733 protein-coding genes, 15 tRNA genes, 1 other RNA gene, 4 pseudogenes and 1 riboswitch (1 of these 754 only partly in view) are annotated in these 827,221 nt (G+C 67.4%); of the genes and pseudogenes, 321 read left to right on the top strand and 432 right to left on the bottom strand.

All coding sequences use genetic code 11. The features are described 5' to 3' along the window. The 6 genes from IB228_RS05910 to IB228_RS05885 all read right to left on the bottom strand — a co-directional run. Positions 1 to 574: ShlB/FhaC/HecB family hemolysin secretion/activation protein (locus IB228_RS05910; protein WP_192197819.1), on the bottom strand; the 574-nt coding region annotated here is incomplete at its 3' end. An 11-nt stretch (positions 575 to 585) separates the two neighbouring features. Continuing rightward, positions 586 to 738, bottom strand: coding sequence for a hypothetical protein (locus IB228_RS05905; protein WP_192197818.1), 153 nt, complete (start codon positions 736 to 738; stop codon positions 586 to 588). Positions 739 to 740: 2 nt separating this feature from the next. Further along, entirely contained in the window at positions 741 to 14,309 is a 13,569-nt protein-coding gene (locus IB228_RS05900; protein ID WP_192197817.1) for a filamentous haemagglutinin family protein, read from the bottom strand. 399 nt (positions 14,310 to 14,708) lie between these two features. Further along, positions 14,709 to 15,749: a DUF4880 domain-containing protein gene (locus tag IB228_RS05895; protein WP_192197816.1), complete on the bottom strand. Its 1,041-nt coding sequence runs from the start codon at positions 15,747 to 15,749 to the stop codon at positions 14,709 to 14,711. Next, positions 15,749 to 16,285, bottom strand: coding sequence for an RNA polymerase sigma factor (locus IB228_RS05890; RefSeq protein ID WP_192197815.1), 537 nt, complete (start codon positions 16,283 to 16,285; stop codon positions 15,749 to 15,751). Before IB228_RS05890 ends, IB228_RS05895 begins: the two co-directional genes overlap by 1 nt. Continuing rightward, positions 16,282 to 16,950, bottom strand: a complete 669-nt coding sequence (locus IB228_RS05885) for a secretin and TonB N terminus short domain protein (protein ID WP_192197814.1) — start codon at positions 16,948 to 16,950, stop codon at positions 16,282 to 16,284. The genes IB228_RS05890 and IB228_RS05885 overlap by 4 nt, the downstream gene beginning before the upstream one ends. On the opposite strand from IB228_RS05885, the gene IB228_RS05880 reads away from it, so the two are divergent. Next, positions 16,940 to 17,101 (top strand): hypothetical protein, encoded by a 162-nt coding sequence (locus IB228_RS05880; RefSeq protein WP_192197813.1) that lies wholly within the window; start codon positions 16,940 to 16,942, stop codon positions 17,099 to 17,101. The two genes, IB228_RS05885 and IB228_RS05880, sit on opposite strands and share 11 nt — an antisense overlap. 6 nt (positions 17,102 to 17,107) lie before the next feature. Next, the gene (locus tag IB228_RS05875; protein WP_192197812.1) at positions 17,108 to 17,545 is read left to right on the top strand and encodes a hypothetical protein; all 438 of its coding nucleotides are present in this window, start codon (positions 17,108 to 17,110) and stop codon (positions 17,543 to 17,545) included. 34 nt (positions 17,546 to 17,579) lie between these two features. Here the strand turns inward: IB228_RS05875 and IB228_RS05870 are convergent, their stop codons facing one another. After that, positions 17,580 to 18,119: a hypothetical protein gene (locus IB228_RS05870; protein WP_192197811.1), complete on the bottom strand. Its 540-nt coding sequence runs from the start codon at positions 18,117 to 18,119 to the stop codon at positions 17,580 to 17,582. A gap of 191 nt (positions 18,120 to 18,310) precedes the next feature. Between IB228_RS05870 and IB228_RS05865 the strand changes: the two genes are divergently transcribed. Next, positions 18,311 to 19,963, top strand: coding sequence for a GMC family oxidoreductase (locus IB228_RS05865; protein WP_343227051.1), 1,653 nt, complete (start codon positions 18,311 to 18,313; stop codon positions 19,961 to 19,963). Between the two features lie 15 nt (positions 19,964 to 19,978). On the opposite strand, the gene IB228_RS05860 is transcribed toward IB228_RS05865, so the two are convergent. From IB228_RS05860 to IB228_RS05840, 5 genes are all read right to left on the bottom strand, one after another. Further along, positions 19,979 to 21,343: an acetate kinase gene (locus IB228_RS05860; RefSeq protein WP_192197810.1), complete on the bottom strand. Its 1,365-nt coding sequence runs from the start codon at positions 21,341 to 21,343 to the stop codon at positions 19,979 to 19,981. Positions 21,344 to 21,369: 26 nt separating this feature from the next. Then, complete coding sequence (locus IB228_RS05855; RefSeq protein ID WP_192197809.1) at positions 21,370 to 21,879, bottom strand: hypothetical protein; 510 nt, start codon at positions 21,877 to 21,879, stop codon at positions 21,370 to 21,372. Between the two features lies 1 nt (position 21,880). Beyond that, the gene (locus IB228_RS05850; protein WP_343227050.1) at positions 21,881 to 22,573 is read right to left on the bottom strand and encodes a C39 family peptidase; all 693 of its coding nucleotides are present in this window, start codon (positions 22,571 to 22,573) and stop codon (positions 21,881 to 21,883) included. Then, positions 22,570 to 23,052, bottom strand: a complete 483-nt coding sequence (locus tag IB228_RS19745) for a hypothetical protein (protein WP_225562229.1) — start codon at positions 23,050 to 23,052, stop codon at positions 22,570 to 22,572. Before IB228_RS19745 ends, IB228_RS05850 begins: the two co-directional genes overlap by 4 nt. 135 nt (positions 23,053 to 23,187) lie before the next feature. After that, complete coding sequence (locus IB228_RS05840; protein WP_218533993.1) at positions 23,188 to 24,366, bottom strand: hypothetical protein; 1,179 nt, start codon at positions 24,364 to 24,366, stop codon at positions 23,188 to 23,190. 366 nt (positions 24,367 to 24,732) lie between these two features. Further along, positions 24,733 to 24,798, top strand: a riboswitch (Fluoride riboswitch). A gap of 55 nt (positions 24,799 to 24,853) precedes the next feature. Here IB228_RS05840 and crcB point away from each other — a divergent pair. Beyond that, positions 24,854 to 25,240: a fluoride efflux transporter CrcB gene (gene crcB, locus IB228_RS05835; RefSeq protein ID WP_192197808.1), complete on the top strand. Its 387-nt coding sequence runs from the start codon at positions 24,854 to 24,856 to the stop codon at positions 25,238 to 25,240. A gap of 33 nt (positions 25,241 to 25,273) precedes the next feature. On the opposite strand, the gene IB228_RS05830 is transcribed toward crcB, so the two are convergent. The 3 genes from IB228_RS05830 to IB228_RS05820 form a co-directional block, all read right to left on the bottom strand. Further along, on the bottom strand, positions 25,274 to 26,575 hold the full coding sequence (locus IB228_RS05830) for a replication-associated recombination protein A (protein WP_192197870.1): 1,302 nt from the start codon (positions 26,573 to 26,575) through the stop codon (positions 25,274 to 25,276). A 198-nt stretch (positions 26,576 to 26,773) separates the two neighbouring features. Further along, positions 26,774 to 27,400, bottom strand: a complete 627-nt coding sequence (lolA, locus tag IB228_RS05825) for an outer membrane lipoprotein chaperone LolA (protein ID WP_183641475.1) — start codon at positions 27,398 to 27,400, stop codon at positions 26,774 to 26,776. A gap of 139 nt (positions 27,401 to 27,539) precedes the next feature. Further along, positions 27,540 to 29,906: a DNA translocase FtsK gene (locus tag IB228_RS05820; RefSeq protein ID WP_318289015.1), complete on the bottom strand. Its 2,367-nt coding sequence runs from the start codon at positions 29,904 to 29,906 to the stop codon at positions 27,540 to 27,542. A gap of 321 nt (positions 29,907 to 30,227) precedes the next feature. On the opposite strand from IB228_RS05820, the gene trxB reads away from it, so the two are divergent. From trxB to infA, 5 genes are all read left to right on the top strand, one after another. Then, complete coding sequence (trxB, locus tag IB228_RS05815) at positions 30,228 to 31,181, top strand: thioredoxin-disulfide reductase (protein ID WP_141452944.1); 954 nt, start codon at positions 30,228 to 30,230, stop codon at positions 31,179 to 31,181. Beyond that, a complete protein-coding gene (locus tag IB228_RS05810; protein ID WP_183641485.1) occupies positions 31,181 to 31,600 on the top strand; it encodes a GNAT family N-acetyltransferase in 420 nt (139 codons plus the stop codon). Before trxB ends, IB228_RS05810 begins: the two co-directional genes overlap by 1 nt. A gap of 4 nt (positions 31,601 to 31,604) precedes the next feature. Then, a complete protein-coding gene (locus IB228_RS05805; RefSeq protein WP_192197807.1) occupies positions 31,605 to 32,744 on the top strand; it encodes a GNAT family N-acetyltransferase in 1,140 nt (379 codons plus the stop codon). Between the two features lie 47 nt (positions 32,745 to 32,791). Then, complete coding sequence (gene aat / locus IB228_RS05800) at positions 32,792 to 33,538, top strand: leucyl/phenylalanyl-tRNA--protein transferase (RefSeq protein WP_192197806.1); 747 nt, start codon at positions 32,792 to 32,794, stop codon at positions 33,536 to 33,538. Positions 33,539 to 33,624: 86 nt separating this feature from the next. Continuing rightward, entirely contained in the window at positions 33,625 to 33,843 is a 219-nt protein-coding gene (gene infA / locus IB228_RS05795) for a translation initiation factor IF-1 (RefSeq protein WP_079726088.1), read from the top strand. Positions 33,844 to 34,016: 173 nt separating this feature from the next. Here infA and clpA read toward each other — a convergent pair whose 3' ends face one another. Further along, positions 34,017 to 36,299 carry an ATP-dependent Clp protease ATP-binding subunit ClpA gene (clpA, locus tag IB228_RS05790; protein ID WP_183641491.1) on the bottom strand — a complete coding sequence of 761 codons (2,283 nt, stop codon included), beginning with the start codon at positions 36,297 to 36,299 and terminating at the stop codon, positions 34,017 to 34,019. Positions 36,300 to 36,423: 124 nt separating this feature from the next. Next, positions 36,424 to 36,744 carry an ATP-dependent Clp protease adapter ClpS gene (gene clpS / locus IB228_RS05785; protein WP_141452949.1) on the bottom strand — a complete coding sequence of 107 codons (321 nt, stop codon included), beginning with the start codon at positions 36,742 to 36,744 and terminating at the stop codon, positions 36,424 to 36,426. A gap of 78 nt (positions 36,745 to 36,822) precedes the next feature. Between clpS and IB228_RS05780 the strand changes: the two genes are divergently transcribed. Genes IB228_RS05780 through hflD form a run of 4 tightly spaced genes read left to right on the top strand, consistent with a single transcriptional unit; the run spans position 36,823 to position 39,511 of the window. Beyond that, positions 36,823 to 37,308: a hypothetical protein gene (locus IB228_RS05780; RefSeq protein ID WP_183641493.1), complete on the top strand. Its 486-nt coding sequence runs from the start codon at positions 36,823 to 36,825 to the stop codon at positions 37,306 to 37,308. Positions 37,309 to 37,323: 15 nt separating this feature from the next. Further along, positions 37,324 to 37,788 (top strand): NUDIX hydrolase, encoded by a 465-nt coding sequence (locus tag IB228_RS05775; protein ID WP_183641496.1) that lies wholly within the window; start codon positions 37,324 to 37,326, stop codon positions 37,786 to 37,788. Then, entirely contained in the window at positions 37,785 to 38,903 is a 1,119-nt protein-coding gene (gene mnmA, locus IB228_RS05770; protein WP_192197805.1) for a tRNA 2-thiouridine(34) synthase MnmA, read from the top strand. Before IB228_RS05775 ends, mnmA begins: the two co-directional genes overlap by 4 nt. Continuing rightward, positions 38,900 to 39,511, top strand: coding sequence for a high frequency lysogenization protein HflD (gene hflD, locus IB228_RS05765; RefSeq protein WP_183641499.1), 612 nt, complete (start codon positions 38,900 to 38,902; stop codon positions 39,509 to 39,511). Before mnmA ends, hflD begins: the two co-directional genes overlap by 4 nt. A 29-nt stretch (positions 39,512 to 39,540) precedes the next feature. Here hflD and IB228_RS05760 read toward each other — a convergent pair whose 3' ends face one another. After that, positions 39,541 to 41,049, bottom strand: coding sequence for an MFS transporter (locus tag IB228_RS05760; protein WP_192197804.1), 1,509 nt, complete (start codon positions 41,047 to 41,049; stop codon positions 39,541 to 39,543). A gap of 148 nt (positions 41,050 to 41,197) precedes the next feature. On the opposite strand from IB228_RS05760, the gene IB228_RS05755 reads away from it, so the two are divergent. Next, on the top strand, positions 41,198 to 42,040 hold the full coding sequence (locus IB228_RS05755; RefSeq protein WP_183641503.1) for a LysR family transcriptional regulator: 843 nt from the start codon (positions 41,198 to 41,200) through the stop codon (positions 42,038 to 42,040). 96 nt (positions 42,041 to 42,136) lie between these two features. On the opposite strand, the gene acnB is transcribed toward IB228_RS05755, so the two are convergent. From acnB to IB228_RS05715, 8 genes are all read right to left on the bottom strand, one after another. Beyond that, entirely contained in the window at positions 42,137 to 44,740 is a 2,604-nt protein-coding gene (acnB, locus tag IB228_RS05750; RefSeq protein WP_192197803.1) for a bifunctional aconitate hydratase 2/2-methylisocitrate dehydratase, read from the bottom strand. 46 nt (positions 44,741 to 44,786) lie between these two features. Then, positions 44,787 to 45,191, bottom strand: a complete 405-nt coding sequence (locus tag IB228_RS05745) for a type II toxin-antitoxin system VapC family toxin (protein ID WP_141452957.1) — start codon at positions 45,189 to 45,191, stop codon at positions 44,787 to 44,789. Between the two features lie 10 nt (positions 45,192 to 45,201). After that, positions 45,202 to 45,447 carry an AbrB/MazE/SpoVT family DNA-binding domain-containing protein gene (locus tag IB228_RS05740; RefSeq protein ID WP_183641508.1) on the bottom strand — a complete coding sequence of 82 codons (246 nt, stop codon included), beginning with the start codon at positions 45,445 to 45,447 and terminating at the stop codon, positions 45,202 to 45,204. Between the two features lie 113 nt (positions 45,448 to 45,560). Further along, positions 45,561 to 47,003 (bottom strand): porin, encoded by a 1,443-nt coding sequence (locus IB228_RS05735; protein ID WP_192197802.1) that lies wholly within the window; start codon positions 47,001 to 47,003, stop codon positions 45,561 to 45,563. Positions 47,004 to 47,102: 99 nt separating this feature from the next. Beyond that, the gene (locus IB228_RS05730) at positions 47,103 to 47,876 is read right to left on the bottom strand and encodes an ABC transporter permease (protein ID WP_192197801.1); all 774 of its coding nucleotides are present in this window, start codon (positions 47,874 to 47,876) and stop codon (positions 47,103 to 47,105) included. Then, positions 47,860 to 48,708, bottom strand: coding sequence for an ABC transporter ATP-binding protein (locus tag IB228_RS05725; protein WP_203321704.1), 849 nt, complete (start codon positions 48,706 to 48,708; stop codon positions 47,860 to 47,862). The genes IB228_RS05730 and IB228_RS05725 overlap by 17 nt, the downstream gene beginning before the upstream one ends. Positions 48,709 to 48,733: 25 nt before the next feature. Beyond that, positions 48,734 to 49,783: an ABC transporter substrate-binding protein gene (locus IB228_RS05720; RefSeq protein ID WP_225562228.1), complete on the bottom strand. Its 1,050-nt coding sequence runs from the start codon at positions 49,781 to 49,783 to the stop codon at positions 48,734 to 48,736. A 53-nt stretch (positions 49,784 to 49,836) separates the two neighbouring features. Then, the gene (locus IB228_RS05715) at positions 49,837 to 50,952 is read right to left on the bottom strand and encodes a 4-oxalomesaconate tautomerase (RefSeq protein ID WP_192197800.1); all 1,116 of its coding nucleotides are present in this window, start codon (positions 50,950 to 50,952) and stop codon (positions 49,837 to 49,839) included. A 91-nt stretch (positions 50,953 to 51,043) separates the two neighbouring features. On the opposite strand from IB228_RS05715, the gene IB228_RS05710 reads away from it, so the two are divergent. The 3 genes from IB228_RS05710 to IB228_RS05700 all read left to right on the top strand — a co-directional run bounded on the left by IB228_RS05710 (position 51,044) and on the right by IB228_RS05700 (position 56,052). Further along, positions 51,044 to 51,943: a LysR family transcriptional regulator gene (locus tag IB228_RS05710; protein ID WP_183641518.1), complete on the top strand. Its 900-nt coding sequence runs from the start codon at positions 51,044 to 51,046 to the stop codon at positions 51,941 to 51,943. Between the two features lie 213 nt (positions 51,944 to 52,156). Then, positions 52,157 to 54,916, top strand: coding sequence for an aconitate hydratase AcnA (acnA, locus tag IB228_RS05705; protein ID WP_192197799.1), 2,760 nt, complete (start codon positions 52,157 to 52,159; stop codon positions 54,914 to 54,916). A gap of 695 nt (positions 54,917 to 55,611) precedes the next feature. Then, complete coding sequence (locus tag IB228_RS05700) at positions 55,612 to 56,052, top strand: hypothetical protein (RefSeq protein WP_183641523.1); 441 nt, start codon at positions 55,612 to 55,614, stop codon at positions 56,050 to 56,052. A 10-nt stretch (positions 56,053 to 56,062) separates the two neighbouring features. Here IB228_RS05700 and IB228_RS05695 read toward each other — a convergent pair whose 3' ends face one another. Next, on the bottom strand, positions 56,063 to 56,515 hold the full coding sequence (locus IB228_RS05695) for a nuclear transport factor 2 family protein (RefSeq protein WP_225562227.1): 453 nt from the start codon (positions 56,513 to 56,515) through the stop codon (positions 56,063 to 56,065). A 132-nt stretch (positions 56,516 to 56,647) separates the two neighbouring features. Here IB228_RS05695 and IB228_RS05690 point away from each other — a divergent pair, with 132 nt between their 5' ends. Then, entirely contained in the window at positions 56,648 to 58,339 is a 1,692-nt protein-coding gene (locus IB228_RS05690) for a long-chain fatty acid--CoA ligase (RefSeq protein WP_183641525.1), read from the top strand. A gap of 232 nt (positions 58,340 to 58,571) precedes the next feature. Beyond that, the gene (locus tag IB228_RS05685) at positions 58,572 to 59,438 is read left to right on the top strand and encodes a crotonase/enoyl-CoA hydratase family protein (protein ID WP_183641527.1); all 867 of its coding nucleotides are present in this window, start codon (positions 58,572 to 58,574) and stop codon (positions 59,436 to 59,438) included. A 120-nt stretch (positions 59,439 to 59,558) separates the two neighbouring features. Here the strand turns inward: IB228_RS05685 and IB228_RS05680 are convergent, their stop codons facing one another. From IB228_RS05680 to prfB, 4 genes are all read right to left on the bottom strand, one after another. Then, positions 59,559 to 61,751 carry an ATP-binding protein gene (locus IB228_RS05680; RefSeq protein WP_183641529.1) on the bottom strand — a complete coding sequence of 731 codons (2,193 nt, stop codon included), beginning with the start codon at positions 61,749 to 61,751 and terminating at the stop codon, positions 59,559 to 59,561. A gap of 3 nt (positions 61,752 to 61,754) precedes the next feature. Beyond that, a complete protein-coding gene (locus IB228_RS05675) occupies positions 61,755 to 62,840 on the bottom strand; it encodes a two-component system response regulator (RefSeq protein WP_225562299.1) in 1,086 nt (361 codons plus the stop codon). Between the two features lie 380 nt (positions 62,841 to 63,220). Next, positions 63,221 to 64,744, bottom strand: a complete 1,524-nt coding sequence (gene lysS / locus IB228_RS05670) for a lysine--tRNA ligase (RefSeq protein WP_192197798.1) — start codon at positions 64,742 to 64,744, stop codon at positions 63,221 to 63,223. An 83-nt stretch (positions 64,745 to 64,827) separates the two neighbouring features. Beyond that, a protein-coding gene (gene prfB, locus IB228_RS05665; protein WP_183641536.1) for a peptide chain release factor 2 occupies positions 64,828 to 65,953 on the bottom strand; the annotation gives its coding sequence in 2 pieces (ribosomal slippage) (positions 64,828 to 65,877 and positions 65,879 to 65,953; 1,125 coding nt in all). 158 nt (positions 65,954 to 66,111) lie between these two features. Between prfB and IB228_RS05660 the strand changes: the two genes are divergently transcribed. After that, complete coding sequence (locus IB228_RS05660) at positions 66,112 to 66,747, top strand: hypothetical protein (protein ID WP_183641538.1); 636 nt, start codon at positions 66,112 to 66,114, stop codon at positions 66,745 to 66,747. 102 nt (positions 66,748 to 66,849) lie between these two features. Here the strand turns inward: IB228_RS05660 and IB228_RS05655 are convergent, their stop codons facing one another. Continuing rightward, positions 66,850 to 68,757, bottom strand: coding sequence for a S8 family peptidase (locus IB228_RS05655; RefSeq protein WP_183641540.1), 1,908 nt, complete (start codon positions 68,755 to 68,757; stop codon positions 66,850 to 66,852). 117 nt (positions 68,758 to 68,874) lie between these two features. Further along, positions 68,875 to 73,773 carry an ESPR-type extended signal peptide-containing protein gene (locus IB228_RS05650; protein ID WP_192197797.1) on the bottom strand — a complete coding sequence of 1,633 codons (4,899 nt, stop codon included), beginning with the start codon at positions 73,771 to 73,773 and terminating at the stop codon, positions 68,875 to 68,877. Between the two features lie 293 nt (positions 73,774 to 74,066). On the opposite strand from IB228_RS05650, the gene IB228_RS05645 reads away from it, so the two are divergent. After that, positions 74,067 to 75,470 (top strand): ATP-binding protein, encoded by a 1,404-nt coding sequence (locus IB228_RS05645; protein WP_192197796.1) that lies wholly within the window; start codon positions 74,067 to 74,069, stop codon positions 75,468 to 75,470. Between the two features lie 45 nt (positions 75,471 to 75,515). Here IB228_RS05645 and IB228_RS05640 read toward each other — a convergent pair whose 3' ends face one another. The 23 genes from IB228_RS05640 to hrcA form a co-directional block, all read right to left on the bottom strand. Next, positions 75,516 to 76,211 carry a response regulator transcription factor gene (locus IB228_RS05640; protein WP_225562226.1) on the bottom strand — a complete coding sequence of 232 codons (696 nt, stop codon included), beginning with the start codon at positions 76,209 to 76,211 and terminating at the stop codon, positions 75,516 to 75,518. 242 nt (positions 76,212 to 76,453) lie between these two features. Then, complete coding sequence (locus IB228_RS05635; protein WP_192197795.1) at positions 76,454 to 77,335, bottom strand: LytTR family DNA-binding domain-containing protein; 882 nt, start codon at positions 77,333 to 77,335, stop codon at positions 76,454 to 76,456. A 37-nt stretch (positions 77,336 to 77,372) separates the two neighbouring features. Beyond that, positions 77,373 to 79,097, bottom strand: coding sequence for a single-stranded-DNA-specific exonuclease RecJ (gene recJ, locus IB228_RS05630; protein ID WP_192197794.1), 1,725 nt, complete (start codon positions 79,095 to 79,097; stop codon positions 77,373 to 77,375). Beyond that, on the bottom strand, positions 79,094 to 80,038 hold the full coding sequence (locus tag IB228_RS05625; protein ID WP_183641549.1) for a phosphoglycerate mutase: 945 nt from the start codon (positions 80,036 to 80,038) through the stop codon (positions 79,094 to 79,096). Before IB228_RS05625 ends, recJ begins: the two co-directional genes overlap by 4 nt. Positions 80,039 to 80,046: 8 nt before the next feature. Beyond that, complete coding sequence (gene greA / locus IB228_RS05620) at positions 80,047 to 80,511, bottom strand: transcription elongation factor GreA (protein WP_181444083.1); 465 nt, start codon at positions 80,509 to 80,511, stop codon at positions 80,047 to 80,049. Positions 80,512 to 80,519: 8 nt separating this feature from the next. After that, the gene (gene carB, locus IB228_RS05615; protein ID WP_183641557.1) at positions 80,520 to 83,762 is read right to left on the bottom strand and encodes a carbamoyl-phosphate synthase large subunit; all 3,243 of its coding nucleotides are present in this window, start codon (positions 83,760 to 83,762) and stop codon (positions 80,520 to 80,522) included. Between the two features lie 4 nt (positions 83,763 to 83,766). Continuing rightward, on the bottom strand, positions 83,767 to 84,378 hold the full coding sequence (locus IB228_RS05610) for a hypothetical protein (RefSeq protein WP_183641559.1): 612 nt from the start codon (positions 84,376 to 84,378) through the stop codon (positions 83,767 to 83,769). Next, positions 84,375 to 85,502, bottom strand: coding sequence for a glutamine-hydrolyzing carbamoyl-phosphate synthase small subunit (carA, locus tag IB228_RS05605; protein WP_183641569.1), 1,128 nt, complete (start codon positions 85,500 to 85,502; stop codon positions 84,375 to 84,377). Before carA ends, IB228_RS05610 begins: the two co-directional genes overlap by 4 nt. Positions 85,503 to 85,742: 240 nt before the next feature. Further along, a complete protein-coding gene (locus IB228_RS05600; protein WP_183641571.1) occupies positions 85,743 to 87,596 on the bottom strand; it encodes a carboxypeptidase regulatory-like domain-containing protein in 1,854 nt (617 codons plus the stop codon). Further along, positions 87,593 to 89,740 (bottom strand): DUF4175 domain-containing protein, encoded by a 2,148-nt coding sequence (locus IB228_RS05595; RefSeq protein ID WP_183641573.1) that lies wholly within the window; start codon positions 89,738 to 89,740, stop codon positions 87,593 to 87,595. The genes IB228_RS05600 and IB228_RS05595 overlap by 4 nt, the downstream gene beginning before the upstream one ends. Beyond that, the gene (locus IB228_RS05590; protein ID WP_192197793.1) at positions 89,737 to 90,900 is read right to left on the bottom strand and encodes a BatA domain-containing protein; all 1,164 of its coding nucleotides are present in this window, start codon (positions 90,898 to 90,900) and stop codon (positions 89,737 to 89,739) included. The genes IB228_RS05595 and IB228_RS05590 overlap by 4 nt, the downstream gene beginning before the upstream one ends. After that, the gene (locus IB228_RS05585) at positions 90,897 to 91,793 is read right to left on the bottom strand and encodes a DUF58 domain-containing protein (RefSeq protein ID WP_192197792.1); all 897 of its coding nucleotides are present in this window, start codon (positions 91,791 to 91,793) and stop codon (positions 90,897 to 90,899) included. The genes IB228_RS05590 and IB228_RS05585 overlap by 4 nt, the downstream gene beginning before the upstream one ends. Before the next feature lie 13 nt (positions 91,794 to 91,806). Then, complete coding sequence (locus tag IB228_RS05580) at positions 91,807 to 92,802, bottom strand: MoxR family ATPase (RefSeq protein WP_192197791.1); 996 nt, start codon at positions 92,800 to 92,802, stop codon at positions 91,807 to 91,809. Between the two features lie 61 nt (positions 92,803 to 92,863). Continuing rightward, entirely contained in the window at positions 92,864 to 93,568 is a 705-nt protein-coding gene (locus tag IB228_RS05575; RefSeq protein ID WP_183641581.1) for a DUF4159 domain-containing protein, read from the bottom strand. A gap of 190 nt (positions 93,569 to 93,758) precedes the next feature. Further along, a complete protein-coding gene (locus tag IB228_RS05570) occupies positions 93,759 to 95,093 on the bottom strand; it encodes a TldD/PmbA family protein (protein ID WP_192197790.1) in 1,335 nt (444 codons plus the stop codon). Between the two features lie 97 nt (positions 95,094 to 95,190). Next, positions 95,191 to 96,825 carry a TldD/PmbA family protein gene (locus IB228_RS05565; RefSeq protein WP_183641586.1) on the bottom strand — a complete coding sequence of 545 codons (1,635 nt, stop codon included), beginning with the start codon at positions 96,823 to 96,825 and terminating at the stop codon, positions 95,191 to 95,193. Between the two features lie 374 nt (positions 96,826 to 97,199). Continuing rightward, positions 97,200 to 97,919 carry a 4-hydroxy-tetrahydrodipicolinate reductase gene (gene dapB / locus IB228_RS05560; RefSeq protein WP_192197866.1) on the bottom strand — a complete coding sequence of 240 codons (720 nt, stop codon included), beginning with the start codon at positions 97,917 to 97,919 and terminating at the stop codon, positions 97,200 to 97,202. 146 nt (positions 97,920 to 98,065) lie between these two features. Then, positions 98,066 to 99,259 (bottom strand): PLP-dependent aminotransferase family protein, encoded by a 1,194-nt coding sequence (locus tag IB228_RS05555; RefSeq protein ID WP_192197789.1) that lies wholly within the window; start codon positions 99,257 to 99,259, stop codon positions 98,066 to 98,068. Positions 99,260 to 99,326: 67 nt separating this feature from the next. Further along, positions 99,327 to 100,442 carry a prephenate dehydrogenase gene (locus IB228_RS05550; protein ID WP_192197788.1) on the bottom strand — a complete coding sequence of 372 codons (1,116 nt, stop codon included), beginning with the start codon at positions 100,440 to 100,442 and terminating at the stop codon, positions 99,327 to 99,329. A 52-nt stretch (positions 100,443 to 100,494) separates the two neighbouring features. Beyond that, the gene (dnaJ, locus tag IB228_RS05545; RefSeq protein WP_192197787.1) at positions 100,495 to 101,610 is read right to left on the bottom strand and encodes a molecular chaperone DnaJ; all 1,116 of its coding nucleotides are present in this window, start codon (positions 101,608 to 101,610) and stop codon (positions 100,495 to 100,497) included. 129 nt (positions 101,611 to 101,739) lie between these two features. After that, positions 101,740 to 103,662, bottom strand: coding sequence for a molecular chaperone DnaK (gene dnaK / locus IB228_RS05540; protein ID WP_141452993.1), 1,923 nt, complete (start codon positions 103,660 to 103,662; stop codon positions 101,740 to 101,742). A 108-nt stretch (positions 103,663 to 103,770) separates the two neighbouring features. Further along, positions 103,771 to 104,289, bottom strand: coding sequence for a nucleotide exchange factor GrpE (gene grpE / locus IB228_RS05535; RefSeq protein WP_183641597.1), 519 nt, complete (start codon positions 104,287 to 104,289; stop codon positions 103,771 to 103,773). Between the two features lie 42 nt (positions 104,290 to 104,331). Then, on the bottom strand, positions 104,332 to 105,384 hold the full coding sequence (hrcA, locus tag IB228_RS05530; protein ID WP_183641599.1) for a heat-inducible transcriptional repressor HrcA: 1,053 nt from the start codon (positions 105,382 to 105,384) through the stop codon (positions 104,332 to 104,334). 121 nt (positions 105,385 to 105,505) lie between these two features. Between hrcA and IB228_RS05525 the strand changes: the two genes are divergently transcribed. Together IB228_RS05525 and recN are read left to right on the top strand one after the other, a co-directional pair. Further along, a complete protein-coding gene (locus IB228_RS05525; RefSeq protein ID WP_183641601.1) occupies positions 105,506 to 105,964 on the top strand; it encodes a DUF2269 family protein in 459 nt (152 codons plus the stop codon). Between the two features lie 82 nt (positions 105,965 to 106,046). Continuing rightward, on the top strand, positions 106,047 to 107,717 hold the full coding sequence (gene recN / locus IB228_RS05520; protein ID WP_192197786.1) for a DNA repair protein RecN: 1,671 nt from the start codon (positions 106,047 to 106,049) through the stop codon (positions 107,715 to 107,717). 118 nt (positions 107,718 to 107,835) lie between these two features. Here recN and fur read toward each other — a convergent pair whose 3' ends face one another. Beyond that, positions 107,836 to 108,240 carry a ferric iron uptake transcriptional regulator gene (fur, locus tag IB228_RS05515; protein WP_181444074.1) on the bottom strand — a complete coding sequence of 135 codons (405 nt, stop codon included), beginning with the start codon at positions 108,238 to 108,240 and terminating at the stop codon, positions 107,836 to 107,838. A 105-nt stretch (positions 108,241 to 108,345) separates the two neighbouring features. Between fur and bamE the strand changes: the two genes are divergently transcribed. Next, entirely contained in the window at positions 108,346 to 108,744 is a 399-nt protein-coding gene (gene bamE, locus IB228_RS05510) for an outer membrane protein assembly factor BamE (RefSeq protein ID WP_141452999.1), read from the top strand. A gap of 12 nt (positions 108,745 to 108,756) precedes the next feature. On the opposite strand, the gene IB228_RS05505 is transcribed toward bamE, so the two are convergent. Next, complete coding sequence (locus IB228_RS05505) at positions 108,757 to 109,011, bottom strand: RnfH family protein (RefSeq protein WP_183641605.1); 255 nt, start codon at positions 109,009 to 109,011, stop codon at positions 108,757 to 108,759. Between the two features lies 1 nt (position 109,012). Further along, complete coding sequence (locus IB228_RS05500; protein ID WP_141453001.1) at positions 109,013 to 109,441, bottom strand: type II toxin-antitoxin system RatA family toxin; 429 nt, start codon at positions 109,439 to 109,441, stop codon at positions 109,013 to 109,015. A gap of 40 nt (positions 109,442 to 109,481) precedes the next feature. Here IB228_RS05500 and smpB point away from each other — a divergent pair, with 40 nt between their 5' ends. Together smpB and ssrA are read left to right on the top strand one after the other, a co-directional pair. Beyond that, positions 109,482 to 109,970, top strand: coding sequence for an SsrA-binding protein SmpB (gene smpB, locus IB228_RS05495; protein ID WP_141453002.1), 489 nt, complete (start codon positions 109,482 to 109,484; stop codon positions 109,968 to 109,970). Positions 109,971 to 110,228: 258 nt separating this feature from the next. Then, positions 110,229 to 110,582, top strand: a transfer-messenger RNA (tmRNA) gene (ssrA, locus tag IB228_RS05490). A 54-nt stretch (positions 110,583 to 110,636) separates the two neighbouring features. Here ssrA and IB228_RS05485 read toward each other — a convergent pair. After that, positions 110,637 to 111,053: a low affinity iron permease family protein gene (locus IB228_RS05485; protein WP_192197785.1), complete on the bottom strand. Its 417-nt coding sequence runs from the start codon at positions 111,051 to 111,053 to the stop codon at positions 110,637 to 110,639. A gap of 956 nt (positions 111,054 to 112,009) precedes the next feature. Here IB228_RS05485 and IB228_RS05480 point away from each other — a divergent pair. Continuing rightward, complete coding sequence (locus IB228_RS05480; protein ID WP_192197865.1) at positions 112,010 to 112,672, top strand: DUF6766 family protein; 663 nt, start codon at positions 112,010 to 112,012, stop codon at positions 112,670 to 112,672. Positions 112,673 to 112,725: 53 nt separating this feature from the next. Here the strand turns inward: IB228_RS05480 and IB228_RS05475 are convergent, their stop codons facing one another. From IB228_RS05475 to IB228_RS05450, 6 genes are all read right to left on the bottom strand, one after another. Then, positions 112,726 to 113,349, bottom strand: coding sequence for a BON domain-containing protein (locus tag IB228_RS05475; RefSeq protein WP_192197784.1), 624 nt, complete (start codon positions 113,347 to 113,349; stop codon positions 112,726 to 112,728). Positions 113,350 to 113,449: 100 nt separating this feature from the next. After that, positions 113,450 to 114,448, bottom strand: a complete 999-nt coding sequence (gene cydB / locus IB228_RS05470) for a cytochrome d ubiquinol oxidase subunit II (RefSeq protein ID WP_192197783.1) — start codon at positions 114,446 to 114,448, stop codon at positions 113,450 to 113,452. A gap of 2 nt (positions 114,449 to 114,450) precedes the next feature. Continuing rightward, the gene (locus IB228_RS05465; RefSeq protein ID WP_192197782.1) at positions 114,451 to 115,845 is read right to left on the bottom strand and encodes a cytochrome ubiquinol oxidase subunit I; all 1,395 of its coding nucleotides are present in this window, start codon (positions 115,843 to 115,845) and stop codon (positions 114,451 to 114,453) included. A gap of 22 nt (positions 115,846 to 115,867) precedes the next feature. Beyond that, positions 115,868 to 116,062: a hypothetical protein gene (locus IB228_RS05460; RefSeq protein ID WP_192197781.1), complete on the bottom strand. Its 195-nt coding sequence runs from the start codon at positions 116,060 to 116,062 to the stop codon at positions 115,868 to 115,870. Between the two features lie 97 nt (positions 116,063 to 116,159). After that, positions 116,160 to 116,639, bottom strand: a complete 480-nt coding sequence (locus IB228_RS05455) for a DUF2269 domain-containing protein (protein WP_192197780.1) — start codon at positions 116,637 to 116,639, stop codon at positions 116,160 to 116,162. After that, entirely contained in the window at positions 116,620 to 117,903 is a 1,284-nt protein-coding gene (locus tag IB228_RS05450) for an SDR family oxidoreductase (protein ID WP_192197779.1), read from the bottom strand. The genes IB228_RS05455 and IB228_RS05450 overlap by 20 nt, the downstream gene beginning before the upstream one ends. On the opposite strand from IB228_RS05450, the gene IB228_RS05445 reads away from it, so the two are divergent. Beyond that, on the top strand, positions 117,829 to 118,362 hold the full coding sequence (locus IB228_RS05445) for a hypothetical protein (protein ID WP_192197778.1): 534 nt from the start codon (positions 117,829 to 117,831) through the stop codon (positions 118,360 to 118,362). The genes IB228_RS05450 and IB228_RS05445 overlap by 75 nt on opposite strands. On the opposite strand, the gene IB228_RS05440 is transcribed toward IB228_RS05445, so the two are convergent. The 5 genes from IB228_RS05440 to IB228_RS05415 all read right to left on the bottom strand — a co-directional run bounded on the left by IB228_RS05440 (position 118,359) and on the right by IB228_RS05415 (position 124,836). Then, a complete protein-coding gene (locus tag IB228_RS05440; protein ID WP_192197777.1) occupies positions 118,359 to 118,871 on the bottom strand; it encodes a hypothetical protein in 513 nt (170 codons plus the stop codon). The two genes, IB228_RS05445 and IB228_RS05440, sit on opposite strands and share 4 nt — an antisense overlap. Positions 118,872 to 118,874: 3 nt before the next feature. Further along, positions 118,875 to 120,404, bottom strand: a complete 1,530-nt coding sequence (locus IB228_RS05435) for an FAD-dependent oxidoreductase (protein ID WP_192197776.1) — start codon at positions 120,402 to 120,404, stop codon at positions 118,875 to 118,877. Between the two features lie 428 nt (positions 120,405 to 120,832). Next, the gene (locus IB228_RS20000) at positions 120,833 to 123,220 is read right to left on the bottom strand and encodes a catalase (RefSeq protein ID WP_192197775.1); all 2,388 of its coding nucleotides are present in this window, start codon (positions 123,218 to 123,220) and stop codon (positions 120,833 to 120,835) included. Positions 123,221 to 123,341: 121 nt separating this feature from the next. Further along, entirely contained in the window at positions 123,342 to 124,160 is an 819-nt protein-coding gene (locus IB228_RS05420; RefSeq protein WP_192197774.1) for a nucleotidyltransferase domain-containing protein, read from the bottom strand. 40 nt (positions 124,161 to 124,200) lie between these two features. Further along, positions 124,201 to 124,836 carry a DUF2306 domain-containing protein gene (locus IB228_RS05415; RefSeq protein WP_343227054.1) on the bottom strand — a complete coding sequence of 212 codons (636 nt, stop codon included), beginning with the start codon at positions 124,834 to 124,836 and terminating at the stop codon, positions 124,201 to 124,203. A gap of 220 nt (positions 124,837 to 125,056) precedes the next feature. Here IB228_RS05415 and IB228_RS05410 point away from each other — a divergent pair, with 220 nt between their 5' ends. After that, a complete protein-coding gene (locus IB228_RS05410; RefSeq protein ID WP_192197772.1) occupies positions 125,057 to 125,521 on the top strand; it encodes a hypothetical protein in 465 nt (154 codons plus the stop codon). Positions 125,522 to 125,551: 30 nt separating this feature from the next. Here IB228_RS05410 and IB228_RS05405 read toward each other — a convergent pair whose 3' ends face one another. The 4 genes from IB228_RS05405 to IB228_RS05390 form a co-directional block, all read right to left on the bottom strand. Continuing rightward, entirely contained in the window at positions 125,552 to 125,899 is a 348-nt protein-coding gene (locus IB228_RS05405; protein ID WP_192197771.1) for a hypothetical protein, read from the bottom strand. 240 nt (positions 125,900 to 126,139) lie between these two features. After that, positions 126,140 to 126,415: a chaperone modulator CbpM gene (locus IB228_RS05400; protein ID WP_218533989.1), complete on the bottom strand. Its 276-nt coding sequence runs from the start codon at positions 126,413 to 126,415 to the stop codon at positions 126,140 to 126,142. Continuing rightward, on the bottom strand, positions 126,412 to 127,326 hold the full coding sequence (locus IB228_RS20050) for a DnaJ C-terminal domain-containing protein (RefSeq protein ID WP_183641614.1): 915 nt from the start codon (positions 127,324 to 127,326) through the stop codon (positions 126,412 to 126,414). The genes IB228_RS05400 and IB228_RS20050 overlap by 4 nt, the downstream gene beginning before the upstream one ends. Then, positions 127,323 to 129,629: an FdhF/YdeP family oxidoreductase gene (locus tag IB228_RS05390; RefSeq protein ID WP_183641616.1), complete on the bottom strand. Its 2,307-nt coding sequence runs from the start codon at positions 129,627 to 129,629 to the stop codon at positions 127,323 to 127,325. Before IB228_RS05390 ends, IB228_RS20050 begins: the two co-directional genes overlap by 4 nt. Before the next feature lie 177 nt (positions 129,630 to 129,806). Here IB228_RS05390 and fdhD point away from each other — a divergent pair, with 177 nt between their 5' ends. Both fdhD and IB228_RS05380 read left to right on the top strand, forming a co-directional pair. Further along, a complete protein-coding gene (gene fdhD / locus IB228_RS05385; protein WP_183641619.1) occupies positions 129,807 to 130,646 on the top strand; it encodes a formate dehydrogenase accessory sulfurtransferase FdhD in 840 nt (279 codons plus the stop codon). A gap of 31 nt (positions 130,647 to 130,677) precedes the next feature. Then, entirely contained in the window at positions 130,678 to 131,613 is a 936-nt protein-coding gene (locus tag IB228_RS05380) for a Dyp-type peroxidase (RefSeq protein ID WP_192197770.1), read from the top strand. 15 nt (positions 131,614 to 131,628) lie between these two features. On the opposite strand, the gene IB228_RS05375 is transcribed toward IB228_RS05380, so the two are convergent. After that, positions 131,629 to 132,003, bottom strand: a complete 375-nt coding sequence (locus tag IB228_RS05375) for a cupin domain-containing protein (protein WP_192197769.1) — start codon at positions 132,001 to 132,003, stop codon at positions 131,629 to 131,631. A gap of 78 nt (positions 132,004 to 132,081) precedes the next feature. Here IB228_RS05375 and IB228_RS05370 point away from each other — a divergent pair, with 78 nt between their 5' ends. Beyond that, a complete protein-coding gene (locus IB228_RS05370) occupies positions 132,082 to 132,711 on the top strand; it encodes a TetR/AcrR family transcriptional regulator (protein WP_192197768.1) in 630 nt (209 codons plus the stop codon). 3 nt (positions 132,712 to 132,714) lie between these two features. On the opposite strand, the gene IB228_RS05365 is transcribed toward IB228_RS05370, so the two are convergent. The 8 genes from IB228_RS05365 to IB228_RS05330 form a co-directional block, all read right to left on the bottom strand. Beyond that, the gene (locus tag IB228_RS05365) at positions 132,715 to 133,251 is read right to left on the bottom strand and encodes a DUF4199 domain-containing protein (protein WP_192197767.1); all 537 of its coding nucleotides are present in this window, start codon (positions 133,249 to 133,251) and stop codon (positions 132,715 to 132,717) included. A gap of 119 nt (positions 133,252 to 133,370) precedes the next feature. Further along, complete coding sequence (locus IB228_RS19995; RefSeq protein WP_192197766.1) at positions 133,371 to 133,820, bottom strand: response regulator transcription factor; 450 nt, start codon at positions 133,818 to 133,820, stop codon at positions 133,371 to 133,373. A gap of 50 nt (positions 133,821 to 133,870) precedes the next feature. Beyond that, positions 133,871 to 134,437: an alpha-ketoglutarate-dependent dioxygenase AlkB gene (locus tag IB228_RS05355; RefSeq protein ID WP_183641632.1), complete on the bottom strand. Its 567-nt coding sequence runs from the start codon at positions 134,435 to 134,437 to the stop codon at positions 133,871 to 133,873. A 1-nt stretch (position 134,438) separates the two neighbouring features. Beyond that, the gene (locus IB228_RS05350; protein ID WP_183641634.1) at positions 134,439 to 137,675 is read right to left on the bottom strand and encodes an error-prone DNA polymerase; all 3,237 of its coding nucleotides are present in this window, start codon (positions 137,673 to 137,675) and stop codon (positions 134,439 to 134,441) included. Further along, the gene (locus IB228_RS05345; RefSeq protein ID WP_192197765.1) at positions 137,672 to 139,093 is read right to left on the bottom strand and encodes a DNA polymerase Y family protein; all 1,422 of its coding nucleotides are present in this window, start codon (positions 139,091 to 139,093) and stop codon (positions 137,672 to 137,674) included. Before IB228_RS05345 ends, IB228_RS05350 begins: the two co-directional genes overlap by 4 nt. A gap of 7 nt (positions 139,094 to 139,100) precedes the next feature. Continuing rightward, complete coding sequence (imuA, locus tag IB228_RS05340; RefSeq protein WP_183644668.1) at positions 139,101 to 139,754, bottom strand: translesion DNA synthesis-associated protein ImuA; 654 nt, start codon at positions 139,752 to 139,754, stop codon at positions 139,101 to 139,103. Further along, positions 139,730 to 140,347, bottom strand: coding sequence for a transcriptional repressor LexA (gene lexA, locus IB228_RS05335; RefSeq protein ID WP_192197764.1), 618 nt, complete (start codon positions 140,345 to 140,347; stop codon positions 139,730 to 139,732). The genes imuA and lexA (IB228_RS05335) overlap by 25 nt, the downstream gene beginning before the upstream one ends. Before the next feature lie 69 nt (positions 140,348 to 140,416). After that, entirely contained in the window at positions 140,417 to 141,343 is a 927-nt protein-coding gene (locus IB228_RS05330) for a LysR family transcriptional regulator (RefSeq protein WP_192197763.1), read from the bottom strand. A 104-nt stretch (positions 141,344 to 141,447) separates the two neighbouring features. Here IB228_RS05330 and IB228_RS05325 point away from each other — a divergent pair, with 104 nt between their 5' ends. From IB228_RS05325 to IB228_RS05315, 3 genes are read left to right on the top strand one after another with little or no spacing between them, the layout of a single operon-like run. Beyond that, positions 141,448 to 142,083 carry an NAD(P)H-binding protein gene (locus tag IB228_RS05325; protein WP_192197762.1) on the top strand — a complete coding sequence of 212 codons (636 nt, stop codon included), beginning with the start codon at positions 141,448 to 141,450 and terminating at the stop codon, positions 142,081 to 142,083. 26 nt (positions 142,084 to 142,109) lie between these two features. Continuing rightward, positions 142,110 to 142,517 carry a hypothetical protein gene (locus tag IB228_RS05320; RefSeq protein WP_192197761.1) on the top strand — a complete coding sequence of 136 codons (408 nt, stop codon included), beginning with the start codon at positions 142,110 to 142,112 and terminating at the stop codon, positions 142,515 to 142,517. 29 nt (positions 142,518 to 142,546) lie between these two features. Next, positions 142,547 to 143,485: an MBL fold metallo-hydrolase gene (locus tag IB228_RS05315; protein WP_192197760.1), complete on the top strand. Its 939-nt coding sequence runs from the start codon at positions 142,547 to 142,549 to the stop codon at positions 143,483 to 143,485. A 623-nt stretch (positions 143,486 to 144,108) separates the two neighbouring features. Here the strand turns inward: IB228_RS05315 and IB228_RS05310 are convergent. Next, positions 144,109 to 146,481 carry a Tex family protein gene (locus tag IB228_RS05310; protein WP_192197759.1) on the bottom strand — a complete coding sequence of 791 codons (2,373 nt, stop codon included), beginning with the start codon at positions 146,479 to 146,481 and terminating at the stop codon, positions 144,109 to 144,111. 160 nt (positions 146,482 to 146,641) lie between these two features. Here IB228_RS05310 and pip point away from each other — a divergent pair, with 160 nt between their 5' ends. Then, positions 146,642 to 147,595 carry a prolyl aminopeptidase gene (gene pip / locus IB228_RS05305; protein ID WP_192197758.1) on the top strand — a complete coding sequence of 318 codons (954 nt, stop codon included), beginning with the start codon at positions 146,642 to 146,644 and terminating at the stop codon, positions 147,593 to 147,595. 5 nt (positions 147,596 to 147,600) lie between these two features. Further along, positions 147,601 to 148,086 carry a hypothetical protein gene (locus IB228_RS05300; protein WP_192197757.1) on the top strand — a complete coding sequence of 162 codons (486 nt, stop codon included), beginning with the start codon at positions 147,601 to 147,603 and terminating at the stop codon, positions 148,084 to 148,086. Between the two features lie 96 nt (positions 148,087 to 148,182). Here the strand turns inward: IB228_RS05300 and IB228_RS05295 are convergent, their stop codons facing one another. From IB228_RS05295 to IB228_RS05255, 9 genes are all read right to left on the bottom strand, one after another. Then, on the bottom strand, positions 148,183 to 148,860 hold the full coding sequence (locus IB228_RS05295; RefSeq protein ID WP_183641658.1) for an OmpA family protein: 678 nt from the start codon (positions 148,858 to 148,860) through the stop codon (positions 148,183 to 148,185). Between the two features lie 125 nt (positions 148,861 to 148,985). After that, on the bottom strand, positions 148,986 to 150,464 hold the full coding sequence (locus tag IB228_RS05290; protein WP_192197756.1) for a wax ester/triacylglycerol synthase family O-acyltransferase: 1,479 nt from the start codon (positions 150,462 to 150,464) through the stop codon (positions 148,986 to 148,988). A gap of 59 nt (positions 150,465 to 150,523) precedes the next feature. After that, on the bottom strand, positions 150,524 to 151,954 hold the full coding sequence (locus IB228_RS05285; protein WP_192197755.1) for a deoxyribodipyrimidine photo-lyase: 1,431 nt from the start codon (positions 151,952 to 151,954) through the stop codon (positions 150,524 to 150,526). Positions 151,955 to 151,962: 8 nt separating this feature from the next. After that, a complete protein-coding gene (locus IB228_RS05280) occupies positions 151,963 to 153,360 on the bottom strand; it encodes a replicative DNA helicase (protein ID WP_183641666.1) in 1,398 nt (465 codons plus the stop codon). Positions 153,361 to 153,636: 276 nt separating this feature from the next. Beyond that, positions 153,637 to 154,086 carry a 50S ribosomal protein L9 gene (gene rplI / locus IB228_RS05275; protein ID WP_183641669.1) on the bottom strand — a complete coding sequence of 150 codons (450 nt, stop codon included), beginning with the start codon at positions 154,084 to 154,086 and terminating at the stop codon, positions 153,637 to 153,639. 126 nt (positions 154,087 to 154,212) lie between these two features. Continuing rightward, the gene (rpsR, locus tag IB228_RS05270) at positions 154,213 to 154,443 is read right to left on the bottom strand and encodes a 30S ribosomal protein S18 (protein WP_079726029.1); all 231 of its coding nucleotides are present in this window, start codon (positions 154,441 to 154,443) and stop codon (positions 154,213 to 154,215) included. Positions 154,444 to 154,454: 11 nt separating this feature from the next. Beyond that, positions 154,455 to 154,883, bottom strand: a complete 429-nt coding sequence (rpsF, locus tag IB228_RS05265) for a 30S ribosomal protein S6 (RefSeq protein WP_141453032.1) — start codon at positions 154,881 to 154,883, stop codon at positions 154,455 to 154,457. 343 nt (positions 154,884 to 155,226) lie between these two features. Beyond that, positions 155,227 to 157,035, bottom strand: a complete 1,809-nt coding sequence (locus IB228_RS05260) for a DUF885 domain-containing protein (RefSeq protein WP_192197754.1) — start codon at positions 157,033 to 157,035, stop codon at positions 155,227 to 155,229. Between the two features lie 91 nt (positions 157,036 to 157,126). Then, positions 157,127 to 157,465 carry an iron-sulfur cluster assembly accessory protein gene (locus tag IB228_RS05255; RefSeq protein WP_183641675.1) on the bottom strand — a complete coding sequence of 113 codons (339 nt, stop codon included), beginning with the start codon at positions 157,463 to 157,465 and terminating at the stop codon, positions 157,127 to 157,129. Between the two features lie 111 nt (positions 157,466 to 157,576). Between IB228_RS05255 and asnS the strand changes: the two genes are divergently transcribed. The 16 genes from asnS to IB228_RS05175 all read left to right on the top strand — a co-directional run bounded on the left by asnS (position 157,577) and on the right by IB228_RS05175 (position 171,173). Then, on the top strand, positions 157,577 to 158,977 hold the full coding sequence (asnS, locus tag IB228_RS05250; RefSeq protein ID WP_192197753.1) for an asparagine--tRNA ligase: 1,401 nt from the start codon (positions 157,577 to 157,579) through the stop codon (positions 158,975 to 158,977). A 19-nt stretch (positions 158,978 to 158,996) separates the two neighbouring features. Further along, the gene (locus tag IB228_RS05245; RefSeq protein WP_183641680.1) at positions 158,997 to 159,302 is read left to right on the top strand and encodes a hypothetical protein; all 306 of its coding nucleotides are present in this window, start codon (positions 158,997 to 158,999) and stop codon (positions 159,300 to 159,302) included. Beyond that, the gene (locus IB228_RS05240) at positions 159,299 to 159,607 is read left to right on the top strand and encodes a hypothetical protein (RefSeq protein ID WP_192197752.1); all 309 of its coding nucleotides are present in this window, start codon (positions 159,299 to 159,301) and stop codon (positions 159,605 to 159,607) included. Before IB228_RS05245 ends, IB228_RS05240 begins: the two co-directional genes overlap by 4 nt. Positions 159,608 to 159,617: 10 nt before the next feature. After that, a complete protein-coding gene (locus IB228_RS05235; RefSeq protein WP_192197751.1) occupies positions 159,618 to 160,250 on the top strand; it encodes an FMN-binding negative transcriptional regulator in 633 nt (210 codons plus the stop codon). Positions 160,251 to 160,411: 161 nt separating this feature from the next. Continuing rightward, the gene (locus tag IB228_RS05230) at positions 160,412 to 161,200 is read left to right on the top strand and encodes an SDR family oxidoreductase (protein ID WP_192197750.1); all 789 of its coding nucleotides are present in this window, start codon (positions 160,412 to 160,414) and stop codon (positions 161,198 to 161,200) included. Positions 161,201 to 161,273: 73 nt separating this feature from the next. After that, positions 161,274 to 162,701 carry an aldehyde dehydrogenase gene (locus IB228_RS05225; RefSeq protein WP_192197749.1) on the top strand — a complete coding sequence of 476 codons (1,428 nt, stop codon included), beginning with the start codon at positions 161,274 to 161,276 and terminating at the stop codon, positions 162,699 to 162,701. 120 nt (positions 162,702 to 162,821) lie between these two features. Then, positions 162,822 to 163,496 (top strand): carbonate dehydratase, encoded by a 675-nt coding sequence (gene can / locus IB228_RS05220; RefSeq protein WP_192197748.1) that lies wholly within the window; start codon positions 162,822 to 162,824, stop codon positions 163,494 to 163,496. Next, positions 163,489 to 163,920, top strand: a complete 432-nt coding sequence (locus IB228_RS05215) for a RidA family protein (protein ID WP_183641695.1) — start codon at positions 163,489 to 163,491, stop codon at positions 163,918 to 163,920. The genes can and IB228_RS05215 overlap by 8 nt, the downstream gene beginning before the upstream one ends. A 1-nt stretch (position 163,921) precedes the next feature. Beyond that, complete coding sequence (locus tag IB228_RS05210; RefSeq protein WP_192197747.1) at positions 163,922 to 164,452, top strand: 3-hydroxyanthranilate 3,4-dioxygenase; 531 nt, start codon at positions 163,922 to 163,924, stop codon at positions 164,450 to 164,452. A gap of 7 nt (positions 164,453 to 164,459) precedes the next feature. Continuing rightward, on the top strand, positions 164,460 to 165,470 hold the full coding sequence (locus tag IB228_RS05205; RefSeq protein WP_192197746.1) for an amidohydrolase family protein: 1,011 nt from the start codon (positions 164,460 to 164,462) through the stop codon (positions 165,468 to 165,470). 3 nt (positions 165,471 to 165,473) lie between these two features. Next, positions 165,474 to 165,851, top strand: a complete 378-nt coding sequence (locus IB228_RS05200) for a 5-carboxymethyl-2-hydroxymuconate Delta-isomerase (protein WP_192197745.1) — start codon at positions 165,474 to 165,476, stop codon at positions 165,849 to 165,851. Then, complete coding sequence (kynU, locus tag IB228_RS05195; protein WP_192197744.1) at positions 165,848 to 167,122, top strand: kynureninase; 1,275 nt, start codon at positions 165,848 to 165,850, stop codon at positions 167,120 to 167,122. The genes IB228_RS05200 and kynU overlap by 4 nt, the downstream gene beginning before the upstream one ends. A gap of 13 nt (positions 167,123 to 167,135) precedes the next feature. Continuing rightward, a complete protein-coding gene (locus IB228_RS05190) occupies positions 167,136 to 168,506 on the top strand; it encodes an NAD(P)/FAD-dependent oxidoreductase (protein ID WP_192197743.1) in 1,371 nt (456 codons plus the stop codon). Beyond that, the gene (gene sbcB, locus IB228_RS05185) at positions 168,503 to 169,942 is read left to right on the top strand and encodes an exodeoxyribonuclease I (RefSeq protein ID WP_192197742.1); all 1,440 of its coding nucleotides are present in this window, start codon (positions 168,503 to 168,505) and stop codon (positions 169,940 to 169,942) included. The genes IB228_RS05190 and sbcB overlap by 4 nt, the downstream gene beginning before the upstream one ends. After that, positions 169,939 to 170,625, top strand: coding sequence for a DUF2461 domain-containing protein (locus IB228_RS05180; protein WP_192197741.1), 687 nt, complete (start codon positions 169,939 to 169,941; stop codon positions 170,623 to 170,625). Before sbcB ends, IB228_RS05180 begins: the two co-directional genes overlap by 4 nt. 2 nt (positions 170,626 to 170,627) lie before the next feature. Further along, positions 170,628 to 171,173, top strand: a complete 546-nt coding sequence (locus IB228_RS05175) for a DUF2939 domain-containing protein (RefSeq protein ID WP_183641721.1) — start codon at positions 170,628 to 170,630, stop codon at positions 171,171 to 171,173. Between the two features lie 532 nt (positions 171,174 to 171,705). Here IB228_RS05175 and IB228_RS05170 read toward each other — a convergent pair. The 5 genes from IB228_RS05170 to IB228_RS05150 form a co-directional block, all read right to left on the bottom strand. Then, positions 171,706 to 172,434, bottom strand: a complete 729-nt coding sequence (locus tag IB228_RS05170) for a transferase (RefSeq protein ID WP_343205570.1) — start codon at positions 172,432 to 172,434, stop codon at positions 171,706 to 171,708. After that, positions 172,431 to 173,348: a 5'-nucleotidase gene (locus tag IB228_RS05165; protein WP_183641724.1), complete on the bottom strand. Its 918-nt coding sequence runs from the start codon at positions 173,346 to 173,348 to the stop codon at positions 172,431 to 172,433. Before IB228_RS05165 ends, IB228_RS05170 begins: the two co-directional genes overlap by 4 nt. A gap of 62 nt (positions 173,349 to 173,410) precedes the next feature. Then, entirely contained in the window at positions 173,411 to 173,905 is a 495-nt protein-coding gene (locus IB228_RS05160) for a hypothetical protein (protein WP_183641726.1), read from the bottom strand. Between the two features lie 115 nt (positions 173,906 to 174,020). Beyond that, a complete protein-coding gene (locus tag IB228_RS05155) occupies positions 174,021 to 174,791 on the bottom strand; it encodes an NAD kinase (protein ID WP_192197740.1) in 771 nt (256 codons plus the stop codon). Between the two features lie 138 nt (positions 174,792 to 174,929). Continuing rightward, on the bottom strand, positions 174,930 to 180,056 hold the full coding sequence (locus IB228_RS05150) for an NAD-glutamate dehydrogenase domain-containing protein (RefSeq protein WP_183641730.1): 5,127 nt from the start codon (positions 180,054 to 180,056) through the stop codon (positions 174,930 to 174,932). Between the two features lie 290 nt (positions 180,057 to 180,346). Between IB228_RS05150 and IB228_RS05145 the strand changes: the two genes are divergently transcribed. The 6 genes from IB228_RS05145 (at position 180,347) to IB228_RS05120 (ending at position 190,992) form a co-directional block, all read left to right on the top strand. Further along, positions 180,347 to 181,021, top strand: coding sequence for a TetR/AcrR family transcriptional regulator (locus IB228_RS05145; protein WP_183641732.1), 675 nt, complete (start codon positions 180,347 to 180,349; stop codon positions 181,019 to 181,021). A gap of 15 nt (positions 181,022 to 181,036) precedes the next feature. Next, complete coding sequence (locus IB228_RS05140; RefSeq protein WP_183641734.1) at positions 181,037 to 182,242, top strand: efflux RND transporter periplasmic adaptor subunit; 1,206 nt, start codon at positions 181,037 to 181,039, stop codon at positions 182,240 to 182,242. Positions 182,243 to 182,254: 12 nt separating this feature from the next. Further along, a complete protein-coding gene (locus IB228_RS05135; RefSeq protein WP_192197739.1) occupies positions 182,255 to 185,419 on the top strand; it encodes a multidrug efflux RND transporter permease subunit in 3,165 nt (1,054 codons plus the stop codon). 249 nt (positions 185,420 to 185,668) lie between these two features. Beyond that, positions 185,669 to 186,862 carry an efflux RND transporter periplasmic adaptor subunit gene (locus tag IB228_RS05130; RefSeq protein WP_192197738.1) on the top strand — a complete coding sequence of 398 codons (1,194 nt, stop codon included), beginning with the start codon at positions 185,669 to 185,671 and terminating at the stop codon, positions 186,860 to 186,862. Between the two features lie 13 nt (positions 186,863 to 186,875). Continuing rightward, positions 186,876 to 190,049: an efflux RND transporter permease subunit gene (locus IB228_RS05125; protein WP_183641743.1), complete on the top strand. Its 3,174-nt coding sequence runs from the start codon at positions 186,876 to 186,878 to the stop codon at positions 190,047 to 190,049. A gap of 163 nt (positions 190,050 to 190,212) precedes the next feature. After that, positions 190,213 to 190,992: a hypothetical protein gene (locus IB228_RS05120; protein WP_192197737.1), complete on the top strand. Its 780-nt coding sequence runs from the start codon at positions 190,213 to 190,215 to the stop codon at positions 190,990 to 190,992. Between the two features lie 133 nt (positions 190,993 to 191,125). On the opposite strand, the gene IB228_RS05115 is transcribed toward IB228_RS05120, so the two are convergent. Beyond that, on the bottom strand, positions 191,126 to 192,274 hold the full coding sequence (locus IB228_RS05115) for an acyl-CoA dehydrogenase family protein (RefSeq protein ID WP_192197736.1): 1,149 nt from the start codon (positions 192,272 to 192,274) through the stop codon (positions 191,126 to 191,128). A gap of 139 nt (positions 192,275 to 192,413) precedes the next feature. Between IB228_RS05115 and IB228_RS05110 the strand changes: the two genes are divergently transcribed. From IB228_RS05110 to IB228_RS05085, 6 genes are all read left to right on the top strand, one after another. Then, positions 192,414 to 193,343 carry a metalloregulator ArsR/SmtB family transcription factor gene (locus IB228_RS05110; RefSeq protein ID WP_192197735.1) on the top strand — a complete coding sequence of 310 codons (930 nt, stop codon included), beginning with the start codon at positions 192,414 to 192,416 and terminating at the stop codon, positions 193,341 to 193,343. After that, entirely contained in the window at positions 193,340 to 194,428 is a 1,089-nt protein-coding gene (locus IB228_RS05105) for a homocysteine S-methyltransferase family protein (RefSeq protein WP_192197734.1), read from the top strand. Before IB228_RS05110 ends, IB228_RS05105 begins: the two co-directional genes overlap by 4 nt. Before the next feature lie 8 nt (positions 194,429 to 194,436). Further along, the gene (locus IB228_RS05100; protein WP_192197733.1) at positions 194,437 to 195,036 is read left to right on the top strand and encodes a short chain dehydrogenase; all 600 of its coding nucleotides are present in this window, start codon (positions 194,437 to 194,439) and stop codon (positions 195,034 to 195,036) included. Further along, a complete protein-coding gene (metH, locus tag IB228_RS05095; protein ID WP_192197732.1) occupies positions 195,036 to 197,732 on the top strand; it encodes a methionine synthase in 2,697 nt (898 codons plus the stop codon). The genes IB228_RS05100 and metH overlap by 1 nt, the downstream gene beginning before the upstream one ends. Positions 197,733 to 198,041: 309 nt before the next feature. Beyond that, positions 198,042 to 198,734, top strand: coding sequence for a hypothetical protein (locus tag IB228_RS05090; protein WP_183641764.1), 693 nt, complete (start codon positions 198,042 to 198,044; stop codon positions 198,732 to 198,734). 20 nt (positions 198,735 to 198,754) lie between these two features. After that, positions 198,755 to 199,909, top strand: a complete 1,155-nt coding sequence (locus IB228_RS05085) for an MFS transporter (protein WP_183644677.1) — start codon at positions 198,755 to 198,757, stop codon at positions 199,907 to 199,909. Here IB228_RS05085 and IB228_RS05080 read toward each other — a convergent pair. The 6 genes from IB228_RS05080 to IB228_RS05055 form a co-directional block, all read right to left on the bottom strand. Beyond that, positions 199,906 to 200,613, bottom strand: coding sequence for an alpha/beta hydrolase (locus IB228_RS05080; protein ID WP_192197731.1), 708 nt, complete (start codon positions 200,611 to 200,613; stop codon positions 199,906 to 199,908). The genes IB228_RS05085 and IB228_RS05080 overlap by 4 nt on opposite strands. A gap of 9 nt (positions 200,614 to 200,622) precedes the next feature. Then, the gene (locus tag IB228_RS05075) at positions 200,623 to 201,255 is read right to left on the bottom strand and encodes a DUF2058 family protein (protein ID WP_192197730.1); all 633 of its coding nucleotides are present in this window, start codon (positions 201,253 to 201,255) and stop codon (positions 200,623 to 200,625) included. A 57-nt stretch (positions 201,256 to 201,312) separates the two neighbouring features. Continuing rightward, positions 201,313 to 201,546, bottom strand: a complete 234-nt coding sequence (locus tag IB228_RS05070; protein ID WP_141453069.1) for a SlyX family protein — start codon at positions 201,544 to 201,546, stop codon at positions 201,313 to 201,315. Then, positions 201,536 to 202,888 carry a UDP-glucose/GDP-mannose dehydrogenase family protein gene (locus IB228_RS05065; protein WP_183641773.1) on the bottom strand — a complete coding sequence of 451 codons (1,353 nt, stop codon included), beginning with the start codon at positions 202,886 to 202,888 and terminating at the stop codon, positions 201,536 to 201,538. The genes IB228_RS05070 and IB228_RS05065 overlap by 11 nt, the downstream gene beginning before the upstream one ends. A gap of 31 nt (positions 202,889 to 202,919) precedes the next feature. Then, positions 202,920 to 203,855, bottom strand: a complete 936-nt coding sequence (locus tag IB228_RS05060) for an FKBP-type peptidyl-prolyl cis-trans isomerase (RefSeq protein WP_183641776.1) — start codon at positions 203,853 to 203,855, stop codon at positions 202,920 to 202,922. 79 nt (positions 203,856 to 203,934) lie between these two features. Further along, positions 203,935 to 204,468 (bottom strand): glutathione peroxidase, encoded by a 534-nt coding sequence (locus tag IB228_RS05055; RefSeq protein WP_183644681.1) that lies wholly within the window; start codon positions 204,466 to 204,468, stop codon positions 203,935 to 203,937. A gap of 159 nt (positions 204,469 to 204,627) precedes the next feature. Between IB228_RS05055 and IB228_RS05050 the strand changes: the two genes are divergently transcribed. The 8 genes from IB228_RS05050 (at position 204,628) to IB228_RS05015 (ending at position 210,819) form a co-directional block, all read left to right on the top strand. Next, positions 204,628 to 204,882, top strand: coding sequence for a hypothetical protein (locus tag IB228_RS05050; RefSeq protein WP_192197729.1), 255 nt, complete (start codon positions 204,628 to 204,630; stop codon positions 204,880 to 204,882). Between the two features lie 3 nt (positions 204,883 to 204,885). Continuing rightward, complete coding sequence (locus IB228_RS05045; protein WP_183641782.1) at positions 204,886 to 205,248, top strand: GntR family transcriptional regulator; 363 nt, start codon at positions 204,886 to 204,888, stop codon at positions 205,246 to 205,248. Next, positions 205,248 to 206,123, top strand: coding sequence for an ABC transporter ATP-binding protein (locus IB228_RS05040; protein WP_192197728.1), 876 nt, complete (start codon positions 205,248 to 205,250; stop codon positions 206,121 to 206,123). Before IB228_RS05045 ends, IB228_RS05040 begins: the two co-directional genes overlap by 1 nt. Beyond that, the gene (locus IB228_RS05035; protein WP_192197727.1) at positions 206,120 to 207,115 is read left to right on the top strand and encodes an ABC-2 transporter permease; all 996 of its coding nucleotides are present in this window, start codon (positions 206,120 to 206,122) and stop codon (positions 207,113 to 207,115) included. Before IB228_RS05040 ends, IB228_RS05035 begins: the two co-directional genes overlap by 4 nt. Positions 207,116 to 207,186: 71 nt before the next feature. Beyond that, positions 207,187 to 208,029 (top strand): hypothetical protein, encoded by an 843-nt coding sequence (locus IB228_RS05030; protein ID WP_183641792.1) that lies wholly within the window; start codon positions 207,187 to 207,189, stop codon positions 208,027 to 208,029. Between the two features lie 11 nt (positions 208,030 to 208,040). Continuing rightward, complete coding sequence (locus IB228_RS05025; protein ID WP_192197726.1) at positions 208,041 to 208,580, top strand: DUF2884 family protein; 540 nt, start codon at positions 208,041 to 208,043, stop codon at positions 208,578 to 208,580. 81 nt (positions 208,581 to 208,661) lie between these two features. After that, positions 208,662 to 209,888, top strand: a complete 1,227-nt coding sequence (locus IB228_RS05020) for a serine hydrolase domain-containing protein (protein ID WP_225562224.1) — start codon at positions 208,662 to 208,664, stop codon at positions 209,886 to 209,888. 85 nt (positions 209,889 to 209,973) lie between these two features. Continuing rightward, complete coding sequence (locus IB228_RS05015) at positions 209,974 to 210,819, top strand: DUF2268 domain-containing putative Zn-dependent protease (RefSeq protein ID WP_192197725.1); 846 nt, start codon at positions 209,974 to 209,976, stop codon at positions 210,817 to 210,819. 47 nt (positions 210,820 to 210,866) lie between these two features. Here IB228_RS05015 and IB228_RS05010 read toward each other — a convergent pair whose 3' ends face one another. Next, entirely contained in the window at positions 210,867 to 212,312 is a 1,446-nt protein-coding gene (locus tag IB228_RS05010) for a class II fumarate hydratase (RefSeq protein ID WP_192197724.1), read from the bottom strand. A gap of 139 nt (positions 212,313 to 212,451) precedes the next feature. Here IB228_RS05010 and purB point away from each other — a divergent pair, with 139 nt between their 5' ends. The 12 genes from purB (at position 212,452) to pilH (ending at position 225,698) form a co-directional block, all read left to right on the top strand. After that, positions 212,452 to 213,819, top strand: coding sequence for an adenylosuccinate lyase (gene purB, locus IB228_RS05005; protein WP_192197723.1), 1,368 nt, complete (start codon positions 212,452 to 212,454; stop codon positions 213,817 to 213,819). Positions 213,820 to 213,860: 41 nt separating this feature from the next. Then, positions 213,861 to 214,259: a VOC family protein gene (locus IB228_RS05000; RefSeq protein WP_192197722.1), complete on the top strand. Its 399-nt coding sequence runs from the start codon at positions 213,861 to 213,863 to the stop codon at positions 214,257 to 214,259. After that, positions 214,256 to 215,176, top strand: a complete 921-nt coding sequence (gene bla, locus IB228_RS04995; protein ID WP_192197721.1) for a subclass B3 metallo-beta-lactamase — start codon at positions 214,256 to 214,258, stop codon at positions 215,174 to 215,176. The genes IB228_RS05000 and bla overlap by 4 nt, the downstream gene beginning before the upstream one ends. Further along, positions 215,173 to 216,351 carry a cupin domain-containing protein gene (locus IB228_RS04990; protein ID WP_192197720.1) on the top strand — a complete coding sequence of 393 codons (1,179 nt, stop codon included), beginning with the start codon at positions 215,173 to 215,175 and terminating at the stop codon, positions 216,349 to 216,351. Before bla ends, IB228_RS04990 begins: the two co-directional genes overlap by 4 nt. 38 nt (positions 216,352 to 216,389) lie before the next feature. Beyond that, positions 216,390 to 217,256 carry a GNAT family N-acetyltransferase gene (locus IB228_RS04985; protein ID WP_225562288.1) on the top strand — a complete coding sequence of 289 codons (867 nt, stop codon included), beginning with the start codon at positions 216,390 to 216,392 and terminating at the stop codon, positions 217,254 to 217,256. 222 nt (positions 217,257 to 217,478) lie between these two features. Continuing rightward, positions 217,479 to 220,310 carry a 2-oxoglutarate dehydrogenase E1 component gene (locus IB228_RS04980; protein ID WP_192197719.1) on the top strand — a complete coding sequence of 944 codons (2,832 nt, stop codon included), beginning with the start codon at positions 217,479 to 217,481 and terminating at the stop codon, positions 220,308 to 220,310. Positions 220,311 to 220,370: 60 nt separating this feature from the next. After that, positions 220,371 to 221,591 carry a dihydrolipoyllysine-residue succinyltransferase gene (sucB, locus tag IB228_RS04975; protein ID WP_192197718.1) on the top strand — a complete coding sequence of 407 codons (1,221 nt, stop codon included), beginning with the start codon at positions 220,371 to 220,373 and terminating at the stop codon, positions 221,589 to 221,591. 109 nt (positions 221,592 to 221,700) lie between these two features. Then, positions 221,701 to 223,137: a dihydrolipoyl dehydrogenase gene (gene lpdA / locus IB228_RS04970; protein ID WP_192197717.1), complete on the top strand. Its 1,437-nt coding sequence runs from the start codon at positions 221,701 to 221,703 to the stop codon at positions 223,135 to 223,137. A gap of 135 nt (positions 223,138 to 223,272) precedes the next feature. Further along, positions 223,273 to 223,866 (top strand): TIGR00730 family Rossman fold protein, encoded by a 594-nt coding sequence (locus IB228_RS04965; RefSeq protein WP_183641826.1) that lies wholly within the window; start codon positions 223,273 to 223,275, stop codon positions 223,864 to 223,866. A 72-nt stretch (positions 223,867 to 223,938) separates the two neighbouring features. After that, a complete protein-coding gene (locus tag IB228_RS20045; protein WP_343205571.1) occupies positions 223,939 to 224,082 on the top strand; it encodes a hypothetical protein in 144 nt (47 codons plus the stop codon). A gap of 121 nt (positions 224,083 to 224,203) precedes the next feature. After that, complete coding sequence (locus IB228_RS04960) at positions 224,204 to 225,196, top strand: YhdH/YhfP family quinone oxidoreductase (RefSeq protein ID WP_183641828.1); 993 nt, start codon at positions 224,204 to 224,206, stop codon at positions 225,194 to 225,196. 109 nt (positions 225,197 to 225,305) lie between these two features. Then, positions 225,306 to 225,698: a twitching motility response regulator PilH gene (gene pilH, locus IB228_RS04955; protein WP_141453090.1), complete on the top strand. Its 393-nt coding sequence runs from the start codon at positions 225,306 to 225,308 to the stop codon at positions 225,696 to 225,698. Between the two features lie 164 nt (positions 225,699 to 225,862). Here the strand turns inward: pilH and IB228_RS04950 are convergent, their stop codons facing one another. After that, entirely contained in the window at positions 225,863 to 226,750 is an 888-nt protein-coding gene (locus IB228_RS04950) for a DnaJ C-terminal domain-containing protein (protein WP_192197716.1), read from the bottom strand. Positions 226,751 to 226,991: 241 nt separating this feature from the next. Here IB228_RS04950 and IB228_RS04945 point away from each other — a divergent pair, with 241 nt between their 5' ends. Then, on the top strand, positions 226,992 to 227,468 hold the full coding sequence (locus IB228_RS04945; protein WP_192197715.1) for a peroxiredoxin: 477 nt from the start codon (positions 226,992 to 226,994) through the stop codon (positions 227,466 to 227,468). Between the two features lie 42 nt (positions 227,469 to 227,510). On the opposite strand, the gene pbpC is transcribed toward IB228_RS04945, so the two are convergent. The 10 genes from pbpC to IB228_RS04895 all read right to left on the bottom strand — a co-directional run bounded on the left by pbpC (position 227,511) and on the right by IB228_RS04895 (position 251,024). Then, the gene (pbpC, locus tag IB228_RS04940; protein ID WP_225562223.1) at positions 227,511 to 229,883 is read right to left on the bottom strand and encodes a penicillin-binding protein 1C; all 2,373 of its coding nucleotides are present in this window, start codon (positions 229,881 to 229,883) and stop codon (positions 227,511 to 227,513) included. A gap of 158 nt (positions 229,884 to 230,041) precedes the next feature. Beyond that, on the bottom strand, positions 230,042 to 234,976 hold the full coding sequence (locus tag IB228_RS04935; protein WP_192197713.1) for an alpha-2-macroglobulin: 4,935 nt from the start codon (positions 234,974 to 234,976) through the stop codon (positions 230,042 to 230,044). Positions 234,977 to 235,101: 125 nt separating this feature from the next. After that, positions 235,102 to 237,798, bottom strand: coding sequence for a DNA gyrase subunit A (gyrA, locus tag IB228_RS04930; RefSeq protein WP_192197712.1), 2,697 nt, complete (start codon positions 237,796 to 237,798; stop codon positions 235,102 to 235,104). 276 nt (positions 237,799 to 238,074) lie between these two features. Then, on the bottom strand, positions 238,075 to 239,130 hold the full coding sequence (mtnA, locus tag IB228_RS04925; protein ID WP_183641849.1) for an S-methyl-5-thioribose-1-phosphate isomerase: 1,056 nt from the start codon (positions 239,128 to 239,130) through the stop codon (positions 238,075 to 238,077). A 93-nt stretch (positions 239,131 to 239,223) separates the two neighbouring features. Continuing rightward, on the bottom strand, positions 239,224 to 240,015 hold the full coding sequence (locus IB228_RS04920) for a DUF3011 domain-containing protein (protein WP_225562222.1): 792 nt from the start codon (positions 240,013 to 240,015) through the stop codon (positions 239,224 to 239,226). 111 nt (positions 240,016 to 240,126) lie between these two features. Then, a complete protein-coding gene (gene epmA / locus IB228_RS04915; protein ID WP_192197711.1) occupies positions 240,127 to 241,095 on the bottom strand; it encodes an EF-P lysine aminoacylase EpmA in 969 nt (322 codons plus the stop codon). Beyond that, positions 241,092 to 243,437 (bottom strand): NAD-dependent DNA ligase LigA, encoded by a 2,346-nt coding sequence (gene ligA / locus IB228_RS04910; protein WP_183641855.1) that lies wholly within the window; start codon positions 243,435 to 243,437, stop codon positions 241,092 to 241,094. Before ligA ends, epmA begins: the two co-directional genes overlap by 4 nt. A 220-nt stretch (positions 243,438 to 243,657) precedes the next feature. Next, positions 243,658 to 244,392, bottom strand: coding sequence for a cell division protein ZipA (gene zipA, locus IB228_RS04905; protein ID WP_183641858.1), 735 nt, complete (start codon positions 244,390 to 244,392; stop codon positions 243,658 to 243,660). A 32-nt stretch (positions 244,393 to 244,424) separates the two neighbouring features. Beyond that, on the bottom strand, positions 244,425 to 247,928 hold the full coding sequence (smc, locus tag IB228_RS04900) for a chromosome segregation protein SMC (RefSeq protein ID WP_192197710.1): 3,504 nt from the start codon (positions 247,926 to 247,928) through the stop codon (positions 244,425 to 244,427). Positions 247,929 to 248,102: 174 nt separating this feature from the next. Further along, positions 248,103 to 251,024 carry a DUF748 domain-containing protein gene (locus IB228_RS04895; protein ID WP_192197709.1) on the bottom strand — a complete coding sequence of 974 codons (2,922 nt, stop codon included), beginning with the start codon at positions 251,022 to 251,024 and terminating at the stop codon, positions 248,103 to 248,105. A gap of 220 nt (positions 251,025 to 251,244) precedes the next feature. Between IB228_RS04895 and IB228_RS04890 the strand changes: the two genes are divergently transcribed. Continuing rightward, complete coding sequence (locus tag IB228_RS04890) at positions 251,245 to 252,447, top strand: amino acid aminotransferase (RefSeq protein WP_192197708.1); 1,203 nt, start codon at positions 251,245 to 251,247, stop codon at positions 252,445 to 252,447. A 453-nt stretch (positions 252,448 to 252,900) separates the two neighbouring features. On the opposite strand, the gene IB228_RS04885 is transcribed toward IB228_RS04890, so the two are convergent. Both IB228_RS04885 and ugpC read right to left on the bottom strand, forming a co-directional pair. After that, positions 252,901 to 255,774, bottom strand: a complete 2,874-nt coding sequence (locus IB228_RS04885; RefSeq protein ID WP_192197707.1) for a ThuA domain-containing protein — start codon at positions 255,772 to 255,774, stop codon at positions 252,901 to 252,903. Between the two features lie 162 nt (positions 255,775 to 255,936). Then, positions 255,937 to 257,019: a sn-glycerol-3-phosphate ABC transporter ATP-binding protein UgpC gene (gene ugpC, locus IB228_RS04880; protein WP_183641875.1), complete on the bottom strand. Its 1,083-nt coding sequence runs from the start codon at positions 257,017 to 257,019 to the stop codon at positions 255,937 to 255,939. 210 nt (positions 257,020 to 257,229) lie between these two features. Between ugpC and IB228_RS04875 the strand changes: the two genes are divergently transcribed. The 4 genes from IB228_RS04875 (at position 257,230) to IB228_RS04860 (ending at position 262,530) form a co-directional block, all read left to right on the top strand. Continuing rightward, the gene (locus IB228_RS04875) at positions 257,230 to 258,591 is read left to right on the top strand and encodes a GH1 family beta-glucosidase (protein WP_192197706.1); all 1,362 of its coding nucleotides are present in this window, start codon (positions 257,230 to 257,232) and stop codon (positions 258,589 to 258,591) included. Positions 258,592 to 258,649: 58 nt separating this feature from the next. Continuing rightward, the gene (gene glk / locus IB228_RS04870; RefSeq protein WP_183641878.1) at positions 258,650 to 259,660 is read left to right on the top strand and encodes a glucokinase; all 1,011 of its coding nucleotides are present in this window, start codon (positions 258,650 to 258,652) and stop codon (positions 259,658 to 259,660) included. Positions 259,661 to 259,917: 257 nt separating this feature from the next. Continuing rightward, entirely contained in the window at positions 259,918 to 261,828 is a 1,911-nt protein-coding gene (edd, locus tag IB228_RS04865) for a phosphogluconate dehydratase (RefSeq protein ID WP_183641881.1), read from the top strand. A gap of 45 nt (positions 261,829 to 261,873) precedes the next feature. Next, positions 261,874 to 262,530 (top strand): bifunctional 4-hydroxy-2-oxoglutarate aldolase/2-dehydro-3-deoxy-phosphogluconate aldolase, encoded by a 657-nt coding sequence (locus IB228_RS04860; RefSeq protein WP_192197705.1) that lies wholly within the window; start codon positions 261,874 to 261,876, stop codon positions 262,528 to 262,530. A 125-nt stretch (positions 262,531 to 262,655) separates the two neighbouring features. Here the strand turns inward: IB228_RS04860 and IB228_RS04855 are convergent, their stop codons facing one another. The 12 genes from IB228_RS04855 to IB228_RS04800 all read right to left on the bottom strand — a co-directional run bounded on the left by IB228_RS04855 (position 262,656) and on the right by IB228_RS04800 (position 281,002). Beyond that, the gene (locus tag IB228_RS04855) at positions 262,656 to 263,357 is read right to left on the bottom strand and encodes a hypothetical protein (protein ID WP_192197704.1); all 702 of its coding nucleotides are present in this window, start codon (positions 263,355 to 263,357) and stop codon (positions 262,656 to 262,658) included. A gap of 253 nt (positions 263,358 to 263,610) precedes the next feature. Then, positions 263,611 to 264,462, bottom strand: a complete 852-nt coding sequence (locus IB228_RS04850; RefSeq protein ID WP_183641890.1) for a carbohydrate ABC transporter permease — start codon at positions 264,460 to 264,462, stop codon at positions 263,611 to 263,613. Next, complete coding sequence (locus IB228_RS04845) at positions 264,459 to 265,343, bottom strand: sugar ABC transporter permease (protein ID WP_183641894.1); 885 nt, start codon at positions 265,341 to 265,343, stop codon at positions 264,459 to 264,461. Before IB228_RS04845 ends, IB228_RS04850 begins: the two co-directional genes overlap by 4 nt. Then, a complete protein-coding gene (locus tag IB228_RS04840; RefSeq protein WP_192197703.1) occupies positions 265,340 to 266,683 on the bottom strand; it encodes a sugar ABC transporter substrate-binding protein in 1,344 nt (447 codons plus the stop codon). Before IB228_RS04840 ends, IB228_RS04845 begins: the two co-directional genes overlap by 4 nt. A gap of 13 nt (positions 266,684 to 266,696) precedes the next feature. Continuing rightward, a complete protein-coding gene (locus IB228_RS04835) occupies positions 266,697 to 268,322 on the bottom strand; it encodes a glucoamylase family protein (protein WP_192197863.1) in 1,626 nt (541 codons plus the stop codon). 91 nt (positions 268,323 to 268,413) lie between these two features. Further along, on the bottom strand, positions 268,414 to 269,937 hold the full coding sequence (locus tag IB228_RS04830) for a tryptophan halogenase family protein (protein ID WP_192197702.1): 1,524 nt from the start codon (positions 269,935 to 269,937) through the stop codon (positions 268,414 to 268,416). A gap of 135 nt (positions 269,938 to 270,072) precedes the next feature. After that, positions 270,073 to 273,138 (bottom strand): TonB-dependent receptor, encoded by a 3,066-nt coding sequence (locus tag IB228_RS04825; protein WP_192197701.1) that lies wholly within the window; start codon positions 273,136 to 273,138, stop codon positions 270,073 to 270,075. Between the two features lie 303 nt (positions 273,139 to 273,441). Continuing rightward, positions 273,442 to 276,420, bottom strand: a complete 2,979-nt coding sequence (locus tag IB228_RS04820) for a TonB-dependent receptor (RefSeq protein ID WP_192197700.1) — start codon at positions 276,418 to 276,420, stop codon at positions 273,442 to 273,444. Positions 276,421 to 276,508: 88 nt separating this feature from the next. After that, positions 276,509 to 277,540, bottom strand: a complete 1,032-nt coding sequence (locus tag IB228_RS04815; protein WP_183641919.1) for a LacI family DNA-binding transcriptional regulator — start codon at positions 277,538 to 277,540, stop codon at positions 276,509 to 276,511. A 493-nt stretch (positions 277,541 to 278,033) separates the two neighbouring features. Continuing rightward, the gene (locus IB228_RS04810; protein ID WP_192197699.1) at positions 278,034 to 280,319 is read right to left on the bottom strand and encodes a glycoside hydrolase family 3 N-terminal domain-containing protein; all 2,286 of its coding nucleotides are present in this window, start codon (positions 280,317 to 280,319) and stop codon (positions 278,034 to 278,036) included. Between the two features lie 111 nt (positions 280,320 to 280,430). Beyond that, on the bottom strand, positions 280,431 to 280,706 hold the full coding sequence (locus IB228_RS04805; protein ID WP_192197698.1) for a BolA family protein: 276 nt from the start codon (positions 280,704 to 280,706) through the stop codon (positions 280,431 to 280,433). Continuing rightward, the gene (locus IB228_RS04800; protein ID WP_192197697.1) at positions 280,703 to 281,002 is read right to left on the bottom strand and encodes a YciI family protein; all 300 of its coding nucleotides are present in this window, start codon (positions 281,000 to 281,002) and stop codon (positions 280,703 to 280,705) included. Before IB228_RS04800 ends, IB228_RS04805 begins: the two co-directional genes overlap by 4 nt. Before the next feature lie 385 nt (positions 281,003 to 281,387). Here IB228_RS04800 and IB228_RS04795 point away from each other — a divergent pair, with 385 nt between their 5' ends. The 5 genes and pseudogenes from IB228_RS04795 (at position 281,388) to IB228_RS04775 (ending at position 287,018) form a co-directional block, all read left to right on the top strand. Next, on the top strand, positions 281,388 to 282,293 hold the full coding sequence (locus tag IB228_RS04795; protein WP_141453123.1) for a ScpA family protein: 906 nt from the start codon (positions 281,388 to 281,390) through the stop codon (positions 282,291 to 282,293). Between the two features lie 46 nt (positions 282,294 to 282,339). Further along, a pseudogene (scpB, locus tag IB228_RS04790) lies at positions 282,340 to 283,029 on the top strand (SMC-Scp complex subunit ScpB); the annotation flags it as partial. Positions 283,030 to 283,205: 176 nt separating this feature from the next. Next, entirely contained in the window at positions 283,206 to 284,846 is a 1,641-nt protein-coding gene (locus IB228_RS04785) for a pseudouridine synthase (RefSeq protein WP_192197696.1), read from the top strand. 183 nt (positions 284,847 to 285,029) lie between these two features. Then, on the top strand, positions 285,030 to 286,130 hold the full coding sequence (locus IB228_RS04780; RefSeq protein ID WP_192197695.1) for an NAD(P)/FAD-dependent oxidoreductase: 1,101 nt from the start codon (positions 285,030 to 285,032) through the stop codon (positions 286,128 to 286,130). A 108-nt stretch (positions 286,131 to 286,238) separates the two neighbouring features. Then, positions 286,239 to 287,018, top strand: coding sequence for a ferredoxin--NADP reductase (locus IB228_RS04775; protein ID WP_192197694.1), 780 nt, complete (start codon positions 286,239 to 286,241; stop codon positions 287,016 to 287,018). A gap of 24 nt (positions 287,019 to 287,042) precedes the next feature. Here the strand turns inward: IB228_RS04775 and IB228_RS04770 are convergent, their stop codons facing one another. Beyond that, on the bottom strand, positions 287,043 to 287,441 hold the full coding sequence (locus IB228_RS04770) for a hypothetical protein (RefSeq protein WP_192197693.1): 399 nt from the start codon (positions 287,439 to 287,441) through the stop codon (positions 287,043 to 287,045). Next, a complete protein-coding gene (locus IB228_RS04765; protein ID WP_192197692.1) occupies positions 287,442 to 287,927 on the bottom strand; it encodes a glutathione peroxidase in 486 nt (161 codons plus the stop codon). A gap of 135 nt (positions 287,928 to 288,062) precedes the next feature. Here IB228_RS04765 and IB228_RS04760 point away from each other — a divergent pair, with 135 nt between their 5' ends. The 3 genes from IB228_RS04760 to IB228_RS04750 all read left to right on the top strand — a co-directional run bounded on the left by IB228_RS04760 (position 288,063) and on the right by IB228_RS04750 (position 291,748). Next, positions 288,063 to 288,668, top strand: a complete 606-nt coding sequence (locus IB228_RS04760) for a hypothetical protein (RefSeq protein WP_192197691.1) — start codon at positions 288,063 to 288,065, stop codon at positions 288,666 to 288,668. 105 nt (positions 288,669 to 288,773) lie between these two features. After that, positions 288,774 to 290,936 carry a M3 family metallopeptidase gene (locus tag IB228_RS04755; protein WP_192197690.1) on the top strand — a complete coding sequence of 721 codons (2,163 nt, stop codon included), beginning with the start codon at positions 288,774 to 288,776 and terminating at the stop codon, positions 290,934 to 290,936. Positions 290,937 to 291,493: 557 nt separating this feature from the next. Continuing rightward, positions 291,494 to 291,748, top strand: a complete 255-nt coding sequence (locus tag IB228_RS04750) for a hypothetical protein (protein WP_183641964.1) — start codon at positions 291,494 to 291,496, stop codon at positions 291,746 to 291,748. Positions 291,749 to 291,813: 65 nt separating this feature from the next. Here IB228_RS04750 and IB228_RS04745 read toward each other — a convergent pair whose 3' ends face one another. From IB228_RS04745 to IB228_RS04730, 4 genes are all read right to left on the bottom strand, one after another. After that, positions 291,814 to 292,038 (bottom strand): hypothetical protein, encoded by a 225-nt coding sequence (locus tag IB228_RS04745; RefSeq protein WP_183641969.1) that lies wholly within the window; start codon positions 292,036 to 292,038, stop codon positions 291,814 to 291,816. A gap of 500 nt (positions 292,039 to 292,538) precedes the next feature. Next, positions 292,539 to 293,657 carry a cyclopropane fatty acyl phospholipid synthase gene (cfa, locus tag IB228_RS04740; RefSeq protein WP_183641971.1) on the bottom strand — a complete coding sequence of 373 codons (1,119 nt, stop codon included), beginning with the start codon at positions 293,655 to 293,657 and terminating at the stop codon, positions 292,539 to 292,541. Positions 293,658 to 293,679: 22 nt separating this feature from the next. Then, entirely contained in the window at positions 293,680 to 294,516 is an 837-nt protein-coding gene (locus tag IB228_RS04735; RefSeq protein WP_192197689.1) for a DUF3298 and DUF4163 domain-containing protein, read from the bottom strand. A gap of 112 nt (positions 294,517 to 294,628) precedes the next feature. Then, positions 294,629 to 294,904 (bottom strand): GNAT family N-acetyltransferase, encoded by a 276-nt coding sequence (locus IB228_RS04730; protein WP_183641977.1) that lies wholly within the window; start codon positions 294,902 to 294,904, stop codon positions 294,629 to 294,631. 195 nt (positions 294,905 to 295,099) lie between these two features. Here IB228_RS04730 and IB228_RS04725 point away from each other — a divergent pair, with 195 nt between their 5' ends. Then, positions 295,100 to 295,309 (top strand): hypothetical protein, encoded by a 210-nt coding sequence (locus tag IB228_RS04725; RefSeq protein WP_183641980.1) that lies wholly within the window; start codon positions 295,100 to 295,102, stop codon positions 295,307 to 295,309. A gap of 102 nt (positions 295,310 to 295,411) precedes the next feature. On the opposite strand, the gene IB228_RS04720 is transcribed toward IB228_RS04725, so the two are convergent. The 3 genes from IB228_RS04720 to IB228_RS04710 all read right to left on the bottom strand — a co-directional run bounded on the left by IB228_RS04720 (position 295,412) and on the right by IB228_RS04710 (position 298,462). Then, positions 295,412 to 296,140 (bottom strand): hypothetical protein, encoded by a 729-nt coding sequence (locus tag IB228_RS04720; RefSeq protein WP_183641983.1) that lies wholly within the window; start codon positions 296,138 to 296,140, stop codon positions 295,412 to 295,414. Between the two features lie 75 nt (positions 296,141 to 296,215). After that, on the bottom strand, positions 296,216 to 296,830 hold the full coding sequence (locus IB228_RS04715; RefSeq protein WP_192197688.1) for a rhomboid family intramembrane serine protease: 615 nt from the start codon (positions 296,828 to 296,830) through the stop codon (positions 296,216 to 296,218). A gap of 9 nt (positions 296,831 to 296,839) precedes the next feature. Continuing rightward, entirely contained in the window at positions 296,840 to 298,462 is a 1,623-nt protein-coding gene (locus tag IB228_RS04710) for an oligopeptide:H+ symporter (RefSeq protein WP_192197687.1), read from the bottom strand. Positions 298,463 to 298,593: 131 nt separating this feature from the next. Here IB228_RS04710 and IB228_RS04705 point away from each other — a divergent pair, with 131 nt between their 5' ends. Next, on the top strand, positions 298,594 to 300,369 hold the full coding sequence (locus IB228_RS04705) for a M14 family metallopeptidase (protein ID WP_192197686.1): 1,776 nt from the start codon (positions 298,594 to 298,596) through the stop codon (positions 300,367 to 300,369). Positions 300,370 to 300,546: 177 nt separating this feature from the next. Here IB228_RS04705 and IB228_RS04700 read toward each other — a convergent pair whose 3' ends face one another. From IB228_RS04700 to IB228_RS04690, 3 genes are all read right to left on the bottom strand, one after another. Further along, positions 300,547 to 301,299, bottom strand: a complete 753-nt coding sequence (locus IB228_RS04700; RefSeq protein ID WP_192197685.1) for a glutathione S-transferase family protein — start codon at positions 301,297 to 301,299, stop codon at positions 300,547 to 300,549. Positions 301,300 to 301,357: 58 nt separating this feature from the next. Continuing rightward, on the bottom strand, positions 301,358 to 302,239 hold the full coding sequence (locus IB228_RS04695) for a ZIP family metal transporter (protein ID WP_192197684.1): 882 nt from the start codon (positions 302,237 to 302,239) through the stop codon (positions 301,358 to 301,360). A 148-nt stretch (positions 302,240 to 302,387) separates the two neighbouring features. Next, positions 302,388 to 302,987, bottom strand: a complete 600-nt coding sequence (locus IB228_RS04690; RefSeq protein WP_192197683.1) for a YdeI/OmpD-associated family protein — start codon at positions 302,985 to 302,987, stop codon at positions 302,388 to 302,390. 123 nt (positions 302,988 to 303,110) lie between these two features. On the opposite strand from IB228_RS04690, the gene IB228_RS04685 reads away from it, so the two are divergent. The 4 genes from IB228_RS04685 (at position 303,111) to dbpA (ending at position 306,572) form a co-directional block, all read left to right on the top strand. Then, positions 303,111 to 304,130, top strand: a complete 1,020-nt coding sequence (locus IB228_RS04685) for a YbaY family lipoprotein (RefSeq protein ID WP_192197682.1) — start codon at positions 303,111 to 303,113, stop codon at positions 304,128 to 304,130. Between the two features lie 197 nt (positions 304,131 to 304,327). Further along, the gene (locus tag IB228_RS04680; RefSeq protein ID WP_318289343.1) at positions 304,328 to 304,720 is read left to right on the top strand and encodes a ribonuclease domain-containing protein; all 393 of its coding nucleotides are present in this window, start codon (positions 304,328 to 304,330) and stop codon (positions 304,718 to 304,720) included. Further along, positions 304,717 to 305,163, top strand: coding sequence for a barstar family protein (locus tag IB228_RS04675; RefSeq protein ID WP_192197681.1), 447 nt, complete (start codon positions 304,717 to 304,719; stop codon positions 305,161 to 305,163). Before IB228_RS04680 ends, IB228_RS04675 begins: the two co-directional genes overlap by 4 nt. Positions 305,164 to 305,192: 29 nt before the next feature. After that, positions 305,193 to 306,572, top strand: a complete 1,380-nt coding sequence (gene dbpA / locus IB228_RS04670) for an ATP-dependent RNA helicase DbpA (protein ID WP_192197680.1) — start codon at positions 305,193 to 305,195, stop codon at positions 306,570 to 306,572. A 264-nt stretch (positions 306,573 to 306,836) separates the two neighbouring features. Here the strand turns inward: dbpA and IB228_RS04665 are convergent, their stop codons facing one another. Beyond that, positions 306,837 to 307,046 (bottom strand): cold-shock protein, encoded by a 210-nt coding sequence (locus IB228_RS04665; protein WP_079722614.1) that lies wholly within the window; start codon positions 307,044 to 307,046, stop codon positions 306,837 to 306,839. A gap of 314 nt (positions 307,047 to 307,360) precedes the next feature. On the opposite strand from IB228_RS04665, the gene IB228_RS04660 reads away from it, so the two are divergent. Together IB228_RS04660 and IB228_RS04655 are read left to right on the top strand one after the other, a co-directional pair. Further along, positions 307,361 to 307,918, top strand: coding sequence for a YaeQ family protein (locus IB228_RS04660; RefSeq protein ID WP_183644694.1), 558 nt, complete (start codon positions 307,361 to 307,363; stop codon positions 307,916 to 307,918). 1 nt (position 307,919) lies between these two features. Further along, complete coding sequence (locus tag IB228_RS04655; protein WP_192197679.1) at positions 307,920 to 309,101, top strand: NAD(P)/FAD-dependent oxidoreductase; 1,182 nt, start codon at positions 307,920 to 307,922, stop codon at positions 309,099 to 309,101. Positions 309,102 to 309,234: 133 nt separating this feature from the next. Here IB228_RS04655 and IB228_RS04650 read toward each other — a convergent pair whose 3' ends face one another. The 4 genes from IB228_RS04650 to IB228_RS04635 form a co-directional block, all read right to left on the bottom strand. Further along, entirely contained in the window at positions 309,235 to 310,218 is a 984-nt protein-coding gene (locus IB228_RS04650) for an LLM class flavin-dependent oxidoreductase (protein ID WP_192197678.1), read from the bottom strand. Between the two features lie 195 nt (positions 310,219 to 310,413). Continuing rightward, positions 310,414 to 311,085 (bottom strand): glutathione S-transferase, encoded by a 672-nt coding sequence (locus tag IB228_RS04645; protein WP_183642017.1) that lies wholly within the window; start codon positions 311,083 to 311,085, stop codon positions 310,414 to 310,416. A gap of 58 nt (positions 311,086 to 311,143) precedes the next feature. Continuing rightward, a complete protein-coding gene (locus tag IB228_RS04640; protein ID WP_192197862.1) occupies positions 311,144 to 312,709 on the bottom strand; it encodes a YdiU family protein in 1,566 nt (521 codons plus the stop codon). 5 nt (positions 312,710 to 312,714) lie between these two features. Further along, positions 312,715 to 313,461: a sulfurtransferase gene (locus IB228_RS04635; RefSeq protein ID WP_192197677.1), complete on the bottom strand. Its 747-nt coding sequence runs from the start codon at positions 313,459 to 313,461 to the stop codon at positions 312,715 to 312,717. A gap of 103 nt (positions 313,462 to 313,564) precedes the next feature. Here IB228_RS04635 and IB228_RS04630 point away from each other — a divergent pair, with 103 nt between their 5' ends. The 3 genes from IB228_RS04630 to IB228_RS04620 all read left to right on the top strand — a co-directional run bounded on the left by IB228_RS04630 (position 313,565) and on the right by IB228_RS04620 (position 314,994). Beyond that, positions 313,565 to 313,945: a metalloregulator ArsR/SmtB family transcription factor gene (locus tag IB228_RS04630; protein WP_192197676.1), complete on the top strand. Its 381-nt coding sequence runs from the start codon at positions 313,565 to 313,567 to the stop codon at positions 313,943 to 313,945. After that, the gene (locus IB228_RS04625) at positions 313,942 to 314,379 is read left to right on the top strand and encodes an SRPBCC family protein (RefSeq protein ID WP_192197675.1); all 438 of its coding nucleotides are present in this window, start codon (positions 313,942 to 313,944) and stop codon (positions 314,377 to 314,379) included. Before IB228_RS04630 ends, IB228_RS04625 begins: the two co-directional genes overlap by 4 nt. 63 nt (positions 314,380 to 314,442) lie before the next feature. Then, positions 314,443 to 314,994: an SRPBCC family protein gene (locus tag IB228_RS04620; RefSeq protein WP_192197674.1), complete on the top strand. Its 552-nt coding sequence runs from the start codon at positions 314,443 to 314,445 to the stop codon at positions 314,992 to 314,994. Positions 314,995 to 315,013: 19 nt separating this feature from the next. On the opposite strand, the gene IB228_RS04615 is transcribed toward IB228_RS04620, so the two are convergent. Next, the gene (locus tag IB228_RS04615; protein WP_183642031.1) at positions 315,014 to 315,379 is read right to left on the bottom strand and encodes a DUF6164 family protein; all 366 of its coding nucleotides are present in this window, start codon (positions 315,377 to 315,379) and stop codon (positions 315,014 to 315,016) included. Positions 315,380 to 315,414: 35 nt separating this feature from the next. Between IB228_RS04615 and IB228_RS04610 the strand changes: the two genes are divergently transcribed. After that, entirely contained in the window at positions 315,415 to 316,212 is a 798-nt protein-coding gene (locus IB228_RS04610; RefSeq protein WP_192197673.1) for an SDR family oxidoreductase, read from the top strand. 54 nt (positions 316,213 to 316,266) lie between these two features. After that, positions 316,267 to 316,698 carry an FKBP-type peptidyl-prolyl cis-trans isomerase gene (locus tag IB228_RS04605; RefSeq protein ID WP_183642037.1) on the top strand — a complete coding sequence of 144 codons (432 nt, stop codon included), beginning with the start codon at positions 316,267 to 316,269 and terminating at the stop codon, positions 316,696 to 316,698. 143 nt (positions 316,699 to 316,841) lie between these two features. Here the strand turns inward: IB228_RS04605 and IB228_RS04600 are convergent, their stop codons facing one another. Beyond that, entirely contained in the window at positions 316,842 to 318,446 is a 1,605-nt protein-coding gene (locus IB228_RS04600; protein WP_225562221.1) for a serine hydrolase, read from the bottom strand. 120 nt (positions 318,447 to 318,566) lie between these two features. Between IB228_RS04600 and IB228_RS04595 the strand changes: the two genes are divergently transcribed. Then, a complete protein-coding gene (locus IB228_RS04595; protein WP_192197671.1) occupies positions 318,567 to 319,838 on the top strand; it encodes a TIGR03862 family flavoprotein in 1,272 nt (423 codons plus the stop codon). Positions 319,839 to 320,328: 490 nt separating this feature from the next. Here the strand turns inward: IB228_RS04595 and IB228_RS04590 are convergent, their stop codons facing one another. Both IB228_RS04590 and IB228_RS04585 read right to left on the bottom strand, forming a co-directional pair. Next, positions 320,329 to 321,948, bottom strand: coding sequence for an FMN-binding glutamate synthase family protein (locus IB228_RS04590; protein WP_192197670.1), 1,620 nt, complete (start codon positions 321,946 to 321,948; stop codon positions 320,329 to 320,331). Further along, positions 321,948 to 322,232, bottom strand: coding sequence for a hypothetical protein (locus IB228_RS04585; RefSeq protein ID WP_192197669.1), 285 nt, complete (start codon positions 322,230 to 322,232; stop codon positions 321,948 to 321,950). The genes IB228_RS04590 and IB228_RS04585 overlap by 1 nt, the downstream gene beginning before the upstream one ends. Between IB228_RS04585 and IB228_RS04580 the strand changes: the two genes are divergently transcribed. Further along, complete coding sequence (locus IB228_RS04580; protein WP_192197668.1) at positions 322,219 to 324,843, top strand: TonB-dependent receptor; 2,625 nt, start codon at positions 322,219 to 322,221, stop codon at positions 324,841 to 324,843. The two genes, IB228_RS04585 and IB228_RS04580, sit on opposite strands and share 14 nt — an antisense overlap. Before the next feature lie 64 nt (positions 324,844 to 324,907). On the opposite strand, the gene IB228_RS04575 is transcribed toward IB228_RS04580, so the two are convergent. Continuing rightward, positions 324,908 to 325,819, bottom strand: a complete 912-nt coding sequence (locus IB228_RS04575; protein WP_192197667.1) for a LysR family transcriptional regulator — start codon at positions 325,817 to 325,819, stop codon at positions 324,908 to 324,910. A 176-nt stretch (positions 325,820 to 325,995) separates the two neighbouring features. Here IB228_RS04575 and IB228_RS04570 point away from each other — a divergent pair, with 176 nt between their 5' ends. Next, positions 325,996 to 327,150 carry a serine hydrolase domain-containing protein gene (locus IB228_RS04570; RefSeq protein ID WP_343227049.1) on the top strand — a complete coding sequence of 385 codons (1,155 nt, stop codon included), beginning with the start codon at positions 325,996 to 325,998 and terminating at the stop codon, positions 327,148 to 327,150. Then, entirely contained in the window at positions 327,147 to 328,337 is a 1,191-nt protein-coding gene (locus IB228_RS04565) for an MFS transporter (RefSeq protein ID WP_183642061.1), read from the top strand. The genes IB228_RS04570 and IB228_RS04565 overlap by 4 nt, the downstream gene beginning before the upstream one ends. 188 nt (positions 328,338 to 328,525) lie before the next feature. Here IB228_RS04565 and IB228_RS04560 read toward each other — a convergent pair whose 3' ends face one another. The 14 genes and pseudogenes from IB228_RS04560 to IB228_RS04495 form a co-directional block, all read right to left on the bottom strand. Further along, positions 328,526 to 330,004, bottom strand: a complete 1,479-nt coding sequence (locus IB228_RS04560) for a serine hydrolase domain-containing protein (protein ID WP_183642063.1) — start codon at positions 330,002 to 330,004, stop codon at positions 328,526 to 328,528. Positions 330,005 to 330,551: 547 nt separating this feature from the next. Next, a tRNA-Leu gene (locus IB228_RS04555) sits at positions 330,552 to 330,638 on the bottom strand. Between the two features lie 98 nt (positions 330,639 to 330,736). Beyond that, positions 330,737 to 330,810 (bottom strand) — tRNA-Cys (locus tag IB228_RS04550). 90 nt (positions 330,811 to 330,900) lie between these two features. Continuing rightward, positions 330,901 to 330,976 (bottom strand) — tRNA-Gly (locus IB228_RS04545). Beyond that, complete coding sequence (pgsA, locus tag IB228_RS04540; protein WP_141453166.1) at positions 330,967 to 331,614, bottom strand: CDP-diacylglycerol--glycerol-3-phosphate 3-phosphatidyltransferase; 648 nt, start codon at positions 331,612 to 331,614, stop codon at positions 330,967 to 330,969. The genes IB228_RS04545 and pgsA overlap by 10 nt, the downstream gene beginning before the upstream one ends. Before the next feature lie 7 nt (positions 331,615 to 331,621). After that, on the bottom strand, positions 331,622 to 333,469 hold the full coding sequence (gene uvrC, locus IB228_RS04535; RefSeq protein ID WP_183642065.1) for an excinuclease ABC subunit UvrC: 1,848 nt from the start codon (positions 333,467 to 333,469) through the stop codon (positions 331,622 to 331,624). Beyond that, the gene (locus IB228_RS04530; protein ID WP_183642067.1) at positions 333,466 to 334,887 is read right to left on the bottom strand and encodes a redoxin domain-containing protein; all 1,422 of its coding nucleotides are present in this window, start codon (positions 334,885 to 334,887) and stop codon (positions 333,466 to 333,468) included. Before IB228_RS04530 ends, uvrC begins: the two co-directional genes overlap by 4 nt. Positions 334,888 to 334,912: 25 nt before the next feature. Beyond that, positions 334,913 to 335,377 (bottom strand): low molecular weight protein-tyrosine-phosphatase, encoded by a 465-nt coding sequence (locus IB228_RS04525; protein ID WP_183642070.1) that lies wholly within the window; start codon positions 335,375 to 335,377, stop codon positions 334,913 to 334,915. After that, entirely contained in the window at positions 335,374 to 336,141 is a 768-nt protein-coding gene (kdsB, locus tag IB228_RS04520) for a 3-deoxy-manno-octulosonate cytidylyltransferase (protein WP_183642073.1), read from the bottom strand. Before kdsB ends, IB228_RS04525 begins: the two co-directional genes overlap by 4 nt. After that, the gene (gene lpxK, locus IB228_RS04515; RefSeq protein ID WP_183642076.1) at positions 336,138 to 337,136 is read right to left on the bottom strand and encodes a tetraacyldisaccharide 4'-kinase; all 999 of its coding nucleotides are present in this window, start codon (positions 337,134 to 337,136) and stop codon (positions 336,138 to 336,140) included. Before lpxK ends, kdsB begins: the two co-directional genes overlap by 4 nt. A gap of 5 nt (positions 337,137 to 337,141) precedes the next feature. After that, positions 337,142 to 338,899 (bottom strand): lipid A export permease/ATP-binding protein MsbA, encoded by a 1,758-nt coding sequence (gene msbA, locus IB228_RS04510; protein ID WP_183642079.1) that lies wholly within the window; start codon positions 338,897 to 338,899, stop codon positions 337,142 to 337,144. Then, the gene (locus tag IB228_RS04505) at positions 338,896 to 339,318 is read right to left on the bottom strand and encodes a biopolymer transporter ExbD (RefSeq protein ID WP_183642082.1); all 423 of its coding nucleotides are present in this window, start codon (positions 339,316 to 339,318) and stop codon (positions 338,896 to 338,898) included. The genes msbA and IB228_RS04505 overlap by 4 nt, the downstream gene beginning before the upstream one ends. Positions 339,319 to 339,325: 7 nt before the next feature. Continuing rightward, positions 339,326 to 339,985, bottom strand: coding sequence for a MotA/TolQ/ExbB proton channel family protein (locus IB228_RS04500; protein ID WP_183642085.1), 660 nt, complete (start codon positions 339,983 to 339,985; stop codon positions 339,326 to 339,328). A gap of 67 nt (positions 339,986 to 340,052) precedes the next feature. Next, positions 340,053 to 342,407: pseudogene (locus IB228_RS04495) on the bottom strand (DNA internalization-related competence protein ComEC/Rec2); the annotation flags it as partial. A 470-nt stretch (positions 342,408 to 342,877) separates the two neighbouring features. Here IB228_RS04495 and IB228_RS04490 point away from each other — a divergent pair. Together IB228_RS04490 and IB228_RS04485 are read left to right on the top strand one after the other, a co-directional pair. Then, a complete protein-coding gene (locus IB228_RS04490) occupies positions 342,878 to 344,998 on the top strand; it encodes a phospholipase C, phosphocholine-specific (RefSeq protein WP_183642088.1) in 2,121 nt (706 codons plus the stop codon). A 41-nt stretch (positions 344,999 to 345,039) separates the two neighbouring features. Then, the gene (locus IB228_RS04485) at positions 345,040 to 345,618 is read left to right on the top strand and encodes an HD domain-containing protein (protein WP_192197665.1); all 579 of its coding nucleotides are present in this window, start codon (positions 345,040 to 345,042) and stop codon (positions 345,616 to 345,618) included. A gap of 40 nt (positions 345,619 to 345,658) precedes the next feature. On the opposite strand, the gene lolD is transcribed toward IB228_RS04485, so the two are convergent. From lolD to IB228_RS04435, 10 genes are read right to left on the bottom strand one after another with little or no spacing between them, the layout of a single operon-like run. Further along, positions 345,659 to 346,375, bottom strand: coding sequence for a lipoprotein-releasing ABC transporter ATP-binding protein LolD (gene lolD / locus IB228_RS04480; RefSeq protein WP_183642094.1), 717 nt, complete (start codon positions 346,373 to 346,375; stop codon positions 345,659 to 345,661). Beyond that, the gene (locus IB228_RS04475) at positions 346,368 to 347,615 is read right to left on the bottom strand and encodes a lipoprotein-releasing ABC transporter permease subunit (RefSeq protein WP_141453177.1); all 1,248 of its coding nucleotides are present in this window, start codon (positions 347,613 to 347,615) and stop codon (positions 346,368 to 346,370) included. Before IB228_RS04475 ends, lolD begins: the two co-directional genes overlap by 8 nt. 4 nt (positions 347,616 to 347,619) lie before the next feature. Then, a complete protein-coding gene (locus IB228_RS04470) occupies positions 347,620 to 348,000 on the bottom strand; it encodes a hypothetical protein (protein ID WP_328805139.1) in 381 nt (126 codons plus the stop codon). A 19-nt stretch (positions 348,001 to 348,019) separates the two neighbouring features. Next, positions 348,020 to 348,271: a succinate dehydrogenase assembly factor 2 gene (locus tag IB228_RS04465; RefSeq protein ID WP_192197663.1), complete on the bottom strand. Its 252-nt coding sequence runs from the start codon at positions 348,269 to 348,271 to the stop codon at positions 348,020 to 348,022. Beyond that, positions 348,268 to 348,699: an MAPEG family protein gene (locus IB228_RS04460; protein WP_192197662.1), complete on the bottom strand. Its 432-nt coding sequence runs from the start codon at positions 348,697 to 348,699 to the stop codon at positions 348,268 to 348,270. Before IB228_RS04460 ends, IB228_RS04465 begins: the two co-directional genes overlap by 4 nt. A gap of 4 nt (positions 348,700 to 348,703) precedes the next feature. Continuing rightward, positions 348,704 to 349,486: a succinate dehydrogenase iron-sulfur subunit gene (locus IB228_RS04455; RefSeq protein ID WP_183642103.1), complete on the bottom strand. Its 783-nt coding sequence runs from the start codon at positions 349,484 to 349,486 to the stop codon at positions 348,704 to 348,706. Positions 349,487 to 349,504: 18 nt separating this feature from the next. After that, positions 349,505 to 351,295, bottom strand: coding sequence for a succinate dehydrogenase flavoprotein subunit (sdhA, locus tag IB228_RS04450; protein ID WP_192197661.1), 1,791 nt, complete (start codon positions 351,293 to 351,295; stop codon positions 349,505 to 349,507). Positions 351,296 to 351,299: 4 nt separating this feature from the next. Continuing rightward, the gene (sdhD, locus tag IB228_RS04445; protein WP_183642109.1) at positions 351,300 to 351,683 is read right to left on the bottom strand and encodes a succinate dehydrogenase, hydrophobic membrane anchor protein; all 384 of its coding nucleotides are present in this window, start codon (positions 351,681 to 351,683) and stop codon (positions 351,300 to 351,302) included. Next, the gene (gene sdhC, locus IB228_RS04440) at positions 351,680 to 352,072 is read right to left on the bottom strand and encodes a succinate dehydrogenase, cytochrome b556 subunit (protein ID WP_183642112.1); all 393 of its coding nucleotides are present in this window, start codon (positions 352,070 to 352,072) and stop codon (positions 351,680 to 351,682) included. The genes sdhD and sdhC overlap by 4 nt, the downstream gene beginning before the upstream one ends. 58 nt (positions 352,073 to 352,130) lie before the next feature. Next, a complete protein-coding gene (locus tag IB228_RS04435; protein WP_141453185.1) occupies positions 352,131 to 352,319 on the bottom strand; it encodes a DUF1674 domain-containing protein in 189 nt (62 codons plus the stop codon). A 39-nt stretch (positions 352,320 to 352,358) separates the two neighbouring features. Between IB228_RS04435 and IB228_RS04430 the strand changes: the two genes are divergently transcribed. Both IB228_RS04430 and ubiM read left to right on the top strand, forming a co-directional pair. Then, a complete protein-coding gene (locus IB228_RS04430; RefSeq protein WP_192197660.1) occupies positions 352,359 to 353,207 on the top strand; it encodes a folate-binding protein YgfZ in 849 nt (282 codons plus the stop codon). A gap of 90 nt (positions 353,208 to 353,297) precedes the next feature. Next, positions 353,298 to 354,536 carry a 5-demethoxyubiquinol-8 5-hydroxylase UbiM gene (ubiM, locus tag IB228_RS04425; protein WP_192197659.1) on the top strand — a complete coding sequence of 413 codons (1,239 nt, stop codon included), beginning with the start codon at positions 353,298 to 353,300 and terminating at the stop codon, positions 354,534 to 354,536. A 4-nt stretch (positions 354,537 to 354,540) separates the two neighbouring features. On the opposite strand, the gene IB228_RS04420 is transcribed toward ubiM, so the two are convergent. From IB228_RS04420 to IB228_RS04385, 8 genes are all read right to left on the bottom strand, one after another. Next, positions 354,541 to 355,083, bottom strand: a complete 543-nt coding sequence (locus tag IB228_RS04420) for an NADPH-dependent FMN reductase (RefSeq protein WP_192197658.1) — start codon at positions 355,081 to 355,083, stop codon at positions 354,541 to 354,543. Positions 355,084 to 355,163: 80 nt separating this feature from the next. Then, positions 355,164 to 357,419 carry a thiamine pyrophosphate-dependent enzyme gene (locus IB228_RS04415; RefSeq protein WP_183642125.1) on the bottom strand — a complete coding sequence of 752 codons (2,256 nt, stop codon included), beginning with the start codon at positions 357,417 to 357,419 and terminating at the stop codon, positions 355,164 to 355,166. Positions 357,420 to 357,436: 17 nt separating this feature from the next. Next, the gene (locus IB228_RS04410) at positions 357,437 to 358,087 is read right to left on the bottom strand and encodes a glutathione S-transferase family protein (RefSeq protein ID WP_192197657.1); all 651 of its coding nucleotides are present in this window, start codon (positions 358,085 to 358,087) and stop codon (positions 357,437 to 357,439) included. Beyond that, complete coding sequence (locus tag IB228_RS04405; RefSeq protein ID WP_192197656.1) at positions 358,077 to 358,583, bottom strand: hypothetical protein; 507 nt, start codon at positions 358,581 to 358,583, stop codon at positions 358,077 to 358,079. The genes IB228_RS04410 and IB228_RS04405 overlap by 11 nt, the downstream gene beginning before the upstream one ends. Then, positions 358,580 to 359,131, bottom strand: coding sequence for a GNAT family N-acetyltransferase (locus IB228_RS04400; protein ID WP_192197655.1), 552 nt, complete (start codon positions 359,129 to 359,131; stop codon positions 358,580 to 358,582). The genes IB228_RS04405 and IB228_RS04400 overlap by 4 nt, the downstream gene beginning before the upstream one ends. Continuing rightward, the gene (locus tag IB228_RS04395) at positions 359,128 to 359,679 is read right to left on the bottom strand and encodes a GNAT family N-acetyltransferase (RefSeq protein WP_183642137.1); all 552 of its coding nucleotides are present in this window, start codon (positions 359,677 to 359,679) and stop codon (positions 359,128 to 359,130) included. The genes IB228_RS04400 and IB228_RS04395 overlap by 4 nt, the downstream gene beginning before the upstream one ends. Positions 359,680 to 359,802: 123 nt before the next feature. Next, positions 359,803 to 360,966: an acyl-CoA dehydrogenase family protein gene (locus tag IB228_RS04390; protein ID WP_183642140.1), complete on the bottom strand. Its 1,164-nt coding sequence runs from the start codon at positions 360,964 to 360,966 to the stop codon at positions 359,803 to 359,805. Between the two features lie 139 nt (positions 360,967 to 361,105). Further along, positions 361,106 to 361,927, bottom strand: a complete 822-nt coding sequence (locus tag IB228_RS04385; RefSeq protein WP_192197654.1) for a glycine zipper 2TM domain-containing protein — start codon at positions 361,925 to 361,927, stop codon at positions 361,106 to 361,108. A gap of 173 nt (positions 361,928 to 362,100) precedes the next feature. On the opposite strand from IB228_RS04385, the gene IB228_RS04380 reads away from it, so the two are divergent. Beyond that, positions 362,101 to 362,334 (top strand): DUF6116 family protein, encoded by a 234-nt coding sequence (locus IB228_RS04380; RefSeq protein WP_183642145.1) that lies wholly within the window; start codon positions 362,101 to 362,103, stop codon positions 362,332 to 362,334. A 1-nt stretch (position 362,335) separates the two neighbouring features. Beyond that, on the top strand, positions 362,336 to 363,103 hold the full coding sequence (locus IB228_RS04375; RefSeq protein WP_183642148.1) for a TatD family hydrolase: 768 nt from the start codon (positions 362,336 to 362,338) through the stop codon (positions 363,101 to 363,103). 3 nt (positions 363,104 to 363,106) lie between these two features. On the opposite strand, the gene IB228_RS04370 is transcribed toward IB228_RS04375, so the two are convergent. Then, the gene (locus tag IB228_RS04370) at positions 363,107 to 363,907 is read right to left on the bottom strand and encodes a tRNA threonylcarbamoyladenosine dehydratase (RefSeq protein ID WP_183642151.1); all 801 of its coding nucleotides are present in this window, start codon (positions 363,905 to 363,907) and stop codon (positions 363,107 to 363,109) included. A gap of 76 nt (positions 363,908 to 363,983) precedes the next feature. Here IB228_RS04370 and IB228_RS04365 point away from each other — a divergent pair, with 76 nt between their 5' ends. Next, positions 363,984 to 364,421, top strand: a complete 438-nt coding sequence (locus IB228_RS04365) for a cytochrome c (protein WP_141453198.1) — start codon at positions 363,984 to 363,986, stop codon at positions 364,419 to 364,421. Between the two features lie 161 nt (positions 364,422 to 364,582). Continuing rightward, positions 364,583 to 365,062, top strand: coding sequence for a glycine zipper 2TM domain-containing protein (locus IB228_RS04360; RefSeq protein WP_183642153.1), 480 nt, complete (start codon positions 364,583 to 364,585; stop codon positions 365,060 to 365,062). A gap of 110 nt (positions 365,063 to 365,172) precedes the next feature. Here IB228_RS04360 and IB228_RS04355 read toward each other — a convergent pair whose 3' ends face one another. Next, complete coding sequence (locus IB228_RS04355; RefSeq protein WP_141453200.1) at positions 365,173 to 365,382, bottom strand: cold-shock protein; 210 nt, start codon at positions 365,380 to 365,382, stop codon at positions 365,173 to 365,175. Between the two features lie 234 nt (positions 365,383 to 365,616). Between IB228_RS04355 and IB228_RS04350 the strand changes: the two genes are divergently transcribed. The 4 genes from IB228_RS04350 to IB228_RS04335 all read left to right on the top strand — a co-directional run bounded on the left by IB228_RS04350 (position 365,617) and on the right by IB228_RS04335 (position 368,928). Then, the gene (locus IB228_RS04350; RefSeq protein ID WP_183642156.1) at positions 365,617 to 366,102 is read left to right on the top strand and encodes a DUF456 domain-containing protein; all 486 of its coding nucleotides are present in this window, start codon (positions 365,617 to 365,619) and stop codon (positions 366,100 to 366,102) included. Positions 366,103 to 366,175: 73 nt separating this feature from the next. After that, entirely contained in the window at positions 366,176 to 367,345 is a 1,170-nt protein-coding gene (locus IB228_RS04345) for a phospholipase A (protein WP_183642159.1), read from the top strand. After that, on the top strand, positions 367,345 to 367,770 hold the full coding sequence (gene arsC / locus IB228_RS04340) for an arsenate reductase (glutaredoxin) (RefSeq protein WP_183642162.1): 426 nt from the start codon (positions 367,345 to 367,347) through the stop codon (positions 367,768 to 367,770). The genes IB228_RS04345 and arsC overlap by 1 nt, the downstream gene beginning before the upstream one ends. 48 nt (positions 367,771 to 367,818) lie before the next feature. Then, on the top strand, positions 367,819 to 368,928 hold the full coding sequence (locus IB228_RS04335) for a sterol desaturase family protein (protein ID WP_192197653.1): 1,110 nt from the start codon (positions 367,819 to 367,821) through the stop codon (positions 368,926 to 368,928). Between the two features lie 43 nt (positions 368,929 to 368,971). On the opposite strand, the gene IB228_RS04330 is transcribed toward IB228_RS04335, so the two are convergent. Genes IB228_RS04330 through IB228_RS04320 form a run of 3 tightly spaced genes read right to left on the bottom strand, consistent with a single transcriptional unit; the run spans position 368,972 to position 371,291 of the window. After that, complete coding sequence (locus IB228_RS04330) at positions 368,972 to 369,607, bottom strand: glutathione S-transferase family protein (protein ID WP_192197652.1); 636 nt, start codon at positions 369,605 to 369,607, stop codon at positions 368,972 to 368,974. Further along, positions 369,604 to 369,816 (bottom strand): DUF4260 family protein, encoded by a 213-nt coding sequence (locus tag IB228_RS04325; RefSeq protein WP_192197651.1) that lies wholly within the window; start codon positions 369,814 to 369,816, stop codon positions 369,604 to 369,606. Before IB228_RS04325 ends, IB228_RS04330 begins: the two co-directional genes overlap by 4 nt. Further along, complete coding sequence (locus tag IB228_RS04320; protein WP_192197650.1) at positions 369,774 to 371,291, bottom strand: fumarate hydratase; 1,518 nt, start codon at positions 371,289 to 371,291, stop codon at positions 369,774 to 369,776. Before IB228_RS04320 ends, IB228_RS04325 begins: the two co-directional genes overlap by 43 nt. Before the next feature lie 111 nt (positions 371,292 to 371,402). Here IB228_RS04320 and IB228_RS04315 point away from each other — a divergent pair, with 111 nt between their 5' ends. The 6 genes from IB228_RS04315 (at position 371,403) to IB228_RS20040 (ending at position 376,803) form a co-directional block, all read left to right on the top strand. Further along, on the top strand, positions 371,403 to 372,299 hold the full coding sequence (locus IB228_RS04315) for an RNA polymerase sigma-70 factor (RefSeq protein ID WP_192197649.1): 897 nt from the start codon (positions 371,403 to 371,405) through the stop codon (positions 372,297 to 372,299). A 36-nt stretch (positions 372,300 to 372,335) separates the two neighbouring features. Continuing rightward, complete coding sequence (locus tag IB228_RS04310; RefSeq protein WP_183642180.1) at positions 372,336 to 372,782, top strand: carboxymuconolactone decarboxylase family protein; 447 nt, start codon at positions 372,336 to 372,338, stop codon at positions 372,780 to 372,782. A gap of 81 nt (positions 372,783 to 372,863) precedes the next feature. Further along, a complete protein-coding gene (locus IB228_RS04305) occupies positions 372,864 to 374,759 on the top strand; it encodes an ABC transporter ATP-binding protein (RefSeq protein WP_192197648.1) in 1,896 nt (631 codons plus the stop codon). 24 nt (positions 374,760 to 374,783) lie between these two features. Further along, positions 374,784 to 375,983 (top strand): PQQ-dependent sugar dehydrogenase, encoded by a 1,200-nt coding sequence (locus tag IB228_RS04300; protein WP_192197647.1) that lies wholly within the window; start codon positions 374,784 to 374,786, stop codon positions 375,981 to 375,983. Beyond that, positions 375,980 to 376,360, top strand: coding sequence for a hypothetical protein (locus tag IB228_RS04295; RefSeq protein ID WP_192197646.1), 381 nt, complete (start codon positions 375,980 to 375,982; stop codon positions 376,358 to 376,360). The genes IB228_RS04300 and IB228_RS04295 overlap by 4 nt, the downstream gene beginning before the upstream one ends. Further along, positions 376,357 to 376,803, top strand: a complete 447-nt coding sequence (locus IB228_RS20040) for a PaaI family thioesterase (protein ID WP_192197645.1) — start codon at positions 376,357 to 376,359, stop codon at positions 376,801 to 376,803. Before IB228_RS04295 ends, IB228_RS20040 begins: the two co-directional genes overlap by 4 nt. Positions 376,804 to 376,963: 160 nt before the next feature. Here IB228_RS20040 and IB228_RS04285 read toward each other — a convergent pair whose 3' ends face one another. The 3 genes from IB228_RS04285 to IB228_RS04275 are packed head-to-tail and all read right to left on the bottom strand — an operon-like array spanning position 376,964 to position 379,487. Then, positions 376,964 to 377,518, bottom strand: a complete 555-nt coding sequence (locus IB228_RS04285; RefSeq protein ID WP_225562220.1) for a DUF488 domain-containing protein — start codon at positions 377,516 to 377,518, stop codon at positions 376,964 to 376,966. Then, positions 377,511 to 378,308, bottom strand: coding sequence for an amidohydrolase (locus IB228_RS04280; protein ID WP_192197643.1), 798 nt, complete (start codon positions 378,306 to 378,308; stop codon positions 377,511 to 377,513). Before IB228_RS04280 ends, IB228_RS04285 begins: the two co-directional genes overlap by 8 nt. A gap of 30 nt (positions 378,309 to 378,338) precedes the next feature. Continuing rightward, on the bottom strand, positions 378,339 to 379,487 hold the full coding sequence (locus IB228_RS04275) for a pyridoxal phosphate-dependent aminotransferase (RefSeq protein WP_192197642.1): 1,149 nt from the start codon (positions 379,485 to 379,487) through the stop codon (positions 378,339 to 378,341). 68 nt (positions 379,488 to 379,555) lie between these two features. Here IB228_RS04275 and IB228_RS04270 point away from each other — a divergent pair, with 68 nt between their 5' ends. The 21 genes from IB228_RS04270 (at position 379,556) to IB228_RS04170 (ending at position 397,596) form a co-directional block, all read left to right on the top strand. Beyond that, positions 379,556 to 380,032 carry a DUF3293 domain-containing protein gene (locus IB228_RS04270; protein WP_192197641.1) on the top strand — a complete coding sequence of 159 codons (477 nt, stop codon included), beginning with the start codon at positions 379,556 to 379,558 and terminating at the stop codon, positions 380,030 to 380,032. 94 nt (positions 380,033 to 380,126) lie between these two features. Then, entirely contained in the window at positions 380,127 to 380,771 is a 645-nt protein-coding gene (gene ccmA / locus IB228_RS04265; RefSeq protein WP_192197640.1) for a heme ABC exporter ATP-binding protein CcmA, read from the top strand. Next, on the top strand, positions 380,768 to 381,451 hold the full coding sequence (gene ccmB, locus IB228_RS04260; protein ID WP_183642207.1) for a heme exporter protein CcmB: 684 nt from the start codon (positions 380,768 to 380,770) through the stop codon (positions 381,449 to 381,451). The genes ccmA and ccmB overlap by 4 nt, the downstream gene beginning before the upstream one ends. Positions 381,452 to 381,464: 13 nt before the next feature. Next, positions 381,465 to 382,142, top strand: coding sequence for a TetR/AcrR family transcriptional regulator (locus IB228_RS04255; RefSeq protein ID WP_183642210.1), 678 nt, complete (start codon positions 381,465 to 381,467; stop codon positions 382,140 to 382,142). 201 nt (positions 382,143 to 382,343) lie between these two features. Continuing rightward, a complete protein-coding gene (locus IB228_RS04250) occupies positions 382,344 to 383,378 on the top strand; it encodes a DmsE family decaheme c-type cytochrome (RefSeq protein WP_225562219.1) in 1,035 nt (344 codons plus the stop codon). A gap of 13 nt (positions 383,379 to 383,391) precedes the next feature. Then, positions 383,392 to 385,923 (top strand): MtrB/PioB family outer membrane beta-barrel protein, encoded by a 2,532-nt coding sequence (locus IB228_RS04245; RefSeq protein WP_192197638.1) that lies wholly within the window; start codon positions 383,392 to 383,394, stop codon positions 385,921 to 385,923. Continuing rightward, positions 385,920 to 386,744, top strand: a complete 825-nt coding sequence (locus tag IB228_RS04240) for a c-type cytochrome (RefSeq protein ID WP_183642219.1) — start codon at positions 385,920 to 385,922, stop codon at positions 386,742 to 386,744. Before IB228_RS04245 ends, IB228_RS04240 begins: the two co-directional genes overlap by 4 nt. 36 nt (positions 386,745 to 386,780) lie before the next feature. Continuing rightward, entirely contained in the window at positions 386,781 to 387,239 is a 459-nt protein-coding gene (azu, locus tag IB228_RS04235) for an azurin (RefSeq protein ID WP_183642222.1), read from the top strand. Between the two features lie 140 nt (positions 387,240 to 387,379). Continuing rightward, positions 387,380 to 388,129 carry a heme ABC transporter permease CcmC gene (gene ccmC / locus IB228_RS04230; RefSeq protein ID WP_183642238.1) on the top strand — a complete coding sequence of 250 codons (750 nt, stop codon included), beginning with the start codon at positions 387,380 to 387,382 and terminating at the stop codon, positions 388,127 to 388,129. Continuing rightward, positions 388,126 to 388,296: a heme exporter protein CcmD gene (gene ccmD, locus IB228_RS04225; RefSeq protein WP_183642241.1), complete on the top strand. Its 171-nt coding sequence runs from the start codon at positions 388,126 to 388,128 to the stop codon at positions 388,294 to 388,296. Before ccmC ends, ccmD begins: the two co-directional genes overlap by 4 nt. After that, positions 388,293 to 388,760, top strand: coding sequence for a cytochrome c maturation protein CcmE (gene ccmE / locus IB228_RS04220; protein WP_183642244.1), 468 nt, complete (start codon positions 388,293 to 388,295; stop codon positions 388,758 to 388,760). The genes ccmD and ccmE overlap by 4 nt, the downstream gene beginning before the upstream one ends. Before the next feature lie 107 nt (positions 388,761 to 388,867). Beyond that, positions 388,868 to 390,802: a heme lyase CcmF/NrfE family subunit gene (locus IB228_RS04215; protein WP_192197637.1), complete on the top strand. Its 1,935-nt coding sequence runs from the start codon at positions 388,868 to 388,870 to the stop codon at positions 390,800 to 390,802. Then, a complete protein-coding gene (locus tag IB228_RS04210) occupies positions 390,799 to 391,392 on the top strand; it encodes a DsbE family thiol:disulfide interchange protein (RefSeq protein WP_192197636.1) in 594 nt (197 codons plus the stop codon). The genes IB228_RS04215 and IB228_RS04210 overlap by 4 nt, the downstream gene beginning before the upstream one ends. Continuing rightward, the gene (locus IB228_RS04205; protein ID WP_192197635.1) at positions 391,389 to 391,844 is read left to right on the top strand and encodes a cytochrome c-type biogenesis protein; all 456 of its coding nucleotides are present in this window, start codon (positions 391,389 to 391,391) and stop codon (positions 391,842 to 391,844) included. The genes IB228_RS04210 and IB228_RS04205 overlap by 4 nt, the downstream gene beginning before the upstream one ends. Then, entirely contained in the window at positions 391,844 to 392,869 is a 1,026-nt protein-coding gene (locus IB228_RS04200) for a tetratricopeptide repeat protein (RefSeq protein ID WP_192197634.1), read from the top strand. The genes IB228_RS04205 and IB228_RS04200 overlap by 1 nt, the downstream gene beginning before the upstream one ends. A 43-nt stretch (positions 392,870 to 392,912) precedes the next feature. After that, positions 392,913 to 394,025: a homoserine O-acetyltransferase gene (locus IB228_RS04195; RefSeq protein WP_192197633.1), complete on the top strand. Its 1,113-nt coding sequence runs from the start codon at positions 392,913 to 392,915 to the stop codon at positions 394,023 to 394,025. 74 nt (positions 394,026 to 394,099) lie between these two features. After that, positions 394,100 to 394,690 carry a cysteine dioxygenase family protein gene (locus IB228_RS04190; RefSeq protein WP_192197632.1) on the top strand — a complete coding sequence of 197 codons (591 nt, stop codon included), beginning with the start codon at positions 394,100 to 394,102 and terminating at the stop codon, positions 394,688 to 394,690. Positions 394,691 to 394,734: 44 nt separating this feature from the next. Next, positions 394,735 to 394,820 (top strand) — tRNA-Leu (locus IB228_RS04185). A gap of 299 nt (positions 394,821 to 395,119) precedes the next feature. Next, positions 395,120 to 395,752, top strand: coding sequence for a TetR/AcrR family transcriptional regulator (locus tag IB228_RS04180; RefSeq protein ID WP_183642265.1), 633 nt, complete (start codon positions 395,120 to 395,122; stop codon positions 395,750 to 395,752). A 48-nt stretch (positions 395,753 to 395,800) separates the two neighbouring features. Then, positions 395,801 to 397,018, top strand: coding sequence for an FAD-dependent oxidoreductase (locus tag IB228_RS04175; RefSeq protein WP_192197631.1), 1,218 nt, complete (start codon positions 395,801 to 395,803; stop codon positions 397,016 to 397,018). Positions 397,019 to 397,083: 65 nt separating this feature from the next. Continuing rightward, positions 397,084 to 397,596 carry a HupB gene (locus IB228_RS04170; RefSeq protein WP_183642271.1) on the top strand — a complete coding sequence of 171 codons (513 nt, stop codon included), beginning with the start codon at positions 397,084 to 397,086 and terminating at the stop codon, positions 397,594 to 397,596. 106 nt (positions 397,597 to 397,702) lie between these two features. On the opposite strand, the gene IB228_RS04165 is transcribed toward IB228_RS04170, so the two are convergent. The 7 genes from IB228_RS04165 to IB228_RS04135 form a co-directional block, all read right to left on the bottom strand. Then, complete coding sequence (locus tag IB228_RS04165) at positions 397,703 to 398,119, bottom strand: hypothetical protein (RefSeq protein WP_225562277.1); 417 nt, start codon at positions 398,117 to 398,119, stop codon at positions 397,703 to 397,705. Between the two features lie 50 nt (positions 398,120 to 398,169). After that, positions 398,170 to 398,373 carry a PspC domain-containing protein gene (locus IB228_RS04160; protein ID WP_141453235.1) on the bottom strand — a complete coding sequence of 68 codons (204 nt, stop codon included), beginning with the start codon at positions 398,371 to 398,373 and terminating at the stop codon, positions 398,170 to 398,172. Positions 398,374 to 398,413: 40 nt separating this feature from the next. Then, entirely contained in the window at positions 398,414 to 398,746 is a 333-nt protein-coding gene (locus tag IB228_RS04155) for a DUF5329 domain-containing protein (RefSeq protein WP_183644703.1), read from the bottom strand. 161 nt (positions 398,747 to 398,907) lie between these two features. Beyond that, positions 398,908 to 399,975 carry a class III poly(R)-hydroxyalkanoic acid synthase subunit PhaC gene (locus tag IB228_RS04150; RefSeq protein ID WP_183642277.1) on the bottom strand — a complete coding sequence of 356 codons (1,068 nt, stop codon included), beginning with the start codon at positions 399,973 to 399,975 and terminating at the stop codon, positions 398,908 to 398,910. After that, positions 399,972 to 401,270, bottom strand: a complete 1,299-nt coding sequence (gene phaE, locus IB228_RS04145) for a class III poly(R)-hydroxyalkanoic acid synthase subunit PhaE (protein WP_183642280.1) — start codon at positions 401,268 to 401,270, stop codon at positions 399,972 to 399,974. Before phaE ends, IB228_RS04150 begins: the two co-directional genes overlap by 4 nt. 52 nt (positions 401,271 to 401,322) lie before the next feature. Further along, positions 401,323 to 401,919: a CDP-alcohol phosphatidyltransferase family protein gene (locus IB228_RS04140; RefSeq protein WP_183644706.1), complete on the bottom strand. Its 597-nt coding sequence runs from the start codon at positions 401,917 to 401,919 to the stop codon at positions 401,323 to 401,325. 128 nt (positions 401,920 to 402,047) lie between these two features. Continuing rightward, complete coding sequence (locus tag IB228_RS04135) at positions 402,048 to 403,874, bottom strand: D-(-)-3-hydroxybutyrate oligomer hydrolase (RefSeq protein ID WP_225562218.1); 1,827 nt, start codon at positions 403,872 to 403,874, stop codon at positions 402,048 to 402,050. Between the two features lie 126 nt (positions 403,875 to 404,000). Between IB228_RS04135 and IB228_RS04130 the strand changes: the two genes are divergently transcribed. The 3 genes from IB228_RS04130 (at position 404,001) to IB228_RS04120 (ending at position 406,041) form a co-directional block, all read left to right on the top strand. After that, a complete protein-coding gene (locus tag IB228_RS04130; protein WP_192197630.1) occupies positions 404,001 to 404,765 on the top strand; it encodes a 3-hydroxybutyrate dehydrogenase in 765 nt (254 codons plus the stop codon). 130 nt (positions 404,766 to 404,895) lie between these two features. Next, complete coding sequence (locus IB228_RS04125) at positions 404,896 to 405,561, top strand: response regulator transcription factor (protein WP_183642286.1); 666 nt, start codon at positions 404,896 to 404,898, stop codon at positions 405,559 to 405,561. A 33-nt stretch (positions 405,562 to 405,594) separates the two neighbouring features. Beyond that, the gene (locus IB228_RS04120) at positions 405,595 to 406,041 is read left to right on the top strand and encodes a GNAT family N-acetyltransferase (protein ID WP_183642289.1); all 447 of its coding nucleotides are present in this window, start codon (positions 405,595 to 405,597) and stop codon (positions 406,039 to 406,041) included. A 479-nt stretch (positions 406,042 to 406,520) separates the two neighbouring features. Here IB228_RS04120 and IB228_RS04115 read toward each other — a convergent pair whose 3' ends face one another. The 3 genes from IB228_RS04115 to IB228_RS04105 all read right to left on the bottom strand — a co-directional run bounded on the left by IB228_RS04115 (position 406,521) and on the right by IB228_RS04105 (position 412,843). Continuing rightward, entirely contained in the window at positions 406,521 to 407,009 is a 489-nt protein-coding gene (locus IB228_RS04115; RefSeq protein ID WP_183642292.1) for an 8-oxo-dGTP diphosphatase, read from the bottom strand. Between the two features lie 76 nt (positions 407,010 to 407,085). Next, positions 407,086 to 410,442, bottom strand: coding sequence for a PAS-domain containing protein (locus IB228_RS04110; protein WP_192197629.1), 3,357 nt, complete (start codon positions 410,440 to 410,442; stop codon positions 407,086 to 407,088). Between the two features lie 181 nt (positions 410,443 to 410,623). Continuing rightward, positions 410,624 to 412,843, bottom strand: coding sequence for a TonB-dependent receptor (locus IB228_RS04105; RefSeq protein WP_192197628.1), 2,220 nt, complete (start codon positions 412,841 to 412,843; stop codon positions 410,624 to 410,626). A 192-nt stretch (positions 412,844 to 413,035) separates the two neighbouring features. Between IB228_RS04105 and IB228_RS04100 the strand changes: the two genes are divergently transcribed. The 3 genes from IB228_RS04100 to IB228_RS04090 all read left to right on the top strand — a co-directional run bounded on the left by IB228_RS04100 (position 413,036) and on the right by IB228_RS04090 (position 418,013). After that, positions 413,036 to 414,433 (top strand): GntP family permease, encoded by a 1,398-nt coding sequence (locus IB228_RS04100; protein ID WP_192197627.1) that lies wholly within the window; start codon positions 413,036 to 413,038, stop codon positions 414,431 to 414,433. 376 nt (positions 414,434 to 414,809) lie between these two features. Next, complete coding sequence (locus IB228_RS04095) at positions 414,810 to 416,531, top strand: DUF1800 domain-containing protein (protein ID WP_183642302.1); 1,722 nt, start codon at positions 414,810 to 414,812, stop codon at positions 416,529 to 416,531. A 9-nt stretch (positions 416,532 to 416,540) separates the two neighbouring features. Next, positions 416,541 to 418,013, top strand: a complete 1,473-nt coding sequence (locus IB228_RS04090; RefSeq protein WP_192197860.1) for a DUF1501 domain-containing protein — start codon at positions 416,541 to 416,543, stop codon at positions 418,011 to 418,013. A 109-nt stretch (positions 418,014 to 418,122) separates the two neighbouring features. Here the strand turns inward: IB228_RS04090 and IB228_RS04085 are convergent, their stop codons facing one another. The 26 genes from IB228_RS04085 to tpiA form a co-directional block, all read right to left on the bottom strand. After that, on the bottom strand, positions 418,123 to 419,274 hold the full coding sequence (locus IB228_RS04085) for an NAD-dependent epimerase/dehydratase family protein (RefSeq protein ID WP_192197626.1): 1,152 nt from the start codon (positions 419,272 to 419,274) through the stop codon (positions 418,123 to 418,125). Between the two features lie 223 nt (positions 419,275 to 419,497). After that, positions 419,498 to 421,606, bottom strand: coding sequence for a polyribonucleotide nucleotidyltransferase (gene pnp / locus IB228_RS04080; protein ID WP_183642313.1), 2,109 nt, complete (start codon positions 421,604 to 421,606; stop codon positions 419,498 to 419,500). A 184-nt stretch (positions 421,607 to 421,790) separates the two neighbouring features. Continuing rightward, on the bottom strand, positions 421,791 to 422,051 hold the full coding sequence (gene rpsO, locus IB228_RS04075; RefSeq protein WP_183642316.1) for a 30S ribosomal protein S15: 261 nt from the start codon (positions 422,049 to 422,051) through the stop codon (positions 421,791 to 421,793). Positions 422,052 to 422,198: 147 nt separating this feature from the next. Beyond that, on the bottom strand, positions 422,199 to 423,146 hold the full coding sequence (truB, locus tag IB228_RS04070; RefSeq protein ID WP_192197625.1) for a tRNA pseudouridine(55) synthase TruB: 948 nt from the start codon (positions 423,144 to 423,146) through the stop codon (positions 422,199 to 422,201). 140 nt (positions 423,147 to 423,286) lie between these two features. Continuing rightward, positions 423,287 to 423,658: a 30S ribosome-binding factor RbfA gene (rbfA, locus tag IB228_RS04065; RefSeq protein ID WP_183642322.1), complete on the bottom strand. Its 372-nt coding sequence runs from the start codon at positions 423,656 to 423,658 to the stop codon at positions 423,287 to 423,289. A 117-nt stretch (positions 423,659 to 423,775) separates the two neighbouring features. Then, a complete protein-coding gene (gene infB / locus IB228_RS04060) occupies positions 423,776 to 426,421 on the bottom strand; it encodes a translation initiation factor IF-2 (RefSeq protein ID WP_192197624.1) in 2,646 nt (881 codons plus the stop codon). Positions 426,422 to 426,531: 110 nt separating this feature from the next. Beyond that, positions 426,532 to 428,043, bottom strand: coding sequence for a transcription termination factor NusA (gene nusA / locus IB228_RS04055; protein ID WP_183642328.1), 1,512 nt, complete (start codon positions 428,041 to 428,043; stop codon positions 426,532 to 426,534). A gap of 4 nt (positions 428,044 to 428,047) precedes the next feature. After that, complete coding sequence (rimP, locus tag IB228_RS04050; protein WP_192197623.1) at positions 428,048 to 428,671, bottom strand: ribosome maturation factor RimP; 624 nt, start codon at positions 428,669 to 428,671, stop codon at positions 428,048 to 428,050. Between the two features lie 166 nt (positions 428,672 to 428,837). Then, positions 428,838 to 428,914: transfer RNA gene (locus IB228_RS04045), tRNA-Met, on the bottom strand. Between the two features lie 103 nt (positions 428,915 to 429,017). Next, positions 429,018 to 430,469 (bottom strand): NADH-quinone oxidoreductase subunit NuoN, encoded by a 1,452-nt coding sequence (nuoN, locus tag IB228_RS04040; RefSeq protein ID WP_183642334.1) that lies wholly within the window; start codon positions 430,467 to 430,469, stop codon positions 429,018 to 429,020. Between the two features lie 6 nt (positions 430,470 to 430,475). Further along, complete coding sequence (locus IB228_RS04035; RefSeq protein ID WP_183642337.1) at positions 430,476 to 431,987, bottom strand: NADH-quinone oxidoreductase subunit M; 1,512 nt, start codon at positions 431,985 to 431,987, stop codon at positions 430,476 to 430,478. 32 nt (positions 431,988 to 432,019) lie between these two features. Further along, positions 432,020 to 434,227, bottom strand: a complete 2,208-nt coding sequence (gene nuoL, locus IB228_RS04030) for an NADH-quinone oxidoreductase subunit L (RefSeq protein ID WP_192197859.1) — start codon at positions 434,225 to 434,227, stop codon at positions 432,020 to 432,022. A 16-nt stretch (positions 434,228 to 434,243) separates the two neighbouring features. Then, complete coding sequence (nuoK, locus tag IB228_RS04025; protein WP_141453291.1) at positions 434,244 to 434,549, bottom strand: NADH-quinone oxidoreductase subunit NuoK; 306 nt, start codon at positions 434,547 to 434,549, stop codon at positions 434,244 to 434,246. Further along, positions 434,546 to 435,196 (bottom strand): NADH-quinone oxidoreductase subunit J, encoded by a 651-nt coding sequence (locus IB228_RS04020; protein WP_183642340.1) that lies wholly within the window; start codon positions 435,194 to 435,196, stop codon positions 434,546 to 434,548. Before IB228_RS04020 ends, nuoK begins: the two co-directional genes overlap by 4 nt. A 10-nt stretch (positions 435,197 to 435,206) precedes the next feature. Next, complete coding sequence (gene nuoI, locus IB228_RS04015) at positions 435,207 to 435,695, bottom strand: NADH-quinone oxidoreductase subunit NuoI (RefSeq protein ID WP_183642343.1); 489 nt, start codon at positions 435,693 to 435,695, stop codon at positions 435,207 to 435,209. Positions 435,696 to 435,699: 4 nt separating this feature from the next. Then, positions 435,700 to 436,791 carry an NADH-quinone oxidoreductase subunit NuoH gene (gene nuoH / locus IB228_RS04010; RefSeq protein ID WP_183642346.1) on the bottom strand — a complete coding sequence of 364 codons (1,092 nt, stop codon included), beginning with the start codon at positions 436,789 to 436,791 and terminating at the stop codon, positions 435,700 to 435,702. Continuing rightward, positions 436,788 to 439,022, bottom strand: coding sequence for an NADH-quinone oxidoreductase subunit NuoG (nuoG, locus tag IB228_RS04005; RefSeq protein WP_192197622.1), 2,235 nt, complete (start codon positions 439,020 to 439,022; stop codon positions 436,788 to 436,790). The genes nuoH and nuoG overlap by 4 nt, the downstream gene beginning before the upstream one ends. After that, positions 439,019 to 440,383 (bottom strand): NADH-quinone oxidoreductase subunit NuoF, encoded by a 1,365-nt coding sequence (gene nuoF / locus IB228_RS04000; protein WP_141453296.1) that lies wholly within the window; start codon positions 440,381 to 440,383, stop codon positions 439,019 to 439,021. Before nuoF ends, nuoG begins: the two co-directional genes overlap by 4 nt. A gap of 4 nt (positions 440,384 to 440,387) precedes the next feature. Further along, entirely contained in the window at positions 440,388 to 440,915 is a 528-nt protein-coding gene (gene nuoE / locus IB228_RS03995) for an NADH-quinone oxidoreductase subunit NuoE (RefSeq protein ID WP_183642352.1), read from the bottom strand. Then, the gene (locus tag IB228_RS03990) at positions 440,912 to 442,219 is read right to left on the bottom strand and encodes an NADH-quinone oxidoreductase subunit D (protein WP_183642355.1); all 1,308 of its coding nucleotides are present in this window, start codon (positions 442,217 to 442,219) and stop codon (positions 440,912 to 440,914) included. Before IB228_RS03990 ends, nuoE begins: the two co-directional genes overlap by 4 nt. Next, complete coding sequence (locus IB228_RS03985; RefSeq protein WP_141453299.1) at positions 442,216 to 442,941, bottom strand: NADH-quinone oxidoreductase subunit C; 726 nt, start codon at positions 442,939 to 442,941, stop codon at positions 442,216 to 442,218. The genes IB228_RS03990 and IB228_RS03985 overlap by 4 nt, the downstream gene beginning before the upstream one ends. A 58-nt stretch (positions 442,942 to 442,999) precedes the next feature. After that, positions 443,000 to 443,554: an NADH-quinone oxidoreductase subunit B gene (locus tag IB228_RS03980; RefSeq protein WP_141453300.1), complete on the bottom strand. Its 555-nt coding sequence runs from the start codon at positions 443,552 to 443,554 to the stop codon at positions 443,000 to 443,002. Beyond that, positions 443,545 to 443,901 (bottom strand): NADH-quinone oxidoreductase subunit A, encoded by a 357-nt coding sequence (locus IB228_RS03975; protein WP_183642358.1) that lies wholly within the window; start codon positions 443,899 to 443,901, stop codon positions 443,545 to 443,547. Before IB228_RS03975 ends, IB228_RS03980 begins: the two co-directional genes overlap by 10 nt. Before the next feature lie 391 nt (positions 443,902 to 444,292). Next, positions 444,293 to 444,377 (bottom strand) — tRNA-Leu (locus IB228_RS03970). A 51-nt stretch (positions 444,378 to 444,428) separates the two neighbouring features. Continuing rightward, positions 444,429 to 444,902, bottom strand: a complete 474-nt coding sequence (secG, locus tag IB228_RS03965; RefSeq protein ID WP_225562217.1) for a preprotein translocase subunit SecG — start codon at positions 444,900 to 444,902, stop codon at positions 444,429 to 444,431. Between the two features lie 57 nt (positions 444,903 to 444,959). Then, positions 444,960 to 445,718, bottom strand: coding sequence for a triose-phosphate isomerase (tpiA, locus tag IB228_RS03960; protein ID WP_192197621.1), 759 nt, complete (start codon positions 445,716 to 445,718; stop codon positions 444,960 to 444,962). A 119-nt stretch (positions 445,719 to 445,837) separates the two neighbouring features. Between tpiA and IB228_RS03955 the strand changes: the two genes are divergently transcribed. Then, positions 445,838 to 446,641 (top strand): SDR family oxidoreductase, encoded by an 804-nt coding sequence (locus IB228_RS03955; RefSeq protein WP_192197620.1) that lies wholly within the window; start codon positions 445,838 to 445,840, stop codon positions 446,639 to 446,641. A gap of 167 nt (positions 446,642 to 446,808) precedes the next feature. Here the strand turns inward: IB228_RS03955 and IB228_RS03950 are convergent, their stop codons facing one another. The 6 genes from IB228_RS03950 to trpB form a co-directional block, all read right to left on the bottom strand. Beyond that, positions 446,809 to 447,747: an isopenicillin N synthase family oxygenase gene (locus tag IB228_RS03950; RefSeq protein WP_183642371.1), complete on the bottom strand. Its 939-nt coding sequence runs from the start codon at positions 447,745 to 447,747 to the stop codon at positions 446,809 to 446,811. Between the two features lie 68 nt (positions 447,748 to 447,815). Beyond that, positions 447,816 to 449,159: a phosphoglucosamine mutase gene (gene glmM, locus IB228_RS03945; protein ID WP_183642372.1), complete on the bottom strand. Its 1,344-nt coding sequence runs from the start codon at positions 449,157 to 449,159 to the stop codon at positions 447,816 to 447,818. A 16-nt stretch (positions 449,160 to 449,175) separates the two neighbouring features. Continuing rightward, positions 449,176 to 450,066: an acetyl-CoA carboxylase, carboxyltransferase subunit beta gene (gene accD / locus IB228_RS03940; protein ID WP_141453307.1), complete on the bottom strand. Its 891-nt coding sequence runs from the start codon at positions 450,064 to 450,066 to the stop codon at positions 449,176 to 449,178. Between the two features lie 102 nt (positions 450,067 to 450,168). Beyond that, entirely contained in the window at positions 450,169 to 450,975 is an 807-nt protein-coding gene (gene trpA, locus IB228_RS03935) for a tryptophan synthase subunit alpha (protein ID WP_192197619.1), read from the bottom strand. After that, entirely contained in the window at positions 450,972 to 451,361 is a 390-nt protein-coding gene (locus IB228_RS03930; protein ID WP_192197618.1) for a DUF3144 domain-containing protein, read from the bottom strand. The genes trpA and IB228_RS03930 overlap by 4 nt, the downstream gene beginning before the upstream one ends. Before the next feature lie 9 nt (positions 451,362 to 451,370). Further along, positions 451,371 to 452,588, bottom strand: coding sequence for a tryptophan synthase subunit beta (gene trpB, locus IB228_RS03925; protein ID WP_192197617.1), 1,218 nt, complete (start codon positions 452,586 to 452,588; stop codon positions 451,371 to 451,373). A gap of 101 nt (positions 452,589 to 452,689) precedes the next feature. Here trpB and IB228_RS03920 point away from each other — a divergent pair, with 101 nt between their 5' ends. Then, complete coding sequence (locus IB228_RS03920) at positions 452,690 to 453,583, top strand: LysR family transcriptional regulator (protein WP_192197616.1); 894 nt, start codon at positions 452,690 to 452,692, stop codon at positions 453,581 to 453,583. On the opposite strand, the gene IB228_RS03915 is transcribed toward IB228_RS03920, so the two are convergent. From IB228_RS03915 to prmB, 7 genes are all read right to left on the bottom strand, one after another. Beyond that, entirely contained in the window at positions 453,580 to 454,221 is a 642-nt protein-coding gene (locus IB228_RS03915) for a phosphoribosylanthranilate isomerase (RefSeq protein WP_183642388.1), read from the bottom strand. The two genes, IB228_RS03920 and IB228_RS03915, sit on opposite strands and share 4 nt — an antisense overlap. Positions 454,222 to 454,379: 158 nt before the next feature. Next, entirely contained in the window at positions 454,380 to 455,168 is a 789-nt protein-coding gene (truA, locus tag IB228_RS03910; RefSeq protein ID WP_183642391.1) for a tRNA pseudouridine(38-40) synthase TruA, read from the bottom strand. Between the two features lie 25 nt (positions 455,169 to 455,193). Beyond that, complete coding sequence (locus tag IB228_RS03905) at positions 455,194 to 456,903, bottom strand: FimV/HubP family polar landmark protein (RefSeq protein WP_225562216.1); 1,710 nt, start codon at positions 456,901 to 456,903, stop codon at positions 455,194 to 455,196. Positions 456,904 to 456,944: 41 nt separating this feature from the next. Continuing rightward, entirely contained in the window at positions 456,945 to 457,970 is a 1,026-nt protein-coding gene (locus tag IB228_RS03900; protein WP_183642397.1) for an aspartate-semialdehyde dehydrogenase, read from the bottom strand. Between the two features lie 100 nt (positions 457,971 to 458,070). Further along, complete coding sequence (locus IB228_RS03895) at positions 458,071 to 459,105, bottom strand: D-glycerate dehydrogenase (protein ID WP_192197615.1); 1,035 nt, start codon at positions 459,103 to 459,105, stop codon at positions 458,071 to 458,073. Further along, on the bottom strand, positions 459,098 to 460,201 hold the full coding sequence (aroC, locus tag IB228_RS03890) for a chorismate synthase (RefSeq protein ID WP_192197614.1): 1,104 nt from the start codon (positions 460,199 to 460,201) through the stop codon (positions 459,098 to 459,100). Before aroC ends, IB228_RS03895 begins: the two co-directional genes overlap by 8 nt. 113 nt (positions 460,202 to 460,314) lie before the next feature. After that, positions 460,315 to 461,244, bottom strand: coding sequence for a 50S ribosomal protein L3 N(5)-glutamine methyltransferase (prmB, locus tag IB228_RS03885; RefSeq protein WP_192197613.1), 930 nt, complete (start codon positions 461,242 to 461,244; stop codon positions 460,315 to 460,317). A 126-nt stretch (positions 461,245 to 461,370) separates the two neighbouring features. Here prmB and IB228_RS03880 point away from each other — a divergent pair, with 126 nt between their 5' ends. Then, positions 461,371 to 462,024 carry an SCO family protein gene (locus tag IB228_RS03880; RefSeq protein ID WP_183642411.1) on the top strand — a complete coding sequence of 218 codons (654 nt, stop codon included), beginning with the start codon at positions 461,371 to 461,373 and terminating at the stop codon, positions 462,022 to 462,024. After that, on the top strand, positions 462,021 to 462,863 hold the full coding sequence (gene asd, locus IB228_RS03875) for an archaetidylserine decarboxylase (RefSeq protein ID WP_183642414.1): 843 nt from the start codon (positions 462,021 to 462,023) through the stop codon (positions 462,861 to 462,863). The genes IB228_RS03880 and asd overlap by 4 nt, the downstream gene beginning before the upstream one ends. A 57-nt stretch (positions 462,864 to 462,920) precedes the next feature. Here asd and IB228_RS03870 read toward each other — a convergent pair whose 3' ends face one another. The 3 genes from IB228_RS03870 to IB228_RS03860 all read right to left on the bottom strand — a co-directional run bounded on the left by IB228_RS03870 (position 462,921) and on the right by IB228_RS03860 (position 466,367). After that, positions 462,921 to 463,991, bottom strand: a complete 1,071-nt coding sequence (locus IB228_RS03870) for a M50 family metallopeptidase (protein WP_192197612.1) — start codon at positions 463,989 to 463,991, stop codon at positions 462,921 to 462,923. Between the two features lie 112 nt (positions 463,992 to 464,103). Beyond that, the gene (locus IB228_RS03865) at positions 464,104 to 464,748 is read right to left on the bottom strand and encodes a lysoplasmalogenase (RefSeq protein ID WP_225562215.1); all 645 of its coding nucleotides are present in this window, start codon (positions 464,746 to 464,748) and stop codon (positions 464,104 to 464,106) included. A 47-nt stretch (positions 464,749 to 464,795) separates the two neighbouring features. Continuing rightward, a complete protein-coding gene (locus IB228_RS03860) occupies positions 464,796 to 466,367 on the bottom strand; it encodes a transglycosylase SLT domain-containing protein (RefSeq protein ID WP_183644716.1) in 1,572 nt (523 codons plus the stop codon). A 133-nt stretch (positions 466,368 to 466,500) separates the two neighbouring features. Between IB228_RS03860 and IB228_RS03855 the strand changes: the two genes are divergently transcribed. From IB228_RS03855 to greB, 3 genes are all read left to right on the top strand, one after another. Further along, positions 466,501 to 468,003, top strand: coding sequence for a helicase HerA-like domain-containing protein (locus tag IB228_RS03855; RefSeq protein ID WP_192197610.1), 1,503 nt, complete (start codon positions 466,501 to 466,503; stop codon positions 468,001 to 468,003). A gap of 18 nt (positions 468,004 to 468,021) precedes the next feature. Beyond that, positions 468,022 to 468,513, top strand: a complete 492-nt coding sequence (locus IB228_RS03850; protein ID WP_225562214.1) for a GNAT family N-acetyltransferase — start codon at positions 468,022 to 468,024, stop codon at positions 468,511 to 468,513. A 64-nt stretch (positions 468,514 to 468,577) separates the two neighbouring features. Then, entirely contained in the window at positions 468,578 to 469,081 is a 504-nt protein-coding gene (gene greB / locus IB228_RS03845; RefSeq protein WP_192197609.1) for a transcription elongation factor GreB, read from the top strand. On the opposite strand, the gene IB228_RS03840 is transcribed toward greB, so the two are convergent. Further along, on the bottom strand, positions 469,082 to 469,846 hold the full coding sequence (locus tag IB228_RS03840) for a DUF3025 domain-containing protein (protein ID WP_343227053.1): 765 nt from the start codon (positions 469,844 to 469,846) through the stop codon (positions 469,082 to 469,084). A gap of 62 nt (positions 469,847 to 469,908) precedes the next feature. Continuing rightward, positions 469,909 to 471,270, bottom strand: a complete 1,362-nt coding sequence (rimO, locus tag IB228_RS03835; RefSeq protein WP_183642436.1) for a 30S ribosomal protein S12 methylthiotransferase RimO — start codon at positions 471,268 to 471,270, stop codon at positions 469,909 to 469,911. 162 nt (positions 471,271 to 471,432) lie between these two features. Here rimO and IB228_RS03830 point away from each other — a divergent pair, with 162 nt between their 5' ends. Both IB228_RS03830 and IB228_RS03825 read left to right on the top strand, forming a co-directional pair. Then, a complete protein-coding gene (locus IB228_RS03830; protein ID WP_183642441.1) occupies positions 471,433 to 472,110 on the top strand; it encodes a dienelactone hydrolase family protein in 678 nt (225 codons plus the stop codon). Then, positions 472,107 to 472,517: an HIT family protein gene (locus tag IB228_RS03825; protein WP_192197607.1), complete on the top strand. Its 411-nt coding sequence runs from the start codon at positions 472,107 to 472,109 to the stop codon at positions 472,515 to 472,517. The genes IB228_RS03830 and IB228_RS03825 overlap by 4 nt, the downstream gene beginning before the upstream one ends. 9 nt (positions 472,518 to 472,526) lie before the next feature. Here IB228_RS03825 and IB228_RS03820 read toward each other — a convergent pair whose 3' ends face one another. The 3 genes from IB228_RS03820 to apbC all read right to left on the bottom strand — a co-directional run bounded on the left by IB228_RS03820 (position 472,527) and on the right by apbC (position 474,597). Continuing rightward, entirely contained in the window at positions 472,527 to 473,075 is a 549-nt protein-coding gene (locus tag IB228_RS03820; protein ID WP_192197606.1) for an RDD family protein, read from the bottom strand. Between the two features lie 15 nt (positions 473,076 to 473,090). Beyond that, a complete protein-coding gene (dcd, locus tag IB228_RS03815; RefSeq protein WP_141453330.1) occupies positions 473,091 to 473,657 on the bottom strand; it encodes a dCTP deaminase in 567 nt (188 codons plus the stop codon). Positions 473,658 to 473,748: 91 nt separating this feature from the next. Then, positions 473,749 to 474,597 carry an iron-sulfur cluster carrier protein ApbC gene (apbC, locus tag IB228_RS03810; RefSeq protein WP_183642447.1) on the bottom strand — a complete coding sequence of 283 codons (849 nt, stop codon included), beginning with the start codon at positions 474,595 to 474,597 and terminating at the stop codon, positions 473,749 to 473,751. A 404-nt stretch (positions 474,598 to 475,001) separates the two neighbouring features. Between apbC and IB228_RS03805 the strand changes: the two genes are divergently transcribed. From IB228_RS03805 to rnfB, 5 genes are all read left to right on the top strand, one after another. Further along, positions 475,002 to 477,800 (top strand): TonB-dependent receptor, encoded by a 2,799-nt coding sequence (locus IB228_RS03805; protein WP_183642450.1) that lies wholly within the window; start codon positions 475,002 to 475,004, stop codon positions 477,798 to 477,800. Between the two features lie 235 nt (positions 477,801 to 478,035). Continuing rightward, positions 478,036 to 480,888 carry a TonB-dependent receptor gene (locus tag IB228_RS03800; protein WP_183642451.1) on the top strand — a complete coding sequence of 951 codons (2,853 nt, stop codon included), beginning with the start codon at positions 478,036 to 478,038 and terminating at the stop codon, positions 480,886 to 480,888. Positions 480,889 to 481,098: 210 nt separating this feature from the next. Beyond that, positions 481,099 to 481,542: a DUF2147 domain-containing protein gene (locus tag IB228_RS03795; RefSeq protein WP_141453335.1), complete on the top strand. Its 444-nt coding sequence runs from the start codon at positions 481,099 to 481,101 to the stop codon at positions 481,540 to 481,542. 96 nt (positions 481,543 to 481,638) lie between these two features. Next, entirely contained in the window at positions 481,639 to 483,705 is a 2,067-nt protein-coding gene (metG, locus tag IB228_RS03790) for a methionine--tRNA ligase (protein ID WP_192197605.1), read from the top strand. A gap of 67 nt (positions 483,706 to 483,772) precedes the next feature. Next, the gene (rnfB, locus tag IB228_RS03785) at positions 483,773 to 484,192 is read left to right on the top strand and encodes an Rnf electron transport complex subunit RnfB (protein WP_183642455.1); all 420 of its coding nucleotides are present in this window, start codon (positions 483,773 to 483,775) and stop codon (positions 484,190 to 484,192) included. 54 nt (positions 484,193 to 484,246) lie between these two features. Here rnfB and IB228_RS03780 read toward each other — a convergent pair whose 3' ends face one another. The 6 genes from IB228_RS03780 to IB228_RS03755 all read right to left on the bottom strand — a co-directional run bounded on the left by IB228_RS03780 (position 484,247) and on the right by IB228_RS03755 (position 491,654). Beyond that, positions 484,247 to 485,173, bottom strand: coding sequence for a TraB/GumN family protein (locus IB228_RS03780; RefSeq protein ID WP_192197604.1), 927 nt, complete (start codon positions 485,171 to 485,173; stop codon positions 484,247 to 484,249). A gap of 23 nt (positions 485,174 to 485,196) precedes the next feature. Next, positions 485,197 to 486,165 (bottom strand): DUF1684 domain-containing protein, encoded by a 969-nt coding sequence (locus tag IB228_RS03775; RefSeq protein ID WP_192197603.1) that lies wholly within the window; start codon positions 486,163 to 486,165, stop codon positions 485,197 to 485,199. Further along, the gene (gene mutL, locus IB228_RS03770; RefSeq protein ID WP_192197602.1) at positions 486,165 to 487,904 is read right to left on the bottom strand and encodes a DNA mismatch repair endonuclease MutL; all 1,740 of its coding nucleotides are present in this window, start codon (positions 487,902 to 487,904) and stop codon (positions 486,165 to 486,167) included. The genes IB228_RS03775 and mutL overlap by 1 nt, the downstream gene beginning before the upstream one ends. A gap of 73 nt (positions 487,905 to 487,977) precedes the next feature. Beyond that, complete coding sequence (locus IB228_RS03765; RefSeq protein ID WP_225562213.1) at positions 487,978 to 489,525, bottom strand: N-acetylmuramoyl-L-alanine amidase; 1,548 nt, start codon at positions 489,523 to 489,525, stop codon at positions 487,978 to 487,980. 132 nt (positions 489,526 to 489,657) lie between these two features. After that, positions 489,658 to 490,149: a tRNA (adenosine(37)-N6)-threonylcarbamoyltransferase complex ATPase subunit type 1 TsaE gene (gene tsaE / locus IB228_RS03760; RefSeq protein ID WP_183642467.1), complete on the bottom strand. Its 492-nt coding sequence runs from the start codon at positions 490,147 to 490,149 to the stop codon at positions 489,658 to 489,660. Positions 490,150 to 490,178: 29 nt separating this feature from the next. Beyond that, on the bottom strand, positions 490,179 to 491,654 hold the full coding sequence (locus tag IB228_RS03755; protein WP_192197600.1) for an NAD(P)H-hydrate dehydratase: 1,476 nt from the start codon (positions 491,652 to 491,654) through the stop codon (positions 490,179 to 490,181). A gap of 23 nt (positions 491,655 to 491,677) precedes the next feature. Between IB228_RS03755 and queG the strand changes: the two genes are divergently transcribed. After that, positions 491,678 to 492,754 (top strand): tRNA epoxyqueuosine(34) reductase QueG, encoded by a 1,077-nt coding sequence (gene queG / locus IB228_RS03750; protein ID WP_192197599.1) that lies wholly within the window; start codon positions 491,678 to 491,680, stop codon positions 492,752 to 492,754. A 99-nt stretch (positions 492,755 to 492,853) separates the two neighbouring features. On the opposite strand, the gene pgi is transcribed toward queG, so the two are convergent. The 6 genes and pseudogenes from pgi to pcnB form a co-directional block, all read right to left on the bottom strand. Beyond that, complete coding sequence (gene pgi / locus IB228_RS03745; protein ID WP_192197598.1) at positions 492,854 to 494,371, bottom strand: glucose-6-phosphate isomerase; 1,518 nt, start codon at positions 494,369 to 494,371, stop codon at positions 492,854 to 492,856. Next, a complete protein-coding gene (gene panD / locus IB228_RS03740) occupies positions 494,368 to 494,748 on the bottom strand; it encodes an aspartate 1-decarboxylase (RefSeq protein WP_141453346.1) in 381 nt (126 codons plus the stop codon). Before panD ends, pgi begins: the two co-directional genes overlap by 4 nt. Positions 494,749 to 494,862: 114 nt before the next feature. Further along, positions 494,863 to 495,705 (bottom strand): pantoate--beta-alanine ligase, encoded by an 843-nt coding sequence (panC, locus tag IB228_RS03735; protein ID WP_183642476.1) that lies wholly within the window; start codon positions 495,703 to 495,705, stop codon positions 494,863 to 494,865. Positions 495,706 to 495,750: 45 nt separating this feature from the next. Further along, entirely contained in the window at positions 495,751 to 496,563 is an 813-nt protein-coding gene (panB, locus tag IB228_RS03730; RefSeq protein WP_183642481.1) for a 3-methyl-2-oxobutanoate hydroxymethyltransferase, read from the bottom strand. Positions 496,564 to 496,580: 17 nt separating this feature from the next. Beyond that, positions 496,581 to 497,072 carry a 2-amino-4-hydroxy-6-hydroxymethyldihydropteridine diphosphokinase gene (folK, locus tag IB228_RS03725; protein WP_192197597.1) on the bottom strand — a complete coding sequence of 164 codons (492 nt, stop codon included), beginning with the start codon at positions 497,070 to 497,072 and terminating at the stop codon, positions 496,581 to 496,583. Between the two features lie 10 nt (positions 497,073 to 497,082). After that, positions 497,083 to 498,387, bottom strand: a pseudogene (pcnB, locus tag IB228_RS03720) (polynucleotide adenylyltransferase PcnB); the annotation flags it as partial. Positions 498,388 to 498,505: 118 nt separating this feature from the next. On the opposite strand from pcnB, the gene IB228_RS03715 reads away from it, so the two are divergent. Continuing rightward, positions 498,506 to 498,580 (top strand) — tRNA-Glu (locus IB228_RS03715). Positions 498,581 to 498,666: 86 nt separating this feature from the next. On the opposite strand, the gene IB228_RS03710 is transcribed toward IB228_RS03715, so the two are convergent. The 3 genes from IB228_RS03710 to IB228_RS03700 all read right to left on the bottom strand — a co-directional run bounded on the left by IB228_RS03710 (position 498,667) and on the right by IB228_RS03700 (position 502,750). Further along, positions 498,667 to 500,700, bottom strand: coding sequence for a M3 family metallopeptidase (locus IB228_RS03710; protein ID WP_183642487.1), 2,034 nt, complete (start codon positions 500,698 to 500,700; stop codon positions 498,667 to 498,669). A 102-nt stretch (positions 500,701 to 500,802) separates the two neighbouring features. Then, a complete protein-coding gene (locus IB228_RS03705; protein WP_183642489.1) occupies positions 500,803 to 501,912 on the bottom strand; it encodes a PLP-dependent cysteine synthase family protein in 1,110 nt (369 codons plus the stop codon). A 133-nt stretch (positions 501,913 to 502,045) separates the two neighbouring features. Then, a complete protein-coding gene (locus IB228_RS03700) occupies positions 502,046 to 502,750 on the bottom strand; it encodes a pirin family protein (protein ID WP_183642492.1) in 705 nt (234 codons plus the stop codon). Positions 502,751 to 503,071: 321 nt separating this feature from the next. Between IB228_RS03700 and fdxA the strand changes: the two genes are divergently transcribed. Then, complete coding sequence (gene fdxA, locus IB228_RS03695) at positions 503,072 to 503,395, top strand: ferredoxin FdxA (RefSeq protein WP_141453356.1); 324 nt, start codon at positions 503,072 to 503,074, stop codon at positions 503,393 to 503,395. Between the two features lie 102 nt (positions 503,396 to 503,497). Here the strand turns inward: fdxA and IB228_RS03690 are convergent, their stop codons facing one another. After that, positions 503,498 to 504,022 (bottom strand): hypothetical protein, encoded by a 525-nt coding sequence (locus IB228_RS03690; RefSeq protein ID WP_183642495.1) that lies wholly within the window; start codon positions 504,020 to 504,022, stop codon positions 503,498 to 503,500. Positions 504,023 to 504,037: 15 nt separating this feature from the next. Beyond that, a complete protein-coding gene (gene dapA / locus IB228_RS03685; protein WP_183642497.1) occupies positions 504,038 to 504,946 on the bottom strand; it encodes a 4-hydroxy-tetrahydrodipicolinate synthase in 909 nt (302 codons plus the stop codon). Positions 504,947 to 505,107: 161 nt separating this feature from the next. Here dapA and IB228_RS03680 point away from each other — a divergent pair, with 161 nt between their 5' ends. From IB228_RS03680 to IB228_RS03655, 6 genes are all read left to right on the top strand, one after another. Further along, entirely contained in the window at positions 505,108 to 505,668 is a 561-nt protein-coding gene (locus IB228_RS03680; protein WP_141453362.1) for a glycine cleavage system protein R, read from the top strand. 2 nt (positions 505,669 to 505,670) lie between these two features. After that, complete coding sequence (locus IB228_RS03675; RefSeq protein ID WP_183642500.1) at positions 505,671 to 506,159, top strand: peroxiredoxin; 489 nt, start codon at positions 505,671 to 505,673, stop codon at positions 506,157 to 506,159. Between the two features lie 115 nt (positions 506,160 to 506,274). Then, positions 506,275 to 507,675, top strand: a complete 1,401-nt coding sequence (locus tag IB228_RS03670) for a PhoH family protein (protein WP_183642502.1) — start codon at positions 506,275 to 506,277, stop codon at positions 507,673 to 507,675. A gap of 118 nt (positions 507,676 to 507,793) precedes the next feature. After that, entirely contained in the window at positions 507,794 to 508,471 is a 678-nt protein-coding gene (locus IB228_RS03665) for a YoaK family protein (protein WP_183642505.1), read from the top strand. A gap of 41 nt (positions 508,472 to 508,512) precedes the next feature. Continuing rightward, positions 508,513 to 509,325 carry a bifunctional hydroxymethylpyrimidine kinase/phosphomethylpyrimidine kinase gene (gene thiD / locus IB228_RS03660; RefSeq protein WP_183642507.1) on the top strand — a complete coding sequence of 271 codons (813 nt, stop codon included), beginning with the start codon at positions 508,513 to 508,515 and terminating at the stop codon, positions 509,323 to 509,325. Then, on the top strand, positions 509,322 to 510,173 hold the full coding sequence (locus IB228_RS03655) for an alpha/beta fold hydrolase (protein ID WP_183642510.1): 852 nt from the start codon (positions 509,322 to 509,324) through the stop codon (positions 510,171 to 510,173). The genes thiD and IB228_RS03655 overlap by 4 nt, the downstream gene beginning before the upstream one ends. 3 nt (positions 510,174 to 510,176) lie before the next feature. On the opposite strand, the gene IB228_RS03650 is transcribed toward IB228_RS03655, so the two are convergent. Together IB228_RS03650 and galE are read right to left on the bottom strand one after the other, a co-directional pair. Further along, positions 510,177 to 511,226: a diguanylate cyclase gene (locus IB228_RS03650; protein WP_183642512.1), complete on the bottom strand. Its 1,050-nt coding sequence runs from the start codon at positions 511,224 to 511,226 to the stop codon at positions 510,177 to 510,179. A gap of 102 nt (positions 511,227 to 511,328) precedes the next feature. Further along, the gene (gene galE / locus IB228_RS03645) at positions 511,329 to 512,345 is read right to left on the bottom strand and encodes a UDP-glucose 4-epimerase GalE (protein WP_183642515.1); all 1,017 of its coding nucleotides are present in this window, start codon (positions 512,343 to 512,345) and stop codon (positions 511,329 to 511,331) included. A 201-nt stretch (positions 512,346 to 512,546) separates the two neighbouring features. On the opposite strand from galE, the gene tviB reads away from it, so the two are divergent. The 8 genes from tviB to IB228_RS03605 all read left to right on the top strand — a co-directional run bounded on the left by tviB (position 512,547) and on the right by IB228_RS03605 (position 523,382). Beyond that, entirely contained in the window at positions 512,547 to 513,836 is a 1,290-nt protein-coding gene (gene tviB, locus IB228_RS03640; RefSeq protein ID WP_305076301.1) for a Vi polysaccharide biosynthesis UDP-N-acetylglucosamine C-6 dehydrogenase TviB, read from the top strand. Between the two features lie 52 nt (positions 513,837 to 513,888). Beyond that, entirely contained in the window at positions 513,889 to 514,896 is a 1,008-nt protein-coding gene (locus IB228_RS03635) for an NAD-dependent epimerase (protein WP_183642518.1), read from the top strand. Between the two features lie 73 nt (positions 514,897 to 514,969). Then, a complete protein-coding gene (locus tag IB228_RS03630) occupies positions 514,970 to 515,593 on the top strand; it encodes an XrtA/PEP-CTERM system exopolysaccharide export protein (protein ID WP_141453383.1) in 624 nt (207 codons plus the stop codon). Next, positions 515,593 to 517,188, top strand: a complete 1,596-nt coding sequence (locus IB228_RS03625; RefSeq protein WP_183642521.1) for an XrtA system polysaccharide chain length determinant — start codon at positions 515,593 to 515,595, stop codon at positions 517,186 to 517,188. Before IB228_RS03630 ends, IB228_RS03625 begins: the two co-directional genes overlap by 1 nt. A 10-nt stretch (positions 517,189 to 517,198) precedes the next feature. Beyond that, entirely contained in the window at positions 517,199 to 517,963 is a 765-nt protein-coding gene (locus IB228_RS03620) for a polysaccharide biosynthesis protein (RefSeq protein ID WP_141453386.1), read from the top strand. 18 nt (positions 517,964 to 517,981) lie between these two features. Then, positions 517,982 to 519,289 carry a hypothetical protein gene (locus IB228_RS03615; protein ID WP_192197596.1) on the top strand — a complete coding sequence of 436 codons (1,308 nt, stop codon included), beginning with the start codon at positions 517,982 to 517,984 and terminating at the stop codon, positions 519,287 to 519,289. Between the two features lie 10 nt (positions 519,290 to 519,299). After that, positions 519,300 to 521,174, top strand: coding sequence for a heparinase II/III family protein (locus IB228_RS03610; protein WP_192197595.1), 1,875 nt, complete (start codon positions 519,300 to 519,302; stop codon positions 521,172 to 521,174). A 360-nt stretch (positions 521,175 to 521,534) separates the two neighbouring features. Further along, complete coding sequence (locus IB228_RS03605) at positions 521,535 to 523,382, top strand: heparinase II/III family protein (protein WP_192197594.1); 1,848 nt, start codon at positions 521,535 to 521,537, stop codon at positions 523,380 to 523,382. Positions 523,383 to 523,408: 26 nt separating this feature from the next. On the opposite strand, the gene IB228_RS03600 is transcribed toward IB228_RS03605, so the two are convergent. The 9 genes from IB228_RS03600 to IB228_RS03560 form a co-directional block, all read right to left on the bottom strand. Next, positions 523,409 to 524,299, bottom strand: coding sequence for a glycosyltransferase family A protein (locus IB228_RS03600; protein ID WP_192197593.1), 891 nt, complete (start codon positions 524,297 to 524,299; stop codon positions 523,409 to 523,411). A 7-nt stretch (positions 524,300 to 524,306) separates the two neighbouring features. Then, positions 524,307 to 525,089 carry a glycosyltransferase family 2 protein gene (locus tag IB228_RS03595; protein ID WP_225562269.1) on the bottom strand — a complete coding sequence of 261 codons (783 nt, stop codon included), beginning with the start codon at positions 525,087 to 525,089 and terminating at the stop codon, positions 524,307 to 524,309. A gap of 5 nt (positions 525,090 to 525,094) precedes the next feature. Then, complete coding sequence (locus IB228_RS03590) at positions 525,095 to 526,300, bottom strand: hypothetical protein (RefSeq protein WP_192197591.1); 1,206 nt, start codon at positions 526,298 to 526,300, stop codon at positions 525,095 to 525,097. Positions 526,301 to 526,412: 112 nt separating this feature from the next. Further along, on the bottom strand, positions 526,413 to 527,051 hold the full coding sequence (locus IB228_RS03585) for a polysaccharide deacetylase family protein (RefSeq protein ID WP_183642543.1): 639 nt from the start codon (positions 527,049 to 527,051) through the stop codon (positions 526,413 to 526,415). Positions 527,052 to 527,160: 109 nt separating this feature from the next. Beyond that, complete coding sequence (locus tag IB228_RS03580) at positions 527,161 to 528,315, bottom strand: glycosyltransferase (RefSeq protein WP_225562212.1); 1,155 nt, start codon at positions 528,313 to 528,315, stop codon at positions 527,161 to 527,163. Beyond that, positions 528,312 to 529,652: a phenylacetate--CoA ligase family protein gene (locus IB228_RS03575; RefSeq protein WP_192197590.1), complete on the bottom strand. Its 1,341-nt coding sequence runs from the start codon at positions 529,650 to 529,652 to the stop codon at positions 528,312 to 528,314. The genes IB228_RS03580 and IB228_RS03575 overlap by 4 nt, the downstream gene beginning before the upstream one ends. Beyond that, positions 529,649 to 531,202 (bottom strand): oligosaccharide flippase family protein, encoded by a 1,554-nt coding sequence (locus IB228_RS03570; protein ID WP_183642549.1) that lies wholly within the window; start codon positions 531,200 to 531,202, stop codon positions 529,649 to 529,651. Before IB228_RS03570 ends, IB228_RS03575 begins: the two co-directional genes overlap by 4 nt. Then, entirely contained in the window at positions 531,199 to 532,494 is a 1,296-nt protein-coding gene (locus IB228_RS03565; protein WP_183642552.1) for an O-antigen ligase family protein, read from the bottom strand. Before IB228_RS03565 ends, IB228_RS03570 begins: the two co-directional genes overlap by 4 nt. Before the next feature lie 22 nt (positions 532,495 to 532,516). Then, positions 532,517 to 533,599, bottom strand: a complete 1,083-nt coding sequence (locus IB228_RS03560) for a polysaccharide deacetylase family protein (protein WP_225562211.1) — start codon at positions 533,597 to 533,599, stop codon at positions 532,517 to 532,519. Between the two features lie 168 nt (positions 533,600 to 533,767). On the opposite strand from IB228_RS03560, the gene IB228_RS03555 reads away from it, so the two are divergent. The 6 genes from IB228_RS03555 to IB228_RS03530 all read left to right on the top strand — a co-directional run bounded on the left by IB228_RS03555 (position 533,768) and on the right by IB228_RS03530 (position 540,781). Beyond that, positions 533,768 to 534,529 (top strand): DnaJ domain-containing protein, encoded by a 762-nt coding sequence (locus IB228_RS03555; RefSeq protein WP_192197589.1) that lies wholly within the window; start codon positions 533,768 to 533,770, stop codon positions 534,527 to 534,529. 25 nt (positions 534,530 to 534,554) lie between these two features. After that, positions 534,555 to 535,166: a class I SAM-dependent methyltransferase gene (locus tag IB228_RS03550; RefSeq protein ID WP_183642557.1), complete on the top strand. Its 612-nt coding sequence runs from the start codon at positions 534,555 to 534,557 to the stop codon at positions 535,164 to 535,166. Next, entirely contained in the window at positions 535,159 to 536,346 is a 1,188-nt protein-coding gene (locus IB228_RS03545; RefSeq protein ID WP_192197588.1) for a glycosyltransferase, read from the top strand. The genes IB228_RS03550 and IB228_RS03545 overlap by 8 nt, the downstream gene beginning before the upstream one ends. Positions 536,347 to 536,363: 17 nt before the next feature. Beyond that, complete coding sequence (locus IB228_RS03540) at positions 536,364 to 538,424, top strand: NAD-dependent epimerase/dehydratase family protein (RefSeq protein WP_192197587.1); 2,061 nt, start codon at positions 536,364 to 536,366, stop codon at positions 538,422 to 538,424. 102 nt (positions 538,425 to 538,526) lie between these two features. Further along, positions 538,527 to 539,684: a GNAT family N-acetyltransferase gene (locus tag IB228_RS03535; RefSeq protein ID WP_192197586.1), complete on the top strand. Its 1,158-nt coding sequence runs from the start codon at positions 538,527 to 538,529 to the stop codon at positions 539,682 to 539,684. Continuing rightward, entirely contained in the window at positions 539,681 to 540,781 is a 1,101-nt protein-coding gene (locus tag IB228_RS03530) for a GNAT family N-acetyltransferase (protein ID WP_192197585.1), read from the top strand. The genes IB228_RS03535 and IB228_RS03530 overlap by 4 nt, the downstream gene beginning before the upstream one ends. A gap of 27 nt (positions 540,782 to 540,808) precedes the next feature. Here the strand turns inward: IB228_RS03530 and IB228_RS03525 are convergent, their stop codons facing one another. The 3 genes from IB228_RS03525 to IB228_RS03515 form a co-directional block, all read right to left on the bottom strand. Continuing rightward, positions 540,809 to 541,438 carry a hypothetical protein gene (locus tag IB228_RS03525; RefSeq protein WP_183642571.1) on the bottom strand — a complete coding sequence of 210 codons (630 nt, stop codon included), beginning with the start codon at positions 541,436 to 541,438 and terminating at the stop codon, positions 540,809 to 540,811. A gap of 78 nt (positions 541,439 to 541,516) precedes the next feature. Beyond that, positions 541,517 to 542,989, bottom strand: a complete 1,473-nt coding sequence (locus tag IB228_RS03520; protein WP_192197584.1) for an oligosaccharide flippase family protein — start codon at positions 542,987 to 542,989, stop codon at positions 541,517 to 541,519. A gap of 43 nt (positions 542,990 to 543,032) precedes the next feature. After that, complete coding sequence (locus IB228_RS03515; RefSeq protein ID WP_192197583.1) at positions 543,033 to 544,064, bottom strand: acyltransferase; 1,032 nt, start codon at positions 544,062 to 544,064, stop codon at positions 543,033 to 543,035. A 94-nt stretch (positions 544,065 to 544,158) separates the two neighbouring features. On the opposite strand from IB228_RS03515, the gene IB228_RS03510 reads away from it, so the two are divergent. Genes IB228_RS03510 through IB228_RS03500 form a run of 3 tightly spaced genes read left to right on the top strand, consistent with a single transcriptional unit; the run spans position 544,159 to position 548,352 of the window. Next, positions 544,159 to 545,343 (top strand): glycosyltransferase, encoded by a 1,185-nt coding sequence (locus IB228_RS03510; RefSeq protein ID WP_192197582.1) that lies wholly within the window; start codon positions 544,159 to 544,161, stop codon positions 545,341 to 545,343. Between the two features lie 24 nt (positions 545,344 to 545,367). Continuing rightward, on the top strand, positions 545,368 to 547,362 hold the full coding sequence (asnB, locus tag IB228_RS03505) for an asparagine synthase (glutamine-hydrolyzing) (protein WP_192197581.1): 1,995 nt from the start codon (positions 545,368 to 545,370) through the stop codon (positions 547,360 to 547,362). Between the two features lie 48 nt (positions 547,363 to 547,410). Then, entirely contained in the window at positions 547,411 to 548,352 is a 942-nt protein-coding gene (locus IB228_RS03500; protein WP_225562210.1) for a class I SAM-dependent methyltransferase, read from the top strand. Here the strand turns inward: IB228_RS03500 and IB228_RS03495 are convergent. Then, entirely contained in the window at positions 548,349 to 549,542 is a 1,194-nt protein-coding gene (locus tag IB228_RS03495) for a PQQ-dependent sugar dehydrogenase (protein ID WP_192197580.1), read from the bottom strand. The genes IB228_RS03500 and IB228_RS03495 overlap by 4 nt on opposite strands. Positions 549,543 to 549,681: 139 nt before the next feature. On the opposite strand from IB228_RS03495, the gene IB228_RS03490 reads away from it, so the two are divergent. Genes IB228_RS03490 through IB228_RS03475 form a run of 4 tightly spaced genes read left to right on the top strand, consistent with a single transcriptional unit; the run spans position 549,682 to position 553,479 of the window. Next, on the top strand, positions 549,682 to 549,930 hold the full coding sequence (locus IB228_RS03490) for an acyl carrier protein (protein WP_183642589.1): 249 nt from the start codon (positions 549,682 to 549,684) through the stop codon (positions 549,928 to 549,930). Positions 549,931 to 549,940: 10 nt separating this feature from the next. After that, positions 549,941 to 551,449 (top strand): class I adenylate-forming enzyme family protein, encoded by a 1,509-nt coding sequence (locus tag IB228_RS03485; RefSeq protein WP_192197579.1) that lies wholly within the window; start codon positions 549,941 to 549,943, stop codon positions 551,447 to 551,449. Next, the gene (gene nadE / locus IB228_RS03480) at positions 551,446 to 552,426 is read left to right on the top strand and encodes an NAD(+) synthase (RefSeq protein WP_192197578.1); all 981 of its coding nucleotides are present in this window, start codon (positions 551,446 to 551,448) and stop codon (positions 552,424 to 552,426) included. The genes IB228_RS03485 and nadE overlap by 4 nt, the downstream gene beginning before the upstream one ends. A gap of 3 nt (positions 552,427 to 552,429) precedes the next feature. Then, a complete protein-coding gene (locus IB228_RS03475) occupies positions 552,430 to 553,479 on the top strand; it encodes a GNAT family N-acetyltransferase (protein WP_183642596.1) in 1,050 nt (349 codons plus the stop codon). Positions 553,480 to 553,495: 16 nt separating this feature from the next. Here IB228_RS03475 and IB228_RS03470 read toward each other — a convergent pair whose 3' ends face one another. Continuing rightward, positions 553,496 to 554,518, bottom strand: coding sequence for a polysaccharide deacetylase family protein (locus IB228_RS03470; RefSeq protein ID WP_192197577.1), 1,023 nt, complete (start codon positions 554,516 to 554,518; stop codon positions 553,496 to 553,498). Between IB228_RS03470 and IB228_RS03465 the strand changes: the two genes are divergently transcribed. Then, positions 554,517 to 555,431, top strand: a complete 915-nt coding sequence (locus IB228_RS03465) for a glycosyltransferase (protein ID WP_183642601.1) — start codon at positions 554,517 to 554,519, stop codon at positions 555,429 to 555,431. The two genes, IB228_RS03470 and IB228_RS03465, sit on opposite strands and share 2 nt — an antisense overlap. Before the next feature lie 31 nt (positions 555,432 to 555,462). Here the strand turns inward: IB228_RS03465 and IB228_RS03460 are convergent, their stop codons facing one another. Both IB228_RS03460 and IB228_RS03455 read right to left on the bottom strand, forming a co-directional pair. Continuing rightward, positions 555,463 to 556,860: a TIGR03013 family XrtA/PEP-CTERM system glycosyltransferase gene (locus IB228_RS03460; protein WP_141453441.1), complete on the bottom strand. Its 1,398-nt coding sequence runs from the start codon at positions 556,858 to 556,860 to the stop codon at positions 555,463 to 555,465. Between the two features lie 430 nt (positions 556,861 to 557,290). After that, positions 557,291 to 558,847 (bottom strand): right-handed parallel beta-helix repeat-containing protein, encoded by a 1,557-nt coding sequence (locus IB228_RS03455; RefSeq protein ID WP_192197576.1) that lies wholly within the window; start codon positions 558,845 to 558,847, stop codon positions 557,291 to 557,293. Positions 558,848 to 559,104: 257 nt separating this feature from the next. On the opposite strand from IB228_RS03455, the gene IB228_RS03450 reads away from it, so the two are divergent. Further along, positions 559,105 to 559,181 (top strand) — tRNA-Arg (locus IB228_RS03450). A 157-nt stretch (positions 559,182 to 559,338) separates the two neighbouring features. Here IB228_RS03450 and IB228_RS03445 read toward each other — a convergent pair. The 12 genes from IB228_RS03445 to IB228_RS03390 all read right to left on the bottom strand — a co-directional run bounded on the left by IB228_RS03445 (position 559,339) and on the right by IB228_RS03390 (position 573,216). Then, a complete protein-coding gene (locus IB228_RS03445) occupies positions 559,339 to 559,920 on the bottom strand; it encodes a pilin (RefSeq protein WP_183642610.1) in 582 nt (193 codons plus the stop codon). 147 nt (positions 559,921 to 560,067) lie between these two features. Next, positions 560,068 to 561,759: a M56 family metallopeptidase gene (locus tag IB228_RS03440; RefSeq protein ID WP_192197575.1), complete on the bottom strand. Its 1,692-nt coding sequence runs from the start codon at positions 561,757 to 561,759 to the stop codon at positions 560,068 to 560,070. Positions 561,760 to 561,762: 3 nt separating this feature from the next. Next, complete coding sequence (locus IB228_RS03435; protein ID WP_183642616.1) at positions 561,763 to 562,149, bottom strand: BlaI/MecI/CopY family transcriptional regulator; 387 nt, start codon at positions 562,147 to 562,149, stop codon at positions 561,763 to 561,765. Between the two features lie 349 nt (positions 562,150 to 562,498). Continuing rightward, positions 562,499 to 562,591: transfer RNA gene (locus tag IB228_RS03430), tRNA-Ser, on the bottom strand. Positions 562,592 to 562,662: 71 nt separating this feature from the next. After that, positions 562,663 to 562,872: a carbon storage regulator CsrA gene (csrA, locus tag IB228_RS03425; RefSeq protein ID WP_141453448.1), complete on the bottom strand. Its 210-nt coding sequence runs from the start codon at positions 562,870 to 562,872 to the stop codon at positions 562,663 to 562,665. A 147-nt stretch (positions 562,873 to 563,019) separates the two neighbouring features. Further along, on the bottom strand, positions 563,020 to 565,668 hold the full coding sequence (alaS, locus tag IB228_RS03420; protein ID WP_192197574.1) for an alanine--tRNA ligase: 2,649 nt from the start codon (positions 565,666 to 565,668) through the stop codon (positions 563,020 to 563,022). Between the two features lie 107 nt (positions 565,669 to 565,775). Further along, positions 565,776 to 566,270, bottom strand: coding sequence for a recombination regulator RecX (recX, locus tag IB228_RS03415; protein WP_192197573.1), 495 nt, complete (start codon positions 566,268 to 566,270; stop codon positions 565,776 to 565,778). Between the two features lie 62 nt (positions 566,271 to 566,332). Next, complete coding sequence (gene recA / locus IB228_RS03410) at positions 566,333 to 567,370, bottom strand: recombinase RecA (protein ID WP_183642622.1); 1,038 nt, start codon at positions 567,368 to 567,370, stop codon at positions 566,333 to 566,335. 167 nt (positions 567,371 to 567,537) lie between these two features. Further along, on the bottom strand, positions 567,538 to 568,185 hold the full coding sequence (gene lexA, locus IB228_RS03405; protein WP_192197572.1) for a transcriptional repressor LexA: 648 nt from the start codon (positions 568,183 to 568,185) through the stop codon (positions 567,538 to 567,540). Between the two features lie 100 nt (positions 568,186 to 568,285). Then, on the bottom strand, positions 568,286 to 569,968 hold the full coding sequence (locus IB228_RS03400; protein ID WP_183642625.1) for an AarF/UbiB family protein: 1,683 nt from the start codon (positions 569,966 to 569,968) through the stop codon (positions 568,286 to 568,288). Positions 569,969 to 570,001: 33 nt separating this feature from the next. Next, entirely contained in the window at positions 570,002 to 570,505 is a 504-nt protein-coding gene (locus tag IB228_RS03395) for a CinA family protein (protein WP_181444093.1), read from the bottom strand. A gap of 125 nt (positions 570,506 to 570,630) precedes the next feature. Beyond that, a complete protein-coding gene (locus IB228_RS03390) occupies positions 570,631 to 573,216 on the bottom strand; it encodes a TonB-dependent receptor (RefSeq protein ID WP_192197571.1) in 2,586 nt (861 codons plus the stop codon). 506 nt (positions 573,217 to 573,722) lie between these two features. Here IB228_RS03390 and mutS point away from each other — a divergent pair. The 3 genes from mutS to IB228_RS03375 all read left to right on the top strand — a co-directional run bounded on the left by mutS (position 573,723) and on the right by IB228_RS03375 (position 579,754). Next, on the top strand, positions 573,723 to 576,353 hold the full coding sequence (gene mutS, locus IB228_RS03385; protein ID WP_192197570.1) for a DNA mismatch repair protein MutS: 2,631 nt from the start codon (positions 573,723 to 573,725) through the stop codon (positions 576,351 to 576,353). A 429-nt stretch (positions 576,354 to 576,782) separates the two neighbouring features. Beyond that, the gene (gene katG, locus IB228_RS03380) at positions 576,783 to 578,987 is read left to right on the top strand and encodes a catalase/peroxidase HPI (RefSeq protein WP_192197569.1); all 2,205 of its coding nucleotides are present in this window, start codon (positions 576,783 to 576,785) and stop codon (positions 578,985 to 578,987) included. A gap of 155 nt (positions 578,988 to 579,142) precedes the next feature. Further along, positions 579,143 to 579,754, top strand: coding sequence for a DUF937 domain-containing protein (locus tag IB228_RS03375; protein WP_192197568.1), 612 nt, complete (start codon positions 579,143 to 579,145; stop codon positions 579,752 to 579,754). 210 nt (positions 579,755 to 579,964) lie between these two features. Here the strand turns inward: IB228_RS03375 and IB228_RS03370 are convergent, their stop codons facing one another. The 8 genes from IB228_RS03370 to ffh form a co-directional block, all read right to left on the bottom strand. Continuing rightward, positions 579,965 to 580,375 carry a S4 domain-containing protein gene (locus IB228_RS03370; protein ID WP_183642896.1) on the bottom strand — a complete coding sequence of 137 codons (411 nt, stop codon included), beginning with the start codon at positions 580,373 to 580,375 and terminating at the stop codon, positions 579,965 to 579,967. Positions 580,376 to 580,379: 4 nt separating this feature from the next. After that, positions 580,380 to 580,583: a hypothetical protein gene (locus IB228_RS03365; RefSeq protein ID WP_141453466.1), complete on the bottom strand. Its 204-nt coding sequence runs from the start codon at positions 580,581 to 580,583 to the stop codon at positions 580,380 to 580,382. A 194-nt stretch (positions 580,584 to 580,777) separates the two neighbouring features. Further along, on the bottom strand, positions 580,778 to 581,182 hold the full coding sequence (gene rplS / locus IB228_RS03360) for a 50S ribosomal protein L19 (protein ID WP_141453468.1): 405 nt from the start codon (positions 581,180 to 581,182) through the stop codon (positions 580,778 to 580,780). 146 nt (positions 581,183 to 581,328) lie between these two features. Then, complete coding sequence (trmD, locus tag IB228_RS03355) at positions 581,329 to 582,087, bottom strand: tRNA (guanosine(37)-N1)-methyltransferase TrmD (RefSeq protein WP_192197567.1); 759 nt, start codon at positions 582,085 to 582,087, stop codon at positions 581,329 to 581,331. A 70-nt stretch (positions 582,088 to 582,157) separates the two neighbouring features. Further along, positions 582,158 to 582,685 carry a ribosome maturation factor RimM gene (gene rimM / locus IB228_RS03350; RefSeq protein WP_192197566.1) on the bottom strand — a complete coding sequence of 176 codons (528 nt, stop codon included), beginning with the start codon at positions 582,683 to 582,685 and terminating at the stop codon, positions 582,158 to 582,160. A 37-nt stretch (positions 582,686 to 582,722) separates the two neighbouring features. Continuing rightward, positions 582,723 to 582,974 carry a 30S ribosomal protein S16 gene (gene rpsP, locus IB228_RS03345; protein ID WP_183642906.1) on the bottom strand — a complete coding sequence of 84 codons (252 nt, stop codon included), beginning with the start codon at positions 582,972 to 582,974 and terminating at the stop codon, positions 582,723 to 582,725. 87 nt (positions 582,975 to 583,061) lie between these two features. After that, entirely contained in the window at positions 583,062 to 583,859 is a 798-nt protein-coding gene (locus tag IB228_RS03340) for an aminotransferase class IV family protein (protein ID WP_192197565.1), read from the bottom strand. A gap of 122 nt (positions 583,860 to 583,981) precedes the next feature. Then, the gene (ffh, locus tag IB228_RS03335; protein ID WP_192197564.1) at positions 583,982 to 585,352 is read right to left on the bottom strand and encodes a signal recognition particle protein; all 1,371 of its coding nucleotides are present in this window, start codon (positions 585,350 to 585,352) and stop codon (positions 583,982 to 583,984) included. A 123-nt stretch (positions 585,353 to 585,475) separates the two neighbouring features. On the opposite strand from ffh, the gene ccsA reads away from it, so the two are divergent. Both ccsA and IB228_RS03325 read left to right on the top strand, forming a co-directional pair. Continuing rightward, positions 585,476 to 586,267 (top strand): cytochrome c biogenesis protein CcsA, encoded by a 792-nt coding sequence (ccsA, locus tag IB228_RS03330; protein WP_192197563.1) that lies wholly within the window; start codon positions 585,476 to 585,478, stop codon positions 586,265 to 586,267. Positions 586,268 to 586,467: 200 nt separating this feature from the next. Then, positions 586,468 to 587,712 carry a S41 family peptidase gene (locus IB228_RS03325; RefSeq protein WP_192197562.1) on the top strand — a complete coding sequence of 415 codons (1,245 nt, stop codon included), beginning with the start codon at positions 586,468 to 586,470 and terminating at the stop codon, positions 587,710 to 587,712. Here the strand turns inward: IB228_RS03325 and radA are convergent. After that, entirely contained in the window at positions 587,648 to 589,024 is a 1,377-nt protein-coding gene (gene radA / locus IB228_RS03320; protein WP_192197561.1) for a DNA repair protein RadA, read from the bottom strand. The genes IB228_RS03325 and radA overlap by 65 nt on opposite strands. Positions 589,025 to 589,373: 349 nt before the next feature. On the opposite strand from radA, the gene IB228_RS03315 reads away from it, so the two are divergent. Then, positions 589,374 to 590,231, top strand: a complete 858-nt coding sequence (locus tag IB228_RS03315) for an AraC family transcriptional regulator (RefSeq protein WP_192197560.1) — start codon at positions 589,374 to 589,376, stop codon at positions 590,229 to 590,231. Between the two features lie 48 nt (positions 590,232 to 590,279). Here IB228_RS03315 and IB228_RS03310 read toward each other — a convergent pair whose 3' ends face one another. Continuing rightward, complete coding sequence (locus IB228_RS03310) at positions 590,280 to 592,181, bottom strand: M61 family metallopeptidase (RefSeq protein ID WP_192197559.1); 1,902 nt, start codon at positions 592,179 to 592,181, stop codon at positions 590,280 to 590,282. A gap of 126 nt (positions 592,182 to 592,307) precedes the next feature. On the opposite strand from IB228_RS03310, the gene IB228_RS03305 reads away from it, so the two are divergent. Next, positions 592,308 to 592,631 carry a hypothetical protein gene (locus tag IB228_RS03305; protein WP_192197558.1) on the top strand — a complete coding sequence of 108 codons (324 nt, stop codon included), beginning with the start codon at positions 592,308 to 592,310 and terminating at the stop codon, positions 592,629 to 592,631. A gap of 247 nt (positions 592,632 to 592,878) precedes the next feature. On the opposite strand, the gene IB228_RS03300 is transcribed toward IB228_RS03305, so the two are convergent. From IB228_RS03300 to IB228_RS03285, 4 genes are all read right to left on the bottom strand, one after another. Further along, positions 592,879 to 593,103, bottom strand: coding sequence for a hypothetical protein (locus IB228_RS03300; RefSeq protein WP_141453489.1), 225 nt, complete (start codon positions 593,101 to 593,103; stop codon positions 592,879 to 592,881). Positions 593,104 to 593,498: 395 nt separating this feature from the next. Beyond that, positions 593,499 to 593,741 carry a hypothetical protein gene (locus tag IB228_RS03295; RefSeq protein WP_192197557.1) on the bottom strand — a complete coding sequence of 81 codons (243 nt, stop codon included), beginning with the start codon at positions 593,739 to 593,741 and terminating at the stop codon, positions 593,499 to 593,501. 257 nt (positions 593,742 to 593,998) lie between these two features. Continuing rightward, a tRNA-Thr gene (locus IB228_RS03290) sits at positions 593,999 to 594,074 on the bottom strand. Positions 594,075 to 594,330: 256 nt separating this feature from the next. Further along, positions 594,331 to 595,335, bottom strand: a complete 1,005-nt coding sequence (locus IB228_RS03285; protein ID WP_183644749.1) for a glycoside hydrolase family 16 protein — start codon at positions 595,333 to 595,335, stop codon at positions 594,331 to 594,333. A 751-nt stretch (positions 595,336 to 596,086) separates the two neighbouring features. Here IB228_RS03285 and IB228_RS03280 point away from each other — a divergent pair. Then, the gene (locus tag IB228_RS03280; RefSeq protein WP_343205576.1) at positions 596,087 to 596,497 is read left to right on the top strand and encodes a hypothetical protein; all 411 of its coding nucleotides are present in this window, start codon (positions 596,087 to 596,089) and stop codon (positions 596,495 to 596,497) included. Positions 596,498 to 596,506: 9 nt separating this feature from the next. On the opposite strand, the gene ispH is transcribed toward IB228_RS03280, so the two are convergent. From ispH to murJ, 5 genes are all read right to left on the bottom strand, one after another. Further along, positions 596,507 to 597,457: a 4-hydroxy-3-methylbut-2-enyl diphosphate reductase gene (gene ispH, locus IB228_RS03275; protein WP_183643010.1), complete on the bottom strand. Its 951-nt coding sequence runs from the start codon at positions 597,455 to 597,457 to the stop codon at positions 596,507 to 596,509. An 80-nt stretch (positions 597,458 to 597,537) separates the two neighbouring features. Continuing rightward, positions 597,538 to 598,047 (bottom strand): signal peptidase II, encoded by a 510-nt coding sequence (gene lspA, locus IB228_RS03270; protein WP_192197556.1) that lies wholly within the window; start codon positions 598,045 to 598,047, stop codon positions 597,538 to 597,540. Between the two features lie 290 nt (positions 598,048 to 598,337). After that, positions 598,338 to 601,169, bottom strand: a complete 2,832-nt coding sequence (gene ileS, locus IB228_RS03265; protein WP_183643016.1) for an isoleucine--tRNA ligase — start codon at positions 601,167 to 601,169, stop codon at positions 598,338 to 598,340. Beyond that, a complete protein-coding gene (locus IB228_RS03260; RefSeq protein WP_192197555.1) occupies positions 601,166 to 602,113 on the bottom strand; it encodes a bifunctional riboflavin kinase/FAD synthetase in 948 nt (315 codons plus the stop codon). The genes ileS and IB228_RS03260 overlap by 4 nt, the downstream gene beginning before the upstream one ends. An 82-nt stretch (positions 602,114 to 602,195) precedes the next feature. Continuing rightward, complete coding sequence (gene murJ, locus IB228_RS03255; RefSeq protein WP_192197554.1) at positions 602,196 to 603,806, bottom strand: murein biosynthesis integral membrane protein MurJ; 1,611 nt, start codon at positions 603,804 to 603,806, stop codon at positions 602,196 to 602,198. A 110-nt stretch (positions 603,807 to 603,916) separates the two neighbouring features. Between murJ and rpsT the strand changes: the two genes are divergently transcribed. Continuing rightward, positions 603,917 to 604,186 carry a 30S ribosomal protein S20 gene (gene rpsT / locus IB228_RS03250; RefSeq protein WP_141453506.1) on the top strand — a complete coding sequence of 90 codons (270 nt, stop codon included), beginning with the start codon at positions 603,917 to 603,919 and terminating at the stop codon, positions 604,184 to 604,186. 793 nt (positions 604,187 to 604,979) lie between these two features. Here rpsT and obgE read toward each other — a convergent pair. From obgE to rplU, 3 genes are all read right to left on the bottom strand, one after another. Further along, positions 604,980 to 606,032, bottom strand: coding sequence for a GTPase ObgE (obgE, locus tag IB228_RS03245; protein ID WP_141453507.1), 1,053 nt, complete (start codon positions 606,030 to 606,032; stop codon positions 604,980 to 604,982). A 179-nt stretch (positions 606,033 to 606,211) separates the two neighbouring features. Beyond that, a complete protein-coding gene (gene rpmA, locus IB228_RS03240) occupies positions 606,212 to 606,472 on the bottom strand; it encodes a 50S ribosomal protein L27 (protein WP_183643025.1) in 261 nt (86 codons plus the stop codon). Between the two features lie 12 nt (positions 606,473 to 606,484). Further along, positions 606,485 to 606,793: a 50S ribosomal protein L21 gene (gene rplU, locus IB228_RS03235; RefSeq protein ID WP_141453509.1), complete on the bottom strand. Its 309-nt coding sequence runs from the start codon at positions 606,791 to 606,793 to the stop codon at positions 606,485 to 606,487. A 380-nt stretch (positions 606,794 to 607,173) separates the two neighbouring features. On the opposite strand from rplU, the gene uvrA reads away from it, so the two are divergent. Next, complete coding sequence (uvrA, locus tag IB228_RS03230) at positions 607,174 to 610,098, top strand: excinuclease ABC subunit UvrA (protein ID WP_183643028.1); 2,925 nt, start codon at positions 607,174 to 607,176, stop codon at positions 610,096 to 610,098. Beyond that, positions 610,095 to 610,514 (top strand): thioesterase family protein, encoded by a 420-nt coding sequence (locus IB228_RS03225; RefSeq protein ID WP_183643033.1) that lies wholly within the window; start codon positions 610,095 to 610,097, stop codon positions 610,512 to 610,514. Before uvrA ends, IB228_RS03225 begins: the two co-directional genes overlap by 4 nt. 117 nt (positions 610,515 to 610,631) lie before the next feature. Here IB228_RS03225 and IB228_RS03220 read toward each other — a convergent pair whose 3' ends face one another. Next, positions 610,632 to 611,078 carry a copper chaperone PCu(A)C gene (locus IB228_RS03220; RefSeq protein ID WP_192197553.1) on the bottom strand — a complete coding sequence of 149 codons (447 nt, stop codon included), beginning with the start codon at positions 611,076 to 611,078 and terminating at the stop codon, positions 610,632 to 610,634. A gap of 38 nt (positions 611,079 to 611,116) precedes the next feature. Here IB228_RS03220 and IB228_RS03215 point away from each other — a divergent pair, with 38 nt between their 5' ends. Both IB228_RS03215 and IB228_RS03210 read left to right on the top strand, forming a co-directional pair. Then, positions 611,117 to 611,893, top strand: a complete 777-nt coding sequence (locus tag IB228_RS03215) for an enoyl-CoA hydratase/isomerase family protein (protein ID WP_192197552.1) — start codon at positions 611,117 to 611,119, stop codon at positions 611,891 to 611,893. An 18-nt stretch (positions 611,894 to 611,911) separates the two neighbouring features. Beyond that, positions 611,912 to 612,838, top strand: a complete 927-nt coding sequence (locus IB228_RS03210; protein ID WP_192197551.1) for a restriction endonuclease — start codon at positions 611,912 to 611,914, stop codon at positions 612,836 to 612,838. Between the two features lie 12 nt (positions 612,839 to 612,850). On the opposite strand, the gene IB228_RS03205 is transcribed toward IB228_RS03210, so the two are convergent. From IB228_RS03205 to IB228_RS03190, 4 genes are all read right to left on the bottom strand, one after another. After that, positions 612,851 to 614,188 (bottom strand): substrate-binding domain-containing protein, encoded by a 1,338-nt coding sequence (locus IB228_RS03205; protein ID WP_183643045.1) that lies wholly within the window; start codon positions 614,186 to 614,188, stop codon positions 612,851 to 612,853. Between the two features lie 111 nt (positions 614,189 to 614,299). Continuing rightward, complete coding sequence (locus tag IB228_RS03200; protein WP_183644755.1) at positions 614,300 to 615,154, bottom strand: sulfurtransferase; 855 nt, start codon at positions 615,152 to 615,154, stop codon at positions 614,300 to 614,302. Then, complete coding sequence (locus IB228_RS03195) at positions 615,154 to 615,954, bottom strand: CoA pyrophosphatase (RefSeq protein WP_183643047.1); 801 nt, start codon at positions 615,952 to 615,954, stop codon at positions 615,154 to 615,156. The genes IB228_RS03200 and IB228_RS03195 overlap by 1 nt, the downstream gene beginning before the upstream one ends. 114 nt (positions 615,955 to 616,068) lie before the next feature. Next, a complete protein-coding gene (locus IB228_RS03190; protein WP_183643050.1) occupies positions 616,069 to 616,770 on the bottom strand; it encodes an FKBP-type peptidyl-prolyl cis-trans isomerase N-terminal domain-containing protein in 702 nt (233 codons plus the stop codon). A 171-nt stretch (positions 616,771 to 616,941) separates the two neighbouring features. Here IB228_RS03190 and IB228_RS03185 point away from each other — a divergent pair, with 171 nt between their 5' ends. The 17 genes from IB228_RS03185 to IB228_RS03105 all read left to right on the top strand — a co-directional run bounded on the left by IB228_RS03185 (position 616,942) and on the right by IB228_RS03105 (position 631,436). Next, positions 616,942 to 617,724, top strand: coding sequence for an enoyl-CoA hydratase-related protein (locus IB228_RS03185; RefSeq protein WP_183643053.1), 783 nt, complete (start codon positions 616,942 to 616,944; stop codon positions 617,722 to 617,724). Positions 617,725 to 617,731: 7 nt separating this feature from the next. Next, positions 617,732 to 618,106 carry a hypothetical protein gene (locus IB228_RS20035; RefSeq protein ID WP_183643056.1) on the top strand — a complete coding sequence of 125 codons (375 nt, stop codon included), beginning with the start codon at positions 617,732 to 617,734 and terminating at the stop codon, positions 618,104 to 618,106. A gap of 27 nt (positions 618,107 to 618,133) precedes the next feature. Continuing rightward, the gene (gene nth / locus IB228_RS03175; protein ID WP_183643059.1) at positions 618,134 to 618,805 is read left to right on the top strand and encodes an endonuclease III; all 672 of its coding nucleotides are present in this window, start codon (positions 618,134 to 618,136) and stop codon (positions 618,803 to 618,805) included. Between the two features lie 344 nt (positions 618,806 to 619,149). Next, positions 619,150 to 620,316, top strand: coding sequence for a porin (locus IB228_RS03170; protein ID WP_183643062.1), 1,167 nt, complete (start codon positions 619,150 to 619,152; stop codon positions 620,314 to 620,316). 334 nt (positions 620,317 to 620,650) lie between these two features. After that, complete coding sequence (pstS, locus tag IB228_RS03165; protein ID WP_183643065.1) at positions 620,651 to 621,667, top strand: phosphate ABC transporter substrate-binding protein PstS; 1,017 nt, start codon at positions 620,651 to 620,653, stop codon at positions 621,665 to 621,667. Positions 621,668 to 622,051: 384 nt separating this feature from the next. Further along, a complete protein-coding gene (gene pstS / locus IB228_RS03160) occupies positions 622,052 to 623,149 on the top strand; it encodes a phosphate ABC transporter substrate-binding protein PstS (RefSeq protein WP_225562209.1) in 1,098 nt (365 codons plus the stop codon). Positions 623,150 to 623,225: 76 nt separating this feature from the next. After that, positions 623,226 to 624,197 (top strand): phosphate ABC transporter permease subunit PstC, encoded by a 972-nt coding sequence (pstC, locus tag IB228_RS03155; RefSeq protein WP_192197550.1) that lies wholly within the window; start codon positions 623,226 to 623,228, stop codon positions 624,195 to 624,197. 1 nt (position 624,198) lies between these two features. Then, positions 624,199 to 625,050, top strand: coding sequence for a phosphate ABC transporter permease PstA (gene pstA / locus IB228_RS03150; RefSeq protein ID WP_183643074.1), 852 nt, complete (start codon positions 624,199 to 624,201; stop codon positions 625,048 to 625,050). After that, entirely contained in the window at positions 625,043 to 625,861 is an 819-nt protein-coding gene (pstB, locus tag IB228_RS03145) for a phosphate ABC transporter ATP-binding protein PstB (protein WP_183643077.1), read from the top strand. The genes pstA and pstB overlap by 8 nt, the downstream gene beginning before the upstream one ends. Before the next feature lie 121 nt (positions 625,862 to 625,982). Then, on the top strand, positions 625,983 to 626,693 hold the full coding sequence (gene phoU, locus IB228_RS03140) for a phosphate signaling complex protein PhoU (RefSeq protein ID WP_183643080.1): 711 nt from the start codon (positions 625,983 to 625,985) through the stop codon (positions 626,691 to 626,693). Positions 626,694 to 626,825: 132 nt separating this feature from the next. Then, positions 626,826 to 627,362, top strand: a complete 537-nt coding sequence (locus IB228_RS03135; protein ID WP_192197549.1) for an RNA polymerase sigma factor — start codon at positions 626,826 to 626,828, stop codon at positions 627,360 to 627,362. Between the two features lie 66 nt (positions 627,363 to 627,428). Beyond that, a complete protein-coding gene (locus IB228_RS03130; protein WP_141453531.1) occupies positions 627,429 to 627,875 on the top strand; it encodes a calcium-binding protein in 447 nt (148 codons plus the stop codon). Positions 627,876 to 627,967: 92 nt separating this feature from the next. Then, positions 627,968 to 628,807, top strand: coding sequence for a DUF692 domain-containing protein (locus IB228_RS03125; protein ID WP_192197853.1), 840 nt, complete (start codon positions 627,968 to 627,970; stop codon positions 628,805 to 628,807). After that, complete coding sequence (locus IB228_RS03120) at positions 628,800 to 629,549, top strand: putative DNA-binding domain-containing protein (RefSeq protein WP_183643089.1); 750 nt, start codon at positions 628,800 to 628,802, stop codon at positions 629,547 to 629,549. The genes IB228_RS03125 and IB228_RS03120 overlap by 8 nt, the downstream gene beginning before the upstream one ends. Positions 629,550 to 629,670: 121 nt before the next feature. Continuing rightward, positions 629,671 to 630,294: a ribonuclease T gene (gene rnt, locus IB228_RS03115; protein ID WP_183643092.1), complete on the top strand. Its 624-nt coding sequence runs from the start codon at positions 629,671 to 629,673 to the stop codon at positions 630,292 to 630,294. Between the two features lie 48 nt (positions 630,295 to 630,342). Then, positions 630,343 to 630,924, top strand: coding sequence for an isoprenylcysteine carboxylmethyltransferase family protein (locus IB228_RS03110; RefSeq protein ID WP_183643095.1), 582 nt, complete (start codon positions 630,343 to 630,345; stop codon positions 630,922 to 630,924). Beyond that, positions 630,924 to 631,436: an O-acetyl-ADP-ribose deacetylase gene (locus IB228_RS03105; RefSeq protein ID WP_183643098.1), complete on the top strand. Its 513-nt coding sequence runs from the start codon at positions 630,924 to 630,926 to the stop codon at positions 631,434 to 631,436. The genes IB228_RS03110 and IB228_RS03105 overlap by 1 nt, the downstream gene beginning before the upstream one ends. Positions 631,437 to 631,457: 21 nt before the next feature. Here the strand turns inward: IB228_RS03105 and rhtA are convergent, their stop codons facing one another. After that, positions 631,458 to 632,348, bottom strand: a complete 891-nt coding sequence (gene rhtA, locus IB228_RS03100; RefSeq protein ID WP_183643101.1) for a threonine/homoserine exporter RhtA — start codon at positions 632,346 to 632,348, stop codon at positions 631,458 to 631,460. 116 nt (positions 632,349 to 632,464) lie between these two features. Between rhtA and IB228_RS03095 the strand changes: the two genes are divergently transcribed. Next, complete coding sequence (locus IB228_RS03095; protein ID WP_192197548.1) at positions 632,465 to 633,004, top strand: XRE family transcriptional regulator; 540 nt, start codon at positions 632,465 to 632,467, stop codon at positions 633,002 to 633,004. A 15-nt stretch (positions 633,005 to 633,019) separates the two neighbouring features. Here the strand turns inward: IB228_RS03095 and IB228_RS03090 are convergent, their stop codons facing one another. The 3 genes from IB228_RS03090 to rnr form a co-directional block, all read right to left on the bottom strand. Continuing rightward, positions 633,020 to 634,213: a P1 family peptidase gene (locus IB228_RS03090; RefSeq protein WP_225562208.1), complete on the bottom strand. Its 1,194-nt coding sequence runs from the start codon at positions 634,211 to 634,213 to the stop codon at positions 633,020 to 633,022. A gap of 35 nt (positions 634,214 to 634,248) precedes the next feature. After that, complete coding sequence (rlmB, locus tag IB228_RS03085) at positions 634,249 to 634,995, bottom strand: 23S rRNA (guanosine(2251)-2'-O)-methyltransferase RlmB (RefSeq protein ID WP_183643107.1); 747 nt, start codon at positions 634,993 to 634,995, stop codon at positions 634,249 to 634,251. 102 nt (positions 634,996 to 635,097) lie between these two features. Then, positions 635,098 to 637,527 carry a ribonuclease R gene (gene rnr, locus IB228_RS03080; protein ID WP_192197547.1) on the bottom strand — a complete coding sequence of 810 codons (2,430 nt, stop codon included), beginning with the start codon at positions 637,525 to 637,527 and terminating at the stop codon, positions 635,098 to 635,100. 96 nt (positions 637,528 to 637,623) lie between these two features. Between rnr and IB228_RS03075 the strand changes: the two genes are divergently transcribed. The 4 genes from IB228_RS03075 (at position 637,624) to IB228_RS03060 (ending at position 641,240) form a co-directional block, all read left to right on the top strand. Continuing rightward, a tRNA-Leu gene (locus IB228_RS03075) sits at positions 637,624 to 637,708 on the top strand. A gap of 134 nt (positions 637,709 to 637,842) precedes the next feature. Further along, positions 637,843 to 638,220 carry a carboxypeptidase-like regulatory domain-containing protein gene (locus IB228_RS03070; protein ID WP_183643113.1) on the top strand — a complete coding sequence of 126 codons (378 nt, stop codon included), beginning with the start codon at positions 637,843 to 637,845 and terminating at the stop codon, positions 638,218 to 638,220. Between the two features lie 117 nt (positions 638,221 to 638,337). Next, positions 638,338 to 640,581 (top strand): DNA topoisomerase IV subunit A, encoded by a 2,244-nt coding sequence (gene parC, locus IB228_RS03065; RefSeq protein WP_192197546.1) that lies wholly within the window; start codon positions 638,338 to 638,340, stop codon positions 640,579 to 640,581. Continuing rightward, a complete protein-coding gene (locus IB228_RS03060; RefSeq protein WP_192197545.1) occupies positions 640,581 to 641,240 on the top strand; it encodes a thiopurine S-methyltransferase in 660 nt (219 codons plus the stop codon). The genes parC and IB228_RS03060 overlap by 1 nt, the downstream gene beginning before the upstream one ends. Positions 641,241 to 641,291: 51 nt before the next feature. On the opposite strand, the gene bfr is transcribed toward IB228_RS03060, so the two are convergent. The 7 genes from bfr to map form a co-directional block, all read right to left on the bottom strand. Continuing rightward, positions 641,292 to 641,777, bottom strand: coding sequence for a bacterioferritin (bfr, locus tag IB228_RS03055; RefSeq protein ID WP_192197544.1), 486 nt, complete (start codon positions 641,775 to 641,777; stop codon positions 641,292 to 641,294). A 96-nt stretch (positions 641,778 to 641,873) separates the two neighbouring features. Continuing rightward, a complete protein-coding gene (gene asnB, locus IB228_RS03050) occupies positions 641,874 to 643,547 on the bottom strand; it encodes an asparagine synthase B (protein ID WP_192197543.1) in 1,674 nt (557 codons plus the stop codon). 293 nt (positions 643,548 to 643,840) lie between these two features. After that, positions 643,841 to 644,977 carry a succinyl-diaminopimelate desuccinylase gene (gene dapE, locus IB228_RS03045; RefSeq protein WP_192197542.1) on the bottom strand — a complete coding sequence of 379 codons (1,137 nt, stop codon included), beginning with the start codon at positions 644,975 to 644,977 and terminating at the stop codon, positions 643,841 to 643,843. Continuing rightward, on the bottom strand, positions 644,974 to 645,345 hold the full coding sequence (locus tag IB228_RS03040; protein ID WP_192197541.1) for a Spx/MgsR family RNA polymerase-binding regulatory protein: 372 nt from the start codon (positions 645,343 to 645,345) through the stop codon (positions 644,974 to 644,976). The genes dapE and IB228_RS03040 overlap by 4 nt, the downstream gene beginning before the upstream one ends. Positions 645,346 to 645,448: 103 nt before the next feature. Further along, positions 645,449 to 646,447: a 2,3,4,5-tetrahydropyridine-2,6-dicarboxylate N-succinyltransferase gene (gene dapD, locus IB228_RS03035; RefSeq protein ID WP_318288750.1), complete on the bottom strand. Its 999-nt coding sequence runs from the start codon at positions 646,445 to 646,447 to the stop codon at positions 645,449 to 645,451. Beyond that, positions 646,332 to 649,043: a [protein-PII] uridylyltransferase gene (gene glnD, locus IB228_RS03030; RefSeq protein ID WP_192197540.1), complete on the bottom strand. Its 2,712-nt coding sequence runs from the start codon at positions 649,041 to 649,043 to the stop codon at positions 646,332 to 646,334. The genes dapD and glnD overlap by 116 nt, the downstream gene beginning before the upstream one ends. Next, entirely contained in the window at positions 648,965 to 649,759 is a 795-nt protein-coding gene (gene map, locus IB228_RS03025) for a type I methionyl aminopeptidase (protein ID WP_141453551.1), read from the bottom strand. Before map ends, glnD begins: the two co-directional genes overlap by 79 nt. 319 nt (positions 649,760 to 650,078) lie before the next feature. On the opposite strand from map, the gene rpsB reads away from it, so the two are divergent. The 26 genes and pseudogenes from rpsB (at position 650,079) to IB228_RS02895 (ending at position 677,125) form a co-directional block, all read left to right on the top strand. Then, a complete protein-coding gene (gene rpsB, locus IB228_RS03020) occupies positions 650,079 to 650,882 on the top strand; it encodes a 30S ribosomal protein S2 (protein WP_183643140.1) in 804 nt (267 codons plus the stop codon). A 132-nt stretch (positions 650,883 to 651,014) separates the two neighbouring features. Further along, positions 651,015 to 651,893 (top strand): translation elongation factor Ts, encoded by an 879-nt coding sequence (gene tsf / locus IB228_RS03015; protein WP_183643143.1) that lies wholly within the window; start codon positions 651,015 to 651,017, stop codon positions 651,891 to 651,893. 205 nt (positions 651,894 to 652,098) lie between these two features. Then, complete coding sequence (locus IB228_RS03010) at positions 652,099 to 653,589, top strand: GGDEF domain-containing protein (protein ID WP_192197851.1); 1,491 nt, start codon at positions 652,099 to 652,101, stop codon at positions 653,587 to 653,589. Between the two features lie 110 nt (positions 653,590 to 653,699). Continuing rightward, positions 653,700 to 654,425: a UMP kinase gene (pyrH, locus tag IB228_RS03005; RefSeq protein ID WP_192197539.1), complete on the top strand. Its 726-nt coding sequence runs from the start codon at positions 653,700 to 653,702 to the stop codon at positions 654,423 to 654,425. Between the two features lie 84 nt (positions 654,426 to 654,509). Beyond that, positions 654,510 to 655,427 carry a cation diffusion facilitator family transporter gene (locus IB228_RS03000; RefSeq protein WP_183643150.1) on the top strand — a complete coding sequence of 306 codons (918 nt, stop codon included), beginning with the start codon at positions 654,510 to 654,512 and terminating at the stop codon, positions 655,425 to 655,427. Positions 655,428 to 655,514: 87 nt separating this feature from the next. After that, positions 655,515 to 656,072, top strand: a complete 558-nt coding sequence (gene frr, locus IB228_RS02995; RefSeq protein WP_183643153.1) for a ribosome recycling factor — start codon at positions 655,515 to 655,517, stop codon at positions 656,070 to 656,072. Positions 656,073 to 656,080: 8 nt separating this feature from the next. Next, on the top strand, positions 656,081 to 656,836 hold the full coding sequence (gene uppS / locus IB228_RS02990; protein ID WP_183643156.1) for a polyprenyl diphosphate synthase: 756 nt from the start codon (positions 656,081 to 656,083) through the stop codon (positions 656,834 to 656,836). Beyond that, entirely contained in the window at positions 656,833 to 657,690 is an 858-nt protein-coding gene (locus tag IB228_RS02985) for a phosphatidate cytidylyltransferase (protein WP_192197538.1), read from the top strand. The genes uppS and IB228_RS02985 overlap by 4 nt, the downstream gene beginning before the upstream one ends. Before the next feature lies 1 nt (position 657,691). Then, positions 657,692 to 658,885 (top strand): 1-deoxy-D-xylulose-5-phosphate reductoisomerase, encoded by a 1,194-nt coding sequence (gene dxr / locus IB228_RS02980; protein ID WP_192197537.1) that lies wholly within the window; start codon positions 657,692 to 657,694, stop codon positions 658,883 to 658,885. 30 nt (positions 658,886 to 658,915) lie between these two features. Beyond that, positions 658,916 to 660,277 (top strand): RIP metalloprotease RseP, encoded by a 1,362-nt coding sequence (gene rseP / locus IB228_RS02975; RefSeq protein ID WP_192197536.1) that lies wholly within the window; start codon positions 658,916 to 658,918, stop codon positions 660,275 to 660,277. 107 nt (positions 660,278 to 660,384) lie between these two features. Next, positions 660,385 to 662,862, top strand: coding sequence for an outer membrane protein assembly factor BamA (gene bamA / locus IB228_RS02970; RefSeq protein WP_192197535.1), 2,478 nt, complete (start codon positions 660,385 to 660,387; stop codon positions 662,860 to 662,862). Between the two features lie 113 nt (positions 662,863 to 662,975). Beyond that, positions 662,976 to 663,992 carry a UDP-3-O-(3-hydroxymyristoyl)glucosamine N-acyltransferase gene (gene lpxD / locus IB228_RS02965; RefSeq protein ID WP_192197534.1) on the top strand — a complete coding sequence of 339 codons (1,017 nt, stop codon included), beginning with the start codon at positions 662,976 to 662,978 and terminating at the stop codon, positions 663,990 to 663,992. Positions 663,993 to 663,994: 2 nt separating this feature from the next. Then, entirely contained in the window at positions 663,995 to 664,453 is a 459-nt protein-coding gene (fabZ, locus tag IB228_RS02960) for a 3-hydroxyacyl-ACP dehydratase FabZ (protein ID WP_183643174.1), read from the top strand. Then, positions 664,450 to 665,232, top strand: coding sequence for an acyl-ACP--UDP-N-acetylglucosamine O-acyltransferase (gene lpxA / locus IB228_RS02955; protein WP_192197533.1), 783 nt, complete (start codon positions 664,450 to 664,452; stop codon positions 665,230 to 665,232). The genes fabZ and lpxA overlap by 4 nt, the downstream gene beginning before the upstream one ends. 2 nt (positions 665,233 to 665,234) lie before the next feature. After that, a pseudogene (gene lpxB, locus IB228_RS02950) lies at positions 665,235 to 666,416 on the top strand (lipid-A-disaccharide synthase); the annotation flags it as partial. Positions 666,417 to 666,425: 9 nt separating this feature from the next. After that, on the top strand, positions 666,426 to 667,043 hold the full coding sequence (gene rnhB / locus IB228_RS02945; protein ID WP_192197531.1) for a ribonuclease HII: 618 nt from the start codon (positions 666,426 to 666,428) through the stop codon (positions 667,041 to 667,043). Positions 667,044 to 667,236: 193 nt separating this feature from the next. After that, positions 667,237 to 667,752, top strand: a complete 516-nt coding sequence (locus tag IB228_RS02940) for a hypothetical protein (RefSeq protein WP_183643188.1) — start codon at positions 667,237 to 667,239, stop codon at positions 667,750 to 667,752. A gap of 131 nt (positions 667,753 to 667,883) precedes the next feature. Then, positions 667,884 to 671,447 (top strand): DNA polymerase III subunit alpha, encoded by a 3,564-nt coding sequence (gene dnaE / locus IB228_RS02935; protein WP_192197530.1) that lies wholly within the window; start codon positions 667,884 to 667,886, stop codon positions 671,445 to 671,447. A 93-nt stretch (positions 671,448 to 671,540) separates the two neighbouring features. Further along, positions 671,541 to 672,500: an acetyl-CoA carboxylase carboxyltransferase subunit alpha gene (locus IB228_RS02930; protein WP_141453570.1), complete on the top strand. Its 960-nt coding sequence runs from the start codon at positions 671,541 to 671,543 to the stop codon at positions 672,498 to 672,500. An 11-nt stretch (positions 672,501 to 672,511) separates the two neighbouring features. After that, positions 672,512 to 673,237, top strand: a complete 726-nt coding sequence (locus IB228_RS02925; RefSeq protein ID WP_192197529.1) for a transglycosylase domain-containing protein — start codon at positions 672,512 to 672,514, stop codon at positions 673,235 to 673,237. After that, positions 673,234 to 673,986 carry a tetratricopeptide repeat protein gene (locus IB228_RS02920; protein ID WP_192197528.1) on the top strand — a complete coding sequence of 251 codons (753 nt, stop codon included), beginning with the start codon at positions 673,234 to 673,236 and terminating at the stop codon, positions 673,984 to 673,986. Before IB228_RS02925 ends, IB228_RS02920 begins: the two co-directional genes overlap by 4 nt. A 164-nt stretch (positions 673,987 to 674,150) precedes the next feature. After that, complete coding sequence (locus IB228_RS02915) at positions 674,151 to 674,294, top strand: hypothetical protein (RefSeq protein ID WP_183643198.1); 144 nt, start codon at positions 674,151 to 674,153, stop codon at positions 674,292 to 674,294. Between the two features lie 156 nt (positions 674,295 to 674,450). After that, positions 674,451 to 674,636 carry a hypothetical protein gene (locus IB228_RS02910; RefSeq protein ID WP_183643201.1) on the top strand — a complete coding sequence of 62 codons (186 nt, stop codon included), beginning with the start codon at positions 674,451 to 674,453 and terminating at the stop codon, positions 674,634 to 674,636. A gap of 30 nt (positions 674,637 to 674,666) precedes the next feature. Continuing rightward, the gene (tilS, locus tag IB228_RS02905) at positions 674,667 to 675,950 is read left to right on the top strand and encodes a tRNA lysidine(34) synthetase TilS (protein ID WP_192197527.1); all 1,284 of its coding nucleotides are present in this window, start codon (positions 674,667 to 674,669) and stop codon (positions 675,948 to 675,950) included. 46 nt (positions 675,951 to 675,996) lie between these two features. Further along, positions 675,997 to 676,257: an exodeoxyribonuclease VII small subunit gene (locus tag IB228_RS02900; protein ID WP_183643207.1), complete on the top strand. Its 261-nt coding sequence runs from the start codon at positions 675,997 to 675,999 to the stop codon at positions 676,255 to 676,257. Beyond that, positions 676,247 to 677,125 carry a farnesyl diphosphate synthase gene (locus tag IB228_RS02895; protein WP_192197526.1) on the top strand — a complete coding sequence of 293 codons (879 nt, stop codon included), beginning with the start codon at positions 676,247 to 676,249 and terminating at the stop codon, positions 677,123 to 677,125. The genes IB228_RS02900 and IB228_RS02895 overlap by 11 nt, the downstream gene beginning before the upstream one ends. A gap of 68 nt (positions 677,126 to 677,193) precedes the next feature. On the opposite strand, the gene IB228_RS02890 is transcribed toward IB228_RS02895, so the two are convergent. Together IB228_RS02890 and pmbA are read right to left on the bottom strand one after the other, a co-directional pair. After that, positions 677,194 to 677,622 (bottom strand): DUF4870 domain-containing protein, encoded by a 429-nt coding sequence (locus IB228_RS02890; protein WP_183643213.1) that lies wholly within the window; start codon positions 677,620 to 677,622, stop codon positions 677,194 to 677,196. An 89-nt stretch (positions 677,623 to 677,711) separates the two neighbouring features. Beyond that, complete coding sequence (pmbA, locus tag IB228_RS02885) at positions 677,712 to 679,070, bottom strand: metalloprotease PmbA (RefSeq protein ID WP_225562206.1); 1,359 nt, start codon at positions 679,068 to 679,070, stop codon at positions 677,712 to 677,714. A 109-nt stretch (positions 679,071 to 679,179) separates the two neighbouring features. On the opposite strand from pmbA, the gene yjgA reads away from it, so the two are divergent. Continuing rightward, on the top strand, positions 679,180 to 679,737 hold the full coding sequence (gene yjgA, locus IB228_RS02880; protein WP_192197525.1) for a ribosome biogenesis factor YjgA: 558 nt from the start codon (positions 679,180 to 679,182) through the stop codon (positions 679,735 to 679,737). 44 nt (positions 679,738 to 679,781) lie between these two features. Here yjgA and tldD read toward each other — a convergent pair whose 3' ends face one another. The 4 genes from tldD to IB228_RS02860 all read right to left on the bottom strand — a co-directional run bounded on the left by tldD (position 679,782) and on the right by IB228_RS02860 (position 687,360). Beyond that, a complete protein-coding gene (gene tldD / locus IB228_RS02875) occupies positions 679,782 to 681,224 on the bottom strand; it encodes a metalloprotease TldD (protein ID WP_183643220.1) in 1,443 nt (480 codons plus the stop codon). Positions 681,225 to 681,279: 55 nt separating this feature from the next. Next, positions 681,280 to 685,164, bottom strand: a complete 3,885-nt coding sequence (locus IB228_RS02870; protein ID WP_192197524.1) for a YhdP family protein — start codon at positions 685,162 to 685,164, stop codon at positions 681,280 to 681,282. 75 nt (positions 685,165 to 685,239) lie between these two features. Beyond that, positions 685,240 to 686,727, bottom strand: a complete 1,488-nt coding sequence (gene rng, locus IB228_RS02865) for a ribonuclease G (protein WP_183643226.1) — start codon at positions 686,725 to 686,727, stop codon at positions 685,240 to 685,242. A 63-nt stretch (positions 686,728 to 686,790) separates the two neighbouring features. Continuing rightward, positions 686,791 to 687,360 (bottom strand): Maf family nucleotide pyrophosphatase, encoded by a 570-nt coding sequence (locus IB228_RS02860; RefSeq protein ID WP_192197523.1) that lies wholly within the window; start codon positions 687,358 to 687,360, stop codon positions 686,791 to 686,793. 151 nt (positions 687,361 to 687,511) lie between these two features. Here IB228_RS02860 and IB228_RS02855 point away from each other — a divergent pair, with 151 nt between their 5' ends. Continuing rightward, positions 687,512 to 688,252, top strand: coding sequence for an SIMPL domain-containing protein (locus IB228_RS02855; RefSeq protein ID WP_183643231.1), 741 nt, complete (start codon positions 687,512 to 687,514; stop codon positions 688,250 to 688,252). Between the two features lie 173 nt (positions 688,253 to 688,425). After that, positions 688,426 to 689,124 (top strand): energy transducer TonB, encoded by a 699-nt coding sequence (locus tag IB228_RS02850; RefSeq protein ID WP_225562205.1) that lies wholly within the window; start codon positions 688,426 to 688,428, stop codon positions 689,122 to 689,124. A gap of 159 nt (positions 689,125 to 689,283) precedes the next feature. On the opposite strand, the gene rlmH is transcribed toward IB228_RS02850, so the two are convergent. Further along, entirely contained in the window at positions 689,284 to 689,754 is a 471-nt protein-coding gene (rlmH, locus tag IB228_RS02845; RefSeq protein WP_183643237.1) for a 23S rRNA (pseudouridine(1915)-N(3))-methyltransferase RlmH, read from the bottom strand. 119 nt (positions 689,755 to 689,873) lie between these two features. Between rlmH and IB228_RS02840 the strand changes: the two genes are divergently transcribed. Further along, on the top strand, positions 689,874 to 691,430 hold the full coding sequence (locus tag IB228_RS02840) for an alkaline phosphatase PhoX (protein ID WP_183643240.1): 1,557 nt from the start codon (positions 689,874 to 689,876) through the stop codon (positions 691,428 to 691,430). A gap of 73 nt (positions 691,431 to 691,503) precedes the next feature. On the opposite strand, the gene rsfS is transcribed toward IB228_RS02840, so the two are convergent. From rsfS to leuS, 5 genes are all read right to left on the bottom strand, one after another. Continuing rightward, a complete protein-coding gene (rsfS, locus tag IB228_RS02835; protein WP_183643244.1) occupies positions 691,504 to 691,926 on the bottom strand; it encodes a ribosome silencing factor in 423 nt (140 codons plus the stop codon). Positions 691,927 to 691,956: 30 nt separating this feature from the next. Then, the gene (gene nadD / locus IB228_RS02830) at positions 691,957 to 692,634 is read right to left on the bottom strand and encodes a nicotinate-nucleotide adenylyltransferase (protein ID WP_183643247.1); all 678 of its coding nucleotides are present in this window, start codon (positions 692,632 to 692,634) and stop codon (positions 691,957 to 691,959) included. Between the two features lie 68 nt (positions 692,635 to 692,702). Next, positions 692,703 to 693,734 carry a DNA polymerase III subunit delta gene (holA, locus tag IB228_RS02825; RefSeq protein WP_183643250.1) on the bottom strand — a complete coding sequence of 344 codons (1,032 nt, stop codon included), beginning with the start codon at positions 693,732 to 693,734 and terminating at the stop codon, positions 692,703 to 692,705. Next, complete coding sequence (lptE, locus tag IB228_RS02820) at positions 693,724 to 694,299, bottom strand: LPS assembly lipoprotein LptE (RefSeq protein ID WP_183643253.1); 576 nt, start codon at positions 694,297 to 694,299, stop codon at positions 693,724 to 693,726. Before lptE ends, holA begins: the two co-directional genes overlap by 11 nt. 343 nt (positions 694,300 to 694,642) lie before the next feature. Next, entirely contained in the window at positions 694,643 to 697,273 is a 2,631-nt protein-coding gene (gene leuS, locus IB228_RS02815) for a leucine--tRNA ligase (protein ID WP_192197522.1), read from the bottom strand. Between the two features lie 148 nt (positions 697,274 to 697,421). Between leuS and IB228_RS02810 the strand changes: the two genes are divergently transcribed. Further along, positions 697,422 to 698,711, top strand: coding sequence for an amidohydrolase family protein (locus IB228_RS02810; RefSeq protein WP_192197521.1), 1,290 nt, complete (start codon positions 697,422 to 697,424; stop codon positions 698,709 to 698,711). Between the two features lie 4 nt (positions 698,712 to 698,715). Here the strand turns inward: IB228_RS02810 and IB228_RS02805 are convergent, their stop codons facing one another. The 4 genes from IB228_RS02805 to IB228_RS02790 form a co-directional block, all read right to left on the bottom strand. Then, complete coding sequence (locus IB228_RS02805; RefSeq protein ID WP_192197520.1) at positions 698,716 to 699,324, bottom strand: DUF998 domain-containing protein; 609 nt, start codon at positions 699,322 to 699,324, stop codon at positions 698,716 to 698,718. Beyond that, entirely contained in the window at positions 699,321 to 699,521 is a 201-nt protein-coding gene (locus IB228_RS19725; protein ID WP_218533674.1) for a helix-turn-helix transcriptional regulator, read from the bottom strand. Before IB228_RS19725 ends, IB228_RS02805 begins: the two co-directional genes overlap by 4 nt. Positions 699,522 to 699,532: 11 nt before the next feature. Further along, positions 699,533 to 700,171 carry a hypothetical protein gene (locus IB228_RS02795; protein WP_192197519.1) on the bottom strand — a complete coding sequence of 213 codons (639 nt, stop codon included), beginning with the start codon at positions 700,169 to 700,171 and terminating at the stop codon, positions 699,533 to 699,535. Positions 700,172 to 700,265: 94 nt separating this feature from the next. Then, the gene (locus IB228_RS02790) at positions 700,266 to 700,853 is read right to left on the bottom strand and encodes a hypothetical protein (protein WP_192197518.1); all 588 of its coding nucleotides are present in this window, start codon (positions 700,851 to 700,853) and stop codon (positions 700,266 to 700,268) included. A gap of 116 nt (positions 700,854 to 700,969) precedes the next feature. Between IB228_RS02790 and trxA the strand changes: the two genes are divergently transcribed. Beyond that, positions 700,970 to 701,827, top strand: a complete 858-nt coding sequence (trxA, locus tag IB228_RS02785) for a thioredoxin (protein WP_192197517.1) — start codon at positions 700,970 to 700,972, stop codon at positions 701,825 to 701,827. 59 nt (positions 701,828 to 701,886) lie between these two features. Here the strand turns inward: trxA and IB228_RS02780 are convergent, their stop codons facing one another. From IB228_RS02780 to IB228_RS02770, 3 genes are all read right to left on the bottom strand, one after another. Next, a complete protein-coding gene (locus tag IB228_RS02780; RefSeq protein WP_192197516.1) occupies positions 701,887 to 702,954 on the bottom strand; it encodes an AraC family transcriptional regulator in 1,068 nt (355 codons plus the stop codon). Positions 702,955 to 703,127: 173 nt separating this feature from the next. Beyond that, positions 703,128 to 706,217, bottom strand: a complete 3,090-nt coding sequence (locus IB228_RS02775; protein WP_183643280.1) for a TonB-dependent receptor — start codon at positions 706,215 to 706,217, stop codon at positions 703,128 to 703,130. 515 nt (positions 706,218 to 706,732) lie between these two features. Continuing rightward, complete coding sequence (locus IB228_RS02770; RefSeq protein WP_192197515.1) at positions 706,733 to 708,892, bottom strand: TonB-dependent siderophore receptor; 2,160 nt, start codon at positions 708,890 to 708,892, stop codon at positions 706,733 to 706,735. A gap of 405 nt (positions 708,893 to 709,297) precedes the next feature. Here IB228_RS02770 and IB228_RS02765 point away from each other — a divergent pair, with 405 nt between their 5' ends. Then, positions 709,298 to 709,768 carry a DUF4442 domain-containing protein gene (locus tag IB228_RS02765; RefSeq protein ID WP_183643286.1) on the top strand — a complete coding sequence of 157 codons (471 nt, stop codon included), beginning with the start codon at positions 709,298 to 709,300 and terminating at the stop codon, positions 709,766 to 709,768. 16 nt (positions 709,769 to 709,784) lie between these two features. Here the strand turns inward: IB228_RS02765 and IB228_RS02760 are convergent, their stop codons facing one another. Then, positions 709,785 to 711,140 (bottom strand): hypothetical protein, encoded by a 1,356-nt coding sequence (locus tag IB228_RS02760; RefSeq protein WP_192197514.1) that lies wholly within the window; start codon positions 711,138 to 711,140, stop codon positions 709,785 to 709,787. Between the two features lie 78 nt (positions 711,141 to 711,218). Here IB228_RS02760 and IB228_RS02755 point away from each other — a divergent pair, with 78 nt between their 5' ends. The 3 genes from IB228_RS02755 to IB228_RS02745 all read left to right on the top strand — a co-directional run bounded on the left by IB228_RS02755 (position 711,219) and on the right by IB228_RS02745 (position 713,936). Beyond that, positions 711,219 to 711,887 carry a DUF502 domain-containing protein gene (locus tag IB228_RS02755; RefSeq protein ID WP_141453604.1) on the top strand — a complete coding sequence of 223 codons (669 nt, stop codon included), beginning with the start codon at positions 711,219 to 711,221 and terminating at the stop codon, positions 711,885 to 711,887. A 12-nt stretch (positions 711,888 to 711,899) separates the two neighbouring features. Beyond that, complete coding sequence (locus IB228_RS02750) at positions 711,900 to 712,673, top strand: queuosine precursor transporter (protein WP_183643292.1); 774 nt, start codon at positions 711,900 to 711,902, stop codon at positions 712,671 to 712,673. A gap of 231 nt (positions 712,674 to 712,904) precedes the next feature. Then, complete coding sequence (locus IB228_RS02745; RefSeq protein ID WP_192197850.1) at positions 712,905 to 713,936, top strand: serine hydrolase domain-containing protein; 1,032 nt, start codon at positions 712,905 to 712,907, stop codon at positions 713,934 to 713,936. Between the two features lie 3 nt (positions 713,937 to 713,939). Here the strand turns inward: IB228_RS02745 and IB228_RS02740 are convergent, their stop codons facing one another. After that, entirely contained in the window at positions 713,940 to 715,535 is a 1,596-nt protein-coding gene (locus IB228_RS02740) for an NAD(P)/FAD-dependent oxidoreductase (protein WP_192197513.1), read from the bottom strand. A 117-nt stretch (positions 715,536 to 715,652) separates the two neighbouring features. Here IB228_RS02740 and IB228_RS02735 point away from each other — a divergent pair, with 117 nt between their 5' ends. Together IB228_RS02735 and IB228_RS02730 are read left to right on the top strand one after the other, a co-directional pair. After that, on the top strand, positions 715,653 to 717,308 hold the full coding sequence (locus tag IB228_RS02735) for a FecR domain-containing protein (protein ID WP_192197512.1): 1,656 nt from the start codon (positions 715,653 to 715,655) through the stop codon (positions 717,306 to 717,308). Beyond that, complete coding sequence (locus IB228_RS02730) at positions 717,305 to 718,975, top strand: CHASE2 domain-containing protein (RefSeq protein ID WP_192197511.1); 1,671 nt, start codon at positions 717,305 to 717,307, stop codon at positions 718,973 to 718,975. The genes IB228_RS02735 and IB228_RS02730 overlap by 4 nt, the downstream gene beginning before the upstream one ends. Before the next feature lie 27 nt (positions 718,976 to 719,002). Here IB228_RS02730 and IB228_RS02725 read toward each other — a convergent pair whose 3' ends face one another. Continuing rightward, complete coding sequence (locus IB228_RS02725; protein ID WP_192197510.1) at positions 719,003 to 720,376, bottom strand: MBL fold metallo-hydrolase; 1,374 nt, start codon at positions 720,374 to 720,376, stop codon at positions 719,003 to 719,005. Between the two features lie 204 nt (positions 720,377 to 720,580). Between IB228_RS02725 and IB228_RS02720 the strand changes: the two genes are divergently transcribed. Together IB228_RS02720 and IB228_RS02715 are read left to right on the top strand one after the other, a co-directional pair. Continuing rightward, entirely contained in the window at positions 720,581 to 722,668 is a 2,088-nt protein-coding gene (locus IB228_RS02720; protein ID WP_192197509.1) for a M13-type metalloendopeptidase, read from the top strand. Between the two features lie 148 nt (positions 722,669 to 722,816). Beyond that, positions 722,817 to 724,823 (top strand): M13 family metallopeptidase, encoded by a 2,007-nt coding sequence (locus IB228_RS02715; RefSeq protein WP_192197508.1) that lies wholly within the window; start codon positions 722,817 to 722,819, stop codon positions 724,821 to 724,823. Between the two features lie 99 nt (positions 724,824 to 724,922). On the opposite strand, the gene IB228_RS02710 is transcribed toward IB228_RS02715, so the two are convergent. Then, positions 724,923 to 725,591 (bottom strand): rhomboid family intramembrane serine protease, encoded by a 669-nt coding sequence (locus IB228_RS02710; protein ID WP_192197507.1) that lies wholly within the window; start codon positions 725,589 to 725,591, stop codon positions 724,923 to 724,925. Positions 725,592 to 725,634: 43 nt separating this feature from the next. Continuing rightward, complete coding sequence (locus IB228_RS02705; RefSeq protein ID WP_192197506.1) at positions 725,635 to 725,973, bottom strand: MGMT family protein; 339 nt, start codon at positions 725,971 to 725,973, stop codon at positions 725,635 to 725,637. A 117-nt stretch (positions 725,974 to 726,090) separates the two neighbouring features. Here IB228_RS02705 and IB228_RS02700 point away from each other — a divergent pair, with 117 nt between their 5' ends. Further along, positions 726,091 to 726,501, top strand: a complete 411-nt coding sequence (locus IB228_RS02700) for a hypothetical protein (protein ID WP_192197505.1) — start codon at positions 726,091 to 726,093, stop codon at positions 726,499 to 726,501. Positions 726,502 to 726,674: 173 nt separating this feature from the next. On the opposite strand, the gene IB228_RS02695 is transcribed toward IB228_RS02700, so the two are convergent. Next, a complete protein-coding gene (locus IB228_RS02695; protein ID WP_192197504.1) occupies positions 726,675 to 727,796 on the bottom strand; it encodes an inorganic phosphate transporter in 1,122 nt (373 codons plus the stop codon). Between the two features lie 10 nt (positions 727,797 to 727,806). Further along, positions 727,807 to 728,433 carry a DUF47 family protein gene (locus IB228_RS02690; RefSeq protein ID WP_183643321.1) on the bottom strand — a complete coding sequence of 209 codons (627 nt, stop codon included), beginning with the start codon at positions 728,431 to 728,433 and terminating at the stop codon, positions 727,807 to 727,809. A 253-nt stretch (positions 728,434 to 728,686) separates the two neighbouring features. Here IB228_RS02690 and IB228_RS02685 point away from each other — a divergent pair, with 253 nt between their 5' ends. Both IB228_RS02685 and IB228_RS02680 read left to right on the top strand, forming a co-directional pair. Continuing rightward, on the top strand, positions 728,687 to 729,991 hold the full coding sequence (locus tag IB228_RS02685) for a hemolysin family protein (RefSeq protein ID WP_183643324.1): 1,305 nt from the start codon (positions 728,687 to 728,689) through the stop codon (positions 729,989 to 729,991). Between the two features lie 5 nt (positions 729,992 to 729,996). Then, complete coding sequence (locus IB228_RS02680) at positions 729,997 to 730,629, top strand: exopolysaccharide biosynthesis protein (protein WP_192197503.1); 633 nt, start codon at positions 729,997 to 729,999, stop codon at positions 730,627 to 730,629. 145 nt (positions 730,630 to 730,774) lie between these two features. Here IB228_RS02680 and IB228_RS02675 read toward each other — a convergent pair whose 3' ends face one another. From IB228_RS02675 to IB228_RS02665, 3 genes are all read right to left on the bottom strand, one after another. Continuing rightward, a complete protein-coding gene (locus tag IB228_RS02675; protein ID WP_192197502.1) occupies positions 730,775 to 732,898 on the bottom strand; it encodes an EAL domain-containing protein in 2,124 nt (707 codons plus the stop codon). Next, the gene (locus tag IB228_RS02670; protein ID WP_225562263.1) at positions 732,895 to 733,776 is read right to left on the bottom strand and encodes a phosphate/phosphite/phosphonate ABC transporter substrate-binding protein; all 882 of its coding nucleotides are present in this window, start codon (positions 733,774 to 733,776) and stop codon (positions 732,895 to 732,897) included. Before IB228_RS02670 ends, IB228_RS02675 begins: the two co-directional genes overlap by 4 nt. Positions 733,777 to 733,890: 114 nt before the next feature. Further along, positions 733,891 to 734,664 carry an RNA methyltransferase gene (locus IB228_RS02665; RefSeq protein ID WP_183643333.1) on the bottom strand — a complete coding sequence of 258 codons (774 nt, stop codon included), beginning with the start codon at positions 734,662 to 734,664 and terminating at the stop codon, positions 733,891 to 733,893. 96 nt (positions 734,665 to 734,760) lie between these two features. Here IB228_RS02665 and IB228_RS02660 point away from each other — a divergent pair, with 96 nt between their 5' ends. Continuing rightward, positions 734,761 to 735,591, top strand: a complete 831-nt coding sequence (locus tag IB228_RS02660) for an inositol monophosphatase family protein (protein ID WP_183643337.1) — start codon at positions 734,761 to 734,763, stop codon at positions 735,589 to 735,591. Positions 735,592 to 735,741: 150 nt separating this feature from the next. Here IB228_RS02660 and secF read toward each other — a convergent pair whose 3' ends face one another. The 6 genes from secF to IB228_RS02630 form a co-directional block, all read right to left on the bottom strand. Next, positions 735,742 to 736,707: a protein translocase subunit SecF gene (gene secF, locus IB228_RS02655; protein WP_183643340.1), complete on the bottom strand. Its 966-nt coding sequence runs from the start codon at positions 736,705 to 736,707 to the stop codon at positions 735,742 to 735,744. Between the two features lie 16 nt (positions 736,708 to 736,723). After that, entirely contained in the window at positions 736,724 to 738,628 is a 1,905-nt protein-coding gene (gene secD / locus IB228_RS02650; protein WP_192197501.1) for a protein translocase subunit SecD, read from the bottom strand. A 59-nt stretch (positions 738,629 to 738,687) separates the two neighbouring features. Beyond that, complete coding sequence (yajC, locus tag IB228_RS02645; protein WP_183643346.1) at positions 738,688 to 739,029, bottom strand: preprotein translocase subunit YajC; 342 nt, start codon at positions 739,027 to 739,029, stop codon at positions 738,688 to 738,690. 472 nt (positions 739,030 to 739,501) lie between these two features. Further along, complete coding sequence (gene tgt / locus IB228_RS02640; protein ID WP_192197500.1) at positions 739,502 to 740,623, bottom strand: tRNA guanosine(34) transglycosylase Tgt; 1,122 nt, start codon at positions 740,621 to 740,623, stop codon at positions 739,502 to 739,504. Positions 740,624 to 740,746: 123 nt separating this feature from the next. Beyond that, positions 740,747 to 741,775 (bottom strand): tRNA preQ1(34) S-adenosylmethionine ribosyltransferase-isomerase QueA, encoded by a 1,029-nt coding sequence (gene queA / locus IB228_RS02635; protein ID WP_192197499.1) that lies wholly within the window; start codon positions 741,773 to 741,775, stop codon positions 740,747 to 740,749. A gap of 85 nt (positions 741,776 to 741,860) precedes the next feature. Next, entirely contained in the window at positions 741,861 to 742,292 is a 432-nt protein-coding gene (locus IB228_RS02630) for an Lrp/AsnC family transcriptional regulator (protein ID WP_141453627.1), read from the bottom strand. 118 nt (positions 742,293 to 742,410) lie between these two features. Between IB228_RS02630 and IB228_RS02625 the strand changes: the two genes are divergently transcribed. Beyond that, positions 742,411 to 743,907: an aminotransferase class III-fold pyridoxal phosphate-dependent enzyme gene (locus IB228_RS02625; protein ID WP_192197498.1), complete on the top strand. Its 1,497-nt coding sequence runs from the start codon at positions 742,411 to 742,413 to the stop codon at positions 743,905 to 743,907. Positions 743,908 to 744,039: 132 nt separating this feature from the next. Here IB228_RS02625 and IB228_RS02620 read toward each other — a convergent pair whose 3' ends face one another. After that, complete coding sequence (locus IB228_RS02620; RefSeq protein ID WP_183643361.1) at positions 744,040 to 744,648, bottom strand: inorganic diphosphatase; 609 nt, start codon at positions 744,646 to 744,648, stop codon at positions 744,040 to 744,042. Further along, complete coding sequence (locus IB228_RS02615) at positions 744,645 to 745,775, bottom strand: phytase (protein ID WP_225562204.1); 1,131 nt, start codon at positions 745,773 to 745,775, stop codon at positions 744,645 to 744,647. Before IB228_RS02615 ends, IB228_RS02620 begins: the two co-directional genes overlap by 4 nt. A gap of 172 nt (positions 745,776 to 745,947) precedes the next feature. Between IB228_RS02615 and IB228_RS02610 the strand changes: the two genes are divergently transcribed. Next, positions 745,948 to 748,290, top strand: coding sequence for a TonB-dependent receptor (locus IB228_RS02610; RefSeq protein ID WP_192197497.1), 2,343 nt, complete (start codon positions 745,948 to 745,950; stop codon positions 748,288 to 748,290). Positions 748,291 to 748,398: 108 nt separating this feature from the next. Beyond that, the gene (gene upp, locus IB228_RS02605; protein WP_183643367.1) at positions 748,399 to 749,031 is read left to right on the top strand and encodes a uracil phosphoribosyltransferase; all 633 of its coding nucleotides are present in this window, start codon (positions 748,399 to 748,401) and stop codon (positions 749,029 to 749,031) included. Between the two features lie 257 nt (positions 749,032 to 749,288). Here upp and IB228_RS02600 read toward each other — a convergent pair whose 3' ends face one another. From IB228_RS02600 to rsmD, 7 genes are all read right to left on the bottom strand, one after another. Next, the gene (locus IB228_RS02600) at positions 749,289 to 749,885 is read right to left on the bottom strand and encodes a transposase (protein WP_218533621.1); all 597 of its coding nucleotides are present in this window, start codon (positions 749,883 to 749,885) and stop codon (positions 749,289 to 749,291) included. 41 nt (positions 749,886 to 749,926) lie between these two features. Next, positions 749,927 to 750,817 (bottom strand): MBL fold metallo-hydrolase, encoded by an 891-nt coding sequence (locus IB228_RS02595; RefSeq protein WP_183643370.1) that lies wholly within the window; start codon positions 750,815 to 750,817, stop codon positions 749,927 to 749,929. Between the two features lie 107 nt (positions 750,818 to 750,924). Then, positions 750,925 to 752,634, bottom strand: a complete 1,710-nt coding sequence (gene ggt, locus IB228_RS02590; protein ID WP_225562261.1) for a gamma-glutamyltransferase — start codon at positions 752,632 to 752,634, stop codon at positions 750,925 to 750,927. A gap of 96 nt (positions 752,635 to 752,730) precedes the next feature. Beyond that, complete coding sequence (locus IB228_RS02585) at positions 752,731 to 752,979, bottom strand: YfhL family 4Fe-4S dicluster ferredoxin (RefSeq protein ID WP_141453636.1); 249 nt, start codon at positions 752,977 to 752,979, stop codon at positions 752,731 to 752,733. A gap of 95 nt (positions 752,980 to 753,074) precedes the next feature. Next, complete coding sequence (locus tag IB228_RS02580) at positions 753,075 to 753,569, bottom strand: hypothetical protein (protein WP_183643375.1); 495 nt, start codon at positions 753,567 to 753,569, stop codon at positions 753,075 to 753,077. Positions 753,570 to 753,626: 57 nt separating this feature from the next. Continuing rightward, positions 753,627 to 754,124 carry a pantetheine-phosphate adenylyltransferase gene (gene coaD, locus IB228_RS02575; protein WP_183643378.1) on the bottom strand — a complete coding sequence of 166 codons (498 nt, stop codon included), beginning with the start codon at positions 754,122 to 754,124 and terminating at the stop codon, positions 753,627 to 753,629. Beyond that, the gene (gene rsmD, locus IB228_RS19720) at positions 754,121 to 754,675 is read right to left on the bottom strand and encodes a 16S rRNA (guanine(966)-N(2))-methyltransferase RsmD (protein ID WP_225562260.1); all 555 of its coding nucleotides are present in this window, start codon (positions 754,673 to 754,675) and stop codon (positions 754,121 to 754,123) included. Before rsmD ends, coaD begins: the two co-directional genes overlap by 4 nt. On the opposite strand from rsmD, the gene ftsY reads away from it, so the two are divergent. The 4 genes from ftsY (at position 754,557) to IB228_RS02550 (ending at position 758,626) form a co-directional block, all read left to right on the top strand. Beyond that, a complete protein-coding gene (gene ftsY, locus IB228_RS02565; protein ID WP_225562259.1) occupies positions 754,557 to 755,981 on the top strand; it encodes a signal recognition particle-docking protein FtsY in 1,425 nt (474 codons plus the stop codon). The genes rsmD and ftsY overlap by 119 nt on opposite strands. Continuing rightward, positions 755,978 to 757,228, top strand: a complete 1,251-nt coding sequence (locus IB228_RS02560; RefSeq protein WP_192197494.1) for a hypothetical protein — start codon at positions 755,978 to 755,980, stop codon at positions 757,226 to 757,228. The genes ftsY and IB228_RS02560 overlap by 4 nt, the downstream gene beginning before the upstream one ends. Further along, positions 757,225 to 758,277 (top strand): A/G-specific adenine glycosylase, encoded by a 1,053-nt coding sequence (gene mutY / locus IB228_RS02555; RefSeq protein ID WP_192197493.1) that lies wholly within the window; start codon positions 757,225 to 757,227, stop codon positions 758,275 to 758,277. Before IB228_RS02560 ends, mutY begins: the two co-directional genes overlap by 4 nt. A gap of 79 nt (positions 758,278 to 758,356) precedes the next feature. Further along, positions 758,357 to 758,626, top strand: a complete 270-nt coding sequence (locus tag IB228_RS02550) for an oxidative damage protection protein (RefSeq protein ID WP_192197492.1) — start codon at positions 758,357 to 758,359, stop codon at positions 758,624 to 758,626. A 50-nt stretch (positions 758,627 to 758,676) separates the two neighbouring features. On the opposite strand, the gene IB228_RS02545 is transcribed toward IB228_RS02550, so the two are convergent. Continuing rightward, positions 758,677 to 759,126: a DUF6491 family protein gene (locus IB228_RS02545; RefSeq protein WP_183643396.1), complete on the bottom strand. Its 450-nt coding sequence runs from the start codon at positions 759,124 to 759,126 to the stop codon at positions 758,677 to 758,679. 182 nt (positions 759,127 to 759,308) lie between these two features. On the opposite strand from IB228_RS02545, the gene IB228_RS02540 reads away from it, so the two are divergent. Continuing rightward, positions 759,309 to 759,384 (top strand) — tRNA-Phe (locus IB228_RS02540). Between the two features lie 339 nt (positions 759,385 to 759,723). Here IB228_RS02540 and IB228_RS02535 read toward each other — a convergent pair. The 3 genes from IB228_RS02535 to IB228_RS02525 all read right to left on the bottom strand — a co-directional run bounded on the left by IB228_RS02535 (position 759,724) and on the right by IB228_RS02525 (position 762,040). After that, on the bottom strand, positions 759,724 to 760,080 hold the full coding sequence (locus IB228_RS02535; RefSeq protein ID WP_192197491.1) for a hypothetical protein: 357 nt from the start codon (positions 760,078 to 760,080) through the stop codon (positions 759,724 to 759,726). 180 nt (positions 760,081 to 760,260) lie between these two features. Next, the gene (locus IB228_RS02530) at positions 760,261 to 761,001 is read right to left on the bottom strand and encodes a hypothetical protein (protein WP_192197490.1); all 741 of its coding nucleotides are present in this window, start codon (positions 760,999 to 761,001) and stop codon (positions 760,261 to 760,263) included. Positions 761,002 to 761,371: 370 nt separating this feature from the next. Next, complete coding sequence (locus tag IB228_RS02525) at positions 761,372 to 762,040, bottom strand: hypothetical protein (RefSeq protein WP_192197489.1); 669 nt, start codon at positions 762,038 to 762,040, stop codon at positions 761,372 to 761,374. A 608-nt stretch (positions 762,041 to 762,648) separates the two neighbouring features. Between IB228_RS02525 and IB228_RS02520 the strand changes: the two genes are divergently transcribed. After that, positions 762,649 to 763,653: a serine hydrolase domain-containing protein gene (locus IB228_RS02520; protein ID WP_225562203.1), complete on the top strand. Its 1,005-nt coding sequence runs from the start codon at positions 762,649 to 762,651 to the stop codon at positions 763,651 to 763,653. Between the two features lie 515 nt (positions 763,654 to 764,168). Here IB228_RS02520 and IB228_RS02515 read toward each other — a convergent pair. Next, a complete protein-coding gene (locus IB228_RS02515) occupies positions 764,169 to 768,440 on the bottom strand; it encodes an RHS repeat-associated core domain-containing protein (protein WP_192197487.1) in 4,272 nt (1,423 codons plus the stop codon). 357 nt (positions 768,441 to 768,797) lie between these two features. Between IB228_RS02515 and IB228_RS02510 the strand changes: the two genes are divergently transcribed. The 4 genes from IB228_RS02510 to dxs all read left to right on the top strand — a co-directional run bounded on the left by IB228_RS02510 (position 768,798) and on the right by dxs (position 774,111). Next, positions 768,798 to 769,274 carry an LEA type 2 family protein gene (locus tag IB228_RS02510; protein WP_192197486.1) on the top strand — a complete coding sequence of 159 codons (477 nt, stop codon included), beginning with the start codon at positions 768,798 to 768,800 and terminating at the stop codon, positions 769,272 to 769,274. A 162-nt stretch (positions 769,275 to 769,436) separates the two neighbouring features. Then, positions 769,437 to 771,227, top strand: coding sequence for an acyl-CoA dehydrogenase C-terminal domain-containing protein (locus tag IB228_RS02505; RefSeq protein ID WP_192197485.1), 1,791 nt, complete (start codon positions 769,437 to 769,439; stop codon positions 771,225 to 771,227). A gap of 146 nt (positions 771,228 to 771,373) precedes the next feature. After that, complete coding sequence (locus IB228_RS02500) at positions 771,374 to 772,024, top strand: HNH endonuclease (protein ID WP_141453650.1); 651 nt, start codon at positions 771,374 to 771,376, stop codon at positions 772,022 to 772,024. A 182-nt stretch (positions 772,025 to 772,206) separates the two neighbouring features. Then, positions 772,207 to 774,111 carry a 1-deoxy-D-xylulose-5-phosphate synthase gene (dxs, locus tag IB228_RS02495; protein WP_192197484.1) on the top strand — a complete coding sequence of 635 codons (1,905 nt, stop codon included), beginning with the start codon at positions 772,207 to 772,209 and terminating at the stop codon, positions 774,109 to 774,111. Between the two features lie 109 nt (positions 774,112 to 774,220). On the opposite strand, the gene IB228_RS02490 is transcribed toward dxs, so the two are convergent. The 10 genes from IB228_RS02490 to rpmI form a co-directional block, all read right to left on the bottom strand. After that, the gene (locus IB228_RS02490) at positions 774,221 to 775,741 is read right to left on the bottom strand and encodes a hypothetical protein (RefSeq protein WP_192197483.1); all 1,521 of its coding nucleotides are present in this window, start codon (positions 775,739 to 775,741) and stop codon (positions 774,221 to 774,223) included. 92 nt (positions 775,742 to 775,833) lie between these two features. After that, complete coding sequence (locus IB228_RS02485) at positions 775,834 to 776,841, bottom strand: TraB/GumN family protein (protein WP_225562202.1); 1,008 nt, start codon at positions 776,839 to 776,841, stop codon at positions 775,834 to 775,836. A gap of 101 nt (positions 776,842 to 776,942) precedes the next feature. Continuing rightward, positions 776,943 to 777,413: a cupin domain-containing protein gene (locus tag IB228_RS02480; protein WP_141453654.1), complete on the bottom strand. Its 471-nt coding sequence runs from the start codon at positions 777,411 to 777,413 to the stop codon at positions 776,943 to 776,945. 102 nt (positions 777,414 to 777,515) lie between these two features. After that, positions 777,516 to 777,592 (bottom strand) — tRNA-Pro (locus IB228_RS02475). Between the two features lie 84 nt (positions 777,593 to 777,676). Further along, positions 777,677 to 778,033, bottom strand: coding sequence for a MerR family transcriptional regulator (locus IB228_RS02470; protein WP_079723142.1), 357 nt, complete (start codon positions 778,031 to 778,033; stop codon positions 777,677 to 777,679). Continuing rightward, positions 778,014 to 778,313 (bottom strand): integration host factor subunit alpha, encoded by a 300-nt coding sequence (locus IB228_RS02465; RefSeq protein WP_097121753.1) that lies wholly within the window; start codon positions 778,311 to 778,313, stop codon positions 778,014 to 778,016. The genes IB228_RS02470 and IB228_RS02465 overlap by 20 nt, the downstream gene beginning before the upstream one ends. Before the next feature lie 52 nt (positions 778,314 to 778,365). Then, entirely contained in the window at positions 778,366 to 780,759 is a 2,394-nt protein-coding gene (gene pheT / locus IB228_RS02460) for a phenylalanine--tRNA ligase subunit beta (protein WP_192197481.1), read from the bottom strand. Between the two features lie 112 nt (positions 780,760 to 780,871). Further along, on the bottom strand, positions 780,872 to 781,882 hold the full coding sequence (gene pheS, locus IB228_RS02455) for a phenylalanine--tRNA ligase subunit alpha (RefSeq protein ID WP_192197480.1): 1,011 nt from the start codon (positions 781,880 to 781,882) through the stop codon (positions 780,872 to 780,874). 141 nt (positions 781,883 to 782,023) lie between these two features. Beyond that, positions 782,024 to 782,383: a 50S ribosomal protein L20 gene (gene rplT / locus IB228_RS02450; protein ID WP_183643442.1), complete on the bottom strand. Its 360-nt coding sequence runs from the start codon at positions 782,381 to 782,383 to the stop codon at positions 782,024 to 782,026. A gap of 10 nt (positions 782,384 to 782,393) precedes the next feature. Continuing rightward, on the bottom strand, positions 782,394 to 782,591 hold the full coding sequence (rpmI, locus tag IB228_RS02445; protein ID WP_141453658.1) for a 50S ribosomal protein L35: 198 nt from the start codon (positions 782,589 to 782,591) through the stop codon (positions 782,394 to 782,396). A 276-nt stretch (positions 782,592 to 782,867) separates the two neighbouring features. On the opposite strand from rpmI, the gene lepB reads away from it, so the two are divergent. Continuing rightward, positions 782,868 to 783,491 carry a signal peptidase I gene (gene lepB, locus IB228_RS02440; RefSeq protein ID WP_225562201.1) on the top strand — a complete coding sequence of 208 codons (624 nt, stop codon included), beginning with the start codon at positions 782,868 to 782,870 and terminating at the stop codon, positions 783,489 to 783,491. 125 nt (positions 783,492 to 783,616) lie between these two features. Here the strand turns inward: lepB and infC are convergent, their stop codons facing one another. The 4 genes from infC to uvrB form a co-directional block, all read right to left on the bottom strand. Next, the gene (gene infC / locus IB228_RS02435) at positions 783,617 to 784,165 is read right to left on the bottom strand and encodes a translation initiation factor IF-3 (protein WP_183643448.1); all 549 of its coding nucleotides are present in this window, start codon (positions 784,163 to 784,165) and stop codon (positions 783,617 to 783,619) included. Positions 784,166 to 784,191: 26 nt separating this feature from the next. Further along, positions 784,192 to 786,090 (bottom strand): threonine--tRNA ligase, encoded by a 1,899-nt coding sequence (gene thrS / locus IB228_RS02430; protein WP_192197479.1) that lies wholly within the window; start codon positions 786,088 to 786,090, stop codon positions 784,192 to 784,194. A 276-nt stretch (positions 786,091 to 786,366) separates the two neighbouring features. Beyond that, positions 786,367 to 786,441 (bottom strand) — tRNA-Val (locus IB228_RS02425). A 159-nt stretch (positions 786,442 to 786,600) separates the two neighbouring features. Beyond that, positions 786,601 to 788,616 carry an excinuclease ABC subunit UvrB gene (gene uvrB / locus IB228_RS02420; RefSeq protein ID WP_183643454.1) on the bottom strand — a complete coding sequence of 672 codons (2,016 nt, stop codon included), beginning with the start codon at positions 788,614 to 788,616 and terminating at the stop codon, positions 786,601 to 786,603. Positions 788,617 to 788,768: 152 nt separating this feature from the next. Here uvrB and IB228_RS02415 point away from each other — a divergent pair, with 152 nt between their 5' ends. The 4 genes from IB228_RS02415 (at position 788,769) to IB228_RS02400 (ending at position 791,701) form a co-directional block, all read left to right on the top strand. Continuing rightward, complete coding sequence (locus tag IB228_RS02415) at positions 788,769 to 789,338, top strand: GspH/FimT family pseudopilin (protein WP_192197847.1); 570 nt, start codon at positions 788,769 to 788,771, stop codon at positions 789,336 to 789,338. Positions 789,339 to 789,398: 60 nt separating this feature from the next. Next, positions 789,399 to 789,475 (top strand) — tRNA-Asn (locus IB228_RS02410). A gap of 973 nt (positions 789,476 to 790,448) precedes the next feature. Further along, positions 790,449 to 790,670, top strand: coding sequence for a hypothetical protein (locus IB228_RS02405; protein ID WP_192197478.1), 222 nt, complete (start codon positions 790,449 to 790,451; stop codon positions 790,668 to 790,670). Positions 790,671 to 790,672: 2 nt separating this feature from the next. After that, positions 790,673 to 791,701, top strand: coding sequence for an SOS response-associated peptidase family protein (locus tag IB228_RS02400; RefSeq protein ID WP_192197477.1), 1,029 nt, complete (start codon positions 790,673 to 790,675; stop codon positions 791,699 to 791,701). A 172-nt stretch (positions 791,702 to 791,873) separates the two neighbouring features. On the opposite strand, the gene IB228_RS02395 is transcribed toward IB228_RS02400, so the two are convergent. The 28 genes from IB228_RS02395 to dnaB all read right to left on the bottom strand — a co-directional run bounded on the left by IB228_RS02395 (position 791,874) and on the right by dnaB (position 817,078). Further along, positions 791,874 to 792,575, bottom strand: a complete 702-nt coding sequence (locus IB228_RS02395; RefSeq protein WP_225562200.1) for a hypothetical protein — start codon at positions 792,573 to 792,575, stop codon at positions 791,874 to 791,876. Positions 792,576 to 792,743: 168 nt separating this feature from the next. Further along, on the bottom strand, positions 792,744 to 794,708 hold the full coding sequence (locus IB228_RS02390) for a hypothetical protein (RefSeq protein WP_192197476.1): 1,965 nt from the start codon (positions 794,706 to 794,708) through the stop codon (positions 792,744 to 792,746). A 2-nt stretch (positions 794,709 to 794,710) separates the two neighbouring features. Further along, positions 794,711 to 795,211, bottom strand: coding sequence for a hypothetical protein (locus tag IB228_RS02385; protein ID WP_192197475.1), 501 nt, complete (start codon positions 795,209 to 795,211; stop codon positions 794,711 to 794,713). Positions 795,212 to 795,237: 26 nt separating this feature from the next. Beyond that, positions 795,238 to 798,138 carry a hypothetical protein gene (locus IB228_RS02380; protein ID WP_192197474.1) on the bottom strand — a complete coding sequence of 967 codons (2,901 nt, stop codon included), beginning with the start codon at positions 798,136 to 798,138 and terminating at the stop codon, positions 795,238 to 795,240. A 2-nt stretch (positions 798,139 to 798,140) separates the two neighbouring features. Then, a complete protein-coding gene (locus tag IB228_RS02375) occupies positions 798,141 to 802,052 on the bottom strand; it encodes a phage tail protein (protein ID WP_192197473.1) in 3,912 nt (1,303 codons plus the stop codon). A gap of 40 nt (positions 802,053 to 802,092) precedes the next feature. Then, positions 802,093 to 802,347, bottom strand: a complete 255-nt coding sequence (locus IB228_RS02370; RefSeq protein WP_225562199.1) for a hypothetical protein — start codon at positions 802,345 to 802,347, stop codon at positions 802,093 to 802,095. 38 nt (positions 802,348 to 802,385) lie between these two features. Next, positions 802,386 to 802,769 carry a phage tail assembly chaperone family protein, TAC gene (locus IB228_RS02365; RefSeq protein ID WP_192197472.1) on the bottom strand — a complete coding sequence of 128 codons (384 nt, stop codon included), beginning with the start codon at positions 802,767 to 802,769 and terminating at the stop codon, positions 802,386 to 802,388. A gap of 102 nt (positions 802,770 to 802,871) precedes the next feature. Continuing rightward, on the bottom strand, positions 802,872 to 803,342 hold the full coding sequence (locus IB228_RS02360; RefSeq protein ID WP_192197471.1) for a phage tail tube protein: 471 nt from the start codon (positions 803,340 to 803,342) through the stop codon (positions 802,872 to 802,874). 72 nt (positions 803,343 to 803,414) lie between these two features. Next, entirely contained in the window at positions 803,415 to 803,774 is a 360-nt protein-coding gene (locus tag IB228_RS02355; protein WP_192197470.1) for a DUF3168 domain-containing protein, read from the bottom strand. After that, positions 803,775 to 804,278: an HK97-gp10 family putative phage morphogenesis protein gene (locus IB228_RS02350; protein WP_192197469.1), complete on the bottom strand. Its 504-nt coding sequence runs from the start codon at positions 804,276 to 804,278 to the stop codon at positions 803,775 to 803,777. After that, complete coding sequence (locus tag IB228_RS02345; RefSeq protein WP_343227048.1) at positions 804,268 to 804,621, bottom strand: phage head closure protein; 354 nt, start codon at positions 804,619 to 804,621, stop codon at positions 804,268 to 804,270. Before IB228_RS02345 ends, IB228_RS02350 begins: the two co-directional genes overlap by 11 nt. Beyond that, positions 804,618 to 805,196 (bottom strand): hypothetical protein, encoded by a 579-nt coding sequence (locus IB228_RS02340; protein WP_192197468.1) that lies wholly within the window; start codon positions 805,194 to 805,196, stop codon positions 804,618 to 804,620. The genes IB228_RS02345 and IB228_RS02340 overlap by 4 nt, the downstream gene beginning before the upstream one ends. A 51-nt stretch (positions 805,197 to 805,247) precedes the next feature. Continuing rightward, positions 805,248 to 805,700: a hypothetical protein gene (locus IB228_RS02335; protein WP_192197467.1), complete on the bottom strand. Its 453-nt coding sequence runs from the start codon at positions 805,698 to 805,700 to the stop codon at positions 805,248 to 805,250. Positions 805,701 to 805,770: 70 nt separating this feature from the next. Beyond that, positions 805,771 to 806,988: a phage major capsid protein gene (locus IB228_RS02330; protein ID WP_192197466.1), complete on the bottom strand. Its 1,218-nt coding sequence runs from the start codon at positions 806,986 to 806,988 to the stop codon at positions 805,771 to 805,773. Positions 806,989 to 807,077: 89 nt separating this feature from the next. Then, the gene (locus IB228_RS02325) at positions 807,078 to 807,815 is read right to left on the bottom strand and encodes a head maturation protease, ClpP-related (protein ID WP_225562198.1); all 738 of its coding nucleotides are present in this window, start codon (positions 807,813 to 807,815) and stop codon (positions 807,078 to 807,080) included. Then, entirely contained in the window at positions 807,799 to 809,145 is a 1,347-nt protein-coding gene (locus IB228_RS02320; protein WP_225562197.1) for a phage portal protein, read from the bottom strand. Before IB228_RS02320 ends, IB228_RS02325 begins: the two co-directional genes overlap by 17 nt. Further along, positions 809,145 to 810,896 carry a terminase TerL endonuclease subunit gene (locus IB228_RS02315; protein ID WP_343227047.1) on the bottom strand — a complete coding sequence of 584 codons (1,752 nt, stop codon included), beginning with the start codon at positions 810,894 to 810,896 and terminating at the stop codon, positions 809,145 to 809,147. The genes IB228_RS02320 and IB228_RS02315 overlap by 1 nt, the downstream gene beginning before the upstream one ends. Further along, the gene (locus IB228_RS02310) at positions 810,838 to 811,266 is read right to left on the bottom strand and encodes a P27 family phage terminase small subunit (protein ID WP_192197465.1); all 429 of its coding nucleotides are present in this window, start codon (positions 811,264 to 811,266) and stop codon (positions 810,838 to 810,840) included. The genes IB228_RS02315 and IB228_RS02310 overlap by 59 nt, the downstream gene beginning before the upstream one ends. A gap of 164 nt (positions 811,267 to 811,430) precedes the next feature. Continuing rightward, positions 811,431 to 811,652: a hypothetical protein gene (locus IB228_RS02305; RefSeq protein ID WP_192197464.1), complete on the bottom strand. Its 222-nt coding sequence runs from the start codon at positions 811,650 to 811,652 to the stop codon at positions 811,431 to 811,433. A 306-nt stretch (positions 811,653 to 811,958) separates the two neighbouring features. Further along, positions 811,959 to 812,504: a lysis system i-spanin subunit Rz gene (locus IB228_RS02300; RefSeq protein ID WP_192197463.1), complete on the bottom strand. Its 546-nt coding sequence runs from the start codon at positions 812,502 to 812,504 to the stop codon at positions 811,959 to 811,961. Further along, positions 812,501 to 813,001 carry a lysozyme gene (locus tag IB228_RS02295; RefSeq protein ID WP_343227046.1) on the bottom strand — a complete coding sequence of 167 codons (501 nt, stop codon included), beginning with the start codon at positions 812,999 to 813,001 and terminating at the stop codon, positions 812,501 to 812,503. The genes IB228_RS02300 and IB228_RS02295 overlap by 4 nt, the downstream gene beginning before the upstream one ends. Then, complete coding sequence (locus IB228_RS19715; protein ID WP_225562196.1) at positions 812,998 to 813,180, bottom strand: hypothetical protein; 183 nt, start codon at positions 813,178 to 813,180, stop codon at positions 812,998 to 813,000. Before IB228_RS19715 ends, IB228_RS02295 begins: the two co-directional genes overlap by 4 nt. 312 nt (positions 813,181 to 813,492) lie before the next feature. After that, positions 813,493 to 814,140 carry a hypothetical protein gene (locus tag IB228_RS02290; protein WP_192197461.1) on the bottom strand — a complete coding sequence of 216 codons (648 nt, stop codon included), beginning with the start codon at positions 814,138 to 814,140 and terminating at the stop codon, positions 813,493 to 813,495. 33 nt (positions 814,141 to 814,173) lie between these two features. Next, entirely contained in the window at positions 814,174 to 814,707 is a 534-nt protein-coding gene (locus tag IB228_RS02285; protein ID WP_192197460.1) for a hypothetical protein, read from the bottom strand. Beyond that, entirely contained in the window at positions 814,697 to 814,930 is a 234-nt protein-coding gene (locus IB228_RS02280) for a hypothetical protein (protein WP_192197459.1), read from the bottom strand. Before IB228_RS02280 ends, IB228_RS02285 begins: the two co-directional genes overlap by 11 nt. 12 nt (positions 814,931 to 814,942) lie before the next feature. Then, complete coding sequence (locus IB228_RS02275) at positions 814,943 to 815,353, bottom strand: DUF1064 domain-containing protein (RefSeq protein WP_225562195.1); 411 nt, start codon at positions 815,351 to 815,353, stop codon at positions 814,943 to 814,945. Positions 815,354 to 815,396: 43 nt separating this feature from the next. Next, on the bottom strand, positions 815,397 to 815,633 hold the full coding sequence (locus IB228_RS02270) for a hypothetical protein (RefSeq protein ID WP_192197457.1): 237 nt from the start codon (positions 815,631 to 815,633) through the stop codon (positions 815,397 to 815,399). Between the two features lie 11 nt (positions 815,634 to 815,644). Then, positions 815,645 to 817,078 carry a replicative DNA helicase gene (dnaB, locus tag IB228_RS02265; RefSeq protein ID WP_225562194.1) on the bottom strand — a complete coding sequence of 478 codons (1,434 nt, stop codon included), beginning with the start codon at positions 817,076 to 817,078 and terminating at the stop codon, positions 815,645 to 815,647. Positions 817,079 to 817,152: 74 nt separating this feature from the next. Between dnaB and IB228_RS02260 the strand changes: the two genes are divergently transcribed. After that, positions 817,153 to 817,791 carry a hypothetical protein gene (locus IB228_RS02260; RefSeq protein WP_192197455.1) on the top strand — a complete coding sequence of 213 codons (639 nt, stop codon included), beginning with the start codon at positions 817,153 to 817,155 and terminating at the stop codon, positions 817,789 to 817,791. Positions 817,792 to 817,799: 8 nt separating this feature from the next. On the opposite strand, the gene IB228_RS02255 is transcribed toward IB228_RS02260, so the two are convergent. The 3 genes from IB228_RS02255 to IB228_RS02245 are packed head-to-tail and all read right to left on the bottom strand — an operon-like array spanning position 817,800 to position 819,383. Further along, complete coding sequence (locus tag IB228_RS02255) at positions 817,800 to 818,765, bottom strand: hypothetical protein (protein ID WP_192197454.1); 966 nt, start codon at positions 818,763 to 818,765, stop codon at positions 817,800 to 817,802. Then, the gene (locus IB228_RS02250; RefSeq protein WP_192197453.1) at positions 818,755 to 818,940 is read right to left on the bottom strand and encodes a hypothetical protein; all 186 of its coding nucleotides are present in this window, start codon (positions 818,938 to 818,940) and stop codon (positions 818,755 to 818,757) included. The genes IB228_RS02255 and IB228_RS02250 overlap by 11 nt, the downstream gene beginning before the upstream one ends. Further along, positions 818,937 to 819,383 carry a phage regulatory CII family protein gene (locus IB228_RS02245; protein WP_192197452.1) on the bottom strand — a complete coding sequence of 149 codons (447 nt, stop codon included), beginning with the start codon at positions 819,381 to 819,383 and terminating at the stop codon, positions 818,937 to 818,939. Before IB228_RS02245 ends, IB228_RS02250 begins: the two co-directional genes overlap by 4 nt. Before the next feature lie 149 nt (positions 819,384 to 819,532). Here IB228_RS02245 and IB228_RS02240 point away from each other — a divergent pair, with 149 nt between their 5' ends. Further along, the gene (locus tag IB228_RS02240; protein WP_192197451.1) at positions 819,533 to 819,778 is read left to right on the top strand and encodes a hypothetical protein; all 246 of its coding nucleotides are present in this window, start codon (positions 819,533 to 819,535) and stop codon (positions 819,776 to 819,778) included. 26 nt (positions 819,779 to 819,804) lie between these two features. Here IB228_RS02240 and IB228_RS02235 read toward each other — a convergent pair whose 3' ends face one another. Further along, positions 819,805 to 820,005 carry a hypothetical protein gene (locus IB228_RS02235; protein ID WP_192197450.1) on the bottom strand — a complete coding sequence of 67 codons (201 nt, stop codon included), beginning with the start codon at positions 820,003 to 820,005 and terminating at the stop codon, positions 819,805 to 819,807. Between the two features lie 11 nt (positions 820,006 to 820,016). Here IB228_RS02235 and IB228_RS02230 point away from each other — a divergent pair, with 11 nt between their 5' ends. After that, entirely contained in the window at positions 820,017 to 820,259 is a 243-nt protein-coding gene (locus tag IB228_RS02230; protein WP_192197449.1) for a hypothetical protein, read from the top strand. A gap of 4 nt (positions 820,260 to 820,263) precedes the next feature. Here IB228_RS02230 and IB228_RS02225 read toward each other — a convergent pair whose 3' ends face one another. Beyond that, entirely contained in the window at positions 820,264 to 820,533 is a 270-nt protein-coding gene (locus tag IB228_RS02225; protein WP_192197448.1) for a YdaS family helix-turn-helix protein, read from the bottom strand. Between IB228_RS02225 and IB228_RS02220 the strand changes: the two genes are divergently transcribed. From IB228_RS02220 to IB228_RS02155, 14 genes are all read left to right on the top strand, one after another. After that, complete coding sequence (locus IB228_RS02220) at positions 820,532 to 821,143, top strand: helix-turn-helix transcriptional regulator (protein ID WP_225562193.1); 612 nt, start codon at positions 820,532 to 820,534, stop codon at positions 821,141 to 821,143. The genes IB228_RS02225 and IB228_RS02220 overlap by 2 nt on opposite strands. A gap of 115 nt (positions 821,144 to 821,258) precedes the next feature. Beyond that, the gene (locus tag IB228_RS02215) at positions 821,259 to 821,426 is read left to right on the top strand and encodes a hypothetical protein (RefSeq protein WP_225562192.1); all 168 of its coding nucleotides are present in this window, start codon (positions 821,259 to 821,261) and stop codon (positions 821,424 to 821,426) included. Positions 821,427 to 821,438: 12 nt separating this feature from the next. Continuing rightward, a complete protein-coding gene (locus IB228_RS02210; protein WP_192197447.1) occupies positions 821,439 to 821,927 on the top strand; it encodes an FxLYD domain-containing protein in 489 nt (162 codons plus the stop codon). 125 nt (positions 821,928 to 822,052) lie between these two features. After that, complete coding sequence (locus IB228_RS02205; protein WP_192197446.1) at positions 822,053 to 822,457, top strand: hypothetical protein; 405 nt, start codon at positions 822,053 to 822,055, stop codon at positions 822,455 to 822,457. Beyond that, on the top strand, positions 822,444 to 822,698 hold the full coding sequence (locus tag IB228_RS02200; protein ID WP_192197445.1) for a hypothetical protein: 255 nt from the start codon (positions 822,444 to 822,446) through the stop codon (positions 822,696 to 822,698). Before IB228_RS02205 ends, IB228_RS02200 begins: the two co-directional genes overlap by 14 nt. Before the next feature lies 1 nt (position 822,699). Then, complete coding sequence (locus IB228_RS02195; RefSeq protein ID WP_192197444.1) at positions 822,700 to 823,050, top strand: hypothetical protein; 351 nt, start codon at positions 822,700 to 822,702, stop codon at positions 823,048 to 823,050. 617 nt (positions 823,051 to 823,667) lie between these two features. Next, positions 823,668 to 823,883 carry a hypothetical protein gene (locus IB228_RS02190; protein ID WP_192197443.1) on the top strand — a complete coding sequence of 72 codons (216 nt, stop codon included), beginning with the start codon at positions 823,668 to 823,670 and terminating at the stop codon, positions 823,881 to 823,883. Further along, entirely contained in the window at positions 823,880 to 824,098 is a 219-nt protein-coding gene (locus tag IB228_RS02185) for a hypothetical protein (protein ID WP_192197442.1), read from the top strand. Before IB228_RS02190 ends, IB228_RS02185 begins: the two co-directional genes overlap by 4 nt. Then, positions 824,098 to 824,493, top strand: coding sequence for a hypothetical protein (locus IB228_RS02180; RefSeq protein ID WP_192197441.1), 396 nt, complete (start codon positions 824,098 to 824,100; stop codon positions 824,491 to 824,493). Before IB228_RS02185 ends, IB228_RS02180 begins: the two co-directional genes overlap by 1 nt. Further along, positions 824,493 to 825,347 carry a DUF2303 family protein gene (locus IB228_RS02175; RefSeq protein WP_192197440.1) on the top strand — a complete coding sequence of 285 codons (855 nt, stop codon included), beginning with the start codon at positions 824,493 to 824,495 and terminating at the stop codon, positions 825,345 to 825,347. The genes IB228_RS02180 and IB228_RS02175 overlap by 1 nt, the downstream gene beginning before the upstream one ends. A 301-nt stretch (positions 825,348 to 825,648) precedes the next feature. Continuing rightward, positions 825,649 to 826,059 carry an ASCH domain-containing protein gene (locus IB228_RS02170; RefSeq protein ID WP_192197439.1) on the top strand — a complete coding sequence of 137 codons (411 nt, stop codon included), beginning with the start codon at positions 825,649 to 825,651 and terminating at the stop codon, positions 826,057 to 826,059. A 2-nt stretch (positions 826,060 to 826,061) separates the two neighbouring features. Continuing rightward, a complete protein-coding gene (locus IB228_RS02165) occupies positions 826,062 to 826,238 on the top strand; it encodes a hypothetical protein (protein ID WP_192197438.1) in 177 nt (58 codons plus the stop codon). Further along, on the top strand, positions 826,231 to 826,803 hold the full coding sequence (locus IB228_RS02160) for an MT-A70 family methyltransferase (protein WP_192197437.1): 573 nt from the start codon (positions 826,231 to 826,233) through the stop codon (positions 826,801 to 826,803). Before IB228_RS02165 ends, IB228_RS02160 begins: the two co-directional genes overlap by 8 nt. Beyond that, positions 826,793 to 827,221: the 5' portion of a hypothetical protein gene (locus IB228_RS02155; RefSeq protein WP_192197436.1), read on the top strand. The gene runs 273 nt beyond the window's last position; only the first 429 of its 702 coding nucleotides appear in the window; its start codon is at positions 826,793 to 826,795; its stop codon lies beyond the right edge, outside the window. The genes IB228_RS02160 and IB228_RS02155 overlap by 11 nt, the downstream gene beginning before the upstream one ends.

Here is an 827,221-nt window from a genome sequence, read left to right as displayed (position 1 = left end):
CCACCTTCAGGTCCACGTCCATGGTCCCCTCCGTGGCCCCGGGCTTGACCAGCGGCACCACCTGCCGGCGCGCGGTGCGGTTGAGCGCGGCCAGCTGGTCCTGGGCGCGGCGGAAGTCCGGCACCTGCCCGGTGGCCAGCGCCGGCACCGCCGCGCGCAGCCGTGCCGGGTCGTGGTGCCGGGCCCCGACCACGTTCACCGTCCCCACCCGGGTCTGGGTCACCTGCAGCACCACCACCCCGCCGCTGACCTGCTGCTCGGGCAGGTCCACGTACACGGACTGGTAGCCGCGCTGCTGGTAGGCCGCCTGCAGCGCATCGCGCGCGGCCTCCACGTCGGCCAGCGTCCGCCCCGGGCCCAGGTACGGCATCACCGCCTGCTCAATCTCCCGCGCCGCCAGCACGCTGTTGCCGCGCACCCGGTACTCCTGGATGCTCACCCGCTGCGGCGGCGCGCTCGACGCCTCCGGTGCCTCGGCTGCGGGCGGGGCGTCCTGCGCGAACGTGGATGTGCTCGCGGCCAGCAGGCACAGGGTCAACGGCGCCAGCCTCGGCGCCTTCTTGTCTGGGAACATCGGTCGGGTTCTCAATGCGTAAGGAAGGACAAAAGCGAATCGGCAGCGACCTTCATCCGATGACGCCGCTGCATGGGCGGTGGCGTCATCGAGACCAGCGGCAGCGGGATTTCCGGATTGCGGAGCGTGCGGACGAATCCGATCCCCATCGGGCGTCGTTTCATTCTCAATGCCGTCCTTGACGCGGGTTTGACGGTGCCGGGCGCTTGCGCGGTTCCGCCGCGGGATCGCCCATGCTCACCTGCACCACGCTGTTGGCGTCGTAGCCCTCGCCTTCGCCACCGCGCGGCGCTGCGCCGCTGGCGTCGGCGCCGAAGCCGAGCACCTGCACGCTGATCACCGACGGACGATTCCGCGCGTTCTGCCGCTTGACCACGTCCTGCGCCGCCTGCACCGCGCTGGTGGCGGCGGAACTGGCGTTGGACAGCGCACTGACGTTCACCGCCGCGACCACCGGAATACCCTTGGCCTCGCCCTGCACCTGGATGTTCTCGGCGTTGACCACCCGCAGCGCGGCCAGGTTGACGTTGCCGGAAACACGGATGCCCGCCTCGCCCGCGTCGATGGTGCCCAACGGCGCGATCAGATCCACATCGCCGGGCGGCACTTCCGCGATGGGATTGAGCGTGGCGATGCCCGCGCCGGTGTTCGGCGTGGTCGGCGACAGCGAAACATTGCCGATGGCGTCATAGGCACGACGCTGCGGGGTGTACACGATGGTGGTCTTGCTGCCGCGGCCGGCGTTGATGTCGCCCTCCGCCGACCAGGCCAGGATGTTGCCGCCGAAGGTGGTGAAGATGCGGCTCTGGCCCAGCAGGATGCTGCCCTGCGAGTACATGTTGATGTCGCCATCGCCCTGGGTCAGCACGCCGGAACCTTCCGCCGGGGTGAATCCGCCATCCACGCCGACCAGCGTGCGGCCGCCGGGCACCAGCAGGTTGATGTCGCCGCCGAAGTCGGTATGGATGCCGGCGTCGAGGACCTTGTAGAACGGCACGCCGCCGGGACGGCCGCGCGCGAACCATTCGTCCTCGCGGATGTAGCTCTGGCCCGGCCGGGGGCGTGCGGAGGGCGTCTCGCCGAAGGTCTCGTAGTACAAGGCGCTGCTGAACATCGTCAGGCCACCCTCGTAACGGATGGCGTTGCCGGCACTGTCCTTCGCCGGCAGCAGCGTGGCGATCGCCTCGCGTCCGCGCAGGTAGCTGCCTTCGCGCGGGCCGCCGTCCTGGTTGTACTCGCGGCCGGCCGTCTTCAGTTCGTTGTAGTAGGCATTGCGCAGGAACACGCGCTGCTGTTCCGGCGGCAACGCGGCGAAGAAGGCGCGGGCGTCCATGACGGCGGCGTCGAAGTGCAGGCCCAGGCCGTTGGCGCCGCCGAAACGCGCGGTGAGCCAGTTGACCAGGTGCAGATCGCTCTCGCGCTGGAACTCGCGCGTCAGGTTGCGGTTGCTTGCGCTCTTGCCTGCTGCCAGCGCGGTGTTGCGGACCTGATCCAGCTCGGCCTGCTTTTCGAGCATGAATGTTGTCGCGCCGGCCTCGTCTCCGGTGTAGCCGAACTCGCGCGCCAGCCACTGCGCCAGGGTCAGGCTGCCGTCGTAGATGCGCACCGCCTTGCCGGGCTGATCGCCCAGCGGGCGTTCCGGATCGGCCTGGTTCGCCGGGTCCAGGTAGCGCGCCGCGAAGGCCGCCCAGTCCGCACCGTGCTCGCCTACCCCGGCCATGACGGTGATGCCGGCGCCGCTGCCCCGATCACCCGGAGTAACGTTGTAGACCGGCCCGATGCTGCGCAATTCGGCCTTGTCGGCCATGTACACGTCGCGGCCGGCGGTGAGTTCCAATTCGCCGGGGCCGGCGATGTAGAAGGAGCTGAAGCGGATGTCCCGTCCCGCCTCGACCACCGACACGTCGTCGGCGCTGGTGTGCACGATCAGATTGCCGCGCGAGGTGCCGGTGCCGACGTAATTCGGCTTGTGTGGCGCGGAAAGGTCGAGGGTCGTCGGGACACCGAACCAGCCGAGCGCGCCCGTCTCCTGCCCGTAGTTCTGGCCAAGCGTATCGAACTGGCCTAACTGGGTGCCCGCGTTGACGATGTCGCGGCCGGCGCGGACCGCGACCGCGCCACCGCCGTCGTACCAGGACGGATAGTTGCCGCGCTCCCCGGTATGCAGGCCACGATAGACGATGCCGCCAAGCTGCAGCCCCACCAGATCCCCTTCCACCGCGTAGTAACGCGCGGGCTGGCGACCCGCGTACACATGGCCCGACGCGGTGGGCGGCGTGAACGAGAACAGCGGATAGGCCTGCGAAGTACCGAGCGGCCCGTCGTGACCGAAGGCGAACAGTGCCGACGGTGCCAGCGCATCGGGACTGACGTTGTGCCAGACGCGACGCCCGTACCAGACGTTGTCATCAAAGCCGACGAAACCGGGATTGAAGGGGCTGGGCAAGCGGGTCGGATCCGCACCCGACACCGAGAAGCCATTGCCGCCCGCGTAGATGGAATCGCGCGCCAGCAATTCGAGCTGGCCGGCGCTTTCGACCACGAAACGCCCGTCCACCGGCGAAGGCGCCAGGACCACGCCGTTGGCGAGGCCGTTGATGCCATAGAACAGACTGCCGCTGGCGGCGACCGCACGCACGGTCGAGGGATAGATGAAATTGCCGTCGGTGGCCTGGAAGTCACTGAAGCTGCCGCGATCCAGTTCACCCAGGGTCGGGGTCAGGTTGCCGCCGGCGGCGAACAGGTCGACCGCGGTGGAAGGTGTCCACAGCGAGAACCAGTTCCAGCCGCCACCATCGTGCAGCGTGTCGTTGATCCGGTACGGGGATCCGCCGTGGAACTGCGGCACCCGGCCACCGTCGGCGGCGCCGGTCAGGACCAGATCGCCGCGCGTATCGATGCGCGCGGTGGCGTCGCCCAGCACCAGCAACGGACCGCCACCGGAGGTCGCCGCCGTCGCGGTGTACACGTCGTTGGCGCGTGACTCCTTGGGATCCATGCCGCCATGGCGAAGTTCGACGCCGCCGACCGCTCCGGCTTCCATGCGCAGCGCGCCGCGCAGGTTGGTGAAGCTGCCGTTGAGGTCCAGGCGGTGGACGTTGTTGGCCGGGAAGGTATTGGCTTCCGGAACCAGGTTGCCGACGGGGAAGCTGCGCTCGTACGGATCAGGGTTCAGGCCCCCGCCGATGCGGATATCCAGATCGCCACCGCCGGTCTGTACCAGTTCACCGGACGCGGTCACCCGACCGGTGCTGGCCACCGCCAGGTTCACGCCCTGGCTGCGGGCGATCACGTAGCCCTTGTCGCCGCGTCCCTGAAGCATGCCGGCGTCACCGCCGGTTTCCAGCAGCAGGTTGCCGCCTCCCAGCGTGCCGAAACCGGTGAACGCCATCATTCGTGGCATGCCTTCGAATCCGGACATGCCGTTATCCCGGTTCGACGCGATGTAGGTGCCGAAGTTGATCCACCATGCCGTGGCCACGTTGCCGCCGGCATCGCCGACGCTGCCGCTGCCCTGCCGCCACAGCCAGTTGCCGATCGATGCGCTGCCGGTGAGCGGGCCATTCCGGTAACCGAGCGCATCCGGGCGAATCACGGCCGTTGTTTTGCCGACGCTATCGCCCATGATGTCCCCGCGTGCGCGCAGCAGCAGGTTGCCACCGGCCTCCGGGAACCACGCCTGGTACAGACTTTGGCTGCCGCCGTCGACCAGATGTTCGAACAGGTCGCCGCCACTTGGCCCCAGGATGGTCCCATCCACGACCGCGCCCCGCGGCAGGTTGAACGGCTCGCTGCCATCGGCCGCGGTGATGCGCGCCGACGGCGTGCCGGCGGTGTAGACGCCGTACAGCGACGTGGTCAGGATGTCGTCGCCGGACACCAGCTTCAGATCACCGGTGCCGGTGCGCACCACACTGGCCAGTTGCTCGCGCACCGGCAACGTGTAGTAATCCATGTCCGGCGGCGTGGCAGGCGTGACCAGCGCGGAGAGATCGCCATAACCCCAGAGGTTCAGCTCGCCCGCGTCGACACCGATGATGCCCAGCAGCTGAAGTTCCTCGACTTCCGCGGGCGTAATCACCGCGCCGGCGATGATCGGGAACGAGTAACCGAACATCGACAGCAGGTCGACGAATTCCTGGTGGGGCGCATCGCCCCAGCGATACACCGCTGGAGAACCCGTACCCGGTACCGGCAACTGCTGCATGCCCATGCCGTAATGGTTGTCGGACAGACGCAGACCGCCGGTTCGCTCACGCGCGACCGCCAGGCGATCCGCCGCATCCGGATCGGCGCCACCCACCAGGGTGATGTCCCAGGACTGCGATCCGGCCGCGAGCATCGGCGCCAGTGCCCATTGGAGTCCCTGATGGCCATCCGCGTCCTTGTCGCGCAGGTCGACGGTTTGCACGTCACCCGGCAACTTGACTTCGGTCTCGCTGGGGATGAAAGCCCCCTTGGCCAGCGCCAGATCGGCGGCCAGTGCCACGCCGGAACCGCGCGAAGGCGCCGGCAGCGCGATACCGGCCGGCCAGATCATTTCGCCCAGTCGCGCCGCCGTCGGCAGCCGCAGGCCCGCGCCGAGGAGGGTATTGGCCGGCAACGTGACCGTGTCGGCCAACACCGTGCCCGCCGCGTACAGCAGAGTGCCGCCGGCATCGAACACGGGGCCGCCCAGCACGGTGCCGCGCGGCAGCGTCAACGGCTGCGCCAGCGTCGCTTCCGCTGGCAGTTGGGTGCCCGCGGCCACTTCCATGCCGACGATGCGCACGTCGTAGTTGAGCACCTTGCCGGACGGGAACACGGTGCCGGCCACCAGCGTGACCTTGCCGCCGTGCGGCACGACCACGTCGGCGCCATGCGGCTGCCGCCCCTTGGTCAGGATCCAGCCCTCGTCATCGAAGCCCGCGGTCAGGCGCGAGCCGTCGAAGCCGTCGCTGATGCTGCCGAACACTTCCAGATCGCCGCGCGCGCGGATCACCAGCGCGCCGGCTTCGCCGGAACCGCGCGTGGTGGTCTGCTGCGAATGCGGGTTGACGCTGACGTAGCGATGGCCGGACAGATCCAGATCACCGTCCACATGCAGGTTGCCATCCGGATTGATGGCCGGATCCGTACTGCTGACGATCTGCACGCCCGGGCGCAGATGGAACTGATCGCGATAGCCGCGCAGGCCGCCCAGACGATGCTCCATCAGATCCGCGTTGCCGAGGGCGGCGGTGATGAATGCCGTGTTCTGCCCGTGCAGGCGGTCCAGATAGTCCTGGTCGATGATCTGGTAGCTGCCGCCGTCGGTGGTGGCATCCACGCCGGGCCGGGCGCTGTCGTCGCTGGTGAAAGCGTTGACGGTGATGGTCTTGGCGCCTTCGATGGCGATGTCGCCGCGGGCATCGATGGCGACATCGTCGCCGCCGATGCGCGGCGCGTTGAGCGCCACCGTGCCATAGCCACGATCGGCACCTGCCACCCGCAGATCCATGCGTGCGCCGCTGTCGATCCGCAACAGGCCGGCACCGGAATCCACCTCGATGACCGCGCGGTTGGGCGCCTCGATGACCTGACCGTAGCTGTCCCGGCGCAGCACGTCGGCGCTGGCATCCAGCACCGCGCCGCCGGTCAGGGTGACGCCATCGCGCGCGGCCATGCGGATGCTGCCCGCCTGTTCGCCGCTGGAATCGATGACGCCATCGACCGTGAGATGCCCTTTGTCGAGCGAGACATTGACTTCATGGGCCTTGATCTCGTTGCCCACGACCAGATCACCCTCGCCCAGCCGGAAGCTGCGCGCACCGGTGACGCCATCGGCGGTCAGCCGCGCGTTGAGCCCGCCGAAATCGGCGATGTGCAGGCCATGCACGTCGATGCGACCGGCCATGAACGGCACCTCGGTGCCACCGGCGTCGTAGTGGCCGCTGCTGGCGCCGAGGATGCGACCGGCCAGGTCCACCGTGCCGGCCTGGGCGAACGCGCCCAGCTTGCCGGCGCGATTGAAGCGCGCCGACAGATCGATCTGCGCACCCGCGGACTGGCGGACGTCACCGGTGCGGCTTTCCAGCACCACGTCGCCGCCCCAGCTGTACTTGCTGACATCGAAGAATTCGAGCTTGCGTCCGGCCAGATCAAGCCGTGCGGCATCCCCCAGCACCACGTCGTCCTGCGCGCTCAGGGTGAGCTTGCCGCTCGGCAGCCACGCCAGTCCGTCGAACAGCAGCCGGCCGCCGCGGCTGTCCAGCGCGATCTCGGCGCCGAGCGCATCGCTGGCCACCGCCAGCGCCACGCCACCAGTTCCGGTCACGCGCACATCGCCACCGGCGGTGATCCGGTTGACCGAACCCGCCGCGCCGGTCAACAGCGGCGTGCTAATGTTGAGATCACCGCCGTGATAGGTGAACGCCTTGGCGGCCGGATCCCACGCGCCCTGCGACTGGTACACCGACAGCGTCCCCTTGTGCGAGGCGGTGACCCGTTCACTCGCGTTGAGGTTCACGCCGGCGAAGCCAAGCGTCATCCGGTCGTAGCTGCGCACCGTATCCGGCTGGCTCTTGGTCGCATGGCCGAAGTCGATCACCCGCGCATCGACCGTCAGCTGCCCGCTGCCAGTGCCGGGGCCCTGCGCGACCACGTTGCCACCCGCCAGCCGCGATCCGGTCCAGACCAGGGTGTCGGTATGGATGCGCGCCACGTCGCCGGCATCGCCGTAGCCGTAGATCGCCGGTGCACCGAGGACCAGTTGCTCCAGCGCGGACTTGCCGGTGACCGGATTGAAGGTGGACAGGCTGACCGACCCGTAGAAGTTGATCGATTCGCGCACCGTCAGCGCAAGGTTCTGCAACGCGGGCGCGCCATTGCGGGTATCGCCGAGCAGCAACCGGTCCAGGACCTGCTGGTTGAGGGTCATGCCGGCGGGCAGCGCGCCGCGCGCCGCGGCGTCGGCCAGCGCGGCCTGGCTGCCCACATTGATGCCGCCCACCGCCAGCACCAGGTTGCGGGTCCCGTAGCGCACCTCGTCGCCCAGCACGAAGCGGTTGTCGGTCGCGGTGGCGATCGTGCCTTCGGAATAGAGCCGGGTTTCACCCGCGCAGCTTCCCCCTGCCGCGCACACGCCAATCTCGATCGCGCCGGCGCCGCCGCCGTCCGAATTGGGCGCGTCCGGTGCCAGCAGGTCGAGCGCACCGTTGGAAACCGCCAGCACGGAGTTCTGGCCGGGGGTATACACGTAGCCCTGTTCGGCTCCCAGCGTCGAAGCTCCCTTGCCGAGCGTATTGATGCCGGCGCCCTGCTCCAGCGTGATCGCGCCGTCCACCCGGCTGCTGATCAGGAAGACGTCGGTGCCCTCCAGCACCGCGCCCTCGCGCAGCACGATGTTTGCCGTCGAGTTGCCGAAGATGCCGATCTGGTTGGCCCGCTGCTGGCTGCCGGTGTGATCCCGCTGCGTGCTGGTCAGGCGTCCGCCAATGACCAGGCGCGTGCCACCGAGGGTGTTGAGTTCGCTGGCATGGATCGAAACGCCGGTGAAGCCCTCGGTGGGCGCGGCGCCGTCGGCCAGGACTTCATAGTTCCGCGCGTACCAGAGATTGGTCAGGCTGCCGTGCCCGCCCTGCTCGGGCTTTGCCAGCACGGTGGCGTCAAAGCGCAGCGAGGGTTCGCCGCGCGAACCTTCCTCGCTTCGTTCGATCAGGCGCAGGCTGATGGCCTTGGCATCGCGTTCCAGCAGCGCACGCGGGACTCCGTCGCGCGCGGCGCTGTCGATGGCGAATTGTGCGTAACTGGTCTCGTTGTATTGCGAATAGCTGCGCAGGGTGTCGGCCGAGGTCAGGATGACCTGGGTCGGCAACACGTCGCGCAGGCCGGTATTGGCGGTTCCCAGCTGCGCCGCCGCGCTCCACGAGCCGTTGCGCATCGCGGTGGTGCTGCCGAACGAGGCCGCGGAATTGGCCAGCCCGTTGATCTCGACGCGGAAAGCGCCCGGCAGCAGCGCATAGGTCGAAGGCAGCAGCGTGTAGGTGCCTGGCGGCAGGCCGGGCATGCCAGCACCGATGGTGATCTGGCGACCCAGCGCCGGCGCACCGGCGCCCTGCTCTCCTCCCACCGGGGCCTGTCCCGCCTGCACGCCCGGGACGATCGCATAGACCGGATTGGTCGACAGGCCCGGCAAAGTGAAACCGCTGCCATCGGCGGCCATCTGCACCAACGGATGCAGGCGCGCGTCGGTGGAGCCGCCACGGCCGGACAGGAATGCGGCACCGGCAAGTTCGCCGCCACCGGACAGATCCACCGTTGCCCCGGCCTGTGCGTTCACCGCATGGCTCTGGAACTCGACCTTCGGCTCGTTGCCGAGTCCGCGGAATTCGACGTCGGTGCCTTCGTACTGATAGACCAATCCATCGACGGTGCCGCCGTAGGGCATGATCAGGCCGCGTGCGCTGACCGAGGTGACGCTGCCTGGCAACAGGTTGACCAGACCGGTCTTGCCGTTGCTGTCCGCACTGCCGAGCGTAATGCTGCCCAGCGGTGCCCGCAGCACGCCGCCCTGGTTGACGGTGGCGGCGGCGAAGCTCATCGCGCCGAACACGCTGTACGGCATTGGCGGCAGTTCGCTGCCGACCCGGGCGATGTCGAGACGACTGTCCGGGTCGTAGTACTGCTCCAGATTGTTCCACTGGTTGACACGGCTGCGCAGGCCGACGACGACGTTGCCATTGCCGTAGATCTGGCGGGCTTCCAGCAAGGTGTCGCCGGGCGAGAACAGCTTGGCGCCGCGCAGGCGCAGGTCGCCGCGGCTATGCAGTTGCAGCGCCTCGAACGCGTCGCGCCGGACCTCCAGCGGCGTGCCGCTGTTGTGGATGATCGCGCCATTGGCGCCCATGCCGACTTCGCCGACGATGTCGATCAGATCCGCATCCAGGCGCAGCGCGGAGCCTTCGGCGATGCCGGGCGCGCCCAGGGTGCCGTTTCCGGCGCTGATGTTGCGCGAGCCGAATACCGGATTCGGCATCATCTCGCCATCACCCTGGCGGCGCGTGGAGCCGGACAGTCGCAGGTACGGCGCGGCGAGGGTCACCCGGCTGTCACGGGCGGCATCGGCACCCAGTCCGATGCCGCTGGCAGTGAGATACAGCGCCTGCCGCATGCGCAGGTCGATATCGCCGGCGAAGCTCAGCAGGCCGTTGACGTGCAGCGCGGTGGTGTCGAATCCGCCCGCGCGGATCGCGTCCACGCCATAGCGGGCCTGGCCATAGACCAGACTCTCGTGCATCTGCCCGGCTTCGGCATCGTCGGCCAGTCCGCTGCCGCCGTAGTTCTGCTCCAGCAGCAGCTCGCGCGGCACGCGCACGGCGTCGTCGACGTCATCCCCCAGGTAATCCCAGCGCCCCACTTCGCGGTAAAGCGGGGTTTCCAGATTCAGTGCGAGGGTACCGCCGGCCGCACCGGCACCGCCCGCGGCCGCGCGCAGTTGGCCGTCGATATACAGGCCATTGCTCGCGCTCAGCGCGATCACGCCGCCATGACTGGGAATCAGCGTGCCGCCGAGGCCGGGCAGATCCAGCGTCGCCTGCGCACCGGACGCCTCCAGTCGCGCGCCGCGACGCACCACCAGGAACGCGTCCACAGCGTTGAATTCGCGCGCCTCCAGGTCATGGCGCGCGCCGATTTCGATGGTGCCGCCGTCGAGCACCTGGCCGAAGCGGCGCCCGTTCGCGTCGACGCCGGTGTAGGCGCGTCCGGACACATCCAGGACCGCGTCGTCGCCGATCCAGATCGAGCGTCCGTTCGGCTTCCCGTTCGGCCGGTTCCTGTCGAGGCCCTGCCCCCACGCGCCGGGCAGGATGGAAATGCGCCCGCCATGCGCCCGCAGTTCGCCCTCGATGGTGATCTGGTCGTTGCCGGTCAAGGTGATCGATTGCCCCGGATCCACCTCGATGCGGCTGTCCTTGCCCATCTCCAGCACGCCATTGGCGTAGATCGAACCGGCCGTGAGCGACAGGCTCGCGCCCCGGCGCAGCGTGGTCCGGCCCTGGTCGGGATCGTCGGCCTGCGTCGGCGGCAGCCATACCGACAGCGCTTCCGAGGGGTCCGCGCCGCTCGCGATCCGGCGCGCGGTGTCGCGGTCGTAGTCAAGCAGCGGCATCAGCACCGACAGTTCGGTGCCCGGCTGCACCAAAACACCGTCGCGACCATGGATCGCATAGGCACCAAAACCGGACTGGAACAGCGCCCCGTCCAATGCCAGGAAGGACTGCACTTCGACGGTCTCGGGCCAGGCGGTGCCGGGCGGAATGCGCTGGCCGCGCGGCACCACGATGTCGGTGGCGGCGATGCTGCCGCCCTGGTACGTCGCCGTATACGCGGTGATCGGCAAGCCATCCGGGAACACGTCGCGCGGCACCACGTAGCCCGCTTCCAGTTCGGTGATGGCGTGCAGCACGGTGCCGGCGGGCAGCACGGTGCCGGCGTACTGGTAGGTGCCATTGGCGAGCAGCACCGCGGTCGGCAAGCGCCACTCGGCCTGCAACGTCACCGGATTGGCTTCGCTGATCAGCGGGCGGGTGCGCACCGGCACCGGCTGGTCGCCCAGCACGCGGGTCATGACGACCGAGAAGTCCATCGGGATCGGCTGCCCGGCCGGGATCACGTAGTCGTTTGCCAGGCGCAGCGGCAGATCGCTGGTTTCACCGGCCTGCAACTGCTCGATGATTTGCGGAACGCCGTCACCGATGCTGACCAGGGTGCCGTGCTCGATATCGAGCTTGCCGCCACCGTTGACGCCGTGGCCCCGCAGCGTGCCGTCGAGCGACAGCACGCCGGCGCCGCCCACCAGGCCGGCCGCCAGGCTCACGTTGCCGCCGCGACCGCCATGCAGGCGGTCGTCCGCGCCCAGGGTGGCGCCGGACGAAACGTCGATCAGGCTGTCCTTGCCCAGCACCACGTTGCCGTCGCTGCGCAACGACACGCTGCCGCCATCCACGTACGGCAGGCCGCCGATGGCGAGAGGATCGTGCTGGCGGTTGTTCCACAGGCCGCGTGCGTCCAGGGTGACTCCGTCGGCCAGGTTCGTCTGGCGCGCATAACCGGGCGGCGTGACTTCGCTGATCGCGGTTTCCTGCCAGCTGCCGCCCTCGGCGCTGATGTGGCGGACGACCATGTTGCCCAGGCGGATGCTGCCGCTGCGTGCGGTCAGGTCCGCATTGACGTCCACCTGGCTGGCGTGCAGCGCGATTTCGCCGCCGGGCGATACGGTCAGGGCTTCGTCCACGCGCACGCCACCGCGCGCATACACCTCCAGGCCCCCCAATCCCTGGCGATTCAGCCAGTCCGCGTCCAGCGCGATCCGGCCCGCCTCCGGTTCGGCGCCCGGCACCGCGTCGCCGATCGTCACCGCGCTGACCACCGCGTCGGGCGAATAGCGCAGATCGCCGGTGTTCTTGTCGTACACCGGGCGGTGGCTGCCGATGATCAGGCTGGCGCCGCGTGCGGCGGCGGTCTGCGCCTGCTGATAACCATCCAGCGCCGCATCACGCGTCCGCTGCTGGCGGTCGCCCTGGAAGGTGGTGCCTTCGACATCGCCTTCGAGTACCGCGCCCCGGGTCGCGACCACCAGCTTGCCAGCGTCGCGTCCCACCACGTAGCCGCCTTCCAGGCGCGTCCGCGGTGCGATCAGCGGGTTGTAGTAGTAGGACGTGGTCTGCGAACCCCAGCGCTCGTGCAGATCCTCGAAGCCCTTGTACAGGCCGGTGTAGAGAAGATCACCCGGCGCGTTCGACGCGTTGTAGAGCTTGCCGTCGGCGCCCTTGAGGAAGGTCTGGTTGACGTAGCCGGTCTGCACGTCCAGGGTGCCGCCGGACAGGTTGATGTGCGAACCCTGGCGGGTCACCACCTCGCCGCCGCTGAATTGCACGGTGCCACCCTGCGCCGACCATTCGCCGATGCCGTGGCCGGTGACGCCCAGGTAGCCGCCGACTTCCAGCAGGCCGCCGGCGGTGTACCAGCGATCGGTTTCGTAGCCGTTGGTGCCGGCCGGCACCAGCACCAGATCGCGCCGATCCAGCCAGATGTTGCTGTTGTTGAGGCTCTTGTCGTCGCGGTTGCCGGACGCGTCGCGCTGCTCGTTGCCCTGTACGTTGATCAGGACATTGTTGGCTTCCATCGCGATGCGCACGCCGACCGCGCCGGACACGTCGATGCGCGCGCCATCGGCGACGGTCGACCGGCCCGCCGCGTCCACCAGCACCTGCCCACCGGTGGCCAGGGTCAGTGACTGGCCCTGGAAATCGACGTCGCCACCGGAACTGATCCGGATCAGCGACTGGTCGCGTCGGTGGGTGGCATTGCCGTCCGGCTTGTCGGTGTCCCGCACGAGGGTTTCGCGCTGCACGTCCAGGGCGGTGGTCGCGCTTTCGTCCAGCACCACCGCGGTGGTGCTGTCCTTGTCCAGGACGATGCGGCTGTCTGCGTCGGTGGCATCGCTGGTCAAATGGACCGTGCCGCGGGTGTGCACGGAAGTGGTCGCGATCACCGCGCCCTGCTGGCGGACTTCGTGGCCGACCAGGCTGATGTCGCCGGTGGTGGCCTGGATCAGACCGGTGTTGGTGACCATGCCGGTCGCTGGCGCACTGCCCTCGGTGCCGGTGCCGGAAGTTGCCGGCAGTCGCAGGGTCGAGACCAGATTGCCGCGCGTGGTCGAGGCCTGGTTGCCATCCGTGTCCATGCCCTTGCGGATGACGAACGCGTCGCCCGCGGCCAGCGTGGTCTGGCCGTTGGCGGTGGCGATCTGCCCATGGTTTTGCACCTGCTGGCCCACCAGCAGCACATAGCCGCCGCCTTCGGTCACCGAAGTGGGCACATGCGTGGTGATCCGCGCACCTTGCTCCACGGTGACGGCACCGGTTGCCGCACCATGCTGGAAACTGCTGGCGGTGGAGGTCAGATCGTTGGCGAAGGTGGGAATGAAGTCCTTGCCCTGCGCCTGGCTGTACAGCCCGCTGCGGAACTGCGCATCGGTCATGCCGACCGCGGACGCGGCCAGGTTCTTGACGTTCACCTGGCTGGTGCCGTTGAACACCACGCCATTGCGGTTGATCAGGAACACCGTGCCATCGGCCTTGATCTGGCCCTGGATCTGCGACGGCCGCGCACTTGGATCGTTGATCCGGTTGAGCACCGACCACGCCGCATCCTGCTTGAAATCGACAGTGGTGTTGCGGCCGACGTTGAAGGTCTCCCAGTTGAGGATGGCCTTGTCGGCGGTCTGCTCGATGGTGACGGTGGTCTTGCCGTCCGCCACCTGCTGGGTCGGATCCTTGGCGTTGTGCCAGCCGCGGGTCAGCGCGTCCTGATCAACCTTCAGCCCCCCCTCGCCCAGACCGTCGGGAACGGTGGGCGCGCGCAGGCTGGCGGCGTCGCGCGCCGCCTGCTGCAGCCGCTGCTGCATGGCGATGGCCTGCGCGGCGGTGGCCAGGTTCTCGATCGAGGTCTTGAGCTTGTCGCGCGCCTCGCGGTTCTGTTGTTCCGGCCGCGGCAGGTTGCTCGGCTGCCCGTTGGGCAGGCGCCCGGACTGGGCCGCCGACTGCTGGTTGGCCCCCTTGTTGGCGAACCAGGCCGCGCTGAACGCCTGCTGCGCACTGGCGGTTCCGATCATGCCGCCGGCGACCAGCAACGCGGTGATCGCGTGCGCCAGCGGCTTGATGCCCAAGCCATCGGCCGTGGAAGGAGTGCGCGTTCGCTGCGGCTGATTCACCATTGTTTTCCACCCGTGGAATGTCGTTCGCTGGATGCACTTCCCGCCTTCCCGCGTCCGTCCCCGGATCATCGCGTTGGAATGGGTTGTGCTCGTTACGATGGGTAAGACCGACGGGGCCGGTGACGACTGAACTGCTGAAACAAAAAATTCATGCACGCGAAAATGGGCGGCAACTCGCCGGATGAATTTCATGTTTCTGTCATCTACACCTGCTAACGACTGCATTGGGTAGACGCGCACGATGATCGTCCGCGAAAGATGCATGGCTTCGAATGGGCCCGTGCGGACGAGCGAATCGGCGTGCACGCGAGCGCGCCACGCCCTCGATGCAGGCGCATTCGTGGATTCGAGCGCGAGATTCGAAAGGCGCGGCATCACCGTCGCCCGGCCATGCGATCAGCCCAACAGGGTCACGCCAGCAGGCATCTGCACCACCCGCGCGCCGTAGACGTCCTTGACCAGATCGAGGAAGGTGTCGGCCTGCCGGATCGGAATGCGCGCCTGCACGGTGCGCCGGCCCAGTTCGGCGCGGGTGATGAGGATCCGGCCCGGTCGGTAGCGGTTGATCTCGTCGACCACCCGCGCCAGCGGTTCGTTGTCGAACACCAGGAAACCATGCCGCCATGCGTCCACCCGCGACGTGTCCACCGGCGCCACCGACGCGATCCGGCGTTCCGCCAACCGCGCCTGCCACGAGGGCCCCAGCACCACTGCGCGTCCGCCCTGCTCCACCCGCGCCTGCCCGGACAGGCAGGTGATTCGACGATCCTCGGCGACACAGCGCAGGTTGACGCGCGATCCCGGCGCCAGCGTGACCAGGCCATCGCCAACCCGCACGCGCAGCGGCGAGGCCGGTGATTCGGGCGTGCGGAATTGTGCTTCGCCCTGGACCAGTTCCAGCAGTTCGTTGCCGGCGCCGCCTTCGCGGCTGAGCGCGGTGCGCGCGCCCATCGCCACCTTCACTCCGGCGATGTCGACGTCACGCAATTCGCCCACGGTGGTGCGATAGTCGGCGGCGGCTTCCTCCCAGCCCGGCCACAGGCCAAGCGGCGGACGCGCGATCAACCAGCCCGCCGTGGCCGCCACCGCGCCGCCCAGGAACGCACGCCGGCCCATCCGCATCGCGCGCGGACGCCGGCCATCACGATGCGTGCCGGCGGGCGGCAATGCCGCGACGCCTCCGCTGTTCACTTCGCCTGCCGCGGGCACCGTCATGGCGGTGGTGGCCGCCAATGCCGCGGCCGGCGCCAGCGCGTTCCATAGCCGGCGCGCCTCGGTGAACGCACGCACGTGCGCCGGCTCGGCCTTGCACCATTGGCGGAACGCATCGGCGTCGGCGGCCGTGGCCTGGCCGGACTGGAGGCGCAGCAGCCACGCCTGCGCCTGTTCGCGCAGTTCGCATTCCCGGGAAGCGGATTCGACCGGTTTCATATTCATCACGACTGTTTTCCCGCGCCGGGACCGAACCGCTGCACGACCCGGCGGTCCAGCCGGTCCGCGCAGTGCTGCAACGCCTTCTTCAGATCCTTGCCGACCATGCGCAGGGAAATACCGTGGCGGACGGCGATGGCGTCGAGCGGTTCCTGTTCCACCCGCGCTGCCAGCAGGATCGCCCGCTGGCGGCGCGGCAACTCCTGCAAGGCTTCCGCCAGCGCGGCGATATCGGCCTGGCCCAGCGCGACGATCGCCGGATCCTGCTCGTCGATCACTTCGTCCATCAAGGCGTCGATTTCCAGCCCGGTCAGGATCCGCGACTGCGCCACGCGCTGATCGGCGGCGGCGTTGATCGCCATCCGGAACAGGTAGGCCATGGGATTGCGTTCCGGCTGCGCGGCCTCGCGCATCCGTTCCACCCGCAGCCAGGTTTCCTGCAGGGCATCCAGCGCCAGATCGTCCGAACCCAGCCGCCGTCGCAACCGCCGACGGAATTCCTCGTAGTGATCCAGCAACAGTACCCGCAGGCCGGCACTCATCGTTCCCGCCCCCGGCATGGCGGCGTGGACTGGCCGGTTTCCGGCAACAGGGTCAGGGTGATCGGTTGCGGCAGATCCGGCGGCAGGCCGGTCAACGGAAGATCCGCCAGGCGCGCCAGGATCGCGGCGTCGCGAAGGACATCGCCACTGGATTCGCTGATTTCCGCTTGCCGGATGCGGCCGCTCGCATCGAGCCGGAACCGGATCGCGGCGCGATAGCCGCCGGGCCGGGTCGATTCGTCGCCGCACAGCGCGTCTTCCAGCGAGCGCTGGAGAATGCGCGCGCCACGGCGGCGCGCGGCGGCGTCCTGGTTGTCGGTGGCCGCCGGCGCGATGGTTTCCGGCGCGGGCTCGTCCATCGCGGCGTCGGCACCCGACATCACCAGGGTAAACGCATCGTCGCCGACGAAGCGCGGGGTCAATCCGGTTCCCACCAGCATCCTCCGCAGGGCCTCGTCATCGCGATAGCGGCCAATCACTTCTGCCGAATGCAGATTGGCCAGCAGTCGCGCATCGACCAGCACCGCCAGTCCGGTGATCCGTCCGTAGGTCTGCAAGGCGCGATCCAGCGGCTGCGCCGACAGATTGAAGTCATGCGATGCGTCCGGTTCCCTCGCCGCCACGCCGAACGGTGCCAGCGCGGCGGCCAGCAGCATGGCAAGCATCGGCATTCGCCGCGCGGTCGGCGCGCGCACGCAGGCGGCGATGGGTTCAGCGGTCGTTCCGCAAGTAGCTGTCATCAAACTGCAGGCAGAACGCGCCAGTATCGAAACGCCGAGCACGGCACACTATTCCGCCTTCGTTGCAGTCCGGTGACACGCCATGAATCCGCTCCGGCCCCATCTTTCCCCACATCGCCTGTTGCCATTCGCGGCGGCGCTGCTCGTTTCCTCCGCGCTGGCCGCCGAACCGCAGGCGACGCAGATACCCGCCACGCCACCGGCGACCGACTCCGCATCGACACCGGCGCCCGCCAAATCCACCAAGCCCGCCGACACCCGCTGCGTCGACGTGGAAGTGAATGGCGAGCGCGTGCCCGACTACGCGTGCCTGGGACAACTGATGACCTCGCCCACGCCGCCCGCCTCCCCCGATGCGAACCTCACCGGTTCCGAGCGCATCGTGCGCCAGCCGCCCACCAAGCTAGGCCTGGCCAATCGCGCCGCCACCCAGCAGCGGATGGGCAACACTTTCGGCACGTCGACCCAGCCGCAGCGACCACCGCCGCCGTCGCCCAAGCCGGTGATTCCCGGACGCTGAGCGATTGCGCCAGGCAAGCGACGCGACGGATGCCTCAGAGTGAAGTGCCGCTGGTGCCCGCGTGGGCACCCGGACCCGCCGGCTCCATCGGTTCCGCCGATTCGCGCAGCGACAGGCCCAGCACCAACGGCTGGCGCATGTCGGCGGGCGGTTGCGCCAGCGGCGGCTGCAACAACGATTCGAGCGCGGCGTCCGCTTCCGCGTCGCCCAGCGAGGTGAACTCGCTGCGGATGATTCGGCCATTGGCCGCGATCCACAGCTTCACCACCACCGGATCCTGCCGCTGCGGCAGGCTGGCGGAACGTTCCATCCAGTCGTGCAATTGATTGGCGGGAACGCTGTCCTCGCCCAGCCTGCGTTGCAGTTCGGTGCCGGCTTGCTGCGCATACGCCAGCCAGTGCTGGGGAACCGGATCCTGTGCGGTGGCCCCGACCGTGGCGCCAAGCGTGGTCCAGGCTATGGCCGCACCCAGCAGGCGCCGCAGCCAGCCGCCCGTTCCGTTTCGCGTCGTGTCGGCACCCGCCTGCGGTTGCGGCGTCGGCCGGTCTTTCCTTTCGTCTTGCAGGCCGTTCATCGGCGGATTCCCGTTCCAAACCCGATGACTCTGCCTGCCTTGCATGACAGGGAGATGGCGGCCAGGAATCGACGCGGTGGCCTGCCTTTGCCGCACTTCGCGTAACAGTCCTAGTGTGCCGGCCCTTCCCGGCTGGTCGAGGCGATTCCGATGAGGAAGCCACGCAACCGTCGCAAGCGGAAGGCCCGGGCGTGTTGATCGACTATCGCCACGCCGCGACGCCGGACGACTTCGATGCCCACCTGTGCATCGTGGGTGCCGGACCCGCCGGCATCGCCATCGCGCGCCACTACCTCGACACGGCGGTCCGTGTCTGCCTGCTGGTGGGCGGCGGCATGGCCGGCGATGCCGAGACCCAGGACCTCTACGCGGGCGATTCGATCGGTAATCCGCAACTGGATCCCGCCGCCAGCCGCCTGCGCGCATTCGGTGGCAGTACCAATGCCTGGGGCGGCGGTTGCATCCCGTTGAGCCGGATGGATCTCGCCGCGCGTGATTGGGTGCCGCACAGCGGCTGGCCGATCTCCTATGCCGAACTGGAACCCCATTACGCCCGCGCGCGCGATCTGCTTGCCATCGACGGGCACGACTTCGAGGCGGGCGGTTTCCTGAGCGCACCGGCGCGGCGCCCGCCCAGTTTCAGGGGCGATCGCCTGGTCAACCGCAATTTCGTGCTCAGTCCGGTATTTTTCGGGCAAGCCTATCGCGCCGAACTGGAGCGCGCGCCCAACATCCAGGTGGTACTGCACGCCAACGTGCTGGAACTGCTGTCCGATGCAGGTGGCGAGCACGTGCATGCCGCCCGCATCGGCTCACTGCAAGGAAAGCGCGGCCAAGTGCGCGCGCATCGCTACGTGTTGGCCTGCGGCGGCATCGAGAACGCGCGCCTGCTGCTGTTGTCGAACTCGTCCGTGCCGCATGGGCTGGGCAACGAACAGGACCTGGTCGGACGCTACTTCATGGATCACCCGCGTGGCCGGCTGGGCACGCTGCATGCGCGCGCGGTCACCCCGCTTACCCGTCCCTACGATCGTTCCGGGGGCAAGGGTCCCACGCCGGTATTTCCCGAACTGTGCCTGTCCGAGGGCGCGATGCGTGCCCATCGCATGCTCAGCGGACGCGTGCGGCCGGTGGCGGTGGAAGGCCAGGTGCCGCGCGGCATCCACGCGGCGCGGCGATTGCGTTCGGCGCTGCGCAAACCACGTCCCGACGAGGGAGGTTCGCTGGAAGGCCAGATGTCGCAGGCGCTGCGCTTCGGCAGCGGCAACGAGGCACCGCCGCCTCCTCAGGAGAACCTCGCCCGCCTCGCCCTGCAACTGGCGCCAGGCATGGGCGATCTGGCGCGCGGCATGTTCAACCGGCTGACCGATCGCCCGATCGTTCCGCCCGACCATGTCGATGTCGTCGGCTATTTCGAACAGGCGCCCAATCCCGACAGCCGGGTGCGCCTGGGCGACGATCTGGACCCGCTCGGTCAACGCCGCGTGCGCGTGGACTGGCGGCTGACGCCGCTCGACTGGCACACCTACCGGACCGCCACGCACCTGTTCGGCGAGGAACTGGCGCGGGCTTGCGGCGGACGTTTCCAGGCCGACGCCTGGTTGCACGACGAACGCGCGCCGCAGTTGCAGGGCACCGCCCACCACATGGGCACCACCCGCATGGCCGATGACCCCGCCGATGGCGTGGTCGATCGGAACCTGCGCGTGCATGGCGTGGACAACCTGCACGTCGCCGGCAGTTCGGTGTTTCCGACCGGTGGCTGGGCCTTTCCCACCTTCACCCTGGTCGCGCTCAGCATGCGCCTAGCCGAACACCTGCGCGACTGCCTGTTCCTGCTGTAGCCGTCCGACCCGTACTCAAAAGGTGATCGGCACGCGCGCGGTGAAGCTCACATCCGGCGTGTCCCGGGTCAGTCCGGCGCCCAGCGCGACATTGAGCGAAACCCTGTCGCTGAAGCGATAGGTGCCGCCGAGCAGCAACGTGGCCAGGGTCACCCGCACCGCGCCGGCCACGTCGCGTCCGTTCTGCTGGGTCTTGCCGACCACGTTCATGTCGTAACCGATACTGATGGCGGCCTTCTCGTTGAGCGCCAGGCCCATGCCCAGGTTGAAACCGATGATGTCGCCGGCTTCGATGTCGCCCAGCGGCTCGCGCTGGCCGTCGACGAGCAGGCGCGAGACATTGCGCCGCTTGAAATTGTGCAGGTAGCTCAGGCTGCCGAAGAACACCACCGGGTCCGAGGGATACAGCCAGGTCACGCCCGGCTGCAGCGCTTCGAAACCGCTGCCGGTGGGAAGCTCCAGCGGCAGGCCGGTGCCGGTGGTGTTGCCCACGCAACGGGTCACGCAATCGGTGACCACGTCGAACAGGTCCTTGCCGGTGCGACTCTTGTAGCGCAGCCAGCCGATGTAGAACGCCTTGTCCGGGCCACCGCGGTTGATCTGGTAGCGCGCGGTCAGTTCGGCATCGCCGATGCCATTGCCGCTGGCGTTGAACACGCGGTCCTGCGCCGATCCGGTGAAGATTTCGCGACTGACGGTGTCGCCGTCGAGGTAGACATACGGCAGCTTGGCTTCCAGCTCGAAGCGCCGGTTGAGGCCGTAGCGTCCGGTCAGGGTCGCCACCGCGGTGGTGGTCTTGACCTGGCGCACGTCGATCAGCCCGATCAGGATCGCGGGAATCACGGTGTAACCGACCAGCGCGACGCGATCGTTCGCCGAATAGCCGTACTGCAGGGAGGGTTCCAGCACGAACTTTCCGGGCGGCGTCAGCACGCCGGGCTGGTCGAAGATCTGCGCCACCTCCGGCGGACGCGAATCGGATTCGGGGGCCTGCCCCACCGGCTGCGGGGCGGGCCGCGCGGCCGGGGTGGCCTGCGCCGGCGCGCTCTGCGCGGCGAGCACCGGTGCCTGTCCGAGCACCGGCATCACCGCCGGCGCGGGGGCGCCGCGCGCACGCGCGTTCGCCAGGACCTCCTCGTTGAGCGCCGACTGCAATTGAGCCAGCGCCTGCTGCTGTTGCTCAAGCGCCCGCCGGGTCTGCTCCAGCTGGCGCGTCTGTTCGTTGATCTGGCGTTGCAGGCCATCCAGCCGCTCCTCGCCATCGCCGGGTGGTCGCGCGCCCGTGACGGGGGCCTCCTGCGCCCAGGCCGTACCGCCCGTCAACGCGAGGACCAGGGCGAGAACCAGCGGTTTGCGGCGAGCATTCGACGTCCGTTTCATCGGGTGTCTCCTTGGCGATGGTGGTTTCAGCGCGTACCGGCCGTGCCGTTGAGGGCGTCCTGCAGTGCTCCCCCGGCGTTGATGCCCTGGAAGGCACCCAACACCGGGCTGTCGATCTCCAGGCGGGTGATGGTGGTGATGCGCTGGTCATTCAGGGTGTTCTGGATCACCACGCCACCGGGCAGGCGCATCGGCTCGAAACGGTTGCCGTCGCCGCGCTGGATCACGATGCCCTGGCTGAACTCGCCCAACGCGCGCGCCTCCTCCGCACTGAGCCGCGACAGATCGGCCACCCGCACCGCGGTGCTGGCCGCCAGTTCACCGTTGACGTACACCACCCGCTCGATACCGAACGACAGGGTCGCGCCGGACGGCAACTGAAAGCCGCCGCGCATGCCGTCCAGCCGCGCCGGATCGATTGGTGTCCACTCGGCGCCCAAGCCGTTCCCGTCGTCGCCGCGCGCGCCCAGCGGCGCGGCCGCCGCGGGCAGCAGCACGGCCAGCGCGAGCAGGCTCGAAAACAATGCTCTGTCCATGTCAGATGTCTCCCGGACCGCGTCGTGGCACCGCGACGCCACGCAGGCCATCGCGCTGGATACCGATATCCAGCGGGGCCGGCGGGGCCGTGCGCCAGTCGCGTTCCTGGTTGAAGCGCGCCTGCGCGCGCCGGTTGTGGATGACGAACAGCACGCGGTTGTCCCACAGCGCCTCGAACCGCGACTTGGGCATCGCCCGCGTGCCGCGTGCCGGATCACCCAGCAGCACGCGTCCGTTCTTCAATCCCTTGACCACCACGAAATGGCGATAGCCGCGATCGTTCAACAGCACGATCGCCGGCACGCCTTCCTCCTGCAGTTTCTCCAGCGGCAGTTCGAAGCCGTCCGCCTCGAATCCCTGCGACTGCAGATAGCGGCGCATGTCCAGCAGCGAGAAACCCTCCTTGCGGATGCGCGCCTGGTCGCCGTAGGTGTACATGCGCACGAACACGTCCTGTTCGCTGACCGCATGGCCATACTGGAACGTCAGCAGGGTCGCGGTCGCCGCCGAACCGCAACTGAAATCGAACTGTTGGGGGATGGTGGTGCGGAAGCGGGCTTCCTTCAGGCTGGTCACCCGCACCTGGTACGCACCACCTGGCGCGCGCACGTCCATGTCCGCCGCGGCCGCCGGCACGCCGCCACAAGCCAATGCGGCGATGGCCAGCGCCACGGCGGCCCGGGCGGCGTTCACCGCGCGGGATCCGCGAAATTCACGGTCACCACCATCGCGTTCTGGATGAGCACGTTGGTGCCGGTGTTCTGGATGACCGTGTTGATGCCGTTGGCATTGTCGAAGGCGCCCTGGGTGATGGTGTTTCCACCGCTGTCGATGTGATGCGCGGTGTTGCCGTCGACGGTGCCGTCGACATCGATGACGACCACGCTGCCGTGGTCATCCTCGCCACCGCGCATCCCGGCCAGTCGCGCCACGTCCACCGGTGCGCCGATGTCACTGACCGGACGCGGTTTCACCACCAGCCAACTCGCCGGCGGATCGATGGCCGAGACCGGAATTTCCGGCATCGCCGGGGCGGTTCCGGTTGCAGGGGCGACGGGTTCATCCGCCGCGGCCCTGCCGCTTCCTCCGGCGAAAAGCGCGAACAACACGAACAGCAAGGCGGGTGCGGCGCGCTGGCGCCGCACGAAGCGATATCGGGTCTGCATGGTCATGCTCCCTTGCCATGCGTTCCATCCAGGCACGCCCTTGCCACGCGCCCCCTGTCGATCCCGCCGCGGGGGCGGCGGGATCGTCCTGCGCATGGCACGCGGAGCCGCCGAAGCGGCCCCGGCGCGCCCGGGGAGCGCTTACGGACCTACGGTCAGGTTGGCCTGCACGGTGATGCCCTGCTGGATCAGCGACGCGACGCCGCTGTTCTGCGCAGCCACCATCACACCGGCGGCCGATTGGCCGACGCTGCTCATGGTGTTGGACATGTTGAAGGTGCCCGCGTCGTTGGCGACGGAGCCACCCATGCCGCCGGCACCGCCGGTCGCACCGTTGCCGACGCCGCCGTTGCCGACACCGCCGTTGCCATCGCCGCCCGTGCCGCCTTCGGCACCGACCGCGCCCATCGCGCCGTCGCCGGCGGTGGCGTCGCCATTGCTGGCCGTGGACGAAGCGCTGCCATTGGTGGCGTCGCCGTTGGTGGCCGAGCCGCCCGCACCGCCGTCACCCGCGGTCGCGGTCAGGCTGCCGCCCGCGCCACCGGTCGCGGTGCCGTCGCCGCCGGTACCGGTGGCCGAACCACCCGTACCCGCGCCCGCCGTCGCGCTGCTGGATCCACCCGTCGCGGTCGCACCACCGGAGGTGCCGTCGCCGCCGGTCGCCGTGCTGGTGCCACCCGTGGCCGCACCCGCGCCGCGCTCGCGCACGCGTCCGGCATTGGAGCTGGCATCGCCACCCGCCGCGCCATCGGCCGCGAGCGTGTCGCCGCTGCCGCTGGCGGCATCGCCGCCCCAGCCGCCGCTGGCGCCACCGCCCCAGCCACCGGCCGCACCGGCATCTCCGCCACGGCCGCCGCGGTTGTGATCGGCGCGTCCGCCGTTGCCGCCATTGCCGGCCACCGCGTCACCGACCGACGCGCCGCCGTTGCTGACATCGCCGGCGCTGGCGCTGCCGTTGATGGCATCGCCACCGCTGCCGCCGCTGCCGCCGGCACCGCCGTTGCCGCCGCGTCCGCCGTTGCCTTCACCGCCATAACCGTCACCACCGTAACCGGCGCCACCGCGTCCGCCACTTCCACCGTTGGCATCGCCCCAGTTCTTGGCGACGTTGCCGATGTCATGCACGGTCACCCCGCTGACGGAGCCGATGAGCTTGGTTTCGGCCACCGCCTTGCTGTGGTTGAACGCGTTGGAGAAAGTGGCGGTCGCCGTCCCGCCATTGTTGGCGGCGGCCGTGCCGTAGCCATCGGCATACGCCACGCCGTCGTTGTTGCGATTGTCGCCGTCGTGGGTGCTGCTGTCGGTGGCGTCGAAGTCCACCGCGACGAGCGTATCGGCCCCAGGTCCGTTTTCCGTGTTGGTTGCCTGTGCGAAAGCCTGTCCCGTGAGACCAAGTCCGAGTAGCACTGCAGATGCAATGAGAGTCTTACGCGTGCACATGATTTATCTCCTGAGTCGTTCTGGCGCCCAGGGGAGGCGCTAAAAAACGACGTTGGTCACGCTCACATAGGAAACGTTAGTCAGCCGGGGGGTGTTTGTTAGGGTTTCGTTAACCGTCATGCCGCTCGTCTGCCGCCGAATACGCCCCCTGGCGCGCCGACAATCGGTTGCCGGATCAAGCCGATAGGCGCCGTTCTTGCGTATCGTCCGAAGTCTTCGACGGACCTCGGCGGCGATGCTAGGCTGTGCGCCCCGGGAGATGGCATGCCTCCCCCAACCGCCGGCGCGCCGGCTGATGATGCCTACCGAAACCCGCAATCCGGGGCGGTGGGCATGCGCCATCGCTCCCTTTCTGGAGAAGTCGGCGATGCATTCCTTCCTGGCCGTTGCAGTGGGCGCCGCGCTCGGCGCGTGGGCGCGTTGGGGCCTGAGCGTCTGGCTCAATCCGCAGCATGCGCAGATGCCGCTCGGCACGCTCGCCGCCAACCTGATCGGCGGCTACGCGATCGGCGTGGCGATGGGCTGGCTGGCCCACCATCCGGCGCTGGCGCCGGAATGGCGCCTGTTCGTGATCACCGGCCTGCTCGGTGGGCTGACCACCTTCTCCAGTTTTTCCGCCGAAGCCATGCAGCTGATCCTGCGGCTGCAGTACGGCTGGGCGTTCGCCCTCATCGCCATGCACGTGCTGGGCTCGTTGCTGATGACCGGCCTGGGGTTGGTGACGGTGCGGCTGCTGCGCGGCTTGACGGGTTGATTCCCCACATCCGGACAATGCATTCCCGCCCGCTTACTTGCGGGGTTTGCCCGCCCTCGCCTCGCGCCTGGCCTCGCGCAGGCGATCGAGTTTTTCCTTGAGTTTGATTTCCAGCCCGCGTTCGACCGGTTCGTAGTACACGCGCTCCCCCATCGCATCGGGAAACGCGGTCTGGTCCAGCGCGATGCCGCCTTCGGCATCGTGGTCGTACTGGTAGCCGCCGCCGTAGCCAAGCTGCTTCATCAGTTTGGTCGGGGCGTTGCGCAGGTGCAGCGGCACCTCCTGGGTGCCGTGTTCGCGCACGTCCTGCCTGGCCATCCCGAAGGCCTTGTAGCCGGCATTCGATTTGGCCGTGCTGGCCAGGTAGATCGCCACCTGCGCCAGCGCCAGATCGCCTTCCGGACTGCCCAATCGCTCGTAGGTGTCCCAGGCATCCACCGCCATCTGCAGCGCGCGCGGATCCGCCAGGCCGATGTCCTCCACCGCCATCCGGGTCAACCGCCGCGCCAGATAGACCGGGTCGCAACCACCGTCCAGCATCCGCGCCAGCCAGTACAGCGCGCCATCCGGATTGGAACTGCGGATGGATTTGTGCAACGCCGAGATCTGGTCGTAGAACTGCTCGCCACCCTTGTCGAAACGGCGCGTGCGATCGGCCAGCACCTGCTGCAGGGTCTGCGGGGTGATGGTGTTGTCCTCGCCCGTCGCCAGTTCGGCGGCGATCTCCAGCAGGGTCAGCGCGCGGCGCACGTCACCATCGGCGGCGCCGGCGATTTCACCCAGCGCCTCATCGCTGGCCTGCAGGCCCTGCCCGCCCAGGCCGCGTTCCCCGTCATCCACCGCCCGCCGCAGCGCGTGGCGGATGTCATCGGCCGAGACCGCCTCCATCACGTGCACGCGGCAGCGCGAGAGCAATGCCGAGTTCAGTTCGAAAGACGGGTTCTCGGTGGTCGCGCCGACGAACAGGATGGTGCCGCGTTCGATGTGCGGCAGGAACGCGTCCTGCTGGCCCTTGTTGAAGCGGTGCACCTCGTCCACGAACAGCACGGTGCGCCGTCCTTCGGCGAAACGCTGCGCCGCCTCGGCCAGTACCGCACGCACGTCCGGCAACCCGGACAGCACGGCGGAAATGGCCTGGAATTCGGCATCGGCGTACTGCGCCAGCAGCAGCGCCAGGGTGGTCTTGCCGCAGCCCGGCGGTCCCCACAGGATCATCGAATGCACGCGCCCGGACTCGACCGCGCGGCGCAGCGCGCTGCCGGGCGCGAGCAGCCGGCGCTGCCCCACCATCTCGTCCAGGGTGCGTGGCCGCATGCGTTCGGCCAGCGGCCGCATCGCCGAGCGATCGACGCTCAGCAGATCCGCTTCCTGCGGGAACGGATTTCGTGTTTTCGGGGATCGTGCCACCCGCCGATTCTACCGTCCACGCGGCGCATTCGCGCCGTTGAACCGGCCGGCGAAAATGAAAGGACCGGATTCCCGATGGGAACCCGGTCCTGGATGGTCCGGCGGATGCGTGCTTGCGGTAGCGGCTCAGGAGCCGCCAACGACGTCCACGCCCGGACCCGGCGCGTACTTGAAGGTGCCACCGGGGAACGACGGATTGCGCTTCCAGCCACTGAACTTGATGGTGGTGCGCTGGCCGACCGCGTCGATCACTTCCATCTGCGCCAGGCCCTTCCCATCAAAACCCAGCCGCGCGGACTGGAAGTTGGCGTCGCCTTCGCGCTTGGGGGTCAGGGTCAGCCATTCCAGGCCACCCTGGTTGCCGGTTTCCTTGACGTTGAACTGCTGGTCCAGCTTGCCGGGATCGATCAGCGCCGACAGCGGGCTGTTCTGCTCCTCGATGCCCTGCTCGCGCACGGTGGCCTGCTTCAGATCCGGATCGTAGACCCACACCTGCTTGCCGTCGGCCACGATCAACTGCTCGTAGGGCTTGTTGTATTCCCAGCGGAACAGGCGCGGCGCGGACAGCGCGACGCGGCCATTGGAGGTTTCCTTGAGCTTGCCGCCGCCGTCATGGACCTGCTGGACGAACTGGCCGTCCAGGCCCTTGAGTCCGGTGGTGAAGGCCTTGAGCTGGTCGCGGGCGCCGGCGAAGGCGTTGCCGGCGAACAGCGCGGCGGCGATGAGGACGGCGGGACGGGCGATTCGAATCATGGCGTCTGCAAGGTCTGGGGTTCGGATTCGGCGCCGAGTGTGCCCCGGCGAGTCTGAATGAGGCGCATCGCGTTGGCCCGGATTCCGCACGCCATGAACCGGCGTTCAGGCTGCCGGCGCGCGAAGGTTTCCCGGCGCATCAACGGGGCGGCGGCGGCGCCAGCACCTGGCGATCGCCGTTGTGTTCCGGAGGCGACACCACCCCGGCCGCCTCCATCGCCTCGATCAGGCGGGCGGCGCGGTTGTAACCGATCTTCAGCCGGCGCTGCACGCCGGAGATGGACGCGCGCCGGCTCTCGGTGACGATGCGCACCGCCTCGTCGTAGAGCGGGTCGCTCTCGTCGCCGCCACCGCTGCTGGTTTCCGGCAGGCCGGTCGGTCCGACCACCACGCCATCGCCCATCGTCTGGATCTCCTCCAGCACGCCCTCGATGTAGTCGGCGGTGCCGGTGGCCTTGAGGTGCTCGACGACGCGGTGCACCTCGTCGTCGCTGACGAAGGCGCCGTGGATGCGCTCGGGCATCGCGGTGCCCGGCGGCAGGTACAGCATGTCGCCGTGGCCCAGCAGGGTCTCCGCGCCGGACTGGTCCAGGATGGTGCGCGAGTCGATTTTCGAGCTGACCTGGAACGCGATGCGGGTCGGGATGTTGGCCTTGATCAGGCCGGTGATCACGTCCACCGACGGACGCTGGGTGGCCAGGATCAAGTGGATGCCGGCGGCGCGCGCCTTCTGCGCCAGGCGGGCGATCAGTTCCTCGACCTTCTTGCCGACGATCATCATCATGTCGGCGAATTCGTCGATGAAGATGACGATGAACGGCAGCGGTTCCAGTGGGCGCGGCGCCTCCTCCAGATCCGGATTGGGCTTGAACAGCGGATCCATCAACGGCTGGCCGGCGTCCTGCGCGTCCTTGACCTTCTTGTTGAAGCCAGCCAGGTTGCGCACGCCCACCGCGCTCATCAGCTTGTAGCGGCGCTCCATCTCCGCCACGCACCAGCGCAGGCCGTTGGCGGCCTCCTTCATGTCGGTGACCACCGGCGCCAACAGGTGCGGGATGCCCTGGTAGACGCTGAGTTCCAGCATCTTCGGGTCGATCATCAGCATCCGCAGTTCTTTCGGCGAGGCCTTGTACAGCAGGCTCAGCACCATCGCGTTGACCGCCACCGACTTGCCCGAGCCGGTGGTGCCGGCGACCAGCAGGTGCGGCATGCGCGCCAGGTCGGCCACGGTCGGGCGGCCGGCGATGTCCTTGCCCAGCGCCAGGGTCAGCGCGCTGCCGGACTTGTCGTATTCCTTCGAACGCAGCAGCTCGCTGAGGAAGATCATCTCGCGGCTGGTGTTGGGGATTTCCAGGCCGATCACCGACTTGCCCGGAATCACGTCGACCACGCGTACCGACTTCACGCTCAGGCCGCGAGCGATGTCCTTGTCCAGCGAACTGATCTGGCTGACCTTCACGCCCGGCGCCGGTTCCATCTCGAAGCGGGTGATCACCGGGCCCGGATAGGCGCCGACCACCTGCGCGTCGATGCGGAAGTCCTTGAGCTTGAATTCGATCTGGCGCGACAGGGTTTCCAGGGTTTCCTCGGAATAGCCCTTGGTCTGCGGCTTGGGATCGTCCAGCAGCGACAACGGCGGCAAGCCGGAGGCATCCCCGCCCGTACCATGGAACAACGGGATCTGCTGCTCGCGCTTGGCCCGCTCGCTCTTCTCGATCACCGGTGCCGGCGGCGGTTCGATCTTCACCGGCTCGCGCTTGGCGCGCAGCACCGCGTCGGCGCGGCGCACTTCCTCGCGTTCTTCGCGCATCACCCGGGTCTGCTGCCATTCGGCGGCCTGCTGGCTGCCCTTGCGGAACATGCCCGGCAGCGCCAGCACGCCCTTGCCGATGCGCTCCATCACCGCGAACCAGGACAGGCCGGTGGCCAGGGTCACCGAGACCAGGAACAGCGCCAGCAGAAACAGGTTGCCGCCCAATCCACCGAAGCCGCTGAGCAGCGACTTGCCGACCAGGGTGCCGAGGATGCCGCCCGGCCCGTCGGAGAAATGCTGGGCCGGCACCCCGCGCAGGAACAGCAGGCCGGTGGAGGAAATCAGGAAGCCGACCATGCCGACCAGCCGCAGCGCCGGCCCCAGATCCGCTTCGCCGTCACCATCGGTGTCCATGCCGAACAACGCGATCCAGGCGACCGCGCCGAGGATCACCGGCAGCAGGAACGCGACATAACCGCACAACGACAGTAGCAGCGCCGACAGCCATGCGCCGACCTTGCCGCCCCAGTTCTGGATCGGCGCGGTGACGCTGCCCGCCTGCGACCAGCTGGGATCGTCCGGCGAATACGAGAACAGGCTGGCGAAGAGATAGAGCAGCAGCGGCGCGATCACGATCAACGCGAGATCGCGCCACAGGCGTTGCCGGCGCGGATTCGCCGTCGCGGTTGCCTGCTTGCGCGCGGCCGCGTTGGCGCCCTTGCCCTTGCCGTTTTCGGATGCTGGTTTCGCCACCTTTCGATGAGACCTTAGGAATATGCCATTAGTCTTTGATAATAAACGAAACATTGGCAGATTTCAGCCCTCGGAATCACGCCGTCTCGGCGTCCGGCCCGGGAAAGCCCGCAGAAAAAAAGGCGCTACCGTGGCGCCCTGTCGCTGATCGCCAGCCTGTCGCCGGGCCGTGGCCCGCGTGCCGCTCGCGTGTTGTTGCGCATCACCGCATTCCATCCGCGCGCCTTGATCGAACCTGATCACACCCGCACTCTATGTCGCCTGCGACGGCGTGCCAGCCGTTGCAATCGCAAGGCCAATCCACCTTCTCCGCGAGTATACATGAGCACTTCGAAGCACTGCCGCCTGTTGATCCTGGGCTCCGGCCCGGCCGGCTGGACCGCCGCCGTCTACGCGGCCCGCGCCAACCTCAAGCCCGTCGTCATCACCGGTCTGCAGCAGGGCGGCCAGCTGATGACCACCACCGAGGTGGACAACTGGCCCGGCGACGCCCACGGCCTGATGGGTCCGGACCTGATGGCGCGCATGCAGGCCCACGCCGAGCGCTTCGACACCGAAGTCATCTTCGACCACATCCACACCGCCGACCTGGGCCAGCGTCCGTTCAAGCTCATCGGCGACAACGGCGAATACACCGCCGACGCGCTCATCCTGGCCACCGGCGCCACCGCCAAGTACCTGGGCCTGCCTTCGGAAGAGGCCTTCAAGGGCCGCGGCGTGTCCGCCTGCGCCACCTGCGACGGCTTCTTCTACCGCGACCAGGACGTGGCCGTGGTCGGCGGCGGCAACACCGCCGTCGAGGAAGCCCTGTACCTGGCCAACATCGCCCGCAAGGTCTACCTGGTGCATCGCCGCGACACCCTGCGCGCGGAGAAAATCATGCAGGACAAGCTGTTCGCCAAAATCCAGGCCGGCAAGATTGAGCCGGTCTGGCACCACACCGTGGACGAGGTGCTGGGCAACGAGGCCGGCGTGACCGGCCTGCGGGTCAAGTCGGTGCAGGACGGCAGCACCCGCGACCTGGACGTGCACGGCTTCTTCGTGGCGATCGGCCACACCCCCAACACCAGCCTGTTCGAGGGCCAGTTGGGGATGAACAACGGCTACCTGACCATCAAGTCGGGGCTGGACGGCGGCGCCACCGCCACCACCGTGCCGGGCGTGTTCGCCGCCGGCGACGTGGCCGACCAGCACTACCGCCAGGCGATCACCTCGGCCGGCTTCGGCTGCATGGCCGCGCTGGACGCCGAGCGGTTCCTCGACAAGGACGCCTGATGCTGCGCATCAGCGCGGACCCGGCGGAGCTGGATTTCGAACGGGTCCACGCGTTCCTGCGCGATTCCTACTGGGCGGCGGGCATTCCCGCCGCCACCCTGCGCCGTGCGCTGGATCACTCGATCTGCTATTGCGGTTTCCTCGACGGCTCGCAGATCGCCTTCGCGCGCGCGGTGACCGATCAGGCCACCTTCGCGTACCTCGCCGACGTGTTCGTCGACGAGGCCCATCGCGGCCAGGGTCATGGCCGCGCCATCGTGCGCGCACTGCTGGATGATCCGCGCCTGCAAGGGCTGCGCCGGCTGCACCTGGTCACCCGCGACATGCAGCCGCTGTACGCCGGATTCGGATTCGAGGCGCTGAGCCAGCCGGAGCGGCACATGCAGAAGCACGATCCGGACGTCTACCGCGGCGGCTGAAACCGTGTCCGCCCCTCCCCGTCTCCGCCTGCTCGAGGATCTGTCGGCGATTCCCGCCGCCGCGTGGGACGCGCTGCACGATGGCCGCAATCCGTTCGTCTCGCACGCATTTCTGGCCGGGCTGGAACGGCACGGCTGCGTGCGCGCGGACTGGGGCTGGACGCCACGCCACGCGACGCTGTGGGAAGGCGACACGCTGGTCGCGGCGGCACCGGCGTACCTGAAGGACAATTCGCACGGCGAGTTCGTGTTCGATCATGCCTGGGCACAGGCGTACGCGCGCTATGGACGCGATTACTTCCCAAAGTGGCTGTGCGCGGTGCCCTATTCGCCCGTGACCGGCCCGCGCCTGCTGGCGCCCACCGCCGCCTCGCGCCGGCAATTGATCGACGCACTGGCCGAACGCGCGGACGAGGACGGGCTGTCCTCGGTGCATGTCAATTTCCATCCGCAGGCGGAAGACGCCGCGTTCGACCCGACCTGGCTGTCCCGCACCGACGTGCAGTACCACTGGCGCAACGACGCCGGCTGGACGGATTTCGACGCCTTCCTGGCCGCCTTCGACCACAAGCACCGCAAGAACATCCGCCAGGAGCGCGCGCGGGTCGCGCGTGCCGGCGTGACCTTCCGGACCGTCCATGGCGGCGATGCCAATGACGCCGAGCTGGACGCCATGTTCGGCTTCTACCTGCAGACCTTCCACGACTACGGCAATTCGCCCGCGCTCACCGGCGAGTTCTTCCGCCATCTGGCCCGGGCCCTGCCACGCCAACTGGTGCTGTTCCTGGCCGAACGCGACGGCGAAGCCATCGCCGGTGCGCTGTGCCTGCGCGGCGGCGACACCCTGTACGGGCGCTACTGGGGCTGCCGCCAGAACCTGCCGGGCCTGCATTTCGAGACCTGCTACTACCAGGGCATCGAGTACTGCCTGCGCGAGGGCCTGCGGGTGTTCGAACCCGGCGCACAGGGCGAGCACAAGATCGCGCGCGGCTTCCTGCCGGTGTTCGTGCGCAGCCGCCACCGCATCGCCGATCCCGCGTTCGCCGAGGCGCTGGGCTGCTGGTGCGAGGAGGAAACCCTGGCGGTGCGCCGTTACGCCGCCACCCTGGCCGCGCATTCGCCATTCAAGGCCAGCGCGCGCTGAACCCGATCACGTGGCGACATGCCGCGCCCGATGCCGATAATGTCGCGATGAGCCAGCGTCCCTTCCTGCTCGCGCCCGAACCCGATGCGCCGTTTCCGCCCGCGGAGCTCGCCCTGCGCCAACCCGACGGCCTGCTGGCGGTCGGCGGCGACCTGACTTTGCCGCGGCTGCTCAACGCCTACCGCGGCGGCATCTTTCCCTGGTTCTCGGAGGGCCAGCCGCTGCTGTGGTGGTCGCCGGACCCGCGCATGGTGTTCCGCACCGACCGGCTGCATCTCGCCTCGCGGTTCCGGCGCGGCCTGCGCCGCTCGACCTGGCGGGTCCGCGCCGATACCGCCTTCGAGTCGGTGATCGCCGAGTGCGCCACCCGTCCGCGTCCGGGCCAGGACGGCACCTGGATCACTCCATCCATGCAGGACGCCTACGTGGCCCTGCACCGGGCGGGCCACGCGCATTCCGTCGAGGTGTTCGACGGCGCCCGCCTGGTCGGTGGCCTGTACGGGGTGGCCATCGGCCGGATGTTCTTCGGCGAGAGCATGTTCAGCGCGGACAGCGGCGGCTCCAAGGTCGCCATCGCCGCACTTGCCCATACCCTGCACGGCTGGGGCTGGCCGCTGATCGATGCGCAGGTGGAGAACCCCCACCTGTTGAGCCTGGGCGCCGAGCGTCTCCCGCGCGCCGGGTTCCTGCACCAGGTCCGCGGCCTGGTGGACCAGCCCGAGCCGACGGCGGCCTGGACCACTCGCTTTGGCGAGTTTCCCGCCGCCCGATTGGCGGACGCCACCGGGCATTAACGGTATTTTTGCGCGCGGCGCCTCAGCGGCGTACAATGGCGGACTTTATCGCCCTGGCCGTCTCCGGCCGCACAGCACAGGTCTGCATGTCGAAAGACGACTCCATCGAATTTGAAGGCACCGTTACCGAAACGCTGCCCAACACCATGTTCCGGGTCAAGCTGGAAAACGGGCATGAAATCATCGCCCACATTTCCGGTCGCATGCGCAAGAACTACATCCGCATCCTGACCGGCGACAAGGTCAAGGTCGAAATGACCCCCTATGACCTGACCAAGGGTCGCATCACGTATCGCATGAAGTAATTGCGATAAGCTTTTGATTAAAAAGGGCGCCATTGGCGCCCTTTTTGTTTTTTGTCGTCAGCTGGCGCATCGGCGGCTGCCGGTCCCGCACCCCGCCCCCGGCAACAAAAAAGCCGGAGCGTGGCCGCTCCGGCTTCGAACGAGCCATCCCGTCACCGGGACGGACTCCGGCCTCAGACCGTCACCGGCAACAGCTTCTCCGGTTCGGCCTGGGTTTCCACCACCAGTTCGCCGTCGCGCACGTCGATGCTGACCCGGCCGCCGTTGATCAGCTTGCCGAACAACAGTTCGTCCGCCAGCGGGCGCTTGACCTTGTCCTGGATCAGGCGCGCCATCGGGCGCGCACCCATCAGCGGATCGAAACCGTGCTGGGCCAGCCAGTCGCGCGCCGCCGGCGTCGCCGACAGGCTGACGTGCTTCTCCTGCAGCAACATCTCCAGTTCGATCAGGAACTTGTCCACCACCCGCAGGATGTGGTCGAAGCCCAGCGCCTGGAACTGCACCACCGCGTCGAGGCGGTTGCGGAATTCCGGGGTGAAGCTGCGGCGGATGACCTCCATCGCGTCGGTCGAATGATCCTGCTGGGTGAAGCCGATCGAACGCCGCGAGGCCTGGGTCGCGCCGGCGTTGGTGGTCATCACCAGGATCACGTTCTTGAAGTTGGCCTCGCGGCCGTTGGTGTCGGTGAGCACGCCGCGATCCATCACCTGCAACAGGATGTTGAAGATGTCCGGATGCGCCTTCTCGACCTCGTCCAGCAGCAGCACGCAGTGCGGGGTCTTGACGATCTTCTCGGTCAGCAGGCCGCCCTGGTCGAAACCGACATAACCCGGGGGCGCGCCGATCAGGCGGCTCACCGAATGCGGTTCCATGTACTCGGACATGTCGAAGCGGACCAACTCGATGCCCAGTTGCAGCGCCAGTTGCTTGGTCACCTCGGTCTTGCCCACGCCGGTGGGACCGGAGAACAGGAAATTGCCGATCGGCTTGTCCGGATTGCCCAGCCCCGAACGGGCCAGCTTGATCGCCGACGCCAGGGTCTCGATGGCCGGATCCTGACCGAAGATCACCATCTTCAGGTTGCGCTCCAGGTGCTGCAGCACGTCCTTGTCGGACGAGGTGACCTGCTTGGCCGGAATGCGCGCCATCTTCGCCACGATGGTCTCGATTTCCTCGATGTCGATCAGATCCTTGCGCTGGCCTTCCGGCAGCAGCCGCTGGCGGGCGCCGGCCTCGTCGATCACGTCGATGGCCTTGTCCGGCAGCAGGCGGTCGCCGATGTGCTTGACCGACAGATCCACCGCGGCCTGCAACGCCTCGTCGGCGTAGGTGACGCCATGATGGGCCTCGTAGCGGGGCTTCAGGCCCTGCAGGATCTGGAACGCCTCGCCCACGGTCGGCTCGACGATGTCGATCTTCTGGAAGCGCCGCGCCAATGCGCGATCCTTCTCGAAGATGCCGCGGTATTCCTGGAACGTGGTCGAACCGATGCAGCGCAGTTCGCCCGACGCCAGCGCCGGCTTGATCAGGTTGCTGGCATCCATGGTGCCGCCGCTGGCCGAACCGGCGCCGATGATCGTGTGGATCTCGTCGATGAACAGGATTGCGCCGGGAATCTTGCGGATCGCCGCCAACACACCCTTCAGGCGCTTCTCGAAATCACCGCGGTACTTGGTCCCGGCGACCAGTGCGCCCAGGTCCAGCGAGTAGATGGTGGCGTCCAGCAGGACCTCCGGCACCTCGCCGTCCACGATGCGCTTGGCCAGGCCCTCGGCCAGGGCGGTCTTGCCCACGCCGGCCTCGCCCACGTAGAGCGGATTGTTCTTGCGGCGGCGGCACAGCACCTGGATGGTCCGCTCGATCTCGTCGGCGCGCCCGACCAGCGGATCGATCTTGCCCTGCCGGGCCAGGTCGTTGAGGTTGCTGGCGAACTCGGTCAGGGCATCGCCCTTGCCGTCGCCCTCGCCGGCCTCGGTCTTGCCGCCCTCGCCCTCGTGGGCGCCCTGGGCCTCGCCGTCCTCGCCCTGCTTGGCGATGCCGTGGGACAGGTAATTCACCACGTCCAGGCGGGTGACGTCCTGCTGGTTGAGGAAATAGACCGCGTGCGAGTCCTTCTCGCCGAAGATCGCCACCAGCACGTTGGCGCCGGTGACCTCCTTCTTGCCCGAGGACTGCACGTGGTAGACCGCGCGCTGGAGCACCCGCTGGAAGCCCAGGGTGGGCTGGGTGTCGCGGCCGTCATCCTCGGCCAGACGGGACACCGAGGCCTCGATGGCCTGTTCCAGTTCCTGCTGCAGGCGGCCGGAATCGGCGCCACACGCCTTCAGCACCGCCTGCGCGGACGGGTTCTCCAACAGCGAGAGCAACAGGTGCTCCACCGTCATGAACTCGTGCCGTGCTTCGCGGGCGCGCTTGTAGCACTGGCCGATGGTTTGCTCGAGATCTTTGCTGAACATGGTCGCCTCCGGGGCCGATGCCGACAATATGCGGCCTGAGGGGTGGATTTCCATCACCCATCCGGATTTCAGTGTTCAGGAATCGTTGCCTTGCAAGGGCCGGCGGCGCCCAAACATCAAAACCTCAGGACTTCTCCATCGTGCACAGCAGCGGGTGCTGGTTCACCCGCGAAAATTCGTTGACCTGGGCCACCTTGGATTCTGCCACCTCGCGGGTGTAGACCCCGCAGACGGCGCGGCCCCGGGTGTGGACGTGCAGCATGATCTGGGTGGCCTTTTCCAGGTCCATGCCGAAGAACTGTTGCAGGACCACCACGACGAAATCCATCGGGGTGTAATCATCGTTGAGCAGCACCACCTGGTAGAGCGGCGGCGGCGCCACCTCCGGTTTTCCGGTTTCCACCAGGACGGCGTGGTCGCGTTCGTTTTCATGCTTGCGGGACATGTGGCAATTATACGGATTGGACGCCCAACGAGCTTGCACGCACAATTAACCCCTTTCCCCCCAATGGACTGCCCGCTGATGAAATACGCCGCCCTTGCCCTCGTCCTCGCCGCCGTCGCGGGCCTGCCCGCCGCGCACGCCGCCGATGCCGATCCGGCCATCGCCAAGCAACTCAAGGGGCTCGGCTATGAGTACGAGGTGGACGAGGATGGCGATTACAAGCTGCTGATGGCCACCGGCGACAACGACGAGCGCAGCCAGATCGTCTATATCCGCTCGACGGTGGAGACCTACGGCAAGCACCGGGTCCGCGAGCTGTGGTCGTATGCCTACCAGTCGCCGAGCGAATCGCTGCCGGCGGTGGTCGCCAACCGCCTGCTGGACGCCTCCAACGCGCTGATCCTCGGTTCCTGGGTCAAGCAGGATCGCAGCGCCGTCTACGTGGTCAAGCTGCCGGCCGACGCCAGCACCGAACTGCTGGAAGACGCCATTTCCGCCGCCGCCGTTTCGGCCGACGCGATGGAAGTCGAACTGGCCGAAGATCCGGCTTCCGACGACTATTGATTCCGGGATACGCCCATGAGCTATCGCGAAGGCCGATTCTGGCAACCCGACGTGACCGTCGCCACCATCGTGGTGCGTGACGGCCGCCTGCTCATGGTCGAGGAACGCGCCCAGGGCCGGCTGGTGTTCAACCAGCCCGCCGGCCACCTGGAACCGGACGAGACCCTGCTCGACGCCGCCCTGCGCGAGACCCGCGAGGAAACCGGCTGGGACGTGCGCCTGACCGCTTTCGTCGGCGCCTACCAGTGGAAGGCCACCGAAACCGGCCGCCACTACCTGCGCTTCGCCTTCGCCGCCGAGCCGGTGCGCCACGATCCGGAGCGCGCGCTGGACGAAGGCATCGTCCAGACCCACTGGCTGACCCCGGCCGAGCTGCAACAGGCGCAGGCGCGCCATCGCAGCCCGCTGGTGTGGCAGGCGGTCGAGGATTACCTGGGCGGCCGCCGCTACCCGCTGGACATGCTCCACCACCTGGCATGAGCACGCCGCGCGTCATCGTCGGGGTCTCGGGCGGGGTCGACTCGTCGGTGGCGGCGCTGCGCCTGGTCCAGGCCGGTGAATCCGTGGCCGGACTGTTCATGCAGAACTGGGCCGACGACGGCAGCGGCGAATGCCGGGCCGAGGATGATCGCCGCGACGCGGTGGCCGTGTGCGGCCGGCTCGGGATTCCGTTTCATTTCCGCGATTTCTCCGCCGAGTACTGGCAGGGCGTGTTCGAACATTTCCTCGCCGAATACGCCGCCGGCCGCACGCCCAATCCGGATGTGCTGTGCAACCGCGAGGTCAAGTTCAAGCATTTCCTTGATGCCGCGCGCGAACTGGGCGCCGAGAAGATCGCCACCGGCCACTACGCGCGCATCGGTTTCCATGGCGGACGTTGGCAGTTGCTGCGCGGCATCGACCGCGGCAAGGATCAGAGCTACTTCCTGCACCAGTTGGGCCAGGAACAGTTGTCGGCGACCCTGTTCCCGATCGGGGAAATGCAGAAGCAGGATCTGCGCGCGGTCGCACGCGAGGCCGGCCTGCCGACCCACGACAAGAAGGATTCCACCGGCATCTGCTTCATCGGCGAGCGCGATTTCCGCGAGTTCCTCGGCCGCTACCTGCCCGCCCGCCGCGGCGAGATGCGGGATCCGCAGGGGCAGCGCATCGGCGAGCATCCGGGGGTGTTCTATTTCACCCTCGGCCAGCGCGAGGGCCTGCAGATCGGCGGCGTGCGCGGGCGTCCCGCCGCGCCCTGGTACGTGGTCGGCAAGGACGTGGCCAACAACATCCTGTACGTGGACCAGGACACCCTGAGTCCCTACCTGCAATCGAACCGGCTGTGGTCCGAGCCGGCCCACTGGACCACCGGCAGTGCGCTGTCCACGCGCTTCGAGTGCACCGCGCAGACACGCTACCGCCAGGCCGACGAGCCCTGCTCGGTGACGGTCGCCGACGATGGCCGGCTGGAGGTCGCGTTCGCGCGGCCGCAGCGTGCGGTCACGCCCGGCCAGTCGGTGGTGCTGTATGACGGCGACGTCTGTCTCGGCGGCGCGGTCATCGCCGCCACCGACGCCCCCCTGGAACGAAGAATCGCGGAGCAAGCGGCTTGAGCAACCAGTTTTCCGAACGTGTCCTGGCCCTGGCCGGACTGGCGCAGGCGCTGCACCAGGTCCGCCGCATCGCCGAGACCGGCCATTCCGAAGCCGCCGTGGTGCAGACCGCGCTGGACAGCGTGTTCCGCCTGGACGCCGTCGACACGGCGGGCGTGTTTGGCCGCGCCTCCGAACTGAATCCTGGCCTGCGCCTGCTGCGCGGTTACCTGACCGGCGAGAACAAGGAAGACACCCTGCCCCGCCTGGGCATGGCGGTGCTGCAGCTGGAGCGTCGCTTCATCCGCCGCAACGATCTGATCGATGCGATCGGACAGGGCGTGGAGAAGCTGTCCCCGCAATCCGGCCAGCTCGGCAGCACCCACCCGGAAGTGATCGCCGCGCTCGGCAACCTCTACGCCGAAACCCTCAGCCAGTTGCGCCCGCGGGTGATGGTCCAGGGCAATCCGCATTACCTCGGCCAGCCCGGCGTGGTCGCCGAAATCCGCGCGATCCTGCTGGCGGCGGTGCGCGCGGCGGTGCTGTGGCGGCAACTGGGCGGCAGCTACTGGGACTTCCTGTTCTCGCGCCGCGCGATGGCCGCGGCCGTCGACGGCTGGTTGAACTGAGGGCTGGTTGAACGGGGCAGGCCGCCGGCTCAACCGGCGCAGGTGGCCCGCCGATTCCGTCCCGCGGCCGGCACGCCGAACAGCACCAGGCTGGCGAACGCGAGCAGGCACACGCTCAGCCCGCCATACAGGGTGATCCAGCCGAATCCGTGCGCCAGCGCGGCCGGCGCCGCCGCAATCCCGGCCACGTCACCCGCGGCGATCCGCTCGGCCAGCACGCGCAGGTTCGCCGCCTCGCCCGCGTCAGTGGGCATCCCTCCCAGGCCCGACTGCACGCCGCGCACCAGCAGCAGGCCCATCAGGGCGATGTTGACCGCCAGCGAGATCAGGCGCGCGCTCATGTCCAGGCCCGATGCCATGCCGGCGCGATCCGGCGATACCGAACCGGTGGTGGTGTTGGTGACCGGCGTGTTGGTGATGCCCAGGCCGATGCCGGCGACCAGTGCGCCCGGCAACACACTCCACAGTCCCGGCTCGCTCGCGCCCACGCCCCAGTGCATCAGCAGGAAGCCGGCACCGATGGTGAACAATCCGCCCGGTATCACCAGGCCGGGCCGGTAACGCAGCGACAAGCGCTCGCCCACCGGCGGGAACACCAGCGCGGGCAAGGTATACGCGAGCAGCGCCACGCCCGAGGCCAGTTCGCCCAGGCCGAGCACGCCATGGAAGTACAGCGGCAGGTACACCATCAGCGGCCAGAAACTGAAGTTCATGCCCATCGATCCCAGCAGAGCGCCCGAAAACCCGCGGTTGCGCAGCACCGAGAAGTCGAACATCGGATGCGGCACCCGCCGCTCCACCACGATGAACATCGCCAGGAAGAACACGGTCGCCGCCAGCACGCCCAGCGATGCCGGTCGCGCGAATCCCATCTCGCCGCCCTGGGTCAGGTAGAACGCCAGGCCCAGCACCGCCAGCGACAGCGAAACCATCCCGGCCCAGTCGAGCCGGCGTGCCTGCGGATCCCGCGATTCCTCCACGCTCGTCAGCACCAGCAGCAGGGTCAGCGCGGCGATCGGCCCGTGCACCAGGAACACCCAGGTCCAGTCGGACACGGCCACGATCACGCCACCGATCAGCGGTCCGAAGCCCAGCCCGAAACCGAATACCACGCCCCATGCCGCGAACGCCTTGCCGCGTTCGCGGCCATCACGGAACTGGTGCGAGAGGATCGCCAGCATGCAGATCAGCAGCACGCCGCCGCTCATGCCCTGCAGGGCGCGCGCCACGATCAACGTCGTCACGTCGCCCGCCAGTCCGCACATCACCGAGCTGGCACCGAACAACAGGCCGCTGACCAGGAACACCCGCCGGCGGCCGAACCGATCGGCCAGCGCGCCGGCCGCCATCAGTACCGTCGTGCTGGCGATGGTGTAGGCATTCATCACCCACTGCATCTGGCGGAAATCGCCTCCCAGCACCCGCTCCAGGGTCGGCAGGATGACCGGCACGCTGGAGATTTCCAGGCCGAACATCAGCGAGGCGAGGCAGACGGCGAACAGCGCCGTCCTGTTCCGGGAAGACAGGGAAGCGGACATGGGGGCTCCAGTGGACAGGGCCGCGGGCAGCCTCCACAAAGGGAGGCGGAGCGGCCACTCGGGACGTGGAGCCATTGTCGGAAACCCCATTAAATGAGGGAAATGATTTAATTTATTCCCATCCAGTAATTTTCGTCATTGGTCAGCCATGGACTTCGACCCCTCCCTGCTGCGCGCCTTCATCGCGGTCACCGAGACCGGCGGGTTCACCCGCGCCGCCGAGCGCCTGCACCTGACCCAGTCGGCGATCAGCCACCAGATCCGCCGGCTGGAGGAACAGGTCGGGCGTCCCCTGCTCCACCGCACCACCCGTCGCCTGACCCTGACCGAGGACGGCGAGGAATTCCTCAGCCACGCCCAGCGCATCCTCGATGCGTCCGACGCGCTGACCCGGCGCTTCCATCTCTCGCCGGTGTCCGGCGTGATCCGCTTCGGCGTGGCCGATACCTACCTGGGTTCGCGCCTGCCCACCCTGCTGGGCCAGTTCGCGCGCAGCCATCCGTGCGTGCGGCTGGAGGTGAATGTCTCCTCCAGCCCGGATTTCCGCGCGATGGTCGCCGCCGGCGAACTCGACATGGCGGTGGTGCTGGCCGAACCGGGCCAGGATGAGGATCTGCTGTTGCGCAGCACCCAGTTCGTCTGGAGCGCCGCGGACAACTTCGCGCCGCCCGCCGGCGATTCGTTGCCGCTCGCGTTCGCGCCCTCTCCCTGCCTGCGCCGTCAGATCGGCCTGGCCGCGCTGGAGCGCGCCGCCCAGCCCTGGCATTTCACCTTCACCTCGGCCAGCAACGAGGGCCTGCGCGCGGCGACGCTGGCCGGGCTGGGCGTGGCGGTGATGACGAAAACCGAACTGGTGCCGGGCCTGAAGATCGTCAACGACGAACTGGGCCTGCCGGCATTGCCGAAGGCCGAGTACGTGCTGGTGCGCCGCCCCGGCGAGCAGACCGCGGCGGACGAGGAGTTCGTGCGGCTGCTGCGCGACCATTCGTGATCGCGCATCGATGCGCAGTGGCGGGAGACGCCTTCCCGGCAACGAAAAACCCCGGCTTTCGCCGGGGTTTTCGCATGGCAACCACCACCTGGACGCTTACGCGGCGACGGTGTCCGCCACGTCCTTGTAGTCGGCGATCTGATCGAAGTTCATGTAGCGGTAGATCTGATCGCCGTTGGCGTTGATGACGCCGATGTCGGCCATGTACTCGGCCTTGGTCGGGATGCGGCCCAGGCGCGAGCAGATCGCCGCCAGTTCCGCCGACCCCAGGTAGACGTTCGAGTTCTTGCCCAGGCGGTTGGGGAAGTTGCGGGTGCTGGTGGAGAACACCGTGGCGCCCTCCTTCACCTGCGCCTGGTTGCCCATGCACAGCGAGCAGCCCGGCATTTCCATGCGTGCGCCGGCGGTGCCGAAAGTGCCGTAGTGGCCTTCCTTGGTCAGCTCGGCGGCATCCATCTTGGTCGGCGGCGCGACCCACAGCTTGGTCGGGATGTCGCGCTTGCCTTCCAGCAGCTTGGACGCGGCGCGGAAGTGGCCGATGTTGGTCATGCACGAACCGATGAACACTTCGTCGATGACCGCGCCGGACACTTCCGACAGGGTCTTCACGTCGTCCGGATCGTTCGGGCAGGCCACGATCGGCTCGTGCACGTCGGCCAGGTCGATTTCGATGACCGCCGCGTACTCGGCGTCGGCATCGCCCTTGAGCAGTTGCGGGTCGGCCAGCCAGGCTTCCATCGCCTTGATGCGGCGCTGCAGGCTGCGCGGATCCTGGTAGCCCTCGGCGATCATCCACTTCAGCAGCGTGATGTTGCTGTTGATGTACTCGATGATCGGTTCCTTGTTGAGGTGCACCGTGCAGCCGGCGGCCGAGCGCTCGGCCGAGGCGTCGGACAGTTCGAACGCCTGTTCGACCTTCAGATCCGGCAGGCCTTCGATTTCCAGGATGCGGCCGGAGAAGATGTTCTTCTTGCCCTGCTTGGCGACCGTCAGCAGGCCCTGCTTGATGGCGTACAGCGGAATCGCGTTGACCAGATCGCGCAGGGTCACGCCCGGCTGCATCTGGCCCTTGAAGCGAACCAGCACCGACTCGGGCATGTCCAGCGGCATCACCCCGGTGGCGGCGGCGAAGGCGACCAGGCCGGAGCCAGCCGGGAACGAGATGCCCACCGGGAAGCGGGTGTGCGAGTCGCCGCCGGTGCCGACGGTGTCGGGCAGCAGCATGCGGTTGAGCCAGCTATGGATCACGCCGTCGCCCGGACGCAGCGAGATGCCGCCGCGGTTGCTGATGAAGGCCGGCAGTTCGTGGTGGGTCTTGACGTCGACCGGCTTCGGATAGGCGGCGGTGTGGCAGAACGACTGCATCACCAGATCCGCGGAGAAGCCCAGGCAGGCCAGATCCTTCAGTTCGTCGCGGGTCATCGGGCCGGTGGTGTCCTGCGAACCCACCGAGGTCATCTTCGGCTCGCAATAGGTGCCCGGGCGGATGCCCGGCTGCACGCCGTTGACTTCGGGCAGACCGCAGGCGCGGCCGACCATCTTCTGCGCCAGGGTGTAGCCCTTGCCGGTGTCGGCGGGGTTCTGCGGCAGGCGGAACAGGGTCGATGCCGGCAGGCCCAGCGCCTCGCGCGCCTTGGCGGTCAGGCCGCGGCCGATGATCAGCGGGATGCGGCCACCGGCGCGCACTTCGTCGAACAGCACGTCGCTCTTGACCTGGAACTCGGCGATCACCTCGCCGTTCTTCAGCGCCTTGCCTTCATACGGACGCAGCTCGACCACGTCGCCCATGTCCATCTTCGACACGTCCAGTTCGATCGGCAGCGCGCCGGCGTCTTCCATCGTGTTGTAGAAAATCGGGGCGATCTTGCTGCCCAGGCAGACGCCGCCGAAACGCTTGTTCGGAATGAACGGGATGTCCTCGCCGGTCCACCACAGCACCGAGTTGGTGGCCGACTTGCGGCTGGAGCCGGTGCCGACCACGTCGCCGACGTAGGCGACCGGATGGCCCTTTTCGGTCAGCGACTGGATGAACGCGATCGGGCCGCGCTTGCCATCCTCTTCCGGGGTGAAGGGCGCGCCGTCGCGCTTGTTCTTCAGCATCGCCAGCGCGTGCATCGGGATGTCCGGGCGGGTGGTCGCGTCCGGCGCCGGCGACAGGTCGTCGGTGTTGGTCTCGCCCGGCACCTTGAACACGGTGACGGTCAGCGACTGCGGCACTCCCGGACGGCTGGTGAACCATTCGGCGTCGGCCCAGCTCTGCAGCACCGACTGGGCATTGGCGTTGCCCTTCTGCGCCTTCTCCTGAACGTCGTGGAACGCGTCGAACATCAGCAGGGTGTGCTTGAGCGCGTTGGCGGCGATGGTGCCGACCAAGGCGTCGTCCAGCAGTTCCACCAGCGGATGGATGTTGTAGCCGCCGAGCATGGTGCCCAGCAGTTCGGTGGCGCGCTCGCGGCTGATCAGCGGGCACTGCTCGCTGCCGAAGGCGACCGCGGCCAGGTAGGAAGCCTTGACCTTGGCGGCGTCGTCGACGCCGGCGGGCACGCGATGGGTGATCAGGTCCAGCAGGAAGTCGCCCTCGCCGGCCGGCGGCGCCTTCAGCAGTTCGATGACCTCGGCGGTCTGCTGGGCCGACAGCGGCAGCGGCGGGATGCCCAGCGCGGCGCGCTCGGCTACGTGGTGGCGATAGGCTTCCAACATGGTGACTCCGGAATGCGGTGAGGTGACGGGAAACAACGGGTGGGACTTATTCCGCGGCGGGAACGATCAACTTCAGTCCCTTGAAGTATTCGCGGTAGAACCGATCGTCGCGGGTGATCAGGCCATTGCACTGGAGCAGCGCGTGGGCGCCGATCAGGAAATCGGGCGCGGCACGGTGGCTGGCACCGTCGCGCTGGCGGTGGCGGCGCTGCATCTCGCCGGCGCGCAGCGCCGACTTGGCTTCCAGCGCGCTGAAACGGATGCTCATCTCCTCCAGCACCGCCAGCGCCTCGGAACCATCGCGCAACGCGCTGCACACTTCGGCCAGCGCGACCTCGCAGATCACCACCGGTCCGGCGCTCAGGCATTGCCGCAGGCAGGCCTCGGCGGCGTCGGCCTGCGGACCGTCGGCCAGCAGGTCGATGAGGACGGAGGAATCCAGGGCGATCATCGCGTCGGCCTCACTGTTCCGGCGTCTCGCCGGGCGAGTGGCCGCGCAGGGCGCGCATGGCCGCGTCGGTGCTGTCGAAACCGTCCAGCTTGAACCGGCCGCGGGCGCGCGAGATGGCATCGTCCACGCTCTTGCGCAGGATGATCCGGCTGCCTTCCAGTTCGACCTTGAGCACGCTGCCCTTGGTCAGGCCCAGGGCGTCACGCACGGCCTTGGGCAGGGTGATCTGGCCACGTTCGGCGACGGTCGCTTCCATGGGCGGCTCCGGGAAAGTATGCACGAATTATACATACTTCAGGATGCATACCCAAGCGGACCCAGGCAACGGAAACGGGCCGTGAAGTCCGTCACAAGGCCCTCGCCGCAAGGTCAGAACGCCAGTTGGAACCTCAGATTGACCGTATAGCCCCGATCCAGGCCCGGCCAGGCACCGGAACGGTTGTCGCTGCGCCAGCGCACCGCGTCCAGCATCACCCGGCTCCAGTCGTTCAGATACCAGTTGGTGCCGACGGTCCAGCCACTGCCCTGCCCGCCACGGGGCAGATCCCGGTAGTCGGCCGTCTCGTAACGGGCCTTCAGCTCCCAGGCACCCCCGCCTCCGGCGGTGACCGGATCGGCGACCTTCACCCGCCCCCAGGTGCCCGCCTTGGCCGAGTACGCCGGACCGGCGCCCCGCAGGAACCAGCCCATCGACAACGCGTGGGCGTCGTGATGCCGGTGGTAGTCGCCACTGGCCTCGCGTCCCTTCAGGCTGCGCCGGCCCCATTCGGCATAGGCCCAGAACGGCCCGGAAAAGCCGGCCAGTTCCAGTCCATGGCCGTCGCCGCGCTCTGCCCCCTGCACGCGCCCGCTGCCGATCCGCACCTGATCGTTGAAGGGGCCGGCGATCGCCGCGCTGCGCAACACCCGCGCGGTGCCGCGGATCTCCTCGTGGAAGGCCCAGCCGCCCAGATGAAGGGTGGCGGCGTCCGCGCGCACCGGGTTCCAGTGCGCCCGCAGCGCGTAGGTCAGTCCGTCGTTGCCGTCGCCCGGGTTATCCAGGCTGTTGCCGCTGACCTGCAGCGCGGCATGCCAGTTCGCGCCGTGGATCTTCTGCATCACTCCCAATCCGAACGAACCGCGCTGCGGCATGATCACCGCACCGACCAGATTGCGGCTCTGGAACGGGGTGTTGGCCGTACTGCTGCTGCCATCCAGGCCGCGCTCGTTCAAGCGATGGCCCACGGAAAACTCCGCGTCATGGCCGAACAGGCGATGGTCGAAGGCCGCATACGCCGACTTCCACGCCACCGTGTTGCCGGCGAACTCCCCTTCCACCACGTAGCCCAGCGAGCCATGGCGACCTTCGACGCCCAGGCGCGCGGAGCGGATTTCGGCACCGGACAGATTCCGCCCTGCGTGATCGGAGCCGCCGGTGGAGGAGGCATCGACGAAGAACCGGCCACGCGGGCGAAACCGCGCCTTGCCATCCGCGCTCGCGAATTCGGGAGCGCCCTTGGACCAGCTCACTTTCGGTTGCCGCGCCTGGTCGGCTTCGAGCGTGGCCAGTCGCGCCTCCACGGAACCGGCATCCTGTGCCTGTCCGGCTGGCGTACCCTCGCCCGTCGCGTCTTCAAGCGCGGCCAGTCGCGCTTCCAGCGTCGCGATGCGCTGCGATTGCTGCTCGATCAAGCGGACCAGTCCGGCGTTCGATGCATCGGCGGAACCCGGGTGCCGGGCTGCTTCCTGCGCGCACGCCAGCAATGGCGCTCCACTCAGGGTCAACGTGATCGCGGCCGCCAGCCGGCGGGTATTGCCCACAAGGTTCGTCATGGTCGGTTTCTCCAGGCAAGCCGCCACCCTCGGCATGGCTGCCGCCGGCAACGGTGGGAATGAGGGACCCGCGCCGGGACCGGCACGGGCCGGGAAACGTCAGCGGTTCGCGCCCTGCGCGTCGGGACGCCAGGTGATGAGCCGGTTCTCGGCGACATCGAGGATGCGATCGATCACCAGGACGAACATCGCCAGGATCACAATGCCGGCGAACACGCCGACCGCGTGGAAGTTGCCTTCGGCCTGCGCGATCAGATAACCCAGTCCGGCCGAGGCACCGAGATACTCGCCGATGATCGCGCCCACCACCGCGAAACCCACGGAGGTGCGCAGCGATGACAGGATCCAGCTCGCGGCGGCCGGAAAGTACACATGGCGCAACAGATCACGCCGGCTGGCCCCGAGGATGCGCGCGTTCGCCAGCACCGTGGGATTGACTTCGCGCACGCCCTGCATCGCGTTGAAGAAGGTGATGAAGAACACCAGCGTCACCGCCAGCGCCACCTTCGACCACAGGCCCAGGCCCAGCCACAGCACGAAGATCGGCGCCAGCACCACGCGCGGAATCGCGTTGAAGCTCTTGATGAAGGGATCGAGGATCCGCGCCGCCGTCCGGTTCAATCCCAGCCAGACGCCGCCGACCACGCCCAGCACGGTGCCGATGACATAGCCCAGCGCCGTCTCGGTCAGGGTCACCGACACGTGCTTGTAGAAGCCGGTGTCGCTCAACCATTCGTACATCTGTCCAACGATGTCCCAGGGCGCCGGGAAGAAGAACGGATCGATGACCCGTGTGGCCACGCCGGCCTGCCAGCCCCCGAACACCACCACCACCAGGACGGCCTGGATTAGCCGCTCAGTCCCCGTACGCATAGCTTTTCTCCACTTCGCCCCGCAGGCAGGCCCAGATGTCGCGATACAGATCGGTGAAGCGCGGATCCAGCTTGATCTCGGCCACGTTGCGCGGCCGCTCCAGCGGCACGTGGAAACTCTCCACCACCCGGCTGCCGGGCCCCGACGCCAGCACCACCACCCGATCGCCCAGGGCAATGGCTTCTTCCAGATCATGGGTAATCAGGATCACCGAGCGCCGATCCTCCTGCCACAGGCGCAGCAGTTCGTTCTGCATGAGGTGGCGGGTATGGATGTCCAGCGCCGAGAACGGCTCGTCCATCAGGATCACCTTGGGCTTCACGATCAGCGCCTGCGCCATCTGCACGCGCTTGCGCTGTCCGCCCGAAAGCTGGTGCGGGTAGCGGTTTTCGAAACCGGACAGTCCGACCTTGGCCAGCCAATCGCGCGCGCGCCGGCCCCGTTCGACCGCGGGCACGCCGCGGAAACGCAGGCCCAGTTCGACGTTTTCCAGCGCGGTCTTCCACGGCAGCAGCGCATCCTGCTGGAACAGGTAGCCCACGCTGTCCTGCACGCCGGCCACCGCGCGCCCGTCGATGGCCACGCCGCCGGATGCCGGCGCCAGCAAGCCCGCCACCGCATTGAGGATGGTGCTCTTGCCGCAGCCCGTGGGGCCGACGATGGCCAGGAATTCGCCGTCGCCGACCCGGATGTCGACATCGCGCACGGCCACGAAGTCGCCGAACGCCATCGTCATCCGTTCGATCGCGACCATCGTGCGGGGTGGTTCGGCGACCGCGATGGCCGCCGCTGGCGCGTCCTGGTGCGGACGCGCCGGTGCAATTGCTGTCATGACATTGCCCTCCCAGACAAGATCGTCAGTGTTTCGCCGAGTCCTGCTCGACGAATCGGTTGGTATACGTACGCGCCAGATCGACCTTGGCCGCGGCGACATCGGGATTGAATTCGCTGAGTACGGCCAGTGGCGTGGCCATGTCGGCTTCCGTGAAGCGGCCGTCGACGGAGAAGATGCTGCGGGCCGCTTCCACCGCCTTGGCATAGGTGGCGCGATCGCCGGAGACGTAGCTGTCGGGAAGCGCGGCGACGATGGCGTCGGCGCTGCTTTCGGCGATGAACTTCAGGGCCCGCTGTTCGGCGCGGACGATCTTCCCGATGGCCTCGGGATTCGCATCGATGAAGGATTGCTGCGCGTACAGCACCGAAGTCGGATAGAGGCCGCCGTAGACCTCGCGCGCGCCCGCATCGCTGCGCGCGTCGATGAGGATCCGGCCGATGCCGCGCTCCTGGATCAGGGTCGCCGCCGGGTCGTAATTGACCAGCAGGTCGACCTTGCCCTGCTGCAGCGCGGCCACCGCCGCCGCGCCGGAACCCACGCCGATCAGCGACACTTCCGACACCGGGATGCCGTGCCGTTCCAGGTAATAGCGGACGAAGAAATCCGAGGACGACCCCGGCGCGGTGATGCCCACGCGCGCGCCACGGATGGTGTCCGGCCTGGCCGGATCGAAACGGCTGTCGTTGCCGCCGGCCAGCACCAGTCCGGAATTGCGCGACAGCAATACGAAGGCCGTGACCGACTTGCCCTTGGCCTGCATCTGGATGGTGTGATCGTAGAAACCCACCGCCACGTCGGTGGAACCGGCCACCAGCGCCTGCAGCACCTTGGAGCCGCCCTGGGCGAAGTTCTCGGTGCGCACCTTCAGGCCCTCGTCCTTGAAGTAGCCCTGGGCGTCGGCGATGAAGAACGGCAGGTTGTTGAGGTTGTAGGAACCGACGCTGATGCGCACTTCCTGCTCACCCTGCGCCGGCCTGCCGCCTTCCGCCCCGCCTCCCGGCGCGGATGCGCCACCGCAACCACCCAACAGCAACAGCGCCGTCGCGCCGATACCCAGCATTGTCTTGTACATGTTCCCCTCCCGGAGCGTTGGTGAATCGGAATGTGGCCGCGTCGCGGGCCGGCTCAGGCCGCCTGGCTGCGCCGCGCGTCCCGGCGCGACTCGTTGGCGAACACGCGGCCCTCGAACAGGCGTCGCGCCGTACGCACGACGCTGGCCACGACGGGCGCGTCCGGAGCGTCGCGCTCCAGCGTCACTTCCAGGCATCCGCCCGGATGTTCCAGCAGCAGCGGGCCGACGGTTTCCCTCCGTCCCGCCAGCGCATGCGCGACGGTACCGTCGGTCACGGTAGCGGTCGCGATGCCGACACCACCGGTGATGGCCAATGCGCTGTGGCATTGACGCGGCATGAAATAGCGCACCCGCAGCGCGGCGCCGGAGTCCGAACGCGACAGCAGCACCGGCTTGGGAATCACCCGTTCGCCGGCGTCGGCGATGCCCATCCGCCGACCCGCCTCGATCCGGATGGCTTCCAGGCGGCGCAACAGCGCTGCGTCGGCATTCAACCGCGCCGGCGATTCATCGCCCGACAGGCCAAGGTCCGAGGCCTGCATCAGCACCATCGGAATCGCGCAGTCCACGCAACTGACATCCACGCCGTCGATCCGTTCGCGTGGCGTGCCGGTGGGCAACAGCGCGCCGGTGCGGGTTCCCGCCGCGTCCAGGAACGACAACGTGATCGGCGCGGCCTGCCCCGGCACACCGGCGATGCGGGTGTCGCCGCGATAGGACACCCTGCCCTGCGGGGTCTGCACGGTGGCGCGGATCAGCTTGCCGGTGTTGACGTTGTGGATGCACACCTGGGTCTGGGGATGGCGGGCGGCCACAAGACCGGCTTCAATCGCGAACGGCGCCACCGCCGCGAGCATGTTTCCGCAATTGGGACTGGTATCCACGATCTGGCGGTCATTCACCACCTGGGCGAACAGGTAATCGACGTCGGCATCCCGGCGACTGGCGCGATCGACGATGGCGACCTTGCTGGAGAGCGCGTTGCCGCCGCCGATGCCGTCAATCTGCAGTGGATGCCCGGCCCCCATCACCGCCAGCAGGATGCGGTCGCGCAGCGCCGGTTCCGTGGGCAGATCCGATGCGAGGAAGAACGGCCCCTTCGAGGTGCCGCCGCGCATGAGCACGCAAGGCAGGCTGAGCAGGTCATTCGAATCGACGGCCAGATCCATGCAAAAATCACATTAATTCAAGAACATGATTCGATACTGGCATGGGCACGGCCGATTTGAGAATTGCAAATTTTTCGATTATTGATAGGCCATGAGCATCAATTGCGAAATCCTCGACCTGCGTGCATTCCTGTTGGTGAGCGAAACCCGCAGCTTCCATCGTGCCGCGGAAACCCTGCATCTTTCCCAGCCCGCGCTCAGCCGGCGCATCCAGAAGCTCGAACAGAACGTCGGTGCCCCCTTGCTGGAGCGGACCACCCGCCATGTCGTGCCGACAGCGCTCGGGCAGGACCTGCTGCCGCTGGTGAGGCGACTCATCGAAGAGTTCGACGGCTCGCTGTTTTCATTGCGTGGCAGCGACCAGCATCGTGGCGGGCAGGTCACCATCGCCTGCCTGCCGACCGCGGCGTTCTACTTCCTGCCCAGCGTCATCGCGCGCTTCCAGCAGGACCATCCGCAGGTGCGCTTCCGCATCCTGGATCTTCCCGCCACCGAGGGTCTGCAATCGGTGGAACGCGGTGAAGTCGAGTTCGGCATCAACTTCATGGGGGCTTCGGATCCGGATCTGATTTTCGACACACTGGTGGAGGATCCGTTCGTGCTGGCCTGCCGGCGCGATCATCCGCTCGCCCGCAAGCGCAAGGTGAGCTGGAGCGACCTGGCGCCGCACCGGCTCATCACCGTGCACCGCACCAGCGGCAACCGCACCCTGCTCGATGGCGCGCTGGCGCGCGAGAACCTGCGGCTGAACTGGTTCTACGAGGTCACCCACCTGTCCACCTCGCTCGGGCTGGTCGAAGCCGGCGTCGGCATCTCGGTATTGCCGAAGATGGCCACGCCGCGCGGCGAACATGCCACCCTGGTGACGCGCCCGCTCGCCAATCCGGTGGTTTCGCGGACGATCGGCGTGGTGCGTCGCCGCGGCGCGCAGCTGTCACCGGTGGCCGAGGAGTTCCTGCATACCCTCAAGCGCCTCTGGAAGGGAGGATGAACATCCGGGGCCCCGTTCCGGCCCCGGATCTCGTGGCAAGCCCTTTCCGGCAACACTGCGATCCACCGCCGGCCCTTGCCTGATTCCATCTGCAACACCATTTGGGGGACAATGCCATGTGCCGCCCGCGGTTCCCCACGCCGGCGCCTGCGTCCCGCAAGCATTCGGTCCATGGCCGTTGCCATCGCCAGCATTCGCAAAGGAGCACCCCGCATGAGCGACTCTTTCTCCACCCGCAGCCGTCTCGACGTCAACGGCCAGTCCTATACCTACTTCAGCCTTCCTACGCTGGGCCGGCGCTTCGACATCGCCCGCCTGCCCTACTCCATGAAGATCCTGCTGGAGAACCTGCTGCGCTGCGAGGACGGGGTCAGCGTGACTCCCGAGCACATCGAGGCGGTCGCGAAATGGGATGCCACCCGCGAGCCGGACACCGAAATCGCGTTCATGCCGGCGCGCGTGGTCCTGCAGGACTTCACCGGCGTGCCCTGCGTGGTCGATCTGGCCGCGATGCGTGACGCGGTGGTGAAGCTGGGCGGCAATCCCGACCAGATCAACCCGCTGATCCCCTCCGAACTGGTCATCGACCACTCGGTCCAGGTGGACGTGTTCGGCAAGCCCGACGCGCTGGATCTGAACGGCAAGATCGAATTCGATCGCAACAAGGAACGCTACAGCTTCCTGCGCTGGGGCCAGAAGGCGTTCGACAACTTCAAGGTGGTGCCACCCAACACCGGCATCGTCCACCAGGTGAACCTGGAGAACCTCGCCCGGGTGGTGATGACCGCGCAGAAGGACGGCGAGACCCTCGCCTATCCGGACACCGTGTTCGGCACCGACTCGCACACCACGATGATCAACGGCATCGGCGTGCTGGGCTGGGGCGTCGGCGGCATCGAGGCCGAGGCGGCCATGCTCGGCCAGCCCTCCTCGATGCTGATCCCGCAGGTGGTCGGCTTCAAGCTGACCGGCAAGCTGCCCGAAGGCGCCACCGCCACCGACCTGGTGCTGACCGTCACCCAGATGCTGCGCAAGCTGGGCGTGGTCGGCAAGTTCGTCGAGTTCTACGGCGACGGCCTGCAGCACCTGCCGCTGGCCGACCGCGCCACCATCGGCAACATGGCGCCCGAGTACGGCGCCACCTGCGGCATCTTCCCAATCGACGCCGAGTCGCTGAACTACCTGCGCCTGTCCGGTCGCAGCGAGGCGCAGATCGCGTTGGTCGAGGCCTATGCGAAGGCGCAGGGCCTGTGGCACGACGCCGACAGCCCGCATGCGCAGTACAGCGCGACCCTGCACCTGGACATGGGCGACGTGAAGCCGTCGCTGGCCGGTCCCAAGCGTCCGCAGGATCGCGTGCTGCTGGAAGACGTGAAGCAGAACTTCCGCGACAACCTGCAGCCGTTCGCCGAGGCGCGCGACAAGCGCAGCGAGGCGATCTCCGATTTCGTCGCCGAGGGCGGCGGCTCGGCGGTGGGCAACGAGGCGCTGAGCCGCGGTTACGCCGACATCGAGACCGAAGGCCAGAAGGTCCGGCTGAAGGACGGCGCCGTCGTGATCGCCGCGATCACGTCCTGCACCAACACGTCCAATCCGGCGGTGATGATCGGCGCCGGCCTGCTGGCCCGCAACGCCGCGGCCAAGGGTCTGAACCGCAAGCCGTGGGTCAAGACCTCGTTGGGACCGGGCTCGCGCGTGGTCACCGACTACCTGGAAAAGGCCGGTGTGCTGGATGACCTGGAGAAGCTGGGCTTCTACGTGGTCGGCTACGGCTGCACCACCTGCATCGGCAACTCCGGCCCGTTGCCGGTGGAAGTCAGCGCGGGCATCGCCACCGGCGACCTGGTGGTGACGTCGGTGCTGTCGGGCAACCGCAACTTCGAAGGCCGCGTGCATCCGGAAGTGAAGATGAACTACCTGGCCTCGCCGCCGCTGGTGGTCGCCTACGCCATCGCCGGCACCACCGACATCGACCTGACCACCCAGCCGCTGGGCACCGGCAGCGATGGCCAGCCGGTCTACCTGAAGGACATCTGGCCCAGCAACGGCGAGATCGGCGATTTCATCGCCCGCACCATTGGGCCGGAGATGTTCGCCAAGAACTACGCCGACGTGTTCAAGGGCGATACCCGCTGGAACACCATCGCTTCGCCCGACGGCGATCTGTACGCCTGGGATTCGGATTCGACCTACATCAAGAATCCGCCGTACTTCGAAGGCATGACGATGGCGACCGGCGGCATCGACGACGTGCATGGCGCGCGCGTGCTCGGCCTGTTCGGCGATTCCATCACCACCGACCACATCTCGCCGGCCGGCAACATCAAGAAGGATTCGCCGGCGGGTCGCTTCCTGATCTCGCGCGGCGTGCAGCCGGTGGATTTCAACAGCTACGGCAGCCGCCGCGGCAACGACGACGTGATGGTGCGCGGCACCTTCGCCAACATCCGCATCAAGAACCTGATGTTCGGCGGCGAGGAAGGCGGCAACACCCTGTACCACCCGCCGGGCGGCGGGACGCCGGAAAAGCTGTCGATCTACGACGCGGCGATGAAGTACAAGGCCGATGGCGTACCGCTGGTGGTGCTGGCCGGCAAGGAATACGGCACCGGCTCCTCGCGCGATTGGGCGGCCAAGGGCACCAACCTGCTGGGCGTGAAGGCGGTGTTCGCCGAGAGTTTCGAGCGCATCCACCGCTCCAACCTGGTCGGCATGGGCGTGCTGCCGCTGCAGTTCATCGACGGGCAGAACGCGCAGACCCTGGGACTGGACGGTTCGGAGGTGTTCGATATCGCCGGTTTGCAGGACGGCGCGTCGAAGGTCGCCACCGTCACCGCGCGCCGCGCCGACGGACAGGAGATCCGTTTCCAGGTCAAGGTGCTGCTGCTGACGCCGAAGGAAGTCGAGTACTTCCGCCACGGTGGCCTGCTGCACTACGTGCTCCGCCAGCTGGCGGCGCGCAAGGCGGCGTGAGCGGCGTGATCAGACGCTGAAACAACGGAAGCCCCGCCCCGCGAAGCACGCGGGGCGCTCTCCCGGCGCGCGAGCCATGGCTCGCAAACGCGCCGGTTTCGCCCGCCACGGTGGCCTGTTGCACTACGTGCTACGCCAGCTGGCGGCGCGCAAGGCGGCGGGAACGAAACGGCGCCCGATGCTCCCACGAGCGTCGGGCGCCATTCTCTTCCCTGTAGGAGCGACGTGAGTCGCGACGGGTAAAGGCTGGCGGGTATTCCGGTCGCGACTTACGTCGCTCCTACGGGGGTGGTGTCTCTCTCTGTGGGAGCGACGTGAGTCGCGATGCTTTGCGTGCCGGCTATCGCGACTTACGTCGCTCCTACAAGGTGGGATGCAGCAGTCTGCCTGGGTTTCTATCGTGTCCCGACACATCCGCACAGCGGTTTCTGGTTTCAAGCAAGCGTGACTGGGGCGGACGCCGCTGTCTTCCCTGTAGGAGCGACGTGAGTCGCGACGGGTACGGCTGGATGGGCATCCCGGTCGCGACTGACGTCGCTCCTGCAGCGACAGGATCTTTTCCCGCAAGGCGGGTGACCGCCAGTACTGCGTGAGGATCAACTTACGGAAGATCCGCCCGGCGGTTGCCGGTTCCGGGCGGCTTCGGCGTGGCATCCGTTGACAGGACCGGATTCGCCGGTCCGCCGGGAAACATCATGCGTACCCCATCGTTGGCCGGCTGGTTCCTGCCGCTGGCGCTCGCCTGCATCCCGGCTGTACACGCTGTCGAGATCACCGGCATGAAGGATTTCCCGAACCTGCATGGCCGTTACGCGCCGGGCGGCGATTGCCAACGGCAACCGCGGATCGCCGTCGATGCCAGCGGTATGGTCTTCGAGCTCGAAGGACGCAGCGAACGGGTGGCGCGACTGGAGTACGCGGCCAGCTACGGCGGCAACTTCTACGAAGGCAGCAGCCAGTGGTTCTTTCCGTTCGGCCGCGAGGGCGCCTATCCGGTGCTGATGACCTTCAACGCGGACGAAAAGCCGGGGGTGCTGAGCTTGACGCCGCACGACGAGGGATACGCCGGTGGCCCGCCGCTGTCGCCGCGCAATCGTGCGCTGGTGGCCGGTTCCCCCTACCTGCGCTGCCGCTGACCCGGCAGGTTCACGGGCCCGCCTGCCACTCCGCGTAGTAAAGCCGCCAGTCGTCGCCATTCCGGCGCCAACCGGTGGTGACCCGATACGATTGGGCGCTGTCGGGGAGCCAACGCCCGCGACCGGAACCGGTCAGCAGTGCGTCGAAACGAATCGTCGCGGTGTCGCCCTGCAGGCTGACCTCCAGCGGCCCCGTGGTCACCCCGATACTGTCTCGGGCCAGCAATTGCGCGCGCAGCAGGTTGTGCAACGCAGCACGATCCATGCCCGCCGGGCCGGAGAAATCTTCGGCGACCCCGTCCATCGCCTCGGCCGGCTGGCGCTCTTCGACCGCCTGCTGCAAGGCCGCGAACTGATCACGCAGTTGCTGTTCCGGCGAGCTCCGGCTGCATCCGGCCAGTACCAGCATCACCGCCAGCATCGCGCCGATCCATCCGGGCAACGCAGCGTGCCGCCGCAGCATCGGGATTACGCCCTTCGCACCCTTCGCCTTTTCCATCCGGAACGGTATGCTCCCTGTCGTGGACCCCACGCGGCGCGCAGGCGCCGACACTGCAAACATACCCGAAGCATGGCCCTGGGGAGGGAGTAGAAGATGAGTCAAGACCGTCCGTGGTTCAAGAGCTATCCGGAAGGCGTTCCGCACGAGATTGATCTGGATGAATACCGCTCCATCGTCTCGGTGCTGGAGACGGCCATCGACCGCTACCGCAACCGTCCGGCGTTCTCGAACTTCGGCAAGAGCCTGACCTATGGCGAGATCGACACCCTCAGCAAGCAGTTCGCCGCGTACCTGCTCGGCGAGCTGAAACTGAAGAAGGGTGATCGGGTCGCGATCATGATGCCCAACTGCCTGCAGTACCCGGTCGCCATTTTCGGCGTGCTGCGTGCCGGCCTGACGGTGGTCAACGTCAATCCGATGTACACCCCGCGCGAACTGCGCCACCAGTTGTCCGATTCCGGCGCCAGCGTGCTGCTGGTCGTGGACAATTTCGGCAAGACCGTGCAGGAAGCCATTCCCGGACTGGCCTCGCTCAAGCAGGTAATCACCACCGGCCTGGGCGATCTGCTCGGCTTCCCGAAGGGACCGCTGATCAACTTCGTGCTCAAGTACGTCAAGAAGATGGTGCCCGATTACGACATCGCCGGCACGGTCCGCTTCAAGGACACGCTGACCCTGGGCCGCCTGCATGCCCTGCCCGATATCGACATCGCACCGGAAGACATCGCCTTCCTGCAATACACCGGCGGCACCACCGGCGTGGCCAAGGGCGCGATGCTGACCCATCGCAACATGGTCGCCAACATGCAGCAGGCTTCGGCCTGGATCGGCCGCGACGTCAAGGCCGACGGCGAGCTGATCGTCACCGCGCTGCCGCTTTACCACATCTTCGCGCTCACCGCGAACTGCCTGGTGTTCATGAAATTCGGCGCGGCCAACCACCTGATCACCAACCCGCGCGACATGCCGAACTTCGTCAAGGAGATCAGCAAGATCCAGTTCACCGCGATCACCGGCGTCAACACGCTGTTCAACGGCCTGTTGAACACGCCCGGCTTCGACCAGGTCGATTTCTCGCGCCTGCACCTGACCCTCGGCGGCGGCATGGCGGTGCAGCGCGCCGTGGCCGATCGCTGGAAGAAGGTCACCGGGATCACCCTGGTGGAAGCCTATGGCCTGACCGAAACCGCGCCGGCGGCCTGCATCAACCCGATGGATCTGAAGGACTACAACGGCGCCATCGGCCTGCCCATCCCCTCCACCGACGCCTGCCTCAAGGACGACGACGGCAACCTGGTCGCGCTCGGCGAGGTCGGCGAACTGTGCATCAAGGGGCCGCAGGTGATGCGCGGCTACTGGCAGCGTCCGGAGGAGACCGCCAAGGTCATCGACGCCGAGGGCTGGCTGCATACCGGCGACATGGCCAAGATGGATGCCGAGGGCTTCTTCTATATCGTCGATCGCAAGAAGGACATGATCCTGGTGTCCGGCTTCAACGTGTACCCCAACGAGGTGGAGGACGTCATCGCCGGCCTGGAAGGCGTGCTGGAAGTGGCCGCCATCGGCGTGCCGGACGAACGCTCGGGCGAGGCGGTCAAGGTATTCGTGGTCAAGAAGGACCCGGCCCTGACCGAAGAGAAGATCAAGGCGTACTGCCGGGACAACCTGACCGGGTACAAGCAGCCCCGCTACATCGAATTCCGGACCGAGCTCCCGAAGACCAACGTCGGGAAAATCCTCCGCAAGGAGCTCCGGGAGCCGCCCCAGACCGGGGCCACCCACTGAAATCGGAAGGCCGGCGCAAGCCGGCCTTTCTTTTTGTCCGTCAAAACTTTAGGGTTAAATTTGAGATTTTCATCACATTTATGAACGATGGGAAGGGATAAATGCTGTCCCCGACCGGTCAGTCAGTGTGCGTCGTCTTTTCACTATCCGTTCAGGTGTAGCATCGCGCCGTGCCCAGCACGTCCCCAATACCAATCCCCACACCATCGGCCACAGGCCACCAGGAGTCGTCATGAACAACGTCGAAAAACTTCAGCGCACCCGCAATTTCTCCACCATCCGCGTGGAGTCCGCGCCCGATGGCAACAGCCATTGGATGTACATGCACAACGACGCTGGCAAGGGTTCCCGGCCGTGCTTCCGCAGCGAACTGCTGGATGAAATGTGGAGCTTCACCTCTTCGATCACCCTGCGCGAGAGCGAGCGCCAGTCCGGTCGCCTGCGCCATTTCGTGCTGGCCTCGTCCGCGCCGGCGTTCAACCTCGGCGGCGACCTGGATCTGTTCGCCAAGCTGATCCGCAGCAACGACCGCGAACACCTGCTGTCGTACGCCCGCCGTTGCATCGATGGCGTGTACACCCTGCACACCGGACTGGGCGGCGACGTGCGCACGATCGCGCTGCTGCAGGGCGACGCGCTGGGCGGTGGCCTTGAGATGGCGCTGGCCTGCCACACCATCGTCGCCGAGGAAGGCGTCGAAATGGGCCTGCCGGAAGTCCTGTTCGGACTGTTCCCGGGCATGGGCGCCTATTCGTTCCTGTGCAAGCGCGTCTCGCCGCAACTGGCCGAACGCATCATCCTGGAAGGCAACATGTATTCCAGCGAGGAGTTCCACAAGATGGGCATCGTCGACATCCTGGTGCCGAAGGGCCAGGGCGAAGCCGCCGTGCAGGATCTGATCCGCCAGCAGCAGCGTGCGCCCTACTCCCACCTGGCGATGAACACGGTGCGCGGCCTGGCCCAGCGGGTCAGCTACGACGAGCTGATGAACATCACCGAAGTGTGGGTCGATACCGCGCTGGCGCTGGGCGACAAGTCCCTGCGGATGATGGAGCGCATCGTGCGCGCGCAGGAAAAGCGTGCCATGCAGGCCGCCTGATCGACGATCGAATCGCAGCCAACTACAGGGGGCGGGGACGGCGCGATGCTTCCCCGGATGGCGGGACGGCCGTGGCCGCCCGCCTGAGCCATCCCCTTTCAGCCATCACGCAACCGCCGATCAGTTGCGCTCGTGGCTGCCGTGATCGGGCGAATGGCGTGACCGTTCGCGTGCTTCCAGCGCCGCCCTGCCCTGGGCCAGATAGGAATTCACCGCCGCCAGGCGTTGCCGCCACTCGCGCGCGATCTGCCAGTCGGCCAGGCGCATCAGTTCACTCGCCGCCGCCGCCAGCTTGATCAGGCCCAGGTTGCTGGCCACGCCCTTCAGCGCATGCGCGTGATCGCGCAGGTGTTCGCCCTGGCCATGTTCCATCGCGTGCGCCATCGCGCCGATGCAACCGTCGGCATCGTTGAGGCACTGCGCGATGAATTCGCGCTCGAAGGCTTCGCCCATGCCCAGCGCGCCGAGTTCGTCCAGCACGGTCATGTCGAGGATCTCGTCGCCCGCCCGCATCGCGGTGGTCGGCACCGGCGCCTGCGTCTGTGCCTGCGAAGTGATCGAACCATTGGTGGCGATTTCCGCCAGCGTATCCAGCAGGCGGGTCGCCACCACCGGCTTGGCCAGGAACGCGCGGGCACCCGCGCGTTCGCAGTTGCGGATGGCGTCCGGGGTGACGTCGGCGCTCAGGATCACCACCGGCGTGCGCTGGCCGGAGCCGGCTTCCATCACCCGCAGTTGCTTCAACAGATCCAGGCCGCTGACATCGGGCATGTGCAGATCGCAGATGACCGCATCGTAGTCGAAGGAATCCAGGGCGTTGAGCACGTCCTCGCCGCCATTGACGCAGGTCACCCGGTGACCGGCCTTCTGCAGCAGGCGCTGCACGACCATCCGGTTCGCCTCGTGATCGTCGGCGACCAGGATCTGCATGCTGCGCACCCGCGCGCGATGACGCAGGAACGGATCGGAGAACGCGATGATGTTTTCGGCGCCGGGCTTGGCGTTGGCGTCGTCGAGCCAGTTCGCCGGCACCTGGATGGCCGGGGTGATCTCGCGCGGCTGCACGGCTTCGAACGGCAATTCCACCCAGAACGAGCTGCCACGCTGTTCGCTGCTCTCGAAACCGATGGTGCCGCCCATCGCCTCGGTCAGGCCCTTGGCGATGGTCGTGCCCAGGCCGGTACCACCATAGCGGCGCGCCAGGCTGACGTCGGCCTGCTCGAAGGCCTCGAACAGGCGTTCGCGGACCGAGGCGGGAATGCCGATGCCGGTATCGGTGACGGTGAAGCGCAGCCGGTTCGGACTGCCGGCCAGGGCGACCTGCAGGCGCACTTCGCCCTTGTCGGTGAACTTGACCGCGTTGCCGGCCAGGTTCAGCAGGACCTGGCGCAGGTGTCCGGAATCGCCGCGCAGCACCGCGGGCACGTCGTCGTCGAAGTGCACTTCGTAGTTGAGCTGCTTGCCGCGCGCCTGCGGCAGCAGGATCAGGCCGATGCTCTCGACCAGCTCGCGCGGCGAGAAATCGACCACGTTGAGCTTGAGTTTTCCGGCCTCGATGGCCGAGATGTCGAGCACGTCCTCCACCAGCGCCAGCAGGCTGCGGGTGGAAGCCTGGATGGTCGACAGGCATTCGCGCTGTTCGCTGTCCAGGCGGGTGGTCGCCAGCAGTTCGGACATGCCGGCCAGGCCATTGAGCGGCGTGCGGAATTCATGGCTCATGTTGGCCAGGAAGCGGCTCTTGGCCTCGTTGGCCCGGCGCGCTTCCTCGGTGGCGCGGGTCAGATCGCGCAGCAGGCCGGACAGGTACATCGGGACCGCGATCAGGCCGACCCACAGGCCCAGGCCGAGATTGAGGTTCTGCTGCCAGTACGGGCTGACCATCAGCACGATACCGAAGCTGATACAGGCCGAGGCCACCGCGCCGAGCAGATAGCGGTTGCCGTAGCGCAGGCCGTTGCCGACCGTCACCCACATCAGGATCACGTACAGCCAGGCCAGCGGCTCGCCCTTGAGCACCATCGCCACGGTCATCAGGCCGTAGTCGGTGAGCATGCCGATGACCCGGCGGACGTGCGACTTGCCCGGCTCCAGCAGGATCGCGATGAACAGCATGAGGCCGATCGCGGCACCGACCCCGCTCATGGTCGCGGACCAGCGGTACACGTCCGGCGGCAGCGTGCCATACAGGGCGGCGACGCCCATGTAGACGATCACGCCGGTGAAGATGATCACGCGGATCGCCGTCTGGCCGTGCTCACTGTCCGGCCGGTTGGCCAGACGATGCTTGATCCATGAGACCAGATTGCGTTCCATGACTCATTCCATCCCTGGACGGCTCTGCACCGTCGAGTAGCGCTCGCAGATGTCGTCCAGACGTTCCCGCCCGCGGATGAGCGCATCCACGCAGGAGGGGTCGAACAGGCGGCCGCGCTGGGCGTACAGGTACGCCAGCGCCGCGTCCTTCTCCCAGGCCTTCTTGTAGGGCCGGGGCGAGATCAGCGCGTCGAACACGTCCGCAACCGCCACTATCCTGGCTTCCAACGGAATCTCGTCGCCGACCAGGCCATCAGGATAGCCGCTGCCGTCGTAACGCTCATGGTGGCGCAGCGCGATGATCGCGCCGGTCTGGATGAAACGGTTCTGGCTGCCGGACAGCAACTGGTGGCCGATCTTGGGATGCCGGCGCATGACGTCGGTCTCGTCCTCGGTCAGCGGACCGGGCTTCATCAGCACCGAATCGGGAATGGCGATCTTGCCCATGTCGTGCAGCGGCGCGGCCAGCTCGATGGCGCGGACCTCGTCTTCCGGCAGGCCCAGTTCGTCGGCGATCAGCGCCGCCACGTGGGCCATGCGCTCCAGGTAGGCGCTGGTGCCGCTGTCGCGGTACTCGATGGCGCGGGCCAGCCGCGACAGGGTTTCGCGTTCGCGCTCCTCGACCTCGTGCATGCTCGACAGCAGGCGCTGTTCCAGCGACAGGGCCCGTTGCTTGACGTTCTCGGACTGCTGGCGCAGTTGCAGCAGGTTGCGGCAACGGGCGCGCAGTTCGCGCGGGCGGACCGGCTTGACCAGGAAATCGATGACGCCGGCTTCCAGCGCCGCCTGCCGGATCGGCTCGTCGCCGACCACGGTGATCAGGATGATGGGAATGTCGCGGTGCAGCGGCAGCCGGCGGAAGCGACGGGCGAATTCCAGTCCGTCCATGCCCGGCATGCGGTAGTCCAGCAGCAGCAGATCGGTGCGGTTCTTCTCGCACCATTCGAGCGCGACCTGGGGATCCCCGAAGTCGTGCACGCTCAGTTCCGAGGCAATGTCCTCGATTACATGGCGCAGCATCGTGCGCGCCGAAGTCTGGTCATCGACGATGACGATATTCAAAGCGCTTCCCGCCCCTTGTGGCCACATGAAGTGACTGTCGGGCAAGGATACTCCGGCGATGGCTGCGCTGGCATCTAGCATGGGAACCGTTTCCTGCGTGTATCGCTGACCACTGCTGCGGGGTCCGCGGCCGTTGGCGGGGTCATGAACCCGACGCCGGACCACGGAGCGTGGGATTTTTGACGCAGAAAGCGTGCCAGTGCGGTTCAGGTCGCCGACGGAACCGGAAAATCGGGATAGTAGTCACATAAAACGCCCGCAGGGCGGGCGTTTCGTGGGAAACGGATGGGCGGTTCCGGCGGCCGGAGGGGAGCCGCACGCCAGGTCCGGACATGGCGGGTGACGGGTTCCGGGCAGGCAAATCGCCCCAGCGCGTCACCTGGCCTGTCGCGGCGCGACCGTTCGCGTCAGCCGTGGTGTTCCGGACGCATGTACGGGAACAGCAACACGTCGCGGATCGAATCCGAACCGGTCAGCAGCATCACCAGCCGGTCGATGCCGATGCCCAGCCCACCGGTCGGCGGCAGGCCCACTTCCAGCGCCCGGATGTAGTCGGCGTCGTAGTGCATGGCCTCGTCGTCGCCGCCCTCCTTGGCCGCCACCTGGGCCTGGAACCGGGCCGCCTGGTCTTCCGGATCGTTGAGCTCCGAGAAGCCGTTGGCCAGCTCCTTGCCGTTGATGAACAGTTCGAAGCGATCGGTGTAGCCCGGGTCGCGATCGTTGGCGCGGGCCAGCGGCGAGACCTCGACCGGATGATCGGTGATGAAGGTCGGCTGGATCAGGGTGTGCTCGACGGTCTTCTCGAAGATCTCCAGCAACAGCTTGCCCCAGCCGTAGGACGGCTTGACCGCGATCTTCAGGCGCTGGCAATGGCTCGCCAGCGCTTCGCGATCGGTGCAGTCGGCCAGGCTGATCTCCGGATTGTGGTGGCGAACCGCCTCGTCCATCCGCCAGCGGCGGAACGCCGGCTCCAGATCGATGGCCTGCCCTTCCCAGCTCACCGCACCCGTGCCCAGCACTTCATGGGCGACATCGCGGATCACCGATTCGGTCAGATCCATGATCTCGTTGTACGTGGCATAGGCCTCGTACAGTTCCAGCATGGTGAATTCGGGATTGTGGCGGGTACTGACGCCCTCGTTGCGGAAGTTGCGGTTGATCTCGTAGACGCGTTCCAGGCCGCCGACCACCAGCCGCTTGAGGTACAGCTCCGGCGCCACCCGCAGGTAGAGATCCATGTCCAGCGCGTTGTGATGGGTCACGAACGGCTTGGCCGCGGCGCCACCGGGGATGTAATGCATCATCGGCGTTTCCACTTCCAGGAAGCGGCGCGCGTCCAGCCATTCGCGGATCGCGCGGATGATGCGCGAGCGCTTGATGAAGACGTCGCGCGCCTCCGGGGTGACGATCAGGTCCACGTAGCGCTGGCGATAGCGCTGCTCGACGTCGGAAAGGCCGTGCCACTTGTCCGGCAGCGGGCGCAGCGCCTTGGTCAGCAGGCGCAACTGGTCGGCCTTGACCGACAGCTCGCCGGTCTTGGTGCGGGTCAGCGCGCCCTCGGCGGCGACGATGTCGCCGATGTCCCAGCCCTTGAAGGCGTCGTAGGTGTCACCCAGCGCATTGGCTTGCAGGAACAGCTGCAGGCGGCCGGATTCGTCCTGGATCTGCACGAAGCTGGCCTTGCCCATCACCCGCTTGGCCATCAGCCGGCCGGCGACGCTGACCCGGCGGTTGGCCGCCTCCAGGCTCTCGGCGGTCCACAGCTCGCCATCGGCGTACTGGGCCTGGAGATCGCCGGCGTAATCGGCGCGGCGGAAATCGTTCGGATAGGCGATGCCCTGCCCGCGCAGCGCCGTCAGTTTCGCGCGGCGCTCGGCGATGAGGCTGTTCTCGTCGGCGTGGGGCGTCGGCACGGGGGTCTGTTCGGTCATGGCGGGATAGGGATTGGGATGGGGAAACGTGGTGGATGCGGCCGGGACCGCGGGATCGGGCGGGACGCCGCCCCGCCCGGTGATTATGCGTCGATGCGTTTGGCGCCGGCTTCCAGGCCTGCCTTCAGGCTGGCTTCCAGGAATTCGTCCAGGTCGCCGTCCAGCACCTTCTGGGTGTCGGTGCGCTCGATGCCGGTGCGCAGATCCTTGATCCGGCTCTGGTCGAGCACGTAGTTGCGGATCTGGCTGCCCCAGCCGATGTCGGCCTTGGTCGCTTCCAGCGCGTTCTTCTCGGCGTTGCGCTTCTGGATCTCGATCTCGTACAGCTTGGCCTTCAGCATCTTCATCGCGCGATCGCGGTTGGCGTGCTGGCTGCGCTCGGTCTGGCAAGCCACCACCACGCCGCTGGGCACGTGGGTGATGCGCACGGCCGATTCGGTCTTGTTGACGTGCTGGCCACCGGCGCCCGAGGAGCGGTAGACGTCGGTCTTCAGGTCGGCCGGATTGATCTCGATGTCGATGTTGTCGTCGACTTCCGGCGCCACGAACACCGAGGTGAAGCTGGTGTGGCGGCGGTTGTCCGAATCGAACGGCGACTTGCGCACCAGCCGGTGCACGCCGATCTCGGTCTTCAGCCAGCCGTAGGCGTAGTCGCCCTCGACCCGGAAGGTCGCCGACTTGATGCCGGCCACTTCACCGTCGCTGGCTTCCATCAGTTCGACCTTCCAGCCGCGCGATTCGGCCCAGCGCAGGTACATGCGCAGCAGGATTTCGGCCCAGTCCTGGGCCTCGGTGCCGCCGGCGCCGGCCTGGATGTCGACGAAGGCGTTGGCGCTGTCCATCTCGCCGGAGAACATGCGCTGGAATTCCAGCTTGTCCACCCGGCCGGCGAAGCGCTCCACGTCCTCGACCACCGCCTGCGCGGTTTCCTCGTCGTTCTCGCTCTCGGCCAGTTCCAGCAGTTCGCTGGAGCCGATCAGCCCCTCGTCGATCTCGCGGATGCCGTTGACGGTCTTGTCCAGCAGCGAGCGCTCGCGGCCCAGTTGCTGGGCGTATTCGGGGTTGTTCCAGATATCGGGGCTTTCCAGCTCCCGGTTCACTTCTTCCAGGCGTTCGCGCTTGGAATCGTAGTCAAAGATACCCCCGTAGCGAAACCAGCCGGCTCTGCAGGTCGGCAATGCGCTGGCGGATGGGGTTCAGTTCGATCATGGCGGGAGGTGGGGGGCACACAGAGGAACCGGGGATTGTAACAAGCCGCCGCCGACCCCGCCCGCCCGAAGCGTGGAGCGGCGGCTTCTGGGAGCATTCCTATGGGGCCGGGCCGCCGCCCGACCCAGAATCTCCGCTTTTCCGAATCCCGATCCGTCATGAAATCGAAGTTCCGCCCCATCCTCGCGCCAGCGTTGTTGGCGCTGCTGGCCGCCGGCTGCGCCGGAAACGTGCGCTGGAGGCACCCTGCCCCCGACGAAGCCCTGCTCCGCCAGATGCTGTCGGACATCAACGGTTTCCACGTCACCGGACACGGGGGCCGCGAGGACAATACCCTGCTGTCGCCAGAGCGGGCCGGCGCCATCCTGGCGCGGCAGCAGGTTCCCGACGAGGACACCCCGCCGTTCCAGTTCACCGAAGTCAGCGGCCGTGTCATCACCATCCGCGGCTATGGTCAATTCATTCCCGCGGGTAACCTGTCCCAACCCCGGCGCCGCCACCTGTACCACTATCGCGGAGAACTGACCCACGCCGCCTATGCGCTTCGGCACATGGCCCCAGCGGCATGCGATCTGAGGCTGTATACGAAGCCGCAGGCTCTGGAATTCACCTGGATTGACGGCAGCACCGGTCACGGCGTTACCCAGGCGATGGAGTTCGACGGCGAGCTCAGCGCGAATTGCTATTACGTGGAGACGGAAGGAAACGGCTCGCCGATACGCTACGACATCCTCCAGGGCTACCAGCCCTACGCGCGCAAGCGCGGCCGCGTCCTTTCGATCAAGATGTTCTGAACGACGCTCGCGCCGGTGGCCTCGCCGCATGAGCAAAGCCCCTCGCGACCGGAGATCGGAGTGCGGGCGGATGACGCCGATGCGCCACCCGCCCGCCGGCCATCAATACAGCCCCATCACCGATACGCCTCCGAAGGCGGTTTCGCCGACGACGCGCAGGTAGTAGGTTCCCGGCGCCGGGTTGGTGATCAGTACCGCTTCGCTGTTTCCGGGTTTGACCGACTTGCGGTCGTATAGCGTCGTCGTGGGTACCCGCTCGCGCGCCACGTAGATCGACACATCGCCGCTGCCGCCGTAGCTGCGCAGGTTGAGGCTGGTCCGACCCGCCGGCACCACGATGCGATACAGCAGCGAGTCGCCCGCCGCGCCGGTCTGCGCGGTCAGGGCAACGCGATTGCTGAGCAGTTCACCCTCGTCTTCCGGAATCTCCTGGGTCGCCGCCTGTACCGCGGCGGTGGCGTCGACAATCCCTGGCCCCTGCGGCTTGCTGACCGGCGGCGGCACGGTGAAGGGCTTCACGGTGCCCTTCAGCAATTGCTTGACCTGCTCGGGCGTGAGCGGCGGACGACCGGCGGCGTTCGCCGCGGCCTGCATCAGCGCGACCACGCCGGCCACGTGCGGACTGGCCATCGAGGTACCGATCATGCCCATCAGGCGATCGCCCTCCGGACTCGGCACCGGCGCCTGGGTGCCGGCATTGCCGAGCGACCAGATCCAGCGATCATCCGGATCCGATCCGCTGGTGGCATTGCCGCCCGGCGCGGTGACCGTGACGGAGGCGCCGTAGTTGGAGAACCATGAGCGCGCGCCGTCGATGCCGTTGGCGCCCACGGTGATCACGCCCTTGCAACTGGCCGGCGAATAGAACCCGGCATCGGCGTCGTCGTTGCCGGCGGCCACCACCACGGTGACGCCGCGCGCCACCGCGCCATCGATCGCCTCCTGGGTCGCCGGGTCCTGGCTGCAGGAACCGCTGCCGCCCAGGCTGAGGTTGACCACTTCCGCGGGATCGGAATTGTCGGGCACGCCGTCGACATGGCCGCCGGAGGCCCACACTATGGCGTCGCTGATGTCCGAGGTGTAGCCGCCACCATGGCCCAGCACGCGCACCGGCTGGACCTTGGCACCGAACGCCACGCCCGCCAGGCCCGCGCCATTGTTGGTGGTGGCCGCGACCGTGCCGGCCACGTGGGTGCCATGGAAGGAACTGGGATCGCCGCCGTACCAGTCGCCGGGATCGTGCGCGTCGGGATCGCGGCCGTCGCCATCGCCGCCGACTTCCGGGTCATGCACGAAGTCGTAGCCCGGCACGATGTTGGCATTGAGGTCGGCATGGTCCAGGTAGCCGGTATCGAGCACCGCCACCACCACGCCGTCGCCGTGGCTGAGGTCCCAGGCCGCGGGCATGCCGATGCCGGCGGTGGGATGGGTGTAGTGCCATTGCAGATCGAAGCGCGGGTCATCGGGGATGAAATCCAGCCGGTGCTTGATGTAGTCCGGCTGGGCGTACTTCACCGCCGGATCGGCGCGCAGTTCCGCCAGCAGGGCGTCGGCCTCGCCGCGGCTGAGTTTTCGCGACAACCGGACCACGTCGGCACCACTCGCCATCCGGCGAAGATGCTGTACGTCCAACGCGGCGGCACCTCGCGCCGAAGCGCGCGGGCCGGCCACGCCCGCGCGCCGCGCGGCGGCCTGCACCGCATCGCGCACGGAAGCGCCGCTGAGGACGGCGCGTGCGCCATCACGCTGGCGCACGATGAAGCGATCGAATCCGGATTGCGCGGGCGCCCCGGGCAGCATGCTTTTGCCGCGCGACGCGGTCGACGCCCCGGGGACGGCGGGACCCTGCATGGCGCCGCCGCTGGTCGAAGCGGTCGTGGCCAGCGTGCTGAGGCCCGCAGGTGGCCAGGGCGTGCCACCGGTCAGGTAGCCCGATGCGAATGCCGACAGGGCGGCCACCACCGCGGTGGCCAGGGTGCCGGTGCAGATGATGCGGGTGCTCTTTTTCATTGCGTTCTCCGGAAGGATTCAGGGACCGGGCGCGGCCGGCGGGGCTTGGCCCGCCGGCGACGCGCCGTGACAGGAAACAGGTGATGCGGATGCGGTACGGCGAACGTCGCTGGATGCCTACAGGTCGATACCGAAGCCGATGCCGGCCGACGATTCATCGCTGCTGAAGGCACCGCCGATGCTCAGCGAAGCGCGCTCGCCCAACGGACGCGAGTAGCCCACCGACAGCGCGCTTTCGCCGTCCTGCCAACCGGCACCCACCGCGACGCGTCCGCGCGAGCTGCGGCTGTTGGCCGCGTTGATCGCCATGTTCAACATCGCCGCGCTCATCGCGCCCTGGCGATTGATACGCTCGTCCTGCCGGTTCAGGCGGTGATCGAGTTCGCCACGCAGGCCGCTGAACTCGTCGCTGAGCGCCTTCACCCGGCTGTCGGTGTAGGCGTTGGCCGAGGTCAGGGTCTTGGTCGCGGTCGCGTCGGTGTAGGCGTTGGCGCTGGCGACTGTTTCGGCGTCCGGCGCCGCGCTCACCGGCGGCGCGGCGGCGGCCGGCGGAGATCCGGCGGTGCCTGCCGCCGTTTCAATGGGCCCCGGCGACACGGGCGCGGCCGACGCGGTGGACGCGCCGCCGCCACTGGCGACGCCTACCGTTTCTTCCTGGCCGGGAGACGCCGACGCGACAGCGCCGCCCTCTGGCTTGCCAGGCTCCTTGCCGGGCGAGTTGCCATTGCCGGCGTTGCCGCTGTTACCCGGCTTCTGCTCCAGTTGATCCACCCGGGTGTTGAGCCCGTCGATCGCGCCGTCCAGCGCCCCCAGCGCATCGCCGACGTTGTAGTAGCTCCCGCCCTGGATGCCGTAGACAGGTCCGACCAGGCCGTTCGGGCCCATCGAGGCGCCACCGCCCAGCGCCTGCGCCATGCCATCGCCAACCTGGAACAGTTGGCCTCCGTTGACGGCTTCGCGGCTGCCGGCCGCCAGGCGGCCGTCGGCGACATTGCCGATGACGGTGCCTTCCGCGCCCGCCAGGGTCAGCGAGTCCTTGTCCTCGTCGTCGTACTTCACCGCCGAGGCCAGTTCTTCATCGACTTCGCCCACTGCGGCGTTCAACTGTCCGACATTGACCGCATCGGTGTCGGCACTGCCCGCCCCGACGTGCGTGATCTGGCGCTCGCCGCCCGCCACGCCCACCGAAACGCTGCCGGCGCGATCGGCGATCGAGCCCGCGCCCAATGCCACCGCATTCGCGGCGGTGACCCGGGCACGCGCACCGATCGCGGTGCCATCCTGGGCACTGTCGGCCACCCGCGCGTCGTAGCCCAGCGCGGTGGCGGCCTGCGCGCGTGCCTGCGCATTGGAGCCCACCGCGGTCGCGGTCGCCGCGATCGCCTGGGTATTGGCGCCCAGCGCGGTCGCGTTGGTCGCGGTGGCGCGCGCGTTGTTGCCGAAGGCCGACGCGCTGATCTTTCCCGCCTGGCTGCCAGCGCCCACCGCGGTGGTGCCATTGGCACCCGCCGCCGCCCCTTCGCCCGCGGCCAGCGCGCCCTGGCCATTGACCCGGGCATCGTCGCTGCCATCCCGGTTGCCGCTGGACTTGAAGTAGTGGCTGGCCTGGCTGCCGGCATCCGCCACCGCGTCGAGCTGCGCCTTGTTCACCGCATCGGTGGCTTCGGTGCCGGCCGCCACGTTGGTGATCTGGCGATCGATGGCCGCGTGCACGGTGCCGCCGGCGTCGGTCCAGTCATGCGCCGCGCCGACCGACACGCTGTTGGCGCGATCGGCCAGCGATCCTTCGCCCAACGCGACCGAGTTGGCCGCGTCCGGCGTGGTCCAGGCGTTGGCACCGAGCACCGTGGCGCGATCGGCCTGGGCGAAGCTGTTGAAGCCCAGCGAGGTCGCCGAGCCGCCGATGGCCCAGCTCTCCGCGCCGACGGCCGTGGTGTGGTCGCCCACCAGTTCGCTGTCCCAGTACGAACCGGCGTAGGCACCCGCGCCCAGCGCGGTGCTGTACTTGCCGGTGGCGCCGGCCGAACTGAAGGAGCCTTCGGAGAAGCCGCCCAACGCGGTACTGAACAGACCCGTGGCTGCCGCGTTCTCGCCCACCGCCGTGCCGTTGGTGGAGACATAGACGTTCTCGCCGGTTTCCTCGTCGAATTGCCAGTAGCCGGACGTGGCTCCCGCGCCGATCGCCACGCCACCGCCACCGGCGGTCGCGCCCGCGCCGACGGTGGTCGAGTTCCAACCTTCGGCAAAGGCACCCACGCCCACGGCCGTGGCCTGCCACGCCGACGCGGTCGCGAATGCGCCCAGCGCGGTGGCGAACGGCGCGTCGGCCAGCGAGTTTCCACCCACCGCAGTGGACAGGAAGCCGTTGTTCTGGGCGCCGGCCCCCACCGAGACGCCCATCGCGCCGTTGGAAACCGCACTCGGGCCAACCGCCACCGATCCGCCGCCGTTGGCCTGCGCGCCGTTGCCGGCAGCGAAACTGTCATCGCCCTCGGCCAATGCGTTGCTGCCGATCGCCGCACTGTTGGCACCGTTGGCGATCGCGCCATAACCGGTGGCGGTGCTCTGGTCGCCCACCGCGTTGGCACCGGTACCGAAAGCCGAGGATCCCTGTCCGAGCGCCAGGCTGGAGCCGCCCACGGCAGTCGCGTGATCGCCCACGGCGTTGCTCTGGTAGCCGATCGCGGTGCTTTCCACGCCGCCCGCCACGGCGTTGGCACCCACCGCGGCGGCGTGCTCGGCGTCGGCGATCGCCGCGTCGCTGCCATCGCCCGCGCCCTCGGCCGCCAGGTAGTGGTTGGCATCGCCCACGCTGTCGGCCACCGCATCCAGCTGCGCCTTGTTCACCGCGTCGGTGGCTTCGGTACCCGCCGCCACATTGGTGATCTGGCGATCGATCGCGGCGAAGGTATTGCCGTATTGATCCGTCCACGCCTGCGCCGCACCGACCGATACGGTGTTGGCGCGATCACCGGTGCTGGAACCATGGCCCAGGGCGACGCTGTTGTCCGCGGTCGCCGAGGTGTACGAACCCACCGCGGTGCTGTTGTCCGCCATCGCCCAGGCGTTGGAACCCAGCGCGGCCGCGCCGTTGCCAAAGCCGTAGCTGTTGTAGCCGACCGAAGTGGCTTCCTCGCCGGTGGACCAGCTTTCGCGGCCCAGGGCGACGCCGTTGAGGCCGGTCAGGGTGTTGTTGCCCACCGAAACGCCACCTTCGCCGGCCTTGGCCTGCACGCCGACGCCGGTACCGGCAATGCCGGTGATGGTGCCCTGGCCGACCGCCACGGATACGTCGGCGGCCTGCGCACCGGCGCCGAGCGCGGTGGCGAACAGGCCGTTCGCCCAGCTGCCCGCGCCCAGCGCGGTGGCCTTCCAGCCACTGCCCACGGCGCCGGCGCCGAACGCCGAACTCTCGCGGCCGTCGGCCCAGGCGAACATGCCCGCGGCGGTCGCGAACAGCCCGTTGGCTTCCGATTGCCCCCCCAGCGCCATCGCGCCCAGGCCTTGCGCCAATGCCTGGTTGCCTATCGCCACCCCGCTGCCATGCAATGCGCTGGCGGCATTGCCTATGGCCACCGAGGCGCCACCTTCCGCATTGGCGCCATGACCCTGGGCGACGGCGTCACCGCCATTGGCGACACTGCCGTAGCCGCTGGCCACGCTGTGATCGCCAATGGCATTCGCGCCGGTGCCGAACGCCGAGGAACCCTGGCCCAGCGCCAGGCTGGAGCCACCGGCGGCCGTGCTGTAGTCGCCAGCCGCCTGGCTCTGGTAACCGTAGGCACTGCTCTCGGCGCCGCTGGCCACGCTGTACGCACCGGTGGCGGTGCTCGATTCGCCCGCGGCCATGCTCTGCGCGCCGGTGGCGGTGGCGTTGTTGCCCAGCGCACTGGCGCGATCGCCGATGGCCTGCGCGCCGATGCCGCTGGCACCGGCGGCATTGCCGATGGCGGTGGCGTTCTGGCCTTCGGCGAAAGTGGCCTCGCCGACATCGGGCTCGCCGTCGCCGTCCAGATCCACCCATTCGCTGCCGCCGATGGCGATGGTGCCCTCCCCGGTGGCGGCGGCATTGTTGCCCACCGCCACCGCGCGCGCGCCGTAGGCCAGGCTGTTGCCACCGATGCCGACACTGCCGCCGCCCACCGCGGTGGCGTAGCCGCCGACGGCGACGCCGAAATCGCCGGCCACGGCGCGCGAGTTGGCGCCGAGCGCGACACCCGCTTCGCCATTGGCGCCGGCATTGAAGCCGCCCACCAGGCTGCCGTCGCCATACGCCTGCGCGGCACCGCCGATGGCGGTCGATCCCATGCCGGCCGCGGTGCTCAGCGCGCCAATCGCGGTGGCCGCCTGCTCGGCCGTGGCTTCGGCGCTCGCGCCCACCGCGGTATTGCCGAAACCCGCGGCAAGCGAGCTCTGTCCCAGCGCGGTGCTGGCATCGCCATAGGCGAACGCGCCCTGGCCGAAAGCGCTGGCACCGATGCCGTAGGCGACGCTTTGCCCGCCGACCGCGGTCGCGGCGTTGCTCGCCGCCCAACTGCTGTCGCCCATCGCCATGGTGTAGTCGCCCTCGGCCTTGGCGCCGGATCCCATCGCGATGGCGCTGTAGCCGTTGGCCAGCGCCTGCACCGGTCCCTCGATCTCGGGTGTCCACGGCAGATCCTGTGGTCCGGTGATCTTGAGGAAATAGAGATCGAGGATGGACGGTACCGCGCCGGCCGCAGCCATCGTCGGCGGCGCGGTCTGATCGCATTGCCGCGCATCCGTGCCGCCGTCATTCGCGGAGACCTGGTTTGCGCATTCGTCGGCGCCCACGGCGGACGCCGGCGCATCCGTATCGTCAGCGAACGCGGGGGGCGCGCCGAGCGCGATCAGCAAGGCGGATGTAATCAGCCCGATCCCCGCACCGGATCCGGAGCGGCGGCGCGCATCGCGCTTGCCGCGTGCCGAAGCCAGTTCCGAGGTCACCACCAGCGCCTGCCTGGCATGGCTCCATACACGACAGAAAATCTTGTTCATCTCGATCTCCGCTCCTGCTTTGTCATTTCGATAGGCAAGCCACGCCCGTCGGCCCAGGGCATGCGGAAAATCCGCGTGCGGCCGTCGCATCGCATTGCCGTGTGGATGGGTGGCGCGCCCTGCCCCGGGCTTGCCGCTGGATGGAACTGCGCGTCGTCTGCAACGCCGCCGGGCTGACCGCGAAACTAAGTTGCGCGCGCCGGCGTTGTCACGCTCGCGTTCTCGCCGAATAATCACCGATATCTCACCGGCGACAGCGGATGCTGGTGGCACCCGCCTGCGGGCATGCAGGCATGCAAAGGAGTCCCGTCCTGTCGACCCCCGCCGTTTCGCCCGACACCCTTTGGGGTTCCCTCGCGCACTGGCTGCGCAGCGCGCCGGTCGCCGATGCCGTCGACCGGCGCAATGCGCCGGCCATGCAGTTGCTGCTGATGTTCTACGGCACCGCGTTGCCGGCCAACTGGGCCTGGCATCTTTCGTCGCGGCCGATACCGCCCGGCTGGGCCATCGTCCTGCTGCTGGACTTCGCCACCGCGGCGCTGGCCCTGCTGTGCGTGGGATTGATCCGGCGTGGCCATTTCCGTCCCGCCATCACCCTGTTCCTCGGCGCGCTGCTGTTCTCGCTGGCGTTGGCTTTCCACAAACTGGGCGCGCAGGCGCAGCTCATCGATCAGACCGCGGTGATCCTGTGCCTGGTGATTTCCGGCCTGGTGCTGGGCCGGCGCGCGCTCTGGACCGTATTCGCGCTGTTGCTGGCGGTGTTCGCGTTCGGCTTCGCCACCGACGCGCAGAACATCGCCAGGGGGCCGCAATGGGTCAGCAATGCGCTACGCAACGCGCCCTCGCTGGTGATCAGCTACCTGATCATCACCGCGATCCTGGATCGGGCGGTCACCGCGCTGCGCGAAAGCCTGCACGACGCCAATGCACGCGGCCGGGAACTGCAGGAGGAGATGGCGCGACGCGAGCGCGCGCAGAACCAGCTCATCCACGCACAGAAGATGGAAGCCAGCGGCCGCCTGGCCAGCGGCGTCGCGCACGATTTCAACAACGTCCTGGGCGTGATCCGGGGTTTCGCCGCGCAACGCCATCGCGCCCTCGACCTCGCCGATCCCCTCGCCCGCAGCGCGAGCCTGGAAGCGGCGCTGGAAGGCGTGGAGGAAGCCGCGGAGCGCGGAACGGCGGTCACCCGCAAACTGCTTGGTTTCAGTCGCAATGATCGCCTGCGCATCGAGACTTTCGATGTCCGCGACGCCATTGACGGCATGCGGCCGATGCTGCGCCAGTTGTTCCCCGCTTCGATCAGGCTGGAGCTCGCCACCAGCGGCGAAGCGTTGCCCGTGCACCTGGATCGCAGCGAGTTCGAGCTGATGATCCTCAACATCGCCGCCAATGCGCGCGATGCCATGCCCGAGGGCGGGCGTTTCCTGATCTCCGCCGCCCGCCAGGATGATGTGGTGAGGATCGATCTCGGCGACAGCGGCCAGGGCATGTCCGCGCAGGTCCGCGCGCACGTGTTCGAGCCGTTCTTCAGCACCAAGCCCAGCAGCACCGGAACCGGCCTGGGCCTGTCCATCGTGCATGACCTCGTCAACGCGGTCGGCGGCGACATCGAAGTCGACAGCGCCCCCGGCCTGGGCACGACCTTCACGATCCGGTTGCCGTGGGCCGGCGTCGGCCCCGACCACGCGGTCTGAGTCGGCGGGACGGGGCGAGGCATCGCACCGCGCCGCACGCGGGTTTCAGTGCGCCACCAGCACGTAGCCCTCGCCGTGCACGGCGTTGAGTGGCAGTGGTTCACCGCAGATGTTGGCGACCTTGCGGCGCAATCGATAGATCAGGGAATCCAGTCGGTGCGGGTCGAAATCGTAGACGTTGTCGGTCAGCGCGGCCACCAGTTGATCACGGGTGACGAGTTGGCCCGGCGCGGCGGTCAGGCGCTCCACCACCCGGCGTTCGGTGCGGGTCAACGCGACCGTTCCTCCGGCAGGCGACAGCAGGCACCAACCACCCTCGTCCAGTTGCCAAGCCCCACGTACGGCCGGCGCGGCCGCCCGCACCGGCGCCACACCCTGCAGGCGCCGCAGCAGGCTGTACAGGGTGGCGGCCAGCAATTCCACTTCCACGGGTTTGGCCAGGTACGCGTCCGCCCCCTGGCTGAGGCCGCGCACGCGATCCAGGGTCTCGGCGCGCCCGGTCAACATGACGATGCCGATATGCGGAAACGCTTCGCGCAGTTCGCGTGCGACCGTGAAACCGTCGGCATCGGGCAGGCCAACGTCCAGTACCGCGATGTCGTAGCGGTGCCTCGCCAGATGCACGTGCAGCGCCGCGGCCGAATCCATGCCGGTGACCGCGAAGCCGAACCCCGCCAGTCCCGGCAACAGTATCCGCTCGCGCAACAGCGCATCGTCCTCCAGCAAGGCCACGGAGGGCATTGCGTGCTCCATCGGGGCCGTCATGGCCATCTTCGATTCCCCCTGTCCCGCCATCCCGTATCGACCGTAGCGGAAAGTTCGTTCGCGATGCATGAAGAAAGTGCACGCTTCCGCACACCTGCGCGCAACCGATGGGATTTCAGGGCTGAATCTTGACCAAGCACACAGTCGTTTCGTGAACATCACTCGATGCGGCGAAACGAAAGCCCGCTACGCATCTGCTTTCGCACAGGTGCGCGCGCTTAGCCGGGATCCGCTCCGGTGCGGCTGCGCAGATCGGCCCGATAGCGCCGGCTGCACGGCAACGCGGTCGCGTCCTTGAGATGAATGCGCGCATCGCCGGTATCCAGCGGTTCGATGGAAGCCACCTGATCCAGGTTCACGATATAACTGCGGTGGATGCGGGCAAAGCGCGCCGGGTCCAGCTTGGCCTCGATGCCGGCGATGGTGCTGCGCAGCGGATAGTCGTGGCCGCGCACGCGCAGGTTGACGTAGTTGCCCGCCGCCTGCGCCCATTCGATGTCGCTGGCTGCGACCAGGAACTCGCGGCCCAGCTTGCGGACCAGGAACCGTTCCGGCCGTTCCACCGGCTCCAGCGGCGGGCCTTCGTCGGGCACATCGAGCAGGCTGGCCTCGCCCTGCCAGCGGCGCAGCAGGAAACGGTAGACCTCGATGGTCGCGACCGCCCAGATGAACGTGCGTATGTCCTTGAGGTACTCGTAGAAGAATTCGCGCGCCCAGGGACCGAAGTCGTACTCCGAGCCCTGCCAGCGATAGGCCAGCACCCGCAGCGCGACCATGCCCGCCACGTGCAGCAGCGAGTACACCACGCTGGCCAGCAGGTACCAGGGCAACTGCCGCCGCAGGGTATCCCAGTGCAGCGGGAAACGGCGGGTGAACGCGACCACCGCCGGCACCAGCGCCAGCAGCACGATGCCGCTGGAACTTTCCCAGACCACCGGTTCCCAGTCCGCGATCCGCAAGCCGGCCCGATGGACATCCATCACCGTGGTGATGCTGTTGCCGACCACGTTGACCAGGATGCCGATTACCCAGAAGCCGACTTCAAGGCTGCGGCGCCAAGGCTGGAAACGGCGGTAGAGCGTGTCGGAGGAAGATGCCATTGGCGCATTGTAGGTGCGTGCGCCCCCGTGCGCCCCGCTACGGCAGCGCCACCCAGTGGCGAACCAGCAACTGGATTCCCCGGCGATCCTGGTAGTCGTCGGTGTCGAGCTGAAAGACGGCGTGGACGCGCCTCGGTCTTGCCTGTTCACGCCAACCGCCGAACTGGATGGCGCCCAGCGGCTGCGCGCGCCCGGGCAGGCGCAGCGAGAACTTCAGGTGTTTCGCGCCGACCACGCGCCAGTCGATCACCTCGAACTCGCCGTCGAACAGCGGCTCGGGAAAGCCCTGTCCCCAGGGCCCGCCGTCGCGCAGCGCCTCGGCGTGGACGCGGTCGAACTCTTCCGGCAGCAGTTCGCCGTCGCTCAGCCATTCGGCCTGCAGCAGGCTATCGTCCAGCCAGCGCGTGGCGACGTCGCGGAACGCGATCTCGAAGGCCGCCAGGTTCGCCTGCGCCAGGCTCAGGCCGGCGGCCATCGCGTGGCCGCCGAATTTCTCGATCAGGCCCGGATGCGTCGCATCGACCGCCGCCAGCGCGTCGCGCATATGGAAGCCGGGAATCGAACGCGCCGAGCCCCGCAATGAGCTCGCGCCAGGTTCGGCCGGCGCGAAGGCGATGACCGGGCGATGCAGGCCATCCTTGATCCGCGAGGCGACCAGCCCGACCACGCCGGGATGCCACTCGGGATCGAACAGGCACAGCGCCAGCGGCGGTTCGGCTTCCACCGCCGCGAGCTTCGCCAGCGCAATCTGCGCCTCGTCGACCATCTGCTGCTGGACGCCGCGCCGCTCGGCGTTGATTTCGTTGAGGGTGGCGGCCATCCCGCGCGCCTGCTCCGGGTCATCGCAGAGCAGGCATTCGATGCCCAGCGACATGTCCTCCAGGCGTCCGGCGGCGTTGAGCCGTGGCGCGATCGCGAAACCGATGTCGGACGCGGTCAGATGGCGGGCATCGCGGCCGGCGACCTCGATCAGGGCGTGCAGGCCCGCGCTGCCCTGCCCGCCGCGCAGGCGCCGCAGGCCGGCGCCGACCAGGGCCCGGTTGTTGCTGTCCAGCGGCACCAGATCCGCCACCGTGCCGACCGCGACCAGATCCAGCAGCGGGGTCAGGTCCGGTTCGCCTTGCGGCCATCGGCCGCTTTCGCGCAAACGGCGACGCAGCGCGAGCAGCACGTAGAAGGCCACGCCCACGCCGGCCAGCGCCTTGCTGGGGAAGCCGTCCTCGCGCAGGTTGGGATTGACGATGGCATCGGCCGGCGGCAGCGTCTCGCCGGGCAGATGGTGGTCGGTCACCAGCACCTGCCAGCCCTGTGCGCGCGCGCGCGCAATGCCCGCATGGCAGGCGATGCCGTGATCCACGGTGACCAGCAGTTCGGGTTGCAGCGTCGCCAGTTCGTCCACCAGCGAGGGGGACAGGCCGTAGCCATGCGCCATCCGGTTGGGCACCGTCGCGGTGACCCGCGCCGCGCCCAACGCGCGCAAACCTCGCACCATCAAGGCGCACGCAGTCGCGCCATCGCAATCGAAATCGCCGACCACCACGATGTGCCGACCTTCGTCGATGGCCGCCTGCAGCAGGCGACCGGCGGCATCGAGGCCGCCGAGCGCATCGGGGGGCAGCAGTTGCGCCAGGCGCGGCTGCGCCCCGGCGGCGGCACTGACACCGCGACCGGCGTACACGCGTCGCAGCAAGGGCAGGATCTGCGCCGGCCATTCGCCGGCGACCACCGCTTCCCGCCGGCGGATCCGGGGCGAAGGGGTCACGCCGTCAGCCCGGCGGCCGCGCCGTCCAGGCGCGTCAACGGACGACGCCAGAAGCGCCAGCGTTGATCGCGGCGCAGGGTGAAGCGCTCGCCGTCCTCGAAGTCCAGTTCCAGCGCAAGCAGTTCGCCGCGCGCCAGCGCGGCCAGCAGGGGTTGCAGGGCGTCGCGCGCGAACACCTCCGGCTGGCGCAGGTGGCGCAGATCGATGAGCGCGTCGACCGCGCCGCCCTCGCCTTCGGCGGTCACGCCGGCTGCGAGCGCGAGCGCGCGCAATAGCGTGTCCTGTCCCTTGACCTGGCGGAACCGGGTACCCACCGACTGCGGCAGGCGTCCGCCGCCCCAGAACCACAGGGAATTCACCGGGGCCTTGCCCGCAGCCACGCGGCGCGCGTTCCACGGATGGTTGTGCAGCACGATCTGCGCCTCGGTCAGCAACGCGCGCCAGCGGCGGCCGTCGTCGCCCTCGGGCAGATGCGCGAACAGGTCATCGCCGAGCACGTCGCCGATCGGCGCGAACGCCGGCAGCCGCGCATCCGGCGGCAGGCGCAGGTACCAGCGCGAAGGTTGTGGCGCATCCAGCAGCACGCCGGCATCGCCGAACAGTGGCTTCAATGCCGGCAGCAACTGCGCGGTATCCTCGGCGTCCAGCGCCAATGCCTCGCCGTAGGCGAGCATGCGCGCGCCATTCATGTCCGGCGACACGCGCGCGGGATCCGCGCGCAGCCAGGTGGCGCCTTCGGCATCGCCGGCATCCAATTGCCGGGTCAGCGCCGCCACCGGCCAGTGATCGGGCACCAGCCGGAAGTGCCGGCGCAGTTGTTCCCGCTCGCCCGCGTCCAGCGTCTGGCGATCCGCTCGCCCCAGTGCCCTCGCCACCTCGTCGGGCAGGCGTTGGCCGGCCAGGCGGGCGCGGGTGGGCAGCAACAGGGTGGCGGTCGCCATCGCCCGGGTCAGTCGGTGTAGCTGACGCCGACGATTTCGTACTCGCGCTGGCCGGCCGGCGCGTCGATGGTGACCGCGTCACCTTCGTGCTTGCCGATCAACGCGCGGGCCAGCGGCGAGGAGATCGCGATCAGGCCCTGCTTGATGTCCGCCTCCAGGTCGCCCACGACCTGGTAGCGCTTCTCCTCGTCGGTCTCCACGTCGGCCAGCGTCACCGTCGCGCCGAACACGATGCGCGAACCGGCGTTGAGCTTGGTGACGTCGATGATCTCCGAGTGCGAAAGCTCGCTCTCCAGCTGCTTGATGCGGCCTTCGATGAATCCCTGCTGCTCGCGCGCGGCGTGGTATTCGGCGTTTTCCTTCAGATCGCCGTGCGCGCGCGCCTCGGCGATCGCGGTGATGACTTCCGGCCGCTTCACCGTCTTCAGCAGATCCAGTTCCTGGCGCAGCCGCTGCGCGCCCTTCATGGTCAATGGTGCTCTCACCCTTGCAGCTCCTTGTGCAGTTCCTGCAGGGCCCAGACCGGGCCCGTACCGCGGAATTCCAGCGAATGCACCAGCGCGCGGGCGCCGGCGATCGTGGTCGAGTAGGTGACGCGATGCTGGAGGGCCTCGCGCCGGATGGAGAAGGAGTCGGCGATGGCCTGCCGCCCTTCGGTGGTGTTGACGATATACACGATCTCGCCGTTCTTGATCAGGTCGACGATATGCGGACGGCCCTCGACCACCTTGTTGATCTGCTCGCAGGCGAAGCCGTGCTCGCGCAGCCACGCCGCCGTGCCTTGGGTGGCGACCAGGCTGAAGCCGCGCTCGACCAGCGCCTGGGCGACCGGCAGCACGCGCTTCTTGTCCGGATCACGCACCGACACGAACGCCTTGCCCGGCTGCGGCGCCTTGATGCCGCCGGCTTCCTGCGCGCGCGCCATCGCCGCGCCGAAGCTGCGGCCCACGCCCATCACCTCGCCGGTGGAGCGCATTTCCGGGCCGAGAATCGGATCCACGCCCTGGAACTTGGCGAACGGGAAGATCGCCTCCTTCACCGAGTAGTAGTCGGGCACGATCTCGGCGGTGGCGCCCTGCTCTTCCAGGGTTCGACCAGCCATGCAGCGCGCGGCGATCTTGGCCAGCGCCATGCCGGTGGCCTTGGACACGAACGGCACCGTGCGCGAGGCGCGCGGGTTCACTTCCAGCAGGTAGACGGTGTCGTCGCCGTCATCGTTGGACTGGATGGCGAACTGGGTGTTCATCAGGCCGACCACGTTCAATGCCTTGGCCAGCTCGACCACCTGCCGGCGCAGCTCGTCCTGGGTCTTCGCGGACAGCGAGTACGGCGGCAGCGAGCAGGACGAGTCGCCCGAATGCACGCCGGCTTCCTCGATATGTTCCATCACGCCGCCGATCAGCACCTTGCCGGTGCGGTCGGCGATGATGTCCACGTCCACTTCGACCGCGTTGTCGAGGAAGCGATCCAGCAGCACCGGCGAGTCATTGGACACCTTGACCGCGTCGCGCACGTAGCGCGCCAGGTCGGACTCGCCGTAGACGATTTCCATCGCCCGGCCGCCCAGCACGTAGGACGGACGCACCACCAGCGGATAGCCGATCTCGCGGGCCAGCGCCAGCGCCTGCTCGTCGGTGCGGGCGGTGCGGTTCGGCGGCTGCTTCAGGCCGAGCTTTTCGACCAGTTGCTGGAAGCGCTCGCGATCCTCGGCCAGGTCGATCGAATCAGGCGAGGTGCCGATGACCGGCACGCCGTTGGCTTCCAGCGCGCGCGCCAGCTTCAGCGGGGTCTGGCCGCCGTACTGGACGATCACGCCCTTGGGCTGTTCCAGCTCGACGATGGCCAGCACGTCTTCCAGCGTCAGCGGCTCGAAGTACAGGCGGTCGGAGGTGTCATAGTCGGTCGAGACGGTTTCCGGGTTGCAGTTGACCATGATGGTCTCGTACCCGTCCTCGCGCAGGGCGAGCGCCGCGTGCACGCAGCAGTAGTCGAACTCGATGCCCTGGCCGATGCGGTTGGGGCCGCCGCCGAGGATCATGATCTTGTCGCGCGAGGTCGGCTCGGCTTCGCACTCGTCCTCGTAGGTGGAGTACAGGTAGGCGGTACCGGTGGCGAACTCGGCCGCGCACGAGTCGACCCGCTTGTACACCGGCTTCACGCCCAGCGCCTTGCGCAGCACGCGCACGGCGGCCTCGTCGGTGCCGGCCAGCTGGGCCAGGCGCGCGTCGGAGAAGCCCATCCGTTTCAGGCGGCGCATGCGGCGCGCGTCCAGCGAGCCCAGGCCATCGGCGGCGATCTGCTTCTCGTCGGCGATGATTTCCTCGATCTGGTCGAGGAACCACGGATCGATGAACGACAGCGCGTGGACCTGCTCCACGCTCATGCCGGCACGGAACGCGTCGGCCACATGGAACAGGCGTTCCGGGCCCGGCGACTTCAGTTCGCGGCGCAGCTGGGCCAGATCGTCCTCGCTGGACAGATCCAGGCCGGTCGGGTCGAGGCCCACCTTGCCGGTCTCCAGCCCGCGCAGCGCCTTCTGCAAGGATTCCTGAAAGGTGCGGCCCATCGCCATCACCTCGCCCACCGACTTCATCTGGGTGGTCAGGCGGGCATCGGCCTGCGGGAACTTCTCGAACGCGAAGCGCGGAATCTTGGTGACGACGTAATCGATCGTCGGCTCGAACGAGGCCGGGGTCTTGCCGCCGGTGATCTCGTTCTTCAGTTCGTCCAGCGTGTAGCCGACCGCCAGCTTGGCCGCGACCTTGGCGATCGGGAAGCCGGTGGCCTTGGAGGCCAGCGCCGAGGAACGCGACACGCGCGGGTTCATCTCGATGACCACCACGCGGCCGGTCTGCGCATTGACGCCGAACTGCACGTTGGAACCACCGGTGTCCACGCCGATCTTGCGCAGCACCGCGATGGAGGCATCGCGCAGGCGCTGGTATTCCTTGTCGGTCAGGGTCTGCGCCGGCGCCACGGTGATCGAATCACCCGTGTGCACGCCCATCGGATCCAGGTTCTCGATGGAGCAGACGATGATGCAGTTGTCCGCGGTGTCGCGGACCACTTCCATCTCGAATTCCTTCCAGCCCAGCACCGATTCCTCGACCAGCACTTCGGTGGTCGGCGACAGTTCCAGGCCACGGGTGACGATGTCGATCAGTTCCTCGCGGTTGTAGGCAATGCCGCCGCCGCTGCCGCCCAGGGTGAAGCTGGGGCGGATGATGGTCGGGTAGCCGACGCGGGCCTGGATCTCGATCGCTTCTTCCAGGGTGTGGGCAACCGCGGCGCGCGGGCACTCCAGGCCGATTTCACCCATCGCCACGCGGAACAGCTCGCGGTCCTCGGCCATGCGGATGGCTTCGCGCGACGCGCCAATCAGTTCGACGCCGTACTTTTCCAGCACCCCGTGGTCGGCCAGGTCCAGCGCGCAGTTCAGCGCGGTCTGCCCGCCCATGGTCGGCAGCAGCGCGTCGGGCTTTTCCTTGGCGATGATCTTCTCGACCGTCTGCCAGTTGATCGGCTCGATGTAGACCGCATCGGCCATTTCCGGGTCGGTCATGATGGTGGCGGGGTTGCTGTTGACCAGCACCACCCGGTAACCCTCCTCGCGCAGCGCCTTGCAGGCCTGGGCGCCGGAATAGTCGAACTCGCACGCCTGGCCGATGACGATCGGGCCGGCGCCGATGATGAGGATGGTCTTTATGTCGGTGCGCTTGGGCATGGGCTTACTCGAAGAATTTCGGGGGGATGCCGCAGGCATCGGAGATTTCGGTGGCCATCGCCGCCAGTTGGGCATCGCTGGCCGAGGGCTGGTCCTCATCCTGATCGGTGAATTCACCGTAGCCGGACAGCTCGCGCAGGCGGCGGTACTGCGAACCGTAGGCGAAGGTCATGAAGGACACGAGCCGATCCGGCGGCATGCTGCTCGGGTCGAATCCCTGCCCTTCCCCGGCCAGCGCGTTGTCGATGGAAAATCCACCCAGTTCCTTCATCGTGTCGCCGGCGCCTTCGTCCAGCAGCTTCAGCGCGGCCTGGAACTCGTCCGGCGCCTGGTCGGCGTAGGCATCGACGGCGCGCCGCTTGCGGGCCACGAACGCCGGCCGGGCGACCTGCTGGCTGAAGCAGGCGCGCTGCTTGCCATCCAGTTCCGTCTCCAGCGCCTTCGGATCCTTTTCCATCAACTGGGCGAAGATGCGATGGATCGGGAACATGTCGACCAGATACTCGGTCATCCGCTCGCGGGCCACGGCATCGACCGTGGCCGGCGCGGCCGCGGCGGTGCCGGCGCTGGCCAGCAATCCCGCGGCCAGCAGGAGACGCAGCCGCACACGGCTCACGCCGCGCGTTCCATGCTGGCGACGAAGCGGTCGAACAGCGGCGAGACGTCATGCGGGCCGGGCGAGGCTTCCGGGTGGCCCTGGAAGGAAAACGCCGGCGCGTCGGTCAATTCGATGCCCTGGTTGGTGCCATCGAACAGCGAGCGGTGGATGACCCGCACGTTGGCCGGCAGGCTGGACTCGTCGACCGCGAAGCCGTGGTTCTGCGAGGTGATCATCACCCGGCCGGAATCCAGGTCCTGCACCGGATGATTGGCGCCGTGGTGGCCGTGGCCCATCTTGAGGGTCTTGGCGCCGGCGGCCAGCGCCAGCAGCTGATGGCCCAGGCAGATGCCGAAAGTCGGGATTTTCTTCGCCACGAACTCGCGGATGGCGGCAATCGCGTAATCGCAGGGTTCCGGGTCGCCGGGGCCGTTGGACAGGAAGATGCCATCCGGATTCAGCGCCAGCGCGTCGGTGGCCGACGTCTGCGCCGGCACCACCGTCACCTCGCAGCCGCGTTCGGCCAGCATGCGCAGGATGTTGTGCTTGACGCCGAAGTCATAGGCCACGACCTTGAACTTCGGTTCGGCGTGGACGAACTCGCCGCGATCCAGATCCAGCTGGCCGTCCTTCCAGGCGTAGCGTTCGGTGGTGGACACCACCTTGGCCAGATCCATGCCCTTCAGGCCGGGGAACTTGCGCGCCGCTTCCAGCGCCTTGTCCACGTCCACGTCCGCGCCGGCCATCAGCGCGCCGTTCTGGGCGCCGCGGTCGCGCAGGATGCGGGTGAGCTTGCGGGTGTCGATGCCGGCGATGGCGACGATGCCGCGGGCGATCAGCCACTCCGGCAGCGCCACCTGGCTGCGCCAGCTGCTGGGCCGGCGCGGTACGTCGCGCACGATCAGGCCGGCGCCCCAGACCTGGCGCGCTTCGTCGTCCTGGTCGGTGCAGCCGGTGTTGCCGATGTGGGGATAGGTCAGGGTGACCAGCTGGCGGGCGTAGGACGGGTCGGTCAGGATTTCCTGGTAACCGGTCATCGCGGTGTTGAACACCACTTCGCCAACGGAAAGGCCGTCTGCGCCTACGGATTCGCCCTCGAATACGGTGCCGTCTTCGAGTACGAGGATTGCGGGTTGAGTCACGGGGTTCGCCTTGGGGTGGAGGAACCCTGCCCCTCCGACTTGCGGCTGCAAGAAACCGCGGACTCGGCGTTTTTCCGGTCCGGGGCGGTAGGTAACAGGCGAGCGGGAATTATACGGGCGAGCCCCCGCCCGCGCTACAGTTTTTTGACCGATCCACACGCCGTCCGCCGGCGGCGCGCCCGCTGTTCAGTCTGCGGGCGCGCGGGAAAGGCCGCTTTCACGGGGACCGCGTTTCCTGCGTCAGGGCGCCTCCGCGCCGTCCGCTCGCGACGTCCCGGCCGGCACCGGACGCCCCAGGCGCGAGCGCTCGAACCACCACAGCACGCCGGCGAAACACAGCCACCCCAGCCACCACGGCCAGGCGCTGCCGCGCCGCTCCGGCACGCCGCCGGTGGCCGCCACGCGCGCGGGCCGGTCACCGACCAGCCGCAGGGTGGCCTCGCGCAATGCCATCGCCCGCAAACCAGGCGCCTCGCCGGGCGCGCGGACCGCGAACGGCCATTCCGCCTCGCCCATGCGGAGCCGATGCCATCCCCCGCGCGTGGGCCAATAGCCGGCACAGCCCGCCGCACCACCGGCGGGATCCGGCAACAGGGTCGCGACGGCACCATCGGGCGCGATCACCCGCGCCTGGCCGGTGATGCCGCACACGCGCACGCGCTGACCGGCGCGTGCATCCTGTTCGAACACCGGTGCGGCGCCACCGCGCGCGCGCGCCAGGGTGGCGAAGGTTCCGCTCCACAGTTCCGCGTGCAGATCGTCGCGGCCGGCGAGCGTCAACCGGTAGGTGTCGGTCAGGGGCCACACGCCGATCCGGCCGCGTCCCTCCGCCCGCCAGCTCGCCAGCGATTTTCCCGCGGCGTCACGCACCAGGGAGACCGCGTCGGCGCTGTCATCGCGCAGATTGCGCCGGCTCAATGCCGGCGCGCCGATGGCGTCGGTATCGACCGGCGTGTCCCGGCTGCCGGCGCCCTGGCGTGCGCGCAGGCCGTCGTCATCGCGTTCGGGAACCACCAGTCGGACTTCGTTGCCGTCGCCGCCTCCGGACACCGCCAGGCCCAGTGCCCGCAGTTGCCGGCGGGAGCCGTCCGACAACGGTCCTTCCACCCGCAGCAGCACGCCCAATCCTGCGCGCACGGCGGTCACCAGCGCCGTGCGCGACCCATCACCCAGCGTGGCCCAGCTGCGATCGTCGAGCACCAGCAGGTCGAAGCGTTCGAAGGTGGCGGCGTTCAACGCGAGCGGCGCATCGCCCAGTTGCATGCCCGCGCCGACCTGGATCTGGACGTGCGGCGTCATCCCCGCATCGACCATCCAGCGACGCAGGTATTTCAGTTCGGGATTGGGCGCGGCGGCCAGCACCAGCACGCGTGGCGGCGGTTCGCCCGCCACCCGGATCGGCACCTCCACGGTCTCCACCGCACGGCGCGATCGATCGGACAACCGCAGGCGGAACCCCACTTGTCCCGGCGCGCGCGCGGTGCCGCCGACGCTGAAGTCACCTGTCGCCGACGGCGTCGCCGCATCCACCCGGCGGCCGGCCGGATCCAGCAGTTCCACCACCCCGCCCTCCAGCGCGTGCACGCGGCCGGTGACGACGAATGCGGCGCCGGGCGCAACCTGCGCCAGCGCGTCCAGGCGGACCAGCCCGCGCGGCAACGGCGTGGCGGCGAAGCGCAGGCTGTAGTCGCGTGCGGCTTCGAGATCTCGCGGTTCCAGGCCGGCGCCGACGACATGGAGTTGTCGCATGCCCGGATACCGCCGCAGCGCGGTGGCCAGATCCGGTACCCTTTCCGCATCCGGCGTGGCGGGCGCTTCAGGGAGTGCGATCACCCCATCGCCCAGAACGCGCGCGGTGCGCGGTGCCTGCGCACCGGCGGTGAGCACGGTCAGGGTGCCGCGCTGGCCTGGAACCGTTGGCGGCATCAGCGCGAAGTACAGCAGCAGCGCGTAAACCGGCTGCGCCAGCAACAGCACCAGCAGACGCCAGCGGCGCGCGGGTTCGGACGCACGCCGCTGCCACCAGAACAGGCGCGCGATGGCGAGCACGGCGGCGAGCGCGAGCAAACCCGCCAGCAGCATGGCCGGGGTCATGGCGCCCGCTCCCGTCGCAACCCATCCAGGTAGCGTTCGCCGGCGGCATCGGTGGCACGGCGTTGCACCTGTGCCGGCGGACGCGCCAGCACCGGCCACAACCGTTCGCGCAGGCGCTGGCGGCAGGCCAGGCAGGCCGGATCGCCGCGCACCGCGTCGATGGCGGCGAACAGCGACAGCGGATCGGCCACGCGGGTTTCGTTGTCGCGCAGCCAACGTTGCAGCGCGTCGAGATCCGGCGCGGCGCCTTTTGTTCCCTCCGCGGCCTCTTCCAGCGCCTTCCATGCAGCGGCGGGCACCGCGTCGCCCGTCGCCGCCGGCGCGATGGCGAGTTCGCGGCGCGCCAGTCCGTCGCGCTTGCCGGTGAGCCGGCGGCTTTCGTCGATGGGCGGCAGTTCCGGTCCCACCCGCGCCAGGTAGATGCGACTGGCCTGCTGCACTTCCTTGATGTAGCCCAGCGCCTTGTAGGCGAACGGCAGCGCCTGATCCGGACGTCCCTGGCGCAGGTGCAGCTCCGATTGCCACATCTGGTCCAGCGCCTGCTTCAGCGTCGCGCGGGTTTCGGGATCCAGCAGGGTCGCCGCTTCGGCGTGATCGTGGGTATGGCCGTATTCGGCCAGCACGTCCTGTTCCCGGCCCATGCCTTGCGGTGCCTCCGCGGAAACGGGTGCGGATGCGGTGTCGCCATGATCGTGGCCGTCGTCGTCGTGATGCGTTTCTTCGGCGTCGTTGGTCGGCGGCGGCTCGGGCTCGCCTTCGGCCTCCTCGCCCAGGAACTGGCCGTAACGCAGTCGCAGGATGCGCTGGTCCACGCCGATTTCGTCCGAACGCCGCAGGAAGCGATCCGCGGCGAGCCGGCGCTTGTCCTTCTGCAGGGCCTCGGCGTCGAGGATGATCTGGCGCTGGCTGCGGAAGTAGGCCGGCAGCACCTTCTTGACCATCCCTTCCAGCGCGCCGCTCTCGTTGCCCGCATCGGCGGGCCAGCGCAGGATCAGGCCGGGACTGCGCGCGGACTGCGGCCGTGGCTGGCGGTTGTCCGCCACCGTCAGCTGGACGATCAGATCGTCACCGACCGCGAAACCCGCCTCCGCCAGATCCAGCGCGATGTCGAAGCGCCGCGCGGTCGCGGCGCCCTTGCCGGCCACGACCCGCGTGCGTTCGCGGAACTGGATGTTCTCGCCGCTGCCCTGCGCCAGGGTCACCCGCAACTGCGCCTGCGCGGCGACGCCATGGTCGTCCTTCACCTCGAAGGACAGCGGCCAGCGACGCTGTCCCGGCGCCAGCAGGCTGAGGCCGCGATCCGGCGCCAGCACCGTGATCTGCGGCGGGCGATCGGCAATGGCGTCGATGCGATGCAGGCGAGGTGCGGGCTGCGCGGGCACGCCCTGCGGCAACACCCGGTACAGCACCGACTGGTCCAGGGTCATGCTAGCGGTCCAGAGATCGCCGTCGCGGGTCAGCGCGATGCGCCGGCCCTGATGGAAAACCAGTTCGGCCGCGGCCGGCTGCGGGGCGAAGCGCAGCGTCCAGGTCAGGCGGGAACCGGCCGGCGCGCGGGTGTCCAGGCGGGCTTCGTCGCGTGCGGTTTGCCGTGTATAGGCGGGCGGGACGATGCGCAGCTGCTGTCCGACCAGGCGCGGGACGCCGGCGACCACCGGCACTTGTTCGTCACTGGGCGCGAGCCTGGCCTGCGTCGGCTTCGGCGTCGGCCACGCCAGCAGCAGCGTGGCCGCCAGCAGGCCACCGGCCCAGCCCGCGATCAGCCAGCGCCGCGACCAGGCAGGCCGCAGTGCGGACGCGGGCACCGAGGCCAGGCGCGGTTGCAAGCGCGCGCGCTGCAAGCGCTGCAACGGATTCAGCCGCGCCGGTTCGGCGAACAGCAGATCGCTGCTGTCCTCCATCTCGCCGCGCGCGTCCAGCCGTTCCACCAGCCAATGCGCATCGAACCGGCGCGCGCGCCAGGCGGCCATCGTCGCCAGCAACACCGCGCCAGCCACGCCGGCGATCAGCACCACGCTGGCGCCACCGCATCGCCAGCCCGACAGCATCGCCACCGCCAGCCACGGCAACCCGGCCAGTGCGGTATCGAGGACCGCGCGCCGTCGCGCGGTGGCCAGCAGACCTGGCAGCACGGCTGAACTCATGGCGCGGCGCTCCGCCTGCGCGAGGTCGCCCAGCCACGTTCCAGTACCAGCAACAGCGCTATCAACATCGTCAGCCAGGGCTGCAGATCGCGGGGCGCTTGCGGATAGGCCGCCGCGCCGGACAGCGGTGCGTAGTCACGCGCGGCCACCCGCGCAGGCGCCGGCATCGGCTCGGCGAACAGTTCGCGCAGCCGCGCCGGAAACACCGGTTCCAGCAGTTGCGGCATGACCGAAGGCTGCAACGGACGGGTGAAGCGCAGTACGCGTCCCTGCCCCAGCGCGCCACCCTCGACGATCGTCGCGCCGGTTTCGTCGGTCCAGTAGGGCGTCATCGCGCCGACATCGCCGATCCGTGCCTGTGCATCCAGCAATGCCGTGCCGCCCGCAGCGATCCATCGGCGAATCGCCGGGGGAACCTCGCCCGGCGCCAGCCAGATCAATGCACGTGCATCGCCGGCCAATGGCTGCCCGGTATCCGCCACCGAGATTCGGGTCGCGATCGCGGTTCCGCCACTCCAGCTCTCGATCGCCGCGCGCAGGTAGCGCAGCGCGTCCTGCCGAGCTGGCGCATGACGCACGGACAGAACGGGCGGCTCGGTCGCGCCGCGCTGGAACGCCGATGGCGGCAAACGCGGCAGCTCGCGCCAGTCGACGGCGCGCGACAGCCGCGGGCGCTCACCGTCCGCGCCATCGAACCAGGCGGGCATCACCACCGTCAGCGCGACCTCCGGCGGCAGATCCGCATCCAGTTCGCGCAGCAGGCTGGCGGTGGGTGCCGGCGAAGCCGGCGCGGGCGAATCCAGGGGTGGAAATCCCGGCGCCAGCCAACGCGATTCCGAATCCGTTCCGCCCCACTGGCGCGCGACGCTCGCGTCCACCTCCGGCGACACCACGACCCACGGTGTTCCGCCATGGATGCCTTGCAGGACCGGCCGCGCCAGCCACAGCGCGAGCAGGGCCAGCAGCAGCAGGCGCAGGAGCAGCAACCCGCGTTCGTCGAAGCGGATGCGATGGCGTGGGCGCGGCTTCTGGCGCAGCCAGCGCAGCGCGGCGAAATCGGTCGGACGCTGTTCGCTGCGCCGCGCCAGATGAACCAGCAGCGGCAGCAGCAGCGCGCCGAGGGCAGCCAGCGCGGCGGGCAGCAGCAACGCCAGGCTCATGCGTATTCCGCCGCGTCACGCGCGCCGAACAGCCGTCGCAGCGGCAGATCCAGTGGCTGATCCAGGAAGTGCTCGGCATGGCGGATGCCGCTGGCATCCAGGCGCGCCTTGAGCGCGCGCTGGGCTCCGGTAAAACGCGCCAGATAGTCGGCGCGCATCGCCGCGCCATCGCCCAGCAGTTCCTCGCCGGTTTCCGGATCCCGGAAACGGTGGCCGCCGGTGAACGGAAAATCGCGCTCCTCCACGGTGAGCAGGGTGATCACCAGCACCTCGCGCCGCGCCGCCGCCAGGCGCTCGGCGATGGCCACGCTGGCCTCGTCGAAGCAATCGCCCAGCAGCACCACCAAATCACCGGCGCCGACGCGCTCCCACAGCGGGGTGAGCTGTTCCGGCTCGGGAAACGCCCCCTGCGCGGCCAGGCCGTGCAGTTCCAGCAGCAGGCGATCGCGCTGGCGGATGCCGGTGGCCGGCGCGACCAGCCGCAGCCCGTCCGCACGCAAGGCCACCAGTCCGAACCGGTCGCCTTGCCGCAGCGCCAGTTCGCCCAGGCAGGCCGCCAGCGCCTTGGCCGCATGCAACCGCGACCAGCCGGGATTCGCGCCGTCCGCCTGCGCCATCGAGGCACTGGCGTCGATGAGGATCCACAGCGCCAGCGGGCTTTCGCGTTCGGCCTCGCGCACGAAGAAGCGATCCGAACGCGCGTACAGTTTCCAGTCGATCTGGCGCGGTTCGTCGCCCGGCTCGTAGGCGCGGTACTGGGCGAACTCCAGCCCCGCCCCGCGGCTGCGGCTGCGATGCAGGCCGATGCCCTGCCCGCCGATCGCGCGACGCGAGGTCAGCCGCAGATCCTTCAGGCGGCTCCGTACGTCGGGCGGGATCGGGTCGTACGACATCGGAGGTGGACGGTCAGGACCGTGCCAGCGGCACGTCACGCAGCAGCGCGGCAATCACGTCGTCGGCGCTCTTCTGCTCGGCTTCGGCGGCGAACGACAACAGCAGGCGATGGCGCATCACCGGCGCGGCCAGCGCGGCGACGTCCTCGCGGGTCGCGGCCAGGCGCCCGTGCAGCAGCGCCCGCGCCTTGGCGGCCAGCACCAGCGACTGCCCGGCGCGCGGACCGGCGCCCCATTTGATGTACTTGCGCACTTCCTCCGGCACGCCATCGGCGGGACGGCTCGCGCGCACCAGCCGGGTGATCCAGCGCAGCAGGTCCTCGCCCAGGTGGACCTGGCGCACGTACCGCTGCAGCATCAGCACGTCCGCGCCCTGCATCACCCGCGGCACCTCGCCCAACTGGCTGCCGGTGGTCTGCAGCAGGATGTCGTGCTCCTCCTGCTCGCTGGGATAGTCCACCCGGATGTGCAGCAGGAAGCGGTCCAACTGCGCTTCGGGCAGCGGATAGGTGCCGGCCTGCTCCAGCGGATTCTGGGTCGCGAGCACGAAGAACGGCGTCGGCAGCGCGTGGGTGACGCCGGCATAGCTGACGGTGCGTTCCTGCATCGCTTCCAGCAGCGCGGCCTGGGTCTTGGGCGGGGTGCGGTTGAGTTCGTCGGCCAGCAGCAGGTTCGTGAACACCGGACCGGGCTGGAAACGGAAGCGACGATGGCCGGTGCCGTGTTCCTCCTCCAGCAGTTCGGTGCCGAGGATGTCGCTGGGCATCAGATCGGGAGTGAACTGCACGCGCCGGAACTGCAGTTCCAGCGCCTGCCCCAGGGTCCTCACCAGCAAGGTCTTGCCCAATCCCGGCACGCCTTCCAGCAGGCAGTGGCCGCCGGCCAGCAGGCCGATCAACAGCTGCTCGACCACGGCTTCCTGGCCGACGATGGCGCGGCCGATGGCGTCGCGCAGGGAGGCCAGCCGATCCAGTTGCGCCCGGATGTCGGTTTCGGAAAGTTCGCTCATCGGAAATCCCGTGGAGAAGAGAGGCGGCAGGACCACGACCGCGCGGTGGCGAAGGTCCGGTTCATGAGTTCAGCGCGTACATGACGATATTGACCGCGAATCTGGTGTTGTCCTCGGCCAGGAACCGCTTGTTGCGCCAGTCGTAGTCCCATTCGCAACCATAGTCCTTGTTGCTGTAGAGCACGCCCAGGCGGCCATTGATTTCGATGCCCTGCAGGTACTCGTGGACCAGATCGTCGCCCCAGCCATTGAGTTCGAAGCCGGTGGCCGGGGGACCGTCGAAGGTGAAGAAGCTGCGGTACAGGGGATGTTGGTTCGGCAGCTTCTTCATCGCCTTGGCCCCGAAGATCGAGGCCATCTGCGCCTCGAACGACTTGGCGAACAGGCCATCGATGTCGTGGTTGCAGTCGTCCACGAATACAAAGCCGCCGTTGCGCACGTAGCGCTCGAAGTTGCGCCGCTCGGCGGGATTGAATTCGACCAGCTTGTGCCCGGCCAGGTAGCAGAACGGTGCCGACAGCACCCGGGGATCGGACAGCGCCAGCACGTGTTCCTTCGGATCCACCCGCAACTGGGTGTAGTCGATCAGCGACGTGATCAGGTTGGCCGGCATGCGCTGATCCACGTCCCAGTCGCCGGAGTCATAGCGCAGGCGGGTGAACCAGAAATCGTAGACGGGTGCCGCCCGTGCCGCGCGGGGCGAAGCGCCGAGCAGCGCACCGGCGAGGCCGCCGGCCATCAGGCGCAGGAACTCGGCGCGGGTCATGCCCGCGCCCCCGTCGCCCATGCCGCCGTGCCTTCACGCACAAGCGGGAGGCGCGGCGGGGACAAGGCGGAATCCATCGACGGCACGGGCATCTCGGAACGATACGGAATTGCGGACGCCGGCCTGTCGCGGGAAGACGCCTCCCCGCCCGCGCGGCCCCCTCCCGCCACCGGGAGAGGACGCGAACGGTTCAAACCGCGTCGGACAGCGAGGTGAAGGTGAAGTCGCGCAGCTTCATCGGCGGGATCATCATCACGAACGAGGATTCGTCGCCGGCCACGCGCACCGGTTTGCCGAGTTCCTCGATGTTGTTGAGCATGATCACCGGCGACTCGTTGAAGCGGAAATTCTTCACCGGGTACTTGATCTCGCCGTTCTCGATGTAGAAGGTGCCGTCGCGGGTCAGTCCGGTCAGCAGCACGGTCTGCGGGTCGACCAGGCGGATGTACCAGGTGCGGGTGACCAGGATGCCCTTCTGGGTGCTCTTCACCAGTTCGGCCGTGGACTTGTCGCCGCCGGCCATCAGCAGGTTGCCGGGCGAGCCGACCGCGCGCTTGCCCTGCTTCTGCGCCCAGAAGCGCGAATAGTCCAGGTTGGCGATCTTGCCGTTCTCGACGATCGCCATCTTCTCGCGCGGCAGGTTCTCGCCATCCCACGGCAGCACCGGCGCGTCCGGATGCCAGGGATCGGCGGTCAGGTTCACCCGCGGGTCGTAGACCTGCTCGCCCAGCTTGTTGCCGCCGCCTTTCTTGGACAGGAAGCTGCGGCCCTCGTCGGCCTGGCGCGCATCGAAGAAATTCATCATGAAGGAGATCAGGCCCGCGGCCGCGGCCGGTTCCAGGATCACGGTGTACTTGCCCGGCTCCAGCGCCTTGGCATCGGCCGATTCGCTGGCCTTGCGCATGGCGGTGCGGATGTCGCTGTCGGCCTTGAACGCATTGGCGTCCTTCAGGTTGCGGCCGACCCAGCCGGACCCGCGTCCGTCCTCGGTGCGCACGGTGCAGGTGTAGTCGAAGCTGGTGGCGCGCTGGTAGCCGAAGTTGCCCTTGCTGTTGGCGAAGGCGACGAAGCTCTGGCCGTCCTCAAGGAAACCGGCGGCGATCAACTTCTCCGCCTTGCAGGGATCGATGGACGCCTTGGCCACCTCGGCACGGAACTCCGGGGTGATGGCGGCGGTGGATTCACTGAAGGTGGGACTGGCCTGGTAGGTCTGCTTGTCGATGGCCGGCATGAACTCGGGGTTCTCCGGCGCCAGCCGGGCCAGATCCTCGGCACGGCGGACCACGCGTTCCAGTGCGGCGTCGTCGAACTCGTTGATGGTCGCCACGCCCACGCGCTTGCCGAACGCCACCTGCACCGCCAGATCGGCGTTGCTGACGATGCCGCTGGTGGACACGTCGTTGAGCGCGAAGCGGATGTTGCCGCTGATGCTGCCGCTCAGGCTTGCCGTGCACTCGTCGGCCTTGGATAGCGCGATGACCTTGTCCAGGATGGCCTTGGCCTGCGCTTCGGTAAGGATGCTCATGTTCTGGGATTCTCTCGTAGAGCGGAGCGCGCTCCGCTGCCTTTCGCTGTCGGGGACCTCGGGGTTCGGCGGAGCCGGGCAAGCCCGGCTCCACACCTCAACCCAGGCTGCGGGCGGTATTGATCACGTTGATGCCGTTGAAACGCGCGGTGGAGGAACCGTGCGAGACCGCCGACACCTGTCCGGGCTGGCCCTTGCCGTCGAAGAACGAACCGCCCAGGCGGTAATCGCTTTCGTCGCACACCGCCGCGCAGGCGTTCCAGAACTCCGGCGTGCGGATCTGGTAGGCCACGTCCTCGATCTGCTGGGTGATCTTGCCGTTCTTGATTTCGTAGAACAGCTGGCCGCCGAACTGCGCGTTGTAGCGCTGCTGGTCGATGGAGAACGAACCGTCGCCGATGATGTAAATGCCGTTCTCGACATCCTTGATCATGTCCGCCACGCTCAGCTTCTGCTTGCCCGGCTGCAGCGAGACATTGGCCATGCGCTGGAACTGCACGCTCGACCAGGAGTCGGCATAGCAGCAGCCGTCCGATTCGGTCTTGCCGAGGATGTGCGCCTGATCGCGGATGGTCTGGTAGTCGACCAGCTTGCCGTCGGTGATCAGGTTCCAGCGCTTGGTCTTCACGCCTTCGTCGTCGTAGCCCACCGCGCCCAGGCTGCCGGGCTGGACCTTGTCGGCGAAGAGGGTGACCTTGTCGCTGCCGTACTGGAACGCCGCCTCGCGCTTGTCCAGGGTGGCGAAGCTGGTGCCGGCGTAGTTGGCCTCGTAGCCCAGCACGCGGTCCAGCTCCAGCGGGTGGCCGACCGATTCGTGGATGGTCAGCCAGGTATGCGAGGGATCCAGCACCAGATCGTACTTGCCGGGCTTCACCGAAGGCGCCTTGAGCTTGGCGCGCGCCTGCCTGGCCGCGGCGATGGCGTCTTCCTTCATGTCGTAGGACAGGCCGTAGTTGACCACGCCGTTTGGCGAGGTCACCTTGCCGGAGGCGTCGCCGTCCAGGTATTCGAAGCCCATGCCCATCGGCGCGGACAGACCGTCGCGGGTGCGGAACTTGCCGCTGGCCTTGTCGATGGCGGTGACGGTCATCGGCACCCAGATGCGGTGGATGTCCTGGTCGATGTAGGAACCATCGGTGCTGGCGAAGTACTTCTGTTCGTTGACCAGGAACAGCATCGAGTTGACGAAATCCGCGCCGGCGTTGATCGCGGCGGCGTTGACGCCCAGCAGCAGATCCGCCTTGTCCTTGATCGGTACCGCCATCGCGTTCTTGCGGATAGGCGTCTTCCACGCCACCTCGCCCACGCCCGGCGTGGCCGCCAGTTGCACCGGCTTGCCCTGCACCTTGCTGTTGGCCTTGGCGATCGCGGCGGCCTGCTGCGCGGCCTTCGCCACGCCCTGCGCGGTCAGCTCGTGGGTGGCGGCGAAACCCCAGGCGCCGTTGGCGATCACGCGGATGCCGACACCGGTGGACTCGGTGTTGACCACGTTCTGCACCTTGTCCTCGCGGGTGATCACGAATTGGCGCAGGTAGCGTCCGATGCGCACGTCGCAGTAGCTGGCGCCCGCCTCCTTGGCCGCGGTCATGGCGGTGTCGGCCAGGCGCTTCTTCAGGCCGACATCGAGGGAGGTCTGCAATTCCTCGGCGGCGATGGCCTTGCCGAAGTAGGCCGGCAGCATCAGGCCGCCGAGGCTGAGGCCGCTGTAGGCCAGGAAGTCACGTCTGCGCAAGGCTTGCTCTCCAGCGATGAGCCCCGCAGCGCGGAGCTGGAACGGAACGGAATGAAGCGGGACGAAGCGGAATTGCGATGTGGCGGGTGCGTGCCGGATTCTTGCCGGTGGCTGAATGGTCCGTCAAATGACTTTCGGCATAGAAGCGATGCCTTCCGGCGCAATTCCCTCGGCCGCCGCGGCGAGGTGGTCCCGGCTTCGCATCGCAGCGTCCGCCCGCGTCCGTGGACGCAAGCGGCACGCATGGTTCATCGCACCCGCGAGCGGCGGAGCGCGCGGTCGGCGATGCGAAAGCGACTCCGCTTCCCGGTTTCGTTTCCACGCGCGCCACGCCCGTCCCCGCAGGCGGATGGCTCGCTCATGCGGGCAAAGGCTCAGTCGAGCAGATCGCGGACGCGATATTGACCGGCTGCGCGGCCGGCCAGGCGCCCGGCCACATGCAGGGCACCGCGCGCGAAGATGTCTCGGTTGGTGGCACGGTGGACCAGTTCGATGCGTTCACCCAGGCCGGTGAACTGCACCAGATGCTCGCCGACGATGTCGCCGGCACGCAGGCTGGCGTAATGCACCGGTGCGCCGGTCGAACCGGCCGCCTCGCCCAGCGTCAGCGCGGTGCCCGAGGGCGCGTCCTTCTTGTGGACGTGGTGGGACTCGACCACGTCGCAATCCCAACCGCCCAGCGCGGCGGCGGCGCGTTCGACAAGTTCGGTCAGCACCGCCACGCCCAGGCTGAAGTTGGAGGCCCACACCAGCGGGATCCGGCCGGCCGCCTGCGCCAGCGCTTGCCGCTGCGCCTCGTCCAGACCGGTGGTGCCGGACACCAGCGCCGCGCCGCGCTGCACGCACAGCGCCAGCACCGGGTCGAAACCCTCGGGCAGGCTGAAATCGATGGCCACGTCGAACGCCGGCACGCCGCCCAGCTCACTGGCGGCGAAATACGGCACGCCTTCCACCACCCGCTGCGCGGGCGATTTGCGCATCACCGCCGCGACCACCTGCAACCGCTGCGGCTGTTCGGCGGCCAGGCGCAACAGGGCCTGGCCCATGCGCCCGGAGGCGCCGTGGATGAGGATGCGGGTGGGCGTGGTTTCCATGCCCGGCATGGTAGCCGAGCCGGCCCCATGGGCGAAGATGGCGGCCTGCTTTCCTTGTGGGAGCGACGTGAGTCGCGAACGGGCCGCCAGGACTTCCTGGGTATCGCGACTCACGTCGCTCCTACAAGATTGGCGGAGGGTTGCCTTCACGCCACCGCGGCAGCGATTTCCTCGCGCACCAGGGTGCCCAGCCGCGCCATGCCCTGCTCGATCTTCTCGGCCGACACGGTCACGAACGACAGCCGCAGGGTGTTCGGTTGCGGATCGACCGCGAAGAACGGCGCGCCCGGCACGAATGCGACATTCTGTTCGATCGCCCGGGCCAGCAGCGCGCCGGCGTCTACGCCTTCCGGCAGCGTGACCCAGATGAACATGCCGCCGGCCGGGCGGTTCCATTTCGCCTCGGCGGGGAAATGGCGCTGCAACGCGGACAGCATCAGTTCGCACTGATCGCCGTAGAGCTTGCGGATCTCGGGAATGTGGCGATCCAGGAACCCGCCCTGCACCGCCTCGAACACGATCCGCTGCGAGAACGACGGGGTATGCAGATCCGCCGCCTGCTTGGCCTGCACCAGCTTGGCGTGCAGCGGTTCGGGCGCGATCAGATAGCCCAGCCGCAGGCCCGGCGCCAGCACCTTGGAGAACGACCCCATGTAGACCACGTTGTCCGGATCCATCGACAGCAGGCTGGGCAACTGTTCGCCCCGGTAACTCAGCTCGCCGTACGGGTCATCCTCGACCACCAGCACACCGGCGGCGCGGGCACGCGCGATCAGCGCGCGCCGGCGTTCCAGCGGCAGGCGCCGGCCGGTCGGGTTCTGGAAATTCGGCAGGCAGTACATGAAGCGGCCGCCGCGCAGTTGCGCCTCGTCCAGCGCATCCACCACGATGCCCTCGTCGTCGCTGCGCATCGGCGAGAACGCCGGCTGGAACAGCGAGAACGCCTGCAGCGCGCCGAGATAGCTGGGCGTTTCCACCAGCACCTTGCTGCCCTCGTCGATCAGCACCTTGCCCAGCAGATCCAGGCCCTGTTGCGAACCGGTGGTGATCAGCACCTGGCCGGGGCGGACGGTCACGCCATCGCGACTGTGGCGCGCGGCCACCCATTCGCGCAGCGGAGTGAAGCCTTCGGTCGGTCCGTACTGCAACGCGGCCTGCGGCGCCTCGGCGAACACCTTGTCGGTGGCCTCCTGCATGCGCGCGATCGGAAACGTGGCCGGCGACGGCAATCCGCCCGCGAAGGAAATGACTTCCGGACGTTCGGTGACCTTGAGGATTTCGCGGATCGCCGAACTGGTCAGCGCCTGCGCACGGCGGGACAGGGTGAAATGGCTGTTCATCGGCGCAGTGTAACGGGGATATCGGCGCGTGCCGTTTCGCACTGCGCCAATACGCCGCCGTACCGCGTCAGCGGCCGGCGGCCAGCACCCGGCCGATGCCGCTGGCGTCGATTTCCGCCGCCGCGCGGCGCATGCCGTCCGCGTCCACGTCCGCATCGAAGCCGATACGGAAATGCACCTCGCCCTCCGGGGTGCGCGAGGAGTGGATCGACGACAGGCTCACGCCGTGCCGTTCGAACACGTGCAGCAGCGCCCGCAGCGAACCGGGACGATCCTCCGGCAGATGCACGCTCATCGACTGCGCGCCGGCCAGGTCGGCCAGCAGGTAGCCCAAGCGCTCGTAACTGTAGTTGCCGTCGGCCAGCGCCCGCGCGCCCAGCGCTTCCCGGTTGCCGTCCAGGAATTCCTCGCGGAACGCCGCGCGCGCGGCGTCGCTCCCCTCTCCCACCAGCGCCGCCATCCGGCCAATCTGCGCGTGCAGCGCGGTGAGGATTTCATGCGCGTGCGGATTGCCGAACTGGATGTCCTCGTAGATCGCCGGATTCAGCGACAGGATGCGCGACAGGATCGCCGCGTCCATCTCGAAGGAGGCCGAACGGAACGGCAGCAGTTCGGCCAGCGCGCCAACTGCCGGGGCCTGTCCGCGCAGCACGCCGGCCTGGGCCAGGTGGCTGGCATGCACCATCGCCTGCACCAGCGCCATGATCCGATCGTGCTGTTCGGGTTCGGCGTGGACGTACTCGCCCTCCAGCGCGCGCAGCAGCGCGTCCAGCCAGGGACGCCAGCCCTCCAGCCGCGCTTCGCACACCACCGTCACCCGGCCCTTGAGGGTCGGCGCCTTGGGCGGCGCGGTCATCGGATGCAGGCCGACCACCTCGGCGCGCGAATGCAGCATCGCGGCGATGGGCGCGGCCTTGATCGAAGTGACGTCCAGCCACAGCTTGCCGGCTTCCGTGCCGGCGGCCAGCTCCACGTAGCGCCCGATGATCGCGGCGGTATGCCGGATCGGCGCGGAGAAAATCAGCACATCGGCGCGCTGCACCAGTTCGGCTTCCGGCAGCGAAGCGGGATCCGCCGGGTCGTGTCCGATCACCGCCAGCCCCATCCGGGTCTCGAAGAAGCGGCGCAGCCAGCGCCCGTAGGCGCCGGCGCTGCCGACGATGCCGATCAGGGGTGGGGACACGAAAAGGGCTCCTTGGGGGAGCCCTCATTCTAGGTCAGAGCGTCGGCGTGGATCAGGACGTCATGCGCTCCCAGAAACCTTTCACGCCATCCAGGAAGGTCGCCGACTTCGGCGAGTGCTTGCGCGCCTCGTCGCCGACGAAGGTCGCCTCGAACTTTTCCAGCAACTCGCGCTGTTCGCTGGTCAGGTTGACCGGGGTTTCCACCACCACGCGGCAATACAGATCGCCTTCGCTGCGGCTGCGCACCGACTTGACGCCCTTGCCGCGCAGGCGGAACAGCTTGCCGGTCTGGGTTTCGGCGGGAATGCGGATCTCCGCCTCGCCGTTGAGCGTGGGCACGCGCACGGTATCGCCCAGCGCCGCCTGCGAAATCCGGATCGGCACCTCGCAATGCAGATCGTCGCCGTCGCGCTGGAAAATATCGTGCTCGCGCACGCGCACTTCCACGTACAGATCGCCCGGCGGGGTGCCCGGCGGTCCCGCCTCGCCCTCGCCGGTCAGGCGGATGCGATCGCCGTTGTCCACGCCGGCCGGAATCTTGACCGACAGGACCTTCTCTTCCTCCACGCGACCGGCGCCATGGCAGGTCTTGCAGGGATTCTTGATGGTCTGGCCACGGCCGCCGCAGGCCGGACAGGTCTGCTGCATGGCGAAGATGCCGCGCTGCATGCGCACGTTGCCGCGGCCGCCGCAGGTGGCGCAGGTTTCGACCTGGCCATCCTCCGAACCCGAGCCATGGCAGGGTTCGCAGGCCACCAGGGTGGGAATCTCGATGCGCTTCTCGATGCCGGCCACGGCCTCCTCGAGATCCAGCTCCATCACGTAGCCGATGTCGGCGCCGCGACGGGCGGCGCGCGCGCCACCGCCGCCAAAGATGTTGCCGAAGATGTCGCCGAAGATGTCGCCCATGTCCGGCCCGCCGGCACCACCACCGCCCATGCCGTGCTCGAAGGCCGCATGGCCGTGGGCATCGTAGGCGCGGCGCTTGGCGCCGTCCGACAACACCTCGTAGGCCTCCTTGCATTCCTTGAACGACGCCTCGGCGGCCTTGTCGCCGGGATTGCGATCCGGATGGAACTTCATCGCGCAGCGGCGATAAGCCTTCTTCAGCTCGTCATCGCTGGCGGTGCGGGCCACGCCCAGGACTTCGTAGTAATCGCGTTTCATCGGCAAGCAGGGATTGGAGATTCGGGATTGGGGATGGCGGACAGCATCGCAACTTCAGATACCGGAAGGGGATCCGGAAACCGGAAACGCCGTTTCCGAATCCCGAATCCCCATTCCCGATTCCCGGACTTACTTCTTGTCGTCCTTGACTTCGGTGAACTCGGCGTCGACCACGTCGTCGCCGGCGGGCTGCGCGCCCGGGGCGGCGCCGGCGTCGGCGCCGGGCTGCTGGCCGGAAGCGGCGGCCGCGTACAGCGACTGGCCGGCCTCCTCCAGCGCCTTGGACTTGGCCTCGATCTGCGCCTTGTCATCGCTCTTCATCGCCGTTTCCAGCTCGGCGATGGCGCCCTCGACCCGGCCGATCACGTCGCCCGGCACCTTGCTGCCATGCTCGGTGATGGCGGTGCGGGTGGCGTGCAGCAGGCCGTCGGCGTGGTTGCGCGCCTGCACCAGTTCGTGGAACTTCTTGTCCTCGTCGCGATGCGCTTCGGCATCGGCGACCATGCGCTGGATCTCTTCCTCGGACAGGCCCGAACCGGCCTTGATCTCGACCTTCTGTTCCTTGTTGGTCTTCTTGTCCTTGGCCGAGACATGCAGGATGCCGTTGGCGTCGATGTCGAACGACACCTCGATCTGCGGCAGGCCGCGCGGCGAGGGATCGATGCCGGCCAGATCGAAGCGGGCCAGCGACTTGTTGAAGCGGGCCTGTTCGCGCTCGCCCTGCAGCACGTGCACGGTCACCGCGGACTGGTTGTCCTCGGCCGTGGAGAAGGTCTGCGAGGCCTTGGTCGGGATGGTGGTGTTCTTTTCGATGATCTTGGTGAACACGCCGCCCAGGGTCTCGATGCCCAGGCTCAGCGGGGTCACGTCCAGCAGCAGCACGTCCTTGACGTCGCCGGCCAGCACGCCGCCCTGGATCGCAGCGCCCAGCGCCACGGCCTCGTCGGGATTGACGTCCTTGCGCGGTTCCTTGCCGAAGAACTCGGCCACCGCCTGCTGCACCTTCGGCATGCGGGTCTGGCCGCCGACCAGGATCACCTCGCTGATCTCGCTGGCGCGCAGGCCGGCGTCGTTCAGCGCGATGCGGCACGGCTCGATACTCTTCTTGATCAGGTCTTCCACCAGCGCTTCCAGCTTGGCGCGGGTCAGCTTGATGTTCAGGTGCTTGGGACCGGACGCGTCGGCGGTGATGTACGGCAGGTTGACTTCGGTCTGCTGCGAGCTGGACAGCTCGATCTTGGCGCGCTCTGCGGCGTCCTTCAGGCGCTGCAGGGCCAGCGGATCCTTGCGCAGGTCGATGCCCTGGTCCTTCTGGAACTCTTCCACCAGGTAGTCGATGACGCGCTTGTCGAAGTCTTCGCCGCCCAGGAAGGTGTCGCCGTTGGTGGCCAGCACCTCGAACTGCTTCTCGCCGTCGACGTTGGCAATCTCGATGATCGACACGTCGAAGGTGCCGCCGCCCAGATCGTACACGGCGATCTTGCGATCGGTGCCATCAGCCTTGTCCAGGCCATAGGCCAGCGCCGCCGCGGTCGGCTCGTTGATGATGCGCTTGACGTCCAGGCCGGCGATCTTGCCGGCGTCCTTGGTCGCCTGGCGCTGGCTGTCGTTGAAGTAGGCCGGCACGGTGATGACCGCCTCGGTGACCGTCTCGCCCAGGAAGGCTTCGGCGGTCTTCTTCATCTTCTCCAGGATGCGCGCGGAGATTTCCTGCGCGGACAGCTTCTTGCCGTCGGCGGTCGCCACCCAGGCGTCGCCGTTGTCGTGCTGGACGATGGAGTACGGCACCAGGCCGATGTCCTTCTGCACTTCGGCGTCGGTGAACTTGCGGCCGATCAGGCGCTTCACCGCGAAGAAGGTGTTCTTGGGGTTGGTGACGGCCTGGCGCTTGGCCGAGGCGCCCACCAGGACTTCGCCGTCCTTGGTGTAGGCGACGATGGAGGGGGTGGTGCGGTCGCCTTCGGAATTCTCGATGACGCGTGCCTTGCCGCCTTCCATGATCGCCACGCACGAATTGGTCGTGCCCAGGTCGATGCCGATGATCTTGCCCATTGTCGGGTTCGCTCCCTAAAAAGTGTCTGTCTTGGTCCGGCGCTGCGCCGGGGATGGTCTGGATGTGGGGTCCGGCCGGCGCGGTTCAAGCGCCGGCGGCCCGGGCATTCAGTCCTGCCTGGCCACCACCACCAGCGCGGGGCGCAGCAGGCGGTCGTTGAGCAGGTAGCCCTTCTGGAACACCTGCACCACGCTGCCGGGTGCGGCGCCGGGAGCGTCGGCCTGGCTGATGGCCTGGTGGTGTTCGGGATTGAACGGCGCGCCGACCGGGTCGAGCACGGTCAGGCCGTTGTCGCCGGCGACTTTCAACAACTGCCGGTAAGTCAGCTCCAGCCCCTCGCGCAGCGGATTGGCCTCGCCGCCGGCCGCGGCCAGCCCGGCGTCCAGGCTGTCGAAGACCGGCAGCAGGTCGCCCAACAGGCGTTCGTTGGCGAACTTGCGCGCCATCTCGATGTCGCGCGCCACCCGCTTGCGCTGGTTCTCCAGGTCGGCCCGCTCCAGCAGCGAGGCGGCCCGCAGTTGGTCCACTTCGTTGCGGAGGGTTTCCAACTCGGCGATCAGGGGGTTGTCGGCTTCTTGGGGTTCGGGCGTCTGGCCCAGTTCGGAATCGTGTTCGTTTTGGCTCATCTCGGGTCCCGTCGCGGCGGTTCCTGCCGCATGACAGGCCACTTATTGGGACGGGCTGTCGGGATTCAAGGCTGCCCCCAGCGCATCGGCCGCCGCCTGGACCACCGGGATCACCCGGTCGTAGGCCATCCTGGTCGGGCCGATCACCCCCAGCACCCCCAGCACCTGCCCACCGGCCATGTACGGGGCGGTGACCACCGAAACGCTGTCGTGGCGGGCCAGGCCGGTGTCCTCGCCGATGAAGATCCGCACCCCCGGCGCGCGCAGGGTGCGCTCCAGCAACTGCAGGATCTCGCGCTTGCGGGCGAAGGTCTCGAACAGGTCGCGCAGGCGTTCCAGGTCCGACAGGTCCTGCACGCTCATCAGCCGGGTCTGGCCGGCCAGCACCACGTCGTCGCCGGGCGGCGCCAGCGCCTGCTCGGCCAGATCCACCGCCTGCGCCAGCAGCCCTTCCATCTCGCTGCGGGCGTCGCGCAGCTCGCGCAACAGGGTCGCGCGGATGTCGGCCAGCGGACGGCCGGCGAAATGGGTGTTCAGGTAGTTGGCGATCCGCTCCAGCTCCGAACGGTCGTAGACCCGGCGTGGCTCGATGACCCGGTTCTGCACGTCGTTGTCGGCGAACACCAGGATCGCCATCACCCGGCGCCCGTCCAGCGGCACGAAGTCGATGTAGCGGAAGGCGAACTGCTCGCGCCGGGGCGCGCTCACCACCCCGACGAAATGGGTCATCGCCGACAGCAGTTCCGAGGCATTGCCCAGCAGCGCCTGGGTGCCTGCCCCGGCGGGTAGTTCGGCGCGCAGGCGGGTGATCTCGCCCTCGCCCAGCGACTTCACCTGGACCAGGCTGTCCACGAACACGCGGTAGCCCTGGGCGGTGGGAATCCGTCCGGCGGAGGTATGCGGCGAGCTCAGCAGGCCCACTTCCTCCAGCTCCGCCAGGATGTTGCGGATGGTGGCCGGGCTCACGTCCAGCCCGGCCGAACGCGCCAGGGTCTGCGAACCGACCGGCTCGCCGTCGCGGATGTAACGGGAGATCAGCGCCCGCAGCAATTGGCGGGCACGGGGATCCAGCGGAGCGTCGGCGGATGCGGACATCATCGGCGAATAGATAGCCGCATCGCCCGGCGACCGCAAGCATTGAAGTGACTTCCGGCCCCTTGGCGACGGCCGGCCGGTGCGCGTCAATGGCCTTCCCGCACGGACCGATCCCGCCGCCATGGCCTATCTGCTGTTCAAGTTGCTGCACATCGTCGCCGTGGTGCTGTTCCTGGGCAACGTCACCACCGGCGTGTTCTGGGTGCGCCACGCCGCCCGTCACCGTTCCCCGCCGCACCTGGCCGAGGCGATGGCCGGGGTCATCCGCAGCGATCGGGTATTCACGGTGCCGGCGGTGCTGGTGATCATCGCCAGCGGCGGCCTGGCCGCCTGGTTGGGCGGTTGGCCACTGCTGCGCACTGGCTGGCTCGGTCTGGGCATCGGCCTGTTCGTGCTGTCCGGACTGGTGTTCGCCGCGCTGGCGCCGCTGCAGCACCGCCTGCAGGTGCTGGCCGCGCGCGCCGATACCCGCTGGGAGGATTGCCAACCGCTGCTGCGCCGCTGGAACCGCATCGGCCTCGCCAGCCTGCTGCCGGCCTGGCTGGCGCTGGCGGCGATGGTACTGAAGCTGCCCGCGTAGTCCGTCGCGGCTCCTGCGACGGCGCGCCCCGATGCTGGCGCCGCGTGCCATGCGTGTCATGGCTGGCCCTTACAATACGAACATGCTCAGACACCTCGCGATCAAGGATTTCGCCGTCGTCCGCGCCACCGAACTGGAATTCGGCCCCGGCATGACCGTCATTTCCGGAGAAACCGGCGCCGGCAAGTCGCTGCTGGTGGATGCCCTGGGTTTCCTGTCCGGCCTGCGCGCCGACAGCGGCGTGGTCCGCCACGGCGCCGAACGCGCCGAACTGTCGGCCGAATTCGCCATCGAGGCCAATGCGCCGGCACTGGCATGGCTGCGCGAACAGGAACTGGACGACGAACTGGCCTGCCAGTTGCGCCGGGTGATCCGCGCCGACGGCGGTTCGCGCGCCTGGATCAACGGCCGCAGCGTGACCCTCGGACAGTTGTCCGACCTGGCCGGGCGGCTGGTGGAAATCCATGGGCAGCACGAACACCAGGCGTTGATGGACAAGGCCAGCCAGCGCGACCTGCTGGACGGCCATGCCCGCAACGCGACCGAACGGCAGGCGGTGGCGGCCGCCGCCGACCGCTGGTCCGAACTGCTGCGGGAACGCGAGCATCTGTCCCGCCAGGGCGACGTGTCCGACCGCATCAACTACCTGGAGCACCAACTCGGCGAACTGGCGCGCGAGGACCTGGCCCCAGCCAGCATCGAGAACCTGCTGGCCGGACATCGCCGCCAGGCCCACGCCGCCGGCCTCATCCAGGCCTGCGAGGCGGCGCTGGCGCGGCTGGGCGACGACGAATCGCCTTCCCTGTCCCGGCAATTGCAGCAGACCCGCGGCGAACTGGCGCGACTGGTGCAGCACGAGCCGCGCCTGGCCGAAATCGACGGCATGCTGGAAAGCGCGCACATCCAGATTGACGAGGCGCTCGGCCTGCTCGGCCAGGTCCGCGACGATCTCGACGCGGATCCGGAACAGTTCGAGGAACTGGAGCGCCGACTCGGCCGCATCCACGATCTGGCCCGCAAGCACCGCACCACACCGGACGATCTGGCGCGCGTGCGCGACGCCATCGCCACCGAACTGGACAGCCTGCGCGGCGCCGGCGAACGCCTGCTCAGCCTCAACAAGGACATCGAGGCCGCCCGCGAAAGCTGGAAATCGGCCGCCGCCCGGCTCACCCGCAGCCGCCAGCGCGCCGCCCGCGAACTCGGCAAGACCACCACCGCGCTGATTGCCGAACTCGGCATGGGCGGCGGCCGCTTCGAAATCGCGTTGGAACCCAACGAAGGCGACCGTCCCGACCCGGCCGGTGCCGAGCGGGTCGAGTTCCTGGTCGCCGCCAATGCCGGCCAACCGCCCCGCCCGCTGCGCAAGGTCGCTTCCGGCGGCGAACTCTCGCGCATCTCGCTGGCGATCGAGGTCGCAGCGCTGGGCGTGGACGCGGTGCCGACCATGGTGTTCGACGAAGTGGACTCCGGTATCGGCGGCGCGGTCGCCGACATCGTCGGCAAGAAACTGCGCGCGCTCGGCGCCCAGCGGCAGGTGCTGTGCGTGACCCACCTGCCGCAGGTCGCCGCGCAGGGCCACGCCCACTACCGGGTCAGCAAGGCCCCGGTCGACGGCATGACCCAGAGCGCGGTCGAAGTACTGACCGCCCGCCAGCGCGAGGAAGAGCTGGCGCGCATGCTAGGCGGCGTCGAGGTCAGCAAGGAAGCCCACGCCGCGGCCAAGCGGTTGCTGGCCGACGTCGCGGGCTGAGGAATCCGTTCGCACGCCCTTTTCGGGCGTCCCGGTTTCGGTCGGGACACCCGTGGAAGGGCGGAAAGGGCTCGCCGCCGGGAGGCCGCTCCCACTGCGGCTTCAGGCGTTGCGGGGTTCAGCGCTTCTTGCGCACGTACAGGACCAGCGAGTGTTCTTCCAGCAGGTAACCGTGCTTGGCGGCGATTTCGCGCTGCAGCTTCTCGATTTCCGGGCTTTCGAATTCGATGATCTTGCCGGTGTCCACGTCCACCATGTGGTCGTGGTGGCCACCGCGGTCCAGTTCGTAGACGGCCTGGCCGCCCTCGAAGTTGTGCTTCAGCACCAGGCCGGCGGCCTCGAACTGGGTCAGCACGCGGTACACCGTGGCCAGGCCAATCTCGTCGCCGTGTTCCAGCAACTGGCGATAGATGTCTTCGGCGCTCAGGTGATGCTGCGAGGTTTTCTGCTCCAGCAGTTCCAGGATGCGCATCCGCGGGTGGGTGACCTTGAGGCCAACCTTGCGAAGTTCTTGGGATTCCATATCGGCGTCTCCGTTCATAACCGGTTTAGCGCCGGCTGCCTGAAGCTGGGTTGCGGCGGTCGCCGGAAGTGTATCATCGGCATGTTTTCCACCTGTAGCCGTCCCATGCGCAAACTCCTGCTGGTCGCCGCCCTCGCCTCCCTGACTGCCGGCTGCGGCATCCTCTACAAGCAGCCGATCTACCAGGGCAACCTGCTGGACAAGGCCGCGGTGGATCAATTGCAGGTGGGCCAGAGCAAGCAGCAGGTGCAGGCGCTGATCGGCAGCCCGTCCATCGCCGATCCCTTCCACTCCCAGCGCTGGGACTACGCGGCCAGCGAGCGCACCAACCGCCGCGGCACCACCGAGGTCAAGACGCTGACCCTGCACTTCCAGGGCGACACGCTGGCCAGCTGGGAAGGCGAATACTTCCCCGAAAACGACCTGCAGCTGGCTTCGGACGTGCGCAAGTTCGGTCCCAACCTGGCCAAGGACAAGAAGAAGGGCGGCCGCGGCGGCCGCTGAGCCGGTCCGGCGCTAGTCCTTGCGGGCGCGGCGTCGCCGCGCTTCCTTGGGGTCCACCGTCAGGGGCCTCAGCAGTTCCACCCGATCCCCCTCGCGCAGGGCTGTCTCGGCCCGCGCCACCACGCCGTGGATGGCATAGCCGGTGATGTCCGGGTCGCCGGCGAATCCGGCCAGCCGCACCGCGTCGGCCAGTTGCGCGCCATCCGGCAATTCCACCGTTACCGTGTCGAAACGGTGCGGCCAGGCGCGGATGACCTCGACCTTCATCTCACTCGCCGCGGTCGGCCACGCGCACGAAGTCGTCCACCATGCGGTCGGCCAGTCCCTGGAAACCCAGGGTCAGCGCCGGCAGCAGCAGGCGGCTGGAGGGTTCGAATTCCAGGGTCAGGCTGACCTTGCAGGCGCTTTCGTCCAGCGCGTGGAATTCCCACTGCCCGTGCAGCTTGCGGAACGGCCCGTCGACCAGCTTCATGTCGATGCGGTGCGGACGGTCCAGGGTGTTCTCGGTGGTGAACCAGGTGCTCAGCGAACCCAGCCCCAGGTCCAGCCGGGCCACCAGCCGCTGCTCGCCGGTCTCGATGATTTCGGCGCCGCGGCACCAGTCGAAGCGGCGGGGATAGGCGGGGATATCGTTGACCAGGTCGAACATGCGGCTGGCGGCGTGTTCGACCAGGGCGCTGCGGCGGATGGTTTGCATTTGACTCGCTTGTGGTTCCGCCTTCGGCGACAATAAACGGATGGGCAAGAAACCGGACAAGAATAAAGCAACTGGCACGATCGCGTTGAACAAGCGCGCCCGCCACGAGTACCACCTGGAGGAACGCCTCGAGGCGGGGCTGGCGTTGCAGGGCTGGGAGCTCAAGGCCATCCGCGCCGGCCGGGCCAACATCACCGAGGCCTACGCGACCATCCGCCATGGCGAGATCTTCCTGTTCGGTTCGCAGATCACCCCGCTGATCCAGGCCTCCACCCACGTGGTCGCCGACGACCGCCGCACCCGCAAGATGCTGCTGCACCGGCGCGAAATCGACCGCTTGATCGGCAAGGTCGAGCGCGACGGCTACACCCTGGTGCCCACTTCGCTCTACTGGAAGGGCAACAAGGTCAAGGCCGAAATCGCCCTGGCCAAGGGCAAGCAGACCCACGACAAGCGCGCCGCCAGCAAGGAACGCGACTGGGCCCGCGAAAAATCGCGCGTGATGCGCCAGCACAACCGCGACGCCTGATTCGAGTGGTGATTCTTGTGGGAGCGACGTCAGTCGCGACCGTGCGAACAGCCCCTCCAGCCAAGAACCTCATGAACGGATCGTGCCCCGGTCAGGACATGTCGGCCCGGAATCCCGGTCGCGACTCACGTCGCTCCTACGGAGGCGGCACGACGCCCCTCACCCCGCTAACCGCCCGTTGACCGCCGCGCCGTCACGAGCTTGTAACCACCCCACCCCGCCCCTACACTGTCGCGGTCAGGAAACATTCTGGCTCCCGGGGGTGCACTGGCTTCGACGGGGGTTGCGAAGTTGCCTGGTGCATGCCGAGGGGGCAGCTTTCCTCGTTAATCCAGCGGCAAAACTCTAGTTGCCAACGACGACAACTACGCTCTCGCCGCTTAAGGCGTAAGCCCCGAAACTGCTTGTGTCCGTGCTCGCAGCGTAGGGTCATTATCACGGAATCGCCGGGGGCCGCTGCCTGTCAGCTCCCGGTCAACCTCTAACAGGCTGGTCCTGGGGTGCGCTTTGCCCACCGTGCTGCCACAGGACGAGACTTAACGGCGGGATAAGCATGTAGTACCGGGGATGGAGTGCCTTCGGACGGCGGTTCAATTCCGCCCACCTCCACCATTCACAGGAAAAGGCCCGCTTCGGCGGGCTTTTTCTTTTCCGTCCAGAAGCGGGCTAATGATCGGCCTGCGTCCGGCCGTGTTCCCGCCGGCGCTGGCGCGCGTCCTTCGCCTTCTGCGCCATCGCTTCGTAGTGCGCGCGCAGGCGTTCCAGTTCGGATTCTTCCAGTTCTTCCAGATCCAGTAGCTCGTTGTTCGCGCGCGAGGTCACGTGGATGAGTTCATCCAGCTTGATCTGCATCGCCTGGGTGTCGCGGTTCTGGGTGTTCTGGATCAGGAACACCATCAGGAAGGTGATGATGGTGGTGCCGGTGTTGATCACCAGTTGCCAGGTATCGCTGAAGCCGAACAAGGGGCCACTGACCGCCCAGGCGATGACCACCGCCAGCGCCAGTCCGAAACATGCGGGGCGACCGGTGAAGGTGGAGGCCTGCTTGGCCAGGCGGGTAAATGCGGAAAGTTTGTTGTTCATGGCCAAATCCTGTTTGTCCGGTCCGGTTGGAGCGGGACTGTGGACGCTTCCGCATGTTCGCGTGGTGAAGGAGGATGGCCGGGATGAACCATGGGTACCCGCCGGTTTTCGGGTATTGGCAGGAAATGGTTCGCAACCAGGCATTCCAGTTGCCCGCTCTGGACCTCGTCCGGATATGCAGCGGACACGGCATTGCCGTGGTCGAGTCCGCGAACGTTCTCTCCACCGTGGTTGCGGAACCCTGCGATCAGTGCCGATCGGGCACTCATCCGAGGCAAGCCATGAAGATCAAGACCGCATTGCTCGTACTCTTCGCGCTGCTGTCCTGCGCAGCCGCCACGTCCTGCCGGAACACCGATCCGGCGCCAGCCGGGCACAACTCAGCCGCTCCATGACGGATGCGACACCGTCCCCGGCACGCCGGGGACGGTGTCGCCGGACGTCACGCGCGCTCGATCAGGCGCACGTTCCGGCAGGGCGCGGAGCGATGCCCGCAGCCCGTCAGTGCCCAGGCCGCGGACGGCGGACGCCGGCTCGTAAATCCATACTCCGTCATCGGTCGCCATCGCGGGCGCAGCCAAAAGGGGCCCCGCACCTTGCCGACCTCGTAGCTTTCGTTTCGAAGCGCCGATATGCCCGTGCGCGCCTCTTCCGCCATCTGTTCGCTCAGCCTGCCGAACCCGACGCCATGGAGCAGCGAAGCTCCGAATCCACTCCCTTCCACCGCTTTGCGCCACGGAGGATGCCAAGCGGACCACGCTACGGACGCGCCGGGACGCGTGCCGGCCTGACCCCACTGACGGCTGGAATCCATTGCGACGCGCGCTGTTTTGGAAGCGCGCGGGTCCAGCATGATCGGCCCAGCCGTTTTCACGCGTTCTTGCCACTGCGGGATCGAACTTCATGCTGTTTCCGGCGAAACGCCGGATGCCTGTTCCATTCCACACAAGGACGCCATGAACGCTCCACCATCACCTTCTTTCTGGAAGCGCAACGGCCTCTCGCTGGTGCTGGTCGCGCTGTTCGCAATGTTCCTGTTCGGCCAGATCATGGCCGGCTACGCGGCGTGGAATGAAGACCGGCTGGGTGGTCACCTGCCGCCGGAGACCCTGGCGATTTACCTGACCAGCGGCCATTTTCTTTCGGCGACCTTCGAAAACTGGGAAAGCGAATTCCTGCAGATGGGAATGTACGTCCTGCTCACCGTCTGGCTGCGCCAGCGCGGTTCGGCCGAATCACGCCCCCTCGACCCGGCCGAGGAAGAAGAGCGGGTCGATCCCGGCCCCACGCCTGCCCCGGTCCTTGCAGGCGGTGTGTGGCGGTGGATGTACGCGCATTCGCTTTCCATCGCGTTCCTCGTGTTGTTCGTCCTTTCGTTCGTTCTGCACGCATGCGGCAGCTGGCAGCACGAGAACGACGAACGCGGGATGGCGGGCAAGCCACTCATTTCGCTGGCGGAGCACCTGGGTGGCGCGCAGTTCTGGTTCGAGTCGTTCCAGAACTGGCAGAGCGAATTCCTGGCCGTGCTTTCAATCGTCGTGCTGTCGATCTTCCTGCGCCAGGACAAGTCGCCCGAGTCCAAGCCCCTGGCCGCGCCGCATCGCCAGACCGGGACCTGAGCAGGGAGCCAGCCGCCATCACATGCAGGTCTGGCGGCAATCATCCGGAACGACTATGACATCGCGTCGCTTCCGGTCGGACTGGCGACCCGCAGATCGTTGCGGATTCCGCGTACGCCGCTGCACGCGTCCACGAGGTCTTCGGCGTGGTGCTTGAGCCAGCGCTGTTCGACCTGGCCGCTCAGGGTCACCTGGCCTTCGTTGACCTCCACCGTGATGGCCCCTGCGTCGAGCATTGGATCGTCGGTCAGGCGTTCGTGGATGTCCTCGCCTATGCGCTCGTCCGAACGCTTGTAGCCGCGTGGCCCGCGACCACGATAGCTGCGCGGTTCCGGCAACCCGGCGCGCCGGTCTTCATAGTGGTATCCGCCCGGATAGGGCTCCAGTTCCGCATCGTCCCAATCCATGCCACCCATCGAGCGGTAGGGGGCGTATCGTCCCTGCTCCCGCTGTTGCCGCGCGGATGCCCGTGCGCCACCCGGCCATGCGCGCTCCTCGTGCTCGGAAGAATTGGCGTAACCCCTGAGATCGGAGCGTTCACGCCCGCCATGGATCTGTGAATACCCGCCGGGGTTGTGGCCCTGTGTCTGCGACCAGGCATGGAAATCGCGCGGGTCGGTGGGATCTTCGTGGCGCGGACTGCCCGACAGCTCGCGTCGTGCGTCTTGCGGTTTCATGGCAACCTCCGTTGGTCGACATCGCCGGCATTTCTATCCGGCGCCTTGGGAAACGCCAGGGTGGATGGCGTGAGCAGAGAGTGCGGACCATGGCGTTTCTTCAGTGATAGCCCTGCCCCGCGCGGACCTTGCCGCGGAATACGCGGTACGACCATGCCGTGTAACCCAGGATCACCGGCAACAACAGCACCACGCCCACCAGCAGGAAACCCTGTGAAGCCGCGCCCGACGCCGCTTCCCACAGGGTCAGCCGGGGCGGCGCCAGATAGGGCCAGAGGCCGATCACCAGGCCGGCGAAACCGAGCCCGAAGAAGCTCAGGGTCAACACGAACGGGCGGGCATCACGGCCGTGCGCGAACGCGCTGCGCCACAGCCAGGCCGCATTGAGCAGCGCCAGTGCGGGCACCGGCGACAACCACCAGAAGTTGTCCTGTTCGAACCAGCGCGCCATCACCCGCGAGTCCAGGAACGGCAGCCAGGCACTGACCAGTCCCATGAACGTCACCACCAGCGCGGCCAGAGGCCGGGTCAGCAGGCGCGCCATCTGCTGGACCTCGCCCTCCGTCTTCATCACCAGCCAGGTGCTGCCCAGCAACGCGTAACCCGCAATCAGCGCGGCGCCGGTAAGCATGGAGAAGGGACTGAACCACGCGGCCGGCCCGGCCGTGGGATCGGCGGCGCGGCCTTCCACCAGCGCGCCGAGGATCACGCCCTGCCAGAACGCGGCGCCCAGCGATCCCAGCAGGAACGCCGCGCCCCACACGCGTCGCGAACGCCGGGCCTTGAAGCGGAATTCAAAAGCCACGCCGCGGAAGACCAGGGCAATCAGCATCAGCAGCACCGGCAGGTACAGTGACGACAGCAGCAGGGCGTACGCGGCGGGAAATGCCGCCAGCAGGCTCGCGCCGCCCAGTACCAGCCAGGTCTCGTTGCCGTCCCAGATCGGCGCGGCGGTGTTCATCATCAGGTCCAGTTGCGCCTCGTCCTCGGCGAACGGCGCCAGAATGCCCAGGCCGAGCACGAAGCCGTCCAGCAGCACATACATCAGCACCGCGAACCCGATGATGCCGAACCAGATGACCGGCAGGATCGTTTCCATGTTCACCTTTCCTCCAGCGATTCGTCGGCCGCCGACAAGGGACGCGCCGGCGTGTGCTCGCCGCCCTCGGTCTGCGGCGGCGGTTCGAAAGGCACCGGTCCGCGCCGGATCATCTTGACCAGATAGGTCAGGCCGAAACCGAACACGATGGCATACGCCACCGCGTAGATACCCAGCGACAGCGCCACGCTGGCCGCCCCCACCGGACTGACCGCTTCGGCGGTGCGCAGCCAGCCGTAGATGACGTAGGGCTGGCGCCCGAGTTCCGTGACGTGCCAGCCCGCCAGCATCGCCACGAAACCCGAAGGCAGCATGAGAATCCATGCGCGCTGCAGGCCGTGCGCTTGCGCCAGACGGCCCCGGTGCCACGCGATGAGCGACGCCAGCGCCAGCAACAGCATCAGTACGCCGATGCCGACCATCAGGCGGAACGCGAAGAACACCGGCACCACCGGCGGCCGCTCGTCCGCGCCCACGTCCTTCAGGCCCGGCGTCTGCCCATCCCAGCTATGCGTCAGCACCAGGCTGCCGGCGCGTGGTATGGCGAGTTCCATCCGGTTGCGCTCGGCCGCTTCATCCGGCCACGCGAACAGCACCAGCGGCTGGCCCTTGCCCGGCTCGGCCTGCCAATGCCCTTCCATCGCCGCGATCTTGATGGGCTGGTACTTGAGCGTATTGAGTCCGTGCAGATCACCCACCACCACCTGCAGCGGAACCGCGATGCAGGCGAAGGCGATGGCCAGCCGCAGCATCCGCAGACCGGCAGCCGCATGAAGATCCCGGCGCAGGTACCACGCCCCGACCCCGCCGATGACGAAGCACGTGGTGATGAACGCGGCCAGGCTCATGTGCGCCAGCCGGAACGGGAACGAGGGATTGAACACCAGCGCCCACCAGTCGATCGGCCGGAAGATGCCGTCGTCAAGCCGGAACCCCGCCGGCGTGTGCAGCCAGCTGTTCGCCGAAAGTATCCAGAACGTGGAAAACAACGTGCCCAGCGCGACCAGCAGCGTGGACAGGAAATGGATCTTCTCGGGCACCCGTCCCCAACCGAACAGCATGACCCCGAGGAAACTGGCCTCCAGGAAGAACGCGGTGAGCACCTCGTAACCCAGCAACGGCCCGAGGATGCCACCGGCACGCAGGCTCAGACCCGCCCAGTTGGTCCCCAACTGGAAACTCATCACGATGCCGCTCACCACGCCCATGCCGAAGGACACCGCGAAGATCTTCAGCCAGAAGAAATAAAGGTCGCGCCATACCGTCTGGCGACTGCTCAGCCAGCGCCATTCCAGGAAACCCAGCCAGCTGGACAAGCCGACCGTGAAGGCCGGGAACAGGATATGGAAGCTGATGACGAAGGCGAACTGGATGCGCGAGAGCAGCAGGGCATCCATGGCTCATCCCTGTCCAGTAGGCTCAATGGCGGTTGCTGTCACTGCCGCTGCGGTGGTCATCACGTCCCTTGTCGCGTGTGGGCGTTTCACGCTCCTGCGGCTGCTTGCGGGGTGAACTGCCCTTTTTTCCCGCGCGCAGGACGCGGGCATGATCGTCGGAGCGATCCGGACCTGCCGGTGGATGATGGCGCTCGCGGTTGCCACGTGTCGCGGTCATGACGGACTCCAGGGAGGGAACCGCCATCGACGCTAGCGCGCGCGCCGTTAGCGTGGAGCCATGCCCGGGTGAAGCGGATGCAAATCTCCAGGCGGGCTCAACCGTCGAACCACGGCACCTGCTTGGCCACCATCAGGTAGAAGATCGCCAGGAATGACAGCAGTGCTGGCACCCCCAGCGCGGTCCACGCGCCGAGGTGCGCCGCATAACGCGGCGGCAATTCGGTGCCCTGCTCCGCCGCCGCCTTGGCGATATCGCGCAACCGCATCTGCAGCCACATCACCGGTAGCCAGCAGGCCGCGGCGATCACGAACAGCACCAGCGACCAGAACAACCATGGCGTCGCCAGCGGAACGCCCATTCGATGGGCCAGGTACAGCCCGCTGGCGGGCTGGAATACGATGGTGGTGGCGGTGAAGATCCAGTCGGCGATCACCACCAGGCGCGCGACTGCCGCCACCAGCCTGGCGTCGCGGGTGCGGCTGGTGAAGAACAGATAGAACGCCGTGCCGATGCCGGTGCCGAACAGCAGCGTGGACGACAGGATATGCAGGTATTTAACGAGGATCAGATCCATCGGGCCGGTCCAATGCGTGCAGGACGAGAATCATCGCCAGCAACGGAATGTTCTTGAGCAGCGGGCCGAACGGGTGCCACCAGAATTCCGGTAGGCCGATGCTGATCAACAGGGTATAGGCGAGCACCAGCGCCAGTTGCGCACGGTAGATGCCGCGGCGCCGGCGCAGGACCAGTAGTGCCAGGCCCAGCACGGCATCCAGTAGCGCGCCGCTCCACAGCGCGAGGTCTGCCCAGTCACCGTGCAGGCCCAGCCGCGCCAGCAGCGCATGGCTGGCCGCGCGCGGATAGGCGAACAGCGAGACCCAGGCCGTGCCCAGCCACATCGCCGCCAGTGCCCAGCGCATCAGCACCAGATAGCGCAAGTGGCGGACGTGCATCGCCAGTCCGTGCGCCGCCCTGCGGTCGAAAAAGGTGGCGGGATCGCGCAGTGGCCGCCGCAGGAACACGCGCAACGCTGAAGGGTCGGCGGTGTTGCCACGTTCCAGCATCGCCAGCGCGTCGGCGCTGGCCAGTCCGCCCCGCATGCGTCCCGCCCAAGACAGCATGCGGCGCAGCAGCGGCAACGGTACGGACAGGAATGCGGACCGGCGCGCGAATGCCCGCCGGAACATGTCCAGATACTCCCGCAGTTCGAGCGGACGCGGCCCGACCGCGGCGGTCATCGCCGGCGCTTCGTTGTCGACGGCCAGGCATTCCAGCAACGCCGCGATGTCGTCGATATGGATCGGCTGGATGCGTTGGCGTCCGTCGCCCGGCAGGGGCGTAAGCGGCAAATCCGCCCATCGCGCGAACTGGCGCGTGCTGGCGCCTTCGGGCGCGAACACCAATGAAGGCCGCACCACCCTCACCGATACCGGCAACGCGAGCGCCTGCGCATCGGCGCGCCCCTTGGACGCCAGGAATTCCTCGTTTGCGCCCGGATCCGCGCCGAGGGCGGAGATCTGCACGATTCGCGGCACCCCCGCCTCCACCGCGGCATGGAACAGCGCCAGCGGGCCTTTCACGTGCACTGCATCGAAGCTCTGTTTCCCTTTCTCGCGAAAGATGCCCACCGCGTTGACCACCGTGTCCACGCCGCGCAATCGCTCGACCAGCGCCGCGTGCGCGGGCGGCGCGGTGTAGTCCAGTGCCAGCGTCGCGCTGTCGCCATCCGCGCCGCCGTGCGCGCGCCCCGCCAGGATCACCGTATGCCCCGCCGCCGCCAGTCGCCGCACCAGCGCCGCCCCCAGCAGTCCATCGCCGCCGGCAACGAGCACGCGCATCAGCCGTTCTCCTGGCCGCGCGTGTTCCGGCGTGCATGGGTATCGGGTTCGGTCGCGAGCATCATTTCCACGTTGATGGTGATGGGATGGAGCCGGCGCATCGACGGCGCCACGCCCGCCGGTACCAATGCCGCCAGCCAGTGGGTCTGGGATCGTTCCGCACGCCGCGCGCGCGGCTGGTCGTGGCGGCATACGGCCATCGGCTACGGCGTGCATCATGCCAGTTCGGTGTTCTGGGCGCTGATGTACGAAGGCTGGCGACACCGGCATCCGGGCCGGCCGCTGGCGAAGGCATCCGTGATCGCCGCCCTCGCCTACGTCGTGGACTACCATGTGGTGCCTCCGCGGCTGAGCCCGGGCTTCGAACACCGCATCGCTCGTCCGGGGATGCTGATGACCTACGCCGCCTTCGCGCTCGGGCTGTACCTCGCCGACCGGCGGAGGGATACGCGTCGCTAGGCATCGCGCGCGCGCCAGGCGGCCCGCGATTCGGCCAATGCCGGCAACATCACCAGCAGCACCGCGGGCAGCAACACCCACGCCTGCTTCGCGTTGGAGGGCATCGGGTCGCGCAGCGCGACCCGCCAGCCCCACGTATCCTGGCTTGTTCCGGTCGCCACTGCCAGCGCGATCAGGCCGAACCAGGGCGCCATGTCCAGCACGCTGTGGACATGCTGCTCCAATGGCCCGATCCGGCGCAGCGGATAGGCGACCTGGGTATCCCGATAGCCTATCGCCGCATGCATCGTCACCAGCACCGCCAACACCAGCAGCACCGTCCATGACGGTTGCAGATACAGCCACAGCAGCACGCCGGTGCCGATGAGCCCCAGTTGCACCAGGTGCAGGCGCGATTCGGCCCAGCCGGAGGTATGGGCCAGGTCCTCGCGCCAGTGCAGGGTGAAGTCGGCCAGGCCGGCGCACAGCCAGAGGATGTAGCCCGCATAGGCCCATTCGGCGGCGAGCATGGCTCAGGAAGCCTTTTCCCATGGGAAGGGCGACAACGGTTCGCTCGTGGGGCCATTGAGAATGGCGCCGCTGGCCGCATCGAAGCGCGAACCATGGCAAGGACAGTCCCAGGATTTTTCCTCGCTGCTCCAGCGCACCACGCAGCCCAGGTGCGGGCAGCGCGCATTGAAGGCATGCAGGTGTCCATCCGCGCCGCGATACAACGCTACCCGATGCAGGCCGCGGCGCAGCACCGCGCCGGTGCCACGCGCGATCGCGTCGGCGTCGGCCACCTCGCCCGGCCGGATCCAGTCGCGGTATTGCAGTGCTGCATTGGCGTTCTCGCGCAGCCACTCGCCGCCGCCACGCACCGGCTTGCGAGCCGGGTCGTAGAGTCCGGTCCATGGATTGTCGCGCCCCTGGATCAGATCCGTGATCAACAACCCGGCCAGGGTACCGTGGGTGATGCCGTTGCCGGAGTCACCGGTCACCAGGTAAACATTCTCGTTGTCGGGATCCCGGCCGATGAAGGCCAGACCGTCCGCCGGCTCGAGTACCTGGCCCGACCATGCATGGGTGAATCGTCCTATTCCCGAGAATCTCGCCTTCGCCCATTCCTGCAGGCGCACATAGGCGGTCGGGTCATCCTCCTGTCCGGTCTTGTGATCCTCGCCGCCCACGATGACCTGCACCGGATCGGCCGCGTCGCCCGGCATCTGCAGGCGCACGTAGTGGTAAGGATCGCCGTCGTCCCAATACAACGCGTCGGGCAAGGTCTCCGGCGGCGCCTCCGCGACCACGGCGTAGGTCCGGTAGGGCGCCTGCTTGGTATAGGTCGCTCCGGTCTCGTGGAATGGCACGTTGCTGGCGACCACCACCGCGTTCGCGCGCACTTCGCCGTCACGCAGGTGCACGCATGGCTGCGCACCACCTTCCACCGCGCTGGCCTCGGCGCGCAGGAACGCGCCGCCTGCATCACGCACGGCCTTGGCGAGCACCAACAGGTACAGGCCCATGTCCACCCGCGCCTGCTGATCGAACCGCAGCACCGGCCCCAGCGCGGCAGGTGCCTCCTCGCCCTCGCCCACCAGTTCGGCCGACAATCCCGCGGCCCGTGCCGCCTCCTCCTCGCGGCGCAGGTTGTCGGTATCCCCGTCATGCGAGAACAGATAGCCGGGCAGCCGGCGGAATCCGCACGGCGGATCCGAGGCCAGGGCCAGCTCCTCGATCCAGTCGATGGCGGCCGCATGGCTGGCCGCCGCCAGTCGCGCCCCCTCCTCGCCATGCTGGCGGGCCAGACGGTAGTAGCGATCGTCCAGCGCGGACGCCAGATGCGCGGTGGTGCGCAGGGTTTCGCCCGCGCCAAGGCCGGCGCGATCGATGACCAGCACCCTCCTGCCTTCGCGGCACAGGCACAGTGCCGTGCTCAGTCCGGCGATGCCCGCGCCGACGATCACGACGTCCTGTGCTTCGCTGACCGGGCCTTCGAGAAACCAGTCCGCGGTAGCCGTGTCCACCGGCGTCCAGAGCGGTTGCGTGCGTGCGGTACCCATGGCGGATTCCCTGCTGCGAGGATGGGCTTGGCTTAGCCCACCCCGGAAAAAAATAAAGTGAAGCCTCCACCAGCACCCGCCACGTCGGCCGAATCTGCGCGAGCTCGGGTTGGAAAATTTTCCGCCTTCCCGTCCCGGCGTGCACCAGGCGTCATGCCGACCGGTTGAAAGCTGGCATGGGCATTGCGGCGATCCGTTCGGGCACTTCCCTGCCCGCAAACAGGAGACTTTCAATGCCAACCCAGAACCGCAACCAGAACTCGGGCCAGGATTGTCGTGGCTTCGCCAGCATGGACCCGGACAAGCAGCGCAACATCGCCGCCGAAGGCGGCCGCGGCGACCACTCGCCAGGTCATTCCTCCGTCGTCTTGCGAGGAAGGAAAACGCGGGCCGCGGGCCCGCGTTTTCCTTGTGTCACGGAGATTGCCTCAGACCCGGGGCGGATCCGTCTCGCGCTCGGGGTTGCGATGTCCGGCAATCGCGCCGACGAATCGGGACAACGCCTCCTCGCCGGCGAACTCGGCCATCACGAGGGCATCGTCGGCGTTGGATTCGATATCGATGCCGGCGACCGACAGCACTTCGCTGGCCGTGCCGAGCGCCAGGATCGCCTTGCCGTGGCGCCAGGCATCCCGCACGAATTCCAGTACCCGGCCGTCGGCCGACCACAACGCCACCGCTTCCTCGCCGGCCGGCAGCACCAGCGCGTCGAACAGCACGCTGGGCTCGTTCTCGACCGAGGCGTCCGCGTCGAGCGTTTCCCCCTCCTCGGTTTCCAGCGCGCCGACCTGTGGACCCAGCACGCGCACGCCCGCGCCCCGACCGCCCAGCGCTTCCACCAGCGCACGCACATCCTTGGCGCGCACGCCGCGCGTGGCCAGGATCGCCACCCGCCGGCTGCGGATGCCGCCGTCTCCCGGCCTGGCGGTCAGCGACAGCGCGGGCGACAGGGTCACTTCCGCCGCCGGCGGTCGTTCCAGTGCGCGCGGCATCGCCGGTGGCAGTGCCATGCCCAGCCCGGCGGCGACTTCAGCCGCCAGCGTCTCGGAGACATTGCGCAGCATCGAAACGACCCGGCGCCGGATGGCCGGCACCGTCACCTTGCTCAACTCGAAGCGGAAACCGGCGGCGATGTGGCGTTTCTCGAACGCGGTCTGGCTCTCGTAGAACAGGGTGGCCTGGGCGAAATGCTCGGCGAATTTCTCGGGTTTTGCCCGTACCTCGTCGCCTTCGGACGGCTCGGAAAACGAGACGAAACCGGCCGCACCCGCCTGGAACGGGCAACCGCCGCCCAACGAATTGGGCTCGTACGAGACACGCCCTCGATGGATGGCCTGCCGGTGCATTCCGTCACGCTGGTTGTTGTGTACCGGCGCCAGCGGCGCGTTGATGGGAATCTCGTGGAAGTTGGGCCCGCCCAGCCGGCTGATCTGGGTATCCACGTAGGAATGGATGCGTCCGGCCAGCAACGGATCGTTGGTGAAGTCGATGCCGGGGATCACATGCGCGGCGCAGAACGCCACCTGCTCGGTCTCGGCGAAGAAGTTGTCCGGATTGCGGTTTAGCACCAGCCGCCCGACGACGCGCAACGGCACCAGTTCCTCCGGCACGATCTTGGTCGCGTCCAGCACGTCGAAGCTGAAGGCCTCGGCCTGCTCCGGGGTGAAGATCTGCAGGCCCAATTCGTATTCGGGATAATCGCCGGCCTCGATTGCCTCCCAGAGATCGCGCCGGTGGAAATCGGGATCCGCGCCGGAGATCTTCACCGCCTCGTCCCACACCAGCGAATGGGTGCCGAGCACGGGATTCCAGTGGAACTTGCAGAACACCGAATCGCCGTCCGCATTCACCAGCCGGAACGTGTGCACGCCAAAGCCCTGCATCATCCGGAAACTGCGCGGGATGGCGCGATCGGACATCAGCCACATCAACATGTGGGTGGATTCGGGCATCAGCGAAACGAAATCCCAGAAGGTGTCGTGGGCGGATGCGGCCTGTGGCATCGCATGATGCGGCTCGGGCTTCACCGCGTGCACCAGATCCGGAAACTTGATCGCGTCCTGGATGAAGAAAACCGGCATGTTGTTGCCCACCAGGTCCCAGTTGCCCTCGTCGGTATAGAACTTCACCGCGAAACCGCGCACATCGCGAGCCGTGTCCTTGGAGCCCCGCTCGCCAGCCACGGTGGAGAAGCGCACGAATACCGGCGTGCGCTTGCCGGCGGCTTCGAACGGGGCGGCTCGGGTGAGTTCGGACAGGCTCTCGTAGGCTTCGAAATAGCCGTGCGCGCCGGAACCCCGCGCATGCACGATACGCTCGGGAATCCGTTCGTGGTCGAAATGGGTGATCTTCTCGCGCAGGATGAAATCCTTGAGCAGCGCGGGCCCACGCAGACCGGCCTTCAGGCTGTTCTGGTTGTCCGCCACCGGCACGCCCTGGTTGGTGGTCAAGCGGCGATCACCGGCATCGTTGCGCACGCGCAGCAGCGGGCCGCTGCCGGCGTCCATGCCCGGCAACGCCGGTTCGCCGGACTTTCCGGTGTCGTTGCGCTCGCTCACCGTGCTGGCGGCCGCGTCCGGCGCGGGCGCTGGAACATGCTCGCCCTCCGGCGGATCCAGCGCATGTTCCAGACCGTGCTCGGCCGCCTTGCCGGCGTTGTACTCGCGCTCGCTTGACCATGCTTCGGCCAGGCGGGCGACCTCGGCCTGCGGCACGCCCAGCCCCCCGGACCGTCCCTCGGCCGGGCCGGAATCGGTACGGGGGCGGGCTTTCTTCCCCGTAGCCGACCGCTTGGAGGGGGTTTGCTTCTTGCTCATGGCGGACACCTCCTGGAGAGAGGTGTCCCAAGCTAGCCCGATGGAGTGAACAGAATGCGTTCGGCAGTCGACGCGAGTGATTCGGCAGGCCAGGGCCTGGCTTGCTTACCCATCGACATGTTCATCCGCCGGCATGCACCTGGCTTGACGCACCGGTGCCACCCTCAAGATAGGCCAACAGCAGTTCGGGCATCCCGCTTGTCACCTCGCCCGGCGGCTCGTCGTCGCGAAGGTCCAGGTAGATTTCTGCCGCAGCGGACAGGGCATCGCGAACCGAACCGGCGTCATGCACGGCCACTGTACGTGCCAGCAGTTGGATCGCCGCATCATCCCACGTCTCCATTCGCCGCAGGCCCCGCTGCGCGCGCCCGGCCCTGCGATGAAGCATCGGCCCCAATACCTGATCGCGGAAAAAGGCGAGCATCCCCATGGCCTCGAACAGTTCGCCGCGCCCCCGCTTGGCCGCACCGTAATGCAGCCAGATCCAGGCCCGCTGTTCGAACCATTCCGGGGAGCGCTCCGGCCAATGGATGATCGCCGCGTCGAGTCGGGCTTCGATATCGGCGGCGTCGCGGGCGAACAGCACCGCGGGTCGTTCTACGAGCCGGCCCAGATCTTCCGCAACGATGAATTTGAGATCCACATGGAGCAAGGGAGGACCGTAAAGACAGATGAGCAACCTCGGTTCGCCGACATGCTCTCCACTGAAAGCTGACAGCAGGTCGCCCAGGCTTTCCGCGAACTGCCTGCGCGTGGCCATGACCTCGGAATACCCGCCAGACTCCACGACCACCACGAAATCCAGATCCGAATAGCGGTCGAAGCCGCCGTGGACATAGGAACCGCCCGCAAGCAGGGCCTTCAGCCGCGGGTCGCGGGAAACCCCGGCCCGTACCCTTTCGACAAACGCCTGGTGCTGTGGGGGAAGCATTCCGCTCATGTCCGGCGCTCGAAGGACACGGGCCAAAGCCGGATTGCAATCATGCGGATTCGACTTCCGGGTTGCTGCGGAGCGTGCGTCCGGGAAATCCGCGCTGCGCCTGCATCCCGCGCATCAAGGACACGCCCGCTCCGTACACCAGCAACGGCGCGGCCCAGCTCAACCACAGCAGCGTCGGAATCATCACCATCGGCGAGGCGAGTTCCATCATGCCGGGAATCCGGATCAGCGCCCGGAAGGTGATCGGCGCCAGCGTCACCAGGTAGCAGCCGATCATCCATCGCCGGTGCACGTCCACCTGCCCACGGCGGATGGCGCGATAGCCCAGGAAGGCGGTGACCAGCCAGGCCAGCGCGGTGGCGCCGAATGCGGTGCGTATCGCGGCCGGCGCAGGGCTGGTCAGGATCAGTCCCACCGCGCCCACGCAGGCGACCAGCATGCCCAGCAGGAAAGTCCGGCCAGTCCAGCGATGCACCCGCGGCCAGTTGCGGCGAAGTTGCGGCAGGAATTGCAGCGCGCCCAGCAGGACCGTCAGCGCGCCACCACCGATATGCGTCCACAGCCACTCGCGCCGGGTCCAGAACATGCCGTAGCTGCCGGCATTCAGTTGGGTGTACTTCTGGTAGGCGATGGAGAGGAATTCGAGGGATGCCAGTGCGACCGCCGACCATGCCACGGCGACCAACAGGATTTTCAGAAGGTGGCTGTACGGGTATGGAGTCCGGACGTGGGTTTCTGAAGACATGCGGGTGCCGTCGACGGGATGCCGCCGCCAGCCTAACGCAATGCCCTCGAACCAGACAGCGGCGTGTTCAGGTGGCAGGCCGGAGTGGAATCCCTTTCCCTGTCCGTTGTTGGCGCCATCATGCCGACGTAGGATGAGGCGCGTCCGCAGAATGCGCACTGGCCTATGCCAGGCGTCCAATGCCGGCTCGACCTTCTTTCCTGCAAGGGATAACGCCAGCCTGGACACCATTTCCCTGCTCGTCGTCGGACTCGGCGCGCTTGCCCTGATGCTGGTGGTGGCGTTGCCCGCCTGGGTCGCCTGGTTCATCGCCTGCCGCTCCCGCATGCCAGTCGAGGCCCGTCGCTCCTTCATCCTGGCGTGCCTGCTGCTGACGTTTGGATTTGTCACGCTCGCAGGCGGATTGTTCCTGCCGCTGGATCTTGCGGCGATCTATCTTGCCCCCCAATGGTCGGTCGATGGTCACATGCGCACCGCCAACGCGATTCTCGTCCTGGCCGAATACGGTTCCGACATCGCCTGCCTGGCGACAGGGTTGCTGGCCTCCATCATCGTTCCCTTGAAACTGCGGTGTGCCTGGCCGCGGATTCTCGTCGCCGCGCGCGGAGGAAAGTAACCGGCATGGAGTTGCCGTTCTCCAGCGACATCATGCAGGCCAGGACGTGGAGCCAGGCCTTCCCTCCATGCCACTGGGATCGGCCGACAGCAGATCCTCGTGCAGCATGAAGACGTCGTTGCCGTCGACGCCGGGATCGCCGATGGCGTAGAGCGTCGAAAACACCGCCTCGTAGGCCGTGTTCCGCATCAGCAGGCAGATGTCCCGGGGATCGGCTCCGAGAGCAAGCAGCCGCTCGAGGGCCGGTCCGCTGTCGGCCAGCGGATCATCCGGTCGCTGTTTGGCATGGGCGATCACCTGGGCCAAACCATCCGGCCTGAGCTGGATGTTGATTACCTCGGCCCAGAGGTGTGCCAGGAGTTCTTCGCGAGTGGACATGATGTTCCTGTGGTTCGTGGGGTGGGTTCACACCGGGCCATGGGGATCGGGCATGCGGTTCATCGGTATTGGGCCCTGCCGCGAAGAGCCAATCCCCCTCGGTCCCCCTTCTTCGAAGGGGGAGGCAAAGCGGGCATGCGGGATTGGACGGAGTGCTGATCAGCATGCGGAGGCGGAGCCGCGACGCGCCGTGTCCCCATGTCCGCAGTAAGTCCATTCGCGCAGATGTACGGACCTTCCCTACTCGCCCTTGATCTCCCCGCGCAGTCGCGCGAGGAGGCGGCGCAGCCCGTGGATCTGGTCGATGAGATGCAGGGCCACGTCGATGCCTTCCTCGTTCACGCCCAGATCGTCGGAAAGGTCGCGTACCAGATAGGCGCGGGCGACGTCGATTTCGGTCAGTTCGACGCGGCTGGCGGTCCGCGCGGGCGTGATCCAGGCCTTCTCGATCCACACGGTCAGCGTTTCGCGGCGGATGCCGGATTGGCTCAGGAATTCTTCCAGATCGATGTTCATGCCTGCGGTTCCTCGCGGGGATGATGGCCCTGCCCTGCGTGCCATCCGGAGACGAAGTCCTTCAGTTCGGGATCGCCGCCCTTGGGCAGCACGATGCGCAGGCGGACGTACTCGTCGCCTCGCCCGCCGCCCCGGCGCGGCATGCCGTGGCCCTTCACCCGCAGCCGGCTGCTGCCGTCGGAGCCCGGCGGCACGTTCAGGTCCACGTGTCCGGTGGGAGTGGGCACGCGAATCGGCCCGCCCAGCACCGCTTCGCGCAACGAGATGGGCACTTCCAGGCCAAGATCCTCGCCGTCCTGGCTGAAACGGGGATCCGGCATCACGTCCAGTTCGATCAGCGCGTCGCCCGGCTGGCCCTGCTCGCCGCCGGGCGCGCCCTTGCCGCGCAGCCGCAAAGTCTGCCCCGGTACGATCCCGGCCGGCACGGTGACGTCCAGGGTATCGCCGGTGGGCAGCGTCAGCCGGGTCCGGGTGCCGTTGATGGCGTCGGCCAGGCTGATCGGCAGGCGGTAGTGCATGTCCTGTCCGCGCCGGTGCGCGCGCGCCTGCGCGCTGCGCCGGAGCAGTTCGGCGAACGGGTCATCGCCTTCGGCGAAATCCGCGTAGGCGGCATGGTCGGTGTCGTTGCCGTAGGCATGGCCGTGATCGGCGCCGGCATAGTCGCGATAGTAGCGATGCTGCGGCCGTTCGGCGCCGGTTTCGTCGATCTCGCCGGCGTCGTAGCGCTTGCGCTGCTCCGCGTCCCCGAGCAGGCGGTAGGCGACGGCGACGTCCTTGAAGCGGTCCTCGGCCGCCTTGTCGCCGGGATTGAGGTCCGGGTGCAGCTTGCGCGCCAATCGCCGGTAGGCCTTCTTGATCTCGTCGGCCGAAGCGCTCGCCGGGACGCCCAGGATCTCGTAGGGATTGCTCACGCGCCAGCCTCCGCTTGCGCCGCCGCCGGCGCATCCATCGCGATCACGCGCACCGGTATCGACTTGGCCGCCGGCGTGCCGCTGATGCGATCGTGATAATCCAGCGGCAGCAACGGATTCAGTTCCGGGTAGTAGCCGGCCACCGAGCCGCGCGGCATCGGATAGTCGAGCACCGTAAGCCCCTCGACGCGGCGCTGCCGGCCATCGGTGCTGAAGGTTTCCAGCGCGACCTGCTGTTCCGGCCGCAGCCCGCGCTCGCGGCGATCCTCCTCGTTCATGAACAGGACCATGCGATCGTTGTACACGCCGCGGTAGCGATCGTTGTAGCTGTAGATGGTGGTGTTGAACTGATCGTGCGAACGCACGGTGGCCAATCGCAGCATCGACGGATCCGCGACCTGATCATTCACTTCCAGCCCCGGCAGCGGCAGGAAGTTGGCCTTGCCATTGGGCGTGAGCCAGACCCGCCGGCGTGGCGCGACATCCAGATGGAAGCCCTTCGGGGCGCGGATGCGCTCGACGAAGCCGGCATACAATGCCGGATAGACATCGGCGATGCGCGCGCGGACGAGATCGTAATCCACCGCGTAGTCGGCCCAGGGAATCCGGCTGTCCGGCAGCGTCGCCATCGCCATCCGGCAGACGATCTCCACCTCCGGCAACAGTTGCGGACTGGCCGGTTCCAGCACCCCGCGCGAGGCGGTGACGTTGGACATCGAGTCCTCGATGGTGACGAACTGCTCGCCGGCGGCGGTCTGGATGCGTTCCGAGCGTGCGATCACCGGCAGGATCAGCGCCTCCCTGCCGTGCACCAGATGACCGCGGTTCAACTTGGTGGTGATGCCCACGGTGAGGTCGAGCTTGCGCATGGCCGCATACGCCTGTTCGGTGTCGGGCACGGCACGCACGAAGTTGCCGCCCAGGCCGATGAACACCTTGGCGGTACCGTCCATCATCGCGGCGATGGACTCGACGGTGTGGTGACCGTGCGCGCGCGGCGGTTCGAAACCGAACACCTCGCCCACCCGGTCCAGATACGCCGCCGATGGCTTCTCGTCGATGCCGACGGTGCGATCGCCCTGCACGTTGGAGTGGCCGCGAATCGGCGAAATCCCCGCGCCTGGCCGGCCGAAATTGCCGCGCAGGAACAGCAGGTTGGCGACCTGCTGGACCAGCCGCGAGCCTTGCTGGTGCTGGGTGAGTCCCATGCCGTAGCAGATGATGGTGGCGTCGGAGCGGATGTAGATTTCCGCGCAACGGCGAATCTGTTCCTCCGCCACGCCGGACACCCGCACGATGTCCGCCCAGTCCAGGGACAGGATTTCCTCGCGGACCGCTTCCAGGCCCGTCGTGTGCTCGCGCAGGAACTCGTGATCCAGCACCGGCTCGCCCGCCGCCTCGCGTTCGAACAGCACCTTCATCATGCCCTTGAGCAGCGCCAGGTCGCCGCCGATGCGGACATGCACGAACTCGCTGGAGATCTCCGTCGATCCGAACGTCGCCATCTGCACCACGTCCTGCGGTTCGGTGAACCGGATCAGGGCGCGCTCGGGCATCGGGTTGACCGCGACGATGGGAATGCCGCGTTTCCGCGCCTCGACCAGGTGGGTCATCATCCGCGGCGAGTTGGTGCCGGTGTTCTGGCCGATCACGAAGATCGCCTCGGCGTGCTCGAAATCCTCCAGCACCACCGTGCCCTTGCCCACCCCAATGGCCGGCGGCAAGCCGCGGCTGGTCGGCTCGTGGCACATGTTGGAACAGTCGGGAAAATTGTTGGTGCCGAACTGGCGGACGAAGATCGCGTACAGGAACGCCGCTTCGTTCGGCGTGCGCCCGGATGTGTAGAACTCGGCTTCGTGCGGGCTCTTCAGCCCCCGCAGATGGCGCCCGATGATCTCGAAGGCGGTGTCCCAGTCGCAGGGTACGTAGTGATCCGTGGCGGCGTCGTAGCGCATGGGCTCGGTCAGCCGGCCCTGCATCTCCAGCCAGTAGTCCGACTGTTCCATCAATTCGGACACGCTGTGCCGGGCGAAGAACTCGCGGGTCACCCGCGCCTGGGTCGCCTCGAAGGCCAGCGCCTTCACGCCGTTCTCGCAGAACTCCAGCTTCTTGGTGCAGTCGGCGTCCGGAAACGCGCAACTCGGGCACTTGAAGCCGCCGGGCTGGTTCATCGCCAGCAGCGCGCGCGAGCCCTTGCTGACCACGCTCTGTTCCAGCAGCACCTTGGCGGTCGCGGCGGCCGCGCCCCAGCCGCCCGCCGGCTGATGGTAGGGCTTGTAGCGGGGAGGTTTCTGCGCGCTCATGACCGGATACCTCCATATGCGAACCGTCGCGGCCAGTTAAGCACTTTACGCCGTCCCGCTCCACCTCGCCGCGATGAAACGGATGAGCTACGCTGCGACGGTTCGTCCGCGGCCGGTTGTTCCATCCGGTGGCCGGCGAACGAAATGGAAATTGCCAGCCAGCGGAAATGAAACGCCATGCCCGAACGCGGTGACGCCCCGCCTTCCGCCACCTCCGGGTGGGTGGATCGGCATGTCCTGCGTCGCCAGGGCGATGCCACCGAGGCGGTGCTGGATCGGCTTGCCGAGGAAATGCCGGTGGCCATGCGCTACAACGGCCGGCCGTTCGCGGTGATGATGGCGTCGCCCTGCGATCTGGACGATTTCGCGCTGGGGTTCTCGCTGAGCGAGGGCCTGATTACCGCGCCCGGACAACTGCTGGGCGTCCGCACGCACTGGCAGCTGGAAGGCATCGAGCTGGCAATGACCGTCGCCGACGGCGCGCCCGCCGCGACCCTGGACGAAGGCGATTCACGCTGGCTGCCCGGCCGTGGCGGCTGCGGCCTGTGCGGAACGCGCCAGTTGGAGGATGTGGTACGTCCCGCCGCCCCGATCACGCACACGCCCAGCTTCACCGTCGAGGCGTTGCGGCGGGCACTGGCGGCGCTCGACGCGCACCAGCCCATGAACGCCGCCACCGGCTCCACCCACGCCGCCGCCTGGACCGACGCCGGGGGCGACATCCTGCGGGTGCGCGAGGATGTCGGCCGGCACAATGCACTGGACAAGCTGATCGGCGCGATGACGCGCGCCGGCGATGATCCGGCGACCGGCATGTTGGTGATCTCCAGCCGCGCCAGCTACGAGATGGTGACCAAGGCCGCCCGCGCCGGCATCGGCTTCATCGCCGCCGTGTCCGCGCCCACGGCGCTGGCGATCGAACTGGCACGCGGGGCCAACGTCTGCCTGATCGGTTTCGCGCGCGGCGACGGCTGCAATCTCTACACCTTTCCCGAACGCCTCGTGGCCTCGCCGTGAGCCTGTTCCTTCTCTTTCCGCAGGAGATGTCGTGCAACCCATCCTGGCCCAGCCCGTCACCGCGCCGCTGACGCGCGCCGCGATTTTCCTGGTCGTCACCCTGGCGCGCGGAGACGCGCCGGCGCAGGCCTGCCGCGCCCTGTGCGCCGATCTGGGCGGGCTGGTACGCGCCATCGGCTCCCGCGTGCCCGACGCGGCGCTGTCGTGCGTGCTGGGAATCGGCTCGGACGCCTGGGACGGACTGTTCGGCGCGCCGCGTCCGCGCGAACTGCATCCGTTCCGCGAGATCAACGGCCGGCACCATGCCGTCGCCACGCCCGGCGACCTGCTGTTCCACATCCGCGCCGCCCGCCAGGATCTGTGCTTCGAACTGGCCACCCACATCATGCGGCGGCTGGGCGACGCGGTGACCGGCGCGGACGAGGTCCACGGCTTCACCTATTTCGACAACCGGGATCTGATCGGCTTCGTCGATGGCACCGAGAATCCGGTCGGCCAGGCGGCGCTGGATGCCACCCTGGTCGGCGCCGAGGATCCCGTCTTCGCCGGCGGCAGCTACGTCATCGTGCAGAAGTACCTGCATGACCTGCGCGGCTGGAACGCGGTGCCCGAACCCGAGCAGGAAAAAATCGTCGGCCGCAGCAAGCAGTCGAACATCGAACTGGACGACGCGACCAAGCCCAGCTACGCCCACAACGCGCTGACCTCGCTGGTCGAGGATGGCCGCGAACTGGAAATCCTGCGCGACAACATGTCCTTCGGCGACGCCGCCAAGGGCGAATTCGGCACCTACTTCATCGGCTACGCCTGCTCTCCCTCGCGCATCGAGAAGATGCTGGAGAACATGTTCATCGGCAACCCGCCCGGCAACTACGATCGCCTGCTGGATTTCAGCACCGCGGTGACCGGCGCGCTGTTCTTCGTGCCTTCGGCGGAATTCCTGGAGAAAGCGGCGGGAGCGGATTGAGCGCGGGAGGACGCCTCACTCGTACCTGCGATCCTCTGTCCCCACCCGCGGCGTCACGCACAGCATCCGGCCCGGCGACAGCACCTGCAGGCGGTGCCAGTTGTCTTTCGGTATGACGCAGGCGTCGGGCGCGATCACCCTGGCCGTGGTTTCTTCCCCGCCTTCCGGGGCCAGCGTCACCGCGATTCCGCCTTCCAGCACGTAGAGGATCTTGTCGCCCCCGGGATGGCGTTCCCAGAACCGCGCGTCCACCGACGGCTCATCAATGATATCGATCAACGCCACCATCCATTCGGATGTCGCCTCGCTCAGCCTGGCCAGCGGGATATCGGACGCGCGGCGGGTATCGTCGAAACCGACCACGCGTTCCTGTGGATCAAACGTCAGCATGGTTTGTGCGCCTGATGAAAGCATGCATAGAATGTGAGTCATCGCTCGCCTTGTCTACTCGCTTTTCCGTCGACCGCCATGGCCCGCAAACCCGCCACGAAACCACGCAAAACCGCCAGCCAGGAACGTTCCCGCGCCACCGTGGACGCGCTGCTGGAAGCCACCGCTCGCATTCTGGTCAAGGAAGGCTACGACCGCGCCAGCACCAATCGCATCGCCCAGGCGGCCGGCGTGAGCATCGGTTCGCTGTACCAGTACTACCCGAGCAAGGAAGCGCTGGTCGCAGGCGTGATCGGCCAGCACATGCAGGAGATGATGCAGCGCATCCGCGACGCATTGGCCCGGGTGGCGCAGGAGCCATTGGATCTGGCCACCCGCGAACTGGTGCGGGTGATGATCGACGCGCATCGCATCAATCCCCGCCTGCACCGGGTGCTGGTCGAACAGACCCCGCGGGTGGGACTGCTGGAGAACATCGAGGCCATCGATCGCGAGGTCTACGCGCTCATCCGCCTGTACCTGGAAAGCCACCGGCAGGAACTGCGCGTGCAGGATCTGGACACGGCGACCTTCATCGCCGTGTCCACGGTGGAAGCACTGACCCACGCGGCGGTGGTGCTGCGCCCGGAGATGGTGTCCGGCGATCGCGCGGACGCCTACATCGACGAGGTCACCGCACTGCTGGTGCGCTACCTGCGCAAGGCCTGAGCCTCATCCCCGCCGCGCCGGCAGGACGCGCGGGTTGCGCAGGATGGCGGCCGAAATCAGCGAGACCAGCACGCCGACCGGGAAAATTTCAATGAACGTCATCGGCAGCCGGAACAGCGGATTGGCGTACTGCGCCTTGAACGTCTCCATGTCGGCGGCCAGTCTGGCCAGTGCTTCGGGACTGGCGCCCTTGGCCTTCTGTGCCTCGATCATCGCCCTGGCATAGGTGTCGGCGAAGTCCAGGCCGCTGATCGCCAGCGCCGCCTCCCAGGACAGCATGTAGATCAGGCTGGCGATGAAGCTCACGCCCAGGCCCAGGCCGAATGCCGGCCAGAACCGGATCACCCCACCCAGTTCGCGATCCCGGTGGCGCTTGATGGCCAGGAACACCAGGCTCAGCGCCACCAGCATGGTCAGGTAGCCGATCGCCATGCTGTAGCCGGAGGGAATGGCGTCCTGCACGGTCAGCACGATGAGGGACAGGACGCCGCCGGCAATCAGGCCGGCGAGCAGGCCATAGGACAGGATTCTGCGCAGCATGGGACACCTCTCGGGTCGGGAATGGCGGCGTCATTGGGCGGCCCGGCCCGGCGTGCGGCAATCGGCCAAACGGGTGATTCGGCCCGTTTCCGCCCAAGGATGGCATGCGATCCACCTGTTCAGGGAACCAGCCCCAGTTCGCGCGCGCGCCGCACCGCCTCGGTACGCCGGCGCGCACCCAGCTTTTCGTACAGCCGGGCCACGTGGGTCTTCACCGTGCTGGGCGCGATGTGCAGCTCGCGGGCGATTTCCTTGTTGGAGCGTCCCGCCGCAAGTTCCAGCAGCACCGCCCGTTCGCGATCGCTGATGCCCAGGCTGTCCTGCGCCCGCGGGTTGCCGTCGAAGGCCGGTGGGCGATGGCGGCCAGCGAACAGGCGGGCGCCGACGAACACCCCCAGCACGAGGAAGGCCAGCGCGATCAGGCCAACGTAGAAGTCGTCCCAATGGGTGCGCGCCAGCCGCTGGTAATCCAGCCATTGCAGGCCGAGCGCCGCCAGCGCCAGCGCCACGCCGTACACGGCGGTCCGCTTCCAGTTTCGGGATGGCATCCGGGCGTGTCGGCGGCTCATGCCGGCGGATTGTCCGGCAATGCCGGCCCTGGTGAAAGGCGCCGCAGGGACTAGGGCCGGACCCGGAACACCGCGCTGATGCGCGGCGCCTGCGGGCGGCGGGTCTTGGGAATGCCGTGTTCGTGGGTGAGCTGGGAGGCGTGGCTCATGCTGAGCAGGCTACCCGGCAACAGATCGATGGCGATGGCCTTGTGCCCCTCGCCCTTGCGCTTGATCAGCATGCGGCGCGGCGCGCCCAGCGAGACCAGGGTGATCGGATGGCCTTCGCGCAGGATGTGCAGCTTGTCGCTGTGCATGGCGACGCTGTCGTGACCGTCGCGGTAGAGGTTCATGCCCACCCGGCTGTAGGGCGCGGGCACCACGGCCTGCACCCGCGCCAGCATCTCGGCCAGCGGCAGGTCCTCGGGCAAGGCGTCGAGATCATAGCTGGCGAGCAGGCGTGGTACGTCCACCACCTTCTCGTACATGGGCCGTTGCAGGTGGGTCCAGTTGGCGCCCGCCTGCAGGGCCTGGAACCACCGCCACGCCCGTGCCTCGTCGATGAAATCCGGCCAGTAGCGGATGCCGCCCTGGGCATCGTCGGCCAATTGCTGCATGGGCGTGGCGAACAGATCCATCTCAGTGGAAGTCCCGCGAGGGGGTGACCAGGTCGCCCAGCCAGTCGCTCATGTCGCGCAACTGGGCGGCGATGAGGTGCTGCACGCCGTCCACGTGCTCCCAGCGTCCGCGCACCGACAGCAGGCGCGCGCCCAGCAGGGCCTTGCGCTGGCGCGCAGCCAGGTGCGGCCAGACCACCACGTTGACCACGCCGTGCTCGTCTTCCAGGGTCACGAAGATGACCCCGCTGGCGGTGCCCGGCCGCTGCCGCTGGGTGACGATGCCGGCGGCATGCACACCACGCCCGTGCGGCATGTCCTGCAACTGGCGCGAATCCAGTACCCGCTCGCCCTGCAACCGTGGACGCAGCAGCGCCAGCGGATGCGTGCGCAGGGTCAGTCCCAGCGCGCGGTAATCCGACAGCACGTCCTCGCCGGTGCGCGGCGCCGGCAGCGCGATGGCGCCCTCGTCCGGGCTGCCGGGCAGCAGCGGCCGCTGGCGCTCGATGCCGGCCACCGCCCAGCGCGCGGCGTGGCGGTTTCCGGCCAGCGCTTCCAGCGCGCCGGCTTCGGCCAGCGCATGCCGGGCCTTTTCATCCAGCCGCGCGCGCAGGCACAGATCGCGCACGTCGCGGAACGGCTGGCGCGTGCGGGCGGCGACGATCGCATTCGCCATCGCCTCCGACAATCCGCTGATCTGGCGCATGCCCAGCCGGATCGCCGGCTGGCCGGCGTCATCCTCGTCGCCCATGCGGAAACGCCCGCCTTCCAGCGTGCAGTCCCAGTCGCTGTGCAGCACGTCGACCGGCCGCACCTCGACCGGCAGGCGCCCGCCCCGCCCGCGCCGCGCGTCCTGCACGATCTGGCTGGGCGAATAGAAGCCCATCGGTTGCGCGTTGAGCAGCGCGCAGGTGAAGGCGGCCGGCTCGTGCCGCTTCAGCCAGCTGCTGATGTAGACCAACTTGGCGAACGAGGCCGCGTGGCTCTGCGGGAAGCCATAGGAGCCGAAGCCCTTGATCTGTTCGAAGATCTGGTCGATGAATTCGGAGGAGTAGTTCTTGCCCTCCATCAGCTCGCGGATGCGTGCCCGATGCGGCTCCATGTCGCCGCCGCGCCCCCAGGCCGCCATCGAGCGGCGCAGCCCGTCGGCTTCGGCTTCCGTGTAGCCGGCGTGGATCACCAGTTCCATCACCTGTTCCTGGAACAACGGAATGCCCAAGGTATCTTTGAGAATTTCCTTGATGCCTTCGGAGGGATAGACCACCGGGTCTTTACCCTGCCGTCGCCGCAGGTAGGGATGCACCATGCCACCCTGAATCGGACCCGGGCGAACGATGGCGACTTCGATCACCAGATCGTAGAACCACTTCGGCTTCAACCGCGGCAGCATGCTCATCTGCGCGCGCGATTCGATCTGGAAAACGCCAACCGTGTCGGCGGCCTGGATGAGGTCGTAGGTTCCGGCGTCATCGCCAGGTATCCGGGCCAAGTCAATGACGCAACCACGATGTTCCTCGATCAGCTTCACCGCCTTCTGGATGCAGGTCAGCATGCCCAGCGCCAGGCAGTCGACCTTGAGCAGCTTCATGGTTTCCAGATCGTCCTTGTCCCACTGGATGATGGTGCGGTCGTCCATGGACGCGTTCTCCACCGGCACCACCGTGGACAGCGGCGCGTCGCTGATCACGAATCCGCCGACGTGCTGGGAAAGATGGCGCGGATGCCCGCGCAGCATCGCGGTCACCGCCAGCACCCGCGCGATCAGCGGATTGTCCGGGTCGAAACCGGCCTCGCGCAGGCGCTGCTCCATCGGCGTTTCGCCGTTTCCCCAGCCGTAGCAGTCGGCCAGCAATGCAATCTGATCCGGCGGCAGGCCGAACACCTTGGCGACATCGCGCACCGCGCTCTTGCCGCGATAGCGGATCACCGTGGCGGCGATGGCCGCGCGCTCGCGGCCATACTTGTTGTAGACGTACTGGAGCACCTCCTCGCGCCGCGCATGCTCGAAGTCCACGTCGATGTCCGGCGGCTCGTCGCGGTTCTCCGACAGGAATCGCGCCATCAGCAGGCGGGTCTCGTCGGGATTGACCACGGTGATGCCCAGCGCGAAACAGACCGCCGAATTGGCCGAGGAGCCGCGTCCCTGGCAGAGGATGTCCTGCGATTTGGCGAAACGGACAATGTCCTCGACGGTCAGGAAGAACGCTTCGTATTTCTTCTTTTCGATGAGCGCCAGTTCGCCGTCGATCTGCCGTCTGACCTTGTCGGGCGTACCCTCCGGCCAGCGTTCGCGCATGCCACGCTCGGTCAGTTCACGCAGCCAGGTGGTCGGCGTGTGGCCTTCCGGCACCAGTTCAACGGGATAGCGGTATTCCAGTTGGTCCAGATGGAAGATGCAGCGCCGCGCCAGTTGAACCGCCGCCTCCAGCAAGGCCGCCGGATAGATGTTGCCCAGTGCGCGCCGCGTGCGCAGATGGCGTTCGCCGTTGCGGAACAGATGCTCTCCGCATTCGGCCAGTGGCAGACCCTGGCGGATCGCGGTCATGGTGTCCTGCAGGACGCGCCGGCGGCGCACGTCCATGTGCACGTCGCCGGCGGCCACCGGCGTCATGCCCTGCTCCACCGCCAATGCCAGCAGCTGTTGCAGGCGGGCATCGTCGTCCTCGTCGCGGTGCAGTTCCACCGCCAGGAACGCGCGTTCGCCGAATACCCGTTGCAGCCACCTTCCCTGTTCCGGTTCCGGCGCGCGCGCCGGCAGCCACAGCGCGAACAGTCCGCACTCGTCTTCGCACAGCACGCTTTCCACGTCCTGACGGGTGAGCCGGTAGCGTCCCTTGGTGGTGGCGCGCCGGCCCACGGTGATCAGCCGGCACAGTTGCGTGTAGCCGCGATGGTTTTCCACCAGCAGCACCAGCCGCAGGCCGTCGAGCAACCGGAACTCGCTGCCCACCACCAGTTTCAAATCGGTGGCCTCCGAGGCTTCCAACGCCCGCACGATGCCCGCCAGCGAGCATTCGTCGGTGATCGCCAGCGCCTCGTAGCCGCAAAGCTTGGCCCGTGCGAACAATTCCTCCGCGCTGGCCGCGCCGCGCAGGAAGGAGAAATCCGACAGGCAATGCAGTTCGGCATAGGCCGGCAGATCGTCGGCGACGACGGTGTCGTCGTTGGCTGCCGCCAGTCCCAGCCGCTGCGCGACTTCCCAGGCGCGCGGCGGGCGGCCGCCGGGCGAGTCGGTATCGCGTTCCTGTTCGCGGCTCATGCGAACCACCCGTGCAGCATCCAGTGTTCCCGCTCGCCCGGCGGCGCGAACGCCCAGGCGCGTTGGCCCTGCGAGGTTTCCAGCACGTAGTAGTCGCGCCGGGCGTCTTCACCATCCCACCAGCCACTTTCCAGCCGCTCCGGTCCGGACAGGATGCGCGGACGCGGATCCCGCAGCGGTATCGGCTGCGGCAACAGCCAGGCCGGGCGCGGCGGACGCGCGGGCGCCGGCGTGATGTCCACATGATCGCCGCCACGCAGTCGCCGCCACGCCCGCTCCGGACGCGGATCGCCGGTGGGCGTCACCTGGTGGACCGCGTCGTCGCCCAGCCGCGCGCGCAGGCGTTCACGCAATTGCGGCCAGGGCAGCGTCTGCTGCGCGCGCAGGTCGAACAGGTCCCGTACGGTCGGCACGAACGGCGGCAACTCGCGCGCCAGCAGGCGCACCGCCACCACCGGCGCGGGAATCGACACCCGTTCGAGCCGGTTGCGGGTCAGTTCGAACAGCATCGCCGGCTCGCGTTCGGCTGACAGCAGCCCCACCTCCACGTCGGTGTGGCCTTCCTCGTGTTCCAGCCGCAGCAGGAACCGCTGCACGCCGCCGTCGCGGATCGACAGGTAAGTGCACAGATCGCCGATCAGGCGACGCAGCGGGAACAGCAGCGCTGTGTGGCTTTCCACTTCGTAGCCCAGTTCCACCCGCGCGTCGAAATAATCCGGCGGCGCGTAATGGACCAGCGGATCGTCGGCCTCGCCATACAGGCGATCCAGATGTTCCAGCACTTCCAGGCCGAAGCGCCGGCGCAGGCTGTCGCGCGGCAGGCCGCGCAGGGTGCGCAGATCGCGGATGCCCATGCGGTGCAGGCGCTCGCCGGCATCGTCGGGCAGCACGGCGCGCCGGATCGGCACGCGATCCAGCACCTCGTTCATGCCCGGCGCCTGCATCATCGCCAGGCCGTCGCGCAGGCCGGCGAACACGCGCGCCGCGCGTGGCGTCGGCGCCAGCGCGATGCGATGGCTGAAGCCGAGCGCGTGCAGTTCCTCGCGCAGGCGTGCCTCGAACCGTGGCCACGGGCCCAGCAGGCGGAAACTGGCGCGCACTTCCAGCACCAGGCAGCCAGGCCATTGCGCGCTCACCAGCGAGCTGTGGCGATAGGCCCATGCGGCCAGGAAGCGGTGCCAGCGCGCTTCGGCCTGCGGTTCGTACTCGGCCAGCGCCAGATCCGGCAGCAGCGCGTACGCGGCGGTCAGCCGCATGCCCGCCCGCAGGCCCGCCTGCGCGGCCGCGGCATTGACGGCATGCAGCGTGCGCAGTTGCGCCGGTCCGGTCACCAGCGCCAGCGGCGCGTCGGGATCGGGGCAACGGCGAAGGACGGCGTCCAGCGCCAGCTGCGGCAGCAAGATGCAGGCCCAGAGCATGCGCGACTCACGAACCGGTCCAGGCGAACGCCTGCGCGGGTGGATGCCCGCCGCGGCATTTGCGCACGTGCCAGGCGCCGGCCGCGCCGCCTCTTTCGCGCGCGTATTCCAGCCGCAGCGATGCCGGCGAGGCGTTGAGCGCATGCCGGCGATCCCGTAGCGCGAAACCCAGGCAATCGCCACTGTCGGCCGCCACCTGCAAGCGCCGCAAGGCGCGTCCATCGGCGGTCGCCGGCCAGCCGAGCACCGCGGCGCAGGCACCGCTGCGCAGGCACTGCTCGAAGGCCCACAAGGCATCGCGCGGCGCGGCCTCGACCAGATGCAGGTGCGCCAGTTCCACGCCGCCCGCCTGCCAGGCCGGCGCGTAGGCCAGATACGGCGGCGCGATCAGCACCACCTCGTTCCCCGCGCGGGTCAGCCGCGCCAGCGTGGGCATCAGCAGTTCGATCTCGCCCACGCCATCGGCCGGCAGCAGCAGTTCGGTGAGCGCGCCGCGCGGCCAGCCACCCTGCGGCAGCAGGCGATCCAGCGCGGCATGGCCGGTGCTCTCGCTGTCGGCCGGAGCGACGGCGCTGCGTCCCGCGTGCCACAGGGTCTGCGCGGCCAGCAGGGATTCCAGGGCGACGACGCTGCCCATCAGTCGCGCCGGATCAAACCGCAGTACAGCCCCTCGATGGCGAAATCCTCGTCGGGATCCGGATCGATCGGTGCATGGCCGGCGCTGCGCGGCAGCAGCCGCAGTTCGGTGGCGGTGTGGTGCAGCCGCTTGATGGTGATGCCGGCGTCGCCGAGCCGGGCCACCACCGTCTGTCCGTGATGCGCGTCGGGCGTGATGCGCACGCCGACCAGATCGCCATCGAGGATGCCGTCGTCGCGCATCGAGTCGCCCTGCACGCGCAACAGGTAATCCGGACGCATGCGGAACAGCGCCGCGTCCACGTGCAGGAATGCCTCGGTCTCGCCATCGTTGAGGATCGGTTGTCCGGCCGCGACCCGCCCCACCAGCGGCAGGCTGATCACGTCGTCGCGATTCGGTCGCGGTTCGATCAGGCGGATGCCGCGCGGCCGGCTGGGATCGCGGCTCAGGTAGCCCTTCTTCTCCAGCGCATCGAGGTGCTTGAACACCGCGCTGACATGGCCGATGCCGACCGCGGCGCCGATTTCCTGCAGGGTCGGCGCGCTGCCGGTCTCGGCCAGGTGCTGGCGCACGGCTTCCAGGACGGCGGCTTGGCGATGGGTCAGGGTCAGGCTCACGCGAGAATCTTTTCACCTAATCAGGTGAAAGCCAATGGTGAAAACCTGAATTGGACCCGCCGCCTTCCCTCAGCCGGGCCCCGCCGGGAACAGATCCCGATCCCACTCCGGTTCCTCGCCGAAGCGCCCGGCCAGGAAGTCCAGGAACGAGCGCACCAGCGGCGGCATCAGCCGGCGGGTGGCGTAGACACCGAAGATGCCCATCGGCGGAATGTCGTAGTCCGGCAGCACCGCGACCAGTTCGCCGCGCGCCAGGTAGCCGGCCGCCTGGTAGGTCGGCAGCATGGCGATGCCGCCGCCGTTGCGCACCGCCTGCAGCAGCACGCTGGCCTCGTTGGCGCTGATGCCGCCGCCGACCGCGACCGCCACCTCGCGGCCATCGCGGCGCAGGTGCCAGAGGCTCTTGCCTACGAAGTGATGGGTCAGGCAGTCGTGCGCGGCCAGATCCTCCGCGCGCACCGGCGCGCCTCGCCGGGCCAGGTAATCCGGCGATGCGCACAGCAGCGAACGGCAGGTGGTCAACCGGCGGGCAATCAGGTTCGGGTCCAGTTCGTGGCTGATGCGGATGGCCAGATCCACCCGCTCCTCGATCAGGTTGACCGTGCGATCCAGCAGCAGCATGTCGATGCGCACGCCCGGATGCCGGCCGACGTAGTCGACCACCGCCGCGGCCAATTGGCTCTGTCCGAACGAAGTGCTGCAGGTCAGCCGCAGTTGCCCATGCAGCGGCGCGTCGGTGTCGCTGGCGACCGCCGCCTGCAGGTCGGCCCCCAGTTCCAGCAGCTTGCGGCAGCGCTCCAGCGCCTGCTCGCCCGGCGTGGTCAGGCTGATCCGGCGGGTGGTGCGATGGAACAGGCGCACGCCCAGCCAGTCCTCCAGTTCGGCCAGATAGCGGGTGGCCATCGCCCGCGACATGTCCAGCGCCTCGGCGGCGGCGGTCAGGCTGCCGCGCTCGGCGACCTCGACGAACACCCCCATTGCGGTCATCCGGTCCATGACTTGCTCGATTCATGCAACAAACAAATGCCTTATACGCGGTTTTTCGTCCGCTTTCAGCCCACTACAGTGACTCCACTTTCCCACCTCACCCGGAGTCCCCCATGAAAATCGCCCTCGCCGCCGCCACCGGCAAAATCGGTCGCCAGATCGCGGCCCAGGCCATCGCCCGCGGCCATGACGTCACCGCCATCGTCCGCCGCGACACCGATCTGCCGCCGGAACTGGACGGCGCCCGCATCGTCATCGCCCCGCTGGACGATGCCGACGCCCTGGTCGCCGCCGTGCGTGGCCATGACGTGCTGGCCAGCGCCTACGGCCCGCAACCCGGCGCCGAATCCAGCCTCGCCGACGTCAGTGATGCCCTGATCGCCGCCGCCCGCGAGGCCGGCATCCCGCGCGTAGTGGTGGTCGGCGGTGCCGGCAGCCTGCAAGTGGCGCCCGGCGTGCAGTTGGTCGACGTGCCGGATTTCCCAGCCGCCTACAAGCCGGTCGCACTGGCCCACCGTGATGCGCTCAAGCGTTACCAGGCTGCCGACGATCTGGCCTGGACGTTCTTCTCGCCGGCCGCGGAAATCGGCCCGGGCGAGGCGCGCGGGCAATTCCGCACCCAGGTCGGCGCGCTGCTGGCCGATGCCGACGGCAAGAGCGCCATCAGCTACGCCGACTATGCCGAGGCTTTCGTCGCCGAACTCGAACAGGCGCGCCACCCGCGCCAGATCATCACCGCGGCCTACTGATTCCGCCGACTAACCGGAGCATTCCCATGCGAAGCATCTTCCTGTTCGCGCTGGCGCTGTCAGGCGCCCTGAGCGGTTGCCAGAACCTGCCGGCGCATGCCGGAAGCAGCGTGGCCGATACAGATGTTTTTCCCGCGACCGGCCATGTCTATCGCGTCGATTTCGGCAGCGGCAACGCCTTCGACATCGACTTCACCTCCGACCACAGCATGACCTTCACCAAGCTGCAGCCACCCTCGCGGGGCCAGGTGGAAACCATCCGTTTCGATCACCGGCGGATCCGCGAAGGCCTGTACCTGGTGCGCTGGCAGGAAGCGGACCGGACCACGGTCGTGCACCTGGAAGACTTCGCGCGGGAACGGGTGTACACCCACATCACCCGTCCCGACGGCAGTTTCTTCAGCGGCGAATCCACCCTCACCCGCGTCCATTGAACGCGTCCATCGAGCAGGAGACGATGTCCATGAAACCCCTTGTCCTGAAATCCGTGGGCGCGTTGGCGCTCACCGTGTCGCTGGCCGCCTGCGGTGGCCAGGCACCATCGAGCGCCGACACGCCCCTGGTCGAAGCGCCCAAAGCGACCGAACCGGTCGCAGAACCGCTGAAGCTGGAGGTCTACAACCCCGGCCCGGATGGCATCTTCGCGGTGTCCTCCGTGCTGGTCACCGGCCGCGAAGACGCCGTGCTCATCGACGCGCAGTTCTCCACCGCCGACGCGGCGAAACTGGTCGAACGGATCAAGGCATCCGGCAAGCGGCTGACCACGATCTACATCAGCCATGGCGATCCGGATTTCTACTTCGGTCTGGAGACATTGAAAGCCGCTTTCCCGGACGCGAAGATCCTGGCCACGCCGCAGACCATCGCCCACATCCGCGAAACCAGCGCGGGCAAGCTGGCGCACTGGGGTCCGATTCTCGGCGCCGGCGCGCCGAAACAGATCGTCGTGCCCGAGCCGCTGGCCGGCGACCGCCTGGACCTGGAAGGCCGGGAACTGCAAATCATCGGTCTGGACGGGCCCACGCCGGATCGCAGCGTCGTCTGGATTCCTTCGATCCGCGCGGTGGTTGGCGGCATCCCGGTGATTGCCGGTGAACATGTGTGGATGGCCGATACCCAGACGCCGCAATCGCATGCCGACTGGCTGGCCATGCTGGATCGGATTGCCGCGCTGAAGCCGGAGACGGTGATCCCGGGCCACTTCGAACCAAACGCGCCGCAGGGCCTGGACGCGGTGCGCTTCACCGCCGACTACATCCGCGCCTACGACGAGGAAACGGCCAAGGCGAAGGATTCCGCCGCGCTGATCGCGGCGATGAAGACACGCTACCCGCAACTGGGCGGCGTTTCCTCGCTGGAACTGAGCGCCAAGGTCAGCAAGGGCGAGATGCGCTGGCCTTAAATGGCACCGCCCTGCTCCCGCTTGCAGGAGCAGGTGGCGCGAAGCGTCGGATGAGGACGCCTTTCGCACGATGCCGCTCTGTCGGCTTGCCCCCATCCGCCTTCGGCACCTTCCCCCGCAAGCGGGGGAAGGGATCATCCAATACTTGGTCGCAAGACCATCTGGCTGCGGACGCAAGTGGATAGCATCAGTTATATCCGCAACATGCCCTTCCCCCGCTTGCGAGGGAAGGTGGTGCGAAGCGCCGGATGGGGCGCTCTTCGCGCGATGCCACCCTGCCGGTTTGCCCCCATCCGCCTTCGGCACCTTCCCCCGCAAGCGGGGGAAGGGAGCATCCAATGCCGGGTCGGAAGACCATCTGACCGCGGATGCAAGCGGATAGCGTCAGTTACATCCGCAACATGCCCTTCCCACGCTTGCGGGGGAAGGGATCATCCAATGCTGGATCGCAAGACCATCTGGCTGCGGACGCAAGCGGATAGCGTCAGTTACATCCGCAACATGCCCTTCCCCCGCTTGCGGGGGAAGGTGGCGCGAAGCGCCGGATGGGGGCGCTCTTCGCGCGATGCCACCCTGCCGGTTCGCCCTCACCCGCCTTCGGCAATTCCATCAAGCACGAGGCATCAATCCTTCCCGCGCGCCCGCGCAAAAGCCGCGGCCAGCGCATTGTCGGCCGGAGGCGCCGACGGACGCGACGCACCGCCCTGCCCGCGCCCGCCACCATCGCGGCCGTTGCGCGGACCGCTTCCGCCTCCATTGTTCCCACGCGCACCTTGCGCACCACGCTCCTCGCGCACAGGCGGCGGCGTGTCGTCCAGGCGCCGGGTCAACGCGATGCGCTTGCGCGGGATGTCCACTTCCAGCACCCGCACCTTGACGATGTCACCGGCCTTGACCACTTCGCGCGGATCCTTGACGTAGCGATCGGCCAGCGCGGAGATATGGATCAGGCCGTCCTGGTGCACGCCGATGTCGACGAAGGCGCCGAACGCGGCCACGTTGCTGATCACCCCTTCCAGGATCATGCCCGGCTTGAGGTCCTTGATGTCCTCCACGCCGTCGGCGAAGCGCGCGGCCTTGAACTCGGGACGCGGATCGCGACCGGGCTTCTCCAGTTCCTTGAGGATGTCGCGCACGGTCGGCACGCCGAACTTCTCGTCGGTGTACTCCTCGGCGCGCACGCCGCGCAGGAAGCCGGCGTCTCCGATGATCTGCTTCACCTCCCGGCCGCATTTGGCCAGGATGCGCTCGACCACCGGATAGGCTTCCGGATGCACCGAGGACGCGTCGAGCGGCTGGTCGCCGTCGGCGATGCGCAGGAAGCCGGCGCACTGCTCGAAGGTCTTCTCGCCCAGGCGCGGCACCTTCAGCAGTTCCTTGCGCGACTTGAACGCGCCGTTGGCGTCGCGATAGACCACGATGTTGTCGGCCACGCTGGAGGACAGGCCCGATACGCGGGTCAGCAGCGCCGCCGAGGCGGTGTTCACGTCCACGCCGACCGCGTTCACGCAGTCCTCGACCTTGGCATCCAGCGCGCGTGCCAGCCGGAACTGATCGACGTCGTGCTGGTACTGGCCCACGCCGATCGCCTTGGGCTCGATCTTCACCAGTTCGGCCAGCGGATCCTGCAGGCGACGGGCGATCGACACCGCGCCGCGCAGGCTCACGTCCAGGCCGGGGAATTCGCGGGCGGCGAACTCGGAAGCCGAATACACCGACGCGCCGGCCTCGCTGACCACGATCTTCTGCATCTTCAGTTCCGGCGCCAGCTTGATCAGATCGCCGGCCAGCTTGTCGGTCTCGCGGCTGGCGGTGCCGTTACCGATCGAGATCAGTTCCACCTGGTGCTTGATGCACAGCGCGCGCAGCACGTGCAGCGACTGATCCCATTGGCGCTTGGGCTCATGCGGATAGATCGTGGCGGTATCGACCAGCTTGCCGGTGCGATCCACCACCGCCACCTTCACGCCGGTGCGCAGGCCCGGGTCCAGGCCCAGCACGGCCTTGGGACCGGCCGGCGCGGCCAGCAGCAGATCCTTCAGGTTGTCACCGAACACCGCGATGGCTTCGGCCTCGGCCTTCTCGCGTGCCTGGTTGAACAGATCCAGCAGCAAGTGCATGTGCAGCTTGGCGCGCCAGGTCAGCCGGCACGCATCCAGCAGCCACTTGTCGGCCGGACGGCCCTGCGCGGCGACGCCGGCATGCTTGGCCACCCGCCCCTCGGCCAGCAGGTGACCCGCTTCGGCTTCGTTGCCGGGATCCAGATCCAGCAGCAGGATTTCCTCGCGGCGCGCGCGGAACAGCGCCAGCAGCCGGTGCGAGGGAATCTTCGCCAGCGATTCGGCGTGGTCGAAATAGTCGCGGTACTTGACGCCCTCGTTTTCCTTGCCATCGGCCACGCGCGCGCGGATCACCCCGACCTCGTGCATCCAGTCGCGCAGTTCGCCGACCAGTGCGGCGTTCTCGCCCCAGCGCTCCATCAGGATCGCGCGGGCACCTTCCAGCGCCGCCTTGACGTCGGCCACGCCCTTCTCCGCATCCACGTAGGCGGCGGCGACGGCTTCCGGCACCTGCGAGGGATCGGCCAGCAGGCCATCGGCCAACGGCTCCAGCCCGGCCTCGCGCGCGATCTGGGCGCGGGTGCGGCGCTTGGGCTTGTACGGCAGGTACAGATCCTCCAGCCGCGCCTTGCTGTCGGCGGCTTCGATGTCGGCGCGCAGTTCGTCGGTCAGCTTGCCCTGCTCCTCGATGCTCGCCAGCACCGCGGCGCGGCGATCCTCCAGCTCGCGCAAGTAGGTCAGGCGCGTTTCCAGATTGCGCAGTTGGGTGTCGTCCAGCCCGCCGGTGACTTCCTTGCGGTAGCGCGCGATGAAGGGGACGGTGGCGCCTTCGTCGAGCAGCGCGATGGCGGCCTGTGCCTGCGAGGTCTGGGCGCCGATCTCGGTGGCGATGGTCCGGGCGATCTGCAGGGCCAGCTTCGGATTCTTGTCTTGCATTGCTTCCGTCGAAAAAGACCCGGGCGTCCGGGTGGGATGCCGATTGTGGCAACCCCGGACCGCGCGCGAAACGGGTTGACAGGCGAGTAAATTCAGCTCATGCCCATGGCCGGAGACGCGCCTGCGCTATCCTTCGCGCAAACGTAAAAGGATCCCGCACGTGCGCGAGCTGTACCCAGAGATCGAGCCCTACCGCACCCAGCGGCTGGCCGTGGACGACCTGCATATGCTGTACATCGAGGAATGCGGCAATCCGGACGGCCTGCCGGTGCTGTTCCTGCACGGCGGTCCCGGCGCCGGCCTGTCCGCCTACCATCGGCGCTTCTTCGATCCGGCGCGCTATCGCATCGTGCTGTTCGACCAGCGCGGCGCCGGCCGTTCCACCCCGTCAGCGGAACTGCGCGACAACACCACCTGGCACCTGGTCGCCGACATCGAGCGGATCCGCGAGCACTTCGGCATCGATCGCTGGGTCGTGTTCGGCGGTTCGTGGGGCTCCACGCTGTCGCTGGCCTATGCGCAGGCGCATCCGGATCGCGTGCTCGGCCTGGTGCTGCGCGGCATCTTCCTTGGCCGGCCGGGCGAACTGCGCTGGTTCAACGAACTCGACGGCGGCGCACGCTGGATCTTCCCGGAACGCTGGGAACGCTACCTGGCCTACATCCCCGAGCCTGAGCGCGACGAGATGGTCGAAGCCTACTGGCGGCGCCTGGACGGCCCGGATCCGGCGGTCCGGCTGGAGGCCGCGCGCGCGTGGAGCGACTGGGAGGGCGGCAGTACCACCCTGCTCCACGATCCCGCCGAAGCCGGCAACTTCGAGGATCCGAAGGTGGCGGTCAGCGTCGCCCGCGCCGAGGCCCACTATTTCCGCCACAACGTGTTCCTGGAACCGGACCAGTTGCTGCGCGGCGTCGACCGCATCCGCCACATCCCCGCCACCATCGTGCACGGCCGCTACGACATCATCTGCCCGATGAAGAGCGCCCACGATCTGGCGCAGGCGTGGCCGGAAGCCGATCTGCGGGTGGTGCTGGCGGGCCATAGCGCCGCGGATCCGGCCATCGTCGACGCGCTGGTGCAGGCCACCGACGCGCTGGCCGACCGCTTCGCCTGAGCGGCATGCGCCGGCACTTCAAGACCCTCTCCGATGGCGCGCTGATCGAATTCGATCGCGGCCAGTTCGACGACTGGTGCGTCTACCTGACGCCACCGGGCGCATCGCGCTTCGCCCCGCGCGATGCCTGGTATTTCGGCGAATTGCAGGCGTTGGCGGCGCGCCACGGCGCCTACCGCCTGTACGAGGATTTCGTGCGCGTATACGACCGCACCAGCGCGCAGGCCAGTCCCGCCGTGCTGGCGTGGATCACCGGCCTGTCCGCCGCCTATGGCGAGGACGCCTTGTTGGTGGATCAGCTGTTCACCATCCTCTACGCGGGCATGGTCGCCGAGGAGAACAAGGTCAACGGCCCGCTTGGCCGGCGGATCAAGCGGCTCGGCATGTACCAGGCACTGATCGAAGGCATGCCGGCCAACGAGGCGGCGAACTACAGCCGCAACGTCGATGCCAGGCGACTGGATGGCGAATGCCGGCGGCGCGGATTCTGATCTTCCCGCGGGCATGTGCAATCGCGGCGGAAGACGCAAACAGAAAGGGCCGCTTGCGCGGCCCTTTCCTCTTTCATTCCGCGAATGCCGCGATGTTCAGGAACGCACCGGAAGCACCCGGATCTCGACGCGGCGGTTGAGCGCGCGGCCGGAATCGGTGTCGTTGCTGGCAATCGGATAGCGCTTGCCCATGCCGACGATCTCGAAGCGCTCGCGCATCACGCCCTGGCCGATCAGGTAGTTGCCGACCGACGCGGCGCGCTGTTCGGACAGCCGCTGGTTGACCGCATCGCTGCCGATGCTGTCGGTATGCCCGGTCACTTCCACGATGGTCTGGTTGTACTCGGACAGGGTGCGGGCAACGTTGTTGAGCGCCGGGTAGAACTGCGGCTTCAGGTCCGCCTTGCCGAAATCGAAGGTCACGCCGTCCGGCAGGTTGAGCTTGATCACGTCGCCATCGCGGCTGACGTCGATGCCGGTGCCCGCGGTCTGGCGGCGCAGTTCGGCTTCCTGGCGATCCTGGTAGGCACCGATGGAACCACCGGCCAGGCCACCGACGCCCGCGCCAATCAGCGCGCGCTGGCGACGATCGGTCGCATCCTTGCCGCTCAGCAGGCCGACCGCCGCGCCGATGCCGGCACCGATCAGCGCACCGGTGCGGGTGCGGTTGGGATCATTGGGATCGTTGGTCTGGCCGGTATAGCTGGCGCAGGAACTCAACACCACCGCGGCGCCAAGCGCGATCAGCGTGGTCTTGACGGTGTACTTGTTCATGGACATCTCCTCGTCGTGTGGGAACGCATCCCGCCAAATCATTCAGCGTCGGCGAAAAATACCGAGTCCGTTCTGTCTGATAGCTAAAGCGCCGTGAAGATCCGGAAAAGCATGCACCTTCCTGTTCAGCTTGCTGGCGCGGTTTGCTCCAGCATCGACTCGGCCGCGCCGGCGTCGAGGGTGTAATCCCAGTTCCCCATCAGCGCCAGGTACAGCAGCTTCTCGAACTCCGGCCCGAAACGGCGGATCACCGCGTCGGGATCCGGGACCAGCTTCGCGTCGGCGATCAGGCCGAAGTGCACGCGGCCGTTGTAGCTTAGGATGGATACGCCGATGCCGATGGAACCGGTCTGCGGCACCCAGAACATCATGTCGCGCACCCGGCTGCCGCCCATGTAGAGCGGTTGCTGCGGCCCGGGCACGTTGGTGGCCACCGCGGTGGCCTTGCGGCTGAAGAGCTCCAGCGCGACGCCCTGCAAAGCCGCCGGCGCCATTCCGAGTGCCGCAAGAAGTCCAAATGCAACAATGGCTTGGCGAGAGTTTTTCAAGTTGTTCATGCAATTGGCGACCCGCTCCACCCGGCGGATCGGATTGGCCTCGCCGACCGGCAGATCCAGGAACACCAGGCCGAAATGGTTGCCCAGCTTGCGCGCGTGTTCCAGCGGCCGCAGGTTGACCGGCACGGTCGCGCGCAGGGTCACGCCATCGACGTTCTCGCCGCGTTCGAGCAGGTAACTGCGCAGCGCGCCGGCCGCGGTGGCCATCAGCACATCATTGACGGTGCAGTCGCAGGCGCGCCCCACTGCCTTGACCTCCTCCAGATCCAGCGGCTCGGCCCAGGCCACCCGCTTGCTCACGCCCAAAGGCCCGCGCAGCAGCGTGGGCGGATCGTCGGACAGCGCCAGTGCCGCCAGCAGCTCGCGGCCGATTTCGCCGCCCTCCTTCGCCAGCATCGTCGCCAGGGTCGGATCCCGGTACATCTCCATGCCCTTGCCGAGCATCTTGCCGCCGAGCTTGACGTAGCGATCAATCGCGCCGACCCGGCGCACCACTTCCACGCCATCCTGCTTGAGCCAGGCGGCGCGCAGTTCGCTGCCGCGATCCGGTTTGCGGGTGGTGTCGGTCAGCGACAGCAGCACCTGCACCAGCGCGATGCCGTCGGCATAGCTGTGGTGGATGCGCGCCACCAGCGCGGAGCCACCGCGATAACGCTCGACCAGGTGGAACTGCCAGAGCGGTTTGGTCTTGTCCAGGGGCGTGGACGCCATCTGGCTGACGAAGCGTTCCAGCGCGCGCTTTTCCGACTGCGGATCGCTGCGACCGGGCAGCGCGGACAGGCGCACGTGCCAGTCGATGTCGAAATTCGCGTCTTCCACCCAGGCCGCGCCGGCGGCGGTGTCGACCGCCTTCTGGAGGAAGCGCGGATAGGCGAGGAAGCGCTTGCGGATCACCTGCTTGAGCCGCTCCAGCGTCATCGGCTCGTCGAACATCAACACGCCGGTGATCATCATCGGATTGGTCGGCCGGCACATCCGCAGCCAGGCGGTATCCACCCGCGACATCGCCTCGCGGCGCGGCTTGCCCGGCCCTTTCTTGGTCGCCATGCTGCCCTCCCTTCGCTGCGTTCGAGTGAAGCACGCGGCGGCGAAAGGCGTCAACGCGGCTAGCCGCCGCTGGCCCGGTACGCGGCCAGCGCGGCTTCGCGGCCTTCGGCCAGATCCACCAGCGGCGCGGCGGGATAGTCCGGTGCCAGCCGCGCGGCGAGCGCCGGCGATTCCCACGGTGCGAAGCGGGCCGGTGGCGGCAGTCCGCGCAGTTCCGGCACCCAGCGGGCGATGTAATCCCCGTGCGGGTCGAACCGGCGCGCCTGGGCGACCGGATTGAACACGCGGAAATACGGCGCCGCGTCGGCACCGGTGCCGGCGGTCCATTGCCAGCCCAGGGTGTTGTTGGCCAGGTCGGCATCGACCAGCGTGTCCCAGAACCAGCGCGCGCCATGCAACCAGTGCAGGCGCAGGTGCTTGGTCAGGAAGCTGGCGACGATCATCCGTACCCGGTTGTGCAGGTAGCCGGTGGCCCACAACTCGCGCATGCCGGCATCGACGATGGGCACGCCGGTGCGTCCGCGCTGCCAGGCCGCCAGAACGCCGGCCCCGGGGGGGGCCCAATCGAATCCATCGAAGCGCGGATTGAGATTGCGTTCGGCGGTGTGCGGGAAGTGATGCAGCAGGTGCCAGGCGAACTCTCGCCAGCCCAGTTCGCGCAGATAGGCTTCGACGTCGGCGGCGTTGGCCGCCGTGCGCGCCTGCTCCAGCGCGGCGGCGATGCGCCACGGCGCGATCTCGCCGAAGTGCAGATGCGGCGACAATCGCGAGGTTCCCACCCGATCCGGCCGATCGCGGTCCTCGCGGTAGCCGCGCAAGGCGCCCTCGATGAACACTTCCAGCGCTTCCGCCGCGCCGGCTTCGCCGGGCTGCCACTGATCCCAGAATCCCCGATCCCAGCCGATGGCCGGGGCCAGTCCCAGCGCTTCCAGCGGCACACCGGCCGCCACGTCGTGCGCCGGCAACCGCGCCGGTGCGCGCCATCGATCCCGCCAGCGCGGAGCGAGCGCCTCCCAGCGCGCCCGCGCATTGCGCCAAAACGGCGTGAACACCCGGTACGACGTGCCCTGCCCGGTCGCCAGATCCCAGGGCTCGAACAGCAGGCTGCCGTTGGCGCTTTCCACCCGCAATCCCTGCCCGCGCAGTCGCTTCTTCAGCGCGGCGTCGCGCGGCTGGGTCGCCGGTTCGTATTTGCGGTTCCAGAACACCGCGCGCGCGCCGCTGTCGCGTAACAGCGCCTGCAACGCCGCGTCGGACGGACCGGTGCGCAGATGCAGCGCGGAGCCACGTGTGCGCAGGTCGGTGTCCAGTGCGCGCAGCGAACGATGCCGCCACGCATCCGACGCCGCGCCGGGGAGCCAACCGCCCTCTTCGTCCGGTGCATGGATGTACACCGGCACCGGCGTGTAGCCCTCCTCCAGCGCCATCCGCAGCGCCGGGTTGTCGTCCAGGCGCAGATCGTTGCGGAACCAGACCAGGGCGAGCGGCATCGTGGCGCTTATTCGAAGCTGCCGATCGAATCGTGGGACAGGTTGTCGAAGCGGGTGTACTCGCCGAAGAACTTCAGCTTGCACGAGCCGGTCGGGCCGCTACGCTGCTTGCCGATGATGATTTCGGCCAGGCCCTTGTCCGGCGAGTTTTCCTTGTTGTAGTAGTCGTCGCGGTAGATGAACACGATCATGTCCGCGTCCTGCTCGATGGCGCCGGATTCGCGCAGGTCGGCCATCACCGGGCGCTTGTCGGTACGCGTTTCCAGCGAGCGGTTGAGCTGGGACAGCGCGATCACCGGCACGTTCAGTTCCTTGGCCAGGCCCTTGAGCGAGCGCGAAATCTCGGAAATCTCGGTCGCGCGGTTCTCGCTGTTGCCGGGCACGGACATCAGCTGCAGGTAGTCGATGACCACCAGGCCCAGGTCGTGCTCGCGCTTGAGCCGGCGCGATTTGGAGCGCAGCACCTCCGGCGACAGGCCGGGCGTGTCGTCGATGAAGATCTTGGTTTCCTTGAGCATCCGGATCGCGCTGGTGACGCGGCTCCAGTCCTCGTCTTCCAGTTGGCCGGTGCGCAGGCGGGTCGCGTTGATGCGGCCGTTGGAGGAAATCAGGCGCAGCGCCAGCTGGGCCGCGGACATTTCCATCGAGAACACCGCCACCGCCTTCTTCGACTTGATGGCGGCGAACTCGGCGATGTTCAGGGCGAAGGTGGTCTTGCCCATGGCCGGACGCGCGGCCAGGATGATCAGGTCGGTCGGCTGCAGGCCGGCGGTCATCTGATCGAAGTCGGTGTAGCCGGTCGGCAGGCCGGTAACGTTGCCGCCGTTCTCGAAGCGGTGCTGCAGGACCTCGAAGGCGTCCTTCAACGCCGAATTCATGCCGACGAAATCGGTGCGTCCGCGCGCGCCGGCCTCGGCGATGGCGAACACCTTCTGCTCGGCCACGGCCAGCAGTTCGGCGCTCTCGCGGCCCTCGGGCAGGAAGGCGTCGTTGACGATGCCGGTGCCGACGTCGATGAGCTGGCGCATCACCGCCTTGTCGCGGACGATTTCCGCGTAGGCCACGATGTTGGCGGCGGATGGCGTGGAGCTGGCCAGTTCCACCAGGTAGGCGCCGCCGGCGACCTGCTCCAGGTGTCCCTGCGATTCGAACCATTCGCCCAGGGTCACCGCATCGTAGGGACGATTGCGTTCGGCCAGTTCGCTGATGGCGCGGTAGATCAGCTGGTGATCGCGCCGGTAGAAATCGTTGTCGGTGAGCTTGTCGTTGATCCGGTCATAGGCTTCCGGCGCCAGCATCAGGCCGCCCAGCACCGCCTGTTCCGCCTCGATGGAGTGCGGCGGCACCCGCAACTGTTCGATACGCGCATCCTGCGGGTCGTTGCGGAAACCTTGGCGGGCGGACATGGGGGTGACGGACTCCTGTGACCGGTGCGGGACGAACGGAACGGGACTGGTCATGGTAGTCGCTCCACCGCAGGGTGGTTGCAGATAACCATGTGGATAACCGGTGGGAATCTCAGCAGCTGAGACCCGGCCGGTGAAGGAAGCAGTGCGCCGACGGACGGCAACGTGATGCCCGCGCGCCCCGTTCGACGAGACGTGTGTGGAGACAACACGTCGGAATACAAATGGAAACGGGCGCCGCGAGGCGCCCGTTCCGGTACCGCATGGCCCGGGTTATCAGGCTTCGGCTTCGACGACCACCTTGATGGGGGTTTCGACGTCGGCATGCAGCTTGGCGATGACTTCGAACTCGCCGATATTGCGGATCGGGCCTTCGCCCATCACCACTTCGCTCTTTTCCAGCGGCAGGCCGGCGGCGGTGAACGCATCGGCGATGTCGCGCGGGCCGACCGAACCGAACAGCTTGCCTTCGGTCGAAGCGTTGGCCTTGATGGTCACGCTGGCGCCTTCCAGCTTGGCGCGGCGGCCTTCGGCCTCATCGTGCACGGACTTGGCCTTGGCTTCGTACTCGGCGCGCTTGGCTTCGAACTCGGCCAGGTTGGCGGCGGTCGCCGGCACGGCCTTGCCCTGCGGGACCAGGTAGTTGCGGCCGTAGCCGGGCTTCACGTTGACCTTGTCGCCGAGGACGCCGAGGTTGGTGACTTTCTGCAGAAGAATCAGTTCCATCGTATTGCTCCGTATTCGTTAGCGGGGTTTGCCCGCAGCGTGGGCTGTCCGAATGACAGTGAAGAAAGGAACCTCCCTTGCGGGGAGGCTCCACCGCCGGGCGCCTGGGCGCCCGGCCATCGACGCTTACACGTCGTGGTTGTCCGTGTACGGGATCAGCGCCAGGAAACGCGCGCGCTTGACCGCCGTGGCCAGCTGGCGCTGGTAGCGGGACTTGGTGCCGGTGACGCGGCTCGGGACGATCTTGCCGGTCTCGGTCAGGTACTGGCGCAGGGTGTTGAGATCCTTGTAGTCGATCTCTTTCACGCCTTCGGCCGTGAACTTGCAGAACTTGCGGCGACGGAAGAACTTGGACATGGGTGTGCTCCTTAAGCGGCTTCAGCGTTGTCGGAGGATTCGGCGGCGGCTTCGTTGCTCTCGCCTTCGTCGTCATCGCGACGGCGACGCTCGCCACGCTCCGACTTCTCACCCTTCTCGTCCTTGTTCTTCATGATCAGGGACTGCTCGGTGTCGGCGCCATCGCGCTTGATCACCAGGTGACGCAGGATCGCGTCGTTGAAGCGGAAGGTTTCCACCAGCTCGTTCAGCACGGCCTGGTCGGCCTCGATGTTGAGCAGGACGTAGTGGGCCTTCACCAGGTTCTGGATCGGGTAGGCCAGCTGGCGGCGGCCCCAGTCTTCCAGACGGTGGATCTTGCCGTTGCCGTTCTCGATCAAGCCCTTGTAGCGCTCGATCATCGCGGGCACCTGCTCGCTCTGGTCCGGGTGGACCAGGAATACGACTTCATAGTGACGCATCGTTTTTACCTTTCGGATGTGGGCCCGGCGGCCTCGCGGCGCCGGGCGGGACAGCCCCCCGTCACCCGGATGGGCGCGGTGGAGCAAGGACCCCGTTGCCCGCATGGGCGTCAGGGAGCTGGAAATTATGGCAGGTCAATGACTTGCAGGCAAATGGAGAGGCAGGCGGCGATAACGGGAAGCCGTCGGCGTAGGAACGCGGCATCCGCGATGGATATCGGGTTTCCGTGAAATCACTCTAAAAACATCCAGTTAATATTTGATTTTGCTTATTTTTTCCTGTTATTCATGGTGTTGCGTGGCCGCGGAAATGGGTTCCAGCATTCGTCGGGACGACGGGGCTTCAGCGGCCGGCATTCCCGGTGCGCCCCCTCGGGCCATTGCCGGCTTCAGCGCCCATCTGCTCCTGGATCCACGCGTCGATGCGCTTCTCCAGCGCCTCCAGCGGTACCGAGCCGGTGTTGAGGACCTCGTCGTTGAAGTCGCGCAGGTCGAACTTCGGGCCCAGTGCCCTGGCCGAGCGCTCGCGCAGTTCGGAGATCTTCAACTGGCCGATCTTGTAGGCCAGCGCCTGGCCCGGCCAGGCGATGTAGCGGTCGATCTCGTTGACGATGTCCTGGTCGGTCTTGGCGGCGTTGTCCTTGAAATAGGCGATGGCCTTCTCACGGCTCCAGCCCATCGAGTGCATGCCGGTGTCCACCACCAGCCGCACCGCCCGCCACATGTCGTAGGTCAACTGGCCGAAGCGGTCGTAAGGGTCGTCGTACAGGCCCATGTCGTAGCCCAGCCGCTCGGCGTACAGGCCCCAGCCCTCGCCGTAGGCGACGAAATAGGCGGTCTTGCGGAACATCGGCAGGTCCGGCAGTTCGATGCCGCGCGCCATCTGGAAATGGTGGCCGGGCACCGCCTCGTGCAGCGACAGCGCCATCATTTCCCACTTCGGCCGGGTCTCGGGCTTGTACAGGTTGACGTAGTAATAGCCGGCGCGGCTGCCGTCGGCGGCGCCGGGCTGGTAGTAGGCGGTGGTCGTGTCGGGCGCGGCGTTGTCCGGGATGGGCCGCACGCCGTACGGCAACCGGGGAATGGTGTGGAACGCCTTCACCAGTTCCGGGTCGATCCGCTTGGACAGCGCCTGGTAGGCCTCCAGCAGTTCGGCCGGAGTCTTGTAGAAGTATTTCGGGTCGCTGCGCAGGTGGTCGAAGAAGGCGTGCAGATCCCCCTTGAAGCCGACCTGCGCCTTGATTTTCTCCATCTCGGCACGGATGCGCGCGACCTCCTTCAGGCCCACGTCGTGGATCTGCCGCGGCGTCAGCGGCGTGGTCGTGTAATACGCCGCCATGGCGGCATAGAAGTCCTGCCCGTCCGGCAGGTCGGTGGCGGCGATGCTGGCGCGGCTGGCCGGCAGGTAGGTCTGGTTGAAATACACCTGCAGCTTGCGGTAGGCCGGCACCACCTCGGCGCTGATGACCTGCCGGGCTTCCCGCTGCAGGCCGGCGCGATCGGCCTCGGGCACGCTGTCGGCGAACTTCAGGAACGGGCGGTAGAACGGGCTCTTCGACGGGTCGTCGACGATCTGCGCGGCGATCTGCGCCGGCACGCGTTGCATCAGCACCTTGGGCGGCATGTAGCCTTCGGCCACGCCCTGCTGCATCAGCGCCAGGGTCTGGTCGATCAGGGTGTCCAGGCCGGCCAGGCGCGTGATCCAGTTGCGATAGTCCTGCGTGCTGGCGAACGGCACCACCTCGGCCATGCCATCGGCCAGTTGCACCCCGCCCTGGTGGCCGATCGGTTGCAGGTATTCCTTGAAGTGCTGGCGGGAGACCGCCTGCTGCAGGTTCCACTCGAAAGTGTCGTAGTTGAGCTGGTCAGCCGGCGACAGGCCCTCGCGGCCGATGGCGTGCAGTTTTTCCAGCGCGGCCCGATCGTTGGCCTCGATGCGGGCGATGGCGTCCAGGCTGCGGTCGCTCCAGCGGTCGTTGTAGCGGTTGTCGCCGTTGTAGCTGGCGTTCTCGGGGCTTTCGCGCAGGCCGCGTTCCCACTCGGCGGCGAACAGCGCCTCCAGCGCCGCGTGCTTGTCGGTCGCGGGTTGCGCGCGCAGCGGCGCGGCCACGGTGACGGCCGCCAGCGCGGCCAGCATCAGTGAACGGAACATCGACGGCTCCCTGTGCGAAAGCCGGCAAGCTTAACGTCTGCCCCGCTCCACCGGCAGTGCCGCGGCGGGAACCCGGATCAAGCGGCGTCGATCAGGCGGCGTCGGCCTGGGTGGTGAAGCTTTCGCCGCAGCCACACTCGGCGGTGGCGTTGGGATTGCGGAACAGGAAGGTTTCGCCCAGGCCCTGCTTGGCGAAGTCGATCTCGGTGCCGTCCACCAGCGCCAGGCTCTGCGCGTCAACGTAGATGCGCACGCCCTCGAACTCGAACACGGTGTCGCCCTCGCGCTCCTCGCGGGCCAGATCGGCGACATGGCCCCAACCGGAGCAGCCGGTGCGGGCAACGCCGAAACGCAGGCCCAGCGCACCCGGCGTCTGCTCGACGAAACGCTGCACGCGCTCCAGGGCGACGGGGGTCAGGGTGATGGCCATGCATTCCTCCAGGCGGGACGTCGATTATAGGCCGTGGACGAGCCGCTGGGCCCGTCGCTCCGGTAAACTCCACCGTTCCATAAATAGTCCTGTTACGGAAGGATTCAAGTCATGACGGTGGTGAGCGTCGAACATGCGCTGGCGGGCAAGATCCCGGCCGGCGGCGAGGTCACGGTACGCGGCTGGGTGCGCACGCGGCGCGATTCCAAGGCGGGCCTGTCCTTCGTGAATGTCAGCGACGGCTCCTGCTTCGCCGCCATCCAGGTGGTGGCGCCCAGCGACCTGGACAACTACGAATCCGAAATCAAGCGCCTGACCGCCGGCTGCGCGGTGGTCGCCACCGGCACCCTGGTGCCCTCGCAGGGCCAAGGCCAGAGCTTCGAGATCCAGGCCAGCCGGATCGAGGTGGTCGGCTGGGTCGAGGACCCGGAAACCTATCCGATCCAGCCCAAGGCCCATTCGCTGGAGTTCCTGCGCGAAGTCGCCCACCTGCGTCCGCGGACCAACCTGTTCGGCGCGGTCACCCGCATCCGCAACTGCCTGGCCCAGGCCGTGCACCGCTTCTTCCACGAGCGCGGCTTCTACTGGATCAGCACGCCGATCATCACCACCTCCGACGCCGAGGGCGCCGGCCAGATGTTCCGCGTGTCCACCCTGGACATGGCCAACCTGCCGCGCGACGGCAAGGGCGCGGTGGATTTCTCGCGCGACTTCTTCGGCAAGGAAACCTTCCTGACCGTGTCCGGCCAGCTCAATGTCGAGGCCTACTGCCTGTCGCTGAGCAAGGTCTACACCTTCGGGCCGACCTTCCGCGCCGAGAACAGCAACACCACCCGCCACCTGGCCGAGTTCTGGATGATCGAGCCGGAGATCGCCTTCGCCGATCTGGCCGCCGACGCCGACCTGGCCGAGGACTTCCTCAAGTACCTGTTCCGCGCGGTGCTGGACGAACGCGGCGACGACATGGCGTTCATCGCCGAGCGCGTGCAGCCGGACGCCATCACCCGCCTGGAAACCTTCATCAACGCGCCGTTCGAGCGCATCGACTACACCGATGCGATCGGCCTGCTGCAGAAATCCGGCAAGAAGTTCGACTTCCCGGTCGAATGGGGCCTGGACCTGCAGACCGAGCACGAGCGCTGGCTGACCGAGCAGCACGTCGGCCGCCCGGTGGTGGTGATGAACTACCCCGAACACATCAAGGCCTTCTACATGCGCCTGAACGACGACGGCAAGACCGTCGCGGCCATGGACGTGCTGGCCCCGGGCATCGGCGAGATCATCGGCGGCAGCCAGCGCGAGGAGCGCCTGGACGTGCTGGACGCGCGCATGGCGCAGTTCGGCCTGGATCCGGCCCATTACGGCTGGTACCGCGACTTCCGCCGCTATGGCACGGTGCCGCACGCCGGCTTCGGCCTGGGTTTCGAGCGGCTGGTGGTCTACGTCTGCGGCCTGACCAACATCCGCGACGCCATTCCCTATCCGCGCGCGCCCGGCAGCGCCGAGTTCTGAGCCGGAGCGGATTGCAACGATGCTGCTGTTCTTTGCCCTGTGTTTTGTCGGCGTCGCCATCGCCGGCTTCTGCGCGTTCGTGATCTTCTGGCCGCTCACGCTGGTGCATATCCGGGATCGGCATGCCGCGCTCGGCGGCCAGTGGGGCGAAGGCGCTTTCCTCAAGCCGATCGCGCTGCGCTGGCTGCTGGCGCGCGGCTACCTGCCGCTGCGCGACAGTTCGCTCAGCGGCCTGGCCGCGCCGGCGCGCATTTCGCTGCTGGTGATCTTCGTTGCCCTGGTGTCGTCGGGGTTGCTGACGGTGTTCTCGCTGGTGCTCAAATGAACGATTCAAGCCATGACGCCTGGTACGTCGCCTCGCTCGGCCGGACCCTGATCTGGGCCCGCCTGCGGGTGCTGGAGGCCGGCACCGCGCAGGTGCTGGACAGCGATGGCAACACCCTGACCTACGACAGCGAGGACAGCGCCCGCGCGGCGCTGTTCGACGCCGAGTTCGTCGCCTACGACGGACTGGACGAGGAAGACGCGCTGCAGCGTGGTTTCTCGCTGGATGAAGTCAGCCCGCCGCGTGCCGACAGCGACGACGCGCTGCCCGCGCAGATGGTGCAACAGCTCGGCGGCCGGGCCTGATCGGGCGCGCATGTACACCCCGCGCGCCTTCGCCGAGACCGACCTGGGTGAACTGGACCGGCTGATCGCGCGCGACGCCTTCGTCACCCTGATCACCACCGACGCCGACGGCGCGCCGTTCGCCAGCCATCTGCCCGTGCTGTACGCGCGCGACGGCGAACGCATCCTCATCGAGGGCCATTGGGCGCGGCCCAACCCGCAGGCGCGGCACGCCGGCCCTGCCCTGCTGATCGTGCACGGCCCGCACGCCTATCTTTCGCCCGGCTGGTATCCGGACAAGGAAACCGCCGCGCGCGTGCCGACCTGGAACTACGCGATCGCGCACCTGTACGGCACGCTGGAACCCACCGAGGACACCGCCGCGCTCGCCGGCATCGTGGCTCGTCTGAGCCAGGCCAACGAGGCGCGGGTGGGCAAGGACTGGCAGTTCGAACCCGAACGCCAGGATCACGCCAGCCAATTGCGCGGCATCATCGGCTTCCGCTTCCGGGTCGAACGGGTCGAACTGAAGTTCAAACTGAGCCAGAACCATCCCGAAGCCAATGTCCGCGGCGCCGCCGCCGGCCTGCGCGAACAGGACGACCCGAACGCCCACGAAATCGCCACGCGGATGCTGGACCGCCTGGCTCGCCGCGCCGACTGAACGCACCCCCGCCCTCTTCCCTGTAGGAGCGACATCAGTCGCGACCGGAAGAATCGCCAACGGTTCGGCCTTCGCTCGTCCCTGCACGGCGGTCGCGACTGACGTCGCTCCTACAGGATGGCAATCGGTAGACTGCGGGTTCGGCATATCGAGGAACGTCGATGGATCTGAACCTGTCCGGTCGTCACGCGCTGGTCTGCGGCGCCTCAGAAGGCATCGGCCGCGCGGCGGCGCATGAGTTGGCGCTGCTCGGCGCCAGCGTCACCCTGTTGGCGCGACGGGCCGAGGTGCTGGCGGACGTCGCGGCGGACCTGCCGACGGTCGCCTCGGGCCAATCGCATGATTGGCTGGCCGCGGATCTGGCCGATCCCGCCGGGCTGCGCGCGGGCGCCGAGGCGCTGGTGGCCCGATCCCCCGTGCACATCCTGGTCAACAACACCGGCGGTCCGCCGGGCGGACGCGCCATCGATGCCGACGCGAGCGCCTATCTCGACGCGTTCCAGCGCCACCTGCTGGCCAACCAGTTGCTGGCCGGCCTGGTGGTCCCGGGCATGCGGGACGCCGGCTGGGGCCGCATCGTGAACGTGGTATCCACCTCGGTGAAGGAGCCCATTCCCAACCTGGGCGTGTCCAACACCATCCGCGGCGCGGTGGCGTCCTGGGCCAAGACCCTGTCGCGCGAACTCGGCGCCGACGGCATCACCGTCAACAACGTGCTGCCGGGCTATACCCGCACTCGCCGGCTGCAGCAGATCCTGGACGATCGCAGCGCCGCCAGCGGCAAGGACGACGCCGTCGTGGCCGCCGGCATGCTGGCCACGGTGCCGGCCGGCCGCTTCGCCGATCCGGCCGAAGTCGCCGCGGCCATCGCCTTCCTGGCCTCGCCCGCCGCCGGTTACATCAGTGGCGTCAGCCTGGCGGTGGACGGCGGACGCATGCAATCCATCTGAGGACTCCGGCGGCGGTTCCCGTGCCGACCGCAATGCAGCAGGCCGTCGACACGGGCCGGGTTAAGCTTGCGCCATGCTATCGCTGACCCACTGGATCGACGGCCAGCCGCAGGCGGCCCGCAACGGCGGCTGGCGCGCGGTGCATGCGCCCGCCGACACCCGCGAATACGCACGTCTCGCCGATGGCGACGAGGCCGACGTGGAGGCGGCCGTGCAGGCGGCGACCCGCGCCTGGCCTGCGTGGTCGTCGCTGCGCGGTTCCGAACGCGCGGCCTGGCTGGAACGCCTGGCATCGGCACTCGAGTCCCGCCTGGAAGCGTTCGCCCAGGCCGAGTCCCGGGACGGCGGCAAGCCGATCCGGCTGGCGCGCCAGATCGAGATTCCCCGCGCGATCGCCAACCTGCGTTTCTTCGCCCACGCGGCCACCCAGATCGGCAGCGAGGCGCACCACGGCGAGGCGGGCCTGAACTACACCCTGCGCCAGCCCCTCGGAGTGGTCGCCACGATCTCGCCCTGGAACCTGCCGCTGTACCTGTTCACCTGGAAGATCGCGCCCGCGCTGGCCGCCGGCAACACCGTGGTCGCCAAGCCCTCGGAGGTCACGCCGCTGACCGCGACGATGCTGGGCGAACTGGCCGCGGAGATCGGCTTTCCGGCCGGCGTGCTGAACATCGTGCACGGCACCGGTCCGCGGGTCGGAGAGCCGCTGGTGCTGCATCCACGGATCAAGGCGGTGTCCTTCACCGGCAGCACCGGGGTCGGCCAGCGCATCGCCGCCCTGGCCGGCCCGCAGTTGAAGAAGATCTCGCTGGAACTGGGTGGCAAGAACCCGACCCTGGTGTTCGCCGACAGCGATTGGCGCAACCAGTTGGACACGCTGGTGCGTTCGGCGTTCCAGAACTCCGGGCAGATCTGCCTGTGCGGCTCGCGCCTGCTGGTGGAGCGTGCCATTTACGACGAGTTCCGCGAGGCCTTCAGCGCCCGCGCCGCCGCGCTGCGGGTTGGCGATCCCGCCGACGAGGCCACCGATCTCGGCCCGCTGGTGTCGCAGGCGCATCACGACAAGGTCACCGCCTGCATCGCCCGCGCCCGCATCGAAGGCGGCCGCTTCCTGCTGGGAGGCGAGGCGTCGGCGCGCGGCGGCTGGTTCGTGGAACCCGTCCTGATAGAAGGGCTGGGACCGGACAGCGCCAGCAACCGCGAGGAAATCTTCGGGCCGGTGGCGACCCTCCAGGCGTTCGACGACGACGCGCAGGCGCAGGCGCTGGCCAACGCGGGCGATTATGGGCTGGCCGCGATGATCTGGACCCGCGACCTCGACCGCGCCCACCGCATGGCCGCGCGGCTGCGTGCCGGCATCGTCTGGATCAACACCTGGCTGATGCGTGATCTGCGCACCCCGTTCGGCGGCATGGGCCGGTCCGGGTTGGGCCGCGAAGGCGGCATGGAGGCGATGCGGTTTTTCACCGAGGCGCGGAATGTCTGCATCGCCACCGGCTGAAACCCCGCTTCCCCGCCATCCGGCGCACGGCCGGCTGCTGACGATCGCCGGCGATGGGCGCAAACTACGCGGTGGACCGCCGAGCGCTCCACCCTCCCCCGCCAGAACCGGAAACCGCCCATGAGTGATAGCGAACTCGAAAACCTGCTGCGCAACAACCGTGAATGGGCCGAACGGATCAAGCACGAGGATCCCGGCTTCTTCAAACGCCTGTCGCAGCAGCAGTCGCCGCGCTACCTGTGGATCGGCTGCTCGGATTCGCGCGTGCCCGCCAACCAGATCCTGGGGCTGGACCCGGGCGAGGTGTTCGTCCATCGCAACATCGCCAACGTCATGTCGCATGGCGACCTCAATTGCCTGTCGGTGATCCAGTTCGCGGTCGACATCCTCAAGGTCGAGCACATCCTGCTGGTCGGCCACTACGGCTGTGGCGGCGTGCACGCGGCGATGACCGGCGCCCGGGTCGGCCTGGCCGACAACTGGCTGCGCCACGTCGCCGACGTGGCCACCAAGCATGCCGTCCGCCTGGCCGAGGAGGACACCGAGTCGCTGCGCCACGCCCGCCTGTGCGAACTGAACGTGATCGAGCAGGTGTTCAACGTCTGCCAGACCACCGTGGTCCAGGACGCCTGGGCACGCAACCAGCCGCTGACCGTGCACGGCTGGGTCTACAGCCTGTTCGACGGCCGCGTGCGCGAACTGGGCATGGACGTGGACGCCGCCGACCGGCTGCACCCGACCTACGAACAGGCGCTGGCGCGGATGCCCGCGCGCGGGGACCGTCGCGATGGGTGAAGGCATCCGGACCACGACGGCACCGGTGCCGGTCGGCGCGTATCCGCACGCGCGCCGGGTCGGCCCGTTGCTGTTCCTGTCCGGCATCGGCCCGCGCGATCCGGCCACCGACACGATTCCCGGCAACGATTACTTCGCCGACGGCCGCGTGCGCGGCTACGACATCCAGGCGCAGGCGCGCGCGGTGTTCGCCAACGTGCGCGCGGTGCTGGAAGCCAGCGGCGCGCGCTGGGAGGATCTGGTCGACGTGACCGTCTACCTCACCGACATGGCCCGCGACTTCAAGGCCTACAACCAGGTTTGGGCCGAGTATTTCCCGGACGCGGCGCGCGCGCCCTGCCGCACCACCCTGGGCATCACCGCCCTGCCCACGCCCATCGCCATCGAACTCAAGTGCGTCGCCGCCTTGCCCGAGGAACGCTGACATGCTGCCCGGACCGATCAACCTGCTGGCCTGGATCGAGGAACACCGCCACCTGCTCAAGCCGCCGGTCGGCAACAAGGTGATCTACGCGGGCGACTTCATCGTCATGGTGGTCGGCGGCCCCAACCAGCGTACCGACTTCCACTACGACGAAGGACCGGAATGGTTCTACCAGCTCGAAGGCGAGATGGTGCTGAAGATCCAGGAAGACGGCGCGGTGCGCGATATCCCGGTCCGCGCCGGCGAGATCTTCCTGCTGCCGCCGCGCGTGCCGCATTCCCCGCAGCGGATGCCCGACTCGGTCGGCCTGGTGATCGAACGCCGGCGGCTGCCGCACGAGCAGGACGGCCTGCTGTGGTACTGCGAGCGTTGCAATCACAAGCTGTACGAGGAGTACTTCATCCTGAAGAACATCGAGACGGATTTCCCACCGGTGTTCGACCGCTTCTATTCCTCGCAAGCGCACCGGACCTGCACGCAGTGCGGGCACCTGAACCCGGCACCCGGCAAGTACGTGATGGCGGATACCTGAGCGCTCCATGCTGAAGATCGACACCCACGCCCATTTCCTGCCGCGCGACTGGCCCGATCTGGCTGGCAAGTACGGCGACAACCGCTTCCCGGTCATCCACCACGGCGATGATGGCCGCCACCGCATCTACAAGGACGGGCGTTTTTTCCGCGAGATCTGGCCCAAGACCTGGGATCCGATGGAGCGCATCGCCGACTACGCCAAGTTCGGCGTGCAGGTGCAGGTGATCAGCACGGTGCCGGTGATGTTCAGCTACTGGGCCAAGCCGCACCAGGCGCTGGAATTGCACCAGGCGCTCAATGATCACACCGCCGCGGCCTGCCGCGACTACCCGCGCCACTACGCCGGTATCGGCACCGTGCCGCTGCAGTCACCACGGCTGGCGGTGCAGGAACTGGAGCGCTGCATGGATCAGCTCGGCCTGCAGGGCGTGCAGATCGGTAGCCACGTCAACGACTGGAACCTCGACGCGCCGGAACTGTTCGAGTTCTTCCAGGCCGCCAGCGAACTGGGCGCGGCCATCCTGGTGCATCCCTGGGACATGATGGGCGCGGCCTCCATGCCCAAGTACTGGCTGCCCTGGCTGGTCGGCATGCCGGCCGAGCAGTCGCGCGCGGCCTGCTGCCTGATCTTCGGCGGCGTGCTGGAACGCCTGCCCGGCCTCAAGGTCTGCTTCGCCCACGGCGGCGGCAGCTTCCCCTACACCATCGGCCGCATCGAACACGGCTTCAACATGCGTCCGGATCTGGTCGCCACCGACAACCACCGCAACCCGCGCGAGTACCTGGATCGGGTCTACTTCGATTCATGGGTGGCCGATCCGCGCGCGCTGCGCTACCTGCTGGACACCGTCGGCATCGACCGGGTGATGCTGGGCACCGACTATCCGTTTCCGCTGGGCGAGCAGGAGCCCGGCGCCGGCATCGCCGCGCTGGCCCTGGGCGAAGCCGAACAGGCCCGCCTCTACCACGGCACCGCGCTGGAATGGCTGGGCCTGTCCCGGCAACGGTTCGACTGACCCATGCCGCACCTGACCCTGCAATACACCGACAACCTCGTCCTGGACGCGCGCGCGCTGTTGTCGCGGCTCAACCAGGTCCTGCTCGACAGCGGGCATTTCAACGAGGAAGCGATCAAGAGCCGCGCCGTCGCGCTGTCCGACTTTCTGGTCGGCACCGACGCCGATGCCGCGCGCGCGTTCGTCCATGCACGCCTGCGCATCCTTCCCGGCCGTGACGAGGCCGTGCGCGCGCAGTTGTCCGAGGCGCTGCTGCACGCGCTGCGCACGCACCTTCCGGCGGGGCCGCACGCCCTGCAGATCTGCGCGGAAGTCGGCGAACTTCCGGCCAGCTACCGCAAGACCACCGTTCCTCCCATCTCTTCACCGGCCTCTTCATGACCGACGCGCTGTCCCGTACCCATGCCATCGCCCTCGATGCCGCCGACCCGCTGCGCGCCCTGCGCAACGAGTTCCTGATTCCGAAGCACAAGCACAACGAGCAGCTCTATTTCTGCGGCAACTCGCTGGGCCTGCAACCGCGCGGCGCGCGCAAGTACGTGCAGGAGGTACTGGACAAGTGGGCCGAGCAGGCGGTGGAGGGTCACTTCACCGAGCCGGCGCAGTGGATGACCTACCACGAGCTGGTCCGCGACGGGCTGGCGAAAGTGGTCGGCGCGCAGCCGACCGAGGTCGTGGCGATGAACTCGCTGACCGCCAATCTGCACCTGATGATGGTCAGCTTCTACCGGCCCACCGCCGAGCGTCCGGCCATCCTGATGGAAGCCGGCGCGTTCCCGTCCGACCGCCACGCGCTGGAATCGCAGGTGCGTTTCCATGGCTTCGACCCGGCGAGCGATCTGATCGAGCTGGAACCGGATCAACCCGACGGCACGCTGTCGATGCAGGCCATCGAGCGCGCCATCGGCGAGCATGGCCATCGCCTGGCCCTGGTGCTGTGGCCTGGCATCCAGTATCGAACCGGACAGGCGTTCGACCTGGCGGAAATCACCCGCCTCGGCCACGCGCAGGGCGCGTTGGTCGGGTTCGACCTGGCCCACGCGGCCGGCAACCTGCCGGTGCAGCTGCACGCCAGTGGCGCCGACTTCGCGGTGTGGTGCCACTACAAATACATGAACGCCGGGCCGGGCGCGGTCGCCGGCTGTTTCGTGCATGAGCGGCACGCGCACACGGACCGCCCGCGCTTCGCCGGCTGGTGGGGCCACCAGAAGGAAAGCCGGTTCAGGATGGCACCCGAGTTCGTGCCCACGCCCGGCGCCGACGGCTGGCAGCTCAGCAATCCTCCGATCCTGGGCCTGGCCCCGTTGCGCGCCTCGCTGGAACTGATCGCGCAGGCCGGCGGCATGGCCGCGCTGCGCGCCAAGTCGGAAAAACTGACCGGCTTCCTGGAGGCGCTCATCCGCGCCCGCGTCGGCGACGCGCTGCAGATCGTCACGCCCGCCGATCCGGCCCAGCGCGGCGCGCAGTTGTCGCTGCGGGTGGTGGGCGGCCGCGAGCGCGGGCGCGACCTGTTCGAATACCTGGCGTCGGTCGGCACGATTGGCGACTGGCGCGAACCGGACGTGATCCGGATCTCGCCGACCCCGCTGTACAACCGTTTCATGGACGTCTACCGCTTCGTCGAGGAAGTGGAGACCTGGCGCGGCGTCTGACCGGAGCAACCCCTTGAACGCATCCAACGACCGTTCCCTCACCATCATCGGCGCCGGCCTGGCCGGCGCGCTGCTGGCGACCCTGCTGGCCCGCAAGGGCTGGCGGGTGGACGTGTACGAAAAACGCGGCGACCCGCGCGTCAAAGGCTATGGCGGCGGCCGATCGATCAACCTGGCCCTGGCCGAGCGCGGCCGCCACGCGCTGCGCCAGGCCGACGCCGACGAGGCGGTGATGAAGCAGGCGGTGATGATGCGCGGGCGCATGGTCCACCCGCGCGACGGCCAGCCGCAGTTGCAGCGCTACGGTCGCGACGATTCGGAAGTGATCTGGTCGGTGCACCGCGGCGATCTCAACATCACCCTGCTCGACCTGGCCGAACAGGCCGGCGCTTCGCTGCATTTCCACCGCCAGCTGGACACGGTGGATTTTCAGGACCGGGTGGCCACCTTCACCGATGATCGCGATGGCGGCCGCCATCCCATCGACTTCCGTTCGCTGGTTGGCGCCGACGGCGCCGGTTCGTCGCTGCGCGCGGCGATGCGGCTGCGCACCGATCTCGGCGAGCGCACCGATTTCCTCGACCACTCCTACAAGGAACTGGAAATCCCGCCGGCGGCCGACGGCGGCTTCCAGATCGAACCCAACGCCCTGCACATCTGGCCGCGCGGCCACTACATGTGCATCGCCCTGCCCAACGACGAAAAGACCTTCACCGTCACCCTGTTCCTGCCCAACCACGGCGATCCCGGTTTCGACACCGTGCACACGCCGGCGCAGGCGCGCGCGCTGTTCGAACGCGACTTCCCCGATGCGGTGCCGCTGATCCCGCACCTGGAAGAGGACTGGCACCGCAACCCGGTCGGCCTGCTGGCCACCCTGTACCTGGACCGCTGGTACATCGACGACCGCGCGGTCCTGCTCGGTGACGCCGCCCACGCGATGGTGCCGTTCCACGGCCAAGGCATGAACTGCGCCTTCGAGGACTGCGTGGCGCTGGCCGAGCAACTGGAGCGCCACGGGGAACGCGCCGAGGCCTTCGCCGCGTTCCAGCGCGAGCGCCAGCCCAACGCGCGCGCGATCCAGGAAATGGCGCTGGAGAACTACGTGGAAATGCGCGACAAGGTGGACGACGCGGCGTTCCTGCTCCAGCGCGAGCTGGAACGGACCCTGCAGGAGCGCCATCCGGGCCGCTTCGTACCGCACTACACCATGGTCACCTTCCTGCGCATTCCCTATCGGGTCGCGCTGGAGCGCAGCATCGTCCAGCGCGATCTGCTGGTCGCCGCCACCCGGGGACTGGAACGCCTGGATCAGGTGGACTGGGCGCGGGTGGATGCCGAAGTGATCCGTCGCCTGCAACCGCTGGAGGCGGAAGCGCGGTGAGCGCCAGCTTCCTGTTCTACGATCTGGAGACCTTCGGCGCGGATCCGCGCCGTACCCGCATCGCCCAGTTCGCCGCCCAGCGCACCGATGCGGAGCTGAATCCGATCGAGGATCCGATCGATTTCTTCGTCCAGCCCGCCGACGATCTGCTGCCCTCGCCCACCGCCACGCTGATCACCGGCATCACCCCGCAGCAGGCCGCGCGCCAGGGCGTCAACGAGGCGGCGGCGTTCGCCCGCATCGCCGACGAGATGTCGCGGCCGGATACCTGCACGCTGGGCTACAACTCGCTGCGCTTCGATGACGAGTTCGTCCGCCACGGCCTGTTCCGCAACTTCTTCGACCCCTACGAGCGCGAATGGCGCGGCGGAAATTCGCGCTGGGATCTGCTGGACGTGATGCGGTTGACCCACGCACTGCGCCCGGACGGCATCGTCTGGCCGCAGCGCGAGGATGGCGTCACCTCGTTCCGGCTGGAACACCTCGCGCTGGCCAACGATGTCCGCCAGGGCGATGCGCACGAGGCGCTGTCCGACGTGCGCGCGACCATCGGCATGGCCCGGCGGATGCGCCAGGCGCAACCCCGCCTGTGGGAATACGCGCTGAAACTGCGCGACAAGCGCTTCGCCGCCAGCCTGCTGGACACGGTGGCGATGACCCCGGTCCTGCACATCTCCCAGCGCTATCCGGCCAGCCGCATGTGCGCGGCGCTGGTGCTGCCGCTGGCGCGCCATCCGCAATACGACAACCGCATCATCGTGTACGACCTGGATGCCGACCCGGATCCGCTGCTGCACCTGGCACCGGAAGCCATCGCCGATCGCCTGTACACGCCCGCGGCGGATCTGCCGCCGGGTGAATCGCGCATTCCGCTGAAGGAAATCCACCTGAACAAGGCACCGGTGCTGGTCGCCCTGGCACACCTGCGCGATGCCGACTTCGAACGCCTGCGCATCGACCTGCTGATCACCGAGGCCAATGCCATCCGCCTGCGCGCGGCCGGACCGGCGCTGGCCGAGAAGGTGCGCCGCGTGTTCGCCGGCGAACGCGAGTTCGCCGTGCCCGATGTCGATGCCTCGCTGTATGGCGGTTTCCTTGGCGACGGCGACCGCCGCCGGTTTCCCGATCTGCGCGCCACCCCGCCGGAACTGCTGGGCCAGCGCGACTTCGGTTTCCGCGACCCGCGCCTGCCGGAACTGCTGTTCCGCTACCGCGCGCGCAACTGGCCGGCCACCTTGACCGCCGACGAACGCCTGCGCTGGGACGATTACCGCCGCCGGCGCCTGATCGGCGACAGTGGGCTTTCCGAGTACGGTTTCGAAAGTTTCCACGCTGAAATCGCCGCGCTGCGCGCGGCCCCCACCACCGACGGCCCGAAGCAGGCCCTGCTCGACCAGTTGCAGGCCTGGGGCCGGGATCTGGAGCAGAGCCTGTGAGCAGTTATTTTTCCGACGCCAGTTTCAAGTTCCTGCGCGGACTGGCGCGGCACAACGACAAGACCTGGTTCGCCGCGCACAAGGCGCAGTACGAGGAGCACATCAAGGAACCGTTCCTGCGCCTGCTGACCGATCTGCAACCGGATCTGGCGCAGGTCAGCGAACATTTCCGTTCCGATCCGAAGACGGTCGGTGGTTCGCTGTTCCGGATCTACCGCGACGCCCGCTTCTCCACCGACAAGTCGCCCTACAAATCCTGGCAGGGCGCACGCCTGTACCACGAACGCCGCAAGCAGGTGCCGGCGCCGTCGTTCTACATCCACCTGCAGCCGGGCGAATGCTTCGTCGGCGCCGGGTTGTGGCATCCGGAGCCGGATACCCAGCGCCGGGTGCGCCAGTTCATCTTCGACAATCCCGGCAGCTGGAAAGCCGCCGCGCACGCGCCGAAGTTCCGCCGGCGCTTCGACTTCGAGGAAAGCGAGATGCTGACCCGGCCGCCGCGCGGGTTTCCGGCCGAGTTCGAATTCATCGACGATCTCAAGCACAAGAACTTCGTGTTCTGGCGTTCGCTGGACGACAGCGTGATGACCGGACCTAAACTGCGCCAGGTGCTGGCCGCCGACCTGGCCGCGCTGGCGCCGTTCGTAGACTACCTGTGCGCGGCCCTGGACCTGGAGTTCTAGCCATGAAGAAGTGGATCGCCCTGGCCGTCCTGCTGATCGCCGGTTTGCTCGGCTACCTCGCCGCGGGCCCCTACCTGGCGATCCACGGCATCCGCCAGGCGCTGGCCGAACAGGACACCGCCAAGCTGGAACGCCACGTGGACTTCCCCGCCCTGCGGGTCAACCTGCGCGCGCAGGTGGAAGACCAACTGGCCCGCCGCGCCGGCCCCGGGTTCCAGTCCAGCCTGCTCGGCGCGTTCGCGCTGTCGGTGGCGAACAACGTCATCGGCAGCGGCGTCGACACGATGGTCACGCCGCTGGGCATCGGCGCCATCCTGCAGGGCCGTTCGATGTGGAAGAAGGCGGTCGGCGACACCGTCGGCGGCGATACCCATGCGCCACCGGTACCCGCGGATCCGCTGAAGGACGCCAAGCATCGTTTCGAATCCCTCTCGCGCTTCACCGCGACCATCCACGACGAGGACGGCCGCCCGGTCGTCTGCGTGTTCACCCGCCAGGGCCTGCGCTGGCGGCTCACCGACATCCGCCTGCCCCTGGACGGCCCGTAGAGCGGAGCTTGCTCCGCTTTCCCGGCCGTCCAGCACGTCCGAACGCCCAAGCCCCCAGCCGAGCAAGCTCGGCTCCACAACCCGGCGTAGAGCGGAGCTTGCTCCGCTTCCCCGGCTGTCCAGCACGTCCGAACGCCCAGGCATCCCCAGCCGAGCAAGCTCGGCTCCACAACCCGGCGTAGAGCGGAGCTTGCTCCGCTTCCCCGGCTGTCCAGCACGTCCGAACGCCCAGGCATCCCAGCTGAGCAAGCTCGGCTCTACAACCCGGCGTAGAGCGGAGCTTGCTCCGCTTTCCGGCCGTCCAACATGTCCGAACGCCCAGGCATCCCCAGCCGAGCAAGCTCGGCTCCACAACCCGGCGTAGAGCGGAGCTTGCTCCGCTTCCCCGGCTGTCCAGCACGTGCGAACGCCCAGCATCCCCAGCCGAGCAAGCTCGGCTCTACACACCGGCGTAGAGCGGAGCTTGCTCCGCTTCCTCGTATATCCAACGTGCCCGAACGCCCCACCAGCCAAGCAAGCCCGGCTCCAAGGGTCAGCGATCGCGCGGCTGCCAATCCCGGCGTGCGCGCGCCAGGCGCAGGAACCGTGCGGCCAGTTGCCAACGCGCCGCGCGCGGCAGGCGCGCCAGCTCCTCGCGGGGATCGGCAACGACACCGCCCGGCTGCCAGGCGAACGCGATCCGGTTGCTCATGCGGGGTTCCTCCAGCGCCAGCACGCGTCCGCCAAAGCTGCGCCGCATCCGCACCAGATGCCGGCGCGCGTCGGTGGCGTAGAGATTGACCGCCATCGCCCCGCCTTCGGCCAGCGCATCCCGGCAGTCGTCGTAGAACGCCTGGGTCGAGACCGAGGGCGAGATGCCCTCCGCCTCGTAGGCATCCACGAGCAGCAGATCATAGGCGCCACGACGCTGGCGCAGCATCGCCGCGCCGTCTCCCAGCCGGGCCTGGAAGCGCCCGCTGTTGGCGGGAACGCGGAAGGCATCGCGCAACGCCAGCACGCGGACATCGCTTTCGAACGCCTCGATGGAAGCTTCCGGCAGGTGCCGATGGCAGAACTTGGCCTGGGATCCGCCGCCCAGCCCGATGATTCCGATCCGTGGCGGCCGCGGGCGCAGCAGCAGCGCGGCCAGCATGGTGCGGGTGTAGCCGACCTGAAGCAAGTCCGGCCACCAGGTCAGCATGCGGCTCTGGGTCACGTCGCGATTGAATTGCAGCGTGGTGTACCACCAGCCGCGATGGACCCGGGGGGCGCCTTCGTTCACGGCGCCGGATCGTTGGCCACGCCGTGCGGGACGTGGCCGGCGGCCACGTGCGGGCGTGCGCTGTCGATGTTGTGCTGGGAATCGTCGAAGAAGATGTCGGCGCCGAAGGCGTCCAGGAATGGCCCCTTGTGACGTCCGCCCAGGAACAGCGCTTCGTCCAGGCGCACGCCCCACTCGCGCAGCGTGCGGATGACCCGTTCGTGCGCCGGCGCCGAACGGGCGGTAACCAGCGCGGTGCGAATCGGCGAGTGCTCGCCGGCCGGGAACATTTCCTGCAACTGGTGCAGTGCCGACAGGAAGCCCTTGAACGGTCCGCCCGACAGCGGCGCGCGCGCATTCTCGCGTTCGTGCCGGCCGAACGCTTCCACGCCCTGCTCGCGCGAAATCCGCTCGCTCTCGTCGCCGAAGATCACCGCGTCGCCATCGAAGGCGATCCGCAACTGGTCCTCGTGGCGCTGCCGGTGCGCCTGCGCCGGCAGGATGGTGGCCGCGGCGATGCCATGCTCCAGCGAACGCCGTACCGAATCCGGGTTGGCGGACAGGAACAGGTCCGCCCCGAACGGCCGGATGTAAGGCCAGGTCGGCTCGCCGGAGGTGAACACCGCGCGCACGATGCCCAGGCCGTGGTGCTGGATGGAATTGAAGATGCGCAGGCCGGTGTCGGCGGAATTGCGCGACAGCAGGATGACCTCCACCCGCGGCGTGTCGTCGGGCGCGCCGGCATTCAGCGCCAGCAGCTTGCGCACCACCGGGAACGCGACGCCCGGCGCGAGCACGTCGTCCTCGTGCTTGCGCTGGTGGTCGCTGTAGGCATCCACGCCCTGGCGTTCGAACAGCGCGTGGCTGTCCTCCAGATCGAACAGGGCGCGCGATGTCACCGCGACGGTCAACAGGCGGGGGGTATTGTCGGCCATGCGCACAGTATCCGCCATCGCGGGGCTTCCCCGCGAGCCGGCCCCGCCCCGCCCGCCGCCGCTCAATCCTCGGTCGAATCCACCATGAAGCGCGCGGGCGGACCACGCCGGTAATCGCGGGTCACCGCACGCACCTCGACCTCCATGCGCAGCGGCTTCTGCTGCGCGGGCGCGTCATCCGGCCACAGGAACAGCAGTTCGGCGCGGCGGCTGTTGCTGATCACCCGTACCGGTTCGGCCGGAAACACCGCATAGCTGGTGTCCGCCGAAACCACCCGGAACTCGAAACCGATGTCTTCCAGTCCGTAATCGCCGCGCGGCCAGTCCAGGCGCACCCCCAGCAGGCCCGAACCGTCGCAGGTGCCGGCCATGCCGCCCAGCCCGCGGGTAATCTCGGTGACCTTCAGTTCCGGCGCGCGCAACGTGTCTTCCGGCGCGTCCGTGGGCGTGGCCCCGGCCTGCAGTTCGAAAGGCGCCATGTGCGTGTTCAGTCCGCACGCCTGCACGCCCTGCGCGGGCAACAGCGCGCAAAGCCCCCACAACCACCAGTGTTTCATCCCCTGACTCCTGTTCGGCATCGGACTACCCCGTCCGCACTCCTCCCGGTGCCGGACGGCCCTGACGTTGCTTGCTGCATGGCGGCGTCCCCACGCCGCTTCCCCGCACCGCCCGTTACACCACGAACTGTTCGCTGAGGATACGTTCCTCCAGATTGTGCTCCGGGTCAAACAACAGGGTCACGGTTCGGTCCTGCGATTCGCGGATCGTCACCTCCACCACGTCGCGGACTTCGTGCGAGTCGGCGGTGGCGCTGACCGGCCGCTTGTACGGGTCCAGCACCCGGAACCGCACCTCGGTGTTCGCGCGCAGGATCGCGCCGCGCCAGCGGCGCGGGCGGAAAGGCGCGATCGGGGTCAGCGCGATCGTGCTCGAACCCAGCGGCAGGATCGGACCATGCGCGGAGAAGTTGTAGGCGGTGCTGCCGGCCGGCGTGGCGGTCAGCACGCCGTCGCAGATCAGTTCGTCCAGCCGGGTCTGTCCGTTCAGATCGATGCGGATGTGCGCGGCCTGGCGGGTCTGGCGCAGCAGCGAGACCTCGTTGTAGGCCAGCGAGCCGGTACTGGCGCCGGATTCGGTCAGCGCCAGCATCTCCAGCGGCCGCAGCTTGGCCGGCTCGGCCTGGGCGAGCCGGTCCAGCAGATCCTCGCTGCGGTACTGGTTCATCAGGAACCCGACCGTTCCCAGCTTCATGCCGAACACCGGTTTGCCCAGGCTACCGTGCCGATGCAGGGTCTGCAGCATGAAGCCGTCGCCGCCGAGCGCGCACAGCACGTCGGCTTCCTGCGGATCCTGGCTGCCGTGCAGGGCGGTCAGTTCGGCCAGCGCGTGCTGCGCTTCGGCGGCCGGACTGGCGAGAAAGGCGATGCGGGGCGTCTGGCTCATCCCGGGTTCCTGGTGGCTTGCCGGAGAGGATAACGGCAGAAGCCCGGGATTGGATGACCGCGATGCCATCCGTTCCGGGCCGCGCAAAAAAACAGGCCGGGTTGCCCCGGCCTGTTTTCGCCATCACGAGCGCCGCGATCAGCCCTGCGCGGCCAACTGGCCCAGTCGCTGCACGGCCACCGAAGCGGTCGGATAGTCCAGCGTCTTCTGCGCGGCCAGCTCGTTGAGCATGGCCAGGGTGAAGCGCAGGCCGGCGTCACCGCGCTGCAGCCATGCCTGGACCTTGGCGTCGGCGGTGTTGCCGGGCATCGACAGCACCTGCGAGGTCAGCGTGCGCTGGTGGTTGGTCAGCTCGTCGCGCAGCACGCCACGGGCCACCGCATGCCAGCGCCCGTCGACCTTCAGCGCGTCGACCTGATCCACCAGCCACGGCAGGTGCAGGGCTTCGCCCAGGCGGTAGTGGACCTTCGACACCTCGACCGGCTTGAGCTTGCGGGCACGCGCCAGTTCGATGATGTCGCAGGATGGCTCCAGGTACGGCAGCGCCGCCAACTGGCCCGCGAGGCCGGCCGGCAGGCCCTTGTCCTTCCAGGTCTGCAGGCTGGCGTTGTACGCCGGACGCAGCGAGTCCGGCAGCACGCCGTCGGCGGCCCGGATCTCGTTGAAGCCGTCGTAGTAGCGCTCCACCGCGGTGGCGATCGCCGGGATCGGACCCTGGCGGGTCAGCAACCAGCGGGTGAAGGTACGCTGCACCGACCAGATCACCTGCAACGCGTCGATCTGCACCGACTCCGGCACCTTGCCGTCGAGAGCGTCGATCTGCACCCACAGCTCACGCGCGTCCAGCGTCTCGCGGGTGATGGTGAAGGCCTTGGCGACCTCCGCCGGGCTGCGGCCGGTGTCCTCCTGCATGCGCAGCAGGAAGGTCGCGCCCATCCGGTTGATGGTGGTGTTGGTCACCGCGGTGGCGATGATTTCGCGCTTCAGGCGGTGCTTCTCCATGTCCGCGGCGTACTTCTTCTGCAGCGGCTTGGGGAAGTAGCGCTGCAGTTCCTTGGACAGGTACGGATCTTCCGGGATGTCCGAATCCAGCAATTGCTGGAACGCCACCAGCTTGGAGTACGACAGCAGCACCGCCAGTTCCGGCCGGGTCATGCCCTGCCCGCGCGCCTTGCGCTCGGCCAGTTCCGCATCCGAGGGCAGGTACTCGATCTGGCGATCCAGCAGGCCCTGGGATTCCAGGGTCTGGATGAAGTGCTGCTTGGAACCCAGGCGCGCCGCGCTCATCCGCTCCATCAGGCTGAGCGCCTGGTTCTGGCGGTAGTTGTCCCACAGCACCAACTGGGCGACCTCGTCGGTCATGTCCGCCAGCAACTTGTTGCGGGCATCCATGCGCAGCTTCTTCTCCTGCACCACGCCGTTGAGCAGGATCTTGATGTTCACCTCGTGATCGGAGGTGTCCACGCCGGCGGAGTTGTCGATGAAGTCGGTGTTGAGCAGCACGCCATGCTGGGCGGCCTCGATGCGGCCCAACTGGGTCAGGCCCAGGTTGCCGCCCTCGCCGACCACCTTGCAGCGCAGGTCGCGCCCGTCCACGCGCAGGCCGTTGTTGGCGCGGTCGCCGACATCGGCGTTGGTCTCGCTGCTGGCCTTGACATAGGTGCCGATGCCGCCATTCCACAGCAGGTCGACCGGCGACTTCAGGATCGCGCTCATCAGTTCGTTGGGCGACAGCGACTTCACGCCGTCGGCCAGGCCCAGCACCTCGCGCACCTGCGGAGTGATCTCGATCGACTTGGCGGTACGCGGATGGATGCCGCCGCCCTTGGAGATCAGCTTGGTGTCGTAATCGGCCCAGCTGGAACGCGGCAGCTTGAACAGGCGCTGGCGCTCCTGGAAGCTGCGCGCCGCTTCCGGCGACGGGTCCAGGAAGATGTGGCGATGATCGAACGCGGCCACCAGGCGGATGTGCGGCGACAGCAGCATGCCGTTGCCGAACACGTCGCCGGACATGTCGCCGATGCCCACGCAGGTGAAGTCCTGGGTCTGCGAATCGCGGCCCAACGCGCGGAAATGACGCTTGACCGATTCCCAGGCGCCGCGCGCGGTGATGCCCATGCCCTTGTGGTCATAGCCGACCGAACCGCCGGAGGCGAACGCGTCGCCCAGCCAGAAGTTGTGGGCGATGGCCAGGCCATTGGCGATGTCGGAGAACGTCGCCGTGCCCTTGTCGGCGGCGACCACCAGGTACGGATCGTCCTGATCGTGGCGGACCACGTTCAGCGGCGGAACGATCTTGCCGCCGACGATGTTGTCGGTGATGTCCAGCAGGCCCTGGATGAACATCTTGTAGCAGGCGATGCCTTCGGCCAGCACCGCGTCGCGATCTCCCCCCACCGGCGGACGCTTGACGAAGAAACCGCCCTTCGCGCCGACCGGCACGATCACGGTGTTCTTCACCATCTGCGCCTTGACCAGGCCCAGCACCTCGGTGCGGAAATCCTCGCGGCGATCCGACCAGCGCAGGCCGCCGCGGGCGACCGGGCCGAACCGCAGGTGCACGCCTTCCACGCGCGGGCCGTACACGAAGATCTCGCGATACGGACGCGGCTTGGGCAGATCCGGCACCTTGGCCGAATCGAACTTGAAGGCGATCGTGTGGGCCGGCTGGCCATCCACGCCAATCTGGTAGTAGCTAGTGCGCAGGGTCGCCTCGATGGCGCCGATGAAACCGCGCAGGATGCGGTCTTCATCCAGGCTGGACACGCGATCCATCAGCTTGAGCAGCGCCTTGTGGGTCGCCTCGACCTGTTCCTCGCGCTTGCCGCCACGGGCGTCCAGCACCGGTTGCAATGCCGTCAGCGTGGCTTCGTCGCCCTGCGCCAACGCGCGCAACTGGGCGGCGAAACGCTCCTGGCCGGCCTTGATTTCGGCTTTGCTCTCATGGCCGACCGCCGGATCGAAACGCGCCTCGAACAGTTCGACCAGCAGGCGAGCGAGCAGCGGATAACGGTTCAGCGTCTCCTCGACGTAGCTCTGCGAGAACGGCACGCCGGTCTGCAGCAGGTACTTGCAGTAACCACGCAGCATCGCGATCTGGCGCCAGGCCAGGCTCGCGCCGAGCACCAGCCGGTTGAAGCCGTCGTTCTCGGCGTCGCCGTGCCAGATCCGGGCAAAGGCTTCCTCGAACTGCGCGTGCAGGCGATCGGTATCGATCGCGCCGCCCACCGCTTCCACCTCGAACTCCTGGATGTAGACCGGCTCGGCGGCCTCCAGCCGGAACGGGTGTTCGGAGATGACCCGCAGGCCCATGTTCTCCATCAGCGGCAGCGCGTCCGACAGCGGAATATCGGCCTGCTGGCGATACAGGTTGAGCCGCAACCGGCCCTCGCCGGCGCGCGCGCGGCGCGAGCGGTGCAGGCTCAGGCGCAGCGCGTCCGGACCGTCGAGCGCGGCCAGGTTCTCCACGTCGTTGGCGGCGAATTCCGGCGACACCGTCTCGATGTAGCCGGCCGGCAGCGCGCGGCCGAAACGGCTCATCAGCTTCAGGCCCTCGCCCTCGCCGTGGCGCGCGATCAGCGTCTCGCGCAGATCGTCCTGCCAGTTGCGCAGCAGGTGGGCGATGTCGGCTTCCAGCGCGGCGGTGTCGACGTCGATCTGCTCGCCGGCCTTCGGGCGGATGGTGAGGTGCAGCTGCGCCAGCGGCGACTCGCCCAGTTGCACGTTGGTGTCGACGTACTCGCCATGCAGGGCCTGCTTCAACAGCGCCTCGATGCGCAGGCGCACGTCGGTGTTGAAGCGATCGCGCGGGATGTACACCAGCGCGGAGAAGAAGCGGCCATAGCGATCACGGCGCAGGAACAGCTTGCTGCGCACGCGCTCCTGCAGGCCGAGGATGCCCATCGCGGTGCGGTTGAGTTCTTCCTCGCTGGACTGGAACAGTTCCTCGCGCGGCAGGGTTTCCAGGATGTGGCGCAACGCCTTGCCGCTGTGGCTGCTCGGCGACAGGCCGGAATTGCGCATCACGAATTCATGGCGCTCGCGCACCAGCGGGATTTCCCACGGACGGCGGTTGTAGGCGCTGGACGTGTACAGGCCGATGAAGCGCTGCTCGGCGATCGGGGTGCCCTTGGCGTCGAATTCCAGCACGCCGATGTAGTCCATGTTGCCCGGGCGATGCACGTTCGAGCGGCGGTTGGTCTTGGTCAGGATCAATGCATCTACCGAACCGGATTGCGGCATGTAGTGCGCGGCCAGGGTCTTGACGCTGCGCGGCGTCGAGGCGTCGTCGCCCCGCAGCAGGCCCAGGCCACTGTCTTCCACCGCACGCAGGATGCCGTCGCCATTGCCCTTCTCCACGCGGTACTCGCGGTAGCCGAAGAAGGTGAAGTGGTCATTGGCGGCCCAGCGCAGGAATTCCTGCGCCTCGTGGCGGCCGGCGTCGCTGATCGGCAGGCGGCGGGTGGCCAGATCGTCGGCCAGCGTGAGCATCTTCTCGCGCATCACGCTCCAGTCGCGGACGATCGCGCGCACTTCTCCCAGCACCTGGCGGATGCGCTGTTCGATGCGCGGCATGTCGCCGGCCTGCTGGCGATCGATCTCCAGCACCATCAGCGATTCCGGCTTGCCCTCGCCCACCGCGGTCGCCTTGCCGGCCTTGTCGCGGGTGAAACGCACCAGCGGGTGGCCCAGTACGTGCACGCCCACGCCCATCTCCGCAAGCGCCATGCTGACCGAGTCGACCAGGAACGGCATGTCGTCGTTGATGATCTGCAGCACGGTGTGCGGCGCTTCCCAGCCATTGGCCTGGGCGGTGGCGTTGAACACGCGCACGTTGGCGGTGCCGGGCTTGCGCGCCCGCGCGAATTCCAGCATGTCGGCGGCGATGGCCGCCCAGATTTCCGGTGCGTGGTGCGGATACTCGTCATCCGCCATCCGCTTGTAGAACGCTTCGGTGAAGGCCAGCGCCTCGGCCTGGCGCGCCGCCGGCACGCGCTTGCGGATGGCCGCGTAAATCGGCTCCAGCGAGAACACCGCCGGCCCCTTGCCCGCGCTGCCCGCCGGGATGGTCTTGACCGCCTTGCTGGTCTTGCTGGCCGCGGCCTTGCCCGCTGCCCCCGCGGCCTTGGCCGCGCCGGTCTCCGGTCGGGCAGCCACCTTCTTGGTCGGGGTCTTCTTCGGCGTCACCGCCTTGGCGGACTTGGCCGCGGCCGGTTTGGGCTTCTGTTTCTTCGGGGCTTTCTTGGAGCTGCGCACAGCGTTCATGCAGATGGAGACTCTACGATTGGTAGTCGAATGGTCATTGTATCCCCCGTCGCCATGACAAAACTTGTTGCGCGGCGTCATAAGAAGGGGTTGCAAAGCACTAGACGAAGGACTAGGCGATTTGCCTCATCGGTGATTCCCGGTGCGATGACGGAGCCATGCGCATGCCGATGGAATCCCCATCGGGGAACCTCTGGCGCCTCCAGCATGAATGGCGCCCTTTGCACACACGCCAAGCCGCCTTTCAAGCCTGTTCAAATTCTAAACTGGACGGTATAGTCCAACGCCTTATGTCGTCCGTCCTCCCCTCCTTCGCCGCGATCCAGCGACGGCAACGCGTGCACGCGGCCGTCCGCGAGTTGCTGGCCGAGCAGGGATTCCGGATCAGCATGGATGCGGTGGCCGCCCGGGCCGGCTGCTCCAAGCAGACCCTGTATGCCCAGTTCGGCAGCAAGCAGGCGCTCCTGCGCAGCATGATCGACGAGCACCTGGACCTGACCACCGTTCGCCTGGAGGACGGTCCCGGTACCGGCAACGATGTCCGCGGGACCCTGCTCGCCTTCGCGATGGAGCATCTGGCCCACCTGTGCGATCCTTCGGTGGTCGCAACCAGCCAGTTGCTCACCGCGGAGGCCCACCAGTTTCCCGAAGAGGCGAAAGCGCTGTACCGGGACGGTTGCGAGCGGCTGACGGAACGGCTTGCCCGCTGGCTCGCCTCGGCCATGGAACGCGGCCTGCTGAAGCAGGACGATCCGCACCTGGCGGCCGAGTTGCTGTTGAGCATGATTACCGGCCTTGATTTCGAACGGCAGCGCTTCGCCGTACCGCATCGACGCAGCCTCGCGGCCCGCCGCCGCTGGGCCGAGTTCGCCGTCGACGGGTTCCTCCGCGCCTTCCCGCCCGCCATCGGCAGGGCGGCGGCGGCGGACGCCCCCTCTATACCCCCCCAAGAATTCCAAATCTGACACGGAGCTCCACCGATGACCGCCCCCGTCCGTTCCGTCGCCCTTTGCTGTGCCCTCGCACTGGCACTGGCTGCCTGCAGCAAGAACCAGGAACAGCCGCAGATGCCGCCACCCGAAGTCGGTGTGGTCAAGGCCAATCCGCAGACCGTGCCGCTGGAGCGTGATCTGGTCGGCCGGTTGTCCCCGGTCCGCAGTTCCGACGTGCGCGCCCGCGTCTCCGGCGTGCTGGTCAAGCGCGTGTACCAGGAAGGCACCGACGTGAAGGAAGGCCAGGTGCTGTTCCAGATCGATCCGGCGCCGCTGCGCGCTTCGCTTAGCGCGGCGCAGGCCAACCTGGCCTCGGCGCAGGCGACCTACGCCAACGCCAAGGTCTCCGCCGATCGCGCCCGCCAGCTGGCGCCGCAGAAGTTCGTGTCCAAATCCGACCTGGACAACGCCGAGGCCGCCGAACGCAGTGCCGCCGCCGCGGTCCAGCAGGCCCGCGCCAACGTCGAGACCGCACGCATCAACCTGGGCTACGCCAGCGTCACCGCGCCGATTTCCGGCCGTGCGGGCAAGCAGCAGGTGACCGAGGGCGCGCTGGTCGGCCAGGGTGAAGCCACCCTGCTGACCACCGTCGATCAGCTCGATCCGCTGTACGTCAACTTCTCGATCAGCGCGGCCGAACTGGAAGCGCTGCGCAGTGCCCAGAGCGGAGGCAATGTGCAGTTGTCCGACACCGGCACCGCCCAGGTCCAGGTCAAGCTCGCCGACGGTACGATCTACGACCAGCCGGGCACCCTGGATTTCTCCGGCGTGGTGGTGGATCCCGCCACCGGCAGCGTCTCGCTGCGCGCTACCCTGCCCAACCCGGATCGCAAGCTGCTGCCCGGCGCGTTCGTCACCCTGCGCGCCACCCTGGGCCAGCAGAACAATGCCTTCCTGATCCCGCAGGGCGCGATCCAGCGCGACACCCAGGGCGCCTATGCGATGGTCGTCGGCCAGGACGGCAAGGTCGTGCGCAAGCCGGTGGATGCCAAGCAGGCCGTCGGCGCCAACTGGCTGATCACCAGCGGCCTGGCCGCCGGTGACCAGGTCGTCGTGGACGGACTGCAGAAGGTTCGCGAAGGCGCTCCCGCCAAGCCCGTGACCGCCGGCGCCAAGCCGGCCCAGCCGGGGGCCGCGGCGGGCCAGAAGCCCGCGGCCGCCGAAGGCGCGAAGCCGGAAGGCAAGGCCGAATAAGGATCCGCCCCCATGCCCAAGTTTTTCATCAACCATCCGGTCTTCGCCTGGGTCGTGTCGATCCTGATCTCGCTCGCGGGCGTGATCTCGATCCTCAACCTGGGCGTGGAGTCCTATCCCTCCATCGCCCCGCCGCAGGTGACGGTCAGCGCGAGCTATCCCGGCGCCAGCGCCGAGACCACCGAGCGCTCGGTGACCCAGGTCATCGAACAACAGCTCACCGGTATCGACAACCTGCTGTATTTCAGTTCCACGTCGAGCTCTTCCGGTCGCGCGACGGTCACCCTGACCTTCCAGACCGGCACCGACGCCGACATCGCCCAGGTCCAGGTGCAGAACAAGGTCGCGCTGGCGACCCCGCGCCTGCCGTCCGAGGTGACCGCGCAGGGCGTGGTGGTGGCCAAGGCCAACGCCGGCTTCCTGATGGTGGTGGGCCTTCAGTCGGACAATCCGGCGGTGGATCGCAACCACCTCAACGACATCCTGGCCTCGCGCGTGCTTGACCAGGTCTCGCGCATCCCCGGCGTCGGCAGCACCCAGCACTTCGGTTCCGAGTACGCCATGAACCTTTGGCTGGATCCGGGCAAGCTGCAGGGCTACAACCTGTCCTCCAGCGAAGTGCTGGCGGCGGTCAAGGGCCAGAACGTGCAGTTCGCCGCCGGTTCGGTCGGTTCCGATCCGGCGCCGGAGGGCCAGGCGTTCACCGCGACCGTGTCGGCCGAGGGCCGGTTCACCTCGCCGGAGCAGTTCGAGAACATTATCCTGCGCGCCAACAGCGACGGTTCCACCGTGCGCCTGAAGGACGTGGCGCGGGTTGAGTTCGGCGCCCAGAACTACGGCTTCGACACCCAGTACAACGGCAAGCCGGTCGGCGCCTTCGCCATCCAGCTGCTGCCGGGCGCCAACGCGCTGAACGTGGCCGAGGCCGTGCGCACCAAGATGGACGAGCTGCAGCCCAGCTTCCCGCAGGGCGTGTCCTGGTTCTCGCCGTATGACACCACCACCTTCGTGACCATTTCGATCGAGGAAGTCGTCAAGACCCTGTTCGAGGCGATCCTGCTGGTGTTCCTGGTGATGCTGATCTTCCTGCAGAACTTCCGCGCCACCATCATCCCCACCCTGGTCATCCCGGTCGCCCTGCTGGGCACGTTCTGGGGCCTGAGCGTCATCGGCTTCACCATCAACCAGCTGACCATGTTCGCGCTGGTGCTGGCGATCGGCATCGTGGTGGACGATGCGATCGTGGTGATCGAGAACGTCGAGCGCATCATGGCGGAAGAGAAACTGCCGCCGCGCGAGGCCACCATCAAGGCGATGGACCAGATCACCGGCGCGGTCATCGCGATCACCGTGGTGCTGGCGGCGGTATTCATCCCGTCCGCGCTGCAGGGCGGCGCCTCGGGCGAGATCTACAAGCAGTTCGCGCTGACCATCGCCATCTCGATGGCGTTCTCGGCGTTCCTCGCGCTGGGCTTCACCCCGGCGCTGTGCGCCAGCTTCCTCAAGCAGCACGAGCATGACAGCCACGAGAAGAAGAACATCGTCTTCCGCCTGTTCGAGAAGTACTACGCCAAGGTCGAGAAGACCTACGTCGGCCACATCGGCGCGGCAATCCGGCATACCCCGCGCTGGATGGTGGTGTTCGCGCTGCTGACCGTGCTGTGCGGCTTCCTGTTCACCCGCATCCCGAGCAGCTTCCTGCCCGAGGAAGACCAGGGCTACGCACTGGCGATCGTGCAGTTGCCGCCGGGCAACACCATGAGCAAGACCAACGAGGTGTTCACCCAGATCCGCGGCACCCTCAGCCAGATGGAGGGCTTCGAGGGGATGATGCAGGTGTCCGGCTTCAGCTTCCTGGGCCAGGGCGAGAACGTCGGCATGGCGTTCATCAAGCTCAAGCCATGGGACGAGCGCGAGGTCGTGGTCACCGACTTCATCCAGCAGGCCAACGGCGCGCTGTATGGCATCAAGGGGGCGCAGATCTTCGTGGTCAACCTGCCCACCGTGCAGGGCCTGGGCCAGTTCGGCGGCTTCGACATGTGGCTGCAGGATCGCAGCGGCGCCGGCGAGGCCGCACTGCTGGCCGCCCGCAACACCCTGCTCGGCAAGGCGGCACAGGACAAGACCCTGGTCGGCGTGCGCCCGAACACCCTGGAAAACGCCCCGCAGCTGCAGCTCAGCGTGGACCGCGTGCAGGCCCAGGCGATGGGACTGTCGGTGGGCGACATCTACACCTCGATCCAGCTGATGCTGGCCCCGGTGTACGTCAACGACTTCTTCTACCAGGGCCGTATCAAGCGCGTGAACATGCGCGCCGATGCTCCATACCGCACGGGCGCCGAGTCACTGGGCCGCATCTACACGCCCAGCAGCCTGCAGACCGACGCCAGCGGCGGACGCGCGATGATCCCGCTGTCCACCGTGGTCCATTCGGAGATGGGTTCGGTGCCGCCGTCGCTGTCGCGCTACAACGGCTATGCCGCCGTCAACATCAACGGCGCGGCCGCTCCGGGCAGTTCCTCCGGCCAGGCGATGACCACGATGGAGAACATCGTGACCAACGATCTGCCGCAGGGCTTCGGCTATGACTGGAGCGGCATGTCGTACCAGGAAATCCTGGCCGGCAACAGCGCCACGCTGCTGATGGTGCTGTCGATCGTGGTGGTGTTCCTGTGCCTGGCCGCCCTGTACGAGAGCTGGTCGATTCCGGTGGCGGTGCTGCTGGTGGTGCCGCTGGGCGCCCTGGGCGCGCTGGCCTTCACCATGATGCGCGGCCTGTCGAACGACATCTTCTTCAAGATCGGCCTGATCACCATCATCGGCCTGGCCGCCAAGAACGCCATCCTGATCGTCGAGTTCGCGGTCATGGAGCGCAAGATGGGCAAGACCCTGCGGGATGCGGTGATCACCGCCGCCCACCTGCGTTTCCGCCCGATCCTGATGACCTCGTTCGCGTTCATCATGGGCGTGCTGCCGATGGCGATCTCGTCCGGCGCCGGCGCCAATGCCCGTCACGCCATCGGTACCGGCGTGATCGGCGGCATGCTGGCGGCGACGTTCCTGGGCCTGCTGCTGATCCCGGTGTTCTTCGTCGCGGTGCGGCGCGTGCTCGGCGACAAGATGGACGAGCCGTCCCGCGAGTACCTGGAGGCGCACGACGTGCCCACCTCGCGCTGACGCCGCCAAGGCGTGCCAACGCACACGGAAACCCCGGCCTGGCCGGGGTTTTCCGTTTCTGGCGGATGCGATTCAAGGCATGCGCGGTGCAGTCGCCATTTTTGTAATGGCCATTATTTAACGCGCAGGAGGTGACTTCCTTCCCTTCCGGCGTCCCGTCTCATCCCGTGATAATCGCGCGATCCAAGATGTCGATCCGGGCCCCGCCCGTTCGTCGTCTTCCTGAATCCCCCACCATCGATGCCCGCCATGACACGGAACGCCACTGCACGGAAACCTCCTTCCACCACCCGCCGCATGGTCCTGATGCTGCTGGGCGTGGTCCTGATCTTCGGTGGCGTGTTCGCCATCAAGGCGTTCATGAACCAGGGCATGAACCAGTTCTTCGACAACATGCCCCAGCCGGCCTCCACCGTGACCGACTGGACCGCCAAGCGGGAACGCTGGGTCGATGCCCAGCAGGCGGTAGGCACGTTCGTCGCCATCCAGGGCACCGACGTGACCACCGAGGCCGGTGGCGTGGTGCGCGAGCTTTCGATCAACGTCGGCCAGCCGGTGAAGGCAGGCGCGGTGCTGGCGCGGTTGAATACGGCCAATGAACTGGCGGTGCTGCGTTCGCTGGAAGCTTCCGCCAAGCTGGCCGCCGTCCAACGCGATCGCTGGCAGGCGCTGGCCCGCGACAAGCTGGTCTCGCAGGCCGATGCCGAGGAGCGCAGCACCCAGGCCGCGACCGCGCAGGCCCAGGTCGAGGCGCAGCGCGCCCTGATCGCGCAGAAGACCATCACCGCGCCGTTCAGCGGCGTGCTCGGCATCCGCAAGGTCAGCCTGGGCCAGTACCTGAGCCCGGGCGACGCGATCGTCACCCTGCAGACGCTGGATCCGATCTACCTCGACTTCACCCTGCCCGAGCAACGCGTCGGACAGGTGACCCGCGGAAGCCGGATCCGTGCCACGGTCGATGCGCTCCCCGGCCAGGTGTTCGAGGGCGAGGTCACCGCGGTGGAACCGCTGGTCGATGTGGCCACCCGCAACTTCAAGGTCCAGGCGACCCTGGTCAATCCCGACGGCGCATTGCGTCCGGGCACCTTCGCCCATGTCGGCTTCGATACCGGCAGTGCGCAGGACGTGGTGGTGGTGCCGCAGACCGCGGTCAGCTTCAATCCCTACGGCAACGCGGTCTACGTGATCCAGGAAATCGCCCGCGCCAAGGGCGAGACCGACATGCAGGGCAAGCCGTTGACCGGCAAGAAGCTGATCGTCAAGCAGCGCTTCGTCAAGACCGGCGCCACCCGTGGTGACCTGATCGCGATCACCCAGGGCCTCAAGGCCGGCGAACGGGTCGCGACCACGGGCCTGCTGAAGCTGCGCAACGACGCCGAGGTGGTGGTCAACAACAAGGTCCAGCCGAGCGCCAACGCCGCGCCGGCTCCGGAAAACCGTTGACGGAGACCCGGCGATGAAATTCACCGACATCTTCATCAACAAACCGGTGCTGGCGGTCGTCGTCAGCCTGTTCATCCTGCTGTTCGGGCTGCGCTCGTTCACCGAGTTGAACGTGCGCCAGTATCCGGAACTGCGCAACGCGGTGGTCAACATCAGCACCACCTACTACGGTGCCGATGCCGACCTGATCCAGGGCTTCATCACCACCCCGCTCGAACGCGAGGTCGCCAGCGCCGAGGGCATCGAGTACCTCAGTTCGACCAGTTCGGCCGGCGTCAGCCTGATCCAGGCTTACATCCGCCTGGATCAGGATCCGAACGAAGCGCTGACCCAGATCGCCGCCAAGGTCAACAAGATGCGTGGCCAGCTGCCGCCGGAGTCCGAGGACCCGGTGATCGACTTGCAGCAGGGCCAGCAGATCGCGGCGATGTACGTGTCGTTCGCTTCCGAGACCCTGGACAACAACCAGATCACCGACTACCTGACCCGCGTCGTCCAGCCCAAGCTGGTGACCGTGTCCGGCGTGCAGCGCGCCGACATCCTCGGCGCCGGCACCTTCGCCATGCGCGTCTGGCTGAAGCCCGACCGGATGACCGCGCTGCGGGTCACCGCCAGCGATGTCGCCAACGCCCTGCAGAACAACAACGTGCTGTCGGCGGTGGGTTCGACCAAGGGCGAGATGGTCGCGATCGACATGACCGCACGCACCGATCTGCGCAACGCGGACGAGTTCCGCCGCCTGATCGTGCGCGAGGAGAACGGCGCGATCGTCCGCCTGGGCGACGTCGCGGACGTGGTCCTGGGCTCGGAGAATTACGGCACCTCGGTGCGCATCAACGGCGAAGCGGCGACCTTCATGGGCATCTTCGTCGCCCCGGACGCCAACTCGCTGGACGTGATCAAGGAAGTGCGCAAGCTGTGGGACGGTGAAATCGTGCCGCAGCTGCCGGAAGGCATCAAGGCGACGATCCCCTACGACAGCACGGAGTCCATCCAGGATGCCATCGACGAGGTGGTCAGCACGATCGTGGAAGCGGTGATCATCGTGATCGTGGTGATCTTCCTGTTCCTGGGTTCGCTGCGCAGCGTGCTGATTCCGGCGGTGACCGTGCCGCTGTCGCTGGTCGGCGCGCTGTTCCTGATGCTGCTGATGGGCTTCACCATCAACCTGCTGACCCTGCTGGCGATGGTGCTGGCGATCGGCATCGTGGTGGACGACGCCATCATCGTGCTGGAGAACATCCATCGCCACATCGAGGAAGGCATGTCGCCCTATGACGCCTCGATCAAGGGCGCGCGCGAACTGGCCTGGCCGGTGGTGGCGATGACCACCACCCTGGTTGCGGTCTATCTGCCGATCGGTTTCCAGGGCGGCCTGACCGGCGTGCTGTTCACCGAGTTCGCCTTCACCCTGGCCGGATCGGTGCTGCTGTCGGGCGTGATCGCCCTGACCCTCAGCCCGATGATGTGCGCCAAGATCCTCAAGCCGCACAGCGCCGGCGGCAAGGGCAAGCTGGAGAAGTGGCTGGACGCCCGCTTCGAGACCCTGCACCGCAGCTACCAGCGCCGCCTGCACGGGACCCTGGAAACCAAGGCGGTGATCGGCATCTTCGGCCTGCTGGTGCTCGCCTCGTGCGCCTTCCTGTACACCTCCGCGCCGCAGGAACCGGCGCCGCTGGAAGACGAAGGCTTCATCTTCTCCATCGCCAGCGCCGATCCCTACTCCACCCTGGACTACGTGGAGCGCTACACCGAGGAAGTCACCACGATTGCCAAGGGCGTGCCCGAGATCCAGGACTACTTCCTGTTCAACGGCGGTTTCGGCGGCAGCGGTGGCGGCGCCAGCCCCAGCGCCATGGCCGGCTTCGTGCTCAAGCCCTGGAGCCAGCGCGAGCGTTCGACCAAGGCGGTGCTGGAGCAGGAACTGCAGCCGAAGATGAGCGGCGTCAGTGGCCTGAACGTGTTCGCGCTGGTGCCCCCGTCCCTGCCCAGCGCGGGCGGCGACGGCGGTGGCGAGTTCATCATCGGCGGCGTGGGCGAGCTGAGCCAGCTCAACGAGCTGGCCGACACCATCCTGCAGAAGGCCATGGCCAGCAAGCGCTTCATCTTCCTGGACAAGGACCTGAAGATCGACAAGCCGCGCATCGAGGTGGAGATCAACCGCGACAAGGCGGCCAGCCTGGGCATCGACATGCGGACGCTGGCGGCCGACATGTCGGCCATGCTGTCGGGTGGCTATACCAACCGCTTCGCGATGCAGAACCGCTCTTACCTGGTGATTCCGCAGGTGCAGCGCAACGATCGCCTCAACGCCAGCGATCTCGAGAACTACTACACCCGTACCCGCGACGGCGAACTGGTGCCGCTGTCGACCATCGTGACCCTGAAGGAAAGCGCGCAGCCGCAGTCGCTCAAGCGCTTCCAGCAGCTCAATGCGGTGTCGATCACGTTCGCGCCGCGTCCCGGCGTCAGCAAGGGCGAAGCCCTGGCCATCCTGGACCAGGCCGCCAAGGAAGTGCTGCCGCAGGGCTACTCGGTCGACTACGCCGGCGAATCGCGCCAGTTCAAGCAGGAGGGCTCGGCGATGCTGATGACCCTGGTGCTGGCCCTGATCGTGATCTTCCTGGTGCTGTCGGCGCAGTTCGAGAGCTTCCGCGACGCATTGATCATGCTGCTGACCGTGCCGATGGCGATCTGCGGCGCATTGCTGACCCTCAACGTGCTGGCGCTGGCCGCGCAGATCCTGCAGATGATGGGTATCGAGGCCTTCCCCGGGATGAGCATCAACATCTACACCCAGGTGGGCCTGGTGACGCTGGTGGGCGTGATCTCCAAGCACGGCATCCTGATCGTGGAGTTCGCCAACAAGCTGCAACTCGAACGTGGCCTGTCCAAGCGCGAGGCCATCGAGGAAGCGGCCGCCATCCGCCTGCGCCCGGTATTGATGACCACCGCCGCGCTGGTGTTCGCGATGATCCCGCTGCTGATCGCCACCGGCCCGGGCGCCGCGTCGCGGTTCTCGATGGGCGTTGTGATCGCCTCGGGCATGACCATCGGCACCATGTTCACCCTGTTCGTGCTGCCGGCGTTCTACCTGTACCTGGCCCGCGACCATTCCCGTGAACGTGCCCATGCGGGAGAAACCGCTCCGCCGGCCCTGCCCAGCGAACCCGCGCCCGGGCACTGAAAGACGACGAATCCTTCATGACTGCAAGAAAAGCCCCGGCCATGCCGGGGCTTTTTCATTTGTGTTCCCGCTGGGTCGTGAGGCGGTTTGGGAATCCTCCGATGGTGTCGGCTGGCGCACCGGCACAGGCTGGCATCTCCTTTCCCCGCTTCCACGCGACACCATGTCCCACGAATCCCGGCGCCGCCGGTCGGTCTCCGGCCGGGTGCTTCTGCTGCTGGCCATGATGCTGCCGGTACTCATCCCCGGAACGGCAATTGCGCGGACGATTTACGGCAGCGCCACCGGCCATGGTTACGCCGAGTTGTTCGCCGGGCAACCCGGCCGCGTGTTCACCGCGCCGGCGTACTCGGAACGGGGGCAGTCGGTCCGCAATATCTATGTCAGCAAGGAAGAGTACGGCCGGGAGAAAATCGAGGATCCGCATGTGCGCTTCCAGCCGTACATCGATGGCCAGGACGTCGACGTGTGGCTTGCGTACGATGGCGTCACGGTGGGTGAACGCAGCTTTCGTTTCGACGACGCACGGACATTCGGCGAAGAGACGTCCGCAACACATCACCCGATGTACGCCGACCTGCACGTGGCACCGCGCCACGGTGATCGCCCGGCCCTGTTCTGCATCGAAAGCCATCCCGGCGACGAGGATGCCGGTGTCTCCGAGATTCCGCTCTTCCTGCTCGTCGACCCATTGTCGGCGCGGGCCCGACTGTATCGCCTGCCTGGGCTGTTTACCTCCTGCGCGGCCGTGACCGCCACGCCGGATGGACAACTCTCGTTCCCCGCCGTCCACCGTGTCCGCGATGAAAACGGGCAGCCTATCGGCGCCCGCCTGATCGACCATCGCATCGACGGGGAACGCTTCGTGGAGACCGGACGCCTCCGCACGGTCCGCTTCGTCGATCCGCCCGATCCATTCCGGTTCGTCGTCGATTCCGATTGATTCCGGCCTTCCATCGACGATCGGGCGGTTTGCCGGCGCGGTTCGGCAGTACCGGGCCATGAAAAAACCCCGGCAAGCCGGGTTTTCTCATCCGGGTCCTTCCGTCCCTTGGGAGCGGAAAGGCGCGGCCGGCTCAGCGCAGGCCGGTTTCGTTGCGGGCGATGACCAGGCGCTGGATTTCGCTGGTGCCTTCGTAGATTTCGGTGATCTTGGCGTCGCGGAAGTAGCGCTCCAGCGGCATCTCCTTGGAGTAGCCCATGCCGCCGTGGATCTGCACGGCCTGGTGGGTGATCCACATCGCCGCCTCGGAGGCGGTCAGCTTGGCAATCGCCGCCTCGTTGCTGAAACGCTGGTCCTGGCCCTTCACCCAGGCCGCGCGCAGGGTCAACAGCAGCGCAGCGTCCAGCTTGCACTTCATGTCGGCGATCTTGGCCTGGGTCATCTGGAAGGTGCCAATCGGCGCACCGAAGGCCTTGCGCTCCTTCACATAGGCGATCGTCGCCTCATAGGCTGCGCGGGCCACGCCGATCGCCTGCGAGGCGATGCCGATGCGTCCGGCGTCCAGCACCCCCATCGCGATCTTGAAGCCCTCGCCTTCGGCGCCCAGCACATCCTCGGCAGCCACCACGTAGTCGGTGAACTCGATTTCGCAGGTGGCCGAAGCGCGGATGCCGAGCTTGGGTTCGGTCTTGCCGCGGTGGAAGCCCGCCTTGTCGGTATCGACCAGGAACGCGGTGATGCCGCGCGCGCCCTTGTCCGGTTCGCTCATCGCGAACAGCACGATGTACTTGGCGACCGGTCCGGAGGTGATCCAGCTCTTCTTGCCGTTGATCACGTAGCTGCCGTCGGCCTGCTTGAGCGCGCGGCAGCGCATGGCGGTGGCGTCGGAACCGGACTGCGGCTCGGTCAGCGCGAAGGCGCCGATTTCCTTGCCTTCGGCAATCGCGCGCACGTACTTCTGCTTCTGCGCTTCGGTGCCGAACTTGAGGATGCCGTTGCAGAACAGCGAGTTGTTCACCGACATGATGGTCGAGTGGGCCGCGTCACCGGCGGCGATCTCGACCATCGCCAGCACGTAGGCAATCGGGTCCATGCCGGCGCCGCCGTACTCGGTCGGCACCTCGATGCCCATCAGGCCGTTCTCACCGAGCAGGCGGATGTTCTCCAGCGGGAATTCGCCGGTCTTGTCGTGGTGCTCCGCACTGGGGGCGATCTTTTCCTGGGCAATCCGGCGCGCCACGTCCTGGATCATCAACTGCTCTTCGGTGAATGCGAAATCCACGGCTAAAACCCCTCACTCCAAAATATTTTGAATACCAATTGTAACCCGGCGACCCCACACCATGCGCTGGCGTATGTGCCGCTTGACCGGACCCGGCGTCAGGCGGAAAATATCTCTATATCGCGATAGGAAGATATTTATGGATCTGGAAGCCTGGTCGAGCCGACTCAAGGTCTTCGCCGATGCGACCCGCGTGCGCCTGCTGGCCCTGCTGGCCGGCGAGGAACTGACCGTGGCCGAGCTCTCCGCCATCACCCAGCTCGCCCAGCCCCGCGTGTCCACCCACCTGGCCAAGCTCAAGGAAGCCGGCCTGGTGCGTGACCGGCGCGCCGGCGTGTCCGCCTATTATCGCTTCGACGAGGACAAACTGGACCCGGCCCAGCGGGACTTGTGGCGGGCCCTGAAAGAAGGCAGCGACGATCCCCTGCTGCGCCAGGACGCCGAGCGCCTGCCGGCGGTGCTGGCCAGCCGCGCCGCCGACCAGAACTGGGCCGACTCGGTGGCCGGCGACATGGAACGCCATTATTCCCCCGGCCGCACCTGGGAGGCACTGGCGCGAACCGCCCTGCCCCTGCTGGAAACCGGCGACGTGCTCGACATCGCCTCCGGCGATGGCGTGCTGGCGGAACTGCTGTCGCCGCATTCGCACCGCTATGTCTGCATCGATACCAGCGCCCGCGTGGTCGCCGCCGCCGGCGAGCGGTTGCGCCGCTTTCCCAATGTGGAAGTCCGCGAGGGCGACATGCACGCCCTGCCCTTCAAGGACGGCAGTTTCGATCTGGTGGTGCTGATGCATGCACTGACCTATGCCAGCAAGCCGGCCCAGGCGGTCGCCGAAGCCGCGCGCGTGCTGCGCAAGGGCGGGCGCCTGCTGTTGAGCAGCCTGGGCAAGCACGAGCATCGCGCCGTGGTCGAATCCTATGGCCACGTCAATCTCGGCTTCACCGAGAAGGAACTGTGCAAGTTCGCCGAAAAGGCCGGGCTGCAGATCGTGAGCGCCGAGACCGTCACCCGCGAACGCCGTCCGCCGCATTTCGAAGTCATTTCCCTGCTGGGAGTCAAACCATGAACACCCTTCCCTGGCTGCACCCGCAGCGCGTGCGGTTGCTGCTCGACGCCCTCGAGCAACGCATCCTGATCATCGACGGCGCGATGGGCACCATGATCCAGCGCCACGGCCTGCAGGAAGCCGATTATCGCGGCGAGCGGTTCGTGGACGGCTTCGACAGCCGGCAGCCGGGACATGGACACGGCCCCGGTTGCGGCCATGATCTGAAGGGCAACAACGACCTGCTGCTGTTGACCAAACCCGAGGTCATCGCCGGTGTGCATACCGCGTACCTGGAAGCCGGCGCGGATCTGGTCGAGACCAATACCTTCAACGCGACCGCGGTCAGCCAGGCCGACTACCACCTGGAACACCTGGTCTACGAATTGAACAAGGCCGGCGCACAGGTCGCGCGCGCGTGTTGCGATGAGGTCGAAGCGAAGACGCCGGACAAGCCGCGTTTCGTCATCGGCGTGCTCGGCCCGACCAGCCGCACCGCCTCGATCAGCCCCGACGTCAATGATCCAGGTTTCCGCAACACCAGCTTCGACGAACTGCGCGCCACCTACCGCGAGGCCATCGACGGCCTGATCGACGGCGGCGCGGATTGCCTGATGGTGGAAACCATCTTCGACACCCTCAACGCCAAGGCCGCGCTGTTCGCCATCGAGGAAGCCTTCGACGCCCGTGGTGCGCGCCTGCCGATCATGATCTCCGGCACCATCACAGACGCGTCCGGACGCACCCTGTCCGGGCAGACCGCGGAAGCGTTCTACACCTCCATGGCACACAGCCGACCGCTGTCCATCGGCCTGAACTGCGCGTTGGGCGCGCGCGATCTGCGCGAGCACGTGGAAACCCTGGCCAACGTGGCCGACGGCTACGTCAGTGCCCACCCCAACGCCGGCCTGCCCAACGCCTTCGGCGAATACGACGAGACGCCGGAAGAAATGGCGGCTACGTTGAAGGAATTCGCCCAGTCCGGCCTGCTGAACCTGGTGGGCGGCTGCTGCGGCACCTCGCCCGCGCACATCCAGGCCATCGCCGAGGCGGTGGCGGGAATTCCGCCGCGGCGCCTGAAGCAGCCGCTGGCCCGGGCGGCCTGAGCGCGCGCATGAAGATTCTCGTGGTGGGGGCCAGCGGCACCCTGGGACGCGCGGTGGCTCAGCATCTGGGCGAGCGCCACCAGGTGATCACGGCGGGCCGCAACAGCGGCGAGCATCGCGTCGATCTGCGCGATGACGCCAGCGTGGGTGCCCTGTTCGCCGCGACCGGACGGCTCGACGCCATCGTCAGCGCCGCCGGCAGCGTGCATTTCGGTCCGCTGGCCAGGATGACCGCCGCGCAGTTCGACACCGGCCTGCAGGACAAGCTGCTGGGCCAGGTGCGGCTGGCGTTGATCGGCCAGCATCATCTCCATGACGGCGGTTCGATCACGCTGACCACCGGCATCCTCGCCGAGCAGCCGATCCGCCAGGGCGCCAACGCCACCGCGGTCAATGCCGCGGTCGAAGGCTTCGTCCGCGCCGCCGCCTGCGAACTGTCGCGAGGACTGCGCATCAACGCGGTCAGCCCCACCGTGCTCAGCGAAGCGTGGGACGCCTACGCCGATTTCTTCCCCGGCTTCGAGCCGGTTTCCGCCGCCCGCGCCGCGCTGGCCTTCCAGCGCAGCATCGAAGGCGTGCAGACAGGACAGGTCTACAAGGTCTGGTAATGGACAACAACACATCCCCGCCCCGCTATACCCGCCTCTCCGGGCTCGAACCGCTGGTCATCACCCCGGATCTGCTGTTCGTCAACGTCGGCGAACGCACCAACGTCACCGGCAGCGCGCAGTTCCGCAAGCTGGTCAAGGAAGAGCGCTACGAGGAGGCGGTCGAGGTCGCACGCCAGCAGGTCGCCAGCGGCGCGCAGATCCTCGACGTCAACATGGACGAGGGCCTGATCGATTCCGAGAAGGCGATGAGCCGCTTCCTCAACCTGATCGCCTCCGAGCCGGACATCGCCCGCATCCCGGTGATGGTCGACTCCTCCAAGTGGACCGTCATCGAGGCCGGCCTGAAATGCCTGCAGGGCAAGGGCGTGGTCAACTCCATCTCGCTGAAGGAAGGCGAGGAAGCCTTCATCGAGCACGCGCGCAAGGTGCTGCGCTACGGCGCGGCCGCCGTGGTCATGGCATTCGACGAGACCGGCCAGGCCGACACCTGCGAGCGCAAGGTGGAGATCTGCACGCGCGCCTACCGGATCCTGACCGAGCAGGTCGGCTTCCCGCCGGAAGACATCATCTTCGATCCCAACATCTTCGCGGTCGCGACCGGCATCGAGGAGCATGACAACTACGCGGTGGACTTCATCGAGGCCACCCGCATCATCAAGCGCACGCTGCCGCACTGCCATGTGTCCGGCGGCGTCTCCAACGTCTCGTTCTCCTTCCGCGGCAACGAGACCGTACGTCAGGCCATCCACTCTGTGTTCCTGTACCACGCCATCCAGGCGGGCATGGACATGGGCATCGTCAACGCCGGCGCGATGCCGATCTATGACGACCTGGACCCGGAACTGCGCGAACGGGTAGAAGACGTCATCCTCAACCGCCGCAGCGACGCGACCGAGCGGTTGCTGGAAATCGCCGACCGCTACAAGGGCAAGAAGGGCGAAAGCAAGACCGAGGACCTGGCCTGGCGTGGCAAGCCGGTGCGCGAACGCTTGGCGCACGCGCTGGTGCACGGCATCGATGCGTTCGTCGAGGAAGACACCGAGGAAGCGCGGCAGCAGGCGACACGGCCGCTGGACGTGATCGAAGGTCCGCTGATGGACGGCATGAACGTGGTCGGCGATCTGTTCGGCGCCGGCAAGATGTTCCTGCCGCAGGTGGTGAAGTCGGCGCGGGTCATGAAGAAGGCCGTGGCCTACCTGCTGCCGTTCATCGAGGCGGAAAAACTGAAGACCGGCGACGCCGGCAAGTCCAACGGCAAGATCGTGATGGCCACGGTCAAGGGCGACGTCCACGACATCGGCAAGAACATCGTCGGTGTGGTCCTGGCCTGCAACAACTTCGAGGTGGTCGACCTGGGCGTGATGGTGCCGGCGCAGAAGATCCTCGACACCGCCCGTGCCGAGAACGCAGACATCATCGGCCTGTCCGGCCTGATCACGCCTTCGCTGGAGGAAATGACCCATGTCGCCCGCGAGATGCAGCGCCAGGGCTTTTCCATGCCGCTGCTGATTGGTGGCGCAACCACGTCGCGCGCGCATACCGCGCTGAAGATCGATCCGCACTACGACGCACCGACCGTCTGGGTGAAGGACGCCTCGCGCGCGGTCGGCGTGGCGCAATCGCTGATTTCGCGCGACATGCGCGCGGCCTTCGTCGCCGCCAACGACGCCGACTATGCCGAGATCCGGCAGCGCCACCGCAACCGTGGCGACGCCAAGCGGCTGGTTTCGCTGGAGAAGGCGCGCGGGCAGAAGTTCGACGGCGGCTGGGACACTTACGACCCGCCCGCGCCACGCCAGCCCGGCATCACCGCGCTGGACGACTATCCGCTGGCCGAACTGGTCGAATACATCGACTGGACACCGTTCTTCCAGGCCTGGGAACTGGCCGGCAAGTATCCGGCCATCCTGACCGACGAGGTCGTTGGCCCGCAGGCCAGCGAGTTGTACCGCGATGCGCGCGCGATGCTGGACCGGATCATCCGCGAGCGCTGGCTGACCGCGCGCGGCGTGTTCGGCCTGTGGCCGGCGCAGTCGATCGGCGACGACGTCGTCATCCAGACCGAAGGGGGTCCGCAGACCCTGCATTTCCTGCGCCAGCAGGTCGACAAGCCGGTCGAACGCCCTGACTTCTGCCTGGCCGATTTCATCGCGCCGCAGGCATCGGGCAAGGCCGACTGGATCGGCATGTTCGCGGTCACCGCCGGTATCGGCATCGACGAGCACGTGGCGCGCTTCGAGGCCGATCACGACGACTACAACGCGATCCTGCTCAAGGCGCTGGCCGACCGTCTGGCCGAGGCCTTCGCCGAGCGCCTGCACCAGCGCGTGCGCACCGAGTTCTGGGGCTTTGCCGCCGACGAATCACTGGACAACGACGCGCTGATCGCCGAGGGCTACCGCGGCATCCGTCCCGCGCCCGGGTATCCGGCCTGCCCGGAGCACAGCGAGAAGGCCACGCTGTTCCGGCTACTCGATGCCGGTTCGAACGCCGGCATGACCCTGACCGAAAGCTTCGCCATGCTGCCGACCGCGGCGGTATCGGGGTACTACTTCAGCCATCCGCAGAGCCAGTACTTCGTGGTCGGCCGGCTGTCCAAGGAGCAGGTTGCCGACTATGCGCGCCGCAAGGGCGTGGACCTGGTCCAGGCCGAGCGCTGGTTGGCGTCGAATCTGGATTACGACCCGGAATAGGGCCGGGATTCGGGATGACCGGCCATGCGGCCGTTGAAAGCCGGGATTCGGGAAAGGCTCGGCTTTTGCCTCCCCCTTTGCAAAAGGGGGATTGAGGGGGATTTGCTTTTCGCGCAAAGAGCCAATCCCCCGTCACCTGCTCCGCAGGTGCCCGCCCCCTTTTTCGCTTTCAACAGCCGAATGGCTGGTCAAGGGGGCTACCTGCGCCTTGTGGAACAACAGGGTTGGAAAGCACGCCGCATCATGCCGCGGCAAGCTCGTCCAGCGCGCATCGTTTAGGATCCGCGTTCCCTACCGCATCGCCTCCGCATGGACGCTGCCCAGAGCACCAACGCCGCCTTCCTGCTCAAGCATGCCGCGCCCGGGCGCATCGGCCTCTCCGGCGGGCGTGACTGGATCAACAAGCTGATCCGCAAGGCGCAGGGGCCGTTGACGGGCGATGGCCATCGCAGCCTGTGGTCGCACGCATTCATCTTCATGGAACAGCGCGTGGACGGGCACTGGTGGGTACTGGAGTCGGATCTGGATCTGCGCTACCGCCAGATTCGCCTCGGCGTGCAGGAAAACCGGCTGGCCCGCTATTTCGACGAGGAGACGTTCCCCAACCTCGCCGTGCTGGACTTCGGACTGGACGAGACCCAGATCCGGCAGGTGCAGGTCGCCGGGCTGGAACTGCTGGCCGGCTTGTCCAGCTATTCGCTGGGCGAACTGGTCGGCACGCTGTTCGCCCTGCACAGTACGCGCCTGCGCCAACGCGACAATCTGCTGGCCAAGGAAGGCGCGCTGTACTGTTCGGCGCTGGTCCAGCACTGCTATGCCGCCGCCGGACTGGAATTCGTTCCCGGCGTGCCGGGCAAGAACGTGGCCCCGCACGACCTCTACGATTCGCCGCTGCCGCACCAGAGCCATTCGCTGATCCGGGATCTGGGCATCTCGCGCCTGCGCCGGCTGGCGCACGGCACCCGCGAACTGCTGGCTGCCCCCGTGCAGGATCTGCTGTGACACCGTCCGCCGCCGTTCCGATGGCGCGGCTGTCCAGCTTCTATCTCGCGTACTACGCCGCACTGGGTGCGTTCTCGCCCTACTGGAGCCTGTTCCTGCAATCGCGTGGCATGCAGGTCGGCGCAATCAGCGTACTGATGAGCCTGTGGTATGCCACCCGCATACTCGCGCCCAGCACCTGGACCACGCTGGCGGCACGTTCGCCGCGCCCCATCCGCTGGCTGCACCTGGGATGCTGGCTGACCCTGCTGGCGTTCGCGCTCTTCCTGCTGCCGCTGGGATTCACCGGCCTGTTCGTGGTGATGTGCGCGTTCTGCTTCGCCTACAACGCGGTGATGCCGCAATTCGAATCGATCACCCTGGGCCATCTCGCCGCGCAGCCGCATCGCTACGGCCAAGTGCGGGTCTGGGGTTCGATCGGCTTCATCATGGTGGTGTCCTCGTACGGGCCACTGCTCGACCGTTTCGGTGCCGGCAGCCTGCCCTGGCTGATGCTGCCGCTGCTGGCCGCGCTGCTGGCCTCGGCCTACGCCAACCATTACGAGCATCCGCCGCGGGAAGCGGATTCCCCGGACCAGGCCGGTTTCCGGGCACGCCTGAAGCAACCTGCGGTGCGCGCGTTCTTCGTCGCCGCCTTCCTCATCCAGATCTCGTTCGGCCCCTACTACACCTTCTTCGCCATCTATTTGAGCGAGCACGGCTACTCCGCCTCCCGCCTGGGCCTGTTCTGGACGGTCGGCGTACTCGCCGAGATCGGGGTGTTCTTCCTGTCGGCGCGGATTTTCCGGCGTTGGGACGCGGGCAAGGTGATGGCGGTGGCGATGCTCAGCGCCGCTCTGCGCTGGTGGGCGACCGCGCTCTGGCCGGACAACGCCTGGCTGCTGGGACTGGCGCAAATCACCCATGCGCTCAACTTCGGCGGGTTCTTCGCCGCCGCGATGCAACTGCTCGCCCGGTTCTTCCCCGGTCGGCTCAATGGCCATGGCCAGGGCGTGTTCTATGGCCTCTCCTCCGGCATTGGCGGCGTGGCCGGCGCCCTGATCGCCGGTCAGTTGTGGCGCTTCAGCGGCTCCGTGGCGTTCGCGGCCGCGGGTGGCTTCGCCCTGCTCGCCGCGCTCATCGCCTGGCGCTGGCTGGTGCCCCCACGCGCCACCGCCCATCCTGCGGTGGGCTAGGCAAGCCCTCGCCGTTCGAGGAATCCGGTAATCGCCGCGACGGCGGCGTCGGTGGCGACCTGGAACAGGAAATGCGGCGCGTCGATCCGGCACAACTCGGCATCCCGCGCCAGTTGAAGCACCTGGTTCCCGGCCCACCGGCCGATGAGGCGATCCCGCGTCCCTTGCAGATACAGCACCGGCACTTCCAGGCTTGCCAGCGTTTTCCCTGCATCGCCGCGCAATGCCGCCAGCGCGTGACGCCGCAGCACTTCCATCGGAATGGTCCGGAGCACCGACTGCAATTCCGCCCTCAGTTCGCGCCCCGCGCCGCGGCCGGCGAGCAGCCGTTCCAGCAACAGGCCCGGCGGCAGCGTCGCCGGCAGATGTTCCAGCACACCAGCCAACAGGCGACTGGCCGGCAACGGCGAGGACACGAAGCTCGCGGCCAGCACCAGCGCGCGCAGTCCCCGCGGGCATCGGCCCGCGAGCTCGGCCGCCAGCGGTCCCGCGAAGGATTCGGCGATCAGGACGAAATCGCGGTCCCGGGGCAACTGCGGTGCCAGCGCGTCGGCCAACGGCGAATAGCCGTCGAACCGACGGCTGTCATAGGCCAGCGTACGGACCTCGAAATCCGTGTCCAGGCAGCGGACCAGATTCCGGTAAAGGTGCCCGGTTCCATCCAGGCCGGGCAGCAGGCACAGCGTCGGCGCCCGCGTGTTCACCGGAACGGCTTACCAGACCAGATCGTCGGGTACCTGGAATTTGGGATCCGCGTAGGGATCGGCTTCGGCCGGCGCATCGGGATCGACCTTCAACGCGACCGCAGGCGCGAACGTTGCCTCGGCCTGCGCCAGCACATCCGCGCTCACCAGCAGGTAGCGGCCATTCAACTGGACCACGCCCAGTTCGCCCGCATTGAGCGCCTTGAGCTGGGCTTCGTTGACATAGATGCGCTTGATCTTGCCGCCATACGGAAAATGCCGCGCGATTTCCGCCGCGGGATCATTCAGCGCCTGATCCTTCAGCAGGGTTTCCAGCCGCGCCTTGGCCTCGCGGCGCAGGCGCGCCTCTTCCTGCTTCTGGCGTTCGGTCTCGATACGCTCGTCCTTTTCCTTCTGCGCGCGGATCGCGTAGGCCTTGGCGAGATCGATGTCGCCCTCGCGCTTGCCGCCCTTGCCCTGGCCTGCCGGCGGATGCGGCCTGCCGGGCCTGCCGCCCGGCTTCCCCTTGTTGGCCTGTCCCGGCTTGCCGGGATGCCTGCCCTGGGGCTTGTTGGGATGCTGGCCGGCCTGCGGCTTGCGCTCGGGTTTCGGCGCGGGCTTGAAGCCCAGGCCGAGGAGTTGATCGCGGAGGGAATCGCTCATTGCGGGAAATTCGGCGGTGAACACAGCGCGCCCGTGGCGGGCGCGGTGCCAAGCGTATCAATAATGCGGCGGCGGCGGCTCGTCGGCGGGATCGGCGTACAGTTCGCCCCGCAGCTTGCGCAGGTCCGACAACAGGTTCATCAGCAGCTCGGTGTTGCGCCCGCTCTCGGCGCGGGCGTCGGCCAGGGCCTCGCTCAGCTCGGCCATGGCCTGCTCCTGGAAGGTCAGGCGTGTCTCCAGTTCGACCAGGCGCTGTTCCAGCCGGTCCTGCGCGAACAGGTCACTCGGCATGGATGGAACGTCCGCGGCCGATGCCGTAGTACGCGAGGCCGGCCTGTTCGACTTCGGCCGGCTCGTAGAGATTGCGGCCGTCGAAAATCACCGCGTCCTTGAGCAGGCTCTTGAGCCGGGAGAAATCCGGGCTGCGGAACTGCTTCCATTCGGTAACCACCACCAGCGCATCGGCACCGTCCAGCGCGGACGCGGCGGAGTCGCACAGCACCAGATCATCGCGCTCGCCGAAGATGCGGCGCGCTTCATGGCTGGCTTCCGGATCGTAGGCGCGGACCTTGGCGCCGCCCTCCCACAACTGCGCCAGCAGGCGACGGCTGGAAGCTTCGCGCATGTCGTCGGTGTTGGGCTTGAATGCCAGTCCCCACACCGCGAAGGTGCGACCGCGCACGCCCTCGTCCTCGCCACGGTCGTAGTGGCGCTGGATCAGTTCGTACAGGTGTCCCTTCTGTGCGTCGTTGACTTCTTCCACGGCATCGAGCAGGCGCGGCGTGTAGCCATGCTGCTGGGCGGTGCGGGCCAGCGCCTGCACGTCCTTGGGGAAGCAGGAACCGCCATAACCGGCGCCCGGATAGATGAAATACCAGCCGATGCGCGGATCCGAGCCGATGCCCTGGCGGACATGCTCGACGTCGGCGCCGACACGCTCGGCGATGTTGGCGATCTCGTTCATGAAACTGATCTTGGTCGCCAGCATCGCGTTGGCCGCGTACTTGGTCAGTTCCGCCGAACGCACGTCCATCACCACGATGCGCTCGTGGTTGCGGTTGAATGGCGCGTACAGGCGCTTGAGCTTCTCGACCGCGGCCGGATTGTTGGCGCCGATGACGATGCGGTCCGGGCGCATGCAGTCCTTGACCGCGTCACCCTCCTTCAGGAATTCCGGGTTGGAGACCACATCGAACGGGATCTCCACGCCGCGCTTTTGCAGCTCCGCCTGGATCGCGTCACCCACGCGATCGGCGGTGCCGACCGGCACCGTCGACTTGTCGACCACCACGGTCGGCCGCTGGATGTGCTGGCCGATGGTGCGGGCCACCGCCAGCACGTATTGCAGATCCGCGCTGCCATCCTCGTCCGGCGGCGTGCCCACGGCGATGAAGATCACCTCGCCGTGCGCGATCGCTTCGGCCGCGTCGGTGGTGAAACGCAGGCGGCCGGCTGCATGGTTGGCCTTGACCATCGGCTCCAGCCCGGGCTCGTAGATCGGGATGACACCGTTGTTCAGGCCTTCGACCTTGGCGGCATCGATATCGACGCAGATGATGTCGTGGCCGACCTCGGCCAGACAGGTACCCGTCACCAGGCCGACATAACCGGTGCCGAAGATCGCTACTCGCATGCTGGAATTCCGTTGTGGGGGAGAACGGGCTTTATTGCAGGATGCCCATCAACTCAACGTCAAAAGTAAGCGTGGCGTCCGGCCCGATCTTGCCGCCGGGCGCGCCTTCCTTGCCGTAGGCGAGGTCGCCGGGAATCCAGAAACGGTACTTGGCGCCGACGGGCATCAGCGAAACGCCCTCGGTCCAGCCGGGGATCACCTGGTTCAGGCCAAACTCAGCCGGCTGGCCACGATCGTAGGAACTGTCGAATACGGTGCCGTCCAGCAACGCGCCGACATAGTTCACGCGCACTCGGCTGCTCGGGGTCGGACGTGCGCCGTTGCCTTCGCGCAGCACCATGTACTGCAGGCCCGACGGCGTGGTGATCACGCCCTTCTTGGCCTTGTTCTCGGCCAGGAACTTGCTGCCTTCGTTGCGGTTGCGCTGCGCGCTCTCGCTCTGCCGGCGGATCATGAAGGCTTCCATCGTCGCCTTCGCGTCTTCGGCGGTCAGCAGCGGCTTGGCGCTCTTGTCCAGCGCGGTGCGCATGCCCTGCATCACCACCGCCATGTCCAGATCCTGCTTCAGCGGGGCCAGCGACGGTCCCACCATGTAGCTGCCCAGCATCAGGCCGACCTTGTCCTTGGCCACGGCCGGCGGCGGGCTGCCCGGCGGCATGCCCGGGATCTGCTGGCCCTGGCTGGCGGCCAGGTTGATGCGCAGCGCCTGGTCGGTGGCCTGCGCCTCTTCCTGGCTGATCAGCGGCTTGCCACCGTCCATCGCGTTCTTCATGGCGCGCTCGAACGCGGCCAGGTCGATGAACTTCGCAATCGGTTCGAACGATTGGCCCAGATCCAGGCCGACCGAGTAGCTGACCTTTTCGCGCTCATTCGTCAGCGCGGTTTTTTCCTGTGCAGACACGCTGCCTCCCAGCATCGAAAAAGTGATTGCCACAACCGCGGCGAAACCGCGCACCGACCGCTTCATCCCTCGACTCCTCGCAACTTGCCGCGATGGCGGCACCAATCCCGTATTGTCGCACGCAAGCTACGGCAGCGTGCAGGGTTCAACGCCGCGCCGCCTTCAGTTCGCGCTCGATGGCGGCCACCAGTGCCGGGTCATCCGGCTTGATCTTGCTGGGGAAATTCGCCACCACCCGGCCATCGCGCGCGACCAGGTACTTGTGGAAATTCCAGCCCGGCGCGACGCCGGTGGCCTGGCTGAGCGAGCGATACAACGGCGTGGTTTCCGGGCCGATCACATGCACCTTCTCGAACATCGGGAACTTGACCCCGTAGGTCAGCGTGCAGAACTCCTGGATCTGCTGCTCGTTGCCGGGTTCCTGGCCCTTGAAATCATTGGACGGAAAGCCAAGCACCGCGAATCCGCGCCCGGCGTACTTCCGGTGCAGCGCTTCCAGGCCCTCGTACTGCGGCGTGAAGCCGCATTTGCTGGCGGTGTTGACGATCAGCAGGACCTGCCCGGCGTACTTCTCGTTCAGCCGGACCGGGGTCTTGCCGGCCAGCGGCCGATAGCTGACGTCCAGCAGCCCGGCGGCCCAGACGCTTCCCGCCGCCACCAAAGCGACGATTAAAGTCATGTTTTTCAGCCACTTGCGCTTCATCTGGAGTTCCTTCCGGTCGGGGTCGACAAGTATGCCTTCAGTTGGGTTACGAAACGGCGCCCGGGTAGTTGACGGCCTGTGTTCTGGTGTTATAGTTACATACAACACCACTCACCCAATGAAGGGGGAGACGCAATGAAACCGAAACTGCTCAATACGCTGTCCGGCCTGGCGGCCAGTGGCGCCCTCCTGACCCTGGGTCTGCTGATGGGCACCACCGGGACCCGCCAGCGGAATGCCATGGAAGGCAGTCCTTTGGCCGGCGTCGATTCCACCATCGAAGCCGCGGCCGCCGCCGAGGATGCGCAGGTCCACCCGCGCCGCCGCGCCCGCGCCACGCTGTCGATGCCCTATTTCTCATTCGCGCAGTCGCTGCGCCCACGGGGTTGAGCCATGGTCAACATCCAGTGGAGCGACGGTGCTCCCATCTACCGCCAACTGAAGGATCGGGTGATCGCCATGATGCTAGACGGAGTTCTGAAACCGGGCGACGCCCTCCCCTCCGTCCGCCAGGTGGCGGCCGAGTACCAGCTCAATCCGATCACCGTCTCGCGCGCCTACCAGGAACTGGCCGACGAGGCGCTGGTGGAGAAGCGCCGCGGGCTGGGCATGTTCGTCACCGACGAGGCTTCCAAGAAGTTGCTCAAGAGCGAACGCGAGCGCTTCCTGCACGATGAATGGCCGGCCGTGGCCCAGCGCATCGAACGCCTGGGGCTGTCGATCGAGGAACTGCTGCAAGTCAAGGGGAACAAGTGATGAGCGCCGTGATTTCCAATCCCGTGGTGACCGCCCAGGGCCTGCGCAAGACCTACCGGAGCAAGCTGGCGCTGGACAACACCAGCTTCCAGATCGAAGCCGGCAAGATCATCGGCCTGATTGGCCCCAACGGCGCCGGCAAGACCACCGCGCTGAAGGCCATCCTCGGGCTGACCCCGTTCGAGGGCGACCTGAAGGTACTGGGCCTGGATCCGCGCAAGCAGCGTGGCCAGTTGATGAACGACGTGTGCTTCATCGCCGACGTGGCGGTGCTGCCGCGCTGGATGAGGGTTCGCGAGGCCATCGATTTCGTGGCCGGCGTGCATCCCCGCTTCGACCGCGCAAAATGCGAGCGTTTCCTGGCCAACACCCAGTTGCGCCCGGACCTGCGGGTCCGCGAGATGTCCAAGGGCATGATCGTGCAGTTGCACCTGGCCCTGGTGATGGCGATCGACGCCCGCCTGCTGGTGCTGGACGAGCCGACCCTCGGCCTGGACATCCTCTATCGCAAGCAGTTCTACCAGCGCCTGCTGGAGGACTACTTCGACGAGCAGAAGACCATCATCGTCACCACCCACCAGGTCGAGGAGATCGAACACATCCTCACCGACGTGATGTTCATCCGCGACGGCCGGATCGTGCTGACCGCGCAGATGGACGAGGTGGCCGAGCGCTACACGGAGTTGCTGGTCTCTTCCGACAAGGTCGAACAGGCGCGCGCCCTGAACCCCATCGACGAACGCGGCCTGCCATTCGGCAAGAGCGTTTTCCTGTATGACGGCATCGACCGCGGCCGGCTCGCCGAACTGGGCGAGACGCGCAATCCCGGCCTGGCCGATCTGTTCGTCGCCATCATGAAAGGAACCTACGCATGAACACCGCCACCACTGTGCATGCCACCAAGGGCTCCGCCTTCAAGTGGCTGTTGAAACGCGAGTTCTGGGAAAACCGCGGCGGCTTCCTGTGGGCGCCGGTGATCACCGGCGCCATCATCACCGTGCTGTCCTTCATCGCCGCCATGATCGGGGTCATCAAGTTCTTCCAGGTGAAGAACGACATGGACTTCAACATGAACGTGGACGGTGACATGCTGGATCACGTCCGCCAGATCGGCCAGGTCGGCGACGGCATCCTGATGGGCGGCATGGGCCTGACCCAGATCGTGCTGGCGTTCGTGGTGTTCTTCTACACCCTGGGCACCCTGCACGACGATCGCCGTGATCGCAGCATCCTGTTCTGGAAGTCGCTGCCCGTCACCGATACCCAGATGGTGCTGTCGAAAGCGACCTGGGCCCTGTTCCTGGGACCGCTGCTGGCCATCGGCATCGGCGTGCTGGTCGGCGTGGCGCTGTGGATCATCGCCGCCAGCGCGATGGGCATCATGGGCGTACCGGGTGGCTGGGCGATGTTCACCCATTCGCATCCGCTGAGCATCATCGCCAACGTGCTGTCGACCCTGCCGATCTACCTGTTCTGGGCGCTGCCCGCGGTGGGCTGGCTGATGTTCTGCTCGGCCTGGGCGCGCAGCAAGCCGTTCCTGTGGGCGGTGCTGATTCCGGTGCTGGCCTGCGTGATCATCAGCATGCTGGGCATCCTGGGCATCGACATCCCGTATGGCCCGCTCTGGTACACCGTGGTCTATCGCGGCCTGCTGAGTGTGGTGCCGGGAACCTGGTCACCGCTGAACCTGACCAACGACCAGCTGGCCGGCCAGAACGTCAACACCCCCGACGACCTGGTGCGGATGATGAACCTGGGCAACAACTGGCAGGTCTTCGGCACTGCCGACCTGTGGATCGGCGCGGTCATCGGCGCCGGCCTGATCGCCGCCGCCATCTACCTGCGCCGCTGGCGCGACAGCGAGTGATCCGGCGCGGGCGGCGGCGCCACGCCGCCGCCCACCCGGTCAACCACCCGCGTTCCGTACGGAGGATTCCCATGCACCGTGTTTTCCTGTCGCTGCCCGTCCTGGCCGTTGCCATCGCCATCGCGGCCCCGGCAATCGCCGCCGAAGACAATTGCAAGCACACCGAGCCCCGCCAACTGGACCTGGACATCGGCGATGCCAAGGCCGTGGTGTTCGACGTGGCCTCGCATGACCTGAAACTGGTGGCCCGCTCCGGCAACCACCACGGGCTGCGGGGCCGGGCCTGCGCCTCCGACGCCAAGCTGCTGCCGCAGTTGTCCGTCACCCAGCGCCGCGAGGGCGACAAGCTGGTGGTGCTCCTGCGACGCGAAGGCCGGAGCCAGGGCATCTTCTTCAGCAAGAACTACGCCTACCTGGAACTCGACGGCAGCGTGCCCGACAACATGCCGGTCCAGCTCAAGGTCGGGTCGGGGGACGCGGAGGTACGCGGTGCCGCCATCGTCAGCGCCGACGTCGGCTCCGGCGACGCGGTGATCCGCGAAACCCGCGGGCTGGTCGCCTTCGATGTCGGGTCCGGCGATGTCGAAGTCGATGGCGCCGGCTCGCTGAAAGGCATCAGCATCGGCTCCGGCGACGCGCAGGCGCGCCACGTCCGCGGGCCGGTCAGCATCGGCACCATCGGTTCGGGCGATTTCGACCTCGAGGATGGTCAGGGCCGGGTCGAGATCGAATCCATCGGCTCCGGCGATGCCGAGCTGTCCCGCATCGGCGGCGACGTTGTCATCGGCAGCGTCGGTTCCGGCAATGTCGGCGCGCGCGAAGTCCGCGGCGGCCTGAGCGTGCGTTCCGTCGGCAGCGGCTCGATCGATCATTCCGGTGTCGCCGGCACCGTTTCCCTTCCCCGTCGCCATTGAGGAATTCCGCCATGCGCACTCCGTCCCTTTCCGCCAGCCTGGGCGTCGGCCTGGTCCTGGCCCTCTCGCTGGCCGCCTGCAAGCCGCAGGCCAGCATCGACAATGGCAACGGCAAGATCGCCCGCTTCGGCGACGGCGAACTCACCATCAACGCCGATGGTTATCCCAAGGCCAAAATCGGCGCCAACGGCGACCTGGTCATCGACGGCAAGGCGGTGGCGCTGACGCCGGATCAGCGCAAGCTGGTCTCGGCCTACTACGGCGAACTGGAAGGCATCACCCAGGCCGGCATCGCGGTCGGCAAGCAGGGCGCCAAGATGGCCGGCAAGGCGGTCGGGGCGGCGATCAGCGGCGTGATCAGCGGCAACACCGACGACATCGACGCGCGGATGGACGCCGAGGCCAAGAAGATCGAGGCCGAGGCGAACAAGATCTGCACCCGCCTGACCGGACTGCGCACCGCCCAGGACGCGCTGGCGGCGCAGGTGCCGGCATTCCGTCCCTACGCCAACCTGGATCAGCAAGACATCGACGACTGCGGCAAGGACTGATCCTTCCGCAGGACCGGTCATTTTCCCGCCGCGGCAAGGGGTTTGCCGCGGCGGTTCCACGACAAGACGCGAGGCCGAACCATGAAAGGGATGTGGTCGCTGTTGTTGTGCCTGTGCACCGTCGCCGTCCCCGTTGCGGGCATGGCCGCGGAAAGCGTCCCCGACCCGGTCGAAACGCTGATGCGGGAGGCCCGCGTGACCGGCCTCGCGCTGGCCGTCATTCATGACGGCAAGGTGGCCGAGTTGAAGACCTACGGCCTGCGCGACGTCGAACGGAACCTGCCGCTGACGCCCGATACCACGATGTACGCCGCTTCGCTCACCAAGGGCGCATTCGCGTACGCGGTGATGGGGCTGGTGCGGGACGGGCGGCTGGATCTGGATCGCTCCATCGCCGACTACCTGCCCCGCCCGCTGCCGGAGTACGAGAAGTACGCCGATCTGGCCGGCGACGAACGCTGGCGGCGACTGACCCCACGCATGCTGCTGGCACATACCGCCGGCTTCCCGAATTTCCGGTTCTTCACTCCGCAAGGCTACGACGAACACGCGAAGCTGGCCTTCGCGTTCGACCCCGGCAGCCGTTTCGCCTACTCCGGCGAGGGCATCAACCTGCTGCAGTTCGTGATCGAGCATGGCCTGGGCGTCGATGTCGGCACGCTGATGCAGGAACGGGTGTTCGATCGCTTCGGCATGCGCGGAAGCGGCATGACCTGGCGCGACGCGTTCGCCGCCAACCTGGCGCAGGGCTACGACGAGGACGGGGAATCCCTCGGCCACAAGCAGCGCGGCGCGGTGCGGGCCGCCGGTTCGATGGATACCACCCTGCGCGATTTCGCGGCGTTCCTGGCCGGCCTGTCGCGCAACGAGGGGCTGGACGCCGGGACACGCGACGAATTGTTCGGCACGCAGGTGCGCATCGATTCGGTCCAGCAGTTCCCCACCCTGTCCACCGAGACCACCACCGACAACGCGGCGATCGAACTGGCCTACGGGCTCGGCTGGAGTGTGTACCGGACACAGGAAGGCCGAGCGTTCTTCAAGGGCGGGCACGACGACGGCACCCGCAACATCGCGGTGTGCGTGCGCGACGGGCGTGACTGCCTGCTGCTGATGAGCAACAGCTCCAATGCCGACAGCATTTTCCCCTATCTCATCGAGTACAAGCTGGGACCGGTCTGCTTTCCCTGGTACTGGCAAAGCTACCTGCCCTACGACCATCCTGAATTGCGCGCGCCGGATGCCAATGCGCAACCGCATCCCCCCTGCACCGGTTGGCCGCTGCCCGCCAAGGTTGCCTCCCGATGACCATTCGCCCACGCCGGGTCACACCCGCGAGCCCCGCGCGTCCTGATCTCCGGACGCATCCCGCGCCGCTCTTCCAGGACTTCCCATGAAACGCCGACTTCCGCTGCTGCTGTCCCTGCTCGTGCCCGGTTTGGCGATCGCCGGCGAGCCCATCGATTTCCACTACACCAACCCGCAGGTGCTGGCGGCCACCGATGCCAAGGCCGTCGGCGACGCCTGGTTCGCCCGCTGCGCGTCAGGCGGCCAGTTCGCGGACCTGGCGCGCGGCTACGCGCCGGATCCGCGCCTGACCCGCGAACAGCGCGAATCGGCCGAGAAGGGCTTCGATCGGGCCCGTTTCGAAAAAATCGCCCAATCCACCTATGACCGCGTGGTCGCCGATCTGCCGCAGGGCCGGCTGACGCTGTGCGTGGATTTCACCGCTCCGGACGACGCGTTCACGCGTGATCGCATGCAGGGCGTGATCGCGCTGACCGCCGGCAGCGGCAAAGTCGTCGTCAAGCTGCATCCACAGGCCGACTGGGCGAAGCTGCTGCCGTACGTGCTCGCGCACGAGCTCCATCACAGCTACTGGGCGCAGGAGCAGTTCCATCCGGATGCCGCGTTCACCCTCGCCGACTATCTGGTGTTCGAAGGCCGCGCCGATTACTACGCCAACCAGGTGTTCGGCGCGCACCCGGCGCCGTGGATCCACGCCCTGGACGACGCCCAGTACACCGCGACCCTGGCCGCGTTCCGTCCCAACCTGGGCGAGACCTCGCCGCAGGTATTGATGGGCTCGATGTTCGGGAATCCGCAGGCCGGTATCCCGATGTGGGCAGGCTACTCGGTGGGTTACCGCCTGGTCGCCGCGCGCCTGGACGGCAAGCCGCACGACTGGGCGGCGATCACCGGGATGAAAGCCGCCGAGTTCATTCCCGCGGCTGAATGATCCGGTCTGAAGATCCGGCCATATGACGCCACCGCGGCGGAGGCGGCTCAGCCGCCTCCGCCGCCCGGTTTGCCGTGGATGCCGCCCTTGGCGAGCACGGCCGGATCCAGCAGCGGCTTCAGCACTTTCTCCGGCAGGCCGGTGACCTCGCGCGCCACGTCGAGCACCGCGCGATTCTCCTTGTAGGCCTGCTTGGCGATGGCCGCGCCCTTCTCGTAGCCGATCACCGGGTTCAGCGCGGTCACCAGGATCGGATTGCGATCCAGTGCCCGCCTGATGTTGTCCTCACGCACCTTGAGTCCGTCGATGGCGGTATCGGCGAGCAGGCGCGACACATTCGCCAGCAGCTGGATCGAATCCAGCAGATTGGCCGCGATCAATGGCAGGGTCACGTTGAGCTGGAAGTTGCCGGTCTGCCCGGCCACCGTGATCGCGGTGTGGTGGCCCATCACCTGCGCGCACACCATCACGGTCGCTTCCGGAATCACCGGATTGACCTTGCCCGGCATGATCGAGCTGCCCGGCTGCAGGGCCGGCAGTTCGATCTCGCCCAGGCCGGCCAGCGGCCCGGCGTTCATCCAGCGCAGATCGTTGGCGATCTTGGTCAGCGCCACGGCCAGTGCACTGAGTTGGCCGGACAGTTCGACCGCGTCGTCCTGCGCCGCCAGCCCTTCGAACTTGTTGCCGGCGCTCTCGAACCGCACGCCGGTCTGCTTCGACAGCGCCTTCGCGACCCGCGCGCCGAAACGCGGATCGGCGTTGATGCCGGTGCCGATCGCGGTGCCGCCCAGCGGCAGCCGGCGCAGCCGCTTGAGGCTGTCGGCGATGCGCTCCTCGGCCGAGGCCAATTGCGCCGACCAGGCCGAGAACTCCTGGGCGAAGGTCAGCGGCATCGCGTCCATCAGGTGGGTGCGGCCGGTCTTGACGATCCTGCCGAGCGCCTTGCCACGTCGATCGATGGTCCGGCGCAGGTGTTTCACCGCCGGCAGCAGGTCTTCCAGCACGGCCAGTTGCGCGGAGACGCGGATGGCGGTGGGAATGACGTCGTTGGAACTCTGGCCCAGGTTGACGTGATCATTCGGATGCACTCCCTTGCGCCCGGCCTTGCCGGAACGGTTGGCGAGCGCGGCAATGACCTCGTTGGCATTCATGTTCGACGAGGTGCCCGAACCGGTCTGGTAGATGTCGATCGGGAAGTGCGCGTCGTGTTCGCCGGCAGCCACTTCCAGCGCGGCGGCACGGATGGCCCGCGCGGTGACCTGCGGCAACAGGTCCAGGCCGGCGTTGACCTCGGCGGCGGCGGCCTTGATCAGCCCCAGCGCGCGGATGAAGCCGCGCGGCATCGGCCGGCCTGAAATCGGGAAGTTCTGCACCGCGCGCTGGGTCTGCGCGCCCCAGAGGGCGTCGGCGGGCACCCGCAGCTCGCCCATGCTGTCCCGTTCCACCCGGGTCCGTTCGTCGCGGGCCGCACCCGCCTTGGTTTTCCTGCTCATCAGCGCCTCCTGTGGGGATGGTCTACGGCTGGCGCCGGGTGGTGGAACCGGCTGCTTGCGAGGGCCGCCAGCATACGCCAGGCCGGCCGGAGGCCGTCTCGCGGTAAACTAGAACGCTCCTTTTCAGCCCCACGCCCCCATGTCGGAATCCGCCCTGCTCGCCCTGTCCCCGCTCGATGGCCGCTACGCCGGCAAGGTCGACGCCCTGCGTCCCATCTTTTCCGAGTACGGGCTGATCCGGGCGCGGATCAAGGTGGAGGTCGAATGGCTGCTGGCGCTGGCCGCCGAGCCCGGCATCGTCGAACTGCCGGCCTTCTCCGACGCGGCGGCCACCCGCCTGCGCGCGCTGGCCGACGGTTTCTCGGTTGCCGACGCCGCCCGGGTCAAGGAGATCGAGCGCACCACCAACCATGACGTCAAGGCGGTGGAGTACTTCATCAAGGAGCGCCTGAAGGACGACGCCGAGCTCGCCCCGGCGCTGGAGTTCGTCCATTTCGCCTGCACCAGCGAGGACATCAACAACCTCAGCTACGGCCTGATGCTGGAACAGGCCCGCCGCGAGGTGCTGCTGCCGTCGCTGGACGCCGTCGCCGCCTCGCTGCGCGCGCTGGCCCACGCCCAGGCTGGCCAGCCGATGCTCTCGCGCACCCACGGCCAGACCGCCTCGCCGACCACCCTGGGCAAGGAAATCGCCAACGTGGTCGCACGCCTGGAACGCCAGCGCCGGCAGATCGCGGCGGTCGAGCTGACCGGCAAGGTCAACGGCGCGGTCGGCAACTACAATGCCCACGTCGCCAGCTATCCGGACGTGGATTGGCCGGCGTTCGCGCAGCGTTTCGTCGAGAGCCTGGGCCTGGTCTTCAATCCCTACACCACCCAGATCGAGCCGCACGACAACGTGGCCGAAATCGGCGACGCCGCACGCCGCGCCAACATCATCCTGATCGACCTGGCCCGCGACATCTGGGGCTACATCTCGCTGGGTTACTTCAAGCAGAAGCTCAAGGAAGGCGAAGTCGGCTCCTCGACCATGCCGCACAAGGTCAATCCAATCGACTTCGAGAATGCCGAAGGCAACTTCGGCCTGGCCAACGCGCTGTTCGAGCATTTCAGCGCCAAGCTGCCCATCAGCCGCTGGCAGCGCGACCTCACCGATTCCACCGTGCTGCGCGCGCTTGGCACCGCCTTTGGCCACAGCCAGGTGGCGCTGGACTCGCTGGCCAAGGGCCTGGGCAAGCTGGAAGTGAACCCGCAGCGTCTGGACGCCGACCTCGACGCGGCCTGGGAAGTGCTGGCTGAAGCCGTGCAGACGGTGATGCGCCGCCACGGCCTGCCCAATCCGTACGAACAGCTCAAGGCGCTGACCCGCGGCCAGGGCATCACCGCCGACTCGATGCGCGCCTTCATCGAATCGCTGGAACTGCCCGCCGACGCCAAGCAGCGCCTGCGCGAGATGACGCCGGGCAGCTACACCGGACTGGCCGAAACGCTGGCCCGGAAGATCTGAGGCCGCCGGATCCCGCACGCCGACTCCGCAGGACCGCTCCCATGCAACTGCTGATCAATCTCGACGTGCCGGATCTGGAAGCCGCCGAAGCGCTGTACCGGCAGGCGTTCGGCCTGACCACCGGACGCCGCTTCGGCGACGACGTGGTGGAACTGCTGGGCGCGCAGGCGCCCATCTACCTGATCCGCGCCGCCGCCGATACCGAGGGTGCTTCCGGCTCGCGCCGCCACTACGGCCGCCATTGGACGCCGGTGCACCTGGACGTGGTGGTCGAGGATCTGGATACCGCGCTGGCCACCGCCATCCAGGCCGGCCTCCAACCCGAAACCTCCATCCGCGAAGCCCGCTGGGGCCGCATCGTGCGCCTGGCCGATCCGTTCGGCCACGGCTGGTGCCTGTTGCAGTTCGTTGGCCGCGGTTACGACGAGATCGCCACATGAAGCCATTTCCGCCGAGGATATCCATCCCGGCCGCCGCGTTCCTGCTGCTGGCCGCCCTGCCCGCCGGCCGGGCCTGGGCGGACGATGCCCCCGCCTGCCCGGCCGAGCCGCGCTGGGACGACCCGGCCAGGCCGCTGCGCCTGCATGGCAATACCTGGTTCGTGGGCACCTGCGGCATCAGCGCGTTGCTGATCACCTCGCCGCAGGGGCATGTCCTCATCGACAGCGGCACCGCCGCGGGCGGGCGCCAGGTGCTGGCCAACATCCGCACGCTCGGATTCCGCCCGGAAGACGTGCGTGCCATCGTGATCTCGCACGAGCATTTCGATCATGTCGGCGGCCTGGCCGATCTGCAGCGCGCCACCGGCGCGCCGGTACTGGCGCGCGAACCGGCCGCCGCCACGCTGCGACGCGGCGCCAATGACCGCAGCGATCCCCAGTTCGGGCAACTCGAATCCTTCACTCCCGTCGCCGACGTACGCACCCTCGGCGACGGGGAAACCGTCACCGTCGGCCCGCTGTCGCTGAAATCCATCCCCACGCCGGGCCATACCCCGGGCGCGGCGTCCTGGACCTGGCGCTCCTGCGACGGCGGCGAATGCCGCCAGTTCGTCTATGCCGACAGTCTCTCCGCGTTCTCCACCGACCAGTACCGCTTCGGCGACGAGCAGGCCCATCCCGGTTACGTCGCCGCCTTCCGGCAGGCCCTGGTTCGGCTCGCCGCGCTGGACTGCGACATCCTGGTGACGCCGCATCCGTCCGCCAGCCGTCTGTGGTCGCGCGTCGGCCCCGGCGCCAACGAACCGCTCGCGAACACCAACGCCTGCCGCGCCTACGCGCAGTCCGCGCGCGAACGGCTGGACAAGCGCCTGGCCGAAGAAGCCGCCCCCGCTCCCGCAAACTCCCCACGCCCATGATCGAAGTCCACGCCACCGCCAAGCATTTCCTCGGCATGCCCGCCGCGCGTTTCCTCAGCGAGTACTGGCAGAAGAAGCCGCTGCTGATCCGCAACGCGTTCCTGCATTTTCAGTCGCCCATCCAGCCGGACGACCTGGCCGGACTGGCCTGCGAGGAAGGCGCGCTCTCGCGCATCGTCATGCACGATCGCGAACGCGACGCCTGGACCCTGCGCACCGGCCCGTTCCAGGAAGAGGAATTCCCCGGCATGCCGCACCACGACTGGACCCTGCTGGTGCAGGACGTGGACAAGTGGGATCCGGACGTGCGCGCGTTGCTGGCGCATTTCGATTTCCTGCCGCGTTGGCGGCTGGACGACATCATGATCAGCTTCGCCGCCACCGGCGGCTCGGTCGGCGCGCACGTGGATCAGTACGACGTGTTCCTGCTGCAGGCGCAGGGCCAGCGCCGCTGGCAGATCGACGCCGGCGAGAATCCGCCGCTCGGCTTCCGCGACGACGTCGAGCTCAAGCTGCTGCGCGAGTTCACGCCCACCCACGACTGGGTGCTGGATCCGGGCGACATGCTGTACCTGCCGCCGGCCGTGCCCCACCACGGCGTGGCGGTGAATCCGTGCCTGACCATCTCCGTGGGCATGCGCGCGCCCTCCTCGGCCGAACTGATCAGCGACTACCTCGACACCCTGGTCGCCGATGCCGACGACCGCCTGCGCTACCACGACGAGGACCTGGCGCCGCCGCGCGATCCCAACGAAATCGACGCCGCGGCGATGGCCCGCGTGGTCGAAGCGCTGAATGCGCTGCGGATGAACGATCCGGATCGCCTGGGCGACTGGTTCGGCCGTTTCATCACCACCTACCGTGCCGCCGGCGATGTCGCGCCCGCGCCGGAACAGCGCTCGCGGATCGAAATCGAATGGGATCTCGAACACGGCGCACGGCTGTACCGCCATCCGTTCTCGCGGCTGGCCTGGCGGCGCGCGCGCAAGGGCGCGACCCTGTTCTGTTCGGGCCACGACTACCCGATGCCGGTGGCGGACGCGCGCACCCTGGCCGCGGCGGAGACGCTTGACGGCCACGGCTACGCCGGCCTGTCGGCCACCGGTCGCGACGCGGTGATGGCGCTGCTCGCCCAGGGTCACTACCAGCTGGTGCTGGCCGGGGAAGAGGATTGAACACCGCCGGCTTCCGGGTCGAGCCGGTCGAGTACGCCCTGCAGCGGGACGACCTGCTGCGGGTGCGCGAGATGGTGTTCGTACAGGAACAACGGGTGCCGCTGGAAGAGGAACGCGACGCCATGGATCTGCTCTGCCGGCACGTACTGGCGCGCGATGACGCCGGCCGGCCCATCGGTACCGGGCGACTGACCCCGGAACACCGGATCGGCCGGATGGCGGTCCTGCGGGAATGGCGCGGGCGCGGCGTCGGCGACGCCCTGCTGGCCGCACTGCTGGCCGAGGCCCGCAAGCGCCACCTGCCGGAGCTGACCCTCAACGCCCAGGTCAGTGCCGAAGCCTTCTATGCCCGGCACGGCTTCGTACCCTACGGTCCACGGTTCCACGAGGCCGGAATCGAGCACCAGGCCATGCGCCGGCGCCTGGACGGCGCCACCGCCATCGAGGATCTGGCCGGGGCCAGGGCCACCCTGCTGGCCCTGGCCAGCGGCAGCCGGCGCCAGCTGCGGATCTACAGCCGGGACCTGGAGCCGGGCCTGTTCGACGCCCCGGAGGTGCTGGACGCCCTGCGCCGGCTGGCCACCCGCCCCGGCGCGGTGGAAGTCCAGATCCTGCTGCAGGACGCCGGCACTCCCCAGCGCCGGCAGGCACCGCTGCTGCCGCTGGCCCAGCGCCTGCCCAGCGTGTTCCTGTTCCGCGAAGTGCACGATCCGGTGGACCGCAACTATCCCTCGGCCTATGTCGTCAGCGACGCCGATGGCTACTACTTCCGCCCGCTGGGGCACCGTTTCGACGGCGAAGCGGACCTGGACGCGGCCGGCCGCGCGCGCCAGTTGCGCGAGGAATTCGCCCACGTGTGGGAACGCTCACGCCCCTGCACCGAGTATCGCGCGCTGGGACTGTAGCCTTCTCCTCGCGAGGTTGCGGAAATCCGCGGGAATCGCGTCGATTGTGTCCGGTTTGTCATCCGCGTGGCCCAGACTGCGCCTTTAGTCCAATACCTTTATGCCCCGTTCCCGCCTTGCGGGTATAATTTTGGGGTTGTCTTCCGCCCGCGCGGGCCCACATCGAATCCGCCGACCCCGTCCCTCCAAGACCATTCCGACAGCAAGCACCTCATCGCCATCGTGGACAATCTCCTGAAGCAGTTTGCGCAATCCTCGCAACTCAACGGAGGCAATGCCTCCTACGTCGAAGACCTGTACGAGCAATACCTGGTTGACCCGGACAGTGTGGGTCCCAAATGGAAGGCCTACTTCGACGGTTTCAAGGGCCGCGAGGCCGGTGACGTGCCCCACTCGGTGGTCATCGAGCAGATTGCCGCGGCCTCGCGCCAGGCGGCGAACAATGGCCATGTGGCGGCCCCGGCCGGTGGCGACGAGCGCGAGCGCAATGTCGGCCGCCTGATCACCGCCTACCGTTCGCGCGGCCACCTGGGCGCCAACCTGGATCCGCTGGGCCTGAGCCCGCCGATGAATCCGCCGGATCTCGGCCTGGCCTTCCATGACCTGTCCGACAAGGATCTGGACAGCGAATTCAGCACCGGCAACGTGGCCGGCCAGCCGCGCATGAAACTGCGCGACCTGCTGACCCGACTGAAGGCCGCCTACACCGGCTCGATCGGCGCCGAATTCATGCATATCTCCGAGGTCGAGCAGCGCCAGTGGCTGTACCAGCGGCTGGAAGCGGCCGCCGGCAACTATGGCCTGGACGCGGCGGCCAAGCAGCGCACCCTGGAGCGGCTGACCGCCGCCGAGGGTCTGGAGCGCTACCTGCACACCAAGTACGTCGGCCAGAAGCGCTTCTCGCTGGAAGGCGGCGATTCGCTGATCCCGCTGCTGGATACGCTCATCCACCGCGCCGGTGCCGGCTCGGTCAAGGACATCGTGGTCGGCATGGCCCACCGCGGCCGCCTCAACGTGCTGGTCAACACCCTGGGCAAGAGCCCGCGCAAGCTGTTCGACGAGTTCGAGGGCAAGTTCGAGCACGACAACAGCCTGGCCCATGCCGGCGACGTGAAGTACCACATGGGCTTCTCGGCCGACATCGCCACCCCGGGCGGTCCGGTCCACCTGGCGCTGGCCTTCAACCCCTCGCACCTGGAAATCGTCGATCCGGTCGTGGCCGGCAGCGTGCGTTCGCGCCAGGAGCGCCGCAACGACACCTCCCGCCAGGCGGTGCTGCCGATCATCATGCACGGCGACGCGGCGTTCGCCGGCCAGGGCGTAGTGATGGAACTGTTCCAGATGTCGCAGGCGCGCGGTTTCGCGGTCGGCGGCACCCTGCATGTCGTGATCAACAACCAGATCGGCTTCACCACCAGCGCCCGCGACGACGCCCGCTCCACCCTGTACTGCACCGACGTGGCCAAGATGATCGGCGCACCGGTGCTGCACGTGAACGGCGACGACCCGGAAGCGGTGGTGTTCTGCGCCAACCTGGCCTACGAGTTCCGCCAGCAGTTCAAGAAGGACGTGGTCATCGACCTGGTCTGCTATCGCCGCCATGGCCACAACGAGGCCGACGAGCCGGCGGCGACCCAGCCGCTGATGTACCAGACCATCCGCAAGCACCCGACCACCCGCGAGCTGTACGCGGCCAAGCTGGAAGGCGCCGGCGTGCTCCCCGCCGAAGGCGGCAAGGCGCTGGTCGATCAGTATCGCAACAAGCTGGATTCGGGCGAATACACCACCGAGCTGGCCAAGCAGAAGGGCGACGAACTGGCGATCGACTGGTCGAAGTACGTGTCCGGCAAGCTCAGCGATCCGGTCGACACCCAGGTCAAGCGCAAGGCGCTGGATTCGCTGGCCAAGATCATCAACACCATTCCCTCGGGCGTGTCGCTGCACCCGCGCGTGGCCAAGATCTATGAAGACCGCGCCAAGATGGCCGCCGGCGATCTGCCGGGCGACTGGGGCTTCGCCGAAAACCTGGCGTACGCCACCCTGCTGGCGGAAGGCAACGGCCTGCGCCTGGTCGGCCAGGATGCGGGCCGCGGCACCTTCTTCCATCGCCACGCGATCCTGCACGATCAGAAGACCGACAGCTATTTCCTGCCGCTGCGGCAGCTGGTGGAATCGCCGGAGCAGGCCACGATCATCGATTCGCTGCTCAGCGAAGAAGCGGTGATGGCGTTCGAATACGGCTTCTCCACCACCGATCCCAACACCCTGTGCATCTGGGAAGCGCAGTTCGGCGACTTCGCCAACGGCGCGCAGGTGGTGATCGACCAGTTCATCGCCGCCGGCGAGGCCAAGTGGGGACGCGTCAGCGGTCTGACCCTGCTGCTTCCGCACGGCTACGAAGGCCAGGGTCCCGAGCACAGCTCGGCCCGCCTGGAGCGCTTCCTGCAGTTGTGCGCGCTGGAGAACATGCTGGTCTGCGTGCCGACCACGCCTGCCCAGGCCTACCACATGCTGCGCCGGCAGATGCGCATGACCACCCGCAAGCCGCTGGTGGTGATGACGCCCAAGTCGCTGCTGCGTCACAAGCTGGCCGTCTCCACCCTGGACGAACTGGCCAACGGTGAGTTCCAGCACCTGATCCCGGACAAGGCCGCCGACCCGAAGAAGGTCAAGCGCGTCGTACTGTGCTCGGGCAAGGTCTACTACGACCTGCTGGAAGACCAGCAGAAGCGTGGCCAGGACGACGTCGCGCTGGTCCGCATCGAACAGCTGTATCCGTTCCCGCGTCCGCAGCTGGCCGCCGAGCTCAAGCGCTTCGGCAAGGCAACCGACGTGGTCTGGTGCCAGGAAGAGCCGCAGAACCAGGGCGCGTGGTACCAGATCCGCCACCATCTCAACGCCTGCCTGGGCGAGAAGCAGAGCCTGCACTACGCCGGCCGCCCGCGCTCGCCCTCGCCCGCTGCCGGTCATTTCGCCGAGCACGTCGAGGAACAGCTGAAGCTGGTCGCCGACGCGCTGGTCAACAAGTTCGAAAACGACGTGGTCGCCGAGTAAGCGGCGCCCGCATTCCATCCTTCAAAGCACGCCACCAAAAAAAACAGGACGCCTCCATCCATGGCCACTGAAGTCAAAGTTCCGGTTCTCCCCGAATCCGTCTCCGACGCCACCATTGCCACCTGGCACAAGAAGGTCGGTGACGCGGTCAAGCGCGATGAGAACCTCCTGGATCTGGAAACCGATAAGGTCGTGCTGGAAGTGCCGTCCCCGGTCGACGGCGTGATCAAGGAAATCAAGTTCAAGGAAGGCGACACCGTGACCAGCCAGCAGTTGCTGGCGATCATCGAGGAAGGCGCGGTCGCCGCCGCGCCGGCTCCGGCCGCCGAGGCCCCCAAGGCCGAAGCACCGAAGGCCGAGGCTCCCGCTGCCGCCGCTGCCGCACCGGCGCCGGCCGCCAAGTCCGCTCCGGCCCCGGCCGCCGCCGGCGTCGAAAGCCTGCCGCCCGGCGCCCGCTTCACCGCCGTCACCCAGGGCATCGATCCGGCGCAGGTGGAAGGCACCGGCCGCCGCGGCGCGGTGACCAAGGAAGACCTGGTCAACTACGCCAGCGGCAAGACCGCCGGCGTGTCCGGCGGCGCACGTCCGGAAGAGCGCGTGCCGATGACCCGCATCCGCGCCCGCATCGCCGAGCGCCTGATGCAGTCCAAGAACTCCATCGCCATGCTGACCTCGTTCAACGAGGTCAACCTGGGCAAGGTCATGGCGATGCGCAAGGAACTGGGCGAATCGTTCGAGAAGGCCAACGGCATCAAGCTGGGCTTCATGAGCTTCTTCGCCAAGGCCGCCGCCAACGCGCTTCAGCGCCATCCGGTGGTCAACGCCTCGGTCGACGGCAACGACATCATCTACCACGGCTACGCCGACATCTCGATCGCCGTGTCCACCGACAAGGGCCTGGTCACGCCGGTGCTGCGCAACGTCGAGCGCCAGAGCTTCGCCGACATCGAAAAGGGCATCGCCGACTACGCCAAGAAGGCGCGTGACGGCAAGCTGGGCCTGGAGGATCTGCAGGGCGGCACCTTCACCATCACCAACGGCGGCACCTTCGGTTCGCTGATGTCCACCCCGATCGTCAACCCGCCGCAGAGCGCCATCCTCGGCATGCACGCGATCAAGGAACGCGCCATCGTCGAGAACGGCCAGGTCGTGGCCGCGCCGATGATGTACATCGCGCTGTCCTACGATCACCGCATCATCGACGGCAAGGACGCGGTGCTGTTCCTGGTCGACATCAAGAACCAGCTGGAAAATCCGCACCGCATGCTGCTTGGCATGTAAGCGCCGGGATTGGGAATTCGTGATTCGGGATTCGCAGGAGCGACAAGCGCCTGCTTCCGCTTTCGACGAATCCCCACTCCCCAATCCCGAATCCCATTGAGCGAATGAAATGAGCGAACAATTCGACGTCGTCGTCATCGGTGCCGGTCCCGCCGGCTATCACGCCGCCATCCGCGCCGCGCAGCTGGGCATGAAGGTCGCCTGCATCGATGCCGCGCTGGGCAAGGACGGCAAGCCGGCCCTGGGCGGCACCTGCCTGCGCGTGGGCTGCGTGCCCTCCAAGGCGCTGCTGGACAGCTCGCGCCAGTTCTACAACCTGCAGCACCTGTTCGGCGAGCACGGCATCAGCACCAAGGACGCCAAGATCGACGTCGCCACGATGGTGGGCCGCAAGGACAAGATCGTTAAGCAGTTCACCGGCGGCATCGCGATGCTGTTCAAGGCCAACAAGATCACCCCGTTCTACGGCTTCGGCCAGCTGCAGCCGGGCAACGTGGTCAAGGTCAAGCAGCATGACGGCAGCGAAGTCGAGCTCAAGGGCACCAACGTGATTCTGGCGGCCGGTTCGGATTCCATCGAACTGCCGTTCGCCAAGTTCGACAACGAATACATCGTCGACAACGTCGGCGCGCTCGACTTCACCGCCGTGCCCAAGCGGCTGGCCGTGATCGGCGCCGGCGTGATCGGCCTGGAACTGGGCAGCGTGTGGAAGCGCCTGGGCGCCGAAGTCACCATCCTGGAAGCCCTCCCCGATTTCCTCGCCGTCGCCGATGCCGAAGTGGCCAAGACCGCGGCGCGCGAATTCAAGAAGCAGGGCCTGGATATCCGCCTCGGCGCCAAGGTCAGCAAGACCGAAATCACCGGCAAGGGCAAGACCAAGGAAGTCGTGGTCACCTACACCGATGCGGAAGGCGAGAAGACCCTGACCGTGGACAAGCTGCTGGTGGCCGTTGGCCGCCGCGCCGCTACCAAGGGCGTGCTGGCCGACGGTACCGGCGTGAAGCTCAACGAGCGCGGCCAGATCGAGGTCGACGATCATTGCCACACCGGCGTCGACGGCGTCTGGGCGATCGGCGACTGCGTGCGCGGCCCGATGCTGGCGCACAAGGGTTTCGAGGAAGGCATCGCGGTGGCCGAACTGATCGCCGGCCTGCCCGGCCACGTCAACTTCGACACCGTGCCGTGGGTCATCTACACCGAACCGGAAATCGCCTGGGTCGGCAAGACCGAGCAGCAGCTCAAGGCCGAAGGCACCCCGTACAAGACCGGCAGCTTCCCGTTCGCCGCGATTGCCCGTGCCGTCGCGATGGGCGAGCCGGCCGGCTTCGTCAAGGTCATCGCCCACGCGGAAACCGATCGCGTGCTGGGCCTGCACCTGGTCGGCGTCGGCGTGTCGGAACTGGTGCACGAAGGTGTGCTGACCATGGAGTTCAACGGCTCGGCCGACGACCTGGCCCGCATCTGCCACGCCCATCCGACCCTGTCCGAGGCCATCCACGACGCCGCCATGGCGGTGGACAAGCGTTCGATCCACAAGGCCAATTGATGAGAGCCGGGATTCGGGGATGGGGATTGGGGATTCGCCGAGCGCATTCCCTCACCTGACCGAATCCCAATGCGGACGCCGGGCATTGCTCGGCGTTTGCTTTTTACGAATCCCCCATCCCGAATCACGAATCCCATGCGCAGTATCTGTGTCTATTGCGGCTCCAACGCCGGCAGCAAGCCCCTCTACGCCGAACGCGCGGTCGCGCTGGGTGATCGCATCGCCCGCGAGGGACTGCAACTGGTCTATGGCGGCGGCAACGTCGGCCTGATGGGCATCGTCGCCGACGCGGTGCTGGCCGGTGGTGGCGAAGTGGTTGGCGTGATTCCGGAGCAACTGGTCAACTGGGAAGTCGCGCACAAGGGCGTGACCCGGCTGGAAGTGGTCGCCAACATGCACGAGCGCAAGAAGCGCATGTTCGACCTGTCCGACGCCTTCGTCGCCCTGCCCGGCGGCTTCGGCACCTTGGACGAGATGTTCGAAATGCTGACCTGGCGCCAGCTCGGCATCGGCGACAAGCCCTGCGCCTTCCTGGACGTCGATGGCTTCTATGCGCCGCTGATGGGCATGATCGACCGCATGGTCGAAGAGCGCTTCCTGCACCCGGATCAGCGCGAGGACCTGTGGCACGGCGAGGACCTCGGCGCGATGTTCGACTGGATGAAGGCCTACCAGCCGGCCCAGGCGTCGAAATGGATGGACGAGAAGCGGCGCAAGTCGCTGCGCTGAGGCGCCCCCCGGGAACGGATTCCCTGCGTCTGCCTCCTGGCCAGCCGACCGCGGGGAACGCTCCACATCGGCGTGACATCCCACCTGCCCGGACGCATCTGGCAGCACAAACACGCTCAGGTTGACGGCTTCACCCGCCGCTGCCGGGTCCATACTTTGGTCTGGTACGAAGTCCACGGCACGATGGAATCTGCCATCCTGCGGGAAAAGCATTGAAGGCCTGGAAGCGGATCTGGAAGATCCAGCTCATCGAGGGTGCCAACGCCGGGTGGCGGGATTTGTATCCGGACATCCTCCCATCCACCCGTCCAGATTTCCGGAACCGGAGCGTCCCCACATGACCCTGCCCACCTCGTTCAACGCCTTCCGCATCCATAACGACGATCGCGGCTACCGCAGCGGCATCGAATCGATTTCGCTGGACGATCTGAATCCCGGCGAGGTGGTGATCAAGACCGCGTACTCCTCGGTGAACTTCAAGGATGCGCTGGCCGGCACCGGCGAAGGCAAGATCCTGCGGCGGTTCCCGCTGGTCGGCGGCATCGACGTGGCCGGGCACGTGGTGGCCTCCACCGATCCGGCGTTTCATGAGGGCGACGAGGTGCTGGTGACCGGCTGCGGCCTCAGCGAAACCCGCGACGGTGGCTACGGTGAATACGCCCGGCTGGAAGCAAAGTGGGTGATTCCCTTGCCCAAGGGACTGAGCCTGCGCGAAAGCATGATCCTGGGCACCGCCGGCTTCACCGCCGCGCTGGCCCTGTACCGAATGCGGGACAACCGGCAGACGCCGGATCTGGGACCACTGGCGGTCACCGGCGCGACCGGCGGCGTGGGCACGCTGGCGGTGAACATCTTCAGCCGCGCCGGCTACGAGGTGCACGCCATCAGCGGCAAGCCAGAACACGCGGACTTCCTGAAATCGCTCGGCGCCACCGAGGTACTGGGACGCGATGCGCTGGCCACCCGGCGGCCGATGGAATCGGCGCGTTTCGGCGGAGGACTGGACAACGTGGGCGGAGCGATGCTGGCCAGCCTGCTGGCGCAGACCGTGCCCTACGGCAATGTCGCCAGCGCGGGCCTGGCCGCGACCGCCGAACTGGACATCACGGTCATGCCGTTCATCATCCGGGGCGTATCGCTCGTCGGCGTGGCTTCGGCCGGCACCGCGCGCGCCATCCGGGACGACATCTGGCGGCATTTGGCCGACGACTGGAAACCGGCCCGCCTGGAGGCCATCTGCACCCGCGAAACCACGCTGGAAGGGCTGCCGGATGTGTTCAGGAACATGCTTTCCGGGGGTTCGTTCGGCCGTACCCTGGTCACTTTCTGAGGCCGTCGGGGTCCGCCCGACGGCGTGTCCGGGAACGCCCCCGTTTCTTTCTCCCGGGCCCGCTCCTACAATCGGTGCGGGGATAATTTGGGGACACTCGGGGAACTCCATGGCACGCATTCTGATCGTCGACGATTCACCTTCGCAGTTGCTGGGCATCCAGCGCATCGTCGAAAAACTGGGGCACGAGTCCCTCACCGCCGAGGACGGCGCCGCGGGCGTGGAAGTGGCCAAGCGCGAGCTGCCGGACATGGTGCTGATGGACGTGGTGATGCCGAACCTCAACGGGTTCCAGGCCACCCGCACGCTGAGCCGCGAGGCCAGCACCAAGCACATCCCGGTGATCCTGGTGACCACCAAGGACCAGGACACCGACCGCATGTGGGGCCTGCGCCAGGGCGCCAAGGCCTACCTGACCAAGCCGTTCTCCGAGGACGAACTGGCCGAGGTCATCGAGCGCGTGTTCAACGCGCGCGAACTGCCGGAACCGCCCGCGGCCTGATTCGCCCGCATTCAAACGTGATGAAGAAAAGCAGGCCACGGCCTGCTTTTCTTTATTTGGGGGATGCGCGCATCCGTCTCATCTTGTGGGAGCGACGTCAGTCGCGATAGGCGACCGACTGGCAATCCGCGAATCGCGACTGACGTCGCTCCCACAAGAGGTTGCTACGGCTTCTCGCCGAAAGCCCGGGCCAGATCGCGATAGGCTTCCTGCTGCTCCTCGCTGGTGGCGCGCGGCGCGGTGATTTCCAGTTCGACGATTTGATCGCCCGCCGGATTGCCCGGCAGTCCACGGCCGCGCAGGCGCAGCTTGCGCCCGGCTTCCGAGTCCGGCGGAATCTTCACCTCGACCTCGCCGCCCAGGGTCGGCACGGTCATCGAGGCGCCCAGCGCCGCCTGCCAGGGCGCCACCGGCAGCACATAGATGATGTTGCGGCCATCGACCTCGAATTGCGGGTGCGCGGCGTACTCGATTTCCAGCAGCAGATTGCCGCCGCTGCCACCCTGCCCGGCCAGGCGGATGACCTGGCCCGGCTTGATGCCCTTGGGCACCTTGACTTCGAGCTGACGGCCATTGACGTTCACCCGCACGCTGCCGCCGTCGTGGACCGCCTGCAACGGCACCGCCAGCTTGGCGCGCGAGTCGCGCGGCGCGTGCGGTCCCCGCGCCTGCGCGCCGTCAGCGCGTCCACGCCGTCCGAAAAGACCCTCGAAGAAGTCGCTGAAGCCACCGCCACCGCCGGTGCTGCCGAAAACCTCGTCGAAGTCGAAATTCTGCCCGCCATAACCGCCCTGGCCGAAATCCGGCGGCGGCCGGAACTCTTCGCCCGGGCGGTAGCCGCGCGCGCGCAACTGGTCATAGGCCGCGCGCTTCTGCGGATCCCGCAGCGCCTCGTAGGCCTCGTTGACCGCCTTGAACTGATCTTCCGCGCCGGCTTCCTTGCTGACGTCGGGATGGTACTTGCGCGCCAGCCGCCGGTACGCCGTCTTGATCTCGGCGTCGCCGGCGGTCGGTTCAACGCCCAGTACCGCGTAGTAATCCTTGAATTGCATCGGGTCTCCATTGGAAAACCGCGCCGGCCGGCCACCGGCTGGACACGGAGGCCCGCGAAGCGGGCGCCACGCGTCAATTCTAGCGGCTGTCGCGCCGCTTGCCGGGCCCGGCGGCCTTCGGCTCCGGACACGAATGCCTGCCCGTGGCCGCCATGGGCCATCACACTCTTTTCAGGCACGTAACGTCCCCATCGACCGGGCGGGCTAAACTCCATTCAGCCTTCCTCACCAGGACCCGACCATGACCATCCAGATTGGCGAACAAATCCCCGAAGTCATCCTCAAGCGCATCCGCGAGGGCGTCGAGACCATCGACACCCGCGCGCTGTTCGAGGGCCGCAAGGCCGTGCTGTTCGCGGTGCCCGGCGCGTTCACCCCGACCTGTTCGGAAAAGCACCTGCCCAGCTTCGTCCAGCACTTCGAGGATTTCCGCAAGCGCGGCATCGAAGTGTTCTGCGTGTCGGTCAACGATCCGTTCGTCATGCAGGCATGGGGCAAGACCCAGCACGTGCCCGACGGCCTGCAGATGCTCGCCGACGGCAATGCCGACCTGGTCAAGGCGCTCGGCCTGGAGATGGACGCCAGCAGCTACGGCATGGGCATCCGCGCGCGCCGCTTCGCGCTCTATGCCGAGGACGGCGTGGTCCGCAACCTCTTCATCGAGGCGCCCGGCGAATACAAGGTGTCCTCGGCCGAACACGTGCTGGCGAACATCTGAGCAGGGGCTGGCGCGCCTGTGTAAACGGCACGCCGGCCATCCTCATCGCAATATCGAGAAACTCAACCGCGTCCACGCACCGCTGTCGGCCAGCGCCGTCAGCGTGTGCTGGCCCGGTTCCTCGAAGTCGCGCACGAACGGGCGCGCGCCCTGGGTCTCGGCGATCCACTTTCCGTCCAGCAGCCATTGCACGCGGGCTTCGGTGCCGAGCGCGCGCAACTGCAGGCGCACGCCGTGTTCGCTGCCCGGCGCGCGCGCCAGGGTGGCGCGGTCGTTGATGCCATCGATGCGCAGTTCTTCCGCTGCTTCGCGGCCATCGTCCACGCAATCCGGCGACAGTGCCGGCAGGCGCGATTGCGCGCGGGTCTGCGCGCCCAGCCACGGCGAGGCCAGCGCCGGCCAGCGGGCGATGCGTCGGGTCTGCGATGCATGCGGGCGCGCGCATTCGGCGGACAGGCGCAGGCCGGTTGTCGCGTCCACCTCGAACACTTCGGTACCCGCGCTCCAGCGGCGCGCGTCGCGCTCGGCCAGGGTGGGCGGCGTCGCGCCATCGAGCGTCCATGCCTTCATCCGTCGCTGGCACAGTTCCGGCGCGTCGGCTTCCGGCGGCAGGCCCAGCGGCCAGCAGATCTCGGTTTCGGCGACGTTCGCCGGTGGCGGCGAGGCGGCGGCGTCACCGCGCGCGCGCGGCAGGCTGTCGATGATCTCGAACATCAGCGGCAACGCGGTGACCGCGCCGTATTGTCCCGGCAACGGCGTACCGTCCGGCCTGCCGACCCACACGCCGACGGTATGGCGGCGCGTGCTGCCCAGCGCCCACGCATCGCGGAAGCCGTAGCTGGTGCCGGTCTTCCACGCCACCCGCGGACGCATCGCGGTGTCGAACGCGCCCTGCCCGTAGCCGGGCCGCGGATGCGATTCCAGGATCTCGCGGATGATCCATGCCGCGCCGGGCGACACCAGCCGGCGGTCCTCGCGCACATCCAGCGGCGTGTAGCGCACCCGCCCCGCCAGGCCGCCGCGGTTGAATGCCGCGAACGCACCGACCAGATCTTCCAGGCGCGCACCGGTACCGCCAAGAATCAGCGCGAGGTTCGGTGATGCGCCGCGCGGATACTTCAAGGCGATGCCGGCATTGGCCAGGCGCGCGGAAAAACGCGCCGGCCCGACCCGGTCCAGCAGATCCACCGCCGGCACGTTGAGCGACAGCCGCAGGGCTTCCGCCGCACCGATCGGACCGTTGAAGGCGGCGTCGAAGTTGCCGGGCCGATACCCGCCGAATGACTGCGGCGCATCGACCAGCAGGCTTTCGGAATGGATCAGGCCGTCATCCAGCGCCAGTCCGTACAGGAACGGCTTGAGGGTCGATCCCGGCGAACGCCACGCCTGCACCATGTCGACGTGGCCCAGGCGTTCCTTGTCGCCGAACGTCACCGAACCGACGTAGGCGCGCGCTTCCATGCTGGCGTTGTCGATCACCAGCAGCGCCGCCGAGGTACGTGCCGGCAGTTGCGAGAAGTAGGCCGCCACCCGCTCCTCCAGGGTGCGTTGCAGGTCGGCGTCCACGGTCGATTCGATGCGCGCCGCGCGCGGTTGCCGCTGGCGCAGGCGCTCGGCGAGCAACGCCGCCGACAGCGGTGGCTGCAGGGAACGCGCCACCACCGGTTCGATCCGCGCTTCCTCCACCTGCGCCGGTGTCCACACGCCCAGCGCCACCATCCGCGCGAGTACCTTGTCGCGCGCCGCGCGCGCGGCATCGGGGTGGCGATCCGGACGCAGGCGGCTGGGCGATTGCGGCAACACCGCCAGCAGTGCGGCCTCGGCCTGTGACAGGCGGGTGGCCGGCTTGCCGAGGTAGGCCCAGCTGGCCGCCTCCACGCCTTCGATGGTGCCGCCGAACGGCGCACGCTCCAGGTACAACGACAGGATCTCGCGCTTGGACAGGTGCGCTTCCAGTTGCAGCGCGCGCAGCAACTGCTTGAGCTTGCCCCAGGGCGTGCGCGAATGCGGATCCAGGATCCGCGCCACCTGCATGGTCAGGGTCGAGCCGCCGGACACGATCCGTCCGCGCCGCAACCATTGCCCGCCCGCCCGCAGCATCGCCCAGGGATTGACGCCGGGATGCTTCCAGAACCAGCGGTCCTCGTAGTTCAGCAGCGCGTCCAGGTACAGCGGCGACACGCTATCCGGCGTGGCCGGATAGCGCCAGACACCGTCACGATCGGCGAACGCGCGCAGCGGCGTGCCGTCGCGCGCGACCACCAGGGTGCTGGTGTCGCGCGCCTTCGGCAGTGGCGGCGGAAACAGCAGGTCCAGCAACAGCAATGACGACAGCACCCCCACCGCGCCCCAGCGCAGCACGGCCGGCCAGCGCAGCGCGCGCAAGCGCCGCCATGCGCGTTGCCAGCGGGACATCCTCGAACCAACCATCAGTCACGTATCACGTCAGTGGCCACATCCGCACCGCACATGGGCGGGCTGCCACCGCATCCACGGTCTCGGCCCTCCTCCCGTCCCGGGGAGCAGGGAACCGGCGTCGCTCGAGTCCCGACTCCCCATTCCCGACTCCCGCCCTACGGCTGCACGACGGTGATTGTTCCCACCTTCGAGCGACCCACGCCACGGATGTCCGGCCGGTACATGTCCTCGACCAGCGGCGGCGGCACGGTGTAGGTACCGGGCGTGACCGCGCGCACCAGGTAGAACACCTTGGCGGTGTCGCCGCTGTCCAGCTTCAGCGCGGCCACGTAGCGATCATCGCGAAACTCCTCGTGCTTCACGTCCGCCGCGCTGCCGCGATCGCTGACGCTGATGCCGTCGACCACCACGTCGGCCCATTGCTTGGCGTCACCCAGGTTGAAATTCTCAATCTCCAGGCCGGCGGGCAGCAGATCGGTGAACAGCGCGTCGGGCATGCTCGCATGCGGGGTGATGCTGACCCGGACGATCAGCGCCTCGCCCTCCTTCAGCGTGCCGCCGTTCCACTCCTTGCCGTCGGTGGTGTAGTAGCGCCGTTCGATGCCGATCTGGCGTTCGTCGGCGGCCGGCGGCGTGCGCGGGATGCCGCTGACATCCAGGCTGGCGTACAGCGGCGGCTGGCCTTCCGGCACGAAACGCGCGCCGCGCGCCAGCGCCGCGTGATCCAGGCTGCGGCCGAACACCTTGCCCGGCGCGACGGTTTCGCTTTCGCCACCCAGGGTCCAGGTACCGGACACCAGCTTCTTCTGATCCACCATCAATGCCTTGCCCAGGCGCGCCAGCGCGACCTGCTCCTGCGTGCTCAGCCACAGCCAGCCGCTGTTGCGGCGGGCATCCAGTTCGCGGCCCAGCGACACCGCGCGGCGGTCGTACTCCGGCTTGGACAGCTTGCGCTCGTGGACCAGCGCGATCATCAACGCGTCATCGCGCAGGCGGGTGCCGTAGTCGCCCAGGTAGTCGGGGCGATCACCATTTTTGGCGAAACCCTCGGCAATCGCCTTCGCGCCACGCGTCTTGTCGCCCTGCAGCGATAGTGCCAGGCCCAGGTGCACCAGCGGCAGTCCGGTCAGGCTCTTGTTGCGCTCGTTGTCGTACAGCGCGCGCAGCGTGCCCAGCGGCGCGCGATTGACCCGCGCCAGCGCGTAGCCGGCATAGGCCTGGTTGGCGAACTTGAGGTGATCGCGCTGCGAGTAGCCGTAGAACTGCGCGCCGCCGGCCAGCAGATCCTCGTTGAGGCGGTTGAGCGCCTTCTGCAGGACGTTGTCCGGCACGGCGAAGCCGCCTTCGCGCGCATCCAGCAGGAACTCGACCACGTACGGGGTCAGGCCCGGATTGACGTAGCCGTCGTCGCCCCACATCGAGAAATGGCCGTTGGCGACCTGCATCGAGGCCAGCCGGCCGAACGCGCCTTCCATGCGTTCGCGCCGCTTCTTCGCATCCAGCCCGCCGACGCCCAGCGACTTGGCGGTGGCATCATCCAGCTCCAGTGCCGCATAGCCCTTGCTGGTGGTCTGCTCGGCGCAGCCGTAGGGATACTCGAGCGCGCCTTGCAGGGCGCTGGCGAAGGGAATCGGCGGCAGCGCGCTGACCAGCATCCGCGCATTGACCGAGCCGGCCATCAACCCGTCGGCCAGTCCGGCCCCCATTTCCACCGGCGCCATGCTGTCCAGCACCAGCGTGCGCGAGCGCAGCACCGCCGGCCAGCCGGCGCGCACCGGCAGGTCGTAGCGGCGATCGACCTTGAAGCCGTTGCCGTCCACCCGCACGCGCACCTTGGCGGTGGTGTAGCCCTCGCCCGCGGTGATCGGGAAGCTCAGGGTGGTCTTGGCGTCGGTCGACAGTTTCGCGCTGCGCGCGGATTCGCCGATCGACAGCGGGCCCTCGCCGTCCACCCGCACGCTGAATTCACCCGGCTTGCCGGTGAAGTTCTGCACGTCCAGGGTCACCATGCTGCGATCGCCCGGCGCCAGCACGCGCGGCAGGCTGGCTTCGGCCACGATCGGCGCGCGCACCAGCGTCTCGCGATCGCGGTTGCCGTAGCGCTCGTCCGAATACACCAGCGCCGACACCCGCAGGGTACCGTTGAAGTCGGGCACCTTCAGGCGGATGCGCGCGTTGCCCTTGGCGTCCAGCTTCACCGGACCGGCGAACAGGTCCACGGTCTGCACCCGCGAGGTCGGCCGCTTGGCCTGCGGCAACGCGGTCAGCGCCATGTCGCCGCCGAAGCGGATCTTGGCGCTACCGCCTTCGAAGCTCTCGATCACGCGCCCGTAGATGTCGTACGCGTCCACGCCGAGACGGCGCTGGGCGAAGAACTGCGCGTTCGCGTCCGGCACCGGGAAGCGGGTGATGTTGAGGATGCCCACGTCCACCGCCGAGACGGTGACATGCGCGGCCTTGCCGGCCAGTTCGGGCACACTGACCGTCACCGGCAGCTCCTGCTCCGGGCGCATCTGCTTGGGCACGGCCAGGCCGACGGCGACGCGGCGCGCCTTGCGATCCATCGGCACGTGGGCCACGCCGACCGCGCGCGCCGGGGTGATCTTGCTCGGTGCGGATCCGCCGCGGAACACCAGCGCGGTGATGTAGACGTCGTGCCGCTCCCAGTCCTGGGTGACCGGAATGGAGAAGCGGCTGCCGGGCTTGGCATCGATCTCCTGCACGTACAGCATGCGATCGGCCTCGACCATCAGCAGGCCCTTGCCGGGGTGCGGTGGCGTCAGCGTCACCTGCAAGGTGTCACCGGCCTTGTAGCCGGTCTTGTCCAGCGCCAGCTTGACCTTGTCCGGTCGCGCATCCAGCCCGCGGTTCTGATCGTCCCAGCTCCAGCCGGCGCGGAACGGATAGCGGGTGGTCAGGCCGGACGCCGGATCGAATACGTCCAGCCGGTACTCGCCCCACTCCACCGGATAGTCGATGCGCGCGGCGGTGGCGCCGGCATCGATCACCTTGGTTTCCAGGTTCTCGAAGCGGCGGGTGAAATCGTAGTCCCAGCCGCCATCCTCGTCGTAGTTCCAGTGATAGTCGCGGTGCTCGCGCACCAGCGTCGCCTTCAGGCCCTTGCCGGGCTGAGGCTTGCCGGCGGCATCCACCCGCATGATCTCGAAGCCGGCGTTGCTGTTGGCATCGGCGCCGTCCTTGTCGTCGAACAGCGGACGCACGCCGACCAGCGCGTTGGCCGGCCACATGACGCGCTTCAGGGTGCGCGTCACCGTGCGGCCACCGGTCTCGTAGACACTGCCCGAAACCACCGCCGCGACCGGCGTCACCGGCTTGACCTCGGCCGGCAGCGCGATCGCCTCGCGATAGACGCCCTTGTCATCGAACTTGGCATCGACGACGTCCTTGGCTTCCTTCGGCAACTCCACGGTGGGGTCGCCGAAGAAGTAGCCCGGCAGCGCTTCCACCGGATGCTGTTCCACCGCCACCGCCAATCGCGCGGTGAAGCGGTTGCCCGCCGCCGGCGCGCCATACAGGTATGCCGCCGTGGCCTGCAGTTGCAGCGGTTGTCCAGGCTTGAGCGTGGCCTGCCCGGTGCTGTCCAGATCCAGTTTCATCCGCTCGGGCAGGAATTCCTCGATCCGCAGGGTCATGCCCTGCACCGCTTCCTTGCTGGCCGGATCGGTACGGAACTCCACCTGCCAGCGACCGGTCGGCGCTTCCTGCGGGATGACCTGCTCGAAGTTGAAGTAGCCTTGCTCGCCCGGTTGCAGGCGGGTCTCGCGGAAGGTCTTGCCGTCGGGTTGTTTCAGCCGCAGGAAGATTGGCTGGGCCTTGACCGGACGGCCGTCGAAGTCGCGCAACAGGGCCGAAAGGCGCACGGTTTCGCCGGGACGATACAGGTCGCGGCCGGACCAGGCGAACACGTCGAACCAGGCCTGCTCCCGGCCGGCCACCGCGAATTCGGACAGGTCCAGCGCCGGCTGGTTGAACGGCAGCATCGATACGTCCTGGCCGCGCCGGGCGATCAGCACGTGGCCCGCATCCAGCGTGTACTTCAGCAGGGCATTGCCATTGCTGTCGGTCTTGCCGGTCAGGAAGGTCTCGCCCTTGGCGTCCAGCACCCGCAGTTCGACCCCGCCCACGGCGGCGCCATCGCGCAGCGATGCGGTGTGGACGAACAATTTATCCTTGTAGGCACGCGTATGCAGGCCCAGGTCGCTGACGGTGAAGAACGCGGTCTCGAAATCGCCGGCGAACTTGCCGGTGCGCTTCATCACCGCGAAATACAGGCCCGGCTCCTGCAGTTCCTTGATGTCCTGGATCGGCAGGTAGGTCAGCAGGCGCTCGTTCGGCTTGCCACCGAGCAGGAAGCGATTGACGTAGACCGGCTCGGCCAGCTGCGCGATCGGCGTGCTGTCGCCGTAATCGCTGTCCAGATCCCAGCTGCCGCGACGGCCGCCGCGCTGGTATTCGGAGAAGAACTTCGGCAACGATTTCTCGTTGACCCGCAGGAACTCGACATCGACTTCCTTGACGTTGATCGAGACCACCGGCAGGCCACGGCTCTCGCGCGCCGGCAGCACGCTGCCCTGCGAGGCGAAGCCCACCGCCGGATCCAGTTCGCCGGTGTGCACGCGCTGCTTGAGTTCCTTGCCCAGGCGGCTGCCATCGGCGGCCAGCAGGTCCGCGCGCACGATCACGTCGTAGTCCTTGGCCGCCTCCACCGACGGGAAGCGCAGGATCCTGCCCTTGTCGTCCAGCACCCAGCTGCCCTTGACGGTTTCGCCGTTGGCGCCGGCCACCGCCAGCAACTGGTCGAAGTCCTGCGAGCTCACCAGCGGTCGGCTGAACTCCAACGCGATCGCCAGGCTGCCGTCGTGCTGATCCGGATAGGCGCTGGCCAGCCCGAAGCCGACCACCTCCTGCCGCTGCGCCTGCACCGCCTCGCCGCTGGCCTCAGGCAGTTGCCCGGTGTCGTTGCGCTTGCATCCGGCCAGCGCGCCTAGCGCCAACAGGCCGACGAAGAGTGCGCGCAGGCCGAAGGCACGCGCGCCGCGGAAGGAAGGAGCCAACGATTCCATGTGCATGTCCCTGATCCGGTCTTGGCGGCAGTATAGAACGCGGAACACGATGCTTTGGGGTCAGCGAAGCCAGGAACCGGAAAAGAAAAACCCCGGCAAGCCGGGGTTTCTCATCGCGTTGCCGACGGGCCTCAGGCCTGCGGCGGCGCGGCGGTGACATCGCCGGCTTCGGCGGTATCGATTTCGCCTTCCTCGTCCTCGTCCAGCGACGCGTCCAGGCGCTCAACCGCCTGCAGCACCTCGCCCTCGGACAGCCGCATCAGGGTCACGCCCTGGGTGTTGCGGCCGACGCGGGAGATTTCCGAAGCGCGGGTGCGCACCAGGGTGCCGCCATCGGAAATCAGCAGCACCTCGTCGCCGGCACGCAGCAGCACCGCGCCGATCAACTTGCCATTGCGCTCGCTGGTCTGGATGCCGATCACGCCCTGGGTGCCGCGGCCCTTGCGCGGGTATTCGGCCAGCGGGGTGCGCTTGCCATAGCCGTTCTCGGTCGCGGTCAGGATGTAGGCCACGTCGGCGTCGTCGGCGCCGGTTTCCAGCACCGCCTCCTCGCCGGTTTCGACCACGTCCTCGGCGCCCTCTTCCTCGCCCTCGTCCACGCCACCGGCGGACTCGGAGACGATCAGGCTGACCACTTCCTCGCCCTCGGCCAGGCGGATGCCGCGCACGCCGGCGGCGGTGCGGCCCATCGAGCGCACCTTGTCCTCGGCGAAGCGGACGGTCTTGCCGTTGGAGGCGAACAGCAGCACGTCGTTGCCGCCATCGGTGAGCGCCACGCCGATCAGCGCGTCGCCCTCGTCCAGGCTGATGGCGATCTTGCCGCGGGCCAGGCGGAACGCGAACTCGGTCAGCGGGGTCTTCTTGACCGTGCCGCTGCGGGTGGCGAAGAACACGTAGCGGCCTTCCTCGTAGGCGCGCACGGGCAGCACCGCCTGGACCTTCTCGCCTTCCTCCAGCGGAATCCAGTTGATGATCGGGCGGCCGCGGGCATTGGAGCCGGCTTCCGGCAGCTGGTGCACCGGCAGCCAGAACACCTTGCCGCTGCTGGTGAAGGTCAGCAGGGTGTCATGGGTGTTGACCAGCCACAGCTGGTCGATGAAATCCTCTTCCTTGGTCGCCGCCGCGCTGCGGCCACGGCCGCCGCGGCGCTGGGCGCGGTAGGCGCTGACCGGCTGGCGCTTGGCGTAGCCGGCATGCGACAGGGTGACCACCACGTCTTCCGGGGCGATCAGGTCGAGGATGTCCAGATCCTCTTCGCTGTGGCGGATTTCGCTGCGGCGCGCGTCGCCGAACTCGGCCTTGACGTTCAGCAGCTCGTCGCGGATGACCTGCAGCAGCACGTCGGGGTTTTCCAGGATGCGGATCAGGCCGGCGATGACCTCCAGGAGCTCCTTGTATTCCTCGGTCAGCTTTTCCTGTTCCAGGCCGGTCAGGCGATGCAGGCGCATCTCCAGGATCTGGGTGGCCTGCACGTCGGTGAGCTGGTAGGCGCCATCGACCAGGCCCACGCCCCTGGGCAGATCTTCCGGGCGCGAGGATTCGGCGCCGGCCGCCGACAGCAGCGCGCCGACCAGGCCCGGCGTCCAGGTCTTGGCCAGCATCCGCTCCTTGGCTTCCTGCGGGTTGGCCGAGGTCTTGATCAGCTCGATCATCTCGTCGATGTTGGCGAGCGCGACCGTCAGGCCTTCCAGGATGTGGGCGCGGGCGCGGGCCTTGCGCAGTTCGAAGATGGTCCGGCGGGTGACCACCTCGCGGCGGTGGCGCACGAACGCTTCCAGCATCTGCTTCAGGTTGAGCAGCTGCGGACGGCCGTCCACCAGCGCCACCATGTTGATGCCGAACACCGATTCCATCGGGGTCTGCGAATACAGGTTGTTCAGCACGACCTCGGCCGATTCGCCGCGCTTGACCTCGATGTAGATGCGCATGCCGTCCTTGTCGGACTCGTCGCGCAGCTCGCTGATGCCCTCCAGCCGCTTTTCCTTGACCAGCTCGGCGATCTTCTCGATCAGCCGCGCCTTGTTCACCTGGTAGGGAATCTCGGTGACGATGATGGCTTCGCGGCCGGTGCGGTCATCGACCTCGATGTCGGCCTTGGCGCGCATGCGCACGCGGCCGCGGCCGGTGCGGTAGCCGGCGATGATGCCGGCGGTGCCGTTGATCAGGCCCGCGGTCGGGAAATCCGGACCGGGGATGTACTGCATCAGCCCGTCGACGTCGATCTCGGGATCGTTGATCAGCGCGATCAGCCCGTCGATCACTTCCGACAGGTTGTGCGGCGGGATGTTGGTGGCCATGCCGACCGCGATGCCGGCCGAGCCGTTGACCAGCAGGTTCGGGAACCGGGTCGGCATGACCGTCGGCTCCAGTTCCTTCTCGTCGTAGTTGGGCTGGAAATCGACGGTTTCCTTGTCGATGTCCGCCATCAGTTCGTGGGTCAGGCGCGACATGCGCGCTTCGGTGTAACGCATCGCCGCGGCGCTGTCGCCGTCGACCGAACCGAAGTTGCCCTGCCCGTCCACCAGCAGGTAGCGCAGCGAGAACGGCTGGGCCATGCGCACCAGCGTGTCGTAGACCGACTGGTCGCCGTGCGGATGGTACTTACCGATCACGTCACCGACGATACGCGCCGACTTGTAGTACGGCTTGTTGCTGTGCGCGCCCAGTTCGTTCATCGCGTACAACACACGTCGATGCACCGGCTTCAGGCCGTCCCGGACGTCCGGGAGGGCGCGCCCCACGATCACGCTCATGGCGTAATCGAGGTAGCTCTTGCGCATCTCGTCTTCGAGGTTGACGGGGATGATTTCCTTGGCGAGATCAGCCATTCGGGTTCCGTAGTCTCAGGTTTTTCGAGCCGAAACCGGCCTGCCGGGACGGAGCCGGCAACGCTAGCGCGGGCGGGGTTTCAGGCAGGTTTTTACAACCTGCGGAGTGTATCACAGGCGGGACTTTTCCGCCCGTTTTTCAGCCCCGAAACAAGCAGTTAGCCGGTCATCCGATGGCTCGCGGAGGACATCGCGCCCGAGGCCGCCGGAGCGCCCCTGTCCCTGCCCGGGGCTCCCCCTCTCCGGACGCCGGCAAATGCCACCGGGCCGGCCGGTTCAGCCGAAAGCGGCCCGCATCTTCGCCAGCGTCGGCTGCTCCACCACGCCCTTCTCGGTCACGATGGCGTCGATCAGGCTGGCGGGAGTCACGTCGAACACCGGGTTCCAGGCGGCGATGCCCTCGGCCACCGTGCGGACGCCGCCAATGCCCAGCAATTCGCCGGGATCGCGTTCCTCGATTTCGATGGCGTCGCCGTCCGGCGTGGCCATGTCGACCGTGGACGACGGCGCCACCACCATGAAGCGCGCGCCGTGGTGGCGGGCGGCGATGGCGAGCTGGTAGGTACCGATCTTGTTGGCGGTGTCGCCGTTGGCGCAGATCCGATCCGCGCCCACCACGACCCACTGCACCGCGCCGGTCTTCAGCAGGTGCGAGGCGGCCGAGTCGGCGATGAGGGTGGCCGGAATGCCGTCCTGCTGCAGTTCCCACGCGGTCAGCCGGGCGCCCTGCTGCCAGGGCCGGGTCTCGCCGGCGAACACGCGGCCAATCCGGCCCTGTGCCACGCCCGCGCGGATCACGCCAAGCGCGGTGCCGAACCCGGCGGTGGCCAGCGAACCGGTATTGCAGTGGGTCAGCACGCCGCTGCCCGCCGGGATCAGGGCCGCGCCTAGTTCACCCATGTGGCGGTTGGCGGCCAGATCCTCGTCGGCGATGGCCTGTGCCTCGCGTTCCAGCACCGCGCGCCAGTCCGCGCCCGTTCCATGCAGCGCCGCGCGCATGCGCGCCAGCGCCCAGGCCAGGTTGACCGCGGTCGGGCGCGCCGCGTTGAGGCGTTGCAGCGCCGGTTCCAGCGCGGAGGCGGCCTGCGCGCCATCGGCAGCCTCGACCGCGCGCGCGGCCAGCACCACGCCCCAGGCGGCGGAAATACCGATTGCCGGCGCGCCGCGCACGGCCAGCGCGTGGATGGCCGCGGCGACCTCGTCGCTGGTCGCGCAGGTCAGGTATTCGACCACGAACGGCAGCTTGCGCTGGTCCAGCAGTTCCAGGGCGTCGCCGGTCCAGCGGATCGGACGGATGCGGTCGTAGCGGGCGTAGTCGAAGGCGTCGTTCATCGCGCCATTGTAGCGGCCAGAAAAAAGCCCCGCGCATGGCGGGGCCTTTTCCCTGGGGATGTTCCCGTGGATATGTTCCTGCGAGGTCCGCCGTCACCAGACCCGGAACTCGGCGCGGCAGCCGCCGCTGACCCAGATGCCGCCGCGATCCCAGCCCCAGCTGCGTCCTTCGATGCACGGGGATTTGGAGATCTGCCGCTCCACCCGGGCGCCGCGCCGGACATGGGCGTCGCAATGGCGGGTGCGGTTGTCGTTGGAATCGCAGCGCACGATCTGGTTGTTGCCGCCCCAGTTGCCTCCATTTCCGCCGTTCCAGCCACCGCCGCCGCGACCGCCGACCGCGAACTCGGCGCGGCAGCCGCGCGAGACCCAGATCTGATCGCGCTCACGGCCCCAGTTGTAGCCCTCGACGCAACGGGTCTTGGAGATCTGCCGATGCAGGCGCACGTAGCCGCCGCGCGGAATCGCGCAGGTGCGGTGGCGATCGTCGTTGGAATCGCAGCGGACAATCTGGTCGCCGCCGTTTCCGTTCCAGCCTCCGCCATTCCAGCCACCACCGCCCCAACCGCCACCGCCGCGCGTGCGGAATTCGGCGCGGCAGCCGCCGGTGACCCAGATGCCGGAGCGATCCCAGCCCCAGTTGCGACCCTCGGTGCAGTAGGTCTTGGACAGCCCGCGAATCAGTTCGACGCCGCCGCGGGTATCGGCCTGGCAATGGCGGTACTTGGCGTCCTGGGACTCGCAGCGGACGACCTGCCCATAGCCATCCCCCGGGTAGCCATAGCCACGATCCTGGGCCGCCGCCGTCGCGGCCACGGAGCCCAGGGACAGCAGGGACAACAGCGGCAACATCCGATGCATGACGCGGATCGTGGCGTGCTTCATGGCGCGATCTTCCGTGGGTGGTGTTGGTGGAGAATCTACCGGACCATCATGAATGTGAACCCAAGAAACCGTTTCCGTTTTTGACGCTGCCAGAAGACGTTTGGCCGCCACTCAGGCTCGCGCGAAATCGAAGCAGAGCACGTCGGCGATGCGCGGCGTATCCAGCATCGCCATCAGCAGGCGATCCACCCCCAGGGCCACGCCCGCGCAGTCCGGAAAGCCGGCATCCAGCGCCGCCAGCAGGCGCGTATCGATGGCCGGCGCATCCTGTCCACGGGCTTGGCGCACGGCGACGTCGCGAAGGAATCGCCTTGATTGTTCGGTGCCGTCGGCCAGTTCGTGATAGCCGTTGGCCACTTCCAGCGGCCCCAGGTAGATCTCGAAGCGCTCGGCCACCGGCAGCGCGTCAGCGCGCACGCGCGCCAGCGCGCATTGCGAGGCCGGATAGTCGTACAGCGCCAGCAGTTGGTCGGCCGGAAACGCCGGCTGCAGGCGATGGGTCATCAGCAGATCCAGCCAGTCGTCGCGGTCCAGCCCTTCGGGGTCGATGCGCACGTCCGCCAGCGCGTTGCGCAGGACATCGATGTCGTCGAGCATCGGGTCGATGCCGAGCGACTCGCGATAGAGATCCCGGTACGCGACCCGGCGCAGGCGCAGGTCGCGGCCCACCAGCGCTAGGCATTCGCGCAGCAGTCCGGCGCACTCGTCGATCAGTTGCTGGTGATCCCAGCCGACCCGGTACCACTCCAGCATGGTGAACTCGGGGTTGTGCCGGCCGCCGGCTTCACCGTCGCGGAACACGCGTCCCAGTTCGTAGCAATCGCCCAGCCCCGCCGCCAGCAGTCGCTTGAGCGGAAATTCGGGCGAGGTGCGCAGCCAACGACGGCGCGGGCCGGCATCGACATGCCCGCCGAATTCCAGCGAGAACGAAGCGATGTTGGGATCGGTGTTGCCGGCCTGCGACATCACCGGCGTCTCTATTTCCATCACGTCGCGCGCGGCGAAGAACGCCCGCAGGGTGGCGTTCAAGCGGGCGCGCAGGCGGATGGCCTCGAACCGCGCCGAGGGTTGCCAGCTCATGCGTGCTTCGCCAGGAAAGCCAGCAGTTGCGCCTCGTCCCAGATTTCGATGCCCAGCTCCTGCGCTTTCGCCAGCTTGGAACCGGCGGCCTCGCCGGCCACCACCAGGCTGGTTTTCTTCGACACGCTGCCGGCGACCTTCGCGCCCAGCGCCTCGAGTTTCGCGCCGGCCTCGTCGCGGCTCATCGCCGCCAGCCCACCGGTCAGCACGACGGTCTTGCCTTCCAGCGGACCGGCCGGACCGGTGTCGCCTTCGGGCGTGATCGACAGCAGGTGTTCCACCACCTGGCCCGCGTGCGCCAGCAGCCTGGCGTGTTCGGGCGCTTCCAGCCAGGCCGCCAGCGCGTTGGCCGATTCGGACGGCAGGCCGGCGCTGACGAACTGGTGCGCCGGCGCGTCCACCAGCGCCTCCACGCGCGGGAACGCGGCGGCCAGTTGCTCGGCGCGCACGCGGGTGACCTTGGGGATTTCCAGATCCACCAGCAGCGCGGCCAAGCCGAGGTCGTCGCGCAGTTTCGGGTGCGGTGGGTGCGCGTCGGTGAGGGTGACGCCGCGCGACAGCAGATCGTCGATGACCTGCTGGTTGCCGGGCTGGTCGAAGAAATGGCCCAGCGAGCGCGCGACTTCGCCGCCGATGTCGGGCACGCGCTTGAACAGCGGCCACGGCATGCGCCGGATCAATTCCAGATCGCCGAACCACAGCGCCAGCGCCTTGGCGGTGCTCTCGCCGACATGCTGGATGCCCAGCGCGAACAGGAAGCGCTCCAGCGTGGTCGTGCGGCTGTGGTCAATCGCCTCGATCAGGTTGTCCGCCCACTTGGTGGCGACCTTGCCCGCCTTCACCGTTTCCGGCGTGGTGCCGTCGCGCTCGTCGGCGCGGCGTTTCATCTCCAGCAGGTCATCCACCGTCAGCCGGTACAGGTCGGCCACCGAGGTGACATAGCCCAGATCGCTCAACACCTCGACGTAACGCTCGCCCAGGCCCTCGATGTCCATCGCGCGGCGCGAGGCAAAGTGGCCGATGGCCTCCTTGCGCTGCGCGGCGCAGGTCAGTTCGCCGGAACAGCGCCAGACCGCCTCGCCTTCCTCGCGCACCACTTCCGAACCGCATACCGGGCACCGCGTGGGCATGGACCATGGCTGGGTACCGGGTGGGCGGCGCTCCAGCACCACCCTCACCACTTCCGGAATCACGTCGCCGGCGCGGCGGATGATCACGGTGTCGCCGTTGCGCACGTCCAGGCGGGCGATCTGATCGGCGTTGTGCAGGGTGGCGCGGGTGACGGTGACGCCGCCGACCTGCACCGGCTGCATCAGCGCCCACGGCGTGACCGCGCCGGTGCGGCCGACGTTGACCTCGATCGATTCCAGCACGGTCATCTGTTCCTGCGCCGGGAACTTGTGCGCGATCGCCCAGCGCGGCGCGCGCGAGACGAAACCCATCTCGCGCTGGCCTTCATAGTCGTCGAGCTTGTAGACCACGCCGTCGATGTCGAACGGCAGCGCGTCGCGCTTGTCGCCGACGCTCCGGTAGTAGTCGAGCAGGCCATCCACGCCGTCGACCACGCGGTTCTCCGCGCTGACCGGGAAACCCCATTCGCGCAGGCGCGCCAGGGTCTGCGAATGGCTCGCCGGCAGGTCGCCGCCCTCGACCAGCCCGACCGCGTAGGCGTAGAACGCCAGCGGACGCTGCGCGGTCATGCGCGGATCCAGCTGCCGCAGCGAGCCGGCCGCGCCGTTGCGCGGATTGGCCAGCACCTTGCCGCCCTCCTTCAGCGCGCGCTCGTTGTAGGCGCGGAACGCGGCCAGCGGCATGTACACCTCGCCGCGCACTTCCAGCACCCGCGGCCAGCCCTTGCCGCGCAGGCGCATCGGAATGGCCTTGATGGTGCGCAGGTTGGCGGTGACGTCCTCGCCGGTGGCGCCGTCGCCACGCGTGGCGCCCTGCACGAACGCGCCGTCCTCGTAACGCAGGCTGATCGCCAGGCCATCGAGCTTGGGCTCGACCGAGAACAACAGGTGCGGCCGCTTCAGCTTTTCGGCGATGCGGCGGACGAAGTCCTGCACTTCCTCGTCGCTGAAGGCATTGCCCAGCGACAGCATCGGGATCGCGTGGCGGACTTCGGCGAACCGGGCCGAGGGCGCGTTGCCGACCCGCTGGGTGGGCGAGTCCGGGGTAATCAGATCCGGGTTCGCCGCTTCCAGTTCGTCCAGTTCGCGCAGCAGCCGGTCGTACTCGGCGTCCGGGATATTGGGTTCGTCGAGGACGTGGTAGCGGTAGTTGGCATCGTCGAGCAGGCGACGCAGCTCGATGGCGCGGTCGGCGGGTGTGGGTGCGGTCATGGCGGGATTGTAGGACGGAGGGCCGCAAAGCCGGCGTGTTCTTATCGGGCGCGTTCTTATCAGGCGTGCTCTGATCCGGTGTGCTCTGACCCGGTGTGCTCTGATCCGGGCGATTCGGGAGATATGACCGCCGCGTTGGGGCGGCGCGGCGGAAGCAGCCTGGCGGGCGGATGCAGGACCCGGCCAGGGCGGCCCCGTCACAGGTCCCGGGCGCCCCGGCTTACCAGCGCGGTGGCTTGGTCAGCGGCGGCGCTTCGTGCTGGCGGTCGTAGGCGCGCAGCTCTTCGCGGATGTGCTGGATGCGCTGGCGGCCCAAGGTGTTGCGGCTGTCGTCCAGGACCACGCCGTTGAGCAGTTCGGCCATGCGCTCGACGTTGGGCAGCAGCTTCTCCCAGGCTTCCAGCGCGCTCACCGGCGCCGGCAGGGTCAGGAAGAAGGCGATGGCCGGGGTTTCCATCTCGCGGATGTTGGCCATGTCGAAACTGCCCGGCTGCATGATGTTGGCCATGCTGAAGATCGGACCGCGTTCGGGATGGCCTTCGATCAGCCGGTGGAACACGTTCATGTGGCCGAAGATCAGGCCGGTCTTCTCCGCCGCCACCACGATGTCCTCGCCGCGCAGCACCTGCCCGGCGCGTGCCGCCACGTACAGCGAGACGATCTTGTCGAAGTCCTGGTTGGCGCGTTTGCCCAGGTGGCTGTCGGCGGCGGTCGGGGTGCCGCCGGCCAGGCCGAGTTCGGGCTGGCTGACCTCGTCGCCGGAGTAATCGCGATCGGTCTCGTAGGCCGTGTCGTCGGTGGCCAGGCTGGGCTCGACGCGGGCGTTGTCGCGTTCCGTCGGTTCCAGCCGCCGGCCCTGGCTGGGCTTCTTGGGGCGGCCGAAGAAGATGATCGCCGCAATCAGGATTGCGCCGGCGATCAGGATGCCGATTCGAAGCATTGCCATGTCGGACACGTCGGATTCTCCGCCAGGGTTTGATCAGGGGTTCAGGCCGCGCCGGCCAGGCGCGCGGCTTCTTCCAGGTCCACCGACACCAGTCGGCTCACACCGGGCTCGCGCATGGTAACGCCACTGAGCTGGTGCGCGGCTTCCATGGTCGCCTTGTTGTGGCTGACGAACAGGAACTGCACCTTCTCGCTCATCTCCTTCACCATGTTGGTGAAGCGGCCGACGTTGGCCTCGTCCAGCGGCGCGTCCACTTCGTCCAGCAGGCAGAATGGCGCCGGATTGAGCTGGAAGATCGCGAACACCAGCGCCACCGCGGTCATCGCCTTCTCGCCACCGGACAGCAGCGAGATGTTGGACACGCGCTTGCCGGGCGGCCGCGCCATGATCGCCACGCCGGTGTCCAGCAGATCCTCGCCGGTCAGTTCAAGGTAGGCGTGGCCGCCGCCGAACAGGCGCGGATACAGCGCCTGCACGCCGGCATTGACCCGGTCGAAGGTGTCCTTGAAGCGGCCGCGGGTTTCGCGGTCGATCTTGCGGATGGCGTCCTCCAGCGTTTCCAGCGCGGTGGTCAGGTCGACGTGCTGCGCTTCCAGGTACTCGGCGCGCTGGGAGGCCTCGCCGTACTCGTGGATGGCGGCCAGGTTGACCGGTTCCAGCCGACGCATGCGCGAGTCGATCTGGGTGACGGCCTGCTCCCATTCGCGCGCGTCGGCCACTTCCGGCAGGGTGTTGATGACGTCCTCGACGACGAAGCCGGCGGCGACAATCCCCTGCGACAACTGCTCGGACTTCAGCGCCAGTGCCTGCTGGTCCAGCTTGCGCTGGGAGATCCGCTCGCGCTGGGCCAGTGCGGCCTCGTCGCGCTGGTGGCGGGTCTGCTCGTACTGGCGCAGTTCGTTGTCGATGCCTTCCAGCACCGAGCGCGCCTCGGCCAGCCGGCGATCGGCGTTGACACGCTCTTCCAGCGCCGCCTGGCGCTGGGCGTCCAGTTCCTGCACCGGCGAGTCGCCCTCGCTCAGCTGCAGGGTCAGTTCCTCCAGCCGCGAATCGAGCTGGCCGCGCTGGCCGCCCATCCGGTCCAGCGCCTGGCTCAGGGAGATGATCTGGGTGCGCTGCGATTCCAGGGTCAGCGCCAGCGCATGGGTGGCGTCACGCGATGCGCGCGCCGCCTCGCGGGCCAGATCGCGCGCTTCGACCAGTTGCCGGCGCTCGGATTCCAGGCCCTGCCGGGCCGATTCCAGATCGCCCATCGCGGTGACCGCTTCCTCCAGCCGCAGGCGCGCCTCGCGGGCCTGCTCGCGGCTGCCGTCCAGGGTTTCCACCAACTGGGCGATTTCCTGGTCGATCTTGTCAATGCGGTGGCGGGTGGATTCCACCCGTCCCTGTTGGCTCTGCAACTGGCCGGCCAGTTCGGACACGCCACGATGCGCCAGGTACAGGGCGCGCTGCGCGTCCTCGCGCTGCTGCTCGGCGGCCAGCAACTGGTCGCGCAGGTTGGCCAGGCGTTCTTCGAGTTCGGCCTCGCGGGTCTGCAGCGTTTCGATCTCGGCGCGCAGACCCTGGATTTCCCGCTCGCGCAGCAATGCACCCTGCTTGGCCGCGCCGGAACGCAGCACCCGCACCCAGCCGGCGCCGAGGCGCTCGCCGCTGCGGGTGATCACCGAATCGCCGTCGCCCAGCTGCGACTGCAGGCGGCGCGCTTCGGCCAGATCCTCGGCCACGTGCAGGCGCGCCAGCAGACGGCGCACCGCCGCCGGTCCCTGCACCCGCGCCGCCAGCGAGGTCGGCGCGACGTTGAAGTCGGCCTGTTCGTCGGACACCAGCGCGATGCGGCCTTCGCCGAGTTCGCCCAGGGCGTCCACCAGCGATTCCGGCGCATCCACCAGCACGCCTTCGATGAGTTGTCCGAGCGCGCCCTCGACGGCGTTTTCCCAGCCCGGCTCGACGGTCAGGCGCTCGCCCACGCGCGTCGCCGAATCCAGCCCGCGTGCCTTGAGCCAGCTCATCGCCGCGCCCTGCTCCTGGCCCAGCGCGGCATGCTGCAATGTCTCCAGCGAGGACAGCCGGCCACGGGCTTCCTGCGCGCGCTTGCGCACTTCCGACAGTTCGGTCTGCGAAGCACGCTGCTGCTCCTGCACGCCCGCCGCCGACTGCTTGCGCGACTCGACCTGCTCGGTCAGCGACTCCAGCGATTCCTTCTGGGTGTCGTGCTGGATCTGCAATTGCTCGAAGGCTTCGGCCAGCGCGTCCAGATCCAGTCCGGCGCGCTCGGCGGCCAGGTTCTCGCGGCGGCGTTCGGTTTCCAGCGCCTGGCGATCCAGATAATCGACGCGGGTGCGCTCGACCTCGCCGGCGCGCGCGGCCTCGGCCGATTCGCGCGAATGGGTTTCCCAGCGCTGCTGCCAGTCCGACAGGCGCGCTTCGGCGTCGCGCAGGGCGTCCTGCTTGAACAGGTCTTCTTCCTGCAACTGCGCCAGCCGGGGTTCGGCCTCGTCCACGCTCTCGCGCAGGACGTTGAGCTTGGTCTCGTCACCGCTGATGTGCTGGCCCAGTTCCTGCAACGCGTTGTGGGCTTCGTCGCGCGCCTTCTTCAGGCGTTCGGCCAGATCACGCTGGTGCTGCATCTGCTGTTCCAGCCGGGCCAGCGTGCTGCCGACCTGGTAGACCTCGCCCTGGGCCTTGTTGAGGCCCTCGGCGGCTTCCTCGCGGCGCAGGCGATCGGTTTCGATGTTGCGCTCGGCCTCGCGCTGCTCGGCGATCAACTGCTGCAGGCGGGTTTCTTCCTGCGACAGCTTCTCGCGCAGGCCCTGCAACTGCACGTCGAGTCCGCGGAACTCCAGCGCCTTCCACTCGGCGTCCTTCACCCGGCGCTCTTCCTGCAGGGCCTGGTACTGCTCGGCCTGCCTGGCCTGGCGCTTGAGGTGTTCCAGCTGCTTGCCGATTTCCTCGCGCAGATCGTTCAGGCGATCCAGGTTTTCGCGGGTATGGCGGATGCGGGTCTCGGTTTCCTTGCGGCGTTCCTTGTACTTGGAGATGCCGGCGGCTTCCTCCAGGTAGACGCGCAGATCCTCGGGCCGGGCCTCGATGATCTGGCTGATCATGCCCTGCTCGATGATCGAGTAGCTGCGCGGCCCCAGGCCGGTGCCGAGGAACAGGTCGGTGATGTCGCGGCGGCGGCACTTGGTGCCGTTGAGGTAGTAGTTGCTCTGGCCGTCGCGGCTGACCTGGCGCTTGACCGAGATTTCGTTGAACGCGGCGAATTCGCCGGCGATGGTGTGATCGCTGTTGTCGAAGATCAGTTCGACGGTGGCCTGCGACACCGGCTTGCGCGCCGAGCTGCCGGAAAAGATCACGTCGGTCAGCGAGTCGCCGCGCAGGCGGCTGGCGGAACTCTCGCCCATCACCCAGCGGACCGCATCGATGATGTTGGATTTGCCGCAACCGTTGGGACCGACCACGCCGGTCATGTTGGTGGGCAGGTGCAACGTGGTCGGATCGACGAAGGACTTGAAACCGGACAGCTTGATGGTCGAAAGGCGCATGCGGCGATGGTTTTCCGGGCATCGCGACCGGCCGGCCGGTGCGCTGCCAAATTGTTGGACTGGATGAGGTTGAATCGCCAAATAATTGATTTATATGGCAATCCAATACTGCTCTTGCGGCATTGACCGATGAGTATAACGGGCGCCGGCCCGGCGCGGGACCGCCCGCCCCGGCTACTCCAGGCCCAGCTCCAGCCGCGCGCCGCCCTCGTGCGCCGCCGGTCCCTTGGCGCCATCGATGAACACCCGGGTGGGATCCACCTCGCCGCCGGCCAGCAACGCATCCTGGACGGCGTTGGCGCGGGCGCGTCCCAGCGCGGCCAGTTCGTCGTCGCCGGGCCGGTACCGGGGCAGCAGCGCCTGGCGCAGCCAGGTCACCTCGGCCGTCTGGCGCGCGGCCTTGCGTGCCTTGCGATCCAGTTCCTCCTGGTCAGCCTCCCGCCCGGCCTCCTCGGCCGCCTCCGGGATGTCCGGCTTGCGTCCCAGTTGCTGCCGGTACAGTGCCTCCAGCAGATCCCGCTGCTCCCCGGCCTCCAGCGCCGCGACCGCGACCGGCTCGCCCTCGCGCCGGCCCAGCATCGCCGCGTCCAGCCGCTGCCCGGCAATCGCCTCGGCCTCGCCCTCCAGGGCGGTGCCGGCCGGAATGTCCAGCCGCAGCGCCGGGCGTTCCACCAACGCCTTGGCCAACGCGCCCAGGCTGGTGCGCGCGGGTTCGCCCAGTTCGCTGGAGCCGGCGGCGAAATCGACGTAGCGTGCCTGTTCCGCGCCCTTGAACAGCGAGCCGATGAAATCGAACGGCGCGGTCACCGCCTTGACCAGGATGTTCTTCAGGATCTGCCAGACGATCGGCCACACCCGGAAGCTGGGATCGTCCAGCGAGCCGTTCACTGGCAAATCCAGATCGATCACGCCCTGGCGGTTCTTCAGCAGCGAGGTCGCCAACCGGATGGGCAGCGAGACCTTTTCCTGGCTGTCGGTCGCCTCGCCCCACTCCAGCTGATCCAGCACGACATGGTGGGCCGCCTGCAATTTGCGATGGTCGATCTGGTAATGCAGTTCGGTGCTGAGCTTGCCCTTGGCGATGGCGTAGCCGGCGAAGCGTCCGGAGTACGGATTGAAGATGGGCAGATCGATGTTGCGGAAGCTCATCTTCAAATCGGTGCGCTCGTCGTAGGCGAACGGGTTGAGCGTGCCGGAGATCTCCACCGGCGAGTAGCGGTTGACCACCTGCCCGTGCAGATCCACGCGGGCCTGCGCCGAGGGCGCGGTGGACAGCCCGCGGATATGGCCGCGCAGGGCGGCGATGTCGGCGCGGAAGCCGGGATCCATGGAGGCGTCGGCGAACGCCATGGTGCCGTTTTCCAATTGCAGATCGTCCAGCTTGATGGCCATCGCCGGTCCCGACGATGACGCCGGTGCCGACGTGGCGGCCGGCGCCGGGCTGGCGAACAGCCGGCTGAGGTTGACGGTGCGATCCGGCTCCACCGCCACGATGGCGAACGGCTTGCGCATGACGACCCGGGCGATCTGCAGGCGATCCGGCGCCTGCGCATAGCGCAGGCCGCCGATATCCATCCGCTCCCAGGCCACCACCTGCCGCTTGCTTGCCCGCTCCAGCAGCGAGAAGCCGTCGATGCGGCCTTCGCCATTGAAGGCCAGGGCCGCGCCGCGCTTTCCGTCCCCCGGCAGGGTAAGTTCGCCGTTCGCGCCGAGGGTGCCCGAGCGCAATTCCAGGGCGGGGAAATCCGGCAGGTAGGCCAGCACGTCGCGCAGCGGCAGGCCGGTCAGATCCAGTTGCAGGCGCCCGGCCACGGTGGCGGGTACCACTTCGCCCTGCACGGCCAGCCGGGTCTTGCCGTTGACGGTGGCCGACGCCGCTATCGGCAATGGCTTGTCCAGATCCAGGCTGACCCCGCGGGTGCTGGCGGTCAGCGCCTGCAGGCGGAAGCGGCTGGCCGGCCGGACGGCGCGGTCCTGCACATCGACCTCGGCGTCCTCCAGCGCCACTTCGCCCAGATTGAACCGCCAAGCCGGGCCCGGCGTCGTGGCGGCGGGCGCGGAAGCGGCTTCCGGCGTCGACGGGAACAAGCGCATCAGGCTGATCGCGCCGTTGGCCTCGCGGGTCAGCGCGGTCCGCAAGCCGCCCACCCGCAGGCGATCGGCGACGACCTCGCGCTTGCCGAGCGAGAAACGGGCGCCGGCCAGCGCGATCTCGCCCAGGGTGGCCGCGTTCCCGGTTTCGCCGCGCACGCGCACGCCCACTCCGCTGGCCTGCGCGCGGGACAGCGTCGCTTCCAGCAACGTGCCCGTCGAGGTGCCGGCGGCGAAGCGGTAGCGGCCGGCCACATCGAAGCGGCCGCCATGCAGTTCGAACGGCAGCGCCTCGCTGAGGAAGGCGTAGGCGGTGTCGACCTGGAGATTGGCCGCGCCCAGTTCGCCGTCTGAGGCGAACGGCCGCAACGAGAGTTGCCCGCGCCAGTCGAAGCGTTCGCCCTGATCGCCAGTGGCGGCCAGGTGGAATCCACCGCCCTTGCCGTTGCCCTGCGCGGTGCGGAAATCGCGCAGTTCGAACCGGATCGGCGCCAGCCGCTTGCTGGGCTGCAGGCGCCGGCTGTGATCGGCGAAATCGATTGCACCGTCGGCCACCACGAGATGCGCGATCAGCACGTCCGGCGGCGGACCGTCGTCCTTCGAAGGAGGAACCAGGTCGGCCAGGTTGAGCGAACCATCGGCGCGCACCAGCGCCTGCGCGTAGGGCCCGTCCAGGGTCACTTCGCGGAAGGTCCAGGCCCCTTTCCACAGGGAGGAGATCTGGAAATCGATGACCGCCCGGCGCAGCGCGACCAGCGGCTTCTGCCCCGCCGTCGCCGCAGGCTCTTGTATCGCCAGCGCGGTGGCCTCGGCGCGGAAGGTGAAGGGGTTGAATCGCAGTTCGCCCAGGCTCAGCGACTTGCCCAGTTCCTCGCGGACGTAGTCGGTGGCCTCGGCGCGGGCGAAGCGCGGCAGCCACCAGAAGCCCGCCAGCGCGTACAGCCCCACCACCAGCAACGGCAGGACGATGACCCAAAGCAGTCGACGACGGATCCAGCCCAGCATGACCTGCTCCTTGGAAGGCGCCCGCCTCCGCACCGGCCCTTTGCCGGTCGGAGCGGAACGAATGGGGCCCGGAGGACCGCCCGATGGTCGGAACAATCACCTTAGCCTGCCCGCCGCCGGGCGCGCCAGCGCCACGCGGGCGCACGTCCGCCGATGGCCTGTTAGGATCGGGGAGTTTGTTTGCGACACCCTTTCCCCCTCACCAACTGGTCACACCGCCGTGTCTCTTTTTGCATCCGTCGAACTGGTTCCGGGCGATCCGATCCTGGGCATGACCGAGGCCTACAACGCCGATTCCCGCCCCGGCAAGGTCAATCTGGGCGTTGGCATCTACTACGACGAACAGGGCCGCATTCCCCTGCTCGATTCCGTCCGCGAGATCGAACAGGTCCTGGCCGCGGACGCCAAACCGCGCGGCTACCTGCCCATCGACGGCCTGCCGGGCTACAACCTGGCGACCCAGAAACTGCTGTTCGGCGCCGGTTCCACCGCGCTGGAGGCCGGCCGCGTGGTCACCGCGCAGACCATCGGCGGCAGCGGCGCCCTGCGCATCGGTGCCGACTTCCTGAAGCGCGCGCTGCCGCAGGCGAAGATCGCCATCAGCAACCCGAGTTGGGAAAACCATCGCGTGGTGTTCGGCACCGCTGGCTTCGAGGTCAGCGACTACCGCTACTACGACCCGGCCACCCACGGCCTGGATTTCGCCGGCATGCTGGCCGACCTGGGCGCGCTGGAGCCTGGCACCGTGGTGCTGCTGCACGCCTGCTGCCACAACCCGACCGGCGTCGACCTGACCGCCGCGCAGTGGGCGCAGGTGGTGGAACTGGTGAAGGAACGCGGCCTGCTGCCCTTCATCGACATCGCCTACCAGGGTTTCGACCAGGGCACCGACGCCGACGCCACCGCGATCCGCCTGTTCGCCGATTCCGGCATCCCGGCGTTCGTGGTCGCCAGTTCGTATTCCAAATCGTTCTCGCTGTATGGCGAGCGCGTGGGCGCGCTGTCGATCGTCTCGGCCGACCGCGACGAGGCCAAGCGCGTGCAGTCGCACATCAAGCGCACCATCCGTTCCAACTACTCCAGTCCCGCCACCCACGGCGGCGCGCTGGTGTCCGGCGTGCTCGGCAGCGACGAACTGCGCGCGCGCTGGGAGAAGGAACTGGGCGGCATGCGCGAGCGCATCCACACCCTGCGCGCCGGGCTGGTGTCCAAGCTGGCGGCGCTGGGCGCGCCGGAGTTCGGCTTCATCCAGCAGCAGGCCGGCATGTTCTCGTACTCCGGTCTGAGCAAGGCCCAGGTCGATCGCCTGCGCGAGGAATACGCGATCTACGCCATCGGCACCGGCCGCATCTGCGTGGCCGCGCTCAACAGCCAGAACATCGACAAGGTGGCCGAAGCGGTCTATGCGGTGAGCCGCGGCTGAGTCTGCGTTCCTCCGCGGTCTGTCTGGAACCCCCGGCATTGCCGGGGGTTTTCTTTTGGGCTCCGTGCGAAAAGCAAATCCCCCGCCACCCGCTCACGCGGGTGGCCGCCCCCTTTGATCAGCCATTCGGCTGTTGGGAAGCGCTGCAAAGGGGGCATCCCACGCTCCGCCACACCCATCGCATCCCTATCATCCGCACCGAGGCCCGCCGCCTGCGACGTCGCCTTTCCTCTTCCTTTGCAAAAAGGGGGACCGAGTGGGATTTGCCTTTTTGCTTTGTCCTGAAGCCCTCACCCCCCGTCCAGCTACCCCGCGATCGCATCGATATCGTTCGCGCTGAATCCTGCCGCCTGCGACCTCGCCGTTCTTCCCCCTTTGCAGCGCTTCCCAACAGCCGAATGGCTGGTCAAAAGGGGGACCGAGGGGGATTTGCCTTTGCTTTGTCCGGAGCCCTCAACGCTTGTCCAGATACCCCGCGATCGCATCGATATCGTTCGCGCTGAGTCCCGCCGCTTGCGCGCGCATCACGCCGTGGGTAAGCGTGTCGACGATGTAGGCGCGGCTGCGGCTTTCCAGCAGCGTGCGCGGGGGGATGTTGCCCTGAGGATGATCGTGGCAGGCCGCGCAGCGTTGCTTGAACAGGGCCTCCCCATCCAGTCCCGAATCGGCCACCGCTGGGACTTGCGAAGCACCCGCCGTCGCATCGGCGACGACCTTCGGCGGCACGCGTGCGGGCGCGCCGGGACCGAATGCCTGGATCCGATCCGTCCCCACCACCACCGCGCCATGGGCGAACACCGGTTCGTTGTACTTGCCCGAGGTGTGCAACTGGCCCGGCGCGCTCTTCCACAACAGATCCAGCGTGTGGCCTTCCAGCGCGTACAGGACCGGTGCGGGCGCGCCGGGGCCGGCCAGCGGCGCGGAGCGGCGGGCGTTCTCGTCGAGGACCCAGACGATCGGATCCCGCGCGCCGTCGCTGCTGATCACCGGCGACCCGGGATTGATGAAGACCAGTTCCATCTGCCGGCGCGCGATCGCCAGGTGCGCGGGCTGTCCGGGCGTGGTCACCACGCGCAGCTTGACCAGCGACGGCGGGACCGCGTCCGCCGAACCTTCGGCACGCCGGGTGTTGCCAGTCATGTAGACATGGATCGCGCCGCTATCGTCCCGGTGATACGCGGGCACCGAACGGCCGCGCGCCTGATCCATCGCCGCGTCCTGCTCCGAGTACGGGCCAAACACGCTCAGCGGTCCGCGCCCGGCGAACTGCGGTTGCCGCTGCGGCGGCAGCAACGAACCGTCGCTGGCCGCGCTTCCGCCGCAGGCCGGGCGTTGGTCCAGTTTTCCGGGCAGATGATCGCGGTCTAGCAGGTACGCGTTGCCCTGCTTGCCGCCGACCACCATCAGGCGCGTCGTCGTGGTCTGCGCGGGCTCCAGATCCGCCAGCAGGCTGGCGCCACCGGATCCCAGATCGATATCCATCTTCGCGCTGCCGCAATGATTGAACGGCGTGTAGGTGCCCCGCAGTCGCAGGCCGACATCGGCGGAGTCGGACAGTTTCAGGACCGATTGGGTCCAGTCATGCGACTGGTCGCGGTAGCCGTCGAACCCGCTGCCGGTGACCACGAACACGTCGCCTGCCGCGTCGATCGCCGGTCCCCCCGCGCCCCAGATGCCGCCGCTGCCACGATGCGGCATCGCCGCCGCGGCGAACGCGCTGGCCACCCGCGGACGCCGCGTATCGACCGCGACCAACCAGCCGGTTTCGGTCTCGCCGAAAGTCACGTACAACCGTGAACCATCCGGGCTCAGGTTGAGCGCGCCACGTTGCACGCGAAAATCGAAACGCCGTTTCGGCGGCACCGGCGACGGGCCGGCATTGGCGTTGACCGCGTTGAAGCGCGTCTCGTCCAGTCGCACCGGCCAGCCCTCGATGACCTTGCCGCTGCCGATGTCCAGCGCGTACGCCTGCCAGCGCTCCTTCGGATCGCAACTGGTGACATAGATCCGCCCCCGTGCCGTGTCGATCACCGGTGTGCTCAACACGCCGGTCGGCACCGCATCCAGCGGCGCGGGTTGCAGGTGACAGGGTGGCGCCAGCCGCGTGCGCCAGAGGATGCGCCCGGGCGCCACGTCGCCGGCCTTGCCGGCGTTGATCGCATACACGTAGCCATGATTGCTGGCGGCGAACACGACCTTGAAGGTCTGGCCGCGGTGCTGGCCTTCGCTCATGCGGACCTGTTCCAGGTACAACGGCGAGGCGTACAGGCGTGGCGCCTGGCCTTCGTAGGCATCCAGCGGCGGCGATTCCCACAGCAGGCCGAACGAGGGATCTTCCAGTTGGGCCCGCGTTGGCGCGGTTCCTTGGCGATGCCAGCCACTGCGCTGACGATCCGCATGGAAGGTGGTGACGTCACGCACCGACGCGGTGACCGCGCGGGAAGTGCCGGTGACCGCGGGCGGCGCCGGCGTGGCGGGAGCCGGCGACTGCGCGCCGTCGTCGGGAACCTCGATGCCGGCGGTCCACAGGATCGCGTTCAACAACACCCGCCGCAACATCGGCTGCTCCAGCGCGGCCAGGAAATGCGCGCCGCTGTAACCGAACGAACGGCCGCCGTCCGGGCGTTCGTAGGCCCAGCCCACGGTGACCGTTTCGGCGCGGTCCTCCACCACGTCCGCGCCATCGCGGTACTGCGCGTGCAGGGTGCTGCGCAGCACCGGCCGCACGCCGCTCGCGGCAAAGCGCAGGGTCGGATAGAACTCGTCGCGGTAGGTAAACGCATCCACCCCACGGATGATCGGGTGCGCAGCATCGGCGGGCGACACCGTTGCGGTCTCGGTGGTGCGATCGAACATGCCCACGCGTTCGGCGCCCAGCCAGGCACGCAGATCCAGCGACGCATCGTCGGCCGGCACGGTGGAGGCCTGGTGCAGTGCGACCAGCCCGACGCCCTGCCGGACCAGTTCGCCCAACTGTTCGCGATGCGCGGCATCACGCAGCGGGTGCCGGTCCAGTCCGTCGAAATACAGCACCACGGTCGAAGCGCCCCGCAACGCGGCGGGATCCGCCGGCCAGCCCCGTTCGTACACGACGATCTCCGCGCCACGCCCCTGCGGCGATTCACCCAGCATCGACGCCAGCCGCTGCACGCCCTCGGCATAGGCATGCCGCCCCGGGCCCTCGCTGCCAACCCCGCCGATCAGCACGATCCTGCGGCCCGCGCCCGGTCCGTCACAGGCGCCGGCCAGCAACACCAGCAGCGCAAGGCCGACGCGCAGCGCGGCGCGGAATCGCGCACGCGCCCATCTCCTGTCCCTCTTCCGCACTGGCCCCTCTCCCGTGACGGACGTTCGCAAACCTTGCTCACGAGGCTAGGACGGGCACGAGGCGGATGGAATCCGCTGCCGCTACGTTCTGAGGCTAGATTTTGTTGCCTGCGGCGGACAGGCAAGCGACGGCGAAGCCGGGCCAGGGCCCGCCTCGCGGGTTCACCGCAGGCGGCGACCGCTTTCCGGGTCGAAGAAATGCAGGTGCGCCGGATCCACCGCCAGGCGCAGGCCGGCACCCGCGCGCGGGAGCTGTCGTGGCGGCAACCGCGAGACCAGCGCATGGGGACCGAGGGTCATGTTCACGAACACCTCGCTGCCGACCGGCTCCACCACTTCCACCAGCGTGTCGAAACCGGCCTCGTCCGGTACGACCGGTCGCAGATGTTCCGGGCGCACGCCCATCGCCACCGTCCTGCCCAGCCAGTCCTCGCCTGCCCGCGCGTCGCCGAGCGGAATCGACAGGCCCGCGTCGAGCACCAGCCGCAGCCCTCCCGCGTGCTCCAGGCGCCCGTGCAGCACGTTCATCGCCGGGCTGCCGAGAAAGCCGGCGACGAACAGGTTGGCCGGATGCTCATACAGCGCCATCGGCGTGTCGATCTGCTGGATCTGGCCGTCCTTGAGCACCACGATGCGCTGGCCGAGGGTCATCGCCTCGACCTGATCGTGGGTCACGTAGATCATGGTCGCGCCCAACTGGCGATGCAGCCGCGCGATTTCGGTGCGCATCGAATGGCGCAGCTTGGCGTCCAGGTTCGACAGCGGTTCGTCGAGCAGGAACACCGCCGGCTCGCGCACCAGTGCCCGTCCCAGCGCGACCCGCTGGCGCTGGCCGCCGGACATCTCGCGCGGCAGCTTGTCCAGCATCTGGCCCAGGCCCAGCGTGTCGGCAGCGGCATTGACCCGTTGTTCGATCACCGCGCGCGGATGCCCGCGCAGCTTCAATCCGAAGGCCAGGTTCTCGGCCACCGTCATGTGCGGATACAACGCGTAGTTCTGGAACACCATGGCGATGTCGCGATCCTTGGGCGCGACCTCGTTGACCACCCGGTCACCGATCGACAACGTGCCACCGGAGATTTCCTCCAGCCCGGCGATCATCCGCAGCAGGGTCGACTTGCCGCAGCCGGACGGGCCGACCAACACCATCAGTTCGCCGTCGGCGACCTCGAAACTCGCCCCGTGCACGGCCACCTGGCCGTTGCCGTAGACCTTGCGGACATTGTCCAGCCGCACACTCGCCATCTGCTCTCCCGGGCGGCCTGCGCCACCGTGTTGTCGGACCTGCCGCCGGGCCCCTCCCGGTGCAGCGGCCTGCATACGAATGCACGCCGTCACTCAATGACCACCTTCCCATTTCCCAACCCGGGAAGTTGGGTTATTCTGCCATGTAATCGTTTTCACAACGCAATCACCCCCACTTTTCTCAAATTTGCCGACACCGCCGGAGGGGCCATGTCGAAGTCTTATCGTTTCCCCGAGAACTTCATCTGGGGCAGTGCCACCGCTGCCTACCAGATCGAGGGTTCCCCGTTGGCCGACGGCGCCGGTCCCAGCATCTGGCAGCGCTTCGCCCACACCCCGGGCCGCATGCTCAACAACGACACCGGCGACGTGGCCTGCGACCACTACAACCGCTGGCGCGAGGACATCGGCCTGATGAAGGAACTGGGCATGCAGGCCTACCGCTTCAGCGTGTCCTGGAGCCGGGTGATGCCCGAGGGCCGCGGCCGCATCAACCAGAAGGGCCTGGACTTCTACGAGCGGCTGGTCGACACGCTGCTGGAGAACGGCATCCAGCCCACCGCGACGCTGTTCCACTGGGATCTGCCGGCGGCGCTGGACGACCGCGGCGGCTGGCTGAACCCGGACATCGCCGACTGGTTCGCCGAATACAGCGAAGTGATGTTCAAGCGCCTGGACGGCCGCATCAAGCGCTGGGCCACGCTCAACGAACCCTGGGTGGTCACCGACGGCGGCTATCTGCACGGCGCGCTGGCGCCCGGCCACCGCAACCGCTTCGAGGCGCCGATCGCCTCGCATCACCTGCTGCGCTCGCACGGCAAGTCGGTGCAGGCCTACCGCGCCATCGGCAAGCACGAGATCGGCCTGGTGGTGAACATCGAGCCCAAGTACCCGGCCAGCGACAGCCCCGAGGACCTGGCCGCGACCCGCCGCGCCGAGGCGTACATGAACCGCCAGTACCTGGACCCGGTGTTCTTCGGCACCTATCCGGAAGAACTGCGCGAAATCTTCGGCGAGGCCTGGCCGGAATGGCCGCATGCGGACATGGACCTGATCCGCCAGCCGCTGGACTTCATCGGCGTCAACTACTACACCCGCAACGTGTCCCGCCACGACGAGTCGAACTGGCCGCTCAAGGTCTCGCCGGTCCGGCAGACGCAGCATACGTATACGGAGACCGGCTGGGAGGTCTTCCCGCAGGGCCTGACCGATACACTCACCTGGGTCAAGGACCGCTACGGGAATCCCAAGGTGTTCATCACCGAGAACGGCGCCGCCTTCTTCGATCCGCCCAAGGCCGAGCGCGGCCGCGTGCGCGATCCGCTGCGCCTGAGCTACCTGCGCCAGCACCTGCGCGCGGTGCACGCGGCCATCGAGGCCGGCTGCGACATCGGCGGCTATTACGTCTGGTCGCTGCTGGACAACCTGGAATGGTCGCTGGGCTACTCCAAGCGCTTCGGCATCATCCACGTGGACTTCGACAGCCAGACCCGTACACCGAAGGACAGTGCACGCTATTATGCGAAGGTCGTGGCCAGCCATGGCGACGCACTGACCAACGAGGACGACTGAGGCGAATGCGGCGGACTACTTTTTGCGGCCACGACCCCTTCAAGAGTAATCACCCCGCATGAGCACCGATAACCGGGTCCTGCTCGCCGACATCGGCGGCACCAATGCACGCTTCGCGCTGGCCGACGCCAGCGCCGCCGCGCCGCTGCTGGAAGACAGCGTGCGCGGCTTCGCGGTGGCGGATTTCCCGTCGCTGGCCGATGCCGCCCAGCACTATCTGGACGAGGTCGGCGCCGAACAGTCCGGTCTGGAAATCCGCAACGGCGTGTTCGCCGTGGCCGGCCGCGTCGACGGCGACGAGGCGCGCATCACCAACCATCCGTGGGTCATTTCGCTGTCGCGCACCCGCGACGCGCTGGGCTTCGACGACCTGCGCCTGGTCAACGATTTCGCCGCCCAGGCGATGGCGCTGCCGCTGCTGGGCAGCCAGGACGTGGTCGCGATTGGTATTCCCGACTGGACGCCGGATCCGCAGCCGGTCAACCGCAACTACGCGGTGATCGGCCCCGGTACCGGACTGGGCGTGGGCGGCCTGATCATCCGCGACGGCCGCAATTTCCCGCTCGAAACCGAAGGTGGCCACGTCAGCTTCGCGCCGGGCACGCCGCAGGAAATCGAAGTCCTGCAACGCCTGTCGGCGCAGTTCGGCCGCGTCTCGATCGAGCGCCTGATCTGCGGCCCCGGCCTGGTCAACCTGCATCGCGCGCTCAGCGAGATCGCGGGCGAGGATCCGGGCAACCTGCAGCCTGCCGACGTGACCGCGCGCGCGGCCACCGGCGACGCGCGCAGCAACAACACCATCGACGTGTTCTGCGCCGTGTTCGGCGCGGTCGCCGGCGATCTGGTGCTGACCCTCGGCGCGTGGGACGGCGTGTTCCTGACCGGCGGGCTGGTGCCGAAACTGCTGACCTCGCTGCAGCACTCCGGTTTCCGCCAGCGCTTCGAGCACAAGGGACGTTTCTCCGCCAACATGGCGCGCGTGCCGACCCTGGCCATCGTCCATCCGCGTCCGGGCCTGCTCGGCGCGGCGGCGATCGCGGTGGAAGCCTACGGCGCCTCGCGCCGATAACGCCGACCGCCCGCATGGCGGGCTGGTCTGGCTTTGGTCACTTTCTTTGCCGGCGCAAAAGGTAGAAAGTTGAGGGGTTCTCCGTTGTCCGCCACGCATCGGCGGCGACGTCGGCCTGGAACCCGCGTGCAGGCCGGACACATGCTTGCCCTGCCCCGGCAAGGCGCAGTCCGGCACGCGCCGCTGCGTGGACACCGACGACGCCCTGCCCACGGCCAGCGGCGCACACTCGTCCTTTCGCAGTCCAGCCGACGCCAATGAGCCTGCATCCGCGCATCCAAGAAGTCACCGAACGCATCCGCCAACGCAGCCTGCCCTTGCGGCGCGCGTATCTGGCCGGCATCGACGCGGCCAACGCCGCCGGGCCGCACCGCAGCCGCCTGAGCTGCGGCAACCTGGCGCATGCCTTCGCCGCCTGCGGACCGACCGACAAGGATCGCCTGCGCGCCGACGCCACCCCGAACCTGGGCATCGTCAACGCCTACAACGACATGCTGTCGGCGCACCAGCCGTTCGAGACCTATCCGGAACTGATTCGCGACGTCGCGCGTTCGCTCGGCGCCACCGCGCAGGTCGCCGGCGGCGTGCCGGCGATGTGCGACGGCGTCACCCAGGGCCGTCCCGGCATGGAGCTGTCGCTGTTCTCGCGCGACGTGATCGCGCAGGCCACCGCGATATCGCTGAGCCACGACATGTTCGACGCCGCGCTGTACCTGGGCGTGTGCGACAAGATCGTGCCGGGCTTGCTGATCGGCGCGCTCGCGTTCGGCCACCTGCCGGCGGTGTTCGTGCCGGCCGGGCCGATGACGCCGGGCATTCCCAACAAGAAGAAGGCCGAGGTGCGCGAACGCTACGCCGCCGGCGAGGCCAGTCGCGAGGAACTGCTGGAAGCCGAGTCGGCCAGCTACCACGCGCCGGGCACCTGCACCTTCTATGGCACCGCCAATTCCAACCAGGTGCTGCTGGAAGCGATGGGCATGCAGTTGCCGGGCACCTCGTTCGTCAATCCGGACCAGCCGCTGCGCGACGTGCTGACCCGCGCCGCCGCCGAGCACGCCCTGCGCATCACCGCGCTCGGCGACGACTATCGTCCGATCGGCCACCTGATCGACGAACGCGCCATCGTCAACGCGATGGCCGCGCTGATGGCCACCGGCGGCTCCACCAACCACACCATCCACTGGGTCGCGGTGGCGCGCGCGGCCGGCATCGTCCTCACCTGGGACGACATCGATCTGATCTCGCGCACCGTGCCATTGCTTGCCCGCGTGTATCCCAACGGCGAGGCCGACGTGAACCGCTTCGCCGCCGCCGGCGGCACCCAGTTCGTGTTCCGCGAATTGCTCGACGCCGGGATGATGCACGACCTGCCCACCATCGTCCCCGGCGGCATGCGCGCTTTCTGCGAGGAACCGCGCCTGCAGGACGGCCGGCTGGCCTACGCGCCCGGCATCGCCGAAAGCGCCGACCCCGAAGTGGTGCGCCCGGTCGCCAACGCCTTCGAATCGCAGGGCGGCCTGCGCCTGCTGCGCGGCAACCTCGGCCGTTCGCTGATCAAGACCTCGGCGGTCAAGCCCGAGTACCGCTTCATCGAAGCGCCGGCGGTGGTGGTCGATGATCCGCGCGCGCTCAACAAGCTGCACGCCGCCGGCGTGCTGCCGCACGACTTCGTCGCGGTGGTGCGCTACCAGGGACCGCGCGCCAATGGCATGCCGGAACTGCACTCGCTGGCGCCGCTGCTGGGCCTGCTGCAGAACCAGGGCCGGCGCGTGGCGCTGGTCACCGACGGCCGCCTGTCCGGCGCCTCCGGCAAGATTCCCGCCGCCATCCACCTGACCCCGGAAGCCGCCCGCGGCGGCCCGTTGGCAAAGCTGCGCGAAGGCGATCTCGTCCGCCTCGACGCCGAAGCCGGCGTGCTGGAGGCACTGGTGCCGGCGGAGGAATGGAACGCGCGCGAACTGGCGCCGAACACCTCGCCCGCCGCGCTGGACATCGGCCGCAACCTGTTCGCGGTCAGCCGCGACGTGGTGACGCCGGCCGACCAGGGCGCGCTGTCGATTTCCTGCGGGCCGCCGTACCACAACGGCACCTGGGAATACGATTCGGAATACGAACTCGGCGACGTCGAGCACGCCGCCGAAGCCCCGCATGAAGCCAAGGACGCCTGAGCGTCACTCCGCATTCCCGCGACAACGCCTCCACCCGAATACGCCATGACCATCGAAGCCCGCCAACAGAAAGCCGAACAACTCCTCCGCGCCGCCGGCATCCTGCCGGTCGTCACCGTGCACACGCTGGACGAGGCACGCCGGGTTTCCGAGGCACTGCTGGCCGGCGGTCTGCCGGCCATCGAACTGACCCTGCGCACGCCGGTGGCGATGGAAGCGCTGGCGATGCTCAAGCGCGAACTGCCGGACATCGTGATCGGCGCCGGCACGGTGCTGACCGTCGAGCAGATGCAGCGCTCCATCGACGCGGGCGCGGACTTCCTGGTCACGCCGGGCACCACGACCGAGATGGCCGACGCGCTGGCCGATGCGGACGTACCGGTGGTACCGGGCGCGGCCACGCCGACCGAACTGCTGTCGCTGATGGCACGCGGCTTCCGGGTATGCAAGCTGTTCCCCGCCTCCGCTGTCGGCGGCCTGGCAATGCTCAAGGGCCTGGCCGGCCCGCTGTCGGAACTGAAGCTGTGCCCCACCGGCGGCATCGGCGAGGACACCGCCGCCGACTACCTGTCGCAGCCGAACGTGGTCTGCATCGGCGGCTCCTGGATGGTGCCCAAGAACTGGCTGGAAGCCGGCGAATGGGACAAGGTCCGCGAAAGCTCGGCCAAGGCCGCCGCCATCGTCCGCCGCGTGCGCGGCTGATTCCCCGCTTCCCTCTCCGTGTGGGAGCGACGTAAGTCGCGACCGGAACCTCGAATGCCAGGGGCTCGTCAGCACGCCCCTCGGAACGGCAGTCGCGACTCACGTCGCTCCCACACACGTCAGTCCTACAACGGCTCCCCTTCCCGATACAGCCGCAGCCCGAACCGCGCGCGCCACCAACCGCGCGCGAGCAACAGGTGCCAGCCGACCAGCAGCAGGCCCAATTGCCACTCCAGCGCGTTCTCGATGCGGTCGCGCAATGCATCGTCGGCGACCAGCGCGCCGGCCACGACATTGCCCACGCCCAGACCGAGCATGGCCAGGCACAGCACGGCCATCGCCTTCAGCGTCGCCGGCGGCATTAGACGCAGCACCCTCGCCCGCCGCATCAGCAGCAATTGGGCGAGGAACCCGAAACCGAAATACACGGTCACGCCGTAGCGCCGCAGGAATCCGTAGACCTCGCCTTCGGTGCCGAGGAAGGTCGCGTAGATCGCCAGCGCGGACGCGGAAAACAGTCCAAGCGCCAGCATCCACCGCCTGGCTGCCTTGCCTCCATCATCCCGCAACCAATGTCCGGCCACCCACCAGGTCGCGCCATGCAGGACCGCGCACGGAATCACCAACAGGCGGAACAGGTGATTGCCGAGCCCGTGCCGCGCCGCCCGGCTGATCGACGTGCATCCCTCCCAGTAAGGCACGCAGGCCGGCACATGTCCGGCCTGGATCGACAGCCACAACGCCAGATGCGTGGCCACCAGCAAGAGCAGCGCCGCTGCCAGCGGCAGCGGCCAGATCGGGATGAAACCGCGTTCGCCCATCGACATGCCGATACTCTACCGCCTGGCCCCTTGTAGGAGCGACGTCAGTCGCGACCGTCTTGCTTCAGGCCGGAAAGAAGCAGGCCAGACATCCCGAATCGCGACTTACGTCGCTCCCACAGTCGAAACGATCGCCCACTTGCCTTTGTGGGAGCGACGTAAGTCGCGATGCCTTCCGAACCAGGCAGCCATCCGACATGACGGACATCCCGGTCGCGACTGACGTCGCTCCTACACCGGATTGCGGGCAATGAATCCGTCAGCCCTTCACGCTGCCCAGCAGCAGGCCCTGGATGTAATAGCGCTGCAGCAGCAGGAACAGCAGCAGCACCGGCAGCACGGTGATGACCGCGCCGGCCATCATCATTTCCACGTCCATGATGTGTTCGCGCGAGAGCGAAGCCAGCGCCACCGGCAAGGTGTAATGTGCCTGGTCGGTCAGCACGATCAGCGGCCACATGAAGTCGTTCCAGGCCGCCATGAAGGTGAAGATGGCCAGCGTCACCAGCACCGGCTTGAGCATCGGCAGCACGACCTGGAAAAAAATCCGCAATTCGCTGGCGCCATCGATGCGCGCGGCTTCCAGCAGTTCGTCCGGGATGCTGCGCGCATACTGTCGCACCAGGAAGATGCCAAATACCGTCGCCAGCGCCGGCACGATCACGCCACCGAAACTGTTGACCAACCCCAACTGCTTCATCAGCAGGAACAGCGGAAGCATCGCCACCTGCGCCGGAATCACCAGCGCGGCCAGCAGCAGTTGGAAAATCCGGTCACGGCCGGTGAAGCGCAGCTTGGCGAACGCATAGCCGGCCATGGTGTTGACCAGCAGCGAGCCCACCGTGATGGCGCCCGACACCAGCAGGCTGTTGGCGAAGTTGTGCGCCATGCCGGTGCGCGCGAACAGTTCGTGGTAGTTCGCCAGGGTCGCCCCCGAGGGCAGCAACGGCGGCGGGAACCGGCTGGCTTCGCCGGCCGGCATGAACGAGACCGACACCATCCACAGCAGCGGCGCCAGGCTGATCAGCGCCAGCGCCAGCAGCGCGCCGTTGACCAACCAGCCTTGCCAGCGGGACGCGCCGACCTCGCGCGCAACGGCATGACGACTCATACCAGATCCTTCCTGCGCCCCAGGCGCAGCATCACGGTGGTCACCGCCAGGATGATCAGGAACAACAGGAAGGCCACCGCCGAGGCGCGGCCCAGCCGCCACCACTTGAAGCCTTCCTCGAACATGAAGTACAGGACGCTCACCGTGCTCTGCAGCGGATCGCCGCGGGTCATCACGTAGGGTTCGGCGAACAGTTGGAAGTAGCCGGACACCGTGATCACGCCGACCACCAGCAACACCGGTCCCAGCATCGGCAGGGTGATGTGCAGGAACTGTCGCCACTTGGAGGCGCCGTCGATGCGCGCGGCCTCATAGAGATCCTGCGGGATCGCCTGCAGGCCGGCCAGGAAGATGACCATGTTGTAGCCGAAGTTCTTCCACACCGCGAACAACATGATGGTCGGCATCGCCCAGCGCGGATCGCCCAGCCAGTCGATCGGTGCGATGCCCAAGTGGCCAAGCGCCCAGTTCACCAGCCCGTAGCTGGTGTGGAACAGGTAACGCCAGATCACCGCGACCGCCACCAGCGTGGTCACCACCGGCGCGAACAGCGCGGTGCGGAACAACGCCTTGAAGCGCGCGACCGGCGCGTTGAGCAGCATCGCCGCGCCCAGCGAAACCGCGATCGACAACGGCACGCCGACAACCACGAAGTACGTCGTGTTCCACAGCGACTTCCAGAACATCGGCGAGCGCAGCAGCTCCCAGTAATTGCCCAGGCCGACGAAACGCAGGTTGTCGGCATCGGCCAGCGCGTACAGATCGAAATCGGTCAGGCTCAGCAGCAGCGCCGAGAACACCGGCAGGCCGAAGAACACCGCCAACACGATGAGGGCCGGCCCGGCGAACACCCAGCCGGCCACCGAAGTCCGCCGCATCATGGCTGTGCCCCTTGCGTGGCGGGATGGTCGCGCTCGTACATCCAGCGGCGCTTCTCCAGGATGGCATCCACGCGCGCGTCCAGATCCTCCACCGCCCGCTCCTGGCTCTGCCCGCCGCGCACCACCTGTTCGGTCACCACCCGCATTTCCTGGGCGATGCGTTCCCACTCCAGCACCTTCGGCGTGGGTTCGACCCGCTCCAGTTGATCCCGGAACGCGCGCGCGTATTCGTCATTGGCGAGCGCCGGATGCGCCCAGGTGCTGCGTCGCGGCGGCAGATCGCCGATCAGCGCGTGGAAACGCTGCTGGATCTCCGGCCGCGACAGGAATTCGATCAGTTTCCACGCCGCCGCCTTGCGCTCGGAACTGCGGAAGATCACCAGGCTGGTGCCACCGGCAATGCCCGCGCCAAGGCCATCCGGACCGGGCAGCGGCATCGTGCCCCACTGATCGCGCAGATGGGCGGGCTGGCGCTTCTTGAATTCGCGGATGTTCCAGGGACCGGACAGGTAGAAGGCATAGAAGCCATTGAAGAATTCGTCCCAGACGTTGGAAATCTGGGTCTCGGACATCTTCGGCGCCCAGCCCTGCTCGAACATGTTGGCGTAGAAATCCAGCGCACGGCGGAAACCGGGACTGCGGAAATTGCCGCGGTTGTCGTGATCGCGCAACAACGGGTCCGGCATCTGCAAGGCCAGCGACACCTGCTGCTCGAATTCGTTGACTGGCATCAGGATGGCGTAACGATCCGGGCCGGCGTTGCGCTTGATTGCCGCCATCGCCCGTTCCCATTCGGCCCAGGTGACCGGCGGCTTGTCGAAACCGGCTTGGCGCAACAGATCCTTGCGGTAGTACAGCAGGCGGGTGTCCACGTACCAAGGCACGCCCAGCAATTGCCGGTCCACCACGGCGGTGTCCCAGATGCCGGGAAAATAATCCGCCTGCTCCACCACCTTCGAGCCGTCGACGTAGGCTTGCAGCGGCTCCAGCGTGCCCAGCGCGGCGAACTCCGGCAGCCAGGTATTGCCCAACTGGCACAAATCCGGCAAGCCGTCGGCGGCGAATGCGGTCAGCAATTTTTCGTGCGCGGCCGTCCACGGGATGTTCTGCACCTCCACGTCGATGCCGGGGTTCTCGCGTTCGAACTCGGTCACCAGTTCGGCGACCACTTCGGCCTCGCGGCCCATCGCCCAGAAGGTCACTTTCTCGCGGCTGTCCTCGCGCGCGCAGCCGGCGGACAGCAGGACGCCCGCCAGCGCCAGCAGGAAAAGACAGCAGCGCACCAGGCAGCCCCCACCACCCGAGGGATGCCTGATGCGTGCCGGAGAGAACCTTGCCATGCGGACAGCTTACTTATTGCGGGGTCTGGTTGCGCGCCCGCGCCTCGGATTGCTGCTCGGCGGCCTGCGCCGCCCGCGATTCGGCCGTACCCAGGGCACGCGCGGCGGCGGCCTCCGGGTCGGCGTTGGCCGGCACCTGGATGGGCGCGCCCTCGGGCGTCATCCAGCCCCCTTCGAATCCGGCGCGCTCCAGTCCCTTGCGGATGTACGGATTCTTCTTCATCACTTCCCAGACGAAACCGTTCCGGTAGTTGGCGATCATGGTCAGGATCGGTCCCTGGTCGATGCCGATGTAGTCGCTGGCCACCCATCCCTGTCCCGGCACGATGCGCCCGGCCTTCAGCGGGATGTCGAAGTCGAAGCTGGGATTGAACGCATCCAGGAAGCCATAGCTGGAATACAGGTGCTCGCCGTAACGCTTGTGCATCTGCTCGGTCGCCGGGATCACGATCTCGGGAGCGAACGGCAGCGAGGCGATCGCCGCCGTCGGCGCGATGGTGCCGTCGTCGAAGTTCTCGCGGAAACCGACGCCGCGCGCGGAGTAGTGGCGGAACTGGCGCTGTTCGCCGCGGTACTCCTGCAGGGTCTGCTGCGGACCGTCGCTGGCGGTCAGGCCCCACACGTTCTCGCCGTAATCGCGCCACTTCATCGGGTTTTCCATGGCGTAGCTGCGCTGGGCGTAGGTGGCGCGGCGGCTGTTCTCGAAATAATCGATGCCGCGCTCGCGCATGTAGGCGTCCTGGATGCCGCGGAAATCGATCCAGACGTGGCTGTATTGGTGGCCGAAATGCGGACCGAAGGTCAGGTATTCCTGTCCCTGGTAGACGCCCCACGACTCGCCGTAGGTACGTGTCCACACTTCCCAGGCTTCCGGACCAACCGGATGGGTCGGCGAACCCAGCGCCAGCACGTACAGCATCATGGCCTCGTTGTAGCCCTTCCAGTCGTGCGGGATCGTCCCGCTCTCGGGGAACCAGCCCATCGACACCAGCGGCTTGTTCTTCTGCAGCCAGGTCCAGTCCACCCGCTTGTACAGCGCGTCGGCCAAATCGCGGATTTCCTTCTCGCGCGGATCATCGCGGTCGTAGTACGACTGCGCGAACAGCACGCCCATCATCAGCAGCGTGGTGTCCACGCTCGACAGCTCCACCCAACTGGCGTAGCGATGGCCGGTCTGCATGTCCAGGAAGTGATAGTAGAAGCCCTTGTAGCCACCCTTGCCTTCCGGCTGCGGTCCCTGCGGCAGCTCGCGGAAGAACCTCAGCGTGGTCAGGGTGCGATCCACCGCCTGGGTGCGGCTGACCCAGCCGTTCTCGATGCCGATCGGATAGGCCGTCAGGGCGAAGCCGACCGAGGCGATGCTGGCGAACGGGCGCGACGGAAAACGGTCCGGCGTCAGCCCGTTGAGTTCATTGGTGGTGTCCCAGAAGAACTGGAACGTGCGTCGCTCGATGTCGCGGAACAGCGGCGGCAGCTCCGGTCTCTCCGGTTTCTTCACCGCCGCCGGCGCCGGTTTCGCGGCCGTCGCCTTGGGCGCTTCGGCCGGCGCGGGTGCGCGGTTGCAGGCCGCCAGCAGGACCACCAGCAGCCCGGCCAGCCACGTCCAGTTCCGGTTTTCCCTGGCCCCGGTGTGGCCCATTTTGCCCGTAAACGTTTTCATTTCGAATCGGTGCTTGCCCTTCAGGATGCCGCATTCGCGGCTCAGTCGTGGGAATGGGAAAACCGGCGCATCAGAACGACACCGGTTCGGCCTTGCAATGGCGGTCGATGAACCGCTGGTGTTCCGGCATGGCATCGACGCAGGCACTGATCGTGCCGGCCACGCTTTCCATCAGCCGCTTGAGATCCGCGTCCGGGACGCGGTCCACCAAGGGGTGCCATCCGCGCGGTTCGATGCCTTGCCCGATCATCACCTGCACCCAGCTGATCTCGGCGAACATCTCGCTGGCGTTGCGGAAGAACCGCCCGCTGTCGCGGAACAGGTCCAGATTGGCGGTCAGGCTTTCCGGTATCGACATGTCGCGACACTGGCGCCAGAACGGCGAATCGTCGCGCTCGGTGGCGTTGTAATGGAGCACCAGGAAGTCGCGGATGCGCTCGAACTCGAACGCCAGCTGGTCGTTGTAGCGCTGCGCCAGCACTTCGTTGAAACCTTCGCGCGGGAACAGCTCCAGCAGTTTGGAAATGCCGGACTGGATCAGGTGGATGCTGGTCGACTCCAGCGGCTCCATGAAACCGCTGGCCAGGCCAAGCGCGACCACGTTGCGGTTCCAGCATTTCTTGCGGCGGCCGGTGGTGAAACGCAGCGGGCGCGGGTCCGCAAGTGCCCGTCCGTCCAGGTTGGCCAGCAACGTGGCTGCCGCCTCGTCGTCGCTGATGTGCGCGCTGGAGTAGACGTAACCGTTGCCGGTGCGGTGCTGCAACGGGATGCGCCATTGCCAGCCGGCGCTGCGCGCGGTCGAACGGGTGAACGGCGTCGGCGGTCCCACCTTCTCGCACGGCACCGCGAGCGCGCGATCGCAGGGCAGCCAATGAGTGTAATCAATGTAGCCGGTATGCAGCGCTTCCTCGATCAACAGGCCACGAAAACCGGAGCAGTCGATGAACAGATCGCCGGCCACTTCCTCGCCCGAACGCAGGCGCAGCGAACGGACGTGTCCGTTCCCGGGATCCAGGATGACCTGATCGACAATGCCTTCGACCCGCTTCACGCCGAGGCGCTCGGAATAGGCGCGCAGGTATTTCGCGTAGAGACCGGCGTCGAAGTGATAGGCGTACGCGATGTTGGCCAGCGGCGAATCCGCCGGCACGTCGCTGGCGCCGGTCATGAACCGGCCACGTCGCGCGGCCAGGCTGTTGAGCGTATAGGCATCCAGCGACTGGGCCATGCCGGCCTTGCGTGCCTTGAACCAGTACTGCTGGAACGGCAGCAGACCGTAGGGATGGCCGATTTCCTGGCCGAAGCCATGGATATAGGTGTGGCCGTTCCGGTACCAGTCGACGAACTCGATGCCGAGCTTGAACGTTCCCTGGGTACTGCGGACGAAGTCGGCCTCGTCGATGCGCAGCAACTGGTTGAACGCCTTGATGTGCGGGACGGTCGCCTCGCCCACCCCGACGATGCCGATCTGTTCGGATTCCACCAGGGTGATGGCGTAATCCGGTCCCAGCACGCGGCCGAACGCGGCGGCGGCCATCCAGCCGGCGGTACCGCCGCCGACAATCACGATGTTGCGCAGGGACTGTGGATTCATGTTGCGGGTTCGTGGAAATGGGAGGAGCCTGCGTGTCCCGCCGCTCCCATTTCCCGGGAGCGGCGGGCGTAACGCGGGAAGACCATTGCAAGGCGTTGCCGCGACACCCGGAGAGAGGATGCCGCGGCGCGGCCGTCAGAACTTGTATCCGATTTCGACGTTCACCGTGCGCGGGAAGTAGTAGACATTGCCGCGCTTGGCGATCGAGATATCGGGATCGTAGTTTCCGTTGCTGCCGAAGCTGTTATACGAGTAATCCATGTAGTTCTTGAAGTTGAATGCATTCAGCAGGTTTGCCCGGATGGTCAGCTTGGTGTCGCCCGGCATCGCGAACTCCTTGGTCGCCTGGAAGTCCACCGTGCGGTAGCTGAAGATCTTGCCGCCAATCAGGAACTTGCCATTGGCCGGCGGAGTGAAACCCACCAGTTGGCAGTTCGAGCCGTCCCACGCCGTGTAGCCGAAGCAGGCGATGGTGTTGCGCGGGGTCGGCGTCTCCAGGACGATCTTGGCGCCGAAGGTAATACCCCACGGACCGTCCAACGAACCCGCTGCGGTGAAGCGATGCTTGGGCGCGTTGCCCGACTTGACGAATGGCACGTAGCCCAGCCGGGATTTGTCGAAGTAGGCAAACGGATCTTCCGCATTGGTGCTGTTCTGACGACCCTGCGTGTGGGTATAACCGAAGTTCACGCCCCAGCCCGAGGCCTTGGTGTATGGCTTCTCCAGCGACAGCAGGATCTGGGTGTTGTTGCTCTCCACCCCGTTGTCACCGACGATCGTGCCGCCATAGCCCGGCACGGTGCCGCCCCACGGTGCGCCACCGTTGCTGAAGAACGAACCGTCCGGATGGCGGTTGGCCAGGGTGAAGCCGAACGCATCGCGCGACATGATGCGCTGGATGGTCACGTCCGACAGCCACTCGCCAATCTGGTTGGTGATGCCCAGGCTGAACTGATCGGAGTACGGGGTCTTCAGCTTGTTGTTGAGCATGAAGACTTCCGCGCCGCCGCGGCCGGCGATGGCCTCGCCGAGCACGTCGATGCCGCCCAGATAAGCGGGATCCCACGGCAGGCAGCGTCCCGTACTGGCGGGTTCGCGCACGCACTGGCCGGTGAGCGGGTCCTGGAACTCGAAGCGCACCAGCGACACCGCAGACTTGGTCTTCTCCAGCGCCAGATCCTTGAACAGGTTGCGGTCGTAGGAACGGCCCGCGCCGCCGTGGATCACGTGGCGCTCGTCGCCGAAGATGTCATAGGAGAAGCCGAAGCGCGGCGCCCAGGCGTCCTTGAAACCCTTGCGGTTGTGGCCGTTGCTGATGTAGTCGGCCGGATTCAGCGCATCCTTGCCACCCTTCAGCCAGCGATTGATCCACGGTTCCCCCGGATTGTCCGGATCGGGGCCGTACAGCGCCGCCAGGTAGGCCGGCGAGGTCACATGATCGGTGTAGGCCGGCACATCTTCGTAATCCCAGCGGATGCCCAGGTTCAACATCAGGTGTTCGTTCACCTGCCAGTCGTCCTGGATGTAGAAGCCGTACTGCTTGGCATCGGTCTTGACCAGCGCCGACTGCCCCGGCTCGTCAAACGGCGCCAGGAACTCCACCCGGTACGGGATATCCGACACCACGCCGGTGACGGGATCGAAGGCGTAGGTGAATTGCGGGTTGTATGGCTGGCCGTCGCTGGACGTCAGATCGATGGACTTGAAGCTGACGCCCATCTTGATCGTGTGATCGCCATTCCACTGGAAGCTGTTGAAGGTCAAATCATCCTGGATCGACCAGCCCTTCTGGATGGCACTCTTGACACTGAAGCCGTCGGCGGGCCCCAGATTGATCAACGCACGCTCTGCCGGCTCCGGTTGGCCGGTATCCTGCAGCCAGGCGATCTTGCGGCCGTTGCCGAAGCCGAACGGATTCGGGTTGTTCTCGGTCCGCTCGGTGGTGACGATCAACTCGTTGAAGAAGCGATCACCGCTGTGCTGCCAGCGCAAGTTGGAACGCTTGTCCTTGTTGATGCGTTGCTGCCCATGCTCCGGCGTGTCCTGGCCACCGATGTTGCCGGCTTGGGTTTCGTCACGGTACTGGGCGCTCAGTTCCAGCCGATCGCGCTCGTTGAGATCCCAACTCAACTTAGCGAAGTACAGGTCCTCGTCCAGCGGAACATAGGCGGCACCGAATTGGGACCGCAGATCCGCGGGTAGAAGATCGCCGACATTTCCGGATTCGGCCGATGGCTGGACCGTCTGCGCGTAGATATTCTCCTTGTTCTCGTAGGCGAAGAAGAAGTGCATGCGATCCTTCAGGATCGGCCCGCCTACCGCCAGGCCCCACTCCTTGATCTGCGACTTACCCTTGTCCTTGTTCCACTCGTTGGGCAGCTTTTGGCGCATGCCCTCATCGGTGTAGTGATAGAACAGCTCGCCTTCGAACTCGTTGGTGCCAGAACGGGTTGCCGCGGTGATCGCCGCGCCGCTGATCTGGCCGTACTCGGCCTTGTAGTTGGAGGTGATGACCTTGTATTCGCCGATCGCCAGCTGCGGGAACGGGTTGCCCGCGCTCTGCTGCTGGCCGGCGATGCCGCCGCGCTCGACATAGCTCTTCTGGCTGACGCCGTCGATGTACAGGTTGGTCGAGCTGGTGTTGGTCACGCCGCTGCGCAGTTCGGCCGTACCCTGGTTGTTGATCTTGAACTGCATGCCCGGAATGGTGTCGGCGAACTCCAGGAAGTTGCGGGTCGCCTGCGGCAGCGTTTCGATCTGGCGTTGGGAAATGGTGTTGCCGACTTCCGAGGTGCGCACGTCGCGCAGCAGCGGCGCGGAGACCGTCACCGTATCCAGGTTGGTGGCATCGCCGGACGGCGCCGCCACCGGCGCGCCCGTATCCAGGTTCAGGGTCGAGCTGGCCGCCACCGCCAGGGTCACGGTCTGGGAAGCGCCCCCTGCCTGCACGGTGTAGGTGCCCGGCGGCAGCCCGACCAGCGTATAGCTGCCACTGGCCGTGGTCTGGGTGCGGCGAACCGCGCCCGTGGCGACATTGGTGGCGACGACTTCGGTGTTCGCCGCCGCACCGGCCACCTGGCCGCGCAGGGTGGCACCGGTGGACTGGGCGAATGCGGGCGTGCTCATCACCAGGCAGCTCGCCAGCGCGCACGCCAGGAGCGTGCGATTGGGTCGGGAAGCGCTTCGATTGCGATGTGTCATGTCATGTTTCCAGATGTGTGGACGTGTTTCACGGCGTGTTGTTTTGGAACAGTGTCAGGTGTTGCGTATGCGTACTCGTCTAGCCGTCAACCGCTGCCCCGGACGCGAAGCCGGAACCGCGGTTCGCCTCCGTCGCCATGCGGTGGTGCGCACGGCGCGACGGACAGCGCTGTCATTCGAAAATCTCGGGGTTGCGGGGCATTCGTGTGGGTGGGCCTCGTTTGAAATCGTTTACATGTCAGGGCAAATTTTTTTACCGGCCGGCCGCCGGCATCCCCTGGATGCCGGCGCCTGGGACTCGCCTTACCAATCCAGTCCGAATGAAAGCTTGAACGTGCGCGTCGGCCACAGGATCTCGTCGCCGTTACGTTTTCCGAACTTCGGGTTGCGTGCCTCGTTCGGGCCACCGCGCCAGCCTTCGAACTGGTTCCAGTTGCGCCAGTTGAAGACATTCAGCAGGTCCGCGCGTATCTTGAAACGCAGATCCGTCCCGGTGTCCCAGCGCTTTTCCAGCGCCATATCGAACTGCTTGTAGCCGATCGTCCCTTCCGGCTCGAAGGGATCGTAGAAGCAGAAACTGTCCGAGGACACGTCATTGCAGTTGGTGGCGTTGCGCGGTGTAGGCGTCGCCAATACCAGCTTGCCGCTGAGCATGGTGTCCCAGCCAAGGTCGTAGATGCCGGACAGGACCAGACGGTGCTTGGGTACGCCGGTGGACATGTAGTAGCGGCTGGTCAGGCGTGGCCCATCGCCATAGAAGGTCTCGCCCGTTGAAGCATCGGTGCGATTCTCCTTGGCGTCGCTGTAGGTGTAGGCGAGATTGAAGCCCCAACCCGACTCTGCCGTATAAGGCTTGTCGAGCGAGATCAGCAGGGAATTCAATTTATATTCGATGCCGTTATCACCAAGAATCAGAGAGCCGTAGCCCGGTATCCGCTCATCCCACGGCTGCCCGCCCCAGGTAGCGCCAGGAACGCGATGGAAGGATCCATCCTCCCAGCGATTGCCAAGCCGGAAATAGATGCCGTCCTTGCTGACGATATGCGACAAGGTCACCGAGGAATTCCATTCGTGACCCCACAACTGGAACAGGTTGCGCATGCCGAGACTGTACTGATCCGAATAGGGCGTCTTCAGATCGTTGTTCAGCAGGTTGACCTCACCGCCTTGTTCCGGGTTGGCCGCCACGTAAGCAGCGATCCCCGCCGGGGTCAGGATCGCAGGATCGAATGGAATACAGGTTGCCGAAGGATCGCAAGGATGCAACGGCGTGGGGAAATTGACCGCATAGGACATGAAGGCGCCCGCGTAGTACTCGCGAGCCATCAGATCGAACAGGTTTCGATCGTAGGCCCGTCCCGCGCCACCGAAGATCACATGCCGTTGATCGCCGAACAGGTCATAGGAGAAACCCAAGCGCGGCTGCCACGCGTCCTTGAAATCCTTACGCCGACCGTTGGGGATGAAATCCTCGATGTTGTAGTCCGTGTTCTGGATACGAACCCACCCTCGCAGCGCGGCGAGCAGGTCATCGGAAATCCTGTAGTCGGTGTAGCTGGGATTCTTTTCATAGTCCCAGCGCAGGCCGATATTGAGGGTCAGCTTGGCGTTGACCTCCCAATCGTCCTGGATGTAGATACCGAACTGCTTGTTCTTGGACTCAACGAACGACGCGCGATTCGCGTACGGGGCGGTGAAGTCGACTCGATAGGGCTGGGTCAGGCTTTCATTGACGTCGAAGTAGTACTGCGGATACGGCGGGTTCTGCTGGAACGCGTTGAGCTCGACGTCCTTGTACTTCACGCCCATTTTCAGGGTGTGGCCTTCGAAGCCGAAGTAGGTCAGATCGTCCTGGAATCCGAAGCCTTTCTGCCCTTTGTCCTGGAAGGTCGGACCACCGCCCAGGTTGAGGACACCCAAGCGAGGATTGCCGGTGGCATTGCCGGGATCGATGATCGTGTAGCGATAACCCGGCCCGGCAGTGACCGGACTGGGGTTGTATGCGGCTTCCTCGAAGGTGATGTGGGCGTCATTGAGCCAGTTGGTCGAGCTGAACTGGTAGCGCAGGTCGCCACGCTTCTCGTCGTTGACGAAGTTGGTCGAGAACGAGGGCGCGCTGATGTCGCTGCCCGGGCTGATGGAGTCTTCCTTGCGGTAGCGCAAGGTCAATTCGAACAGGTGCGCGTCACTGGGCTGGAAGCTCAGCTTGCCGAAGTACAGATCCTGGTTAAAGGGAACACTGTATCCGCCGTATATCGAGGCAAGCTCCGGAGGCAGCACGCTGGGATCGAACACGGCCGGCGGCGTCACGTTGCGCGGGACGATGAACTCCTTGGCCTCGTAGGACAGGAAGAAGTGCAGCATGTCCTTGATGATCGGCCCACCAAAGGTCACGCCGTACTGTTCGGTAACCTCCGGCGATTTGTAGCCGCGCTTTTCTTCCGCGACGGTCGGCTTGCGCCAGCTATCCGAAGTACGGTCCCAGAAGAAGCTTCCGGAGAACTCGTTGGTACCCGACTTGGTCACCGCAGTGACCGCGGCACTGCTGATCTGGTCGTACTCGGCCTTGTAGTTGGACGTGATGACCTTGTACTCGCCAATCGCCGACTGCGGAAACGGATTGCCGCGGCTGTCGTCCTGGCTGGTGATGCCGCCCGGGGTGACGTAGTTCTTCTGGCCGACGCCATCGATGAAGACATTGATGTTGCTCGAGCCCTGCGCACCACTGCGCAATTGGCTTTCCGAACCATTCGGGCTGCTGATGAACTGCATGCCGGGAACGGTATCGGCGAAGGCGAGGAAATTGCGCGAATTCTGCGGCAGCGCCTCGATCTGCTTGCTGCTCACGTAGGTCGCGATTTCCGAGGTTTTGGTTTCGACGATCACCGGCGGCGCGGTCACGCTCACCGTGTCCAGCGTCGTCGCCTCGCCCGCGATTGGCGGAGTCGCGGCGGCGGTCGCCAGGTTGAGAGTGGCGGTCTGGCCCACCGCCAGAGTCAGGTTGCGGCTGATGCTCTGCCCGCCGGAAACCACGTCGATGCGATAGCTGCCCGGCGGCAGGCCTGCAATGTTGTAGTTGCCGTTGGATGCCTTCACCGAGCGGGTAAGGCCGGTGCCCAGGTTGGTCACGGTGACCGTGGACTCGGCTTGGACCGACCCGCGCAAGGTGGCGCTGGTCGATTGCGCGAACACCACCGGTGCGCTCATCGCCAGGCCACTGGCGAGCGCGCAGGACAGGATCCTGCGGGCGAAACGGCGGTTGCGAGTTTCCGGGTGCCTCATGACTCTCCCTCCCAAGGCAGTGGACTTGCAGTCAGTTGACTCGATTGCTTCTGAAATCGATTACAAAATCGGCTTAAAAAAAACCGGGCTATGGCTGCGCCTGGGGCCTCCCGTCCTGGGTACGTCCTCCACTCGATTCCCGGACAATCAGGTCCGGCACCAGGGTCTGCGCTTCATTCGACATGCTGTTCTCCGCATCGATGCCATCCAGCAGGCGGGTCATCGCGTGACCGCCCAGTTCGGCAATGCTGACCCGCATCGTCGTCAAGGGCGGGTGAACGAAGCGCGCGAGCGGAATGTCGTCGAAGCCGGCCAATGCGATTTCACCGGGCACGTTCACGCCCGCTTCGTTCAATGCGTACAGGCATCCCAGCGCCATCATGTCGTTGGCGGCGAACACCGCATCCGGGCGCTGTTTCGAAGAAACGATCTGCTTGCCGGCTTCGTAACCGGTCGCTTCGCTGAAGTCGCCAGGCAGTTCCCACGCCTCGCCCTTGCCGGCGATCGCATCGCGATAGCCACGCAGGCGTTCGCGCGCGTCGAAGTTGTCGTCGGGCCCGCCGATGAAGGCGATGCGGCGATGTCCGGCCTGCAACAGATGCTCGGTCATCGCGCGGGCGCCGCCGTAGTTGTCGATGCTCAGCACCGGATACGGCGCGCCGTCGAGCTGGGTGTTGATCAGCACCACCGGCAGCGCCGATGGCAGGTTGTCGGTGAGGAAGCCGGGTCGATCCGCATACGGCGACAGCACCAGCAGGCCGTCGACGCGGCCACGCATCGCGCGCAGCGCCTCGCCCTGCTCTTCCGGATGGCCGTGGTAGCTGGACACCAGCAGATGCTGGCGGCGTGCGCGGGCGACCTGGTCGATGCCGCGGATCAATTCGGAGAAGAATTCGCCGTACAGGTCCGGCAGGACCACGCCGATGGTCTGGGTACGGCGGCTGCTGAGGCTGCGGGCGGCGGCATGCGGCTGGTAACGCAGGCGGTCGGCGGTTTCCACGACGTGGCGACGCACCGTCTCGGCCACGTTGTCGTGTCCGTTCAGCGCGCGCGACACCGTGGCGACGGATACCTTCGCCTCGCGTGCCACATCTTTGATGGTGACGGCCGTTCGCGCCATTGCACCGCCCCTCCGCGGTCATGACTGCAATTGAAGTGGACTGTAAACGTTTTCAAAACGAGATGTAAAGCCCAGGTTAGATACTCATGACAGCGCAGTCATTTCAACTACTTAACGGCTTCTTTCCATTCTTTTTTTTGCTGCGCCGCAATAGAAATGCGCTGACATGACGCGTTCCTGACCTCCCCGGGACAGTGCCCGGACAAATCGGGACTTGGATTGGCCGGGATGCCTTTCCCAGCCTGGACATCATCATCCCAGCAAACGCCAGGGTCCGTGCCGCTGGTCGCGCTGGCCGGCCAGTCCCTGCCCCAGGACTGGATGGATTCCAGTGTCCGCCGGAATCACGGTAAACCTCCCCGAGGCCTTGCCAGAAAGGCGGCACGGCGGGACATGACGGGGCGGGCCAAAGCCCATCCCTGCCATAAAAAACGCGCGCAGCCGATGGGCAGCGCGCGTCTCCGGTAACGCGGAAATGGCGGCGAGCTTTAGCTCACTTCGCGGTCACCTCGAACTTCGCTTCCAGCGTGTCCACCGAATTGCCGCCGGCGAACACGGTGAAACTGCCGGGTTCCACCACCCGCTTCATCGCCGCGTCGTACATCGCCAGATCCTCGAAGCCCAGCTTGAAGGTCAGCGTCTTCGACTGTCCCGGCGCCAGCTCGACGCGCTCGAAACCGCGCAGCAGCTTGACCGGACGGGTCACCGAGGCGACATCGTCGCGCACGTACAGCTGCACCACCTCGGCACCGGCGCGCTTGCCGGTGTTGGTCACGGTCACGCTGACTTCCTGGCTGCCGTCGGTGGCGATGCGCGGATGCTTCACCGCCAGGCCGCCGTACTGGAAGGTCGTGTAGCTCAGGCCGTGGCCGAAGGCGTACAGCGGCGTCCACGGCACGTCGATGTACTTGGAGGTGTAGCGCTCGGTCTCGCTCGGCGGGCGGCCGGTGTTCTTGTGCGCGTAGTAGATCGGCACCTGGCCGACGGTGCGCGGGAAGGTCACCGGCAGCTTGCCGGCCGGATTGAAGTCGCCGAACACCACGTCGGCGATGGCATTGCCGCCCTCCACGCCCGGGAACCACGCTTCCAGGATCGCCGGCACGCGTTCGCGCAGCGGACCGATCGACAGCGGACGACCGTTGAGCAGCACCGCCGCGGTCGGCTTGCCGACCTTGGCCACCGCATCGGCCAGCGCCTGCTGTGCACCCGGCAGATCCAGCGAGGTGCGGTTGCGCGCTTCGGCGCTCATGTCCGGGTGTTCGCCCAGGAACAGCAGCACCGCGTCGGCCTGTTGGGCCGCCTTCACCGCCTCGGCAATGCCGGTGGTCTCGCCGCCTTCCAGCGTGGTGCCTTCGACGTACACGACTTGGGTGCCCGACCCCACCGCCGCGCGAATGCCCGCCAGCGGTGTGATCGCGTCCTCGTCGCGGCCGGCGCCGGCCCAGTTGCCCAGCATCGCCCGGCGCAGGTCCGCCAGCGGGCCGATGACCGCCAGCGTCTTCACCTTCTGCTTGTCCAGCGGCAACACGCCGCCGGTGTTGTCCAGCAGCACCATCGACTTGCGCGCCATCTCGCGCGCGGCCTTGCGGCTGTCGGCGGTCAGGGTGCGCGCCTTCTCGCGCTCGGCATCGCAGTAGCGGTACGGATCCTCGAACAGGCCCATCCGGTACTTGGCGCGCAGCACCCGGCGCACCGACTCGTCCACGGTGGCGATCGGCAGCTTGCCGGCCTTCACCGCCGCCGGCAGATCCTTCACGTAGATGCGGCTGACCATGTCGATGTCCACGCCCGCGCGCAGGCCCAGCACGCCCGCGTCGGTGCGATTCCCGGCCACGCCGTGCTTGATCAGTTCCTCGACGCCGGTGTAATCGCTGACCAGCAGACCGTCCCAGCCCCATTCCTTGCGCAGGACGTCGTTGATCAGATCGCCGTTGGCATGCATCGGCACGCCGCCGACTTCGTTGAACGAAGCCATCACCGACTCCGCGCCCGCGTCCACCGCGGCCTTGAACGGCGGCAGGTACACCTCGCGCAGGGTGCGTTCGGAGATGTCGGCGATGTTGTAGTCACGGCCACCCTCGGCCGCGCCGTAGGCGACGAAATGCTTGGCGGTCGCCAGCAGGGTGTCGCCATTGCCCAGTTGCTTGCCCTGGAAGCCGCGCACGCGCGCCGCCGCCAGCACCGAGCCCAGATAGGGATCCTCGCCTGCGCCCTCGACGATGCGGCCCCAGCGCGGATCCCGCGCCACGTCCACCATCGGCGCGTAGGTCCAGTGGATGCCGTAACCGGCGGCCTCCCAGGCGGCCACGCGCGCGGCATTCTCGACTTCGACCGGATCGAAGCTGGCCGACTCGCCCAGCGGCACCGGGAAGATGGTGCGGTAACCATGGATGACGTCGTAGCCGAACATCAGCGGGATGCCCAGGCGCGATTCCTCGACTGCGATGCGCTGCAGGCGGCAGGTCAGCTCGGCGCCCTGGGTGCCCAGGAAGGTACCGATCTCGCCGTTGCGGATCTGGTCCTCGCCGCCGGCCATCGCCTGCGGGCCGGTGTCGTTGCCCAGTCCGGGCGGCTGGTTGAGCTGGCCCAGCTTCTCCTCCACGGTCATCTTCGCCAGCAGGGCCTCGACGAAGGCCGCCTCGCCGGCGGGGGCCTGCGGGGTGCGGGCACCGACGGCCGGGGCGATCAGCGCCGTGGCGATCGCCGCCGCCAGCCACCCGTGGCGGCGCGCGCGCGGTCGGGCGCCAGCGGACTGGCCGGCGCGGATACGACTGTTCATGTGTTTCCACCTCCCATGGACAAGGGGCGGAATGTAAACGTTTTCAGCGCACCCTGCAAAACCGCCCGCCGGCCCCGGATCGGGGAACCGGCGATGGATGCTTCGCGAGGCTCAGCGGGCTTCGCCGGGGGCCGAGGCGTGGATGGACAGGGCGTGGATGTCGGTGGTCATCATCTCCCCCAGCGCGGCGTAGATCGCCCGGTGGCGGGCCAGCGGCGCGCGGCCGGCGAAGGCCGCGCTGACGATGATGACGTCGAAGTGCCCCCGCCCGTCGCGGGCGCCGGCATGGCCGACGTGGCGATGGCTGTCGTCTGCCACCTCCAGCCGCTCGGGCTGGAACGCCTGCTCCAGCGCCTGGCGGATGCGCTCGACCCGCTCGGCGGTCACGGCAGCACCTTGCGGAACGGGCGCACGTCGACCCGCGAGTACACCCCGGCCTCCATATAAGGATCGGCCTGCGCCCAGGCCTGGGCCGCGGCCAGCGACTCGAACTCGGCGATGACGATGCTGCCGCTGAAACCGGCCTCGCCCGGATCCTCGGCGTCGATGGCCGGGCACGGGCCGGCCAGCAGCAGCCGGCCTTCGTCGCGCAGTGCGGTCAGCCGGGCCAGGTGGGCGGGACGGGCGGCCATGCGCCGGGGCAGCGCGCCTTCGGTGTCATGGCCTTCTATGGCATACCACATGGGTTCACTCGCTCGGGTCGGGAATGAACGGATTGTACGGGCCACCCGCCCGGTGGTGCTGGACAGCGCCGGGCGCAGCGCTTACTCTTGCCTCCACTGCACGGCCGGAAGCAGCGGCCCGTCAGGGGATTTCCCAGGCACTGCGCCGGACCGGCCGGCCAGCCGCCCAACGACGATCGATTCGCTGCCACCACCCGCCCGCGCCGACGACCTCCTCGCTGTCGGCCGCCGCTTCTTTCGCGGCGAGCTCCTCTACGGCGTGATGACATGTTTGCTGTACGGAAGCGTTCGCCCGCAAGCCCCTGGTCGGCAATGAAGACCATGGCGTCCCTGCGGCGGCGCGTGCAATCGAAGGCATTGTGACCCGCACTACGGCTGTTTCTTGATGAGCTCCGAACTCGCGCAAGACGCGACCCCGACAAGCCAGTCCACGCACCCGCAGCAGCAGGAAATGCCGCTGGCCGTCGTGCATGGGCAGCCGGTGCTGCAGATTCCCCAGGATCTGTACATCCCGCCGGATGCGCTGGAAGTCATCCTGGATGCCTTCGAAGGCCCGCTGGATCTGCTGCTGTACCTGATCCGCCGGCAGAACCTGGACATCCTGGACATCCCGGTGGCGGAAATCACCCGCCAGTACGTGGACTACATCAACGTCATGCAGGAGCTGCGCTTCGAGCTGGCGGCGGAATACCTGGTGATGGCCGCCATCCTGGCCGAGATCAAGTCGCGGATGCTGCTGCCGCGGCCGGTCAACGAGGACGGCGACGAAACCGACCCGCGCGCCGAGCTGGTGCGCCGGCTGCAGGAGTACGAACGCTTCAAGCAGGCCGCCGAGGATCTGGACACCCTGCCTCGCCAGGATCGCGACACCACCCCGGTGCAGGCGCACGTGCCGGACCGCGCCGCGGTCAAGCTGCCGCCGCCGGTGGAGCTGAAGGAAATGCTGCTGGCGCTGCACGACGTGCTCAAGCGCGCCGAGCTGTTCACCGGCCATGCCATCAAGCGCGAAGCCCTGAGCGTGCGCCAGCGCATGGGCGACGTGCTGGCGCGGCTGGACGACGGCAGGTTCCACCGCTTCGAGTCCATGTTCACCGCCGAGGAAGGCAAGCTGGGCGTGCTGGTGACCTTCCTGGCCATGCTGGAGCTGGCCAAGGAGCAGTTGCTGGACATCGTGCAGGAAGCCCCGCTGGCGCCGATTTACGTCAAGTCGCTGGCGCTGAACAACACCAACGAACCGCTGCAGTTCTCCAGCGAGTTCGACGACAGCGACGCCGCCGCCAACGACGCCTGACCGGCGCGTCCCCTTTCCATCCGCCCGAACCCACGCAAGCGCTCGAATGGATCAATCGCTCATCAACCGCATCGTCGAGGCCGCCCTGCTGGCGGCCAACCAGCCGCTGGCGCTGGCCCAGTTGCACGGCCTGTTCCCGGAAGAGGAACCGGCGCCGGCCGGCAGCGTCGAACGCGCGCTGGAGGAACTGCGCGACGGCTGCGCCGAACGCGGCGTGGAACTGGTCGAGGTGGCCTCCGGCTTCCGCTTCCAGGTCAAGGCCGACGTACATGCCTGGGTCGCCCGCCTGTGGACCGAGCGCAAGACCAAGTACACCCGCGCCACCCTGGAAACCCTCGCGCTGATCGCCTACCGCCAGCCGATCACCCGCGGCGAGATCGAACAGGTCCGCGGCGTGGCGGTCAGCAGCAACATCATCCAGGCGCTGGAAGAGCGCGAGTGGATCCGCGTGGTCGGCCACCGCGACGTGCCCGGCCGGCCGGCGCTGTTCGGCACCACCAGGGGCTTCCTGGATTACTTCGGCCTCAAACGCCTGGATGAGCTGCCGCCGCTGTCGGAGCTGAAGGACATCGGCGAACTGGAACCGCAGCTGCCGCTGGATGGCGCGCCGGTTCCGGCCGGCGTCGCCCTCGATGCGGAAGACGGCGCCGACGACGCGGATGCCGCCCCGCTCGACACCGGGGCCGGTGACGAGAACGAAGACAACCCGACAACAGCGGATGCCCCGGGCGAAGACGCCCCGGCGCAGCCGCAGGAAGACGCCACGGAAGGCGCACGCACAGACATCGAAACCGCGCAGGACGACGACGCGGAGACACACGAACCAGCCGCCGCAAACGAAAGCGAAGGCGACGCCGATATTTCCCCGGAAACCCAGGATGACGACGCGGAAGCCTCGTCGGAGCAGAAATCATGAGCAATACCCCCCGCAACAAACTGTCGCTCAAGCGCGACGCCGCCGCCGAAGCCCCCGCCAACAAGCTGGAGGAGCGCCTGCACAAGGTGCTGGCGCAGGCCGGACTGGGCTCGCGCCGCGCGCTGGAGCAACGCATCGCCGACGGCCTGGTCAAGGTCAACGGCGAGACCGCCCAGGTCGGCATGAGCGTCAAGAGCGGCGACAAAATCGAACTCGATGGTCGCCAGTTCGTCGCCAGCGCGCTGACCGAACCGGCGCGCGTGCTGATGTACAACAAGCCCGAAGGCGAAGTGACCACCCGCGAGGATCCCGAAGGCCGTCCGACCGTGTTCGAGGCGCTGCCGGTCCTCAAGGGCGCGCGCTGGATCGCCATCGGCCGCCTGGACATCAACACCACCGGCCTGCTGCTGCTGACCACCGACGGCGAACTCGCCAACGCGATGATGCATCCGTCCTACGAGGTCGAGCGCGAATACGTGGTGCGCGTGCGCGCCCCGGAAGGCCAGGAAACCGTACCGGACAACATCGTCGATCGCCTGCATCGCGGCGTCGCGCTGGAAGACGGCCCGGCCAAGTTCGATGAAATCGAACGCATCGGCGGCACCGACTCGCACGACTGGTTCCGCGTGGTGGTCAAGGAAGGCCGCAACCGCGAAGTGCGCCGCCTGTGGGAATCGCAGGGCTGCCAGGTCAGCCGGCTCAAGCGCACCCGCTACGGCCGCATCTCGCTGCCGCAGCCGCTGCTGCGCGGCCAGTCGCAGGAACTGTCCGACGCCCAGGTCGAAGCACTGCGCAAGGAACTGGGCCTGGAAGACGGCGCGCCCGCCGCGCTGACGCTGCAACCGGTGATCGGCCAGCGCCGCGCCGCCAAGTCCACCGTGCACGTCTCGCGCGAAGGCCGCAGCCAGGGTTACGTCAACGGCCACAACACCGCCGACGAAGGCCGCGAGCTGCGTCGCTTCGATCACGTGCGCGAGGATCGCGGCCGTGGTCGCGGCAAGAAGTCGCACGGCGGCCTGACGGTCAGCGGCGAAGCCGCCGCCAAGCAGGCGCAGAAGCCGTTCAAGCAGCGCAAGATGAAGGGTCCCAAGCCGTTGCCGGATGGCAATCCGGCCGCGTTCCGCAGCTGGTACGTGCCGGAAGGTGTCGATACCGGTCCGACCGGGCACCGCAACGCCGGTCCCGGTCGCAAGGGTCCGGGCGGCGGTGGCGCCGGCAAGCGTGGCGGCAACCGTCCGCAGGGCGGCGCCGGCTTCGGCAACGAATACGGCGGCTTCGGCGGTGAATCGCGTGGCCCGCGCGGTCCGCGTGGTCCTGGCGGCGGCGGTGCGGGCGGTGGTGCCGGCAAGCCGCAGCGTGCGGCACGTCCGTACGGCCACCCCGGCAACGCACCGAGCTTCCCCTCCGATCACGCCACGCCCGGTGGCTTCAGCCCGTACGGGCAGCCGCGTGGTCCGCGCCCGCAGGGTGGTCGTCCCGGCGGCGGCGGCAACCGTCCGCAGAACGCCGGCCCGCGTCCGGGTGGCCGTCCCGGTGGTGGTCGTCCGGCCGGTGGCCGCGGTCCGGGCGGTCGTCCCGGAGGCGGTGGCCATCGCCCGCGCGGCGGCGGCGGCGGCGGCGGCGGTCATCACGGCTGATGCGAATCGAGAAGGCGCCCAAGGGCGCCTTTTCTTTTTCCCGTTCGCATAACCGGTTTCGCACGCCACACTCGATGATGGCGCGGGCCGTCGCAAGCGACGACGGCTCGCTTCACCGCCACTTCATCGTCCTCCCGCGCGTCTCGCGGATGCTCGCCGTCCCCCTCATGCGGACGGCCATACGTGCACAACGGAAACCATGACGTCATCGTGGTCGGCGCCGGTTTTGCCGGCCTGGCCTGCGCCCGCGAAATCGCGGCGGCCGGATTCCGCGTCTGCGTGATCGATCGCAAGCGCGATCTGGGCGAACGCCTGCACACCACCGGCATCCTGGTGCCGGAAGCGCTGGAGTGCGAACTGTTCGCCGGCATTCCCGCCGGACTGCTGCACGCGGTACCGAAAGTCCGCCTGTATGCGCCCTCCCTGGAGAGCGTGGATCTGTCCGCCCCGGGCTATCGCTTCTTCACCACCGATACGCCCGCGTTGATGCGCTGGCTGGGACAGCGCAGCGTGGCTGCCGGCGTGGAACTGCGGCTGGCCTGCAGCTTCCGCGATGCCACCCCCACGCCGGACGGCTGGCATCTGCCCGGCATCGGCGACTGCCGCTATCTGGTCGGCGCCGATGGCGCGCGCTCACGCGTGGCCGAGCACCTCGGCCTGGGCCGGGTTCGCGATTTCCTGTACGGCATCGAATACGAGTTCGACGGCGGCGCCCTGCGCACGCCCGATGCGCTGCACTGTTTCATCAGCCGACGCTGGGCGCCGGGCTACATCGGCTGGATCGCGCAGACCCCGACTGGCGTGCAGGCCGGCCTGGCGCATCGCCAGCGCCGTGGCAGGATCGCGCCACCGGATCTGCGCGGCTTCCTGGCCCAGGTCGCATCGCTCAGCGGGCTGGCCGCCGACCGCCGGCCGGACAGCATCCGCGCGGGACTGATTCCCTGCGGCGGCCCGGTCCGCGACCGCCTGCGCGGCAACCTGCTGCTTGCCGGCGATGCCGCCGGCGTGGTCTCGCCGGTCACCGCCGGCGGCATTCATGCCGGGCTGCGCCACGGCGCCGAGGTCGGCCGCGCGCTGGTGCGGTCCCTTCGCTCCGGAGTGCCTCCGCAGGCCTCGGCCATCCGCGCGATTCCGGCCTGGCGGCGCAAGCGCGCCCTGCGCTGGGCCTTCGACCACGCACAGTGGGACTGGCCGTTCGACCTGCTGCTGAAGTCACCGCCGCTGCGCCGCGTCGCCGAGCAGCTCTACTTCCACCGGCGCGGCCGACGCGCGAAGGCCGACTGACGGGCCCGCCGTCACCGCCTCCGCCCCGCTTCCCGGTTGCGCTGGATCAAGGTCGCGCCGGGGCGGTCGGCTACAATGGGCCGGTTCGAATCAAGCGCCCCACACCCCATGTCCTCCGCTTTTGGCACCGAGACGGTGCTGGACGTCCGTCACTGGACCGACGACTACTTCAGCTTCACCACCACCCGCGACGACGGTTTCCGCTTCGACAACGGCCAGTTCGTGATGATTGGCCTGCAGACCGAAGGCAAGCCGCTGCTGCGCGCCTACTCCATCGCCAGCGCCAACTGGGAAGAACAGCTCGAATTCTTCAGCATCAAGGTGCCCAACGGTCCGTTGACCTCGCGGCTGAAAGACATCCAGCCTGGCGACACCGTGGTAATCGGCCGCAAGCCCACCGGCACCCTGCTGATCAGCGACCTGCACCCGGGCCGCAACCTGTACCTGCTGGGCACCGGCACCGGCCTGGCGCCGTGGCTGTCGATCATCAAGGATCCGGAAACCTACGAGCGCTTCGACCGCGTCATCCTCACCCATGGTGTCCGCCACGTGCAGGATCTGGCCTACCGCGATTACTTCGAGAAGGAACTGCCGCAGCACGAATTCCTCGGCGAGATCATCCGCGAGAAGCTGCTGTACTACCCGGCGGTCAGCCGCGAGGCATTCCCCAACCATGGCCGCCTGACCGACCTGATGGCCAGTGGCGAAATGATGGCAGCGCTGGGACTGGAACCGCTGGATCCGGAAAAGGATCGCGCGATGATCTGCGGCAGCCCGCAGATGCTGGCCGACTTTCGCGCCCTGCTCGACGGTCGCGGCTTCACCGCCGCCCCGCGCATCGGCACGCCCGGCCAGTACGTGTTCGAGCGCGCCTTCGTCGAGAAGTGATGCCGGGTGGGCCGATGGCCCGCCCTAGCGTTCCCCGTAGCGCAGCCAGATGACCGCGCTGCGTTCGTTGTCGAACACGTGGCCCTGGAAGCCGTGCTCGTTGGCCAGGATGCTGGCCAGTTCCACCTGCGGAATCTGCTCCAGGTGCTTTTCCACGTAGGCCACCCGCACCGCTTCCAGGCCCTCGCCCAGCATCGCCTGCACGAACTGCACCAGCTGTTCCGGCGGCGGCGGCTCGCCTTCCATGTCGTCGACCACCAGCAGGCCCGCCGGTTGCACGCGCCGCACCTCCACCGCAATCCGGCGCCAGTACGCCAGCGTGGTTTCCAGGGTGCCGTTGACGCCCTTCACGTGTGCCTTCAGTCCGTAGTCGGCGGGACTGAACTCGATGCGGAACGGCGGTGAAGCCTCGTGCGCGTCCATCTATCCGGCCAGCGCGGCCTCGATGTCGCCAGCCAGCGATTCCGGCGTGTCGGTCGGCGCATAGCGCTTGATCACCTTGCCATCGCGCCCCACCAGGAACTTGCTGAAGTTCCATTTGATTGCCGAAATGCCGAGCAGGCCACTCTTCTCCTGCTTCAGCCACTTCCACAACGGATGCGCACCGTCCCCGTTGACGTCGATCTTGGCGAACATCGGGAAGCTCACGTCGTAGTTGAGCGAGCAGAAATTGCGGATCTCGGCTTCGTCGCCCGGCTCCTGATGACCGAACTGATCACACGGGAAGCCCAGCACCACCAATCCCTGATCCCGGTAGTCGCGCCACAGCTTTTCCAGCCCGGTGTACTGCGGGGTGAAGCCGCATTTCGACGCCACATTGACGATCAGCAACGGCTTGCCACGGTACTCGGCCAGCGAGCGGGACTGGCCATCGATGTCGGTGGCGGAAAAATCGTAGGCGGTGGTCATGGCGGGTCTCCGGAAACACGGATATGAGACACCCGGGGCCAGCCGGGGGCAAGCGTTTTCGCCGGTGGCGACGCCTTGTGCGGGGCCGGCGCAGATGCGCTAGCCTTGGCCGTCGCTTCCGCCGGGGAACACGGAATGCAGCTTTCGCCCCATGCACCCGACGCCGCCTCGATGGCCACCGTCTACCTGCACGTACGCGTACTGCTGGGCATGGTGGTCGGCCTGGGCCTGACCCACCTGCTGCGCCACTTCGCCCGCATCATCGAACGCCCGCACCATTGCCAGATCTACTGGGTGCACCTGTGCTGGGCGGCGTTCATGTTCTCCTACCTGCTGCTGTTCTGGTGGTGGGAGTTCCGCCTCAGCCATCTGGTGCACTGGAGTTTCAACCTCTATTTCTTCGTGGCCCTGTACGCGCTGATGCAATACCTGCTGTGCGCGCTGATCTTTCCGGAGAATCTGGACGGCTACGCCAGCTACCGCGATTACTTCTACGACCGGCGGAAATGGTTCTTCGGCCTGCTGGCGCTGGTGTTCGCGGTCGATTTCTTTGACACCTGGATCAAGGGCGAAGCGTATTTCCGCAGCTTCGGGCCCGAATACGTGTTCCGCAACCTCGCCTACATCACCGGCAGCCTGATCGCCATGTGGACCCGCAATCCGCGCTATCACGCGGGTTTCGCGGTGCTGGGCCTGCTCTACCACGTGAGCTGGATCGCACGCGAGTTCGAGACGCTGTAGCCAGCACAGAACCGCCCCGCCCGGCACATGCCTTTCGTCACGAGCCCCCGCCCCGGGGCTTGGGTTACCCTGCCAAAAGCCCTATCTGTCAGGAAGCTGCACCCAATGACCACCCGCCTCGCCCTCGCGCTTGCCGCGACCCTTGGACTCGCCATGCCCGCCTACAGCCAGACCGCGGCCCCCACCGCCGAAGCCGCCAAGGCCGCCAATCCCTTCTTCGCCGACAGTCCGCTGCCGCTGCACTATCCGCAGTTCGACAAGATCAAGGACGCCGACTTCGCCCCCGCCTTCGACGCCGGCATGGCCGAGCAACTGAAGGAAATCGACGCCATCGCCAACAACGGCGCCGCGCCGAGCTTCGACAACACCATCCTGGCGATGGAAAAGAGTGGCCGCGTGCTCGACCGCGCCCAGACCGTGTTCTACAACCTGGTCGGCGCCGACACCAACGACGCCCGCGAGAAGCTGCAGGCCGACTATTCCGGCAAGTTCGCCGCCCACCGCGATGCCATCTACCTCAACGGCAAGCTGTTCGCACGCATCCAGAAGCTGTACGACCAGCGCGCCGGCCTGGGCCTGGACGCCGAGGGCGTGCGCCTGGTCGAGAAGTACCACACCGACTTCGTCCGCGCCGGCGCCAAGCTGTCCGACGCCGACAAAGCCACCCTGAAGGGCATGAATGGCCAGTTGGCCAAGCTGGGCACCCAGTTCAGCCAGAACGTGCTGGCCGAGGTCAACGATTCGGCCGTGGTGGTCGATGACGTCAAACAGCTGGACGGTCTGACCGGTCAGCAGATCGCCACCGCCGCCGATGTCGCCAAGGCGCGCGGCCTGGCCGGCAAGTACGTGCTGACCCTGCTCAACACCACCGGCCAACCCGCCGAGTCGCAGCTGACCGATCGCGCCCTGCGCCAGCGCCTGCACGAGGCGTCCGTTTCCCGCGGCAGTCGCGGCGGCAAGTACGACAACCGCGAACTCATCGCCACCATCATGAAGCTGCGCGCCGATCGCGCCAAGCTGCTGGGCTATCCGGACCACGCCACCTACGTGCTGGAAGACGAAACCGCCAAGACCCCGCAGGCGGTCAACGCCATGCTCGGCAAGCTGGCGCCGGCCGCGGTCGCCAACGCCCAGCGCGAAGCCGCCGATCTGCAGGCGATGATCGATCAGGAGCAGAAGGCCAAGGGCCAGCCGACGTTCCAACTGGCGCCGTGGGACTGGTCGTTCTATACCGAGAAGGTCCGCACCGCCAAGTACAACTTCGACGAGTCGCAGCTCAAGCCCTACTTCGAACTGACCAACGTGCTGGAAAACGGCGTGTTCTACGCCGCCAACCAGCTCTACGGCCTGACCTTCAAGAAGCGCACCGATCTGCCGCTGTACCACCCGGACACCACCGTGTACGACGTGTACAACGCCGATGGCACCCAGTTGGCAATCTTCATCGCCGACATGTACGCGCGCGATTCCAAGCGCGGCGGCGCGTGGATGAACTCCTACGTTTCGCAGTCCGGCATGACCGGCTTCAAGCCGGTGGTCGCCAACCACCTCAACATCCCCAAGCCGCCGGCCGGCCAGCCGACCCTGCTGACCTGGGATGAAGTGACCACCGCGTTCCACGAGTTCGGCCATGCGCTGCACGGCATGTTCTCCAACGTGCAGTACCCCTACTTCAGCGGCACCAGCGTGCCGCGCGACTTCGTCGAGTACCCCTCGCAGGTCAACGAGATGTGGGCGGACTGGCCGTCGGTGCTGAAGAACTACGCCAAGCACTACCAGATCGGCGAAGCGATGCCGCAGGCGCTGCTGGACAAGGTCATCGCCGCGTCCAAGTTCAACCAGGGCTTCGCCACCACCGAATACCTCGGCGCGGCCATGCTGGACCAGCGCTGGCACCAGATCGGCGCCGACAAGGTGCCCGCCGCCGACGGCGTGATCAAGTTCGAGGCCGACGCGCTGGCCGCCGACAAGATCGACTACAAGCCGGTCCCGCCGCGTTACCGCACGCCCTACTTCAGCCACATCATGGGCGGCTACTCGGCCGGCTACTACGCCTACATCTGGTCCGAAGTGCTGGACGCCAACAGCGTGGAATGGTTCAAGCAGCACGGCGGCCTGACCCGCGAGAACGGCGATCACTTCCGCAAGACCCTGCTCTCGCGCGGCGGCAGCGTGGACGCGATGAAGCTGTTCCACGACTTCGCCGGCCACGACCCGAAGATCGAACCCCTGCTGGAAAAGCGCGGCCTCACCGCCCCTTCCAAATAAGCGCAACCGGCCTCGTCGCAACAGCCATCACGCCACCTTCGGGTGGCGTGATGGTTTGTGGGTTCCGATACGACGCCTTCCGATCCTGCTCCCTCCGGATGACTGCTCTAGCCTCCCCCTTTTCAAAAGGGGGACCGAGGGGGATTTGCTCTTGTCGTTTGACTGTTGGGAAGCGTCTGTTCCCAGCACCAACAACCATCACCACCCACTACCCCACACACCAACGCACCACGCTTCCACCAAACCAAAAAAGTGACCCCAGAAACACTGAAGCCAAAACGCTCAAAGTTAGTCGACACCGCGCAACCACATCGGCAGACTCCGGCATCAGGAGTTCAGAAGCTCCAAGTAGCGGTACCACCCCCGTCATTCCGGTGGAATACATTTGTTCGCACCATCACCGGATGGTGGCCGGCGTAGGCGCCTTCGCCGGGAGGGTGGTGAATACAAGACCCATTCGGGGAATAAACCCGCCGACTACTTGCGGTTTCTGACCTCCCGGCACCCGGCCGCACTCACGCGCGCCGGGATTCTTCAACGAAGAAATGGAGGTCCCCATGACCAATGTTCGTATGGTCTATCTGTTGGAAGAACAAACCCAGCTGAATCTCATCCAGCTGCGTGATCACCTCAAACTGCTGTCCCTGCTCATCAGTCCCCGCTTCCGCCAGGACGAGCACCACAGCCTGCCCATCCCGCTGCAACCCCTGAGCGACTGCTTCGCCGGCCTCGCCCACGACGCCAGCCACATCCTCGACCAGCTCCGCTGGCACGCCGGCAAACCCAACGTCGAATCGGCCAACGACGCGTAACAAAAACGCGGGCTGCTAGCGCCCGCGTTCTGTTGATTCCTGTTGCGCCATTTGCTCGCAGGACCTCATCCGCGTTTTGACCTAGCCCTGTCGCGGCACCATCGCAATCCAAGCACGCCCAAGAGCAAGACGGCCATCACCATGAATGCCAGAACCTGTATGCCCGTTGGAAGCTCGCCATCACCGCGCCATGCAAGCACGAAGTAACGCCCCACCTGTGAGTAATCCAGCCCCATTACCACGGAATAGGCCAGCAACCAGATCAGCAGATAACTCGCGACAGCAAGCATCAACAGATGGATCGTCCTACGCAACCTGTTTCTCATTGAATCCCCCGGGACCGGACAGGAAAAATACTGCTGGTTTTCACACCAGCAAGCTTGAACATCCGGCGAAGCGATTCTGCGTGATGCACGCCTTATTGTACGTTCTACTCATTCACCAGACGTAATCAGATCTGGATTTACCCATTTCACGATGCCTCTACCTATTCCAAGAAGGCGAAGAAGTCTGTCCAGTGTGGCCTCTGTGGCATGGTGCGAGTCGACTCGGACAGCGAAACCTGCCGTAGGACTCGCGTCGTGGAATATCAGTTCCACCATGGCCCCGTCTGCCATCATGAATCCTATTGCACTCCAGGTACCCAGACCTTCTTCATCGCCCTCGACAAGATTCGCGCAAAGCACTGCTCGAACATGCTCAGGTGTCAGTTCAAGAAGCGCCAGTTCCCTGTAACCGGGGTCCGGCCATCGACTTCCTGCCTCCAGGATTCTAAAGGGTTCGTTGCTCATCACCGCACCGACACATATCCACCAAGCGCCCCCTTCGGCGACAGCACCACCTGCCACAGCTGCGAGCGCCGGCTGCGAAAAGTCGCCATCGACGCGGCGAGGTAGAAACGCCACATGCGGCGGAAACGTTCGTCGTAGCGGGCATCCAGATTTGGCCAGGCGCGTTCGACGTTGGTGCGCCACGCCTGGAGGGTGCGATCGTAGTCGGTGCCGAAGCTGTGCCAGTCCTCCAGCACGAACAGGCCTTCGCTGGCCTGCGCGATCTGCGCGGCGGACGGCAGCATGGAATTGGGGAATATGTATTTTCCAATCCACGGATCGGTGTGGTTGACCGAGCGATTGGTGCCAATGGTGTGCAGCAGGAACAGGCCGTGCTCCGGCAGGACGCGGCGGGCGGTTTCGAAATAGGTGCGGTAGTTCTTGACGCCGACGTGTTCGAACATGCCCAGCGAGAACGCGGCGTCGAAGGGTTCGTGCAGGTCGCGATAATCCTGCAGGCGGATCTCGATGGGCAGGCCCTTGCACAACTCGCGGGCGTATTCGGCCTGCTCCTTCGAGATGGTCACGCCGACGCCGGAGATGCCGTAGCGCTCGGCGGCGAATTTCAATGCCTCGCCCCAGCCGCAGCCGATGTCCAGCACGCGCATGCCGGGTTTCAGTTGCAGCTTGCGGCAGACCAGATCCAGCTTGGCGGCCTGCGCGTCGTCGAGGTTGTCGGCCTGGCGCCAGTAGCCGCAGCTGTAGACCAGACGCGCGCCGAGCATCGCGTGGTAGAGATCGTTGCCCAGATCGTAATGGCGCTCGCCGACTTCGCGGCTGCGGCGGCGGGTCTGCGGGTTGAACAGGCGCGCGAACAAGGCGTCGCGGATTTCGCCGGTGCCGTGCACGCGCTCGTCCAGACGCGCGTTCAATACGTGGTACAGGAAACCATCCAGCGATTCGGCATCCCAGTCGCCATCCATGTAGCCTTCGCCCAGGCCCAGCGAGCCCTGCGCCAGCATCCGCGCGTAGGTGCGCGGATCGTGTACCTGGATATCCCAGGGCCGGTCGCCGCCAATCCGCACATCCGCTTCCGCCAGCAGTCGTTCGACCCGTTGCGCGAAGCGTGACGTGCTCATGGCAGGCCCTGTTGTGCGAAGCCTATTGGGCGAACAGCCCGCTGTAGGCGGGCGCCAGGTGCGGACGCAGCACCGAGGCCGGGACGTCCACGGTCTGGGTGCCGTCGGCGTACGGCCCCACCTGGTATGGCGGGAACACGAAACGCAGCGCGCTGATGTGGCCGGTGGTGTCGAGGACCGGCACGAACTGGGCGAAGTTCTCCGCCTTGGGCTCGGTGCCGTCGTCGATCATGCGCGAGGCGTTTTTCAGTACTTCACTGCGTTCGGCCGGCTCCAGTTCGTCCGCATCCGCGCGCAGGGTGACGCCGGTGAGCAGTTGTTCGCGCACGTAATCGCTGATTGCCTGCCAGCCGGCGGGTTTGGCGATCAGATCATTGGCCGACAGCAGGTGGTTCTGCTGCGGCAACCAGACGAAGCGCGCGATCAGCGGCTGGCCGTGGGCGCCGCCGGTATAGCGGCTGCCGTCGGCGGCGACCGCGACGACCTGCGGGGTTTCCAGCAGCTTTTCGAAGCTGAGCGAGAGTTCGTAGGGCGCGGTCGGCTTGTCGTTGCCGAAGCCGTCCACCGCTTCCATCAGCTCACCGCGAGCGGCGTGCGCGTAATCCGACAGCGCCTTGGCAAGGCCGGGGTAACGATCGATGCCCGGCGGATAGGTGATGCCGACGACGTAGCGCTCGTTGGTCTCGATGACGTCCTTGAGTTCGACCGGCGCTTCCGGCGCGACGGGGCTGGTGGCAGGTGCGCCGGCTTCGGGCGCGGCGGCGGTCGGCGGCTGGGCGGCGTCGGGTTCGCGCTTGCACGCGGTCAATGCCAGCACCAGGGTCGCGGCCAGCAGGGAAATGCGATGGACCTGTTTCACGTCAGGGGCTCCTTCCACTCAACGAGGCGACAGTTTATGCCGCGTCGCAGCAGCGCTCCAGCCCCGGCCGCGGGAATACAGTGTTCACGCCAGCAGGGTCACGCCCGGAAAATCACGCCAGCAGGTCGGCGTACTCGGGGTGGCGCTGGACGTAGACCGCCGAGTACGAGCAGGCCGGCACCACCTTCCAGCCGGCGGCCCGCGCGTGGTCGAGCGCGGCCTTGACCAGTTGCGCGGCGATGCCGCGTCCGCCGATGGCCTCCGGCACGCCCGTGTGCTCGATGACCATGCGGCCGTCGCGCAGGCGGTAGATCAGTTCGGCCTCGTGCCCGTCCACCGAGGTGGAAAAGCGCTGGCCATCGGGGTCGTGCTGAATCGTGATGTCCATCACTATCTCATTGAATATTCGGAGGTTCCATTCTGCCCGCGTGGCCGGGAATGCGACAGAAGCCGACGCGGCGCGTCACTCTTGGTCACGTCAAAAAGCTGACGGACAGCGCTATTTCACAGTGTTTTCACTCCGGGCACCGGGTTGGCACGGTCTGTGCGTAATCCCCGGCAAGCAATCCGGTAGGGAACACCCATGAGCGCCAACGATCATCCGTCCGAGACCGCATCCGTCGCCAGCGATTTCACCCTGCTGGAAGGCCTGTTCCAATTGACCGTCACCGGGCATACCGAGGACTGGGAATTCGAGCGCCTCAACAATGCCGTGTACGAGCGCCTGCTGTCCAACTACGCGCAGGAAGAAGTCGGCACCATCAAGCTGTCCAAGACGATGATGGCGGGCTGAGGCGCCGCCTCGCCCATCTCCGCATCGCGCGGCTTCCCGGTTCGCCTGCGCAACCGGGAAGCCCCGCCGGAAAGCCCGTTCCGGGCCCGGCCTCCGGCTTACCTACTCTTCTCCACGATGATCGCGCTTGCCCTGGTTGCGGCGATCACGGGCACTCATGCTGCCCTGGATGGCCTTCATCCGGCTCTCGGCGGCATGCAGATCCACCTGCTTGGCAGCGGCGCCGGATGACTGGAAACCATCGGCCTGCGGCGGGATGCCGCCGTGGGCCTGATCCAGCTGCTGCCAGGGTGCGGGTTCGCGATCCTGCTGCTGTTTCTCGGCCAACAGTTCGCGGGTGCGCGCCAATGCCTGCTCGGGACTGATCCGGCGCTTGCGGGCGGTCGCGCGCTTGCGGGGCGCGGAAGTCGCGGTGCGCTTGCGCGTCACCTTGCTGGCCGGCGCCTTCTTCGCGGCGGTTTTCCGGGTCGCTGTCTTCTTCACCGCGACCTTCCCGACCGCGGCTTTCTTCGCGGCGGCTTTCTTGGCGACGGCCTTCTTGGCCGCGACCTTCTTCCGCGTGACCTTGCTGGCCACCGTCTTCTTCGCGGGCGCCTTGGCCCGCTGGCTGGCGGTTGCCTTGCGCGTGGCGGTCTTCTTCGCGGCTTTCGTGGTCTTCCGCGCGGTCTTGCCGGCCGTTCCGGCGCCGGTCTTGCGGACGCGGGCGCCCGCCTTTTTCGCCGTGGCCTTGCCGGCGGTCTTTGCCACGGTCTTCCGGGTGGCCTTCTTCGCGGTCTTCTTTGCCGCTTTCTTCGCGGCCTTGCGGGGCGTGCTGCGTGTACGTGTTGCCATATTGCCTCCACGGGTGTGGTTCACCCGTGGGATAACACAGCGGATCTTCAGATCAGGTGATTGGCGCCGCCGCGTTCAGCTGCCGAAACGGCTCAGCTGGGCAAGGAAATGGTTCAGCACCTTGGGCTCCATGGCAATCATGAAGAGCACGCCATAGGCGGCGCCGGCCAGGTGCGCGCCGTGGTTGACGTTGTCGCCGCCGCGCTTGTCCATCCAGATGCTGTAGGCCACGTAGAGGACGGCGAACACGATCGCCGGCATCGGGATGAAGAACACGCCGATCATCGCCCAGGGATTGATCAGGATGAACGCGAACAGCACCGCCGACACCGCGCCCGACGCGCCCAGGCTGCGGTAGTTGGGATCCTTCTGGTGCTTGAGGTAGGTCGGCAGGATCGAGACCACCAGCGCCGACAGGTAGAAGCCGATGTAGACCAGCACGCTGCCGGTCAGCTCGGTGACCACGCCTTCCATGATCCGGCCGAAGAAGAACAGCGTGACCATGTTGAACAGCAGGTGCCAGATGTCGGCGTGGATGAAGCCGTAGGTCACCAGCCGGTCGTACTGCTTGTTGCGGTCGATGGCCGGCGGCCAAAGGATCAGGCGGCCGGCCAGCGCGGGCGTGCGGAACGCCAGCAGCGAAACCACCGAGGTGATCAGGATCAGAATCAGGGTAATGGGGGCTTGCATGGGGGATTCTCAGACCGCGCGGTAGTTGTCCTGCATCGGATAGCTCCGCGCGTAAAGGGCGAACACGAGCGCCGCCAGGAAGGCGAAGCCGGCGAAGAAGAACATCAGGAACGCATTCTCGCTCAATCCGGTGCTGGCGATGTGGGCGGTGACGGTGTCGTTGCGGACGCCGGCGTTGGTCAGCAGGACCCACAGGCTGCCGAAGGTGCTGGTCAGGTACCAGAACGCCATGATCACGCCCTTCATGGCCTGGGTCGCCTGGCTGTAGGCGAATTCCAGCGCGGTCGCCGAGACCAGGATCTCGCCGAAGGTCAGCAGCGCGTACGGCAGGATCTGCCAGGCCAGCGAGACGGGGTCGCCGCCGTCCATCCACAGCTGCAGGGTGCCGGCGACCACCCAGGCCAGACCGGAGAACGCGATGCCCCAGCCCATCCGGCGCAACGGCGTGGGCTCGAAGCCGAGCTTGCGCAGGGCCGGGTACAGCACCAGGTTGTTGAACGGAATGAGCAGCATGACCATCGCCGGGTTCAGCGCCTGCAACTGGCCGGCGTCCTTGATCAGCCAGCCCGGCCACCACCAGACACCCTCGGGCATCACCATTTCCTTGCCCTGCAGGACCCAGGTGGAGGCCTTCTGGTCGAACAGCGACCAGAACGGAGTGACCAGCGCGAACACGATCAGGATGCGCAGCACCGCGCGCACGCTGTCCACCGCCGCATCGGGATGCCGGCCGCGCGCGCGTTCCAGTTGCATCGAAGCGCCCCAGCCGCCGAAGGCGATCAGCACGCCCAGCGCCAGGCACGCGGAAATGACGAATCCGAAGTCGTCCGGCCACCAGCCCGGCGCCAGGCCGAGCATTGACAGCGCCCACAGCACCAGCAGCGCCACCGCGATAACCACGCCCGCCATCGCCACCAGATATCCCCAGCGCCCCTCGCCTTCGCGGCGCGCGGCCAGCGCGGTGCGCACCACCCGCAGGAACGAATCCGGATCCTCGCCGGAGGGCGGCACGTTGACGTACTGCTTGCGCCCCAGCCAGAAGATGAAGGTGGCGATGAACATCAGGATGCCGGGGATGCCGAACGCCACCGCCGGTCCGTAACTGCGCAGGAACAGCGGCATCAGCAGCGAGGCGAAGAACGAACCGAAGTTGATGGTCCAGTAAAACGCATCAAAGACGATCTTGGCCTTGTTCTTGTTGCTCTGATCGAACTGGTCGCCGACGAAGGAGACCACCAGCGGCTTGATGCCGCCCGAGCCCAGCGCGATCAGGAACAGGCCGGTGTAGAAACCGGTGCGATGACTCTCGAACAAGGCCAGGCACGCATGGCCGGCACAGTAGATCAGCGAGAACCACAACACCGTGTTGTACTTGCCGAAGTAGCGATCCGACAGCCAGCCGCCCAGCAGCGGGAAGAAGTACACGCCGATGACGAAGCTGTGGAAGACGTCCTTGGCCACGCCCTGGCGCTCGGCCTCGGGCAGGTAGGCCAGCAGGATGCTGCTGGCCAGGAACTGCACCAGGATGTTGCGCATCCCGTAGAAGCTGAACCGCTCGCAGGCCTCGTTGCCGATGATGTAGGGAATCTGCCGAGGCAGTCGGCCGGCGGTGGCTTCGCTGGAAGTGGTCATCCGGTGTTCCGTTGGCAAATTGCGGGAAGGTTACCGTATCCGGTCCGGGGGGTCGAACCTCCTTGGTCATGCTGGGCGCGGCCGTTTCAGCCCGGCATCATGCGGGGCTTTCGCCCCTCCGGATACCGCCCATGATCCGTCCGCTCCACGCCGCCATCCTGCTCGCCCTCGCCCTGCCCTCCCTGCCGACGGCCTCCGCATCCGCCGCCACGGCGGATCTGGCCACCGTGTCCGAGCAGTCCGGATTCGTCCGCACCGGCCGCTACGAGGAAGTCATCGCGCTGTGCGATCGCTTCGCCAAGGCGTATCCGAAGGCGGTGCGCTGCATCGAGTTCGGCACCACCCCGGAAGGCCGGCCGATGAAGGCGCTGGTCGCCTCGACCCGCGGCGCGTTCACCCCGGATCAGGCGCGCCGGCAGAACCTGCCGGTGGTGTTGATCCAGGGCGGCATCCACGCCGGCGAAATCGACGGCAAGGACGCCGGTTTCCTGGCACTGCGCGAGGTGCTGGAAGGCAAGGCCGCCGCCGGATCGCTGGACAAGCTGGTGTGGGTGTTCGTGCCGGTGTTCAACGTCGACGGCCATGAGCGCTTCGGCGCCTGGAACCGCCCCAACCAGCGCGGCCCGGTGGAAATGGGCTGGCGCGTGACCGCGCAGAACTACAACCTCAACCGCGACTACGTGAAGGCCGACGCGCCGGAAATGCAGGCGATGCTGCGGCTGGTGCAGCAGTGGGATCCGCTGGCCTACGTGGATCTGCACGCCACCGACGGCGCCCAGTTCGAACACGACATCTCGGTGCAGGTGGAGCCGGTGCACGCCGGCGACGAGGGACTGCGCGTGGCCGGTCGCGCGCTGCGCGACGGCGTGCTGGCGGATCTGGCCAAGCAGGGCTCGCTGCCGCTGCCCTACTACCCGTCCTTCGTGGTCGGCGACGATCCGAGTTCCGGCTTCGAGGACAGCGTGGCTCCGCCGCGTTTCTCGCACGGCTATTTCCTGCTGCGCAATCGCATCGGCGTGCTGGTGGAAACGCATTCCTGGAAGGAATACCCGGTGCGCGTGAAGATCACCCGCAACACCATCGTCGCGACCCTGGACCAGATCGCCGCGCACGGCGCCGACTGGCTGAAGGCCGCGCAGCAGGCCGACGCGGCGGCGGCGAAGCTGGCCGGCCAGCCGGTGCCGCTGGAATGGGCGGCCAGCAAGCAGAGCCACACCGTCGAGTTCCGCGGCTACGAATACACCCGCACGCCGTCGGACGTGTCCGGCGCGCTGATGACCCGCTACGACGAAACCAGGCCGCAGATCTGGAAAGTGCCGATGCGCGACGATCTGCATCCCTCGCTCAGCATCCCCGCGCCGGGTGCCGGTTATCTGGTGCCGGCGGCCTACGCCGGCTGGGTCGGCGAAAAGCTGAAGCAGCACGGTATCGAGTTCCGTCGCGTACCGGCGCTGGCGAAGGAAAATGTGGAGGCGTTCCGCGCCACCCGCACCCGTTTCGGCGCGCAGCCGGTGGAAACCCACCAGCGCCTGACCGTGGAAGGCGCATGGGCGCCGGAAGCGCGCGACGTGCCGGCCGGTTCGCTGTTCGTGCCGATTGCCCAGCCCAAGTCGCGCCTGCTGATGGCGCTGCTGGAACCGCAGGGGCCCGACTCGCTGGCCGCGTGGGGCGAATTCAACAGCGCGTTCGAACGCAAGGAATACATGGAGGACTACGTCGCCGAGGACGTGGCCCGCAAGATGCTGCAGGACCCGGCGGTGAAGGCGGCGTTCGAGCAGAAACTGAAGGACGATCCGGAGTTCGCCAAGAATCCGGGCGCGCGCCTGGAGTTCTTCTACCGCCGCCATCCGGCATGGGACGAGCGCTTCAATCTGTATCCGATCTATCGGACCAGTCGGGTTCCATGATGGTCTGAGGGGCTTCGGCCTTCATGGCCCCCGCAGGAATCCATGCACATCGCGTCATCCCGGCCAAAGCCGAGATCCATGCCGCAGGGAACAAAAAAAAAGCGGAGCAAGCTCCGCTCTACCGATGCGTAGAGCCGAGCTTGCTCGGCTGCCCTTGCCAGGAACCCGCGGCCCGCCCTACTCGACCTTCATGATGCCGCGGCGCGGGGCGATGTTGCCCAACGTGTTCGCGGTGACCGGCGCGCCCAGCTCGATCAGGACTTCGCGCTGCTGCGCGACCGGCGTGCGCAGCGTCTTTTCCTCGAATGCGGCCAGCGCGCGGAAGGCCGGCAATGCCAGCGCGCGTTCGACGAAGGCGGCCGTGCGCGGCCAGAGCGCGGCGTCGATCTGGTAGCGCACGAACGCGGCATTGCGGAAGAACGCGGCGATGGCGATGTCGGCCGCGCCGACCTCGCCGAACAGGAAGCCTTGGGCCGGCAACTGCGCTTCCAGGTAATCCAGCGCCTCCGGCAGTTCCTCCTCGCGCGCCTTGCGCACGACCTCCTCGTCCGGGGTTTCGTTGAACAGGTAACGCTTGACGCCCAACTGGTAGAACATCCGCCAGACGATCACCTCGCCCAGCCGCGAGTCGGCGAATTCCTCCAGCCAGCGCGCGCGGGCGCGGTCGCGCGGCGCGGCGGGATACAGCGCGGGCGTTGGTTGCAGGTCTTCCAGGTATTCGCAAATGACCGTCGAGTCGTTGAGGACGAAATCGCCGTCGATCAACACGGGGATGCGCCGCAGCGGACTCAATCGCGAGAAGGTCTCGTCGCCGATGAAGGGCGCGAACGGGTCGATCCGGTAGTCGATGCCCTTCAGTTGCAGGCAGACCAGCACCTTGCGCACGTAGGGCGACAGGTAGTTGCCCAGGATCGTCACGGGTTCGCGCATGCGCCGGCTCCATTGGAAGTGCCGCGAGCCTGCGGGCTGCGGCGGACCGGGTCAAGCCTCAGCCCAGCGCGGTATCCAGCGCCATCATCAGGCAGAAGCCGATGGCCAGGCCCAGGGTGGCGAAGCCGCCGTGTCCGTGGCGGTTGGATTCGGGAATGACGCTGTGCGCGACCGCGGTCAGCATCGCGCCGGCGGCGAAGGCCAGGCCCCACGGCAGCAGCGCGGCGGAAATGCCCACCGCCCACGCGCTCAACACCGCCGCCGCCGGTTCGACCACGCCCGAGAATGCGCCGATGAACACTGCCTTGGCCCGCGCCATTCCGGCACCGGCCAGGATCAGCGCCACCACCAGTCCTTCCGGGACGTCCTGCAAGGCGATGCCCATCGCCAGCCCCGCCGCGCCCGGCAGGTGGCCACCCGCCGCGACGCCCACCGCCATGCCCTCGGGCACGTTGTGCAGCAGGATCGCGAACACGAACACCAGCACGCGCGCCGGCACCAGCGGCGTGTCGGGATGCGCCTCGACCGGTTCGTCCACCAGCACCCGGTCCAGTCCCAGCAGTGCCAGCGCGCCCAGCAGCAGGCCGCCGCTGATGAGTGCCGCCGCGCCCCAGCGTCCGTAGCCGATGCGTTCGGCCGCTTCCAGTCCGGGCAGCACCAGCGAAAAGGCCGTTGCCGCCAGCATCACCCCGGCACCGAAACCGAGCAGGCCGTCGGCCAGCCGCTGCGGCAGGCCGCGCACCACCAGCACCGGCACCGCGCCCAGCGCGGTGGCCAGTGCGCACAAGGCGCCGCCTCGCCAGCCGGCCGCCGCGCCCGTCGCATCGGCGGGCGCCGCCGCCAGCGTCCACAGGCTCGCCACCACGATCGCCGCGGTGGCGACCAGGTACGGCCAGGCGTTGGCCTGGCGGAAAGCCAGCGGTTGCAGCACGCGATTCATGGTCGGCGGGCTCCGGAACGGGCGCGCACGCGCGCCCCGCATGCGTCCGATACTAGCGCCGCTGCGGTCACGCGGCCATTCGGAAGCGCCGATGGCGGTGTTCGAGGCGCCCTATCGCGCCCGTCCTATCGCGCCATGGATGCCGCGTTCACATGTATTTCCAGTTGCGCGGCTTGCCCTCGGCCAGCCACTCCACCGACTGGACGATGCGACGCTGGCGGGTGTCCTCGCGCTTGGCCTCGGTCACCCACTCCACGTATTCGCGCTGCTGGCTGGGACTGAAGCCTTCGAACACGGACAGCGCCTTGCGTTGCTTCTTCAGCGCGGCGAGGAAATCCGCCGGCGGTTGCGGCGCCGGACGCGGCGTCGCCTGCTTGCGCGGCCCCACCGCCTTGACGCCTTCCTCGTTCAACTTCATCGCCTTGCGGATCAATGGCAGCAGTTGCTTCTTCGGTGGGATGTCGGCCAGCCCGGTCATCTTGCCGAAGCTGCCCATGCCATCGCGCGGCACGCCTTCTCCGACCACCAGCGCATGCTTCCAGAAACCGAACGAGGCGTGCTGCTTGAACGCCGCCATCCCGCACAGGATGCCGCCGGCATACACGAAAGTGGGCATGCCCCACTTGATCGTTTCCTCCACCTGCGGACACGCCTCGTGGACGATTCCGCGCAGCTTCTCCAGGATCGGCTGCGCGAATTCGGCCGATCTGGCGATGTAGGCGTCGATGCGGGGATCGTGCCGGGCCATGGGATCGCTCCGTGGGACGTGCCGCCACTCTAGCGCGCCGGGTGCCGCCTCGCGCGCGTCCGTCACGGAGGGTGAAGCTTCGCGCGACTATCCTGCCGGTTTCATCAAAGGAAGGAACAGGACATGGTCTCCCGTCTCGCGCTCCCCGCGGCCCTGCTGCTCGCCCTGGCCGCCTGCCAGCCGAAACCCGCCGGCGATGCTCCCGCCACGCCCGCCGCGACGGCCCCTGCGGTGGCGGCCACCATCACCGGCGCGGCCAGTTATCGCGAACGGATCGCGCCACCGCCGGGCGCGGTGCTGACCGTGCAGTTGATCGACAACCAGTTGGCCGATACGCCGACGGCGATCATCGCCAGCGCCGAGATCAAGGATGCGAAGGGTCCGCCGTTCGCCTTCGAACTGCCCTACGACGCCGGCAAGCTGCGGCCCAACGGCAGCTACGGCCTGCATGCCAGCCTGCGCGACGCCGACGGCAAGCTCTGGTTCGTCACCGACACCCGCACGAGCGTGGTGCCCGGCAGCGGCCAGCCGGCCAACCTGTCGATGATCCGGGTGGGCGCGGAACCGGCGTCCGCCGCGCCGCTGAAGACCCAGTGGCAGTGCGGCGACCAGCGCATCGCCGCGACCTTCGACAACGGTGCGGCCGACAACGTCACCCTGGACGTGGACGGCAAGCCGCTGGTGCTGCCGCATGCGGTGTCCGCCTCCGGCGCGCGCTATGCCGACAACGCAGGCAACGAGTTCTGGACCAAGGGCCGCGAAGGCATGCTGACCCTGGCCGGCAAGGACAAGCTGGATTGCAGCCAGACCGAGACGGCATCGCCGTGGGATGCGGCGCGCGAGCGCGGCGTCGCCTTCCGCGCGGTCGGCAACGAGCCGGGCTGGCTGGTCGAAGTCGGCGCCGGCAAGGCGCCGTCGCTGCATGCGGAACTGGACTACGGCGAACGCAAGCTCGATGTCGCCTCCGCCGAGGCCACCGCGAACGGATTCCGTGGCCGCACCGCCGATGGCGTCGACGTCGCCCTGGTCGCCACGCGCAAGGCCTGCCAGGACGACATGAGCGGACAGGACTTCCCCGCCACCGCCGAACTGACGGTGGGCGACAAGACCTATCGCGGCTGCGGCCGCTTCCTGGCGGAGTGATCGTCATGCCGCGCCGTTCCCGCCATCGTTCCGGGTTCCGCAAGCCCGCCATCATCATCACCGTCCTGCTGCTCCTGGTCGCCGGCTGGTTCTGGCAGCAGCAGCGCGCGCGCCACGATGCGGTCGGCGAGGCGCCGCCATCGATCGCCGCCGATGCCGGCGGGCCGGGCGCGCGCGCCGAACTGCCGCTGCCACCAATCGAATCGACCCGGGTGGACGCGGCCGCCACCGCGCCGGCGGTGCCGCCACCACCGGCGCCTTCGGCGTCCCCGGCGCCGGCCTCCGGCGACGCCCAGGCCGGATTGCCGGCGTTCCTGCCGCCGGAGGCGCACCGGACCTTGGCGCTGATCGCGCGGGGCGGACCGTTCCCGAACCGACAGGACGGCAGCGTGTTCGGAAATCGCGAGGGTCGGCTGCCCGCGCGCCAACGCGGCTACTATCGCGAATACACCGTGGACACCCCGGGGCTGGATCACCGCGGCGCGCGGCGCATCGTCACCGGCGGCCAGCCGCCGGTTGAGTACTACTACACGGATGATCACTATGAGACTTTCCGCCGTTTCGACGTGCCCGCGCAGGTGAACCGATGACAGACTCCGGTTTCGACCTCGGCCTGGGCGACGCGCGCCAGGCCGGCGTGTTCTTCGTCACCAGCGAGGATCTGGATTCCCTGGGCGCCGCCGGCCGGGACGCCGGGCTGGGCGTGCGCCGGGTGGACCTGTCCGGCTGCGAGAACAAGGCCTCGCTGATGCTGCGGCTGGCGACCCAACTGGATTTCCCGGACAGCACCGGCCGCAACTGGGACGCGCTGTCCGACAACCTGCGCGATCTGTCCTGGCTGCCGGCGCCGGGCTACGTGCTGCTGCTGGACCAGGGCGCGGAGCTGCGCGAGCGCGACGAGGGCGTGTTCGACACGTTGCTGGACGTGCTGGACGAGGCCGCGCAGTTCTGGACCGCGCAGGAAGTGCCGTTCTGGGCCTTCCTGGCGCTGGACGAGGACGATTTCGAGGACATGGACGCGCAGTTGTCCTGATCCGGCCGCGCGCCGTGCGATCATGGCGCATGAGCGAATTCAGCACCCTGCCCCTCCTCGACGGCCTGCGCCCCGGCGTCGAGGCCCTGGGCTACACCCATTTGACCCCCGTGCAGGCCGAGAGCCTGCCCGCCATCCTGGCCGGCCGCGACGTGATCGCCCAGGCCCCGACCGGCAGCGGCAAGACCGCCGCGTTCGGCCTGGGCCTGCTGCAACGGCTCGATCCCGCCCTGGTCCGCGCGCAGGCGCTGGTGCTGTGCCCGACCCGCGAACTGGCCGACCAGGTCGCCCAGCAGATCCGCAAGCTGGCGATCGGCATTCCGAACCTCAAGGTCACCCTGCTGTGCGGCGGCATGCCGCTGGGTCCGCAGATCGCCTCGCTGGAGGCGCACGACCCGCATGTGGTGGTCGGCACGCCCGGGCGGGTGCAGGAACTGATGCGCAAGAAGATCCTGCACCTGGGCGGCATCCGCACGCTGGTGCTGGACGAGGCGGATCGGATGCTGGACATGGGCTTCGAGGAGCCAATTCGCGAAATCATCGGCAGGACTCCGCCGGACCGGCAGAGCCTGCTGTTCTCGGCGACCTTCCCCGAGGCCATCCGGACGATGGCGCGCACCAGCCTGCGCGACCCGCTGGAAGTCACCGTGGCCGCGCCGGAGGATGCCCGCACCGGCATCGAGCAGCGCTTCATCGAGGTCGAGCCGGCGCGCAAGCAGATCGCCCTGGCCGGCCTGCTGGCGGCGGAGCGGCCGGAGTCGGCGGTGGTGTTCTGCAACACCCGCAAGGACACCGATGAGGTTGCGGTCTCGCTTCAGCATTTCGGTTTCTCCGCACTGGCCCTGCACGGCGAGATGGAGCAGCGTGACCGCGAGGAAGTGCTGGTGCGCTTCGCCAACCGCAGCTGCAACGTGCTGGTCGCCAGCGACGTCGCCGCCCGCGGGCTGGACATCGACGATCTGGCGGCGGTGATCAACTACGACCTGCCCAGCGACGTGGACACCTACATCCACCGCATCGGCCGGACCGGCCGCGCCGGCCGCGACGGCCTGGCGATCAGCCTGACCACCCCGCGCGAGCGGCCGCGCACGGCGGCCATCGAGGAGCGGTTGGGCCAACCGCTGCGCTGGGACCGCGCGCTGCCGCCAGCGCCACGCGCCGGCAGCGCGCCCCCCGCCGCGATGAGCACGCTGCGGATTGATGCCGGCAAGACCGACAAGCTGCGCCCGGGCGACATCCTCGGCGCGCTGACCGGCGACGCCGGCCTGCCGGCCGCGTCCATCGGCAAGATCGCCATCTTCGCCACCCGCTCCTACGTGGCGGTCGAACGCGGCAAGGCCGCGCAGGCGCTGGCCCGGCTCAACGCCGGCCGGATCAAGGGCCGCAGCTTCCGGGTGCGCCGGATCTGAGGCGCGAGCGGGACGCTGGCCGGGGGATTCGGGAAGGGCTCGCGGCGGGACGCCGCTCCTACCGGGGGGCTTGGCGTTCCGCGTGGGTAGGAGCGGCGTCCCGCCGCGAGCTCCTAGCGGGGTCTTTGCAAACCGCTCTCCTTGCGGGATCTCCGCGAACCAGCTTCGCCCGAATCCCCACGGCGCCCCCCAAACAGCGGGCACAAAAAAACGCCGGGGTTCGCACCCCGGCGTTTCTGCTTTGACGCGAAGGTCAGCGCTGGATTACAGCGGCTGCACCTGGTCGGCCTGCATGCCCTTCTGGCCCTGCACCGCCACGAAGGTGACCGCCTGGCCTTCCTTCAGCGACTTGAAGCCGGTGCCCTGGATCGCGCGGAAGTGCACGAACAGGTCCGGGCCGCTCTGCGGGGTGATGAAGCCGAAGCCCTTGGCATCGTTGAACCACTTGACGGTTCCGGTCTGACGCTCAGACATCTTTACTAACTCCTGAAACATGGTTTGGGTTGAAAAATCGCGGCGCCGGAACGTTCCGGACCGAGACTGAGTTTGCAGGCGTTGGTAAAGCGGGAAGATGTAGCAGATGTATCTACCGCATCAGGCTCACGATTCACGGTGACCCTGGCAAGCACAGTTCGCGCACTCTACCGGGCCTGCGGACCAAAAGCGACAGGTTTCCGACGCTTGGTGGTCCTTTTTCTTCAGTTTCGGGGGTTTCAACGGTTTTCGGGGCCGGATCCGGCCGCCGGACCCGTATCATGGCGCCCCCTTCCGACCCGTTCAGCCCGCCCATGGCGCTCAAGGCCACCGTCGTCAAAGCCGACCTCCAGATCAGCGACATGGACCGGCACCACTACGCTTCCTACCCGCTGACCCTGGCCCAGCACCCCTCCGAGACCGATACCCGGCTGATGGTGCGGGTGCTGGCGTTCGCCCTGTTCGCCGACGAGCGGCTGGAATTCGGCCGCGGCCTGAGCACCGAGGAGGACCCGGACCTGTGGCGCCGCGACTACACCGGCGACGTCGAGCTGTGGATCGACCTGGGCCAGCCGGACGAATCGCGCATCCGCCGGGCCTGTGGACGCGCCCGCGACGTGGTGGTGGTCAACTACGGCGGCCGCGCGGCGGATCTGTGGTGGGAAAAGAACGCCTCCGGGCTGGCGCGCCTGCGCAACCTGACCGTGCTCGACCTGTCCGCCGCCGACGTGGACGCGCTGACCTCGCTGTTCGCCCGCGGCATGCGCCTGAGCGTGATGATCCAGGACGGCGAAGTGCAGTTGATCGACGACGCCCGCACCGTCACGGTGATCCCGGCCCATCGCCAGCGCGCGGAAACCGCCCCGGCCTGACATGGCGCCGACCCATGACGTGATCATCGTCGGCGCCGGCGCGGCCGGCCTGATGTGCGCGCTGACCGCCGGCCAGCGCGGCCTGCGGGCGCTGGTGATCGAACACGCCAACAAGGTCGGCAAGAAAATCCTGATGTCCGGCGGCGGGCGCTGCAATTTCACCAACACCGGCGCCGGCCCGGCCAATTACCTGTCCGCCAATCCGCATTTCTGCAAATCGGCGCTGGCCCGCTACACGCCTGCCGACTTCATCGCGCTGGTCGAGCGCCACCGCATCGCCTACCACGAGAAGGAACTGGGCCAGCTGTTCTGCGACGTCTCGTCCAAGCTCATCGTGAAGATGCTGCTGGACGAATGCCAGGCCGCGCACGTGCGCGTCGAGATCCAGTGCAGCGTCGAGCGGGTGCAGGCGGTGGACGGCGGTTTCCGCATCGCCACCTCGCACGGCGTGTTCGCCTCGCCGTCGCTGGTGGTCGCCACCGGCGGGCTGTCGATCCCGAGCATGGGCGCCACCGGCTTCGGTTACGAACTGGCGCGCCAGTTCGGCCACGCGGTGCTGCCGACCCGCGCCGGGCTGGTGCCGCTGACCCTCAGCGGCAAGCACCAGGAGCGCCTGCACGATCTCAGCGGCGTCGCCGTGCCGGTGGAAGCGCGCTGCGGCAAACAGGCGTTCCGCAACTTCATGCTGGTCACCCATCGCGGCGTGAGCGGTCCGGCGATCCTGCAGATTTCCTCCTACTGGCAGCCCGGCGACGACCTGCGGCTGGATCTCCTGCCCGGCCAGGACGCGCTGGCGTGGCTGAAGGAGCAGCAGGCGCAACGGCCCGCCGCCGAACTCAAGACGGTGCTGTCCGACGCCCTGCCGCGCCGCTTCGCCCAGCGCCTGTGCGAGGTGTGGCTGCCGAACCGGCCGATGCGCCAGTTCAACGAGCCGCAGTTGCGCGAGCTGGCCGGTGTGCTCGGTGCCTGGCCGCTGGTGGCCAGCGGCACCGAAGGCTATCGCACCGCCGAGGTCACCCTGGGCGGCGTGGACACCGACGGACTGTCGTCCAGCACGATGATGTCGCGGCTTGTGCCGGGCCTGTTCTTCATCGGCGAAGTGGTCGACGTCACCGGCTGGCTGGGTGGCTACAACTTCCAGTGGGCCTGGGCATCGGGGCACGCGGCGGGGACGGCGGTTTAGGGCCTTCCGGCAGGCCAAAAGCAAATCCCCCTCGGTCCCCCTTCTTCGAAGGGGGAGGTAGAGCCGAGCTTGCTCGGCTGCGAATGTCCGGATAACAACGCTAAGGCCCCGAAGCAGCGGAGCAAGCTCCGCTCTACGGGCGCATGGCCTGGGCGGCGAGTTCGAACGAGCGCAGGCGTTTGCCGTGGTCGAAGATGTTGGCGGTGAGCATGATCTCGTCCGGGCGGTGGCGGTCGACGAAGGCGCGGATGCCCTCGCGCACGGTGTCCACGCTGCCGATCACCGAACAGGCCAGCGCCTGCGCCACACCGAGTTTCTCGTGCGGCTGCCAGAACGCCTCGATGTCCTCGATGGGCGGCGGCACCAGTCCCGGCTTGCCGCGGCGCAGGTTGACGAAGGCCTGCTGCTGGGTGGTGAACAGGTACTTCGCCTCTTCGTCGGTTTCCGCCGCCACCACGTTCAGCGCCAGCATTGCGTGGGGCTGGGCCAGGCGTGCGGATGGGCGGAAGTTGCGGTGATAGATCATCAGCGCCTGGTCCATCGCATCCGGCGCGAAGTGCGAGGCGAACGCGAACGGCAGGCCCAGCGCCGCCGACAGCTGCGCGCTGAACAGGCTGGAGCCGAGCAGCCACACCGGCACCTCGATGCCCGCGCCCGGCACCGCGCGCACCGCCTGATCCGGCTGCACGGGTTCGAAGTAATGCAGCAGTTCGTTGACGTCCTGCGGGAACTGCTCGGCGTTGTCGAAATAGCGTCGCAGCGCGCGCGCTGTCGGTTGATCGGTGCCCGGCGCGCGGCCCAGGCCGAGATCGATGCGATCCGGATACAGCGACGCCAGGGTGCCGAATTGCTCGGCCACCTGCAGCGGCGAATGATTGGGCAGCATCACCCCGCCCGCTCCCACCCGGATGCGCGAGGTCGCGCCAGCCACGTTTCCAATCAGCACCGCGGTGGCGGCGCTGGCGATGCCGGGCATGTTGTGGTGTTCGGCCAGCCAGTAGCGCTGGTAGCCCCAGCCTTCGGCATGTTGCGCCAGATCGCGCATGTTGGCGAAGGCGCGGGAAATGTCGCTGCCTTCGCAGACGGGAGCGAGATCGAGCAACGAATAGGGAATCATGGCAACTCCTGGCAGGCGATGCCTCCGTCGTGGGGACAGCGCGCCCGGCTTTCCAGCCCGGCATTCGGGATAGTGAATCCCGTGGACACCTTTCCCGTTCTTGTGGGAGCGACGTAAGTCGCGATGAAGCTTGACCGGTATTCCTTCGCGACTGACGTCGCTCCCACAAAGGCTGTTCCACAAGGCGGTGGAAGATCAGCTCAACAAATCGAACGGACCGCCCTGCTCCAGCGCCCGCTGGTACGCCGGCCGCGCATGGATGCGCGCCAGGAAATCGGCCAGTTTCGGATGGCGCTCCAGCCCCGTCCGCGCGGCGGCGGCTTCCACCGGGAAGCTCATCTGGATGTCGGCGGCGCTGAAGTTCTCGCCGGCGAACCAGCGCGCCTTGCCCAGTTCGGCTTCCATGTAATCCAGGTGCAGGCGGACCTGCGGGGCCACGAAGCCCTGCAATGCCTTGTCCGCGATCGAGCGCGCGATCGGCCGTGCGAAGAACGGCATCGGCGCCTTCTTCAGCCGCGAGAACACCAGGCTCAGCAACATCGGCGGCATCGCGGAACCTTCGGCGTAATGCAGCCAGTAGCGGTAGCGCAGATGTTCGGCCGTGCCCGGCGACGGTGCGAACGCGCGCGCGGCGTCATAGCGTTCGACCAGGTATTCCAGCACCGCGCCCGATTCGGCCAGGGTATTGCCGCCGTCCACCAGCACCGGCGACTTCCCCAGCGGATGCACCGCGCGCAGCGACGGCGGCGCCAGCAGGGTCTGCGGATCGCGCTGGTAGCGGACCACGGTGTAGTCCAGGCCCAGTTCCTCCAGCAGCCACAACACGCGCTGGGAACGGGAATTGTTGAGATGGTGGACGGTGATCATCGGCGGCCTCCGGCGTGAAGCCGCATCCTAGTACGGCCAGGCGCACCTTGGGTGACAGTCAGGAGCTGCAGGACAGCATCGAACAGCCGGCGCGTTCGCGCGCCCAGTCAGGTCGGCGCAGGGCGAAGCTTTCGCGGCCGGGCTGATCGTCGTAGGGACGCCGCATCACTTCCAGCAACTCGGCGATGCCGGCTTCATCGCCGGCCTCGGCGCGGTCGATGGCCTGCTGGGCCAGGTAGTTGCGCAGCACGTAGCGCGGATTGGCCAGGCGCATCCGCTCCCGCCGCAGCGCCGGATCCAGGCCGTCGGCCACCACCCGTTCGCCCAGGCCGCGCAACCAGTCCAGCAGATCCGCGCCGATCGCCTCGCGCCGGTTTGCGTCGTAGAACGCAGCGTCGAAATGGGCGAGATCGGGCGCGACGGGATCGGCATCGATCAGCGCGCGGAAGAACAGGGTCATGTCGACCTCGCCCGCCCACAGCAGCTCGTGCAAGCGACGCATGCGCTCGGTGTCCCCGTCGCGGTGCGCGTCCAGTCCCAGCTTGCGCGCGGTGTTGCCGCGATCGGCGGCCGCATAGGCATCGGCGTAGCGCTGCAGGCCCTCCTGCAAGGGCTCGACCGAACCGAACAACGGCGACAGCGCGTGCGCCAGCCGGGTCAGGTTCCAGTAGGCCACCTTGGGCTGCCAGCCGAAGCGGTAGCGGCCGCCGGCCGCGTCGGTGGTGTTCGGGGTCCAGTCCGGATCGTAGTTGTCGATCCAGCCGTACGGGCCGTAGTCGATGGTCAGGCCCAGCACCGACAGGTTGTCGGTGTTCATCACCCCGTGCACGAACCCCACCCGCATCCATTCGCCCATCAACCGCGCGGTGCGCTCGCAGATGGCGGCGAACCAGGCTCCGTACAGCGCCTCGCCCTCGCCCTCGCCCGCCAGTTCCGGAAAATCGCGGCGGATGCAGAAATCGGCCAGTTGCCGCAGCAGCGGCACGTCATCGCGCGAGGCCGGCAGCTCGAAATGGCCGAAGCGCAGGAACGAAGGCGCCACCCGACAGACGATCGCGCCGGGTTCGGCCTTCGGATGTCCGTCGTAGAACATGTCGCGCACCACCGCCTCGCCGGTCGCCACCAGGCTGAGCGCGCGGGTGGTGGGAACGCCCAGGTGATGCATCGCCTCGCTGCACAGGAACTCGCGGATCGACGAACGCAGCACCGCGCGGCCGTCGGCGGTGCGCGAATACGGGGTCGGGCCGGCGCCCTTGAGTTGCAGTTCCCAGCGCCGCCCCTGCGCATCCACGGTCTCGCCCAGGGTGATGGCGCGGCCATCGCCCAGTTGGCCGGCCCATGCGCCGAACTGGTGGCCACCGTAGTTGGCCGCGAACGGCTGCATGCCCGGCAGGATCGCGTTGCCGCCGAACACCTGCGCGAACATCGGATCGGCCAGATCCGCGTCGCTGAATCCCAGCGCCTGCGCCATTTCGCACGACCAGGCGATCAACCGAGGCGCGACCACCGGCGTCGGCGCGACCGACGACCACACCGCGCCCAGCACCTCGCGCCGGCGCGGCCCCTGCTCCGGATCGCCGGGCAGATCGCGCACGAAAGCGTTGTCGTAGTGCAGCGCCCGCATGGCGTTCACGCCATTCCGGTGGCCAGCGGCTTCAGTTCCGGATCCAGCGCCACCCGCTCGTCGAACACGAAACAGCCGCCGTCGTAACCGTGTCCGCCGACTTCCTCGAAATAGCCCAGGATGCCGCCATCCAGTTGCAGCACGTTGTCCATGCCATCGGCGCGCATCCACAACGCGGCCTTTTCGCAGCGGATGCCGCCGGTGCAGAAACTGACCACGGTGGCGTCCTTCAACGCTTCGCGATGCGGCGCCAGCGCCTCGGGCAGTTCTGTGAAACGGGTGATCGGCAGGGTCAGCGCGCCGGCGAAGGTGCCGTGGGCGAATTCCTGCGCGTTGCGGGTATCCAGCAGGACCACCCGCCGCCCTTCGTCGTCCCGGCCGCCCTGTTGCAGCCAGCGCCGCAGCGTCGCCGGCGCCACCGCGGGGGCGCGGCCACCGTCCAGCGGCGAGGCGTCGTCGCGGCGGAAGCTGATGATTTCCGGCTTCACCTTCACCTTCAGGCGGGCGAACGGCGGCGCCTCGCTGTGGCTGTACTTGACCCGCAGGTCGGCGAAGCGCGGATCGGCGCGCAGCGGCGCCAGGAACGCCTCGATGGCATCGCCGCCGCCGGCCAGGAACAGGTTGATGCCCTCCGCGGCCACCAGCACGGTGCCTCGCAGTGCCAGCGCCTCGCCGCGCGCGCGCAGCGTGTCGGCCAGGGTCTCGGGGACCTCGAGGGTGGCGAAGTGGTAGGCGGCGATATTGACGATCATCCGCGCATTTTACCCGGGTGAGCGCCCGCGGCCCCGACCGTCCCCCGGCAATATTCAACCAAAAGGTTGACAATGACGCCCGATGCGGATAATCATCAACCTTATGGTTGAATATTCTCCCGCCCAGCTCGACAGCCTGTTCCACGCCCTGTCCGACCACACCCGGCGGCGCATGCTGCGCAGCCTGGGCGGCCAGGCCCGCAGCGTGGGCGAACTCGCCGCCCCGTTCCAGATTTCGCTGGCCGCCGCCTCCAAGCACATCAAGGTGCTGGAACGCGCCGGCCTGGTCACCCGCACCGTGCAGGGACGCACCCATCTGTGCCGGCTCCAGCCAGAAGCGCTCGCCGCCGGCCAGGAATGGATCCGTTACTACGAACAGTTCTGGAACCAGCGCCTGGATGCATTGGCCGAAGCGCTGGGCGAACCGCCCGCCACGCCCTCGCCGCCTGCCTCCTGGGCGCCACGCCGCAGGAAGACACCATGAACGACACCATCGACGTACAGGTGACGCGCCCGTTCCGCGCCCGCGCCGAACAGGTCTTCGATGCCTGGCTGGATCCGGCCTGGCTCGGCCGCTGGATGTTCGGCCCCGACGTGCGCGCGGAAAAGGTGCTGCACCTGCGGACCGAGCCGCGCGTCGGCGGCGGTTTCTCGTTCCTGGTCGAACGCCAGGGCCAGGCCATCGATCACATCGGCACCTATCTGCACATCGAACGCCCGCGCCGGCTGGTATTCACCTGGGCGATCCGCGGCGAATCCGACGACGATGCCAGCACGGTCGCGATCGACATCGCCGACATACCCGAAGGCTGCACCCTGACCCTCACCCACACCCTGCCCGCGCGCTGGGCCGACTACGCGCCGCGCACCCGGCAGGGCTGGAGCACCATGCTCGACGCGCTGCAACGCCTGTTCTGATTTCCCCCGCCCGCTCCGGATCGCCCGCGGCGGTCCCCCGGATTCCCCCAAGGAGATGCCACGATGAACGAAGACTACGGCCAACCCGTCGCGACGGACGCCCTGCGGATCCAACGCTCCCTGCCCGGCCCGATCGAACGGGTCTGGGCCTACCTGACCGAATCGGACAAGCGCGGGGAATGGATGGCGCGCGGCGACATGGAGCTGCGGGTGGGTGGCAAGGTCCATCTGTTCTTCCACCACGCCAGCCTGTCGCGGGAACCGGGATCGCCGCCGGCCAAATACCAGGACATGGCGGACGGCGTCGGCATGGATGGCCGCGTCACCGTGTGCGAGCCACCGCGCCGACTTGGCTACACCTGGGGCGAAAGCGAAGGCAGCACCTCTGAGGTGCTGTTCGAACTACTGCCGCAGGACGAACGCGTGCTGCTCACCGTCACCCACAGCAGGCTGCGCGATCGCGACGAGATGGTCAGCGTCGCCGGCGGCTGGCACGCCCACCTGGGTATCCTGATCGACCGCCTGGAAGGTCGCGAACCGCCCAATTTCTGGCGCGCGCACGACGGCCTGGAAGCCGAATACGACCGTCGCCTGCCGGCCGCCGCGCGCGGCTGAGCAACGGACGCGACGCGCGTCAGCGCAGCAGCAGCCAGGGCAAGGCCAGGGTCAGCACGACGATGAAGAGGATCGCGCCCAGCGTGATCAGCACGAAGGCCGGGCGTTCGCGCAGCAGTTGCGCGAACGTCTGCGCGTTGCCCTCGCGCATCGCCCGCGCATGCTCGCGACGCGCCTGCTCGCCGCGTTGCCGCTGGTAGTCGTCCAGCAGCGCCTTGGCGCGCCCGTAGTCGGCCGCATCGGACAGCCACAGCGCACCATGCGAGATACCCCACGGACTGGGCGGCGTTTCGTACCAAGCCAGGCCCTCGCGATCCAGCAATTCGCGGATCTCGCCGGCCTCGTCGTCCGGCACGCCGCGAAGATAGAACAGACGTTTCGACATCGGGCGACGCCCGGATTCCAGCAGGAGAAGCGGACATGCTACTGCAAGACAAGGTGGTGATCGTCCATGGCGGCGGCGGCGCCATCGGTGGCGCCTGCGCGCGCGCCTTCGGCCGCGAGGGTGCGCGGGTGTTCCTCGCCGGCCGCACGCCCGAACCGCTGCAGCGAGTGGCCGCCGACATCGTCGCGGGCGGCGGCCAGGCCTCGTGCGCCACGCTGGACGTCCTGGATCCGTCCGCGGTGCGGGCGCACGCGGACCACGTGGCGGCGCAGGCCGGACGCATCGACGTCTGCCTCAACGCGGTGGGCTTCTTCCACGTGCAGGGCATCGCGTTCCTGGACCTGGCAGCGGAGGATTACCTGCATCCCATCGATCATTACACCCGCGCGAACTTCAACACCGCGCAGGCCGCCGCCCGCCACATGGCGCGCCAACGCGCGGGCGTGCTGCTCAGCCTGTCCACCCCGGGCGCGCGCCTGAGCGGCGGCGGCTTTCTCGGCAACGGCGTCGCCAGCGCGGCGGTCGAGGCGTTCTCGCGGATCCTGGCCGGCGAACTGGGCGGACATGGCATCCGGGTGATCTGCCTGCGCCCGGACGCGATTCCGGAAGCATTGGCGCTATCCCATTCCGCCAAGGTATTCCCCAGCGCCGCCGCCGAGTCCGGCGTTTCCATCGAAGCGATGCTGGCCGAGCGCGCCGCCGGCGCGACGCTGCTTGGACGCCTGCCCACGCTGGCGCAGGTCGCCGACTGCGCGGCTTTCCTCGCCTCGGATCGCGCCGGCGCGATGACCGGCACCGTCGCCAACCTGACCTGCGGCTCGCTGGTGGACTGACCGATCCCGGCCAATCGGTTAACCTCGGCGCAACTCTTTCCACCGGATCCTTCCATGCGCCGTTTCCTGCTGCCGCTCGCCCTCCTGCTGTTGTCCGGCTGCGCCGATCCGGGTCCACCGCCGGGCGGCAGCGTGGCCGAGCTGCAGCGCATCGACGAGCGCGTCGGCACCGGCGCGGTCGCGACGAAGGGAGCGGACGTGACGGTGCACTACACCGGCTGGATCTACGACAAGCGGGTGCCCAACCAGCGCGGCGAGAAGTTCGACAGCTCGGTGGATCGCGCCGAGCCGTTCACCTTCCTGCTCGGCGCGGGACGGGTCATCCGCGGCTGGGACGACGGCGTGGCCGGCATGAAGGTCGGCGGCAAGCGCGTGCTGCTGATTCCTTCCGATCTGGCCTACGGCCGCGATGGCGCCGGCGGCGTGATTCCGCCCAACGCCTCGCTGGTGTTCGAAGTGGAACTGCTGGACGTCAAGCCGCACTGATCCGGCACCCACACCCCTGTAGGAGCGACGTCAGTCGCGACCGGACTCTCGCACCCGGCAGTCTCACTCATGGGGCTCTGCCGGGTTGACTACATGGTCGCGACTGACGTCGCTCCTGCAGGGTGCATATAGAGAAACCCGCCCTACTTCTTCTTCACCGGCGCCAGGCGCAGGTCGTGGAAGTCGAAGCTGAAGTCGGTCAGCGGCGAGATGGCTTCCATCCGCGCCTCGCGGATTTCGCCGTCGGGGGTCAGGGCGAAATTGAGGAAGGCATCGGCGTTGAGCCAGCGTTCGCGCCAGCGCACGATGAACGTGTCGTGCTGCCAGTGGCTCAGGTCGCCCACCAGCTCGGCGGTCTTGCTGAAGCGCAGCACCAGCTTGCCGCCTTCCTGCGAAACCACGACGTCGCCGTACCAGGGATCGCGCAGGGTGCCGGCGTACTTCGCCAGCGGCAGCGACGGACCGGACTTGGCATCCCTCGCGGCCACGTGTTTCTGCCAGCTCTCGTCGGCGTTTTCCTGCGACTTGGCCACCGCCTCGGCATAGCCCGCCAGCCAGTCGGTCTTCGGCGCGTCCAGCATCGCGTCGAGCGCGCGCATGGTCACCGCATTGAAGGCGGCGCCGACTTCCTGGCTGGTCAGCACGACCACGCCGATCTTGCGATCCGGCACCAGCGTCACCCGCGAGACCATGCCCGGCCAGCCGCCGGTGTGCCAGACCAGTTTCTGGCCCCGGTAGTCCGAAAGCATCCAGCCCTCGCCGTAGCCCAGGTAGTTGGGCTTGGCCAGCTTGAGGGTCTCGATCTTCGGCTCGGATACCGGAATCGGCGTGATCATCGACCACATATCGCGCTGCCGCTTGGGCGTGAACAACTGCTGCTGGCGCCCCTCCTTGTCGGTATAGGTGCCGCCCGCCAGTTGCATGCCCATCCACTTGCCCATGTCGTGGACGCTGGAATAGATGCCGCCGGCGCCGGCCACGTTCGACCAGGTCATCCGCGGGGCCGGCTTGAGATCCTTGAAGTCGGCCTTCGCGTGGCCGGTGGCGACGTTGTCGCCGGGCTTGAGCGCATCGCTGTTGAAACGGGTCTGTTGCATGCCCAGCGGCTGGAACACGCGGGTGCGCAGGAACTGCTCGTAGCTCATGCCGCTGACCTGTTCGATCACCAGCTGGGCCACGCCGAACAGGATGTTGTCGTAGGCGTACTGGGCGCGGAAACCACCGGTCAGCGGAACATCCTTGAGGCGCTCGGCCACTTCGCGGTTGGTGTAGCTGGTGGTCGGCCAGAACAGCAGATCGCCGGCGCCCAGGCCCAGGCCGCTGCGATGGGCCAGCAGATCGCGGATGCGCATCTCGCGGGTGACGTAGGCGTCGGACATGCGGAACCACGGCAGGTGATCGATCACCCGGTCGTCCATGTCCAGCTTGCCCTCCTCGGCCAGCATCTCCAGCGAGGCGGCGGTGAAGGCCTTCGTGTTGGAGGCGATCGCGAACAGGGTGTGTTCGTCCACCTTCTCCGGCTTGCCGATTTCGCGCACGCCGTAGCCGCGCTCCAGCACCACCTTGCCGTCCTGGATGATGGCCACGGCGATGCCGGGCACGTCGAACTGCTTGCGCACCGATTCGACATAGGCGTCGAAATCCTGCAACTGCGCCGGCGCGGCGATCTCCTGAGCATGCGCGCCGCTCCACAGTCCGAACGACAGCACCAGCGCGCCGGCCTGCCCGGCGATCAGCGGAATCCGCATCATTGAGCCCCTTGGAGAACGAAGACGACCGCCAACGATACGTCAGGCGGGCACCGGCGTCCCCCTGCCGATGGTCATCGTGGGCGCCGGTCGGCACGGCGGGCTTGGCATAATGGCGCGATGTCCGCGGCTTTTCCTTCCCCAGCCTCCCCCCCGCCCCGTGTCGCCATCATCGGCGGCGGCCCGGCCGGCCTGTTCGCCGCCGAGCGGCTGCGCGCGGCCGGCCTGGAGGTCGATCTTTATGACGCCAAGGGCTCGGTCGGGCGCAAGTTCCTGATCGCCGGCAAGGGCGGGCTGAACCTGACCCACTCCGATCCCTTTCCGGTGTTCGCGTCCCGCTACGGCGCCCGCCAGGAAGCGGTGGCCGACTGGCTGCGCGGTTTCGACGCCGACGCCCTGCGCGCCTGGGCCGCCGGACTGGGCGTGGAAACCTTCGTCGGCAGTTCCGGGCGGGTGTTTCCGAATGACCTCAAGGCCGCACCGCTGCTGCGTGGTTGGGTACGGCGGCTGCGCGACCAGGGCGTGCGCTTCCACATGCAGCACCGCTGGGCAGGCTGGAACGAAGAAGGCGCCCTGCGCTTCCTCCATCCGGCCGGCGAGGTCATCCTCCGCGTCGACGCCGTCCTGCTCGCGCTTGGCGGCGGCAGTTGGCCGGAACTGGGGTCCGATGGTGGCTGGGTGCCGCTGCTGGTCGCACGCGGCGTCGACGTCGCGCCGCTGCAACCGGCCAACTGCGGCTTCGACATCGGCTGGAGCGAGCACCTGTCCGGCCGCTTCGCCGGCTCCCCGCTCAAACCGGTCATCGCGCACTGGCAGGACGCCGACGGCCAGTGGCACGCGCAGCAGGGCGAGTGCGTGGTGACCGCCACCGGCATCGAAGGCAGCCTGATCTATGCGTTGTCGGGCACGCTGCGCGACGCCATCGCCCGCGACGGCGAAACGACCCTGTACCTGGACCTGGTTCCCGGCCGCGACGAACCCGCCTTGCGCCGCGCGCTGGCCAAGCCACGCGGCTCCCGCAGCCTGAGCGAACACCTGCGGCGCGAGGCCGGGGTGTCCGGGGTCCGCGCGGCGCTGCTGTACGAGGTGATGGACCGGCAGGCCATGCAGGATCCGGAGCGCCTGGCGCACACGCTCAAGCGGCTGCCGCTGCGCCTGCTGCGTGCGCGCCCCATCGACGAGGCGATCAGCAGCGCCGGTGGCATCCGCCTGGAAGCGCTGGATCGCGACCTGATGATCACCGCCCTGCCCGGCGTGTTCGCCGCTGGCGAAATGCTCGACTGGGAAGCACCCACCGGCGGCTATCTGCTCACCGCCTGTTTCGCCAGCGGCCTGCGTGCCGCCGAGGGTGTCCTGTCCTGGTTGAAGGAACACGAGTCCGGATCGCGTTGAAGCACATTGCCGGCTCCGGCAATGCATGTCGAAAAACGAAAGAGGAGTCGAGCGGGAATTTTCGATCGCGACACGGCGACGATGGCTTCGCTCCGGTTCGGCCGGCGCGGTTCAATCCGGGTCAGCCCACTTCGGATCAGCCCACTCCGAATCAGGGCATCCCGGATCAGATCACCGCCATCCATGCCTGCCATTCTGGCAGGACATGGATGGCGGGTCTTCCACACCACACGCTTTCAGGTTCCGGATTTCGTTTCCCCGGCAGGCTTTCCTTGCCCGCATGGAAACGCATCCTCGCCTTGTCTGGTCGCCCGCGATGGCTGCGACAGGCTGGAGAGAACCTGCGCGCAGCGATAGCGGGGCGTGCGCGTAAGATACAAACCGGGACGTTGAATTTCGGTTAGCGTTTCGCGTCATTGCGATGACAGCGCAGCTTCCGTTCACAGTCCGTGTGATCCCTTCGGCATGAACTGATGCCCTTTGCTCATCATCAGGATTTGCTGTCCTGCAGCGCGCGCACCCGCGCCGGCGGATTGAACGCGTCACTGCGCGCCTCGGCCCAGAATTGCTGGAACACCGCATGCGCGGGAATCCGATCCAGCAATTCGCCCGGCTCCAGGAAACGATACAGGGTCGCCAGCGACCGTACTTCGACCGGTGATACCCGGCGCAGGATGTGTTCGGGCCCGAGCTGCTGTGGATGTTCCAGGCCAGCCGCGCACAACATGTCGCGCAGCGCCTTCAGGGTGTTGTCGTGGAATTGCTGCACCCGCACGGATTTATCGCCCACGTCCAAGTGCTTCCAGCGGCCGGGATTCTGGGTCGCCACGCCGGTCGGGCAGCGATCGTTGTGGCAGCTTTGCGACTGGATGCAGCCCAGCGAGAACATGAAGCCGCGGGCGGAGTTGCACCAGTCCGCGCCCATCGCCATGGTCCGGGCGATGTCGAAGGCGCTGATGATCTTGCCGGCGGCGCCGATGCGGATGCGTTCGCGCAGTTTCAGCCCGACCAGCGTGTTGTGCACCAGCAGCAGGGCCTCGTGCATCGGCACGCCGACGTGGTCGATGAACTCGGCCGGCGCCGCGCCGGTACCCCCCTCGGCGCCATCGACCACGATGAAGTCAGGCAGCAGGCCGGTTTCCTGCATCGCCTTGGCGATGCCGAACCATTCCCAGGGATGGCCGATGGCCAGCTTGAAACCGGTCGGCTTGCCGCCGGACAGATCGCGCAGGCGCGCCACGAACTGCAGCAGTTCCACCGGCGTGGAGAACGCCGAATGGCGCGCCGGCGACACGCAATCGTGTCCCATCGGCACGCCACGCGTGGCCGCGATTTCGGGGCTCACCTTGGCCGCCGGCAGCACCCCGCCATGGCCCGGCTTGGCGCCCTGCGACAGCTTGATCTCGATCATCTTCACCGACGGCAGGCGCGCGTTCTGCACGAAGCGCTCCTCGCTGAAGCGGCCCTGCTCGTCCCGGCAACCGAAATAGCCGGAGCCGATTTCCCAGACCAGATCGCCGCCATGCTCGACATGGTAGGGGGAGATGGAACCCTCGCCGGTGTCGTGATAGAAACTTCCGCGCCGCGCGCCTTCGTTGAGCGCGCGTATCGCGTTGGCCGACAGTGCGCCGAAACTCATCGCCGAGATGTTGAACACGCTGGCCGAGTACGGTTGCGCCGAACTGGCGCCGATGGTGACGCGGAAGTCGTGCGAATCCACCTGCGTCGGCGCCAGCGAATGGTTGATCCATTCGTAGTCCACCCCGTACACGTCCTGCTGGCTTCCGAACGGCACCACGTCCATCACGCCCTTGGCGCGCTGGTACACCAGCGAGCGCTGCTGGCGCGAGAACGGTACCTCGGCGGTATCCCCCTCGATGAAGTACTGCCGGATCTCCGGCCCCACCGATTCCAGTCCGTAGCGGAAATGCGCGAGCACCGGATAGTTGCGGCGCAGGGTGCTGCGGGTCTGCAGCAGGTCCCAGGTGCCCAGCAGCGCCAGCGCGCCGAACAGGCCGGCCGGCCAGCCCCATGCGGGCCAGTGGAAGGACAGCGCCAGCGACAGCAACGCCAGCAGGATGCAGAGCCCGTAGGCCAGGTAACGATTCATCACGCTCCTTGCCGGACCGGGCGGCCGCCCACCCTGTCCGCATGATCCAGACGACCGGCACCTCCGGCGCTGTGCGGCAGGAGCATCTTAATGCGCGCCGTTGATCGCCGTGCGACCGCCGCCTGTACGGCCGGCCGCTGGCTTTCGGTGCGGATGAACCGCGCGTCAAGCCGGATCACATGGCGATTCGTCATGTGGCGATGAATCACGGCCATTCGGCAGTGCAGCATCCGCATGCGGTAATGATGCGCCCAACGTTCAATGCCTTCGATGTCGAGAACCACCCCGCTCGCCCTGGCCATCACCCTGGCCATCACCTCTCCCGTCGTCCACGCCCAGGACGCCACCACGCCACCCACCGGACCGGACAAGACCCTGGACGCGGTCGTGGTCACCGGCTCCAACATCAAGCGCAGCGACACCGCCGGACCGAACCCGGTACAGGTCGTCACTCGCGAGGAAATCGAACGCACCGGAAAATCGACCCTGACCGACGTACTGCGCTCGCTCTCGGCCAACGCAGGCAACAGCTATGACGAGCAGTACACCGGCAGCTTCTCGGCCGGCTCGGCCTCGATCGGCCTGCGCGGACTGAGCCCGAAGAACACCCTCGTGCTGGTCAACGGCTATCGCGTGGCCAACTTCGGCTTCGCCCTCAACACCCAGGATACTTTCGTCGATCTCAACGCGCTGCCGATCAGCGCGGTCGAACGCATCGAGGTACTGAAGGACGGCGCCTCGGCGGTCTACGGCTCCGATGCCATCGCCGGTGTGGTCAACATCATCCTGCGCCGCAATTTCCAGGGCATCGAAGTGGGCGGCGCGGTCGGTGGCGCCACCCGGGGCGGCCTGGACGAACAGAAGGCCAACCTGCTGCTGGGCTTCGGCGATCTCGAACAGCAGGGCTGGAACGTGCTGTTCGGGCTGGACCTGCTCAAGCGCGAACGCCTGGACGCGGACGAACGCGCCTTCACCCGCAGCGGCGACTTCCGCGACAAACCCGGCGGGCGCCTGGCCGGCTGGTCGACCGCGGGCGGCAACTGGTTGCTCGATCCGCGCCAGCCCACCCCATTCTCGCCGTGCCCGGACGGCAGCGTGCCGCGCCCCTACAGCGACTTCGGCAGCACCCTGCCGGGCAATGCCTGCGCCTTCAACGCGCAGCCGTACAAGACCCTGCAACCGGGCGCGGAACGCATCCAGGCCTCGCTGAGCGCGACCTTCCGCCTGGGCGAACGCACCGAACTGTTCACCGATCTGCTCTACAGCCACAACCAGGCGGACCAGATCTTCAGCGCGCCGCTCACGGTCGGCCCGGGCCTGCGCGCCTACAACCCGGCCACCGGCACCCTGGTGGACATCCCGGTGGCGCTGCCGGTCGGCCATCCCGACAATCCCAACGGCGTGCCGCTGCCGTTCGAATACACCTTCTTCGATCTCGGCCCGCGCCTGAAGGACAACACCCAGGTGTTCTATCGCGCCCTGGCCGGCCTGCGCGGCCAGACCGAGCGCTGGGACTGGGAAGTGGCCGCCGAAACCTCGCAGAGCCTGCAACGCGAGTATGTCGACAACTTCATCAACCGCTACGCATTCGAGCGAATCCTCGCCGACGGCAGCTACGACTTCCTAGATCCAACCAGTACCCCGGCGCCATTGAATGACCTGCGCCTGCAGACCAAGCGTCCGGGCTACTACCGGCTGGACGCGGTCAGCGCCAAGGCCTCGACCTCGTTCCTGGAACTGCCCGCCGGCGCCATCGGCTTCGCCTGGGGTGCGGAGTTCCGCCGCGAATCGCTGGATGCGCGCACCAGCCGGCAGGTGCTGTCCGGCACCGAGCTTCGCCCGGCCATCAACATCGTCAAGGGCGAGCGCAAGGTCAGCGCCGCGTACGCCGAGTTCAGCGTGCCGCTGCACCAGACGCTGGAACTGCAACTGGCCGGCCGCGCCGATCACTACGACGACTTCGGCAACGCCTTCTCGCCCAAGGTGGCGCTGCGCTGGCAGCCGCTGGAGTCGCTGTTGCTACGTGGCTCGTTCTCGCGCGGCTTCCGTGCACCTTCGCTGCCTGAAATCGCTCCCGGCCAGACCATCAGCTACGGCACCGTGGTGGACCCGTACGATCCGCTGTCGCCGGGCGGCAGCCGTGGCGTCACCAACGTTCGTACCGGCAACCCAGACCTGAATGCGGAGCGCTCGAAGAACTTCAATCTGGGCGCGGTGTGGTCGCCGGACGCGGACACGAGCATCGGAGTCGACTATTACCGCATCGAACAGGACAACCTGATCAAGCCGGACAACGCGCAGTTCATCGTCAACAACCCCGCACTGTTCCCGGGCCGGGTGATCCGCGATGCGCAGGGTCGCATCCAGATCATCACCAACCAGTATTCCAACCAGGGGGAACTGGAGACCTCGGGCATCGATCTGGATTTCAGCCGCACCTTCCGTACCGCCGCCGCCGGCAGCTTCACGCTGGCCGGAAGCTGGACCCACCTGCTGGAGTTCAAGCAACCGCTGGTGGCCGGACAGGCGCCCTACGACGGTGCAGGCAACAACCGCCTGGGCGCGCTGCCGAAAAACCGTGGCACCACCTCGCTGGGCTGGGAAGCCGGCGACTGGGAGAGCACGCTCAGCCTGCAATACATCGCCGGTTACGATCAGCGGGTCTCCACCCAGGCCAGCAATCCGGGCCTGCGCGACAAGGTCAAGCCGTATCACCAGTTGGACCTGTACGTGGCCTACCAGGGCATTCCCAAGACCACGCTGTCGTTGTCCGTGCAGAACCTCACCGACAAGGATCCGCCCTTCGATCCGGCCGGAGGATCCAACGGCTTCGACATCACCCAGTACAACCTGCGCGGCCAGTTCGTCTCGCTGGGGGTGAAATACCGGTTCTGAAAAGGACGACAACGCGGCGGCTGGGGGACAAGCCGCCGCCCGCACTCCCTCGCCCGTGAGGACTTCACCGGTTTGCGGGCGCGGCGGATTGGCAGCAGGTTGGCAACAGGTGTTCGCTGACGAAATCGACGAACACCCGCAGCTTGGGGGAAACGTGGCGCCCGGACGGCCACAGGAGGTAGAGATTTCCCGGCGCGTCCACGTAGTCATCCAACACCGTCACCAGCTCACCGGTGCGCAGCGCCTCGCGTACCGAATGATCCGGCACATAGGCGACACCGCGTCCGCGCTTGGCGAAACACACCCGGGTTTCGATGTTGTTGCATACCATCGATTCCGGCACTTTCAACTCCGTCGACGCGCCGCGCAGCGGCCATGCCTCGATGCGCCCACTACTGGGATTACGGTATTGCAGGCACAAATGTCGCTCCAGATCCGCCGGCTCACCCGGCGTGCCGCGTTCCGCCAGATAGGCCGGTGATGCCACCAGTCGTCGATGGAAATGGCCGATATGCCGCGCGGTCAGGCGTGAATCGGAGGGCTCGCCGACACGCAAGACCGCATCAAAGCCTTCCTCGATCACATCGACCAGGCGGTCGGTGAAATCCAGGTCCAGCAGCACGTCCGGATAGGCGCGCATGAAATCCGCCAGCACAGGAAGCGCAAGATCGCTGATCAGCGGCAGGCTGATCCGCAGTCGACCCTGCGCGTGGCCCGCATGATGTGACAGCTCGGCCTCCGCCGCCGCCACTTCTTCAAGGATTCGCCGGCAACGCACCAGGAACAACTCGCCTTCCGCGGTCAATGCCACGCTGCGCGTACTGCGATGGAACAGGCGCACTCCCAGGCTTTGTTCCAGCCGCGACACGCTCTTGCCCACCGCGGCGGCGGAAACCCCCAACAGGCGGCCGGCTTCGGCAAAGCCGCGCGTCTCAGCGACCTGCACGAAGGTTTGCAGACTGCCCAGGCTCTCCATTCACGTCTTCCCATTGCGGACATTCATGTCCGTGCTGATGCGAACTCTACCCGCCTTTTTCATCCGCCGAAGCATTACCACCATGACGGCTCATTCCATGCCTGGAACCTTCCATGCCGTCGCATTCCCCCGTGACTCCCCAGTCGGCTGTTTCATCGCCTATCCCTCTCCTCACCGTGGCAGTCGATGCCGCACTGGATGCCGCGCTTGCCGAACAGCGTCTGGTCGGCGCGGTCGTACTGATCGCGGTCGATGGCCGAATCCGCTACGCGCGTGCCGCAGGCTGGGCGGATCGCGAGGAGCGGCGCGCAATGGACCGCGACGCGTTGTTCCGGCTGGCCTCGGTCAGCAAACCCATCGTCTCCACCGCCGCGATGGTGCGCGTCGCCCAGGGACGGCTGGATCTGGACGCGCCGATCCAGCGTTGGCTGCCGGACTTTCGACCCGCGCTCGCTGACGGCAACCAGCCCGACATCAGCGTGCGGCAACTGCTCAGCCATACGGCCGGACTGGGTTACCGCTTCCTGGATCCCGCACCGGACGGCGACGGACCGCATGGACGCGCCGGCGTATCCGACGGCATGGACGACAGCCCCGTATCGCTGGCGGAAAACCTCCGCCGCATCGCACGGGTTCCACTTCAATATGCCCCCGGCACGGCTTGGGGCTATTCACTGGCGACCGACGTGCTGGGCGCGGTGCTGGAAGCCGTCGATGGCCAGCCGCTACCGGCGGTGGTGGACACCGTGGTGACCGGACCACTGCGGATGCACGACACCGCGTTCCATGCCCTCGACCCGGCACGGCTCACCACCCCCTATGCCGCCGCCGATCACACGACGCGCCCCCTCCGATTACAGGAAGGCGAAATCGTCTCTCCTTTCCCGGGACTGGCGGGCATTCGCTTCAATCCGTCACGCGCATTGGATCCGCATGCCTTCCCTTCCGGTGGCGGCGGCATGGTCGGCAGCGCCGATGACGTGATGCGCCTGCTGGAAGCGCTGCGTCAGGTCCGCGTTCCCTCGCTGACCGCCGACGGGATCGCGGAAATGGGGCGCGTGCAGAGCGGCCCGCATGGCCCGCCCGACAGTCCTGGCGTGGGCTTCGGTCTGGGTTTCTCGGTCCTGCACGATCCCGCTGCCGCCGCCAGCCCCGAATCCGTCGGTACCTGGCGTTGGGGCGGCGCCTACGGGCACAGCTGGTTCGTCGATCCGTCGCGGCGGCTGAGCGTGGTGGCATTGACCAACACGCTGTACGAGGGCATGTCAGGTGCGTTCGTTACCGAACTCCGCGATGCGATCTATGCGGGCCTGGGTGGAGCGACAGCATGAGCGCCGGTGACGGCGGAAACGAGCTGATCGTCTCGCCGCCGGATGTGGGTTCACGGCTACCCTGGGCGGGCCTGCTGGCGTTGGCATGCGCTGGGTTCATCACGATATTGACCGAAGCACTGCCTGCCGGGCTGCTGCCGGCGATAAGCGCAGACCTTCGTGTCAGTGAATCCTGGGTGGGACAACTGGTCACCGTCTACGCCCTGGGCTCGCTGCTGGCCGCGATTCCGCTGATCGCCGCGACCCGTCATTGGCGCCGGCGCCCCCTGCTTTTGATGGCCATCGCCGGGTTTACCGTGGCCAATTCGGTGACCGCCATTTCACCGCTCTACGAAATCACCCTGCTCGCACGCTTCATCGCCGGCATCAGCGCAGGCCTGTTGTGGGCTCTGGTGGCCGTCCACGCCAGTCGCATGGTCACGCCTGCCCAGCAGGGCCGCGCGATCGCGGTGGCGATGGTGGGCACGCCGCTGGCGCTGTCACTCGGCATTCCGGCCGGCACCCTGCTGGGCCAGACCATCGGATGGCGCTGGACCTTCGGCCTGATGTCGTTGCTCAGCCTGGGCCTGCTGGCCTGGGCACGCGCCCGCTTGCCCGACTTCGCCGGTCAGGCGCGAGGTTCCCCGCTGCGATTGCGTCGCGTGCTCGCCCTGCCCGGAGTACTCCAGGTGCTTGGCGTCATGCTGTTGTTCGTGTTCGCGCACAACGTGCTCTATACCTACATTGCCCCCATGCTGGCGGTCGCCGGTGCCGACACACAGGTGGAACGCTATCTGCTGTTGTTCGGAGCCACCGCGCTGATCAGCATCGGCCTGGTCGGCGTGCTGATTGAGCGCTGGCTGCACGGCCTGACGCTCGTGAGCTTGGCGTTGTTCGGCGTCGCGGCAGCGATGATCGCATTGTGGCCGAAGAATCCGGTGGCCCTCGCCGCAGCCGTTGCCCTGTGGGGCCTGGGTTTCGGTGGCGTCGCGACATTGTTCCAGACCGCGCTCGCACGCAATGCCGGCGAGTCTGCGGACATCGCCACGTCGATGCTGGTCACCGGCTGGAATCTCGCCATTGCCGGCGGCGGCATCTTTGGTGGCCTGCTGTTGCAGGGCATCGGCCCGGCCAGCCTGTCCTGGATGGTGTTGCTGCTGCTGGTACCGGCGGCAGGCCTGGCCCTGCCCCCGCGCGGTTGGCGATGAACGCGCGCCGGCGGTGAGCCGACGCAGGCATCACACGAACGCCTGATCTCCACGATCAGGCTTCGCACTCGGCGACGGCGATGAATACATCCGGCATCACGAGCGGTAACAACGGGTACGCGGTTCTGAGTCCTGCCTCACGCCTGCCCTCTTTTCCGGGCCGCCAGCGAAGGCGGCGGTCCTTCTCATCAGGGCACGCTTCGCATCGTAGCGGTTTCGAGAATGTCTCCCTCGCCCACCGTCAGGGTCCAATGGAGTGCGCCGCCCGCAAAGCGGGTTTCGTAGACATCCGCCCCAGCAGGGTCGACGCGCAGGAAGGCGACCGATTGAAGCGGGCCCAACCCGGAAAACTGGTTCCGCAGCGCGGTGAGGTTATCGCGAACCGCTCCGCCGAGAACCTCGCCCAGTGCGTCGTAGTCCGGCGCGCCGGCGGCGAGCTCTCCAATGAATCGTCGAAGGACGACTTCGCCCTGCGGATAAGGCTGCTGGGCGGCCACACGGGCGGCACTTGCCGCCTTGGCGGCCCGCAACGCCTTCGCGACCGGCACCCAGGCGGGTGACAGTTCGGCATACACGTCGATGAATCGCGATTGGCACATATCCTCGGCGCTGGCGAGACAGATGACGCCAATCCGTTCTTCGGGATCGAAGAAGGCCGAGGACGCGTAGCCGGTGGTCAGTCCGTTGTGTCCGACCAGCCGGCGCTCGCCATGAGCTTCCTCGGCAAAGCCGATGCCAAAGCGGTCACCAGTCACGCCGGGAAAGCTGCGTCCGAAGTTGGCCTCCAGCGTTGCGTTGTCAAGCGGCGGATGGCGCGCTGCGCCCATCTCGAACGCCAGAAATCGCGCCATGTCCGAAGCGGTGGAGAAGAGTCCCCCGTTGGGTATCCGGTAGCCCCGGCCGGCGATCTCGCTTTTGGACTCGGCCGTGTCGCTCCCGGAACTGCTGCGATAACCCACCGCCAGTCGTGCAAGCAGGGCCTCATCCGGGCGAAAAGATGTGGAGTGCATGCCGAGCGGCCGGATGAGCCTGTCCTCGACAAAGGTCACATAGTCGATGCCCGAGGCGCGCTCGATCGCCAGTCCGAGCGCCGCATAGCCGATATTCGAGTATCGGCTACGCTCGTTCGGTGCGTAGGGCGCCCGGGTGTGGGCCAGCGCCTCGTTCGCCAGTTGCCGCCACTGGTCCGTAGCGCCGGTCGAGTAGACGTAGTCAGGATCGTCGGGCTCGCGGGCCAACCCCGCGCGATGGGTGGCGAGCGCCAGCAGGTCGACCGGCGGCGCGTCAGCGCCAAGGGCCGGGCCGAGTTCGGGCAGATAGTCGATGACGCGGTCTTCCAGACGGACGTGGCCTTCGGCGACCGCCTTCAACAAGGCGAAGCCGGTGAACTGCTTGGTTATCGAACCGATCCGGTAGACGGTGTCGGAGGTGGCGGGGATAGTCCGTCCCTCGTCCGCATAGCCATACGACCGAACCCAGACCACCTCGCCCCGAACCACAAGGGCGACCGTCATGCTGCCATTCTGATGTCCGGCCGCCTCGGCGTCGATGATACGCGCGGCCGCCTCCAACTGGCGGGCGTCCACCTGCGCCGTAGCCGAAGAAGCATACAGACTCGCACCGAGAAGGACCGCGCCTGCTGCCAGGAGGATTCCACGAGCGATCATGTTGTACCTGATGCGACGCCCCATCGGCATGCTAGGGCACGACGGCGAATGTCCGCAACGGGTTGGAAGCACGTTTTGGCTCCGATGCCGATCTCGGACGTTCGGATCTTCACCGCCAGCGATTGCCGGTCTCGGATGACACCCACCCGTGAGGCGTCGATACCATTCGATCGGGCATGGCCACTCGTGGTTTCGAAGCTTTTGGCCTTGCATCATTGGTAGGCGAAACAGGCGATCTTGCGAACTATTCGACCCACCGCAAACTGTGGAAACGTCTTGGGTTGGCCGTAACAGATGGCGAACGTCAACGGCGCCTCACAGGGGCTGCAGCCATCTAGCATGGTTAGTGTCCTGGTCGGCGGGCCATGCGCACCCAGCGGTCCCTCTGTGAGTCGGAGGAAGCAAGCAGCGCCCCTGACACACTGGCTGACTCACCTTTTATCTGGATGCGAGCGGATGTCACCGGTCGTCCTTGGACAACAATCCCGCCAAATACAAGTCATTTCAGGGAGTTTTTGAACATGGGGGACATCGACGGATTGCGCTTTGGTGCCCGGAGCCGGAATCGAACCGGCATGGCCTCGCGGCCGGCGGATTTTAAGTCCGATGCGTCTACCAATTTCGCCATCCGGGCAGGGGGATAGCCTGCCTGAGCGGGCGCGCGATGGAAAGTCGTTCGCATGCCGTCCGTCAGGCACAAAAAAACCGACCGCGTGGTCGGTTTTCCTGATATGGAGGCCTGGGTCGGAATTGAACCGGCGTACGCGGATTTGCAGTCCGCTGCATAACCACTCTGCCACCAGGCCGATGGCGATTGCGCGAGACTGGCGCAATCACGGCGCCATTTCAAGCGCCTTACAAAACAAAACCCCGCGAACGGGGTTTTGTCCTGAATATGGAGCGGGAAACGAGACTCGAACTCGCGACCCCGACCTTGGCAAGGTCGTGCTCTACCAACTGAGCTATTCCCGCGTGGTGAAGTTGGAAATTTTACCGGTATCCCGAGAACTGTCAACTGCTTTTTTCTCGTCAGCCCGCAGAATCGGCCATGCCGCGTGCAGGTACTGGAAACCGGACCAGAGCGTAAGTATAGCGGCAATCGCGAGCAGCCAGTCGCCGATCCTGAAAATCCATTCACCCAGCCAGATGTCCGCCCGGTCCACCGGTCCCGGGGTCGCCGCATAGAGCAGGCAGCCCAGCGCCACCATCTGCACGATGGTCTTGATCTTGCCGATGGTGGCCACCTTGACCCGCGCACGCTGGCCCAGTTCGGCCATCCATTCACGCAGCGCGGATACCGCGATTTCGCGGCCGACGATCACCGCCGCCCAGATCGCCATCCACATGGTCGGGTTGTCCTGCACGATCAGGAACAGCGACACCGCCACCATCAGCTTGTCCGCCACCGGGTCCAGGAACGCGCCGAAGGCCGAATACAGGTGGTAGCGGCGGGCGATCCAGCCATCCAGCCAGTCGGTGACGGCGGCCAGGATGAAGATGAAGGCAGCCGCGAAGTTGGTCCATTTGTGCGGCAGGTAGAACACCAGCACCAGCACCGGGATCAGCACGATCCGCAACAGGGTGAGCCAGGTGGGGATGGTCAACTTCATTGCATTCCTACTCGTTTCCCGCAATCGGCGCCGGCAACCCGTGCAGGTTAGCGTAGATCCGCTCGGCGAGCGCGGCGTTGATGCCCTCGACCCGGGCGATCTCGTCCGCGCCCGCAGCCTTGAGCCCGGCCAGGCCGCCGAAATGCTTCAGCAGGCTGGCGCGACGGCGCGGGCCGATGCCCGGAATGTCCTCGAGCTTGCTGGTCATGCGCGCCTTCTGGCGCTTGCCACGATGGCCGGTGATGGCGAACCGGTGCGCTTCGTCGCGGACCTGCTGGATCAATTGCAGGGCCGGCGAAGCGGCGCCCGGACGTACCTCGCGGCCGTCGGCCAGGACCAGGGTTTCGTGGCCGGCCCGGCGTTCCTCGCCCTTGGCCACGCCCACCAGCACCACGCTGTCCACGCCCAGATCGGCCAATACCCCGCGGGCCTGGGCCAACTGGCCGGCGCCGCCGTCGATCAGCAGCACGTCCGGCAGCACCCCGCCCTCTTCGACCGCGCGGCGGAACCGGCGTTCGATCGCCTGGTGCATGGCCGCGTAATCGTCACCGGGTTCGATGCCGGTGATATTGAAGCGCCGATACTGCGCGCGGACCGGGCCGTTGGCGTCGAACACCACGCAGGAGGCGACGGTGGCCTCGCCCATGGTATGGCTGATATCGAAGCATTCGATGCGCTGGGCGGGTTCGGCCAGCCCCAGCAGTTCCTGCAACGCCTCGCTGCGCGCGGTCTGCGCGCCACGGCTGGTCAATTCGGTCACCAGCGCGATCTCTGCGTTGCGCCGCGCCAGGTCGAGATAACCGGCGCGCTCGCTGCGCACGTTCCACTTCAACTGCACCCGTCGGGCGGCCGAAGTGCTGAGCGCGGTCTCGATCAGTTCGGCATCCGGTATCTCGCGATCGAGGATGATTTCCTGCGGCGGGGTCTGTTCGCCGTAGTACTGGGAAACGAAGGCGGCGAGCACTTCGTCCGCGCTCTCCTCGCCATTGGTGCGCGGGAAGAACGTGCGGGTGCCGAGGTTGCGGCCGTCACGGAACGCCAGCAGCAGCACGCACGCGGAGCTGCCGCGCATCGCGCAGGCCAGCACGTCCAGATCGGCGGCATGCCCGTCCACGTACTGGCGCGCCTGCAGGCTGCGGATGGAGCCGATGAGATCGCGCAGGCGCGCGGCCTCCTCGAATTCCAGCCGCTCGCTGGCCGCTTCCATGGCCGCGCTCAATTCACCGCTCAGTTCGTCGCTGCGGCCATCCAGGAACAGCCCGGCCTGGCGCACGGATTCGGCATAGCCGGCGGATTCCACCAGCCCCACGCAGGGCGCGCTGCACCGGCCGATCTGGTACTGCAGGCAGGGCCGCGAGCGATTGCGGAACACGCTGTCCTCGCAGTTGCGGATCTTGAACAGCTTCTGCATCAGGTTCAGTGTTTCGCGCACCGCACCGGCGCTGGGATAGGGGCCGAAGTAGCGGCCCGGCACCGCGCGAGGCCCGCGATGGAATGCGATCCGCGGCCAGGTCTCCTGGGTCAGCAGGACATAGGGATAGCTCTTGTCGTCGCGCAGCAGCACGTTGTAACGCGGCGCCAGCGACTTGATCAGCTGGTTTTCCAGCAGCAGCGCCTCGGCCTCGGTGCGGGTGACGGTGACATCCATCCGCGCCACCTGCGACAGCATCGACAGGATGCGCGGGGTCTTGGGCGTGTTGCTGAAATAACTCGACACCCGCCTGCGCAGCGCGCCGGCCTTGCCGACGTAGAGCAGGCTGTCGTCGGCCGCGTACATGCGGTAGACGCCCGGTGCCAGGCTCAGGCCGGCGGCGAACGCCTTGCCATCGAAATCGGAGGACTTGCGACCGCTCATTCGTCGATCGGCACGTGGCTCAGTTCACCGCTGGCGATGTCGTAGCGCAGCACCGCGTGGGCGTCCGTCTCGGCGATCCAGACGGTACCCGGGGACAAGGCCAGTCCGGTGGGGCCGTGCAGCGTTCGCGGCAGCGGCACGCTGCTCAGTTCGCCGCCTCCCAGCCGCAGGCTGCGCAGGCTGCCGTTGCCGGTGTCGGCAATCCACATCTGCGGTGCGTCGGTGCTGACGGCGATGCCCTGCGGGTGCTGCAGGCGCGCGGTTTCGCGCGGCCCGTCCTCGCCGCCGAACGTCCACGGTCCCTGCCCCACCAGGGTCTGCACGACGCCGGTGCGCAGTTGCACGGAACGGATGGCGGATCCAAGCGCGTCGCAGACATACAGGGTCTGGTGGATGGCGGCGAGCGCGGCGGGCTGCGCGAACGCCGCCATCGGCCCGCTGCCGTCGCGTACTTCCAGTTGCCCGGAACCGGCGCGCGCGACCAGTTCGCGGGTGGCCAGGTCATAGCTCCAGATGCGGTTGTCTCCGCCCATCGCGATATGGATCTGGTTGTTGCTGGCTGCCAGCGCGAGCGGCTGGTTGAGCGAGACCGCGCGCGCCTGGCCAACGACGCCTTCCAACGGCTCTCCCGCGCGTCCGTTGCCGCACAGGGTATCGACCGCGCCGGTCGCCAGATGGATGCGCCGCAGGGCGTGGTTGCCGGTATCGGCCACGTACAGGCATTCGCGCAGCGCCAGCAGGCCGTGCGGATTGCGGAACGCGGTATGGGTATGGTCGCCGTCGATCAGGTCCGCCGCCGCCAGCCCGAACTGGCGCAGCACGCGTCCGCCGTGGGTGCATTCGAGAATGCGGTGATGCCCGCTGTCGGCCACGAACAGGCGATCCGGAGTGGCGGCCAGGCCGGTCGGGAACCGCAGCGGCAGGCGCGGCTCGGGATGGCTCTCGCGCGCTGCCCGCAGATCGTCGTCCGCCGGCCGTCCCAGCACTTCGCACAGCGCGGACACGGAACGATCCAGCTCGGCACCGTTGTCGGTGCCGACCAGACGGTGGCGGATCATGCCCTCGCCATCAATCAGCAGCACGGTCGGCCAGGCCTCGATGCCGAACGCCTGCCATGCCGCCCAGTTGGCGTCATGCGCGATGGGGAACCCGATGCCGTGGCGACGCAGCCGCTTGAGCGCCGTCTGCGGGTCCCGTTCGCTGTCGAAGCGCGGCACGTTGACCACCAGGGTCTGCAGGCGACCGGCATGGCGCGCCTGCAGCGCGGCCAGTTCGTTCAGGCGCTGCCCGCACCAGGCCGAGGCGGCGTTGACGAAGGCCAGCGCCACGATCCGGCCGCGCTGTTCGAGCAGCGAGCCGGAGGGCGCGTTGAGCCAGGGCAATCCCTGGGGAAGTTCGGGAGCGGGCGCGGCATTCATGATCCGCACCGATTATGCCGTAGTCCTATCCGCAGGACAGGCGCCGGACCGCCGCCCGTGCCGCCGAATCGACCAGTCGCCAGACATGATCGAAGTCGGCCGGACCGCCCGTGTACGGGTCCGGGATGCTGCCGCCGGCCTCGACCCCGGTCCATTCCAGCAGCAGCGACGCCTTGCCGGCCAGCCCCGGCGGCGCCAGCCCGCGCACGTCGCGCAGGTTCTGCCCGTCGGCGCACAGCAGCCAGTCGAAGCGCTCGAAGTCCTCCCGTCGCAACTGGCGCGCGCGCAGGCCGGCGATGTCCACGCCATGCTGGCGGGCACAGGCGATGGCGCGGCGATCCGGCGGTTCGCCCGCGTGCCAGTCGCCGGTGCCGGCCGAATCCACTTCCACGCTTCCGGCCAGCGGCGAGGCGGCCAGATGATGGCGAAGTGCGCCTTCGGCCATCGGCGAACGGCAGATGTTGCCCAGGCAGACCACCAGCAGCCTCATGCGCCGCGCGCCCACTGCTGCTCGGCGCGGGCCAGATCCTCGGGCGTGTCCACGCCGGGCGGGAACGGTTCCGGGGTCAGCGCGACCGCGATGCGATGGCCGGCTTCCAGCACCCGCAACTGTTCCAGCGACTCGATCTGTTCCAGCCGTCCCGGCGGCAGCCGCGTGTAGCGGCGCAGGAAGCCGGCGCGGTAGGCGTAGATGCCGATATGGCGCAGCCAGTGATCGCCCGCCGGCAGGGTTTCGCGATCGCGGGCGAAGGCGTCGCGGGGCCAGGGAATCGGCGCACGGCTGAAATACAGCGCGTCGCCGCCGGTGGCGCGCACCAGCTTGACGGTATTGGGATCGAACAGCGTTTCGGCCGTCTCGACAGCCGTTGCCAGCGTGGCCATCTCCGCCCCGCTGTCGACCAGCGCCTGCGCCACCGCGCGGATACCGGCGGCGGGGGCGAATGGCTCGTCGCCCTGCAGGTTGACCACCACCGCGTCGTCGGGCCAGCCGGCGATGTCGGCGCACTCGGCCAGGCGATCGCTGCCCGAGGCATGCGTGTCGCGGGTCATCGCCACCCGCACGCCGGTGCCCTGCAAGGCCGCGCGGATACGCTCGTCGTCGGTGGCGACCCAGACCTCGCCCGCACCGGCGGCCAGCGCGCGGCGGGCAACGTGCAGCACCAGCGGGTCGCCGCCGATCAGGCGCAGCGGCTTGCCCGGCAGGCGGGAGGCGGCGTAGCGGGCCGGAATGGCCACGATGAATCCGGTCGTCATGATGTCGGGGTTTCCGTCCTGGCCAGGCGATCCAGCAGCGCCACCCAGAATGCTTCCGGCAGGCGCGCCGACACCGGCACACTGAAATACCAGTCCTTGGCGAAGGCCGCGCATTTCACCGCGTCCTTTTCGGTCATCAGCACCGGCAGTTCGCTTCCGAAAGCGAAATCCTCGGCGCGATAGGCGTGATGATCGTCGAATGCATGCGGGACCACGCCGATACCCAGGCCGCGCAGGTTGTCGAAGAAGCGCTGCGGATGCCCGATGCCGGCCACGGCATGGACGCGCTGGCCGGCGAACGAGGCCAGCGGCCGCGGCCGGCCGCCACGCAGCGGCTGCGCCGCCTCGGTATGCAGCCGCATCGGCCATTCGCCGAACGCCGGCTCGCCGCCGTTGAGGACATGGAAGTCGCATTGCGTCGCGCGTTCGGCCGGTTCGCGCAACGGACCGGCGGGAAGCAGCCGGCCATTGCCGTAGCGGCGCTGTCCGTCGATGACTTCGATCTCGACGTCGCGTCGCAGGCGATAGTGCTGCAGGCCGTCATCGCACACCACGATGTCGCAACCGGCGGCGATCAGCACGCGCCCCGCGGCGACGCGATCCCGATCCACCCGCACCGGCACGCCGGTGCGGCGCGCAATGAGGACCGGCTCGTCGCCGCCCTGCTCCGGCGCCGTTGCCGCCTCCACCCAGAGCGGCTGGCGATCGTCGGCACGGCCATAACCCCGGCTGGCCACGCCGGGCTTGAATCCGGCCTCGCGCAGGCGCTGCACGAGGGCGATGGTGAGCGGGGTCTTGCCGGTACCGCCGACGGTGACGTTGCCGACCACGATCACCGGCACGGACAATCGGTGCCGGCGCAGCAGGCTCCAGCGGAAGAACCGCGCGCGCAATCCGATCAGCGCCGCATAGATCGACGCCAGCCCGCGGGCGTGGAGCGGGACGGGCTTGTCGTTGTACCAGTACGCAGGCGGAACGTGCCGGGACTTGTTCACTTCACTCACTCGCCGTCGCCTTCCCGGAATTGCATGCGATGCAGGTGCGCGTAGAGCCCGTCGCGGGCCAGGAGTTCGGCATGCGTGCCCTGCTCGACCAGCCGGCCCTGGTCCAGCACCAGCACCTGGTCGGCGTGTTCGATGGTGGACAGGCGGTGCGCGATCACCAGCGTCGTGCGATCCGGCATCAGCTTCTGCAGGGCGTTCTGCACCAGCCGCTCGGATTCGTTGTCCAGCGCGGCCGTCGCTTCGTCCAGAATGAGGATCGGCGCATCCTTCAACATCGCCCGCGCAATCGCCAGGCGCTGGCGCTGGCCGCCGGACAGGCGTCCGCCTTTGACGCCGACCTGAGCCTGCAGGCCTTCCGGCAACTCGCGGACGAACTCCATGGCGTTGGCGCCTTCCACTGCCCGCACCAGTGCTTGCTCAGGCGCTTCGCGCATTTCGCCGAAGGCGACGTTGGCGGCGACCGTGCCGTCGAACAGCATCACCTGTTGCCCCACCAGCGCGATCTGACGGCGCAGATCGGCCAACGGGTAGTCCTGCACCGGATGCCCGTCCACCAGGATCTGGCCCGCCTCGGGTTCGTAGAAACGCGGAATCAGCTTGATCAGGCTGGACTTGCCACTGCCGGATCGGCCGACGATCGCGGTGACGGTGCCGGGGCGGGCGACGAAACTGATATCGCTAAGAGCGGGTCTGACCTGGCCTGGATAGCGCGCCGTCACGTCACGGAACTCGATGAGGCCCTGCGCGCGATCCAACGGGCGGGCGCCTGCATCGTTCTCCTCCGGTGCGTCCAGCACCGAGAACAGGCGCTCGGCCGAAGCCACGCCGCGCTGGGTCATGTTCTGCACGTTGGTGAGTTGCTTGAGCGCGGGAATGATGGCGATCATCGACACCATCAGCGACACGAAGCCACCAGCGGTCAGGCGTCCCTGCATGGCCTGGTAGCCGGCCACGACCAGCAGCAGCGACAGGCCAACCGCGCCCATCATCTGGACCAGTGCCGAAGACACGCCGCGCGTGGCCTCTACCTTCATCGCCAGACGCAGGTTGTTGTCGGCCAGTTCGCGATATCGATCCATCTCGCTACCCTGGGCGCCGTAGATTTTGACCTCCTGCTGGCTGCTCAGGGTCTGATCTGCGGCCTGCAGCAGCTGCGCGCCGCTTTCCTGGATGCGATGGCTGATCCTGCGATAACGCCGGGCCACCTTGTCCATGACCCAGGCCAGCGGGGGACCCAGCAGCAATATCGCCAACGTTACCTGCCAGCTGTTGTGGAACATCACCGCCAGCATCGCCAGGATCTGGAAGGACTGCTGCAGCACGACCTTGGTGGCATCCACGGCCGCCTGCGCCACCTGGTCGCAGTCCGAGCCGAGCCGAACCAGCATCGAGGGGACCGGCTCGCTGTCGAAACGCATGCCCGGCAGGCGCAGGTATTTGCCCAGCACCTCTACTCTCATGTCGCGGGCGATGCTGCGCGCGGACTTGCCCATGCTCATGTCGGTCAGGAAGCCCGCCAGGCCACGGAGCAGGAACAGGCCGACGATGGCGAACGGCAACGTCAGATCCATGCCAGCGTTACGTGCGACGAAAGTACCGTCCACCACCGGCTTCATCAGATAACTGAAGGCACCGCTGGCGGCCGCCTCGATCAGCATGCCCAGCAGCGCCAGCAGCAGCAGGGCCCGGTAGGGCTTGGCCAGACGAACCAGCCGACGATAGGTTTGCCAGGCGGAAGCAGGTTGCGCACTCACCGCTTCACCTCCGGCGCGGTGGCGATCTGGATCGTGCGGAAGCCGGATTGCGCCAATGCATCGTAGGCCGTCACCACAGCCTGGTGCGGAGTGCGTGCATCGGCGCGCAACAACACCGGCCGCTGGCGATCTTCGCCGGCGACCTGGGCGATGGTCTGCTTGAGGGCATCCACGTCGGTGCGCAGGACCTCGTGCTCGTCCACGAAATAGTGGCCGTCGGCGTTGACCAGCACGCTCAGGGTCTTGGCCTGGGCCGCCACCGGCTCGCCCTTCGCGCTGGGCAGCTGCAATTGCAGCATCGAGCGCGAATCGAAGGTCGTGGTGATGACGAAGAAGATGATCAGCACCAGGATGACGTCGATCAACGGGACCAGGTTGATCTCCGGCTCCTCGTGGGCGCGGTCGTCACGAATCCTCATGCGCGGCTCAGGCGCCGACCGCCGCGGTGGCGGACGCTGGAACCGGCCGTGCGGCCGGCCGGGGCTGTCGCGCGTCGAGCGCGTCGAGCAACTTCATCGCTTCCTTCTCCATTTCCACCACGTAGCCGTTGATGCGGCCACGGAAATAGCGGTGCGCCATCAGCGCCGGAATCGCCACGATCATGCCGGTGGCCGCGCACACCAGCGCCTTGCCGATGCCGCCGGCCAACTGGTTGACGTCACCGACGCCGCTGTCCTGGATGCCCAGGAACATCTGGATCATGCCGACCACCGTGCCGAGCAGGCCCAGCAGCGGCCCGGCCGAGGCGATGCTGCCCAGCGCGTTGAGGAATTTCTCCATCCGGTGCACCACATGGCGGCCGGTGTCCTCGATGCGCTCGCGGATCTGATCGCGCGGGCGATTGCGGACCTCCAGCGCGGCGGCCAGCAGTTCGCCCAGCGGCGAAGTCCGGCGCAGCGATTCGATGTGGGCCGGCTCCAGTTGCCCGCGCACCGCCCAGTTGCGGACTTCCTCGCCCAGGCCGGGAGGCATGATTTCCTTGCGCCGCAGGGTCCAGAAACGCTCCACCACGATCGCCAGCGCCAGCACCGCCAGCAGCAGCAGGGGGATCATCGGCCAACCGCCGGCCTTGACCAGTTCAAGCACGTTAAGTCCTCGGGGCTCCGGGGAGCCGTTGCATCGATGGGCGATAGGATAGCCCAGCCGCCCCTCAGCGCCGCGCCGCATCCCACAGCCTGGGCCGGGCGTGACGACGTTCACGCACCGCCAGCCCCTCTGGCAACAGCCAGACCTGTACGGCCCCGCCCTCGGCGGTGCCGACCACTTCCGCCCCGCCCTCCTGCCAGCGCGCCACCACTTGCGGTTTGGGATGGCCGAACCGGTTGCGGTGGCCGCTGGAGACCAGCAGCAAGCGCGCGCTGGTCGCGGCGACGAAAGCGGGATCCGACGAGCCGGCGCTGCCATGGTGTGGCGCGAACACCACCTCGGCGCGTACCTGCGCCGGGAATCGCCGCACCAGTTCACGTTCGATCACCTCGCCGATGTCGCCGGTCAGCAGCGCCGCGCCATGCGCGGTCTCGACACGCAACACGCAACTGGATTCGTTGCCCAGATTGGGAAAATGACGATGCGGGTGCAGGAAGAGGAAGCGCACGCCATCCCACTCCCAGGCCTCGCCGGCCACGCAGGTGCGGATGGGCGACCCCGGGGCGGGCTCCGACCGCACGGGCAGCGCCGCTTCCACCGCGGCGGTCTGGCCCGGCGGCGCCTGGGCAACGCCGGCCGGCAAGGCGCGCAGCACGCTGGCCAGGCCGCCGATGTGGTCGTTGTCGTCGTGGCTGACCACCACCCGGTCCAGCCGCGACACGCCCCAGGCGCGCAACGCCGGTACCACCGCGCGCTCGCCGGCGTCGAATCCATCGCGCATCGCCGGTCCCATGTCGTACAGCAATGCATGCTCCGAGGTCCGGACCAGCACCGACAGTCCCTGGCCGACATCGATCATCGCCAATTGGACCTCGCCGGATCGCGGCAACCCTCGATCCGGCCACAGCAGCGGCAACCACAGCAAGGCGGCCAGCGGCTTGCCCGGTACGCCGCGCGGCAGCAGCATCCAGAACGCACCGGCCAGCGCCGCAGCCACCGCCCAGGGTGCCGCCTCCGGCAGCCACCAGAGGGAAAAACGACTGCCCGACAGCCAGTGGAAACCCGGCCAGGTCAGATCGAAACAGGCCGCCGCCCATCGCCATGGCCATGCGCCGGCACCGGGAAGCAGTGCCTCGGCCGCGGTGCCCAGCAGCGACAACGGCACCACCACCAGGCTCCACCAGGGGATGGCGATCAGGTTCGCGAAGGGGCCGGCCAGCGAGGCCTGGTCGAACAGCACCACCGTCAACGGCAGCAATCCCACCGTCGCCACCGCCTGCGCGGACAGGAATCCGCGCAGCCAATGTTGGGCGCCGGCCGCCGGCAGGCACCAGGCCAGCCAGGCGACCCCGCCGAAACTCAACCAGAACCCGGCGGCCAACGGCGACAGCGGATCGAACAGCAGTACCGCAATCAGCGCGAGCGCCAATGCGTCGGCCACCCCGGCGGGCCGGCGCCCCAGCCGGGCCGCTGCCCATACCGCCATCATCAGCACGGTACGCAGGGTCGGTAACGCGAAACCCGCCAGGACGGCATAGCCGAGCGCGGCCAGCACCGCCGCCACGCCCATCGCCTGCGGACGCGGCAGTGATCGCGCCCACGCGGGAAACAGGCGCCACAGTCCGCCGATAAGCAGTGCGATGGCGCTAGCCACCATGCCCACGTGGAAGCCCGAGATCGCGATCAGATGGGTCAGGCCGGTCGCGCGCAGGACATGCCAGTCATCCCGGGTCAACCCGCGGGTATCGCCAAGTGCCAGCGCGCGCACGAAACGCGAAGACGGCGAAGCCACCGACTGGCCGATGCGCGCGGCCATCACCTCGCGCCAGGCATCGACGCCGGCAGCGCCGGAAAGCCGCTGCGCGCGCTCGGGTCGATGCAGGTGACCGGTTGCGCCAACCCGTTGCAGCAGCGCGTGTTTTTCGCTGTCGAATCCACCCGGGTTGCGCAGGCCGCGCGGCGCGCGCAGCTTGACGGCGAGCCGCCAGCGTTCGCCGGCGCGCAGTTTCAAGCGAGGACCGGCCAGCCGGGTTCCGTAGTCGTCGTGCCAGGACAGCATGATCCGCCGCCCCCGCAATGCCGCCGCGGGTCCCTCGCCTTCTTCCACGGTGAACAGGAACCGGGTCCGCCTTGCCTCATGCTGGGGCAGATCGGCGACGGTCCCGGTCACGACCAACGGGCGCCGCTCCAGATCCGGCGGAATCCGCTGCGCCAGCGCCCAGCCCGCCTGCAATCCGGCCCACGCGAATCCGAGCAGCAATGCGCCCAGCCAGCGTCCCCGCCAGCGCCACAGCCAGGCCATGGCGCCGGCGATGCCCGGCAGCCACAACAGCAATGCCGCCGGGAGCCTGGGCATCGCCAGGCACAGGCCGGCGCCGGCCAGCAACGCCACGGCGGTTCCCACGCCGAACAAGGCAGGCACCCCGGCGTTGAGGCGCCCACCTTGGCGTGGCAGGCATTCGCGATCCGGCGTGCGGCTTCCGCCAGGCTCGCGTGGCGGACGACCGGGTTCCGGCCGCTCCGGCGGACTTCCATTTCCTTCGACATGCACGACGGCTGGTTTCCATTCCAGGCACCCCGCAACGCTACGCGCCGTCCGTGCATGACGGAATCGGCGGAAGCCGCGCATGCATGTCAGGCAAGCCCGACACGGGTCGGCGATCCAGCGCATCGTTCGCATGCCGCGATACCGACCGCAAGGACGAAACGGCGAATCCTTTCGATTGTTTCATCGCAGGGACCGTGGCACGCCCCAAGCTATTGACGCCGTTTCCACCCCGCCGCAAGACTGCATGCTTCCGCCGGACGCGACGCGTCGAGGCATCACCGGCGATGCGAACACACGATTCCCGTTCGCGTTGCCACGCCAGGATTTCCCACCAGGCCCACGCCATGACCTCCCACAGTCGACGCGATTTCCTCCGCCGCGCGGGCGCAGGCGCCGCCGCTTCGATGGCGCTGGCGGCCTTCCCGCCCGCCATTCGCCGCGCGCTGGCGATTCCGGCATACCACGCCAGCGGCACCATCAACGACGTCAAGCATGTGGTGATCCTGATGCAGGAAAACCGCTCGTTCGATCACTACTTCGGCACCTTGCGCGGCGCGCGCGGATTCGGCGATCGCTTCCCGATACCGCTGGCCGGAGGCCGCACGGTCTGGCAGCAGCGCTACACCCATGAGGATGCTTCGCGCATCGTGCTGCCTTATCACCTGGATGGGCGCAGCGGCAACGCGCAGCGCGTCGCCGGCACCCCGCACAGCTATCCCGACGCCCAGGCCGCGTGGGATCTGGGGCGCATGCGGGACTGGCCCACGCACAAGCAGCCGCAATCGATGGGCTACTACACCGAGGCCGAGCTTGCATTCCAGTTCGCCCTCGCCAACGCATTCACCCTGTGCGATGCCTACCACTGCGCATTCCATGGCGGCACCAACACCAACCGGCTGTTCCATTGGAGCGGCACCAACGACCCGGCCGGCGCGGCGGGCGGACCGGTGATCGACAACAGCGGCGATTCGTTCGACGCCGAAGGCGGCGACTATCGCTGGACCACCTATCCCGAACGCTTGCAGGCCGCGGGCGTCAGCTGGAAGGTGTACCAGAACCTGCCGGACAACTTCACCGACAATCCACTGGCCGGCTTCCGTGCCTATCGCGAGGCGAACCTCGCGCGCGGCAATCCGCCCAAGGCGACGGCCTTCCCGCCCTACCGGAGCGACGACGAAGCGATCAGCCCGTTGCTGAAAGGCGTTGGCAACACCCTGCCCGATGGCGGTTTCCTGCAGGCGCTGAAGGACGACATCGCCGCGGGCACGCTGCCACAGGTGTCGTGGATCGTCGCGCCCGCGATCTATTCCGAACATCCGGATCCCTCCAGCCCCGTGCAGGGCGGCTGGTACACGCAGCAGGTGCTGGAAGCGTTGACGGCGGATCCGGACACCTGGAGCCGGACGGTGCTGCTGGTGAACTTCGACGAGAACGACGGCTTCTTCGATCACGTGCCTCCGCCCGCCGCGCCGGCGTTCGAGGCCGACGGTCGCCTCGCTGGCGCGTCCACGGTGTCCACGGCGGGCGAGTACCACACCGATGGCCGCCCCTACGGACCGGGACCACGCGTGCCGATGTACGTGGTGTCGCCGTGGAGCCGCGGCGGCTGGATCAACTCGCAGGTGTTCGATCACACCTCCGTGCTGCGCTTCCTGGAAGCGCGTTTCGGCGTGGCCGAGCCGAACATCAGCGCCTATCGTCGCGCGGTGGCCGGCGATCTCACCAGCGCCTTCAACTTCGCCCACCCGAACGCCGAAGTACCGCCGCGCCCGCCACGGCAGCGCCGGTCGGTGGCGGATGCGCTGCGCGCCGCCCAGGAAGCTTTGCCGGCGCTGTTGCCACCCGCGGAAGGCCAACAGCAGCCTCCCCGGCAGGCCACCGGCAGCCGCCCATCCCGCGCCCTGCCCTACGAACTGCATGTGCACGGCGGCGTGCAGAGCGATGGCACGGTGACCCTGGAATTCATCAACAGCGGACGCGCCGGCGCGGTCTTCCACGTCTACGATCGCCTGCACCTGGAGCGCGTTCCGCGACGCTACGCGATCGAGGCCGGTCGGCAGCTCGCCGGCACCTGGGACACACGGGCCACGGACGAGGGCCATTACGACCTGTGGGTGCTCGGACCAAACGGATTCCATCGCCATTTCCGCGGCGACACCCACGCACGCGCGGCTCTCGAGGTGAAAGCGGCATACGAGGTAGCCACCGCCTCCCTGCTGCTGGAGGTTACCAACCACGGCGGGCATCGCGGTCCGATATCGCTCGTCGCCAACGCCTACCGCAACGAAGCTCCCCAAGCCGCCGAACTGGCGCCCGGGGAGCGCAGGCCATGGCGCTGGGCGCTCTCCGCATACGGCGGCTGGTACGATTTCAGCGTGGCGGGCACGGATGGTTTCCTGCGCCGCTTCGCCGGACGCCTGGAAACCGGGGCCGACGGGATCTCGGATCCGGCGATGGGAACTTGAGCACTCCCCTTCTTCCATTTCCAAACTCCGCAACAAGCGCCATGCAAGCCATCGTCGATTTCATCCTCGAAGTGGACAGACTCAAGGCGGTCACCCGCAAGATTCGCCTGCGCGACAGCGACCGCTACGAGAATTCCGCCGAACACAGCTGGCAGCTGGCGTTGTTGGCCAGTTCGCTGGCGCCGCATGCCCCGGCGGGCATCGACATGGACCGGGTGATCCGCATGCTGCTGGTGCATGACATCGGCGAAATCGACACCGGCGACACGATGGCCTTCGTGGAGGGAGGCTGGGAGGAACGCAAGGCCGCCGAGCTGGTGGCGGTACGGCGTATCTTCGGCTTGCTGCCGGCGTCCGAGGGCGGACCACTGCTCGCCTTGTGGCAGGAATTCGACGATGCGCAAACGCCGGAGGCGATCTTCGCCAATGCCGTCGACCGCGCCATGCCGGTTTTGCTGAACCTGGCCAACCAGGGCCAGAGTTGGCGCGAGAACGGCATCAGCCACGAGCGCGTGGTGCGGCGGGTCGGACCGCCGATCGAGGCCGGATGCCCGGCGCTGTGGCGCTATCTCGAAGTCCGGCTGGCGGAAGCGCGGGAGCGGGAGTTTTTCGGCGCCTGAAGCGGGAGCTGCGAACAGCGGAGCAAGCTCCGCTCTACGGTCAGACGTCGGCGTGGGCGAGCTGGCGCAGCTTGCCTTCGTGCAGTTCCAGCACGCGGTCGAGGCGACGGGCCAGGCGACGATCGTGGGTGACCAGGACCAGGCTAGTCTTCTGCGCGCGGTTGAGGCCGAGCATCAGATCGAACACGGTCGCGGCGGTCTTTTCGTCCAGGTTGCCGGTGGGTTCGTCACCCAGCACGCAGGCCGGCTGGTTGACCAGCGCGCGCGCCACCGCGGCGCGCTGGCGCTCGCCGCCGGACAGTTCACCGGGCTTGTGCTCGATGCGGTGGCCCAAACCGACCGCTTCCAGCAGGTCGCGCGCACGCTGGCGCGCGGCATTCGCATCGGTGCCGCCCAGCATCACCGGCATCATCACGTTCTCCAGCGCGGTGAATTCCGGCAGCAGGTGATGGAACTGGTAGACGAAACCGAGCGCGCGGTTGCGCAGCTGGCCGCGCGCCGCGTCCGACAGCGCCGACATCTTCTGTCCGGCGACGTACACCTCGCCCGCGGTCGGCGTGTCCAGCCCCCCCAGCAGGTGCAGCAACGTGCTCTTGCCGGCGCCGGACGCGCCGACGATCGCGACCGTCTCGCCGGGATGCACGGCCAGTTCCAGGCCATCGAACACCGGCGTGCGCATCTTGCCCTCGGCATAGGTCTTGCCGAGGTGGTCGGCGCGGATGACGGTGCCGTCGGCCGTCGCGGTCTTCTCACTCATAGCGCAGGGCCTCCGCCGGCTGGGTCCGGGCCGCGCGCCAGGCCGGGTACAGCGTGGCCAGGAAGCTCATTGCCAGCGCCACGCAGGCAATGGTCGTCACATCGTCGGGCCTCAGGTCATACGGCAAGCCGGTGATGTAGTAGACGTCCGGCGGCAACAGGGTCACGTTGAACACTTTCTCGATGACGTCGAGGATGCTTTCCAGGTTCATGGTCAGGGCGATGCCGCCGATGACGCCGGCCACGGTGCCGATGATGCCGATCAGCGAACCCTGCACCATGAACACCTGCATCACCCCGCGCGGGGTCAGCCCCAGCGTGCGCAGGATGGCGATGTCGGCCTGCTTGTCGGTCACCAGCATCACCTGCGAGTTCACCAGCGAGAACGCACCCATCAGGATGATCAGCGACAGCAGGATGCCCATCACCGTCTTTTCCATCTTCAGCGAGTGGTACAGGTTGGCGTTCTGGCTCATCCAGTCGCTGACCCGGTAGACGTGCCCCAACCGGTAGACCAGATCGCGCGCTACGGTCATCGCCTGGTCCATGTCGTGCAGCTTCAGGCGCACGCCGGTCACGCCGTCGCCCATCCGCAGCACGCGTTGCAGATCCGCGATGTGCGCCACCGCCAGGTTGCGGTCGATGTCGTTGTGGCCCACCGCAAAGATGCCCGACACGGTGAAACGCTTGATCTTGGGCATCGCCCCCATCGGCGTGCCCTGGAAGTTGCCGGCGGTCACGACCACGCTGTCGCCCACGCCCACCCGCAACCAGGCGGCCAGTTCCTGCCCCAGCAGGATGTTGAATTCGCCGGGCTGCAGCGAGTCGAGCCGTCCCGCCTTCATCTTGTCGCCCAGCACCGACACCTTGCGCTCTTCCGAGGGCACGATGCCCTGGACCAGCGCGCCCTGCGGATCCGCGTTGCCGGACAGCATCGCCTGTACGTCCACATAGGGCGCCGCGCCGGCCACGCGTGGATCCTGCATCGCCACACGCACCGCGTGCGGCCAGTCCTGCATGTCCTCGCCGGCGCCGGCCACGGTCGCATGGGCGGTCATTTGCAGCAGGCGGTCGCGGATTTCCCGCTGGAAGCCATTCATCACCGACAGCGTGGTGATAAGCACCGCCACGCCGAGCGCGATGCCGATGATGGAAGCCAGCGAGATGAAGGAGATGAAGCCGTTGCGGCGCTTGGCGCGGAGATAGCGCAGGCCGATGGCGACGGGGACGGGTTTGAACATCGGCCTATGGTGCCATCGGCCGGGGGGCGCGCGAAGCACCATCGATGCCAGCGGCCAGCCGCAGTTCACGCCGGGCCGGGGCCGGCAGGGTGTCGGGCCACCAGCCCAGGCGGTGGCGGCGGCCCCGCCGGTCCCGCCAGTGCAGGATGGCCAGTGGCCCGCGCCAGACCAGTTCGGCCTCCCGCACCGGTATTCCCTCCATGGTCACCGGACCGCTGGCCGGGAAGACCCAGGACAGGACCGGCCTGCGCGCTTCGCGACGGGCCAGGCGGACACCCTGCAACGCGGCGCCCATCGCCAGCGGCCAGGCCGCGGCACGCGGCATTTCGCTGGCCAGCACCGCCAGGCCGGCGCCGATGCCCAGCAGGATCAGGATCGCGCACAACAGGCGCGAGGGGCGCCATTCAAGCCGGCAAGGCGCGGATACGCTGGATGAGTGCGGCGAGTTCGCCATCGGGACAATGCTCGTAGCCCATGAACCAGCGCCAGAGCTTATCGTCCTCGCAATCGAGCAGCCGTAGGAAAACACCGCGCTCGGCCTCGGAAGATCCCGCCCAGGCGCGATCGAGGTGGCGTTCGAACAATTGATCCAGTTCGCGCATGCCGCGCCGGCAGCGCCAGCGGATGCGCTTGAGTTCCACGTCTTGGGGATTCATGCCAACCAGAGCAGCCAGGCCATGCGCGCCCAGAAATCCATCAGGACCAGCGTCGCCAGGGCGTATGCGACGAAGCGGGTCATCACGTGATTGATCGTGCATTGCACGCCGCTGTGCACCGCACGCAGGCCGACGAACGCCCACGCCATCACCAGCATGACGAGGTCGCCGATGCCGGCCTGGGCGGCGAGCAGCACGCCCGCGTAGAACAACACCGGCACCTCGAACAGGTTGCGGAAGTTGTCCGACGCGCGGGTGTCGGACAACAGCCGCGCCGCGTCGGCCGATCCGGCCAGCGCCTGCGCATCGATGCGCTTGCGCATCATTTCGCCCAGCCGCAGGTGGTACAGCCGGATCCAGACCAGGAACGTCAGTCCCGCCATCGCCACCGCGGGCCAGAGGATCGCAGTGGCGGACGGAGTATCCATGGCGTCAGGCGCGCCGCTCCATCATCAGCTTCTTGATTTCCGCGATGGCCAGCGCCGGATTCAGCCCCTTCGGGCAGGTCCGCGCGCAGTTCATGATGGTGTGGCAGCGGTACAGCTTGAACGGATCTTCCAGGTCGTCCAGGCGCGCACCGGTGTCCTCGTCGCGCGAATCGATGATCCAGCGGTAAGCCTGCAGCAGGATCGCCGGACCGAGGTAGCGCTCGCCGTTCCACCAGTAGCTCGGGCAGCTGGTCGAGCAGCAGGCGCACAGGATGCATTCGTAGAGGCCATCCAGCTTCTTGCGGTCCTCCGGCGACTGCAGGCGCTCGCGATCCGGCGGCGCGGGCGTCTGGGTGCGGATCCACGGCTTGATCGAAGCGTACTGCGCGTAGAAGTGGGTCAGGTCCGGGACCAGATCCTTGACCACGTTCATGTGCGGCAGCGGGTAGATCGGCACCTCGGCCTTCTTGCAGTCGCCGATGGCGCGCGTGCAGGCCAGGGTATTGGTGCCGTCGATGTTCATCGCGCACGAACCGCAGATGCCCTCGCGGCAGGAGCGGCGGAAGGTCAGGGTCGGATCGATCTCGTTCTTGATCTTGATCAGCGCATCCAGGACCATCGGACCGCAGGCCGCCAGATCCACCTCGTAGGTGTCCAGGCGCGGGTTCTGCCCGTCTTCCGGATTCCAGCGATAGACCTTGAAGGTACGCGGGTTCTTCGCGCCGGGGGCGGGGAAATGCCTGCCCTTCTGGACGCGCGAGTTCTTCGGGAGTGCGAATTCGGCCATTGCTCTAGTCTCTCCCGATCAGTAAACGCGCGGCTTCGGCGGCACCACGTCGACGTCGTCGGTCAACGTGTACATATGCACCGGGCGGAAATCGAAATTGCACTGGCCCTGCTCGTCGACGCTGACCAGGGTGTGCTTCTGCCAGTTGACGTCGTCGCGCTCGGGGAAGTCCTCGTGCGCGTGCGCGCCGCGGCTCTCGTGGCGCTGCTCGGCGGAGTTGATGGTGGCCACCGCGTTGAGCAGCAGGTTGTGCAGTTCGTAGGTTTCGATCAGGTCCGAGTTCCAGACCAGCGAGCGATCGCTGACCTTCACGTCCTCGAAGGACTTGAAGATGTCGGTCATCTTCTCGCAGCCTTCCTTCAGCGTCTTGCTGGTGCGGAACACCGCCGCGTCGGCCTGCATGGTGCGCTGCATGCGGTCGCGGATGACCGCGGTCGGGGTGTCGCCGCTGGCGTTGCGCAGCTTGTCCAGGTGCGAGAGCGCCTTGTCGCAGGCGTCGCCGGCCAGCGGCTTGTGTGCTCCGCCCGGCTTGATCGTCTCGGCGCAGCGGTTCGCCACCGCGCGGCCGAACACCACCAGATCCAGCAGCGAGTTCGAACCCAGGCGGTTGGCGCCATGCACCGACACGCAGGCCGCCTCGCCGATGGCGTACAGGCCCGGCACCACCGCATCGGGGTTGTCGCCGACCTTGCGCACCACTTCGCCGTGGTAGTTGGTCGGGATGCCGCCCATGTTGTAGTGCACCGTCGGGATGACCGGGATCGGCTGTTTGGTTACGTCCACGCCGGCGAAGATGTGCGCGCTCTCGGCGATGCCCGGCAGCTTCTCGTTGATGACTTCCGGCCCCAGGTGGGTCAGGTCGAGCAGGATGTGATCCTTGTGCTCGCCGACGCCGCGGCCTTCGCGGATCTCGATGGTCATCGAACGCGACACCACGTCGCGCGAGGCCAGATCCTTGTAGTGTGGCGCATAGCGCTCCATGAACCGCTCGCCGTTGCTGTTGCGCAGGATGCCGCCCTCGCCACGCACGCCTTCGGTGATCAGGCAGCCGGCGCCGTAGATGCCGGTCGGGTGGAACTGCACGAATTCCATGTCCTGCATCGGCAGGCCGGCGCGCATCACCAACCCGCCGCCGTCGCCGGTGCAGGTATGGGCGGAGGTGGCGCTGAAGTAGGCACGGCCGTAGCCGCCGGTGGCCAGCACCACGCCGTGGGCGCGGAACAGGTGCAGCGAACCTTCAGCCATGTCCAGGGCGAGCACGCCGCGGCAGACGCCCTCCTCGTCGAAGATCAGGTCGAGCGCGAAGTACTCGATCATGAAGCGCGCGTCGTGCTTCAGCGACTGCTGGTACAGCGTGTGCAGCATCGCGTGGCCGGTGCGGTCGGCGGCGGCGCAGGTGCGCTGTGCCGGCGGACCTTCGCCGTAGCGGGTGGTCATGCCGCCGAACGGGCGCTGGTAGATCTTGCCCTCCTCGGTGCGGCTGAACGGCACGCCGTAGTGTTCCAGCTCGATGATGGCCGGAATCGCCTCGCGGCACATGTATTCGATCGCGTCCTGGTCGCCCAGCCAGTCCGACCCCTTGATGGTGTCGTAGAAGTGGTAGCGCCAGTCGTCTTCGCCCATGTTGCCGAGCGCGGCGGAAATGCCGCCCTGCGCGGCCACGGTATGCGAACGGGTCGGAAAGACCTTGGTCAAGCAGACCGTCTGCAGGCCCTTGGCGGCCAGGCCGAAGGTCGCGCGCAGGCCGGCGCCGCCGGCGCCCACCACGACCATGTCGTACTTGTGTTCGGTGATCTTGTAAGCGGACATTTCGTCAATTCCCCAGCGCGATGCGGGCCACCGCGAAAACACTGATGATGGCGCCGAGCACGGCGATGAAGCGCACCGCGGTCTGGACCACCAGGGCCAGCAGCGAGTGGTGGACGTAGTCTTCCAGCACGACCTGCAGGCCGAGCTGCGCGTGCCAGAACATGGTGATCAGGAAGCCCACCAGCAGCACCGCGTTCCACGGACGCGACACCGCCTCGGTGGCGGCCACGTAGTCCGCGCCGATCAGGTTGACCACGAACACCAGGAACCAGATGCCCAGCAGGACCAGCGCGGTGGCGGTCAGGCGCTGGTTGACGAAATGCGCGGTGCCGGTCTTGGCCGAACCCAGGCCGCGCACGCCCTTCAGCGGGGTGCGGAAGCGGCTCATGCGGCACCTCCCGACAGGACGAAGCCCCAGACCGCGGCGGTGATGACCAGGCTGCCGATCACCGACAACCAGCTGCTGCGGATGAAGGCGGGAATGCTGAAGCCAATCGCGAAATCCTGGACCACGTGGCGGATGCCGTTGCACAGGTGGTAGGCGAACGCCCAGGTCCACGCGAACAGGAACACCTGGCCATACCAGGCGCCGGCGATCGCGGTGAAGCAGTTCCAGGACTCCGGTCCCAGCATCAACGCCATCAACCCGCCGGCAATCACCAGCGCGCCCAGGGCCAGGAAGATGCCGGTACCTCGATGCAGGATGGAGGTCGCCATCTGGATCTGCCATCGGTAGACCTGCAGATGGGGGGAAAGCGGACGTTGGTGTGTCGCCATTCGCTGACTCTTTCTCGGCTGGGCGGTCGCCTTGACCGCGTTGGCTCAATGCTGCGGATCAGAAATCGATGCAGCGCCCGTTTTTTTCCCAATCCCCGTAACGCGTCGGCTCGGGACCGTCGCGCCCCCCTATTTCCTTCTGCGCTGGCGCCGGTTCCGCGTGGGTGCCGGATGGAGCGGCAGGCGCGTTTTCGGACGGCAGTGTTCCGGCGTCGGCGTCAGGGATGGGAGCTGTTTCGCCTATCATAGGGGTCTCGCAGTGCACAAAATTTTAATCCCCACCCCCTTGGCTGACAACCTGCCCCCTCCGGAAACACCCGCGACAGCGCTGTCCGACCACGCGGTCCTGAGCCTGGAAGGCCCGGATGCCGTGGCTTTCGCCCATGCGCAGTTCAGCAGCGAAGTGGCCTCGCTGGCGGTGGGACAGTGGCAATGGAGCGCCTGGCTGACGCCCAAGGGGCGCGTCATTGCGCTGTTTGCCCTCGCCCGCCCCGGCGAGCAGGAACTGTTGCTGATGCTGCCGGATTATCCCGCCGAGGTGCTGGCCGCGGCCTTGCAGCGCTATGTCTTCAGACGAAAGTTGAAGATTGCCGTGCGGCCGGATCTGGTGGTCCAGGGCGTGATGGCGTCTCCCGCGCAAGCCAGCGGTACCCTGCTCGGGAAGTCCGGTGAGGCGCTGGAACTGGATCGGACCGATGCCGGCGGCGCTCGCCACTGGCGGATTGGCGGCGGACCGGTCGCCGGTACCGCCAACGTCGCCGATTGGCGAACGCACGATCTGCGCCACGGCCTGCCCCGCCTGCCCGAAAGCCAGCGCGAACAATGGACGCCACAACAGCTTTCGCTCGATCGATTGAACGCCTACAGCGTCAAGAAAGGTTGCTATCCGGGTCAGGAAATCGTTGCCCGCACCCATTTCCTCGGCAAGGCCAAGCGTGCGCTGGTCCTGTTTGAAAGCGATGTGCCGCCGGATCCGGGCAACGCGGTCACCGACGGCAACCGTGACATCGGCGAAATCATCTGCGCGCAGGCGGGCAATCCCGCGCTCGCGCTCGGGGTGATGCCGCTGGAACGCGAACCGGCCACGCTGGCGGCGGGTGGCGTCGCCTTGAAGGAAATCCCGCTACTGGACTGACTGCGTCCGCGCCAGCTTGATCCAGGTCAATTACGCGCGCCGGCGGATGCCTACACTGCGGAAGGTTGCTTTCCGCAAGGATGTATCTGCATGCGCCACGACGTGATCATCATCGGAGCCGGCCCGGCGGGACTGTGCCTGGCCCGCGCCCTGGCCGGGCAATCCCTGCGGGTGGCGCTGCTCGAACGGCAGCCGGAATCGGCCATCGCCGAACCGGCGTTCGACGGACGCGAGATCGCCCTCACCCAGGCTTCGATCCGCCTGCTGCGCGAACTCGGTGTGTGGGAACACATTCCGCAGGACGATGTCGCCCCGCTGCGCGCGGCGCGGGTCATGGAAGGCGAATCGCCGCACTGGATGACCGTGGAAGGCGCGCTGGTCGGCAGGTCGCAACTGGGCAGCCTGGTGCCGAACCACCGCATCCGCGCGGCCGCCTGGCGGGCCGTCCAGGGCATGCCGACGCTGGACTGGTATCCGGACGCGCGGATCGAATCGGCCCGGACCACGCCGGAGCAAGCCGAAGTGAATCTGCAGGACGGAACGCGCCTGCACGCGTCGCTCCTGATCGCCGCCGACAGCCGTTTCTCGGAAACCCGTCGCGCGCTCGGCATCGGCGCCTACCAGAACGATTTCGGCAAGAGCATGCTGGTATGCCGGATGCAGCACGAGCTTCCGCACCATGGCATCGCATGGGAATGGTTCGGCCATGGCCAGACCCTGGCCATGCTGCCGCTGCGCGAACATCTCTCCTCCGCGGTGCTGACCGTGCCCCACGCGGAAGCCCGGCGACTGCAGGATCTGCCCGCCGAGGCATTCGCCGCCAGCATGCGCGAGCGCTACGGCAATCGCCTTGGCGCGATGCAGCTGGAAAGCAGCCGCCACGTCTATCCGCTGGTCGGCGTCTATGCGCACCGTTTCGTCGGCCAGCGTTTCGCGGTGGCCGGCGACGCGGCCGTGGGCATGCACCCGGTGACCGCGCACGGATTCAACCTGGGCCTGGCCAGCGTGGAGCGGCTGTCGGAACTCGCCCGCACCGCGCGGGCGCAGGGCCGCGATCTGGGCGGCGATGCGCTGCTGGCGCGCTACCAGCGCCGCCATCGCGCCGGCAGCCTGCCGCTCTACCTGGCCACCGCCACCGTCGTGCGGGTGTTCACCGATGATCGCCCGCCGGTGCGGAAGCTGCGGGAAACCATCCTGCGCGCAGGCCAGCAGTTGCGGCCGTTCCGGCGCCTGCTGGCCGCGCAACTGGTGGACGATGCGCCACTCGACGCCCCGTTGCCGGCGCGCGTGCGCCGGGGCCTGGCGCAGTTGCTGCCGCGCCGCGCCTGAGCGCTCAGCCCAGCCAGGTCTCGAAGCGATCCAGGAACATCTGCAGGCGCCTGCGGGCGCGCTCGTCGACGACGTCGCCAGCCGCGTCGATCAATCCTTCCTTGAACTGGATGGCGATTTCCGGTTGCGGCAGCACCGCCACGTCCACCGCCGCCAACACGTTGCGCAGGTGCTGCTGCGAGGACACCGTGCCGTGCATGCCCGGCGACGTGCCGATGATGCCGGCGCGCTTGCCGGCGAAGGTGGTGCTGCCGGCCGGACGACTGGCCACGTCGATCGCGTTCTTCAGCACGCCCGGCATCGATCGGTTGTATTCGGGAGTCACGAACAGCAGTGCGTCGGCCTGCTCGATGCCCTGCTTGAAGCGCAGGCCCGCGGCCGGAAAATCCGAGTCGTCGTCCTGGTTGTAGAGCGGCAGATCGCCGATTTCCAGGACCCGGAACGCAAACCGATCCCCGGCCAACCGCTGCACCGCGCCGGCCAGTTGGCGGTTGAAGGAATCCTTGCGCAGGCTGCCGATGATGATGGCCACGACCGGTGCTGGCATGGAGAACTCCCGTTGCGGTGAAAGGGCCACGAGCATACCAGCCCCGCGACAGGGCAATGCCCTGTCGCATCACGCGTGGCTCAGGCCAGCCGATCCGCCGCCGCCACGATGTCCTCGTCGCCCGGCAGCACCAGGAACGCGGCGCCGGCCAACGGCGTGTAGGTGTCCGTGCCGACCACGCGCTGGAACGGGCGCGCGCGATAGCCGCCCTCCGCGATCGCGGTGATGATGCCCTCGCCCACGCCGGCCGAATGGCGGCCCTCGTCGACGATCAGGATGCGCTTGGCGGTCGCGGCCTGTTCGACGATGAACGCCTCGTTGAGCGGCACCAGCCAGCGCAGGTCCACCACCCTTACCTTCCAGCCATGCTTCGCCTCGATGCTGCGTGCGGCGCGCAGGCTCATCGGTACGCCGTTGCCGTAGCTGAAGATGACCAGGTCGTCGGCGTCGGCGTCATACACGCGGCCTTCGCCCAGCACCATCGCCTGGTCCTGCGCGGGATACGGGAACAGCCACTGGCCGTCGCCGGGCTCGTACAGGTCCTTGGTCATGTACAGCGCGATCGGCTCGAGGAACGCGGTGACGCGGCCATCGACCTTGGCCAGTGCCGCCAGCGTGCGCAGCATCATCGCCGCATCATCGCCGCGCGAGGGGCAGCCGACGACCAGGCCGGGGATGTCGCGCAGCGCGGTGATCGAGTTGTCGTTGTGGAAATGCCCGCCGAAGCCGCGCTGGTAGCCCAGGCCGGCGATGCGCACCACCATCGGGTTGCGGTACTGGTTGTTGCTGAAGAACTGCAGGCTGGCCGCCTCGCCGCGAATCTGGTCGCAGGCGTTGTGGAAATAGGCCAGGTACTGGATTTCCGGCAGCGGCAGCATGCCCAGGTTGGCGTAACCCTGGGCCAGGCCGAGGATCATCGTCTCGTCCAGCAGCGTGTTGAACACGCGGCTGCCCTTGAACGCCTTGTGCAGGCCCTTGGTGACCGTGTACACGCCGCCTTTCTGCGCCACGTCCTCGCCGAACAACAGCGTCTCGGGATACTTGCAGAACAGATCGTGCAGCGCATTGTTGATCTGGATGGCGAGATGGCGCGGCGGCAGCTTCTCCGGCAGCTTTTCCTCGCTGCCGAACGCGGCCACTCGCTTGTCGTGCGGCGCGTTGCGCGCGGCTTCGGCGGCCACCTTGTCCGGGGTATACGGCGCCAGCGGCGCGATCACTTCCTCCAGCGTGGTGATCTTGGGCCGGCGATCGGCTTCCTCGGCGGCGGCGAAGCAGCGCTGGCGGATGTTCTCGTAGAACGCCAGCAACTCCTCGCGGCTCATCAGGCCGGATTCCAGCGCGATCGCCGCCGAACGCAGCAGCGGGTCGGTGGCTTCCACCGCCACCAGTTCCTCGATCGGCCGCCATTCGATTTCGAAGTCGGTACCGGCATGGCCCATGATGCGGGTGGTGCGCAGGTGCAGGAAGGTCGGACGCCGGGTGGTGCGGCAATGTTCGACCGCCGCCTGCACCTGGCCGTAACCGTTCGCCAGGTCCAGACCGTCGGCGTAGAAATAATCCAGGTCGGCGCGATCGCGGAAATTGCGTCCCACCCAGCCATCCGGCGTCTTCACCGAAATGCCGATGCCGTTGTCCTCGCACACGAACAGGACCGGCGCGGGCAGCTTCTGGTAGGCCGTCCAGGCCGCCGCGTTGAACGCGGTCTGCGCGGTGGCGTGGTTGCTGGAGGCGTCGCCGAACGAGCAGATGGCGATGCTGTCTTCCGGAATCGGCGAGGCATGGCCGATGCGGCGGGCCTGCTCGATGGCGATCGCGGTGCCCAGCGCCTTCGGCAGGTGCGAGGCGATCGTCGAGGTCTGCGGCAGCACCCACAACGGCTTGCTGCCCCACACCTTGTGGCGTCCGCCGGAGGCCGGATCCTCAGCGCTGGCGGCGAACGACAGCGCCGAATCCATCACCGGATCCATGCCCGGAAGCTTGCGGAAGCGTTCGGCCATGAAACCGCCGCTGCGGTAGTGCAGGAACGCCGGATCGGTATGCCGGGTCAACCGCGCGACCATCGCATTGCCTTCGTGGCCGGAGCTGCCGATGGTGTAGAAGACCTTGTTCTGCACGCGCAGCACGCGCGCCATCAGATCCAGGTGGCGCGAAATCAGCTGGGATTCCAGCAGGTCGGCGAATCCCTGCCGATCCAGCGCGCTGCCCGGCAGGATGGCGGATGCGGTTCCACGGCCGGATTGGCCGTTCCAGACCTTCACGAACTCGGTGAAGTTCTGATCGCAGATTTCGGCGCGGTTGAGGCCCTTCATGCGGGCGGGAATGGTCTGGACGGTCATGGCACTCGTGGATGGATTCAGGAATTCGCAAGGCGCTCGGCGACATCGTCGGCGACCGGGGGCATGGGGATGAAACCCGGCGTCGCGCTCGCGCGCGACAACCAGGCGGAAACACGGGGAAACTTCGACAGCTCGAAGCCGCCATCGGCGGCGCAATGCGTATAGGCGAACAGGGCGATGTCGGCGACGCCATAGTCGTCTCCGGTGAACCAGTCCGCCTGTTGGAGGTGGCGTTCCATCACCGCCAGCGCCTGCTCGCCGCGCTCGATCAGGCGTGGCAGATCGGCGCGCCGTGGTGAATCCGGCGGCGTCCAGCCACGGATGAAGCGCGCCACCGCGACATAGGGCTCATGGCTGTATTGCTCGAAGAACAGCCAGCTCAACGCCTGCGCCCGCTGCCAGGCATCGGTCGGCAGGTACGCGCTGCCCTCGGCCAGCCAGCACAGGATGGCGTTGGATTCGGTCAGGACGCGACCATCGCCGCGTTCCAGCATCGGCACCTTGCCGTTGGGATTCTTGGCCAGGTAGTCCGGCGTGCGGGTGGCGCCGTTCGGGCTGTCGACTTCGACCCAGCGGTAGTCGCGTCCCAGTTGTTCCAGCAGCAGGCGCACCTTGTGGCAGTTGCCGGACACTGAATAGCCGTGCACGGTGATCGATTCAGTGGACATGATGTTCCCGGGTGGCGAGGAATGCGGAAATGCGTCGCGCCTTGGCCAGATCCTTGTCGCGGCCGAACAGCAGCAGGATGCGTCGCTGCTCGGATGGCGTCGGCACGGGGATGGCCTGGCCGTTCACCTCCACCTGCAACTCCGAAGCCACCTGCACGGGCTGCCAGTCGTCCGCCACGCGGACTTCCAGATCACCCATCACCTCCAGTGGCATCGGCAGATGCGCGAAGCGTGCGAAGCGGGATCGGAAACGGCCGTCATCGGCGGGACGATAGTAAGCGTCGCGATGCGCCGTCCAAGCTTCTGCCAGGGCATCGGCATCCCGCGCGCTGCATAGCAGATCGACGTCGTTCGGCTCCGGACCATCGACGCCCGCCAGGCGCATCGCGGCGCTGCCGATGACCCACCAGGGATCGCGGAAGCACGCGCGTGCGATCGGCACCAGGCCGGCCAGCGTGGCCATCAGGCGTGTATCGATGGAAGCGGGTGCGATCACCCGCCGCGTCCCGCGCGCCACGCGTCACGGCTCTGGCCCCAGACATCCAGTTCGATCGACTCGAACGGCGGCGGCAGCCGGGTCTGGCGCAGCTTGCGCGATCCCAGGCGCTCGGCCAGCTTCTGCGACGGCACGTTCTCCGCGTCGATGCAGTGGATGATATCGGTCCAGCCGAGGTTGTCGAATGCCCAGTCGATGGCCGGCCGCGCCGCTTCCAGCGCATAGCCCTTGCCCTGGGCCGCCCGCCGGAGCGACCAGCCGACTTCATTGCCGGGCCAACCCTCCGGCTTCCACGGTCCCAACTGACCCAGCCATTCGCCGGTGGCGCGGTCGATGATCGCGAACATGCCGAAACCGTCGAGCCACCAGGAGCCCGGCTGCCACAGGAACCGGCGCCAGGCTTCCGGACGGGTGACCGCTCCGCCGATGAAGCGGGCCGCTTCCTCGTCGGCCTGGAGTTCGGCGAAACCGTCGAAGTCCTCGCGTCGTGGCGGCCGCAGGATCAGGCGTTCGGTTTCGAGTTTCAGTTCGTCGATGCCCCGGCTCATGCGGCCTTTCCTCCCCGTGCGAACCATTGTTCGCGTGACTGTCCCCAGATTTCGACCGGCTTGCCTTCATGCGGCGCCGGCAGTTCGCCCATGCGCAGGAAGCGCGAGCCAAGCTTGGCCGCGACCACTTTGGAATTCTGGTTGTCCGGATCGATGGTGTGGATGATTTCCTGCCAGCCCAGCCTCTCGAACGCCCAGTCGGCCGCCGCGCGCGCCGCTTCCGGCGCATAACCGTGGCCCCAGGCCTCGCGGGCGATACTCCAGCCGATCTCGGTGCCGGGCCAGCCGAGCGGGCACCAGGGCCCGACCCGCCCGACCCAACGACCGCTGGACTTCTCGATCACCGAGAACATCGCGAAGCCTTCCATCTGCCAGCAGCCGACCATCGCCGCCAGGCTGCGGTAGGCCATCGGGGGCGGCTGCACGCCGCCGATATAGCGGGTGGCCTCCTCGTCGGCCACGAACGCGGCCCACGCCTCATAGTCCTCGCGACGCTGCGGCCTCAGCCACAGGCGCTCGGTTTCCAGTCGCAGATCGAAGATGCTCAAGGTCTGCCCCTCATGTCGCGGCGGGACGGAGGACGCCAGGCCAGCGGCACGGGCCTGGTGCCCGCACCGCGTTCACCCGCCGCCCTTCGCAGCACCCGCCGCATCCGCGGCGGGCGAGTTGGTTCAGAACGCGCTGATTCCGGTCAGTTCGCGGCCGATGACCAGTTGGTGCACGGTCTCGGTGCCTTCGTAGGTGATGACCGATTCCAGGTTCAGTGCGTGGCGGATCGCGGCGTGCTCGGTGGTGATGCCGGCGCCGCCGAGCAGGTCGCGGCATTCGCGCGCGATGTCGATCGCCATGCGGCAATTGTTCCACTTGGCCAGCGATACCTGCTGCGGCTGCAGGGTGCCCGCATCCTTGAGCCGGCCGAGCTGCAGCGACAGCAGCTGCGCGAGGGTGATCCGGCGGGCCATCTCGGCCAGCTTGATCTGCGCGCTCTGGGTCGCCGCCACCGGACGGTTGAACAGGATGCGTTCCTTGGAATAGTTCAGCGCCTCGTCCAGGCAGGCGATGGCCGCGCCGATCGGCCCCCAGGTGATGCCGTAGCGGGCCTGGGTGAGGCAGCCCAGCGGTCCCTTCAGTCCCTTGACGTTGGGCAGGCGGCTGGAATCGGGCACGCGCACGTTGTCGAAGAACAGCGCGCTGGTCACCGACGCGCGCAGGCTCATCTTGTGCTTGATTTCCTGGGCGGTGAAGCCCGGCGTGCCCTTCTCCAGCACGAAGCCCTGGATGCCTTCGTCGGTCTGCGCCCAGACGATCGCGATGTCGGCCAGGTTGCCGTTGGTGATCCACATCTTGGAACCGTTGATCACCCAGTCGTCGCCGTCACGGCGCGCGTTGGTCTTCATGTTGGCCGGATCCGAACCGCCATGCGGCTCGGTCAGGCCGAAGCAGCCGATCACCTTGCCGGCGGCCATGTCGGGCAGCCAGCGCTGGCGCTGCTCTTCGCTGCCGTAGGCGTAGATGGGATACATGCACAGCGACGACTGCACGCTGACGAAGCTGCGGATACCGCTGTCGCCGCGTTCCAGTTCCTGGCAGATCAGGCCGTAGCTGACCCCGTTCAGGCCGGCGCAGCCGTACTTTTCCGGCAGCGAGGAACCCAGCAGGCCCAGTTCGGCGATTTCCGGGACGAGTTCCTTCGGGAAGCGGCCCTGGTCGAACGCCTCGCCGATGATGGGACGCACGCGCTCGTCGGTGAAGCGGGCCACGGTGTCCTGCACCGCGCGCTCTTCTTCGGAAAGCAGGGAACGGACATCAAACAGGTCGTACGGATTCAGGGCCATGCGGGATTCGTGCCGGTTCGGACAATCCCGCATTGTATGGGCTGCTCCGGGCGGGCGGTAAGCCTTCAGGTCGTAAAGGAAAGGCCGGCATTTCGCCGGCCTTTCGGGGGGTGTTTCGTGGAAACGTCGGGGACCGGGCTCAGCCCTTGGCGGGAGTCGCCACGGCGGCGGTCTGGGTGACCACCTTGCCATCGATCACCGGCAGCCGATCGCTGTCCGGCTTCTGGTCCAGGCGCACGGTGTTCTCCTGGCCGTCGAGGCGATAGGTCACGTCATAGCCGACCACCTTCTCGCCATTGCCCATCGGGATGCGGCTGCCCGGCTTCTTGTCCATCCGCATGGTGCCGGTGGTGCCGTCCGGGTTGCGGTAGGTGACGTTGTAACCGGTCACCCGCGACGACTCGGAGCTGGCGGTTTCGGTATGGCACTGGCGCTCGGTGCGCTCGACCACGCGGCCACCGACGTGGCGCTTGTCGACCTGGTTGCCGATTACGCCGCCGGCCACCGCGCCGGCCACGGTTGCGGCCTTGCGCCCGCTGCCGCCGCCGACCTGGTTGCCGAGCAGGCCGCCGATGACCGCACCGGCCACGGTGCCGCCGGTGTTGCCGTCGCGCTCGGGCAGGCGCTCCTGCACCACCACGTCCTGGCACACCTCGTGCGGGGTGCTGGTGGTGGTGGTCTCGCGCACCGGTTCGGTGCCGATCACGGTCGCGTAGAGTTTCTCGCTGGTGGTCACCGGCTTGACGTTGAGCACGTCGGCGTACTGCAGCGTGTCGGCCGGAATGACGTTGTCGGTCGCCGCCGCGTCATCGGTGGCGAGTGCCGGATCGGCCAGCGGCGCGGTCTCGGCCGTCGGCGCGCCAGCGGCCTTGTCTCCGCTCTTCATGAAAGCGGCAGTCGCCACGCCGCCCACCAGCAGCGCGCCGGCAGCGACCAGAATCATGGTGGTGTTGTTCTTCATCGCAGCCTCCATTGCGGGCCTCGCCCGAGTCACATTTCGGGCATCATTCCACCACTACGAACCTGAACCAAGCCCCGTTTCATGCAGACGAAATCGTACTTTTCGTGAACGGCGGCGCAGTCCCGCGCGACGTGCTAGCGTGTGGCCCCATCGACCCTGCGGAGACCCGCACCGTGGCCAATCCCCTTCTGTTGCCCATGCTGGAATGGGCCCGGAGACTGCGTTACCCCACCCTGTTCAAGATCACCGCGGGACTGTTCGCGCTGAGCGTACTGCTGCCGCCCGGCATCGATCCGATTCCGTTCCTGGACGAACTGGTGTTCGGCCTGGGCACGCTGCTGCTGGCGAACTGGAAGCGCCGCAAGGAGCCGGCGCCACCGCTGGAGCCGGGCCGGCCCTCGCGCTGACGTGCGGCTGATCGACAGCCATTGCCACCTCGACGCCGCCGAGTTCGATGCCGACCGGGACGCGGTGATCGCCCGCGCGCGCGAAGCCGGCGTCGCCCATCAGATCATCCCGGCGGTCGAGGCCGCCGGCTGGTCCGCCCTGCGCACGCTCTGCCGCGATCAACCGGATCTGCACCCGGCCTATGGCCTGCACCCGATGTACCTGGCGCGGCACCGGGAGGAGCATCTGGACGAATTGCGCGAATGGCTCGCAAACGAACGGCCGGTCGCGGTCGGTGAATGCGGCCTGGACCATTTCGTCGGGGATCTGGACCCGGGAATCCAGCGGCACTATTTCGAAGCGCAACTACGGCTGGCGCGCGAATTCGAGCTGCCGCTGATCATCCACGCGCGGCGTGCGGTGGACGAGGTCATCGCGGCGGTGCGCCGCGTCGGCGGCCTGCGCGGGGTGGTGCACAGCTTTTCCGGCAGCCCGGAGCAGGCGCGCCAGTTGTGGAACGCCGGCTTCCTGATCGGCCTCGGCGGGCCGGTCACCTATGAACGCGCGCAGCGGCTGCGCGGGCTGGTCGCCGCGATGCCGCTGGAGCACCTGCTGCTGGAAACCGACGCGCCGGACCAGCCCGACGCGGCGATCCGCGGCCAGCGCAACGAACCGGCGCGGGTGTCGTTCATCTGCCGGACCATCGCGCAGTTGCGGGACGAACCCGAGGACGATATCGCCGCCATCACGCGCGGCAATGCCGCGCGCCTGTTCGGATTGGCCGCCTGAGTCTCAGGCCGCCGGCTTCTTTTCCTTGAGCAGCAGTTCCAGCGCCTTGCCCACCATGGCGAAGGCGAATGCGCCGGTAATGTGGGTCGCCGCGCCCAGGCCGACGCCGCAATCGAGCTTAAGCGCCGCGTCGGCGCCCAGTTGCGGGCGCAGGCCGCACACGCTGCCATCGGCCTGCGGATACTTGACGTTCTCCAGCGAGTACACCGCGGTCACGCCGAAGTAGCGATCGCGGTTCTTCGGAAAATTGAACTCGCCACGCAGCTTCTTGCGCACCAGCGCCAGCAGCGCGTCGTGTTCGGTGCGGGAGAGATCGCGCAGGCGGATCTGTGTGGGATCGGTGCGACCGCCCGCCGAACCGGACACGATGACCGGCAGCTTGCGCCGCCGGCACCAGGCGATCATCTCGACCTTGGTGCGGAAACTGTCGCAGGCGTCCAGGACCAGATCGAAACCGCGGTCGAGCAGTTCCTCCAGGTTGGCCCCGGTCAGGAACGCCGGCACCACCTCGATCTCGACATCCGGATTGATCGCGCGGCAGCGCTCGGCCATCGCTTCGGCCTTGTTGCGCCCGTACTGCCCTTCCAGCGCGGGCAACTGGCGATTGGTGTTGGACACGCAGATGTCGTCCGCATCGATCAGGGTCAGGTGGCCGACGCCGGAACGCGCCAGCGCCTCCACCACCCAGGAGCCGACGCCGCCCAGGCCGACCACCGCCACGCGCCGTTCGGCGTAGCGGTTGACCGCGCCCTGCCCGTACAGGCGGTCGATGCCGGCGAAACGATCCTTGAGGACTTTCTTCATCCGGCAATTGTAGACATGGCGCGAGGTGTGACGTGCGTCGTACCATGGCACGGACTTTTCCAAAGGAGCCCGCCGCATGGCCAGCCAGCCGACCGCCAAGTCGTCCAACGCTTCCCGCTACCTGTTCCTGTTCCTGATCGGCCTGGTGATCGGCGCGGTCGCCACGGTGATGGCGATGCGTGCGATCCAGGCGCGCCAGGATCCCTTCCCCGACAGCGTCATGCACGTGATGCAGAAGCACGCGGGCCTGCTGGGCGACAAGGTGGCGCAGAGCCGTTGCGCGGCCACGGACACGGTGCCGCACGTGCGGGCCCTGCGCACGATGGCCAACGACCTGGAACTCGCCCTGCCCGGCCTGGCCGAGGATCAGCGCTTCGTGACCCACGCCAGCGATTTCCGCGCCAAGCTCGACGCCAGCCTGGCCACGCCACCGACCGATTGCACCGCGGCCAAGGCGCTGGCCGATCAGGTCAAGGAAAGCTGCAAGGGCTGTCACCAGGACTTCCGCGGCTGAATTGCGGCTGACGCTTCACGCCCGCGATGACGGCCCGGAGCGGTGCAGTTGTCGCGGGGTTCACGCAGGTGGCGCGAGGATGCGTGCGACCGGGCCGCGCCATCGCGTCACCCGGTTCTGATCGAATGTCCAAGATCGGACCACGTGAACCAGGAGGAGCCATGAATCTTCGTATGTTTGCCATCGGTGCCGTTGCCTCGCTGGCGCTGGCCGGTTGCGCCACCAGTTCGCCCGGCTATGGCGGCGGCGGTTACAACAGCGGCGGTTATCGCCCGGCGCCTTCGAACAACTACTGTGCCGACTGCGGCATCGTCGAGCGCATCGATGTCGTGTCCTCCGGACGCTCCGCGCCCAGCGCGACCGGCGCGGTCCTGGGTGGCATCGTCGGCGCGGTCGCGGGCCGCCAGATTTCCGAGCATACCGGCGGCAGCAAGGGCAACAAGAACATTGCCACCGTCGCGGGCGCCGCGGCCGGCGCGATGGCCGGCAACGCCATCCAGAACCGCACCACCGGCGATAGCTACAACATCACCGTGCGCATGGACGATGGCCGTCGCCTGACCTTCAGCCAGCACGATCTGGGCGGCATCCGCGAGAACACCTACGTGCGGATCCAGAACGGCCGGGTGGTCCTGCGATAACGCTGTCCTGCGACCGGACGCATTCCCGCCGCGCAAAGAAAAAGCCCGACCTGAGTCGGGCTTTTTCTTCGTGTCCGGTCGTGACAACCGGCGCGAATATTGGCGAGACCTTACAGCGGCTGCACGGCGTCGGCCTGCAGGCCCTTCTGGCCCTGCACGACGGTGAAGCTGACCTTCTGGCCTTCCTTCAGGCTCTTGAAGCCCTGGGTCTGGATGGCGCGGAAATGCACAAACACGTCTTCACCGTTCTCACGGCTGATAAAGCCGAAGCCCTTGGCATCGTTGAACCATTTCACGGTTCCGGTTTCACGGTCGGACATCTACTTGCTCCTTGGAACTCTGGGTGGTGGAAACGCCTCTCGGCGGCTGGTTGCAAGGAGGAAGCGAGGTACAACGATGTAGCGGATCATGGATCTACCGCATCTAGGCCACGATTCACGGTGACCTTGGCAAACACAGCGAGCGCACACTAACCCGCAATTTGTGAAAATGCAAACCGTCCGCGGGCACCCGAAACGGCGCCCAACCTGTTGATTCGACAAGGAGAATTTCGCTTGGACCTGACCACCCTGTACTACGTCCTGGCCGTCGTGCTCATCCTGGTCGGCCTGGCCGGGGTCATCCTGCCCGCGCTGCCCGGCCTGCCGCTGGTGTTCGCGGGCATGCTACTGGCCGCCTGGGCGGGCGATTTCCAGCAAATCGGCTGGGTCACGGTGGTCCTGCTGGGGGCGCTGACCGCGCTGTCGGTAGCGGTGGATTTCTTCGCCACGCTGGTGGGCGCCAAGCGCGTGGGCGCCAGTGGCAAGGCCCTGCTCGGCGCGGCGATCGGCACTCTCGCCGGCCTGTTCTTCATGCCCATTGGTCTATTCGCCGGACCATTCGTGGGCGCCCTGCTGGGCGAGCTTTGGCACAGCCGTGAAATCGGCCAGGCCACCAAGGTCGGCCTGGGCACCTGGCTGGGCATCGTCCTGGGCGTGGTACTGAAGCTGGGACTGGCGTTCGCGATGCTCGGCCTGTTCCTGTTCGCCTGGGTGTTCTGACCCCGTCGGCCTCATCACTCCGCCATCGGGCACAATCGCCCGGCTTCTCCGTTCCCCTGACTGGTCCGATCGCATGACACCCCACCCCACCCGGCACCTGCTGCCGTCCCTGATCGCCATGACCCTGGCCACCGCCCCGGCCTTCGCCCAGGAGCCACAGCCCGCCGTGGTGACCCCCGAGGCATGCCGGGCCATCGAAACCGACGCCTCCCGCCTGGCCTGCTACGACGCCGTGTTCGGACGCCGGCCATCGGATACCCGCGCCGCCGACGCCGAGGCCACCGCCGCCCGCAGCAGCCTGGATCAACAGCAGATCCAGCAGGAATCGGAGGCGGGCGAAGCGGGCACCGAACACCGCGAACACCGCCGCCTCGGCGCCTGGTTCCGCACTGACGATCCGATGCTGCAGGAAGCCCTGGCCAACGCCGGCAAGGGCTCGCTGCTGGACAGCCGCTGGGAGCTGGCCAAGGACTCCAAGCTGGGCGTGTTCCAGTTGCGCGGTTACAAACCGCTGTACCTGATGCCGGTGTTCTGGACCAGCGACAAGAACGAGATGCCGCACTCGCCCAACCCGCGCAACACGGTGACCGAGCCGCAGCCGCTGGACAACACCGAGGCCAAGTTCCAGCTGAGCTTCAAGACCAAGTTCGCCGAGAACCTGTTCGGCGACAACGGCGACCTGTGGGGCGGCTACACCCAGAGTTCGCGCTGGCAGGTCTACAACGGCGAGGAATCGCGCCCCTTCCGCGAGACCAACTACGAGCCGGAAGTGATGCTGGTGTTCCGCAACAACTACAGCCTGGGCGGCTGGAAGGGACGCATGGCCGGGGTTGGCATCAACCACCAGTCCAACGGACGCGGCGATCCGCTGTCGCGCAGCTGGAATCGGGTGATCTTCACGGTCGGCCTGGATCGCGAGAACTGGGCGCTGGTGCTGCGCCCGTGGTGGCGCGTGCCGGATGGCAACGACGACGACAATCCGGACATCGAGGATTACATCGGTCGCGGCGACGCCATGCTGACCTACAGCAAGGGCGGCCACGAGTTCACCGTGCTGGCGCGCCACTCGCTGCGCACCGGCGACAAGTCGCATGGCGCGGTGCAACTGGATTGGGGCTTTCCCATCCATCGCAGCTTCCGCGGCCACATCCAGGCTTTCCACGGTTACGGGGAAAGCCTGATCGACTACAACCACAAGGCCACCTATATCGGCCTGGGCATCTCCCTGCTGGAGTGGTACTGATGAGCGAGGTGACGATTTACCACAATCCGGCCTGCGGCACTTCGCGCAACGTGCTGGGCCTGATCCGCAACGCCGGCATCGAACCACGGGTGATCGAGTACCTGAAGACGCCGCCGGATCGCGAGACCCTGACCGCGCTGATTGCGCGGATGGGCGTGCCGGTGCGCGAGGTCGTGCGCGCCAAGGAACCCATCCACGCCGAACTGGGACTGGACCAGCCGGGCGTGGACGACGGCACGCTGATTGAGGCGATGCTCGCCCACCCGGTCCTGATCAACCGCCCCATCGTGGTGACGCCCGACGCGGTGAAGCTGTGCCGCCCCTCGGAGACGGTGCTGGACATCCTGCCGCAACCGCAGCGCGGCGCCTTCAGCAAGGAAGACGGCGAGCCGGTGGTGGACGCGGCCGGAAACCGGCTGGCCTGACGTACACTCGGCGGGTACGGATACCCGCTTCGTCCGGAAAGGAATCGCATGCCACGCAAGCACCGCTCGTTCTTCGCCTACGCCTCCGCCCTGCTCGGCCTGCTGAGCCTGATGGCGGTGCTGTGTTTCCGCTTTCCGGAAATGCTGACCAGCAAGGAATTCCGCGCGGTCTACAGCGAGCAGTTCGCCCGCCACCTGCTGCTGATCGGACTGAGCGCGGCGTTCGTGCTCGGCACGCTGGCGATCCTGCGCGATCGCAACAAGCGCATCGCCCTGGTCGGCGTGGGCAGCGCGACCCTGGCGGTGCTGCTGGGCGGCACCAACGTGCAATTCGACGCCATCGGCAAGACGCCCTACTCGCTGGGCCTGGACTGGTTCGTGATCTCGCTGTTCTTTTCGGCGCTGGTGTTCGTGCCGTTGGAACGCTATCTGGGCAAGCGCCGGATCTCGCCGCTGCGGCCGGGCTGGCGCACGGACGTGGCGTACTTCTTCATGAGCCACGTGCTGGTGCAGTTCATCCTGATCCTGGTCACCGCCTCCACTTCGACGATCGCGGGACTGGCCGCGTTCCCGGCACTGAAGGACGCGATCCAGTCGCTGCCGGTGTGGGCGCAGTTCCTGCTGGCGGTGTTCGTGGCCGATCTGGCCCAGGCGCTGCTGCATCGCGCCTACCACAACGTGCCATGGCTCTGGCGTTTCCACGCCGTGCACCATTCCAGCCGGGAAATGGACTGGCTGGCCGGATCGCGCATCCACTTCGTCGAGATCGTCATGACCCGCAGCGCGGTGCTGCTGCCGCTGCTGGTGCTCGGCTTCTCGGCGCCGGCGGTGAACGCCTACGTGATCCTGGTTGGCCTGCAGGCGGTGCTGGCGCACGCCAACCTGGGCATCCGCTTCGGCTGGCTGGAATACCTGCTGGTGCTGCCGCGCTACCACCATTGGCACCACGCCCGGCACAAGGACTACCTGGACGTGAACTACGCCATCCACCTGCCGCTGGTGGACATGCTGATGGGCACCTTCAAGCTGCCGCCGCGCCAGGAGGACTGGCCGGAGGAGTACGGGGTGATGAAGCTGGAAACGGTCCCGCGCGGCATCGTGCGCCAGCACCTGATGCCGTTCCAGGGCGGGCGCAAGTTCGACGAATACGTCGACTGAGCGAGGCGCCCCGGTTCAGCCGGGCCGCCTCGCGCGAAACCGATCAGGTCCAGTCGGTCAGCCCTTCGCGGGCATAGACTTCCTTGAACGCGGGGCGCGACTTCATGCGATCGGCGTAGGCCTTCAGCACCGGCCAGGTGTCGGACGGCTTCGGCATGTTGCGCGACCAGCGCATCAGCATGGTGGTCATGAAATCGACCGCGGTGAGCGGATCGCCCACCATCCACGGACCATCGGCTTGCAGGTGATCGGCCACGCGCTGCCAGGCGGCCTCGATGCGCTGGCGCGCGTGCGCGCGCACCGCCTCGGCGTTTTCCGCGCCGGCGATTTCGTCGGAGTAGAACCAGGCGCGATAGGCCGGCAACAGCGTGTTGGCCATGAACAGCATCCACTGGTAGTAGCGCGCGCGTTCCGGCGTTCCCGCCGGCGGCGCGAGATTCGCCTGCGGATGGCGATCCGCCAGATGCAGCAGGATGGCCGCCGACTCGGTGATCACCTGCCCGTCCAGATCCAGCGCCGGCACTACGCCGGCCGGATTGACCTTCAGGTATCCGGGCGCCTTCTGGTCGCGCTTGTCGAAGTCCAGCAGATGCAGCCGGTGCGGGATGTCCAGTTCGATCAGCAGCCAATGCACGACCAGGCTGGCGGTGCTGGGGGAGTAGTACAGGGTGGTGGTCATGATGCTCCTCTTGGTTCCGCCGCACCGCGATCGCGGGCACGGCCGATAAGTCCCAGATGCGTATGGGCGAAGCCCGATTCGTATTTCAGGCCATATCCCGGGGCGCGCTCGAAACCGACATGCGCCAGCCAGATCAACGCGATGCCTTCGGGGACTTCGCCCGGGTTCAGGCCACCACCACCGGAATCTTGCCGATGCGCGCCTGCCATTCCTTCGGGCCGGTGTTGTGCACCGAGGTGCCCTGCGAATCGACCGCGACAGTGACCGGCATGTCCTGCACCTCGAACTCGTAAATCGCTTCCATGCCCAGGTCGGCGAAACCGACCACGCGCGCGGCCTTGATCGCCTTGGATACCAGGTAGGCCGCGCCACCGACCGCCATCAGGTAGGCCGACTGGTGCTTCTTGATCGCCTCGATGGCGGCCGGGCCGCGCTCGGCCTTGCCGACCATGCCCAGCAGGCCGGTCTGCGCCAGCACCTGTTCGGTGAACTTGTCCATGCGGGTGGCGGTGGTGGGACCGGCCGGGCCCACCACTTCGTCGCGCACCGGATCGACCGGGCCGACGTAATAGATGAAGCGACCCTTCAGATCCACCGGCAGCGGCTCGCCCTTGTTGAGCATGTCGACCATGCGCTTGTGCGCGGCATCGCGACCGGTCAGCAGCTTGCCATTGAGCAGCAGCACTTCGCCGGGCTTCCAGTTGGCGACGTCCTCGCGGGTCAGCGTGTCGAGATCGACCCGGCGCCCCTTGGAAGCGTCGTAGGTCAGTTCCGGCCAGTCTTCCAGCGACGGCGGATCCAGCATCACCGGGCCGCTGCCGTCGAGGGTGAAATGAGCGTGGCGGGTGGCCGCGCAGTTGGGAATCATCGCCACCGGCAGGTTGGCGGCGTGGGTCGGATAATCCTTGACCTTGATGTCCAGCACCGTGGTCAGGCCGCCCAGTCCCTGCGCGCCGATACCCAGCGCATTGACCTTCTCGTACAACTCCAGGCGCAGTTCCTCGGCGCGGTTGGAAGCGCCGCGAGCCTGCAGGTCGGTGATGTCGATCGGTTCCATCAGCGCTTCCTTGGCCAGCAGCATCGCCTTCTCGGCGGTGCCGCCGATGCCGATGCCGAGCATGCCCGGCGGGCACCAGCCCGCCCCCATGGTCGGCACGGTCTTGAGCACCCAGTCGACGATCGAGTCGGACGGGTTGAGCATGGCGAACTTCGACTTCGCCTCCGAGCCACCGCCCTTGGCGGCGACGATGACCTCGACCGTATTGCCCGGGACAACCTTGACGTTGACCACGCCCGGCGTGTTGTCCTTCGTGTTGGTGCGCTTGCCGGCCGGATCCGCCAGCACCGAGGCGCGCAGCTTGTTGTCCGGGTGGTTGTAGGCGCGGCGCACGCCTTCATGGACCATGTCCTCCACGCCCATCGTGGCGTCGTCCCAGCGCACGTCCATGCCGATTTCCAGGAACACGGTGACAATGCCGGTGTCCTGGCAGATCGGGCGGTGGCCCTCGGCGCACATGCGCGAGTTGATCAGGATCTGGGCGATGGCGTCCTTGGCCGCCGGCGACTCCTCGCGCTCGTAGGCGGCGGCGAGGTTCCTGATGTAATCGACCGGGTGGTAGTAGCTGATGTACTGCAGCGCGTCGGCGATGGACTGGATGAGGTCTTCTTGCTTGATCGAGGTCATGGAGCTTGGAGCCGGGGCTGCCGGTGGGTAGCGGGCGGAGCCTGCCATTTTAGGCCAAAGTGGCGGCCCGGCCGGTTGTCACGCCGTGCCGCCCTGCCCCGTCCTGGCCCCATGAACGCCGAAACCACCTTCCAGAGCCACCGTTCCCGCCTGTTTTCGCTCGCCTATCGGTTGCTGGGCAGCCGCAGCGACGCCGAGGACGTGGTCCAGGACACCTGGCTGCGCTGGCGCCAGGCCGATACTGCCGCCATCCGGGATCCGGAGGCCTGGCTGGTGACCGCCGCCAGCCGGCTGGGCATCGACCGCCTGCGCGCCGCCAAGCTCCAGCGCGAACGCTACCCCGGCCCCTGGCTGCCTGAACCGGTCGAAATCGACGACCGTCCCGGTCCGGAACATGGCGCCGAACTGGCCGAGCAGGTCTCGCTGGCATTCCTGGCCGTGCTGGAGCGGCTGGGACCGGAGGAACGCGCAGCGTTCCTGCTGAAGGAAGCCTTCGACTACGACTACGGCCATATCGCCGAACTGATCGGCCACAACGAGGCCAACTGCCGCCAGATGGTGCATCGCGCGCGCGAACGTCTGCAGGCCGCGCGGCCACGTTTCGATGTCGCGCCGGAACGCCACCGGCGCCTGCTGGAACGGTTCATGCATGCCGCGCGGGTGGGCAACAGGGAGGCGATCGCCGCGCTGCTGCACGAGGATGCGCGGCTGGTGTCCGACGGCGGCGGCAAGGCGACCGCGGCGATCCGCCCACTGCACGGCAACGAACGCATCGCACGCCTGTTCTGGGCTGCGTATCGGCGTCCGCAGCCCGATACCGAATGGCGCATGGGGCGGGTCAACGGCGAGCCGGCGGTGCTGCGCTACCGCGATGGCCGGCTGGTGTCGGCAATGGTGGCGATCAGCGATGGCGAACGCATCGCCGAACTGCTGACCGTCATGAATCCGGACAAGCTTCCAGCCCACGGAAGTGTCACGCCCGCGAACAGGCCACCGTCCCTGGGGTGAAGCGCGACATTCCGTCCGCGCATTCCGGAAACACCGATGTCGCTCCCCCGCGTCGATTACACCACCCTGGCCAACGAAGCCTACAAGGGCCTGTTGAAAGTCAGCCACGGCCTGCACCACGGTTCGCTGGACGCCGTCCTGCTGGATCTGGTCAAGCAGCGCGCCTCGCAGATCAATGGCTGCACCTTCTGCCTCGACATGCACGGCAAGGCCTTGCGCGAAGCCGGCGTCGAGCCGCGTAAGCTCGACACCCTCGCCGCGTGGCATGAAAGCCCGTTCTACGATCCGCGCGAACGCGCAGCGCTGGCCTGGACCGATGCCCTGACCCGGGTCGGCGAGACCCATGCGCCTGACGAGGTCTACGCCGGCCTGCTGCCGCATTTCGACGAAACCCAGATCGCCGAACTGACCTTCGTCATCGCCATCATCAACGCCTGGAACCGGATGGGTGTCGGACTGCGTTCGCCGCTTCCGGGAACCTGAACACCCGCCAGGCATTCCACGCGACGTGGCCACGCGGCCACGTCGTTTCCCGCGGGCCGGGCCGAGCAGGCACAATGCGCCATGGCTTCCGCCCCCGTTCCCCCCACCGCCGCCGGCACCAAGCCCCGGCGCGGTGAAAAGTCCGGCCCCAGCCTGCGCGATCGCTTCAACGCGATGCGCAACCTGCCGCCTTTCCTGAAACAGATCTGGGCGACCAGCCCCGGCCTGACCCTGGCCAGTCTCGGCCTGCGCCTGATCCGCGCGCTGCTGCCGGTCGCCACGCTGTACGTGGGCAAGCTGATCATCGACGAAGCGATCCGCCTGGTCGGGCTCGGGCTGCCGCAGGCCGGACTGGTCGAGGTTTGGCGCGATGGACAGCTCGACACCTTGCTCGGCCTGCTGGCGCTGGAGTTCGGCCTGGCGATCCTGTCCGATCTGCTGGGCCGGTTCGTCAGCTATGCCGATGCGCTGCTGTCGGAACTGTTCACCAACGCCACCAGCATCCGCCTGATGGAACACGCGGCGCGGCTGGACCTGGAGGACTTCGAGGATCCGGACCTGCAGGACAAGCTGGATCGCGCGCGCCGCCAGACCATGGGGCGGATGAACCTGATGAGCCAATTGTTCGGGCAGGCGCAGGACGCGATCACGGTGATCAGTTTCGCCGCCGGCCTGCTGGTGTACGCGCCCTGGCTGATCCTGCTGCTGGTGGTGGCGCTGGTGCCCGCGTTCGTCGGCGAGGCGCATTTCAACGCGCTGGGCTATTCGCTCAACTTCCAGTGGACGCCGGAACGGCGGCAACTGGAATACATCCGCCAGACCGGCGCCAGCGTGGAAACGGCCAAGGAGGTGAAGATCTTCAACCTCCACCGCTTCCTGATCGATCGCTACCGGCAGCTGGCCGAAGGCTTCTACCGCGCCAACCGTGCGCTGGCCCGGCGTCGTGCGTTGTGGGGCACGCTGCTGGCCGGCCTGGGCACGCTGGGCTATTACGTGGCCTATGGCTACATCGCCTGGCGCACGGTGCGCGGTGATTTCAGCATCGGCGACCTGACCTTCCTGGCCGGCAGCTTCCTGCGCTTGCGCCAGTTGCTGGAAGGCCTGCTGATTGGATTCTCGCAGGTCGCCGGGCAGGCGCTGTATCTGGACGATCTGTTCTCGTTCTTCGAAATCCGCCCGGAAATCGTCTCGCCGCCCGGGGCCGCGCCGGTGCCGCGCCCGATCCGCGAGGGCTTCCGCTTCGAGAATGTCGGCTTCCGCTATCCCGGCGCCGAGCGCTGGGCGGTGCGCGGGCTGGACTTCCAGCTGCGCGCCGGCGAGGTGCTGGCGCTGGTCGGCGAGAACGGCGCCGGCAAGACCACCCTGGTCAAGTTGCTGGCGCGGCTTTACGACCCGGACGAAGGCCGCATCCTGCTGGACGGGCGCGATCTACGCGAATACGACATCGACGATCTGCGCGCCGGCATCGGCGTCATCTTCCAGGACTTCGTCCGCTACCACCTGACCGCCGGCGAGAACATCGGTGTGGGCCAGGTGGATGCGATGGGCGACGATGCGCGCATCCGCGAATCCGCGCGCCGTTCGATGGCCGACGAGGTGATCGCCTCGCTGCCGAACGGCTACGACCAGTTGATCGGCCGCCGCTTCAAGACCGGTGTGGATCTGTCCGGCGGGCAGTGGCAGAAGATCGCCATCGCCCGCGCCTACATGCGCGACGCCCAGGTGATGATCCTGGATGAACCGACCGCCGCGCTGGACGCCCGCGCGGAGTTCGAGGTCTTCCAGCGCTTCAAGGAGCTGTCCAGCGAGCGCACCGCGGTGCTGATCTCGCACCGCTTCTCCAGCGTGCGCATGGCCGACCGCATCCTCGTGCTCAATGAAGGCAGGCTCGAGGCCAGCGGCACCCACGATCAGCTCATGGCCGAAGGCGGCCGCTACGCCGAACTGTTCGAACTGCAGGCCGCCGGTTACCGTTGACCCCAACCCCCAGGGAGATTTCCGATGCCCCATCGTTCCGCCCTCGCCCTTGCCATGTTCGCCGTCACCGCGCTGTCCGCCTGCCAGGCGCGCGATGGCGATTCCCAGCCAGCCGTCGCCGCGAAACCCGCGCCCGCGCAACCGCCGGCCGCGCGTGCCCTGTCCAGCGCACTGGGCAACATCCAGGTCAGCGTGCTCGCGCAGGGGCTGGATCATCCCTGGGGCCTGGCGCTGCTGCCGGAAGGCGGCTTCCTGGTCACCGAGCGCTCGGGGCAACTGCGCCGGGTTGGCGCCGATGGCGCGATCTCCGCGCCGCTGGCGGGCGTGCCGAAGGTGTTCGCCGAAGGCCAGGGTGGCCTGCTGGACGTCGTCCTCGCGCCGGATTTCGCCACCAGCCAGCGCATTTACCTGAGCTACGCCGAACCGGGCGACAACGGCACCGCCGGCACCGCGGTGGCCACCGCCACGCTGGGCGCCGATGCGCTGACGGAGGTGAAGGTCATCTACCGGCAGGAACCCAAGCTGGAGGGACCCAACCATTTCGGCTCGCGGCTGGCTTTCGACGGCCAGGGCCACGTGTTCATCAGCCAGGGCGAACGCAACCATCGGCCCACCTCGCAGGAACTGGGCAAGCTGCAAGGCAAGCTGGTCCGGCTGAACCTGGATGGCAGCGTGCCGCAGGACAATCCCTTCATCGGACAGGCCGATGCGCGTCCGGAGATCTGGAGCTACGGCCACCGCAACATGCAGGGCCTGGCCATCGATCCGCGCACCGGCAAGCTGTGGGAATCCGAGCATGGTCCGCGCGGCGGCGACGAGATCAACCTGCCGCAACCCGGCCGCAACTACGGCTGGCCGATCATCACCCACGGCATCAACTACTCCGGCCTGCCGATTCCGGAAGCGCAGGGCCGCGAAAAAGCCGGCTTGGAACAGCCCTATCACGTGTGGGAGAAGTCGCCGGGCCTCAGCGGCATGGCGTTCTACACCGGCCATGCCGGCTCGCCCTGGAACGACAGCCTGTTCCTCGGCTCGCTGGCCGAGCGCAACCTGATCCGCCTGAGCCTGAAGGGCGATGCGATCGTGTCGGAGGAACGCCTGCTCAACGAAATCGGCGAGCGCGTGCGCGACGTGCGCGTTGGTCCGGACGGCAGCGTCTACGTGCTGACCGACGAGAACGACGGCAAGCTGCTGCGGCTCGCGCCGCCGGAGGCCAAGCCATGATCCGTGCCGGCCTGTTGCTCGCCCTCGCCCTGCTGCCGTTCGCCGGACCCGCGCAGACACCGCAGGGGTTCGCCGATGCCAAGGCGCAGGCGGATCGCGACGAGGCCTCGCTGGATCCGGTGAAGCGCGCGGCCTTCCAGCAGGCGCAGTCGCGGCAACTGGAAAACAGCGTCGCCAACTGCGCCGATCCGCGCCACGACACCGCCGCGTTCGTGATCGTCGTCGAGGTGGACGCGCGCGGCCGCATCGTCCGCACCTGGCGCCAGGGCGACACCGCGCTGGCGGTCTGCGTGGAGAAGGAACTCAACGGGCGCTTCCTGGAGCCGCCGCCGCGCGCGCCGTTCCTGGCCGCGTTCGAACTGAGCTTCACCCCGTGAGCGTGGTCGACATCAATGCGTTGTTGCGCGCGCGGTTTTCGGCGGGCGCGCCGTTGCAGATCCCGCCGCCCTGCCTGCTGGACATGCAAGGCGAGGTGGTCGAGTACGTCGAAAGCGAATCGCTGCGCATGCGGTTTCCGGTCCTGGCGCGCTACCAGAATCCGATCGGCCACATGCAGGGCGGCTTCATCGTCGCTGCGCTCGACAACACCCTGGGTCCGTTTTCCTACCTGATCGCGCCGCCCAGCGCGACCACCTCGCTCAATACCCAGTACCTGCGCCCGGTGACGCCGGAAGTCGGCCACATCGTCTGCACGGCACGCCTCGTCGAACGCACCCGCGGCCAGCTGCACCTGGCCGGCGAGGTGCGTGGTCCTGACGGCAAGGTGCTGGCGCTGTGCCAGGCGGTGTGCCAGATCCTGCCGGAGCGTCCAGCGCGCTGATGCGTTGAGTTCCCATGTGGGAGCGACGTAAGTCGCGACCGGATGGCCGGTCACGCGGAAACGCCAACGTGATTCGTCGTGACAGGTGACAGGCCTGAAAGAGTGCGCCCGGTGGACGTCCCATCGCGACTCACGTCGCTCCCACAACTGCCGATGAAGCTCAGAACAACTCGCCTTGCGGTGGCACCGGAAGGGAGTAGTCCAGGTGGCCGTCCACCAGGCGCGCGGCGCGGGTCAGCGGGTGGATTTCGTGTCGTCCGTCGTCGAGCAGATGGCGGACCTCCCAGCCGTCGGCGGTGAAGGCGTCGGCGATCAGGCCGCGATGGCAGTTGCGCCAGTCCGCTTCGGCGCACAGGAACGCGGTCGGCCGGCGCCCGGCGACTTCGGCCAGCGCGGCGCGGGCATCGATGAAGGCCGCCGTCTGCATGTAGTCCGCGTAGCCGCGGAAGCCCCGCTGTCGCCAGGCGGTGTTCACCGAGTCCGGGCGCGGTTCGCGGCGTCCGCCCAGCGAAGGCATCGGCCGGTAGTCGATATCCAGATCCGACAGGCCACGCATCAGCGCGGCGCCTGCGAACTGCGGATACCGTTGCGAGGCGGCGTAGCGGCGCACATCGGCCACGACCTCGATGCCCGCAGCGGTGAGTATCGCCGCGAAGGCATGCCAGTCGCGGCTGGAATGCCCGATGGTCCAGATGCGGCGCGGCGCTTCAGGCAAGCTCGAACCGGTCCGCATCGAGCATCGCCGGGAAGCGCTCGCGGTACGTTGCCAGCGCGTCGGCCGAGATGGTCGTGGTGGTGACGCCCTCGCCCGGCCCCAGCTCCACCTGCGGTTGGCCGAGGAAATCGATCACCGCGCTGTCGCCGGAATAATCGAGGTTGTTGCCGTCGGTGCCGGCGCGGTTGACCGCCGCGACGAAGCACAGGTTCTCGATGGCGCGCGCGCGCAGCAGCGTGCGCCAGGCATGGGCGCGCGCCGCCGGCCAGTTGGCGACGAAGATCTGCAGATCGAAATCCAGCTGCCCCGGCCGCTCCACGTCGTAGCGGTTGCGGCAGAACACCGGGAAGCGCAGGTCGTAGCAGACCTGCGGATTGATCCGCCAGCCCTTCCATTCCACGGTCAGGCGCTCGCGGCCGGCGGCGTAGCGCTTGTGTTCGTTGGCGTAACGGAACAGGTGGCGCTTGTCGTAGCTGTGCAGTTCGCCATCGGGCGTGGCCCACAGCAGGCGGTTGAACACGCCCTCGCCGGTGCGCAGCTGCACGCTGCCGGTCACCGCCGCGTCGAGCTTGCGCGCCTGCGCGCGGATCCAGGCGACGGTTTCACCGTCCATGCCTTCGGCGCGGTCGATGGCATCGTTGCTGAAGCCGCTGGTGAAGGTCTCCGGCAGGATCACCAGATCCGTCTGGCCCGCCAGCGGCGCGATCAGGTCGCCATAATACGCGCGGTTGCCGGCCGGGTCATGCCAGCGGGTGATGCCCTGGACGAGGGAGAGGCGCAGGTCCTGCATGTCGGTCTGGATCCGTCTGGTGATGGAAAACTACAGCTTCTTCAGGCGTTCGATGGCCGCGTCCAGCGTGGCCGCATTCTTGGCGAAGCACAGGCGCGCCAGGCGCTGATCCGCCGGCGCGTTCTCGTAGAACGGCGACAGCGGAATCGCGGTGACGCCATGTTCGATGGTCAGCCAGCGCACGAACTCGGTGTCCGGCAGATCGCTGACCGCCGAATAGTCCACCAGTTGGAAATATCCGCCCGGCACCGGCAGCGGCTTCAGGCGGGTTTCCAGCAGCTGCGCGCGGAAGCGATCACGCTTTTCCTGGTAGAACGCGCCCAATTGCTCGTAATGCTCCGGTTCGTCGCGGATCATCGCCGCGAACGCATGCTGGGCCGGCGCGAACGTGCAGAACACGTTGTACTGGTGGACCTTGCGGAATTCGGCGCTCAGCGCGGGCGGCGCGATCGCGTAGCCGATCTTCCAGCCGGTGCAGTGGTAGGTCTTGCCGAAGCTGGACACCACGAAGGCGCGCTCGGCCAGTTCCGGGTAGCGCAGCACCGATTCGTGCCGGCGACCGTCGAACACGATGTGCTCGTAGACCTCGTCGGAGATCAGGAAGATGCCGGTGTCGCGCAGGATCTCGGCCAGCGCCTTCATGTCCGTTTCGTCGAGCATCGCGCCGGAAGGATTGTGCGGGCTGTTGATGATCAGCAGGCGGGTGCGCGGCGTGATCGCGGCGCGGATCTTGTCCCAGTCCACCGCGAAGCTGCGCGGATCCAGCGCGACATGGACCGCGCGCGCACCGGCCAGTTCGATCGCCGGCTCGTAGCTGTCGTAGGCCGGATCCAGCACGATCACTTCCTCGCCCGGGCGCACCACCGCGTGGATGGCATTGAACAGGGCTTCGGTGGCGCCACTGGTGACGGTGATTTCGGTGTCCGGATTGACCTGGCGACCGTAGCAGCGCAGCACCTTCCCGGCGATCGCCTGGCGCAGCGGCGCCACGCCGGTCATCGGTGCGTACTGGTTGTGGCCCTCGCGCATGGCGCGGTCCAGTTCGTCGACCAGCCGTTGCGGCACCGCGAAATCGGGGAAGCCCTGCCCCAGATTGACTGCCCCGTGCTCGGCGGCCAGTTGCGACATCACGGTGAAGATGGTGGTGCCCACCTTGGGCAGCTTGGTTTCGAGAGGCATCCGCCGGTCCGGTCTCACAGGGGGACTGCGGAGTGTACGCAATGAAGGTGTCCGGCGATGATGGGGCCATGAACGGATACAGCGTTCCCGATCCGGAAAAATGCCGACTGGCGCGGGCCTGGTGCGCGGCCCGCTACGAGGTGCTGCTGGACGAGCGCGCCTGGCCGCTGCGGATCGGCAAGCCGGCGGCGGCGCTGGAGGCGCGCCTGCCGGCCCGCGACTACCTGTGGATCACGGCCTGGAACCCGCCTCTGACCACGCGCACCGACGAGGACAACCGCGCGGCCGATCGGCGCCTGCTGGCCCGCTTGGGCGAGGCCGGACATGTCCATGTGCCGGCCCGGGCCGGCGACGACCGCGGCGGCTGGCTCGAACCCGGCTGGCTGGTGCTGGATCTGGCACGCGAGGACGCTGATGCGCTCGCGCGCGCCTTTTCCCAGGGCGGCATCCTGCACTGGCGGCAAGGGCAACCGGTCCGGCTGAGGCTGATGTGGACGCGACCAGGCGATGCGCCGGATCTTCCGGCGGTGGAATGGGCCGGCTGAGCGCCAGCCGCGCAAGGAGCACCGCGTGGGGGCTCGCATACAATAGCCGGCTGATTGCCGCCCGAGACCCGCCTTCTTCGAAGGCTTCCGCCTGATGATCGATTCCGTTCCGACCCCTCCGCCGCTGCTGGCCGCCCGTGGCCTGGCTTTTTCGCGCAACGACGAACCGGTGTTCGGCCCGCTGGAATTCGCCGTCAATGCCGGCGAGGCATTGCTGGTGCAGGGCGGCAACGGCGCCGGCAAGACCACCCTGCTGCGCGTGCTGGCCGGCCTGCTGCGCGCCGACCGCGGCGACATCGAGATCGATGGCCGCCCCGCCAGCGCCATCCAGCGTTCGCGGGCGATCGCCTACCTGGGCCACCTGCCCGCGCTGAAGGCGGACCTGGACACGCTGGAGAACCTCCATTTCCTGTGCGGCCTGCACGGTCGCCGCGCCCGCCAGATGCCGGGCAACGCGCTGGCGATGGTCGGCCTGGCCGGTTACGAGGACGCGCTGGCGCGGCAACTCTCCGCCGGGCAGAAGAAGCGGCTTTCGCTGGCCCGGCTGTGGCTGTCGCCGGCGCCGCTGTGGCTGCTCGACGAGCCCTACGCCAATCTAGACCTGGAGGGCATCAACCTGGTCAACCGGATGATCTCCGCGCACCTGCGCAGCGGTGGCGCCGCGCTGGTCACCACGCACGGCGCCTACGCGGCGCCGCCCGTGCAGACCCGGATGCTGATGCTGGGAGGTGCGGCATGAGCACGCCCGGCCTGTGGTCCTCCGCGTCGGCGCTGGTCGTACGCGACCTGCGCCTGATGTGGCGCCGTCGCGGCGACGCGCTGCAACCGGCGCTGTTCGCCCTGCTGGTGGTGGTGGTGTTCGCGCTCGGCCTGGGCGGCGAACCCGAAGCGCTGGGCAAGGTCGCCTCGGCGGTGATCTGGGTGGCGGTGCTGCTGGCCGGCCTGCTGTCGCTGGACACGCTGTTCCGGGGTGATGCCGAGGACGGTTCGCTGGAACAATGGATCCTCGCGCCGGTGCCGCTGGCCTGGCTGGTCGCGGTACGCGTGCTGACCCACTGGGCGACCACCGCGCTGCCGCTGATCCTGGTGACCCCGCTGCTGGGCGAACTGCTGCACCTGCCGCGCCCGCAACTGCCGGCCCTGCTCGCCTCGCTCGCGCTGGGCACGCCGTTGCTGAGCCTGCTCGGCGCCGTGGTCGCCGCGTTGACGGTCGGCATGCGACGCTCGGGCATTCTGGTCGCGCTGCTGGCACTGCCGCTGTACGTGCCGATCCTGGTGTTCGGCGCCGGCAGCGTCGCCGCCAGCGCGCAGGGCCTGGACGGCAGCGGCGCGCTGCTGCTGCTCGGCGCCGGTCTGGTGATGGCGCTGGTGCTGGCACCGCTGACCGCCGCCGCCGCGATCCGCATCGCCCTCAACTGATTCCTCGCCGCCCATGACGGATTTCCCCGAACCGCCGCACCATCCGTCCGACAAGTCCTCGCGCCCGCGCACCGATGTGTCCGGGCGGATCGAACTGCGCATCGAGCGATTCATCGAGGCGGCCACCGAAGTGTTCCTGGAAAAGGGCTACCGCAATGCGCGCCTGAACGACGTGGTCGCGCGCTCGGGTGGCTCGCTGTCCACGCTCTACAACGCGTTCGGCGACAAGCACGGGCTGGCGCTGGCGATCATGAAGCGCAGCATCGCCGCCTTCGGCGAGGGCCTGGAAATGCTGTACCGCTCCGACCTGCCGCCCGAGCAGGCGCTGCCGCTGGCGGCCGAGCGCATGGTCGAGGAAATCCTGTCGCCGGGCCGCATCGTCACCCACCGCATCGTGGTCGGCGAGGGCTTGTGCTTTCCGGAGTTGCGCGACTGGTTCATGGAACATGGCGTGACGCCGGCCGAGCGCCTGCTCACCCAGTACTTCGAGCGCGAGAAACTGAGCGGACGGCTCATTCTGGAGCACCCCGCCATCGTCGCGGACCGCTTCTACATGATGGTGTTCGGCGGCGTGATCCTGCGTTCGGTCAACGGCCGCATCGGCGTGGCCGACAAGCCGCGGGTCAAGGTGGAAGCCCGCGAAGCGGTATCGATCTTCCTGGAAGGCGTCCTGCCCCGCCCACGGGCCTGATCCGGCATTCGTAGCGGAAAATCCCCTTCGCGTCCCGCCGGCCCACCGGGTCGCGCGCCGGCAAATGCTGCACCGCAGCTTGATCTCCATCACGCATTCATTCAGCGTTTATCGTAATGAACGTTACAAGCCCTGCGGCTAGCCAGCCTTGGCCAGCCAGGCGCAAGGGAGAACAGGATGCGGCGCGCATTGTTGGCTCTGATGTTTGTTCTGGCGGCGGCGGCCATGCTCGGGGCCAGCTGGCTGGCGCCGGTGATGGCGCAGAGCGCCCCGGCCGGTTTTGATCCCTCGAAGCTCCCCGCCACCCATTTCGGCAGCCAGGACGGCAAGGCCCACGATTTCGCCGACGCGCCGGGTTTCGCCTTCGCCACCGTACCGGCCAACCCGTTGCAACCGACCGCCAAGCCGATCGGCGAGGCGACCTGCACCGCCTGCCACGGCAAGGAACAGGCCAACTTCGCCCACAGCGTGCATGCGCTCGGCATGCAGGCCGCGCAGCAGGCCAATCCGGCCACCCCGACCTGCGAGGCCTGCCATGGTCCCGGTTCGGCGCACGCCCAGAACCCGACCGCCAAGGGCAGCATCATCGCCTTCACCCACGACGGCGGCACGCCGGTGTCGGCGCAGACCGGCAGTTGCCTGGGTTGCCACGCCGGCGGTCCGCGCGACAGTTGGCTGGGCTCGGTGCACCAGCGCAACGATCTGTCGTGCAGCGATTGCCACAATCCGATGGCGCGCCTGTCCGCCGAAGGACTGACCGCGCGCCAGTCGGTCAGCGAGACCTGCGCGACCTGCCACAAGGACGTCCGCCAGCAGTTCAACCGCCGCTCGCACATGCCGTTGCCGGAAGGCGAGATGACCTGCGCCGATTGCCACAATCCGCATGGCACCCTCAACGCCTCGCTGCTCAAGACCGACACCGTCAACGAGACCTGCTACCAGTGCCACGCCGAAAAGCGCGGACCGTTCCTGTTCGAACACGCGCCGGTGCGCGAGAGCTGCCTGAACTGCCACACCCCGCACGGCTCCAACCAGCACGCGCTGCTGGTGGCGCCGGTGCCGATGCTGTGCCAGCAGTGCCACTCGCACACGCGCCACCCGAACGATCTGCTGACCAGCGCGTCGCTGGGCACCGGTCCCGCGCCGGACGAGCGCCTGATGGGACGCGGCTGCCTGACCTGCCACGCGCAGATCCACGGTTCCAACCACCCGTCCGGTCCCCGTCTCCACAAGTAGCGGAGGGAGCATGATGGTCTCGACGTTCCGCACGCCCCGGTTGCCGCAAGTGGCCGCGCTGGCCATGGCGCTGTCGTTGGCCGCCACCGCGCGGGCCCAGGACAGCGGCCTGGGCACCGACCTGCATTTCGGCAACGCGCTGGACACCACCGGGATGCATGGCATCGGCTGCGATGCCGACGGCATGAGCTGGCTGCACGCCGGTTCCCGGCGCACGCCGACCGGTTTCCTGTATCCCTGCGCGCCCGCGTGGCCCGAGCTGAAACCGCACGGCGAATGGGCCTACGAAGGCAGCGTGGGTTTGGGTTACCTGCACGTGTCCGGCGACGAACGCGCGACCCAGTGGCGCCGCTTCAACGATTTCGATGATGGCGTGATGGTGGATGCGCGCTTCCGCCTGCAACGCGCCAGCGACGGCAGCTACCTGGATTTCCGTGCCAGCCGCATCAACGAGCACAACCAGTTCTATCGCGCGGTGTTCGGCCGCGCCGGCAAGTTCCGCGTACAGGCCTTCGTGCGCACCCAGCCCAACGTGACCAGTGGCAACGCGCGTTCGATCTGGAACGGCGTTGGCAGCCAGCACCTCACCCTCGCCGGTGGCCTGACGCCGGCCGCCAGCACTCCGGCGCAGGTGGCCGCGGTGGCGGGCGCGCAGCCCGAGCGCTTCCTGCGCGTGGTCCGCGACAAGCAGGGCTTGGGCATCAACTATTTCCTCAATCCACGCTGGGCGGCCTACTTCAACGCCAGCCACGAACAGCGCGAAGGCGCGCGTCCGTTCGGCGGACCGTTCTTCTTCAACTACCCGTTCCCTGCCAACGGCGGCATCTACGAGATCCCGCGCCCGATCGACGACAGCACGGTGAACGTCAACGGCGGCGTGCGCTTCACCGGCAACCTGTGGCGAATGGACGTCAGCTATACGGGTTCGTTCTTCCGCAACCGCTTCAACGGCTACGACTACCAGGTGCCGTATGGCCTGTACTCGGTGGTGCCGGGCGTGACCCCGCCGCCGCGCACCAGCGGCGAATTCGCCTACGAACCGGACAACGACTATCACCAATTACGTGCGGCGTTCACCCGCAAACTGCCGTGGAACGGCGAACTGACCCTCAACACCTCGCTGGGCACGATGCGCCAGAACGAACGCCTGCTGGCGCCGATGAACTGCCAGGGCCAGTTCGGCCTGCCGATCGGGCCGGGCTTCCTGTTCGACTGCGCCGACTGGAACACCCCGGATGCGCTGTCGCGCAAGACCGCCGATCTCGGCATCGACACCCAGCGCCTGGACGTGCGCGCGGTGTTCCAGCCGCGTACCACGCTGACCGTGCGCGGGCAGGCCAAGTACTATCGCGAGGACTATGACGGCACGTACCAGGCCTACAACCCGCTGACCGGCCAGTGGGGCTATGTGGCGGAGAACGGTTCGCAGGGCAGCGTGGTTCCCGGCGAAATGGGCGTGTGGGATCCGCTGCTCGCGCCCTCGGTGATCACCCGCGTGCGCAACCTGCCGCTGGACAAGGAAACCCGGGAGGTTTCCATGGGCCTGGACTGGCGCCCCACCCAGCGCAACACGCTGGGCGTGACCTACACCCACACGGCCATTGAACGCGCCCATCGCGAAGTCGCGACCACCCGTGACGACAGCCTGCGCCTGACCTGGAACAACCGCGCCCGCGAATGGCTGACCCTGCGCGCCAACTACACCTACCTGGATCGCAGCGGCAGCCGCTATTTCTACGATCCCTACGAATTCACCTTCTCCACCGACCTGCCCGGCTTCGTCGAGCCCGCCGGTGGCGTGCCCGCGCACACGGTGTCGGCGCTGCGCAAGTACGACCTCGCCAGCCGCAGCCAGCACAAGCTGGATCTGATGGCCACCTTCATCCTGCCGCGCGAGATGACCCTGTACGCATCGCTGCGCGGCGAACGCAACGACTACGACGCCGAGCTGGGCCGGCAGGACTACGACACCCGCGGCGCCAGCCTGCAATGGGAATGGCAGCCCGCCACGACCACCGTCGCCAGCGCCTGGCTGGGTTACGACCGCTCGGATCTGGGCATCGCCAACGTCAACGACGCGGCACTGACGCCGGATCCGACGCTGGGCGGCCCGACCTATCCGCAGGCCAACCGCTGGTGGCTCGACGATCGCCAGCGCAACCGTTACGCCGGCATCAACCTCACCCAGGCCATCGGCCGCGCCCAACTGGACGTGGCGTGGAACTGGACCGATTCGCGCGGCACCACCCGCTACCGCTTCGCCTCGCCCGGCGCGCTCGCCAATCCCACGCTGGCGGCCTCGGCCGATGGCCGCTATCCGCCGATGATCTACCGGGTCAATTCGCTGTCGGTGGGGCTGAGTTTCCCGCTCGGCGCGCGCACGCGGATGCGTGTGTTCGACACCTACGAACGCGGTCGCCTGTCGGACTGGCACTACCTGGGTTTCGACGAGGCTCGGGTATTCGATCATCGCGTCTATACCGATGGCGGCCCCGGCGACTACCGGGTCAATCTGGTTGGCGTGAGCCTGGAGGTGTCGCTATGAACCCGTCCACCGGCACCGGCCTGTTCACCGCCATCGTGTTCGCGCTGGGTGTGGCGGCGCTGGCCGGCACGAGCGAATCGGTCGCCCAGGATCCCGCCGCGCAGACGTCCCCGGAAAACACGCCGGCCGACACCGCGCCAGCCGAACCCGCCGCGACCATGGCGCCCGCCGCCAAGCCGCCCGCTTATCGTGATCTGCGCCGGATCACTCGCCTGCGCGGCGACCCGGCGGCCGGCAAGGCCAAATCCGAACTGTGCGCGGCCTGCCACGGCGCCGCCGGCATCTCGATTGCGCCGAACTTTCCCAACCTGGCCGGCCAACGCGCCGAGTACCTGTACTGGGAACTGGTCGAATACCAGAGCGGCGCGATGCCGGAATCGGCGATGACGCCGCTGGCCGCCAGCCTGAACGACCAGGACATGCGCGATCTCGCCCTCTACTACGCCAGCCTGCCCGCCGGCCGCGCGCCCGCGCAGGAAGAAGCGCCGGCACCGGATACGGCCCTGCTGGAACGGGGTCGGCAGTTGTTCATGGAAGGCGACCCCGGCAAAGGACTGCCACCCTGCCAGGGCTGCCACGGCGCGGACGCCGGCGGCCATCCGCTGGCCGCGCGCGACGATCGCGATGGCCATGCGCCGTGGTCGGCGTATCCTTCGCTGCGTGGACAGAACGCGATCTACCTGCAGGTGCGCCTGAATGCCTTCCGCACCGCCCAACTCCATCATTCGACCAACGATTTCGTGATGGGCGGCGTCGGCCAGCGACTGGACGACGACACCATCTCCGCCCTGTCGGCCTGGCTGGCCGCGCAGGGTCCCTGAACCACCCGTCCCAACCCCACGTCCCGGAGAATTTCCATGAACCACCGCTTTGCCTCCTGCCTCGCCCTGCTCGCCCTGGCCGCCTCGCCGCTGGCCGCCCGCGCCGCCACCTGCTCGGTCAACCTGGAGGGCAACGACGCGATGAAGTACAACCTGTCCAACATCGACGTCAGCAAGAGCTGCACCACCTTCACCATCAACCTGAAGCACACCGGCAAGCTGGCCAAGAACGTCATGGGCCACAACGTGGTGGTCGCCAAGACCGCCGACATCGCCGGCATCGACACCGACGGCATCAAGGCCGGGCTGGCCGCCGACTACATCAAGGCCGGCGACACCCGCGTCATCGCCCACAGCAAGGTGGTCGGCGGCGGCGAAACCACCTCGGTTCAGATTCCGGTCGCCAAGCTCGCCGGAACCGGCCCGTTCTCGTTCTTCTGCAGCTTCCCCGGCCATTCGGCGCTGATGAAGGGCACCTTGACCCTCAAGCCTTGACCGGGGTCAAGACCAGCGGGGCCCCGCGCGGTTGGCGCGGCGGCCCCAAGTCTGGGAAAATGGGGTGATTTCACAGAACAGAGCTGCGGAGCGGGCCAGGGTGGCGCGCTCCATCGACCGCGAGCGATGAAACACCGTCCATGAATCCCCTCGTCCGCTGGTTCCACCAACTCGGTTCGCCGCCCTATTTCGATCGCTTCGCCGCCCGCTGGACGCCCTGGTGCTACCTGGCGGCGCTCGTGCTGTTCGGCTTCGGCCTGTGGCAGGCGCTGTTCGTGGTGCCCGCCGACTACCAGCAGAGCGACAGCTTCCGCATCCTCTACATCCATGTGCCGTCGGCGTGGATGAGCCTGTTCGTGTTCGGACTGATGGCGTTCTATGCAGCCATCGCGCTGATCTGGCGGATCAAGCTGTGCGAGATCCTCGCCATGGCCTGCGCGCCGATCGGCGCCGCCTTCACCGTCATCACCCTGGCCACCGGTTCGATCTGGGGCAAGCCGATGTGGGGCACCTGGTGGGACTGGGATCCGCGCCTGACCACGGAACTGATCCTGCTGTTCCTGTACCTGGGCGTGATGGGCCTGTACAACGCCATCGACGATCGCCGCGCCGCCGCGCGCGCCGCCGGCCTGCTGTCGATCGTGGGCGTGGCGCTGCTGCCGATCATCCGCTACTCGGTGGTGTGGTGGAACTCGCTGCACCAGGGCCAGACCATCAGCCTGATGGGCGGCTCGCGGATGGATCCGAGCATGATGCTGCCGCTGTGGCTGATGGTGGCGGCGACCAAGTTCTGGTTCGCCGGATCGCTGCTGGCGCGCGCCCGCGCCGACAACCTGCGCCGCGAGGCCGGCAAGGACTGGGTCGCGCGGCTGGCGGGGAGCAAGCCATGAATTACCTGCATTACGTGGTCGGCGCCTACGCCGTGTTCGCCGTGGTACTGCTGTGGGACTTCATTGCCCCGCGCCTGCAGATCCGCCGCGAACTGCGTGCCGCCCGCCTGCGCGCCGCGCGCGAAGCCCGCGCCGCCGCGCCCTCGCCGATGGAGTTGAACCGATGAATCCCGTCCGCCGCCGCCGCCTGATCTGGGTGCTGCTGCTGGTACTCGCCGCCGGCGTCGCCGCCTCGCTGATCGCGCTGGCGCTGCAACGCAACGTCGCCTACCTGTACACCCCCGCCGAAGTGCTGCGCGGCGAAGCCGGCGAGCATGCGCGCTTCCGCCTGGGCGGCATGGTCGAGAAGGGTTCGTTCAAACGCGAAACCGGCTCGCTGCAGGCGCACTTCCGGGTCACCGACGGCGATGCGCAGTTGCCCGTGGTCTACGACCGCATCCTGCCGGACCTGTTCCGCGAGGGCCAGGCGGTGGTGGCGACCGGTTCGATGAAGGACGGCGTGTTCGTCGCCGAGGACGTGCTGGCCAAGCACGACGAGACCTACATGCCCAAGGAAGTGGCCGACAAGATGGGCAAGGCACACCAGAAGCACGATGTGCCGACCGCCCCCGCGGCGGGGTCGACGAATTGATCCAATCCACGCCTCGCCAAGCCATGCCGTCGGGCGTGTGCTTCCGCCATCGCGTTGCAGCCCCGGCTGCGGGCATCTCCCTCCCTTTTTCCGGATCCCGTTGAGCCATGCTGCCTGAACTCGGTCAAGTCACCCTGATCCTGGCACTGCTGGTGTCCCTGATGCAGGCCATCCTGCCGCTGGCCGGCGCCCATCGCGGCAAGGCGGCGTGGATGGCGGTGGCGCGCCCGGCGGCCTACGGCCAGTTGTTCCTGCTGCTGGCGGCGTTCGTGGTCCTCACCGTGGCCTTCGTCACCCAGGATTTCTCGGTCAAGTACGTGGCGGAGAATTCCAATTCGCTGCTGCCGATGATGTACCGCTATTCCGCGGTATGGGGCGCGCACGAAGGTTCGCTGCTGTTGTGGGTGCTGGTGCTGGGCATCTGGACCGCCGCGGTCGCCGAGTTCTCCCGCCATCTGCCGGAAGCGGTGGTCGCCCGCGTGCTGGGCGTGATGGGCGTGGTCAGCGTCGGCTTCCTGGCCTTCCTGATCTTCACCTCCAATCCGTTCGCGCGGCTGCTGCCGGCGCCGCTGGAAGGGCGCGATCTGAATCCGCTGCTGCAGGATCCGGGCCTGATCATCCATCCGCCGATGCTCTACACCGGCTACGTCGGCTTCGTGGTGCCGTTCGCATTCGCCATCGCCGCGCTGCTGGACGGCCACATCGATGCGCGCTGGCTGCGCTGGACCCGTCCCTGGACCAACGTGGCCTGGGCATTCCTGACCCTGGGCATCGCGCTGGGCAGCTGGTGGGCCTATTACGAACTGGGCTGGGGCGGCTGGTGGTTCTGGGATCCGGTCGAGAACGCCAGCTTCATGCCGTGGCTGGCCGGCGCCGCGCTGCTGCATTCGCAGGCGGTCACCGAGAAGCGCGGCAGCTTCGGCGGCTGGACCCTGCTGCTGGCGATTGCCACCTTCTCGCTGTCGCTGCTGGGCACCTTCCTGGTCCGCTCGGGCGTGCTGACCAGCGTGCACGCGTTCGCCGCGGATCCTTCGCGCGGCCTGTTCATCCTGATCTTCCTCGGCGCGGTGGTCGGCGGTTCGCTGGTGCTGTACGTGCTGCGCGCACCGCGCATCGCCGGCGGCGCCTTCGTCGCCAGTTCGCGTGAAACCCTGCTGCTGGCCAACAACGTGCTGCTGGCCGCGGCCTGCGGCATGGTCCTGCTGGGCACCTTGTATCCGTTGCTGGCCGACGCGCTGGAACTGGGCAAGATTTCGGTCGGCCCGCCCTACTTCGGCCTGCTGTTCGTGGTGCTGATGACGCCGCTGGTGATGCTGCTGCCGTTCGGCCCTTTGACAAAGTGGCAGAAGGATCAGCCGCGCAAGCCGCTGGCGATGCTGATGCCGTGGCTGGTGGCGGCGCTGGTGCTGGGCGCCATCGCCTATTTCATGGCGCCCCAAGGACCACTGAAGACCGCGGCCGGCGTTGCCGCCGGTGCGTGGGTGGCGCTGGGCACACTGCGTTTCGTGTGGACCCGGCTGCGCGCCAACGGCAAGTTCACCCCGGAAATGCTCGGCATGGTGCTGGCGCACTTCGGCATCGCCGTGTTCCTGATTGGCGCGCTGCTGGTGGAAGCGCAGAACGTGCAGCGCGAACTGGCGATGAAGCCCGGCCAGACCATCGAGCTGGCCGGCTACGGCTTCCGCTTCGAGGGCGTGGAGGAAACCCGCGGCCCCAACTACCTGTCCGACCTGGGACACGTGCAGGTGCTGCGTGGCGACAAGCCGCTGGTGCGGCTGAATCCGGAAAAGCGCGCCTACGCCAGCGGCGGCCAGGTGATGACCGAGGCCGGCATCCGGCCCAGCCTGTTCGGCGATGTCTACGTGGCCCTGGGTGAACATCTTGGCGATGGCGCCTGGGCGGTACGCGTGCACATCAAGCCCTTCGTGCGCTGGATCTGGCTGGGCGCCCTGCTGATGGCGCTGGGCGCGTTCGTCACCGCCACCGATCGGCGTTTCCGCCGCAAACCCGAAGCGCTCAAACCCGAGGCCCAACCGGCATGAATACCCCTTCCGACACTCCCGGCCAGAACAAGTCGCGCGGCGCGCTGGTGTTCGCCGCGGTCATCATCGGCCTGTTCTTCGTCGGCCTGATGGGCCTGCTGGCCTACGGCGTCAAGCAATCCGGCCGCGCGGATCGCGAAGCCCTGCCCTCGCCGCTGATCGGCAAACCGGCGCCCGCCTTCGATCTGCCGCTGCTGCATGATCCGGCCACCCGCATCGACAACGCCGATCTGGCCGGCGCGCCTTACGTGATGAACGTGTGGGGCAGCTGGTGCCCGGAGTGCCGGGTCGAGCATCCGGTGCTGACCAAGTTCGCCCTGACCAAGCGCGTGCGCTTCATCGGCTACAACCTCAAGGACGAGCGTGGCGAAGCGCTGCGCTGGCTGGAGCAGTTCGGCAATCCCTACGTGCTGGTGATTGCCGACGAGGACGGCCGCGCGGCGATCGACTGGGGCATCTACGGCGCGCCGGAAACCTTCCTGGTCGACGCCAAGGGCATCGTGCGCTGGAAGCATGTCGGCGCGGTCACCGACGAGATCATCGCCAAAGAACTGATTCCGGCGCTGGAAAAGGCGGAAGCGCAACAATGAGCGTCCTGCCCCGTCAACTGCGCATGCTGACGCTGGCGCTGCTGCTCGGCATCGCCGGTCCCGCGCTGGCCCAGGCCAGCGATCCGACCCCGCTGCAATTCAACGACAACGCCGAGGAAACCCGCTTCCACCGGCTCACCGCCGAACTGCGCTGCGTGATGTGCCAGAACCAGTCGCTGGCCGACTCCAACGCGCAGATCGCCCACGATCTGCGCCGCGAGGTGCTGGACCTGATGCGCCAGGGCAAGTCGGATGCCGAGATCAAGCGGTTCCTGGTGGATCGCTATGGCGAATTCGTGCTGTACAAGCCGGAGATGTCGCCCGGCACCTGGTTGCTGTGGTTCGGGCCGGTGCTGCTGGTGATCGCCGGCGGCGTGGTGGTGCTGCGCATCGTCAGGCGCAGGAGTGGCGGTCGCGACATCGCCGAAGCCGACGACAACCAGGAGTGGTGATGACCGCTTTTTCCGCCATCGCGGCGCTGTTGACCCTGCTCGTGCTGGTGGGCGTGCTGTGGCCCCTGTGGCGCTCTTCGCGCCGGCTGTTCGTGGGCGCGGTCGCGACCCTGGGCATCGGCACCCTGGCGCTGTACCGGCTGCTGGGCACGCCGGCAGCCATCGAGATGCCCGCAACGATGCCGGAGGCGGCCATGCCCGCCAGCCTGGACGATGCGGTCAAGCAGCTGGAAGCCGAACTCAAGCGCAATCCCAACGAACCCGAGGGCTGGCGCCTGCTCGGCCGCTCCTACCTGAGCATGGAGCGCTACGCCGAGGCGCGCACGGCTTTCGAGACCGCGCTCAAGCTGGCTCCGGACGACGCCAACCTGCTGGTCGAGAACGCGCAGGCCCGCCTGTACGCGAGCCCGGACAAGCAGCTCGACGCGCAGGCGGTCGGCCTGTTGCAGCGCGCGTTGACCATCGAACCGCAGCACCAGCGCGCGCGCTGGTTCCTCGGCGTGTCGCAGCGCCAGCAGGGCAAGCCGGCCGAGGCCGCGCGCACCTGGGAACCGCTGCTGGCGCAGGTCGACGGCGGCACCGCCACCACCCTGCGTACCCAGATCAACCAGGCCCGCGCCGAAGCCGGGCTGGAGCCGCTGCCCGAACCCGCCGCCACCCCGGCCATGGCCAATGGCAAGGCGCTGCTGCGGGTCAGCGTGGACATCGCGCCGGAACTGAAGGCGCGGCTGAGCGGCGGCGAGACCCTGTTCGTGTTCGCCCGCCAGGCCGGTGGGCCGCCGATGCCGGTGGCCGCCAAGCGGGTGCCGGCCACCTCGTTCCCGATCACCCTGGAACTGGGCGACGGCGACAGCCCGATGCCGACCCTCAAGCTCTCGCAGGTCGCCAAGGTCGAACTGGGCGCGCGGATCTCCCGCGCCGGCGACGTGATGGCCAAGGCCGGCGATCTGGAAGCGGTGGCGGTGCCTGCCGACGTGGGCGCCACCGATGCCTATTCGTTGCGGATCCAGCGCATCGTGGAATGAGCGGCGCCGGCCCGCGCCGGCGGCCGCAGGCTAAACTTGTGGGATGACCGAATTCATCCCGCCCGGCACGCGTTTCCACACGCTGCCCTCGCCCTTCCCGATGAAACGCGGCGGCGCCCTGCACGGTGCGCGCATCGCCTACGAAACCTGGGGCCGGCTCAACGCCGCCGGCGACAACGCGCTCCTGATCGTCACCGGCCTGTCACCGGACGCGCACGCCGCGCGCAACGAAGGCAACGGCGAGGAAGGCTGGTGGGAGGCGATGCTCGGGCCGGGCAAACCGATCGACACCGATCGCTGGTTCGTGATCTGCGTGAACTCGCTGGGAAGCTGCAAGGGTTCGACCGGTCCAGCCTCGATCAATCCGGCCAGCGGCGAACTCTACCGGCTGGATTTCCCGGAACTGTCGATCGAGGACGGCGCCAATGCCGCCCATGCGGTGGTGCAGGCACTGGGCATCGGGCAACTGGCCTGCATCATCGGCAATTCGATGGGCGGCATGACCGCCCTGGCCTACCTGCTGCTGCATCCCGGCAGCGCGCGCGCGCACATCAACATCTCCGGCAGCGCCCAGGCCCTGCCGTTCTCCATCGCCATCCGTTCCCTGCAACGCGAGGCGATTCGCCTGGACCCGGCATGGAACCAGGGCCACTACGACGACGAGCGCTATCCCGAATCCGGCATGCGCATGGCCCGCAAACTGGGCGTCATCACCTATCGCTCGGCGCTGGAATGGGACGGCCGCTTCGGCCGGGTACGGCTGGAATCGGACCGCCCGGACGAGGATCCGTTCGGGCTGGAATTCCAGGTGGAAAGCTATCTGGAAGGCCATGCACGCCGGTTCGTGCGCCGTTTCGACCCCAACTGCTACCTCTACCTGAGCCGTTCGATGGATTGGTTCGACCTGGCCGAGTACGCCGGCGGCGACGTGATGCGGGGCCTGGCCCGGATCCGGGTGGAGCGGGCGCTGGCGATCGGCGCGGTGACCGACATCCTGTTCCCCCTCCAGCAGCAGGAACAGATTGCCCAGGGGCTGACACGGGGCGGCGCGCAGGCCGAGTTTGTGCCGCTGGAATCGCCGCAGGGCCATGACGCCTTCCTGGTGGATTTCGCCCGGTTCGGCCCGGCGGTCGCGGGTTTCCTGGCCGATCTCTGAGCCCCCGCCATACCGTCGCGACCGGGACCCGCCCGGACTAGAATGGCGGCACCACTATTTTCCGGGTGCCTTCCATGTCCCTCGATTTTCCCGGCCACGATCGGCTGGTCGCCACGCTCGACGCCGCCGTCGCGCTGGGCGACGATCGCGCCATCACCGATGCGCTGCGCAAGTCGCTGTGCGAACTGATCCGCGACGAATCGGTCGCCCTGCCCGGCTGCGTGCTGGAGCCCATCGCCGACCACTACGCGCGGCGCGAGCTGTACACCAGCCCCGAGTACGGCTACAGCGTCATCGCCATGACCTGGGGCCCCGGCCAAGGCACCAAGATCCATGACCACTCCGGCATGTGGTGCGTGGAAGGCGTCTGGCGTGGCCGCCTGGAAATCACCCAGTACGAGCTGGCCGAACACGACGAGGAGCGCTACCGCTTCGTCGCCGCCGGCACCATCGAGGCCGGCACCGGCTCGGCCGGCAGCCTGATTCCGCCCCACGAGTACCACACCATCCGCAACCCCAGCAACGACGCCATCGCTGTGTCCCTGCACGTCTACCAGCGCACCATGGTCCGCTGCGGCATCTACACGCCGGAGGCCGACGCCAGCGGCGCGGAAGGCTGGCAGCGCCGCGGCGAGCGCCTGCTCGGCACCGACCGCGTGGTCTGACGGGCTGTCGGGGCCCGCTGGCCTCGGCTATACTCGCTCCCCTTGCCGAAGTGGCGGAATGGTAGACGCAGCGGACTCAAAATCCGCCGCCTTTAAAAGCGTGTGGGTTCGAGTCCCACCTTCGGCACCAGACCCGGAAGAGGCCCGACGAAAGTCGGGCCTCTTTTTTTGTCCCCGATTTGGACCGGTCGAAAATTGATGTTGGGAAAGTGGCCAAAGGTGTGCTATACCTGAATCGTCACAGTACGAGCAGAACAGATGCGCGTCATTCATGCCAAATGGCAGTTGACAAACGGGGAGCGCATTCATGTCAGACCCAACTCAATCAGCCCTTCGGGACGCCCAGCCAACCTTCCGGTACCGCCAGTGAGCAACTCGACCGATTTCCGTGGCACCGTTTCTTCCCGCTCCGTGAGTTCCAGCGCATTCATGCGCACCCGCCGCAACGTCGAACTGTGCAAACGGGGCGAGATGCGGGCCGAACGCTTCCTGGACGCCGCCACCGAGGTCTTTGCCGAAAAAGGCTACCAGCACGCCAAGCTGAGCGAGATCGTCGCCCGCGCCGGCGGCTCCCTGGCCACCCTGTACCGGATCTTCGGCGACAAGGAAGGGTTGGCCTACGCCATCCTGGAACGCCGCCTGGAGAACCATGTCGGCATCCTCAACGACATGAACTTCTCCGACCTGCCGCCGGAGCAAGCGCTGCGCGAAGTCGCCATCCGCATCGCCGATTCGATGGTCAAGGCGGAATCGCGGGTGGTCTACCGCATCGTGATTGGCGAGGGCGAGTCGTTCCCCGCCCTGCGCGACTGGTTCTTCGAGCATGCCGTGGCCGAGACCCGCGGCATCCTGACCCGTTTCTTCCAGCAGGAAATGGACAACGGCCACCTGAAGCTGGCCTCGGCCGAGGCGGCCGCCACCCAGTTCTACATGATGATGTTCGGCAACCTGATCATCCGGGTCGCCAGCGGCTATCTGGACAAGCTCGATCCCGCCTCGCTGCGCGAGCAGGCCGTGGCCAACGTCGATCTGTTCCTGCAGGGTGCGTTGCCGCGCGGATAATCCCGTGGCCGTCCCGGTGATCCAGGTGGTGCCGGCATCCCCTTCGCGATGGACCTGAAGAGCGGTTATCCCTACTGGGCCATCAAGAATGGCCTGCTGTCTCCCTTTCCCGCGCTGGCCGGCAATCTCGCCTGCGAGGTCGCGGTCATCGGAGGCGGCATCACCGGCGCGCTGATCGCCGATCACCTGCAGGCGGCCGGGCATGAGGTCGCGGTCATCGAGCAGGGCGAAATCGGCTGGGGCAGCACCGCCGCCAGCACCGCCCTGCTCCAGTACGAAATCGACACCCCTCTGCTCGATCTCGCGAATCGGGTGGGCGCGCAGGACGCCGCCCTGGCCTATCTGGCCTGCGCGCAGGCGCTGGATCAGCTGCGCGGCCTGGCCGCCGGGCTCCGCGACGTCGGGTTCGCGTGGACGGACAGCCTGTACTTGGCGACCCGGCGGCGGGAGTGCGACGGATTGGCGCAGGAAGCCGCGGCCAGGCATCGGTTGGGCCTTCGGATCGACTATCTGGGTTCGGGTGCGCTGGCCGAACGGTTCGGGATATCGCGGCCCGGCGCACTGCTGAGCCATCAGGCCGCCCGTGTGGATCCCTACCGCATGGCCCATCGCCTGCTCCAGCGCCTGCAGGCACGCGGCGCCAGCGTCCACGGGCACACTCCGATCGTCGAGCTCCAGCCGCAGGCACGCTCGGTCCGGCTGCGGACCGGGCATGGCGGCTGGGTGCGTGCCCGCCACGCCATCCTCGCCACCGGCTATGCGGCTCAGCAGTGGCTGCGCGAGCGCGTGGCGCGCAACCACAGCAGCTACGCCTTCGTCAGCGATCCGATCGCGCCCGAGGCCCTTGGCTTTCTCGAACACACCGTGCTGTGGGAAACCGCCCGTCCCTACCTGTACCTGCGCACGACGCCGGATCACCGGCTCATCGTCGGCGGCGAGGACGATCGCATCGACATCCCGGCGCGCCGGGATGCACGGGTGATGAAGAAGGCGCGCGCGCTCAGCCACAAGCTAGGCAAACTGCTGCCGCATCTGCAATGCGCGCCCGCTTTCGCCTGGGCGGGCACCTTCGCCGAAACCGAGGACGGCCTGCCGTTTTTCGGCCCGCATCCGCAGTACGGCCCGCGCGTGCATTTCGCGATGGCCTACGGCGGAAACGGCATTACCTACAGCCGGATTGGCGCCGACCTGCTGCTGGCCGCCATCGAACGGCGTCGGCATCCGCTGGCGGAGTTGTTCTCCTTTGCCCGCCTCGCGCGATCCTGATCCGATTTCATCCGGCGACGACGCCACCGCGCGTAGGTTCGAACCTCCCATCCCGGAGCATTCCAATGCCACGTGGAGAGAAGAGCGCCTACAGCGATCGGCAGAAGCGCAAGGCCGAGCACATCGAGGAAAGCGAGCGCGAGCAGGGTCGTTCCGAAGAGGACGCCGAGCGTATCGCCTGGGCCACGGTCAACAAGCAGGAAGGCGGAGGCGCGAAAAAGAAGAGCGCCCGCAAGACCACCAGGAAGGTCGCAAAGAAAACCACGCGGAAGGCGCCTCGCAAGGCCGCGAAGAAAGCCACGAAGAAGAAAGCCACAAAGAAGTCGGCAAAGAAGGCCACGAAGAAGGCTGCGAAGAAGACCGCACGCAAGGCGGCTGGGAAAACCACAAAAAAAGCGGCCAAGAAAGCACCTCGCAAGGGCACCAGGAAAGCGGCCCGGAAGGTGGCCAAGAAGGCGGCAAGGAAGTCCACCCGCAAGACGGCGAAGAAAACGGCACGCAAATCCGCGCGGAAAAGTCCCCGCAAGGCCGCGAAGAAAACCACCCGCCATTCGAATGGACATACCCGCGGGGATTGAATGCGTTCGCCCCGGGAACGGCAAGGAGCGTCCGTTCGCCGCATCGCGATACCGGCCTCTTCGCATTCCCGCAGGAAGCCGCGACCACCCGAACCTGCGTGGGGAACTATCGCTTCGCGGCTTCTCCGCCCGGCCACCAGCCGCGACCGGTCAGCGCGTAGCGGTCGGCGGCGCGTTCGAACGGATTGCGCACGCTGACCCCGCCGCACAGCAGGTAGATTGGCAGGAACAGTGGCCCCAGCACCATGTACTGGAACACGTGCGCGCGTTCGTGATCGCCCAGCCTGATCGGCGGATGTTCGCGATGGCCGGCGCGCTGCTCGTAGGTGATGCAGGTGGAATCGAGGCTGTCGCCGGTATGCAGGATGGTGTTGCCGAAAGTGATCGCGCCACCCGGCCCCCACGGCCAGTGGTGGAACACCAGCGCGCAGTCACGCCGGCTCCAGCGCGCGCGCGCGCCGAACGCCAGTCCCAGGCTCCCCGCCAGCAGGCCGACCAGCGTGTTCGGCAAGGCCCAGAGCATGCCCAGCCCGCGCAACGCGGGCAGCCAGACGGGCGTTCGCGCCCGCTCGTTCAATCCGCCTCGTTGGGCATCAGCAGCCACAGGATGAGATAGACCAGGATGCCGGGGAACGCGGCCGAGGCGATCGAGACAATCACGAACACGGCGCGCAGCAGCGTGGCATTCCAGCCGAACCGGTGCGCGATGCCGCCCATCACGCCGGCGAGCATGCGGTCGTTCAGGGACCGGGCCAATGGCTTGGACGCGGTGTTCATGGTGATCGGCTCCCCACAGTCGTCGCGGCCAGTCTAGCGCTCAGCGCGGCGGCGCACCTGAACCACGCAGCGCCTTCAACCGTGCCAGGAACCAGGCGCCCGCGTCGGCCTCGGGCTGGCCGGGACACCGCACCCGGTAGGCGCGTCCGCTCATGCTGCTCTTGCTGGCGGCGCGCTCGATGAACTGTTCGGCGGTGTCGACCAGATCCCGCTTCAGCAGGTACTCGTACTTGCGCTGCAGGTGCGCGCGCGCGTCGGCCCGTCCATACCACTTGCCGTTGCGCTGGAACTCGCACGCGGAGTTGGACAGTCCATCCATCAACTGGATGATCTCGCGCCGGGCCTGCTCGCCAGGCGCCGCCAACACGGTCATTGCCTGCGAGGCCAGGCCGATGCCGCACACGAATGAAAGAAGAATGCCCTTGCGCATGTTGATGTCCCGCACTCAGTCCAGGCCGCGCAGCCTAAGCGACCGTCGGTTAACCGGCCGCAACCGCGGGCGGCATGCGGCCGCCAGCGGCCCCCGCCTCGTACTTACGTGCGCTGCGCCAGCCACTGGTGGATCGCGCCGGGCACCTCGCGCTGCGCGCGGCTGGAGACGTAGATGCCGATGTGGCCACCCTTGAAACTCAGTTCCGTATAGTCCTCGGTGCCGACCAGATCCCGCAGCGCGCGCGACGCGTTCGGCGGCACCAGGTGATCCTGTTCGGCGTAGATGTTCAGCACCGGCATGTCGACGTCGCCCAGATGCACTTCCTCGCCATCGATATCGATGCCGCCATTGACGAAGCCGTTGCCCTGGTAGAACTGCTTGATGAACTGGCGGAACGCCTCGCCGGCCAGATCCGGTGAATCGAAGATCCACTTCTCCATCCGCAGGAAATCCTCCAGGCCCTTGCGATCGTCCAGTACGTCGACCAGGCCGACGTACTTCTGCAGGTTCAACCGGAACGGCTTCAGCATCAGGTAGCAGGCGTTCATCATGTCGGCCGGCACGTTGCCGATCGCATCGACGAACAGATCCACGTCCATCTCGCGGGTCCAGTGCGAGAGCATGTTGTCCGGGGTGTGGAAATCCACCGGCGTCACCATGGTGATCAGGTTGCGCACCCGCTCCGGATGCAACGCCGAATAGCACAGCGAGAACGCGCCGCCCTGGCAGATGCCCAGCACGTTGATTGCCGGGAGGCCGTGCTGCCGGCACAGGTGCTCCACCGCGCCGTCGATGAAGCGGTTGATGTAGTCGCCCAGGGTCAGGAAGCGGTCCGAACGATCCGGATAGCCCCAGTCCAGCACGTAGACGTCTTCGCCCAGCGCCAGCAATCCCTTCACCAGCGAGCGATCCTCCTGGAGATCGACCATGTAGGGACGGTTGACCAGCGCGTAGACGATCAGCAGCGGCACTTTCGCGGTGGGCGCCTTGGGACCGACGAACCGGTACAGCACCGCGCGGCCGTCACGCCAGATTTCCTGGCGCGGGGTGGCGCCGTAGTCGACATCCTCCACCTGCGGCAGGGTCTTCAACCCGGCGGCGAGCTTCTGCTGCGCCTGCAACGTTTCCTGCGCGAGTTCGTCGACGCTGATGTTCAGGGGACCGTTCACTTGCGTCCTCCCTGCCCGCGCTTGCCCTTGCCGCGTCCGGCGGTGGCGCCGCCGTCATGGGCGTTGCGCGCCACCCAGTCCTTCATCGACACCACTTCGCCGTCACCGCCACGCGCGGAACGGACCGGAGCCTTCTCCGCCGACTTTGCCGCCTTTGCGGTGCCGGACGGCTTCGCCGGTTTCGCTGGCTTCACCGCCTTGGCCGGCTTCGTGCCGGCGGCGGTGCGGGAGATCTTCGCGGCCGTCGCGGTTGCCGCCCGCGGGACGCTGGCAGGTTTCGCATCGCCACGCGGTTTCGCCGGACGCGTCGCGCGCGCGGCCGGGGCATCCTGTCCTCGGCGTCCTTCACCGCCGGCACGCGATGCCTGCCGGCGCGCGGGCTGCGCGGCGTCGCGCGGATCCAGCGCGTCGTCCCGGCGGCTCATCCGGCGCAATTGGCGTTCGAGTTCGGCGATCTTGCGGTGCGCCGAATCCACCTCGGTGCGGCCGGGCATGCCCAGGGCCACGCAGATCTGCTCGATTTCCGTCTGCACGCCCAGGCGCAGGCGCATCTGGGTGTTGGTGAGGTGGCCATAGACGTGGCGGAATTCCGGTGACAGCGCCACTTCCGCATAGGCCTGTTCGGCGGCGTCGATCCACAGGTCGAACAGGGCACGCGCGCTGGTGATCTGCTGGCCGGGCTCGGCACGCGCATCGAGCAGCGATTCGAACCGTTCGAACGCCAGCCCCGCGACCTTCAGCATCACCCGCTCGTATTCGCCGAGGGCCTGCTGGTAGTCCTGCTGGGCCTGCGCCAGCGCCTGCCAGCGCTCCTGGTGTTCACGCGCGGGTCCGAACGCGGGCAGATGCAGCCAGCGCTCGTTCTCGCGGCGCAGGTTGTCCATGTACGGCGAAACCTGCCGGTACCAGTGTTCGAACCCGCCCGCCCCGCCGCCCTGCAGGCCACGGAAGAAATCCATCCATGGCCCCTGCCCGGCATCCATGCCCAACGCCTGCTTCCAGGCCGCGGTCACGTCGCCGGCACCGGCGTTCTGGCCCGCGAACCGCGCGGCCACCTGCTGCATGAGCCCGTACCAGTCGCCGCTCTGCTGGCGGAACCGGTGCAAGGCATCCTCGGCCGGACCTCGGCCGCCGGGCATCAGCCGGCTCCACCAGTCCAGCGCCTGCGTCCAGCCGGGCGCCGGTGCCGGCGCGGCCGCGCCGGAAGCCTGTCGCAGGGCGTCGCCCCACAGATTCCAGAACTGGCGGGCCATCGCTTCGAAGTCGCCCGCGCCCGGTGGTGCATGCTCGGCCATAAATCCTCCTGTGCCCCGATTCTAGCCGCGCGCGGCGACGCGCGGGTGACGGTCAGGGCTTGGGGATGCGCAGGGTCTTGCTGATCATCAGCGTGCCGGACACGGCATACAGCAGCACCAGCGGATGCAGCAGCCACGGCCCCAACCGCCAGCCGCCGAGCCACAGCGCCTCGCCGATGTGGCCCAGATAGGCCGCCACCGCCAGCACCATCACCAGCACCAGGCTGGTCGGAATCGGCGTGCCTTCGAAGTACTTCACCTTGTCGTCGTCACCCGCCAGTGACTCGGCAGTGACGTTGTAGCGCGCCAGCCGGCTGACGCCGCAGGCGACGAAATACGACAGCACCAGCCAGTCCCAGCCGCCCTGCATGCCGCAGGCGTAAGCGAGCGCGGCCGGGGCGACGCCGAAGGAAATCACGTCGGCCAGCGAATCCAGTTCGCGCCCCAGCACCGACGCCTGCTTGCGCCAGCGCGCCACCCGGCCGTCCAGGGCATCGAAAATGAAAGCCAGAGGAATCAGCGCCATGCCGATCATCAGATCGCGGATCACCCCGTCCTGGAGGAAGCGCATCGCCGCGAAGATCGCACCGGTGCCGCAGAACGCGTTGCCCAGCGTGAACCAGTCCGCAAGCTGGAAATCGCGAAGCATCGAAAAATGGCGGGACACGGAAACACCCGGAAATGGCCAGCCGACAGGTTAGCCCAATCGCGCTGGAGACGGTGTCCTGGCCATCGTCGCGCCCCGCCGGAACCGGGCGGAGTCGCGGACGCCCGATGTCAGGGCGACGACGGCAGCGCCAATTGCGCGGCGTCGAGCCGACCGGCACCGCGGCCACGAGCCCCGATGACCCGGTCCATGGGCGCGCCCGCCCGCCCGTCCAACCGCGCCGACACCTGATCCAGCGCGGCATACACGTGCGGCAGCAGCGGCGCATAGCGGGCCGCATACGCCGGCAGCGCCAGGAACCCGTCGAAATGCTGTGTGTTGCTGACCTGCCAGTACGCCACCTCGCGGCCGGCCGCCTTCGCCTGCGCCACGTAGGGCGCGCTGCTGAAGGCTGGCGGTACCAGGCCGTCGTCGCTGCCGTGCACCACGATCACCGGCAGTCCCGCGCGCGGCGGCGCCGCGCGCAGTTCGGCGATACCGCGCTGCACGCGCCGTGCCGCCTCGTCCTGGCCGTCGTTGAGCGCGCGCAGGCATTGCAGGCCCGGCAGGGTGAAATCGGGCGCGGCCAGGCGGGTGTCGACGATGCCCACGCCGGCACCCGGTGGAATCCCGCTGCCGTCGGACCACCACGCCGCGCGCTCGCTGGCGGTGGCGGCGCGCGCGCTGAAATCGGGATTCAACGCCGCGAAGGAGAATCCGCAGGGATGCGCGCCGACGCCATGGCGCCCATAGGCGGAGGCGTAGGTGACCGCGATTGCGCGCCATAGATCGAAACCCACGCTCAGCGCGCCGGCGGTCAGTGCGGAGTCGGTCCAGCCGTGTTCGCGCAGCTTCGCATGGGCCGAGCGTGCCTGCGCGGCCACGTCGGCGCCTTCGATCAGGCCGGCCGCCTTCAGCGAGGCGCAGCGCGCCTGCCACAGCGGTTCGGCCTGCGCGCGCAGCGGCGGTTGCGGCAGGCTGTCGGCCGGCAGCGCGAGCAATGCGCACGGCATCAGCAGCGCCGCTTCGGTGGTGTAGTCGTACAGCGAACGTGCGCCGGGACCGTCCGTGTGGATGTTGGGCTCGCCGGCCACCACCGCGTCCAGCCAGTCGCCGTCCAGTTCGGCGGCGCGCAGCACCGCACCGCCGCCATTGGAGATGCCGACCGCGATCACCCGGGTATTGTCGAAACGGAACGGCGCGGCCTGCGGAAACGCGCGATCCAGCGCGGCCAGGGCGAAGTCCGCGGCCTGCTTCACATGCCGCCCCCAATCGGCCTCGGGATTGTCCTGCGAATGGGCGTGCTTGACCGCCACGCCCGCGGCGCCGACCGGGGCATCGGGGACGAACGCCAGCGGTTCGCCCAGCGCGCCGCCGCTGCCGTCCTCGCGCATGCCGCTCTGCGTGTCCAGATCGAAATAGTCGGTACCGGCGCCCTTGTCGGTGTAGGCGACCGCGCAGCCCTTCGGCAGGCCCCAGGCGCCGGCCACCGCGATGGCGCCGTAGACGCCGCGCGAACCCGACGAGGCGGTGACCACCACGCAGCGCCGCTTCAGATCGAAACCATCGGGCACCTGCACCAGTACGCGATGCGGCTGCTTCGCGCCGGGCAGTGTCGCCAACGCGCTGTACTCGCGTCCGGGCACCGCGGCGGTGCTGCCGTAGACCTCGCCGTAACCGCCGGTGGCGGACAGATCGGCGATGCCGCGCCAGTTGTTCCAGAGTGCGCGCCGGCGCAGTTCCGCCGGGGTCGGATGAGCGGCGTCGGCGAAGGCCGGCGGGGTCATCGCCCGCAGGCCGGCCAGGCCCAGGCCGGCGGTCAGCAGATCGTCGCTGCCGCGGTGCTCGGTGACGCGCTGCGGTTCGATCACGGTCTCGTGGGTCATGGTTCGGGTCGGGGAACTGCCGCAGGCGGCCAGCGCCATGGTCAGGGCGGCGGCCAGAGCGATACGCGCCATCGGGAGAATTCCAGGTCCGGGTGATGCGACCAAACTAGTCGTCGCGGTGCGGCCCGTCATCGTACTTTGGTACCACGGGGACCGCCGCCATCGGCTGCTAACCTAGCACTTTCAGGAGGTTCCCCCATGCAGACCCTTTCGATCCTCGTCACCGGCGCGGCCAGCGGCATCGGCGCCGGCGTCGCCAGCCGGCTGGCCGAAGCCGGCCACCACCTCATCATCAGCGATCTGGACCCGGCCGCCGCCGAGACCGTCGCCGCCGGCATCCGCGCCGCCGGCGGTTCGGCCGAGTCGGTGGCGCTGGACGTGACCTCCGACGACAGCGTCGCCGCCGCGCTGGCCGCGATCTCCCGGCCGGTCGATGTGCTGGTCAACAACGCGGGCCTGCAGCATGTCTCGCCGCTGGAGGAATTTCCGCTGGGCAAATGGGATTTCCTGATCCAGGTGATGCTGGTCGGCGTCGCGCGGCTGACCCGCGCGGTCCTGCCGGGCATGCGCCAGCGCGGATTCGGCCGCATCGTCAACATCGGCAGCATCCACGCGCTGGTCGCCAGCCCGTACAAGAGCGCCTACGTCGCCGCCAAGCACGGCCTGGTCGGCTTCTCCAAGGTGATCGCGCTGGAAACCGCCGACACCGACATCACCATCAACACGGTCTGCCCCAGCTACGTGAAGACCCCGCTGGTGGACAAGCAGATCGCCGACCAGGCGCGCACGCGCGGCATTCCGGAAGCCGAAGTGGTCAGCCAGATCATGCTCAAGCCGATGCCCAAGGGCGTGTTCATCGAAATGGACGAACTGGCCGGCATCACCGCCTTCCTGTGCTCCCCCGCCGCCCGCAACATGACCGGCCAGACCCTGGTCGTGGACGGCGGCTGGACGGTGCAGTGAGAACCGGGATTCGGGAGTCGGGATTGGGGAATCGAAAGAGCGAAGAGCTCCGTTCGCCTTGTTTCCGCGCTCGTGGCCAAACGCTTCTACGATTCCCGATTCTCCATTCCCGAATCCCGGCCTCAACCCCATGCCTACCCTGCTGATCGCCGACGACCATCCGCTGTTCCGGGCCGCGCTGCGCGGCGCGGCGGCCGATGCCGTGGCGCGGATGTCGGTGCTGGAGGCCGAATCGCTGGACGGCGTGCTGGCGGCGCTGGACGCGCATGACGACGTGGATCTGGTGTTGCTCGATCTGCACATGCCCGGCAACCACGGGCTGGCCGGGCTGGCGGCGATCCGCGCGCAGTTTCCCGCGGTCGCGGTGATCGTGGTGTCGGCCAACGATGACCCACGGGTCGTCCGGCGCGCGCTGGACCACGGCGCCGCCGGCTACCTGCCCAAGAGCGCGGGGCTGGAGGAACTGCGCGATGCCATCCGCAGCGTGCTTGCCTGCGAGCAATGGCTGCCGCCTGCGCTGCGCGCCACCGTCGCACGCGCGCAGTCCTCGCGCCACGACGCCGAACTGGCCGCGCGCCTGGCCAGCCTGTCGCCGCAGCAGTTCCGGGTGCTGACGCTGGTGGCCGAAGGCCTGTTGAACAAGCAGATCGCCGATCGCCTGGACGTGCAGGAGCGGACGGTCAAGGCGCACCTGTCGGCGATCTTCGATCGCCTGGGCGTGCGCAACCGCACCCAGGCCAGCGTGATCCTGCGTGAACTGGAACTCAGCGACCCCGCCCGCCAACTCGAGGCGTGAGACGATGATGGCGTGCCAGCCCCGGATGCACGCATGAACGCCGCTTCCGCACCACGCGCCGCCACGATCGACGATGCCACCGAGATTGCCCGCCTGTCGGGGCAGCTGGGCTATCCCGTCGATGCACCCGTGATGATGGAACGGTTGCGGTGCTTGCTGCCGCGCCAGGATCACTTTATCCGGGTGGTCGCTGACGGGCCTGGCCTGCTTGGCTGGATCGTCGCCGAACGGCGCCTGTCGCTGGAGGCCGGCGACAGCTTCGAAATCACGGGGCTGGTGGTGGATCGTGATGCCCATCGTGGCGGCGTCGGCTCGGCACTGGTCGCCGTGGTCGCGGACTGGGTCCGCCAGCAGGGCGGAGCGCGACTGGTCGTGCGCTCCAACGTGGTCCGCGCGGAGTCGCATCCATTCTACGAACGCCAGGGGTTCATCCGCATCAAGAGCCAGCACGTCTATCGACGGGATCTCCAGGCACCGTAGGCTTTGGGGCCGGGATTGGGGCCGGGATTGGGGATTGGGGATTGGGGATTGGGATTGGGGATTGCGTCGCCGGAGTCAGGATTCGGTTCAGTCGGAGATCCCTTCTTCCACGTTGGTAGCAACACCTGCCTCGGCATTCCCGCGAACGCTGGAATCCATTGGGTGCGATCCGGTGTCACGCCCCGGTCCCGGCCTGGTCATTTTTTCGCCATCCATCTTGACAGGTCCGTGGCGCAAGGGCCGCGCGGGCTTATCCACATGTTTGTCCGCGAACCATCCACATGCGCTGTGGAAAACCTGAAACATTCGTTTCACGGACGTGAAACGCAATGGTCATTTTTTCGCCAACCTGCTTGACAGCCTTGCCGCGCAAGGCCGGCCGGCGCTTATCCACATGTTTCTCCGGAATCGGTCCACACCGGATGTGGACAACCTCGCCGCATCTTTCCGCGTAATGCGGATGACGCGCCGGCGCGTGGTCAGATGCGCGAGTACTGCCAGGACACCATGCGGCCCTCGCGATACGGCATCACCCCGTGGAACCCACGCGGATCCGCGTCGAATACCAGCGGCAGGAAATGGCGGTCGCCGTCCCACAGCGGCAGATCCAGGATCCGCTCCACCGGCACCCATTCCAGCGCGCCTTCCGGATTGTGCTCGTGCGGCGTCCCCGAATACGCGGTGATCAGGAACACGAAGCCCAGCCAGTCCTCGCCCTGCTTGCCGAAGCCCGGCCAGCTGATGGTGCCGCGCAGCGCCAGCTCATCGCATTCGATGCCGGCCTCCTCGCGGATCTCGCGGCGCATGCCGGCGACCACGTCCTCGTCCGGCTCGATCTTGCCGCCCAGACCGTTGTACTTGCCCAGATGCTGATCGTCGAGCCGCGCATTGCGATGGATGAGCAATACCTGCGAGCGATCCGGCGACAGGACATAACCGAGCGTGGCGACGATGGGGGTATACGGCATGGCGGGAGGTGGGTCGGAAAACCGCCATTCTAGCCGCGCGCGCCGCCACGCTCCCGGTCAAGCGGAGAAACAAGGCTCACGACACGCCGGCCACGCTGCCCGCACGCGCCGCCAGCAGGCGGTCCAGCACCGACTTCAGCGCCAGCGGGCGCACCGGTTTCGCCAGCAGCGACAGATCTGCTTCGCGCACCGCGCGGCGGACGGCGTCGGTCTGGTCGGCGGACAGGATCAGGCAGGGACTCGCCTCGAAGCGTGCCGACAAGCGCCGCCATAGCGCCACGCCGGTGTCGCCTGCGTCCAGGTGGAAGTCGAACAGCCACGCATCAGCCGGCGCACGCGCCAGTTGCGCCTCCGCGGCCGGACCATCGGCGGCACAGGCGACCTCGCAGCCCCATCCCAGCAGGGTCTGGCGGAGCGCGTCGAGCGCGGCCGGATCATTGTCCACCGCCAGCACGCGCAGGCCGGCCAGACGGGCGCGCGACACGCCCGCCGACACCTGCGCCGTGGCCGGCGTCGCGACCATGGGCAGCTCGACGGTTAACGCGGACCCGCGTCCCGGCCGACTGCGCAAGCCCAGCGGCGCTTCCAGCAGGCCGGCAATGCGATCGGCGATGGACAGGCCCAGCCCGAGTCCCTGCCCGACCGCCTCCTCGCCGCGCCGGAATTCGTCGAAGATCAATCGCCGCTCCGGCTCGCGGATGCCGGGACCGGTATCGAGCACCTCGATCCGCAAGCGTCCGCGCGCGCCGCGGCGCACGCCCAGCAGCACACCGCCCTGGGCGGTATAGCGGATGGCGTTGGCAAGGAAATTCTGCAGGATCCGCCGCAGCAACTGCGGATCGCTGTGCACCCAGAGGCGCGTTGGCCGGTAACGGAAACGCAGGCCGTGTTCGGCGGCCAGCACGCCGAATTCCGACGCCAGCGGTTCCAGTACCTCGGACAACGGAAAATCGCGCGGCTCCGGCACCAGGCCGCCGGCTTCCAGCCGCGACATGTCGAGCAGGCCGGTCAGCAGATCGGTGGTGGAATCCAGCGCGCCGCGGATCTGTCGCGCCGACTGGCGCGCGCCGTCGTCGGGCAACTGCTGCGCGAGCGCGTCGGTGAACAGGTGGGCGGCATGCAGCGGTTGCAGCAGGTCGTGGCCGATCGCGGTGAGGAATCGGCTCTTGGCGTCGTTGGCGTGCTCAGCTTCGCGCTTGGCGGTTTCCAGCAGCGCGGTGCGCTCGGCCACGCGCTGTTCCAGGGTCTCGTTGGCGCGCTTGAGATCGCGTTCGGCGTGGCGCGAGGCGGTGACGTCGGTGTAGGTGGCGACGAAGCCGCCGCCGGGCATCGGATTGCCTCGGATTTCGACGATGCTGCCATCGGGGAACACCCGCTCGGTCAGGTGCGGCGTGCCGGCGCGCATGAACGCGATGCGCCGCTGCAGCGCGCGTTCGTCCTGGCCGCGGTGCGGCATGCGTTGCAACGCCCAGCGGGTCAGGTCGGCGATCGGCCGGCCGACCTGCAGCAGCTCTTGCGGGAATCCGAACATCTGCTCGTAGCGGCGGTTCCACGCCACCAGCCGCTGCTCGCGATCGACCACGCTGATGCCCTGGCTCATGTTGTGCAATGCGGCCTCCAGCACCTGCTGGTTGAAGCGCAGATCCTGCGAGGCCTCGCCGACGATGGCCGCGACGGTATCCAGATCCCGGCTCTCGCGCCGCGCCGCGTCCAGCAGCAGGCGCGCCGACGCAGAACCCAGCACCGCCGACAGTTCGCGTTCCAGCCGCGCCTCCATCGCCGCCGGCACCGGTCCGTTGCGTGGCGCGCCCGCCAGCAGTTCCTCCACCCGCTCGCGCGGGAGGAAACGCCGCCCTGCTTCGCCCAGCGTCTGCCGATCCAGGTTGCGCTGGCGCTGGTGCGGCGCCTCCCGACGCCACGCCATCGCCAGCAGGGTGGCGACCGTGCCGACGAACAGGCTCACGCCCACCGCGCGTCCCAGCGGACTCCAGCCGGTCAGGCCGAACATGCCTTGCGGCGACAGCCAGGCTTGCCCGAACGGCCCTTCCCGCAGCCACTCGGGTGCGCTGCCGGACGCCAACAGCAGGGTCGGCAGCAACAGCACCCAGGCCCAGGCCAGGAAACCGGCGACCACGCCGGCGATCGCCGCGCGCGGCGGCGTCTGCGGGCGCCACACCGCGAACGCCAGCACCGGCGCCAGCGTGGCCAGCGCCGAGAACGACACCGCGCCGACGTCGGCCAGTGCGTCGCTGCCGGTTACCAGCCGGCTGTAGGCCCACGACAGCAGCATGATCACGGCGATGCCGGTGCGACGCAGGGCGAGCAGCGCACCACGCTGGTCGCCACCATCGCGGCGCGACCAGGCGCCGCGCAACAGGCCGGGCGCGAACCAGTGATTGCCGATCATCAGGCTGAGGGTCAGCGTGCTGACCACCACCATGCCGGTGGCCGCGCTCAGTCCGCCGAGGAAAGCGAACAGCGCCAGTCCCTCGTGGCCCTGCGAGAACGGCAGCGCCAGCGCGTACATGTCCGACGGTACCGCGCCACCCAGCAGCGCCATGCCGGCCTGCGCCAGCGGCAGTCCGGGCAGCGCGATCAGCACCAGGTACAGCGGAAACAGCCAGCGCGCGGTGCGCACGTGTCGCTCGTCGCGGCATTCGACCACCGCCACGTGGAACTGGTGCGGCAGGATGAACATCGCCAGCGCGCCCAGCAATACGAACGGCGCGAACCCGCCGGACGGCTGCGGCGGCAACGGCGCAGGCGGCAGCTCCGGCCATTCGCGCAGGCCGAACCAGACGAAGGCGCCGAGCGCCAGCATCGCCGCCAGCTTGAAGATCGACTCGAACGCCATCGCCAGCACCAGCCCGCGATTGTGCTCGGCCGCGCTGGCCCGGCGGGTGCCGAACAGCATCGCGAACAGCGCCATCGCCAGCGCCACGTACAGACCACTGTCGCGCCAGAACGGCAACGCCTGGCCCGCCTCGCCGGCCTCCAGGGTGAGCGTGGCGAAACTCATCGCCACCGCCTTCAATTGCAGCGCGATGTAGGGAATCAGGCCCAGCGCGGCGACCAGGGTGACCGTGCCCGCCAGCCAGGCATCGCGGCCCAGCCGGGTGGCGATCAGATCCGCCAGCGAGGTCGCGTTGGTCTCGCGCGCCAGCCGCACCAGCCGCATCAGGAACGCGACCGCCAGCGCATAGAACAGGATGGCGCCGAGGAAGGTCGGCGGCAGCGGCCAGCCATAACGGGCGGCCTGGGTGACGGTGCCGTAGAAGGTCCACGAGGTGCAGTGCACCGCCAGCGACAGCGCGTAGACATGTTGCCAGTGGCGGGCGAATACGGCCGGACGCCGCTCGCCGTACAGCGCGGTGCCGAACATCAGCGCCAGCCAGGCCAGTCCGGCCAGCGCGACCACCCACAGGCTCAGCATGTGACGACCCGGGCGGTCGGCGGTCCGTCGATGGCTCCGCCGCGAAGCGCGCCGGCATCGAAGACGATCCCGGAAAACACTCGACGCGGCGGAGTACATGCTGGCATCGGCGGAGCATAACGCAGCGGCGGCAGGCTTCCGCCTGCCGCCGCCGTTTTCCCATCGTTTGCCGCCATCGACCTCAGAAGTCGTAGCGCGCGGTCAGCGTGTACTGGCGCGGCGGACCATAGAAGCCGGTCAGCACGCCGTAGGCGCCGATGTTGTAGCCGGTGGTGCGGTATTCCTTGTCCGCCAGGTTGCTGCCCTGGAGCGAGAACGACCAGGCGTCGTTGACCTTCCAGATCACGCCCGCGTTGAGCAGGCCGTAGCCGTCCTGCCTGATCAACGGGCTCAGATCGGTGGTCGGCCACACCTCGCTCTGGTAGGCATAGCCCACCCGCGCGGACAGATTGCCGCCATTGGCCAGATCGGTGCGGTATTCCACGTTCAGCGCACCGGAGAATTCCGGGGCGTTGGTGAACTTCTGCTGGTCGGCGACGTTGACGCCGCGATCCATGTACTCGTCGTACTTGGCGTCCAGCCAGGCGAGGTTGCCGCTGATCAGCCAGTTGACCGTCGGCAGCCACTGGTACTCCACTTCCAGGCCCTGCACCGTGCCCTTGCCGGCGTTGGTGAAGTCGCCGAAGAAGCTCTGCGCGCCGTTCGGCAACGTGTACGAGGTGAACACCGACAGCTGGATGTCCTCGTACTTGTTGTAGAAGTAGGCCAGGTTGAGGAACATACGCTGGTCCAGCAGCGACATCTTGCTGCCGATCTCGAAGCTGTCGACCTTCTCGTCGTCGAACGGTTCGCCCGAACGCGGCACCGCGGTGGTGTTGGCGCGGATGTTGTAGCCGCCGGACTTGAATCCGCGCGAGGCCAGGCCGTAGATCATGACGTCGGGCGTGATCTGGTAATCCAGCGAGACCTTGGGTGAGAAGTTCTTGAAATTGACCGTCTTGTCGAAGTTCGCCGCCGTGCCCCAGGCCGTGCCGTAGTCCAGCCCGGTGTAGAAGCGGTTCAGCGCGATCGCGTGCTTGTCCTCGTCGGTGTAGCGCGCGCCCACGTCCAGCTTGAGCCTGTCGGTCAGGTCGAAGGTCCAGTCCGCGTACACCGCGATGCTCTGGGTATTGACCACGCCCTGGGTATCGCCGAACAGCGGGTTGGTCAGCGCGTTCGGCAGGGCCGGGTTCCAGAAGTGGTTGAGCACCTGGCCGCCGGCGTCGCCGTCGAAGGCATAGATGCCCATCACGCCGCGCGCGCGGCCGCCGCCGTCGTAATTGGCCTGTACTTCGTGGCTGACCTGGCTGTCGTTGTAGAACGCGCGCACGTCCACCAGCGTCAGCGGCGTGGTGTCGAAGTCGATGTTGGTCTCGGTGTCGGACTCGCGCTTGGCCACGACGTACTTCAACGCCCAGTCCTCGTTGACCCGCCAGTTGAAGGTGGCCGAGGCGCCCTTCATGGTGGTGTCGTTGACGTTGCGCATCGCGCTGCGGATGTCGTAGCGATCCGAAGTCGGCGGATACGCCGGTGCCAGCGGATTGGCCGCCAGCATCTTGGCGCCGCGCACGCCCGACTGATCGTCCATCCAGTCGAACGCGAACTGCACGTCGAAGTTGTCGCCGGCATAGGCACCCAGTTGCAGGCGCGCGGCATTGATTTCCTTGTCGCTGACATCCTGGCGGGTATGGGTGTTCTCGCCGAAACCGTCGCGGTTCATGCTGGCCACCGCCACCCGTCCGCGCAGCCCGCTGTCGGCCCCGCCGAGGGAGCCGCCGATGGCGGCCTTGGCGTCGAGCTGGTTGTAGTTGCCGACGGTGACCGAGGCGAAGCCCTGGGTCTCGGTCGGCAGGCCGCGCGAGACGTACTTGATGGCGCCGCCGATGGTGTTCTTGCCGTACAGGGTGCCCTGCGGACCGCGCAGCACCTCGATGCGCTCGACATCGAACACGTCCAGCAGGGCGCCCTGCGGACGGGCGATGTAGACGTCGTCCAGGTAGATGCCCACGCCCGGATCCACGCCCCACAGGGGATCGGCCTGGCCGATGCCGCGGATATAGGCGGTGACCGTGCTGGTCGAACCGCGCGCCGCGTAGATGGTCAGGTTGGGCACCTGCGCGTCCAGATCGCCGATGTCGCGGACATTCATCTTGTCCAGGCTCTCGGAAGTGAACGCGGTGACCGCCACCGGCACGTCCTGCAGGGTTTCCTCGCGCTTGCGCGCGGTCACCGTGACCGAATCCAGGGTGGTCGCCCGGCTGGCCGCCTGGCCGCTGTCTGTCCCCGTGTCCTGCGCGAACGCGCAGGGTGCCGACGCCAGCAACACGGTGCCGATCGCCAGGCTCAAATGCTTCCGCTTCATGGATATCCCCTCCTCCCGGGAATGCGTGCGGCGGACGGTTGTCGCCGATGCTGGAGAAGGCTAGAGGCGGACCGGACGGACCGGCATCGTACCTTCGTACAGTGGGCCGCCGCCGGGGCGCTGTCGATACTCCCGCCATCTGTCCGGCCATTGGCGGCCGACCCATCGAACACCGGCGCCGAGGAGCCACGGATGTCTTTCCTGATTGTATTGGCCGCGCTGTGCTTCCTGATGTTCGTGGCCTACCGCGGCTACAGCGTGATCCTGTTCGCGCCGATCGCGGCATTGGGCGCGGTCCTGCTGACCGATCCCTCGCTGGTGGCGCCGATGTTCACCGGCCTGTTCATGGACAAGATGGTCGGCTTCCTCAAGCTGTATTTCCCGGTGTTCCTGCTGGGCGCGGTGTTCGGCAAGCTGATCGAGATCTCCGGCTTTTCCAAGTCGATCGTCGCCGGCACCATCCGCCTGGTCGGCCGGCAGCGGGCGATGCTGTCGATCGTGCTGGTGTGCGCGCTGCTGACCTACGGCGGGGTGTCGCTGTTCGTGGTGGTGTTCGCGGTGTATCCGTTCGCCGCCGAGATGTTCCGCCAGAGCGACATCCCCAAGCGGCTGGTGCCGGGCACCATCGCGTTGGGCGCGTTCACCTTCACCATGGACGCGCTGCCGGGCACGCCGCAGATCCAGAACATCATCCCCACCTCGTTCTTCGGCACCACCGCCTGGGCGGCACCGGTACTGGGCACGCTGGGCGCGGTGTTCATCCTCATCCTGGGCATGGGCTACCTGGAATGGCGCCGCCGGGTGGCGCAACGCGCTGGCGAAGGCTATGGCGGCGATCTGCGCAACGAACCCGAACCCTTCCGTGGCGATCGCCTGGCGCATCCGCTGATCGCGGTGCTTCCGCTGCTGCTGGTGGGCGTGGCCAATTTCCTGTTCTCGCGCTGGATTCCGGACTGGTACGGCGAGAGCCAATCGTTCGTGCCGGCGGTGATCGGCAATCCCGCGCCGGTGGTGCAGGAAGTCTCCAAGGTCGCGGCGATCTGGGCCGTGCAGGGCGCGTTGCTGGTCGGCATCGCCAGCGTGCTGCTGTTCGCCTGGAGGCCGGTGTTCACCGGCTTCGCCGAGGGCACCAAGAGCGCCATCGGCGGCGCGCTGCTGGCATCGATGAACACCGCCTCCGAGTACGGCTTCGGCGCGGTCATCGCCGCCCTGCCCGGCTTCCTGGTGGTGGCCAACGCGCTGCAGGCGATTCCCAATCCGCTGGTCAACGAGGCGATCTCGGTGACCGCGCTGGCCGGCATCACCGGCTCGGCCTCCGGTGGCATGAGCATCGCGCTGGCAGCGATGGCCGACAGCTTCATCGCCAACGCCAACGCGGCGGGCATCCCGATGGACGTGCTGCACCGGGTGGCATCGATGGCCTCCGGCGGCATGGACACGCTGCCGCACAACGGCGCGGTCATCACCCTGCTGGCGGTCACCGGCCTGAGCCACCGCCAGTCCTACAAGGACATCTTCGCCATCACCCTGATCAAGACGATGGCGGTGTTCTTCATCATTGCCCTGTTCTACCTGACAGGCTGGATCTGAATCCGGGCGTCACCACGCGGCTGGGCATCGTCGCTTCCTCCCGGTCGACGGACGATTTCCGGGACGCCTGCCGCTGGCCGCGCTTGCGCGGAAGGGAAACGAACGAAGGACCGGCGCGCGCGCGCCGTCCCGATGCCACCCGCTCCGCGCAACGGACGCATCGGCCTGTGCGCGCGGTCGCAGTCGTGTTCGCCCCGCTTGCCGAATACTGGCGACGATTCCGGGGAAACCAGCCACCACGATGACACGCCGAGCCTTCACGGTCCGTCCGACCGCGTTCCGTACCCGTACCCCACTGGCATTGCGGCGAGGCCGCGGGTCGCCCCCCGCGGAACCGGCGAGCTCCGCACCATCCGCCGAATCGCAGCGGGCCGCCGTGCGCGAACGCCATCGGCGCCTGTACGGCCTGCGCGGCGGTGAACGCGGTACGCTCGCCGGCGCTCCGGAGAGCGAATCCGCGACGGGTGGCCAGGTCGCCCAGGACATGAGCGAACCGCGCCTGCTGACCCTGCCGGCGCCGCCGTTCGCGGTGAGGATGCTGAACCGGCTCAGCTATGGCGCCACCGCGACCACCGTGGCCGAGTTCAACGCACTGGGCGACAACGATCGCCAGCGCCTGGCCAACTACGTCGACTGGCAACTGGACTGGGAGGCCATCGACGATGGCGCGGTGGAGAACCGGCTCGCCGCCGCGGGCTACACCACCCTGGGCAAGTCGCTGGCGCAGCTGTGGGCGGATCACGTGGCCGCCGATCCCGACTATGCCATCCGCATGCGGCCGGCCAACGAGGTGCAGCGCGCGGCCTTCGTGCGCGCGGTGCATTCGCGTCGCCAGCTGCGTGAACTGGTGGTCAACTTCTGGCACGACCATTTCAACGTGCTGGTCACCGAATTCAGCGCCGGCCCGCTGTTCCCGCATTACACCCGCGACGTGATCCGCGCGCATGCCAAGGGCAATTTCCGTGCCCTGCTGGAAGCCGTCGCCACCAGCACCTCGATGCTGTACTTCCTGGACAACATCAACAACTCGCGCTCCGGTCCCAACGAGAACTGGGCACGCGAACTGCTGGAACTGCACACGCTGGGCGCCGAGAACTACCTGGGTTTCACCGATCCGTTCGAGGTGCCGCCCTGCCCGGAGGATCCGTCCTATCCGATCGGCTACACGGACATCGACGTGTACGAAACCGCAGCGGCCTTCACCGGCTGGTCGGCGAAGAATGGGCACTGGGAGTTTCCCGCCGAGAACGACGGCACCTTCGTCTACCGGCAGTCCTGGCACGACGCCGGGCCGAAGTTCCTGCTGGGGCGGATGCTGTACCCGGAGCAGCCGGCGATGAAGGACGGGCGCGACGTGCTGGATCGCCTGGCCAGCCATCCGCGGGTGGCGAAGTTCATCTGCCGCAAGCTGATCCGGCGCTTCGTCACCGACACGCCGCGACAGGCGCTGGTCGACAGCGCCGCCGCGCTGTTCCGGGCCAACTGGCAACGCCCGGATCAGATCGAAATCGTGCTGCGCCACATCCTCAACTCCGATGACTTCATCAACGGCTGGGGCTGGAAGAATCGCCGCCCGTTCGAGGCCACCGTGGCGGCGATGCGCGCCCTGGGCCACGACTGGACCTTGCGGCTCGATCACGAGAAGAGCGACGAATTCATGTGGCGGATGGGGTTCACCGGCCACCTGCCCTACAACTGGGCCGCACCCAACGGCTATCCGGACACCGGCCTGGCCTGGTCCGGTGCCAACTCGCTGGCGATGACCTGGAAGCTGCTCAACTGGCTGACCGAGACCAGCGACGGTGGAGTGCCACTGAGTCCGATCCTGGCCGCCACGCGCGCCGGCGTGCCGGCGGCGCAATGGACCGCCAATACATTGGTGACGTTCTGGTGCAACCGCCTGCTGGGTTACCAGCCCGAGGCGGCGCGCCGACAGACGCTGGTCGGCTTCATGGCGCAGAACGGTGATCCGGCCAGCTACGTGATCACCGACACCGATGCCTGGGCGGTGAACGATCTGAAGCGCCACTACAACCATCAGCGCCTGCGCAGCCTGGTCTCGCTGATCCTGATGTCCCCCGAATTCATGGCCCGCTGAGGTGACCGCATGAGCCGATTCACCCTGACCCGCCGTGAATTCGTGAAGGGCTGCTGCGGCGCCGCCGTGGTTGGCGCCGCCGGTTCGATCCTGGCGTTCTCCGAGGACGCCAGCGCGGCCACCAACGCCTACGACACCGTGGTGCACCTGTTCCTGCGCGGCGGCATGGACGGCCTGAACCTGGTCGTGCCGATCAGCGGCGACGACCGCACGTTCTACGAACAGGCGCGGCCGGACCTGTCGATTCCGATCAGCGGCACCTACGCCGCGTTGCCGCTGACCCTGGCCGGCGGCGAAGCCACCGGCTTCGGCCTGCATCCTTCCGCAACCGGCCTGCGCGATCTCTGGAACAGCGGCCACCTGGGCATCGTGCACGCCGCCGGCATGGCCACCTCGGTCACCCGCAGCCATTTCGATGCGCAGTTGTCGATCGATCTCGGCACGCCGGGCAAGTTCGGCACCGGCAGCGGTTGGATGACGCGCGCCTGGGACAGCCGTCCCGCCGGCACGCCGGCGGCAGCCCTGCCCGCGCTGGGCATCGGCACCACCCAGCCGGCCGGACTGCTCGCCTCCACCGCCGCGCTGACCCTGGGCAGTGCGTCGGACTTCCGGCTCAATGCGGGCGCCTACGCCTGGCAGGAACGCCGCCCCGATTCGCCGACCGGTTTTCGCGGCGTCAACGAGACCCTGGCCGATCTGTGGAGCGGTCGCACCGGCCTGCAGCTGAGCGGCCAGCGCGCCGACGCGTCGCTGCGCCTGATCGCCCAGCAGAGCTATGGCTCCCTGCCGGCTGGCTGGCCGACCGGCAACTTCGCGCAACAGCTGTGGACCATCGCCCAGTCAATCCGCTTCAACCTCGGCCTGCGCTACGCCACCCTCGACCTTGGCGGCTGGGATACCCACGAGGGCCAGGGCACCGCCGGCAGTGGCTACCACTACTACCAGAACAAGATCGCCGAACTCTCCTCGGCGTTGCAGGCGTTCTTCAACGAACTCGACGCCGGTGGCGAGATGGCGCGGGTCACGGTGGTCGTGCAGTCCGAGTTCGGCCGCCGGGTGCGCGCGAACGCCAATGGCGGCACCGATCACGGCTACGGCAATCCATTGCTGGTGCTCGGTGGACCGGTCAACGGCCGCCGCTTCTACGGCAGTTGGCCGGGACTCAATCCGGAAACCCTGTCACCCACCTTTGGCGACGTGCCGGTGACCACCGACTATCGGCGGGTGATATCCGAAATCCTGATCCGGCGGATGGGCAACGCCAATCTGTCGCAGGTATTCCCCGGCTACGGCGGCTACGCGCCGCTGGGCATTGTCCAGGGCAGCGACCTGGCGGCCAGCGCGATGGCGATGCAGGCGACCCCGCGCTCGGCGCCTCTGGCGGGCACCCGCGCCGTCGCCGACCACGGTGCATCCGCGTCCGCGCCTGACTGGCAGCGGCGCGGTCGGATCGACCGCTTCCTCACCCGCCGCGAACGCTGACACCACCCGGCAGCATCGCGATCGGCGCCAAGGCTTGCCCCGCGCCGTTGGCGATGACGGACATCGGCCCGTCATCGCCGCGCTTGAGCGTTCGCGACCTGTCCGGCGCTCAGGCCTTGGCCGCGTGCCAGGCCTTGAGCAGTTCGGTTTCCTTGTCGCGGCTGATGCCCGCGCGCAGTTTGGCCTGGCGCTCGGCCGGTTGGCTGCGGAACCAGGCCATCAGGTCGGTGATGGTGTTGGTGAGCGGGCGATAGGTCAGGCCGGCGGCCACCGCGCGCGCGTTGCTGACCGCGCCATAGCCGGCATACGGGCCGCTCTTGGCGGACACCCAGATCGGAAGTTCCTCGACCTTCTGCGCTTCCAGGAATTCCGGCGTCACGTGGGTGTAGGTGGGATTGCCACCGGTCGCCGACTGGCAGGCCTGCAGCATCGCGTCCATCGGCAGCAATTCCTTCGGGCCGACCGCGTTGAACACGCCATAGGTGCGCGCCTCGGCCAGCCGGATCATCCATTCGCCCAAATCGCGGCCATCGATGACCTGCACCGGATCCTTGCCGTCGCCGGGGACCAGCACTTCGCCGCCCTGGGCGACGCGATGCGGCCAATAGGTGAAGCGGTCGGTCTCGTCGCGCGGGCCGACGATGTAGCCCGGGCGCACGATGGTCACCCGTTCGCCGAACTGCTTGTGCGCCTCGGCTTCGCTGAGCGCCTTGAGCGGGCCGTACAGGCCCTCGATATCGGCGCGCAGCGATTCCTGGGTCTCGGCCATCGCATCCTTGCCCTTGTACTGCGCCAGCGCGTCGGTTTCGCTGATGCCGGGCTTGCTGCCGTCGGCGTACACCGAGATCGTCGAGATGAAGAGATAGTGGCCGACATTGCCCTTCAGCACCTTGCCGGCGTCACGGACCCAGAACGGCAGGCTGGTCGGGTTGTCGATGCAGACATCCCATTTGCGACCTTCCAGCGCCTTCAGGTCGCCGGTATTGCGGTCGCCGTGCAGCTGTTCCACCTCGCCCGGCCATTCCGGCGAGGGACGCTTGCCGCGATTGAACAGGGTGACCTTGTGGCCGCGCTCCAGCGCGTAGGCGACCTGGAACGGACCGGTGAAACCGGTGCCGCCGAGAATGAGGATGTTCAGCGGCTTGGCGGCCTTGCCGACCTTGCCGGATTGTTGGCCGGCGGCGGCCCAGGCCAGCGAAGGCATCGCGGCGGTGGCGGCGGCAAGCGCACTGAGTTTGAGCAGATCACGGCGGCTGGTCATGGATGGCTCCGGGGTGGTGGTATGGCCGGGGGAAGCCGCACTAATACCATCCGCCGCCGCCGCCGCGCCTATGGCGAAAGTCGGGGCTGGTTTGCCGCACCGCGCCATCACCGCCCGATCGGGGGTGCCGTGGCCGGGACCGGCCGGGCCACGGGCGAATCCCGCGCAAACAAAAAGCGGGCCGAAGCCCGCTTTCTGCTGTCCGTGAAAGGAAGGGACCGGCTTACTCGGCCGGCACGCCTTCGCCTTCCTCGACGGCCTTGATCGACAGGCGGATGCGGCCCTGCTTGTCGACTTCCAGCACCTTGACCTTGACCACGTCGCCTTCCTTCAGCTTGTCGCTGACCTTCTCCACGCGCTCGCTGGAGATCTGCGAGACGTGCACCAGGCCGTCCTTGCCCGGCAGGATGGTGACGAACGCACCGAAATCCATGATCTTGGCGACCTTGCCTTCGTAGATCCGGCCCGGCTCGACGTCCGAGGTGATCTGCTCGATGCGGGCCTTGGCGGCCTGGGCGGCGGCGGCATTGACCGAGGCGATGACGATGGTGCCGTCGTCCTGGATATCGATCTGGGTGCCGGTTTCCTTGGTGATGCCCTGGATGGTGGCACCGCCCTTGCCGATCACTTCGCGGATCTTGTCCGGATGGATCTTGATGGTCAGCAGGCGCGGGGCGTAGTCGCTCAGCTCGGCGCGCGGGCTGGTGATGGCCGAGGCCATCTCGCCCAGGATGTGCAGACGGCCGGCCTTGGCCTGCTGCAGCGCCTGCTTCATGATCTCTTCGGTGATGCCCTCGATCTTGATGTCCATCTGCAGCGCGGACACGCCGTCGGCGGTACCGGCCACCTTGAAGTCCATGTCGCCCAGGTGATCTTCGTCACCCAGGATGTCCGACAGCACGACGAAGTTGTCGCCTTCCTTCACCAGGCCCATCGCGATGCCCGCGACCGGTGCCTTCACCGGCACGCCGGCATCCATCAGCGCCAGCGAGCTGCCGCAGACCGAGGCCATCGACGAGGAACCGTTGGATTCGGTGATTTCCGACACCACGCGGATGGTGTACGGGAACTCTTCCAGGGTCGGCATCACCGCCAGTACGCCACGCTTGGCCAGGCGACCATGGCCGATTTCACGGCGCTTGGGCGCGCCGAAACGGCCGCACTCGCCCACCGAGAACGGAGGGAAGTTGTAGTGGAACAGGAAGTTTTCCTTGTACTCGCCGCTGACCGCGTCGATCACCTGGCCGTCGCGGGCGGTGCCGAGGGTGGCGACCACGATCGCCTGGGTCTCGCCACGGGTAAACAGCGAGGAGCCGTGGGTGCGCGGCAGCACGCTCACCTTGGAGCTGATCGGGCGGACGGTGTCCAGCGCGCGGCCGTCGATGCGGACCTTGGTGGCCAGCACGGAGTCGCGCATGGTGCGGTATTCCAGCTCGCCGAATTCCTTCGACAGCTCGGCGCCGCTCCAGCCTTCGGCCTCGGCGCGACCGGCCAGGCGCTCCACCACGTCCTTCTTGATCGCGGCGATGGCGTCGCGGCGCTGCAGCTTGTCACGCACCTGGAACGCATCGGCCAACTGGTTGCCGATGGCTTCCTTCAGCGCCGAGATCAGGGCGGTGTTCTTGGCCGGGGCAGTCCATTCGGACGGCTTGGTGCCGGCTTCGACGGTCAGCTCGTTGATCGCGTTGATGACCTTCTGCATCTCGCGATGGCCGAACATCACCGCGCCCAGCATCACGTCCTCGGACAGGATGGCGGCTTCGGATTCGACCATCAGCACCGCGTTGGCGGTACCGGCGACGACCAGCTCCAGCTGCGATTCCTTCAGCTCGCTGGTGGTCGGGTTGAGGATGTACTCGCCGTTCTTGTAGCCGACCTTGGCGGCGCCAATCGGGCCCATGAACGGGGTGCCGGCCAGGGCCAGCGCGGCGGAGGCGCCGATCAGCGCCGGGATGTCACCATCCACTTCCGGGTTCAGCGACATCACCGTGGCGATGATCTGGACCTCGTTCTTGTAATCCTCCGGGAACAGCGGACGGATCGGACGATCGATGAGGCGCGAGATCAACGTTTCCTTCTCGGTCGCACGGCCTTCGCGCTTGAAGAACCCACCCGGGATGCGGCCGCCGGCGTAGAACTTTTCCTGGTAGTCGACCGTCAGCGGGAAGAAGTCCTGGCCTTCGCGGGCCGACTTGGCGGCGACGGCGGAGACCAGCAGTACGGTGTCGTCCATCTTCACGATGACGGCGCCGCTGGCCTGGCGGGCGATTTCGCCGGTTTCCAGGGTGACGGTGTGCTTGCCGTACTGGAAGGTTTTGGTGATTTTTGCCACGTGGTTTCCTTGAATATTGCCTGTTCGGATTCTGGGCCGCCCGCGGCCCTTGCCGCCGGCGGTTGGCCGGAGTGCCCGGCCGGTGTTCTGGGAGAAAAGCGACGTGCCCTATCGGCACTCAACCGGATTTCCTTCCCTCAAATGCAAACCGCGGCGCATTTCTGCGCCGCGGCGGGGTATTGCATCAACGACGCAGGCCGAGCTTTTCGATCAGGCTCTTGTAGCGCTCGTTGTCTTTCTTCTTCAGATAGTCGAGCAGGCTGCGGCGGCGGTTGACCAGCTGCAGCAGACCGCGACGGCTGTGGTGATCCTTCTTGTGGACCTTGAAGTGGCCGCTGAGCTGCTCGATGCGGGCGGTCAGCAGGGCGACCTGCACTTCCGGCGAACCGGTGTCGGCAGCGCCGCGCTTGTTTTCTTCAATGATCTTCTGGGTATCGATGGACATGTGGTTTCTCTGGAGATGCGAAGCCTGCAGGAACGCCGGGAGATACCGGAGTAGACCGGTGCACCGCGTGGCTCGCCGTGAACGAAAGGAAATGCCGGACAAAACCGGCGGCGTAGTGTAGCCGCCGAGGCCTTTTGAAACAAGGTTTTAATGTTTGGGCCGCGCCGCCGACGGAGCGTTGCGGACCGCCCAGCTGAACAGACGCTGGGGGACCAGCAGCCCCTCGCCGTCGACGCTGCCCAGACCCAGCACACGTCCCTCGGGCCCGTGCACGGCCACCATTTCCGCCGGTTCACCCTGCCCGCGCAGGCGCTGGCCCATGCCGAAACGGCGCGCGCCGTCGGCGTCCAGGTCGCGCCGGGGGAATCCGGCCAGGCCGGCCTCGACCGGCAGCAGGGCGCCCAGCAGCGCCGCCTCCCCCGTCCCGGCCAGCGCATCCAGCGCCTCCAGGGTGTACATGCGCGGGGCCAGGAACGGCTCGACCCATAGCCGGCGCAGCTCGGCGACGTGGGCGCCGCAGCCCAGCGCCTCGCCCAGGTCGCGCACCAGGCTGCGCACATAGGTGCCGGAACCGCACTCGACCCGCAGCCGGATCCGGTCGCCTTCGGTGGCCAGCACCTCGATGGCGTGGACCTCGACCTCGCGCTCGGGCGCCTCGATGGCTTCGCCCCGGCGGGCCTTGGCGTACAACGGCTCGCCCCCCTGCTTGAGCGCCGAGTAGATGGGCGCGCGCTGGCGGATCGACCCGCGCAGCGGTGCCAGGGCGGTCTCCAGATCGGCGGGGGCCAGCGTCGGCACCGGCCGTTCGCGCAGGACCGCGCCGTCGGCGTCGTCAGTATCGGTGGTCACGCCCAGCACCGCGGTGGTCTCGTAGGCCTTGCGCGAGCCCAGCAGCAGGCCGGCGATCTTGGTGGCCTCGCCGAAACACAGCGGCAGCAGTCCGGTGGCGAGCGGGTCCAGGCTGCCGGTGTGCCCGCCCTTCTCCGCGCGGAACAGGCGCCGCGCGGCCTGCAGGGCGGCGTTGGAGCTGAGGCCCTGCGGCTTGTCCAGCAGCAGCAGCCCATCCAGCGGACGGAAGCGAATCTTCGGGGGCATCCCTCTCCGGGTTCCTTTCAGAGTCATCGGGCACGGCCGGCGCCTGCATGGCGGCCGCGACGGCACGATGGTCGGCGGGGCCAGGCCCGCCCAGTATCAACGAAAAATGGCGCCGGCGCGGTGCGCGCCGGGACCGGCCATCAGCCCTGGTCGTCGCCGGAACCGTGTTCCGGCAGGTCGCGCAGCAGCTGGTCGATGCGCTCGCCGCGATCCACCGAATCGTCGTAGTGGAAATGCAGTTCCGGCACGTGGCGCAGCTTTACCCGGCGGGCCAGCTCCATGCGCAGCTCGCGCGCCAGTTCACGCAACCCCTTGATCGCATCCGCCGAACGCTCCGGCAGCAACGCCGTCACGTAGACCTGCGCGTGCGCCATGTCGCGGGTGACCTCGACATCGGACACGCTCACCGACGGCAGCCCGTACTCGCGGACGGCCTCGTGCACCAGCGTGCCCAGCTCGCGGCGGAGCTGTGCGGAGATGCGGTCGGTACGGTGGAAGGATTTGCTGGGCATTGAGACGGGATTGGGGATTCGGGATTGGGGATTCGCAGGAGCAATTTGGGCGGATCGGGGAATCCGGGGAATGGTTTGACGAATCTCCAATCCCGAATCCCCAATCCCGGCGGACGCTTACAGCGTCCGCGCCACCTCGATGCGCTCGAAGCACTCGATCTGGTCGCCCGGCTTGATGTCGTTGTACGCCTTCACGCCGATGCCGCATTCGGTGCCGTTGCGGACTTCGTCCACGTTTTCCTTGAAGCGGCGCAGCGATTCCAGTTCGCCTTCGAAGATGACGGTGCTGTCGCGCAGCACGCGGATCGGCTTGTTGCGCTTGACCACGCCCTCCACGACCATGCAGCCGGCGACCGCGCCGAACTTGGAGCTGCGGAACACGTCGCGGACCTCGGCGGTGCCGATGATCTCTTCGCGGATTTCCTTGCCCAGCAGGCCCGAAGCCACCTGCTTCACCTGATCGATCACGTCATAGATGATCGAGAAGTAGCGCAGGTCGACGCCGTTGGCCTCGATGATGCGGCGTGCGGACGCATCGGCACGCACGTTGAAGCCGATGACCGTCGCCTTGGCGGTGACCGCGGCGTTGGCGTCGGATTCGGTGATGCCACCGACGCCGGCGGTGATCACGTTGATGCGGATCAGCTCGTTGGACAGGCCGACCAGCGACTGCTTCAGCGCTTCCACCGAACCCTGCACGTCGGCCTTGATCACCAGGTTCAGCACCTGCTGGCCTTCGCCCTGGCCCATCTGCGCCAGGATGTCCTCCATGCGGTTGCCGGCCTGCTTGACCAGGCGCGATTCGCGGCGCTTGGCGTCGCGCTGCTGCGCCACGTCCTTGGCCAGGCGCTCGTCCTCGACCACCACGAAATCGTCGCCGGCGTCGGGCACGCCCGACAGGCCCAGCACCTGCACCGGAATCGACGGGCCGGCCGAGGCCGGCTGGCCGCCGGTCTCGTCGAACAGCGCGCGCACGCGGCCGTACTGGATGCCGCACACCAGGTAATCGCCCTTCTTCAGGGTGCCCTGCTGCACCAGCACCGTCGCGACCGGGCCGCGGCCCTTGTCCAGCGAGGATTCGATGACCACGCCGCTGGCGCGGCCGTCCTGCACGGCCTTCAGTTCGAGCACTTCGGCCTGCAGCGAAATCGCGTCCAGCAGTTCGTCGATGCCCTGGCCGGTCTTGGCGGAAATCTCGACCATCTGGGTGTCGCCGCCGAAATCCTCGGCGACCACTTCCTCGGCCAGCAGTTCGTTCTTGACCCGCATCGGATCGGCGTCGGACTTGTCGATCTTGTTGACCGCGACGATCAGCGGCACCTTGGCCGCCTTGGCGTGCTGGATGGCTTCCTTGGTCTGCGGCATGACGCCGTCGTCGGCCGCCACCACCAGTACCACGATGTCGGTCAGCTTGGCGCCGCGGGCACGCATCGCGGTGAACGCGGCGTGGCCGGGGGTATCCAGGAAGCTGATGACGCCCTTCGGCGTTTCCACATGGTACGCACCGATGTGCTGGGTGATGCCGCCGGCTTCGCCGGTGGCGACCTTGGTGCGGCGGATGTAGTCCAGCAGCGAGGTCTTGCCGTGGTCGACGTGGCCCATGATGGTGACCACCGGCGGACGCGAGACCTTGTCGCCCTGGTGCTCCTCGGTGTGGGCCAGCAGTTCGCTCTCGGCGTCGTTGCTCTCGGCGCGGATTGCCTTGTGGCCCAGTTCCTCGGTCACCAGCGCGGCGGTGTCGTGATCGATGGTCTGGGTGATGGTCGCCATCACGCCCATCTTGAACATCGCCTTCACCACGTCGCCGCCCTTCAGGGCCAGTTTCTGCGCCAGGTCGGCCACGGTGATGGTTTCACCGATGGCGACCTCGCGCACGACCGGCGCGGTCGGGCGCTCGAAGCCATGCGCGCCGCCGCCACCGCCACGGCTCTGTTCCATCTGCCGGCGCGGCTTGGGTTTGCCGCGCGAGGTGGTGCGGCGTGCGCGCTCGGCGGCGGACAGGTGCAGCTGGCCGGCGAAGCGGCTGGCCGCGTCGTCGTCCTCGATGCCGCTGACCATCGCGTGCGAGCCGCGGGTCTTGTGCTTGTTCGCCGCCGCGGCGGCGCCGTTGCGGTCGTCGACGCGCGGCGGATCCTTGCGAACCACCTGCTTGGGCACGTGGTGTCCACCGGCACGCGCGGGACGCTCCTCGCCGGAAGTTTCGCCGGCGTTGGCGGCGTTGGCTTCGGCCTCGGCGCGCGCGACGGCTTCGGCGGCCGCGCGGGCGGCTTCCTCTTCCTTGCGCTTGCGCTCGAGTTCCTCGGCACGGCGACGATCGTCCTCGGCCAGGCGTTGCTGTTCCTGCAGGTTGCGCTGCTTGGATTCCTCCAGCTTGCGCAGGATCTCGGCGCGCTCGGGATTGGTCTCCGTCTGCGAGGTGGTCGCGACGACGGGCGCGTCGGCCTCGTTCGGCTTCACGTAGGTGCGCTTCTGGCGCACTTCCACGTTCACCGTGGTCTTGCTGCGGCCGGCGGCGACGGTCACTTCCTGCACCTTGCGGCGATTCAGGGTGATCTTCTTCGGCGCGGCGGTCTCGTCCGCCGGCTTCTCGGTCTTGCCGTGGGTACGGCGCAGGAAGCCGAGCAGCTTCATCTTCTCGGTGCTGGTCACGACCTGGTCGGGACCGCTGAACTTCATGCCGGCCTCGGCCAGCTGTTCCAGCAGTTTCTCGACCGGCGTATTGACCAGTTCAGCCAGCTTGCGGATGGTGGTTTGCTGCGACATTCGGATCCTAGTTTCTTTGTAGCGCCCCTCTGCCGTCAGCGAAGGAGCGCCCCATTTCAAGGTTGGGGATTCTAAGCCCTGCGGGTGCCAGGGCGGTGCTCATCGGTGGATCATTCGCCGCGCTCCAGGCGGGCGATCTCCTCGGCTCGGGCGGCCAGGATCAGCGCCGCGGCGCGTCCCTCGTCCATCCCTTCGATGCCAAATTCCACCACTTCGTCGGCGGCCAGGTCCGACAGGTCCTCGCTGGTACGGACGCCATGCGCGGCCAGCGCGTAGGCGGTTTCCTCGTCCATGCCTTCCAGTGCCAGCAGGTCGTCGGCGGGCTGGTTCTCCTCCAGGCCCTCCTCCTCGGCCAGTGCCTCGTTCAGCAGGGCGTCGCGGGCGCGGGCCCGCAGTTCCTCGACGATGTCCTCGTCGAAGCCTTCCACGGCCAGCAGCTCGCCGACCGGCACGTAGGCGATTTCCTCGACCGTGCTGAAGCCCTCGCTGACCAGGATGGCGGCGATTTCCTCGTCCACCTCCAGCTTGTCCATGAACAGCTGGCGGGCCACGGCCTGCTCGGCCTCGGACTTGGCGGCGACCTGGTCCTGCGTCATGACGTTGAGCTGCCAGCCGGTCAGGCGGCTGGCCAGGCGCACGTTCTGGCCGCCCTTGCCGATGGCCTGGGCCAGCCGGTCCTCGGCCACCGCCAGGTCCATCGAGTGCTTTTCCTCGTCGACGATGATCGACTGCACCTCGGCCGGCGCCATCGCGTTGATGACGAAGGTGGCCGGGTTGTCGTTCCACAGCACGATGTCCACGCGCTCGCCGTTGAGCTCGTTCGACACCGCCTGCACGCGCGAACCGCGCATGCCGATGCAGGCGCCGATGGGATCGGTGCGGCTGTCGTGCGCCAGCACCGCGATCTTGGCGCGGTCGCCCGGATCACGCGCGCAGGCCTTGATCTCGACCAGGCCCTGGCCCACTTCCGGCACTTCCAGCTTGAACAGCTCGATCATGAATTCCGGCGCGGCGCGGCTGATGAACAGCTGCGGGCCGCGGGGCTCGGAACGCACGTCGTACAGGTAACCGCGCACGCGGTCGCCGGCGCGCAGCACGTCGCGCGGGATGCCCTTGTCCTTCGGGATGAAGGCTTCGGCGTTGCCGCCCAGGTCCACGTAGATGTTGCCTCGCTCGGCGCGCTTGACCACGCCGGTGACCAGCTCGCCGACGCGGTCCTTCCACGCATCCACCACCTGCTGGCGCTCGGCTTCGCGCACGCGCTGCACGATCACCTGCTTGGCGGCCTGCGCGGCGATGCGCCCGAAGTCCGGGTTCTCGATCTGTTCCTCGATCCAGTCGCCGACCTCGACGCCCTCGGCTTCGTCCACGGCGTCCATCAGGCGGAGCTGGCGATCCGGCGATTCCATCACCACGTCGTCGGCCACCACTTCCCAGCGGCGGAAGGTTTCGTAGCTGCCGTCCTTGTGATCAATCGAAACGCGCACCGACACGTCCTGATCCAGGTAGCGCTTCTTGGCGGCGGACGCCAGCGCGGCTTCGATGGCATCGAAGATCACCTCGCGCGGCACGCCTTTCTCGTTGGCGACCGCATCCACCACCAGCAAAAGTTCCTTACTCATCAGTTCACTCCGCACGCGGCTTGCGAGCCGCCGGCTTGTTGGGTTGTTGCTTGGATTCCTGCTTCGCCGCGCCCTTCTTGCCGGCTGCGGCTCCGCCAGCGGTACCGGCCTTGCGGCCGCCACCCTTGGGTTTTTCGGGGGCCAGGCCCAGGGCCGCCCAATCGGGGACCAGCCTGGCCTTGTCAATATTATCGAACGCCACGGACAACGCCGCGCCGTCGACGGTGAAAACGATCTGCCCGTCCTCGACCCGGGTGATTTCCCCCTGCAGGCGGCGACGCCCGTCCTGGGGCAGCTTCAGCACCACCTTGGCGCTCTCGCCCTGGTGGCGCGCGAACTGCGCCAGGGTGAACAGGGGCCGGTCGACGCCCGGGGAAGACACTTCCAGGGTGTAGTTGCCGGAAATCGGGTCCTCGACGTCCAGTTGCGCCGATACCTCGCGGCTGACCGCCTCGCAGTCGTCGATGTTGACGAAGCGGCTGTCGCGCTCGGCTTCCTGCACGTCGATGTACAGCCGCACGGTGGCGCCGCCGGGCGCGGGCAGATACTCGATGCCCAGCAGCTCGAGCCCGAGCGCCTGCACGGTGGGGGCCAGGAGTTCCGAGATTTGAGTGGCCTTGTCGCTCACGGAATGACCTTTTTGCCAGGTAAAGTCTGGTTGCAGAAAACGACAAGGGGCCCGGTGGGCCCCTTGTCCGATAACGCTGGATTTCGGTGTGAAAGCGGAAGCATGCGCTTTCACGAGCCCGAGCTTCGGACGTGGAAGTCTTGATGACTTCCGCGACCGCAAAGCTTGGTAGCGGGGGCAGGATTTGAACCTGCGACCTTCGGGTTATGAGCCCGACGAGCTGCCAGACTGCTCCACCCCGCAGCAGAAGCGGAATTATGAAGGCTTCCGTGGATTCTTGCAAGCCTTCCCATCAACAAAAACTATCCGTCGCCCGAAAAACATCGGCCGACGGAGGTGAAACGGTTCAGCCGGCGAACGCCTGCTGGCACCACGCCATGATCGGGTTCCAGAAGATGCCCAGCACCAGCAGCGCCAGCGCGTTCACCCCGAACACCACCGGCACCACCCGGTCCTGGCGCGCCGGCTGGCGCTCGCCCACCGGCTCGTCGAAGTACATGACCTTGATGACGCGCAGGTAGTAGAACGCGCCGATCACCGCGCAGACCACGCCCAGGATCGCCAGCCAGGTGAAACCGCCCTTCAACGCGGCGCCCAGCACCACCAGCTTGGCCCAGAAGCCGAGGAACGGCGGCACGCCGGCCAGCGAGGCCATCACGCACAGCACCAGTCCGGCCTGCCAGGGGTTGCGGGCGTTCAGGCCCTTGAAGTCGTCGATCTTGTCGGCCTCGAAACCCTGCCGCGACAGCACCACGATGGCGCCGAACGCCGCCGCGGACATGAGCGCGTAGCTGATCGCGTAGAACAGCGCCGCCGAGTAGCCGGTCGCGCCGCCGCCGGCGAAGCCGACCAGCAGGAAGCCCACGTGCGAGACGGTGGAGTACGCCAGCATGCGCTTGAGGTTGGTCTGGGCGATGGCGATCAGGTTGCCGATCACCAGCGATGCCGCGGCCAGGCCGGCCAGCAGCCACTGCCACTGTTCGTTGACCGGACCGACGCCGCTTTCCAGCAGGCGGTAGGCCATGCCGAACGCGGCCAGCTTGGGACCGGAGCTGATGAACAGCGTGATCGGGGTCGGCGCGCCCTGGTAGACGTCCGGCAGCCACATGTGGAACGGCGCCGCGCCCAGCTTGAAGGCCACGCCGGCGACCATGAACACCACGCCGGTCAGCAGCAGGGTGCGATCGGTGGCACCCGCGATGGCGGCATGGATGCCGTCCAGGTGGAGCGTGCCGGTGGCGCCGTAGACCAGCGACATGCCGTACAGCAGCAGGCCCGAGGCCAGCGAACCCAGCACGATGTACTTCATCGCCGCTTCCGCCGACAGGCCGTCCTCGCGGTTCAGCGCGACCAGCGCGTACGAGCACAGCGCCAGCAGCTCCAGGCCCAGATAGACCATCACCAGGCTGCCGGCCGACACCATCATCATCATGCCGGCGGTCGCCAGCATCACCAGCACCGGCACTTCGCCCGGATACAGCTTGCGCTCGCGCAGGTACGGCCAGGCGTAGACCAGCGACAGTCCGCTGACCAGCAGGATCGCCAGCTTGGTGACATTGGCCATCACGTCGCGGACGAACATGCCGTTGAACACGGCCCCGCTGCCACCGACGTCGCCGAGGATCATGAAGAACGAGACCGCCAGCGTGGCCAGGGCCAGCAGGTGGGTGATCACCCGCTGGCGGTCACTCAGGAACAGGTCCAGCATCAGCAACGCGAAGGCGCCTGCGATCAGCACGACTTCCGGCAGCAGCGGCAGCAGGTCGGCGGCAGTGGGGAGCATCGACGTGGTCATCATTCTTCCTTACAGCTTGCTGTTGGCGAGCTGCATCGCCAGGTTCGCAATCGACGGTTCCATCAGGTCAACCAGCGGCTTGGGATACACGCCCAGCACCAGCACGCCGATGGCGAACACGCCCAGCACCAGCGCCTCGCGGCCGTTGATGTCCTTGAGCTCGGCCACGTGCGAATTGGCCACTTCGCCGTACATCACCCGCTTGATCAGCCACAGCGTGTAGGCGGCTCCGATGATCAGGGTCAGCGCGGCGAGCAGCGCGATCAGCGGATGCTTCTGGAAGCTGGCCACGATCACCATGAACTCGCCGACGAAACCGCTGGTGCCCGGCAGGCCCGAGTTGGCCATGCCGAACAGCACGAAGAACACCGCGAACCAGGGCATCACGTTGGCGACGCCGCCGTAGTCCTTGATCATGCGGGTATGCATGCGGTCGTACAGCACGCCGACGCAGGAGAACATCGCGCCGGAGACGAAGCCGTGCGAAATCATCTGCACCATCGCGCCCTGCAGGCCCAGGCGGGCGCCGTCCAGGTTGCCGTAGTCGCGGACCAGGCCGAAGGCGATGAAGATGCCCAGGGTGACGAAACCCATGTGCGAGACCGACGAATACGCGATCAGCTTCTTCATGTCGTCCTGCACCAGCGCCACCAGGCCGACGTAGACCACGCCGATCAGCGACAGCAGGATCACCAGCCAGGCCCACTCGAAGCCGGCGTCCGGCACGATCGGCAGGGTGAAGCGCAGGAAGCCGTAGCCGCCGATCTTCAGCATGATCGCCGCCAGGATCACCGAACCGGCGGTCGGCGCCTCCACGTGCGCGTCCGGCAACCAGGTATGGACCGGGAACATCGGCACCTTGACCGCGAAGGCGATCAGGAAGGCGAAGAACAGCCAGGTCTGCTCCTTGGCGTTCAGCGGCAGCGTGTACAGGTCCGCCAGCTGGAAGCTGCCGCCCTTCAGGTACAGGTAGATCAGGCCGATCAGCATGAACACCGACCCGAGGAAGGTGTACAGGAAGAACTTGATCGAGGCGTAGATGCGGCGAGGGCCGCCCCACACGCCGATGATCAGGAACATCGGGATCAGCATGCCTTCGAAGAAGACATAGAACAGGATGGCGTCCAGCGCGCAGAACACGCCGATCATCAGGCCTTCCAGGAACAGGAACGCCGCCACGTACTGGCTAACCCGCTTCTCCACCGACGACCACGCGCCGATCAGCGCCAGCACGGTGGTCAGCGTGGTCAGCACGATCAGCGCGACCGAGATGCCGTCGACGCCCAGCGCGTACCAGATGTTGAACGCCGGCACCCACGCACGCTTCTCGGCGAACTGCATGCCGGGATTGGCGAAGTCGAAGCCGGTCAGCAGCGGCAGGCTCGCCAGGAAAGTCAGCAGCGCCACGCCCAATGCCACCCAGCGGGCGGCACTGGCGCGACGGTTGCCCAGGGCGAGGACCAGCGCGCCGCCGAGAATCGGCAGCCAGATCAGAATGCTAAGCAAAGGCCAGTTCGACACGAGTGGTATCCGTTAGTTCAGCGCCAGGGCGGTCATTGCCAGAACCGGATGAGCACGGCCAGCAGTGCAATCAGGCCGAGGATCATCGCGAAGGCGTAGTGGTAGAGGAAACCCGACTGGGTACGGCGCAACAGGTTGGCGGCCAGGTCCACGACGCGGGCGCTGCCGTTGACGGCCACGCCATCGATCAGATGGGTGTCGATCGCACGCGAAGCCTTGCCGAGCTTGATGCCGCCGCCGGCCAGGCCGCCGATCCACAGATGGTCGGCCCAGTACTTCTTGTCCAGGATGTTGGCCAGGAACGCGCCGATCGGGCTGTTGCGCATCCGCTCCGGCACGCTCGGCGGCGCCACGATGTACAGCAGGGTCGCCAGGACGAAGCCGGCCAGGGTCAGCCAGAACGGCGCGGCCTTGATGCCATGCAGGGCGAACTCCCACGGACCGTGGAAGGTTTCCTTCAGCTGGCCCACGGTGTCCGCGGCCGGGTTGATGAAATCGATCGCGCCCAGGAAGAACGGCAGCTGCTCGTGGTGACCGCTCCAGTCGGTGCCGAACAGCATCGGACCGATGGTGAAGTAACCGACCAGGATCGACGGGATCGCCAGCAGGATCAGAGGAACCGTCACCACCCACGGGGATTCGTGCGGTTCGTGCGCGCCGTGGTGGCCGTGATCGTCGCCATGATGATCGTCGTGATGCGCATCGGCATGGTGATCGTCATGGCCGTGATCGGCATGGGCCTCGCGGAAGCGCTCCTTGCCGTGGAAGGTCAGGTACAGCAGGCGGAAGCTGTAGAAGCTGGTGACGAACACGCCCAGCAGCACCGCCCAGTAGCCGTAGTTGGCGACCCATTCGCTGGGGCCGCTGATGCCCTGCGCCATCGTGCCCAGTTCGGCCACCTTGTGCGCGAACTCGCCGGCCTGCTCCTGGTGGTGCTTGGCCGCCTCGATGATGGTGTCCTTGGAATAGAAGCCGGACAGGAACGGCGTGCCCACCAGCGCCAGGGTACCGATCAGGCTGGTGATCCAGGTGATCGGCATGTACTTGCGCAGGCCGCCCATCTTGCGCATGTCCTGCTCGTGGTGCATGCCGATGATGACCGAGCCGGCCGCCAGGAACAGCAGCGCCTTGAAGAAGGCGTGGGTCATCAGGTGGAACACCGCCGCCGAATAGGCCGACACGCCCAGCGCCACGGTCATGTAGCCGAGCTGCGACAGGGTGGAGTAAGCGACCACGCGCTTGATGTCGTTCTGCACGATGCCGATCAGGCCGGTGAAGAACGCGGTGGTGGCGCCGATGAACAGCACGAAGTCCAGCGCGGTCTGCGACAGTTCGAACAGCGGCGACATGCGGGCGACCATGAAGATGCCGGCGGTCACCATCGTCGCCGCGTGGATCAGCGCCGAGATCGGGGTCGGACCCTCCATCGAATCCGGCAGCCATACATGCAGCGGCACCTGCGCCGACTTGCCCATCGCGCCAATGAACAGGCAGATGCAGATCAGGGTGGCCATCGACCAGATCACCGGCTGGTCCAGCACCTGCCAGGTCTGGCCGAACATCGTGATGGCGCCGGACCATACCGGAATCGCCTTGCCCGCCAGCATCGGCGCGTTGGCGAACACGGTGGCGTAGTCCAGGGTGCCGAACATGAACAGAACCGCGGCGATGCCCAGCAGGAAGCCGAAGTCGCCCACGCGGTTGACCAGGAACGCCTTGAGGTTGGCGAAGATCGCCGACGGGCGCTTGAACCAGAAGCCGATCAGCAGGTACGACACCAGGCCCACCGCTTCCCAGCCGAAGAACAGCTGCAGGAAGTTGTTGCTCATCACCAGCATCAGCATGCTGAAGGTGAACAGCGAGATGTAGCTGAAGAAGCGCTGGTAACCCGGATCCTCGGCCATGTAGCCGATGGTGTAGATGTGCACCAGCAGCGAGACGAAGGTGACCACGACCATCATCATCGCGGTCAGCTTGTCGATCATGAAACCGACGTGCGCGCTGTAGTTGCCCACCTCGAAGAAGGTGTAGACGTTCTGGTTGAACGGCGAAGCGCCCTGCCCGACCAGCTGGTACAGCACCCAGCCCGAAAGCGCGCAGCTGACGGCCACGCCCAGGATGGTGACGACGTGCGAGCCGGCACGGCCGACCTGGCGGCCGAACAGCCCGGCGATGATGCTGCCCAGCAGCGGCGCCAGCACGATGGCCAGCAGCACGTTCTTGGAAATAGCGACTTCCAGACCTGTCATGGGTGCATCAGCCTTTGAGCGTGTCGACTTCGGCGACGTTGATCGTGCGCCGGGTGCGGAACAGGGTGACCAGGATCGCCAGGCCGATGGCGGCCTCGGCGGCGGCCACGGTCAGGATGAAGAACACGAAGATCTGGCCGGCGGCGTCGCCCAGTTCGCGGGAGAAGGCGACGAAGTTGATGTTCACCGACAGCAGCATCAGCTCGATGGACATCAGCAGCACGATGACGTTCTTGCGGTTGAGGAAGATGCCGGCCAGGCTGATGCAGAACAGCACCGCGCCCAGCGCCAGCAGATGACCCAGGGTAATCATGCCTTGCCCTCCCCTTCGGCGGCTTCATCGGCGGATGCGCGGACCGGCTTCTCGGCCGCCATCTTGACCATGCGGATGCGATCGCCGGCCTTGACCCGCGACTGCTCGGACGGATCCTGGTGCTTGGCGCCCGCGCGACGGCGCAGGGTCAGCATCACCGCGGCGACCACGGCCACGGTCAGGATCACCGCGGCGAATTCGAACGGCAGCAGGAATTCGGTGAACAGGCTGCGCGCCAGCCAGGCGGTGTTGGACACGTCGGCCGCGGCGGCGGCGGCGTTGTCCGGGAACGCGGCGGCGGTGCGCGCCTTGACCCCGATCAGGGTCAGCATCTGCACCAGCATGGCGACCGCGACCACCACGCCGACCGGAAGGAACTTCACCCAGCCCTCGCGCATCTTGGCGACGTCGATGTCCAGCATCATCACCACGAACAGGAACAGCACCATCACCGCGCCCACGTAGACGAGGATCAGCGCCACGCCGAGGAACTCGGCCCCGACCAGCAACCAGATGCAGGCCACCGAGAAGAAGGTCAGGATGAGGCACAGCACGGCGTGCACCGGGTTGCGCACGCTGATCACCGCGCCGGCGGCGACCGCCGCCATGGCGGCGAAGATCCAGAAAGCGATATTTACCCAATCCATCTCTTGGACCTCAGCGGAATGCGGCGTCGGCGGCGCGACGCTCGGCGATTTCGGCTTCCAGCCGATCGCCCAGCGCCAGCAACTGCGGCTTGGTGACGATGTTCTGGCCGCGCTTGTCGAAGTGGTACTCCAGCACGTGCGTCTCCACGATCGAGTCCACCGGGCAGCTTTCCTCGCAGAAGCCGCAGAAGATGCACTTGAACAGGTCGATGTCGTAGCGGGTGGTGCGGCGGGTGCCGTCCTCGCGCGGGGCCGAGTCGATGGTGATGGCCAGCGCCGGGCAGACCGCCTCGCACAGCTTGCAGGCGATGCAGCGCTCTTCCCCGTTGGGATAGCGGCGCAGCGCGTGCAGGCCGCGGAAGCGCGGCGACTGCGGGAACTTCTCCATCGGATACATCACGGTGTACTTGGGCTTGAACGCGTATTTCAGCGTCAGCCACAGTCCGCCCAGCAACTCGAGCAGCATCAGGCTCTTGAAGTAATGGATGACCTTGTTCATTGCGTCAGACACCCTTCTCGAACACGCCAAAGAACACCATCACCGCCGTCACCGCGATCCACGCGATGGTCAGCGGAATGAACACCTTCCAGCCCAGCCGCATGATCTGGTCGTAGCGGTAGCGCGGGAAGCTCGCGCGGAACCAGATGTAGGCGCTGGCGAAGAACAGCACCTTCAGCAGCAGCCACGGCCAGCCACCGGTCCAGATCCAGTTGACCCAGGGCGACACGTCCGCGGTGATCCAGCCCTGCAGCGGGCTGAGCCAGCCACCCAGGAAGAACAGCGCCACCAGGAAACTGACCAGGATCATGTTGGCGTATTCGGCCAGGAAGAACAGCGCGAACGCCGCGCCCGAATACTCGACCATGTGGCCGGCGACGATTTCCGATTCGCCTTCCACCACGTCGAACGGCGAGCGGTTGGTTTCGGCGACGCCGGACACCCAGTACACGATGAACAGCGGGAACAGCGGCAACCAGAACCATTCGAAGAAGCCATTGTTGCCGGCCTGCGCCATCACGATGTCGCTGAGGTTCAGGCTGCCGGCGGCGATCAGCACGCCGACCAGGGCGAAGCCCATCGCGATTTCGTAGCTGACCACCTGCGCGGCCGAGCGCATCGCGCCCAGGAACGCGTACTTCGAGTTGGAAGCCCAGCCGGCGATGATGATGCCGTACACGCCCAGCGAGGTCATCGCCAGCAGGTACAGCAGGCCCGCGTTGGCGTTGGACAGCACCAGCTTGGCGTCGAACGGCACCACCGCCCAGGCGGCGAACGCCGGCGCCAGCGTGATCAGCGGGGCGATGATGTACATTGCCTTCTGCGCGCTGCTGGGCTGGATGATTTCCTTGAACAGCAGTTTGAACACGTCGGCGAAGGCCTGGAAGATGCCCATGCCCACGTACATCGGTCCGTGGCGGACGTGCATCCAGCCGATCAGCTTGCGTTCCCAGACCACGTAGAAGGCCACCGCGATGATCACCGGCACGGCGATCACCAGGATCTTCAGCACGATCCACAACGCGACACCGATGTCGCCCAGCGCGAAGAACCACTCGCGGAGCGGTCCGACGGCATTGATCAACAGCTCGTTCATGCGCTCACCACCGTGACACGTCCGGCGCCCAGCGGCGCGGTCGCGCCGTAGCCGCTCTCAATCCACGCGCTGCCCTTGGCCACGCGGGCATCCACCACCACCGGCAGGGTCGCGGTGCCGTTGGCCGAACCGACCTTGGCCATCGCGCCTTCGGCCACGCCGCTCGACTGCGCGTCGGCGGGATTCAGCACGATGCGCGCGCCCGTGTTGAGCGGATGCGCCTGCAATGCCTCGGCCCGCCGGACCGTGCCGTCGGTGCGGTAAATCCCCGCGGTGACCGCCAGTTCCAGGCCCTCGCCCTCCGCGGCGGACGCCGCCGAACGCGCGATGGTCACCGGCGCGGTGCCGGCGATGGCGGCGCGCAGCCCGGCCAGATCGGTGAACTCGAACGACGGCAACTGCAATTCGCCGCCGAGCGCGCGCAACACGCGCCAGCCGTCGCGGGCCTCGCCCGGCAGCTTGCCGGCGGCCTGGGTACGCTGGTCGGTGCCATCCAGGTTGGTCAGGGTGGCTTCGATTTCCGGCAGCGCGCCAATCGGCAGGATCACGTCGGCGACGTCGCGGGTCGACTTGCAGGCGAAATGGCTGAACGCCACCACCTTGGCCGACGATAGCGCGCGCGCGGCGGCCGGCGTATCGGCGAAGTCCAGGCCCGGCTCGATGCCATAGATGACGTAGGCCTTGCGCGGCTCGGCGAACATGCCGGCCACGTCGCGGCGCGACGGCAGCACGCCGTGGCGGGCCAGGCCCACCGCGTTGGCGCCCTGCGGGATGCGGCACAACGAGGCGCCGGTGGCGGCGGCGAATTCGCCGGCGGCCTGGCGCAGCGCCGAAGCCTGCGGATGGTTCTCGGCGATGCCGCCGACAATCAGCACGGCATGGTTGCCGGCCTTGGCGGCCTCGCGCAGGGCGGCTTCGTTGAGCGCGCCGGCCAGCTGCGACGGCGGCACGATGTGCTTGCCGGCGATGCCGAACGCGAAGTCGAAGTCGACCGGGTTGACCACGTGCACCCTGGCGCCCTTGCGCTGGGCCTTGCGGATGCGCTGGTGCAGCAGCGGCAACTCGTGGCGGATGTTGGTGCCGAACAGCACGATGACGTCGGCCTTTTCGATATCCGCCATCGGCAGCGCGAACGGTTCGGCCACGGCGCCATCGGAGAAGTCGCGGTTGTTGATGCGGTGATCGACGTTGCCGCTGCCGAGGCCGGCGGCCAGCTTCGCGAGCAATCCACCCTCCTCGTTCGAGGTCGCCGGATGCACCAGCACGCCCAGTTCGTCGCCGGCGTTGCCGCGCAGGATCTCGGCGGCGGCGGCCAGGCCCTCGGACCAGGACACTTCGCGCCACTCACCATTGACCTTCTGCAACGGCTTGACCGCGCGGTCGTCGCTGTACAGACCCTGGTGCGAATAGCGATCACGATCCGACAGCCAGCATTCGTTGACCGCCTCGTTCTCGCGCGGCACGGTGCGCAGCACCTGGCCTCGGCGAGAATGCACGAACAGGTTGGAACCCATCGCGTCGTGGTAACCGACGGATTCGCGCGCAATCAATTCCCACGGACGGGCGCGGAACTGGAACACCTTGTTGGTCAGCGCGCCCACCGGGCAGACGTCGATGACGTTGCCGGAGATTTCGGTGGTCAGCGGCTTGCCGTCATAAGTGCCGATCTGCAGGTTCTCGCCGCGGTACATGCCGCCCAGTTCGTAGGTACCGGCGACATCCGCGGTGAAGCGCACGCAACGCGTGCACTGGATGCAGCGGGTCATCTCGGTGGCGACCAGCGGGCCGATGTCCTCGTCGGGCACCACGCGCTTGCGCTCCTGGAAGCGGCTCACGGAGCGGCCGTAGCCCAGCGACAGATCCTGCAGTTCGCACTCGCCACCCTGATCGCAGATCGGGCAGTCGAGCGGATGGTTGATCAGCAGGAACTCCATCACGTTGCGCTGCGACTTCAGCGCCTTCTCGCTGCGGGTCTGGATCTTCATGCCGTCCATGACCGGCGTGGCGCAGGCCGGCGCCGGCTTGGGCATCTTCTCGACGTCGACCAGGCACATGCGGCAGTTGGCCGCGATCGGCAGCTTCTCGTGGTAGCAGAAGCGCGGAATCGGAATCCCGGCCTTGTCCGCGGCCTGGATGATCATCGAACCCTTCGGCGCGGCCATCTCGACACCGTCGATGAAGACGGTGACGTGGTCGGGCGGGAGGTTCGGGTTGACGGGCTGCGCACTCATGCGGCCACCTTGCCTTCAATGACCGTGCCGGCGCGCTGGTCGTCGACCAGGAAACGCTTGTTGACGATCGCGTACTCGAATTCGTGCCAGAAGTGGCGCAGGAAACCCTGTACCGGCCACGCCGCGGCTTCGCCGAAGGCGCAGATGGTATGGCCCTCGATCTGGCCGGCGGCGGCCTTCAGCATGTGCAGGTCGTCCAGGGTCGCCTTCTGTTCGGCGATGCGGGTCAGCATGCGGTACATCCAGCCGGTGCCTTCGCGGCACGGCGTGCACTGGCCGCAGCTTTCCTTGAAGTAGAAACGCGCGATGCGCTGGCAGGCGCGCACCATGCAGGCAGTCTCGTCCATCACCACGACCGCGCCCGAACCCAGGCCGGAACCCGCCTTCTGGATGCTGTCGTAGTCCATGGTCAGGCCCATCATGGTCTCGCCCGGCAGTACCGGCATCGAGGAACCACCCGGAATCACCGCCTTGATCTTGTGGCCGTTGCGGATGCCGCCGGCCATTTCCAGCAGTTCGGCGAACGGCGTGCCCAGGCGGATCTCGTAGTTGCCAGGACGCGCGACATGGCCGGAGACCGAGAAGATCTTCGGACCGCCGTTGTTGGGCTTGCCCAGGTTGAGGAACCACTCCGCGCCGTTGCGGATGATCGCCGGCACCGAGGCGTAGGTCTCGGTGTTGTTGATGGTGGTCGGCTTGCCGTACAGGCCGAAGTTGGCCGGGAACGGCGGCTTGAAGCGCGGCTGGCCCTTCTTGCCTTCCAGCGACTCCATCAGCGCGGTCTCTTCGCCGCAGATGTAGGCACCCGCGCCGAGCGCGTTGAAGATGTCGATGTCGATGCCGGAGCCCAGGATGTTCTTGCCCAGCCAGCCGTGCTTGTAGGCTTCGGCGGTGGCCTCTTCCAGGTGCTCGAACGGCTCGTGGTGGAACTCGCCGCGCAGGTAGTTGTAGCCCACGGTGGAACCGGTGGCGTAGCAGGCGATCGCCATGCCCTCGATGACCGCGTGCGGGTTGAAGCGCAGGATGTCGCGATCCTTGGCGGTGCCCGGCTCGGACTCGTCGGAGTTGCAGAGGATGTACTTCTGCATGTCGCCCTTGGGCATGAAGCTCCACTTCAGGCCGGTCGGGAAGCCCGCGCCGCCGCGGCCGCGCAGGCCGGACTGCTTGACCATCTCGACCACGTCGGCCGGCGGGATCTTCTCTTCGAGGATCTTGCGCAGCGCGCTGTAGCCGCCGGTCTTCAGGTAGTTCTCGTACGACCACGGCTTGTCGAAATGCAGCGTGGTGTAGACGACCTGGTGCTCCTTCGGCGCCGGGCCCACCGGGCCGTAACCTTCGGATGTGTGCGGATGATGTGCCATGCGCTTACTCCAGCCCGTCCAGCAATTCGTCGACCTTGGCCGGCGTCAGCTTCTCGTGGTAATGGCCGTTGATCACGACCACCGGCGCGCCGCAGCAGGCGGCGACGCATTCTTCTTCCCGCTTCAGGAACACCCGGCCATCGGCGGTGGATTCGCCCAGCTTGCAGCCGAGCTTCTTCTCGGCGTGCTTGACCAGATCCTCGGCGCCGTTGAGCCAGCAGCTGATGTTGGTGCAGAAGGCGACGTTGTTGCGGCCCACCTTCTCGGTCTCGAACATCGAGTAGAAGCTGGCGACCTCGTAGGCCCACACCGGCGGGATGTCCAGGTACTTGGCGACCGCGGCGATCAGCTCGTCGCTCAGCCAGCCGCCGTTCTGCTCCTGCGCGGCGTGCAGACCCTGCAGCACCGCCGAGCGCTTGCGGTCGGGCGGGAACTTGGTCAGCCAATGATCGATATGCGCGCGCGTCTTGTCGCTCAGCGCCACCAGGGGATCGACGTTCTGCGTCGCCTCGAAATTGCCTGTGGCCCTCATCGGTCCACCTCACCGAAAACCAGATCGTAAGTACCAATCATGGCGACCACGTCCGGCAGCATGTGGCCGCGGACGATGGCATCCATGGAAGAAAGATGGGCGAAGCCCGGCGCGCGCAGCTTCACCCGGAACGGCTTGTTGGCGCCGTCGGACACCAGGTAGCAGCCGAATTCGCCCTTGGGCGCTTCCACCGCCGAGTAGGTCTCGCCGGCCGGCACGCAGTAGCCTTCGCTGAACAGCTTGAAGTGATGGATCAGCGCTTCCATGTCGTCCTTCATCTCCTCGCGCGAGGGAGGGGCGACCTTGAAGTTCTTGACCATCACCGGGCCGGGATTGGCCTTCAGCCACTTCACGCACTGGGCGATGATGCGGTTGGATTCGCGCATCTCGGCCACGCGGACCAGGTAACGGTCGTAGCAGTCGCCTTCCACGCCCAGCGGGATGTCGAAATCCACCGCGTCGTACTTGGCGTACGGCTGCTTCTTGCGCAGATCCCAGGCGATGCCCGAACCGCGCAGCATCACGCCGGTCATGCCCCAGGCGCGGGCCTGTTCCGGGCTGATCACGCCGATCCCGACGGTGCGCTGCTTCCAGATGCGGTTGTCGGTGAGCAGGGTTTCGTACTCGTCGACGCGCTTGGGGAACTCGCGGGTGAAGTCTTCCAGGAAGTCCAGCATCGACCCGTCGCGCGCGTTGTTCAGGCGCTTCAGCGCCTGGCCCTTGCGCCAGGGCGATTCCTTGTACTTCGGCATCCGGTCCGGCAGGTCGCGGTAGACACCGCCCGGGCGGTAGTAGGTCGCGTGCATGCGCGCGCCGCTGACCGCCTCGTAGCAGTCCATCAGCTCCTCGCGCTCGCGGAAGGCGTACAGCATCACCGCCATCGCACCCAGGTCGAGCGCGTTGGATCCGATCCACATCAGGTGGTTCAGGATGCGGGTGATCTCGTCGAACATCGTGCGGATGTACTGCGCGCGTTCCGGCGCCTCGATCCCCATCAGGGTTTCGATGGCGCGCACGTAGGCGTGCTCGTTGCACATCATCGACACGTAGTCCAGGCGATCCATGTAACCGATCGACTGGTTGAACGGCTTGGACTCGGCCAGCTTCTCGGTGCCACGATGCAGCAGGCCGACGTGCGGGTCGGCGCGCATGATGGTTTCGCCGTCCATTTCCAGGATCAGGCGGAGAACACCGTGCGCCGCGGGATGCTGCGGGCCGAAGTTCATCGTGTAGTTGCGGATCTCCTGCTTGGACTCTTCAGGATTGCTCGCAAACGCGGTGGGGGACTGTTGCGTACTCATCACTTGCTGCCCTCGCCCGCGGCGGCTTCGCCGATCGCGGTCTGGTAGCGCGCGTCGTCGCGGATCACGCGCGGCACGCCGACGCGCGGCTCGACCGAGGTGACCGGCTCGTAGACCACGCGCTTTTTCTCTTCGTCGTAGCGCACTTCGACGTTGCCGATCAGCGGGAAGTCCTTGCGGAACGGATGGCCGACGAAACCGTAGTCGGTCAGGATGCGGCGCAGATCCGGATGGCCTTCGAACACGATGCCGTACAGGTCGAACGCCTCGCGCTCGAACCAGTTGGCGCCCGGCCACAGGTCGGTGACCGAGGCCACCACCGGCAGATCATCGTTCGGCGCGAAGCAGCGCACGCGCAGGCGCTGGTTGTGCTGGTACGACAGCAGGTGCAGGACCACCGCGAAGCGGCGCTCGGGACCGGCGCCGCGCGGTCGCTGTTCCCAGTCGAAGCGGCCCGGGCCAAAGCCCTCGACGCCACGGCTGAACCCTTCGGACGACACGTCCGAGGTATCCCACTCTGCGCTGCCGTAGCCCAGGTAGTCGACGCCGCAGACGTCGACCGCCTGCTCGAATCCGAACTCGTCGCGCAGGGCGCGGCAGACCTCATGCCAGGACGCGGACGGCACCTCGAGGGTGACCTCTTCGCGGGTTCCGGCAACCGTGATCACCGCATCGGCGAAGCGCGCGCGCAACCGGTCGGTGAAATTTGCAGCTTGCTCGGCCATGGGGCGTAGCGTGCTCTCGAAAAGGAAAACGGGTGGAACGGGAAGCAGGCCGGCGCGCTCAGCGCGCGATGGTCTGCGTGCGCCAGATCTTCTTCTGCAACTGCAGGATGCCGTAGACCAGCGCTTCGGCGGTCGGCGGGCAGCCCGGCACGTACACGTCGACGGGCACGATGCGGTCGCAGCCGCGCACCACCGAATACGAATAGTGGTAGTAGCCACCGCCATTGGCGCAGCTGCCCATCGAGATCACCCACTTGGGGTCGGGCATCTGGTCGTAGACCTTGCGCAGCGCCGGGGCCATCTTGTTGACCAGGGTGCCGGCGACGATCATCACGTCCGACTGGCGCGGCGACGGGCGGAACACCACGCCGTAGCGGTCCAGGTCCAGGCGCGAGGCGCCGGCGTGCATCATCTCGACCGCGCAGCAGGCCAGGCCGAAGGTCATCGGCCACATCGAGCCGGTGCGCGCCCAGTTCATCAGCGCGTCGACGCTGGTGGTCACGTAGCCCTTTTCCAGCAGCGGGTTGTCGCCTTCCGGCCGCAGGATGTCGTCCACCCGCCCTTCCGGGATCGGGTTGGTCATCAGGCGATCGAGGGTCTGGATCACTCCCATTCGAGCGCTCCCTTCTTCCAAACGTAAATGAAGCCGAGGAACAGCATGCCGACGAACAGGCCCATGGTGACCAGTGCGCGGGCGCCGAGCTCCTGGAAGACCAGGGTCCACGGGACGATAAAAATGATTTCCAGGTCGAAGACGATGAACTGGATGGCAATCAGGTAATAGCGCACGTCGAACTTCATGCGCGCGTCTTCGAAGGCCTCGAAGCCGCATTCGTACGGCGACAGCTTCTGGGCGTCGGGGCGCCGGGGGCCGAGGAAGCGTCCCGCCAGGATCAGCGCGATGCCGATGCCGGTGGCGACGATCAGGAACAACAGGGTCGGCAGATAGTTGGCCAGCACTCGCGTTTCTCTTCTTGTCCTACCTGCCCCGCTCCCGGCCTGCACGCCGGAGCGTGTCGCCTTGGTGGGGCACTGCATTCCGCTGTGGGACCGCGTGGTACGCGCGGTTTGCGCGGGTGCGCAAGGAGCAGCGGTCGAGGTGACTCGGGCCCGGCCGCGGCATCCACCGTGTCCCGCCGCAGGCGGCGGTGACCGATCCGATCCTGGCCCTTCCGCAGTTCGTACCTGGCCTGGAATGGATCGGCGGAATTGTACCGGTTAGTGAACTGACTAGTAAACGTTTACGAAGCTGTACGCGGCGCTTTTCATGGACAAAAGAAAAGCCCGCTTGCGCGGGCTTCGCTTTCCATTGCCGCGGCCGGCCGGCGTGTCGCCGGTTCGCCGCTTCGATTGGTGCCCAAGAGGGGACTCGAACCCCTACAGCTTTCGCCGCTACCACCTCAAGGTAGTGCGTCTACCAATTCCGCCACCTGGGCATTGAAACTCTGCAACCGGTCACCGATTGCGGGCCGGTATTGTAGCCCGGTTCAACCGCCCTGTGACGGTGCTTCCACCGGCGGCAGGGCCTGCTGCGGCTGGCTGCCGGTTTCCGGTGCCTGCGCCGGCGCGGCCGGCACGGTGGTCGGGGCCGGCTGCGGCTGGGTCGCGGGCGCCGCGGGCACCGTGGTCGGCTGCGCGGGGACGGACAGCTCGCCGGCCGCGGGCGCGCCGGCCGCCGGAGCCTGCTGCTGGGTCATCACGCCCAGGTTCTGCTGGGTGGTCGGGCGCGCGCTGTGCGAGGCGTGCCAGGCCATGAACAGGGTGATGCCGAAGAAGGCGATCGCCAGCCACTTGGTGCTCTTGGACAGGAAGTTGGAGGCGCCGCGCGCGCCGAACACCGTGCCGGAGGCACCGGCGCCGAAGCCGGACCCGGCCTGCGCGCCCGAACCGCGCTGCATCAGCACCAGCGCGATGATCGCGATGGCGATCAGCACGTAGACCACATTGAGGATCAGCATCATTTCGAATTCGTCCCGAAACAGGTTGGAAGGCCCGGCCACGGCCGGACCCGCGGGGGATCAGCCCCGCTCCGCCGCCGCTTTCGCGATGGCGAGAAAATCGCGCGCCACCAACGACGCACCACCCACCAGCCCTCCATCGACATCGGGCTGCGCGAACAGTTCCGCGGCGTTGTCGGGCTTGACGCTGCCGCCATACAGGATGGGCAGCGAATCGGCGATTCTAGCATCGCGTCCGGCCACTTCGCCACGGATGAATGCATGAACGGCCTGGGCCTGGGCCGGGCTGGCATTGCGGCCGGTACCGATGGCCCAGACCGGTTCATAGGCCACGATGGCCCGTTCGAACGCCTCCACCCCGGCGGCGTCCAGGACCGTCCGCAACTGCGCGCCAACCACGGCCTCGGTCTGCCCCGCGTCGCGCTGCGCCAGGCTTTCGCCCAGGCAAAGTACCGGCACCAGGCCGGCGTTGCGCGCGGCGATGAACTTGCGCGCGACCAGTTCGTTGTCCTCGTGGTGGTACTGGCGGCGTTCGGAATGGCCGACCAGGCCATGGGTGGCACCGACATCGACCAGCATCGAGGCGGAAACCTCGCCGGTATACGCGCCCTTCTCGTTGCTGCTCACGTCCTGCGAACCCAGCGCGAAGCCCTGCGGCACGTAGTCCTCGACCAGCTCGCCCAGATACGGCAGCGGCGGGAGGATCAGCACGTCCACCCCGGCCAGCGGCAGGCCCATGGCAATCTCGTCCATCAGGGCATAGGCGAACTGGCGGTCGCCGTGGAGCTTCCAGTTTCCGGCCACGATCTTGCGGCGCATAAGACCAATTCCTGTCCAGTGGGCGCGCAAGGATAGCCGATGTGGGATTTCCGGCAAGCGCGGCCGCACGCATTACCATGCGGCGGAACCCGAGTCTTGGCATCGACAGGAGTCCTCGCATGTCCCCTACGCCTCCCGGCTACGCCCTGATCACCGGCGCCTCCAGCGGCATCGGCGCGGAAATCGCGCGTGAATATGCGCGCCGTGGCGTACCGCTGATCCTCACCGCGCGCCGGCGGGAGCGCCTGGAAGCATTGGCGGCGGAACTGCGCCCGCAGGTGCCGGTGGAAGTGATTGCCGCCGATCTCGCCGCCGCCGATGGCGTGGCCGGCCTGTGCGAGGCCATCCAGGCGCGCGGCCTGGCCGTGCGCGTGCTGGTCAACAACGCGGGCTTCGGCGTGCCCGGCCGCTACCAGAACCGCGAATGGCCGGACCATGCCGCGTTCCTGCAGGTGATGATCCATGCGGTGTGCGAACTGACCTGGCGGCTGCTGCCCTCGCTGCGTGCTTTCCCGGACGGTCGCATCCTCAACGTCGCCTCTTTCGCGGGGCTGATGCCGGGCTCCAACGGCCAGACCCTGTACGCCGCCGCCAAGGCCTTCCTGATCAAGTTCAGCGAGTCGCTGGCGCAGGAAAACGCGGATCGCGGCGTGAAGGTCTGCGCGCTCTGTCCCGGTTTCACCTGGTCGGAATTCCACGACGTCACCGGTACCCGCGTAATGATGGACAAGCTGCCGAAGAAGCTGTGGCTGCAGGCCGACGCGGTGGCGCGCGCCGGCATCGACGGACTGGAGCGCGGACGCGTGATCGTGGTGCCGGGCTGGCGCTACCGCCTGCTGCACGGAGTCACCCGGCACCTGTCGGATCACGCGCGGTTCCGGTTGATGAGCCGGAATTCCTCGCGGATCCGCAAGGCGGATTGAGCTTCGGGAAAATCTTGCGGCGGGCGGAAAATCCGTGGCCGGATAGAAAAAGCTCGCCGCCCGGCCGCTCCTACCATCTGTCGCATTCCGCGCGGTAGGAGCGCCGTCCCGGCGCGAGCTTCTTGCCTGAGGGCACCGGATGCCACAGGCGTGGCATCGACGCGTGCTTACTTGAGCTTGATCTCGCGCAGGCGCTCTTCGAGGTAGCCCTGCGCGGTGATCGCCTCGGGATAGCGCTTGGGATTGTCGGTGCTGATCGTCGAGGGCAACACATCGATCAGGAAATCCGGATTCGGATGCAGGAAGAACGGCACCGAATAGCGCGGCTTGCGCGCTTCCTCGCCCGGCGGGTTCACCACCCGATGGGTGGTGGATGGATACACGTGGTTGGTCAGGCGCTGCAGCATGTCGCCGATATTGACCACGATGGTGTCCGCGTCGGAGGTGAACGGCACCCACTCGCCCTGCTGGGACTTCACTTCCAGGCCGGCGGCGCTGGCGCCGACCAGCAGCGTGATCAGGTTGATGTCCTCGTGCGCGCCGGCCCGTACGTTGGGAATGTCGTCGGCGGTGATCGGCGGATAGTGGATCGGCCGCAGGATCGAATTGCCGGAGTTGGTCTTGTCGGCGAAATAGTCCTCCGCCAGCCCGATGTGCAGCGCCAGCGCCGACAGCACCCGTGCGCCCAGCTTGTCCAGCGCGTCGTAGAGGCCATAGCCGTGCTCGCGGAATCCGGGCACTTCGTCCGGCCACAGGTTCGGCGGCATCACCTCGCGATACTTCGAGTCATCGGGAATCTCGCGGCCGATGTGCCAGAACTCCTTCAGATCGAAATGCTTGGAGTCCTTCGCGGTCTCCACGCCGAACGGCGTGTAGCCACGCGCGCCGCCGCTGCCCGGCACGTGGTACTTGCGCTTGGTCTCTTCCGGCAGTGCGAAGAAGCGCTTGAACACGTCATAGGCGGCGTCGATGTCGGCTTGCGGGATGCCGTGGTTGCGGATGCCGGCAAATCCCCATTCGCGGTAGGCGGCGCCCAGCTCGGCGACGAAGGCCTCGCGGTCGGTGTCGAAACGGGTGATGTCCAGGGTGGGAATACGGGAACTCATTCACTTGCTCCAGGAGGGCGCGGCGGCGTCATTCCAGCCGACCGGCGCCAGGATTGCATTGATCGGCCTCAAGCGGCCGCGGCGCGCACGGCCTCGGCCAGCTTCTCCAGCGTGGCCTGCATCAGCGCGTCGTCGTCGGCCTCGACGGTCACCCGCACCACCGGCTCGGTGCCGGACGGGCGCAGGAAGGCGCGGCCGCGGCCGGACACCGCCGCCTGCGCCTCGGCCAGCGCGGCCTGCACGCTCGCGGCCTCGGCCGGACGCCCGCCGTTGGCCAGCTTCACGTTGATGGTCTTCTGCGGCACCTTGGACAGGCCGGCCAGCGCCTGGCGCAGCGACTGCCCACCGCTCTTGAGCACTTCCAGCACCTGCAGCGCGCTGACGATGGCGTCGCCGGTGGTCGCGCGATCCAGGCACAGCAAGTGGCCCGAGGTTTCGCCGCCCAGCACGCCGCCGCCCTCGACCAGGCCCTGGTGGACATAGCGATCGCCGACCTTGACCCGCAGGAACGGCACCTGGCGCTCGGCCAGCGCGCGCTCCAGGCCGTAGTTGGTCATCAGCGTGCCGACCACCGCGCCCTTCAGCCGCCCGCTCCGCTGCCAGGCCGTGGCCAGGACGTACAGCAGATCATCGCCGTCGACCGGATTGCCCTGGTCGTCGGCCATCAGCACGCGATCGCCGTCGCCGTCGAAGGCGATGCCCAGATCCGCGCCGGTCTCGCGCACCTTGCGGGCGAGATTGTCGATATGCATCGAGCCGACGCCGTCGTTGATGTTCACGCCGTTCGGCTCGGCGCCGATGGCGACAACCTCCGCTCCCAGCTCGCGGAACAGCAGCGGCGCGATGTGATAGGTCGCGCCATGCGCGCAGTCCAGCACGATCTTCAGGCCCCGCAGATCGAAGCCGCGCGGCACGCTGGCCTTGCAGAACTCGATGTAGCGGCCGACCACGTCACGGCTGCGGATCGCCTTGCCCAGCTTTTCCGACTCGACGGTGACGAAGTCGCCATCCAGCGCGGCCTCGATCGCCGCCTCGGTGGCGTCGTCCAGCTTCTCGCCTTCGGCCGAGAAGAACTTGATGCCGTTGTCGTAGTGCGGGTTGTGCGAAGCGCTGATGACGATGCCCGCGTCGGCGCCGAGGGTACGCGACAGGAACGCCACCGCCGGGGTCGGCATCGGCCCCATCAGCTGCACGTCGGCGCCGGCGGCGACCAGCCCGGCTTCCAGCGCGGCTTCGAACATGTAGCCGGAAATGCGGGTGTCCTTGCCGATCACCACGGTCGGGCGCCGCCCGGTGTTCTCGGACAGTACGCGACCCAGCGCGTTGCCCAGGCGCAGGACGAAATCGGCCGAGATCGGGCCCTGCCCGACCCGCCCGCGGATGCCGTCGGTACCAAAATACTTGCGACTCATCGGAGTGCCTCCTTGCTCAAGCGATGACTTCGGTTTCTTGCGGCCGCGGCTGGTTCAGCAGCAGCGCCAGCAGATCGCCCAGGCGATCGCGCATTTCCCGGCGATCGCAGATCTGGTCGATGGCGCCGTGCTCCAGCAGGAATTCGGCGCGCTGGAAACCTTCCGGCAGCGTTTCGCGCACGGTCTGCTCGATCACGCGCGGACCGGCGAAGCCGATCAACGCTTCCGGCTCGGCGATGTTGATGTCGCCCAGCATCGCGAACGAGGCCGAGGCGCCACCGAAGGTGGGATGGGTGCTGACCGAGATGTAGGGGATGCCCTGCTCGCGCAGGCGCGCCAGCGCGGCCGAGGTCTTGGCCATCTGCATCAGCGAGAACAGGCTTTCCTGCATGCGCATGCCGCCGCTGGCGGCGAACGACACCAGCGGCACGCGGTCGGCCAGGGCGCGTTCGGCGGCACGGGCGAACTTCTCGCCGCTGACCGAACCCATCGAACCGCCCATGAAGGCGAAGTCCATGGCGCAGGCCACCAGCGGACGCTGCTTCAGGGTGCCTTTCATCGCCACCAGCGAGTCATGCTCGCCGGTCGCCTTCTGCGCCGCCTTGAAGCGGTCGGAATACTTCTTCTGGTCGCGGAACTTCAGCACGTCGACCGGCGCCAGCCCGGTGCTGATTTCCTCGATGCTGCCCGGGTCGAACAGCGCCTGCAGGCGCGCGCGGGCGCGGATGGACATGTGGAAGCCGCACTTGGGGCAGACCTCCAGGTTTTCTTCCAGTTCCGGGCGGTAGAGCACCGCGCCGCAGCGGTCGCACTTCTCCCACAGCCCTTCGGGCACACTGCGTTTGCTTTTGGCGCCACCGCCCTCGGTGCGGATGCCCGACGGCATCAGTTTGCTGAGCCAGCTCATGCGTTATCGACAATCCCGTTCAGGGGCCCATCCCGCGGATGGGCAGACGGGTCAGTTTAGCAGGCCGTCCAAGGCCGCCCCTCACCCCGGAGGGGTACGGGCTCAGGGCTGGTCCAGGGCGTGCCGGAGCGGCGCCAGGAAGGCGGCGGCGCGGGCCGGAGCGGTTTCGGCGGCATCGGTACGGGCCAGCTCGGTGACCAGCGCGCTGCCCACCACCACTCCGTCGGCGTCCACCGCCATCGCACGGGCGCTGGCGGCGTCCCGGATGCCAAAGCCGGCGGCGACCGGCGCCTTGGCCAGGGAACGGATGCGGCGCAGCCGGTCGCCCGCGGCGCGCGTATCCAGCCGCTCGGACGCCCCGGTGACGCCGGCGAAGCTGACGTAGTACAGGTAGCCCTGGGCTTCGTCGCAGAGCATGGCCATGCGCTCGTCGGAGGTGGTCGGCGAAGCGAGCATGATCAGGGCCAGACCGTGCCGGTTGAAGGCGGCGCGGGTTTCGTCGGCCTCTTCCGGCGGCAGGTCCACCAGCAGCACGCCGTCCACCCCGGCCTGCACGGCCGCTTCCGCGAACCGCGCCGTGCCGTGGATCTCGACCGGGTTCAGGTACCCCATCAGCACGATGGGAGTGGCCGTGTCCTGGTTGCGGAACGCCGCCACGGCATCGAGCACGTAGCGCAGGCCGGCGCCACGCGCGAGCGCGCGCTCGGAGCTGCGCTGGATGGTCGGGCCATCGGCCATGGGGTCGGAGAACGGGACGCCGAGTTCGATCACGTCGGCGCCCGCCTCCACCAGCGCATGCATCACCGGCACGGTGTCCTCCAGCGAAGGATCCCCGGCGGTGATGAACGGAATGAGCGCCTTGCGGCCGGCGGCGCGCAATTCCGAAAAGCGCTGGTCGAATCGGCTCATTCCGGCTTGGTTTCCTGGTTGTCCGTCGAGCCGGCCTGTGCATCGTTGAAGGCGGCGTATTCGGCGGCCAGTTCCGATTCGCCGACGTTCAGGCCGCGCTCGGCACCCAGCGCGTCCAGGTGCTCGTTGAGCATCCGCCGGTACATGTTGGTCATGTAGTCGAGGAAATCCTTGCGCGAAGCCGCGGCGTCACCTTCGAAGGACAGGTAGACGTGCGAGTTGAAACGCGCGGCGGCATACAGCGAGGCAACGCTGATGCGCTTGAGGCCCTGCTGCTTGGCCTGGCGGTTAGTCAGTTCCAGGTATTCGTTGACGCAGGTGAAGAAGGCCGGATCGAGCTGGTTCGGATTCTGGCTGGCCTGCGGATCGTTCTGCTGTTCGGTCATTGCACTGCCTTAGAAATGGAGGTTCTCGCGCGCGGCGATGGTATGCACGTCCTTGTCGCCCCGTCCGGACAGGTTGCACAGGACCAGGGCGTCGCGCGGCAGATCCCGGGCGAGCTTGATGGCCTGGGCCACGGCGTGGCTGGACTCGAGCGCCGCAAGGATACCCTCGGTGCGGGCCAGTTGGTGGAAGGCGGCCAGCGCCTCTTCGTCGGTCACGCCGACATACTGCGCACGGCCGGTGTCGGCCAGGAAAGCGTGTTCCGGGCCGACGCCCGGGTAGTCGAGCCCGGCGGAAACCGAATGGGTCTCGATGATTTGGCCGTCGTCGTCGCACAGCACGTAGGTGCGGTTGCCGTGCAGCACGCCGGGCCGGCCAGCGGCAATCGAAGCGGCGTGACGGCCGCTGTCGATGCCGTCGCCGGCCGCCTCGGCACCGACGATCTTCACGTCCGCATCGTTGAGGAAGGCGTGGAACAGGCCGATGGCGTTGCTGCCGCCACCGACGCAAGCGGTGATCACGTCGGGCAGCCGGCCGTAGTCCTCCAGCATCTGCGCGCGTGCCTCGCGCCCGACCACGGCGTTGAAGTCGCGGACCATGCGCGGATACGGATCCGGGCCGGCCACGGTACCGATGATGTAGAAGGTGTCGTGCACGTTGGTCACCCAGTCGCGCATCGCTTCGTTCAAGGCATCCTTCAGGGTCGCCGAGCCGGACGTCACCGGCACCACGGTCGCGCCCAGCAGCTTCATCCGGTAGACGTTGATCTTCTGGCGTTCGATATCGGTGGCGCCCATGTAGACCACGCATTCCAGGCCCAGCCGGGCGGCCACGGTGGCACTGGCCACGCCGTGCTGGCCGGCGCCGGTCTCGGCGATGATGCGCGGCTTGCCCATCCGGCTGGCCAGCAGGGCCTGGCCGATGGTGTTGTTGATCTTGTGCGCGCCGGTGTGGTTCAGGTCCTCGCGCTTGAGCAGGATGCGCGCGCCGCCGACTTCGCGCGACAGCCGGGTGGCTTCATAGATCGGGCTGGGACGGCCGACGTAGTGCTTCAGGTCGTGATCGAAGGCGGCCAGGAACGCCGGATCCTGGCGGGCCTGGTCGTACGCCGCCGCCAGTTCCTGCAACGGGCCGATCAGGGTCTCGGCGACGAAGCGGCCGCCGAACCGGCCGAAATGGCCGCGGGCGTCTGGGAAGGCGTGGAAGTCGGCGGGGCGGGATTCGGACATGGACAGCGGCGGCGCGAATGGGCGGATGCCGAGCATAACGCACACATCCCCCAGCAAGAATCGATGATTTCTGCATGATTCGTGAGATAAACTCACATGTCATGACCGCCCGCCTGCCTTCGCTCAACGCCCTGCGCGCCTTCGAGGCCGCGGCCCGGCTGGGCGGCGTCAGCCAGGCCGCGCGGGAACTGCATGTCACCCATGGCGCTGTCAGCCGCCAGATCCGGTTGCTGGAAGCGGAGCTGGGACTGGTGCTGTTCTCCCGCGAAGGACGTGGGCTGCGGCTCACCCCGGCGGGCCGGCAGTTGCAGGAAGCCGCCGCGGCCGCCTTCGCCCGGTTGCAGGACGCCACCGCCCGGCTGCGCCGCGATACGCCGTCGGCGCTGGTGCTGGGCTGTCCGGGCAGCCTGCTCGCGCGCTGGATGATTCCCCGCATGGAACGGCTCGGCCGGGACCTGCCCGGCCTGACCCTGCACCTGGCCGCGCAGGAAGACGGCTTCGACACGGAACTGACCGGACTGGACGCCGCCCTGCTGCTGGCCGAGCCGCCATGGCCGTCCGGCTGGCAGGTCCGCGAGCTGGCGCCGGAGCGGATCGGCCCGGTGGTGAGCCCGCGTCATCCCGCCAGTCACGATCCCCGCCGCCTGCTGGAAGAGCCGCTGCTGCATACTGCATCGCGCCCGCAGGCCTGGCCGGTCTGGGCCGCCCAGCACGGCATCGATCCCGACCGCCTGCGTTACGGCAGCGGATTCGAGCACCTCTACTACCTGCTGGAAGCCGCGCTTGCCGGGATGGGCGTGGCGATCGCCCCCGAGCCGCTGGTGGCCGCGGATCTGGCGGCCGGCCGCCTGCTCGCTCCCTGGGGATTCAGCGCGACCGGCGGTGCCTGGATTCTCGCCACCCGGCGTGGCCCGTTGGATCCGCGGGTGGAGCGGCTGGGCGACTGGCTCGAACGGGAACTCGGCGCCGACGCAATGGCTCCGGTCCCGAACTAGATCGGCTGCGCGCGCTGATCGGCGTAGCGGACCGCATCGACGAACTGGCGCATCTTCTCCGCATCCTTCACCCCGGGCGCGGATTCGATACCGCTGGATACATCCACGCCCCAGGGGTGCGCGGTGCGGACCGCGACGGCCACGTTGTCCACGGACAGGCCGCCGGCCAGCAGATACGGCCGTTCGGTCGCCTGCGGCATTTGCTTCCAGTCGAAACGCTTGCCGCTGCCGCCCTGCTCGCCCGCGGCGTGGCCGTCGAACAGGAAGCCATGCGCGGAGGGATAACGCGCGATCGCGGTGAAGGCGCTCTCGCTGGCACCGCCCATCGCGATGGCTTTCAGGAACGGCACGGCGAAGCCGGCGCAGAACGCATCCTCTTCGCCACCATGGAACTGCAGCAGATCCGGACGTACGTGCTCAATCACGCCTTCCACGTCATCGGCGCTGTTGTCCATCATCAACGCCACCACCGCGATTTCCTCGGGCACCAGTTCGCGCAGCATGCGCGCCTGCCCGATCAGCAATCGGCGCGGGCTGCGCGGCGCGAACACCAGGCCGACGTAGTCCACGCCCAGTTCCACCGCGGCGCGCACGTCCTCGGCTCGGGTCAGTCCACAGAATTTGATGCGGGTGGGCATGAGGAATCGGGAATCGGGAATCGGGAATCGGGAATCGGGAATCGGGAATCGGGAATCGGGAATCGGGAATCGGGAATCGGGAATCGGGAAGAGCATCCGCGCCACCCTACCCTCCACGCAAGCGCCGGCGCGTGACGGCCAGGTGCGTGGGCCGCGGGTCAATCCGGCAGGGTCACTTCGGGCGGCAATCGCCAATGCGACGGATACAGCGGACTGACGAACACCAGGCCGTCGGGCGGCGCGGTCGGCCCGGCCACGGTGCGGTCGCGACCGGCGAGCAGCTCCGCGATCCAGCTTTCCGGTTTCTCGCCGCGCCCGACCACCAGCAGCGAACCGACGATGTTGCGCACCATGTGGTGCAGGAACGCGTTGGCCTGCACGTCGACCCGGACCTGTTCGCCTTCGCGCCGCACCGAAATCGCCTGCAGGTCGCGGAATGCGTGCGGCGACTGGCAATGCACGGTCCGGAACGCGTTGAAATCGTTCTCGCCGAGCAGCGCCTGCGCGGCGCGGTGCATCGCGTCCGCATCCAGCGGCATCCGCTCCCAGCTCAGCATGTGCCGTTCCAGCGCGGGGCGGACGATGCGGTTGACCAGGCGATAACGGTAGCGGCGCGCCCGCGCGGAAAAGCGCGCATTGAAGTCGTCCGGCATCGGCTGGCACCAGCGCACGCACACCGCGGGCGGAAGATTGGCGGTGGCACCCAGCACCCAGCTGCGGGGATCGCGCGGCGCATCGCTGTCGAAGTGGACGACCTGGCACTGCGCATGCACGCCCGCGTCGGTACGCCCCGCGCAGATCGTGTCGACCTGCGCGTTGGCCACCCGCGAGAGTGCGTTTTCCAGCACCGACTGCACGCTGGTCTCGTCCGGCGTACCGGACTTGCTCAGGCGCTGCCAGCCCTGGAAACCGCTGCCGTCGTATTCGACGCCCAGCGCGTACCGCATCAGCGACTCCTTGCCCGTGCCCGCATCAACCCAGATCGCGCAGCAGTTGCAGGGCTTCCTGACGCGCCGTTTCGTCTTTGCCGGCGGCCACTTCGTTCAGCAGATCGCGCGCGGTGACGGTGTCGCCCAGATCCAGGTACGCGACTGCCAGTTCCAGTCGTTCGCGGCCGGCCGGAGCCGGATTCAACGGCGCCACGCGGGCGACCGGATCCGCCGCCGGTTCGCCGCCGGAGTGCCAGGTCGGCGAATTCGGTTTGACCGGCGCGGCCGGCGTGACCGGGATCGCCGGTGCCACGGCCGGTGCGGGTTCGCGCGGCGCCTCGGGTGCCGGTGCTTCTTCCGCCTGCTCCGGGACCGCCGGCGCTGCCGTCGCCACCGGTGCTTCGAACAACGGTTTGCGCGAGGCGGGCTTCGGCGGCGATGTGCGCTGGCGACGGCTGCTGATCAACCAGGCCAACGCGCCGACGATCAGCAGCGCCCAGCCAATCCACGCCCACAGAGGTGTTCCCTGCGATGCGCCCTGCGACGGGTCGTTGGACTGCGCCAGCCGTTGCTGGGCGGCGGCCAGATCGCTGTCCTTCATCGCGATCAGCTTGTCCTGCTGCTGCTTGAGCTTTTCCAGCTCGGCGACCTGCGCGCGCAGTTCCTGCACTTCGGATTCGCGGGCGGCCAGGTCTTCCTTGCTCTGTTGCAGTTGTTCGTTCGCCAGCATGTCGCCCTCGCCACCGGCTTCAACGCCGGATTGTGTTCCCGCCCGTGCCGCCGCGCCCGCCAGCGGCGGCGCGATTTCCAGGCGGGCTTCCGCCGTGCGCGACGGCGCTTCGGCCGGCGGTGATGCCGTGTTCGCCGCGATCGCCGCCGGTTGCGGAATCGGCCGGCGCGCCTGCCGCCATTCGTCGATCTGGTTGCGCACCAGCGCCGCGGCCTCGGTCTGCCCCAGCCTGGCGACTTCCTCCGAGGCCGGAATGCGCAACACCGCGCCCTGTTTCAGACGGTTGATGTTGCCGCCGATGAACGCCTCGGGATTCGCCCGCAGCAGGGCGATCATGGTCTGGTCCAGGCTGCTTCCGCCGCCGATGTCGCGCGCGATCGCCGACAGGGTCTGGCCGCGTGCGACGGTCAGGTGATCGCCCGCCTGTGCGGCCGGTGCCGGCGGCACCGCCGCGGTTGCCCCGCCGGGAGCCGCGGTGGTCGGTGCCGGCGCCGGCGGCGCGTCGACGGGCGGTGCGGGCTCGACCGCCGCGACCGGCGGTTCGGCCGGACGCACGATGGCATCCTCCGGCGCGGCCTGCGGGGCGTCGATGACCGGCTGGGCGGCGGCCGCGACCGCGCCTGGCGAGTCGACCATCGCCGAGTACTCGCGCACCAGCCGGCCCTGGCCCCAGTCCACTTCGACCAGGAAGTTGAGCACCGGCACGGTGACCGGCTCCTGCGTGGTGACCCGGATCACCGGGCGACCGGCCTCGTCCAGCGCCACCGCGAAATCGAGATTGCCGACCAGGCCGGTCGGCCTGGGCAGGCCGACCCGCTCGAAGGTGGTCGGGGAAGCGAGCTGGGCGCGCAATTGCTCCAGCTCGCCGGGTTCGGTGGAAATGATCGGGATCTCGGCCAGCAACGGCTGTCCGGGCGCTGATTTCACCCGGATCTCGCCCAGCCCCAGTGCCAGCGCCGAGCTGCTGATCAACAGCAGCGCCAGCGCGGCCAGGCCTCGCCATCGGTATCCCGCCCTCGGCATCAAGCCGTCCCCTTTGCCACAATGGCGCCGACTATAACGGTTCAACCGTTTTTCGCCACCAGTTCCGCCAGCTGCACGGCGTTCAGGGCCGCGCCCTTGCGGATGTTGTCCGCGACGATCCACAGGTTCAGGCCGCGCGGATGCGACAGGTCCTCGCGGATGCGGCCGACATAGACCGGATCGGTGCCGGAGGCGTGCGTGACCGGGGTCGGATAGCCGCCGGGCGCGCGGTCGTCCACCACTTCCACGCCCGGGGCGTTCTCCAGCAGCGCACGGGCTTCCGCGGCGCTCAGCTTGACCCTGGTCTCGACGTTGACCGCCTCGGAGTGGCCGTAGAACACCGGCACCCGCACCGCGGTCGGATTCACCTGGATGCTGTCGTCGCCGAGGATCTTGCGGGTCTCCCAGACGAGCTTCATTTCCTCCTTGGTGAAGCCGTTGTCGAGGAATTCGTCGATGTGCGGAATCAGGTTGAAGGCGATCTGGACCGGGAAGCGCTGCGGATCCGGATCCTGGAAGTTCAGCAGCGCGCCGGTCTGGCGGCCCAGTTCCTCCAGCGCCGAACGGCCACCGCCGGACACCGATTGGTAGGTCGCCACGTTGATGCGCTCGATGCCGGCCTTGCGGTGGATCGGCGCCAGCGCGACCAGCATCTGCATGGTCGAGCAGTTGGGATTGGCGATGATGCCGCGCGGACGGTTCTGCACCTGTTCCGGGTTGACCTCGCTGACCACCAGCGGCACGTCGTCGTCGTAGCGGAAGGCCGAGGAGTTGTCGATCACCACCGCGCCCGCGGCGGCGAACTTCGGCGCGTATTCCTTGGACACGCCGCCACCGGCGGAGAACAGGGCGATGTCGATGCCGGCTGGATCGAACGTGGCCAGATCCTGGATGGTGATCTTCTGGCCGTTGAACTCGACCTCGCCGCCGGCCGAACGCTCGGAAGCCAGCGCCACCAGCTTGCCGACGGGGAAATCGCGCTCGGCGAGGATGGACAGCATGGTTTCGCCGACGGCACCGGTGGCGCCCACGACGGCGACGTTGAAACTGCGGTTCTGATTGCTCATGGAATGGGATTCGCGAAAGTGATGAAGATAGGGATGCGGAAGACAGCGGACAGCAATGGGGGGCTGTGTTCGGGGAACCTCCGGGAAGGCCAGAGGCTCCCTATCGTTTAATCGCGGTGGTTTTGCGGTTGCCGCCGGCGATCGCCAGCACGCCCGGATTGACCGGGGTGGCGGGACGACCGGCGTCCGGGCCTTCGCCCAGCGCGGCGATGAGATTGTCCACCGCCAGGCCGACCATCGCACGCCGCGTCGCCAGGCTCGCGCTGGCGATGTGGGGCGTCAGCACCACGTTGCGCAGCGCGAGCAGTTCCGGGCGAACCTCCGGCTCGCCCTCGTAGACGTCCAGCCCGGCCGCGGCCAGGCAGCCCTGCGACAACGCCTGCGCCAGCGCCAACTCGTCGACCAGGCCGCCGCGGGCGATGTTCACCAGCGTCGCGGTCGGCTTCATCTTCGCCAGCGCGGCCGCGTCGATCAGATGGTGGACGGCCGGCGAATACGGCAGCACCAGCACGAGATGATCTGAGCCGGTCAGCAGTGTGTCGAAATCGACGTACTCGGCGCGGCACTCTCGCTCGATCGCGGCATCGACGCGATGGCGGTTGTGGTAGTGCACGCGCATGCCGAAACCCGCCGCGCGGCGGGCGATGCCCTGCCCGATCCGGCCCATGCCGAGGATGCCCAGCGTACTGCCGTGCAGATCCACGCCGAGCATGCTGCTGAACGACCATTGCCGCCATTGGCCCTCGCGCAGCCAGCGCTCGGCCTCGGTGATGCGGCGGGCGGTCGCCATCAGCAGGGCGAAACCGAAATCGGCGGTGGTCTCGGTCAATACGTCCGGTGTGTTGGTCGCCAGGATGCCGGCCGCGTCCAGCGCGGGAATGTCGAGATTGTTGTAGCCGACGCCAACGTTGGCGACGGCCTTCAGCCGCGGCGCCTCCGCGATCTCGGCCGCGCCGATGCGTTCGTTGAGGGTGACCACGGCGCCGTCCGCCTCGCGCAGGTGCGCGGCGATCTGTGCGGCCGTGTACGCCTGAACCTCGGCGGTCCCGTGCACGTCGAAGTACTCGCCCAGCCGTTCGATGACGTCATCGAACAGCGGCTGCGAGACCCAGACGCGGCGGCGGGATTCAGCCATCGGCGCGTCCCGGCACCCGGGGTGGCACTTCGCCCACGTCGCCGCACTGGGCGCGGTGGCGCAAAGCGTGGTCCATCAGCACCAGCGCCATCATCGCCTCGGCGATCGGCGTGGCGCGGATGCCCACGCAGGGATCGTGGCGACCGGTGGTGATCACGTCCACCGGCTGGCCGTCCACATTCACCGTGCGGCCGGGCAGGCGCAGGCTGGAGGTGGGCTTGAGCACGATCGAGGCGGTGACCTGCTGGCCGGTCGAGATGCCGCCGAGGATGCCGCCGGCGTGGTTGGAGAGGAAGCCTTGCGGAGTCATCTCATCGCGGTGCTCGGTGCCCTTCTGGGTGACCGCCGCGAAGCCGTCGCCGATTTCCACGCCCTTGACCGCGTTGATGCTCATCAGCGCGGCGGCCAGATCCCCGTCGAGCTTGCCGTAGATGGGTTCGCCCCAGCCCGGCGGCACGCCGTCGGCGACCACGTTCACGCGCGCGCCGATCGAATCGCCGGACTTGCGCAGCGCGTCCATGTAGCTTTCCAGTTCGGGCATCTGCGCCGCATGCGGCCAGAAGAACGGGTTGTCCTCGACCACGCTCCAGTCGAAGCCTTCCGGCGTGATCGGTCCCAGTTGCGACAGATAGCCGCGCACCGTCACGCCATGGCGCTGCGCCAGCCACTTCTTGGCGATGACACCGGCAGCGACGCGCATGGTCGTTTCGCGCGCCGAGGAACGCCCGCCGCCGCGCGGATCCCGGATGCCGTACTTCTGCCAATAGGCATAGTCGGCATGGCCGGGACGGAACTGGCTGGCGATGTTGGCGTAGTCCTTGCTGCGCTGATCGGTATTGCGGATGAGCAGCGCGATCGGCGTGCCGGTGGTCAGGCCCTCGTAGACGCCGCTGAGGATTTCCACGTCGTCGGCCTCGCGCCGCGCCGAGGTGTGTCGGCTCTTGCCGGTCGCACGGCGCTCCAGGTCATGGCGGAATTCCTCCGGCGCGATCGCCAGCCCCGGCGGACAGCCGTCGAGCACGCAGCCGATCGCCGGTCCATGCGATTCGCCGAACGTGGTGACGGTGAGGAGTTTTCCGAAACTGTTGCTGCTCAAGGCGATGTCTCATGTAGAGCGGAGCTCGCTCCGCTGTTCCGGCAAACCGGACGTGCTCGCCGAGCAGGCCCGGCGTTACCTTCGGGATGGCGCGCGGCCATCGGAAAGGGTTTTCATTTTCGCGCGTCCGCCAGCGCACGGATGTGCTTGTTGTGCCGGATCAGTTCCGCGCATTCGACCGCGAAGATACCCATCTGCCCGACCTTGAATTCGATCCAGGCGAATTCGACGTCCGGCAGCAGCTTCACAAGCGCGTGCTCTGATTCGCCGACCTCGCAGATCAGCAGGCCTTCCTGGCTCAGGTGCAGTGGTGCGTCGCGCAGGATCTTCAACACCAGATCCAGGCCGTCGTCTCCGGCGCGCAGGCCGAGTTCCGGCTCGAAGGAATATTCCTTCGGCAGCGCGTCGGTCTCGTCGTTGGTGACATAGGGCGGATTGGTGACGATCAGGTCGTAGTGGCGACCGCCGAGGCCGGCGAACAGATCCGACTTCACCAGTTGCACATTGTCCGCATGCAGGCGCGCCTTGTTCTCGGTTGCCAGCGCCAGCGCGTCGTCGCTTATGTCGACGCCGTCGACCTGCCAGTCGGGGTTGTAGTGGCCCATGGCGATGGCGATGCAGCCGGAACCGGTGCACAGGTCCAGCGCATGGTTGACCTCGCGTCCGCCCAGCCAGGGCTCGAAACCGGATTCGATCAATTCGGCGATCGGCGAGCGCGGCACCAGCGCGCGCGCGTCGCTCTTGAAGCTCAGGCCGGCGAACCAGGCCTCGCCGGTCAGGTAGGCGACCGGCACGCGTTCCTCCACGCGGCGCTTGAACAGCGCCAGGATTTCCGCCTTCTCGGCACTGGTGACCCGCGCCTGGCCATAGGCCGGGCCCAGATCCGGCGGCAGATGCAGCGTGTGCAGCACCAGGTGGGTCGCCTCATCGAGGGCGTTGTCGTAGCTGTGGCCGAAGGTCAGGCCGGCCTCGTTGAAACGGCTGGCGCCGTAACGGATCAGGTCGATGAGGGTGTGCAGTTCTGCGGCTGCGTCGGCAGTCATGGCGTAAAGGCGGGGAAATGGCCGGTGGGGTCCGGTTCCCGATTATAGGCGCTGCGCCGGTATCATGTCGGGTCCGCCGGCAAGCCCCGAAACCGCGGCCACGCCGGCCCTTCCGCGAGACCCGCCATGTTCAACAAGAAGTTCGGGATCATCCTGCTGCTGGCGCTGGCCGCCGGCCTGGGCCTGCTGGCCGCGCAGAAGTTCTTCGGTCCCGCCCGCCCCGCCCAGGCATGGCCGGCCACGCAGGCGGTGACGATGTTCCCGCAGGCGCGCCCGCTGCCCGAATTCTCGCTGCGCCAGTCCGATGGTACGCAATTGGCCTCCGGCGAACTGAAGGGCCATTGGACCCTGGTGTTCCTCGGCTTCACGTTCTGCCCCGACGTCTGCCCGACCACCCTGGCCGAATTGGCCCAGTCGCAGAACCAGTGGCGTGCCCTGCCCGATTCCACGCGCCCGCGGGTGCTGTTCGTGTCGGTGGATCCGGAGCGCGACACCCCCAACAAGGTCGGCGAGTACGCGCACGCCTTCCATCCGGACACGCTGGCGGCGACCGCCGACGCGCCGACCCTGGAGAACTTCGCCAAATCGCTGGGCTTCGTCTTCATGAAGGTGCCGGGCAAGGGCTTCGAGCAGAATCCCAACGACTATTCGATGGATCATTCCTCGGCCATCGCGGTGCTGGATCCGCAGGGTCGCCTGGCCGGCCTGATCCGCCCGCCTTTCCGGCCGGACGCAATCGCCACCGACATGAAGGCGCTGACCGAGGCCGCCGCGCGATGAGTCCGGTCACCGCGCTCACCTACGTCCTGCCGCATCGCCTGCTGTCTTCGCTGGCGCGCAAGCTGGCCTACTCCACTTCGCCGGCCATCAAGCAATGGCTGATCGACGCGGTGGTGCGCCGCTTCGGCGTGGATCTGTCCGAAGCCGCCGAACCCGACGCGCGTGCCTATCCAAGCTTCAACGCCTTCTTCACCCGCGCCCTAAAGCCGGGCGCGCGCGTCGCAGCCCCGGATCCACGCGCATTGCTGATGCCGGCCGATGGCCACATCAGCCAGTGCGGGCCGATCCAGGACGGCCGCATCTTCCAGGCCAAGGGCCAGTCGTTCACCGCCTCCGAGCTGCTGGGCGATGCCACCGACGCCGAACCGTTCCGCGACGGCCTGTACGCCACCGTGTACCTGTCGCCGCGCGACTACCACCGGGTGCACATGCCCTGGCGCGGCACGTTGCGTGAAACCGTGCACGTGCCCGGCCGCCTTTTCAGCGTCGGTACCGACGCGGTCGCCAGCGTACCGGGCCTGTTCGCGCGCAACGAGCGCCTGGTCTGCCACTTCGATACCGACTTCGGCCCGATGGTCTCGGTGATGGTCGGCGCGCTGCTGGTGTCGGGCGTGGAGACGGTCTGGAGCGGCGTGGAGATTCCCGCCTACGGGGATCGCGTCACCCGCAAGGACTATCGCGGCCAGGGCATCACCCTGGACCGCTTCGAGGAGATGGCCCGGTTCAACTACGGCTCGACCGTGATCGTCCTGCTTCCACCCGGCGTGGCGGAACTGTCACCGGAACTGCATGCCGAATCGCCGGTGCGATTGGGGCAGGCGCTGGCAAGACGGAGCTGATTTCCCCGCGCCTGGACGAGGCAATCAACCGGGGGGACGGGTGCCGCGCGCTGCCCGTTAGCCGCTCGGGAATGTGGGTCCGAGTGCGCGGATATGCCGGGAAATCCTGTTCTCGCTTTCGGCCAACGCACGGTCCTGGGAGGCTTCGGCATGACGCCTCACGCGCAGCAGGGCAGCTTCCGCAGCTGACCACTCCCCCGCCAGCATGGATGCCAGCGCCGCATGACGATGGCGTAGATGCGGCACGAGCCAATCAACGCCCTTTCCGAATACCAGGTTTCCGAGCGGAGCGGCCCGCTGTTCATGCATGGCCCGGGAGAACGCCAGTTCCAGTCTGAGCAGTACGAGTAGCGGTTTGTTTTCCCGTTGCTCCTTTCCTGGCATGCCGGACAGAATCTGCTCCAGCTGGTCGTCCAGTGCTTCTACTGCCTTCCAGTTCCCCAGATTCTGGGACGCCTTCATGCGTATCCACAAGGCGATGAGCGACGCCGTGCTTCCTTGCGCGTCCAGATCGTCGACCAGTTGCTCCGGCAACCGATCGGAAGTTGTCCCGAATACGGAAAGCGACATCAGCCTCAAATGGGCCAGCAACGAAGATTGTTCATCGGGGGAACGGCGTCCCCACAGATAGAGCAGCAGGCCGTCGCTTGCCCAACCCCGCGCCATCGGCATGAGATTGGTGATGCCCACCACGCCGTTGATCAAGGCGAAGGCATGGACCAATCCTTCCCGCTCCACTTCTGCGCATCGGGTCAACAAGACAGCCAGGATCGCGGCGGCGAGATTTGCCAACGGCCCGCCCACGATCATGCACAGCATGGCTGGACGAATCGCCTCCGCGGGATCGGGATAGGCCTGGACATATCCGTGCAGGCCACCGGGCGGCCTGGCGATTCGCCAGCGGAACCCACGCCGCAGGAAGATGACGTCCAGAATGCCCGCCTGCATGCGCATGACGCGCATGCCCTTCAGATGCGCGGCCAGCGCATGTCCCGACTCGTGAATCAGGACCGCCAGGAACCAGCAAGTGACGACGGTACAGAGCGCAAGGCCTACTTCGGGCAGGAACCAGTTCCGGGTGGCGCTCTCTGCAATCGCCATGGCGCCGAGGAAGCCTGCGAGCGACAAGCACCATGCCAGGACGGTCCCGCCACGCAGCAACCACGCCGCAGCCGCAGGAATTTCCTGGCTTCTTTCCCCCGTATCCCCCGTATCCCCCTTCCCCATCCCATTCCCCGGTTCAGTTGCGTGACGTGTCGGTAACAGGCATCACGGACGCGCCAATCAGCCACTGCGCCGCCCAATAGCCCAGCAGCACCCATACGCTCGCCAGGGGAATCGCCATCGCGAAGCGGTCGATCGCCAGCAAGGCGTCGGAGAGCACGAAGCAGGCGCCGCCCGCCGTGGCCAGGAGCGCGGCCCCGTCCGGACGCTGCCGCCAGATGCATGCCGCCTGCGCCGCCATGCCCGCCAGCGCCACCACATAGACGACCACGGGAATCTTCAGTTCCGCCGGCAGATGCGGCCACAGGTACGCCAGGACGGTCGCGGCGATCACGCCATACGCGAGCACGGGCCAAATGGGACGGAACCACTCGCCGCGCAACCGGAACGCCCGCAGGTAGCACAGGTGCGCCAGCAGGAAACTGCCCAGTCCGAAGGCGAACCAATCTCCCGGCAGCATCAGGAACACATCGCCCAGCAGCGACAGCAGCAGTCCCGCCAGCACCGCGCGCCGATAACCGTGTTCGTTCGCGGCGGTCCGCCACACCATGGCCGCGACCAGCAGCGTGGTCAGTGGCTTGAACAGGTAGTGCAGGACACGCAGGCCATCCGACTCGGCGCCGACGATGGCAAACGCCGCGCTGACGGCAATGGCGGACAACCAGATTGCATTCCTTTGCATCGTTCCCCGCCCTCCGGTACTTCAGATCATTTCCTGCAACTTTCCAGCTGGATCGACTGGCCCGGCCGCACGCTGTAGGCTGGTCCCTTCAGGCCATTGGCACGGGCCAGCTTCTTCAGATCGCACTGGTAACGCTGCGAGATCCGGCCCAGCGTATCGCCCTTGGCGATCCGGTACTCGCGCGCCTGCTTCGCCTTGGGTTCGGCGGGCTTGGGTTCGCCTGAAGCGACCGTGGTCGGCACGCCGGCCACCGGGGTCACGTCGCCGACCGCGACCGTACCGGTCAGGGCGGTGCGCTTGATGGCGGCGTTGACGTCGGCGCGCACCAGCGTGCGGGCCAGGTCGGCGCGCGGGCCGCTGACACAATGGCGGTTGTACAGGCTGACGATGCGGGTGTTGGCCTTGAGCATCGTGCCGGCCGGAATCCATGCCTCGGCCTCGTAGCGCGGGTTGAGGTTGCGCAGCGCGCGCATGAAGCCCTCGCGGGTGCCGCCGTTGCCCAGGCAGATGGTCAGTTCGTAGATCGAGCTGTCGCGCGCCAGCTTCAGCGACGCCGGGTGCACGTCGACCTTGGGGAATTCCAGTCCGTACTGCTTGGGATGCAGGAACAGCCACGCCGCCGCGATCACCATCGGCACGTAGTCGCGGGTCTCGCCGGGGAACTGGCTGTAGACCACCTCGTCCCAGAAGCTGCGGCCCGGGTACTGCCGGTAGACGCGCCCGGCACGGCCCTCGCCGCCGTTGTAGGCGGCCAGCGCGAACTCGATGTTGTTGTTGAGTTCGCGCATGCGCTCGTTCATGTAGGCGGCGCTGGCCTCGCCGGCGAACGCCGGGTCGTAGCGGGTGTCGAAGCCGGTCCCGTCCGGGCCCAGGCCGAAGCGCTTGCCGGTCGCGTACATGAACTGCAGCGGGCCGGCCGCGCCGGCGCGCGAGGTCGCGTGCACGCGGCCGTTGGATTCCTTGGCCATTATGCCGAACAGCAGCGCTTCCGGCAGCTTGCTGCGCTCCCAGTCCGGGTACATCTCCGCGCGCATGTTCTGGTAGTTCTCGTAGCTGGTGATCAGCGCGCTGCGCATGTCGGTCAGCCAGCGGCGGATGCCCGCCTGCACCGCCGGGTTGTACTCGACCATCTTGTCGAAGGCGTGGCGCTGGTCGTTCAGCAGCGACGCGGCGCGCTGGGCTTCCGGGATGGCCTGTGCCACCGCGGAATGATCGCTGCCATCGTCGAGCGGATCGACCGTGGTTTCCTCTTCCTCCGCGCCACCGCCGTCGGACGCTTCCTTGAGCAGGCGCTTGTAGGTGGTCAGCAGGGTGTGGGTCTGGCAGCCGCGCTGCTTGATGCAGGCATCCAGCACGTCCTCCATGTCCTCCAGCGCGGCATCGGTTTCGGCGGTGCCCTTGGGGTCGTTGTTGGTCACCAGCACCAACCCGTCGCGGTAGCGCTTCTCGGCCGCGGCCATGCGCGCGTTCAGCACTTCGATGGCGGCCTTGTCCTTGGCCGAGACCCGCTGGGCATGCGCGGCCGGGGCCAGCGCCAGGAGGGGCAGGAAAACGGCCAGCAGGGGCCAGGGACGCAGCAAGGACTTCGGCAGGGACATCAGCACGCGCAATCGAAAACGGTCGCGGCAGGGTAGCGGCGCCCGGATCCGGGGGCAAGCCGAATACGTCACGACATTACGCCCGCAGACATGCCGGATCGCTAGAATCACCCGACCAGACCGCGAGGCACTCATGGATCCGATCCTGTTGGGCAAAGGCACCACCGACGACATCCCCGTCACCCTGCAGCCGAAGTTCGGCAACCGCCACGGCCTGGTGGCCGGGGCCACCGGCACCGGCAAGACCGTCACCCTGATGACCCTGGCCGAAGGTTTCTCGCGGCTGGGCGTGCCGGTGTTCCTGGCCGACGTGAAGGGCGATGTCGCCGGGCTCGCGGTGGCCGGCGACGGCAACGAGAAGGTGCTCCAGCGCGCCCGCGACATCGGCATCGCCGACTACGCCCCCGGCGCAAGCCCGGTGGTGTTCTGGGATCTGTACGGAAAGCTCGGCCATCCGGTGCGCACCACGGTCAGCGAAATGGGCCCCACCCTGCTCTCGCGCATCCTGGAGCTCAACGACACCCAATCCGGCGTGCTGGACATCGTGTTCAAGCTGGCCGACGACCGCGGCCTGCTGCTGCTGGACCTGGAAGACCTGCGTGCCCTGCTCGGCCTGGTCGCCGACGAACGCAAGGACATCTCCACCAGCTATGGTTTGGTCAGCACGCAGTCGGTCGGCGCCATCCAGCGCGCCCTGCTGCGGCTGGAGCAGGAAGGCGGTGAGATGTTCTTCGGCGAGCCGGCGCTGGAACTGGCGGACCTGATGCGTACCCAGACCGATGGCCGCGGCGTGGTCAACATCCTGGCCGCGGATCAGCTGATCCTCAAGCCGCGCCTGTATTCCAGCTTCCTGCTGTGGCTGTTGTCGGAACTGTTCGAAACCCTGCCGGAAGTCGGTGATCTGGACAAACCCAAGCTGGTGTTCGTGTTCGACGAGGCGCACCTGCTGTTCGACGACGCCCCGCCCGCGCTGAAGCAGCGCATCGAGCAGGTCGTGCGCCTGATCCGCTCCAAGGGCGTCGGCGTGTATTTCTGCTCGCAGTTCCCCGACGACGTGCCGGACAACATCCTCGGCCAGCTCGGCAACCGCGTGCAGCACGCGCTGCGCGCGTTCACCCCGCGCGACCAGAAGGCGGTCAAGACCGCGGCGCAGACCTTCGTGCCCAATCCCAAGCTGGACGTGGCCGAGGCGATATCGCGCCTGGGGACCGGCGAAGCGCTGGTCTCGACCCTGCAGGACAAGGGCGTGCCCTCGCCCGTGCAGCAGACCCTGATCTCGCCCCCGCGCTGCCGGATGGGCGCCATCAACGAAAGCGAGCGGGCGCAGGTGCGCGCCGGCAGCCCGGTCGGCGCCAAGTACGACACCCGCATTGATCGCGAGTCCGCGTCTGAGATGCTGGCCAAGCGCGCCGACGCGGCCATGCAGACCGCGAATGCACCGGCCGCCAAGGCCGAGAAGGACGATCCCGACGCCGGCGGTTTCGGCCAGGCGGTCAAGGACGCGGTGTTCGGCACCAAGCGTCGCCAGGGCATGATCGAGACCATGGCCAAGCAGACCACCCGCACCATCGGGACCAAGCTGGGCAACCAGATCGTGCGCGGCATCCTGGGCAGCATCTTCGGCGGCCGTCGCTGATCACGACGCCGCGACGACATGTCCTTGGCCATGCAGGCGAGGCGGGCCGACGCCACCGAGATCGACGCGCTGGCGCGCCTGTGGCATGACGGCTGGCAGGACGCGCACGCCGCGATCCTGCCGCTGGAGCTGGCCCGCCATCGCACCCTTGCGAGCTTCGCCCGGCGCCTCGCGGACGGATTGCCGGCGGTGCGCACGCTCGGCGCCATCGGCCAGCCGCTGGGCTTCGCCATGATCCAGGGCGATGAGATGTACCAGTTGTACGTGAGCGCCGCCGCGCGCGGCACGGGCGCCGCGGCCGTGTTGCTGGCGGATGCGGAAATCCGCCTCGCCGATACCGAGGTCACGCGGGCATGGCTGGCCTGCGCCATCGGCAACGAGCGCGCGGCGCGCTTCTACGCCCGCCAGGGCTGGGCGCGGATGGGCAACATGATCAACCGCCTGGACACGCCGGACGGCGTCTTCGATCTGGAAGTGTGGCGCTACGAGAAGAACGTGGCCCGCGCTTGATTCCGCCGTCCCCGCCCTGATCTACCCTGTTCCCCACGTTCCTCCGCAAGGCTTTCCCACCCGCATGTCCCGCTGGCGTCCCCCTGCCGAAAAGAGCACCGCCCTGATCACCCGCGAAGGCCACGACCGGCTGAAGGCGGAACTGGACGGTCTGTGGCGCGCCCGGCGTCCGGAAGTGGTCAAGGCGCTGGCCGCCGCCGCCGCCGAAGGCGATCGCTCGGAGAACGCCGAGTACACCTACCGCAAGAAACAACTGGGCGAGATCGATCGCCGGGTGCGCTATCTCAGCAAGCGGCTGGAAGCCCTGCGGGTGGTCGAGGGCGCGCCCTCGGATCCGGAAGCGGTGTTCTTCGGCGCCTGGGTGGAGGTGGAGAACGTCGCCAGCGGAGAGACCTCGCGCTACCGCATCGTCGGTCCCGACGAAACCGACGCGCCGCGTGGCTGGATCAGCATCGACTCACCGCTGGCGCGGGCCATGCTGAAGAAGCGCATTGACGACGAATTCCCGGTGGAGCTGCCCGGCGGCCTGGCCCGATTCGCGGTGGTGGACGTCAGTTATGGCGCCTGATCAGACCAGCGGCGGCGGATAAGCGCGGCCTTCGCGCAACGGACGGAAATAGTCTGCGTCCGCGTAGAAACCGGCATCCTGTTGCGGATGCCAGCCGGGGATGCCGGCCAGCGGCAATGGCCGCAGTTCCCTCGGATCTTCCAGGACTTCGCCGTTCCGGATCGCCGCCACGACACGCGCCAGGTCCGTTTCCACCGTCGCGTCCCGCGCCACCACCACGCACTTGCCGACCAGTCGACGTCCCGGCAGCAGCGCCTGTTCCAGCAAGGCATGCCCGATCACCGCGATGACGGCGATGTCGCCCCGGCGCCAGCTGTCGGCATGCCCCCGGAACAACCCGGACCAGTCGTGGCGATCCCAGGCATCGAGCAGCGATGCCTCGCGCACCCGCACGATCACGCCGCTTTCATCGAACTGGGTCAGCGCCTGTTGCGCGCGGTTGCGCTGGCCGTCGTCGCGGTCCGCTACATGCAGGCACTGGCGCGCATTGAGCGCTGCCTTGAGCGCGGGATGACGCGCCCAGACCAGGGCATTGAACAGATCGTGCCAATTGTCCGGACGCGTGGCGATGCGTCCCTGCGCAACGCGTACCTCGTAATGCAGGCCATCGGCCAGCAGCGCCTCGTCCTGGGCGATGAAATGCCGTCCGGGCAGCGGCAAGCGCGTGTTGAGCAGGTCGATGCCGGGCCACTCGGCCGCAAGCAGCAGATCGCGACAAGCCGCCAGATCGTCGAACAGCGGATGCGTGAAGGTGGCGGCCAGCACGTCGCCACGCACCGGGGCCACGAAGCGGCGCCGCTCCGCAACCGCGGCAGGCGCCGCTGCGTTCACAGCACCTTGAGGTCGATCGGTCCGGCGGCCGGCTGGGCGATCGCATCGCCGAACAGATCGTGCTCGTCGCTGTCGGTGATTTCCACGTCGACGAACTGGCCCGGCTTGAGCCCGAACTCCTCGCCGTTCTGGATGTGCACCAGGCCGTCGATCTCCGGCGCGTCCGCCGAGGAACGCGCCACCGCGATACCGTCTTCCAGCAGGTCCACCAGGCAACGCTGCACGCTGCCGATCTTGGCTTCCAGGCGCGCGGCGGAAATCGCCGCCTGCCGTTCCATGAAGCGGGCCAGGCGCTCCTGCTTCACCTCCTCCGGCACCGGATCCGGCAACGCGTTGGCGGCCGCGCCTTCCACCGGCGAATAGGCGAACGCGCCCACCCGATCCAGTTGCGCCTCGTCGAGGAAATCCAGCAGCGCCTCGAATTCGGCCTCGGTCTCGCCGGGGAAGCCGACGATGAAGGTCGAACGCAGGGTCAGCTCCGGACACATCGCCCGCCAGCGCTGCACACGTTCCAGGGTCTTGTCGACCGCACCCGGGCGCTTCATCAGCTTGAGGATGCGCGGACTGGCGTGCTGGAACGGAATGTCCAGGTACGGCAGCACCTTGCCCTCGGCCATCAGCGGGATGACGTCGTCGACATGCGGATACGGATAGACGTAATGCAGGCGCGTCCACGCACCGAGTTCCGACAGTCCTTCGCACAACGCCTTCATGCGGGTGGCGTAGGTCTTGCCGCCCCATTCGCGCTCGGCGTACTTCAGATCGACACCGTAGGCGGAGGTGTCCTGCGACACCACCAGCAGTTCCTTCACCCCGCCGCGAACCAGGCGTTCGGCCTCGCGCAGCACCTCGTCGACCGGCCGCGAGACCAGGTCGCCGCGCATCGACGGGATGATGCAGAAGCTGCAGCGGTGATTGCAGCCCTCGGAAATCTTCAGATAGGCGTAGTGCCGCGGGGTCAGCTTCAGGCCGTAGTCCGGCACCAGGTCCAGGAACGGGTCGTGCCGGGGCGGCAGCGCCGCGTGCACCGCCTCCATCACGCTCTGGTAGTCCTGCGGGCCGCTGATCGCCAGCACGTCGGGGTGCGCCTCGCGGATCTGCTCCGGGCGCTTGCCCAGGCAACCGGTGACGATGACCTTGCCGTTTTCCGCCAGCGCCTCGCCGATCGCGTCCAGCGATTCGGTCACCGCCGCGTCGATGAAGCCGCAGGTGTTGACCACCACCACGTCGGCCGCCTGGTAGGTGGGCACGATGTCGTAACCCTCCACGCGCAACTGGGTGAGGATGCGTTCGGAGTCGACCAGGGCTTTCGGACAGCCGAGGCTGACGAAACCCACCTTGGGGTTCTGCAGGGACATGGAGACGGAAACGGAGAAAACGGCGGCACGCCGACGGGGCGCGGATTATAGCGCCTCGCCCCGGCCGCCCCTTCGCGGCGCCTGAATCCGGCGACCGTCACCCGCCGGTCCGGACGGATGGGCGACAATGCGCGCCTCGCTGGCAATGCAGGACTCTCCCCCATGGGCGAATGGATCACCCTCGAAACCGCGCGCGGCCCGGTGGCGGCCTGGCAGGCCAAACCGGCGGGTGCGCCCCGTGGCGGCCTGGTGATCATCCAGGAAATCTTCGGCGCCAACGCGCACATCCGCAGCGTCGCCGAACGCTACGCCGAGGCCGGCTACGCGACCCTGGCGCCGGCGTTCTTCGATCTGGTCGAGCCGGGTGTCGAACTGCCCTACGACCCGTCCGCCCACGATCGCGGCCGCGAGCTCATCGGCAAGCTGGGATTCGACGCCGCGCTCGACGTGGTATCCGCCGCCGCTGCCGCGCTGGCCTGGGCTGGAAAAGTCGGCACCGTCGGCTACTGCTGGGGCGGCACGGTCGCCTTCCTGTCCGCGCTTCGGCTGGGCCTGCCGGGCGTGAGCTATTACGGCTCCCGCAACCGCCTGTTCCTGGAGGAAATGCCATCCGGTTCGACGTTGCCTGCGCCGGTGATGTTCCATTTCGGCGAACAGGACGCGTCGATTCCACCGGAAGCCGTGCAACTTCATCGCGACCGCTTGCCCGGCCTGCCCGTTTTCACCTATCCGGCCGGCCATGCCTTCAACCGCGACGCCAGTCCCGACATCCACGACGCGCCAAGCGCGGACCTGGCACTTTCGCGCAGCCTGGCATTCCTCGCGGAGCAGATCGGGTGAGCGGCTTCGAACTGGATTCCCGCCTGGCCCGCGACAGCCTGTTCATCGCCGACGGCCCGCTGTCGCAGGTGCGACTGATGAACGACCGTCGTTATTCCTGGCTGGTCCTGGTGCCGCGGGTGGACAACGTGAGCGAATGGCTGGATCTGGATGGCGGCCAGCAACGCCTGCTGCTCGCGGAGATCAACCAGGCGGGCGGATTGATCCGTGCGGTTCCAGGGGTGCAGAAGCTCAATATCGGCGCGCTCGGCAACATCGTGCGCCAGTTGCACATCCACCTGGTGGGACGCCACGAAGGCGATCCGGCCTGGCCGGGCCCCGTGTGGGGACATGGCCAAGCCGAGCGTTTTTCCGAAGCCGAACTGGCGACCGAGGTGGCGCGCTGGCGTCGGCGTCTGATCGCCTAGCGGCCGTGTTCAGCGCGCGGCAACCACGCGTGTTCCGGCCAACAGATCGTGCAGGCAACGCCGGTCGCGGCGGAAAATGAAGAGGGGCTCTAGCGCGACAAGGAGTGTGCCAAACGGCACCAACGCCAACAGCCACCATGGCAGCTCACGCGCCAGCAGGATGCGTCGCAGGCCGGCGGGCTGGCCCGATGCATCGGTGATGCGCACACCCAGCATCAGCTTGCCGATGGTCTGCTGCCTCCTGGCCAGCAACCACCCCTGCAACACCAGGAACGCCGCGAAACCAAGCAGGTAGTCGAGCGGGTGGCCGGCGGTGATGAAAGGCTCCAGCCAATACTCCAGCGTTGTCGTCGGGACACGCGCAGGCTGTTCCGCGCTCAATTGCCAGCCTGTCAGCGATTGCAGGCCATGACCCGCCCCGATCCACAACGCCGCCTGCAGCAATGTATCGATAATGCAAGCCACCAATCGGCGCCAACGCGCGGCCAGGACCACTTCGTGGCCCTCGTCATTTTCGACGAGTGCCGTGACGGGTGGCGTATACGGATTGGCGTCCATGTACCTGCGCCACGTTCAGGTCCGCGGCAGCGTCACCCCGGTCTGGCCCTGGTACTTGCCGCCGCGATCCTTGTACGAGGTTTCGCAGACTTCGTCGGACTGGAAGAACAGCATCTGCGCCACGCCCTCGTTGGCGTAGATGCGCGCCGGCAGCGGCGTGGTGTTGCTGAACTCCAGGGTGACGTGCCCTTCCCACTCCGGTTCCAGCGGGGTCACGTTGACGATGATTCCGCAGCGCGCGTACGTGCTCTTGCCCAGGCACACCACCAGGGTGTCGCGCGGGATGCGGAAGTACTCGACCGTGCGGGCCAGCGCGAACGAATTCGGCGGGATGATGCAGACGTCGGATTCGATGTCGACGAAGCTGCCGGGATCGAAGTGCTTCGGATCGACGATCGTCGAGTTGATGTTGGTGAACACCTTGAACTCGCGCGAGCAGCGCACGTCGTAGCCGTAGCTGGAGGTGCCGTAGCTGACGATGCGCTCGCCGTTGACCTGCTTCACCTGTCCCGGCTCGTACGGCTCGATCATGCCGTGCTGCTCGGACATGCGGCGGATCCAACGGTCACTCTTGATGCTCATGCAGGGTTCCTGTTGCGGAGACGGGTGCGGACGGGGCCGCCATTGTAGGGCAGCCCGGCCCCTCGCCCGAGCGGGCCGGGACGAGGCCGGGTCAGACCAGCGAGGAAAGAATCGAAGGCTTGGCCCGTGGCCGGGATTCCAGTTGCGCCACCAGCGCTCGCGCCGCCTGCCGGTAGGCCTGCGCGGCGGCCGAATCCGGCGCGGCCACGACCACCGGCCGGCCGGCATCGCCCTGCTCCCGGATCGCGATGTCCAGCGGCAGCGATCCCAACAGCGGCACACCGTACTGCGCCGCCATCCGCTGGCCGCCCCCCTCGCCGAACAGGTGCTCGACGTGGCCGCAACTGGAACAGGTATGCACCGCCATGTTCTCGACGATGCCCAGCACCGCGACCTCGACCTTTTCAAACATCTTCAGTGCCTTGCGCGCATCCAGGGTGGCGATGTCCTGCGGGGTGGTGACCACCACCGCGCCCGCCACCGGAATCTTCTGGGCCAGGGTCAACTGGATGTCGCCCGTACCCGGCGGCAGATCGATCAGCAGGTAGTCCAGATCACCCCACAGGGTGTCGGTGAACAACTGCATCAGCGCCGAAGTCGCCATCGGGCCGCGCCAGATCATCGGCGTGTCCTGATCCACGAGCAGGCCAATCGACATCGCCTCCACGCCGAACGCCCGCATCGGTTCGATGGACTTGTTGTCCGGGCTGTCGGGCCGCCCCGACAAACCGAGCATGGCCGGGATGCTGGGGCCGTAGACGTCGGCGTCCAGCAGCCCCACCCGGGCTCCGTCGGCATGAAGCGCCAACGCCAGGTTGACCGCGGTGGTGGACTTGCCCACCCCGCCCTTGCCGGAACCGACGGCGATGACGTTCTTGACGCGGGGGGAAGGGCTCAGGGTGCCCTGGACGGCATGGGGGACGACGGTTTGGGGGGTCATTGGGTTCTGCGTGGGAAGTCTTCGGCAGCGCGGTCAACCACGCTTCGTCGGAGCTGGCAGCCAAGGCCACCGGGATTGAGGATTTTAGTCCTTGCCCAGAAACCGCTGCATTCGCGGAGTCGGCTGGAAAGCACTTCCATGCGACGCCTAGAGGACTTTTGATCTTCTCATAAATTATTGATTTTTAATAAATTTGATTATTAAAGCTTGTTGCGTCGCCCTATTACATTTCATTTTTTTGTGACATAAATCACAAATTGAGAAATATTCCCCTCCTAACGAGACTCAAATCACGCCTAGCGTTATTGTCATGTTAAGTTTCGTAACAAGGATTTCACATTTGACGTTGCAGGCCGACGGATTGGCCGGGGGGCGACGTCCATCGAACAAAGGGGATTCACCACATGTCAGTTCGCAATTCGCGCGCATTGAAGCGCAATCATCTGTGTGCCGCCCTCATCGCAGCGCTGGTGCTGCCTATTGCGGCGGTCGCCCAGGACGCAGCCACCGGGCAGCAGGCCGAAGCTCAGCAGGGACCGTCCACGCTCGACAAGGTCACGGTGACCGGTTCACGCATCAAGCGTGCGGAAATCGAAGGCCCGACGCCGGTGACCGTCATTACGGCGGATGACATCGAGAAGCAAGGATTCTCGACCATCTATGATGCGCTGAACACGCTGACCCAGTTCACCGGCTCAGTGCAGAACGAGCTCAACCAGAACGGCTTCACCCCCAACGCCAGCTTTCTGAACCTGCGTGGTCTGGGACCGGGTTATCAGCTGATCCTGGTGAACGGTCGTCGCGTGGCCGACTATCCGCTGCCCTACAACAGCCAGTCAAACGCGGTAAACCTTGCCAACATCCCGGCCGCTGCGATCGAGCGCATCGAAGTGCTCTCGGGCGGTGCCTCGGCCATTTACGGTTCCGACGCGGTTGCCGGCGTCGTCAACATCATCATGAAGTCCAACTACGAAGGCGATTTGCTCACCATCCGTGGGGGTACCACCAGCCGCGGTGGCGGTGACAGCGGACGCCTGCAATGGGTCGGGGGCAAGACGGGCGACGCATGGAGCATAACCTATGCCCTCGAATACCTGACCCGCGAAGAGATTTTTGCTTCCCAACGAAGCTTCATGGACTCCTATCGGGATGATCCGTCGGTTGATCCCGCCGATGCCGTGGCGACCATCGGCCTTCGTCTGCGTGACCGCCTGATCGGAACCGGACTCAACTCGTACATCTATCCAGATGGCGAAGATGCAGCCTCCACCTGTGCCCGCTTTAGCGAGTTCGAGCTCGAAGCACGCGGAACCTGCGGTTATTTCGGCTACCCCGCCACCCAGCAGATTCGCAATTCCGACGAGAACATGACGGGTTACCTGTACGGAACCTATGACTTCGACGGTGGCATGCAGGCATTCGCCCAGCTCAGTGTCGCCAGCGCTGATGCAAAGATTGCCTCCGCCACCCAGTTCTGGCAATCCGGACTGGTGTACGACGTGAACATGGACACGATCGTCGACTCGCAGCGTATCTTCACTCCCAGCGAACTGGGTGGCCTGGGTGCTCAGCAGACGCGCATCAAGGAACGCTCGTTCGATCTGAGCACGGGACTTCGTGGCACGATCTTCAATGGGCGGTTTGACTGGGAAGCTGTCATCTCACATTCGCGCTATGATTTGAAAGTCAGCCAGCCGCGCTTCCTTGAAAACAAGATCAACGAGTACTTCATGGGGCCCGCTACCGGTCAGCTGGATCCCTACTTCGGGGCCTATCCAGTGGTGTCGTTCAATATCGACCGATATTTCTCGCCGCTGGGAGCCGACGCGTACCGCTCGATGATCACCAAAGTAAAGACCGATGCGGAATCTGAAGTCACGCAGGGCTCCTTGATCTTGTCTGGCGACCTGTTCGAGCTCCCCGCAGGTGCGATGAGCTTCGCTGCAACACTTGAAGGCGCGAGACAGAAGTACGATCTGACCAACGATCCGCGTATCTCGCCTAATTACACCGGCCCGGAACCTATCTACAACCTCACCGGCACTGGTGGTGGTGGCGAGCGTGATCGCTATGCGCTAGGCATCGAGATTAGCATTCCGATCGTGGACACGTTCAAGGTGAACCTGGCGGGACGCTACGACAAGTACGATGACGTCACCAACGTTGATGGCGCCTTCACCTGGTCCGCAGGCCTGGAATACCGTCCCATCGATAGCCTGCTGCTGCGTGGCAACTACGCAACCAGCTTCCGCGCGCCCGACATGCACTACGTATTCGCAGAAGAGTCCGGCTTCTTCGTGTCGGTGCTGGATGAGTATCGCTGTCGTCGTGATGGACTTGACCCCAACCCGCCTGCAGGCTCGCCGAATCCGTGCGGTGGCAGCGCGTACACCTACAGCGTCTTCGGCACTCGCCAGGGCTCGCGTGATCTGCAAGAGGAAGAAGGCGAGTCGGCGACCGTTGGTTTCGTCTGGGACATCAGCGACAGCATGTCGATCAGCATGGATGCTTACCGCATCAAGCTGGAAGGCCAGGTCCAGGACATCAACCCCAGCTACCTGCTGCGCGAAGAAGCGGCCTGCCTCCTCGGCACCGATCGCGACGGCAATGCGGTCGACCCGAACTCGGCCGATTGCGCGTTCTTCACCGGACTGGTGACCCGCACGGGCGTTGACGAGATCAACGATGACGAAATCGATTCGTACTCTTCGTTCCCGTTCAACCAGTCGATGCTCCGGACCACGGGTATCGATGCGCGCTGGCGCTACCACTGGGATACCGACCGCTGGGGCGACTTCAACTTCGGCGTGGGCTGGACGCACGTCCTGAAGCTGGAAGACGAGCAGTTCCCCGGCAGCGGAATCCGCAACCTGCGCGATCACAAGCAATTCTTCAATTTCCGCAGTCGCGCGAACTGGGAAGTCAACTGGGAGCGCAACGATTGGGCGGCAAACCTGAACGGCTACCGTTGGGGCTCGCTGCCGAACTGGGCCGAAACGGGTCGTATCGCGCCGTACATCATCTGGAACGCCACCGTGCAGAAGAAGATCACGGAAAAAGCGACGGTTGGTATTGCGGTGAACAACCTTTTCGACAAGTTGGCTCCGCGTGACGATACCTTCAACACCTATCCGTTCTTCTGGCGAGCTTTCAGCCCGATCGGACGCGAGGTCTTCGTCAATTTCAGCTACAAGTTCAACTGATCGGATCGAAGCACTGCAATACCGAAAGCCCGGCGCAAGCCGGGCTTTCTTTTTGGCGACTGCTTAACCAAGCCTGTCCACTCGCCTTCACAAAACGTAACAAACGTTACAGTGGCAGTTAAATGCGTGTTAAGTTCGCCGCCCCCCAGGAATGTCGGGGAACTCTGTGGTCTGGCTGAGGGAACAGCGCGAAGGGCCGCACCTTTTGCAATCCGTTCCAAGGAATAACAAGCAAATGCCAGTTCGCAACATCAAGCGGAGCCGCCTGACCGCGGCGATGGTCGCCGTCCTGTTGGCCCCGACCGCCGCTTTCGCTCAAGACGCCTCCCCCGCTCCCACCGGCGACACCACCAACCTCGACAAGGTCACGGTCACCGGTTCGCTCATCCCGCAGACCCAGCTGGAAAACTTCACCCCGGTCACCACGATTTCCGCCGAGGACATCAAGACCCGTGGTTTCACCAGCATCGCCGATGCCCTGCAGCAGTCCGCGTTCTCCACCGGCGGCATCCAGGGCGGCCAGACCTCCGCCGCCTTCACCCAGGGCGCCGAGACGGTCAGCATGTTCGGCCTGGATCCGGGCTACACCAAGTACCTGATCGACGGCCGCCCGATGGCCAACTATCCGGCGCTGTACAACGGTAGCGATACCTTCAACAACATCAGCGGCATTCCGATCGATCTGGTCGAGCGCATCGAGATCCTGCCGGGCGGCCAGTCCTCCCTGTACGGTTCGGACGCGATCGCCGGCGTCATCAACATCATCCTGAAGAAGAACATGGACGGCGGCGCGCTCAGCGTGCGCGGCGGCGCCTATGGCGACGGCGGCGGCGACAGCTTCCGCTTCAGCCTGGCCAAGGGCTTCACCGGCTACGACGGCCGCCTGAACGTGCTGGCCGGCATCCAGGCCGAGACCAAGGATCCGATCTGGGGCTACCAGCGCGATCTGACCAAGCAGTACAACGTCAACGGCTACACCGCGCCGCTGGCCAGCCGCGACTACCTGGTCGCCGGCTACCGCGACTACGCGGCCAGCGGCGGCATCCGCCCGGCCAACAACGGCTACCTGTTCCTGGATCCGAACAACTGCGCCAACGTCAGCGGCCAGTTCGGCGGCACCGAAGGGCTGCAGAACCGTCCGGGCTTCGGCCAGTACTGCGGTTCGTTCAGCACGCCGGGCTACCGCACCATCACCAACGGCAAGGAATCCGCGCAGGCCTACGGCCACGCGACCTTCGACGTCAGCGACAGCCTGCAGTTGTACGGCGACGTGCTGTACAGCCATGAAGAAGTGAAGTACGCCACCGGTTCGGCCTACACCTGGTGGAGCACCAGCGCCAAGTACGGCTACTTCTACGATCCGGACCTCGATGCGCTGGTCAACCTGCAGCGCGCGTTCTCGCCCGAGGACATCGGCGGCGAAGGCTACCGCGACATCATGAACACCGATCGCAGCAGTTCCTACTCGGTGACCTTCGGCGCCAACGGCGTGCTGGGCAACTGGGACTGGGATCTGGGCCTGACCCGCACCGAGTACCGCCTGAAGCAGCGCCGCTTCGCCCGCTGGGCGGATCCGATCAACGACTACTTCGAGCAGAACGTGCTGGGCCCGCAGCTGGGCCTGGATCCGGTGCAGGGCCTGTATCCGGTGTTCCGTCCGGACTACGCGGCGTTCTATACCCCGATGTCGCCGGCCGACTTCGCCAGCTTCACCGGTTTCGCGACCTCGCGCAGCAAGACCTGGGACAACATGCTGCGCGCGCAGGTGACCAACAGCGCGCTGTTCTCGCTGCCGGGCGGCGACGCCGGCCTGGCCGTGGTGGTCGAAGGCGGCAACCAGGGTTGGGACTACACGCCCGACGCACGCCTGATCGCGGATCCGGAAACGCTGGAATCGCAGGTGTGGGGCACCACCGCCGTGAGCGGCGCCGGCCACCGCACCCGCTACGCGGTCACCAGCGAACTGCGCCTGCCCGTGCTGGAGCCGCTGACCGTGACCCTGTCCGGCCGCTATGACGCGTTCGACGCCTACGGCGAAACCGTCGACAAGCCGACCTACAGCATCGGCCTGGAGTACCGCCCGATCGAAAGCCTGCTGCTGCGCGGCAAGTACGGCACCGCGTTCCGCGCGCCGACCCTGTCCGACACCTTCCAGGGTGTCAGCGGCTACTACGACCAGGTGACCGACTACTATCGCTGCGCCCAGGAAGGCTACCTGCCGGGCAACACCGCCGACTGCGCCTATGACGACTCGCAGTTCTTCGGCCAGCAGGCGGGCAATCCGAAGCTGGAGCCGATCACCGCGGACGTGTGGAGCGCCGGCGTGGTCTGGGCGCCGAGCAGCAACCTGTCGATGTCGGTGGACTACTTCGCGTGGGACATCGAGAACGAAGTCGACCTGCAGAGCACCGACCAGCTGTCGCTGATGGAGTACTACTGCCGCACCGGCCAGATGGACACCGGTTCGCAGGGTTGCCAGAACGCGCTGGCCTGGATCACGCGTGATGGCACCGGCGCGATCGAGACCGTGTTCACCCCGAAGGTCAACGTCGCCAAGCAGAAGCTGCGCGCGGTCAACGCCAGCGTCAACTACCTGCTGGACATCGGCCGCTTCGGCGCGCTGAAGTTCGCCGGCAACTACACCAACACGCTGAAGCACACGGTCACCCCGCTGCCGGGCGATCCCGCGATCGACCTGCTGCGCGACCCGTACTCGATGTGGGTGTATGACGCGTACGCCAAGACCCGCGCCGACCTGTCGGTGGCCTGGAACAAGGACAAGTGGACCACCACGGTCTATGCGAACCGCATCGGCAAAACGCCGAACTGGGTCGCGTACAACACCCGTGGCTTCACCGATCCGCGCGCCGGCTGGTGGGCGCCGTACATCACGTACAACATGAGCGTGAACTACGCGCCGATGGACAACCTGGAATTCTCGTTCATGGTCAACAACGTCCTGGACAAGACCCCGGAAGACCAGGCCCGCAGCTACCCCGGCAACGAGGCCACGCCGTACAACAACTACCTGTACAACGTGTACGGCCGTTCGTTCTTCGTGGAAGCGCGCTACAAGTTCGGCAAGTAACCGCCGGACACCCAGCAGTACCAAAGGCCCCGCCGCAAGGCGGGGCTTTTCTTTTTCGTGCCCGGCGGGCTTTCCGGGCCAGGCGTCGGGGCGACCGGCCGCGGCCTGAACCGCCCGGCCCGGCCGCTTCCATACGCCAGCGGATGCGGTATAAAGGAGGCCATTCCGGCGGGTTCCGCCGGTTCGTCCAAGACTCCCTGGGAGGGGAACATGCGCAAGATCCTGACCGCCACCCTGCTGGCCCTGCCGCTGCTGGCGGCATCCCTGGCCGCTTCCGCCGCCGACGGCGCGGTGGGCCGCTGGAAGACCATCGACGACAAGACCGGCAAGGTGAAGTCGATCGTGGAGATCTACACCACCACCAATGGCTCGCTGGCCGGCAAGGTGGTCGATGTGCTGCACTCGGATCGCGGCCCCAACCCGACCTGCGACAAGTGCACCGGCGATCGCAAGGACAAGCCGGTCAAGGGCATGGTGATCCTGTGGGGCCTGAAGGCCGACGGCGCCAACGAATGGAGCGGCGGCACCATCCTGGATCCGGCCAACGGCAAGACCTACAAGTCGAAGATGGAACTGCAGGCCGGCGGGCAGAAACTGGACGTCTCCGGCTGCATCGCATTCATCTGCCGCGCGCAGACCTGGCAGCGCGAGTAAGCGCCGTCACATCCAGCGTTCCCGACAGCCCGGCCCCCGCCGGGCTGTCTTTTTTGGGCCATGCGATAATGACCGACTCCCCGCAAGCCGTCCGCCATGAGCCGCACCGCCCTCGTCACCACCGCCCTGCCCTACGCCAACGGTCCGCTGCACCTGGGCCACTTGGTGGGCTACATCCAGGCCGACATCTGGGTCCGTGCCCGCCGCCTGGCCGGGAACACCACCCATTTCGTCTGCGCCGACGACACCCACGGCACGCCGATCATGCTGGCGGCGGAGAAGGCGGGCACGACGCCGGAAGCTTTCGTGGCGGACGTACAGGCCGGCCACGAGCGTGATTTCGCCGCCTTCGGCGTGGCGTTCGATCACTACGATTCCACCAACTCGGCGATCAACCGCGAGCTGACCGAAGCGTTCTACGCCAGGCTGGATGCCGGCGGCCATATCGCGCGCCGCAATGTCGCCCAGTTCTACGATCCGGCCAAGGGCATGTTCCTGCCGGATCGCTACATCAAGGGCATCTGCCCCAACTGCGGTTCGCCGGATCAGTACGGCGACAACTGCGAGGTCTGTGGTGCGACCTATGCGCCGACCGATCTGAAGGAACCGAAGTCGGTGCTGTCGGGCGCGACGCCGGAAATCCGCGACTCCGAACATTTCTTCTTCGAGGTCGGTCGTTTCGAAGGCTTCCTGCGCGAATGGCTGGCGGGAGACGTGGCCCTGCCGGGCGTGAAGGCCAAGCTGATGGAGTGGCTGGACGCCGAGGGCGGCCTGCGCGCCTGGGACATTTCCCGCGATGCGCCCTACTTCGGCTTCGGCATTCCGGGTGCGCCGGGCAAGTATTTCTATGTCTGGCTGGACGCGCCGATCGGCTACCTGAGCAGCTTCAGGGTGTTGTGCGAAAAGAAGGGCCTGGATTTCGACGCGCATCTGCGCGCCGGGACCGAGGTGGAACTCCATCACTTCATCGGCAAGGACATCGTCAACTTCCATGGCCTGTTCTGGCCGGCGGTGCTGCACGGCACCGGCCATCGCGCGCCGACCCGCCTGCACGTCAACGGCTACCTGACCGTGGACGGCGCCAAGATGTCCAAGTCGCGCGGCACCTTCGTGAAGGCGCGCACCTACCTGGATGTCGGTCTGGAAGCCGAAGCCTTGCGCTACTACTACGCCGCAAAATCCTCCGGCGGCGTGGACGATCTGGATCTGAACCTGGGCGACTTCACCGCGCGGGTGAACGCCGATCTGGTCGGCAAGTTCGTCAACCTGGCCAGTCGCTGCGCCGGTTTCATCGACAAGCGCTTCGGCGGCCGCCTCGCCGACTCCCTGCCGGATCCCGCGATGTACGACCGCTTCGTCGCCGCGCTGGCGCCGGTGCGCGAGGCGTACGAGCGCAACGATCCGGCCGCCGCGATCCGCGCCACCATGGCGCTGGCCGACGAAGCCAACCGCTACATCGACGACCGGAAGCCGTGGGTGATCGCCAAGCAGGAAGGCGCCGATGCCGAGTTGCAGGCGGTCTGCACCCAGGGCCTGAACCTGTTCCGCGTGCTGGCCGCCGCGCTCAAGCCGGTGCTGCCGCGCACCGCGGAACAGGCCGAGGCCTTCCTCGCCGCGCCCGTCACCGCCTGGCCGGATCTGGATGCGCCGCTCACCGGCCGGAACATCCAGCCGTACGCCGCACTGTTTACCCGCATTGACCCGAAGTTGATCGACGCCATGACCGAAGCCTCCAAGGAAACCCTCGCTCCCGCCACCACCGCCACGCCGGCACCGGCCAAGGCCGCCCCGGCCGCGCCCGCCAAGCCGGAGACGGCCGGCGACGCGACCAGCCATATCGGCATCGACGACTTCGCCAAGCTCGATCTGCGCATCGGCAAGGTGCTGGCCTGCGAGTTCGTCGACGGTTCGGACAAGCTGCTGCGCTTCGAGCTGGACGCGGGCGATCTGGGCAAGCGCCAGATCTTCTCGGGCATCCGCGCCAGCTACGGCGAGCCGGAGAAGCTGGTTGGCCGCAACGTGGTGTTCATCGCCAACCTGGCGCCGCGCAAGATGCGTTTCGGCCTCAGCGAGGGAATGATCCTGTCGGCCGGTTTCGACGGCGGCGCGCTGGCCCTGCTGGACGCCGACGACGGCGCGCAGCCGGGCATGCCGGTCCGCTGACTCGTCCCCGCGATCGGACGTCCGCGACAGAGATCGGCCACGCGTCCATGTCTCGCGCCGCCCTCGCATGAACCACGCCACGCCCGCATTGGTCGAACGCCTGGACAGGCTGCTGCCGCAGACCCAGTGCGGCCAGTGCGGTTTCGACGGCTGCCGGCCCTATGCCGAGGCGATGGCGCGCGGCGAGGCGGATGTGGATCGCTGTCCGCCCGGCGGCGACGCCGGCGCGCATGCGCTAGCGCGGCTGCTCGACCGTCCCGCGCTTCCCTATGACCGCGCGCGTGGCGAACACAAGCCGCCGGCGGTCGCGGTAGTCGTCGAAGCCGACTGCATCGGCTGCACCAAGTGCATCCAGGCCTGCCCGGTCGACGCCATCATCGGCGGCGCCAAGCACATGCACGTGGTCATCGATCCGCTGTGCACCGGCTGCGAACTCTGCGTGCCGGCCTGTCCGGTCGATTGCATCGTGATGACGCCTGCCCCTTAGCCGGCGTTTTCATCGTGCGCAGATATCCGCGCGCATCCAGATTACTTCTACCGGTTACTTCTGCGGCGCCTTGCACGCCGAGCAGATGCGCTCGACCTGGTAGCCGCGTGCACGCAGCTTCTGGACCACGCCGTCACTGCCCAGCAGATGCAGCGCTCCCACGATCACCAGCGTGTCGTCGCTGGAGGACTCGGTGAGCCGCTTTTCGATCTTCGGCACCCAGTTGTCATTGCGATCGACGTTGATGCGTTGGTACAGGCGCGGGTACTCGCGCTTCATCTCGGCGGCCATTTCCTCCCACAGCATCGCGGCGTCGCCGCGCCGCCAGGCCGCATGCAGTTTCTCGGTCTGGCCGGGGCCCTTCTCCGCCTGGTCCAGGACCTCCTTGAGGAATTGCCGCTGCTCGACCGCGTCCATGCCGTCCAGCAGCGTGATCTGGTCCAGCGCCTGTTCCAGGCCGCTGGCCGGCTTGCCGGCGGACCTGGCCTGCTCCATGAAGTGCGCGTCCAGGCCGATCTTGGGATCCAGCCCCTGCCGCATCATCTCGGTTACGCTGATGGTCAAGCCGACGAACCACGGCTTGAACGCGGCGAGATTGGCCACCGGCATGCCATTCCTGGCGGCATAGGCTTCCAGCTTCGTCCAGGTGGCCTCGTCCAGATCATCACGCAGGCTCTTGCCGTCGCTGCGCAGCGCGGCCTGCATCATCCGGGTCGACAGCGCCGGGCCCATTTCGTCCGGGGACAATTCGAACATCACCGATTCGGCGTCCGCGAAAGCGCCGTCCACGTCCCGTGCCAGCGGATAGTCCGCGGGTTTCAGCATGTGGAAGGAACCGAGCAGATAGACGGCGTTGTCGCTGTCGGAAACCTTCCACAGCAGTGGCACCGGCGCTTCGGCCTGCGATTTTGGCGCATCGGCGAATGCCGGGAATGCAAACGCGGCGAGCACGGCCAGGCCAATGGCGCGCAGCCGGCGCATTTTCTTTCCGCGAGGTATCTGATTCATTGCGTGGCCTTCTGTGAGGGATGCGCCGTCGCCGCGGGCGCCGGCTTGTAGGTCTGTTCACCGGCGCTGATCGCCAGATCCAGGCGGTTTTCCGGAGGCGGCAACGGACAGGTCGCGAATGGCGTGAATGCGCATGGCGGGTTGTAGGCTTGATTGAAATCCAGCCAGACCTTACCGTCGACGACCGCCGGCGCGTCCAGGAAGCGGCCGGCCGGATAGCTGCCGTGGCCACTGGTACGATCGGCCAGCACGAAGAACAACGCTCCGCCGGCGTCGCCCAGCGCCTCGAGCCGGTAACGACGCCCGTCGCGTTCGAACTCGACCGCACCGGGATTTGGCGACGGCGTGGTGGTGCCGGTGATGTCGACGATCGGAATCGTCTTGCCGGGCGGATGTGGCACGAAGCGCGCTTGGATCTTCCAGTCCGCGTTCGCGGGCCAGTACTTCAGGCCCCCGAACCGCACCCGGCTGTCGGCGTCGGCGTGCTTCACCCGCAGCGCGTGGCGTCCGCCGCGTTCGATCACCGTCAGCCACCCCTTGCCGTCGTCGAAGCCAATGACGCCGGGTGACTCGTCGTGATCGCTCGGAACTTCCACCTTGCCCTTGACCGGTTGGCCGTTGAACGTCACCGCCACGCCCGGCTCGGGGGTGAAATGGATGCGCCCTTCCTCGTCGGACAGCATGCCCAGCCTGGCCGGGCCGACGGCCAGGCGGATGCCGCTGTCCGGCCCGCTGCCGATGTAGTGCGCCTTCAACTGGATCCAGTGCAGGCCCACCAGGCTGGTCCAGCCATCCGGCTTCAGCAGTTCCTCGCGCCGCTGCGCGCGCCACTGATCCTCGGCTGCCAGGAAAGCGGGATCCTGCACCTTGCGCGTGGCATTGCTCCCGTCATCCACCGCGTCACGCTGGCACGCGGCCAGCAACAGCAGTCCAGCCACGCAGGCAAATCGTCGCCAAGTCCCCATCACGTCCCCCGACTGAATCCACGTTCGATTTCGGCAAGCCCAAACCGCCGCCAGAGTGCGCCCGCATCGCCGTCAGCAGCTTCGATGCGTTCGACCTCGCGCAGCAGGGCGTTCATTTCCGCCAGCGTCATGCCGCGCGGCGCGGGTACGCCGTGACCGGCCATCATCGCGAGCAAGCGCTCCACGCGCGCGTCTTCCGATTCGCTTGCATCATTGCCGCCAGCCGCCGCCAGCACATCGCGTAGCAGCGCTTCCGGGTCAGTGTCCACCAGCAACGCCGGAACCGCGCGCAGGCGCAGGCGTGTTTCGCCCGCCGGTTCGACGATCAGGCCCAGCGACGCCAGCCATGCCGCATTCCGCGCGCAAAGTCGCGCCGCTTCCGGATCGACTTCCAGTTCCAGCGGCAACAGCAACGGCTGTGCGTGCAATCCGATGCCCGCGCGCGCCGCGTGCAGGCGTGCCAGCATCAACCGGCGGTGGGTGGCCGGCAGATCGAGCAGGACCATGCCCTGCGTGTCCTGGGCCAGCAGATAACGACCGTGCAGCACCGCGACCGCGAATCCCAGCGGCGGCACCTCGCCGTCCAGCATTGGTGAAAGCGGTGGCATCGAGGGCTGCGACGGCAACGCGCCATGTTCGCCATACAGGGCTTCATAGAAGGCGCGCGCCTCGCGCACCTGCGCCACCGCCGGCAAGGCGTGCGTGCCATCGGCGCCCTGCGGCATCGCCAGCGCCCGCGCCATCGTCGCGCGGGTTTCCGCCAGCGCTTCGTGCAGCGTCCCCAGGACGAAATCGTAGATCAGCCGCGCGTCGCGGAAACGCACCTCGTGCTTGGCCGGATGCACGTTGACGTCGACGCGGGTCGGATCCAGTTCCAGGAACAGCACGTACGCCGGCTGGCGGCCATGGAACAGCACGTCCTTGTAAGCGCTCTTGGCTGCATGGCCGATGTTGCGATCGCGCACCGCGCGACCGTTGACGTACAGGTACTGCTGATCGCCGGTCGCGCGCGAATATTGCGGTTGCGCGATCCAGCCGTGCAGGCGCAGGCCGGCGGCGGCGTGCTCGATGCGCAGCGCCTGCTCCACGAAGGTGTCGCCGAGGGTCTCGCGCACCCGCGCCAGCGGATCCATGCCATCCGGCCGGTAGCGGCGCGCGGGTTTGCCGTCCACGCCGACCCGCAGTTCGATTTCCGGCCGGGCCAGCGCGAGCGAACGCAGCCACTCCTCGATATGTCCCAGTTCGGTGCGCCCGGCGCGCAGGAACTTGCGCCGCGCCGGCACGTTGTAGAACAGGTCCCGCACCTCCACGGTCGTGCCGGGCGGATGCGGCGCCGGCGCCACTTCACCCAGTTGGCCGCCATCCACGCGCAACGCCGCGCCATGCGCGTCATCGAGGCGCCGCGACGTCAACAGGAAACGGCTCACCGACGCGATCGAAGGCAATGCCTCGCCGCGGAAACCCAGGGTGGCGACGGCTTCCAGATCATCCAGCGACGCAATCTTGCTGGTCGCGTGGCGCGAGATCGCCAGCGGCAGTTCCGCGGCCGGAATGCCGCCGCCATCGTCGCGAATCCGGATCAGGCGGATGCCGCCCTCCTCCAGATCGATGTCGACGCGGCGCGCGCCCGCGTCCAGGGCGTTCTCCACCAGTTCCTTGACCACCGACGCCGGGCGCTCCACCACCTCGCCCGCGGCGATCTGGTTGATGAGGGTGTCGGGCAGTTGGCGGATCGGCACGTCGGGGCGGCGTGTTCGCCGTCGCGGGAAGTCAGTGCGGATGATAGCCGAGCGCTGGCCCGACGCGGTGCGCTCAGGGCGCGCCGGCGGCTCCGCCCGCGGCGGCGCTGCGCGCCTCGGCTTCGGCCTGCGCGCGCGCGGCGAACAGCGTGCCCGGCGGCGGCTGGCGGGTGAAATAGGTATTAACGCCATCCAGCACGGCGGCGGCGACCTTGCGCTGGTAGGCCGGATCCTTCAGCCGCTTCTCTTCGTCCGGATTGGAGATGAAGGCGGTTTCCACCAGCATCGACGGCATGTCCGAGGTGCGCAGCACCGCGAAGTTGGCGCGTTCGATGTTCGGCTTGTGGTTGTTGCCGACCCGTTTCAGGCCGTCGAGCACGTGGTTGGCCGCGTCTTCCGAGGCGCGCATGTGACCGCTCTGTGCCAGATCCAGCAGCACCGAACCCAACGTGTTGTCGACCTTCTGCAGGGCCACGCCGCCGATCAGGTCGGAGGCGTTTTCCTTGTCCGCCAGCCAGCGCGCGCGTTGCGAGGACGCGCCTTTCAGCGACAGCACATACACGGAGGAACCCCGCGCCGAGCGGTTTTCCGCCGCGTCCGCGTGGATCGACACGAACATGTCGGCGCCCGCCGCACGGGCCTTGCGGGCGCGCATGTTGAGCGGGATGAAGACATCGCTGTCGCGGGTCATGTACGCCTTCATGCCCGGCGTGGCGTTGATCTGGCGCGCCAGTTCGCGGCCGATCGCCAGCACGACGTTCTTCTCGTAGGTGCCGCCCATGCCGACGGCGCCCGAATCCTGGCCGCCGTGGCCGGGATCGATGGCCACGATCAGCGGACGCATGCCGGCGCGCATGCCGACCCGCGGCGCCGGTTCCTGCGGCACGGACGCGACCGTGGAAGCCACCTCTCCCGGTGCCGGCGTGGCCGGCTTTCCGGTGGCGATGGTGTACGGAACGCCACCTGGCGTCACACCGGCGGCGTTCGGCTGGGCCGGCGCGACCTGCGTGGTCGCCTGCCCGTTGAGGATGGCCTGCGGCGATGGCGACGACGTCGGTTGCGACGGCGCGTTCTGTTCGGCCGGACGCATCGCCGGCGTGGTGGCCGGTGCGTTGGCCTGCTGCGCGACCTGCGCCGCCAGGGCGGCGGTGGCCTGGCCGGCCGAAGGCGTCGATGCAGCCGGTGGCGGCGCGGTCGTTGCCGGGGTCGTCGCGTTGTTCGATGCGGATGCAGGCGTGGTCGCGGCCGGCGCCTTGGCGACGGCGGGACCATCGCCGGGCCACTCGATGACCAAGCGCGCGCCGCCCTCCGCGGCCTCCACGCGTGGCTTGAGCGCGGTGACGGGGCCGGCCAGATCGAACACGACCCGCAGCGTGCCGGGATTGGGTTGGCCGGTGCGCACCGCCGTGACGATGCCCTGTCCGGCCGGCAGTTTCAGGCCACGCGTGGCGCTGGAGGCCGGCAGGTCGACCACCAGGCGCTCGGGCCCATGCAGCGCCAGGGTCTTGAACTCGCCCTTGCCCTGCAGGTGGATTTCAGCCCGGGTGCCGGTCGCGCCGTTGCTCAGCTGGACCGCGCTGACCTCGCCGGCGGAGGCCGTTCCAGCGCACGCCGAAGCCATCACCAACCCGAGGGCGGCGATGCGGAGGCGTCGAAATGGAGGTTTCCCCAGGGACATGCGGCGGATTCAAGCACCAACCGCCCAGGAATGCAAGAAGTTTTCCCTTAATAATCCGTGACCTGCCGGATCTTCCTACACCGTCGGGACAGGTGATCGAGGCAACTGGCCACTTTTTTCCAGGCGCGCCAGCCACGCCTGCCCGGTTTCGCCCGCGGCTTCCAGGCTGACCGCACGACCGTCGCCCTCGACCGCCAGCCGCACCCGCAGGTCGCAGGCCGGCAAGCCGGCGCCGCCGCGCTCGGGCCATTCCACCAGCCAGAGCGTGGCGCTGCCCTCGTCCAGGCCCAGGAAATCCAGTTCCCCGGCGTCGCCGATGCGGTACAGATCCAGGTGCCAGGCTTCGCCGTCGGCGATCGGGTAGCGCTCGACCAGGGTATAGGTCGGGCTGCGGATCGCGCCCTGCACGCCCAAGGCCCGCAGCAATGCGCGCGCCAGGGTGGATTTGCCCGCGCCCAGATCGCCTTGCAGGTGGACCACGGCGCTGGCCGGCCGGGTGGCCGCGAGCGCGCGCCCGAGCGCGTCGGTCGCTTCGCTGTCGGAAAGGAACAGGGACAAGGATTCCATGCCGCGATTCTAGCCTTCGCCGCACACGCTCAGGGATTGGCAAGCCGCCGCACGATCGGCATCAGATCCGAAGGCAGCAGGCCGCGTTCGCCTTCCGCCGCGGCGACGTCGCCCGCCAGCGAATGCAGCAGCGCGCCTGCGCGCGCGGCGTCGAACGCGGGCAGTCCCTGCGCGCGCAACGCCGCGATGATGCCGGTCAGCACATCGCCCATGCCGCCTACGGCCATGCCCGGGTTGCCGGCATCCAGCACGCAGGGAATTTCGCCCGGCGCAGCGACGATCGTGCCGGCGCCCTTCAGCACAATCACCGCGCGATGGCGCTCCGCCAGCGCGCCCGCGGCGGCGAAGCGATCCTGCTGCACCTCGTGCGTCTCCACGCCCAGCAGGCGCGCCGCTTCACCGGGATGCGGGGTCAGGATCGCGTCGCGCAGTTCGTGCGGATACGCGGCCAGCAGGTTCAGGGCATCGGCATCCAGCACGCAGGGCGGTTGCGCGCGCAGCACCAGTTCGAACAGCCCGCGTCCCCAGTCCTCCTGCCCCAGTCCGGGGCCAAGCGCGACGACATCGGCCTGCGGCAGCAGCGGCGCCAGTTCCTCGCCGGATTCGACCGCGCGCACCATCGCTTCCGGCCGTCGCGCCAGCAGGGGCGCGACGTGGCGTTCACGGGTGGCGACGCGGAGCAGGCCGGCGCCGGCACGCAGCGCCGCTTCCGCGCACAACGCGATAGCGCCACCGCTGCCGTGATCACCGCCGATGCACAGCACCCGGCCGGACTCGCCCTTGTGGGTATTGCGCCGGCGCGGCAACAGCCAGCGCGCGAGCGCTTCCGCGCCCAGGCCGTTGGCGGCGGCGGGGACGCCGGCGAAGGTTTCGTCATCGACTTCGAGTTCGTCCAGCGCGCACGCGCCGGTGTATTCCAGCGCCTGGCCGGTGCGCAGTCCCACGTGCTCGGCAATGAACTGCAACGTGCGCGAGGCCACCACTGCCACGCCGGGCACGTGTCCGCGATCGGCATCCACGCCGCTGGGAACATCGAGCGCTAACACCGGCGCGCCCTGCGCGTTGATCGCCTCGATCAGGCGCGCGGAACCCGCATCCGGCGCACGCGACAGGCCGATGCCGAACAAGGCGTCGACCACCACGTCGGCGGGCGGCAGCGGTCCACCGCCATGAAGTGCGATGCGCCCGCCCGCGGCGATGTAGTCGGTGCAGGCGCGCTGGCTGGAGGGCGTGCGCGGCACGTGCTCGTCCAAGTGCACCACCGTGACCACGTGCCCGGAGCGCTGCGCCAGTTGCGCCAGCACGTAGCCGTCTCCGCCGTTGTTGCCGGGTCCGCACACCACCACCAGGCGCTGGGCCCGCGGCCAGTGATCCCGCAGGTGCCGCCAGGCCGCCTGCCCCGCCCGCAGCATCAGGACATGCGGGTCGCCGCCTAGGCGGACGGTGGCGCGCGCGTCCAGGTCGCGCGCGGCGGCGGTGTCGTACAGGGGAAAGCTGCCGGACATGCGGGCGATTCTATACTTGTCGCATGCCTGCCACCGCGCCCGTCACGCTTCCGGATCCCGCCGCGCTCGCCGCGCGGGTGCGCGGGCTGGCGCGCGAGTTCGGCTTCCAGCGCTGCGGCATCGCCGGTGTCGAACTGGGAGAGGACGAGGCCCATCTGCGCGACTGGCTGGCGCAGGGCCTGTACGGGTCGATGGACTGGATGGCGCGCCACGGCGACCTGCGCAGCCGGCCGCAGGAACTCCTGCCCGGCACCCTGCGGGTGATTTCGGTGGGACTGGATTACGGCCGCAACGACAGTGACGACGCCTGGCGGACGCTGGCCGACGGCGAACGCGCCTATGTGGCCCGCTACGCGCTGGGACGCGACTACCACAAGCTGATGCGCAATCGCCTGCAGCGGCTGGCCGAACGCCTGCAGCAGGAAGTCGGCGCGTTCGGCCATCGGGTGTTCGTGGATTCGGCGCCGGTGCTGGAACGCGCGCTAGCGCGCAACGCCGGGCTCGGCTGGATCGGCAAGCACACCTGTCTCATCGACAAGGATGGCGGCTCCTGGTTCTTCCTCGGTGAAATCTACGTCGACCTGCCGCTGCCGATTGATGCGCCGGCCAGCGCGCACTGCGGCACCTGCACGCGCTGCATCGACATCTGCCCGACCGACGCGATCACCGCGCCGTATCGTCTCGACGCGCGGCGCTGCATTTCCTACCTGACCATCGAGCACGACGGCGCGATTCCCGAGGATCTGCGCGTGCCGATGGGCAACCGCATCTTTGGTTGCGACGACTGCCAGCTGGTCTGTCCCTGGAACAAGTTCGCCAAGCGCCACGACGAACCGGATTTCCGCGCCCGCAACGATCTGGATACCGCGACGCTGCCGCAACTGTTCGCCTGGGACGAAGCCGAATTCCTGCGCCGCACGGAAGGTTCGGCGATCCGCCGCAGCGGCCATGAGCGCTGGCTGCGCAACATCGCCGTCGCGCTGGGCAATGCGCCGGCCACGCCGGACGTGCTGGCGGCATTGGCTTCGCGCCGCGAGGACCCCTCGCCGCTGGTGCGCGAGCACGTGGCGTGGGCGCTGCGGCGGCATGGGGTGCAATGAGCCGGCATGCCCTGTGGGAGCGACGTCAGTCGCGAATCGGACATCCAGAATTTCGCGACTGACGTCGCTCCCACAAGACAGAAGGTCGCCGCGGAGAAATCAACCGCGCTTGCGCAACTCGTCCAGCAGTACGCGGGTGACCGGGTCGTTGGCCTGCGCTTCGCCCTTCAGTGCCGGCAGCAGGCCGTTGGCCAGTTGCTTGCCCAGTTCGACGCCGAACTGATCGAAGGCGTTGATGCCCCACAGCACCGACTGCGCGTAGACACTGTGTTCGTACATGGCGATCAGGCCGCCCAGGGTCTGCGGGGTCAGCGCATCGAGCAGGATCAGCGTGCTCGGGCGGCTGCCCGGATACGCGCGGTGTGGATCCTCGCTGCCCTGCCCGTTCGCCAGCGCCTCGGTCTGCGCCAGCAGGTTGGACATCAGCGCCAGGTGGTTCTCGGCATAGGGATCGTCGTTGCGGATGGTGCCGACGAAATCCAGCGGCACGATGCCGGTGCCCTGGTGCAACGCCTGGAAGAAACTGTGCTGCACGTCGGTGCCTGCACCGCCCCACCACACCGGCACGGTATCCACGCCGACCGGGCTGCCGTCGAGTTTCACCGACTTGCCCAGGCTCTCCATCACCAGTTGCTGCAGGTAGGCCGGCAGCAGCGCCAGGCGCTGGTCGTAGGTCATCACGCCGTGCGCGGCGTGGCCTAGCGCATTGCGGTTCCAGATCGCGGTCAGCGCGTGGCGTACCGCGATGTTGTCGGCGGGCGCGGTGTTCAGTACATGCGCGTCGAAATCCGATGCGCCGGACAGCAGCGCCTCGAAGCGCTCGAAGCCGATGGCCAGCGCGATCGGCAGGCCCACCGCCGACCACAGCGAGTAGCGGCCACCCACCCAGTCCCACATCGGCAGCACCCGTGCCGCGTCGATCGCGAACGCGGCGGCGGCGCGCTCCGGATTGGCGCTGACCGCGTACAGGCGCTCGCTGCTGCCCAGCCAGTCGCGCAGGATGCCGCCGTTGAGCAGGGTTTCCTGGGTGCCGAAGGTTTTGGAAATCAGGATTGCCGCGGTCTTGCGCGGATCCAGCGGCGCCAGCACGCGCTGGGCGGCGGCACCGTCGACGTTGGACAGGAAGTGCACGCGGAAGCGGCCCGGCAGCGGTCCGCGCAACGCATCGGCGACCAGCCGCGGGCCCAGGTCGGAACCACCGATGCCGACGCTGACGATATCGGTGACGTCGCTGGCTTCCAGATCCGCGATCAGCGCGGCCATGCGCTCGCGCACCGCGCTGGCGGTGGCGAATGCCTCGCGCGCGGCGGCGGCACCGGAGTGATTGCCACGCAGCGCGGTATGCAGCGCGGCGCGGCCTTCGGTGACGTTGACCTTCTCGCCATCGAACAGGCGCCGGAACGCCCCTTTCAGATCGCGCGATTCGCCGAGTGCGACCAGCGCGGACAGCGCCTCGCGGTCATAGCCTTGGCGGGCGAAGTTGAAGTACAGCGGGCCGTGGCGCAGGGCGAAGTCGTTGGCGCGCGCGGGATCTTGCGCCAGCAGCGCCGGCAGCGATTGCCCGCGCAGGCGCGCGGCGTGGGACTGCAGTGCGTCGAAACCCGGTGTCTGGCTCATGCGGCCTGCTTGGGAATGCTGTGGTTGGTGTGGGTGATCCTGTTGCTGCCGTCCACGTAGATCAGCTTGGGCTGGAAGCGCTCGGCTTCCTCCTCGCTCATGCCGGCGAACGCGGCGATGATGATCAGGTCGCCGATCTGCACGTGGCGCGCGGCGCCGCCGTTGAGCGAGATGATCCCGCTGCCCTCGTCGGCGCGGATGGCGTAGGTGGAGAAACGCGCGCCGTTGGTGACATCCCAGATGTGCACCTGCTCGAACTCGCGGATGCCGCTGGCGTCCAGCAGCAGGCCGTCGATGGCGATCGAGCCTTCATAGTTCAGTTCGGCGTGGGTGACGGTGGCGCGGTGGATCTTGGTCTTGAGCAGGCTGAGTTGCATGGCGGGGGGAACGGACCACGGAGGAAGCGGAAGTTTAGCAGCGGCCGCGGGCGGCCGACGTGCATGCGGCGGGAGGCGCCGCGCGGGAGGCGAAGCGGGCGGCAGGCGCCGCGTTCACCATTCCAGGTTGTCGATCAGCCGGGTCCGGCCCAGGCGCGCGGCGACCAGCGCGACCCGGGGACCGGCTTCGCCGTCGACCGGCTCGCTCAGGTCGGGCCGGCGCACCGTGGTGTAGTCCACCGCGAAACCGTTGTCCGCCAGGTGGCGGGCGGCGGTGTCCTCGACCTCCACGCGCGGGCGGCCGGCGACGACGCCGTCGCGCATCGCGGTCAGGACGCGGCGGATTTCGGCGGCGCGCGGGCGCTCGTCGGCCGACAGGTACTGGTTGCGCGAGCTCATCGCCAGCCCGTCGCTCTCGCGCACGATGCTGCCGGCCAGCAGCTCGATCGGAAACGCCAGGTCCGCCACCATCTGCCGGATCACCGCCAGTTGCTGGTAGTCCTTCTTGCCGAATGCGGCCAGATCGGGCTGCACCTGGTTGAACAGGCGGGTCACCACCGTGCACACGCCATCGAAATGGCCGGGGCGATGCGCGCCTTCCAGCAAGCTGCTGACACCGGGCACGTGCACCTTGGCCGCCAGTTCCACGCCGAACGGATACATCGATTCCACCGTGGGCAGCCACAGGACATCGCAGCCCGCGCCTTCCAGACCGCTCATGTCCGCTTCCGGCGTGCGCGGGTAACGGGTGAAGTCCTCGTTGGGACCGAACTGGGTCGGATTGACGAACACGCTGGACACCACGCGGTCGGCATACTGCCGCGCCAGCATGACCAGCGAGTAATGGCCGGCATGCAGGTTGCCCATCGTCGGCACCAGCGCGACTTTCAGGCCCTCGCGTTTCCATTGCCTGACGCGGGCGCGCAGATCGTGCAGTTCGGTGATGGTTTCTAGCATGAAGTTGTCCGCAGAAGTCCGCTGGATCGCCGCGCGGTGCGCGGCTCAGTAGGAGTGGCTGGCGTCGGGGAAGCTGCCGTCGCGCACCGCGTCGGCATAGGCGCGCACGGCGCCGGCGATCGAACCGCCTCCGGCCAGGAAATCCTTGACGAACTTGGGCCGGCGATGGCCGGTGTCCAGGCCGAGGAAATCGTGCAGCACCAGCACCTGCCCGTCGCAGCCCGGGCCGGCGCCGATGCCGATGGTCGGGATGGCGATGTCCGCGGTGATGGACGCGGCCAGCGCCGACGGCACGCATTCCAGCACCAGCAGCGCCGCGCCGGCCTCGGCCACCGCGCGCGCATCGGCGCGCAGGCGCGCGGCGGCGGCTTCGTCACGGCCCTGCACCTTGTAGCCGCCGAACTTGAGCACCGACTGCGGGGTCAGGCCCAGGTGCGCGCAGACCGGAATGTCGCGCTCGCTCAGGAAGCGGATCACGTCCAGCTTATGGCCCGCGCCTTCCAGTTTGACCATCTCGGCACCGGCCTGCAGCAGCGCGATGGAGGCGTCCAGCGCGCGTTCGGGCGTGGCGTCGGACTGGAACGGCAGATCGCTGATCAGCAGCGCGCGGTTCAGTCCGCGCGCCACCGCTGCAGTGTGGTAGGCGATATCGGAAGTGGTCACCGGCAGGGTCGAGTCATGCCCCTGCACCACCATGCCCAGCGAATCACCGACCAGGATCAGGTCGGCGCCGTTGGCATCGAAGACCCGGGCGAAACCGGCGTCGTAGGCGGTCAGCATGACCAGCTTGCGTCCGTCCCGCTTGGCCTCGGCCAGGGCGGGAACGGTCCAGGGCTTGCTATCGGCGTGAGTGCTCATGGGGATGCATTATCCGCTCATAACGGCTGGATATTCGAGCTTTCCAGGCCGGACACTGCATCCCGCGCGTAACCGACGCCCGGAATCCGGATGTCCGGCGCCAGTTCCAGCAACGGCACCAGCGCGAAGGCGCGCTCGTGCAGGCGTGGATGCGGCAGTTGCAGGCCGGGCACGTCCAGCACCCGATCGCCGAACAACAGCAGGTCCAGATCCAGGCGCCGCGGTCCCCAGCGCTGTTCGCGGGCGCGATCCCTGCCGAACTCGCGTTCGATCGCCAGCAGGTGTTCCAGCAGCGCCAGCGGTTCCAGCGAAGTACGCAGCATCGCCACCGCATTGATGAAGTCCGGCTGCGCCTCCAGGCCCCAGGCCGGCGTGCGGTAGAGTCGCGACACCGCCACGCATTCGGTGTCCGGCAGCCGCGCCAGGCGCGCGGCGGCGGCCAGCAGGGTGGCCCGGGCATCCCCCAGGTTCGCGCCCAGGCCGACGAACGCCTCGCCCGGCGCTGTCATCTCGGCCAGTTCATTCCGGCGAGGCGGCGCTGCTGCGGCGACGGCGACGGCGACGACGACGGCCCTGTGGACCGCCCTCCTCGTCCGGGTTGCCGGCGGCGGACACCAGCGCGCTGGCCAGCGCCTCGGGCGACTGCGCCTGCGCTTCGCGCCAGAACGCCACGTCCTCGGCGTGTTCGCTGGACGCGGACAGGCGCAGCACCAGGAAATCGAACGCGGCGCGGAAGCGTGGATGGGTCAGCAGGCGCATGACCCGCTTGCGCTGGCGGTTGCCGAAGCGGGTCTGCAGCAGCCATATCTCCTGCATCGGCAGCGAGAACCGGCGCGGCAGCGCGACCGTGTTGAGCTGGTGCAGGGTCACCCGATCGGCGGCGCGGCGCTGCGCCTCCTCCGCGTGCACGCCCTGCGCCTGCAGCGCCATCAGGGCGCGGCAGTACGCCGGCCACAGCAGCAGCGCGAACAGGAACGCCGGCGACACCGGCTCGTCGTTGGCCACCCGTCGATCAGTGCCGGCCAGGCCCTCGATCAGCATGCGCCGCAGCGCTCCGCTGCGATTGGAAGCCAGCGCCGCCGCGGTTTCCGGCAGCAGCACGGCGAGCAGGCCGAACCGTTCCAGGCCCTCGAAGCTGGCCACCGCGTGGCCGGACAGGAACAGTTTGAGGATTTCCTCGAACAGGCGCGCGGGCGCCGCGTCGGACAGCAGCGAGGCCAGCCGCGCGATCGGTTCGGCGGTCGCCGTCTCGATCGAGAAATCCAGCTTGGCCGCCAGCCGCACCGCGCGCAGCATGCGCACCGGATCCTCGCGGTAACGCTGCTCGGGATCGCCGATCAACCGCAACGTGCGCGCCTGCACATCCTCGAATCCGCCAACGTAATCGCGTACCGAGAAATCCTCGATGGCGTAGTACAGCGCGTTGGCGGTGAAGTCGCGGCGCACCGCGTCGTCCTCGACGGTGCCGTAGACGTTGTCGCGGACCAGCCGGCCGTTCTCCATTTCGCGATCGCCGCTGCCATCGTCGCTGTTGGCGCGGAAGGTGGCGACCTCGATGATCTCGCTGCCGAACACCACGTGCGCCAGCCGGAACCGGCGGCCGATCAGGCGGCAGTTGCGGAACAACTGCTTGACCTGCTCCGGGGTGGCGTCGGTGGCGACGTCGAAGTCCTTGGGATGCCCGCCGACCAGCAGGTCGCGCACGGCGCCGCCGACCAGATAGCCGGCGAAGCCCGCATCGCGCAGCCGGTACAGCACGCGCAGGGCATTGGGACTGATGTCCTTGCGCGAGATCGGGTGCTGGTCGCGGGGAATGATGCGCAGGGCGGTGTTCGGGGTAATGGTGGCGGTTCCGTCAGGTGGTCTCGTGCCCCGGGGCGGGCGATTGCCGAACGCCGGGGTAGCCGCCTATACTAATGCGCTTCGCCGGCATCACCCAAACGCTCCCTTCGTCTAGTGGTTAGGACGTGGCCCTCTCAAGGCTAAAACAGGGGTTCGAGTCCCCTAGGGAGCGCCATTCCGGCTGAAGTCACCTCGCGGACCCGCTCCCGAGGCGCCGGCGGCGGCTTTTCCGTCCGCACACCCGCCGGCCGTTCCCCTCGCCTAGCCCATGCCGCTGTGCCGCAGCAGCGCGTCGATGCGTGGCTCGCGCCCGCGGAATGCGCGGAAGTTCTCGGCCGCCCCGCGGCTGCCGCCCCGTCCCAGCACTTCCCGGCGGAAACGCGCGCCGGTTTCGGCCAGTTGCCCCGGGGTTTCCTCGAACGCGGCGTAGGCGTCGGCGCTCAGCACCTCGGCCCATTTGTAGCTGTAGTAACCGGCGGCGTAGCCGCCGGCGAAGATGTGGCTGAACTGGTGCGGAAAGCGGTTCCAGCTCGGCGGCCGGTTCACCGCGATCTCGTCGCGCACGCGTTCCAGCAGCGCCAGCACGCTGTCGCCGGCCGGATCCAGGCCGCCGGCGTGCAGCAGCATGTCGAACAGGCCGAACTCCAGTTGGCGCACGGTCGCCATGCCGCTCTGGAAGTTCTTCGCCGCCAGCATCCGATCGAACAGATCGCGCGGCAGCGGTGCGCCGGTGTCCACATGCGCGGTCATCGCCCGCACGCGCTCCCACTCCCAGCAGAAGTTCTCCATGAACTGGCTGGGCAGCTCCACCGCGTCCCATTCCACGCCGTTGATGCCGGCGACCGCCAGCTCGCCGATCGCGGTCAGCAACTGGTGCAGGCCATGGCCCATTTCATGGAACAGCGTGGTGACCTCGTTGTGGCTGAAGGTGGCCGGCTTGCCCTCGGCGCCACGGCCGAAGTTGCAGACCAGGTACACCAGAGGCGTCTGCGCGCCCTGCCCCGCGCCGCGCTCGCGGCGGTTGCGGCCATCGTCCATCCAGGCGCCGCCGCGCTTGCCCTCGCGGGCGTAGAGATCGAGATAGAACTGGCCGACCAGTTGGCCATCGTCGCCGACCAGCCGGTAGAAGCGCACGTCCGGATGCCAGGTCGGCGCCTGGTCCGGTTCGACCCGCAGGCCGTACAGCGCATGGATGAGATCGAACAGGCCGGCCAGTACCTTCGGCTCGGTGAAGTATTGCTTCACTTCCTGCCCGGAATAGCTGTAGCGCGCCTGCTTGAGCTTCTCGCTGGCCCAGGCCAGATCCCAGGCCTGCAGATCGTCCAGTCCGAGCTCGTCCCTGGCGAACGCCTCCAGTTCCGCGCGATCGCGCCGCGCGTGCGGCAGCGCGCGTGCGCCGAGATCGCGCAGGAACGCCAGCACCGCCTGCGGACTGTCGGCCATCTTGGTGGCGACCGAATAGTCCGCGTAGCTGGCGAACCCGAGCAACGCCGCCAGTTCGGTGCGCAGCGCCAGGATGCGATCGATCAGCGCGCTGTTGTCGAGCCCGGCGTCGTCGCCCAGTTCGGAGGCGCGCACGGCGCTGGCGCGGTAGAGCTGTTCGCGCAGGCCACGATCCTCGGCATAGGTCTGCACCGGCAGGTAGCACGGCATCTGCAGGGTCAACTTCCAGCCGGCGCGCCCGTCCTTTTCCGCCTGCGCACGGGCGGCCGCCAGCACGTCGGCCGGCAGGCCCGCCAGCCGCGATTCGTCTTCGACGTAGAGCGCCCACGCATCGGTCGCGTCCAGCACGTTGTTGGAGAACTTCGCCGCCAACGCCGACAGTTCCTCGCGGATGGCGGTGAAGCGGGCCTTGCCGGCCTCGTCCAGTTCGGCGCCGCCGAGGCGGAAATCGCGCAACGCGTTTTCCAGCGCCTTGCGCCGCGCGGCGTCGTAATCCTTCGCTTCGGGCGACTGCGCCAGTGCCTTGTATTGCGCGTACAGCGCCAGGTTCTGCCCCAGCGCGCTGCCGAATCGGGTGACCTTGGGCAGGTTGGCGTTGTAGGCCTCGCGCAGTTCCGGCGTGTTGACCACGGCCTGCAGGTGGGCGACCTGGCCCCAGGCCCGGTACAGCCGCTCGGTGGCGTCGTCCAGCGGCACCACGAAGCTCTCCCAGCTCACCGGCGCGATCGTTTCGGCCCGCTTCACCGCCGCGTCCGCCTCGGCCAGCAACTGGTCGATGGCGGGCGTGATCTGATCGGGTTTGATCGCGTCGAAACGCGGCAGGCCGGAAAAATCGAGCAGCGGAAGGGTCACGTCGGGGCTCCTGGAATCAGCCGTCGGAAGGCGGAAGTATCCTGCCAGAGTGGAGGCGACCGGGGCGGATGCAAGCGTGCGCCCGCGCCGGCGCGATGTCGTTCAGGCCGCGGCCTGCGCCGTCCAGGGCAGATCCGGCAGCTCCCCGCCGGCGGTGGCGGCGGCGATCGCCGCATCGCTGCCGCTCACCTCGATGCCGTTGTCCGCGTACCACGCCGGGGCGTAGTAGCTGTGCGCGTAGCGCTCGCCGGCATCGCACAGGATGGTCACGATCGAACCCGCGCGTCCAGCCTGTTTCATCCGCTGCGCTGCCCACAGCACGCCGACGAAGTTGGTGCCGGTGGAACCGCCGACCCGGCGTCCCAGCCGCGCGCTGACCTCGCGCATCGCCGCCAGCGACAGCGCGTCCGGCACCTTGACCATCGCGTCCACGCAACTGGGCAGGAAGCTGGCTTCCACCCGTGGCCGGCCGATGCCCTCGATGCGCGAACCGCCGGTGCTGGACAGCTCGCGCCACGGCCGGCCGGCCAGTGCTTCCCGGTAGCCGTCGTAGAACATCGAGATTTCCGGATCCGCGCACAGGATGTCGGTGGCGTGCTGGCGGTAGCGCACATAGCGGCCGAGGGTGGCGGCGGTGCCGCCGGTACCGGGGCTGCAGACGATCCAGGCCGGCACCGGGTGCGGTTCGGCCGCCATCTGCTTGAAAATCGATTCGGCGATGTTGTTGTTGGCACGCCAGTCGGTGGCGCGCTCGGCGTAGGTGAACTGATCCATGAAATGCCCGCCGGTCTCCCGCGCGAGCTGGCGCGAGGCATCGTCGAGATCGCAGGCGCGTTCGATCAGGTGGCAGCGACCGCCCTGGAATTCGATCGCGGCGATTTTCTCCGGCGAAGTGCTGGCCGGAATCACCGCGATGAACGGCAAGCCGAGCAGGCGCGCGAAGTAGGCCTCCGACACCGCCGTGGATCCGCTGGACGCCTCGATGACCGGCGCGCCCTCGCGCAGCCAGCCGTTGGCGAGCGCGTACAGGAACAGCGAGCGCGCCAGCCGGTGCTTGAGGCTGCCGGTGGGATGGCTGGATTCGTCCTTGAAATAGAAATCGATGTCCGGATAGCCCGGCAGCGACAGCGGAATCAGGTGGGTGTCGGCCGAACGGTTGAAATCGGCTTCGATCCTGCGGATGGACGCGGCCACCCAGTGACGGTGCGACATGGAGCGGGAATGTCCGGGCAAGTGGAAACGGGGCTGGAGCGGTCGCCCGGCATTATCCCACTTCCGCCCGGGCGCCGCGGATGGCGCGATGCCAGCCGCGGTCCGGCCCGGCCTCCCCGAGCAGATTCCCTGATCAGATCCTCGGCAGATCGAACACCAGCACTTCCGCGCTGCGGCCGCCGGCGACGGTGACCAGCGGCTCGCCGTCGTACAGCAGGGCATCGCCGGCCGCCAGCGCATGACCATTGACGGTCAGCTCGCCGCGGGCGACATGTACGTACCCGAGCCGGCCCTCGGCCAGGCGCAGTTCGGCTTTCTCGTCGCCGTCGAACAGGCCGGCGTAGACGCGCGCGTCCTGATGGATGCCCACCGAACCGTCCGCGCCGTCCGGGCTGGCGATCAGGCGCAGGTGGCCCTGCTTTTCCTGGGCGGAAAACGCCTTCTGCTCATAGGAAGGCGGTATGCCCTGGCGGTCCGGGATGATCCAGATCTGCAGGAAATGGGTGGTGCCGGATTCGCTGTAATTGAATTCCGAATGCTGCACGCCGGTGCCGGCGCTCATCCGCTGCACGTCGCCCGGCACGATGCTGGACGCGTTGCCCATCGAATCCTTGTGGCCCAATGCGCCTTCCAGCACGTAGCTGATGATTTCCATGTCGCGGTGCCCGTGCTGGCCGAAACCGCGCCCGGCTTCCACGCGATCCTCGTTGAGGACCCGCAGCGGGCCCCAGTGCACGTGGTTGTCGTCGTAATAGCCGGCGAACGAGAAGCTGTGCCAGGAATCCAGCCAGCCATGGTTGGCGTGGCCGCGCTCGGCGGCCGGACGCAGGGTGATCATCGGGGAACCTCCACGGGAAACGTTGGCGAAAGGATGTGGTTCCGCCCGCGCAGGATAAACGGGCCGCCGGCCAATGGGCTGTTCCAATTTCGAGACAATAGGGCTTCCAGACCGCATCGGCTCGCAAGAAACGGAACGAATCGGCGCCCGCGCTGGCCTGTCGACACCCGTATCCGCCGCCCGCTTCCTGCGCTTGCCCGGCACCACTCCATGCCGGACCGGGAGTCCGGCGACGCTCCAGGGACGCAAAACGCAATCAATGTCATCCGGATGAGTGCGTTGCATTAAACTTGTCGGGTTTTCCGTTTTGATGTTCTGCCAATGCCCTTCGTCGTCACCGAGAACTGCATCAAATGCAAGTACACCGATTGCGTGGAAGTCTGCCCGGTGGATTGTTTCCACGAGGGTCCGAACTTCCTGGTGATCGATCCCGATGAGTGCATCGACTGCACGCTGTGCGAACCGGAATGCCCGATCAACGCGATCTATCCGGAGGACGACGTCCCCGCCGGGCAGGAAAACTACGTGCAGTTGAACGCGGAGCTGTCGCGGGCCTGGCCGGTGATCACCACCCGCAAGGAACCGCTGCCCGACGCCAAGGAATGGGAAGGCAAGCCCGGCAAGCTGCCGCTGCTGGAACGTTGATCGCCACGCGCCGGCACGCCGGCGAATCCGCCCCGCGCCGCGCGCGACGGGCATGAAAAAGGCGCCTTGCGGCGCCTTTTCCGTTTCAGGCGATGCCCGGGCTCAGTTGCCGAGCTTGGCCTTGAGCGCGGCGATCAGCTTGGTCGGCGCGTCACCCTGCGCGGGCAGGCCACGCGGATCCACGGCCGAGACATAGGCGCCGGCCTGGACACCGACCACGCGCACCAGGAAGTTGCTGCCTTCGTAGTTCACGTCGTAGGTGCCCAGCAGCTGCGCGCGGCTGGCGATGGTCACGCCTTCGATACCACCGAGCGCGTCGCCGACCTTGGTGAACACCTCGTCGCGGCTACCGGTGGCGTTGAAACCGGTGTTGGAAGCGGCGGCCGGCGCGCTGCCCTGGCCTTGCGACTGCACCTGCGAAGCGGTGGCCGGCAGGTTCATCGCGCCGGCGGTGCTGGGCAGGTTGAGATCCGGCGGGACTTCCAGCGGACGCATTTCCGGGCTCAGCGCATAGTCGCCCTTGGCGCCCTTCTTGCTGAACCACTTGCAGCCCGACAGGCCGCCGGCCACGGAAACGGCCAGCAGCGCGAGGGCGAGCGGACGCATGAGCGAAGGCGAAAAACGCATGGTGTTCTCCTGGGTTCAGGCCGCGATCGTTTCGCGGCTGGATTGTTCTTCGAGCCGGCTCGCCTGTTCGGCCAGACGGTTCGCGGTGTCGTGGTGGGCCTCGGACAGCGGCAGCAGCGGCAGGCGCAGCCCGCTGCCGACATCCTGGCGCTGCAGCAGCGCCTTGACCGGGATGGGATTGGATTCCACCCCGAGGAAGCCATAGATGTCGCCGAGTTCGGCGTCGAGCGCGGCGACCGCCGCGGCATCTCCGGCGCGGGCGCGATCGCACAGCCTGCGGAAGGTGCGCGGCAGTGCGTTGGAGCCGACCGAGATCAGTCCGTCGGCACCGGCCAGCATGGCGCGGCCGGCGGTGGGATCGTCGCCGCTGAGGATCACGAAACCGTCGTTGCGCAGCGCCAGCAGCGCGGTCATGCGCTCGGGCTCGGAACGGGCTTCCTTGATGCCGATGATGTGCGGGTGCGGCGCAAGCTGGGCCACCGTCTCCGGCAACAGATCGCAACCGGTGCGGCCCGGCACGTTGTACAGGACCACCGGCAGGCCGCCCTGCTCGGCCACCGCGCGGTAATGCGCGACCAGGCCGGCCTGGGTGGGACGCACGTAAGGCGGAGTGACCACCAGCGCGTAGTCGGCGCCGGCGACCTGCGCGCGGCGGGTCTGGGCGATGGTCTTGGCGGTGTTCATCTGCCCGGTACCGGCCAGCACGGGAATGCGGCCGCCGAGGATTTCCACCGCCACGCGCAGCAGCCGCTCGTATTCCTCGTCCGACAGCGCGGCCGCCTCGCCGGTCGAACCGGCGACGACCACGCCCTGCGTGCCGCCGTCGATCTGCCGTTTGAGCAGTCGGCGCCAGGCGTCGAGGTCGAGTTCGCCAGCGTCCGTGAACGGCGTGGCCAGTGCGGTAATGCTGCCGGAAAGGGACAAGCGTTTGCCTTCTTGAACGTCTTCGTTGAACAGGGGCGGCGCGGAATCCGCGCACCCTGCGATGTTACTTGCGGCGTGAAAGCGCGGGCAAGTATGCTGGATCCCGTGCCGGGCGCCCGCCCGGGGTGCCATTCAGACTCGCCGCCCTGCCGGAAGCCGCTTTGACCGATCCCACGCCCCGGCCTTCGCCGAACGAAAACCACCTCCTGATCAACGCCTATACGACGCATCCGGAGTCCCCGCTGTTGGCGGTGACGCGCCGGATCGCGGACAGTGGCTGCAATCTGGTCGATGCCCGCCTGTCCACGGTGGGCCGGGACGTGTCGGTGACCGCGCTGGCGACCGGTTCCTGGGACTCGGTGGCCAAGCTGGAGGCGATGATGACCCGGCTGGAGCGCGAGGAAGGCCTGAAGCTGGTCTGGTACCGCACCGGTCCCAAGGTCGTGCAGTCCAACCTGCTGCCGTACATCGTGGAAGTGGTGGCCGCCGACAAGCCGGGCATCCTGTTCCAGCTGGCCGACTTCTTCGACCGCCAGGGCATCACCATCGAGAACCTGCAGAGCACCCGCTACCGCGCCATGCAGACCGGCGCTGAGATGTTCTCGGCGCAGGTGACCATCGGGGTGCCGGCCAACATGCACATCGCCGCGCTGCGCGACGATTTCCTCGAATTCTGCGACCATCTGAACCTGGACGCGATCATGGATCCGATGAAGTTCTGACAATGACGGCGATCAGCATCGGCAAGGCCCTGCCCAAGGCGACCCTCAAGCTGCCGCTGGCGCTGTCCGGCGGCGAAACCGCTACCCTCGCCGACCATGCCGGCCAGTGGCTGGTGCTGTATTTCTATCCAAAGGACAGCACGCCCGGCTGCACCACCGAGGGCCTGGATTTCAACGCGCTGCTGCCGAAGTTCAAGAAATTGAATGCCGGCGTGCTCGGCGTGTCGCGCGATTCGGTCAAGTCGCACGACAATTTCTGCACAAAGCAGGGCTTCAAATTCCCGCTGGTCAGCGATGCCGACGAGAAGCTGTGCCAGGCCTTCGACGTGATCCACGAGAAGAACATGTACGGCCGCAAGGTGCTCGGCGTGGTCCGCAGCACCTTCCTGATTTCACCTGACGGCCGCCTCGCCCAGGAGTGGCGCGGCGTCAAGGTTCCCGGCCATGCCCAGGCCGTGCTGGACGCACTGAAGGCGCTCCAAACCCAGTGATCGAACGGTGCTCCCTTTTCTCCACCATCCCGAGTCGCGGCGGGCGTGGTGGTTCGCTGCTGTGCGCTCTCCGCGGCGCGTGTTCACACATATCATCCTCCATGAGGCTGCCTGAATGACCCGAAGCAAGCGCATCTATGTGCTGGACACCAACGTGCTGATGCACGACCCCACGGCGCTGTTCAAGTTCGAAGAACATGACGTGTTCCTGCCGATGCAGGTGATCGAGGAACTGGACAACGCCAAGAAGGGCACCTCCGAAGTCAGCCGCAACGCCCGCCAGGTCAGCCGTTTCCTCAACGAACTGATCGTGGGCGCCGGCGCCGACCACATCCAGGCCGGCATCACCCTGACCCATCCGCAGGGCCTGCAGCTGAAGGCGCGTGGACAGATCGGCAAACTGTATTTCCAGGTCAAGCCGGTGGATCCCGGCCGCACCTTCGGCACTGTCGCGCCGGACAACAAGATCCTGGCGGCGGTGCTGGAACTGCGCGAGGAGCATCCGGAAGTCCCGGTCATCCTGGTGTCCAAGGACATCAACCTGCGCATCAAGGCCTCGATCAGCGGACTGGCCGCCGAGGACTACGAGAACGATCGCGCGCTCGACGATTTCAGCCTGCTGTACACCGGCGCCACCGAGCTGGGCGAGGATTTCTGGCACAAGCACAACGCCGATCTGCGCAGTTGGAGCGACAAGGGCCGCACCAGTTACGAGATCACCCTGGCCGACGACGAGGATTGGCATCCGAACCAGTACCTGTACCTGCCCGGCGACGACGAAGTCGAACTGCGGGTGGTCAAGGTCGGCGCGGATCGCAAGGCCACGCTCACCATCGTCGATGATTTCCGCCACGGCCAGCATGCGGTGTGGGGCATCACCGCGCGCAACCGCGAGCAGAACTTCGCGCTCAACGCGCTGATGGATCCGGAGATCGATTTCGTCACCCTGCTCGGCACCGCCGGCACCGGCAAGACCCTGCTGGCGCTGGCCGCCGGCCTGGCGCAGACGATGGACCAGCAGCGCTACCGCGAGATCATCATGACCCGCGCCACCGTCAGCGTCGGCGAGGACATCGGTTTCCTGCCCGGCACCGAGGAGGAAAAGATGACGCCGTGGATGGGCGCGCTGACCGACAACCTGGAAGTGCTGACCCATAACCAGGAAGGCGGCGCCTGGGGCCGCGCGGCAACCAACGACCTGCTCGCCAGCCGGATCAAGATCCGCTCGATGAACTTCATGCGCGGCCGCACCTTCCTGAGCCGCTACCTGATCCTGGACGAAGCCCAGAACCTGACGCCCAAGCAGATGAAGACGCTGATCACCCGCGCCGGTCCGGGCACCAAGATCGTCTGCCTGGGCAACGTCGAGCAGATCGACACGCCCTACCTGACCGAAACCACCTCCGGCCTCACCTACGCGGTGGATCGGTTCAAGGGCTGGGCGCACAGCGCGCACATCACCCTGCGCCGCGGCGAGCGTTCGCGGTTGGCGGACTACGCTTCGGAAGTGCTGTAAGGCGCACGCCGGTGGCGATGCCGGTTCGCGCCGGCATCGCCACCGCGCATCCGCGGCAAGGCGGATGCGGGGCTGATCGCATAGACTCGTCCGCTGGTTCGGCGAATCCATCCTGCACATGGGCATGCAACTTCCGCGCTGGGTCTGGATCGGCGCGATTGCGCTGGCTTGCGTGGCCGGCATGGTCAACGTCATCGGCTTCCTGGGCTTCGAGCACCAGGCCATCAGCCATCTCACCGGCACCACCAGCCTGCTCGGCGCGGCGCTGGCGGCCGGCGACGGCCGTTCCATCGCGCACCTGTGGGGCGTGCTGATCGCCTTCTGCCTCGGCGCGACCCTGAGCGGGCTGATCATCCAGGACCAGACCCTGCAGCTCGGGCGCCGCTACGGCGTGGTGCTGACGGTGGAAGCGCTGCTGCTGGCGGCGTCGGTGCCGTTGTTCCAGCGGGAACAGATCTGGGGCGGGCTGCTGGCGGCCACCGCGTGCGGCCTGCAGAACGCGATGGTCACCACCTACAGCGGTGCGCTGGTGCGCACCACCCATCTCAGCGGCATGTTCACCGACCTGGGCATCGGCCTGGGCCACCTGATCCGCGGACGTCCGCTGCCGATGCGCCGGCTCACCCTGAGCGGCCTGATCATCAGCGGTTTCCTGGCCGGCGGCGTGATCGGTGCCTGGCTGTTCCGGCGCTGGAGCTATGAAGCGTTGTTCGCGCCGGCCCTGCTGACCGGCATGACCGGACTGGGCTACGTGATCTACCGGCACTGGAGCGTGCACCGGTCCGCGCGCGGCTAGCGTCGGCCGCCGCGGCGCGGACGGATGGCACAATGTCGGCCATGACGCATCCTTCCGTGGTTTCCGCCCTCACCATCGCCGGTTCCGACTCCGGTGGCGGCGCCGGCATCCAGGCCGATCTCAAGACCTTCGCCGCGCATGGCGTGCATGGCCTGTCGGCCATCGCCGCATTGACCGCCCAGCACACCCGCGGCGTGACCGCAGTGAACGTGCCGCCGATGGATTTCCTGCGCGCGCAGCTGGACGCCAGCTTCGACGATTTCGACGTGCGCGTGGCCAAGCTGGGCATGCTCGCCACCGCCGAGGTGATCGAAACCGTCGCCGGGGTACTGCGCGCGCGCGCGCCGGCGCACGTGGTGGTGGATCCGGTGATGGTCGCGACCAGCGGCGCCAAGCTGCTGGAGGACAGCGCCCTGCAGGCATTGCGCGGACACCTGCTGCCGCTGGCCAGCGTGGTCACGCCGAACCTGCCGGAAGCCGAGCTGCTGCTCGGTGGCCGCGGGATCACCAGCCTGGACGACATGCATGCCGCCGCGCTCGCCCTGCGCGAGCTGGGCGCGAAGGCGGTGTTCCTGAAAGGCGGACACCTGCCGGGCGCGGACGACGTCACCGATCTGTTCGCCGACGCCTCCGGCGTGCGCGGCATTTCCCATCCGCGCCTGGCGCTGGAAGCGCACGGCACCGGCTGCACCCTGGCCTCGGCGATCGCCGCCAACCTGTGCCGCGGCATGGCGCTGGCCGACGCCTGCTTCGCCGCCTCCGATTACGTGCATGCCGCACTGAAGCAGGGCTATCGCCCCGGCCGCAGCGCGGTCGTCGTCCTGGATCATTTCGGAGCCTCGCCTTGCCGATGAACATCGACGCCCGCGAACTGCCGGCGGCCAGCGCCGATGGCCATGCCTGGACACTGGCCGCGCGCGTGCCGGAACAACCACGCGCGCACCTGCTCTGGTTGCCGGCGCTCGGCGTCGCCGCCCGCCACTACCTGCCCTTCGCCGAAGCGCTGGCCGCGCGCGGCGTCGCGGTGTATCTGCACGAATGGCGCGGCAACGGCGGCAGCAACCTGCGCCCGGATCGCCGGCACGACTGGGGCTACCGCGAACTGCTCACCGAGGACCTGCCGGCCAGTCACGCGCGGGTGCGTGCGCAGGCCGCCGGCACCCCCAGCTTCATCGGCGGGCACAGCCTGGGCGGGCAACTGGCCGCCTGCTACCTGGGGCTGCATCCGCAGGCGTTCGAGCGGCTGTGGCTGGTCGCCAGCGGCACCCCGTACTGGAAAACCTTCGCCCCGCCGCGTGGCTGGCTGCTCCCCTGGTTCTACCAGTTCGCGATCTGGCTGGCGCGTCGACGCGGCACCTTTCCCGGCCGGCAGTTGGGCTTCGGCGGGGAGGAGGCGCGCGGCCTGATCGGCGACTGGGCCACGGTGGGCCTGAGCGGCCACTATGCCGCCGTCGGGCTGGACGCGGATCTGGACGCGGCCATGGCCGGCGCGGCGCCGGCGATCCGCGGCGTGCTGTTCAATCGCGATTGGCTGGCGCCGCCTGCTTCGCTGGCCGGGCTGCTGGCGAAATTCCCGCGCGCACGCAAGCACGTGCTGCGGCTGGACGCCCGCGCGCTGGGCGCCCGCGCCGACCATTTCGCCTGGATGAAACAACCCGACGCCGTCGCCGCCGCGCTGTGCGGAACGGACGACGCGGACTGAGGCTCAGCCGACCACGATGCAGTCGCGGCCCTTGCGCTTGGCCTGGTAGAGACCGCGATCGGCAGCGTCGATCCAGTCGCTCACTGTAGCCATCGACGGACTGATCTCGGCCAGGCCGATGCTGACCGTGCAGCGCAGGCCGTCACGGGTGAACGCGTAGGCCGCCACCTGCCGGCGCAGGCGTTCGGCCGCGACGATCGCGTCCTCCCACTGGGTCTCCGGCATGACGATGCCGAATTCATCGCCACCATAGCGTCCGCCGGTGTCGGCATCGCGCAGGCAGGCCTTCATCAGGCGCGCGAATTCCTCCACCACGCCATCGCCGATGGTGTGCCCGCGGGTGTCGTTGATCTGCTTGAAATGGTCGATGTCGATCAGCACCAGCACCGCCGGCCGGCGCGCGCGCTGGTAGCGGTTGAGTTCCACCGACACCGCGTACAGCCACTGCTGCCGGTTCATCAGGCCGGTGGCGGCGTCGAAGCGCGCCATCTTCTCCAGCAGATCCTTGTGCTGCTGCGCCTTGCGCGAGATGGCATGGGTGGCGAAGCCGATCGCCATCGGATAGATCGCCAGGAACGGCAGGCAGGCCAGCACCACCGGATAGCTGGTCCGCGGTTCGAAGGCGAATCCCCAGGCCGCGCTCGCCGCCAGGCAGGTCAGCACCATCGCCCCGAGCGTGCGGGCGCCGAAGCGCGGACCGCCGATGATGACCTTGTCCATCGTGAGCATCACCGCCAGCAGCGCGCTGGGCAGCGCATCGAAGCGCATCGCGGCGACCCAGAAGCCGCCCATCGCGGCGTCGAAGGTCAGGTTGCGGTATTCGTCGTTGATCGGGTCAGCGCTGCGGCGGACGCGCCAATAGGCCAGGTGCGGCCAGACCAGGCCATTGAACAGCAGCAGCAGCCAAAGGCCGGGACCGTCGCCGTGCTCGTGCAGGACCGCGCCGACGCAAAGGGTGCCCAGCCCCAGTCCCAGCACCCGCATCCGATAAGTACGGAAGCCGAAGCGGCTGCGGGTCTGCTCGTCGATGCGGTTCGCGCGTTCCAGTGGCAAGACAAGCGGTCGGTGGCTCCGTCCGGCGGATTCTCCGCGAACGGGCCGGCAGCGTCCAGCGGCGAAGGCATGCGCCGGCGCCGTGCGCCCGCGTACGTCGGGTCAGGCCGCCTCGTATCCGCGCGGATTCATCGACTGCCAGCGCCAGGCGTCTTCGCACATGGCGTCGACATCCAGGCCCGCGCGCCAGCCCAGCATCGCCTGCGCGCGCGAAGGATCCGCGTAGACTTCGGCCACATCGCCGGTGCGGCGGCCAACGATCTCGTAAGGGATTTCCCGCCCCGAGGCCCGTGCGAAGGCCCGGACCAGTTCCAGCACGCTGACACCCTGCCCGGTTCCCAGGTTGACGGTCAGGTTGCCGCCCGCATGCGCGGGCGCGGCCAGCGCGTCGGCGTGGGCGCGCGCCAGATCGGTCACGTGGATGTAGTCGCGCACGCCGGTGCCGTCGCGGGTGGGGTAATCCCCGCCGAAGATGTGCAGGCGTTCGCGCCGGCCCACCGCCACCTGGCAGATATAGGGCATCAGGTTGTTGGGGATGCCGGCGGGATCCTCTCCGATCAATCCGGATACGTGCGCGCCCACCGGGTTGAAGTAGCGCAGGTTGACGACATGGAAATCCGGATCCGCGCGGCACAGATCGCCGATCAGCTCTTCCATCACCAGCTTGGTGCGGCCGTAGGGATTGGTGACCCGCAGGGGCGCCTCTTCATGGATGGGGACCTGTTCCGGATCGCCGTAGACCGTGGCCGAGGAGCTGAACACCAGGCGGCGCACGCCGGACGCGCGCATGGCCTGCAGCAGGTGGATGGTGCCGCCGATGTTGTTCTCGAAGTAGTCCAGGGGGCGCTGGCAGGATTCGCCGACCGATTTCAGCGCGGCGAAATGGACCACGGCGTCGTAGGCGTGCGCGTCGAACAGCGCGTGGATGGCGGCCCGGTCGCGCAGATCGAGGGTATGGCAGACCGGCACCTGGCCGGTGATCCTTTCCAGCCGGCCCAGCACCCGCGGTGAGCTGTTTGAGAAGTTGTCGGCGATGTGCACGTGGTGACCGCGCGCGGCCAGTTCCACATAGGTGTGCGCACCGATGTAGCCGGCACCGCCACAGAGCAGGATACGCATTCCCCGGTCCCGTCGATTCGTCCCATGGCCCGGCCCGGGATGGGCCGTGCTCCATCCCGTGATACGCGAGGACCGCGCCGGACAGGCCAACCCCGCGTCCGGGCCCCGGCGTGTCCTCTCCGCGATGGTTTGCGCGTTTCCCGGCGTACACACCCGCTAGACTTCAGCGGTCGCATGTCCACCACAGGGGAACGACGTTTGATGAATGCCTCACTGCCCGCGCTCGACCAGGTCAAGATCGCCGTGATCGGCCTTGGCTACGTCGGCCTCCCGCTCGCCACGGCCTTCGGGCGCCGCTTCCCCACGCTGGGGTTCGACATCAACGGCAAGCGCGTGCAGGAACTGCGCCGCCACCACGACCACACCCTGGAAGTCTCCGAGGCCGAGCTCAAGGCCGCCAGCCTGCTGGATTTCAGCGATGATCCGGAAGCGCTCAAGGGCTGCAATGTGTTCATCGTGACCGTGCCCACCCCCATCGACGAGTACAAGCGCCCGGACCTGCGCCCGCTGGAATCGGCCAGCCGCACCGTCGGCCGCGCGATCGGTCCCGGCGGCGTGGCCATCTACGAGTCCACCGTCTACCCCGGCGCGACCGAGGAAGTCTGCGTGCCGATCATCGCGCGCGAGTCCGGACTGGTGTTCAACGACGACTTCTACGCCGGCTACAGCCCCGAGCGGATCAATCCCGGCGACAAGCAGCACCGCCTGGAAACCATCACCAAGGTGACCTCAGGTTCCACCCCGGAGGTGGCCGATTTCGTCGATGCGCTGTACGGCGCGATCGTCACCGCCGGCACCCACAAGGCCTCCAGCATCCGCGTGGCCGAGGCGGCCAAGGTCATCGAGAACACCCAGCGCGACGTCAACATCGCCCTGATCAACGAACTGGCGCTGATCTTCCATCGCCTGGGCATCGACACCCACGAGGTGCTGGAAGCCGCCGGCACCAAGTGGAACTTCCTGCCGTTCCGCCCCGGCCTGGTCGGCGGCCACTGCATCGGCGTGGATCCCTATTACCTGACCCACAAGGCCCAGCAGATCGGCTACCACCCGGACGTGATCCTGGCCGGCCGCCGGATCAACGATGGCATGGGCGGGCACGTGGCCCAGCGCGTGGCCAAGCTGATGGGCCAGCGCGGCCTGCAGACCACCCGCTCCAACGTGCTGATCCTGGGCCTGGCGTTCAAGGAAAACTGCCCCGACCTGCGCAATACCCGGGTGGTGGACATCGTCGCCGAACTGCGCAGCTACAACGCCAACGTGCACATCCATGACCCGTGGGTGAGCGCGACCGAGGCGCGCGAGGAATACGGGCTGGAACTGGTTGCCGAACCCCAGCCGGGTGCGTACGACGCGGTGATCCTGGCGGTCTCGCACCGCGAGTTCATTGCCCTGGGCGTGGACGGCATCCGCGGCTTCGGCAAGCCCGGCGCGGTATTATTCGACGTCAAGCGCGCCCTGCCGCGCGCGGCGGTCGACGACAGCCTCTAGACACGGCTCCGCCTACCGTCGGACTCCCCATCCGAACCGTCCAAGGGCTTTCATGCGCGTACTGGTCACCGGCGCCGCCGGCTTCATCGGCTATCACCTGAGCGAGCGCCTGCTGGCGCGCGGCGACGAGGTGCTCGGCTATGACAACCTCAACCCGTATTACGACCCGCGGCTGAAGCAGGCCCGTCTGGACCGCCTGCTGCCGCGGCCGGGCTTCCGGTTCGTGAACGCCGCGCTGGAGGATCGCACCGCGCTGGAGCAGGCCTTCGACGGGTTCCGCCCGCAGCGGGTGGTCAACCTGGCCGCGCAGGCCGGCGTGCGCTATTCGCTGGAGAACCCTCAGGCGTATATCGACAGCAACATCGTCGGCTTCACCAATATCCTGGAAGCCTGCCGCCATCGCCGGGTCGAGCACCTGGTGTACGCGTCCTCCAGTTCGGTCTACGGCGCCAACCGCAAGCTGCCGTTCGCGGTCGAGGACAGCGTCGACCATCCGGTCAGCCTGTACGCGGCCAGCAAGAAGGCCAATGAACTGATGGCGCATACCTACAGCCACCTGTTCGACCTGCCCACCACCGGCCTGCGCTTCTTCACCGTCTACGGTCCGTGGGGCCGGCCGGACATGGCGCTGTTCCTGTTCACCCGCAGGATCCTCGCCGGTGAACCGATCGACGTGTTCAACCACGGCCGCCACACCCGCGACTTCACCTACATCGACGACATCGTCGAGGGCGTGATCCGCACCCTGGACCGGGTGCCCGGGCCGGACCCGGACTATGACCCGCTGGTGCCCAGCCCGGCCACCTCCAGCGCGCCGTACCGCGTGTACAACATCGGCAACCACCAGCCGGTGGAACTGCTGCGCTACATCGAGGTGCTGGAGGATTGCCTGGGCCGCAAGGCCGAGCGCAACCTGCTGCCGCTGCAGCCGGGCGACGTGCCGGACACCTATGCCGACGTCGCCGCGCTGAGCCGGGACACCGGCTACGCGCCGTCCACGCCGATCGAGACCGGCGTGCGCCGTTTCGTCGACTGGTACCGGGATTTCTACCGGGTCTGACCCCTTCCGCTTGGCCGGTTTCGGCCGTCCGCCGCGTTTTCCCGGGTAATCCACACCACAGGGGAAACTTCCGATGAGACGCGCCCTTGCCGGCCTTGCCGCCGCAGGTCTTTCGCTACTGCTCGCCGCGTGCGCCACCACCTCGGGCAGCGACGCGCCGCCGCCGGTCGCCACCACCACGATGGCCACCGACGCCTACCACATCGGCGTGGACGACATCGTCCAGGTCTCGGTGTGGCGCAATCCGGAACTCGGCATCACCGTGCCGGTCCGGCCGGACGGCATGATCTCCGTGCCGCTGGTGGGCGATGTCTCCGCCGGTGGCCGCACCCCGCAGGAAGTCGCCAAGGACATCCAGGACAAACTGGCCGCGTTCGTGCGCGATCCGCAGGTGGCGGTGATCCTCACCGACCTGCGCAGCCATGAGTACCTTTCGCGCGTGCGCGTGACCGGTGCCGTGCGCCAGCCGGTGTCGCTGCCCTACCGTCCCGGCATGACCGTGCTCGACGCCGTGCTGGCCGCTGGCGGCATCACCGAGTTCGCCGCGCCGGATCGGTCCGACCTGCATCGCAAGAGCGCGGAGGAAACCCGCACCTACGCCGTGCGGCTGGACCGCATCCTCAACCGGGGTGACCTGAGCACCAACTACCCGGTCTCCCCCGGCGACGTGATCACCGTGCCCGAGCGGACGTTCTGATGAGCAACAATCCCCTTCCCGTCGCCCGCCGCGCGATCACCGCGCCGCAGGCCGCCGCGACCACGCTGACCCCGAACGAACTGGTGCCGATCCTGCTGGAGGAAGCCAAGCGCAACCGCCTGGCGATGGCCGCGATCTTCGCCGCGATCGCGCTGCTGACGCTGGTCGTGGGGCTGCTGGTGCTGCCCAAGAACTACACCGCCGCCACCACCATCCTGGCCCAGGAAAGCGACATCATCCAGCCGCTGCTGGAAGGCCGCGCGGTGGCCACCCAGGTGGTGGACCGCGCCGGCATCGCCCGCCAGGTCATCTACAGCCGCAAGGTGCTGGAAGAAGCGATGAAGGCCGGCGGCTGGCTGGAAAGCAAGCCTTCCCCGGTGGAACAGGATCGGTTGCTGGAACAGCTCAAGGGCCGCATCGCGATCACCAGCCCGCGCCCGAACCTGGTCCAGATCGCGTACCGCGACACCGACGCCAAGCGCACCTACGACGTCACCGAGCGGCTGGGCGCGCTGTTCATCCAGGAAAGCCTGGCCGCCAAGGAACGCGAGAGCCGCGAGGCCTACGAGTTCATCGACAGCCAGGTCACCGACTACCACGCCAAGCTGATGGAAGCGGAGAACAAGCTGCGCGACTACCGTTCGGCCAACGCCGACGCCCAGCCCGGCAGCGCCACCGACGCCAACACCCGCATCAGCGCCCTGCGCACCCAGGTTGAACAGACCCGGATGTCGCTGCTGGAACAGCGTTCGCGCGAAGGTGCGATCGCCTCCCAGCTGTCGGGCGAATCGGCGGTGACCGCGGTGGCCACCCGCGAAAGCCTGTACCGCGCGCAGCTGCTGGAACTGCAGGGCCAGCTGGATCGGCTACTGCTCAACTACACCGAACAGCACCCGGACGTGGTCCGCATCCGCCACCAGATGGCGGACCTGCAGCAGGCCATGACCAATGAACAGCAGCGCCGCGCGCAGGCGCCGCAGGGCAACAGCCCGTTCGACGACACCCAGATGAACCCGCTGTACCAGGAACTGCGCAGCCAGCAGGCGCAGACCCGGCGCGAAGTCGCCGCGACCCAGTCGCGGATGTCGATCGCCGAGTCGATGCTCAACGATGAGCTCAACCGCAGCCGCCGCATCGCCGAGTCGGAAAGCGCGCTGGCCGAGCTGACCCGCGACTACGAAGTCAACCGCGACATCTACCAGGATCTGCTGCGCCGGCGCGAGAACGCCCGCGTGTCGATGGAGCTGGATCGCGAGAAGCGCGGCCTGACCCTGCGCGTGCAGGATCCGGCGACGATGCCGCTGCGCCCGACCGGCCTGCGCTTCCTGCATTTCGCCATCGCCGGCCTGCTGGTGGCGGTCGCGCTGCCGATCGGCCTGCTGTTCCTGCGCGCCCGCTTCGACCCGCGCATCCGCTCGGCCCGCCAGCTGCAGAAGGCCACCGGCCTGGTGCTGCTGACCTCGGTGCCGGCCTACGCCTCGCCGCACGATCGCCGCCTGCAGCTCAAGCGCAACGCGCTGAGCATCGGCATGCTCGTCGTCGTCGTCCTCGCCTATGCCTTGGCCTTCGGGCTGAAGCAGATGGCCGCAGCCTGAGGACGATGCCATGCAACAAGCCACTCTGGAACCGCTCGTGACCCCGGACAACGAACGTTCGCAAGGCGTGCCCAACCGCGCCGACACCGCCCGCTCCCTGGCCCTCATGGATGAACCCAAGGCGCTGACGCCGCGCGAGCTGGAGGAGCGCCGGGTCATCCACCGCAACGATTCGGTACGCGAACAGGCCGACGCCTTCCGCGAGCTGCGCACGCGCCTGCTGGCGCTGGGCGGCGAGCGCAATTTCGTCACCCTGGTCGCGCCGGTCACCCACGGCTGCGGCGGCAGTTTCGTCGCCCGCAACCTGGCGGCCGCGTTCGCCTTCGACGACAGCAAGTCGGCGCTGCTGGTGGATTGCGACGCACTGCATCCCACCCAGCACACCGCGTTGCGCATCGACGCCGGCCACGGCGGGCTGATGGACTACCTGGAGGACAGCGAGGGCGACCTGGCGCGGATCATCTACCGCACCGGCGTGCCACGGCTTCGCCTTATTCCCAGCGGTCCGCAGCGCGAGACCAGCGGCGAGGCCTACAGCTCGTTCAAGATGCGGGCGATGGTCGATTCGCTGCGCAGCCGTTATCCCGATCGCTACCTGATCCTCGACAGCCCCTCGGTGCTGGGTTCGCCGGACGCGCGCATCCTGTCCGAACTGGCGGATCTGGTCGTGCTGGTGGCCGGCTACGGCAAGGCGACCCCGGAAAACATCGAGAAGGCCGTCGCCAGCTTCCCGCACGAGAAGGTCGCCGGCGTGGTCTTCAACCAGATTCCCTGATACGCAAGGAGCAGGCGCATGCCGATGAAGTATGTGGGAGCCTCGGTCATCACCGCCGCCACGCTCGCCGGGATCCCGGCCGACGCCTGGGCCGCCCGGGTCGACTACACCGTCGACCTGGGCGTGGAGGACAACGACAACGTCACCCTCGCGCCCTTCGATCCGATCCAGCAGCGCTACCTGCGCGCTGGCCTGGGATTCACCGTCACCGAGAACCTGTCGGCGCTGCAGCTCAGCCTGGGTGGACGGGTGGAATACCGGGACTACGAGGACGACGTGTTCGACGACACCGTCGACGGCACCCTCAGCGGACGGATGAACTGGATCGCCATTCCCGAGCGCCTGTTCTTCACCGTCGAGGACAACCTGTCGGTGCAGCCGGTCAATGCGCTGGCGCCGGATGCACCCGGCAACCGCCAGCAGGTCAACGTGTTCTCGCTCGGCCCGACCCTGCTGTTCAACTGGAGTTCCGCGCTGCGCGGCCAGGCCGAGCTGCGCTACGTCAACAGCGATGCCGAGATCACCGACGAATTCAACTCGCAGCGCGTCGCCGCCGCGTTGCGCGCGATCAAGGAATTCTCGGCGACCAGCCGGATGTCGGCGAACTTCCAGGCACAGCGGGTGGATTTCGACAATGATGTCGTCGCCCGCGACTACAACCGCTACGACCTGTTCGCCCGCTACTCGCGCACGCTCGCGCATTTCGAGCTGGGCGCCGACCTGGGCTATTCGCGCATCGACTACCGCCAGGGCGAAAGCCGTTCGGATCCGTTGATCCGACTGGACGCCGAGTGGAACCCGACCTCGCGCAGCCAGTTCACCGCCGCCATCGCCAGCCAGTTCTCCGATACCGCCACGGACGCACTGCGGGGCATCGATACCGACGCACCGGCCACCGTGCCCGAACACGTGCTGACCGGCGACGCCATCGTCAACGCGTCGCCTTACGAGGTGCGCAGCCTGGACCTGGGCTACCAGTTCACCAGCACCCGCACCAACTTCTCGATTTCGCCCTATGTGCAGAAGCGCAACTACGTGGATTCGGACGAGTTCGACCAGAAGAACCGCGGCGCGCGCTTCGACCTGCACTGGCTGGTGCGGCAGTCGTTGACCCTGGGCACCTACGCGACCCACGAGAAGCTCGAATACACCGTGCTCAATCGCGAGGACAAGACCACCCGCCTGGGCGCGACCCTGCGCTACGAATGGTCGCGGCACTGGAGCCTGGGCCTGCTGTGGGAGCGCTACAAGCGCGAAAGCACCGATCTGGGCCAGGACGTCTCGCAGAACATCGTCTATCTGAGCGTGTCCTACACCAACCGCTGAGGCCGCCATCATGCGCACGCGCCCCTCGCCTTCCCCGTCGCCCGCTTCGCGCATGAAGAGCCATGGCTGGCCCAGCGTGTTCCTGCTGGCGCTGGCCCTGCTGGCCGCGGCGATGGGCCAGTGCAGCGAAACCGGCGCCGGCCTGCCGGAACAGAAGGCCGCCACGCCGCCGCCTCCACCGGCCGAGGCGCCATCGCCGGCGGCACCCGCGATGGCGGCGGCGACCGGCAAGGATGCGCTGAACCTCGAACTTTCACGGGTGGACCGGCGTTCGTCGGCCTACTCGCGCTTCCGCGGCTGGGTCGACAGCGCGGTGGCCGGCAGCCCCGGCTACGCGTTCGCCGCCGGCGACGCGGCGCTGATGTTCCTGCTCAGCGATGGCGCCAAGTATTGCGACCTGGCCGTGCGCATGGTCGAGCAGCAGGTATCCGAAGCCGAGGCGACGATCGCCTCCGGCGGCCGTCCGGCGATCTCCGGCGACTCCTACCTGGAAGTCGGCCCGCACCTGGCCGACCTGGCGATGACCCTGCACAGTTGCCCGGCGGACATCGACGCCGCGCGGCGCAAGCGCTGGTCCGACTACGCCGAGCAGGCGGTGTGGAATGTCTGGCATCCGGCGCAGGCGCAGTGGGGCGGCAAGGCGCATCCGTGGAGCGGCTGGTCGATCGACAATCCCGGCAACAACTACTACTACAGTTTCCTGGAAGCGACCATGTACTGGGCGCTGGTCAGCGGCAATCCGACCTGGATGAAGGAACTGCGCGAGCGCCGCCTGCCGCCGCTGCAGGCGTACTTCGCCGGCCTGCCCGGCGGCGGCAGCCGCGAAGGAACCGGTTACGGCGCGGCGCAGATGCGCCTGTTCGGCCTGTACCGGCTGTGGCGCGACAGCACCGGCGAGGATCTGGCCAACGCCAATCCGCACGCGCACGACAGCATCGCCTACTGGGTGCATGCGACCGTACCGACGATGGATCGCTTCGCGCCGATCGGCGACCAGGCGCGCAACTCGGTTCCGGAACTGTTCGACTACCACCGCCGGCTGGTGCTGGAAGCGCGCCAGCTCACCCAGGAACCGAATGCGCTGGCGATGTCGTCCTGGTGGCTGGGCCACATCTCGGTGCCGCGGATGAGCCAGGGCTTCAATAGCCGCTACGATCTGCTGCCCGCCGGCGAAGGCGGTGCGGCGCCGACCGATCTGATCTACCTGGCCGAGGGCGCGGGCCATCTGTTCGCCCGCACCGGCTGGGACAAGGACGCGATGTGGCTGTCGTTCGTCGCCGGTCCCTACAACGAGAGCCATGCGCACCAGGACCAGGGTTCGTTCACCCTGTTCGCACGCGACTGGCTGGCGGTGAGCGAGAACATCTGGAGCCACAGCGGCATCCAGCAGGGCACGCCGGTCCACAACGTGGTCCGCTTCGAACGCAGCAACCCCGACGCCCAGCAGTGCGCCGCGCCGCGCGGCGACGTGGTCGTCCACCAGTGCGAATCACCGCAGTCACGCTCCAAACTCAGCCTGACCCGCAATCCGGATGGCGGACTGACCGCGACCGCCGACCTGACCCCCGTCTACCGCGGCAATCCCGCGCTGGACAGCTGGCAGCGACGCATCGATTTCGGCGGCCGCAAGCTGCTGGTGCGCGACACCTTCAAGCTCGGCGCGGGCACGCGCGCGATCTTCCAGGTCAACGTGCCGGAGAAGCCACGCATCCAGGGCAACGAGGCGCAGGCCGGGCGGCTGAAGATCCGGGTGCTGGAACCGGCCGGCGCCACCCTGCGCGCGCACGACTGGAGCAGCGTGGACGCGCAGGAGTTCCGCAGCGGCTGGCGGCTGGACGTGGAAGGCGGTCAGGCCGGCTATCTGGTCGAACTCAGTGAACAATGATGCTTCCGTCACAGTTCCACTCCGGTGACGCCGCTGTTCGGGTCATGTCATCGTCACGACTTCCCCACCAAACGATCTAAAACCTGAACAAGCAGGGGCCGCAGGGGCCGCTATCGGCGGTCGAGTCCGTTATGCGGCTATGATGCGCTCGCCGTTGCGCGGGTCGATGTGGCTAGGGGGAGCCGCAGCGGGCGATCATTCACAGGTCGTGTCTTTCCTTTCTGCGCGCGGTTTCCTTGCCAGGAGATCCCCTTGTCGCGCATCCCGTTTTCCGGTGTCCCCCGCCCGCCGCGGTCCGCCCGCTGGCGCCGTTTCGCCCTTTCTTTCTTCATTGCCCTGCCCTTGTTGGCGGGACTCGGCGTGGCCAGCGCCGCGGGTCTGCTGGGCCAGCGCGCCCAATGGACCACGGTTCGCGTCTGGCACGATGTGCGTGCCGCCGCCGCCCAGATCGGGACGTTCGCGCGTACCCCGTTCGTGCGTCTCGGCGTCCGCAAGCCGGCCGCCGGCGAAACCCCGGTCATTCCTCCCTCCGTGCAGGTGCCGGTCACCGGCGGCGCGAGCGCGCAGAACTCTTCGCAGCCCCGCCTGGTCGCCCTGCCCTCCGCGCGCCTGTACGTAAACCGCAGTTCCGCCGCCTATACCCGCTTCAAGAACTGGGTCGATGCGGCCGTCGGCAACGGCGGCACGGGTTACGGGTTCACCGCCAGCGAGGCGGCGATGATGTACCAGCTGTCGCCGGAAACCCGGTACTGCACGCTGGCCATCAACATCACCGAACGCCAGGTGACGGAGGCGGAAGCCGCCATCGCCGCTGGCGGCCGCCCCGCGGTCTCCAACGACTCCTATCTGGAAGTCGGCACCATGATCGCCGACGTGGCGACCACGCTGGACACCTGCGGAAGCTTCCTCACCGCCAGCCAGCGCAGCCGTTGGTCCGCCTACGCCGAGCAGGCCGTCTGGAACATCTGGAACTACAACAGCGCGCAATGGGGCGGGCGTTCGTTCCCGTGGTCGGGCTGGTCCACCAGCAACCCGGGCAACAACTATTACTACAGCTTCCTGGAAGCGACCATGTACTGGGCGCTGGCCAGCAAGAGCAACACCTGGAAGAACTTCCTGCAGACCAACAAGCTGCCCGCGCTGCGCGAGTACTTCGCCCGCCTGCCCGGCGGCGGCAGCAGCGAAGGCACCGGCTACGGCACCTCGCACATGCGGTTGTTCTCGCTGTACCGGCTGTGGCGCGACGCGACGGGCACGGATCTCGCGTCGGCCAGCCCGCACGCGACCGACAGCATCTACTACTGGGCACATGCCACCGTACCGACGATGGATCGCTTCGCCCCGATCGGCGACCAGGCGCGCAACTCGGTTCCGGAGCTGTACGACTACCATCGCCGGCTCGTGCTGGAAGCACGCCAACTCGCCACCACCGCCGAGGCAAGCAATGTCGCCACCTGGTGGCTGCGCAACATTTCAGTGGCGCAGATGACCTCGGGTTTCAACTATCGCTACGACCTGTTGCCCGCGGGCTCCACTCCGGTCCAACCCAGCACGCTGGTCTATCACGCCAGGGGCGTGGGCCATCTGTTCGCCCGCACCGGCTGGGATCGCAGCGCGATGTGGGTGGCGATCGTCGCCGGCCCGTACAACGAGAGCCATGCGCACCAGGACCAGGGGTCGTTCACCCTGTTCGCCGGTGACTGGCTGGCGGTGACCGCCAATATCTGGAGCCATAGCGGCATCAACCAGGGAACCGATGTCCACAACATCGTGCGGTTCGCCCGCAACGGCACGGTGGTCCGCCAGTGCGAGTCGACGACCCGCGCATCCACCCTCAGCGTCAGCCCGGGTTCCGGCGGTTCGTTCACCGCCAATGCCAACCTGACTCCGGCCTTCTGCGACAACACCGCGGTGACCTCCTGGCAGCGCCAGTTCACCTTCGCCAACCGGCGCCTGACCGTGCGCGATCAGTTCGCCGTCACCAGCGGCACCACCGCGACCTTCCAGGTCAACGTACCGGTGGCGCCGACCCTGGTGAACAGCCGCGAAGCGGTCGCCGGACGTCTGCGGGTGCGGGTGATCGAGCCGGCCAACGCCACCATCAACAGCAATTTCAGCTCGGGCAAGTACGTCGAGGATGGCGCGCGCTATCGCATCGACGTGACCGGCGGCACCAGCGGTTACGTGGTGGAGCTGAGCGAGATCTGATCCGGCCTGGCCCGCCTGCGCGACGCTCAGCCGTTGCGCAGGCGGCGACGCAGGTCCAGCAGCGGAGTCGGCACGAACGTGGCCGACCACAGGCCCAGGCCACGCAGCGACATCCGGCTGGCCAACGCCTGCGACAACATCCTGCGCGCGCCGCGGATGTTGCGCGCGTGCAGCAGGTGCTGGCCGAAGTCGGTGCGGATGGCCCGCACCTTGGCGTCCACCCGTGCCTGCGGCACGCCCAGCGTCCTGCCCAGGGTCATGGCGTTGTGCAGTTCCGCTCGTGCGCAGCGTTCGATGCGGCTGGTGATGCTTCCGGCGGCCGGGGTGTAGCGCCCGATCTGTTCGCCGCATGCCAGCACCCGCCAGCCGGCGTGGGCGATGCGCAGCCACAGGTGGTAATCCTCGGCGCCCACGAGTTCCGGCGATTCGTCGAAACCGCCCAGCGCCTCGAAGGCCTGCCGGCGCACCACCGTCATCGAGGTGCAGACCCGGTTGCACTCCCACAGGGCGTCGAAATCCAGTTCCGGCGGCAGCGCCGGCGCGCGCGCGCGACCATGCAGCAGGCCGGCGCGCGGATCGCGCCCCAATTCCAGTTGCCGTTCAAGCTTGTGCGGCAACCAGCTGTCGTCGGCGTCGAGGAACGCGATCCATTCGCCGGCACAGGCGCGCGCGCCGGCGTTGCGGGCGGCGGCGGGACCCGCGTTGGCCTGGCGCAGCAGGCGTACCCGCCCGCCGTAGCCGGCCAGCACCTCGGCCAGCCGGTCGCCGTCGGCGGAGCCATCGTCCACCACGATCACCTGGCGGGCAGGCACGGTCTGGGCGAACACGCTGTCCAGCGCCACCGCGATGGTCGCGGCGGCGTTGTAGGCGGGAATCACGACGGCATAGGAGTCGGTGGCTTCGGGCGTGGCGGTCATCGTCGGATCAGGTCGTCACCGGCTTGCGCTTCCACAGCGCGTGCCGGATGTACTGGAGCATGTACCAGGCCGCGCGCGGCGCGCTCAGTCCCTCGACCTGGCGATAGATGCGCCACTGCCAACCGGCAGCGCGCAGTTTGTTGGCCGACACCGAACCGTTGCGCACCAGGTAGTACGCCAACGGGGCGTCGCCCGGCACCCGCACCGCGCTGCCGGCGCGGCGCACCCGGTCCAGCCAGAACACGTAGTCCTCGTGCCCCATCTTCTGGAACGAAGCCTCGCCCAGGCGGCGGTCGTAGATGCCGGTGAGATTGCCGATGTGGTTGCTGCCCAGCATGCGGCGATAGTCGACTTCCAGCGGCGGCGACACCTTCGACAGCAGGCGGCCGTCCTCCGCCACCCGCTGGTAGTTGGCGTAGCAGACCATCGCGCCGGTCTCGCGCATCCGCGCGAGCTGCAGTTCCAGCTTGCGCGGTTCCCACCAGTCGTCGCTGTCGAGAAAGGCGATGTGGGTGCCGCGCGCGGCGCGCAGCCCGGTGTTGCGCGCCGCCGCCACCCCGCCGTTGGGCTGGCGCACGGCCACGACGCGTTCGTCGCGGCGCGCCAGTTCCTCGACGATGGCGGCGGAACCATCGCGCGAGCCGTCGTCGATCAGGATCAGTTCCAGCTGCCCGAAGCTCTGCGCCAGCACCGAGTCGGCCGAACGCCGCAGGGTCTGCTCGGCGTTGTAGACCGGCATGATCACGCTCACCAGCGTGTCGGCGTCCTGCGCGGGCAAGCGGGCGGCCATGGTGTTCACGCGGCGTCCCGGGCGACCGTGTTGCGACCCGAGCCCGCCCACGACGAACGTGGCGCCGGCAGGACGAAATCGCGGTAGTCGTTGGGATTGCCCTGGCGCCCGGCCTCGGCGGCCTTGGCGATGTTGTAGGCCTCGCGCGCGCTGACGTAGTGCAGCACGTAGCGCTGGCCATCGTTGTAGGCCGATTCCAGATGCGCGTGCATGGCATCCACCGGCGCGCCGAGCAGCGTGTCCATGTCCGCTTCCTGGGTGCCGTGGGTGTGGATCTTGATGAACACCCACTCTGGCCGGCCCTCGACGTGCACGCCGGTACGCACCCACGCGTCCACGCGTTCGGCGGTGGGCGGCTGGCCGCCGCGCACGTCGGCATTCTCGATGCGCGGGATCAGGCCCATCCGGCGGTCCCGCCAGTTCAGTCCCAGCGGTCCCTGGATCAGCATCAGGTCGCCGCTGGGCGTACCGCCCACCCGCACCGGGGTGCCGTCGTCGTGCGACTTGGGCGCGTGCGGATCGTCGGTGGCGTAGTAGATCGAGTTGATGATCCGGGTCTGGGTATCGCTCGGCGCCGAGGGCATGGTGAAGTCGGCGTAGCAACCCAGCTCGCGCAGCAGGATCAGTTCGTTGTCGATGCCGCACCAGCGGCCGTCGGGACGCGAATTGTCCAGGCACCAGTTGCCGTGGATGAAGCCGAAGCGCAGTTCACCGCTGGCCGGATCGCGCGGCAGCGCCCCGTGCCGCTCGTGCAGGATATGGCAGAAGCGGGTGATGCTCTGGCGGAAATTGGCCTCGGTGTCGTTGTCGTGGTGCAGGTGCACCTCGATTTCGCCGTAGCCGTCGGCACACAGTTCGGCCAGCTTCTCCAGGTGTTCCGGCGCGTACTCCTCTTCCGGATAGAAGAAGCTGTGCTGCGGCGGGCGCCCGTCCGCGTCGCGGTGGCGCGCGGCCATGTCCCGGTACTCGCGGCACCAGCGATCCACCCGCGTGCGCTGGGTGGCCAGGTCGGCGCCGCGCCACATCGGTTCGAAGTGATCGACGAAACAGAACATCACGTGGACCGGCCGGCCGGTGACCTGCGGCGGCTTGCGGCGCAGGTAACTGCCGATCCAGATTTCCATGTTGCGGGCGCGCAGCAGGCGCCAGATCGCGAAGGCACCGAGCGCCACGATGGCGGCCAGCACGGCCACTCCTGTCAGAACGTTCAAGCCTTCCCCCTGTCGCTGCCTTCGTCCGGCGTCTGCCGCCATTCCCAACAACGCGGTGCGGGGGGCGAACCGGCCACGGGCTCACGGGCGGTGGGGCTCTCCCGCCATGCATTCATTCCGGCGTGGGCAGTGCCCTCAGCGCGAAGCCGGCCGCCTTCCAGCCCGGGATCAGCTCGCGCAGCAGGTCCAGCGACAGTTGGCTGTCATCGTGCATCAGCACGATTTCGCCGGGCCGCATCGGATGGCGTTCGATGACTTCCAGCAGTTCGCCGGCGGACCGCCGGCTGTAGTCCAGGCTGTCGTAGGACCAGTAGAGGATACGGCGGCGCTCGCGGATGCAGCGGGCGATCATCGGCAGCGACAGCACGCCGCGCGGTGGCCGGAAGCCATGTCGCTCGCGGCCGTTAATGGCGGTCAGCAGCCGGTCGGTGCGATCGATCTCCTCGAACTGCTGCCGCAGCGACAGCGTTTCGAATCGCGGATGGGAGAACGAATGGTTGCCCAGCGTGTGCCCCTCGGCGGCAATCCGCCGGGCCAGCTCCGGGTGCCGTTCGATCTGCTGGCCGATCAGGAAGAAGCTGGCCCGCGCATCGTGCTCGGCCAACAGGTCCAGCAGCGGCGCGGTGTGCTCGGGATGCGGGCCGTCGTCGAAGGTCAGGTAGATCGCGCGGCCGTCAGCCGGGCCAGCGGTGGTCAGCCAGGCATTGGGCATCCATTGCAGGACTTTCAGGCGGCGCGGCCGGGGGTTCATGCGGCGTAGGGTCCGGATTCGGGGGAATAAATGCCGCGGTGCGCGCCCGCGCACGAGGCCGCACGCGGATCATGACGGTTGCGGATGACAATGTGGCGAATCGCGCGCATCAGCCGACCTCCACCTCGGGAGCCAGTTCGCCCAGCGCGCTCGGCTGGCCGGCATACAGGCGTTCGTAACGCAACGCCATGGTCCGGAACGAACCTTCCGCCAGCACCCAGTCCCGGCCGGCACGGCCCATCCGCATCGCGGTCTCCGGCGCTTCCAGCAGGGCCAGCAGCGCCGCCGCCAGCGCGTCGGGATCTCCCGGGGCGATCAGTTTTCCGTTGTGGCCGTCGCGGACGATCTCGCGATTGCCGCCGACGTCGGTCGCCACGATCGGCAGGCCCGCGGCGCAGGCCTCCAGCAACGCGATCGAATAGCCCTCGCTGCGCGAAGGCAGTGCGAACACTTCCATCCCGGTCAGCAGCCGCGGCACATCGCTGCGGTCGCCAAGGAAACGCACGGCATCGCCCAGGGCCAATTCACCGGCCAGGCGTTCAAGCGGGGCACGCAGGGCGCCATCGCCGACGACCGCCAGCACCGCCTGCGGCATCTCCTCACGCAAGCTCGCGAACGCGCGCAACAGTCCCTGCTGCTCCTTGACCGGCTGCAGCCGCCCGACCGTGCCGATGATGCGGCAGTCGGCGGGCCAGCCCAGCTCCGCGGCCAGCGCCGCGCGCCCGGCCGCATCGGCGGCCTGGAAGCGTTCCAGGCGGATGCCGTTGGGCACCGCCAGCAGGCGCTCGCGCGGGCGCACGCCCTGGTCGTCGAAACACCGGCGCGCGGCTTCGCACACGCCGGCGACGTAGTCGGTCAGGCGCATGCTGCGGCGATACAGCCATTCCTTGCGACTGCGCGGATCCACGGCCCCCATGCTGTGGCGGGTGTTGATCACCCGCACCAGCGGCAGGCCCCACGCCGCCAGCACCGCATGGTAGTGCGCGGTGGCGTTGTGGGTATGCAGCACCGCGCCGGGGTGGCGGCGGAGCAGCGCGCGGGCGCGGCGCACCGCCGGCCAGTCCAGGCCACGCCGCTTGTGGCAGGCGGTCACTTCCACGCCCTGCGCGGTCAGTTCCGATGCCAACTGGCCAGGTTCGAACAGGCAGATCACCCGGCACTCGTGGCCGGCGTCGCGCTGGGCCGCGACCAGATCGATGACGGTGCGCTCAAGCCCGCCGCGCTCCAGGTTCTCGACGAAGTGGATGACTTCCATACCCTTCATGTCAGTTCAGATACCGTCACGCGTTGTTTGCCGGTCGCGGTCAGCGGAATGTCGTCGGCGAAGCGGAAATCCAGCGCGACCTGCTGGCCGATCACCTTGCGCAGTTCCGCGCCCATCCGTTCGACCACCGACGGATCGAAATCATGATCGCGCACCAGGGTGATCTCGAAGGCGTCCAGGCGCTTCTGCACCACCTGGTAGCGGCGGATGCCGGTGGCGCCCAGGAAAGCGTACACGATGAACTCGCCGGGAATGTAACGGCCGTCCGGCGTGCGCAGGGCGTCCAGCTTGCGGCCATCGACGCTGGCCAGCAGCGGCAACGCGCGTCCGCAGCTGCAGCGCCCCTGCCCCGGTGTCGCCAGGTCGCCGTTGACGTAGCGCAGCAGCGGCATGCCCAGGTTGTGCAGGTCGGTGACGATGATCTCGCGCGGGCCGGCAGCGTCGTCGCCAACGCCCGCGCCCAGTTCCACGTGCAGGTGGTCGACGTTGATGTGCAGGCCCTTGCGGTGCTCGCACTCGGCCGCGATCAGCATGAACTCGCGGCAGCCGTAGGTGTTGTAGGCGGGACAACCGAAAGCCTGTTCAATCAACGCGCGCTGGCTCTCGTGCAACGTCTCGGCCGCGCCGAGGATGCGCTGGGGCCGATGCACGCGGCGGCCGTTGGCGATCAGCCATTCGGACATCTTCACGATCGGCGCGACATAGGAAACGATGGTCTCCGGGCGGAACCGGTCGATGGCGTCGGCATACTCGGCCATGCGCGCATCGCTCATCTCGAAGGCGCTGAGCATGTAGCGGTTGAAGGCCGCGTGGTACAGGCGATCCTTGCGCTTCTGCGCGCCGATCGGCGTGCCCCACAGGTACAACGTGCGCTGGCCCAGGCGCGCGCCGGCCCAGCCGTAGCCGCGCCACATGATCGCCATGCGGCGCTCGTAGCTTTCGTGGGTGTAGCCGAATTTCAGCGGTTCGCCGGTGGATCCGCCGGTGGTCTTGTACAGCAGGCCCTCGCGCCGGTTGGTCGCGATCAGCTCTTCGAAGTTGGCGCGGATGGTCGGCTTGTCCAGCAACGGCAGGCGGGCGTAATCGTCCTGGTCGCGGATGTCCTCGGGCGAGCGGATGCCCAGCTCGCTCCAGGTCCGCCGGTAGAACGGCACCTGCTCCCAGCAATGGCGCAGCAGTTGCTGCAGCTTGCGCCATTGCAGTGCGCGCAGCGCCTCCTCGTCCAGTGTCTGGCTGCGCTCGTACTCGTCCAGGTAGCGCAATGTCTTGCGTCGGCGCAGGCCTGATTCGTACAGCGGGAACAACACGCGCCGGAACAGCGGTTCGTACAGGCTCATGAGGTGCCCTCCCCCGGCGCGCGCTGGTAGGCCCAGGCCAGGAAACGTGCGCCCAGCCGTGGACGGCCCGCGGCGAAGCGCTGGTGCAGGTGCTGCAGGTGTTCGATATCGCCGCGGCTCCAGCACCCCAGCAGCAGCGTCAACGGTACGTAGGCCAGGACCAGGACCGTTCCGCCGGCCAGCACGGAGGCGATCGGCAGCAGGCCGCGCAACGGCCAGGCGAGCAGGCCGGCCAGCGCGGCGGCGAGCAGGATGCGCGCCAGCCGCGCCCATTCCGGCTGCGCGTGACTGACCCGGGTGGCCAGGGTCATGTAGACCGCCGCGTTGACGGTGGCGACGGTGATGTAGGCGACCACCGCGCCCTTCAGCGCGAAATGCGCGATCAGCACCGCGTCCAGGACCACCTTGAGCAGCGCGCAGATGATCACCAGCACCAGGATGCTGCGCTGGCGATCGGCGCTGACCAGCAGGCTGGAGCCGCCCTGGGTCATCGCGGTCAGGCAGGCCGCCACCAGGCAGACCGCGAACACCGGCCCGGCCGCGTAGTACTCGCGGCCGTACAGCAAATGGATGACGTCGTTGCAGAACACCACGCCGAACGCCGCCAGCGGCGCGGCCAGCAGGACGAGATAGCCGGTGGTGGCGACGAAGCGCTGCGCGGCGATCTCGCGCCCGCGGCTCAATGCATTGGCCATCATCGGCAGCAGCAGCGCCCCGAACACGCCCGGCACCAGCATCGCCGCGCCGATGGCCAACTGGTAGGCGACCTTGAACTGGCCGGCGGCATGGCTGTCGGCGTACATGTTCAGGAACATCACTTCAACTTCGCTGGCCGCCATGAAGCCGACCGACACCGTCAACGCGGTCCAGCCCATGTGCCGTCGTACCCGCGCCAGCAGCGGGGCCGGCAACTGCACGCCCGGCTGGCGCGCCGGCACCATCGGTGCGATCTGGCGGAACGAGATGCCGAAGAACACGAAGCTGGAAATGACGAACACCGCCAGCAGCCACTCCACCGGCGCATCCAGCCGCCAGGCCAGCAGCACCAGCAGCAGGTTGATCGGCGTGGATACCAGCGCCACCGTCGCGGTGGCGCGGAAATTCTCGAAGCCCTTGGCCACGCCGATGTTGAACATGTACGACGAGCGCAGCGCCACCGCCACCACCAGGAAACCCAGCAGCAACTTGTGGTTCATGCCCGGAGCGATGTGGTCGCCGCCGAAGATGAATACCGCCGCGCCGGCCAGCAGTACCACCAGCAGGAAAATCCGCTGCGCGCGCCGCAGGTAGTCCAGCAGGTACGGCACCATCTCCGTGCGCTCGGTGCCGCGCAGTTCGGCGACGAACTTGATCGCCGCGCTGGCGGTGCCCGAGTTGGTGATCGCCACGCCCATCGCCACCAGCCAGATGACCAGGCTGTAGGTACCGAAACCGTCCGGCCCCAGGTGCCGGGCGATGACGATCGAAGTGAGCATGCCCAGCACGTACTCGGTGTAGGTGCCCACCGAGGAGAACAGGGTGTTGCTGAGGGTGCGCGACCGACTGTTCATGCCATTGCCAGGAGGACCTTGACCACCACGTACAGCCCGATAACGCCGATTACGGCGTAAATCGGCCAGCGCAGCAGGTCCTTGTCCAGGCTGAACGCGGGCAGGCTCGGGTAGACCTCGCGCAGGCGGGTGTAGTGGGCGACCACGATGGCGATCAGCAGGTACAGGATGATCACGTAGCTGCGGCTGAGGAAGAACGCGGCGGTGATGAAGCCGCTCAGCGACATCAGCAGGGTCAAGGTCAGCGCGCGATCCTTGCGCCAGTCCGCCAGCGCCTCATCGTCCGGCACTTCCGGCGGCACGTCGTTGATGATGTCGTCGCCGCGCTGCAGCGGCGCCAGCATCATCCGGAAGCTGTAGCCGACGATCGCCAGCCACAGGGTGAAACCGATGATGCCCATTTCGGCCAGCACCAGCACGAAGGAGTTGTGCGCGGTCAGCTCGTGCAGATCCGAGTAGCCACCGGCGCCGATGCCGAACACCGGGTTGCCGATGAACATCTGGATGCCTTCGTACCAGGAGTCCACCCGGCCCATCGCGGAGGCTTCGGAGACCTCCATGTCCTGCAGGCGCGAGGGCAGCATCATCAGCCCGCCCAGCGCCGCGACCCCGAGCAGGCCGGCGGTGAAGATGCCGCGCTTGCGCCACACGTACACGCCCAGCAGCGCGACCAGCGCCAGCAGGGTGCCACGCGAGTTGGTCAGGTAGCAGCCATAGACCAGCAGGCCGGCCACCGCCAGCCAGAACAGGCGGCGCAGGCCCATCAGGCCGCCCCGCGCGCTCAGGTAGAAGGCCATCGGCAGGCACATCACGAACAACAGGCCCAGGTCGTTGGGATCATTGAAGATGCCCACGTACTGGATGCGGGTACCCTGCGAAAGTTCCACCCCGGTCCAGCCGATGCCGATGGTGGCCTGTTCCACGCCATGCAGCGCCAGCACACCCGCGCAGATGGTCAGCACCGCCATCACCGTTTCCAGCCGCTCGCGGGTGTGGGCCGCGTTGGCCAGCAGCACGTAGGCCAGCAGCACCGGCGCGAAGATGAAGAACACGAACAGCGCGCCGCCCGGCCAGCCGTTCACCACCTTGGAAACCATGGCCACGAACAGGAAGCACGGTATCAGCAGGTACTGCGGCGCCGAGAACGACTTGCGCGCGGAGAATACCCACAGGCCGGCGGCCAGCAGCAGCGCAATCGACTGCAGCGGCGGCCCCGGGTTCTCGGCAATGGCCGGATAGTCCTGGGGCCGGATGATCACCAGCGCCAGATACACCAACAAGAAAAAGAACATCAGCCCCTGTCGCTCCGCTCGTTCAACCTGTGCGCAACCTTGATGTGTAGCTGAACACCTCCGGCACCGCCACCATCGCCTCGAACCATTCCCGGTCCATCTGTCGTTCCACCGGCAACCGCGGCACCGAGTACAGCGTGGTGGCCTCGATCGCGCGCGTGCCGGCCACGTAGCTGCAGGCCATCCGGAATCCCGCCGCCCGCACCGCCTCGACCGTGTCGCCGTCGAACGCGTCCGGCCCGCCGACCGGATAGGACAGCACCGCGACCGGGCCGCCCAGTTCGCGCTCCAGCGCCTGCTTGGAACCCTGCACCTCGGCAACCATCCGATCCCGCGGCAGCTTGGCCAGCATCCGGTGGTCCACGCCGTGCGAACCGATTTCCATGCCCGCCGCGCGCATTTCGCGCAACTGGTCCCAGGTCATCGGCCGGCAATGGGGATGTCCCTCCGAGCGCGGCAGGCTCCACTCGCGCTCCAGCCGCGCGATCAGCGCGCCCTGGCCCTCGTCATCCAGCGACTTGAGCCGGTCCAGCAATTCCGAGGCCTGCGCGCGGCGTTCGCCCAGATTCGGGCCCAGCGCCCAGTCCACGCCCAGCTCCGGCGCCTGCAGGCGCGCGGCCGGGGTCGAACACACCATGTGCACCAGCCAGTCATATGCGTAGGGACGGCCGGAATCGATATGGCCGGTCGATACGAAGAACATTGCCGACATGCCCAACTCGCGCAGGATCGGGAAGGCGATCCGGTAGTTGTCGTCGTAGCCGTCGTCGAAGGTCACCAGCACCGCACCGCGGGGAAGCCGCCGGCCCTGGTCCAGGTGATCCAGCACCTGTGCGAAAGTCATCGGCACGAAGTGGCGCTTCAGGTAGGCCATCTGCTGGCGGAACGCATCCGCCGAGGCGCTGATGAGGTCGGTGTCGAAACTGAAGTCGGCCGGTTCGGCCGATTCCAGTACCCGGTGATAGGCCAGCACGCGCACCGCGTCGCCCGAGCCCAGCCGCATCCTGCCGAGCAGCGGCAGCACGCCGGCACGGTGGCACCAGCGCGCCAGCAGTTGCCTGCGGCCCGCACGCTCCCTTGCCTGTTTCGATGCTCCCCTGGCCATCATCCATCCGCATCCGGCAACCATGCCCGATGCCCTGAATACGCGGATTGCCGCCGAATCCGGCCACGCCTGCGCCGGTTGGCCGCATCCGCTCCGGTTTGTCGTCTGGCAGGCGAACGCAAGCGCGCTGCGCTAACGTAAACGGGGATTATCAGGGGCGTGTCCTGCATGTCGGACGATACCGACTTCGTCGCGTTGTACAACGAACTGGGGCTGGACGCGGAGTGCAGCATGCAGCTTTTCAAGCATGCCTACCGGCGCCGGGTGATGCAGTTGCATCCGGATCACCAGCGCCATCCCGCCGACGTCGCGCGACTGCAGCGGCTGAACCGCATGTACGCGGCGGCGCTGGAGTTCCACCGCGCCCACGGCCGCCTGCCCGGCGCATCGCGGCCGACACCGGTGTCGCCGGACGACGGCGGCGATGCTCCCGTGCTGGTGGACGATTTCCCTCCTGCCCCGGCGCCGGGTCCCGCGCTCGCGTTCGCCGCCGAGCAGGCGCGCTGGACCCGAGATTCCGAACCGGCCAACGATGCCGACGAGGAACCCGTGCCCGACCCGGTGACCGGATTTCCGCGTCGTCGCCGTTACTTGCTGATATTGGCGCTGCTCGCGCTGGTGCTGTACTGGTGGGGCGCTCAGAAGAGCGCCACGCCCTCGCTGGATCCCGCAGGTCCCGGTGACGCGGTTTCGCCGGGACTGGGCACGCCGGAGATCACCAGCCGGCTTGCCGTCGGCATGGACACCCGGCAGGCCCGGCGCATCCTCGGCGAGCCCGATGGCGAGCACGCGGCCCGCTGGGACTACGGCCCTTCGTGGGTGGAGTTCCGCTGTGGCAGGGTGGCCGGCTGGTACAGCTCGCCACTGCGGCCGCTGCGGGTGGACGAGGCAAGCGCGCATGCGGCGACCGAGGAGGTGCCGCACTGCTGAAGGACGAAGGTTCAGGGGGATTCGAATGTTTGCTGGCACCGCCGGACTGCTGAAGAAGGCGCAGCGACGCCTGTGGATGAAGTACGCGCTGCGCGGCGTCGGCGGCAGCGACAACCATGCGCGGCTGGACATGGCCTATCGCATGGAGGATCCCTGGAACATGGATTCGGCGATGGAGCGGACCCGCTTCGAGGCCACCAACCGGGTGATCGAACAGGCCTTCGGCCGGGTCGGCAGCGTGCTCGAGATCGGTTGCGGCGAAGGCCACCAGACCGAATACCTGGCGCGCCTGAGCGATGAACAGTACGGCCTGGACGTCAGCGCGCACGCGGTCGCGCGCGCGCAGGCGCGGTTGCCGCGCGCGCATTTCGCCGCCGCCGACCTGTTCCACCAGCCCTGGGGCGAACAGCGCCACCGCTTCGATCTGGTCACCGCCTGCGAAGTGCTCTACTACCTGAGCGAGCCTGCCGCCACGATCGCGCGCATGCGTCACTTGGGCCGCAACGGGCTGGTGACATTCTTCGCGCCGGCCTGCGGGCGGATCGGCCCGCACGTGGAAGACATCCCGGGCGTGCGCAAGGACTGGATCCACCATGGCGCCACTGCCTGGCTGATCGCATGGTGGCGCGATGACTGACGCCGATACGACCCTGCAGGGGCTGGGCGTGGTCTATTTCGGCAACGACTGGAACGCGGAAAACCGCACCAGCAGCCACCACATCGCCACCCGCCTGGCCGGCCACATGCCGGTGCTGTACGTGGATTCCCCCGGCATGCGCGCGCCCAATGCGTCCGGACGGGATCTGAAGAAGGCATGGCGCAAGCTGAGCGCGGCGCTGCGCCGCCCCGAACGCATCCGCGAGGGATTCTGGCGCTGCACCGTGCCGCAGTTGCCGTTCCGGCGCATTCCCGGCGTGGACGCGTTCAACCGCCTGTTCGGACGCTGGGCCGTGCGTCGCGCGCTGCGCGCGGTCGGCATCCAGCGGCGCATCTCCTGGTTCGCCGTTCCGCATCCGGGCTTCCTGGCCGGGCGCCTGGGCGAGGAGTTCTGCGTGTACTACTGCATCGACGACTACGCCGCGCACCCGGGCGTGGATCCGGAATTGATCGGTCGTCGCGACGAAGCCCTGAGCCGCGCCGCCGACCTCCAGTTCGTCGCCCCGCCGGCGCTGCTGGCGCGCAAGCGCGAACTGAATCCGCGCACGGTCTACTCCCCGCACGGCGTGGACGTGGATCTGTTCCGCCGCGCCAGCGAGGCCGATACCGAACTGCCCGCCGCCGCGCGCGACCTGCCCGGGCCGGTGATTGGCTACATCGGCTCGCTGCACGAATGGATCGACCTGGACCTGATTGCATGGCTGGCGCGCCAGCGCCCGCAGTGGACCTTCCTGCTGGTCGGCCATGCCGCCGCCGACGTGAGCGAACTGCGCGCGCTGCCCAACGTGCGCCTGGCCGGAGCCCAGCCCTACGCCACCCTGCCGCAATGGGCCAAGGCCTTCGACGTGGCGATCATCCCGTACCGGATGAATCGCCAGGTGGCCAACTCCAATCCGCTCAAGCTGCGCGAGTACCTGGCCACCGGCAAGCCGGTGGTGAGCGTGCACAACCCCGAAATCGAGAAGTTCTCGCGCTGGGTGCGCATCGCCCGCGATCGCGAGGAGTACCTGCGCGCGCTGGAAAGCGCGCTGGCCGAGGACACGCCCCAAGCCGCCGCCGAACGCATCGCCGCGGTCGCCGACCAGACCTGGGATCGCCGCGTGGACACGGTGCTCGAAACCCTCGCGCAAGCCCTGCAACGCCAACGCCCCCTTTCCTGATCATGCTCAATACCCCCATGCCCGCTTCCGCTTCCACCCGGCTGCGCGTCGCCATCGTCGGCGCCGGCTATGTCGCCACCCACCACCTGGCCGCGCTCAAGCGCCTGGATTTCGTCGACGTGGTCGGCATTTGCGACAGCCAGCTGCCGGCGGCGCAGGCGCTGGCCCAGCGTTTCGGCGTGGCGCGCGCGGCCGCGCGCCTGGAGGATCTCGCCGACGCGCAGCCGCAGGCGGTGTACGTGCTCACCCCGCCTTCGTCGCACCCGGCCATCGCCCTGGCGGCGCTGGACATGGGCTGCCACGTGCTGGTCGAAAAGCCGATGGCCGACAGCGTGGCCGATTGCGAAGCGATGATCGCCAGCGCCCGCAGCCGCGGCCTGCTGCTGGGCGTGAACCATTCGGATCTGTTCGACCCGGTGCTGATGCAGGCCCTGCAGGCCGTGCGCGACGGCCAAATCGGCGAAGTGGTGTCGGTCGACATCATCCGCAATTCCGAATATCCGCCGTACGCCGGCGGCCCGCTGCCCGGTTCGGTGACCCAGGGTTCCTATCCGTTCCGCGATCTCGGCGTGCACGGCCTGTACACCATCGAGGCGTTCCTCGGCGACATCGAACATGCCGAGGTCGCATTCCAGGCCCGCGGCGCCGATCCCAACCTGCACTTCGACGAGTGGCAGGCGCAGGTGCGCGCCGCGCGCGGCACCGGCCGGCTGCTGCTGTCCTGGAACGCGCGGCCGATGGAAAACCGCGTGTTCGTGCGCGGCACCCGCGGCACCATCGAGGTCGATCGTTTCCTGCAGACCTGCCGCGTCCACCGCGTGCTGCCCGGCCCGAAGTTCATCGGCATCGTCGCCAACTCTTTCATCAGCGCGTTCAAGGACGTGTTCCGGATTCCCTGGAACGTGGTGCGCTTCGCCACCGGGATGCTCAAGCCCTCTCCCGGCATCCGCCACGGCGCGCAGGCATTCGCGCAGGCCGCGCGCGATGGCGCCGCACCGCCGTTCACCGGCGAGGACGCGCTGCGCATCGCCCGCCTGCTGGAACCGCTGTGCGCCGAACCGGATCGCCAGCGCCTGGCGCTGCTGGAAAGCCGCTACACCGAATTGCCGCCCGTCGATGCGCTGGTCACCGGCGCCGCCGGGTTCCTCGGCCGCCGGCTGGTCGCGCGCCTGCGCGCCGAGGGCCGCAGCGTGCGCGTGCTGGTGCGTCGTCCGGTCGCCGCCTATGCACAGGATCCCGGCGTGCAGTCGGTGATCGGCGACCTGGGCGACCCGCGCATCGTCGACCACGCGGTCAAGGGCGCGGGCGTGGTCTATCACGTCGGCGCGGCCATGCGCGGCGGACCGCGCGATTTCGAGGCCGGCACGGTGTGGGGGACACGCAACGTCGTCGACGCCTGCCTGGCCCATGGCAGCCGCCGCCTGGTCTACGTCAGTTCCATGAGCGTGTTCGATCACGCCGGCCGCGCGCCGACCGCGGTGATGAACGAATCCTCCGCCTATGAACCGCATCCGGAATGGCGCGGCGCCTACACCCAGACCAAGCTGAGCGCCGAGCGCCATGTGCGCGAGGCGATCGAGCGCCAGGGCCTGCCGGCGGTGATCCTGCGGCCCGGCCAGATCTTCGGCCCCGGCGCGGAAAAGGTCACCCCCAACGGCGTCATCGGCCTGGCCGGTCGCTGGGTCGCGGTGGGCAGCGGCGCGCAGACCCTGCCGCTGGTCTACATCGACGACGTGGTGGACGCGCTGGTGCAGGCGGCCGACGCGCCCGGTGCGCCCGGCCGCATCTTCAACATCGTGGACACCTCCGCCGTCACCCAGGAAGCCTACCTGCAGCGCGCGCAGCGCAAGCTGGGCGGCGAACTCAAGCGGCTGCGGGTGCCGGTGGGGATTTTCATGCTGCTGGGCTGGGGCGTGGAACTGCTGGGCAAGCTGCTCAAGCGCGACGTGCCGTTGACCCGCTACCGCGTGCGTTCGCTGCGGCCGCTGGCCAATTTCGACACCACCGCCGCGCGCGAACAGCTGGGCTGGACGCCGCGCGTGGGCGTGGAGCAGGGGCTGGATGCGACGTTCGGTTGACCGCGTCGCGTTCCTTCCCGCTCCTTCCGCCGATGCGCGCCCGCGTGGCACAGCTCTTGCATCACCCGCCCTGATCCCGCGCGGTCGCGCGGGGTCGTGGTGATGCCTCTCCACGGATACGAGAAACCCGCGATGCTCTCGCCCGCCACCCGCTCATTCGAAGTCCGCCTGGAGCCGCTGCCGGATCTCGAGGTCCTGCGCCTGCGCTGGGAGGAGCTGGAAAGCCGCTCCCACTGCAGCGTGTTCCTCAGCTGGCTGTGGATCGGCACCTGGCTGAAGCTGATCTGCCCGCGCAGGACCGCGCGGCTGGCGTCGGTCTACTTGAACAAGCGCCTGGTCGGGCTGGGCATCGTCACCGCGCGCCGCCGTTTCTTCGGCCTGGGTCCCACCCACCTGCGGCTGCACCAGGTGGGCGACCGCGCGCTCGACAGTCTGACCATCGAATTCAACGGCCTGCTCAGCGAAGCCGGACTGGAAAGCGACACCCTGGTGGCATTCGTGGATCACCTGCATCGCCACGAGCGTCATTGGCTCACCCTGTTCCTGCCAGGCATCGAGGTCGATCGCATTCCGCTGGAACAGATGCGCGCGCCGGATCTCCGCCTGCGCATGTTCAAGCGGCCGACGCCGTACATCGATCTGACCGGCCTGCGCGAAGACCACGGCCTGTACCTGTCCAGCGTGCTCGGACGCAACACCCGCGCCCGCGTGCGCCGCACCGCCCGCAGGCTGGGCGAACGCTGGGGCGAACTGCAGGTGGCCGTGGCGGCCACGGCCCAGGAGCGGCTGGCGTTCTTCGATGGCCTGGTCGCGCTGCACCAGGCGCACTGGACCGCCGAAGCCGGTGAACAGGGCGCGTTCGCCGATCCGCGCATCGTCGCCTTCCATCGCCAGCTGATCGCCGACTCCGAGCCCGGACATGGCGCGCAACTGCTGCGCTTCCAGGCCGGCGGGCATGTGGTCGGCTATCTCTACCACCTGGTGTCGCGCGGCGTGGTCTGCTTCTACCAGGCCGGCATCGACTACCCGCGCATCGGCGACTGCGGCAGTCCCGGACTCCTGTTGCTGACCGAAGCGGTGCAGCACGCGATCCAGGAGGGCCAGTCGCGCTACGAACTGATGGCCGGCGACATGGACTACAAGCGCGTGCTGGCGATGGCCGAAGGCCGCATGGCCTGGCTGTCGGTGGATCGCGTGGGCCTGCGCACGCGGGTGATGGATGCATTGCGCGGCCGCAAGCATGGAACCGTGCCGGCATGACCGCCACGGTTGCCCTGGATCCCTGGGATCGCCTGCAGGCCGCCGACTTCGCGGAATGGGAGGCCCTGGCCGACACCAGCGCGGCTTCCAATCCATTCCTGATGCCGGGCTTCGTGCAGGCGGCGGCGCGCTGGCTGACGCCGCACGCCCCGCCGACGCTGCTGCGCGTGCGCGACGGCGGCGGCGCACTGATCGGCCTGGCCTGCCTGGAACGCCGGCGGCCCAACCTGTTCGTGCCGCTGCCGCACTGGCGCGGCTATCGCCATGCGCACGCGTTCCAGTCCGGCCTGCTGCATGCGCCCGGCGCCGCCGAGACGGTCGCCGCCGCGATGATCGATCTGATGGCGCAGCCGCGGTCACCGGCCCCGGTACTGCTGTTGCACAACCTGGTGGCCGAATGCCCGCTGTCGGCGGCGCTGTGGGCAACCCGTGATCCACGCCTGCAATGGCACGAAACCCGGCGCTTCCAGCGACCGGTGCTGCGCGCCAGGGCCGGGATCTCCACCGCCGCGCGCATGCGCGCTTCGGTGCTCAAGGATCTGCGTCGACGCCTGCGCCGCCTGCAGGACCAGGGCGAAGTCGCCACTCGCATCCTGCAGGGGGGAGATGCCGACCAGGCCGCGGCCGAACGGCACCTCGCGCTCGAGCACGCCGGCTGGAAGGGCGAGGCCGGCAGCTCGCTGCATGCCAGCGCGGCCCAGCGCGGCTTCTTCCTTGAAATGGCGGCGCGGCTGGCGCCGACCGGCGCGCTGGTGTTCGTCGAGACGCTGTGCGCGGGCAAGGTCATCGCCTCGACCAGCAACCTGATGTCGGGCCAGGTCCTCAGCGGCTTCAAGACCGGTTGGGATCCCGAGTATCGCCAGGCCAGCCCCGGCCGGCTCAACGAGTGGCAGCTGTTCGAAGCGATGCACGCGCGCTGGCCGCACCTGCGCCAGTTCGACAGCCAGGCGCAGGAGAACTCCTACCTGGCCGAGCTGCTGCCGGATCAGCAGGTCATGGTGTCCGGCGTGCTCGCCGCCGGATCCGCGGCCAATCGCTGGCTGTCGGCGGCGCGCGCACTGCGGCCGTTGGCGTACCGGCTGGGCCACGACGACTGAAACCCGCCGTCCGCACGCACCGGCGGCTCAGGCGATCTCGGTGCGATGCCAGGCGCGCTCCTCGGCGCTCAACCACAGCAGGCGCTTGTGCGGATGCAGCGCCGTGGGCGCCGGCAGCAGCGTCGGCGGCTGGCTCCGCCACAGCAACCGCCCACCCAGCATCAGGCTGCACACGGTGGCGAACGGCTTGAAGCCCATCGTCCGGTGCGCACGCAGCGACGGACGATTGATGTAGCTGACATCGGACAGGTACTCCAGCGGCGCGGATTCCACCGTGCTGCCGATCGCCATCATCGCCAGCAGCAAGCGGCGGCCGCGACGGCGCGGCACGACGTAGGCATCGCGCAGCCAGACCTGGGTCCTGTCCAGCGGAAACAGCCAGCCCATCTCGTCGAAGTAACGCGGCACCCCGTGCAGCGCCCAGAACCAGGCGATCACTTCATCGCCCTCCTCGATCGCGAAACAGCGGAAACCGCGCTCGAAGCGCCGGCGCAGGCGCGCCGGGTCGCCGGTGCGGCCCTGCTGCCGGTACACCTTCGACAGCCGCGCCTCGTCGCCCAGCCTCAGCTCGACGAACCGCTGCTCCGGTGCCAGCGGATTGTCGCCCGCGCTGCCGGCTTCGCGTCGCAACAGCACGATGGCATTGAAATCGAACATCCCCTTCCTTCCCCTTCAGCTTCCCTGGAAGCCATGATTCCGCATGCGCGGGGCGATCGCCCCGCACCACCCCGTTCTTCAACCGCGCAACCAGCGTCCCAGCAACGGCAACCGTCCCAGGCCCGCCGACTGCAGCAGGTTCCCCAGCAACCCGCCGCCAAAAACGCCCAGCGCCACCGGATAGGCCAGCACGCCGGTGGCCACTTCCAGCAGCAGCTGCGCGGCGGCCGGCACCTGGCCGGCGATCAGCGCGCGCACGCCCCACACCGCCAGCGCCATCGCCACGCAAGCCAGCGCCACCCGTGACAGCGGCGACCACAGGCGTCCCAGCCGCACGCCATCGCGATGGCAGGCCTGGACGGTCAGCAACCACTGCACCAGCATCGCCACCCCGACCGCGAAAGCCGCCGCCATCACTCCCCAACGCGCCAGCACGGCAAACGCGGCCAACAGCACCGCCATCGTCGCGACCTCGATCCACATGAGGATCGCGTTGCGGCCGAGCGAGGTCAGGAACGAGGACAGGATGTAACTGCCCGGTCCCAGCAGGAGCATGAAGGCCAGCACGCCCAGCAGCGGCGCGACCAGCGCCCAGGTCGGCGGCAGCAACGCGGCGACCAGGGTCGGCGCGACCATCGCCAGGCCCGCCGCCATCGGGCACAGCAGCACCGCCGCCACCACCAGTGCGTTGACGATCAGCGGCGCGCGCGCCGCCGGTTCCGCGCGCACGATCGCCGGCACCATCACCGTGCCGATATGGCCGCCCACGTAGACCGCAGGCAATTGCGCCAGGTTGAAGGCCATGCCATAGGCGCCGGCGTCATGCGCGCCGACCAGCCGCAGCATCAGCGGCTTGTCCCAGTAGCGCCCGCCCTCGGCAAGGGTGATTTCGCCGGTGATCGGCGCGCCGAACCGGATGATGTCGCGCACCCGCGCCCAGCGCAGGCGGGCCGGCGCCAGCCAGCTGCGCCAGCCGGTGCCGGTGATGGTGATCCCCGCGATCACGCAGGACTGGGCGATGAAACCCAGGATCATCGCGCGACCGCCGAGATCGGTCGTGCTCACCAGGGTCACCGCGACGGTGGCGTAGGCCACGTCACCCAGCGCGGTGGCCATGGCGATGCGCCCGAACCGCAGTTCGCGCGCCAGCAGCTTGTCGGGGATCGCACCCAGCCGGCGGATGCCGATGCCCAGCAGGGCGCCGGGCAGGTAGGCCGCCAGGTTCGGCGCCTGCAGCCAGCCGGCCAGCCATGGCGTTGCCCACCAGGTCGCCGCGATCACCAGCGAACCGGCCAGCAGGTAGAACACGCTGGCGGTGAAGATCGCCTCGCGCCCCTCGCCGCCGCGCACCATCACGTACTGGCCGCAGCCCCAGGCTCCGATCCAGTTGCCGGTCAGCGCGATGATGGTGGCGACCGTCACCTCGGCGACGATGTCCGGACTCAGGTGGCGGGCGATCAGCAGCGTGCCCAGCAACCCGACGGCGCGGCCGGCGAGGCCGGCGCCAATGCTCCACGCGGCGGCGGAAACGATCTTGTGCCTGTCCTTCAAACCCCGTCCCCACCCCGCCCCGCGTGGGCGCCATCGTACGTGCTCACGCGGTCTCCAGGCGCATGCCGCGCCGCTTCCACTCCGAGCGGATCCAGCGCATCGCCGGCCTCTCCACCCCGTGGCTCAGCAGCACGGCCAGGGCGAACGCCACCCCCACCGCCGCGCCGCAGGCGGCCAGGCTCGGCACGCCCAACTGCTCCAGCCGGTAGATCACCGCGAAACCGATCGCCTGGTGGATCAGGTACAGCGAATAGGACAGCGTGCCCAGCCAGGCGAAGAAGCGCACATTGAGGAAGCGCAGCCAGCCAAGGGTGAAGGCGATGAAGATCGCGCAGCAGACCGTGCCCACCAGCAGGAACACCGGCCGCTCGCCGACCGCGATCGCCAGCAGGCAAAGCCCGATCATGGTCGCGTTCAATCGCCATTCCTCCGGATTCTGGCGGATCCGGTAGAACAGGATGCCCATCGCGAAGAACGGGATGAAGCGCAGGATCAGCAGTTCGCGCAGCACGTAGGAAAAGTGCCAGCCATTCTTCTCGCACAGCCCTTCGATGGCGGCCAGCACCAGCCAGCCGGCGATGATCCAGTGGATCCGCTTCAGCAGCCCCAGCATGTACCAGAGCAGCATCTGCGCGTAGAAGAAGAGCTCGATCTGCAAGGTCCAGTACGAACCGTCCAGGTGCTCGCCGCCCAGGAACTCCTGGCACATCGTCAGGTTCAGCGCCCAGTCGTGCAGCGACAACTGCTGCAACGGCAGGCCGATCGAATAGACCACCAGGCTGGTCAGGGCCAGCGCCGCCCAGTAGGCGGGAAACAGCCGGGAAAATCGGGAGACCACGAAATCCATCGCGGTCCGGGTCCGTTCCAGGGTCATGAAGATGACGAAGCCGCTGATCAGGAAGAACAGTTGCACCCCGTACTTGCCGGCCAGCAGGTCCAGCGGCATGCCCCCCGCATGGCCTATCTGCTCCGTGTACCGCGTTGTGTAGTGGTAAGCCATCACGGCCACGGCGGCGATGCCCCGCAGGGCATCCAGCTCCACCACGCGCACGGAAGGCGAATTTTCGCGGACCACTTCAACTCCCGGAACCGGTTCACTGCATGGTCGATATAACGCTAGCGAGTCCCGCAACAGGCCAGTTCCCGGCATCCGGCCGAGGCGGGGCGACATGCGGCTGCTGATCGTCACTTCGCAGTTCCCGATTGCCGGCGAGCCCAACCGCGGCCGTCCGATCTACCAGACCGTGCGCGAGCTTTCGCGGCTGGCACAGGTGCGCGTGCTCAGCCCGGTCGCCACCTATCCGCGCTGGGCGCAGCCGCGCAGCTACCTCTACCGGGCCTCGGACGAGCACCACAGCGTGCCGGGCTGCGACGTCGAATACGTGCGCTACCCCGCCCTGCCGGCGGTCAGCCGCCCGTTCAACGGCCGGCTGTGCGCGCGCGCCATCGCCGCGCCCTTGCGCGCCTTCGCGCCGGACCTGGTGCTGTCCTACTGGCTCTATCCGGATGCTTACGGGGCGATGCTGGCCGCGCGCCAGGCCGAAGTGCCGCTGGTGGTGGGCGCGCGCGGCTCGGATCTGCGCGTGCGCGACGCCATCAGCCGCCGGCTGACCCGCCCGGTGCTGCATGCCGCCCGCCGCCTGCTGGTGGTCAGCGAGGATCTGGGCCGGGTCGCCGAACGCGACTACGGTGCCCATCCGGACCGCATCCGCGCCATCCCCAACGGCTGCGATGCGTCCATCTTCCATCCGGCCGACCGCGCCGAGGCCAGGCGGGCGTTGGATCTGCCCGCGGACGCCGAAGTGGTCACCTACGTGGGCCGGCTGGTGCCCGAGAAGGGCCTGCGCGAACTGCTCGCCGCCGCCGGCGCGCTGCGCGCCAGCCGGCCGCGCCTGCAACTGGTGCTGGTGGGCGAAGGCCCGATGCACGCGGAACTGGCGGCGCTGGCCGCGGCCGGCGAGCTGCCGGTGCGTTTCGCCGGCACGCGCCCGCCGGCGGAAGTCGCGCGCTGGATGTGCGCCTCCGATCTGGTCACCCTGCCCAGCTATTCCGAAGGCCATCCCAACGTGCTGGTCGAGGCGCTGGCCTGCGGCCGGCCGGTGGTGGCCACCCCGGTCGGCGGCATTCCCGAGGTGGTCGACGCGGCCAGCGGCGTGCTGGTGCCGGCGCGCGATCCGGCCGCGTTGGCCGAGGGCCTGCGCGAAGCGCTGGAGCGCGACTGGGACGAGGCCGCCCTGGCGCGCCGCTTCTCGCGCGACTGGCGCCAGGTCGCCCAGGACACCCTGCTGGCCTGCGAGGAAGTGCTGGCCGAAGCCCGGGGCGAGCGTGCGCTGTACGCCGCCGGTTCCACCTGATTCCGCCGCGAAGGAGACCCGACCATGTGCGGAATCGCAGGTTTCAGCGGCGCTGACGTGACCCCGGACGGCGCCCGCCCGGCGCTGGAAAGGATGATCCATCCATTGGCCCATCGCGGCCCGGACGGCTTCGGCTTCCACGCCGAACCCGGCGCGGCACTGGCGCATGCGCGGCTGTCGATCATCGACCTGGCCACCGGCGATCAACCGATCCACAACGAGCGCCGCACGGCGTGGACGGTGTTCAACGGCGAGATCTTCAACTACGTGGAACTGCGCCGGGATCTGGAAGCCCGCGGCCACCGCTTCTACACCCACTCCGATACCGAAGTGATCGTGCACCTGTACGACCGCTACGGCGACGATTTCGTCCAGCACCTCAACGGCCAGTTCGCGATCGCCCTGTGGGACGGCGAACGCCGGCGGCTGGTGCTGGCGCGGGATCGCGCCGGCATCCGTCCGCTGTACCACGCCCATCGCCATGGCCGCGTGTGGTTCGCCTCGGAGGTGAAGTCGCTGCTGGCGGTGCTGCCCGAATGCGCGCAGCTCAATCCGCGCGCGCTGATGCAGACCCTGACCTATTGGGCGCCGGTGGATCCGGACACCCTGTACGAAGGCGTGCAGAGCCTGCCGCCGGGCTGCCTGCTGAGCATCGAGGCCGATGGCAGCCAGCACCTGCGTCCGTACTGGAACTGGACGTTCCCGGACGCCGCCGAAACCGCGCCATCGCGCTACCCGCTGTCGGTGGAACAGGCCACCGCCGAACTACGCACGCTGCTGGTCGACGCGGTGCGCCTGCAACTGCGCGCCGACGTCCCGGTCGGCGCCTACCTGAGCGGCGGCCTGGATTCCTCCGGCATCGTCGCGCTGATCAAGGGGTTCACCGACACGCCCGTCCGCACTTTCTCGGTCGCGTTCGAGGACGGCGAGTTCGACGAGAGCGAACACCAGCAGGCGATGGTCCGCCACCTCGGCACCGATCACACCACCCTGCGCTGCACCCGCCGCGATATCGGCGAAGCGTTCCCGCGCCTGATCCGCCACACCGAGACGCCGGTGCTGCGCACCGCGCCGGTGCCGTTGATGCTGCTGGCCGGCAGCGTGCGCGAGCACGGCTACAAGGTGGTGCTGACCGGCGAAGGCGCCGACGAGGTGTTCGGCGGCTACGACCTGTTCAAGGAGGCCAAGGTGCGCCGGTTCTGGGCGCGGCAACCGGATTCGCGCCTGCGCCCGCGCCTGCTGGAACGCCTGTACGGCTACCTGCGCAACTCGCCGGTCAGCCACCCGGGTTTCGCCCAGTCGTTCTTCGGCCAGGGCATGGAGCACCTGCACCGGCCGGTGTTCGCGCACGTGCCGCGCTGGACCACCTCGCAGCGCGCGCTGGGATTCCTCTCGCCGGATCTGCGCGCGGCCTCCACCAGTTGGGATCCGCTCGACGCCTACGAGCAGACCCTGCCACCGGAGATCATGGCGTGGAGTCCGCTGGCGCGCGATCAGTACGTGGAGGCCAAGTCGCTGCTGGCCGGCTACCTGCTGTCCTCGCAGGGCGACCGGGTGGCGATGGCCAATTCCATCGAAGGCCGCTTCCCCTATCTGGATCACCGGGTCATCGAGTTCGCCAACCGGCTGCCGCCGAGCTTCAAGATCCGCGGCATGACCGAAAAGTACCTGTTGCGCCGCGCGCTGGCGGATCTGCTCCCGGCCGACATCGTGCAGCGTACCAAGCAGCCTTACCGCGCGCCGGACAGCCAGAGTTTCTTCTTCGACGGAAAGCCGCTGGACTACGTCGCCGAACTGCTCGCGCCGGCCTCCATCCGCGACGCCGGCTACTTCGAACCGCAGGCGGTGTCGCGGCTGGTGGAGAAATGCCGGCAGGGCCGCGCCACCGGTTTCGCCGACAACCAGGCGTTCGTCGGCATCCTCTCGACCATGCTGGTGCACCGCCAGCTCAACGAAACGCGCACCGCCCCCCATGCCCATCGCGCCACCGACGCGCCGCTGGCCGTCCCGGCGGGCTGAGCGCACCCACCCGATCACGGAGCCGACATGCACTGGCGAGTCAAAGGAATGGTCCAGAAAGTGCTGGGATACCTGCCCGGCGGCCATACCCTGCATTTCCACCTGCAACGCCAGTTCGGCGGCCTGCAGGACTTCGAGCGCGAACTGTCGGTGAAGATCGACGACTGGGCGATCATGGCAGGCCACCTGCGCGATGCCGGCGCACCGTTCGCCGGCATGCGCGGTTTCGAGATCGGCACCGGCTGGTACCCGACCTTCCCGTTCGCCTGCTACCTGGCCGGCGCGGCGCGCATCACCACCTACGATCTGAACACCCACCTGCGCCGCGACCTGACCGAGCGGTGCGTGGCCACGCTGGAGAAATTCCTGCCGCGCATCGCCGAAGCCGGCGGCGCGGATCCGCATGCGGTGCGCGAGCGTTACCTGCGCCTGCGCAACCGCCTGCTGGCCGGCGATTCGCTGGAAGCGGCCACCGACGGCGTGATCCAGTACCGCGCCCCGGCTGACGCCACCCGCACCTCCCTGGCCGACGGCGAGGTCGACGTGGTGTTCTCCAACAGCGTGCTGGAACACGTGCCGCCGGAAGTCATCGGCGCGATGTATCGCGAGTCGATGCGGATCCTGGCGCCGGGCGGCATCATGTTCCACTCGGTCAACTGCGGCGACCACTACGCCTACGTGGATCGCGAGATTCACCAATTGCACTACCTGCGCTATTCCGATCGCCAGTGGCAACGCTGGAACAACGCCTTCCTGTACCAGAACCGGCTGCGCGCGCACCGCTTCGTCGATGACGCCCGCGACTGCGGCTTCGCCATCGTGCTGGACACCTCGAACGCGCGCCCGGAGCGCCTGCGGCAACTGGCGGCCACGCCGGTGCACCCGCAGTTCGCCGGCATTCCGCCGGAACAGCTTTGCATTACCAGCGTGGACTTCATCGCGCGCAAACCCGCCATGGCGGTGGCGCCGGCGGTGGCCGCCGCGATCTAGCCGCCCGGCGCACCTGCGGCGCCCGCCGGCGGCGCGATCCGCAACAGCTTGCCGTCCGGCGCGTCCACCAGCACGTACAGCGCGCCGTCCGGTCCCTGGCGCACATCGCGGATGCGCTGGCCGCGCTCGCCCAGCAGGCGCTCCTCGTGCACCACCTTGTCGCCATCCAGTTCCAGCCGGATCAATTCCTTGGCCGCCAGTGCGCCCAGGAACAGGTTGCCCCGCCACTGCGGGAACAGCCCGCCGGTATAGAACGCCATGCCGCTGACCGCCGGCGATTTCTCCCAGACGTAATGCGGATCCTCCATGCCCGGCACGCTGCGCCCGCGCGCGCCTTCCACCGGCTTGCCGCTGTAGTCGATGCCATGGGTGGCCAGTGGCCAGCCGTAGTTGGCGCCCGGTCGCGGCAGGTTGATCTCGTCGCCGCCCTGCGGGCCATGCTCGCTGGTCCACAGCGCGCGGGTGACCGGGTGCAGCGCCGCGCCCTGCATGTTGCGGTGGCCGTAGGACCAGATTTCCGGGCGCGCGCCGGCCTTGCCCACGAACGGGTTGTCGTCCGGGATGCGCCCGTCCGGCCAGATCCGCACCACCTTGCCCTGCAGCTTGTCCAGTTCCTGCGCAGCGGCGGCGGCCACCCGGTTGTCGCCCTGGGTGACGAACAGGTGGCCGGCGTCGTCGAACACCAGCCGCGCGCCGACGTGGGTGCCATGCGAGAGCTTCGGTTCCTGCCGGTACACCACCTCCACGTCCTTGAGCTGGTCGCCCTCCAGCCTTCCGCGCGCCACCGCGGTGCCGGCCTTGTTGCCGCGGAAGGTGGGTTCGGCGAATGCCAGATAGACCCAGGGCTCGCGCGCGAACTGCGGCGACAGCGCCACGTCCAGCAGCCCGGCCTGGCCATCGACGAAGATGTCGGGCAATCCGCCGATGGGCGCGGACACCTCGCCGTCCGCCGCGATGCGGCGCAGCCGGCCCGGGCGTTCCGTAATCAGGATGCCGCCATCCGGCAGGAAGGCCAGCGCCCAGGGGTGTTCCAGCCCGGTGACCAGTTCGGTCACGGTGTAAGCGCCCTTCTCCGAAACGTAGGGGACGGGGGTCGCCCCGCGGACCACGTGGGGCTGCACGGAAGGCGCCGGCGCATCCTGGCGGCAGGCCGCCAATCCCAGCAGCAGAACCAGTGGCAGACGGCGCATCGCGAGCTTCCCCGGCGTGAAGACCGCCGCGATGGTAACACCGCCACCGACCACGCCAACGCCACCGTACGGACTGGCCGGATGCCCGCCGGGCTTGCGTTTTCAATGACAGCAAGCGAAACCGCCACAGGGGACCCCCATGCAGCAGAAACAACAGATCAAGCAGTTCATCCTGGAGAACTTCCTGTTCTCGGATGACCCCACCGCCATCGGGGACCAGGATTCGCTGATTCGCGGCGGCATCATCGACTCGACCGGCATCCACGAGCTGATCTTCTTCCTGGAGGATCAGTTCAAGCTGCAGATCGTGCCGGAGGAAATGACCCCGGCCAACTTCGACACCATCGACACGGTGGACGAGTTCGTCACCCGCAAGCGGGCCGGCTGATCCATCGCCGATGGAAACCCTCTGCTCCCGGGTCGAACGCGTGGCGCGCGATGTGCCCGCGCGCACGGCCCTCGTCGACGGCGATCGCCACGCCGACTACGCCGGCTTCTGGCGGCAGGCGCGCCGGTTCGCCGCGCGCCTGCGCGAGACCGGCCTGCGCGATGGCGATCGGGTGGCGATCATCCTGCCCAACCGCATCGAGGCCGCGGTCGCCTGCTACGGCACCTGGCTGGCCGGCGGCATCGCGGTGCCGCTGAACGCGCAGGCGCGCCTGCGCGACTTCCTGCCCTGGCTGCAGCACTGCGGCGCACGCCACGTGGTGCATGAAGCCGCGCATCGCGATGTCGTCGAGGCGATCGCGCAGTTGCCCACGCCACCGGCCTGCACCGCGCTGGAAGACGGACAAGCACTGGTGGACGGCAACGCTGGCGAACCGCCGCCCACCACATTGCTGCCGGAAGCCTCGGATCCTGCGCTGCTCCTATATACCTCCGGCACCACCGGTGCGCCCAAGGGCGTGATGCTCACCCACGCCAACCTGTTGGCCAACGCACAGGCCATCGTGGATTACCTGCGCCTGGATGCTTCCGATCGCGTGCTCAGCGTGCTGCCGTTCTACTACGCCTATGGCGCATCGGTGCTGCATACCCATCTCATCAGCGGCGCCTGCGTGGTGCTCGGCCCCGGCCTGATGTTCCCTCACCTGGTGCTCGACGCCATCGAGCAGGCCGAAGCGACCGGCTTCTCCGGCGTGCCGTCCACTTTCGCCCTGCTGCTGGAGCCACTGGCCGCGCGTGCACGTCCGCTGTCCAGCCTGCGCTATCTCACCCAGGCCGGTGGCGCGATGTCGCCGGCGTTGACCCGCCGGGTACGCGAACTGCTGCCGACGCCGCGGTTGTACGTGATGTACGGGCAGACCGAGGCGACCTCGCGGATCAGCTGGCTGCCACCGGAACGGCTGGACGACAAGCTCGGTTCGGTCGGCATCCCGGTGACCGGCGTGCAATGGCGGATCCGCCGCGAGGACGGCGCCACCGCGGCGCCCGGCGAGGATGGCGAAGTCTGCGTGCGCGGCCCGAACGTGATGGCCGGCTACTGGAACAATCCCGAGGCGACCGCGCAGGTGCTGCGCGACGGCTGGCTGCACACCGGTGACCTCGGCCACCTGGATGCGGACGGCTTCCTGTACCTGCAGGGCCGCCGCAGCGACATGATCAAGACCGGCGCCCACCGCGTGCACCCCACCGACGTGGAAGAGGTCATCGCCGAGTTGCCCGTCGTCCGCGAGGTCGCGGTGGTGGGCGTGGACGACGAAGTGATGGGGCAGGTCATCCGTGCCTTCGTCGTCGCCGCCGGCGAACTGCCGCCCCGCGCCGAGGACCGCATCAAGGCGCACTGCCGCGCGCGCCTGGCCCCGTACAAGATTCCCCGACAAGTCACCTTCGTCGACACCCTGCCCCGGACCGCCTCGGGCAAGGTGCGACGCTTCCAACTGATGGAGCAGACCGCAACGCCATGAGCAGCCTCGACCGCCACGTCCTCGACATCGACTACGAACAGGAAGCCGATCGCATCGCCGCGCGCCTGCGTGAAATCACCGCGCGGCAGTTGCACCGGCGCGGCCTGGTGGTCGCCATTTCCGGCGGCATCGACAGCTCGGTCAGCGCGGCGCTGGCCGTGCGCGCGCTGGGTCCGGATCGCGTGTTCACCCTGATCCTGCCGGAACGCGACTCCTCCGACGATAGCGCGGTGCGCGCCCGCCTGCTGGCCGAACACCTCGGCGTGCGCACCGAGACCGTCGACATCGCGCCGGCACTGGAAGCCATCGGCTGCTACCGCGCGCGCGACCAGGCGGTGCGCAACACCCTGCCCGGGTACGGCGAGGGCTGGAAGTTCAAGATCGTCATCGACGGCGGCACCGAGGGCCGCATCAACCGCTTCCGCCTGATCGCCGAATCGCCGGATGGGCGGCGCCACGAGCGCGAACTGGCGCTGGCCGATTACCTGGCCATCGTCGCCGCGACCAATTTCAAGCAGCGCATCCGCAAGACGCTGGAGTACTTCCACGCCGATCGCCTCAACTACGGCGTGGTCGGCACGCCCAACCGGGTCGAATATGACCAGGGCTTCTTCGTCAAGAACGGCGACGGCTCCGCCGACGTCAAGCCCATCGCCCACCTGTACAAATCGCAGGTGTACGGCATGGCGCGCCACCTGGGCCTGCCCGAGCGCGTTTGCGCGGCGATTCCCACCACCGACACCTACAGCCTCAGCCAGGGCCAGGACGAGTTCTACTTCGCCCTGCCCTACCAGCAGATGGATCTGGCGTTGTGGGCGCTCAACCACGCCCGTCCCGCCGGCGAACTGGCCACCGCGCTGGGCATCACCCCGGCGCAGGCCGAGGCGGTCTACGAGGACATCCGCAACAAGCGCCGCACCACCCGCTACCTGCACATGGCACCGGTGCTGGCCGGCGACGTGCCCGAGCTGGACTGATCCGTGAACCAATCCCCGCCCACGCCGCAGTACCTGGTCCATGCCGGCGATCCGCTGCGCGACCGCGACACCGTGCTGTCGATCTGGTGGGGCAATCTGGGCCGCACCGATCGGATCGCCGCCAAGTACGACTGGTTCTACCTGGGTTGCCCGCACGGCGCGCCGTTGCTGCAACTGCTGCAGGAAACCCGGACCGGCCAATGGGTGGGCACTGCCTGCGCCGGCCGCCGCCGGATGCGCCATCGTGGCCGCGATCTGGACGCCGGCGTGCTGGTCGATCTGGCGGTGCTGCCCGAGCACCGCTCGCTCGGCCCGGCGCTGATGCTGCAGCAGGGGCTGATCGACGCCGGCCGGGAGCAGGTGGACGTCCTGTACGGATTCCCCAATCCGAAGGCGGCGGCGGTGTTCAAGCGCATGGGCTACCAGCAGGCGACCCATCTGGTGCGCTATGCGCGGGTGATCCGCCACGCGCGCTACCTGCGCGCGCGGATGCCGGAATGGCTGGCACCCGCCGCGGGCTGGCTGCTTGATACGGGGGTGGCCTTGCGCGACGGCTGGCGCCGCTGGCATGGCCCGCGCCTGCGCACCGAATGGGGCAACCGCGCCGATCCGCGCATGGATGCCCTGTGGGCTGCCGCGTCGCAGGGCGATGGCGTGCTCGCGGTGCGCGACAGCGTGCACGCCAAGTGGCGCTTCGACGACTCGCCGCTGGCGACCACCCGCTACCTCTGGATCACTTCGCCCGGCAGCCACGCACTGAAGGCATGGTTCGCGGTGCAGGTGGAGGACGCCACCCTGCACGTGCGCGACTTCTGGTCCGACAACGGCGCGCACGGACTCACCGTGCACTACGTGCAGGCCCTGATCGCCGCCGCGCGCGCAGCGGGCCATGGCTCGGTATCGGTGGAGATCACCGGGCCGGAAGGCCAGTTGCAGGGTTGGCGCGAGGCCGGCTTCAGCGAACGCAGCCAACGCCCGGTGTTCGTGCGCTGGAACCTCGCCAACGCCACCGAACCGGTCTGGTTCCTGACCTCGGCGGATGAGGACGAATGAGGCGCGCGGCCTGGCTTCAGGCCAGCCGCTGCGCCGGTTTGCGGAACAGGTAGAGCGCCAGCCAGTCCGGCCGGAAACGTCCACGCGCATCGACCACCGCATCGGTCTCGAAGCCGGTGCGCCCCAGCAGCCAGCCAACCCCGCCGGCGGCCGGATTGAGCACCGGCACGCTGGTGAAGATCAGCTCGTAGCCGGCATCGCGCGCGCGCTGCGCGATCGCATCGTCGAAGGAACCATGCGGGAAGGACATCGATTCGGCGTTGGGCGCCGGCTGTCCCAGCTGCCGCGCCAGCGCGGCGCGCGCGCCGGACAGTTCCGCGTCGAGATCGGCCGCGTGCTTCATCGGCGCATGGGTCTTGCCGTGCAGGCCCAGCGCCATGCCGCCGGCGGCCAGCCGATGCAATTCCTCCACGGTCACCATGTGCCGGTGGCCATCGTCCAGCGCCGCCATGAACGGCGCCAGCACCGCCTCGCGGTGTTCGGCCGGCATCCGTTCGAGCCGCGCGATCGCCTCGCGCAGTTCGTCCAGCGATTCATCGCGCGGCCGCCACGGTTCGGACAGGTGTGGCTGCATCGCGTCGGCCAAGTCGGCCAGCTTCAACGCGCCGCGGCGCAGCGCGGCGATCAGGCGTTCCTGGAAGAACGGCTGGCGGGTACCGACCGCATCGGACACCACGAACATCAACGCCGGCAGGCCCGCCTTGCGCAATTCGGGCAACGCGTAGTCGGCATTGTCGGCCCAGCCGTCGTCGAAGGTGATCAGCAGCGCGCGTGGCGGCAGCGGCGCCCCCGTCCGGCGCGAGGCCAGCACCTGTTCCAGCGATACCACGTGGTAGTGCCTGCGGAAAAACGCCAGCGAATCGGCCAGCCAGCGCGTGGCCAGCGTGTAATCCGGATCGCAGGTCCGCCAGCGCGGATCGTCCGGGCTCAGGGTACGATGGAACATCACCACGGTCAGGCTGTCCGCGTTGCGCACACGGTGGTACAGGCCCAACAGGCCACTGACGTATAGAAGCTTCTTGGAGAGATCCTTCAGCATGGCGCCAGCTATCGAGGTTTCAACGATTATACCCACCTACAACCGGCGGGACCTGGTGGTGCGCGCGATCGAAACGGTGCTCGCGCAGACCCGCGCCGTCGACGAAATCATCGTCGTCGACGATGGCTCCACCGATGGCACGGAACAACTCCTGCGCACGCGCTACGGCGATCGCGTGCGCTACGTATGGCAGGCCAACGCAGGCGTATCCGCCGCGCGCAACCACGGCATGCGCCTGGCCCGCGGCCGCTACTTCGCGTTGCTGGACAGCGACGACGAATGGCTGCCGGAAAAGACCGAACGGCAACTGGCCTGGCTGGAAGCGCACCCGGAGGCCGGCATGGTCCTGTGCGACGTCGAGCGGGTCGACAGCGAAGGCCGCCTGATCGACGTGTTTCGTCGCCGCGACGTCATCCGCGAAGACGGCCAGGTGCTGCGCTGGGTGATCCACAATCCCGCGCTCGCGCCGGCGTCGGCGATCCTGCGCCGCGAGGTGTTCGAGGACATCGGCGGTTTCGATGAAAGCCTGCGCACCGCCGAGGACATCGACTTCCACCTGCGCATCGCCCAGCGCTGGCCGATCGGCGTGGTCGAGCAGTCGCTGGTGCGCGCCATGCGCGGACACGATGGCCTCTCCGCCGAAGCCAGCACCTATGACGACTACGTGCGCGTGGTCGAACGTGCGGTGCGCGCCGCGCGCGGGCAGGTCGCCGATGCGGAACTGGACCGCGCCCTGGCCGGCACCTACGCGCGCAACGCGCGTGGAATGCTGATTCGCGGGCGCTGGCGCGACGGCTGGCGACTGGCGCGCGATGCCTGGCGACTGACGCCGGATCCGGCGGTCCGCCGCGAACTGCTGCGGCTGGCGCCGTTCGCCGCGCGTCGCGCGATCCGCAGCCTGCTTCCCGGTTGAGCCGCGGCGTTCCCGCATCCCGGGAACGCCGTCAGCGCGCGCCACGTCCGAACAGCACGACCTCGACCGTCTGCAGCAGGATCATCAGGTCGAACACCAGGCCGTGGTTCTTCACGTAGAACAGATCGAACTTCAGCTTCTCCTCGGCGTCGCGCACCGAGGCACCGTAGGGATAGCGCAGTTGCGCCCAGCCGGTCAGGCCCGGCTTCACGCTGTGGCGAACGCCGTAGTAGCGGATCTCGTCGTTGAGCATGTCGACGAAATGCGGCCGCTCCGGGCGCGGCCCGACGAAACTCATGTCGCCGCGGATCACCGCCACCAGTTGCGGCAGCTCGTCCAGGCGGGTCTTGCGGATGAACTTGCCGACCCGGGTACTGCGATCATCGTCCTTGCTCGCCCATATCGCCACGCCGTCCTTTTCCGCATCCACGCGCATGCTGCGGAACTTGGTCAGGGTGAAGTGGCGGCCACGCTCGCCCACCCGGGTCTGGCTGTAGAAAATCGGGCCGCCCGATTCCACCCAGACCGCCAGCGCCACCAGCAGCATCAGCGGCCAGGCGATCAGCAGCAGCGCCAGCGCCGCCGCCAGATCGAAGAAGCGCTTGCTCAGCCGCCGCGGCGTCGAATAATCGAATCCGCCCGAGAACACCAGCCAGGAAGGATCCACCACGTTGAGCTGGACCATTCCGGCCTCGCGCTCGAAGAAGCTGGACAGGTCCACCACCGACACGCCGCGCTGCACGCACAGCAGCATCTCTTCCATCGGCAGGCCGCCGCGACGCTCGTCGGGCGCGATCACCAGTTCGTCGATCTGCATGCGCTCGACCAGTTCGGCCAGGCCCTCCTCGCCCGGGCGGACCAGCAGGTCCTCGCTCACCAGCACCGGCTGGCCGGGCACCGGCACGAAGCCGAGCACCAGGAACGAACGCCGATCAGATTTGCGGCGCATGCGTGAATTGATCAGGTCGGCATTCTTGCCGGCGCCGAAAATCAGGATCCGCTGCTTGAGCACATCCGAACCGTAGATGCGCATCCAGGCCAGCCGCACCAGGCAGACGCCTACCAGACCGAGCGCCAGCGACATCGCCTGCACGCCGCGGCCGATGTAAGTGGCCGGAATCAGGTAATACAGCACCACCAGGCCAATGCCGCCGAATGCGAACGAGAGGGTCAGCCGCAGGATGAAATCCAGCCGGGTGTGGCGGACGTGCACCTGGTACAGGCCGAACGCCGCCATCGCGCCGGTGAGGAACAGCGCCACCAGCACCGCGCGGATCGGCGCCTGTTCGACGAAGACGACGTGGTACTCGGGCTCGTTGTGGAAACGGATCCAGGCGGCGGCCATCACCGCGGCCATCAGCACGATGGCCTCCGCGATCCACAGGATGCGGGCGGCGCGCGCCTTGCGGCTGGCCTGGCTGGACTTCATGACAACCTCCCGGCCACCGGCATCGGCAGCGCCTTCATCCGCAAGCCCCGCGGCGCGCGGCACCGGCCGCACGCATTCAAGCAATCCTGCATGTCTCCCCCTGTCCTGGCCCCCGAATCCCTGGTGTTCCTGCGGCCTGCCCGTACTAAGGTCATTCGCGGATACCCACGGTTTCACTTGCATTGGTAACACCGCTATCAACGCGACTTCAGCCGGCACCCGGCCACCTTCCGTCCGCTTCCCGAATCGGGAGTCCGCACCGGGAAACACCCTGCCCCGACGGCGGGATACCTGTCCGGACAGGCCCCTGGCGATCCGTCCGCGGGGATCTCCCCCGCCCGCGACCACGAAAAAGGCCGGGTCGCCCCGGCCTTCCTTTTTCCGCAAGCGCCGGGAAGGCCGGAGCCTGCCCGGTTACCCGGCGCGTCCGTCAGGGCCTCACAACCGAACGGCGATAACGCGCCGCCGGTGCCTGCCGGTACGGCGACCGCCCGACATACACGCCACGCCCGCTCGACACCGGCTGGACCTGCCCTCCGGCGGTCGGCGGTGCGGCCGACGAAGCCGGCCCCTGTCCGGGAATCATCGGTTGTGCGCCGTTGACCCGGATGCGGGTATCGATGTCGCTCTGCTCCAGCGCACCGATGGCGATCCGGCTCGGCGCCAATCGCGCGTGCGCGTCGCCGATCGCCAGCTTGGCCCGCAGCGGCGGGTCGAACGCCGGCAACAGTTGCGGCGAGGGGAACGGGAACGCCGTCGGGGTCACCGGCGTGTTGTTGCCCGCGGCGAGCAGGGGACTGCCGGCGCGGGGACGCAGGCTGCGCTGGGTGAGATTGGTGAGCATCGGATCCGAGCCACGCACGGTGCCGCTCCACTCCGCCGGCACCAGGGTCGCCCCGGTCTGCACCCAGTTGTTGCTGCCGGCGACCTTGCGGCCGTTCGACCACGGCTCGCGGCTCGACGGCCCACAGTAGGGCGCGGCCACGTCGCTGGCCGGGTTCTCACGCACGATCGCCGGGGTGCTGCCGCCATTCTGGTAGATGGCGTTGTTGTGCATCTCCAGCGAGCCCTGGCCCAGTTGCACCAACACCGCGTTGGCGTTGCCGCCGCGATCCAGGATGATCGTGTTGTTGACCAGGCGGGTACGGCCCTGGTTGCGGCCGTTGAGATCGCCGCCGATGCGGAATGCGTTGCCGGAACGGCTGCCGGCACGATGGATGATCACGTTGCCGACCACGTCGGCATCCTCGCGGCGCAGGTCCGCGGTCCAGCCGGACTTCTGGGTTTCGCAGTCCGGCCCGATCAGTTCCACCTCGTGCAGATCCGAGCCTTCGATCCAGTTGTAATAGATCTCCGCACGCTGGTGGCGCACCCGCACCAGCACGCCGCCGGTGGCGTCGTGCACGTAGTTGTAGCGCATCCGGAACACGGTGTCCGGGAACGCGACCTCGTCGGATTGCATGTAGATCGCATGACGGCGATCGCCCTGCCCGGCCCGCGCGACCTCGCTGTATTCGAGCGTGAACGAACCCGAATTCTGATCCGCGCCGAGGATGCCGTGCGACGGGCAGTCGTGGATGTAGGCATCACGCACGGTCGCGTTGTGGGCCTCGCTGAAGACGCAACTCGAGCTGCCGCCGGTGATTTCGAATCCTTCCAGCACGACGTGGTTGGATTGTTCGAACTTGATGGTATGGGTGCCACCGCTCAGCACCGGCCGCGTGGCGCCGGCCACCCGCCGCCAGCGGATGGTCACCGGATTGGCTTCGGTGCCGCTGTCGTCGTCACCGATGACGATGTTGCCGGTGTAGGTCGCATTGCCATCCACCTCGACGATGTCGCCGGGGGCGAGGTTGACGTTGTTGAACAGCGTGGACAGCTGGGTGTACTGGCGCCCGGACGGGCCGACCGTATAGGTCGCGGCCGCCGCGCTCAGCGGGGCAGCCGCAATCAGCCCCAGGCCGAGCAAGGACTTGGAAAAACGCATTGATTTGGAACTCCCGGAATTCTGGTTGTTCCCCCTGTGGACGGTATTGTCACGGGCCGACCGTGAAAGTCCCGCTAACCGGCGCCGATCGCGTCCCCGGCATTTTCCGAACTGCGACCGGGTCGTCATCCCGGCTCAATGGCGGGAGCGCCGGCGGTGCCCGCCCGCCGCGGGCCGGCATCGGCCCCGGAAATTCGTTACGGAAAAATGATTGACGACCGAAATCGAATCGTGCAGAATTCCGCCTCTAACGCAACGCGCCCGTAGCTCAGCTGGATAGAGTACCTGGCTACGAACCAGGCGGTCGGGAGTTCGAATCTCTCCGGGCGCGCCATTTGCAAGAACAGGCAGACTTCGGTCTGCCTGTTTTTTTATGTCCGCGACGCTGGAAACCTGAGGCATTCGCCCCGCCTTTTTCCCTTCATGGATGGGATGGCCGCACGAGCGGCTGTGCTCCACGACGCGTTCAGGCGATAGCCTGGTCCCCGTCGTCATTCCCTCAACCACTTTCGCAGATCGTTGTCATCATGCTGGCAGGCGGCGGGCATGCATTTGTAGGCGCGCTCCTTGGCCTGCCAGTAGTAGTAGGCGGATACGCATAGCCAGTCCAGTCCGGACTGGCTGGCATTGAGCTTCGGATACAGCCAGAGCAGGGTGATGTCTTCCCCGCCGCCGATGTATGCCGCGCAACCGGTGTCCTCGGCTTGGACGATGATGACCCCGGTCTCGCTGATGACCGCCTGTTTGACGTGGCGGGTTCCCTGACTTCCCGGAAGATAACCGACCGGCGTGTAGCCGAAGACTTCCATCGGGCTCTTGCCCTGGATCGGCAGGGATGCCAGGAAAGTGGCCGGGTCCCCCTGGGTCATGACTGTCTCAAGTACCGCCGATTTGAGCGGCCCCACTACCGCAAAGGCTTCACTCATGCGCGCCCGGGCCATGAAATCCCGATAGGCCGGCACCACCAGGGCCAGCAAAAGTCCCGCGACGGCAAGCACCACCGCCAATTCGACCAGTGTGACCCCCGATACGTGATTCTTGCTGCCTATCCCCGGGAATGATTTGGACTGCATACGGCACAGTCTGAGAAACCGGGGACCGCCAGAAAATCGGATTCCTCTTAATTTTCCAGGGTGCAACGAAGCTCCGAAAACCGAAAAACCTCGCCGCGGCGAGGCTTTCGGGGCGCGGGTCGGCCAACGCCGGAGGGAGCCGCCCTCTTACTTCCCGATCGGCTGAGCGACGCCACTGGCGAACGCGGTGGCCAGCAGATGCTTCAGTCCCTCATTGGCGCGTTGGGACGCTTCGGCCTGGCGGGTACTGAGCACGGCCTGCTGCTGGCTCAGATCGGCCTGTCGGCGACTCAGGCCTTCCTGGCGCTCGCCCAACGCCTTCTGGCGCGCGGCGAGCTCGGCCTGTTCGCGCTTTTCACTGGCCGATTCATCACGCGAACCTCCGTCCATCGCCCGCTGCGCCGCCGCCAGCGCCAACCGCGCCTGGCGCTGGCCCAGCTCGCCCTGCTCCTGGCCGAGCTTGCCCTGCTGCTGGCCCAACGCGCCCTGGCGCTGGCCCAGCGCGCCCTGCTGATCGCCGAGTTCGCGGATGGGTGCGATCAGCGCGTCAAAGCGCGCCAGCGTCTCCGGATCCCGAATCAGGTAGCGCGCGCCGCCCTGGCGAACCCAGAGCGCGTCTCCCTGCCCGGCGATCGCGCGGCGCGCTTCTTCCAGATCATCGGTGGAGCCATTCATGACGGTGCGCTCGCCCTTGCCGCGGATGCGCACATAGGCCTGATCCGTACCGGACTTGGACAGGTGGATCTGTCCGCTGATTTCATCCTCCCCGCTCGCGGTGGTGACCAGGGAAGTGGTCGACTGGACGATGACCGTTCCACCACCGGCGGACTGCGGACCCGCCGCGGCGGCCCCCTCGCTGGGTGCGGCCACCAGCCGCAACGGCGCCACGCCGATGGCGGCCACCAGGATCAGCAGCGCGAAAGCACCCACGCGCGGAAAGGAAGCGGTGTTCTGCAACATGGTCAATCTCCTTTTGAGGCAGAGGAAAGTGGGAGAGGCGCTGGCCAGCCCGGTACGCAGCGAGGGCGACGTGCCCAGCCGTACCAACAGGCGGCCGTAGTCATGACGGCAGCGGCGATCCCCCGCCACCACCGCCGCATCGCAGGCGGCTTCGCGGGCGATGCCGTACTCGCGCACCGCCAGGTGGATCAGCGGATGGAAGAAGAACAGGTGGCGCGCCAGGGTCGGGCCCCATCCCCACCACAGATCGCGCCGGTGCAGGTGCACCAGCTCGTGGGTCAGCGCCATGTCGAGGTCGTCGCCACCCAGCAGCCGATGCGCGGGCAGCAGCAGGATCGGGCGCCAGGGCCCGACCAGTTGCGGGGAATCGATACCGTCGGAGACGCGCAATCGCGGAGTCCGCCGCAGTCCGTGGGCCTCGGCGGCGAGCGCCAGCGCCTCGACCAGCACTTCGTCCGTGCATGGCGCCGAACGCCTGAGCAGTTCGCGGCTGCGCCACCAGTCACGCAGCGTCACGCCGCTCATGACGATCACGCCTGCCAGCCATAGCGCCACCAGGCCAAGCTGCCAGGAAAACCCGGGCGGGACCGCTGGCGCGGCGGTGTTCGCACCCGCCATCGCGTCGCCGCCCGCCGCGGCAAGCGGCATGGTTTCGACAACCGGGACGGCAGGCGCCTGCGCCAGCCACGGCAGTTCCAGCGGAGGCGCGACCAGCCCGAGCAGGGCCTGCAGGGCCACCAGCCACCACAACCAGCACTGGGTCGCCGGCGGCACGCGTGGCAACAGCCGGCAGAGACCCCAGACCAGGGTCACCAGCACCACGGTCTGCACGCTGGTCGCCGCCAGCCGCTCCAGGCACGCAACGATGAAGGCGTCCATCGATCAGTCCTCCTGCCGCTTGGATTGCAGTCGCGCCACCAGTGCCTCCAGTTCGGCCAGTTCCTCGTCGCTGACCTCGCCGCGCTTGGACATCCAGGCGACGAAAGGACTGACCGAGCCCCGCAGCGTCTTCTCCACGAAAGCCGCCACCGCGCCCTGCACCACGTCGTCCTCGCCGGTGGTGGCCGAATAACGGTAGAGGCCGTCGGCTTGGCGCCGCTTCAGATATCCCTTGGCGCGCAGCCGTTCCATCATGGTCAGCACGGTCGAGCGCGCCAGTCCCTGCACCTCGCCGAAACCGGCGGCGACCTCCCCGACCGACGCGTCTCCCTGCTGCCCCACATACTGGAGCAGGGCCAACTCCTGGTCCCCGATGCTCTTGCGTGCCATGGTCCCCTCCACGGGGGTGACTACAGATGTAGTCAAGCTAAATCTGACTACATCTGTAGTCAAGCATGACCGATGGCAGGGGTATCCCCGGATCGCCCTGGAAGGCCCCCAGGCCGCGCGGCGACACGATCGGTGAGCCCCTGTCGGAGACGTCCCGAGCGACGCCGTGAAGAAAAATGCGAAGAACGAACACGTCGCCAGGTGGTCGGAAAGCATCGGTCACCCGCATGCCACATGCGGTCGGCACGTTGCGACCACGAGCGTCACCGCGTCGGCGCGACTTCGCGCAATCGGATTCGCAGGCGCCGAAAACCAGAAACCCCGCCGAGGCGGGGTTTCTGGATGCAACTGGCGGAGTGAGAGGGATTCGAACCCTCGATAAGGCTTTTGACCCTATACTCCCTTAGCAGGGGAGCCCCTTCGGCCACTCGGGCATCACTCCGGGAAATGTTCCGCAGTCGAACGACGGCGGCCGCATAGGATAACGGCAGACCGGTTCGGCGGCAAACGGAATCAGCTCGAGGACGAATCGTCGTTGTGGGAAGCGGAACCCGCTTCCTCTCCGCGCTGGATGCGCTGGTAGATCTCTTCGCGGTGCACGGCAACGTCCTTGGGCGCGGTGATACCGATGCGCACCTGGTTGCCCTTCACGCCGAGCACAGTCACCGTGACCGAATCACCGATCATCAAGGTTTCGCCGACTCGGCGGGTCAAAATCAACATGTTTCTTCTCCTGAATCCGGCAAGATTAAGGCCGGGGCCGCGTTCCTGCATCGCTGGGCGCGAGGACGCTTCCAGATAGGTTCATCGTCGTGAATCATGGTACGGGCCGAAGCACGCGCCCGCAAGCGCGGGCGCGGGCCGGGCGGTTCATTGCAGGTGCCCGGCGACCCAGTCATTGACGCCCTTGAGGGCAGACACAAGGGCGGGCCCGTCCTCGCCACCACCCTGGGCGAGATCCGGGCGACCGCCGCCCTTGCCGCCGATCTGACCGGCGACATGGGACAGAAGTTCCCCGGCCTTGACCTTGCCGGCGGCCGCGCCGCTGACGCCGGCCACCAGCGCCGCCTTGCCGTCACTGGTACCGGCCAGCACGATCACCGCATCGCCCAGTTGCTGCTTGAGCCGGTCGACCGCGTCACGCAACGCCTTGGCGTCGAAACCTTCCAGTCGCGAAGCCAGCACGCGGACGCCCTTGACGTCCTGCGCCGCTCCGGCCAGATCGGCGGTGGCGCCCGAGGCCGCCTTCGCCTTGAGGACTTCCAGCTCGCGTTCCAGTTTCTTCTGCCGCTCGGCCAGGGCGCGGATCTTCTCCACCACGTCGTTGGCGTTGCCACCCAGCAGTTCGGCGGCCTGTTGCAGCCGGCGCTCCTCGGCGTCCACGTGATCCAGCGCGCCCTGCCCGGTCACCGCCTCGATCCGGCGCACGCCCGCGGAGACGCCGCCTTCGCTGACGATCTTGAACAGTCCGATGTCACCGGTCCGGCCCACATGGGTGCCGCCGCACAGCTCGGTGGAGTACTCGCCCATGCGCAGCACGCGCACGTTTTCGCCGTACTTCTCGCCGAACAACGCCATTGCGCCGAAATCCAATGCTTCCTGCATGCCCATGTGGTGCACTTCGGCCTCATGGTTGGCGCGCACCTGCGCGTTCACGCGACGCTCGACCTCGGCCAGTTCCTGCGGGCTGATGGCCTGGAAATGCGAGAAGTCGAAACGCAGGCGATCCGGCGCCACCAGCGAGCCCTTCTGTTGCACATGGGTGCCCAGCACTTCGCGCAGCGCCGCATGCAGCAGGTGCGTCGCGGAGTGATTGAGGATGGTGGCCGCGCGCCGCGGCGCATCCACGCTCGCGGCAATCCGGTCGCCCAGCTTGAGGGTGCCGCGGGTCATCCGGCCCACATGGCCGTGGAACTGGCCGGCGAGTTTCTGCGTGTCCGACACCGCGAACTCGGCGTCGGGTCCCGCCAGGCGGCCCACGTCGCCCACCTGTCCGCCGGACTCGGCGTAGAACGGCGTGCGATCCAGCAGGACCAAAGCCTCGTCCCCGCTGCCGATCGACTCGACCGGACGACCGTCCTTCATCAGCGCCACCACACGCAGGTCGCCCGCGTCCAGTTGCTCGTAACCCAGGAACCCGGTCGGCTGCAGCTGCGCCACCAGATCGGCCGGCAGGCTGGCGCCGGAAGCGAATTTGCCGGCGGCGCGCGCGGTTTCGCGCTGCTGCTCCATCGCCGTCTCGAAACCGGCCATGTCCACCGTGAGGCCGCGCTCGCGGGCGATGTCGGCGGTCAGGTCAACCGGGAAGCCATACGTGTCGTACAGGCGGAAAGCCTCGACACCGGGAATCATGCCCTGGGCACGGGCGGCGATGTCGTCGAAGATCCGCATGCCCGAATCCAGCGTCTCGGCAAAGCGCTCCTCTTCGGCCTTCAACGCCCGTTCGACCAGATCGCGGGCGGCCGGCAGTTCGGGATAGGCCTCGCCCATCAGCTCGGACAGGGTGCCCACCATCTTGTGGAAGAACGGCTGGCGCACGCCCAGCATCCAGCCATGGCGCAGGGCGCGGCGGATGATCCGGCGCAGTACGTAGCCGCGGCCCTCGTTGGAAGGCAGCACGCCGTCCACGATGAGGAAACTGCAGGCGCGGATGTGATCGGCGATGACGCGCAGCGATTTGTTCTCGCGATCCTGCGTACCGGTCAGCTCGGCGGCCTTCTCGATCAGGGCCTGGAACAGATCGATTTCGTAGTTGCTGTGGACGTGCTGCAGGATCGCGGTCAGGCGCTCCAGGCCCATGCCGGTATCCACGCACGGCGCCGGCAATGGCACCAGGGTGCCATCCGGCTGGCGGTCGAACTGCATGAACACCAGGTTCCAGATTTCGATGAAACGATCGCCATCCTCATCGGGCGAACCCGGCGGACCGCCAGCGATGTGATCGCCGTGATCGTAGAAGATCTCGGTGCACGGACCGCACGGACCGGTGTCGGCCATCTGCCAGAAATTGTCGGAAGCGAACGGCGCCCCCTTGTTGTCGCCGATGCGGACGATCCGCTCGACCGGGATGCCGATGTCCTTGTTCCAGATCTCGAAGGCCTCGTCATCGGTGTGATAGACGGTGACCAGCAGGCGCTCCTTCGGCAGCTTCCACACGCCGGTCAGCAGTTCCCACGCCCAGGCGATGGCTTCCTTCTTGAAGTAGTCGCCGAAGGACCAGTTGCCCAGCATCTCGAAGAAGGTGTGGTGGCGCGCGGTATAGCCCACCGAATCCAGATCGTTGTGCTTGCCACCGGCCCTCAGGCAGCGCTGCACGTCGGCCGCACGCACGTAGCTGCGTTTCTCCGCGCCCAGGAATACGTCCTTGAACTGGACCATGCCCGAGTTGGTGAACAGCAGGGTCGGATCGTTGCCCGGTACCAGCGGCGCCGAGGGCACGATGGTATGGCCCTTGCTGTGGAAGAAATCGAGGAAATCCTGGCGGATCTGGCGGGTGCTGATTTTGGGGGAGCTGGTCATCTGGCTGGCATTGGCTGACGGGCGCATCCGGACGCCGCGTCCCCCACAGATGCGGGCGCGGGCCTGCCGAAGCAACCCAATGCCCTAGATTAACAGGCCCGGCGGGTTCAGTCCTCCCAGTCCAGCCGGGTCGCCGCGCGGACACTGCCGCCGTCGAAACCTCGCCGGATCAGGAAATCGGCGGCCTTGCGCCGCCAGGCCAGATCGGTCAAGCCGCCCGGACCGAAACGGCGGCGGACGAGGTCGCACGCCGTTTCGGTCCAGTCGCCATCAAAAGTGTCCATGGCCGCCGCGATGGCGTCGCGATCCAGCCCATGGGTCGCCAACTCCGCGCGGATGCGGAGCGGCCCATAACCGCTGCCGGCCCGGCTGCGGACCAGCAATTCGGCGAACCGGCGGTCATCCTGCCAACCCTCACTGGCCAGTCGTTCCACCGCCGCCTTGGCCTCCCCTGCATCCACGCCGCGAGAGGCCAGCTTGCGTTCCAGCTCCCGCCGCGAATGCTCGCGACGGGTCAGCAACCCGAGTGCCCGCTGGACCGGCGTCTGCTCGGGACGGGACCGCCGCGGACGCGGCGAACCCGGCTTTTCATCCCTGCCCATCATTCCATCCGCCGGGCCGGGCGGCCGGCATCCATTCCAGGCCACTTCCCATGCCGAACGGCTCAGTCATCCTGGTCCGCGTCGTCGCTCTCGCCACGCGAGGCTTCGGCCGGCTGGAACTTCTCGCGCAGTTCACCTTCCAGCTTGGCCGCGATCTGCGGGTTCTCGCGCAGGAAGGTCCGCGAATTGTCCTTGCCCTGCCCGATGCGTTCGCTGCCGTAGCTGTACCAGGCACCGGCCTTCTCGACCAGCTTGGCTTCCACGCCCATGTCGATGAGTTCGCCTTCGCGGCTGATGCCCTCGCCGTAGAGGATCTCGGTGACGACCTGCTTGAACGGGGGCGCCAGCTTGTTCTTGACGACCTTGATCTTGGTCTGGTTGCCGATGATCTCGTCGCCCTTCTTGATCGCGCCGATACGGCGGATGTCCAGGCGCACGGAGGCGTAGAACTTCAGCGCGTTGCCGCCGGTGGTGGTTTCCGGGCTCTGGCCCGGCATCATCACGCCGATCTTCATGCGCAGCTGGTTGATGAAGACCACCAGGGTGTTGGAGCGCTTGATGTTGCCGGTCAGCTTGCGCAGGGCCTGGCTCATCAGGCGGGCCTGCAGGCCCGGCAGCTGGTCGCCCATCTCGCCCTCGATTTCCGCCTTCGGCGTCAGCGCGGCGACCGAGTCGATGACGACGATGTCGATGGAGCCCGAGCGCACCAGCATGTCGGCGATTTCCAGCGCCTGCTCGCCGGTATCCGGCTGCGAGACCAGCAGGTCGTCGACGTTGACGCCCAGCTTGGCGGCGTAGATGGGATCCAGCGCATGCTCGGCGTCGATGAAGGCCGCGGTGCCGCCCTGCTTCTGGCACTCGGCGATGGCCTGCAGGGTCAGGGTGGTCTTGCCCGAGGATTCCGGTCCGTAGATTTCCACCACGCGGCCCTTGGGCAGGCCACCGATGCCGAGGGCGATGTCCAGCATCAGCGAGCCGGTCGGGATGACTTCCACCGGTTCGATCACGCGGTCGCCCATGCGCATCACCGAGCCCTTGCCGAACTGGCGCTCGATCTGGGTCAGGGCCACGGAAAGGGCGCGCTTCTTGTTCTCGTCCATCATCAGTTCCTCGGAAGTATCAATCGTTGAATGCAAGGCTAGCGGGGGTGGATCGCACGGGCTGCGACAGCCCCGGAAAATCTGAAATTAAGGAAATCGCCGTGGTCCGGCCATCGGGGAATCCGGCGGCCGGGCGTCGGACAAACCCGCACGGTTCCGTCGGCCCTTCACCGGTTGGGCCTCACCAGGCCGCAATACAGGCCTTCGATGGCGAAATCCTGATCCGGCTGCACTTCGATGGGCGAATAGTCGGGATTGCGCGGCAGCAGGCGAATCCGGTCCTTGCCGACCTTGAGCAGCTTGACCGTGATCTCGTCGTCGATGCGGGCGACGACGATTTGCCCCGAACGCGCGTCACGGGTGCGGTGCACGCCGATCAGGTCACCGTCGAAGATGCCCTCGTCGCGCATGGAATCGCCCTTGACCCGCAGCAGGTAGTCCGGAGCCGGGGCGAAGAACGCCCGGTCCAGCAGCACGTAGTCATGATGGCCGGCATCGGCGCCAATCGGCGCGCCCGCCGCGACCTGGCCCAACACCGGAATCCGCAGCCCGTCGTCGTTGGCGGAGGGGAATGCCAGCTCCAGCTCCGGCTGCGGCTGTACCGGCGCCTTCAGCAGGCGGATTCCGCGTGCCCGGCCCGGCAGCCGCTCGATGGCACCGGCCTGCTCCAGGGCTTCCAGATGGTATTGCGCCGCCCGCACGCCCTTGAACCCGAAGGCCCGGGCAATCTCGGTCTGGGAGGGCGGCATGCCCTCGGCCTCGATGCGCTCGGCAATCAGGGCGAGGATGGCTTGCTGGGTATCGGTCAGGTCCATGGTTAGTAGTATTACTACTAACAAACGCACTTGGCAAGCCTGTACCCCATTCCCTTTCGGCACGCCGGGGCCCCGCCAGCCTGCTGGCCGCGGAGTCGGCCTACTTCCGCCCGCTGCGCCAGATCGACAGCACGATCCAGACGCCGGTCATCGCCGCGAACACGAAGCCCAGCACGCCCATCGCCATCAGCCAGCGGTTGGAGATGCCTCCGCCGACGCTGTTCATCACGATGGACGAGCCGATGATCAGGGCGGCGGTGACCACGCCGATGGTCAGCCGGTTGGCGGCGCTGTTGAGCTGGTCGCCGAAGGCTTTCAGCGAGGTGATGTCCAGTTGCCCGCGCAGGCGTCCGCGGCGGGCCGCCTGCAGCAGGCGGCGCAGGTCCCGCGGCATGTCGCCGACCAGGTCCAGGGCGCCGGACAGGCTGCGGCGTCCCCGCCGGGCGACCGCGCGCGGTGAATAGCGATCCAGGATCGCCCGCTCCAGGTAGGGGCGCGCCTCGCTGGCCATGTCGAATTCCGGATCCAGTTGCCGGCCCAGGCCTTCCAGGGTCAGGAACGCCTTGATCATCAGCGCCAGATCCGGCGGCAGGCTCAGGCCGTGCCGGCGCAGCAGCGCAGCCACGTCGGTGAGCATCGCGCCCATCCGCAGTTGTTTCAGCGGCACGCCGCGATAGCGATCGGTGAACACGCCGACGTCGGCCTGCAGGCGGGTTTCGTCGACCGACGCGTCGCCCTCGGTCCAGTCGAGCAGGATGTCGGTGACGGCCTCCGGGTCCTCGCCGACCAGCCCGTTGAGCAAGCGCGCGACCTGGAATCGCCGCTGTTCGGAGACGCCGCCGACCATCCCGAAGTCGATCAGGCCGATGCGACCGTCGCGAAGATAGAACACGTTGCCGGGGTGCGGATCGGCATGGAACAGGCCATCCACCAGCACCATCTTGAGCACGATCGCCGCGCCCGTGCTCGCCAGCGCGTGGCGATCCAGTCCCGCCGCGTCGACGGCCGCCAAATCGCAGCCGGGAATGCCGTCCACCCAGTCCTGCACGCTCAGGCGCTCGCTGGTCCATTGCCAGTGCACCGCCGGAATCAGCACTTCGGGATGGTCGCGGAAATTGAACGCGATGCGCTCGGCGTTGCGGCATTCGCTCGCGAAATCCAGTTCCGCGCGCAGCGACGCGGCGAATTGCTGGGCGATGCCCACCGGGTGATAGCGGCGCAGGTCGGGAACCTGCGCCTGGATGATTTCGGCCAGCCGCGCCAGCAGGCGCAGATCCGCTTCGACCACTTCGCGGATGCCCGGCCGGCGCACCTTCAGCACCACCGCCGTGCCGTCATCGAGCCAGGCGCGATGCGCCTGCGCCAGCGACGCGGCCGCGAGTGGTTCCGGATCCAGTCGGGCGAAGATGTTCTCCGGCGCGTCGCCCAGGTCTTCGATCAATTGCGGGCGGATGGCGTCATACGGCAACGCCGGCACCGCGTTCTGCAACCGGCTCAGCTCGGCGATCCATTCCGGTGGCAGCAGGTCGATGCGGGTGGCCAGCACCTGTCCAAGCTTGACGAAGGTCGGGCCCAGCGCTTCCAGCGCGCGGCGCAGGCGCTCGGGCGGCTCCATCCGCAGGGTTTCCTCCGCATGCTGCCAGTGCAGCAGGCGGCCGGCCCGTTCCAGCGCGCCGGCCAGGCCGACGCGCCGCACCATGTCGCCGAAACCGTTGCGGATCAGGACCGACGCGATTTCCTGCAGCCGCCCCAGATCGCGTACCGCCCCCAAGGTCTCCCACATGTCAGCGTCGCCCATCCCTGCCCGTCTGCATCGTCACAACCGTTCCAGCCCGCGCAGCGCGGAGGCCACGGTCTGCCGGCGCACGGCGTCGCGGTCGCCGTCGAACTGGAACACCTCGGCGCGCGCGTAGCCGCCGCGCCGCTTCCAGCCAATCCAGACCGTGCCGACCGGCTTGCCCTCGCTGCCGCCGCCGGGGCCGGCGATGCCGGTCACCGCCACGGCGACGCTGGCACCGGAATTGACCAGCGCGCCGGACACCATCTCGATGACGGTCTCGCGACTGACCGCGCCATGGGTTTCCAGCGTCTGCGGGCGTACGCCCAGCAGCGCCTGCTTGGCCTCGTAGCTGTACGCCACCATGCCGCTGTCGAACCAGTCCGAGGAACCGGCGATGTCGGTCACCGTCTTGGCGATCCAGCCGCCGGTGCAGCTTTCCGCGGTCACCAGGTGATCGTGCTCGGCGCGCAGGCGGGCGCCAATCAGTTCGGCCTGCTCGCGCAGTTCGGCGTCGGAAGGAATCGCGGCCACGGTCGACATCGGCGAAGCTCGGGGGAAGAAGTCCCCGTTTTAGCCGAATTCGATGTTCCTGTCTGCCCGCCATCGGCATGCACCCGCCCGGAACGGGACGGGTGCATGCGCCATGCCGGCGGAATCGCCCGGGGTCAGTACGTCACGCGCAGGGTCACGCCGTAGGTGCGCGGCGCGCCCAGGAACGCGTTGAACGAATTGGTCGGATCGCCCGGCGTCGGCGAGAAGTTCTGCAGCGGGGCGTCGAAGCCGACCTGCTGGTAGGTCTCGTCGGTCAGGTTCTGTCCCCACAGCTCCACCATCCAGCGCTTGTTCTTCGCGCCGAAGCCGATGCGGGCGTTGACCAGCGTGTAGCCCTCCTGGATCTTCTCGATGTCCATGTCCGAACCGGTGTTGTGTTCGGAGATGTACTTGGCGCCGACATTGAAGCGCCCGATCAGGCTGCTGCCGAAGTCCCACTGGTAGGTCAGCGACGCCGAACCCGACCACAGCGGCGCGAAGCTGATGTGGTTGCCCGGCAGCTTGTACAGGGTGCCGCCGGGAGCGACGAATTCCGAGGTGGGCCTGTCGTTGCCGTAGCGGGTGTCGGCATAGGTAAGGCCGGCCTGCAGCATCAGGCCATCCAGTCCGGTCTGCCACAGCACTTCGGCGTCGATGCCCTTGGAGGTGACCTTGGGAATCGAGCGCACCACATAGCTGGTGCCGAGGAAACTGTTGAGCTGGAAGTCGGTGAACTCCTGGTAGAACAGGGTGCCGTTGAGCAGCAGGTTGCCGTCCAGCCAGGTGGATTTGGCGCCGAGCTCATAGCTGTCGACGAATTCGCCGGGGAACGAGGTGTCCCTGACCGGCAGGATGCCGGCGGTGCCGCTGGACAGGCCCGTGTTCGACTGCACGCGATCCAGGTTGAAACCGCCGCCCTTGTAGCCGCGCGCGCCGGACAGGTAGGTCATCAGGTGGTCGTTCCAGCGGTAGGCGAATTTGAGCGTGCCGGACCACTCGCTTTCGGACCGGTCCTGCTTCGTGTGGCGTCCGTTGTGGGCGATGTTGGCCCAGGGCAGGCACATGTAGCCGATCGTGGTTGGCGCGAGCTGTTGGGCGACCGCCTGCGGAATCCCGCGCGCCATCAACGCGCCCACCACCTGTGCCGGGGCCATCAGCGCGGTCGCGCAGCCCAGGCTGCCGTTTGGATTGGTGTAGACCGAATCCAGTTCCTTCTTCTCGTGGGTATAGCGCAGGCCGAGCGTGATCGCCAACTGGTCGGTGGCATGCCAGGTGTTGTTGGTGAACAAGGCCGCGGTCCTGGCGTTCTGGTTGTAGGTGTCGTGCGCGCCCTCGCTTTCCCCCGGGAATACGCTGCCGAACGCCCGACCGGTGGCCTGCGAGGCGAACAGGAACGGATTGGCGGTGTTGACGGTGATGCCCAGCGGAGCGAGCTGGCGGGCGAACAGGCTCAACAGCGCAGTCGACAGATACGCTTCGTAGTGCCTGCCAATCATGTACTGGTCGTGGCGCTCCAGGTCCTCATCCGAATAGAAGAAACCCACCATCCAGTCCAGCTTGTCGGTGCTGCCGGTCAGCCGGAGTTCCTGGCTGAAGGTCTTGAACTTGGTCGAGGAGTCATCGAAGTTGTTGCGCCGGTACAGCAGGTCCGCGCCGCTGAAGTCGAAGTCCAGCGCGTTGACCGACTGCCAGTCGCGCGCGGCGGTGATCGAGGTGAGTGTGGCCCCATTGAACCAGGGCGTGTTCCAGTCGATCTGGGTGGAGAAGCCCTTGTCCAGCACGCTCTGCTCGGTGCCGCGGTTGCTGTAGGCCAGGCGCCGTTCGGGATCGGCGACCGGAATGACCGCGCGCCCCACCCCGCCCGCGAGCGCATCCAGGATGTTGGCGGTCAGGCCGCGCACGGTGGTCACGCCGACGCAGCAGTTCTCGTCACGGCGGGTGTAGTCGGCGATGAAGGTGAAGTCGAGATCGTCGTTCGGTTCCCACAGCAATTGCGCGCGCAGGGTGCGGAAGTCGCGGTCGCTGTCCTCGCGTTGCGTGCGCGGTCCGGTGCCGGTGTTCACGTCGGTCACACCATCGCGGGTGCGCTTGGCGGCATAGATGCGGAAGGCGGCGTGGTCGCTGATGGCGTCGTTGTAGGCGCCCGAAACGCCGAACTCGCCGTAGTTGCCGAAGGTCAGCTCGCCTTCCGCGCTCTGGGTGTAGCTGGGACGGCGGGTGATGACGTTGATCACGCCGGCGGAGGTGTTCTTGCCGAACACGGTGCCCTGCGGTCCTTTCAGGACCTCGATGCGTTCCAGTTCGCCCAGATCGCCGAAACCCACGCCGGTGCGCGGCCGGTAGACGCCGTCGATCACCACGCCCACCGCCGACTCCAGGCCGGCGTTGTCACCGTTGGTGCCGACGCCGCGGATGCGCGCGGTGGTCTGCGACTCGTTGGTGGTCGAACTGACATGCAGGCCCGGCACCAGCAACTGCACGTCCTTGATGTCGGACACCCCGGCGTCCTGCAGCAGTTGCTCCGGCAACGCGGTCAGCATGATCGGCACATCCTGCATCGCTTCCTCGCGCTTCTGCGCGGTGACCGTCATGGTCGCGAGCGTGGTCGCCTCCTCGTCGGGTTTGGTCTGGGCTGGTGTGGCTTCCTGCGCTTGCAGATTGGCGGACAGTGCGGCGAAAACGGCGAGCGCGAGTGCGCGGTGCTGCGGTTTGGCGACCATGTGTTCCCCTCCCCCGGGTCATGTCGGATGTAATCAATCGACTGCGATATTCGGACCTGCCTTGCGACTGCTGATATTCATTTGCGCGCATTGCGCGCCCCCTGTGCGAGGGAAGCTAGCACCCCTGGCCGCAACGAAGCATTTTGCAGCGCACCCATACGCAGACCGCGCACTTTGCACGGGAAAATAAGCACGCTCGTGCGGAAAATCGGTTACTCGCGCGATGGCGCGAACCGGGGGCCCGACGTCTTCCTTCCAGCCCTTTGAGCGAGGGTGGCCACGCCTTGGCGATGCGATCAGGAACGACCGCATGGCGCATGCATGCCGACGGCGCGCGTGGCAATCCGCCGACCGCGGGTGCCAGCCATCGCCGGCGGCGGCGGCGCGCCCGCTCCTCGGTCCACCAGCGATCCCCTAAACTTACAGCCTTTCCCCGCCCGGCTGCATGGCCTTTCCGCCGATGTCGGACGGGCGCCCGGCGCGCCGGATGTTTTCCAGAAGGTCACATGAAGCAGGACAAGTCGCAGGAACACACGCCCCTGATGAAGCAATTCTTCGCCGCCAAGGCGGAGTATCCGGATCTGCTGCTGTTCTTCCGGATGGGGGATTTCTACGAACTGTTCTACGACGACGCCCGCAAGGCCGCGCGGCTGCTGGACATCACCCTGACCCAGCGCGGCAACTCGGCCGGCGCGCCCATCCCGATGGCCGGCGTGCCGCACCACGCCTACGAGAGCTACCTGGCCCGGCTGGTCGCGCTGGGTGAATCGGTGGCGATCTGCGAACAGATCGGAGACCCCGCCCTGGCCAAGGGACTGGTCGAACGCAAGGTCGTGCGGGTGGTCACGCCGGGCACGGTCACCGACGAGGCCCTGCTCAACGAGCGCCGCGACACCCTGCTGATGGCGATCGCCCGTGGTCGCGCGGGTTACGGCCTGGCCTGGGCGGATCTGGCCGGCGGCCGCTTCGTGGTCAACGAGGTCGACGGCGAGGACGGGCTGGAAGCCGAGCTTTCGCGGCTGGAACCGGCGGAAATCCTGCTCGCCGACGAGGACGGCTGGCCGGAATTCCTGCGTAGCCGCCACGGCCTGCGCCGGCGGGCGCCCTGGCTGTTCGACCCGGAGAATGGACGCCGCCAACTGCTCCAATTCTTCCAGGTGCGCGATCTCAACGGCTTCGGCATCGAACGCATGCCGCTGGCGACCGGCGCGGCCGCCGCCCTGCTCGGCTATGTCGAGGAAACCCAGAAGCAGCGGCTGACCCACCTGGGCGCGATCAGCACCGAATCGGCCGGCGACGCGATCGCCATGAACGCCGCCACCCGCCGGCACCTGGAGTTGGACACCCGTATCGACGGCGACACCGCCAACACCCTGCTCGGCGTACTCGACAGCACCATCACCCCGATGGGTGGCCGTTTGCTGCGCCGCTGGCTGCATCGCCCGCTGCGCGATCACCGGACGCTGGGCGAACGCCACCAGGCGGTCGAAAGCCTGATCGAAAGCGGGCTGGACACCGGCCTGCGCGAACGCTTTCGCGCCCTCGGCGACATGGAGCGCATCCTGACCCGCGTGGCCCTGCGCTCGGCGCGTCCGCGCGATCTGTCCACCCTGCGCGACGCGCTGGCGCTGTTGCCGGACATCCGCCAGACGCTGGCCGGCGCGACGGTCTCGTCCACTACGCTAGCGGGTTCGCCACGCCTGGCCGAACTCGCGGCCGAACTGGGCGAGCATGCCGACGTCGCCGCGCTGCTGGCCCGCGCGATCGCACCGCATCCGGCGCTCAAGCTGGTCGACGGTGGCGTCATCGCCGACGGCTTCGACGCCGATCTGGATGAACTGCGCCGGCTGAGCACCCACGCCGATCAGTTCCTGGTCGATCTAGAGGCCCGCGAACGGGAGCGCAGCGGCATCGCCACCCTCAAGGTCGGCTACAACCGCGTGCACGGTTACTACATCGAGATCAGCAAGGGACAGGCTGACCGCGCGCCGGTCCACTACACCCGCCGGCAGACCCTGACCAACGCCGAACGCTACATCACCGAGGAGCTGAAAAGCTTCGAGGACAAGGTGCTGTCGGCCCGCGAACGTTCACTGGCACGCGAGAAGGGCCTGTACGAGGGCCTGCTCGACTCGCTCAACCAGAACCTGGAACCGCTCAGGCGCTGCGCCGCGGCGCTGAGCGAACTGGACGTGCTGGCCGGCTTCGCCGAACGCGCGCAGGCGCTGGACTGGTCCCGCCCCAGCCTCACCGCCGCCCCCGGCCTGCGCATCGAACGCGGACGCCACCCGGTGGTGGAAGCGGTGCGCGCCGAACCGTTCGAGCCCAACGATCTGCACCTGGACGAAGCGCGCCGGATGCTGATCATCACCGGCCCCAACATGGGCGGCAAATCGACCTACATGCGCCAGAACGCGCTGATCGTGCTGCTCGCCCATATCGGCAGCTTCGTGCCGGCAACGCGCGCGGACATCGGTCCGATCGATCGCATCCTCACCCGCATCGGCGCCGGCGATGATCTGGCGCGCGGGCAGTCGACCTTCATGGTCGAGATGGCCGAGACCAGCTACATCCTCCACCACGCCACCGCGCAATCGCTGGTGTTGATGGACGAAATCGGCCGCGGCACCTCCACCTACGATGGCCTGGCCTTGGCCGACGCGGTCGCCCGCCACCTGGCCAGCCAGAATCGCTGCTACACCCTCTTCGCCACCCACTATTTCGAACTTACCGCGCTGGCGGACGGTTCCGCCGAAGGCGGCGAGAGCGGCATCGCCAACGTCCACCTGGATGCGGTCGAACACCACGACCGCGAACGCGGCGATACCCTGGTGTTCATGCACGCGGTGAAGGACGGTCCGGCCGATCGCAGCTTCGGCCTGCAGGTCGCCGCGCTCGCCGGCCTGCCGCGATCCACCGTCGCCCAGGCGCGTCGGCGGTTGGCCGAACTGGAAGCGCGCGGCCGGGAAAGCCATGCCTCGGCGATGGCCCCGCAGGCGCTCGACGCCCCGCAGCAGATCGGCCTGTTCGCGCCCGTTCCCTCTGCCGCGATGGAAGCGCTGGCGGCGCTGGAACCCGATGAACTGAGTCCCAAGCAGGCCCTGGAAGCACTGTATCGGCTCAAGCATCTGCTCTGATCCGGCGGCCTGTCGCGACACTTCGCGTCGCAACGGGCATCCTCCGCTCGACAACATGCGCGTAACGCTCCCCGGGTATCGTGACGCGGTCCGGGTCGCTGCCTTGCGCACCGCACCATTGAGCGGTGCTATCGGATTGTTCGCCAAAAACGATTTTGCTTAATCGCAAAGCCTGCCTAGTCTGGCCGTGTCCCTTTCATCGCCAACGAGATCGTCAGCCATGAACGCGTTCCCGACCCTTCCGCGTCCGTCACGTCAGCAGACACCGCGACGACGATAGCGCCACTGCAACACGCATCCGCCTCCGGCGTCCGCACATGCGGTGCGGTGCCGCCCTTGTTCCCTCCCCAGGCCATCCGGTTTCCCTCAGGAACCGCGCGCGGCTTTCCCATTCCGCCTTTCCCAGGACCACAGCCCAGGAGCACGACCATGAGTCTCGAAACCGCCAAATGTCCCTTCAATCATCCTGTCGGCGGCGGCACCACCAATCGCGACTGGTGGCCGAAGCAACTGCGCGTGGATCTGCTGCACCAGCATTCATCCAAGTCCGATCCGATGGACAAGGACTTCAACTACGCCGAGGCGTTCAAAAGCCTGGATTACGAAGCACTGAAAAAGGATCTGGCCGATCTGATGACCGACTCGCAGCCGTGGTGGCCGGCGGATTTCGGCCACTATGGTCCCTTGTTCATCCGCATGGCCTGGCACAGCGCCGGCACCTACCGCATCGGCGACGGACGCGGCGGCGGCGGACGCGGGCAGCAGCGCTATGCGCCGCTCAACAGTTGGCCGGACAATGTCAGCCTGGACAAGGCGCGCCGGCTGCTGTGGCCGATCAAGCAGAAGTACGGCAACCGGATTTCCTGGGCGGATCTGATGATCCTCACCGGCAACGTCGCGCTGGAGACGATGGGCTTCAAGACCTTCGGTTTCGCCGGTGGCCGCGAGGACGTGTGGGAACCGGATCTGGACGTGTACTGGGGTTCGGAAACCGCGTGGCTGGGTGGCGACAAACGCTACTCCGGCGAGCGCGACCTGGAGAACCCGCTGGCCGCCGTGCAGATGGGCCTGATCTACGTGAATCCGGAAGGCCCCAACGGCAATCCGGATCCGGTCGCCGCCGCGCGCGACATCCGCGAAACCTTCGCACGCATGGCGATGGACGACGAGGAAACCGTCGCCCTGATCGCCGGCGGCCATACCTTCGGCAAGACCCACGGCGCGGGCGAAGCTTCGCATGTCGGCGCGGATCCGGAAGCCGACGACATCGTCGCCCAGGGCCTGGGCTGGCGCAGCACCCACGGCACCGGCATCGCCGGTGATGCGATCACCAGCGGGCTTGAAGTCACCTGGACGACGAAGCCGACGCAATGGAGCCAGGATTTCTTCAAGCACCTGTTCGGTTTCGAATGGGAACTGACCAAGAGCCCGGCTGGCGCGCACCAGTGGAAACCGAAGAACAATGCCGGCGCCGACACCGTGCCCGACGCCCATGACGGCACCAAGCGGCGCGCACCGAACATGCTGACCACCGATCTGTCGCTGCGCTTCGATCCGGCGTACGAGAAGATCTCGCGGCGCTTCATGGAGCATCCGGATCAGTTCGCCGATGCGTTCGCCCGCGCCTGGTTCAAGCTGACCCATCGCGACATGGGGCCGCGCGCGCGCTATCTCGGCCCGGAAGTACCGAGCGAGGAACTGATCTGGCAGGACCCCGTGCCCGCCGTGGATCACCCGCTGATCGATGAAGCGGACATCGCCGCGCTGAAGAAGAAGATCCTTGAATCCGGCCTGTCGACGGGCGAGCTGGTGTCGACCGCATGGGCCTCGGCCTCCACTTTTCGCGGTTCCGACAAGCGCGGCGGTGCCAACGGCGCGCGCATCCGGCTGGCGCCCCAGAAGGACTGGGAGGTCAACGAGCCCGCGCAACTGGCGAAGGTGATCAAGGTGCTGGAAGGCATCCAGGCGGGCTTCAATGGCGCGCAGTCCGGCGGCAAGAAGGTCTCGCTCGCGGATCTGATCGTGCTGGGCGGCGCGGCGGCGGTCGAGGACGCCGCGAAGAAGGCCGGGCATCCCGTCGCGGTGCCGTTCTCGCCGGGGCGCACCGATGCCTCGCAGGAACAGACCGACGTGGCCTCGTTCGCGGTGTTGGAACCGGCTGCCGATGGCTTCCGCAACTACCTCAAGGGCAAGTACAGCGTGCCGGCCGAAAGCCTGCTGATCGACAAGGCGCAGCTGCTGACCCTGACCGCGCCGGAGATGACCGTGCTGGTCGGCGGCCTGCGCGTGCTCGGCGGCAACGTCGGGCAGACGAAGCACGGCGTGTTCACCGACCGCCCGGGCGTGCTGGGCAACGATTTCTTCGTCAACCTGCTCGACATGCGTACCGAGTGGAAGGCCACCTCCGACAACGAGGCGGTGTTCGAGGCACTCGATCGCAAGACCGGCGAGCGCAAGTGGACCGGCACCCGCGTGGATCTCATCTTCGGTTCGCATTCCCAGCTGCGCGCGCTGGCCGAGGTGTATGCCAGCGCGGACGCGAAGGAGAAGTTCGTGCGCGATTTCGTCGCCGCCTGGGCCAAGGTGATGGAATTGGATCGCTTCGACCTGCGCAACGCCCGCAAGGCGGCCTAAAAGACGCCGCCTTGGCGCCCCCGTCCGTCCCGATATGCCGGGCGGATGGGGCGCTACCGCCAGGTGCGACGCGCCTTCTCTTCGGGTTAACCACCGGCGTCACAGTTTGGCGCTAGCATCGGCGGTTCCAACCCGCGTCCAGGAGGACGGCCGTCATGAGCAACCAGTCTCTCGCGCAAGAACTCTTCGCCCAGCTCCAGGGCGCGCCGTTGCAGCAGGTCTCCCAGCAACTGGGCATCGGCCAGGCCGAGGCGTCCGGCGCGATCGGCGCGGCGCTACCACTGCTGATGGGCGCGCTGGGCCGCAACGCGGAGCAGCCGCAGGGCGCCGAGGCGCTGTTCGGCGCGCTCCAGCGCAACCACAGCGGCCTGGATATCGGCAGCGTGCTGGGTTCGGTCCTGGGCGGCGCCTCCACCCCGGAAGCCAACGGCGCCGGCATCCTCGGCCACATCTTCGGCGGCAACCAGCCGCGCGCCGAAGCCGGCCTGGGCCAGGCCACGGGCCTGGACAGCAATCGTGCCGGCCAGCTCCTCAAGATTCTTGCCCCGATTGTGCTGGCCTTCCTCGCCCAGCGCATGAGCCAGGGCGGCCAAGGCTCGCCCGGCGCGCTCAGCCAGGTACTCGGCCAGGAGCAGCAGCAGATCCGCCAGCAGGGTGGACTGGGCGGCGGTCTGCTCGGCGCCGTGCTGGATCAGGACGGCGACGGCCAGTTGGGCCTGGGCGACCTGCTGAAGGTCGGCAGCGGATTCCTCGGCGGCGGCCGCTGACCGTTGGAGCCGAGCTCGCTCGGCTGCTTTTTTCCTCGAAGGCCCAGCGGAGCAAGCTCCGCTCTACATCCGCGTAGAGCCGAGCTCGCTCGGCTGCTTTTTCCTCGAAGGCCCAGCGGAGCAAGCTCCGCTCTACATCCGCGTAGAGCCGAGCTTGCTCGGCTGCTTTTTTCCTCGAAGGCCCAGCGGAGCAAGCTCCGCTCTACGCGCTTACATCGCGTCGATATCGCCCAGGGCACGGATCAGGCGACGGGCGCGCTTGTCTGGCTTGGATAGCGGAGCCTGATAACCCGTGCGTTCGGCGCGTCGCGTGGCGGCGGCGGCCTCGCGGCGCTGCCGCGATTCATCGCTTTCTCGGTACAGCGCCTGTGCCACGGGTGCGGAGCCACGCTGCTCGCTCAATCCCTCGACGCGGATGCTGTAGGTGTCCTCGCCACGCACGACCTTGAGTTCATCGCCCACGCGCACGATGCGCGATGGCTTGGCGCGTTGCCCCGCAACGTCCACCTTTCCGGTTTCCACCGCCTGCTTGGCCAGGCTTCGGGTCTTGTAGAAGCGCGCGGCCCACAACCAGATGTCGAGGCGGACGCCGGGCGCGGCGACGGGTGAATCGGAACTCATCGGATCAGGGTTTGCGTGGCAATGGATGGCTCAAGGGAACGGTGACGCTGTGTTGGTCGGCCTGCTGGCACGCCTTGGAAACATGGTAGTCGCGCACGGCTTGCCGCTGCTCCGGCGTGGCCTTGTCCGGCATGGGCTGCTGGGCGGCGGCACGCAACTCGTCGGCGCACCAGGGGAACGGCAGATCCGATCGGGTATCCAGGCTCATCGCATCGCCGCCGGCGCAGCCGGTCAACACGCACGACAGTACAACCGCATTCCATCGCCCACCGTGAAAACCCATCATCGTCACGCTCCGCCGTGCCACGAATTAAAGACAGTCTGCATCGGCGCCAATGCAGACGCCAGAAACGCGAACGGCCACCCGAAGGTGGCCGTCCAGCGATGGCGCCTGCGAGTGGATTACTCGGCAGCGGCGGCCAGGCGCGCCTTCTTGGCGGCGGCGTTGGCGGCCAGGTCTTCCTTGATGCGGGCGGCCTTGCCTTCCAGATCGCGCAGGTAGTACAGCTTGCCCGAACGGACCTTGCCGCGACGCTTCACTTCGACCGAGTCGATGGAGGCGCTGTGGGTCTGGAACACGCGCTCGACGCCGTAGCCGTGCGAAATCTTGCGCACGGTGAAAGCGGAGTTCAGGCCGGCGTTCTTCTTGGCGATGACCACGCCTTCGTACGCCTGCACGCGCTCGCGGTTGCCTTCCTTCACCTTCACGTTCACGACGACGGTGTCGCCGGGACCGAAGGCGGGCAGCTCACGCTGGATCTGGGCGGCTTCGAATTCCGCGATGATGGACTTGTTGAGACTGCTCATGGTGGCACCGTTCTGTATGCGTGGGTGTGTCGTTCGACAGCAATGACTGATGCAGTCGCCGGATTGCGCTGCACGATATTGTTATGGGGTTCCGGGCCGGTCAGGCGCTGGAAGCCCGCCATCTTACTGATTTTTCTTGGTCCTGGCTAGCTTTCGTCCTGCCCGTCCCGGGCGGCCCGGAACGCCGCCAGCAGGGCCCGGTCGGCCTTGGACAGGCCGGACTCGTCCAGCAGGTCCGGCCGCCGCAGCCAGGTCCGGCCCAGCGATTGCTGGCGGCGCCAGCGGGCGATGGCGGCGTGGTTGCCGGAACGCAGCACGTCCGGCACGTCGCCCAGTTCGGGGTGCTGGGCCGGATGGGTGTAATGCGGGCAGTCCAGCAGGCCGTCGTTCTCGAAGCTGTCCTGAACGGCCGATTCAGCATCGCCAAGCGCTCCGTCCTGCAACCGGGCCACGGCGTCCACCACCACGGCCGCGGCCAGCTCGCCGCCGGACAGCACGTAGTCGCCGATGGAGATTTCCTCGTCCACCTCGGCGTCCAGCAGGCGCTCGTCCACGCCTTCATAGCGGCCGCACAGCAGGATCAGGCGCGGCCTTGTCGCCAGTTCGCGGACCTTGCGCTGGGTGAGCGGCCGGCCCTGCGGGCTCAGGTAAATCACCGGCGCTGGCGCCGGATCCGCCGCGCGCGCCGCGGCCAGACAGGCACGCAGGGGCTCGATCATCATCACCATGCCCGGGCCGCCGCCGAACGGACGGTCGTCCGCCCGCCGGTAGCCGCCCTCGGCGTAGTCGCGCGGATTCCAGCCCTGCAGGGTCAGCAATCCGCGTTCCTGCGCGCGCCCGACCACGCCCACCGCCGCGGCCTGGGCGATGAACTCGGGAAACAGGGTCAGGACGTCGATGCGCATGGAAAGCCCGGAGGGGAAACACGTGAATCGGGAAAGGAGTATTGCCCAGCCCCGATGCCGGCTCCAGCGATCAGAACTCGGGATCCCAGTCGACCGTGATGCGCTGGGCATCGAAGTCGACGGACTGGACGACGTCGGGTTCGATGAAGGGAATCAGCCGCTCCCGCTCGCCCCGCACGACCAGCACGTCATTGGCGCCGGTGGAGAACAGGTGCGAAACGGTGCCGAAGTCCACGCCGTCGATCGTCATCACGCGCAGACCTTCCAGGTCCACCCAATAGAATTCGCCGGGTTGCGGTGGCGGCAGTGCGTCGCGCGGGACCAGGATTTCGATGCCCCGGAGGGCGTCGGCGGCATCGCGATCGGCGATGTCCGGTACGTTCGCGATCAGGTGCTTGCCGGAAGCCTTGCCACGCACGCCCGACAGCTCGCGCTCGGCGCCGGAGCCCTCGCGGAGAATCCAGGGCTGGTAGCGGAAAATGGCATCGCGCGGTTCGGTCCAGGATTCCAGCTTGACCTGTCCGCGAACGCCAAAAGCGCCCGCGAAGCGGCCCAGCAGGATGGTCTTGCCGGGACGCGGCGGGCGCTCGTTATCCATGCGTCAGCATGGCCGCGCCGGGGCGCGGCCCGAGGGATCAGGCCGAAGCCTTGGTGGCTTCCTTGTACAGGTTGCGGACCTTTTCGGTCAGCTGCGCGCCGTGGCCCACCCAGTGGTCCACACGGGCGACGTCCAGCTCGATGCGCTTCTCGTTGCCGGCGGCGACCGGGTTGTAGTAACCCACGCGCTCGATGTTGCGGCCGTCACGGGCGCTGCGCGAGTCGGTGACGATGATGTGGTAGAAGGGGCGCTTCTTGGCGCCGCCACGGGTAAGGCGGATCTTGACCATTGCTCTATTTCCAGTGTTGCCCAGTCGCCAGGATGGCGAGGTAAGCCGGCTATTCTAAGCCATTGAACGGCGGAAGGAAACCGCCTCTCAGGCCGGGTTTTCCCAGGGCATGCTGCCCAGCGCCGCGCCGAGCCGGTCCATCAGGCCCATGTCCGGGGCGTATTCGACCCCGTCGATGCCCAGGAGGGGCTGGATGCCGCTGGCATTGGCGGCGAAAGCGGCGCGGAAGCCGCCGGCCTCGGCCAGCGCCACCGGGCGGGTTTCCTGGGCAATCCCCTGCCCGGCCAGGCCGGCCTGCAACAGTTGCTCGCAGGTTCCCCGCAAGGCGGGGGCCAGCGGCCAGATCACGGCCTGGCCGTCCCAGAACCCGATGTTCCAGATCGAGCCCTCGCTGACGTGCCCATCCGGGGTGACGAACAGCGCGTCGTCGAATCCGTCCAGCAGCGCCTGCCGCCGGTAGTGGAACAGCGGGAAAGTGCCGACATGCTTCAGGTGCGGCTGCGACCGCTCGAATGGATACGATTTCACCCGCAACGGCGGCTTGTCGGCCGGAGCGGCCGGCCCGAGCGTGATCAGCACGTCCGGATCCACTGGCCGCAGCGGCTGGCGGTAGTCGAATCCGCGCGCGAACACGGTGAAGCGCAACGAGGCGTCGGCCGGACCGGCCCGCAGCGCGGCGACCAGTTCGGCGACGATGCGCCCGCGCGGCAACTCGGTGCCGAACAGTTCACGGGTGGCGCGCTGCAATCGCGCGACGTGGAAATCCAGTCCCTGCACCGCCCGATCGCGCACCTGCATCGCGGTGAAATGGCCGTAATTGACCACCGCCAGCGCGCGCAGCGCGTCGGCGTCGGCGGGCTGTCCGTTGAGCAGGGCGATGGACATGGTTCCGTCTCAGCCGTTGTTGTCGAACACCATTGTGGGAGCGACGTCAGTCGCGATTCGACGGCGTTGGAACATCCGGGATTTCGCGACTGACGTCGCTCCCACAGGATGAGCCGCCAGGACTAGCGGAACGGCAGGCCGCCGCGCGCGCCCATCATGCCCTTCATGCCGCGCATCAGGCCCTTCATGCCGCCACCGGCCATCTTGCTCATCATCTTTTCCATCTGCTGGTACTGCTTCATCAGCTTGTTGACGTCGGCCGGCGTGGTGCCGGAACCGCGCGCGATGCGGGCGCGGCGCGAGCCGTTGAGCAGCGCCGGGTTGCGGCGCTCCTTCTTGGTCATCGAGCCGATGATGGCGATCATCCGCGGCACTTCCTTGCCCTGGCTGACCTGCTGCTTCACGTGGTCGGGGATCTGGCCCATGCCCGGCAGCTTGTCGAGCAGGCCGCCGATGCCGCCCATGTTCTGCATCTGCTCCAGCTGATCACGCATGTCGTTGAGGTCGAACTTCTTGCCCTTGGCGACCTTGGCGGCGAGCTTCTCGGCCTTCTCGCGATCGACGTTCTGCTCGACCTGCTCGACCAGCGACAGCACGTCGCCCATGTCGAGGATGCGGTTGGCCACGCGCTCGGGGTGGAACACGTCCAGGCCGTCGGGCTTCTCGCCCACGCCGATGAACTTGATCGGCTTGCCGGTGATGTAGCGCACCGACAGCGCGGCGCCGCCACGCGCGTCACCGTCGGTCTTGGTCAGCACCACGCCGGTCAGCGGCAGCGCCTCGCTGAAGGCCTTGGCGGTGTTGGCGGCGTCCTGGCCGGTCATCGCGTCGACCACGAACAGCGTTTCCACCGGCTTGACCGCCGCGTGCAGCGCCTTGATCTCGGTCATCATCGCTTCGTCGATCGCCAGGCGGCCAGCGGTGTCGACCAGCAGCACGTCGACGAACGACTTGCGCGCATCGTCGATGGCGGCACGCACGATGGCTTCCGGCTTCTGCGAGGCCTCGGACGGGAAGAACAGCACGTCCACCTGCTCGGCCAGGGTCTTGAGCTGCTCGATCGCGGCCGGACGGTACACGTCGGCGCTGACCACCATCACCTTCTTCTTGCGGCGTTCCTTCAGGTGCTTGGCGAGCTTGCCCACGGTGGTGGTCTTGCCCGCGCCCTGCAGGCCGGCCATCAGGATGACCGCCGGCGCCGGCACGTTGAGGTTCAGATCGGCGGCCTGGGCGCCCATCACCGTGGTCAACTCGTCGCGGACGATCTTGATCAGCGCCTGGCCCGGGGTCAGCGACTTGAGCACTTCCTGGCCGACCGCGCGCACCTTGATGCGCTCGATCAGCGCCTGCACCACCGGCAACGCCACGTCGGCTTCCAGCAGGGCGATGCGGACCTCGCGGGTGGCCTCGCGGATGTTCTCCTCGCTCAGGCGGCCACGGCCACGCAGCCGCTCGATGGTGCCGGAAAGACGCTGGGTGAGGGACTCGAACATGGGAAGCGGGAACCTGGGAAAAACGGAGGCGGATTATAGCCCGGCGGGGCGGAAGGTCCCGGTGCGCGGCTTTCCCGCGGCCTCGCGCTGTTCCCGGTTCCGGCCCTATGCGACACTTCGCCGATGACAATCGTTCTCATCGCCATCCTCGGCTACCTGACCGCCACCGCCCTGCTGGTCCGCGCGGCCGCGCAATCGGCGCTGGACGTGCGGCGGGGCTGGCTGTGGCCGGCGCTGATCGCGGTGATCCTGCATGGCGGCTACCACCTGCTGGTGGCCTGGCGCACGGCCGGCGGACTGGACATGCATTTCTACTCGGCGCTGTCGCTGGTCAGCCTGGGCATGGCCGCGCTGACCGCGCTGGCCGGCGCGCGCGGGCGGATGGCCACGCTGGGCGTGGTCGCCTTCCCGCTGGCGGCGGTGCTGCTGCTGGCCTACCACGAGTTCGGGCACGCGCCTTCCCCCGGCCTGGACTGGCGCCTGCAACTGCATGCCTGGCTGGCCCTGCTGGCTTACGCCACGCTGGCGGTCGCGGCGCTGCTGGCGATCATGCTGCTGGTGCAGGAACGCGCGCTGCGGCGACGCCAGTTCCATGCCTGGCTGCGCGCCCTGCCGCCGCTGACCGAACTGGAGGATCTGCTGTTCCGGACGATCGCGGTCGGTTTCGCCCTGCTCACCGCCACCCTGCTGACCGGCGTGCTGTTCGTGGAGAACCTGCTGGCCCAGCACCTGGTCCACAAGACCGTGCTGAGCGTGCTGTCGTGGCTGGCCTTCGGCGCGTTGCTGGTCGGCCGCTGGCGCTACGGCTGGCGCGGCAGCAAGGCCGCCGGCTGGACCCTGTTCGCGATGGCCCTGCTGCTGCTGGCGTTCTTCGGCAGCAAATACGTGCTGGAACAGGTGCTGCACCGCGCCTGAGGCCGGAAAGGCGGCACCGCCGCCAGTTTCATCCCTTCCGCGACCGGGTTCGTCGCCCGGCACCGGCTTCCATCGGATCCGCCTGCTTTCCCGCATCCGCCCTCGCTATGGTCGCGTCTTCCGCCGTCAAGGAATGAACGCGCATGGCCGCATCGAATACTGTTGCCCGCCCTCCCCGCCGCCGGCGTGGGTGGAAGCGGTTGTGCCTGGCCCTCTTCGCGCTGGTGTTCGCGGCGGCGGCCTGGGATGTCACCACTTACGATGCGCGTCCCTGGCTGGCCGACTACCGGCGGCTCAAGCACGACATGGCGCAGGGCTATGCGAACCTGGACTGGATCGCCACGCACCGGCAACTGGATCTGGCCGCGCTGGATCGCGACACCACCGCCGCATTGAACCGCGCGCATTCGCGCGTGCGTGCCTTTCTGGCGCTGCGCGGCTTCGTCAAGCGTTTCGGTGACCCGCACCTTCGGCTGGAACCGGCGCAGCGCCCGGCGACACAGCCGTTGGCCTCCACAACCGACAGCGCGATCGAACCCGCCGATCCCGCCGCCGGTGCCGACTGCGAAGCCGCCGGCTACGAAGAAGACGAACACGCCTTCATCCTGCCATTCGCCAAGCTGCCGGATTGGCGCGCGCTGCCGGGCAAGCACTTCCCCGCAGGCCGTTTCGGCGACATCGGCGTGCTGCGCATCGCCCAGTTTGGCGAGCAGCGTTATCTGGCCGCGTGCCGGCAGGTGTTCCGGGCGGGCGTCGGCCAACGCGCCCTGCAACTGAGGGTGCGCGCGTACCTGCAATTGGAACTGGCCCGCACGCTGGCCGCCCTGCATGCGAGCGGTGCCCGCCGGCTGCTGGTCGACGTGACCGGCAACGGTGGTGGCAGTGAATGGGTCTCCGAGGTCATCGCCCTGCTCGCCCCCGGTGAACTGCAACGCGCCCCGCCGCGCATGAGCGCGCCAACCTGTGATCGCGGCCGCGTCTGGTACGGCGAAACTGGCTGTCCGGTACTCGCGCCGGACGGCGAACGTGAACGCATCTCCGGGCGCGGCGCCTGGCCCGGCCGTATCTTCATCCTTGCCGATCACGGCACCGCCTCGGCGTCGGAGGATCTGGTCGCCTGGCTGCAGCAGAACCAGACGGCCACCATCCTCGGCGAACGCACGCTCGGCGCGGGATGCGGTTACGTCGACGGCGGTGGGCGCACGGCGCTGAGCGTCGCGCCCTTCGATGTGGTCATGCCCAACTGCGCGCGCTTCCTCGCCGACGGCACTAACGAAATCGAAGGCATCGCGCCCGACGTGGCGATCGCGCTGCACGATGAGGACGGCATGCAGCGCCTGGTCACCGCGCTCGCCCAACCGGCACTGCGCGCGGCGCCGGTTACTCCGCCGCCGCCTCCAGCGCCTGCGACAGCCGTTCCACCGCGATCACCTCCAGCCCCTTGAACGTGCCCGACTTGGGCGCGTTGCCCTTGGGCACGATGGCGCGCTTGAAACCGTGGGTGGCCGCCTCGCGCAGGCGTTCCTCGCCGTTGGGCACCGGACGGATCTCGCCGGACAGCCCGACCTCGCCGAACGCCACCGTCTTCTCCGCCAGCGGCCGATCCCGCAGCGACGACAGCACCGCCAGCAGCACCGGCAGATCCGCCGCGGTTTCCTGCACGCGGATGCCGCCGACCACATTCACGAACACGTCCTGATCACCGACCACGATGCCGCCGTGGCGATGCAGTACCGCCAGCAGCATCGCCAACCTGTTCTGCTCCAGGCCGACCGCGACGCGACGCGGATTCGACAGCGGCGAGGCATCCACCAGCGCCTGCACTTCCACCATCAGCGGACGGGTGCCTTCGCGGGTCACCAGCACGCAGCTGCCGGGCTGCTGCGCGCTGCCGCCGGACAGGAAGATCGCCGAAGGATTGGACACTTCCTTCAGGCCCTTCTCGCCCATCGCGAACACGCCCAGTTCGTTGACCGCGCCGAAGCGGTTCTTGAACGCGCGCAACAGGCGGAAGCGGCTGCCGCTCTCGCCCTCGAAATACAGCACCGCGTCGACCATGTGTTCCAGCACGCGCGGACCGGCGATGCCGCCTTCCTTGGTGACGTGGCCGACCAGGAACACGGCGGTGCCGGTTTCCTTCGCGTAGCGCACCAGCCGCGCCGCGCTCTCGCGCACCTGGCTGACCGACCCGGGCGCGGCGGTCAGCGACTCGGTCCACAGCGTCTGCACCGAGTCAGCCACGATCAGCCGCGGCCGCGCGGAGGACGCATGCTGGAGGATGTTCTCGATGCCGGTCTCGGCCAACGCCTGCAGATTGTCCAGCGGCAGATCCAGGCGCACCGCGCGCCCGGCCACCTGCGCCAGCGATTCCTCGCCGGTCACGTACAGCGCCGGGAAGCTGGCCGACATCTTCGCCAGCGCCTGCAACAGCAGTGTGGACTTGCCGATGCCGGGATCGCCGCCGACCAGCACCACGGCGCCTTCGACCAGTCCGCCGCCGAGCACGCGATCGAATTCACCGATGCCGGTGCTCACCCGCGCTTCCTCGCTGTGGCGGACATCCTTGAGCGCGGTGATCTTCGGCGCGTCGGCCTTGCCCGCCCAGCCACTGCGGCGGGTCGCCGGCGGACCGGCGGCCGCTTCCAGCGCGATCTGGGTCAGCGTGTTCCAGGCATTGCACTCACCGCACTGCCCCTGCCACTTGCTGAATTCCGCGCCGCACTCGTTGCAGACATACGCGGTCCTGGCCTTGCCCATCGTCTCGCCTTGCCAAACTGAAGGCGCTCAGGATACCGGAGCGGGATCGCAGGGATGGAGACGGGGTTGGCGCCAGGGACATCCCGCGCAAATCCCCCGCCGCCCGCTGCGCGGCCGCCCGCCCCCTTTTTCAGGCGCTTCTCAACAGCCGAATGGCTGGTCAAGGGGGCAAAAAGCGGCCTGTCTTGCACCACATGCGTTCGAGATGCTCAAGAAAACCTGGCTTTTGCCTCCCCCTTTGCAAAAGGGGGATTGAGGGGGATTTGCTTCCACCACCCGCCACAATGCGCAACCCGGGTCAACGCCATCCCGGCAGGCTGTCCCCGCGCCCCGAGGAACCCCGGACCGAATGAAACGTCCCGCCACCCGCCGCAGCTACGCCGCCCGCATCGAGAAAGTGGTCACCCACCTGGTCGCCCACCTCGACCAGCCACTGACCCTCGAACACCTGGCGGAGATCGGCCACTTCTCGCCCTATCACTTCCACCGCATCTACCGCGGCGCGATGGGCGAGACCGTGGCCGACACCCTGCGGCGCATGCGCCTGCACCGCGCCGCGGTGGAACTGCGGCACGGCACCCGCTCGCTGTCGGCCATCGCCGGCCGCTGCGGCTACGGCAGCGCTACCGCCTTCAACCGGGCGTTCGCACAGGCTTACGGGGTTCCTCCGGGCGCATTCCGCCAGCGCGGCATGGAAGCGACGCTTCCGCCGCGCCCCGACCTGTCAGAACCCGAGGATTTCCCCATGTACGACGTCAGCATCCAGACCTTCCCCGCTCTCACCGTCGCCGCCCTGCCCCATCGCGGCAACTACCAGGACATCGGCGAGAGCTTCGAGAAACTCGCCGCCTGGGCGGCCGGCCAGGGCGTGCCGCCGCAGGCGCGATCGTTCGGCCTGTACTACGACGATCCCGAAAGCGTGCCCGCCGACGCGCTGCGCTCGGATGCCTGCGTGGAAATCGCCGCAACCGCCGACGTGCAGGCACCGTTGCGCCCGCTGACCCTCGCCGGTGGCCGCTACGCGGTGCTGGTGCATGTGGGGCCGTACGCGGAGCTGGATCGCCCCTACCGCTGGCTGTTCAGCGAATGGCTGCCGGCCAGCGGCGAGGAAGCCGCCAACGCGCCGGTGATGGAGGAATACCTCAACGATCCGCGCAGCGCGCCGCCCAGCGAATGGCGCACGGCGATCTGCCTGCCACTGCGCTGAGCGAAGTTGAACGGCGCGGCAGCGACACCGCCGCCGCGCCTTCGCGCCTCAACGCGCCTTGTACAGCTCGGCCAACCGATCCGGCTTGCCGGCAATGCGCTCCAGGTGCGGATACTGCAGGCCGTCGAAGTACGGGATGCGCACGGTCTCGATGCGGTCAAAGCGCTTGACCACCAGTTCGATCGGCGTCTTGCCGCCCTTGGCCGCGGTCACCGCGTCCTTCAGCGCTTCGGCGCTGTACTCGCGCCCGTTGACGCCCAGCAGGGTCATGCCCGGCGCCAGCCCGGCGTTGAACGCAGGACCATCCCAGCGCACGTCGCCGAGCACGCCGGTGCTGCTGGCGGACAGGCCCAGCGAATAGGTCAGGTTGGCGTCCTTGCGCTCGCTTTCCATCGCCTTGAATGCATCGCTGGGCTTGTCGGTGTAGACCAGCTTCCAGCCCGCCGCTTCCAGCCCGCCGATCAGCGGTCCGTGCCCGTTCACGCGCGAACGCAGGAACGTGGCCCAGTCGAACGGCGCGATGCCGTTGAGAGTGGCGACGATGTCGTCGAAGGTATACGGATTCACCTCCCACACACCGTTGTCCATGCCGAAGAACGCCTTGGCGAAGTCGTCGATGGACCGCTTGTTGCCGCTCAGCTCGCGCAGTTTGCCGTCCACTTCCAGCCAGATCATCTGTCCGCCGGAGTAGTAGTCCTCGCTCATCTGGTAATTGCGGAACGGCAGCGAGCGGCGCGAGGCGATGGTCGGATCGTTGGTGGTGTCCTGGATGTTGCGCCAGGCCAGGCCGGGACGGCCGCGGTCATATACGCCGGCCACCAGCGCCAGCGAATCGCGCGCCTGCTCCTGGCTCCACAGGCCCGAGCGCGCGGCCAGCACGTGGCCCCAGAACTGGGTCTGGCCTTCGTACAGCCACAGCAGGCTGTCGCCCATCGGCACGTTGAAGCTGGGCGTGGCCAGATCCGCGCCACGGCGGTACTTGCCGTTCCAGGAATGGTTGAACTCGTGCGGCAACAGGTCCCGGCCCTGCCAGGTCTTGTCCCAGTCGGTGAAGTAACCGCGGTCGCCGCTGTTCTCACTGGAGCGGTGATGCTCCAGGCCGATGCCGCCCAGCTTGTCGGTCAGCGCGAGCAGGAATTCGTAGTGATCGAAATGGCGCGCGCCGTAGAGCTTGCTGGCCTGGGTGACCAGCGCCTGATGCGCCTTGATGTGCTCGGGCTTGGCTTCCAGATCCTTGGCCTCGTCGGCGAACACGTTCAGGTGCACCGGCTGCTTTGCGCCCGGATCCAAATCGATGCGCTTGTAGTGCTTGCCGGCGAACATCGGCGAATCAACCAGATCGTCAAAGCGGATCGGCTTGAAGCAGACCGTGTCGCCGTTGCGGGTGTCGGTGGTCAGCGCGGTGGCGTACGACCAGCCCGGCGGCAGCTTCACGCAGGCCTGCGCCTGCACGTTGCGGCTGTAGTAGCCCGCCGGATAAAGCGAGGTGGAATCCCATTGCAGGTTGAGCATGTCCGGGGTCATCACCACCCGCCCCTGCGATCCGCCCTGCGAGGACAGGAACTGGAACTCGGCGGTCACTTCGCTCACGCCCGCCGGTACCTCCACGTGGAAGGCATACACGTTGAACTGATCGCGCACCCACGGCAGCCGCTGGCCGTTGGCGGTGATCACCAGGCCCGCCATCTTCTCGATGGGACCGGCCGGCGAATGCTTGCCTGGCAGCCACTGCGGATACAGCAGGGTCAGCCGCCCCGCCTGTGCCGGAATGGTCTCGCGTACCCGGAAGATGCGGCGGTTGAGGTCGGTGGCGTCCACCTCGATGCGCAATTGCCCGTTGAACGGCACATCCTTCGGCGCGGGCACTTCGTCCGCCCGCGCGGCGGACGGCGCCAGTCCGGCCAGGGGCATCAACAGGGACAACGAGACGGCAAGGGCAAGCGGCTTCATCAAGGATTCCACGAAACGGTAACCGCCCGATGCTAAGGGCTGGGTCCGGACGGGTCCGTAGGCCATTGGTCATGGTCGTCGCGACGGACTACCCTGTTGTCGACAACCGTCCCAACAGGAGTTCCCATGGCAGATTGGATCTGCACCGCCTGCAACGCCAGCAACGAAGGGGCATTCGACATCTGCTGGCAATGCGGCACCGGCCGCGATGGCGCGCCGCCCGCCCCGGCTTTCAACCGCAACCAGGAAGCCGTCCATGAGTCATTCCGGACACTGCAATGCCTGCGCTGCCAGTCGTCCATGCGGCTCATCGGCACCCGGCGCTTCCACGAAGGCTCGCGCATGGCCCCCTTCCTGCTCGCCGAACTCGGCGAACTGCTGGTCAACCGCGAAAGCTTCGACCTCTACGCCTGTCACCAGTGCGGCAAGGTCGAATTCTTTCTCTCGTAGGGTGATACAGGGCATACGCGCAGATGAAGAAAGCCGACAGGAGTCCACGTTGCTGTCGATGGCGTGAGACGTAATCCTTGGAAGCCATTTTTCAGATGCACCGCGCTGCAAATGGCGGGCCAGCGGAAAGGTAGAAAGCACCCCGCAAGCCACAGCAGACCCCGGACGGCAAATAGCCCCCTTTTACAAAGGGGGCAGGCGCCTGCAAAGCAGGCGACGGGGGATTTGCGCGATCAACCGCCCCAGCTCAATGCCGATCCGCAGGCAAATAAACCAACTCGCCAAGAACCCCGTCCACCTCGTCGGCCATCCGCTCGAACTGCGACATCAACACTTCATCCGGAATCTTGAGCAGGGCCGCCGCCTCGCGGAACTGATCGGACCCGGACAACTGCCGGAAGGTATCGCGCATCTGCACGAGCTGCGCGTGGGCTTCCTCGCTGATGATGTAGGCACTGTGGGAATGGGACATGTCGCCTCCTGTTCTGTGGACCGCCGTGACCGGCGCACGGCATGTGCGCCGGGATGTCGGGAGGTCGAAAAACCGCACACACAGAACGGCGGACCTGTTTCCCGCAAGCGGGTCTTGTATTCGGTCCACTCCCGACGCGGAAACGCATCGGCCCAAGCCCGCAGGCGAGGAAGTCCACCGGCGAACCCGCCCTGGACCCAGGCTGTGTGTGAGGAGTTTCGACACTCCTTGGTCAGCGATTCTTGTCGGGACCAGGCGCAAGCTCAACTAACATTGGCGGTTTGGAGCTGGAAGGACAAAGCCCGCAAATCCGGGTGTCCGCGACCCCGGAAAAAGCGTGTCATTCGACATCGACGCAAACAAAAGACCCGCCTTCACAGGCGGGCCTTCGGACGTCACTTGTCCCGCAGGGACATCCACTGCATTCGCCGGAGCACCCGGCCCAGATCATCGGACATGCCGGCAAAACAATCGGCCATCGCCTGCAACTTGATCGGCAGCCTCATGTGTTCGTTCTGCGGATTGCGCGGACTGCTGAGGTCCGACATCAGCCGAAGCTGATCCCTCAGTTGCACCAGTCGGAGCTGGTGCTCTTCACTCATCCAGTAACCCATGCTTGTATCGGACTTGCGGCTCATTGCATTGCTTCCTTGAAAAAGCCGCCGGATTTCGGTGGCGGCTTGCCGCTGTCTATCGGAGTTTCGACGCTCCAGGCCGGAAGTCTGCTCATGCCGGCAAAACCATTCAACGGGCTTTCCGGCCTGGATTGCGACTCAACAACGAATGCAAATGCATGCGGACAGAAGCCGCTCGTCCCCTGTTTCCTGGTGAGCCATACGCGGTTTGCCCGGCCCGGAAAAACAAAAGCCCCGCCGAAGCGGGGCTTTTATTGATCTGGTGCCGGAAATAGGAATCGAACCTACGACCTACGCATTACGAATGCGCCGCTCTACCAACTGAGCTATTCCGGCGGAACCGCAAATTCTAGGGGGCAGCCTGAATCCGGTCAATTGACCCTTCACAAGTGCTTGATGCCAAAGGGTTCCAACATCAAATGGCCTGTTCCAAGCTGGTCCTGGTACGGGCCCAGCTTGGCCGTGCCGACGTCGCCAGGCCCGTCCGTGTGAGCGGACAACAGCCGACATTCGGTTCGACGCACTCACGACGCACGAAGACTACGGGGATGCCTGGGGCATCCCCGCGACAAACACCTTCAGGCAGTGCGACTCAAAGCCCGCAAGGCGACGGCAGCACCGGGTTCTGTTCCTTCACGTTGTCGATGTGCGCCACTTTCTTGCCGCGCAGGCCGGCGACCTGGGCTTCCACGTCGGCGGTGGACAGGGCGACGCCTTCCTGGAAGAACACCCAGTCGATGTCTTCCTGGTACTCGCGCATTTCCGGGGAGTCGACTGGGCCCAGCGAGCCGTCCGCGCCCTTGGGCATGAACCACAGGTTGAAGTTGATCGACATGAAGTCCTCCGGGTACACGGCGCTGCTGTGCTCGGAGAACAGTTGGCCGTCGACGTAGTAGGTGACTTTGTTGTCGGCGACGGTGAGCACCAGCGTGCGCCAGCCGGCGTAGCTGCCTTCCTTGCGGGAGAACTCGTTCACCTTGGTCCAGGGTTCGAGCTGGAAGGTTTCCCAAGTGGTGGTCCACATCGCCGGCTTGGTGTTTTCGCCCCAGCCGCCGTTGGGCAGGTACTCGAAGTCGGTTTCGCTGTAGTCCTTGTCCATCGGCGCCTTCAGCGGGCTGATGGCATAGAAGGTCTGGATGACTTCATCGCCGTCCGGACCGTAGCTCGGTTCATCGCGGAAGAAGATGCGTGCGGCGTAGGTGCCTTCGCGGTATTTGCGGGAATGGCAGAACTGGGTCTGGCGGGTTTTCTCGGGAGTGCCGTTGGTGATCGAGCTCATCCGGACGGCGCCGCCTTCTGTTTCCGGAATGTCCGCATGGAACGTCAGGCCATCGCCCGACCAGGTCGCGCCCTTGATGCCGGGATGGCCGGTTTCTGTCCGGACTTTCCAGCCATTTTTCTGGAACGCGGCGAAATCCGGATAGCTGAAATCATCGAAGAAAACCGGCGCCGTGGTGGGCGCTGCGGCAGTCGCGTCGGCCTTGGCTTCCGCAGGTGCGTTTGCCTGCTCCGTGGCCGTTTCGGTTTTTGAATCGCAGCCGACAACGGCGAGCGATGCAGCAAGCAGGCTTACGACGAAGATACGATTCCGCGCCATGTTGTTCCCTTCCCTTCTCTTGATGATTCGTGATGGTTGAAGGGGGCGAATCTGGCGCATTGCGGACAACGTTGTCAAATGATCGGTGCGGTCTTGTATGCGGCGTTGGAAGCAATGCTTTCTTGTGGAATTACATCTGACACGATCCAAAATTCCGCTCGGGATCCATCGCGTTCAGATCAACTTCGCAGTCCGGATTCGCTTGTTTCTCGAATTGTCCATTCAATGGAAACAGAATGACTCATCTTGTCGCCAATGAGCGCATTCACCTGACTCCCGAGACAAGCGACAGGCCAAGGCAGGAACCGTGCGGGACGCTCTACCGATGGCAGACGTTGTTGATGCTGGTTCCAGACGAAGGGAGCCTTGGCGGACATGCATCGACTACGAGCGATGGGAGCGTTTGCTGAAAGCGCCCCCATCCCAGCCTTCCCCCGCGAGCGGGGGAAGGGGCAAAAAGCTCGCGGCGGAACACGGTACGGCCCCCTCACCCATCCCAGCCTTCCCCGCAAGCGGGGGAAGGGGTAAAAGCTTGCGGCAGTATGTGCACGCCCCCTCCCCCGCCTGCGGGGGAGGGTTGGGGTGGGGGCAAGCGGAACAATCGGCTAATGGGACGATCCCGCGCTGCGCTGCTACCGCAGCGCCAATGGCCTGACCCGCGCCTTCCTGGCGCCGCCCATCGGCTTCGCCGCGTACTTCATAATCGCGGTCATCCTGCGCCTGGCATCCACCTGAAAAAGGACACCGATACGTGAGCACGCAACCCACACTGATGCGCAGGCTGGGCCTGGGTCGCATGTCGACCGGCGAGTATCAGGCCAACCTCAACGGATTGAACATGTTTTTCGGCGCGGTGCTCGGGCTGGTGCTGACCGGCACGGAAAAGCTGGACGCGTGGCAATTCGGCGTCATGCTGTTCTGCCTGGCCGGGAACGTCATCACGATCCTGTTCATTTCATCGAGCCGTAACCGGGTGAGCTACGCGATCTTCGGGCTCGTCAACGCGCTGCTTTTCCCTTACGTGATGGGTTTTCTCCTGCGGGCGCCCGATCTGGTCCCGGACAAGATCCAGCCGACCCTGCTGGTCTGGACAATAATGACCATCGTCGTGGAATTTTGGGCGCGGCAGAAGGAACCGGAAGCGACCGCGCAGGAAAACTGAGCGGCGCGCTCAGCTGACCAGCTGCAGCCGCAATTCCTTCGGCAGGGCGAAGACCATGTTTTCCGGTTCGCCGTCGAGTTCGCCGATGCTGGCGGCACCCAGATCGCGCAGGCGCTGGATGACGCCGTCGATGAGGATGTCCGGCGCGGAGGCGCCGGCGGTCACGCCGATGCGCTGCTTGCCCTGCACCCAGGCCGGGTTGATCTCGTGGGCGCCGTCGATCAGGTAGGACTCCACGCCATCGCGCTCGGCCAGCTCGCGCAGGCGGTTGGAGTTGGAGCTGTTCGGCGAGCCGACCACCAGCACCAGATCGCATTGCTTGGCCAGATCGCGCACCGCATCCTGGCGGTTCTGGGTGGCGTAGCAGATGTCGTCGTTCTTGGGGCCCTGGATGGCCGGGAAGCGCGCCTGCAGGGCCTGGATGATGCCGATGGTGTCGTCCACCGACAGCGTGGTCTGGGTGGTGTAGAACAGGTTGCCTGGCTGGCCGACTTCCAGTTGCGCGACATCGTCGATGTCTTCGACCAGATAGATGCGACCGGTGCTGCCCTCGCGGCTCCACTGGCCCATCGTGCCTTCCACCTCGGGGTGGCCAGCATGGCCGATCAGCACCACGTCGCGGCCGGCACGGCAATGGCGGGCCACTTCCAGATGGACCTTGGTCACCAGCGGGCAGGTCGCATCGAACACCTTCAGGCCGCGGCGGTCGGCTTCGGCTCGGACCGCCTGCGAGACGCCGTGCGCGCTGAAGATGACGGTGGCGTTGTCCGGCACTTCGTCCAGCTCCTCCACGAACACTGCGCCGCGGTTGCGCAGGTCATCGACGACGAAGCGGTTGTGCACGACTTCGTGGCGCACGTAGATCGGCGCACCGAGGGTCTCGATGGCGCGCTTGACGATTTCAATGGCGCGGTCGACGCCGGCGCAGAAGCCGCGGGGGTTGGCGAGCAGGACATCCATGCCGGCGATTTTACCGGAGCCGGCGGCGGGAACGGTGAATCGGCGCTTCCGGCCCGGAATCCCCTTCACCCGGCCCTGGCTCAAGCCTTGGCGGGCTTGTTGCGCTTGCCGTCGAACAGGCCGAACAGGGCGATGCCGACGGCGCCGGCGACGATCGCCGAATCGGCCAGGTTGAACGCCGGCCAGTAATGGTCGCGCCAGTACCACTGGATGAAGTCGATGACGTGGCCGTGGATGAGGCGATCCACCACGTTGCCCAGCGCGCCGCCGATGACCAGCGAGTATGGCAGCGCCTGGCGCCAGTCGCCGCGCGGGGTGCGGCCCAGCCAGAAGGTCAGCAGGCCGCAGATGCCGATCGCCAGCGCTGTGAAGAACCAGATCTGCCAGCCGCCGGCGCCGCTGAGGAAGCTGAACGCCGCGCCGGTGTTGTAGGTGCGGAACCAGTTCCAGAAGCCTTCGATGACCGGCACGGCGGTGTACTCGGGCAGCGAGGCCAGCACCCAGGCCTTGGTCCACTGGTCCAGGCCGATGATGACAGCCGAGAGCAGCAGCCAGATCAGGGCGTTGGGTTTGACGGCGGTTTGGCTCATGGGTCGGGTCGCGGTTTCTGGAGGGTGTGTTCTGGAGAAGTGAGTATGCCGGGTAAAGCGGCACGGTTACGGCGCTTGATGCCCTTCCGCCGGGTGTTTGGAAGGAGGACCGAAGGCGCCGAGCCGGGCCTATCGGGGAGGCATTCTGGGAAGGGGTGGCTGGAGGGGGGCTGACTTGTGGGCTTGGGTGGGCGGTTCCGGGGTTCCGGGTGGGGACTTCGGAACCGTCGTGCTGCCCCCATCCGGCGCTGAGCGCCACCTTCCCCCGCTGGGCGGGGGAAGGGGTTTGGTCAGAACCAGCGGCGGTCTTCGCCGGGGCCGTCGACATTGCTGGCGCAGCGGCCGCACAGTTCCGGGTGGGCCGGGTTGGCGCCGATGTCGGCGCGGTGGTGCCAGCAGCGCACGCACTTGGCCTTGTCGGTCGGCTGGGCCAGCACGAACACCTCGTCCGCCTCCACCGCGCCGACGCTGACGTCGCCGCTGATGAGGAAGAAGCGCAGTTCCTCGGCCAGCGGCTGCCACTTGGCGGCCAGCGCGGCGTTCACCGACACCGCGATCTCCGCTTCCAGCGCCGCGCCGATCTGGCCGTTGGCGCGCATCGGCTCAAGCACCTTGGCGACCTGTTCGCGCAGGGCCAGCAACTGGTCAAAATCGGCCGCCGTCAGGGTGGCGTCCGCCGGCAGCGGCGCCAGCCCGTCGTACCAGGTGGCGAACAGCACGTTGCCGGTGCGCTCGCCGGGCAGGTAGCCCCACATCTCGTCGGCGGTGAAGCTGAGCACCGGCGCGATCCAGCGCACGAACGCCTCGGCGATGCGGTACATCGCGCTCTGCGCCGAACGACGGCCGCGCGAGTCCTCGCGCATCGTGTACAGGCGGTCCTTGGTGACGTCCAGGTACAGCGAGCCCAGATCCACGCTGCAGAAATTCAGCAGCGCCTGCACGATCTCGGCGAAGTCGTAGCGATCGTAGGCGGCCTTGATCTTCTCCTGCACTTCCCAGGCACGGTGCACGATCCAGCGATCCAGCGCGACCATGTCCTCCAGCGGACGCAGGTCGCGCGCCGGATCGAAGCCGTGCAGGTTGCCCAGCAGGAAGCGCGCGGTGTTGCGCAGGCGGCGGTACGCGTCGGCGTTGCGCTTGAGGATTTCCTGCGACAGCGACATCTCGTTGCTGTAGTCGGCCGAGGCGATCCACAGGCGCAGGATGTCCGCGCCCAGGTTCTTCATGATGTCCTGCGGCTCGATGCCGTTGCCGAGCGACTTGGACATCTTGCGGCCGTGTTCGTCCACGGTGAAGCCGTGGGTCAGGCACTGCCGGTACGGCGCATGCTTGTCGATGGCCACGCCGGTGAGCAGCGAGGACTGGAACCAGCCGCGGTGCTGGTCCGAGCCTTCCAGGTACAGGTCCGCCGGCTTGCCCAGGCCGCGTTCCAGCAGCACGCCTTCATGGGTCACGCCGGAGTCGAACCAGACATCGAGGATGTCGGTGATCTTCTCGTAGTCGCCGGCCTCGTCGCCCAGCAGTTCGGCCATGTCCAGGGTGTACCAGACATCGACGCCGCCCTGCTCCACCCGATCGGCCACCGCCTGCATCAATTCGACGCTGCGCGGATGCGGCTCGCCGGTCTCGCGGTGCACGAACAGCGCGATCGGCACGCCCCAGGTGCGCTGGCGCGAGATGGTCCAGTCCGGGCGGCCGTCGACCATGCCGGCGATGCGCGCTTCGCCCCACTGCGGGAACCAGCCGACCTGCTTGATCGCGGCCAGCGCGTCGCGGCGCAGGTGCGCCTGCTCCATCGAGATGAACCATTGCGGGGTGGCGCGGAACGCGATCGGCGTCTTGTGCCGCCAGCAATGCGGGTAGCTGTGGGTCAGCTTGGCGAACGCCAGCAAGGCGCCGCTGTCGCGCAGCACCTCGACCAGCGCCTCGTTGGCCTTCCAGATATGCAGCCCGGCCAGCGCGGTTTCGCCTGCCGGCGGCGTGGACGGCAGGTACACGCCGCGACCGTCGACCGGATTGAGCTGGCCAGTGGTGTATTTGTCGATCAGGCCATAGCGCTGGCCAACCACGAAGTCTTCCTGGCCATGGCCGGGCGCGGTGTGCACGGCGCCGGTGCCGTCCTCGGCCGACACATGATCGCCCAGCAGCACCGGAATCTCGCGCTCGGCATAGAACGGATGCGACAGCACCACGCCCTCCAGCGACGAACCGGCGGTACGTGCGTGCACCACCGCTTCATTCACGCCGTAGCGTTGCAGCGCGCGCGCGGCCAGCGCGTCGGCCAGCACCAGCCAGCGACGCTTGCCGTGGTGGGCCGGTCCCTCGACCAGCGCGTATTCCAGATCCGGCCCCAGCGAGACCGCCAGCGAAGCCGGCAGCGTCCACGGCGTGGTGGTCCAGATCGGCACCGCCACTTCCACATCGTCGGGAACCTCGATGCCGAACGCCGCCGCCAGCGCCTTGCGGTCGCGCACGGTGTAGGCGACGTCGATGGCAGGCGAGTCCTTCTCCTGGTATTCGATTTCCGCCTCGGCCAGCGCCGAGCCGCAATCGAAGCACCAGTGCACCGGCTTCACGCCGCGGGTCAGGTGACCGTTGGCGACGATCTTGGCCAGCGCGCGGATCTCGTTGGCCTCGAAGCGGAAATCCAGGGTCTTGTACGGGTTGTCCCAGTCGCCGATCACGCCTAGCCGCTTGAAGTCCTTGCGCTGCAGATCGATCTGCGATTCGGCGTACTCGCGGCACTTCTGCCGGAACTCGACCGCGTCCAGCTTGACGCCGACCTTGCCGTATTTCTTCTCGATGGCGATTTCGATCGGCAGGCCATGGCAGTCCCAACCCGGGATGTACGGCGCGTCGAAGCCGGCCAGGTACTTCGACTTGACGATGATGTCCTTGAGGATCTTGTTGACCGCGTGGCCCAGGTGGATCGCGCCGTTGGCGTACGGCGGGCCGTCGTGAAGCACGAACAGCGGGCGGCCCTTGGCGTTGGCGCGCAGCTGCGCGTACAGGCCGTCGGCTTCCCAGCGCGCCAGGGTGTCCGGCTCGCGCTTGGGCAGATCGCCACGCATCGGGAAATCCGTCGCCGGCAGGTGGAGGGTGGCTTTGTAGTCCTGGCTCACGCCGTTGCTCGTTGGTTGTCGTTTGAAAGAAGGGCGCGCGCCTGTTCGGCGTCGCGGTGCATCTGCTCGGTCAGGCTGGGCAGATCGGGGAATTTCAGTTCATCGCGCAGCTTGGCGACGAATTCGACTTCGATGTGGCGCCCGTACAGGTCGCCGGCGAAATCGAACAGGTGCGCTTCCAGCAGCGGCTCCACGCCGTCCACGGTGGGACGGGTGCCGAAACTGGACACGGAAGCCCATGGTTGTTCCGCCACACCATGCACCCAGGTCGCGTAGATGCCCGACAGCGCGGGCGTCTTCGGAAAGCGCAGGTTGGCGGTCGGAAAACCGAGCGTGCGGCCGAGCTGCTGCCCGCGCACCACCCGCCCGCCAATCGCGTAGGGCCGGCCGAGCAGGCGCGCGGCATCGGCGAAGTCGCCCTGCTTCAGCGCTTCGCGGATGCGGGTGCTGGAAATGCGCTCGCCCTGCGACTGCACCGCTTCGATCTCGTTGGCGGTGAAGCCGAGCTCGGCACCCATCGCCTGCAACAGCGCCAGATCACCGCCGCGCCGGTGGCCGAAGCGGAACTCGGGACCAATCCAGACTTCGCGCGCGGACAACCGTTCCACCAGCATCCGGCGGACGAAATCCTCCGCGCTCATCGCCGCCATCGCCGCGTCGAAGCGCAGCAGGCCGACCGTATCGGCACCCAGTTCGCGCAGGCCTTCGACCTTGGCGCGGGCCAAAGTCAGGCGCGGCGGCGGATTCTCGCGGGCGAAGAACTCGCGCGGCAGCGGTTCGAAGGTCAACGCAACCGCGTCCACGCCCAATGCGCGCGCGCGCGCGGCCGTGTGGCGCACCAGCGCCCGGTGACCGCCATGCAGGCCGTCGAAAGCGCCGATGCAGACCACGCTTCCCCGGGGACCCAGCGGTCCACCGTCGACGTCACGAAACAGCCTGCTCATATATTCCTGGTTGGATGGCCGCCATTGCGGGCAGGCCGGCGCGAAACGCGCGAATCCCGAAGTATAGCCGCCCTGTCCGGTCTCAATGCCCCCGCAGATCGCGCGGACGGATGCCCTGCAGCCACAGCAGCGCGCCATACAGGGCTCCACCACTGCCCACCAGTACCGCCAGCCGCCAGCCACGTTCCCACCAGGCCCAGTGGGACCAGTCGGGCCAGACCCAGCGCAGCGCCAGCAGCACCACGGTCATCGCCAGCGAGGCCAGGCCGATCTGGCGCAGGAACCGGCCCCAGCCCGGCTGGCGCCGATAGACCCCGGCCCGGCGCAGGTACCACGCCAGTTGCACCGCGTTGGCCCAGCCGGCGATGGCGATGGCCAAGGCCAGCAGCGCGTGCGCACCCGGGATATGCGCCAGCGCGTCCAGGTACCGGCCGTCGGCCTTGGCCAGGGCGGCCTGGCCGATGTCGGTGAACTGCAGCAGGCCGGCGAACAGCAGGATCGTGGCGGCCGCGTTCACCAGCACCGACACCACCGCCGCCTTCACCGGCGTGCGGGTGTCCTGGCGCGAGTAGAAGGCCGGCGCCAGCACCTTGACCAGCAGGAACGCCGGCACCGCGGTGGACTGCGCCATCAGGCTCCAGGTGCTCATCTGGGCATGGAAAGCGGTGAATTTGTTGTACTGGAACAGCGTCGCCATCAGCGGGCCGGCGCAGACGACCAGACCGATGCAGGCCGGTACGCCGATCATCAGGCACAGCCGGAAGCCCCAATCCAGGCCCTTGGAGAAGCCCTCCGGATCGGTCGCCGCGTGGCGGCTGGAGAGATGCGGCAGGATCACCGTGCCGATGGCCACGCCGAACATGCCCAGCGGGAACTCCAACAGGCGATCGCTGTAGTACAACCAACTGACGCTGCCGCTCAGCAGGAACGCCGCCACCCAGGTGTTGAACAGCAGGTTGAACTGCACCACGGAGGAGCCGAACAGGGTCGGCACCATCAGCGTCATGATCCTGCGCACGCCGGCATGGGCCAGGCCCAGCTTCGGACGCGGCAGCAGGCCCAGCTTCGCCAGCGCGGGCAACTGGAAGACCAGTTGCAGGATGCCGGCGACGAATACGCCCCAAGCCAGCATCATCACCGAGGCGCCACTCACGTAGGCCAACCATGCCGCCGCGATCATCGACAGGTTCAGCAGGATCGGCGACAGCGCCGGAATCGCGAAGCGCTGGTAACTGTTGAGGATGCTGCCCACCAACGAGGCCAGCGAGATGAACAACGCATACGGGAAGGTGATGCGCAGCATCTCGGTCAGCATGTCGTGGTGCGCGCCCGTGTACTTGGACGCGATCACGAAAGCCAGTTGTGGCGCCAGCAGGAGCACCACGGCGGTCACCACCAGCAGCGCCGCGGCGAGGGTGCCGGTGACCCGGTCAATCAGTTCCCTGACCGCCTCCGGGCCGTGCTTTTCCTTGTACTCGGCCAGGACCGGCACGAAGGCCATCGAGAACGAGCCCTCGGCCGACAGCCGGCGCATGAAGTTGGGAATCCTGAACGCGATGAAGAAGATGTCCATCGCGGCCGTGGCGCCGAACACGGCGGCATAGACCTGGTCCCGGACCAGCCCGGACAGCCGGGACAGGAAGGTCATGGCGCTGAAAATGGCACTGGAGCGCAGGAGCCGGTTGCCGCTCATCGGGCGGCCTCCCCTGCCGGTTGACCCAGGTTGACGCAAGCTGCTGAATAGTCCATACTTTTTTGTCTATTTTCCCGTAACCCCATTATCACAGCTTTCAGGAACCCATCGTGGCCAATATCAAGTCCGCCAAGAAGCGCGCCAAGCAGACCGTCGTGCGCAATGCGCGCAACTCTGCCCAGCGCTCCATGCTGCGCACCGCCGTCAAGAAAGTGCTCAAGGCGCTTGACGCCAACGACGCCGCTGGCGCGCAGGCCGCTTTCGCCGTCGCCCAGCCGATCCTGGATCGCTACAGCTCGCGCGGCCTGATCCACAAGAACAAGGCTGCCCGCCACAAGAGCCGCCTGACCGCCCGCATCAAGGCGCTCCAGGCCGCCTGACCAGGCGTCCACGGGAAAGCAAAAAAACCCGGCTCCGGCCGGGTTTTTTGTTGCCCGGAATCCAGCCCCCTCCCCCGCTTGCGGGGGAGGGTTGGGGTGGGGGCGGAACGGAGTCGACTCGCTTCGTGCCGACGAAAACCTGCGAGCATCCCGAGCTTCCCTCACTCGAAATGCGGTTGGCTGGACGCCTGCCACGGGTTCCGGCTTGCCCCCATCCCGGCCTTCCCCCGCACGCGGGGGAAGGGGCGAAGCGGAGAGCATCTGAGCAGCTGCCTCAGCCCGCATTCCGGGCCTTTTCATGCTGACGGTTGCGCCGGAAGAATCTGCTCCCTCCCCTGCTTGCGGGGGAGGGTTGGGGTGGGGGCGGAACGGAGTCGACTCGCTTCGTGCGGACGAAAACCTGCGAGCATCCCGAGCCTTCCTCATTCGAAATGTGGTTGGCTGCACGCCTGCCACGGGCTCCGGCTTGCCCCCATCCCGGCCTTCCGCATGCGGGGGAAGGGGCGAAGCGCGGTGTCGGGGAGGCGCTGCCTCAGCCCGCATTCCGGGCCTTTTCATGCTGACGGTTGCGTTGGAAGAATCTGCTGCCTCCCCCGCTTGCGGGGGAGGGCTGGGGTGGGGGCGGAACGGAATCGACTCGCTTCGCGCGTACGAAAACCTGCGAGCATCCCGAGCCTTCCTCACTCGAAATGTGGTTGGCTGCACACCTGCCACGGGTTCCGGCTTGCCCCCATTCCGGCCTTCCCCCGCATGCGGGGGAAGAGGCGAAGCGCGGTGTCGAGGAGGCGCTGGCTCAGCCGGCATTCCGGGCCTCTTCGGCCTCTTCGCGTTGGCGATCGAAGAACGCCATCACGTCCTGCATGATCGGCCAGGTGCCCTCGCGCGAAATCGCGGAAATCTGGTACCAGGGATGCATCCAGTCCAGCTCGGCCACAATCTGCTCGGCGCGCTCGCGGGCCTCGTCCTCGAACATGAGGTCGGCCTTGTTGAGCACCAGCCAGCGCGGCTTCTCCAGCAGTTCCGGATCATGCTTCATCAGTTCCTGCTCGATGGCACGGACCTGTTCGGCCGGGGCGATGCCTTCCACCCCGCCTTCCATCGGCGCCATGTCCACCAGGTGCAGCAGCAGGCGGGTGCGCTGCAGGTGGCGCAGGAACTGCGCGCCCAGGCCGGCACCGTCGGCGGCACCCTCGATCAAACCGGGAATGTCGGCGATGACGAAGCTGCGGTGCGCCTCGACGCTGACCACGCCCAGGTTCGGATAGAGGGTGGTGAACGGATAGTCGGCGACTTTCGGCGTGGCCGCCGAGACCGCGCGGATGAAGGTGCTCTTGCCGGCGTTGGGGAAGCCCAGCAGGCCGACGTCGGCCAGCAGCTTCAACTCCAGCTTCAGCAGGCGCTGCTCGCCCTCTTCGCCCGGCGTGGCCTTGCGCGGAGCGCGGGTCACCGAACTCTTGAAATGCATGTTGCCCAGGCCGCCCTTGCCGCCCTTGGCGACCAGCAGGCGATCCCCGTGGCGGGTCAGGTCGCCGATGACCTCATCGGTCTCGACGTTGGTGATGACGGTGCCGACCGGCACGGTGATGGTCAGATCCTCGCCGGCCTTGCCGTACATCTGCCGGCCCATGCCGTTCTCGCCGCGCTGGGCGCGGAAATTCTTCTCGTGGCGAAAATCCACCAGGGTGTTGAGGTTCTCGTCGGCAACCAGCCAGACGCTGCCGCCGCTACCGCCGTCGCCACCGTCCGGCCCGCCCAGCGGGATGAACTTCTCGCGCCGGAAGCCGATGCAACCGTTGCCGCCGTTGCCGGCGATGACCTGGATTTCCGCTTCGTCTACGAGTTTCATGGGATTGGGGATTCGGGATTGGAGATTCGGACAAGCAAGGCTGCTTCTCCGGATGGAGCAGGAAGGGAACCGGCGCGGAATCCGCCTTTCGCGAATCCCGAATCATCCATCCCCAATCCCGGCCCTGAAACGAAAAGCCCCGCACGCGGCGGGGCCCTTCGCTACGTGTGCGCGGAGCCTCAGGCTTCCGTGACCACGCTGACGGTGCGGCGCTTCTTCGGGCCCTTGATCGAGAACTCGACCTTGCCATCGACCAGCGCGAACAGGGTGTGATCGCGACCCAGGCCGACGCCCGAACCCGGATGGAACTGGGTGCCACGCTGACGGACGATGATGTTGCCGGCGTCGATCGCCTGGCCACCATAGACCTTCACGCCCAGCATCTTCGGATTGGAGTCGCGGCCGTTGCGCGATGAGCCTACGCCCTTTTTATGTGCCATGACTGATTCTCCTTACTTGTTGATGCCGGTGATTTCGATTTCGGTGTAATGCTGCCGGTGACCCTGGCGCTTCATGTGGTGCTTGCGGCGGCGGAACTTGATGATGCGGACCTTGTCGGCGCGGCCGTGGCCGACGATCTTGGCCGAGACGCTCGCGCTCTTCAGCGCGTCGCCCAGGGTGACGCTTTCGCCGTCGCCCAGCATCAGGATGTTGTCGAACGTGACTTCCTTACCGGCTTCCGCATCGAGCTTCTCGACGCGCAGAGTCTCGCCCTTCATCACGCGGTATTGCTTACCGCCAGTGACCAGAACTGCGTACATTGGTGAATCCTCTTCTGTAGTTATTCTCTTGAACCCGACCACCATCGAGGGCGGTCAGAAGCGGAATTGTAGGGCTTTCAGCAGCTTAGGGTCAAGTCACCCCCTTCCCGCCCGCCCGGTGGCTCCGTGGCCCAGCGCGCCCGGGTCGCAGGCCCTGAGACGCCACCGGGTTCCACTGCCCGGAAGGGCCCGCCAGCCGGGCCGGCAACGGCGTGAACGGGAGCGCAGCGGGCGCCCTCGGCGTCCGCTGCCGGGCCTTTGCTGGCGGCGATTTGCCCCCAAATACCGGAATCGCTACGCTGGGCGATTCGCTGGCGCGACCGGGTCGCGCCGGCGGATCCGGAGCCCTTCCCTCCCTTCTGAACAGGCCACCCCACGGCATGGACAGCATCCGCATCCGCGGCGCACGCACCCACAACCTCAAGAACATCGACCTCGACCTGCCCCGGGACAAGCTGATTGTCATCACCGGGCTGTCCGGCTCGGGCAAGTCCTCGCTGGCGTTCGACACCATCTACGCCGAAGGCCAGCGCCGCTACGTCGAGTCGCTGTCCGCCTACGCCCGGCAGTTCCTGTCGGTGATGGAAAAGCCGGACGTGGACCACATCGAGGGTCTGTCGCCGGCGATCTCCATCGAGCAGAAGTCGACCTCGCACAACCCGCGCTCGACGGTTGGCACCATCACCGAGATCTACGACTACCTGCGCCTGCTGTACGCCCGCGTCGGCACCCCGCGCTGCCCGGACCACGGCTACCCGCTGGAGGCGCAGACGGTCAGCCAGATGGTCGACCAGGTCTTGGGCCTGGACGGCGAGCAGCGCTACATGCTGCTGGCACCGGTCATCCGCGAGCGCAAGGGCGAGCATGCGCAGGTGTTCGACCAGTTGCGCGCGCAGGGTTTCGTGCGCGTGCGGGTGGACGGCCAGTTGCATGAAATCGACGCGGTACCGCCGCTGGCGCTGCGCCAGAAGCACACCATCGAGGCGGTCATCGACCGCTTCCGGCCGCGCGATGACATCAAGCAGCGCCTGGCCGAGAGCTTCGAAACCGCGCTGAAGCTCGGCGACGGCATGGCTTCGGTGATGTCGCTGGACAAGCCGGAAACCGATCCGCTGCTGTTCTCGTCCAAGTACTCCTGCCCGGTCTGCGACTACTCGCTGCCGGAACTGGAACCGCGCCTGTTCTCGTTCAACTCGCCGGTCGGCGCCTGCCCGACCTGCGATGGCCTGGGCGTGGCCCAGTTCTTCGATCCGGCGCGGGTGGTGGTGCATCCGGAACTGTCGCTGGCCGCCGGCGCGGTGCGCGGCTGGGACCGCCGCAACGCCTACTATTTCCAGCTGATCGCCTCGCTCGCCAAGCACTATCGCTTCGACGTGGATGCGCCGTGGCAGTCGTTGTCGGAGAAGGCCCGCCAGGCGGTGCTGTACGGCAGCGGCGAGGAAGTCATCACCTTCACCTATCTCACCGAATCGGGCGGGCGCACCCAGCGCAAGCATCGCTTCGAGGGCATCGTGCCGAACCTGGAGCGCCGCTACCGCGAGACCGAATCACCGGCGGTGCGCGAGGAACTGGCCAAGTACATCAGCGAGCAGCCCTGCCCCGACTGCGGCGGCGCCCGCCTGAACAAGGCCGCGCGCAACGTGTTCGTCGCCGATCGGCCGCTGCCGGCGCTGGTGGTGATGCCGGTGGACGAGGCGCTGTCGTTCTTCCGCGGCCTGGCCCTGCCCGGCTGGCGCGGCGAGATCGCGGCCAAGATCGTCAAGGAAATCGGCGAGCGGCTGGGCTTCCTGGTCGATGTCGGCCTGGACTACCTGACCCTGGAACGCAAGGCCGATACCCTGTCCGGCGGCGAGGCGCAGCGCATCCGCCTGGCCTCGCAGATCGGCGCCGGCCTGGTCGGCGTGATGTACGTGCTGGACGAACCCAGCATCGGCCTGCACCAGCGCGACAACGAACGTCTGCTCGGCACCCTCACCCGCCTGCGCGATCTCGGCAACACCGTGATCGTGGTGGAACACGACGAGGACGCCATCCGCGCGGCCGACTACGTGCTGGACATCGGTCCCGGCGCGGGCGTGCATGGCGGCGAGATCGTCGGCGAAGGCAGCCTGCAGGACATCCTCAAGGCACCGCGCTCGCTGACCGGCCAGTACCTGTCCGGCAAGCGCAGCATCGAGGTGCCCAAGGCGCGCCACAAGGCCAACCCGAAGATGATGCTGCATCTGCGCGGCGCCAGCGGGAACAACCTGAAGGACGTGGACCTGGACATCGCCTCGGGCCTGTTCACCTGCGTTACCGGCGTGTCCGGTTCCGGCAAGTCCACCCTGATCAACGACACCCTGTACGCGCTGGCCGCCAATGAAATCAACGGCGCCTCGCACAAGCCGGCGCCGTACCGCGATGTGGTCGGCCTGGACCTGTTCGACAAGGTGGTCGACATCGACCAGTCGCCGATCGGCCGCACCCCGCGCTCCAACCCGGCCACCTACACCGGCCTGTTCACGCCGCTGCGCGAACTGTACGCGCAGGTGCCGGAAGCGCGCGCGCGCGGTTACTCGCCGGGCCGCTTCAGCTTCAACGTGCGCGGCGGCCGCTGCGAAGCCTGCCAGGGCGACGGCCTGATCAAGGTCGAGATGCACTTCCTGCCGGACGTGTACGTGCCCTGCGACGTCTGCCACGGCAAGCGCTACAACCGCGAAACGCTGGAGATTCTCTACAAGGGCTTCAACATCAACGACGTGCTGGAGATGACCGTCGAGGACGCATTGAAGCTGTTCGAGCCAGTGCCGGCGATCGCACGCAAGCTGGAAACATTGATGGACGTGGGCCTGAGCTACATCAAGCTGGGCCAGAGCGCGACCACGCTGTCCGGCGGCGAGGCGCAGCGCGTCAAGCTGTCCAAGGAACTGTCTCGCCGCGATACCGGCCGTACCCTGTACATCCTGGACGAGCCGACCACCGGCCTGCACTTCCACGACATCGAACACCTGCTGGCGGTGCTGCACAAGCTGCGCGACGAGGGCAACACCATCGTCGTCATCGAGCACAACCTGGACGTGATCAAGACCGCCGACTGGGTGGTGGATCTGGGTCCGGAGGGCGGCCATCGCGGGGGACGCATCCTCGCCAGCGGCACGCCGGAAGACATCGCCGCGCATCCGGATTCGCATACCGGCCGATTCCTGGCCAAGCTGCTGCCGGCCAGCAAGGCACCCAAGGCCAGCAAGCCGGCCGCGGTCGCCAAGCCCGACGTGCTGCCGCCGCGCAAGTCCGAGAAGAAAAAGAAAGCGGTGAAAGCCAAATGACCTCGACGCCCGAGAGTTCCCCCGACCGCAAGATGCTGGCGGCGATTCCGATCAGCGTGCGCTGGCGCGACATGGACAGCATGGGTCACGTCAACAACGCCAAGTACGTGTCCTATCTGGAAGAAGCGCGCGTACGCTGGATCCTCGACATTCCGGGCGTCTCGATGACCGATCGCATCGCGCCCGTGGTCGCCGCCAACAACATCAACTACCGCCGTCCGTTGACCTGGCCGAACGACATCCTGGTAGAACTGTACGTGGATCGGCTGGGCACTAGCAGCGTCACCATCGGTCATCGCATCGTCGACCAGAACGGCGTGCTGTACTGCGACGGCAACGTCGTGGTGGTGTGGATGGATACCCACACAGGCAAGAGCGCGCCGCTGCCGGACGCCGTGCGCAACGCGTCCGTTTGACGACGTCAGGTTCGTCCCTGTGGGAGCGACGTCAGTCGCGAATGCTCTTTGCCGGATCGGAAAGCATCGCGACTGACGTCGCTCCCACAAGCTGCCCTTGGCTTCGAAACGGACAGGCTACGGCGCCGTCCTGCGCACCTCGAAGGTCACCGGCAGGCTGCGGCCGTCCTTCAGCTTGAGCGTGATCACCGGCTTGTCGCCTTCCTTCACCGGGGCGTAGGGCTTGTACAGCATCAGGTGCAGGCCACCGGGCTTGAACTCGACCGATTTGCCGGCGGCGACCGGCAGGGTTTCCAGTTCGCGCATCTTGTTGACGCCATCGACCTGCCGCGATTCATGCAGCGACACCTCGGCGAAGGCCAGGCTGTCGGCGCCGGCGACTTCCACCGCCTTGGCGCAGGTGTTATCGATGCGAAGGAAGCCGGCCATCATCGGCATGGCCGGCGATGGCGGCAGCCGTATCCACGCCTGGCGGGCCGTGGGCAGGCACTCGGCGGCATGGGCGGAGACGCTGCCGGCCAGCAGCGCGACCGGGACGAGAGCGGATACAAGGCGGCGATTCATGCGCCTATCATAGGCCCACACGCCCTTGGAGCAGATGAATGTCCTCGTTGATTGAAACCCGGGACCATGGCAGCGTCCGCGAGATCCGGCTGGCGCGTCCGCCGGTCAACGCCCTCAACACCGAACTGTGCCGCGCCCTGATCCACGCGGTCGATACCGCCGTGGGCGATGGCGTGCGCGGCATCGTGCTGGCCGGCAACCCGAAGATCTTCTCCGCCGGCATGGATGTGCCCTACCTGCTGTCGCTGGGCGAGAACCGGCACGCGCTGATGGACGCCTGGCAGGCGTTCTTCGGCGCGGCGCGCGCACTGGCCGATTCGCGGGTGCCGGTGGCGGCGGCCATCGGCGGCCACGCGCCCGCGGGCGGCTGCGTGCTGGCGCTGTGCTGCGACTACCGGGTGATGGCCCGCAGCGTGGATCCCGCGCGTCCCTTCGGCATCGGCCTCAACGAAACCCAGGTCGGCCTGGTCGCGCCGGAAGGCATCCAGCGACTGATGCGGCGACTGGTCGGCCCGCATCGCGCCGAACGCCTGCTGGTGGCCGGCGAGATGGTGCCGGCCGAGCGTGCGCTGGAACTGGGGCTGGTGGACGAACTGGCCGATCAGGAGCAGGTCGATGCGCGTGCGCTGGCCTGGCTGGAGAACCTGCTGCGCCTGCCCCACCATCCGATGCTGCAGACCCGTGCCATCGCCCGCCGCGACGTGGTGGAAGCGATGTCACCGGAATTCATCCAACTGGACCGCTTCATCGACGCCTGGGACGCGCCCGACACCCAGACCGCGCTGAAGGCGCTGGTGGACAAGCTGAAGAAATAATCGACGGAGAGTGCATACATGGCAGTTCCCACCTACGACAAGTTCATCGAACCCATCCTGCGTTTCCTGGCGAACCATCCGGAAGGTTCCCCGGCCAAGGACGCGCACGATGCAGCGGCGAATGCGCTAGGAATTTCCGAGCAGGATCGCCACGAAGTCCTGCCCAGCGGCGTGCAGCCGATCTATAAGAACCGCGCGGGCTGGGCACATGATCGGCTCAAACGCGCGGGCCTTTCCGCAAGCCCGCGGCACGGCTTCTGGAAGCTCACGGAACAGGGACGCACCTTTGCAACGCGCCATCCCGCACCCTTGAGTACCGACGAACTCGAGCAGATCGCTCTCGGCTACATCGATGTGCGCCTCAAGCCTCAAAGTTCTCCACCCGTGGGGCATCCGACGGCGGCGCCCCACCCGCAGGAGCTAGCCGTGGCAAGTCCCGACGATCGCCTCGGCCAAGCCGTCTCGGAGATCAGAACCACCGTTGCCGCCGCGCTGTTGGAAACTCTCGCGAACGTCTCCCCAACCTACTTTGAAACCATTGTGCTGGATCTGTTGCATCGCATGGGATACGGAACAAGCCGGTCCGATCTCCAACGCGTAGGAGGCTCTGGGGATGGAGGTATCGACGGCGTTATCTCGCTGGACAAACTGGGCCTTGAAAAGGTCTATGTTCAGGCGAAACGTTGGCAGCAGAGCGTAGGACGTCCGGAAGTACAGGCCTTCTACGGCGCATTGGCTGGTCAGCGCGCGAACAAGGGCGTGTTCATCACGACCTCGGCCTACACCACCCAGGCCATCGAGTTCGCAAGATCGGTGGAACGAGTAATCCTGGTCGATGGCGCCCGCCTGGCTGATCTCATGATCGAACACGAGGTAGGTGTTTCTTCCCGCACCCTGCGCATCCCCAAAATCGATAGTGACTACTTCGATGAAGAATCGACCTAAGGGTCGTCCGCCTCACCTCACCCACACTTCCACGCGCTCGTTTCGATAACGCGTGCCGGCGTCGGCGCCGCCGCCCAGTGCGCGGGTGGCGCCCATGCCGATGGATCGCTGCACCGGAATGCCCTGCTTGACCAGATGGTCGGCCACCGTGTCGGCATGCTGGTTGCTGCGCACGGTGGCGATCAGGCGGTTGCTGCCGTCGTCGTGCGAGAAGCCCACCACCGTGACCTGGCGTCCCTGGTTCTGCGGCAGCCGCATGTAGGCGATCAGGCGTTCCAGATCATTCGCACCCCGGCTGTCGAAGAACGTGGTCAGCGACGCCGCGTTGAAGCGCAGGCTCAGCGGCAGGCGCTCGGTGCCGGCCACCGCCTGCCCGTAGGGTTGTGCGGCATCCGGCGCGCGCGGCTGGCTTGCCGGACGCAGCGTCATCGCCAGGAATCCCGCCCGTTCCACCGCCTGCTGCGCTTCGCGGCCGACGCTGTACTGGGCGAAGCTGCGGCCCAGCGCCGACATCAGCGGCCCCCCGTAGAGCCGGTAGCGCCGCACCAGCGGATAGTCCTCGCTCATCACGTTGATCCGGGTCGGCAGGATGGCCAGGCCGCCATCGGCGATGGCGAGCGTGCGGGTGCCGCGCGGGATCGCGCTGGCCACCCCGACCACCGCGACCGCATCCGGATCCGCCGCGACCGCGCGCGCGGCCTGCGCCAGGGTCGCATGCGTCTGCGCGTTCGCGGCCGCCGGCGCCGCCCCCAGCACACGCTCGCGCAGGAAATCGCGGTTGCCGCTGGGCGCGCGCGCCAGATGCAGGTGGATCGGCGCGTTGCGTCCCCCGAGCCCGGACCAGTCGCCGATGCGACCGGTGACCAGCTCGCGCAACTGCGCCACCGACAGGCGGCGGACCGGATTCCGCTCATTGACCACCACCGCCAGGCCGTCGACGGCGACGACGAATTCCTGATCCGGCGATTCGAGGTCCCCCAATTGCCAGGCGGCCTCGCGTTCCGCCGCGTCCGGCGCGCGCGCCAGCATCGCGATCTCGGCGTTCCCCTCGACCAGATCGCTGAACCCCGCCGCCGAGCCGCGCTTGCCGATTTCCACGATCAGCGGCATCCCGTCGCGGGTCGCGCGGATCTCGGTCTGCTGCGCGGATACGGCCTTGCGGCGGATTCCGGTATAGCCGATGTGATGCAGCCAGGATTCGACCATCGCCGGGACCAGCGCGTCGCCCAGCGTATTGGAGCCATGGATGCGCAGACGCTCGGCGGAGCCATCATCCTGCGCGGACGCCGGCAGACAGGCCGGCAACAACAGGCACATCGCCAGTGCGACGCGCGGCAAACGGTGCAGCATCGATCATCCCCCTGTGAAGCGCGGCAGAGTGACCGCGTCCGGTTACAGGGCGATGACGGTGAACGCGACTTCGGAGGGAACGATGACGCCGGACTGATGCCGACAGCGGCGTCAGCGCGCGCCGCGTTCGACCGGACGCGCCGGATCGGTGATCCAGCCGCTCCAGGAACCCGCGTAAACGCGCGCGCCCGACAGGCCGGCGTGTTCGAACGCCAGCAGCAGGTGGCAGGCGGTCACGCCGGAACCACACATGAGCACCAGATCATCCGGCCGCCTTCCGGCCAGCATCGGCGCCAGTTCGGCATGCAGTTCCGCGGCGGGTTTGAACTTGCCGTCGCGCAGGTTGGCGCCGAAAGGACGATTGAGCGCGCCGGGCACGTGGCCGGCCACCGGATCGATGGGCTCGACCTCGCCACGGAAACGCTCGGGCGCGCGGGCATCGAACAACCAGCCGCTGTCCTCGTCGAGGCGCCGGCGCACTTCGTCGGCGTCGGCGATGAGCCGCGCATCGAATCCGGCGGGATACGCCGGGAGGGCGTTGATCCGGGGTGGTTCCGCGGTCTCCGGCAAGCCGCGCGCGCGCCACGCGGCGAGGCCGCCATCGAGCACCGCCACCTGACGGTGGCCCAGCAGCCTCAGCATCCACCACAGCCGTGCGGCGGCCATGCTGCCGTCACCGGCGTCGTACACCACGACCTGATGTTGGGGCCCGATGCCCCACTCGCCGAGGCGTCGGGCAAAAGCGGCATCTTCCGGCAGCGGATGCCGGCCCAGGCCGGAACGCGACAGATCGGACAGATCTTCGTTGAGATCGGCATGCACCGCGCCTGGCAGATGCGACTCCGCGTACGCCGTTCGACCGGCGCCGGGATCCATCAGGGCAAAGCGCGCGTCGACGATCCGCAGGCCGGGATCGTCCAGCGCCGCTGCCAACGCATCCACGTCCACCAGCGTCGTCCAGTGCATCACGCGCCCTCCAGTCGTTGCCTCAGGTTGTACAGGATCGCGGCGGTGGCGCCCCAGATGCGCTGGCCGGGCCAACCGTACTCAAGCACCGCACGGCGACGGCCGCGATAGTCCACTTCCACCCGACGCAGGTTGGCCGGCGCCATCAGGTAATCGAGCGGTACTTCGAACACGTCCGCCACCTCGCCAGGTTCCGGGGTGGCGACGTAGGCCGGATCGATCACCGCGACCACCGGCACCACCCGGAAACCGCTGATCGTCGTGAAGGGATCCAGGAAACCCAGCGGCGCGATCTGGCTGGCGGGAATGGCCAGTTCCTCCCAGGTCTCGCGCAGCGCGGCGGCAACCACGCCCGCGTCTGCCGCCTCGATGCGGCCCCCGGGAAAGCTCACCTGCCCGGCATGGTGGCGCAGGCCATCGGTCCGCTTGGTCAGGATCACCTGCGTGCCCTGCGGGCGCGGCACCAGGCCGGCCAGTACCGCGGCTTCCGCCGGTTCGCCCGGCGGCAACAGGTCCAGCAGTTCCTCGTGGTTCCAGCCGCGCGCGGTGGGTATGTGGTCCAGCGGATGCAGCACGTGATGCAGGCGCGCGGCCTCGGGCAGGCGCTGCTCGAACGGCAGCTTGCCCTGCTCGCGCGCGGGCAGCACCGTTTCCATCAGACGCAGGCGTTCGTCATCGTTCATTCGGGACCAGCGGGCGATCTCGGCGGTCGTGCGCAGACAGCCTTCGCACAGCCCGTCGTCACCCAGGGTACAGACGCCGATGCACGGGCTAAGCACGGCGCGAAAAGCGGAATTCATGAACCTTCATACCTGCGCAGCCTAGCGCGAAAACCGCGCCCGTGCCGCGCAAAACGCACTACGCCGGCCTGGGGCCGGCGTAGCGGGACTGCTGGGAAAAATCGACTGCTGGAATTACTTGGTGCTGAGCAGCTTGATTTCGAAAACCACCGCCACGTTCGGCGGGAAGCCCGTGCGCGGATCCGCGCCGTAGGCCTTGTCCGGCGGCAGCGCGACTTCCCACTTGGCGCCCGACGGCATCTGCAGCAGCACTTCGCGCATGGCCTGCATTTCGATCTCGCTGACCTTCACGTTCGGCATCTGCTGGGCGGGACGCGCCTCGGCCGGCTTCTGGCCGAACGGATACGGACCGGCGACTTCCAGGCTGACCGTGCTGGCCTGGGTCGGCTTGGCGCCGGCGCCGGCTTCGATCACGCGGTACTGCACGCCGCTGGGCAGCGACTGCACGCCCTGCTTGGCCTTGTTCTGGGCCAGGAACTGATCGCTCTTGGTCTTGTTTTCCGCGGCGACCTTGTCGTACTCGGCCTTGGCCTGCTGGGCACGCTGCTGCTCGCGCTTCTGGAACGCTTCCAGCGCGGGCTTGAGCTGATCGGCGGTCAGCGCCGGCTGCTTCTTGGCATACGCATCCTGGAGGCCCTTGATGACGGTGTTGATGTCGAGCTGCTCGCCGCGACCGGTCAGTTCCGCCAGGTTGTTGCCGTAGTCGTAGCCGAAGTAATAGCTCAACTTGCCTTTCTCGGACGTGGTGTCCTGAGCCAGGGCGCTACCGGCCATGGCGAATGCCGCGACAGCGACCACTAACGAACGCAACTTCATCAACGATTTCTCCAGGGTGGTGGTACAGGGCGGACGTACCGCCTCGAATGGACGCGCTAGGATAGCGGCCAGGGCGCTTAACCGCCACTGACAACCGCCGGCTACGACCGACGGGGCGGCCCAAGAGTTCAATTTCACTTAAAATTCACGAATTTACCGGGATTCCCGCGCATGTCCGACACCCCCGTTTCCGTCACCGACCAGGGCGCCATCCGGCGCATCACCGTCAACCGCCCGGACAAACTGAACGCGCTCAACGCGGCCACCCTGGACGCCCTGCTCGTGGCCTTCGAAGCGGCGGCGGCGGACCCGGCGGTACGGGTGGTGGTCCTGACCGGCGCCGGCCCCAAGGCGTTCGTGGCAGGCGCGGACATCGCCGAGATGTCCGCCCTGAGCGCGGTCGAGGGGCGCGACTTCTCCCTGCGCGGCCAACGCCTGATGCGGCGCATCGAAACCCTGCCCAAGCCGGTGATCGCGATGATCAACGGGTTCGCCCTGGGCGGCGGCCTGGAACTGGCGATGGCCTGCCACCTGCGCATCGCCTCGGACAACGCCAAGGTCGGGCAGCCCGAAATCAATCTCGGCCTGATCCCCGGTTTTGGCGGCAGCCAGCGGCTGCTGCGCCTGGCCGGCCGCGCGGCCACGCTGGAACTGTGCCTGCTGGGCGCGCCCATCAACGCCGAACGCGCGTACCAGTTGGGCATCGTCAACAAGGTGGTCGCCGCCGACACGCTGGAAGCCGAAACCACGCAATGGGCCGAACAGTTGGCGCAGGCCGCGCCGCTGGCGCTGCGCGGCAACCTGGACGTCATCCACGTCGGTGGCGAATGCGCGATCGAGGAAGGCCTGCAGTACGAATCGGCGCAGTTCGGCCTGATGTTCTCGACCGAGGACATGCGCGAAGGCACGCGCGCGTTCCTGGAACGCCGCAAGCCGCAGTTCGCCGGCCGCTGAAACCTTCATGGGCGAGGCATCTTCCTCCATCTGCCGGCAGGCCGCGCGCGGGGAAAGCCTGCTGGCGTTGCTGGCGCGGGACGACCTGGATGCCGCCATCGACGCCGGACTGATGGACATCGCGCCCTGCTCCGCGGACTGCGCGTGCGTCACCCGGCTGGCACCCATCTGGGATGCCCAGCGCCGGCTGCGCACGGCATGGGAGGCGCGCGAGCGCCATCGCGCGCGCCAGGCGCGGCTGCTCCGGCGTGCCGCCGAACGCGATGCCCGGCGCATGCCGGCACCGGCGGCGCCGCAGGCACCCCGCCCGTCACTTCCCCCTTCCGCCGCCGCCATCCTGGCGCGCGCCAAGGCGCGTGCGGCGGGAAAAAGCGGTTCCTAGCCGCCGCACACCAAGCCCCTGGAACGCATGACAGAACGCCGCAAACGCCGCAGCCGCACCCTGAGCAAGGCCGAGGTGCAGGAACTGTTCTCGCGCCTGCGCGAACTCAATCCCAAGCCCACGACCGAACTGGAATACAAGACCCCGTTCGAGCTGCTGGTGGCGGTGACCCTGTCCGCGCAGGCCACCGACGTGGGCGTCAACAAGGCCACCCGGCGCCTGTTCCCGGTCGCCAACACCGCGGAAAAGATCCTGGCCCTCGGCGAGGAGGGGCTGAAGAAGTACATCTCGACGATTGGCCTGTACAACGCCAAGGCGAAGAACGTGATCGCCACCTGCCGGATCCTGGTCGAGCAGTATGGTGGCGAGGTACCGCGCTCGCGCGAAGCGCTGGAAGCCCTGCCCGGCGTCGGCCGCAAGACCGCCAACGTGGTGCTGAACACCGCGTTCGGCGAACCGACCATGGCGGTGGACACCCATATCTTCCGCGTCGCCAACCGGACCGGCCTGGCGCCGGGCAAGAACGTGCGCGAAGTCGAGGATGGACTGCTGAAGACGGTCCCGGCCGAATTCCTGCACGACGCCCACCACTGGCTGATCCTGCATGGCCGCTATGTCTGCAAAGCGCGCAAGCCGGATTGCCCGCAATGCGTGATCCGCGATATCTGCCGTTATCCGGACAAGACGGTGGCGGATTGAGGGGGAAGGCAACGATGCATCGCGATGGCGACGGCTTGCCGTGTGCGGCAAGCTGCATGACGGCTATCGGAAGCTGACAGGCGCCTCGGGCGACGTTGGGCGCCTGCCGTCTGCCAGGAGCGAATCCCCCTCGGTCCCCCTTTTTCAAAGGGAGAGGCACAGCCGAGCTTTTACCGAATCCCGGCTTTCAACGGCCGCACGGCCGTTCATCCCGAATCCCCAATCCCGGCCCCGACCGCCATCAAACTGTCATCCCGACGAAATAAGACAGCGTTGTAACAATAACGCAACTTTTACCAACTAGCCTGCGCAGCGTCTTCCACACCTGCCCCAAGGGCTAACCCATGAAACTCTCCCGCAGCACCCTGACTCTCGCACTGCTGGCCGCGGTCGCGGCGCCTGCCGCCCAGGCCGAGATTCCGATCGACGTGATCGGCGGTTCCGAAGTCTCGTTCGAAGGCCTGGTCCAGGCGGACTTCTACAAGTTCGACACCGACACCATCGACTACGGCGCCGATTCGTCTTCGGATCTGGATGGCGACGACTACTTGAACGAACTGCGCCGCGCCGAACTGGTGCTCAAGGGCAAGGGCCCGGGCAACATCGAGTGGGTGCTGGGCTATGACGCCAAGGACGACAAGTTCCTGGACGCCAACGTCAAGTACAAGATCGGCGGCAACGCCAACCACTTCCTGCAGATCGGCCAGTTCAAGCAGCCGGGCGCCACCCTGGAAGAACTGTCCAGCACCAAGAACAACGACTTCATCTCCAAGTCGTCGATCACCAACTCGCTGGGCACCCCGCGCCGCCTCGGCCTGCAGTACAACATCGGCGACGCCAACTGGGGCGTGACCGCCAGCTTCTTCGGCCGTGAACTGACCCGCAACCGCGAACATGGCGGCGGCTATTCGGCCCGCGGTTACTGGGCGCCGATCAATGAGGCCGGCAGCATCCTGCACCTGGGCCTGTCGTACACCGACAAGGACACCGATGGCGACGTGATCCGCCTGCGCGCCCGTCCGATGGCCGACATGGTCCCGACCCGCTTTGTCGATACCGGCAGCAGCGGCCTGCGCGCCAGCGACCGCAGCAGCGTGCTCGGCGCCGAAGCCATGTGGGTGAACGGTCCGTTCAAGCTGCAGGGCGAATACATGAAGACCGACGTCAAGCGCTACGGCAGCTTCGACGACTACAGCGGCGACGGCTTCTACGTGTCGGGCCTGTGGAACATCACCGGCGAGACCTGGGGCTACAAGGCCGGCGTGCCGACCACCGGCCTGCCGAGCGACCCGACCAAGGGCATGTGGCAGCTGGGCCTGCGCTACGACACCATCGATCTGACCGACGGCGCGGTGGTCGGCGGCGAGATGGACAGCTGGACCGCCGGCGTGAACTGGTACTGGCGCTCCAACTTCAAGTTCATGCTGAACTACGTCGCGGTCAAGCAGGAGAAGGGCGTGCTGAAGGACGACCCGAACGTGGTCGAAGCCCGCCTGCAGTTCTACTGGTAAGCCGGAACGATCCCGAACGGGATTCGCGGAGGGCGCGGCGCAGGCCGCGCCCTCTTTCGTTTTGCGGGAGGGGGGACCGGGGGAGCGCGGGTATTGTCGGGAAAAGCTCGCGCCGGGACGGCGCTCCTACCTTGGTTTGGTGGAAATCCGTCCGGGTAGGAGCGCCGTCCCGGCGCGAGCTCTTGGCCTCCGTACAAGGGGCTCCCCGACCGGCTGAGGCCCCCGGTCGCCTGTCATCCGGCTGTCATGAAGGCGACATGGCGCTGTCACGCAAACGTCGTGAAATGCACGCCGACGGCACACCGTGCCGCTACGCCACTCCCAGGAGCCATCCGTGTTCAACTCGTTCAAGACCCGCGTCGCCGTGCTGGCCATCGCCGGCGCGCTCTCGGCCCAGGCCGCCGCTGCCGACGTCACCGGCGCCGGTGCGTCGTTCGTCTACCCGGTCATGACCAAGTGGTCGGCCGACTACGCCAAGGCCACCCAGAAGAAGGTCAACTACCAGTCCATCGGTTCCGGTGGCGGTATTGCCCAGATCAAGGCCGGCACGGTCGACTTCGGTTCGTCCGATGCCCCGCTGAAGCCGGACGAGCTGGCCAAGTTCAACCTCGCCCAGTTCCCGTCGGTGATCGGCGGCGTGGTGCCGGTCATCAACGTGCCGGGCGTGCCCTCGGGCGCGCTGAAGCTCGACGGCGACCTGCTGGCCGACATCTTCCTGGGCAAGGTGAAGATGTGGAACGACCCGCGCATCGTCGCGCTCAACGGCGGCGTGCAGCTGCCGGCGCAGAAGATCACCGTCGTCCACCGTTCCGACGGTTCGGGCACCACCTTCAACTTCGTCAACTACCTGTCCAAGGTCAGCGGCGAGTGGAAGAGCCAGGTCGGTGAAGGCACCTCCGTGCAGTGGCCGACCGGCATCGGCGGCAAGGGCAACGAAGGCGTCGCCGCGTACGTCAAGCAGATCAAGGGTGGCATCGGCTACGTCGAACTGTCCTACGCGCTGCAGAACAAGATGGCCTACTCGCGCCTGAAGAACGCCGCCGGCAACTACGTGCTGCCCAGCGACGAGACCTTCTCGGCCGCCGCCGCCAGCGCCGAATGGGGTACCGCCAAGGATTTCTACCTGGTGATGACCAACGCCCCGGGCGCCAATTCCTGGCCGATCACCGCGACCAACTTCATCCTGGTCAGCAAGCAGCCGAAGAACCCGGCCGGCACCAAGGCCACCCAGGAATTCTTCAGTTGGGTCTACGCCAACGGCGACGGCCAGGCCAAGGCGCTGGACTACGTCCCGCTGCCGGATCCGCTGGTCAAGCAGATCGAAACCTACTGGTCGCAGAACCTGAAGTAATCCTCTCCCCGATCCCGGCCGCGTACCCCTCTCTCCCGCGCGGTCGGGATCCCCTCTCTCAAACCAACTGGCATCTTTGTCCAAGCGGGCCTTCTGGCCCGCTTTTTTTATGCCGCGGAAAATCTCCCTTCCCCTGCGGTAGGAGCGGCCTCCGGCCGCGAGCTTTTCCGCGCCAATCGGAGGACCCTGTCCTCACCTCATCCAGGGTCACCGGGTACCGACCAGGCGGCGGGTCGGAAGAGCTCGCGCCGGGGACGGCGCTCCTACCTCCCGGTCCGTGGCGAGTGCCGGAAATCCGACGCCGGCCACAATGTCATCACGCTGTAACAAAAACATCATTTCATAGCCGGCATGACACAAACCGCCCACGTTATGGAGCCCGCCATGTCCTTCGCTTCGCCGGTCCGCCTCGCGGCCCTCGCCGTCGCCGCCACCCTGTTCGTCGCCGGCTGCAAGCCCGCCTCCGACGCCCCGGCGGCCTCCGGCACCACGCCTGCCGGCCAGGACGCCGGCACCGGCGCGGCCAAGGTGACCGCCGAGATCACCGGCGCGGGCGCCTCGTTCATCTATCCGCTGATGGCCCGCTGGTCCAGCGACTACAACCAGAGCACCGGCGCCAAGATCAACTACCAGTCGATCGGTTCCGGCGGCGGCATCGCCCAGATCAAGGCGGCCACGGTCGATTTCGGTTCCTCCGACAAGCCGCTGTCGCCGGAAGAACTGGCGCAGGCCGGCCTGGGCCAGTTCCCGTCGGTCATAGGCGGCGTGGTTCCGGTCATCAATGTCGCCGGCATCGAGTCCGGCCAGCTCAAGCTGAGCGGCCCGGTCCTGGCCGACATCTTCCTCGGCAAGATCACCACCTGGAACGACCCGGCCATCGTCGCCCTCAACGCCGGCCTGAAGCTGCCGGCCGAGAAGATCAACAGCGTGCACCGCTCCGACGGCTCGGGCACCACCTTCAACTTCGTCAACTACCTGTCCAAGGTCAGCCCGGAGTGGAAGAGCAAGGTGGGCGAAGGCACCTCGGTGAACTGGGCCGGCGGTGTCGGCGGCAAGGGCAACGAGGGCGTGGCCGCCTACGTGCGCCAGCTGAAGAACTCCATCGGCTACGTCGAACTGGCCTACGCCGAGCAGAACAAGATGGCCTACGCCTCGCTGCAGAACGCCGCGGGCAACTTCGTGCAGCCGACCGCGGAAAGCTTCGCCGCCGCCGCCGCCAGCGCCGACTGGGCCGGTGCCAAGGACTTCAACCTGGTGATCACCAACGCGCCGGGCGCGGACGCCTGGCCGATCACCGCGACCAACTTCATCCTGGTCTACAAGCAGCCCAAGGATGCGGCGCGCGCGAAGAACACGCTGGACTTCTTCAAGTGGGCCTACGAACAGGGCAAGCCGCAGGCCGAACAGCTGGACTACGTGCCGCTGCCGCCGGAACTGGTGAAGCAGGTCGAAGCGTACTGGGCGGCGGAAATCAAGCTCTGATCCGTGCCCCGCGCGTGGCCGCCTGACCGCGGCCACGCCTCCCCCCACGCAACGCCGGCCCGGACTTCCCGACCGCATGAATACCGCCGCCCTCCCCGCTTCCCTGGTCGATCTGCGCACCGCCCGTGACGCGCGCGCCGATCGCCTGTTCCGCTGGACGCTCACCGCCGCCGGCCTGTTCGTCCTGATCTCCCTGATCGCCGCCGCCTTGTCGATGCTGTGGGGCGGCCGCGAAGCCCTGCAGACTTTCGGCCTGGGCTTTTTCACCAGCACCGAATGGAACGTGGGCACGCGCGAGTTCGGCGCGCTGGTGCCGATCTACGGCACCCTGGTCAGCGCCACCATCGCGATGGTGATCGCGGTGCCGGTCAGCTTCGGCATCGCGCTGTTCCTGACCGAGGTCGCGCCCACCTGGATGCGCGGGCCGGTCGGCATGGCGATCGAACTGCTGGCCGGCATCCCCTCGATCATCTACGGCATGTGGGGCCTGTTCGTACTGGCGCCGCAACTGAGCGAATACGTCTATCCGTGGATTGACGAGAACCTGGGCCAGATTCCCGGCATCGGCCTGCTGTTTTCCGGCCCGCCGCTGGGCATCGGCATGCTGACCGCCGGCCTGGTGCTGGCGATCATGGTCATCCCGTTCGTGTCCTCGGTGATGCGCGAAGTGTTCCTGACCGTGCCCAGCCGGCTGAAGGAATCGGCCTACGCGCTCGGTTCGACCCGCTGGGAAGTGATGTGGGACATCGTGCTGCCCTACACCCGCTCGGCGGTCATCGGCGGCGTGTTCCTCGGCCTGGGCCGCGCGCTCGGCGAGACCATGGCGGTGACCTTCGTCATCGGCAACGCCTACGCGATCAGCGCGGCGCTGCTGGAACCGGGCACCTCGATCGCGGCGACCATCGCCAACGAATTCGCCGAAGCCACCGACCCGCTGCACCGCGGCTCGCTGCTGCTGCTGGGCTTCACCCTGTTCCTGCTGACCTTCATCGTGCTGGCCGCCGCCCGCCTGATGCTGCGCCAGCTCGCCAAGCGCGAGGGCAACTGACATGTCCGCCTCCCTGTACACCTGGCGCAAGGTCAAGAACGTCATCGCGCTGACCCTGTCGATCGCCGCGGCGATCTTCGGCCTGATGTGGCTGGTCTGGATCCTGTGGACCACGATCACCAAGGGTCTTGGCAGCCTGAACCTGGACCTGTTCACCATGATGACGCCGCCGCCGAATGAACCCGGCGGCCTGCTCAACGCCATCTTCGGCAGCGTGGTGATCAGCCTGCTGGCGATCGTGCTCGGCACGCCGATCGGCATCGCCGCCGGCACCTACCTGGCCGAGTACGCCAACAAGCATTGGCTGGGCGAGACCATCCGCTTCGTCAACGACATCCTGCTGTCGGCGCCGTCCATCGTGCTGGGCCTGTTCATCTACACCGTGATGGTGGCGCAGATGGGACACTGGTCCGGCCTGGCGGGCGCGGTCGCGCTCGCCTTCATCGCCCTGCCGGTGATCGTCCGTACCACCGACGAGATGCTGCGGCTGGTGCCGCAGCAGATGCGCGAAGCCGCGCTGTCGCTGGGCGTACCGCAATGGAAGGTGACCACCCAGGTGCTGCTGCGCTCGGCCCTGCCCGGCGTGGTGACCGGCGTGCTGCTGGCGCTGGCGCGCATCAGCGGCGAAACCGCGCCGCTGCTGTTCACCGCCTTCAACAACCAGTTCTGGAGCACCGACCTGATGCAGCCGATGGCCAACCTGCCCATGGTCATCTACCAGTACGCCATGAGCCCGTACGACTCCTGGAACTCGCTGGCCTGGGCCGGTGCGTTCCTGGTGACCGCGCTGGTGCTGCTGCTCAGTCTGTTGGCCCGGACCATCCTCCTGCGAAACAAGGTGACCCATGAATGACGTGGCCCGTATCTCGGTCGCGACCCCACAGCGCGAAGTCGAGGCCGGCGCGCCGGCCCGCGTGAAGCTGGCGGCCAAGAACCTGGATTTCTACTACGGCGGTTTCCATGCCCTGAAGGGCATCAACCTGGAGATCCCGGAAAAGCGGGTCACCGCGCTGATCGGCCCGTCCGGCTGCGGCAAGTCGACACTGCTGCGGATCTTCAATCGCATCTATTCGCTGTACCCGAAGCTGGAAGCCAAGGGCGAGGTGCTGCTGGACGACCAGAACATCCTGGATCCCAAGTACCCGATGAACCGCCTGCGCAGCAAGGTGGGCATGGTATTCCAGAAGCCGGTGCCGTTCCCGATGACGATCTATGAAAACGTCGCCTACGGCATCCGCCACCACGAGCGCATCGGCCGTGCCGACATGGACGTGCGCGTGGAGCAGGCCCTGCGCCAGGCGGCGCTGTGGGACGAGGCGAAGGACAAGCTGAAGCAGAGCGCGCTGGGCCTGTCCGGCGGCCAGCAGCAGCGCCTGTGCATCGCCCGCGCGGTCGCCCTGCGTCCGGACGTGATCCTGCTGGACGAGCCGACCTCGGCGCTGGATCCGATCTCGACCAGCAAGATCGAACAGCTGATCGAGGAGCTGAAGCAGGACTACACCATCGCGATCGTCACCCACAACATGCAACAGGCCGCGCGTGTTTCCGACTACACGGCCTTCATGTACCTGGGCGAGCTGATCGAGCACGATGCCACTGCGACGATCTTCTCCAAGCCCAGCAAGCAGCAGACCGAGGATTACATTACGGGACGTTTCGGATGAAACGCCCCGCGGGATTGGGGATTCGGGATTGGGGATTCGCAAGCACGACTCCCCGCCCCTCCCCGCTCCCGTCCGCTCCTGCCCATCCCGAATCCCCAATCCCCAATCCCGGCCCTCATCCATGAACACCCAACCGCACGAGCACATTGTGAAAAGTTACGACGAAGAACAGCGCCGGCTGGTGGCCGAGATCGTGCGCATGGGCGAGATCGCCGTGGCGCAGCTGGAAGCCGCCCTCGATGTCATTGAACGCCGCGACGACCGCGCCGCCCAGCGCATCATCGCCAACGACGAGGCCATCGATACGCTGGAACAGCAGATCAGCCATGACGTGATGCACCTGGCCCTGCGCGGCCCGATGGCGCGCGACCTGCGCGAGATTCTCGCCGGCCTGCGCATCCCGGCGGACATCGAGCGGATCGGCGACTACGCCGCCAACGTGGCCAAGCGCTCCATCGCCCTCAACGTCTCGCCGCCGATGCCGCAGATCACCGGCCTGCGCGCGCTGGGCAAGCTGGCCGCGCAGCAGGTGCGCGAAGTGCTGGTGGCCTACCAGAACAACGACGACGCCCACGCCCTGCAGGTCCGCGAACGCGACGCCGAACTGGACGCCCATTACACCGCGCTGTTCCGCGAGCTGCTGACTTACATGATGGAAGACCCGCGCAACATCACCCCGTGCACGCACCTGCTGTTCATGGCCAAGAACCTGGAACGCATCGGCGACCACGCGACCAACATCGCCGAGAACGTGTGGTTCCTGATCCACGGCGACCAGCCGCTGCCGGCCCGCGACAAGCGCGACGAGACCAGCACCACCGGCGCGATCTGATCCCTGCTCCAGGGCTGAATAGCGGCTGACCCAATCCGGGGGCGGGCGAATCCTTTCGCCCGCCCCCGTTCTCTTTCCAGCTGGCGGACATGGCGCGGACGCGCGATGCTGACCGACGGAGAACGACGACGGATGAGTGGAGCAGCCATCGCAAGCATCGAGGACCTGATGGCCGCGCGCGCCGGCGACGCGGCGGCGTTGCAGCGCGTGCTGGCGATTTCGCGGCAGAACCTGCGTCGCTACGCGGAATACCATTGCGTGGTCAACGACGCCGAGGACGCGGTGCAGGAGAGCCTGCTGCTGGTATCCCGCCGGATCGGCGACCTGCGCGCGGTCGAGGCCTTCACTTCCTGGCTGTTCCGCATCGTCAAGCGGGAGTGCAACCGGCTCAAGCGCGGCCTGCGCCTGTTGACCGGAGAGGCGGTGACCGAGGACCTGCTGCCTCCCATCCATTTCGAACCGGTCGAACTCGGCCATGACGTCGCGCGGGTGCTGGAAACGCTTCCAGCCCACTACCGCCAGATCCTCCTGCTGCGCGACCTGGAAGGCATGACCATCGAAGAGCTTGCCGAACAGCTGCAGCTGACCCCGCAGGCGGTCAAATCCCGCCTGCACCGGGCCCGCGCGCTGGCCCGCGAATACCTCGGCGCAGACCCCACACTTCCCTAACAACGCCGGATTACACTGGCGCCCCCTGCCGTGCGGAACCCCCGCACCTCAACTGGAGAAACTGCAATGTCCAAGTCCAACCAGAAGCCCGTCGCCCTCGCCATGTGCACCGCGCTGGCCGGCGGAATCGTTCTCGCGGGTTCGGCTTTCGCGATGGAACCGCTCTCGCAGGGTTACCTGCTTGCCGCCCAGGATGCCAAGGCCGCCGATGCCAAGACGGCCGAGGGCAAATGCGGTGAAGGCAAGTGCGGCATCGAGAAGGCCGACACCGACAAGGACGGCAAGGTCTCCAAGGCCGAGTTCGAGACCGCCCATCCCGGCAAGAGCGACAAGTTCACCGCCATCGACACCAACAAGGACGGCTTCATCGATGCCGCCGAGGCCAAGGCTCATCACGAGGGCAAGTGTGGTGAAGGCAAGTGCGGCGGCGACAAGAAGGATGGCGCCAAGGCCGACGGCAAGGCCGCGCACGAAGGCAAGTGCGGCGAAGGCAAGTGCGGCGGCGCGGCCTGATCCGACCGGCCCGTGTTCCGTGCCCTCCCCCGTCCGGGGGAGGGTGATGGCCGGGCCACCGCTTCCCCGCTGCCGACGTGGTTTCCTCCCACCTGTCTCCCGCGCCCGTCTCCGCCGGCCTCGGCCTGCGCCGCGCGCTGCTGGATCAATTGCTGGCCGCCGCGCCCGGCGATTTCGATTTCCTCGAATGCGCGCCGGACAACTGGATCGGCGTGGGCGGACGCCTGGGCGAAGCGCTGGAACAACTCACCTCGCGCGTGCCGCTGACCTGCCATGGCCTGTCGCTGTCACTGGGAGGTGTCGAACCGCTGGACGATACCTTCCTGGCGCGCACCCGCCGTTTCCTGGATCGCCACCAGGTCGCGCTGTACAGCGAACACCTGAGCTACTGCGCCGACGATGGCCATCTCTACGATCTGATGCCGATTCCGTTCACCGAGGAAGCGGTGCACCACGTCGCCGCCCGCATCCGCCAGGTGCAGGACGCGCTGGGCCGGCGCATCGCGGTGGAGAACGTGTCCTACTACGCGGCGCCGTACCAGGCCATGGCCGAAGTCGATTTCGTCAACGCGGTGCTGGACGAAGCCGACTGCGATCTGCTGCTGGACGTCAACAACATCTACGTCAACGCGATCAACCACGACTATGACGCGCACGGCTTCCTTGCGCGCATGCCGTCGCGGCGCATCGCCTCGTACCACATCGCCGGCCACTACGACGAGGCCGACGATCTGAAGATCGACACCCATGGCGCCGACGTGAAGGAAGACGTCTGGACGCTGCTGGCGGACGCCTATCGCCTGCATGGCGTGCGCCCGACATTGCTGGAACGCGACTTCAACTTCCCGCCGCTGGCGACGCTGCTGGGTGAACTCGGCCGCGTCCGCGAATTGCAGGCGCGGGCGGCCCCGCGCGAGAGCGCGCATGGCTGAGCATCTGCGCGAGCAGCAGTTCGCGTTCGCGCGGCACCTGCGTGATCCGCAGCGGTATCCCGCGCCGCCCGGCATCGAGGATCGCCGCATGGCGATCTACCGGGATCTGTTCTTCAACAACATCGAAGGCTTGCTGGCCGGCAATTTCCCGGTCATCCGCCAGACCCTGGGCGATACGGACTGGCGCGCACTGGTACGCGGATTCTATGCGAGGCACCGCAGCCACACGCCGCTGTTTCCGGAGGTGGCGCGGGAATTCATCCGCTTCCTGCAGGATTGCCCGGTCCGCGAAGACGCGCCCTGGCTGGCCGAACTGGCGCATTACGAATGGGTGGAACTGGCCTTGCAGATCAGCGACGAGCCCGCGCCGCGCCATGATCCGGATGGCGATCTGCTGGACGGCATGCCCGTCACTTCGCCATGGGCGTGGGCGCTCGCCTACCAGTGGCCGGTGCCGCGCATCGGGCCGGAGTACCGGCCGTCGGTACCGCCAGCCACCCCAACCCTGCTGCTCGTTCGCCGCGACCCGGACCACGCGATCCGTTTCGCGGATCTGTCGCCGCTGGTCTATCGCCTGTTCGAGCTGCTCGGCGAACGTCGCCTGAGCGGCCGCCAGGCCCTGCGGCAACTGGCGGCCGAAGCCGGCGTACCGGCCGATGACGGCTTCATCGCGCAAGGCGAGGCGATGCTGGTGCGGATGCGCCGCGAAGGCAGCCTGCTGGGTACCGCCCTGCCCGGCTGAGTTCGTCGCCGCGCGACCATCGGCTGCCCGCCGGTTTCGATATCGGGTACGGCGCGCGGCACCAATCCGCATTCATCCGCGCGCAGCAAAAGCGTCGTCGCGCTCTGCTACCCTGTCGCCCATGAACGCCGCCGAGTTGCCCGCCACCACGCCCATGGCCCGCCGCTTCCGCGGCTACCTGCCGGTGGTGGTGGACGTGGAGACCGGCGGCTTCGACTGGAACCGCCACGCCCTGCTGGAACTGGCGGCGGTGCCGATCGAGCTCGACGAGAACGGCCTGTTCGTGCCCGGCCAGACCACCAGCGCGCACCTGCATCCCGCGCCCGGGCTGGACATCGATCCGAAATCACTGGAAATCACCGGCATCGTCCTGGATCACCCGTTCCGCTTCGCCAAGCCCGAGCGCGAGGCGCTGGATCACGTGTTCGCGCCGGTGCGCGCGGCGGTCAAACGGCACGGCTGCCAGCGCGCGATCCTGGTCGGCCACAACGCGCATTTCGATCTCAACTTCCTCAATGCCGCGGTGACCCGGGTCGGCCACAAGCGCAACCCGTTCCACCCCTTCAGCGTGTTCGACACGGTGACCCTGGCCGGCGTGGCTTACGGCCAGACCGTGCTGGCGCGCGCGGTGCAGGCCGCCGGTTTCGAGTGGAGCGCCGAAGACGCGCACTCGGCGGTGTACGACGCCGAGCAGACCGCGCGGCTGTTCTGCAAGATCGCCAACGCCTGGCCTTCGCCGGTCTGATTCCTCGCCCGCGATGCGCCCGGCGCTTCTTCCAAGCCGGAGCATGCGATGTACGAAGCAATCCCGGGATGGCTGCATTACCTGCCCTGGCTCGGCTTCCTGCTGTACTGGATTGCCAGCGCGCGCGACACCAAGCCGGTCGTCCGCGCCGAGCCGCTGTGGCTGCGCCTGTGCGCCTACTGGTTGCCGCTGGCGCTCGCCATCGTGCTGCTCGGCCCCGGCGAATGGTTCGGCGACAGCCTGTTGCAGGAGCGGTTCGTCCCGAAGAACGTTTCGGTCAAAACGGTCGGCCTGCTGTTGACGCTGGCCGGGCTTGGCCTGGCGTGTTGGGCGCGGTTCCTGCTCGGCCGCAACTGGAGCAGCGAAGTGCAGATCAAGCGCGACCATGAACTGATCCAGGCGGGGCCATACCGCCATGTGCGCCATCCGATCTACAGCGGGCTCCTGCTCGCCTTCCTCGGCACCGCCATCGCGGTGGGCGACTGGCGCGGCCTGCTGGCCCTGGCCATCGTCGCCGCCTCGTTCTGGTACAAGCTGCGCCACGAGGAGCGCTGGCTGCGCGAACGCTTCGGCGAGCCTTATCTCGCCTACCAGCGTCGTACCCGCGCGCTGATTCCGGGACTGTTCTGATGACCGCTCGCCTGGACGCACGCCACGCCGACATCACCACCCTGGCGATGGACGCGATCGTCAACGCGGCGAACAGCTCGCTGTTGGGGGGCGGTGGCGTGGACGGCGCGATTCATCGCGCCGCCGGGCCGGCGCTGGTCGCCGAATGCCGCCTGCTGGGCGGCTGCAAGACCGGCGACGCGAAGATCACCGGCGGCCATCGCCTGCCGGCGCGGCATGTCATCCACACGGTGGGGCCGGTCTGGCGTGGCGGCGATCACGATGAAGCGGCGTTGCTCGCTTCCTGCTACCGGCGCAGCCTGCAACTGGCGCGCGCGCACCGCCTGCGCAGCATCGCGTTCCCGTGCATCAGCACCGGTATCTTCGGCTTTCCCGCGGAACCGGCCGCGCGCATCGCGGTCGACACCGTGCGGGTGGAACTCGCCGGGGAGGAAATGCCCGACCTCGTGCTTTTCTGCTGTTTCTCCGCGGACGACCTGGCGATCTACCGACGCCTGCTGGCATCCGGCTGATCCGCGCGAAGTCGCGGGTTGTCAGCCCTCGCCCGCGCCGGGCTCATGCACCGGCGCCCGCGCGGTCATCGCGGTGCCGGCGGAGGCCAGGATGATCGCGCCGATCGCCAGCCACTGCATTCCGCTGAGCTGCTCGTGCAGGAACAGCAGGCCGGACATCGCGCCGAACGCGGGCTCCAGGCTCATCAGCATGCCGAAGGTGCGGGTCGGCAGCCGCGTCAGCGCGACCATTTCCAGGCTGTACGGAATCGCCGTCGACAGCAGCGCGACCGCCAGCGCCACCGGCAACAACGCCGGCGACAGCAGATCGGTGCCGGCATGGGCGATGCCGAACGGCACCGCGACCGCGGCGGCGATGATCGATCCCAGCGCCACGGTCTGCGGGCCGTGTTCGGCGCCGGCCTTCTGTCCGAACAGGATGTACAGCGCCCAGCACAGGCCCGCGCCCAGCGCATAGGCCATGCCGACCGGATCCAGCGCCTGCTCCTGCCCCTTCGGCAGCAGCATCAGCAGGCCGGCGACCGCCAGCGCGACCCAGGCCACGTCCCGCAGCCGGCGCGAGCCGAACAGCGCGACCGCCAGCGGGCCGGTGAACTCCAGCGAGATCGCGATGCCCAGCGGAATGGTTTCCAGCGCCTTGTAGAACAGCAGGTTCATCAGGCCCAGCGACGCGCCGTAGACCAGCAACGCCGGCCATTGGTCGCGCTGGACCCGCACCCGCCACGGCCGGAACGCCACCGCCAGCAGCACGGTCGCCACGCCCAGGCGCAGCGCGGTCGCGCCAGCGGCGCCCACGGCCGGGAACAGGCTCTTGGCCAGCGAGGCGCCGAGCTGGATGGACGCCATCGCAATCAGCAGCAAGCCAATCGGCAGCCACAGCGAGTGATGGGAGGAGGTACGGACGGTGTTCACGACATGACCTGCGATCGCCGGGCCCGGCTTGGGTCGGCGCTTGAGGAGGAGGATTAGGTGCACTATATTGCACAAGGGCAGCTTAACCGCTGTGCAACATATTGCGCAATTACTTCATGAGCGTTCTGGAACACGTCGCCGAAAACGTCCGCCGCCTGCGCCAGGCCGCGGGCCTGAGCCAGCAGGCCCTCGCCGACGCCTCCGAGGTCAGCCGGCGCATGCTGGTCGGCATCGAGTCGGGCGACGCCAACGTCAGCCTCAACACGCTGGATCGGATCGCCGAGGCGCTGGGGGTGAAGTTCGCGGATCTGGTCCAGGCGCCGGTCGGGGCCAGCCGCGAGCGCATCGAAGCCCTGGCCTGGAGCGGCCGCGATCCCGCCTCGCAGGCGGTCCTGCTGGCCAGCGTTCCGGCCCGCGGCGAAGTCGAATTCTGGTCCTGGACCCTGATGCCGGGCGAGCGTTACACCTCGTTCGCCGATCCGGCCGGCTGGCACGAGATGTTCTACATCATCGAAGGTTGCCTGACCTTGGAATTGCCGGAAGGCGAACAGCGGATCGACGCGGGCGATTTCTTCGTCTTCCCCAGCGATCGCGACTACGCCTACCGCAACGGCGGCACCGTTCCGCTGCGTTTCGTCCGCAACGTGGTGCACTGAGCCCGCAGCGGAATCTCAGCGCGGGCGGATGCCGTACTTCGCCAGGATGGCCCGCACGCGGTCCAGCGGAATTGCCTCGACCGTCTGGCCATTGCCGTGCGTGGTGGTGGCCATGAACAGCGAGTTGTAGATCGCTTCCTCCACCGCCTCGGTGGTGGCCTGGAACACCGCGCTCATTTCGTCGTTGGCCAGTTCGGTGGTGGTGCGGCGAGGTTCGCCGAAGCGGCGGCGCACCGATTCGGCGGTGGAGAATGCCAGCGCATAGTCGCCGCTGCCATTGGAGGCCGAACTGCCGGTCCTGCCCAACCCCATCATCGCGCGGGAGGCAACCCGGCCGAGGTTGCGATCGCCCAGCGGCGCATCGGTGGCGATGATGAGGATGATCGACCCGTCACCGCGATCGTCGGCCAGCCCCGGATCCGGCAGCTTGGCGGCGACCGCTTCCTGGAAGGCGAACCGTTCCAGCTCACGGCCGACCGGCGCGCCCTGCACCTGCAACACGCCGCCGAAGTTGCTCTGCACCAGCACGCCCACCGTCCAGCCACCCAGCGAGGCCGGCAACACCCGCGACGAGGTTCCGATGCCGCCTTTCCAGCCGAAGGCGACCGTGCCGGTGCCGGCGCCGACACTGCCTTCCTGCACCGGTCCGCCACGGGCGCCGGTCAAGGCCTCGCGCACCGCCTCGGCCGTCACCGGTCGCGCGCGGATGTCGTTCAGGCCGCCATCGTTAGTCTCGCCCACCACCGGATTGATCGATTGCACCTGCAGCATGTCCGGTTGTTCCAGCAGCCACGCCGCCATCGCGTCGGCGGCCTTCCACACGCACAGCGTGCAGGTCAGCAGAATCGGGGTTTCCAGTTCGCCCAGTTCGTTCACCTGGGTGGCGCCGATGAACTTGCCGAAACCGTTGCCGACATGCAGCGCCGCCGGAACCCGCGAACGGTAGGCGTTCCCGGCATGCGGCAGGATCGCGGTGACGCCGGTGCGCACGCGCTCGCCCTCGCGCAGGGTCACCTGCCCCACCCGTACCCCGGCCACGTCGGTGATGGCGTTATGCGTGCCGGTGGGGAAGATGCCCGGCGCCACGCCCAGATCACGGGCGCGCACGCGTTCGGACGACTGCGCCGACGCGGCACAGGCAGCTGACATCAGCAGGGCGACGGCGAGCAGCCGCGCGAGGACGGAACGGAAGGGGCGCATGGTAGGCATGCGCGCCATCCTATCGTCTTCGCCGCCGACGCGGCTCAGCCCAGGCGCTGGCGGACCGCCTCGAACAGGGTGATGCCGGCGGCCACCGACACGTTGAGGCTTTCGATGTCGCCCGGCATCGGGATCTTCACCAGGCCGTCGCAGTGCTCGCGGGTCAACCGGCGCAGGCCATCGGCCTCGCCACCGAGCACCAGCGCGACGTTGCCACGCAGGTCGGTGGCGTACAGCGACGCGTCGGCTTCGCCGGCCAGGCCGTAGATCCACACGCCCTGCTTCTGCAGATCCCGCAGGCAGCGCGAAAGATTGGTCACCGCCACCACCGGAATCCGATCCGCCGCGCCGGCCGAGGTCTTGCGCACGGTCGCGTTGACCGTGGCCGACTTGTCCTTCGGAATCACCACCGCGGTCACCCCAGCCGCCGCCGCGCTGCGCAGGCAGGCGCCGAGGTTGTGCGGATCCTGCACGCCATCCAGCACCAGCAGCAGCGCCTTGCCTTCGGCCGCCTCGACCAGGCCTTCCAGTTCGTTCTCGTCCCAGGTCCGCGCGGCCGCATAGCGCGCGGCGACGCCTTGATGGCGCACGCTGCCGCCAACGCCGTCCAGCGCCTGCGCGGTCACCCGCCGCACCTCGATGCCCTTGCGGCGCGCGTTCTCCTCGATCTCGGTCAGGCGCGCGTTCTTGCTGCCGCCCTCGACCAGGACCTCGCGCACGTTATCGGCATCGTTCTCGATGGCCGAGGCCACCGCGTTGACGCCGACAATCCATTGGTTCTGTTTGCTCATTTTGATTGGGGATTCGGGATGAGGGATTCGGGATGGGGACACGTCCTGGAAGATCCGCGGCAAGCCACCAATCCCCAATCCCGAATCCCCAATCCCGGCTATTCAGTACGCCTGCTTCTTGCGCTTCGCCGGCTGGCCGCGCGGCGGGGGCGCCGGCACGCCCTGCTCCGCCTTGTCCTCGACCAGGCGGAAGTCGATCTTGCGCTCTTCCAGGCTGGCCTTGAGCACGATGATGCGCACGCGATCGCCCAGCCGGTACTGCTTGCCGCGGCGTTCGCCGGACAGGGTCTTGCGGATGGGATCGAAGTGGTAATAGTCGTGCGGCAGCTGGGTGACGTGGACCAGACCGTTGACCTTGGATTCGTCCAGTTCGACGAACAGGCCGAAGCTGGTCACACCGCTGATGACGCCTTCGAACTGGCCGCCGATGTGCTTTTCCATCCACGCCGCGCGGTAGCGCTCGTCGACCTCGCGTTCGGCCTCGTCGGCACGGCGCTCGCGCTCGGAGCATTGCAGCGCCAGCGCGGCCATCTCGTGCGGCGGATACAGGTACTTGTCGGGCTTGCCGCCCTTGAGCGCGTACTTGATCGCACGGTGCACCAGCAAGTCCGGATAGCGCCGGATCGGCGAGGTGAAATGCGCGTACGCCTCCAGCGCCAGGCCGAAGTGGCCGACGTTGTCCGGCGCGTAGACCGCCAGGCTCTGGCTGCGCAGCAGCACCGATTCCAGCAATGCGGCATCCGGACGGTCGCGGATCTTCTTCAGCAGCCTGGTGTAGTCGCGCGGCTGCACCTTGCCCCAGGCCGGCAGGCTCAACTTGAATTCCTTGAGGAACTCCAGCAGATCCTCGAACTTGGATTCCGGCGGCTTCTCGTGGATGCGGTATGGCGCGGGAACGCGTTTCTGCAGCAGGTACTTCGCCGCCTCCACGTTCGCCGCGATCATGCATTCCTCGATCAGCTTGTGCGCGTCGTTGCGCTGGAGCATGCCCGCCTGGGTGACCTCGCCGCGGTTGTCCAGCACGAAGCGGACCTCGGAGGATTCGAACTCGATCGCGCCGCGCTGCTGGCGCGCCTTGGCCAGCACCTGGTACAGCTGGTGCAGGCGCTCGACCTGCGGCAACTGCGCGCCGACCTGGCGCTTCGCCTCCTCGTCGTCCAGGCCGACCGCGTTCCAGACCTGGGTATAGGTCAGGCGCGCATGCGAGTTCATCACCGCTTCGTAGAACTTGGAGCGGGTGACCTGGCCGTCGTGATCGATCTGCATGTCGCAGACGAAACACATGCGATCGACCTTCGGGTTCAGCGAGCAGATGCCGTTGGACAGGGTCTCCGGCAGCATCGGCACCACGAAACCGGGGAAGTACACCGAGGTCGCGCGCTTCTGCGCCTCGTCGTCCAGCGGCGTCCCGGGACGGACGTAATGCGACACGTCGGCGATGGCGACGATCAGGCGGAAGCCGGTACGGCTGGTCTCGCAGTAGACCGCGTCGTCGAAATCCTTGGCGTCCTCGCCATCGATGGTGACCAGCGGCACGGCGCGCAGATCCACGCGTCCGTCCAGCATGCCTTCCTCCACCACCAGCGGCACGGCGGTGGCCTCGGCCAGCACTTCCGGCGGGAACTCGTGGGGAATGTCGTGGCCGTGGATGGCGGCTTCCACCACCAGCGACGGCGTCAGCTTGTCGCCAAGCACCGCCAGAATCCTGCCGATGGGCGGACGCCGCGCGTCCGGCGGCTGGGTCAGTTCGCAGACCACCAACTGGCCGTCGCGCGCACCCTGGGTCGCGTCCGGCGGAATCTGCACGTTGCGTTGCACGCGCTTGTCATCCGGCGCCACGTAGGCGATGCCGGCTTCGAAACCGAAGCGCCCGATCAAGCGGGTCAGGCGGTGTTCGAGCACCCGCGCGATGCTGCCTTCGCGGCGGCCGCGGTGATCGATGCCGGTGACGTTGGCCAGCACGCGATCCCCGTGCATCACCTTGCGCATCTCGTACGGCGGCAGGAACAGATCGTCGCCGCCGGCATCCGGGCGCAGGAAACCGAACCCGTCCGGATTGGCGATGACCACGCCGGCGACCAGGTCGGTCTGCTGCACCGGCGCATAGCCGCCGCGGCGGTTCTGCACCACCTGGCCGTCGCGCAGCATGGCCGCCAGGCGCTTGCCCAGCGCCTCGAAACGGTCCAGCGCGGTCAGGCCCAGCCGGGGGGCAATCTCTTCGGCCGTCTGCGGGCCGTCCGACGCTTCCAGCAGGCCGAGGATGGCCTCGCGGCTGGGAATGGGGTTGTCGTAGCGCGCGGCTTCGCGCGCGGCATGGGGATCGGTGAAGGAGGAGCCACGTCCGCCGGGCCGCGGGCCACGCCCGGGGGACGGTTTCGGCGCCGCGGCCTTGCCGCGCGACGGCGGCAGATCCGGCATCCAGGGTGGGAGCGCGGCCTTCTTGCGCGGACCACCCGATGCGGCTCCGGCGCCACCCCTGCTGCCCTTTCCGGGTGCGGCCTTGCCGCCTTTCCTGCTTGTGTTTTTGCTCATGCGGCCATGTTACACCCCGCCTGAATGCCGGCCGTGAGAAAAACAACCGTTGACAAAGTCCGACGCGACCTCCAGAATTCGCGGCCTGCACACCTCGCCCAGGTGGCGGAATTGGTAGACGCACTAGTTTCAGGTACTAGCGGGTAAAACCGTGGAGGTTCGAGTCCTCTCCTGGGCACCACTGCAAACCGGCGGAATCCGCCGACACGAAACCCCGCTCCGGCGGGTTTTTTTGTATCTGTAACCATGACTTCCGCCACTGTCCCCGCCCCGGGGCGGCGCGTGAATGTGCGCTCTCCTCAGGGAGAGAAGGACATGATCAAGGCATTCGGCAAGAAGGCGGGACTGTTCGCTGCGGCGACGGCACTCCTGCTGGTGGCATTCACGGCGTTTGCGCAGCGCGCCGACGGCAACATCAACGGCGACGCGTCGCCCGGCGACAAGGTGTACGTCGCCAATACCGGCACCGGCCTCAAGCGCGAGACCGTGGCCGATGAAGACGGCAAGTACCGGTTTCGCTCGCTCCCGTTGGGCACCTATGAGGTGAAGATTGTCCGTGGCGAGGAGAACGTCCTCAATGCCACGGTCACCCTGCGTCCGGGCGGTACCGCGCGGCCGCCGACCCCGAAGGCCGGCGACGCCGCGACCGGGGCGGATCCCGCGCCGTCACCGGCACCGTCCGCCGGCAATTGAGTTCCACTCGCTTCGCCAGGAAGGCCCCGCATCGCGGGGCCTTTTCTTTTGGGCATGGATCAGGCCGTTGACCGGTAGAATTGCCCGATTGGAACAACCCGCAGACCGACGCAACCGATGAGCGACACCATCCGCACCTCCTTCCACGGCTTCGAACAGATCCCCCTGCGCGAGTACGCCGAACGCGCCTACCTGGACTACTCGATGTACGTGGTGCTGGACCGCGCCCTGCCCTTCATCGGCGATGGCCTCAAGCCGGTGCAGCGCCGGATCATCTATTCGATGAGCGAACAGGGGCTCAGCGCCGCCTCCAAGCCGAAGAAGTCCGCGCGCACTGTTGGCGATGTCATCGGCAAGTACCACCCGCACGGCGACAGCGCCTGCTACGAGGCGATGGTGCTGATGGCGCAGCCGTTCTCGTACCGCTATCCGCTGATCGAGGGCCAGGGCAACTTCGGTTCGCCCGACGATCCCAAGTCGTTCGCGGCCATGCGCTACACCGAGGCCAAGCTGACCCCGATCGCCGAAGTGCTGCTGGGCGAGCTTGGCCAGGGCACGGTGGACTGGACGCCCAACTTCGACGGCACCCTGGAAGAGCCGACCTGGATGCCGGCGCGTCTGCCGCACCTGCTGCTCAACGGCACCACCGGCATCGCCGTGGGCATGGCCACCGACGTGCCGCCGCACAACCTCAACGAGATCGTCAGCGCGTGCATCCGCCTGATCGATGATCCGGACGCCACTGTCGCCGACCTGTGCGAACACGTGCATGGCCCGGACTATCCCACCACCGCGGAGATCATCACGCCGCTGTCGGATCTCCGGGCGATGTATGAAACCGGCAACGGCAGCGTGCGCGCCCGCGCCACCTACGCCAGGGAAAACGGCAACCTGGTCATCAACGCCCTGCCCTACCAGGTCTCGCCCTCGAAGGTGATCGAACAGATCGCCACCCAGATGCGCGCCAAGAAGCTGCCCTGGCTGGAGGACATCCGCGACGAATCCGATCACGCCAACCCGGTGCGGGTGGTGCTGATTCCGCGTTCCAACCGGGTCGACGTCGAACAGTTGATGGGCCATCTGTTCGCCACCACCGACCTGGAAAAGAGCTACCGGGTCAACCTCAACATCATCGGCCTGGACGGGCGTCCGCAGGTCAAGAACCTGAAGATGCTGCTGACCGAATGGCTCAGCTTCCGCTACGAAACCGTCACCCGCCGGCTCAAGCACCGGCTGGAGAAGGTCGATCGCCGCCTGCACCTGTTGGAAGGCTTGTTGATCGCGTTCCTCAACCTGGACGAGGTCATCCGCATCATCCGCACCGAGGATGAGCCCAAGCCCGCGCTGATTGCGCGGTTCAAGCTGACCGAGGATCAGGCCGACTACATCCTCGACACCAAGCTGCGCCAGCTAGCGCGGCTGGAGGAAATGAAAATCCGCGGCGAGCAGGACGAACTGGCCGCCGAACGCGAAAAGCTGCAGTCCATCCTGGAATCCAAGGCCAAGCTCAAGAAGCTGATCAAGGACGAGCTGACCGCTGACGCCAAGAAGTTCGGCGACGCCCGTCGCTCGCCGCTGGTGCAGCGCGATGCCGCGCAGGCCCTGGACGAAACCGATCTGGTGGCCGCCGAGCCGATGACCGTGGTGCTGTCGGAGAAGGGCTGGATCCGCGCGGCCAAGGGCCATGAAGTCGACGCCGCCGGACTGTCCTACCGCGAAGGCGACAGCCTGCTGGCGGCGGTGCGTTCGCGCAGCACCCAGCAGGTGGCGTTCCTGGATTCGGAAGGCCGCAGCTACTCCACCGCCGTGCACACCCTGCCTTCCGCGCGCGGCAACGGTGAACCACTGACGGGCCGTTTCTCGCCGGCCGCCGGCGCCTCGTTCCAGGCCCTGGCCAGTGGCGACAGCGACACCCGGCTGGTGCTGGCATCCTCGCATGGCTACGGCTTCGTCACCCGCTTCGAGAACCTGACCGGCCGCCAGAAGGCCGGCAAGGCGATGTTCAACCTGACCACCGGCGCGCGCGTGCTGCAACCGGCCCCGATCGCCAATCCGGACACCGACCGCATCGTCGCGGTGACCACCGCCGGTCACCTGCTGGCGTTCCCGATCAGCGAGCTGCCGGAACTGGACAAGGGCAAGGGCAACAAGATCATCGACATCCCCAAGGCCAAGCTCGGCACCGAACGGGTGGTCGCGATCGCCGCCGTGTCTCCGGGCAACACCCTGCAGGTACGCAGCGGACAGCGCACGATGTCGCTGTCGTTCAAGGATCTGGACGCCTACCTCGGCGCGCGCGCGACCCGCGGCGGCCTGCTGCCGCGCGGCTGGCAGAAGGTCGACGGGCTCGGGGTGGAGTGATGCAGCCGGAGTTCTGGCTGGAACGCTGGCGCGAGGGCCGCATCGGCTTCCATCGGGAAGAGGTGATGCCGCTGCTGGTCCAGCACTGGCCGGCGCTGGCGGTGCCCGCCGGCGGGCGGGTGTTCGTGCCGCTGGCGGGAAAGACGCTGGACATGATCTGGCTGGCCGCGCAGGGCCATCCGGTGCTGGGCGCCGAACTGTCGCCGCTCGCCGTGCGGCAGTTCTTCGAGGAAAACGACCTGCGTCCGCAGGTCACCGACACGCCGGCCGGTCGCCTGCATGCGGTCGATGGCATCGAACTGATGCTCGGCGACGTGTTCGCGCTGGACGCCGCCACCCTGGCGACATGCGAGGCCGTCTACGATCGCGCCGCGTTGATCGCGCTGCCGCCGGAACTGCGCGCACGCTACGCCAACGAGGTCTACGGCCGGCTGCCCGTCGGCTGCCGCGGCCTGCTGATCACGCTGGAATATCCGCAACCGGAAAAGAACGGCCCGCCGTTCTCGGTCGACGAAGCCGAAGTCCAGCGCCTGTTCGCGAATCGCTGGGACATCGAGCGGCTGGAGCGCCGCGACATCCTCGCCAGCGAGGCCAGCTTCCGCGCCGAGGGCGTCACCGCCCTGCACACCGCGGTCTACCGTTTGCGAAAGCGCGCCTAAAAAAAAACACCCCGGCGTCGCCGCCAGGGTGTTTTTCATCTTCCAGCGAAGTCACTCGGCCGAGGATTTCTGCGCGAGTCGCGCGGTCAGGTAGTTTTCCAGTCCGATGCGCTTGATCAGGCCCAACTGCTGTTCCAGCCAGTGCGCGTGATCCTCCTCGGTATCCTTCAGCTGGGTCTGCAGGATCTCGCGACTGACGAAGTCGCCGTGCCGTTCGCACAGCGCCACGCCCTTGGCGAGATTGGCGCGGACCTCGTACTCCACTTCCAGATCCCGCTGCAGCATTTCCTCGACCGTGCGCCCTGAGGTGAACGGCGTCGGGCTCATGTCCGGATCACCCTCCAGGAACAGGATCCGCCGCAGCAGCGCGTCGGCGTGCTCGGTCTCCTCCTGCATCTCGTGGTCGATGCGTTCGTAGAGCGCGATCAGCCCCATGTCCTCGTAGCGACGGGAATGGATGAAGTACTGGTCACGCGCGGACAGCTCGCCACGCAGCAACTGCTTGAGGTAATCGACAACTTCGGGATGGCCTTTCATGGGTTCAACTCCTTGCAACTGCCGCGCATGATGCCCGAAGCCGGGCGCCGGTGTTCTAATCGGAATCAGTCGCACTCGCAGCCGCCTTCGCGGCCCTCACAGGGCCGCGTTGTGCACCCCCGCCACCGCCCGGCCGGACGGATCGGCGGCCGCCGCGAAACTGGCGTCCCAGGCAATCGCCGCCGGCGAGGAGCACGCAATCGACTTGCCGCCCGGCACCGTCTCGGCGCAGGCTTGGCCGGGGTAGAAGCGCTCGAACAGACTGCGGTAGTAATAGGCTTCCTTGGTCCGGGGCGGGTTGATGGGGAAGCGCTTGTCCGCCGCCGCCAGTTCGCGATCGCTGACCTGGGCCTCGGCATGCGCCTTCAGGCCATCGATCCAGCCGTAGCCGACACCATCGCTGAACTGCTCCTTCTGCCGCCACAGGATCGAATCCGGCAGGTAGCCCTCGAACGCCTCGCGCAGCACCGCCTTCTCGATCCGGCCCTTGCCGGCCATCTTGTACTGCGCGTCCATCCGCATCGCCACGTCGAGGAATTCGACGTCGAGGAACGGCACGCGCGGCTCCACGCCCCAGGCCATCATCGACTTGTTGGCGCGCAGGCAGTCGTAGTTGTAGAGCGCATCCAGCTTGCGCACCAGTTCCTCATGGAACTCGCGTGCGTTCGGCGCCTTGTGGAAGTACAGGTAGCCGCCGAAGATTTCGTCCGAGCCCTCGCCCGACAGCACCATCTTCACGCCCATCGCCTTGATCCGGCGCGCGAGCAGGAACATCGGGGTGGAAGCGCGGATGGTGGTGACGTCGTAGGTCTCGATGTGGCGGATCACTTCAGGCAGCGCGTCCAGGCCTTCCTCGAAGGTGTACTCGAATCCGTGGTGGACGGTGCCCAGCGCCTGCGCGGCAACCTCCGCGGCGGCCAGATCCGGGGAACCCTTCAGGCCGATCGCGAAGGAATGCAGACGCGGCCACCAGGCTTCGGAAGTGTCATCGTCCTCCACCCGGCGCCGCGCGAAACGCGCGGCCACCGCCGCGACCAGCGAGGAATCCAGGCCGCCGGACAACAGCACGCCGTACGGCACGTCGGTCATCAGCTGGCGATGCACGGCGCGCTCGAACGCCTCGCGCAGCTCCTCGCGGGTGACTTCCACGCCCTGCACCGCGTCGTAGCTGCGCCAGTCCTTGCCGTAGTACGGCTTCAGTTCGCCGCTGGCGCTGTCGTAGTAGTGCCCCGGCGGGAACTGCGCGACGTCCGCGCACAGATCCGCCAGTGCCTTCATCTCCGAGGCCACGCACAGGCGGCCTTCGCGATCGTGTCCCCAGTACAACGGGCACACGCCGATCGGGTCGCGCGCGATCAGGAAACGGCGCGCGGCCACGTCCCACAGCGCGAACGCGAAGATGCCGTTGAGGCGGTTGAGGAACGATTCCGGGGTGTCTTCTCGGTACAGCGCGTTGATCACTTCGCAGTCCGAACCGGTCTGGAACGCGTAGGGTTGGCGCAGTTCCTTCTTCAGCTCGCGGTGATTGTAGATCTCGCCGTTCACCGCCAGCACCAGGCCGCCGTCGGCCGAGCGCAGCGGCTGCGAGCCGCCGGCGGGATCGACGATCGCCAGGCGCTCGTGGACGAGGATGGCGCCGTCGTCCAGATGCACGCCGCTCCAGTCCGGGCCGCGATGGCGCTGCCGCTGGGAAAGTTCCAGCGCCTGCCGGCGCAGGACGGTGGCGTCGTCACCGGCCTGCAGGCCGAAAATGCCGAAGATGGAACACATGGGGAAACTCCTGGGAAATGGGGTTGGGAGAGGAAGGGCTGGCGAAGGGCGAAAAAAAACCCGCATCTCGCGATGCGGGTTTTCTGTGTCCGGCTGGTACTTCTATGCCTAGTCGCAGACCCGCAGCGTCCACGCGCGATTATTCGCACGCGCATTGTTGCGGCGGTTCGAATTGTTCGCGGCGGCTGTGGCGAGACGAAGCATGGGAGCGACCCTAACCGGTCCCGGCGGGGCTTGGCAAGTACCGGGCGCGTTCCTCGTCATGGTTTCAGCCGCAACCATTCCCGGACCACTCAGGCGGCCGGCAGCAGGAGCCGCTCCAGCAATCGCTGGTAGAGGCCAGGAAGCGCTTCCAGCTCCGCCACCACGATGTTCTCGTCAACCTTGTGGATACTGGCGTTGACCGGGCCGATCTCGATGCACTCGGCCCCGAGCGGGGCGATGAAACGCGCGTCGGAGGTGCCGCCCGCCGTACTCTCTTCCGGTGGCGCGCCCGAGAACTCGGCCAGCACCTGGCGCGCGGTGGCGCGCAGATGGCCTTCCGGGGTGTAGAACGGCTCTCCGCCGCGGTGCCAGTGGATGGCGTAGTCCAGTTCGTGCCGGCGCAGCACCGACTCGATCTCCTCTTCCAGGCGCGCGGCGGTCCAGGTGGGATTGAAGCGCAGGTTGAACACCAGCTTCAGTTCGCCCGGAATGACGTTGCTGGCGCCAGTGCCGGCGTTGATGTTGGAAATCTGCAGGCTGGTCGGTGGAAAGGTCTCGTAGCCATCGTCCCAGACCCGCGCGGCGAGTTCGGCCAGCGCCGGCAGCGCCTTGTGGATCGGATTGAGCGCCTTGTGCGGATAGGCCACATGGCCCTGCACCCCGCGCACGCTCAGGGTGCCGGTGAGCGTGCCGCGACGGCCGACGCGCAGCAGGTCGCCCAGCACCTCCTTGGAGGAAGGCTCGCCGGTGATGCACCAGTCGATGCGCTGGCCGCGCTCGCGGAAGGTTTCGGCGACCAGCTTCACGCCATCCAGGGCGTCGCCCTCCTCGTCCGAGGTCACCAGCAGCGCGACCGTTCCGGGATGATCCGGATGCGCGTCGACGAAGCGCTCCAGCGCGATCGTGCAGGCGGCGACGCTGCATTTCATGTCGGCCGCGCCGCGCCCGTACAGCACGCCGTCGCGCACCGTCGGGATGAAGGGATCGCTGGTCCAGGCATCCAGCGGGCCGGGCGGAACCACATCGGTGTGGCCGAGCAGCACCAGCACCGGCGCACCGCTGCCGTGGGTGGCCCAGAGATTTTCGACATCGCCGAAGCGCAGGGATTCGCAACGGAATCCGGCGGCGGTCAGGCGCGTGGTCAGCACTTGCTGGCAGCCCGCGTCATCGGGAGTCACCGAATGGCGACGGATCAGTTCGCTGGAAAGCTCGACGACATCGCTCACTTGCCGACTCCGAACAGCTTCTTGAAGCCATTGTCACTGAAGCCCTGTGAAAACACGGTTTCACCGCCTTCCTCCCGTACGACCACGGGCCGGCGGATCAACTGCGGGTATTCCTTGAGCAGCAGTTTCCATTCCGCTTCGGAACCGGGCGACTTGCGATTCTCCGGCAACTGCCGCCAGGTGGTGGAGGACTTGTTGATCAGCGCGTCCCAGCCTTCGGCGTGATCGGCCCAGTCCTTCAGCACCTCGGGCGCCTGCCGGTTGTCGCGGTAGTCGATGAAGGCATGGGCGACTTCGAAGCGATCAAGCCACTTGGTGGCCTTCTTGCAGGTGTCGCAGTTCTTGAGTCCGTAGATCGTCGTGGTCATGCTCGAATCCTTTTTCACGGCCACGCGTCCCGCGATGGATCCCGCGTGTCCGTGCGCAACGTCATGCCGATGGGCGCCTTCGCGTCCACCGGCTCGGGAAAAATCAGTCGGCCAGCCCGCGCAGCAGTTCGTTGACGCTGGTCTTGCTGCGGGTCTTCTCGTCGACCTGCTTGACGATCACCGCGCAATACAGCGAGTGCGAACCGTCGGCGGCCGGCAGCGAACCGGATACCACCACGCTGCCCGGCGGCACATAACCGTAGGTGATTTCCTTGGTCATGCGGTTGTAGATGCGGGTCGACTGGCCCAGGAACACGCCCATGCCGATCACGCTGTGATGGCCGACCACCACGCCTTCCACGACTTCCGAGCGCGCGCCGATGAAGCAGTGGTCCTCGATAATCGTCGGCGAGGCCTGCAGCGGCTCCAGCACGCCGCCGATGCCGGCGCCGCCGGACAGGTGGCAATGCTTGCCGACCTGCGCGCAGGAACCGACCGTGGCCCAGGTATCGACCATGGTGCCCTCGCCCACATAGGCGCCGATATTGACGAAGCTCGGCATCAGCACCACGTCCTTGCCGAAGTGGCTGCCGCGGCGGGCGATCGCGCCCGGCACCACGCGCACGCCCAGCTTGCGGAAATCGGCTTCGTCGAACGCGCCGAAGCGCGCTTCCACCTTGTCCCAGAACGGCGCGGGATAGGCTTCGACCAGTTCCATCTCGTTGACCCGGAAATACAGCAGCACCGCTTTCTTCAGCCACTCGTTGACCTTCCAGCCGCCCTTGCCGTCCGGTTCGGCCACGCGCAGTTTGCCGCTTTCCAGGCCGTCGATGGCGCGCTCGACCGCGGCGCGGGTGGAGCCCTCGATCTCGACGGTGGTCAGTTCGGCGCGGCGTTCGAACGCGCTCTCGATGGTCGACTTCAGTTCTTCAACGGCAGTGGCTTTCTTCGGGCTCATCAATCCGGGTTCCTTGGGGGAGTGTTCGTCAATGGGTTTCGAGCCCCACGCGCAATGCGTCGCGCAGGGCCTGTTGCTGTTCTTCCGACGCCAGCGGCATGTCGCCTTCGTCGGTGATCTGGAAGATGTCTTCGGCGCGTTCACCGAAGGTCGCGATGCGGGCGTCATGCACCCGCAGGCGTTGCGCGCGCAGCACCTGGGCCACGTCCGACAGCAGGCCCGGGCGATCCGGCGCGATCAGGCTGAGCACGGTGCGTCGGCCATCCGGCGTGCGCCCGAACTCGATGCGCGGCGCGAAGCGGAAATGGCGGAGTTGGCGCGGCAATGCGCGCCGCGAGGTGCGCACCTTGTCCAGCGCGCCGGCCAAGGCGACGCTCAGGCCATGCTCGACGTCGGCCGGATCGCGGGTGGCGTAGCTGTCGGCGGGCAGCACCTCGAAGGTATCGAACACCGTGCCCTGCGGCCCCACCAGCACCCGCGCCTGGTGGATGGCGTAGCCCATGCGATCGAGGGTGGACAGGATCGCGGCGAACAGGCCATCGCGATCGGGCGAATGCACGAATACTTCCATCGCGTTGGCATCCTCGGCGATCAGCCGCGCACGCACGCGCGTCTCGCCCGGCCCCACGCCTCGCAACGCCTCGGCCTGCCAGGCCAGTTGCTCCGGCCGGAAACGCAGGAAGCTCTCCTCCGGCATCGCCGCGAACAGCGCGTCGGCGTCCACGTCCCCGATGGCGTGCAGGCGCAGCAGCACCCGCACCGATTCGCGCGCCTCGGCCAGCCGCGCGTCGACGTCGACCGGATGTTCCAGGCCCTCGCGCAGCACCCGGCGGGTGGCGAAGTAGAGATCCGCCAGCAACCGATCCTTCCAGGCATTCCACAGCTTGGGACTGGTGCCGGCGATGTCGGCGCAGGTCAGCAGGTACAGGTAATCGAGCCGCTCGCGATCGCCAATCAGGCGGGCGAACGCGTGGATGACGTCCGGATCGGAAATGTCCTGCTTCTGCGCGGTCACCGACATGCGCAGGTGCTGTTCCACCAGCCAGGCCACCAGATCGGTGTCGGAGGCGCTCAGGCCATGCGCGGCGCAGAACTCCCGCGCATCGACCGCCCCGAGTTCGGAATGATCGCCGCCGCGGCCCTTGGCGATGTCGTGGAACAGGCCGCCCAGCAGCAGCAGTTCCGGCTTGCGCAGGCGCGGCCAGACCTCGTGGGCGATGGAGAAGCGTTCGTCCGCGCGGCCGGAAGAGAACGTGGCCAGGTTCTTCAACACCATCAGGGTGTGCTGGTCCACGGTGTAGACATGGAACAGATCGAACTGCATGCGCCCGGACACCCGGGCGAACGCGGGTAGCCACTGGCCCAGCACGCCCAGCCGCGCCATCCGGGTCAACGTTTCCACCACGCGCGGCCCGCGCAGCAGGCCCATGAAGGCATCGCGCTGGGTGCCCGTCGCAGCCGGATACGCGGTCAGTTTCGGCAATGACTCGGCCAGCGCGCGCGCGGTGAGCGAATGCAGTCCGCGCACCTGCGGCTGCGCGGCCCACATCGCGAACAGGGCAAATACCTGCGACACGTCATCCTGTGGCCAGGCCGGATCCCGCGCGGCCAGGTAGCCACGGCGCAGCGCGAACGCGTCGTCCAGCGGCTCCGGCAACGCCTCGCCGTCGAACTGTTCCTCGAACCGCTGCAGCAGCCGATCGCTGATGCGACGGACAATCGCGGCGCTGCGGTAGAAGCCCTGCATCATCTTCTCGACGCCCAGGTTCTCGGCGTCGTCGACGAAGCCCAGGCGCTGCGCGAGCGCTTTCTGGAAATCGAAGCGCAGGCGTTCCTCGGGACGACCGGCGATCAGGTGCAGGCCGTAGCGCAGGCGGCCCAGCGCGCGGCGCTCGCGTGCCAGCGCGGCCGCCTCGTCGGGTCCCAGTTGGCCCATGCCGACCAGCGGTTCCAGATCCCGCACGCCGAAGGTACGCAGCGCCATCCAGCCCAGCGTGTGCAGATCGCGCAGACCACCCGGGCCATCCTTGATGTTCGGTTCCAGGTTTTCGGAGGTGTCGCCGAAACGCGCATGGCGGGCACTCATTTCCTCACGCTTGGCGAGGAAGAAATCGCGCGCGGGCCAGACCCTTGCCGCCGACACCGCATCGATCAGGCGCGCCTCGTCGACCGGTTCGGCCACCACCGGCCGCGCCTCGATGAGCGCGGTCAGCACGGTCTGGTCGGCGGCGGCCTCGGTGCACTCGACGGCCGAACGCACCGCATGGCTGATCGGCAGGCCGGCATCCCACAGCAGCGCGAAGAAACGCGCCAGCGCCTCGTGGTATCGCGCCTGCGCCGGCGCTTCGGCCAGCACCAGCAGGTCCACGTCCGACTGCGGGAACAGTTCACCACGGCCGTAGCCGCCTACCGCGAACAACGCCATCAGGCTGTCGGCGGGGACGCAGCGCTGCCAGGCGTCCCGCAGCAGGTGATCCACGCCGCGCGCGCGCAGCGCGAGGATCCGGTCCATGCCGTCGCCGTGGTCGAAGCGCTTGCCCAGCCGCGCGTCGTTGTGGCCGAGCGCGGCGCGGGCGGCAGCCGACCAGGCCGCGTCGTCCGCGATACCCGGGCCGATCCCGGTCAGCCGCGGCAATGAATCAGTCGCGGCCTGGGGACTGCTCACAGGTCGTTGTCGTCGCCCGGCAGGCGGGTCAGGATCTCGACGCCGTCCTCGGTCACCGCCACGGTGTGCTCCCATTGCGCCGAGAGCTTGCGGTCCTTGGTGACCACGGTCCAGCCATCGGGCAGCACCTTGGAGAAGCGGGTGCCCTCGTTGATCATCGGCTCGATGGTGAAGGTCATGCCCGGCTTCAGCACCACGCCGTCGCCCGGGCGGCCGTAATGCAGCACCTGCGGCTCGTCGTGGTAGACCTTGCCGATGCCGTGGCCGCAGTACTCGCGCACCACGCTGAAGCGCTCGGCCTCGGCGAACTGCTGGATGGCGTGGCCGATGTCGCCCAGGGTCGCGCCCGGACGGACCGCCCTGATGCCGCGAAACATCGCCTCGCGGGTGGTGTCCACCAGCCGCTTCGCCATCACCGAAGGAGTGCCGACGAAGTACATGCGGCTGGTGTCGCCGTGCCAGCCGTCCTTGATGACGGTCACGTCGATGTTCAGGATGTCGCCGTCCTTCAGCACCTTGCCCTCGCTGGGCATGCCGTGGCAGATGACGTTGTTGACCGAGGTGCACACCGTGGACGGGAACGGAATCCGCCCGTGGCCGCCGCCGTAGCCGATGTTGGCCGGGATGGCTTTCTGCACGTTGACGATATGATCGTGGCAGATGCGGTCCAGTTCGGCGGTGGTCACGCCCGGCTTCACATGCGGCGCGACGATTTGCAGGACCTCGGCGGCCAGCCGGCCGGCGACGCGCATCTGCTCGAGTTCTTCGGGGGTCTTGAGGGTGATGGCCATGGCCGGGATTATCGCCGATTTCGCCCCCCTTTGAGCGCCCGGCAGGGTGTTTGTTGCCGGCAACTCATTGTTCCCGCTATACTTCCGCGGCTTGGCCGGACCCGTCCGTCCAGGCTGCCCACGCCGGGCGTCACCGGCGAATCCACACCTGCTGCCAACCTCCGTGCCGGGGTGCCTGAAAACTCCTTTGGGATCATTCCCTTAGGGTCGAAGGTTCGGACACGGAAGCCGCAGGGAGGCCCAACCCCGGAACCCTGCCCTCGCGGGCAACCGCCATCCCATTCCCGGCGGCCGGTTCCACGTTCATGGAGTTCAAGCAATGCCCCAAGTCACCATGCGCCAGATGCTGGAAGCCGGCGTCCATTTCGGCCACCAGACCCGCTACTGGAATCCCAAGATGGCGCCGTACATCTTCGGTGCCCGCGGCAAGATCCACATCATCAACCTCGAGAAGACCGTTCCGCTGTTCAACGACGCGATGAACTTCCTCTCGGGCGTGGCCCAGAAGCGCGGCACCGTGCTGTTCGTCGGCACCAAGCGCAGCGCGCGCGAAGCCATCAAGGAAGAAGCCGAGCGTTGCGGCATGCCGTACATGACCCAGCGCTGGCTGGGCGGCACCCTGACCAACTTCGCCACCGTGAAGAAGTCGGTCGCCCGCCTGAAGGAACTGGAAGCCGCCGAAACCGATGGCACCTTCGAGAAGCTGGTCAAGCACGAAGTGCTGGGCCTGCGCCGCGAGCGCGACAAGCTGGAAGCCTCGCTGGGCGGCATCAAGGACATGAACCGCCTGCCGGACGCCCTGTTCGTCATCGACATCGGCCATGAAGACATCGCCATCAAGGAAGCCAAGAAGCTCGGCATCCCGGTGATCGCGGTGGTCGACTCGAACTACGACCCGGCCCTGGTCGACTACGCCATCCCCGGCAACGACGACGCCATCCGCGCCGTGCAGCTGTACGCCCGCGCCGCCGCCGACGCCGTGCTGGAAGGCAAGGCCGCTTCGCCGAACGCCGCGACCGTCCGCGAGGAAGAGTTCGTGGAATCGGACGAGGAAGGCAAGGGCCGCCGCGCCCCGGCCAAGAAGGCTGGCAAGAAGGCCGACGAAGCCGCCGCTGCCGAGTAATCGCGCTGCAATGCCGCCGCGCCACAGTGCGCGGCGGCATCCGATGCCTGCAGGCGGGCCATGGCCCGCCTTGTTCAATCCGTCGGCGGGCTCCCTGCCCGCCCAACGAAATCCGAAATCTGAGGTAATCCCGTGGAAATCACCGCTTCCCTGGTCAAGGAACTGCGCGAGCGCACCGGCGCCGGCATGATGGAGTGCAAGAAGGCGCTCACCGAGAACAACGGCGACATCGACGTGGCCGCCGAATGGCTGCGCAAGTCCGGCCTGGCCAAGGCCGACAAGAAGGCCGGCCGCGTGGCCGCCGAAGGCCGCATCGCGGTCGCCCAGGACGGCGGCAAGGCCGTGCTGGTGGAAATCAACTCCGAAACCGACTTCGTCGCCAAGGACGGTAACTTCGTCGGCTTCACCGACACTGTCGCCCAGGTCGCCCTGGCCTCCGGCGCCGCCGATGTCGAAGCCCTGAAGACCGCCAAGTTCCCGTCCGGTGAAACCGTCGAGGAAGCCCGCGCCGCCGTCATCTCCAAGGTCGGCGAGAACGTGCAGGTCCGTCGCCTGGTCCGCGCCGACAGCAGCAACAACGTCGCGGCCTACGTGCACGGCGGCCGCATCGGCGTGCTGATCGAGGTCAAGGGCGGCGACGCCGAACTGGCCCGCGGCCTGGCGATGCACGTGGCGGCGATGAACCCGCCGTACATCAAGGCGTCCGACGTGCCGGCCGACTTCGTCGCCAAGGAAAAGGAAATCGAGCTGGCCAAGATGTCCGACAAGGACAAGGCCAAGCCGGCCGAGATCCTGGAGAAGATCATCAGCGGCAAGATCGCCAAGATCGTCAACGAGGTCACCCTGTACGGCCAGCCGTACGTGCTGGACACCAACCAGACCGTCGAGGCGGTGCTGAAGGCCGCCGGCGCCGAAGTCGTCAGCAGCCAGCGCCTGGCCGTGGGCGAAGGCATCGAGAAGGTGGTCGAAGACTACGCCGCCGAAGTGATGAAGCAGGCCGGCCTGGCCTGATTTCCTTCTCGGAAGGAATCGGAAAAGCCGCGGGAAACCGCGGCTTTTTCGTTTTTCCGGATTACGTTCGAGACCGCTTCCAGCCGCGCTTTCGCCGTTCGTCGGCGGGATTCCGCGGACCGCTAAACTTCCGCGCGTACCGGCCGATAGCGAGGCGAGGGTGGCAGGAACGCCGCCGCCATACGACAAGGTCCAGCCGCGCGCGATGCGAGCCGAATTCGAAGCCAAGCTATCTTGCTGCCGCGATCTGCCCTCTCCGCCGGGGGTGGCACTGCGGATCCTCGCGCTTGCGCGGGATCCCGATGTCGTGATGGCCACCGCGGCCGACACCATCGGCCTGGACGCGGCGCTGACAGCCCGCATGCTGCGCATCGCCAACTCGCCGCTCTACGCCAGCCGCCGGCGGGTGGAGAACCTGAGCCAGGCACTCACCCTGCTGGGTCTGAATGCCACCCTGACCCTCGCGCTCGGTTTCTCGCTCGCTTCGGGAATGCGCTCGCGTCACCATGCCGACGCGCAATGCGAAGAGAAGGTCTGGCGGCGCAGCGTGATCGCCGCGCTCGCCAGCCGCCTGCTGGGCGAACGGACCGGCCAGCGCCGGCTCGAAGAGCTGATGCTCGCGGGGTTGCTGCAGGACATCGGCATCCTCGGCCTGCTGCAACTGGATCGCAAAACCTATGCGCCGCTGCTGGCGGCCAGCCCGGACAACGCCAGCCTGCTGGAACGCGAGCGCGAACAGTTCGGCTGCGATCACGCCGAAGTCGGGCACTGGATGGCGCGCCACTGGAACCTGCCCCCGCTGCTGCAGGACGCCATCGGATCCAGCGAGTCGAAACGCGTCCCCACGCCTTTCGACGCCTGCGTGGCCGTTTCCGGCTTCCTCGCGGATCTGTGGATCGAGGAGGACGCCGACGCCGCTCGCCTGCGCGCCATCGATGCCGCGCACAGCCACCTGTCGCTGGACGTGGTCGCCGTGGATGGCGTCATCGAGCAGATTGGCAAGATGCTGCCCGAAATCGCCACCATGTTCGAAGTGCGCATCACCCAGCCACGCCGCATCGCCGCGCTCCTGCAGGAGGCGCGCGAACTGCTGGTGCTGCGGAACCTGCGCGAGATCCAGGACGCCGCGCGCGCGCGCAAGGACGCGGACGAATTCGAACATCGTGCCCGGCGCCTGGCCGAGGAGGCGCGGCGGGATCCGCTTACCGGCGTCTACAACCGCGCCCAGTTGGAAAGCGTGCTGGAGAAGGAATTCGAAACCTCCTCGCGGCACGGCTGGCCCCTGTCCATCGCCTTCGTCGACCTGGACGATTTCAAGAAGATCAACGACGGTTGGGGCCACCTGGTCGGCGACCAGGTGCTGCGCAGCTTCGCCTCCACCCTGCAGCAGCATCTGCGCGGCAGCGACATCGTCGCCCGCTATGGCGGCGAGGAATTCCTGATTGTCCTGCCCGGCACCGACGAGCGCGCGGCGCTGGGCGTGATGCGCCGGATCCTGGCCAAGGTCGGGCAGGCGCCGATGACTCGGGTGGATGGACGTCCCCTGCACGTGACCTTCTCCGCCGGACTGGCCACGCATGGCGCGCTGGAACAGTTCGCCCACGTCGATCAGCTGCTGCAGGCCGCCGACGAGGCCCTGTATGGCGCCAAGCGCGAGGGGCGCAACCGGGTCGTGGCCGGGCTCGTCGAGGACTGAACCGCGCGCGACCGTGCCGGCTCCCGTCAGGCGCGATCGCGCGATTGCGCCTGACGGCCCCGCTCGGCTCGGCTAGAATTGCGGCGTTTGCCCCTTCGCCGAGAGCCCCCATGACCGCACCCCTCGCCTATCGCCGCATCCTGCTCAAACTTTCCGGCGAGGCGCTGATGGGGTCCGAGGACTACGGCATCGACCCGGTCGTGATCGGGCGGATCGCACGTGAAATCATCGAGGCCCGCGACGCGGGCGCCGAAATCGGCCTGGTCATCGGCGGCGGCAACATCTTCCGCGGCGCCGGCCTGGCCGCCGGCGGCATGGATCGGGTGACCGGCGACCAGATGGGCATGCTGGCCACCGTGATCAACGCGCTGGCGATGCAGGATGCCCTGGAAAAACTGGGCGCCAAGGTCCGGGTGATGAGCGCGATCAAGATCAACGACGTGTGCGAGGACTACATCCGCCGCCGCGCCGTCCGCCACCTGGAAAAGGGCCGCATCGCGATCTTCGCCGCCGGCACCGGCAATCCGTTCTTCACCACCGATTCCGGCGCCGCGCTGCGCGCGATCGAGATCGGCGCGGATCTGCTGCTGAAGGCCACCAAGGTCGATGGCGTCTACGACAAGGATCCGAGCAAGCACACCGACGCCCAGCGCTACGAACAGCTGACCTACGACGAGGTCATCGCCCGCGATCTGCAGGTGATGGATACCGCCGCGTTCGCGCTCTGCCGCGACAGCGATGTGCCGCTGCGCATCTACGACCTGTCGGTCCCCGGCAACCTGATGCGCATCCTGCGCGGCGAAAACATCGGCACCCTGGTGAAGGGCCGGGGCTGAGCTGCTCGTCCCATCCCGAATCCCGAATCCCGAATCCCCTTGCTGTAATAGTGTCCGCGGCATCCACGCGGCACCCTATGCGGCATGGGACATTCACACGGCTCGCACGGCCACTCGCACGGTTCGGCCACCCGCACCTTCGCGCTGGTCACCCTGATCAACCTGGCCTACACCGCTCTGGAGGCGGGCTACGGCTTCTACACCAATTCGCTGGCGCTCCTGTCCGACGCCCTGCACAACCTGGGCGACGTCCTCGGACTCGGCCTGGCCTGGGCGGCGGCGGCGCTGGCGCGCCGTCCCCCGACCAGCAGCCACACCTACGGATGGCGCCGCGCCACCCTGCTTTCCCCGCTCGCCAACTCGGTCCTGCTGATGGTGTTCTCCGGCGCGCTGGGCTGGGAGGCGATCCGCCGCTTCAGCGCGCCTCCGGCGATTCCCGCCACCCCGGTGATCGTGGTCGCCGCCATCGGCATCGCCATCAATTTGGGCGCCGCCTGGCTGGTCCGGGATGGCCACGCGCATGACCTGAACAAGCGTGGCGCCTTCCTGCACCTGATGGCGGACGCGGCGGTCTCGCTCGCGGCGGTGGTCGCCGGCCTGGGCATGCTGGCGTTCGGCTGGGCCTGGCTCGACCCGCTGACCGCCCTGCTGATCGGCGTGGTCATCGCAATCGGCACCTTCGGCCTGCTGCGCGACAGCTTCAATGCGGCCATGGACGCGGTCCCGCCCAGCATCGACCAGGCCCAGGTCCAGGCCTTCCTGGCCGGCCAGCCCGGCGTGCAGGCGGTCCATCACCTGCACATCTGGCCGCTGGGTGCCGGCGAAATCGCCCTCACCGCGCACCTGGTGCGGCCGGAGGGCGAGGATCACGACGCTTTCATCGATGCCACCCTGCACGCGCTGGACCACCGGTTCGGCATCAACCACGCGACCCTGCAGATCGAGCGCGGCAGCCAGTGCGGGCACGACCTGCACGATGCCGCGCCGCACCATTCGCATTGAGCCCAGCCCGGCCCCGGGGCCGGAACGTCCGCAAAGGTGCCAGGAACGCCTATAATCGGGCGTTTAAGAATTGCCACGGAACCGCTGATGCTCAACGACATCAAGAAAGACGCGCAGGCGCGCATGACCAAGAGCATCGACGCCTTGCGTCACACCCTGGTCAAGGTGCGTACCGGCCGCGCCTCCACCGCCCTGGTCGAACACCTGAAGGTCAACTACTACGGTTCCGATGTGCCGCTGAGCCAGGTCGCCACCGTCGCCGTCTCCGACGCGCGCTCGCTGACCATCACCCCGTGGGAAAAGCAGATCGTCGGCGCGGTCGAGAAGGCCATCCTGGCCTCCGACCTGGGCCTGACCCCGAACACCGCCGGCACCACCATCCGCCTCAACCTGCCCGCGCTCACCGAGGAGCGCCGCCGCGAACTGTCCAAGGTCGTGCATGGCGAAGGCGAGGACACCAAGGTCGCGATCCGCAACATCCGCCGTGACGCCAACCAGCAGGTCAAGGATCTGCTGAAGGACAAGCAGATCACCGAGGACGAGGAGCGTCGCGCGGAAGAAGAGATCCAGAAGCTGACCGACAAGTCGATCAAGGACGTGGACGACGTGGTCAAGGCCAAGGAACAGGAATTGATGGCGGTCTGAGGACTGCCATGTCCACCGCCAGACCCGGTATTCCACGTCATCTGGCCGTCATCATGGACGGCAACGGACGCTGGGCGGAACGCCGCCGGCGTCCGCGCGTGATCGGCCATCGCGCCGGCGCCCGCGCGGTGAACGTGTGCATCGACTTCTGCCTGGAGCGCGGGATCGAGGCGCTGACCCTGTTCGCCTTCTCCAGCGAGAACTGGGGCCGGCCGGAGGAAGAGGTCGGCGCGCTGATGAAGCTGTTCCTCAACGCGCTGGACCGCGAAGTCGACGAACTCGACCGGCGCGGCGTGCGGGTGCGTTTCATCGGCGAGCGCGGACGCTTCCCGCCGGCGATCCGGCAACGCATGGAAGCCGCCGAGGCGCAAACCGGCGCCAATGCCCGGCTGACCCTGGTCATCGCCGCCAGCTACGGCGGCCGCCAGGACATCGCCCAGGCCGCACGCGCGCTGGCCACCGAGGTCGCGGCCGGCCGGCTGCGGCCCGAGGACATCGACGAGGCGGCGATGGGCCGCTGCGTCGCGCTGGCCGATCTGCCGCCGCCGGATCTGTTCATCCGCACCGGCGGCGACCATCGGGTCAGCAACTTCCTGCTGTGGCAACTGGCCTATACCGAACTCTGGTTCACCGAACAGCTGTGGCCGGACATGGACGCGGCGACCCTGCAACGCGCGCTGGACGACTATGCCGGCCGCGAGCGCCGCTTCGGCTTGACCAGCGCCCAGATCGCGCAGAGCGCGACGGAGAACACTTCCGCATGAGCAATCCCGGCGGCACCAAGGTCCGCGTGATCGCGGCATTGACGATGGCGCCGATCGCCATCGCGGCCATCCTACTGCTGTCCACGCCCTGGCTGTCGGCGCTGGCCGCGCTGGTGTTCCTGGTCGGCCTGTGGGAATGGTTCAAGCTGGCGGAAATCGACGACACCCTGCCGCGCACGCTGCTGCTGCTCGCCAACGTGCTGCTGATGGTGCTGCTGGTCTGGGCTTCGGCCGGCTCGCCGGACCTGGTCCCGTTGCGGCTGGTCTCCCTGCTGGGCGTGTTCTGGTGGGTGCTGGCGCTGCTGTGGTTGCGCTTCTTCGATTTCGCCTCGGATCACGAGACCTGGGCCCGCGGTTTCAAGCTGGCCGCCGGAACCCTGGCGATCGTGCCGGCCTGGTGCGCGCTCTGCCTGATCCATGCCGGCCAGCCCTACGGCCATCGCTGGCTGTTCGTGGCCCTGGCGATCGTCTGGGCCGCCGACAGCGGCGCCTACTTCGCCGGCCGCCATTTCGGCGGCCGCCTGTTCAGCCGCAAGCTGGCGCCCCGCATCAGTCCCAACAAGACCATCGAGGGCGTGTTCGGCGGCATCGTGGCCGGCCTGCTGGTCGCCGCGGCCGGCACGTTCTTTGCCGGTGCCGGCTTGGTCGAGCTGCCCTACGTGCTGATCGTCTCGGTGGCGACCGTGCTGTTCTCGGTGGTGGGCGACCTGTTCGAAAGCCTGCTCAAGCGCCACGTCGGCGCCAAGGACTCCGGCGACGTCATCCCGGGTCACGGCGGCGTGCTCGACCGTGTCGACGGCGTGCTGGCCGCGCTGCCGATTTTCGCGCTGGGCAAGGAACTGTTCGGGTTCTGACATGGCAACCGGCAGCACGCTCCAGCGGGTGGCGGTGTTGGGCGCCACCGGTTCCATCGGCGCCTCGGCGCTGGACGTGATCGCGCGCCACCCGCAGCGCCTGCAGGCGACGGTGCTGGCCGCCGGCAGCCAGGTGGAAGCGCTGCTCGAACTGTGCCAGCGCCACCAGCCGCGCCATGCGGTCATCGCCCGCGATGATCTTTATCCCGCCCTGCGCGACGGCCTGCGCGAACACGGGCTGGCCACCGAGGCCCACGCCGGCATGGCCGCGCTGGATCGCCTGGCTGCCGACGGGGAATGCGACACCGTGGTGGCCGCCATCGTCGGCGCGGCCGGCCTTTCCTCGACCCTGGCCGCCGCGCGCGCGGGCAAGCGCCTGCTGCTGGCGAACAAGGAGTCGCTGGTCCTGGCCGGCGAACTGATGACCCGCGCCTGCGACGCCGCCGGCGCCGAAATCATTCCCATCGACAGCGAGCACAACGCCATCTTCCAGTGCCTGCGTTCACGCCAGGCTAAGGACGACGTTCGCCGCATCGTGCTGACCGCTTCCGGCGGGCCGTTCCGCGGCCGTGGCCGTGCCGAGCTGGCCGGGGTCACGCCGGCGCAGGCGGTCGCGCACCCGAAGTGGTCGATGGGACCGAAAATCTCGGTCGACTCGGCGACCCTGATGAACAAGGGCCTGGAACTGATCGAGGCGCATCACCTGTTCGGCCTGTCCGGGGGCCGGCTGGGCGTGCTGGTCCATCCGCAGAGCCTGGTGCACTCGCTGGTGGAATTCGTGGATGGCTCCACCCTCGCGCAACTGGGCCTGCCGGACATGCGGACCGCGCTGGCGGTGGGCCTGGGCTGGCCGGATCGGATCGACTCGGGCGTCGCCGGCCTGGATTTGCTGGCCCACGGACGGCTGGACTTCGAGGCCCCTGATACCGACGCCTTCCCTTGCCTGCGGCTGGCCTGCGAAGCGCTGGATGCCGGCGGCACCGCACCCGCGGTCCTGAACGCGGCCAACGAAGTGGCCGTTTCAGCCTTTCTTCAGGGCAAAATCCGTTTCCTATCCATTCCCGCGCTGGTCGAGGAAGCCCTCGCCGCGCTGCCTGCCGCGCCCGCGGATTCACTGGAGGCGCTGCTGGAAGCCGATGCACGGGCCCGACGCATCACCGAAACCACCATCGCAGGTCGTGCCGCCCGTGCTTGAGTGCCCTTTCACAACCCGTGAGCGGTTCCGATGAGCGAGGTGCTGGGTTCCCTGCTGTGGATGATCGTCGCCATCGGCGTGCTGGTCACGTTCCATGAGTTCGGCCACTACTGGGTGGCCCGTCGTTGTGGGGTCAAGGTACTGCGCTTTTCGGTCGGTTTCGGCCGCCCGCTATGGTCGCGCCGGAACCGCCACGGCACCGAGTTCGCGATCGCCGCCATCCCGCTGGGCGGTTACGTGAAGATGCTGGACGAGGCTGAAGGCGACGTCTCCATCGCCGAACAGCCCCAGGCCTTCAACCGCAAGCCGGTCCTGCAACGGATCGCCATCGTCGCGGCCGGTCCGATCGCCAACCTGGTGCTGTGCGTGGCCCTGCTCTGGGCGATGTTCGTCATCGGCCGTCCGGACTATTCCGCCACCCTGGGACCGACCACCGGTATTGCCGCCGAAGCCGGCCTGCACGGCGGCGACCGTATCGAGGCGGTCGACGACCGGACCATCAACACGTGGATGGAAGCGCTGCAGACCCTGACCATGGCGGCGATGGACGGCCGCGATGCGCGGTTGCGGGTCATCGACGCCGATGGCAATGAGCAGGACCGGACCCTGGCACTGTCCAGACTGCCGGTCGGCTTCAATCAGGAAAACGTGGGAGGCGCCGCCGGACTCTCCTGGCGCCACCTGCTGCTGCCGGCGACCGTCACCGCGATCAAGCCCGGCAGCGCCGCGGACGGCGTGCTCAAGCCTGGCGACACCATCACCGCGGTGGATGGTCAACCCGTGCACCAGTTTGGCGACCTTTATCCGCTGGTCGACCAGTTGGGCCAGCGCGGCGGCGCGGCCATGATCGAAGTCGACCGCGAGGGTGCGCGGCATGCCTTCGAACTGCAACCCCGGCAAATCCGGGATCCGGAAACCGGCAAGGTGACCTGGGCGCTGGGCCTGGAGCCCCCCAAGTCGCTGCCACCGGCCGAGTACGACTCCCTCCAGCAGTTCGGCCCCCTCGCCGCCGTCCCGGCGGCCCTGCGCGAGACCGGCAAGATGACCGCCGATTCGCTGGGGATGATCCGGCGCATGCTGACCGGGCACGCCTCGGTCAAGAACGTGTCCGGCCCCATCACCATCGCCCGGGTCGCCAACAACACCGCCAAGCGGGGCGTGGCCTGGTTTCTCTATTTCCTGGCGCTGGTGTCGCTGAGCCTGGCCATCCTTAACCTGCTGCCCATCCCCGTCTTGGACGGCGGACACCTGCTGTATTACCTTATTGAGTTGGTCAAGGGCAGTCCGTTGAGCGAACGCAGCATGGTGACCGGGCAGTACATCGGCCTGGCCCTGCTGGCGGGCCTGATGGGTCTGGCGTTCTACAACGACATCCTCCGTCTGGTGACTTGATGCTTTTGAACTTTTTTGTGCCGGTCTGCTCAAAGCCCGCCAGCCCCCAGCATGACTTTTCCCGGCAAACGCCTGCCCTGCAGGCCCGCCACCTACCGGATGTGATGATGACGCGACAGCCCACCCGCCGCCTGCTCGCCCTGGCCCTGGCCTCGGCCCTTACCGCCCCCGCCTGGGCGCAGACGGCCCTGCCCCCCATCGTCGCCCCCGCCGAAGCGGAGGCCGGCAGCTTCACCGCCAGCGACATCCGCATCGATGGCCTGCAGCGCATCTCCGCCGGTACCGTGCTGACCTACCTGCCGATCGAACGTGGCGATACCGTCACCTCCTCGCGCGTGGGCGACGCCATCCGTGCGCTGTACAAGACCGGCTTCTTCCAGGATGTGCGCCTGGACCGCCAGGACAACATCCTGGTGGTCACCGTGGTCGAACGACCCGCCATCAACAAGCTGACCGTGACCGGCAACAAGGACATCAAGACCGAACAGCTGATGACCGGCCTGAAGGACATCGGCCTGTCCGAGGGCGACACCTTCGATCGCCTCAGCCTGGACCGCGTCACCCAGGAGCTGATCAAGCAGTACAACAACCGCGGCAAGTACAACGTCGAAATCACCCCGACGGTCAGCCCGCTGGACCGCAACCGCGTCGACATCACCATCGCCATCAAGGAAGGCAAGGCCGCCAAGATCCGCCACGTCAACCTGGTCGGCACCGAGAAGTTCCAGAACGAGGACATCCTCAAGACCTGGGAATCCAAGGAGCACAACTGGCTGTCCTGGTACCGCCGCGACGATCAGTACTCCAAGGAAAAGCTCTCCGGCGACATGGAGAAGCTGAATTCCTGGTACCTGGACCGTGGCTACGTCGACTTCAGCATCGATTCCACCCAGGTGTCGATCAGCCCCGACAAGCGCGACATGTTCCTCACCGCGGGCATCACCGAGGGCGAGCAGTACAAGGTCTCCGAGGTCAAGGTCACCGGCGATACCGTGCTGCCGCAGGAGAACGTCGAGCGCATGGTGATCGTCAAGCCGGGCCAGATTTTCTCGCGCCGGCTGCTGGAAATCACTTCCGACGGCATCACCGCCACCCTCAGCAACATCGGCTACGCATTTGCCCAGGTCAACCCGATTCCGTCGGTGGACCGCGAGAAGCGCACCGTCGCCCTGAACTTCCAGGTCGTGCCCGGCCCGCGCGTCAACGTCCGCCGCATCGTCTTCAAGGGCAACGCGCGCACCTCCGACGAGGTCATGCGCCGCGAGATGCGCCAGTTCGAAGGCTCCTGGTATTCGCAGGCTGCGATCGACCGTTCGAAGATCCGCCTGCAGCGCCTGGGCTACTTCGAGACCGTCGACGTCGAGACGCCCGCGGTTCCCGGCACCAACGACCAGGTCGACGTCGTCTATACGGTCAAGGAAACCACCTCGGGCAGCTTCGTGTTCGGCCTGGGCTACTCGCAGTTGTCCGGCATGACCACCTCGATCCAGCTGTCGCAGAACAACTTCCTCGGCAGCGGCAACCGCGTGTCGGTCGAGGCGCAGCGCAGCGACTACCTGCAGCGCTACTCGTTCTCGTTCCTGAATCCGTTCTTCACCGACGAGGGCATGTCGCTCGGCTACAACCTGTGGTGGCGCGAGTATGACTATTCCGACTTCAACACCGCACAGTACTCCAGCACGAGTGCCGCGGCGCAGGCGGTCCTGGGCCTGCCGTTGACCGAAACCGACAGCGTGTCGCTGCTGTTCGGCATCGATCGCAACCAGATCAACTACAACAGTGCGACTCCGAGTTCGATCGTGGATTACATCAACGCGATCGGCCAGCGCACGTTCCACGCCTGGCGCTCGGAAATCGGCTGGGCGCGCGATACCCGCAACGACTACTTCATGCCCACCGCCGGTACCTACCAGCGCGTGTCGGCTGAAATCACCCTGCCCGGCTCGACCGTCGAGTACTACAAGCTCAATTACGAATTCTCCAAGTACTGGCCGCTCACCCCGTCGCTGGTCCTGAACACCCGCTTCGATTTCGGCTACGGCGACAGTTGGGGCAACGACACGTCGCGCAACGTCTGCCGGATGCTGCCCACCGACCCGTCGATTCCCGGCCAGGCCAATCCGGCGGCGGCAGCCGACAGCACCGGCGCCTGCGCACCTGGTTCGGTGCTGGATCGCACCCTGACCGCCACCGGCCTGCCGTTCTTCGAGAACTTCTATGCCGGCGGCGTGCGTTCGGTGCGTGGCTTCAGCGACAACACGCTGGGTCCGCGTTCGGAAGCCAACGGCTACTACTACCGCGGCCAGCCGCTCGGCGGGTCGCTGAAGACGGTCGGTTCGCTGGAAATGTATTTCCCGCGCCTGTTCGATTCCAACGCCGCGCGCATTTCTGCGTTCTTCGACTTCGGCAACGTGTTCGACGGATACGACAACTTCGACGCCGGCGAACTGCGCGCTTCCGCGGGCGTGGCGCTGCTGTGGCGCGCGCCGGTCGGTCCGATCTCGATCAGCTATGCGTTCCCGCTGAAGAAGAAGGACGGCGACGAAATCGAGCGCCTGCAGTTCACCTTCGGCGGCGGCTTCTGATCGAAGGCGCCGCGTGCGGGGGGCTCCATCGCCCCCCGTATGGTATAGCCCGTATTTCCGGCGTGTCCGGGGGTACGGCGACGAAACTGGGCGAGGCGCTACAATTGCGCCCCATGACCGTTTCCCCCCTTTCCGCCGCCGCGCTCGCCGAGCGCTTCTCGCTGGGCCTGCATGGCGACGGCACCGTGGCCGTCGAAGGCGTGGCGACCCTCGCCCGTGCCGGCCGCCACCAGCTCGCCTTCCTTGCCAATTCCCGCTACCGCTCGCAGCTGGCCGAATCGGCCGCGGGCATTGTCGTGCTGCGTGCCGATGACGCGGAGGCGGCACCGGGCACGGCACTCATCGCCAAGGACCCATACACGGCCTTCGCCAAGATCGCGGCGCTGTTCGAACAACGCCCCGCCCGCCCAGCAGGCATCCATCCCAGCGCGGTGATCGACCCCTCGGCCCGGGTATCGCCCGGCGCGCATGTCGGTCCCTTCGTCAGCATCGGCGCCCGTGCCGAAGTCGGCGAGGGTTGCATCATCGGCCCGCACTGCGTCATCGGCGACGATTGCGTCGTCGGGGCCGGCAGCGAGCTGATCGCGCGGGTCACCCTGGTCGTCCGCGTGCGCCTGGGCCAGCGCGTGCTGATCCACCCGGGCGCTGTCCTGGGCGCCGACGGTTTCGGGCTGGCGATGGATGCCGGCCACTGGATCAAGGTACCGCAGCAGGGTGGCGTGGTGGTCGGCGACGACTGCGAGATTGGCGCCAACACCACCATCGATCGCGGTGCGCTCGACGATACCGTGCTGGAAGAGGACGTTCGCCTGGACAACCAGATCCAGATCGGCCACAACGTGCGCATCGGCGCGCATACCGCGATGGCCGGCTGCAGCGCCGCCGCCGGCAGCGCGAAGATCGGCCGCTACTGCCTGATTGGCGGCGCCGCCGGCGTCCTCGGCCATCTGGAAATCTGCGATCGCGTGGTCATCACCGCGATGTCGCTGGTGACCAGTTCCATCCATGAGCCGGGCGAATACTCGTCCGGCACCCCGCTTACCGACAACCGGACCTGGCGCAAGAACGCCGCCCGGTTCAAGCAACTCGACGCACTGGCACGCCGCGTGCTGGCCGCGGACAAGGAATGAACATGACCGAACCCGAAGTGAAGCTCCCCATCGACGTCGTCACCATCCAGAAACTGCTGCCGCACCGCTATCCGTTCCTGCTGGTGGACAAGGTGGTGGAGTTCGAAGCGCACAAGCGCATCGTCGGCATCAAGAACGTGACCATCAACGAGCCGTTCTTCCAGGGCCACTTCCCTGGCCATCCCGTGATGCCCGGCGTGCTGGTGATCGAGGCCTTGGCCCAGGCCGGTGGCGTGCTGACCCAGATTTCGCGCGGCCTGTGCGGTGGCGACCGGCTGTTCTACCTGGTCAAGGTCGACAACGTCCGCTTCTCGCGCATGGTGGTGCCCGGCGACGTGCTGGAACTGCACGTGGAAATCAAGCGGGTCATCCGCAACATGACCCTGTATACCTGCGTGGCCAAGGTCGCCGGCAACGAGGTCGCCAGCGCCGAGGTGCTGTGCGCCGAGACCCCGGCATGAGTACCGATATCCATCCGAGCGCGGTCATCGATCCGGGCGCGCGCCTGGGCGCGAACGTGCGCGTCGGTCCGTTCAGCCTGATCGGCGACGGCGTTGAAATCGGCGATGGCACAGTCATCGGCCCGCATTGCAGCGTGACCGGTCCCACCCGGATCGGCCGCGACAACCACCTGGTCGGCCATGTCGCCGCGGGCGGGGATCCGCAGGACAAGAAGTTCGCCGGCGAACGCACCGAACTGGTCATCGGCGATCGCAACATCATCCGCGAGTTCGTCACTCTCAACCGCGGCACCGGCAGCGGCGGCGGCATCACCCGCATCGGCGACGACAACCTGCTGCTGGCCTATACGCACGTCGCGCACGACTGCGTGATCGGCAACCACTGCGTGTTCTCCAACAACTCGACCCTGGCCGGACACGTCACCGTCGAGGACTGGGTGATCATGAGCGGCTTCTCCGGCGCCCACCAGTTCTGCCGCATCGGCGCGCATGCCTTCATCGGCATGGGCGCGCTGGTCAATGGCGACGTCCCGCCGTACACCATGGTCGGCAGCGATTCGCTGGGCCGGCCGCGTGGCATCAACAGCGAGGGACTGAAGCGGCGCGGCTTCGACAGCGAACGCATCTCCGCGATCAAGCGTGCCTACCGCACGTTGTACGTCGCCGGCCTGCCGCTGGCCGAGGCCAAGCAGCAACTGGCGGAACAGGCCCAGTCCAGCGAAGACGTTCGTGCCCTGCTCGATTTCATCGAACGCGGCGAGAGGCCGCTGCTGAGATGAATTCCCCCGCGCGCCGCCCGCGCATCGCGCTGGTGGCCGGCGAGGCCTCCGGCGACGGGCTGGGTGCCGGCCTCATCGCCGCATTGCGCGAACGCTGGCCCGACGCCGAATTCGCCGGCATCGGCGGCGATGGCATGCGCCGCGAAGGTTGCCAGACCTGGTTCGACGCGGGCGAGCTGGCGGTGATGGGCCTGTCCGAGGTACTGCGCCACCTGCCCCGCCTGCTGAAGCTGCGGCGTGCGTTCCGCGAGCGCGTGCTGGCCTGGCGGCCGGATGTGTTCATCGGCATCGATGCCCCCGACTTCAACCTGGGCGTGGAGCGCTGGCTCAAGCAGCGCGGGATCCGCACCGTGCATTACGTCAGCCCCTCCGTCTGGGCCTGGCGCGAGAAGCGCGCGCAGAAGATCGGCGCCAGCGCCGACCGCGTGCTGTGCCTGTTCCCGATGGAACCGCCCATCTACGCCCGCCATGGCGTCGATGCGCGCTTCGTCGGCCACCCCATGGCGGACGACATGCCGCTGCAACCGGACCGCGCCGCCGCCCGGCGGGCGCTGGACCTGCCGGCCGACGCGCCGGTGCTGGCCCTGCTGCCCGGCAGCCGGCTGGGTGAAATCCAGCGGCTCGCGCCACCCTTCCTGGAAGCGGCGCAGCGCGTCGCGCGCGCGGTACCGGAACTGCGCGTGTGCGTTCCGGCCGCCAACCCCGCCTGCCGCGAACAACTGGAAACCCTGCTGGCCGATCCGCAACTGGCCGTGCCGAACCTGCATCTGCTCGACGGCCATGCCCGCACCGCGCTGTACGCGGCCGATGTGGTCCTGCTGGCTTCCGGCACGGCGACCCTGGAAACCATGCTCGCCAAGCGCCCGATGGTGGTGGGCTACAAGGTCGCGCCGATGACCTATCGCATCGTCAAGGCGCTGGGCCTGCTGAAGGTGGAGCGCTACGCCCTGCCCAACGTACTGGCAGGTGAGGACCTGGCGACGGAATTGATGCAGGACGAGTGCACGCCCGACAAACTGGCCGATGCCGTGCTGCACTGGTTCCGCGCGCCGCAGGAAGCCGCCGCCCTGCAACCGAAGTACCTGCACCTGCACGAGCAATTGCGCCAGGATGCTTCCGCGCGCGCCGCCGACGCGGTGTCCGAGCTGCTGGAACCGGCCGCCGCGCCCGCGGGCATCCGCTAGAATCGCGCCATGCTTCCGAACGGTTCGCTGTTTCCCGACCCCGTGTTCCGCCTGATCGCCGGCGTGGACGAAGCCGGCCGCGGCCCGCTGGCCGGACCGGTATCGGTGGCGGCGGTGATCCTGGATCCGGATCGCCCCATCGACGGCCTCAACGATTCCAAGCAACTGACCGAAGTCCAGCGCGAGGCGCTGTATCCGTTGATCATCGAGCGCGCGCTCGCCTGGCGGGTCGAGTTGGTGCAGCGCGAGGAAATCGACACGCTCAACATCCTGCAGGCCACGATGGAAGGCATGCGACGCGCGGTTCGCGCGTTGCAGCCGGCGGCCGAACTCGCGCGCATCGATGGCAACCGGATTCCCACCCGCCTGCCGTGTCCGGCCGAGGCGCTGGTGGGCGGCGATCGGCTCGATGCCGCGATCATGGCCGCATCCATCCTCGCCAAGGTCACCCGCGACCGCGCGATGGTGGCATTGCACGCGCAGTTCCCGCAGTACGGTTTCGCCAACCACAAAGGCTATTCCACGCCCGAGCACCTGGCCGCGCTCACCCTGCATGGCCCCTGCCCGCTGCACCGCCGCAGTTTCGCGCCCGTTCGCGTCGCGCTGGAAGCGCACGGCATGGCCTGAGCGCGGAGTTCCCGCGCCTCCCCGCCGCCGGTCGGATGAACAGGACGCCCTGTCCTTGGTCACGCCGACTTCCAGCAGTCGAAACAATCCTCGCAACCCTGCAGGCTGTTATCGCATCTCCTCCATGAGGAATGCCGTCTTCCAAGGATCACGGTGACACGCCCCGGCCCCCGACGGTCTCGCGAGAACTGCCATGAACCTGCATCCCGACCATGCCGCTCCGGAACCCGGAGCGCCGTCCCCCGAATCCCGTTGCGGCTCCCGCACCGGCAACGGCCCCGCCTCCCATCAACACCTGGCCGCGCTGGTACGCGGGATCTGTCCGGATGCACCGTCGCCGGGCATCGACGGTCCGCAACGCATCGCGGCGCTGCTGGAAGACACCGCCTGGGACTGCGAGCCCGCGATCAGGGCTGGCCTGGCCGCCGTGCTGGCGCGACTCGCCCAGCCTGCCGGACAGCCGATGGGCGCCCTGCCATCGGACCTGTCCTGGCCCCGCCTGTGGCGGGAGGTCGAGGCCCACGATGATTTCCTGCGTCTGCGCGATGTCGAGTCGAACCTGCGACATGCGGAGGTTGGCGCCTTCCCGTTCGATCGGCACGACTGGGAACACGCACGCGAGGAGGAATGCGCCCTGCGCGAACACCATCGGCAGGTCCGTGAAACCAGCTACGCGCCCGCGCAACCGGCGGTGTTCCGGGTGCATTGAGCCGGCCGCCGGGACGCTTCGCGCCCGCCATGCGCCCAGGCAGCCCGGGCTCGCCGGCCCGGGCGCCGATGTCAAGCCTTGCCCCTCCCCACCCCCGCCGGTAACCTGCCCGGACAGTCTTCCGAGCCGGCATGTCCTCCCGCTTCGTTCATCTCCACCTGCACACCGAGTTCTCGATGGCGGATTCGATCATCCGCGTGCCCGAGAAGCCGGATCAGGCCGACCCCAAGAAAGCCAAGCAGGCCAACCTGCTCAGCCGCGCGGTGGAGCTGCGCATGCCGGCGCTGGCGGTCACCGATCGCAACAACCTGTTCGCCCTGGTCAAGTTCTACAAGGCCGCCGAAAGCGTCGGCATCAAGCCGATCGCCGGCGCCGACGTCCTGGTGGCCGAGGGCAACGAGACGCCGTGGCCGGTGACCCTGCTGTGCCGGGATCGCGAGGGCTACCTGTCGTTGTCGCGCCTGCTCACCCGCGCGTGGATGGAAGGTCACCGCAACGACGGCGTCGCCATCGATCCGCAGTGGTTGCACGAGGATCGCCAGGGCCTGTTCGCGTTGATGGGCCGCCAGAGCCAGGCCGGCCGGCTGGCGCTGAGCGGACGGCATGAACTGGCCGAGCAGCACCTGGCCGAATGGCAGCGCAGTTTCGGCGAGGATCTGCATCTCGAACTGACCCGCACCCAGCGCGATGGCGAGGAGGCGTTCAACGCATTCGCGCTGCACGCTTCGGCCAAGCGCGGCCTGCCGGTCATCGCCAGCAACGACGTGCGGTTCCTTTCGCCGGACGGATTCGACGCGCACGAGGCGCGCGTGTGCATCGCCTCCGGCCGCGTGCTGGACGACCCGAAGCGGCCCCGCGAGTACAGTCCCGAGCAGTACATGAAGTCGGCCGAGGAAATGGCCGCGCTGTTCGCCGACGTGCCCGACGCCATCGACAACACGCTGGCGCTGGCGCAGCGCTGCAACATCGAGATGCGGCTGGGCACCTACTTCCTGCCCGCCTATCCGGTGCCGGAAAACGAGACCCTGGACAGCTGGATCCGCAGCCAGGCCCGGACCGGCCTGGAAGAACGGCTGGAGAAGAACCCGCTCGCCCCCGGCAAGTCCCGCGAGGATTACTTCGAACGGCTGGAGTTCGAGCTGGACACCATCATCAAGATGGGCTTCCCCGGCTACTTCCTGATCGTGGGCGACTTCATCCAGTGGGGCAAGAACCACGGCATCCCGATCGGCCCGGGCCGCGGTTCGGGCGCCGGTTCGCTGGTGGCGTGGGCGCTGAAGATCACCGATCTGGATCCGCTGCCCTACAACCTGCTGTTCGAGCGCTTCCTCAATCCGGAACGCGTGTCGATGCCCGACTTCGACATCGACTTCTGCATGGACCGGCGCGACGAGGTGATCGACTACGTCGCGCGCAAGTACGGCCGCGACCGGGTCAGCCAGATCATCACCTACGGCACCATGGCGGCGAAGGCGGTCGTGCGCGACGCCGGCCGCGTGCTGGGCTTTCCCTACGGTCTGGTCGATGGCGTCGCCAAGCTGATCCCGAACATCCTCGGCGTGACGCTGAAGGATGCGATGGGCGAAGGCAACAGCGAAATGGCCTCGCAGGAGCTGATCGAACGCTACAACAGCGAGGACGATGTCCGCGATCTGATCGACCTGGCGCGCCAGTTGGAAGACCTGACCCGCAACGCCGGCAAGCACGCCGGCGGCGTGGTCATCGCGCCGTCGCCGCTGTCGGACTTCTGCCCGCTGTTCGCCGAACACGACGAGGGCATGCTGGGCCGGAACCCGGTCACCCAGTTCGACAAGAACGACGTCGAGGAAGTCGGCCTGGTGAAGTTCGACTTCCTGGGCCTGCGCACGCTGACCATCATCGACTGGGCGGTCAAGGCCATCAACCGCCGCCACGAACGCGCGGGCGTGCCGCCGATCGACATCGCGACGATTCCGCTGGACGACGCCGCCACCTATCGCCAGGTGTTCGCTTCCGGCAACACCGGCGCGGTGTTCCAGTTCGAATCCTCCGGCATGCGCCGGCTGCTGAAGGACGCCAAGCCCGACCGCTTCGAGGATCTGATCGCGCTGGTATCGCTGTACCGACCCGGCCCGATGGACCTGATTCCCAGCTTCGTCGACCGCAAGCACGGACGCGAGGAAGTCGAGTATCCCGATCCGCGCACCGAAGCAATCCTGAAGGACACCTACGGCATCATGGTGTACCAGGAGCAGGTGATGCAGATGGCGCAGATCGTCGGCGCCTACTCGCTCGGCGGCGCCGACCTGCTGCGTCGCGCGATGGGCAAGAAGGTGCCGGCCGAAATGGCCAAGCACCGCGAGATCTTCCGCGAGGGCGCCGGCAAGGGCGGCGTCGACGAGAAGAAGGCCGACGAAATCTTCGACCTGATGGAGAAGTTCGCCGGCTACGGTTTCAACAAGTCGCACGCCGCGGCCTACGCGCTGGTGTCGTACCAGACCGCGTGGCTGAAGTGCCACTATCCGGCCGAGTTCATGGCCGCGGTGCTGTCCTCGGACATGGACAACACCGACAAGGTGGTCGGTTTCCTGGACGAGGCGCGCGGGCTGTCGCTGACCGTGCTGCCGCCGGAGATCAACCACTCGGACTACATGTTCGAGGCGACCGATCCGCGCACCATCCGCTACGGCATCGGCGCCATCAAGGGCGTCGGCCAGGGCCTGTGCGAGACGATCGTCGCCGAACGCCGGCAGGGCGGCGAATTCCGCGACCTGCTGGATTTCTGCAAACGGGTCGATTCCTCCAAGCTCAACCGGCGCGCGCTGGAAGCGATGGTGAATGCCGGCGCGCTTGACGCGCTGGGCCGCAATCGCGCCTCGCTGATGCTGCAGTTGCCCGAAGTGCTGAAGGCCACCGATCAGCTGGCCAAGGAGCGCGCGGCCGGACAAAGCTCGCTGTTCGGCGGCGGCGATGCCGCGCCCGCGCTGGAAGTGGTGCTGACCGAATCGGACGAGTGGCCGCTGAGCCAATTGCTCAATGGCGAGCGCGAGACGCTGGGGCACTACCTCAGCGGCCATCCGATGGATCCCTATCGCGAGGATCTGCGCGCCCTGGTCGGCAGCGACCTGGGTGATCTGGAAAAACTCTGGAGCAACCAGTCGCCGGGCGAAAAGAAGGGCTGGCGCCCGGAAGTCAGCGCGCTGATCGCCGGCCAGGTGGTCGGCGTGCGCCGCAAGGGCGACAGCCAGGTGTTCGTGCAACTGGAGGACGGCCGCGGCCGCATCGAATGCAGTGCGTTCTCCGACGCGATGGCCGAGTTCGGCCCGCTGCTGACCCGCGACCGCATCCTGATCATGAAGGGCGGCCTGCGCGAGGACGAGTTCAACGGCGGCTTCAGCCTGCGCATCCGCCAGTGCTGGGACTACTCGCAGCTGTGCGCGCAGCAGGCGCAGCGGCTGTCGCTGCGGCTGGACTTGCGCGAACCGGGGCTGTGGTCGCGGGTGGAAGCCCTGCTCGCCCGCCACCGCCCCGGCAACACGCCCCTGCGCCTGGATCTGGTGCTGCCCTCCGGCAAGTCGGCCACCGCCGGCATGCTTGACGTCAATGGCAGCCTGTCGGTGCGGGTCGATACCGAACTGGTCGACGCGCTGCGGGCCACCCCTGGCGTGCGCGCGGTCAAGCTGGCGGTGGGCCGCCCCTGGGCGCAGAACCACTGAGGCCCGGTTCCGGGCTCCGGACCGTACTGCACGGCTCGGTATGGAGGCCCCGGCTGGGATAAACTCCCCCCTTTCCGGCCCACGGCCCGCTTGATGAACCCGAACTACCTCGATTTCGAACAACCCATCGCCGATCTGGAAGCCAAGATCCAGGAGCTGCGCAACGCCAGCGCGGGACCGGCGGTGAATGTCGACGCCGAAGTCCATGCCCTGCAGGACAAGCTGCGCGTCCGCACCGCCCAGATCTTCCGCGACCTGACCCCGTGGCAGGTATCGCAGCTGGCCCGCCATCCGGCCCGCCCCTACACCCTGGATTACGCGCGCGTGATCTGCGACGAGTTCCAGGAACTGGCCGGCGATCGCGCCTTCGCCGACGACAAGGCGATCGTTGGCGGCCTGGCCCGCATCAATGGGCGCTCGCTGGTGATCATCGGCCACCAGAAAGGCCGCGATACCAAAGAAAAGATCAAGCGCAACTTCGGCATGCCCAAGCCGGAGGGTTACCGCAAGGCACTGCGGCTGATGAAGCTGGCCGAACGCTTCCGCCTGCCGGTGCTGACCTTCATCGACACCGCCGGCGCCTGGCCGGGCATCGATGCCGAGGAACGCGGTCAGTCCGAGGCGATCGCGCGCAACCTGCTGGAGATGTCGGAACTGAAAGTCCCGGTGATCTGCACCGTGATCGGCGAAGGCGGCTCCGGCGGCGCGCTCGCCATCGGCGTGGGTGATCGCACCCTGATGCTGGAATACAGCACCTACTCGGTGATCACCCCGGAAGGCTGCGCCTCGATCCTGTGGAAGTCGGCCGACAAGGCCAAGGACGCCGCCGAGCAGCTCGGCCTGACCGCCAAGCGCCTGCATTCGCTCGGCCTGGTGGACAAGGTGGTGCGCGAACCCATCGGCGGCGCCCACCGCAATCCGCGCCAGATGGCGACCCGGCTGAAGGCGGTCCTGCTCAACGAACTGGACGCGCTGGAACAGATTCCGGTCGAACAACTGCTGCAGCGCCGTTACGAGCGCCTGCGCAGCTACGGGGCCTACGAGGCCGCCTGAGGGCAAACGCGATGAGCTGGCAGAAATGGATATCTGCCCTGCTGCTGGTGCCGGTGGTCGGCTATGTGGTGCTGTGCCTGGGCGTGTATCTGTGGGGAGCCGGCGCGCTTCCCGCCGATCGCCAGCCAAATACCGGCGCTTTGCCGCCCTCGATGCGAGCGCAGTTTCAGGCCATCCATGGCGTACACAGTGACGGAGCCGTCCGCCTGAATCCGTTGACGGTGCCCTGGTACTTTTTTCGACAGTCCGCAGGAACGGATGAATTGCGGCTTCCCGCCTGGGCCGGCCGCACCCTCCTGCAGCGCTCGGATCGCCCTGTGGGTGGCACGCGTCGCGTCGCCGCCGACATCGCCGCGACGATATTCGTCAGCCGCGCATGGTCGATCGACGAACAGGTCAACACGGTGTTGAACGAAGGATTCTACGGGCGAGGCGCACACGGCCTGCCCGCCGCCGCCAAGGCCTGGTATGGCCAGTCCCCGGAAACCCTGTGGCCAGAAGAATTCCTGGCGCTGCAGGTTCTGGATCGAGGGCCGTCCTTCTATGATCCGGTGTGCTATCCGAAACGCTTCGAAGAACGTTTCCGCTTCGTATCCGCGCATCTGAACATCCCGGATATCGACACCGCGTTGGCACGTGCACGCGAACGGTTGCGAGCCCATCCCTCCGCCTGCAACAGCGCCTCAGCACCCGCCACCACCCTGCTTCCCTTCCCGGTATCCAATCAAGCCGCATGAGCCCGTTCATCATCCTGTCGCTGATCCTCCAGGTCGCCTGCTGCGTGCACGTCGTGCGCACGGGACGGCCGCTGTACTGGGTCTTCATCCTGCTGCTGTTTTCTTACATCGCGGTGCTGGTGTACTTCATCGCCGAAGTGCTGCCGGATCTGCGCCACAACCCGTCGGCGCGCCGGGCCGCGCGCAGCGTGCGCTCGCGCATCGATCCCGAGCACGAGAAGCGCAAGGCGGATCGCAAGCTGGGGCTTTCCGATACACCGGAAACCCGTCGCCAACTGGCCGAGGAATGCCTGCGCAGCGGGGATTTCGCCCGCGCCGAGGATCTGTTCGGCAACGCGCTCAAGGGCCTGTACCGCACGGATCCGGACCTGATGCTCGGCCTGGCCAAGGCCCAGTACGGACAGGGCAAGGCACGCGAGACGCGCACGACCCTGGACGCACTCATCGCCGCCAATCCGAACTTCCGCTCCTCAGACGGGCACCTGTTGTATGCGCGCGCCGTGGAAGACCTGGGCGATGCGGCCGCCGCCCTGCACGAATACGAAGCCGTCGTGCAGGGCCATCCCGGCGAGGAGGCGCGTGCCCGCTATGGCCTGCTGCTCAAGCGCCAGGGCGATCTGGTTCGCGCCCGCGCGGTATTCCAGGAAATCCTGACCCGCTCCGACGCCCTGCCGAAGTACTACCAGCGCGATCAGCGCGAGTGGATCGCGTTGGCCCGCAACGAACTGGCCAACCTGCCCTCGTCCTGATTCGAGTAAAGAACGGCAGTCCTGGCTGTCTTACCGCGAATACTGCTAGCAAGCACTGCGTTGGAATGCCCTGGCGTTCGGGCCGAACCAACAAACGGAGTCATTTCCGCTCAGAGCTGCCGGGTGTTCAATGATCGTTGCCCCTCAACGACGTGGATACACCCATGTTCGAAGCCATCGCCCAACTGCTGGCACATTGGCTTGACTTGTTCGGTCAGGCGGGCAGCCGCCGCGCATGGCCGATCATGGTCGGATTGCTCCTATTGATTTCAATCTTGTGCGCGGTGGCATTCTGGACAAATTCCTGAGCCATGCCCACCGCTTCACTTCCGGCGGCGCACATGGTGGCGTCCCGGATCTAAGCCTTGTCTTCCTCCTCCCGCGACGATTCGCCGCAGGCGCGGACGCGCCGACGGCGCTAGGATGAGATCGCCGGCATCGGCCGGCTCACGGGGGAAAACGTGATGGACCTGTTGCATCCATGGTGGCTGGTTCCGCTCATCCTGTTCGTCCTGCCGATGGTGGTGGGCCTGTTCTACAACCGCCTGCGCTGGCACCGGAACGGGGTCAACCAGAACTGGGTTCTGGGCCTGTTCGTCGGTGTCTGCTGGCTGGCCGCCATCATCGTCATCCTGAACAAGCTGCGCTGAGTCGCGGGCCTGCCGGCTAGACTGGGCGGCATGTTCGCCCTGCCGCCCGCGCCCGCCGTCGTGCCGTCCCTGCTGATCGGCTTCAGCGGTGGCCTGGATTCGACGGTCCTGCTGCACCGCCTCCATGCGGAACCGGCATTCCAGGGCGTCCTTCGCGCCATCCACGTCCATCACGGCCTGCAGCCGGCGGCCGACGACTGGGCCGCGCACTGCCAACGCACATGCGATGCCTGGGAAGTTCCGTTGCGGATCGTGCAGGTACGGGTTTCCGCCGACGCCGGCCAGGGTATGGAGGCGGCCGCCCGCCACGCGCGCTATGCGGCGTTCGCCGAGGCGATGTCGTCCGGCGAGGTGCTGGTGACCGCGCATCACCTGCAGGACCAGGCGGAAACCTTCCTGCTGCGTGCCCTGCGGGCTTCGGGCGTGGATGGGCTGGCGGCGATGCGCGACTGGCGCGCCTTTGCCGGTGGATGGCATTGGCGCCCGCTGCTGGACACCTCGCGTGCCGTGCTTGAAAGCCATGCCAGCCAGCATGGTCTGGCGTGGATCGATGATCCGAGCAACCTGCACACCACCCACGACCGCAACTTCCTGCGCCGGCAGGTCATGCCGCTGCTGGAACAGCGTTGGCCGCATGCCGCGGCCGCATTCGCGCGCAGCGCTTCGTTGGCGCGGGAAACTGCCGACCTGCTCGATCGCGACGACGCGCTGGCGCTGGCGACAATCCGCACGCTGGATCCGGCGGCCTTGTCGGTGACCGCCCTGCTTGCGCTCCCGCCCGCGCGGCGCGCCCGCGTACTGCGCCACTGGCTGTGCCAGCTGGATCTGCCGCCCCTCCCTACCGAAGGTGTGCGCCACATCGAGCGGGATCTGCTGGCCGCGGCGGCGGACGACGAAGCCGAATTCAGCTGGCAGGGCGCGGTCGTACGCCGCTGGCGCGATCTGTTGCATGCCGAGTCGATGCGACCTCCACTGCCGGCCGACTGGCAAGTCGAATGGGACACGCACCAGCCCCTGCGGCTGCCGACCGGCGACCGGCTGGTCCTGGAAGGCGCGGCCTGGCCGACGCCGCTGCGGGTCGGCGCGCGCCTGGGCGGCGAGCGCCTGCGCCAGCCCGGTCGCGCGCACAGCCAGGCGCTGAAGAAGCTGCTGCAGGCCGACGGCATTCCTCCGTGGGAACGCCGCCTGCTGCCGCTGCTGCGGGACGCCGACGGCGAACTGCTCGCGGCCGGCGACCTGCTGCTGGATGCGCGCCTGGACGATTGGCTGCGCCGGCATGGCGCGAGCCTGCGCTGGGAACGGGCAGCCACCTGACCGCCGCGCGTTGACCTTCACGCGGCGGCTCCGCACACTTTCCCGCATGGCCAAGAAAAACACCCCCGACGCGTCCCCGGTGGCGAACTTCGAACAGTCGCTGGAAGAACTCGAACGCCTGGTCGACCGCATGGAACACGGCGACCTCAGCCTGGAGGACTCGCTGGCCGCCTATGAGCGCGGTGTCGGCCTGTACCGCCAGTGCCAGGCCGCGCTGGAACAGGCGGAACTACGGGTCCGGCTGCTCAGCGATCCCGCCAATCCGGAGAGCGCCGAGCCGTTCGCGCCGCTGCCCGATGGCAACTGAGGCCCGCTTCGCGGCCTGGGCCGCGCGTACCGAAGCCACCCTCGAGCAGGCCCTTCCGTCCCCCGACCAGGCACCCGGACGCCTCCACGCGGGCATGCGCCACGCCGTGCTCGGCGGCGGCAAACGCATGCGCCCCCTGCTGGTCTATGCCGCCGGCGCCGTTTCCGGCGCGCCGGAAGCCATGCTGGACGCGCCCGCCGCCGCGGTCGAACTGATCCACGCCTATTCGCTGGTCCACGACGATCTGCCGGCCATGGATGACGACGATCTGCGCCGGGGCCGGCCGACGGTGCACGTCGCCTTCGACGAGGCCACCGCCATCCTCGCCGGCGACGCCTTGCAGACGCGTGCTTTCGAAGTGCTGGCGCAGGCACCCGCCGACGCCGATATCCGGCTGGCCTGGGTGCAGGCGCTGGCCGGCGCCTCCGGCGTGGCCGGCATGTGCGGCGGGCAGGCCCTGGACATCGACGCCACCGGGCGCCAGCAGAGCCTGGAAGAACTGGCCCGCATGCACGCCTGGAAAACCGGCGCGCTCATCCGCGCGGCGGTCCGCCTCGGAGCCCTGGCCGGCCGCGCCGCGCCGGATGTCGTGGAACGCCTGGACGGATTCGCCTCGTCGCTGGGCCTGGCTTTCCAGATCCGCGACGACATCCTGGACGTGGAAGGCAGCTCCGAACAGCTCGGCAAGACCGCCGGCAAGGATGCGGCCCAGTCCAAGTCCACCTATCCGGCCCTGCTCGGCATGGACGGCGCCAAGGCGCGATTGAACGAACTCGACGCGTCGATGCGCGAAGCGCTGTCGCCATTCGGCGAGGCCGCCGATGCGCTGCGCGCGTTGGGCGAACTGGCGGTCCGCCGCGATCATTGATCGCGGCAATCCGCGCACAAAAAAGGCCCGGTTCTACCGGGCCTTTTTCATTGACTCGCGAACTTCGCTTACTTGATCAGGCGCAGCGTCAACGGATAGCGATAGGCTTCGCCGTTGTTGGCCTTGATCGCGGCGATGATAGTGAACACCAGCCAGGCGATGCCGACGATCACCATCAGCGGCAGCGTGATCAGCGCGCCGATGCCCAGGGTCACGATCGTCAGCAGGAACAGCGCCAGGAAGATGATGCCGACCGTGATGTTGAAGTTCAGCGCTTCCTTGCCCTGGTCATTGACGAAGGGCATGGTGTCCTTCTTGACCAGCCAGATGATCAGCGGACCGATGAAGCAGCCGAGACTGCCGGCCCAACCCGAGGTGAGGATGCCGCCGACCAGCGCGGACAGGTGTGCGAACAGGGCCCACTGACGCTCTTCCGCACTCGGGCTTCCCGAAGTCGGCGGCGGCGGCGGTGCGGTGACGTTCTCGAACTCGCTCATGCGTGTATCCCCATTCCTTGTTGACGTTGATGGTATGGAACAATCCCGGCGGCCACTTTCGGGGCCCCGGGGGATCCTGTCAAGACACGTCAATCGGATCCGGCAACGGTCATGCGCCCGAGCAGGATGGAACCGCAGGCCACGTGCGAACGCGGATCGACGTCGTTTCCGACCGCCTCCACGCCCGCGAACATCTGCTTGAGGTTGCCGGCGATGGTGATGCCATCGACCGGATGGGCGAGTTCGCCGTTCTCCACCCAGAACCCGGCCGCGCCGCGCGAATAGTCGCCGGTCACCGGATTGACGCCCTGCCCCATCAGCTCGGTGATGACCAAGCCGCGTCCCATGCCGCGCACCAGTTCATCGAAGCCACCGGCATTGGCCGAGACCTGCAGGTTGTGCACGCCGCCGGCGTTGCCGGTGCTCTGCAACCCCAGCTTGCGCGCCGAATAGCTGCCCAGCAGGTAGCGCTCCAGCACGCCGTCGCGCACCAGTGGCGCATCGCGGGTGGCGACGCCCTCGGCATCGAAGGCGGCCGAGCGCCAGCCATGGCGCAGGAACGGACGTTCCTCGATCGAGAACCATTCCGGGAAAACCCGCTGGCCGGCGTGATCCAGCAGGAAGCTGGCCCGCCGGTACAGCGCCGAACCGGCCACCGCGCCCAGCAGGTGGCCCACCAGCGATCGCGCCACCTCGGCGGCGAACAGGACCGGGTACTGGCCGGTGGCGACCGTGCGCGGTTCCAGCCGGGCGACGGTGCGCTCGGCCGCCTTGCGTCCGACCACCTGCGCCGCTTCCAGCGCGGACGCCGCCAGCGCCGTCGTGTACCAGCCGTCGCGCTGCATGCCGTCGCCCTCGCCCGCGATCAGCGCGCAGCCCAGGGTGTGCTGGGTGCTGCGTTCACGTCCGACGAACCCGTGCGAATTCGCATACACCGAAAGACTCTCCGAACTGCCCACCGAGGCGCCGTCGGAATTGCCGATGCGCGAATCCGCTTCGCGCCCGGCGTTCTCGCAGGCCAGGGCCAGATCCAGCGCCTCGTCGGCCTGCACCGGCCAGGGATGCCAGAGGTCGAAATCGGGGAACTCCGCCGCCATCCGGTCCACGTCGGCCAGCCCTGCGGCTTCGTCGTCCTCGGTGTAGCGGGCGATGGCGCAGGCCTGCTCGACCGTGGCCTCCAGGCTTTCCTCGCGCAGATCCGCGGTGCTGGCGCTGCCCTTGCGCCGGCCGAAGTAGACGGTCACGCCGATGCCGCGATCACGGGTCGATTCGACCGTCTCGACCTCGCCCAGGCGCACGTTGACGTTCAGCCCGCGCTCCTCGCTGCAACTGACCTCGGCCTGGCTGGCGCCACGCGCGCGGGCGGCCGCCAGCAGGCGCTGCGACAGCTCGGCGAGGGTATCCAGCCGGGCCAGACTGTCGTCGGCGGAAACGGTGATGGCGTTCAATGGCTTATCCTTATGCAATGCAGGAAGCCGGACGTCCCGGCCTCCCCCGTGAAAGATGTCCCGGCGCGCCGTGCAGGCACCGCCGCGTGACCGGCAACCGAGATCGACCATGCGCGGACGCGACCCCGAAACCGGCGAATTTTTTAGCCCCAGCCGTACCCAGCAGCGCGAGGAAGCGCTGGAGGTGCGCAGCCTGGCCGAACAACTGGTGGCGCTGACGCCGGCCCGCCTGGCGAAGCTGCCGATTCCCGAAGACCTGATGCCGCATATCCTGGAAACCCAGCGCATCACCTCGCACATCGCGCACAAGCGCCAGTTGCAGTACCTGGCCAAGCAGATGCGCCGCGAGGATGACGACGTCCTGGCCGCGATCCGCGACGCGATGGACGAAGGCGGCGACGCGGCCCGGCGCGAGGCGGCGCAACTGCACCGTGCCGAGAGGTGGCGCGAACGCCTGCTCGCCGACGGCGACAGTGCGCTGGGCGAGCTGCTGGAGGAGTTCCCGCAGGCCGACCGCCAGCGCCTGCGCCAGCTGATTCGCAACGCCGGCGAGGAACGCGCGAAGAACAAGCCGCCGCATGCGTTCCGCGAACTGTTCCGCGAGATCCGCGAACTGCTCGCCGAGGGCGACGACGCGCCCGGCGACACGGACACCGACGAAGACTGAGCCGCGTGCCGGCGCCCGCTCGGCGCCGTCCACCCGCCCGCGGTTCACGCGCGGGTGCCGCCCACCGTCAGGCCCTCGATCAGCAACGATGGCTGGCCGACGCCCACCGGCACGCTCTGTCCGTCCTTGCCGCACACGCCCACTCCGGCATCCAGCGCGAGATCGTGGCCGACCATGCTGACCTTCTGCATGGTTTCCGGTCCGTTGCCGATCAGGGTGGCGCCCTTGACCGGCGCGGTGACCTTGCCGTCCTCGATCAGGTAGGCCTCGGTGGCCGAGAACACGTACTTGCCGCTGGTGATGTCGACCTGCCCGCCGCCGAAGTTGACCGCATACAGGCCCTTCTTCACCGAGCGGATCATCTCTTCCGGATCGTGCTGTCCGGCGAGCATGTAGGTGTTGGTCATGCGCGGCATCGGCAGGTGCGCGAACGATTCGCGGCGACCGTTGCCGGTCGGCGCCATGCCCATCAGGCGCGCGTTGAGCGTGTCCTGCATGTAACCGACCAGCACGCCATCTTCGATCAGCGTGGTGCAGTTGGTGGGCGTGCCTTCGTCGTCGATGTTGAGCGATCCGCGCCGGCCCGGCAGGGTGCCGTCGTCGACGATGGTCACGCCCGGCGAGGCGACCCGCTGGCCCATGCGGCCGGCGTAGACGCTGGTGCCCTTGCGGTTGAAATCGCCTTCCAGGCCGTGGCCGACGGCCTCGTGCAGCAGCACGCCGGGCCAGCCGGACGCCAGCACCACCGGCATGACGCCGGCCGGCGCATCGATGGCGTCCAGGTTCACCAGCGCCTGCCGCAGCGCCTCGCGCGCCAGTTCCTCGGGGCGGCCGCCACCCAGCAGTTCGGCATAGGAATAGCGACCGCCCATGCCGGCGTAACCGGACTCGCGACGGCCGTTCTGCTCCACCAGCACCTGCACGTTCAGGCGCACCAGCGGACGCACGTCGGCGGCCAGCACGCCGTCGCTGCGCGCCACCAGCACGGTATCCAGGCCGCCTGAGAGGCTCACGGTCACCTGCTGCACGCGCGGATCGGCCGCGCGCAGGAAACGGTCCACCGTGCGCAGCGCCTCGACCTTGGCGGCATTGTCCATCGCGTCGATGGGATCGTCCGCGCCGTAGAGCGCGCGTCCACCGCCCCGCACCAGCGCGCGTGGCGCATGCGCCGCGCCGTCACGGGCGATCGCGCGCGCCGAGCGCGCGGCGTCCAGCAAGGCGACCGAATTGATATCGTCGGAATAGGCGAAGCCGGTCTTCTCGCCCGAAATCGCCCGTACGCCGACACCCTGCTCGATCGAGTGCGCACCGTCCTTGACGATGCCGTCCTCCACCGTCCAGCTCTCGCGCCGGGCATGCTGGAAATAGAGATCGCCGAAATCGATACCCGGTCCCAGCAGCGCCCCGAAGGTGCGGTCCAGGCCGTGCTGGTCGAGGCCGGCAGGCAGCAGAAGGCGGGTTTCGGCGAGCGTCAGGGAAGCAGTCATGGCAGCAAGGTGGGGGTTGGGACGGGCCAGCGCAAGGCGGTGCGGGCGCCGCGGTTCAGGGCAGGCCGGCGCGCGCGGCCGAGGATGGCGCCTGTTCGCGTGATTGCTCGCGCGAAATGGCCTCCACCTTGGGTTCCTTCCAAGGACCAGTCACCCGATAGGTCTTGGCACCCATTTCGCCCAGCGGGCGCTTGAGCACCGCGTTGGCGACCGCGCCGACCGCCGCGCCCAACGGTCCGGCGGCGACCGCGCCGACCGCGGTCAGCACGTTGGCCGACTTGGGCAGCACATCCACCACCTGGTCGAACTGTTCGGCGCGCAGATCGGTCGTGCCGCCGATCCGGATCTCGGCGGCGGGACCGTCGATCACCAGCGCGTCGGTGCGGGCCAGGCCGTTGCCCAGGGCCACCTCGCCTTCCATCCGGTTGAACGCGAATCCCTTGGAAAAGAAGTCGCTGAAATCCAGGGTCAGCCGGCGACGCAATTCGGCCACGCTCAACAAACCGAGCACGCGGCCCGCACCGGGCTCCAGTTCCAGCAGATGGCCATCGCGCGCATCCACGCCGACCTTGCCTTCCAGTTCGCTCAGCCGGAACGCGCCGGGACTGCCACGCCAGCCCGCGGTGGCCTGGACGGTGCCGTGGCCGCCGCGAATGCGGCCACCGTAGCCGGCATCGGCCAGCAGCGCGCCGAAATCGCGGCTCGCCACCTTGGCCTGCAGTTGGGTCCGCGCATGCGCGCCCTTCCCCAGCCAGGTACCTGCCACGTCGATGTCGTGCTGCGGGGAACGCAATTGCAGCTGTTCGATCTGCATGCCGGCGGGCAACTGGCGCGTACGCAGGCGGGCGTTGCCGAGTTTCGCGCTGCCGACGCGCAGTTCATCGACGTCCAGCGACAGCGGCGGAATCGCCGACGGATCCAGGCCATCGTCGGCGGGTACCGGCGGCGCGCCGGGCATGCCGATCGGCGCGCCCGCGACCGCCCTGGTCGGGACCGTGGCCGCCGCGGTGGCGGTGCCGGCGGGCGACGCGTTCTGCCAATACAGGCGCGAGAGCCGCCCGACGATCGCGGCGCCCCGCGTCTCCGGCACCAGCAGGCCACCGGACAGCGCGGGACCTTCCAGGGTCACCGCCAGTGCATTGGGGGCCGGCGCCAGTTGCAGGCGCGTATCGGGGAACACCGATCCGATCATCAGCAGGCGCGTAGCGGTGACATCGACATGGCGCAACTTCAGGCCATCGTCGTCACCCTCGTCCTCGCCGCCCTTGAACAGCGCGATCCAGTCCATCGCATCCAGTTGCCGCGTGCGGCCGCTGACGATCAACCCGGACGCGGGCGGAGCCTCGGCGACATTGTCGCTCCCCAGCACCACCCGCACGCCGGTCTGCTGGCCGTTGTTGCGCGCGCGCAATGCCAGGCGCTGGCCGAACGCGACTTCGATCTGCCCGCTACCCAGCGGCATCGAGGTGCGTACCACTGTCGGCAGCGCGGCGAATGCCGGTTTTTCCAGCGGTGCCGGCAGGCTCAGGGCGGTGCCGACCAGCTGCGAACGCAGCTGCAGCTGGCTGGGCGCGTTGCTGGCCGCGCCCTTGGGAATGGTGACCGCGACGTTCCAGTCCGAACGCCCTTCGATGTACGGCTTCAACCAGGCCATTTCCGGCGCGCGATCCAGCAGTTCCTTCGCATCCAGGCGCGCAGCGAGCTCGGCCTCGAACGCCTGCTGCGGATCCCGCGCGCCGCTGCCCGCGCGCAGCGACAGCACGCCGGGCTGGCCCTGCAACATCACCTTCATCGGTTCGGAAGCGAATCCGCCGTTGTCGTAGCGCGCCTTGCCGGTGACATCGGTGAAGGCGAGGTTCCAGCGCTTTTCGGCCAGCTTCGCCGCGGTCAGTTCCACCTCGCCTTCCATCCGCTGACGGGTGGGCGAATCCTTCTTCAGCGGCTGCAGCAGATGGAAGCTGGCGCGGGTGGCGCCGGAGGCTTCCAGATTGGCGAAGGTGTCGGCATGGGTTTTCTGCAACGGACTCTGCCGCAGCATCGCCAGCAGTTTCCCCGCATCGGTGTGCGTGTCGGCGTCGACACGCAGGTTGGATTCGCGGAAGTCCGCGATGCCGGCGCTGAAATGTTCGACCGCCACGCCGGCCAGGCTGCCGTGCCCGTCCAGCGAGAATCCGTTGCCGATGAAGGCGACATCCGCGTCCACCTGCTCCAGCGCCGGCCAGTCGCGCTGGAACTTGAACTGCCCGCCGTTGATGCGCGCGACCGCCTCGAAGCGGCCGTTGTTGCGGACGAAGGGCCAATCGTCGAGATCGCCCGAGACGATGGCGCGGCCATTGTTCACCTGGCCGCCGACCAGCGCCGCGTTGAGCCAGTCCACCGCCGCCTTGGGCATCTGGTGGTGAACCCAGAAGCGCTGCGCGGTGGGCACCGGCGCCTGATCGAGATCGGCGGCCAGATCGATCCACGGTCGGGTGCCGTCGTTCTGGAACCACAGGCCGCCGCGCACCTGCGCGCCGTAATCCTTGCCACGCACGCGCAACGCCGCAGTGCCGACGCGCCAGCCGGCGCCTTCGCGCCAACCGACGATTTCACCATCGAGGGTGACGTCATGCACCACGCCGAAGCCGCTGGGCCAATTGAACTGCAGGCGCGATGCCGGTTTCAGGCGCAGGCGCAGGCCTTCGGCGTCGCCCTCGAAATCGCCCGCCAGCCCGCTCATTCCCGGCGCGCGGCCGACCGGCGCGAAGCCGACTTCCAGCAGTTCGCCGCTGGCGCGCAGGCCGCCCTGGCGATTGCCGGCGACCTCCACCCGTGCCAGCCGCGCGGTCGGACGTGCCTGGCCCAGCCAGCGGCGCATGTCGTCGCCGACCCGGTCGCTCAACCCCAGCACCGCGAACAGCGGCGCCGCATCCAGTTGGCGCGCGACCAGCGCGGTCTCGCGACCACCGGCCAGCAGCAGGCCGTCCAGCGTCTGCGTGCTTTCGCCACTGCCGACCCGCAGCAGCGGCGCATCCAGTCGCCAGCCGCTCCGGATCAGGCGCCAACGCAACCTGCCGTCCAGTTGTTCGAAGGCCGCGCGCGGCAGCGCCCCGCCCCCCACCAGCGGCGCACCGCGCAAGCCCAGCTTCTGCACGTGCGCCTCGGCGGTGACCATCACCACGCGATGCCGGTACAGGGATATCCAGCCTTGCAGCCGCCCGCTGCCGGAATCGGCCACCACACCCGCGTAGCGCAGCAGCGGCGACCACACGCCGATGTCGGCGGCGGTCACCTCGGCGTAGGCCTGGCCGTCGCCCTTGCGACGATTGAAATCGACGGCAACGTTGAGCGGCGCGCTGTCGGCGCGGATATGCGCGCGTGCACCGACCCGTACGCGATCGCCGTTCACCCGCAGGCGCATGTCGATATCGGGCACCCGCAATTGCCAGCCAATGGACGGCGCGTCGATGTCCAGGCGGCCGTCGATGATCTGCAGTTCGCCCAACCCCTCCAGGCTGGACAGCGGATCCCCGCCCGGCTGCTGCTGCCCGGGCAAGCCGCGCACCGACCAGGTGCCGTCGTCGGCGCGCTGCAGGGTCAGCGACAGGCCGCGCAGGCGCAGTTCGGTGAACGACCGGCCCGGCAGCAGGCCACCGTACATCGACACCAGCACCTCGGCCTGGCCGATACGGACGCCACCCTCACCCTCGCCGATCCGCAGCCCGTCCAGTTGCAGCAGCGGCCCGCGCCGGGTCCACTGGGTCTGCACCCGATCGAATGCCACCGGCCGCCCGGCCCGCTCGCTCAACCACGCGGCGACACGCTCGGGATGACGTTCGGCCAGCGGCAGCACCTGGCTGGCGATGCCCAGCACCACGGCCATGCACACCAGCACGATCGCGATGCCGTAAACGGCACCACGTCGGGCAAGGCGCAGGCGGCGGCGCATCGGGGTGGGCATCAGCGGCAAGCCGGGATTGGAGATTGGGGATTGGGGACGGGGCGAATCACGATTCCCCAATCCCGAATCCCGGCCTCAAAGCAGCACGACATCGAACTGCTCCTGCAGGTATTGCTCGTCGGCCTGGAAGCGGATCGACTTGCCGAGGAATTCCTCCAGTTCCGCCACCGACTGCGATTCCTCGTCGGTGATGCGCGCCACCACCTTGGGCGATGCGATCACCAGCAGGCGCGCGGCCTCGAACTGGCGCACGGCACGGGTGATTTCGCGGAAGATCTCGTAGGTGACGGTTTCGGCGGTCTTGATGCTGCCGCGGCCGCCGCATTCCGGGCACGGCTCGGACAGTTGCCGCTCCAGGCTCTCGACCGTGCGCTTGCGGGTCATCTCCACCAGCCCCAGCGGCGAGAACTCGTACACCGTGGTCTTGGCGTGATCGCGCGAGAGCGCCTTCTCCAGTGTGCGCAGCACCTGGCGGCGATGCTCGGGATCGTCCATGTCGATGAAATCGATGATGATGATGCCGCCGAGATTGCGCAGGCGCAGTTGCCGCGCCACCGCCTGCGCCGCCTCCAGGTTGGTGCGGTAGACGGTTTCCTCCAGGTTGCGCTGGCCGAGGAAGGAACCGGTGTTCACGTCGATGGTGGTCATCGCCTCGGTCTGGTCGATGACCAGGTAGCCACCGGATTTCAGCGGCACTTCCTTGTCCAGCGCGCGGCCGATTTCGTCTTCCACCCCATACAGATCGAAGATGGGACGTTCGCCGCTGTAATGCTCGATGCGCTCGGCCAGGACCGGCATGTACTTGGCCGCGAACGCCTGCAGCCGCTCGCTGGTCTCGCGTGAATCCACCCGTACCTTCTCGACATCGCGCCGCATCAGGTCGCGCACCGCGCGCAGCGGCAGGGTCAGGTCCTCGTAGATGCAGGTACCCACCGCGGCATCGCGGCTGCGCTGTTCCACCAGCGCCCAGACCCGCGCCAGATAGGAAATGTCCTCGGCCAGCGCCTCGGCCGGCTGGCCCTCGGCATTGGTGCGGATGATGTAGCCATGACCGCCATGCGCCGCAGCAAGATCGCTCACCAGCGATTTCAGGCGCTGGCGTTCGGCCTCGTCCTCGATGCGTGCCGACACCCCGACCACCTTCGACTGGGGCAGCAGCACCAGGTAGCGCGAGGGAATGCTGATCTGGGTGGTCAGGCGCGCGCCCTTGCTGCCGATGGGATCCTTGACCACCTGCACCACCACGTCCTGGCCGTCGCGCAGCAGGTCCATGATCGGCACCGACGGCGGCGGCGGCAGCGGCGTCTCCACCGCCTCGCCGTTGGCGACCGGCGCCGGGCGCACGATGTCGTTGGCATGCAGGAACGCCGCGCGATCCAGGCCGACTTCGACGAACGCCGCCTGCATGCCCGGCATCACCCGCTGCACCTTGCCCTTGTACAGGTTGCCGACCACGCCCCGGCGCCAGCCGCGCTCGATGTGCAGTTCCTGCAGCATGCCGTTCTCGATGACGGCCACGCGGGTTTCGCGGGGGGTGACATTGACCAGGATTTCTTCGCTCATGTCACCGTCCGTTGGAAGGAAAAGAAGGGGAGCGACGGCGGGCGGCCAGCGCCGCGCCTGCCGTCATGCCAGCACTCCGAACGCGCGCAGCAGGCGGGCGGTCTCGTGCAGGGGCAGCCCCATCACGCCTGAGAAGCTGCCCGAGAGGCGGGTCACGTACTGTTCGGCGCGGCCCTGGATGCCGTAGGCCCCGGCCTTGCCCATCGCCTCGCCGCTGCCGACATAGGCGGCGATGTCCGCGTCCGAAAGCTCGCCGAAGCTCACCTTGGAAATGGATACCGCCTGCTCCTCGCGGCCGGCGTCGACCACCGAGACCGCCGAGATCACCTGGTGGGTCCGGCCCGACAGCCGGCGCAGCATGGCGGCCGCGTCGTCGGCATCGGCCGGCTTGCCGAAGACCTCGTCGTCCAGGATCACCTCGGTGTCCGCCCCCAGCACCACCGCGCCCGGCACGGTCATCACCTTCAGCAGTCCGGCCCCGGCCTTTTCGCGCGCCACCCGACGCACGTAATCTTCGGCGGACTCGCCCGGCTGGCGGTGTTCGGGGATATCCAGATCAATGCGCCCGAAGGTCAGCCCCAGGCGGGTCAGGAGTTCGGCGCGGCGGGGGGATTGGGAGGCCAGATGCAGCATCGGGAAAGAATAACCTGAGGCGACTGACTGAACGCCGGTTGAGTGTTCCCGTGGACGGCGAAACCCGATTCGACTCACAACGCGTTCATCGTGTACTGAACACGCTTCACTCCCACTGGCCCCCGGCCACCGACGCATACAAGGAGATCCCATGCGCCACCACCCGTTCCGCCCGCTGCTGCTCGCCCTGTCCCTGGCCCTAGGAACCGTCACGATGACCGCCCAAGCCCAGACCGCCCCCGCTTACACCGTGCCCGCCGACGGCACCCTGCTGAACGTGTCGGCGCAGGCCGAGGCGTCGCGCGTGCCCGACGTGGCGACCCTGTCCGCCGGCGTGGTCACCCAGGCCGCCGACGGCAACGCCGCCATGCGCCAGAACGCCGAGCAGATGGCCAAGGTGGTCGCCGCCATCAAGGCCGCGGGCATCCCCGAGAAGGACGTCCAGACCAGCGGCATCAGCCTCAACCCGCAGTACCGCTACGCCGAGAACGAACCGCCGAAGATCACCGGCTACCAGGCCAGCAACACGGTCAGCCTGAAGGTCCGCGACATCGCCAAGCTGGGCAAGGTGCTGGACGCGCTGGCCGCGGTGGGCGCCAACCAGATCAACGGCCCCAGCTTCGAAATCGACCAGCCCGAGCCGGTCTACGACGAAGCCCGCCTGGCCGCGCTGAAGAAGGCACAGGCCCGCGCCGAGACCTACGCCAAGGCGTTGGGCCTGCGGGTCCGCCGCATCGTCAGCATCTCCGAGGGCGGCGGCGGTTTCCGCCCGGTGCCGATGATGGCGATGGCGATGGACGCCAAGGCCGGCCGGATGGAGTCCACCCCGGTGTCCCCGGGCGAGACCACCTTGTCGGTGAACCTGGACGTGGTGTTCGAACTGGGCCGCTGAGCCCCGCCACCCCGCTCCACGCAACGGCGCCTCCGGGCGCCGTTGCCGTTTCCGGCGTCCGGAACGGCATTCATTCGACCTTGGTCGCCCCCCTCTTGCGGCCACCACACGGCGGAGTACAGTCTGGAACTGCGGCGCGGGGGCGTTGCAACCCCACTCCTCGCGGCCGAGCGTTGTTCCTGTCACAGCCCTTCAGGAGGTGGACCATGGTTCGCGCACTACCCTTCCGCACCCCGACCCGTCTGGACATCGGCCGCATCCTGGCCATCGCCGCGGCCATCGCCCTGCACGTGTTCGCCCTCCTCCTGCTGCTGATGCCGATGGCGGCGCCGCAGATCGCGCAGATTGTCGAACAGCGGATACCGGTACCGCTGCAGGCGGATCCCATTCCGCCGCCGCCGTTGCCGCCGCAACCGGTGGAGCCAACACCCCAGGACAAGCGCGTTCCCACTCCGGTAACCCCTCCGGCCGTGACAACGCCGGCCAACGTCCCCGATACCGCACCGATCATCGATCAGGGCACGATCGCTGCCACCAGCGATACGATTGATTCCGCGCCAACCAGCGATATCGGTTCGCCGGACACCTCGCCGATGGTCGGTTCGCAACTCCAGTATGTGACAGCGCCTGCTCCTCCCTATCCGCGGGTCGAAGCACGCGCCGGCATCGAAGGCACCGTCGTACTGAAAGTGCTGGTGGATGTCGATGGCGCACCGCTGGAAGTGGTGATCGAGACCAGTAGCGGCAACCGCAACCTTGATCGCGAAGCCCGTCAGCATGTGCTGAAACACTGGCGCTTCAAGCCCGCGGTTCGCGACGGCATCGCTGTGCAGGCCTACGGTTTGGTCCCGATCGATTTTGTACTGCGTTGATTCGTTCGGGTTGATCCGCTCGATCACAGGTATCAAGAGGCCCGCTTCGGCGGGCCTCCACTTTTCCGCAATCGCTTGGCAAGGATGCTGAACGCCATTCGGCGGATTGCCCGAGCGATTACTCGCGGCAGCGTGTCTCGAAGATTCGATGAATCCGACTCAAGCGCGATGGTAAGGATGATTCGCCAGCATCGCCGCGGCGCGGTAGATCTGCTCGGCCACCACCAGCCGCACCAGCATGTGCGGCAGGGTCAGCGGGCTCAGTGACCACTTCTCGTGCGCGGCGGCCAGCACGTCGGCGGCGTGGCCTTCCGGACCGCCGATCAGGAAGGCGAGATCCCGGCCTTGCCCACGCCAGTGTTCCAGGCGTTGCGCCAGTTGTTCTGAGGAATACGGCTTTCCGGTGACTTCCAGCGCGATGATGTGCGCGTTCTTCGGCACCGCCGCCAGCACCCGCTTGCCCTCGTCCTCGATGGCGCGCTGCGGGTCCCGGCCCTTGCCGCGCAGGCCGGGCTCGATTTCCACCAGTTCGAACGGCAGCCAGTGCGAAAGGCGCTTCTGGTATTCGGCGAAGCCCTGCGCCACCCAGGCCGGGGCGCGTTCGCCGGTGGCGATCAACCTGCTCTTCATGCCGCAATGATACCGGCGCCACGCTTTCGTCGGACCGCATGCAAGCGTCATGCCTTTGTCATCCAGCGGTTACACGCAGTGCCTAGCGTCACCGGCTCCCCGCCAGCTGGAGTCGCATGATGACCGTCTTCGATCCTGCCCGCCGCAACGTCCTCAAGGGCAGTGCCGCCGCCATGGCCATGGGCGCCATGGGCAGCCTGGGCGCGCTGTATTCGCGCCAGGCCCTCGCCGCCACCGAATCGGTGCGGCTGTCCCCCGTTCCCAGTCGCTACGGGCCCATCGCGCCCGTCGCCGACCGCACCACCGGCCTGCCGCTGCTGCAATTGCCGCGCGGCTTCAGCTATCGCTCGTTCGGCTGGACCGGCGATCGCATGGACGACGGCCAGCCCTGCCCGGATCGCCATGACGGCATGGCCGTGGTCGCCACCCGGATCGCACGCCCGGGCCGCGGGCACGGATACGGACGTGGCCATGGCCATGGCCACGGTGGGCTGGAATACGTGCTGATCCGCAACCACGAACGTGGCGCGGGCGCCCCCATCCAGGCGCCTGGCATGTACGACACCGGCCTCGTCGACGGCAGCCAGGTGGCCGGTGGCGGCACCACCACCCTCACCTACCGTGCCGGTACCGGCTGGAACGCGCTGGAGCCCAGCCTGGGCGGCACCCTGGTGAATTGCGCCGGCGGCCTGACCCCGTGGGGCACCTGGCTGAGCTGCGAGGAAATCAAGACCGATGCCACCTCCAGCGCCGGCCGCAAGCACGGCTACGTGTTCGAGGTGGATCCGGACAACGAGCGCACCACCGGCCGTCCGCTGGTCGGCCTGGGCCGTTTCAGCCATGAGGCGGTCGCGGTGGACCCGCGCACCGGCATCGTCTACCTGACCGAAGACGACCGCAACAAGGCCGGGCTGTACCGTTTCGTCCCCAACGATCGGCGAGGCCGCAACGGCTCGCTGGAAAATGGCGGCCGCCTGCAGGCCGCGCGCGTGCGCGGCAAGCGCAACGCCGACCTCACCGTGGCCAGCATCGGCGACCGCTACCAGTTGGAATGGGTCGACGTGCCGGAACCGGATCTGGACACCATCGCCGCTCCCGCCGGCTTCCCCGACATCTCCGCCGGCGAGACCCTCAGCGGTCCGTTCGCCCAGGCCTGGAGCGAGGGCGCGCTGCGCATGAGCCGCGGCGAGGGCATCTGGTACAGCTACGGCAAGATGTTCATCGTCGACACCAGCACCGGCGTCGATGCGCAGGGCCGCAAGGGACGTGGCAACGGCGCGGTATGGGTGCTGGATCTGTTCACCCAGCAGATCAAGGCGCTGTTCGTCAGTGGCCACCAGCTGGCCGCGCACAATCCGGACAACATCACCGTGAGCGCGCGCGGCGGCGTCGTACTGTGCGAGGACGGCGGCGAGAGTCCGGACGAGTACGGTCCCGGCGCGCGCCTGATCGGCCTGACCCGGGCCGGCGAATCGTTCTACCTGTGCAAGAACAACATACAGGTGACCTCGACCCAGATCGCCAACGCCGGCAAGACGATCGAGGAAGGCGACTACCGCGAAAGCGAGTTCTGCGGGGCCTGCTGGGATCCGCTATCACGCACGCTGTTCGTCAATATCCAGACCCCGGGTATCACCTTCGCGATTACCGGGCCGTGGGAGCGCGGGCCGCTCTAAGGCGCAACGCACGCCACGTAAACGACAACGGCGCCTTTCGGCGCCGTTGTTTCATCGCGGAACCGAAAGCCGCTTACAGGCGATCTTCCGCACCGGTTTCGACTTCGTCCTGCTCCGGCGGCTGGTCGCCCACCGTCCACAGCCGCTCCAGCGCGTAGAACTCGCGCACCCGCGGCAGCATGATGTGGACGATCACGTCGCCCAGGTCCACCAGCACCCACTCGGCCTCGCGCTCGCCTTCCACGCCCAGCGGCATGACGTCGAGCTTCTTGGCGAACTTGACCACTTCGTCGGCGATCGACTTGACGTGGCGGGTGGACGTGCCGGACGCAATCACCAGGAAATCGGCGACGCTGGATTTGCCGCGCACATCGATTTCAACGACATCCTTGGCTTTCAGTTCTTCCACCGCCGCGTGCACGTTGGCGAGCAGGACCGGCACGGCCGGCGGGGGGCTGGGAAGACGGGTCTTGATGACTTGCGCTTGGCTGGACAAAGGTCTGGTGACTCCGGGAACTCGGCCCGATTATACCGGACCGTCCGCCGCCGCCGACGTGAAGTAGAGCCGCTCGTCCGCGATATAGGCGGACACGGCGGGCGGGACCAGGTCTTCCCAGGGCCAGCCTTCGGCGATCCGCCGGCGCACGTCGCTGGCCGACTCCGGCTGCAGCGGCTGGTGCAGCCGATGTATCCGCCCCGCGGGAGACGCACGCAGGTCGCCGGCATCGGTCGTCCAGCGACCGGCAATCGTGGCGGCGAGTTCAACCGGCAACTCGCCGTCCAGCGGACTGCCCGGGCGCTCGGCCACCACGAAATGCGCCAGTTCGAACAAGTCCCGCCATTCGTGCCAGGTGGGCAGTCCGACCAGGCTGTCGGCTCCCACCAGCCATGCAATCGGCGTGCGCGCGCCGAGTTCGCCACGCAGTTCGCGCAGGGTGTCGACGGTGTACGAGCGGCGCTCGGGCTGGCGCAGCGCGCGGCGCAGTTCGCGGCGATCGACATGCAGGCCGACCTCCCCGTCGATGGCCAGTTCCAGCATCCGTGCGCGCTGCGCCGCGTTGGCGCCCGGCGGGGCGCGATGCGGCGGATCCGCCGCGGGCGTGAGCGCGACCAGGGTGTCGAGTTCGTCGCGGGCCGCCCGCGCAATGGCCAGATGCCCGTTATGGACGGGATCGAAGGTGCCGCCGTAGAAAAGGTGGAGCATGCGGTGTCAGGGCCGTCGCGGAGACCGTGGCAGTGTGCGGGGATTGCCGGCGCGGGAAAAGATCCGCCTCAGGCCACCAGCAGGCGCACCGCGCGCGCCTCGGCCACGGCCAGCAGCAGCCGTTCCATCGCCACCCAGGCGTCGCCCGGCGCGCGGCCCTTGGCGATGCGGTCGATGCGCGAGGCCTCGGCGACGAAACGCTCCCAGCGCTGCGGTGCGGCGTGCCGCTGCAAGGCCCGCTTGAACGGCGCCTGTTTGGATTCCCAGATGCCCTGCGATTTCATTTCCGCGGCCAGGTTGCCGCCGGACGCCTGCACCCTCGCCAGATGGGCGGTGCGCAGCAATTCCTTGACCACCATCGGCATCAGGCCGGCGACCACGTCGCCCTCGGCGCGCAGGCCGGCCAGCATCCGCGACACCTGCGGCCCCTGCCCGGCCAGCATGGCGTCGGTCAGGCGGAACACGTCGTAGCGCGCGGCGTCGGCCACCAGCGATTGCATGGTTTCCGCCGACAGGCTTCCGCCCTGCGCCAGCAGCGCCAGCTTGTCGATCTCCTGCGCCGCGGCCAGCAGGTTGCCTTCCACCCGCTCGGCCAGCGCCTGCACCGCGTCGCGGTCGGCCCGCAGCCCGCGCGCGCGCAGCCGGCTCTCGATCCAGCCAGGCAGTTCGTGCGGCTTGATGGCCCAGGCGACGGCGAGGACGCCGATCTGCGCGACGGCGTCGGCCCATTTGCCCTGATGGGCCTTCGACCATTCACCGGCGGTGATCAGCAGGACCACGTCGGGCGGCGGATTCGCGCAGAACCGGCTGATGACCTCGGCGCCCTCCTTGCCCGGCTTGCCGCCTGGCAGGCGTACCTCGACCAGGCGCCGCGCGCTGAACAGGCTCGGGGCGTGGAAGCTGGCGTCAAGTTCGTTCCAGTCGAAATCGCGCCCGTCGGCGTCGAATACCTCGCGCTCGCCGATGCCCTGCGCACGCGCCTGCGCGCGCACCGCGTCGGCGGCTTCCAGCACCCGCAGCATTTCCGGCCCGGCGATCAGGTACGCCGGGAGCAGCGGCTCATCGGCGCGTGCGGCGATCTGTTCGGGCTTAAGTTCCATCGGCCGGCTTGACCATCTGGCCGGCGCGCACCACACCGTCGACCCGGCGCAGGATCGAAGCGGACATCTCGCGCCGCAGTTCGTCGGCCAGGATCTCGCGCTCGGTCGTAGTACCGGTGGCGTTCTCCGGCGGCGACACGTAGTCGCGCGAAAGCTCCACCACCTGCTGCGGCACCAGATCGGTGCCGTCGGCCTTGCGGAACACGAACACGACGGCGTAGCGCAGGCTGTACTCCTGGGCGCGGCCCAGTGCGTCCACCGCGATCGGCAGATCACCCCAGCGCTCGGAGACGATGACCAGTTCCGCCTTCCTGGGGACCATGTCGCCGCTGGCGGCGGCGGCTTTCGCCGCCTCCAGGTCCGCGGTCGTGGGCGTATGCGCGTCGGCACCGGCCGCCTGCAACCCGCGCACCAGCTTGTAAGCCAGGTCGCTGTAGGTCGCGGCAGAGCGGACCAGGACCGGTCCCAGATCGGAAGGGAGCGCGATGCGGCTGCGCAGGTGGAATCCGCAGCCGGCCAGCAACAGGGCCAAGGCGGCGGCGGCAAGGAATCGGGTTCGGATCATGGGCGAAGTCTGGACGAGGCCGCGAAAGGCGGCAATAGCCTAGCCGGCCCGCAGGTGAATACGGGGGATTCGGGATTCGGGATTCGGGATGTCGATGCGGCAATGCGCGGCTTCTACCGTCATGCGCATCTTCATCCAGCGGCCTTCGACGGCCGAGTGGCGGGTCGAGCCGGAATCGGGTGGCGCGTGGCATTCACCCTTTCGGGGAAACGGATCCCGGCCTTCGCCGGGATGACGGCGAAGGGGAGATGACGCCGCGCACGTCTGGAACGGTCCCCCCGCGAACGGCGGCGATCGCGGGGCGGGGTTGGGCGACGCGGGTCGCCCACGCGTCCAAGCCGGCTCAGCCGGCGACGATATTGACGATCTTACCCGGCACGATGATCACCTTGCGGATGGTCGCGCCTTCCAGGAACTTGGCGGTGTTCGGTTCGGCCCGGGCCAGCCCCTCGATGTGCTCGCGGGCGGCATCGGCGGCGACCTCGATGGTGCCGCGCAGCTTGCCGTTGACCTGCACCGCCAGGGTCACCGAATCGCGCACCAGCGCGGCCGGGTCGACCTGCGGGAAGGCGACGTCTTCCAGCAGCGTTTCCGGATGGCCCAGCGCCTGCCACAGCGCGTGGCTGGCATGCGGCGTGATCGGGTTGAGCAGCAGCACCGCCGCTTCCAGCGCTTCCTGGCGCACCGCGCGGCCACTGTCGCTGGCGTCGTCGAATTTCGACACCGCGTTGGACAGTTCCATCACCGCGGCGATCGCGGTGTTGAAACTGTGGCGCTTGCCATAGTCGTTGCCGACCTTGTCGATGGTCTCGTGGGTCTTGCGGCGCAGCGCCTTCTGCCCGGCGCTCAGCGTGGCCGGATCCACCGCGGGCGCCGGACCGTCAGCCGCATGCTTCTGCACCTGCGTCCACAAGCGGCGCAGGAACCGCGCCATGCCTTCCACGCCGGCCTCGTTCCATTCCAGCGACTGCTCCGGCGGCGCGGCGAACATCGAGAACAGGCGTACGGTGTCGGCGCCGAACCGCTCCACCATCGCCTGCGGGTCCACGCCGTTGTTCTTCGACTTGGACATCTTCTCGACCGCGCCAATCTGCACCGGCGCGCCGTCCGCGCGCAGGGTCGCGCCGGTGATGCGGCCGCGCTCGTCGCGCTGCACGTCCACGTCGGCCGGATTGATCCAGTCCTTGGAGCCATCCGGATTGTCGCGATAGAAGGTCTCGGCGATGACCATGCCCTGGGTCAGCAGGTTGGTCGCCGGTTCGTCACTGTCCACCAGCCGCGCGTCGCGCAGCAGCTTGTGGTAGAAGCGGAAATACATCAGGTGCAGGATCGCGTGCTCGATGCCGCCGATGTACTGATCCACCGGCAGCCAGTAGTTGCCGCGCTTGTCGACCATGTCCCTGGCGCCCGGCGAGGTGTAGCGCGCGTAGTACCAGCTCGACTCCATGAAGGTGTCGAAGGTGTCGGTCTCGCGCTCGGCCGCGCCGCCGCATTCCGGGCAGGTGGTCTTGCGCCATTCCGGATCCGCCTTGATCGGCGATTTCACCCCGTCCAGGGTGACGTCTTCCGGCAGCACCACCGGCAGTTGCGAATCCGGCACCGGCACCGCGCCGCACTTGTCGCAGTAGATCACCGGAATCGGACAGCCCCAGTAGCGCTGGCGGCTGACGCCCCAGTCACGCAGGCGGTAGTTGACCCGGCGCTGGCCGCGGCCCTGGCGTTCGAAGCGCTCGGCCAGCGCCTCGAAGGCGCCCTGGTAGCCCAGGCCGTCGAACTCGCCCGAGTTCACCAGTTCCAGGTCCTCGCGGGTCTTGTCGCCATACCAATCGCGCCAGATCGTCGGGTCGTAGCTGGCCTCCTCGTCATTGCGCGGCGACTTCAGCGCGATGACCTGCTGGATCGGCAACTGGTACTTGGTGGCGAACTCGAAATCGCGCTGGTCGTGGCCGGGCACCGCCATCACCGCGCCGGTGCCGTAGCCCATCAGCACGAAGTTGGCCACCCACACCGGCAGCTTTTCGCCGGTGATCGGATGCACGGCGCGCAGGCCGGTGTCCATGCCGCGCTTTTCCTGGGTCTCCAGCTCGGCCTCGGAGACGCCGCCCTGCTTCAGTTCGGCCAGGAACGTGGCCAGCGCGGGATTGGACGCGGCGGCCTTCAGCGCCAGCGGATGCTCGCCGGCGATCGACACGAAGGTCACGCCCATCAGCGTGTCGGGACGGGTGGTGAATACGGTCAGCGGATCATTGCCTTCGACCGCGAACTGGATCTCCAGGCCCTCCGAACGGCCAATCCAGTTGCGTTGCATGGTCTTGACCGCGTCGGGCCAGCCCGGCAGTTCGTCCAGGCCATCCAGCAGTTCCTGGGCGTAGTCGGTGATGCGCAGGAACCACTGCGGAATCTCGCGCTTCTCGACCACGGCGCCCGAGCGCCAGCCGCGGCCGTCGATAACCTGCTCGTTGGCCAGCACGGTCTGGTCGACCGGATCCCAGTTCACGACCGAATTCTTGCGGTAGGCCAGGCCCTTGCGCAGCAGGCGGGTGAACATGCGCTGTTCGTGGACGTAATAGTCCGGACGGCAGGTGGCGAACTCGCGCGACCAGTCGATGGCGTAACCCAGCAGTTTCAGCTGGCTGCGCATGTGGTCGATGTTGGCGTAGGTCCACTTGGCCGGCGCGGTGCGGTTCTTGATCGCCGCGTTCTCGGCCGGCAGGCCGAACGCGTCCCAGCCCATGGGCTGCAGCACGTTGTGGCCGGTCATGCGCTTGTAGCGGCTGATCACGTCGCCGATGGTGTAGTTGCGCACATGGCCCATGTGCAGCGCGCCGGACGGATACGGCAGCATCGACAGGCAGTAGTACTTGGGCTTGTCGGACTGTTCGTCGACCTCGAAGGCCCGGCGCGTCTCCCAGAACGATTGGGCGGCGGATTCGACGGATTTCGGCTCGTAGGCGACGGGTTCGGCAGCGGACATGGCAGGCGTAGGCGGGAAAGGCGACGGCAAAGTCGGCAAGGGTACCGCAGTGCAGCAGAGGGCTCCACTCCGGAAGGTCACGGGCCGACTGCCGGATCCACGCCAGGACGCTCGGCTACCATGGCCCGGACCCGCCCCGGAGCCCCGCATGTCCCGTCCCGCCCTGCCGCTGGCCTTGGCTATCCTGCTTGTCCCGCTGTCCGCTCGCGCCGCGGAACCGCTGGCGCTCCAATGCGAACGGCTGTTCGAGTCACGCAGCGGCAAGCTGCTCCCGGCGCGTACCGTGGTGGTCCGCCAGGGCCGCGTCGCCGAGGTGCTGGAAGGCCGGGTCGAAGTGCCCGGCGCCCGCACGGTGGACCTGGCCGGTCACACCTGCCTGCCCGGCTGGACCGATCTGCACGTCCATCTGGGCAGCCAGTCCAATCCGCAGAGCTATTCGGAGGGATTCCGCCTGGATCCGGTGGATTTCGCCTATCGCTCGGTGGGTTTCGCCGAAAAGACCCTGCTGGCCGGCTTCACCAGCGTGCGCGACCTGGGCGGCGAAATCGCCCCGCACCTGCGCGATGCGATCAACCAGGGCCTGGTGAAGGGGCCGCGCATCTTCGCGGCCGGCAAATCCATCGCCACCACCGGCGGCCACGCCGATCCCAGCAACGGCTACAACGATCACCTGTCGCACCTGATCGGCCCGCCGGGCCCCACCGAAGGCGTGATCAACTCCGTCGACGACGCGCGCCAGGCGGTGCGGCAGCGCTACAAGGACGGCAGCGATGTCATCAAGATCACCGCCACCGGCGGCGTGCTCAGTTACGCCAAATCCGGCGACGCGCCGCAGTTCACCGTGGACGAGGTCAAGGCGATCGTCGAGACCGCGCGCGACTACGGTTACAAGGTCGCCGCGCACGCGCACGGCACCGAAGGCATGAAGCGCGCCGTGCTCGGCGGGGTGACCAGCATCGAGCACGGTACCTACATGAGCGACGAGGTGATGCGGCTGATGAAGCAGCACGGCACCTGGTACGTGCCGACCCTCTACGCCGGCCGCTTCGTCGCCGAGAAGGCCAAGGTGGACGGCTACTTCCCGGAAGTCGTGCGCCCCAAGGCCGCCCGCATCGGCGCGCAGATCCAGGACACCGCCGCCAAGGCGTATCGCAGCGGAGTGAAGATCGCCTTCGGCACCGACATGGGCGTGGGGCCGCACGGCGACAACGCGCGCGAGTTCGTTTACATGGTGGAAGCCGGCATTCCCGCCGCCGAGGCACTGCAGGCGGCGACGGTACGCGCGGCGGAAGTGCTGGGGGTGGACGATCAGGGCGTGATCGAGGCCGGCAAGCGCGCCGACATCGTGGCCGTGCCCGGGGATCCGGTCGCCGACATCCAGCGCGTGCTCGAAGTCGCGCTGGTGATGAAGGACGGCGTGCTGTTCAAGCAGCCCTGAGGGGTCAGGCGCCCCTGACGGCGGCGCGCCACGCGGCCCAGCCCGCCCAGGCGCCCCAGATCCACCAGATCCCGAAGCCCAGCCGCTGGGCGACGCCGGCCGGCAGCGTATCGACCGCGAACAGCACCGCGTACAGCATTCCCACCGCCGCCAGCACGCTGGCGCGGCCGACGCCCCACCAGCCCGCGCGGCCGCGCAGGCCCAGTGCCAGCAGCAGCGCGCCGGGCACGAAGGCGACCCACCACAGCATCCACGCGGTGGCGTGGTAACTGCTGCTGGCGTTGTGCAGATCCTCCGGATCCAGCGGCAGCAGACCCAGCGCGACCACGCCCAGCGTGGACAGGAACAGCAACTGCGCGCCGATCCGCACCGGCCAGCCGGCGTCGCGCGGCAGCCGCTGGCGCAGCGACAGCATCGCCGCCGAGGCCAGCAGTCCCGGCAGCATCAGGCCCAGCAGGTTGAAGGCATTGGCGTGCGGGATGCCCTTGGCGCCCAGCACCGCGATCGGGTGGGTCACGTGCGAATACCCCGGCAGGGCCCATCCGAAACCCACCGCGGCGGCGGCGAACACGACCGCGCCGGCGATGCCGGCCAGCGGCAGCCAGCGATTCATTGCATTTCCCAACGGAACACCTCTTCAACACCCATGCCAAACGTCCGCGCGATGCGGAACGCGAGTTCCAGCGACGGCGCATAGCGCCCCGCCTCCAGCGCAATGATAGTTTGCCGGGTGACCCCGCAGGCGTCGGCCAGCGCCTGCTGGGTCATGTCGCCGCGTTCGGTCCGCAGACGGCGGATGTCGTTGGCTATGGGCGTTCCGCTCACCGGCGATCGCGCCAGTAGTAGACGGCGGTGGCGGCGTACTCGCACAGCCACCCCAGCATCAGGACCAGTACCAGCAGGTTGGCGAGCAGGAAGTGGCTGGCCCATTGCAGCCGGTGCGCGGGTGAAAAGCCCAGCGTGACGGCCAGCGCGATCACGCAGAACACCAGCGCGCCGTATCCCCAATGAGCGGCCCGGCGCGCGATCTCGCGATCCCGTTCGTCTTCCTGGATCTGGCCCTTCCAGCGTGCCGCCAGCACCTGTCCCAGTACCGCCCAGGCGATGCCCAGCATCACCAGGTTGCGGGCGACCGCGCGGGCGTGTGCGCTGCCCATGCCTTCCGGTCCGGTGAACAGGTCCAGCCTGGCCAGGAAATAGGCCACCGCCGCCGCCATGAACCCGACACCGATCCAGGCGCGCCATTCGCCCGGCGAAACCGTCTGTCCGCGCTCGTCGCGGGGCGCGTGGCGCACGAAGTACAACGCGATCCATGTCGTGGCGACCAGCAGCGCCATGCCGATCTGGCCGGGGTCCAAGCCCAGCACCCGGCCCGGCCCGGCCAGCAGCAGCCAAAGCGCCAGTCCCGCCGCCGCCAGCAATCCGTAGCGGACCGCCCTGTTCCCCGGATATCCCTTCATTGATGACGCCCCGGCCGAATGTAAAGTTAACCTTACATCGGCCGACCGACATGTCAAGTCTTTTTTACATCAGGGCGACCCGGGGATGGCGGCCCTATTCTTCCCACCCCGTCGGTCCTCCCACCTGCGCGGTGTAGTTGGCCGTCACGTAGTCCCCGGCGAGGCTGGCGACCCGCGCCAGCATGGCGTTGTCGGCGCCGCCCACGGTCCAGGCGCCGGCCATGCCACGCGCATGCTGGTAGAACTCGGGCTGGGCCACCAGCTCGCCGGATGCCGCATCGGTCAGGCGCAGCCGCAGGAGGATGCGCGAGCTGCCGGCGAAGGCGCCGGCGAAGAATCGCTTGCCACCGCTGATGAAACGTACTTTCTCGATCACCGGCTCGATCACCAGCGTCTGCGCCGGCTCGGCCTTCACCGCTTCGGCGTTGCGCTGCGCCACCCATTGCCCCAGCCCCTGCCGGAGGTTTTCCTGCACCGCGTTGCGGGCCTTCTCGTTGGTCTCCTGGCCCGCATAGGGCGCATCCATCCGCACCGGCTTGAGTTCGAAGCGGGCGTAGTGGTCCAGTTGCACGGACGGTGCGGCATTGCGCTCGACCGAGGGCCGGATTTCCTCACCCGCCCAGGATGGACGGAACGCGAACAGCAGCAGGCCGGCGGCGGCCACGCGGGACAGCGGGTTCATGCGGTGAATCTCCAGGCGGAAGGGGGGGCGGCAGCGACGACCCGCTGCCCGTGCTTGAAAGCAACGGCAATCGCCGCCATCTCAGGCCGCATCCGTCCACGACCGCCCTCTTCCCCATGACCGACCTGCCCCACGTATTCGACGCCACCGCCGAAACCTTCGAAACCGACGTCCTGCGCAAATCGCTGGAAGTTCCGGTGCTGGTCGACTTCTGGGCGACCTGGTGCGGTCCCTGCAAGACCCTGGGCCCGATCCTGGAAAAGCTGGCCGGCGAGTACAACGGCGCATTCCTGCTGGCCAAGGTCGACGTCGACAAGGAGCAGCAGATCGCCGCGGCCTTCCAGATCCGCTCGGTGCCGATCGTGTTCCTGGTCAAGGACGGGCAACTGGTCGACGGTTTCCCCGGCGCCCTGCCCGAGGGCCAGTTGCGTGAATTCCTCAAGCAGCACGGCATCGAACCGGCGGCCGCCGACGAAGCGGAGGCCGCCACCGAGGTCGCGGTGGACCCGCATGCCGCGGTGGTCGCGCTGCGCCATGCGGTGGAAGCCGAGCCGGACAAGGACGAATTGAAGCTGGACCTGGCGCTGGCGCTGCTGAAGACCGGCGCCGCCCACGAGGCCGAGCAGTTGCTGGACGCCCTGCCCGCCAATCTCGCCACCGACGATCGCGCCGTGCGCGCCCGCGCCCGACTGGGATTCGTATCGGCGCTCAAGGATGCGCCGCCGGTGGAGGTGCTGGAAGCCGCGGTCGCCGCCAGTCCGGACGATCTGCGCGCGCGCCATCTGCTGGGCGTGCACCGCCTGATCGCTGGCGACGACGAAGCCGCGCTGACGCAGTTCATCGAAATGCTCGCCCGCGATCGCGGCTACCAGGAAGGCCTGCCCAAGAAGACGCTGATCGATGCCTTCCGCGTCATCGAGGACGAGGAGCTGGTCGGCCGCTACCGCCGCCGGATGTCGTCGCTGCTGTTCTGAACCACGTAGAGCGGAGCTTGCTCCGCTGCCGGTCATCCTCCCGCCGAGCAAGCTCGGCGCTACACGTGGAGCGGAGCTTGCTCCGCTGGCCGGACACCGCCTCGCCGGGTTTGCTCGGCGCCACAGCCCGCGTCGCGACTGCGCGCACGCGCCTGCGTGGGCGTCACGCCATGACGGCCTTTGAAGGCGCGACTGAAGGAGCTCTGGCTGTCGAAGCCGGTGTATTCGGCGATATCGCAGAAGGCCAGCCCGGTCTGCTCCACCAGCCATAACGCACGCTGCAAGCGCATCCGGATTGCGCATTCGCTGGGAGTCTCGCTGAAGACGCTGTGGTAGACCCGCGCCAGGTGTCCGCGGGAATAGCTGACCTGGCGGGACAGCCGATCCAGGCTCATCCGCCCGTCGTGATGACCGCTGACGATCGCGTGACGGATGCGCAGCAGGCGCTGCATCGACCAGCGCTTGCGGCGATGGCTGCGTCCCGGGCAACGATCAATCAGCGCGCGCAGTCCCTGCTGCTGCGCGTGCATGCTTTCCGCGACACCGAACACGCTGCGGACGATCGCCGCTTTCCCGCGATGTCCCATGCCCTGTCCTCGCGCGACATCCCGCGTGTGTTCCGGTGCGGTCAACATCGCCCTGAGCGCCACGAGCCGCGTCACCAGATCCGGAGGGCACGCCATTTCATCCGCCAGCAAATCCGCCATCACCCGCGATTCGCAGCCTCCCCGGATCCAGGCTTCCATCGGACCGCACAGGCACAGCCAGCGGCCGTCCGACCGACCTCCCATCATCCGCAAGGGGCGATCCCAGAGCAGGCATCGGCCCGCGTCGATGTCCCAGCGCAACCGCTCGCCGGCGGCGCTGACCGTACCCGCAAGCGGCACCAGCACCGACCACCAGCCCGCCGGCAGTTCGACGAAGGCGCCGGGCCGGGCCGCGTGGATCAGATACAGCGCGCTATTGCCGACGCCAGCGCGCGGCAGGAGGATGTCGGCGCCTTCCGCGTCCATCAGTACGACGTCGCATGCGTGGCCGGAAAACTCCCGTTCCCCGTCGTCTTCCCGCAGGGGCAACCCTCCCGTTTCCCAGTCCTGCTTGCCGGCTGACACCGTGTCGTCGCGCATGACGCATCCCCTTCAAGACGGGACCATGCTGTCCCCCGCCCCGTCCCCCCTCAACCCGGTCGTGACGAATCGTCGTTCGCAGGTGATGAACGTCATCCCGACATGGGCGGAAACGACGATGGCCGCCGGGAAGGCGGCCATCGAAACGGCATGGAATGCAAACCGGACGCGGGTCAGAAGTCGTACTGCACCATGAAGCGCACCGAGCGCGGCGGCTGGTAGGCGGTGGGCAGCAGGTAGGCGTCCGACGGCAGGCCGGTGTCCGGATCCTCCGCCTGCTCGACCACCGACACGACCCGCTGCTTGTTGAGCACGTTGAACACGTCCACCTTGAACGACAGTCCCTTGGCCCAGGCGGGCGCGTAACGCAGGTTCAGATCCAGCGAATAGGTCCAAGGCAGGCGGCCTTTGGTGCCGCGCGGCACCGCCTCGACCGGACCGTTCAGTTCACCGGTGTCGGGGTTGACCGACTGTCCCGCGGACGTCGTGCCGCAACGCATGAACGACGATCCGTAGACGTGGAAGTCGCCGTGGTAGGGATAGAGCACGCCCAGGCAGTTGATCGGCCGCCCCGACTGCACCAGCAGGTTGCCGCCCACCGACCATTCGTCGCTGATCTCGTAGTTGCCGAACAGCTTCAGGCTGTGCCGCCGATCATTGGGCAGGTAACCAAAGGTATCGGCGGTCAGTTCGATGTAGTCGAAGTCCTGGGTGACACTGGTGTTGACCTGGCCGATATCCGACTTGACGCCGCCTTCGGTGTTGCCCTTGCTCTTGGCGTAGGTGTACGAACCCTGCAGGAACACCTTGTCCCAGTTGCCGTCGAGGAAGATCTCGACCGCCTGGTACGAGCGCTTGGCCTTCGGCGCAAGACGATCGCCCTTGACCTTCACTTCGGTCAGATTGCCGTCGCCGTACAGGTCGGTCAGGAACACCGCGTCCTTGCCCGGGTTGAACATGCGGCAGTACGGGAAGCCGGCGCTCGGCAGCGCCGGGCTGCGACCCTGTCCGTCCAGCCAGCCGTCATCCTCGTCCAGATGGAAGCCCGCCGCCTCCAGGATCGCCGTGTAGTCGCAGTTGTCGTCGATCGCGGCCTTCAACTTGCGGTAGATGCCGCGCACGCCCAGCGACAGGTGATCGCTGAGTGCGGCCTGGAAGCCCAGGATGAATTCGTCCTGGTACATCGGGTCAAGATCCTTGGCGGCCACCGTCAACGGATTCTTGGGCTCGCCGAACTCGCCATTGATGTATTGCAGTTGGCCCGGGGGACCTTCGCGGGGCACCAGCCCGGTCGGCGCGCCGGTGTCCGGATTCACGCCGGTGAAGGTGAACTGCTGACGGGTGAAGATCGAAGCCGACGCGCCGCGGGTCGCCACGTCCGAAGTCAGCGGCAGCGCATAGCGGCCCGCGTTGCCGAACAGCTTGAAGCTCGAATCGCCGTTCACATCCCAGGCGAAGCCCAGACGCGGGCCGAACTGGTTGCTCACCTTCACGAAGGTGTTGCCGAAACCATCGCGGTTGTCGAAGGTGTCCCAGCGACCACCCAGGTAGGCGATGAAATTCTCGGTGACGTTCCAGCTGTCCTGGACATAGAGGGCGCGCTGCTTGACCTCGTTCACCGATCCCTGGTTGACGATCTGCTCGCGCACGATGTCGGTGCCGTCGGCCAGGGTCGAATAGCGCCACACGCGTCCGCCCTCGGTGGAAGTGCCCGACACCGACTCGAAGTTGTCGATGTCCACGCCGAACTGCAGGCGGTGGTTGCCCAGCAGCCATTCCGCATCGAGGCGGAACTGATCGCGGGTGTCGCCGGAATCCGAACGCGGGATCGCGCCGCCGGTGAGGTTGCACTTGCTGGCGTACACACCGGTGGCCTGCTGGCGCGAGGACGGTCGCGCATCGACGATGATCGGGCAGCCGGTGGCCGGCGTGTGCAGATCGCCGTTGTAACGCACGTCCACGCCCGAGGCCGTGCGCAGATACTGGCCACGCGAGAACTCGCCATGCCCGTACAGTGCGGACAAGGTGAAGTTGTCGGTCAGGTAGCCGGTGTACTTCAGCACGTAGTTCTCGCCACCCTGCTCGCCGTACGAGGTACCAATCAGGGCCTGCCTATCCAGCACGCCGATGGTGTTGCCGTAGACCGCCGTCTCGGTATCGGCCTTGTCGGAGAAACCGGTGAACTCCAGCAGATGGTTGTCGCTGATCTGCCAGTCCATCTTCAGCAGCCAGGTCGGCGTCTTGACCGAGTTGTCGACATTGGTGCTGGACAGCACGTTGCCCCACAGCTCCTGTTCCTGCCGCTTGTAGCCGATCAGGCCGTAGGCGAACAGGCGGTCCTGGATCAGCGCGCCGCTGGCCCAGACCGAACCTTCGACGTCCCAGGTGCTGTCGCGGCTGCTGTCCTGGCGCAACTGGCCTTTCGTGCACGCGGTGTAAGGCGCCGGGCCGCAGGCCAGCGGGTTGGCAAGATAAGTGTTGCGGGTCTTCTCGCGCAGCGAATCGGGCGTGTAGTAGATGCTCGCGCCCGCATGGAAGTCGTTGCTGCCGCGCTTGGTCACCTGGTTGATCACGCCGCCCAGCGAACGCCCGAACTCCGCGCCGTAACCACCGGTCTTGACCTGCTGCTCGGCGATTGCCTCGAACGGCACCTGCGAGAAGTTGAGGCTGCGGAATGAATTGGTGATGTTGAATCCGTTGACGAAGTACTGGTTCTCGGCCACCGACGATCCACCGAACGATGCCAGGTTGCCGAACGCCACGTCACCGCGCACGGTACCCGGCGCCAGCAAGGCGACGCTGGTCGCGTCGCGCGCCACCGGCACCTTGGCGATCTGCTCGGCGGTCAGGATGGTGGTGGACTCGACCGAGGACACGTCGATCGGATTGATCGACGAGCCACCGACCACCGTGATGGTGTCCAGGGTCGAGGCATCGCGCGCGGCGAAGTCGACGGTGGAGGCGGTGCCGACGCTGACGTTCACCGTGCGGTTGCCGCCGCTGCTGGAGGTGATGGTGTATTGCCCGGTGGGCAGCGCGGAGAACCGGTAGCTGCCATCGCTGCCGGCAGTGATCGCGCGGCTGAAGCCGGTGGCGGGATTGGTGATGGTGATCGTTTCGCCGGCGGCGGCGCGACCCACGATCGCGCCGGACGAATTGGACTGCGCGTGCACGCCGCCGGCGAAGCACAGGCCAAGCGCGGCACACAGGGCGGTACGGCGCAGTCCTTTGGAGAGATGTTTCGGGTTCCGTTGGTTGGTCATTGGCGCTCTCGGCAGTGAATCGGTGGATGAGATGGACGTTGTCGGACCGCGCTGCGGACAGGCATGCGACGGCCCGGCGTCCTGCCGAGAAAACTAACGGGAACTTCACATTGACGTTGTGCAAGAAAAACGAATTGGCACGGCAGATTCCGTCAGGAACTTCGTGCGGGAATCCCTGCGGGGGAACGGAGACGGATCCGGTGGCGGAAAGAAGGGCATGCGCTGCGAATTCCCTTTCGCGGATAACCCAACACGCAAATCATGCACAGCCGGATCGTTATTCCGGGGGCAAAGTATCTCCACCCCGACCACTCTCTCTCTCGGTCACCCATGTACCTGACGGACGCAACGCCACAAGCGTCCGCAAGAGGGGCTGCCCGGCCACGCCGGGCTCTTTTTTTGGAAAATTTCTGGATGGCGGCGATGCCTTCCCATCGCGGCCATCGGCAAGTCCACCACCGGCAAGATCCGGTGGTGGCCCGATCCACCGTCCGCTCCGGCGATCGATGGCTCGCTCAGAACAGGTAGTTCACGCTCAGCAGCAGGCTGCGCGGCGTTCCCGGCATGCTGGTGGAACGCCAGTACCGGCTGTTGGCGAGATTGGTGGCCGCCAGCGTGATCGTCCACGGTTGCGTCCGCCAGCCCACCGAAGCGTCCCAGCGCGCATATCCCGGACGCCTGCTGGTGTTGGCAAGGTCGTTGTAGATCGGACCGCGGAAGGTCACGCCCGTTTCGCCGTACCAGGCACCGGCCGGCGCGTAGCGCATGAACAGGTTCCCGGTCTTTTGCGCCGAGCCCTGGCGATGACGGCCTTCGTTGGCGGGGTTGGCCCGATCCTGCACGATCCGCACTTCCTGCAGACCAACGCCGCCACGCACGTACCACGCCTGGCCCAAACGCCCGGTGAGGCTGCCGTCGATACCGCGCGAACGTTCGCGTCCCCGTACTGCCCAATGGAAGGGATCGTTCTCGGGGTCGGGCTGATAACGAACGTTGTAGAGCTCGAGTTCGTAGATCGACCAATGCGAGGACAGGCGTCCCTGCGACCAGTCATTGCGGCTGCCGACTTCGTACTGGCGTGAATACTGCGGCCTGGCGTCGAACACCGCCTCTTCGCTGACGGCAACGCCCATCAATCCGCGCCCGCCATAGGGGGCGAAGTTGCGGCTGTAGGAGGCGTACAGGCTGTGCGCGTCGGTGGGCTGCCAGATCAGGCCCAACCGCGGGCTGGTGGTCGAACCTTCATAGCGCCGCTGCTTGCCATTGATGCGATTGTGCGACCGGAACATGAAGCGATCGAACCGGAGCCCGGCCATCATCTTCCACTGCGGCGTCAGGGCCACGAGATCCTGCACGTAGAGGGCCCGCGCCTCGGCGGCATGCCGATTGGACGTGGTGGCCCGTCCGCGCGGCGTCTTCGGCCCCGGCCAGATCGGATGAAACGGATCCACGCCATGCGGATAGCGCAGTGACGGGTCCGAACGCGGCGTCGACATCGCCAGATCCGGGTTGCGTTGTTCGCGGCTGTATTCCACGCCCACCAGCAGGTCGTGGGCAATCCTGCCGGTGGAGAATTTTCCGATCACGTCGATCATGCCGGTCGCGGTGGTGTTGTCTGTTTCCTGCCAGGCGCGGGTGAAGGTCATGGCGGCCGGCGTCGGGCAAGGCCGGCCGTTGGCCAGGAGGGTACCGTCCGGCCGGCAATAGCTTCCGGCGTAGAGGTGATCGAAATCCTGGCTCGACCGGTTCCAGGCGGCGGTGACGCGCGCCGTCCAGTCATCGGACAGGCGCTGGTTCAGCACGGTCCGCAAGGTGCGCGTCCTGTCCGCGACGAAATCGTCCGGATGCGCATACGCCGTGCGGGTGGATACGCCGGCCGGCAGGCTGTCGTGGGCCGGCGCGCGATCCGGCCGGCGCCAGATCCGTTCGTCCGTGTACTGAAGCAGCCAGTCCAGGCCGTCGCCGTTGTCGAACAGGACACTGGGCGACAGCATCCGGCTGTGGCTGGAGATGCCGCGACGGAAGCTGTCCGCGTGTTCGTGATCGGCGGTCAGGCGCACGGCGAACCTCGGTGACAGCACCCGGTTGATGTCCACGGTCGCGGCCCGGCTGTCCCAGGATCCGGCGCGCGTATTGACGCTGCTGACGGCATCGAAGCTGGCCTGCTTGCTGATCAGGTTGACCACGCCGCCGCCCAGCCCGCGCCCGTACAGCACCGATGCGGGCCCCTTGACGATCTCGATACGCTCCACGTTCGCGGTACCGCGCCGAATCTGCCCGGCGTTGCGGATGCCGTCGCGGTATATGTCGTTGGAGTCCGCCGCAAACCCGCGAATCATGATGCCGTCGCCGCGCATGTCGTAGGAGGTGTCCACGCCCGGGGTGCCGTCCAGCAGGACGTTCAGGTCGTTGAGGCCATACACCTTGAACTTGCTCATCTCCAGGACGTTGACCGTCTGCGGGACATCGCGGGGATCCATCGCGATGCGGGTTGCGCTGCTGACGGTTTTCGCCCTGCTGTCATCGGGATCGATGGCGTCGGCGGTGACCTTGATCGTGTCCAGCGTGGTCGCGCCGGACACATCCTCGGCGGCGCGAGCAGGAAACACGCCGAACAGCGCGATGCCGGCAAGAAGCGGGAGACGATCGGAAGTAAAGCGGAACTGCGCGAACATGAACTGCTCCATCGGTGTGGGGAACGTCGTGAACCCCATCCGGAGCCGCACGCCAATGGAAATGATAATCATTACCAAATATGAGTCGTCGCGGATTGGCGCGCGTTGCGACGCGTCGCACGTCGTTTCTGCAACCGCCTGTGGGATTTCCGGAGACGACGCCTCCACCGCCCTGTGTGAGCGGTGCGGGTCGCCATCCGGCGCGCTGCATTGGCGCTGCGGGTCGCGGGTTGATCACCTGGCGTCATGGAGATGTCGTCGTTCCACGCCACGTCCCGGCCCGCCACCGCTGCGGTGCCTGCGAATGACCCGGCCCAGCAAGCGACAACCGTCATTTCTGGCCAACAACAAAACCATACCAGTGCGTATGGTAGGCTGTCCGCCGGTTTCCCCCGCCGCCCCCGCATGAAAGCCTCCACGCTCCGCCACATCTTCAATGTCTGGCCGCCATTCCTTTTCAGCGGCATCCACGTCACCCGCATGGCCGACGACTGGCGCAGCGCGCGGGTGGAGATGCGGATGCGGCCCTGGAACCGCAACTACGTCGGCACCCACTTCGGCGGCAGCCTGTTCTCGATGACCGATCCGTTCTGGATGATTCTGGTGAAGGAATGTCTGGGCGCCGATTACTTCGTCTGGGACAAGGCCGGCGAAATCGAATTCGTCAAACCCGGCAAGGGCACCGTGCATGCCGAGTTCCGCGTGGACGAAGCCATGCTCGACGCCATCCGCGCCGAGGCCGCCAACGGCGAGAAGCACCTGCGCTGGCTGCCGGTGGACGTGATCGACGCGCACGGCGACGTGGTCGCGCGGATCCGCAAGCAGATCTACGTGCGGCTGAAACCAAGGGCACGCAACGGCGAGGCGGCGGCGTGATGCACCACGTCAGCGGTCAGCGCAGTTCCGCGGGCATCGCCAGTTCCCAGTAGGCCGCGTTCCGCCGTTCGAACAAGGGCATGCGCAGGTGCCCGTCGATCACCCGGATATCGCGCCCCTGTTTCAGCGCGAGCGGGCGGGCTGCCACGCGTTGCGCCAGCGAGCGACCCTCGCGGGGCTGTTCGCGCAACCACAGCAAGGTGGCCATCAGGTTCTGCCTGGCGCGCTGGTCCTGCATGCGGTGCTGGTACTCCGTCATGCCGGCGTGATCCATCGCGGCCAGTTGGCAACCGAACCAGTTAGCCGCGCATTCCAGCCGCCACGGAGAAGGCGGCGCAGGCGCACTCACCGGCTGGTCCGCAAGCAGCTCGCGCCGCACGGCCGCGCCGCAGTGCCAGGCCCGTGCCTCCGCCATCATCGCCAGCGTCGCGTCCTTTCGATAAGCCAGCGAGGTGAGCCATTCCGGTTCACCCGGCTGCATCACCGCCCCGTCGCCGGCCAGTTCGATCAGCGAGCGGGTGAACTCGAACTCCCGCTGGACCACCCGGCAGAACGAACGTTCGTCCAGCGACGGCGGATCGCGCAGCGAGGCGCATGCCGCCGGCAAGGGAGCATCGGCGGGCAGCGATGCCAGCATCTGTCCCTGCAAGTGCAGCCAGCCCGTCAGCGCCGAGTCGCCCATCATCAGATCGATCAGCAGATCGGGCTCGCGCATCCAGCGCCGCCACGCGTCCGCTGCCCGGCATGCCCGGGTCAATCCAGCATCATGATCACCCTGTACGAACAACCGCGCGGCGTCCGTCCGCATCAGGCGCATTCCGTCGCTCATCGCAGTGATCGCGAAAGGCGTTTCGTAGGTCAGGCGAAACGGCATCCTCAGGTAGTCGCTGTTTTCCAGCGCGTCCCGGGTCCGCTGCAGCAAACCCGCATGCGCATCCAGCAATGCGCGCACCTGTTCCGGCTTCGCGCGCACCTTGTCGAGGCAATCGACGTCGGTGCTTTCGCACAACACACGATCCGGGTCCTGCAATCTCTCCGCCGGGTATCGTCCTTCCGCCGCGGAGGCGAATCCCGGCGTTTCCGCCGCAACGGTGCCGTCGGCTCCGAACGCCGGCGCTCCACGTCGATTGAACCGCTCCACATCGCCGGCGGTGATGCGGGCGCGCTCGGCAGGCGTCAGGTCATAGCGCAGCAGCCACACGTCGGCGAACGCGTTGCGTCCCGCGGGCACCGGCAAGGGGGCGGTCATCTCCGCCAGCGCCTGTTCCTGTGCCCGGGTCGGCCACAACAGCCACGACGCGGCGTACAAGGCTCCCGCCAGGATTCCCAGCGCCAGCACGATCCCCGACAACGTCCGCAACATCCGTTTCATATCGCTCCCCACAGCGTTCCCCCGCCCAGCCTAGCAAAGCCCCGCACGCCGGCCCGGGCTGGTCCTACAATAGCCGCCATGCCCCCCGATGCCTCCTCCCGCCCTTCCCTGCAGCGCCTGTTCCTGACCGGACTGCTCACCCTGCTGCCGATCTGGCTGACCTGGGTGGTGGTCAAGTTCGTTTTCGTGCTGCTGTCCGACATCAGCAAGCCCTTCGTCGGCCCCGTCTCGCACCAGATCGCCGCCTCGTTCCCGCAGGCGCTGGGTTGGTTCAACGCGCAGTGGGTGCAGAACACGATCGCGCTGGCCGCCACCCTGCTGGCGATCCTCGCGGTCGGCATCCTCGCCCGCCGCGTGATCGGCCAGCAGTTGCTGCGCTGGTTCGAACTGCTGGTGCTGCGCATCCCGCTGGCCAGCACCATCTACACCAGCGCGCGCCAGTTGCTCGACATCCTGCAGACCAAGCCCGGCAGCACCCAGCGCGTTGTGCTGATCGACTTCCCGCATCGCGACATGAAATCGGTGGGCCTGGTGACCCGGGTGATCCGCGAGGAAGGCACCGGCCGCGAACTGGCGGCGGTATACGTGCCGACCACGCCCAATCCCACCTCCGGCTACCTGGAAATCGTGCCGGTGGAACTGCTGACCCCGACCGACTGGACGGTCGATCAGGCGATGAGCTTCATCATCTCCGGCGGCGCGGTTTCGCCGGAATCCATGCCCTTCACCCGCGCGGGAGAGCGCTGACCGATGGCAGTGATGAGTGGCCGTACCCTCGACGATCGCGCGGTACGGCTGTTCATCGCACTGGCGGCGTTCTTTTGCGTCAACGCGGTGCTGGCGGAGTTCATCGGGGTCAAGATCTTCGCCCTCGAGGACACCCTCGGCATCGCGCCGCTGGAATGGAACCTGTTCGGCCAGACCGGCTCGCTCAATTTCACGGTCGGTACCTTGCTGTGGCCGTTCGTGTTCATCCTCACCGACACCATCAACGAGTTCTTCGGCCGCCGCGGCGTGCGTTTCATCTCGTGGATGGCGGTGGCGTTGATCGTCTACGGCTTCGTGTTCGCCTTCCTCGCGATCGCCACCGCGCCGGCGGGCTGGTGGGTCAAGGCGGCCGAGCAGCAGGGCGTGCCGGACTACCAGGCCGCATTCGCGGCCATCTTCGGCCAGGGCATGTGGTCGATCGTCGGCTCGATCATCGCCTTCCTGATCGGGCAGCTGATCGACGTGGCGGTGTTCCATCGGATCCGGGTCGCCACCGGCGAGCGCATGGTCTGGCTGCGCGCGACCGGCTCGACCGCGATCTCGCAGCTGGTCGACAGCTTCGTGGTCATCTGGATCGCGTTCGTGCTGGGCCCGCAGAAGTGGCCGACGTCGCTGTTCCTGGCGGTCAGTTCGGTCAACTACGTCTACAAGATGCTCGCCGCGATCGCCCTGATCCCGTTGCTGTACCTGATGCGGTACGCCATCCGCCGCTACCTGGGCGAGGACCGCGAACGGCAGCTGCGGCAGGAAGCGGCTGCGGACTGAGCGGCTCGAATGCGGGCGGTGCCAGCGGAGCAAGCTCCGCTCTACGGGGAACCGGATGCCGCATTGCGTGGAGCGGAGCTTGCTCCGCTTCGCCATCCAGACCTCGCGCTGCGCGCGCCACCCCAACCCGCTATGCTCCGGCTTCCATTCAAACCGGGGAGAGGCTGGATGAATCTGTCGCGGACCGCGTGTGTGCTGCCCCTGTTGCTGGTGGCGGCGCTGTTCCCGTCGATGACCGTGCATGCACAGGCGGACGCGGCCGGTGACGCAAAGGCCCGCCGTGACGCCGCCATCGCCAGCCTGATGCAGCGCTACGACGGCCAGGTGCCGGGCGCCTCCCTGCTGGTCCTGAAGGACGGCCAGCCGGTGGTCGATCGCGGCTTCGGCCTGGCCAACCTGGAAGATCGCGTGCCCGCCGCGCCGGAGACCAACTACCGACTGGCCTCGATCAGCAAGCAGTTCACCGCCGCCAGCATCCTGCTGCTGGCCGAGGACGGCAAGCTGCGGCTGGACGATCCGGTCAAGCGCTGGCTGCCTTCCCTGCCGGCCGCCGCCGACGCCATCACCATCCGCCAGCTGCTCAGCCATACCTCCGGACTGATCGACTACGAAGACGTGATGCCCGCCGATCTGAAGGGCCAGCTGCACGACATCGACGTACTGCACATCCTGGAAGGACAGGACCGCACCTATTTCGCGCCCGGCAGTTCGTACCGCTACAGCAACAGCGGCTACGCGTTGCTGGCGCTGATCGTAGGCAAGGCTTCGGGGCAGGATTTCGCCAGCTTCCTGCGCCAGCGCATCTTCCTGCCGCTGGGCATGGCCGACACGTTGGCGCTGGAGGAAGGCGTCTCCACCGTGGTCAACCGCGCCTACGGCTACAGCGAAACCGATGGCCGCTGGGAGCGTACCGACCAGAGCCCGACCAGCGCGGTGCTGGGCGACGGCGGCATCTATTCCTCGATCCGGGATCTGGCGCGTTGGGACGCGGCGCTCTACGACGAGCGCCTGTTGAAGAAGACATCGCTGGACCTGGCCTTCAGCCATGCCACGCCCACGCCGGAACCGGACGTGCCGTACTACGGCTTCGGCTGGCGCATCAACGGCGACGCGGTCTGGCATTCCGGCGAGAGCATCGGCTTCCGCAACGTGATCGTGCGCTATCCGAAGGAGAAGCTCACCGTCATCCTGCTGAGCAACCGCAACGATCCGGAGCCCTATCGCACCGCCGTCGCCATCGCGGATCTGTTCCGCCAGCGTTGAGCCTCACTTCAGATCGGCCAGGATCACCTGCGCCGCGTTGTGCCCGGGCGCGCCGGTGACGCCGCCGCCCGGATGGGTGCCCGCACCGCACAGGTACAGGCCGGGAATCGCACCGCGATAGCCCGCCTGCCCCAGCATCGGCCGGGCACTGAACAACTGGTTGAGCGAGAGCGCACCGTGGAAGATGTCGCCGCCGATCAGCCCGAAGGTGCGTTCCAGGTCCAGCGGGCTCAAAACCTGCCGGCCCAGCACCGAAGCGGCGAACCCGGGCGCGAAGCGATCCACCGTGGCGATCATGAGATCGGCGACTTCCTCGCGGTGATCGTCCCAGCTGCGTCCCCCCGGCAACACCGGCGCCACGTGCTGGCAGAACAGGCTGGCGACGTGCTGGCCCGGCGGCGCGAGTGAATCGTCCAGCGTGGAGGGAATCAGCATCTCCACGATCGGCTCGCGCGACCAGCCGTGCGCCAGCGCGTCGCGATAGGCGCGATCCATGTAATCCAGGCTCGGCGCCAGGATGATGCCGGCGGTCAGGTGATCGCCCTCGCCCGGCAGCGCTGTGAAATCCGGCAGCCGCGACAGCGCCACGTTCATGCGGAAGGTGCCGGAGCCGCAGCGCCAGTTCGCCATCCGCTCGCGGGTGGGCGCGGGTACGTCGTCCGCGCGCATCAGTTGTTCGTACAACAGCTTGGGATTGACGTTGGCGACCACCGCGCGGGCGCGCAGCGTCTCGCCGTCGGAGGTCACCACGCCGACCGCGCGGCCCCGTTCCACCAGCACCTCGCGCACGCCGGCACCGGTGCGCAGTTCCACCCCGGCCGCGCGCGCGGCGCCGGCCATCGCCTGGGTGATCGCGCCCATGCCGCCTATGGCGTGGCCCCACGCGCCCTTGACCCCGTTCACCTCGCCGAACACATGGTGCAGCAGCACGTACGCCGAACCGGGCGTGTACGGACTGGCGTAGTTGCCGACCACGCCGTCGAAACCGAACAGCGCCTTGACCGGTTCGCTCTCGAACCAGCGGTCCAGGTATTCGCCGGCGGAGATGGTGAACAGATCCAGCAGTTCCTGCCGCAAGGTCTCGTCCAGCGCATGCAGCTTCCGGCCCAGGCGCGCGGTGCGCAGCAGTTCCGGCAATGCTTTCCACCAACCGCCATCGGTCAGGTTGGGCGGCGGCTCCAGCGCCAGCGCGCGCAGCACGTCGGCGATCGCGTCCAGGCGGGCCTCGTAGGCCGGCAGCCGCTCGGCGTCGCGGGCGGAGAACTTGGCGAACTCGGCCCGGGTCTGGCCGCCGCCGGTCAGCAGGTAGCCGCCGTCCGGCAGCGGCAGGAAGTTGTTGCGTCGGCGCTCGACCACCCGCAGGCCATGGCGGGCAAGCTCCAGCTCGGCGATGACCCGGGGCTGCAGCAGCGAGACCGTATAGGAAGCCACCGAATTGCGGAAACCGGGGTGGAATTCCTCCGTGACCGCGGCGCCACCCAGCACCGCGCGGCGTTCCAGCACGGTCACCCCCAGGCCCGCCCTGGCCAGATAGGTCGCGCAGACCAGGCCGTTGTGGCCTCCACCGACCAGCAGGACGTCCCGGGAGGAGTCGCTCATGCCCCCGCTCCGGCCGGAACGCCTAAACGGAAGCCGGGGCCCGCAGCGGCCACAGCCGGGAGGCCGGCTCGCCTATAATTGTGATTCAGCACGCAAACTGGATGGCAGGGAACAGGCTTGGCGATCACGACGTTGGTCCGGGGAATGGGATTCCGCGCGGGGCTCTTGCTGGTCCTGGCGTTGGCCTGCGTCCCCGCGTTCGCCGAAGACTGGGTCTACCGGGTCCGCCCGGGCGACACCCTGTGGGATCTGGGCGGCGCCTATCTCAAACCCGGAGTCGACTGGCATCGGCTTCAACAGCATAACCGCATCGCCGATCCCTACCGGCTGGCGCCGGGCACCCGCCTGCGCATTCCCCTGACCTGGCTGCGCCAGCAGCCGGCGCGGGCGCGGGTGGTGGCGTTGATCGGCAAGGCCACCACCGTGACCAGCGCCGGCACCTCGCAAGCAGTGAACGAAGGCATGGAACTGGGAGCAGGCAGCCGCCTGCTGACCGCCGCGGGCGCATCGCTGAGCCTGCAGTTCGCCGATGGCTCCCGCCTGCGCCTGCGCGAGGGCAGCGAACTGGTGCTGGACCGGCTGACCCGCTACGGCCGCACCGGCATGGTCGACACCCGCCTGCGCCTGCAGCGCGGCCACGTCCACAACGAAGTCCGCCATCTGCGTGGTCCGGGTTCCCGCTTCATCGTCGACACGCCCACCGCTTCCTCCGCCGTGCGCGGCACCCGTTTCCGCATCCACAGCGGTGACCAGGGTACCCAGGCGGAGGTGCTGGACGGACGCGTCGCGGTGACCGTCGGGCGGCACGCGACCTTGCTCAAGCCCGGCTTCGGCACGCACGCGCAAACCGGGGGCGGCGATTCGCTGCAGCCGATCGCGCTGCTGCCCGCGCCGGACCTTTCGTCGATCGCCGCGCACCAGGACAGTGTGCGCCCGCAGTTCGCCTGGCCCGCGGTCGCCGGCGCCGCGGGCTATCGTGTCCTGATCAGCCCGCACCCGGATTTCGCGGCGCTCGTCGCCGATCTCGCCAGCGGCACGCCGTCGGTCACCGCCCCGGTGCTGGAGCCGGGCCAGTACCACCTTCGGGTCAGCGCGATTGATGGCGGCGGCCTGGAAGGCCGCGATGCCGACGCCGCGTTCGCCATCGAAGGCCGGCCCGTGCCGCCGTATGCCATCACTCCCTCGGCCGGCGGCCTGGTCCGCCAGAACCGTCCGGCATTGCGCTGGACCCAGGCGCCGGAAGCCCACCGCTACCGCTACGAAGTGGCGGACAACCCCGAGTTCCGCGCCCCGGTCGCGCGAGGGGACGAGGTGCGCGGAGAAGCGATCACCGTCGCAGAGCCGTTGCCGCCCGGCGCGTACTATTGGCGGGTGGGCAGCATCGATGCCCAGGGGAAGAAGGGGCCATTTGGAGACGCCATCGAGTTCACGGTCCGCCCGCTGGATCCGATCGACGACATCGATCTGGACAAGGATGGCGCACGCGCCGGAGACATCAGTTTCCACTGGCGCGCGGGCCAGCCGGGCCAGCGCTACCGCTTCCAGATGTCGCGTTCGCCGTCGTTTGACAAGCTGCGCGTCGACGAGGTCGTCGAACAGCCCGAAATCACTGTGTCCAAGCTGGCCGGCGGAACCTGGTACCTGCGCGCGCAGGCCATCGACACCGACGGGGAAACCGGCGAGTTCGCGCCGGCGCAGAAGGTCAAGCTGCCCTGTCGGCTGTGCCGGATCGGTGCCGGAGCGGGCGCGGTCCTGCTCCTGCTGAGCCTATGATCCCCCCGCCCTCGACCTCCAAGCCCAGGAGCCGCCTGCTGATCGCGCTCGGCGCATCGGCAATCGTGGCCTGCCTGATCCTGACCGGCCTGGTCGCGCGGATGGATCAATGGCTGTACGACCGGCTCGGCCCGCTGGTCTCGCAGGAAGCGGACAATCGCATCGTCGTCGTCGCCATCGACGAAAAGAGCCTGGGCGAACTGGGTCGCTGGCCGTGGTCGCGGCGCCAGCATGCGCGCCTGATCGACGAACTCGGACGCATCGGCGTGCGTGGCATCGGCCTGGATCTGCTGCTGTCCGAACCGGCGCTGTTCGACCCCGAGGGCGATGCGTTGCTGGCGCGTGCCATGAGTCGCCACGGCAAGGTGGTGTTGCCGGTGCTGGCCGAGGCGACCCAGGCCAACGGGCCGTTGGTGGAACTGCTGCCAATCCCGGAATTCTCCGCATCGGTCGCTTCACTGGGTCACGTGGACCTGGCGGCGGACGACGATGGCGTGGTGCGCAGCGCCTATCTGCGCGCCGGCCAGGGTTCTCCGCGCTGGCCGGCCCTGGCGCTGGCGCTGAGCCAGTTGGATCAGCCGCTGGCCCAGAACGATGATCTGCCCGGCGAACGCCTGTCGGATCAGGACCAGGCCTCGCCGCAGCGCTGGGTGCGCGATCACCGCGTGCTGGTTCCCTACGCCAGTCCTCCGGGCGGATTCGCCCAGGTTTCCTACACCGACGTCATCCACCAGCGCGTGCCGGCCTCGCTGTTGCAGGGACGCTGGGTGCTGGTGGGCACCACCGCGATGGGAATGGGCGACACCGTCAACGTGCCGGGCCAGCGCGGCGGACGCGGACTGACCGGCGTTGAGTACGAGGCCAACGTGCTCAACATGCTGATCCAGGGCACCGCCATCACCCCGATGTCGCTGGGCGCGCAATTGCTGCTGTCGATCCTGCTGGTATCGCTGCCGATGGTGTTGTGCGGCTTCCCGGCGTTCCGCCAGATCTGGCGGCCGGCGCTGGCCACGATTGCCCTGACCTTGCTGCTGTCCCTGCTGCTGCTGCAGTTCGCGCGGCTGTGGTTCCCCGCCTCGGCCACCCTGCTGGTGCTGGCGACCGGCGCGTCGGTATGGGTATACCGCCTGATTCGCCGCACCCAGCGCGCCGCCCAGACCGACCCGTTGACCGGGCTGGCCAACCGCAACAAGTTCAACCATGCGCTGGAACAGGAACTGCGCGCGATCCAGCGCACCCACCTGCCGATGTCGCTGCTGCTGCTGGACATCGATCACTTCAAGCAGCTCAATGACAGCCAGGGACACGCCAGCGGCGACGCGGTGCTGCGGCTGCTGGCGCGCGTGCTGCGCGGACGCGCGCGCCGCCCGCGCGACGTGATCGCGCGATTGGGCGGCGACGAATTCGCGGTGCTGCTGCCGGAAACCTCCGCGCAGGCGGCCGCCACCATCGCCACCACCATCCATGTCGATCTGGCCAATCTGGCCGCCCGCACCGAGCGTGCCCTCGATGCGCCGCCATTCACCGCCAGCATCGGCATCCACACCACCCAGGCCGGCGACAATCTGGATTCGGCGGAAGTGTTCGAACGCGCCGACGCGGCGCTGTACCAGGCCAAGCAGGCCGGTCGCAACCGCAGTGTGAGCCACGCCGCCGCGACGCCCTGACGACCGACGCACCGGTCGCGAGTGTTTTCAGACGTCCAGTTGCATGCCCGGCCGCGCCAGTTCCGCGGTCACTCCGAAGCGTTCGCCGATTTCGCCGGCCAGCGCCTCGCGCGCGCGGTCCTCGCCATGCACCAGCACCACCGGAGGCGAAGGTTCGAATCCGCCGTACCACGCCAGCAATCCGGCCTGATCCGCATGCGCGGACAGGCCGCCGATGGTGTGGCACCGCGCATTGACCCGGTGGTCGCGACCGTGGATGCGTACCCAGCGCGCGCCATCGACCAGCCGCCGTCCCAGCGTGCCCTCGGCCTGGTAACCGACAAACACCACGTGCGTGCGCTGCCGATCCAGGTTGTGGGCCAGGTGGTGCTGGATGCGACCGCCGTTGGCCATGCCCGAGCCGGCGATGATGATCGCGCCATTGGTGATCTGGTTGATCGCCATCGATTCGGCGGTGCTTTCGGTGATGTGCAGGTTGGGCAGCCGGAACGGATTGGGCGAGCCGCGCCAGACTTCCTGCGCTTCCATGTCGAACAGTTCGTGGTGGCGTCCGTATATCTGCACGACCTTGCCCGCCATCGGACTGTCCAGGAACACGCGCCAGCGCGACAGGTTCCACTCGTCCCAATGGCGCGCGAACCAGTACAGCAGTTCCTGGCTGCGGCCGACCGCGAACGCGGGTATCAGCACATTGCCGCGATCGGCCCAGGCCTGCTCGAGGATATCGCCCAGTTCGCGTACCGTGGCCGGACGATCGCGATGGTTGCGATCGCCATAGGTGGACTCCATCAGCACCAGGTCCGCGTCGCGCACCGGCGAAGGATCGCGCAGGATCGGCGTGCCCTTCTGGCCCAGATCGCCGGAGAACACCAGCTTGCGATCATCGGCCCAGATCTCGACGATGCTGGAACCGAGGATATGGCCGGCATCGCGGAAGGCGATGTCCACGCCCGCCAGGATCGGCTGTCGCTGGTCGTATGCAAGCGGCCGTACCTGTGCCATCGCCGCCTGCACGTCCTCGCGTCCGTACAGCGGCTGGACCTCGGGCTCGCCGTCGCGGCGGCGCCGGTTGGCGCGTTCGGCGTCCGCTTCGGCCAGCGAGGCCGAGTCCATCAGCATCACCGGCATCAGTTCGGCGGTGGCCGCCTGCGCATGGATCGGCCCGCGGAATCCGCGCCGCACCAGCAGCGGAATCCGGCCGATGTGATCGATGTGGGCATGGCTTACCACCAGCGCGTCCAGCGACGACGGTTCGAACGGGAACGGATCGGCATTGCGGGCCTCGGCCTCGCGGCTGCCCTGGAGCATCCCGCAGTCCAGCAGGATCCGCCTGCCGCCCGCGTGCAGCAGATGCATCGAGCCGGTCACCTCGCCGGCCGCGCCATGGAATTCGATCCGCATTCTCGGCTCTCGCAATGTCCGCCCAACCCTAGCATGACCGGCCACCGTGGCCATGACGCCCCGGCAATGGCCGGCCCCGTACCATGACCTTCGACACCCCCCGCCTTTCCGGGCGGGGAGTAGAGTCCGCGCACGTCCGTCTGGACAGACCTATCCCAATGCCCACCCGGGCCGGAGTTGAAAGTGACCTTCCGTAAACCGCAGATGCTTCTCTTGTCCCTGGCCGTCACCGCGGCCCTCGCCGGCTGTTCCAAGCCCAACGAAGCCGCCTCCCCCGACGCCGCCGCCAAGGCCGGCGCCGACAGCGGCGAACTTCAGCTGAAGCTGGACGAGAGCAAGCTGCCGCCGGTGAACCGCTTCCTGGTCTCGGATCTGGACACCAGCAAGAACGCCTGCGCCGATTTCACCGGCTACGCCAACGGCAAGTGGCTGGCCGCCAACGCCATCCCGGGCGATCGCACCAGCTGGGGCGCGTTCGAAATGCTGGATGAGCGTTCCACCGCCGTGCAGCGTCAGCTGGCCGAACAGGCCGCCGCGCATGCCAACGCCACCGGCGTGGAGAAGATCGTCGGCGACCTGTGGGCCACCGGCATGGACGAAGCCAAGGTCAACGCCCAGGGCATCGAGCCGATCAAGGCCGATCTGGCCGCGATCGACGGCCTGGCCGGCAAGGAAGCGATTGTCGAATACCTGAGCGCCAATGCCGCCAAGGGCCGCAACTTCCTGTTCGGCTTCGGCGGCGAAGCCGATTTCAAGGATTCCTCGATGGTGCTGGCCTACGCCTCCCAGGGCGGCCTGGGCCTGCCGGATCCGGAGTACTACACCAACGCCGAGAACAAGGAAAAGCTGCAGGCGTACGAGGCCCACATCGCCAAGGTGCTGGAACTGTCCGGCGTGGCCGTCGCCGACGCCGCCAAGCAGGCCAAGGACGTGGTCGCGTTCGAAACCCGCCTGGCGAAAGCATCCAAGACCAGCGAGGAACTCTCGCGCGACGTCTCGCTGTACTACAACCCGGTCACCCTGGCCGACGCCGACAAGCTGACCCCGAATTTCTCCTGGACCCGGTTCTTCGAATCGCAGGGCGTGAAGGCGGACAAGTTCTCGCTGGCGATGCCGGGCTTCCACCAGGAAGTGAGCAAGATGCTGGGCGACACCGACCCGGCGATCTGGCGCGCCTACCTGCGCTTCCACACCGTCGACGGCGCCTCGCCGTACCTGAGCGACGCCTTCGTCAACGAGAACTTCAACTTCTACGCCAAGACCCTGCGCGGGCAGAAGGAAATCAAGCCGCGCTGGAAGCGCGTGCTCGATACCGTGGAAGGCGAGGCCGGCGAAGCGCTGGGCCAGATGTACGTGAAGGTCGCCTTCCCGGCCGAATCCAAGGCCAAGATGGAAACCCTGGTCGGCAACCTGCGCACGGCGCTGAAGACCCGCTTGGAAAACCTGCCGTGGATGAGCGCGGAAACCAAGCAGAAGGCCATCGCCAAGTGGGAAACCTTCACCCCGAAGATCGGCTACCCCGACAAGTGGCGCGAGTGGACCGGCCTGGCCACCAGCCGCGACAGCTACATCGGCAACGTGCTGGCCGCGCAGGAATTCAACTACAAGTGGAACCTGGGCAAGATCGGCAAGCCGGTGGACAAGACCGAATGGGGCATGCCGCCGCAGATGGTCAACGCCTACTACAACCCGCTGCAGAACGAGATCGTGTTCCCGGCCGCCATCCTGCAGCCGCCGTTCTTCGATCCCAATGCCTCGGATGAAATGAACTACGGCGGCATCGGCGCGGTGATCGGCCACGAGATGATCCACGGCTACGACGATCAGGGCTCGCGCTTCGGGCCGACCGGCAACATGGAAGTGTGGTGGACCGACGGCGACGCCAAGGCGTTCTCCGGCCTCACCGGCAAGCTGGTCAACCAGTTCAACGGCTACACCACCGAAGGCGGCGGCAAGGTCAACGGCAGCCTGACCCTGGGCGAGAACATCGCCGACCTGGGCGGCCTGGCGACCGCGTACGAAGCGATGAAGAAGGCCACCGAGGCCACCCCGGATCCGAAGACCGACGGGCTGACCCGCGACCAGCGCTTCTTCCTGAACTGGGCCACGGTGTGGCGTCGCAATTTCACCCCGGAAGAACTGACGGTGCGCCTGAAGACCGACCCGCACGCGCCGGCCAACTTCCGCGCCATCGGTGCCCCGTCCAACCTGCCGGCGTTCGCCGCGGCGTTCCAGTGCAAGGCCGGCGACGCCATGGTCCGCGACGGCGACAAGCAGGTGGTGATCTGGTAATCCGGACTACGTCCGGCGTTGCCTCCGAAGGCCCGGGAATTCCCGGGCCTTCCTCGTTTCCGGACCTGCCTTGGAAGTGTGCGCCGCGTTCAGGGAGTGCCAGCCCTGCTTGCTAGAATCCGCCAACTCCAACACCCCGGATTCCCTGATGTCGAAGACCCGCGCCGCCCTTGGCCATCCCTCCCTGCTCGCCTTCGCCCTGGTCGCCGCGCTGGGCATCCCGCAGGCCGAAGCCGCCAAGAAGAAGGCGCCGCGCGCTCCCGCCGTCAGCCCCGCCTGCAGCGATTTCTATGCCCATGCCAATGCCGACTGGCTGAAGGCCAACGCCACGCCGGGCACCAGCGCGTTGGGCCAGCTGCGCGAGCGCGCGGAACAGCAGCAGCGCGACCTGCTGCAGGCGGCGATGCAGTCGCCGCAGGGACACGTGCAGAAGCTGCTCGGCGACTTCTGGGCCAGCGGCCTGGACGAAGCCGCGGTGGAGGCCGACGGCGCCAAGCCGATCGCGCCGCTGCTGGATCGCATCAACGCCATCAAGAAGGCCAAGGACGTCGCGCCGGCGATCGCGGCGCTGCACCAGGTCGGCATTCCGGTCGCCTTCAATTTCAGCCCCGACGTGGACCTGCGTGCGCTGGATCGCCACATCGGCTACTTCATGCAGGGTGGCCTGGGCCTGCCGGATCCCGCCTACTACACCCGCAATGACGCCGACACCAAACAGGTGATGGATCGCTATCGCGCCTACGTGAAGCAGATCCTCGCCCTCACCGGCACCGCGCAGAATCGCCTGGACGCCGACACGCAGGCGGTGCTGGATCTGGAAACCCGCCTGGCGCAGGTTTCCAAGCCGCTGCTGGACCTGCGCAATCCGCTGTCCAACTTCGCCCCGGTCACCACCAAGGAACTGGGCAAGCAATACCGCAACCTGCAGATCGATGCCTTCCTCAAGGCCCAGGGCGTCAGCGACGACACCGTGTCGATCGCCGATCCAGCGCTGTTCAAGCAGATCGACACGCTGGTCGCCAGCCTCAAGCCGGACCAGTGGAAGGCCTACCTGCGCTGGCGCGTCGGCGATGCCATGGCCCCGTACCTGGCCAAGTCGTTCCGCGACGCCGAATTCGAGTTCCGCGGCAAGGTCCTGCGCGGGGAGACCACGCCGCCGGCCCGCTGGCAGCAGGTGCTGGGCGCAATCAACCTGGCCGCCGGCCCGATGCTGGGCAAGGAGTACGCCGAGCGTTACCTGCCCAGGTCCAGCGACCAGCAGGCCGAGGCGATCGCCGCCCAGGTCCGCGACGCGCTGGGCCGCGCGGTCGAACGCGCCACCTGGCTCAGCGATGGCGCCAAGGCCGAAGCCAAGGCCAAGCTGGGCAAGCTCAAGATCGAAGTCGGCACGCCGCACCGCGACGTCGATTACAGCGTGCAGCCGATGGGCCGCGGCAGCTTCGGCGGCAACATGCTGATCGCCTCGACCTGGCGCCACCGCGAGGAGATGAAGCGGATCGGCAAGGGCAATGCGGATCGCCGCTGGGACGTGCTGCCGCAACAGCCCGCGCTGGCCTACGACCTGGCCCAGAACCGCCTGATCGTCACCGCCGCGGTGCTGCAGGCACCGGTGTTCGATCCGCAGCGCGATGCCGCCGGCCAGTACGGCGCCTACGGCGCGCTGGTGGGCCACGAGCTCAGCCGCGGCTTCGACAACAAGGGCCGCATGGTCGACGCCAAGGGCGAACTGCGCGACTGGTGGACCGCCTCCGAGCTGACCGCCTGGAACGCCATCGGCGCGAAGATCGCGGCGCAGTACGACGCGTTCGCCTATCCCGAACTGAAGAACGTCAAGGTCAACGGCAAGCTGGTCCAGGACGAGGCATTGGCCGACCTGGCCGGTGTCGAACTGGCGTGGGATGCCTTCATCACCGCCGAGCCGCAGGCCGCTGTCCCCGCCAAGCAGTCGTTCTACACCGCCTGGGCGCAGTTGTGGGCGCAACGCATGGACGCCGCCGAGGCCGCCCAGCGCGCCGCCACGGACGTGCGTGCGCCGGGCGTCTGGCGCACCAACGCGCCGCTGTCCAATCAGGCGACATTCGGCCAGGCCTTCAGCTGCAAGCCGGGCCAGCCGATGCAGCGCAAGGACGCGGATCTGATCGGCAAGTGGCGCTGAAACGGCGGGCCGGAAAAGCCAACAAAAAACGGCGCGGAAACGCGCCGTTTTTCTTTGTGCGGCTTCCTCCCCGGGAGGAGTGCCGTCCGTTCGGATCGATTACTTGACGATCCGCATCCTCGGCCCCGGCGGCCGGCGCTTGCCGAACGGCGGCTGCCCGCGCCAGTAGCGGATCATCAGCCAGCCGAAAATCATGCCGCCGAGATGGGCGAAGTGGGCCACGCCTGACTGCATGCCGGTGATGCCGAACAGCAGCGTCAGCGCGCCGTAGATGATCACCAGCGTGCGGGCGCGGATCTCCATCGGAATCGGAAACACGATCATGCGCTGGTTCGGGAACAGCATGCCGTAACCCAGCAACAGGCCGAACACCGCGCCCGAGGCGCCCAGTGACGGAATCGCGGGGCCACCGCCGGACAACACCCACGAGCTCACCAGCAGCTGGCACAGGTTTGCGCCGATGAGGCAGACGAAGTAGTAGGTGGTGAAGCGCTTCTCGCCCCAGGTCGCTTCAAGCGGGGAGCCGAACATCCACAGCGCGAGCATGTTGAACAACAGATGGGTCAGGCCGGCATGCATGAACCCGCTGGTCAGCGGTTGCCAGGGCATGAACGCATGGCGGGCGAAGTCGTCCGCATTTCCGGTGAAATCGATCGGCCACTGCAGGAAGGGGACCGTGACGGCATCGCCCAGGAAACTCTGGAGCAGGAACACCACCACATTGGCGATCAGCAGCGCGCGGGTAACCGGCAGCACGGGAGGGAACATGGCTCGCATCCTTCGGGAACGGGCCCATGATAACCGCTGGGTTTCAGCCGCCCGGCGGTCCCCACAACGCCTCGTCCAGCGTGCGTGCAGCTTTTACCCCGCGCACCCGCCCCTGCTCGACCCGTACGCCTTCGGCGCGCAGCCGCTGGCCCTGTTCGCGGTAGCCCTTCGAGCCCTCGGGAAACGCGATGCGGCCGTCCGAACGCAGGACCCGGTGCCAGGGCAGCCGCGCGTCATCGTTGTTGCTGAGGATGCGCGCCACCAGCCGCGCCCGGCCCGGCAGCCCCGCGCGACGCGCGACCTCGCCATAACCGGCCACCTGGCCGCGCGGAATCGCGCGGATGGCCGCGAGGATCTTCGCTTCAGGCGTGGCTTCCGCCATGCGGGTCGTCCGGTCGGTGAATGCCGGAAGTGTGGCGCGTGCCCCGCCCGCTGGCTACCCCGGCCACCGCAAACCGGCCTACCATACGGTTCTGGAATTTCCCGAGTCCGCCACGCCATGAAGAATTTCGAACAGATCCGCAGCCACCTGACCACCTCTGGCTACCGGGTGTCGGTCCAGGAGCCCTACGTGGCTTGCGTGGAACTCTCGCTGGACAGCGGCAACCGGCACCAGGCCATCTTCCTGTCCGAACTGAGCAACGACGACGAGCGCAGCTACCTGCGGGTCAGCACGGTCATCGCGCCGATCACCGGCGTCGACGCCCGCCGCGCGCTCGGCTTCAACTGGCACAGCAGCGTCGGCTACCTCGCCATCGGCGAGCTCGACGGCGTGCCCTACCTGCAACTGTGCGAAAACCGCCCCTACGACGGCCTGACCCCGGCCGAAGTCGACCGCCTGGTGCTGGAAATCGGCGGCCTGGGCGACCGCATGGAACGCGCGCTTTCCGCCGAAGGGGATTTGCTCTGAAGGCGGGGGTTGGGGATTCGGGATTGGGGATTCGTTGAAGCTGATCCCGGCGTTGGAACATCAGGACCGGGATTCACCCAGCGGGACCCGGGATCGGAACGCGATCAGGTCGCAGGCAACACGCCTTCGCTCCTGCCAATCCCGAATCCCCAATCCCTAATCCCGGCCCCTCATCAGGCCCACCCAATCGCCTGCAGCAACTTCAACAGGCCATAGGCAATGCCGCCGGCGGCAGGGATGGTCAGGATCCAGGCCCAGATGATCCGCTCGACCACGCTGAATTTCAGCGCGCGCGGGTTCTTGGCGAAGCCCACGCCCATGATCGCGGTCGAGATGCTGTGGGTGGTGGAGACCGGCATGCCGAAATGCGCGGCCACGGTCAGGATGGTGGCCGAGCTGGTTTCCGCGGCGAAGCCGTTGATCGGATGCAGCTTGACCATCTTGTGGCCGAGCGTCTTGATGATCTTCCAACCACCCGAGGCAGTGCCCAGCGCCATCACCACGGCGCAGGTCAGCACGATCCAGGTGGCGATGTCCTGCTCGCCGGCACTGCCCGGATGCAGGAACGCCAGCCAGCCCGGCAGTTCGTTCAACGCACCCGTGGCCTCGGCGCCGAACAGGGTCAGCGCGATGATGCCCATGGTCTTCTGCGCGTCGTTGTGGCCGTGCGCATAGCCCATGTAGGCGGCCGACAGGATCTGCGCCTTGCCGAAGAACTTGTTGACGAAGTTCGGACGCGCCAGCCGGCGCAGCCAGCCCGTCGCCCGCGAGAGCAGCGCGATCAGGCCCCACAGCAGCAGCATCACGCCGATGCCCAGCAGGAAGCCGGCAATCGGCGAGCTGATCATCGGCACCACGACTTTCCACAGGATGCCCTTGTTCTTGGTCCAGTCGCCAACCGCTTCGGACCAGATCAGCGCGCCCCAGTCGTTGTGGGCCGCGGCCAGCGCCGCGCCGCACAGGCCGCCGATCAGCGCATGCGAGGAGGAGGACGGCAGGCCCTTCCACCAGGTGATGAGGTTCCAGACGATGCCGCCCAGCAGCGCGCACAGGATCACCTGCGAGGTGACCTCGACCACGCCGGTGTCGATCAGGCCGGAAGCGATCGTCTTGGCGACCGCGGTGCCGGTCAACGCGCCCACCAGGTTCATGATCGCCGCCAGCATCACCGCCTGTCCGGGCGAGAGCACCTTGGTGGCGACCACGGTGGCGATGGAATTGGCGGTGTCGTGGAAGCCGTTGATGAACTCGAACACGAGCGCGGCCAGGATCACCACCAGGACCAGGGTCAGCATGGGCCGGTCCTCAGCTGTTCTTCAGCACGATCTGGTAGGCCACCACGCCGGCTTCGCGGCAGCGGTCGATGGCCTTTTCCAGGATCTCGAAGAACTCCTTCAACAGGAACATCTGCAGGTGATCCAGGCGACCGGAATAGATGTCGCGGTACAGCTCCAGCATCAGGCGGTCGGCCTCGTTCTCGATCGCGCGCAGCTTCTCGTTGAGCGCGGTCATGCGATCGATGTTCATCTTCTTCAGTTCGTGGACCATCTCCACCACCACCGCGGCGGCCTGCTCCAGCATCGCCGCGCGCGGCGCGAAGTCGATGCCTTCCAGGTGCTGCAGGGCCAGCGAGTAGCGATCGGCGAACTTCTCGATCTGCTTGGGAATCTTGTACAGGGCCGAACCCAGCGCCTCGATGTCCTCGCGCTCGATCGGGGTGATGAAACTGTCCACCAGCGCCTGGCTGATCTTGTCCGAGGTGGCGCGCTCGCGCAGGCGGGCCAGCTTGAAGGCGTCCAGCGCCGGCTGGCGGTCGCTTTCCTTCATCATGGCGTGGAGGGCCTTGGCGCTGTCCAGGGCGGCCTGGGAAGCCTCTTCGAGCAGGGTGTAGAACTGCTGGCCGGAGCCGAAAATGGTCTGCAGCGAGAACATCGGGGAAATCCCGCCGTCACGGGGCGGACGGCTTTAGGGGCGGAATTATGACCGTTTAGTGACCGTCCTGGCGACGGCCAGGCCCCATCCCGGCCCCGGAAAGCCCCCTCTGCGGCCCTCCGGTCCGGGTTTGGTACACTCCTCCGGCACCCGAGGGTGCACCCTATGGAAGACGACCCTACCTCCCCCTCGCACTGTCGCCCGCGATACGCATCCCCGGCGGCGCCCTCTCCGGCCATGACGGAGGGCCGCCGTGCTTGAACTGCTGATCGTCATCGCCCTGATCATCCTGAACGCCTTCTTCGCCCTGTCGGAGATGGCGCTGATGACCTCGCGCAAGCTCAAGCTCAAGCAGATGGCCCAGGAAAGCCGTGGGGCACGCGTGGCCCTGCACCTGGCCGAGCACCCGGACAACCTGCTGTCCACGGTCCAGATCGGCATCACCCTGATCGGCATCCTGGCCGGCGTGTTCGGCGGCGACGCCATCGGCGCGATCATCGCCGGCTGGCTGGCCGAGCTGGTGCCGGGCGTCCAGCAGTACGCCCGCCCGATCGGCATCGGTACCGCGGTCACCCTGATCACCGCCGGCTCGGTCATCTTCGGCGAACTGATTCCCAAGCGGCTGGCGCTGACCAATGCCGAGGCCATCGCGTCGATGGTGGCCATCCCGCTGGATTGGCTGTCGCGCATCGCCCGTCCGGTGGTGTTCGTGCTGGGCGCGATCAACCGCGCCGTGCTGCGCATGCTCGGCATCCGCGACGACAACCGCGGCGCGGTGACCGAGGAGGAAATCCGCCTGCTGGTGACCGAGAGCCACGAGCAGGGCGTGATCGACGTCGACGAGCGCAACATGATGAACCGGGTCATGCGCCTGGGCGATCGCACCGCGGACAGCCTGATGACCCCGCGCAAGAAGATCGTCTGGCTGGATACCGCCGCCGACTACCAGGAAAACCTCGAGGTCATGCGCGAATCCCAGTTCTCGCGCTTCCCGGTCTATCGCGCCGGCGACCAGGACGTGGTCGGCGTGCTGGAGGTCAAGTCGCTGCTGGACCGCTTCGCCGACAAGTCGCCCGAGATTTTCCGCAACCTGCGCGAGCCGCTGTTCGTGTCCGAATCGACCCATGCGATGAAGCTGCTGGAGATCTTCCGCGAGGAACAGCAGTCGCTGGCGCTGGTGGTGGACGAATACGGCGAAATCCAGGGCCTGGTGACCATCAGCGATCTGATGGGCGCGGTGGTGGGACGCCTGCAGTCCGCGGAGAACAACGAGGACGCCGCGCTGGTGGTCGTGCGCGACGACGGTTCGCTGCTGGTGGACGGCTCGCTGCCCAACGATGATCTGCGCGAACTGCTGGGCGTGACCCTGCCCGATGATGACGAGTACAACACCATCGCCGGCCTGGTGATCGAACGCTTCGGCCGCATCCCGCACGTGGGCGAATCCTTCCAGTTGGACGGTTGGCGTTTCGAGGTCGTGGACCTGGACGGCGCCCGCGTCGACAAGCTGCTGCTGCAGCGCCTGCCGGAGGAAACCGGCGAAGACGCGGCGGCCTGACCCCCATGGATTCCACCTCGTCCCACCCGCCCCACGCGGGGACCCGCGCCCTGCTGGACGATTTCGCGCTCGGCGATCCCAACCAGGTCCTGCAACTGGGCGATCTGCTGTCCGGTTTCGGCCAGAGCGCGTTCGGCCTGCTGCTGTTCATCGGCGTGCTGCCCGCGTTCATTCCCATCCCGGGCGTCGGCGGCGCCATCGGCGGTCCGCTGGTGATCCTGGTCGGCGTGCAGTTGCTGGTCGGCCTCTCCCGGCTGTGGCTGCCCGGCTTCATCGCCCGGCGTGGTCCGCACCGCAGCGCGCTGATCACCTTCCGCACCCTGCTCTCGCCCTGGCTGGCACGGCTGGAAAAACTGATCCGCCCGCGCCTGCACGCGGTGCTCGATCACAAGCTGGCGCTCTCCTTCACCGGCCTGCTGCTGATCCTGCTGGGATTGCTGCTGGCCCTGCCGATTCCGTTCACCAACTACGTTTTCGGCGTGCTGTTGCTGCTGTTCGCGCTGGCCCTGCTGGAACGCGATGGCGCGTTGATGCTGGTGGCCTGGGTGGCGGGCGGGACCGCGGTGATCGTGTTCGGCTTCCTGTCCGGACACCTGGTCGCCGCCACCACCGAATTCCTCGGCCGCTGGTTTTCCTGATCCGCAGGAACCCGTTGTAGGAGCGACGTAAGTCGCGACCGTCAACCCGATTCGGCCATGAAAGCCGGATACCGTCCCATACGGACAGGTGCAAGCGCATGGTCGCGACTCACGTCGCTCCTACAGGAGAATCGATCCGGGTTGCTCAAGCGATGAGCTGGGCGAACTCGGCAGCCGTGACCGGGTAGCCCAGCCAATAGCCCTGGGCCAGATCGCAGCCGCGTTCGCGCAGGATGTTGAACTGGCCTTCCTTCTCCACGCCTTCGGCCACCACCGTGATGCCCAGCGAATGGGCCATGGCGATGATCGCGCTGGTCAGGGCCAGATCGTCCGGATCGCGCAGCATGTCGGCGATGAAGCTGCGATCGATCTTCACGCCGTCGACCGGTACCCGGCGCAGGTGGCTCAGACCGGAGAAGCCGGTGCCGAAATCGTCCAGCCAGACCTTCACCCCGGTGCGGTGCAGGGTCGCCAGCAGCGCGCTGGCGTGCGCCTCGTCGGCGATCACCGCGGTCTCGGTCAGCTCCAGGTGCAGCCGCGAGGAAGCCAGCCCGGTTTCGCGCAGGCATTCGGCCACGACCTCTGGCAGATCGCCACTGCGCAACTGGCGCGGCGAGACGTTGACCGACACGAACAGCTGATCCATCGGATCCCGATCCGCGCTCCAGCGCGCGGCCGCCGTGCACGCCGCGCGCAGCACGCGCGGGCCGATGCTCTCGATCAGCCCACTCTGCTCGGCCACATCGATGAACACCGAGGGCGCAACCATGCCCAGCTCCGGGTGCTGCCAGCGCAGCAGCGCCTCGGCGCCGACGATGCGGCTGTCGGACAGCCGGAACACCGGCTGGTACAGCAGGCTGAGTTCGCCGCGCTCCCAGGCGCCGCGCAGTTCCTGCTCCATCCGCACCCGCCGCTCCACCGCCTGATCCATCGCCCGGCTGTAGAAGCGGTAGCAGTTCTTGCCGGCCACCTTGGCCTGGTACATGGCGATGTCGCCGTTCTTCATCAGCGCGGTGGCGCCGGAGGCGTCCTCGGGGAACAGGGTGATGCCGATCGACGTGCCCAGGAATACCTGTCGATCCTGGATCACCAGCGGCCGGCCCAGCTCGGTCACCAGCTGTTCGGCCAGCCGGGTCGCCACCGAACGCACGTCGCCGTCCTGGATCAGGATGACGAACTCGTCGCCGCCGAAGCGCGCCAGCATCGCGTCGTCGCCGCCCAGTTGCTCGACCGCCTCGCGGATGCGGTTGGCGAACTGCTGCAGCACCTCGTCGCCGGCTTCGTGGCCGAGGGTATCGTTGACCCGCTTGAAGTCGTCGATGTCGGCGAACAGCAGCGCCAGCTGGCGGCCGGCGCCGCGCAGCATCATCAGCCGGTGATCCAGGCTCTCGCGGAACGCCAGCCGATTGGTCAGGCCGGTCAGCGAATCGGTGTAGGCCATGCGCCGCACGTCGCGATCGTGGCGGGCGATGCTGTCGCTCATGCTGCTGAAGGCGCGCACCAGTTCGCCGACCTCGTCGTTGCGGTGGCTGACCGGGCGTTCGCCGTTGTAGTTGCCCACCTCGATGGCGTGCGCGGCTTCGGCCAGTTGCCGGATCGGACGCACCAGGGTGCGCTGGGCGTAGACCATGATGGCCACGCAGGCCACCACCAGCGCGGCCAGCAGCGCCCACACCCAGATCAGGTGGCGGTGTCCCAGTTCCTCCAGCCGTGTACGCGCCGCGGCGACGGCGCGATCCTCGTGTCCGCGCACCGAATCCAGCGAGTAGCCCACCCGCACCCCGCCGATGCGCTGGTTGCCGATCATGATCGGCTCCGAGATATCGACGATCTGCGGCGACCACTGGGTATGCAGTTCCGGCGTGCTGATCGCCTCGTAGGCCAGCGGGTCGCTCATCTGCTGCCCGTAGACCGCGATTTCCTCGGAACCGTCGTGGATGATCCGCCCCTGCGGGTCGTAGACCAGCACATAGCTGACGTCCGGCTCTTTCTGCGCGGAGCGGACCAGCGTGCCGATGGTGTCCAGATCGAAGTAGTACAGCGGATTGGCCAGGGCGTCGGCCAGTTGCTCGACGGTGGCGCCGCCGTGCCGGCGCAGGCTGTCCTCGGCCATGCCGTGCATGGCTTCGCGGGCCACGCCCGCCACTTCCTGCTGCATCGCCTTCTGCCGGTGCAGCAGGGTCGCCAGCAACCCGATGACCACCGCCAGCATGATGGCCATGGCGGTGAGGAAGCGCGCTTCCAGGCCAAAACGTAGGTTGTTCTTCATTCGACCTGCTCGCGCACGCGGCCCACGCCCTGCCGCAGGTGCTCCAGCGCACGCCGCGAGTCGGGATCCACCGGCAGGAAGGCGGTGGTGCGGAAGAACAGCCGCATCGCCTCGCGCGCCTGCGGATCTTCGGCGGCCTGCAGCAGCACCTCGCGCAGGCGCGCCTCGACCGCCGGCTCCAGATCGCCACGCACCATCTCCAGCGCGCGCGGATACTCGGGGGTTTCGTGGATGATGCGGAAGTCGTTGCGGAACGAGGGCGGGATGCGGCGGGCGTCGTTCCAGTCCAGGCTGCTCACCACGCCGGCATCGACCAGGCGCTTGTGGACCCAGGCCGCAATGTTCAGTTCGGTGCGGGCGAACACATAGCCGACCGAATCCGGGGCCGGCCGATCCATCGGCGACAGCAGGATCTCCAGCCGCTGGCCGGCATCCAGCAATTCCACCGCCGGCGCGAAATAGGCGCTGGTGGAAGCGGTGTTCTGGAACGCGATCGCCTTGCCCTTCAGGTCCTGCAGGTTCTCCAGGCCGCTGTCGCGGCGCACGAAGAACACGCCGTGGTAGCGCCCCACCCCGCCACGCTCGGTCAGCACCAGCGGCTTTGCGCCGGCCCGGTCCTGCAACCGCATCGCGGTGCCGGCGGTTTCGGTCACCCAGTCCACCCGGCCCCGGCGCAGGTAGCTGATCATCTGCTGGGTGTCGCGCGCCATCAGGATGCGGCCCTCGGTGATGCCGACATCGCGCATGCGCGGGATCACGTAGTCCAGCAGCGGCTTGAGCTGTTCGTAGTGGGCCTTGGGATCGTCGCTGATGCGGCCCAGGACAAGCACGTGATCATCGCCACCGGCGGCATCGGCCGGCGCCACGGCACCCGGCAGGAGGAACGCCCCGATCAGCGTCAGGACGAATGCGAACCGGGACGTAGGCAACGAGGAGAATCCTTCGAAAAGGTGGTGGGAGCCTAGCCGAAATTGTGACTTTGGGACAGTAGATTACGTGCGCCCGTCGGCCAAACGGGCCATCCGCTGGGCGTCCGCCAGCACGCCCCGCAACAGCCTCACCTCCTGTTCGCTCAGGTCCGCGCGCAGGAACAGGCGACGCAGTTTGCGCATCGCCGAATCCGGCGTGCGGCCCTTGTGGAAATCGATCTCATCCAGGGTCTGCCCCAACTGGGCGAAGAAGCCTTCCAGTTGCGCGTGGCTGGCCGGCGCGTCGTCGGGGTGGCGGCTTTCCGGCGCCGGCGACGAGGCCTGCCCGCGCAATGCCAGGCGCAGCTCATACGCCAGCACCTGCACGGCGGCGGCCAGGTTCAGGGAGCTGTACTCGGGATTGGCCGGAATGTGGACGGCGGCGTGGCACAGCTGCAGTTCCTCGTTGGTCAGGCCGGTGCGTTCGCGGCCGAACACCATCGCCACCTCGCCTTGCGCGGCCATCGTCACCGCCCGGGCGGCGGCCTGGCGCGGCTCGAATTCCTCCAGTTGCACCCGGCGGCTGCGGGCGGTGCAGCCCAGCACGTAGCGGCAGTCGGCCACCCCTTCGGCCAAGGTGGCGACCACCCGGGCGTCGGCCAGCAGATCGTCGGCCCCGGCGGCGCGGCGGCTGGCCTCCTCGGCCGGGAACTGTTCGGGGGCCACCAATACCAGCCGGGCCAGCCCCATGGTTTTGAGGGCGCGCGCGGCGGCGCCGATGTTGCCGGGATGCTGGGTGCCGACCAGCACGATGCGCAGCCGGTCGGCCGCGGGAAGCGGGAATTCGGGAGTGTTCATGGGCGCAGATGTTAAACTGTGCGCGCCGGCCCCTGCGCCGCGCCGTTCTTTTCCACCGTCCATACCGCCCCCCTGCCTGTTCCGAGGTCCGAAGCCATGCAGAAACCCGCCGTCACCGTCATGGTCAAAGCCGCCCGACTGGCAGGCAACGTCCTGTTGCGCAGCATCAACAAGCTGGACGCGCTGAACGTGGTGCAGAAGGACCGGATGGACTACGCCAGCGAAGTGGACGCCGATGCCGAGAAGGTCATCGTCAAGGAACTCCGCCGCGCCTATCCCGATTACGCCGTGGTCGGCGAGGAAGGCGGCATCCAGGGCCAGAGCCGTTACACCTGGGTCATCGACCCGCTCGACGGCACCAGCAACTACCTGCGCGGCTTCCCGCACTACTGCGTGTCGATCGCGCTGGTCGAAAACGGCGAGCCCACCGACGCGGTGATCTTCGATCCCCTGCGCAACGACCTGTTCACCGCCAGCCGCGGCGCCGGCGCCCAGCTCAACGAGCGCAAGATCCGGGTGGCCGATCGCAAGGATCTGGCCGGCACCGTCATCAGCACCGGCTTCCCGCCGCGCGAGCGCGCCCGTGCCGGCGCCCAGCTCGAATGCGTGCGCGAACTGCTGGTCCAGGCCGAGGACGTCCGCCGCACCGGTTCGGCCGCGCTCGATCTGGCCTACGTGGCCTGTGGCCGCCTGGACGCCTACTTCGAAGCCGGCGTGAAGGACTGGGACATCGCCGCCGGCGTGCTGCTGGTGCGCGAGGCCGGCGGCCGCATCTGCGACTTCCGCGGCGCGGCCACCCCGCGCATGGACGGGCGTGGCCCGGCCTCCCGCCAGATCGTCGCCGGCAACATCAAGGTGGCCGAAGCCCTGCAGAAGACCATCGTCAGCTCCGGCTACGCCGCCAGCTTCGACCCGCCCAAGGGCTGATGGGTAGAGCCGGGCTTGCTCGGCTTCGCCTTGCCCGGATGAACATCAGCGGAGCAAGCTCCGCCCTACGAAAAAGGCCGCGCGATGCGCGGCCTTTTTTCATTCCGGAAAGGGGAGACTTCTCGAATCCCCAATCCCGAATCCCGGCTCTCAGGGCCTGCGCGCCAGCGCCGCTTCGTCCTTGGCCTTGGGCATCAGATCCTGCTTGGTGACCTTCATGAAGCCCATCGTCAGCAGCGGGCAGGCGATGAAGATCGAGGAGATGGTGCCGATCACGATGCCGATCATCTGCGAGATCGCCATGCCTTCCAGCGAACCGCCGCCGTAGATGTACAGCGCCAGCACGGTCAGGAACGCCACGAACGAGGTGATGATGGTGCGCGACAGGGTCTGGTTGACCGAACGATTCAGCACCTCGACCGGATCCACGCGCAGCGAGCGGAAATTCTCGCGCACGCGGTCGAACACCACGATGGTGTCGTTGATCGAGAAACCCATCACCGACAGCAGGCCCGCCAGCACGGTCAGGTCGAACTCGCGCCCGGTCAGGGCGAAGAAGCCGGCGCAGATCAGCACGTCGTGCAGGGTGGTGAAGATCGCCGCCAGCGCGAATTTCCATTCGAACCGGAACGCGATGTAGATCAGGAAGCCGACCACCACGAAGATCAGCGCGTACAGGCCGTTCATGGCCAGTTCCTTGCCGACCTGCGGGCTGACGATTTCGCTGCGCAGCTTGGTCGCCGGGTTCTCCGCCGAGGACGCCAGCTTCACCACCTCGGTGGCGGTGCGGTTGGCGGCTTCCGAATCGGTCTGGCCTTCGCGCGGCTGCAGGCGGACCAGCAGATCCCGGCCGCTGCCGAAGGTCTGGACCTGCGCGCCCTGGTAACCGGAGGTTTCCAGGCGCTCGCGCACGCCATCCACGTCCGGCGGGTTGTCGAAGCGCAGTTCCACCATGATGCCGCCGGTGAAATCGAGCGCGTAGTTGAAGCCCTTGAACGCCATGGCGCCGACGGCGACCACCGCGAGAATCAGGGCGACCGCCAGCGACACCCAGCGCAGGCGCATGAAGTCGATGTTGGTGTCGTTGGGAACGAGATGCAGCGGAAAGAGTTTCATGGTTCGGTTGCTCTCGTCAGATGGCCAGCGACTTCAGCTTGCGGCGGCGGCCGTAGATCAGCGTGGCCAGCGCGCGCGACACGGTCACGGCGGTGAACACGGAGGTCAGGATGCCGACGATCATGGTGACGGCGAAGCCCTTCAGCGGGCCGGTGCCAAAGGCGAACAGCGCCACGCCGGCCAGCAGCGCGGTCATGTTCGAGTCGAAGATGGTGCCGGAGGCCTTGTCGTAGCCGGTGGCGATGGACGCCAGCGGTGGCACCCCCGCCCTCAATTCCTCGCGTATGCGTTCGTTGATCAGCACGTTCGCGTCCACCGACATGCCGATCGACAGCGCCAGGCCGGCGAAGCCCGGCAGGGTCATGGTGGCGCCGAACAGCGACATCACCGCCACCACCATCACCAGGTTGAGCAGCAGCGCGATGCAGGTCAGCAGACCGAACACCCGGTAATAGACAAGGAAGAAAGCCAGTGCGAACAGGAACGAGAACATCACCGCCTTGGTGCCGCGCTCGACGTTCTCCTTGCCGAGGCTGGGACCGACCACACGCTCGTTGATGAAGTCCATCGGCGCGGCCAGCGAGCCGGCGCGCAGCAGCTTGGCCAGGCCGTCGGCCTCGGTCTTTTCCAGGCCGGTGGTGATGAAGTTCTTGCCGAACACGCCATTGATGTTGGCCACCGAGATCACTTCTTCCTTGATCCGGGTGCTGCGCACTTCCTCGCCGTTGACGATATCCACCTGCGGGATGCGCTCGATGTAGACCACCGCCATCGGCTTGTTCACGTTGGCGCTGGTGAAGTCGAACATGCGCTGGCCGCCGATGTTGTTCAGCGTGACGTTGACCGCCGGCAGGCCGTTCTGGTCGGTCGAGGTCTGCGCGCCGACCATCTGGTCGCCGGACACGATCACGCGCTTGTTCAGCAGGATCGGGATCGGCTTGCCATCGGGGCCCAGCTCGCGGCGGTAGTACACCCGCGCCTCCGGCGGCACGTTGCCGCTGGCAACCGCGTCGTAGGCGTTGCCGTCGACCGCTGCGCGGTACTCCAGGGTGGCGGTCGCACCGATCATGCGCTTGGCCTCGGCGGTGTCCTGCACGCCCGGCAGCTGCACGACCACGCGATCGTTGCCCTGGCGCTGGATGATCGGCTCGGCCACGCCCAGCTCGTTCACGCGGTTGCGCAGGGTGGTGATGTTCTGCTCGATGGCGCTGCCGGCGATCTGGTTCAGTTCGCTCTCCGGCAGGACGATGGTGATGCGCTCGCCTTCCACGTCATAGGTCAGGGCGCCGCCCCCCGCCAGCCCGGTGCCGCCGGCATTGGACGAGGCGACCAGGGTCTTGGCCAGCAGGTCGCGCGCCTTGTTGGCGTCCTCGCCCGGGGCCAGGGCGATGGCGATGCTGTTGTCCGGACGGCGTTCGACCGACTGGTACTTGATGCGGTTGTCGCGCAGGGTCAGGCGGGCGTCCTCGACGTAGGCGTCGACGCGCTTGTCCAGCGCGGCCTTCTGGTCGACCTGCAACTCGAAGTGCACGCCGCCCTGCAAATCCAGGCCCTGCACCATCGGGCGGGCGCCGAACCGGCTGAGCCAGTCCGGGACCGTCGAGGCCAGGTTCAGCGCCACCACGTAGTTCTCGCCCAACGCGCCGCGCAGGACGTCATTGGCCTTGGTCTGCGCATCCAGGCCCGGCAGACGAACCAGCAGGCTCTTGCCATCCTGGTCGTCCAGCGCCTTGGTGGCCACGCCGGCCTCCTTGAGGCTGGCCTCGACCTTCTGCCGCAACGCCGCGTCCACCGCGTATCCGCGGTTCGGGGTGATCTGTACCGAGGGATCCTGCGGGTAGATGTTGGGCAGGGCGTAGAACACGCTCAGCGCAACGACCAGCAGGATGACGACGTATTTCCAGCGAGGGAATTCAAGCATTGCGGCAACCCGCGCACACCCGTCCCGGGTGCGCGCTCAACGATGGTCGGAAGGGAAAATCAGGCGGACTTCAGGGTGCCCTTGGGCAGGACATTGCCCACGGCGGCCTTCTGCACGCGCACCCGCACGTTGTCGGCCACTTCGATGGTGATGAAGTTGTCGCCGATGTCGGTGATGGTGCCGGCGATGCCACCGGTGGTGATGACCTCGTCGCCGCGCGAGAGCTTTTCCAGCATGGCCCGATGTTCCTTCGCACGCTTCATCTGCGGGCGGATCATCAGGAAGTACATGATGGCAATCAGGATGATCGGCATCAGCAGGCCGAAACCACCCAGGCCACCCTGGGGAGCGCCGGCGGCCTGTGCATGCGCCGGGGCGATCAGAAAATCGAGCAGATTCATGGAGTTATCCGTTCTTATGCGAAAGCAGCCGGGAATTATGCCACGCGGCAGGCATCCCCGTCCCGGCGCCGCGCCGGACCCGGCGGGCTTCGCCGGGACGGTGTGAAGACCGTCCCGGCCCGGAAAGGTTCCGCATCACCCTGTAGAGCGGAGCTTGCTCCGCTGCTCTCCCCTCACCCCGGCATCCCGCCCAGCCGAGCAAGCTCGGCTCTACGTGATTGGGATTACCGGAGCGCATTTGCTGATAGCCAAGCTCGGCGCACCCGCGTAGAGCGGAGCTTGCTCCGCTGCTCTTCCCCTCACCCAGGCATCCCGCCAAGCCGAGCAAGCTCGGCTCTACATGCTGGTGGTTACCGCCGGAGCGCATTTGCCGATAGGCAAGCTCGGCGCACCCGCGTAGAGCGGAGCTTGCTCCGCTGCTCTTCCCCCCTCCCCCGCCAAGCCGAGCAAGCTCGGCTCTACGCGATCGCGGTTACCGGGGGGCTTCCGCCCCGCGGGCGGCATAGAACGCCTGGCGGAAGTCGCCGAAGCGGCCCTGTTCGATGGCGGCGCGGATGTCGGCCATCAGCTTTTCGTAGTACCAAAGGTTGTGCAGGGTACCGAGCATCGGCGCCAGCATCTCGTTGCAGCGGTCCAGGTGGCGCAGGTACGAGCGGGTGAAGCCGTTGCGGCAGGCATGGCAGCCGCAGCCCGGCTCGATCGGCTGCATGTCCTTCTCGTACTTGGCGTTGCGGATGCGCACGGTGCCGAACGAGGTGAAATAGTGGCCGTTGCGGGCGTTGCGGGTCGGCATCACGCAATCGAACATGTCCACCCCGCGCGCCACGCCCTCCACCAGGTCCTCCGGCCGGCCCACGCCCATCAGGTAGCGCGGGCGGTCCTGCGGCAGGATCGGATGCATGTGTTCGAGGATGCGGTTGCGCTCCTCCTCCGGCTCGCCGACCGCCAGCCCGCCGATGGCGTAACCATCGAAACCAATCGCCTGCAGCCCCGCCGCGGAACGCTCGCGCAACGGCTCGTGCACGCCGCCCTGGACGATGCCGAACAGCGCCGCGTCGTTGCCCTCGTGCGCGCGCTTGCTGCGCTCGGCCCAGCGCAGGCTCAGTTCCATCGACTTGCGCGCGACTTCCTCGGTGGCCGGATACGGCGTGCACTCGTCGAAGATCATCACGATGTCCGAGTCCAGCACCTTCTGGATGCGCATGCTCTCCTCGGGACCGAGGAACACCTTGCTGCCATCCACCGGCGAGGCGAAGGTCACGCCCTGTTCGGTGATCTTGCGGCGGTGCGCCAGCGAGAACACCTGGAAGCCGCCGGAGTCGGTGAGGATGGGCCGGTTCCAGCGCGCGAAGCCGTGCAGGCCGCCGTGCTGGGCGATGACCTCCAGGCCCGGGCGCAGGTAGAGGTGGAAGGTATTGCCGAGGATGATCTCCGCGCCCAGCGCCTCGATCTGGTCCGGCAGGATGCCCTTGACCGAGCCATACGTCCCCACCGGCATGAATGCCGGTGTCTCCACCGTGCCGCGCGGAAAGGTCAGGCGGCCGCGGCGGGCGTTGCCGTCGGTGGTGTCGAGCTGGAACTGGAGTCGGGACATGGGAGGGCGGGACTGGAAGAAGGAAAGCCGGATTGCAATCTTTGGTGTGGGAGCGACGTCAGTCGCGATGGCTTGAGCACATCGGAAACATCAGCGTCGCGACTGACGTCGCTCCTGCAGGAGTCATATGGACGGAAACAGCAGCATCGCGTCGCCGTAAGAGAAAAAGCGGTAGCGTTCGCGCACCGCGTGCTCATAGGCGGCGAACACGCGTTCCTTGCCGGCGAACGCCGAAACCAGCATCAGCAGGGTGCTCTCCGGCAGGTGGAAATTGGTGATCATCGCGTCCACGCTGCGGATGCGATAACCGGGGAAGATGAAGATGCGGGTCTCGCCGGCGAACGGTTGCAGTTGACCATCGCGCATCGCCGATTCCAGCGCGCGCACCACGGTGGTGCCCACCGCAATCACCCGCCCGCCGCCGGCGCGGGTGGCCTGGATGCGTTCGATCAGCGCCGCACCGACGTTCAGCCATTCGCTGTGCATCTGGTGCTGGCGGACGTCATCCACCCGCACCGGCTGGAAGGTGCCGGCGCCCACGTGCAGGGTGACGTGGCCGAATTCGACGCCGCGTTCGTGCAGCGCCGCCAGCAGCGGCTCGTCGAAATGCAGGCCGGCGGTCGGTGCGGCGACCGCGCCCGGCTCGCGCGCGAACACGGTCTGGTAGCGCTCGTCGTCGTCCTTCCCCGCTTCGCGCTGGATGTACGGCGGCAGCGGCAGGCGGCCAGCCTGCAGCAGCCAGCTTTCCAGCGCCGCGGGCACGTGGAAGCGCAGGCGGTAGAACTCGCCGTCCCGGCCCAGCACCTCGGCCTCGCCGCCGGCGTCCAGGGCAATCCTGCTACCGGGCTTGGGCGACTTGCTGGCACCCACCTGCGCCCGCGCCTCGTTGTCAGGCAACAGGCGCTCGATCAGGATTTCGACCCGCCCGCCGGTCTCCTTCTGGCCGAACAGCCGGGCCGGAATCACCCGGGTGTCGTTGAACACCAGCAGATCGCCCGGCGCCAGCCATTCCGGCAGATCGCGGACCTGGCGATCGGCGAAGGCGGCGTCGCCCGGTGGCACCACCAGCAGGCGGCTGGCCGAACGCTCCGGCAGCGGCGCCTGGGCGATCAAGGCCTCGGGCAGGTCGAAATGGAAATCGGATTTCTTCACAGGGGGACGACTCGGGGAAGCCCGCCATTGTAAGGGAGCCGGTCGCCACGGGCGTTTGTGTCCCCTGCCCGGCGCGCGCCGCCGTTCAGCGCTCGAACTTGGTCGACAGCACGATCGACGAGGTGGTGCGCTCGACGCCGTCAATCGCGCCGATCCGATCGGTCAGCAGATCCATGCCGTCCACCGATGGCACCACGCCCACCGCGATCAGATCGTAGGCGCCGCTGACCGACTGCAGCAGGCGCACCTCGGGCATCGCGCGCAGGGAGGCGACCACCGAGGTCATCTGCTTGGGATGCACGGTGATCATGATGTGCGCGCGGATGTGCCCGCGCTCGTAGTCATCGTGCACCCGCACGGTATAGCCGCTGATGACGCCCTCGCGTTCCAGCCGCTCGATCCGGCTCTGCACCGTCGTCCGCGACAGATTGAGCCGGCGCGCGATCTGGGCGGTCGAGGCGCGCGCGTTGTCGCGCAACAGGCTGAGCAGCAACTGGTCGGTCGCGGAGATCTTCATTTCAGGGCACTCGCCTCGTCGATTCGACGAAATCTACAGAAAATTCGTGCAAATCATAACTGTCAAACGACGAATTTATCCACATAATAGAGGTTTGCCGTCCTTTCCGGAGAACACCATGGCCCTCCTCGACCTGCTCGCCCCCCTCCGCGCCCATGCGGGCAAGCGCCTGACCACCGGACTGGACGACGCCACCCTCGAGCGTTTCGCCGCCAGCCAGCCGGCCCTGGTCGCGGCCATCGAGGCCGCCGCCGCCGAACACGCCCGCCTGAAGGACGAATTCGCCGAGCTGCTGGATCTGGACGAGGAAGCGCAGCTGCGCGCCGTCCAGGCCGGCTACGTCAATTTCTATCCGGACGACGCGGTCAACCCGTACGTGGCGCTGGCCGCGCGCGGTCCGTGGGTGGTGACCCTCAACGGCGCGGTGCTGTACGACGCCGGCGGCTACGGCATGCTCGGCTTCGGCCATACCCCCGAGCCGATCCTGGCGGCGATGGCGCGGCCGCAGGTGATGGCCAACATCATGACCCCGAGCCTGTCGCAGTTGCGCTTCGACCGCGCCCTGCGCAAGGAAATCGGCCAGACCCGCGGCAGTTGTCCGTACGCGAAGTTCCTGTGCCTGAACTCGGGCTCCGAGTCGGTCGGCCTGGCCGCCCGCATCGCCGACATCAACACCAAGCTGCAGACCGACCCGGGTGCCCGCCACGAAGGTCGCGCGGTCAAGCGCGTGGTCGTGAAGGGCAGCTTCCATGGCCGCACCGAGCGTCCGGCCCTGTATTCGGACTCTTCGCGAAAGACCTACCAGCAGCACCTGGCTAGCTACCGTGGCGAGGATTCGCTGATCGCCATCGAGCCCTACGACGTCGAGGCGCTCAAGCGGGCGTTCGCCGACGCCGAAACCAAGGGCTGGTTCATCGAGGCGGTGTTCCTGGAGCCGGTGATGGGCGAAGGCGATCCGGGCCGCTCGGTGCCGCCGGCTTTCTACGCCGCCGCGCGCGAGCTGACCCGCCAGCACGGCAGCCTGTTCCTGGTCGACTCCATCCAGGCCGGCCTGCGCGCCCACGGCGTACTGTCGATCGTCGACTACCCCGGTTTCGAAGGCCTGGACGCGCCGGACATGGAGACCTACTCCAAGGCGCTCAACGCCGCGCAGTACCCGCTGTCGGTGCTGGCGGTCAGCGAACGCGCCGCCGGCCTGTACCGCAAGGGCGTCTACGGCAACACCATGACCACCAATCCGCGCGCGCTCGACGTGGCCTGCGCCACGCTGGAACAGCTGACCTCGCAGGTCCGCGAGAACATCCGCGCCCGCGGCGTCGATGCGGTCGCCCGCCTCGAGAAACTGAAGGACGAACTGGGCGGCCTGATCACCAAGGTGCAGGGCACCGGTCTGCTGTTCTCCTGCGAACTGGCCCCGCAATTCAAGTGCTACGGCGCCAACTCCACCGAGGAATGGCTGCGCCAGCACGGCATCAACGTCATCCACGGCGGCGCCAACTCGCTGCGCTTCACCCCGCATTTCGCGATGGGTGCCGAGGAACTGGAACTGCTGGTGTCGATGGTCGGCCGCGCGCTGCAGGAAGGTCCGCGCAACACCCAGGCCGCGGCGGCCTGATCCTCCCGGATCGCGTTTTTCCTCGTGGGCGGACACCCCTGGCGGTGTCCGCCTTTTTTGCGCGCGGCTCGCGTAGAGCGGAGCGTGCTCCGCTGCCCGGGCTCCCCACATCCCGCGCCGGCAACTCCGGCGCTACGGCGTGCGCTTCGCCTCGTTGAACCGCACCATCACCGCCTGGATCAACGCCCTGGCCTCGGCGGCGTCGCCATAGCCGTTCAACCGGACCGGATTGCGCCCCCTGGGCAAATCCTTGTACACACGGAAGAACGCCTCGATGCGATCGCGCTCGATGGCGGGCAGGTCGGCGAGATCACGGATGCCGGCGTAGGTGGGATCCACCTTGTCCGTCGGCACGCCGATGATCTTCTCGTCGGTCTTGCCGTCATCGACCATCCGCAGCACGCCAATCGGCCGGAACCGGATCAGCACGCCGGGATGCAGCGGCTCGCGGGTCAACACCAGCGCATCCAGGGGATCCCCATCCCCTGCCAGGGTGCGCGGCATCGAACCGTAGTTGGCCGGATAGGCCACCGGCATAGACTGGAAACGATCGACGAACAGCAATCCTTCTTCGTTGATCTCGTACTTGGTGAAACTGCCGGCCGGTATTTCCACCGCCAGCACCGCTTCTTCCGGCACCTTCGGCGATTGCGCGGCCAGGAACGGGTGGACCACCGTATCGCCGGCCTGCGCCAGCGATGCGGCCATCAATCCCGCAAGCAGGACGACCGCGCGGCTCATTGCGCCGGCTTGCAGGCGGGCAGCTTCAGCGCCCGCGCAATCGCCTGCCAGTCGAACGCGGCGACGGCCTTGTCGTCATCCACCGCGTAGAACACGCCTTCCGGGAAGCGCTTGTCGACGGTCTGATCGAGCCACACGCCGTCGGTGTTGGCGGTGCGCTCGCCGGTGAAGGCACCCAGGTGTTCCAGGCTGAGGCGATCGAACACATGGAACACGCTGCGGTCCTTGAACTGATCGGTGGCGATCCAGAAGCCCGTGCCACCCGCGCACTGCGCCAGCGCCATGCCCTCGGCCTGCGCCTTGAACAGGTCGGCGCCGATGTCGCGGCCGCGATAGCGACCGTCCAGCCCGTACTCGCGCAGGCGGGTGCCGGTGGCGACGTCCTCTTCCGCCAGCAGCAGGCGATCGTTGGCGATATCGCCGAACACCGACTCGGCGATCCGGATCGCGCCGGCTTCGGAGGTGTCGCCGAAGGTGCCCGTCAATGTCGCCGCCCAGCCCTGCGGCACGCGCCGCAGCTGGTAGCGCTTGAACCGGCGATCCAGCTCCGCCAGCGGCGGCGGCACGTCCTCGTTCTGCGGCGACATGTAGTTGTCGCTGACGATGACCTCGTAGCTGTCCTTCTGCGGGCGAACCCACAGGCCATAGGGCTGCTTCAGGTCCTCGGCGCCGAAACTGAGCAGCGGCTGGAATCCCGGCAGCTGGAACAGTTGCACGCGATGGTTGTCGCGCTCGACCACCAGCACCAGATCGTCAATCACGGCGATGCCGTTGGGACGCTGGAGCTGGCCGGCACCCGTGCCCGGCCCCCCGACCGTGCGCAGGCGTTCGCCGCTGACACCGTCATAGACGATCAGCTGATCCGTCGCCTTGGCGGTGGCGATCAGCCAACGCTTGCCGTCCGGCGAGCGCCAACTGGCCGGCGAGTCGACGTTGTCGGCCGGCGTGTCGGCGGTCAGGAAAGCCTCGGGCACCACCACGTGCGGGATCTTCGCTTCGCTCAGCAGCGGATCCTTTTCCACGTTCTCGTCCGGCTCGCGGTCGGCCACCGTCGGCGCGACGCCGGCGCAGCCGGCCATGGACAGGATCGCCAGCAGGCTGGCCATTGCGTTCAAGCGGTGCGACATGCGTTATCCCCTGGAGCGGTTGACGGTCAACAAACCGCAATGTTCTACGCATCGATTATGACGTTTTGGTTGCATCGTCGAAGGTTCGCCGACGTGCCATCTGATGGTCATATTGCCGCCATCTAAGCCCCGTAGAAATCGCCGTTTATCTTCACACGGGGAAAACACGACGATGAAACGCACCGCCCTGGCCATCGGCCTGTCACAGGCATTGCTCTGCGCCGGCATGATCAGTGCCATCCCGCTGGCGCGAGCGCAGGCCATGCCCGATGGCGGTGGCGGCGCGTCCGCCGTGCCGGCGGAGGACCCCAAGCAACTGGACACCATCGTCGTCCAGGGCGAAATCGCCTACCGCAACCGCACCGACGACATCTCCCCCACCCTGTCCTACGACCTGGAGTACTTCCAGCGTTTCGAGCCGAACACCGTGGGCGACATGCTCAAGCGCGTGCCCGGCGTGACCTTCGTCGGCTCGGACATCATGGAATTCGACGGCGCGATGATGCGTGGCATGGCCGCCGGCTACACCCAGGTGTTGATCAACGGCAAGAAGGTGCCCGGCGCCGGTGACGATCGCTCGTTCTGGGTGGACCGCATCCCGGCGGAAATGGTCGACCACATCGAAATCCTGCGCAGCAACAGCGCCAACCGCAGCGGCGACGCCATCGCCGGCACCATCAACATCGTCCTGCGCGACGCCTACGTGTTCGACGGCAGCTACCTGCGAATCGGCGTCAATCGCTGGTACGACGGCGAGGTGAACCCGACCTTCGGCGCGGTGACCAGCGTCGACGCCTTGGGTGGCCGCCTGCTCGCCGGCATCAACGTGCAGGACCGCTACCGCTCCAAGGTCAAGCGCTCGGACCGCTTCGCCGACCCGTCCCGGCAGGAACTGGTGAGCTGGGAAGACCAGACCGAGGTCAAGGACGGCCGCGACTACTCGGCCAACGTGTCGTACACCGCCGACGTCGGCGAAACCGGTCGCATCAGCATCGACGGCTTCTACGTCAAGACCGACCGCGACGTCACCGAGGTCTCCCATGAAGTGGAGTACGACGACGAAGACGTCATCGACTCCCGCGTGCCCGGCTTGAATCCGATCGACCAGCGCAACTGGGGTATCGGCACCGAGTACAGGTTCGACATGGCCGGCGGCACCACCGAGTTCGACCTCGATTACGCGCGCTTCGAGGACGACAGCGCCGTCAGCGAAGAAAAGCACGAGTACGTGAACGGCGAATGGGACGCTTCCGAAGCCGAATCCCAGGCCGTGGACGCCAAGGACACCGAGACCAGCTTCAAGATCGCGCACAAGCGCCCGGCGGGCGGCGCCGAACTCGAATTCGGCGTGGACTGGCGGCGCAAGAAACGCGACGTCACCTACACCAACTACGCCTGGGAAGCGGAGAATGAAGGCGACCCGGTGGCCTATGAACCGGACGGCGTCATCGGCTCGCTGATCGAGGAAACCCGTGTCGACCCCTACCTGATGCTTTCGGGCAAGGGCCAGGCGTTCTCCTGGGAAGCCGGCCTGCGCTACGAAACCACCCGTTCGGACATCCGCTACCAGGAGGACGGCGACGTCGCCGGATCTGCCAGCAAGGACTACAACGAACTGTTGCCCTCGCTGCACCTGAAGTGGGATCTGGACGAAGCCACCCGCATCAGCCTGTCGCTGGCCAAGAGCGTGAAGCGCCCGAACTTCAACGAGCTGATTCCCGCCCTGCTGGACGGCGAGTACGGCGACAACGATTACATCGGCAATCCGGAACTCGACCCGGAAACCGCCAACGGCATCGACCTTGGCTTCGAGCGTCGCCTCGGCAAGCATGGCGTGGTGGGCTTGAACTTCTTCTACCGCGATGTGAAGAACCTGATCGAACTGGTCAACACCGGCGAACTGAGCGAGGACGCGCAGGACAAGTACGCCGAGGACCTGGAGGAATTCCTGGCGGAGAATCCCGGCGCGACCGAGGACGATTTCCAGTTCGACGCCGAAAGCTGGCTGTTCACCTCGGCCAACGTCGGCGACGGCAAGGTCTACGGCGTCGAGTTCGACCTGTCGACCCCGTTGACCGCGCTGGGCATGCCGAACACCGGCGTGTTCCTCAACTACTCCTACCTCAACAGCAAGGTCACCGATTTCATCGGCGAGCGCCGCTTCAACGACCAGGCCAAGAGCGTCTACAACGTCGGCTTCATCCAGGACCTGCCGTCGCTCGGTGCCAGCTTCGGCGCCACCTATCGCAAGCAGGGCGACGCCTTCAGCCGCATCCTGGCCGAGGAAGTGACCGTCAAGTACGGCGACGATCTGGAAGTGTTCGTGGAGAAGCGCTTCGGCAGGACCATGTCGATGCGCCTGACCGCCGCCAACCTGCTGGACGCCTCCAAGGACGAGTTCTTCCACAAGTTCGACAACCAGGCCGACCAGATCGATCGCGACTACGACGAGTACGAGCTGGAAACCGAGGAGGCCGGCCCGAGCTATCAGTTGGTCATGCGCTGGGCGTTCTGAGCGCGGCCCTCCCCGCGTCCCGTGGAAGCCGGCGCAAGCCGGCTTCTTTTTTGTGGGACGGGCGGGTTTGATGCAGACTTTCGCCACCCGTCATCGCCGCAGGCCGCCATGAAGACCGTCGAAGTCCGCCACCCCCTCGTCCAGCACAAGATCGGCCTGCTGCGCGACGCCTCGCTCAGTACCAAGGGTTTCCGCGAACTGGTGACCGAGCTGGGTACCCTGCTGGCCTACGAGGCCACCGCGGATCTGGAAACCGAGGAAGCGACCATGCCGGGCTGGGCCGGACCGGTCCAGGTACGCAAGATCGCCGGCGCCAAGATCACCCTGGTGCCCATCCTGCGCGCCGGCCTGGGCATGCTGCCCGGCGTACTGGCGCTGATTCCCGCCGCCAAGGTCAGCGTGGTCGGCCTGCAGCGCGACGAGGAGACCCTGCAACCGGTGCCCTACTTCGAACGCCTGACCGGTCGCCTGGACGAGCGTGACGCGCTCATCCTGGATCCGATGCTGGCCACCGGCGGCACCCTCATCGCCACCATCGACATGCTCAAGCGCGCCGGCGCCAAACGCATCAAGGGCATCTTCCTGGTTGCCGCGCCCGAGGGGCTGGCCGCGCTGGAAGCGGCCCACCCCGACGTCGAGGTCTATACCGCCGCCATCGACAACCATCTGAACGACAAGGGTTACATCCTGCCTGGCCTAGGCGACGCCGGTGATCGGATCTTCGGCACCCGCGTGGGCTGAGCCGAAGCCCAGGCTGCGCGGATTCTCCCGGATTTGCATCGTGCCCCGGAGCCGAGCAAGCTCGGCCCCTCCGGATTTCCGACACGCCCGAAGCGGAGAGCTCCGCTCCACACCCCGCGAAGAGCCGAGCTTGCTCGGCTCCTCTGGATGCCTGGCACGTCCGAAGCGGAGCAAGCTCCGCTCTACAGCCCGCGTAGAGCCGAGCTTGCCCGGCTCCTCCAGACGTCTGGCAAGCCCGAAGCGGAGCAAGCTCCGCTCTACGCGTCGGCTGGCCATTCGCAATGCCAGTGCGGATAGTGATCCAGTCGTTCCACCAAACCACGGCGCAATGGGTTGCGAACGATGTAGCGCGCCTGCGAACGCAAGTCTTCATGACTGCGCACCCGGTGATCATGGAAACCCGCCTGCCAGACAGGTCCCGCGCGCCCGACGATTTCGTTGACCGCGCGTGCACTGCGTGATTTGAATGCCTGCAGACATTGACTGATGGAGCCGTCACCAAGCTCGAACAACCAGTGCACATGATCGGGCATCACCACCCAGGCCAACGACCTGAGCCGCTCTTCGTCCTCGCAACGCTTCAATTCGCCTGCAATGCAATGCGCCGGCCGAGGCTCGCGGAACCAGGGCGTCCGGCTGGCCGTCACCACGGTGACGACGTAGTAGGCGCCCTTCTCCGACCATCTTCCCTTGTTCAATGCTGGACTTGCCATGACCGAAGCATGGCGTGGCCGCTTCATCGCCGCCGTCGGAACAAAGTCCATCGGCGTGTCGGATTCAAACGTTGCGCGTTGTAGCGGGATCCCTACGGATGACGTCAACCACGTAGAGCCGGGCTTGCCCGGCTCCTTCATGACCTGCTTCTCGCGCGAAGCGGAGCAAGCTCCGCTCTACGTCATGCGGCCAGCGGACGAGCGTGCAGCTCCGGCAACTCGTGCGCCACGCCGAACCTGCCGCGCTCGTCGCGGGTGACCTGGGCCAGTGCGCAATCGGGATCGTGGGTGAAGAACAGATGCACGTTGCGGGCCAGCTTGTCTTCCAGGAACGCGCGCTTCTCGTCGATCAGCAGTTCCGCGTTGCGGTCATAGCCCATCGTGATCGGCACGTGCACCCAGGAACGTCCGGGAATCAGATCGGCGCAGAACACCACGCCGCCATGCGGCGCGCCATCCACGCGTTCCGGACCCACCACTTCGGCCAGCATCAGCCCCGGCGTGTGGCCGTCGCTGAAACTGAAGCGCACGCTGTCGCCCAGTGCGCGCGAATGTTCGCCGTCCACGAGCTCGAGCCGGCCGCTGGCCTCCAGCAATCCCTGCAACTCGGGAATGAAGCTCGCGCGATCGCGCGGATGCGGCTTCAGCGCCCGCTGCCAGTGCGCCTTGCCGACCACGAAGGTGGCGTTGGGAAACAACAGTTCCGGTGCCTGGCCTTCGCTCCACGGCGCCAACAGTCCACCGGCGTGGTCGAAATGCAGATGGCTCAGCACCACCACGTCGATGTCGTCGTGGCCGAAGCCGGCTTCGCGCAGCGAGTCCAGCAGGACATGCCGCTCCTCCTGTACGCCGAAACGCTCGCGCATCTTCGGATCGAAGAACGCGCCGATGCCGGTTTCGAACAACACCGTCTTGCCATTGAGCGGACTCGCTAGCAGCGCGCGGCAGGCCAGCGGCACCCGGTTCTGTTCGTCGGGCGCCAGCCATTTGGACCACATCGCGCGCGGCGCGTTGCCGAACATCGCGCCGCCGTCGAGCTTCTGGGAATTGCCGAGAATGGACCAGAGTTTCATGGCACCGATTGTACGCCGGTGCGCGTGTAGAGCCGAGCTTGCTCGGCTGGGTGGTCTCCAGCCCGCCCAGCAGCGGAGCAAGCTCCGCTCTACGGACGGGATCCTTCTCAGCGCGTGGCGGCTTCGCCCGGTTCGACTTCCGCCTTGCCCACCGGATTGCGTGGATCCGCGCCACCGGTGAGGGTGTTGGCCTTGCGATCCCACAGCACGGTCTGCAAGTTGCCCCAGACGTGGCTGGAACCGCGACCGCCGGCGGCGGTGTCGCCGGGCAGATCGACCTGGTGGCCCATTGCCCGCAGTGCCTCGGCCACCTGCGGGCTGAACGCGCCGCTTTCGGCGGAAATCACGTCCGGCAGCCATTGGTGATGGAAGCGCGGCAGCGCGGCGACCTGTTGCGCGCCCAGCCCCTGGTCGTAGCCGAGCATGCCCAGCAGGACCATGGTGATGATGCGGCTGCCGCCGGGCGTGCCCAGCACGGCGATGCGATCCGGCGACTCCATGAAACTGGGCGTCATCGAACTGAGCATGCGCTTGCCCGGCTTGGGCGCGTTGGCATCGAAGCCCATCACGCCGAAGGCATTCGGCGTGCCGGGCTTGAGCGCGAAATCGTCCATCTCGTTGTTGAGCAGCACGCCGGTGCCGGGCGGAATCAGGCCCGAGCCGAACAGCAGGTTGACCGTCTGGGTGGCCGCGACCCGGTTGCCCTCGGCGTCGATGATCGAGAAATGGGTGGTTTCCTCGTCTTCCAGCGGCGTGGGTTGGCCCGAAAACAGGTTGCTCGGCGTGGCCTTGTCCGGATTGATGGTCGCGCGCAGACCGGCGGCGTAGTCGCGGCTGGTCAGCGTCTTCAACGGAATCTCGACGAAATCGGGATCGCCCAGGTAGAAGGTGCGATCGCGGAAGGCGCGGCGCATCGCCTCCACCGTCAGGTGGGTGCGGTGCGTTTCATCGAGCTTCGCCAGGTCCCAGCCTTCCAGGATCTGCAGCATCTGCGCCACCGCCACGCCACCGGAGGATGGCGGTGGCGCGGTGGTGATCTGCCAGTCGCGATACTTGAACTTCAGCGGTTCGCGCTCGCGCACCTGGTAGGCGGCCAGTTCGCCGGCGGTCCAGCGACCGCCTTCGGCCTTCACGCCCTTGATCAGCTTGCCCGCGATCTCGCCCTTGTAGAAACCGTCGTGGCCGCGCTCGGCCAGCAATTGCAGCGTGCGGGCCAGGTCGGGCTGCTTGAGGATTTCGCCTTCCTTGGGCGGATCACCATCGGCCAGGAACACCGCGCGGGTACCCGGGAAACGTTCCATCACCTCGCGGCGCGAGGCATAGCCACGCGCCAGCCGGCCATAGACAGGAAAGCCATCGCTGGCGATGCGGATGGCGGGGCCGAGCGAGGTCTCAAGCGGCAGCTTGCCGTAGTTCTTCGCCAGGTGGACCAGCGCGGCGGGCAGGCCGGGAATGCCGGCGGCCCAGGGACCGTTCTCGGCGCGATCGCGATTGAACTCGCCGTTCGCCAGCAGATAGGCCTCCGGCGTGGCGGCGGCCGGCGCGGTCTCGCGCGCATCGACGAACACGTCCTTGCCGGTCCGCGCATCGTGCAGCAGGAAGAAGCCGCCACCGCCGATGCCCGAGCTGATCGGTTCGACCACGGACAGCACCGACGATACCGCGACCGCCGCGTCGAAGGCGTTGCCGCCGGCGTGCAGGATTTCGAAGCCGGCTTCAGTCGCCAGCGCATGCGCGCTGGCAATGGCCGATCCGGGCGGATGGGTCGCCGCGTTGGCGACGCGCTGGCCGGCGTCGCCGGCATCGGCGGCATGCAGCGCGGGAACGAAAAGGGAAAGCGCAAACAGTAGCGCGGTGACTCGACGTGCTTTCACGACATCTCCTGACGGGTACCTGTTGGCGGCCCTCCCGCGTCAGCCGCCTTGCAGCCGGCGCAACTTGGCCAGCAGCTGCTCCTGGGTCTCAGGATACGCCGGATCGGGGTCGATGCACTCCACCGGGCAGACGACGACACATTGCGGTTCGTCATGATGGCCGACGCACTCGGTGCAGCGCGCCGGATCGATCACGTAGATCGTCTCGCCCATCGAGATGGCCTGGTTGGGACAGGCGGGCTCGCAGACATCGCAGTTGACGCAGAGTTCGTTGATCTTGAGTGACATTGCGGGGGACTTCTCGATTCCGGGAGCCCCGCTTTCGCGGGGGCGCGATGCCCCCGCAAAGGCGTGGCCGCGAAGGCGGCCACGCGCGGAGCCTGTTACTTGGCTTCGACGAAGACGTAGTCCACGCCGGCCGGGGCCACGGCCGCCTTGACGCGCTCGCCGTCGGCGGCTTCGCCGATGAAGACCACGCGCACGCCCTTCATGGTGTCGGGTTCGACGCCCTGGAACGAAGCGACCACCAGATCCGCCATGCGGGTGGAAGCGGAGGAACCGAACGCTAGCAGGTTGCCGCCGACGATGCCGCGCGCGATCGCGTTCTTGGCCTGTTCCAGCGAACGATCGTACTTGGCCTGGAACTCCGGATCCGATTCCGGCGGGAGGTAGTACAGGAACGGGGTGTTGGTGATGGTGCCCATGTTGCGGGTCACCACCTCGGACAGATAGGTGCGCCAGCCGGCGTCATCGTCCTTGGCGGGAACGACCAGCGGTGCCTCGGCGGCCTCGACCGGCTTGGCCTCTTCCTTCTTGCACGCGGCGAACGGCACGACCAGGCAGGCGATCAGCAGCAGTCGTGTGGCGATGTTGGTCATGGTTCTGTCCCCTCAATAAGTCGATGTAGGAAGGATCGTGCCACAAAAGCACGCGGTTCAGGTGCGCCGCCACTGGGCCTTCATGGCGGCGGCCACGTCGGCGGTGACGAAACCGGACACATCCCCGCCCAGACGCGAGATTTCGCGCACCAGCGAGGACGAGATGAAGCCGTACTGCTCGGCGGGGGTGAGGAACAGGGTTTCCACCTCGGGAATCAGATGGCGGTTCATGCTGGCCAGCTGGAATTCGTATTCGAAGTCCGAGACCGCGCGCAGGCCGCGCAACAGCACGCCGCCGCCGATTTCCTTGACGAAGTGGGCAAGCAATCCATCGAATCCGCGCACTTCCACATGCGGATGGTGGGCCACCGCCTTGCGGGCCAGTTCCACCCTCAGCTCCAGCGGCAACGCCGGCCCCTTCCCGGGGCTTTCCGCCACGCCGATGATCAGGCGCTCGAACAGCGGCGCGGCGCGATCGATCAGGTCGATGTGCCCGTTGGTGATCGGGTCGAACGTGCCGGGATAAACCGCGGTACGGGTACGGGACACGCTCATTCGGAATCGGGTCGATGGGAGTCGCCGCGCAGTGTAGCAGCGCCCTGCCCGCCGGGAACCCGATAGAGCGCGTAGCGGACGTCGCGGGTCTGGCCATCGCGGTGCGGTCGCCAGTCCGGCGGTACCGCGAGTGCCTGTTCCCGCGGGGATTCCACGTATACCCAGGCGTCATCGGAAAGATGCCGCGGCAGTGCCCGCAACGCAGCGTCCCACAGGCCATCGGCGAAGGGCGGATCCAGGAACACGATGTCGAACGGCTCTCCGGGCGCGTTCGCCAGCCACGCCAGGGCGTCGGCGCCCTCCACCCGCACCTGCGACGCGGCCCCCAGCCGCTCCACCGCCTGCCGCAACGCCTCGGCCAGGCCGGCGTCACGCTCGACCAGCACCGCCTGCGCCGCACCTCGCGAAACCGCTTCCAGCCCGAGCGCGCCGCTGCCGGCGAAGGCATCCAGCACGCGGGCGCCGGCGAGTTTCGGCATCAGCCAGTTGAACAGGGTCTCGCGGACGCGATCGGAAGACGGACGCAGCCCGGGCCGATCCGGCACCGCCAGGCGGGTATTGCGCCAGCGTCCGCCGATGATGCGGACGCTGCCGGCTGGGGGGGCGGCGCGTGGACCGCGCGCGGGCGACGTGCGGCCGGGTTTCATCGGGGCGGAAAGGGGGCGGGTGATACCATGGCGCCCATTCTCCGCGATTGCCCGTGTCATGGTCAGCTGGTTCCGACGCAAGAAGCCTGACGCGCCCGCGAGCCTGCCCGAGACGCAGCGCCCGGCGCCCCAAAATCCCGTTTCCGACACTTCCCACCCCGTTTCGCAGGACGATGCCGCCGCATCGCCCGCACCGGCCGTGTTCGAGGCACCCGTGCCGGCTTCCGCCCCGACGGTCGTCGCCCCCACCGCTACCGTCGCATCCGGAACCGAGCCGCCCGCCGCCCCCGCCGGCAAGCCGGGCTGGCGCGAGCGCCTGCGCAACACCAGCTTTGCCCGTGGCCTGGGCGGCCTGTTCTCGCGCAACCCGCGCCTGGACGACGACCTGCTGGATGAAATCGAGACCGCGCTGCTGACCGCCGACGTCGGCGTGCCCGCCACCACCGCGCTGGTCGAGGGCCTGCGCAAGCGCATGAAGGCGCGCGAGTTCGCCGACGCCCGCGCACTGCTGGCCGCGCTGCGGACGGACCTGATCGCAATGCTGGCGCCGGTGGCCAAACCGCTGGAGATCCCGCGGAACATTCGCCCCTTCGTGCTGCTCACGGTCGGCGTCAACGGCGTCGGCAAGACCACCACCATCGGCAAGCTGGCGCGCCGCTTCAAGGACGAAGGCCGCAACCTGATGCTGGCCGCCGGCGATACCTTCCGCGCCGCCGCGGTGGCGCAGTTGCAGACCTGGGGCGAACGCAACGGCGTGCCGGTGGTGGCGCAGGGACAGAACGCGGACGCGGCCTCGGTCGCGTTCGACGCCCTGCAGGCCGCGCAGGCGCGCGGTACCGAAGTGCTGATCGCCGATACCGCCGGACGCCTGCACACCCAGCAGGGCCTGATGGCGGAACTGGGCAAGATCAAGCGCGTGCTGCAGAAACTGGATCCGGCCGCGCCGCACGAAGTGCTGCTGGTCATCGACGGCACCACCGGCCAGAACGCGCTGTCGCAGCTGCGTCAGTTCCACGCCGCGGTGAACATCACCGGGCTGGTGGTGACCAAGCTGGACGGCACCGCCAAGGGAGGCGTGGTGTTCGCGCTCGCACGCGAGTTCGGCATCCCGATCCGGTTCGCCGGCATCGGCGAACGTTCCGAGGATCTGCGGGTGTTCGACGCCGAAGCCTTCGTCGACGCGCTGCTGCCGGAAACGCTGGGCGCGTGAGCCGGCGCCGCAGGCTGGCGCTGCTGTCGCTGGCGGTCCTGCTGCTCGCAGGCATCGGCCTGCTGCACTGGCTGTTGCAACCGCATCGGCTGGCGCCGGCGCTGCTGGGCATGGCCGGCAATGCGCTGGGCCTGGAAATCTCCGCATCCGGCGTTGGCGAATACCGCCTGCGTGGCACGCCGCAGTTGATCGTCCGCGGCGTGACCGCGCGGGAACCGGGCGCCGCCACGCCCCTGTTGACCGCCGACCGCGTCTTCATTTCGGTACCCTGGTCGACGCTGCGCACGCGTGGCCGCGATCTGACCGCGGAGCGGCTGGAACTGGACGCACCGGTCCTCGATCTGGCGGCGCTCCGGCGCTGGCTGGCGCGGCGACCGGCGGGTGAAACCCGCATCCCCACGCTCACCGATGGCATACGCGTCGACGGCGGTCGGATCCGCGGCGATGACTGGTCGCTCGAACGCATCGACCTGCGCATTCCCCGCCTGGAAGCCGGACAGCCCCTGCGCGGCCAGGTGCAGGCGCACTATCGGGGCGGCGAACTGCAAGCACCGCTGGATCTGGCCTTCCATCTGCGCCGGCTGGGCGAGGATGGCGGACTGGGCGTCGCCGGGCAGGCCACGCCGGCGGGCAAGGATTGGCGGCTGCCGGCCAGGCTGCGCCTGTCCGCCTACCTGCGCCAGGCCGAATCGCGCCTGGAACGCGCCGTGCTCGGCGCCAGCGCGCACTACCTCGCGGGCGCGACCCGGCAGTCGTTCGCGCTCGGCGTGGCCGGACCACTGGAATTCGCCGATGGTCTGCGCCTGCGCCCGGCCGCGTTCGCCCTGCGCGGGCAAGGGGCCATGCCCTCGCTGGACGCCGCCGGTGAACTCCGCCTGGAAGACGGCCTGCTGCTCGACTGGCGCGGACGATTGGCGGGCTGGCCGGACGCATGGCCGGCGTTGCCGCCGCCGCTGGGACGCTCGACCTCCTCACTTCCCTTCGCACTGGCCTATCGCGGCACCACCGACCTGGCGGACATCGCGCACCTGCGCCTGCAACGCGAAGACGCCCGCTTCGACGCCCGCTTCCGGCTGTTCGAAGTCATGGACTGGCTGCATGCGCTGCAGGCCGGTGGTGGCTCGCCGCTGCCGCCGCTGAGCGGCCGCTTCACCGCCCCCCGCCTGGAAGTGTCCGGCGCCACCCTGGAAGGCGTGGATCTGCAGTTGGACGATCCGGCCCTGCCCGCCCCCGAATCCGCGCCATGACCAGCACCACCGAAGACCGTTTCGCCGACCACCTGCTGGCCTGGTTCGACCAGTCCGGCCGCCACGACCTGCCCTGGTTGCATCCACGGACGCCCTACCGCGTATGGCTGTCGGAAATCATGCTCCAGCAAACCCAGGTGAAGACGGTGATTCCCTACTTCGCCCGCTTCCTGGAAGCCTTTCCGACCCTGAAGGATCTGGGCACCGCCACGCTCGATGAAGTGCTGGCGCAGTGGTCCGGCCTGGGCTACTACGCCCGCGCCCGCAACCTGCACGCGGCCGCGCGCATCTGTGTGGAGCAGCACGGCGGCGACCTGCCGCGCGATTTCGACGCCCTGCTCGCGCTGCCCGGCATCGGCCGCAGCACCGCCGGCGCGATCCTCTCGCAGGCCTGGGGCGACCGCTTCCCGATCCTGGACGGCAACGTCAAACGCGTGCTCTCGCGCTACCACGGCGTCACCGGCTGGCCGGGGACCCCCGCGGTGGAAAAGCAGCTGTGGCAATTCGCCGCCGCCCATCTGCCGGCAGGCCGCATGGCCGACTACACCCAGGCACAAATGGATCTGGGCGCCACCCTGTGCACGCGCCACGATCCCGCCTGCATGCTCTGCCCGGTGCACGTGGACTGCGTGGCACTGCGCGACGGACAGGTCGACGAACTGCCGACCTCCAAACCCGGCAAGCCGCTGCCCGAACGCATCGCGATCATGCTGCTGGCCGAAAACGACGACGGCCAGGTATTGCTGCAACGGCGCCCCCCGACGGGCATCTGGGCTTCGCTGTGGTCACTGCCCGAGGCGGACGATCACGATGCAGCGCGGCACTGGTTCGATGCCCATCTGCAGGGCGACTACGACCACGCCGAGGCTCTGCCGGAACTGCCGCATGTGTTCAGCCACTATCGCCTGCGCATGCATCCGCTGCGCTGGCGCGGACTCGCACCACGGGCGGCGGTACGCGACGGTGCCGATCTGCGCTGGGTGGCACGTGACGAATTGGCCCGGATCGGCCTGCCGGCACCGATCCGCAAGCTGCTGACCACGGTCTGAACCCGCGTTCCGACCGTCATTACGGCGGGAACCGGCTATCCTGTCGCCCACGACGACGAAGATACATCCACACACCTACATGGCACGCACCGTTTACTGCGAATACGAAAAGCGCGAAACCGAGGGCCTGGATTTCGTGCCCTACCCCGGCGAACTCGGCAAGCGCGTGTTCGCCCACATCGGCAAGGTGGCCTGGGCGGCCTGGCTCGCCCACCAGACCATGCTGATCAACGAGAACCGGCTGTCGCCGCGCGACCCGAAACACCGCGCCTTCCTGGAAGCGGAACTGGAGAAGTTCCTGTTCGGCGGCGGCGCCGACAAACCGGCCGGCTACGTGCCGGAAGCATGAAAAAAGGCGGGGATATCCCCGCCTTTTTCGTGGACCGGACCAATGGCCGACTAGTTGGCCGGCTCGCCTTCCTGGCGCGCCTCGATCTTCGCCTCGCGCATTTCCTTCTCTGCCGCCTTCAGCGACTTCAGGTCCAGCGGGCTGATGGTCTTGATCCGGCAGGACATCCGCATCATCCCGCTGCCACCGCCCAGCGGGCGCACGCGGTCGAAGTTGGTCACCCGCCCCATCATGCTGCTGATGCTGATGGCCGGCGCGAACTCCAGATCCGGACAGGGGCCGGCCAGATCCAGCAGGTAGGCTTCATTGGGTTTGGTCCAGACGGCCAGCGCGGAATCACCCAGCGGCTGCCAGCCGTTGAGGCTGCCGAAATAACTGAAATCCTTGACCGGCGCGGCGGCATGCTCGCGGTACAGGGCAAGGCGTTCGGTGGAACTCATCTTGGTGGTGGCGCACGCGCTGAGCGCGGCCAGGGCACACAGCAGGAACAGACGTTTCATGGCGTAACTCCCGGTCGGGTCGACGTTTTTTCTCTTCCCGGCAGCATCATGCACCAGCCGCCGACCGCCGGCGCGGGTGCATCCCCGGCACGTTCAGCCATCGTCCGGCTTGCCAGTCCGCCCGCCCTTCCCGTATCATGCGCGGCTCGCACCGGCCACGTAGCCGCAAAGCGATAAAACCTGGCCGGGTAGCTCAGTTGGTAGAGCAAGGGATTGAAAATCCCTGTGTCGGGGGTTCGATTCCCTCCCCGGCCACCATTTCAGGGGCCTGCAGAAATGCAGGCCCTTTTTCTTTGGTCGCGGCATGGCTTTGGTTGCCATAGGAAAATTCCTTGCCTCTGCCCAAACAGACACCCTGTTTCGGTGCCCCACCTTCGACATTCGGTCATCGCGGCGCGTCTGACCGCGCTTGAATCACGGAGCATGGCCATGTGACGTTGCCGAGGTAGCCTCTGGCGCCAAGCCTATGCTTCGCCCCACCTATCTACTTTGTGTGGGACTGGACCCAATCCCACTAAAGGAAGTCCACGAGGAGAGGCGGATGGGTTCCATTGCAGACCTTGCCTACCCCTCGTGTGGAGGCCCAGTCCCACCCTATCAGTGGGGTTTGGGGGCCACCAAGGGGTCGTCGGATTCCGGCCCCGAGAGGACTTTGGAGAGGGCACCGCCCGCGGACTCTTCTTCAGGCTGGTCCCAGCCACGGTCCAACTTCATGGCGTACCGGACCGTCTTGTCCGCGTACTTTACGAACCGGACGTACATCTTGGCGATGAGATGTTCCTGGTGCTCCAGGTTGGAGAAGTCGAACGGCTCCTCCATGCCATCGCCGATTTCGATTGCCACCACCCATGCCTCTTGGATGAGGTCATCTGCCTCCATTTCGCCCTGGGTTGCATAAGCAATCCTACGGAGGTCGCCGCGTCTTGCTTCTACGAAAGCATCGAACTGATGCATCCACCGCTTGCTCTTCGACAAGAAGGTGCGCGAAGCATATTCGTCATCTGGTTGGTTAGTGATCTAGCAAGTTGCTAGATTGATCAGCAGATCACGCTGGAAACGGATCTGCGTCACTTGGCTAGCAGCGAGCCGCGCTCTAGAGAACGGCCGGTCTCCACTAAAGCAGAACGACCGCGACTAGAAACGCCGCTGGCCTTTTCCGAAGTTCCCGATATCGCACTGACCAGAGAACTTCGTTCCGCCTTCGATGATGATTTGCCCCGAATTCCGGTTCACGGTCACGCGCGGCTTGTTCATACCATTCAAACGGTAGCCCGCCGTAATCCGGTCTTCGCCAACTTGCAGGTTGTCCAGTTCCCACCAGCCATGGTCGCCCCCCGAATTAATCGGAGGCACAAGTCCTTGTCCCAAGTGGATTCGACCATGGTCGCCATACAGTTCGATTTGAACGTCGCTATTGAAGCCTTGCGCGCTGCTGACCACCGAATTCCCTTCCTTCCACTTGTTGTCCTTGTGGTCCCAGCTATAGGTCTGCTCTGTCTTGGCGACGGGCCTGGTTCCCGCCCCGTAGCAGACCAGAACCAGGGAGTTCGGGTCCTGTTGGGCAGATACATCTGCCAGCTCTGCCGACCCTGTACCTCCGCAGTTCGCACCTGGAACCGCTTGTATGGCGGCATAGCGTCCTTCGGAGGCGGATACCGAGATGCACTGGCTGCGCTTCGCGCTCCACCAGAAAGTAAAACGCTGGTCACGCACAGTACTCGAATCACGCAACTCATAGCCGCGGGACAGCAGTTGGGTCTCACCGCCGGCAGCTCGAGCTCCTACCAGGTCTGCCACGTCCGGGGGTGCAGTCTGCGCGAGTGCCGAGAAAGGCATGGTGGCAACAAGACACACTGCAAGCAGGCTGACGCGCATGATTAATCCCTCCGGTTGGATAGTAGGCCGTACAGCGTGTACAGGATGATATCGAGTTCGCCCAGACACAACACTTCGCAAGATGGTTCTGGCGTCACAGATTGGTGCTGGAGGCAGTAGTGCCTTGCTGGCGGCCATCGGCCGACGAGTGCATTGGCCAAACGTGGCACTGATCCTGGGGACTAGTGGGGCGTTCCTGCTCGCCTTCCGTGACCTCCAGCCAGCTATGGCCAGCCAACTCTGATCGGACACAGGGTGCCCGGGAGCACTGGATCGCTCTACTTTAGAAACCCTCGGAAGGCCCGATTTCCTTTGATTGTTTATCAGCCATCCGGGAACTCCCCGCGCGCGTCCACGCGGGGTGAAGGACTCAATTCAGGACTAGCACTGCGCCGATAGTGAGGTTGATGATGCCGCCCAGCACCAGCACCCCAAGCGCCGATAGCCCACTGCTCCACCAGTTTGCCCGCAGAGTGTCGCGCAGCCAGCGCGCCTGCACGCACAGGTACCAGATCGCCGCAACGGCAGCCAACGCCCAGCCGATCCGGGTGGACGTCACGCCCGGCTTGATTACCAATTGCATCGCCATCGACACGGTTATGGCGAAGGGCGCCGCCAGGTAGCACTGCGCGTAGAACGGACGCCGCAGGCTTTCGCGGTCCAGTCGCTGCCCACGCCGCCGCTGGCAGTGGATGGCCATCAGCAAGGGCCACAGTGCGAAAGTCAGGGTGCGGAACAGCAACAGGCCCTGTTCGTTGCCCACTACCTGGCGGGACAGTTCGCTAGTCGCCTGCACTCGCTGATGCAGAATGAGTTCGAGCACATGCGCGGCCAGGATAGCCAGCATCAGGAACAGCGGCGGGCTCAGTGCGTCGTCGAACTGCTTCTCCAGCTTGTCCCTCAGCTCGGTCTCCGCGTAGCGCGCCATCCGTTGCGGGTGGCGCGCCACCCTCCACAGCGTGAGCGGGAAGAACACCAGCCAGGCGATTACCTCGTAGAGGAACTCTTCCAGCGATTTGAGCAGCTTGAGGAAATCCATCCGCGTCTCTTCCTTAGCGAACGTCTGCCGACCGTCCGCTTCGTCGTGGTGCGTGCCGGGATGGTCCGCGGGTGCCGCCGACGATGCGGGAAGCGTAGCCGGTCGCCACGCGGATGCCCAGCGGATTCCCGGACCTGGCCAGTATCCGTCATCCCGGTTCGCCGCACGCGAGTACCGGTCGGGTGTCGGCTGTGCGACTTTCGCCCTGGCTGGTCAGCCCGCCTCGTCGGAGGAGATGACAGCTCCCATGATGTCAACCACGAGCGACGACATGCATTCGGTATCCAGCATGAAACTGCGGCCCGAACCCAGGCGACGGATGGGCGGCACGCGGCCTGTGCTGACCCGCTCCAGCGACACCAACTCACGCCAGTTGGAGAAGTTGTGGTCGCCGTCGCCGGAGTACCGGACATTGATTTTCCGGTCCTTCGGGTAGCCGAAGCCTCCTTTGCCGCTCTACCATCGCCGACTACGGAACCAACAGCACACCGCCGATGCAGAACGATCCGACACGACGCCACTTGTGTACCGCGCTGCTCGCCGCAGGTGCCGGACTTATCGTGCCTGGTGCCCGTGGAGGCGGCCGACAACCGGAGAACTGCAAATCCTTGGCCCTCCTTCTCGAGGCCGAGCGCCAGCCGGGAATGGCCGCGGTCGTGGTGGACCGGGGGCGGATAACCGAAATGGCCACGGCAGGACTGCGCAACGATGCCAGCGGTGCGCGGGTCGAGCGCAACACGGTGTTCGAAACAGGTTCCATCACCAAGGTATTTACTGCCCTGCTGGTATTCCGGCTTCGGCGTCGTGGGCTGCTTGATATAGAGGCTCCCATCGGCCGCTACGTGGATGCCCTGCCGACGGCATGGGAGCCGATTTCCCTGTCCCGGCTGCTCAGCCATACGTCCGGCGTCCCGAACTACCTCAACGAGGGAAACTTTCTCGAATTGATGCCGACGGATCCCACGCCCAGGGAATTATTGGCGATGGTCGCGCAGGCGCCTCTGGACTTTGCACCGGGAACCCGACACGCCTATTCCAACACCAACTACATCCTGCTCGGGCTCGCCATTGAGCAGGTGACTGGCGCGGACTACTGGCAGTTCCTGCGGGACGAAATCCTGGACCCGTTGGATATGCGCGACGCCGGACCGCGTCGCGCCGACGACCGTCGCATCATTGCCCAAGGACACCTCTACCAGGATGGCCGCTGGCTCGACCCGCCCATCACCGCCCCCGGCTCTGCCTGGGCCGCCGGAGGGCTGCTCGCCAGCATCGACGACATGACTCGTTTCGCCGTCGCACTGGACCAAGGCGAGCTATTGCCCGATGACCTTCTCCGCGAGATGTGGCGCAACACGCCGCTTGCCGACGGTACTACGGCCGGCTGGGGCGCTGGCTGGGAATTGGCTGACGGCGGCCAGGTGGTGGGGCACGGCGGGGGAACGGCTGGCTTCACGGGATACCTGCGTCACGTCCCCACTCTGCGGCGAACTGTCGTGGTGCTTATCAATCGTGCCGGAGATATCGGCCCGCAGGGCATCGCCGAGCGGCTGGACCTGGGTTCGCGCCCATGCAAAGGCAAGATCGACGGGCCGACTACAGGCAACATGTGACGCAAAGAACAGGCGGCGGCCAGGTGCCACCCTTACCCATCCTACTACCCGCCATCAAGCCCTACCATGCCCCAGAAAACGATGATTAGAATCGCAAGAATCAAGACGAATATCTGATAAAAGAAAATCCTCCGAGCCCTTCTTCCAAGCCTGACGTCAGCCGAGATTCGATACGCCTCCTTAAAGGCATACTTCACTGGATTTAGCTCAACAAGCGGGGCTACGACTGCGATAAGCCAATGTTCCACCAGATCCGTCCTGTGGCACGTTATTCACTGAAAAACGAAACCCAAGCAGCCAACACAAGCAATGAACATCGACTGCTTTTTATCTGCGCCCCAGCCAATCGAAACAAAACAAAGTTATTTTTCCAGACACAAAGAACCAGATAAAACAAGAAGGCAAAGCCAACCACGAATAAGCCGCCGGCAATCCCCACAGTACAAACACTCCAGAGAAGAAAATTGACAAGAAAATTGTTGAAACAAATATTTTTTTTAACATATTAATACCCTCTATTCTGGAAAGAGGGGCGAAATACCAGCTCCTGAAACAAAGCACCTATCAGGCCCTTCCCTCTGCAAATAATCCGCCACCCCATCCTCATTGCAATCGAGCTCAGCGCACCCCATTTCTAACGGCTGCATGAGAGCGATGTATACGGAGACTCTGCCAGTGAGGCTTGAGGGGCGCGGCACCAACTGACCAAATTTGTTCACAGTGGTAGAGCCGAACGAAAGCTTTCCAACAATGTAACCGGAGACCAATTTCTCCCCCCAATGAATGGGCGTTGTTGGCGTCCTTAGAATGATGGGCCCATACCTAGGATTGAATCTTGCAATTGGATTTTCGTCCACTAAACCAAGCAGATCAGTTCTTACAACGGGATTTGCCCCGGCATATAAATATGTATTTACCCCTCCCCTCAGCCCAATCGGGTCAGACTGCGTATACCGCCCCAAACGTGCGTCGTAATAGCGATTGATGTTGTACCAGAGGTTGGTTTCTGCATCGTAGTACTGCCCCGGGAAGCCCAGGTTGAGTCCACCTATCGCGTCCAGGGTCACCCGTCGGTCGAAGGCGTGGTTGTCCGCGCGCCAGACCACGGCTCGCGCGCTGTTCGTCGCGAGTTCGGGGCGTCCAAGATGATCGGTATGCACGTGGTAGACCTGGGTGCCGCGCACCATCCCGACCAACTGGTCGCCAAACCACAGGTAGTTGGTCCAGACGCCGGTCCCGTCAGCCCGCTCGGCCAGCAACCGGCTGCCCGGTCCATACACGTATCGATGGCCACCCTGCCCGGGCGCGCGCTTGCGCACGCGTTCGTTGAAGGTGTTGTAGGCATAGGTTGCGGTACCGGCAGGCAGGCTGACGGTTGCGTGGTTGGGCTCGGCTGACCGGATGGGTCTGTTCCTGGACACGCTGGTCATCCGATTGAAGGCATCGTAGGCGTAGGTGGCCGTTGAACCTCCCCATGCGTGGCTTGCGCGGTTTCCCAGTCGGTCATGCGTATAGGCATGCGACGTCATCGCGCCAATCCGGTTGCTGCCGCGCTCGAGGGTCAGTGCCTCATCGAAACTCCAGACGTGCCGCAACTTGTTGCCATTGGGGTCGTAGGAGAAGCGCTGGTTGCCCGCCGGTGAATCTATCTCGGTGAGCCGTTCCACGCGGTCGTAGCGGAACCGCTGGCTCACACGGGGGTTGGCTGGATTGGCGATGCCCACAATGGCATCCGATACGTCGTAACTCATATCCAGTGCCTGCAGTGCACGGTTGCCATTCAGCGTGCGTATTCCGGTCAGGCGGCCATCGCCCGTCACCTGTCCCTGGTCATAGCCGAGTGTCCTTTTCAGGCCATTGCCATAATTCCATTCGGCCATCGGGCCAGGACCGCGATATCGCGCATCGGTGACGATGTGCTGCACTTTCCCGCCGATATTGAGCGTCATCGCCACCAGACGGCCACCCGAATAACCATATCCCACCGCCATGCCATTGGGATAAACCACGGCATCCAGTCGGCCCATGCGGTCATGACGGTAGCGTGTCCGGTCATCCGCGTCGAACCGGCCATTGGCGATCAATCGCTCGCGACGCGCGGTCACTTGGCCATCCACGGCATAGGAGAAATGAACACTGCTTTCGGGACTGTCTGCATTGCAGAGCCTGGCCTTGCCATGTGTGCACCAGTCATAACCGAACCGATGGATGCTCCCGCCTGCCGCTATCTGGCTGGTACGTCCGAGGGCGTCGTAACCGTAGGTCGTCACCGTACCGTCATTGCGGGTCATCCGGACACGTTGGCCGCTCGGGTTGTACTCGAACGTGCTGAGTCCGGTATCCGGGCTGCGCTGCGCCCACAACTGTCCCAGGCCGTCATGCACGTAGGTCGTCGCGTTCCGGTTGGGATCGACAATCCTGCTCAAGCGGCCGCCCCCGTCGTACTCGAAGCGCGTCCAGTGACCTGCCGCGTCTCGCACGGCGACGACCCGCCCCAGTACGTCATGTGCCAGCGTGGTGCTCCTCCCCAGCGCATCGGTCATGGTCCGCAGCTTGCCGTTGGCGTCGTAGGCATAGCGGACAATCTGCCCATTGTTGCCCCGACGGGCGCGAATCCGCCCCAGTTCGTCATAGTCCGTATGCTCGCGCGCCAGTAACAGCGTGGAAGGGACGGCGGGCCTCGACGGCGGCAATGGTTCCGGCAGTTCGGGGCCGCAATCCAGCCGTCGGGGCCGACAGACAATCGTGATTGCCCGACCTGTCCCCTGTCTGGGCGCGTTGTATTCAATCCCGACGTCGGTACGGACGATATTGCCGGCGGCGTCGTGGACGTGCAGGCGATACTCCCTGGCGTTTCGGCCCAGCGCCCGGTATTCGGGATTCGCGGTGGGCCGGGAAACCTTGATGAGGCGATCGGACGAATCGTACTGATACGTCGTGTCCGTTCCTTCCGGATCCAGCGTCCGGATGAGACGGCCTCGCTGATCGTACGTATGTTGGCTGATACGAATGATTCCGCCCGTGGTTTGCCTAACCGCAAGTACCCGCCCACGGGCGTCGTAGGTGTACTCGGTGACCTCTCCATTCACGCCGGTGATGCGGCCCGGCTTCCCCAACCCGTTGTGCGCTGCGTAGGTCGTCCGGTGTCCGAGGCTGTTGGCGATGCCGGTCAGGTTCCCGAATTGGTCGAACGTCCGCGTGATCGCATCACCCGCACCTGCCACGGGCCCGTCCTCCACCACCGTGTGCAACATGCGATTGGGGTGGAACGTATAGCCATATCGCGTGACCAGGGTCTGGCCGGCAATGCCATGCCTGGAGAGATTACGGACCGAGATCGACGCTATCAGGCCGTCCGGACGATACACGTAGTCGGTCTGGGATACTCCACTCACCACTACACGCGTGTTCCGGTTGTTGGCATCCCAGCTGTAGCGGGTCTCCTGTGCCAGTGGTGTTCCCGCACCGACGACCTTGCGGGTCAGGCGCCCTTTCTCGTCGTGGTCGTAGTCGGTGATTCCGTCCGCGGAATCGGTGACCAGATCGCGGTTCCCGTATTTGTCGTAGGTAATCTCGCGGTAGGTGCCAGGACAGTGCGCGGAAGGGTGTCCAGTGGCGGATAGCAGCTTGCCGTTCCTGAAGAGGTAAGTCGTCTTCTTGCCCAAGGGATTGGTCACCACCGACTTCAGTTGCCCTGCCCCTGGGAAGCTGTACGAGAACGTGTACTTTTCCGCACCATTGGCGTGCATCGAACTGGTGGCGCGGCTGTAGCTGTCATATGTGAAGTTCGCAAAGCGCTCGCCATTGACCGATTTTCCGGTAAGGCCCGTTCCCGGTTGTTCATAGTGATAGCCGATCACCGTGGCGGGCGTTCCGGGCAACGTCGCGGTGCTCAGGAGCTGGACCTGGGCGGCCTTTCGCTGATAGCCGTAGCGGTATACGTTTCCTGCCGGATCGATGACACTGGTCAGCAGTCCGTTGGACCAGCCGAATCGAACGACGCGGCCGGAGGTGTGTGTCGCGGTGGTCAGCAACCCGCCCACGTAGCCGAAGGTGATGCCGACACCACGCGAGTTCTTCTGGCTGGTGATCTGGCCGATGCTGTTGTACGTCTCGATGCTGTTGTCCGACGCGTGATAGATGTAGCCGCCGCGGCCGTCAGCGCGGATGTACGCGCTTGTTCCGGCCGCATGCCAACCTGCCATTGGCTTGTCGGCGTATGCAAAGCCAAGCATCGTGGCGTCGTTCCTGGACAGCGTGATCCGCTTGCCGTCGGCACTCCTGGACAACCGCAGATCAAAGTTGCTCACCCAGTTGTAGCCAAAAAGCCCCTTGTGGGTCCAATAGCGGTTGTAAGAGCGCTGCAGGTACAGCGGCACTTCTCCCGCCGTGGTGAAGTCATAGGCGAATTCGAGCAGGTTGCCATTGGAATAGTCGATCGGATCCCCCGCCAGGGTGACCGCTCCCTTGGCGGCTTCGTCGCAGGGGCCGGGAGACGCTTTTGCCTCGGCCTCGACAGGCTCTCCGGGCATCTGGGTTTCCGGGAGATCATCGCGCCTGTGGGGACCGGTTTGCCCACGGAACAGACTGTCGTAGATGTACCGATCGTAGATGGCTTCCCAGGCCGGAGGTCGTACTCCGCTTACGGAAATTGTTTCCAGGGTGTTGGGCGTGGGCGCCTCGGACTGGCAGCCGTTCGGTCCCTGCACGCCATTTGGACACCTGCTCCTGTCCGCCATCATGATGGCGCCCGCACCGGTCGACCACAGCGAGGCAAGCAGCAGCATCGACGCAATCCCCACACTTCGTATTGCACGCATTCCCTATCCCTCCATTGGACCTGCCGGGTGAGGCCATGCGCTTCCATGCGACAGGAGCCGGCTCGCAGGCAGGCACCGGGGGCGGGATACGAAAGGCCGAACAGACTTCGCTCGATCACCAGCAGCCCGACGATGGCGTCGCCAAGGGGCGTGAATGAATAGGATTCGTCTGAATCTGCCGCTTGCGGCGGAACGGGGCCCGGCTGTTCTTTCGCAACTTCCGCCATCCGCGGGTCAACCACGGAAAAGCGCGTACCCCTGTTCCCTTGGAAGCCCCGCCCCTCGACGCGTACTATCCGCATCTACTCGGCATGGAGTGACGGGATGATTCGGCGTGGTCTTTTGGCGGTGGTGTTCCTGGCGACGGCGTTGCTGGCCGCGTGCAGCGGCGGTCCGGTTCGGCGCGTGTCGGAACCGGCGGCCAGCATCCAGCAGTTGACGGTCAAGGCCAACGGCAGTTGGTCGGTGGACCTGCGCCTGCAGAACTACAGCAGCATCCCGATGCGTTTTGATCGGGTCAGCCTGGCGGTGGAAGTGGACGGTCACAACGCCGGCACCCTGGAAGCCAGCCCCGCGTTGTCGGTCGGGCCGGAGTCCGCGGACGTGGTCACGGTGCCATTCACGCCCAGTGCGGAAGCCAAGATGGTGCTGGCCGACGCGCTGGCTGGCCGGCGTTCGCTGCCCTACAGCCTGAAGGGCACGGCCAACGCCACGCCGGAGGAAGCCAAGCCGCGCGATTTCCAGATCACCGGCCGCAGCACCCTCAATCCGGTGCCCGGGCTGGACGGCGTCATGCGCTGATCCTCGCCTTCCGGTTTGCAGCAACGGCCCCGCATGGGGCCGTTGTCGTTTCCGGCTCCTCGGTCCCTGGCCGCGGCATGCTGCGGCGCGCCATCCGCCACCGCCATACGCCGTAGTATGCTGAAGGCTTCCGGCCCCCGGGCCGCCGTCCCGACATCCCCCATGAGTGCCTATCGCGCCCCCCTGAATGACATCCGCTTCGCCCTTTACGACGTGCTGGGCGCCGAAGCCCTGTTCGCCCGGCTCGGCTACGCCGACGCCACCCGCGACGTTCTGGACGCCGTGCTGGAGGAAGCTGCCCGCTTTTCGGAAACCGTGCTGGCGCCGCTGAACAGCGTCGGCGACGAGATCGGTTCGACCTACGACCAGGCCACCCAGACGGTGACCACGCCGCCTGGCTTCAAGGCTGCGTACGAGCAGTTCATCGAGGGCGGCTGGACCGGCCTGACCGCGTCGCCGGACTTCGGCGGCCAGGGCCTTCCGCACGTGATGGGCGTACCGCTCAACGAAATGGTCAATGCCGCCAACCTGGCCTGGGGCAATTTCCCGTTGCTGTCGCACGGCGCGGTCGAGGCACTCAAGCAGCATGGCGAATCCTGGCAGCAGGAGGTCTTCCTCAAGCCGCTGGTGGAAGGCCGCTGGACCGGCACCATGTGCCTGACTGAACCCCATTGCGGCACTGATCTGGGTCTGCTGAAGACCCGCGCTGAACCCAACGCCGACGGCAGTTACGCGATCACCGGTACCAAGATCTTCATCACCGCCGGCGAACACGATCTGACCGACAACATCGTGCACCTCGTGCTGGCCAAACTGCCCGACGCACCGGCGGGCGCGAAGGGCATCTCGCTGTTCGTGACGCCGAAGTTCAAGGTCGATCGCGACGGCAAGGTTGGCGAGCGCAATGCGCTGCATTGCGGATCCATCGAACACAAGATGGGCATCAAGGGTTCGGTTACCTGCGTGATGAACTTCGACGGTGCGCAGGGTTACCTGGTCGGCCAGCCGCACAAGGGCCTGCAGGCGATGTTCACCATGATGAACACCGCGCGCCTGGGCGTCGGCCTGCAGGGCATCGCACTGAGCGAGCGCGCCTACCAGAACGCGCTGCGCTACTCGCGCGAGCGGTTGCAGACGCGCGCACTGAGCGGCCCGAAGTTTCCCGACAAGCCGGCCGATCCGATCATCGTCCATCCCGATGTGCGCCGCATGCTGCTGACGGTGAAGTCGCTGGTGGAGGGCAGCCGGCTGCTTGCGCTGCACGCCGGCACGCTGATCGACGTCGCCAGCCATTCGCCGGATCCGGCAGAGCGCGAACGCGCCGACACGCTGGTGAGTTTCCTGACCCCGATTTCCAAGGCCTGCCAGACCGAGTGGGGCATCGAGAACACCTACCACGCACTGCAGTGCTTCGGCGGCCACGGCTATATCCACGAACACGGCATGGAACAACTGGCGCGCGATGCGCGCATCACCACGCTCTATGAAGGCACCACCGGCATCCAGGCGCTGGATCTGATGGGGCGCAAGACCGCGTCCACCCAGGCGGCCGGACTGAGGATTTTCCTGGCCGAGATCGAGGCGTTCCTGCGCGAGCACGAAGGCAACGCGGCCATCGCCGAATTCATCGCGCCGCTTCGCGAAAAGACCAGCGAATGGGCCGTGCTGACCCGCGACATCCTGCAGCGCGCCAGCCAGGATCCGGAAGAGATCGGCGCCGCCAGCCATGACTACCTGTTCTATTCCGGCTACGTCACCCTGGCTTACTGGTGGGCGCGCAGCGTGGCGACCGCGGAAGCGTCGTCCCAGTCCGAGGCGTTCAAGCAATCCAAGCGGGAAACGGCGCGGTTCTACTTCGCCCGCATCCTGCCGCGTACCCTCGCCCACGCCGCCGCGATCGGCTCCGGCGCCTCGCCGCTGATGGCGATGGCCGCGGAACGGTTCGGCGAATGAGACTCGACAGCGGCATTCCCACCCGGACCAAGGGTGGGAATGCCCGTGCATTCGCGGTGCCGGCGGCGGTTGCCGGTCGATAGCCACCGGCATTGCCAAAGCAGCGCTATCCAAATTGTCATCAATCAGGTATAACCTGATTCCCCATGGAAGCAGACACAGCTCAGCTTCACCTGGTCGACACCGGCAGCGCATCCGGCCCGGCGGTCATTGCTCCGCAATCCCCCTCCCGCTTCACTCCGCGCCTGCTGTCGCTCGACGCGCATGGCCGCGTGCTGGACTGGATCAACTGGCAGGACGCGACCTGCCTGTACGCGCGCGGCGCGGTGGCCTGGACGCTCGGCGAGCCCTGCCTGCGGGTGCATGGCGGCACCAGCCGCATGACCGGCGAACAGAGCGTCATCGAGCTGCACCCCATCGTCGCTTCCCGCGGGCATGCCCGTGCACACGCGCTCTCGCCCACGCCGACGCTGACCAATACCGCGTTGTTCGCGCGCGATGCCTATCTGTGCCTGTACTGCGGCCAGGATTTCAGCCGCCAGCATTTGACCCGCGATCACGTGCTGCCGCTGTCCAAGGGCGGACGCGACACCTGGGAGAACGTGGTCACCGCGTGCTTCCACTGCAACTCGCGCAAGAGCAACCGCACCCCGCAGCAGGCCCACATGCCGTTGCTGGCGGTGCCCTACCGGCCCAGCTGGATCGAGCACCTGATCCTGTCCAACCGCAACATCCTGGCCGACCAGATGGCCTTCCTGAAGGCCCACCTGCCCAAGAAGTCCAAGCTGTCGGCCTGAGCCCGGCCGTTCCGGCCTGCCCGGCCCCTTATGCCCGAAAGCACCCGAACGCCACGGCCGGCAAATGAACAGGTCGTGAGTTTCGCCCGCCCGGGCCGCGTCGCTTCGCCCCGGCTTCACCCGGTCGCTTGCCCCGCCTCACACAAGGGGGGGAAAATAGCGGGCCAGATGAAATCAAGCCCATGATCGATCCCGCCCGCTACCCCCGCCTTTCCCGCATCGAGACCCCCGCCGACCTGCGTCGGTTCGAGGAGTCCGAACTGCCGGCCATCGCCGAGGAGCTGCGCGGCTACCTGATCGAATCGGTCGGCAAGAGCGGCGGCCATTTCGGCGCCGGTCTGGGCGTGATCGAACTCACCGTCGCCCTGCACTATCTGTACGAGACCCCGGTCGACCGCCTGGTCTGGGACGTCGGCCACCAGTGCTATCCGCACAAGATCCTCACCGGCCGCCGCGACCAGATCCACACGGTCAAGCAGAAGGACGGCGTCGCGCCGTTCCCCAAGCGCGAGGAAAGCGAATACGACACGTTCGGGGTCGGCCACTCTTCCACCTCGATCTCCGCCGCCCTGGGCATGGCCGTCGCACTCGCGCAGAAGGGCGACGACCGCAAGGTGGTCGCCGTGATCGGCGATGGCGCGATGACCGCCGGCATGGCCTTCGAAGCGCTCAACCATGCCGGCGGCATGGAACCCGAACCGAACCTGCTGGTCATCCTCAACGACAACCAGATGTCGATTTCGGAGAACGTCGGCGGGCTGACCAAGATGCTGGGACGGCTGAGCAGCAGCCGCACCCTCAACGCGCTGCGCGAGGGTGGCAAGAAACTGCTGGGCGACAAGAAGAAGCCGCCGGCGCGCTTCATGCGCCGCTGGGAGGAGCACTGGAAGGGCATGTTCGTGCCATCCACCCTGTTCGAACAGATGGGCTTCCATTACACCGGCCCGATTGACGGCCACGACGTGGAAGCGCTGGTCGGCGCGCTGAAGACGCTCAAGACCCTGAAGGGACCGCAGCTGCTGCACATCCTGACCACCAAGGGCAAGGGCTACGAGTTGGCCGAGGGCGATCAGATCGGATATCACGCGGTCGGCCCGTTCGATCCGGAAAAGGGCCTGGTCAGCAAGAGCGGCGCCAAGAAGCCGACCTATACCGACATCTTCGGCGACTGGCTTTGCGACATGGCCGCGGCCGAACCCAGGCTGCTGGGCATCACGCCCGCGATGCGCGAAGGCTCGGGACTGGTGCGTTTCAGCAAGGAATACCCCGAGCGCTATTTCGACGTCGCCATCGCCGAGCAGCACGCGGTGACGCTCGCCGCCGGCATGGCCTGCGAAGGCGGCAAGCCGGTGGTGGCGATCTACTCCACCTTCCTGCAGCGCGGCTACGACCAGCTGGTGCATGACGTGGCGATCCAGGATCTCGATGTCCTGTTCGCCATCGATCGCGGCGGCGTGGTCGGCCCGGATGGCGCCACCCATGCCGGCAACCTGGACCTGAGCTATCTGCGCTGCGTGCCGAACATGGTGGTGATGGCGCCGGCGGACGAGAACGAATGCCGACGCATGCTCAGCACCGGCTATCACCACGCCGGCCCGGCCGCGGTTCGCTATCCGCGGGGCACCGGCCCCGGCGTGGCCGTGCAGACGGATCTGGACACCCTGCCGATCGGCAAGGCCGAACTGCGCACGCGCGGCAATCGCGTGGCGCTGCTGGCGTTCGGATCCACGGTCGCCGCCGCCGAGCAGGTCGGTCGCGAACTGGGCCTGACCGTGGTCAACATGCGCTTCGTCAAACCACTGGATCGCGCACTGGTGCTGGAGCTTGTTGCCAGCCACCAGGGCTTCGTCACCGTGGAGGACAACGTGGTGATGGGCGGTGCGGGTTCCGGCGTGGCCGAACTGCTTAATGCCGAAGGCATCGCCCTGCCTGTCCTGCACCTCGGCCTGCCCGACGAATTCCAGCATCACGCCAGCCGCGAGGATCTGCTGGCCGAAGCGGGCATCGACGCGGCAAGCATCCGCGCCTCCGTGCTGCGCCGCTGGCCGCAACTGGCGGCCAGCGCGCCGCTCAGCGCGGCAGGCTGATCCCGGCCAGGAATCGAGACACCCGCGCGTCGGGACGCGGTTCAAGGAACCCGGCCATCAACCCGGGTTCGTGATGCCCCGATAAGGCACGCTTGCCGGGTTCCCCGGACTAGTGATCGTCCCATCCCCAATAAAGCGGGTAGTGCTCGATACGGCCAAGCCGGGCAACCACGGCCTGTACATCGGCTCGCGCAACCAGCGCTTTCCACTGCGCATGGGACTCGACGTCACCAGGCATGGGGTCATGCTCTTTCAGTTCCTGTATCGACAGCAGGGTTTCGGCGCGGGTATCGAGCGCCTCCAGCTGCGCGATGAGTTCGACAGCCGCCTCGTCCAGCCGCCCCGTGCTCACGAGGCCGTCCAGCAGGAGGTCTTCTCCGTCCGCGCGATGCTTGCGCAGATAGCCGAGTGTCCGCTCGATTCCACGCGTGTCCCGCTTGAGCGTCGCGGCACACAGTTGCACGGACGCCTGCACCATCTTTCCGTAGCCACTCATCTCCCCCACCGGGGCAATCGCGGCAAGCGCGTCATCCGGCCTGCCCAGCGAGCAGTACAGTCCCCCCAGGTTGAGAACCTGGTTGACGTTGGTCTGCCCGCGGTCCGGCGTACGCGCGGCCTCGGCCAATTCGGCGACGGCCTCGTCCCAGCGTCCGAGCGCGCGCAACGCGGTACTGCGTCGGTTCTGCACCCACAGGTACTGGTCGACATCGTCGAATGGCGGCGCATCGACGGGCGCCTCCTTCAGGCGCGCCTTGACCTCACCGCTGAGACGGACCACTTCGTCCCATTGGCCGACGACCAGCAACGCCCCCATCAACTCGCTGAGCGGCTCCAGCCGGCGAGGCTGTTCGGTTGCCAGGCGCCGGAGCCGTTCAACGCGCCGTTGCGCGGCCTGCTCCGGAGACGGCAGACCTTCCAGTTCCGACATCACGCCATCGAAGCGGCGGTCGATGCGCAGCTTGATCAGCGCCATCGCGCCATCGATGCGTTCAATCGGCCCACGTGCCTGCGTTGGTTCTCCGCGCCGCAGGTATTCCTCGGCCAGCTTGAACCAGGTATCACTGGCCCCCAACCCGCGCTGATCCCAGCCAGCCTCATAAAGAGCCTGCAATAGTCCGAACTTCGCATCGGATCCCGCCGTCGAGGCCCGAAGGATCTCGGGCACGATTTCCTCGGGGAAATCGGCCAGTTCACCGGGACTTTCCGCCAATGCCCGGCTCAGATGGAGCGCCGCCTGATCATTCTGTCCATCCTCGATTTCCAGCATCGACAGCATGTACCACGCATAGCCGGTGGGCTTGATCTGGATGCTGCGCAGGAACAATGAGCGCGAGCGCTCGCCTTCGTCCTCGAACGCGGCGGCGGCCGCGGCCATGATCAGCAGGCCGTGGCGCTGCGCGTCGGGCAACGCGTCAAAACGCCTGTCGGCAAGAATGGGCTTGAGTTCCCGGTTCAGGCGGCGGGATTCTGAAAGCTGGAACCGCCCTGCAACGTCCTGGATGCGTTGTTGATAGGGATCATTGACCGTGTGTTGGGCCGGCGAAGCCTTTCGCGTGCTTTCCCAAGCACCGACGGCACCCGTCATCGACAGGCACAGGATCGTGGTGAGTGCCATTCCGGCAAGGCGCATGCGGTCATCCCCAGGACCGTGGACGGACGTCCATTAAACGGGAACCAGATGCGGGTAGCCAGTGCCGAAGCACCGGGTGGCCATTTCGATGGCTATTCCGGTGCCTCGACCTGGTATCCCTGCGCCCGCAACTTCGCCAGTGGCCCATCGCTTCTGAGCAACTCGGCGATCGGCAAGGTCGCGAAAGTGGAAGCGTTGGTCCGCAGCGCATTTTCCGCAGCCTCCAGCCATTGGTCCTGCAGTGCAGCGGCGACATTGGCGACGCCGCGCTTGCGGGCGAACTCGGTTTCGGTCAGAACCTGCGCGCAAGTGCGGTTCTGATCGCCATAGGGCAAGGCGCGAAGCGCGGGAATGTCACCGACCGCCCAGGCATTGGCGCGGGCAGTCATCAAGGGCAGATCGTTTTCCACGCGATCCAGGGTCACCCTGAAGCAGGCGCTGTCGTCCAGTTGGGTACCCGCAAACTCCTTCAATGCCTGCCTGGGCTGTTCGACCTTGAAGCTGAGCAATGGCGTGGTGACTTTCAGGCCGTGTCGCTTGATGGCCTTGTCCACCACCGGACTGACGATGCCGGACTCGGCCAGTCCCGCCCGCTTGAGCGCGGCTTCGTAGAGCTCCCGTGCCGCAAAGATCGGGCGCCATTTCTCCACGCCCTTGTCCCGCCCCAGGTAGCGCGCCTTCTGGATCAACCAGCGCGCGTGGAGGTCCGGGGGCAATACATCCCGCAAGGTCCGATCGTCGGGATTGCGCCGGGCCTTGAGCATGGAAGGAATGAGCAGTGCACCGCGAATGATGCCGATGTCGGCATCCACCTTGACCCGTGGTGGCTTGATGGCTTCCTGCGACGAGGCAATGACCTGTTCCACATCGCGCGACTGCCAGATCATCTGCTTGGGCAACGGGGATTGCGTGCCCAGGATGTACAGCACGTGTCCGTCACGGCTGACCCGCCACAGGCCCGGGCCCGGCTGCGCGCCGCTGACCACGACGGTGTCCATGTCGATGACCGGCCCCGCGGCCGGGGTTTCGGTGTCCTTGATGACCGGCCGTTGCGGTTGCTGGGCCAAGGCACCCCACGACCAGCAGGAAACCAGAATCAAGCCTGTGCAAATCGACAATCGCATTCCCTGCACTCACGGAAAGGCGCCAGATGCGCCGGGCGGCGATTCAGACCACGCGACCAACCGCCGGTTCCCGTGACTCAGGCGACCTTGCCGCCGGCCTCGCGCAGGTGCCGTGCGGTTTCGCTGTCGTGCTCCAGCAGCTGGAAACCCTTCCAGACGAAGCCCGGCGACACCGAGCAATCCATCAGGCTGTAGTCGCCCAGGCTGCGCGCGCTCTGCCAGATGCCGGCCTTCACCACCTGGACCTGCTGTCCGCCGCGCGCGGACGTGTCGAGCTGGGCACGGCTGAGGGTGCGGTTTTCCGGGTCGAACATCGACAGCTCCAGCGGGCTGCCTTCGGACCAGTCCCAGATCTCGGTGGCGTCCACCCGGTGCCAGCGGCTGGTGACGCCGGCGACCAGCAGGTACTTGATGGCGGTGAGCGTCGGCCGCTCGATGCCATTGACCTCGGTGCGTTTGGTCGATTCGAAGATGCGACGGTAGTACCCGCCCTCCGGGTGGGGAGCCAGGTCCAGCGACTGGATCAACTCTTCGGCGCGCGGGTGCATGAAGGAATACTAAACATGAGCATGGGGTTCCCCGCAAGGTGGCCCGCAACAGGCCGGCACGAAAAAGCCCGCGCTCGGCGGGCTTTTTCGTCTCTTGCGAGTTGGTCGGGGTAGCCGGATTCGAACCGACGACCACCAGTCCCCCAGACTGGTGCGCTACCAGGCTGCGCTATACCCCGAATCCTGGAAAACGTCCGCCTTGCGGCGGTCGCTGATTATAGCGGCAACGCGCCCGGCTTTCCTAGGCGCGTCCGCGGAAGGGCTCAGCGGCGAAGCAGCTGCAGGATTTCTTCCAGCTCCATCCGCACCTGGCGGACGATCTGGTTGCTGAGCGCCGATTCCTGCTTGGCGCCTTCGCCTTCCAGCCGCAGGCGCGCGCCGCCGATGGTGTAGCCCTGTTCGTACAGCAGGCTGCGGATCTGGCGCACCATCAGCACGTCGTGGCGCTGGTAGTAGCGACGGTTGCCTCGGCGCTTGGCGGGTTCGAGACTGGGGAATTCCGTTTCCCAGTAGCGCAGCACGTGCGGTTTGACGTCGCACAGTTCACTGACCTCACCGATGGTGAAGTAGCGCTTCGCCGGAATCGGCGGTAGCTCGCGATTACTGCCCGGATCCAGCATAGGCTTCCACACGCTCCTTGAGTTTCTGCCCCGGCCGGAACGTCACCACGGTCCGCGCCGAAATGGGAATCTCTTCCCCGGTCTTGGGGTTGCGGCCCGGCCGCTGGTTCTTGCGGCGCAGGTCGAAGTTGCCGAAACCGGACAGCTTGACCTGCCGCCCCTGCTCCAGCGCATCGCGCAGCACGTCGAAATAGGCGTCCACGAACTCCTTGGCCTCGCGCTTGTTGAGACCCACCTCGTCGAACAGCCGTTCGGCCATCTCGGCCTTGGTCAGCGCCATTTCTGCCTGTCCCCTATTTCTATTCCCAGTCCTGCCATTGCCTTCACGCCGTTCATCCGCGGATCTTCGCTCCATGGGCCGCCTCGATGGCGGCCACGACGCCTGCGACCACGGTTTCCACGTCGCGGTCGGTCAGAGTGCGTGAGTTGTCCTGCAAAATCAAGCCCATAGCGAGACTCTTTTGACCGGATTCGACGCCCTGCCCGACATAGCGGTCGAACAGCTGGACGTCCCGCAACAGCGGGCCCGCGGCCTCTCGCGCGGTCTGGCGCAGGGCATCCCAGGGCACCTGATCCGCGACGACGAACGCGAGATCCCGGCGGACGGACGGGAACCTGGACAGCTCCGATGCGCGCGCGACCGCGCGTTCAGCCAGCAGCGCGAGATCCACTTCGAAGGCCACCACGTCCGCATCCAGGTCCAGCTGTCGCTGCAGGCGCGGATGCAGCTGGCCGATCCAGCCCACGGGCCGCCCGTCGCGGTAGATGTCCGCCGAGCGTCCCGGGTGACCGAACGGCCGGGTGGACGGCCGATATTCCAGCACCGCGCCAGCCGTGGCCGCCAGGCTTTCCAGATCACCCTTGAGGTCGTGGAAGTCGACCTTGCGCGCGGGCTTTTCGCCCCACTGTTCGGCGCGTGCGTCGCCGCAGGCCGCGGCGGCGATGCGCAGGGTTTCCAACGGCGCCTTGTCTTCGCCGGAGGCGCTGAAGACGTTGCCCAGCTCGAACAGGCGCACGCGCCCGGCCTGGCGCGCCACGTTGCGGCCGAGGGCGGCCACCAGGCCCGGCAGCAACTGCGTCCGCATCACGCCCAGTTCGGCGCTGAGGGGATTGGCCAGCGGCACGGCCCCGTCGGAAACCTGCCAATGCGCCAACCACGATGCATCGACGAAGGCATAGTTGATCGTTTCCAGATATTCGCGCGCGGCCAGCTGGCGGCGCACGGTCGACGGTTCGACCCGGGTTTCGGTCTGCACGGCTACGCGCGTGGCGCCGCCGGGCAGCGTGGTCGGGATGCGCTCGTAGCCATGGATGCGCGCCAGTTCCTCGATCAGGTCCTCCTCGAGCGCGATATCAAAGCGACGGCTCGGCGGTACCACCCGCCAGCCTTCGCCATCGCGCGAGACCTGCATGCCCAGCGCCTGCAGGATGCGTTCGATCTCGACATCGGCGATTTCGATGCCCAGCACGCGCGCGACGCGCGCGCGGCGCAGGCCGATGGCCTTCGGCGCCGACAGGTGTTCCGGCAGCACGGTCTCGGTCACCGGCCCTGGCACGCCGCCGGCGACGGCCAGGATCAGCCGGGTCGCGTATTCCACGGCGATGCGCGGCAGTTCCGGATCGACGCCCCGCTCGAAACGGTGGCCAGCGTCGGTGTGCATGCCCAGTCGGCGGCTGCGGCCGATGATGGCGGACGGAATCCAGTGCGCCGCCTCCAGGAACACGTTGCGGGTGGCATCGGTGACGCGGGTGTCGTATCCACCCATGATGCCGCCAAGCGCCACGGCCCGCGCGGCCTTGCCGCCCTGGCTGTCGGAAACGACCAGGAACTCTTCGTCCACCGTCACGGTGCGGCCATCGAGCAACTTGATCTGTTCTCCCGCACGCGCCGGCCGCACGACGACCGTGCCGTCCAGCAGATCCTGATCGAAGGCGTGCATGGGCTGGCCCAGCTCCAGCATCACGTACTGGGTGACATCCACCAGCAGGCTGATCGGACGCACACCGGCACGGCGCAGGCGCTCGGCCATCCAGACCGGCGTGGGCGCGGTGGCGTCGACACCGGATATCACCCGGCCAGCGAAACGCGGCACCCGCTCGCCGGCTTCAAGTTCGACCACCCGCGCCGCGTCGTCCCGGGCGGGAACGGGATCGGCATCCAGCGGCTTGACCTGGCTGCCGACCGCGGCGGCCACGTCGTAGGCGATGCCGCGAACGCTGAAGCAATCCGCGCGATTGGGCGTCAACTTGATTTCGATGCTGGCGTCCGGCAGGCCCAGATAATCGCCGATGGGCGTACCGACGGGCGCGTCATCCGGCAGTTCCAGCAGGCCGGAAGCATCGGCGTCGATACCCAGTTCCTTGGCCGAGCAGAGCATGCCGTTGGATTCGACGCCACGCAGTTTGGCGGCCTTGATGGCGATGCCGGCGAGGTTGGCGCCGATCATGGCCAGCGGAGCGACCAGTCCCGGGCGCGCATTCGGCGCACCGCACACGATCTGCAGGAGCGCGCCCTGCCCGGCGTCCACCTGGCAGATCTGCAGGCGATCCGCCTCCGGATGCCGCGCGCATTCGACGATGCGAGCCACCACGACGCCGGCCAGGCCGTCGCCCAGCGCCGTCACTTCCTCGACCTCCAGTCCGATCGCGGTCAGCACCGCCGACAGTTCGTCGCGGGTGGCCTGGGTGGGAACATGGCTGCGCAGCCAGTTTTCGCTGAATTTCATCGTGTCACCGTAGGGTGGGCCTTGGCCCACCGTTGCCATCTGTCCATTGTCGTCGACGTGTGCCGAAGCATCGCCGCATCATCGCTTCCACACCGGCGGGCCGAGGCCCTCCCTACGCAAACTGCCGCAGGAACCTGACGTCATTGTCGAAGAACGCGCGCAGGTCGTTGACGCCGTATCGCAGCATCGCGAAACGCTCCACGCCCATGCCGAAGGCAAAGCCGGTATAGCGCTCGGGATCGATGCCGCAGTTGCGCAGCACGTTCGGATGCACCATGCCGCAGCCCAGCACTTCCAGCCAGCGGACACTGCCGTCGGGCTGCTGCCAGGCGATGTCGACCTCCGCGCCCGGTTCCACGAACGGGAAGTAGCTCGGACGGAAGCGCATCTGGAAATCGCGCTCGAAGAATGCACGCACGAATTCGGCCAGGGTGCCCTTCAGATCGGCGAAGGTCGAATGCTCGTCCACCAGCAGGCCTTCCACCTGGTGGAACATCGGCGAGTGGGTCTGGTCGCTGTCGCTGCGGTAGACCTTGCCGGCGGCGATCATGCGCAGCGGCGGCTGGTGGCCTGCTTTCAGCAGGTTGTCCATGTAGCGGACCTGCACGCCCGAGGTATGGGTGCGCAACAGGCGACCGTCACCGAAATAGAAGGTGTCGTGCATGGCGCGCGCCGGGTGGTGCGGCGGGAAGTTGAGCGCCTCGAAGTTGTGCCAGTCGTCCTCGATCTCCGGACCGTCAGCCAGCTCATAGCCCAGCCGCCCGAAGATCTCGGCGATGCGTTCCAGCGTCCGGCTGATCGGATGCAGGCCACCGCGGAAACCATTGCGGCCCGGCAGGCTGACGTCGATGGTTTCGCTGGACAGGCGTGCATCCAGTACCGCGTCTTCCAGTACCGTCCTGCGGGCCGCCAGGGCATCGCCGATGGCGTCGCGGACGCGGTTGATGGCTTCACCGGCGCTCTTGCGCTGTTCGGCCGGCAGGGTGCCCAGTTGCTTGAGTTGCGCGGTGACGCTGCCGCTCTTGCCCAGCAGCGCGACACGCAGGTGTTCCAGCGCGTCCGGTGTCTGCGCGGCGGCGATGTCGGCCAGCGCCTGGGTGGACAGGGATTCGATGTCGCTCATGGATCGTCCAGATGAGGTTCGGCTTGTCCGTGGCCCGGAATCGAATCCGGGACCACAAAAAACAATGGGGAAGGACTCGCGCCCTTCCCCACGTGTTCGGCGGTGAACTGCCGGTACTGCGTTTACGGTGGAGATCGCAGCTTAGGCTGCGAGTGCGCCCTTCGCCTTTTCAGCCAGGGCCGCAAAACCCGTCGCATCGTGCACGGCGATGTCCGCCAGCACCTTGCGGTCCAGGGTGATGCCAGCCTTCTGCAGGCCGTTCATGAAGCGGCTGTAGCTCAGGCCGTTGATGCGGGCCGCCGCGTTGATGCGGGTGATCCACAGCGAACGGAAGTTGCGCTTCTTCTGCTTGCGGCCGATGTAGGCGTACTGCTGCGCCTTGATGACCGCCTGCTTGGCGACGCGGAAAACCTTGCGACGGGCGTTGTAGTAGCCCTTGGCCAGGTGGAGAACTTTCTTGTGCCGGCGACGCGCCGTCACGCCACGCTTAACTCGTGCCATGGTTCAGTCCTCAGAGGTAGGGAAGCATGCGGTCCAGACGGCTGCTGTCCTCGGCGCGAACAATGTTCGTCGCACGCAGGCCGCGCTTACGCTTGGTCGCTTTCTTGGTGAGGATGTGGCTGCGGTTGGCGTGGCCAGCCTTGTACTTGCCGGAGGCGGTCTTGCGGAAACGCTTGGCCGCCGCCCGGTGGGTCTTGATCTTGGGCATTGCGATGTCCTTGATGGGTTTATGTCACTGACCTGGGCGGCGGCACTTCGTGCCACGCTTTCCATCCATGCCCCAGTCGGCTTGTAAGCCATTGATTCCAAATGGAATAAACAGCGGGTCCTGGGCTGCGAGCAGCCAATCCCGGAGAACCGGGCCGCACATTATGCCGGGACTTGGTTTCCCTTGCAAATCAGCGGGTTCGGCCGCGCCCCGGCGTACAGGAACTCGCCGCCCGGCGACCGGTCCAAGCCGGCCTCGTCCCATGGAGCGGCAAGCTTGCAGACCGTATCCCGAACGCCGGGGCCGCGCGCCCGGGCCTGGCTGAAGAAGGAAGCCCTGCCCGTGCTGGCCATGCTCGGCCTGCTCCTTGCCGCCCGCGACACCCTGGCCAACCACTACCGCGTACCCAGCGGGTCGATGCAGCCGACCCTGCAACCGGGCGACCGGGTGGTGGTGGACATGCGCGCCTATGGCCTGCGCCTGCCGTTCACCTCGCACACCCTGCTGGCCGCGGGTACCCCGCAGCGCGGCGACGTGGCCGTGTTCGACTCCCCGGCGGACGGCACGCGCCTGATCAAGCGCGTGGCGGCGGTGGCCGGTGACCGCGTGGACCTGCGGGACGGCCATCTGAGCATCAACGGCCGCCCGCTGCGGCTCGACGGCGCCATGCCCCGCGAGGATTTCGGCACCCGCGCCGCCCGCCTCGATCTCGATCTTGGCGGCGGCCCCGACATCCACGGCATGGTGGTGCCGGCCGGCAAGCTGCTGGTACTTGGCGATCACCGCGGCAACAGTCTCGATGGCCGCTTCTTCGGCTTCGTCGACGCCGACAAGGTCTATGGCCGCGCGGTGGCGGTGTATTACCGCCGCGATGACGGGTTCGGCTGGCAGCGGCTGTAAGCAACGCGCCTCCGCCGCACTCCCGTCACGAAAACGAGAAGAGCGCCTCGCGGCGCTCTTTTCCCCTTCTTCCCGGAGGGGAGAAGGGAACAACGACATGGCCTTCGCGCCCATGGCGCGGAAGGTCACTTCTTCTTGGGAGCGATCATCATCACCATCTGCCGGCCTTCCAGGCGCGGACGCGATTCGATGACGATCTCGTCGCCCAGTTCGGCCTCGATGCGTGCGGCCATTTCGCGACCCAGTTCCTGATGGCTCATCTCACGGCCACGGAAGCGGATGTTGACCTTCACCTTGTCGCCTTCTTCCAGGAAGCGGCGGATGTTGCGCATCTTGATCTGGTAGTCGCCTTCGTCGGTGACCGGCCGGAACTTGAGTTCCTTGATCTCGACCTGCTTCTGCTTCTTCTTGGCCTCGTTCGCCTTCTTCTGCTGCTCGAACTTGAACTTGCCGAAGTCCATGATCTTGCAGACCGGCGGTTCGGCGTTGGGCTGGATCTCGACCAGATCCAGGCCTTCGTCCTCGGCCATCGACAATGCCTCGTCGCGCGTGAGCACGCCGATCATTTCGCCATCGGAACCGATCACGCGCACGCGCGGCACGCGGATTTCGTGGTTCTTGCGGTTTTGCTTGTTGTCAGGGGTGCTGATGTTGCGGTCTCCAGAGAGAATCATGCCGGCCCCAACCGGGGCCGGACCCTTTACGCGCCCTCGCTGCGCAGGCGCTCGGCGAAGTCGGCCACGGACATTGTGCCCAAATCCTCACCTGAACGCGTGCGAACGGCAACGGCGCCATTTTCCTTCTCGCGGTCTCCGACCACGAGCAGGTACGGGACCCGCTGCAGCGTGTGCTCGCGGATCTTAAAGCCGATTTTTTCGTTCCGCAAATCGGCCGTCACCCGGAAGCCTTGATTTGCAAGGGTTTTCCGGACCTCGTCCACATAATCGGCCTGGGCGTCGGTAATGTTCATTACGACGGCCTGCTGGGGGGCCAGCCAGGCCGGGAAGGCCCCGGCATGGTGCTCGATCAGGATGCCGATGAAGCGCTCCATGGACCCCACGATGGCGCGGTGCAGCATGACCGGATGGCGGCGCTGGCTGTTCTCGTCCACGTACTCGGCGCCCAGCCGGCCCGGCATCATGAAATCCACCTGCATCGTGCCCAGCTGCCAGGTCCGTCCGATGGCGTCCTTCAGGTGGTACTCGATCTTGGGGCCATAGAAGGCGCCCTCGCCGGGCAGTTCCTTCCACTCCACCCCGCAATTGCGCAGGGCCGCCCGCAAGGCGTCCTCGGCCTTGTCCCAGGTGGCGTCGTCGCCCAGGCGCTTCTCCGGCCGCAGGGCGATCTTGATCTGGATCTCGTCGAAGCCGAAATGCCGGTAGACCGCCAGCGCCTGCTGGTGGAAGGCGGTCACTTCGGACTCGATCTGCTCTTCCGTGCAGAAGACGTGGCCATCGTCCTGGGTGAAGCCGCGCACGCGCAGGATGCCGTGCAGGGCGCCGGATGGCTCGTTGCGGTGGCAGGAGCCGAACTCGCCATAGCGGATCGGCAGGTCGCGGTAGCTGTGCAGGCCCTGGTTGAACACCTGGACATGGCCCGGGCAGTTCATCGGCTTGACCGCGTACGTGCGCTTCTCCGACTCGGTGAAGAACATGTTTTCCTGGTAGTTGTCCCAGTGGCCGGACTTCTGCCACAGCGACACGTCCAGGATCTGCGGGCAGCGCACTTCGCCGTAGCCGCTGTCGCGGTAGACCTTGCGCATGTACTGCTCGACCACCTGCCAGATGGCCCAGCCCTTCGGGTGCCAGAACACCAGGCCGGGCGCCTCTTCCTGCAGGTGGAACAGGTTCTGCTGCTTGCCGATGCGGCGGTGATCGCGCTTCTCGGCTTCCTCCATCCGGGTGATGTAGGCGTCGAGCTGCTTCTTGTCGGCCCAGGCCGTGCCGTAGATACGCTGCAGCTGCTCGTTCTTGGCGTCGCCGCGCCAGTAGGCGCCGGAGATGCGGGTGAGCTTGAACGCCTTCAGGAAGCGCGTGTTGGGCACGTGCGGGCCGCGGCACATGTCCACGTACTCCTGGTGGTAGTACAGGCCCATCGCCTTCTCTTCCGGCATGTCGTCGATCAGGCGCAGCTTGTAGTCCTCGCCGCGGGACTTGAAGACCTGGATGACGTCCTCGCGCGGCGTCATCTTCTTGATGACGTCGTAGTCCTGCGCGATCAGCTCCTGCATGCGCTGCTCGATCGCGGCCATGTCCTCCGGCGTGAACGGGCGCTCGCTGTAGATGTCGTAGTAGAAACCCTCGGCGATGACCGGGCCGATGACCATCTTCACTTCCGGATACAGCTGCTTGACCGCGTGGCCGACCAGGTGCGCGCAGGAGTGGCGGATGATTTCCAGGCCCTCCTCGTCCTTGGGCGTGATGATGCGCAGGCTGGCATCGTGATCGATGACGTCGCTGGCATCGACCAGGCGGCCGTCGACCGCGCCGGCCAGGGTGGCCTTGGCCAGGCCCGCGCCGATGGACTGGGCCACCTGCATGACGGAAACGGGTTGTTCGAACTGGCGGCTGCTGCCGTCGGGAAGCGTGATCGTGATCATTGGAAGGCCGGGATTCGGGAATGGGGAATCGGGATTCGCAGAAGCGAGCGGGAACTGATACAGCGAATCCCCAATCTCGATTCCCGAATCCCGTGGCCGTTTCGCGGCCAACAAAAAAGCGCCACGAGGGCGCCTACGGGATGCAGTGCCTCGGGCAGTACCGGATTCAGGCGGTGGTAGTGCTCATGTCGCACGCTCGGCCAGCGTTTCCGCGGGCCACCTCGTGATATCGGAGTGGCGTACAAAGGAGGACTTCGAACCCACGCTCTGGAAGCGTGGTGGGCGGTACAGGGTTCGAACCTGTGACCCCTACCATGTCAAGGTAGTGCTCTACCGCTGAGCTAACCGCCCGGTCTGCCCTTTGCAGGGGCGCGAATTCTAGCCCGGAAACCGGTGCGCCGACAACCATGTCTTCACGGGGCGCGCGAAACGCCCGCCCCGCTTCGGCGCGGCCCGGTGGCGACGGGGGCAGGCCGGCGGCAATGCGCGGCTCGCGGGCACAAAACCCGCTCACCCGGCCAGGCTGGCCTCCTTGAGCTTGCGGATCTCGTCGCGCAGGCGGGCGGCATCCTCGAACTCCAGATCGCGGGCGTGCTGGTACATCTGCTGCTCCAGCGTCTTGATCCGGGCCACCGCCTGGGCGGGATCCAGGACGGCGTACTCGCTCCTTTCCTCCGCCACCCTGCGCTTGCCGCGTCCCGATCTGGCCTCGGCGACTTCGGTGCGGGCGCCCTCCAGGATGTCGACGATGGGCTTGGCCACCGATTTGGGGGTGATGCCGTGCTCGACGTTGTATTCCAGCTGCTTTTCCCGGCGGCGGCTGGTCTCGTCGATCGCCGCCTGCATCGAACGGGTGATCTTGTCCGCGTACAGGATGGCCTTGCCGCGCAGGTTGCGGGCCGCGCGGCCGATGGTCTGGATCAGCGAACCGGTCGAACGCAGGAAGCCCTCCTTGTCGGCATCCAGGATCGCCACCAGCGACACTTCCGGCATGTCCAGGCCTTCGCGCAGCAGGTTGATGCCGACCAGCACGTCGAACTTGCCCAGGCGCAGGTCGCGGATGATTTCCACCCGCTCCACCGTGTCCACGTCCGAGTGCAGGTAGCGCACCTTCACGCCGTGCTCGCCGAGATACTCGGTCAGGTTCTCGGCCATCCGCTTGGTCAGGGTGGTGACCAGCACGCGATCGCCCCAGGACACCCGCAGGTTGATTTCCGACAGCAGGTCGTCGACCTGGGTGCCGACCGGGCGGATTTCCACCTCGGGGTCGACCAGGCCGGTCGGGCGCACCACCAGTTCGACGATTTCGCCGTTGGACTCGCGCAGCTCGTAGGGTCCCGGGGTGGCCGACACGTAGATGCTGCGCGGCGAGCGCTCTTCCCACTCCTCGAACCGCAGCGGCCGGTTGTCCAGTGCCGACGGCAGGCGGAAACCGAACTCGACCAGGGTCTCCTTGCGCGAGCGATCGCCCTTGTACATCGCGCCGATCTGCGGAATGGTCACGTGCGATTCGTCGATGACCAGCAGCGCGTCGGCCGGCAGGTAGTCGAACAGCGTCGGCGGCGGCTCGCCGGGCGCCTTGCCGGTCAGGTGGCGGGAGTAGTTTTCGATGCCCGAGCAGTAGCCGACCTCGGCCATCATCTCCAGGTCGAACTGGGTGCGCTGGGCCAGGCGCTGGGCCTCGACCAGTTTGTTCTGCGCGTACAAGAGCTCCAGCCGCTCCTTCAACTCGATCTTGATGGTGTCGATGGCGGTCAGCACGCGGTCGCGGGTGGTCGCGTAGTGGGTCTTCGGATAGACCGTGTAGCGTTGCAGCTTGCGCAGGGTTTCGCCGGTCAGCGGGTCGAACAGGGTCAGGTTCTCCACGTCGCCGTCGAACAATTCGATGCGCAGCGCCTCGCTGTCGCTTTCGGCCGGATGCACGTCGATGACCTCGCCCCGCACCCGGAAGGTGCCGCGCTGCAGTTCGTACTCGTTGCGGGTGTATTGCAACTCTGTCAGGTGCTTGATCAGCTGGCGCTGGTCCATGTGCTCGCCCAGCGACAGGATCAGGCGCAGCGACAGGTAGTCCTCGGGCGCGCCGAGGCCGTAGATCGCCGAGACCGTGGCCACCACCAGCGCGTCGGGACGGGACAGCAACGCCTTGGTCGCCGACAGCCGCATCTGTTCGATGTGCTCGTTGATCGAACTGTCCTTCTCGATGAAGGTATCCGACGACGGCACGTAGGCTTCGGGCTGGTAGTAGTCGTAGTAGCTGACGAAGTATTCCACCGCGTTGTGCGGGAAGAACGACTTGAACTCGCCGTACAACTGCGCCGCCAGGGTCTTGTTCGGCGCCATCACCAGGGTCGGTTTCTGTACCGCCTGGACCACGTTGGCGACGGTGTAGGTCTTGCCGGAACCGGTCACGCCCAGCAGGGTCTGCTTGGCGAGGCCGGATTCGAAATTCTCCACGAGTTTCCGGATGGCCTGCGGTTGATCGCCGGCCGGAGAGTAAGGCGAAACGAGTTGGAAGCGGTCGGTCATGGGGGCATCCCGAAAGCGATCGCTGAGTATAGCCATCCGACGATGACCGACGCCGGGTAGATTTCCTACCCGGCCTCACGGCGCCGTCCGATGGCACGCGATCCGCGCCTGGACAAACCTGAACAACCCTTGCACGGATGTCAGGAGACCCCATGCGCCGGACGCGCGCCGATATCACCTTCCCACCCGACACGGGCCGTTCGCAGCGAGGGGTGACCCTGCTGGAACTGGCGGCCACCATGGCCATCGCCTGCCTGCTCCTTGGCCTGGGCCTGCCCTCGTACCTGCAGATGACCCAGCAATGGCGCGCCGACGCCACGCGCAACCTGCTGCTGTCGCACTTCGCCAGCGCCCGCCTGACCGCCATCAGTCACCGCAGGATCACCGCCGTCTGTCCTTCGAATGGTCCCGACAGTGGCTGCCGCCAGGACGGCGACTGGAGCCACGGCTGGCTGATGTTCTTCGACCCGGATGGCGACCGCCAGCCCAACCTCCCGGAAGACCTGCTGCGTCACGAGGCTGTGTCGCTTCCGGACGCTTTCAGGATCCGCTCCTCTTCCGGGCGGCCGCAGCTGCGCTACCTGCCGAACGGCATGAGCACGGGCAGCAACCTGACCGTCCGGATCTGCCTGCAGGAACGCCTGATGACGGAAGTCATCGTCAACAACGCGGGCCGCGCGCGCAGCCGCCGCAACGGCAGTGGCGAGACCTGCCCGCCCTGAGCCCGCCAGGCCCCGGAGACTTGCCCCGCTCCCGCGGGCCTGATTACAATAGCGGACCCCGCCCGAATAGCTCAGCCGGTTAGAGCACTTGACTGTTAATCAGGGGGTCGTTGGTTCGAGTCCAACTTCGGGCGCCATTTTTAAGAGGCTGCGCATCTGCGCGGCCTTTTTTCTGTCCAATATTCCGGCATCTGTCCAATATTCCGTCGGTGTCGATGGGCTCATCCTGTGCCCTTGCGGAGCGCCAGACCATCGGACCAGGGCGCGATCGACAGTCGGGTTTTCCCTACAGGCCCCGCTGCCGGTACCGGGCCGCCATGGCATCGAATCTCGATGCCTCGCGTTGCAGGTGATCGACCTGTTCGAACTTGCGGCGGGACTTCGCCGACGAGCCTGCCGATGATCTGAAGCGGAGGTCGTGGGCGCGCGCCCGCATGTCTTCCGCCTGCGCGCTCGCCCACTCGGCTTTCGTCTTGAACCTGGGGCGCCTACCTGCCATCCCGCCCACTCTGCCCGCGCGCCGTCTCACGTGCCGCGCCGTTTGCCACGGCTGCCAACTAGCGGCGCTTCTTTCCTCGCCGCCGTCGATTCTCTTTCCGCTGGAGCTCGATCATCTCTTCCGGCGTCGGCGGCGGACCATAGTCCGGCCGCGGCGCGACCGGCCGGGCGACAGCCGGTACCGGCGGTGCCTGCGGCACATCAGGTCCGACGGGTTCACCGGTTGCGGTCCGTGGCCTCGGTATAGCGGCCACCTCCTGACGCAGGCGGGCCAGGTTTGCCCACAGCCACCGGTCGACCATCTTCTTCCCGAACTCCGCCGTCGGGGCTTTGCCTCCGACACTCTTTCGCCGAATGCCCCAGTGCCGATTCACGTACACCAGCCAGCCGGTACCAACCGCCACGGGAGTGACCTGCGCGATGTCGCAATGGTCCATACGCAACCAGTGGTGCTTGAAGAAAGCGTCGTACCGCCAGGTAACGTCGGGCGGCAGGCTGGAGGGCCATGGGATAGGCATGTGATCAGCCTACGGCCGACCTCGCCAACCCGAAAGGTGAAACCCTGAATTGGCCGTCTCAATCTTTGAGATGGCCGGGCGTATAGTCCGCCCCATGACCATCCACTCCGACGCCTGGCCGGCGTTCGTCGCCGAGATCCCGGCCATCAAGTCCGCCGACCTGCAAGGCGACGCCCTGTGGGATCGTATCGAGCGAGCGTGGGCACCCCTGTTCGAAGGCGTGTGCGAATCGGACGGCGCGCGGCTCTACGAAGATGCGATGCATCGCCTCGCCGCCGCTGGCGCCATCCCCCGAGACTGGCTCCTGGGAATCTGACCATGTGCTACAGCGCGATGATCCAGGCCGACTACGACAAGTTCTGCCGCCAGAACGGCGCGATCATGAGTTTCGAGGATTTCGCGCTCAACGTCTGGAGCGCGCCGGACCGTCATAAGAAGCGGGAGCAGCGTCGGAAGATGCCCAAGGCGGTCGAGGATTGGTTCCTGCGCCCGCAGCCCGATGGCCTCGGGCAGCAGATCGGCGCGGCCATCCGGGACGAGCGCGCCGCCGAGGTCGCTGCCTGGGCAACGGACCTGGCCGCACAGCACGAGCGCAGGGCACTGAACGAGGCCAAGCTCGAGAAGAAGCCGACGAAAACCGCAGCTGAGGAAGTGCGCAAAGCGAACAAGAAGATCACGCAGATTGAGCGGTGGATTGCCGATGCCGAGCGCGTCCAGCAGCTGCCGCGCGACTTCCGATTTTTCCCGCAGTGGTGGGTGCCGGTGCTGGTCATGGAAGAAGGCCGCCTCGTGCTCAAGCCCATGCGCTACCAGCTGCGCAAGCCCGGCATGCCCGCCTCGTCCGACTGGATAGAGGGTCGCGCACTACCCAACGGCCGCAAGACGCCGCGGCGCCTGAGTGGCACGTACAACGCCAGGCGCGACAACCTCGAGCGCTACTGGAAAGACCAGTTCGGGCGCAAGCACGGTGTCGTGCTGATCGACAGCTTTTTCGAGAACGTCTCGCGGCACCTTGCCGAGGGCCGGGAGCTCGCGCCTGGCGAGCCGGATGTCGGCGTCGAGGTGAAGTTCACACCGGAGCCGCGCGAGCCGATGGTGATCGCCTGCATCTGGGACCACTGGGAAGGGGCGGACGAGGATCCGTTCGATTGCTTCGCCTTCGTCACCGACGATCCGCCGCCCGAAGTCGCGGCGGCCGGCCATGATCGAATCCCGATCCGATTGCCAATGTCGCGCATGATGCCGTGGCTGACTCCGGAGCAGTACACGCGCGAGCAGCTGCATGCGATGCTCGACGAGCGGCCGGAAGCCTTCTACGGGCACGTCATCGAGCGAGAGGCTGCATAACCGAGCCGGCCTCCGCCACCGACAGCGGAGACCGGCCCCACCCCCACACCGTGCCCATTGCGGTGTGAGCCGCCAGGGTGCTCGAGGACCGAGCTGCCAAGCCGGATGAGCACCTAGCTGGCGGCGCAAAAAATTTCGCGCGCTTCTGGTGAAGAGAATTTGAAAAATCGGCCTATGGCGGCACTTCCTCAACAGCCATGGCGCCGCCGAAATACTGCCGCTGGATGTTCTGCGGCCCCGGGAACTCGACGGCGACGCCGTACACCGCTGAACGGTTGAGCAAGGCGGGATCGATGGCCCCGGCGCTGTTCCGGTACTGGGGCACCACGCAGCAGCGCCGCCCGCCAACGATGGCCGCGGCGACCGTTTCCCAGTCGTCGCCGTTCGCCAGGGCACCACCCCGAACGTCTGCCGTGGGCGCCCCGGCGAGCGACCCGGTGAACCGTCGATAGCTCGTCGCCTGGACGGTCGACACCTGCCCTCCCCGGCTGCGGATGTGCGCGCTCGGGTCGACGCGCGCGATGGCCCAGCTTTCGGAAAGCCGTACGGTCACCGCCGGCATGATCACGACCTCACCGATCTCGAACTCGGTCGCGGCCGTCGCCCAGGTGACCCCGCCTGCATTGTTGTAGAGGTTGACCGCCAAGCTGGTGATCGCATCGATGCCCTCGCCCAGGATCAGCCAGCAGCCGATCGAGCCGTCGGCCATGCGGCGAGTCACGCCGGTGTTCCCGCCGCCGAGGGTGTAGGTGTGGGATCCATCCGCCGGCCGCTTGCCGGCGACCATCACCGACACCCCCTCCGGCACGCCCTTGAGCCCCAGGAGCGCGACGACGCGCGGGCGGATGGTGGTACCCAGGGGTGCAGCGATCATGAGCACCTGGGCCGTCGTGGGCGTTCCCGAGAGCCACCGAAGCCGCGTACGGCGCCCTGGCTTCCCGTCGAACATGGCAGTACCGAGATCGGCCGAGAGCCATGCGGCTCCGGTCCCGGTCAGCGTGGGAGCCGACACCGCCGGCATTCCGTATCCGATGAGCATGGTTCAACCCCAGAGCGTAAGGGTGACGTCGCCGGTGGCCGGGTTCCGGGCGACGCCGCGCACGAGAACCTTCTTGCCGGCGGCGAGGCCGAATCGTGGATGGGTGATGCGTCCGACCTGGCCCGGCTTCGGCGCGAAGTCCGGATCGCTCACCCGCCAGTGATATAGCGCGCGCGGGACGGCGTAGATCGCCACGACTCGGTCAATCTCCGCCTGTGCATCCTGCTGGCGCCAGAAGCACGACACGAACGGGTCAGCGCTATCTGCATGCGCGTAGCGCGCGGCCAACGGGCCGGCCGCGTACACCTGGCCCCGCCACAGGCCGGTAAGCTCGTCGCGCCGCGCCTGCGGCAATTCGACGAGATCGGTCACCAGGTCGGACGGGCTCAGTGCCAGCGCGTTCGGGCGATAGGCCATGCGCCGCGTCAGGTTCGGCGCCGTATCCGGGAGGCTCACGACGTCGTCGACGGTGTCGGCACGGTCCAGGTCGAACGCCGGGGCGCCGGCATACGCCTCCGGGGCGATGATGCGGCTGAAGCGCAGCGTGCCGTCGCTGTCCTGCCACCACCACGCCCCGTAGCTGGGGAGGATGGCAGCCAGCGCTTCGCGGACGGTCCTGCCGTCGCCGTCGTAGTAGCCCACTCCGGCGTAGCCAGTGGCCGCGTCGATGGCTGCCGCATCGGCGCTGGACCAGGCCGCCTTCCCGATGGCGCCAAAGATGGCGGTCAGGGCCTGGACCAGGGTCGCGGGTGCAGGGCCGGCGCCGATACTGGAGACGTCGGCCACGACCGGTCCCACCGGCGGGCTGTACATTTCCAGCTGCTGCGCATTCGGCGCTACCTGAAACGTTCCGGCCTCCATGATGTCGCCGCGGTCCATCACCACGGAGACGCTGGCCAGCGGGCGGCCAGCCAGGTAGATCGACGTGCCGTCCGTATTGGTGGGCAGTCCCGGAACGCTGGCCACGGCGCCGATGACGACAGGGATCGACTTCCACGCCAGCGCCGGCAGGTTCGGGAGGAACACCCCGCGGGCGAGCGGTTGATCCAGGTCGTCGTGAGCGTCGCGCAGGACCAGGGTCTTCGCCGACTCTCCCTCCACTTCCACCCGGTCCAGTACGAACCGCGCAACGTCGGTCGCAGCGGCAACGGCGCCGTCGTCGGTGCCCACGCGAACGCGGACTGGCATGCCGCGCAGATCTTCCGCCGCGAAGCCGTCGAGCGCGCCGTCGGCATCCACTACCCGGCAAGACGCACCGCTGGCGTTGGCGGGCATGTCGCCGCCCCAGGGCCAGAAACCCAGATCGGCGACGGTCGTGATGCCGTCCAGGATGACGCCCTCGTAGCGCGCGTGTGCCGGCGCGTCAGTGCCCGCGCTCAGGTAGTCGAGATCCGCGAGCCGCGTCGAGCTGGCGGGCAATGCGCCAGCGGGCCAGCCAGCCGCGGCGGCCGGGCTGCGCGCTTGCCACTGGCCGGCATTCACCGCGCAGGACAGCCCGCCGGCTTGCGTCGTCGCCAGGCGAACCGCGAACACCAGGGGAGCGGCCAGTGCGAAGGTGCCGGTCCAGACCTGGGCGCCGTTGAGGTAGAGGGTGAACGTGTTGGGGGTTCCGACCTGCACTCGGATCCCGACGATGTCGCCCTTGTCGGCCAGCGGCAGGCCGCTCGCGACGATGCCGGCAGGGGTCGCCACTTCGCCCAGGCGCAGGCGCCAGCCGATTCCCGCATAGGTCACGTCCTGATTGACCGGAGCGGACTGGGCGGTGATGCCAATCACTGCGGCCAGCGAGTCGTCGCCCCAGAAGGTGAACTCGACGCCCCGCGTGCCGCTGCTGATCGCGACGTCGCTGCGGGCGATGCGCGCGACACCGCTCGCCGCCGCATTGGTGGTCAGCAGGAGCCCGCCCGCATCGACGGACAGTTGGGGTCCAAGGGGGGAAACGGCGAAGCGCCCGAATACCGTCGGCATCGTCAGAGCACCTGATCCAGGTCGACGTCGAGGCTCGCCTTGGCGATCGTGATCGCCCGGCGGATGTCGTTCGAGCGCACCAGGTCGCCGTCCCACGGAATCAGCGTGGTCGCGTCCATGTCCGGATTCTCCGACGGAGGATCCGGCGGCGGCGCCATCGTCAGCTGCTCACCAAGAACCAGCATGAGGCATTCGCGCACGATGGCGGGGACGCCCAGCGTGTCCTGCTGGTACTGGCTGGCCGCGTGCTTGAAGTCGACGAACGCCTTGTGCCGACCCTGCGCGTCAACGATCGGTTGCATGAACTCGTCGACCCACGTCGCCGTTACCTGGATGCTCGGGCACAGGCTCTCCTGAATCGCCTTGACGCGCTGCTGCACGAGAACCAGCTCGCCGCCCGACTGGTCGGATGGATCCGGATCACCATTCGGCAGCAGGCGCTGGACCAGCTGGACGATCAGTCCATCGGTGGGCGTCAGGTCAGGGCGTTTCGTGTAGGCCATCGTCGGTGCCAAAAGTGCTGTGAACGTCAAAGGCCAGGATCCATCTTGATGTTGTGGTGCGCCATGTAGGCCCCGCGGCGGCCGCCGGCAAGAAAGCACGCGTTCTCGACGGTGATATGGATGACCACCTTCGCGCCGACGTGCGTGACGCCCACGACGCGACTGAACTCGTCGATCCAGAGCCACCGGTGCCGCACCATCCAGCCGGCCGGCAGCAGGGTCAGCCAGCGCCACCGCAGGCGCGCGCTCGGCAGGTGATGTCCCAGCACGTCGGGCGCGAGCATCAGGCCGCGCTCGCGGGTAGGCAGCGGCGCGGACGTGGAGCAATCGAGCCAAACGCCATTTGCCAACTGCACCCGGACGCAGTCCGTCCGCTTTCGCTCGGCCTGCGAAACTCGGCCGGTGCGGCGTTCGAACGTGAAGGGATTGATCAGGTGCATCAGGCTGTGGCGCCGCACCTCGCCCGCGCGCCGGCCGCAGGGCAAATGCGATTCCTCGACGACGCACGGCGGCCCGCCTCCCCCGCCTCCGGATCCACTGGTCGGGAAGGTGACCGACAGCGAGCCCACGTAGAGCCGAGAGCGGGAGTTCTGGGTCTGGTTGAGATCCGTGGTGATGCCGAGCGTCCGGCTGCCGCCTGCCCACGTGTCGTCGTCGTAGTACAGGTGGTACTTCACCGTCGTGCCGCCGGTACCGGTCACGCTTCCGCTGCTGGCGCTGTACGCCTTGTCGCTGCCCATCGAGCGCAGGGTCATCGCGCTCACGGAGATCGTTGCGCTCGCCGGGCTCCCCGCGGTGGCCGTGTAGGTGATCGTCGCCCCGGTGAGCCACATGGCGCCCATGTTGGCGAAACCGCCGGGCGGGAAATTGTAGGCACCGCCGGCCTGCTGCCCTGAGCCGTTGATGCGCATGCCGTTGCGCCACTTGCCGCCGGAGTAGTAGGCGTCCTCGATGCCATAGCGCACGTACTGCGCGCCATCGGTCAGGTCGGTATCCAGGGAGTAGGCCCGGATCAGCGAAACCGACTTGAAGTCGGTGCGCAGGATGACCGTGTTGTTGTGGGTGTAGGTGGCGCCGGACTGGTTGCGGACGTAGGTGTCGAAGTAAATGTGCGCGAAGCGCGCGCCGGCCGGTGCGACCAAGGTGACAGGAGCCGACATCGCGGCGGCGCGGTTGCGCGTCCACTGGAACGGGGGTTCGATGCGCGTGCCGTCGGCTTCGTAGAAGTAGACGAAGATACGGGACTGGACCGTGATGCCGGCGGACGGGTTCGAACCGTTGTAGGCTACATCGATTTCCGGCACCAACACGTAGGTCGCGCCAGCTTCCACCGGAATCGGCTGAATCGTGCGCACCTGGGGCGCTACGATCGCGGTATTGACGATCGGGTTGTTGCCCACCTCGCAACGGATAGCACCGCTGGACAGGCGGTTTACCGCCGTCGCGGGATAGCTTTCTTCGCCGCGCACCACGATCCAGTTGTCGGTGCATTCCGCGTTGGTTCCCAGCACACCAACCGGCGTGCCCGTCACGTTGGAGGTGAATGTCGGATTGGGAATCAGGTTGGCACCGGCCGCCATGACAGCCGCCAGCGCACGCGCTTTCCCTGCGATGGCGTTGAGCAGCGACTGGCGCGCGTTGTAGAGCGCCGTCCAGGTGTTATTCCATGTGCCGCGGACGATGTTGGTCGTGCCGGTTACGTTGGTCCAGGCGTAAGAAGCATCCAGGACGCCCACCGTGGTGCGCAGGTAGGTCTTCAGCGCGGTGACCGCGTTGTCGTAGGCGGCTTTCTCGGCGGCCAGGCCGTAAGCCGTACCTTGTGCGTCGATTCCGACCTGCTCGGTGGTGACCTCCTCGTATTCCCGCTTGGCAGTGACTTTCTCGTTGGCGGTAAGCTTGCCATCGTTGGCAATGTCGCTTAGCTGGGCGAGGGATGCTGTTGCGTCGGCAGCTGCGGCCGTGGCGATGTCGACGGCGCGGTCGGCCTGCTGCGTGCTCTGGCCCGGTACGAATGGCGATGGCGTGAGCGAGCTGCCGATCTGGGGCTCGATCATCAAACCGTCGATGTAGACATCGCGACCAGCAACACCGCTCCGGTTGAAGTAGAACAGCAGCACGGCGCCATCGGCGACGGCACTGGTCATGTCGATGGAAGCTGAGTACCGGGCCCGCGAAGTCGTCAGAGCCAGCGTAGAAGCGGCCCGAATGTTGCCGTCCGCATCCTTCAGGGTCATGCGCACTTGGTGGCCGGCGACGCTCGCGCGGCCATAGAACGAGACCAGGTAACGCCCTGGCGCCAACGGGGTGTTGTAGTCGGTCCCGGACGTGCCGAAGTAGGCGAAATTGTTGTTGGCGTTGGTGTCGGTGGTGGTCACCTTCAGGGACCGACCGGCAATCGCACCCGAGTCGGCCACTGCGTACACCAGGCCGCCGGGCGCGGAGGCCACGGGCGGGAAGGTGGCGGCCGTCAGCTGCTGGGTCGCCTTGTATCGGGCGTACTCGTCGCCGAGCAGGTTGTATCCGCTACCGCCGCCGTACAGGTCGGCCGGCGCGACCGGCGTCTGCATGACCCAGGGCGACCAGGCGGAAGCGATGCCTCGCAGCACTGCGCGCACGCGCCAGTGGGTGGTGGTGGACTCGCTGGCGTTGTAGACCCGGTCCGTGCCGGTATAGACGCTCGCCGAGGCGCCGGGTACACCCGCGTTGTCGACGGCACGCTCCAACTCGTACTGGACGCCCTTCGTGGTCACCGATAGCCACGTCAGCCGAATCCCGCCGATTTGTGGCGATGCCGCCAGGCCCAGCGGGACCGGCGGCGGCGGTGATTGCCAGGTCGACGGCACCCACGAGCCATACACTGGCGCTGCGGGCGTAGTTGCCGGGAGGCTGCTCGGAGCGACTTCCAGGAGGAGAATGCGACGGGCCATGATCAGGCGTTCAACCGGCCCAGGCGTTCCACAACCCGATCCATGTCGGCCCTGCCGCCGCCGTCCGCGATGCGATAGAGCACGTCGCGGATCTGGGTCAGCAGCTCGTTTCCGCCATTCGCTCCGCCGCTGCCGCCCGTTCCGGAATTGACCGGACCGTTCCCACCAGTGGTCGGAGTCTTCGGCTGGCCTCCCGTCGGCAGCGGAGCAGTGGCGCCGCTCGCGCGCGCAAAGAGCGCCCGAGCGATGTTGTCCGGCAGCGCGCCTATGATGTCTGCGAGGTCGCCCATCGTCGTCCCGTCGTCCATGGTCAGATCTGGCGACCCCATGCCGCCGATCATCCCCTTCACCCGGTCATAGAGGTCGTTGTAGTCCCGACCGGACGCGTACAGGTTGCGGCCGAACCCAAGCACGGACTGCGAAAGCGAACTCGCCGCGGACACGTCACCGGCCGCGACCGCGGCCTGAAGCTGCTTCATGCTCTCTGCCAGCTTCTCCCGGTCATTCAGGGGCGAATACTGGGAGACCGCCAGGTCGCCGAGCAGAGCATTCCGCTCACGCTCGATCTGTTCCTGAAGTCGCCCCATCTTGACCGCACGCAGTTCCTCGATCTTTGCCAGGTCCTCGGCGCTCGCGCCGGCCAGCCCGAGGGCTTTCGCATACTCGTTTACCGCCTTGACCTGCTGGCGGTAGGTCATCTCGATGTCGAGTGCCGCCCGTTGCGCATCGCTGAGTCCTGCGGTCATCAGTTCGGCGCGGACGTCGGTCATCAGGGAGCTGTAGTTGCCGAGCAGCCCCATCACCCGTTCCATTTCTTCCTGGAGCGTGGTGCCATTCTTCTCGGCAAGCTCCATGAAGTATTCGACACCCTTCGTGACGTTGCCGAGCTCCCAGGAAGTCAGTGCCCGTCCCAGGTCTTCGGCGCTCCCGGTGACCAGGTTGATCGTCGCGGACAGCGTGGTCATCACCTCCGTCGCGTTGAACCCATCGTCGAGCAGGTGGCCGAACCCCAGCGTCCGAACTGCCTGGCCGGTCAGGTTGCCGACCATGTCGTCGATCGCCTTCTCGATCTGCTGGCGGGCCTTCTCGGGGTCGCTGTCGAGCTGAAGCTTGCCGATGCTGACCTTGACGTTCTTCAGTTGCTCGCTGACGTCGACGCCGAGTTGCTTGGCAAGGGTCTCCACGCCCTTCCCAACGCTGTCCACGGCCATGTCGAACGCGCGATCCACTTCCGGCTGGATGGCTCCCCATTGCGTCCAGCGCTTGTCGCTGCGGAACCAGCCGCCCTTTTGCTTCACGTCCGCCCAGCTGCTGCCGTCGAACCCGCCGAAGCCGTAGGTGCCCGCGATGCCGGAACCTTGCACCTTCGGCGCGCTGCGCCCGAAGGCTTTGCCGAGCAGCGACGAGCCGGAGAAGATGGCCGCGGTCTTGTCGCTCATGCCCAGCATGCGGCCAATCTTGTCCAGGGACATGCTGTCCAACATCAGCGGCGTCGCGAGACCCCCCGTCATCAGGTTCCCGCGCAGGAGGAGGTCGCTCTTGTCCTGATACTGGAGGCCGAAACCATCCTTGTAGGCGGAGCCGGCCATCTTCATTCCGGCCATGATCAAGGCGGCCCAGGGCATGAAGCTCGCCACTGAGCCCAAAGCGCCTGCGGCGCCTGACGCTGCGCCCGCGCCCGCGCCGGCACCACTGGCACCCGCGCCCCAGAAGCTGCCGACGCTGTTCCCGAAGTTGAACAGACTTCCGGCGCCACTCACCGCCTGCTTAGCCCACAGACTTCCGGCGCCAACGCTGGACGCACCACCGCCACCACCGAACAAACTGGCGATCGACGAGATCCAGCCGCCATTCCCTCCACCGAACACGCTCGCCCAATTGCCCGCTCCCTGGCCGGCCGCGCTGAAGCCGTTGCCATTGAACAGGCCCATCAGCGAGTTCCAGATACCGCCGCCCCCCTGACCGCTCATCCCATCCAGAATTCGGGTCTGGATCGGGATCACGATCTTCTGCTGCAAGAGCTGCCGAATCAGGTCCGCGACTCCGCGCTTCGCGATGTCTTTCAGGTCATCCCAGAAACCGTCGAAGTCCCGCGCACCATCGGCGATGAAGTCGCTGAATGCCGTGGCGGCGTCCTCGATGCCACCGACGAAGATGCCGGCCCATTGCTCGGCCATGGCCGCAGCCTCTTCGACCTGTACGGACCAATCGGCGAAAGCGCGCGCCTCCGCAAGCAGCTTCTGCTGCATGTCCGGCGAATCGCGCAGCTCGATGTTCCCCGCTTCGATTGCGTCAGTGATCGCCCGACGCATGTCGTTTTCGTTCTGCAACTGGCGCTGGTACCGGTCGCGCGCCGGACCGATCATGCCCAGCAGACGCAGCTCGCCACTCATGGTGTCCAGGAGCGCCTGGGGCGCCCGCTGCTGCTTTTCCAGCTCGACACGACGCTTTTCCAGCTCGGCGGCGGAAGCCTTCAGCATTGCCTGCTCAGCGGCGAGAGACATGTTCCCGGCTTCAACTTCTTTCCGCCATTCCTTGGCCTGCTGGTCAGCGCGCGCCACGGCCTCGGCGTATGGCCCGTTCAGCGCGGCAGCGGCGATCTCCGCCTGAGCGGCGTAGCGAGCCAGGGATTCGGCCCGCTGCTTCGCGTCGCGTTCCTCTTCCTTGGCGCGTGCAGCGGCATCCTTCCGAGCCTTCTCGGCTCTGCCTTCCTCGTCACTGAAGTAGGAGGCTAGCGCGCGCTCGTACGCACCCTTATCTGGGCCGTCCGTCATATTCATTGCGGCGCCGCCTCGGCGCGAGCTTCCGGACCGTCTCCGTTGATTCACGGGACGGTCGTCGGTCGACTCACTGCCATAGGCCCCAGGATGTGCGAGGCGCGCCTGTTCCTCGCCGAGATAGAAGAGATCCGAGCCCTGCCCCGCGACCTCCCATCCTCGCTTGACCTTGTCCCAGTTCAGGGTGAGCAAACCTTCAAGCGATTCGTGTAGGCCGACCACCGACATCGAGACGCCCTGGATCACATCGTCGATGGCTTTGAAGAGGGGTGCGACGAAGTCGACAGCGCCGCCCAGCACTTCGAAGGTGCCCTTAATCGTGTTCGTAACCTCTGCGACGCGCTCTCCGTCCTTGACGAAGTCAGTGAATCCCTCGGTCAACTGGGTCATCGCCGGAAGCATGTCCGCAGCGATCTGGAGATACAGCCCCTCCATGGCGAGGGTCATTTCGTCAGTACGGTCGCGGAACTTAGCCGCGGCCGCGGCGGTGTCCGAATCGATGATGCCGCCGAGCTCGCGCGCCCGGGCGCCCATCTGTTCCAGGCCAGACGATCCCAGGTTCAGGAACTCGAGCATCTCGGAGCCGCTCTTGCCGAACAGCTCCATCGCCGTCGCGGATTCGAGGGTCTCGTTCGTGAGGCCCTTAAACCGGTCCATCACCTCCGGCAGCACGCTCTGTGCCTGGCGCAGGCGGCCGGTCGCGTCGACGACCTCAATGCCGAGTGTCTTGAACAGCTTCGCCTGCTTGCTGTTCGGATCCTGTGCATCGGCCAGGTTCTTCGAGAACTTCGCCAGAGACCCGGTCAGGGCATCAAGGTTCGATCCGGTCAGCTGGGCGGCGTAGCGGTACTCGGATAGCTTCTCGGTGCTGATCCCCAGCCGCGCGCTCAGCTCGTCGACTTTGTCGGCCGCACTGATCGCTCCCTGGAAGCCTTGCCACGCCTGAGCGATGCTGTAGGACAGGCCGGCCACGGCGGCTAGTTCCTTTGCTACACCGATCGCGGCGCCCTGCATGGCGCGCTGAATCTGCTTTGCACCCTTCTCGGCGATTCGGGCGGCACGCCCCATGTCGGTCTCGAGGCTGCCCGTCTTGAGCAGCATGTCGATCGTCAGTTGGCCGAGCGAACGAACGGTCATGGGTCACCAAAAGAGATAACCCCGCCGGGGCGGGGTGGGTTCAGAGAAATGCGTCGAACACGGACTGGGCGACGTCGTCAGGATGCGGCGGAACCAGCGCTTCGAAGACGTCATCGAAGCTCTCGCTCGTCTTCGCCCAGCCGTACTTCGCCGTGTAGAACGCGCCGAGCGCCGCCGGCCGGATATGCAGGCCGATCGGGTCGATGGGGTTGCGCTGGTGAAACTGCCACCAGCGTCGGAACTCCGCCCGCGTCATGCGCTTGCGGAGTTCCGCCACCGTGCAGCCGAGGTTCAAGGCCAGGACATGCCAGAACCACAGCTCACCCTTTCGGCTTAGGACTTTCCCGCGCGCTCGTCCGAATCAGACTGCTCGCCGGCCCCGTTGACCTCGAAGCAGATCCGCTCGAGGTCGCGCGCGACATTGACCTTCAGGGCAGCCGCCTGCTCGGCGGTCATGACCGGCTTGCCATCGGCGTCGCAGATGCATGCGGCGATCAGGTTGGCGCGGTCGTAGGGGGCGCCGACCTTCTGCCGGAACTCGGCATCGGGCAGCTCGCGGACGAAGACGTCGGCGGACTGCTTGCCCAGCTTGACCGAGCGCTGCTGCAACTCGGACGACGCGAAGGCGCCGGACGCCTGGAGGGCGTCCAAGAGGGACAGGGTCACGACGCTTGCGATGGTGGCGTTCTCGACGCCGGGGGTATTGCGATTGGACATGGCCGTTTTTCCATAGGTGCCCGGACGCGCGAGACGCGCACGGCGAACACGCGGGTTACCCCGTGCGCCCGGGCGTGTAGTTGGGTTCGCCGTTGCGCCCGGTTACGGGGTCTTCTTGGTGATGGTGCGGGGGCCGGTGCCCTGGATGGTCATCGTCCCGCGCCACACGTCGTTGTCGGCCAGGTTGACCGCGAAGTTCGAGATGTAGCCCTTGAACTTGATGTTGTCGACCGTGGTGACGGCAGCGAACGCACCGGAAGCCACGGTGGGGGCCTCCGCCGGCGCGGAGTCGCTGAGCGGCGCCAGGACGAGGAATTCCATGACCTCGCCGGACTGGTACTTGGCCTCGAGCGCTTCATGCGCGGCGGCATCGAAGATGACCTCGATCGTGGTGCTGCCGGTGCTCTTGCGGCCGGCGACGAACTGGTCGAAGTCGTCGTCCCAGCTGGAGACGTCGATCTGCGACGCCTGGCCGTCGGGGACGCCCGCCTGGCGGACGCCGATGATCTTGGTCGCGACAGCCGCCGCGGTGGCGGCGTAAATGGTGGTGTGCTTGGTCTTGGTGCTTGCCATGGTGGTGATCCTTGCGAGGGGCGAAAAAAAGCCCGCGCAAGCGGGCTGGGACTTTCCGGTGCCGCACTGGGGTCAGCGCGTCACGTGGAACTCTGCGTCGAAGGAGTATTCGAATCGCCCGGTTTCGGCGTTCACTCCTCCGGGGTTGTAGGACGTCACGTTGCCGACGCGCTCGATGGCGGCGCGCACGGCCGTGGCGGCGGCGATGAAGCTGGTCTGGTCGTCGGCCACGATGTCGACTTGGCCGGCGAAGTGGTCGTGCGGGGGCGGCCCGTCGAAGACGTTCTCCGGACTTCCGCCGGCCAGGTGCCAAACGACGTACGGTCGCGCCGTGTTCTCTTCGGCCAGGCCAAAGAAGCAGCGCGGGGGATCGCCGAGGACAGCCGTGCATTCGGGGTCGGCGGCCACGAGGGCATAGATCGGGGGGAACACTCAGGGCCTCCGGAGCTTACGTGTGATGCGGTCCAGCGACCGGCGCAGGTCGTCGGCGAACTGGTCGATCACCGGCTCGGCCAGCTTGCGCAGCGAGCGACGGAAGAACGCGAGCGGCGGGATGTTCCTGGACGGCACCCCGAATTCCTGGAAGCGCCAATAGAAAGCGTTCGAGGGCTTCTCGTACGTCTTGCCTACCCGGCCCTTCCCACGGTTGCGGCGGGTGTTCGCGTATCGCGCCCGGGCCCCGCCCTTGACTCCGACCGAGTAGAGTTCGCTGCCACCGTACGCCTGGGGCCGTGGGCTCCGCAGCGTGACGATCTGGCTCTTCAGGAAACCGGTACGCTCCGGCGCATTGGCCCGCACTTCGTCGCGCATGCGACGGGCGCCCCGTGCCAGCGCCGTACGCGCCGGCCCGCCGTTCTTGGACACAATCTCCGGGGGTAGACGCCGCATGGCGTCCAGCAGCCCGTCCAGGCCCTGCACGCGCACGCTACTGTCCATCGGTCACGCCCTTGCTCACCATCAGCGTTAGGTGCTTCCGCGCCGTCGGGTCGGGCAGCACGGCCGCGATTGCGTACAGCTCGCCGTCGAAGAGAACCCGCATGGTGTCCTTCACGCCAGGGAGCCAGCGGATCTCGATGCGCGCCGTGACTTCGGACTGCTTCTCGCCGGCCGCTATGAAGTCGCGCCCGGAGAGGGGGACGACCTGGGCGGGGATATCGGCCCCCTGCCCCGCCTCTGGTTCCCAATCAGCCCATGCGCCGGGGATTGGACCCAGCGGGCCGCTCGTTGCATGGCCCTTCTCTTGAAGCCGGATGCGGTGGCGATACTTGCCGGCGCTCACGGCCTCACCTGCTTGAACGGGAAGAGCAGCGCGTCGACGGTTGGGTTCGACGCAACTGACTTCCCGACGATGGTCGACTCCCGATTCTCGAACAGGTCGGCCACGCGGAGCAGGATCGCCGAGCGGATCGCCGCCGGCACCTTGTCCCCCGTACTGCCGTATCCAGCCTTGAAGCGCACACGCACGGCGAGCGGCTGTGCACGGGTGGCCGGCCAGCGCGTACCGTGGACTGGCATCGCGAAGCCGTGCTCGCCTGGCTCGACGGTGTAAGCAGCTGGCGCCAGCGTCTGCTCTGCGCCCTCCGGGTCGATGTATTTCACCGACTCGACGGACAGCAGCGGCGGCAGCGGCAGGCACAGGGCGGACGACGGAAACGTATCAATTGCCAGCTCCCATTCCTGCTCGACCAGGGCGCGGCCCAGCTCTCCGCCGTAGCCGTCCAGGCCGGACACGACGCCGGCAATCATCGCCTCGAGTCGTGCGTCGTGGCTGGTGCCGTACAGGTCAGCCTGCGCCCGCGCCTCGGCCGTGGTCACGACCTGGGCGTTCGGGGCGGTGGTGAGGCGTAGACGCATGGGGTTGCTCCAGAAGACTCACGAAAGGGGCCGGAAACCCGGCCCCTGCGATCAGGCTTCGAGGGTTGCTTCGCCGTCGCCACCCTTCGCCAAGGCTTCGGCATAGGCCACAGCGGCGGGATTCGCGTCCAGCGACTCGGCGTAAGCCTTCAACTCAGCTGGGGTTACGGAGACGACTTCGTTCGGGTGGTGACCGCCGAAGGCGACCAGGACGCGTGCCTTTACCTTCTTGGCGTTGGGTGGTGGCGGGCCATTGCCATTCGCGGCCTGCGCCTCGGCTTCGGCCTTCATCGCATCGACCGTGGCGCTCAGCAGCTCGTCGCGCTTGCCCTCGTCGAGCGCGTTCCAGTCCTCCGCGGACAGGCCCGACTCTTTGTGGGCACGAGCGACAAGCGTGCCCAGCTGGACTTCGATACCGGCTGCCAGTGCGATCACCGCCGCCAGCGTGTTCGAGCCGTGGAGGATGGTCTGCGCACCCTGGCCCTGATTGTTGTTCCTCGACATCGTTGCACCTCTTCACAGAAGAGCGCCCGGAGACCCGGGCGCGTGTTGGAGATCTACCGTGGCGCTGCGATCAGGTCGCGGAGTTCTGGTAGTACTTCACCGTGGCTCCGCTCACGTCGAGCAGGTTGCCGCCCTCGCGCGAGAACGCGAGGAAGCCGACCTGGCCCTTCTTCGCGTAGGCCGAGTCCGTGAAGCGATGAAGGGTCGCGGCGAGCACCTGGCGGATACGGTAGTTCTTCAGGTTGCCGAACAGGATCGACTTGGCGTTGGCAGCCATCGCGGCCACGTCCTGATTGATCTGGATCTTGCGGTCGAGCAGCGTGGCCGGGGCGCCGCCCGGGGCGCCGGTCGCGTAGCCGGGGACAAAGATCGGGCGGCCCTCGGTGTCCTTGATCTTGCGGATCACCTTCAGGCTGCTGTCGTTCATCATCCAACCCACGCCCGGGGCCTTGCGGTACGCCGGATCGATCGAGTGCTCCAGGTCGACCAAGTCGTCGTACGTCACCGTGAGCGTCTGGCCGGTGGTGCCAGCCTTGCCCAGCGACGCCGCGGTCACGATGCCGCGCGGCTGGCCCGTGCCGGTGCCGACGGTGAACATGCGGTTCTTGATCCGTCCGTTGCGCTCGCCCAGCAGGGCCCACACCACGGACTCGATATCAATCGAGCTGTCCTGCAACAGTTCAATCGGAACCGTCACGACCTTCGAGCTGAACTTGAAGGTGTTCAGCGACACGGTACCGAAGCTCGGATCCTGATCGTTCGCGGCGGTGTTCTCCGGGACGATCTCGCCTTCGTTGCCGGTGTCGTCCATCGTCGGCCAGCTCATCGCCTCGCCCTTCGCGGTCGAGAAGACGGTGGACGACTCGTACATGCCGCCGAATTCCTTCTGTGCCTTCAGCAGCTCGGCAGCGACGGTCGGGTCGACGGTGTAGCCACCCTCGGCCGGAGTGGTGGTGCTGGTTGCGGCCCGCACGGATTCCCAATCCGCCGCGTTCAGGGCGTTGTCGCCACCGCGCAGCCACTTGCTGAGCAGCGGGTTGCGGTTGCCCGGCTGGCCGTCCTGGATCTTTCCGCCGGCATCCTGGAAGGTCTTTTCGGCCGAAGCGTCGAGCAGGCGCTGTTCGCGATCCAGCGCGGCGTCGATTCGCTCGATCTGCTCCAGGTTCTCGTCGTACTTCTTCTGGTGCTCGGCGTTCCAGGTCGACGGACCATTCTGGTCGAGCACGTTGCGGACTTCTTTCGCCAGCGCGTTGCGGCGCTCCCGCATGGCTTGGATGGACTCACCCATTGGGGTATCTCCTGAGGGGTTGGAAATGAAAAGGCCGCCGAATGGCGGCCCTGTTACTGCGTGCGGGAGCGATCCCTACACAGAACGACTCACGCTGCCGCCGGCTGTGCCAGCAGGCGGAAGCGGCGCTCGAGCGAGGCACGGACGGCCTCGGGATCGGGCTGGGGTTTTTCTTCGGGCTTGGGCGCGTTCGCGTATGCGGACAGATCCCACTCGGCCAGGTTCTTCGTGCCGGAGACGACCTCGACGACCTCGTCGGCGAAGCCGCGCTCTTTGGCCTGCTCGGCCGTCATCCACGTCTCGGCGTCCATCCATCCGACAATTTCCGAGCGCTCGCGGCCGGTCCGCGCGACGTAGTCGTCCGCGATGTCGTTGTCGACGCCTTCGAGAATGTCGGCGGTGTCGCGGAGGTCGGCCTTGTTGCCGATCGCCAGCGTCCATGCGTTGTGGATCATGAAGCGGCCACCCTTCACAATCTTGATCTCGTCGCACGCCATGCAGATATCGGTCGCGGCGCTCGCCGCCATGCCGTCGATATGGCCGATCACCTTGGCGCTGTGTTGCTTGATCGCCGCCATCATCGCGCGGGCGTCGAACACGTCGCCGCCGGGCGAGTTGATCCGCAGATGGATCACCTTCGCGTCGATGGCGGCAAGGGCGCTCGCGAAGCTCTGCGCGTCCACGTCGCCCCAATAGCCGCCGATGACGCCATAGACGTACACGGTCGCCTCGTCGGCCTTCTCGTTCACGACGCGGAAGTCGCGCGGCTTGGTTGCGTTGTCGAGGATCAAGCGCGCCAGGTTGCCGATCTTATTCTTGTGCATCATCGTCGCCCTCCTGGGGCTTGGTGTTGTCGTCGGTGGGGTCGTCCTCGTCGGACGACGGCGGCTCTTCCTTCGGCGGGCCACCGGCCTTCATGACCTTGCCGAACTCGCCGCCCATGGGCGGCAGGTTCTTGATTCGGCGAACTTCGTCGACGGCCATGTAGCCCTGTGAGCCGGGGCCGCCGAGCGCCTTGGCGAAGTACTCCGCTTGGGCCTTCGCATCGCCCTCAAGGAAGCCGTCCACGTTGTGCTCGACGAAATGTCGAGAGGTCCGGAACAGCTTTCGATTCAGCTCGTGATCGACGCGGGTAATGTGCGGCTTCAGGGTGTACTTCACGAAACCGATACCAAGGCTCTCGACGCCGGTCCCGAAGCTGGTCTGCTTTTCGGTTTCACCGATCAGGAACGGAGGCACGCCGAAGGCTCGCGCAATGTCGATTACCTGCCACTTGCGCGTCTCGATCAGCTGCGCGTCGACGGCCGACATGGTCAGCTCTTTCACGTCCAGCCCTTCCGTCAGGATGAGCGGGATTCGGTTGTCGGAGTAGTCCCGGTACTTCTCATTCCAGGCGTGCAGGAACTCGCCCTGCATCTTCGGCGTCATGGACTTGGCCGACGTGATCGCGATCTCGGGCTTACCGCCGGAAGAGAAGAAATTCCCGGCCATGTCGTCACCCTTGATCGCGATGCCGATGCCGTTCCGCGCCCCCCACTGGATCACGGACATGGAATGCACTCCGTTGAAGCCGAAGCCGGGGAAGTGCAGCACGTCGTCTTGATCGGCGCCGAACGTGCCCTCGTCGGACTGAAAGTAGTATTTCAGCCGGCCGGGATCGCGCGGGCTCTGCTTCACCAACTCCCAGCGCACCTTAGACCGCGCCCAGGGCACGATCGCAGTCACGACGCCCGCCCGATTCCGCAGCAGGTACGCGATCGCGTCGCCGCGCAGCAATACCTGCAACTGGGCGAACTCTCGCCAGGCCGATGCGCTCCACGTGGCGCAGGGCTGTTCATTGAGCATCCACCAGTAGTCATGCTCCACGCGCTGCCGTCCTTCGACGCCCCGTTGGTAGACGGGAATCGGGAGACCAGCGATGGCACCAGAGATCAGGCGAGTGCAGGCGTAGACCGCCGACACGCGCATGGCCGTGCTTTCGTTCACCACCGCGCCGGCTACCGTACTGAACGGGTCGCGGAAGATCTGCGCCATGCCCTCTCGGTCGGACGACAGGGTCGTCGCTTCGCCCTCCGCACGCACCGACGCGCGAGCGGCGTGATCGAGAGCGACGACTACGGACAGGCGTTCGCGGGCCATCTGAGCGGAATTGGACATCAGAGCACCACGAATCCTTGGGAATGTTCTTCGCTCTCCGCTGGCGATAGGCCAACACCTATCGCCATCAAGAGAGCAGCCATGTCGTCGACCTTGTCCGCGGACTTCTTCTTGTCCGGGGCCGTGTTTAGGTTCTGGTCGGTCTTGGCGACCATGTTGGATGCGGCCCACTCGAGCACCGGGTCGCCGTCATGCACAAGCTTCCGAGACCGATAGAGCCGCTCGAGCTCTTTCATGGCCGGGTGGTAGGACTTCGTCCCCTGGACGAACTCCACCAGCGGATGACCGTCCTCGATTAGGCGATTCGCCAGCTCTTGCGCGTTCCACCGGTCATAGGCGACGGCGCTCGGCTTGAATCGCTCTATATCCTCTCGGATAGCCGCCTCTACCACGTTGTAGTCGGTGACCTCACCCTCAGTGAGCGTCAGGTGGCCCGCCGCCACCCAGCCCGCGTACGGAACGGTTCCCCGTGCCGTACGCTGCGCCACCGCATTCTCCGGCACCCAGCGGCGACCCCAGGTGACCCGAAGGTCACCAACCTCCCACACCAGCCGCCACGCGACCATGTCCGTCGTCGACGCCAAGTCGAGCGCCGCGGTGCAGGGGTACTTCTCCAGTTCGTCCAGGAAGACGTCGCCCTTGCACTTCTTCCATTTCAGCAGGTCGACCCATGCCTGGGCAGAACTGGCCGGCCGGTTCAGGCGCTTGATCTTGAACTCGGCCAACTTGCTCGGCATGGCCTTCGCTTCGACCGCCTCCTTCCGGATCGCGGTCAGAAGGTGAGGGTTGCTGTCGATGAGCGGGTTGGCCTTAACCCAAGCGGCCTCGTCGAACTCGTCGTCGTCGTCGTCCACCGCGAAGAACAGCGCGAGGAAGTGGTCGGCGGAGTTGCCGAACACGCCTTGCAGAAGTTGCTTCGCAAATTGGCGAATCTCGGCCCAGGGGCCGGGATTCGTGTAGCCCTCCGTCGTGGTGTAGAGCCAGAGTGGGCTGCTGCGCGCACCGGCGGCGGAGGTGAGCACATTCAGCAGGTCCGCAGTCTTGTGGGCATGGATCTCGTCCAGCCCAACGTGAGACGGGTTCAGACCGTCCTGCGTGCTCGCCTTGGCGTGAATCGGTTTGAAGCTGCCGCCAGTATCCAACCGGGCGATGGACTTCGCGAAGATCTGGAGGCCGAACGCCTCCCGGAGATCCGAAGTCTTCTCAGCCATCCGCTTCGCGACGTTGAAGATGATTGACGCCTGCGGGAACGTGGTTGCCGCGCTGATCACCTGCGCGCCTGGCTCGTCCTCGCAACACTCGCAGTAGAGCAGAATGGCAGCTGCCAGCGTCGACTTGGCGTTTTTTCGGGCCACCGCGAAGAGCGCCGACGTAAACCGCCGAGTGCCGTCCGGGTTACGAAATCCGAACAGCTGCACCACGAAGAACACATGGGAGGGATGCAGCCGGATTTCCGGTTGCAACGTCCCGTCGGGGTTCTTCCACACGCCCTCGACGTGAGGGAGCTTCTCGATGAAGTCGCACGCGTCGCACGCATGCCACTCGTCGAAGTAGAACGGAGCTCCGCGCTTCTTGGCTCGCTTCAGATCACCGACGAAGCGTTGCGCCGCCAGGCGCATCAGCTTCCCGAACTTCCTCCCCTTCTTGTCCGCGATCGCTTCCTGGGCGTAGGCCAGGGCGATTGCGATGTAGTCACGCGGGCCGGCGTCCGTTCCTGGCGAACTTGTTGCCGGTGTCTTCTTCTTTGCCACTGTTGGGCCTCACCTTGCCCTGCGCCACTGGCGTTAACCCGAAGTCGTTCGATAGCGCACGGAGTTGCGCCACCATCGAGGCGACCGGCGCCTCGCCCGCCGCGTACAGCTGCACCACCTTTCCGTGGAGCGCGCACAACTGGCCGAGCGTGGATAGCCCTGCTTCGGTCAGCAGCTTGTTCGCATGGAGGATCGGCGCGAGCCGATTCCATTCCTTGATTGCATGCGCGTTCGGCATCCAGTCCGGGGCGGAAGGAACCTCGTCCACGAGCGGAAGCTCGACGGTCGGAACGGCCGGATCCGGCGCACGGTCTTTCCGGTCGGTCCCAGCGATGACCTTCAGCGATGTAGGCTTGCGTGGGTTTGCCATGACCTACTGACCTGGGCGGCGTACCGCCGAAAAACCAAAAATTCTGAACTGACCGCGCAAATATTTGCCTGGGCGCACGTGTCGCGAATGGGGCGGCTCAGACTTTCGACCCGCCCCTCCCCCGTTCAGCTTTCCCGTTCAGCTTTCCCGTTCAGGTTGCGAGGTCAGACCGCGTTGCCGTCCCAGTCCGTCTCGACGTCCTGGGCGACATGCGCCTCGTTGGCGACGGGCGTCCCGAGCTCTTCGCCCAGTAGCTCAGCGACCGCCGCGACCAGGCCGGCCGTCACCTGCGTCTGCTCGGCGATCGCCAGCACCAGCCGCTGCGCCGTGGCCGCCTGCTGTTCGATTGCCTTGGTCAGGCGCTCGAGGGTTTCCGAATCCGCCATTTTCCCGGCTCGTCTTGTGGCTGTGGCACGGGGCACACATGCTTTGATGGTTGTCGTCGGCGTTGTTGCTGTCGTCGCCGTCGATGTGATCGACCTGATTCGCCGGACGGATGCCGCTCTTCGCGCACTTCGGGCAGCCTCGCCGCCGGCAGCACTCGCACAGCGGGTCGCGCGCCAGCTTGGCCGAACGAATCTTGCGCCAGGCTGCGCTATTCGTTGCGAGGGCGCGGCGGGCCTGCCTGCTTGGCTCGGGTGGTAGGTATCGGCGGACTGGAGTCCGGAACGGGTCGTGTCGGGGTGCGCGCTTCACGGGGCAACCGGACAGGAGCCGCGTTCGTACTGTTCGATGATCCGGTTCCGACCGCGAATGGCTGCGTCGGCCTCGTCGGCGATTCGAACAAGAAAGCCCGCATCCTCAGGCCGAAGTCCGGGTCCGCCTTCAGGACCGCCGGTGCCGGTGCTGGTTGAAAGCACGTCAGCGGTGAGGGCGGCGGTGGCTTCTTGTGCAGCGAGGCGCTGCCGCAGGCGCAGAGCGCCAGTGCGCACAGCATCAGCAATGCGGCTTTCAGTGACCTCAGCATCTTTCCTCTCCTTCTCGTGGGTACGTTCGATTGCGTTGAATGCAGCCACCTGGGCGCGCTGGGCGGCGGCTGCCTTGATGGCGGCATTGGCGGCCAGCCGGGCAACCTCCGCGGTGTCCTGAGCGACTTCAGCCTTGTAATCCGCCAAGTCAGCACGCGGACCGTCGGCGCCGTGATCACGTCCGACCAGGTAGATCACGAGCATGAGTCCGAGGACCGCGCCCCACTTCAGGACGAAACCGGTCGAGTTGACGGATGCCAAGACGCTCATTGGTTGGTTCCTTCACACGTGGCACGCTCCCAGGCGCGCCGTTTCGGAATTCCGGGGCACTGGTTTGCCGCCAGTCGGCAGTCCTTCTTACCGATGTAGACGAATCGGCTGATCTCTGCGCAGGCCGCCTTCCGTTCTCCCGCATTGAGCCGTTTGGCTGCGGTCGACGAACAGAACCGCGCCGTGCCAACGTTGTAGGCGAAGTGGCCCCACGCCTTGATCTCGTGGAACTCAAACTCGCCCTTCACGCACGTTCCCATGCGGGCCAGCATCTTCTGGACGTAGGCGACTTCCAGGCGCTCGCATTCGGCGTCCGTGTAGGTCTTCCCGGGTATTGCGGCCGGACCAGTCACGCCGGCACAAACCGTCCAGAGCCCGCCGAGCTTGTCCCAGTAGGTTGTGTGGACACGCTTTTCCGAGACCTGGAGCGCAGCCACGATCAGCAGCACCACGGCCACTGGCGCGGCAGCGAACCCGACCTTGCCGCCTGTCTTCACGACTGAACGCCCTCGCGCTTCCTGCGAATGAGCCTGGCGACCTTCTCGCCGATCAGGATCAGCGAATAGCCCAGCGCCGCCGCCGCGGCCCACTCCTGCACCGTCCATCCACTCACGGTGGCAAAGACGAAACCGACCGCCGCCGGCAGGTTCACGTTGTCGAATGCGTTGTGCCGCACGGTGGTCCCCTGATTGAAAGGTGCCGGTCACTACCGCTGGATAGCCGCCAGCGCGCGCCCGCCAAGGCGCGCGGCTTGGTGATGCCATCCAAAGGAGTACGTCGATCGTTGTTGGCGGCGTGGCCGGTGCGCGTCACCGCGGACCCTGTTGGCCTTCGCACGGCAGTCAACCGGCGTGAAACGAAGAAGCCCCGGCTTTCGCCAGGGCTTCAGAGACAATTCTTGACACTTTCAGAAAGACTAGGGTCGCGTGTGCAACGCTGTCAACAACTATTTTCGTGTTCGCATTGCGTGCGAATTCGTAACCTTCTGTTACGCGTACAACCGCTGATAGGTCTCGCGCGAGAACTCGAGAACAGCTCGATTTCCTGCTTTGATTCCCTTTCTCATCTCGTCTGGATCCAGCTCCACAACTCGTCTCAAATGTGCCTGCACATCGGGGTTGTTCCAGTCCCAACTCGGAGAACCCAGCACGGTCAGCAAAGCCTCGACCAGATCATAGTAAGTCGCCATGCCGTCCACAGCCCTTTTGCAATCGCCATAGCCTGGAAACTGGAATACTTGGCCCTTCGTCGAGAGTGACCTCAGACGTATGACCGAGGGCTGTGCTTCCTCCATCACGCGACGAAGCTCCTTTGCTTGATCGCCTCCATCCTTCTTTATGTAGGCCACCGCACCAGCTAGTGGACTGTGATTGTATTGGGGCACGTGGCTCGTCATGCCGATCTTAGCAATCTGCACATAAATCAGCGGCGCGAGCATATCCGCTGTGAATTTGTGGGTTGCCTCAATTAGAGAGTCGACGAACTCGACTTCGCGCTTCGCACGGTCTTGACGCTTCCAGTTCTTGAGCGCCGACATCGCAACCAGCAATGTCCCAGCAGCAGCGCCGGTCTTGATGACCTCGAGCCAGTTCACCGACGCCAGCGATTCCAGAGCTGAAAATTCACTTCCCGCCATGGCTACCCTCCGTGTCTTGGGGATAGCTTACCTCTACGCGGCCAGCGCGCGACCGTCGAGCCATTCCATCGCCCGCTCCAGTTCCCGGCGGTACATCCACTTCGACAGCTGCCCGCCGTACTTCTCCTGCACCATGCGCGCCTTGACCGCTTGACTGGCCTGCACCGTGTACTCCGTTCGAACAATCAATTCCCTGAGGGGGGATTGCCTGGCGAGCTGGGAGATGGCCCGATCCAGCCACAAGAGGTGATCGGGTATTCCTTGGTCGAAGGCGATCTCGGGTAGGTCGCATGGCCGGCCCGCGTCGTTGGTTGCGCGCACCGGCTCCGCCGCCCATTGCGGGACGACATGAAGCCCCTTGATCCCCGTCGCCCTCGCCATGAGTCGCCGCCGGTCGGTCCCGTCGCGGCCGGCCAGTGCCTGGAGCGCCTTCTCGGCTGTGCCGGGGGCCATGTCCCTTGCCTGATCTAAGACATGCACCGACCGGTCGGTCCTGCTGTAGCAGTAGCGATTGACGGTCGCCGCGCCCCACGCCTTCAGCGATTCCTTGATGCCTTCAGGCTGCATTCTTGGCCTCCTGTAGCGGCTCGCCATTGACCCGGCGCGGCCGGGTGATTCCGCGCTCCGCCTCGATGGCGTTGAGCCACCGGTGCGCCGTCGAGATATGCCCTCCGAACCGCTCCTGGAACTCCTGGGCGGTCGGGAACGTCTTCCGGCTGTTGATCCACTCGATGACCCGGACGGCCGTGACGATCACCGGGTAACCCTTCGTTTCCATTTCTGCGTCCATCGTCGGCCCCCTTCAGGCCAGCTCAATTCGGATCGGGTAGTGGTGCTCCACGCCCCGCTTCTTGATTCGGAATTCCTTCGTCTCCCGCCCCTTCACATCGACGTAGGCCGGCGGCCGGGTTTCGTCGGCGAAGAAGACCAGGAAGTCGAGGACGTACTTCGTGCCGCACGGAAGATGGATCGGCACCTGGCGCAGGAAGTGCGACACCTCGCCGGCCGCCTTCCGCAGCTTCAGCTGCTCGTAGTACCGGGCCTCCCGCTTGCTGTCGAAGCGGATGCCATCTACGACTGTGATCTCGTTCCCGTACTTCCTGGCCCTGCCCTGCTTCGTCCCGCCGCCGGCCACAGTCTCGACGGCACGGCGCACCGCCTCGCTCACCTCGCCCGAGGCGTTGCGCTGGGCGCGCTCGAACAGGCGCCGCATGCCCTCCGGCATGGACTCGGTCGACGCGTAACGGAGCGCCCCCTTACCCATGGCCCCTCCGGCGCGGGAATGCCTTCCGGCTGAAGGTGTAGGCCGGCGTCGAGCGCGAGCCCGCCAGCGACTTCGCCCGGGCGACGGCATTGGCCGCGGCGATCCGCTTCTCCATCTCCATGATGGTCGTCACCCCTTCCTTCAGCCACGCGGTATGGCGGCCATAGGCCGGGAAAGCCCTCTGGAATGCCCCCAGCGACGCGAACCGCTGGCCCTCGAACTCGTACATCGCTTCCTCAGTCAATCGTCAGTGCCCGTGCGGGCGGTGTGGGTGTGGTTGCGCGCGCGCCAGCCGGACCTGCGCGGCGGTTTGCTTTCCGGCTGATCGGTGACGGCGGGGCGCCAGTCGGCGGACAGGTTGTCGAAGCGGCAGATATCCAGGCGCGAGCGCAGCCGAGCGGTGCCCAGACGGCCGCGGCGGTTCTTGCCGACGATGACCTCAGCTGTCCCCTTGTCGGGGCTGTCGGGGTTGTACTGCTCGTCCCGGTACACGAAGAGCACCACGTCGGCGTCCTGCTCGATCGAGCCCGAGTCGCGCAGGTCCGACAGCACGGGGCGTTTGTTGGGCCGCTTCTCGCAGTCGCGGGAGAGCTGGCTCAGCAGGATCACCGCGACGCCCAGGTTCACCGCCATCAGCTTCAGCAGGCGCGACGCCTCGCCAATGCCGACGTTCTTGTTCTCGGCACCCAGCGTGTCCAGCAGTTGCAGGTAGTCGATGACCACCACGGCCAGGGGCTGGTCGGCGTGCTCGCGCTGGGTCTGGGCGATGATCTGTTGCACCCGGGCGCTGCGTGGGCGGGACAGGACGATCGGCGCGTCCTTCAGGTCGCGCATCGCCGCCGTCAGCTTCGCCCACTCTTCGTCGCTCAGGTCCGCCCGCTCGAGCGAGTCATGCGGGATACGGCCGACGGAGCAGACGGAGCGGCCCATCAGCGATTCGGTCGGCATCTCCAGGGAGTGGATTGCCGCGCGGCGCCGCTGGACGATGGCAATGTGCTCGGCGATGCACTGGGCGAGGGTCGACTTGCCCATGCCGGGGCGGCCGGCCAGCACGATCAGGTCGCCGGGCTGCAACCCGTGGATCAGGTTGTCGATCTCCGGGTAGCCGGTCGACAGGCCGGCGATTTCGCCCGGTCCGTTCTCGGCGCGCGCCTGGAGCGTGTCCAACACCCGGCGCAGGACCACCGCCGCCGGCTCCAGTTCGCAGGGCTTGGCCTTCAGCAGGTCGCCCAGCAGCGCCTGGCCGGAGGCGAGGATGTCGGTCGGCTCCCGCCCTTCGGTGTTGAAGGCGTCGCCAACGATCTTCGTGCCGGCGTCGATCAGGCCGCGCAGCAGAGCCTTGTCGCGCACGATGTCGGCATAGCCCCGGACGTTGGCCGCCGACGGCGTCGAGCCGGCCAGCTCGACCAGGTAGGCGCCATTGTCGACGTGCTCACCGGCACCGCGGGCGTTGAACCACTCGCCCAGGGTCACGGCATCGAACGGGCGCTCCTTCTCGGCCATGTACTGGACCGCCCGCCAAATCAGCGCGTGGTCCTTCCGGAAGAAGTCGCGATCGGTCAGGTCTGCCACCCGCAGGTAAGCCTCTTCCGAGAGCATCACCGCGCCCAGCACCGCCCGCTCCGCATCGACGCTGTGCGGCGGCACCCGCAGATGCTCGATAGCGCCGTCCATCACGCGGCCTCCAGTTGCGGGCGGCCAGCGCTGGGCGCAGGATCCAGCCATTCCAAAGGACCTGGGGAGGTCACATGGCTGTGTCGTGTCAGTTTCTTTCGGTCGACTGGGGCAACGTCGCCGATTGGGGGGGCGTAGTTGCGTCTGTGGGCGTCGGTATTGCGGTTGGATTCATGACCAGCCGAACAAACCGGCTCGCGGCAGCGGCTAACCAGACGAACGCGGAACTGGCAAAGCTCGAAGCTCAGCGTGACCAGGCGGCAGCAGCGCTGGCCTCCTCTGAGAAGAGAATCATGCTGGTCAGTATCGAAACGCCGTTGCGTCTCGCTAGCGCGCAAACAACTGTCGTCCTCAAGATGTCGAAGAAGGCAGACTTTCGCGACCGGTTTGCAGATAGCCGCGAGTGCAGAGACGGGGTGGAACGATGGGTCTCCATGGTTCACTCTGTACTTCATGACTCGGCCGAAGATCGCCTCCACGTTCTCGGCGACACCTTGGGCGCTCGACTTGCACGAGCAAGAAGGACGCCCTCGGTTGTTCTTGCAGTCATAGAGCGAGGCAATTCCGGGCACGTATCTCGCGAGGTCCTGCTTGAAGGCGCAAACTTGGTCGTTGCGGAGATAGCCGATCTGGACGAAGACCTCACCCAACTTCTGGCCGCAAGCCATGCAGCGATGCACGAGACTGGCATTGTCCAGCCTGCCCAAAGGTAGCGTGCGCATCAGCCAACCTCCGCGGACGAGCTGGCCTTGTCGAAGACCTTGAGCATCTCGGCCTGTCGGGTCAGGAACTCGAAATCAGGGCGCCAGTTCTCGTGCGGTGCCGCGTACGGCCCGGCGCCGCTGCGGAACGGATCCGCCGCGCACTCGGTGAAGTAGTCGGCCCAGACCTGCCGCGAAATGTGGTCCATGCCGTAGGTCGCCTTGGCGATCTGCCGCAGCAGCGGAATGCACCGCTTGACCTGCTGCTGGCGCTTCTCCCGCCCGACGGTCGGATGCACGGCCGGCAGGTGCCCGTTCGGCTTGCCGAGCTTCTCGTTGAACTCGGCGATGGCGTCGGCCGTGACCTGGGCCAAGCGCTGCTCCTGCTGGGCGCGCTTCTGGCCGAGGTCCGTTGGCGGGTTCGACGCGGTACCGGCATCGCCGGTGCCGGGAATTTCTGAGCGAAGCGAAGAAATAGATCCTTTCTCTTCTGTCTCTGTCTCTGTCTCTGTCTCTGTCTCTGTCTCTGTCTCTGTCTCTGTCTCTGTCTCTGTCGTGACAGAGCGTGACGCGTCGTGACACTCGGGATTGTCACCATCGGTCCCGGCTGCACGCTGTGACTTTTCCCGCTCCCGCTGAGCACGCTTCCGGTCCGCTGCCGTGGCGTCTTCGGCCTTGGGCTGTCTACGTTTCCAGGCGCTCAGGTGGTCGCCGTCGAGGGTCTTTCCCTGCATGGCGTCGCGGATGGCGGCCACCTCCACCTCGTCGAAGCCGAGGGCGGCAGCGACGTCCTCGTCGACCCAGCCGATCAGTTCTCCGCGCGGATTCGACTGTGACGCGCACTCGAGCATCATCGCCCACACGGACAACACGTGACCGACCGTGACATGCCGTGACAAGGTCTTTTCAGCGCGCGCAGCAATGACCCGCCACTTCGGATCGGTGGCCGTGCCGTGGTGCCAGCGGAACCAGTGCTCAGCAGCCATTGTCCGGCGCCCCCAGCGGCAGTTCCGGCTCGGCCGGTGGGTTGCGGCGAGCCTCAGCGCGCGCCATCTCGGCGGCCCGGGACGTGTTGTAGGCGGCCAGCTCTTCCAGGCTCAGGGGCTCGTTGCCCTCGACCTTGGCGAACAGGCCGCGCACGAATTCGCGGTTGCAGGTCATGCCGGCACCGCCTGCCGCGCGGCGGCGGCGGCGTGCTTGGCGACGTGGGCCAGGACGTGCTGGATGGTGGTGCAGGCGCGCTCGATGGCGATCACCTCGTTCGGGGTGATTCGGCCGTCCGCCATGGCTTCCTGGACGATGTGCGCCAGGTCACCCTGCCCTGCGGCCGCGGCCAGCATTCCCTGGATCAGTGAGCCGGCGTCCGGTGCGTCCGAGCGCTGGAGCGTGTAGCCATGCTCCGCGGCCAGGGCGTGCAGGATGCGGTGGTCCCCGGTCAGGCCCATCAGCTCGTCGGCCTCGGCCACCGTAAGGTGGTGGGTGCTGTTGTTGGGGTTGACCTTGTTCCGCAGGATGGCGGGTGACATGCCCATGCGCGGAGCGAGCGACACGCTTCCACCGGGGTAGTCGTGCACGGTCTTGTGGGCTGCGTCTTGGATGTTCACTTGGCGGTGACCTGAACGTTTTTTGTGGATGGCGGGTGTTGCAAGCTGGCCTCGTCCACTGGGGAGCGAGGCGATGGAGCTACGTGCAGAAAGCGCCTCCGGCGTAGGATTGGCGGTGCGACCCGACCTCACCTACGACGGAGACAGAAATGACGGACGAGATACAAATGGCGCCAGCTACGGGGTTCGACCTGAGGTCGGTGCCAGCTCTCAATGCGGTTGCGCTCACGATTCAGTACCTCGTGAGTCCGATGGAGCGACCAAACCAGGCGCACCAGTCACCCAACTTCCTGTTTCACACTGCGCAGCTTCGCGAGCTGGCAGAAGCCATGATCCGGGCGGCGGACAAGACCGACAGCGTCGGGATGTCGTCTCCCCCAGGTCCGTCGAACTGACAACAAACGGCAGGCGCGAGCGAGATTCAGGCAGCACGGTCCACCCCCTCCCCGTTTGGGCTGAGGGCTTGCCCGAACACGTCTGGCCGCAGTTGCTTGACCGGGCCAATGCCTGCTTCGAAGATGACCACCAAGCCATCGCCGGTGATGCCGTGCTCGAGGGCGAAATGGCGGAGCCGGCTAAGCCCATGCTCCAGTTCGGCTTCGCGCGTCAGTTCTGCGCTCAATGGAGTTCTCCGTGGCAACAGTTCAAGTTCAAATCAACGTCGTGGATCAGCTGGGTGTTTCCGACGTCATGGTGGAAACAACGAAGCTCATCTCGGTCGGGACGTTCGACGACCCCGACGCAACGACGCCCGGAGCCACTGGGTATTCCCTGCTGGATGGAACGCGGGTCAACAAGCTGTCCCACCCTGAGCAGGTGCGGACGGGCTACGAGTTCCAGGTGGTTGGTACCGACCGCCTGCTTCGGCGCCGATAGGGCTTCAAGCCGCACGGTCCACCCCCTCCCCGTCCGGGCTGGGGGAATCACCGAACACGTCCGGACGCAGGTCGTAGCGCGTCGCCGCGCCGCCGGACGCCTTCTCGACAGCGATGCACTTCTCAGCGGGAACCCTGCCCCGCTTCCGCCACATGCTTACGGTCTGAGGGAGCTCGCCGATGGCCGCAGCTAGATGCATGACGCCCCCAGCCGCCTCAGTGGCGCGATCCAAGGCTTCGGAGGGGGTGACTTTGGCGGGGCTGGGGTTGTCCATGCCCGAAATCATCACGCTGCGTGATGTTGAAGTCAACCGAAAAATCACGTCTCGTGTTAGACCGGCATCACAGGGCGTGAAGAATGCCCGTATGCCGAGCTTTGCCGAAAACCTGCGTGCCCTCCGCCTGGCGCGAAAGATGACCCAGGAACAGCTGGCGCTCGCCTGCGGCTGGTCCGGCCAGAGCCGGATCGCCAACTACGAGAGCACCAGTCCCAGTGCGCGCGAACCCAAGGTGTCCGAAGTGCCGGTCCTGGCCCGGGCGCTGGGCGTGAGCATTGCTGAACTGTTCGGGGAAGCCGCGCCGTTGCAAGGTTCTCAATCCGGGCGACTGGACCCGGCGAAACTGGCCGAGTCGATCGCAGCGCTTCGCCAGGTGGCCCGGAACAACGGATGGGCCTACGACCCGGAGACGCACCCTGCTGAAACGTTGTTTGCCTACGAGTTGAGTTGCGCCCTACCGGATGCACCCTCCACGGCAGACGTGATCGACTTCGGCGCGAAGGTCGCCGAGAGACTACGGCAACGGGTGGAGCAAGATGGTAGACAGGGGACGGGTCAATCGACTGGTGCAACTAATCGAGGAAGGTCTCGCGGGGCAGGCGCCTAAGCGAACTCCCTTACGTGTGGTGGCCGCGCCGGCTACCGACTCGCCCCGTCGTTTTGACAGCATCACTCGGGACTCCCATCTCCAGCGGATTCGGTACCTCGCCAGAGCCTATGATTTGCACTGGCTGGTGCAGCAAGCCACGTTCGACACGCTCGGGCTCGACACACTGAGTGACGACGAATTGCTGGCACTGCATGCCGATCTCGACCTAGCCCTCGACTGCATCAGCGAAGGCACGGCGTTTGAAGAGGTGGGTCTGGTGCGAAAACTTTCTCGACGGTAGGAAGGGGACAACATGGAGAAGCAGTCGACGAACCCATGGCGGGTCATCGGGTGGATCGTGCTCGGGTTGCTCGTGCTCACGCTGATATTCTGCGGCGGCACATGCGCTCTGTTTATGAAAGGGGCTAGCGATGTCGCATCTGAGCGGCGGAGCACATCCGCCTCACCCTCTCCACCCCCAGCGCGTGGCGAGCCCGTACTCGCGTTGAGCATCGACGAGATGAACTGCACGGCCAGCCGCGGCGGCATGGCTATCGTTGAAGGCTTCGCGACGAACACTGGCCCCGAGGCGCTGCGATTTGTGAGCCTGCAATTCCGCCTGCGCGACAAGAGTGGTCAGCACGTGGGATTTGCCGAAGGTCATCTCCAGGTAGCACCACTGGCACCGGGCCAGCGCAGCCCATTTAAGGCCCTCGGCCCGTCGGAACCTTACGAACGCTGCAACTTCGAAAGCGCGATCGCTGGCGGAAAGGCTATCCGCGTGAGCGCCGGCACCCAATAAACCCCGGCGCCCCGGGCAGGTCGCAATCCCTGTTCAGAAAAAACATCACATTTTGTGTTGACACCGAATATCACGGTATGTGATTCTCGCTCCGCCAGCCATCCCGGCACCCAAAGGCGGAGCCAATGTCCACCTCAGTACCCGGCGCAACCGCGCCCACCACGAAGAAGCCCCAGCGCATCGACTTCCAGGCCGGCGGCCTGACCGTCGGCATCGAGCGCACCCCGGACGGGTTCCGGGCCGAGTTCTTCAGCCCCGGCCGCAGCATGTGCGTGCTGATCCTGTGGGGCGACCAGCTGCGCTTCCAGAACGACCCGGCATGGCCTGCCATCTGGGTCGGCGATACCGCGTGCATCGACGTCGACGCGCAGATGCTCGAGGTCGTCCGCATCTGGCACGCCGGCCTGCCGCCGCGCCGCGCTGTGATGCGCCTGGCGGACCGTCCGGAAGCCGCGCCGATTCCCGACGCCGCTGCCGTCGCCGCCGCGGCCGAACGCCAGCACGGAGCGCTCTGCGATGGCCGGCGCTGAAGTGAACCCGGCCATCACCGCCGGCATGCAGCGCGCGGTGCAGGTCATCGCCGAGGCCGGCGCGATGCCCGCCGACATGGCCCGCGACTACCTCGAGGGCCTGGGCATCTCCGCCCTCTACTACATGCGCGCCGCCTTCGGCGACGACTACGTGCGCGGATGGCTCGAGTCGGCGATGGCCGACCTCGACAGGCCGCCGGTGCTGATCTCCCCCATTCGCAACATGCACGGAGGCCACTGACATGGCCCGCGGTGACGTAACGATCACGATTCCCTGCGCGCATCAGGGCGAGATGAAGAACATCCAGGTGCGCGGCCAACGCCTCGGCGCATTCGTGGTGTTCCACCAGTGCCAGATCGAAGTGGCGCTCGGCGGTCGCGTTTATCCCGGTTGGAGCGTGACACACGCGCAGACGGGCCTGGCGGCGATCCCTGATGTAAACACACAGCGCGCGGCGCTGAACGCGGCGAAGGAGCTGCAAGGCTTGGCCGTCGACTGGGACTTCAGTGATCCCCTGACTGTGAAGCGGTGGCCGCGGGATGTCCTCGCGAAGATCCAGCGCATCCGCGAGATCGCACTGGGGTTCCGGTGAAGCCCCTCCCCTCCTTTGACCGCCGCGCACGGCCGACTGCCTGGCCTGCGCCTGCCGGTTCCGTCCTGCCCGTCGAGGGCCTGTTCACCGGGAATCGCGACATCGCGAACAGCTGGTGGACCGCCTCGCCTTCCCCGCACCCCGACCCCTACAAGGGAGACCGCTCCGAATGTGCCAGGTAACCGAACTCCGGCCCTACGCCAGCGCGCGCAAGCAGGGCCTTCGTCTGGGTCTGCCGCAGGCGACCGTCGTCCGCATGGTGGCGCGTGAGCGCGCGTCCGGCCTCAGTGGGAATGGCGTCGCCGGTGAGCTTCGCCAGCAAGCCATGCAACAGCGGACGCCTCCGGCGCCGGGTGCAGCATGAGCGCGCCCGTGGATGTGCTGGCGGTGGAGAAAGGAGATGGAGCGTGGTTCGTCTGCCGTGCTTCTGGAATCGTTGACGACGTTACCTTGCCGCTGCGGACGGGTCATGCCAGCGAGGCCGAGATTGCGAAGCGCGGTCGCATGCGCGCCTCTCGCGAGTTCAAGCGCCGGCATGGCCTGCACCCGTGCACCAAGGTGGACTGCGAGTACCAGGGTGTAGAGCGCGCCGCCCTCCGCGCCTGTGGGGGTGCGTGATGGGTCGGCCCACCGCAATTCAAGCCCTGGCCGCCACGAGCGGCAGTAACGAATTCTTCGTGCGGCCGACGCCGGCCGAGCTCCGGAAGTGGACCGCCATCCGCTATGCGGTCAACCGAGTGGCGCAGCAGTGCGCGCCCGGCGACCCGACGGCGCTGGACAAGCTGAAGGAATACACGCTGGCGGAGTACCGCCGCCTTGGCGGTGTCGCGTGAACCTGGCCGCCTACTGCATCGAGCGCACGCACCGCGGCGTCCCACCGCGCCCAGCCATCACCGCGCCGCCCAACGAGCATCGCGACTTCGTCGACGAAGCCACCCGCCTCCGCACGTTCGAGGTTTCCGCGCAGTGCCGCGGCGGCCACGTCGAGCGCTACACCCCGCCGCAAGGCGGAACAACCGCAGCACGCAACCACAAGGAAACCCTGTGATGAGCAGTGAAACCAAGCCGGTGTCGGATCCGGGGCGAACCGCCCTGTCTCCCGTCGCCACGAATGTCGCCGAGATGCTCGCCGATCTCAATGGCGGCGTGTTCCTCGAGCAGGTCGGCACCGCGATGTCCGACGTTGCCCTGGGCGTCGTGAACTTCGGCGACAAGGGCAAGACTGGCGAAGTCACCCTGAAATTCAAGATGACCCGGATCGGCGAGAGCAACCAGATCGCCCTGACCCACGCGATGGCCTACAAGCGGCCAACGTCAAAGGGCAAGCGCGGCGAAGAGTTGTCCGGCGATACGCCGCTGCATGTCAACACCGGCGGCCGCCTGACCCTCATGCCCGACACCCAGGGCAAGTTCCCTTTCGCCAAGTCCGGAGATGAAGAGTAATGGACCAGCAAGCACTGAAACTCATCCAGGAAACCGCGCTCAACGCCGAGGGCATGCGCAAAATCCTGACGCACAAGCCCGTGGCCGCGCTGCCGAACGACTACACCCTGCACGACCTGGAACCCTACGAGCAATATCGCTCGCAGTTCCGCGGCATCTTCAGTACCAACGCGATCGCCGCGCTGGCGTTCTACATCGAGGCCGAGAAGATCAAGCAGGCGGCCAACGGCGGCGAACCTCTCGTGTTCCCCGGTTTCGTCGACGTCGATGCGATGGCTGCTCGCGTGTTCTTCGATCTCAATGTCATCGACGCCGAAGGCAAGTTCCAGCCGGGCCACGCGCTCCACCAGGCGATCCTGCAATTGAAGAAGACCGCCGAGCATGCCGCCGTGCTGAGGGCCAACGGCAGCCAGTTCACTCAGGCTGACCTGATCGAATGGCTCGAAGACTGGCATCCCAACGTGTTCAGCCTCGCCGATGAGCAGGGCCAGCCGGTCACACCGGTTTCCGCTATCGCGGCGATCCGGCGCCTGGAGATCACGACCAAAAGCAACAGCTCCCACACGACCGAAGCCCTTCGGGCCGAGCGTACCGCGCTGGAGCAGGTGGAGGCACGTGGCGCCGGACAGCTTCCGACTCGCATCGTCTTCAACTGCGTGCCCTATCCGGGACTGCCGCGCCGGGATTTCCCGCTCCGCCTGTCGGTGATCACCAGCCACGACAAGCCGCGCTTGGTGCTGCGCATCGTCAATCTCGAGGCCATTGCCGAAGCGATTGCCGAGGACTTCCGCACCGCGCTCGCTGCGGCCATTGGCGGCGCCGCGACGCTCACCCTGGGCACGTTCAAGCCCTGACCGCCCCGCAGGGGCCTGGCGCCGGCATACCGCTGCCGCCGACGTCGGGCCCCTTTCCAGAGAATCACATGGGTTATCGCAATCCCCTACTCGATCTTCCCGCTGGCCGCGCACTGCGCGAGTTGCCGCTACCCGATCGCCAGCGAATTGAGGCTGTCATGCGCGAGCTGCGTGAGCAGGCCAACGACCAAGCCGAACATGCATGGGCAAAGCGTAAGGGACCGATGGCGGCGTACTGGCGAGCGGTTTCGACGTACGCCAGACACCTTGCCCACGCACTTTCGAAACCGGGAGATTCACCATGCTCGCAGTAAGCGTGATTCAGCCCTGGGCATGGCTGATCGTCCACGGGTACAAACCCGTCGACAATCGGAAGGAGCCCCACGAGCACCGCGGCCCCACCCTCATCCACGCCGGCCAGAAATTCGACCAGGCGGGCTACGACCTAGTCCGCGAGTGCTACCCGGAGATCCCGATGCCGGCGCCGGACGCCTTCCCGAAGGGCGGCATCGTTGGCGTCGCCACGATCACCGACTGCGTCACCCGATTGAACTCGAGCTGGTTCTTCGGTCCGTACGGCTTCCTCCTGGAAGACGCGAAGCCGCTGCCGTTGGTGCCCTTCCGCGGGCAACTGGGCTTTTTCAACGTGCCGGACAAGGCGCTGGCCGACCCGCGCGCCGCGCACCTCAGCGAACCGGCGGAGGCGTTCTAGGCATGGACCAGCTCTTTCCCCGGCCGCCGCGCCGCATGAAGCAGCCCACGAAGGACCAGCTGCGCGCTCAGCTCGTCCAGGCCGCGAGCGAGATAGAGCGCCTTCAGGGCGCGCTGGCGAACCGCTGGTGGCGTCGCCTGGCCCGCCGCCTGCGCCGGCAGGAGGTGCGCCATGGCTGAGCCCTACAGCGTGATCCTGGCGGATCCGGCGTGGCAGTACGCCGACAAGTCGCGGCACCGCGGCGGCGCTGAGCGCCACTACCCGACCATGAAGGTCCGCGACATCGCCGCCTTGCCGGTGAGCGACATCGCCGCTCCGAATGCCGCCCTGTTCCTGTGGGCCACCTGGCCGACGATGCCCGACGCCCTGCGCGTCATCGACGCCTGGGGCTTCCGGTTCCGGACCTGCGCTTTCGTGTGGGTCAAGACGACCAAGGCAGGGAATCACCACATCGGTATGGGCCACTACACCCGGGCCAACACCGAGCCCTGCCTGCTCGCCGTGCGCGGCCGCATGCCGGTGGCGTCCCGGGCGCAGCGGCAGGTTGTCCTCGCTGAGCGGCTGAAGCATTCCGCGAAGCCGGTCGAGGTGTACGACCGGATCGAATCGCTCTATCCCGCCGGCCGCCGCGCCGAACTCTTCGCCCGCAGCGCGCGCCCGGGCTGGGAATCGTTCGGACACGAAATCGACGGCCGCTGCCTTTCCCAATCGCTCATCCAGGAGGCCGCCGGCCATGTCCGATAGCAAAAGCCCTTCAGCACAGGCACGCGACGACCTACGCCTACTCATCGTCTGTGACACCCAGTTCGGCTGGAACGGCGGAACGACCCTCAAGCTCGAGGAAATCGAACGCCTCGTCGCGCGCGAATGGTTGGCCGAAGGAAAGGACAATTTCGAGTACGAAGTCACCGACGCCGGTCGCGCAGCCATCGATAGCGCCCTCACCCCCGCGCCGCAGGTTCCGGAGGGGGTGGTGCTGGTTCCGAGGGAGCCGACGCCGGAGATGGTCGAGGTCATCTGCGACAGGCACGCAGGCAAAAGTGTCTGGCCTGACGACTACGGGCATCCCGCGCGGGCAATCCGCCGCCACCAAGCGCGCGAGGGCTACCGCGCCATGCTCGCCGTCGCGGCGCTGAACCAACCCTTCGGAAAACCCGAAGAG

This window comes from Pseudoxanthomonas sp. PXM04 (genome assembly GCF_014851695.1).
Classification (GTDB): domain Bacteria; phylum Pseudomonadota; class Gammaproteobacteria; order Xanthomonadales; family Xanthomonadaceae; genus Pseudoxanthomonas_A; species Pseudoxanthomonas_A beigongshangi.
Note: the sequence above shows the minus strand (reverse complement) of the source record. Positions and strands in the feature narration are given on the sequence as shown.

What these genes read in the sequence shown, in the direction of transcription:
- IB228_RS05905 (WP_192197818.1), bottom strand. Translation starts at nt 738, where the DNA reads ATGAAACGACGCCCGATGGGGATCGGATTCGTCCGCACGCTCCGCAAT.
- IB228_RS05895 (WP_192197816.1), bottom strand. Translation starts at nt 15,749, where the DNA reads ATGAATATGAAACCGGTCGAATCCGCTTCCCGGGAATGCGAACTGCGC.
- IB228_RS05890 (WP_192197815.1), bottom strand. Translation starts at nt 16,285, where the DNA reads ATGAGTGCCGGCCTGCGGGTACTGTTGCTGGATCACTACGAGGAATTC.
- IB228_RS05880 (WP_192197813.1), top strand. Translation starts at nt 16,940, where the DNA reads ATGGCAAGCATCGGCATTCGCCGCGCGGTCGGCGCGCGCACGCAGGCG.
- IB228_RS05885 (WP_192197814.1), bottom strand. Translation starts at nt 16,950, where the DNA reads ATGCTTGCCATGCTGCTGGCCGCCGCGCTGGCACCGTTCGGCGTGGCG.
- IB228_RS05875 (WP_192197812.1), top strand. Translation starts at nt 17,108, where the DNA reads ATGAATCCGCTCCGGCCCCATCTTTCCCCACATCGCCTGTTGCCATTC.
- IB228_RS05870 (WP_192197811.1), bottom strand. Translation starts at nt 18,119, where the DNA reads ATGAACGGCCTGCAAGACGAAAGGAAAGACCGGCCGACGCCGCAACCG.
- IB228_RS05860 (WP_192197810.1), bottom strand. Translation starts at nt 21,343, where the DNA reads ATGAAACGGACGTCGAATGCTCGCCGCAAACCGCTGGTTCTCGCCCTG.
- IB228_RS05855 (WP_192197809.1), bottom strand. Translation starts at nt 21,879, where the DNA reads ATGGACAGAGCATTGTTTTCGAGCCTGCTCGCGCTGGCCGTGCTGCTG.
- IB228_RS19745 (WP_225562229.1), bottom strand. Translation starts at nt 23,052, where the DNA reads ATGACCATGCAGACCCGATATCGCTTCGTGCGGCGCCAGCGCGCCGCA.
- crcB (WP_192197808.1), top strand. Translation starts at nt 24,854, where the DNA reads ATGCATTCCTTCCTGGCCGTTGCAGTGGGCGCCGCGCTCGGCGCGTGG.
- IB228_RS05830 (WP_192197870.1), bottom strand. Translation starts at nt 26,575, where the DNA reads ATGCGGCCGCTGGCCGAACGCATGCGGCCACGCACCCTGGACGAGATG.
- lolA (WP_183641475.1), bottom strand. Translation starts at nt 27,400, where the DNA reads ATGATTCGAATCGCCCGTCCCGCCGTCCTCATCGCCGCCGCGCTGTTC.
- trxB (WP_141452944.1), top strand. Translation starts at nt 30,228, where the DNA reads ATGAGCACTTCGAAGCACTGCCGCCTGTTGATCCTGGGCTCCGGCCCG.
- IB228_RS05810 (WP_183641485.1), top strand. Translation starts at nt 31,181, where the DNA reads ATGCTGCGCATCAGCGCGGACCCGGCGGAGCTGGATTTCGAACGGGTC.
- aat (WP_192197806.1), top strand. Translation starts at nt 32,792, where the DNA reads ATGAGCCAGCGTCCCTTCCTGCTCGCGCCCGAACCCGATGCGCCGTTT.
- infA (WP_079726088.1), top strand. Translation starts at nt 33,625, where the DNA reads ATGTCGAAAGACGACTCCATCGAATTTGAAGGCACCGTTACCGAAACG.
- clpA (WP_183641491.1), bottom strand. Translation starts at nt 36,299, where the DNA reads ATGTTCAGCAAAGATCTCGAGCAAACCATCGGCCAGTGCTACAAGCGC.
- clpS (WP_141452949.1), bottom strand. Translation starts at nt 36,744, where the DNA reads ATGTCCCGCAAGCATGAAAACGAACGCGACCACGCCGTCCTGGTGGAA.
- IB228_RS05780 (WP_183641493.1), top strand. Translation starts at nt 36,823, where the DNA reads ATGAAATACGCCGCCCTTGCCCTCGTCCTCGCCGCCGTCGCGGGCCTG.
- IB228_RS05775 (WP_183641496.1), top strand. Translation starts at nt 37,324, where the DNA reads ATGAGCTATCGCGAAGGCCGATTCTGGCAACCCGACGTGACCGTCGCC.
- mnmA (WP_192197805.1), top strand. Translation starts at nt 37,785, where the DNA reads ATGAGCACGCCGCGCGTCATCGTCGGGGTCTCGGGCGGGGTCGACTCG.
- IB228_RS05760 (WP_192197804.1), bottom strand. Translation starts at nt 41,049, where the DNA reads ATGTCCGCTTCCCTGTCTTCCCGGAACAGGACGGCGCTGTTCGCCGTC.
- IB228_RS05755 (WP_183641503.1), top strand. Translation starts at nt 41,198, where the DNA reads ATGGACTTCGACCCCTCCCTGCTGCGCGCCTTCATCGCGGTCACCGAG.
- acnB (WP_192197803.1), bottom strand. Translation starts at nt 44,740, where the DNA reads ATGTTGGAAGCCTATCGCCACCACGTAGCCGAGCGCGCCGCGCTGGGC.
- IB228_RS05745 (WP_141452957.1), bottom strand. Translation starts at nt 45,191, where the DNA reads ATGATCGCCCTGGATTCCTCCGTCCTCATCGACCTGCTGGCCGACGGT.
- IB228_RS05740 (WP_183641508.1), bottom strand. Translation starts at nt 45,447, where the DNA reads ATGGAAGCGACCGTCGCCGAACGTGGCCAGATCACCCTGCCCAAGGCC.
- IB228_RS05735 (WP_192197802.1), bottom strand. Translation starts at nt 47,003, where the DNA reads ATGACGAACCTTGTGGGCAATACCCGCCGGCTGGCGGCCGCGATCACG.
- IB228_RS05730 (WP_192197801.1), bottom strand. Translation starts at nt 47,876, where the DNA reads ATGCGTACGGGGACTGAGCGGCTAATCCAGGCCGTCCTGGTGGTGGTG.
- IB228_RS05725 (WP_203321704.1), bottom strand. Translation starts at nt 48,708, where the DNA reads ATGACAGCAATTGCACCGGCGCGTCCGCACCAGGACGCGCCAGCGGCG.
- IB228_RS05720 (WP_225562228.1), bottom strand. Translation starts at nt 49,783, where the DNA reads ATGTACAAGACAATGCTGGGTATCGGCGCGACGGCGCTGTTGCTGTTG.
- IB228_RS05715 (WP_192197800.1), bottom strand. Translation starts at nt 50,952, where the DNA reads ATGGATCTGGCCGTCGATTCGAATGACCTGCTCAGCCTGCCTTGCGTG.
- IB228_RS05710 (WP_183641518.1), top strand. Translation starts at nt 51,044, where the DNA reads ATGAGCATCAATTGCGAAATCCTCGACCTGCGTGCATTCCTGTTGGTG.
- acnA (WP_192197799.1), top strand. Translation starts at nt 52,157, where the DNA reads ATGAGCGACTCTTTCTCCACCCGCAGCCGTCTCGACGTCAACGGCCAG.
- IB228_RS05700 (WP_183641523.1), top strand. Translation starts at nt 55,612, where the DNA reads ATGCGTACCCCATCGTTGGCCGGCTGGTTCCTGCCGCTGGCGCTCGCC.
- IB228_RS05695 (WP_225562227.1), bottom strand. Translation starts at nt 56,515, where the DNA reads ATGCTGCGGCGGCACGCTGCGTTGCCCGGATGGATCGGCGCGATGCTG.
- IB228_RS05690 (WP_183641525.1), top strand. Translation starts at nt 56,648, where the DNA reads ATGAGTCAAGACCGTCCGTGGTTCAAGAGCTATCCGGAAGGCGTTCCG.
- IB228_RS05685 (WP_183641527.1), top strand. Translation starts at nt 58,572, where the DNA reads ATGAACAACGTCGAAAAACTTCAGCGCACCCGCAATTTCTCCACCATC.
- IB228_RS05680 (WP_183641529.1), bottom strand. Translation starts at nt 61,751, where the DNA reads ATGGAACGCAATCTGGTCTCATGGATCAAGCATCGTCTGGCCAACCGG.
- IB228_RS05675 (WP_225562299.1), bottom strand. Translation starts at nt 62,840, where the DNA reads ATGTGGCCACAAGGGGCGGGAAGCGCTTTGAATATCGTCATCGTCGAT.
- lysS (WP_192197798.1), bottom strand. Translation starts at nt 64,744, where the DNA reads ATGACCGAACAGACCCCCGTGCCGACGCCCCACGCCGACGAGAACAGC.
- IB228_RS05660 (WP_183641538.1), top strand. Translation starts at nt 66,112, where the DNA reads ATGAAATCGAAGTTCCGCCCCATCCTCGCGCCAGCGTTGTTGGCGCTG.
- IB228_RS05655 (WP_183641540.1), bottom strand. Translation starts at nt 68,757, where the DNA reads ATGAAAAAGAGCACCCGCATCATCTGCACCGGCACCCTGGCCACCGCG.
- IB228_RS05650 (WP_192197797.1), bottom strand. Translation starts at nt 73,773, where the DNA reads ATGAACAAGATTTTCTGTCGTGTATGGAGCCATGCCAGGCAGGCGCTG.
- IB228_RS05645 (WP_192197796.1), top strand. Translation starts at nt 74,067, where the DNA reads ATGCAAAGGAGTCCCGTCCTGTCGACCCCCGCCGTTTCGCCCGACACC.
- IB228_RS05640 (WP_225562226.1), bottom strand. Translation starts at nt 76,211, where the DNA reads ATGCCCTCCGTGGCCTTGCTGGAGGACGATGCGCTGTTGCGCGAGCGG.
- IB228_RS05635 (WP_192197795.1), bottom strand. Translation starts at nt 77,335, where the DNA reads ATGGCATCTTCCTCCGACACGCTCTACCGCCGTTTCCAGCCTTGGCGC.
- IB228_RS05625 (WP_183641549.1), bottom strand. Translation starts at nt 80,038, where the DNA reads ATGGCGACCGCCACCCTGTTGCTGCCCACCCGCGCCCGCCTGGCCGGC.
- carB (WP_183641557.1), bottom strand. Translation starts at nt 83,762, where the DNA reads ATGCCCAAGCGCACCGACATAAAGACCATCCTCATCATCGGCGCCGGC.
- IB228_RS05600 (WP_183641571.1), bottom strand. Translation starts at nt 87,596, where the DNA reads ATGACCCCGGCCATGCTGCTGGCGGGTTTGCTCGCGCTCGCCGCCGTG.
- IB228_RS05595 (WP_183641573.1), bottom strand. Translation starts at nt 89,740, where the DNA reads ATGAGTTCAGCCGTGCTGCCAGGTCTGCTGGCCACCGCGCGACGGCGC.
- IB228_RS05590 (WP_192197793.1), bottom strand. Translation starts at nt 90,900, where the DNA reads ATGAGCCTGGCGTTGCTGCTGCCCGCCGCGCTGGCTGCCCTCGGCGCG.
- IB228_RS05585 (WP_192197792.1), bottom strand. Translation starts at nt 91,793, where the DNA reads ATGTCGTACGACCCGATCCCGCCCGACGTACGGAGCCGCCTGAAGGAT.
- IB228_RS05580 (WP_192197791.1), bottom strand. Translation starts at nt 92,802, where the DNA reads ATGAGCGAACTTTCCGAAACCGACATCCGGGCGCAACTGGATCGGCTG.
- IB228_RS05575 (WP_183641581.1), bottom strand. Translation starts at nt 93,568, where the DNA reads ATGACCCGCGCCGAGTTCCTGCGCCTGATGGCCGGCGGCCTCGCCGGT.
- IB228_RS05570 (WP_192197790.1), bottom strand. Translation starts at nt 95,093, where the DNA reads ATGAGCATCCTTACCGAAGCGCAGGCCAAGGCCATCCTGGACAAGGTC.
- dapB (WP_192197866.1), bottom strand. Translation starts at nt 97,919, where the DNA reads ATGGAAACCACGCCCACCCGCATCCTCATCCACGGCGCCTCCGGGCGC.
- IB228_RS05555 (WP_192197789.1), bottom strand. Translation starts at nt 99,259, where the DNA reads ATGAACAGCCATTTCACCCTGTCCCGCCGTGCGCAGGCGCTGACCAGT.
- dnaJ (WP_192197787.1), bottom strand. Translation starts at nt 101,610, where the DNA reads ATGAAACGCGATTACTACGAAGTCCTGGGCGTGGCCCGCACCGCCAGC.
- dnaK (WP_141452993.1), bottom strand. Translation starts at nt 103,662, where the DNA reads ATGGGCAAGATCATCGGCATCGACCTGGGCACGACCAATTCGTGCGTG.
- grpE (WP_183641597.1), bottom strand. Translation starts at nt 104,289, where the DNA reads ATGAGCCAAAACGAACACGATTCCGAACTGGGCCAGACGCCCGAACCC.
- hrcA (WP_183641599.1), bottom strand. Translation starts at nt 105,384, where the DNA reads ATGTCCGCATCCGCCGACGCTCCGCTGGATCCCCGTGCCCGCCAATTG.
- IB228_RS05525 (WP_183641601.1), top strand. Translation starts at nt 105,506, where the DNA reads ATGGCCTATCTGCTGTTCAAGTTGCTGCACATCGTCGCCGTGGTGCTG.
- recN (WP_192197786.1), top strand. Translation starts at nt 106,047, where the DNA reads ATGCTCAGACACCTCGCGATCAAGGATTTCGCCGTCGTCCGCGCCACC.
- fur (WP_181444074.1), bottom strand. Translation starts at nt 108,240, where the DNA reads ATGGAATCCCAAGAACTTCGCAAGGTTGGCCTCAAGGTCACCCACCCG.
- bamE (WP_141452999.1), top strand. Translation starts at nt 108,346, where the DNA reads ATGCGCAAACTCCTGCTGGTCGCCGCCCTCGCCTCCCTGACTGCCGGC.
- IB228_RS05505 (WP_183641605.1), bottom strand. Translation starts at nt 109,011, where the DNA reads ATGAAGGTCGAGGTCATCCGCGCCTGGCCGCACCGTTTCGACACGGTA.
- IB228_RS05500 (WP_141453001.1), bottom strand. Translation starts at nt 109,441, where the DNA reads ATGCAAACCATCCGCCGCAGCGCCCTGGTCGAACACGCCGCCAGCCGC.
- smpB (WP_141453002.1), top strand. Translation starts at nt 109,482, where the DNA reads ATGGGCAAGAAACCGGACAAGAATAAAGCAACTGGCACGATCGCGTTG.
- IB228_RS05485 (WP_192197785.1), bottom strand. Translation starts at nt 111,053, where the DNA reads ATGAACAACAAACTTTCCGCATTTACCCGCCTGGCCAAGCAGGCCTCC.
- IB228_RS05480 (WP_192197865.1), top strand. Translation starts at nt 112,010, where the DNA reads ATGAACGCTCCACCATCACCTTCTTTCTGGAAGCGCAACGGCCTCTCG.
- IB228_RS05475 (WP_192197784.1), bottom strand. Translation starts at nt 113,349, where the DNA reads ATGAAACCGCAAGACGCACGACGCGAGCTGTCGGGCAGTCCGCGCCAC.
- cydB (WP_192197783.1), bottom strand. Translation starts at nt 114,448, where the DNA reads ATGGAAACGATCCTGCCGGTCATCTGGTTCGGCATCATCGGGTTCGCG.
- IB228_RS05465 (WP_192197782.1), bottom strand. Translation starts at nt 115,845, where the DNA reads ATGGATGCCCTGCTGCTCTCGCGCATCCAGTTCGCCTTCGTCATCAGC.
- IB228_RS05460 (WP_192197781.1), bottom strand. Translation starts at nt 116,062, where the DNA reads ATGACCGCGACACGTGGCAACCGCGAGCGCCATCATCCACCGGCAGGT.
- IB228_RS05455 (WP_192197780.1), bottom strand. Translation starts at nt 116,639, where the DNA reads ATGGATCTGATCCTCGTTAAATACCTGCATATCCTGTCGTCCACGCTG.
- IB228_RS05445 (WP_192197778.1), top strand. Translation starts at nt 117,829, where the DNA reads ATGCCCCGCCGCCGCCAGTCGCCGCACCAGCGCCGCCCCCAGCAGTCC.
- IB228_RS05450 (WP_192197779.1), bottom strand. Translation starts at nt 117,903, where the DNA reads ATGCGCGTGCTCGTTGCCGGCGGCGATGGACTGCTGGGGGCGGCGCTG.
- IB228_RS05440 (WP_192197777.1), bottom strand. Translation starts at nt 118,871, where the DNA reads ATGCTCGCCGCCGAATGGGCCTATGCGGGCTACATCCTCTGGCTGTGC.
- IB228_RS05435 (WP_192197776.1), bottom strand. Translation starts at nt 120,404, where the DNA reads ATGGGTACCGCACGCACGCAACCGCTCTGGACGCCGGTGGACACGGCT.
- IB228_RS20000 (WP_192197775.1), bottom strand. Translation starts at nt 123,220, where the DNA reads ATGAGCAAGAAGCAAACCCCCTCCAAGCGGTCGGCTACGGGGAAGAAA.
- IB228_RS05420 (WP_192197774.1), bottom strand. Translation starts at nt 124,160, where the DNA reads ATGAGCGGAATGCTTCCCCCACAGCACCAGGCGTTTGTCGAAAGGGTA.
- IB228_RS05410 (WP_192197772.1), top strand. Translation starts at nt 125,057, where the DNA reads ATGCGCACTGGCCTATGCCAGGCGTCCAATGCCGGCTCGACCTTCTTT.
- IB228_RS05405 (WP_192197771.1), bottom strand. Translation starts at nt 125,899, where the DNA reads ATGTCCACTCGCGAAGAACTCCTGGCACACCTCTGGGCCGAGGTAATC.
- IB228_RS05400 (WP_218533989.1), bottom strand. Translation starts at nt 126,415, where the DNA reads ATGAACATCGATCTGGAAGAATTCCTGAGCCAATCCGGCATCCGCCGC.
- IB228_RS05390 (WP_183641616.1), bottom strand. Translation starts at nt 129,629, where the DNA reads ATGAGCGCGCAGAAACCTCCCCGCTACAAGCCCTACCATCAGCCGGCG.
- fdhD (WP_183641619.1), top strand. Translation starts at nt 129,807, where the DNA reads ATGCCCGAACGCGGTGACGCCCCGCCTTCCGCCACCTCCGGGTGGGTG.
- IB228_RS05375 (WP_192197769.1), bottom strand. Translation starts at nt 132,003, where the DNA reads ATGCTGACGTTTGATCCACAGGAACGCGTGGTCGGTTTCGACGATACC.
- IB228_RS05370 (WP_192197768.1), top strand. Translation starts at nt 132,082, where the DNA reads ATGGCCCGCAAACCCGCCACGAAACCACGCAAAACCGCCAGCCAGGAA.
- IB228_RS05365 (WP_192197767.1), bottom strand. Translation starts at nt 133,251, where the DNA reads ATGCTGCGCAGAATCCTGTCCTATGGCCTGCTCGCCGGCCTGATTGCC.
- IB228_RS19995 (WP_192197766.1), bottom strand. Translation starts at nt 133,820, where the DNA reads ATGAGCCGCCGACACGCCCGGATGCCATCCCGAAACTGGAAGCGGACC.
- IB228_RS05355 (WP_183641632.1), bottom strand. Translation starts at nt 134,437, where the DNA reads ATGGATCTGTTCGCCACGCCCATGCAGCAATTGGCCGACGATGCCCAG.
- IB228_RS05350 (WP_183641634.1), bottom strand. Translation starts at nt 137,675, where the DNA reads ATGAGCCGCGAACAGGAACGCGATACCGACTCGCCCGGCGGCCGCCCG.
- IB228_RS05345 (WP_192197765.1), bottom strand. Translation starts at nt 139,093, where the DNA reads ATGCTCTGGGCCTGCATCTTGCTGCCGCAGCTGGCGCTGGACGCCGTC.
- IB228_RS05330 (WP_192197763.1), bottom strand. Translation starts at nt 141,343, where the DNA reads ATGGACCGGATGACCGCAATGGGGGTGTTCGTCGAGGTCGCCGAGCGC.
- IB228_RS05325 (WP_192197762.1), top strand. Translation starts at nt 141,448, where the DNA reads ATGAAAATCGCCCTCGCCGCCGCCACCGGCAAAATCGGTCGCCAGATC.
- IB228_RS05320 (WP_192197761.1), top strand. Translation starts at nt 142,110, where the DNA reads ATGCGAAGCATCTTCCTGTTCGCGCTGGCGCTGTCAGGCGCCCTGAGC.
- IB228_RS05315 (WP_192197760.1), top strand. Translation starts at nt 142,547, where the DNA reads ATGAAACCCCTTGTCCTGAAATCCGTGGGCGCGTTGGCGCTCACCGTG.
- IB228_RS05310 (WP_192197759.1), bottom strand. Translation starts at nt 146,481, where the DNA reads ATGCAAGACAAGAATCCGAAGCTGGCCCTGCAGATCGCCCGGACCATC.
- IB228_RS05300 (WP_192197757.1), top strand. Translation starts at nt 147,601, where the DNA reads ATGCGCCGGCACTTCAAGACCCTCTCCGATGGCGCGCTGATCGAATTC.
- IB228_RS05295 (WP_183641658.1), bottom strand. Translation starts at nt 148,860, where the DNA reads ATGAACAAGTACACCGTCAAGACCACGCTGATCGCGCTTGGCGCCGCG.
- IB228_RS05290 (WP_192197756.1), bottom strand. Translation starts at nt 150,464, where the DNA reads ATGGCGACCAAGAAAGGGCCGGGCAAGCCGCGCCGCGAGGCGATGTCG.
- IB228_RS05285 (WP_192197755.1), bottom strand. Translation starts at nt 151,954, where the DNA reads ATGCCGCTCGCCCTGGTCTGGTTCCGCAACGATCTGCGCCTGGACGAC.
- IB228_RS05280 (WP_183641666.1), bottom strand. Translation starts at nt 153,360, where the DNA reads ATGTCCGCCCGCCAAGGTTTCCGCAACGACCCGCAGGATGCGCGTATC.
- rplI (WP_183641669.1), bottom strand. Translation starts at nt 154,086, where the DNA reads ATGGAACTGATTCTTCTGCAGAAAGTCACCAACCTCGGCGTCCTCGGC.
- rpsR (WP_079726029.1), bottom strand. Translation starts at nt 154,443, where the DNA reads ATGTCCAAGTTCTTCCGTCGCCGCAAGTTCTGCAAGTTCACGGCCGAA.
- rpsF (WP_141453032.1), bottom strand. Translation starts at nt 154,883, where the DNA reads ATGCGTCACTATGAAGTCGTATTCCTGGTCCACCCGGACCAGAGCGAG.
- IB228_RS05260 (WP_192197754.1), bottom strand. Translation starts at nt 157,035, where the DNA reads ATGTTCCGTTCACTGATGCTGGCCGCGCTGGCGGCCGTCACCGTGGCC.
- IB228_RS05255 (WP_183641675.1), bottom strand. Translation starts at nt 157,465, where the DNA reads ATGGCCATCACCCTGACCCCCGTCGCCCTGGAGCGCGTGCAGCGTTTC.
- asnS (WP_192197753.1), top strand. Translation starts at nt 157,577, where the DNA reads ATGACGGTGGTGAGCGTCGAACATGCGCTGGCGGGCAAGATCCCGGCC.
- IB228_RS05245 (WP_183641680.1), top strand. Translation starts at nt 158,997, where the DNA reads ATGCTGCTGTTCTTTGCCCTGTGTTTTGTCGGCGTCGCCATCGCCGGC.
- IB228_RS05240 (WP_192197752.1), top strand. Translation starts at nt 159,299, where the DNA reads ATGAACGATTCAAGCCATGACGCCTGGTACGTCGCCTCGCTCGGCCGG.
- IB228_RS05235 (WP_192197751.1), top strand. Translation starts at nt 159,618, where the DNA reads ATGTACACCCCGCGCGCCTTCGCCGAGACCGACCTGGGTGAACTGGAC.
- IB228_RS05230 (WP_192197750.1), top strand. Translation starts at nt 160,412, where the DNA reads ATGGATCTGAACCTGTCCGGTCGTCACGCGCTGGTCTGCGGCGCCTCA.
- IB228_RS05225 (WP_192197749.1), top strand. Translation starts at nt 161,274, where the DNA reads ATGCTATCGCTGACCCACTGGATCGACGGCCAGCCGCAGGCGGCCCGC.
- can (WP_192197748.1), top strand. Translation starts at nt 162,822, where the DNA reads ATGAGTGATAGCGAACTCGAAAACCTGCTGCGCAACAACCGTGAATGG.
- IB228_RS05215 (WP_183641695.1), top strand. Translation starts at nt 163,489, where the DNA reads ATGGGTGAAGGCATCCGGACCACGACGGCACCGGTGCCGGTCGGCGCG.
- IB228_RS05210 (WP_192197747.1), top strand. Translation starts at nt 163,922, where the DNA reads ATGCTGCCCGGACCGATCAACCTGCTGGCCTGGATCGAGGAACACCGC.
- IB228_RS05205 (WP_192197746.1), top strand. Translation starts at nt 164,460, where the DNA reads ATGCTGAAGATCGACACCCACGCCCATTTCCTGCCGCGCGACTGGCCC.
- IB228_RS05200 (WP_192197745.1), top strand. Translation starts at nt 165,474, where the DNA reads ATGCCGCACCTGACCCTGCAATACACCGACAACCTCGTCCTGGACGCG.
- kynU (WP_192197744.1), top strand. Translation starts at nt 165,848, where the DNA reads ATGACCGACGCGCTGTCCCGTACCCATGCCATCGCCCTCGATGCCGCC.
- IB228_RS05175 (WP_183641721.1), top strand. Translation starts at nt 170,628, where the DNA reads ATGAAGAAGTGGATCGCCCTGGCCGTCCTGCTGATCGCCGGTTTGCTC.
- IB228_RS05165 (WP_183641724.1), bottom strand. Translation starts at nt 173,348, where the DNA reads ATGGCCGACAATACCCCCCGCCTGTTGACCGTCGCGGTGACATCGCGC.
- IB228_RS05160 (WP_183641726.1), bottom strand. Translation starts at nt 173,905, where the DNA reads ATGAAACACTGGTGGTTGTGGGGGCTTTGCGCGCTGTTGCCCGCGCAG.
- IB228_RS05155 (WP_192197740.1), bottom strand. Translation starts at nt 174,791, where the DNA reads ATGAGCCAGACGCCCCGCATCGCCTTTCTCGCCAGTCCGGCCGCCGAA.
- IB228_RS05150 (WP_183641730.1), bottom strand. Translation starts at nt 180,056, where the DNA reads ATGAACGCTGTGCGCAGCTCCAAGAAAGCCCCGAAGAAACAGAAGCCC.
- IB228_RS05145 (WP_183641732.1), top strand. Translation starts at nt 180,347, where the DNA reads ATGTCGTCCGTCCTCCCCTCCTTCGCCGCGATCCAGCGACGGCAACGC.
- IB228_RS05140 (WP_183641734.1), top strand. Translation starts at nt 181,037, where the DNA reads ATGACCGCCCCCGTCCGTTCCGTCGCCCTTTGCTGTGCCCTCGCACTG.
- IB228_RS05135 (WP_192197739.1), top strand. Translation starts at nt 182,255, where the DNA reads ATGCCCAAGTTTTTCATCAACCATCCGGTCTTCGCCTGGGTCGTGTCG.
- IB228_RS05130 (WP_192197738.1), top strand. Translation starts at nt 185,669, where the DNA reads ATGACACGGAACGCCACTGCACGGAAACCTCCTTCCACCACCCGCCGC.
- IB228_RS05125 (WP_183641743.1), top strand. Translation starts at nt 186,876, where the DNA reads ATGAAATTCACCGACATCTTCATCAACAAACCGGTGCTGGCGGTCGTC.
- IB228_RS05120 (WP_192197737.1), top strand. Translation starts at nt 190,213, where the DNA reads ATGTCCCACGAATCCCGGCGCCGCCGGTCGGTCTCCGGCCGGGTGCTT.
- IB228_RS05110 (WP_192197735.1), top strand. Translation starts at nt 192,414, where the DNA reads ATGGATCTGGAAGCCTGGTCGAGCCGACTCAAGGTCTTCGCCGATGCG.
- IB228_RS05105 (WP_192197734.1), top strand. Translation starts at nt 193,340, where the DNA reads ATGAACACCCTTCCCTGGCTGCACCCGCAGCGCGTGCGGTTGCTGCTC.
- IB228_RS05100 (WP_192197733.1), top strand. Translation starts at nt 194,437, where the DNA reads ATGAAGATTCTCGTGGTGGGGGCCAGCGGCACCCTGGGACGCGCGGTG.
- metH (WP_192197732.1), top strand. Translation starts at nt 195,036, where the DNA reads ATGGACAACAACACATCCCCGCCCCGCTATACCCGCCTCTCCGGGCTC.
- IB228_RS05090 (WP_183641764.1), top strand. Translation starts at nt 198,042, where the DNA reads ATGGACGCTGCCCAGAGCACCAACGCCGCCTTCCTGCTCAAGCATGCC.
- IB228_RS05085 (WP_183644677.1), top strand. Translation starts at nt 198,755, where the DNA reads ATGGCGCGGCTGTCCAGCTTCTATCTCGCGTACTACGCCGCACTGGGT.
- IB228_RS05075 (WP_192197730.1), bottom strand. Translation starts at nt 201,255, where the DNA reads ATGAGCGATTCCCTCCGCGATCAACTCCTCGGCCTGGGCTTCAAGCCC.
- IB228_RS05070 (WP_141453069.1), bottom strand. Translation starts at nt 201,546, where the DNA reads ATGCCGAGTGACCTGTTCGCGCAGGACCGGCTGGAACAGCGCCTGGTC.
- IB228_RS05065 (WP_183641773.1), bottom strand. Translation starts at nt 202,888, where the DNA reads ATGCGAGTAGCGATCTTCGGCACCGGTTATGTCGGCCTGGTGACGGGT.
- IB228_RS05060 (WP_183641776.1), bottom strand. Translation starts at nt 203,855, where the DNA reads ATGAAGCGGTCGGTGCGCGGTTTCGCCGCGGTTGTGGCAATCACTTTT.
- IB228_RS05055 (WP_183644681.1), bottom strand. Translation starts at nt 204,468, where the DNA reads ATGACTTTAATCGTCGCTTTGGTGGCGGCGGGAAGCGTCTGGGCCGCC.
- IB228_RS05050 (WP_192197729.1), top strand. Translation starts at nt 204,628, where the DNA reads ATGAAACCGAAACTGCTCAATACGCTGTCCGGCCTGGCGGCCAGTGGC.
- IB228_RS05045 (WP_183641782.1), top strand. Translation starts at nt 204,886, where the DNA reads ATGGTCAACATCCAGTGGAGCGACGGTGCTCCCATCTACCGCCAACTG.
- IB228_RS05040 (WP_192197728.1), top strand. Translation starts at nt 205,248, where the DNA reads ATGAGCGCCGTGATTTCCAATCCCGTGGTGACCGCCCAGGGCCTGCGC.
- IB228_RS05035 (WP_192197727.1), top strand. Translation starts at nt 206,120, where the DNA reads ATGAACACCGCCACCACTGTGCATGCCACCAAGGGCTCCGCCTTCAAG.
- IB228_RS05030 (WP_183641792.1), top strand. Translation starts at nt 207,187, where the DNA reads ATGCACCGTGTTTTCCTGTCGCTGCCCGTCCTGGCCGTTGCCATCGCC.
- IB228_RS05025 (WP_192197726.1), top strand. Translation starts at nt 208,041, where the DNA reads ATGCGCACTCCGTCCCTTTCCGCCAGCCTGGGCGTCGGCCTGGTCCTG.
- IB228_RS05020 (WP_225562224.1), top strand. Translation starts at nt 208,662, where the DNA reads ATGAAAGGGATGTGGTCGCTGTTGTTGTGCCTGTGCACCGTCGCCGTC.
- IB228_RS05015 (WP_192197725.1), top strand. Translation starts at nt 209,974, where the DNA reads ATGAAACGCCGACTTCCGCTGCTGCTGTCCCTGCTCGTGCCCGGTTTG.
- IB228_RS05010 (WP_192197724.1), bottom strand. Translation starts at nt 212,312, where the DNA reads ATGAGCAGGAAAACCAAGGCGGGTGCGGCCCGCGACGAACGGACCCGG.
- purB (WP_192197723.1), top strand. Translation starts at nt 212,452, where the DNA reads ATGTCGGAATCCGCCCTGCTCGCCCTGTCCCCGCTCGATGGCCGCTAC.
- IB228_RS05000 (WP_192197722.1), top strand. Translation starts at nt 213,861, where the DNA reads ATGCAACTGCTGATCAATCTCGACGTGCCGGATCTGGAAGCCGCCGAA.
- bla (WP_192197721.1), top strand. Translation starts at nt 214,256, where the DNA reads ATGAAGCCATTTCCGCCGAGGATATCCATCCCGGCCGCCGCGTTCCTG.
- IB228_RS04990 (WP_192197720.1), top strand. Translation starts at nt 215,173, where the DNA reads ATGATCGAAGTCCACGCCACCGCCAAGCATTTCCTCGGCATGCCCGCC.
- sucB (WP_192197718.1), top strand. Translation starts at nt 220,371, where the DNA reads ATGGCCACTGAAGTCAAAGTTCCGGTTCTCCCCGAATCCGTCTCCGAC.
- lpdA (WP_192197717.1), top strand. Translation starts at nt 221,701, where the DNA reads ATGAGCGAACAATTCGACGTCGTCGTCATCGGTGCCGGTCCCGCCGGC.
- IB228_RS04965 (WP_183641826.1), top strand. Translation starts at nt 223,273, where the DNA reads ATGCGCAGTATCTGTGTCTATTGCGGCTCCAACGCCGGCAGCAAGCCC.
- IB228_RS04960 (WP_183641828.1), top strand. Translation starts at nt 224,204, where the DNA reads ATGACCCTGCCCACCTCGTTCAACGCCTTCCGCATCCATAACGACGAT.
- pilH (WP_141453090.1), top strand. Translation starts at nt 225,306, where the DNA reads ATGGCACGCATTCTGATCGTCGACGATTCACCTTCGCAGTTGCTGGGC.
- IB228_RS04950 (WP_192197716.1), bottom strand. Translation starts at nt 226,750, where the DNA reads ATGCAATTCAAGGATTACTACGCGGTACTGGGCGTTGAACCGACCGCC.
- IB228_RS04945 (WP_192197715.1), top strand. Translation starts at nt 226,992, where the DNA reads ATGACCATCCAGATTGGCGAACAAATCCCCGAAGTCATCCTCAAGCGC.
- pbpC (WP_225562223.1), bottom strand. Translation starts at nt 229,883, where the DNA reads ATGTCCCGCTGGCAACGCGCATGGCGGCGCTTGCGCGCGCTGCGCTGG.
- IB228_RS04935 (WP_192197713.1), bottom strand. Translation starts at nt 234,976, where the DNA reads ATGCACATGGAATCGTTGGCTCCTTCCTTCCGCGGCGCGCGTGCCTTC.
- gyrA (WP_192197712.1), bottom strand. Translation starts at nt 237,798, where the DNA reads ATGGCTGATCTCGCCAAGGAAATCATCCCCGTCAACCTCGAAGACGAG.
- mtnA (WP_183641849.1), bottom strand. Translation starts at nt 239,130, where the DNA reads ATGAACGACGCCTTCGACTACGCCCGCTACGACCGCATCCGTCCGATC.
- IB228_RS04920 (WP_225562222.1), bottom strand. Translation starts at nt 240,015, where the DNA reads ATGAAGCACGCCACGATCCGCGTCATGCATCGGATGTTGCCGCTGTTG.
- epmA (WP_192197711.1), bottom strand. Translation starts at nt 241,095, where the DNA reads ATGAGCTGGCAACCCTCGGCGCGGTTCGAGGCCATCCGCCTGCGCGCC.
- ligA (WP_183641855.1), bottom strand. Translation starts at nt 243,437, where the DNA reads ATGACCGCACCCACACCCGCCGACCGCGCCATCGAGCTGCGTCGCCTG.
- smc (WP_192197710.1), bottom strand. Translation starts at nt 247,928, where the DNA reads ATGCGCCTTTCGACCATCAAGCTGTCCGGTTTCAAGTCCTTCGTCGAT.
- IB228_RS04895 (WP_192197709.1), bottom strand. Translation starts at nt 251,024, where the DNA reads ATGCTGGGCTGGATCCGTCGTCGACTGCTTTGGGTCATCGTCCTGCCG.
- ugpC (WP_183641875.1), bottom strand. Translation starts at nt 257,019, where the DNA reads ATGGCGAGTGTGCGGCTGGACAATGTCCGCAAGGTCTACGGCAACGGC.
- IB228_RS04875 (WP_192197706.1), top strand. Translation starts at nt 257,230, where the DNA reads ATGTCGAAGTCTTATCGTTTCCCCGAGAACTTCATCTGGGGCAGTGCC.
- glk (WP_183641878.1), top strand. Translation starts at nt 258,650, where the DNA reads ATGAGCACCGATAACCGGGTCCTGCTCGCCGACATCGGCGGCACCAAT.
- edd (WP_183641881.1), top strand. Translation starts at nt 259,918, where the DNA reads ATGAGCCTGCATCCGCGCATCCAAGAAGTCACCGAACGCATCCGCCAA.
- IB228_RS04860 (WP_192197705.1), top strand. Translation starts at nt 261,874, where the DNA reads ATGACCATCGAAGCCCGCCAACAGAAAGCCGAACAACTCCTCCGCGCC.
- IB228_RS04855 (WP_192197704.1), bottom strand. Translation starts at nt 263,357, where the DNA reads ATGTCGATGGGCGAACGCGGTTTCATCCCGATCTGGCCGCTGCCGCTG.
- IB228_RS04850 (WP_183641890.1), bottom strand. Translation starts at nt 264,462, where the DNA reads ATGAGTCGTCATGCCGTTGCGCGCGAGGTCGGCGCGTCCCGCTGGCAA.
- IB228_RS04845 (WP_183641894.1), bottom strand. Translation starts at nt 265,343, where the DNA reads ATGATGCGGCGGACTTCGGTGGCCGGCTGGGTGTTCGCCGGGCCGGCC.
- IB228_RS04840 (WP_192197703.1), bottom strand. Translation starts at nt 266,683, where the DNA reads ATGGCAAGGTTCTCTCCGGCACGCATCAGGCATCCCTCGGGTGGTGGG.
- IB228_RS04835 (WP_192197863.1), bottom strand. Translation starts at nt 268,322, where the DNA reads ATGGGCCACACCGGGGCCAGGGAAAACCGGAACTGGACGTGGCTGGCC.
- IB228_RS04830 (WP_192197702.1), bottom strand. Translation starts at nt 269,937, where the DNA reads ATGAATCCACAGTCCCTGCGCAACATCGTGATTGTCGGCGGCGGTACC.
- IB228_RS04825 (WP_192197701.1), bottom strand. Translation starts at nt 273,138, where the DNA reads ATGACACATCGCAATCGAAGCGCTTCCCGACCCAATCGCACGCTCCTG.
- IB228_RS04820 (WP_192197700.1), bottom strand. Translation starts at nt 276,420, where the DNA reads ATGAGGCACCCGGAAACTCGCAACCGCCGTTTCGCCCGCAGGATCCTG.
- IB228_RS04815 (WP_183641919.1), bottom strand. Translation starts at nt 277,540, where the DNA reads ATGGCGCGAACGGCCGTCACCATCAAAGATGTGGCACGCGAGGCGAAG.
- IB228_RS04810 (WP_192197699.1), bottom strand. Translation starts at nt 280,319, where the DNA reads ATGAACAGTCGTATCCGCGCCGGCCAGTCCGCTGGCGCCCGACCGCGC.
- IB228_RS04800 (WP_192197697.1), bottom strand. Translation starts at nt 281,002, where the DNA reads ATGTGGTATGCCATAGAAGGCCATGACACCGAAGGCGCGCTGCCCCGG.
- IB228_RS04795 (WP_141453123.1), top strand. Translation starts at nt 281,388, where the DNA reads ATGAGCTCCGAACTCGCGCAAGACGCGACCCCGACAAGCCAGTCCACG.
- IB228_RS04785 (WP_192197696.1), top strand. Translation starts at nt 283,206, where the DNA reads ATGAGCAATACCCCCCGCAACAAACTGTCGCTCAAGCGCGACGCCGCC.
- IB228_RS04775 (WP_192197694.1), top strand. Translation starts at nt 286,239, where the DNA reads ATGTCCTCCGCTTTTGGCACCGAGACGGTGCTGGACGTCCGTCACTGG.
- IB228_RS04770 (WP_192197693.1), bottom strand. Translation starts at nt 287,441, where the DNA reads ATGGACGCGCACGAGGCTTCACCGCCGTTCCGCATCGAGTTCAGTCCC.
- IB228_RS04765 (WP_192197692.1), bottom strand. Translation starts at nt 287,927, where the DNA reads ATGACCACCGCCTACGATTTTTCCGCCACCGACATCGATGGCCAGTCC.
- IB228_RS04760 (WP_192197691.1), top strand. Translation starts at nt 288,063, where the DNA reads ATGCAGCTTTCGCCCCATGCACCCGACGCCGCCTCGATGGCCACCGTC.
- IB228_RS04755 (WP_192197690.1), top strand. Translation starts at nt 288,774, where the DNA reads ATGACCACCCGCCTCGCCCTCGCGCTTGCCGCGACCCTTGGACTCGCC.
- IB228_RS04750 (WP_183641964.1), top strand. Translation starts at nt 291,494, where the DNA reads ATGACCAATGTTCGTATGGTCTATCTGTTGGAAGAACAAACCCAGCTG.
- IB228_RS04745 (WP_183641969.1), bottom strand. Translation starts at nt 292,038, where the DNA reads ATGCTTGCTGTCGCGAGTTATCTGCTGATCTGGTTGCTGGCCTATTCC.
- cfa (WP_183641971.1), bottom strand. Translation starts at nt 293,657, where the DNA reads ATGAGCACGTCACGCTTCGCGCAACGGGTCGAACGACTGCTGGCGGAA.
- IB228_RS04730 (WP_183641977.1), bottom strand. Translation starts at nt 294,904, where the DNA reads ATGGACATCACGATTCAGCACGACCCCGATGGCCAGCGCTTTTCCACC.
- IB228_RS04725 (WP_183641980.1), top strand. Translation starts at nt 295,100, where the DNA reads ATGAGCGCCAACGATCATCCGTCCGAGACCGCATCCGTCGCCAGCGAT.
- IB228_RS04720 (WP_183641983.1), bottom strand. Translation starts at nt 296,140, where the DNA reads ATGGCAACACGTACACGCAGCACGCCCCGCAAGGCCGCGAAGAAAGCG.
- IB228_RS04715 (WP_192197688.1), bottom strand. Translation starts at nt 296,830, where the DNA reads ATGCAAGCCCCCATTACCCTGATTCTGATCCTGATCACCTCGGTGGTT.
- IB228_RS04710 (WP_192197687.1), bottom strand. Translation starts at nt 298,462, where the DNA reads ATGACCACTTCCAGCGAAGCCACCGCCGGCCGACTGCCTCGGCAGATT.
- IB228_RS04705 (WP_192197686.1), top strand. Translation starts at nt 298,594, where the DNA reads ATGATCCGTCCGCTCCACGCCGCCATCCTGCTCGCCCTCGCCCTGCCC.
- IB228_RS04700 (WP_192197685.1), bottom strand. Translation starts at nt 301,299, where the DNA reads ATGCGCGAACCCGTGACGATCCTGGGCAACTACCTGTCGCCCTACGTG.
- IB228_RS04695 (WP_192197684.1), bottom strand. Translation starts at nt 302,239, where the DNA reads ATGAATCGCGTGCTGCAACCGCTGGCTTTCCGCCAGGCCAACGCCTGG.
- IB228_RS04690 (WP_192197683.1), bottom strand. Translation starts at nt 302,987, where the DNA reads ATGGCCCGGCACGATCCCCGCATCGACGCCTACATCGCCAGATCGGCC.
- IB228_RS04685 (WP_192197682.1), top strand. Translation starts at nt 303,111, where the DNA reads ATGGTCTCCCGTCTCGCGCTCCCCGCGGCCCTGCTGCTCGCCCTGGCC.
- IB228_RS04675 (WP_192197681.1), top strand. Translation starts at nt 304,717, where the DNA reads ATGACAGACTCCGGTTTCGACCTCGGCCTGGGCGACGCGCGCCAGGCC.
- dbpA (WP_192197680.1), top strand. Translation starts at nt 305,193, where the DNA reads ATGAGCGAATTCAGCACCCTGCCCCTCCTCGACGGCCTGCGCCCCGGC.
- IB228_RS04665 (WP_079722614.1), bottom strand. Translation starts at nt 307,046, where the DNA reads ATGTCTGAGCGTCAGACCGGAACCGTCAAGTGGTTCAACGATGCCAAG.
- IB228_RS04660 (WP_183644694.1), top strand. Translation starts at nt 307,361, where the DNA reads ATGGCGCTCAAGGCCACCGTCGTCAAAGCCGACCTCCAGATCAGCGAC.
- IB228_RS04655 (WP_192197679.1), top strand. Translation starts at nt 307,920, where the DNA reads ATGGCGCCGACCCATGACGTGATCATCGTCGGCGCCGGCGCGGCCGGC.
- IB228_RS04650 (WP_192197678.1), bottom strand. Translation starts at nt 310,218, where the DNA reads ATGATTCCCTATTCGTTGCTCGATCTCGCTCCCGTCTGCGAAGGCAGC.
- IB228_RS04645 (WP_183642017.1), bottom strand. Translation starts at nt 311,085, where the DNA reads ATGATCACCGTCCACCATCTCAACAATTCCCGTTCCCAGCGCGTGTTG.
- IB228_RS04640 (WP_192197862.1), bottom strand. Translation starts at nt 312,709, where the DNA reads ATGCGGGCGCTGCACTACGACAACGCTTTCGTGCGCGATCTGCCCGGC.
- IB228_RS04635 (WP_192197677.1), bottom strand. Translation starts at nt 313,461, where the DNA reads ATGATCGTCAATATCGCCGCCTACCACTTCGCCACCCTCGAGGTCCCC.
- IB228_RS04630 (WP_192197676.1), top strand. Translation starts at nt 313,565, where the DNA reads ATGGTTGAATATTCTCCCGCCCAGCTCGACAGCCTGTTCCACGCCCTG.
- IB228_RS04625 (WP_192197675.1), top strand. Translation starts at nt 313,942, where the DNA reads ATGAACGACACCATCGACGTACAGGTGACGCGCCCGTTCCGCGCCCGC.
- IB228_RS04620 (WP_192197674.1), top strand. Translation starts at nt 314,443, where the DNA reads ATGAACGAAGACTACGGCCAACCCGTCGCGACGGACGCCCTGCGGATC.
- IB228_RS04615 (WP_183642031.1), bottom strand. Translation starts at nt 315,379, where the DNA reads ATGTCGAAACGTCTGTTCTATCTTCGCGGCGTGCCGGACGACGAGGCC.
- IB228_RS04610 (WP_192197673.1), top strand. Translation starts at nt 315,415, where the DNA reads ATGCTACTGCAAGACAAGGTGGTGATCGTCCATGGCGGCGGCGGCGCC.
- IB228_RS04605 (WP_183642037.1), top strand. Translation starts at nt 316,267, where the DNA reads ATGCGCCGTTTCCTGCTGCCGCTCGCCCTCCTGCTGTTGTCCGGCTGC.
- IB228_RS04600 (WP_225562221.1), bottom strand. Translation starts at nt 318,446, where the DNA reads ATGCGGATTCCGCTGATCGCCGGGCAGGCCGGCGCGCTGGTGCTGTCG.
- IB228_RS04595 (WP_192197671.1), top strand. Translation starts at nt 318,567, where the DNA reads ATGTCCGCGGCTTTTCCTTCCCCAGCCTCCCCCCCGCCCCGTGTCGCC.
- IB228_RS04590 (WP_192197670.1), bottom strand. Translation starts at nt 321,948, where the DNA reads ATGAATCGTTACCTGGCCTACGGGCTCTGCATCCTGCTGGCGTTGCTG.
- IB228_RS04580 (WP_192197668.1), top strand. Translation starts at nt 322,219, where the DNA reads ATGTCGAGAACCACCCCGCTCGCCCTGGCCATCACCCTGGCCATCACC.
- IB228_RS04575 (WP_192197667.1), bottom strand. Translation starts at nt 325,819, where the DNA reads ATGGAGAGCCTGGGCAGTCTGCAAACCTTCGTGCAGGTCGCTGAGACG.
- IB228_RS04565 (WP_183642061.1), top strand. Translation starts at nt 327,147, where the DNA reads ATGAGCGCCGGTGACGGCGGAAACGAGCTGATCGTCTCGCCGCCGGAT.
- IB228_RS04560 (WP_183642063.1), bottom strand. Translation starts at nt 330,004, where the DNA reads ATGATCGCTCGTGGAATCCTCCTGGCAGCAGGCGCGGTCCTTCTCGGT.
- pgsA (WP_141453166.1), bottom strand. Translation starts at nt 331,614, where the DNA reads ATGAAGTTGACCATCCCCACCTGGCTCACCCTGTTGCGGATCGTGCTG.
- uvrC (WP_183642065.1), bottom strand. Translation starts at nt 333,469, where the DNA reads ATGAGCGGTCGCAAGTCCTCCGATTTCGATGGCAAGGCGTTCGCCGCC.
- IB228_RS04530 (WP_183642067.1), bottom strand. Translation starts at nt 334,887, where the DNA reads ATGAATGCCGCGCCCGCTCCCGAACTTCCCCAGGGATTGCCCTGGCTC.
- IB228_RS04525 (WP_183642070.1), bottom strand. Translation starts at nt 335,377, where the DNA reads ATGAGGCTGCTGGTGGTCTGCCTGGGCAACATCTGCCGTTCGCCGATG.
- kdsB (WP_183642073.1), bottom strand. Translation starts at nt 336,141, where the DNA reads ATGACGACCGGATTCATCGTGGCCATTCCGGCCCGCTACGCCGCCTCC.
- IB228_RS04505 (WP_183642082.1), bottom strand. Translation starts at nt 339,318, where the DNA reads ATGAGGATTCGTGACGACCGCGCCCACGAGGAGCCGGAGATCAACCTG.
- IB228_RS04490 (WP_183642088.1), top strand. Translation starts at nt 342,878, where the DNA reads ATGACCTCCCACAGTCGACGCGATTTCCTCCGCCGCGCGGGCGCAGGC.
- IB228_RS04485 (WP_192197665.1), top strand. Translation starts at nt 345,040, where the DNA reads ATGCAAGCCATCGTCGATTTCATCCTCGAAGTGGACAGACTCAAGGCG.
- lolD (WP_183642094.1), bottom strand. Translation starts at nt 346,375, where the DNA reads ATGAGTGAGAAGACCGCGACGGCCGACGGCACCGTCATCCGCGCCGAC.
- IB228_RS04475 (WP_141453177.1), bottom strand. Translation starts at nt 347,615, where the DNA reads ATGTTCAAACCCGTCCCCGTCGCCATCGGCCTGCGCTATCTCCGCGCC.
- IB228_RS04465 (WP_192197663.1), bottom strand. Translation starts at nt 348,271, where the DNA reads ATGAATCCCCAAGACGTGGAACTCAAGCGCATCCGCTGGCGCTGCCGG.
- IB228_RS04460 (WP_192197662.1), bottom strand. Translation starts at nt 348,699, where the DNA reads ATGGATACTCCGTCCGCCACTGCGATCCTCTGGCCCGCGGTGGCGATG.
- IB228_RS04455 (WP_183642103.1), bottom strand. Translation starts at nt 349,486, where the DNA reads ATGGCCGAATTCGCACTCCCGAAGAACTCGCGCGTCCAGAAGGGCAGG.
- sdhA (WP_192197661.1), bottom strand. Translation starts at nt 351,295, where the DNA reads ATGTCCGCTTACAAGATCACCGAACACAAGTACGACATGGTCGTGGTG.
- sdhD (WP_183642109.1), bottom strand. Translation starts at nt 351,683, where the DNA reads ATGAGCCGCTTCCGCACCCCGCTGAAGGGCGTGCGCGGCCTGGGTTCG.
- sdhC (WP_183642112.1), bottom strand. Translation starts at nt 352,072, where the DNA reads ATGGCGACACACCAACGTCCGCTTTCCCCCCATCTGCAGGTCTACCGA.
- IB228_RS04435 (WP_141453185.1), bottom strand. Translation starts at nt 352,319, where the DNA reads ATGATAGGCGAAACAGCTCCCATCCCTGACGCCGACGCCGGAACACTG.
- ubiM (WP_192197659.1), top strand. Translation starts at nt 353,298, where the DNA reads ATGCGCCACGACGTGATCATCATCGGAGCCGGCCCGGCGGGACTGTGC.
- IB228_RS04420 (WP_192197658.1), bottom strand. Translation starts at nt 355,083, where the DNA reads ATGCCAGCACCGGTCGTGGCCATCATCATCGGCAGCCTGCGCAAGGAT.
- IB228_RS04415 (WP_183642125.1), bottom strand. Translation starts at nt 357,419, where the DNA reads ATGACCGTCCAGACCATTCCCGCCCGCATGAAGGGCCTCAACCGCGCC.
- IB228_RS04410 (WP_192197657.1), bottom strand. Translation starts at nt 358,087, where the DNA reads ATGTCCACTGAATCGATCACCGTGCACGGCTATTCAGTGTCCGGCAAC.
- IB228_RS04400 (WP_192197655.1), bottom strand. Translation starts at nt 359,131, where the DNA reads ATGAGCCGGGGCATCGACGAACTGAAACTCGAAACCGAACGCCTGATC.
- IB228_RS04390 (WP_183642140.1), bottom strand. Translation starts at nt 360,966, where the DNA reads ATGGCCCTGAATCCGTACGACCTGTTTGATGTCCGTTCCCTGCTTTCC.
- IB228_RS04385 (WP_192197654.1), bottom strand. Translation starts at nt 361,927, where the DNA reads ATGAAGAACAACACCACCATGATTCTGGTCGCTGCCGGCGCGCTGCTG.
- IB228_RS04370 (WP_183642151.1), bottom strand. Translation starts at nt 363,907, where the DNA reads ATGAAGAAAGTCCTCAAGGATCGTTTCGCCGGCATCGACCGCCTGTAC.
- IB228_RS04365 (WP_141453198.1), top strand. Translation starts at nt 363,984, where the DNA reads ATGGCCAGCCAGCCGACCGCCAAGTCGTCCAACGCTTCCCGCTACCTG.
- IB228_RS04360 (WP_183642153.1), top strand. Translation starts at nt 364,583, where the DNA reads ATGAATCTTCGTATGTTTGCCATCGGTGCCGTTGCCTCGCTGGCGCTG.
- IB228_RS04355 (WP_141453200.1), bottom strand. Translation starts at nt 365,382, where the DNA reads ATGTCCGACCGTGAAACCGGAACCGTGAAATGGTTCAACGATGCCAAG.
- IB228_RS04345 (WP_183642159.1), top strand. Translation starts at nt 366,176, where the DNA reads ATGACACCCCACCCCACCCGGCACCTGCTGCCGTCCCTGATCGCCATG.
- arsC (WP_183642162.1), top strand. Translation starts at nt 367,345, where the DNA reads ATGAGCGAGGTGACGATTTACCACAATCCGGCCTGCGGCACTTCGCGC.
- IB228_RS04335 (WP_192197653.1), top strand. Translation starts at nt 367,819, where the DNA reads ATGCCACGCAAGCACCGCTCGTTCTTCGCCTACGCCTCCGCCCTGCTC.
- IB228_RS04330 (WP_192197652.1), bottom strand. Translation starts at nt 369,607, where the DNA reads ATGACCACCACCCTGTACTACTCCCCCAGCACCGCCAGCCTGGTCGTG.
- IB228_RS04325 (WP_192197651.1), bottom strand. Translation starts at nt 369,816, where the DNA reads ATGGCAGGCGCGCATCGGCAAGATTCCGGTGGTGGTGGCCTGAACCCG.
- IB228_RS04320 (WP_192197650.1), bottom strand. Translation starts at nt 371,291, where the DNA reads ATGACCTCGATCAAGCAAGAAGACCTCATCCAGTCCATCGCCGACGCG.
- IB228_RS04315 (WP_192197649.1), top strand. Translation starts at nt 371,403, where the DNA reads ATGAACGCCGAAACCACCTTCCAGAGCCACCGTTCCCGCCTGTTTTCG.
- IB228_RS04310 (WP_183642180.1), top strand. Translation starts at nt 372,336, where the DNA reads ATGTCGCTCCCCCGCGTCGATTACACCACCCTGGCCAACGAAGCCTAC.
- IB228_RS04305 (WP_192197648.1), top strand. Translation starts at nt 372,864, where the DNA reads ATGGCTTCCGCCCCCGTTCCCCCCACCGCCGCCGGCACCAAGCCCCGG.
- IB228_RS04300 (WP_192197647.1), top strand. Translation starts at nt 374,784, where the DNA reads ATGCCCCATCGTTCCGCCCTCGCCCTTGCCATGTTCGCCGTCACCGCG.
- IB228_RS04295 (WP_192197646.1), top strand. Translation starts at nt 375,980, where the DNA reads ATGATCCGTGCCGGCCTGTTGCTCGCCCTCGCCCTGCTGCCGTTCGCC.
- IB228_RS04280 (WP_192197643.1), bottom strand. Translation starts at nt 378,308, where the DNA reads ATGCAGGACCTGCGCCTCTCCCTCGTCCAGGGCATCACCCGCTGGCAT.
- IB228_RS04275 (WP_192197642.1), bottom strand. Translation starts at nt 379,487, where the DNA reads ATGCCTCTCGAAACCAAGCTGCCCAAGGTGGGCACCACCATCTTCACC.
- IB228_RS04270 (WP_192197641.1), top strand. Translation starts at nt 379,556, where the DNA reads ATGAACGGATACAGCGTTCCCGATCCGGAAAAATGCCGACTGGCGCGG.
- ccmA (WP_192197640.1), top strand. Translation starts at nt 380,127, where the DNA reads ATGATCGATTCCGTTCCGACCCCTCCGCCGCTGCTGGCCGCCCGTGGC.
- ccmB (WP_183642207.1), top strand. Translation starts at nt 380,768, where the DNA reads ATGAGCACGCCCGGCCTGTGGTCCTCCGCGTCGGCGCTGGTCGTACGC.
- IB228_RS04255 (WP_183642210.1), top strand. Translation starts at nt 381,465, where the DNA reads ATGACGGATTTCCCCGAACCGCCGCACCATCCGTCCGACAAGTCCTCG.
- IB228_RS04250 (WP_225562219.1), top strand. Translation starts at nt 382,344, where the DNA reads ATGTTTGTTCTGGCGGCGGCGGCCATGCTCGGGGCCAGCTGGCTGGCG.
- IB228_RS04245 (WP_192197638.1), top strand. Translation starts at nt 383,392, where the DNA reads ATGGTCTCGACGTTCCGCACGCCCCGGTTGCCGCAAGTGGCCGCGCTG.
- IB228_RS04240 (WP_183642219.1), top strand. Translation starts at nt 385,920, where the DNA reads ATGAACCCGTCCACCGGCACCGGCCTGTTCACCGCCATCGTGTTCGCG.
- azu (WP_183642222.1), top strand. Translation starts at nt 386,781, where the DNA reads ATGAACCACCGCTTTGCCTCCTGCCTCGCCCTGCTCGCCCTGGCCGCC.
- ccmC (WP_183642238.1), top strand. Translation starts at nt 387,380, where the DNA reads ATGAATCCCCTCGTCCGCTGGTTCCACCAACTCGGTTCGCCGCCCTAT.
- ccmD (WP_183642241.1), top strand. Translation starts at nt 388,126, where the DNA reads ATGAATTACCTGCATTACGTGGTCGGCGCCTACGCCGTGTTCGCCGTG.
- ccmE (WP_183642244.1), top strand. Translation starts at nt 388,293, where the DNA reads ATGAATCCCGTCCGCCGCCGCCGCCTGATCTGGGTGCTGCTGCTGGTA.
- IB228_RS04215 (WP_192197637.1), top strand. Translation starts at nt 388,868, where the DNA reads ATGCTGCCTGAACTCGGTCAAGTCACCCTGATCCTGGCACTGCTGGTG.
- IB228_RS04210 (WP_192197636.1), top strand. Translation starts at nt 390,799, where the DNA reads ATGAATACCCCTTCCGACACTCCCGGCCAGAACAAGTCGCGCGGCGCG.
- IB228_RS04205 (WP_192197635.1), top strand. Translation starts at nt 391,389, where the DNA reads ATGAGCGTCCTGCCCCGTCAACTGCGCATGCTGACGCTGGCGCTGCTG.
- IB228_RS04200 (WP_192197634.1), top strand. Translation starts at nt 391,844, where the DNA reads ATGACCGCTTTTTCCGCCATCGCGGCGCTGTTGACCCTGCTCGTGCTG.
- IB228_RS04195 (WP_192197633.1), top strand. Translation starts at nt 392,913, where the DNA reads ATGACCGAATTCATCCCGCCCGGCACGCGTTTCCACACGCTGCCCTCG.
- IB228_RS04190 (WP_192197632.1), top strand. Translation starts at nt 394,100, where the DNA reads ATGTCCCTCGATTTTCCCGGCCACGATCGGCTGGTCGCCACGCTCGAC.
- IB228_RS04180 (WP_183642265.1), top strand. Translation starts at nt 395,120, where the DNA reads ATGCGCACCCGCCGCAACGTCGAACTGTGCAAACGGGGCGAGATGCGG.
- IB228_RS04175 (WP_192197631.1), top strand. Translation starts at nt 395,801, where the DNA reads ATGGACCTGAAGAGCGGTTATCCCTACTGGGCCATCAAGAATGGCCTG.
- IB228_RS04170 (WP_183642271.1), top strand. Translation starts at nt 397,084, where the DNA reads ATGCCACGTGGAGAGAAGAGCGCCTACAGCGATCGGCAGAAGCGCAAG.
- IB228_RS04165 (WP_225562277.1), bottom strand. Translation starts at nt 398,119, where the DNA reads ATGCTCTGGGCCTTGCCGAACACGCTGGTCGGCCTGCTGGCGGGGAGC.
- IB228_RS04160 (WP_141453235.1), bottom strand. Translation starts at nt 398,373, where the DNA reads ATGAACACCGCGTCCAAGCCATTGGCCCGGTCCCTGAACGACCGCATG.
- IB228_RS04155 (WP_183644703.1), bottom strand. Translation starts at nt 398,746, where the DNA reads ATGACCGTGTTGGCGGCGCCTGGCGAGCAGGCCCGGCGCGAGATCATC.
- phaE (WP_183642280.1), bottom strand. Translation starts at nt 401,270, where the DNA reads ATGGCCGAGCATGCACCACCGGGCGCGGGCGACTTCGAAGCGATGGCC.
- IB228_RS04140 (WP_183644706.1), bottom strand. Translation starts at nt 401,919, where the DNA reads ATGCTTCGCGATTTCCAGCTTGCGGACTGGTTCACGCTGGGCAACGCG.
- IB228_RS04135 (WP_225562218.1), bottom strand. Translation starts at nt 403,874, where the DNA reads ATGGCGCGTATCGCTCTGGCCGCCGCCCTGACCATGGCGCTGGCCGCC.
- IB228_RS04130 (WP_192197630.1), top strand. Translation starts at nt 404,001, where the DNA reads ATGCAGACCCTTTCGATCCTCGTCACCGGCGCGGCCAGCGGCATCGGC.
- IB228_RS04125 (WP_183642286.1), top strand. Translation starts at nt 404,896, where the DNA reads ATGCCTACCCTGCTGATCGCCGACGACCATCCGCTGTTCCGGGCCGCG.
- IB228_RS04120 (WP_183642289.1), top strand. Translation starts at nt 405,595, where the DNA reads ATGAACGCCGCTTCCGCACCACGCGCCGCCACGATCGACGATGCCACC.
- IB228_RS04115 (WP_183642292.1), bottom strand. Translation starts at nt 407,009, where the DNA reads ATGCCGTATACCCCCATCGTCGCCACGCTCGGTTATGTCCTGTCGCCG.
- IB228_RS04110 (WP_192197629.1), bottom strand. Translation starts at nt 410,442, where the DNA reads ATGCTGAGCCTGTGGGTGGTCGCGCTGGCCGGACTGGCCTGGCTGGCG.
- IB228_RS04105 (WP_192197628.1), bottom strand. Translation starts at nt 412,843, where the DNA reads ATGAAGCGGAAGCATTTGAGCCTGGCGATCGGCACCGTGTTGCTGGCG.
- IB228_RS04100 (WP_192197627.1), top strand. Translation starts at nt 413,036, where the DNA reads ATGTCTTTCCTGATTGTATTGGCCGCGCTGTGCTTCCTGATGTTCGTG.
- IB228_RS04090 (WP_192197860.1), top strand. Translation starts at nt 416,541, where the DNA reads ATGAGCCGATTCACCCTGACCCGCCGTGAATTCGTGAAGGGCTGCTGC.
- IB228_RS04085 (WP_192197626.1), bottom strand. Translation starts at nt 419,274, where the DNA reads ATGACCAGCCGCCGTGATCTGCTCAAACTCAGTGCGCTTGCCGCCGCC.
- rpsO (WP_183642316.1), bottom strand. Translation starts at nt 422,051, where the DNA reads ATGTCCATCGATACCCAGAAGATCATTGAAGAAAACAAGCGCGGCGCT.
- truB (WP_192197625.1), bottom strand. Translation starts at nt 423,146, where the DNA reads ATGCCCCCGAAGATTCGCTTCCGTCCGCTGGATGGGCTGCTGCTGCTG.
- rbfA (WP_183642322.1), bottom strand. Translation starts at nt 423,658, where the DNA reads ATGCCCAGCAAATCCTTCCACCGTACCGACCGCATCTCCGCACAGCTC.
- infB (WP_192197624.1), bottom strand. Translation starts at nt 426,421, where the DNA reads ATGTCGCAGCAAACCACCATCCGCAAGCTGGCTGAACTGGTCAATACG.
- nusA (WP_183642328.1), bottom strand. Translation starts at nt 428,043, where the DNA reads ATGAGTAAGGAACTTTTGCTGGTGGTGGATGCGGTCGCCAACGAGAAA.
- nuoN (WP_183642334.1), bottom strand. Translation starts at nt 430,469, where the DNA reads ATGATGACCACGTCGATGCTCCCCACTGCCGCCGACCTGCTGCCGCTG.
- nuoK (WP_141453291.1), bottom strand. Translation starts at nt 434,549, where the DNA reads ATGATTACCCTGGGTCATCTGCTGGCGCTGGGCGCGGTGCTGTTCTGC.
- IB228_RS04020 (WP_183642340.1), bottom strand. Translation starts at nt 435,196, where the DNA reads ATGGATTGGGTAAATATCGCTTTCTGGATCTTCGCCGCCATGGCGGCG.
- nuoI (WP_183642343.1), bottom strand. Translation starts at nt 435,695, where the DNA reads ATGAACAAGGTCATCCATTACTTCAAGAGCCTGATGCTGCTCGAGTTG.
- nuoH (WP_183642346.1), bottom strand. Translation starts at nt 436,791, where the DNA reads ATGAACGAGCTGTTGATCAATGCCGTCGGACCGCTCCGCGAGTGGTTC.
- nuoG (WP_192197622.1), bottom strand. Translation starts at nt 439,022, where the DNA reads ATGAGTGCGCAGCCCGTCAACCCGAACCTCCCGCCCGACCACGTCACC.
- nuoF (WP_141453296.1), bottom strand. Translation starts at nt 440,383, where the DNA reads ATGGCACATCATCCGCACACATCCGAAGGTTACGGCCCGGTGGGCCCG.
- nuoE (WP_183642352.1), bottom strand. Translation starts at nt 440,915, where the DNA reads ATGAGGGCCACAGGCAATTTCGAGGCGACGCAGAACGTCGATCCCCTG.
- IB228_RS03985 (WP_141453299.1), bottom strand. Translation starts at nt 442,941, where the DNA reads ATGGCCGAGCAAGCTGCAAATTTCACCGACCGGTTGCGCGCGCGCTTC.
- IB228_RS03980 (WP_141453300.1), bottom strand. Translation starts at nt 443,554, where the DNA reads ATGGGAGTGATCCAGACCCTCGATCGCCTGATGACCAACCCGATCCCG.
- secG (WP_225562217.1), bottom strand. Translation starts at nt 444,902, where the DNA reads ATGATGCTGATCCTCAATGTGGTCTACGTGCTGATCGCCATCGCGATC.
- tpiA (WP_192197621.1), bottom strand. Translation starts at nt 445,718, where the DNA reads ATGCGCCGCAAGATCGTGGCCGGAAACTGGAAGCTCCACGGCGACCGC.
- IB228_RS03955 (WP_192197620.1), top strand. Translation starts at nt 445,838, where the DNA reads ATGTCCCCTACGCCTCCCGGCTACGCCCTGATCACCGGCGCCTCCAGC.
- IB228_RS03950 (WP_183642371.1), bottom strand. Translation starts at nt 447,747, where the DNA reads ATGAGTTCCCGTATTCCCACCCTGGACATCACCCGTTTCGACACCGAC.
- glmM (WP_183642372.1), bottom strand. Translation starts at nt 449,159, where the DNA reads ATGAGTCGCAAGTATTTTGGTACCGACGGCATCCGCGGGCGGGTCGGG.
- accD (WP_141453307.1), bottom strand. Translation starts at nt 450,066, where the DNA reads ATGAGCTGGCTCAGCAAACTGATGCCGTCGGGCATCCGCACCGAGGGC.
- trpA (WP_192197619.1), bottom strand. Translation starts at nt 450,975, where the DNA reads ATGAGCCGATTCGACCAGCGCTTTTCGGAATTGCGCGCCGCCGGCCGC.
- IB228_RS03930 (WP_192197618.1), bottom strand. Translation starts at nt 451,361, where the DNA reads ATGACCGAACAGCAGAACGATCCGCAGGCCAGCCAGAATCCGAACCAG.
- trpB (WP_192197617.1), bottom strand. Translation starts at nt 452,588, where the DNA reads ATGTCCGAATCCCGCCCCGCCGACTTCCACGCCTTCCCAGACGCCCGC.
- IB228_RS03920 (WP_192197616.1), top strand. Translation starts at nt 452,690, where the DNA reads ATGACCGCCCGCCTGCCTTCGCTCAACGCCCTGCGCGCCTTCGAGGCC.
- IB228_RS03915 (WP_183642388.1), bottom strand. Translation starts at nt 454,221, where the DNA reads ATGCCCACCCGCATCAAATTCTGTGGACTGACCCGAGCCGAGGACGTG.
- truA (WP_183642391.1), bottom strand. Translation starts at nt 455,168, where the DNA reads ATGCGGTACGCGCTGGGCGTCGAATACGACGGCAGCGGTTTCCAGGGC.
- IB228_RS03905 (WP_225562216.1), bottom strand. Translation starts at nt 456,903, where the DNA reads ATGCCGAGGGCGGGATACCGATGGCGAGGCCTGGCCGCGCTGGCGCTG.
- IB228_RS03900 (WP_183642397.1), bottom strand. Translation starts at nt 457,970, where the DNA reads ATGAGCAATCAGAACCGCAGTTTCAACGTCGCCGTCGTGGGCGCCACC.
- IB228_RS03895 (WP_192197615.1), bottom strand. Translation starts at nt 459,105, where the DNA reads ATGGCTGAATCCCGCCGCCGCGTCTGGGTCTCGCAGCCGCTGTTCGAT.
- prmB (WP_192197613.1), bottom strand. Translation starts at nt 461,244, where the DNA reads ATGACTGCCGACGCAGCCGCAGAACTGCACACCCTCATCGACCTGATC.
- IB228_RS03880 (WP_183642411.1), top strand. Translation starts at nt 461,371, where the DNA reads ATGTTCAACAAGAAGTTCGGGATCATCCTGCTGCTGGCGCTGGCCGCC.
- asd (WP_183642414.1), top strand. Translation starts at nt 462,021, where the DNA reads ATGAGTCCGGTCACCGCGCTCACCTACGTCCTGCCGCATCGCCTGCTG.
- IB228_RS03860 (WP_183644716.1), bottom strand. Translation starts at nt 466,367, where the DNA reads ATGTCCCTGCCGAAGTCCTTGCTGCGTCCCTGGCCCCTGCTGGCCGTT.
- IB228_RS03855 (WP_192197610.1), top strand. Translation starts at nt 466,501, where the DNA reads ATGGATCCGATCCTGTTGGGCAAAGGCACCACCGACGACATCCCCGTC.
- IB228_RS03850 (WP_225562214.1), top strand. Translation starts at nt 468,022, where the DNA reads ATGTCCTTGGCCATGCAGGCGAGGCGGGCCGACGCCACCGAGATCGAC.
- greB (WP_192197609.1), top strand. Translation starts at nt 468,578, where the DNA reads ATGTCCCGCTGGCGTCCCCCTGCCGAAAAGAGCACCGCCCTGATCACC.
- rimO (WP_183642436.1), bottom strand. Translation starts at nt 471,270, where the DNA reads ATGTCCCTGCAGAACCCCAAGGTGGGTTTCGTCAGCCTCGGCTGTCCG.
- IB228_RS03830 (WP_183642441.1), top strand. Translation starts at nt 471,433, where the DNA reads ATGGGCGAATGGATCACCCTCGAAACCGCGCGCGGCCCGGTGGCGGCC.
- IB228_RS03820 (WP_192197606.1), bottom strand. Translation starts at nt 473,075, where the DNA reads ATGGACGCCAATCCGTATACGCCACCCGTCACGGCACTCGTCGAAAAT.
- dcd (WP_141453330.1), bottom strand. Translation starts at nt 473,657, where the DNA reads ATGAGCATCAAGAGTGACCGTTGGATCCGCCGCATGTCCGAGCAGCAC.
- apbC (WP_183642447.1), bottom strand. Translation starts at nt 474,597, where the DNA reads ATGACCCCCCAAACCGTCGTCCCCCATGCCGTCCAGGGCACCCTGAGC.
- IB228_RS03805 (WP_183642450.1), top strand. Translation starts at nt 475,002, where the DNA reads ATGTCAGTTCGCAATTCGCGCGCATTGAAGCGCAATCATCTGTGTGCC.
- IB228_RS03800 (WP_183642451.1), top strand. Translation starts at nt 478,036, where the DNA reads ATGCCAGTTCGCAACATCAAGCGGAGCCGCCTGACCGCGGCGATGGTC.
- IB228_RS03795 (WP_141453335.1), top strand. Translation starts at nt 481,099, where the DNA reads ATGCGCAAGATCCTGACCGCCACCCTGCTGGCCCTGCCGCTGCTGGCG.
- metG (WP_192197605.1), top strand. Translation starts at nt 481,639, where the DNA reads ATGAGCCGCACCGCCCTCGTCACCACCGCCCTGCCCTACGCCAACGGT.
- rnfB (WP_183642455.1), top strand. Translation starts at nt 483,773, where the DNA reads ATGAACCACGCCACGCCCGCATTGGTCGAACGCCTGGACAGGCTGCTG.
- IB228_RS03780 (WP_192197604.1), bottom strand. Translation starts at nt 485,173, where the DNA reads ATGCGCCGGCTGCGCGCCATTGGCCTGGCCGTGCTCGCCGCGTTTGCA.
- IB228_RS03775 (WP_192197603.1), bottom strand. Translation starts at nt 486,165, where the DNA reads ATGGGGACTTGGCGACGATTTGCCTGCGTGGCTGGACTGCTGTTGCTG.
- IB228_RS03765 (WP_225562213.1), bottom strand. Translation starts at nt 489,525, where the DNA reads ATGGCTTCGGCGTGCGCTGGAACGGCCTCCGCCGGCGAGGTCAGCGCG.
- tsaE (WP_183642467.1), bottom strand. Translation starts at nt 490,149, where the DNA reads ATGGAATCCTTGTCCCTGTTCCTTTCCGACAGCGAAGCGACCGACGCG.
- IB228_RS03755 (WP_192197600.1), bottom strand. Translation starts at nt 491,654, where the DNA reads ATGTCCGGCAGCTTTCCCCTGTACGACACCGCCGCCGCGCGCGACCTG.
- queG (WP_192197599.1), top strand. Translation starts at nt 491,678, where the DNA reads ATGCCTGCCACCGCGCCCGTCACGCTTCCGGATCCCGCCGCGCTCGCC.
- pgi (WP_192197598.1), bottom strand. Translation starts at nt 494,371, where the DNA reads ATGAGCCAGACACCGGGTTTCGACGCACTGCAGTCCCACGCCGCGCGC.
- panD (WP_141453346.1), bottom strand. Translation starts at nt 494,748, where the DNA reads ATGCAACTCAGCCTGCTCAAGACCAAGATCCACCGCGCCACCGTCACC.
- panC (WP_183642476.1), bottom strand. Translation starts at nt 495,705, where the DNA reads ATGCTAGAAACCATCACCGAACTGCACGATCTGCGCGCCCGCGTCAGG.
- panB (WP_183642481.1), bottom strand. Translation starts at nt 496,563, where the DNA reads ATGAGCACTCACGCCGATAGCAAGCCCTGGACCGTTCCCGCCCTGGCC.
- folK (WP_192197597.1), bottom strand. Translation starts at nt 497,072, where the DNA reads ATGACAGCGCCGGGCGAGGCGTTCGTCGGCCTGGGCGCGAACCTGGGG.
- IB228_RS03705 (WP_183642489.1), bottom strand. Translation starts at nt 501,912, where the DNA reads ATGTCGCACCGTCACTGGGTGGCCGCGTCCATCCGCAGGATCGAAGCC.
- IB228_RS03700 (WP_183642492.1), bottom strand. Translation starts at nt 502,750, where the DNA reads ATGATCACCCTGCGTCCGGCCGCCGAGCGCGGCCACGCCAACCATGGC.
- fdxA (WP_141453356.1), top strand. Translation starts at nt 503,072, where the DNA reads ATGCCCTTCGTCGTCACCGAGAACTGCATCAAATGCAAGTACACCGAT.
- IB228_RS03690 (WP_183642495.1), bottom strand. Translation starts at nt 504,022, where the DNA reads ATGCGTTTTTCGCCTTCGCTCATGCGTCCGCTCGCCCTCGCGCTGCTG.
- IB228_RS03675 (WP_183642500.1), top strand. Translation starts at nt 505,671, where the DNA reads ATGACGGCGATCAGCATCGGCAAGGCCCTGCCCAAGGCGACCCTCAAG.
- IB228_RS03670 (WP_183642502.1), top strand. Translation starts at nt 506,275, where the DNA reads ATGACCCGAAGCAAGCGCATCTATGTGCTGGACACCAACGTGCTGATG.
- IB228_RS03665 (WP_183642505.1), top strand. Translation starts at nt 507,794, where the DNA reads ATGGGCATGCAACTTCCGCGCTGGGTCTGGATCGGCGCGATTGCGCTG.
- thiD (WP_183642507.1), top strand. Translation starts at nt 508,513, where the DNA reads ATGACGCATCCTTCCGTGGTTTCCGCCCTCACCATCGCCGGTTCCGAC.
- IB228_RS03655 (WP_183642510.1), top strand. Translation starts at nt 509,322, where the DNA reads ATGAACATCGACGCCCGCGAACTGCCGGCGGCCAGCGCCGATGGCCAT.
- galE (WP_183642515.1), bottom strand. Translation starts at nt 512,345, where the DNA reads ATGCGTATCCTGCTCTGTGGCGGTGCCGGCTACATCGGTGCGCACACC.
- tviB (WP_305076301.1), top strand. Translation starts at nt 512,547, where the DNA reads ATGAATGCCTCACTGCCCGCGCTCGACCAGGTCAAGATCGCCGTGATC.
- IB228_RS03635 (WP_183642518.1), top strand. Translation starts at nt 513,889, where the DNA reads ATGCGCGTACTGGTCACCGGCGCCGCCGGCTTCATCGGCTATCACCTG.
- IB228_RS03630 (WP_141453383.1), top strand. Translation starts at nt 514,970, where the DNA reads ATGAGACGCGCCCTTGCCGGCCTTGCCGCCGCAGGTCTTTCGCTACTG.
- IB228_RS03625 (WP_183642521.1), top strand. Translation starts at nt 515,593, where the DNA reads ATGAGCAACAATCCCCTTCCCGTCGCCCGCCGCGCGATCACCGCGCCG.
- IB228_RS03620 (WP_141453386.1), top strand. Translation starts at nt 517,199, where the DNA reads ATGCAACAAGCCACTCTGGAACCGCTCGTGACCCCGGACAACGAACGT.
- IB228_RS03615 (WP_192197596.1), top strand. Translation starts at nt 517,982, where the DNA reads ATGCCGATGAAGTATGTGGGAGCCTCGGTCATCACCGCCGCCACGCTC.
- IB228_RS03610 (WP_192197595.1), top strand. Translation starts at nt 519,300, where the DNA reads ATGCGCACGCGCCCCTCGCCTTCCCCGTCGCCCGCTTCGCGCATGAAG.
- IB228_RS03600 (WP_192197593.1), bottom strand. Translation starts at nt 524,299, where the DNA reads ATGACCGCCACGCCCGAAGCCACCGACTCCTATGCCGTCGTGATTCCC.
- IB228_RS03595 (WP_225562269.1), bottom strand. Translation starts at nt 525,089, where the DNA reads ATGGCCGCCCGCTTGCCCGCGCAGGACGCCGACACGCTGGTGAGCGTG.
- IB228_RS03585 (WP_183642543.1), bottom strand. Translation starts at nt 527,051, where the DNA reads ATGAACCCCCGGCCGCGCCGCCTGAAAGTCCTGCAATGGATGCCCAAT.
- IB228_RS03580 (WP_225562212.1), bottom strand. Translation starts at nt 528,315, where the DNA reads ATGAAGGGTATGGAAGTCATCCACTTCGTCGAGAACCTGGAGCGCGGC.
- IB228_RS03575 (WP_192197590.1), bottom strand. Translation starts at nt 529,652, where the DNA reads ATGAGCCTGTACGAACCGCTGTTCCGGCGCGTGTTGTTCCCGCTGTAC.
- IB228_RS03570 (WP_183642549.1), bottom strand. Translation starts at nt 531,202, where the DNA reads ATGAACAGTCGGTCGCGCACCCTCAGCAACACCCTGTTCTCCTCGGTG.
- IB228_RS03565 (WP_183642552.1), bottom strand. Translation starts at nt 532,494, where the DNA reads ATGTTCTTTTTCTTGTTGGTGTATCTGGCGCTGGTGATCATCCGGCCC.
- IB228_RS03560 (WP_225562211.1), bottom strand. Translation starts at nt 533,599, where the DNA reads ATGGCCAGGGGAGCATCGAAACAGGCAAGGGAGCGTGCGGGCCGCAGG.
- IB228_RS03555 (WP_192197589.1), top strand. Translation starts at nt 533,768, where the DNA reads ATGTCGGACGATACCGACTTCGTCGCGTTGTACAACGAACTGGGGCTG.
- IB228_RS03550 (WP_183642557.1), top strand. Translation starts at nt 534,555, where the DNA reads ATGTTTGCTGGCACCGCCGGACTGCTGAAGAAGGCGCAGCGACGCCTG.
- IB228_RS03545 (WP_192197588.1), top strand. Translation starts at nt 535,159, where the DNA reads ATGACTGACGCCGATACGACCCTGCAGGGGCTGGGCGTGGTCTATTTC.
- IB228_RS03540 (WP_192197587.1), top strand. Translation starts at nt 536,364, where the DNA reads ATGCCCGCTTCCGCTTCCACCCGGCTGCGCGTCGCCATCGTCGGCGCC.
- IB228_RS03535 (WP_192197586.1), top strand. Translation starts at nt 538,527, where the DNA reads ATGCCTCTCCACGGATACGAGAAACCCGCGATGCTCTCGCCCGCCACC.
- IB228_RS03530 (WP_192197585.1), top strand. Translation starts at nt 539,681, where the DNA reads ATGACCGCCACGGTTGCCCTGGATCCCTGGGATCGCCTGCAGGCCGCC.
- IB228_RS03525 (WP_183642571.1), bottom strand. Translation starts at nt 541,438, where the DNA reads ATGTTCGATTTCAATGCCATCGTGCTGTTGCGACGCGAAGCCGGCAGC.
- IB228_RS03510 (WP_192197582.1), top strand. Translation starts at nt 544,159, where the DNA reads ATGCGGCTGCTGATCGTCACTTCGCAGTTCCCGATTGCCGGCGAGCCC.
- asnB (WP_192197581.1), top strand. Translation starts at nt 545,368, where the DNA reads ATGTGCGGAATCGCAGGTTTCAGCGGCGCTGACGTGACCCCGGACGGC.
- IB228_RS03500 (WP_225562210.1), top strand. Translation starts at nt 547,411, where the DNA reads ATGGTCCAGAAAGTGCTGGGATACCTGCCCGGCGGCCATACCCTGCAT.
- IB228_RS03495 (WP_192197580.1), bottom strand. Translation starts at nt 549,542, where the DNA reads ATGCGCCGTCTGCCACTGGTTCTGCTGCTGGGATTGGCGGCCTGCCGC.
- IB228_RS03490 (WP_183642589.1), top strand. Translation starts at nt 549,682, where the DNA reads ATGCAGCAGAAACAACAGATCAAGCAGTTCATCCTGGAGAACTTCCTG.
- IB228_RS03485 (WP_192197579.1), top strand. Translation starts at nt 549,941, where the DNA reads ATGGAAACCCTCTGCTCCCGGGTCGAACGCGTGGCGCGCGATGTGCCC.
- nadE (WP_192197578.1), top strand. Translation starts at nt 551,446, where the DNA reads ATGAGCAGCCTCGACCGCCACGTCCTCGACATCGACTACGAACAGGAA.
- IB228_RS03465 (WP_183642601.1), top strand. Translation starts at nt 554,517, where the DNA reads ATGGCGCCAGCTATCGAGGTTTCAACGATTATACCCACCTACAACCGG.
- IB228_RS03470 (WP_192197577.1), bottom strand. Translation starts at nt 554,518, where the DNA reads ATGCTGAAGGATCTCTCCAAGAAGCTTCTATACGTCAGTGGCCTGTTG.
- IB228_RS03460 (WP_141453441.1), bottom strand. Translation starts at nt 556,860, where the DNA reads ATGAAGTCCAGCCAGGCCAGCCGCAAGGCGCGCGCCGCCCGCATCCTG.
- IB228_RS03455 (WP_192197576.1), bottom strand. Translation starts at nt 558,847, where the DNA reads ATGCGTTTTTCCAAGTCCTTGCTCGGCCTGGGGCTGATTGCGGCTGCC.
- IB228_RS03445 (WP_183642610.1), bottom strand. Translation starts at nt 559,920, where the DNA reads ATGCAGTCCAAATCATTCCCGGGGATAGGCAGCAAGAATCACGTATCG.
- IB228_RS03440 (WP_192197575.1), bottom strand. Translation starts at nt 561,759, where the DNA reads ATGGACGCCTTCATCGTTGCGTGCCTGGAGCGGCTGGCGGCGACCAGC.
- IB228_RS03435 (WP_183642616.1), bottom strand. Translation starts at nt 562,149, where the DNA reads ATGGCACGCAAGAGCATCGGGGACCAGGAGTTGGCCCTGCTCCAGTAT.
- csrA (WP_141453448.1), bottom strand. Translation starts at nt 562,872, where the DNA reads ATGTTGATTTTGACCCGCCGAGTCGGCGAAACCTTGATGATCGGTGAT.
- alaS (WP_192197574.1), bottom strand. Translation starts at nt 565,668, where the DNA reads ATGACCAGCTCCCCCAAAATCAGCACCCGCCAGATCCGCCAGGATTTC.
- recX (WP_192197573.1), bottom strand. Translation starts at nt 566,270, where the DNA reads ATGGGCAGGGATGAAAAGCCGGGTTCGCCGCGTCCGCGGCGGTCCCGT.
- recA (WP_183642622.1), bottom strand. Translation starts at nt 567,370, where the DNA reads ATGGACGAGAACAAGAAGCGCGCCCTTTCCGTGGCCCTGACCCAGATC.
- lexA (WP_192197572.1), bottom strand. Translation starts at nt 568,185, where the DNA reads ATGGACCTGACCGATACCCAGCAAGCCATCCTCGCCCTGATTGCCGAG.
- IB228_RS03400 (WP_183642625.1), bottom strand. Translation starts at nt 569,968, where the DNA reads ATGTGGGAGACCTTGGGGGCGGTACGCGATCTGGGGCGGCTGCAGGAA.
- IB228_RS03395 (WP_181444093.1), bottom strand. Translation starts at nt 570,505, where the DNA reads ATGTCGACCGTGGCCGCGATTCCTTCCGACGCCGAACTGCGCGAGCAG.
- IB228_RS03390 (WP_192197571.1), bottom strand. Translation starts at nt 573,216, where the DNA reads ATGGTCGCCAAACCGCAGCACCGCGCACTCGCGCTCGCCGTTTTCGCC.
- mutS (WP_192197570.1), top strand. Translation starts at nt 573,723, where the DNA reads ATGAAGCAGGACAAGTCGCAGGAACACACGCCCCTGATGAAGCAATTC.
- katG (WP_192197569.1), top strand. Translation starts at nt 576,783, where the DNA reads ATGAGTCTCGAAACCGCCAAATGTCCCTTCAATCATCCTGTCGGCGGC.
- IB228_RS03375 (WP_192197568.1), top strand. Translation starts at nt 579,143, where the DNA reads ATGAGCAACCAGTCTCTCGCGCAAGAACTCTTCGCCCAGCTCCAGGGC.
- IB228_RS03370 (WP_183642896.1), bottom strand. Translation starts at nt 580,375, where the DNA reads ATGAGTTCCGATTCACCCGTCGCCGCGCCCGGCGTCCGCCTCGACATC.
- IB228_RS03365 (WP_141453466.1), bottom strand. Translation starts at nt 580,583, where the DNA reads ATGAGCCTGGATACCCGATCGGATCTGCCGTTCCCCTGGTGCGCCGAC.
- rplS (WP_141453468.1), bottom strand. Translation starts at nt 581,182, where the DNA reads ATGAGCAGTCTCAACAAGTCCATCATCGCGGAATTCGAAGCCGCCCAG.
- trmD (WP_192197567.1), bottom strand. Translation starts at nt 582,087, where the DNA reads ATGCGCATCGACGTCCTGACCCTGTTTCCCGAGTTCATCGCCCAGGCC.
- rimM (WP_192197566.1), bottom strand. Translation starts at nt 582,685, where the DNA reads ATGGATAACGAGCGCCCGCCGCGTCCCGGCAAGACCATCCTGCTGGGC.
- rpsP (WP_183642906.1), bottom strand. Translation starts at nt 582,974, where the DNA reads ATGGTCAAGATCCGCCTTACCCGTGGCGGCGCCAAGAAGCGCCCCTTC.
- IB228_RS03340 (WP_192197565.1), bottom strand. Translation starts at nt 583,859, where the DNA reads ATGTCCATCGCCCTGCTCAACGGACAGCCCGCCGACGCCGACGCGCTG.
- ffh (WP_192197564.1), bottom strand. Translation starts at nt 585,352, where the DNA reads ATGTTCGAGTCCCTCACCCAGCGTCTTTCCGGCACCATCGAGCGGCTG.
- ccsA (WP_192197563.1), top strand. Translation starts at nt 585,476, where the DNA reads ATGACAATCGTTCTCATCGCCATCCTCGGCTACCTGACCGCCACCGCC.
- radA (WP_192197561.1), bottom strand. Translation starts at nt 589,024, where the DNA reads ATGGGCAAGGCCAGGACCGCGTATGTCTGCAACGAGTGCGGCGCGGAA.
- IB228_RS03315 (WP_192197560.1), top strand. Translation starts at nt 589,374, where the DNA reads ATGAAACGTCCCGCCACCCGCCGCAGCTACGCCGCCCGCATCGAGAAA.
- IB228_RS03310 (WP_192197559.1), bottom strand. Translation starts at nt 592,181, where the DNA reads ATGAAGCCGCTTGCCCTTGCCGTCTCGTTGTCCCTGTTGATGCCCCTG.
- IB228_RS03305 (WP_192197558.1), top strand. Translation starts at nt 592,308, where the DNA reads ATGGCAGATTGGATCTGCACCGCCTGCAACGCCAGCAACGAAGGGGCA.
- IB228_RS03300 (WP_141453489.1), bottom strand. Translation starts at nt 593,103, where the DNA reads ATGTCCCATTCCCACAGTGCCTACATCATCAGCGAGGAAGCCCACGCG.
- IB228_RS03295 (WP_192197557.1), bottom strand. Translation starts at nt 593,741, where the DNA reads ATGAGCCGCAAGTCCGATACAAGCATGGGTTACTGGATGAGTGAAGAG.
- IB228_RS03285 (WP_183644749.1), bottom strand. Translation starts at nt 595,335, where the DNA reads ATGGCGCGGAATCGTATCTTCGTCGTAAGCCTGCTTGCTGCATCGCTC.
- ispH (WP_183643010.1), bottom strand. Translation starts at nt 597,457, where the DNA reads ATGGATGTCCTGCTCGCCAACCCCCGCGGCTTCTGCGCCGGCGTCGAC.
- lspA (WP_192197556.1), bottom strand. Translation starts at nt 598,047, where the DNA reads ATGAGCCAAACCGCCGTCAAACCCAACGCCCTGATCTGGCTGCTGCTC.
- IB228_RS03260 (WP_192197555.1), bottom strand. Translation starts at nt 602,113, where the DNA reads ATGAGCAGGCTGTTTCGTGACGTCGACGGTGGACCGCTGGGTCCCCGG.
- murJ (WP_192197554.1), bottom strand. Translation starts at nt 603,806, where the DNA reads ATGAGCGGCAACCGGCTCCTGCGCTCCAGTGCCATTTTCAGCGCCATG.
- obgE (WP_141453507.1), bottom strand. Translation starts at nt 606,032, where the DNA reads ATGAAACTCGTAGACGAAGCGGAAATCCAGGTCATCGCCGGCAACGGC.
- rpmA (WP_183643025.1), bottom strand. Translation starts at nt 606,472, where the DNA reads ATGGCACATAAAAAGGGCGTAGGCTCATCGCGCAACGGCCGCGACTCC.
- rplU (WP_141453509.1), bottom strand. Translation starts at nt 606,793, where the DNA reads ATGTACGCAGTTCTGGTCACTGGCGGTAAGCAATACCGCGTGATGAAG.
- uvrA (WP_183643028.1), top strand. Translation starts at nt 607,174, where the DNA reads ATGGACAGCATCCGCATCCGCGGCGCACGCACCCACAACCTCAAGAAC.
- IB228_RS03225 (WP_183643033.1), top strand. Translation starts at nt 610,095, where the DNA reads ATGACCTCGACGCCCGAGAGTTCCCCCGACCGCAAGATGCTGGCGGCG.
- IB228_RS03220 (WP_192197553.1), bottom strand. Translation starts at nt 611,078, where the DNA reads ATGAATCGCCGCCTTGTATCCGCTCTCGTCCCGGTCGCGCTGCTGGCC.
- IB228_RS03215 (WP_192197552.1), top strand. Translation starts at nt 611,117, where the DNA reads ATGTCCTCGTTGATTGAAACCCGGGACCATGGCAGCGTCCGCGAGATC.
- IB228_RS03210 (WP_192197551.1), top strand. Translation starts at nt 611,912, where the DNA reads ATGGCAGTTCCCACCTACGACAAGTTCATCGAACCCATCCTGCGTTTC.
- IB228_RS03205 (WP_183643045.1), bottom strand. Translation starts at nt 614,188, where the DNA reads ATGCTGCACCGTTTGCCGCGCGTCGCACTGGCGATGTGCCTGTTGTTG.
- IB228_RS03200 (WP_183644755.1), bottom strand. Translation starts at nt 615,154, where the DNA reads ATGCACTGGACGACGCTGGTGGACGTGGATGCGTTGGCAGCGGCGCTG.
- IB228_RS03195 (WP_183643047.1), bottom strand. Translation starts at nt 615,954, where the DNA reads ATGAATTCCGCTTTTCGCGCCGTGCTTAGCCCGTGCATCGGCGTCTGT.
- IB228_RS03190 (WP_183643050.1), bottom strand. Translation starts at nt 616,770, where the DNA reads ATGAAGTTGCGTTCGTTAGTGGTCGCTGTCGCGGCATTCGCCATGGCC.
- IB228_RS03185 (WP_183643053.1), top strand. Translation starts at nt 616,942, where the DNA reads ATGTCCGACACCCCCGTTTCCGTCACCGACCAGGGCGCCATCCGGCGC.
- IB228_RS20035 (WP_183643056.1), top strand. Translation starts at nt 617,732, where the DNA reads ATGGGCGAGGCATCTTCCTCCATCTGCCGGCAGGCCGCGCGCGGGGAA.
- nth (WP_183643059.1), top strand. Translation starts at nt 618,134, where the DNA reads ATGACAGAACGCCGCAAACGCCGCAGCCGCACCCTGAGCAAGGCCGAG.
- IB228_RS03170 (WP_183643062.1), top strand. Translation starts at nt 619,150, where the DNA reads ATGAAACTCTCCCGCAGCACCCTGACTCTCGCACTGCTGGCCGCGGTC.
- pstS (WP_225562209.1), top strand. Translation starts at nt 622,052, where the DNA reads ATGTCCTTCGCTTCGCCGGTCCGCCTCGCGGCCCTCGCCGTCGCCGCC.
- pstC (WP_192197550.1), top strand. Translation starts at nt 623,226, where the DNA reads ATGAATACCGCCGCCCTCCCCGCTTCCCTGGTCGATCTGCGCACCGCC.
- pstA (WP_183643074.1), top strand. Translation starts at nt 624,199, where the DNA reads ATGTCCGCCTCCCTGTACACCTGGCGCAAGGTCAAGAACGTCATCGCG.
- pstB (WP_183643077.1), top strand. Translation starts at nt 625,043, where the DNA reads ATGAATGACGTGGCCCGTATCTCGGTCGCGACCCCACAGCGCGAAGTC.
- phoU (WP_183643080.1), top strand. Translation starts at nt 625,983, where the DNA reads ATGAACACCCAACCGCACGAGCACATTGTGAAAAGTTACGACGAAGAA.
- IB228_RS03135 (WP_192197549.1), top strand. Translation starts at nt 626,826, where the DNA reads ATGAGTGGAGCAGCCATCGCAAGCATCGAGGACCTGATGGCCGCGCGC.
- IB228_RS03130 (WP_141453531.1), top strand. Translation starts at nt 627,429, where the DNA reads ATGTCCAAGTCCAACCAGAAGCCCGTCGCCCTCGCCATGTGCACCGCG.
- IB228_RS03120 (WP_183643089.1), top strand. Translation starts at nt 628,800, where the DNA reads ATGGCTGAGCATCTGCGCGAGCAGCAGTTCGCGTTCGCGCGGCACCTG.
- rnt (WP_183643092.1), top strand. Translation starts at nt 629,671, where the DNA reads ATGAACGCCGCCGAGTTGCCCGCCACCACGCCCATGGCCCGCCGCTTC.
- IB228_RS03110 (WP_183643095.1), top strand. Translation starts at nt 630,343, where the DNA reads ATGTACGAAGCAATCCCGGGATGGCTGCATTACCTGCCCTGGCTCGGC.
- IB228_RS03105 (WP_183643098.1), top strand. Translation starts at nt 630,924, where the DNA reads ATGACCGCTCGCCTGGACGCACGCCACGCCGACATCACCACCCTGGCG.
- IB228_RS03095 (WP_192197548.1), top strand. Translation starts at nt 632,465, where the DNA reads ATGAGCGTTCTGGAACACGTCGCCGAAAACGTCCGCCGCCTGCGCCAG.
- IB228_RS03090 (WP_225562208.1), bottom strand. Translation starts at nt 634,213, where the DNA reads ATGCCTACCATGCGCCCCTTCCGTTCCGTCCTCGCGCGGCTGCTCGCC.
- rlmB (WP_183643107.1), bottom strand. Translation starts at nt 634,995, where the DNA reads ATGAGCAAACAGAACCAATGGATTGTCGGCGTCAACGCGGTGGCCTCG.
- rnr (WP_192197547.1), bottom strand. Translation starts at nt 637,527, where the DNA reads ATGAGCAAAAACACAAGCAGGAAAGGCGGCAAGGCCGCACCCGGAAAG.
- IB228_RS03070 (WP_183643113.1), top strand. Translation starts at nt 637,843, where the DNA reads ATGATCAAGGCATTCGGCAAGAAGGCGGGACTGTTCGCTGCGGCGACG.
- parC (WP_192197546.1), top strand. Translation starts at nt 638,338, where the DNA reads ATGAGCGACACCATCCGCACCTCCTTCCACGGCTTCGAACAGATCCCC.
- IB228_RS03060 (WP_192197545.1), top strand. Translation starts at nt 640,581, where the DNA reads ATGCAGCCGGAGTTCTGGCTGGAACGCTGGCGCGAGGGCCGCATCGGC.
- bfr (WP_192197544.1), bottom strand. Translation starts at nt 641,777, where the DNA reads ATGAAAGGCCATCCCGAAGTTGTCGATTACCTCAAGCAGTTGCTGCGT.
- asnB (WP_192197543.1), bottom strand. Translation starts at nt 643,547, where the DNA reads ATGTGTTCCATCTTCGGCATTTTCGGCCTGCAGGCCGGTGACGACGCC.
- IB228_RS03040 (WP_192197541.1), bottom strand. Translation starts at nt 645,345, where the DNA reads ATGACCACGACGATCTACGGACTCAAGAACTGCGACACCTGCAAGAAG.
- glnD (WP_192197540.1), bottom strand. Translation starts at nt 649,043, where the DNA reads ATGGGAGCACACCGTGGCGGTGACCGAGGACGGCGTCGAGATCCTGAC.
- map (WP_141453551.1), bottom strand. Translation starts at nt 649,759, where the DNA reads ATGGCCATCACCCTCAAGACCCCCGAAGAACTCGAGCAGATGCGCGTC.
- rpsB (WP_183643140.1), top strand. Translation starts at nt 650,079, where the DNA reads ATGCCCCAAGTCACCATGCGCCAGATGCTGGAAGCCGGCGTCCATTTC.
- IB228_RS03010 (WP_192197851.1), top strand. Translation starts at nt 652,099, where the DNA reads ATGCGAGCCGAATTCGAAGCCAAGCTATCTTGCTGCCGCGATCTGCCC.
- pyrH (WP_192197539.1), top strand. Translation starts at nt 653,700, where the DNA reads ATGACCGCACCCCTCGCCTATCGCCGCATCCTGCTCAAACTTTCCGGC.
- IB228_RS03000 (WP_183643150.1), top strand. Translation starts at nt 654,510, where the DNA reads ATGGGACATTCACACGGCTCGCACGGCCACTCGCACGGTTCGGCCACC.
- frr (WP_183643153.1), top strand. Translation starts at nt 655,515, where the DNA reads ATGCTCAACGACATCAAGAAAGACGCGCAGGCGCGCATGACCAAGAGC.
- uppS (WP_183643156.1), top strand. Translation starts at nt 656,081, where the DNA reads ATGTCCACCGCCAGACCCGGTATTCCACGTCATCTGGCCGTCATCATG.
- IB228_RS02985 (WP_192197538.1), top strand. Translation starts at nt 656,833, where the DNA reads ATGAGCAATCCCGGCGGCACCAAGGTCCGCGTGATCGCGGCATTGACG.
- dxr (WP_192197537.1), top strand. Translation starts at nt 657,692, where the DNA reads ATGGCAACCGGCAGCACGCTCCAGCGGGTGGCGGTGTTGGGCGCCACC.
- rseP (WP_192197536.1), top strand. Translation starts at nt 658,916, where the DNA reads ATGAGCGAGGTGCTGGGTTCCCTGCTGTGGATGATCGTCGCCATCGGC.
- bamA (WP_192197535.1), top strand. Translation starts at nt 660,385, where the DNA reads ATGACGCGACAGCCCACCCGCCGCCTGCTCGCCCTGGCCCTGGCCTCG.
- lpxD (WP_192197534.1), top strand. Translation starts at nt 662,976, where the DNA reads ATGACCGTTTCCCCCCTTTCCGCCGCCGCGCTCGCCGAGCGCTTCTCG.
- fabZ (WP_183643174.1), top strand. Translation starts at nt 663,995, where the DNA reads ATGACCGAACCCGAAGTGAAGCTCCCCATCGACGTCGTCACCATCCAG.
- lpxA (WP_192197533.1), top strand. Translation starts at nt 664,450, where the DNA reads ATGAGTACCGATATCCATCCGAGCGCGGTCATCGATCCGGGCGCGCGC.
- rnhB (WP_192197531.1), top strand. Translation starts at nt 666,426, where the DNA reads ATGCTTCCGAACGGTTCGCTGTTTCCCGACCCCGTGTTCCGCCTGATC.
- IB228_RS02940 (WP_183643188.1), top strand. Translation starts at nt 667,237, where the DNA reads ATGAACCTGCATCCCGACCATGCCGCTCCGGAACCCGGAGCGCCGTCC.
- dnaE (WP_192197530.1), top strand. Translation starts at nt 667,884, where the DNA reads ATGTCCTCCCGCTTCGTTCATCTCCACCTGCACACCGAGTTCTCGATG.
- IB228_RS02930 (WP_141453570.1), top strand. Translation starts at nt 671,541, where the DNA reads ATGAACCCGAACTACCTCGATTTCGAACAACCCATCGCCGATCTGGAA.
- IB228_RS02925 (WP_192197529.1), top strand. Translation starts at nt 672,512, where the DNA reads ATGAGCTGGCAGAAATGGATATCTGCCCTGCTGCTGGTGCCGGTGGTC.
- IB228_RS02920 (WP_192197528.1), top strand. Translation starts at nt 673,234, where the DNA reads ATGAGCCCGTTCATCATCCTGTCGCTGATCCTCCAGGTCGCCTGCTGC.
- IB228_RS02915 (WP_183643198.1), top strand. Translation starts at nt 674,151, where the DNA reads ATGTTCGAAGCCATCGCCCAACTGCTGGCACATTGGCTTGACTTGTTC.
- IB228_RS02910 (WP_183643201.1), top strand. Translation starts at nt 674,451, where the DNA reads ATGGACCTGTTGCATCCATGGTGGCTGGTTCCGCTCATCCTGTTCGTC.
- tilS (WP_192197527.1), top strand. Translation starts at nt 674,667, where the DNA reads ATGTTCGCCCTGCCGCCCGCGCCCGCCGTCGTGCCGTCCCTGCTGATC.
- IB228_RS02900 (WP_183643207.1), top strand. Translation starts at nt 675,997, where the DNA reads ATGGCCAAGAAAAACACCCCCGACGCGTCCCCGGTGGCGAACTTCGAA.
- IB228_RS02895 (WP_192197526.1), top strand. Translation starts at nt 676,247, where the DNA reads ATGGCAACTGAGGCCCGCTTCGCGGCCTGGGCCGCGCGTACCGAAGCC.
- IB228_RS02890 (WP_183643213.1), bottom strand. Translation starts at nt 677,622, where the DNA reads ATGAGCGAGTTCGAGAACGTCACCGCACCGCCGCCGCCGCCGACTTCG.
- yjgA (WP_192197525.1), top strand. Translation starts at nt 679,180, where the DNA reads ATGCGCGGACGCGACCCCGAAACCGGCGAATTTTTTAGCCCCAGCCGT.
- tldD (WP_183643220.1), bottom strand. Translation starts at nt 681,224, where the DNA reads ATGACTGCTTCCCTGACGCTCGCCGAAACCCGCCTTCTGCTGCCTGCC.
- IB228_RS02870 (WP_192197524.1), bottom strand. Translation starts at nt 685,164, where the DNA reads ATGCCCACCCCGATGCGCCGCCGCCTGCGCCTTGCCCGACGTGGTGCC.
- rng (WP_183643226.1), bottom strand. Translation starts at nt 686,727, where the DNA reads ATGAGCGAAGAAATCCTGGTCAATGTCACCCCCCGCGAAACCCGCGTG.
- IB228_RS02860 (WP_192197523.1), bottom strand. Translation starts at nt 687,360, where the DNA reads ATGCTGCATCTGGCCTCCCAATCCCCCCGCCGCGCCGAACTCCTGACC.
- IB228_RS02855 (WP_183643231.1), top strand. Translation starts at nt 687,512, where the DNA reads ATGCGCCACCACCCGTTCCGCCCGCTGCTGCTCGCCCTGTCCCTGGCC.
- rlmH (WP_183643237.1), bottom strand. Translation starts at nt 689,754, where the DNA reads ATGAAGAGCAGGTTGATCGCCACCGGCGAACGCGCCCCGGCCTGGGTG.
- IB228_RS02840 (WP_183643240.1), top strand. Translation starts at nt 689,874, where the DNA reads ATGACCGTCTTCGATCCTGCCCGCCGCAACGTCCTCAAGGGCAGTGCC.
- nadD (WP_183643247.1), bottom strand. Translation starts at nt 692,634, where the DNA reads ATGCTCCACCTTTTCTACGGCGGCACCTTCGATCCCGTCCATAACGGG.
- holA (WP_183643250.1), bottom strand. Translation starts at nt 693,734, where the DNA reads ATGGAACTTAAGCCCGAACAGATCGCCGCACGCGCCGATGAGCCGCTG.
- lptE (WP_183643253.1), bottom strand. Translation starts at nt 694,299, where the DNA reads ATGATCCGAACCCGATTCCTTGCCGCCGCCGCCTTGGCCCTGTTGCTG.
- leuS (WP_192197522.1), bottom strand. Translation starts at nt 697,273, where the DNA reads ATGTCCGCTGCCGAACCCGTCGCCTACGAGCCGAAATCCGTCGAATCC.
- IB228_RS02810 (WP_192197521.1), top strand. Translation starts at nt 697,422, where the DNA reads ATGTCCCGTCCCGCCCTGCCGCTGGCCTTGGCTATCCTGCTTGTCCCG.
- IB228_RS02805 (WP_192197520.1), bottom strand. Translation starts at nt 699,324, where the DNA reads ATGAATCGCTGGCTGCCGCTGGCCGGCATCGCCGGCGCGGTCGTGTTC.
- IB228_RS02795 (WP_192197519.1), bottom strand. Translation starts at nt 700,171, where the DNA reads ATGAAGGGATATCCGGGGAACAGGGCGGTCCGCTACGGATTGCTGGCG.
- IB228_RS02790 (WP_192197518.1), bottom strand. Translation starts at nt 700,853, where the DNA reads ATGAACCCGCTGTCCCGCGTGGCCGCCGCCGGCCTGCTGCTGTTCGCG.
- trxA (WP_192197517.1), top strand. Translation starts at nt 700,970, where the DNA reads ATGACCGACCTGCCCCACGTATTCGACGCCACCGCCGAAACCTTCGAA.
- IB228_RS02780 (WP_192197516.1), bottom strand. Translation starts at nt 702,954, where the DNA reads ATGCGCGACGACACGGTGTCAGCCGGCAAGCAGGACTGGGAAACGGGA.
- IB228_RS02775 (WP_183643280.1), bottom strand. Translation starts at nt 706,217, where the DNA reads ATGACCAACCAACGGAACCCGAAACATCTCTCCAAAGGACTGCGCCGT.
- IB228_RS02770 (WP_192197515.1), bottom strand. Translation starts at nt 708,892, where the DNA reads ATGTTCGCGCAGTTCCGCTTTACTTCCGATCGTCTCCCGCTTCTTGCC.
- IB228_RS02765 (WP_183643286.1), top strand. Translation starts at nt 709,298, where the DNA reads ATGAAAGCCTCCACGCTCCGCCACATCTTCAATGTCTGGCCGCCATTC.
- IB228_RS02760 (WP_192197514.1), bottom strand. Translation starts at nt 711,140, where the DNA reads ATGAAACGGATGTTGCGGACGTTGTCGGGGATCGTGCTGGCGCTGGGA.
- IB228_RS02755 (WP_141453604.1), top strand. Translation starts at nt 711,219, where the DNA reads ATGCCCCCCGATGCCTCCTCCCGCCCTTCCCTGCAGCGCCTGTTCCTG.
- IB228_RS02750 (WP_183643292.1), top strand. Translation starts at nt 711,900, where the DNA reads ATGAGTGGCCGTACCCTCGACGATCGCGCGGTACGGCTGTTCATCGCA.
- IB228_RS02745 (WP_192197850.1), top strand. Translation starts at nt 712,905, where the DNA reads ATGACCGTGCATGCACAGGCGGACGCGGCCGGTGACGCAAAGGCCCGC.
- IB228_RS02740 (WP_192197513.1), bottom strand. Translation starts at nt 715,535, where the DNA reads ATGAGCGACTCCTCCCGGGACGTCCTGCTGGTCGGTGGAGGCCACAAC.
- IB228_RS02730 (WP_192197511.1), top strand. Translation starts at nt 717,305, where the DNA reads ATGATCCCCCCGCCCTCGACCTCCAAGCCCAGGAGCCGCCTGCTGATC.
- IB228_RS02725 (WP_192197510.1), bottom strand. Translation starts at nt 720,376, where the DNA reads ATGCGGATCGAATTCCATGGCGCGGCCGGCGAGGTGACCGGCTCGATG.
- IB228_RS02720 (WP_192197509.1), top strand. Translation starts at nt 720,581, where the DNA reads ATGCTTCTCTTGTCCCTGGCCGTCACCGCGGCCCTCGCCGGCTGTTCC.
- IB228_RS02715 (WP_192197508.1), top strand. Translation starts at nt 722,817, where the DNA reads ATGTCGAAGACCCGCGCCGCCCTTGGCCATCCCTCCCTGCTCGCCTTC.
- IB228_RS02710 (WP_192197507.1), bottom strand. Translation starts at nt 725,591, where the DNA reads ATGTTCCCTCCCGTGCTGCCGGTTACCCGCGCGCTGCTGATCGCCAAT.
- IB228_RS02705 (WP_192197506.1), bottom strand. Translation starts at nt 725,973, where the DNA reads ATGGCGGAAGCCACGCCTGAAGCGAAGATCCTCGCGGCCATCCGCGCG.
- IB228_RS02700 (WP_192197505.1), top strand. Translation starts at nt 726,091, where the DNA reads ATGAAGAATTTCGAACAGATCCGCAGCCACCTGACCACCTCTGGCTAC.
- IB228_RS02695 (WP_192197504.1), bottom strand. Translation starts at nt 727,796, where the DNA reads ATGCTGACCCTGGTCCTGGTGGTGATCCTGGCCGCGCTCGTGTTCGAG.
- IB228_RS02690 (WP_183643321.1), bottom strand. Translation starts at nt 728,433, where the DNA reads ATGTTCTCGCTGCAGACCATTTTCGGCTCCGGCCAGCAGTTCTACACC.
- IB228_RS02680 (WP_192197503.1), top strand. Translation starts at nt 729,997, where the DNA reads ATGGATTCCACCTCGTCCCACCCGCCCCACGCGGGGACCCGCGCCCTG.
- IB228_RS02675 (WP_192197502.1), bottom strand. Translation starts at nt 732,898, where the DNA reads ATGAAGAACAACCTACGTTTTGGCCTGGAAGCGCGCTTCCTCACCGCC.
- IB228_RS02665 (WP_183643333.1), bottom strand. Translation starts at nt 734,664, where the DNA reads ATGAACACTCCCGAATTCCCGCTTCCCGCGGCCGACCGGCTGCGCATC.
- IB228_RS02660 (WP_183643337.1), top strand. Translation starts at nt 734,761, where the DNA reads ATGCAGAAACCCGCCGTCACCGTCATGGTCAAAGCCGCCCGACTGGCA.
- secF (WP_183643340.1), bottom strand. Translation starts at nt 736,707, where the DNA reads ATGAAACTCTTTCCGCTGCATCTCGTTCCCAACGACACCAACATCGAC.
- secD (WP_192197501.1), bottom strand. Translation starts at nt 738,628, where the DNA reads ATGCTTGAATTCCCTCGCTGGAAATACGTCGTCATCCTGCTGGTCGTT.
- yajC (WP_183643346.1), bottom strand. Translation starts at nt 739,029, where the DNA reads ATGAATCTGCTCGATTTTCTGATCGCCCCGGCGCATGCACAGGCCGCC.
- tgt (WP_192197500.1), bottom strand. Translation starts at nt 740,623, where the DNA reads ATGTCCCGACTCCAGTTCCAGCTCGACACCACCGACGGCAACGCCCGC.
- IB228_RS02630 (WP_141453627.1), bottom strand. Translation starts at nt 742,292, where the DNA reads ATGAAGATCTCCGCGACCGACCAGTTGCTGCTCAGCCTGTTGCGCGAC.
- IB228_RS02625 (WP_192197498.1), top strand. Translation starts at nt 742,411, where the DNA reads ATGGCCCTCCTCGACCTGCTCGCCCCCCTCCGCGCCCATGCGGGCAAG.
- IB228_RS02620 (WP_183643361.1), bottom strand. Translation starts at nt 744,648, where the DNA reads ATGAGCCGCGCGGTCGTCCTGCTTGCGGGATTGATGGCCGCATCGCTG.
- IB228_RS02615 (WP_225562204.1), bottom strand. Translation starts at nt 745,775, where the DNA reads ATGTCGCACCGCTTGAACGCAATGGCCAGCCTGCTGGCGATCCTGTCC.
- IB228_RS02610 (WP_192197497.1), top strand. Translation starts at nt 745,948, where the DNA reads ATGAAACGCACCGCCCTGGCCATCGGCCTGTCACAGGCATTGCTCTGC.
- upp (WP_183643367.1), top strand. Translation starts at nt 748,399, where the DNA reads ATGAAGACCGTCGAAGTCCGCCACCCCCTCGTCCAGCACAAGATCGGC.
- IB228_RS02600 (WP_218533621.1), bottom strand. Translation starts at nt 749,885, where the DNA reads ATGAAGGAGCCGGGCAAGCCCGGCTCTACGTGGTTGACGTCATCCGTA.
- IB228_RS02595 (WP_183643370.1), bottom strand. Translation starts at nt 750,817, where the DNA reads ATGAAACTCTGGTCCATTCTCGGCAATTCCCAGAAGCTCGACGGCGGC.
- IB228_RS02585 (WP_141453636.1), bottom strand. Translation starts at nt 752,979, where the DNA reads ATGTCACTCAAGATCAACGAACTCTGCGTCAACTGCGATGTCTGCGAG.
- IB228_RS02580 (WP_183643375.1), bottom strand. Translation starts at nt 753,569, where the DNA reads ATGACCAACATCGCCACACGACTGCTGCTGATCGCCTGCCTGGTCGTG.
- coaD (WP_183643378.1), bottom strand. Translation starts at nt 754,124, where the DNA reads ATGAGCGTGTCCCGTACCCGTACCGCGGTTTATCCCGGCACGTTCGAC.
- mutY (WP_192197493.1), top strand. Translation starts at nt 757,225, where the DNA reads ATGACCAGCACCACCGAAGACCGTTTCGCCGACCACCTGCTGGCCTGG.
- IB228_RS02550 (WP_192197492.1), top strand. Translation starts at nt 758,357, where the DNA reads ATGGCACGCACCGTTTACTGCGAATACGAAAAGCGCGAAACCGAGGGC.
- IB228_RS02545 (WP_183643396.1), bottom strand. Translation starts at nt 759,126, where the DNA reads ATGAAACGTCTGTTCCTGCTGTGTGCCCTGGCCGCGCTCAGCGCGTGC.
- IB228_RS02535 (WP_192197491.1), bottom strand. Translation starts at nt 760,080, where the DNA reads ATGCATCAGTTCGATGCTTTCGTAGAAGCAAGACGCGGCGACCTCCGT.
- IB228_RS02530 (WP_192197490.1), bottom strand. Translation starts at nt 761,001, where the DNA reads ATGCGCGTCAGCCTGCTTGCAGTGTGTCTTGTTGCCACCATGCCTTTC.
- IB228_RS02525 (WP_192197489.1), bottom strand. Translation starts at nt 762,040, where the DNA reads ATGGATTTCCTCAAGCTGCTCAAATCGCTGGAAGAGTTCCTCTACGAG.
- IB228_RS02515 (WP_192197487.1), bottom strand. Translation starts at nt 768,440, where the DNA reads ATGCTGCTGCTTGCCTCGCTGTGGTCGACCGGTGCGGGCGCCATCATG.
- IB228_RS02510 (WP_192197486.1), top strand. Translation starts at nt 768,798, where the DNA reads ATGATTCGGCGTGGTCTTTTGGCGGTGGTGTTCCTGGCGACGGCGTTG.
- IB228_RS02505 (WP_192197485.1), top strand. Translation starts at nt 769,437, where the DNA reads ATGAGTGCCTATCGCGCCCCCCTGAATGACATCCGCTTCGCCCTTTAC.
- IB228_RS02500 (WP_141453650.1), top strand. Translation starts at nt 771,374, where the DNA reads ATGGAAGCAGACACAGCTCAGCTTCACCTGGTCGACACCGGCAGCGCA.
- dxs (WP_192197484.1), top strand. Translation starts at nt 772,207, where the DNA reads ATGATCGATCCCGCCCGCTACCCCCGCCTTTCCCGCATCGAGACCCCC.
- IB228_RS02490 (WP_192197483.1), bottom strand. Translation starts at nt 775,741, where the DNA reads ATGCGCCTTGCCGGAATGGCACTCACCACGATCCTGTGCCTGTCGATG.
- IB228_RS02480 (WP_141453654.1), bottom strand. Translation starts at nt 777,413, where the DNA reads ATGCACCCGCGCGCCGAAGAGTTGATCCAGTCGCTGGACCTGGCTCCC.
- IB228_RS02470 (WP_079723142.1), bottom strand. Translation starts at nt 778,033, where the DNA reads ATGCTGGATCCGGGCAGTAATCGCGAGCTACCGCCGATTCCGGCGAAG.
- IB228_RS02465 (WP_097121753.1), bottom strand. Translation starts at nt 778,313, where the DNA reads ATGGCGCTGACCAAGGCCGAGATGGCCGAACGGCTGTTCGACGAGGTG.
- pheT (WP_192197481.1), bottom strand. Translation starts at nt 780,759, where the DNA reads ATGAAATTCAGCGAAAACTGGCTGCGCAGCCATGTTCCCACCCAGGCC.
- pheS (WP_192197480.1), bottom strand. Translation starts at nt 781,882, where the DNA reads ATGAGCGACATCGAATCCCTGTCCACCCAGGCGCTGGCCGACATCGCC.
- rplT (WP_183643442.1), bottom strand. Translation starts at nt 782,383, where the DNA reads ATGGCACGAGTTAAGCGTGGCGTGACGGCGCGTCGCCGGCACAAGAAA.
- rpmI (WP_141453658.1), bottom strand. Translation starts at nt 782,591, where the DNA reads ATGCCCAAGATCAAGACCCACCGGGCGGCGGCCAAGCGTTTCCGCAAG.
- infC (WP_183643448.1), bottom strand. Translation starts at nt 784,165, where the DNA reads ATGATTCTCTCTGGAGACCGCAACATCAGCACCCCTGACAACAAGCAA.
- thrS (WP_192197479.1), bottom strand. Translation starts at nt 786,090, where the DNA reads ATGATCACGATCACGCTTCCCGACGGCAGCAGCCGCCAGTTCGAACAA.
- uvrB (WP_183643454.1), bottom strand. Translation starts at nt 788,616, where the DNA reads ATGACCGACCGCTTCCAACTCGTTTCGCCTTACTCTCCGGCCGGCGAT.
- IB228_RS02415 (WP_192197847.1), top strand. Translation starts at nt 788,769, where the DNA reads ATGCGCCGGACGCGCGCCGATATCACCTTCCCACCCGACACGGGCCGT.
- IB228_RS02405 (WP_192197478.1), top strand. Translation starts at nt 790,449, where the DNA reads ATGACCATCCACTCCGACGCCTGGCCGGCGTTCGTCGCCGAGATCCCG.
- IB228_RS02400 (WP_192197477.1), top strand. Translation starts at nt 790,673, where the DNA reads ATGTGCTACAGCGCGATGATCCAGGCCGACTACGACAAGTTCTGCCGC.
- IB228_RS02395 (WP_225562200.1), bottom strand. Translation starts at nt 792,575, where the DNA reads ATGATCGCTGCACCCCTGGGTACCACCATCCGCCCGCGCGTCGTCGCG.
- IB228_RS02390 (WP_192197476.1), bottom strand. Translation starts at nt 794,708, where the DNA reads ATGCCGACGGTATTCGGGCGCTTCGCCGTTTCCCCCCTTGGACCCCAA.
- IB228_RS02385 (WP_192197475.1), bottom strand. Translation starts at nt 795,211, where the DNA reads ATGGCCTACACGAAACGCCCTGACCTGACGCCCACCGATGGACTGATC.
- IB228_RS02380 (WP_192197474.1), bottom strand. Translation starts at nt 798,138, where the DNA reads ATGGCCCGTCGCATTCTCCTCCTGGAAGTCGCTCCGAGCAGCCTCCCG.
- IB228_RS02375 (WP_192197473.1), bottom strand. Translation starts at nt 802,052, where the DNA reads ATGACCGTTCGTTCGCTCGGCCAACTGACGATCGACATGCTGCTCAAG.
- IB228_RS02365 (WP_192197472.1), bottom strand. Translation starts at nt 802,769, where the DNA reads ATGTCCAATCGCAATACCCCCGGCGTCGAGAACGCCACCATCGCAAGC.
- IB228_RS02360 (WP_192197471.1), bottom strand. Translation starts at nt 803,342, where the DNA reads ATGGCAAGCACCAAGACCAAGCACACCACCATTTACGCCGCCACCGCG.
- IB228_RS02350 (WP_192197469.1), bottom strand. Translation starts at nt 804,278, where the DNA reads ATGGACAGTAGCGTGCGCGTGCAGGGCCTGGACGGGCTGCTGGACGCC.
- IB228_RS02340 (WP_192197468.1), bottom strand. Translation starts at nt 805,196, where the DNA reads ATGCGTCTACGCCTCACCACCGCCCCGAACGCCCAGGTCGTGACCACG.
- IB228_RS02335 (WP_192197467.1), bottom strand. Translation starts at nt 805,700, where the DNA reads ATGTCGAGGAACAACAATCAGGGCCAGGGTGCGCAGACCATCCTCCAC.
- IB228_RS02330 (WP_192197466.1), bottom strand. Translation starts at nt 806,988, where the DNA reads ATGGGTGAGTCCATCCAAGCCATGCGGGAGCGCCGCAACGCGCTGGCG.
- IB228_RS02325 (WP_225562198.1), bottom strand. Translation starts at nt 807,815, where the DNA reads ATGATGCACAAGAATAAGATCGGCAACCTGGCGCGCTTGATCCTCGAC.
- IB228_RS02320 (WP_225562197.1), bottom strand. Translation starts at nt 809,145, where the DNA reads ATGTCCAATTCCGCTCAGATGGCCCGCGAACGCCTGTCCGTAGTCGTC.
- IB228_RS02310 (WP_192197465.1), bottom strand. Translation starts at nt 811,266, where the DNA reads ATGGCAAACCCACGCAAGCCTACATCGCTGAAGGTCATCGCTGGGACC.
- IB228_RS02305 (WP_192197464.1), bottom strand. Translation starts at nt 811,652, where the DNA reads ATGGCGGATTCGGAAACCCTCGAGCGCCTGACCAAGGCAATCGAACAG.
- IB228_RS02300 (WP_192197463.1), bottom strand. Translation starts at nt 812,504, where the DNA reads ATGAGCGTCTTGGCATCCGTCAACTCGACCGGTTTCGTCCTGAAGTGG.
- IB228_RS02290 (WP_192197461.1), bottom strand. Translation starts at nt 814,140, where the DNA reads ATGGCGGGAAGTGAATTTTCAGCTCTGGAATCGCTGGCGTCGGTGAAC.
- IB228_RS02285 (WP_192197460.1), bottom strand. Translation starts at nt 814,707, where the DNA reads ATGCAGCCTGAAGGCATCAAGGAATCGCTGAAGGCGTGGGGCGCGGCG.
- IB228_RS02280 (WP_192197459.1), bottom strand. Translation starts at nt 814,930, where the DNA reads ATGGACGCAGAAATGGAAACGAAGGGTTACCCGGTGATCGTCACGGCC.
- IB228_RS02275 (WP_225562195.1), bottom strand. Translation starts at nt 815,353, where the DNA reads ATGCGGCGCCTGTTCGAGCGCGCCCAGCGCAACGCCTCGGGCGAGGTG.
- IB228_RS02270 (WP_192197457.1), bottom strand. Translation starts at nt 815,633, where the DNA reads ATGTACGAGTTCGAGGGCCAGCGGTTCGCGTCGCTGGGGGCATTCCAG.
- dnaB (WP_225562194.1), bottom strand. Translation starts at nt 817,078, where the DNA reads ATGGACGGCGCTATCGAGCATCTGCGGGTGCCGCCGCACAGCGTCGAT.
- IB228_RS02260 (WP_192197455.1), top strand. Translation starts at nt 817,153, where the DNA reads ATGGCTGTGTCGTGTCAGTTTCTTTCGGTCGACTGGGGCAACGTCGCC.
- IB228_RS02255 (WP_192197454.1), bottom strand. Translation starts at nt 818,765, where the DNA reads ATGGCTGCTGAGCACTGGTTCCGCTGGCACCACGGCACGGCCACCGAT.
- IB228_RS02250 (WP_192197453.1), bottom strand. Translation starts at nt 818,940, where the DNA reads ATGACCTGCAACCGCGAATTCGTGCGCGGCCTGTTCGCCAAGGTCGAG.
- IB228_RS02240 (WP_192197451.1), top strand. Translation starts at nt 819,533, where the DNA reads ATGACGGACGAGATACAAATGGCGCCAGCTACGGGGTTCGACCTGAGG.
- IB228_RS02220 (WP_225562193.1), top strand. Translation starts at nt 820,532, where the DNA reads ATGCCCGAAATCATCACGCTGCGTGATGTTGAAGTCAACCGAAAAATC.
- IB228_RS02225 (WP_192197448.1), bottom strand. Translation starts at nt 820,533, where the DNA reads ATGGACAACCCCAGCCCCGCCAAAGTCACCCCCTCCGAAGCCTTGGAT.
- IB228_RS02210 (WP_192197447.1), top strand. Translation starts at nt 821,439, where the DNA reads ATGGAGAAGCAGTCGACGAACCCATGGCGGGTCATCGGGTGGATCGTG.
- IB228_RS02205 (WP_192197446.1), top strand. Translation starts at nt 822,053, where the DNA reads ATGTCCACCTCAGTACCCGGCGCAACCGCGCCCACCACGAAGAAGCCC.
- IB228_RS02200 (WP_192197445.1), top strand. Translation starts at nt 822,444, where the DNA reads ATGGCCGGCGCTGAAGTGAACCCGGCCATCACCGCCGGCATGCAGCGC.
- IB228_RS02195 (WP_192197444.1), top strand. Translation starts at nt 822,700, where the DNA reads ATGGCCCGCGGTGACGTAACGATCACGATTCCCTGCGCGCATCAGGGC.
- IB228_RS02190 (WP_192197443.1), top strand. Translation starts at nt 823,668, where the DNA reads ATGGGTCGGCCCACCGCAATTCAAGCCCTGGCCGCCACGAGCGGCAGT.
- IB228_RS02180 (WP_192197441.1), top strand. Translation starts at nt 824,098, where the DNA reads ATGAGCAGTGAAACCAAGCCGGTGTCGGATCCGGGGCGAACCGCCCTG.
- IB228_RS02175 (WP_192197440.1), top strand. Translation starts at nt 824,493, where the DNA reads ATGGACCAGCAAGCACTGAAACTCATCCAGGAAACCGCGCTCAACGCC.
- IB228_RS02170 (WP_192197439.1), top strand. Translation starts at nt 825,649, where the DNA reads ATGCTCGCAGTAAGCGTGATTCAGCCCTGGGCATGGCTGATCGTCCAC.
- IB228_RS02165 (WP_192197438.1), top strand. Translation starts at nt 826,062, where the DNA reads ATGGACCAGCTCTTTCCCCGGCCGCCGCGCCGCATGAAGCAGCCCACG.
- IB228_RS02160 (WP_192197437.1), top strand. Translation starts at nt 826,231, where the DNA reads ATGGCTGAGCCCTACAGCGTGATCCTGGCGGATCCGGCGTGGCAGTAC.